The sequence below is a fragment of the Pseudomonas frigoris genome (genome assembly GCF_047758635.1).
In the GTDB taxonomy this organism is placed as follows: domain Bacteria; phylum Pseudomonadota; class Gammaproteobacteria; order Pseudomonadales; family Pseudomonadaceae; genus Aquipseudomonas; species Aquipseudomonas frigoris.
This window is the reverse complement of sequence record NZ_CP180479.1, coordinates 2105001-3027746: the sequence shown is the minus strand read 5'-3', so window position 1 is coordinate 3027746 and position 922746 is coordinate 2105001. Positions and strand designations below refer to the sequence as shown.

825 protein-coding genes, 3 tRNA genes, 2 rRNA genes and 41 pseudogenes (2 of these 871 running past the window's edge) are annotated in these 922746 nt (G+C 58.7%); 439 read left to right on the top strand and 432 right to left on the bottom strand.

All coding sequences use genetic code 11. The features are described from left to right. A protein-coding gene (locus tag ACMXYH_RS13915) for a Gfo/Idh/MocA family protein (RefSeq protein ID WP_415767423.1) crosses the window boundary here: on the top strand, positions 1-176 show its 3' portion. The gene continues 940 nt to the left of window position 1, outside the view; the window shows 176 of its 1116 coding nt (coding positions 941-1116); the start codon falls outside the window, past its left edge; its stop codon occupies positions 174-176. Between the two features lie 416 nt (positions 177-592). Here ACMXYH_RS13915 and ACMXYH_RS13910 read toward each other — a convergent pair whose 3' ends face one another. Then, positions 593-841 carry a DUF1652 domain-containing protein gene (locus ACMXYH_RS13910; protein ID WP_129444832.1) on the bottom strand — a complete coding sequence of 83 codons (249 nt, stop codon included), beginning with the start codon at positions 839-841 and terminating at the stop codon, positions 593-595. Positions 842-970: 129 nt separating this feature from the next. Next, positions 971-2464 carry a PAS domain S-box protein gene (locus ACMXYH_RS13905; RefSeq protein WP_415767422.1) on the bottom strand — a complete coding sequence of 498 codons (1494 nt, stop codon included), beginning with the start codon at positions 2462-2464 and terminating at the stop codon, positions 971-973. 262 nt (positions 2465-2726) lie between these two features. Between ACMXYH_RS13905 and ACMXYH_RS13900 the strand changes: the two genes are divergently transcribed. Beyond that, positions 2727-3185, top strand: a complete 459-nt coding sequence (locus ACMXYH_RS13900; protein ID WP_415767421.1) for an REP-associated tyrosine transposase — start codon at positions 2727-2729, stop codon at positions 3183-3185. A 117-nt stretch (positions 3186-3302) separates the two neighbouring features. Here the strand turns inward: ACMXYH_RS13900 and sigJ are convergent, their stop codons facing one another. The 4 genes from sigJ to ACMXYH_RS13880 all read right to left on the bottom strand — a co-directional run bounded on the left by sigJ (position 3303) and on the right by ACMXYH_RS13880 (position 7703). Continuing rightward, positions 3303-4196, bottom strand: coding sequence for an RNA polymerase sigma factor SigJ (gene sigJ, locus ACMXYH_RS13895; RefSeq protein ID WP_415767420.1), 894 nt, complete (start codon positions 4194-4196; stop codon positions 3303-3305). A gap of 3 nt (positions 4197-4199) precedes the next feature. Continuing rightward, positions 4200-4634: a carboxymuconolactone decarboxylase family protein gene (locus ACMXYH_RS13890; RefSeq protein WP_415767419.1), complete on the bottom strand. Its 435-nt coding sequence runs from the start codon at positions 4632-4634 to the stop codon at positions 4200-4202. Between the two features lie 159 nt (positions 4635-4793). Beyond that, positions 4794-6077, bottom strand: coding sequence for a Zn-dependent hydrolase (locus ACMXYH_RS13885; RefSeq protein ID WP_415767418.1), 1284 nt, complete (start codon positions 6075-6077; stop codon positions 4794-4796). A 141-nt stretch (positions 6078-6218) separates the two neighbouring features. Further along, positions 6219-7703, bottom strand: a complete 1485-nt coding sequence (locus ACMXYH_RS13880) for an NCS1 family nucleobase:cation symporter-1 (protein ID WP_415767417.1) — start codon at positions 7701-7703, stop codon at positions 6219-6221. A gap of 551 nt (positions 7704-8254) precedes the next feature. Between ACMXYH_RS13880 and hydA the strand changes: the two genes are divergently transcribed. From hydA to preA, 3 genes are all read left to right on the top strand, one after another. Further along, positions 8255-9694 carry a dihydropyrimidinase gene (hydA, locus tag ACMXYH_RS13875; RefSeq protein ID WP_415767416.1) on the top strand — a complete coding sequence of 480 codons (1440 nt, stop codon included), beginning with the start codon at positions 8255-8257 and terminating at the stop codon, positions 9692-9694. Between the two features lie 161 nt (positions 9695-9855). Continuing rightward, positions 9856-11223 carry an NAD(P)-dependent oxidoreductase gene (locus tag ACMXYH_RS13870; protein WP_415767694.1) on the top strand — a complete coding sequence of 456 codons (1368 nt, stop codon included), beginning with the start codon at positions 9856-9858 and terminating at the stop codon, positions 11221-11223. Beyond that, positions 11224-12498, top strand: a complete 1275-nt coding sequence (gene preA, locus ACMXYH_RS13865) for an NAD-dependent dihydropyrimidine dehydrogenase subunit PreA (protein ID WP_415767415.1) — start codon at positions 11224-11226, stop codon at positions 12496-12498. It abuts the gene before it with no gap. Positions 12499-12605: 107 nt separating this feature from the next. Here preA and ACMXYH_RS13860 read toward each other — a convergent pair whose 3' ends face one another. Further along, on the bottom strand, positions 12606-13226 hold the full coding sequence (locus tag ACMXYH_RS13860) for a TetR/AcrR family transcriptional regulator (RefSeq protein ID WP_008149783.1): 621 nt from the start codon (positions 13224-13226) through the stop codon (positions 12606-12608). Positions 13227-13366: 140 nt separating this feature from the next. Here ACMXYH_RS13860 and copC point away from each other — a divergent pair, with 140 nt between their 5' ends. The 6 genes from copC to ACMXYH_RS13830 all read left to right on the top strand — a co-directional run bounded on the left by copC (position 13367) and on the right by ACMXYH_RS13830 (position 18996). Beyond that, the gene (gene copC, locus ACMXYH_RS13855) at positions 13367-13732 is read left to right on the top strand and encodes a copper homeostasis periplasmic binding protein CopC (protein WP_415767414.1); all 366 of its coding nucleotides are present in this window, start codon (positions 13367-13369) and stop codon (positions 13730-13732) included. Positions 13733-13735: 3 nt separating this feature from the next. Beyond that, positions 13736-14596, top strand: a complete 861-nt coding sequence (gene copD / locus ACMXYH_RS13850) for a copper homeostasis membrane protein CopD (protein ID WP_415767413.1) — start codon at positions 13736-13738, stop codon at positions 14594-14596. Between the two features lie 189 nt (positions 14597-14785). After that, positions 14786-16084: an OprD family porin gene (locus tag ACMXYH_RS13845; protein ID WP_415767412.1), complete on the top strand. Its 1299-nt coding sequence runs from the start codon at positions 14786-14788 to the stop codon at positions 16082-16084. 277 nt (positions 16085-16361) lie between these two features. Further along, a complete protein-coding gene (locus tag ACMXYH_RS13840) occupies positions 16362-17186 on the top strand; it encodes an NAD-dependent epimerase/dehydratase family protein (RefSeq protein WP_415767411.1) in 825 nt (274 codons plus the stop codon). A gap of 53 nt (positions 17187-17239) precedes the next feature. Further along, complete coding sequence (locus tag ACMXYH_RS13835; RefSeq protein ID WP_415767410.1) at positions 17240-18124, top strand: SMP-30/gluconolactonase/LRE family protein; 885 nt, start codon at positions 17240-17242, stop codon at positions 18122-18124. Next, a complete protein-coding gene (locus ACMXYH_RS13830) occupies positions 18121-18996 on the top strand; it encodes an aldose 1-epimerase (RefSeq protein WP_129444847.1) in 876 nt (291 codons plus the stop codon). Before ACMXYH_RS13835 ends, ACMXYH_RS13830 begins: the two co-directional genes overlap by 4 nt. Here the strand turns inward: ACMXYH_RS13830 and ACMXYH_RS13825 are convergent. The 13 genes from ACMXYH_RS13825 to pedF form a co-directional block, all read right to left on the bottom strand. After that, positions 18981-20708 (bottom strand): hybrid sensor histidine kinase/response regulator, encoded by a 1728-nt coding sequence (locus ACMXYH_RS13825; protein ID WP_415767409.1) that lies wholly within the window; start codon positions 20706-20708, stop codon positions 18981-18983. The two genes, ACMXYH_RS13830 and ACMXYH_RS13825, sit on opposite strands and share 16 nt — an antisense overlap. Beyond that, positions 20692-21855 carry an alcohol dehydrogenase-like regulatory protein ErcA gene (gene ercA / locus ACMXYH_RS13820; protein WP_129444849.1) on the bottom strand — a complete coding sequence of 388 codons (1164 nt, stop codon included), beginning with the start codon at positions 21853-21855 and terminating at the stop codon, positions 20692-20694. The genes ACMXYH_RS13825 and ercA overlap by 17 nt, the downstream gene beginning before the upstream one ends. A gap of 232 nt (positions 21856-22087) precedes the next feature. Next, on the bottom strand, positions 22088-23230 hold the full coding sequence (gene pqqE / locus ACMXYH_RS13815; protein ID WP_415767408.1) for a pyrroloquinoline quinone biosynthesis protein PqqE: 1143 nt from the start codon (positions 23228-23230) through the stop codon (positions 22088-22090). Then, positions 23208-23480: a pyrroloquinoline quinone biosynthesis peptide chaperone PqqD gene (gene pqqD / locus ACMXYH_RS13810; RefSeq protein ID WP_415767407.1), complete on the bottom strand. Its 273-nt coding sequence runs from the start codon at positions 23478-23480 to the stop codon at positions 23208-23210. Before pqqD ends, pqqE begins: the two co-directional genes overlap by 23 nt. Next, the gene (gene pqqC, locus ACMXYH_RS13805) at positions 23477-24229 is read right to left on the bottom strand and encodes a pyrroloquinoline-quinone synthase PqqC (protein ID WP_415767406.1); all 753 of its coding nucleotides are present in this window, start codon (positions 24227-24229) and stop codon (positions 23477-23479) included. The genes pqqD and pqqC overlap by 4 nt, the downstream gene beginning before the upstream one ends. A 144-nt stretch (positions 24230-24373) precedes the next feature. Then, entirely contained in the window at positions 24374-25288 is a 915-nt protein-coding gene (gene pqqB / locus ACMXYH_RS13800; protein ID WP_415767405.1) for a pyrroloquinoline quinone biosynthesis protein PqqB, read from the bottom strand. 55 nt (positions 25289-25343) lie between these two features. Continuing rightward, complete coding sequence (gene pqqA, locus ACMXYH_RS13795; RefSeq protein ID WP_003253598.1) at positions 25344-25415, bottom strand: pyrroloquinoline quinone precursor peptide PqqA; 72 nt, start codon at positions 25413-25415, stop codon at positions 25344-25346. Between the two features lie 257 nt (positions 25416-25672). Continuing rightward, a complete protein-coding gene (gene exaC / locus ACMXYH_RS13790) occupies positions 25673-27193 on the bottom strand; it encodes an acetaldehyde dehydrogenase ExaC (protein WP_129444854.1) in 1521 nt (506 codons plus the stop codon). 265 nt (positions 27194-27458) lie between these two features. Beyond that, a complete protein-coding gene (locus ACMXYH_RS13785; protein WP_415767404.1) occupies positions 27459-29237 on the bottom strand; it encodes a PQQ-dependent methanol/ethanol family dehydrogenase in 1779 nt (592 codons plus the stop codon). A gap of 315 nt (positions 29238-29552) precedes the next feature. Next, entirely contained in the window at positions 29553-30491 is a 939-nt protein-coding gene (locus ACMXYH_RS13780; RefSeq protein WP_415767403.1) for a quinoprotein relay system zinc metallohydrolase 1, read from the bottom strand. Between the two features lie 16 nt (positions 30492-30507). Further along, entirely contained in the window at positions 30508-31269 is a 762-nt protein-coding gene (locus ACMXYH_RS13775; RefSeq protein ID WP_415767402.1) for a quinoprotein dehydrogenase-associated SoxYZ-like carrier, read from the bottom strand. Then, positions 31269-32144, bottom strand: coding sequence for a substrate-binding periplasmic protein (locus ACMXYH_RS13770; RefSeq protein ID WP_415767401.1), 876 nt, complete (start codon positions 32142-32144; stop codon positions 31269-31271). The genes ACMXYH_RS13775 and ACMXYH_RS13770 overlap by 1 nt, the downstream gene beginning before the upstream one ends. A 3-nt stretch (positions 32145-32147) precedes the next feature. Then, complete coding sequence (gene pedF, locus ACMXYH_RS13765) at positions 32148-32609, bottom strand: cytochrome c-550 PedF (RefSeq protein WP_415767400.1); 462 nt, start codon at positions 32607-32609, stop codon at positions 32148-32150. 252 nt (positions 32610-32861) lie between these two features. Here pedF and ACMXYH_RS13760 point away from each other — a divergent pair, with 252 nt between their 5' ends. The 6 genes from ACMXYH_RS13760 to ACMXYH_RS13735 all read left to right on the top strand — a co-directional run bounded on the left by ACMXYH_RS13760 (position 32862) and on the right by ACMXYH_RS13735 (position 38078). Next, on the top strand, positions 32862-34046 hold the full coding sequence (locus tag ACMXYH_RS13760; RefSeq protein WP_415767399.1) for an ABC transporter substrate-binding protein: 1185 nt from the start codon (positions 32862-32864) through the stop codon (positions 34044-34046). Positions 34047-34086: 40 nt separating this feature from the next. Next, positions 34087-35061, top strand: a complete 975-nt coding sequence (locus tag ACMXYH_RS13755) for a YVTN family beta-propeller repeat protein (protein WP_415767398.1) — start codon at positions 34087-34089, stop codon at positions 35059-35061. Continuing rightward, positions 35058-35789, top strand: a complete 732-nt coding sequence (locus tag ACMXYH_RS13750) for an ABC transporter ATP-binding protein (RefSeq protein WP_415767397.1) — start codon at positions 35058-35060, stop codon at positions 35787-35789. The genes ACMXYH_RS13755 and ACMXYH_RS13750 overlap by 4 nt, the downstream gene beginning before the upstream one ends. After that, positions 35786-36577, top strand: a complete 792-nt coding sequence (locus ACMXYH_RS13745; protein WP_415767396.1) for an ABC transporter permease — start codon at positions 35786-35788, stop codon at positions 36575-36577. Before ACMXYH_RS13750 ends, ACMXYH_RS13745 begins: the two co-directional genes overlap by 4 nt. Positions 36578-36801: 224 nt before the next feature. Beyond that, positions 36802-37359, top strand: a complete 558-nt coding sequence (locus ACMXYH_RS13740; RefSeq protein ID WP_415767395.1) for a PQQ-dependent catabolism-associated CXXCW motif protein — start codon at positions 36802-36804, stop codon at positions 37357-37359. A 56-nt stretch (positions 37360-37415) separates the two neighbouring features. Continuing rightward, entirely contained in the window at positions 37416-38078 is a 663-nt protein-coding gene (locus tag ACMXYH_RS13735; protein WP_008149733.1) for a response regulator transcription factor, read from the top strand. A gap of 113 nt (positions 38079-38191) precedes the next feature. Here the strand turns inward: ACMXYH_RS13735 and nahK are convergent, their stop codons facing one another. From nahK to ACMXYH_RS13715, 4 genes are all read right to left on the bottom strand, one after another. After that, positions 38192-40786 (bottom strand): hybrid sensor histidine kinase/response regulator NahK/ErcS', encoded by a 2595-nt coding sequence (gene nahK, locus ACMXYH_RS13730; protein ID WP_415767693.1) that lies wholly within the window; start codon positions 40784-40786, stop codon positions 38192-38194. Beyond that, positions 40755-41921, bottom strand: coding sequence for a nitric oxide-sensing protein NosP (gene nosP, locus ACMXYH_RS13725; RefSeq protein WP_415767394.1), 1167 nt, complete (start codon positions 41919-41921; stop codon positions 40755-40757). The genes nahK and nosP overlap by 32 nt, the downstream gene beginning before the upstream one ends. A gap of 255 nt (positions 41922-42176) precedes the next feature. Beyond that, a complete protein-coding gene (locus ACMXYH_RS13720) occupies positions 42177-43361 on the bottom strand; it encodes a porin (RefSeq protein WP_415767393.1) in 1185 nt (394 codons plus the stop codon). A gap of 209 nt (positions 43362-43570) precedes the next feature. Then, positions 43571-44377, bottom strand: coding sequence for a sulfite exporter TauE/SafE family protein (locus ACMXYH_RS13715; protein ID WP_415767392.1), 807 nt, complete (start codon positions 44375-44377; stop codon positions 43571-43573). Between the two features lie 162 nt (positions 44378-44539). On the opposite strand from ACMXYH_RS13715, the gene ACMXYH_RS13710 reads away from it, so the two are divergent. Beyond that, positions 44540-45403: an MBL fold metallo-hydrolase gene (locus ACMXYH_RS13710; RefSeq protein ID WP_415767391.1), complete on the top strand. Its 864-nt coding sequence runs from the start codon at positions 44540-44542 to the stop codon at positions 45401-45403. 115 nt (positions 45404-45518) lie between these two features. Here ACMXYH_RS13710 and bkdR read toward each other — a convergent pair whose 3' ends face one another. Then, positions 45519-46004, bottom strand: coding sequence for a Bkd operon transcriptional regulator BkdR (gene bkdR / locus ACMXYH_RS13705; RefSeq protein WP_046048920.1), 486 nt, complete (start codon positions 46002-46004; stop codon positions 45519-45521). Between the two features lie 185 nt (positions 46005-46189). On the opposite strand from bkdR, the gene ACMXYH_RS13700 reads away from it, so the two are divergent. From ACMXYH_RS13700 to ACMXYH_RS13680, 5 genes are all read left to right on the top strand, one after another. After that, positions 46190-47425: a 3-methyl-2-oxobutanoate dehydrogenase (2-methylpropanoyl-transferring) subunit alpha gene (locus tag ACMXYH_RS13700; protein WP_415767390.1), complete on the top strand. Its 1236-nt coding sequence runs from the start codon at positions 46190-46192 to the stop codon at positions 47423-47425. Position 47426: 1 nt separating this feature from the next. Next, entirely contained in the window at positions 47427-48485 is a 1059-nt protein-coding gene (locus tag ACMXYH_RS13695) for an alpha-ketoacid dehydrogenase subunit beta (protein WP_129444871.1), read from the top strand. Further along, on the top strand, positions 48486-49757 hold the full coding sequence (locus ACMXYH_RS13690) for a dihydrolipoamide acetyltransferase family protein (protein WP_415767389.1): 1272 nt from the start codon (positions 48486-48488) through the stop codon (positions 49755-49757). Positions 49758-49774: 17 nt separating this feature from the next. Continuing rightward, a complete protein-coding gene (gene lpdA / locus ACMXYH_RS13685) occupies positions 49775-51160 on the top strand; it encodes a dihydrolipoyl dehydrogenase (protein WP_415767388.1) in 1386 nt (461 codons plus the stop codon). 317 nt (positions 51161-51477) lie between these two features. Beyond that, positions 51478-52497, top strand: a complete 1020-nt coding sequence (locus tag ACMXYH_RS13680) for a branched-chain amino acid aminotransferase (RefSeq protein ID WP_076031364.1) — start codon at positions 51478-51480, stop codon at positions 52495-52497. 158 nt (positions 52498-52655) lie between these two features. On the opposite strand, the gene ACMXYH_RS13675 is transcribed toward ACMXYH_RS13680, so the two are convergent. After that, entirely contained in the window at positions 52656-53570 is a 915-nt protein-coding gene (locus ACMXYH_RS13675; RefSeq protein ID WP_415767387.1) for a LysR substrate-binding domain-containing protein, read from the bottom strand. A 105-nt stretch (positions 53571-53675) separates the two neighbouring features. On the opposite strand from ACMXYH_RS13675, the gene ACMXYH_RS13670 reads away from it, so the two are divergent. Beyond that, positions 53676-54284: a LysE family translocator gene (locus ACMXYH_RS13670; protein WP_008149720.1), complete on the top strand. Its 609-nt coding sequence runs from the start codon at positions 53676-53678 to the stop codon at positions 54282-54284. Here the strand turns inward: ACMXYH_RS13670 and ACMXYH_RS13665 are convergent. Next, the gene (locus ACMXYH_RS13665; protein WP_415767386.1) at positions 54281-55045 is read right to left on the bottom strand and encodes an ArsR/SmtB family transcription factor; all 765 of its coding nucleotides are present in this window, start codon (positions 55043-55045) and stop codon (positions 54281-54283) included. The two genes, ACMXYH_RS13670 and ACMXYH_RS13665, sit on opposite strands and share 4 nt — an antisense overlap. A gap of 82 nt (positions 55046-55127) precedes the next feature. On the opposite strand from ACMXYH_RS13665, the gene ACMXYH_RS13660 reads away from it, so the two are divergent. Further along, positions 55128-56249 carry a cytochrome P450 gene (locus ACMXYH_RS13660; RefSeq protein ID WP_415767385.1) on the top strand — a complete coding sequence of 374 codons (1122 nt, stop codon included), beginning with the start codon at positions 55128-55130 and terminating at the stop codon, positions 56247-56249. Here the strand turns inward: ACMXYH_RS13660 and ACMXYH_RS13655 are convergent. Beyond that, positions 56198-56635, bottom strand: a complete 438-nt coding sequence (locus ACMXYH_RS13655; RefSeq protein WP_415767384.1) for a LysR family transcriptional regulator — start codon at positions 56633-56635, stop codon at positions 56198-56200. The two genes, ACMXYH_RS13660 and ACMXYH_RS13655, sit on opposite strands and share 52 nt — an antisense overlap. Positions 56636-56775: 140 nt before the next feature. Between ACMXYH_RS13655 and ACMXYH_RS13650 the strand changes: the two genes are divergently transcribed. Next, positions 56776-57807 (top strand): D-cysteine desulfhydrase family protein, encoded by a 1032-nt coding sequence (locus ACMXYH_RS13650; RefSeq protein WP_415767383.1) that lies wholly within the window; start codon positions 56776-56778, stop codon positions 57805-57807. A 19-nt stretch (positions 57808-57826) separates the two neighbouring features. Here the strand turns inward: ACMXYH_RS13650 and ACMXYH_RS13645 are convergent, their stop codons facing one another. Then, positions 57827-58726: a LysR family transcriptional regulator gene (locus ACMXYH_RS13645; RefSeq protein ID WP_415767382.1), complete on the bottom strand. Its 900-nt coding sequence runs from the start codon at positions 58724-58726 to the stop codon at positions 57827-57829. Positions 58727-58865: 139 nt separating this feature from the next. On the opposite strand from ACMXYH_RS13645, the gene ACMXYH_RS13640 reads away from it, so the two are divergent. Then, positions 58866-59480 carry an FMN-dependent NADH-azoreductase gene (locus tag ACMXYH_RS13640; RefSeq protein ID WP_415767381.1) on the top strand — a complete coding sequence of 205 codons (615 nt, stop codon included), beginning with the start codon at positions 58866-58868 and terminating at the stop codon, positions 59478-59480. A gap of 305 nt (positions 59481-59785) precedes the next feature. Here ACMXYH_RS13640 and ACMXYH_RS13635 read toward each other — a convergent pair whose 3' ends face one another. Then, on the bottom strand, positions 59786-60124 hold the full coding sequence (locus ACMXYH_RS13635; protein ID WP_415767380.1) for an FKBP-type peptidyl-prolyl cis-trans isomerase: 339 nt from the start codon (positions 60122-60124) through the stop codon (positions 59786-59788). Between the two features lie 185 nt (positions 60125-60309). On the opposite strand from ACMXYH_RS13635, the gene ACMXYH_RS13630 reads away from it, so the two are divergent. Next, positions 60310-61383 carry a diguanylate cyclase domain-containing protein gene (locus tag ACMXYH_RS13630; RefSeq protein ID WP_415767379.1) on the top strand — a complete coding sequence of 358 codons (1074 nt, stop codon included), beginning with the start codon at positions 60310-60312 and terminating at the stop codon, positions 61381-61383. 12 nt (positions 61384-61395) lie between these two features. Here the strand turns inward: ACMXYH_RS13630 and ACMXYH_RS13625 are convergent, their stop codons facing one another. Next, a complete protein-coding gene (locus ACMXYH_RS13625; RefSeq protein ID WP_123368255.1) occupies positions 61396-61704 on the bottom strand; it encodes an RcnB family protein in 309 nt (102 codons plus the stop codon). 210 nt (positions 61705-61914) lie between these two features. Between ACMXYH_RS13625 and ACMXYH_RS13620 the strand changes: the two genes are divergently transcribed. Both ACMXYH_RS13620 and ACMXYH_RS13615 read left to right on the top strand, forming a co-directional pair. Further along, positions 61915-63228: an MFS transporter gene (locus tag ACMXYH_RS13620; protein ID WP_415767378.1), complete on the top strand. Its 1314-nt coding sequence runs from the start codon at positions 61915-61917 to the stop codon at positions 63226-63228. Positions 63229-63240: 12 nt separating this feature from the next. Continuing rightward, positions 63241-64017 carry a substrate-binding domain-containing protein gene (locus ACMXYH_RS13615; protein WP_415767377.1) on the top strand — a complete coding sequence of 259 codons (777 nt, stop codon included), beginning with the start codon at positions 63241-63243 and terminating at the stop codon, positions 64015-64017. Here ACMXYH_RS13615 and ACMXYH_RS13610 read toward each other — a convergent pair. After that, a pseudogene (locus ACMXYH_RS13610) lies at positions 64007-64913 on the bottom strand (LysR family transcriptional regulator). The gene ACMXYH_RS13615 and the pseudogene ACMXYH_RS13610 sit on opposite strands and share 11 nt — an antisense overlap. A gap of 291 nt (positions 64914-65204) precedes the next feature. On the opposite strand from ACMXYH_RS13610, the gene ACMXYH_RS13605 reads away from it, so the two are divergent. Further along, entirely contained in the window at positions 65205-67013 is a 1809-nt protein-coding gene (locus ACMXYH_RS13605; protein ID WP_415767376.1) for a monovalent cation:proton antiporter-2 (CPA2) family protein, read from the top strand. A 161-nt stretch (positions 67014-67174) separates the two neighbouring features. Next, positions 67175-68272 carry a DNA alkylation repair protein gene (locus ACMXYH_RS13600; RefSeq protein ID WP_415767375.1) on the top strand — a complete coding sequence of 366 codons (1098 nt, stop codon included), beginning with the start codon at positions 67175-67177 and terminating at the stop codon, positions 68270-68272. Between the two features lie 89 nt (positions 68273-68361). On the opposite strand, the gene ACMXYH_RS13595 is transcribed toward ACMXYH_RS13600, so the two are convergent. Next, positions 68362-69258, bottom strand: coding sequence for a LysR family transcriptional regulator (locus tag ACMXYH_RS13595; RefSeq protein WP_129444899.1), 897 nt, complete (start codon positions 69256-69258; stop codon positions 68362-68364). A gap of 133 nt (positions 69259-69391) precedes the next feature. Here ACMXYH_RS13595 and ACMXYH_RS13590 point away from each other — a divergent pair, with 133 nt between their 5' ends. From ACMXYH_RS13590 to lldD, 3 genes are all read left to right on the top strand, one after another. After that, positions 69392-71038 carry a GMC family oxidoreductase gene (locus tag ACMXYH_RS13590; protein ID WP_415767374.1) on the top strand — a complete coding sequence of 549 codons (1647 nt, stop codon included), beginning with the start codon at positions 69392-69394 and terminating at the stop codon, positions 71036-71038. Positions 71039-71238: 200 nt separating this feature from the next. Further along, positions 71239-72861, top strand: coding sequence for an MFS transporter (locus ACMXYH_RS13585; RefSeq protein ID WP_129444901.1), 1623 nt, complete (start codon positions 71239-71241; stop codon positions 72859-72861). A 102-nt stretch (positions 72862-72963) separates the two neighbouring features. Continuing rightward, positions 72964-74106, top strand: coding sequence for an FMN-dependent L-lactate dehydrogenase LldD (lldD, locus tag ACMXYH_RS13580; protein WP_415767373.1), 1143 nt, complete (start codon positions 72964-72966; stop codon positions 74104-74106). 518 nt (positions 74107-74624) lie between these two features. Here lldD and ACMXYH_RS13575 read toward each other — a convergent pair. After that, entirely contained in the window at positions 74625-74993 is a 369-nt protein-coding gene (locus ACMXYH_RS13575) for a DUF427 domain-containing protein (protein WP_129444904.1), read from the bottom strand. Positions 74994-75340: 347 nt separating this feature from the next. On the opposite strand from ACMXYH_RS13575, the gene ACMXYH_RS13570 reads away from it, so the two are divergent. The 6 genes from ACMXYH_RS13570 to ACMXYH_RS13545 all read left to right on the top strand — a co-directional run bounded on the left by ACMXYH_RS13570 (position 75341) and on the right by ACMXYH_RS13545 (position 82177). Continuing rightward, on the top strand, positions 75341-77572 hold the full coding sequence (locus ACMXYH_RS13570; protein ID WP_415767372.1) for a C1 family peptidase: 2232 nt from the start codon (positions 75341-75343) through the stop codon (positions 77570-77572). A 118-nt stretch (positions 77573-77690) separates the two neighbouring features. Continuing rightward, positions 77691-79640, top strand: coding sequence for a DNA topoisomerase III (locus ACMXYH_RS13565; protein ID WP_415767371.1), 1950 nt, complete (start codon positions 77691-77693; stop codon positions 79638-79640). A gap of 78 nt (positions 79641-79718) precedes the next feature. Continuing rightward, the gene (locus ACMXYH_RS13560) at positions 79719-80348 is read left to right on the top strand and encodes a glutathione S-transferase family protein (protein ID WP_134423006.1); all 630 of its coding nucleotides are present in this window, start codon (positions 79719-79721) and stop codon (positions 80346-80348) included. A 48-nt stretch (positions 80349-80396) separates the two neighbouring features. After that, the gene (locus ACMXYH_RS13555) at positions 80397-80900 is read left to right on the top strand and encodes a GNAT family N-acetyltransferase (RefSeq protein ID WP_415767370.1); all 504 of its coding nucleotides are present in this window, start codon (positions 80397-80399) and stop codon (positions 80898-80900) included. Between the two features lie 520 nt (positions 80901-81420). Continuing rightward, the gene (locus ACMXYH_RS13550; protein WP_415767369.1) at positions 81421-81750 is read left to right on the top strand and encodes a hypothetical protein; all 330 of its coding nucleotides are present in this window, start codon (positions 81421-81423) and stop codon (positions 81748-81750) included. Between the two features lie 124 nt (positions 81751-81874). Then, a complete protein-coding gene (locus tag ACMXYH_RS13545; protein WP_415767368.1) occupies positions 81875-82177 on the top strand; it encodes a hypothetical protein in 303 nt (100 codons plus the stop codon). On the opposite strand, the gene cynR is transcribed toward ACMXYH_RS13545, so the two are convergent. Continuing rightward, entirely contained in the window at positions 82163-83068 is a 906-nt protein-coding gene (cynR, locus tag ACMXYH_RS13540) for a transcriptional regulator CynR (protein ID WP_129444912.1), read from the bottom strand. The two genes, ACMXYH_RS13545 and cynR, sit on opposite strands and share 15 nt — an antisense overlap. Before the next feature lie 124 nt (positions 83069-83192). On the opposite strand from cynR, the gene cynS reads away from it, so the two are divergent. Next, complete coding sequence (gene cynS / locus ACMXYH_RS13535; RefSeq protein ID WP_008043963.1) at positions 83193-83660, top strand: cyanase; 468 nt, start codon at positions 83193-83195, stop codon at positions 83658-83660. A gap of 194 nt (positions 83661-83854) precedes the next feature. Continuing rightward, a complete protein-coding gene (locus ACMXYH_RS13530) occupies positions 83855-84517 on the top strand; it encodes a carbonic anhydrase (RefSeq protein WP_129444914.1) in 663 nt (220 codons plus the stop codon). 78 nt (positions 84518-84595) lie between these two features. Here ACMXYH_RS13530 and ACMXYH_RS13525 read toward each other — a convergent pair whose 3' ends face one another. Further along, positions 84596-84946, bottom strand: a complete 351-nt coding sequence (locus tag ACMXYH_RS13525; RefSeq protein ID WP_129444915.1) for a BON domain-containing protein — start codon at positions 84944-84946, stop codon at positions 84596-84598. A 169-nt stretch (positions 84947-85115) separates the two neighbouring features. Beyond that, entirely contained in the window at positions 85116-86618 is a 1503-nt protein-coding gene (locus ACMXYH_RS13520) for an aldehyde dehydrogenase family protein (protein WP_415767367.1), read from the bottom strand. Between ACMXYH_RS13520 and ACMXYH_RS13515 the strand changes: the two genes are divergently transcribed. Beyond that, a complete protein-coding gene (locus ACMXYH_RS13515; protein WP_415767366.1) occupies positions 86617-86937 on the top strand; it encodes a hypothetical protein in 321 nt (106 codons plus the stop codon). The two genes, ACMXYH_RS13520 and ACMXYH_RS13515, sit on opposite strands and share 2 nt — an antisense overlap. 40 nt (positions 86938-86977) lie before the next feature. Continuing rightward, complete coding sequence (locus ACMXYH_RS13510; RefSeq protein WP_415767365.1) at positions 86978-87367, top strand: N-acetylmuramidase domain-containing protein; 390 nt, start codon at positions 86978-86980, stop codon at positions 87365-87367. On the opposite strand, the gene glsB is transcribed toward ACMXYH_RS13510, so the two are convergent. Beyond that, positions 87368-88276 (bottom strand): glutaminase B, encoded by a 909-nt coding sequence (gene glsB, locus ACMXYH_RS13505; protein ID WP_033054442.1) that lies wholly within the window; start codon positions 88274-88276, stop codon positions 87368-87370. A 412-nt stretch (positions 88277-88688) separates the two neighbouring features. Between glsB and ACMXYH_RS13500 the strand changes: the two genes are divergently transcribed. Genes ACMXYH_RS13500 through ACMXYH_RS13485 form a run of 4 tightly spaced genes read left to right on the top strand, consistent with a single transcriptional unit; the run spans position 88689 to position 90806 of the window. Then, positions 88689-88892: an HvfA family oxazolone/thioamide-modified RiPP metallophore gene (locus ACMXYH_RS13500; protein WP_415767364.1), complete on the top strand. Its 204-nt coding sequence runs from the start codon at positions 88689-88691 to the stop codon at positions 88890-88892. A 57-nt stretch (positions 88893-88949) separates the two neighbouring features. After that, the gene (locus ACMXYH_RS13495) at positions 88950-89465 is read left to right on the top strand and encodes an HvfX family Cu-binding RiPP maturation protein (protein WP_415767363.1); all 516 of its coding nucleotides are present in this window, start codon (positions 88950-88952) and stop codon (positions 89463-89465) included. A gap of 50 nt (positions 89466-89515) precedes the next feature. After that, complete coding sequence (locus tag ACMXYH_RS13490; RefSeq protein WP_415767362.1) at positions 89516-90070, top strand: glutathione S-transferase family protein; 555 nt, start codon at positions 89516-89518, stop codon at positions 90068-90070. 37 nt (positions 90071-90107) lie between these two features. After that, positions 90108-90806, top strand: coding sequence for a dienelactone hydrolase family protein (locus ACMXYH_RS13485; RefSeq protein ID WP_415767361.1), 699 nt, complete (start codon positions 90108-90110; stop codon positions 90804-90806). 119 nt (positions 90807-90925) lie between these two features. Here ACMXYH_RS13485 and ACMXYH_RS13480 read toward each other — a convergent pair. Further along, a pseudogene (locus ACMXYH_RS13480) lies at positions 90926-91186 on the bottom strand (aliphatic nitrilase); the annotation flags it as partial. Positions 91187-91469: 283 nt separating this feature from the next. On the opposite strand from ACMXYH_RS13480, the gene ACMXYH_RS13475 reads away from it, so the two are divergent. Beyond that, on the top strand, positions 91470-91955 hold the full coding sequence (locus ACMXYH_RS13475) for an adenosine-specific kinase (protein ID WP_415767360.1): 486 nt from the start codon (positions 91470-91472) through the stop codon (positions 91953-91955). A 54-nt stretch (positions 91956-92009) separates the two neighbouring features. On the opposite strand, the gene ACMXYH_RS31480 is transcribed toward ACMXYH_RS13475, so the two are convergent. From ACMXYH_RS31480 to ACMXYH_RS13465, 3 genes and pseudogenes are all read right to left on the bottom strand, one after another. Continuing rightward, positions 92010-92231, bottom strand: coding sequence for a hypothetical protein (locus ACMXYH_RS31480; protein ID WP_432760528.1), 222 nt, complete (start codon positions 92229-92231; stop codon positions 92010-92012). Positions 92232-92282: 51 nt separating this feature from the next. Continuing rightward, a pseudogene (locus tag ACMXYH_RS13470) lies at positions 92283-93098 on the bottom strand (cation:dicarboxylate symporter family transporter); the annotation flags it as partial. An 87-nt stretch (positions 93099-93185) separates the two neighbouring features. Further along, positions 93186-94242: pseudogene (locus tag ACMXYH_RS13465) on the bottom strand (tartrate dehydrogenase). Between ACMXYH_RS13465 and ACMXYH_RS13460 the strand changes: the two are divergent. Both ACMXYH_RS13460 and ACMXYH_RS13455 read left to right on the top strand, forming a co-directional pair. Continuing rightward, the gene (locus ACMXYH_RS13460; RefSeq protein ID WP_415767359.1) at positions 94233-95138 is read left to right on the top strand and encodes a LysR family transcriptional regulator; all 906 of its coding nucleotides are present in this window, start codon (positions 94233-94235) and stop codon (positions 95136-95138) included. The pseudogene ACMXYH_RS13465 and the gene ACMXYH_RS13460 sit on opposite strands and share 10 nt — an antisense overlap. Positions 95139-95292: 154 nt before the next feature. After that, the gene (locus ACMXYH_RS13455) at positions 95293-95619 is read left to right on the top strand and encodes a barstar family protein (protein WP_415767358.1); all 327 of its coding nucleotides are present in this window, start codon (positions 95293-95295) and stop codon (positions 95617-95619) included. Positions 95620-95814: 195 nt separating this feature from the next. Here the strand turns inward: ACMXYH_RS13455 and ACMXYH_RS13450 are convergent, their stop codons facing one another. Further along, positions 95815-96090: a LysE family translocator gene (locus ACMXYH_RS13450; protein WP_415767173.1), complete on the bottom strand. Its 276-nt coding sequence runs from the start codon at positions 96088-96090 to the stop codon at positions 95815-95817. Between the two features lie 37 nt (positions 96091-96127). Beyond that, positions 96128-97216: a DUF3616 domain-containing protein gene (locus tag ACMXYH_RS13445; protein WP_415767172.1), complete on the bottom strand. Its 1089-nt coding sequence runs from the start codon at positions 97214-97216 to the stop codon at positions 96128-96130. Between the two features lie 347 nt (positions 97217-97563). On the opposite strand from ACMXYH_RS13445, the gene ACMXYH_RS13440 reads away from it, so the two are divergent. Beyond that, on the top strand, positions 97564-98232 hold the full coding sequence (locus ACMXYH_RS13440; RefSeq protein ID WP_129436826.1) for a polysaccharide lyase family 7 protein: 669 nt from the start codon (positions 97564-97566) through the stop codon (positions 98230-98232). A 503-nt stretch (positions 98233-98735) separates the two neighbouring features. Here the strand turns inward: ACMXYH_RS13440 and ACMXYH_RS13435 are convergent. Together ACMXYH_RS13435 and ACMXYH_RS13430 are read right to left on the bottom strand one after the other, a co-directional pair. Beyond that, complete coding sequence (locus tag ACMXYH_RS13435) at positions 98736-99638, bottom strand: universal stress protein (RefSeq protein WP_415767357.1); 903 nt, start codon at positions 99636-99638, stop codon at positions 98736-98738. 178 nt (positions 99639-99816) lie between these two features. After that, entirely contained in the window at positions 99817-100437 is a 621-nt protein-coding gene (locus tag ACMXYH_RS13430) for a cell wall hydrolase (protein ID WP_415767356.1), read from the bottom strand. Positions 100438-100612: 175 nt separating this feature from the next. Here ACMXYH_RS13430 and ACMXYH_RS13425 point away from each other — a divergent pair, with 175 nt between their 5' ends. After that, positions 100613-101464: a CAP domain-containing protein gene (locus tag ACMXYH_RS13425; RefSeq protein WP_415767355.1), complete on the top strand. Its 852-nt coding sequence runs from the start codon at positions 100613-100615 to the stop codon at positions 101462-101464. 142 nt (positions 101465-101606) lie between these two features. Here ACMXYH_RS13425 and ACMXYH_RS13420 read toward each other — a convergent pair whose 3' ends face one another. Continuing rightward, positions 101607-102395 (bottom strand): DeoR/GlpR family DNA-binding transcription regulator, encoded by a 789-nt coding sequence (locus ACMXYH_RS13420; protein WP_415767354.1) that lies wholly within the window; start codon positions 102393-102395, stop codon positions 101607-101609. 297 nt (positions 102396-102692) lie between these two features. On the opposite strand from ACMXYH_RS13420, the pseudogene ACMXYH_RS13415 reads away from it, so the two are divergent. Both ACMXYH_RS13415 and speF read left to right on the top strand, forming a co-directional pair. Next, positions 102693-103581, top strand: a pseudogene (locus ACMXYH_RS13415) (serine hydrolase domain-containing protein). 136 nt (positions 103582-103717) lie between these two features. Continuing rightward, positions 103718-105901, top strand: coding sequence for an ornithine decarboxylase SpeF (gene speF / locus ACMXYH_RS13410; RefSeq protein WP_415767353.1), 2184 nt, complete (start codon positions 103718-103720; stop codon positions 105899-105901). Between the two features lie 4 nt (positions 105902-105905). Here speF and ACMXYH_RS13405 read toward each other — a convergent pair whose 3' ends face one another. Then, complete coding sequence (locus ACMXYH_RS13405) at positions 105906-106799, bottom strand: LysR family transcriptional regulator (RefSeq protein WP_415767352.1); 894 nt, start codon at positions 106797-106799, stop codon at positions 105906-105908. A gap of 85 nt (positions 106800-106884) precedes the next feature. Here ACMXYH_RS13405 and ACMXYH_RS13400 point away from each other — a divergent pair, with 85 nt between their 5' ends. The 3 genes from ACMXYH_RS13400 to ACMXYH_RS13390 all read left to right on the top strand — a co-directional run bounded on the left by ACMXYH_RS13400 (position 106885) and on the right by ACMXYH_RS13390 (position 110564). Next, on the top strand, positions 106885-107676 hold the full coding sequence (locus ACMXYH_RS13400) for an NAD(P)H-dependent oxidoreductase (RefSeq protein WP_415767351.1): 792 nt from the start codon (positions 106885-106887) through the stop codon (positions 107674-107676). Between the two features lie 189 nt (positions 107677-107865). Beyond that, entirely contained in the window at positions 107866-109542 is a 1677-nt protein-coding gene (locus tag ACMXYH_RS13395; protein ID WP_415767350.1) for an MFS transporter, read from the top strand. A 116-nt stretch (positions 109543-109658) separates the two neighbouring features. After that, positions 109659-110564, top strand: coding sequence for an alpha/beta fold hydrolase (locus tag ACMXYH_RS13390; protein WP_415767349.1), 906 nt, complete (start codon positions 109659-109661; stop codon positions 110562-110564). Between the two features lie 184 nt (positions 110565-110748). Here ACMXYH_RS13390 and ACMXYH_RS13385 read toward each other — a convergent pair whose 3' ends face one another. Genes ACMXYH_RS13385 through ACMXYH_RS13375 form a run of 3 tightly spaced genes read right to left on the bottom strand, consistent with a single transcriptional unit; the run spans position 110749 to position 112284 of the window. Then, entirely contained in the window at positions 110749-111171 is a 423-nt protein-coding gene (locus ACMXYH_RS13385) for an HD domain-containing protein (protein ID WP_129444943.1), read from the bottom strand. 40 nt (positions 111172-111211) lie between these two features. Further along, positions 111212-111877 (bottom strand): DUF2268 domain-containing putative Zn-dependent protease, encoded by a 666-nt coding sequence (locus ACMXYH_RS13380; RefSeq protein ID WP_415767348.1) that lies wholly within the window; start codon positions 111875-111877, stop codon positions 111212-111214. A gap of 35 nt (positions 111878-111912) precedes the next feature. Next, positions 111913-112284: a PH domain-containing protein gene (locus tag ACMXYH_RS13375; RefSeq protein WP_046049313.1), complete on the bottom strand. Its 372-nt coding sequence runs from the start codon at positions 112282-112284 to the stop codon at positions 111913-111915. A 199-nt stretch (positions 112285-112483) separates the two neighbouring features. On the opposite strand from ACMXYH_RS13375, the gene ACMXYH_RS13370 reads away from it, so the two are divergent. Continuing rightward, complete coding sequence (locus ACMXYH_RS13370) at positions 112484-112909, top strand: hypothetical protein (RefSeq protein ID WP_134422946.1); 426 nt, start codon at positions 112484-112486, stop codon at positions 112907-112909. 4 nt (positions 112910-112913) lie between these two features. Here the strand turns inward: ACMXYH_RS13370 and ACMXYH_RS13365 are convergent, their stop codons facing one another. Beyond that, the gene (locus tag ACMXYH_RS13365) at positions 112914-113387 is read right to left on the bottom strand and encodes a GNAT family N-acetyltransferase (protein WP_149630653.1); all 474 of its coding nucleotides are present in this window, start codon (positions 113385-113387) and stop codon (positions 112914-112916) included. A gap of 221 nt (positions 113388-113608) precedes the next feature. Further along, on the bottom strand, positions 113609-114088 hold the full coding sequence (locus ACMXYH_RS13360; RefSeq protein WP_415767347.1) for a VOC family protein: 480 nt from the start codon (positions 114086-114088) through the stop codon (positions 113609-113611). A gap of 152 nt (positions 114089-114240) precedes the next feature. On the opposite strand from ACMXYH_RS13360, the gene ACMXYH_RS13355 reads away from it, so the two are divergent. From ACMXYH_RS13355 to ACMXYH_RS13305, 11 genes are all read left to right on the top strand, one after another. Continuing rightward, complete coding sequence (locus tag ACMXYH_RS13355; protein ID WP_129444947.1) at positions 114241-114783, top strand: DinB family protein; 543 nt, start codon at positions 114241-114243, stop codon at positions 114781-114783. A 228-nt stretch (positions 114784-115011) separates the two neighbouring features. Then, complete coding sequence (locus ACMXYH_RS13350; protein ID WP_129444948.1) at positions 115012-116286, top strand: flavohemoglobin expression-modulating QEGLA motif protein; 1275 nt, start codon at positions 115012-115014, stop codon at positions 116284-116286. Positions 116287-116446: 160 nt separating this feature from the next. Beyond that, positions 116447-117757, top strand: coding sequence for a flavin-containing monooxygenase (locus tag ACMXYH_RS13345; protein ID WP_415767346.1), 1311 nt, complete (start codon positions 116447-116449; stop codon positions 117755-117757). Between the two features lie 21 nt (positions 117758-117778). After that, a complete protein-coding gene (locus ACMXYH_RS13340) occupies positions 117779-118195 on the top strand; it encodes a RidA family protein (RefSeq protein WP_008027166.1) in 417 nt (138 codons plus the stop codon). A gap of 164 nt (positions 118196-118359) precedes the next feature. Next, on the top strand, positions 118360-119037 hold the full coding sequence (locus tag ACMXYH_RS13335) for a DUF1028 domain-containing protein (RefSeq protein WP_415767345.1): 678 nt from the start codon (positions 118360-118362) through the stop codon (positions 119035-119037). Then, entirely contained in the window at positions 119034-120182 is a 1149-nt protein-coding gene (argE, locus tag ACMXYH_RS13330; protein WP_415767344.1) for an acetylornithine deacetylase, read from the top strand. The genes ACMXYH_RS13335 and argE overlap by 4 nt, the downstream gene beginning before the upstream one ends. A gap of 306 nt (positions 120183-120488) precedes the next feature. Next, complete coding sequence (locus tag ACMXYH_RS13325) at positions 120489-121904, top strand: purine-cytosine permease family protein (RefSeq protein ID WP_415767343.1); 1416 nt, start codon at positions 120489-120491, stop codon at positions 121902-121904. Between the two features lie 179 nt (positions 121905-122083). After that, the gene (locus tag ACMXYH_RS13320; RefSeq protein ID WP_150657405.1) at positions 122084-122302 is read left to right on the top strand and encodes a PLD nuclease N-terminal domain-containing protein; all 219 of its coding nucleotides are present in this window, start codon (positions 122084-122086) and stop codon (positions 122300-122302) included. A 680-nt stretch (positions 122303-122982) separates the two neighbouring features. Continuing rightward, positions 122983-123276: a fructose-bisphosphate aldolase gene (locus ACMXYH_RS13315; protein WP_415767342.1), complete on the top strand. Its 294-nt coding sequence runs from the start codon at positions 122983-122985 to the stop codon at positions 123274-123276. A gap of 193 nt (positions 123277-123469) precedes the next feature. Continuing rightward, positions 123470-124951, top strand: a complete 1482-nt coding sequence (locus ACMXYH_RS13310) for a hypothetical protein (RefSeq protein ID WP_415767341.1) — start codon at positions 123470-123472, stop codon at positions 124949-124951. Positions 124952-125045: 94 nt separating this feature from the next. Then, entirely contained in the window at positions 125046-125879 is an 834-nt protein-coding gene (locus ACMXYH_RS13305) for a suppressor of fused domain protein (protein ID WP_415767340.1), read from the top strand. Between the two features lie 184 nt (positions 125880-126063). On the opposite strand, the gene ACMXYH_RS13300 is transcribed toward ACMXYH_RS13305, so the two are convergent. The 5 genes from ACMXYH_RS13300 to ACMXYH_RS13280 all read right to left on the bottom strand — a co-directional run bounded on the left by ACMXYH_RS13300 (position 126064) and on the right by ACMXYH_RS13280 (position 132028). Next, positions 126064-126510, bottom strand: coding sequence for an NUDIX hydrolase (locus tag ACMXYH_RS13300; protein ID WP_415767339.1), 447 nt, complete (start codon positions 126508-126510; stop codon positions 126064-126066). 116 nt (positions 126511-126626) lie between these two features. Continuing rightward, positions 126627-127175 carry a cupin domain-containing protein gene (locus tag ACMXYH_RS13295; protein ID WP_007895886.1) on the bottom strand — a complete coding sequence of 183 codons (549 nt, stop codon included), beginning with the start codon at positions 127173-127175 and terminating at the stop codon, positions 126627-126629. Positions 127176-127610: 435 nt separating this feature from the next. Continuing rightward, positions 127611-128894: an NAD(P)/FAD-dependent oxidoreductase gene (locus ACMXYH_RS13290; protein ID WP_415767338.1), complete on the bottom strand. Its 1284-nt coding sequence runs from the start codon at positions 128892-128894 to the stop codon at positions 127611-127613. 56 nt (positions 128895-128950) lie between these two features. Beyond that, positions 128951-130441 carry an aldehyde dehydrogenase gene (locus tag ACMXYH_RS13285; protein ID WP_415767337.1) on the bottom strand — a complete coding sequence of 497 codons (1491 nt, stop codon included), beginning with the start codon at positions 130439-130441 and terminating at the stop codon, positions 128951-128953. Positions 130442-130651: 210 nt separating this feature from the next. Beyond that, positions 130652-132028 (bottom strand): glutamine synthetase family protein, encoded by a 1377-nt coding sequence (locus tag ACMXYH_RS13280; protein WP_056745147.1) that lies wholly within the window; start codon positions 132026-132028, stop codon positions 130652-130654. 280 nt (positions 132029-132308) lie between these two features. Between ACMXYH_RS13280 and ACMXYH_RS13275 the strand changes: the two genes are divergently transcribed. The 5 genes from ACMXYH_RS13275 to ACMXYH_RS13255 all read left to right on the top strand — a co-directional run bounded on the left by ACMXYH_RS13275 (position 132309) and on the right by ACMXYH_RS13255 (position 137755). Continuing rightward, positions 132309-133070: a gamma-glutamyl-gamma-aminobutyrate hydrolase family protein gene (locus ACMXYH_RS13275; RefSeq protein ID WP_415767336.1), complete on the top strand. Its 762-nt coding sequence runs from the start codon at positions 132309-132311 to the stop codon at positions 133068-133070. Between the two features lie 370 nt (positions 133071-133440). Continuing rightward, positions 133441-134583: a polyamine ABC transporter ATP-binding protein gene (gene potA / locus ACMXYH_RS13270; protein WP_149632153.1), complete on the top strand. Its 1143-nt coding sequence runs from the start codon at positions 133441-133443 to the stop codon at positions 134581-134583. A 29-nt stretch (positions 134584-134612) separates the two neighbouring features. Then, positions 134613-135494, top strand: a complete 882-nt coding sequence (locus tag ACMXYH_RS13265) for an ABC transporter permease subunit (protein ID WP_415767692.1) — start codon at positions 134613-134615, stop codon at positions 135492-135494. Next, the gene (locus ACMXYH_RS13260) at positions 135491-136375 is read left to right on the top strand and encodes an ABC transporter permease subunit (RefSeq protein ID WP_134422908.1); all 885 of its coding nucleotides are present in this window, start codon (positions 135491-135493) and stop codon (positions 136373-136375) included. The genes ACMXYH_RS13265 and ACMXYH_RS13260 overlap by 4 nt, the downstream gene beginning before the upstream one ends. 282 nt (positions 136376-136657) lie before the next feature. Further along, positions 136658-137755, top strand: coding sequence for a polyamine ABC transporter substrate-binding protein (locus ACMXYH_RS13255; protein WP_415767335.1), 1098 nt, complete (start codon positions 136658-136660; stop codon positions 137753-137755). A 255-nt stretch (positions 137756-138010) separates the two neighbouring features. Here ACMXYH_RS13255 and thpR read toward each other — a convergent pair whose 3' ends face one another. After that, on the bottom strand, positions 138011-138550 hold the full coding sequence (thpR, locus tag ACMXYH_RS13250; protein WP_415767334.1) for an RNA 2',3'-cyclic phosphodiesterase: 540 nt from the start codon (positions 138548-138550) through the stop codon (positions 138011-138013). 60 nt (positions 138551-138610) lie between these two features. Between thpR and ACMXYH_RS13245 the strand changes: the two genes are divergently transcribed. Next, positions 138611-138805: a hypothetical protein gene (locus ACMXYH_RS13245; protein ID WP_129444967.1), complete on the top strand. Its 195-nt coding sequence runs from the start codon at positions 138611-138613 to the stop codon at positions 138803-138805. Between the two features lie 14 nt (positions 138806-138819). On the opposite strand, the gene ACMXYH_RS13240 is transcribed toward ACMXYH_RS13245, so the two are convergent. Then, positions 138820-139173 carry a DUF1428 domain-containing protein gene (locus ACMXYH_RS13240; RefSeq protein WP_415767333.1) on the bottom strand — a complete coding sequence of 118 codons (354 nt, stop codon included), beginning with the start codon at positions 139171-139173 and terminating at the stop codon, positions 138820-138822. Positions 139174-139188: 15 nt separating this feature from the next. After that, positions 139189-140256, bottom strand: a complete 1068-nt coding sequence (locus tag ACMXYH_RS13235) for a hypothetical protein (RefSeq protein WP_415767332.1) — start codon at positions 140254-140256, stop codon at positions 139189-139191. 436 nt (positions 140257-140692) lie between these two features. On the opposite strand from ACMXYH_RS13235, the gene ACMXYH_RS13230 reads away from it, so the two are divergent. Beyond that, entirely contained in the window at positions 140693-140953 is a 261-nt protein-coding gene (locus tag ACMXYH_RS13230; RefSeq protein ID WP_046049286.1) for a hypothetical protein, read from the top strand. Here ACMXYH_RS13230 and ACMXYH_RS13225 read toward each other — a convergent pair. The 6 genes from ACMXYH_RS13225 to ACMXYH_RS13200 form a co-directional block, all read right to left on the bottom strand. Next, complete coding sequence (locus tag ACMXYH_RS13225; RefSeq protein WP_129444970.1) at positions 140925-141872, bottom strand: NAD-dependent epimerase/dehydratase family protein; 948 nt, start codon at positions 141870-141872, stop codon at positions 140925-140927. The two genes, ACMXYH_RS13230 and ACMXYH_RS13225, sit on opposite strands and share 29 nt — an antisense overlap. Positions 141873-141875: 3 nt before the next feature. Continuing rightward, complete coding sequence (locus ACMXYH_RS13220) at positions 141876-142991, bottom strand: HlyD family secretion protein (protein WP_134422898.1); 1116 nt, start codon at positions 142989-142991, stop codon at positions 141876-141878. Between the two features lie 6 nt (positions 142992-142997). Next, on the bottom strand, positions 142998-143846 hold the full coding sequence (locus ACMXYH_RS13215; RefSeq protein ID WP_129444972.1) for a hypothetical protein: 849 nt from the start codon (positions 143844-143846) through the stop codon (positions 142998-143000). 2 nt (positions 143847-143848) lie between these two features. Further along, positions 143849-145177, bottom strand: a complete 1329-nt coding sequence (locus ACMXYH_RS13210; RefSeq protein ID WP_129444973.1) for a glycosyltransferase family 2 protein — start codon at positions 145175-145177, stop codon at positions 143849-143851. A gap of 5 nt (positions 145178-145182) precedes the next feature. Beyond that, on the bottom strand, positions 145183-146571 hold the full coding sequence (locus ACMXYH_RS13205) for a diguanylate cyclase domain-containing protein (RefSeq protein ID WP_134422896.1): 1389 nt from the start codon (positions 146569-146571) through the stop codon (positions 145183-145185). 483 nt (positions 146572-147054) lie between these two features. Further along, positions 147055-147945, bottom strand: coding sequence for a LysR family transcriptional regulator (locus tag ACMXYH_RS13200; protein ID WP_415767331.1), 891 nt, complete (start codon positions 147943-147945; stop codon positions 147055-147057). Between the two features lie 134 nt (positions 147946-148079). Between ACMXYH_RS13200 and ACMXYH_RS13195 the strand changes: the two genes are divergently transcribed. Next, positions 148080-149510 (top strand): MFS transporter, encoded by a 1431-nt coding sequence (locus ACMXYH_RS13195; protein ID WP_415767330.1) that lies wholly within the window; start codon positions 148080-148082, stop codon positions 149508-149510. Between the two features lie 13 nt (positions 149511-149523). Here ACMXYH_RS13195 and ACMXYH_RS13190 read toward each other — a convergent pair whose 3' ends face one another. The 4 genes from ACMXYH_RS13190 to ACMXYH_RS13175 form a co-directional block, all read right to left on the bottom strand. Further along, positions 149524-149964 carry a cupin domain-containing protein gene (locus ACMXYH_RS13190; RefSeq protein WP_129444977.1) on the bottom strand — a complete coding sequence of 147 codons (441 nt, stop codon included), beginning with the start codon at positions 149962-149964 and terminating at the stop codon, positions 149524-149526. A 570-nt stretch (positions 149965-150534) separates the two neighbouring features. Beyond that, positions 150535-151938, bottom strand: coding sequence for an MFS transporter (locus ACMXYH_RS13185; protein ID WP_134422890.1), 1404 nt, complete (start codon positions 151936-151938; stop codon positions 150535-150537). A gap of 533 nt (positions 151939-152471) precedes the next feature. Continuing rightward, entirely contained in the window at positions 152472-152912 is a 441-nt protein-coding gene (locus ACMXYH_RS13180; RefSeq protein WP_415767691.1) for a DUF1801 domain-containing protein, read from the bottom strand. A gap of 42 nt (positions 152913-152954) precedes the next feature. Beyond that, complete coding sequence (locus tag ACMXYH_RS13175; protein WP_129444980.1) at positions 152955-153191, bottom strand: hypothetical protein; 237 nt, start codon at positions 153189-153191, stop codon at positions 152955-152957. Between the two features lie 172 nt (positions 153192-153363). On the opposite strand from ACMXYH_RS13175, the gene ACMXYH_RS13170 reads away from it, so the two are divergent. Further along, positions 153364-155127, top strand: coding sequence for an L-lactate permease (locus ACMXYH_RS13170; RefSeq protein ID WP_415767329.1), 1764 nt, complete (start codon positions 153364-153366; stop codon positions 155125-155127). Positions 155128-155157: 30 nt separating this feature from the next. Here ACMXYH_RS13170 and glcC read toward each other — a convergent pair whose 3' ends face one another. Then, positions 155158-155925 carry a transcriptional regulator GlcC gene (glcC, locus tag ACMXYH_RS13165; RefSeq protein WP_123368913.1) on the bottom strand — a complete coding sequence of 256 codons (768 nt, stop codon included), beginning with the start codon at positions 155923-155925 and terminating at the stop codon, positions 155158-155160. A 234-nt stretch (positions 155926-156159) separates the two neighbouring features. Between glcC and glcD the strand changes: the two genes are divergently transcribed. The 4 genes from glcD to ACMXYH_RS13145 are packed head-to-tail and all read left to right on the top strand — an operon-like array spanning position 156160 to position 160366. After that, positions 156160-157659 (top strand): glycolate oxidase subunit GlcD, encoded by a 1500-nt coding sequence (glcD, locus tag ACMXYH_RS13160; protein WP_134422886.1) that lies wholly within the window; start codon positions 156160-156162, stop codon positions 157657-157659. Then, positions 157659-158723 carry a glycolate oxidase subunit GlcE gene (glcE, locus tag ACMXYH_RS13155; RefSeq protein ID WP_415767328.1) on the top strand — a complete coding sequence of 355 codons (1065 nt, stop codon included), beginning with the start codon at positions 157659-157661 and terminating at the stop codon, positions 158721-158723. The genes glcD and glcE overlap by 1 nt, the downstream gene beginning before the upstream one ends. A gap of 3 nt (positions 158724-158726) precedes the next feature. Further along, entirely contained in the window at positions 158727-159944 is a 1218-nt protein-coding gene (glcF, locus tag ACMXYH_RS13150; protein WP_415767327.1) for a glycolate oxidase subunit GlcF, read from the top strand. A gap of 20 nt (positions 159945-159964) precedes the next feature. Next, positions 159965-160366: a heme-binding protein gene (locus tag ACMXYH_RS13145; protein ID WP_129444986.1), complete on the top strand. Its 402-nt coding sequence runs from the start codon at positions 159965-159967 to the stop codon at positions 160364-160366. Positions 160367-160436: 70 nt separating this feature from the next. On the opposite strand, the gene ACMXYH_RS13140 is transcribed toward ACMXYH_RS13145, so the two are convergent. Further along, entirely contained in the window at positions 160437-161897 is a 1461-nt protein-coding gene (locus tag ACMXYH_RS13140) for an MFS transporter (protein WP_415767326.1), read from the bottom strand. Between the two features lie 470 nt (positions 161898-162367). Between ACMXYH_RS13140 and yghX the strand changes: the two genes are divergently transcribed. Continuing rightward, positions 162368-163255 carry a YghX family hydrolase gene (gene yghX, locus ACMXYH_RS13135; protein WP_415767325.1) on the top strand — a complete coding sequence of 296 codons (888 nt, stop codon included), beginning with the start codon at positions 162368-162370 and terminating at the stop codon, positions 163253-163255. Positions 163256-163355: 100 nt separating this feature from the next. On the opposite strand, the gene ACMXYH_RS13130 is transcribed toward yghX, so the two are convergent. Next, positions 163356-163673, bottom strand: coding sequence for a carboxymuconolactone decarboxylase family protein (locus ACMXYH_RS13130; protein WP_129444989.1), 318 nt, complete (start codon positions 163671-163673; stop codon positions 163356-163358). Positions 163674-163885: 212 nt separating this feature from the next. Here ACMXYH_RS13130 and ACMXYH_RS13125 point away from each other — a divergent pair, with 212 nt between their 5' ends. The 4 genes from ACMXYH_RS13125 (at position 163886) to ACMXYH_RS13110 (ending at position 169544) form a co-directional block, all read left to right on the top strand. Continuing rightward, positions 163886-165259: a glutamine synthetase family protein gene (locus ACMXYH_RS13125; RefSeq protein WP_415767324.1), complete on the top strand. Its 1374-nt coding sequence runs from the start codon at positions 163886-163888 to the stop codon at positions 165257-165259. Positions 165260-165269: 10 nt separating this feature from the next. Next, positions 165270-166661, top strand: a complete 1392-nt coding sequence (locus tag ACMXYH_RS13120; protein ID WP_415767323.1) for an aldehyde dehydrogenase family protein — start codon at positions 165270-165272, stop codon at positions 166659-166661. A gap of 3 nt (positions 166662-166664) precedes the next feature. Then, the gene (locus ACMXYH_RS13115; RefSeq protein ID WP_129444992.1) at positions 166665-167825 is read left to right on the top strand and encodes an iron-containing alcohol dehydrogenase; all 1161 of its coding nucleotides are present in this window, start codon (positions 166665-166667) and stop codon (positions 167823-167825) included. Between the two features lie 153 nt (positions 167826-167978). Further along, entirely contained in the window at positions 167979-169544 is a 1566-nt protein-coding gene (locus tag ACMXYH_RS13110) for an amino acid permease (protein WP_415767322.1), read from the top strand. A 62-nt stretch (positions 169545-169606) separates the two neighbouring features. Here ACMXYH_RS13110 and ACMXYH_RS13105 read toward each other — a convergent pair whose 3' ends face one another. Next, a complete protein-coding gene (locus ACMXYH_RS13105; RefSeq protein ID WP_415767321.1) occupies positions 169607-169966 on the bottom strand; it encodes a DUF6124 family protein in 360 nt (119 codons plus the stop codon). A 13-nt stretch (positions 169967-169979) separates the two neighbouring features. Between ACMXYH_RS13105 and ACMXYH_RS13100 the strand changes: the two are divergent. The 4 genes and pseudogenes from ACMXYH_RS13100 to ACMXYH_RS13085 form a co-directional block, all read left to right on the top strand. Then, positions 169980-170256: pseudogene (locus tag ACMXYH_RS13100) on the top strand (VOC family protein); the annotation flags it as partial. A gap of 85 nt (positions 170257-170341) precedes the next feature. Then, positions 170342-170503 (top strand): DUF2986 domain-containing protein, encoded by a 162-nt coding sequence (locus tag ACMXYH_RS13095; protein WP_129445197.1) that lies wholly within the window; start codon positions 170342-170344, stop codon positions 170501-170503. A 124-nt stretch (positions 170504-170627) separates the two neighbouring features. After that, entirely contained in the window at positions 170628-170984 is a 357-nt protein-coding gene (locus ACMXYH_RS13090) for a DUF6463 family protein (RefSeq protein ID WP_415767320.1), read from the top strand. 11 nt (positions 170985-170995) lie between these two features. Then, positions 170996-171343 (top strand): annotated as a pseudogene (locus tag ACMXYH_RS13085) (hypothetical protein); the annotation flags it as partial. An 89-nt stretch (positions 171344-171432) separates the two neighbouring features. Here ACMXYH_RS13085 and ltrA (ACMXYH_RS13080) read toward each other — a convergent pair. Both ltrA (ACMXYH_RS13080) and ACMXYH_RS13075 read right to left on the bottom strand, forming a co-directional pair. Next, positions 171433-172719, bottom strand: a complete 1287-nt coding sequence (ltrA, locus tag ACMXYH_RS13080; RefSeq protein WP_415764648.1) for a group II intron reverse transcriptase/maturase — start codon at positions 172717-172719, stop codon at positions 171433-171435. Between the two features lie 753 nt (positions 172720-173472). Then, a complete protein-coding gene (locus ACMXYH_RS13075; RefSeq protein WP_415767319.1) occupies positions 173473-174027 on the bottom strand; it encodes a TetR/AcrR family transcriptional regulator in 555 nt (184 codons plus the stop codon). 126 nt (positions 174028-174153) lie between these two features. On the opposite strand from ACMXYH_RS13075, the gene ACMXYH_RS13070 reads away from it, so the two are divergent. After that, positions 174154-174774, top strand: a complete 621-nt coding sequence (locus ACMXYH_RS13070; protein ID WP_149629619.1) for a DJ-1/PfpI family protein — start codon at positions 174154-174156, stop codon at positions 174772-174774. A gap of 416 nt (positions 174775-175190) precedes the next feature. After that, positions 175191-175721 (top strand): DUF2867 domain-containing protein, encoded by a 531-nt coding sequence (locus ACMXYH_RS13065; protein ID WP_415767318.1) that lies wholly within the window; start codon positions 175191-175193, stop codon positions 175719-175721. Here the strand turns inward: ACMXYH_RS13065 and ACMXYH_RS13060 are convergent. Then, positions 175708-175872 (bottom strand): annotated as a pseudogene (locus ACMXYH_RS13060) (transposase domain-containing protein); the annotation flags it as partial. The gene ACMXYH_RS13065 and the pseudogene ACMXYH_RS13060 sit on opposite strands and share 14 nt — an antisense overlap. Before the next feature lie 40 nt (positions 175873-175912). On the opposite strand from ACMXYH_RS13060, the gene ACMXYH_RS13055 reads away from it, so the two are divergent. From ACMXYH_RS13055 to ACMXYH_RS12980, 16 genes are all read left to right on the top strand, one after another. Beyond that, positions 175913-177403 carry a M15 family metallopeptidase gene (locus ACMXYH_RS13055; RefSeq protein ID WP_415767317.1) on the top strand — a complete coding sequence of 497 codons (1491 nt, stop codon included), beginning with the start codon at positions 175913-175915 and terminating at the stop codon, positions 177401-177403. Positions 177404-177511: 108 nt separating this feature from the next. Next, positions 177512-178183 (top strand): GntR family transcriptional regulator, encoded by a 672-nt coding sequence (locus ACMXYH_RS13050; protein WP_174553771.1) that lies wholly within the window; start codon positions 177512-177514, stop codon positions 178181-178183. Positions 178184-178297: 114 nt separating this feature from the next. After that, positions 178298-179230 carry a 4-hydroxyproline epimerase gene (locus ACMXYH_RS13045; protein WP_415767316.1) on the top strand — a complete coding sequence of 311 codons (933 nt, stop codon included), beginning with the start codon at positions 178298-178300 and terminating at the stop codon, positions 179228-179230. Beyond that, complete coding sequence (locus ACMXYH_RS13040) at positions 179227-180342, top strand: NAD(P)/FAD-dependent oxidoreductase (protein WP_415767315.1); 1116 nt, start codon at positions 179227-179229, stop codon at positions 180340-180342. Before ACMXYH_RS13045 ends, ACMXYH_RS13040 begins: the two co-directional genes overlap by 4 nt. Further along, the gene (locus tag ACMXYH_RS13035) at positions 180335-180571 is read left to right on the top strand and encodes a (2Fe-2S)-binding protein (protein ID WP_033056575.1); all 237 of its coding nucleotides are present in this window, start codon (positions 180335-180337) and stop codon (positions 180569-180571) included. Before ACMXYH_RS13040 ends, ACMXYH_RS13035 begins: the two co-directional genes overlap by 8 nt. Further along, the gene (locus tag ACMXYH_RS13030) at positions 180568-181824 is read left to right on the top strand and encodes an FAD-dependent oxidoreductase (RefSeq protein WP_415767314.1); all 1257 of its coding nucleotides are present in this window, start codon (positions 180568-180570) and stop codon (positions 181822-181824) included. The genes ACMXYH_RS13035 and ACMXYH_RS13030 overlap by 4 nt, the downstream gene beginning before the upstream one ends. Positions 181825-181898: 74 nt before the next feature. Then, positions 181899-182648 (top strand): AraC family transcriptional regulator, encoded by a 750-nt coding sequence (locus tag ACMXYH_RS13025; RefSeq protein ID WP_129445002.1) that lies wholly within the window; start codon positions 181899-181901, stop codon positions 182646-182648. Between the two features lie 250 nt (positions 182649-182898). Next, positions 182899-183717: an ABC transporter substrate-binding protein gene (locus ACMXYH_RS13020; RefSeq protein WP_008157204.1), complete on the top strand. Its 819-nt coding sequence runs from the start codon at positions 182899-182901 to the stop codon at positions 183715-183717. Positions 183718-183727: 10 nt separating this feature from the next. Beyond that, on the top strand, positions 183728-185506 hold the full coding sequence (locus tag ACMXYH_RS13015) for a cis-3-hydroxy-L-proline dehydratase (protein WP_415767313.1): 1779 nt from the start codon (positions 183728-183730) through the stop codon (positions 185504-185506). Next, the gene (locus ACMXYH_RS13010) at positions 185499-186164 is read left to right on the top strand and encodes an amino acid ABC transporter permease (RefSeq protein ID WP_008157202.1); all 666 of its coding nucleotides are present in this window, start codon (positions 185499-185501) and stop codon (positions 186162-186164) included. The genes ACMXYH_RS13015 and ACMXYH_RS13010 overlap by 8 nt, the downstream gene beginning before the upstream one ends. 10 nt (positions 186165-186174) lie before the next feature. Further along, on the top strand, positions 186175-186825 hold the full coding sequence (locus tag ACMXYH_RS13005) for an amino acid ABC transporter permease (protein WP_008157201.1): 651 nt from the start codon (positions 186175-186177) through the stop codon (positions 186823-186825). Beyond that, entirely contained in the window at positions 186818-187540 is a 723-nt protein-coding gene (locus tag ACMXYH_RS13000; RefSeq protein ID WP_008157200.1) for an amino acid ABC transporter ATP-binding protein, read from the top strand. Before ACMXYH_RS13005 ends, ACMXYH_RS13000 begins: the two co-directional genes overlap by 8 nt. 134 nt (positions 187541-187674) lie before the next feature. After that, entirely contained in the window at positions 187675-188703 is a 1029-nt protein-coding gene (locus ACMXYH_RS12995) for a trans-3-hydroxy-L-proline dehydratase (protein WP_415767312.1), read from the top strand. Between the two features lie 137 nt (positions 188704-188840). Next, positions 188841-189758, top strand: a complete 918-nt coding sequence (locus ACMXYH_RS12990; protein ID WP_095077304.1) for a dihydrodipicolinate synthase family protein — start codon at positions 188841-188843, stop codon at positions 189756-189758. A gap of 72 nt (positions 189759-189830) precedes the next feature. Further along, complete coding sequence (gene abaF / locus ACMXYH_RS12985; RefSeq protein ID WP_415767311.1) at positions 189831-191228, top strand: fosfomycin efflux MFS transporter AbaF; 1398 nt, start codon at positions 189831-189833, stop codon at positions 191226-191228. Between the two features lie 182 nt (positions 191229-191410). Next, positions 191411-192991 carry an aldehyde dehydrogenase (NADP(+)) gene (locus tag ACMXYH_RS12980; protein WP_415767310.1) on the top strand — a complete coding sequence of 527 codons (1581 nt, stop codon included), beginning with the start codon at positions 191411-191413 and terminating at the stop codon, positions 192989-192991. Between the two features lie 140 nt (positions 192992-193131). Here ACMXYH_RS12980 and ACMXYH_RS12975 read toward each other — a convergent pair whose 3' ends face one another. After that, the gene (locus tag ACMXYH_RS12975) at positions 193132-194139 is read right to left on the bottom strand and encodes an Ldh family oxidoreductase (RefSeq protein ID WP_415767690.1); all 1008 of its coding nucleotides are present in this window, start codon (positions 194137-194139) and stop codon (positions 193132-193134) included. A gap of 237 nt (positions 194140-194376) precedes the next feature. Between ACMXYH_RS12975 and ACMXYH_RS12970 the strand changes: the two genes are divergently transcribed. The 4 genes and pseudogenes from ACMXYH_RS12970 to ACMXYH_RS12955 all read left to right on the top strand — a co-directional run bounded on the left by ACMXYH_RS12970 (position 194377) and on the right by ACMXYH_RS12955 (position 196486). Beyond that, positions 194377-194817: an Ohr family peroxiredoxin gene (locus tag ACMXYH_RS12970; protein WP_134422848.1), complete on the top strand. Its 441-nt coding sequence runs from the start codon at positions 194377-194379 to the stop codon at positions 194815-194817. Positions 194818-194893: 76 nt separating this feature from the next. After that, positions 194894-195340: pseudogene (locus ACMXYH_RS12965) on the top strand (OsmC family protein). Between the two features lie 109 nt (positions 195341-195449). Further along, on the top strand, positions 195450-195890 hold the full coding sequence (locus ACMXYH_RS12960; protein WP_129445010.1) for an Ohr family peroxiredoxin: 441 nt from the start codon (positions 195450-195452) through the stop codon (positions 195888-195890). Positions 195891-196024: 134 nt separating this feature from the next. Continuing rightward, entirely contained in the window at positions 196025-196486 is a 462-nt protein-coding gene (locus tag ACMXYH_RS12955; RefSeq protein ID WP_134422844.1) for a MarR family winged helix-turn-helix transcriptional regulator, read from the top strand. Between the two features lie 37 nt (positions 196487-196523). On the opposite strand, the gene ptrR is transcribed toward ACMXYH_RS12955, so the two are convergent. Next, positions 196524-197408: a putrescine utilization regulator PtrR gene (gene ptrR / locus ACMXYH_RS12950; protein ID WP_149629633.1), complete on the bottom strand. Its 885-nt coding sequence runs from the start codon at positions 197406-197408 to the stop codon at positions 196524-196526. A gap of 100 nt (positions 197409-197508) precedes the next feature. Here ptrR and ACMXYH_RS12945 point away from each other — a divergent pair, with 100 nt between their 5' ends. Further along, positions 197509-198900 (top strand): aldehyde dehydrogenase family protein, encoded by a 1392-nt coding sequence (locus ACMXYH_RS12945; protein WP_415767309.1) that lies wholly within the window; start codon positions 197509-197511, stop codon positions 198898-198900. Between the two features lie 45 nt (positions 198901-198945). Here ACMXYH_RS12945 and ACMXYH_RS12940 read toward each other — a convergent pair whose 3' ends face one another. Further along, on the bottom strand, positions 198946-199317 hold the full coding sequence (locus ACMXYH_RS12940) for a nuclear transport factor 2 family protein (RefSeq protein WP_178082689.1): 372 nt from the start codon (positions 199315-199317) through the stop codon (positions 198946-198948). Between the two features lie 147 nt (positions 199318-199464). Here ACMXYH_RS12940 and ACMXYH_RS12935 point away from each other — a divergent pair, with 147 nt between their 5' ends. Next, positions 199465-200145 (top strand): glutathione S-transferase family protein, encoded by a 681-nt coding sequence (locus tag ACMXYH_RS12935; protein ID WP_415767308.1) that lies wholly within the window; start codon positions 199465-199467, stop codon positions 200143-200145. An 18-nt stretch (positions 200146-200163) separates the two neighbouring features. On the opposite strand, the gene ACMXYH_RS12930 is transcribed toward ACMXYH_RS12935, so the two are convergent. Further along, the gene (locus tag ACMXYH_RS12930; protein WP_415767307.1) at positions 200164-201108 is read right to left on the bottom strand and encodes an aldo/keto reductase; all 945 of its coding nucleotides are present in this window, start codon (positions 201106-201108) and stop codon (positions 200164-200166) included. 406 nt (positions 201109-201514) lie between these two features. Between ACMXYH_RS12930 and ACMXYH_RS12925 the strand changes: the two genes are divergently transcribed. Then, positions 201515-202303 (top strand): alpha/beta hydrolase, encoded by a 789-nt coding sequence (locus tag ACMXYH_RS12925; protein ID WP_415767306.1) that lies wholly within the window; start codon positions 201515-201517, stop codon positions 202301-202303. A 237-nt stretch (positions 202304-202540) separates the two neighbouring features. Here ACMXYH_RS12925 and ACMXYH_RS12920 read toward each other — a convergent pair whose 3' ends face one another. Next, positions 202541-203872, bottom strand: a complete 1332-nt coding sequence (locus ACMXYH_RS12920; RefSeq protein WP_415767305.1) for a PLP-dependent aminotransferase family protein — start codon at positions 203870-203872, stop codon at positions 202541-202543. Positions 203873-203955: 83 nt separating this feature from the next. On the opposite strand from ACMXYH_RS12920, the gene ACMXYH_RS12915 reads away from it, so the two are divergent. Beyond that, positions 203956-204846: a DMT family transporter gene (locus ACMXYH_RS12915; RefSeq protein ID WP_415767304.1), complete on the top strand. Its 891-nt coding sequence runs from the start codon at positions 203956-203958 to the stop codon at positions 204844-204846. Here ACMXYH_RS12915 and ACMXYH_RS12910 read toward each other — a convergent pair. After that, positions 204794-205201 (bottom strand): hypothetical protein, encoded by a 408-nt coding sequence (locus tag ACMXYH_RS12910; RefSeq protein ID WP_129445019.1) that lies wholly within the window; start codon positions 205199-205201, stop codon positions 204794-204796. The two genes, ACMXYH_RS12915 and ACMXYH_RS12910, sit on opposite strands and share 53 nt — an antisense overlap. A 173-nt stretch (positions 205202-205374) precedes the next feature. Here ACMXYH_RS12910 and ACMXYH_RS12905 point away from each other — a divergent pair, with 173 nt between their 5' ends. After that, on the top strand, positions 205375-206235 hold the full coding sequence (locus ACMXYH_RS12905) for a CAP domain-containing protein (protein WP_415767303.1): 861 nt from the start codon (positions 205375-205377) through the stop codon (positions 206233-206235). Between the two features lie 16 nt (positions 206236-206251). Here ACMXYH_RS12905 and ACMXYH_RS12900 read toward each other — a convergent pair whose 3' ends face one another. The 3 genes from ACMXYH_RS12900 to ACMXYH_RS12890 all read right to left on the bottom strand — a co-directional run bounded on the left by ACMXYH_RS12900 (position 206252) and on the right by ACMXYH_RS12890 (position 208774). Continuing rightward, entirely contained in the window at positions 206252-206881 is a 630-nt protein-coding gene (locus ACMXYH_RS12900) for a Vgb family protein (protein ID WP_415767302.1), read from the bottom strand. 36 nt (positions 206882-206917) lie between these two features. Beyond that, positions 206918-208138 (bottom strand): helix-turn-helix domain-containing protein, encoded by a 1221-nt coding sequence (locus tag ACMXYH_RS12895; protein WP_415767301.1) that lies wholly within the window; start codon positions 208136-208138, stop codon positions 206918-206920. A 129-nt stretch (positions 208139-208267) separates the two neighbouring features. Further along, a complete protein-coding gene (locus ACMXYH_RS12890; protein WP_415767300.1) occupies positions 208268-208774 on the bottom strand; it encodes a GNAT family N-acetyltransferase in 507 nt (168 codons plus the stop codon). Between the two features lie 412 nt (positions 208775-209186). Between ACMXYH_RS12890 and katG the strand changes: the two genes are divergently transcribed. From katG to dapF, 4 genes are all read left to right on the top strand, one after another. Then, positions 209187-211442, top strand: coding sequence for a catalase/peroxidase HPI (katG, locus tag ACMXYH_RS12885; RefSeq protein ID WP_415767299.1), 2256 nt, complete (start codon positions 209187-209189; stop codon positions 211440-211442). 152 nt (positions 211443-211594) lie between these two features. Then, positions 211595-211858 (top strand): hypothetical protein, encoded by a 264-nt coding sequence (locus ACMXYH_RS12880; RefSeq protein ID WP_415767298.1) that lies wholly within the window; start codon positions 211595-211597, stop codon positions 211856-211858. A 111-nt stretch (positions 211859-211969) separates the two neighbouring features. Continuing rightward, a complete protein-coding gene (locus ACMXYH_RS12875) occupies positions 211970-212122 on the top strand; it encodes an AbrB family transcriptional regulator (protein ID WP_305955715.1) in 153 nt (50 codons plus the stop codon). 272 nt (positions 212123-212394) lie between these two features. Further along, the gene (gene dapF, locus ACMXYH_RS12870; RefSeq protein ID WP_415767297.1) at positions 212395-213213 is read left to right on the top strand and encodes a diaminopimelate epimerase; all 819 of its coding nucleotides are present in this window, start codon (positions 212395-212397) and stop codon (positions 213211-213213) included. Between the two features lie 92 nt (positions 213214-213305). Here the strand turns inward: dapF and ACMXYH_RS12865 are convergent, their stop codons facing one another. From ACMXYH_RS12865 to ACMXYH_RS12835, 7 genes are all read right to left on the bottom strand, one after another. Continuing rightward, entirely contained in the window at positions 213306-213854 is a 549-nt protein-coding gene (locus ACMXYH_RS12865; RefSeq protein ID WP_415767296.1) for a hypothetical protein, read from the bottom strand. After that, complete coding sequence (locus ACMXYH_RS12860) at positions 213851-214780, bottom strand: catalase family peroxidase (RefSeq protein WP_415767295.1); 930 nt, start codon at positions 214778-214780, stop codon at positions 213851-213853. The genes ACMXYH_RS12865 and ACMXYH_RS12860 overlap by 4 nt, the downstream gene beginning before the upstream one ends. A 113-nt stretch (positions 214781-214893) precedes the next feature. Then, complete coding sequence (locus tag ACMXYH_RS12855) at positions 214894-216351, bottom strand: aldehyde dehydrogenase family protein (protein ID WP_415767294.1); 1458 nt, start codon at positions 216349-216351, stop codon at positions 214894-214896. A gap of 19 nt (positions 216352-216370) precedes the next feature. Next, positions 216371-218008 (bottom strand): GMC family oxidoreductase, encoded by a 1638-nt coding sequence (locus ACMXYH_RS12850; protein WP_415767293.1) that lies wholly within the window; start codon positions 218006-218008, stop codon positions 216371-216373. Positions 218009-218124: 116 nt separating this feature from the next. Beyond that, entirely contained in the window at positions 218125-219054 is a 930-nt protein-coding gene (locus ACMXYH_RS12845; RefSeq protein WP_415767292.1) for a LysR family transcriptional regulator, read from the bottom strand. Positions 219055-219117: 63 nt separating this feature from the next. Then, positions 219118-220665, bottom strand: coding sequence for a GMC family oxidoreductase (locus ACMXYH_RS12840; RefSeq protein ID WP_415767291.1), 1548 nt, complete (start codon positions 220663-220665; stop codon positions 219118-219120). 54 nt (positions 220666-220719) lie between these two features. Beyond that, the gene (locus ACMXYH_RS12835) at positions 220720-221478 is read right to left on the bottom strand and encodes an alpha/beta fold hydrolase (protein ID WP_415767290.1); all 759 of its coding nucleotides are present in this window, start codon (positions 221476-221478) and stop codon (positions 220720-220722) included. Between the two features lie 184 nt (positions 221479-221662). Here ACMXYH_RS12835 and ACMXYH_RS12830 point away from each other — a divergent pair, with 184 nt between their 5' ends. Then, positions 221663-222565, top strand: a complete 903-nt coding sequence (locus tag ACMXYH_RS12830) for a LysR substrate-binding domain-containing protein (RefSeq protein ID WP_432760530.1) — start codon at positions 221663-221665, stop codon at positions 222563-222565. An 83-nt stretch (positions 222566-222648) separates the two neighbouring features. Here the strand turns inward: ACMXYH_RS12830 and ACMXYH_RS12825 are convergent, their stop codons facing one another. After that, positions 222649-223014, bottom strand: coding sequence for a hypothetical protein (locus ACMXYH_RS12825; RefSeq protein ID WP_415767288.1), 366 nt, complete (start codon positions 223012-223014; stop codon positions 222649-222651). A gap of 200 nt (positions 223015-223214) precedes the next feature. On the opposite strand from ACMXYH_RS12825, the gene ACMXYH_RS12820 reads away from it, so the two are divergent. Further along, positions 223215-223490: a hypothetical protein gene (locus ACMXYH_RS12820; RefSeq protein ID WP_415767689.1), complete on the top strand. Its 276-nt coding sequence runs from the start codon at positions 223215-223217 to the stop codon at positions 223488-223490. 119 nt (positions 223491-223609) lie between these two features. On the opposite strand, the pseudogene ACMXYH_RS12815 reads toward ACMXYH_RS12820, so the two are convergent. Continuing rightward, a pseudogene (locus tag ACMXYH_RS12815) lies at positions 223610-224246 on the bottom strand (malate:quinone oxidoreductase); the annotation flags it as partial. 67 nt (positions 224247-224313) lie between these two features. Between ACMXYH_RS12815 and ACMXYH_RS12810 the strand changes: the two are divergent. From ACMXYH_RS12810 to ACMXYH_RS12800, 3 genes are read left to right on the top strand one after another with little or no spacing between them, the layout of a single operon-like run. Then, the gene (locus tag ACMXYH_RS12810) at positions 224314-224844 is read left to right on the top strand and encodes a PAAR domain-containing protein (protein ID WP_415767287.1); all 531 of its coding nucleotides are present in this window, start codon (positions 224314-224316) and stop codon (positions 224842-224844) included. Further along, positions 224841-225734: a glycine zipper family protein gene (locus tag ACMXYH_RS12805; RefSeq protein ID WP_415767286.1), complete on the top strand. Its 894-nt coding sequence runs from the start codon at positions 224841-224843 to the stop codon at positions 225732-225734. The genes ACMXYH_RS12810 and ACMXYH_RS12805 overlap by 4 nt, the downstream gene beginning before the upstream one ends. A gap of 8 nt (positions 225735-225742) precedes the next feature. After that, positions 225743-226366 carry a hypothetical protein gene (locus tag ACMXYH_RS12800; RefSeq protein ID WP_415767285.1) on the top strand — a complete coding sequence of 208 codons (624 nt, stop codon included), beginning with the start codon at positions 225743-225745 and terminating at the stop codon, positions 226364-226366. A gap of 163 nt (positions 226367-226529) precedes the next feature. On the opposite strand, the gene mqo is transcribed toward ACMXYH_RS12800, so the two are convergent. Further along, positions 226530-228176, bottom strand: coding sequence for a malate dehydrogenase (quinone) (gene mqo / locus ACMXYH_RS12795; RefSeq protein WP_415767284.1), 1647 nt, complete (start codon positions 228174-228176; stop codon positions 226530-226532). A gap of 386 nt (positions 228177-228562) precedes the next feature. Here mqo and ilvD point away from each other — a divergent pair, with 386 nt between their 5' ends. Further along, positions 228563-230245 carry a dihydroxy-acid dehydratase gene (gene ilvD / locus ACMXYH_RS12790; RefSeq protein WP_415767283.1) on the top strand — a complete coding sequence of 561 codons (1683 nt, stop codon included), beginning with the start codon at positions 228563-228565 and terminating at the stop codon, positions 230243-230245. Between the two features lie 105 nt (positions 230246-230350). On the opposite strand, the gene ACMXYH_RS12785 is transcribed toward ilvD, so the two are convergent. From ACMXYH_RS12785 to ACMXYH_RS12760, 6 genes and pseudogenes are all read right to left on the bottom strand, one after another. Further along, positions 230351-231076, bottom strand: a complete 726-nt coding sequence (locus tag ACMXYH_RS12785) for a methyl-accepting chemotaxis protein (RefSeq protein ID WP_405046658.1) — start codon at positions 231074-231076, stop codon at positions 230351-230353. A gap of 132 nt (positions 231077-231208) precedes the next feature. After that, positions 231209-231964 (bottom strand): annotated as a pseudogene (locus ACMXYH_RS12780) (MCP four helix bundle domain-containing protein); the annotation flags it as partial. A gap of 163 nt (positions 231965-232127) precedes the next feature. Beyond that, positions 232128-233075 carry a phosphatidate cytidylyltransferase gene (locus ACMXYH_RS12775; protein WP_134418514.1) on the bottom strand — a complete coding sequence of 316 codons (948 nt, stop codon included), beginning with the start codon at positions 233073-233075 and terminating at the stop codon, positions 232128-232130. Further along, the gene (locus ACMXYH_RS12770; protein WP_129436649.1) at positions 233072-233671 is read right to left on the bottom strand and encodes a lysophospholipid acyltransferase family protein; all 600 of its coding nucleotides are present in this window, start codon (positions 233669-233671) and stop codon (positions 233072-233074) included. The genes ACMXYH_RS12775 and ACMXYH_RS12770 overlap by 4 nt, the downstream gene beginning before the upstream one ends. Then, positions 233658-234290: a CDP-alcohol phosphatidyltransferase family protein gene (locus tag ACMXYH_RS12765; RefSeq protein ID WP_415767282.1), complete on the bottom strand. Its 633-nt coding sequence runs from the start codon at positions 234288-234290 to the stop codon at positions 233658-233660. Before ACMXYH_RS12765 ends, ACMXYH_RS12770 begins: the two co-directional genes overlap by 14 nt. 112 nt (positions 234291-234402) lie before the next feature. Then, complete coding sequence (locus ACMXYH_RS12760) at positions 234403-235098, bottom strand: DUF72 domain-containing protein (protein WP_134418624.1); 696 nt, start codon at positions 235096-235098, stop codon at positions 234403-234405. 239 nt (positions 235099-235337) lie between these two features. On the opposite strand from ACMXYH_RS12760, the gene ACMXYH_RS12755 reads away from it, so the two are divergent. The 4 genes and pseudogenes from ACMXYH_RS12755 to msrA all read left to right on the top strand — a co-directional run bounded on the left by ACMXYH_RS12755 (position 235338) and on the right by msrA (position 237058). Next, positions 235338-235769 (top strand): nuclear transport factor 2 family protein, encoded by a 432-nt coding sequence (locus tag ACMXYH_RS12755; protein ID WP_415767281.1) that lies wholly within the window; start codon positions 235338-235340, stop codon positions 235767-235769. A gap of 107 nt (positions 235770-235876) precedes the next feature. Continuing rightward, a pseudogene (locus tag ACMXYH_RS12750) lies at positions 235877-236059 on the top strand (hypothetical protein); the annotation flags it as partial. An 11-nt stretch (positions 236060-236070) separates the two neighbouring features. Then, entirely contained in the window at positions 236071-236472 is a 402-nt protein-coding gene (locus ACMXYH_RS12745; RefSeq protein ID WP_129445029.1) for a GFA family protein, read from the top strand. A gap of 79 nt (positions 236473-236551) precedes the next feature. Continuing rightward, entirely contained in the window at positions 236552-237058 is a 507-nt protein-coding gene (gene msrA, locus ACMXYH_RS12740) for a peptide-methionine (S)-S-oxide reductase MsrA (protein ID WP_415767280.1), read from the top strand. Between the two features lie 126 nt (positions 237059-237184). Here the strand turns inward: msrA and ACMXYH_RS12735 are convergent, their stop codons facing one another. The 5 genes from ACMXYH_RS12735 to ACMXYH_RS12715 form a co-directional block, all read right to left on the bottom strand. Next, the gene (locus ACMXYH_RS12735; protein ID WP_056743448.1) at positions 237185-238693 is read right to left on the bottom strand and encodes a tripartite tricarboxylate transporter permease; all 1509 of its coding nucleotides are present in this window, start codon (positions 238691-238693) and stop codon (positions 237185-237187) included. A 24-nt stretch (positions 238694-238717) separates the two neighbouring features. Next, positions 238718-239212, bottom strand: coding sequence for a tripartite tricarboxylate transporter TctB family protein (locus ACMXYH_RS12730; protein WP_415767279.1), 495 nt, complete (start codon positions 239210-239212; stop codon positions 238718-238720). Then, positions 239209-240180 carry a tripartite tricarboxylate transporter substrate binding protein gene (locus ACMXYH_RS12725; RefSeq protein WP_129436654.1) on the bottom strand — a complete coding sequence of 324 codons (972 nt, stop codon included), beginning with the start codon at positions 240178-240180 and terminating at the stop codon, positions 239209-239211. Before ACMXYH_RS12725 ends, ACMXYH_RS12730 begins: the two co-directional genes overlap by 4 nt. Before the next feature lie 250 nt (positions 240181-240430). Further along, complete coding sequence (locus ACMXYH_RS12720) at positions 240431-241519, bottom strand: polyamine ABC transporter substrate-binding protein (protein ID WP_415767278.1); 1089 nt, start codon at positions 241517-241519, stop codon at positions 240431-240433. A gap of 51 nt (positions 241520-241570) precedes the next feature. Further along, a complete protein-coding gene (locus ACMXYH_RS12715; RefSeq protein WP_415767277.1) occupies positions 241571-242872 on the bottom strand; it encodes an NAD(P)/FAD-dependent oxidoreductase in 1302 nt (433 codons plus the stop codon). A 149-nt stretch (positions 242873-243021) separates the two neighbouring features. Between ACMXYH_RS12715 and ACMXYH_RS12710 the strand changes: the two genes are divergently transcribed. Further along, the gene (locus tag ACMXYH_RS12710) at positions 243022-243957 is read left to right on the top strand and encodes a LysR substrate-binding domain-containing protein (RefSeq protein ID WP_415767276.1); all 936 of its coding nucleotides are present in this window, start codon (positions 243022-243024) and stop codon (positions 243955-243957) included. Positions 243958-244042: 85 nt separating this feature from the next. Here ACMXYH_RS12710 and ACMXYH_RS12705 read toward each other — a convergent pair whose 3' ends face one another. Then, positions 244043-244264: a hypothetical protein gene (locus tag ACMXYH_RS12705; protein ID WP_129436658.1), complete on the bottom strand. Its 222-nt coding sequence runs from the start codon at positions 244262-244264 to the stop codon at positions 244043-244045. A gap of 217 nt (positions 244265-244481) precedes the next feature. On the opposite strand from ACMXYH_RS12705, the gene ACMXYH_RS12700 reads away from it, so the two are divergent. The 4 genes and pseudogenes from ACMXYH_RS12700 to ACMXYH_RS12685 all read left to right on the top strand — a co-directional run bounded on the left by ACMXYH_RS12700 (position 244482) and on the right by ACMXYH_RS12685 (position 247821). Next, complete coding sequence (locus tag ACMXYH_RS12700) at positions 244482-245252, top strand: alpha/beta hydrolase (RefSeq protein ID WP_415767275.1); 771 nt, start codon at positions 244482-244484, stop codon at positions 245250-245252. A gap of 129 nt (positions 245253-245381) precedes the next feature. Continuing rightward, positions 245382-245639, top strand: coding sequence for a DUF2790 domain-containing protein (locus tag ACMXYH_RS12695; protein ID WP_415767274.1), 258 nt, complete (start codon positions 245382-245384; stop codon positions 245637-245639). 153 nt (positions 245640-245792) lie between these two features. After that, positions 245793-246418, top strand: a pseudogene (locus tag ACMXYH_RS12690) (heavy metal response regulator transcription factor). Beyond that, positions 246415-247821 (top strand): heavy metal sensor histidine kinase, encoded by a 1407-nt coding sequence (locus ACMXYH_RS12685; protein WP_415767273.1) that lies wholly within the window; start codon positions 246415-246417, stop codon positions 247819-247821. The pseudogene ACMXYH_RS12690 and the gene ACMXYH_RS12685 overlap by 4 nt, the downstream one beginning before the upstream one ends. Positions 247822-247960: 139 nt before the next feature. Here ACMXYH_RS12685 and ACMXYH_RS12680 read toward each other — a convergent pair whose 3' ends face one another. Beyond that, positions 247961-249265, bottom strand: coding sequence for an IS4 family transposase (locus tag ACMXYH_RS12680; protein ID WP_415764263.1), 1305 nt, complete (start codon positions 249263-249265; stop codon positions 247961-247963). Between the two features lie 127 nt (positions 249266-249392). Continuing rightward, entirely contained in the window at positions 249393-250697 is a 1305-nt protein-coding gene (locus ACMXYH_RS12675; RefSeq protein WP_415764263.1) for an IS4 family transposase, read from the bottom strand. A 390-nt stretch (positions 250698-251087) separates the two neighbouring features. On the opposite strand from ACMXYH_RS12675, the gene ACMXYH_RS12670 reads away from it, so the two are divergent. Together ACMXYH_RS12670 and ACMXYH_RS12665 are read left to right on the top strand one after the other, a co-directional pair. Further along, the gene (locus ACMXYH_RS12670; protein WP_129436661.1) at positions 251088-252272 is read left to right on the top strand and encodes an acetyl-CoA C-acyltransferase family protein; all 1185 of its coding nucleotides are present in this window, start codon (positions 251088-251090) and stop codon (positions 252270-252272) included. Positions 252273-252714: 442 nt separating this feature from the next. Further along, positions 252715-254139, top strand: coding sequence for an undecaprenyl-phosphate glucose phosphotransferase (locus ACMXYH_RS12665; protein ID WP_415767272.1), 1425 nt, complete (start codon positions 252715-252717; stop codon positions 254137-254139). 76 nt (positions 254140-254215) lie between these two features. Here ACMXYH_RS12665 and ACMXYH_RS12660 read toward each other — a convergent pair whose 3' ends face one another. From ACMXYH_RS12660 to ACMXYH_RS12600, 13 genes are all read right to left on the bottom strand, one after another. After that, positions 254216-255337 carry a glycosyltransferase 61 family protein gene (locus tag ACMXYH_RS12660; RefSeq protein ID WP_415767271.1) on the bottom strand — a complete coding sequence of 374 codons (1122 nt, stop codon included), beginning with the start codon at positions 255335-255337 and terminating at the stop codon, positions 254216-254218. Positions 255338-255418: 81 nt separating this feature from the next. Then, the gene (locus ACMXYH_RS12655; RefSeq protein ID WP_129436664.1) at positions 255419-256561 is read right to left on the bottom strand and encodes a hypothetical protein; all 1143 of its coding nucleotides are present in this window, start codon (positions 256559-256561) and stop codon (positions 255419-255421) included. 272 nt (positions 256562-256833) lie between these two features. Next, on the bottom strand, positions 256834-257568 hold the full coding sequence (locus ACMXYH_RS12650) for a WecB/TagA/CpsF family glycosyltransferase (RefSeq protein WP_415767270.1): 735 nt from the start codon (positions 257566-257568) through the stop codon (positions 256834-256836). After that, positions 257568-258755 (bottom strand): glycosyltransferase family 2 protein, encoded by a 1188-nt coding sequence (locus ACMXYH_RS12645; protein ID WP_129436666.1) that lies wholly within the window; start codon positions 258753-258755, stop codon positions 257568-257570. Before ACMXYH_RS12645 ends, ACMXYH_RS12650 begins: the two co-directional genes overlap by 1 nt. Next, positions 258752-259954: a glycosyltransferase gene (locus tag ACMXYH_RS12640; RefSeq protein WP_415767269.1), complete on the bottom strand. Its 1203-nt coding sequence runs from the start codon at positions 259952-259954 to the stop codon at positions 258752-258754. The genes ACMXYH_RS12645 and ACMXYH_RS12640 overlap by 4 nt, the downstream gene beginning before the upstream one ends. 75 nt (positions 259955-260029) lie before the next feature. Next, the gene (locus ACMXYH_RS12635) at positions 260030-260965 is read right to left on the bottom strand and encodes a DUF535 family protein (protein WP_415767268.1); all 936 of its coding nucleotides are present in this window, start codon (positions 260963-260965) and stop codon (positions 260030-260032) included. A gap of 7 nt (positions 260966-260972) precedes the next feature. Continuing rightward, the gene (locus ACMXYH_RS12630; protein WP_415767267.1) at positions 260973-261950 is read right to left on the bottom strand and encodes a glycosyltransferase; all 978 of its coding nucleotides are present in this window, start codon (positions 261948-261950) and stop codon (positions 260973-260975) included. 43 nt (positions 261951-261993) lie between these two features. Further along, entirely contained in the window at positions 261994-262518 is a 525-nt protein-coding gene (locus ACMXYH_RS12625; protein ID WP_129436669.1) for a serine O-acetyltransferase, read from the bottom strand. 8 nt (positions 262519-262526) lie between these two features. Further along, positions 262527-263483 carry a glycosyltransferase family 2 protein gene (locus ACMXYH_RS12620; protein WP_129436670.1) on the bottom strand — a complete coding sequence of 319 codons (957 nt, stop codon included), beginning with the start codon at positions 263481-263483 and terminating at the stop codon, positions 262527-262529. Next, the gene (locus ACMXYH_RS12615; RefSeq protein WP_129436671.1) at positions 263476-264093 is read right to left on the bottom strand and encodes an acyltransferase; all 618 of its coding nucleotides are present in this window, start codon (positions 264091-264093) and stop codon (positions 263476-263478) included. Before ACMXYH_RS12615 ends, ACMXYH_RS12620 begins: the two co-directional genes overlap by 8 nt. 134 nt (positions 264094-264227) lie before the next feature. After that, positions 264228-265694: an FAD-dependent oxidoreductase gene (locus ACMXYH_RS12610; RefSeq protein WP_415767266.1), complete on the bottom strand. Its 1467-nt coding sequence runs from the start codon at positions 265692-265694 to the stop codon at positions 264228-264230. Further along, complete coding sequence (locus ACMXYH_RS12605) at positions 265691-265885, bottom strand: hypothetical protein (protein WP_415767265.1); 195 nt, start codon at positions 265883-265885, stop codon at positions 265691-265693. Before ACMXYH_RS12605 ends, ACMXYH_RS12610 begins: the two co-directional genes overlap by 4 nt. A gap of 139 nt (positions 265886-266024) precedes the next feature. Beyond that, positions 266025-267401 carry an oligosaccharide flippase family protein gene (locus ACMXYH_RS12600; protein WP_415767264.1) on the bottom strand — a complete coding sequence of 459 codons (1377 nt, stop codon included), beginning with the start codon at positions 267399-267401 and terminating at the stop codon, positions 266025-266027. A gap of 95 nt (positions 267402-267496) precedes the next feature. Here ACMXYH_RS12600 and ACMXYH_RS12595 point away from each other — a divergent pair, with 95 nt between their 5' ends. After that, the gene (locus ACMXYH_RS12595) at positions 267497-269020 is read left to right on the top strand and encodes an O-antigen ligase family protein (RefSeq protein ID WP_415767263.1); all 1524 of its coding nucleotides are present in this window, start codon (positions 267497-267499) and stop codon (positions 269018-269020) included. A 5-nt stretch (positions 269021-269025) separates the two neighbouring features. Continuing rightward, positions 269026-271653, top strand: coding sequence for a glycosyl hydrolase family 5 (locus ACMXYH_RS12590; protein WP_415767262.1), 2628 nt, complete (start codon positions 269026-269028; stop codon positions 271651-271653). Positions 271654-271704: 51 nt separating this feature from the next. On the opposite strand, the gene ACMXYH_RS12585 is transcribed toward ACMXYH_RS12590, so the two are convergent. Beyond that, positions 271705-273351 (bottom strand): phosphoethanolamine transferase, encoded by a 1647-nt coding sequence (locus ACMXYH_RS12585; RefSeq protein ID WP_415767261.1) that lies wholly within the window; start codon positions 273349-273351, stop codon positions 271705-271707. 124 nt (positions 273352-273475) lie between these two features. Here ACMXYH_RS12585 and ACMXYH_RS12580 point away from each other — a divergent pair, with 124 nt between their 5' ends. Both ACMXYH_RS12580 and galE read left to right on the top strand, forming a co-directional pair. Further along, positions 273476-273628, top strand: coding sequence for a hypothetical protein (locus ACMXYH_RS12580; RefSeq protein WP_178122713.1), 153 nt, complete (start codon positions 273476-273478; stop codon positions 273626-273628). Positions 273629-273649: 21 nt separating this feature from the next. Continuing rightward, on the top strand, positions 273650-274627 hold the full coding sequence (gene galE / locus ACMXYH_RS12575; RefSeq protein WP_282480513.1) for a UDP-glucose 4-epimerase GalE: 978 nt from the start codon (positions 273650-273652) through the stop codon (positions 274625-274627). A gap of 44 nt (positions 274628-274671) precedes the next feature. On the opposite strand, the gene ACMXYH_RS12570 is transcribed toward galE, so the two are convergent. The 6 genes from ACMXYH_RS12570 to ACMXYH_RS12545 all read right to left on the bottom strand — a co-directional run bounded on the left by ACMXYH_RS12570 (position 274672) and on the right by ACMXYH_RS12545 (position 280916). After that, on the bottom strand, positions 274672-275403 hold the full coding sequence (locus ACMXYH_RS12570) for a CpsD/CapB family tyrosine-protein kinase (RefSeq protein ID WP_256657768.1): 732 nt from the start codon (positions 275401-275403) through the stop codon (positions 274672-274674). Between the two features lie 68 nt (positions 275404-275471). Then, the gene (locus tag ACMXYH_RS12565) at positions 275472-277034 is read right to left on the bottom strand and encodes a GumC family protein (RefSeq protein ID WP_129436680.1); all 1563 of its coding nucleotides are present in this window, start codon (positions 277032-277034) and stop codon (positions 275472-275474) included. A gap of 20 nt (positions 277035-277054) precedes the next feature. Next, a complete protein-coding gene (locus tag ACMXYH_RS12560; RefSeq protein WP_415767260.1) occupies positions 277055-278110 on the bottom strand; it encodes a hypothetical protein in 1056 nt (351 codons plus the stop codon). 86 nt (positions 278111-278196) lie between these two features. Then, positions 278197-278754, bottom strand: coding sequence for a polysaccharide biosynthesis/export family protein (locus tag ACMXYH_RS12555; RefSeq protein ID WP_129436681.1), 558 nt, complete (start codon positions 278752-278754; stop codon positions 278197-278199). Between the two features lie 460 nt (positions 278755-279214). Next, complete coding sequence (locus ACMXYH_RS12550; RefSeq protein WP_415767259.1) at positions 279215-279712, bottom strand: hypothetical protein; 498 nt, start codon at positions 279710-279712, stop codon at positions 279215-279217. Between the two features lie 550 nt (positions 279713-280262). Further along, positions 280263-280916: a peroxiredoxin gene (locus tag ACMXYH_RS12545; RefSeq protein WP_008155786.1), complete on the bottom strand. Its 654-nt coding sequence runs from the start codon at positions 280914-280916 to the stop codon at positions 280263-280265. A 384-nt stretch (positions 280917-281300) separates the two neighbouring features. On the opposite strand from ACMXYH_RS12545, the gene ACMXYH_RS12540 reads away from it, so the two are divergent. Continuing rightward, entirely contained in the window at positions 281301-282017 is a 717-nt protein-coding gene (locus ACMXYH_RS12540) for a glycosyltransferase family 25 protein (RefSeq protein ID WP_415767258.1), read from the top strand. A gap of 101 nt (positions 282018-282118) precedes the next feature. On the opposite strand, the gene ACMXYH_RS12535 is transcribed toward ACMXYH_RS12540, so the two are convergent. Continuing rightward, positions 282119-282448 carry a hypothetical protein gene (locus ACMXYH_RS12535; RefSeq protein WP_008146735.1) on the bottom strand — a complete coding sequence of 110 codons (330 nt, stop codon included), beginning with the start codon at positions 282446-282448 and terminating at the stop codon, positions 282119-282121. A 185-nt stretch (positions 282449-282633) separates the two neighbouring features. Between ACMXYH_RS12535 and potE the strand changes: the two genes are divergently transcribed. Continuing rightward, a complete protein-coding gene (gene potE, locus ACMXYH_RS12530) occupies positions 282634-284037 on the top strand; it encodes a putrescine-ornithine antiporter (protein ID WP_415767257.1) in 1404 nt (467 codons plus the stop codon). A 2-nt stretch (positions 284038-284039) separates the two neighbouring features. Beyond that, entirely contained in the window at positions 284040-286325 is a 2286-nt protein-coding gene (locus tag ACMXYH_RS12525; RefSeq protein WP_134418542.1) for an Orn/Lys/Arg decarboxylase N-terminal domain-containing protein, read from the top strand. Positions 286326-286434: 109 nt separating this feature from the next. Here the strand turns inward: ACMXYH_RS12525 and betA are convergent, their stop codons facing one another. From betA to speB, 4 genes are all read right to left on the bottom strand, one after another. After that, the gene (gene betA, locus ACMXYH_RS12520) at positions 286435-288123 is read right to left on the bottom strand and encodes a choline dehydrogenase (RefSeq protein WP_415767256.1); all 1689 of its coding nucleotides are present in this window, start codon (positions 288121-288123) and stop codon (positions 286435-286437) included. Between the two features lie 2 nt (positions 288124-288125). Beyond that, entirely contained in the window at positions 288126-289694 is a 1569-nt protein-coding gene (locus ACMXYH_RS12515; RefSeq protein ID WP_415767255.1) for a purine-cytosine permease family protein, read from the bottom strand. A gap of 189 nt (positions 289695-289883) precedes the next feature. Then, complete coding sequence (locus ACMXYH_RS12510) at positions 289884-291392, bottom strand: aldehyde dehydrogenase family protein (RefSeq protein ID WP_415767254.1); 1509 nt, start codon at positions 291390-291392, stop codon at positions 289884-289886. A 27-nt stretch (positions 291393-291419) separates the two neighbouring features. After that, positions 291420-292424 (bottom strand): agmatinase, encoded by a 1005-nt coding sequence (gene speB / locus ACMXYH_RS12505; RefSeq protein ID WP_129445032.1) that lies wholly within the window; start codon positions 292422-292424, stop codon positions 291420-291422. Positions 292425-292575: 151 nt separating this feature from the next. Here speB and ACMXYH_RS12500 point away from each other — a divergent pair, with 151 nt between their 5' ends. The 7 genes from ACMXYH_RS12500 (at position 292576) to ACMXYH_RS12470 (ending at position 301701) form a co-directional block, all read left to right on the top strand. Continuing rightward, entirely contained in the window at positions 292576-293490 is a 915-nt protein-coding gene (locus tag ACMXYH_RS12500) for a LysR family transcriptional regulator (RefSeq protein WP_415767253.1), read from the top strand. Positions 293491-293546: 56 nt separating this feature from the next. Then, positions 293547-295055: a sigma-54-dependent transcriptional regulator gene (locus tag ACMXYH_RS12495; RefSeq protein WP_129436692.1), complete on the top strand. Its 1509-nt coding sequence runs from the start codon at positions 293547-293549 to the stop codon at positions 295053-295055. Between the two features lie 433 nt (positions 295056-295488). After that, on the top strand, positions 295489-295866 hold the full coding sequence (gene gcvH, locus ACMXYH_RS12490) for a glycine cleavage system protein GcvH (RefSeq protein WP_415767252.1): 378 nt from the start codon (positions 295489-295491) through the stop codon (positions 295864-295866). A 10-nt stretch (positions 295867-295876) separates the two neighbouring features. After that, positions 295877-298732: an aminomethyl-transferring glycine dehydrogenase gene (gcvP, locus tag ACMXYH_RS12485; RefSeq protein WP_415767251.1), complete on the top strand. Its 2856-nt coding sequence runs from the start codon at positions 295877-295879 to the stop codon at positions 298730-298732. A 147-nt stretch (positions 298733-298879) separates the two neighbouring features. Beyond that, positions 298880-300136: a serine hydroxymethyltransferase gene (gene glyA, locus ACMXYH_RS12480; protein ID WP_415767250.1), complete on the top strand. Its 1257-nt coding sequence runs from the start codon at positions 298880-298882 to the stop codon at positions 300134-300136. A gap of 208 nt (positions 300137-300344) precedes the next feature. Further along, positions 300345-301361: a lipoyl synthase gene (gene lipA / locus ACMXYH_RS12475; RefSeq protein ID WP_415767249.1), complete on the top strand. Its 1017-nt coding sequence runs from the start codon at positions 300345-300347 to the stop codon at positions 301359-301361. A gap of 61 nt (positions 301362-301422) precedes the next feature. Then, positions 301423-301701 (top strand): hypothetical protein, encoded by a 279-nt coding sequence (locus ACMXYH_RS12470; protein WP_415767779.1) that lies wholly within the window; start codon positions 301423-301425, stop codon positions 301699-301701. Here the strand turns inward: ACMXYH_RS12470 and ACMXYH_RS12465 are convergent. The 5 genes from ACMXYH_RS12465 to ACMXYH_RS12445 form a co-directional block, all read right to left on the bottom strand. Further along, positions 301676-302056 carry a RidA family protein gene (locus tag ACMXYH_RS12465; RefSeq protein ID WP_123369193.1) on the bottom strand — a complete coding sequence of 127 codons (381 nt, stop codon included), beginning with the start codon at positions 302054-302056 and terminating at the stop codon, positions 301676-301678. The genes ACMXYH_RS12470 and ACMXYH_RS12465 overlap by 26 nt on opposite strands. Positions 302057-302177: 121 nt before the next feature. Beyond that, the gene (locus tag ACMXYH_RS12460; protein ID WP_415767248.1) at positions 302178-302636 is read right to left on the bottom strand and encodes a metallophosphoesterase family protein; all 459 of its coding nucleotides are present in this window, start codon (positions 302634-302636) and stop codon (positions 302178-302180) included. Between the two features lie 33 nt (positions 302637-302669). Then, entirely contained in the window at positions 302670-303062 is a 393-nt protein-coding gene (locus tag ACMXYH_RS12455) for a GFA family protein (RefSeq protein WP_129436698.1), read from the bottom strand. A gap of 47 nt (positions 303063-303109) precedes the next feature. Next, positions 303110-303667, bottom strand: coding sequence for a hypothetical protein (locus tag ACMXYH_RS12450; protein WP_415767247.1), 558 nt, complete (start codon positions 303665-303667; stop codon positions 303110-303112). 1 nt (position 303668) lies between these two features. Then, positions 303669-304439, bottom strand: a complete 771-nt coding sequence (locus tag ACMXYH_RS12445; protein ID WP_415767246.1) for a DUF2092 domain-containing protein — start codon at positions 304437-304439, stop codon at positions 303669-303671. 118 nt (positions 304440-304557) lie between these two features. On the opposite strand from ACMXYH_RS12445, the gene ACMXYH_RS12440 reads away from it, so the two are divergent. The 4 genes and pseudogenes from ACMXYH_RS12440 to ACMXYH_RS12425 all read left to right on the top strand — a co-directional run bounded on the left by ACMXYH_RS12440 (position 304558) and on the right by ACMXYH_RS12425 (position 306523). Next, on the top strand, positions 304558-304959 hold the full coding sequence (locus ACMXYH_RS12440; protein ID WP_129436701.1) for a hypothetical protein: 402 nt from the start codon (positions 304558-304560) through the stop codon (positions 304957-304959). Positions 304960-305188: 229 nt separating this feature from the next. Beyond that, positions 305189-305470 (top strand): DUF3303 domain-containing protein, encoded by a 282-nt coding sequence (locus tag ACMXYH_RS12435; protein WP_415767245.1) that lies wholly within the window; start codon positions 305189-305191, stop codon positions 305468-305470. A 76-nt stretch (positions 305471-305546) separates the two neighbouring features. Further along, positions 305547-305799 (top strand): annotated as a pseudogene (locus tag ACMXYH_RS12430) (transporter); the annotation flags it as partial. Between the two features lie 49 nt (positions 305800-305848). After that, positions 305849-306523 (top strand): DUF3313 domain-containing protein, encoded by a 675-nt coding sequence (locus ACMXYH_RS12425; protein WP_415767244.1) that lies wholly within the window; start codon positions 305849-305851, stop codon positions 306521-306523. A 119-nt stretch (positions 306524-306642) separates the two neighbouring features. Here the strand turns inward: ACMXYH_RS12425 and ligD are convergent, their stop codons facing one another. The 3 genes from ligD to ACMXYH_RS12410 are packed head-to-tail and all read right to left on the bottom strand — an operon-like array spanning position 306643 to position 311622. Next, a complete protein-coding gene (gene ligD / locus ACMXYH_RS12420) occupies positions 306643-309234 on the bottom strand; it encodes a DNA ligase D (RefSeq protein ID WP_415767243.1) in 2592 nt (863 codons plus the stop codon). Continuing rightward, positions 309231-310226: a methyltransferase gene (locus ACMXYH_RS12415; RefSeq protein ID WP_415767242.1), complete on the bottom strand. Its 996-nt coding sequence runs from the start codon at positions 310224-310226 to the stop codon at positions 309231-309233. Before ACMXYH_RS12415 ends, ligD begins: the two co-directional genes overlap by 4 nt. A gap of 10 nt (positions 310227-310236) precedes the next feature. Further along, a complete protein-coding gene (locus ACMXYH_RS12410; RefSeq protein WP_415767241.1) occupies positions 310237-311622 on the bottom strand; it encodes an iron-containing redox enzyme family protein in 1386 nt (461 codons plus the stop codon). A gap of 193 nt (positions 311623-311815) precedes the next feature. On the opposite strand from ACMXYH_RS12410, the gene ACMXYH_RS12405 reads away from it, so the two are divergent. Then, on the top strand, positions 311816-312268 hold the full coding sequence (locus tag ACMXYH_RS12405) for a cupin domain-containing protein (protein ID WP_415767240.1): 453 nt from the start codon (positions 311816-311818) through the stop codon (positions 312266-312268). Positions 312269-312459: 191 nt separating this feature from the next. Here ACMXYH_RS12405 and ACMXYH_RS12400 read toward each other — a convergent pair whose 3' ends face one another. Further along, positions 312460-313191, bottom strand: coding sequence for a tellurite resistance TerB family protein (locus tag ACMXYH_RS12400; RefSeq protein ID WP_415767239.1), 732 nt, complete (start codon positions 313189-313191; stop codon positions 312460-312462). A 171-nt stretch (positions 313192-313362) separates the two neighbouring features. Here ACMXYH_RS12400 and ACMXYH_RS12395 point away from each other — a divergent pair, with 171 nt between their 5' ends. The 5 genes from ACMXYH_RS12395 to ACMXYH_RS12375 all read left to right on the top strand — a co-directional run bounded on the left by ACMXYH_RS12395 (position 313363) and on the right by ACMXYH_RS12375 (position 316545). After that, on the top strand, positions 313363-313788 hold the full coding sequence (locus tag ACMXYH_RS12395) for a GNAT family N-acetyltransferase (protein WP_129436726.1): 426 nt from the start codon (positions 313363-313365) through the stop codon (positions 313786-313788). A 247-nt stretch (positions 313789-314035) separates the two neighbouring features. After that, positions 314036-314752 (top strand): phosphatidylcholine synthase, encoded by a 717-nt coding sequence (pcsA, locus tag ACMXYH_RS12390; RefSeq protein ID WP_129436727.1) that lies wholly within the window; start codon positions 314036-314038, stop codon positions 314750-314752. 16 nt (positions 314753-314768) lie between these two features. Beyond that, positions 314769-315155: a DUF488 domain-containing protein gene (locus ACMXYH_RS12385; protein WP_415767238.1), complete on the top strand. Its 387-nt coding sequence runs from the start codon at positions 314769-314771 to the stop codon at positions 315153-315155. A gap of 85 nt (positions 315156-315240) precedes the next feature. Further along, positions 315241-315714, top strand: coding sequence for a GNAT family N-acetyltransferase (locus ACMXYH_RS12380; protein ID WP_415767686.1), 474 nt, complete (start codon positions 315241-315243; stop codon positions 315712-315714). A gap of 63 nt (positions 315715-315777) precedes the next feature. Continuing rightward, positions 315778-316545, top strand: a complete 768-nt coding sequence (locus tag ACMXYH_RS12375; protein ID WP_415767237.1) for a metallophosphoesterase — start codon at positions 315778-315780, stop codon at positions 316543-316545. Here ACMXYH_RS12375 and ACMXYH_RS12370 read toward each other — a convergent pair. From ACMXYH_RS12370 to ACMXYH_RS12355, 4 genes are all read right to left on the bottom strand, one after another. Continuing rightward, positions 316519-317394: an alpha/beta fold hydrolase gene (locus tag ACMXYH_RS12370; protein ID WP_134418558.1), complete on the bottom strand. Its 876-nt coding sequence runs from the start codon at positions 317392-317394 to the stop codon at positions 316519-316521. The genes ACMXYH_RS12375 and ACMXYH_RS12370 overlap by 27 nt on opposite strands. 768 nt (positions 317395-318162) lie before the next feature. After that, positions 318163-319146: a GlxA family transcriptional regulator gene (locus ACMXYH_RS12365; RefSeq protein WP_134418628.1), complete on the bottom strand. Its 984-nt coding sequence runs from the start codon at positions 319144-319146 to the stop codon at positions 318163-318165. Positions 319147-319334: 188 nt separating this feature from the next. Further along, on the bottom strand, positions 319335-320126 hold the full coding sequence (gene map, locus ACMXYH_RS12360) for a type I methionyl aminopeptidase (protein WP_415767236.1): 792 nt from the start codon (positions 320124-320126) through the stop codon (positions 319335-319337). After that, positions 320123-320389, bottom strand: coding sequence for a ParD-like family protein (locus tag ACMXYH_RS12355; RefSeq protein WP_149630851.1), 267 nt, complete (start codon positions 320387-320389; stop codon positions 320123-320125). The genes map and ACMXYH_RS12355 overlap by 4 nt, the downstream gene beginning before the upstream one ends. Positions 320390-320699: 310 nt before the next feature. Here ACMXYH_RS12355 and ACMXYH_RS12350 point away from each other — a divergent pair, with 310 nt between their 5' ends. The 4 genes from ACMXYH_RS12350 (at position 320700) to ACMXYH_RS12335 (ending at position 325109) form a co-directional block, all read left to right on the top strand. Continuing rightward, entirely contained in the window at positions 320700-322379 is a 1680-nt protein-coding gene (locus ACMXYH_RS12350; protein WP_415767235.1) for a thiamine pyrophosphate-binding protein, read from the top strand. Between the two features lie 213 nt (positions 322380-322592). Continuing rightward, positions 322593-323810: a DUF3422 domain-containing protein gene (locus ACMXYH_RS12345; RefSeq protein ID WP_415767683.1), complete on the top strand. Its 1218-nt coding sequence runs from the start codon at positions 322593-322595 to the stop codon at positions 323808-323810. Positions 323811-324284: 474 nt separating this feature from the next. Next, entirely contained in the window at positions 324285-324485 is a 201-nt protein-coding gene (locus ACMXYH_RS12340) for a hypothetical protein (protein WP_149630849.1), read from the top strand. Between the two features lie 183 nt (positions 324486-324668). Further along, on the top strand, positions 324669-325109 hold the full coding sequence (locus tag ACMXYH_RS12335; RefSeq protein ID WP_415767234.1) for a hypothetical protein: 441 nt from the start codon (positions 324669-324671) through the stop codon (positions 325107-325109). Positions 325110-325129: 20 nt separating this feature from the next. Here the strand turns inward: ACMXYH_RS12335 and ACMXYH_RS12330 are convergent. From ACMXYH_RS12330 to ACMXYH_RS12285, 10 genes and pseudogenes are all read right to left on the bottom strand, one after another. Then, positions 325130-325345, bottom strand: a pseudogene (locus ACMXYH_RS12330) (class II aldolase/adducin family protein); the annotation flags it as partial. Between the two features lie 224 nt (positions 325346-325569). After that, positions 325570-326991, bottom strand: coding sequence for a mannose-1-phosphate guanylyltransferase/mannose-6-phosphate isomerase (locus tag ACMXYH_RS12325; RefSeq protein ID WP_415767233.1), 1422 nt, complete (start codon positions 326989-326991; stop codon positions 325570-325572). Between the two features lie 133 nt (positions 326992-327124). Then, positions 327125-328216, bottom strand: a complete 1092-nt coding sequence (locus ACMXYH_RS12320; protein ID WP_415767232.1) for a mannuronate-specific alginate lyase — start codon at positions 328214-328216, stop codon at positions 327125-327127. After that, a complete protein-coding gene (locus tag ACMXYH_RS12315; protein ID WP_415767231.1) occupies positions 328216-329613 on the bottom strand; it encodes an alginate O-acetyltransferase AlgX-related protein in 1398 nt (465 codons plus the stop codon). Before ACMXYH_RS12315 ends, ACMXYH_RS12320 begins: the two co-directional genes overlap by 1 nt. Positions 329614-329624: 11 nt before the next feature. Next, entirely contained in the window at positions 329625-331142 is a 1518-nt protein-coding gene (gene algG / locus ACMXYH_RS12310; protein WP_415767230.1) for a mannuronan 5-epimerase AlgG, read from the bottom strand. 86 nt (positions 331143-331228) lie between these two features. Beyond that, complete coding sequence (locus tag ACMXYH_RS12305) at positions 331229-332617, bottom strand: alginate export family protein (RefSeq protein ID WP_415767682.1); 1389 nt, start codon at positions 332615-332617, stop codon at positions 331229-331231. A 41-nt stretch (positions 332618-332658) separates the two neighbouring features. Next, entirely contained in the window at positions 332659-334059 is a 1401-nt protein-coding gene (locus ACMXYH_RS12300; RefSeq protein WP_415767229.1) for an alginate biosynthesis protein AlgK, read from the bottom strand. After that, positions 334056-335270 carry an HlyD family efflux transporter periplasmic adaptor subunit gene (locus tag ACMXYH_RS12295; RefSeq protein ID WP_415767228.1) on the bottom strand — a complete coding sequence of 405 codons (1215 nt, stop codon included), beginning with the start codon at positions 335268-335270 and terminating at the stop codon, positions 334056-334058. Before ACMXYH_RS12295 ends, ACMXYH_RS12300 begins: the two co-directional genes overlap by 4 nt. Positions 335271-335387: 117 nt before the next feature. Continuing rightward, a complete protein-coding gene (locus tag ACMXYH_RS12290; RefSeq protein WP_415767681.1) occupies positions 335388-336869 on the bottom strand; it encodes a glycosyltransferase family 2 protein in 1482 nt (493 codons plus the stop codon). A gap of 61 nt (positions 336870-336930) precedes the next feature. Continuing rightward, on the bottom strand, positions 336931-338241 hold the full coding sequence (locus ACMXYH_RS12285) for a nucleotide sugar dehydrogenase (protein WP_415767227.1): 1311 nt from the start codon (positions 338239-338241) through the stop codon (positions 336931-336933). 623 nt (positions 338242-338864) lie between these two features. On the opposite strand from ACMXYH_RS12285, the pseudogene ACMXYH_RS12280 reads away from it, so the two are divergent. Next, positions 338865-339132, top strand: a pseudogene (locus ACMXYH_RS12280) (transposase); the annotation flags it as partial. 149 nt (positions 339133-339281) lie between these two features. Next, positions 339282-340042: pseudogene (locus ACMXYH_RS12275) on the top strand (ABC transporter substrate-binding protein). Positions 340043-340050: 8 nt separating this feature from the next. Here the strand turns inward: ACMXYH_RS12275 and ACMXYH_RS12270 are convergent. Continuing rightward, positions 340051-341124 (bottom strand): NAD(P)-dependent alcohol dehydrogenase, encoded by a 1074-nt coding sequence (locus ACMXYH_RS12270; RefSeq protein WP_415767226.1) that lies wholly within the window; start codon positions 341122-341124, stop codon positions 340051-340053. A gap of 156 nt (positions 341125-341280) precedes the next feature. On the opposite strand from ACMXYH_RS12270, the gene ACMXYH_RS12265 reads away from it, so the two are divergent. Continuing rightward, a complete protein-coding gene (locus ACMXYH_RS12265) occupies positions 341281-342207 on the top strand; it encodes a universal stress protein (RefSeq protein WP_129436751.1) in 927 nt (308 codons plus the stop codon). 134 nt (positions 342208-342341) lie between these two features. Here the strand turns inward: ACMXYH_RS12265 and ACMXYH_RS12260 are convergent, their stop codons facing one another. Next, positions 342342-343154 (bottom strand): class I SAM-dependent methyltransferase, encoded by an 813-nt coding sequence (locus ACMXYH_RS12260; RefSeq protein WP_415767225.1) that lies wholly within the window; start codon positions 343152-343154, stop codon positions 342342-342344. Between the two features lie 37 nt (positions 343155-343191). After that, complete coding sequence (locus ACMXYH_RS12255) at positions 343192-343461, bottom strand: DUF4242 domain-containing protein (protein WP_129436753.1); 270 nt, start codon at positions 343459-343461, stop codon at positions 343192-343194. Positions 343462-343655: 194 nt separating this feature from the next. Between ACMXYH_RS12255 and ACMXYH_RS12250 the strand changes: the two genes are divergently transcribed. Continuing rightward, positions 343656-344648 carry an AraC family transcriptional regulator gene (locus ACMXYH_RS12250; protein WP_415767224.1) on the top strand — a complete coding sequence of 331 codons (993 nt, stop codon included), beginning with the start codon at positions 343656-343658 and terminating at the stop codon, positions 344646-344648. Between the two features lie 9 nt (positions 344649-344657). Here the strand turns inward: ACMXYH_RS12250 and ACMXYH_RS12245 are convergent, their stop codons facing one another. Both ACMXYH_RS12245 and ACMXYH_RS12240 read right to left on the bottom strand, forming a co-directional pair. After that, positions 344658-345869, bottom strand: coding sequence for a cytochrome c biogenesis protein DipZ (locus ACMXYH_RS12245; protein ID WP_415767223.1), 1212 nt, complete (start codon positions 345867-345869; stop codon positions 344658-344660). A 346-nt stretch (positions 345870-346215) separates the two neighbouring features. Beyond that, a complete protein-coding gene (locus ACMXYH_RS12240) occupies positions 346216-346479 on the bottom strand; it encodes a DUF2790 domain-containing protein (protein WP_415767222.1) in 264 nt (87 codons plus the stop codon). Positions 346480-346784: 305 nt separating this feature from the next. On the opposite strand from ACMXYH_RS12240, the gene ACMXYH_RS12235 reads away from it, so the two are divergent. Beyond that, positions 346785-347525, top strand: coding sequence for a response regulator (locus tag ACMXYH_RS12235; RefSeq protein ID WP_415767221.1), 741 nt, complete (start codon positions 346785-346787; stop codon positions 347523-347525). Further along, positions 347522-348823 carry a sensor histidine kinase gene (locus ACMXYH_RS12230; RefSeq protein ID WP_415767220.1) on the top strand — a complete coding sequence of 434 codons (1302 nt, stop codon included), beginning with the start codon at positions 347522-347524 and terminating at the stop codon, positions 348821-348823. The genes ACMXYH_RS12235 and ACMXYH_RS12230 overlap by 4 nt, the downstream gene beginning before the upstream one ends. Before the next feature lie 37 nt (positions 348824-348860). Here ACMXYH_RS12230 and ACMXYH_RS12225 read toward each other — a convergent pair whose 3' ends face one another. Genes ACMXYH_RS12225 through ACMXYH_RS12215 form a run of 3 tightly spaced genes read right to left on the bottom strand, consistent with a single transcriptional unit; the run spans position 348861 to position 351115 of the window. Continuing rightward, positions 348861-349271 carry an SRPBCC family protein gene (locus tag ACMXYH_RS12225; RefSeq protein WP_415767680.1) on the bottom strand — a complete coding sequence of 137 codons (411 nt, stop codon included), beginning with the start codon at positions 349269-349271 and terminating at the stop codon, positions 348861-348863. A 27-nt stretch (positions 349272-349298) separates the two neighbouring features. Continuing rightward, positions 349299-350096, bottom strand: coding sequence for an SDR family NAD(P)-dependent oxidoreductase (locus tag ACMXYH_RS12220; RefSeq protein ID WP_415767219.1), 798 nt, complete (start codon positions 350094-350096; stop codon positions 349299-349301). A gap of 2 nt (positions 350097-350098) precedes the next feature. Beyond that, on the bottom strand, positions 350099-351115 hold the full coding sequence (locus ACMXYH_RS12215; protein WP_134418576.1) for an aldo/keto reductase: 1017 nt from the start codon (positions 351113-351115) through the stop codon (positions 350099-350101). A gap of 118 nt (positions 351116-351233) precedes the next feature. On the opposite strand from ACMXYH_RS12215, the gene ACMXYH_RS12210 reads away from it, so the two are divergent. Both ACMXYH_RS12210 and ACMXYH_RS12205 read left to right on the top strand, forming a co-directional pair. Continuing rightward, entirely contained in the window at positions 351234-352139 is a 906-nt protein-coding gene (locus ACMXYH_RS12210) for a LysR substrate-binding domain-containing protein (protein WP_415767218.1), read from the top strand. Between the two features lie 190 nt (positions 352140-352329). After that, positions 352330-353250 (top strand): LysR substrate-binding domain-containing protein, encoded by a 921-nt coding sequence (locus ACMXYH_RS12205; protein ID WP_415767217.1) that lies wholly within the window; start codon positions 352330-352332, stop codon positions 353248-353250. Here ACMXYH_RS12205 and ACMXYH_RS12200 read toward each other — a convergent pair. The 3 genes and pseudogenes from ACMXYH_RS12200 to ACMXYH_RS12190 all read right to left on the bottom strand — a co-directional run. After that, positions 353171-353767 carry a DinB family protein gene (locus tag ACMXYH_RS12200; protein WP_415767216.1) on the bottom strand — a complete coding sequence of 199 codons (597 nt, stop codon included), beginning with the start codon at positions 353765-353767 and terminating at the stop codon, positions 353171-353173. The two genes, ACMXYH_RS12205 and ACMXYH_RS12200, sit on opposite strands and share 80 nt — an antisense overlap. A gap of 244 nt (positions 353768-354011) precedes the next feature. Then, complete coding sequence (locus ACMXYH_RS12195; RefSeq protein WP_415767215.1) at positions 354012-355130, bottom strand: NAD(P)/FAD-dependent oxidoreductase; 1119 nt, start codon at positions 355128-355130, stop codon at positions 354012-354014. Between the two features lie 16 nt (positions 355131-355146). Next, positions 355147-355314: pseudogene (locus ACMXYH_RS12190) on the bottom strand (MFS transporter); the annotation flags it as partial. Here ACMXYH_RS12190 and ACMXYH_RS12185 point away from each other — a divergent pair. Together ACMXYH_RS12185 and ACMXYH_RS12180 are read left to right on the top strand one after the other, a co-directional pair. Then, positions 355312-355479: pseudogene (locus tag ACMXYH_RS12185) on the top strand (OprD family outer membrane porin); the annotation flags it as partial. The pseudogenes ACMXYH_RS12190 and ACMXYH_RS12185 overlap by 3 nt on opposite strands. Positions 355480-355783: 304 nt before the next feature. Further along, positions 355784-356101 (top strand): DUF2388 domain-containing protein, encoded by a 318-nt coding sequence (locus ACMXYH_RS12180; protein WP_111449117.1) that lies wholly within the window; start codon positions 355784-355786, stop codon positions 356099-356101. A gap of 52 nt (positions 356102-356153) precedes the next feature. Here the strand turns inward: ACMXYH_RS12180 and ACMXYH_RS12175 are convergent, their stop codons facing one another. Beyond that, complete coding sequence (locus tag ACMXYH_RS12175; protein WP_415767214.1) at positions 356154-357086, bottom strand: pyridoxal-phosphate dependent enzyme; 933 nt, start codon at positions 357084-357086, stop codon at positions 356154-356156. 68 nt (positions 357087-357154) lie between these two features. Continuing rightward, entirely contained in the window at positions 357155-357946 is a 792-nt protein-coding gene (locus tag ACMXYH_RS12170; RefSeq protein ID WP_415767213.1) for an SDR family NAD(P)-dependent oxidoreductase, read from the bottom strand. A 122-nt stretch (positions 357947-358068) separates the two neighbouring features. Between ACMXYH_RS12170 and ACMXYH_RS12165 the strand changes: the two genes are divergently transcribed. Together ACMXYH_RS12165 and ACMXYH_RS12160 are read left to right on the top strand one after the other, a co-directional pair. Beyond that, complete coding sequence (locus ACMXYH_RS12165) at positions 358069-359007, top strand: GlxA family transcriptional regulator (RefSeq protein WP_134418582.1); 939 nt, start codon at positions 358069-358071, stop codon at positions 359005-359007. 128 nt (positions 359008-359135) lie between these two features. Continuing rightward, positions 359136-359795: a methyltransferase family protein gene (locus ACMXYH_RS12160; RefSeq protein ID WP_415767212.1), complete on the top strand. Its 660-nt coding sequence runs from the start codon at positions 359136-359138 to the stop codon at positions 359793-359795. 105 nt (positions 359796-359900) lie between these two features. Here ACMXYH_RS12160 and ACMXYH_RS12155 read toward each other — a convergent pair whose 3' ends face one another. The 6 genes from ACMXYH_RS12155 to ACMXYH_RS12130 form a co-directional block, all read right to left on the bottom strand. After that, positions 359901-360569, bottom strand: coding sequence for an HAD-IA family hydrolase (locus tag ACMXYH_RS12155; RefSeq protein WP_129436769.1), 669 nt, complete (start codon positions 360567-360569; stop codon positions 359901-359903). A 115-nt stretch (positions 360570-360684) separates the two neighbouring features. Then, positions 360685-360897 carry a DUF1059 domain-containing protein gene (locus ACMXYH_RS12150; RefSeq protein ID WP_129436770.1) on the bottom strand — a complete coding sequence of 71 codons (213 nt, stop codon included), beginning with the start codon at positions 360895-360897 and terminating at the stop codon, positions 360685-360687. A 175-nt stretch (positions 360898-361072) separates the two neighbouring features. Next, positions 361073-361480, bottom strand: a complete 408-nt coding sequence (locus ACMXYH_RS12145; protein WP_415767211.1) for a response regulator — start codon at positions 361478-361480, stop codon at positions 361073-361075. Between the two features lie 182 nt (positions 361481-361662). Beyond that, complete coding sequence (locus tag ACMXYH_RS12140) at positions 361663-361959, bottom strand: pentapeptide MXKDX repeat protein (RefSeq protein WP_134418586.1); 297 nt, start codon at positions 361957-361959, stop codon at positions 361663-361665. A 71-nt stretch (positions 361960-362030) separates the two neighbouring features. Further along, on the bottom strand, positions 362031-362816 hold the full coding sequence (locus tag ACMXYH_RS12135; protein ID WP_415767210.1) for a molybdopterin-dependent oxidoreductase: 786 nt from the start codon (positions 362814-362816) through the stop codon (positions 362031-362033). Beyond that, entirely contained in the window at positions 362813-363433 is a 621-nt protein-coding gene (locus ACMXYH_RS12130; RefSeq protein WP_129436774.1) for a cytochrome b/b6 domain-containing protein, read from the bottom strand. The genes ACMXYH_RS12135 and ACMXYH_RS12130 overlap by 4 nt, the downstream gene beginning before the upstream one ends. A 170-nt stretch (positions 363434-363603) precedes the next feature. On the opposite strand from ACMXYH_RS12130, the gene ACMXYH_RS12125 reads away from it, so the two are divergent. Then, complete coding sequence (locus ACMXYH_RS12125) at positions 363604-364545, top strand: class I SAM-dependent methyltransferase (protein WP_415767209.1); 942 nt, start codon at positions 363604-363606, stop codon at positions 364543-364545. Positions 364546-364637: 92 nt separating this feature from the next. Here ACMXYH_RS12125 and ACMXYH_RS12120 read toward each other — a convergent pair whose 3' ends face one another. After that, positions 364638-365411: a helix-turn-helix transcriptional regulator gene (locus tag ACMXYH_RS12120; protein ID WP_134418588.1), complete on the bottom strand. Its 774-nt coding sequence runs from the start codon at positions 365409-365411 to the stop codon at positions 364638-364640. A gap of 112 nt (positions 365412-365523) precedes the next feature. Between ACMXYH_RS12120 and ACMXYH_RS12115 the strand changes: the two genes are divergently transcribed. Continuing rightward, on the top strand, positions 365524-366627 hold the full coding sequence (locus tag ACMXYH_RS12115; RefSeq protein ID WP_415767208.1) for an extracellular solute-binding protein: 1104 nt from the start codon (positions 365524-365526) through the stop codon (positions 366625-366627). A 204-nt stretch (positions 366628-366831) separates the two neighbouring features. Further along, on the top strand, positions 366832-367953 hold the full coding sequence (locus tag ACMXYH_RS12110) for a P1 family peptidase (protein ID WP_415767207.1): 1122 nt from the start codon (positions 366832-366834) through the stop codon (positions 367951-367953). Here ACMXYH_RS12110 and ACMXYH_RS12105 read toward each other — a convergent pair. Continuing rightward, complete coding sequence (locus tag ACMXYH_RS12105) at positions 367910-368560, bottom strand: NAD(P)H-dependent oxidoreductase (protein WP_415767206.1); 651 nt, start codon at positions 368558-368560, stop codon at positions 367910-367912. The genes ACMXYH_RS12110 and ACMXYH_RS12105 overlap by 44 nt on opposite strands. 86 nt (positions 368561-368646) lie before the next feature. On the opposite strand from ACMXYH_RS12105, the gene ACMXYH_RS12100 reads away from it, so the two are divergent. Beyond that, on the top strand, positions 368647-369327 hold the full coding sequence (locus tag ACMXYH_RS12100) for a TetR/AcrR family transcriptional regulator (protein ID WP_129436780.1): 681 nt from the start codon (positions 368647-368649) through the stop codon (positions 369325-369327). Between the two features lie 252 nt (positions 369328-369579). Here the strand turns inward: ACMXYH_RS12100 and ACMXYH_RS12095 are convergent, their stop codons facing one another. Next, entirely contained in the window at positions 369580-370302 is a 723-nt protein-coding gene (locus ACMXYH_RS12095) for a GNAT family N-acetyltransferase (protein ID WP_415767205.1), read from the bottom strand. A 393-nt stretch (positions 370303-370695) separates the two neighbouring features. Next, entirely contained in the window at positions 370696-371265 is a 570-nt protein-coding gene (locus ACMXYH_RS12090) for a YceI family protein (protein ID WP_129436782.1), read from the bottom strand. 206 nt (positions 371266-371471) lie between these two features. Between ACMXYH_RS12090 and ACMXYH_RS12085 the strand changes: the two genes are divergently transcribed. Further along, entirely contained in the window at positions 371472-372227 is a 756-nt protein-coding gene (locus ACMXYH_RS12085) for an SDR family oxidoreductase (protein WP_415767204.1), read from the top strand. 1 nt (position 372228) lies between these two features. Here ACMXYH_RS12085 and ACMXYH_RS12080 read toward each other — a convergent pair whose 3' ends face one another. The 4 genes and pseudogenes from ACMXYH_RS12080 to ACMXYH_RS12065 form a co-directional block, all read right to left on the bottom strand. Then, the gene (locus ACMXYH_RS12080) at positions 372229-372912 is read right to left on the bottom strand and encodes a phosphoribosyltransferase (RefSeq protein ID WP_415767203.1); all 684 of its coding nucleotides are present in this window, start codon (positions 372910-372912) and stop codon (positions 372229-372231) included. Between the two features lie 95 nt (positions 372913-373007). Further along, positions 373008-374366 (bottom strand): MATE family efflux transporter, encoded by a 1359-nt coding sequence (locus ACMXYH_RS12075; RefSeq protein WP_415767202.1) that lies wholly within the window; start codon positions 374364-374366, stop codon positions 373008-373010. 328 nt (positions 374367-374694) lie between these two features. Beyond that, the gene (locus tag ACMXYH_RS12070; protein ID WP_415767201.1) at positions 374695-375264 is read right to left on the bottom strand and encodes a DJ-1/PfpI family protein; all 570 of its coding nucleotides are present in this window, start codon (positions 375262-375264) and stop codon (positions 374695-374697) included. A 110-nt stretch (positions 375265-375374) separates the two neighbouring features. After that, a pseudogene (locus tag ACMXYH_RS12065) lies at positions 375375-375995 on the bottom strand (tyrosine-type recombinase/integrase). 161 nt (positions 375996-376156) lie between these two features. Between ACMXYH_RS12065 and ACMXYH_RS12060 the strand changes: the two are divergent. Then, entirely contained in the window at positions 376157-377188 is a 1032-nt protein-coding gene (locus tag ACMXYH_RS12060) for an IS110 family transposase (protein ID WP_415767200.1), read from the top strand. Positions 377189-377512: 324 nt separating this feature from the next. Here the strand turns inward: ACMXYH_RS12060 and ACMXYH_RS12055 are convergent, their stop codons facing one another. The 4 genes from ACMXYH_RS12055 to ACMXYH_RS12040 all read right to left on the bottom strand — a co-directional run bounded on the left by ACMXYH_RS12055 (position 377513) and on the right by ACMXYH_RS12040 (position 379773). Beyond that, positions 377513-377920: a hypothetical protein gene (locus ACMXYH_RS12055; protein ID WP_415767199.1), complete on the bottom strand. Its 408-nt coding sequence runs from the start codon at positions 377918-377920 to the stop codon at positions 377513-377515. A 143-nt stretch (positions 377921-378063) separates the two neighbouring features. Then, a complete protein-coding gene (locus ACMXYH_RS12050) occupies positions 378064-378534 on the bottom strand; it encodes a hypothetical protein (RefSeq protein WP_415767198.1) in 471 nt (156 codons plus the stop codon). Between the two features lie 202 nt (positions 378535-378736). Continuing rightward, entirely contained in the window at positions 378737-379138 is a 402-nt protein-coding gene (locus ACMXYH_RS12045; protein WP_415767197.1) for a hypothetical protein, read from the bottom strand. Positions 379139-379482: 344 nt separating this feature from the next. Next, positions 379483-379773 (bottom strand): hypothetical protein, encoded by a 291-nt coding sequence (locus ACMXYH_RS12040; RefSeq protein WP_415767196.1) that lies wholly within the window; start codon positions 379771-379773, stop codon positions 379483-379485. 1199 nt (positions 379774-380972) lie between these two features. Here ACMXYH_RS12040 and ACMXYH_RS12035 point away from each other — a divergent pair. From ACMXYH_RS12035 to ACMXYH_RS12025, 3 genes are all read left to right on the top strand, one after another. Next, entirely contained in the window at positions 380973-381245 is a 273-nt protein-coding gene (locus tag ACMXYH_RS12035) for a hypothetical protein (protein ID WP_415767195.1), read from the top strand. Positions 381246-381491: 246 nt separating this feature from the next. After that, positions 381492-382685: a Fic family protein gene (locus tag ACMXYH_RS12030; protein WP_415767194.1), complete on the top strand. Its 1194-nt coding sequence runs from the start codon at positions 381492-381494 to the stop codon at positions 382683-382685. A gap of 204 nt (positions 382686-382889) precedes the next feature. Beyond that, on the top strand, positions 382890-383318 hold the full coding sequence (locus ACMXYH_RS12025) for a hypothetical protein (RefSeq protein WP_415767193.1): 429 nt from the start codon (positions 382890-382892) through the stop codon (positions 383316-383318). Positions 383319-383567: 249 nt separating this feature from the next. Here the strand turns inward: ACMXYH_RS12025 and ACMXYH_RS12020 are convergent, their stop codons facing one another. Then, positions 383568-384422 (bottom strand): LysR substrate-binding domain-containing protein, encoded by an 855-nt coding sequence (locus ACMXYH_RS12020; protein WP_415767192.1) that lies wholly within the window; start codon positions 384420-384422, stop codon positions 383568-383570. A 106-nt stretch (positions 384423-384528) separates the two neighbouring features. Here ACMXYH_RS12020 and ACMXYH_RS12015 point away from each other — a divergent pair, with 106 nt between their 5' ends. Next, a complete protein-coding gene (locus ACMXYH_RS12015; RefSeq protein WP_415767191.1) occupies positions 384529-385176 on the top strand; it encodes an FMN-dependent NADH-azoreductase in 648 nt (215 codons plus the stop codon). 67 nt (positions 385177-385243) lie between these two features. Here the strand turns inward: ACMXYH_RS12015 and ACMXYH_RS12010 are convergent, their stop codons facing one another. Beyond that, complete coding sequence (locus tag ACMXYH_RS12010) at positions 385244-385588, bottom strand: cupin domain-containing protein (RefSeq protein WP_415767190.1); 345 nt, start codon at positions 385586-385588, stop codon at positions 385244-385246. A gap of 347 nt (positions 385589-385935) precedes the next feature. On the opposite strand from ACMXYH_RS12010, the gene gfa reads away from it, so the two are divergent. Next, entirely contained in the window at positions 385936-386514 is a 579-nt protein-coding gene (gene gfa / locus ACMXYH_RS12005; RefSeq protein ID WP_415767189.1) for an S-(hydroxymethyl)glutathione synthase, read from the top strand. 498 nt (positions 386515-387012) lie between these two features. Beyond that, positions 387013-388026: an acyltransferase family protein gene (locus ACMXYH_RS12000; protein WP_415767188.1), complete on the top strand. Its 1014-nt coding sequence runs from the start codon at positions 387013-387015 to the stop codon at positions 388024-388026. A 17-nt stretch (positions 388027-388043) separates the two neighbouring features. Here the strand turns inward: ACMXYH_RS12000 and ACMXYH_RS11995 are convergent, their stop codons facing one another. Then, positions 388044-389333, bottom strand: a complete 1290-nt coding sequence (locus ACMXYH_RS11995) for an NAD(P)/FAD-dependent oxidoreductase (RefSeq protein WP_415767187.1) — start codon at positions 389331-389333, stop codon at positions 388044-388046. 286 nt (positions 389334-389619) lie between these two features. Between ACMXYH_RS11995 and ACMXYH_RS11990 the strand changes: the two genes are divergently transcribed. Then, positions 389620-390360, top strand: a complete 741-nt coding sequence (locus ACMXYH_RS11990; protein WP_415767186.1) for a Mut7-C RNAse domain-containing protein — start codon at positions 389620-389622, stop codon at positions 390358-390360. A 20-nt stretch (positions 390361-390380) separates the two neighbouring features. Here ACMXYH_RS11990 and ACMXYH_RS11985 read toward each other — a convergent pair whose 3' ends face one another. Next, positions 390381-390551 (bottom strand): hypothetical protein, encoded by a 171-nt coding sequence (locus ACMXYH_RS11985; RefSeq protein WP_165353210.1) that lies wholly within the window; start codon positions 390549-390551, stop codon positions 390381-390383. A gap of 99 nt (positions 390552-390650) precedes the next feature. Here ACMXYH_RS11985 and ACMXYH_RS11980 point away from each other — a divergent pair, with 99 nt between their 5' ends. Together ACMXYH_RS11980 and chrA are read left to right on the top strand one after the other, a co-directional pair. After that, entirely contained in the window at positions 390651-391595 is a 945-nt protein-coding gene (locus tag ACMXYH_RS11980) for a chromate resistance protein ChrB domain-containing protein (protein WP_415767185.1), read from the top strand. After that, positions 391588-392946 carry a chromate efflux transporter gene (gene chrA, locus ACMXYH_RS11975; protein WP_415767184.1) on the top strand — a complete coding sequence of 453 codons (1359 nt, stop codon included), beginning with the start codon at positions 391588-391590 and terminating at the stop codon, positions 392944-392946. The genes ACMXYH_RS11980 and chrA overlap by 8 nt, the downstream gene beginning before the upstream one ends. A 194-nt stretch (positions 392947-393140) precedes the next feature. Here the strand turns inward: chrA and ACMXYH_RS11970 are convergent, their stop codons facing one another. Beyond that, a complete protein-coding gene (locus ACMXYH_RS11970; protein ID WP_415767183.1) occupies positions 393141-393647 on the bottom strand; it encodes a hypothetical protein in 507 nt (168 codons plus the stop codon). A 92-nt stretch (positions 393648-393739) separates the two neighbouring features. Beyond that, positions 393740-394423 carry a winged helix-turn-helix transcriptional regulator gene (locus tag ACMXYH_RS11965; protein WP_283180784.1) on the bottom strand — a complete coding sequence of 228 codons (684 nt, stop codon included), beginning with the start codon at positions 394421-394423 and terminating at the stop codon, positions 393740-393742. Between the two features lie 103 nt (positions 394424-394526). On the opposite strand from ACMXYH_RS11965, the gene ACMXYH_RS11960 reads away from it, so the two are divergent. Both ACMXYH_RS11960 and ACMXYH_RS11955 read left to right on the top strand, forming a co-directional pair. Further along, positions 394527-395468: a carbon-nitrogen hydrolase family protein gene (locus ACMXYH_RS11960; RefSeq protein WP_415767182.1), complete on the top strand. Its 942-nt coding sequence runs from the start codon at positions 394527-394529 to the stop codon at positions 395466-395468. Positions 395469-395510: 42 nt separating this feature from the next. After that, positions 395511-395945 (top strand): GFA family protein, encoded by a 435-nt coding sequence (locus ACMXYH_RS11955; RefSeq protein ID WP_415767181.1) that lies wholly within the window; start codon positions 395511-395513, stop codon positions 395943-395945. A gap of 99 nt (positions 395946-396044) precedes the next feature. Here ACMXYH_RS11955 and ACMXYH_RS11950 read toward each other — a convergent pair whose 3' ends face one another. Beyond that, on the bottom strand, positions 396045-396515 hold the full coding sequence (locus ACMXYH_RS11950) for an anti-virulence regulator CigR family protein (RefSeq protein WP_134418614.1): 471 nt from the start codon (positions 396513-396515) through the stop codon (positions 396045-396047). 235 nt (positions 396516-396750) lie between these two features. Next, positions 396751-397059 (bottom strand): hypothetical protein, encoded by a 309-nt coding sequence (locus tag ACMXYH_RS11945; RefSeq protein ID WP_415767180.1) that lies wholly within the window; start codon positions 397057-397059, stop codon positions 396751-396753. A gap of 100 nt (positions 397060-397159) precedes the next feature. Here ACMXYH_RS11945 and ACMXYH_RS11940 point away from each other — a divergent pair, with 100 nt between their 5' ends. The 4 genes from ACMXYH_RS11940 (at position 397160) to ACMXYH_RS11925 (ending at position 401147) form a co-directional block, all read left to right on the top strand. Then, complete coding sequence (locus tag ACMXYH_RS11940; protein WP_415767179.1) at positions 397160-398281, top strand: methyl-accepting chemotaxis protein; 1122 nt, start codon at positions 397160-397162, stop codon at positions 398279-398281. Between the two features lie 534 nt (positions 398282-398815). Next, positions 398816-399625, top strand: a complete 810-nt coding sequence (locus ACMXYH_RS11935) for a glycosyltransferase family 2 protein (protein WP_134418615.1) — start codon at positions 398816-398818, stop codon at positions 399623-399625. A gap of 83 nt (positions 399626-399708) precedes the next feature. Then, entirely contained in the window at positions 399709-400512 is an 804-nt protein-coding gene (locus ACMXYH_RS11930; RefSeq protein ID WP_415767178.1) for a 2OG-Fe(II) oxygenase, read from the top strand. 149 nt (positions 400513-400661) lie between these two features. After that, positions 400662-401147 (top strand): GNAT family N-acetyltransferase, encoded by a 486-nt coding sequence (locus ACMXYH_RS11925; protein WP_415767177.1) that lies wholly within the window; start codon positions 400662-400664, stop codon positions 401145-401147. Between the two features lie 45 nt (positions 401148-401192). Here ACMXYH_RS11925 and ACMXYH_RS11920 read toward each other — a convergent pair whose 3' ends face one another. Then, positions 401193-401501, bottom strand: a complete 309-nt coding sequence (locus ACMXYH_RS11920; RefSeq protein ID WP_134418617.1) for a panthothenate synthetase — start codon at positions 401499-401501, stop codon at positions 401193-401195. A 241-nt stretch (positions 401502-401742) separates the two neighbouring features. On the opposite strand from ACMXYH_RS11920, the gene ACMXYH_RS11915 reads away from it, so the two are divergent. From ACMXYH_RS11915 to phnE (ACMXYH_RS11900), 4 genes are read left to right on the top strand one after another with little or no spacing between them, the layout of a single operon-like run. Beyond that, positions 401743-402594, top strand: coding sequence for a putative selenate ABC transporter substrate-binding protein (locus ACMXYH_RS11915; protein WP_129436820.1), 852 nt, complete (start codon positions 401743-401745; stop codon positions 402592-402594). Further along, entirely contained in the window at positions 402591-403388 is a 798-nt protein-coding gene (locus tag ACMXYH_RS11910) for a phosphonate ABC transporter ATP-binding protein (protein WP_415767176.1), read from the top strand. Before ACMXYH_RS11915 ends, ACMXYH_RS11910 begins: the two co-directional genes overlap by 4 nt. After that, a complete protein-coding gene (gene phnE / locus ACMXYH_RS11905; protein ID WP_415767175.1) occupies positions 403382-404209 on the top strand; it encodes a phosphonate ABC transporter, permease protein PhnE in 828 nt (275 codons plus the stop codon). Before ACMXYH_RS11910 ends, phnE (ACMXYH_RS11905) begins: the two co-directional genes overlap by 7 nt. Then, complete coding sequence (gene phnE / locus ACMXYH_RS11900; RefSeq protein ID WP_415767174.1) at positions 404206-404973, top strand: phosphonate ABC transporter, permease protein PhnE; 768 nt, start codon at positions 404206-404208, stop codon at positions 404971-404973. Before phnE (ACMXYH_RS11905) ends, phnE (ACMXYH_RS11900) begins: the two co-directional genes overlap by 4 nt. A 26-nt stretch (positions 404974-404999) precedes the next feature. Here phnE (ACMXYH_RS11900) and ACMXYH_RS11895 read toward each other — a convergent pair. After that, a pseudogene (locus tag ACMXYH_RS11895) lies at positions 405000-405284 on the bottom strand (hypothetical protein); the annotation flags it as partial. On the opposite strand from ACMXYH_RS11895, the gene ACMXYH_RS11890 reads away from it, so the two are divergent. The 3 genes and pseudogenes from ACMXYH_RS11890 (at position 405231) to ACMXYH_RS11880 (ending at position 406640) form a co-directional block, all read left to right on the top strand. Then, positions 405231-406121: a LysR substrate-binding domain-containing protein gene (locus tag ACMXYH_RS11890; RefSeq protein ID WP_415767679.1), complete on the top strand. Its 891-nt coding sequence runs from the start codon at positions 405231-405233 to the stop codon at positions 406119-406121. The pseudogene ACMXYH_RS11895 and the gene ACMXYH_RS11890 sit on opposite strands and share 54 nt — an antisense overlap. A 148-nt stretch (positions 406122-406269) precedes the next feature. After that, a pseudogene (locus tag ACMXYH_RS11885) lies at positions 406270-406347 on the top strand (PaaI family thioesterase); the annotation flags it as partial. A 74-nt stretch (positions 406348-406421) separates the two neighbouring features. Beyond that, the gene (locus ACMXYH_RS11880; protein ID WP_134418621.1) at positions 406422-406640 is read left to right on the top strand and encodes a hypothetical protein; all 219 of its coding nucleotides are present in this window, start codon (positions 406422-406424) and stop codon (positions 406638-406640) included. Positions 406641-407065: 425 nt separating this feature from the next. Here ACMXYH_RS11880 and ACMXYH_RS11875 read toward each other — a convergent pair whose 3' ends face one another. Both ACMXYH_RS11875 and ACMXYH_RS11870 read right to left on the bottom strand, forming a co-directional pair. After that, positions 407066-407341: a LysE family translocator gene (locus ACMXYH_RS11875; RefSeq protein ID WP_415767173.1), complete on the bottom strand. Its 276-nt coding sequence runs from the start codon at positions 407339-407341 to the stop codon at positions 407066-407068. 37 nt (positions 407342-407378) lie between these two features. After that, the gene (locus ACMXYH_RS11870; RefSeq protein ID WP_415767172.1) at positions 407379-408467 is read right to left on the bottom strand and encodes a DUF3616 domain-containing protein; all 1089 of its coding nucleotides are present in this window, start codon (positions 408465-408467) and stop codon (positions 407379-407381) included. A 347-nt stretch (positions 408468-408814) separates the two neighbouring features. Between ACMXYH_RS11870 and ACMXYH_RS11865 the strand changes: the two genes are divergently transcribed. Further along, on the top strand, positions 408815-409483 hold the full coding sequence (locus tag ACMXYH_RS11865) for a polysaccharide lyase family 7 protein (RefSeq protein ID WP_129436826.1): 669 nt from the start codon (positions 408815-408817) through the stop codon (positions 409481-409483). A 568-nt stretch (positions 409484-410051) separates the two neighbouring features. Here ACMXYH_RS11865 and ACMXYH_RS11860 read toward each other — a convergent pair. From ACMXYH_RS11860 to ACMXYH_RS11845, 4 genes are all read right to left on the bottom strand, one after another. Then, positions 410052-410879, bottom strand: a complete 828-nt coding sequence (locus ACMXYH_RS11860) for a transposase (RefSeq protein ID WP_415767171.1) — start codon at positions 410877-410879, stop codon at positions 410052-410054. Between the two features lie 25 nt (positions 410880-410904). After that, on the bottom strand, positions 410905-411993 hold the full coding sequence (locus ACMXYH_RS11855) for a hypothetical protein (protein ID WP_415767170.1): 1089 nt from the start codon (positions 411991-411993) through the stop codon (positions 410905-410907). Positions 411994-412054: 61 nt separating this feature from the next. Then, entirely contained in the window at positions 412055-412327 is a 273-nt protein-coding gene (locus tag ACMXYH_RS11850; protein ID WP_415767169.1) for a hypothetical protein, read from the bottom strand. A 75-nt stretch (positions 412328-412402) separates the two neighbouring features. After that, positions 412403-412579 (bottom strand): tetratricopeptide repeat protein, encoded by a 177-nt coding sequence (locus ACMXYH_RS11845; RefSeq protein ID WP_415767168.1) that lies wholly within the window; start codon positions 412577-412579, stop codon positions 412403-412405. Between the two features lie 237 nt (positions 412580-412816). Here ACMXYH_RS11845 and ACMXYH_RS11840 point away from each other — a divergent pair. From ACMXYH_RS11840 to ACMXYH_RS11825, 4 genes and pseudogenes are all read left to right on the top strand, one after another. Continuing rightward, a pseudogene (locus ACMXYH_RS11840) lies at positions 412817-413020 on the top strand (phage infection protein); the annotation flags it as partial. 156 nt (positions 413021-413176) lie between these two features. Continuing rightward, on the top strand, positions 413177-413749 hold the full coding sequence (locus tag ACMXYH_RS11835) for a chorismate mutase (RefSeq protein ID WP_415767167.1): 573 nt from the start codon (positions 413177-413179) through the stop codon (positions 413747-413749). Positions 413750-413894: 145 nt separating this feature from the next. Beyond that, the gene (locus ACMXYH_RS11830) at positions 413895-414323 is read left to right on the top strand and encodes a nuclear transport factor 2 family protein (protein ID WP_415767166.1); all 429 of its coding nucleotides are present in this window, start codon (positions 413895-413897) and stop codon (positions 414321-414323) included. Between the two features lie 181 nt (positions 414324-414504). Continuing rightward, entirely contained in the window at positions 414505-416220 is a 1716-nt protein-coding gene (locus ACMXYH_RS11825; RefSeq protein WP_415767165.1) for an amidase, read from the top strand. Between the two features lie 64 nt (positions 416221-416284). On the opposite strand, the gene ACMXYH_RS11820 is transcribed toward ACMXYH_RS11825, so the two are convergent. The 3 genes and pseudogenes from ACMXYH_RS11820 to ACMXYH_RS11810 form a co-directional block, all read right to left on the bottom strand. Further along, the gene (locus tag ACMXYH_RS11820; RefSeq protein WP_415767164.1) at positions 416285-417346 is read right to left on the bottom strand and encodes a sterol desaturase family protein; all 1062 of its coding nucleotides are present in this window, start codon (positions 417344-417346) and stop codon (positions 416285-416287) included. 97 nt (positions 417347-417443) lie between these two features. Then, on the bottom strand, positions 417444-417833 hold the full coding sequence (locus tag ACMXYH_RS11815; RefSeq protein ID WP_415767163.1) for a c-type cytochrome: 390 nt from the start codon (positions 417831-417833) through the stop codon (positions 417444-417446). A gap of 38 nt (positions 417834-417871) precedes the next feature. Next, a pseudogene (locus ACMXYH_RS11810) lies at positions 417872-418837 on the bottom strand (GlxA family transcriptional regulator). A 105-nt stretch (positions 418838-418942) separates the two neighbouring features. Here ACMXYH_RS11810 and ACMXYH_RS11805 point away from each other — a divergent pair. Together ACMXYH_RS11805 and ACMXYH_RS11800 are read left to right on the top strand one after the other, a co-directional pair. Then, a complete protein-coding gene (locus ACMXYH_RS11805) occupies positions 418943-419512 on the top strand; it encodes an acyl-CoA thioesterase (protein WP_415767162.1) in 570 nt (189 codons plus the stop codon). Between the two features lie 95 nt (positions 419513-419607). Further along, on the top strand, positions 419608-419916 hold the full coding sequence (locus ACMXYH_RS11800; protein WP_129436834.1) for a DUF7693 family protein: 309 nt from the start codon (positions 419608-419610) through the stop codon (positions 419914-419916). Here ACMXYH_RS11800 and ACMXYH_RS11795 read toward each other — a convergent pair. Beyond that, entirely contained in the window at positions 419900-421174 is a 1275-nt protein-coding gene (locus tag ACMXYH_RS11795; RefSeq protein WP_415767161.1) for a glucarate dehydratase family protein, read from the bottom strand. The genes ACMXYH_RS11800 and ACMXYH_RS11795 overlap by 17 nt on opposite strands. Continuing rightward, positions 421171-422568 carry an MFS transporter gene (locus ACMXYH_RS11790; RefSeq protein ID WP_415767160.1) on the bottom strand — a complete coding sequence of 466 codons (1398 nt, stop codon included), beginning with the start codon at positions 422566-422568 and terminating at the stop codon, positions 421171-421173. Before ACMXYH_RS11790 ends, ACMXYH_RS11795 begins: the two co-directional genes overlap by 4 nt. Before the next feature lie 106 nt (positions 422569-422674). Between ACMXYH_RS11790 and ACMXYH_RS11785 the strand changes: the two genes are divergently transcribed. From ACMXYH_RS11785 to cls, 3 genes are all read left to right on the top strand, one after another. Beyond that, complete coding sequence (locus ACMXYH_RS11785) at positions 422675-423577, top strand: LysR substrate-binding domain-containing protein (RefSeq protein WP_415767159.1); 903 nt, start codon at positions 422675-422677, stop codon at positions 423575-423577. A gap of 256 nt (positions 423578-423833) precedes the next feature. After that, positions 423834-424394 (top strand): YSC84-related protein, encoded by a 561-nt coding sequence (locus tag ACMXYH_RS11780; protein WP_129436838.1) that lies wholly within the window; start codon positions 423834-423836, stop codon positions 424392-424394. Between the two features lie 273 nt (positions 424395-424667). After that, entirely contained in the window at positions 424668-425963 is a 1296-nt protein-coding gene (gene cls / locus ACMXYH_RS11775) for a cardiolipin synthase (protein WP_415767158.1), read from the top strand. Positions 425964-426241: 278 nt separating this feature from the next. Here the strand turns inward: cls and ACMXYH_RS11770 are convergent. After that, a pseudogene (locus ACMXYH_RS11770) lies at positions 426242-426397 on the bottom strand (cysteine hydrolase); the annotation flags it as partial. A gap of 207 nt (positions 426398-426604) precedes the next feature. Next, a complete protein-coding gene (locus ACMXYH_RS11765; RefSeq protein WP_129436840.1) occupies positions 426605-426964 on the bottom strand; it encodes a DUF6124 family protein in 360 nt (119 codons plus the stop codon). Between the two features lie 697 nt (positions 426965-427661). Here ACMXYH_RS11765 and ACMXYH_RS11760 point away from each other — a divergent pair. The 9 genes from ACMXYH_RS11760 to ACMXYH_RS11720 all read left to right on the top strand — a co-directional run bounded on the left by ACMXYH_RS11760 (position 427662) and on the right by ACMXYH_RS11720 (position 434089). Next, positions 427662-428798 carry a polymorphic toxin type 44 domain-containing protein gene (locus ACMXYH_RS11760; protein ID WP_415767157.1) on the top strand — a complete coding sequence of 379 codons (1137 nt, stop codon included), beginning with the start codon at positions 427662-427664 and terminating at the stop codon, positions 428796-428798. Further along, positions 428785-429177 (top strand): hypothetical protein, encoded by a 393-nt coding sequence (locus tag ACMXYH_RS11755; protein WP_129436842.1) that lies wholly within the window; start codon positions 428785-428787, stop codon positions 429175-429177. Before ACMXYH_RS11760 ends, ACMXYH_RS11755 begins: the two co-directional genes overlap by 14 nt. Before the next feature lie 27 nt (positions 429178-429204). Next, a complete protein-coding gene (locus ACMXYH_RS11750) occupies positions 429205-429561 on the top strand; it encodes a DUF6572 domain-containing protein (protein ID WP_129436843.1) in 357 nt (118 codons plus the stop codon). A 75-nt stretch (positions 429562-429636) separates the two neighbouring features. After that, the gene (locus ACMXYH_RS11745) at positions 429637-430113 is read left to right on the top strand and encodes a hypothetical protein (RefSeq protein ID WP_403137608.1); all 477 of its coding nucleotides are present in this window, start codon (positions 429637-429639) and stop codon (positions 430111-430113) included. A 280-nt stretch (positions 430114-430393) separates the two neighbouring features. Beyond that, positions 430394-430822: an SPOR domain-containing protein gene (locus tag ACMXYH_RS11740; RefSeq protein ID WP_415767156.1), complete on the top strand. Its 429-nt coding sequence runs from the start codon at positions 430394-430396 to the stop codon at positions 430820-430822. A 223-nt stretch (positions 430823-431045) separates the two neighbouring features. Beyond that, positions 431046-431414, top strand: coding sequence for an SMI1/KNR4 family protein (locus ACMXYH_RS11735; RefSeq protein ID WP_415767155.1), 369 nt, complete (start codon positions 431046-431048; stop codon positions 431412-431414). 387 nt (positions 431415-431801) lie between these two features. Then, on the top strand, positions 431802-432758 hold the full coding sequence (locus tag ACMXYH_RS11730) for a hypothetical protein (RefSeq protein WP_415767154.1): 957 nt from the start codon (positions 431802-431804) through the stop codon (positions 432756-432758). A gap of 105 nt (positions 432759-432863) precedes the next feature. Further along, positions 432864-433181, top strand: a complete 318-nt coding sequence (locus ACMXYH_RS11725) for a DUF7677 family protein (protein WP_415767153.1) — start codon at positions 432864-432866, stop codon at positions 433179-433181. A gap of 542 nt (positions 433182-433723) precedes the next feature. Next, positions 433724-434089, top strand: a complete 366-nt coding sequence (locus ACMXYH_RS11720) for a histone-like nucleoid-structuring protein, MvaT/MvaU family (protein ID WP_415767152.1) — start codon at positions 433724-433726, stop codon at positions 434087-434089. A 178-nt stretch (positions 434090-434267) separates the two neighbouring features. On the opposite strand, the gene ACMXYH_RS11715 is transcribed toward ACMXYH_RS11720, so the two are convergent. Beyond that, positions 434268-435701, bottom strand: coding sequence for a KAP family P-loop NTPase fold protein (locus ACMXYH_RS11715; RefSeq protein ID WP_415767151.1), 1434 nt, complete (start codon positions 435699-435701; stop codon positions 434268-434270). A gap of 422 nt (positions 435702-436123) precedes the next feature. On the opposite strand from ACMXYH_RS11715, the pseudogene ACMXYH_RS11710 reads away from it, so the two are divergent. The 3 genes and pseudogenes from ACMXYH_RS11710 to ACMXYH_RS11700 all read left to right on the top strand — a co-directional run bounded on the left by ACMXYH_RS11710 (position 436124) and on the right by ACMXYH_RS11700 (position 438457). Continuing rightward, a pseudogene (locus ACMXYH_RS11710) lies at positions 436124-436547 on the top strand (cell wall hydrolase). Next, positions 436547-437074 carry a lysis system i-spanin subunit Rz gene (locus ACMXYH_RS11705; RefSeq protein WP_415767150.1) on the top strand — a complete coding sequence of 176 codons (528 nt, stop codon included), beginning with the start codon at positions 436547-436549 and terminating at the stop codon, positions 437072-437074. The pseudogene ACMXYH_RS11710 and the gene ACMXYH_RS11705 overlap by 1 nt, the downstream one beginning before the upstream one ends. A gap of 108 nt (positions 437075-437182) precedes the next feature. Next, positions 437183-438457, top strand: coding sequence for a PIN-like domain-containing protein (locus ACMXYH_RS11700; protein ID WP_415767149.1), 1275 nt, complete (start codon positions 437183-437185; stop codon positions 438455-438457). Positions 438458-438835: 378 nt separating this feature from the next. Here ACMXYH_RS11700 and ACMXYH_RS11695 read toward each other — a convergent pair whose 3' ends face one another. Next, positions 438836-439186 carry a DUF7079 family protein gene (locus tag ACMXYH_RS11695; RefSeq protein WP_415767148.1) on the bottom strand — a complete coding sequence of 117 codons (351 nt, stop codon included), beginning with the start codon at positions 439184-439186 and terminating at the stop codon, positions 438836-438838. Between the two features lie 1205 nt (positions 439187-440391). Between ACMXYH_RS11695 and ACMXYH_RS11690 the strand changes: the two genes are divergently transcribed. Together ACMXYH_RS11690 and ACMXYH_RS11685 are read left to right on the top strand one after the other, a co-directional pair. Next, positions 440392-441216, top strand: a complete 825-nt coding sequence (locus tag ACMXYH_RS11690) for a hypothetical protein (protein ID WP_415767147.1) — start codon at positions 440392-440394, stop codon at positions 441214-441216. Positions 441217-441324: 108 nt separating this feature from the next. Further along, positions 441325-442185 carry a phosphotransferase gene (locus tag ACMXYH_RS11685; RefSeq protein ID WP_415767146.1) on the top strand — a complete coding sequence of 287 codons (861 nt, stop codon included), beginning with the start codon at positions 441325-441327 and terminating at the stop codon, positions 442183-442185. Between the two features lie 15 nt (positions 442186-442200). Here ACMXYH_RS11685 and ACMXYH_RS11680 read toward each other — a convergent pair whose 3' ends face one another. The 6 genes from ACMXYH_RS11680 to ACMXYH_RS11655 form a co-directional block, all read right to left on the bottom strand. Continuing rightward, positions 442201-442659 (bottom strand): GNAT family N-acetyltransferase, encoded by a 459-nt coding sequence (locus ACMXYH_RS11680; RefSeq protein WP_415767145.1) that lies wholly within the window; start codon positions 442657-442659, stop codon positions 442201-442203. A 144-nt stretch (positions 442660-442803) separates the two neighbouring features. Continuing rightward, positions 442804-444216 carry a purine-cytosine permease family protein gene (locus tag ACMXYH_RS11675; protein WP_415767144.1) on the bottom strand — a complete coding sequence of 471 codons (1413 nt, stop codon included), beginning with the start codon at positions 444214-444216 and terminating at the stop codon, positions 442804-442806. Positions 444217-444266: 50 nt separating this feature from the next. Beyond that, entirely contained in the window at positions 444267-445007 is a 741-nt protein-coding gene (locus ACMXYH_RS11670) for a TorF family putative porin (RefSeq protein ID WP_415767143.1), read from the bottom strand. Between the two features lie 110 nt (positions 445008-445117). Continuing rightward, positions 445118-446860 (bottom strand): amidohydrolase, encoded by a 1743-nt coding sequence (locus ACMXYH_RS11665; RefSeq protein WP_415767142.1) that lies wholly within the window; start codon positions 446858-446860, stop codon positions 445118-445120. A gap of 18 nt (positions 446861-446878) precedes the next feature. Next, positions 446879-448747, bottom strand: a complete 1869-nt coding sequence (locus ACMXYH_RS11660; RefSeq protein ID WP_415767141.1) for an amidohydrolase — start codon at positions 448745-448747, stop codon at positions 446879-446881. Positions 448748-449062: 315 nt separating this feature from the next. After that, positions 449063-450085 carry a helix-turn-helix transcriptional regulator gene (locus ACMXYH_RS11655; protein ID WP_415767140.1) on the bottom strand — a complete coding sequence of 341 codons (1023 nt, stop codon included), beginning with the start codon at positions 450083-450085 and terminating at the stop codon, positions 449063-449065. 309 nt (positions 450086-450394) lie between these two features. On the opposite strand from ACMXYH_RS11655, the gene ACMXYH_RS11650 reads away from it, so the two are divergent. Continuing rightward, on the top strand, positions 450395-450694 hold the full coding sequence (locus ACMXYH_RS11650) for a hypothetical protein (protein WP_415767139.1): 300 nt from the start codon (positions 450395-450397) through the stop codon (positions 450692-450694). Here the strand turns inward: ACMXYH_RS11650 and ACMXYH_RS11645 are convergent. Together ACMXYH_RS11645 and ACMXYH_RS11640 are read right to left on the bottom strand one after the other, a co-directional pair. Next, positions 450691-450927, bottom strand: coding sequence for a hypothetical protein (locus ACMXYH_RS11645; protein ID WP_134422554.1), 237 nt, complete (start codon positions 450925-450927; stop codon positions 450691-450693). The genes ACMXYH_RS11650 and ACMXYH_RS11645 overlap by 4 nt on opposite strands. Before the next feature lie 71 nt (positions 450928-450998). Beyond that, the gene (locus ACMXYH_RS11640) at positions 450999-451571 is read right to left on the bottom strand and encodes a DUF2214 family protein (protein ID WP_129436853.1); all 573 of its coding nucleotides are present in this window, start codon (positions 451569-451571) and stop codon (positions 450999-451001) included. Positions 451572-451868: 297 nt separating this feature from the next. On the opposite strand from ACMXYH_RS11640, the gene ACMXYH_RS11635 reads away from it, so the two are divergent. From ACMXYH_RS11635 to ACMXYH_RS11615, 5 genes are all read left to right on the top strand, one after another. Further along, the gene (locus ACMXYH_RS11635) at positions 451869-452216 is read left to right on the top strand and encodes a metalloregulator ArsR/SmtB family transcription factor (protein ID WP_415767138.1); all 348 of its coding nucleotides are present in this window, start codon (positions 451869-451871) and stop codon (positions 452214-452216) included. A 23-nt stretch (positions 452217-452239) separates the two neighbouring features. Next, on the top strand, positions 452240-453523 hold the full coding sequence (locus tag ACMXYH_RS11630; protein WP_415767137.1) for an arsenic transporter: 1284 nt from the start codon (positions 452240-452242) through the stop codon (positions 453521-453523). 29 nt (positions 453524-453552) lie between these two features. After that, a complete protein-coding gene (locus ACMXYH_RS11625) occupies positions 453553-454023 on the top strand; it encodes an arsenate reductase ArsC (protein WP_415767136.1) in 471 nt (156 codons plus the stop codon). A gap of 11 nt (positions 454024-454034) precedes the next feature. Then, entirely contained in the window at positions 454035-454727 is a 693-nt protein-coding gene (gene arsH, locus ACMXYH_RS11620; RefSeq protein WP_415767135.1) for an arsenical resistance protein ArsH, read from the top strand. 182 nt (positions 454728-454909) lie between these two features. Further along, entirely contained in the window at positions 454910-455620 is a 711-nt protein-coding gene (locus ACMXYH_RS11615) for a class I SAM-dependent methyltransferase (protein WP_415767678.1), read from the top strand. Here ACMXYH_RS11615 and ACMXYH_RS11610 read toward each other — a convergent pair. After that, the gene (locus ACMXYH_RS11610; RefSeq protein WP_415767134.1) at positions 455589-456167 is read right to left on the bottom strand and encodes an eCIS core domain-containing protein; all 579 of its coding nucleotides are present in this window, start codon (positions 456165-456167) and stop codon (positions 455589-455591) included. The two genes, ACMXYH_RS11615 and ACMXYH_RS11610, sit on opposite strands and share 32 nt — an antisense overlap. A gap of 399 nt (positions 456168-456566) precedes the next feature. Here ACMXYH_RS11610 and ACMXYH_RS11605 point away from each other — a divergent pair, with 399 nt between their 5' ends. Together ACMXYH_RS11605 and ACMXYH_RS11600 are read left to right on the top strand one after the other, a co-directional pair. Next, complete coding sequence (locus ACMXYH_RS11605) at positions 456567-457565, top strand: MBL fold metallo-hydrolase (protein WP_415767133.1); 999 nt, start codon at positions 456567-456569, stop codon at positions 457563-457565. A gap of 31 nt (positions 457566-457596) precedes the next feature. After that, complete coding sequence (locus ACMXYH_RS11600) at positions 457597-458538, top strand: alpha/beta hydrolase family protein (protein WP_415764356.1); 942 nt, start codon at positions 457597-457599, stop codon at positions 458536-458538. Between the two features lie 597 nt (positions 458539-459135). Here the strand turns inward: ACMXYH_RS11600 and ACMXYH_RS11595 are convergent. After that, positions 459136-460564, bottom strand: a pseudogene (locus tag ACMXYH_RS11595) (IS1182 family transposase). A 203-nt stretch (positions 460565-460767) separates the two neighbouring features. On the opposite strand from ACMXYH_RS11595, the gene ACMXYH_RS11590 reads away from it, so the two are divergent. Both ACMXYH_RS11590 and ACMXYH_RS11585 read left to right on the top strand, forming a co-directional pair. Continuing rightward, positions 460768-461439 carry a hypothetical protein gene (locus tag ACMXYH_RS11590; protein WP_415767132.1) on the top strand — a complete coding sequence of 224 codons (672 nt, stop codon included), beginning with the start codon at positions 460768-460770 and terminating at the stop codon, positions 461437-461439. A gap of 14 nt (positions 461440-461453) precedes the next feature. After that, the gene (locus ACMXYH_RS11585) at positions 461454-462140 is read left to right on the top strand and encodes a tetratricopeptide repeat protein (RefSeq protein ID WP_415767131.1); all 687 of its coding nucleotides are present in this window, start codon (positions 461454-461456) and stop codon (positions 462138-462140) included. A 297-nt stretch (positions 462141-462437) separates the two neighbouring features. On the opposite strand, the gene ACMXYH_RS11580 is transcribed toward ACMXYH_RS11585, so the two are convergent. The 4 genes and pseudogenes from ACMXYH_RS11580 to ACMXYH_RS11565 form a co-directional block, all read right to left on the bottom strand. After that, complete coding sequence (locus ACMXYH_RS11580) at positions 462438-463040, bottom strand: LysR substrate-binding domain-containing protein (RefSeq protein ID WP_415767130.1); 603 nt, start codon at positions 463038-463040, stop codon at positions 462438-462440. A 149-nt stretch (positions 463041-463189) separates the two neighbouring features. Next, the gene (yiaY, locus tag ACMXYH_RS11575) at positions 463190-464338 is read right to left on the bottom strand and encodes an L-threonine dehydrogenase (RefSeq protein ID WP_140679976.1); all 1149 of its coding nucleotides are present in this window, start codon (positions 464336-464338) and stop codon (positions 463190-463192) included. 317 nt (positions 464339-464655) lie between these two features. Beyond that, the gene (locus ACMXYH_RS11570) at positions 464656-465402 is read right to left on the bottom strand and encodes a tetratricopeptide repeat protein (RefSeq protein WP_134422580.1); all 747 of its coding nucleotides are present in this window, start codon (positions 465400-465402) and stop codon (positions 464656-464658) included. Positions 465403-465558: 156 nt separating this feature from the next. Beyond that, a pseudogene (locus ACMXYH_RS11565) lies at positions 465559-466115 on the bottom strand (AraC family transcriptional regulator). Between the two features lie 198 nt (positions 466116-466313). Between ACMXYH_RS11565 and ACMXYH_RS11560 the strand changes: the two are divergent. Together ACMXYH_RS11560 and ACMXYH_RS11555 are read left to right on the top strand one after the other, a co-directional pair. Then, positions 466314-467267: a diiron oxygenase gene (locus ACMXYH_RS11560; protein ID WP_415767129.1), complete on the top strand. Its 954-nt coding sequence runs from the start codon at positions 466314-466316 to the stop codon at positions 467265-467267. Positions 467268-467348: 81 nt separating this feature from the next. After that, positions 467349-467771 carry an MAPEG family protein gene (locus ACMXYH_RS11555; protein WP_415767128.1) on the top strand — a complete coding sequence of 141 codons (423 nt, stop codon included), beginning with the start codon at positions 467349-467351 and terminating at the stop codon, positions 467769-467771. Between the two features lie 207 nt (positions 467772-467978). On the opposite strand, the gene ACMXYH_RS11550 is transcribed toward ACMXYH_RS11555, so the two are convergent. Beyond that, positions 467979-470876, bottom strand: coding sequence for an EAL domain-containing protein (locus ACMXYH_RS11550; RefSeq protein WP_415767127.1), 2898 nt, complete (start codon positions 470874-470876; stop codon positions 467979-467981). A 221-nt stretch (positions 470877-471097) separates the two neighbouring features. Between ACMXYH_RS11550 and ACMXYH_RS11545 the strand changes: the two genes are divergently transcribed. Next, positions 471098-471598: a GNAT family N-acetyltransferase gene (locus ACMXYH_RS11545; RefSeq protein WP_415767126.1), complete on the top strand. Its 501-nt coding sequence runs from the start codon at positions 471098-471100 to the stop codon at positions 471596-471598. 131 nt (positions 471599-471729) lie between these two features. On the opposite strand, the gene ACMXYH_RS11540 is transcribed toward ACMXYH_RS11545, so the two are convergent. Continuing rightward, the gene (locus ACMXYH_RS11540) at positions 471730-472071 is read right to left on the bottom strand and encodes a hypothetical protein (protein WP_415767125.1); all 342 of its coding nucleotides are present in this window, start codon (positions 472069-472071) and stop codon (positions 471730-471732) included. 207 nt (positions 472072-472278) lie between these two features. On the opposite strand from ACMXYH_RS11540, the gene ACMXYH_RS11535 reads away from it, so the two are divergent. From ACMXYH_RS11535 to ACMXYH_RS11525, 3 genes are all read left to right on the top strand, one after another. Further along, entirely contained in the window at positions 472279-472521 is a 243-nt protein-coding gene (locus ACMXYH_RS11535) for a hypothetical protein (protein WP_129436872.1), read from the top strand. A gap of 113 nt (positions 472522-472634) precedes the next feature. After that, positions 472635-473264, top strand: coding sequence for a LysE family translocator (locus ACMXYH_RS11530; protein ID WP_415767124.1), 630 nt, complete (start codon positions 472635-472637; stop codon positions 473262-473264). 107 nt (positions 473265-473371) lie between these two features. Further along, positions 473372-473908, top strand: coding sequence for an AAA family ATPase (locus ACMXYH_RS11525; protein WP_415767123.1), 537 nt, complete (start codon positions 473372-473374; stop codon positions 473906-473908). Between the two features lie 303 nt (positions 473909-474211). On the opposite strand, the pseudogene ACMXYH_RS11520 reads toward ACMXYH_RS11525, so the two are convergent. From ACMXYH_RS11520 to ACMXYH_RS11500, 5 genes and pseudogenes are all read right to left on the bottom strand, one after another. Further along, positions 474212-474436, bottom strand: a pseudogene (locus ACMXYH_RS11520) (TetR/AcrR family transcriptional regulator); the annotation flags it as partial. Positions 474437-475140: 704 nt separating this feature from the next. Beyond that, the gene (locus tag ACMXYH_RS11515; protein WP_415767676.1) at positions 475141-475836 is read right to left on the bottom strand and encodes a tRNA (adenine(22)-N(1))-methyltransferase; all 696 of its coding nucleotides are present in this window, start codon (positions 475834-475836) and stop codon (positions 475141-475143) included. Between the two features lie 689 nt (positions 475837-476525). Beyond that, positions 476526-477812 (bottom strand): group II intron reverse transcriptase/maturase, encoded by a 1287-nt coding sequence (gene ltrA, locus ACMXYH_RS11510; RefSeq protein ID WP_415764648.1) that lies wholly within the window; start codon positions 477810-477812, stop codon positions 476526-476528. A 740-nt stretch (positions 477813-478552) separates the two neighbouring features. After that, the gene (locus ACMXYH_RS11505) at positions 478553-479353 is read right to left on the bottom strand and encodes an ArnT family glycosyltransferase (protein ID WP_415767122.1); all 801 of its coding nucleotides are present in this window, start codon (positions 479351-479353) and stop codon (positions 478553-478555) included. Positions 479354-479698: 345 nt separating this feature from the next. Beyond that, complete coding sequence (locus ACMXYH_RS11500) at positions 479699-491038, bottom strand: peroxidase family protein (RefSeq protein WP_415767121.1); 11340 nt, start codon at positions 491036-491038, stop codon at positions 479699-479701. Between the two features lie 684 nt (positions 491039-491722). On the opposite strand from ACMXYH_RS11500, the gene ACMXYH_RS11495 reads away from it, so the two are divergent. The 4 genes from ACMXYH_RS11495 (at position 491723) to ACMXYH_RS11480 (ending at position 496439) form a co-directional block, all read left to right on the top strand. After that, positions 491723-493459: a type I secretion system permease/ATPase gene (locus tag ACMXYH_RS11495; protein WP_415767120.1), complete on the top strand. Its 1737-nt coding sequence runs from the start codon at positions 491723-491725 to the stop codon at positions 493457-493459. A 6-nt stretch (positions 493460-493465) separates the two neighbouring features. Further along, the gene (locus ACMXYH_RS11490; protein ID WP_415767119.1) at positions 493466-494806 is read left to right on the top strand and encodes an HlyD family type I secretion periplasmic adaptor subunit; all 1341 of its coding nucleotides are present in this window, start codon (positions 493466-493468) and stop codon (positions 494804-494806) included. 1 nt (position 494807) lies between these two features. Continuing rightward, complete coding sequence (locus tag ACMXYH_RS11485; protein ID WP_415767118.1) at positions 494808-496136, top strand: TolC family outer membrane protein; 1329 nt, start codon at positions 494808-494810, stop codon at positions 496134-496136. Positions 496137-496226: 90 nt separating this feature from the next. Next, the gene (locus ACMXYH_RS11480; RefSeq protein ID WP_415767117.1) at positions 496227-496439 is read left to right on the top strand and encodes a hypothetical protein; all 213 of its coding nucleotides are present in this window, start codon (positions 496227-496229) and stop codon (positions 496437-496439) included. Between the two features lie 30 nt (positions 496440-496469). Here the strand turns inward: ACMXYH_RS11480 and ACMXYH_RS11475 are convergent, their stop codons facing one another. Both ACMXYH_RS11475 and ggt read right to left on the bottom strand, forming a co-directional pair. Then, positions 496470-497003 (bottom strand): cysteine hydrolase family protein, encoded by a 534-nt coding sequence (locus tag ACMXYH_RS11475; RefSeq protein WP_129436879.1) that lies wholly within the window; start codon positions 497001-497003, stop codon positions 496470-496472. A gap of 255 nt (positions 497004-497258) precedes the next feature. Then, positions 497259-498986 carry a gamma-glutamyltransferase gene (gene ggt / locus ACMXYH_RS11470; protein ID WP_415767116.1) on the bottom strand — a complete coding sequence of 576 codons (1728 nt, stop codon included), beginning with the start codon at positions 498984-498986 and terminating at the stop codon, positions 497259-497261. 149 nt (positions 498987-499135) lie between these two features. Here ggt and ACMXYH_RS11465 point away from each other — a divergent pair, with 149 nt between their 5' ends. Continuing rightward, entirely contained in the window at positions 499136-499651 is a 516-nt protein-coding gene (locus ACMXYH_RS11465) for a methylated-DNA--[protein]-cysteine S-methyltransferase (RefSeq protein ID WP_415767115.1), read from the top strand. Between the two features lie 13 nt (positions 499652-499664). On the opposite strand, the gene ACMXYH_RS11460 is transcribed toward ACMXYH_RS11465, so the two are convergent. The 4 genes from ACMXYH_RS11460 to ACMXYH_RS11445 all read right to left on the bottom strand — a co-directional run bounded on the left by ACMXYH_RS11460 (position 499665) and on the right by ACMXYH_RS11445 (position 502245). Further along, positions 499665-500483, bottom strand: a complete 819-nt coding sequence (locus ACMXYH_RS11460) for a helix-turn-helix transcriptional regulator (RefSeq protein WP_129445049.1) — start codon at positions 500481-500483, stop codon at positions 499665-499667. A 5-nt stretch (positions 500484-500488) separates the two neighbouring features. After that, positions 500489-501028, bottom strand: a complete 540-nt coding sequence (locus ACMXYH_RS11455) for a YbhB/YbcL family Raf kinase inhibitor-like protein (protein ID WP_129436882.1) — start codon at positions 501026-501028, stop codon at positions 500489-500491. Positions 501029-501152: 124 nt separating this feature from the next. Beyond that, positions 501153-501746: an NUDIX domain-containing protein gene (locus ACMXYH_RS11450; RefSeq protein ID WP_415767114.1), complete on the bottom strand. Its 594-nt coding sequence runs from the start codon at positions 501744-501746 to the stop codon at positions 501153-501155. Positions 501747-501807: 61 nt separating this feature from the next. Beyond that, positions 501808-502245 (bottom strand): hemerythrin domain-containing protein, encoded by a 438-nt coding sequence (locus ACMXYH_RS11445; RefSeq protein ID WP_134422604.1) that lies wholly within the window; start codon positions 502243-502245, stop codon positions 501808-501810. 153 nt (positions 502246-502398) lie between these two features. Between ACMXYH_RS11445 and ACMXYH_RS11440 the strand changes: the two genes are divergently transcribed. Further along, complete coding sequence (locus ACMXYH_RS11440; protein WP_129436885.1) at positions 502399-502827, top strand: GNAT family N-acetyltransferase; 429 nt, start codon at positions 502399-502401, stop codon at positions 502825-502827. Between the two features lie 84 nt (positions 502828-502911). Here the strand turns inward: ACMXYH_RS11440 and ACMXYH_RS11435 are convergent, their stop codons facing one another. Both ACMXYH_RS11435 and ACMXYH_RS11430 read right to left on the bottom strand, forming a co-directional pair. After that, entirely contained in the window at positions 502912-503907 is a 996-nt protein-coding gene (locus ACMXYH_RS11435) for an IS110 family transposase (RefSeq protein WP_415765780.1), read from the bottom strand. A gap of 301 nt (positions 503908-504208) precedes the next feature. Further along, on the bottom strand, positions 504209-504559 hold the full coding sequence (locus ACMXYH_RS11430; RefSeq protein WP_415767113.1) for a hypothetical protein: 351 nt from the start codon (positions 504557-504559) through the stop codon (positions 504209-504211). Positions 504560-504719: 160 nt separating this feature from the next. On the opposite strand from ACMXYH_RS11430, the gene ACMXYH_RS11425 reads away from it, so the two are divergent. The 9 genes from ACMXYH_RS11425 to ACMXYH_RS11385 all read left to right on the top strand — a co-directional run bounded on the left by ACMXYH_RS11425 (position 504720) and on the right by ACMXYH_RS11385 (position 509758). Beyond that, positions 504720-504968, top strand: a complete 249-nt coding sequence (locus ACMXYH_RS11425) for a hypothetical protein (protein ID WP_008154823.1) — start codon at positions 504720-504722, stop codon at positions 504966-504968. A gap of 20 nt (positions 504969-504988) precedes the next feature. Next, complete coding sequence (locus ACMXYH_RS11420) at positions 504989-505318, top strand: DUF6388 family protein (protein WP_134422612.1); 330 nt, start codon at positions 504989-504991, stop codon at positions 505316-505318. Positions 505319-505353: 35 nt separating this feature from the next. Further along, complete coding sequence (locus ACMXYH_RS11415; RefSeq protein ID WP_008154827.1) at positions 505354-506058, top strand: YoaK family protein; 705 nt, start codon at positions 505354-505356, stop codon at positions 506056-506058. A gap of 228 nt (positions 506059-506286) precedes the next feature. After that, entirely contained in the window at positions 506287-506679 is a 393-nt protein-coding gene (gene tusD, locus ACMXYH_RS11410; protein ID WP_129436890.1) for a sulfurtransferase complex subunit TusD, read from the top strand. A 1-nt stretch (position 506680) separates the two neighbouring features. Continuing rightward, complete coding sequence (tusC, locus tag ACMXYH_RS11405; protein WP_415767112.1) at positions 506681-507043, top strand: sulfurtransferase complex subunit TusC; 363 nt, start codon at positions 506681-506683, stop codon at positions 507041-507043. Beyond that, a complete protein-coding gene (tusB, locus tag ACMXYH_RS11400) occupies positions 507043-507336 on the top strand; it encodes a sulfurtransferase complex subunit TusB (protein ID WP_129436892.1) in 294 nt (97 codons plus the stop codon). The genes tusC and tusB overlap by 1 nt, the downstream gene beginning before the upstream one ends. Next, positions 507333-507668, top strand: coding sequence for a TusE/DsrC/DsvC family sulfur relay protein (locus tag ACMXYH_RS11395; protein ID WP_129436893.1), 336 nt, complete (start codon positions 507333-507335; stop codon positions 507666-507668). Before tusB ends, ACMXYH_RS11395 begins: the two co-directional genes overlap by 4 nt. Continuing rightward, positions 507665-508666 (top strand): glycosyl transferase family protein, encoded by a 1002-nt coding sequence (locus ACMXYH_RS11390; RefSeq protein ID WP_415767111.1) that lies wholly within the window; start codon positions 507665-507667, stop codon positions 508664-508666. The genes ACMXYH_RS11395 and ACMXYH_RS11390 overlap by 4 nt, the downstream gene beginning before the upstream one ends. Positions 508667-508756: 90 nt before the next feature. After that, complete coding sequence (locus tag ACMXYH_RS11385) at positions 508757-509758, top strand: glutathione S-transferase family protein (protein ID WP_415767110.1); 1002 nt, start codon at positions 508757-508759, stop codon at positions 509756-509758. Between the two features lie 100 nt (positions 509759-509858). On the opposite strand, the gene cysG is transcribed toward ACMXYH_RS11385, so the two are convergent. From cysG to ACMXYH_RS11355, 6 genes are all read right to left on the bottom strand, one after another. Beyond that, positions 509859-511253 (bottom strand): siroheme synthase CysG, encoded by a 1395-nt coding sequence (gene cysG, locus ACMXYH_RS11380; RefSeq protein ID WP_415767109.1) that lies wholly within the window; start codon positions 511251-511253, stop codon positions 509859-509861. Next, positions 511254-512534 carry a serine--tRNA ligase gene (gene serS / locus ACMXYH_RS11375; RefSeq protein WP_415767108.1) on the bottom strand — a complete coding sequence of 427 codons (1281 nt, stop codon included), beginning with the start codon at positions 512532-512534 and terminating at the stop codon, positions 511254-511256. 15 nt (positions 512535-512549) lie between these two features. Next, positions 512550-512924: a fluoride efflux transporter CrcB gene (gene crcB, locus ACMXYH_RS11370; RefSeq protein WP_008154847.1), complete on the bottom strand. Its 375-nt coding sequence runs from the start codon at positions 512922-512924 to the stop codon at positions 512550-512552. After that, positions 512924-514246 carry a replication-associated recombination protein A gene (locus ACMXYH_RS11365; RefSeq protein WP_223449308.1) on the bottom strand — a complete coding sequence of 441 codons (1323 nt, stop codon included), beginning with the start codon at positions 514244-514246 and terminating at the stop codon, positions 512924-512926. The genes crcB and ACMXYH_RS11365 overlap by 1 nt, the downstream gene beginning before the upstream one ends. Before the next feature lie 171 nt (positions 514247-514417). After that, on the bottom strand, positions 514418-515041 hold the full coding sequence (gene lolA, locus ACMXYH_RS11360) for an outer membrane lipoprotein chaperone LolA (RefSeq protein WP_223430568.1): 624 nt from the start codon (positions 515039-515041) through the stop codon (positions 514418-514420). A gap of 65 nt (positions 515042-515106) precedes the next feature. After that, on the bottom strand, positions 515107-517509 hold the full coding sequence (locus ACMXYH_RS11355) for a DNA translocase FtsK (protein WP_415767107.1): 2403 nt from the start codon (positions 517507-517509) through the stop codon (positions 515107-515109). Between the two features lie 295 nt (positions 517510-517804). Between ACMXYH_RS11355 and trxB the strand changes: the two genes are divergently transcribed. The 4 genes from trxB to infA all read left to right on the top strand — a co-directional run bounded on the left by trxB (position 517805) and on the right by infA (position 520603). Then, the gene (trxB, locus tag ACMXYH_RS11350; protein WP_415767106.1) at positions 517805-518764 is read left to right on the top strand and encodes a thioredoxin-disulfide reductase; all 960 of its coding nucleotides are present in this window, start codon (positions 517805-517807) and stop codon (positions 518762-518764) included. 64 nt (positions 518765-518828) lie between these two features. Beyond that, entirely contained in the window at positions 518829-519509 is a 681-nt protein-coding gene (gene aat / locus ACMXYH_RS11345; protein ID WP_415767105.1) for a leucyl/phenylalanyl-tRNA--protein transferase, read from the top strand. A gap of 56 nt (positions 519510-519565) precedes the next feature. Continuing rightward, complete coding sequence (locus tag ACMXYH_RS11340) at positions 519566-520273, top strand: arginyltransferase (RefSeq protein ID WP_347805477.1); 708 nt, start codon at positions 519566-519568, stop codon at positions 520271-520273. Positions 520274-520384: 111 nt separating this feature from the next. Beyond that, the gene (gene infA, locus ACMXYH_RS11335) at positions 520385-520603 is read left to right on the top strand and encodes a translation initiation factor IF-1 (RefSeq protein WP_002553999.1); all 219 of its coding nucleotides are present in this window, start codon (positions 520385-520387) and stop codon (positions 520601-520603) included. Positions 520604-521284: 681 nt separating this feature from the next. On the opposite strand, the gene ACMXYH_RS11330 is transcribed toward infA, so the two are convergent. The 3 genes from ACMXYH_RS11330 to clpS all read right to left on the bottom strand — a co-directional run bounded on the left by ACMXYH_RS11330 (position 521285) and on the right by clpS (position 525350). After that, entirely contained in the window at positions 521285-522310 is a 1026-nt protein-coding gene (locus ACMXYH_RS11330) for an IS110 family transposase (RefSeq protein ID WP_415764593.1), read from the bottom strand. 376 nt (positions 522311-522686) lie between these two features. Beyond that, positions 522687-524957, bottom strand: a complete 2271-nt coding sequence (clpA, locus tag ACMXYH_RS11325; RefSeq protein WP_095129000.1) for an ATP-dependent Clp protease ATP-binding subunit ClpA — start codon at positions 524955-524957, stop codon at positions 522687-522689. 30 nt (positions 524958-524987) lie between these two features. Beyond that, the gene (gene clpS, locus ACMXYH_RS11320) at positions 524988-525350 is read right to left on the bottom strand and encodes an ATP-dependent Clp protease adapter ClpS (RefSeq protein ID WP_046032480.1); all 363 of its coding nucleotides are present in this window, start codon (positions 525348-525350) and stop codon (positions 524988-524990) included. A 225-nt stretch (positions 525351-525575) separates the two neighbouring features. Here clpS and ACMXYH_RS11315 point away from each other — a divergent pair, with 225 nt between their 5' ends. Beyond that, positions 525576-525854 (top strand): cold shock domain-containing protein, encoded by a 279-nt coding sequence (locus ACMXYH_RS11315; protein ID WP_129436904.1) that lies wholly within the window; start codon positions 525576-525578, stop codon positions 525852-525854. A gap of 61 nt (positions 525855-525915) precedes the next feature. Here ACMXYH_RS11315 and icd read toward each other — a convergent pair whose 3' ends face one another. After that, complete coding sequence (gene icd / locus ACMXYH_RS11310) at positions 525916-527172, bottom strand: NADP-dependent isocitrate dehydrogenase (RefSeq protein ID WP_415767104.1); 1257 nt, start codon at positions 527170-527172, stop codon at positions 525916-525918. 496 nt (positions 527173-527668) lie between these two features. On the opposite strand from icd, the gene ACMXYH_RS11305 reads away from it, so the two are divergent. The 28 genes from ACMXYH_RS11305 (at position 527669) to ACMXYH_RS11170 (ending at position 558720) form a co-directional block, all read left to right on the top strand. Further along, positions 527669-529894 (top strand): NADP-dependent isocitrate dehydrogenase, encoded by a 2226-nt coding sequence (locus ACMXYH_RS11305; protein WP_415767103.1) that lies wholly within the window; start codon positions 527669-527671, stop codon positions 529892-529894. Between the two features lie 215 nt (positions 529895-530109). Then, entirely contained in the window at positions 530110-530556 is a 447-nt protein-coding gene (locus ACMXYH_RS11300; protein ID WP_129436907.1) for an NUDIX hydrolase, read from the top strand. Positions 530557-530615: 59 nt separating this feature from the next. Next, positions 530616-531761: a tRNA 2-thiouridine(34) synthase MnmA gene (gene mnmA, locus ACMXYH_RS11295; RefSeq protein WP_008146022.1), complete on the top strand. Its 1146-nt coding sequence runs from the start codon at positions 530616-530618 to the stop codon at positions 531759-531761. After that, entirely contained in the window at positions 531758-532381 is a 624-nt protein-coding gene (hflD, locus tag ACMXYH_RS11290; RefSeq protein WP_033057057.1) for a high frequency lysogenization protein HflD, read from the top strand. Before mnmA ends, hflD begins: the two co-directional genes overlap by 4 nt. A 126-nt stretch (positions 532382-532507) precedes the next feature. Further along, on the top strand, positions 532508-533878 hold the full coding sequence (gene purB, locus ACMXYH_RS11285; protein WP_415767102.1) for an adenylosuccinate lyase: 1371 nt from the start codon (positions 532508-532510) through the stop codon (positions 533876-533878). Positions 533879-533964: 86 nt separating this feature from the next. Beyond that, positions 533965-535134: a cupin domain-containing protein gene (locus ACMXYH_RS11280; RefSeq protein WP_134422638.1), complete on the top strand. Its 1170-nt coding sequence runs from the start codon at positions 533965-533967 to the stop codon at positions 535132-535134. Then, a complete protein-coding gene (locus ACMXYH_RS11275) occupies positions 535127-535552 on the top strand; it encodes a GNAT family N-acetyltransferase (protein WP_017339601.1) in 426 nt (141 codons plus the stop codon). The genes ACMXYH_RS11280 and ACMXYH_RS11275 overlap by 8 nt, the downstream gene beginning before the upstream one ends. Positions 535553-535795: 243 nt before the next feature. Further along, positions 535796-536557 carry a secretin N-terminal domain-containing protein gene (locus ACMXYH_RS11270; protein WP_415767101.1) on the top strand — a complete coding sequence of 254 codons (762 nt, stop codon included), beginning with the start codon at positions 535796-535798 and terminating at the stop codon, positions 536555-536557. Positions 536558-537055: 498 nt separating this feature from the next. After that, positions 537056-538381: an isocitrate lyase gene (gene aceA, locus ACMXYH_RS11265; protein WP_065872064.1), complete on the top strand. Its 1326-nt coding sequence runs from the start codon at positions 537056-537058 to the stop codon at positions 538379-538381. A gap of 638 nt (positions 538382-539019) precedes the next feature. Continuing rightward, positions 539020-539433, top strand: a complete 414-nt coding sequence (locus ACMXYH_RS11260) for an NADH-quinone oxidoreductase subunit A (protein WP_003223812.1) — start codon at positions 539020-539022, stop codon at positions 539431-539433. A 10-nt stretch (positions 539434-539443) separates the two neighbouring features. Continuing rightward, positions 539444-540118 carry a NuoB/complex I 20 kDa subunit family protein gene (locus tag ACMXYH_RS11255; RefSeq protein ID WP_008146035.1) on the top strand — a complete coding sequence of 225 codons (675 nt, stop codon included), beginning with the start codon at positions 539444-539446 and terminating at the stop codon, positions 540116-540118. 72 nt (positions 540119-540190) lie between these two features. Beyond that, positions 540191-541975, top strand: a complete 1785-nt coding sequence (gene nuoC / locus ACMXYH_RS11250) for an NADH-quinone oxidoreductase subunit C/D (RefSeq protein WP_008146037.1) — start codon at positions 540191-540193, stop codon at positions 541973-541975. A 2-nt stretch (positions 541976-541977) separates the two neighbouring features. Then, positions 541978-542475 (top strand): NADH-quinone oxidoreductase subunit NuoE, encoded by a 498-nt coding sequence (gene nuoE, locus ACMXYH_RS11245; protein WP_008146039.1) that lies wholly within the window; start codon positions 541978-541980, stop codon positions 542473-542475. Further along, on the top strand, positions 542472-543827 hold the full coding sequence (nuoF, locus tag ACMXYH_RS11240) for an NADH-quinone oxidoreductase subunit NuoF (protein WP_008146041.1): 1356 nt from the start codon (positions 542472-542474) through the stop codon (positions 543825-543827). The genes nuoE and nuoF overlap by 4 nt, the downstream gene beginning before the upstream one ends. A 137-nt stretch (positions 543828-543964) precedes the next feature. Continuing rightward, positions 543965-546679, top strand: coding sequence for an NADH-quinone oxidoreductase subunit NuoG (gene nuoG / locus ACMXYH_RS11235; protein WP_415767100.1), 2715 nt, complete (start codon positions 543965-543967; stop codon positions 546677-546679). Then, the gene (nuoH, locus tag ACMXYH_RS11230; protein ID WP_008146046.1) at positions 546676-547683 is read left to right on the top strand and encodes an NADH-quinone oxidoreductase subunit NuoH; all 1008 of its coding nucleotides are present in this window, start codon (positions 546676-546678) and stop codon (positions 547681-547683) included. Before nuoG ends, nuoH begins: the two co-directional genes overlap by 4 nt. A 12-nt stretch (positions 547684-547695) precedes the next feature. Beyond that, complete coding sequence (gene nuoI / locus ACMXYH_RS11225) at positions 547696-548241, top strand: NADH-quinone oxidoreductase subunit NuoI (RefSeq protein ID WP_019648466.1); 546 nt, start codon at positions 547696-547698, stop codon at positions 548239-548241. A 9-nt stretch (positions 548242-548250) separates the two neighbouring features. Then, positions 548251-548754 carry an NADH-quinone oxidoreductase subunit J gene (nuoJ, locus tag ACMXYH_RS11220; RefSeq protein ID WP_129436912.1) on the top strand — a complete coding sequence of 168 codons (504 nt, stop codon included), beginning with the start codon at positions 548251-548253 and terminating at the stop codon, positions 548752-548754. 2 nt (positions 548755-548756) lie between these two features. Next, complete coding sequence (gene nuoK / locus ACMXYH_RS11215) at positions 548757-549065, top strand: NADH-quinone oxidoreductase subunit NuoK (RefSeq protein WP_007946416.1); 309 nt, start codon at positions 548757-548759, stop codon at positions 549063-549065. Beyond that, on the top strand, positions 549062-550915 hold the full coding sequence (gene nuoL / locus ACMXYH_RS11210; RefSeq protein WP_129436913.1) for an NADH-quinone oxidoreductase subunit L: 1854 nt from the start codon (positions 549062-549064) through the stop codon (positions 550913-550915). The genes nuoK and nuoL overlap by 4 nt, the downstream gene beginning before the upstream one ends. Positions 550916-550954: 39 nt before the next feature. Further along, positions 550955-552487, top strand: a complete 1533-nt coding sequence (gene nuoM / locus ACMXYH_RS11205; RefSeq protein ID WP_415767099.1) for an NADH-quinone oxidoreductase subunit M — start codon at positions 550955-550957, stop codon at positions 552485-552487. 7 nt (positions 552488-552494) lie between these two features. After that, positions 552495-553958: an NADH-quinone oxidoreductase subunit NuoN gene (gene nuoN / locus ACMXYH_RS11200; RefSeq protein WP_033057078.1), complete on the top strand. Its 1464-nt coding sequence runs from the start codon at positions 552495-552497 to the stop codon at positions 553956-553958. A gap of 207 nt (positions 553959-554165) precedes the next feature. Further along, positions 554166-554597, top strand: coding sequence for a type II toxin-antitoxin system Phd/YefM family antitoxin (locus ACMXYH_RS11195; protein ID WP_415767098.1), 432 nt, complete (start codon positions 554166-554168; stop codon positions 554595-554597). After that, positions 554594-554971 (top strand): type II toxin-antitoxin system VapC family toxin, encoded by a 378-nt coding sequence (locus ACMXYH_RS11190; protein ID WP_415767097.1) that lies wholly within the window; start codon positions 554594-554596, stop codon positions 554969-554971. Before ACMXYH_RS11195 ends, ACMXYH_RS11190 begins: the two co-directional genes overlap by 4 nt. Positions 554972-555480: 509 nt before the next feature. After that, positions 555481-555609, top strand: a complete 129-nt coding sequence (locus ACMXYH_RS11185; protein ID WP_256661669.1) for a hypothetical protein — start codon at positions 555481-555483, stop codon at positions 555607-555609. 44 nt (positions 555610-555653) lie between these two features. After that, a complete protein-coding gene (locus tag ACMXYH_RS11180) occupies positions 555654-556889 on the top strand; it encodes a YcaO-like family protein (protein ID WP_415767096.1) in 1236 nt (411 codons plus the stop codon). Next, positions 556886-557845: a class I SAM-dependent methyltransferase gene (locus ACMXYH_RS11175; protein WP_415767095.1), complete on the top strand. Its 960-nt coding sequence runs from the start codon at positions 556886-556888 to the stop codon at positions 557843-557845. The genes ACMXYH_RS11180 and ACMXYH_RS11175 overlap by 4 nt, the downstream gene beginning before the upstream one ends. Then, entirely contained in the window at positions 557845-558720 is an 876-nt protein-coding gene (locus tag ACMXYH_RS11170) for an alpha/beta fold hydrolase (RefSeq protein WP_134422652.1), read from the top strand. Before ACMXYH_RS11175 ends, ACMXYH_RS11170 begins: the two co-directional genes overlap by 1 nt. A 45-nt stretch (positions 558721-558765) precedes the next feature. Here the strand turns inward: ACMXYH_RS11170 and ACMXYH_RS11165 are convergent, their stop codons facing one another. From ACMXYH_RS11165 to ACMXYH_RS11140, 6 genes are read right to left on the bottom strand one after another with little or no spacing between them, the layout of a single operon-like run. Continuing rightward, the gene (locus tag ACMXYH_RS11165) at positions 558766-560508 is read right to left on the bottom strand and encodes an ABC transporter substrate-binding protein (protein WP_129436918.1); all 1743 of its coding nucleotides are present in this window, start codon (positions 560506-560508) and stop codon (positions 558766-558768) included. Positions 560509-560555: 47 nt separating this feature from the next. Next, entirely contained in the window at positions 560556-560828 is a 273-nt protein-coding gene (locus ACMXYH_RS11160) for a DUF2160 domain-containing protein (protein ID WP_309677437.1), read from the bottom strand. A 10-nt stretch (positions 560829-560838) separates the two neighbouring features. Then, positions 560839-561639: a carbohydrate ABC transporter permease gene (locus ACMXYH_RS11155; RefSeq protein WP_415767094.1), complete on the bottom strand. Its 801-nt coding sequence runs from the start codon at positions 561637-561639 to the stop codon at positions 560839-560841. 8 nt (positions 561640-561647) lie between these two features. Continuing rightward, positions 561648-562514, bottom strand: a complete 867-nt coding sequence (locus ACMXYH_RS11150; protein ID WP_129436920.1) for a carbohydrate ABC transporter permease — start codon at positions 562512-562514, stop codon at positions 561648-561650. 2 nt (positions 562515-562516) lie between these two features. After that, on the bottom strand, positions 562517-563608 hold the full coding sequence (locus ACMXYH_RS11145) for an ABC transporter ATP-binding protein (RefSeq protein WP_415767093.1): 1092 nt from the start codon (positions 563606-563608) through the stop codon (positions 562517-562519). Continuing rightward, positions 563608-564702: an ABC transporter ATP-binding protein gene (locus tag ACMXYH_RS11140; RefSeq protein WP_008146067.1), complete on the bottom strand. Its 1095-nt coding sequence runs from the start codon at positions 564700-564702 to the stop codon at positions 563608-563610. The genes ACMXYH_RS11145 and ACMXYH_RS11140 overlap by 1 nt, the downstream gene beginning before the upstream one ends. A 389-nt stretch (positions 564703-565091) precedes the next feature. On the opposite strand from ACMXYH_RS11140, the gene ACMXYH_RS11135 reads away from it, so the two are divergent. Then, the gene (locus ACMXYH_RS11135) at positions 565092-566924 is read left to right on the top strand and encodes a sigma-54-dependent Fis family transcriptional regulator (RefSeq protein WP_415767092.1); all 1833 of its coding nucleotides are present in this window, start codon (positions 565092-565094) and stop codon (positions 566922-566924) included. Between the two features lie 217 nt (positions 566925-567141). Here ACMXYH_RS11135 and cysS read toward each other — a convergent pair whose 3' ends face one another. Both cysS and ACMXYH_RS11125 read right to left on the bottom strand, forming a co-directional pair. Then, positions 567142-568524 (bottom strand): cysteine--tRNA ligase, encoded by a 1383-nt coding sequence (cysS, locus tag ACMXYH_RS11130; protein ID WP_415767091.1) that lies wholly within the window; start codon positions 568522-568524, stop codon positions 567142-567144. Between the two features lie 17 nt (positions 568525-568541). Next, a complete protein-coding gene (locus ACMXYH_RS11125) occupies positions 568542-570239 on the bottom strand; it encodes a glutamine--tRNA ligase/YqeY domain fusion protein (RefSeq protein ID WP_415767090.1) in 1698 nt (565 codons plus the stop codon). A 260-nt stretch (positions 570240-570499) separates the two neighbouring features. On the opposite strand from ACMXYH_RS11125, the gene ACMXYH_RS11120 reads away from it, so the two are divergent. Then, positions 570500-571003: a peptidylprolyl isomerase gene (locus tag ACMXYH_RS11120; RefSeq protein WP_033057103.1), complete on the top strand. Its 504-nt coding sequence runs from the start codon at positions 570500-570502 to the stop codon at positions 571001-571003. Beyond that, positions 571000-571752, top strand: coding sequence for a UDP-2,3-diacylglucosamine diphosphatase (lpxH, locus tag ACMXYH_RS11115; protein WP_415767089.1), 753 nt, complete (start codon positions 571000-571002; stop codon positions 571750-571752). The genes ACMXYH_RS11120 and lpxH overlap by 4 nt, the downstream gene beginning before the upstream one ends. Before the next feature lie 160 nt (positions 571753-571912). Here the strand turns inward: lpxH and ACMXYH_RS11110 are convergent, their stop codons facing one another. From ACMXYH_RS11110 to ACMXYH_RS11080, 7 genes are all read right to left on the bottom strand, one after another. After that, on the bottom strand, positions 571913-573442 hold the full coding sequence (locus tag ACMXYH_RS11110) for a DHA2 family efflux MFS transporter permease subunit (protein WP_415767088.1): 1530 nt from the start codon (positions 573440-573442) through the stop codon (positions 571913-571915). A gap of 164 nt (positions 573443-573606) precedes the next feature. Then, a complete protein-coding gene (locus tag ACMXYH_RS11105) occupies positions 573607-574809 on the bottom strand; it encodes an efflux RND transporter periplasmic adaptor subunit (protein ID WP_134422666.1) in 1203 nt (400 codons plus the stop codon). 15 nt (positions 574810-574824) lie between these two features. After that, positions 574825-576294 (bottom strand): efflux transporter outer membrane subunit, encoded by a 1470-nt coding sequence (locus ACMXYH_RS11100; protein WP_415767087.1) that lies wholly within the window; start codon positions 576292-576294, stop codon positions 574825-574827. Continuing rightward, a complete protein-coding gene (locus ACMXYH_RS11095) occupies positions 576291-576764 on the bottom strand; it encodes a MarR family winged helix-turn-helix transcriptional regulator (protein ID WP_046047482.1) in 474 nt (157 codons plus the stop codon). The genes ACMXYH_RS11100 and ACMXYH_RS11095 overlap by 4 nt, the downstream gene beginning before the upstream one ends. A gap of 237 nt (positions 576765-577001) precedes the next feature. Continuing rightward, positions 577002-580676 (bottom strand): translocation/assembly module TamB domain-containing protein, encoded by a 3675-nt coding sequence (locus tag ACMXYH_RS11090; protein WP_415767086.1) that lies wholly within the window; start codon positions 580674-580676, stop codon positions 577002-577004. Further along, positions 580673-582400 (bottom strand): autotransporter assembly complex protein TamA, encoded by a 1728-nt coding sequence (locus ACMXYH_RS11085; protein ID WP_415767085.1) that lies wholly within the window; start codon positions 582398-582400, stop codon positions 580673-580675. Before ACMXYH_RS11085 ends, ACMXYH_RS11090 begins: the two co-directional genes overlap by 4 nt. A gap of 65 nt (positions 582401-582465) precedes the next feature. Beyond that, positions 582466-583116: a GNAT family N-acetyltransferase gene (locus ACMXYH_RS11080; protein WP_046047485.1), complete on the bottom strand. Its 651-nt coding sequence runs from the start codon at positions 583114-583116 to the stop codon at positions 582466-582468. Positions 583117-583292: 176 nt separating this feature from the next. On the opposite strand from ACMXYH_RS11080, the gene xthA reads away from it, so the two are divergent. Both xthA and ACMXYH_RS11070 read left to right on the top strand, forming a co-directional pair. Beyond that, positions 583293-584105 (top strand): exodeoxyribonuclease III, encoded by an 813-nt coding sequence (gene xthA / locus ACMXYH_RS11075; protein ID WP_415767084.1) that lies wholly within the window; start codon positions 583293-583295, stop codon positions 584103-584105. Between the two features lie 152 nt (positions 584106-584257). Continuing rightward, complete coding sequence (locus tag ACMXYH_RS11070) at positions 584258-585598, top strand: substrate-binding domain-containing protein (RefSeq protein WP_415767083.1); 1341 nt, start codon at positions 584258-584260, stop codon at positions 585596-585598. 179 nt (positions 585599-585777) lie between these two features. On the opposite strand, the gene ACMXYH_RS11065 is transcribed toward ACMXYH_RS11070, so the two are convergent. Then, the gene (locus tag ACMXYH_RS11065) at positions 585778-586296 is read right to left on the bottom strand and encodes an ankyrin repeat domain-containing protein (protein ID WP_129436934.1); all 519 of its coding nucleotides are present in this window, start codon (positions 586294-586296) and stop codon (positions 585778-585780) included. 111 nt (positions 586297-586407) lie between these two features. Then, the gene (locus tag ACMXYH_RS11060; protein WP_129436935.1) at positions 586408-588246 is read right to left on the bottom strand and encodes a long-chain-acyl-CoA synthetase; all 1839 of its coding nucleotides are present in this window, start codon (positions 588244-588246) and stop codon (positions 586408-586410) included. 344 nt (positions 588247-588590) lie between these two features. On the opposite strand from ACMXYH_RS11060, the gene ACMXYH_RS11055 reads away from it, so the two are divergent. Then, a complete protein-coding gene (locus tag ACMXYH_RS11055; RefSeq protein ID WP_102615552.1) occupies positions 588591-588869 on the top strand; it encodes a DUF3509 domain-containing protein in 279 nt (92 codons plus the stop codon). A gap of 189 nt (positions 588870-589058) precedes the next feature. Here ACMXYH_RS11055 and mtnC read toward each other — a convergent pair whose 3' ends face one another. From mtnC to aroC, 5 genes are read right to left on the bottom strand one after another with little or no spacing between them, the layout of a single operon-like run. Beyond that, on the bottom strand, positions 589059-589742 hold the full coding sequence (mtnC, locus tag ACMXYH_RS11050; protein WP_415767082.1) for an acireductone synthase: 684 nt from the start codon (positions 589740-589742) through the stop codon (positions 589059-589061). 4 nt (positions 589743-589746) lie between these two features. Further along, positions 589747-590292 carry a 1,2-dihydroxy-3-keto-5-methylthiopentene dioxygenase gene (locus tag ACMXYH_RS11045; protein ID WP_134422688.1) on the bottom strand — a complete coding sequence of 182 codons (546 nt, stop codon included), beginning with the start codon at positions 590290-590292 and terminating at the stop codon, positions 589747-589749. Between the two features lie 34 nt (positions 590293-590326). After that, positions 590327-590968 (bottom strand): methylthioribulose 1-phosphate dehydratase, encoded by a 642-nt coding sequence (locus ACMXYH_RS11040; RefSeq protein ID WP_415767081.1) that lies wholly within the window; start codon positions 590966-590968, stop codon positions 590327-590329. Next, positions 590965-592116: an MFS transporter gene (locus ACMXYH_RS11035; RefSeq protein ID WP_415767080.1), complete on the bottom strand. Its 1152-nt coding sequence runs from the start codon at positions 592114-592116 to the stop codon at positions 590965-590967. Before ACMXYH_RS11035 ends, ACMXYH_RS11040 begins: the two co-directional genes overlap by 4 nt. A gap of 28 nt (positions 592117-592144) precedes the next feature. Further along, positions 592145-593236, bottom strand: coding sequence for a chorismate synthase (gene aroC, locus ACMXYH_RS11030; RefSeq protein ID WP_046047494.1), 1092 nt, complete (start codon positions 593234-593236; stop codon positions 592145-592147). Between the two features lie 83 nt (positions 593237-593319). Here aroC and ACMXYH_RS11025 point away from each other — a divergent pair, with 83 nt between their 5' ends. Together ACMXYH_RS11025 and ACMXYH_RS11020 are read left to right on the top strand one after the other, a co-directional pair. After that, entirely contained in the window at positions 593320-594318 is a 999-nt protein-coding gene (locus ACMXYH_RS11025; protein ID WP_415767079.1) for an alpha/beta hydrolase, read from the top strand. A gap of 367 nt (positions 594319-594685) precedes the next feature. Further along, positions 594686-595477, top strand: coding sequence for a hypothetical protein (locus ACMXYH_RS11020; protein ID WP_415767078.1), 792 nt, complete (start codon positions 594686-594688; stop codon positions 595475-595477). Between the two features lie 104 nt (positions 595478-595581). Here the strand turns inward: ACMXYH_RS11020 and prmB are convergent, their stop codons facing one another. After that, entirely contained in the window at positions 595582-596490 is a 909-nt protein-coding gene (gene prmB / locus ACMXYH_RS11015) for a 50S ribosomal protein L3 N(5)-glutamine methyltransferase (RefSeq protein WP_129436943.1), read from the bottom strand. Between the two features lie 238 nt (positions 596491-596728). On the opposite strand from prmB, the gene ACMXYH_RS11010 reads away from it, so the two are divergent. The 8 genes and pseudogenes from ACMXYH_RS11010 (at position 596729) to ACMXYH_RS10975 (ending at position 602315) form a co-directional block, all read left to right on the top strand. Continuing rightward, positions 596729-597319: a cysteine hydrolase family protein gene (locus ACMXYH_RS11010; protein WP_129436944.1), complete on the top strand. Its 591-nt coding sequence runs from the start codon at positions 596729-596731 to the stop codon at positions 597317-597319. Between the two features lie 131 nt (positions 597320-597450). After that, entirely contained in the window at positions 597451-597771 is a 321-nt protein-coding gene (locus ACMXYH_RS11005; RefSeq protein WP_033057147.1) for a hypothetical protein, read from the top strand. Positions 597772-597846: 75 nt separating this feature from the next. Beyond that, complete coding sequence (locus tag ACMXYH_RS11000; RefSeq protein ID WP_056740389.1) at positions 597847-598404, top strand: Smr/MutS family protein; 558 nt, start codon at positions 597847-597849, stop codon at positions 598402-598404. A gap of 69 nt (positions 598405-598473) precedes the next feature. After that, a complete protein-coding gene (locus ACMXYH_RS10995) occupies positions 598474-599208 on the top strand; it encodes an XRE family transcriptional regulator (protein ID WP_129436947.1) in 735 nt (244 codons plus the stop codon). A 1054-nt stretch (positions 599209-600262) separates the two neighbouring features. Then, on the top strand, positions 600263-600937 hold the full coding sequence (locus ACMXYH_RS10990) for a polysaccharide lyase family 7 protein (RefSeq protein WP_134421391.1): 675 nt from the start codon (positions 600263-600265) through the stop codon (positions 600935-600937). A gap of 94 nt (positions 600938-601031) precedes the next feature. Next, positions 601032-601274 (top strand): annotated as a pseudogene (locus ACMXYH_RS10985) (site-specific integrase); the annotation flags it as partial. 22 nt (positions 601275-601296) lie between these two features. Further along, positions 601297-601842, top strand: a complete 546-nt coding sequence (gene folE / locus ACMXYH_RS10980; RefSeq protein WP_010456659.1) for a GTP cyclohydrolase I FolE — start codon at positions 601297-601299, stop codon at positions 601840-601842. A 101-nt stretch (positions 601843-601943) separates the two neighbouring features. Next, positions 601944-602315 carry a glutathione S-transferase N-terminal domain-containing protein gene (locus tag ACMXYH_RS10975; RefSeq protein ID WP_129436949.1) on the top strand — a complete coding sequence of 124 codons (372 nt, stop codon included), beginning with the start codon at positions 601944-601946 and terminating at the stop codon, positions 602313-602315. A 425-nt stretch (positions 602316-602740) separates the two neighbouring features. Here ACMXYH_RS10975 and ACMXYH_RS10970 read toward each other — a convergent pair whose 3' ends face one another. Further along, positions 602741-603907 (bottom strand): PLP-dependent aminotransferase family protein, encoded by a 1167-nt coding sequence (locus tag ACMXYH_RS10970; protein WP_415767077.1) that lies wholly within the window; start codon positions 603905-603907, stop codon positions 602741-602743. An 81-nt stretch (positions 603908-603988) separates the two neighbouring features. Between ACMXYH_RS10970 and ACMXYH_RS10965 the strand changes: the two genes are divergently transcribed. The 3 genes from ACMXYH_RS10965 (at position 603989) to ACMXYH_RS10955 (ending at position 606793) form a co-directional block, all read left to right on the top strand. Next, complete coding sequence (locus ACMXYH_RS10965; RefSeq protein ID WP_415767076.1) at positions 603989-604435, top strand: MarR family winged helix-turn-helix transcriptional regulator; 447 nt, start codon at positions 603989-603991, stop codon at positions 604433-604435. 316 nt (positions 604436-604751) lie between these two features. Continuing rightward, positions 604752-606101, top strand: a complete 1350-nt coding sequence (locus ACMXYH_RS10960; RefSeq protein ID WP_129436953.1) for an NCS2 family permease — start codon at positions 604752-604754, stop codon at positions 606099-606101. A 65-nt stretch (positions 606102-606166) separates the two neighbouring features. After that, complete coding sequence (locus tag ACMXYH_RS10955; RefSeq protein WP_129436954.1) at positions 606167-606793, top strand: LysE family translocator; 627 nt, start codon at positions 606167-606169, stop codon at positions 606791-606793. Positions 606794-606972: 179 nt separating this feature from the next. Here ACMXYH_RS10955 and uraH read toward each other — a convergent pair whose 3' ends face one another. After that, a complete protein-coding gene (gene uraH, locus ACMXYH_RS10950) occupies positions 606973-607326 on the bottom strand; it encodes a hydroxyisourate hydrolase (protein ID WP_010456673.1) in 354 nt (117 codons plus the stop codon). Positions 607327-607759: 433 nt separating this feature from the next. Here uraH and puuE point away from each other — a divergent pair, with 433 nt between their 5' ends. The 8 genes from puuE to ACMXYH_RS10910 all read left to right on the top strand — a co-directional run bounded on the left by puuE (position 607760) and on the right by ACMXYH_RS10910 (position 615926). Further along, entirely contained in the window at positions 607760-608686 is a 927-nt protein-coding gene (gene puuE, locus ACMXYH_RS10945) for an allantoinase PuuE (RefSeq protein WP_134421395.1), read from the top strand. Beyond that, on the top strand, positions 608683-609198 hold the full coding sequence (gene uraD, locus ACMXYH_RS10940; RefSeq protein WP_415767075.1) for a 2-oxo-4-hydroxy-4-carboxy-5-ureidoimidazoline decarboxylase: 516 nt from the start codon (positions 608683-608685) through the stop codon (positions 609196-609198). The genes puuE and uraD overlap by 4 nt, the downstream gene beginning before the upstream one ends. 101 nt (positions 609199-609299) lie before the next feature. Then, a complete protein-coding gene (gene alc / locus ACMXYH_RS10935; RefSeq protein ID WP_046027113.1) occupies positions 609300-610295 on the top strand; it encodes an allantoicase in 996 nt (331 codons plus the stop codon). A 120-nt stretch (positions 610296-610415) separates the two neighbouring features. Then, positions 610416-610919, top strand: a complete 504-nt coding sequence (locus ACMXYH_RS10930) for an ureidoglycolate lyase (RefSeq protein WP_010456681.1) — start codon at positions 610416-610418, stop codon at positions 610917-610919. A 50-nt stretch (positions 610920-610969) separates the two neighbouring features. Continuing rightward, the gene (locus tag ACMXYH_RS10925; protein ID WP_415767074.1) at positions 610970-612271 is read left to right on the top strand and encodes a urate hydroxylase PuuD; all 1302 of its coding nucleotides are present in this window, start codon (positions 610970-610972) and stop codon (positions 612269-612271) included. Between the two features lie 193 nt (positions 612272-612464). After that, positions 612465-613823, top strand: coding sequence for a nucleobase:cation symporter-2 family protein (locus tag ACMXYH_RS10920; protein ID WP_415767073.1), 1359 nt, complete (start codon positions 612465-612467; stop codon positions 613821-613823). A gap of 157 nt (positions 613824-613980) precedes the next feature. Beyond that, complete coding sequence (locus ACMXYH_RS10915; protein ID WP_415767072.1) at positions 613981-614766, top strand: outer membrane protein OmpK; 786 nt, start codon at positions 613981-613983, stop codon at positions 614764-614766. A gap of 374 nt (positions 614767-615140) precedes the next feature. Next, a complete protein-coding gene (locus tag ACMXYH_RS10910) occupies positions 615141-615926 on the top strand; it encodes an outer membrane protein OmpK (protein WP_129436960.1) in 786 nt (261 codons plus the stop codon). A gap of 133 nt (positions 615927-616059) precedes the next feature. Here the strand turns inward: ACMXYH_RS10910 and ACMXYH_RS10905 are convergent, their stop codons facing one another. Together ACMXYH_RS10905 and ACMXYH_RS10900 are read right to left on the bottom strand one after the other, a co-directional pair. Beyond that, complete coding sequence (locus tag ACMXYH_RS10905) at positions 616060-617232, bottom strand: patatin-like phospholipase family protein (RefSeq protein WP_415767071.1); 1173 nt, start codon at positions 617230-617232, stop codon at positions 616060-616062. Between the two features lie 34 nt (positions 617233-617266). Beyond that, positions 617267-618199 (bottom strand): lipid A biosynthesis lauroyl acyltransferase, encoded by a 933-nt coding sequence (locus ACMXYH_RS10900; RefSeq protein WP_415767070.1) that lies wholly within the window; start codon positions 618197-618199, stop codon positions 617267-617269. Positions 618200-618317: 118 nt separating this feature from the next. Between ACMXYH_RS10900 and minC the strand changes: the two genes are divergently transcribed. The 8 genes from minC (at position 618318) to ACMXYH_RS10860 (ending at position 626132) form a co-directional block, all read left to right on the top strand. Beyond that, positions 618318-619055, top strand: coding sequence for a septum site-determining protein MinC (gene minC / locus ACMXYH_RS10895; protein WP_123366484.1), 738 nt, complete (start codon positions 618318-618320; stop codon positions 619053-619055). Between the two features lie 201 nt (positions 619056-619256). After that, positions 619257-620069, top strand: coding sequence for a septum site-determining protein MinD (gene minD / locus ACMXYH_RS10890; protein ID WP_129436963.1), 813 nt, complete (start codon positions 619257-619259; stop codon positions 620067-620069). Continuing rightward, complete coding sequence (gene minE, locus ACMXYH_RS10885; protein WP_007898843.1) at positions 620069-620323, top strand: cell division topological specificity factor MinE; 255 nt, start codon at positions 620069-620071, stop codon at positions 620321-620323. Before minD ends, minE begins: the two co-directional genes overlap by 1 nt. 179 nt (positions 620324-620502) lie before the next feature. Continuing rightward, the gene (locus tag ACMXYH_RS10880) at positions 620503-621138 is read left to right on the top strand and encodes an RluA family pseudouridine synthase (RefSeq protein ID WP_046047515.1); all 636 of its coding nucleotides are present in this window, start codon (positions 620503-620505) and stop codon (positions 621136-621138) included. A gap of 149 nt (positions 621139-621287) precedes the next feature. Next, on the top strand, positions 621288-622130 hold the full coding sequence (locus ACMXYH_RS10875; protein ID WP_129436964.1) for a hypothetical protein: 843 nt from the start codon (positions 621288-621290) through the stop codon (positions 622128-622130). A 106-nt stretch (positions 622131-622236) separates the two neighbouring features. Continuing rightward, positions 622237-623526, top strand: coding sequence for a M18 family aminopeptidase (locus tag ACMXYH_RS10870; protein WP_046047516.1), 1290 nt, complete (start codon positions 622237-622239; stop codon positions 623524-623526). Positions 623527-623724: 198 nt separating this feature from the next. Further along, positions 623725-623901, top strand: coding sequence for a hypothetical protein (locus ACMXYH_RS10865; protein WP_165353224.1), 177 nt, complete (start codon positions 623725-623727; stop codon positions 623899-623901). Positions 623902-623978: 77 nt separating this feature from the next. Next, complete coding sequence (locus ACMXYH_RS10860) at positions 623979-626132, top strand: mechanosensitive ion channel family protein (protein WP_415767069.1); 2154 nt, start codon at positions 623979-623981, stop codon at positions 626130-626132. 258 nt (positions 626133-626390) lie between these two features. On the opposite strand, the gene ACMXYH_RS10855 is transcribed toward ACMXYH_RS10860, so the two are convergent. Beyond that, complete coding sequence (locus ACMXYH_RS10855; protein ID WP_129436966.1) at positions 626391-628064, bottom strand: DEAD/DEAH box helicase; 1674 nt, start codon at positions 628062-628064, stop codon at positions 626391-626393. A gap of 110 nt (positions 628065-628174) precedes the next feature. Here ACMXYH_RS10855 and ACMXYH_RS10850 point away from each other — a divergent pair, with 110 nt between their 5' ends. Next, positions 628175-628408, top strand: coding sequence for a hypothetical protein (locus tag ACMXYH_RS10850; protein WP_415767068.1), 234 nt, complete (start codon positions 628175-628177; stop codon positions 628406-628408). A gap of 78 nt (positions 628409-628486) precedes the next feature. Next, positions 628487-629278 carry a crotonase/enoyl-CoA hydratase family protein gene (locus ACMXYH_RS10845; protein ID WP_415767067.1) on the top strand — a complete coding sequence of 264 codons (792 nt, stop codon included), beginning with the start codon at positions 628487-628489 and terminating at the stop codon, positions 629276-629278. Between the two features lie 110 nt (positions 629279-629388). Here ACMXYH_RS10845 and ACMXYH_RS10840 read toward each other — a convergent pair whose 3' ends face one another. After that, a complete protein-coding gene (locus ACMXYH_RS10840) occupies positions 629389-630144 on the bottom strand; it encodes a spermidine synthase (protein ID WP_046053999.1) in 756 nt (251 codons plus the stop codon). A 149-nt stretch (positions 630145-630293) separates the two neighbouring features. On the opposite strand from ACMXYH_RS10840, the gene ACMXYH_RS10835 reads away from it, so the two are divergent. After that, a complete protein-coding gene (locus ACMXYH_RS10835) occupies positions 630294-631640 on the top strand; it encodes a class II 3-deoxy-7-phosphoheptulonate synthase (protein ID WP_076027974.1) in 1347 nt (448 codons plus the stop codon). Positions 631641-631763: 123 nt separating this feature from the next. On the opposite strand, the gene ACMXYH_RS10830 is transcribed toward ACMXYH_RS10835, so the two are convergent. Together ACMXYH_RS10830 and ACMXYH_RS10825 are read right to left on the bottom strand one after the other, a co-directional pair. After that, a complete protein-coding gene (locus ACMXYH_RS10830; RefSeq protein ID WP_415767066.1) occupies positions 631764-632993 on the bottom strand; it encodes a winged helix-turn-helix domain-containing protein in 1230 nt (409 codons plus the stop codon). Between the two features lie 64 nt (positions 632994-633057). Next, positions 633058-633273 carry a DUF1127 domain-containing protein gene (locus ACMXYH_RS10825; RefSeq protein WP_415767065.1) on the bottom strand — a complete coding sequence of 72 codons (216 nt, stop codon included), beginning with the start codon at positions 633271-633273 and terminating at the stop codon, positions 633058-633060. 95 nt (positions 633274-633368) lie between these two features. On the opposite strand from ACMXYH_RS10825, the gene ACMXYH_RS10820 reads away from it, so the two are divergent. Beyond that, entirely contained in the window at positions 633369-634223 is an 855-nt protein-coding gene (locus tag ACMXYH_RS10820) for a LysR substrate-binding domain-containing protein (protein ID WP_129436971.1), read from the top strand. Here ACMXYH_RS10820 and ACMXYH_RS10815 read toward each other — a convergent pair. Then, positions 634213-634947: a sulfite exporter TauE/SafE family protein gene (locus ACMXYH_RS10815; protein WP_415767064.1), complete on the bottom strand. Its 735-nt coding sequence runs from the start codon at positions 634945-634947 to the stop codon at positions 634213-634215. The two genes, ACMXYH_RS10820 and ACMXYH_RS10815, sit on opposite strands and share 11 nt — an antisense overlap. 127 nt (positions 634948-635074) lie before the next feature. Between ACMXYH_RS10815 and ACMXYH_RS10810 the strand changes: the two genes are divergently transcribed. The 4 genes from ACMXYH_RS10810 to ACMXYH_RS10795 all read left to right on the top strand — a co-directional run bounded on the left by ACMXYH_RS10810 (position 635075) and on the right by ACMXYH_RS10795 (position 638374). Then, positions 635075-636031, top strand: a complete 957-nt coding sequence (locus tag ACMXYH_RS10810) for a LysR family transcriptional regulator (protein ID WP_415767063.1) — start codon at positions 635075-635077, stop codon at positions 636029-636031. 69 nt (positions 636032-636100) lie between these two features. Continuing rightward, a complete protein-coding gene (locus ACMXYH_RS10805) occupies positions 636101-636562 on the top strand; it encodes a MarR family winged helix-turn-helix transcriptional regulator (protein ID WP_415767674.1) in 462 nt (153 codons plus the stop codon). Between the two features lie 344 nt (positions 636563-636906). Next, on the top strand, positions 636907-637326 hold the full coding sequence (locus tag ACMXYH_RS10800) for an organic hydroperoxide resistance protein (RefSeq protein ID WP_415767062.1): 420 nt from the start codon (positions 636907-636909) through the stop codon (positions 637324-637326). Between the two features lie 34 nt (positions 637327-637360). Beyond that, entirely contained in the window at positions 637361-638374 is a 1014-nt protein-coding gene (locus tag ACMXYH_RS10795) for an alpha/beta hydrolase fold domain-containing protein (RefSeq protein ID WP_415767061.1), read from the top strand. A 167-nt stretch (positions 638375-638541) separates the two neighbouring features. Here the strand turns inward: ACMXYH_RS10795 and ACMXYH_RS10790 are convergent, their stop codons facing one another. Together ACMXYH_RS10790 and earP are read right to left on the bottom strand one after the other, a co-directional pair. Beyond that, positions 638542-639111 carry an elongation factor P gene (locus tag ACMXYH_RS10790; RefSeq protein WP_028619992.1) on the bottom strand — a complete coding sequence of 190 codons (570 nt, stop codon included), beginning with the start codon at positions 639109-639111 and terminating at the stop codon, positions 638542-638544. Positions 639112-639159: 48 nt separating this feature from the next. Then, complete coding sequence (earP, locus tag ACMXYH_RS10785; protein ID WP_415767060.1) at positions 639160-640302, bottom strand: elongation factor P maturation arginine rhamnosyltransferase EarP; 1143 nt, start codon at positions 640300-640302, stop codon at positions 639160-639162. 124 nt (positions 640303-640426) lie between these two features. Here earP and ACMXYH_RS10780 point away from each other — a divergent pair, with 124 nt between their 5' ends. Beyond that, on the top strand, positions 640427-640834 hold the full coding sequence (locus ACMXYH_RS10780) for a hypothetical protein (RefSeq protein WP_415767059.1): 408 nt from the start codon (positions 640427-640429) through the stop codon (positions 640832-640834). 14 nt (positions 640835-640848) lie between these two features. Continuing rightward, the gene (locus ACMXYH_RS10775; protein ID WP_129436979.1) at positions 640849-641331 is read left to right on the top strand and encodes a GreA/GreB family elongation factor; all 483 of its coding nucleotides are present in this window, start codon (positions 640849-640851) and stop codon (positions 641329-641331) included. 9 nt (positions 641332-641340) lie between these two features. On the opposite strand, the gene cysB is transcribed toward ACMXYH_RS10775, so the two are convergent. The 5 genes from cysB to ACMXYH_RS10750 all read right to left on the bottom strand — a co-directional run bounded on the left by cysB (position 641341) and on the right by ACMXYH_RS10750 (position 645296). Continuing rightward, complete coding sequence (cysB, locus tag ACMXYH_RS10770; RefSeq protein WP_008148549.1) at positions 641341-642315, bottom strand: HTH-type transcriptional regulator CysB; 975 nt, start codon at positions 642313-642315, stop codon at positions 641341-641343. 113 nt (positions 642316-642428) lie between these two features. After that, complete coding sequence (locus ACMXYH_RS10765; protein WP_129436980.1) at positions 642429-642932, bottom strand: universal stress protein; 504 nt, start codon at positions 642930-642932, stop codon at positions 642429-642431. A gap of 94 nt (positions 642933-643026) precedes the next feature. Next, positions 643027-643932 (bottom strand): 5'-nucleotidase, encoded by a 906-nt coding sequence (locus ACMXYH_RS10760; protein ID WP_008148545.1) that lies wholly within the window; start codon positions 643930-643932, stop codon positions 643027-643029. 24 nt (positions 643933-643956) lie between these two features. Continuing rightward, entirely contained in the window at positions 643957-644913 is a 957-nt protein-coding gene (locus ACMXYH_RS10755) for a putative 2-dehydropantoate 2-reductase (RefSeq protein WP_415767058.1), read from the bottom strand. After that, positions 644910-645296, bottom strand: a complete 387-nt coding sequence (locus ACMXYH_RS10750; protein WP_415767057.1) for a thioredoxin family protein — start codon at positions 645294-645296, stop codon at positions 644910-644912. The genes ACMXYH_RS10755 and ACMXYH_RS10750 overlap by 4 nt, the downstream gene beginning before the upstream one ends. Between ACMXYH_RS10750 and ACMXYH_RS10745 the strand changes: the two genes are divergently transcribed. Next, positions 645295-645738, top strand: coding sequence for a PilZ domain-containing protein (locus ACMXYH_RS10745; protein ID WP_129436984.1), 444 nt, complete (start codon positions 645295-645297; stop codon positions 645736-645738). The two genes, ACMXYH_RS10750 and ACMXYH_RS10745, sit on opposite strands and share 2 nt — an antisense overlap. A gap of 182 nt (positions 645739-645920) precedes the next feature. Further along, positions 645921-646997 carry a 3-deoxy-7-phosphoheptulonate synthase gene (locus tag ACMXYH_RS10740; RefSeq protein WP_056740324.1) on the top strand — a complete coding sequence of 359 codons (1077 nt, stop codon included), beginning with the start codon at positions 645921-645923 and terminating at the stop codon, positions 646995-646997. 71 nt (positions 646998-647068) lie between these two features. Here ACMXYH_RS10740 and ACMXYH_RS10735 read toward each other — a convergent pair whose 3' ends face one another. Further along, on the bottom strand, positions 647069-647356 hold the full coding sequence (locus ACMXYH_RS10735; RefSeq protein ID WP_008057026.1) for a GNAT family N-acetyltransferase: 288 nt from the start codon (positions 647354-647356) through the stop codon (positions 647069-647071). Positions 647357-647995: 639 nt separating this feature from the next. Between ACMXYH_RS10735 and oprI the strand changes: the two genes are divergently transcribed. Beyond that, positions 647996-648247 (top strand): outer membrane lipoprotei OprI, encoded by a 252-nt coding sequence (oprI, locus tag ACMXYH_RS10730; protein ID WP_002553018.1) that lies wholly within the window; start codon positions 647996-647998, stop codon positions 648245-648247. 124 nt (positions 648248-648371) lie between these two features. Here the strand turns inward: oprI and ACMXYH_RS10725 are convergent, their stop codons facing one another. The 3 genes from ACMXYH_RS10725 to ACMXYH_RS10715 form a co-directional block, all read right to left on the bottom strand. Further along, positions 648372-649343: a L,D-transpeptidase family protein gene (locus tag ACMXYH_RS10725; protein WP_056740322.1), complete on the bottom strand. Its 972-nt coding sequence runs from the start codon at positions 649341-649343 to the stop codon at positions 648372-648374. A 102-nt stretch (positions 649344-649445) separates the two neighbouring features. Continuing rightward, positions 649446-649739 carry a hypothetical protein gene (locus ACMXYH_RS10720; RefSeq protein ID WP_003226812.1) on the bottom strand — a complete coding sequence of 98 codons (294 nt, stop codon included), beginning with the start codon at positions 649737-649739 and terminating at the stop codon, positions 649446-649448. A gap of 56 nt (positions 649740-649795) precedes the next feature. Beyond that, complete coding sequence (locus ACMXYH_RS10715; RefSeq protein WP_129436986.1) at positions 649796-650401, bottom strand: arylesterase; 606 nt, start codon at positions 650399-650401, stop codon at positions 649796-649798. Positions 650402-650411: 10 nt separating this feature from the next. Between ACMXYH_RS10715 and ACMXYH_RS10710 the strand changes: the two genes are divergently transcribed. Genes ACMXYH_RS10710 through greB form a run of 3 tightly spaced genes read left to right on the top strand, consistent with a single transcriptional unit; the run spans position 650412 to position 654131 of the window. After that, positions 650412-651095: an ABC transporter ATP-binding protein gene (locus ACMXYH_RS10710; protein ID WP_033057202.1), complete on the top strand. Its 684-nt coding sequence runs from the start codon at positions 650412-650414 to the stop codon at positions 651093-651095. Beyond that, complete coding sequence (locus ACMXYH_RS10705; protein WP_415767056.1) at positions 651095-653599, top strand: ABC transporter permease; 2505 nt, start codon at positions 651095-651097, stop codon at positions 653597-653599. Before ACMXYH_RS10710 ends, ACMXYH_RS10705 begins: the two co-directional genes overlap by 1 nt. 34 nt (positions 653600-653633) lie before the next feature. After that, positions 653634-654131, top strand: a complete 498-nt coding sequence (gene greB / locus ACMXYH_RS10700; protein ID WP_129436988.1) for a transcription elongation factor GreB — start codon at positions 653634-653636, stop codon at positions 654129-654131. 18 nt (positions 654132-654149) lie between these two features. Here greB and ACMXYH_RS10695 read toward each other — a convergent pair whose 3' ends face one another. The 3 genes from ACMXYH_RS10695 to ACMXYH_RS10685 all read right to left on the bottom strand — a co-directional run bounded on the left by ACMXYH_RS10695 (position 654150) and on the right by ACMXYH_RS10685 (position 656665). Beyond that, the gene (locus ACMXYH_RS10695) at positions 654150-654458 is read right to left on the bottom strand and encodes a hypothetical protein (protein WP_046056997.1); all 309 of its coding nucleotides are present in this window, start codon (positions 654456-654458) and stop codon (positions 654150-654152) included. 247 nt (positions 654459-654705) lie between these two features. Then, on the bottom strand, positions 654706-655140 hold the full coding sequence (locus ACMXYH_RS10690) for a DoxX family protein (protein WP_129436989.1): 435 nt from the start codon (positions 655138-655140) through the stop codon (positions 654706-654708). Between the two features lie 103 nt (positions 655141-655243). Next, positions 655244-656665, bottom strand: coding sequence for a transglycosylase SLT domain-containing protein (locus ACMXYH_RS10685; RefSeq protein WP_415767055.1), 1422 nt, complete (start codon positions 656663-656665; stop codon positions 655244-655246). Between the two features lie 235 nt (positions 656666-656900). Here ACMXYH_RS10685 and ACMXYH_RS10680 point away from each other — a divergent pair, with 235 nt between their 5' ends. Continuing rightward, positions 656901-657707 carry a TatD family hydrolase gene (locus ACMXYH_RS10680; protein ID WP_129436991.1) on the top strand — a complete coding sequence of 269 codons (807 nt, stop codon included), beginning with the start codon at positions 656901-656903 and terminating at the stop codon, positions 657705-657707. Positions 657708-657841: 134 nt separating this feature from the next. Here the strand turns inward: ACMXYH_RS10680 and ACMXYH_RS10675 are convergent, their stop codons facing one another. Beyond that, positions 657842-659071 (bottom strand): acyl-CoA dehydrogenase, encoded by a 1230-nt coding sequence (locus ACMXYH_RS10675; RefSeq protein WP_134421416.1) that lies wholly within the window; start codon positions 659069-659071, stop codon positions 657842-657844. A gap of 165 nt (positions 659072-659236) precedes the next feature. Between ACMXYH_RS10675 and ACMXYH_RS10670 the strand changes: the two genes are divergently transcribed. The 3 genes from ACMXYH_RS10670 to ACMXYH_RS10660 all read left to right on the top strand — a co-directional run bounded on the left by ACMXYH_RS10670 (position 659237) and on the right by ACMXYH_RS10660 (position 661822). After that, complete coding sequence (locus ACMXYH_RS10670) at positions 659237-660166, top strand: LysR family transcriptional regulator (protein ID WP_046047541.1); 930 nt, start codon at positions 659237-659239, stop codon at positions 660164-660166. Positions 660167-660377: 211 nt separating this feature from the next. Next, positions 660378-660779, top strand: a complete 402-nt coding sequence (locus ACMXYH_RS10665) for a MerR family transcriptional regulator (protein WP_134421417.1) — start codon at positions 660378-660380, stop codon at positions 660777-660779. 143 nt (positions 660780-660922) lie between these two features. Next, entirely contained in the window at positions 660923-661822 is a 900-nt protein-coding gene (locus ACMXYH_RS10660; RefSeq protein ID WP_134421418.1) for a hydroxymethylglutaryl-CoA lyase, read from the top strand. Positions 661823-662504: 682 nt separating this feature from the next. Here the strand turns inward: ACMXYH_RS10660 and ACMXYH_RS10655 are convergent. Continuing rightward, a complete protein-coding gene (locus ACMXYH_RS10655; RefSeq protein ID WP_415767054.1) occupies positions 662505-664202 on the bottom strand; it encodes an AMP-binding protein in 1698 nt (565 codons plus the stop codon). Positions 664203-664495: 293 nt separating this feature from the next. Between ACMXYH_RS10655 and ACMXYH_RS10650 the strand changes: the two genes are divergently transcribed. The 4 genes from ACMXYH_RS10650 to ACMXYH_RS10635 all read left to right on the top strand — a co-directional run bounded on the left by ACMXYH_RS10650 (position 664496) and on the right by ACMXYH_RS10635 (position 670165). Continuing rightward, positions 664496-665659 (top strand): isovaleryl-CoA dehydrogenase, encoded by a 1164-nt coding sequence (locus ACMXYH_RS10650; RefSeq protein WP_129436997.1) that lies wholly within the window; start codon positions 664496-664498, stop codon positions 665657-665659. A 12-nt stretch (positions 665660-665671) separates the two neighbouring features. After that, on the top strand, positions 665672-667279 hold the full coding sequence (locus ACMXYH_RS10645) for a carboxyl transferase domain-containing protein (protein WP_415767053.1): 1608 nt from the start codon (positions 665672-665674) through the stop codon (positions 667277-667279). A 115-nt stretch (positions 667280-667394) separates the two neighbouring features. After that, entirely contained in the window at positions 667395-668210 is an 816-nt protein-coding gene (locus ACMXYH_RS10640; protein ID WP_129436999.1) for a gamma-carboxygeranoyl-CoA hydratase, read from the top strand. After that, positions 668210-670165 (top strand): acetyl/propionyl/methylcrotonyl-CoA carboxylase subunit alpha, encoded by a 1956-nt coding sequence (locus tag ACMXYH_RS10635; protein ID WP_415767052.1) that lies wholly within the window; start codon positions 668210-668212, stop codon positions 670163-670165. Before ACMXYH_RS10640 ends, ACMXYH_RS10635 begins: the two co-directional genes overlap by 1 nt. A 39-nt stretch (positions 670166-670204) precedes the next feature. Here the strand turns inward: ACMXYH_RS10635 and ACMXYH_RS10630 are convergent, their stop codons facing one another. After that, a complete protein-coding gene (locus ACMXYH_RS10630; RefSeq protein ID WP_415767051.1) occupies positions 670205-670855 on the bottom strand; it encodes a LexA family protein in 651 nt (216 codons plus the stop codon). A 129-nt stretch (positions 670856-670984) separates the two neighbouring features. On the opposite strand from ACMXYH_RS10630, the gene ACMXYH_RS10625 reads away from it, so the two are divergent. Together ACMXYH_RS10625 and ACMXYH_RS10620 are read left to right on the top strand one after the other, a co-directional pair. Then, positions 670985-671326: a DUF6124 family protein gene (locus ACMXYH_RS10625; RefSeq protein ID WP_123366193.1), complete on the top strand. Its 342-nt coding sequence runs from the start codon at positions 670985-670987 to the stop codon at positions 671324-671326. A 485-nt stretch (positions 671327-671811) separates the two neighbouring features. After that, positions 671812-672963: a M14 family metallopeptidase gene (locus ACMXYH_RS10620; protein ID WP_415767050.1), complete on the top strand. Its 1152-nt coding sequence runs from the start codon at positions 671812-671814 to the stop codon at positions 672961-672963. Positions 672964-673059: 96 nt separating this feature from the next. On the opposite strand, the gene ACMXYH_RS10615 is transcribed toward ACMXYH_RS10620, so the two are convergent. Both ACMXYH_RS10615 and ACMXYH_RS10610 read right to left on the bottom strand, forming a co-directional pair. After that, positions 673060-673605 carry a cytochrome b gene (locus tag ACMXYH_RS10615; RefSeq protein WP_415767049.1) on the bottom strand — a complete coding sequence of 182 codons (546 nt, stop codon included), beginning with the start codon at positions 673603-673605 and terminating at the stop codon, positions 673060-673062. Beyond that, complete coding sequence (locus ACMXYH_RS10610; RefSeq protein ID WP_415767048.1) at positions 673602-674690, bottom strand: catalase family peroxidase; 1089 nt, start codon at positions 674688-674690, stop codon at positions 673602-673604. The genes ACMXYH_RS10615 and ACMXYH_RS10610 overlap by 4 nt, the downstream gene beginning before the upstream one ends. A 316-nt stretch (positions 674691-675006) precedes the next feature. Here ACMXYH_RS10610 and ACMXYH_RS10605 point away from each other — a divergent pair, with 316 nt between their 5' ends. Then, complete coding sequence (locus ACMXYH_RS10605) at positions 675007-675513, top strand: sigma-70 family RNA polymerase sigma factor (RefSeq protein WP_415767673.1); 507 nt, start codon at positions 675007-675009, stop codon at positions 675511-675513. Then, positions 675510-676262, top strand: a complete 753-nt coding sequence (locus ACMXYH_RS10600) for an anti-sigma factor family protein (protein WP_415767047.1) — start codon at positions 675510-675512, stop codon at positions 676260-676262. The genes ACMXYH_RS10605 and ACMXYH_RS10600 overlap by 4 nt, the downstream gene beginning before the upstream one ends. Before the next feature lie 124 nt (positions 676263-676386). Here ACMXYH_RS10600 and ACMXYH_RS10595 read toward each other — a convergent pair whose 3' ends face one another. Beyond that, a complete protein-coding gene (locus tag ACMXYH_RS10595; RefSeq protein WP_415767046.1) occupies positions 676387-677223 on the bottom strand; it encodes an IclR family transcriptional regulator in 837 nt (278 codons plus the stop codon). Between the two features lie 244 nt (positions 677224-677467). Between ACMXYH_RS10595 and ACMXYH_RS10590 the strand changes: the two genes are divergently transcribed. From ACMXYH_RS10590 to ACMXYH_RS10550, 9 genes are all read left to right on the top strand, one after another. Then, on the top strand, positions 677468-678487 hold the full coding sequence (locus ACMXYH_RS10590) for an ABC transporter ATP-binding protein (protein WP_134421436.1): 1020 nt from the start codon (positions 677468-677470) through the stop codon (positions 678485-678487). Further along, positions 678484-679353 carry an ABC transporter permease gene (locus tag ACMXYH_RS10585; protein ID WP_129437007.1) on the top strand — a complete coding sequence of 290 codons (870 nt, stop codon included), beginning with the start codon at positions 678484-678486 and terminating at the stop codon, positions 679351-679353. Before ACMXYH_RS10590 ends, ACMXYH_RS10585 begins: the two co-directional genes overlap by 4 nt. A 6-nt stretch (positions 679354-679359) precedes the next feature. After that, entirely contained in the window at positions 679360-680154 is a 795-nt protein-coding gene (locus tag ACMXYH_RS10580; protein ID WP_415767045.1) for an ABC transporter permease, read from the top strand. Between the two features lie 7 nt (positions 680155-680161). Then, positions 680162-680452 carry a (2Fe-2S)-binding protein gene (locus ACMXYH_RS10575; protein ID WP_415767044.1) on the top strand — a complete coding sequence of 97 codons (291 nt, stop codon included), beginning with the start codon at positions 680162-680164 and terminating at the stop codon, positions 680450-680452. A gap of 289 nt (positions 680453-680741) precedes the next feature. Then, positions 680742-682097 (top strand): NAD(P)/FAD-dependent oxidoreductase, encoded by a 1356-nt coding sequence (locus ACMXYH_RS10570; protein WP_415767043.1) that lies wholly within the window; start codon positions 680742-680744, stop codon positions 682095-682097. Continuing rightward, a complete protein-coding gene (locus ACMXYH_RS10565; protein ID WP_415767042.1) occupies positions 682094-683209 on the top strand; it encodes an NAD(P)/FAD-dependent oxidoreductase in 1116 nt (371 codons plus the stop codon). Before ACMXYH_RS10570 ends, ACMXYH_RS10565 begins: the two co-directional genes overlap by 4 nt. An 18-nt stretch (positions 683210-683227) precedes the next feature. After that, entirely contained in the window at positions 683228-684274 is a 1047-nt protein-coding gene (locus tag ACMXYH_RS10560; protein WP_415767041.1) for an ABC transporter substrate-binding protein, read from the top strand. Positions 684275-684579: 305 nt separating this feature from the next. Next, positions 684580-685707, top strand: a complete 1128-nt coding sequence (gene zapE, locus ACMXYH_RS10555) for a cell division protein ZapE (protein WP_415767040.1) — start codon at positions 684580-684582, stop codon at positions 685705-685707. Positions 685708-685903: 196 nt separating this feature from the next. After that, positions 685904-687217 carry a leucine-rich repeat-containing protein kinase family protein gene (locus tag ACMXYH_RS10550; RefSeq protein WP_415767039.1) on the top strand — a complete coding sequence of 438 codons (1314 nt, stop codon included), beginning with the start codon at positions 685904-685906 and terminating at the stop codon, positions 687215-687217. Between the two features lie 144 nt (positions 687218-687361). On the opposite strand, the gene ACMXYH_RS10545 is transcribed toward ACMXYH_RS10550, so the two are convergent. Further along, complete coding sequence (locus ACMXYH_RS10545) at positions 687362-688069, bottom strand: YebC/PmpR family DNA-binding transcriptional regulator (protein ID WP_129437015.1); 708 nt, start codon at positions 688067-688069, stop codon at positions 687362-687364. Between the two features lie 232 nt (positions 688070-688301). Between ACMXYH_RS10545 and ACMXYH_RS10540 the strand changes: the two genes are divergently transcribed. Then, complete coding sequence (locus ACMXYH_RS10540; RefSeq protein WP_415767038.1) at positions 688302-689726, top strand: type VI secretion system Vgr family protein; 1425 nt, start codon at positions 688302-688304, stop codon at positions 689724-689726. Positions 689727-689729: 3 nt separating this feature from the next. On the opposite strand, the gene ACMXYH_RS10535 is transcribed toward ACMXYH_RS10540, so the two are convergent. Beyond that, the gene (locus tag ACMXYH_RS10535) at positions 689730-691121 is read right to left on the bottom strand and encodes an FAD-dependent oxidoreductase (protein ID WP_415767037.1); all 1392 of its coding nucleotides are present in this window, start codon (positions 691119-691121) and stop codon (positions 689730-689732) included. A gap of 10 nt (positions 691122-691131) precedes the next feature. Beyond that, the gene (locus ACMXYH_RS10530; RefSeq protein WP_415767036.1) at positions 691132-692457 is read right to left on the bottom strand and encodes an MFS transporter; all 1326 of its coding nucleotides are present in this window, start codon (positions 692455-692457) and stop codon (positions 691132-691134) included. Positions 692458-692725: 268 nt separating this feature from the next. Between ACMXYH_RS10530 and ACMXYH_RS10525 the strand changes: the two genes are divergently transcribed. Beyond that, positions 692726-693598: a LysR family transcriptional regulator gene (locus ACMXYH_RS10525; protein WP_415767035.1), complete on the top strand. Its 873-nt coding sequence runs from the start codon at positions 692726-692728 to the stop codon at positions 693596-693598. A 121-nt stretch (positions 693599-693719) separates the two neighbouring features. On the opposite strand, the gene ACMXYH_RS10520 is transcribed toward ACMXYH_RS10525, so the two are convergent. Beyond that, positions 693720-694583 (bottom strand): LysR substrate-binding domain-containing protein, encoded by an 864-nt coding sequence (locus ACMXYH_RS10520; RefSeq protein WP_056740257.1) that lies wholly within the window; start codon positions 694581-694583, stop codon positions 693720-693722. 109 nt (positions 694584-694692) lie between these two features. Here ACMXYH_RS10520 and ACMXYH_RS10515 point away from each other — a divergent pair, with 109 nt between their 5' ends. The 3 genes from ACMXYH_RS10515 (at position 694693) to ACMXYH_RS10505 (ending at position 697518) form a co-directional block, all read left to right on the top strand. Next, positions 694693-695802 (top strand): 2-aminoethylphosphonate--pyruvate transaminase, encoded by a 1110-nt coding sequence (locus ACMXYH_RS10515; protein ID WP_415767034.1) that lies wholly within the window; start codon positions 694693-694695, stop codon positions 695800-695802. 153 nt (positions 695803-695955) lie between these two features. Beyond that, positions 695956-696783 carry a phosphonoacetaldehyde hydrolase gene (phnX, locus tag ACMXYH_RS10510; RefSeq protein ID WP_415767033.1) on the top strand — a complete coding sequence of 276 codons (828 nt, stop codon included), beginning with the start codon at positions 695956-695958 and terminating at the stop codon, positions 696781-696783. Positions 696784-696969: 186 nt separating this feature from the next. Next, on the top strand, positions 696970-697518 hold the full coding sequence (locus ACMXYH_RS10505; RefSeq protein ID WP_129437023.1) for a cytochrome b: 549 nt from the start codon (positions 696970-696972) through the stop codon (positions 697516-697518). Between the two features lie 10 nt (positions 697519-697528). Here ACMXYH_RS10505 and ACMXYH_RS10500 read toward each other — a convergent pair whose 3' ends face one another. Next, on the bottom strand, positions 697529-698446 hold the full coding sequence (locus ACMXYH_RS10500) for a 1-aminocyclopropane-1-carboxylate deaminase/D-cysteine desulfhydrase (protein ID WP_415767671.1): 918 nt from the start codon (positions 698444-698446) through the stop codon (positions 697529-697531). A 185-nt stretch (positions 698447-698631) separates the two neighbouring features. Beyond that, on the bottom strand, positions 698632-700671 hold the full coding sequence (locus ACMXYH_RS10495; RefSeq protein ID WP_415767032.1) for an FAD-dependent oxidoreductase: 2040 nt from the start codon (positions 700669-700671) through the stop codon (positions 698632-698634). Between the two features lie 209 nt (positions 700672-700880). On the opposite strand from ACMXYH_RS10495, the gene ACMXYH_RS10490 reads away from it, so the two are divergent. Continuing rightward, positions 700881-702011, top strand: a complete 1131-nt coding sequence (locus ACMXYH_RS10490) for a carbon-nitrogen hydrolase family protein (RefSeq protein WP_415767031.1) — start codon at positions 700881-700883, stop codon at positions 702009-702011. Between the two features lie 3 nt (positions 702012-702014). Further along, positions 702015-703055: an AraC family transcriptional regulator gene (locus ACMXYH_RS10485; protein ID WP_415767030.1), complete on the top strand. Its 1041-nt coding sequence runs from the start codon at positions 702015-702017 to the stop codon at positions 703053-703055. A gap of 3 nt (positions 703056-703058) precedes the next feature. On the opposite strand, the gene ACMXYH_RS10480 is transcribed toward ACMXYH_RS10485, so the two are convergent. The 11 genes from ACMXYH_RS10480 to ACMXYH_RS10430 all read right to left on the bottom strand — a co-directional run bounded on the left by ACMXYH_RS10480 (position 703059) and on the right by ACMXYH_RS10430 (position 713727). Next, positions 703059-703241: a hypothetical protein gene (locus ACMXYH_RS10480; protein ID WP_166793844.1), complete on the bottom strand. Its 183-nt coding sequence runs from the start codon at positions 703239-703241 to the stop codon at positions 703059-703061. A 164-nt stretch (positions 703242-703405) separates the two neighbouring features. Beyond that, positions 703406-704224 carry a DUF2242 domain-containing protein gene (locus ACMXYH_RS10475; RefSeq protein WP_415767029.1) on the bottom strand — a complete coding sequence of 273 codons (819 nt, stop codon included), beginning with the start codon at positions 704222-704224 and terminating at the stop codon, positions 703406-703408. Positions 704225-704453: 229 nt separating this feature from the next. After that, entirely contained in the window at positions 704454-706325 is a 1872-nt protein-coding gene (locus ACMXYH_RS10470; RefSeq protein WP_415767028.1) for a SurA N-terminal domain-containing protein, read from the bottom strand. Positions 706326-706558: 233 nt separating this feature from the next. After that, entirely contained in the window at positions 706559-706831 is a 273-nt protein-coding gene (locus tag ACMXYH_RS10465) for an HU family DNA-binding protein (protein ID WP_002552737.1), read from the bottom strand. A 147-nt stretch (positions 706832-706978) separates the two neighbouring features. Next, complete coding sequence (gene lon, locus ACMXYH_RS10460; protein ID WP_027926069.1) at positions 706979-709375, bottom strand: endopeptidase La; 2397 nt, start codon at positions 709373-709375, stop codon at positions 706979-706981. A 161-nt stretch (positions 709376-709536) separates the two neighbouring features. Next, on the bottom strand, positions 709537-710820 hold the full coding sequence (gene clpX / locus ACMXYH_RS10455; RefSeq protein WP_007946893.1) for an ATP-dependent Clp protease ATP-binding subunit ClpX: 1284 nt from the start codon (positions 710818-710820) through the stop codon (positions 709537-709539). 112 nt (positions 710821-710932) lie between these two features. Further along, positions 710933-711568 (bottom strand): ATP-dependent Clp endopeptidase proteolytic subunit ClpP, encoded by a 636-nt coding sequence (gene clpP, locus ACMXYH_RS10450; RefSeq protein WP_046047575.1) that lies wholly within the window; start codon positions 711566-711568, stop codon positions 710933-710935. 94 nt (positions 711569-711662) lie between these two features. Then, positions 711663-712973, bottom strand: coding sequence for a trigger factor (gene tig / locus ACMXYH_RS10445; protein WP_129437029.1), 1311 nt, complete (start codon positions 712971-712973; stop codon positions 711663-711665). Between the two features lie 422 nt (positions 712974-713395). Further along, positions 713396-713480 (bottom strand) — tRNA-Leu (locus tag ACMXYH_RS10440). Between the two features lie 54 nt (positions 713481-713534). Next, a tRNA-His gene (locus ACMXYH_RS10435) sits at positions 713535-713610 on the bottom strand. A gap of 40 nt (positions 713611-713650) precedes the next feature. Further along, positions 713651-713727, bottom strand: a tRNA-Arg gene (locus ACMXYH_RS10430). 279 nt (positions 713728-714006) lie between these two features. Between ACMXYH_RS10430 and folD the strand changes: the two genes are divergently transcribed. Both folD and pbpG read left to right on the top strand, forming a co-directional pair. Further along, the gene (gene folD, locus ACMXYH_RS10425) at positions 714007-714861 is read left to right on the top strand and encodes a bifunctional methylenetetrahydrofolate dehydrogenase/methenyltetrahydrofolate cyclohydrolase FolD (RefSeq protein ID WP_008148421.1); all 855 of its coding nucleotides are present in this window, start codon (positions 714007-714009) and stop codon (positions 714859-714861) included. A gap of 238 nt (positions 714862-715099) precedes the next feature. Then, positions 715100-716038 carry a D-alanyl-D-alanine endopeptidase gene (gene pbpG, locus ACMXYH_RS10420; RefSeq protein ID WP_134423610.1) on the top strand — a complete coding sequence of 313 codons (939 nt, stop codon included), beginning with the start codon at positions 715100-715102 and terminating at the stop codon, positions 716036-716038. Between the two features lie 54 nt (positions 716039-716092). Here pbpG and ACMXYH_RS10415 read toward each other — a convergent pair whose 3' ends face one another. The 3 genes and pseudogenes from ACMXYH_RS10415 to ACMXYH_RS10405 form a co-directional block, all read right to left on the bottom strand. Further along, positions 716093-716308 carry a hypothetical protein gene (locus ACMXYH_RS10415; protein WP_129437031.1) on the bottom strand — a complete coding sequence of 72 codons (216 nt, stop codon included), beginning with the start codon at positions 716306-716308 and terminating at the stop codon, positions 716093-716095. A 17-nt stretch (positions 716309-716325) separates the two neighbouring features. Beyond that, positions 716326-716532: a DUF6021 family protein gene (locus tag ACMXYH_RS10410; protein WP_149629334.1), complete on the bottom strand. Its 207-nt coding sequence runs from the start codon at positions 716530-716532 to the stop codon at positions 716326-716328. A gap of 94 nt (positions 716533-716626) precedes the next feature. Continuing rightward, positions 716627-717356 (bottom strand): annotated as a pseudogene (locus tag ACMXYH_RS10405) (peptidase C39 family protein). 167 nt (positions 717357-717523) lie between these two features. On the opposite strand from ACMXYH_RS10405, the gene ACMXYH_RS10400 reads away from it, so the two are divergent. Then, positions 717524-717700 carry a hypothetical protein gene (locus ACMXYH_RS10400; RefSeq protein ID WP_415767027.1) on the top strand — a complete coding sequence of 59 codons (177 nt, stop codon included), beginning with the start codon at positions 717524-717526 and terminating at the stop codon, positions 717698-717700. 79 nt (positions 717701-717779) lie between these two features. On the opposite strand, the gene ACMXYH_RS10395 is transcribed toward ACMXYH_RS10400, so the two are convergent. Together ACMXYH_RS10395 and ACMXYH_RS10390 are read right to left on the bottom strand one after the other, a co-directional pair. Further along, a complete protein-coding gene (locus ACMXYH_RS10395) occupies positions 717780-718529 on the bottom strand; it encodes a TerC family protein (RefSeq protein ID WP_129437033.1) in 750 nt (249 codons plus the stop codon). 28 nt (positions 718530-718557) lie between these two features. Further along, positions 718558-718800, bottom strand: a complete 243-nt coding sequence (locus tag ACMXYH_RS10390) for a hypothetical protein (protein WP_008148410.1) — start codon at positions 718798-718800, stop codon at positions 718558-718560. Between the two features lie 246 nt (positions 718801-719046). Here ACMXYH_RS10390 and nhaR point away from each other — a divergent pair, with 246 nt between their 5' ends. Then, a complete protein-coding gene (nhaR, locus tag ACMXYH_RS10385; protein ID WP_033057311.1) occupies positions 719047-719946 on the top strand; it encodes a transcriptional activator NhaR in 900 nt (299 codons plus the stop codon). Between the two features lie 4 nt (positions 719947-719950). On the opposite strand, the gene ACMXYH_RS10380 is transcribed toward nhaR, so the two are convergent. Continuing rightward, positions 719951-721105 carry an MFS transporter gene (locus ACMXYH_RS10380; RefSeq protein WP_415767026.1) on the bottom strand — a complete coding sequence of 385 codons (1155 nt, stop codon included), beginning with the start codon at positions 721103-721105 and terminating at the stop codon, positions 719951-719953. A gap of 280 nt (positions 721106-721385) precedes the next feature. On the opposite strand from ACMXYH_RS10380, the gene sstT reads away from it, so the two are divergent. Further along, positions 721386-722618, top strand: a complete 1233-nt coding sequence (gene sstT, locus ACMXYH_RS10375; protein ID WP_415767025.1) for a serine/threonine transporter SstT — start codon at positions 721386-721388, stop codon at positions 722616-722618. A 163-nt stretch (positions 722619-722781) separates the two neighbouring features. Here the strand turns inward: sstT and ACMXYH_RS10370 are convergent, their stop codons facing one another. From ACMXYH_RS10370 to ACMXYH_RS10345, 6 genes are all read right to left on the bottom strand, one after another. Next, positions 722782-723291 carry a DUF1993 domain-containing protein gene (locus ACMXYH_RS10370; protein ID WP_008148402.1) on the bottom strand — a complete coding sequence of 170 codons (510 nt, stop codon included), beginning with the start codon at positions 723289-723291 and terminating at the stop codon, positions 722782-722784. A gap of 154 nt (positions 723292-723445) precedes the next feature. Then, positions 723446-724384, bottom strand: a complete 939-nt coding sequence (locus ACMXYH_RS10365) for an SdiA-regulated domain-containing protein (RefSeq protein WP_415767024.1) — start codon at positions 724382-724384, stop codon at positions 723446-723448. Beyond that, entirely contained in the window at positions 724381-725901 is a 1521-nt protein-coding gene (locus ACMXYH_RS10360; protein WP_129437037.1) for an ArnT family glycosyltransferase, read from the bottom strand. Before ACMXYH_RS10360 ends, ACMXYH_RS10365 begins: the two co-directional genes overlap by 4 nt. A 3-nt stretch (positions 725902-725904) precedes the next feature. After that, on the bottom strand, positions 725905-726183 hold the full coding sequence (locus ACMXYH_RS10355; protein WP_008148397.1) for a lipid-A-disaccharide synthase N-terminal domain-containing protein: 279 nt from the start codon (positions 726181-726183) through the stop codon (positions 725905-725907). Further along, positions 726180-726920 (bottom strand): glycosyltransferase family 2 protein, encoded by a 741-nt coding sequence (locus ACMXYH_RS10350; protein ID WP_415767023.1) that lies wholly within the window; start codon positions 726918-726920, stop codon positions 726180-726182. The genes ACMXYH_RS10355 and ACMXYH_RS10350 overlap by 4 nt, the downstream gene beginning before the upstream one ends. 48 nt (positions 726921-726968) lie before the next feature. Beyond that, positions 726969-727946 carry an NAD-dependent epimerase gene (locus tag ACMXYH_RS10345; RefSeq protein WP_415767022.1) on the bottom strand — a complete coding sequence of 326 codons (978 nt, stop codon included), beginning with the start codon at positions 727944-727946 and terminating at the stop codon, positions 726969-726971. 307 nt (positions 727947-728253) lie between these two features. Between ACMXYH_RS10345 and ACMXYH_RS10340 the strand changes: the two genes are divergently transcribed. Further along, entirely contained in the window at positions 728254-728901 is a 648-nt protein-coding gene (locus ACMXYH_RS10340) for a YceH family protein (RefSeq protein WP_415767021.1), read from the top strand. 212 nt (positions 728902-729113) lie between these two features. On the opposite strand, the gene ACMXYH_RS10335 is transcribed toward ACMXYH_RS10340, so the two are convergent. Further along, positions 729114-729632: a cupin domain-containing protein gene (locus tag ACMXYH_RS10335; RefSeq protein ID WP_129437041.1), complete on the bottom strand. Its 519-nt coding sequence runs from the start codon at positions 729630-729632 to the stop codon at positions 729114-729116. 8 nt (positions 729633-729640) lie between these two features. Next, complete coding sequence (locus tag ACMXYH_RS10330; RefSeq protein WP_415767020.1) at positions 729641-730495, bottom strand: shikimate 5-dehydrogenase; 855 nt, start codon at positions 730493-730495, stop codon at positions 729641-729643. Positions 730496-730740: 245 nt separating this feature from the next. Between ACMXYH_RS10330 and ACMXYH_RS10325 the strand changes: the two genes are divergently transcribed. The 3 genes from ACMXYH_RS10325 (at position 730741) to ACMXYH_RS10315 (ending at position 731824) form a co-directional block, all read left to right on the top strand. Next, the gene (locus ACMXYH_RS10325) at positions 730741-731112 is read left to right on the top strand and encodes a hypothetical protein (protein ID WP_046054168.1); all 372 of its coding nucleotides are present in this window, start codon (positions 730741-730743) and stop codon (positions 731110-731112) included. A gap of 234 nt (positions 731113-731346) precedes the next feature. Continuing rightward, entirely contained in the window at positions 731347-731541 is a 195-nt protein-coding gene (locus ACMXYH_RS10320; RefSeq protein WP_003179723.1) for a hypothetical protein, read from the top strand. A 100-nt stretch (positions 731542-731641) separates the two neighbouring features. Then, the gene (locus ACMXYH_RS10315; RefSeq protein ID WP_415767019.1) at positions 731642-731824 is read left to right on the top strand and encodes a hypothetical protein; all 183 of its coding nucleotides are present in this window, start codon (positions 731642-731644) and stop codon (positions 731822-731824) included. Here ACMXYH_RS10315 and ACMXYH_RS10310 read toward each other — a convergent pair. Further along, complete coding sequence (locus tag ACMXYH_RS10310) at positions 731821-732882, bottom strand: AI-2E family transporter (protein ID WP_129437045.1); 1062 nt, start codon at positions 732880-732882, stop codon at positions 731821-731823. The genes ACMXYH_RS10315 and ACMXYH_RS10310 overlap by 4 nt on opposite strands. A 163-nt stretch (positions 732883-733045) precedes the next feature. Between ACMXYH_RS10310 and yegQ the strand changes: the two genes are divergently transcribed. Both yegQ and ACMXYH_RS10300 read left to right on the top strand, forming a co-directional pair. Then, a complete protein-coding gene (yegQ, locus tag ACMXYH_RS10305) occupies positions 733046-734371 on the top strand; it encodes a tRNA 5-hydroxyuridine modification protein YegQ (protein ID WP_415767018.1) in 1326 nt (441 codons plus the stop codon). Positions 734372-734623: 252 nt separating this feature from the next. Further along, positions 734624-735430: a hypothetical protein gene (locus tag ACMXYH_RS10300; RefSeq protein ID WP_415767017.1), complete on the top strand. Its 807-nt coding sequence runs from the start codon at positions 734624-734626 to the stop codon at positions 735428-735430. Between the two features lie 499 nt (positions 735431-735929). Here the strand turns inward: ACMXYH_RS10300 and ACMXYH_RS10295 are convergent, their stop codons facing one another. Together ACMXYH_RS10295 and ACMXYH_RS10290 are read right to left on the bottom strand one after the other, a co-directional pair. Beyond that, complete coding sequence (locus tag ACMXYH_RS10295) at positions 735930-736160, bottom strand: hypothetical protein (RefSeq protein ID WP_415767016.1); 231 nt, start codon at positions 736158-736160, stop codon at positions 735930-735932. Positions 736161-736252: 92 nt separating this feature from the next. After that, positions 736253-736966 (bottom strand): FadR/GntR family transcriptional regulator, encoded by a 714-nt coding sequence (locus tag ACMXYH_RS10290; protein WP_415767015.1) that lies wholly within the window; start codon positions 736964-736966, stop codon positions 736253-736255. Positions 736967-737247: 281 nt separating this feature from the next. Here ACMXYH_RS10290 and ACMXYH_RS10285 point away from each other — a divergent pair, with 281 nt between their 5' ends. From ACMXYH_RS10285 to ampC, 3 genes are all read left to right on the top strand, one after another. After that, a complete protein-coding gene (locus ACMXYH_RS10285; protein ID WP_129437050.1) occupies positions 737248-738594 on the top strand; it encodes an MFS transporter in 1347 nt (448 codons plus the stop codon). 24 nt (positions 738595-738618) lie between these two features. Then, entirely contained in the window at positions 738619-739962 is a 1344-nt protein-coding gene (gene gudD / locus ACMXYH_RS10280; RefSeq protein WP_415767014.1) for a glucarate dehydratase, read from the top strand. A gap of 116 nt (positions 739963-740078) precedes the next feature. After that, positions 740079-741236 (top strand): class C beta-lactamase, encoded by a 1158-nt coding sequence (ampC, locus tag ACMXYH_RS10275; protein ID WP_415767013.1) that lies wholly within the window; start codon positions 740079-740081, stop codon positions 741234-741236. 173 nt (positions 741237-741409) lie between these two features. On the opposite strand, the gene ACMXYH_RS10270 is transcribed toward ampC, so the two are convergent. Continuing rightward, positions 741410-742036, bottom strand: a complete 627-nt coding sequence (locus ACMXYH_RS10270; protein WP_415767012.1) for a DUF6124 family protein — start codon at positions 742034-742036, stop codon at positions 741410-741412. A gap of 56 nt (positions 742037-742092) precedes the next feature. Beyond that, positions 742093-742665: a DUF4174 domain-containing protein gene (locus ACMXYH_RS10265; protein ID WP_149631875.1), complete on the bottom strand. Its 573-nt coding sequence runs from the start codon at positions 742663-742665 to the stop codon at positions 742093-742095. A gap of 179 nt (positions 742666-742844) precedes the next feature. On the opposite strand from ACMXYH_RS10265, the gene ACMXYH_RS10260 reads away from it, so the two are divergent. Beyond that, positions 742845-743213 carry a VOC family protein gene (locus tag ACMXYH_RS10260; RefSeq protein ID WP_008148348.1) on the top strand — a complete coding sequence of 123 codons (369 nt, stop codon included), beginning with the start codon at positions 742845-742847 and terminating at the stop codon, positions 743211-743213. A gap of 37 nt (positions 743214-743250) precedes the next feature. On the opposite strand, the gene ACMXYH_RS10255 is transcribed toward ACMXYH_RS10260, so the two are convergent. Together ACMXYH_RS10255 and ACMXYH_RS10250 are read right to left on the bottom strand one after the other, a co-directional pair. Then, the gene (locus tag ACMXYH_RS10255) at positions 743251-744036 is read right to left on the bottom strand and encodes a sulfite exporter TauE/SafE family protein (RefSeq protein ID WP_046047606.1); all 786 of its coding nucleotides are present in this window, start codon (positions 744034-744036) and stop codon (positions 743251-743253) included. 102 nt (positions 744037-744138) lie between these two features. Further along, complete coding sequence (locus tag ACMXYH_RS10250) at positions 744139-744888, bottom strand: hypothetical protein (RefSeq protein ID WP_415767011.1); 750 nt, start codon at positions 744886-744888, stop codon at positions 744139-744141. A 188-nt stretch (positions 744889-745076) separates the two neighbouring features. Between ACMXYH_RS10250 and ACMXYH_RS10245 the strand changes: the two genes are divergently transcribed. After that, a complete protein-coding gene (locus ACMXYH_RS10245; RefSeq protein WP_415767010.1) occupies positions 745077-745898 on the top strand; it encodes an aldo/keto reductase in 822 nt (273 codons plus the stop codon). Between the two features lie 29 nt (positions 745899-745927). Beyond that, complete coding sequence (locus tag ACMXYH_RS10240) at positions 745928-746398, top strand: DUF1810 domain-containing protein (protein WP_415767009.1); 471 nt, start codon at positions 745928-745930, stop codon at positions 746396-746398. On the opposite strand, the gene ACMXYH_RS10235 is transcribed toward ACMXYH_RS10240, so the two are convergent. Further along, positions 746363-748723, bottom strand: coding sequence for a DNA polymerase II (locus tag ACMXYH_RS10235; protein WP_415767670.1), 2361 nt, complete (start codon positions 748721-748723; stop codon positions 746363-746365). The two genes, ACMXYH_RS10240 and ACMXYH_RS10235, sit on opposite strands and share 36 nt — an antisense overlap. A gap of 368 nt (positions 748724-749091) precedes the next feature. Between ACMXYH_RS10235 and ACMXYH_RS10230 the strand changes: the two genes are divergently transcribed. Beyond that, a complete protein-coding gene (locus ACMXYH_RS10230; RefSeq protein ID WP_123366129.1) occupies positions 749092-749532 on the top strand; it encodes a CBS domain-containing protein in 441 nt (146 codons plus the stop codon). Between the two features lies 1 nt (position 749533). On the opposite strand, the gene ACMXYH_RS10225 is transcribed toward ACMXYH_RS10230, so the two are convergent. Then, complete coding sequence (locus tag ACMXYH_RS10225) at positions 749534-750157, bottom strand: glutathione S-transferase (protein WP_129437058.1); 624 nt, start codon at positions 750155-750157, stop codon at positions 749534-749536. 238 nt (positions 750158-750395) lie between these two features. Between ACMXYH_RS10225 and ACMXYH_RS10220 the strand changes: the two are divergent. Continuing rightward, a pseudogene (locus ACMXYH_RS10220) lies at positions 750396-750677 on the top strand (hypothetical protein); the annotation flags it as partial. 204 nt (positions 750678-750881) lie between these two features. Here the strand turns inward: ACMXYH_RS10220 and ACMXYH_RS10215 are convergent. Continuing rightward, positions 750882-751973, bottom strand: a complete 1092-nt coding sequence (locus tag ACMXYH_RS10215; RefSeq protein ID WP_129437060.1) for a DUF1615 domain-containing protein — start codon at positions 751971-751973, stop codon at positions 750882-750884. Positions 751974-752156: 183 nt separating this feature from the next. On the opposite strand from ACMXYH_RS10215, the gene ACMXYH_RS10210 reads away from it, so the two are divergent. Beyond that, a complete protein-coding gene (locus ACMXYH_RS10210; protein WP_415767008.1) occupies positions 752157-753692 on the top strand; it encodes an FAD-dependent oxidoreductase in 1536 nt (511 codons plus the stop codon). A 123-nt stretch (positions 753693-753815) separates the two neighbouring features. On the opposite strand, the gene hemB is transcribed toward ACMXYH_RS10210, so the two are convergent. From hemB to ACMXYH_RS10195, 3 genes are all read right to left on the bottom strand, one after another. Beyond that, positions 753816-754790 carry a porphobilinogen synthase gene (hemB, locus tag ACMXYH_RS10205; protein ID WP_415767007.1) on the bottom strand — a complete coding sequence of 325 codons (975 nt, stop codon included), beginning with the start codon at positions 754788-754790 and terminating at the stop codon, positions 753816-753818. Positions 754791-755091: 301 nt separating this feature from the next. Then, complete coding sequence (locus ACMXYH_RS10200; protein ID WP_415767006.1) at positions 755092-755934, bottom strand: PhzF family phenazine biosynthesis protein; 843 nt, start codon at positions 755932-755934, stop codon at positions 755092-755094. An 18-nt stretch (positions 755935-755952) separates the two neighbouring features. Next, positions 755953-756666, bottom strand: a complete 714-nt coding sequence (locus ACMXYH_RS10195; RefSeq protein ID WP_415767005.1) for a glutathione binding-like protein — start codon at positions 756664-756666, stop codon at positions 755953-755955. Positions 756667-757038: 372 nt separating this feature from the next. On the opposite strand from ACMXYH_RS10195, the gene ACMXYH_RS10190 reads away from it, so the two are divergent. Further along, on the top strand, positions 757039-757713 hold the full coding sequence (locus tag ACMXYH_RS10190) for a histidine phosphatase family protein (RefSeq protein ID WP_415767004.1): 675 nt from the start codon (positions 757039-757041) through the stop codon (positions 757711-757713). A gap of 133 nt (positions 757714-757846) precedes the next feature. Here the strand turns inward: ACMXYH_RS10190 and mnmH are convergent, their stop codons facing one another. Continuing rightward, positions 757847-758950, bottom strand: a complete 1104-nt coding sequence (gene mnmH / locus ACMXYH_RS10185) for a tRNA 2-selenouridine(34) synthase MnmH (RefSeq protein ID WP_415767003.1) — start codon at positions 758948-758950, stop codon at positions 757847-757849. Beyond that, positions 758950-759984, bottom strand: coding sequence for a selenide, water dikinase SelD (gene selD, locus ACMXYH_RS10180; protein ID WP_415767002.1), 1035 nt, complete (start codon positions 759982-759984; stop codon positions 758950-758952). The genes mnmH and selD overlap by 1 nt, the downstream gene beginning before the upstream one ends. Positions 759985-760227: 243 nt before the next feature. On the opposite strand from selD, the gene ACMXYH_RS10175 reads away from it, so the two are divergent. Together ACMXYH_RS10175 and ACMXYH_RS10170 are read left to right on the top strand one after the other, a co-directional pair. Next, on the top strand, positions 760228-761184 hold the full coding sequence (locus tag ACMXYH_RS10175) for a nucleoside-specific channel-forming protein Tsx (RefSeq protein WP_347806084.1): 957 nt from the start codon (positions 760228-760230) through the stop codon (positions 761182-761184). Then, a pseudogene (locus ACMXYH_RS10170) lies at positions 761185-761463 on the top strand (purine nucleoside permease); the annotation flags it as partial. It lies immediately after the preceding gene. A gap of 118 nt (positions 761464-761581) precedes the next feature. Here the strand turns inward: ACMXYH_RS10170 and ACMXYH_RS10165 are convergent. The 3 genes from ACMXYH_RS10165 to ACMXYH_RS10155 form a co-directional block, all read right to left on the bottom strand. Next, a complete protein-coding gene (locus ACMXYH_RS10165) occupies positions 761582-762538 on the bottom strand; it encodes a quinone oxidoreductase family protein (RefSeq protein WP_415767001.1) in 957 nt (318 codons plus the stop codon). Between the two features lie 28 nt (positions 762539-762566). Continuing rightward, positions 762567-762740, bottom strand: a complete 174-nt coding sequence (locus ACMXYH_RS10160) for a DUF1427 family protein (protein WP_080932063.1) — start codon at positions 762738-762740, stop codon at positions 762567-762569. A 205-nt stretch (positions 762741-762945) separates the two neighbouring features. After that, complete coding sequence (locus ACMXYH_RS10155; RefSeq protein WP_415767000.1) at positions 762946-763731, bottom strand: AraC family transcriptional regulator; 786 nt, start codon at positions 763729-763731, stop codon at positions 762946-762948. 146 nt (positions 763732-763877) lie between these two features. On the opposite strand from ACMXYH_RS10155, the gene ACMXYH_RS10150 reads away from it, so the two are divergent. Then, positions 763878-764105, top strand: coding sequence for a DUF6555 family protein (locus ACMXYH_RS10150; RefSeq protein ID WP_129437071.1), 228 nt, complete (start codon positions 763878-763880; stop codon positions 764103-764105). Between the two features lie 47 nt (positions 764106-764152). On the opposite strand, the gene ACMXYH_RS10145 is transcribed toward ACMXYH_RS10150, so the two are convergent. The 3 genes from ACMXYH_RS10145 to ACMXYH_RS10135 form a co-directional block, all read right to left on the bottom strand. After that, the gene (locus ACMXYH_RS10145; protein ID WP_129437072.1) at positions 764153-764317 is read right to left on the bottom strand and encodes a metallothionein; all 165 of its coding nucleotides are present in this window, start codon (positions 764315-764317) and stop codon (positions 764153-764155) included. A gap of 154 nt (positions 764318-764471) precedes the next feature. Next, positions 764472-764927, bottom strand: a complete 456-nt coding sequence (locus ACMXYH_RS10140) for a DMT family transporter (RefSeq protein ID WP_415766999.1) — start codon at positions 764925-764927, stop codon at positions 764472-764474. Next, positions 764927-765421 carry a DMT family transporter gene (locus ACMXYH_RS10135; protein WP_129437074.1) on the bottom strand — a complete coding sequence of 165 codons (495 nt, stop codon included), beginning with the start codon at positions 765419-765421 and terminating at the stop codon, positions 764927-764929. Before ACMXYH_RS10135 ends, ACMXYH_RS10140 begins: the two co-directional genes overlap by 1 nt. A gap of 240 nt (positions 765422-765661) precedes the next feature. On the opposite strand from ACMXYH_RS10135, the gene ACMXYH_RS10130 reads away from it, so the two are divergent. Further along, a complete protein-coding gene (locus tag ACMXYH_RS10130) occupies positions 765662-766597 on the top strand; it encodes a LysR family transcriptional regulator (protein ID WP_415766998.1) in 936 nt (311 codons plus the stop codon). 241 nt (positions 766598-766838) lie between these two features. Beyond that, a pseudogene (locus tag ACMXYH_RS10125) lies at positions 766839-767800 on the top strand (IS110 family transposase). 47 nt (positions 767801-767847) lie between these two features. Here ACMXYH_RS10125 and ACMXYH_RS10120 read toward each other — a convergent pair. The 3 genes and pseudogenes from ACMXYH_RS10120 to ACMXYH_RS10110 form a co-directional block, all read right to left on the bottom strand. Continuing rightward, positions 767848-768435, bottom strand: a pseudogene (locus ACMXYH_RS10120) (methyl-accepting chemotaxis protein); the annotation flags it as partial. A gap of 318 nt (positions 768436-768753) precedes the next feature. Then, positions 768754-769524 (bottom strand): annotated as a pseudogene (locus ACMXYH_RS10115) (cache domain-containing protein); the annotation flags it as partial. Positions 769525-769739: 215 nt separating this feature from the next. After that, the gene (locus ACMXYH_RS10110; protein ID WP_165353304.1) at positions 769740-771056 is read right to left on the bottom strand and encodes a Na+/H+ antiporter family protein; all 1317 of its coding nucleotides are present in this window, start codon (positions 771054-771056) and stop codon (positions 769740-769742) included. 327 nt (positions 771057-771383) lie between these two features. On the opposite strand from ACMXYH_RS10110, the pseudogene ACMXYH_RS10105 reads away from it, so the two are divergent. Both ACMXYH_RS10105 and ACMXYH_RS10100 read left to right on the top strand, forming a co-directional pair. Next, positions 771384-772673, top strand: a pseudogene (locus ACMXYH_RS10105) (HAMP domain-containing protein); the annotation flags it as partial. A 102-nt stretch (positions 772674-772775) separates the two neighbouring features. Continuing rightward, positions 772776-773531 (top strand): methyl-accepting chemotaxis protein, encoded by a 756-nt coding sequence (locus ACMXYH_RS10100; RefSeq protein WP_371928225.1) that lies wholly within the window; start codon positions 772776-772778, stop codon positions 773529-773531. Between the two features lie 125 nt (positions 773532-773656). Here ACMXYH_RS10100 and ACMXYH_RS10095 read toward each other — a convergent pair whose 3' ends face one another. From ACMXYH_RS10095 to ACMXYH_RS10080, 4 genes are read right to left on the bottom strand one after another with little or no spacing between them, the layout of a single operon-like run. Next, positions 773657-774970 (bottom strand): sensor histidine kinase, encoded by a 1314-nt coding sequence (locus ACMXYH_RS10095; RefSeq protein ID WP_415766997.1) that lies wholly within the window; start codon positions 774968-774970, stop codon positions 773657-773659. After that, the gene (locus ACMXYH_RS10090; protein ID WP_134423528.1) at positions 774967-775635 is read right to left on the bottom strand and encodes a response regulator transcription factor; all 669 of its coding nucleotides are present in this window, start codon (positions 775633-775635) and stop codon (positions 774967-774969) included. The genes ACMXYH_RS10095 and ACMXYH_RS10090 overlap by 4 nt, the downstream gene beginning before the upstream one ends. A 3-nt stretch (positions 775636-775638) precedes the next feature. Then, positions 775639-775962, bottom strand: a complete 324-nt coding sequence (locus tag ACMXYH_RS10085) for a PepSY domain-containing protein (RefSeq protein WP_134423526.1) — start codon at positions 775960-775962, stop codon at positions 775639-775641. Beyond that, positions 775962-776270, bottom strand: a complete 309-nt coding sequence (locus tag ACMXYH_RS10080; RefSeq protein ID WP_129437081.1) for a PepSY domain-containing protein — start codon at positions 776268-776270, stop codon at positions 775962-775964. Before ACMXYH_RS10080 ends, ACMXYH_RS10085 begins: the two co-directional genes overlap by 1 nt. A 260-nt stretch (positions 776271-776530) precedes the next feature. Here ACMXYH_RS10080 and ACMXYH_RS10075 point away from each other — a divergent pair, with 260 nt between their 5' ends. From ACMXYH_RS10075 to codA, 6 genes are all read left to right on the top strand, one after another. Further along, complete coding sequence (locus ACMXYH_RS10075) at positions 776531-777610, top strand: patatin-like phospholipase family protein (protein ID WP_415767669.1); 1080 nt, start codon at positions 776531-776533, stop codon at positions 777608-777610. Positions 777611-777704: 94 nt separating this feature from the next. Further along, positions 777705-778061: a 6-carboxytetrahydropterin synthase QueD gene (queD, locus tag ACMXYH_RS10070; RefSeq protein ID WP_123451058.1), complete on the top strand. Its 357-nt coding sequence runs from the start codon at positions 777705-777707 to the stop codon at positions 778059-778061. A 111-nt stretch (positions 778062-778172) separates the two neighbouring features. Then, positions 778173-778625, top strand: a complete 453-nt coding sequence (locus tag ACMXYH_RS10065) for a GNAT family N-acetyltransferase (RefSeq protein ID WP_129437084.1) — start codon at positions 778173-778175, stop codon at positions 778623-778625. Between the two features lie 215 nt (positions 778626-778840). After that, entirely contained in the window at positions 778841-779671 is an 831-nt protein-coding gene (locus ACMXYH_RS10060) for an alpha/beta fold hydrolase (RefSeq protein ID WP_415766996.1), read from the top strand. Between the two features lie 281 nt (positions 779672-779952). Continuing rightward, on the top strand, positions 779953-781224 hold the full coding sequence (codB, locus tag ACMXYH_RS10055) for a cytosine permease (protein ID WP_415766995.1): 1272 nt from the start codon (positions 779953-779955) through the stop codon (positions 781222-781224). Positions 781225-781237: 13 nt separating this feature from the next. Further along, positions 781238-782482 carry a cytosine deaminase gene (gene codA, locus ACMXYH_RS10050; protein ID WP_415766994.1) on the top strand — a complete coding sequence of 415 codons (1245 nt, stop codon included), beginning with the start codon at positions 781238-781240 and terminating at the stop codon, positions 782480-782482. Positions 782483-782594: 112 nt separating this feature from the next. Here the strand turns inward: codA and ACMXYH_RS10045 are convergent, their stop codons facing one another. Beyond that, on the bottom strand, positions 782595-783587 hold the full coding sequence (locus ACMXYH_RS10045; RefSeq protein ID WP_415766993.1) for a diaminopimelate epimerase: 993 nt from the start codon (positions 783585-783587) through the stop codon (positions 782595-782597). A 192-nt stretch (positions 783588-783779) separates the two neighbouring features. On the opposite strand from ACMXYH_RS10045, the gene ACMXYH_RS10040 reads away from it, so the two are divergent. Both ACMXYH_RS10040 and ACMXYH_RS10035 read left to right on the top strand, forming a co-directional pair. Then, complete coding sequence (locus ACMXYH_RS10040; RefSeq protein ID WP_415766992.1) at positions 783780-784073, top strand: hypothetical protein; 294 nt, start codon at positions 783780-783782, stop codon at positions 784071-784073. A 221-nt stretch (positions 784074-784294) separates the two neighbouring features. After that, on the top strand, positions 784295-785446 hold the full coding sequence (locus tag ACMXYH_RS10035; protein WP_415766991.1) for an MFS transporter: 1152 nt from the start codon (positions 784295-784297) through the stop codon (positions 785444-785446). Positions 785447-785541: 95 nt separating this feature from the next. On the opposite strand, the gene ACMXYH_RS10030 is transcribed toward ACMXYH_RS10035, so the two are convergent. The 3 genes from ACMXYH_RS10030 to ACMXYH_RS10020 all read right to left on the bottom strand — a co-directional run bounded on the left by ACMXYH_RS10030 (position 785542) and on the right by ACMXYH_RS10020 (position 789701). After that, complete coding sequence (locus ACMXYH_RS10030; protein WP_415766990.1) at positions 785542-787965, bottom strand: TonB-dependent siderophore receptor; 2424 nt, start codon at positions 787963-787965, stop codon at positions 785542-785544. A gap of 97 nt (positions 787966-788062) precedes the next feature. After that, entirely contained in the window at positions 788063-789046 is a 984-nt protein-coding gene (locus ACMXYH_RS10025; RefSeq protein WP_415766989.1) for a FecR family protein, read from the bottom strand. 154 nt (positions 789047-789200) lie between these two features. Continuing rightward, positions 789201-789701, bottom strand: coding sequence for a sigma-70 family RNA polymerase sigma factor (locus ACMXYH_RS10020; RefSeq protein ID WP_415766988.1), 501 nt, complete (start codon positions 789699-789701; stop codon positions 789201-789203). A 388-nt stretch (positions 789702-790089) separates the two neighbouring features. Here ACMXYH_RS10020 and ACMXYH_RS10015 point away from each other — a divergent pair, with 388 nt between their 5' ends. Further along, on the top strand, positions 790090-790899 hold the full coding sequence (locus tag ACMXYH_RS10015) for a hypothetical protein (protein WP_415766987.1): 810 nt from the start codon (positions 790090-790092) through the stop codon (positions 790897-790899). 25 nt (positions 790900-790924) lie between these two features. On the opposite strand, the gene ACMXYH_RS10010 is transcribed toward ACMXYH_RS10015, so the two are convergent. From ACMXYH_RS10010 to ACMXYH_RS09920, 19 genes are all read right to left on the bottom strand, one after another. Further along, the gene (locus ACMXYH_RS10010; RefSeq protein ID WP_129437096.1) at positions 790925-791566 is read right to left on the bottom strand and encodes a LysE family translocator; all 642 of its coding nucleotides are present in this window, start codon (positions 791564-791566) and stop codon (positions 790925-790927) included. 283 nt (positions 791567-791849) lie between these two features. Further along, positions 791850-792719: a glutamate racemase gene (gene murI, locus ACMXYH_RS10005; RefSeq protein ID WP_415766986.1), complete on the bottom strand. Its 870-nt coding sequence runs from the start codon at positions 792717-792719 to the stop codon at positions 791850-791852. Positions 792720-793090: 371 nt separating this feature from the next. Next, entirely contained in the window at positions 793091-794476 is a 1386-nt protein-coding gene (locus ACMXYH_RS10000) for a KamA family radical SAM protein (RefSeq protein WP_129437098.1), read from the bottom strand. A 27-nt stretch (positions 794477-794503) separates the two neighbouring features. Then, on the bottom strand, positions 794504-795937 hold the full coding sequence (locus ACMXYH_RS09995; protein ID WP_149631792.1) for an amidase: 1434 nt from the start codon (positions 795935-795937) through the stop codon (positions 794504-794506). An 8-nt stretch (positions 795938-795945) separates the two neighbouring features. After that, positions 795946-796509 (bottom strand): hypothetical protein, encoded by a 564-nt coding sequence (locus ACMXYH_RS09990; RefSeq protein ID WP_149631793.1) that lies wholly within the window; start codon positions 796507-796509, stop codon positions 795946-795948. After that, positions 796506-797390, bottom strand: coding sequence for a TauD/TfdA family dioxygenase (locus ACMXYH_RS09985; RefSeq protein WP_129437101.1), 885 nt, complete (start codon positions 797388-797390; stop codon positions 796506-796508). The genes ACMXYH_RS09990 and ACMXYH_RS09985 overlap by 4 nt, the downstream gene beginning before the upstream one ends. A gap of 1508 nt (positions 797391-798898) precedes the next feature. Further along, the gene (locus tag ACMXYH_RS09980; protein WP_256657655.1) at positions 798899-799450 is read right to left on the bottom strand and encodes a hypothetical protein; all 552 of its coding nucleotides are present in this window, start codon (positions 799448-799450) and stop codon (positions 798899-798901) included. A 303-nt stretch (positions 799451-799753) separates the two neighbouring features. After that, positions 799754-805837, bottom strand: coding sequence for a S8 family serine peptidase (locus ACMXYH_RS09975; protein WP_415766985.1), 6084 nt, complete (start codon positions 805835-805837; stop codon positions 799754-799756). A 545-nt stretch (positions 805838-806382) separates the two neighbouring features. After that, positions 806383-806997: a hypothetical protein gene (locus ACMXYH_RS09970; protein ID WP_415766984.1), complete on the bottom strand. Its 615-nt coding sequence runs from the start codon at positions 806995-806997 to the stop codon at positions 806383-806385. Between the two features lie 160 nt (positions 806998-807157). Continuing rightward, positions 807158-807760, bottom strand: a complete 603-nt coding sequence (locus tag ACMXYH_RS09965) for a hypothetical protein (RefSeq protein WP_415766983.1) — start codon at positions 807758-807760, stop codon at positions 807158-807160. Positions 807761-807911: 151 nt separating this feature from the next. Further along, positions 807912-808523: a hypothetical protein gene (locus ACMXYH_RS09960; RefSeq protein ID WP_415766982.1), complete on the bottom strand. Its 612-nt coding sequence runs from the start codon at positions 808521-808523 to the stop codon at positions 807912-807914. A 229-nt stretch (positions 808524-808752) separates the two neighbouring features. After that, positions 808753-809865, bottom strand: coding sequence for a hypothetical protein (locus ACMXYH_RS09955; RefSeq protein ID WP_415766981.1), 1113 nt, complete (start codon positions 809863-809865; stop codon positions 808753-808755). Beyond that, positions 809865-810482 (bottom strand): hypothetical protein, encoded by a 618-nt coding sequence (locus ACMXYH_RS09950; RefSeq protein ID WP_415766980.1) that lies wholly within the window; start codon positions 810480-810482, stop codon positions 809865-809867. Before ACMXYH_RS09950 ends, ACMXYH_RS09955 begins: the two co-directional genes overlap by 1 nt. Positions 810483-810579: 97 nt before the next feature. Beyond that, positions 810580-810807, bottom strand: coding sequence for a hypothetical protein (locus tag ACMXYH_RS09945; RefSeq protein WP_129437106.1), 228 nt, complete (start codon positions 810805-810807; stop codon positions 810580-810582). 11 nt (positions 810808-810818) lie between these two features. After that, entirely contained in the window at positions 810819-811586 is a 768-nt protein-coding gene (locus ACMXYH_RS09940; protein ID WP_415766979.1) for a hypothetical protein, read from the bottom strand. A gap of 28 nt (positions 811587-811614) precedes the next feature. Further along, complete coding sequence (locus tag ACMXYH_RS09935) at positions 811615-812061, bottom strand: hypothetical protein (protein ID WP_415766978.1); 447 nt, start codon at positions 812059-812061, stop codon at positions 811615-811617. 27 nt (positions 812062-812088) lie between these two features. Further along, a complete protein-coding gene (locus ACMXYH_RS09930; RefSeq protein ID WP_415766977.1) occupies positions 812089-813504 on the bottom strand; it encodes an HlyD family type I secretion periplasmic adaptor subunit in 1416 nt (471 codons plus the stop codon). Between the two features lie 95 nt (positions 813505-813599). Further along, the gene (locus tag ACMXYH_RS09925) at positions 813600-815738 is read right to left on the bottom strand and encodes a type I secretion system permease/ATPase (RefSeq protein ID WP_415766976.1); all 2139 of its coding nucleotides are present in this window, start codon (positions 815736-815738) and stop codon (positions 813600-813602) included. A gap of 133 nt (positions 815739-815871) precedes the next feature. After that, the gene (locus ACMXYH_RS09920; RefSeq protein WP_129437112.1) at positions 815872-817284 is read right to left on the bottom strand and encodes a TolC family outer membrane protein; all 1413 of its coding nucleotides are present in this window, start codon (positions 817282-817284) and stop codon (positions 815872-815874) included. A gap of 174 nt (positions 817285-817458) precedes the next feature. On the opposite strand from ACMXYH_RS09920, the pseudogene ACMXYH_RS09915 reads away from it, so the two are divergent. Next, positions 817459-817652: pseudogene (locus tag ACMXYH_RS09915) on the top strand (NADP-dependent glyceraldehyde-3-phosphate dehydrogenase); the annotation flags it as partial. Positions 817653-818012: 360 nt separating this feature from the next. Here the strand turns inward: ACMXYH_RS09915 and ACMXYH_RS09910 are convergent. Together ACMXYH_RS09910 and ACMXYH_RS09905 are read right to left on the bottom strand one after the other, a co-directional pair. Then, positions 818013-818279, bottom strand: a complete 267-nt coding sequence (locus tag ACMXYH_RS09910; protein WP_415766975.1) for a hypothetical protein — start codon at positions 818277-818279, stop codon at positions 818013-818015. 33 nt (positions 818280-818312) lie between these two features. Further along, complete coding sequence (locus ACMXYH_RS09905; RefSeq protein ID WP_415766974.1) at positions 818313-818699, bottom strand: DUF6124 family protein; 387 nt, start codon at positions 818697-818699, stop codon at positions 818313-818315. Between the two features lie 453 nt (positions 818700-819152). On the opposite strand from ACMXYH_RS09905, the gene ACMXYH_RS09900 reads away from it, so the two are divergent. Both ACMXYH_RS09900 and ACMXYH_RS09895 read left to right on the top strand, forming a co-directional pair. Continuing rightward, entirely contained in the window at positions 819153-819749 is a 597-nt protein-coding gene (locus tag ACMXYH_RS09900; protein ID WP_415766973.1) for a helix-turn-helix transcriptional regulator, read from the top strand. Further along, positions 819742-820620, top strand: a complete 879-nt coding sequence (locus ACMXYH_RS09895; RefSeq protein ID WP_415766972.1) for a queuosine precursor transporter — start codon at positions 819742-819744, stop codon at positions 820618-820620. The genes ACMXYH_RS09900 and ACMXYH_RS09895 overlap by 8 nt, the downstream gene beginning before the upstream one ends. A gap of 52 nt (positions 820621-820672) precedes the next feature. Here ACMXYH_RS09895 and queC read toward each other — a convergent pair whose 3' ends face one another. The 3 genes from queC to ACMXYH_RS09880 all read right to left on the bottom strand — a co-directional run bounded on the left by queC (position 820673) and on the right by ACMXYH_RS09880 (position 823593). Beyond that, positions 820673-821362, bottom strand: a complete 690-nt coding sequence (gene queC, locus ACMXYH_RS09890; RefSeq protein ID WP_415766971.1) for a 7-cyano-7-deazaguanine synthase QueC — start codon at positions 821360-821362, stop codon at positions 820673-820675. Between the two features lie 486 nt (positions 821363-821848). Further along, entirely contained in the window at positions 821849-822712 is an 864-nt protein-coding gene (locus ACMXYH_RS09885) for a hypothetical protein (protein ID WP_415766970.1), read from the bottom strand. A gap of 53 nt (positions 822713-822765) precedes the next feature. Then, on the bottom strand, positions 822766-823593 hold the full coding sequence (locus ACMXYH_RS09880) for a hypothetical protein (protein WP_415766969.1): 828 nt from the start codon (positions 823591-823593) through the stop codon (positions 822766-822768). Positions 823594-823783: 190 nt separating this feature from the next. Between ACMXYH_RS09880 and ACMXYH_RS09875 the strand changes: the two genes are divergently transcribed. Both ACMXYH_RS09875 and ACMXYH_RS09870 read left to right on the top strand, forming a co-directional pair. Beyond that, on the top strand, positions 823784-824905 hold the full coding sequence (locus ACMXYH_RS09875; protein WP_415766968.1) for an HlyD family secretion protein: 1122 nt from the start codon (positions 823784-823786) through the stop codon (positions 824903-824905). Then, entirely contained in the window at positions 824902-826494 is a 1593-nt protein-coding gene (locus ACMXYH_RS09870) for a DHA2 family efflux MFS transporter permease subunit (RefSeq protein WP_415766967.1), read from the top strand. Before ACMXYH_RS09875 ends, ACMXYH_RS09870 begins: the two co-directional genes overlap by 4 nt. Positions 826495-826504: 10 nt before the next feature. Here the strand turns inward: ACMXYH_RS09870 and ACMXYH_RS09865 are convergent, their stop codons facing one another. The 4 genes from ACMXYH_RS09865 to ACMXYH_RS09850 form a co-directional block, all read right to left on the bottom strand. After that, positions 826505-826945: a carboxymuconolactone decarboxylase family protein gene (locus ACMXYH_RS09865; RefSeq protein ID WP_415766966.1), complete on the bottom strand. Its 441-nt coding sequence runs from the start codon at positions 826943-826945 to the stop codon at positions 826505-826507. A 147-nt stretch (positions 826946-827092) separates the two neighbouring features. After that, on the bottom strand, positions 827093-828535 hold the full coding sequence (locus ACMXYH_RS09860; protein ID WP_415766965.1) for a mechanosensitive ion channel domain-containing protein: 1443 nt from the start codon (positions 828533-828535) through the stop codon (positions 827093-827095). Between the two features lie 141 nt (positions 828536-828676). Then, a complete protein-coding gene (gene ycaC / locus ACMXYH_RS09855) occupies positions 828677-829303 on the bottom strand; it encodes an isochorismate family cysteine hydrolase YcaC (RefSeq protein ID WP_415766964.1) in 627 nt (208 codons plus the stop codon). Between the two features lie 128 nt (positions 829304-829431). Beyond that, entirely contained in the window at positions 829432-830298 is an 867-nt protein-coding gene (locus ACMXYH_RS09850; protein ID WP_129437125.1) for a pirin family protein, read from the bottom strand. A 104-nt stretch (positions 830299-830402) separates the two neighbouring features. On the opposite strand from ACMXYH_RS09850, the gene ACMXYH_RS09845 reads away from it, so the two are divergent. Together ACMXYH_RS09845 and ACMXYH_RS09840 are read left to right on the top strand one after the other, a co-directional pair. Then, entirely contained in the window at positions 830403-831311 is a 909-nt protein-coding gene (locus ACMXYH_RS09845) for a LysR substrate-binding domain-containing protein (RefSeq protein ID WP_415766963.1), read from the top strand. Positions 831312-831488: 177 nt separating this feature from the next. After that, positions 831489-831905 (top strand): annotated as a pseudogene (locus tag ACMXYH_RS09840) (PaaI family thioesterase); the annotation flags it as partial. A gap of 339 nt (positions 831906-832244) precedes the next feature. Here ACMXYH_RS09840 and ACMXYH_RS09835 read toward each other — a convergent pair. The 13 genes from ACMXYH_RS09835 to ACMXYH_RS09775 form a co-directional block, all read right to left on the bottom strand. After that, the gene (locus ACMXYH_RS09835) at positions 832245-833723 is read right to left on the bottom strand and encodes a PLP-dependent aminotransferase family protein (protein ID WP_415766962.1); all 1479 of its coding nucleotides are present in this window, start codon (positions 833721-833723) and stop codon (positions 832245-832247) included. A gap of 27 nt (positions 833724-833750) precedes the next feature. Further along, positions 833751-835175, bottom strand: a complete 1425-nt coding sequence (locus ACMXYH_RS09830; protein WP_129437130.1) for an L-lactate permease — start codon at positions 835173-835175, stop codon at positions 833751-833753. A 17-nt stretch (positions 835176-835192) separates the two neighbouring features. Further along, on the bottom strand, positions 835193-835807 hold the full coding sequence (locus ACMXYH_RS09825) for a glutathione S-transferase family protein (RefSeq protein WP_415766961.1): 615 nt from the start codon (positions 835805-835807) through the stop codon (positions 835193-835195). After that, the gene (locus ACMXYH_RS09820) at positions 835804-837585 is read right to left on the bottom strand and encodes an FAD/NAD(P)-binding protein (protein WP_415766960.1); all 1782 of its coding nucleotides are present in this window, start codon (positions 837583-837585) and stop codon (positions 835804-835806) included. Before ACMXYH_RS09820 ends, ACMXYH_RS09825 begins: the two co-directional genes overlap by 4 nt. Continuing rightward, on the bottom strand, positions 837579-838610 hold the full coding sequence (sbnB, locus tag ACMXYH_RS09815; protein ID WP_415766959.1) for a 2,3-diaminopropionate biosynthesis protein SbnB: 1032 nt from the start codon (positions 838608-838610) through the stop codon (positions 837579-837581). Before sbnB ends, ACMXYH_RS09820 begins: the two co-directional genes overlap by 7 nt. Positions 838611-838616: 6 nt before the next feature. Then, complete coding sequence (gene sbnA, locus ACMXYH_RS09810; protein ID WP_415766958.1) at positions 838617-839591, bottom strand: 2,3-diaminopropionate biosynthesis protein SbnA; 975 nt, start codon at positions 839589-839591, stop codon at positions 838617-838619. A 391-nt stretch (positions 839592-839982) separates the two neighbouring features. Next, on the bottom strand, positions 839983-843201 hold the full coding sequence (locus tag ACMXYH_RS09805; RefSeq protein ID WP_415766957.1) for a transporter substrate-binding domain-containing protein: 3219 nt from the start codon (positions 843199-843201) through the stop codon (positions 839983-839985). Positions 843202-843213: 12 nt separating this feature from the next. Then, positions 843214-843840 carry a response regulator transcription factor gene (locus ACMXYH_RS09800; RefSeq protein ID WP_129437138.1) on the bottom strand — a complete coding sequence of 209 codons (627 nt, stop codon included), beginning with the start codon at positions 843838-843840 and terminating at the stop codon, positions 843214-843216. Between the two features lie 110 nt (positions 843841-843950). After that, on the bottom strand, positions 843951-844364 hold the full coding sequence (locus ACMXYH_RS09795; RefSeq protein ID WP_415766956.1) for a response regulator: 414 nt from the start codon (positions 844362-844364) through the stop codon (positions 843951-843953). Positions 844365-844494: 130 nt separating this feature from the next. Beyond that, positions 844495-845211: an MgtC/SapB family protein gene (locus tag ACMXYH_RS09790; protein ID WP_129437142.1), complete on the bottom strand. Its 717-nt coding sequence runs from the start codon at positions 845209-845211 to the stop codon at positions 844495-844497. Positions 845212-845382: 171 nt separating this feature from the next. Then, positions 845383-848085 (bottom strand): magnesium-translocating P-type ATPase, encoded by a 2703-nt coding sequence (gene mgtA, locus ACMXYH_RS09785; protein WP_415766955.1) that lies wholly within the window; start codon positions 848083-848085, stop codon positions 845383-845385. A gap of 503 nt (positions 848086-848588) precedes the next feature. Beyond that, a complete protein-coding gene (locus tag ACMXYH_RS09780; protein WP_129437146.1) occupies positions 848589-849926 on the bottom strand; it encodes a lysine N(6)-hydroxylase/L-ornithine N(5)-oxygenase family protein in 1338 nt (445 codons plus the stop codon). Positions 849927-850072: 146 nt separating this feature from the next. Next, the gene (locus ACMXYH_RS09775) at positions 850073-850555 is read right to left on the bottom strand and encodes a sigma-70 family RNA polymerase sigma factor (RefSeq protein WP_056741950.1); all 483 of its coding nucleotides are present in this window, start codon (positions 850553-850555) and stop codon (positions 850073-850075) included. A gap of 394 nt (positions 850556-850949) precedes the next feature. Here ACMXYH_RS09775 and ACMXYH_RS09770 point away from each other — a divergent pair, with 394 nt between their 5' ends. Genes ACMXYH_RS09770 through ACMXYH_RS09760 form a run of 3 tightly spaced genes read left to right on the top strand, consistent with a single transcriptional unit; the run spans position 850950 to position 855498 of the window. Beyond that, positions 850950-852122, top strand: coding sequence for an efflux RND transporter periplasmic adaptor subunit (locus ACMXYH_RS09770; protein ID WP_415766954.1), 1173 nt, complete (start codon positions 850950-850952; stop codon positions 852120-852122). After that, on the top strand, positions 852123-854096 hold the full coding sequence (locus ACMXYH_RS09765) for a MacB family efflux pump subunit (protein ID WP_415766953.1): 1974 nt from the start codon (positions 852123-852125) through the stop codon (positions 854094-854096). It begins immediately after the preceding gene. Positions 854097-854103: 7 nt separating this feature from the next. Beyond that, positions 854104-855498 (top strand): efflux transporter outer membrane subunit, encoded by a 1395-nt coding sequence (locus tag ACMXYH_RS09760; protein WP_415766952.1) that lies wholly within the window; start codon positions 854104-854106, stop codon positions 855496-855498. A 131-nt stretch (positions 855499-855629) separates the two neighbouring features. Here the strand turns inward: ACMXYH_RS09760 and ACMXYH_RS09755 are convergent, their stop codons facing one another. Further along, positions 855630-857249 carry a pyoverdine maturation tyrosinase PvdP gene (locus ACMXYH_RS09755; RefSeq protein WP_415766951.1) on the bottom strand — a complete coding sequence of 540 codons (1620 nt, stop codon included), beginning with the start codon at positions 857247-857249 and terminating at the stop codon, positions 855630-855632. Between the two features lie 372 nt (positions 857250-857621). Here ACMXYH_RS09755 and ACMXYH_RS09750 point away from each other — a divergent pair, with 372 nt between their 5' ends. The 6 genes from ACMXYH_RS09750 (at position 857622) to ACMXYH_RS09725 (ending at position 867110) form a co-directional block, all read left to right on the top strand. Further along, positions 857622-858617, top strand: a complete 996-nt coding sequence (locus ACMXYH_RS09750; protein WP_415765780.1) for an IS110 family transposase — start codon at positions 857622-857624, stop codon at positions 858615-858617. Positions 858618-858796: 179 nt separating this feature from the next. Continuing rightward, positions 858797-860146: a pyoverdine-tailoring dipeptidase-like protein PvdM gene (pvdM, locus tag ACMXYH_RS09745; protein ID WP_415766950.1), complete on the top strand. Its 1350-nt coding sequence runs from the start codon at positions 858797-858799 to the stop codon at positions 860144-860146. A gap of 30 nt (positions 860147-860176) precedes the next feature. Continuing rightward, on the top strand, positions 860177-861457 hold the full coding sequence (locus tag ACMXYH_RS09740; protein WP_415766949.1) for an aminotransferase class V-fold PLP-dependent enzyme: 1281 nt from the start codon (positions 860177-860179) through the stop codon (positions 861455-861457). 145 nt (positions 861458-861602) lie between these two features. Further along, entirely contained in the window at positions 861603-862481 is an 879-nt protein-coding gene (locus ACMXYH_RS09735; protein ID WP_415766948.1) for a dihydropyoverdine dehydrogenase, read from the top strand. Positions 862482-862697: 216 nt separating this feature from the next. Beyond that, positions 862698-864347: a cyclic peptide export ABC transporter gene (locus ACMXYH_RS09730; RefSeq protein ID WP_008152240.1), complete on the top strand. Its 1650-nt coding sequence runs from the start codon at positions 862698-862700 to the stop codon at positions 864345-864347. 285 nt (positions 864348-864632) lie between these two features. Further along, on the top strand, positions 864633-867110 hold the full coding sequence (locus tag ACMXYH_RS09725) for a TonB-dependent siderophore receptor (protein ID WP_415766947.1): 2478 nt from the start codon (positions 864633-864635) through the stop codon (positions 867108-867110). Positions 867111-867358: 248 nt separating this feature from the next. Here ACMXYH_RS09725 and ACMXYH_RS09720 read toward each other — a convergent pair whose 3' ends face one another. The 5 genes from ACMXYH_RS09720 to ACMXYH_RS09700 form a co-directional block, all read right to left on the bottom strand. Further along, the gene (locus ACMXYH_RS09720) at positions 867359-868315 is read right to left on the bottom strand and encodes an alpha/beta hydrolase (protein WP_415766946.1); all 957 of its coding nucleotides are present in this window, start codon (positions 868313-868315) and stop codon (positions 867359-867361) included. A gap of 179 nt (positions 868316-868494) precedes the next feature. Then, complete coding sequence (locus ACMXYH_RS09715) at positions 868495-880257, bottom strand: non-ribosomal peptide synthase/polyketide synthase (RefSeq protein WP_415766945.1); 11763 nt, start codon at positions 880255-880257, stop codon at positions 868495-868497. Then, entirely contained in the window at positions 880257-891245 is a 10989-nt protein-coding gene (locus ACMXYH_RS09710; protein ID WP_415766944.1) for an amino acid adenylation domain-containing protein, read from the bottom strand. Before ACMXYH_RS09710 ends, ACMXYH_RS09715 begins: the two co-directional genes overlap by 1 nt. 252 nt (positions 891246-891497) lie before the next feature. Then, complete coding sequence (locus tag ACMXYH_RS09705; RefSeq protein WP_415766943.1) at positions 891498-892232, bottom strand: thioesterase II family protein; 735 nt, start codon at positions 892230-892232, stop codon at positions 891498-891500. A gap of 169 nt (positions 892233-892401) precedes the next feature. Continuing rightward, positions 892402-893574, bottom strand: coding sequence for an MFS transporter (locus ACMXYH_RS09700; RefSeq protein ID WP_415766942.1), 1173 nt, complete (start codon positions 893572-893574; stop codon positions 892402-892404). 335 nt (positions 893575-893909) lie between these two features. Here ACMXYH_RS09700 and ACMXYH_RS09695 point away from each other — a divergent pair, with 335 nt between their 5' ends. The 3 genes from ACMXYH_RS09695 (at position 893910) to ACMXYH_RS09685 (ending at position 897231) form a co-directional block, all read left to right on the top strand. Further along, positions 893910-895736, top strand: coding sequence for a glycoside hydrolase family 15 protein (locus ACMXYH_RS09695; protein ID WP_415766941.1), 1827 nt, complete (start codon positions 893910-893912; stop codon positions 895734-895736). A gap of 168 nt (positions 895737-895904) precedes the next feature. Then, complete coding sequence (locus ACMXYH_RS09690) at positions 895905-896294, top strand: hypothetical protein (RefSeq protein WP_129437180.1); 390 nt, start codon at positions 895905-895907, stop codon at positions 896292-896294. Between the two features lie 34 nt (positions 896295-896328). Next, complete coding sequence (locus ACMXYH_RS09685; protein WP_415766940.1) at positions 896329-897231, top strand: alpha/beta fold hydrolase; 903 nt, start codon at positions 896329-896331, stop codon at positions 897229-897231. Here the strand turns inward: ACMXYH_RS09685 and ACMXYH_RS09680 are convergent. Beyond that, on the bottom strand, positions 897200-898183 hold the full coding sequence (locus ACMXYH_RS09680; RefSeq protein WP_415766939.1) for a GlxA family transcriptional regulator: 984 nt from the start codon (positions 898181-898183) through the stop codon (positions 897200-897202). The two genes, ACMXYH_RS09685 and ACMXYH_RS09680, sit on opposite strands and share 32 nt — an antisense overlap. Before the next feature lie 90 nt (positions 898184-898273). On the opposite strand from ACMXYH_RS09680, the gene inhA reads away from it, so the two are divergent. Then, the gene (inhA, locus tag ACMXYH_RS09675; protein WP_415766938.1) at positions 898274-898969 is read left to right on the top strand and encodes an isonitrile hydratase; all 696 of its coding nucleotides are present in this window, start codon (positions 898274-898276) and stop codon (positions 898967-898969) included. Positions 898970-899507: 538 nt separating this feature from the next. On the opposite strand, the gene ACMXYH_RS09670 is transcribed toward inhA, so the two are convergent. Then, on the bottom strand, positions 899508-899996 hold the full coding sequence (locus ACMXYH_RS09670; RefSeq protein WP_129437188.1) for an SRPBCC family protein: 489 nt from the start codon (positions 899994-899996) through the stop codon (positions 899508-899510). 299 nt (positions 899997-900295) lie between these two features. On the opposite strand from ACMXYH_RS09670, the gene ACMXYH_RS09665 reads away from it, so the two are divergent. Both ACMXYH_RS09665 and ACMXYH_RS09660 read left to right on the top strand, forming a co-directional pair. Next, on the top strand, positions 900296-900694 hold the full coding sequence (locus ACMXYH_RS09665; RefSeq protein ID WP_415766937.1) for a GFA family protein: 399 nt from the start codon (positions 900296-900298) through the stop codon (positions 900692-900694). Positions 900695-900753: 59 nt separating this feature from the next. Beyond that, positions 900754-901155, top strand: coding sequence for a lysozyme inhibitor LprI family protein (locus tag ACMXYH_RS09660; RefSeq protein ID WP_134423385.1), 402 nt, complete (start codon positions 900754-900756; stop codon positions 901153-901155). Positions 901156-901294: 139 nt separating this feature from the next. Here ACMXYH_RS09660 and peaD read toward each other — a convergent pair whose 3' ends face one another. From peaD to peaA, 4 genes are all read right to left on the bottom strand, one after another. Further along, positions 901295-902413 (bottom strand): quinohemoprotein amine dehydrogenase subunit beta, encoded by a 1119-nt coding sequence (peaD, locus tag ACMXYH_RS09655; protein WP_415766936.1) that lies wholly within the window; start codon positions 902411-902413, stop codon positions 901295-901297. A gap of 25 nt (positions 902414-902438) precedes the next feature. Beyond that, entirely contained in the window at positions 902439-902762 is a 324-nt protein-coding gene (gene qhpC / locus ACMXYH_RS09650; protein WP_008145336.1) for a quinohemoprotein amine dehydrogenase subunit gamma, read from the bottom strand. Position 902763: 1 nt separating this feature from the next. Continuing rightward, entirely contained in the window at positions 902764-904194 is a 1431-nt protein-coding gene (gene peaB / locus ACMXYH_RS09645; protein ID WP_415766935.1) for a quinohemoprotein amine dehydrogenase maturation protein, read from the bottom strand. A gap of 94 nt (positions 904195-904288) precedes the next feature. Next, positions 904289-905869: a quinohemoprotein amine dehydrogenase subunit alpha gene (gene peaA, locus ACMXYH_RS09640; protein WP_415766934.1), complete on the bottom strand. Its 1581-nt coding sequence runs from the start codon at positions 905867-905869 to the stop codon at positions 904289-904291. Between the two features lie 343 nt (positions 905870-906212). On the opposite strand from peaA, the gene ACMXYH_RS09635 reads away from it, so the two are divergent. Beyond that, entirely contained in the window at positions 906213-906569 is a 357-nt protein-coding gene (locus ACMXYH_RS09635; RefSeq protein ID WP_123368360.1) for a hypothetical protein, read from the top strand. Between the two features lie 50 nt (positions 906570-906619). Here the strand turns inward: ACMXYH_RS09635 and ACMXYH_RS09630 are convergent, their stop codons facing one another. Continuing rightward, positions 906620-906874 carry a DUF1652 domain-containing protein gene (locus tag ACMXYH_RS09630; protein WP_129437198.1) on the bottom strand — a complete coding sequence of 85 codons (255 nt, stop codon included), beginning with the start codon at positions 906872-906874 and terminating at the stop codon, positions 906620-906622. A 287-nt stretch (positions 906875-907161) separates the two neighbouring features. On the opposite strand from ACMXYH_RS09630, the gene ACMXYH_RS09625 reads away from it, so the two are divergent. After that, positions 907162-908652: an aldehyde dehydrogenase family protein gene (locus tag ACMXYH_RS09625; RefSeq protein ID WP_415766933.1), complete on the top strand. Its 1491-nt coding sequence runs from the start codon at positions 907162-907164 to the stop codon at positions 908650-908652. A gap of 141 nt (positions 908653-908793) precedes the next feature. Here the strand turns inward: ACMXYH_RS09625 and qhpG are convergent, their stop codons facing one another. The 6 genes and pseudogenes from qhpG to ACMXYH_RS09595 all read right to left on the bottom strand — a co-directional run. Beyond that, on the bottom strand, positions 908794-910083 hold the full coding sequence (qhpG, locus tag ACMXYH_RS09620; protein ID WP_415766932.1) for a flavin-dependent monooxygenase QhpG: 1290 nt from the start codon (positions 910081-910083) through the stop codon (positions 908794-908796). Continuing rightward, on the bottom strand, positions 910080-910757 hold the full coding sequence (gene qhpE, locus ACMXYH_RS09615; protein WP_134423373.1) for a subtilisin-like serine protease QhpE: 678 nt from the start codon (positions 910755-910757) through the stop codon (positions 910080-910082). Before qhpE ends, qhpG begins: the two co-directional genes overlap by 4 nt. Further along, positions 910747-912465, bottom strand: a complete 1719-nt coding sequence (locus ACMXYH_RS09610; RefSeq protein ID WP_008145349.1) for an ABC transporter ATP-binding protein — start codon at positions 912463-912465, stop codon at positions 910747-910749. The genes qhpE and ACMXYH_RS09610 overlap by 11 nt, the downstream gene beginning before the upstream one ends. Further along, the gene (locus ACMXYH_RS09605; protein WP_415766931.1) at positions 912465-914369 is read right to left on the bottom strand and encodes a sigma-54-dependent Fis family transcriptional regulator; all 1905 of its coding nucleotides are present in this window, start codon (positions 914367-914369) and stop codon (positions 912465-912467) included. Before ACMXYH_RS09605 ends, ACMXYH_RS09610 begins: the two co-directional genes overlap by 1 nt. Positions 914370-914618: 249 nt before the next feature. After that, entirely contained in the window at positions 914619-915644 is a 1026-nt protein-coding gene (locus ACMXYH_RS09600) for a histone deacetylase family protein (protein WP_415766930.1), read from the bottom strand. Between the two features lie 118 nt (positions 915645-915762). Next, a pseudogene (locus ACMXYH_RS09595) lies at positions 915763-916756 on the bottom strand (allantoate amidohydrolase); the annotation flags it as partial. Between ACMXYH_RS09595 and ACMXYH_RS09590 the strand changes: the two are divergent. Beyond that, positions 916749-917204 (top strand): annotated as a pseudogene (locus ACMXYH_RS09590) (LysR substrate-binding domain-containing protein); the annotation flags it as partial. The pseudogenes ACMXYH_RS09595 and ACMXYH_RS09590 sit on opposite strands and share 8 nt — an antisense overlap. Before the next feature lie 12 nt (positions 917205-917216). Here the strand turns inward: ACMXYH_RS09590 and mrdA are convergent. Then, on the bottom strand, positions 917217-919109 hold the full coding sequence (gene mrdA / locus ACMXYH_RS09585) for a penicillin-binding protein 2 (protein WP_415766929.1): 1893 nt from the start codon (positions 919107-919109) through the stop codon (positions 917217-917219). Positions 919110-919382: 273 nt separating this feature from the next. Here mrdA and ACMXYH_RS09580 point away from each other — a divergent pair, with 273 nt between their 5' ends. Beyond that, on the top strand, positions 919383-920306 hold the full coding sequence (locus ACMXYH_RS09580) for a TIGR03571 family LLM class oxidoreductase (protein WP_415766928.1): 924 nt from the start codon (positions 919383-919385) through the stop codon (positions 920304-920306). A gap of 115 nt (positions 920307-920421) precedes the next feature. On the opposite strand, the gene rrf is transcribed toward ACMXYH_RS09580, so the two are convergent. Continuing rightward, a 5S ribosomal RNA gene (rrf, locus tag ACMXYH_RS09575) occupies positions 920422-920537 on the bottom strand. A gap of 173 nt (positions 920538-920710) precedes the next feature. Then, positions 920711-922746 (bottom strand): 23S ribosomal RNA (locus ACMXYH_RS09570); it runs 856 nt beyond the window's last position.

Genomic DNA, 922746 nt, shown 5'->3' with positions numbered 1-922746 from the left:
ATCAACTCGGATACAACGAACTCAAGACACTGGAAGTCCATGATCTGGTGATGGCGCTGGCAGGCTTGTCTCAGGGTGGAACAGATTTCGAACAGGCGTGGGAAGTCGAACGCCTGGCGACGGCCATTCGACTGGCAGCGCAAGAATCGCGGTGGGTCAAGATCGAGGAAGTCTGAGCGAAACGCACAGATACCCGCCAGCAGCACAGTGCCGCTGGCGGTTCAACGTGAGCAGATGGACGCTTACTGAGTGACGCAACGAGTAAGCGTCGTTTCCCGGGTCACCTGCCCTTCAGCCCTCATATCGCCTTGCACATCAGTGTTTTCAGTGGTCTGGCAGGTGCGCACAGGGGGTGGAGGCGGCGCAGCGGGAGGTGGCGGTGGAGGACTCGCACAACCACCCAGAATCGCTATCCAGAGTGCGAACGACAGTGTTGTAAAAATGCGTTTCCCAAGACTTTTCATAGGTTGACCCGCGGTAAGTGATCGACATATTTCCGCGACCCCAACTGCTTCACCGCGAACCCGCGGACCGGTCACAGAAAAAATACTCTCGTATTCTTTATACGACCGCCGGCAAATCCCGACAGTTCCTAGGACGTCTCGCGACGATGCAACGTGTTGCTCTCAAGCTCATAACGCAGTTCTTCGATCAACGCTGCCACCGCCTCCCTCGTTCTGAGGTTGGCCACGCTCAACCCAGTGACCACCAGATCCACCTGACCCGACACCGGATGATAGAGCTTCACCGTCAGTGAATGATCACCCGTAACATTGCAGTCACAGGCCAACGGCGAAAAGCTCCGCTCCAGTTGCATACGCAATTGCGCCACATAAATCATCCGGCAGTTCCTGTCGCTGTTTTGAAAGGGACGCGATACCCGAAGACCTGTATCGCACCCTTACAGCCTAAGAACTGCCGCGCCCGGCCAGAACATGAATTTGCACCCCCTCGATTAGTGCATTTGCACCTAACGCTGGGCCTTGGGCCGCCACTCGCTGGAGAACAAACCGCGCTCGCGAGCCCAGACAATCGCCTCGCTACGACTGTGAACATCGAGCTTGGAATACACCGTCGAGACATGGTTGCGCACCGTGTTCGGCGCGAGTTTGAGCCGCGCGGCGATTTCCTTGTCGGCCAGGCCTTCGCAGATCAGGCCGAGCACATCGCGCTCGCGGGCGGTCAGGTCGGTGAAAGAAACGCTAGGCAACTGCGGCGAGTTGACGTTTTTCACGTTAGCGAGCTTCTCGATGAGCGTGCGGCTGAACCAGGAGGCGTCCTTCATGACCTCTTCGATCGCCGACACCAATTCCAGCTCGGTGCGTTTACGCTCGGTGATGTCCATAAACACCAGCAGGTAGCAGGGACTGTCCTGAATGTTCACGGTGTCGGCCGAGACCGCGCAATCAATCAGCCCCGCGCCTTTCTTGCGTACCCGAACATCGACACGATCCACGCTTCCGGTTTTTTCCAGTGCCGCAAACAGTCGCGCGCAGGCGCCTGTGTCATCGATAAAATCGATCTGCGTCACCGATTTGCCGAGCACTTCTTCACTGGAATACGCGAGCGTATCGAGGAAGGCTTCATTGACGTCCATCACCACCTGATCGCCGGCGTTGCACACCAGGATCGGCACCGGGGTCAGTCGAAAAGCCTTGGCGAAACGTTCCTCGCTCTGGCGCAGGGCGACTTCGGCCTTATGCCGAGGCTCGATGTCCACAAAGGAAAACAGCATGCAGGCTTCGTCGTTCAGCTCAAGGGGCTGGCCGGCGACGATCACCTGTTTGCTGCCACCTTCGCGTAACTGCAACTGAGCCTGCATTTGCGGAATGGTTGCCCCTTCGCGCAACCGCTGCTTGGCCAGGTCTTTGTTTTCGGCGCCCTCCAGCACGTCCAGTTCATAGGTCGAACGGCCGATCACCTGATCACGGGCATGGCCGGTCATCTCCAGGAAGCCCGGGTTGACTTTGATGTAGCGCAAATCGCTGAGGCGACAGATCACCGCCGGGGCCGGGTTGGCGTTGAAGGTTTTCTCGAAACGCTGTTCGGCGCTGGCCCACTCCGTGACATCGTTCATGATCAGCACCAGCGACTCCGGCTCGCCAGCGCTGTCGGCCAATACCATGCTGCGCACACTGTGGACCCAGGTGCGCTCCTCGTCCGCCGGAGTCACCTCAACCAACACATCACTGAAGGACTCGCCTCGGGCAACGCGGCTGATCGGATAATTGTCGGCCTGAACCGGGTGATTATTGCGATAACGCAAAGCGAAGCGCTTGGCGTACTCCTTGGCATTCGCCCCCAGTTCGCTGAGTTGCCCGACGCCGTGCATGGCCAACGCGGCGTCATTGGCCCAGAGAAGGGTCTGGTCGAGCTCCAGCAGAATCACCCCATCGGACAGGCCGGCGATGATCTGCTGCAACTGACGGCGATTGGTTTCGGTGGTCAGGACGTCCTGGCTCATTGGATCTCCACGCGTACGGCGGCGCATTCATGCGCCGCCCTGTGAAGATTACGACCGCAGGCAATCATGATCGTGCAGATATGCCGGGGTACATTGATCGCGTACATCCGTGGAATTTGCAGGTGTACGCAACCCTTTGTAGGAGCTGCCGAAGGCTGCGATCTTTTCGGCGTACTCGAAATATTACGAAAATGCTTTGGCCAACGACAGAAACACCATCAGCTAACGTTTATCTGCCAACACATTTCAAGGAGGGCAAGGAATGCCTGTCGCTGCAAATGGATGTCGTCTCCGCAAAGCTCGATTTTCGGAATCTGGTCGTATTTATCTGCTGACCGCTGTCGCTCATCAGAGAGAGCCGGTGTTCGCAGATTGGCGACTGGGACGGCTTCTGGTCGATCAACTGCGTTGTGCCGATGAAGCGTCGCTAGTGACCTCAATGGCCTGGGTGGTGATGCCGGATCACCTGCATTGGTTGATGGAACTGAAGCACGGCACGTTGGCCGAGCTGATGTGTCGAATCAAATCCAGAAATAGCCGTTCGATCAATGTCGTGCGTCAGGGCCAAGGCAGACTATGGCAACGGGGGTATTACGATCGCGCTTTGCGTCGTGATGAAGACATCAAGGATGCAGCACGTTACATCGTCATGAATCCGTTGCGTGCGGGACTGGTCAAGCGGATTGGCGATTATCCACTGTGGGATGCCATTTGGCTTTGAAAGGTAAAGTCAAAAGATCGCAGCCTTCGGCAGCTCCTACATTGATCTCGTACATCCTTGGAATTTGCAGGTGTACGCAACTCTCTGTAGGAGCTACCGAAGGTTGCGATCTTTTGACTATTGCACTTGCAACGATGCATCCAACCCCGCCAACTTCTGCGGATTACGCATGATAAAAATCCGCCTCACCCGCCCCGCCTCATCAAAACCAAAAGTCATCGACGCAGCGATGACCCCCTCCGCCTTGATGATCACGCCTTGGGCGCCATTGATTTCGCTGGGCAGCCATTCGCAAGTCTGCCAATAGACGTGCAACGACTGGCCAATGAAATCCAGCACGCTGGAAATGCCGGTCAACGTTTCGCGGATGGCCGAGGCCTTGCCGCCGCTGTCGGCGCAGAGTTCGACGTCTTCGCTCAGCATCGCGGTCAAGGAAGCGGTCGAGCCGCTGGCGATGGCGTTATGGAAAGCGCTGAGCAATTGGTCCTGACGCGCCGGTTCCGGCTGAAAGCGCGTTTGTCCGCTGCCCAGGCTGGCCTTGGCCCGGGACACCAGTTTGCGGCACGCAGCCTCTTGAACCCCGACCGCATCCGCGACTTGCGTGTAATCCATGTCGAATATTTCGTAGAGCAGGTACGCCGCACGCTCCTTGGGGGTTAACCGCTCCAGCAGCAACAGGAACGCGGTGGACAGCGACGAGGCCAGTTCATGCCTGTGTTCGGGTGAATCCTGGTGAGTGGTGTGAATTGGTTCCGGCAGCCAGGTGCCAATGTAGTCGACCCGCGACTTGTGAGCCGAGCGCAGCAAATCTATGCAGTGCCGGGTGCAGGCCGTGGTCAGCCAGGCGGCCGGCGTGGCAATGGCGGCGCGGTCGGCCTCCAGCCATTTGATGAACAGCTCTTGCACGACATCCTCGGCTTCGGCGCGGGAGCCGAGGATGCGATAAGCAAGACCGAGCAAAAAGGGCCGGCGCTGCTCGAACACAGCGGCGGCGTTTTCAGCGGAGTTCATCAATCAGTGCCTCGACACCTGCAAACGGTTCCACAGGTTGATCATGCCGATCTCGGCCGTCAAGGCGCCGATCTGGGCGTCGTTGAAATGCTCGCGCAAGTCACCGCGCAGGCTGGCGTAGTCGGTCTTTTCATCGAGTACGGTCAGGGCTTCGGTCCAGGCCAGGGCGGCGCGTTCGGAGGCGCTGAAATCGTTGACGTGGCGCCAGACGATCAGGCGGTCCAGCCGCTCGTTGGTTTCATTGGCTTCACGGGCCTCGCGAGTGTGCATTTTCACGCAGAAGCCGCATTGGTTGATCTGCGAGGCACGCAGGTGCAGCAGCTGTTTGAGGGTCGGGGCCAGGTCGTGGCTGTCGAGGGTGACGTGGACCTGGGTCAGGCTTTCGAACACCTGAGGAATCGATTGCAGCAAGTTGACCGGTTGGGTGTTGGACGACATCGTGTTGCTCCACTGTTTGGGGGATTCAACAGGATGACGATCCAGCACCATGGTTTGTGACACATGAAGAGCAACATCAAAAGATCGCAGGCTGCGCCAGCTCCTACAGGGGCACGCATTCCCATGTAGGAGCTGGCGTAGCCTGCGATCCTTTGATCTTCAGGCCGCCAATTGACCGCTGGCAATCGCCGCCGAAGCCACCAGCATCGCCCGCAACAACACCGCACACCCGGCCGCCAGATCATCCGGCGCGGCATTTTCGATTTCGTTGTGGCTGATGCCGCCTTCACACGGTACGAAGATCATCCCGGCCGGGCCGAGTTCGGCGAGGAAGATTGCGTCGTGCCCTGCTCCGCTGACGATGTCCATGTGTGACAGGCCCAAGCCTTGGGCGGCGCCGCGTACCGCTTCGACGCAACCTTTGTCGAAGTACAGCGGCGGGAAATCCGCAGTGGGTGTGAGTTCGAAGGTCAGGCCGTGTTCCTCGCAGGTGGTTTCGATGACTTCGCGGACTTCGGCGATCATCGAGTCCAGGCGCGCCGGTTCCAGATGCCGGAAATCCAGGGTCATGCGCACTTCACCGGGGATGACGTTGCGTGAGCCGGGATAGGCTTGCAGACAGCCGACGGTGCCGCACGCGTGGGGTTGATGACCGAGGGCGGCGCGGTTGACTGCACCGACGATCACCGATGCGCCGACCAGGGCGTCCTTGCGCAGGTGCATCGGCGTCGGGCCAGCGTGGGCTTCGACGCCGCGCAGTTTCAAGTCGAACCATTTCTGCCCGAGAGCGCCCATCACCACACCGATGGTTTTGCGTTCGTCTTCAAGGATCGGGCCTTGCTCGATATGGGCCTCGAAATAGGCGCCGACGGCATGGCCGCTGACCTTGCGCTCGCCAGCATAGCCAATGGCGTTCAAGGCTTCACCGACGGTGACGCCCTCGGCATCGACCTTGGCCAGGGTTTCTTCGAGGGTGAATTTTTCTGCGAATACACCGGAGCCCATCATGCAGGGGGCGAAGCGTGAACCTTCCTCGTTGGTCCAGACCACCACTTCAAGCGGCGCTTCGGTTTCCACGCCCAGGTCATTGAGGGTTCGCAGGACTTCGACGCCGGCCAGTACGCCGAAGCAGCCGTCGAACTTGCCGCCGGTGGGTTGGGTGTCGATGTGGCTGCCGGTCATCACTGGTGGCAGGTTGGGGTTGCGGCCGGGGCGGCGGGCGAAGATGTTGCCGACGGCGTCGATGCTGACGGTGCAACCGGCCTCCTCGCACCAGTTGACGAAAATGTCCCGGGCCTGGCGGTCGAGGTCGGTCAGGGCCAGGCGACAGACGCCGCCCTTGACCGTGGCGCCGAGCTTGGCCAGGTCCATGAGCGACTGCCACAAGCGGTCGCGGTTGATGTGCTGATGGGTGGACTGCAGAACGTCTACGGCAGCGTTCATGATGATCTCCTCAGGCAGTTGTTATAGGTTTCTTCAGGCTGATCGTTGTCGTTTATGAGGCCGTCTTCGCGAGCAAGCCCGCTCCCACAGGGGAATGCATTTCAAGTGTGGGAGCGGGCTTGCTCGCGAAGAGGCCATCAATCACACCGCAGATTTCGCAACAGACGGGCTGGGGCGCATCGAGCACAACCCGTAATAAATCAGCCCGCCAAGCGCTGAGCCGGTAAACCAGCCATAGTCGTAGAACCAGCTGAATGCATTGCTACCGAGCGACAGCAGCGTCAGCGCCACCGGCACACCAAACGCAATAAACCCGAACCAGTTCCACGCTGGATAAACGTCGTCGCGGTAAAGACCGGCCAGATCCAGTTGCTGTTTCTTGATCAGGAAATAGTCCACCACCATGATCCCGGCGATCGGGCCCAACAGGCTCGAATAACCCAGCAGCCAGTTGGAATACACCGTCTCCAGGCTTAAATCCGAGACGATCAAACCGAGCTTCTTCAATAGCTCATGGGCCATCAGTGCCAAACCGACCAGGCCGGTGAGCATCACCGCTTTGGTGCGGTTGATGAACTTGGGTGCGACGTTCTGGAAGTCGTTGGTCGGCGAAACGATATTGGCCGCTGTGTTGGTCGACAGCGTGGCGATGATGATCAGCGCCATGGCCAGTGCGACCCAAACCGGGCTCTGGATATGACCAATCAAGGTAACCGGATCGGAGACGGTGACGCCCACCAGTTTGACCGAGGCGGCCGTCATCACCACGCCGAGGGAGGCGAACAGAAACATGGTCAGGGGCAAGCCGATAATCTGCCCGACGATCTGATCCTTCTGACTTTTCGCATAGCGGCTGAAATCCGGAATGTTCAGGGACAAGGTGGCCCAGAACCCGACCATGGCGGTCAGCCCGGCGGCAAAGTAACTGACCACGCTCGCGCCTTCCGGACGTTTGGCCGGGATCGCCAGCAACTCGGTCATCGACACGTTCGGCATCGCCCATACCAGCAGGCCCACGCCCACCAGCACCAACAATGGCGCCGAGAGGGTTTCGAGCCATTTGATCGAGTCCGCGCCGCGAATCACCACCCACAGGTTCAAGGCCCAGAACACCATGAACCCGATCACTTCACCGGTACCGCCGAGGGATTTCCACCCTTCGAACACGGAGCCGAGAAACAGGTGAATGGCCAGTCCGCCGAACATCGTCTGAATGCCGAACCAGCCGCACGCCACCAGCGCCCGGATCAGGCACGGAATGTTGGAGCCGAGGATGCCGAAGGACGAACGCAACAACACCGGAAACGGAATGCCGTACTTGGTGCCGGGGAAGGCGTTCAGGGTCAGCGGGATCAGTACGATGATGTTGGCGAACAGAATCGCCAGCAGCGCTTCACCGACGCTCAGGCCGAAATACGCGGTGAGCACGCCGCCGAGGGTGTAGGTCGGCACGCAGATCGCCATGCCGACCCACAAGGCGGTGATGTGCCATTTGTTCCAGGTTCGGTCGCGCACCTTGGTCGGTGCCATGTCGTGGTTGTAACGGGGACTGTCGAGGACGTCACTGCCGGCTTCGAGCTCGAACAAGCCGTCGCGCTCGGTCACTTGCGATCTGATCTGTTGCATGGCCGCTCCACTGTTCTTTTGATTATTGTTGCTCATCAGGGGCTGGCGGCATCAATTAACGTGCCGGTTACCCCGTTTGCGCACCGGGCAGTTCCATAAAAACTTTGTAACCAACTGATGTTTATCAGTTTTATTTATATAGCCGATGAGTCACCGGTTACTTGCTTGTTCACTCAGGCCAAATGCCAGGCAAGTTGTCCGAACAGTCAGGACTCAATCTGGTGCATACCACTTTTTTTCAACGTTGCGCATCAACCATAGACCATCCTCAAGCGGCTGATTTCACATAAGAAATCTCGTCTATTTTTACAACCTGTCAAGTGCGTCAAAATGGTGAGAGGCCTCACCATTTTGGCGATTTACAAATTTATTCGTTACTTATCAATATGTTAAAACAGATATAAGCTTATAAAAAATATTCTTGCTCAATCCTCAAACTCAGGCTAGCGTTTATTCCTGACAGCGCTGACAGGAATATACCTGTTTGCGTCGGCTTCATATAAAACATTTAGAACCGGCACAAGTCGGTCATTGCCTGCGAGGAACTCGGAATGTCTCTGTTGATCCGTGGCGCCACCGTTATTACCCATGATGAAAGTTATCGCGCCGACGTCTATTGCGCCGACGGCGTGATCAAAGCCATCGGAGAAAATCTTGATGTTCCGGCAGGTGCCGAAGTGCTCGACGGCAGCGGCCAATACCTGATGCCCGGCGGCATCGATCCGCACACGCACATGCAACTGCCCTTCATGGGCACGGTGGCCAGTGAAGACTTCTTCAGCGGTACTGCGGCGGGACTTGCCGGTGGCACGACGTCGATCATCGACTTTGTGATTCCCAATCCGCAGCAATCCTTGATGGAAGCCTTCCATCAGTGGCGCGGCTGGGCCGAGAAGTCGGCGTCGGATTACGGTTTCCATGTCGCGATCACCTGGTGGAGCGAACAGGTCCGCGAGGAAATGGCCGAGCTGGTCAGCCATCACGGGGTTAACAGCTTCAAGCACTTCATGGCCTACAAGAACGCGATCATGGCCGCCGACGACACGCTGGTGGCGAGTTTCGAGCGCTGCCTGGAGTTGGGCGCAGTGCCGACCGTGCATGCGGAAAACGGTGAGCTGGTCTATCACCTGCAACGCAAGTTGATGGCCCAGGGCATGACCGGTCCTGAAGCGCATCCGTTGTCGCGCCCTTCGCAGGTTGAAGGTGAAGCGGCCAGTCGGGCGATCCGCATCGCCGAAACCCTGGGCACGCCGTTGTACCTGGTGCATGTCTCGACCAAGGAAGCCCTCGACGAAATCACCTACGCCCGCAGCAAGGGCCAACAAGTCTACGGCGAGGTCCTGGCCGGGCATTTGCTGCTGGACGACAGCGTCTATCAACACCCGGACTGGCAGACCGCCGCCGGTTACGTGATGAGCCCGCCCTTCCGTCCGCGCGGCCATCAAGAGGCGCTTTGGCACGGTCTGCAATCGGGCAACCTGCACACCACCGCCACCGACCATTGCTGCTTCTGCGCCGAGCAAAAAGCGGCTGGCCGTGACGACTTCAGCAAAATCCCCAATGGCACGGCCGGTATCGAAGACCGCATGGCGGTGCTCTGGGATGAAGGGGTGAACACCGGGCGTTTGTCGATGCAGCACTTCGTGGCGCTCACCTCCACCAATACCGCGAAGATCTTCAACCTCTACCCGCGCAAAGGCGCGATCCGCATCGGTGCGGACGCGGATCTGGTGCTGTGGGATCCGGAAGGTACGCGGACGATTTCGGCGAAGACTCACCACCAGCAAGTGGACTTCAACATCTTCGAAGGCAAGACCGTACGCGGTGTTCCGAGTCATACCGTCAGTCAGGGCCGGGTGGTGTGGGCCGATGGTGATTTGCGCGCCGAGCGTGGTGCCGGCCGGTATGTCGAGCGACCGGCGTATCCGGCGGTGTTTGATTTGCTGAGTAAGCGGGCTGAGTTGAACAAGCCGACAGCTGTGAAACGCTGAAAGCGGCCTTCGGCCTATCGCGAGCAAGCTCGCTCCCACAGGTTTGTGGACGCCCGAGATCCCTGTGGGAGCGAGCTTGCTCGCGATAGGGCCAGTCCAGACAACAAAAAAATCCAATGCCCGATAGAGGCATCACCTCAATTAACCGTGAGGCCAACACCGTGATCAAGACCCTGAACCACCTCCCGCATCCGCACGAGAATGCGGCCGCCCTCGCCGGCCATTTCACCGATCTGGCACCGCCGCTCAACGATCGCCAGGCCCATCTGGAAGCCTCGCGTTGCCTGTACTGCTACGACGCGCCCTGCGTGAATGCCTGTCCGAGCGAAATCGATATTCCGTCGTTCATCCGCAACATCCATCAGGAGAACGTTCAGGGCGCCGCGCAGAAAATCCTCTCGGCGAACATCCTCGGCGGCAGTTGCGCCCGGGTGTGCCCGACGGAAGTGCTTTGCCAGCAAGCCTGCGTGCGCAACAACGACCATGAATGCGCACCGGTACTGATCGGCCTGTTACAGCGTTACGCCGTCGACAACGCACACTTCAACGAACACCCCTTCCAACGTGCTGCATCAACCGGCAAGCGCATCGCCGTGGTCGGCGCCGGTCCGGCCGGGTTGTCCTGCGCTCACCGCAGTGCCATGCACGGTCATGACGTGGTGATTTTCGAGGCACGGGAAAAGGCTGGCGGCCTCAACGAATACGGGATCGCCAAGTACAAACTGGTGGACGACTACGCGCAGAAGGAGCTTGAGTTCCTATTGGAAATCGGCGGCATCGAAATCCGCCACGGGCAAAAACTTGGAGAGAACCTGACCTTAAGCGAGCTGCATCAGCAGTTCGACGCGGTGTTCCTCGGCCTCGGTCTGGCCGCCAGCAAACAGCTGGGGCTTGCTCATGAAGATGCACCCGGCCTGCTGGCCGCCACCGATTACATCCGCGAACTACGTCAGGCCGGTGACCTGACCCAACTCCCCCTCGCTGACCGTTGTATCGTTTTGGGTGCCGGCAACACCGCCATCGACATGGCGGTGCAAATGGCTCGCCTCGGGGCACGCGACGTCAACCTGGTGTACCGCCGCGGTGTCGAGGAAATGGGCGCCACCGGCCACGAACAGGACATCGCCAAAGCCAATCAAGTGCGTTTGCTGACTTGGGCACAACCCGAAGAAGTCCTGCTCGATGCTCAAGGCCAAGTACGCGGCATGCGCTTCGCCCGGACCTGGTTAGTCGAAGGTCGCCTGCAAACCACCGGCGAAACCTTCGAACTGGCCGCTGACGCAATCTTCAAAGCCATCGGCCAGGCCTTCGACGCCAGCGCCCTCGTCGACCCGCTGGCCGGTGAACTCAAGCGTCAGGGTGAGCGGATTCAAGTGGACGAAAACCTGCGCACCAGCATCCCCGGCGTATACGCCGGCGGCGACTGCACCAGTCTCGATCAGGACCTCACCGTGCAGGCCGTACAGCACGGCAAACGGGCCGCCGAGGCCATCAACGCCCAACTCATGCTCAACGTGGAGGCTGCGTAAATGGCCGATCTCTCGATTGTCTTCGCCGGCATCAAAGCCCCCAATCCGTTCTGGCTGGCCTCCGCGCCACCCACCGACAAGGCCTACAACGTGGTCCGCGCCTTCGAGGCCGGCTGGGGTGGCGTGGTCTGGAAAACCCTGGGTGAAGACCCGGCGGCGGTCAACGTGTCGTCGCGTTACTCGGCGCACTTCGGTGCCAACCGCGAAGTGGTGGGCTTCAACAACATCGAGCTGATCACCGATCGCTCGCTGGAGATCAACCTGCGGGAAATCACTCAGGTCAAAAAGGACTGGCCGGACCGTGCGCTGATCGTGTCGCTGATGGTGCCCTGCGTCGAAGAATCCTGGAAATTCATTCTGCCGCTGGTGGAAGCCACCGGCGCCGATGGCATCGAGCTGAACTTCGGTTGCCCGCACGGTATGCCGGAGCGCGGCATGGGCGCGGCGGTCGGCCAGGTACCGGAGTATGTCGAGCAGGTCACCCGTTGGTGCAAGACGTATTGCTCGCTGCCGGTGATCGTCAAGCTCACGCCGAACATCACCGACATTCGCGTCGCCGCCCGCGCAGCTCATCGTGGCGGCGCGGATGCGGTGTCGCTGATCAACACGATCAACTCGATCACCAGCGTCAACCTGGAGCGCATGGTCGCCAATCCCGCGGTGGGCAGCCAAAGCACCCACGGTGGTTATTGCGGTTCGGCGGTGAAGCCGATTGCGCTGAACATGGTCGCTGAAATCGCCCGCGATCCACAGACGCAAGGCCTGCCGATCTCCGGCATTGGCGGCATTGGCAGCTGGCGCGACGCGGCGGAATTCATCGCGCTGGGCAGCGGCTCGGTGCAGGTGTGCACGGCGGCGATGCTGCATGGCTTCCGGATTGTCGAGGAGATGAAGGACGGTTTATCGCGTTGGATGGACAGTCAAGGCTACGCCAGCGTGTCAGAGTTTTCCGGGCGTGCGGTGGGCAATACCACGGACTGGAAGTACCTGGACATCAACTATCAAGTGATTGCCAGGATTGACCAGGAGGCCTGCATTGGTTGCGGTCGTTGCCACATTGCTTGCGAAGACACTTCACACCAGGCGGTTGCGAGCCTGAAGCAGGCGGACGGGACGCATAAATATGAAGTGATTGATGATGAGTGCGTGGGGTGCAATCTGTGTCAGATCACGTGCCCGGTGCAGGATTGTATCGAGATGGTGCCGATGGAGAACAGGAAGCCGTTTCTGGATTGGAACCATGATCCGCGCAATCCTTACCACGTCGCTGTTTGATCGTTGAAGATCAAGGGATCGCAGCCTCGTTTCACTCGACAGCTCCTACAGGGTTACACAATCCCTCGTAGGAGCTGTCGAGTGAAACGAGGCTGCGATCTTTTGATTCACGGCTCCAACCCGATTCCCCGCAAGATCACACTCGTCACCGTCTGCACCGCCCGCTCGAACTGCATGTCCGACAACGGCTGATGGTCATTCAGAATATTCACCTGATGATCAAAGTCGGCGTAATGCTGGGTCGACGCCCAGATCATGTACAGCAGGCTCGAAGGTTCCACCGGCAGGATGCGTTTGTCGTCCACCCACTGGCGAATTTTCGCTTCTTTCATCTTGGCCCAGTCGTACAGACTGACGTCCAGTTTCTCACCCAGAGTCGGCGCACCATGGATGATTTCGTTGGCCCAGACCTTGGAGCCGTAAGGCCGGCTGCGGGAGTGGTTCATCTTGGCGCGGATGTAGCTGCTGAGCACCACGCGCGGGTCGTCGAACATCTCGAAGCACAGGGCATCCTGTTTCCACACTTCCAGCAAACCCAACAGCACTGCGCTGTACAGCTCACTCTTGGTGCTGAAGTAGTAATGCAGGTTGGAGCGCGGCAGTTGCACTTCGGCGGCGATGTCGGCCATGGCGGTGCCGCCGAAACCTTTTTCGGCGAAAACCTTTTCGGCCCCCAACAGAATTTTCTCGACGTTACTGCGACGAATCTCGATCTTGTGATTGCCCATGAGGGCTCCCTGACAACAGCGTTGCTCAAGACTAGCATCCGCTCTACCTCGCGGCGACAAGGGAAAACGAAACTTCGTACGCCCAGCTTCTCGCAGGTAAACTGACCGCCTTTTCGAACCTGCCTCAGAGGTATTCCACGATGCTGCTCAAGAAAACCCTGACCACCGTCACCCTGCTCGGCTCGCTGTTCGCCGCTTCATCGGTGTTTGCCCACGCCCATCTGAAAGACCAGACCCCGGCCGCCGACAGCACAGTGAGCGCGCCGTCGGAACTGCGCCTGGTGTTTTCGGAAGGCGTTGAAGCGACCTTTTCCAAGGTCACGATCAGCAAGGACGGCGTCCCCGTTGCAGTGAAAAGCTTGGCTACCGAAGGCAGCGACAAGAAAACCCTGATCGTCACCCCGGCCGCACCGTTCGCTGCGGGTGCCTACAAAGTCGAATGGCACGCGGTGTCGGTCGATACCCACAAAAGCGAAGGTGCTTACAGCTTCAAGGTTGGCCAGTAATTCATGTCGAGCGCGATGGTGCTTTGCCGCTTTCTGCATTTCACCGTTGTGCTGATGCTGTTCGGGGCGTGGGTCTTCAGGCCTCTATTGGTCAATGGCGACGCTGGAAATCTGGATCAGCGACTGACGAAGACAAGCCGCTGGCTGGCGGCGGTGGCGTTGGTCACTGGCGTTAGCTGGTTGCTGCTGATCACCGCCAGCATGGCCGGTTCGTGGGACGCGGCATTCGATCCTCCGACCCTGCAACTGGTGCTGGGCAAGACGTTTTTCGGGCAGGTCTGGCGCTGGCACTTGCTGCTCAATGCGTTGTTGGTCGCGCTGCTAATGACGCCATTGCGCTCAAACCTACCCCTGCGAATCGGCCTCGCCAGCCTGCTGCTGGCCACCCTAGCCCCGGTCGGCCACGGAGCCATGCTCGACGGTCTCAACGGCCAATTGCTGATCCTCAATCAAATCATCCACCTGACCTGCGTCGGCGCCTGGCTCGGCGGCTTGATGTTGTTGGTGATGATCCTGCGGCAACCGACAGAGCATTCAATCAAAGCGACCTTGCAACGCTTCAGCGGCGTTGGTTACGTATTGGTGGCGGGGTTGGTGATGACCGGTTTGATCAACGTACGGGTACTCACCGGGCAATTCTGGCCGACGCCGTTGCTGTCCGGGTTTGCGCTGATTCTGTTGATCAAGGTTGTGCTGGTCGCCGCGATGTTGGGGTTGGCGTTGTTCAATCGGTTGCGGATCAAGCATTGCGAGCAACGACTGCCAACGCTGAAAACCAGCGTGATCATGGAATGGTTTCTGGGGATGGGAGCGGTGGCTGCCGTTTCTTTACTCGGCACGATGCCGCCGATGATCGTGAGCTAAAACACAAAACCCTGTGGGATCGCCGCACCGCCGCTCCCACAGGGGTTCTTCGACATGCCCCTGATTGAGCCGAGTCATCGTACAACTTCTGATTGACATTCCCCGTAACACTTGCAAATAATCCGCCCCGATGTTGTACGACGACGTATAACAAAAAATAAAAACAACAAGAAACACGGGAGCGTCACTGTGAGCAAGCTCGTCCGCAATTCCTCCGTTTGCACCCCTCGCCCAGCCTTCGCACTCCGTCATACCCTGAGCCTGATCGGTTGCAGCAGCCTGGCCCTCGCCCTGCCCATGACCAGTCATGCCGAAGGTTTCGTCGATGACGCCAAAGCCACGCTGAACCTGCGCAACTTCTACATCAACCGCAACTTCACGAACCCGGCCTACCCGCAGGGCAAGGCTGAAGAGTGGACGCAAAGCTTCATCCTCGATGCCAAATCCGGATTCACCCAGGGCCCCGTCGGGTTCGGCATGGATGTGCTGGGCCTGTACTCGGAAAAACTCGACGGAGGCAAAGGCACGCGCGGTACCTCGTTGCTGCCGATTCATGACGACGGCCGCCCGGCCGACAATTTCGGGCGCCTGGGTGTGGCGCTGAAAGGGAAAGTTTCGAAAACCGAATTGAAGGTCGGCGAATGGATGCCGGTGTTGCCGATCCTGCGCTCCGACGACGGCCGCTCCCTGCCGCAAACCTTCCGTGGTGGTCAGGTGACATCCACCGAGATCAGTGGCCTGACGCTCTACGGCGGCCAGTTCCGCGCCAACAGCCCGCGCAACGATGCGAGCATGCAAGACATGTTCATGAACGGCAAATCGGCTGCCTTCACCTCGGACCGTTTCAACTTTGGCGGCGGTGAATATGCGTTCAACGAGAAGCGCACCCAGGTCGGCGTCTGGTACGCGCAACTCAGCGACATTTATCAGCAGCAGTATTTCAACCTGAGCCACAGCCAGCCCATCGGCGACTGGACCCTCGGCGCCAACCTTGGCTACTTCATCGGCAAGGAAGACGGCAGCGCCCTGGCCGGCGACCTCGACAACAAAACCGCGTTCGCCATGCTCTCGGCCAAATACGGCGGCAGCACCTTCTTTGTCGGCCTGCAAAAACTCACCGGCGACGATGTCTGGATGCGGGTCAACGGCACCAGCGGCGGCACCCTGGCCAACGACAGCTACAACTCCAGCTACGACAACGCCAAGGAAAAATCCTGGCAGCTGCGCCACGACTACAATTTTGTGGCGCTCGGCATTCCCGGCCTGACGATGATGAACCGCTACATCAGCGGCGATAACGTGCACACAGGCACCATTACCGACGGCAGGGAATGGGGCCGCGAGTCAGAACTGGCTTACACCGTGCAGAGCGGCGCGCTGAAGAATCTCAACGTCAAATGGCGTAATGCGTCGATCCGCAAGGACTTCAGCACCAATGAATTCGACGAAAACCGCATTATCATCAACTACCCGATCTCGTTGTTGTAAGCCGAGGGGCGGGGGATCAACACGAGCCCTGTGGGAGCGAGCTTGCTCGCGAAAGTGGTGGGTCAGGCAATGGAGATGTTGAATGTGCAGGCCTCTTCGCGAGCAAGCTCGCTCCCACAAAGAGCTTCACAGGGTCAGCGGATGCAGGAAACAACCCTCCGTCAATTTCAGCCGATGACGCGTTGACAACGACCTGAGACCCTAACGATACTTCAATCTAGTCGTACGACAACCTACAACAAATTCAATAACAATGACTGCTTGCTCAGGGACTTCCATGACCATCACTACTCAAGCCCGCACTCCTTTCAATCGTCTACTCCTGACCGGTGCCGCCGGTGGCCTCGGCAAAGTCCTGCGCGAACGCCTGCGGCCCTACGCCAATGTAATTCGCCTGTCGGACATCACTGACATCGCCCCGGCCATCGATGACCGTGAAGAAGTCGTGCCCTGCGACCTGGCAGACAAGCAAGCAGTCCATCAGTTGGTTGAAGGCGTGGACGCAATCCTGCACTTTGGTGGCGTGTCGACGGAGCACTCGTTCGAAGAGATCCTCGGCGCCAACATCTGCGGCGTGTTCCACATCTATGAAGCCGCTCGCCGTCATGGTGTGAAGCGGGTGATTTTCGCCAGTTCCAACCACGTGATCGGCTTCTATAAGCAGGATGAAGTCATCGACGCCCACTCCCCTCGCCGCCCGGACAGCTACTACGGCTTGTCCAAGTCCTACGGCGAAGACATGGCCAGTTTCTACTTCGATCGCTATGGCATCGAGACCGTCAGCGTGCGCATCGGCTCCTCGTTCGCGGAACCGCTCAACCGCCGAATGATGAGCACCTGGTTGAGCTTCGGCGACCTGACTCAATTGCTCGAATGCGCGCTGTACGCCCCCAATGTCGGCCACACCGTGGTCTACGGCATGTCCGACAACAAGAACGTCTGGTGGGACAACCGTTTCGCCACCTGCCTGGGTTATGAACCTCAGGACAGTTCCGAAGTGTTCCGCGAAAAAGTCGAAGCCCAACCGATGCCGGCCGCTGACGACCCGGCTCGGGTCTACCAGGGTGGTGCGTTTGTCGCGTCCGGCCCGTTCGGCGACTGAACCCGCGTACCTCACTTGATCCCAACAACAAAAACCCGAGGGGATGAGTTGTCATGCAAGCCGAATTGATTGTCGATGCCCGCAACGCAGTCGGTGAATGCCCGGTCTGGGTCCCCGAGGAAAACGCCCTGTATTGGGTCGATATTCCCGTCGGAGGCCTGCAACGCTGGAGCGCCGAAACCGGCCATGTTCACGCCTGGACAGCACCGGAAATGCTCGCCTGCATTGCACGTCACAGCAACGGCGGCTGGGTTGCCGGGATGCAAAGCGGGTTCTTTCATCTGCACCCGCATAACGATGGCAGCCTCGACAGCAACCTCCTGGCTCCGGTCGAACACGCCCGCACCGATATGCGCCTGAACGATGGTCGCTGCGATCGTCAGGGGCGCTTCTGGGCGGGCAGCATGGTGCTGAACATGGGGGCCAACGCTGCCGACGGCTCGCTTTACCGCTACAGCGCCGGGCAACGCGGGCCACTCGAGGCGCAACTCAGCGGGTTTATCGTGCCCAACGGCCTGGGTTTCAGCCCGGACGGGCGAACGATGTACCTGTCTGACTCTCATCCCCTGGTCCAGCAAATCTGGGCCTTTGACTACGACATCGACAGCGGCATACCGTCCAACCGGCGGCTGTTTGTCGACATGCATCAACTCCCTGGTCGTCCCGATGGCGCAGCGGTCGATGCCGAAGGCGGCTACTGGATTTGTGCTAATGACGCCGGGCTGATTCACCGCTTCACTCCCGACGGCCGACTGGACCGTTCCCTCTCCGTACCGGTGAAAAAACCGAGCATGTGCGCCTTCGGTGGCAGTCGTCTGGACACACTGTTCGTGACCTCGATCCGCCTCGGCGACGACCATGACGAACAGTCACTGGCCGGCGGTGTGTTCGCCCTCAATCCCGGGGTGAAAGGTTTGCCGGAGCCGAAGGTAATATGACGCCAACGCTGCTTGAACTCGAAGACGAATTCACCCATCTCACCCTCGCCCCGGAACTCGGTGGCAGCATCGTCAACTGGAGCGTGCGCGGCACGGGTTTGCCGCTGTTGCGCCACAGCGATGCTCACGCGCTGAACACCGGTCTGCCGGGAAAACTCGGGTGTTTTCCCTTGGCACCGTGGTCGAACCGCATTGCCGAAGGCGGCTTTGAATGCCCCGATGGCTGGCTGGCGCTGACACCCAACAGCCTCACCGATCCCCTGCCGATTCACGGCAGCGCCTGGCAACAGCCGTGGCAGGTGGTTTCGCAGACGCGCGATGAAGTCGTCCTGCAACTCGACAGCACCACGCCCTTCGCCTATCGCGCCCGGCAACGATTCCATCTGCGCGAAGGCAAGCTGAGCATTGATCTTAAGGTCACCCATCTGGCCGAAAGCCCTGCCTGGCATGGGCTCGGCTTGCATCCTTACTTTCCGCGTACCACGGGCACCCAGTTGCAGGCGCAAGCCCGGCACGTCTGGTTGTGTGACGGAACAAAACTGCCGACACACCTCAGTGCGTTGCCGGCCGAATGGGATTTCCAGTCGCTCAAGGCGCTGCCCGACACATTGGTCGACAACGGCTTCTGCGAATGGGACGGCCACTGCCTGATCCGCCAGCCAGCGCTGGGCTATGAGCTGGAATGCCGCGCCACCGGCAGCGATTACTTCCTGCTCTACTGCCCGGTGGGCCTGGATTTTTTCTGTATCGAACCGGTGAGCCACCCGGTCAATGCGCATCACCTGCCCGGTCGACCGGGGTTGCGATTGCTGGAGCAAGGCGAGTCAGCCGAGCTCGGTTTCAGCCTGCACTATCGCTACCCCAGCAACTGACTCAGCACCGCACGCAACTTGCCGGGTTTCACCGGTTTGTTCAGCAGCGGTGCATCGAGTCTCTGCAATGAGCGCCGACACTGGTCCGTGCGGTCTGCGGTGATGATGACCGCGGGAATCACCTGGTGGTAATGCTCGCGCAAATGCCTGACCACATCACACCCCACCACCCCGTGATCGAGGTGGTAGTCCGCCAGAATCAGTTCCGGCGGTCGCCCCTGCAAGGCGGCCAGTGCGGAAAATTCATCCGTGGCCGTGACCACCTCGCAGCCCCATTGCCCGAGCAGCGCGCTCATGCTTTCGAGGATGCTCACTTCATTGTCCAGTACCAGCAAACGTCGGCCCGGCAATGGATTTCCGGTGCCCGGCAGGGGCGCGGCCAGACTGATCGGCAGCGGAACGTCATGGGAAATCGGCACATCGATGCTGAACATCGAACCGCGCCCCGGCAACGAATGAACCCCGACTTTATAGCCGAGGATCTTGGCAATCCGTTCAACGATCGCCAACCCCAGGCCCACACCCTTGCGGTCGGCGGCGCGTCCGACGTCCAGTTGGTTGAACTCGAGGAAGATCGAATCCAGCCGGTCCGCCGCGATCCCGCGCCCGGTGTCCCAGACTTCCAGGCGCAGCATTTCACCCCGGCGTCTGGCACCCAGCAGGATGCTGCCCTCGTCGGTGTAGCGGCAGGCGTTGCTGAGGAAGTTGCGCAGAATCCGCGTCATCAGGCGCAAGTCAGTGCTGATGGCGTAATCGCCCATGTGCACCCGCAAGTTTAACCCTGCGGCTTCGGCCACTGACTGGAACTCCGACACCAGCGGCGCGAGCAATTCGTCGAGACGGTACAGCGCAATGTCCGGTTTGACCGCCGCCTGATCGAGCCGGGAAATATCCAGCAAATCGGTGAGCAAATCCTCCGCCCCTTCCAGCGCCTGATGCGTACGCTCCACCAGCACCTGTTCGACGTCGGGAAGCTTGCGTTCGCGCAAGGTGGAGATCAGCAAACGCGCGGCATTGAGCGGTTGCAGCAGGTCATGACTGGCGGCGGCGAGGTATTTGTCCTTGCTGCGATTGGCGGCCTCGGCGGCGTCCCGGGCATCGCGCAAGGCTTGGGCGATCTGTTTACGCTGGGTGATCTGCTGTTGCAGGTTGCGGTTGGCTTCCAGCAACTCGTCGGTGCGCGCGGTGACGCGCTGCTCCAGTTCGTCGTTGAGTTGCTGCAGGCGCTGCTGGGCGAGTTTGCGTTCGGTGATGTCGGCGACAAACCCCTCCACCAGCCCTTCCTGATCGGGCTTGAGCAACAGGTTCATCAGCACGTCGAGGCTGCTGCCATCCTTGCGCCGCAATTGGGTTTCGTAGCCGAGCAGGCTGCGCTCGCGCTTGAGCAGTTCACCGATGTTTTCCAGTTCTTGAGCGCCGCCGACAAACAGGTTACTCGCCAGATCGGCCAGCGAGAACAGCACTTCCTGAGGGTCCTGATAGCCGAGCATCCGCGCCAGGGCCGGGTTGGCGGCACGCATGCCTTCCAGGAGGCTTGCCTGAAAGATTCCGTGGACCGCATTTTCGAACAACCATTTGTAGCGATTGCGCTCGGTTTCCAGCTCGTCGAGGCGCGCGGCCAGTTCCGGGTAATGGCTCTTGCGCGCCGAGTGGCTGCCTAATCCCAGTAACCCCGCCAGCGCCCGTTGCTGTTCGTCAGAGGGCTTCGCCATAGACGACCTCGACATCACGCTGACTGGACTCGCGCGGGTTGGTCAAGATGCACGGGTCGTGCATGGCGTGTTGTGACAGGAACGGAATGTCCGCAGTGCTGACCCCGTGCAATCCCAGGGTTTCGTGGAAGCCGATCGCATGTTTCAGAGCGATCAGATGTTCGACCAGACGCCCGCAAATCTGCCGGTGATTCAAGCCACGGCAATCGATGCCAAAGGTCTCGGCGATCACCTTGAAGCGTTCCGGTGCCGAGTTGTAGTTGAACGCCACCACGTGTTCCACCAACACCGCGTTGCACAGCCCATGAGGCAAATCGAGAAAGCCACCGAGGCTGTGGGACATGGCGTGCACCGCGCCGAGGATCGCGTTGGAGAACGCCAGCCCGGCCTGCATGCTGCCGAGCATGATTTTCTCGCGCAGGGCGATGTCGTTCGGATTGGCGATCATCTGCACCAGGTTGCCGTTGATCAGGCGCATCGCCTCCAGCGCATGGGGATCGGTCAACGGCCCGTGACCGGTTGACACAAACGCTTCGATGGCATGCACCAACGCATCGATGCCGGTACAGGCCGACAGGAACGGGTCCATGCTCAACGTGGTTTCCGGGTCGATCAACGACACGTCCGGGACCACCGCCTTACTGACGATGGAGAACTTCATGCGTTCTTGCTGGTTGGAGATGATCACGAATTGCGAGACATCGGCCGAGGTGCCGGCGGTGGTTGGAATCAGGATCAGCGGCGGGCTGGGGATACGGATGGTGTCCACGCCTTCGAATTCGAGGATGCTGCGTCCATGAGCGACGACAATGCCGATGCCTTTGCCGCAATCCATCGGGCTGCCGCCACCGACGGCCACGATCACATCGCAATGATTTTCCCGGTACAGATCGGCGCCGAGCATCACTTCTTCGACCCGAGGGTTGGGCGAGACCGCGCTGTACAGGAAATACTCGATGCCCTGGGCTTGCAGGCTGGCCTCGACATCGGCGACCCAACCGGCGGCAATCACACCGGGATCGCTGACCAGCAGCACCTTGCGGGCACCAAAGGTTTTGGCGCAATTGCCGACGTTGTGCCGGCAGCCGGCACCAAAGATGATTTCAGGCGAAACGAATTTACGCAGCTGGCTGAGACTCTGGCTCATTGGAAAGCCTGTTTTTATTGTTTTGGAAGGTAATGTCCACACTAAAGCATCCGGCTGTGAATGCAATCAGACCAATGGGTAGCAGGCCGGTGTACTCAGACTCTGAATTCACCAGAGACCCCCTGTGGGAGCGAGCTTGCTCGCGATAGCGGACTTCCAGCAGCAATGATGTTGCCTGACACTCCGCTATCGCGAGCAAGCCCGCTCCCACAGGGGATTTGTGTCGCTCGATTCATCCGCGGTAGATCAGTCGCGAAGCCTTCTCGCTACGCAACGTCAGGTGTTCCATGCCTAGCCCCGGTGCCTCGGCTTCCTCGCGGGCCTTGAGAATCACACCGTGGTGCGGGGACTTGCTGCACACCGGGTCAGCGTTGGCGGCGTCGCCGGTCAGCATGAATGCCTGGCAGCGGCAGCCGCCCAGATCCTTGTGCTTTTCATCGCAGGAGCGGCACGGCTCTTTCATCCAGTCATCGCCACGAAAGCGATTGAAACCGAAAGAATCAGTCCAGATATGCTCGATGCTGTGCTCGCGCACATTGGGGAACTGCACCGGCAACTGGCGGGCGCTGTGGCAAGGCAACGCCGTGCCGTCGGGGGTGATGTCGAGAAACAGATTGGCCCAGCCGTTCATGCAGGTCTTGGGACGCTCTTCGTAGTAATCCGGGGTGACGAAGATCAACTTGCACGGGTGGCCCTGCGCTTCAAGACGCTCGCGATATGAGTGGGTGATGCGCTCGGCACGCTGCAATTGTTCGCGCGTGGGCAACAGGCCAACGCGGTTGAGCTCGGCCCAGCCGTAGAACTGGCACGTCGCCAACTCGACGAAATCCGCCTCCAGTTCCAGGCACAAGTCGATGATCTGCGCGATCTGGTCGATGTTGTGCCGATGGGTGACGAAGTTCAGCACCATCGGGTAGCCCTGGGCCTTTACCGCCCGGGCCATCGCCAGTTTCTGGGCGAAGGCCTTGCGCGAGCCGGCGAGCATGTTGTTCACCGCTTCGTCGGCAGCCTGGAAGCTGATCTGGATATGGTCCAGCCCCGCGACCTTGAAATCGCGCACTTTCTGCTCGGTCAGGCCGATGCCCGAGGTGATCAGGTTGGTGTAGTAACCCATGTCCCGGGCGGCCTTGATCAGCTCGGCCAAGTCCTGACGAACCAACGGTTCACCGCCGGAAAAGCCCAGTTGCGCGGCGCCCATCTCTCTGGCTTCGCGGAACACCCGGATCCACTCTTCGGTGCTCAACTCTTCGCCTGATTGGGCAAAGTCCAGCGGGTTGGAGCAATACGGGCATTGCAGCGGGCAACGATAGGTCAGCTCCGCCAACAGCCACAGCGGCGGGCCCGGAGGCGAGTCACTCGATCCAGAATTGAGCATGGGCCACCTCCAGAAACGCCAGCACATCTTCGTCGATCCCCGGTACGCCGGGGAAATTCGCAGACAGTCGATCAATGATCGCCGCAACGCTGCGCTGGCCGTCCACCAGATCAAGGATCTGCCCGGCACTGGTGTTGAGTTTGATCATGCCTTCGGGGTACAGCAGCACGTGACAGTCCTGACGAGGTTCCCATTGCAGGCGAAAACCCTGACGCAGCGACGGTGATTGCTCGCGGTTGATCAGGCTCACAGGGCAATCCCCCGGTGCCAGACGTTCTCGGTGGTGACGGTGTGATACGGCGGGCGCTCCAGCTCGTAGGCCATGCTCATGGCGTCGAGCATGCTCCACAGCACGTCGAGCTTGAATTGCAAGATTTCCAGCATGCGTTGCTGGCCTTCGACCGTGACGTAGTGCGCGAGGGTGATGCGCAAGCCATGCTCGACATCCCGTCGAGCCTGACTCAGGCGATTACGGAAATAGTCGTAACCGCCGACGTCGATCCAAGGGTAATGGGTTGGCCAGGCATCGAGTCGGGATTGGTGGATCTGTGGCGCAAATAGCTCGGTCAGCGAACTGCTGGCGGCTTCCTGCCAACAGGCGCGACGGGAGAAATTGACGTAGGCGTCGACGGCGAAACGGACACCGGGCAGCACCAATTCCTGTGAGAGGATTTGCTCGCGATCCAGCCCCACCGCTTCGCCCAGCCGCAGCCAGGCTTCGATCCCGCCTTCGCTGCCGGGCACGCCGTCGTGATCGAGGATTCGTTGCAACCATTCCCGGCGCACGTCGCGGTCCGGGCAGTTGGCGAGAATCGCGGCGTCCTTCAGGGGGATGTTCACCTGATAGTAGAAGCGATTGGCGACCCAGCCCTGAATCTGCTCACGACTGGAGCGCCCGCCGTACATGGCTTGGTGGAATGGATGGTGGATGTGGTAATAGGCGCCTTTGGCGCGCAGGGCCGCTTCGAATTCGGCGGGGGACATTGGGGTGTCAGTCATTGCGGTTCTCCGGGGAATCTGCGGTGTCTGCTCTGGCGCCTTCGCGAGCAAGCCCGCTCCCACATTGGTTCTCTGTTGTTCACACATTTTGTGTCCAGTGGAGATCCCCTGTGGGAGCGGGCTTGCTCGCGAAGGGGCCCTCCGCTATAGCTCAATACTCATGCCGTCAAACGCCACTTCAATCCCGCGCCGCTCCAGCAGCGCCCGCTCGGCCGAGTCTTCATCGAGGATCGGGTTGGTGTTGTTGATGTGGATCAGCACCTTGCGCTGGCGGGTGAAGCCTTCAAGGATTTCGAGCATGCCGCCAGGGCCGCTTTGCGACAGGTGACCCATTTCACTGCCCAGGTTCTGGCCGACTTCGCAGACTCGCATCTCGTCGTCGCGCCACAAGGTGCCGTCCAGCAACAGGCAATCGGCGCGTTGCATCCAGCTCAGAACCTCGTCGTCGACCTGTCCCAGGCCCGGCGCGTAGAACAGCGAAGCGCCGCTGCGCCGATCTTCGATAAACAAGCCGATGGTGTCGCCCGGCTGCGGATTGCCGCGATTGGGCGAATACGGCGGTGCGTTGCTGACCAAGGGGATCGCGCGAAATCGCAGGTGCGCGCAAGCCGGGATGCTGAAGGGCTCGCGGTCGAGCCCGACCGGTTGCCACTGCAACCCGCCGTTCCAGTGTTTGAGCATGGTGAACAACGGGAAGCCGCTGCTCAGGTCTTCATGGACCCGTTCGGTGCACCAGACCGAATGAGGGCAGCCTTCGCGCAGACTCAACAGGCCGGTGCAGTGGTCGATCTGGCTGTCCAGCAGGACGACGCCGGCAATCGCAGTATCCCCCACCCGGCGCGCCGGTTGCAGCGGCGCGAAACTCTCAAGTTGCGCGCGAATGTCCGGTGAAGCATTGCACAGCACCCAATCCACACCGTTGTCGCTCAGGGCAATCGAGGACTGGGTGCGCCGTTGGGCCCGCAGGCTGCCATCGCGCATCGCGGCGCACTGTCGGCAATTGCAATTCCATTGCGGAAAACCACCGCCAGCGGCGGATCCGAGAACGCGAATGTGCATGGGCAATGCTCCAGAAGGCAGGCCCGGCCAACGTAACGACTGGCCGGGTGAACAATCAGCGGTTGGCGAAATACATCGTCACTTCGAAGCCAATGCGCAGATCGGTAAACGCGGGTTTAGTCCACATGGGTCAATCCTCTTTTTGTGCCGGACGATTCCGGTAAAGCCATTAATGCACGGGGCGCCAGGCACCCGAATGCTACTTTCGAACGAGGTGGCGGCGTGCATTGGTAGGGGGTGGTGCGCGGTTTTTCAGTACACACAAAACCAATGTGGGAGCGAGCTTGCTCGCGATGGCGGTGTATCAGTCAACTGTGATGTTGAATGTACTGGCCTCATCGCGAGCAAGCTCGCTCCCACAGGGTTTTGCGGTGTTCTTACGGGTTAGAAGAACCCCATCGGATTGATGTCGTAGCTCACCAGCAGGTTTTTGGTCTGCTGATAATGGTCGAGCATCATCTTGTGGTTTTCACGACCGACACCGGATTTCTTGTAGCCACCGAACGCGGCGTGTGCCGGGTACAGGTGGTAGCAGTTGGTCCAGACACGCCCGGCCTTGATCGCCCGACCCATGCGGTAGGCACGGTTGATGTCGCGGGTCCACAGGCCGGCGCCGAGGCCGAACTCGCTGTCGTTGGCAATCGCCAGGGCTTCGGCTTCGTCCTTGAAGGTGGTGATACCCACCACCGGGCCGAAGATTTCTTCCTGGAACACGCGCATTTTATTGTGGCCCTTGAGCAGGGTCGGCTGGATGTAGTAACCCGTCGACAAGTCGCCCTCAAGACGTTCGGCCGCGCCGCCGGTGAGCAGCTCGGCACCCTCCTCCTGAGCAATTTTCAGGTACGAGAGAATCTTGTCGTATTGCTGCTCGGACGCCTGGGCGCCGACCATGGTTTCGGTGTCCAGCGGGTTGCCGCGCTTGATCTTGACGATCTTCTTCATCACCACTTTCATGAAGTCGTCGTAGATCGACTCCTGCACCAGCGCTCGCGATGGACAGGTGCAGACTTCGCCCTGGTTGAAGAACGCCAGCACCAGACCTTCGGCGGCCTTCTCGATGAACTGCGGCTCGGCTTGCATGATGTCTTCGAAGAAAATGTTCGGCGACTTGCCGCCCAGTTCGACAGTGCTCGGAATGATGTTCTCGGCCGCGCATTTCATGATGTGCGCGCCAATCGGGGTGGAACCGGTGAAGGCGATCTTGGCAATGCGCTTGCTGGTGGCCAACGCCTCACCCGCTTCGCGACCGAAGCCCTGAACGATGTTCAGCACGCCGGCCGGCAGCAAATCGGCGATCAGCTCGGCGAAGACCATGATCGACAGCGGCGTCTGCTCGGCGGGTTTGAGTACCACGCAGTTACCGGCGGCCAGGGCCGGGGCGAGTTTCCAGGCGGCCATCAGCAGCGGGAAGTTCCACGGAATGATCTGTCCGACCACGCCCAATGGCTCGTGGAAGTGATAGGCGGTGGTCAGCTCGTTGATCTCGGCGGCACCGCCCTCTTGAGCGCGGATGCAACCGGCGAAGTAACGGAAATGGTCGGCGGCCAGTGGCACGTCGGCGTTGAGGGTCTCGCGCACGGCTTTGCCGTTGTCCCAGGTTTCGGTGACGGCGAGGATTTCCAGGTTCTGTTCGATGCGGTCGGCAATTTTCAGCAGCACCAGGGAGCGGTCCTGCGCCGAGGTCTTGCCCCAGGCATCGGCGGCGGCATGCGCTGCGTCGAGGGCTTTTTCGATGTCGGCGGCGCTGGAGCGAGGGAATTCGGCGATCACTTCACCGGTGACCGGCGAAGAGTTGGTGAAGTACTCACCATTGACCGGGGCGACGAACTCGCCGCCGATGAAATTGCCGTAGCGCGGTTTAAACGTAACGACGGCGCCAGGTGTACCAGGTTGTGCGTAGATCATGGTGGGCCTCTGTCTGGGTCGGTGCCTGTCGGGCAAACAGGCGATGAATCGATAGTAGAGAGCCCTGCGCGTCAGACGAATGCGCCGTTGGCAGGAGGACTCTCGTTATTTGGTAGTAGATTTGCCCACATCTCCATGTGGCAAATCCTCCCTGTGGGAGCGGGCTTGCTCGCGAAGGCGGTGTGTCAGTCAACCGATGTGTTGAATGTGACGCCGCTTTCGCGAGCAAGCCCGCTCCCACAGGGGTTATGCGGTGGACTCAGAGTTAGTGCTTGGCCACTACAAGGTCTTTCGGCAGTTTGAACGTCCAGAGCATGCCACCCTGGTTGAAGTCCTTGATGCGCTTGGCCACTTCGCCGCCCCACAGCGGAACAGCACCGCCCCAACCGGACAGCACCGAGACGTACTGTTCGCCGTCCATTTCCCAGGTCACAGGCGAGCCGAGTACGCCGGAGCCGGTCTGGAATTCCCAGACTTTCTCGCCGGTCTTGGCATTGAACGCCTGCAGGAAACCTTCCGGCGTACCGGTGAACACCAGGTTGCCCTTGGTGGTCAGCACGCCGCCCCACAGCGGTGCGTAGTTCTTGTGGCGCCACACTTCCTTGCCGGTTTTCGGGTCGATGGCGCGCAGCACGCCGATGTAGTCTTCATTCAACGGTTTGATGGTGAAACCGGCACCGAGGAACGCCGCGCCTTTTTTGTAGGCGATGCCTTCGTTCCAGATGTCCATGCCCCATTCGTTGGACGGCACGTAGAACAGCCCGGTGTCCTTGTTGTAGGCCATCGGCATCCAGTTTTTCGCGCCGAGGAATGCCGGGGCTACGAATACCGAACTACCTTTGGCTTCGGTGCCCGGTGCGCCTGGACGGCTGGCTTCGTTGTAGATCGGCCGACCATCTTTATCCAGGCCGGTGGCCCAGGTGATCTTGTCCACGAACGGGAAGCCGCGAATGAATTTGCCGTTGGTGCGGTCCAGCACGTAGAAAAAACCGTTACGGTCAGCGGTCGCGGCGGCTTTGATCTCTTTGCCGCCTTCGGTGTAGTTGAACGAGACCAGCTCGTTCACGCCGTCATAGTCCCAGCCGTCGTGAGGCGTACTCTGGAAGTGCCATTTGATCGTGCCATCGTCCGGGTTGAGCGCCAGACGCGACGAGGAGTAGAGGTTGTCGCCAGGGCGCAAGTGCGAGTTCCACGGTGCCGGGTTGCCGGTGCCGAACAGCAGCAGATTGGTTTCAGGGTCGTAGTAACCGCCCAGCCAAGGCGCCGCGCCACCGGTTTTCCAGAGATCGCCGGGCCAGGTCTTGCCAGCTTCACCGCCGGAGATGCCGTTCTCCACCGCTTTGCCGTCCTTGTAGACATAACCCATGTGGCCTTCGACGGTGGGCCGGGTCCACAGCAGGTCGCCGTTTTTCGGGTCGTAGGCTTCGATCTTGCCGACCACCCCGAACTCGCCACCGGCGACACCGGTGATCAGTTTGCCGTTGATCACCAACGGCGCGGCACTGATCGAATAGCCTTCCTTGTGGTCGGCGACTTTCTTGCTCCAGACGACTTTGCCGGTGTCTTTGTTCAGGGCCACGAGCTTGGCGTCGAGGGTACCGAAGATCACCAGGTCGCCGTACAGCGCGACACCACGGTTGATCACGTCGCAGCAAGGACGGATGTCATCGGGCAGGCGCGCATCGTATTGCCAGAGCTTCTTGCCGGTGCGCGCATCCACCGCAAACACTCGCGAGTAAGAACCGGTCATGTACATCACGCCGTCCTTGATCATCGGCTGTGCTTGCTGACCGCGTTGTTTTTCACCGCCGAAGGAGAACGCCCAGACCGGCCGCAAGTCCTTCACGTTGTTGACGTTGAGCGTGTCCAGCGGGCTGTAGCGCTGACCCTGGACGCCCAGACCGTTGGTGACGATCTGCTCCGGGTTCTTGGGGTCCTGGAGAATGTCTTGATCGGTGACGCCGGCCAGCGCGGTGCCGGACAACAGCATGGCACTGAGCAGCACGCTCAAGACGAAGGGTTGGCGACGTGCGGGTTGGGTCATGACGGCTACCTCTGCAGTTTTTGTTATACCTGGGAAATTTTCCCGGTCTGGTGCAGATTCTTGGGTGCCGCCGCCCTTGGAACAATTGCCCGCAGTGCTGAGATTGCTAGTTCCTTAGTAGCGGGTCGGGTGATGCCAACCCGTTAAGTCTCACCTCGACCTGTAGCAGCTGGCGGAGCCTGCGTTCGGCTGCGTAGCAGTCGTAAATCCGTTTTGCACGGTTTTCCTGATGCACCGCGAGCGCTGATTTTACGACTGCTGCGCAGTCGAACGCAGGCTTCGCCAGCTGCTACAAGGGGTTGCGTCGCCGCTGGGTCACTTGTTCGCGGCGGAATCGACTCGGTTCATCTGTGCGCGTTCGTAACGCGGATACAGATGGCTGACGCTGCGGATCAGCTCGTAGCGGCTCAGAGTGATCCCGGCGAAACGCTCGGGAATGGGACTGCGGATCATCTCGGCCATGTCGCTGCCATTGGCGGCACCATCGCGCATCAACTGGTCGAGCCAGCTGAGGTAGTCACGCATTTGCTCGAAGGGCTGTTGATCGCTGGCCACCGGTCCATGGCCGGGCACGATTAGCGTCCATGACAGGCCTTGAAGCGTGGCGATGTCCGCCAGCCACACTGCCAACCCCGGACTGTTGGGCGTGGTCAGCGCCCGTTGGTAAAACACCAGATCCCCGGCAAACAGCACGCCGGTTTTCTGGTCGAGAATAGCCAGATCCGCGCCCGTGTGCCCACCCAGGCCCAGCAGACGCAGATCGTGATCCCCAAAACTTCTCACGCCGGGTGTCAGCGTCCGGGTCGGCAACACCACTTCGGTGCCGCGCATCCAGTCGCCCACCAGTCGATACATGTTCTCGGCCATGGCATCGCCCTGCTGATGCAACAGCTCGGTGGTGCCGGCCAGCGCACCGATCGGCACGTCAGTGAAGGCCTGGCTGCCGAGTACATGATCAGGATGATGATGGGTCAGCAGCACCTCGATCACCGGTTTGTCGGTGATCGAGGTAATCGCCTTGCGCATCGCTTCGCCGTAGCGTTTCGACGGCCCGGTGTCGATCACCACCACCCCGTGCTCGGTGACGATGAACGCGGTGTTGACGATGTTGCCGCCGTTCGCCTTGGCGAAATTGTCCGTACTGCCTTCCAGCAGCCAGGTGTCTTCGGCGATCTGCCGGGGTTTGAGTGAGTACTCGAGGTCGGCCAGGGCCGGCAGGCTCAGGCTCATAAACAACAGCAGCATCCAGCGCATCACGCGCTCCTTTGGGTCAGGGTATGGCCGCATCGAATTGATTGCCGCTGTTGTCCCGCAGCATCAGGCGCGTCTGCCCTGCCCCTTCGATGTCGAAGGCCAGGTTGGGGTTTTCGCTGACGGCGGGAAACAGCTCCAGACGGGCCAGCAGTTGATCGTGCTGATCCCGCAGTTCGGCATGGTTGATGAAGAATTCCGGGATGCCGCTGACCATGCCGTTGTCCATCGGATGCGCCACCTGCAAGCGCACACGGCTGAATTCGCCACGGGGATAACGACCGCCCAGCACTTCGCCAATGTGCTCTTCCCAGCCCGGCTGAGTGCGCACCACACTCGGCGCCGTGCAACCGCCGCCGGCCGCATCGATCAGGGTCGAGCCGACATGCCAGACCCCATCGCGGGTCAGTACCGCCGCGCGCAACGGCGTGGCCTGTTCAATACGGATGCGGATCGACAGCCACGGCAGCACCCGGTCCAGCGGCTGGAAATCGACAATTTTCGGCAACGGGTTGAGTTCAGCCCAGGCGAGGATTTTCACCACCTCGCCCTTGAACGCTCGCGCGTCGATTTCCAACGGCACTTGCCGGGCGTCTTCGGCGAACGGTGGCGCGAGCAGCTTGACCCGCTCGTCGAACACGAACGGCGCATCGCCAAGCATCTGCTTGTGATAGAAGGCCCACATCACCGACGGCACCGGGTCTTTGCCCGGGTCGATGTCCACGGCGTGCGCGACGATGGGTAGCCAACAGGCCAATAGACAACCTGCTCGCCAGTTCACTATTGATACATCTCGGGCACGTCATAGCGCAGGCCGTAATGGCCATAAATGGTTTTGACCGAGCCCTCGCGGATCAAGGCTTCCAGCGCCTCTTCCACGGCATAGGCCAGTTGACGGTTGCTTTCATGCACCGCCATGCCGATCTCCCAAAGTTGCTTGCCCATGTTCGGGTAGGCGTTTTCCGCCAGCGCCACTTGCGGGTCCGCCGCTTCATGCACTTGCCAGTCGATCTCGCCGCGCATGGCCATGACCGCGTCGACTTCACCGGCCTTCATGGCCGCGAACGCTTGAGGTACACCGGAATAGTGATGCGTTTTGGCGGCGAGCATGCCGCTGAACACCGAGGTCAGGTAGAACGACGGCACGCTGTCGACTTCGACGCCGATCGGGTGGTGCTCGAACACCGCGACGCTGCCCACCGACTCCAGCCGGCGGCGGTCATAGGCGACCTGCCATTGTTCGTTCTGGTACGGCCCGAACATCACCACATGGCCGTTTTCCAGCTCACCCAGTTCATTGCGCTTCTGCGCGTAATCGCGATCGTACGGCACGCGCATCATCAGGTCGGCCAGTTGCAGATCGTGCAACTGACTGGCACGCCAGATGTAATCGCGCAGGTCGTCGTCGAGCTTCTCGCCGGCCGGCGCCCAAATCAACGTCAGCCTCACGCCGAGAGCCTTGGCCAAGGCCTGGGCGAGTTCGACATCAACGCCACGGGCCTGGCCGGCGTCTTCAAAACTGTAGGGGGCGAAGTCCTTGTAGACCGCCACTTTCAGCTCCCCGGCGGCGATCATTTCGTCATAGGTACGGACCTGCGCCTGCACTGCCTGGCAGCACAGCAACACAGCGCTGATCAACACAGCGAGCAGGCGCATGGGTTACTCCTCGACGTGAACGCTGTCCAGATAGGTGCGTACCGCCCACAAGGCTTCCTGGCTCAGGTAGTCGGCCATCTTCGGCATGTAGACCCGGCCATCACGCACGGCGCCGTGGCGCACGCGTTCGACGAACCACTCATCTCCGGCATCAGCGACATCGAGCATGCGCAAATCGGGGGCGATGCCGCCGGATTTGGCTTCCAGGCCATGGCAGGCCGCACAGTTCTGGTTGTACGCCGAGGAGCCGATTTCCAGGGCCTTATCATGTTCCGGCGAGGCGCGGTAAGGGTTCACCGATGCCCAACCATCGGCATCGAGCGATACGCCGGCGTCCTTGATCGGGGTCAGGCCCGGGGTTTCCACCGCTTGCGGCACCACGTTGCCGTGGGCCCAGACGGAACCTGCGCTGATAAACCCGGCCAGCAGTCCGGCAACGAGTAAGGCGTTGCGTTTTGTTGTCATTGTTATGCCCTCTTGATTGCACGCAAAACCTCTTTGAAGAGGCTATGGCACCCATCTTAGGAAGGGCTTCGCGCAAGCCCCATGCTGCTTTGGTGGTCGCCGCCTAGTTCCTTGGTAGTAGGGCCTGTGGCGCGCACCCGGGTACGCTTCCGGCGCCTTTACTACCTTGGTACTGGCTCACTGGTACTTTCTGCATATTTCCTTCTGCCTCACAGCGTTCCTATGCTGGCGCTACCTGTAATGGAGTGCCCTATGCGCCAGCTTGCCCCTTACGCCCTGATCTATCTGTTGGCGATTGCCTGCGCCGCCGGGCTGGCGACCCAGAGCCAGGCCGCCGACGCGCCGTTGCAGGTGCAAATCGGCTACCTGGGCTATCGCCCCGACCCGGGCCCGTTGCTGTCGAACGTCATTCCCGAGCCGGTCGATGCCGGGCTGCGTGGCGCCGAACTGGCGATCACTGACAGCAACAGCACCGGGCGTTTCCTCAACCAGAGCTACAACCTGGTCAGCGCCAACGTCGACAATCCGGATGCCCTGGTCGAAGCGGCCAAGGCTCAGCATGAACAAGGTTTGCGTCTGTTTGTCGTCAACGCACCGGCCGCCAGCCTGCGCCAACTCAGCGCCGTGCTGCCCGACAGCTTGCTGTTCAACGCCGGCAGCCCCGACGACAGCCTGCGCACCACCGACTGCCTGTCGAACGTGCTGCACAGCCTGCCAAGTCGGGCGATGCTCGCCGATGCGCTGGCGCAATTTCTGGTGGTGCGCAAATGGCAGCGGGCGCTGCTGATCGTCGGCCCAACCCCGGACGATCAAGCCTATGCGGCCGCCCTGCGCCGAGCCGCCAAACGCTTCGGCCTGAAACTGGTCGCGGAAAAAGCCTGGAGTTTCGACAACGATCAGCGCCGTAGCGCCCAGGCCGACATGCCGCTGTTCACCCAGACCGCCGAGTACGACGTGGTGCTGGTGGCGGATGAACGCGGTGATTTCGGCGAATACGTGCCCTACCAGACCTGGTACCCACGGCCGGTCGCCGGCACTCAGGGGCTGACCCCGGCGGGCTGGCACAAAACCGTGGAAACCTACGGCGCCGCCCAGTTGCAGAAACGCTTCGAAGCCCTGACCGGGCGCTGGATGAATGACCGCGATTTCGCCGCGTGGATCGCCGTGCGCAGCATCGCCAGTGCGGTGAGCAAACTGCGTCAGGTCGATCCGATGGCGATCCGTACGCTTGAAATCAGCGATCAATTGCCGCTGGACGGTTTCAAGGGTCGCAAGCTCAGCTATCGACCGTGGAACGGCCAGTTGCGTCAGCCGATCCCCATTGTGCAACCCCGGGCGTTGGTCAGCACTTCGCCCCAGGACGGTTTCCTGCACCCGTCCAACGAAATGGACAGCCTGGGCTACGACAAACCCGAAGTGACCTGCCGCTTTCCCTAATCCAACTTTCCACAAGAACGACAACAAAAAGGAATCCGCCATGCGCCGCAGCCTGCTCTGCCGCTCCCTATTTTTCTGGGCCCTGCTGCTCGCCGCCGGGCAGGCCGCGGCCAGCATTGCCTGGGTCTCCAACGAAAAGGACAACAGCCTCAGCCTGGTTGACCTGCAGACCCTGCAAGTCACCGACACCTTGCCTGTTGGCCAGCGCCCACGCGGCCTGCTGCTGTCCCACGACAATAAGCTGCTGTACATCTGCGCCAGCGACTCGGACCGGGTCCAGGTGATGGACGTCGCCACGCGCAAAATCATCAAGGAGCTGCCCTCGGGCAAAGACCCTGAGCAGTTCGCCCTGCACCCCAACAATCGCTGGCTGTACGTTTCCAACGAAGACGATGCCCTGGTAACGGTGATCGACACCGAAACCTCCAAGGTGCTGAGCCAGATCAACGTCGGCGTCGAACCCGAAGGCATGGCCGTCAGCCCCGACGGCAAGTGGGCGGTGAACACCAGCGAAACCACCAATATGCTGCACTGGATCGACACCAGCACCCAGACCCTGGCCGACAGCACCCTGGTGGATCAGCGGCCGCGCTTCGTCGAGTTCACGCCGGATGGCTCCAAGCTTTGGGCCTCGGCGGAAATCGGCGGCACGGTGACCATTCTCGACGTCGCTACCCGCAAAACCCTCAAGACACTGACCTTCCAGATCAAGGGCGTGCACCCGGATAAGGTTCAACCGGTGGGCATCAAGCTCAGCGCCGACGGCAAGTACGGTTTCGTCGCCCTCGGCCCGGCCAATCATGTGGCGGTGATCGACGCCAAGACCTTCGAAATTCTTGATTATCTGTTGGTCGGGCGACGGGTCTGGCAGATGTCGTTTACCCCGGATCAAAAGCAATTGCTGGCCACCAATGGCGTCAGCGGCGACGTGTCGGTGATCGATGTCGACAGCCTCAAGGTCACCCAATCGATCAAGGTCGGGCGTTATCCGTGGGGCGTGGTGGTGACCCCATGAACGCACTCGAAGTCAACGAGCTGAGTTTCGCTTATGGTGCGAAAGAGGCGTTGCGCCAGGTGAGTTTCAGCCTGGCACCCGGCCGTTTTGCTGCATTGCTGGGGCCGAACGGCGCGGGCAAATCGACGCTGATTGCCCTGCTCACTCGACTCTACGACGTGCAGCGCGGTGACATCCGCGTTGGCGGCTGTTCACTGCGCAACGCGGCGCGTCCGGCGCTCAAGCAATTGGGTGTGGTGTTTCAGCAAAGCACATTGGATCTGGACCTCAGCGTCGAGCAGAACCTGCGCTATCACGCCGCACTGCATGGGATGTCCCGACGTCAGACCAGCCTGCGGGTCGACGCCGAACTGGCACGTCAGGCCTTGACCGAACGCCGTCGCGAGCGGGTTCGCGAACTCAATGGCGGCCACCGTCGCCGGGTGGAAATCGCCCGCGCGTTGCTGCATGAACCGCGCCTGCTGCTGCTCGACGAGGCCAGCGTCGGCCTCGACCCGGCCAGTCGGCTGGCGCTCAATCAGCACATCCGCAGTTTGTGCAGCGAGCAAGGCATCAGCGTGCTTTGGACCACTCACTTACTCGATGAAGTACAGCCGAGCGACGACTTGTTGATCCTGCATCAGGGCCGGCTGGTCGCCAGCGGACAAGCCGACGCCCTGAGCCTGGAACACGGCGGCGACCTCGGTTCGGCCTTCACTCGACTGACGACTTCAGGAGCCGCCCAATGAATGCCTACTGGCAATGTTTCAGCGGCATCGTGCTGCGTGAATGGCTGCGTTTTGTGTTGCAGCGCACGCGGTTTCTCAGTGCGCTGGTGCGGCCGTTGTTGTGGCTGCTGGTGTTCGCCGCCGGTTTTCGCGCGGCACTCGGGATCGCGATCATCGAGCCCTATGACACCTACATTCCCTACGAGGTCTACATCATCCCTGGCCTTGCCTGCATGATCCTGCTGTTCAACGGCATGCAAGGTTCGCTGTCGATGGTCTACGACCGGGAAATGGGCAGCATGCGCGTGCTGCTGACCAGCCCTCTGCCCCGTACTTTCCTACTGTGCAGCAAACTGTTGGCCACCTCGTTGATCTCGCTGTTGCAGGTCTACGCATTTCTGGCGATTGCCTGGGTGTATGGCGTGCGGCCACCGGCCATGGGGCTGTTGATCGCCTTGCCGGCATTGCTGCTGGTGGCTTTGATGCTCAGCGCGTTGGGCCTGTTGCTGTCGAACGCGATCCGTCAGCTGGAGAACTTTGCCGGGGTGATGAATTTCGTGATCTTCCCGCTGTTTTTCCTGTCATCGGCGCTGTATCCGCTGTGGAAGATGCGCGAGTCCAGCGAGTGGTTGTACTGGTTGTGCGCATTGAACCCGTTCACCCATGCGGTGGAACTGGTGCGGTTTGCCCTGTATGAACGCTTCAATCCGTTGGCGCTGGCGGTGTGCGTGGGGCTGACGCTGGTATTCGCCCTGCTCGCCGTATTCACCTTTAACCCGCAACACGCCGCCCTGCGCAAAACCAACTGACAACACAGATCCAATGTGGGAGCGGGCTTGCTCGCGAATGCGGCTTCACATTCAACATTTACGTTGACTGACACACCGCCTTCGCGAGCAAGCCCGCTCCCACATAAAGCAACCAGCGATCAGGTGAAATTACTACTTTAGTACTGGTTTCCCTGTCTATCGTCGCATTCCAATCGCACCGAGACTGGCATGTAATAGGTTCATAACTATAAGGATTGAACCCCATGCCGCGTGCCCGACGTCGTCTGCTGCGCCCTTCTCTCGCTGCGCTATCGCTGAGCCTGTTATTGGGCGTCGCGCAGGCCGAAACACTGCTGTTTTCCGCTGACGGCTATCGCATCGGGCTGTACCGCAGCCCGACCCCGAATCAAGTCCAGGGCGCCGGCATCATCGATACCGCGGCCCTGCAAACCCTGCTGACCCAGACGCCGCGTCCGGTGCTGATCGACGTCTACCGCCGTCAGTGGTTGCAAGGACGTTTCATCGAGGACCAGCCCCACGAAAACCTCCCTGGCAGCCATTGGCTGGCCAATACCGGCGACGGTGACCTGACGCCCGACTGGCAGGACTATTTTGCGCGTAAGCTGAACTCATTGACCGCAGGTGATCTCGCGCAACCGCTGGTCTTCTACTGCCGCTCCGATTGTTGGCTGAGTTGGAACGCCGTGAAGCGCGCCGCCGCCATGGGCTATAAGACGCTGTATTGGTATCGCGACGGCCTGGACGCCTGGCAGGCCGCCAACCTGCCCGTAACGCTGGCTCAGCCCGAGCCCTTTCCCTGACCGTTACGCGTGCGTGTTGTTGCCACACCCTAATCAAAATAATGAGGTGAAAGGCTATGTACAAAATTCTGATTGCCGACGATCACCCGCTGTTTCGCGAAGCCATTCATAACGTCATCAGCGACGGTTTCCCCGGCAGCGAGGTGATGGAAACCGCCGACCTGGACAGCGCCTTGGTGCTGACGCAGGAACACGACGACCTGGACCTGATCCTGCTCGACCTGAACATGCCCGGCATGCACGGCCTCAATGGCCTGATCAACCTGCGCAACGAGGCGCCAACCATTCCGGTGGTGATCGTCTCGGCCGAACAGGACAAACAAGTCGTGCTGCAAGCCATCACTTATGGTGCGGTGGGTTTCATCACCAAATCCTCGCCACGGGTGCAGATGACCGAGGCCATCCAGCAGATCCTCAACGGCAATGTCTACTTGCCGCCGGACATCATCCGCACACAAAAATGCGGTACAAGGCGCATGAACGATGCCCCGAGCTTCCCACCTGAATTGCTCCAGGCCTTGACCCGCAAGCAGTTGCTGGTGCTCGAACGCATGACCAAGGGCGAGTCGAACAAACAGATCGCCTACACCCTGGAAATCGCCGAAACCACGGTCAAGGCCCACGTCTCGGCAATCCTGCGCAAACTCAATGTGCACAATCGGGTGCAGGCGATTTTGAGTGCCGGGGATATTGATTTCGGGTCTTACTTACGGCGTTGAGACCGAGTCGCCCTCTTCGCGAGCAAGCCCGCTCCCACATTGGATCTGAGTGAACTCGGTCAAATGTGGGAGCGGGCTTGCTCGCGAAGAGGCCAGTACAGACACCAGAAGCCTCAAGGCCTACCGAGCAAATGGCTCATCGCCGTCTTGAGCTTCATCGGCCGCACCGGTTTGTGCATCAGGGTGTGGCCCAGCTCACGAATCTGCTGCTTGAGTTCATTGCTGTAATTAGCGGTGATCATCATCGCCGGAATCGCCGAACCGCGACGGGCGTTGATCCGGGCCACGGCATCGACGCCGTTCTGATCGTCATTCAGGTGATAGTCGGCAATCAGCAAGTCTGCTTCTTCGTGATAGTTGTCCACTTGCCGCGCCAGGTCCTCCTCGGACAGCGCTGTGACCACCAGACACCCCCACCCTTCGAGCAACGTGCGCATGCCGGCGCAAATGGCCGCGTCGTTGTCCAGCACCCACACCCTCGCCCCACGCAGACGTTCAAGCATCGGTTCACTCATCAGCAGACTCGGCAGCGTCTTGGGTGCCGTGGCGCTGAGCGGCACTTCGACCGAGAACATCGAGCCCTTGCCCGGCCACGAACGCACATGAATGCGGTGACCGAGAATCCCGGCAATCTTTTCCACAATCGCCAGACCCAGGCCTAACCCGCGATCCTGATCTGGACGCTGTACATCACCGCGTTTGAACTCCTGAAAAATCTCCTCGAGGCGGTTTTCGGCGATACCCATGCCGCTGTCCCAGACCTCGATCGACAGGCGCTGGTGATGACGCCGACAACCGAGCACCACACGACCGCTGTAGGTGTAGCGAATGGCGTTGCTCAGCAGATTTCGAAGAATCCGCGCCAGCAACTGAATGTCGCTGCGCACCAGCGCGGAACAAGGGATGAAATGCAGCTCCAGGCCTTCGCTGCGGGCCACCTGGGTGTACTCGGCCGAGAGGTTTTCCAGCAATTCGCTCAGGGCAAACGGCGCAATGTCGGCCTTGATCACTCCGGCATCCAGCTTGGAGATGTCCACCAGCGTACCCAGCAGGTTCTCCACGTCTTCCAGGGAGTTGCTGACATTACGCACCAAAATCGCATTGGCCACGGGCTCCCGCCGTTCGAGCAACGCGCTGGTAAACAGCCGCGCGGCGTTGAGCGGTTGCAGCAGGTCGTGACTGACGGCGGCGAGAAACTTGGTCTTCGACAGGTTGGCCTGCTCGGCCTCGAGTTTGGCTTCACGCAGGCGAGATTCCGCCCGCCGACGCTCGTCGATCTCACGCAACAATTGGTCGTTGAGCGTGGTCAGTTCTGCCGTCCGTTCGCGCACCCGCAACTCAAGATTCTGATAGGCCTGGTGCAGCGCCTCGGCGGTGCGGCGGCGTTCGGTGATGTCGCGGATCAACACGAAAATCCCCACCACTTCCCCGGTGGCCAGGCGATTGGGTACGTAGGAGCGCAGCATGTAGCGCTCCTGATTGTTGATGTTGGTTTCGGCGAACTCGAACGTCACGCTCTCACCGGCCAAGGCCCGGGCCACGTAGGCTTCCAGGCGCTGGTAATGCTGTTCGCTGTGGACTTCGCGCAGGCTCTGACCAAGCATCACGCCCCGAGGCCAGCAGTACCATTCTTCATACACCTTGTTGGTGAACTCGTAGACCAGATCGGCATTCAGGTAGGCAATCAGCGCCGGCACATGGTCGGTGATCAGGCGAATCCAGCGCTCGCTTTCGCTCAGCGCTTCGGCGTGTTGGTAGCGTTCGGTGATGTCGGTGAAGGTGTTGACAAAACCGCCGGTGGGCAATGGATGGGTGCGGATTTCCAGCACCCGGCCATCGTAGAGGCGCTGCTCGCATTCCTGCACGTGCCGCCCGTTTAGATCCCGACTGGCAGGGGTCAGCAGGTTCAACTCGCTGTCGCCGATCACTTCGGCAAACGGTCGATGAGCCGCCACCGGCGCCAAGCCACTCAGTTCGAGGAAACGCCGGTTCCACAACTCCAGGATGCCCTCGGCGTTGACCATGGCCACGCCTTGGGACAGGTTGTCGACCGCCCGTTGCAACAAATGGGATTTCTGCGCGACCGCCTGCTCGCGGCGCACGGTTTCGCTGAGTTTGACGTCGGTAATGTCGGTGAACAGGATCACCCGCCCGCCTTCCTGAGTCGGTCGTTCGCTGACTTGCAACCAGCGACCGTCCTGCAAGCGATAGAGCAGGTTTTCGTCGGCATGCCCACGCGGCTCTTCAGTGAACAGCCCGGTGGCGGACATCAGCCGCTTGACCTCGGCCAGGCGCATGCCGGCGTTGATCCGCACCCGGCTGTTGCCCCAGAACGCCTTGAAGCGGCTGTTGAACAGCACGATCCGCTGGTCCGCATCGAAGAGCACAAACGCATCGGAAATGCTCTCGATGGCATCGATCAAATGCTGATGCGCGGTTTCCGCCCGCAGGCGCGCCTCGCTGAGCAAGTGATTGCCCGACTTGAGTTCGGCCATGGCCTGATTCAACGCGTCGGTGCGTTCACGCACCTGCTCGGCCAGCACCACCGAATGCTGGAACGCCGCGTACGGGTCGTTGCCGCGGGTGATGCCGGACTCGATCCGCTCGATCAGCGCGCCATTGATACGCTGCAGTTTGTGGTTGTCGAGCTGCAGGCTGGCGATCTGTGCCTGAAGCTCAACGGTGTCCAGGGGACCGGCCTCGGGCAATGGCAACCCCGGTGAAGGTCTGGTTGATGTGCATGCCATTGAACTGTTCTCCGTAGGTGTTGAAACCCATCACCCGTTGGTCACGCAAAAATGTTCCGATCTGTTCCAGACTGCCGCCGTCTTCCAGTTCCAGACGCCTGAGAAAGCAGTCGCAGCCGATGGTCAGCAACAGATCGCCGAGGCGCTCCTGCAAGCCTTCGAACAGGGTTTGCAGGTTCGGCAGCATCGGGCCTGGCGTCATGACCGTGAGGACGATGCCGTTTTCCACCGCGCAGTAGAAACTCAGGCTCAGGTCCGGATGAACCTGCTGGATGGCGCGCACGTAATACTGATCATTGATCCGCACCGCCAACGGGTGCGCGGCGAAGATCCGATGATCGAGCTCCGCCACTGGCACGCCAATGTGCCGGGCGTACTCCTCGGCGGCCGGCTCGGCATTGAGTTCAAAGACCCGGCGTGAGGCGCTGTCGGCCCCGGTGACCACCAGTTTTTCTGCTCGGGGCAGAATGTGGTGGGTGGTGAAAACTTCGAAATCCAGCCAGGTATTGACCAGCACCACCACCGCCGCGCCGCTGTGGAACTCGCCATTGAAATAGACGTGAGTGTGGGTCAGGTAATTGTCATCGCCGGCCGAACCGCCGAAATGCGGAATGTCGCCCAACGCTGCACTGAGGGCCGCGAGGACCATTTCTTCACGACTGGACAAACCATCGAGCAGGGTCAACGCAAAGCTGTTGCCCTTGATCGGCGCCTGGGTGTTGCTGCGACAGCCACTGACCAGTCGCTCGACCATTTGCTGGGCGTCGATCAGGCTGAAACGCTCCATTTCGGAGATCAGTTCGGCGTCGATGGAGAAATGCCGATGGTCGAAGCCCACCGCGGTCACGCAATTGCGGCCGTAGCCCAAGGGCGTGATTTCCCCGGCGCTGGTGCAACCCACCAGGCGAATGCCGCCGAAGCATTGTTGCAAGGCCTGGCCCAGCGCCTGCAAGTCGTACTCGGCGGAACAGAAGAACAGCACGAAGCCCAAGTGCGGGTGCAACAGTTGTCGCGCCAGCTCCTGGGCCACCTGTTGGGCATCGGTGGCCTGGGACATTGCGCTGACCACACCTTCATCACTCTGGACCTGCTGCATCGTCGCCTCCCGCAGGTGCGAATGTATGAGGCACGAGTGTACGAAGCCTGTGAGCTGCTACGTATGCTACTTGGGTAGCGGGTAGCCGCTTCGATGGGATTAGAGCGGTGCTCAGGATCTACAACACCACACATCCCCTGTGGGAGCGGGCTTGCTCGCGAAGGCGGCCTTTCAGTCAACTTTGATGTCGCCTGACACTGCGCTTTCGCGAGCAAGCCCGCTCCCACAGGGATCTGCATGATGCCAATGACAGGCTTACCAGGTCAGCACAGCTCCCACCGCAAAGGTGTCGGTGTCTTCGTCCTGGGCATTGGTGTCGTGGCCGTTGATTGCGAACTGGTTGTACTCGGCCACCAGCTTGAGGTTGTCATTGACGTCATGGAACAGCGCAATGCCGCGTGTTTCGTAGTCCGCGCCGCTGCCGACCACGCCATTGCCGTCGTCGTTGGTCTTGCCGTAAGACAAGGCCAGCCGGTTCTTGCCCAGTTTGTAGGAGCCCTGCAGCAGGTAACCGTCGCTGTCGACGTTGCGCAGGGTCGGTTCGCCGGCGTTGTTGGTGAAGAACGGGTTGATGCCCTTGGCCTGGAAGCCGGAGCCGGTGAGGGACAAGCCGCCCATTTTCGCCTGCACGCCATAGCCGACGCCTTTAGAGGTGACGGACTGGACGGTGGAATCGGTATTGTCCGACGTCTGGTAGCTGCCGTTGACCCAGCTGTAGATCTTCGCCCCGGCAACGTCGAACTGATAGGTGATCTCGCTCTCGGTACGCGGGTTCTCTTGGTAAGCCTTGCCTGTCGGGCTGCTGTCGTTGGTGTCCACCGGGTCCATGATCCCCACGGCCACCCGCAAACCCTCCATCACCGGCGTGCGGTAGGTGATCTGCGACGTCGGGAACGGGTACGGATAGCCCGTGCCGATGTTGCCGAACGACACCCCCCCACCATCCACCAGCCCCAGGGAATCGCTGACTTGGCCGTAACCGGCGAGCATTTCATCCAGCAGGATGTTGGAACGGGCGAACAGACCGAAGTCCTTGCCGATCAGCACTTCGCCCCACTCCGGGTTGGCCACGGTGCCGTAGAACTGCCGCACGTCGATGGCGGTGTCGGTGCCGTTGGTTTCACTGTCGTTGATGGTCACCCAGAAGGAGGACCGGGCGCCGAGCTTGAGGTCGTCGATCTGCTTGCTCATGTTGAAGCCCAGATAGTTGGGCAGAAACCCCATCTTCACACGCGCCTGTCGCCGGTCGAACAGGTCGCCGGCACGGTCCACTTTGCTGTTCACATAGAAGGCGTTGATGTAGCCGTCGGTGGAAAACGTGGTCTGGTCCTTGTCGTACAGCATGATCTCGGCTTGAGCCATCGAGCTCAAACCCAGGGTCGACAGGCTGGCGATGAAGGCAGGCAAGAAACGATGCTTGATGTTCTTATTGTTGTGCATGACGCGCTCCGCAGCGGGGGACTGGATGTCGGAGGCGATTATCGAAAGCTGACCGGCGGCGTCATACGCTGCCTTGGAGGCGGTTTTGAAGTGCTTTGGAGTGGCAGGTAATGCGCGACAAGTTCGGTGTAAGACCCTCCGTCGACGAGGCCCGAAACTTAAGGTGTACGCCTGTGGAACGGACTGGCGTACACAGGAACCGGTACTTGCTAGACGCCCGCTCTAAACAGCATGTAAGCGGCGACCACGACACAGATGCTGGCGAAGCCGATCTGCAATCCCCGGGCCGGTACTCGCGCGCAAAGTCTTCGGCCAATGATCATGCCGACGATGCTGGCGACGATAAACGCCACGCCCAAACCGTCGATTCGCACCCCGGCCTGAAACGCGCCGATCACGCCGATGGCGGAAATCAGGCTGATCACCATCAAGGACGTGGCAACAATCCCGCGCATCTGCACATCGGTCAGCTGCTTGAACGCCGGGACGATCAGGAAGCCGCCGCCCACCCCGAGCAGCCCGGAGACCACACCGGTCACCGCGCCCAATGCCGCGAGGGTCGCGGTGCACTTGGCGGTCCAGGAAAAGCGCCCGGTCTGCTGATCGAGCATGCAGTTCTTCTGGCCCCAGTTGGCGTGCCCGTGGTCGCTTGGACCTTCGTCCTGGCGCTCACGACGCAGCATCCGCCAGGCCACCATGGCCATCAGCAGACTGAACAGAATCATCAGGATTTTTTCCGGCAACTGATGGGCGAAGTAGATGCCGATCGGCGAAAAAATCGCCCCCAGCAGGGCGATCAGCAACGCTGCGCGGTAGCGCACCAGGCCATGGCGCAACCCGTCAATGGCGCCGACAGCCGCCGCACTGCCCACCGCAAACAGCGCGACCGGCGCGGCTTGCGTCATGGTCCAGCCCAACCCCAATACCAGCGCCGGCACCGCAAGAATGCCGCCACCGGCCCCGGTCAACCCCAGCACCAACCCCATCACCACGCCAAAAAAGCTCGCCAGCAACATAAAACACTCGTGATCTGCAAAAAAAAAGCCGGGAGCGCCCGGTATCGATGACTGACAGGATAGAGCCCGCACAACTTTTTTCATTAATTGAATTGATGCGGGCTGGTCAGCGCAGGGAAAATGAAACTACCCTCATGACTTGTCCAGAAAGAAACGGCCACCATGCCCGCCTTGATTGAAGCTTTTTTAGACCCTGCCTCGTCGACCTTCAGCTACGTCATCTACGAGCACGATGGCGGGCACTGCGCCATCGTCGACCCGGTACTCGACTACGACCCCGCCGCCGGGCGAACCGGCACCACCCAGGCCGACAAGATCATCGCCTTCGTTCGCCAAAATCAGTTGCAGGTGCAATGGCTGCTGGAAACCCACGCCCATGCCGATCACCTGTCCGCCGCACCGTATCTGCGTCGGGAACTGGGCGGGAAGATTGCGATTGGTCAGTCGATCAGTAAGGTTCAGGGCGTGTTCAAGACCCTGTTCAACCTTGAGCCGGAATTTCGCAGTGACGGTTCGCAGTTCGACCATCTGTTCGCGCCGGACGAATCATTCAGGATCGGCAACCTCAAGGCCACGGCACTGCATGTTCCCGGCCACACGCCAGCGGACATGGCCTATCTGATCGACAGCGATGTGATTCTGGTGGGCGATACGCTGTTCATGCCGGATGTGGGCACCGCGCGCTGCGACTTTCCCGGCGGCAATGCCAACCAGATGTTTGCTTCGATTCGCAAACTGCTGGCCTTCCCTGCCAGCGTTCGACTTTATGTCTGCCACGATTACCCGCCCGCAGACCGCGAACCTCAGTGCATGAGCACGGTGGGCGAGCAGCGCAAAAGCAACATTCATATCCATGACGGTATCGACGAAGCCGCGTTCGTCACCATGCGCACCCAGCGCGATGCGGGGTTGGGCATGCCGACGCTGTTGCTGCCGGCGATCCAGGTGAATGTGCGGGCGGGGAATTTGCCGCCGGCCGAGGGCAATGGCGTGACCTACCTCAAAATCCCGATCAATAAGCTTTGAGATCAAAAGATCGCAGCCTCGTTTCACTCGACAGCTCCTACATTGATCGCGTGCGTACGCTGAACCCCTGTAGGAGCTGTCGAGTGGAACGAGGCTGCGATCTTTGATCTTGCCTTTAGGCGAGGGTCAAGCCGTTGGCCGGCAACGGCAGCGCAGTTTTATAGCGCACTTGTTTGAGCGCAAAGCTCGACCGAATGTTCGCCACGCCGGGCACCTTGGTCAAAAAGTCCATCATGAAGCGCTCCAGCGACTGAATGGTTGGCACCAGCACCCGGATCAAATAGTCCGGGTCGCCGGCCATCAAATAGCACTCCATCACTTCCGGGCGATCCGAGATCGCTTCTTCGAAATGCTGCAACGCCTCCTCCACCTGTTTTTCCAGGCTGACGTGAATGAACACGTTCACATGCAGCCCCAGCAGCTCGGCATCCAGCAGCGTCACTTGCTCACGAATCAGGCCCAATTCTTCCATCGCCTTGACCCGGTTGAAGCACGGAGTTGGCGACAGATTGACCGAGCGTGCGAGGTCGGCGTTGGTGATGCGCGCGTTCTCCTGAAGGCTGTTCAAAATGCCGATATCGGTACGGTCCAGTTTGCGCATGAGACAAAACCACCTGTTTTTTATGTTTATGCAGATTTTTTATCCTCAAATGATCGCCAACGCAACGAAACAGAGAGAAATATTCTTCTTGGCCCGGCCTATGATTGTTGTAGGACAAGATTTCTTTTATCGAAGAATGACGGTCAGCTCACTACAAGAAATTCACAAGATCGAGCGTAGAAGCCATGAACCAAGCGTACGAACCGCTGCAACTGCACGTTCCCGAACCATCGGGCCGTCCTGGCTGCAAAACCGACTTCTCCTACCTGCGTCTGACCGACGCCGGCACGGTGCGCAAACCCCCAATCGACGTTGAACCGGCCGACACGGCTGACCTGGCCAAGGGCCTGATTCGCGTGCTCGATGACGAGGGCAATGCCCTCGGTCCTTGGGGCGAAGGCGTGCCGGTCGAGATCCTGCGTAAAGGCATGCGCGCCATGCTCAAGACGCGGATCTTCGACAACCGCATGGTGGTCGCCCAGCGTCAGAAAAAAATGTCGTTCTACATGCAGAGCCTTGGCGAAGAAGCCATCGGCAGCGCCCAGGCCCTGGCCTTGAACATCGACGACATGTGCTTCCCCACCTACCGTCAGCAAAGCATTTTGATGGCGCGTGAAGTACCGCTGGTGGACCTGATTTGCCAATTGCTGTCCAACGAGCGCGATCCGCTCAAGGGCCGCCAGCTGCCGATCATGTATTCGGTCAAAGACTTCGGCTTCTTCACTATTTCCGGCAACCTTGCCACCCAATTCGTACAAGGCGTGGGCTGGGGCATGGCCTCGGCGATCAAGGGCGATACCAAAATCGCCTCGGCCTGGATCGGCGACGGCGCTACCGCTGAATCCGACTTCCACACCGCCCTCACCTTCGCCCACGTTTACCGTGCGCCAGTGATCCTCAACGTGGTCAACAACCAGTGGGCAATCTCCACGTTCCAGGCGATTGCCGGTGGTGAAGCGACTACCTTTGCCGGTCGTGGCGTCGGTTGCGGCATTGCCTCCCTGCGGGTCGATGGCAACGATTTCGTCGCGGTATACGCCGCCTCTGCCTGGGCCGCCGAACGCGCCCGCCGCAACCTCGGCCCGACCATGATCGAATGGGTCACCTACCGCGCCGGTCCGCACTCGACTTCTGATGATCCGTCCAAATACCGTCCTGCCGACGACTGGAGCTACTTCCCGTTGGGCGACCCGATTGCGCGCCTGAAGCAGCACCTGGTGAAAATCGGTCAGTGGTCCGAAGAGGAACACCTCGCCGTCAGCGCCGAACTGGAAGCCGAAGTGATCGCCGCGCAGAAAGAAGCCGAACAGTACGGCACCCTCGCCGGCGGCCAGATTCCGAGCGCCGCGACCATGTTCGAAGACGTCTATAAAGAGATGCCGGAGCACTTGAAGCGCCAGCGTCAAGAGTTGGGGATCTGACATGAACGATCACAACAACAAAATCGAGTTGGAAACCGCCATGACCACGACCACCATGACCATGATCCAGGCCCTGCGCTCGGCCATGGATGTGATGCTTGAGCGTGACGACAACGTCGTGGTGTTCGGCCAGGACGTGGGCTACTTCGGCGGCGTGTTCCGTTGCACCGAAGGCCTGCAGAACAAGTACGGCACCTCCCGGGTGTTCGACGCGCCGATCTCCGAAAGTGGGATCGTCGGCGTCGCCGTGGGCATGGGCGCTTACGGTCTGCGGCCAGTGGCCGAGATCCAGTTCGCCGATTACGTTTACCCGGCGTCGGACCAGATCATTTCCGAAGCCGCCCGCCTGCGTTATCGCTCGGCCGGCGAGTTCACCGCGCCGATGACCCTGCGCATGCCTTGCGGCGGCGGCATCTACGGCGGCCAGACGCACAGCCAGAGCATCGAAGCGATGTTCACCCAGGTCTGCGGTTTGCGCACGGTGATGCCGTCCAACCCTTACGACGCCAAAGGCTTGCTGATCGCCTCCATCGAAAACGATGACCCGGTGATTTTCCTCGAGCCAAAACGCCTGTACAACGGCCCGTTCGACGGTCACCACGAACGCCCGGTTACCCCGTGGTCGAAACACCCGGCCGCGCAAGTGCCGGACGGTTACTACACCGTGCCGCTGGACGTGGCCGCCATCGCGCGTCCCGGCAAGGACGTAACCATCCTGACCTACGGCACCACCGTTTATGTATCGCAAGTGGCGGCTGAAGAAACCGGCATCGACGCTGAAGTCATCGACCTGCGCAGCCTGTGGCCGCTGGACCTGGAGACCATCGTCAAGTCGGTGAAGAAAACCGGCCGTTGCGTGATCGTTCATGAAGCAACCCGCACCTGCGGTTTCGGCGCCGAACTGGTCGCCCTGGTGCAAGAGCACTGCTTCCACTACCTGGAAGCGCCTATCGAGCGCGTCACCGGTTGGGACACTCCCTACCCGCACGCACAAGAGTGGGCGTATTTCCCTGGTCCGTCCCGAGTGGGCGCGGCTTTGCATCGGGTTATGGAGGTCTGAATGGGCACGCACGTTATTAAAATGCCGGACATTGGTGAAGGCATTGCAGAAGTTGAATTGTCGGTATGGCACGTCAAAGTCGGCGACATGGTCGTTGAAGATCAGGTACTGGCCGATGTCATGACCGACAAGGCGATGGTCGACATCCCTTCGCCGGTGAACGGCAAGGTGATTGCGCTGGGCGGTGTGCCCGGCGAAGTCATGGCGGTTGGCAGCATCCTGATCAGCATTGAAGTCGAAGGCGCGGGCAACGTTAAAGAGTCGGCTCAGCCTGCACCTGTCAAAGAAGCGCCGGTTGCGGCACCGAAAGTTGCAGCCGCTGTTGAAAGCAAACCGGTTCCCGCTGCAGCGCCGCGAGCGGCCGTATGCCAAGGTCCGATGGTCGCTCGCGAAGCTGATGAGCGTCCGCTGGCCTCCCCGGCCGTGCGCAAACATGCGCTGGACCTCGGCATCCAGTTGCGTCTGGTGCGTGGCACCGGCCCTGCCGGTCGCGTATTGCACGAAGACCTCGACGCCTATCTGGCCCAGGGTCAGCAGCCGCAATCCACCGCTGCCGCCGCTTACGCCCAGCGTAACGACGAAGAACAAATCCCGGTCATCGGCATGCGCCGCAAGATTGCCCAGCGCATGCAGGATGCCACTCAGCGCGCCGCTCACTTCAGTTACGTCGAAGAAATCGACGTCACCGCCGTGGAAGAACTGCGCGCTCATCTGAACGAAAAACACGGCGCGACCCGCGGCAAGCTGACCTTGCTGCCGTTTCTGGTCCGCGCTCTGGTTGTTGCCCTGCGCGACTTCCCGCAGATCAACGCCCGTTACGACGACGAAGCCCAGGTCATCACGCGTCTTGGCGCGGTGCATGTCGGCGTCGCCACACAAGCCGATATCGGTTTGATGGTGCCGGTGGTCCGTCACGCTGAAACCCGCAGCTTGTGGGACAGCGCTCAGGAAATTTCCCGCCTCGCTACCGCTGCCCGTAATGGCAAGGCCAGCCGCGATGAATTGTCCGGTTCGACCATCACCCTGACCAGCCTCGGCGCCTTGGGCGGTATCGTCAGCACCCCGGTGCTGAACCTGCCGGAAGTGGCGATCGTGGGCGTCAACAAAATCGTCGAACGCCCGATGGTCGCCAAAGGCCAGATCGTGATTCGCAAGATGATGAACCTCTCCAGCTCCTTCGATCACCGCGTGGTCGATGGCATGGACGCGGCGCAATTCATCCAGGCCATCCGTGGCTTGCTCGAACAACCCGCCACCCTGTTTGTGGACTAATTATTAGTGGAGCAGGCATGCAACAGACTTTGAACACCACGCTGCTGATCATCGGCGGCGGCCCTGGCGGCTATGTGACGGCGATCCGTGCCGGCCAGCTGGGCATCTCGACCATTCTGGTTGAAGGCGAATCCCTGGGCGGCACTTGCCTGAACATCGGCTGCATTCCGTCCAAGGCGTTGATACACGTCGCCGAACAGTTTCACCAGACGCAGCACCACAGCCAGCACTCGGCCCTGGGCATCAGCGTTTCGGCGCCGACCCTGGACATCAGCAAAAGTGTCGAGTGGAAGGACGGCATCGTCGATCGCCTGACCACGGGAGTTTCGGCGCTGCTGAAAAAGAACAAAATCCAGGTTATTCAAGGCTTTGCGAAAGTTATCGATGGTAAAACCGTAGAAGTCGGCGACACGCGCATTCAGTGCGAGCACCTGGTGCTGGCCACCGGCTCGAAAAGCGTGAACCTGCCGATGCTGCCAGTTGGCGGGCCGATCATTTCCTCCACCGAAGCCCTGGCGCCGACCTCCGTGCCGAAACGGCTGATTGTGGTCGGTGGTGGTTACATCGGTCTGGAGCTGGGGATTGCCTACCGCAAGCTCGGCGCCGACGTCAGCGTGGTCGAGGCCCAGGATCGCATCCTGCCGGCCTACGACGCCGAACTGACGCAGCCTGTGCATGACGAACTGAAAAAACTTGGCGTAAAGCTTTACTTGAAGCACAGCGTCCAAGGTTTTGATTCTGTTAGTAATACATTGCAAGTGCTTGACCCGAATGGCGACACCCTGAACCTGGAAACCGACCAGGTACTGGTGGCCGTCGGCCGCAAACCGAATACCCAGGGTTGGAACCTCGAAGGTTTGAACCTGGACATGAACGGCTCGGCGATCAAGATCGACAACCGCTGCCAGACCAGCATGCGCAACGTGTATGCCATCGGCGACCTGAGCGGCGAACCGATGCTGGCCCACCGGGCCATGGCTCAGGGCGAGATGGTTGCCGAACTGATCAGCGGTAAATCCCGCGAGTTCAACCCGACCGCCATCGCCGCCGTGTGCTTTACCGACCCGGAACTGGTGGTGGTCGGCAGGACACCGGACGACGTCAAGGCGGCGGGTCTGGACTGCATCGTTTCCAGTTTCCCGTTTGCGGCCAATGGTCGAGCGATGACGTTGGAATCGAAAAGCGGCTTCGTGCGGGTCGTGGCGCGGCGTGACAATCATGTGATTGTCGGTTGGCAAGCAGTCGGTGTGGGCGTGTCGGAATTGTCGACGGCGTTCGGTCAGAGCCTGGAAATGGGCGCCCGGCTGGAAGACATTGCCGGCACCATCCACGCGCATCCGACGTTGGGTGAGGCTGTTCAAGAAGCGGCGTTGCGTGCGCTTGGTCATGCGCTGCACCTGTAAAACCAGACGCAAACCCTTGTAGCAGCTGACGAGCAACGCGAGGCAGCGTTCTGCGACGAAGTCGTCGCAAAACCTGCCACCGAGTGCTTTCAGGCATAGCGAGTCAGCCGGAGTACGACGGCTTCGCCGCCGAACGCTGCCTCGCGGTGCTCGACAGCTGCTACATCGGGTGCATCGGGTGCATCGGGTGCTTCGATGGTCGCAGAGATTGAATTCCGGCTGCGAAATGGGCCCGGAATGAAGTATTGTTGTCCCCATCCAGAAAAACGTCAGAAGCCTTGAACCGTTTCGGCGGTTGTTAAGTGATAGAGGGTGTCATGGGTAACGAAAGCATCAATTGGGACAAGTTGGGTTTTGACTACATCAAGACAGACAAGCGCTATCTGTCGCACTGGCGTAATGGCGAGTGGGATAAAGGCACCCTGACCGAAGACAATGTGCTGCACATCAGCGAAGGTTCCACTGCCCTTCACTATGGCCAGCAATGCTTCGAAGGGCTGAAGGCCTATCGTTGCAAGGACGGTTCGATCAACCTGTTCCGCCCGGACCAGAACGCCGCACGCATGCAACGCAGCTGCGCGCGCCTGCTGATGCCACAGGTATCCACCGAGCAGTTCGTCGAAGCGTGCAAGGAAGTGGTCCGCGCCAACGAGCGTTTCATCCCGCCTTACGGCACCGGCGGCGCGCTGTACCTGCGTCCGTTCGTGATCGGCGTGGGTGACAACATCGGCGTGCGTACCGCCCCCGAGTTCATCTTCTCGATCTTCGCCATTCCGGTCGGTGCCTACTTCAAGGGCGGCCTGACCCCGCACAACTTCCTGATCTCCAGCTACGACCGCGCCGCCCCACAAGGCACCGGTGCAGCCAAGGTCGGTGGTAACTACGCGGCCAGCCTGATGCCAGGTTCCCAGGCCAAGAAAGCCCACTTCGCCGACTGCATCTATCTGGACCCGATGACCCACACGAAAATCGAAGAAGTCGGTTCGGCCAACTTCTTCGGGATCACCCACGACAACAAGTTCGTGACCCCGAACTCGCCGTCGGTCCTGCCGGGCATCACCCGTCTGTCGTTGATCGAGCTGGCAAAATCGCGTCTGGGCCTGGAAGTGGTCGAAGGCGACGTGTTCATCGACAAGCTGTCCGACTTCAAGGAAGCCGGCGCTTGCGGTACTGCTGCGGTGATCACCCCGATCGGCGGCATCAGCTACAACGACAAACTGCACGTGTTCCACAGCGAAACCGAAGTCGGCCCGGTCACCCAGAAGCTCTACAAAGAGCTGACGGGCGTACAGACCGGCGACATCGAAGCGCCAGCGGGCTGGATCGTCAAGGTTTGATCCAGCGCTTCAGGCACTAAAAAAGCCCACCCCTCGTTAACGCGCTGGGTGGGCTTTTTTATGGGAAAAATCAAAAGATCGCAGCCTTCGGCAGCTCCTACATTGAAATGCAATCCCATGTAGGAGCTGCCGAAGGCTGCGATCCTTTGATCTTCAAATCACCCAGCAATCAACCGCCCCACCTGACCGCCATCCTCTTCGATCCGGGCAAACAACCACTCCACAAACACCCGTGTCTGCACCGTCACGTCCGGCGAAACACCGTAGTAATAACGCGGCAACGGCATCCGCAATTCGGGCAACGGGCAAATCAGGCGACCGCTCGAGAGGTGGGTGCCCAGCAAAGAGGTCGGGCACAAGGCAATGCCCTGTCCATCCACGGCGGCCTCAAGCACCAGGTGCATGTGATCAAACTGCCGGGTGACCTGAGTGGCTGACTGGCCTTGACCAAAATGCAGGGCCCAGTTGTGCCAATCTTCGCGACGCGCCTTGGCAGTCAGTAACGTGTGCCGACTCAGGGACGCGAGGTCTTCAAGGGCCAGGCGGTGGATCAGCGAGGGTGCCGCGACCAGCAACAGTTCGTCTTCGAAAAGCGCTCGCGCCTCAATCGCCGGCGCCCAATCGTCACGACCACGGCGAATGACGATGTCGAACCCGTCGCGTGCATGATCCGGTGCCTGGGTTTGGGTAATCACTTGCGGCTTGATGTCCGGGTGCTGCGCAATGAAATCCTCCAGCCTGGGCATCAGCCAAAGCATCGCAAAGGACGGACGAACATTAATCTTCACGGTCGGCAGCGAGGCATGTTGCTTAAGCGCAGCGGCGGCGTTGGCGATCTGCGCCAGCCCGGCACTGACCTGCTCATAAAAACGCTGACCGGCCGGCGTCAGCACCGATTGACGGACACGCCGCTCGAACAGCAGCACGCCCAGGTGTTCCTCAAGCAATTTGATATGTCGGCTGACGGCACTGTGACTGACATGCAGCTCTTCGGCCGCCAGGCTGAAACTTTGATGGCGAGCAGCAACGGCGAAGGCGCGAACAGCATTAAGCGGCGGTAGTGGATTTGTCATGCGTCTAATTTAGTCACATATGCACCGCAATTAAAGCGTTTGTCACGCTCACGTCGCCACGCCAATCTGCCAGAACGCAGCCAGCGCCACCTGACGGAGCAAGACATGAACAGCTATGGACTCTTTCTACTTTTCGCCACCCTGACCATTTTGAGTCCAGGGCCTGGCGTGGTGCTGACCCTGTCCAACGCGGTGCGCCACGGCTGGACGGGGGCCGTGCCGGGCATTCTGGGGATCGCGTCGGGTGCGTTTATCGTCGCCGCCATCAGCGCCACCAGTGTCGGCCTGATCCTCAGCACCTCCGCCAACGCCTTTACCGCGTTGAAATACGCAGGGGCCGCCTATTTGTTGTACCTGGGTTACAAAAGCTGGCGCTCGGCTGGTTTCAACACACTGCTTGAAACGCGCCCCTCAAGCCCGGGCTACCGCTTCCTTGAAGCGGCTTCGATCCAGTTTTTGAACCCCAAGGCCGTGTTTTTCTTTCTGGCGGTGTTCCCGCAATTCATTGACACTTCAGCGCACTTCTCCACCCAGTTTTTCAAGCTGGTCGCCTCCTACGGCGTGCTGGTGATTCTGGTGCATGGCAGCTATGCCTTGCTCGCCAATGCCGCCAAAGGCTGGTTATCCAGCCCGAAGGGTTCCTGGCTGGCGGCGAAAGTCTCGGGCGTGACCTTCGCCGGTTTCGGCGTGCTGATGGCCTCGGCCAGTCGCTAAGGCGCAGAACTGGCGATCGCGCGCCGTCTGGTCTCGGTGGACGCGGGTTGTGCTGTCGATACCTGAACCGGCAGTTCAACGGCAAACCGGCTGCTGAGTTCCTTTCGCCCCGTCGCCGTCAACGCCAGCGCGCGACTGTCCAGGTCCTGAGTTACCCATTTGCGCTTGATCGCCGTTTGCAACAACGCCGCCCCCAACGAGCCACCCAGATGCGGCCGGCGCATGCTCCAGTCCAGGCATGGGCAGGCGAAGCGGCGGCGCAACGTACTCAGGTCCTTGACCTCGATACCCAACCCTTCAAACAACGCCTCACCGCTGTCGCTCAGCTGATAGACCTGTTCATCGGTTTCCAGCAACCACCCCGCTTCGATCATCCGGTCATGCAGCAGCACCGCCAACGTGCCGGCCATGTGGTCGTAGCAAGTGCGGGCGAATTGCAGGCGATCCGGGGTACGCGAATTGAAGGTCGGCGCAGCGTTCTGGCCGATCACCATCAACGCTTCCAGCGCCTGGGCGACGCGCTTGTCCGTCAGGCTGTAATAACGATGCCGGCCCTGCACGTGCAGCCGCACCAGCGCCAATTCCTTGAGTTTGGCCAGGTGCGCGCTGGCGGTGGAGGCGCTGACCTCGGCAATCGCTGCCAGCTCGGTGCTGGTCCGGGCGTGGCCGTCCATCAGCGAACAGAGGATTTTCGTCCGGGCCGGTTCCGCGATCGCCGCAGCCACCTGAGAAACGCCGATGTCGTGCTGTTCTACGTTCATATTTCGCTCCCGGACGAATCAAGGCCCTTTCGGACTGGAGATAGTAGCAACACTTTTCCAACCACGAACAAGGCTGCGACCCATGGACCCAATTATCGCTGCGACTCATGCCAATCCTTATCCCTATTACGCGCAACTGCGCTTGGAGGGCGGGCTGGTTTTTCACCAAGGACTGAAAGTGTGGGTGGCGAGTAGCGCCCGAGCCGTTGCGGCCGTGCTGGCGCATCCTGACTGTCATGTCCGGCCGTCCCACGAACCGGTGCCCAAGGCGATTGTTGGCGGGATGGCCGGCAAGGTCTTTGGTCAGTTGATGCGGATGAATGAGGGCGAACGGCAGCGTTGCCCGAGGTCGGCGGTTCAACCGGAGCTGGCGTTGATTGATGTCGCTGAAGTCAATGCGCTGGTCGGCGCGCGTCTGATCACTCCGGGCGCCGATGGGTTGCACAAGGCGATGTTCCGCGGGCCGGTGTGCGTGGTGGCTGCATTGCTGGGGTTCTCTCCGGCTCAGGGCCGGACTATCAGCGAGCTGACCGGGGACTTCGTCACGTGCCTGTCGCCCCTTGGCGATCAGGCGCAACGGGATGCAGCGCACGTTGCGGCGGAACACTTGAGCGGCTATTTCGTTGAGTTGCTGGATGACCCGAACAATCAGAGCACCCTGCTCGCCGGGATCCGCCAGCGCTTCGCAGCAACCTCTGGCGACTCTGAAACGTTGATCGCCAACCTGATCGGGTTGTTTTCCCAGACCTATGAAGCCACTGCCGGGCTGATCGGCAATGCGCTGTTGGCGTTGATTCGAAACCCGTCGTTGCATAGTGAGTCGACACGCGTTGACGACTTGATCGCTGAAGTTCAGCGCTTCGATCCGTCGGTGCAGAACACCCGCCGGTTTGTCGCTGCGCCTTGTGAAATCGACGGTGTAAGCCTGAATACTGGTGACGTGATTCTGGTGCTGCTGGCCTCGGCCAATCGCGATCCGCAGCTCAATGACCATCCCGACGTCCTTCTTCCTGATCGTCCAGAACGGCGTAGCTTCACCTTTGGTACGGGTCGGCATCAATGCCCGGGACAGACATTGGCCCTAAGCATTGCCAGCGCTACGTTGAAAGAGATCCTGACGATAAAGCCTGCTTTGGATCGCCTGACCTGGCATTACCGGCCTTCGCTGAACGGGCGTATTCCGCTGTTTAGCGATTTGCGGTAAGACCGATCGTTCCCACGCAGTGGTGGGAACGGATAACACTGCATGAACTCCGACACCAGAGGACCGACCAATGCCACGCCGAGGGTCATCGGCGCGGTGATTCGCAACAGGCCGCTGGGCTCCGGGTTCGACGCCTCCACCCGGCTGAATGCGTACTTCACCTGCTCCAGTGCCCGCTTGGCTTCTTCATAAAACAACCGCCCCTCCCCGGTGATGGATTGCCGTCGGGTGGTGCGTTGAATGAGTTGGGTGTTGAGGGTTTTCTCCAGGCTCTGGATATGCCGTCCAACCATGACCGCCGACATCCCGACGTCACTGGCCGCATCAGCAAAGCTGCCCGCCTCGACCACGGCGACGAAAACTTCCATTTGCCTGAGTTTGCTCATGACCATGCCTTGTGAAGGGAGGAAACGGAACGCTTGATTAAGTACATCAGGTTAAAGGAGTAATAACCGACAATGCGTTTATCACGAGGGTTTTTCTCCATAGAGTCACTTAAATAAACGTGAACAACGAGGCTCCATCGATGCAAACCCTACTGGACACGTCACTGAGTTCTTTTGCGCGGGCAGACCTTCTGCAAGGCCCCACGCCCATTCAGCGCGCCGAACGCCTCGAACAACTGCTGGGCTTGAAGTCGCAAGGAATCGGCCTGTTTCTCAAGCGCGACGATCACATGCTGATTGGCGGTGGCGGCAACAAATTGCGCAAACTCGAATTCCATATCGGCGCGGCGCTGGCGGCCGGAGTCGACATGGTGATCACCGTGGGCGGCATTCAGTCCAATCATGCGCGCCTGACCGCCGCGGTGTGTGCTCGCCTGGGCCTTGCCTGCGAACTGATCCTGACCCGCGCGGTACCCAAAACCGATGTGGATTACGAACTCAACGGCAACGTTCTACTCGACCAGTTGTTCGGAGCACAGCTACAGGTGCTTGCCGGGGGCAGCGACTCACTAGTCGAGGCCGAGAAACGCGCCGCGCAACTTCGGGATTCGGGGCGCAACGTGCTGGTGATTCCCACGGGTGGCTCAACGCCTCTGGGCAGTCTCGGTTATGCGCGCTGCGCGGCGGAGATCGCGCAGCAGGAGGCGGAACTCGGCCTCAGCTTCAATCAAGTCGTGGTGCCCAACGGCAGCGCCGGCACCCACGCCGGGCTCGCGGCGGGCTTCCAATTGCTGGGCCGAGGTACCTCGATCATCAAGTCCTATTCAGTTTTGTCCGATCGAGACACGTCAGCGGCCAGAACCCGGCAATTGACCCAGGACGCACTGGCGCTGTTGGGCAGTAGCGACATCGTTCAGGCTGAAGAGATCGCCATTGACGGCAGTCAGTTGGGCGACGGCTACGGTCTGCCGACGCCAGCCATGCAGGAAGCAGTGCGCCTGATGGCTCGCGCCCAAGGCCTGTTGATCGACCCTGTGTACTCCGGCAAAGCGTTTGCCGGGCTGTTGGCCGATCTCAGGCAAGGACGTTACCGTTCCGGGGACAACGTGCTGTTCGTGATGACGGGTGGAACACCGGGTCTTTATGCCTACAGGGACATCTTTCAGTCTTAGGTTAGTCGTCTTCATATCATCACATGCACAGACGACGGGTCAGATCATTCAGAAGCCATCGGCCTGCTTTCCCTAAAGAGCGATTTTGCATGTGCGCTGCGTAGATCGTCAGTGTGTCTGGTGTGCGCTGAAGTTCGGCGGTTAACTCAAGCGGAACGAGGCGCCCTGAAGCCAGATGATCCGCAATCAGATGCTCTGGCATTCGACACCAACCGAACCCGGCGAGCAAAAAATCCAGCCGCCGTGCCAAATCTACAAACCGCCACTGGTGACTGCCCGTCACCCCATAGCTAGGGCCGTCGGGAGAAACCGGATCGGAAAGTACCAGTTGCACATAAGGCTTGAGGTCTGCACTTGTTGCCCGACGGCCTAACATAGCCAGGGGATGTCCGCTGGCTACTACTGGCTTCAAGTCGACGCTGAGCAGCGGCAGTGCGTTGACATCGTCGGGCACTGTCGGAATCAATATGCAAAGCGCCAGTGCCGCATCTCCGTTGCGCAATCGGCGCTCTGCGCCTCCTAAGCCTTCTGTAGAAAAACTCACTGCCAGATGCGGAAAAGCCTCACGGATAGCGCGGAGGCTTTCGATGAGCGGTGCGCTAGGGACTAAAGGGTCTATGGCGAGAGCCAACTCCGGCTCAATCCCTGCTGCCGTACTTTCGGCCATTGCTTCAAACTGGGCAGCGCTTGCCAGCACTACGCGCGCTTGAACCACTAGCACTCTACCTACCTCAGTGAGAGTTGGACGATGGCCGCTCCGATCAAACAGCCTCACACCTTGAACTGACTCAAGTGTGGCAATCGACTGGCTAATGGCAGATTGAGCGCGCCGCAGGTGACGCCCCGTTGCCGAGAAACTGCCTGTATCAGCAATGGTTACAAGGATCCGCAACTGATCCAAGCTGAGATTTCCGATCATGATCCATCACTTAAACAGATGGACTCAATCATATTTACATCACTCCTGTGTATAGATCGCATTGGGTAGAGTGTGTCGCACATCGCCTAAAGCGACAACGCAAAACATACCGCCGCGTCACCGCGCAGGAGTTACTTTCATGTCCAGGCTTCTCACCATTGAAACCAGCCCACGTGGGGATGCTTCAATCTCCCGGCAGCTCACTCGCCGATTTTTGGCCGCGTGGGAAGCTGCACACCCTAGGGGCGCCATCAAAATACGGGATCTAGCGGACACTCCGCTTACGTTCGTGACGGCCCCCTGGTTACAGGCTTACTTCACCCCAGAAACCCAACATTCGCCTGAAATGAAAGCCGTGTTGCAGCTATCCGATGAGCTTGCGGCCGAGTTGCTGGAAACCGATCACGTGGTTATTTCAACGCCGGTCTACAACTATAACGTCCCTGCGGCGCTCAAGGCGTGGGTGGATCACGTGGTACGTAAAGGCCTGACCTTGGGCTTAGATGGTAAAGGCCTTGTGACCGGTAAAAAGGCAACGGTGCTGCTCGCCTCGGGAGGTGTATACACCAACGACTCCCCGATTAGAGACCGTGACATTGCGACCCAATATTTGAAACTGATCCTGAACGTCCTGGGTATCACCGATATCACCTTTATTGCGGCCGGCGGCGCTAAAGCTGTAGATCTCGGAGAAATCAGCATGCACGATTTTCTAGATACATTTGATCATCGAATTCAAAAGTCGCTGGTTTAGGCGCTGGATAACATCGATCCGCTGCAATAGCCGATGAACCGTGGCGAGGGGACAAGCGCCAATGCCGATAAATTAAGCCGTAACACTATCCGTAGCAGCTGCCGAAGGCTGCGTTCGGCTGCGAAGCAGTCGTAAAATCAGAGATTGCGATACGTCAGGCACACCACGTTAGCCGGATTACGACTGCTACACAGCCGAACGCAGCCTTCGGCAGCTGCTACAGAGAGTGCGGCGCAGTTAGCTTAATTTATCGGTATTAGGGCAAGCCTCCTCGCCACAAAAACTCATTTCAGCCCACACAGCCATCAATCATCCCGCGTCAGCACTTCCAGCAATTCAATTTCGAAAATCAGGTTCGAGTTCGGGGTGATCTTGCCCATGGTCCGTTCAGCGTAGGCCAGATGCGCCGGCACCAGCAACTTGCGCTTGCCGCCGACCTGCATGCCCATAATCCCCTGATCCCAACCCTTGATCACCCGACCCGTGCCAATCACGCACTGGAAAGGTTTACCCCGGCTGTAGGAAGAATCGAATTCAGTCCCGTCTTCCAGCCAGCCGCGGTATTGGGTGGTAATCAGCGCGCCTTTGACGGCGGCTTTGCCGTCACCCACCTGGAGGTCGATTACCTGAAGCTCGTCATTCATTGCATGCACTCGTGTGTTCGTTTGCCCAATAGGCTTAATGGGCGCCGTTTTCCCAGATTTGCAGTCGATTGGCAACCATTCCGATCACCTGGCGAGGGGTTTAAGCCTGTTTCCCGCAGTGACCGTGAACTAAGATAAGCAACACCTACCCGTACGGATCAACACGCCATGATGGCAACCCCTGAATGAATTTTGTCTGGACCAGCGCAACCATCGGCTCAATGATGCTAGCCCTGATCGTCGCGTTGATCTGTCGCGAGCGCTCGCTGCAAAAGCAGCTGGCCGAGTATCGCGTGCTGATCACCAGCCTTACGGATGGGCAAAATATCCGCCAGGATGGCGACGCCGAACGCTTCAAGCGTAGCCAGTATTTCGCCCGCATCGGCACGTGGGACTGGGATGTCGACACCGACAAGCTCTACTGGTCGGACGCGATCTACGGCATGTTTGGCTTCAAGATCGACGAAGTAACGCCCTCCTACGCACTGTTTTGCTCATGTGTTCACCCGGACGACCGGGCCAAGGTCCGGGCCGGGGAATTGCGTTGCCTGGAAACCGGCGACAACCATGACGAGGAATATCGGGTGGTCTGGCCCGACGGCACGATCCGCTGGCTTCGGGAAACCGGCAATGTGGTCAAGAACGACCACGATGCAACGATCAAGATGATGGGCGTGGTACGCGATATCACCGAGGAAAAAGCCTCCGCCAGCTACCTGCAACACTTGGCCCACTTCGACCCGCTGACCGGTCTGCCCAATCGTCTGGTGCTCGAGGAGCGTCTGTCCGAGGCGCTGGAACAGGCGCGCATCAGCGCCACGAGGGTTGCGCTGGTGTTTGTCGACCTCAACGGCTTCAAGGCAATCAACGACCATTACGGCCATGCCGCCGGCGACCGGGTACTGATCACCACCGCCACCCGCCTGAAGAAAATCCTGCGTTCAACCGATACCGTCGCCCGGATCGGTGGCGACGAATTTGTGGTCATCCTTCAAGGCCTGCCCCAGGGCAACAGCCTGCAAGACGAAGCCCGCAGCATCTGCCAGAAAATCTTCGTCGAACTGTCGCCACCGGTGACCATCGGTAATGATCAACGACACATCGGCACCAGCCTGGGGGTCGCGGTGTTCCCGGACCATGCGCCGAGCATGGACCGGTTGATCCATATTGCGGATCTGGCGATGTATGAGGCGAAGCGCAGTGGGAATAATCAGTATCGGTTGGGCACTGAAAGCCCCGCACGCGCTCACAGCGAATAGCCCTTCGACGGTTTAACGCTCCACTGGCGTGATATCCACAATCGTCCCGTTGGTGATCATCACCATCATGTACTTGTCATTGATCTGCACCCACTGCGCCTGAGCCTTCGGCGCTTTCAGGCCTTTCTGCTTCCAGTTGCTCAGCGCTTTTTCACTGCGCTGGTAAACGTCGGGGGCACGATCACCCATCACCAGTTGGCGGGAATTGTTAACCCCCGGCTGGACGGTTTTTTGCGGTGGGTCATCGGCTTGAACAATGGGACTGATACCGGCAACGCCGGCGGCAATGGCCAAGGCGGCGATGAGGGATTTGCTGTTCATGGGGTGATCCTCCTGTGATGTCGCGGTACCAGACTCCGACTGCATATGCAGCGAATCATTCCTTATGGGTTGCATTGATCCGTTTCACACATCAATGAATGCCAACAATGCAATTAACATATCGATGACCCTGCTCCACTATCCGCCCCAATAAGAACCGTGCGCCGCGTCCAGGCGGTGCACGTCATAAAAGCGGTGGAGTACACGTCTATGACAGCATCAACCCAACGGCCCGCGACTTCCGGTCGCTCCCGGGCCAGTGCGATTTTCCGGGTCACCTCGGGCAACTTCCTCGAACAATTCGACTTCTTCCTTTTCGGCTTTTACGCCACGCAGATTGCTGCCGTGTTCTTCCCGGCCAGCAGCGAGTTCGCCTCGCTGATGATGACCTTCGCGGTGTTCGGCGCAGGCTTCCTGATGCGACCGTTGGGCGCCGTGGTGCTGGGTGCCTACATCGATGATGTGGGCCGGCGCAAAGGGTTGATCGTCACCCTGTCGATCATGGCCAGCGGCACGATTTTGATTGTGCTGGTGCCCGGTTACGAAACCATCGGGCTGTTCGCCCCGGCCATCGTCTTGATCGGCCGCTTGCTGCAAGGCTTCTCGGCCGGCGCAGAAATGGGTGGCGTCTCGGTGTATCTCTCGGAAATCGCCACGCCCGGCAACAAAGGCTTCTTCACCAGTTGGCAGTCGGCCAGCCAGCAAGTGGCGATCATTGTCGCGGCAGCGTTGGGCTATGGCCTGAACCAATGGATGGCGCCGGCGATGATTGCCGACTGGGGCTGGCGGATTCCGTTTTTCGTTGGCTGCATGATCGTGCCGTTCATTTTTTTCCTGCGTCGCAACCTTGAGGAAACCGAAGAGTTCGCCGCCCGCAAACACCGTCCGAGCATGGGCGATGTGTTCCGCACGTTGGCGCAGAACTGGGTGATCGTGTTCGCCGGGATGATGATGGTCGCCCTGACCACCACCGCGTTTGACCTGATCACCGTTTACGCACCGACCTTTGGCAAAACCGTGCTGCACCTGAGTACATCTGATGCGCTGCTGGTGACTTTGCTGGTGGGCGTTTCGAACTTCTTCTGGCTGCCGATTGGCGGTGCACTGTCGGATCGCATCGGCCGTCGCCCGGTGCTGATTGCCATGGCCCTGCTGACCTTGGCCACGGCGTATCCGGCGCTGACGTATCTGGTGCAGGCACCGAGCTTCATCAACATGCTGTTGGTGTTGCTGTGGTTGTCGTTCATTTACGGTTTGTACAACGGCGCGATGATTGCCGCGCTGACGGAAATCATGCCGGTCGAAGTGCGGGTCGCCGGGTTCTCCCTGGCTTACAGCCTGGCCACGGCGGTGTTCGGTGGTTTTACGCCGGCGATATCGACCTTCCTGATCCAGTACACCGGCGACAAGGCTGCGCCCGGCTACTGGATGAGTTTTGCCGCGTTCTGTGCGTTGTGCGCGACGCTGTATCTCTATCGCCGTTCGACCGGTCGCTTGCAACCGGCGATGTCCCGAACCCTTTGAGAGCACATGACCATGAAAAAGCTATTCAATTTTGCGGCCCTGACTTTGCTGGTCAGCCTGGGTCTGAGCACCGTCGCCCAGGCCGAAGAGATCCGCGTGATGACCTCCGGCGGTTTCACCGCCGCCTATAAAATCCTCGGCCCGAAGTTCGCCGCCTCCACGGGCAACACACTGGACACCGCCCTCGGCCCTTCGATGGGCAAGGCGCCGGAAGCGATCCCCAATCGCCTCGCTCGCGGTGAAAAAGCCGACGTGGTGATCATGGTCGGTTACGCCCTCGATGACCTGATCAAGCAAGGCAAAGTCGATCCCGCCTCACGGGTCGAACTGGCTGACTCGCGGATCGGTCTGGTGGTACGTGAAGGCGCGCCGAAGCCGGACATCAGCGCTGTCGACGGCCTGAAAAAGACCTTGCTCGACGCGAAGTCCGTGGCCTATTCCGACAGCGCCAGTGGGGTGTACATCGAGGATCAGTTGTTCAAGCGTCTGGGCATCGAAGACCAGCTCAAACCCAAGTCGACGATGGTCCCGAAAATCCCGGTGGCATCGGTGGTTGCCACCGGTGACTATCAACTGGGCTTTCAGCAGGTCAGCGAGTTGCTGCCGGTGCCGGGCGTGAGTTTTGTGGCGAAGATTCCGGAGTCGGTGCAGTCGGTGACGCGTTTTGCTGCCGGTATACCGGTGGGCGCGCAACACCCGGCGCAAGCCAAGGCATTGCTGGATTACCTGGCCTCCACCGCCGCTCAGCCGGATGTCAAAGCCACCGGGCTGGACTCGGTCAGTCGCTGACCTGGACTTTCATTTCCACCACCAGCCGTTCCAGTTCCAACGCCGCCGGGGTCAATGTGCGACCCCGGCGCTTGATCAAACCGACACTGCGCATTACCTGCGGATCGGTCAGCGGCACCCGCGTCAGGATCGGGTGATCCGCCGCCGGCATCGCCATCAACGGCACCGCTGCCACGCCCAACCCCGCTTCGACCAAACCAATCATCGTCGTCACATGCCGGGTTTCGCAGATGCTCGGCCGCTGCGGCACGATGCCCGTGAGCGCCTGATCCAGCAGAAAGCGATTGCCGGACGTCTTGTCCAGCGAGATGTAGTCCTGCTGATAAAACTCATCCCACGTCACGCTGCTGCGCCCGGCCAACGGATGATCGCGCCGGCACGCCACCACATAACCTTCCTGTACCAGCGGCTCGAACTCTACTTCCGCCTCCAGGGTGCCCATGAAACTCAGGCCGAAATCCGCCTCGCCGTTGACCACCGCACTCAGCACTTCGTGGGCGCTGGAGTCGAGGACCTTGACCTTGATCCGTGGAAACTGCCGGTGGTAGTGGGCGATAACTCGCGGCATGAAGTAGTAAGCCGCTGAAGGTACGCAGGCGACGGTGACGTGGCCGAGGCGGGTCGAGGCGACTTCGCTGATGCCCAATAGCGCCACGTCCAGGTCGTCCAACAGACGCTCGACGCTCGGCATAAAACCGCGTCCGGCCTGGGTCAGGCTGACCTTGCGTGTGGTGCGCTCGAACAACCTTACACCGAGGGCGTCTTCGAGCTTTTCAATGCGCCGGCTCAGCGCCGGTTGGGAAATACGCACCGTGTCAGCCGCCTTGCGAAAGCTGCCCTGCTCCACCACGGCGCGAAAGGCTTGCAAGTTCGTTAAGGTCGAAGTGGATGGCCATGGTGCGCACTCGGGAACGGGACAGATTGATCAGCTTACCCGATGAATGTAACCAATTGATGCAACATGTAACGAAATCTATGTCGTCGGCAAGGCAGCTATCGCGAGCAAGCTCGATGCAACAATGGATCTCCAGCAAGCATGGAACTCGTGGGCGACGCTGATCAAATGTGGGAGCGAGCTTGCTCGCGATAGTGGTGGGTCAGGCAACATCGTTGTATGTCATGGCTGACGCATGAAGCATCACCCTTTATTCTTGTCGCCCCCGCCGTACCGAGTTCTGGAGTAAGCCATGCCCCATGAAGGCAACCTGTTGCAAGCCGCTGTCGTGTTTCTGTTCGCGGCCGTGCTCACCGTTCCCTTGGCCAAGCGCCTGCAACTGGGAGCGGTGCTGGGTTATCTGTTTGCCGGCGTGATCATCGGGCCATCGGTGCTGGGCTTGATCGGCAATCCGCAAAGCGTCAGCCACATTTCCGAACTCGGGGTGGTGTTGCTGCTGTTCATCATTGGTCTTGAACTGTCGCCGCGACGTTTGTGGGTGATGCGCAAATCGGTGTTCGGCGTCGGCCTGGCGCAGGTACTGCTGACGGGCTCGGTGATTGGTGTACTGGCGTTGTTCGTGTTCGGCCAGCCGTTAAACAGCGCGATCGTGTTGGGCTTGGGCCTGGCGCTGTCGTCCACCGCGTTCGGTTTGCAAAGCCTGGCCGAGCGCAAGGAACTGACCAGCCCCCACGGGCGGTTGGCGTTCGCAATTCTGCTGTTCCAGGACATCGCCGCTATCCCGTTGATCGCCATGGTGCCGTTGCTGGCGGGCGGCGATCACACCAGCAGCGCTGGCGAAGGCCTCAATCACGGCTTGCGCGTGCTGGGTAGCATCGCGGTGGTGGTGATCGGTGGGCGGTATCTGCTGCGACCGGTATTCCGAGTGGTGGCCAAGACCGGTTTGCCGGAAGTGTCCACCGCCACCGCGTTGCTGGTGGTGATCGGTACGGCGTGGCTGATGGACCTGGTCGGCGTGTCCATGGCGCTGGGGGCGTTCCTCGCCGGGTTGCTGCTGGCGGACTCCGAATACCGTCACGAACTGGAAGCGCAAATCGAACCGTTCAAGGGATTGCTGCTGGGGCTATTTTTCATCAGTGTCGGCATGGGCGCCAATTTGAGTCTGCTACTGAGTGCGCCGATCACGGTGCTGGGTCTGACTCTATTGCTGATCGCAATCAAATTGCCGCTGCTGTTTATCGTCGGTCGGTTGGCGGGAGGGCTGGGCAAGGTCAGTGCGATTCGCCTCGGCATCGTGCTGGCGGCCGGTGGTGAATTTGCGTTTGTGGTGTTCAAGATCGGCCGCGATCAGGAACTGTTCGAGCCGCGCCTGTACGACTTGCTGGTGCTGACCATCACCTTGTCCATGGCGGTGACGCCGCTGCTGTTGCTGGTGTGCGCACGACTGGTCAGCCCCAAGGTTCAACCGGTGGTGGTGCCGGAGAAATTCCGCGAGATCCATACCGACACGCCGCGCGTGGTGATCGCCGGCATGGGCCGTATGGGGCAGATCGTTGCGCGGATTTTGCGCGCGCAGAACATCAAGTTCGTCGCCCTCGACACCTCGGTGGAAACCATCGAACTGTCCCGCAGCTTCGGCGGTGTGCCGGTGTTCTACGGCGACCCGATGCGCCCGGAGATCCTCAGCGCGGCCAAGGTCGAGCAGGCGGAATACTTTGTCATCGCCACCGACGACCCGGACACCAACATCAAGACCGCCGAACTGGTGCACAAGCTCTATCCGCACATCAAAATCATCGCCCGGGCGCGTAATCGTCAGCATGTGCATCGGCTTGTGGACCTTGGCGCCGAGGCCATTCGGGAAACCTATTATTCGAGTCTGGAAATGAGCCGGCGCACCCTCGTCGGTCTGGGGTTGACCCAGGCCCAGGCCGATGCGCGGATCAAGCGTTTCAAGCATCACGACGAGCAGGTGCTGGAAGCCCAGCATGCGATTTATGACGATGCGGTGAAGGTATTGCAGACGGCGCAGGAAGCCCGGGCGGAACTGGCGAGGTTGTTTGAGGCGGATCAGTTGGAAGAAGAATCAGGTAAGCGTTGAGGCGACTGTGAGGGCCTCTTCGCGAGCAAGCCCGCTCCCACATTGGTTCTTTAGTGAACACAGAATGTGTGTACGACTGAGATCAAGTGTGGGAGCGGGCTTGCTCGCGAAGAACGATAACGCGGTATTTCAGGCAAACCAGAATTTCCAAGGAACTCGCTATGGCAGACCAACCCGCCCCCGCCCTAAAAGAAATCTTCAACGCCGACCGCCTCAAACACATCGCCACCGAGATGACCGCGGTCTACCCCGCGTTCAACGCCAAGGCCTTCCTGAAACTGGCCAACGACGGGCTTGCCGAGTTATCGATCATGCAGCGCATGGCCCGGGTCAGCGAGTGCCTGCACGCGGTCCTGCCGTTGAGCTATGAAGAAACGCTGGAGGTGCTGCGCGCCCTCGCCCCGCGGCTGAACAGCGGCTTCGTCAGCATTTCATTACCGCATTACGTCGCGACGTACGGCGCGCATGCCTTCGAACAGTCCATGGACGCCCTCAAGTACTTCACCACCTTCGGCTCCTCGGAGTTCGCAATCCGCCATTTCCTGCGCAGCGACATCGAACGCTCACTGGCGGTCATGCACGAGTGGTCCCTGGACGAACACGAACACGTCCGCCGCCTGGCCAGCGAAGGCAGCCGACCGCGCCTGCCGTGGTCGTTTCGAATGGAGCAGATTCAGGCTGACCCAACATTGGCGGCAGCGATCCTCGACAACCTCAAGGCCGACGACAGTCTCTACGTGCGCAAGTCCGTGGCCAACCACCTCAACGACATCACCAAGGATCATCCCGAGTGGGTGCTGGGCCTGATCGAAGGCTGGTCGCTGGACAACAAACACACCGCATGGATCGCCAAACACGCCCTGCGCAGCCTGATCAAACAGGGCAATCAACGCGCGCTGGCGATCATTGGCGCGGGCCGCAAGCCTGAGGTCGAGATCATTGATGTGAAGGTGGAACCGGCGGTGATTCGTCTGGGTGAAAAAATCACCCTGTCCTTCGCCGTGAAATCCACGGTCCAGGACAGTCAGCGACTGGTGATCGACTACGCCATCGATTACGTAAAAGCCAACGGCAGCACGTCGGCGAAGGTGTTCAAGCTCAAGGCGCTGACGCTTCCCGGCAAGGCGACCGAGACCATCGCCCGTAGCCAGCAGATCAAGGAACTCACCACCCGCAAACACTACGTGGGCAAACACGCCGTACACGTGCTGGTGAATGGAGAGCGCCTGGCCAGCACCTCATTCGAAATTCTCCCTTGAAACACGAACCCTTGTAGAAGCAAAGCTTGCTCGCGATGAACGAAAACGCGGTGTGTCAGACCTGACGCCATCGCGAGCAAGCTCTGCTCCTACAGGGGATTGGGGCCCAGCAATAAATCCTGCTCGCTCTCACAAAGCTGCACCACGTAATCCCACAACACCCGCAACCGCACGGATTTGTGCAGCTCACGCCGCGTGCTGATCCAGTAGCTGCGCTGGATGCTTTCATCCGGCAACAACGGCACCAGGCCGGGATCGGCGCTGGCCATGTAGCACGGCAGCACGGCGATCCCCAACCCGGAACGAGCGGCTTGTTGCTGGGCGATGACGCTGGTGCTGTGGAAGACCACCTGCGGATTGCGACAGAAGCTGTTGAGGAACATCAGTTCCTGGCTGAACAGCAAGTCGTCGACGTAGCCAATCCACGCATGACGACCGAGGTCTTCGCGGCTGCGCAGCGGTGGCGAACGATCCAGATACTCCTGGCTGGCGTACAGCGCCAATCGATAGTCAGTCAGTTTGCGGGTGACCAGCATGTCGGCGGCCGGGCGTTCCAGGTGGATGCTGATCTCGGCCTCGCGATTGAGAATGCTGACAAAGCGCGGCACCGCCACCAGTTCCACTTCCAGCCCCGGATAACGTTCGAACAGGCCATTCATGCGACTGGCGAGGAACATGATGCCCAACCCTTCGGTCACGCCCACGCGGATCTTGCCCAGCGGCGCCGTGGACTGAGTAATTTCTTCCTGAGCCAGCAACGCGACGTTTTCCATCGCTTCGGCATGTTTGAGCAGCGCTTCGCCGGCCGGGGTCAGCTCATAACCCTGCGCATGCTGAACAAACAACGCGGTGCCGAGGCTCTTTTCGATGGCCTCGATGTGCCGGGCCACGGTGGCGTGGGTGGTGTTCAAACGGCGGGCAGCGGTGAGCAAACGCCCGCTGCGCTGCAACTCGAGAAAAAACCGCAGGTCATTCCAGTCGAACATGAGTCGTCCTTGTGTCTACGCTGTTTGAGGCGCTGTTTAAAAACGCACAGCGGCTGCGCAAAAACTAACATTCTTTTGACGAAAGCTAACAACTAGGATGACCGACAACAAGAACAACAACATGAGGTCACGGATGCAGACTTCCCTGGATGAATACGACTACATCGTGGTCGGGGCCGGCCCGGCCGGTTGTTTGCTGGCCAATCGGTTGTCGGCCGAGCCACAGAGTCGGGTGCTGCTGCTCGAAGCCGGCGGCCGCGACAACTATGCGTGGATTCACATCCCCGTGGGTTACCTGTTCTGCATCGGCAACCCGCGCACCGACTGGTGCTTCAAGACCGAAGCGCAACCCGGCCTGCAAGGTCGCGCCCTGAGTTATCCGCGAGGCAAGGTGCTCGGCGGCTGTTCCTCGATCAACGGCATGATCTACATGCGCGGCCAGGCCGGCGACTACGACGGCTGGGCGGCTCAGGGCAATCCCGGCTGGAGCTGGCAAGACGTCCTGCCATTGTTCAAAAAGAGCGAAAACCACTTTGCCGGCGACTCGGAGTTTCACGGCGCCGCCGGGGAATGGCGGATCGAACGTCAGCGACTGTCGTGGCCAATTCTCGATGCCTTCCGCAGCGCCGCCGAGCAAAGCGGCATCGCCAGCATTGATGACTTCAACCAGGGCGACAACGAAGGCTGCGGCTACTTCCAGGTCAACCAGAAGGCCGGTATTCGCTGGAACGCGGCCAAGGCGTTTCTCAAACCGATCCGCAACCGCCCCAATCTCACCGTGCTGACCGACGTCGAAGTGGATCGCGTGCTGCTGGAAAGCGGCCGTGCATCAGCGGTCAGTGCGCGTTGGCAGGGTCAGGCGAAAACCTTCAAGGCGCGCAAGGAAATCGTGCTGTGCGCCGGTTCCGTCGGCTCACCGAGCATCCTGCAACGTTCCGGGATCGGCCCTCGCCCGCTGCTGCAAAAACTGGGGATTGGCGTTGCCCATGAACTGCCCGGCGTGGGTGGTAATCTGCAGGATCACCTGCAACTGCGCCTGATCTACAAACTGGAAAACGCCCGCACGCTGAATCAAATCGCCGGCAGCCTGTGGGGGAAGATGGGCATGGGCCTGCGTTACCTGTACGACCGCAGCGGCCCGCTGTCCATGGCGCCGAGCCAACTCGGGGCCTTCGCCCGTTCGGGGCCGGAGCAGACGTCGGCGAATCTCGAGTACCACGTTCAACCGCTGTCGCTGGAGCGTTTCGGCGAGCCGTTGCATGCGTTCCCCGCCTTCACGGCGTCGGTGTGCGATCTGCGCCCGCAAAGCCGTGGCCGCGTCGAGATTCGCTCCACCGATCCGCAGGAAGCACCACTGATTCAGCCCAATTACTTGAGCCATCCGGAGGACTTGCGGGTGGCAGCGGATGCCATTCGCCTGACCCGGCGCATCGTCGCGGCACCGGCCCTGCAAGCATTCAAACCGGTGGAGTACTTGCCCGGCGACAGCTTGCAGAGTGAAGAACAACTGCACGAAGCCGCCGCCCGCATCGGCACCACCATCTTCCATCCGGTCGGCACCTGCCGCATGGGCAACGACGCGGACGCGGTGGTCGATGCCGAGCTGCGCGTTCACGGCATCCCCGGTCTGCGCATCGCCGACGCCTCGATCATGCCGCGCATCACCTCGGGCAACACCTGTTCGCCTACGCTGATGATTGCCGAAAAGGCAGCACAGTTGATCCTTAACCCCAACACAAGGAGCATCGCCGCGCAGAAGGAACTGACCACCAACGCCTGAATCACACCGGTAGGAGCTGGCGCAGCCTGCGATCTTTTGGCGTCTTTGAAGGCGCTGGAAGATCAAGATCAAAAGATCGCAGGCTGCGCCAGCTCCTACAGGGAGCCAGTACACCCGATACATCGACAGTAGCGACGCCAGCCCATAAGGCCGGCGCCGACAGTGGAACAAAAAAAACAATCACTGTGAGGGATACCGATATGTCAGAACATGTTCAGCCTCTGGAAGCCGTGCGCAGCGCGGGCACCAGCAAGGAAACCCAAAAAGTCATCTTCGCCTCGTCGCTCGGGACGGTCTTCGAGTGGTACGACTTTTTCCTCTATGGTGCCCTCGCGGCGGTGATCAGCAAACAGTTTTTCGCCGGGGTCAACGACACCACGGCGTTCATCTTTGCGCTGATGGCCTTCGCTGCCGGCTTCATCGTGCGGCCGTTCGGCGCCTTGGTGTTCGGCCGGTTGGGGGACATGATCGGGCGTAAATACACGTTCCTTGCGACCATCATCCTCATGGGCCTGGCGACCTTCTGCGTCGGGTTGCTGCCGACCTACTCGAGCATCGGCATTGCCGCGCCGATCATCCTCGTGCTGCTGCGCATGCTTCAGGGCCTGGCCCTGGGCGGTGAATACGGCGGCGCTGCCACGTATGTTGCGGAACACGCGCCGATGGGTAAACGCGGCTTCCACACCAGCTGGATTCAGTCCACCGCGACCCTCGGCTTGCTGCTGTCGCTGCTGGTGGTGCTCGGTTGCCGTTACTTCACCGGTGACCAGTTCGAAGTCTGGGGCTGGCGGATTCCGTTCCTGTTTTCGATCATTCTGCTGGGCATCTCGACCTGGATTCGCATGAGCCTGCACGAGTCGCCAGCGTTCGTGAAAATGAAAGAAGAAGGCAAGCTCTGCAAGTCGCCACTGCGCGATTCCTTCGGCAAATGGGAAAACCTTAAAGTCGTCCTGATCGCCCTGTTCAGCATCAACGCCGGGCAAGCCGTGACCTTCTACGCGGCGCAGTTCTACGTGCTGTTCTTCCTCACTCAGTTCCTGAAAATGGACCCGGCGCTCGCCAACAGTCTGTTGATCGTCAGCGTGATCATCGGTGCACCGTTCTTTATTTTCTTCGGCTGGCTGTCGGATAAAGTCGGGCGCAAACCGGTACTGATGATCGGCCTGCTGCTGGCGACTGCACTGTACTTCCCGATCTTCAAGTCCATCGCCCACTACGCCAACCCGGCCATCGACCTGGCCAGCCGTCAGGCACCGATCACCGTGCTGGCTGACCCGGCCACCTGCACCTTCCAGTTCGACCCGGTGGGCAAGGCGAAATTTGACAGCCCTTGCGACAAGGTCAAAACCTTCCTGGTGAAACAGGGCCTTCCCTACAACAGCGAAGCTCTACCTGCCGGCAGCGCCGTGCAGGTCAGCGTCGGCGAAGTGAAACTCGATGGTTACGATGAAGCGGCCCTGCGTGGCGCCGTGACCCTGGCCGGGTATCCGTCAAAAGCCGACACCCAGTTGATCAACAAACCGATGATCGTGGCGCTGATCGTCGCGCTGATCATCATCTCCGCCATGTGCTACGGCCCGCTGGCAGCATTGATGGTCGAACTGTTCCCGACCCGCATCCGCTACACCTCGATGTCCCTGCCTTACCACATCGGTAACGGTTGGTTCGGTGGTTTCCTGCCGACAGTGTCGTTTGCCTTGGTGGTGTACACCGGGGACATCTTCTACGGGCTGTGGTACCCGGTGCTGATTACCGGGGTGAGCCTGGTCGTCGGGATGATCTGTTTGCGTGAGACCAAGAACGTGGATCTGGATACCAACTGACAGCACGGGCAAAAAAAACGCCCCGCAATGCGGGGCGTTTTCGTTAATCTGACCCGACGCTCGACGCAACCATCGCCCCGCCACTCACCAGACCGAGGCACCATGATCATTTCATCCGCATCCGACTATCGCGAGGCAGCACGTCGCAAACTCCCGCGTTTTTTGTTTGATTACATTGATGGCGGTGCTTATGCAGAGCACACGCTGAGGGCCAATAGCGCTGATCTGACGGGCATCAGCCTGCGTCAGCGCATTCTGAAAAACGTCGAAACCCTGAGCCTTGAAACCACCCTCTTCGACCAACCGCTTTCAATGCCGATCATATTGGCCCCGGTCGGCCTGACGGGCATGTTCGCCCGCCGTGGTGAAGTGCAGGCGGTTAAAGCGGCGGAAAACAAAGGCATTCCACTGTGCCTATCAACGGTTTCGGTATGCTCGATCGAAGAGGTCTCGGCACAAAGCCAACAGTCCATCTGGTTTCAGCTGTATGTGTTGAAGGACAGAGGCTTCATGAAAAATGCACTGGAGCGGGCGAAGGCCGCCGGTGTGAAAAACCTGGTGTTTACCGTGGACATGCCCACGCCCGGCGCCCGATACAGGGACGCACACTCGGGCATGTCAGGCCCTTTTGCATCATCGCGGCGAATGCTTCAGGCCATGACCAAACCCGACTGGGCATTCAACGTCGGCGTCATGGGGCGTCCACACGACCTGGGCAATATCTCGAAGTACCTTGGCAAAGCCGTAACCATCGAAGACTACATGGGCTGGTTGGCCAACAACTTCGACCCTTCGATCAGCTGGAGCGATCTGGAGTGGATTCGTGAGTTCTGGAAAGGCCCGATGATCATCAAAGGCATTCTCGATCCTCAGGATGCCAGAGACGCGGTCAGCTTTGGCGCGGATGGCATTGTCGTGTCGAACCACGGCGGGAGACAGCTGGACGGCGTGCTCTCCACCACCAAGGCATTGCCGCCCATCATGCAAGCCATCGGTAATGATTTGACGGTGCTGGTCGACTCGGGAATCCGCTCGGGGCTTGATGTCGTACGGATGTTGGCGCTGGGCGCAAAAGGCGTATTGCTGGGGCGTTCCATGGCTTATGCACTGGCCGCCGATGGTCAACGCGGGGTGGAGAATATGCTGGATATCTTCGCCAAGGAAATGCGCGTCGCCATGACCTTGACCGGGGTGACCTCTATTAGTCAGATTGATGAATCCACGCTGGTGGATGCTGTTCGATGAGCTGAACACCTGCTCTTAAAAACGCCCCGCCCCTGCGCAGGGCTCGAGTCGTGTGTCGACAACGGAACGCGGAGCGTCCCCGGCGGCATTCCCACGCAGAGCGAGGGAACGATCAATACGCGCAGGCGTTGAGAAAACAGGCCGGCCGGTAGGCCGCCTCGCTTTGGCTTTTGCGGTGCACGCCCCCTCGAGAGGCCGAGTGGAGGTTCTGCGCAGTGGGCAACCCGGCATGGATGCCGGGTTAGCCGCCCCCGGCCATGGATGGCCGATGGCGGCGGGCCCACGGAGCAGGACCGGAACGAGGGCACCCTGAGCCTAGGCGAAGGGCCGAACGAAAGGGGCAAGAGCCTTTGGTTACTTGGGGCATTTCCAAGTGACCCGCCGTAAGGGCGGAACCCTAAGCCGCCGTGACCGCAGAAACGGATATGCACACGATCAACAAAAGACAGATCGGCCGCCTCGCTCTTGCTCTTGATCCTCCGCCCTCTCGCTACGCATGTGTGCCTGGAAAGCGCCCCTCACTCAACGTCTTTGAGAACTTCAAAGGTCACTTGATCGGGATAGAACGCCATGTAGCCGCGAATCTGATCGACCGACACTTTAGGGTCTTCATAGCTCCACACCGCGTTAGCGCCCTCATGTCCCGGGACTTGCAGACTGAAATAGCTGGCATCGCCCTTATAGGGGCAATAACTCGTGTGATCGGTGCGGGCAAAGTACTTTTCATCAATGTCCTCCCGCGGTACGTAATACACCGGAGGATAGTTGGCCTCGAGCAACACCAGCGCCCGTGAGGACGCGGCCACCTGAATACCGTGAAACTTTACCAGCAGGCAGCCCGGCTGCTCTGCGATGGTGATGACAGGACTAGGACCGGAGCTTTTCATGGAATACGTTTCTCCTGACGCTGATGAACCTGTGAGAGCGAGGCTTGCCCGAGGTGGGCGGCGCAGCAGCCCCAAAACCTGAGAACACGACTTTCAGGTATAACCCAGATTTTGCACTCATGACGGCTTCGCAGCCGAACGGGACGGTGCGGCGTTCCGACGAGCCTCCTCGACGGCCTAGGTAATGCCAAGTCCCTGCACGGCGAGGTCCTTGGTCCTTCCACCGAATTGAATATTCGAAGTCGGTGAAACATCGTCTACGATCAATAGCACCGTTGTCACCCCTACTGCGCAGTCAGGCAGTCGTGGCGTGGGGGTTCGAGTCTCAGAAACTTGAGGGTCCCCACATGCCCGCCACGAAGTTTTCTCTCGATCAGAAAATCATCACCCTGGATGCCCGTCCCGATCGCCTCGACCTGCGTGATCGGATCTTCACCCCACGGGTCCAGTCACTGCCGCCCTCCTGGCCCGCCGACAAAGACATCGCCACCGAACTCTCTGCCTACCTGGGTAAGGGCCTGGTGCTCTACCAAGGCAACGAAGGTGCGTGCACAGGGTTCGGGCTGGCGGCGGTGGTCAACTATTTGTTGTGGCTGCGGGACCGGGCGTCCATCAAGACGAGCCCGCGTCAGCTTTATCATTTGGCCAAACTCTATGACGAATGGCCAGGAGAGGACTACACCGGTTCCAGTTGTCGCGGCGCGTTGAAGGGATGGCATAAGCACGGAGTCTGCGCGGAGGAACTGTGGCCCTATACCGTCAAGCCCGACGGATCGGTTCCGGCGTTTGAAGCGCCCGCCGAAAATTGGGCAACAGACGCCGTGACCCGGCCGCTGGGGGTTTACTACCGCGTCGAGAAAGACGACATCACCGCCATGATGGCGGCGCTGTACGAAGCGGGTGCGCTTTACGTTTCCGCCAATGTGCATCAGGGCTGGGCACTCATGCAGCCCAAAGGCAAAAAACGTCCGCCGGCGGTGTTCCAGAGCATGTCTCAGCTGCCCGTCATCAAATGGCCGACAACCAGCCAGGGCGGTCACGCCTTTGCCTTGATCGGCTACACCCGTCAGGGGTTCATCGTGCAGAATTCCTGGTCAACCGACTGGGGATTCTCGGGCTTCGCCATCCTGACGTTCGAGGACTGGCTGGCCAACGGCACCGACGCCTGGACCGTGGCCCTCGGTGTGCCGATTGAACACGGCGCGTTATCGCACAACGCGCGGCCTTCACGTTCCCGGGCCGATGTTCAATCAGCGTTTCGCAGCGCGCTGTCGAGCTCCAGCGCCAAGCGTGAAGGTTTCTCGCTGTTCACCGCCGGTGCCCGCGATACCGGTCGCAAAGGACCTCCCCTGTTGACCATGGATCAGGCGTATGGCCTGACCATCGTGATGGAAAACAACGGCAGTATCGGCCCCCGCCTCACCGACGTCGAAAACGTCCGCGCGGGCGTCAAGCGAATCGTCTACGAGTCACCGCGCGCCTGGTACGACAAGCTCTCGGCAGCCAACAAACCCGCCGTGCTGCGCATCGCCGTCATCACCCATGGCGGGCTCAACTCCGAGCAGGACTCCATCAATCGAATCTGTGCGATGGCGCCGTACTTTCTTGAAAACGGCATCTATCCATTGTTTGTCACCTGGCGAACCGGGGCGCTGGAGACATTTGCCGACATCGTCAAGGACGCCCTCCCGGGGCTGTTTCCCGAGGCTGGCGGCATCAGCGATGTGTTGAAGACCCTCAAGGACAAGGCCCTGGAAGGTTTTGATCGCACGGTGGAACTGGCCACCAAAAAACTCGGCGGCGATCAGTGGAGTCAGATGAAGCAGAACGCCGAAGCGGCCTCAGTCGCAGACTTTACCCCGCGCGGGCTGGTGGAAATGGCGGAGAACCTGAAAAAACTGGTCGCCGACATGGGCAAGAAGAACGTCGAACTTCATCTGATCGGTCATTCTGCGGGGTCCTTGATCAATGGCCACTTGGCTCAACTGCTGTCGGCCAGAGGCTTGGCCATCGAAACGTCGACGCTGATGGCCCCGGCCTGTACCCTCGATTTCGCCAACCAGACCTACCGCAAAGTCATCGAAGGTGGAGGCCTCAAACGCAAGGACTTCCACATTTACATGATGTCCGACAACCGCGAACAGGATGACAACGTCATCGGCGTGTACCACAAGTCACTGCTGTACCTTGTTTCCCGTGCCTATGAAGAACTGCAACGCATGCCGCTGCTGGGCATGGCCAAGAGCCTGGACAAGAACTTCCAGGACTTCAGCAACCCCGATGTGGCGCAGTGGAACATTGCCGCCAAGAACATGACCGAGCAGTGGAACCAGTTTTACTGGGGAAAAACCATTCCGGCCGGTTTCGCCGCCACAGGCCGTGGGCTTCCCGAGGCGTTCGCGAAAACCCTGCATATCTTCAACGATTCGCAAATGAACTACGGCGCGGGCACCAAACCGGACACCTCCCACGGCGGGTTCGACCATGATGTGAACGTTATTACCGCAGCCTTGCTGACCATTCTCAGGCGAGAGCCCGACGGGAAGCTGGACCAGCCGGTGGTTAACCTGAACTACTGAGGCGTCTGCGCAATGAATCGCAACGCACCGACTGTACATCCATACAGATAAAGATTGCCCCATCGCTCATCAGCCGCCATTCTGTCCGCCTCTCGACAGTTGATGAGCGATGGTGGTTATGCGGCTGTACCTCTGTGAAAAACCTTCCCAGGCCAAAGACATTGCGGCCGTCCTCGGCGCCAGGCGTCGTGGCGACGGCTGCTGGCTGGGAACGGACGTCACGGTGACCTGGTGCATCGGCCATCTGTTGGAAACCGCGCCGCCGGACGCCTATGACGCGCGTTACAAGCGCTGGGTGCTGGCGGATCTGCCGATCATTCCAGAGAAGTGGAAGATGACCGTCAAACCACGCACGGCCAGCCAGTACAAAGCGGTCAAGCGGCTGCTCGGCGAGGCCGATGAATTGGTGATCGCCACCGACGCCGACCGTGAAGGCGAGATGATCGCCCGGGAACTGGTCGAGCATTGCCGTTATCGCGGGCCGATCCAGCGGCTATGGCTGTCGGCGCTGGACGATGCGTCAATCCGCAAGGCGTTGGCAGCCCTGAAGCCGGGGGCCGAGACCTTTAGCCTGTACCATTCGGCACTCGGGCGCTCGCGGGCCGACTGGTTGATCGGGATGAACATGAGTCGGCTATTCACGCTGCTAGGGCGTCAGTCGGGTTATCAGGGCGTATTGCCGGTCGGTCGGGTGCAAACGCCGACCCTGCGCCTGGTGGTGGATCGCGACCGCAGCATCGCCGATTTCGTGCCGTTCGCCTATTGGGCCATCGATGTGCAACTGCTGCACGACGGCACCTCGTTCACCGCCCAGTGGCGTGCAGCCTCCGAGGTTTGCGACGATCAGGATCGCTGCCTGAATCAGGCGTTGGCGCAAAATGCAGCGGCAGCCATTGGCAGTGCGGCGAGTGCCCGGGTGATCAAACTGCGTACCGAGCGAATGCGCGAAGTGGCCCCCCTGCCCTTCGATCTGGGCACCTTGCAGGAAGTCTGCTCGAAGAAGCTCGGGCTCGGTGCCCAGGAAACCCTCGACATCGCCCAGGCCCTGTACGAAACCCACAAGGTCATCACCTATCCCCGCAGCGACTGCGGTTACCTGCCCGTGAGTCAGCACAGCGAAGCACCGGGCATTCTGGCCGCGCTGAGGCAGGCTGATCCGGCACTGAATGCCTTGAACGATTTCCTGGAGCCTCAGCGCCGCTCACGGGCCTGGAACGACGCCAAGGTCAGCGCTCACCACGGCATCATCCCCACCGCTGCGGCGAAAAACCTCGAGCGGCTGGTGGGCAAGCAGCGGGCCGTCTATACCCTGATCCGCGCGCGTTATCTGGCGCAGTTTCTGCCCAACCATGAATACGACCGGAGCCAGGCCGACTTCGACTGCGCCGGTGAAGCCTTGCGTGCCGTCGGCAAGCAGATCGTCGAGCCCGGCTGGAAGCGCGCCCTGCCCGAGGCCCTCGCCCCGGCCAAGGGCCGCGAAGCACCGGCGCCGCAAACGCTGCCGGCATTGGCCGAAGGACGTGACTGCGCGGTGGCCGACGTGAAGCTCAAGGACCTCTGGACGCAACCGCCCAAACCGTTCACCGAAGGCGATCTGATCAAGGCGATGAAGAACGTCGCCAAACTGGTGGAAGATCCCCTGCTCAAGCAGAAACTCAAGGACACCACCGGCATCGGCACTGAAGCGACCCGCGCCTCGATCATCCAGGGCCTGCTCGACCGTGGTTATCTGATCAAGAACGGCAAGGCCCTCGCCGCCACCCCGGCCGCTTTCAGCCTGATCGATGCCGTGCCGCGTGCCATCGCCGACCCCGGGACCACGGCGATTTGGGAGCAGGCGCTGGACATGGTGCAGAGTGGCGAGATGAGCCTGGAAGAATTCGTCACGAAACAGGCCGCGTGGATGAGCAAACAGGTCGCCCGTTGCGCCGGCCTGAGCCTGACCATCAGTGGACCGGCAAGCCCCGCCGGGCGCGGTGCCACACCGTGGAAAAACAAACGCAAGCCCGCCAAACGCAAGCCCTCGACCGGCACCAAACGCGCGGCAAAACCAGCGAGCAAGGCTTGAGGGCACTTCGGGCGAGCCAAAAGGGTCTAGTGTTCTTCAAGCCCAGCGACAGCCCCATTTTCTGAGAAGGCATCGACCATGATTATCGTGCATCACCTGAACAACTCCCGTTCCCAGCGGATTCTCTGGTTGCTGGAAGAACTGGCCATCCCTTACGAGCTGAAATGCTATCAGCGCGACCCGAAGACCAACCTGGCACCGCCGGAATTGAAAGCGATCAATGCCCTGGGTAAATCACCGGTCATCGAAGACGGCGCGCAGAAGCTGATCGAGTCCTCCGCGATCATCGACTACCTGATTCGACGTCATGGCGACGGTCGCCTGCAACCCGATCCGTCCACCCCCGCCTATGACGAATACGTGCAGTGGCTGCATTTCGCCGAAGGGTCAGCGATGTTGCCGCTGATGTTGAACCTGTATGTGGGACGCCTCGGTGAAGCCGGTGCGCCGTTGCATCCGCGGATCAATTCGGAGGTGGCTAACTACCTGGGCTACCTCGACACGGCTCTGAGCCAGTCCTATTACCTGTTGGGCGATGAGTTCAGCGCCGCCGACATCCAGATGAGTTTTATCGGCGAGATCGCCAGAGCCCAAGGCAAGCTCGGTGACTATCCTCATATAGCGGCCTGGATTGAACGCTTTCAGGCTCGTCCGGCCTATCAAGCCGCACTGAAAAAAGGTGGGAAATACGATTTCGCCCCCCACTGAGTGATCATGCCGGGGCCAGGGATGGCCTGCACCTCAGGAGCTATCAACATGCCCTTGATCGAACTGCACACCGCCCAGCGCGACGAACTGGAAACGATTGAAAACCTGATGCAGTTCTACATGTATGAATTCAGCGAGTGGCTGCCGCTTAAGCTCGGTGAGCACGGTTTCTTCAACGCCCAGCCCAAACCGGGTTACTGGCGCAACCCCGCAACCAGGCCGTTTCTGATCAAGGTCGACGGAGAATTAGCCGGCTTCGTGACGGTGGATGACGAAACCCATCTTCACGGCGCCGAGTACAACATCGGCTACTTCTTTGTCAGTCGACGCTTTCGTGGCCAAGGCGTCGCGAAGTTTGTCGTTTCCACCCTCTTGAGCCGGTTCCCTGGTCAATGGCAAATTTTCCACCTCGACGCGAATCAGCCTGCGCAGCGGTTCTGGACCCGGGTCTTGTCTGATCTCACCCATGGCGAGTTCACCCTGCATCAGCTGCCGGTAGACGGTTATCCCTGCACCGTTTACCGATTCCAAACATCGCTGCCATCGTCCTGACTGGCGCTTTCCCATTCCGATTTTTAATTCCAAACGACTTTGTCCGACAATATGTAGTGACCAAAAATAATCACTACAAAACCGTTGACGCCTCCGATTTGCCCTTGCATGATGCAGACGTCTCCCCGATCGGGAGAACAGGCAACACGTTTGAGCAAGCTCGTCTGACCGCCGAGCTGTTTTTCCCGGATACACGCTGCCCACAAGGCAGATTGAAGAAGCTGACCTGGCCTGAACGTCCAGTACAAGGACGAGAAGCGCTGGCGATCAATCCTCATGAAGCTTGTGGCCGACCCTGAAAATGTCGGCAGTGGCCAGAAGGTTTTCGCCGCTTCTCCTCGTTGTGACGCTATTGCGTAGCAGTTATTCAACACGACTACATGCAACAGACGCGGGACCCCGTCATTTTGGCGGCCGACCGCTGACGTCCTGGTTTCGGTGCCAGGGATCAACTAACCGATGGGCTACCTGTATTAGCGAATCAACTTTGAAAGATCACCAAATGGTCAAGGGGCTTACTATGAATCTGAACAATCAACCCACTATCGATGAACTGGCTCATCTGTTCGCTGCGCAAAAAGACAGCCATGACAGCCATATTCTATGGATCAGCAAGTCGGGTCAGGTGCAAATCGACTGCCTGTCGCCTCACGCCCATGAAGCGGAGTTCGACAAGAACAACCAGAACCTGCTCGCCCGACTGAAGATGTACCGTCGCGGCCAAGGCTATGTCGGCAAGAAAGCCGCGGCTGACAAGGACTTCATCGGTAATGTTCTGCGAACGCTGAAACAGGCATGGGCCTCGATGCAGAACCAGAACGAAGTTCGGGTGATTGACCGGTTCTCCTGATACCTCCACACCCCATCCATAAAAAGGCCTCGCTCGTCACATCCAGCGGGGCCTTTTTGTTTGTCTCGTGCGCACCAAACAACGCTATCGTTAACCGTGTGCACTGGATCATTGGAGGATTGTGATGAACATACAACTGACAGGCTTGCTGTTGCTCGTAATGGCCAGTGCTGCCCATGCAAACAGCATCATCGGCGTTCCGTTGTTCGATGCGGACTGCCCCGGCAAAATCATCGTCCACGCGAATCAGGACGGGCCGGTATTGATCAACAGCAAGGAAGCCGAGACCAAAGCCATTGACGATCGCCGATTCGAAGCCAAGGGTTCGGGCGTCGTCATCTCGATCCTCCTCTCCGATGACGACTCGGTCACGGTGTCTTCCACGGGCAAGGCGCCTAATGGTGTGTGCCAATTAATAGAAGATTGACGTCGTCGACTCACCTGCAGCCGCACCCAACACCAGCTCCATAAAAGCCACCGACGCAGCGCTGTGATAGTTGTTTTTGCGTCGAAGCAGCGCGGCCCCTCGTTTGGGCGACTCCCCCAACAACGGGATTTTACGCAACGCGCGGTCCTCGGTGGCAATGGGCTCCGGAAGGATGGTGGCGATGGCCGTGTGCCGAATGACTTCCAGTAAGGTACTCACCGAGTTGACCTCGATTACCACCTTCGGCGTGATCTGCTCCTGGGCAAAATACTCATCGATGCGGGTGCGGGTAACGAAGTCGGGGGCCAGCAGCGCAAACTCCAGCTGCGCAACCTCTTGCGCGGACAACCCGACCTGGCTTTCGTATAACGGGTGATCGCGTCCCACCATGACACCCAAGGTCTCGGTAAACGCCGGGATCGACTCGATGTCGGCATTTCTGACCTGGGTAAAGGCGATGGCGATGTCCAGTGAGTCATCCACCAGACCGGCCTCGATGTCATCCATCGACAGCTCAAAAATCTGTAGATGGATGTTCGGATAACGCGCCACGTAATCGCGCACCAGCGGCCCCACCAGGTACGCCATGAACGTTGGCGTCATAGCCAGCCGCAAGGTGCCGCGGGACAAGTCCTTCACGTCATGCAGTGCACGTTTACCCGCCTCCAGTTCCACCAGCACACGACGAGCACATTCGATGTAGGCCTCGCCCGCATCGGTGGGTTTGACCGTGCGCGAGGTTCGGTCGAACAGGCTGACACCCAGGGTTTCTTCCAGTTGCCGGATCTGTTGGGACAGGGTCGGCTGCGAGACGTGAAGCGCCTCGGCGGCGCGGGTGAAACCGCCGTGGTCGGCGACCGCCAGCAAATAGCGCAAATGTCGGAGCAGCATGGGGAATCACCATCTATAGGCTGTACTTATGCGCTGCATTGTATATCGGTCTTGGACGCTATGGATCGATCAGCAGAAGATTGCTCCACACCCAAGCAACATCACTCCCGACAGGAGAAACACCATGCAACAGTCCCACGCTTACAACGACCCAAGCCTGGCCCTGACCACGTCGATCCTCGATGCAAAAGCGCGCAAAAACCTGTCCTGGCAGGACCTGACCGACGGCACCGGCCTCGGTCTGGCCTATGTCACTGCCGCCCTGCTCGGTCAGCACCCGCTGCCGGAAAGCGCCGCCAAAGTGATTGGCGAGAAACTGGACCTGGACGCCGACACCGTGGCCCGCCTGCAGATCATCCCGTTGCGCGGCAGCCTCTCAGGTGTCCCGACCGACCCGACCATCTACCGCTTCTACGAAATGATCCAGATTTACGGCACCACCTTGAAAGCCCTGGTTCATGAACAATTCGGCGACGGCATCATCAGTGCGATCAACTTCAAGCTCGACATGAAGAAAGTCGAAGACCCGGAAGGCGGCTCCCGCGCGGTGATCACCCTCGACGGCAAGTTCCTGCCACTGCGTCCTTTCTAAGTGGATGCCGGCCGCCGTGACGCGACGAATGACCACCTTTGACACGCTACGCCTGTAGCAGCTGTCGAGCCCGCGAGGCTGCGTCCGGCTGCGGAGCAGTCGCACGGATCGTCGAGGACTTCGTCCTCGGACGCAACCTCGCGGGCTCGGCAGCTGCTACAGAAATCACCCGACTCACGTATGAGGACATCACCATGAAAGCGCTCATCGAAGGTTTTTTGAAGTTCCAGAAAGACGCCTTTCCGCAACGGACCGACCTGTTCAAGCACCTGGCTACCACCCAGCATCCGGGCACATTGTTCATCACCTGTTCCGACAGCCGTGTCGTGCCGGAGCTGCTGACCCAACAAGAACCCGGTGAACTGTTTGTGATCCGCAATGCCGGCAACATCGTGCCCTCCTACAGCCCCCACCCCGGCGGTGTGTCGGCCACGGTCGAATATGCGGTCGCAGTGCTCGGCGTCACCGATATTGTGATCTGCGGGCACTCGGACTGCGGCGCCATGACCGCCGTCGCCAAGTGCACATGCATGGACCACCTGCCCGCCGTCAGCGGCTGGTTGCAGCACGCCGAGTCAGCGAAAGTCATTAACGAATCCCGCCCTCACGCTAATGAAGCGGCGAAGGTGAGTTCAATGGTTCGGGAGAATGTCATCGCGCAACTGGCCAATATTCAGACGCATCCGAGCGTGCGCCTGGCTCAGGAGAAAGGCCTGCTGAATTTGCATGGTTGGGTTTACGACATCGAGACTGGTTCGGTCGACGCCCTGGATGCCAACAACCACCGTTTTGTGGCGCTCGCCGAGTATCCGGACACCTGCGCCCTTCAAGCCCGATCCATAGAAGCAGCAGCCTGAAGTGTGTATCCACTGGCAGAGACGATCGACGCAGCGCTCCCGGCTCACGGGCGCGCTGCACTGACACGATCGACCGGGTTATTTATCGTCCATCTTTGCTGAAGATTGTGGCCGAATTTCAGCGCTCTCTTCGGCGTTGGGGGGTTCTGGGATACTGCCGGGCGTGAACACGTGAGTCAGTAAGTCTTTGGCATCGATGTCGACGACCCCCTGAACCGAACGGGCCAGAGCTACAGCCTGCTCACACTGTTTATGGGTGTTGACGCGACCGCTCAATGCCACCGTGCCCCCGTGGGTTTTGACATGGATTTGCAGGCCAAGGCTGGGTTCGGCCATTGCCAGGGCTGACTTCACCCTGGCGGTAATCCACGTGTCGTGAACGCCCCTTTCCAGATCATGAGAGTATTGTTGAAAGGAATGAAGTTTCATGGTGTAACCCTCTCTCCGTCATCAGATGCACTGCCCGTCCATTGGCTGTGCAGCCTTCTGACTCTCAGGCGAGCGTTATGGACATCTGATTCGTTTTGGAGTGCTCGCCGCGCCCCTACAGACGCACATTAAGTATAGTGCGGCCGTTGGCTGGGGTCGTGGTGCTGGATCAGCGTTTGACCGACAGATCCGTCTGGGTCATGCGACTGCGGATCGTGAACACCCCATCTCCCGAGAGAATCGCGCTGCGAGCAAACAGACGACCGCTCTCCCAGTTCGAAAGCCCCAGTTCCGGCTTGTTCAGCGCGTACTGTCCGTCGACCCAGCGGGTCATCCCATTGCCGACAAAAGGTGCGTTGACCGCGTTGTAGAAGCGTTCCTGAGCCTCGGCATCTTCACTGATCAATGACACGGTGAATTGCGGGCTATAGCGATTGAACAACGCGATGGCGCTGTCCAGGTCATCTACAATCTTCAGGCTGACTTCCGGGGTTTCTTCCCATTCCCACTCGCGGCCCAACTGGTCCTCGGGCAGCGGTTCGGCCAACGCTTCGGTCTGATAGCCTTCGGCGCGGTACACCTCAACGCTTGCGGTCTGCCAATCGGTCGGCAAGTACGGCTCGCTGCCTTCGACGATGTGCAATTTGCAGCCCTGCCCGCGTGCGGTGCCGGCTTGTTGCAACGCGTCGAGGAACAGCGGTAGCAGTTCTGCGACACGGTCACGGTGAATCAGGCAGACGTTCATCGTGTTGCAGACTTTGCGATCCAGCGAGTTGCGCACTACAGCGGCAAAGCGCTGGGCATCGGCATCCTTGTCAGCAATCAGCCAGGCACCACCGGTGCCGTGCAGGCTGACGGCGGTGCCGGCCTGTTGGGCGATGCTGCCCAATTGACTGACGGCGCGCCCCGAACCACGGGCCACCGCCAACGACAGGCGCCGGTCGGCGAACATCGCCCAGCCGGCGGCGTGATTGACGCTTTCCACCAGCGACACCGCGCCGGTCGGCAACCCGGCGTCGCTCAGTGCCGGATTCAGCGCGTGGGTGACAATGGCTTGGGCCGTGCCCAACGCATCGCTGCCAATGCGCAGCACCGCCGTGTTACCAGTGCGCAACACACCGGCGGCGTCGGCGAAGACGTTCGGCCGGCCTTCGAAGACGAACGCGACGATGCCCAGCGGCGAGACCACTTGCTCGACTTTCCAGCCGTCATGCTCGACGCAACTGACCACTTTGCCGCGCGTGGCCGACGCATCGCGCCAGGCCCTGAGGCCGGCGATCATGTCGCGGCGCATGCGTTCATCCGCCAGAAGCCGCGTGGTGGAGCGTCCGCGGGCCTTGGCTCGATCGATGTCGGCCAGGTTGGCGGCTTCGATCAAAGCCCAGCAGGCAGGGTCTTCCAGGCGTTGGGCGAAGCGATCAAAGAACTCGCTGATGGCTTGATCGGAGACCGCGGACATTGCGCTGAAGGCCGCTTCGGCACGCTCGATTGCAATGGCCGCCGCTTGCTGGTCAGCCACCGGAATCAGCAACAATTCGCCGCTGACCTGCTCCACCAGCAAATGGTCCCCGGGCTGAAAGCGCGCGGCCAATTCGGGGCTGACCACAGAGACACGATTCCCGGCGAAAGGGATCGGCGTGCCAGCGACTAGACGTTCGAGCGCAAGAGACATGAAGCGGTTTCACCATGCAGTGGGCGGCCGGAAAATGTATAGGAAAATCCCTGGAGCGTCATTAACCGCACGCCTGGCCGGTAATCGAAAACCCGGCAGCCCTGCACCCTGCCCTCCTACGCTGAAAGAGGTACAGAAGCGTTTCCTGTTTTCCAAGGAGGCCGTCATGTGCGATGAATTCACAAGCCATGGAGCGGCCCTTGACGAGGATGGTCTGGCGGCTGCGCTGGACCTTGCCAAAGTCAGTGCCGCGCAACGCTGGGCTGTTTTGGCAGTAGAAACGTCCGGCAACGGTTCTTTCCCGGGGTTTTGCTGCTGATATCAGGGTGTTGCGCGTCAACCTGACGATGATCAAACGGATGGTCGTGTCCGAAAACGAACAACTGCTGTGCACCGTTGGCACGTTGATCGAGGGCGGCTCAGTCGCGGCATTACGGGCCAAGGACTGGGCCAACTTTGCGCGCCGCTACAACGGCCCCAACTACGCGATCAATAACTACCACGTGCGGCTCAGCGCGGCGTATCAGAAGTTCTCCTATGGAGGGACGCCGGACCTGAGAATCCGTATGGCGCAAACCTGCTTGAAATACCTGGGCTGGCATCCCGGCCCCGTCGACGGCATCGTCGGCAAACAGACCCGGGATGCAATGAACCTCTTCCAGGCAAAAGAGCACCTGAATATCACCAAGGTGCTGGACGATGAAACGCAGGCGTGTTTGCGCAGCCGGGTCGAAGCGTTGCCGCTCTGACTAGAACACCGACCAGCCAATCCGCTGACTCAGCAACTCCAGCGCGGCCATGCCCGCGAGGGAGTTGCCGGCAGTGTTCAACTCCGGCGACCAGACGCACACCGTGAATTGCCCCGGCACCACCGCGACAATCCCCCCGCCCACGCCACTCTTGCCGGGCAAACCGACGCGATAGGCAAAGTTGCCGGCTTCATCGTAGAGGCCGCTGGTGGCCATGATCGAGTTGACTTGCTGGGTCTGGCGGGCGGTGAGGATCTGTTCGCCGCTGTGCTTGCAGAAACCGTCGTTCGCCAGAAAACAGAACGCCCGGGCCAGATCCACACAGCTCATGCGCAGCGCGCAATGGCTGAAGTAACTGCGCAGCACCGCTTCGACGTCGTTATGGAAATTGCCGAAAGACTGCATCAGATAAGCCATCGCCGCGTTGCGCGCGCGGTGCTGGTACTCGGACTCGGCGACCTTGCCGTCCACCATGACTTGCGGGTTGCCGGACAGCCGACGGACAAAATCGCGCATCGACAGTGCCGGCGCGGCAAAGCGTGACTGGTTGATGTCGCAGATCACCAGCGCACCGGCATTTATGAAGGGATTGCGCGGGCGTCCGCGCTCGAACTCCAGTTGCACCAGCGAATTGAACGGTTGGCCGGAAGGCTCGTGACCCAGGCGCTTCCAAATGTCTTCGCCGGAGTGTTCGATGGCCTGCACCAGGCTGAACACCTTGGAAATACTCTGCACCGAGAACAGCGTATGGGCATCGCCGGCGCAATACAGTTCACCGTCATTGCCATACACCGCGATGCCCAGCTGATCGGCCGGCACCGTACCGAGGGCGGGAATGTAGTCAGCCACCTTGCCCTGACCGATCAGGGGACGTACTGCGTCAAGGATCTCGTTCAACAGCGCTTGCATGCCGGGTTCCGAAGTCACGCCCCATGGGATTGCGGGGACACAAACGCTAGACGCCAGCGGACGGTAGAGGATCACAGTTTTGTAAAAACCGCGGCACTGGATGAACCCAATCTCAACTACACCACTGATCCCCTGTGGGAGCGGCGGTGCGGCGATCCGACTTGCTCGCGAATGCGGTGTGTCATTTAACAAAAATGTTGGCTGACACACCGCATTCGCGAGCAAGCCCGCTCCCACATTGGTTTTGTGTTGGTTGTGTATCGGAGTGTGTACAGCGCCCCTCCCGACACACCGCGCCCCTAAATCCCCCCACCAAAGACACATCGCAGATACACCTGCTTGATGAACTGTGCCTGTCGATTGGCCACGCCGATCAAAGCGCTCAACTCACTCAATGCTACGGAGTATCACCATGTTCAAGCTCTCGACTTCTTCCTTGACCCTCGGCCTGATCATCGCTGGCGGCCTGGCCCTGTCCAACGTGGCTTCAGCCTCTGAGTCCGAGGCGTTCAGCATGAAACAACTGACCCACGGCTACAGCCAGGTCCAGGCCGACACGGCAGAAAAACCGGCGGAAGGTAAATGCGGCGAGGGCAAGTGCGGCGCCGGCGAGTAACCCAATGTGTGGGGCACCGCGTTGCCCCACTTCCCTGACTGAACGGAGATCAAGCCCATGACCACCTCACTCTCATCGGCCGTGAAAGGCCTGCACCTGAACCTCGACCGTGCCGGTAGCTGGATCGCGCCGCTGACCCTGCGGGTGTTCCTCGCCTGGGAGTTCTTCGAATCAGGCCTGGAAAAATTCAATGGCGAGAACTGGTTCGCCGATATTCAGGACAGCTTCCCGTTCCCCTTCAACCACGCGCCGGCCACGCTGAACTGGGACCTGTCGATGTGGGCCGAACTGATCTGCGCCCTGGCCATACTGGTCGGCCTGGGAACGCGGATCTCGGCAAGCATTTTGATCGTGGTCACGGTCGTCGCGACCGCCGCCGTTCACTGGCCGGCCGATTGGTCTACATTGAGTGAGCTTGCCCAGGGTTACGCCATCAGCAACAAGGGTCACGGCAACTTCAAACTGCCGCTGATCTACCTCGCGGCCTTTATGCCGCTGTTGCTCTCGGGTGCCGGCAAGCTCAGCCTCGATGCGCTGCTGGCTCGAGTCTTCTGGCGTCGCGATAAACGCTGAAGCGCCATGGACTCGATAACGTCCCTCGGTTCAATAGTGGAGCAATGGTCATGAGTCTCACCCTCTATGGTTTTGACGGCAGTACTTATGTGCGCACCGTGAAGATACTGCTGGTGGAAAAAGACGCGGGCTTCGACCAGGTGCCGGTCATCGACCATGACGGGTTCCGGGTGATCGAAACCGGCGCGATCGTGGCCTACCTGGACGAAGTCCTGCCAGGCCCGTCCATTACACCTGACAACGCCCACGACCGCGCTCGCACCCACATGGCCCAAGGCATTTACGATTCCTATGGCTACGGCAACCTTGTGCAGGTGTTCGGCTATCATCTTTTTCCTGACTTCATTGGCGGACAGAATGAAGATTCGCGCCGCAAAGGCATCGAGAACTCGAAGCGGGTGCTGCGCGAGCTGATGAAAATAAAAGGCACCGATCCCTATATCGCAGGTCTTGAACCCAGCATCGGCGACTTTTACCTGGCGCCGGGCTGCGCCTACATCGCCATGACCCCGGATGCACCGCAGGTGTTTTCGGTGGACGGTTTCGACGGATGGTGGAAACGTATGCAGTCTCTGCCAAACTTCAAGGCCACGCAGCCGAAATAAGCTTCAACCCAACTCACTTGTGTAGACAGGAGCCACCATGAGCGTGACCACCCAATGGATCGAGATCGACAGCGACGACGGTAAATTCGGCGCTTACCTGGCGATTCCGCACACCCGCAAAGGCCCAGGGATCGTGTTGATCCAGGAGATTTTCGGCGTGAATGAACACATCCGCTCGGTCGCCGAACAATACGCTGCCGACGGTTACCTGGTGATTGCACCGGACCTGTTCTGGCGCAGCGGCCACCGCATCGAACTGACCTACGACGAGGCCGGCTGGAAACGCGCCGTCGAGTTGATGAACGCCACCGACATCGGCAAGGCACAGACCGACATCGAACTGGCCATCGACGCCTTGAAAGCCCAGCCGGGCCTGGACGGCGGGATCGCCTCGATTGGTTACTGCTTCGGTGGTTTGCTCTCGTACCACACCGCCGCCAATGGGCTGGTGGACGTGGCAATCGCCTATTACGGCGGCGGAATCCAGAATCAGCTGGACCGCGCCGATGACATCGAAGTACCGCTGCTGATGCACTTCGGTGAACAGGACAGCCACATCCCACTGGAAGCCGTGGAGAAAATCGCCGAACGTTTCGATACCAACGATAACGTCGAAATTGTCGTGTACCCGGAGGCCGAACATGGCTTCAACTGCTCGCATCGCGACAGCTACAACCAACGCGCAGCGGCTGAGGCCCATGGCAATACGTTGATCTTTTTGGGTCAGGAACTGTAAGGCCAGACTTTTTTAGCGCCTGTAATGGCCTCATCGCGAGCAAGTCGGATCGCCGCATCGCACGCTCCCACAGGGGGAGCGTGGCTTGCCCGCGATGGGGTCGACACAGTTTCAGCCGTTTAACGACTGGTTTCCTCCACCACCTCGTTCACCATCAACTTCGGATGAACGCTGCGATCATGCACATGACTCGTCGGTGTACGGTCGATCAGCAGGCTCAGCAGCTCCGGGCGGCTGTTGTGACCGCGCGAATCCATCATGCGTTTACGCTTGTCGATCAGGCCCATGTCGAGGTCGACGATGACTTCGCCTTCGCCTTCAGTCAACGAACCCAACACCGAACCGTCCGGGCTGATGATCGCAGTGAAGCAACCACCGGCAAGTTCAAGATGATCCGCGAACGAGTCGCGACGCTCAGTACCTCGCTGACCGGTATAAACGCGCGCTCTGGCTGAGGAACTTCGCGACATGCTGCAGTTTGCGGTACATGGCAAATCTCTCTATGAGTGTGGGGCTGGCCCATGAGAGCGCACTGATGTATCTGCAATGTGTCAGCACCGGGGCGCTTTGTATTTTCACGTATCAAAAGCGGCGACGCTCAACACCCGGCTCGTTCTCACGCTAGGCTGAAGAGTACCGACATCGTGAAAGGAGGCGTTCGAGATGCAACTCATCACGTTGAAAATCGACAAGCCGGAAGCAACGAACTTCATTTTCGGTCAGACCCACTTCATCAAGTCCGTCGAGGACATCCACGAAGCGTTGGTCAATGCCGTGCCGGGTATCCGCTTTGGCGTGGCCTTTTGCGAAGCCTCCGGTAACTGCCTGGTGCGCTGGTCTGGCACCGATACCGCCATGATCGAACTGGCCCGGAGCAATGCCCAAGCCATCGCCGCCGGCCATAGCTTCATCATTTTCCTCGACGATGGCTTCTATCCCGTAAACGTGTTGAACGCCGTCAAAATGGTTCCAGAGGTGTGCCGCATTTTTTGTGCAACGGCTAATTCGACTGAAGTGATTCTCGCTGAGACGGACCAAGGGCGAGCCATTCTGGGCGTGGTGGATGGCTTCTGTGCCCGTGGCATTGAAGGCGAGGAAGACATCCTGTGGCGCAAGAACCTGTTGCGGCAAATCGGCTACAAACTTTGAGCACCTTCCGTTACAACCGGGCGCTGAACATCACACCGTTCAGCGCCTCACACCTCACGCCTGAGGGGCTTTTGGGCGGTTTGGCAGCACGCGAGCGCCCAACGCCGAAGGAGCAGCGATAACCTCTGCCTGAGCCGTCGCGGGCGTCTCCCCTTCGACCTCACCATTCAACGCCTTGTGCATCTTCACGGTGTCCAGCGCCCCTACCCATTTGGCAATGGCCATTGTCCCGACGCCATTGCCGATGGTGTTGGTGATCGCTCGCGCTTCCGACATTCATCGCGCAGGCCACGAACACACCGCTGACCCTGACGGATCAGTTGATCGCAGTACCGATTCCGAAGAGCTGGTGCCGAGGACAGTGAACAGTTCTTCCTTGATGAATTTCAGAAACTTCCACAGGCTGAATCCGCTGTAGCGGCAGATCGGACCCAGTACAAAAATCACGAACACGGCACAGGTCAGGTAGACACAAGCCATCAGCTTGCCGAGCGAGAACAGCGAGCCAAAGCCGTATTTTCCGATGGTGAAGGCAATCGCCCCGAAGGCACCGATGGGGGCCAGACGCATGACCATGTTGACGATGCGAAACATGCCCTGCATCAGGCTGTCCAGCGTGTCGACGAACACCTTGGCACGAGGTCCGACATGCGCCAGGGCAATACCCAGCAGTAGGGAGAACAGCAATATTTGCAGCACGTTGCCCTTGGCGAAGGCATCCACGATGGTGTCGGGGATGATGTTCATCACAAAGTCCATGAACGACGCATGCTTCACGGCGCTGGTGTAGGTGGCCAGGCTGGACGTATCCAGCGTGGTGACATCGATGTTCATGCCGGCGCCGGGTTTGAACACATCGACAACCACCAGACCGACGACCAGTGCCAGGGTGGACACCACTTCGAAATAGATCAGCGCACGAAAGCCGACACGACCCAGCTCTTTCATGTTCTCCATGCGTGCAATGCCCGTGACCACCGTCAGGAAAATCACCGGGGCGAGGAGCATTTTGATCAGTTTGATGAACGCGTCGCCCAAGGGTTTGAGCGCTGTTCCGGTTTCGGGCACGAGCACTCCGACGATGGCGCCGAGGATCACGGCGATGAGCACTTGTACGTAAAGCTTGCCGAATATTCTTTTCATGACAGGGCCCTGATTTTTTATTGTTGTCAGGAAATGCCAAGGGGTCTGATCGGTGATCAGCCCCTTGGCGTTGTGCCGCCGCTTGAATCAGCGTTTGATCAACTCGATGACCGCATCGGTGATCTGGCGGGTGGTGGCCGTACCACCCAGATCCGGGGTATGCAGACCGCTCTCGGTCACCGCCTCGATGGCCGACATCAGGTGCTTCGCCGCGGCCGCTTCGCCCAGGTGTTCGAGCATCATTGCCGCCGTCCAGAACGTTGCGATCGGGTTGGCGACGCCTTTGCCGGTGATGTCGAAGGCCGAGCCGTGGATCGGTTCGAACATCGAGGGGAATTTGCGCGAGGGGTTCAGGTTGGCGGTCGGCGCGATGCCCAGGCTGCCGGACAACGCGGCGGCCAGATCGGACAGGATGTCGGCGTGCAGGTTGGTGGCGACGATCACGTCCAGCGTCGACGGTTTGAGCACCATGCGCGTGGTCACGGCGTCGACCAGTTCCTTGTCGATCTTCACATCAGGAAAGTCCTTGGCGACTTCATAGAAGATCTCGTCCCACAGCACCATGCCGTGACGCTGGGCGTTGGATTTGGTGACCATGGTCAGGTGTCTGCGTGGACGGCTTTGCGCCAGTTCGAAGGCGAAACGGTGAATGCGCTCGACCCCGGCACGGGTGAACACCGACACTTCGGTGGCGACTTCTTCGGGCAGCCCCCCGGTGGACACGACCGCCGTTGCCGGAGTACTCGCCCTCGGAGTTTTCACGCACCACGACCCAATCGATTTGATCGCCATTGAGCAGCGGGCTTTTGACCCCAGGCAGTACGCGAGCCGGACGCACGTTAGCGTATTGGTCGAAGTCCTGGCAGATCGGCAGACGCAGGCCCCACAGCGAAATGTGATCCGGTACGTTGAGCGCACCGACAGCGCCGAAGAAAATGGCGTCGAAGGTTTTCAGTTCTTCCAGGCCGCCTTCCGGGATGTAGTAGCCGTTTTTAAGGTAGTTGTCCGAGTTCCAGTCGAAGTGTTTGAAATCCAGTTCGAAGCCGGATTTCGTCGACAAGGCTTGCAGCACCTCGACGCCCGCGGCGATCACTTCTACACCGATACCGTCACCTGGAACCGCAGCAATTTTGTATGCGCTCATCAATAAACTCCACTCTCGTCACGTTCTTGGTGTGCCTGTCGAACGAGCTGGGCGTCACACCGCCGGCGGTGAGCAAACGCCTGACCGCGCTGGAAGCACGACTGGGTATACGCCTGGTCAACCGCACCACGCGCTCGATGAGCCTGACCTCGGAAGGTGAACTGTATTTTTCCCATGCCGCGCGCATCCTGACGCAGATCGATGAGGTCGAGCAGCTGATCAGCAGCAGTCGGGCGACGCCTAAAGGCCTGATTCGCGTCAATGCTTCGCTGGGATTCGGTCGGCGCTATATCGGCCCGGCCCTGGGCGCGTTCTTCGCGCAGTACCCGGAGGTGGAAATACAGCTGGAAATCAGCGACCACCCGCTCGACCTCACGACTCATGGCTTTGACCTGGGTATTCGTTTCGGCACGCTGCCGGACGCCGCTTTCCATGCCCGAAAGATCGCCTCCAATCGCCGTCTGTTATGCGCCTCGCCGCTGTACCTGGAAAAGCATGGCGTCCCCCAACGCCTGGCGGACTTACAGCAACACAACTGCATCTTCCTGCGCCAAAACGAAACGCCCTACGGCGTATGGAGTTTCACCAACGGTGGGCGCACGCAAAACATCAAGGTGCGCGGAGCGTTAGGCTGCAACGACGGTGAAGTGGCCCTGAACTGGGCGCTGGAAGGTTACGGCATTCTGTTGCGGGCCGAATGGGACATCGCCCGTTACGTGCGCAGTGGCCGCTTGCGCCTGGTGCTGGAGGACCAGACCCCCACCCGCGCCGATGTCTACGCCGTGTATCCACAACAGTTGCACCTGTCGGCGCGGGTACGCAGCCTGATCGATTTCCTGGTCGAGCGCTTCAAGCACATCGATCACCTGGAAGAACCGGAATCTACGCGCGAATGAACAGGGTTGGCGGGCGTCAACTCACGGCCAGAAGCGGTCACTGCAACGTCGTTTGTAGTGGATTGAGCCTTGGATTGCGCGCAGTCAGCAACTGACTTCACCTTGCGAGATCGCCATACTTGTTTTTTCCAACGTGGCGAAGGTTAATCTGACAATGGTGCAAGTGGATGCAAACCTGATTACTGACTGGCAAACATTCCACAGTGTTTTCGCAGAAAAATTCGGCTTTCCTAGCTTCTACGGCCGCAATATGGACGCCTGGGTTGATTGTCTTTCATACCTCGATGACCCCAGCGCAGAAATGTCGTCCATCCACGTTCAAAGCGGACATACGCTTTCATTGGTCATCGACAATGCCCAGAGCTTCAAGCGCCGCTGTCCTGAACAATTTGAAGCGCTTGTGGAATGTGCAGCTTTTGTGAACTGGCGAATCGTCGTTGCTGGTGGCACCCCGCTCCTTGCACTTGCTTTCAATGTCTAAATGCTCGCCCACATCAATCGACAGGGGTGTTATCAACGACTGCGACGGGGCGAAAATTGACCGTCCGGACAGGCTACTATCGGCCAAAAGCGGTCACTGGATGGCCCGCTTGATTCGCGACGCGGTAACGAGGTAAGTCAATTGGACGGTGAGATCGATCCCGATGCCGAGCGCGGTAATGAAGATGACTTCTGGCTAGGACAGAGCCGTCAGATCAAATGCATGGGGCAACACCGCGCCGAAAAATACGACGGCTTTTGGATTACTCAGAGTCAGCACGGCTCCGGCGAGAAGGCCCGCGCCTGCTGAGCGCTTTGGAGGTGCCTGCATTTGTTCGGTGTTCTTTGACCATAAGTTCCAGGCGATGAACAGGATAAAGGCAACGCCGAGCCATTTCACCGCGATGAAGACCGACTCGAACTGCTGGGTCAGTGCGGCAAGTCCGAGGGTGGCGACCAGCAGCCCAGGCAAACTGATCTACAGGCCGCGTTGATGTCGATGTGCGTGGCTAATCCAGGATGAACAGGTCCCCTTCCACATCCGTATCGCCGTGTTTACGACTCTCCGCCGCAGAGTCGTAGACGATCAGCAGAGCCTCCCCAGGCTGCTCGCCCGATTGGAACAGACACATGCCCTCAGCGTGATCGTTGCCTTGCCCGAAAGGCACCTCCAGCACCTTCTCCAATTGATCGGTGAAGACCACGCGTTCCTCGTCGGACGCGAAACCGCCGCGCCAGCGGAAGACCGTTACCGGACCGTCCTGCTCCATGGTGGGGCCCGCCAGGATCAGCAGATCGTCACCGCGGGTGCACAGGTCACGCAAGCCCAGGCCATTGAGCGCGAAGAAGTGCTTACGGTAGCGGCGCCCATCCGGACCGATCTTCTTCAGCACCAGCGTGTCAGACGAGGCGTCGTTCAACTCGGGTTCGATCTCCAACAACACGGCCCAGCCGCGTAGAACCGGTCCACGCAGCCCCAGCAGAAGGCGCGAGCCGATCACCACCAACCCTTCGATATCGAAGCCGTTGTCCTTACCCGGGATACGCAGGAAGTCGCGTAGCTGAGGATCTTCAGCAATCGCCGCGGTCAGGTCGTTACCGACTTCGTTGCCCTGCAACTGCGCCGCCGTACGTCCATCGGCATCCACTTTCCTGGCGAGTACATAGCTGTCGTTCTGCACCACAGGGATGCGGGCCAGCAGAAAGCGATTGCCGTCCGCCTCTACCGTCGACAGGCGCTTGATATTCTTCTGTGCAGAAGTGCCGGCCTCGGCCTTCTTGCGCTTCAGGCTATGGGAGCCCACCACCCAGAGGTAACCACTGTCATGGACATAGGCCAAGCCCTCGATATCGATCTCGGCGTCTTGTTTCGGTAGGGGCAAATCCAGATATTCCAGGAGTGGAAATGATTGGTGCTCGTCGCACCTTACGCCGCCGCCGGGCGTAGCATTCTGGATTTTCAGGCGTTCCAGGCTCGTGGTTTCGTCGTTCGCCACCCAGAGTGTGTCGTCAATCTGCTGAGCGACCGAAAGGCCATCGCGCAACGACGCAAACGCCGGATCAAAGCTCAACAGCGCAAAATTGCTTCGGTCGCTCATGAGCGGTCTCCTGTCTTTATGGCGCGCCGCGCCGGTTATTCAGAACCAGATTCTGCGCGTGTTCTTCGTCCAGTGCATGCACTCGTCCTGGCCGACCGGTCCACCGCTGATGGTTTGGTTCCTTCGCTGCCGCAAGCCAACCCACAATAGTTCCGTCAACTTCCAAAATAGCCGACTAACGGTTACGCCCGTGGGCACAAAGCCTGCAATAACTCCATCGACGAACATTTGACGTCAATCTACCGCCATACGAATTTCCTAATCAGCAGACCCAACTGACACAGCTCAATAGCGCAGGTTCGAGCGCAACTGTGGCCGCAACATTCTCCGCATACAGGATTCTTGACATGATCGACCTCGCCACCTGGAATTTAAGCATCCCTGAAGGCAGCCCACCGGCCACCATAGAAACGCCTCGACTGGCGCAAGGGTTCAAGGACCAGTATTTCAGTTCTGAAGCCGCTACCCTTTCCTTCTGGGCACCTGTGACCGGTTCCAGGACGGCCAACGCTATTTACCCGCGTAGCGAGTTGCGGGAAACCTATAGCGATGGAACGCTGCGCAACTGGCAGTATTCAGCGGCGGATAACACCCTGCGCGCGAGTCTGGCCGTCAATCAGGTTCCGAGCACCGGCAAGATCGTGATTGGCCAGATTCACAACAAGGACAGCAACAGCCCCATGGTGAAGCTGGAATACCAGTACAAAACGTCGACTTCGACGGGAAACATTGTCGCCAAGGTGCGCATGCGTCCCGACGATGAAGAAGGCCAGGTCATTACCATTGCGACGGGTGTGCCGCTCAACCGCGACTTTTCCTACCAGATCCACCTCAGCCCGAAGGGCGCGCTGGGCATCAGCGCAGCAGGATACAACTGGAGAACCACCATCGACCCGAGCTGGAAGACCAAACCACTGTATTTCAAAGCCGGTGCGTATGTGCAGGACAACACCGGCTATCCCAGCGAGGGTGGAAAAGTGACGTTCAGGATGCTGGAGATCCATCACAAAATTTAGTCGCTTCATTGGGTCACTACCGTCGGCACGCCGATCCGAAGGGTGAAGACTTTAGTGGATTTCCTCGTCGATCGGCTACCAAGTGACTAGCTGTCAGTGAACTCAACCGCGCAGGCCGCAGATGCCCTCGAAGCCTTTCAAAACCATTGCGTGCGCATACAGTGGGATACGCTGCTATCGCAGGCGGGTTGAGGGGTTGGTGAAGAAACACACAGCCAGCTCATAAACAGCCTTACACGCTCCGCGTACCTACAGTCAGAATGGGACAGGGTGAAAGTTCTCGCGACTGGCAGCTTCGGGTCGATTGCAACTGGTCGCGGATGGCCGGAGTCGGCGAGGAGCGACCGGCGGACAAGCTGCTGGCATGTCGGCATACGCTGTTTGATTTGAGCTTTTGGCGGCAACCGATGGCGATACTTACCGGGATACCTCAACACGCGCCCTCAAAAATCCCGCCCCAGTCGCTGAGGCGCTCCTTGCGAGGCTTTTAATAGCGAATACATTCACTGATCCGCAGACCCCGTAACGGCGAAAATGTTGCAGGGCACTTGATACAGAACATGCTCCGTCGTACTGCCCACCCATTTGCCCAGTCCCTTGCGATGCGCATTTCCCATGACGATCACATCGGCCCGGTGATGCCCTGCAAAGTCGGCCAGCGCTTTGCCAGGTGGCCCTTCAACGAAGTGTTGTCGCTCAGTGGGCACACCGTAGTGGTCGGCCAATGCGATAAATGACTTTTGCAGTGACTTGCGCACATCGCTGCTGAAACCTGGCATCGTCACTGCACCAGCGCCTGCGTCGGATATATGTGTCAGCGATAGATCGTAGGCATGCAGCAGATGCAGTTCCGCGCTGCATTGCATTGACAATCCGTTCGCCGCCTGGATGATGCGGTCGTTGATGCCAGTGATCTGAGTCTCAGGTTTTGACGGATCGACTGCCGCCACTACCACCCGCGGAAGTGGACACCTGACTGCGCTGACCAGATGCACAGCCACCGGACATTCGCGCAACAGGTGCCAATCCAGAGGCGTAATGAAAACGCGTTTGAGCGCTGACTCGTGTTGCACGTCCTTGATAACCAGATCCGGCTGCATTTCTGCCACATGCCGAAGTATTTCTTGCAGCGCGGTTCGCGTGACAAGCACTTCGGTACTCACCATGACCCCGCGCTCGCGTATTAGATCGGCCTCATCCGTCAACCATTTTTCGTTCTCTTGCTGACAGGCCTCACGAAAACGTGCACCAGCGCTCTTCAAACCCAAGAGGTTGGAGTCTTCGATAAACACCGTGATGTGCAGCGCTGCGCCGGTGGCTTCGGCAATGGCGACAGCTCGCTCCAACGCCGGTGTGTGACGCATGCCTGGACCGGCTATCAGAAAAAGTCGTTGATATTGGCTCATGTAACACCTCCAAACGTTCCGGGATATCTAGCTCCCCCCAGCGCTCTCGCCTGTCACACCACCGACGATTTACTATCGCCTCAACTATATGGATCGACACTATCAATATACGCCTGGATACCCGAGGTTGAAGCCATAGGCTTTGAGGATGGCGTGGACCTCGCTCATGCGAACGTCCTTACTTCGCCGACCCGCCACGCGGCTTGTAAAAAAGAAACATCGAGGTCTCGGTGGTCTTGATGTATTTCCTGGCCCAAACGGGTTTCGCCTTCCTGTCGTGGAAATACATCGCGCCATAGGTTCGGTCGTTCAGTTGTTTGTTGAGCGCTTTGCGCGCGATTTCCTTGGCAATCGCGTATTGGGTTTCTTCCTGGACCTGATCCGAGCGTCCATCACACCACCACGAAAACTGACAATTCCTGGTTTCAGAACCCTGCTTGACCACGGCGCATACCGTGTCCGGAAAGCCATCATGGCCCAGACGATTCATGACGACGCTGGCGACGGCTTCCATGTCCGCGGACGATTTGCCTTTGGCTTCCCAGTAAATGGAGCGGGCCAGACAGGTAATTACATCATCCATGGGCGACTGACCGGCCGGATCGATCGCCTGAGCCTCGGAGGTGGTGATGGTTTCGGACTTGGGCACCGGCACATCGGTGCCCTTCTCCGCGGCTTTCTGCTCCAGGACCTCGGCCTTGTCCTCAGCCACTTCCTTTTTTTGCTCCTGCTCAGACGCGATGGCCGGGCCGGCGAGAAGGGTTATTGCGAAGCAGGTGGATATCCAGATAACTCGCATGATCGACCCTTCGGACGGAACCGGGAGCACGCCGCACTGGCGACTTTGCTTGATTGTAGTTGCCAAAATTCATTCCAACAGATGGACAAAAAAACTGTGTTTGGACGCGAAAAGGCATTGCACTCGCGGGGGTGAAATCGCGCATCATGGGCGCAGTCAGCTCAAGGGGATTTCCATGCGCTTCAAATCATCTGCTATGCGTCTTGCCACGTTGTCACTGGGGATGTTGTACGCCGTGAATGCGTTGGCGGCCGACGAGAAACAACTGATTGATTCGATCAACCTCTACCGCAGCCAGGTGCAGCGCTGCGCGGGTCAGGTCTCGCAGGAACTGCCACCGCTGGCCGGCGATCCACGGCTGGCGCTGAACGCCAACAGCGTCGGCAATCTGCAGCAGGCAATGGCCAGCGCGGGTTATCCGATGAAGAATGTGCAGGCGATCAGCCTGTCCGGGCCGCGTGATGCGCCGTCGGCGATGAAAGCCATTCAGGAAAGCTTTTGCCAGATCGTGCTGGACCCGCAATTCGTCGATGTCGGCGTCAGCCGCCAGGACCGTGAGTGGCGCATCGTGCTGGCACGTCCGCTGTTGAGCGCTCGTCTGGGCGACTGGCAGGCGGAAGGTCAGAAGCTGCTGGCCGAGCTCAACATCGCACGCAGTCAGCCGCGCCAGTGCGGCACGCAATCCTTTGCCGCCACCACGCCACTGGCCTGGAACGCCACGCTGGCGACGGCGGCCGAGGAGCACGCCCGGTCAATGGCCAACAACAATTACTTCGATCACAAGGACCGCGATGGCCGCATGCCGGGTGATCGAGCTGAATTGGCTGGTTATAGCGGCGGGCTGATCGGCGAGAACATCGCTGCCGGACAAGACACCGTGCGCAAGGTGGTCGATGGCTGGGTGTCCAGCGCCGGTCACTGCGCGAACCTGATGAACCCACAGTACCGGGAGTTGGGCGCGGCATATGCGGTTGATCCGAAGAGTGATCCGGGGATTTACTGGACGGTGATGTTCGGGACGCCATAAACGCCCGGTTTTTTTGCAGGCACAAACCCGGAGCTCACTTTTGGGCGCCGGACAGTAAAAACCCGTCATGGATTTTGTCGATCACTGGGTCATCAATAGTGATTGGACGACCTGCCAAGCAACGAAGCACTGATGGGGCGCTTCACGCCTCCACCTGCACCACCTCAATCCCGAGCTTTTGATAGTCCTCGACATTGCCCGACGCCACATGACGCTCGGTGATCAGGGTATGAATACGCTGACACGGCGCGACCACGAACGGCTCCACCGCCCCCAGTTTGTCGGCGGTGGTGACGGCAACGACATGGGAGGCGCTGGCGAGCATCGCCTGTTTGACCGGCACCTCGTCGAAATGCAGGGAGCTGATGCCGACTTCCGGGTGAATCGCACAGACGCCGGTGAACAACAGATCAGCCTTGATGCCCTCGATCAGCCGCAGGGTTTCATGTCCGCTGGCCGACAGGGTCGCGGGATTGAGTTGCCCGCCGGCCAGAATCACCGTGATGCCTTTGTATTCGGCCAGGGTGATCGCAATCATCGGCGAGGCGGTGACGGCCGTAATGGCAATGTCCGAAGGTAGAGAACGGGCGATTTGCAGCGTCGTGCTCCCCGAATCGAAAATCACAATCTGGCCGTTGTGTACCTGGCGTGCGGCGAGTTGCGCCAGGTGTGTTTTCACTTCATCGGTTTCACTGACGCGGGTGAAATAATCCTTGCCGGTGTCCTTGGGCCGCGGCAGTGCCCCGCCGTGCACCCGCTGCACCAGCCCGGCGGTGGCCAGCTCCGCCAGATCACGGCGAATGGTGTCTTCGGACACTGCGAAATGCAGGCTCAGCTCACTAGCCATGACCTTGCCGTCACGTTCGAGAATCAACAGGATTTTTTGCCGGCGCAGATGAGGGAGCTCGGCGGCTGAGTGTGAGTCGTGCATGTTTTTGCCTGTTTTTGCGCGAAATTGCGTGCTTGTGCGAGACTAGCCAAAGCGCGGGATAAACACAAACCACCCGGACATCAATTGTTTCGATAATTCAAATCATGAAGCCGAATTTTTTATTTGTTTGTGACTTGTTCAAGATGGCGCCATCACACATATTTTGGATGAAAACTTCATGAATCTAAACTTTGCCTTTGCCTGCATGATCGTGGTCTCGTTCGCGATTGCGTTGGGTCACGCCTGATCAGCAGAAGCCAAAGGCCATTCGCTCCCTCCTCCATCCAGAGTCGACTCATGCTGTGTTCCCTTGTATCGAACGGCGCTCTCGTCACGCCTGAAAGGCCGGATACAACGGTGCCCTGGTGGAGCTTTACCAAAACCGTGCTCGCTGCTGCCGCGCTGTCACTGGTGCGTGACGGGTTGATCGACCTTGACGACACCGTTGCTGAAGGCCCCTTCACGCTGCGCCAACTGCTGCGGCACGAGGCCGGGCTGGCGGATTATGGCGAACTCGCCGACTACCACAACGCCGTGGCCCGCCATGAGACGCCCTGGCCGGCCGATGACATGCTGCAACGCCTTGATGCCAGCCGATTGCGCTACGCACCCGGGGACGGTTGGCGCTATTCGAACGTCGGCTATCTGTTCGTCGTGCGACTGATTGAACGCGTGACGGGGGCGCACGCTTGAAGCAGCGCTCACGGAGCGTGTGTTCGCCCCCCTCGGTTTATCCCGCGTACGCCTCGCCAAAACGCAAGCCGATCTGGACGGCGTGAACATGGGGAGCGCGCCAACCTACGACCCCGGCTGGGTGTATCACGGCTTGCTGGTTGGCCCACTTGAGGAAGCCGCCCTTTGTCTGGACGGTCTGCTGGCCGGCAACCTTCTGCCAAACGCGCTGCTGCAAGCGATGCAAACGGTACGCGTCCTCGGCGGCCCGATTCCCGGTCGCCCGTGGACTTCCCCGGGCTACGGTCTCGGCCTGATGCAGGGTTTGGTCACGGGCGATCTGACGTTGAGCGGACACACCGGCGCCGGCCCGGGCAGCGTAGTGGCGGTCTATCGCTGCGTTGATGGCGAAAACGCGGCGAGTTGCGTGGTCTTTCATGAAGGCGCCGACGAAGGGGTTGCCGAAGCAGAAGTGGTCGAACGCCTGTCGGCAGTCCTTGGGAAAAACCGGTAGAAAAGCCGTAACCCTTCCCCGCATGGTCTATAACCAGTGGCGACATGATTTGGATCAGGGAACCTTGAAGGCGCCCTCGCTAAATTGATCTCTTGAAAAAAGCCGACAAGTGACTGTCCGCTAGGAGATTCCCCGCATGAAAGCCCTGAAAATAGCCGCCAGTGATTCCGCGTTCGATTGTTTCCAGACCTCCCGAGAAGTGATCCCGCTCAATCAAACCGACTACACCGACGTCGCGGTTGCGGTGTTCTCTGTGGAGGATGTGATGGCGGGCGCCCTGGACGCCCTGCAGCGTACCGGTTTCGATATCCCCATTTTTCTCGTCGCCTCTCCCGGTTCCGGCAACCGCGCCCGGGACGTCTACAAGCACCTGCAAGATGTGCTGCTTCAGGTGAATGGCATTTTTGACCCCTCGCGCAATAACGCCGAATACCATGGCAACCAATTGGAGACCGCGGCAAAAGCCTATGAAGAAAGTCTCCTGCCGCCCTTCTTCGACGCGCTCAAGCACTACACCGAATCGGCCAACGCTACGTTCGCCTGCCCTGGCCACCAGGGCGGCCAGTTTTTCCGCAAACACCCGGCTGGCCGGCAGTTCTTCGACTTCTTCGGCGAGACTCTATTTCGCGCCGACATGTGCAACGCCGACGTCAAGCTCGGCGACTTGCTGATCCACGAAGGCCCGGCACTTCAGGCGCAAAAACACGCGGCGCAGGTGTTCAACGCCGACAAGACCTACTTCGTGCTCAATGGCACATCGGCCTCTAACAAGGTGGTCACCAATGCGCTACTCACGCCTGGCGATCTGGTGCTGTTCGATCGAAACAACCACAAATCCAATCACCAAGGTGCGTTGATCCAGGCGGGGGCTACCCCGGTTTACCTGGAAACCGCGCGCAACCCTTATGGTTTTATCGGCGGGATTGACGCCCATTGTTTCGAAGAAGGTTACCTGCGCGAACTCATCAGCGAAGTGGCACCGGACAAGGCCCAACTGCCACGGCCGTTTCGTCTGGCGATCATTCAGCTGGGCACCTATGACGGCACCATCTACAACGCCAGACAAGTCGTCGATCGCATCGGCAAACTGTGCGACTACATCCTGTTTGACTCGGCATGGGTGGGTTACGAACAGTTCATCCCGATGATGAAGGATTGCTCGCCGTTGCTGCTGGATCTGCATGAAAACGATCCCGGTATATTTGTCACTCAATCGGTGCACAAACAGCAGGCGGGGTTTTCCCAGGCGTCGCAGATCCACAAGAAAGATCGCCATATCAAAGGCCAGGCCCGTTATTGCAACCATGCACGGCTGAACAACGCCTTCATGGCCCAAGCCTCTACCAGCCCGTTTTATCCGCTGTTCGCCTCACTGGATGTGAACGCGCGCATCCATTCCGGCCGCAGTGGCCTGCGCCTGTGGGAAGACTGTGTGAAGTTCGGCATCGACGCGCGCAAATTGATTCTGGAAGCGTGCACCATGGTTCGCCCCTTCGTGCCGGACACCATTGACGGTCGCCCCTGGCAGGACCATCCGACTGAGGACATCGCCAACGACATCCGGTTTTTCGAATTCCATCCGAAGGATCGCTGGCATGCCTTCAGTGGTTACGCCGACAAGCAATACTTCATCGACCCCTGCAAGTTGCTGTTCACCACGCCAGGCATCGACCCGGTCGATGGCAGTTACACCGACTTCGGCATCCATGCCGGCATCCTCGCCAACTTCCTGCGCGAGAATGGCATCGTTCCTGAAAAGTGCGACCTGAACTCGATTCTGTTCCTGCTCACCCCTGCCGAAGACTGGGCAAAGATGACGCATCTCGCCGCACAGATCGCACGCTTTGAACGCTTCATCAGTGATGACGCACCGATGAGCCGGGTGTTGCCGGCCATCTATGCAACGCATCAGGAGCGCTATCGCAACTACACCATTCGCCAACTCTGCCAGGAGATGCACGACCTCTACCGCACCCACAACGTCCAGCAATTGCAGAAGGCAATGTTCCGCAAGGAACACTTCCCGAAAAAGGCGATGAACCCGCAGGCAGCACAGTTCGAATTCATCCGTGGCAACGTCGAACTGGTGGCGCTGGCGGACGCGGAGGGTCGCATCGCTGCCGAAGGTGCCCTTCCCTATCCACCCGGCGTGCTCTGCGTGGTGCCCGGGGAAATATGGGGAGGCGCGGTGCTCAAGTACTTCCTGGCGCTGGAGGAAGGTATCAACGCTCTTCCTGGCTTCACCCCGGAACTCCAGGGCGTGTATTTGAAACAAGAAGGTGGTCGCATTCGAGCCTATGGGTACGTGATCAAGCCTTGAGTCTTCACACCGACCCCACAATAAACGCCCGCAACCACTGATGCGCCGGATCGCGATGGCAGCGCTCCGGCCAGAGCATGCTCATCTCGTAACCCGGCACCTCCAGCGGTGGCTCGAACACCGCCAGCCCGTTTACGTCACGAACCAGCCGTGCTGGCAGCATCGCCACCAGATCCGTGCTCTCCAGCACCGAGCGGACAAACAGGAAATGCGGAACCGACAGAACGACCCGACGCGTCAGCCCGACTTCAGCGAGCGCCCTGTCAGTGGTGCCGTGAAAGCCGCCGCCATCCGGCGACACGATCACATGATCGAGCTCGCAGAATTGCGCCAGAGTCGGCCGCTTTTGCAGACGCGGATGGTCGGCACGCCCCACCAGCACATAGCGTTCGGTAAACAATGCCCGGCGATGCAAACCGGGTGGCGAGTCCTCGCGGGTATGAAAAGCCAGATCGATGGCGCCCTGCTCCGCTTGTTTGGCCAACCGTGGCGGCACCAGGTCAAACACCGCCAGGCGCGTGCCCGGTGCTGCCGAGCGCAGCCCGGCCAATGCGGGCAACAGGATGGTCGACTCGCCGTAATCGGACGCCATGACCTTCCACGTCTGTTGCGCCTCGGCCGGGTTGAAAGCGTCCGCGGGCGACACGGCGCGCTCCAGAGCTTCCAGTGCCTGGCGCAGCGGTTCGCGCAATTCATCGGCCCGGGCGGTGGGCCGCATGCCCCGTGGGCCCGGCAGCAACAGCGGATCGCCGAAAATATCGCGCAACTTCGCCAGGTGCACACTCACCGACGGTTGCGACAGATTCAGACGGTGAGCCGCGCGGGTCACATTGTGTTCCGAAAGCAGGACATCAAGGGTCAGCAACAGGTTGATGTCCAGGCGCCGCAGATTATTCATCACAATACCTGACATATTGGTTATTCATTTCCAATATACCGGTCAACGTCCGATCCTGCAGCCTCCAGACACCGGAGACTCAGTGATGAATGTTTTGCTCGTTTATGCCCACCCTGAACCCAAGTCCTTGAACGGCTCGCTCAAAGACTTCGCCATCGAACGGCTGGAAGCTGCCGGCCACCAGGTCCAGGTTTCAGACTTGTACGCGATGAACTGGAAAGCCTCGCTGGATGCCGATGACAGCCTCGGCCGGCCCACCAACTCGCGCTTCGATCCGTCGCTGGACTCCAAGCGTGCGTACGCAGAAGGCGTGCAACAACACGACATCGCGTGTGAGCAGGAGAAGCTGATGTGGGCGGACGCGGTGATTCTGCAATTTCCCCTGTGGTGGTTCTCGATGCCGGCGATCCTCAAAGGCTGGGTGGAGCGGGTCTACGCCTATGGTTTCGCCTATGGCGTGGGGGAACACTCCGACGCGCGCTGGGGCGACCGTTATGGGGAAGGCACGCTGGCGGGCAAGCGGGCGATGCTGGTCGTGACTGCCGGCGGCTGGGAGTCTCATTACAGCCCGAGGGGGATCAACGGCCCGATCGACGACCTGCTATTCCCGATCCACCACGGCGTGTTGTTTTACCCCGGTTTCGACGTGCTGCCACCGTTCATGATCTATCGCACTGGCCGAATGGACGACGCACGCTTTTCAGCGACGTGTGACTCACTTGGGCAGCGGCTGGATGACCTTTGGACGACGCAGCCCATCGCGTTTCGTCCGCAGAATTCGGGGGCGTATGAGATTCCGCAACTGACCTTGCGCGACGAGATTGCTGCGGATGAATTCGGTTTTGCGGCTCACATTGGGGAATCAGCCCGGGGTTGAGCGTGATGGCGAGTGGATATCTGCGCGAAGCCGATTATGCTTCAGGAAACCTTGCAGCGATGCGAGGCCGTCAGCCTGTGTGCATGCTTCGCGCAATCCGTAATCCGACGACATCAGCCCCAGGGCCTGGGTGCGGCAAAAAAGGTAGTGAGGTACTCCGGCCTACAACAAGAACGACGGAGAAGACTCATGGCCGCAATCGACAACACATCCACGGGCAGCGCGCCCCACCACGGGATCACCAAGGAGGAGCGCAAGGTCATTTTTGCCTCGTCCCTGGGTACCGTGTTCGAGTGGTACGACTTTTACCTTTACGGCTCCCTCGCTGCGATCATCGCCAAGCACTTCTTCGCCGGTGTCAATGAGACAACGTCCTTCATCTTCGCGCTGCTTGCGTTCGCCGCGGGCTTCGCGGTACGCCCCTTCGGCGCCATCGTGTTCGGCCGACTGGGCGACATGATCGGGCGCAAACACACCTTTCTCATCACCATCGTGATCATGGGTATCTCCACGGCCGTAGTGGGCTTTTTGCCCGGCTACGCGACCATCGGCGTGGCAGCGCCGGTCATTCTGATCAGCCTGCGCCTGCTGCAAGGCCTGGCCCTGGGCGGTGAGTACGGCGGCGCGGCGACCTACGTGGCCGAACATGCGCCGAAAGGTAAGCGCGGCTACTTCACTTCGTGGATTCAAACCACTGCGACCCTCGGTCTGTTCCTTTCGCTGCTGGTGATCCTCGCCTGCCGCACCATCCTCGGCACCGAAGCCTTCGAGGCCTGGGGCTGGCGGATTCCCTTCCTGCTGTCGATCCTGCTGCTGATCGTCTCGGTGTACATCCGCCTGCAACTCAGCGAGTCGCCGGTGTTCTTGAAGATGAAAGCCGAAGGCAAGTCCTCCAAGGCGCCGCTGACCGAATCCTTCGCCCGCTGGGACAACCTCAAAATCGTGATCATGGCCCTGCTCGGCGGCACTGCCGGTCAGGCCGTCGTCTGGTACACCGGGCAGTTCTACGCGTTGTTCTTCCTGCTGCAGACGCTGAAGATCGATCCGCAGACCGCCAACTTGCTGATTGCCGGCTCCCTGCTGATCGGCACGCCGTTCTTCGTCATATTCGGCAGCCTGTCCGACCGCATCGGCCGCAAAGGGATCATCATGGCCGGCTGCATTCTCGCGGCGCTGACCTACTTCCCGATCTTCCATGCGTTGACCCAATACGGAAACCCCGACGTGTTCATCGCGCAGGAGAAGAACCCGGTGACAGTGGTCGCCGATCCTGACCAGTGCTCGTTCCAGTTCGACCCGGTGGGCAAGGCCAAATTCACCAGCTCCTGCGACCTCGCCAAGACGGTGCTGGCGAAGAGGGCCATCCCCTACAAGAACGAGAAAGCTGAGCCTGGCGCCGTCGCGCAGGTCCGCATCGGGAACAAGGTGATCCCGAGCTTCGAGGGCACCGGCATGCCGGCCGCCGACTTCAAGGCCAAGAACGACGCCTTCACCGCCTCCCTCGGCACCGCGCTCAAAGACGCCGGCTACCCCGAGAAAGCCGACCCGGCCAAGACCAACTATCCGATGGTGCTTCTGCTCCTGACCATCCTGGTGATCTACGTGACCATGGTCTACGGTCCGATTGCCGCCTGGCTGGTGGAACTCTTTCCGGCGCGCATCCGGTACACCTCGATGTCGCTGCCCTACCACATCGGCAATGGCTGGTTCGGCGGCTTCCTGCCCACGGTGGCGTTCGCCATGGTCGCGGCCACGGGTGATATCTACTACGGGCTTTGGTACCCCATCGTCATCGCCGTGATGACGGCCATTCTTGGCATATTCTTCATGCCGGAAACCAAGGATCGGGAAATTCATCACACCTAAGGCTGGCACCCGCCCTCTCCTGCCAGGGAGAGGGCAATCCAGAGACGATCAAACGGTCTACGCTCATCCAAATGGCTTCGGGGCTCCTTCCCCGCGCACTGATGGGGTACACCGTCATGATCCGTCTGTTAACCGCTTTTATGCTGCTTGCGCTCAGCATCCCGGCACAGGCCGGGGTGACGCCATTTCCTGCTGCCTTTCGAGTTCAGGACATCCCGGTCGAAGGCGTCACGCTCCATGTGCGCGTCGGCGGCAAGGGGCCCGCCGTGGTGCTACTGCATGGCTTCGGCGACACCGGCGACATGTGGGCGCCACTGGCCGCCGATCTGGCCAAGGATCACACCGTCGTCGTGCCGGACCTTCGCGGCATGGGCTTGTCGTCGATCCCGGACAGCGGCTACGACAAGAAAACCCAGGCCGGCGACATCCGTGCGCTGTTGGCAGCGCTGGGTATCGAACACTCGGTGGTTATCGGCCACGACATCGGCACCATGGTCGCCTTCGCCTACGCCACGAGCTATCCGCAGCTGACCGACCGCCTGGTGGTGATGGATGCGCCCGTGCCGGGCATTCCTCCTTGGAACGACATTGTCCGCTCACCGATGTTGTGGCACTTCGACTTCTGCGGACCGGATGCCGAACGCCTGGTCGCCGGTCGTGAGCGCATCTACCTGGACCGGTTCTGGAACGAGTTCGCGGGCGACCCCACCAAAGTGGATGAAGCCACCCGTCAGCATTACGCCAAGCTCTATGCCCGACCCGGCGCCATGCACGCGGCCTTCGCCCAGTTCCGCAGCATTCGTCAGGACGCGGTGGACAACGAAGCGTCGATGGCGACGCGGCTGACGATGCCGGTGCTGGCCGTCGGTGGGGAAACATCCTTTGCGGAGAATGAAGCGATCGTGATGCGCAATGCAGCGGACACTGTGACGCAGGTGGTCATTCCGGGGGCGGGACATTGGCTGATGGAGGAAGCGCCAACACAGACCATTCGAGCGATTCGCGACTTTATTGCGCAGTAATGCAACCCGCACTGTGTAGCAGCTGGCGAAGCCTGCGTTCGGCTGCGCAGCAGTCGTAATGTTCAGACAATGCGATGTTTCAGGAAAACCGTGTATTCAGGTTTTACGACTGCTGCGCAGCCGAACGCAGGCTTCGCCTGCTGCTACACAGTGCGGGGCGTAATTGATCTATTTGTTCGGCTCGTCAGGAACGCAAAACGCCAATCGCCCGCCGATATTTTTCAATGCGTTCCAGGTCTTCCCACGACGGCTGCGCGATTCGCGACAAGTCGCTGTTCTCTTCCAGATCCGCCAGTTTCACCACCCGGCCAATCGGGTTCTGCGCCGCGCGTTCGACGAAGGTTTCATAGGACTCCCCCGGCACTTTGGTGACCGATTCGATGGCCGTCAGTACGGCTTCGCTGAACCCTTCCTTGCGCAGGTCATCAAGGCTGATGCCGCAGTCTTCGACCACGTCATGCAGCACCGCGACGATGCGTTCTTCCAGCGTCGTGACCCGCAGCATGACTTTCAGCGGATGCAGGATGTAAGGGCTACCGCCCTTGTCGACCTGCCCCTCATGCGCAGTGGCGGCGATGGCAATGGCGCGTTCCAGTGTTTGAGTCATCTTGCAGCTCCCAGGCTTGAATGCCTTAACGGTCGTTGGGTCAGAGCACCACAATGCCTTCCTCAAGCGCTGAGGCGAAAATATCGTGTGCAGGCACGTTGATCCAGGTTGCAGCATCGATTTCGCCCACTGACGCAAGCCAGCGCCCAACCATCTCGTAACCAAGCGTATAGCCAAGCCATTTCGGATGAGCACCAAAACCGAAAAACCACTCACTGTGATTGTAATGCGTGGACTCAAGGGTCTTCAGGTCTACCGGGAAGCGAAGCAGATCGGCGTCGGTAACGGCACACTCCCAAGGCTCTGGGTCATTGCCGAGCAAATGCCGGACGAACTGTCCGGCAAGTCCCTCGCTGACCAAGGCTTCACCTAACGTCCAACCGTAACCAGGCCCCGCCATGCGCAGGCAATGATGAACCTCATGGACGATTTGTCGATGCAGCGTGCCCGTGCGCAGGCTGGGCAAAAAATTCGGGTTGTCTGGATCGATGGTCATCGTGAACATTGAGCTTCGATAAGCGCGCCCCAAGAGGCCCATTTCAGGAATGGTCTCGCCAGGGAGCCGCTGGATCAACACATCAAGTCGCGCAGGCGTAATCAGACGGGAGACCGTCTTGTAAGCGGCGTCAAATTCGCCGATCAAATCGGAGCGAAGTTCAGCAAGGCTCCCCGAGGCTTCCAGCCAATGCAGTGTCCATGCGTCCATTGTTACCTCTGAAAACTGTCACGAAGCCTAAAAACTCAGCCCAACAGATGCTGTGAGATGAGTTTGGAAATCTCGACCATCGACGTCCTCCCAGTGAATTCAAACTTCACTCTGCCCAGCGCCGAGAAGTAGATTTCCAGCTCAGAATCCAGGTCGAAGGTGCCCGAGGTTTCCACGGAGTAAGCGACGATGTTTTTGTAAGGCAACGAAGTGAAATCTTTTTTGCTGCCGGTGATGCCTTGCACGTTCACCGCGATGATTCGTTTGTTGGTAAACACCACGCCGTCGCGCATGGATTTATAGGCATCAATGACCTGCTCGCCGTCCAGCAGCAGCGCGGTGACTCGCTCCGCGTACTCGTTGTTTTGCTTGAGTTTGAAAAAGCCTTTGTTGTTGAAATCGATCATCCGCCATCCCCTTCCTTAAAGAGTGTTCCCTGGATTGCCAGCGCGTGGCGCGGCGAGCATACCATCGGGCCTGCGCTTTTTGCGCCCCCTCCCACAGCGGATCTGAAAAACCAATGGAACCCCGCGCCTCATCGCGTTTTCGAAACCCTATCAGCGCTGATCTTTGATCAAACAAGGCGCCATTGGAGAGGAAATCCCGATGAACAGTAGACTGCTGCTTCTGCTTGCCAGCCTGAGTCCCACCCTGGTCATGGCTGAAGGCTGTGACGTGCTGACCCGCTCTCAAAGCCCTTCCGTGCCGGTGGTCGAAACGCATAGCTGCTATGAGTACGAAGGCATGCCGGTGAACGCCATCAATTGGTCATGCAGCAACGAGAGCAAAGACATGCTGGCCAGTACCAAGAAAAAAGTCGAACAGTGCGCCGATCATTCTCAGGCCACTTGCATCGCCACGTTGACGCAAGAATCGCTGGCCAATCCTCACTCCACCAGCAAAGACAAGAACAGCACATCGCTGAATATTCCGAACAATGCTCAGGTCACTACGTATTACTACGGCGCTGAGCATTTGAGTCAGGCGAAAATTGATTGCGAGTCGGGTGGTGGTCACTGGAAAACGAAATAGCCGCTCAAGAACGCAACAGCCCCTTCACCATCGGAATGCAAGCGAGTTGCAGACCGGAGGGCGAATGGTAAATAGCCGTCTGCTCACCGACGAAACCGCATTGCCGGTAGAAGTGAGCGGCGTTCAACGTAGCGTCCAGTTGAACTTCCTCCAGCCCCAGATCCCGCGCCAGGCACTCAAGGTAATCCAGAATGCGCTTGCCAATGCCCTGCTGCATAAAACCAGGCAGGACAAAGATCGCGCCGATTTCACGCCTCTCCAGATCAAGCATGCCTGTCGCCACAGGTTCTCCCTGAATACACCCCAGATAAAAGTGTTTTTCCATCAGGTCGCAATATCCGTCCTCAGCGGCCCCTGCCGTCCAGACGTCCATTTGCTGCGGGGTATAGGCGCCGATGCACTGATGCCGTATCGCGTGACGGCGAATGTCGAATGCCGCCCGGCAATCGCCTTGATGGGCTCGTTTGATCTCTAACACTTCAATCTCCGTTAGCCATCGGCGGACGGAGAACTAAAAAGCCCCGTCCATTTCTGGCGGGGCCTTGGTGAATACGTCAGGTTCCAAGCACGCATGACCTCATGGCCCGCCGGAAGCGGTCATGGAGGAATACATCATGTACATGCGGGATGTGTAAGTCATGGGCAGATAGTGTTGTTGGAGACGTGGGTTGTCAATCGCCCGGCCCCAAGCAGCGTTGGTCAACCCTTAATGGACGCTTCAATCGCAGCGATGTCGATCTTTCCCATCTCCATCATGGCGTCGAACGCACGCTTGGCCGCGGCTTGATCAGGATTGGTGATCGCAGCGGTCAGAACACGTGGTGTGATCTGCCATGACACTCCCCACTTGTCCTGGCACCAGCCGCATACATTTTCCTGGCCGCCATTCCCGACAATCGCGTTCCACAAGCGGTCCGTTTCGGCTTGGTCGTCGGTCGCAACCTGGAACGAAAAAGCCTCGTTGTGCTTGATCGCCGAGCCCCCGTTCAGTCCGAGACAAGGGATGCCCATCACCGTGAACTCGACTGTCAGGACATCGCCCTGCTTGCCTGCCGGATAGTCGCCGGGCGCGCGAAGGACAGCTCCCACAGCGCTGTCGGGAAACGTTTCGGCGTAGAACGTCGCTGCATCCAACGCGGTGCCGTCGTACCACAGACAAATCGTGTTTTTGCTGATCATCTTGGTTCTCCAGAATCGGAATGGGTTCGTGCATTTTAGCAGCGCATTCAGCGGCACGGCTTTGGCTACTCTTCAGTAGCTGCTCCGCATTGGAGGCGATAACATCCCGGCCTCGCATGGATAGTGCGAACACATACTCAAAGGATGAACACATGAGCCGCACCGAACACATCTGCCTGATGGCGACCTATAACAAATGGATGAACGCAAAGATCTATGGGGCAACCAGTTGCTTGTCCGATGATGAGCTCTCAGCCGATAGAAAAGCGTTCTTCAAATCTATTCTCGGGACGCTAAACCACGTGGCGATCGGAGACACTGTGTGGCTAAAGCGATTCGCCAAGCATCCAGCGGACCACTCGGCACTGGAGCCGGTGAGGCAACTTTGCGATCCGAAAAGCCTCGACCAATTGTTGTTCTCTACTATTCCAGAGCTCTCAGTGCATCGAGAGAGACTCGATCAGATAATTGTCGAATGGGCTCACTCTATTACAGAGTCCGATCTGGACCACACTCTCCATTACGCCAGCATGAAAGGTGTAGTGTCCGATAAGGATTTTTACAGCCTGGTCATGCATTTTTTCAACCATCAAACCCATCACCGTGGCCAGGTTACTACGCTGCTTTCACAGGCTGGTATTGACATAGTTGATACAGATTTAGTCTTTCTCATTCCATCCCAATCCTGCGTATAAAAAAACTCGTCACCAGGCACCTGATCATTGGGCAGACTTTTGGCCTGGTCTTCTGTCGCAAGCCGTCCATCGTCGAGAGTTCGCAACTCCAGAGCTTCCAGTGAATCGATACCTGACCAGAGAGCCTTTTCACTCCACTAGATACAGCTCAGGCGTGACCTCTCACAACGGGATGCATCGACAACGACTAAACTTTTGCGACGAACCTCGTCTCCCAAGGTGATGTCTGTGAGTGCCACTCCCCTGTCCGAGCTCGATGCCGCCCTGCCCGGTCTGGCCCGCAAGATCCGCGTGCTGGATGCCCTGGCCTGGCCGGATGGGGTCGAGGAAGTATTCCTGGCACGTTGGCGCGCCGGGCAGGCAGAACTGCCCAAGGTCGAGCTGCGCCCGCACGACCACAGCGCCGATATCGCCGCCCTCGAAGCCTTTATCGGCCGCTGCGATGAGGGCCATCCGGCCGGGCGCCACCTCGCCATGACGGCGCGCAGCTATGCGACGGCGGGGCATATGCTCGGTGCCATCGGTACACCCGCCTTTACTCAGTATTCGTCAGCGCTGTACCGGCGCCCGGACTTCTATTACTCGAGCCAGAAATTGAGCATGCTGGACGCGGCCCAATTCTTCCTCAAGACCACCGACGCCCTTCTGGGCGGTGCGCGGATTCCACCGTGCCCGGCAGAAATCCCGGCCGAGGTCTTCGCCGCCTGGATGCAGCCGGAACTGGACCGCTTCTTCGGACCGGGCCGGATCACCGTCGTGCTCGATCCGACCCTGGCCGCCAAGGCCATCGCCGGGGCCAGTCGCATCCGCCTGCGTGCCAGCGCGCTGTTCTCGGAACTGGACAAGAACCAGCTGTTGCAGCATGAGGCCTTCGTGCATGTCGCCACGGCACAAAACGGCGCCCTGCAACCCAACCTGAAAAGCCTGGGCCTGGGGGCACCACGCACGACCCAGACCCAGGAGGGCATCGCCACCCTGGCCGAGCTGTTCACCGGTAGCATGGACATTAACCGCCTTCGCCGCCTCGCCCTGCGCGTGCTCGCGGTCCAGCAGGCGCTGGATGGCGCCGACTTCATTCAGGTATTCGAAGGCTTTCTCGCCGCCGGTCAGTCGCAAGAGGAGTCCTTCCGCTCGACCCAGCGGGTTTTCCGCGGCGCCGACCTGCGCGGCGGTTCGGCGTTCACCAAGGATGCCGCCTACCTGACCGGTTTGCTCGGCGTGCATACCCTGTTGCGCATCGCGATCCGCGACAACCGGCCGGAACTGGTGGGCCATTTGTTCGCCGGGCGCCTCAGTCTGGGCGATACCGTGCGCCTGGCCCCGCTCTTCGAGTCCGGCTGGCTCCAGGGGCCGGTCCATGTCCCGGCCTGGGCCTGCGATCTGCGTCTGCTCGCCGCCAACCTGGCCTTCTCCGCTTTTATTTCCCGAATCAAGCTGGATGTACTCGATCTGGAGGTGCTCATGGCCTTCGCCGACGAGCATGAAGCCGATGCCAGCGCCTAGCGTTTAAAGGGAGAGCCACCGAACCAAACGCTCTGCATCAGTTATTTATACTCAAATGCCAGCTTAATAATATTTTACCGATACCAGGGTGATCCCTAGTCTTGACCCCAAGAAATGGCAGGCCGTTACCGACCTAAATCCAACTTCGAAGGGTATAGAGATGACCACTGAAAAGATAAAAACAGATACGCTGATAGTTGGCGCCGGTCAGGCTGGCGTGGCCATGAGTGAACACTTGAGCAAACTTGGCGTGCCGCACCTGGTGCTGGAGCGCAACCGTATCGCCGAACGCTGGCGCACCGGGCGCTGGGATTCGTTGGTGGCCAACGGTCCGGCCTGGCACGACCGTTTTCCCGGTCTCGATTTCGACGACCTCAGCCCCGATGACTTTGCCCCGAAAGAGCGGGTCGCCGACTACTTCGAAGCCTACGCCAAGAAATTCAACGCCCCGATCCGCACCGGCGTGGACGTGCTGAAGGTTGAGCGCAATGCCGGTCGCCCGGGCTTCACCATTGAAACCTCCGAGGGCGTGATCGAGGCCAACCGCGTGGTGGCTGCCACCGGGCCTTTCCAGCGTCCGGTTATCCCGCCGATCGCACCGAAAGATCAGCCATTCCTGCAGATCCACTCGGCCGACTATCGCAATCCAGCGCAACTGCCTGAAGGCGCGGTTCTGGTGGTCGGCGCCGGTTCGTCAGGCGTGCAAATCGCCGATGAACTGCAGCGTGCCGGCAAGAAGGTTTACCTCTCGGTCGGCGCACACGATCGCCCTCCCCGCGCTTATCGCAACCGTGATTTCTGCTGGTGGTTGGGTGTGCTCGGCGAATGGGATCAGGCGGCCATGAAACCCGGCCGGGAACACGTGACCATCGCGGTCAGCGGTGCACATGGCGGCCGCACGGTGGACTTCCGTGGCCTCGCCCATCGCGGCATGACACTGGTGGGTTTGACCCAATCGTTCAACGGCGGCGTAGCGACTTTTCAACCGAACCTTGCCGAGAACCTGGCGCGCGGCGACGAGAATTATCTGACGCTGCTCAATGCCGCCGATGCCTACATCGAACGCAACGGTTTGGACCTGCCGGAAGAGCCTGAAGCGCGCATTACCTTTTCCGATCCAGACTGTGTGACTAACCCGATTCTTGAGCTCGACCTGGCCAAGGCCGGCGTGACCTCGATCATCTGGGCCACCGGTTTTGCCACGGATTACAGCTGGCTCAAGGTTGATGCCTTCGACGACAACGGCAAACCGGCGCATCAGCGCGGCGTGTCGAGCGAGCCTGGCGTGTATTTCCTCGGCCTGCCGTGGCAGTCGCGTCGCGGGTCTTCGTTCATCTGGGGCGTTTGGCACGATGCCAAGTACGTGGCTGACCACATTGCCATCCAGCGTTCATACCTTGAATACCACGATGCCGCGCAACGCGAGGCTGAAACCGTCCCGGTCGCCCATAAAGCAACGGTCAGTGCTTAATTTCTTCTTCAGGAGCTTCAAATGTCCACGCCAACCCATACCCGTATTCGCATGTTCAACACCAAGGAAACCTACCCGAACCAGAGCCTGGACAATGACCTGTGCCAAGCCGTCCGGGCCGGCAACACCGTGTATGTTCGCGGCCAGGTCGGTACCGACTTCGAAGGCAACCTGGTAGGCCTCGGTGACCCGCGTGCGCAAACCGAGCAAGCCATGCGCAACGTCAAGCAGTTGCTGGAAGAGGCCGGCAGCGACCTCAGCCACATCGTGAAAACCACCACTTACCTGATCGACCCGCGGTATCGCGAGCCGGTGTATCAGGAAGTTGGCAAGTGGCTTAAAGGCGTGTTTCCGATTTCGACCGGGTTAGTGGTGTCGGCACTGGGTCAGCCGCAGTGGTTGATGGAGATTGATGTGATTGCGGTGATTCCTGAGTAAGCAGGTTTACCGAGTCGCGGCGTTCGCGAGCAAGCCCGCTCCCACATTTGATCTGCGTCGTACACAAAACTGTGGCCACTGAAGATCCCCTGTGGGAGCGAGCTTGCTCGCGATGAGGCCAGCACAGACACCACCTCAGCCAAGGCAATACAAGGAGCAAAACCATGACCTTCTCCATCGCAGCACGTTGCCCCGAAACCGGTCAGTTCGGCATTGCGATCAGTTCCTCAAGCATCGCCGTCGGCGCCCGTTGCCCCTGGCTACTGCCGGGTGTCGGCGCCGTCTCTACGCAAAACATCACCCTGCCGTCACTCGGCCCGGAAGCCCTTGCCCTCATGGAACAAGGCCTTACACCGGCCGAGGCGTTGGACAAGGTCCTGACCCGCAACGGCTACAGCCAATATCGCCAGATCACGGCGATAGACCATCTCGGCCGCACCGCGCATTTCAGCGGTTCGCAAACCCTGGGCAACCACAACGCCGTGTCCGGCGATCAATGCGTCGCTGCCGGCAACATGCTGGCGGATCGATCAGTGATCGAGGCCATGGTCGAGGCATTCGAGCATGGCGAAGGTCAACTGACCGACCGCTTGCTCGCGGCCATGAAAGCGGCAATCGCAGCGGGCGGCGAAGCCGGGCCAGTGCATTCGGCGGCGGTGGTGGTGGTCGGCGAGTTGACCTGGCCGATCATCAACCTGCGGGTGGACTGGGCGGATCACGACCCGATCGGCCAGCTTGAGAAATTGTGGGGCGCCTATCGCCCACAGGTTCAGGACTACATTGACCGCGCCCTCGCTCCCGACAAATCCCCTGGCTACGGTGTCGCCGGAGACGAGCGATGAGCAACAGCCTCGATTTGCTGAAAACGTTGGTGGCGTTCGACACCACGAGCTGCGAATCAAACCTGCACCTCATCGAATTCGTCCGCGACTACCTCGAACGCTTCGACGTGCCTTGCGAGCTGGTCTACAACGAGCCGCGCAGCAAGGCCAATCTGTTCGCCACCATTGGCCCGGCGGACCGGCCGGGCATCGTGCTGTCGGGGCACACCGACGTGGTGCCCGTCGACGGCCAGCCGTGGACTGTTGCGCCGTTCGAGCTCACTGAGCGCGACGGCAAGTTGTACGGTCGCGGCACCGCGGACATGAAAGGCTACATCGCCTGTGTACTCGCGCTGGTCCCGTCGCTGGTGAAAGCCATGCTGCGGGTGCCGGTGCACATCGCGCTGTCCTACGATGAGGAAGTCGGCTGCCTCGGTGTGCGTTCGTTGCTGTCGGAATTGGAAAAACGCCCGGTCAAACCGATGCTCTGCATCATTGGTGAACCGACCGAGCTCAAACCGGTGCTGGGCCATAAGGGCAAACTGGCGATGCGCTGCGATATTCACGGTGAAGCGTGCCATTCGGCATACGCCCCACTCGGAGTCAATGCCATCGAGTACGCCGCCGAACTGATCGGTGAACTGGGGCGGATTGGCAACCGACTCAAAGCGCCCGAGCATCACGATGCGCGTTTCGATCCGCCGTTCAGCACGGTGCAAACCGGCGTGATTTCCGGTGGTAAGGCCTTGAACATCGTCCCCGCCGATTGCCGCTTCGACTTCGAAATCCGCGCCCTGCCCTCGCATGATCCGAGTGAGGTTGCGCAGAAACTGAAGGCCTACGCCGAGCAACAAGTTTTGCCGCGCATGCGTGCGGTGAGTGAACAGAGCGAGATTCGCTTCAGCGAGTTGTCGGCGTATCCCGGGTTGGCGACCGATGCGCACAGCGAAGCCGCTGAGTTGATTGCTGCTTTCTGCGGCTCCCGAGAATTCGGAACGGTAGCGTTCGGCACCGAAGGTGGTCTGTTCGACGCAGCAGGCATTCCCACCGTCGTCTGCGGCCCCGGCAGCATGGATCAAGGCCACAAACCGGACGAGTTTGTCAGCCTCCAACAACTCACCGCCTGCGACGCCATGCTGCAACGGATGCTGCTATCGATCAGCTGAATCACAATTTCATTAACACCACAAATCCCCTGTGGGAGCGGGCTTGCTCGCGAAGGCGGAGTGTCAGACAACATCATTGTCGACTGACACTCCGCCTTCGCGAGCAAGTCGAATCGTCGCACCGCCGCTCCCACAGGTTTTTCACCGTCCCCACTGGCATACATTTTTTAACGTCTATACCCACAAACTTACTAATTTATCTCTCACTCCCCACCGCACATCATCAACTCCAACAAGAAAAGCGTCGCCCCCGCGCGGCGCTCACCGAAGTACGTCCACGTACTCACTTTTGCCTTGGAGTCCGTCATGGTTACCGCAGCAACAACCTCCGCCCCGCTCATCGAAAAACACACCATCGGCTACGTGCCGCCCGAAGATCGTCACGGAAAGACAAGGGACCTGTTCACCCTCTGGTTCGGCGGCAACATCGCCCCACTACCCATAGTCACCGGCGCCCTCGGCGTGCAGATGTTCCACCTGAACCTGGTATGGGGCATCGTCGCCATCCTCGTCGGCCACCTCGTCGGCGGCGTGCTGATGGCGCTGCACTCGGCGCAAGGCCCGCAGATGGGCATTCCGCAGATGATCCAGAGCCGCGCCCAGTTCGGCTCCCTCGGCGCACTGCTGGTGGTGCTGATCGCCGGCATCATGTACATCGGCTTCTTCGCCTCCAACATCGTCCTCGCCGGCAAATCCCTGCACGGCGTAGTCGACAGCGTGCCAGTGCCGGTGGGCATCGTCATCGGCGCCCTCGGTTCGGGCATCATCGGCATCATCGGCTACCGCTTCATCCACGTGCTCAACCGCATCGGCACCTGGGTACTCGGCGCCGGCATCGTGCTGGGCTTCGGCTACATCTTCACCCACGTGCAGACCGCCGACTTCCTAACCCGTGGCAGCTTCAACATCTCAGGCTGGCTCGCCACCGTCTCCCTCGCCGCGCTCTGGCAAATCGCCTTCGCGCCCTACGTCTCCGACTACTCGCGCTACCTGCCGGCCAACGTCCCCGTGGCCTCAACGTTCTGGACCACGTATCTGGGCACCGTGCTCGGCTCCAGCCTCTCGTTCATCTTCGGCGCCGTCGCCGTCCTCGCCACGCCCGTCGGCATGGACACCATGGACGCCGTCAAACTCGCCACCGGCTCCATCGGCCCGTTGATGCTCGTGCTGTTCCTGCTCAGCGTCATCAGCCACAACGCCCTCAACTTGTACGGCGCCGTACTGTCGCTGATCACTCTGGTCCAAACCTTCGCCTACCGCTGGATCCCGACCGCCAAAAGCCGCGCCGTCCTCTCGATCATCGTCCTCGCCGCCTGCTGCTTCGCCGCCGTCGGCGCCTCCGCCAACTTCATCGGCCACTTCGTCGACATGGTCCTGGTGCTGCTCGTGGTGCTGGTGCCGTGGACCGCGATCAACCTGATCGACTTCTACGCGATTCACAAAGGTCAGTACGACATCAGCTCGATCTTCAAGGTGGATGGCGGGATCTATGGGCGGTACAACCCGCAAGCGTTGTTGGCGTATGCGATCGGGATCGTGGTGCAGATCCCCTTCATGAACACGCCCCTCTACGTCGGCCCCATCTCCGAACACATCAACGGCGCGGACCTGTCCTGGCTGGTCGGCCTGCTAATCACCTCCCCGCTCTACTACTGGCTAGCCAACCGCGACACCGCCTACAAACGCCGCCTCTCAACCGGAAAACTCGCCAACAGCCTCTAAGGTAAAACCCAATCCCCTGCTCGCGATGAGGTCATGACATTCAACATCCATGTCGACTGTCACACCTTTCGCGAGCAAACCCGTTTTCGCTTTACCCGTCATCTCCACAACCTCCCGAAATTTATTGAACCCCGCCCACACCCACCCACCTAACTGAATGACCATCAGGAGGGTAACCAATGCAAACCGAAACCATCTGGATCGTTCTCGCCGCAATACTTGTGCTTGTCGAGTTATGGGCAATCAACAAAGTGCGAAAAGCCGAAGGCAAATCCAGCAACAAACTCGTATGGATGGTGGTGATCGTGTTTGTACCGCTATTCGGGCTGATAGCGTGGGCACTGGCGGGACCGAAACACACCGATCACAACCCGCATTCACCGCAGGCCAGACAATGACACTGAATGCTGTGCGGTAAGGATTTTGGAACTGCGCAATCTCAAAGAACAAAGCCCTGATGATTCGGGGCTTTGTTGTTTCCAGGCATTCGATAAGCGTGGAAGCCACCGAAAGCCAAAATCTTCTGATCTTCCGATCCGAAAATCTTGTAGGAAACCACCCTCTGTGGCGAGGGAGCTTGCTCCCGCTGGGCGGCGAAGCCGACCCAAACCCTGCCGATCAGTTAAACAACACCCAACCCCTGTAGCAGCTGGCGAAGCCTGCGTTCGGGTGCGCAGCAGCCGCAAACCCGCCACGCAAGGTCCAGCTGACACTAAACAACTTCTGATTCCCGACTGTTTCTCAGCCGAATACAGGCTCCGCCATTAACCACAAAAACCGAACTCACGTCCTACACGCCCGTTTGCAGCCACCAAAATCGACGCCTATATTCGACGCGTCGCTGACAGCAGTTAGCGATTGGGTTTCGCAGCCCTACAGAATAGAATCAGCCGGCACCGTCATAAAACACCCAGGCGAGCTTCGCCTGTGTCGCAGTTTATGGCGGCTGTGCGTGGGAGACTTTCGAGTCTGCCGGGTTTGATTCTTTCCTGGTCTGCGAACCCGCGCACAGTTGCCACCCATTTTGTTTCGCAGCAAAAAGATGGCAGTTCATTCCCTTCAAAAAGAATCTTATCTAATGAAAATGAACAACCCGCCTCGCCGCTTCACCCCCATGTCCCAATTCGCCACCGACTACCCCGTCCTCCTCATCGACAGCGACGCCCCGCTCCGCGAACTCCACAACTGCGTCAGCGAACGCCTCAACGCCGTCCTCAAATACCTGCACCTCATGGCCTGCACCAGCCTCCCCGACTACGCCGAAAACGACATCAACACCGTCACCAACATCGCCCGGATCATGGTCCAGGATGTGAGCGATGTGTTTCGGGTGATTGAGCAACGTGGCTTTGATGTACCAAAGAGTCAGTGATCAGAGTTGAGTCGTAAAAAACCCGCACTGAGTAGCGGGTTTTTTTGTTTTGTTCAGGCCTGTCGAGTTACCGAGAGGATTGTTTTCTCTATCAGCACAGCACGAACACAATATCGTCTCTATAAGCGCCGTCCTATTTGGCTGCCAGCACTCATGTTAATATGCTATCACTCTTTCGATGAAGTACACCCGCATGGATGCCACGTCCCACCCTTTCAGCTTTTTTTCACTGCTTACCGCTGCGTTGATCCTTTCTGGATGCCAAGCGACAAAGCCCGCGTCCGCTCAAATCACAACACCTGAGGTCCAGCCAGGCCTTGAGGTCTTCAACAGTGTAATGTTCGAGACACCCGAGCCGAACTCGATCATTCGCGAGGGAGATCGGATCACCTATGTAGTGGCTTCGTCCCCAAGTCCGGAACTCCACTATCTGGCACGTTTCGACGCCAACTGCAGCCAACCCGATGCGCAAATGGCTTACCGCAGCAAAGCGGGGATGTCTCTATTCGCCGTTAAACCGCGGGGGGGTTCAGAGGAATCCTGGCAATTGCCTGCTGAACAAAAGAGTCAGTACCTGCAAAGTGCGCAGTTGAAGCAGGTGTGTGCCCAGACAACACCTCCTCAATGGCGCGTGTTCTCGGCACCCGAGCATCAGGATTGGCAGATGATCGACCGCGCCAGCCTGAAAGTAAAAGGTGATGAGGTGACTTTCTGGACGGCTCGGGTACTTCCCGCCGAGCTGTTGCTGCCCGGCTCAAAAAACGTCTTGTATAGTCAGGCACGCCAGCGCTGGACGGCCAACTGCGCCCTGCAACAACTGACCGCGTTAAGCCATTTCTATCTTGATGCGCACAGCCGCGTGATCAATGGAGCGGTTCAAACGGAAGTTAAAGCCATCGGCCTGCAAAGCGTCAGCGCCGATGAGCGTCAGCTTTTTCAGGTGGCCTGTGGCAAGCCGCAATCGCTGGATCAATACAAACACTTTGAAGGACGCGAGCAGTCTCCCTTCGAATTGCCGGTCCCCGCCGTTGCCGTCCCGGTGGTGAGAGCCATCGAGGCATTGAATATGCCCAAACCGGAGAAAAGCATTCAGCACTTGCGCCGGGTGTTCACGGATAAGTCCGAGCCAAGGCAGTATTCAGATGAAGGCGTACGGCTTAACGGGCGTGACTCGAAATACCTTTCTGACGAGACGAGTAAACAACTGACGGAGCGTTTTAAAGGCAGAGGAAGTCAGTGGGCCAAAGTCACTTTCCGAGGCCTGATTGACTTGGCTGAAAGTAAATACAGAACTCGTGCAGGTGAGATAACGATCGAGGATAACGCGATCACGAACCTCAGCTTCGAAGGCGATTGGGTGAACATGCCAGTCGGCGCACTGCTGCGATACACGGCGCAGGATATGCAGTTCCGTTACGGCAACGGCGGGAAAGGTCCCAGAGCCTTGGTGCCGGTCGACAACAGATACAGTTGCGAGGTGGAGTCGCAGAAACCGGCCAGCACGTATCACCCAAGTTTGACCGGGACGGCCAAGGTACTCAGTTGCACGAAAGATACTTATCAATACGCCACCAACCTTTACGTCTACCTCGAAGCGTATGGCGTGTTTGTGCAGACTCAATACGTCACGAAGAACGTGCTGGGCGAATGGACGATTGAGGTGGTGGAATCTTGAGTTGGCTGCCCATTAGCAAAAAAAACCGTAGAAGTGTAAGCACAATCTGCTTCCGCGTTTTCACATCAATGCCAAAACCCGGCAAGGAACGCACATGAATTTCATTAAGAAACTTCTCGACTCACTGAGAAGCCCTGTCACCCAAGACCTCCAGGCCGAACCTCAAATCGAGGCATTCCAGAAACTGGTGGCTTTCGGCGAGTTGAACGAGGCCGAAGCGGCCAATCTGGCGGCGCGACTCGCCGGCGAAGCGTGCCTGGATCGTCATTGGCGCTCTGTCGGCACGGTCGAGCGGGACGTCATTGCCTATATGATCAGTCCGAGTTTCAGTGGTGGCCCTGACTGGCCCTCGACTCGTCAGGCCTACCGGGTCGTTCGCCGTGGTGACTCGATACTCCTTGCCACCGACGGCCTGTCGGATCCATTCGATGGAGTTGAAGGGATGGGCAATGGTTTCGAGATGGAGTTGTTCATGGAAACAGCTGACATACCCGAGCACGCACGTGGTTCACTTGGTGACGTCGATCCATTAAAAAACAGCTGGGCATTCGAACTGTTGGAGCACGTTGCCAAAACGGTGGCTGACGCTGGAGGAGTCACCGAACGTCTCGATCAGTACGGTACGCTATCTCTCGAAATTCCCGGGTTCAGCCTGTCGCACCACATGAGCGATCAACTCCCCAAAAACTTCGTGACCGAAGACGACTGTACAGGCGTCTTGCTGGGAGCCCTGGAACCGGATTTCCCGACCCTACTGGATGACATGCCGTTATCTCCGGTCAGGTTAGTTTCGATGGTATTGATCACCGCATCGGAGCTTGAATATGTCCGATCGGGTGGGCGAGCAGCACGCGAAGATCTGGTCAGCCGTTTGAAGGTCGCCGGCATCGGACATATGAGCAATCTGAATCGTGCTAGCGTTGTGTGAAAACCGAGCGGTCGCTTTCATGTGAGCAATCAGGAAATACACCACGCAGTGCGTGCCCTCCCAGGAGGGATCACAGTTGAAAACCTACTGCCCGATGTTCTGGTCTCTGGATCAGGGCATCGACTACAGCGCGCCGATATAGCACCTCAAAGTCACTTTTCCGCTAATTTCTAATGACGGAGCATCAGTCCAGCAGTGCGACCTTCTTCAGCAGCTTGTACAACCCAGCAGGAACCAGCGGCGTATCGCCAGTAATACTTTCGAACGGCAGCCACTTCGCAATAAAGGCAACGCCATCGGTTTCTTGAGCGTTCAAGTGGGGCAGTTCATAGACGCTCGCATCCACGAATTTCGCATCGTAGACCTGCACGATTTCGTGACCGGGCGTGCCGGCATACGTGAAGATGTTTTCGAGCGTGCCGAGTAAGCGAACATCGGTGATGGATAAACCGAGTTCTTCATCTACTTCACGAATTACGGCTTGGGCGCTGGTTTCGCCAAACTCGATTCCGCCACCGATTGGGCGCAAGAATGGCTTTCCTGTAATGGGGTCGTACGCTTCGTTGACTAGTATCTTGCCATCGTGATGGAAGATGCAGAGTGCGAGGGGGCGGATGCGGTGTTTAGTCATGAAGTGAAGTCCATTTACTTTGTTTAAACCCTGAAGCAGGTGCTTCCATTTGGCATGGGTGGTGGCCGCGGACGCAGCCTTCGGCAGCTACTACAGGTTGGCGTCCGTTGTTGAGATCAGAAGTTAGCCGGCGTGTTAGCACTGATGATTTCCGCCTCATCCGCCCCAATATTCCGAAACCGATGCGGCAGCGTCGTCGGAAAGTAATACCCATCCCCGGCATTCAGCACACTAATCTGCCCATCAACAGTCAGCTCCACAGTGCCACGGGTAACAAGCCCACACTCCTCCCCTTCCGAATGCACAATCGGCTCTTCCCCCGAGCTCGCCCCAGGCGCGTATTGCTCGCGCAACAGTCGCATCTGCCGACTCGGCACCGAAGCGCCAATCAACAACAACCGCAGCCCATGACGCCCGAGATCCGGCTGTTCATTGGCGCGAAACACGTATTGGTGCTCACGCGGCGGCTGATCAAAGGTAAAGAAGTCCGCCAAAGACATAGGGATGCCTTCGAGCAGTTTTTTGAGGGAGCTGACGGAGGGACTGACGCGATTTTGTTCGATCAGGGAGATGGTGGCATTGGTGACGCCGCTACGCCGGGCCAGCTCGCGCTGGGAGAGTTTGTAGCTTTCGCGTACTAGTTTGAGTCGTGAGCCCGTGTCCATGACAGCCTTATGCGAAGAATACTTAAGGGTTATGGGGGTGGATGGCGGGCGACTTTTGGCCGCGAAAAACACCGCTTCCCTGTCCCGGAAATTTGAAAGGCGGGTATTAAATCACGTTTGGTGGCGTTGCTCAGCAGGTTCGATAAATGGTTGGGTAAAAAGGTTGGTTTGACCTGAAGTTGGGTGGTTTGACCGTGCGAACTGTGGATGCGGTTACTGGGTGTCAGGTGGGATTGATAGCGACTGGGATGGCCTCTTCGCGAGCAAGCCCGCTCCCACATTTTGGTTCTGGTTGTATACAGATTTTGTGTATGCCATGGATCTCTGTGGGAGTGAGCTTGCTTGCGATGGCGGTGTATCAGGCGACATTGATAGCGACTGATATGGCCTCATCGCGGGCAAGCCCGCTCCCACAGGGATTGCAGCAGGCTTAACTTAAATACCGAATCGGTCACGCAGTGCGTAGTACGCGGCGCCCATGGCGGTGAGTGGGGCCTGGAAGGTGCGGCCGCCGATCATGGGCATGTGCGGGAGCGAGGCGAATGCATCGAAGCGTTCGGCGTCGCCGCGGATCATTTCCGAGATCAGTTTGCCGGCGAGGTGCGAACAGGTGACGCCGTGGCCGCTGTAGCCTTGCATGTAGTAGGCGTTTTTCTCGATGCGGCCGAATTGCGGCATGCGGGACATGGTCAGCAGGAAGTTGCCGGTCCAGCGGTAGTCGATTTTCACGTCCTTCAGTTGCGGGAAGCTCTTGAGGATTTTCGGCTTGATCAGCTGTTCGATGTCGTCCGGTTCGCGGGCGCCGTAGACCACGCCGCCGCCGTACAGCAAGCGGTTGTCGGCGGTGAGGCGGTAGTAGTCGAGCAGGTAATTGCAGTCTTCGACGCAGTAGTTGTTTTTGATCAGGCTGCGGGCAACCTTTTCGGACAACGGCTCGGTGACGACGATTTGCGAACCGCACGGCATGCTTTTACGCGTGACGCGGTTGTCGAGGTCTTGCGGCAGGTAGGCGTTGCCGGCGATCAGCAGGTACTTGGCGCGGACCACACCTTTGGCGGTGCGTACGGTGATCGGTTCGCCGTAGGTGATTTCTACTGCGGCCGATTGTTCGTAGATTTTGCCGCCCAGGCCGATGATGGCCGAGGCTTCGCCGAGGGCCAGGTTCAGCGGGTGGATGTGGCCGCCCTGCATGTCGAGCAGGCCGCCGACGTAGTTGTCGCAACCCACTTCGCGCTTGATGTCAGCCGCGTCGAGCATTTTCAGGTTCTTGTTGCCGTAGCGCTCCCAGCTGCTTTTCTGCTCGGCCAGGCCTTTGAGTTGCTTTTTGTTCAGTGCAGCAAAGATGCCGCCCGGCTTGTAGTCGCACTGGATGTCGTAGTGTTGTATGCGCTGACGGATGATGTCGGCGCCTTCGAAGATCATGCTGCCGAGGACTTCGGCGGTTTTGTCGCCGTAGCGTTCTTCGATGACATCGACGTCGCGGCTATAGGAGTTGACCAGTTGGCCGCCGTTGCGGCCGCTGGCGCCGAAACCGACTTTGGCGGCTTCGAGCACGGTCACGCTGTAGCCCGCTTCGGCGAGGAACAGGGCCGAGGACAAACCGGTGTAGCCGGCGCCGATCACGCAGACGTCGCAGTCCACCGCTTGTTCGAGCACCGGGAAGTCGCCGGTGAAGTTGCGGGTGGCGGCGTAGTAGCTGTTTACATGTGCTTGTTTCATAGGTTTCTCCGATGGCCGCTGGCACCTGCCGGCGACCGTCGCTTTTTTTATAGGTATTAGAGCTTGATCCAGGTCGCTTTGAGTTCGGTGTATTTGTCGAACGCGTGCAGCGATTTGTCCCGACCGTTACCCGACTGCTTGTACCCGCCGAACGGCGCGGTCATGTCGCCGCCGTCGTACTGGTTGACCCAGACGCTGCCGGCGCGCAAGCCGCGAGCGAAGGTGTGAGCCTTGCTCAGGTTGCTGGTCCACACGCCTGCCGCCAGGCCGAAGATGCTGTCGTTGGCAATCGCCAGCGCTTCTTCCTCGGTGTTGAAGGTGATCAGCGACAGCACCGGGCCGAAGATTTCTTCTCGGGCGATGGTCATGGCGTTGGTCACGCCGTCGAAAATCGCCGGTTCCACGTACAGGCCACCGGTGGCTTCGAGGGTGCGGCTGCCGCCGGCGATCAGTTGCGCGCCCTGGTCTTTGCCGATCTGGATGTAGCGCAGCACGTTGTCCAGTTGACGCTGATCGACGACCGCGCCGACGGTGGTTTCTGGATCGAGGGCGTGCCCCGGTTTCCAGGCTTGCAGCGCTTCCACCAGCAGCGGAATGAACTGCTCGCGAATCGAACGCTCCACCAGCAAGCGCGAACCGGCGGTGCAGACTTCGCCCTGGTTGAAGGCAATCGCACCGGCCGCCGCTTGTGCTGCCGCGCGCAGATCCGGCGCGTCGGCAAACACCACGTTTGGGCTCTTCCCCCCTGCTTCGAGCCAGACGCGTTTCATGTTGCTTTGCCCGGCGTAGATCAGCAGTTGCTTGGCAATCGCGGTCGAGCCGGTGAACGCCAGCACGTCGACGTCCATGTGCAACGCCAGCGCCTTGCCGACGGTGTGACCGTAGCCCGGCAGGACGTTGAACACGCCTTTCGGGATGCCCGCTTCCAGCGCCAGTTGGGCGATGCGAATCGCGGTCAGTGGCGACTTTTCCGAAGGCTTGAGGATGAACGAGTTGCCGGCCGCGAGGGCTGGGGCGAACTTCCAGCTGGCCATGATCAGCGGGAAGTTCCACGGCACGATGGCGGCGACCACACCGGCAGGTTCGCGGGTGATGAGGCCGAGTTGGTCGTGCGGCGTGGCGGCGACTTCGTCGTAGATCTTGTCGATGGCCTCGGCACTCCAGCGGATCGCGTTGGCGGTCGCTGGAATGTCGATGTTCATGGAATCGTTGATCGGCTTGCCCATGTCGAGGGTTTCGAGCAGGGCGAGTTCTTCCTGGTTGGCCAGGATCAGGTCGGCGAAGCGGATCAGGATGCGCTTGCGTTCTGCGGGTGCCAGCCGCGCCCAGATGCCGGATTCGAAGGTGCGGCGTGCGACGGCGACTGCCGCATTGGCGTCGGCTTCGTCGGTACTGGCGATGTTCGCCAGGAAGCGGCCGTCGACCGGGCTCATGCATTCAAAGGTGTCGCCGCTGAGTGCCGGGCAGTATTGGCCGTCGATGAATGCACGGCCTTCGAGTGTTAAGGACTGGAAGCGTTGCTCCCAGTCGCTGCGAGTGTTTGTCATGGTTGTGACTCGACGCAGAGGAATAAGTGATCGTCAGGCTGATGCCCGTCAGTTGAAACTTGCAATGCAATCCCCTGTGGGAGCGGGCTTGCTCGCGAAGGCGGTGTGTCAGGCGACATCAGTGTTGACTGATCCACCGCTTTCGCGAGCAAGCCCGCTCCCACATTTGATTGTTGGTGTCTGCAGAGAATGCGTACACCACTTGGCTCATCAAACCGTGTGCAAGTACCAGTTGTACTCAAGGTCCGAGATGGAGTTCTCGAACTCGGCCAGCTCGCTTTCCTTGCACGCCACGAACACGTCGATGTACATCGGGTCGATGTAACGGGCCATGACTTCGCTGTCGTCCAGTTCGCGCAGTGCATCGCGCAGGTTGTTCGGCAGGCTCTGCTCGTTCTGCTCGTAGCTGTTGCCTTCGACCGGTGCGCCCGGCTCGATTTCGTTGGTCAGGCCGTGGTGAATACCGGCCAGTACCGACGCCATCAGCAAGTACGGGTTAGCGTCGGCGCCGGCTACACGATGCTCGATGCGCACGGAGTCCGGCGAACCGGTCGGCACACGTACCGCAACGGTACGGTTGTCGATGCCCCAGCTCGGCGAGTTCGGTACATAAAACTGCGCGCCGAAACGACGGTACGAGTTGACGTTCGGGCAGAGGAACGCCATCTGCGCCGGCAGGGTCTCGAGCACACCGCCGATCGCGTGTCGCAGCGCGGCGTTCTGCTCGGGATCCTCGCTGGCAAAGATGTTGTTGCCTTCTTTGTCGAGAATCGAAATGTGCACGTGCAAACCGTTGCCCGCCTGGCCCGGATACGGCTTGGCCATAAACGTGGTGTCCATCTCGTGGTCGTAGGCGATGTTCTTCACCAGACGCTTGAGCAACACCGCGTAGTCGCAGGCCTTGATCGGGTCATTGACGTGATGCAGGTTCACTTCGAACTGCGCCGGGGCGCTTTCCTTGACGATGGCGTCAGCAGGGATGCCCTGCTCTTTCGCGCCTTCGAGGATGTCTTGCAGGCAATCGACGTATTCGTCCAGATCGTCGATCAAATACACCTGAGTCGACATCGGACGTTTGCCCGACACCGGCGAGCGTGGCGATTGCGGACGACCGTTCACGTTGTCCTGGTCGATCAGATAGAACTCGAGTTCGAACGCGGCGCAGATGGTCAGGCCCATTGCATCGAACTTGCTCACGACCTGACGCAGCACTTCGCGAGGGTCAGCGAAGAACGGCTGGCCTTCGAGTTCGTGCATGGTCATTAACAGTTGCGCGGTCGGGCGCTTCTGCCAAGGCTCGATGCTGAGCGTATCCGGGATGGGGAAGCAGATTCGGTCTGAGTCGCCGATGTCCAGACCCAGGCCGGTGCTTTCCACCGTAGAACCATTGATGTCCAGAGCAAACAGTGACGCCGGGAGGTTAATGCCTTTTTCGTAAACCTTATGAAGACTGGTGCGCTCGATGCGCTTGCCGCGCACCACACCGTTCATATCCGCAATCAGAAGGTCGACGTACAAAACCTCAGGATATTTCTTAAGGAATGCGTTTGCTTCGTTGAGTTGAACGGTACGCAGAGGGACCGACATGATGCACCTATTAGCTGTTAATTATTATGTTCACTACCTTGTTGCGAGCCCAGTCAACCCGAACGGCAAAGTGAAGTCAATAGCGAACACCTGGCCTCTCAACCTTTATTTTCGGGCCTTTCTTGGGCACGAGAGTGCCAGATCAGTCCTGCGCACCGTGTAAATCCTGAAGATCGGACGTGCGGCGTTTAGAATTTTTTACATGAGAGTTGTTAATTAAAATCAACAAGGCTAAGCTCCGGAAAAGCTCGTTCAAGTGTGAAACTTCGAGGTGATAAAAATGGCATTCAAGCCATTGATCGGCGTTACAGCGTGCGTCAAACAGATTGGCCTGCACCCCTACCATGTCAGCGGCGATAAGTACTTGCGTGCTGTCAGCATCGCGGCTTTGGGGCTGCCGGTCGTCATTCCTTCCTTAGGCGATCTGACCGAAATCGATGACCTGCTCGCGCAGCTCGACGGTCTGCTGCTGACCGGCTCACCCTCGAATGTGGAACCTTTCCACTATCAAGGCCCCGACAGCGCCCCCGGCACGGATCACGATCCGCAACGGGACGCCACCACCCTCCCCTTATTGCGTGCGGCCATTGCGGCGGGCGTTCCGGTGCTCGGCATCTGCCGGGGCTTTCAGGAAATGAACGTGGCGTTCGGTGGCAGCCTGCATCAGAAGGTCCACGAACTCCCCGGCATGCTGGATCACCGGGAAGCGAATCATCCGGACCTGGCGGTGCAATACGCACCGGCGCATGCGGTCAACGTGCAACCGGGCGGTGTGTTCGAGGCGCTGGATTTGCCGCAAGTGTTCCAGGTCAATTCGATTCACAGTCAGGGCATCGACCGACTGGCTCCCGGACTGCGCGCCGAAGCAATTGCGCCGGACGACTTGATCGAGGCGATTTCGGTTGAACACAGCCCGACCTTCGCCGTCGGTGTGCAGTGGCACCCGGAATGGCAGGTTCTGTCGAACCCTCCTTATTTGAGTATTTTCCAGGCGTTTGGCGACGCGTGCCGGCGACGGGCGGTGCTACGTAACAAGCGCTGACTTAACACTCGATTAATCAATTTACTGCCCCCGTGAGGCTGGCGGGTGTGCCTTTGCGCATCCGTGACTCGCGAAAACAACACACTGCAATAACAACAAGTACTACCAGGCAGCCAGGACGGCGGCGCCGAATAAGCCCAGGCCGGGCGATGCCAGTGAGCCAAACGCAATTCCAGGGTGGGAGCGGGCTTGCTCGCGAAGAGGGAGTGTCAGTCGACATTGATGCTGCCTGATACACCGCTTTCGCGAGCAAGCCCGCTCCCACAGGGGATCACCGTTGAATTGACTGGCGTCGTACAGTTCGGGCTTGTAATCAACTATTAAGTCAGGCCGCGTTGGCCCGACGACTGAAACCTGTTGGGAGTTTCACATGGCAAACGCCTCCAGCATCTACAGGAAGGCTCTTGAAGGTCACCAGTCACCGAAAAAGGTGCTGGTGAAAATCGACCGCGTCACCAAGAAATTCGACGAAACCACCGCGGTGGACGATGTCTCGCTTGAGATTCATCAAGGGGAAATCTTCGCCCTGCTCGGCGGTTCCGGTTCGGGTAAATCGACCCTGCTGCGCATGCTCGCAGGTTTCGAGCGCCCGACCGAAGGGCGGATTTTGCTCGACGGTGTCGACATCACCGACATGCCGCCGTACGAACGGCCGATCAACATGATGTTCCAGTCCTACGCGCTGTTCCCGCACATGACGGTGGCACAGAACATTGCGTTCGGGCTGAAGCAGGATCGTCTGTCCACCAGCGAAATCGACGCCCGCGTTGAAGAGATGCTGCGACTGGTGCACATGACCCAATACGCCAAACGCAAACCCCATCAGTTGTCTGGTGGTCAGCGTCAGCGTGTGGCCCTCGCCCGCTCCCTGGCCAAGCGTCCGAAGCTGTTGCTGCTCGACGAACCGATGGGCGCGCTGGATAAAAAGCTGCGTTCGCAGATGCAACTGGAGTTGGTGGAGATCATCGAGCGGGTCGGCGTGACCTGCGTGATGGTAACCCACGACCAGGAAGAGGCCATGACCATGGCCCAACGCATCGCGATCATGCACCTCGGCTGGATCGCGCAGATCGGCAGCCCGGTGGACATTTATGAAGCGCCGGTCAGCCGCATGGTCTGCGAGTTCATCGGCAACGTGAACGCCTTCGACGGTACGGTTGTGGAAGACCTTGAAGGTCACGCGATCATTCACAGCCCGGACCTGGAGCAGAAGATTTACGTCGGTCACGGCGTCAGCACCTCGGTGCAGGACAAGTCAATCACCTACGCCATTCGCCCGGAAAAACTGCTGGTCAGCACCACCAAACCCGATACCCGTTACAACTGGTCCAGCGGCAAGGTGCATGACATCGCCTACCTCGGCGGCCACTCGGTGTTTTACGTGGAGCTGCCTGGCGGCAAGGTTGTGCAGTCGTTCATGGCCAACGCCGAACGCCGTGGTTCACGTCCGACCTGGGACGATAAAGTCTACGTGTGGTGGGAAGACGACAGCGGCGTGGTACTGCGCTCATGAAAACACTCAATCAGCAGTTTATGCGGCTGATGCCGAGTGGTCGAAAGCTCGTCATCGGGATTCCTTTCCTGTGGCTGTTCCTGTTCTTCATGCTGCCGTTCTTCCTGGTGATGAAGATCAGCTTCTCGGAAGCGGCCCTGGCCATTCCTCCTTACTCAGAAATCTACACCTTCGCCGAGCAGAAATTTCAGCTGCTGCTGAACATCGGCAACTACTCGCTGCTGACCGAAGATGAGTTGTACATCTCGGCCTACTTCGGCTCGTTGAAGGTCGCGTTTTTAAGCACGCTGATGTGCCTGGTGATCGGTTTCCCGATGGCCTACGCGATCACCAAAGCGAGCAAGGAAACGCAAAACGTTCTGCTGCTGTTGATCATGATGCCGACCTGGACGGCGATCCTGATCCGCGTTTATGCGTGGATGGGCATCCTCAGCAACAACGGTTTGCTCAACGCATTCCTGATGTGGACTGGACTGACCGACCACCCGATCGAGATCCTCAACACCAACACGGCCGTGTATATCGGCGTGGTGTATGCGTATCTGCCATTCATGGTGTTGCCGCTGTACGCCAACCTGGTCAAGCACGATCAAAGCCTGCTGGAAGCGGGGTCGGACCTGGGTTCGAGCAACTTCAACAACTTCTGGAAAATCACCGTGCCGCTGGCCAAGAACGGCATCATCGCCGGCTGCATGCTGGTGTTCATTCCGGTGGTCGGTGAGTTCGTGATTCCGGAGCTGTTGGGCGGTCCGGAGACCCTGATGATCGGTCGCGTGCTGTGGCAAGAGTTCTTCAATAACCGCGACTGGCCGGTGGCGTCTGCTCTGGCAGTGGTGATGCTGTTGATCCTGATTGTGCCGATTCTGCTGTTCAACCGCAGCCAGGCCAAAGAGATGGAGGCACGGGGATGAAACGCTTCGGATTTGCAAAGTTCATGCTGATTTTCGGCCTGTCGTTTATCTACCTGCCGATGTTGATTCTGGTGATCTACTCGTTCAACGCCTCGAAACTGGTAACCGTATGGGGCGGCTGGTCGTTCAAGTGGTACGCGGGCCTGCTCGATAACTCGCAACTGATGGGCTCGGTGGTGCGCTCGTTGGAAATCGCCTGCTACACCGCGATTGCTGCGGTGGCGCTGGGGACGTTGGCGGCGTTTGTGCTGACTCGCGTCACTCGCTTCAAGGGCCGCACGTTGTTCGGCGGGCTGGTGACGGCACCGCTGGTGATGCCGGAAGTGATCACCGGTCTGTCGCTGTTGCTGCTGTTCGTGGCCATGGCGCAGTTGATCGGTTGGCCGCAGGAACGTGGCATCGTCACCATCTGGATCGCCCATACCACGTTCTGTGCGGCGTATGTGGCGGTGGTGGTTTCGGCGCGCTTGCGTGAGCTGGACCTGTCCATCGAAGAAGCGGCCATGGACCTCGGGGCGAAGCCGTTCAAGGTGTTTTTCCTGATCACCATTCCGATGATCGCGCCGTCACTGGCGGCCGGCGGCATGATGTCATTTGCCCTGTCGCTGGATGACCTGGTACTGGCGAGCTTCGTGTCCGGCCCGGGTTCCACCACCCTGCCGATGGAAGTGTTCTCGGCGGTGCGTCTGGGCGTGAAGCCTGAGATCAATGCCGTGGCCAGCCTGATTCTGCTCGCCGTATCGATCGTGACCTTCATGGTCTGGTTCTTCAGCCGCCGCGCCGAAGCGACCCGTAAACGTGCGATCCAGGAAGCCATGGACCAGACCGCCAGCGAGTCCTGGCAGCAACCTAAAAAGCAAATGGTAGAAGCGACGGCCTAGGCTGTTGAGTTAACTGTGGCGAGGGAGATTCTGTGGCGAGGGGATTTATCGAAACGTCGCACCGCCCCGTTGGGTCGCGAAGCGACCCCAAAACCTGCAACCAAGGTGTATCAGGCACACCGCGTGTGATGGTTTTACGACTGCTTCGCAGCCGAACGGGGATAAATCCCCTCACCACAAATAAATCCCCTCACTACAGGTAAATCCCCTTACTACAGGGTTGTGTGTTCACTGCATTTTTGCTGTGTGATTTTGAATAAAAAGAGAAATGGAGTTGTACCGATGAAAATGTTTGGCAGGACTCTGCTGACACTGTCCTTATTGGGCGCAATGGCTACCGGCGCCCAGGCCAATGACAAGGTACTGCGCGTCTACAACTGGTCGGATTACATCGCCCCGGACACCGTCAAGAAGTTCGAAGACGAGACCGGCATCCGCGTGACCTACGATGTGTTCGACAGCAATGAAACCCTTGAGGCACGGCTGCTCGCCGGTAAATCCGGCTACGACATCGTCGTGCCGTCCAACAGTTTCCTGGCCAAGCAGATCAAGGCTGGCGTCTATCAGGAACTGGATAAGTCGAAGCTGCCGAACTGGAAAAACCTCAACCCGGTCCTGCTGAAAAATGCTTCCGCCAGCGACCCGGATAACGGCCACGCCTTCCCGTACATGTGGGGCTCCATCGGCATCGGCTTCAACCCGGACAAGGTCAAGGAAGTGCTCGGCAGCAATGCGCCGACCAACTCCTGGGACTTACTGTTCAAACCGGAAAACGCCGCGAAGCTGAAAGCGTGCGGCATCAGTTTCCTTGATTCGCCGACCGAGATGCTCCCGGCCGCCCTGCACTATCTGGGTTACCCGGTGAACTCGCAGAACAAGGAGCAGATTGCCGAAGCTGAAGCGCTGTTCATGAAGATTCGTCCTTCGGTGGCGTACTTCCATTCCTCGAAATACATCTCGGACCTGGCCAACGGCAACATCTGCGTGGCGGTCGGTTACTCCGGTGATGTACTGCAAGCCAAGGCGCGCGCCCAAGAAGCTGGCGATAAGGTGAAGGTCGATTACAGCATTCCCAAGGAAGGCGCGGGCAGTTTCTACGACATGGTCGCAATCCCCCGGGACGCGACGAACGTGGAAAACGCCTACCTGTTCATGAACTTCCTGATGCGCCCGGACATCATCGCCGAGATCACCAACAACATCGGCTACAGCAACGCCAACGCGGCGGCCACGCCTTTGGTGGATGAAGCGATTCGGGATGATCCGGGGTCGTATCCGTCGCAGGCTGTGATGGCGACGCTGTATGCGATTCCGGATATGCCGATTGGCGTTCAGCGGGTGATGACCCGCGGCTGGACGCGGGTGAAGCTCGGTAAATAACCACGAAAATCCGCTTCTGTAGGAGCTGTCGAGTGCAACGAGGCTGCGATCTTTTGATCTTGTTTTTTCCGGATCAAGATCAAAAGATCGCAGCCTCGTTGCACTCGACAGCTCCTACAGAGGGTTGTGGACACCCTGAATTCTGTTTTCCGTTCACGCAGCGCCTTACCACCGCTGCACTCCTATCTGTAGAACGGCCTCACCTGGCTTCCTCGGTTAAGGTGAATTTGGGCGCCCTGCTCGGGCGCCTTTTTTTTATGATGGAACGAGCGGCCATTCGGCCAGCGCTCGGTAGCGGCCCTTATGGGATTCGAACAAGGTGAAGTGATCGGCCCGCAGATAGAACTCGGGCGGCGTTGCGGACTCAGGCACCGGCACTCGGTAATCACCCATCAGCGTCAGATGCGGCCGAAACTCCTTCGGCGAATCCTCAAACCCCAACGGCAGCATTGCCTGCTCAAGCGCATACACCAGCCGCAGCAACTCCGGTGATGCCTGCTCCGGAGCGAGCACCAACACCCCTGCCCTGCGCCAGACATCCAGCCGATCAAGCGCAACCCTCAAAGGCACACCCGGCGTTCGAATATTGGCAGCGGCTGTGCAGATATCGGCGATTTTCGCCACCTCGACAGCGCCCAAAAACATCAACGTCAGATGAAAGTTTTCCACCGGCACCGGGCGTCCGCTCCTGAGCTCAAGTGCGCTGCGCCATTGGGCAATGGCCCGACGTTGCTCGGGTGTGCAGTTCAGGGCAAAAAACAGTCGTTTTAACGGTTCATGGGATTCGTCGCTCATATCTGGCACCTCCTGACATCCAAGTTATAGTTCATGCAAACGATTCAACTGGAGGGGGCCATGCGCGAGATCATCAGCAAGGAACCATGGTGGGCCGTGCCACCGAAACCTGGTCAGGATGAGTCCGAGCTGGAATGGGGCTGGCTGGTTCATTACAACGAAGGTGAGCCGCGCTTCGAGTTCGTCAAAGAGCGGCCGACGGACAGCGAGATTCGTAATCGCAAGAGTTGCAGGATCACCCCGACACCGGAGTGATCCTGTCGTTGGTTTCAGGCTTTTACGATCATTTCGAACCCGCCAAAGATCAGCCTCTGGCCATCGAACGGCATCGGGTTGACGTCCTGCTGCATGCGCGGATCGGTCATGAGTTTTTCCATGCCTGCATCGCGGGTGACCTTGTCTGGCCAGATGATCCAGGAGAACACCACGGTTTCCTCTTCCTTGAGTTTTACCGCCATCGGAAACGAGGTCACTTTACCGTCAGGGACGTCGTCGCCCCAGCATTCGGCAACGCTGAGGGCGCCGCTTTCCTTGAAAATGACAGCGGCGGTTTCGGCGTGCTTCTTGAATTTTTCGCGGTTGGCGGTAGGTACGGCAGCGATGAAGCCATCAACGTAGGACATGGTCGTTCTCCTTGGTTATGGGGCGATCTGCTGGTTAGTCGATTCCGTCGGCCCCCAATCGACAGTTCCGCTGCCCGAACTGACCGACGGTACTTCGGCGCTCCCCGCCAGATTGCCCTCGATCTGCGCCGCCATGTACAACGTACCGGCCATCACGCCGGTGGTCGGGTTTTGCACCAGTTTCAGCCAGGCCTTGTCGAACGTGTTACCCAGACTGCTGCGAATCAGTGCCTCGCTGTCAGGCCGATCATTGGCCTGGATAATCGCGCGGATCCCCGCCACACCCACAGAAATCAAGCCCCCGGCCAATTTGCCCGCTGCAGCGGCCACAGCACTGGCCGCACCTCGCGGGACCATTTCGGCTTCCATCCGTTTACTGGCGCGCTTGGCCACCGGCGCCATGGCGGTGTCTGTCGAAGCCACCCCCTTGTCACCGCCCGCCTTGTGGATCTTCTCGATCAGCGCCGCGTAGGCCGGCAAGGTATTCAGCGGCTGGGTGTGCACCACTTGATACAGCGAAGCGTCCCGGGCCGGCGGCGGCCCGAGAGCGATCGCCGGGATTTTCTGGATTCGGCCATTGAGCTGGGCCATCGGCACGCCGTGACGCTGGGAGATTTTCTGCAGTTCTTCCTGAAGAATGTCCACGTAGAACGCCGTTGCCAGGCCAAGAATGGCATCGGGATCGATCTCCACTGCGACCGGCGCCAGCACACGCTCTTGGTATTGCTCCAGCAGATAGGCCGCCAGGCGCTTGGCCGAGGCATCCTGCTCGCCCTTGGCGCTGAGGGTGTACCAGCTGACTTTCATCGACAGCCATTCCTGGGTCCAGTAACTGCTGAACCAGGGAATGAAGTTCTCTTCGGTCAGTTGATAGACCCGCGTTCGCCAGTAATCCATGGCACCGCGCGCGTAGATTCTGGTCTGCTCGGTGGCCGATTGCGACGCCGAAACAATCTCCTGGTCCACCATCTGCCAGGTGCTTTGGGAAATGATCACCGGCACCACTTCCACCGGGGCACGCTCAGTCGTGACGCATCCCGCCAACACCACCAACACGGCGACGATCAGCGAACGCAGGTTCAAGATCGCGGTTCCTACAGACTTGCCCGAACGGGATGTCCGGTGTTCAAAGGTCTATTAATTTGAGTATAGGTGTCGGTGTTTGTTCGCTTGGGGTTGAGGGTGTTCTTAAGGGCCTCTTCGCGAGCAAGCCCGCTCCCACATTTGATCTTCAGTGGACACAGTATTTGTGAGCGCCGCGGGCCAAATGTGGGAGCGGGCTTGCTCGCGAAGGGGCCGGATCAGACGGCGAAGATCTCACCATCACTTATGTCGATATTCACCATCGCCACGAATGCCTTCCGCGTAAAAACCGTCAGCGTAGGATCAGCCTTAACCCAACGCAAAACCCCGCATCGGAGGGGCGAATCATGATTATCCATCTCCTGACCTGCCTGGCCCTGACGGCCGTCACCCTGAGCGTTTTTTGCTGGTACGTCCTGTCCGAGGAGCACACGTCATGATTCACTCCGTGACCCTGGCTGTAAGCTTTGCGGTGTTCGGCAATAACTACTATTCCCAGTCCTTCGTTTCGCGCAAAACGTTCGAACTGGTGTTCGACAAAAACTTCGAGGCGTTACTGATGCCGTCCGCCGCCAATCACTTCAACAATGAAGTGATTGGGCTAAATGATCAGTTCCGATTCTTGAGCGATGTGCTGGAGGAGCACCTGCTGGCGACTGAGCTCGCCGCTACCGCCCCCCGGAATCAATACTTCTGAGCAGCTGCCCTAGGCCCTCGGCAAAACAGGTCGGTGATTTCAAGGAAAAACGCTCAAGCAGGCGACTGTTGTCCGCTCGCGAATGTTTGATATCCCCGGAACGTGGCGCGTCGTAATTCAATGTCAGGGACCGTCCCAAAAGCTCGCTTAACGTCGCCGCCAATTCGTTAACGCTAGTGGATCGGTTAAACCCGACATTGACCGGTTCGATAATCGGCTCTGACTCACCGACCGCCTGTACCAGGACCTTTACGAGGTCATCGACGTATACAAAATCCCTTGTTTGCTCCCCATCACCGTAAACCGTGATGGGGAGTTTTTTTTGCGCCCTCTCGCTGAAAATGCTGATGACACCGGAATAAGGCGATGAAGGGTCCTGACGGGGTCCGTAAATATTGAAGAACCGCAGAATGACCGGTTCGAGACCGTGTTGGCGTCGGTAGAAATCGAGGAAATGTTCGCTGGCCAGCTTGTCGGCGGCATACGGGGTCAGCGGATTCTTGGGCGTGTCCTCGGTAATTGCCATGCCCTCGCCATTGTTGCCATAGATCGCCGCACTGGACGCGTAAACCACCCGTCTAACGCCAGCCTCGCGCATGGCTTCGCAGATATTCAGCGTACCGATGAAGTTGCTTTGGTGAGTCGCGATCGGGTCATCGACCGACGCCTGCACCGAGGCCACCGCCGCCAGATGCACCACCGCGCTGCAGTCTTTCATCGCCCGCTCCACCGTCGGCGCGTCGGCGACATCCCCCACCACCAGGGTCAAATGGCAGCGATCAATCGGCAGGTTCGACAGTTTCCCACTGGAAAGATCGTCCAGAACCCGAACGCTATAACCGCTTTCAAGCAGTGCTTCGACCAGGTGCGAACCGATAAAACCGGCACCGCCCGTCACAAGAATTCGATCAGCAGTCATGATTTATTTACTCCCCGGCGCAGTGGTGGGTGTTCGATCCATTGCAATGAAGTCGCCTAATTGCTCGATGAATTCACGGCTGTTACTGAGCATTTGTTGCCAGTCGGTCGGAAAACGAACATTCAACGGCAGTTGATCGATTCTCCAGCGCGGCGACAGGGGGCGATCAAACCGGGCGGCGACCTGCAAACCCATCTCGCTGGCAGCGAACGGCCCACGCAACACCGTCGGCGTGCGACCGGCGCTGTCGACGGCCTGAACAACATGGGCTGCCAACCACTCGCCATCGGGCATGCGAACGCGCAGCGGCTGGCCAATCGCGGCGTAGCTGATGTTCAGCGGTTCCAGATAAATCCACAGCAGGGGCTCTTCCAGCCGCTCAAGGCGCATCAACAACGTTCCGGCGCCGACGTTTTCGCCGGGCGTGACCAACACCTCCGCAATTCGACCGCTCTGGGTAGCCTTGACCGACAACGCGGCGAGTCGCGTTTTCAACCACTGTTGCTCGGCGGTCTGTTGAATAATTTCGCGCTCAACGCTCAGCGGCGACTGACGAGCCAGTTGTTCGCGGCGCTCGAACGCCAACAGGTCGGCTTTAAAAGCGTCGAGTTCGGACTGGGCGGCCAGCACTTCTCCACGAGAGACTGCGCCTGATACAACGAGGTCCTCAAGCACCTGCACGCGCTCCTCCGTCCTGCTCACTCGGGTCCTGAGCAACTGACGCTCCCTGGTGTCCAGTTTGGTGTTGTTGGTGGGCACCGTCTTCGTCGGCATCGCAGCGAGCTGCAATAGCCGCGCACGCCATTCGGGATTGTCGAGACTGACCAACGGCTGATCGATCTGGACCTGCTCCCCGGCCATGACGAACAGCTGATCGACCCGACCGGCATCCCGTGCGCGTACCTCAAGAATCGGCAGGCGCAATTGCGCCGGCGCGTCGATCATCACCAGGCCGTAAGTCAGCCGCGCTCCCAGCCAGATCAAGGGACTCGCGACCAGGAACAGGATCAAATACCAACGCACGCGAAACGCCATGCGTTTGCCCGGTGCGTACAGCACCGTCAAACCCTGTTCCTGGGTGGGGTTCAGTTCTTTGCGACTGTCGAATCGAATCTTCATGACGGCTCACCGTTTTGGAAAGTCTCGCCAGGCTTGCCAGTCAATGCCGGCAATTCCCCGTGGTTGCAGCTGTTCGCGCCAGACATTGGTCTGGTGCTGCAACTGCTCAGTCGACGCGCCGGCCCAGGATTCTGTGGAATCCAGTTGCGGCTCCGTGCTTTGCGCCAGGCGAAACTGCAGATCAGGCCAACGTTGGGCGATCTGCTCTGCCATTCGTGCGCTGTTTTTCGGGTTGCGGGTATAGATCATCAGGCTGACCTGACGCACGCCCGCCTCGGGAAGCGCGCACGGCAGACAGGTTTTTCCGGGTTTTGCCTCTGCAAACCAACGATGATGGCTGGAGATTTCTACCGGCCATGGGCTGGCTGCGGAGGCTGCGCGCAAGGTATCGAGCAAGTCCTTCAAGCGCTGATCCGGGACCGGCACGCCCAGTTGTTCGAGTTCCAGGTCCAGGTGCAGGCTGGTGAATGAAAGCCCCTTCAGCTTCGCCAGTAAATCGGTGAGCTGATGGCGTTCCTGCGGCTCGATCCAGGCCGGATCGCCGAGCAACAGACTGACTTGCACCCCCTTGCCGGCCGCGTCCTGCAGCAATTGTTCCAACCGTTGGCGCGTCTTGGCAAAGTCTTTCAACTGGGCGGACTTGAGGCCAAGGTAGATCTTGTCCATCCCGGCTTTACGCAGTTGCTCGAGCTCCGCCTTGCGTTGATCGGGATCGAGCAACGCTTCGCTGTCCCAGACATAACTGGCCTGGGACCATTGGCTCGACGGCGCCACCGCTGCCTGAGCCGGCAGAGTTTGTGCGGCCAGTATCATCGGCGGCAACGACAGCGTCAGAAGCAGAAGTATCGATCGCATAATCAAAACCTCGTGGCTCGTTTAAGCACCCACCACGGCGCCATCGAGCTTTCTTCGTGGCCCCGGCGAAAGATCTCGTTGAGCATGGCCACTGCGCTCCAGCACCGCAGGAGTAGCATGAACAGCGGGAAGAAAGGCACCAACAACCCCAGGACCATGTCCTTTGCAGGTCGGTCGGACACCATCAACAACATGGCGGCGAATAACATCGCGGTGATCGTCAGGTACAGCGCATAGATCAGTACAAACAGAAACAACAGCGTCTTGCCCGGCAGAACAAACAGCGCCAGCAACGTGTAGCTGAAGATGAGAAACGGCAGCACCAGCTGAAAAAAGAAGCCGCTGAGCAGGATCATCAGAAAGGTCGGCCAGCCCAACAAGCTGGGGTTGATGTTGTGGTTGTGTTTTCTGATGTACAGAAAAAACAGGTCGCCATCCCAGCGCAAGCGCTGCATCAGAAACTGACTGAGCGTCGACGGTGCATCGGTGTGTCCAATCGCTTCCGGCTCAAAGGGAATCCTCAAGTCGTGTCGCTTGAAGTAACTTTTGATGCGCAACGTCAGGTCCAGATCCTCCGCGGTGTGCGTGTTCCAGCCTCCGATTTTCACCAGGAAGCTGCGGCGGAATGCCCCGAAGGCCCCCGAAACGTTATTGACCAGGTTCCATTCGGCCAGACCGATTTTCGACATGTGGATGGATAACAGGTATTCCAGCGCCTGCATCGCGGTCACCCACGAAGCCCACACATTGCGCACTCGCAGGCTACCCGCGACCGCTGGCACCGACGGGTCCTCGAAATGGCGCACGATGGAGCTGACCATGTTGTTGTCGAAGGACGTGTCACCATCGAGCGCCATCACGATTTCACCGCTGGCAAGCGACAGGCCGGCGTTCAATGACGACACCCGCCCGCCCCTCTGCCATTTGGCGATCGGGCGCAAATGGCGTCTGGGGTACAACTGCGGATCCACGTTGAAACTGCGCACGGCGCTGAGCGTCGGCTGGTTCATCGTGGCCCCGTCCACCACCGGAATCATCTCGATGTGGCCGGGGTACGTCTGCTCGCACAGGCTTAACAGCGTGGTCTGAACGTCCATCCCTTCGCTGTAGCAGGTAATGATGCAAGAGACCTTGGGCCGATAGACACTGATCTTCGGTACACGGGTACGCCGACGTGCGAACCAGCGCAATACCCCCAGCATCACCATGATCATCAGGGGTAACTCAAAGATCAGAAACAAAGGGAAAAGCATGAAAAACACCCGGCTCAAACCATCCGGCCCCATGAGCCCGCCGAGTGCGCTGAGGAGTTGCTCCAGGAAAGGACTCATGGCGGTCACGCCAACTCACTGGCCAGACGGGCCAGTAGTAGTTCGCCATCTTCCTGTTCGAGCAGATCCTGGGGCGCCGTGATGCTGACGACACGCAAGGAAATGTCGCTGACCTCCGGTGCTGAAAACAACTCGGCGACCCGGCTCAAGCGTTGTTTGACGGTTTCCAGGCCCTTGTCATCGGTATGCGGAAGCATGATCCAGAAGTACTCTTCGGTACTTCGAGAGCAGCGGTCCGTGTCCCTGACGGTTTCTTTCAAACGCTCGGCCACGCTATCGATGAAGGCATGACCGTGATGTTCACCCAGGCGAGTCAACGTACCGGCCAGGTTGACGAAGCGCAGACCGAGCAGTGAGAAGGCAGGCGTCTGGTAGCGGCGTACGACCTGCATCTGCCAGGTCAGCAGGTCATAGAAATCCTTGCCGCCTAACAGATTGAGTCGACCGAAGTGATGGACCGTTTGATCACTGAACTCCTGGCGGCAGCGGAAACGGCCGGCCTCGGCCAGGCGAAAATCCCTGACCTCGCGTACTCGCAACTTGTCAGGCGTGTGTGACAGGCCGCAGTCCAGGCAGCGCGCCTGCACGTCGGCATCGACAAAAAACGCCTGACATGAGCGACAACGATAGTTTTCCATAGGACGGTCGTAATCACTGCCGATATGGCGCAACCGGTTCAAGCAGTTGGGGCACAACAACACCCCGTCTTTGAGAAAGTTTTCCTGTGGCCCCACATGCCCACAGGTAAAGCAGTGCAATGAAGGCTGCCGTGAAATGTCCAGGGCCTGGCATTCGGCACACACATCAATGTAATTGAGCCGGCCCGAGCCACACTCCGAACACAGGCGAACGCGATCGACCAGGACCCCCTCTTGCAGCCAGTCCTGCTGCACCATCAAGCTGAGCCAGACAAACGAGTTGACCTGCTCGTTATCAGCCAGGGCGTCCAGCAGTGGGTAGCGATAATGCTGAGGCACCTCTGGGTCTCGCAGGGCATAAATGTGCGCGTTGTCGCGCAACCACAACCACGAAAGCACCCGACTTTCGAAACGCTCAGGGGCAGAACCCTGATTGAACAACCTGTAGCGTTCTTGCCACACGCCCCAGAGGGTTCTTATTTCGCTGGAATCGACAGGGCACGCACCATCACCCAAGGCTTCACACCAGCCGTTCTGATCACGGCAACAGTAAATGAGGCTGTAGCGATAAGGGGGAATCGAGCGCAACTTTCGAAGCACCCGCCCTGCGTAAGCGGCTGGCAGGTCCAGCAGCACGACATCGAAGGCGGGGGCAGCCAACAAGCTGGCTATATCGGCAAAGTGTTCAAGCTCTGGACTATTCAAGCTTGGAGCTCTAATACCCAGTATTGCAATTCGTGGAGTTGGAGTCGGCATGACGCACGGCCTCTGCAGACAGACAAGTACGATGAAGACGAGTTAGAAACACTAGCACCGCAACAGAAAAACGTCAGTATTATTATGAAGTTATTTTTTGATATATAGACCGTCAATATTTCGCCATCAACCTTAATTGGATCCCGCCTTGCTCACCGCGTTTCAGCGCAATAAAGCGCCTGATCATCGTAAAAAATAATTACTTATATTTCATCATGTTATACGCACTAAGTAACTCAAGAGTTACAACCACACTCACTACTAGTTAATGGCCACCATTGATAGCGTCGCGCCATTTAATGGCATCAGCAGTTAATTCCCATTTGCGACAAAGCCTTTCAGCTACCGCCTATATATTAATAAGTTCAAAGTATTTTTATACCAAAATTACTCACTTATAGAACCAGAATAGTCATGCAATAGTTACACGAGTGAAACACCCCCTGTTTCAATAATTAACATTAGATCAAATCTGACAATTTTTTACTCAGAACAAACCTCTCGAAGGCAACCCCGCAACCAGCGATGCACAGGGTCGGCATCCAGCCGCGGATGCCAGAGCATGGCGACGGTGAACGCCGGCAGAGACAACGGCAGTGCAAAGCTGTGCATGTCGGCGCGCAGGCTGGCGGTGTGGCGTTCGGGAACGCTGGCGATCAGGTCAGTGGCTCGGGCGAGCGCCAGCGCAGTGGAGAAGCCTGCAACGATTGTTGCTATGTGCCGCTCCAGTTCCTGGAGCTCAAGGGCTTCATCTATGGGCCCCTTGTCGAGCCCCCGCCGAGAGACGCTGATGTGGTTGCCTGCCGCATAACGCGCGGGGGTTATCTCGCCTTCGCTCAGCGGATGCCCCATTCGCACGACGCCAATGAAACGGTCCCGAAACAAGCCCTGGGTACGCAACTCCGGGCCAGCGGCTGTCCCCACCACACCCGTTTCCAGATCGACCGTCCCGTCGCGCAGTGACGCGCTGTCTTTGTCGGGTTTGTGCATGAAGCGCAGCCGCACGCCAGGGGCTTGCTCGGCGACGCGGGCAATCAGGTCCGCGCCGAAATTCTCGACAAAACCTTCACTGGTGCGCAGCGTGAACGTGCGGCTCAGCAGTTTGAGGTCGGGTTGCTCGGCAGGCCGAAGGACCGCTTCGGCGTCCTGCACCAGCTGACTGACCCGCTCGCGAAGTTCGAGCGCTCGCGGGGTGGGCACCAGTCCCCGCCCGGCCCTGACCAACAGCGGATCGCCGGTGGTTTCACGCAATCGCGCCAGTGCCCGGCTCATCGCCGACGGGCTCAGTCGCAAGCGTTTGGCGGCGCGCACCACGCTGCCTTCGGCGAGCAACACATCAAGGGTGATCAGCAAATTGAAATCAGGAGTGGACATGCAGCGCCCCGCAGCAGAGTGATATGGCGTTAAACGCACGTATCAAGTGCAAACGGTGCGCCTTCCGCCATGTTAGGCCGGGGCGTAGATTTCTGATAGCTCCGCTTCGGGAGTGGCCAGAGAAGAGGAACAGCATGAAATCACTCAGTGCAATCGCAGAGCGTGCGCAACAGACACCGTCGGTTCGGTGGGCGCTGGCCAGTCTTTCGTTGTCGATGCTGCTGTCCTCGCTCGGCACCAGCATCGCCAATGTGGGTTTGCCGACCTTGGCCCAGGTGTTCAACGCCTCCTTCCAGCACGTGCAGTGGATCGTCCTCGCCTACCTTCTGGCCGTTACCACCCTGATTGTCAGTGTCGGTCGGCTCGGTGACATCACTGGCCGTCGGCGGCTGCTCTTGGCCGGTATCGGTTTGTTCACCCTGGCGTCGGCCCTGTGCGGCTTTGCGCCCACGCTCTGGCTGCTGATTGGCGCCCGGGCGCTGCAGGGCATCGGTGCGGCAATCATGATGGCGCTGACCATGGCCTTTGTCGGCGAGACGGTGACGAAGGCAAAAACCGGCAGCGCCATGGGCTTGCTCGGGACGATGTCGGCGATTGGCACCGCGATGGGGCCGTCGCTCGGCGGCCTGCTGATTGGCGGGTTTGGCTGGCAGGCGATCTTCCTCATCACCGTACCGCTGGGCTTACTAACGCTGGTGCTCGCGCATCGCTACTTGCCTGCCGATCGCCAGAAGCTCAAGACCGATCGCGCCGGCTTCGACCCGCTGGGCACACTGCTGCTGGCGTTGACGCTCGCCGCTTATGCGCTGGCCATGACCCTTGGACGAGGCAGTTTCGGTCCGTTCAACATCGCCTTGCTGTTGGCGGCGGGTGTCGGCGTTGGCCTCTTCGTGTTCGCCGAAGCTCGAGTCACCTCACCGTTGATTCGATTGGCGATGTTCCGCGATCCCGTGCTCAGTGGCAGCCTCGCCATGAGCCTGCTCGTCGCGACAGTGATGATGGCGACGCTCGTGGTCGGGCCCTTCTATCTCGCGCATGGGCTGGGGCTCGATGCGGTTCTGGTTGGACTGGTTTTGTCGGCCGGCCCGTTTGTCGTGGCATTGACGGGTGTGCCCGCTGGCCGTATTGCCGACCGCTTTGGCGCCCAACGCATGACCCTCGTCGGCCTCGCGGCAATGGCGACTGGATGCCTCACGCTGTCGGTATTGCCGGAGACGTTCGGCATCGGCGGCTACCTCTTGCCGATGATCGTGATAACCCTCGGCTATGCCCTGTTCCAGACAGCCAACAACACGGCGGTCATGGCAGATGTTCAGCCGGACGAGCGAGGCGTCATCTCCGGCATGCTCAACTTGTCACGCAATCTGGGGCTCATCACGGGGGCGTCCGCCTTGGGCGCGGTGTTCGCGCTCGCATCGGCCTCGGTCGACATTGCAACGGCGCGACCCGAAGCGGTTGCCAGCGGTATGCGAATCACCTTCGCCGTGGCGCTGGTGCTGATCGCTGTCGCACTGGCCATCGCGCTGGGAAGCCGCGCGTTGGCAGTGCGTCGTGACCGCCGATAACCCGATACCTCGTTTACTTTTCCAGCACGACCAGTGGCGTGTCTTTCTTCACAATGTACGTCGCCAGCTCAGACGCCTTGCTCGCGCCGACGTTCTTCGCGACGTGCGCAGTGCCTGCGGGGATATACAAGGAATCGCCAGCCTTGAGCGTTACAGGGGGCTGACCTTCGAGTTGATATTCAAACGTGCCCTCAATCACGTGGGCCACTTCCACCCCGGGATGCGAATGTTTGGGGGACACCACACCCGGCTCGAAATCAACGCGGACCTGAATCACCTCACGCCCGGCGACGTCGAGGTCCTGGCGCAGCAGATCGGTGCGGTGAAGCCCCGCCTGCCAGCTTTTTACTGGCGGCGCCTCTTGTGCTTGAGAGAGGCCCGCGAAGGCAGTGAGTGCCGCAGCAACGGCGACGCCGAGCATGCCAGCAAAAATACGGTGGTTGAAACGGGACATGGCATTTCTCCAATCTGTGCGCGGGAATGCGCGCGGAGCTTGCCGCGGATGCGGTGGCTCTATTTGGAGGCCGCCGTGTATCGCGCAAGTGTCGCCAAGGCCCTGGTTTTGTATGCGAAGGTAGCTGCAGGTGCGCGGGATACGTTCCGATACAAACAAATCCCGCGGACACGAAAAAGCCCGCACAAGGCGGGCTTTGTAAATCGAGTAGGTGGCCGGCGCTGGTCTCCGGCTTACAAGGTTTATCAGGCCTCCCACAGAACAGTTTTGTGCTGTCCTGCTTCACACGGCATAAGGGCTGGATCTCAGCGCGGAGATCTTTCTAACCGTGTACCCTTCGGAACGCGCCCCACGTTTCCTCGCCATCCGCTTGCGCATCAGTCTGCGTCTTCACCTACAACTTCAAGAATAGTACAAACTCCAAAGCGCAAGGCGGGCTTTTTAGAACGTTTTTGTCCTGTCGCAGGCGTGGCAGGATGGAAAAATGCTATCGCCAGTCACCTGGGTACACGCCGACAAAAATAGTCGTCGTGTACCCCGCTTTTCGGCTCACTGGGTCGTGCCAGCCGTTTACAGATCGGTGATTTCCTTATGACGTGGAACCAGCGCCTTCATCACGCTCCACGCCACCAGGTAGGCCACCGCACAGATGGCAAACATGATCATGTAGCCGGTATGGATATCGCCGATCAGTTTGTAATGGTCGATCACCCAACCGCCAGTCTTGGTCATCACTACCCCGCCCAAACCGCCGGCCAAACCACCAATGCCGACCACCGACGCGATGGACTTTTGCGGGAACATGTCAGACACGGTGGTGAAGATGTTGCACGACCACGCCTGATGCGCCGATGCGCCCACGCCGATCAGCAGCACCGGCACCCAGAAACTGATGTAACCGAATGGCTGCGCCAGCAACACCAGCAGCGGGAAGAAAGCGATCACCAGCATGGCTTTCATACGACCGTCATACGGCGCGTCGCCGCGTGACATGAAATAGCTCGGGAACCAGCCGCCGCCGATACTGCCGACCATGGTCATGCTGTACAGCACGGCCAGCGGCAACACGATGGCCTGGCCCTTCATGCCGTATTGCGCCGACAGATAGGTCGGAAGCCAGAACAGGAAGAACCACCACACGCCGTCGGTCATGAACTTGCCGAAGGCAAAGGCCCAGGTCTGGCGGTAGGTCAGCAACTTGAACCACGATACTTTTTTGGCGGCGGCACCCGAGTCTGTGCCGGTGAGTGCTTGCGCGCCCTGATCGCTGCGGATATAGGCCAGCTCTTGCACCGACAGGCGTTTTTGCTGCTCCGGTTTTTCGTACAGTGCAATCCACACCGCCACCCAAACGAAGCCCAACGCACCGATCACGATGAACGCCGCTTCCCAGCCCCATATACCGGCGATCAGCGGCACGCAGATCGGTGCCAGGACCGCGCCCACATTGGCGCCGGAGTTGAAGATACCGGTGGCGAAGGAACGTTCCTTCTTCGGGAAATATTCGGCAGTGGCCTTGATCGCGATCGGGAAGTTACCCGCTTCGCCGATCGCCAGTACGGCGCGCGACAGCATGAAACCTGCGATCGAAACCGGGATGACGGCAAGGCCCAAGGCGCTGCTGATGCCGGCAATACCCTCGCCCATCGGCACCGCAAAGGCGTGCATGATCGCGCCGGTCGACCAGATGCCGATCGCTACCACATAGGCGGTCTTGGTGCCGATCTTGTCAACGAAGCGGCCGGCGAACAGCATGGAAATCGCGTACACAAATTGAAAGACGGAGGCGATGTTCGCGTAGTCGGTGTTACTCCAGCCAAATTGCGTCGACAGATCCGGCGCCAACAGACTCAGTACCTGACGGTCCAGGTAATTGACGGTGGTAGCGAAAAATAACAGCGCGCAAATCGTCCAGCGGTACTTGCCGACAGCCTGGCCGATTCGTTGCGGATTGATGGGCTCGTTCAGATTCATGGCATCACTTTATTGTTGGTTTATGGTGATGATCTCTCGGTTTCAAGCGAGATCAATTGTGTCGTAGAGCATCGGCAAAACGCGATGAATCCGCGCCACAGCCCGGTTTCAGCTCATTAGCGTGGGCACTGCTCGGACACTGAAATCATAAGAAGCGGTATTCAGAGAGGCGCGCGGGAGGATTGAATTCATGATGGGGCCGACACTCGTTTTTATTTTTAGTGTTTAACAGCCGATGATCGTCTGTCGTCGTACAACAATGCCTTTTATATCGAGTTCACTACTAGGCTGTCAATCTGAAAAATAGCCGTTCGTCTCGACAAAGACCGCCCGTTAACATTGCGATTTCGTACGCGTGCTGCTGGTTGTGGGGCCGTTAGCCTTTTGACGTTTCGGGTGTTAAACACAGGGTATGGGTGATTTGATGATTGAGCCGCGTTGTACGACAACGCGCTTCACACGCCATGACGAGAGACCTCAATTGCGGTCATCTCGTCAGCGTGCTTTTCGACTGGCAGATCGGCGAAGACGAATCAGGATTTCACAGGCGGTTTGGTGCGAGCGGCCGCGCGTGCCGAGGCGTTGAGCGCCACAGCGGCGAGAATGAGCGCCTTCAATGCGCTCTCATCAAGCTTGTCCCCCTCATGCAAATCAATGGCACGTCGGGTGTTGCCTTCAAGACTGGCATTGAAAAGCCCTGAAGGGTCTTCCAGCGAGGCGCCCTTGGCAAACGTCAGCTTCACGACCTGCTTGTAGCTCTCACCGGTGCAGATGATTCCGGCGTGCGACCACACTGGAACCCCCCGCCACTTCCATTCCTCGACCACGTCGGGGTCGACCTGCTGGATGAGCGTTCGGACCCGAGCGAGCGTCTCGCCCCGCCAATCTCCCAGGTCTTTGATTCTCGCGTCTATCAGCTGAGAGGCCGAAGGTCCTCCCTCTTCTTCCTTAGCACCGACCTGCTCTTTCTTCATGGTGGTTGTCGCCTTTTTCATGAGGGTGTCCAAAGCGTGGCCTTACAGGGTTCTTTGACCGTTTCCGACGTCCCTTGCGTTTTTGATTCCCCAGTCAAAGGCGTCTTCCATATCCAGCAGATGCGGGGATGGCTTGTTGTCTTCCTCTATGACCGTGCCGTCCGGCCGGTAAACGCCGATGAACATCTTCAGCGAGCCGTCCCTCAATATCTCGGCTTTGACCTCGATCTTGCATCCGTTCGACAGTGTTTCCTTGTGGTGCATATGGCGTTCAGTCATGGCTGCATTTCTCCCGTCGTTGAAGTCCGAGTAGCGCATTTACCCATTGGCCATGTTAGCTCAGTGCGGCCCACTGAAAGGCCTGTCAGGACAGCGGCGTAATGCCACCTATACTAGAAGCCACCGCCCCCACGGGGTCTGCACTCCCAACAATAAAAAGCAGAGGTGGAACATGGTCTGGCAGCAAGTCTACGATCCGTTCGGCAACCCGATACTTTCAACCATCATGGCAGCAGTGCCGGTCGTGGTGATGCTGGCAGCCCTGGCGTTTTTCCATATCAAGGCGCATCTGGCCGCATTGCTGGCCCTGACCTCCGCGCTGGTGATCGCGATCTTCGCGTTCGGCATGCCGGCGAACATGGCCGGCTCGGCCGCACTTTACGGCGCCGCCAACGGCTTGCTGCCCATTGGCTGGATTGTGCTCAATATCATCTTCTTGCATCGGCTGACCACCGAGAACGGCTCGTTCAAAGTGCTGCAGGATTCCCTGGCGCGCATCACCGACGATCGACGCCTGCAATTGCTGCTGATTGCCTTCTGCTTCGGTGCTTTCTTCGAAGGGGCCGCAGGCTTCGGTACGCCGGTGGCGGTGACCGGGGCGATTCTGATCGGGTTGGGCTTCTCGCCACTGGCCGCGTCTGGCCTGGCGTTGATCGCCAACACCGCGCCCGTGGCGTTCGGTGCGCTGGGTACGCCGATCATCACCCTGGCCAAGGTGACCGGGCTGGATGAAATGGAGCTGTCGATGATGGTCGGCCGGCAACTGCCGTTCTTCTCGGTGATCGTGCCGTTCTGGTTGATCTGGGCCTTCGCCGGCTGGCGCAAGATGCTGGAAATCTGGCCGGCGATTCTGGTGGCCGGGGTCAGTTTCGCCGTGCCGCAGTTCCTGGTGTCCAACTACCACGGACCGATGCTGGTGGACGTGATCGCCGCGCTGATTTCCATGGCCTGCCTGACCGGTTTCCTCAGGGTCTGGAAACCGGCCACCGTGCATACCTCCGCCGCGCTGTCCGGGCGCGTCGACAACTCCAAAATAGCCGAAGAGCATGACGAAAAACCCGTCGCCAGCGCGGCCTTTGCCAGCGATGCCAAGCCTGCTGTGATGCGCGCGTGGATGCCGTGGATCATCCTCACCGTGTTCGTGTTCGCCTGGGGAACCCAGGGCTTCAAAAACATGTTCGATACCCGCCCGGCGATTGATCCGGCCACCCACTCGGCCAAGCTCGACCCTCAAGGCAAACCGATGCGCGAAGCGAACCCGATCTTCGCTCCGATCGTGACTTTCACCACGATCCACCAGCAGATCGAGAAGGTCCCGCCCGTGGTGCCCGCGCCTAAAACCGAGGACGCAGTCTACAAGTTCACCTGGTTCACCAGCACCGGTAGCGGCATCCTGCTGTCGGCGATCCTCGGCGGGTTGCTGATGGGTTATTCCATTCCGCAACTGATCCACCAGTACCTGCGAACGCTGTGGGTGGTGCGCTATTCACTGATCACCATTACCGCCATGCTCGCCCTCGGTTTCCTCACTCGTTATTCGGGTCTGGACGCGACCATGGGCCTGGCCTTCGCCGCGACGGGCATTTTCTACCCCATGTTCGGCACCCTGCTCGGCTGGCTCGGCGTGGCGTTGACCGGCTCGGATACGGCGTCAAACGTGCTGTTCGGCGGATTGCAACGGGTGACCGCCGAGCAATTGGGCCTCAGCCCGGTGTTGATGGCGGCCGCCAACAGTTCCGGCGGGGTCATGGGCAAGATGGTCGACGCCCAGTCGATCGTGGTGGCCTCGACCGCCACCCGCTGGTACGGGCATGAAGGGGAAATCCTGCGTTATGTGTTTTTCCACTCGATCATCCTGGCCATCCTGGTCGGTGGCTTGGTGACGTTGCAGGCGTATGTGGCGCCGTTCAGCCATATGGTGGTGGGCGGGCATTGATTGACGTAGCCCGGGCTCACCGCCCGGGCATTACGCCCACCCCTCAAGTCGCAGCGTGGCCCGAACCAGACGTTGTTCCTCGCTTTCGATTTCCTTGAGGTTCTCGCAGATGCTCTGGATATGCGCGATGGCAGCCTTACGCGCCTGTTCCGGCATACGGCCGGTGACGGCGTTGTAGAGCCGCGCATGTTGACGGTCGATCTGACGTTTTTGAGGTTCGCGGTGGTAGAGGTTGTTGACCGAGGCAAACACCGTGTTGAGCAGCAAGTCCGTCAGAGAGCGCAAGGTCTGCACCAGCACAGGGTTGTGCGAGGCCTCGCAAATCGCCAGGTGAAACGCATGATCGAGCCGCGCGTGCTCGGACGCCTCCAGCGAACGGCTATGGGCATTGAGCAACGCCTCGTAGCTGCGGGTGATGAGGACAAAGTCGGCGTCAGTTCCGCGCAACGCCGCCAGGCGTGCGGACTCGCCTTCGAGCAGACTGCGAACCTCGAACAAATCGTAGAGCGTGCGGGGTTGTGAGCTGAAAAGGTGCATCAGCGGTGACGCGGCACCGTGGCCCGAAAGGTCGGCTACAAATGAGCCTTTGCCCTGCTCTGTCTTGATGATCCCGCGAGCGCGCAACAACTTCAGGCCCTCGCGAAGTGCCGTGCGGGAAACGCCGAGTTTTTCGGTCAGACGACGCTCCGACGGCAATAGCTGCCCGGTCTTGAGTACCCCGTCCACGATCAGCCGTTCTATGCGTTCACAGACCACGTCTGCGACTTGTGGATTACGGCTCGTTTCTGCCCTTTCCATCGACTCTCCAACTGGTATGACCAGTCTCGCTGCCAAAACTACAAATGTTCAAACACAAACATAAACTTATGTTTTAAAAACGTTTTTTTTAACTAATAAAAAGCCATCGAATAAAAAACTGGTTCGACCAGCCAAACAACACATAGACAGTAGAACGCCTCAGGCCAATGATGCAAGTCAGTGGTAAACGGACACAGACCTCCTATAAAAACAACTGAGGGTCGTCAACCGACTATGAACATTCTTTACGATGAGCGGGTCGACGGCGTCCTGCCTGATGTCGACAGAGCTGCCTTGCTGCAAGCCCTGCACACGCAGTGGCCGGATCTGGAAGTCCTGCATCAACAGGAAGAGCTCAAGCCGTACGAATGCGACGGACTTTCTGCTTACCGCACCACGCCCATGCTGGTGGTGCTGCCGCGCCACATCGACGAGGTGCAAGGCGTGCTTCGGCTCTGCCATGAGCGGCAGGTCGCGGTGGTCGCCCGCGGCGCCGGCACCGGTTTGTCTGGCGGTGCATTGCCGCTGGAAAAAGGCGTGCTGCTGGTGATGGCGCGTTTCAACTCTATACTGCACATCGACCCCGCCGCCCGCACCGCTCGGGTTCAGCCGGGGGTGCGCAACCTGGCGATTTCCCAGGCTGCAGCGCCGTTTGGCTTGTACTACGCGCCGGACCCTTCCTCGCAGATCGCGTGTTCAATCGGCGGTAATGTGGCGGAAAACGCCGGTGGCGTGCATTGCCTGAAGTACGGGCTGACCGTGCACAACCTGCTCAAGGTCGACATCCTCACCGTCGATGGCGAACACCTAAGCTTGGGTTCTCAGGCGCTCGACTCTCCGGGCTTCGATCTGCTGGCGTTGTTCACCGGTTCCGAAGGCATGCTCGGTGTCATCACCGAGGTCACGGTCAAACTGCTGCCCAAACCCCAGACCGCCAGAGTGCTGCTGGCGGCGTTCGATTCCGTCGAAAAGGCGGGCCGCGCGGTGGGTGACATTATTGCCGCCGGCATCATCCCGGGCGGTCTGGAGATGATGGACAACCTGGCCATTCGCGCCGCCGAAGACTTCATCCACGCTGGTTATCCGGTCGACGCCGAAGCCATTCTGCTGTGCGAGCTCGATGGCGTTGAAGCCGACGTTCACGATGACTGCGACCGCGTGCGCCAAGTGCTGGAACAGGCCGGCGCCACCGAAGTGCGCCAGGCCCGCGATGAAGCCGAACGCGTACGTTTTTGGGCCGGGCGCAAGAATGCCTTTCCGGCGGTGGGCCGTCTCTCACCGGATTATTACTGCATGGACGGGACGATCCCGCGCCGCGAGCTGCCCGGTGTGCTGCACGCGATTGCAGCTTTGTCGGCCGAGTACGACCTGCGGGTGGCCAACGTTTTCCACGCCGGTGACGGCAACATGCACCCGCTGATTCTGTTCGATGCCAATCAACCGGGTGAGCTCGATCGCGCCGAAGCCCTGGGCGGCAAGATCCTCGAATTGTGCGTGAAGGTCGGTGGCAGCATTACCGGTGAACACGGCGTGGGCCGGGAGAAAATCAATCAGATGTGTGCGCAGTTCAATAGCGATGAGTTGACCGTGTTCCATGCCGTCAAAGCCGCTTTCGATCCGAGTGGCTTGCTCAACCCCGGCAAGAACATTCCGACGCTGCACCGCTGCGCCGAGTTCGGCGCCATGCACGTTCACATGGGTCAGCTGCCCTTCCCTGAACTGGAGCGTTTCTGATGCGCAGCGAACACGATATCGACGACAGCGCCTCGCTGCTGGAGCAGGTCAACCAGGCGCTGCAAAACGCTACGCCGTTGCGCATTCAAGGCGCCAACAGCAAGGCGTTTCTTGGGCGCATTGTGGCGGGCGAAGTGCTCGACACGCGCAGCCACCGAGGCATCGTCAGCTACGACCCGACGGAGCTGGTGATCACCGCCCGCTGCGGCACCCCGTTGGCAGAACTGGCTGAAGTGTTGGACGCGGCGCAGCAGATGCTGCCCTGCGAACCGCCCTCCTTCGGCGACGGCGCGACGGTCGGTGGCATGATCGCCAGCGGGCTGTCGGGACCACGGCGTCCCTGGTCCGGATCCGTCAGGGACTTCGTCCTCGGGACACGGGTCATCACCGGTCATGGCAAGCATTTGCGCTTCGGTGGCGAAGTCATGAAAAACGTCGCCGGCTACGACCTGTCGCGCTTGATGGCCGGCAGCTACGGCTCGCTGGGCGTGGTGACCGAAGTCTCGCTCAAGGTCCTGCCCAAGCCGCGTCAAACGTTAAGTATCAGCCTGGACATGGACAGCGATCGCGCCTTGCTTCGCCTCGCCGAATGGGGGCAACAGCCGCTGCCGATCAGCGCCGCGTGCCACGATGGGCAGCGCCTGCACCTGCGGCTTGAGGGTGGCGAAGGTTCGGTGGCGGCGGCTCATGACCGACTCGGCGGCGAGTTGCTGGACGCTTCGTATTGGGATGATCTCAACGAGCATCGATTGAGCTTCTTCGATGAGGACCAGGCACTTTGGCGCCTGTCCGTTCCTCACAACACGCCTCGGCTTTCCCTGCCTGGCCGTCAGTTGCTCGATTGGAGCGGTGCACAGCGCTGGCTCAAATCCGACGCAGAGGCAGCGTTCATTCGCTCGATCGTGGAAGACGTCGGCGGGCATGTGACCTGCTACACCCATGGCCTGATCGACAGTCCATTTCAACCGTTGGCCGCAGCGCTGATGCGCTACCACCGCAGTCTGAAGCAACAACTCGATCCCCGGGGCATCTTCAACCCCGGGCGCCTGTACGCGGAGCTTTGACCCATGCAGACCACTTTGAGCGAACAAGCCCGCCAATTGCCCCGCGCCGAAGAAGCCGAAAGCATCCTGCGCACGTGTGTGCACTGCGGTTTCTGCAATGCCACGTGCCCGACCTATCAATTGCTGGGCGATGAACTGGATGGACCGCGGGGCCGCATCTACCTGATCAAGCAGGTTCTGGAAGGCAACGAAGTCACGCAGAAGACCCAACAGCACCTGGATCGCTGCCTGTCGTGTCGTAACTGCGAAACCACCTGCCCTTCCGGCGTCGACTACCACAACTTGCTGGACATCGGCCGGGCGGTGGTCGATGCGGCGGTGCCGCGCCCACTCGGTCAGCGCTTGTTACGCGAAGGACTGCGCAGCGTCGTACCCAATCCGGCGCTGTTCAAAGGGCTGGTCAGCAGTGGCCAGGTGTTCTGGGCGCTGCTGCCCAACACCTTGCAGATAAAGTTGCCTCGCCGCGTCTATCCGGCCAAGCCGCGCCCGGTCACTCGCCACCCCCGGCAGGTGCTGATGCTCGAAGGCTGCGTGCAACCGAGCCTGTCGCCCAATACCAACGCGGCCGCCGCGCGAGTACTGGATCGCCTGGGGATCAGCGTCACCGCGACCCGCGAGGCCGGTTGCTGCGGCGCCGTGGATTATCACCTCGACGCTCAGGCGGCCGGTCTGGATCGCGCCCGCCGCAATATCGATGCGTGGTGGCCGAGCATTGAAAACGGTGCCGAGGCCATCGTGCAAACCGCCAGCGGTTGCGGTGCTTTCATCAAAGATTATGGTCACCTGCTCAGCACCGACCCGGCCTATGCCGAGAAGGCGAAAAAGGTCAGTGCGCTGGCCAAGGATCTGGTCGAAGTGCTGCGCGACGAGCCGCTGGAAAAGCTCGGTATCCACAGTGCCCAACGCCTGGCCTTTCATTGCCCCTGCACCTTGCAGCACGCGCAGAAACTGGGTGGTGCGGTGGAAGCGATTCTGATGAGTCTGGGCTTCAACCTCACGCCTGTTGCCGACAGTCACCTGTGCTGCGGCTCGGCGGGCACCTATTCGCTGACCCAACCCGAACTGTCCCGGCAACTGCGCGACAACAAGCTCAATGCGCTGGAAAGCGGACACCCCGAAGTCATTGTCACGGCCAATATCGGCTGTCAGTCCCACCTCGACGGTGCGGGCCGAACCCCTGTCAGGCACTGGATCGAACTGGTCGAAGCCGCCTTGCCCTAACCGAGTACTGGAGAATCCCCATGAAAAGCAAAGCCGTATTGAGCCAGACCGAAGTCAGCCAAATCCTTGCATCTGCACGCACCGAAGCGCAGAACAACCAATGGGCCGTGACCATCGTGATTGTCGATGACGGCGGCCATCCACTGGCCCTCGAACGCCTCGATGGTTGCGCTCCGATTGGCGCCTACATCGCCACCGAAAAGGCCCGCACCTCAGCCCTCGGTCGGCGCGAATCCAAAGGTTATGAAGAGATGGTCAATGGCGGACGCCACGCCTTTTTGTCCGCGCCATTGCTGACATCCCTTGAGGGCGGCGTGCCGATCATCGTCGACGGTCAGGTGATCGGCGCGGTCGGGGTGTCCGGTGTCAAAGCCGAGCAGGACGCGCAGGTGGCCAAGGCCGGGGCGCAATGCCTGAACTGAGCCGAACCGATTTGAGCAGAGCGCTGAAATGGTCGGGCCGTGTGGTAAACGGCCCGACATTCGTTTTCGATCACTGCCCTTCAGCAAGCTTCGTCTTCGGTATCCGCAGAGCGCGCCAGGCAATTAAAATCGCCATGAGTGCCAAGCCGAACATCACCCACGAAACCAGATTAATTCCACCCTCGAAGGCACTTCCCGCCTGCGTCATCAGCGCTTGTGCTTGATCTTGCGACAACTGCACCGCTACATGATTAGCACCCGATAGCGTCTCACTCGCCAGCATCGTCTGCACCTCGCTCAAAAAGCCCGGCAGCTGCAATGCACCGCGATAGTAGGCAGTGACGAGACCACCGAGCACCGTCGTCCCCAAAACCACACCCACTTCATAGGCCGTTTCACTAATGGCCGACGCCGCACCCGCCTTTTCCGGCGGTGCAGCCGACAAAATCACATCGTTGGATACCGTCGCGATCGCGCCCACGCCAATGTTCAGCAAGGCAAAAGCCACCACCAGAACGATCAGACTGCTGCCGATGCTGGCGACCAACAAAAACGCCGCCCCAGCAAACGCCATCAGAATCGGTACCAGCACATGCACCTGTACTCGCCTCGCTACAGGCACGACTGCCATTCCCACTACGATCGCCATGATCTGACCAGGTACTAACGCAAAGCTGGCATTCAACGGTGACATCTGAAGAACGATCTGTAAGAACTGAGTGGTGAAGAACACAAAGCCGACGAGGAATGCGAGGCTCATCAGATTGATGAGTACGGAGCCGCTAAAGGTGCCACTTCGGAACAGACTCAGATCCATCAGCGGCACAGGCAGACGTAACTGCCGATGCACAAACCTCCATCCAGCAACCATGCCGATTACAAATGCTGTCAGCGCCATCCAGTCGAGACCATTACTGGCGCTGTGTTTAATGCCGTAAACGATGGCACTGAGGGCAACCATCGATTGCAGGATACTTAGCGGATCCAATGGCCCTGAACAGTCTTTCTCGGACTCGGGCAACAACACTGGTCCCAATACCAACAACGGCACCAATACGGGTATCGCCAATAGGAAAATCGCCCCCCAGCTGAAAAACTCCAGCAAAACCCCACCGACCAATGGGCCGAGCGCCGATCCTACCGTCAGAGTTGTTGCCCAGATCGCGACAGCTACTCTGCGCTCCTCTCGGTCCAGAAACACCGAACGTATCAATGCCAAAGTAGAAGGCATCAACATCGCACCGAAAATCCCCATGCAGGCTCGCCCGGCAATCAGTTGCATGGCCGTTTGGGAATAGGCGGTCAGCACCGACACAATGACAAAACCCAAAGACCCGGCCAGTAACAACTTTCGATGACCGATTCGATCCCCCAGACTTCCCATCGACACCAGTAATCCCGCCAATACCAGCGAATAGGCATCGATCATCCACAACTGCTGACTAGCGCTCGGATTCAGGGCCTCGGCAATCTTTGGTAACGCGAATCCAAGCACCGTATTGTCTACGGTCACCAGTAGTACTGGCAGCATCAGCACGCTTAGGGCTGACCATCGTTTTGCTCTGTGTTGCGCTGTCTCATTTATTAACACCATTGATCCAAGCTCCTTATTACCTCAAAAAAATCACGGGACATTTTTCAATGCTTCCGTGAAACGAACCCTGCGCACTTCCATGGCGAGGGTTTAAGAATGCAACTTGCAACGTAAGAAAAATTAACTTTTCTCGCGGGAAAGCAGAACACTTCTATAATTTCGTTACATAACAACTCAATTGACTATTTGTTTCATATTGTGATGGCACTGATGGGCTGAAAGCCCTTTTCCGTCTGCCCCACCCCAAAAGCAAGCGCCCCAAACAATCCCTGGCGTTTGCTTGAGTCACCCTCTTCGCGTTTTCACCCCGTCTGCGAGGCCTCTTTTTTGAACGGCTACGCTCGATAGGTACCGCTCACACTGTCCAACCGACAGAGCAATCGACCCGCCCAAGAGGAAGCGCACAGATGACCCATCTCACTGCGAAAGACTTTGCTCCGGAACTGCTCGAACTGTACGACTACTACGCCCACGGCAAGATCAACCGGCGAGAGTTTCTGGATCGAGCGGCGTTGTTCACCTTGGGCGGTTTGACCGCCAGCGCCGTCCTCGCCGCCCTGAGTCCGAATTATGCACTCGCCGAGCAGGTGGAATTTACCGACCCGGACATTGTTGCCGAATACATCACCTATCCATCCCCCAAGGGCAACGGGCAGGTTCGTGGCTATCTGGTACGCCCGGCGAAAGCCACCGGCAAGGTGCCGGCGGTGGTGGTCGTGCATGAAAATCGCGGGCTCAACCCTTACATCGAAGATGTCGCGCGGCGTGTGGCCAAGGCAGGCTTCATCGCCCTCGCCCCTGATGGTCTGACGTCGGTGGGCGGCTATCCCGGCAACGATGACAAAGGCCGGGAGCTGCAGGCGACCGTCGACCCTGAAAAGCTCATGAATGACTTTTTCGCCGCCATCGAGTGGCTGATGAAGCATGACGCGACCACCGGAAAAGTCGGCATCACCGGGTTCTGTTACGGCGGTGGCGTCGTCAATGCCGCGGCCGTCGCCTATCCGGAACTGGGGGCTGCCGTGTCCTTTTATGGCCGCCAGCCAGAAGCCAGCGATGTCGCCCGAATCAAGGCGCCGGTGATGCTTCACTACGGTGAGCTGGATACGCGCATCAACGAAGGCTGGCCCGCCTATGAGAAGGCATTGAAAGCCGCGGGCAAGACGTATGAAGCCTACATTTACCCCGGCGCCAACCATGGTTTTCATAACGACTCCACGCCTCGATACGATGACGCCGCGGCCAGGCTGGCCTGGGACCGGTCGCTCGGATGGTTTCGGCGGTATCTGGCTTAATGGTAAAGCTGAAGTCTGCATTGACAGTGTTGCCAGATTCCGCATGAATGGAGGGTTTCGAACAGCTGACGAGTCAGCTGCTCAAACGCGCCTCAATAGGTCACGTCTCAATCACATCATCCGCCCAGCTGATGGCCGCAACGACGGTGGGGAAACCGATCGTGCTGGTCAGTGAGATCAGTGTGTGACGGATCTGCTCTGGCGTAGCGCCCGCCTCCAGTGCCCGTCGGGTATGACTGTGCACCGCGCCCTCAGAGCGGATGGCCGCCGCGGCACCGAGCTGGATCAGCTGGACAACGATCTCTTCCAGTGGGCCGGTATGACGCACCGCCGTACCCAAGGCCTCCACGGCAGCCAGGTAATCCGGGTACTGCTGTTCGAGACGTTGGTAGGTGTTGTGCGTTTTCTTCTTTGTCATGTTTGTTTCCTCGCGTTGGAGGGCGATCAGTTCTCGCCTTTGCGCCCGAGTCATCAGGCTGCGATTTCCGAAACTTGCACACTGCAACAGTAGGCTACGCTTACAGCAGCTCATTGCACACGATGCTCGCGTCTGCAGGTTTTGGTTTGTTCTGGAGAGCGTCTGCAACAGCTATTTCAGACAGGCCCAAACAATTCACGCAGGACTACGTGATGACCGAGCCCCTCCTCAGTTTTGATCAACTCAAGCGTGCCGCCGCCTCCGGCGAGATCGATACCGTTCTTGTTTGCATGGTCGACATGCAAGGCCGATTGGTCGGCAAGCGATTCCAGGTCGAGTTTTTCATCGACAGCGGTCATGAAGAAACCCATTGCTGCAATTACCTGCTGGCCGACGACATCGACATGGAGCCGGTGCCGGGTTACGCCGCGGCCAGCTGGAGCAAAGGCTATGGCGACTTCGTGCTCAAACCCGACATGACCACATTGCGAAAGGTGCCCTGGCTGGAGTGCACGGCGCTGGTGCTCTGCGATGTGCTCGATCATCACCATCGGCGCGACCTGCCGCACAGCCCGCGGGCGATTCTGAAAAAGCAGGTCGAGCGACTGCGCGAGCGCGGCTACACCGGCATGTTCGCTTCGGAACTGGAGTTCTATCTGTTCGACGAGAGCTACGACGCCATCCACGAGCGCAACTACCACAAGCCGAAGACGGCCGGTCACTACATCGAGGACTACAACATCCTGCAGACCACCCGCGAAGAGCCGGTGCTGCGGGCGATTCGCAAGCATCTGCAGGCCAGCGGTATTCCCGTGGAAAATTCCAAGGGTGAATGGGGGCCGGGCCAGGAAGAGATCAACATCCGTTATGCCGATGCGCTGACCATGGCCGACCACCACGTCATCATCAAGCACGCCTGCAAAGAGATCGCGCAACTGCAGGGCAAGGCGATCACGTTCATGGCCAAGTGGCGCTATGACGCCGCCGGTTCCAGCAGCCACATCCACAATTCGCTGTGGGACAAGAACGGTAAAAAGCCGCTGTTCTTCGACGCCAAGGCGGAGTTCGGCATGTCGAAACTGATGCGTTCCTGGGTGGCCGGGCAGCTCAAATACGCCAACGACATCACCTGTTTTCTCGCGCCCTACATCAATTCGTACAAGCGCTTTCAGGCCGGCACTTTTGCACCGACCCGGGCGGTGTGGAGTCGGGACAATCGCACTGCGGGCTTTCGTTTGTGCGCAGAAGGCAGCAAAGCCATCCGCATCGAATGTCGCATCGGCGGCGCCGACCTCAACCCATATCTGGCCTTCGCCGCCTTGATCGCGGCGGGACTGGCCGGCATCGACGAGAAGCTCAGCCTCGCGCCGCCCTTCGAGGGCGATGCCTACGTAGACGAACACTTGCCTGAAGTATCGAAGACCCTGCGTGAAGCTTGCGCCGCACTCCAGGGCTCGACCATGTTGCGCGAGGCGTTCGGCGATGAAGTGATCGACCACTACGTGCACACCGCCGAATGGGAGCAGAAAGAGTACGACCGGCGGATCACCGACTGGGAACTGCAGCGCGGGTTTGAGCGCTATTGAGACCGCCATCATGACTTCAACGATTCAACTCATCTCACCGGTCGATGGCCGGGTCTATGCCGAACGCCGCTGCGCCGATGCGGCGCAAATCGACCAGGCGCTGGCGGCTGCCGAAGCTGCCCAGGCGCAATGGAAACGCCGGCCACTGAGCGAACGCGCCGCTTTTTGCAGCGCCGCGGTGGACGCGATGCTGGCCATGAAGGCTGACATCGTGCCGGAACTGGCCTGGCAGATGGGCCGACCGGTGCGCTTTGGCGCTGGCGAACTGCGCGGTTTCGAAGAGCGTGCCCGGCATATGATCGCCATTGCGCCTGACGCCCTGGCAGCGCTTGAGCCCACGCCCGTCGCCGGTTTTCGACGCTGTATCAAACGCGAGCCGCTGGGTACGGTGCTGGTTGTCGCCCCCTGGAATTACCCCTACCTGACGGCGGTGAATACGATTATCCCGGCGCTGATGGCCGGCAACAGCGTCATCCTCAAACATGCGTCGCAAACGCTGCTGGTGGGCGAACGGTTCGCCGAGGCCTTTCGCCGCGCCCATCTGCCCGAAGGGCTATTCCAGAACCTGCTGCTCAGTCATGTTTATACCGGAGCGATCATTGCCTCTGGACGCGTGCAGCAAGTGAACTTCACCGGCTCGGTCGAAGCCGGCAAGACCATGGAACACGCTGCCGTCGGAAGGTTCCTCGGCGTGGGCCTCGAGCTCGGTGGCAAAGACCCGGCCTACGTACGGGCAGACGCCAACCTCGAACACGCGGTGGAAAACCTGGTGGACGGCAGCTTCTTCAACTCCGGGCAAAGCTGTTGCGCGGACGAGCGTATTTATGTCGATGAAAAAATATACCCGGCGTTTGTCGAACGCTTCGTCGCGCTGACTCGCCAATACGTGCTGGGCAACCCGCTGGACGAAGCCACCACACTGGGTCCGCTGGTCACACCGAACGCCGCTGATTTCGTTCGTGGGCAGATCGCCGATGCACTGACCCAAGGCGCTCGGGCACTGATCGATCCAAAGGATTTTCCTGCCGACGCGCCGGGCAGCGCATACCTCGCCCCGCAAGTATTAGTCGACGTCAACCATCAAATGTCGGTGATGCGCGAGGAAAGCTTTGGTCCCGTGGTCGGCATCATGCCGGTGGCCAACGACGACGAAGCCATCGCCTTGATGAACGACAGTGAGTTCGGGCTCAGCGCCTCCATCTGGACGCAAGACCTTGCCGCCGCCGAACGCCTGGGCAACGAGATCGACACCGGCACCGTGTTCATGAACCGCTGCGATTACCTGGACCCGGCCCTGGCCTGGACCGGAGTGAAGAACAGCGGACGCGGCGTCACGTTGTCGCGCCTGGGTTATGAAAATCTGACCCGCGCGAAATCCTTCCATTTGCGCCACGAGATCTGAGCCATGAGCCTGACCGCGAACTGGAACTACCCCACAAGCATCCGCTTCGGTGTCGGCCGCATTGCCGAGCTCGCCGAGATCTGCCGCAGCCAAGGAATCCAGCGACCATTGCTGGTCACCGACAGTGGCCTGGCGCGTGCCCCGATCACCACGGCAGCAGTGGACGCCTTGCGCGCCGCCGGCCTTGGCGTCGCGCTGTTTTGCGACCTTAAACCCAATCCGGTTGAGGCCAACCTGGCGGGCGGGCTCGACGCCTGGCGCGCCGGTAAACACGATGGCGTGGTCGCCTTCGGCGGCGGCAGCGGCCTGGACATGGGCAAGCTCATCGCCTTCATGAGCGGCCAGACCCGCCCGGTGTGGGATTTCGAAGACATCGGCGACTACTGGACCCGCGCCGACGAAGGCAGCATCGCCCCGATCATTGCGGTGCCGACCACGGCGGGTACCGGCTCGGAGGTGGGCCGTGCCGCGGTGATCATCGATGAGCGTACGCACACCAAACGCATCATCTTCCACCCGAAAATGATGCCGCGCGTGGTCATCAGCGACCCGGCACTCACCGTCGGCATGCCGGCCAAGGTCACCGCTGGCACCGGCATGGATGCGTTTGCGCATTGTCTGGAATCGTATTGCGCCCCCGGTTTTCATCCCATGGCCGAAGGGATTGCGGTGGAAGGCATGCGCCTGGTCGCCAATGCCCTGGTGCGAGCCGTACACACACCCTCGGACCTGGAGGCGCGAGCGGAAATGCTCGCGGCGGCCGCGATGGGCGCTACCGCTTTCCAGAAAGGCCTGGGCGGGATGCACGCCCTCTCACATCCGGTGGGCGCCCTGTACGACACCCATCACGGCATGACCAACGCCACGTTCATGCCCTATGTCCTGAAATTCAATCGCCCGGCCATCGAGGAACGCATCACCCGCCTCGCGGCTTATTTGCGTCTGCCCTCGCCCGGCTTCGACAGTTTTCTGGCCTTCGTCCTCAAGTTGCGCAAGGACATCGGCGTGCCCCATACGCTGGTTGAGCTAGGGGTGGATGACCGGCAGGCCGACCTGATCGCGGACATGGCGATTGTCGATCCTTGCGCCGGCGGCAACCCGCTGCCATTGACCCGAAATGGCGCGGCAGAAATTTTCGAAGCGGCGTACCACGGCCGTCTGTAGAGCAGTTGTCTGTCCATGGCCAAGGTGCGAACTCGCGCATGGACCGGGTTTATCCGTAAGAAACAGGAGCAGTACGACAAGGGGTTGAAGGCCAGCCCATCCGGCCACGTAAAACCCGGATGGATGCGTATCAAAACCTAAGGGGCACACAACATGAATCCAGCAAGCCAGCCCGGCACGAGCGCGCCGCAAGACGATGACGTCAAGGTGCTGCACAGCATGGGCTATGCCCAGCAGCTCTCACGACGCATGGGCGTTTTCTCCAACTTTGCCATTTCCTTTTCGATCATCTGCATCCTCTCGGGTGGTATCAACTCACTCGCCCAGGGCACCTCGGGTGCAGGCGGTGCGTCAATCGGCATCGGCTGGCCGATCGGTTGCCTGATCTCCGGGGTTTTCGCCATGGCCATGGCGCAGATTTCCTCGGCCTACCCCACCGCTGGCGGCCTCTATCATTGGGGCTCGATTCTCGGTAACCGCTTCACCGGCTGGCTGACCGCTTGGTTCAACTTGCTCGGGCTGGTCACCGTGCTCGGCGCGATCAACGTCGGTACCTATTACTTCTTTTTCGGCGCCTTCGGACCGGCCCTGGGCATGGAGGACACCACCACGGTGAGGGTGATTTTCCTGGCGATCCTGACCGGCCTCCAGGCCTTGTGTAACCACCTGGGTATCGGCCTGACCGCGAAGCTCACCGACTTCTCGGGGTATCTGATCTTCGCCACGGCGCTCGCGCTGACCATCGTCTGCCTGATCTCTGCACCCAGTTATGAGTTCGTCCGGTTATGGACCTTCAGCAACTATTCCGGCGAGGCTGGCGGCAGCGTTTGGCCACAGGTGTCGAACGGCTGGATTTTCATGCTCGGCCTGCTGTTGCCGATCTATACCATCACCGGCTATGACGCCTCTGCGCACACCTCGGAAGAGACCCGAAATGCCGCCATGTCGGTGCCACGCGGCATGGTCATGTCGGTGGTCTGGTCGCTGCTGTTCGGCTGGGTCATGCTCAGTTCGTTTGTGCTGATGCTGCCAAGCATGGACGAGGCGGCGAAGCATGGCTGGACCGTGTTTTTCTGGGCCATGGACACCCAGGTCAATCCGACTGTGAAGTTGGCGCTTTACGTGGCCATTTTCATCTCGCAATTTCTTTGCGGGTTGGCGACCGTGACCTCGGTCTCACGCATGATCTTCGCGTTTTCCCGTGACGGCGGCCTGCCCTTCTCCAAAGCACTGGCCTCGGTCTCGCCGACCCTACGCAGCCCGGTGGCGGCGATCTGGACCGGTGCCACGCTCGCGGTGTTGTTCGTCTGGGGATCGTCGGTGATCTCGGTCGGTGAAACGCCGGTCTATACCATCGTGGTGTCCTGCACGGTGATCTTCCTGTTCTTCTCCTTCATCATTCCCATCGTGCTGGGCCTGTTTACCTACGGGACTTCGAAGTGGCCAACCATGGGACCGTGGAACATGGGGCGCTTCTGGTACTCGGTGTTTGCCCTCCTCTCGATCCTCTCGATGGTGATCATTTTCGTCATCGGCATCCAGCCACCGAACGAATGGGCGCTGTACATCACCATCGGTTTTCTGGTGCTGACGGCAATCGTCTGGTTCGGTTTTGAAGCCCGCCGCTTCCAGGGTCCGCCGATTGGCGACATGATCGTCAAGCGTCAGGCTGAAATTGCGGCGGCTGAAGAGGCGTTGAATAAACGGGCTGGAAGTTGATTGCTGCAGTCATGAGCAAACGGTGGCGAGGGAGCCAGCTCCCTTGCCACAGCGAGCCGCGCCTACGCAGGTAGACCGATTTTATCCAGCAACCGGTTCGCCGTGATCTCCGCCACCTTGATGCTGTTTGAAATGCCCCACAGGGCATAGCGCGACCCACCGTCCAGATGATCCACCAGCTGATGGACCATCACATCGACCGAAGCCAGCGTCTCGACCAAATAAACGGCCAGGGTTTCGGTAGTAGCCCCTGGGTCCACGGAAAACAGAGTGCGGTGGGTACGCCCGGTGGCTTTGATGTCGGCAGTCGACGGGAAGTGAAAGTCGAGGGCCCGTTCGGCGGCCTCGTTGAGTTTGTTCGAATCGGGTTCGTACGGGGACACCGGATCGGTGTCCGGTGGATTGGGCGTTACTTTGAACATAGATGCTTCCCCCCCGTTGGCGGGGAACCTGAAGGAGCTATTGGACTCCTCGGGCGAGGGGATGATTTATCGCCACTGCTACTCGACACCGGACATCGAGAAAGCCTGACGAACTGATGGTCGCCGGTGTTCAGCCAGAAGACGAAAACGGAGAGCCATTGGCCCGCGCGAACCTGCAATCCCCGTCCGGGACACGCATCATCTGGTTGCCCAAGCGCTTTGGGCAGTTCTCTATCGAAATCCTGGAAGACAAGGCGCTGGAGGCATTTGTCGAGGCTGCGTTTGCCTGAGTGTTGCTGCGGTGAATGTATGCTTTGGGCTGAAGTAGGTGCTGCTGGTACCATCATCCAAGAACTGACAAGCCGAGCAGAAAACATGAATCGTCGTAAAAAAATACAGCAGTTATTGAAGGCTCACGCAAAAAAGGCCAGCGCCAAATTGGCACCGTCAAGCAAGTCTAAATACATTAGTAAAGCTGACCGATTGAAACTAGCAGCTGAACCCAGTGCAGACTCGATCATTTCCCCTGAGAGCTGATTTACGCACTCAATGTCGCTCTCCTCGGTTGCTGGACGCTGCGCGATAAAGCTGGGACCGGGCCGCGCGCCCTTAAACAAACGTTAGGCACTTATCCAACCTTACCGTACGGAGCATATAAGACATGTCAAACATCGTCGCATGGACCCTGTTCGCCCTGGGCGTCCTCCATATTCCATTCGGTATTATCAAGTTCAAAACAGCATTCGCCGCCGCCGTAGGCTCTGGCTTCGTTGACCAATTCAAAACGCACGAAGATCGGCGCACTGCTCTCTGGTTTACCATGCTGGGGCCGCTTTTTATGCTCGCAGGGCAGACAGCGATTCACGCCGTAGCCGTTGGCGATCTCGCGCTACTTAAAATGGTTGGCATCTATGTGCTTATGATCTCGATCATTTGCGTCATTGCAGTTCCAAAATCGGGGTTCTGGGCAACGCTGCTGGTTTCTCCGCTGATCATCGCGGCAGGGTATGGCTGGTAGGCCTAAAAACGCGCATAGAGTTGGACGCCACAAGAGAAACGATCGCACAAGGACGTATTGGCTTTGCTGACTGTTACATTGTTGGCCGCATGGATCCTCAACTCGCGCGAGAACGAGCCAAAGCAGACACCACCCGCCGACGGAGTAGATTCGAACTACACGTGCGCCTCCAACAAGCTCTGCGGACCTGGTACTCAGCTATGGATGAAGTGCTTCCCGGCAGAGTTCGATTCAGTTTTCCTTCAGAAATGCCGACCTTGAAAAGCCTTGATGGAAGATATGCGGTAGCGGCCTTTGATCAAATGATCGCATCGCTTCCACGACCTACTCACACCCCAGAACCTCCTGACCGCAGATGAAGTGAAATCCCATTGCCGCCGTGGAATGACCGGTCGCGGTAGGGATGGCAGTTACCTGCCACCCCCCGCACAGATCCGTACGTGCGGAACTACCGCATACGGCTCCTGCCTCGGGTGTGTGACGCGAAGCGATCCTCAGGGTAAGGATGTGCATTTCTGGGTCTAGGTATGTAGAGGTCAGCAAGGCGTCCGTAGCGTGACCATTGAAGCCGATTACGCTGGCTGCGACGTTTGAGGGCTTGCCGCCATAGGCGACATACCGCCGAACGAAAACCACCAAGACGTATCAGGTTTCCCGGCACCGCGTGGTAATTGAAGTAGCCCCTGACCACCCGAGTAAGCCATTGCCCTTGAGCCCGGATGGGCTCATGACGTCGGCGCTTCAGCTCATCCCGAATAGCCAGCAGCGTCGCACGCATTCGCTTCTTGACCGTCAGTCGCAGTATTTGAAAACCACCGCTTCTGTTGGTACTACAACAGTGCGTGAAGCCCAGGAAGTCAAACGTCTCCGGTTTACCTAACCCTCGCTTCCTACGATTTCTCGCAGCAAAACGACCAAATTCAATCAGCCGTGTCTTCGAGGCATTGAGGGATAAACCGAACCTGGCCAAGCGTTCCTGCAACTGCACCAGAAACTGCTGAGCCTGCCATTGCGTCCTGAAACCCACCACACTGTCGTCCGCGTAGCGCACAACAATCACATCGCCATGGGCATGCCGCTGGCGCCATTGCCTTGCCCATAGATCCAGCACGTAGTGAAGATAGATATTCGCCAGCAATGGCGATATCACTGCCCCTTGGGGAGTCCCCTTCAGCGCAGCCACCCTACGGCCATCCTCCATAACACCCGCTTGAAGCCATTTGCAGATAAGCCCGAGCAGGCGCCGGTCTGCAATCCGGTGTCCCAGAAACATCAGCATCCATTCATGGTCGATCTCATCAAAGAACGACGTGATATCCGCATCCAATATCCAGTTCACCTTCTGGCCCTTCAGCGCGACCGTTAACGCATCCAGCGCATCGTGCTGGCTGCGTCCCGGTCGAAACCCGTACGAGAATCCCAGGAAGTCCTCTTCATAGATCACATTCAGAACGGTAACGACCGCCTGCTGTACGATCTTGTCCTCCAAAGAGGCAATGCCCAGCGGGCGCTGCCTGCCGTCGGCTTTGGGGATATAGACCCGCCGCGACGGCGTTGCCCGATAGGCTCCCCTGTGGAGCCTTCCGTGCAAATCGGTCACCCGCTGGAGAAGACCTTCCTCATATTCTCGCCACGACATGCCGTCCACGCCCGCCGCTGCATCGCGGCGCAGGGCATAGAAGCTCTGCGCCAATAACTGCGGTGTGATGTGGTGCAGCAATGCCGTGAACTGCATGCCCTTGTTCCTTCGGGCTGCTTCACGTACACCGTCAAGTCCCATCGACGCGCAGCTGATCCGGCTCAGTGTCCGGGGCGCGGGAGGCCTGTTGGTGTTTCCCTTGACTACGTCCCTTTCCTCCACTATCTCCGCAGGGCCAGGCCCTTTGTTCGATGGCTTCTCAGGTACTACGGACGTATCCGACTTCTCAGCGACGTGAACAGCAGGGTTACGGCTTTTGGCCTTTCCTGCTCCGCCCGGTGCTTGCGCACTGGGCGCCGCTGAGATCTCCCAGTTTCTGTGCGGAGGACTTCCCGACGTGCACAGGGTCTCCGACCGCGCGGGATCAGAGCATGACTGGCGTATAACGCCATGCTCCGTGTTGCCTTCTGCTTCGCTTAACAGCATCGGCATCCCGAATTCCTGATTACGCGGCTCAATGGCTGGCCCATCGGTTTCCCCTGTCAACGCTTCACCCTGCACCTCACGGTGCAACATGCATGACTCGGGGTCTGGTTGATTCGCCATTTCTTACCAGTATCGAACTTTCATCGACTATCCTCCGCCAGCTTTAACTGGCGCACTAAGCGTACGGGGAATACGCCTTGTGCAGGGTATGCGTGTGGTGAAGGCCGTACTCAAATTAGTGCCGTGGGCCAGTGACATGGACGTTAGCCCTAGGAAACCAATGGCGTGCACTAGAGCTGGAGATTGGTAGATCGCGTTAGCTCGGCGGCTTGCCTTATTCAGTTACCCAATTTAGTTCATGACTTAGGTCCGCCACGGTGGAAGAGTCTCTTCGAAAAGTGAAAAGGCTCGATGCAGGAAACTGTTGAAGCGAGCGGCATCACGCCGCAGCCCTGCCTGTTGACCACCAATCAGGCACAGATGGGCCACCTTACCAATCACTTCTGCTTCGCCTGGCATATGGACCAAGCGGCGGCACGTCCGTATCGCGAAGTCCAGTCGTCTTGTGTCAACACGCTGCTGAAACTCGCCTACCAACGGATCGTGCAGCGACCAGGCTCGGATGGAAACTTCCCGCCCAGGTTGTTTCTCAGCGGCAATACTCAAGTAGCGTTTCAAGGTTTCGCCCGCGCTACGACCCTGCGCCGCATAAGCGAGCATGCGCTCCGTGTAGTCTTCTTCCCAAGCGGCCAGCAAGGTGCGGACAAAGTCTTCGCGATTGCGGAAATGGTGATAGAACGATCCGCGGGTCACATTCAATCGGCGCGATAGACTCTCGGCCGAAACGCCAATATGCCCTATTTGATCGAGAGCCTCAAAACCAGCCGCGATCCAATGGTTACGAGTTAGTTTTCTCACCAGTTATTTCGCTCCATATTTAGCGCCATACAGACTGTGTATGGTGCGCAACCGATTGATACGCTGCGAACACCAGCAAAGATGGCCGTTGCGTTTTGCACGCCAGCACTTTTCATGGAGCTCGCCTTGAAGAAAATCGTTCTGGTTGCTTTCGACCAATTCACTGATATCGACCTATTCCTGATGTGGGACATTTTAGGCCGCAACACTGAGGACTGGCACGTCCGAATATTGGGTTCTAGCTCTATCGTGCGATCGGCGCACGGCCTGCCTGTTTCGGTGCATGGTCCGCTTTCCGAGGCCAATAGTGCCGACGCGGTATTGTTCGTCAGCGGCAAGGAAGGGATACCCGCTGCACTTGCCGCCCCAGATTTCCTGCCGTCGTTTGAACTTGACTCCAGACGCCAGCGAATCGGCTCCATATGCGCCGGAGCTTTCATTCTCGAACGGCTTGGGCTGCTCAGCGGCCAAGCAACTACACACCCGGATGCACGATCAAGCTTGCAAGCTCTGGGACTTGAGCCCATGGACCAGCCTCTTGTATGCCAGGGGAACGTTGCAACCGCTGGCGGATGCCTTTCGGCGCTCTATCTGGTGGGATGGTTGGTTGAATCCTGGTTCGATGTCGACAAGCGCCGTGCGACGTTGCTCCCTGTTCTGCCAGCTGGGCAGCAAGAGCTCTATGATGCCTTGATCGGGCTCAGTATCCGACAAGGAGAAGTTGGCGCCTCAACAACATCTAGTTAATCCATGCTCGCTCAGCGAGGCTCTGGACCTCATCAAGGCGTGGACATTGGTTATCCGGACGGCATCGCCACGACCCATGCGAGCTCCGCTCCTGGTGCGCTACTGCGCCTGGAACCTGAAGTTGCCGTGAACCCCACACTTGAATACGTACCTGATAGCCTAAGTAGGCACGCCGCAATATGGAAAAAGAGCCGCTTGTACAGCGAGACTCCTCCACTATGCAGATACCTCGTGTGCTTGGGAATGAGCAGTGAGCGCGGTTGTCCCTGTCCGGCTTGAAAGTCGGTAACCGTCACTTCTAAGCTAGACAAGCACTTACAGGGCGACAAGGAGCGTTATACGACAAAACCATCGCAACAAGAAACGCGACATGGCATGTCGTCTAATTAGTAGTTAGAACTCAGGAGAGATCCCCGATGCCCCGAGAATTTGAGCTCATTATGTCCGTGCCAGTCCCCTCGAGGTCCGGCATCACCCACCTTTACAAGTCGATGCACCTAGCGGACGCTTTTGCGATTCGGCTCCCTGCGGGCACATCTAGCAATCCAGATTTGCTAGCTCGATTCATCCTTTCCCACCAGCCATCCTGGATCGGATGGCTCATTAAAGTCCGAGACACTATCGTTGCCTGTTTTGGTCTCAAGACAGCCAAACATTTGGCATCACTCGCTAATCGGATTGGAGCCTTCAAGGTCTACAGCACGAACCAGACTGAAATCGTGTTGGGAGAGGACGACAAGCACCTCGACTTCCGGATATCGATCCTATGTTCTGGAGAGGCAGAGCCAGAAGGCAGTCGCCAACTCGTTTTTTCAACCGTGGTCCAGTGCCACAACCGTCTAGGCCGGGCCTACATCTTCGTTATTGCCCCATTTCACCGCTTGGTTGTTAAGGCCAACCTCCTCCGTGCAGCGCGCGTCGGTTGGCCTCTGGCTACCTGCCCCTAAGGTCCGGCACCCACTGATGCGGTAGCAGTTGCCCGATCTCACTCGCCCGCTGTGTCGGCAGCCGTGTCAGCACATCTTTTAGATAGGCATACGGATCATGCCCTTTAAGCCGTGCCGACTGGATCAAACTCATAATCGCAGCCGCACGTTTTATGATCTGGTTTAGAAACCAGAATCTTTGGAGGCATCGCATGCGCCCTTTGTGCCCAATCAAACCTCCGTCCTTCTCGACGCCATTTCCAGTCCGTCTGCCAAACAGGCTCACGCGGACCTGTCTGCGATGGATTTTATGCCTGAGCATTGTCGTGCCCGGCATCGCCGGTGCAGAGACACGACCCGAGAACATGGTGTATCTGCGTACGATTGATCCGGGCATCGAGCAAGACATTCGCTACGCCAGCGCTCACAACTTCACCGGGCACCCACTCGACGGTTACGACGCGGCGCAGTGCCTGTTATCGCTGGACGCCGCCAAGGCCCTCGCTCGGGTACAAACGGCTTTGCGGGCGCAGGGCTACGGTTTGAAGGTGTTTGACTGTTATCGGCCCAGCCGTGCCGTTGCCGATATGGGGCGTTTCGCTTTGGTGCCGGATGACCCACGCAAGGCCGAGTTCTATCCGCGCGTGGACAAGCAGGACTTCTGGCGCCTGGGTTACGTGGCCCGGGTGTCGAACCACTCCAAAGGCTCAACCGTGGACCTGACGCTGACCGGTCCGGATGCACTGCCCGCCGCTAGCTGGACGCCTTCAACCGGGCAAGTCGATTGCACGGCCGCCTATGGCCAGCGTTGGCGCGACGGCGCGCTCGACATGGGTACCGGTTTCGATTGCTTCGATGAGCGAGCGCATACCGACAACCCGACGATCAGCGCTGCCGCCAGGGACAATCGCCAGAAGCTCAGCAGGGCCATGGAGAAAGAAGGGTTTACCGGGTACTCGAAGGAATGGTGGCACTTCACATACAGTGGGGAAGGTTCTCCGAAGAACGTCATGGACTTCCCCATCACGCCGCTGGGTACACGCGATGTTCTCGACACCGCCAATCAGCTGATTGTGGTCACCACAAAAAACTGGACTGACATCCACGGCATGGCCCAGCGCTATGAACGGCAGGGGAATACCTTTCGAAAATACGAAACGTCGTTTCCAGTGGTGGTCGGCAAGAGCGGGCTGGCGTGGGGCAAGGGTCTGAGCAGCGTTGAGCAACGCGAAGGTCCGGTCAAAAGTGAAGGCGATGGAAAAGCGCCTGCCGGGGTATTCAAACTGGGAACGGCTTTTGGCTACGACAGTACGGCTGACACCAAACTGCCTTACCTTGCGTTGACCTCGACCATCGAATGCGTGGATGACAGCCACTCCGCACGCTATAACGAGCTGGTTGATGGAGCGACTGTTTCGAAAGACTGGAACAGCGCCGAACGTATGCGTCGCGATGACGACATGTATCGAAAAGGCATTTTCATCGAGCACAATACGCCGGCGTCCCCCGCCTTGGGCTCGTGCATTTTCTTCCACATCTGGCGTGGTCCCACCTCGCCGACGCTGGGTTGCACCGCCATGGATCCAGCGGATATTTCTCGCTTGTTCAATTGGCTGGATCCTCGCCAGTCCCCTCTGCTGGTTCAAATGCCCGAGGCGCAATACGAGCACTTTCACGAACGCTGGAACCTGCCCGAACGTTGATAGCGTCAGCATTGGCAGACGGTGGCTGGAGGTCCTGATCATTGCCGAAGGAACACCCAGTGCAAATTCGTATACCCTATCTGCAATTCATTCCGAACGATCACGACCGTGGCCCTGACAAAACTCAACGCTCCCGACCTTGGCAATTCGCCTTCGACGTCGGAAATCATCACCCGTCATCTGCGTGACGCCATCGTCGCCGGGCATTTCGCCGAGGACGAGCCGATTCGCCAGGACGACATCGCCCGCCAGTTCAACGTCAGCAAGATTCCGGTGCGCGAAGCCCTCAAGCGCCTGGAGGCCGAAGGCCTGGTGATGTTCCAGCGCAATCGCGGGGCGATGGTCACCCGGGTTTCCGATGCAGAACTGGCGCAGATGTTCGAAGTGCGCATGCTGCTCGAAGACAAGGTGCTGCGCCTGGCCATTCCGAACATGACCGAAGAAACCTTCGCCCGTGCCGAGCGTATCTGCCAGGAGTTCATCGGCGAAGATGATGTGGGGCGCTGGGCCGAGCTCAACTGGGAACTGCACGCTTGCCTCTACGAGCCGGCGCAACGTCCGTTTCTGGTCGGCCTGATCCGCTCGGTCAACGACAAGCTGGAGCGCTACCTGCGCATGCAGATGAGCCTGTCGGCCGGTAAGGAACGCGCCGATCACGAACACCGGGAAATCCTTGCGGCCTGCCGCGCCGGTGACGTGGACCTGGCGGTGAAGTTGCTCGACGAGCACATTGCCGGCGTCTGCAAGACCCTGTTCGAGCACCTGCCTCACCACCACTGACAGCTCGCCGCACTGTGCCGATTTCGTCATCGACACTGAATAAAACCATCAAGCCGGCAAGCCCCCGCACAGGCCACTCTTTCGTTCACTCATCTGAACGGACGTGGCCATCCCATGAAACGCATCACCGTGATCGACTCCCACACCGGCGGCGAACCGACCCGCCTGGTGACCGCCGGTTTTCCTGACCTGGGCAGCGGCAGCATGGCCGAACGTCGACAGCGGCTGGCCGAACAGCATGATCAATGGCGCGCTGCCTGCGTGCTCGAACCACGGGGCAGTGACGTGCTGGTCGGCGCCCTGCTCTGTGAGCCGGTGGACCCGAGCGCCTGTGCCGGCGTGATTTTCTTCAACAACAGCGGTTACCTCGGCATGTGTGGCCACGGCACCATCGGCCTGGTGGCCTCACTCGCGCATCTGGGCAAGATCGGCCCCGGGGTGCACAGCATCGAAACCCCGGTGGGCACGGTGCAGGCGACGCTGCACGAAGACCATTCGGTGAGCGTGCGCAATGTGCCGGCGTACCGTTACTGCAAAGCGCTGGCGCTGCAGGTGCCGGGGATCGGTCAAGTGACCGGCGATGTTGCCTGGGGTGGAAACTGGTTTTTCCTGATTGCCGAGCACGGTCTGCGCATTGCCGGCGATAACCTCGATGCGCTGACCGCCTACACCTTCGCCGTGCAGCAAGCACTGGAGACTCAGGGTATTCGCGGCGAAGACGGCGGCTTGATCGACCATGTCGAGCTGTTCGCCGATGACGAGCAGGCCGACAGCCGCAACTTCGTCCTCTGTCCCGGCAAGGCCTACGACCGCTCGCCCTGCGGCACCGGCACCAGTGCCAAACTGGCGTGCCTGGCGGCCGACGACAAATTGCAGCCGGGACAGATCTGGCGTCAGGCCAGTGTCATCGGCAGCGAGTTCGAAGGTTCCTACGAACTTCAGGGTGAGCGCATCGTGCCGACCATTCGCGGTCGCGCCTTTATCAGCGCCGAAGCCAGCCTGATCATCGAACAGGACGACCCGTTCGCCTGGGGCATTCGCCCGTGAACGAGGGCCGGGTGGCCGATGTGATCGTGATTGGCGCCGGCATCATCGGCGCCGCTTGTGCCCAGGCGCTGGCAGGTCGCGGCTTGCGCGTGCTGGTGCTGGACGCCGGCCTGCCCGGCGCTACGGCGGCGGGCATGGGCCACTTGCTGGTCCTCGACGACAACCCGGCCGAACTGGCCCTCAGTCAATATTCTTTGCAACGCTGGCGCGAACTCGCGCCGACCTTGCCCGACGGTTGCGCCTACCGTTGCAATGGCACCCTCTGGCTGGCCGCCAATGCTGAAGAAATGGCCGTCGCCCACAGCAAATACCTGAATTTGCATGCCCAAGGCGTGGCCTGCGAATTGATCTCCAGCAATGCCTTGCACCAGCGCGAACCGGAACTGCGCGAGGGCCTGGAAGGCGGACTGCTGATCAATGGCGACGGCATTCTTTATGCCCCGGCGACCGCCAACTGGATGCTCGACACACCGAACATCAGCCAACGCCGGGCGCGGGTCAGCGAAGTCGATGGCAACCGCGTGCGACTCGACGACGGCCACTGGCTAAGCGCCGAAGCAGTGATTCTGGCCAACGGCATCCAGGCCAACGCGCTTTGCCCCGAGCTGCCGATCGAACCGAAGAAAGGCCACTTGCTGATCACCGACCGCTACCCCGGCAAGGTCACTCACACCCTGGTGGAACTCGGTTACGTCACCAGTGCCCACAACGCCAGCGGTCCCTCGACGGCGTGCAATATCCAGCCTCGGCCGACCGGGCAATTGTTCATCGGCGCCTCGCGACAATTCGGCACCACCGACCCTCAAGTCGAGGGCTGGATGCTGGCGAAAATGCTCCGGCGTGCCACCGACTACATGCCGGGTCTGGCTCAGCTCAACGGCATCCGCGCCTGGACCGGTTTTCGCGCTGCCAGCCCCGACGGTTTACCGCTGGTGGGTCAGCACCCGCAACGCAAAGGTTTATGGCTGGCAGTCGGTCACGAGGGCCTCGGCGTGACGACCGCCCCGGGCACCGCCGACCTGCTGGTCGCGCAGCTGTTCGACGAAACGCCGCCACTGGCCGCGCACCCGTATCTGCCGCAACGTTTTCTCGGAGAACCCGTTTATGCCTGAATTGATGCTAGACGGACGTGCCCTGCGGGTTGCCGAAGGCACCAGTGTCGCGGCTGCCCTGGCCTTGGGCGGCGATGGCTGCACGCGCACATCGGTCAGTGGCCAACGCCGCGCCCCGCTATGCGGCATGGGCATTTGCCAGGAATGCCGGGTGACCATCGACGGTCGCCGGCGCCTGGCCTGCCAAACGCTGTGCCGTGACGGCATGCACGTGGAGACGCAAGCATGAGCGAATACGCCGACCTGCTGATCATCGGTGCCGGTCCCGCCGGCATGGCCGCTGCGCTCGCTGCGGCGCCAAGCGGTGCGCGCATCGTCCTGCTCGATGACAACCCGCTGCCGGGCGGGCAAATCTGGCGTGACGGGCCTCAGGCCAACCTGCCGAACCCGGCGCGTCAGATGCGCGAGCGACTGGAGGCGTGCAGCCACATCCGCCGTCACTCCGGCACTCGGGTGATTGCCTGCGCCGGGCCGAAACAACTGCTGGTCGAAGACGCCGATCGAGGCTGGTTGATCGGTTACGACAAACTGATTCTGTGTACCGGCGCCCGCGAGTTGCTGCTGCCCTTCCCCGGCTGGACGCTGCCCGGCGTGACGGGAGTTGGCGGCCTCCAGGCATTGATCAAGGGCGGGCTGCCGGTGCAGGACGAACGCATTGTGATTGCCGGCAGCGGACCGTTATTGCTGGCCAGCGCCGCCACCGCAAAACACAACGGCGCCCGGGTGCGGCGCATCGCCGAGCAAGCCCACGCGACCGCCGTCGCCGGTTTCGCCGCGCAACTGCCACGCTGGCCCAACAAGCTGATGCAGTCGGTCACGTTGTTCGACTGCCATTACCGTACCGGGACCTACGTACTGGCCGCCGTGGGCAATGAACGGCTGGAAGGTGTGCGCCTGCAACAGCAAGGAAAAATCGTCGAGCTGGAATGTGATCGCCTGGCCTGCGGTTTCGGTCTGATTCCCAATACCCAACTCGGCCAGGCCCTCGGCTGCGAGCTCGATGGCCCGGCGATTGCCGTCGATGCCTGGCAGACCACTCGCCGTGCCGATCACTATGCGGCGGGTGAATGCACCGGTTTCGGGGGCAGTGAACTGGCGTTGGTCGAAGGCGCAATTGCCGGTCACGCCGCGGTCGGTGACCTTGAGTCGGCCCGAGCTTTGTGGCCGCGTCGTGCGCGCTGGCACGGTTTCGCCAACGCCCTCAACAAAGCATTCGCTCTCGATCCGCAACTCAAGTCGCTGGCACAACCCGACACCTTGGTGTGCCGTTGCGAAGACGTGCCTTACGGCTTGCTTGCCGGGCACACTGACTGGCGCGAGGCCAAGCTGGCCAGTCGCTGCGGCATGGGCGCCTGCCAGGGCCGGGTGTGTGGCGGCGCGTTGCAGCACCTGTTCGGCTGGCAACCTTCGGCACCACGGCCACCGTTCAGCCCGGCGCGGATCGAGACCTTGCTGTGCCTGGACGACACCCCGCATGCCTGAATGCCGGCCCGGGGCTTTCGGGTCCGTCGCCGAGTCTTTATGATCCGGGGCATTGCCTCCAGACGCCCAGCGCCATGTATGCCTCGCTCACTACCTTCAAACCCTGCGACCTGCCCACTCTGCTGAGCAGTCTGCAGCCGATCGCGGCGCTGCTCGACACTCTGTCGGACGTAGTGTTTTTCATCAAGGACAGCGAGGCCCGCTACGCCTTCGTCAACCAGACCCTGGCCCGGCGCTGCGGCTTCAAACACAGTGACGAACTGCTCGGGCGCACCGCCGACAGGGTCTTTCCCGAGCGCTTCGGCCCGCTGTACACCGAGCAGGATCGGCGGGTGCTGTCCACCGGTCGCGAACTGGCCGACCAACTCGAACTGCACCTGTATTACGGTAACCAACCAGTCTGGTGCCTGACCCATAAACTCGCGCTGCGCGACCTGCAAGGTCAGATCGTCGGCCTGGCCGGCATCTCCCGCGACTTGCAAGCCCCACAGTCCAGCCATCCGGCGTTCCAGAAACTCGCGGCGGTGGACGCGCATATCCGCAGCCATTTCGCCCGGCCGATCAGCCTCGCCGAACTGACCGCAATCGCCGGGTTTTCCGTGGCGCAACTGGAGCGCCACTGCAAACGGGTGTTCCAGCTCACCCCAAGGCAGATGATTCACAAGGCACGCCTGGAAGAAGGCTCCCGACTGTTGCTGCACACCGACCTGCCCATCACCGAGATCGCCCTGCGCTGCGGTTACACCGATCACAGTGCCTTCAGCCGGCAGTTCCGTGCCTTGACCAGTCTGGCGCCGAGTCAGTATCGCGAAAGCCGTCGCTGAACCCGGGCGAGTGTTCCTTTAAGGGGCGCCCGGCGTCCCCACTGCTCCCTTCTGTAACACCGCCTGATACGGTCCATCGAGGCGTTCTTCTCCTACGCCCTACTCCCACAATCTCGTAAGACCTTTAACTCAAGGCTTGGCGATTAATTCTCGCCTCTGTTCGGAAACAGGCACGCTCATTGCTAATCACATATCGTATACGAAATTCACAATACGATATCCAACAGCACTTTCCGACAACGAGGCCTCTATGAAAAACCCCGCATTTGCCGTAGCCCTCAGCGCTGTTCTCAGTACTTCCTTTATCGCCACCGCCCAGGCTGACAAGCTCGACGACATTATTGGCTCGGGCAAGCTGCGCTGCGCCGTGACCCTCGACTTCCCGCCCATGGGTTTTCGCGATGAAGGTAACAACCCCGCCGGTTTCGACGTGGACTACTGCCGCGACCTGGCGAAGATCCTCGGGGTCGACGCCGAAGTGGTTGAAACGCCCTTCCCCGATCGAATTCCGGCGCTGGTCTCCGGGCGTGCCGACGTGATCGTTGCGTCCACGTCCGACACCCTCGAACGGGCCAAAACCGTCGGCCTCACCGTGCCGTACTTCGCCTTCCAGATGGTGGTGCTGACCCGCGACAACACCGGCATCAACAGCTTCGCCGATATCAAAGGCAAAGCCCTGGGCAACACCAGCGGCACCTATGAAGCCATCGCCCTGGAAAAAGACGTGAAGAACTGGGGCACCGGCACCTTCCGCGCTTATCAGTCGCAAAACGACACGCTGCTGGCGGTCGCCCAGGGTCACATCGACGCCACCGTGGTCACCAACACCGTGGCCGCCGCCACGATCAAGTCGGGTAAATACAAGAACCTGAAAATCGCCGGTAACGCGCCGTACACCATCGACTACGTGTCCCTGGGCGCCAAGCGCAACGAGTATGGCCTGCTCAACTACCTCAACCTGTTCGTCAATCAGCAAGTGCGCAGCGGCCGCTACAACGAGCTGTTCACCAAATGGGTCGGCACCGAGATTTCACCCACCGACCTGACCGTGCCCAAGGTCTATTACTGAGGTGTCCGGCATGCCTAGGCCAACCTCTCTGACCGGTCGCAGCCTGGTCGCCGGTGCCGCACAAGGCGCCTTGCTGTTTGCCGATGTCGGGCTGAGCTTCTGGGGCGGGGTCGACCCCTACAGCGGCGAGGTCATCGACCGTCACCACCCGCTCAGCGGCGAATACCTGGCTGGCCGGGTGCTGGCGATTCCCAGCGGCCGCGGCTCGTGCACCGGCAGCAGTGTGCTGATGGAACTGATCAGCAACGGTCATGCGCCGGCCGCACTGGTACTGGCCGAACCCGATGAGATCCTGACCCTGGGCGTGCTCGTGGCACAGACCATTTTCGAGCGTTCCCTGCCGGTGCTGTGCATCGGCCGGGAGGCCTTCGCCGCCTTGCGCGGCAAGGCCTTTGCTCGGGTCGAAGCATCAACGGTGACCGTGTTCGAACACCTGCCGGGCGATGCCTGGCAGGCACTCGACAGTCCGTTGCCGACAGCAGAAAAAAGCACCTCGATCGAACTCACCGAACTCGATCGGGCGCTGCTCGACGGCAAGCATGGCAAGGCCGCCCAAGTGGCCATGCAGATCGTCCTGCGCATGGCTGAACTGCAAGGCGCGCGACACCTGGTGGATGTCACCCAGGCACACATCGACGGCTGCATTTATACGGGGCCTGCGAGCCTGCGCTTTGCTGAACAACTGGTGCAATGGGGAGCAAACGTACGGGTGCCGACCACCCTCAATTCTATTTCCGTCGACCAGCGTCGTTGGCGCGAGTTGGGCATTGATCCGGCTCTCGGCGTGCCGGCCAGCGCCTTGGGCGATGCGTACATGGCGATGGGCGCGCAGCTCAGTTTTACCTGCGCACCCTACCTGCTCGACAGCGCGCCGAAGGCCGGCGAGCAAATCGTCTGGGCCGAATCCAACGCCGTGGTGTATGCCAACAGCGTGCTCGGCGCACGCACCCTGAAATACCCGGACTACCTGGATATCTGCATCGCCCTGACCGGCCGCGCGCCGTTGATTGGCTGCCATCTGGACGCGCAACGTAAAGCGAGACTGCAAATCGAATTACCGGTTTTGCACGAGTTGGACGATGCCTTCTACCCCCTGCTCGGTTACCACATCGGTGCCCTGGCCGGCAGCAGGATTGCGCTGGTGTTGGGGCTGGAACACCGCAAGCCGAGCCTGGATGACCTGAAAGCCTTCGGCGCTGCTTTCGCCACCACCTCCGCCGCGCCGCTGTTCCATATCGCCGGGGTGACTCCGGAAGCACTCGACCCGACGCAGGTGCTGGAGGCGGATGCCGATGTGCCGGTGGAAAAAATTCGCCTCAAGGATTTGCTGCTCAGCTGGCGTGAGCTCAACAGCGCCCGCGACAGCCAGGTGGATGTGGTCTCGCTGGGCAACCCGCATTTCTCTCTTAGCGAATTCGCGCATCTGGCGCGGCTGTGTCGGGGTCGGCACAAACACCCCGAGGTCGTGCTCGCCATCACCTGCGGTCGCGCGGTGCTGGAGCAGGCCCGTGAGGCCGGACATATCGCGGTGATCGAAGCCTTCGGTGCGACCCTGGTCACCGACACCTGCTGGTGCATGCTCGGCGAACCGGTGATCCCGCTGGCCGCCAAAACCTTGATGACCAACTCGGGCAAGTACGCCCATTACGCACCCGGCCTGGTGGGCCGCAAGGTGCACTTCGCCAACCTCGCCGAATGTGTCGACGCCGCCTGCAGCGCCACGGCCAGCGGTCGTTTGCCGGCCTGGCTGCAATCGGCCGCCTCACTGGAGAGCCACGCGCATGTTTGATTACACCTTCCAATGGCGCGCGACCCTGCGCGCCCTGCCGGACATGCTGGCCGGCGCCTGGGTCACCTTCGAGACCGCTGCGCTGTCGATGATCTTCGGCGTGCTGATCGCCCTGGCCCTGACGGTGATGCGCGAAACCAAACAACCGTTGTTGCGCGGCATCGGCAACGGCTGGGTGTCGATCGCCCGCAACACCCCGTCGCTGTTCCAGATCTACGTCCTCTACTTCGGCCTCGGCTCACTGGATTTGCATGTCAGCTCATGGTTCGCATTGCTGGCCGGGATCACCTTCAACAACGCCGGCTACCTGGCAGAAAACTTTCGCGGTGGCCTCAAGGCTGTGCCGGGCACGCAAGTTCGCGCCGCACGCTCGCTGGGCATGAGTGCCTTCCAGGCTTACCGGATGATCATCGTCCCGCAGCTGCTGCGGATCGTGTTCTACCCGTTGAGTAACCAGATGGTCTGGGCGGTATTGATGACGTCGCTAGGGGTGATCGTCGGGCTGAACAATGACCTCACCGGCGTGACTCAGGATTACAACGTCAAGACGTTCCGCACCTTCGAATATTTCGCCATCGCCGCGGCGCTGTATTACCTGATCGCCAAGGCGATCGTCGCCGTCGCCCGGCTGATGGCCTGGCGACTGTTCCGTTACTGAGGAGGTGACCATGTTGACCACCAGTTTTTCCTGGAATGACCTGTTGTTCTTGCTTGATGGCGCCTGGGTCACTCTGAAACTCACGTTTTGGTCGATCATCCTCGGCTCCTTCGCCGGGCTGCTGTTCGGTTTGCTGCGGGCGCTGTTGCCGCGCGCCAGCCTGCCACTGGCCTGGGTGCTGGACGTGTTTCGCAGCGTGCCGTTGCTGATCCAGTTTGTGTTGTTCAACTCGCTGAAAAGCATCGTCGGCTTGAACATCAGCGCCTTCAGCGTTGGTTGCATTGTGCTCGGGGTCTACGCCGCCGCGTACTTCACCGAAATCGTGCGCAGCGGCGTGCTTTCGGTGCCGTTCACCGTGCGCCGTGCCAGTCGTTCACTGGGCCTGAGTTTCCTCCAGGACCTACGCTGGATCGTCCTGCCGATGGCCACGCGGGTAGCCTTTCCCGGCTGGCTGAACCTGGTCCTCAGTGTGATGAAAGACACCGCGCTGGTGATGTGGATCGGCATCGTCGAACTGCTGCGCGCCTCGCAAACCATCGTGACCCGCATTCAGGAGCCGCTGCTGGTGCTGTGCATCGCGGGCCTCATCTACTACGTCATGAGCCTGGTGGTCGCTCGCCTGGGCGCTCGTCTGGAAAGAAGGTGGCAAGAAAATGATTGAGATCGACAACGTACACAAATCCTTCGGCAACCTCGAAGTGGTCAAGGGCGTCAACCTGACGGTGAACAAGGGCGAGGTGGTGTCGATCATTGGCGGTTCCGGGTCGGGCAAATCGACCCTGCTGATGTGCATCAACGGCCTGGAGCCGATCCAGAAAGGCAACATCCGGGTCGACGGTGTCGAGGTCCATCACAGCGCCACCGACCTCAACCGCCTGCGGCAGAAGATCGGCATCGTCTTCCAGCAATGGAATGCGTTCCCGCACCTGACCGTGCTGGAAAACGTGATGCTGGCGCCACGCAAAGTGCTGGGCAAGAGCAAGGCTGAAGCCGAGGAACTCGCGGTTAAACAACTGACCCATGTCGGTCTGGGCGACAAGCTCAAAGCCTTTCCCGGCAAGCTCTCCGGCGGCCAGCAGCAGCGCATGGCGATCGCGCGCGCCTTGGCCATGTCGCCGGACTACATGCTGTTCGACGAAGCCACTTCGGCCCTCGATCCACAGCTGGTGGGCGAGGTGCTGGACACCATGCGCATGCTTGCCGAAGACGGCATGACCATGGTCCTGGTGACTCATGAAATCCGCTTCGCCCGTGATGTGTCCGACCGCGTGGCGTTCTTTCGCAATGGTTTGGTGCATGAGATCGGCTCGCCTGATCAGGTCATCGGTAATCCGGTGCATGCGGAAACCGCGGCGTTCCTCAAGTCGGTGAAGTAACGGATGGCCCCATCGCGAGCAAGCTCGCTCCCACAGGGTTTGGTGGTGTACACAAAATCGGTGGCCAGCACAGATCAATGTGGGAGCGAGCTTGCTCGCGATGAGGCCCTAACAGACAAAACAAGGAGCAAACCATGCGCTCATCGAAAGTCATTCATGTAGTCAGCTGCCACGCCGAAGGCGAAGTCGGCGACGTGATCGTCGGCGGCGTCGCGCCACCACCCGGGGCCACCGTGTGGGAACAGTCGCGCTGGATTGCCAAGGACCAGACCCTGCGCAACTTCGTCCTAAACGAACCGCGCGGCGGCGTGTTCCGTCACGTCAACCTGCTGGTGCCGGCCAAGGATCCTCGGGCGCAGATGGCCTGGATCATCATGGAACCGGCCGACACCCCGCCGATGTCCGGTTCCAACTCGCTGTGCGTGGCCACCGTGTTGCTCGACAGCGGCATCCTGCCGATGACCGAACCGCAAACCCGGCTAGTGCTCGAAGCCCCAGGCGGGCTGATCGAAGCGGTGGCCGACTGCCGTGACGGCAAGGTCGAACGGGTGGAAATCAAGAACGTGCCCTCCTTCGCTGACCGCCTCGACGCCTGGATCGAAGTCGAAGGCCTCGGCTCGTTGCAGGTCGACACCGCGTACGGCGGCGACAGTTTTGTGATCGCCGACGCCAAGCGCCTGGGCTTTTCCATTCGTCCTGATGAAGCGGCCGAGCTGGTCGAGGTTGGGCTGAAAATCACCCGTGCGGCGAATGAACAACTGGGCTTTGTCCATCCGCTGAACCCCGAGTGGTCGCACATTTCCTTCTGCCAGATCGCGGCTCCCCTCGTCTATGAAAATGGCATCGCCACGGGCGCCAACGCGGTGGTGATTCAGCCCGGCAAGATCGACCGTTCACCGACCGGCACCGGCTGCTCGGCGCGTATGGCGGTGCTGCAGGCCAAGGGCTTGATGCAGGTCGGCGAGCGTTTTATCGGCCGTTCGATCATCGGTTCCGAGTTCCACTGCCGCATCGATTCGTTGACGGAAGTGGCTGGACGCCCAGCAATTTACCCGTGCATTTCCGGCCGGGCCTGGATTACCGGCACTCATCAATTGCTGCTCGATCCGAGTGATCCGTGGCCACAAGGCTATCGACTCTCTGACACTTGGCCTGGGGCCTGAGCACCGCCTTACAAACCCTCACCCAAATCTCTGACCAACGGCTAGCAAAAACCCCCTCGTAACTGAAAAAAGCACTGGCCGAGTCTTTTCACATGCAATATCGTATACGAAATACAAAAAATGAACCGGAGGCAACAATGAGCAAGCGCATTAACTGGAGTGGCGTCTTCCCCGCGGTGACCACTCAATTCAACGACGACTTCTCCATCAACCTGGAAAAAACCCACCAGGTGATTTCCAACGTGATCCGTGACGGCGTATCGGGCCTGGTTGTGTGCGGTTCGGTGGGGGAAAACACCTCGCTGACCGCCGAAGAAAAAATCGCCGTGACCGAAGTCGCGGTCGACGCTTCCCGCGGCCGCGTGCCGGTGATCTGCGGTGTGGCCGAATTCACCAGCGTGCAAGCGGCCAAGGTCGCCAATGCCGTGCGCCGGGTTGGTGTTGACGGGGTCATGCTGATGCCGGCGCTGGTCTACGGCTCCAAGCCGTTCGAGACCGCCGAGCACTACCGCTACGTGGCGAAGAATGCCGACGTACCGCTGATGGTTTACAACAACCCGCCGATCTACAAAAACGACGTCACCCCGGACATCCTGATTTCCCTGGCCGACTGCGACAACGTGGTGTGCTTCAAGGATTCCTCCGGCGACACCCGTCGCTTCATCGACGTGCGCAATGAAGTGGGCGATCGTTTTGTGCTGTTCGCCGGCCTTGATGACGTGGTGCTGGAAAGCATCGCGGTGGGGGCCGAAGGCTGGGTCTCGGGCATGTCCAACGTGTTCCCGAAAGAAGGTGAAACCATCTTCCGCCTGGCCAAGGCCGGTCGCTTCGCCGAAGCCATGCCGATCTACGAATGGCTGATGCCGATCCTGCACCTCGACGCCCGTGCCGACCTGGTGCAATGCATCAAGCTGTGCGAAGCCATCGCCGGTCGCGGCAGCGCCCTGACCCGTCCGCCACGCCTGGCCCTGCCGGAAGCCGATCGGGTTTTCGTCGAGCGGATCATGGCCAAGGCCCTCGCCAACCGTCCGGAACTGCCGGACGTCGGTCTCTGAGTGATTGCCGGGCGGGTCCCTTGCGGACTCGGCCCGGCTACCTGTCTTTGCGCCTCTACAGGAAACGTCAGCATGCCCAATCCTCACAGCACCGCCCGCGCAACCACACCTTCGGGACTCAAGCGTGTCGTGGCCGCCGCCATGGCCGGCACCGTCGCCGAATGGTATGAATTCTTTCTCTACGGCACCGCCTCGGCACTGGTCTTCGGCCAGCTGTTCTTCCGTCAAACCGACAGTCCGATCGATGGCATTCTCGCTGCCTTCGCCCTGTATGCCGTCGGCTTCCTTGCCCGCCCATTGGGTGGCTTGGTGTTCGGTCACTACGGTGACAAGTTCGGCCGCAAACGCCTGCTGCAATTGAGCCTGGTGGTGGTCGGCATCACCACGTTCCTGATGGGTTGCCTGCCCGGTTTCGACCAGATTGGCTACGCCGCGCCCGTGTTACTGGTGCTGCTGCGGCTGATCCAGGGTTTCGCCTTCGGCGGTGAATGGGGCGGTGCGATTCTGCTGGTGTCCGAACACTGCCCGGACAATCGCCGAGGCTTCTGGGCCAGTTGGCCGCAAGCCGGTGTCCCGGCCGGTAACCTGGTGGCGACCGTTGCGTTGCTGCTGTTGTCGTCGAACCTGTCGGAGGAGCAGTTCCTCGCGTGGGGCTGGCGTGTGGCGTTCTGGTTCTCGGCGGTGGTGGTGCTGATCGGCTACTGGATTCGCACCAGCGTCGATGACGCGCCGATCTTCAAGGAAGCCCAGGCCCGGCAGGCGCAAAACAAGCAACAACAGCTGGGCGTGGTCGAAGTGCTGCGTCATCACTGGCGTGCAGTGCTGGTTGGCATCGGCGCGCGGTTTGCCGAGAACATCCTTTACTACACCGTCGTGACCTTCTCGATTACCTACTTGAAACTGGTGGTGCACAAGGACACTTCAGAGATTCTGTTTCTGATGTTTGGCGCGCACCTGCTGCATTTCTTCATGATCCCGCTGATGGGTTATCTGTCCGACCTGGTCGGGCGCAAACCGGTGTACTTGACGGGTGCAATCCTCACCGCGTTCTGGGGCTTCATCGGCTTCCCGATGATGGACACCGGCAACAACTGGCTGATCATCGGGGCAATTACCCTGGGCCTGGCGATCGAGTCGATGACCTACGCGCCCTACTCGGCGCTGATGGCCGAAATGTTCCCGACCCACGTGCGCTACACCGCGTTGTCCCTGTGCTACCAGGTGGCACCGATCTTCGCCGGCTCGTTGGCGCCGCTGATTGCCCTCACCCTGCTCAACAAGTACCACAGCTCGACACCGATCGCCTGGTACCTGGTCGGCGCCGCGCTGATCTCCATCGTCGCCGTCGGCCTGACTCGGGAAACCCGGGGTAAGTCGCTGCACCTGGTGGATAGCGAATCCGCTGCGCGGATCGCTGCCTTGGGCACCGCCGAACCCGCCACTGCACGCCGGGGTGATTCTCTGGCTTGAAACCGCCAAAAGATCGTCCGAACGCGGCCCGAACCTTCGGCAGCTCCTACAGGGATAGCGTGTATCCACGAGTTATCGGGTGTACGCAGCTTGTGTAGGAGCTGCCGCAGGCTGCGATCTTGGCGATCTGGCAAGCAGAAAAAAAGACTTGCCTGAGCCCCCTTTTCTGACAGGAGTTTTTCATGCCCCACATCATCGGCCACAACTACATCGGCGGTGCGCGCAGTGCCGCCGGCAACATCACCGTGCAAAGCCATGACGCCAGCACCGGTGAAGCGTTGCCCTATGCGTTCGCTCAAGCCACCGTTGAAGAAGTCGACGCCGCTGCCCAAGCCGCGGCTGCGGCCTACCCGGCTTTCCGCAACTTGCCGGCGAGCCGCCGAGCGGAGTTTCTCGAGGCCATCGCCGCGCAACTGGAGGCGCTGGACGATGAGTTCGTTGCTCTGGTCACCCGCGAGACGGCGCTGCCGACCGGGCGTATCCAGGGTGAGCGCGGTCGCACCAGCGGCCAGATGCGACTGTTCGCTCAGGTCCTGCGCCGTGGCGATTTCTATGGCGCGCGCATCGACCGCGCCTTGCCCGACCGTCAGCCGCTGCCACGGGTGGACCTGCGTCAGTACCGGATCGGCGTCGGCCCGGTCGCGGTGTTTGGCGCGAGTAATTTCCCGCTGGCATTCTCCACCGCCGGTGGCGATACCGCTGCCGCCCTGGCCGCCGGTTGCCCGGTGGTGTTCAAGGCTCACAACGGGCATATGGCGACTGCCGAACTCGTGGCCGATGCGATCATCCGCGCCGCCGAGCAAACCGGCATGCCCAAGGGTGTGTTCAACATGATCTACGGCGCGGGTGTCGGCGAAGCGCTGGTCAAGCATCCGGCGATCCAGGCGGTCGGCTTCACCGGTTCGCTCAAGGGCGGTCGCGCCCTCTGCGACATGGCCGCCGCACGGCCTCAGCCAATTCCGGTGTTCGCCGAAATGAGCAGCATCAATCCAGTGCTGGTACTGCCCGAAGCCCTGCAACTGAGGGGTGAGAAAATCGCCAGCGAACTTGCCGCGTCTGCGGTGCTCGGCTGCGGCCAGTTCTGCACCAACCCCGGATTGGTGATCGGCATTCGCTCCCCCGAGTTCAGCGCATTTGTTGAATCGCTCAGCGCGGCAATGGCCGACCAGCCGGGGCAAACCATGCTCAACGCCGGCACGTTAACCAGCTACGCCAAGGGCGTGCAGGCGCTGCACGCGCATCCGCACATCAGCCACCTGGCCGGCCGCGAACAACAGGACAAGCAGGCCCAACCGCAGCTGTTCAAGGCCGACGTCAGCCTACTGCTCAACGGCGACCCGCTATTGCAGGAAGAAGTTTTCGGCCCGACTACCGTGCTGGTGGAAGTGGCCGACAAGGCCGAACTGCAACGGGCATTGCAGAGTTTGCACGGTCAACTCACGGCCACCCTGATTGCCGAAGCCGGGGACCTGCAAACCCATGGCGAACTGCTGCCGCTGCTTGAACAGAAAGTCGGTCGGGTACTGTTCAACGGCTACCCGACCGGTGTCGAAGTCTGCGATGCGATGGTGCATGGCGGACCCTATCCGGCCACCTCCGATGCCCGTGGCACCTCGGTCGGCAGCCTGGCTATCGAGCGTTTCCTGCGTCCGGTGTGCTACCAGAACTGCCCGGATGTGCTCTTGCCCGATGCGCTGAAAAACGCCAATCCACTGGGCATCGCTCGTCTGGTCGATGGCAACAGCCATCGCCAACCGGTTTAAAAAACACTAAATGTGCAGCGAAATCCTGTGGGAGCGAGCTTGCTCGCGATGGGGCCATAACATTCAGCATTTATGTCGACTGTTACACCGCTATCGCGAGCAAGCTCGCTCCCACAGGAGGGTTGGCCACCCCCACTTCTTCAGCCCAGCAGTGCCTGCAAGTCGTTGTACAAGGCTTCGGGAATCTGCACGCCCTCCACCAAACTGCGCGCTCGCGCCTCGTAACGCCGTTGCGACGGCAAGCGTGCGCCCTGCCCTTGTATGCTCTGAAACATGACTTCGGCACGGGCCAGGTGCTGCTCGGTGGCCTCGCCGAGAAAGCGTCGCGGATCGAGGGCGATGATCAGCTCGCCGTGGTACGGCGACGACTTGCTGCCTGCGTCGTACGCCAGCGATTCGGCACTGGTCAGGTCACCAATCAACGGCCCGGCGATCAACTCCACCATGGCGGCCAACGCCGAGCCCTTGTGCCCACCGAACGTCAGCATCGCGCCGGCATCGAGCACCACGTTCGCATCGGTACTCGGCTGCCCGTCTGCATCCACACCCCAACCTTCAGGAATCGCTTTGCCGGCGCGCCGATGCAACTCGATCTCGCCACGGGCAATCGCACTGGTGGCGAAGTCAAACACAAACGGATCCTTGCCCGAACGCGGCCAGCCGAACGCGATGGGATTGGTACCAAACACCGGTTGACTGCCTCCCGCCGGCGCGACCCAGGCATGGCTGGGATTACACGCCAGCGCCACCAGGCCGGCAGCGGTCATTTGCTCGATCTCGACCCACAGGGCGGAAAAATGCACACAGCGATTGATCGCCAAGGCCGCAATCCCGTTTGCCAGGGTTTTCTCCTCCAGCAATGGCAGACCCGCCTGAAACGCCAACTGGGAGAAACCACCCGCCGCATCGACCCGCACGATCGAAGGGGCCTGGTCGATCACCCGTGGCTCGGCATCGGCCACCACCTTGCCGGCCCGGAGCGAATTGACGCACCCCAATACCCGATACAAACCGTGGGAGGCGCAGCCATCGCGCTCGCCGGCAATCACCGTGGCGGCCACCGCCTGAGCGTGGGCAAGGTTGAAACCGTTGTGCAGCAAGATCGATTCGGCCAGCTCGCGAGCTTCGGCCAGGGACAGTCGTTTCATCATCAACTCCTTGGACAGACCGCCCAGACTGGCCCATTCCAGACGCCACGGCTTGATCGCTTTAGGCCCGGTCGACGACGAATTCGGCATATCCCGGCAACACGGCCGCTCGTCGGCTGGACCTCACACCACCCCTTGACACCGATTGAGCTCTGCGCGAGTATTATTTACATCGCGTACGATACAAACGTATACGACAGATAAATACCACTTATTGAAACGTTGAGGATTCATTCCATGAGCAAGATCGAAAAAGTACTGTTTACCGGCAAAACCCACACCACGTTCAGCGATGCGACCCGTGCCCACGGCAACCTCGACATCGAGCTGTCGTCGCCAGGTAACGCAAAACCGGCCCACGTGTTCGCAGCCACCCAAGCGCACCCGACCGCCGAGCAACTGTTCGCCGGTGCATGGTCGGCCTGCTACATCTCCGCCATCGAACACATAGCCAAGGCGAAAAAAGTGGCGCTGCCGGCCGATGTGTCCGTCGACATCGAGGTCGATCTGGGCCAGACCGGTCAGGCTTACTTCCTTCAGGCTCGATTCTTTGTCCGCTTGCCGGGCGTGGCACACGACGTCGCAACAGCGCTGGCGCACGCCGCACACGAACTCTGCCCGTACTCGAAAGCGACGCTGGGCAACATCGACGTGGCGGTGAACGTCCTGACGGCGTGAAGATCGCTTTAACCCATCAATTATGTCGCATGCGATATAAGCGCATACGAAAACAATAGAAACTCAGGAAATCATCATGAGCAAGTTCGAAAAAGTACTGGCCACCGGCAAAACCCACACCACCGTCAGCGACGCTGGCAACACCTCGCGCGGCCATGACGGCAGCCTCGACATCATCCTGTCGACGCCTGGCAACGCCAAGCCCGCCCAAGTGTTCGCCGCCACCCAGCCGCACCCGACTGCCGAGTAACTGTTCGCCGGCGCCTGGTCGGCCTGCTACACCGCCGCCGTCGGGCTGGTGGCCGGTGAGATGAATGTAGTGCTGCCGTCTGATCTGTCCGTCGACATCGATCTGGGTCAGACCGGTCCGGCCTACTTCCTTCAGGCTCGATTGACCCTGCGCGTACCGGGCTTGTCGGACGATATCGCGACGACACTGGCGCACACTGCCGATCAAATTTGCCCGTACTCGAAAGCGACGCGGGGTAACATTGACGTGGCCCTGAACGTCCTCACGGCTTGACGCACCGCGCGGCGTTGCTATCGATCGGCATTGTCGATACGCCACATATATCGCATACGCTTTAAGCGCATACGTATTACAAACCCAACACAACGTTGAGGACTCAACCATGAACAAGATCGAAAAAGTCCTGGCCACAGGCAAAACCCACACGACGTTCAGCGACGGTGACAACTCTTCCTGCGGCCTCGCCATCCAGCTCTCGTCGCCTGGAAACCCTAGACTGGCACACGAGTTCGCAGCCATTGTGCCGCACCCAACGGCAGAGCAGTTTTTCGCCGGCGCATGGTCGGCCTGCTACACCGCGGCCGTCGAGCTGGCGGCGAAAAATATGAAGGTGACGCTGCCGCCCAATCTGGCCGTTGATATTGAGGTCGATCTGGGCCAGACCGGTCCGGCCTACTTCCTCCAGGCCCGGCTGAATCTTCGCGTGCCAGGCTTGGCACAAGACGTCGCGACGGAGCTGGCGCACGCCGCAGACCAAATCTGCCCGTACTCGAAGGCAACGCGCGGCAATATCGACGTTGTCATCAACGCCCTGACCGCATGATGCACCGTACGACCGGTTCGACTTTCGCCGTCGAACCGGTCGCCACCGTCAGTTAGAGTCGTTCCGACACAATCGCATACGAGGTATATTTCATTTTTTTGCGAGCCATCCGTCTTTGGCCAACGAGGATGCACATGAAACCCACCGACAACGCCGCCCCCGACAACCTGAAGCTCTCCGAATTCCTGTGTTTTGCGGTCTATTCCACCAACCTGGCCTTCGGCAAGGCTTACAAGCCGATACTCGAGCAGCTTGGGCTGACCTACACGCAATACATCACCATCGTCGCGCTGTGGGAGGAAGATAATCAGACCGTGGGCAGCCTGGGCGAGAAGCTGTTTCTGGAATCGAACACCCTGACCCCGATCCTGAAGAAGCTGGAAGCGATGGGCTTTTTGCAAAGGCAGCGCGATCCCGAGGACGAGCGCCAGGTGCGGATCAGCCTGACGAAGAACGGTCGACAGCTGCGCGAAAGCCAACCGGAAATGGGCCTCGCCGACGCGACGGGCCTGACGCTCGACGAGTTCACGACCATGCAGAAGGCGATCGTGAAGCTGCGCAACAATCTCATCAAGTCGACGAAAGCCGGGGAATGAGCCGGCACACCGATCTGGACATTCTCAAGCGCGCGAACTAGCGCGCCACTTCATCCCGCACCACCCCGCGCTCCTCCAGCAAGCGCACAAACATGGTCAGACTTTGCGAAACAGTCCCCCGGCGCCACACCAGCCAGGTGCGCAAATAGCGGAACGATTCCGATAACGGCCAGACGCTCACGGTGGTGCATCCGGGCATGCTGTTGAGCATGCTGCGGGGCATCAGCGCCAGGCCCGCACCGGCGCTGACGCACGCCAGCATGCCGTGATAGGACTCCATTTCGAAAATCTTGCCGGGCACCGCCGCGTCCTTGGCGAACCAGCTTTCGAAGTGATGCCGGTAGGAACAATTGGAGCGAAAGGCATAGATGTTTTCGCCATTAACATCCCGCGCGCGATGGATGGGGGAATGGTTGAGCGGCGCGATCACCACCATCTCTTCCTCAAACGCCGGCACACCTTCCAGTGCCGGGTGCAGCACCGATCCATCGACAAACGCTGCCGCCAATCGTCCCGACAACACCCCGTCGATCATGGTCCCCGAAGGTCCGGTGGACAGGTCCAACTCGACCTTGGCGTGCTTCTGGTTATACGCGGCCAACAACTCAGGGATGCGCACCGCAGCGGTGCTCTCCAGCGATCCCAAGGGAAACGAACCCTGCGGTTCTTCGCCCGCCACCGTCGCGCGAGCCTCCTGGACCAGGTCGAGAATGCGCCGGGCATAGTCCAGAAAACTCCAGCCGGCCGGCGACAGGCGCAGGCGGCTCTTCTCGCGGATAAACAGGTCCACGCCCAGATCCAGCTCCAGCTGCTTGATCCGCGTCGTCAGGTTCGACGGCACCCGGTGGATGTGCTGAGCCGCCGCGCTGATGCTGCCGTGTTCGGCGACGGCTTTGAAAATTTCCAGCTGAACCAGATCCAAGGCATTCTCCAAACGTGAACGATATGCTCAGTATTATTCAGTTTCCAGAAAACAAACGCCACCGTAACCTGAGCGCATCCCCACCTAGCAGGACGGTGCCATGACCCAAGTTTCCAGCCTCACCCATGCCATTTCGATCAACCCCGCCAACGGCGAGCAGATCGGCCACTACCCTTTCGAATCCGCATCGGCACTGGACGATGCCCTGTCCCGCGCCGCTGCCGGGTTCCGCGCCTGGCGCAGCAAACCGGTTGATCAACGCTCGCAATTGTTGATCGCCCTGGCTCAGGCCTTGCGCGACAACGCCGCCGCGATGGCGAACATGATCACCCTGGAAATGGGCAAGCCGATCTCTCAGGCGCGCGGCGAAATCGAAAAGTGCGCGCAACTCTGCGAGTGGTACGCCGAGCACGGCCCCGCGATGTTGAGCGCTGAACCGACGCTGGTTGAAGGCGGCAAGGCGCGCATTGAATATCGCCCGCTCGGCCCGATTCTCGCGGTGATGCCGTGGAATTTCCCGATCTGGCAGGTCCTGCGCGGCGCGGTTCCAGCGTTGATCGCCGGCAACACCTATGTGCTCAAACATGCGCCTAACGTGATGGGCAGCGCTTATCTGTTGCGGGAAGCCTTCAAGCTAGCCGACTTCCCCGAAGGTGTCTTCGAGGTCATCAATGTCACGCCCGACGGCGTCTCCACTGCGATCGCCGATCCACGCATCGCGGCAGTCACCCTCACCGGCAGCGTGCGAGCCGGCATCGCCATCGGCGCTCAAGCCGGTGCGGCGTTGAAGAAGTGTGTGCTGGAACTGGGCGGCTCCGATCCGTTCATCGTCCTTAACGATGCCGACCTCGACGAAGCGGTCAAAGCTGCCGTGATTGGCCGCTACCAGAACACCGGGCAAGTTTGCGCGGCGGCCAAACGCTTGATCGTCGAGCAAGGCATCGTCGAAGAATTCACGCGCAAGTTCGTCGAATCCACGCAAAAACTGGTTGTCGGTGATCCACTGGCCGCCAACACCTACATCGGGCCGATGGCTCGCTTTGATCTGCGTGATGAACTGGATCAACAGGTGCGCGACACCCTGGAAGAAGGTGCGACGTTGCTGATGGGCGGCAAGAAGGCTGAAGGCGCCGGCAATTTTTACGAGCCCACGGTCTTCGGTGATGTCACCGATCAGATGACCTCGTTCAAACAGGAACTGTTTGGCCCGGTGGCCTCGATCATCACGGCGCGCGATGCGGCGCATGCATTGGCACTAGCGAATGACAGTGAGTTCGGCCTCGCCGCAACCATTTACACACGCAACGTCGAGCTTGCTGAGCAGATGACCGGTGAACTGGAAACCGGTGGTGTGTTCATCAATGGTTATTGCGCCTCCGACCCACGCGTCACCTTCGGCGGCGTGAAGAAAAGCGGTTTTGGCCGTGAGCTCTCGCATTTCGGTGTGCGCGAATTCTGCAATGCCCAGACGGTGTGGCTGGATCGGCGCTGATTGCATAACGATGCCCGGGAGCCTTTTGGCTCCCGGGCTCACGCGCTATTCGTTCAGGTAATACAGCTTGTTCACAATCATCCAGCGGTAATTGATGTTCAGTAGCGACAGATAATCGGTAAATCGCATGCCGAGATACTCATCAGTGACTTTTACCGCGGCGGCATCACCCGTGACATCGACGCTGAGTACTTCCCAAAACGGTTTGACTTCTTTGGCTGCCGGCCCCTCGGCCTTGATCGCGCTGATAAATTCCTCCAGGGATGCCCATTCAAGCTTTTCTTCGTAATGGCCAATGATGCGGCAAGAAGGATGAAAGGCCTGTCGCAGCAAGGCTTCATCAGCGAACACCATGCCTTCTACATAATTGCGGACCACCACGTTGATGTGTTCTTTAGCCAGCAGTTGAGTCGTCATGTCATACCTCCAGCGTTCTCACCATCGCACCGCCGGATCAGGTTGTTCGATCATCCATCCCACCCTGAAAGTCTAGCACCGCGTACTTAACAGTCCCGGACGACGACTATGATGATGGGGGTCACTTGCCTTTCGAGGAGCTGAGAGATGTCGCTGACTCTTTACTACCATCCGCTGTCGTCGTTCTGCCACAAAGTGCTCATCGCGCTCTATGAAAACGCTGTCGAATTCGAAAGGCGGATCATCGATCTCGCCAACGATGCAGACAGAGCAGAGCTGCAAGCGCTATGGCCGCTCGGCAAATTCCCGGTCATCCGCGACCACGCTCGCCAGCGCAACGTGGCAGAGACCACGATCATCATCGAATACCTGGACCGATTTTATGCCGGTGAACATCCACTCGTTCCCAGCGATTGGGACACCGCACTGGAAGTCCGCTTGTGGGACCGTGTGTGCGACCACTATCTACAGGCGCCGCTGCAACAGATTGTGCTTGATCGCCTACGCGGCGCTCACGGCGATTTGAGCAGAGAACGTTCCACACTGCAGACGACGTACGGCATGCTCGACCACCAATTGGCCTCCAGAATCTGGCTCGCCAGTGCAGATTTCAGCCTGGCCGATTGCGCCGCGGCCCCGGCACTTTTCTATGCCAGTACGCTCGAGCCGTTTCCCAACGACTACGGTCACTTGAAAGCCTATTTCGACAGGCTGATGAGCAGACCGTCCGTCAAGCGGGTCATCGACGAAGCCAGGCCATGGTTTTCGTTTTATCCATTTGCGGAGGCCATCCCGGAGCGATTTCGCCAGACGCCGGACAACACCTGACAGGCCTCGAAAGTTCGCCTACCCCACCACGTCAATCAACTGCTCGCGCTGCGCCCCCGTCAGCATCGGACCGAAACCTGCACCGGCATTTTCTGCCATGTAACGCGGGTTGCCGGTGCCGGGGATCACGCAAGTCACCGCCGAATGCGTCAGCAGGAACTTGAGCGCCAGTTGCGCCCAGCTATTGACCCTCACATCCGCGGCCCAGCGCGGTAACGGTTTGTCCTTCAAGCGGGCGAGCAAATCACCGCCGCCGAAGGGCCGATTGCAGATCACCGCCACGCCCCGCTCGCGACACAGCGGCAGAATGCGCTTCTCGACGCCGCGATCGTCCAGGGCATAGTTGATCTGCAAAAAGTCCAATGGCTCAGCCTTGAGCACTGCTTCCACTTCGTCATACGCCGACGCCGTGTAATGGGTGATGCCGATGTAACGAATGCGCCCTTCTTCCTTCCATTTGCGTAAGGTCGGCAAATGGGTTTTCCAGTCCAGCAGGTTGTGAATCTGCATCAGGTCGATCCGGTCGGTCTGCAGCAGTTTGAAGGACTGTTCCATCTGCGCGATGCCTTCTTGGCGGCCACGGGTCCACACCTTGGTGGTCAGAAAGGCCGGCGAGCGCGGTTCATGAATCGACAGCAGTTCACCGGTCGTCTGTTCGGCACGACCGTACATCGGCGAACTGTCGATCACCTTCCCGCCCTTCTCGAACAACGCGCGCAGCACAGCGGGCAGCTGCTTGTAAGCGGGACTTGAAGGCTCGACATCAAAACCGCGATACGTACCCAGCCCGACGATCGGTAAGAGTTCGGCGCTGGATGGAATGGCCCGGGTCAGCATGTTCTTGCCTCCTGTTTCGGTCGACGGCACGGATGCTGCAAAAGCCGGATCGAAGGTGAAAACCGCCGAAGCACCGGCAGCCAGCGTGAGTATTTTTCGACGCGAGTACCCATCAGTGTGGCTCATGGAATTGCCCTTCCATATTTTTGCTGTCAGCCACGGTCCACAGCACTTCTCGCGCCGGACGCACGAGGCTCGCCACGTCAGCATAGCTACCGGCGACAATTCGCCCCTGTTCGACATACAACAAGCACCGCAACCTCCAACAGCACCCGCACGCAGAAATGGAAGGCGAACGCCTAATGCCAGTCAGTTAAGGCGCAGAATCTGTGGGAGCGAGCTTGCTCGCGATGGCGGTCTTACATTCAACACATACGTTGTCTGCCAGTCCGCTATCGCGAGCAAGCTCGCTCCCACAAGGATAGTGGTGCTCAAATCCTTAGCTGAAGCGCCCCTCCCGGTGCGTCGCGCTATCGGTCTACTACACTCTGACAGCGATCAAGCGAGAGCCGTCTTCAGGCCAGAGCCGTCAATGCCGCCCACTAAAGTTAGCCGAATGCCACGAATCCTGGTGTCAATCGTCGTCATCATCGCCGTTGTGTATCTGGCGCTCTGCGCTGCGCTGTTCATCTTCCAGCGCGCCCTCATCTACTTCCCGCAACCCCGCGCTGTCGGCACCTCGGCAACGCTGCTCACGCTGACAGTCGACGACGCGCAGGTGCTGGTCTCCGTCCGACCGCACGAGGGGCCCAATGCATTGATCTATTTCGGTGGCAATGCCGAGGATGTCTCCCGGAGCCTGCCTTCGTTTTCCAAAGCCTTTGCCGATCACGCCCTCTACTTGCTGCACTACAGAGGCTACGGTGGCAGTTCCGGATCGCCCTCCGAGGAGATGATTTCGCGCGACGCCATGACCTTGTTTGACTTGGTCTACGCCACCCATCCACACATTACGGTGGTCGGTCGCAGCCTGGGCTCGGGCGTCGCCGTGCGCCTCGCCAGCCAACGCCCGGCGGCGCGTCTGGTGCTGATCACGCCCTACAACAGTGTTTTAGAACTCGCCGCCCGGCAGTTCCCCATCTTCCCGGTGAAATGGTTGCTCAAGGACACCTTTGAATCCTGGAAGTACGCCGCCCACATCACGGTGCCAACGCTCCTGATCGCGGCTGAACACGACGAAGTGATACCGCGTTCCAGCACCGAGCGCCTCTTCACGCATTTTGCCAACGGGGTGGCGTCGCTGAAGGTCATATCGGGTACGGGGCACAATTCAATATCCGAGAGCCCCGAGTATCTCAAGGTGTTGGGGGGTGGTTTGTAAGTGGCGGTGCCCGCCGCGCCGATACCGGTGTTCGACTAGCGCCGCAGCGGCACTCCGCGCGAAGACAAATGTTTCTGCAAGGTGGGCGCCTTGCGACTTAGGGCAGCAATCGGAACGCCGTGCGAAGTTCCTCGGTAAAAAGCTGCGGCTGTTCCCAGGCCGCGAAGTGGCCGCCCTTTTCGGTGCGCCCGGGCCGTTTCGCGGTCCATTCCCGGCAGGCTGATGGGCGACTTCGAACTATGAATAAGCACCAATCACCCACTTCACTTTTTCAAGCGCCTCACGCAGTGCGCCCATCTCTGCCGACCCCAGCGCCAAGCGAATCGCATGCGGTACATGAGCAGACGTGGCGAAAGGCTCGGCGGTTGAAACCGCCACTTTTTCACGCAGCAACGCCGCGGCGATCTGGTCTGCCCTCGCATCTTCAGACAACGGCAGCCAAAGAAAATAGGACGACGGATGGCGAATGCACGGAAGGCCCGCCAGCACTTCTGCGGCCATGGTCTGTCTGGCTTGCGCATCCTGGCGTTTTTCAGCTTCCAGTTGCATGACGGTGCCATCGTCGAGCCACGTGCTCGAGATCGCCGTCAGCACGCCCGGGGTATTCCAGGTGGTCGCCCTGATCGTTCGCTCCAGCGCGGGCACTTTTTCGGTCGGGGCTGCGACGAAGCCTACGCGCAGTCCCGTGGCCACGCTTTTGGAGAGTCCTGTAACGTACACGGTCCGCTCGGGGGCGAGTTGCGCTATCGGTGCCGGCGGGTTCTCGGCAAGGAAGGCATAGGCGGCGTCCTCGATGATGAGCAAGTCATGCCTGCGCGCAATCGTGACCAGCGACTCGCGCTGATCGGCACTCATCACCCATCCCAGTGGATTGTGCAGCGTCGGCATCGTGTACACCGCCCGCACGCGGCGACTCCGGCACAGACTATCCAGCGCCCTCAGATCAGGTCCCTGTTCGGTCACGGGAATGGGCACGATTTCAAGGTGCAAGGCTTCGGCCAGCACGATGAATCCTGAATAGGTCAGCGCATCCGCTGCTATCACATCACCGGGTTGCAGCAGCGCCATCATCGTCACGGCCAGCCCATGCTGAGCACCACTGACCATTAACACTTGCTCGGCATCCACTGTCAGCCCTCGGGCGAGTAAATGGCGCGCCACCGAGGCGCGCTCATGCAGACGCCCTGCGTGTGGCTGGTAGCGCAACAGGGACTCCAGATCACCGCCCGAGGCGAGCTGGCGCAGTGCATTTCGCAAGAGCTCTGCCTGCCCTGGCAGCGAGGGATAGTTGAAGTTGAGGTCGGTCATGTCCACTGCAACGTTTTTCTGGTCGATACCCAAGCCCGGCGGCAACGACGTCTCCCGCACGAACGTGCCTCGCCCCGTCTCGCCGCTGACCAGGCCCATGGCCTCGAGCTCTGCATAGACCCGACTGGCGGTCACCAGCGCCAGCCCTTCTGTTGCCGCCAGCTGGCGGTGTGTCGGCAAGCGCGTGCCCGGCAACAATCGGCCTGACCGGATGTCAGCCGCAAAAGCATCCACTAATGACTTGTACCGTGAGCGAGGCATGTCGAGATGTATCCATGACAATTTTTTGATTGTAATGATAGTCGATCATACGATGGATCTCTGCAAATTCAGAGTGCCCTCAAATGGAACGGACCCTGCAAAACCCAATGACGGAAAAGACCGCGAGCGGATGGCTCAACGGATTTATCGGCGTACTGATTTTCAGCGGCTCGCTGCCGGCCACACGGTTGGCCGTGCTGGAATTCGACCCGGTTTTCCTGACCGTTGCCCGAGCGGCGATTGCCGGGCTTCTGGCGCTTTGCATGCTGGTGCTGTTTAAAGAAAAACGTCCTGCCAAGCGTCAGCTTTTGCCCTTGGCGATCGTGGCAATGGGCGTTGTAGTAGGATTTCCGCTGCTGACGGCGCTGGCGCTTCAGTACGTGACGTCGGCGCATTCCATCGTCTTCGTTGGCTTGTTGCCACTCGCCACTGCGGTGTTCGGCGTATTGCGCGGAGGGGAACGTCCGCGACCGGTGTTCTGGTTCTTCTCGGTGCTGGGCAGCGCGTTGGTCGTGGGATTTGCCGTCTCTCAAGGCCTGACCGCTTCGCCGACCGGCGACATTCTCATGCTGCTGGCCATCCTCGCCTGCGGGCTGGGTTATGCCGAAGGCGCAAAGCTTTCAAGAACCCTGGGAGGCTGGCAGGTCATCTCTTGGGCGTTGCTGCTGTCGCTGCCCGTCATGGTCCCGCTGACCTGGCTCATGGCCCCGGCTTCGTTCTCGGGAATCACCCCATCCGCGTGGCTCAGCCTGGCGTACGTATCGATCTTCAGCATGCTGATCGGTTTCGTATTCTGGTACCGCGGGTTGGCCCAAGGTGGGATTGCTGCCGTCGGCCAGCTGCAACTGCTGCAGCCGTTTTTTGGTTTGGCGCTGGCGGCCACCCTGCTTCACGAGCACGTCAGCATCGGCATGCTGGGGGTTACCGTCGCGGTGATCCTTTGCGTGGCCGGGGCGCGAAAGTTTTCGAAGTAAGCGAGCGCGACAAGCGTTGCTGCCAGTTTCCGCCATTGGCGCGCTGGCAGGCTTCTTCAGAATCGAACTGCACATGGGCCGATATTGGGCTGACGAGAACGTCCGCTTCGTTTAACGCATTGGCGGTCAACTCGACCATGCGCTCGCCCTGCCCACTGGCCAGCGCCTGATCCTTGTTGGCCTGCGTATCGAAGACCCAGATGACCCGCAGACTGGAGGGAAACAGGTCGTAATCGATCTCGTGGGTCAGCCAGCAGAACCCGAGGATGTCCACTTTGGCCGTCTCACACGCCTCGGTCAGGGTGGCAATCAGGCGACGCTCGATGTGCGCCTGATCGCGTTTGCTTAACGGCATGGGTGGGTCCTTGTGACGGGTAAAAAGAAGCCATCATACGATACCTCCACGCCCTCTTTGGAGGACGCACTGCACCCAGCGCAAATATGTCTCTTTCGCCCGTGAACCATGTGTTGAAGCGCCAGTCATAGCCGAGCCGTGAATTCCACTTGCCCGCTCAGAGCTATTCATCCATGCGCCAAACCCGCCTGTCCGTTCGCGTTGCCTCGCTCTGTTTGATTCCGCTGTTTTCCCTGTTCGCCAACCCCGCCCATGCCGGTGCCGAAAGGCAGTTGGTGGAAGCCATCAACGACTACCGCGCTCACCCCGATCGCTGCTCGGGGCGCGCGGGTCGAGCGTTATCGCCGCTGGCGTTGAAGTCGAACCTGGCCTTGCCGATCGGCTACGGCGACGGTTTGCGCGATCGATTGAAAGCGTCCGGCTATCAGGCGGTGACCGTGCGCACGATTCGTGTGGTCGGTGCGCAGGATGCCGATGAGGCCTTCGACATGCTCCAGAGTGATTACTGCGGGGCGTTGCTCGATACCCAATACGCCGACATTGGCGTCAGTCGCGCCCGAAGTGAGTGGCAGGTGGTGCTGGCGCAGCCCGTGCTGGACAGTCGCGTGGGTGATTCGCGAGCCGTCAGCAAAGCGTTGCTGGTACAGGTCAATGCGGCACGCTCAAAGCCGCGGCTCTGCGGTCGTCAGCGCTTCGCCGCCGCACGACCATTGGCCTGGAACGCCGCCTTGGGCGCTGCGGCGCAAGGCCACACCAAGGCGATGGCCTACGGCAACTACTTCGCCCACCAGGACCCCGACGGTGATATGCCCGCGGACCGGGCCAGAGCCGCTGGTTTCCGTGGCCGGCAGATCGGCGAGAACATCGCTGCCGGCCAGGGCTCACCGAGCAAGGCCATGTCGGGCTGGCTGGCCAGCCCGGGTCATTGCGCCAACCTGATGAACCCGATGTTTACCCAGATGGGTGCAGCCTATGCGGCGGACGCGCGCAGTGATGAGGGGGTTTATTGGACGATGTTGTTTGGCGCGCCTTGAATGATTGAGCGGCGCCTTATTTAGGGCGCCGCACCGCCCTCACCTTTCCACTGCCACCGCCGCCGCAGAAAAACTGCTCGTCGCCATCCGATTCAAGCCCCGACACCCCGACGCCCGCCGGCAGCTTCACGCTCTCCAACACCTCGCCGGTTGTCGAATCGATATGGCGTAACTCACTCTCGTCTTCTTCCCAGGTGCCATGCCACAGTTGACCTTCGACCCAGGTCACCCCGGTGACAAAGCGGTTGGATTCAAGGGTGCGCAGAATCGCGCCGGTCTCGGGATCGATCTGATGAATCTTGCGATCCCGATACTCGCCGACCCACAACGTGCCTTCCGCCCACGTCAGCCCTGAGTCACTGCCGCCAGGTGCCGGGATAGTCGCGAGTACACTACCGGTCTGCGGGTCAATTTTCTGGATGCGATCCTCGGCGATCTGGAACAGGTGCTGGCCGTCGAAGGCGGTGCCGGCATGGGCGGCGACATCGATTGAACGCAGTGTCTTGCCACTTTCAGGGTCCAGGGCGTTGAGTTTGTCGCCGGTGGCAAACCACACGTGCTGGCCGTCCCAGGTGACGCCATGCACCTTGTCGACACCGGCAAAGGGTCCATATTCACGGAGGATTTGAGCTGCTGACTGTTTCATATTGGCATTCCTCGTTACGGGTGGGTGGCGTTCATCCTAGTCACCCGGCAACGGAACCGGGAGTAACAAGGTCGTCGCGAAACCCGGCACCGGCGGGGTCATCCAGCGACGTGCCCGGCCGCGACCGAACGACTGCACCTTGCCCGCGCGGGCCAGTTCCTCGAGTGCCCGTTGCACCGTCCGCTGGCTGGCACCGAGGGCCAGTGCCAGGGCCGAGCTCGACCACGACTCACCGTCGACGAGGAAAGCGAACACCGACCCGTGCTTCTCTTCGACGTGTTGCGCCAGCACCACAACGTCAGAGGCAACCAGCGACACCAGCGCAAAACCACGTTGGGTTGCAGTGACGCCGGCCAAGGGTTTCAGCGCCGCGCGCAGTCGCCCGACTTCGACTCTCAACCGCGCGCGAAGGGACTCATCGGCGTGCTTCAAACGAAAGGCCTGGGTAATCAGCGTTTCCCTCGACACGTCGGCCGGCCACGCTTCGGCCAGTGCCCGTGCGAGGGCAAACAGGACCGGGCGTGTGGCGAGGGAAACTGACATGCCGGCGCCACGCACCACGTAGCGACAGGCGTCCACGACCATCGACGTGGACGCGAGTAACGCTTCAACCTCCTCCAGCAACAGCGGCCGTTCTTCGCCATAGGCAATCAAACGCGCGACGGGCGTGTCCAGGACAAGGGCAGCGTTTTCCACCTCGGCCGTCAGCGCAGGAATATCGGCGTCGCGCGCGGCGTGCTCGGCCCTTGTGAGTGCAGACCGCGCCTTGTTCGTCTCGAGTCGTCGCATCGCGATCCCGGCCACGAGCAGTTCGTGGGCGGCGCGCAATGCCGGCGGTAATGGCGCGGGGTCAAGCTCGGCGAGCAGCACGTCGGCCTCTGCGAGATGCCCGATCAGCAGCAAACGCCGTATCTGCAGATACCGCGCATGAGCGGCGTTCACTCGATCGCCGTGCGTCTCAAGCGTCACTCGCGCCGACTCGAGTGCCTTCACCGGCCAGCCCAACTCCCGGGAGGCGAGCGCGATCTCGGCCTCGGCGACCACACAGCGCGCCCGAGCCAAGGCCTCCTTCGGCCCGAAGGCCCGCGCGGCCCTCTGCACCAGTGCCTTGGCTCGCACCAGATCGCCGAGTTGCGCCATCGCAATCCCGCGCAACGCCAGCGCCGGCGCATCCTCGCGCAACGCGACCCGGTTCAGCGCGCCGAGCGGATCACCCGCCGCCAGCGCCTGCGCTGCGGCCGTGATCAGCGAGTCCATCGCAATTCCGCCACTGTTGTCGCTCCTACCGTCGGATGTCCGGTGTTTAGTCTAATTCACGATCCTCCACCAGGCTCTTCCAGAAGCGCTCGCAACGCTTGTTTCGCAGCACGACGGAGCACGCTTTATCTACGCACATGAGACTTCCATACTGATGGCTTCGGTAAGTAACCGCATGTTTATCAGTGCCACCCGGCGCCCGTCCGGCGCCAACCGCTCCTCAACCCCATACGGAACAAACCCAAGCTGCGGATACAGAAGCAGCCCCGCCGTATTCTCGTTGAAACACGACAGCTGCACCTCGCGTGCCCGATGACGTTCAAACGCCAGCCCCACCATCGTCTGCAGCAAAAACTTCGCGACCCCTTTCCCCCGAGACTTGGGCGACACGATCACATTGCCGATCGCGCAAACGCCATCACGCTCAAAGGTATAAAAATTCGCGAAGCCCAAAACAGAACCCTCCCCCTCAACCACCGTTGAGTCGGAACGTTGAGCAATCGATGCCTGCAGTTGATCCTCCTTCAGCGGGTACTGCGCCTTCGGGAACATAAAAAACAGCTCTTGGGGATTTTGGGGGAAATCGCAAATCGTCAGGACATCTTCAGCGCTGACGGGACGGTAGGTGAGGTGCATGGTTTGGATCCATCCAAGAATGTGCGTAAGTAACGGTTTTCCCGCGACTATGCTTCAAATAGACGCGGGGCCTTCCCCTGATACCCGTAAAAGACTCTGCCTATCACGCCCCAATACTCCCCCTATTAGCTGACTTCCCAACTGGGGTCTAACCTTATTCGAGCGCCGGCACCATAAGCCGGCCGGTCAAGAGCTGATAAGGAGATAGGAATGGGTCAGAAGCCTGACTAAACCTGCCGTAGGCCACCGTGCAGGCAACTCGATTGCCGCTATTCAGAATTCCCGTGTGATCAAAACAATCAGTTGATCAAACTGCTGGCCCTGCAGCCTGTGTCATTGGTTTCGCCCGTTGCTATTTAACGCCCACGCTGGGCCGGATAGCCGGATGAACACGACCAAAGGTAGCTCACACATGGCAAATGAATCGAAATGCCCGTTCAATCACGCCGCTGGCGGTGGCACGACGAACCGCGATTGGTGGCCGAACCAACTGAATCTGAAGATCCTCCATCAGCACTCGTCCCTGTCCGATCCCATGGACGAGGGCTTCAACTACGCCGAAGCATTCAAAAGCCTGGACTTTGAAGCGGTCAAAAGAGACCTGACGGCGTTGATGACCGATTCCCAGGACTGGTGGCCGGCGGACTTCGGTCACTACGGGCCACTCTTCATTCGCATGGCCTGGCACTCCGCCGGTACGTACCGCACCGGTGACGGTCGTGGTGGCGCCGGTTCCGGCCAGCAACGCTTCGCGCCACTCAACAGTTGGCCGGACAACGTCAGCCTCGACAAGGCGCGCCGACTGCTCTGGCCGATCAAGCAAAAATATGGCCGCAAAATTTCCTGGGCAGATCTGATCGTCCTCACCGGCAACGTCGCGCTGGAGTCCATGGGCTTCAAGACCTTTGGTTTTTCCGGTGGTCGTGCGGACGTCTGGGAACCGGATGAGGACGTCTACTGGGGCTCGGAAAACAAATGGCTCGGCGGCGACACCCGCTATGGCAAAGAAAACGAGCCCATGCAAGAGCCCGGCGAAGGCCCACTCGTTGCCGAGCCGGGGGAAAATGAGGAGAGCCGTACCGACCAGGGGCGCAACCTGGAAAATCCCCTCGCTGCGGTGCAGATGGGCCTGATCTACGTGAACCCGGAAGGCCCGGAAGGCAACCCGGATCCCGTCGCTGCGGGTAAGGACATCCGCGAAACCTTCGCGCGCATGGCGATGAATGACGAAGAAACCGTGGCATTGATCGCCGGCGGCCACGCCTTCGGCAAGACCCACGGCGCCGGACCTGCCGACAACGTCGGCGCCGAGCCCGAAGCCGCTGGCCTCGAAGCACAGGGCTTTGGCTGGAAGAACAGCTTCGGCACCGGCAAGGGCCCTGACACCATCACCAGCGGCCTGGAAGTCACCTGGACCACCACGCCCACCCGGTGGAGCAACAACTATCTGGAAAACCTGTTCGGCTTCGAGTGGGAACTGAGTAAAAGCCCGGCCGGTGCGAACCAGTGGATACCGAAAAACAACGCCGGCGCCGGCATCATTCCGGATGCTCACGACCCGTCCAAGCGTCGTAATCCGACCATGCTGACCACCGACCTGTCGCTGCGATTCGACCCGATCTATGAACCGATTTCGCGACGCTTCCTAGCCAATCCAGACCAGTTGGCCGACGCGTTCGCCCGTGCCTGGTTCAAGCTGATCCACCGCGACATGGGTCCCCTCTCCCGCTACCTCGGCCCGGAAATGCCGAGCGAAGAACTGCTGTGGCAAGACCCGATTCCAGCGGTCGACCATGCCTTGGTCAACGACAGTGACGTCGCCGCACTCAAGAGCAAACTCCTGGCCTCCGGCCTGACCGTCTCGCAGCTTGTATCAACGGCTTGGGCGGCAGCTTCCACTTTCCGCGGCTCCGACAAACGCGGTGGTGCCAACGGTGGGCGTTTGCGTCTGGCCCCGCAGAAATTCTGGCAGGCCAACCAGCCTGAGCAATTGGCGAACGTGCTGGCGAAACTCGAAGGCATCCAAAGCGAGTTCAACAGCGGCGGCAAGAAGATCTCGTTGGCAGACCTGATCGTGCTGGCCGGTAACGCGGGCGTCGAACAGGCGGCGAAAAATGCCGGTCAAACCGTGACAGTGCCGTTCACACCAGGACGGATGGACGCCTCCCAAGAGCAGACGGACGTGGAGTCTTTCGGCTTCCTCGAACCCATCGCCGATGGCTTCCGCAACTACCTCAAAGTCAGATACAGCGTAGCGGCCGAGCAGCTGTTGATCGACAAGGCGCAACTGCTGACACTCACCGCGCCAGAAATGACCGCGCTCATTGGCGGCATGCGCGTGCTGAACACCAACGTCGGGCAAACCAGACACGGTGTGTTCACGAAGCAGCCGGAAGCGTTGACCAACGACTTCTTCAAGAACCTGCTGGATATGGGCGTGGAATGGAAACCGGTGTCGGACGCGAATGAGGAGTTTGAAGGACGCGATCGCAAAACCGGCGAAGTGAAGTGGACCGGCACCCGTGTCGACCTCGTCTTCGGCTCGAATGCGCAGTTGCGAGCGTTGGCTGAAGTCTATGCAACCGCTGATGCGCAGGAGAAGTTCGTTAAAGACTTCGTAGCCGCCTGGGCCAAAGTGATGGACGTGGATCGCTTCGATCTCAAGTAACACCAGCGGTATTGCTGAAACTGCAACGCCTCCCACTGTGGAGGCGTTGTGCTTTTTGTCACTTGACGCTTCACACCGTCAGATGGGAAAACGTGCGTGGCCCGGATGCAAGCGTTGGGTTCAACAAGAATCAAGGAAGACTCATCAACACCATGAAAACCCTATTGTGTTTGCTGATCGCCACTGGCGTCGGCACCGCGCTGCAGTACGCTGGTATCCCCCATGGCCTGTTGCTGGGTTCGATACTCGCCACCGCGTTGATCGCCAGCAATTTGCGTTTTTCCCCCACGCTGCCCTTCAGCCTTGGCTACGTGCAAATCGTGTTGGGGATCGCGACCGGTCTGATGTTCACCTCGTGGAACAGCCAAACGGCGGCCGCCATGTTGCCCAGCCTGGCTTCATGCTGCTGGGCTTGATGGTCCAGAGCACCGTGGCCGGTTTGCGGCTACTCAGAGTATCGGGATGGAACCCGAAGGACTCCGTGTTAGCCGTGTATCCGGGCGCACTCGCCGCCGTGTTCGATTTACATGCCTGGCGCCATCGAAACCATCGCCCTCGTCGCCTTTAGTGGCGGGCTGAACGTGGTGTTCATCCTGACCCATCACCTGGTGCGAATGGTCGTGCTGCACTTTGCGCCGGCGTTGGTGGTTCAGGCGCGGCGCTGGCGGGAGGATGTTTGATCGCAGAAAGGACTAAGCGGGAGAGATCGTGGCTAGGGCACCAATCAAAATGGTTAACACCAGAAATCCACCCAGGAAAATCGCCATCTTGCCCATTGGGCCTCCTACATTATGAGTTTGCGGTGCAGCAGTTGCCGCGACTGCGGAGCGTGCCGTTATTGTGAGCGGGTGGCTGTGTGCGTTACAGATGCAGATAGCGCAGGAAAATACGGATCAGAACACCGAATTGGGGCTAAATCGCCTTTAAACGTCAATTCCGCCAGGATCTATTTATGCCGCTGAGTTTTCATAAAATGCATGCCAATGGCGATGACTTCGTTATTGTGGACTCGCGAAACGCGGCCAATCCAATGACAAGTACCCTGGCTCGGCGAATGGGTGATCGGCACCGAGGAGTCGGATTCAATCAACTCGCGGTGGTGCTCGATTGCGATGATGCAGATGCGCGTTTGATGTTTTGGAATGCAGATGGCTCCACGCTGGACGCTTGTGGCAGCGCAACGCGGGGTGCCGCGGATATGCTGATGCGCGAATCAAATACCGCTTCGATAGCGCTCCGAACCAACCGTGGTCTACTCACTTGCGAACGAACCTCTACCGGCGCAATTTCCGTCAACATGGGGGAACCGCTCTTCAGCTGGTCAGATATTCCCCTGGCTCTGGAACTGGACACTGCTGCTTTGCCTCTTGCTGGTGACCCAACAGCTTGCAGCATGGGAAATCCGCACTGCACCTATTTTGTGGATGATCTAACAGCCCTTGATATAGCGACAATCGGACCGACAATTGAAACAAATTCTCTATTTCCCCTCAGGACGAACGTGCACTTCGTCCAGATCATTAACCGAAAGCACATTCGGCTGCGCATCTGGGAGCGCGGGGGTGGTATTCCGCTCGGTTCAGGTTCCTGCTCTTGTGGCGCCGCTGTTAACGGAATTCGTCGTGGTTTGTTAGACAATCCCGTTGAAGTTGAATGTGATGGCGGAACCGTAACGGTTCAATGGGATGGCGTGGGACCTGTGCTTCTCATCGGACCGGTAGAGACAACTTTTTCGGGAATGATCACGGATAACTTATTGCAAGGCTTATAGCGGCTATATCGTGGCAAACAGTGGATTTAATATTCCTACGAAGGAGTCGACAAAGGACAAAAGTACACCTTTCTCCCCTGCCGCCACCGACGTCAGCTCAACAACCAGCGCGACATCAGACGCGTCGTCAACGGCATCAACCCGTAGACCATACTGAATGACACCACCCCGGCAACCGCCACCTTGAATAACCAGATCGGCAGACGCAGATCGGACAGTTCAAGCAGAGCCGCCAACACCCAAGGCACAAAAACGGTCAATGGCAATACGATCATCCAGGACAATAACCATTGCTTCCATCGCTCGACGGGCACCCGTCCTTGCAGCGGCTCAAACCAGAATTTTGAATCATCGTCGGTACGGTGGTAGTCCTGCCGCAGCCAGGGCAACGACTCGCGCAACAAGGCATGACGGACCCGGGATTCCAGCCAGGCCGTGACATGCCCCTTGCTGACAAAGCGCAGGATGATTGCGTAGCGCAAGTGCGAGCCGACCGGTTTGACCACATCCGTCGCCAGGTAACCCGGAAACTGCTGATGGGCGTCGATGGCCTTGTTCATCCATTGCTCATACAACGCCTGATACTGCGGATTGACCTCATGCACAATCACACTGACACCGATTTCAGCGTCCATGCTCATGGTTGCTGCCGCCGGAGCATGGCCCGCTGGTAGAGGCGTTCGCGCGCCAGAATCATCGGGTCGCGACTGGGGGCGATGCCATCGGGCAAGCGCCCGGGGTTGAAATCAAGGCGCTGCTGGGCAAGCTGTTGTTCCTCAGCCGGGACAAGCGCATCAAGGGTCAGAATCCCCAGCTCGACTTCCTCGTGGCTGCGCGACCAAGGGATCGACCCGTCTTCGATGGCATCCCCCGGCGCCGCCAGTTGCACCACCAGACGTAACTTCACTGCCCCCCTGGCCAGTCGTGCGCCGATTTCGTCCTGCAAATAATCGGCTGGCATCGCGGCGGCTTGCTGATCACTCAATGCAGGCTCTGCCCGCAACGGTTCAATACGGTAGCGACCGATAAATACTTCACCCTGACGGTTGCTGAACACCAGGGCATTCACGCCAAAGTACTCGACACTGGAGTAACTGCTGGGCGCGGGCTTGGGTGCCTGAAGAAAATGCTCTGCGCGTGGATGACTGGCCAGAAAGGTTTGCAGCGGCAGCGGATCCGGCGGTGTGGCGACGTTGGCGGCAATGCCTTGCAAAAAACTCAGGAAGTCTTCGGGCGTGTCCACTGGAAAGCCGTTGAACGAGTGCGTCACGATATCCGTGAACTCACCGTCCGGCAGCGTAAAGCGAACGGCCAGGCCGTGAGGACTGGCCTGCGGATCGCCGTCCTCGGTGGCGGGCACGCCGCTGAAGTTGGAGAACCTCAGCACCACCGGCACCGGTTGCCCCTGCAAATGGGCAGCCCGGCTTAACATCGGGGCTGATGGAGAAGCCGCAAAGGTTCCGCGTAGCAATACACCCTTGGCATGGGTCGTGCGAAATCCCGGGTGATGGCCGAACGTCGCGGCGAGTGCGTCAAGTAAAGCGTCGTAAAGTCTGTCCTGGGACATGGGGGCACTTCTCATGGGCGACACATTATTCTGGTTGGCGGCAAAGGCAGAGGACGCGGCAAGCGTCCCTGCCAGCAGCATGCCGATCAATAATCGGGGTGGCTGCATTGGATTCAGCCTTGACGCAGGCCAGGATTGAGGGCGATGTGTTTGTACTCGACAAAGTCATCCATGGCCGCCACGCCGTTGAGGCGCCCCTGCCCCGACTGTTTAAAACCCCCTTCTTCGAACTCGTCGTAGACCACGGCCCAATCATTGACCCACACCGTGCCCGCCTCCAGCTCGCGGGCCACCCGCAGCGCGCGGTCGACATCGCGGGTCCAGACACTGGCCGCCAGACCGAACTCGCTGTTGTTGGCCAGTTCGATCCCCTCGGCTTCGCTGTCGAATACCTGCAGCGTCAGCACCGGGCCGAAGGTCTCGCGCTGGACGATGGCCATCTCGGGGTCACTGACCCGCAGCAGTGTCGGGCGATAGAACGCGCCCTTGGCCAAAGGCCCCTCGGTCACCGGGCCACCGCGAACGATGACCTGGGCACCGGCGGTAATCGCCTCCTTCACGATTTGATTGACCCGTTGCACGTTGGGCTTATCGATCAACGGACCCATTTCGCTGGCCGAATCCGCGGCGGGCCCCACACGCACGGCTTCCAGTCGCTCGGCCAGACGATCGGTCAACGCCGTGGCGATATCGCGTTGCACCAGCAGCCGCGAACCGGTCATGCAGAACTGACCGGCGAATACCGTCAGGGCTTTTACCAGAGTGGGTACTGCGGCATCAAGGTCGGCGTCGTTAAACACCAACATGGGTGTTTTCCCACCCAACTCCAGGCCAAAACGTTTGAGGTGCTGCGCCCCCACGGCTGAAATCGCCCGACCTGTGGTGGTGCTGCCGGTAAAACTGATCACCGGAACCCGGGGTGACTCCACCAAATGGATGGAGCCGGCCGCGCCCTGCTCGCTGAACAGATTGATCACGCCGCGCGGCAGCGACAGCGCCTCGCTCATGATCCGGGCCACCAGGCAGTTGGTTTGGGCAGTTTGCCCGGGCATTTTGATGACCGTGGTGCAACCGGCCGCCAGCGCCGGTGCCAGCGAGCGAATCATCAGCACCACCGGCGAGTTCCACGGCACGATGATGCCCGCCACGCCTACCGCCTGACGAATCACCAACGATATCTTGCCGGGTTTTGGCTCGGCTGCTCGACCGTATTCGGCACGCGCCAGGGAGGCGTAATAGCGCAATTTGGAGGGCACCATGCTGACCTCGAACTCGGCTTCGGGTCTGATCTTGCCGTTTTCCAGCGCCAGGGTATCGATCAGCTCATCGGCGTTGCGCTCAAAGGCGTCCGCCAGCTCCAGCAAAACCTGAGCGCGCAATTGGCGGTCATCTTTCCAGGGTGTTTCGGCAAACGCCCGTTGCGCCGCTTCTATCCCTTGTTGCGCTTCGTTCAAGCCACCTTCGGCGTATCGACCAATCAGCTCGTAGCTCGCAGGGTCGATGGAGTCTTTGTAAACACCGGAGTCCAGCCATTGGCCGTCGATCCAGTTCAAAACCGGGGTGCTGTTCATAGAGGCAGGTTCCTTAGGGTCAAACGTAGAGACGGGCAATGTGCTCGGCGGTGGCAATCACGGTGATGTTGGTGGCGACCGATGGCACGTCAGGGAAAATCGATGCGTCCACCACGCGCAACCTCTGCACACCGATGACCCGCGCTTGCAGGTCGACCACCGCCCGCGCATCCCCAGGCTTGCCCATCGGGGCCGTCGAGGTCGGGTGGTGATAGGTGTCGAGACTGGTTTTGACACTGGCCAGCAAGGCCTCGTCCGAATCGTTGCCTTGACCGGGGTTGAGCTCGGAATGGATCAACGAATTCAGAGGCCCCGTGGTGCCGATTTTGCGGGCCAGGCGGATGCCATCCAGCAGGCGCTGGCGATCCTTGGGCTCGGCGAGAAAATTCAAGTCGATGTTCGGTGCCACGAACGGATCGCGACTGGCCAGCGTCACCTTGCCCCGAGACAGTGGCCGGGTCAGGGCTACCGCGAGCACGAAGCCGACGCCGGTCGGGCTCTGATCATGGGGAAACAAGTGAGTGGCCGTGATATGCAGATCCAGCTCGCCATTCTCGGCAGAACGGCTGTGGGTCCAGAGTTTGGCCCCGATGGCGGGCGATTGGCTGCCGATCAGGTCAGGCCTGGCGGCATAGGCGTTGTAATAGAACGGGTGATCCACCAGGTTCTGCCCGACTGCAAGCTCGGCGACTTGTGGAATCTGCAAGGCACGCAGGTCCTCGCCAGGACCAATACCGGAACGCAACAGAATCGCGGCGCTGCCGTAGCTGCCAGCCGACAGGATGACTTCCCCGGCCAGCAGCTTCTCACCGTTACCCAGTTGCACACCGACCGCACGAGTACCGTCGAACAGCACTTTGTCCACCAGGCTGTCGGTACGGATATGCAGGTTGTCGCGGGCGCGCACCTCTTCGGTGAGATACGCCATGCCAGTGTTAACCCGCACGCCGTTGACGATGTTCATCGGGTACGGGCCCACGCCGTGGGCGTCAGCGCCGTCAAAATCCTCAATCACCCTGTAGCCATTGGCGAAGGTCGCGTAGATGAAGGCTCGCTGCATGGGAGTGACATCGGCCTTGCCGAGTTGATGCACCGGAAGCGGCCCTTCATGGCCGTGCAACGGGCTGGCACCACCGCTGTGGGTTTCCAGTTTTTTGAACGACGGCAGCAGCTCTTCATAGCTCCAGCCAGGCAGATCCCAGCGCTTGAAGTCGCTGGCACGGGCGCGGATGGCCACCGCTCCGTTGATGGCCGAACTCCCTCCCAGCACCTTGCCACGCAAGGTGCCGATGGGATGATCGATGTAACCCGGTCGGCTCTTGTAACCCCATTCGAACTCAGGATTGGCATTGGCACCGACGATGTCACTGCTGGCAATGATCTCGGGGTAGTTGTGTGGACTGTAGCTGTGGCCCGCCTCAAGCAATACCACCTGACGCTGGTTGTTCTCGCTCAAACGGCGAGCCAACACCGCGCCTGCCGAGCCACCACCGACAATAATCACATCAACCGCAGTGCCACGAGCGGCACGCTTGCCGGTACTGCCGCTTGACTCCAACGCCTGCGCCAAACCACTGCCCGTCGCCAACGTAGCGGCGGCCACAACACCGTCGGCCAGAACAGCACGGCGAGCAGGATTGTTAAGGGTACTCTTCATCCGTCTTCTTCCCTGTCAGACGCCAGGATGCGTCTGTTGGGAAAAAGCATATGGGAGGGTGCGCAGACTCATAAGCCAGCAAAAGACGATTCCACGTTTCGTTTTTCTCGAACGAATCAACGTTGCGGCTGCGGGTGAGCCGTCAGCATTTGCTCCCACACCGGCGGGCTGCCGATCTGCTCGATGAGGAAGTTGATCAGCGCCTGAAGTTTGGGCGAAGCTCTCTGGGATCGTCGGTAAACCGCCGAGATGTTGCCGCCGCGTGGGGCATAAGGCGCGAGTACCTCCTTAAGTTCACCGGCGACAATCGCCTGCGCCGCCAGGAAGGTCGGCAAAATCGCCAGGCCCATACCGGCCTTGGCGGCTTCCAAAAGTTGATGGCCATTATTGGTGCGCATACGGCAACGGACACGGAAAGATTCCAAGGTGTTGTTCACCGGCAGCGTCCACATGCCGTGGGGTTCGCGATTCACATAGAGCATGGCGAAATGCTGGGCCAGCTCTTGCGGTGTTTGCGGTGTGCCGTGAGCGGCCAGGTAATCCGGACTCGCACAGATGATGTGACGGTTGGGCGTAATGGTCTTGGCGACCAGGGAGGAGTCAGGCAACTCGCCGATGCGGATGGCCGCGTCATACTGCTCTTCGTGCAGGTTGACGTGGCGGTCATCAAACTCGACATCCAGCCGCAACTCGGGGTAACGCACCGCGAAGGACGACAGAATCGGCGTCAGGTAGCGAATGCTGAAGGCCATCGGCGCGGCAAGCCGCAGGACCCCGCGCAAACTCGATTGAAACGCCAACACTGCATCTTCGGCATCTTCGACATCGGCCAGAATACGCACGCAATAACGGTAAAACACCTCGCCCGACTCAGTCAGCCGGGCCTGACGGCCACGCTCCAACAAGATGCTGCCCAGGCGCTTTTCCAATTGCTGGATCCGCAGGCTGACCATTGACTTGGCGATACCCAAACGCCGCGCGGCTTCAGAAATACTGCCGGTGTCCACCACCATGACGAAAGAATGCATCTCGGACAGTTTGTTCAAGTTTTAGTAATCCAGAGAAAGTCGGGAGCATGCCTTCCAGATGGCATGCCCCCTCAAGGTTTTTTATGCGGACTGGCGGGATTTTTTAATGGCATCGGACAACTTTTCCGCCGTCATGATGACGGTCGGGTTCAAGTTGATCAGCGGGATCTCGGGGAAAATAGACGCATCAATAACGCGTAGCCCTTCTATGCCGTAAACGCGCCCCTCCTCATCCACTACGGCATTTATGTCATCTGGCAATCCCATCGGCGCAGTCGAACAAGGGTGCTGCAAAGTGCCCACACCTTTGGCCAGCGCGGCACGAATGTGCTCATCACTGTCGTCAGTGGATGAGCCTGGATAGAGTTCTTCCACGATCATGCTTTTAAGCGGCTCCGTGTTGGCCAGTTTTCTGGCCAGACGGAAGCACTCGATCATCCTGTTCATATCATCCTCACTGGTCAGGTGATTCAGTTCGATAACAGGTGCCTCTTCGGGATCGCGACTTTTCAAACGCAGGCGACCGTGGGACGTGCAATGCATCAGTTCCAGACCCAGCGAAAACGCGACACCTGTCGGACTGCTGGCGGGATCGAGTAAATGCGAGGGAGAAATAGCGATATCCAGTTCCTTATCCGAACCGGCATAGGATGAGTGGGTCCACAACTGCGCACCCACCACCGGATGATCCTGCCCCTTCAACGCTTCAGTTCCACTGAAATTCATCCAGAAGAACGCATGATCGAGCAGTCGAACACCGACCGGCGCCTCTTTGACCAAGGGAATATCCAATGCTTCAAGATCGGCCCTGGGGCCGATGCCTGAACGTAGAAGAATGGCAGCAGAGCCATAGGCGCCAGCACAAAGAATGACTTCTCTGCCGTGAACTTTTTCGCCTCCGGCCAACAGTACGGACTGAACCTTGCCACCTTCAATCAACACTTTGTCGATGAGGCTTTGATCCAGGATCGTCAGGTTCTGGCGAGCGCGTACTGCACGCGTGAGATAGGCCATCCCGGTGTTAACGCGTACTCCGTTGATCACGTTCATTGGAATAGCGCCCGCGCCGTTATTGGCGTCGGGGTCATTGAAGTCGTCGACTTTGTTGGCGCCGCAAGCCCATGCCGCCTCGACCATTGCGCGCTGTACAGGGGTGATGTATTCCAATGACATTTGGTGAATCGGAAGTGGCCCGCTACGGCCGTGCCATTTTTCTTCACCGTGCGGGGTGCGCTCCATTTTTTTGTAATAGGGCAGCACCTCTTCAAAGCACCAGCCTTTCAGGCCTTTGGCAGTGAAGCGCGCAAAGTCAAAAGGCAAAGCACGGCAGGCGACGGCGCCATTGATGGCAGAACTTCCGCCCAGTACTTTTCCACGCGGGGTGTAGACCGCTTGCGGTTGATCAACCGGTGTTGCGAAATACCCCCACTCATAACGTCCATCCGCGTTGGCGGCGATGATATTGCTGCTGTAGATCGCTTCTGGATATTCATCGGGCTCAAAGGCTCGACCCGCCTCGACCAACAAAACACTATGGTGTTCGTCTTCCGACAATCGCGCCGCCAATACGGCACCGGCAGAACCGCCGCCCAGAATGACAAAGTCGAATACCTTGCTGTTTACAGTCATCTTTCATATCCCTATTTATTGATCTGGCGACTTTGATTTACATCGCAGGTCTGTTCAGCGCGTGGTGTTGAGCGCTTCGGTAATGACCTTGGCCACGTCTGCGGGGCGGGACTGATGCGGCACGTGGCTGGTAGGCAGCGCCGTCGTTGTGGCGTTTATTTTCCTGGCGAGTGCGCGTTGAAGTTCAGGTGCAATCATGCGATCGCGCTCACTGACGATGTACCACGATGGCTTCTGCTTCCACGCAGCCACGCTGATGCGCTCGTCGAAAGCTCGGGCATTGATGGCGCCTTGCGTGGCCGCCATCAACCGGGTCTGCGCAGCGGGCACGTCCGGGGCAAAATCCTGCTCCATACCGTGCTGCGTGAGCGACAGATACCCGGCCTTGTCGGCAACAAATTCGCGCATGCCCGGCGACGGCGGATAGTCTTTGCCGAGTTCACCCGTGGTCTGCCCGACGTCCGGGACGAAGGCGGCCACGTAGACCAGCGCCGCTACCTTGTCACTGGCACCGGCTTCGGTGATCACACTGCCGCCCCACGAATGCCCCACCAGCACCACTTTGCCCGGCGCCGTTTCAATCGCGCGGCGGGTTGTGGCCACATCATCGGCCAGCGAATTCAAACCGTTCTGTACGGCCCGTACTTGCACACCCTTGGCCTGCAACAAGGTGATCACCTTCGCCCAATCAGAACCGTCGGCAAACGCACCGTGGACCAGCACCACGGAAGGATCGTTTGCAGCAGTGGCCCAACACACCGAACCCAGTGCGGCCAACCCCAACGCCATGGCGAGAACTGTCCTGCGTAACATCTGTATCTCCTTAAGTGAACCAACCAAACAGCGGCAATCTAGCCGCCGTGTTGCCTGGTCAACTAGGCCCCAATAGTTGGTTTCTCTTTCCCATACAGTGGACGATCCTTCTTGTATAGTTGGCCTCCTTTGGCTGAATGAATGTTGCCCAGTGCTCGATCTCAATGACCTTCAGTACTTTGTTATGGTGGTGGACCACGGCGGCTTCGCGCCGACCGCACGCGCGCTAGGCATTCCAAAATCCAACCTCAGCCGACGGATCGCACTGCTCGAAGAAAGACTCGGCGTGCGCTTGATCATCCGTAACACCCGCAGTTTCAAAGTGACGGAATTAGGGCTGACGTATTACGCCCATTGCCGTTCAATGCTGAAAGAGGCCGAAGCTGCTGAAGCGGCCGTTGCCATGACCCGCTCCGAACCTGGCGGCTTGCTGCGCGTCACCTGCCCGACGGTGTTACTGGAAGAATGCGTAGGCAGCATGATCACGCGATTCATGGCCATGCACCCGCGAGTCGAAGTGCATCTGGAAGCTAGCGACCGTCAAGTCGACGTGGTGGCCGAGGGTGTTGATCTCGCACTGAGAGTACGCCCGCCGCCCCTTCAGGATTCGGACCTGGTGAACCGAGTCATGTCCCAGCGGCCACAATGTCTGGTCGCCAGTCCCGCGCTATTGCAGCGCCTTGGCGAGCCCCTGGAACCGGAAGACCTGTCACGCTTCCCCAGCGTCCATCACGGCAGTCCGCAACGTGATTACAGTTGGACGTTGTTCCACGAAGATGGCGCGGAATTTACGATTCAGCATCGTCCGCAACTCATCACCAAGGGACTGCCGATGCTGCGTTGCGCAGCGATGGACAGCGTGGGTATTGCGCAGATGCCCATGTCGCTGGTGCACGACTACATTGATCGCGGGCAACTGGTGGTGGTTTTGCCAGACTGGGCGCCGAGGACGGAGATGATTTATGCCGTGTTTGCGAGCAGGCATGGGATGCTGCCCTCGATGCGGATGCTGATTGATTTCATGGTGGAGCAATTCAAATTGCTGGATGACCCGGCGCGAGGGATGCGGGTGAGTTCGCCGGTTTGAAGGACACAAAAAAGGCCACTGGCCGTCACTGGCTCAGTGGCCTTTTCTTACAAGTAAATCCGCCCCCTTTTTCTCCTTAACCGCTACGCCACAAGCTCGACGTAACTCGACTCCCCACCTCCAGTCGCGCCCGACAGCCAACCCCATACGAAGGTCAGCGTGGTACGTCCTGCGTGATCAACGCCAACTGTGCCCCGGGACCAGCCGGCAAGAATCTCACCATCCGTAGTCAGGCACTGATAAAGAAGCTCAATGGTATCGGGGCATGTCACGCGCCCGACTTGATTACCCATGCGGATATGGCCGCCCTGGTAAGTACCCCAAATAGCACTTTCCTCGACATGGTAGTGAAATACTGTGCGTGCATCGGATAGCCCGTGGGCGTTGTCTGCTACCGAAAATCGGCGATTGTTCAAACGCTCGCTGATTTGAGAAAAGGGGATTTCCATAAATGTCGCGTCCTTTAGTCGAGATAATCCATTCCAGCCTTCGGTGATCTTAAGCCATTTTGTCGCGATGGATGAAGGCACTACTTTGGCTATCTCTGGAGCTGTGAACTCAGGAAACACCACCGTTTGTCACTTTCTCAGCACCTTCCCCGTCCCGGTTTTTCCAACGCTATACACCCCTCACATGGCAGACCTAAATGATGAACAGGACAATGGCTGCTCTCACGATCGCGGGCCTGCTCGCGTGCTCGTTTTTGGCACTTGCTGCCGAAAAGACGACTGGAGAATCTGCTGTGCCGCCTGCCGCGCTTCCCGGAGCCAACCAGGCTCAGGGCACTGAGTCCAAGGAGGACAAGGCTGACAAAAAAGGTGAGGAAGCTGCGGGTTCAAACTCCGGCGCAGAGTCGGAAGAGACGGACAAAGATGCGGCCACCTCTAGCGGTTCGGAGGACGTTGAGCAAAAACCAACGCAGTAATGAGTTAGCGGTCCGCCCGCTTCGGCCTTAGTGTTGCGTAATCTGTAAAGCTGAATTCGGGACACAAAAAAAGCCCACTGACCGTCACCGGTTCAGTGGGCTTTTGATCAGGCCTCTAGTTACAGAGCCATATCAGTAGCAGCATTAGCTTTTGGCGCCTTAGCCGGAGCAGCCGGAGCAGCAGCCGGAGCCACCACCTGACCCATCGCCGGCGGCGGAGTCAGCTGCAACACCTTGGCGGTGTAAGCCCACTCCTCAGCCACTTTCTCAGGGCTGCCATTCAACTGAGTGCCATAACTCGGCACGATCTGGTGCAGCTTTTCCTGCCAGGCCGGCGAAGCCACCTTGTCCTTGAACACTTTCTGCAGCACGGTCAGCATGATCGGTGCAGCAGTCGAAGCGCCCGGCGATGCGCCAAGCAGACCAGCAATGGTGCCGTCTTGCGAAGCAACAATCTCAGTACCCAACTTCAGCACGCCACCGGCAGCTTCATCACGCTTGATGATTTGCACGCGCTGGCCGGCTTGCCACAGGCGCCAATCTTCGGCTTTGGCGTTCGGGAAGTATTCTTTCAGGGCGTTGAGGCGGTCTTCGTCAGACAGCATCAGTTGGCCGGCGAGGTACTCGACCAGCGGGTATTCCTTGATGCCGACTTTGGTCATTGGTCACACGTTGTATGTGGTGGAGGTCAGCAGGTCCAGGTACGAGCCTTTTCAGGAACTTGGTGCTAAAGATTGCCATTGGACCAAACAGGATAGCGATGGTTGTCAGCAGATTCTTTGTGTAACAATCGTCGACTATTCATTTTACAAGGATGTTCAAAATGGCTGGCAAACCTGCTGCCCGAGTCACGGACCCCACTAGCTGTCCACTTCCCGGCCATGGGGTTAACCCCATCGCTGCGGGCTCTTCCGATGTTTTCTTTGACGGTTTGGCTGCTGCTCGCCAAGATGACAAAAGTGCGTGCGGCAGTCCCATTGTCGGGGAGGTAGCCTCTACTGTTCTTATCAACGGCAAACCCGCCGCAACTGTGGGCAGCGTCGGTGCCCATGGCAATAACGTGGTGAGTGGCTCTGGAACGGTGGTCATCGGCAACTCACACACGCCTACGGATTTCATCCCGCCTTTACCGATGCCGCTGTGGTTGCAGCCATTCAATGAGCAGTTCCGTATTCTCGGAAGCGACGGCCAGCCTCTCGCCCATGTGCCCTATCACATCAAAGATGAAGCCGGTCAGGTTTACACCGGATTTTCTGACGAGTCAGGGCATACGCTACGAATCACTACCAAAAAGCAGGAAACACTGGAAATCACAACAGGCGTTGCCGCACTTGAAAAGTGGGGTGAGGCATGACCGAGTTCTCTTGTAAGGTTCCGACGAATCAACAAGCTGGCTCGGTAAGCAATGTGTCTGGCTACCCAATGCCTGCCAACATCCATATGTTTGTTGTGGTCGAGGAAATTGGTAAAGATGGTTTGCTGGTCAGAAAGATTTATGCCTCTCCGGACAACCCTCACTTGATTGCAAAAAATCTTCCGGAGTTTCGAATCAAGCATGAAATCTGGCCAGAAAAATTTGGCATGATGCCTGTTGACCCGAAATCAAACGCCACCGTAGCCGAACATGTTTTTAGCAGCAGAAAATATCCATCCAGCTACGTATCAACCAGCTCTATCTTCCCTGATGGCTCGCCACGCTTTGAAGGAAAGGCCGTTTACATAGATGTTGCGAAAGCCAAGGCCGCGGGAGCAAAACTGGTTACCACCGAAGAAATCTTACAGTCCTTGGAGCGGTATAAAAAAGTCGCTCCTAAAAACGTGGCCAAGATCGATCAAATCGCCGAGTGGGTAAAAAATATCGATAAAGAGGTATTGGTTCAAGCTGACAAAATACCTCCTAAAGCAATTTTTACACCTGGCTCGTACAAAGCCACAAACGTATTCATCAAAGGTGCGAGAGTGGTCAGAGTATTTGCCATTGGCTTCACCGCATATGATTTAAAATTGGCAGCAGACGAGTCAATCAAGCAAAAGAGCATCAAGCCTATTTCTATTGAGGTGGTCAAGCAGGCTGGTGGTTGGGGCGGAGCTATTGCTGGAGCAAGGATAGGTGTCGTCGCGGGTGCTGTGGTTGGCATCGAAACGGGTCCCGGAGCAATCGTTAGTGGAGCTGTCGGAGGGATTATCTTCGGCACCGCAGGTTATTTCGGGGCCAGTTGGCTCACCGAATACCTACAGGACTGAGACAGATCATGAGCATTTTTAGTCGTATCAAAGCCCTCATAAAGCAGGAGCCGAAAGAGCAAATCGTCGGATATTCCATACCAGAACTGAAGTCGATTTTTACTAAGTCTTTATTAAATATTGATCCTCCCCTACCCGACTATCCGCAAAACACGTCTTTGGAGGACATAGGCATTCCAGCCTACTACTCTCCATTTTTAATCGGCAACGAAGATACTCGTAAGTTTTTGACGCTCGTCGAAGACAACTTCACGTATGCGACTGAAAAAACGTTTAACGAACTACCCGTAAAGCAGTATGTAAACACTCAAAAAACTGAGCACTTGGTGTTTTTCATATCTACCAGAGAATTCAACTCTGTGACTGTACGACTGGTCACCAATAGTGTTGATTTCTTGGCCAGCATTGCTCGCGAGAAATTCTCCGTGCCTCCTCCATGGATTGTTTTCGAGAAGTACAACCCTTCTTGGTGGGGAGGCGATATGCAAGGCGCTCAGGGCTACTATAACGACAGCTACTTCTCGCCTTTTTTTACTGATTTAAGCGCAGCAGAAAGGGAAATTTATTACGCAAGATACAGCGCTCCGAATGATTGGATAAAAAGCTTGGAATTAATGTACGACGTTGAGTGATCGTTTACGTTTCTGGGGCCGCTTCGCAGCTCAACGGAGGCAAGCCCCCTCGCCACAAAAAACTCGCCAGCCTTAGCATTTTGTAATCTGCAAGATTGAATCCCAGACACAAAAAAGCCCACTGACCGTCACCGGTTCAGTGGGCTTTTGATCAGGCCTCTAGTTACAGAGCCATATCAGTAGCAGCATTAGCTTTTGGCGCCTTAGCCGGAGCAGCCGGAGCAGCAGCCGGAGCCACCATCTGACCAATCGCCGGCGGCGGAGTGAGCTGCAACACCTTGGCGGTGTAAGCCCACTCCTCAGCCACTTTCTCAGGGCTGCCATTCAACTGAGTGCCATAGCTAGGCACGATCTGGTGCAGCTTTTCCTGCCAGGCTGGCGAAGCAACCTTGTCCTTGAACACCTTCTGCAGCACGGTCAGCATGATCGGTGCAGCAGTCGAAGCGCCCGGCGATGCGCCAAGCAGACCAGCAATAGTGCCGTCTTGCGAGGCAACAATCTCAGTACCCAACTTCAGCACGCCACCGGCAGCTTCATCACGCTTGATGATTTGCACGCGCTGGCCGGCTTGCCACAGGCGCCAATCTTCGGCTTTGGCGTTCGGGAAGTATTCTTTCAGGGCGTTGAGGCGGTCTTCGTCAGACAGCATCAGTTGGCCAGCCAGGTACTCGACCAGCGGGTATTCCTTGATGCCGACTTTGGTCATTGGCCACACGTTGTGCGTGGTAGTAGTGGTCAACAGGTCCAGGTACGAGCCTTCTTTCAGGAACTTGGTGCTGAAGGTCGCGAATGGGCCAAACAGGATGACGCGCTTGCCGTCCAGGACACGGGTGTCCAGGTGCGGAACCGACATTGGCGGTGCGCCAACGGAGGCTTTGCCGTAGGCCTTGGCCAGGTGCTGCTCGGCGATGGTCGGGTTCTCGGTCACGAGGAACGAGCCGCCTACCGGGAAGCCTGCGTATTCCTTGGCCTCAGGAATGCCGGACTTCTGCAGCAGGTGCAGTGCACCGCCGCCCGCGCCGATGAAGACGAACTTGGCGTCTGTTTCGGTTTTGGTGCCGTCTTTCAGGTTTTTGTAGCTGACGCGCCAGCTGCCGTCTGCGTTCTTGGTGATGTCTTGCACTTCGCTAGACAGCTTCAAGTCGAACTTCGGCGTGGTTTGCAGGTGCGCGACGAATTGGCGGGTGATCTCGCCAAAGTTCATGTCGGTACCGATCGGGCTCCAGGTGACCGCGACTTTTTGGGTCGGGTCACGCCCTTCCATCATCAGCGGAACCCACTTCTTGATCACAGCCGGATCTTCGGAGTACTGCATACCGGCGAACAGCGGGCTCGCTTGCAGGGCTTCGTAGCGCTTTTTCAGGAACTTGATGTTGTCATCGCCCCACACAAAGCTCATGTGTGGCGTGGAGTTGATGAACGAACGCGGGTTCTTCAGCACGCCTTGCTGAACCTGCCAGGCCCAGAATTGACGGGAGATCTGGAAGGCTTCGTTGATTTCAACGGCTTTCGGGATCTGAACGTTGCCTTTATCGTCTTCCGGGGTGTAGTTCAACTCGGCCAGGGCGGAGTGACCGGTACCGGCATTGTTCCAGCCATTGGAGCTTTCCAGGGCGACGCCGTCGAGGCGCTCGACCATTTCCATCGACATACCCGGTTCCAGCTCATTGAGCCAGACACCGAGGGTCGCGCTCATGATGCCGCCGCCGATGAGCAGCACATCGACTTTCTTTGCCTCTTCCGCATGAGCGGACGCGATCCCCATCGACAAAGCCAGCCCCAGCAGGGCCGTGTTCATTTTTTTAAACATGTGTAGCACCTATGATAAAACGCCATCCGCCCTTCCATCCTCATGCATGAGGCCCCCTGGTTCACGGCATGCAGGCAGCATGCTGTGGGTTGCGCACTGATCAGGATTGGAGGGTGGGCACACAAGGCCGACTTATGCATCGACCTCAGTTTATATGTCCCTACTGAACTGACTTTTTATCATTATTGGCTTCAGCTACTTGAGCGACAGTGATTCTGTTGGCGCGTCTCGAGAACGCGCAAACTGAATAGGTCAAAGCAAGTTGGGGCGAAGAATATCACGACCGGGCAAACCCGCGCGTCTGTTCCCGACTTGATAGTCCGGGCACGAGCGCTGAGCCCACTATACTCATCGTGATTTTCTCGACGAGCCTGCGAGGAGCAGTCATGAGCGACAAAAACGATTTGCGCAAATATTCCTCCCAAGTGGTCGACGGCGTGGAACGCGCGCCGGGACGATCCATGCTGCGCGCAGTGGGTTTCACGGACGAGGACTTCAAGAAACCGCAGATCGGCATCGCCTCCACGTGGGCGATGGTGACGCCCTGCAACATGCACATCGACAAGCTGGCGATTGAAGCCGAAAAAGGCGCGAATGCCGCCGGCGCCAAGGGCGTCATTTTCAACACGATCACCATTTCCGACGGCATCGCCAACGGCACCGAAGGCATGAAGTATTCGCTGGTGTCGCGGGAAGTGATCGCCGATTCCATTGAAGTGGTGGCCGGCTGCGAAGGCTTTGACGGCCTGGTGACCGTGGGCGGTTGTGACAAGAATATGCCGGGCTGCCTGATCGGCATGGCGCGGCTGAATCGCCCTTCCATCTTCGTCTATGGCGGCACCATCCGGCCGGGCGCCGGCCACACCGATATCATCTCCGTGTTCGAGGCTGTGGGTCAGCACGCGCGGGGGGATATCAGCGAGATTCAGGTCAAGCAAATCGAGGAAGTGGCGATTCCAGGCCCTGGTTCCTGCGGCGGCATGTACACCGCCAACACCATGGCTTCGGCGATTGAGGCGTTGGGCATGAGCCTGCCCGGTTCCAGCTCTCAGGACGCCGTCGGCAGCGACAAGGCGTCGGACAGTTTCCGCGCCGGTCAGCAGGTCATGGAGCTGCTCAAGTTAGACCTCAAACCGCGCGACATCATGACCCGCAAGGCCTTTGAAAATGCGATCCGGGTGGTGATCGCCCTCGCCGGCTCGACCAATGCCGTGCTGCATCTTCTGGCCATGGCGCATGCCGTGGATGTCGAGCTGACGCTGGATGATTTCGTCGAGCTGGGCAAGGTGTCCCCGGTGGTGGCCGACCTGCGCCCCAGCGGTCAATACATGATGAGTGAACTGGTGGCCATCGGCGGCATTCAGCCGCTGATGAAGCGCATGCTCGCCGCCGGCATGTTGCATGGCGATGCGCTGACGGTCACCGGCAAAACCCTGGCCGAAAACCTGGAAAACGTGCCCGACTATCCCGAGGGACAGGACGTGATCCTGCCCTTCGACCAACCGATCAAAAAAGACTCCCATTTGGTGGTGTTGCGCGGCAACCTTTCGCCCACCGGCGCCGTGGCCAAGATCACCGGCAAGGAAGGCTTGCGCTTTGAAGGCACAGCTCGTGTGTATCACGGCGAGGAAGGTGCGCTGGCCGGCATCCTCAACGGCGAAGTCAAGGCCGGCGATGTGATCGTGATCCGTTACGAAGGCCCAAAAGGTGGCCCTGGCATGCGCGAAATGCTCTCGCCGACTTCGGCGGTGATGGGCAAAGGGCTGGGCAAGGACGTTGCGCTCATCACCGACGGCCGCTTCTCCGGCGGTTCACACGGGTTTGTGGTGGGCCATATCACGCCCGAAGCCTTTGATGGCGGGCCGATCGCGCTGATTGAAGACGGCGACAAGATCACCATCGATGCTGAAACACGGCAGATTTCGGTCGATGTTTCCGACGCCGAACTGGCCGAGCGCAAAACCCGCTGGGTGCGCCCGGAATCCAAGTACAAACGCGGTGTGTTGGCCAAGTACGCGAAGACCGTGTCCAGCGCCTCGGAAGGCGCCGTGACGGATAAATACCTCTAGATCAAAAGATCGCAGGCTGCGCCAGCTCCTACATCGATCGCGTACGTCTCGGATGTACGCGAATCCCGTAGGAGCTGCCGAAGGCTGCGATCTTTTAGCCCCGCATCAAAGCCGAAACCGATCCACCGACTGCGACAGCTTGCCCGCCAGGGTGGACAACTCATCGGTGGTCGAGGCGGTCCGGCCGATGATCTTGCTGTTGCCTTCGGACATGCCGGCAATCATTTCGACCTGATGGGCGATTTCGTTGCTGGCCAGGCTCTGCTCACCGATGGTGCGGGTGATGTCGTTGACCAGTTGCGTGGTGTTCAGCGTGGCGTCGAGGATTTCGCGGATGGCGCGCTCGACGTCGGCGGTCACGGCCATGCCTTTGTCGACCTGCGCCACACCCGCCTCCATGCTGGTCACTGCCTCGCGGGTGCTTTGCTGGATGCGTGACACCATCGTGGCAATTTCCTGGGTGGAGGCGCTGGTGCGTCCCGCCAGGCTTCGCACTTCGTCGGCCACCACGGCAAACCCACGCCCTTGCTCACCGGCACGAGCGGCTTCGATCGCGGCGTTAAGCGCCAGCAGGTTGGTTTGATCGGCGATGCCCTTGATCACCTGAATGATGCTGAAAATCCCTTCGGACTCCTTGTCCAGCGTGCGGATCACCTGGGCCGATTGCTGCGCCGAACGCGCAATACCGTCCATGTCGTTGACCACCTGATGGATCACACGACCGCCATCCTTGGCCAGTGCCTCGGCCTGATTGGCCATGTTCAATGCGCGCTCGGCATGCCGGGTGATTTCCTCGATGCTCGCGGTCATTTCGCTGGCAGCCGCCGCCATGGTGCTGGCGGCTACGCTTTGTTGCTGGCTGCTACCGGCCACTTCGTGGCAGCCACTGCTCAATTGCTCACTCATGCCGCTCACGCCGTGGGCGTTGCTGCGCACGACTTCGATCATGGCGCGCAGGTCGCGCTGCATGGTCGCGAGGCTGCGAATCAGCGCGCTCGCTTCGTCGTTGTGTGTGGGCTCGACAATCGGCTCGCTCAGGTTGCCATGGGCGATGCTGTCGGCGATGCGGCTGGCGGTTTGCAACGGCCCCATGATGCTCAGCATCACCCCGCGCCCCAAGGCCAGCAGCAATAACAGGCTGGCGATGAGGACGCCGCCGAGGGTGAAATTGGCGTTACTGATGACTTTCTGAGTGCCGACACTGGTCTGTTGGGTATTGGTTTCGATCAGTTCGCTGAGGGCGGCCATCTGATCTTCCAGCTGGCTGAATACGCTACTGAAACTGCCCAGTTGTTGTTGCGCGGCCTCCGGATTTTCCAGCGCCAGCGCGACGATGCGTTCGGCTGCGCTGATGTAGGTATCGAGGCTGGGCTTGATCTTGTTCAGGCCCGCTTTAAGGGTGTCGTTGACCGGCAGTTTGAGGTTTTCCCCGAGCATTTCACGAAAATGCGCCGCATGTTCCTCGGTGGAACTGCGCACCTCGGCTTTGCTGCTGGTGCTTTTACCCAACCCGACCAGCATCGCCGACAGCACGTCGGCGCGTAACGCGTCGTGCATCATGTCGGCTTCAAGGTGATTGCGCAGCACGGCCATACTGACCTCGTTGTCATTCACCGCCTCAGCCATCTGGGTGTTTCCCAGGTAACTGACCAGACTCATGATCAACGCGGTAATCAGCCCGGTGCCAATCAGCAGAATCAAACGTAATTTTATGGACACTCTGTGGATCCTCTCTCAGCACGTTTGTCAGTGGCGTAAAGCCAACTGCGGATTGGTTTGCTGAAAAGGTTATCGACTGGCACGAGTGGTTATTGAAGCGGATATCCATACGCGCATGTCTTTACGACATGCGGTATGTTTTTCGGTTTTGAGGGCGCCCGAATCAGGCAGCAGAGAAGAAGTATCGCGTCAGGTGAAAGAAGATTGGTGCTGCGAAGCAAATCGAGTCCATCCGGTCGAGCATGCCGCCGTGACCTTTGATCATGGTTCCCCAGTCCTTGGCGCTCAAACTGCGTTTGATCGCCGACATGACCAGACCACCGAGGAAGCCCATCACCACGATGACGAACGACATCATCAGCGATTGCCAGAAGCTGAAGGGAGTCATCCAGAACATGCAGCCGCCAATCAGCGTTGCAGACAAGCCGCCACCGACCAGTCCTTCCACCGTTTTTGACGGACTCACCAGCGGCGCGACCTTGTGTTTGCCGAAGAGCTTGCCGAACACGTACTGCAACACGTCACTCAACTGAACGACGAACACCAGATAGAACAGCAGCAGCGCGTTTTGGCCCGTGAATCCTTCCAGATCCAAAAGCAAAAGCGCGGGCGCATGGCTGATGCAATAAATGCAGATCATCACGCCCCACTGGATTTTTGCCGTCCTTTCCAGGAAGCCGTCAGTGTCCTGACTCAGCACCGCAATCGCCGGTAGCAGCAGGAATGAATACACCGGAATCAGCAGCGTGAACATCGAATACCAGTGAGTACCGATCAGAATGTATTGCAGCGGGATCAGGATGAAAAACGCCGAAAACAGGGCGTTATGGTCACCCCGTCTGGTCGGTGTCAGGGTGATGAACTCCCTGAGCGCGAACAGTGAGATGAATCCGAACAGGACGACCGTTGCATTGCCGCCAAGCAGGTAGGAAGCGAAGAAGATGATGACCATCCCCCACCAGGCATTCACGCGCTGATTGAGGTTTTCGATGGTCGAGACAGCGCCTTCCGTTTTGGCCCGCCGGGCCAGCAATCGACCGGCCAGCGAAGCAATCGCCAGCAAGCATGCCAATCCAAAAAAGAACCACAAAAACTTTGCTTCAAGACTCATTTCGACAGCCCCACAATGGCGTTACGCGCGCGTTCCAGAAACACCTGTTTATCCTCGCCAGCAATCCTTTCCATCGGATTGCCGATACGGATCGTGCAGATGATCGGCAGAGGGACGTGTTTGCCTTTGGGCATGGAGCGATGAAGGTTTTCCAGGTAGATCGGCACCAGGTCAACATCGGGGAAGGTCTCGGCCAGCCGGAAAAGACCTGATTTGAATTCCCCGGGCAGTGCCTCGGATGAGCGAGTGCCTTCCGGAAAGAAGATGATCGAATGCCCCGCCTGCACCACATCGAAAATGGGCTCCAGCGCGTTTTTACCGGGTGCCGGTTTACGGTCAATCAGCACGGCATTCAGGCCTTTCTGGGAGATGTACGACAGAAACCGGTTCTTTCCCCAGTAATCGGCAGCGGCGATCGGCTTCACATTTAACCTGGCCTTGGGCGGCAGGGCTGCAATGATGGCCAAGGTGTCCATGTGACTGGTGTGATTGGCGAAATAGATTCGCTGACGCGTGAGATCCGGCGGGCTCTCCCACCTGGCCGTGACGCCAATCAGCAGTCGAAGAACAGAAATCAGCGCATTACTGATCCACATGGTCGGTCCCCTTCAGCTGCCTGGCGATCGCCAGCGTTCGTGTGACACAGGTTGCGACTGAGCCAATGGCGATGACAGCCAGCGCGATCAACAGCACGTAGCGAGTGCCATAAACGTTTGCTTCGATGGCATTCAGCAGCAGTCCTGCGGTCATCACGGCCATTCGATGCTGCTTGGCCATAGGGCCGATGAAGGTCTGCTTGAGACCGATCGAGCCGCCGAACACCCTGACATAAGCAGTAAGTGCAGCGGCCAGGGCAGCGAACCATCCGAGGTCGGATTGCCCAATGGCATACCCCAGCCCTACGATCAGCAGGCTGTCGGCAATCCGGTCCGGGAATTCGTTGTAGAGACTGCCGATGTCGGACTTCTTGCCGCCCTCTATCGCCACCATCCCATCGAAGAGGTTGCACAGCAGGCGCAACTGAATACCGATCGCGCAGCAGATCGATCCAATGACACCGCTATCGATATTGAGCGCCACGACGCCGGCAAACGCGAAGGCGATGCTGGCGACGGAGATCTGATTGGGGGAAATGTCTCTTTTCACCAGAATGTCGGTGATGCGCTTTGCCCAGCCCGCAGAGCGCGTCTTGATGGGCCTTCTGTTGTCATCCACTAGCCAATATCCCTATAAATGATGAGTTACTACATGTTGCATTGTAATGGCGAGTCGTGCCGACTACACCCGGCAATTGAAGACTTTGCTTCGGTTGTGGTCTTTGGGTTTTTCATGAGCGATCAGGAACCCCAGCAATACCGAACTCGTCGATGTGCGCCTGCAAAGCCAAGGCATTGCCCAGTGCAAAACCGCTGGCGGTGTTATCGAAGATGCACCAGGTGGGGATCCCCGCCTGCGCCGCTTTTTGCATTTGCTGCGCCAACGCCTGCAATCGATCCGGCTCATAGTCACTGTGATAAATGCGTGGCGAGCCATGCAGCCGCCAGTATTGAATGCCAGGCCAGCCACCCGGTGTCCCACCACCTGGCATCGGCGACGGATCAGCCGCGACTCGCCCGACTTTCTGCTCCACCAATAAAGCGTCTGCGTTCAGCCAGGTTTCATGCCGAGGCTCGAGTACCAAAGCCCCTGCATATCGCTGCCGCAAAGCCAGGAAGAACTGTGTGGCGGTGCCCTCGTCGTAAGACAGCGACGGCGGCAACTGAACCAGAAGACAACCCAACGAATCGCCAAGCGCCGTGCACTGGGAAAGAAACTCGTCCAGCAGCTGCTCGCAACCCTGCAATCGCTGCACATGAGTGATGAGTTTGGGCACCTTCACCGAAAACCGAAACGGCACCGGTACCGATTGCGCCCAGCGTAAATACGTTTGTGGGCGATGCGGTCGATAAAACGAGCTGTTGATTTCTACCGCTGTCAGCTGCGACGCATACCGCTGCAAATGCGTGCCGTGGGCAGGAAACATCGGCCAGTGCTCACGAGGCAGGTTCCAGCCCGCACAACCGATGTGAAACAACGAACCCAGCGTCGTCCCGGCCAAGAGTTTTCACCTTCATTTTTTGGAACAGCGTCCCGACCTTTAACTTCGAGACAGGCTCTCAACGCAAGTTCGTTTTTTCCTTGGTCGCATGCTAGGTTGTACGACGACCGACGAGTGACGTTTTCACTCCCGCTCCGACGACCCACAACAACAAGGAAACACCCATGAAAAAAGTGAAACTGCTGATTGGATTCTTGTGCCTCTTCAGTGGCTATGTAGCAGCCGCCCCCGCTTCCGCGGACAAGGATGTTGCGCAAGCCGTCGATCATCTGACGCAAGCCATGTTGCACAAGAACATTGCCGAACTGAAAGCGCTGACCGCCGAGAACCTGACCTACGGGCATTCCAGCGGGAAGATCCAGGACAAGAAAGCATTCATCGACGATATCGAAACCGGCAAAAGCGCGTTCAAAACGTTAGAGATGCAGAACCAGACCATCACCATATCGGGTGACGTGGCGTTGGTGCGCCATCACTTCTCGGCACAAGCGCTCAAAGGCACCGAAGTGGTTCCGACCGAAATCGAGAACTTCCAGATTTGGCAAAAACAGAAAGGCCACTGGTTGCTGATCGGTCGACAAGCGTTCAAGTTCTGATTTTTGCGTAACCAAGGGGACACCTGTTAGCCAGGCTACGCGTGTCCCCTGCTCTCTTCTTTTGCCTGCAAGACGTACCGGGCAAGTTCTGATACCGCGCGAGGGCAAACCTGGCCTTGATCGGAGCGTTAGGCGGTGGTGAAGTCGATCACACGGAGTGCATGGTGCGCAGCGGCAATGTCTGTCGATTCAAACTGCGACCACTCGTAGAAAAGGCCAGTGAGCCTGATGTTTCACCCAACTCGCCAAACTCCACACCAGACCGCTACAGTGATGCGACCGACACCTGAGAAACATGAACATGGATGGACTCCACCAAGGAAGTTGCCTGTGCGGCGCTGTGAAATATCGAGTGGCCACCGAGCTGAAAGCGGTTACCCATTGCCATTGCAGCCAATGTCGCAAGGGCCACGGGGCAGCCTTCGCGACGTATGCGAGCGCACCCAGGTCGGCGATTACGATCATTGCGGATGTCGAGACGCTGAAAACCTATCACTCGTCCGAAGGTGTCGCCCGACAGTTCTGTGGCGATTGCGGCGCTTCGCTGTTCTGGTCTGATTCCAAAGGCGAGTTTTCGGATTGGATGTCCGTGGCGATAGGCACGCTGGATACGCCGTTCCTGAGTGAAAAACAGAAACACGTGTGCGTTGCATCGAAAGCGCCGTGGTATGAGATTGAGGATCGCTGGCCAAGAGTTGAGTGAGCTTTTTCGGCCAAAAGGCGAAACTACTTGAGGTACATTGATACCTGATCCCAAATTCACTGATGGGAGGGACCGTACTATGACGACGCGAACTGAAACTGCCATCCTGGCCGGTGGCTGCTTCTGGGGCATGCAGGATTTGCTGAGACGCTACCCCGGCGTGCTATCCACGCGGGTAGGCTACTCGGGCGGCGATGTGCCCAATGCGACTTACCGCAACCATGGCACGCACGCGGAAGCGATCGAGATCGTGTTCGATCCGGACCAGATCAGCTATCGCCAGATCCTCGAGTTTTTCTTTCAGATCCACGACCCGACGACGAAGAATCGTCAGGGCAACGATGTAGGTATGAGCTATCGCTCGGCACTCTTCTATCTCAACGATGAACAGAAGCAGGTGGCCGAGGACACCGTGGCCGACGCTGATGCATCTGGCTTGTGGCCCGACAAGGTCGTCACTGAAATCGTGCCCGCAGGCCCATTCTGGGAGGCAGAGCCGGAACATCAGGACTACCTCGAACACTATCCCAACGGTTACACCTGCCATTTCATTCGGCCAGACTGGAAACTGTCTAAACGAGGGTGATGGTGAGGCCAAAAACGGTCCCCCCGACGACTGTTGGCGAGACCGCTTCACGCCGAATACCCATCTGGTTTAACCAAAGCACCCCGTGCAGCCTGCCTTCCCGGCAGGCTGCTCTGGCCAATTCGCTCAATCGTCCTCATGCAACTTGATACCGCGGGCGTGAAGCAGGTGCGGAACCACCAGCACCAGCAGCGTCAGCGCGAGGAACGCGGCCGATATCGGTTGCGTGACAAACACCAGCCAGTCTCCCTCGCTGATGGACAAGGCGTTGCGCAGCTGCTTCTCAGCCATGGGCCCGAGCAGCATGCCGACGATCACCGGTGCGACGGGAAAATCGAAACGACGCATCAGCACCCCGCCCCAACCGATCGCCAACATCAGCAACAGATCAAAGGAAGAGTGACGCATGCCGTACACACCGATGGTGGCAAACACCAGAATGCCGGCGTTCAGGTACGGCCGGGGAATCTGCAGGAGTTTGACCCAGAGGCCCACCAGCGGGAGATTCAACACCAACAGGATCACGTTGCCGACATACAGCGAAGCCACCAGGGTCCAAACCAGTTCCCCTGAAGTCTGGAAGAGCATCGGCCCCGGCTGCAGGTTGTAGTTCTGGAACGCGGCCAACAGAATCGCCGCCGTGGCGGACGTCGGTATGCCGAGCGTCAGCAGAGGCACCAAAGAACCCGTCGCGCTCGCGTTGTTGGCCGCCTCGGGACCGGCAACCCCCTCGATCGCCCCCTCGCCCTTGCTGCCCGCAAACTCTTTCGGGTACTTGCTCAATTTACGTTCCGCCGAATAGGACAGGAACGTTGGAATTTCAGCGCCCCCTGCGGGAATCGACCCGAATGGAAAACCGATCAATGTGCCCCGTAGCCAGGCGGGGACCGAGCGTTTCCAGTCAGCGCGCGTCATCCACAACGAGGTCAAGCGGTGCCGACCGGACGCTTCTTCTTTTTGATACAGCAGGCTGTACAAGGCTTCACCTACGGCAAACAAACCGACCGCCACGAGCACGACTTCGATGCCATCAACCAACTCCGGCACCGCCAAGGTGTAGCGGGCAATGCCCGAGGTCGAGTCCAGGCCGATCAAGCCGATGGTCAGTCCAATCCCGAGCGAGGCAAAACCGCGCAGCATTGAAGCGCCGAGTACCGCAGACACCGTCGTGAAGGACAGCACCAGAATCGCGAAATACTCCGCAGGACCAAACTTGAGCGCCAGCGTGGCAACAACAGGGGCAAACAACGTCAGCAACACCGTCGCGATGGTGCCGGCAACAAATGAGCCTATCGCGGCCGTTGCCAGGGCCGGCCCTGCCCGGCCATTGCGCGCCATGAGATTACCTTCCAGGGCCGTGACCATGGAGGACGATTCTCCGGGCGTATTGAGCAGGATCGAGGTGGTCGAGCCGCCAAACTGCGCGCCGTAATAGATACCGGCGAACATGATCAAGGCGCCCGTCGGATCGACCTTGGCGGTGATTGGCAGCAGCAGCGCCACCGTCAACGCCGGCCCAATACCCGGCAATACACCAATGGCGGTGCCGAGCAAACAGCCGATAAAGCCCCACATCAAATTGATCGGTGTCAGCGCAGCGGAAAAACCAATGGCCAGGTTCGCGAGAGTTTCCACCTTGTTTACCTCCTTCGGCCCGGGTCAGATCCAGGCGTTGACAAGGGGCGGCAGGGAAACCCCTAGCCCGGCGTTGAACAGCCAGTAAATCGGCAGGGTCAAGGCAATGCCGATAGCGAGGTCCTTCACCGGCCGACGACTGCCAAACCCCCGCGCCGAACAGGCAAACAGCAGCCCGGCGGCCAATACGAAGCCGATGAGGTTAATCAGCACGGCCACCCCCACAAGTCCCGCCGTCACCCAGGCTGCGCCGGATTTGCCGCCGGGCAGCGCTTGGGCAGCTTCGTCGCTGTGGTCTGCCAGCTCGCGGAAACCACCGGTGACGGCCTGATAACACAGCAACAGACCGACGACGCCCAGGAACACCGCGACGGCGTACGGATAGACATGGGCCCCCAGGATGACGAACCCCATCTCGGGCGGAAACCGGGATGCGCCCACCGCCAACACGGCGCTGATGGCAATCACTCCGGCGCCGATCGCCAGTTGCACCGGCACGATTGCGCGAGACTGAGTCATTTCGAAACCAGCCCGACCTCGACCAGCATCGCACGCAGCCGCACATGCTCTTCGTCGACGAATTTGCCGAACTCATCGCCGGTCAGGACGTTGGGTGACCATTTGTTGGTGTCGATATTTTCTTTCCAGACTTTGCTGTTGGTGGCGGCCACGACGGCGTCGATCACTTCTTTGCGCTGCTCAGGCGTGAGGTTCGCGGCACCGTAAACACCCCGCCAATTGCCGATGGTCACGTCGTAGCCTTTCTCTTTTAGGGTCGGCGCATCGATACCTTCAATGCGTTCTGGCGCGCCGATGGCGAGTACACGGAACTGGCCGTTTCTGATGTATTGGCCAAGCTCGGCATAACCACCGGTGATCACCTTGATCTGCCCGCCCAATGCCTGAGCAACGACTTCACCCCCACCCGCGAAGGCGACGTAATTCACCTTGTTGACCGGAACACCCATTTTCGCGGCCAACTCGGCAATGCCGATGTGATCGATCGACCCCTTGGAGCCACCGCCCCAGGAAATACTGGTCGGCTTGTCTTTGAAGACTTTCAGCAAGTCCTCCAGGGTTTTGAATTCAGACTCCTTGCGGACGGCGATCACGTTGTATTCGGTAAACAGCCGGGCAATCGGCGTTACGTCCTTCAAGGTGATTTGCGGTTTGTTCTGTTCAATGGCAGTGACCATGATCGCGCCGACAACCAGCAGCGCGTTCGGATCGCCCTTGGTGCTGTTGGCGAACTGCGCCAGCCCCAACGTCCCCCCTGCTCCGCCCTTGTTCTCGAAGGTGGTGGATTTGGCCGTGTTGGCCTCGATCAAGGCTTTGCCCAGAACCCTGGCGGTCTGGTCATAGCCGCCACCCACAGAACCCGGGGCCATGAACTTGACGGTGTCCAGCGCAAAGGCCGGTGTCGCGAGCGCGGCAGCGGTCATTCCTACTGCCATGTAGCGGCTGAATCGACTAAACAAAGCGAACATGCGTTTTCTCCCGAGACTTTTTGTTTTTATGGGCACCCATTGAACGTCGATCAGGGAGCAAACCCTGATCAGTAAATATCCATCTCGGGATAAGCGTAGGCCATGGTTAGGGCGATGACATGCAACGAAGAATCTCTGGAGTAAGCCTAATGCCAATCAGTTAAGCAATTTCAGCTGCTACAGATTGCATTGCGGGTTAACTGACTGACGTTAGGTCTGCACTCCTGAGTGCGGGATCGTGCCGATGTTGTTATGTATTGGTTTTCAACTTGGTCCACAGACGAGTAGTCAACCGTGCGATGGCAGCGGGGAGTTCCTCGACGGTAAACAACTTGTCCAACACACGTGTCGGCGGGTAAATCGCCAGATCCTGCTTCACGGCCGGAACAACATACTGATCCGCCGCAAGGTTGGGGTTGGCGTAATGGATGCTGTTGCTGATGTTGGCAATGACTTGAGGTGTCAGCAGGTAGTTCATATAGGCGTAGCCATTCTTCTCGTGCGGCGCGCTCTTTGGCATGACCACCATGTCGAACCACAAGGTGGAACCTTCGTCAGGGATCGAATAGGCGATGTCGATGCCGTTGTTGGCTTCCTTGGCGCTGGCGGCCGCCTGCACGATGTCGCCATTGAAACCGATCACCGCGCAGACATTGCCGTTCGCCAGGTCGCTGATGTACTTGGAGGCGTGAAAATACTGGACGTAAGGTCTGATTTTGAGCAGCGCCTGCTCGGCTTTCTTGTAATCCGCCGGCTCGTGACTATGGGACGGCAGCCCCAGGTAATTCAGGGTTATCGGCAGGATCTGCGTAGGGTTATCGATAATCGCCACGCCGCACTGGCTCAACTTTTTGATGTTGTTTTCATCAAAAAACAGGTTCCAGGAATGAGTGACATCGGTGTTGCCGAAGATCGCCTTGATCTTCTCGACGTTGTAGCCAATACCCGCCGTGCCCCACATGTACGGATAACCGTACTGGTTGCCCGGATCATTGACCTCGAGTTTTTTCATCAACGCCGGATCAAGGTTTTTCCAGTTGGGCAGCTGGCTTTTATCGAGTTTCTGAACCGCCCCGGCTTTTATCAATCGGGACAGAAAATGGTTCGAAGGGCTCACCACGTCATAGCCGGTGTTGCCGGTCATCAGTTTGGATTCGAGCACTTCGTTGCTGTCGTGAATGTCGTACGTAGCCTTGATCCCCGTTTCCTTGGTGAACGTAGTCAAGGTGTCGTCGGCAATGTAGCCGTTCCAGTTTGAAATATTGACGACTTCGTCAGCGTAAGTGGCTGCCGACAACGTCGACAGCACGACCATCAGGGAAATGTTATTGACGCGCATGTTCAATCACCGTGTGTTTGATGAGTTTTTATTGTTTGATCGCCGGGTGTTCTAGATTTCCGTTTTGGCCCTGACCGCCTCCACGCGCATTCGAAGCATGGCACCGATATCGAGCAAGGGCCGCGGTGGCAGCCAGCCCGGCTGGGCTCTGCGCATCACTGATTCGAGGATGGGCGAGCTGTCACCCGATGCCAGTTCGGCGAGCAAGCGTCCCCAAAGGGTGCCGCGTGCGACGCCCGAACCATTGCAGCCGGCCACCGCAAACACACCTTCGTCGACCTTGGCAAAATACGGTTGCCCGGTGCGTGAAGCGCTCAAGTGTCCGGTCCAGGTGTATTGAATGTCCTGCTCGTTCAAGAACGGGAAGCGTCGTTGCAAGCCGAGCACATGGTGTTTGCGACGGTGCAGCAGCTCACTGTCGGATAAATCCCGAGAACGGTATTCCGCCGTGTTGCGGATCATCACGCGGCGGTCCGGGGTCAGTCGCACCGTAGCGCCCAGGGGTCGGGTGGACAGCACGCCCCAAGGCTCAACCGCGCCGATGGACTTGAACTCGGCGTCGCTGAGCGGCCGTGTCAGGCTGGCGCTGAGTTCCATCGGGAACGTCCCGCTGTCTTCTATCCCGGAGCGCGGGATGAACGCGTTCAGGCACACCAGGACTTGCCTGGCCTCGATGCTTCCATCGGTGCCATTGGCGCGAATACGCCCTTTACCCAAACGCTCCAGGCCGGTGATATCGGTGTTTTCAAACAGGGTCACCGTGTTCGGCAGCGTATCCAGCAGGCCCTTCACGTATTTCGCGGGTTGCAGCAGTGCGTTGCCATTGCCGCACCAGATCGCGGCCCGGTAATGCGCGGTGCCCAGTTGTTCGCTGAGCGGTTCACCTTCCAGAAAGTGCGCAGAGGCACCGACAGCGCTTAGCGTTGCCAGTTTGGCCGCGACATCGGTCAACTTGCCGGGATCGTTGACGGCGAAGAAGTAGCCCGATTCCCTGAATTCACATTCGATGCCCAGACGAGCGATGCGTCGGCGCACTTCGTCACTGGCGGCACGGGAAATCGAGGTATCGACTTCAAAACCGGCAAAACCCGGGTTGCCGATCAGCTCATCCTTGGCCGGATGTTCGTGACCCACCACGAAGCCCGAATTGCGCGCCGACGCGCCCTGCGCTGCCCGTTGTCTGTCGACAATCACGATCCGCGCCTGAGGGTGCATTTCAGCGAGTGTGTGAGCGGCGCACAGCCCGGTGATACCGGCACCGACAATCAGCCAGTCGGCTTTTTGCGTGCCTTTGAGAACATCGCGAGCGGGTGAACTCCCCGCCTGCGCAATCCAGCCACATACATTGGTCATGCATCACCTCATCTGCCTGTCGTTCTGCAAGCACCGCACATGACGTCATCGCATGAGTATTTCCGGCGGGCGCTGGCTAGAGCTAGAATCTATAAGGCCTGTAGTGATACAACCAACGTTATAAAATCATCGAGTCATTCAAAAAACGCATGGATAAAATTCACCACGTTCCTTCTCTCCAGGCCTTGCAGGCGCTGGTCGAGGTCGCAGGCTCGGGCAGCTTCACGCAAGCGGCGCAAAAGCTGTGCCTGACCCAAAGCGCAGTGAGCCGAAAAATCCAGCAGTTGGAGAGCCACTTCGACTTGCCGATGTTCGTACGGAATAGCCGCAGTGTTCGACTGACGCCGGAAGGCGAACAGGTGCTTGCGACCGCCCGAAGTATCCTGGCGCAACTGAAAACCCTTGAAGATCGGCTGACACCGCAAAAACGACCCTTCCGCATACGCATGCATGTGTCGCTGGCGGTTCGATGGTTGCTGCCTAAGTTGAGCGAGTTCTATCGAAGTCATCCGCAGGTTTCGCTGTCGATCGAAACCGTGGCCACGGAAGTGGTAGAGCCGGCCATCGACAGCGACGCCTACATCCTCTATCTGCCCGGGCCGTCCCGCGATCCTGACTGCCTGACCTTGTTCGAGGAGGCGCTGGTACCGGTGTGCGCCCCAGGCCTGGGTAGCACGACCCAGCCGTTGGAGTCGGTGGCCGATCTCGTGCGTTTCCCGCTGTTGCATCGCTCGGCGGACAAGCATGACTGGTTCCGGTGGCTGCAAGCCAATGGCGGTCAGTCACTCGAGGACTACCGCCACATCCCCTTCAACCTCGACGAGTTGGCGCTCGATGCGGCGGCGCGAGGGCTGGGGGTCGCCATGACTGACCTGACCCTGGCAGGCGAATCACTCGATCGAGGCGTGCTCGTCGTTCCGTTCGGCCACCCCTTGAAGACCCGCGGCATTTACGCCTTGAACCTGCAACCTTCCGCCGCCGCTCATCCAGCCTGCTCGCTGATCATGCAGTGGTTTGCCCAACAGGCCGAACAGCCATCGTCGGATCGCCGCCCGGAGACAAGCTCGCTCCCACATTGGATCTAGCCACAACGAAGATCCCTGTGGGAGCGAGCTTGCTCGCGATGGCGCCCGCTTAGACACCAAAAATCGCAAAAACAAAACTGGATGCCTATGTTCCGCGCCCCAACCCTTGTGTCGCATTGGCAAAAGCAGCGCTCGCCTCTTGAACCAGCTTGCGCCATTCAACGCTGTTGATGAGTCCGGTGCGCTCCATCTCATCGGCAGCCTTGAGCAGTTCGTCGTACTGTTCTTCACAATCCATCCGGATCTGGGGCTCTTTCAGGAGCTGATACCAGGCCGCCAGGGCATCGCTCTTTTGATCATCACTCATGCTCAAACTCCCAAAGACAGTCTTCATTTGGAAGTTTTCTCATGGGTGGCGTTCCTCGCTCCCGACATACGGCAGTCAGGCATAAAGCCAGTCGCGCCGTGCATTACAAACTTGTCATTGAGTTGTCAGCGTAGCCAGCACCCTCGCTTCATACAGTGGCGTCGTCAGTCACCCACCGCGGGTGACACACCTCACACTGATGACAAGGGTCGACACCATGAAAGCAATGAGCAAACTCTGCCTGATCGCCGCCAGCCTGTTGATGCTGGGCACCGGTTCCGCCATGGCCAGCAACATCGCGCCGGTCAAGGCCAACAACGTCGTGCTGGGCCACGGTTCCTGGACCGATGGTTCGAGCTGGTCGGATGTGATCACCCGGTTGCAGGCCGCCGGCTTGCACGTCACTGCGGTGCAAAACCCGTTGACCTCGGTCGCCGACGACGTTGCCGCCACGCAACGCGTGCTCGATCAGCAAGACGGTCCGACCGTGCTGGTCGGCCACTCCTACGCCGGCACCGTGGTCAGTGAGGCCGGGGTCAATCCGAAAGTCAGTTCGCTGGTTTACGTTGCAGCCCGAGCACCGGACGCAGGCGAGGACTTCGTCGCGCTGTCGGCCAAGTACCCGACCATGCCCGTGCGCGCCGGCACCGAGGAACACGATGGTTTCATCAGCTTGAAGCAAGACGCCTTCCTCAAGTACTTCGCCAGTGACGTGCCCCACGACAAGGCGATGGAACTGTTTGCCGTCCAGCAACCGATCGCCAAAACCCTGTTCACCGACCGCACCACCGCTGCCGTCTGGCACACAAAACCGTCCTGGTACGCGGTCTCCAGCCTCGATCAAACCATCAACGCGGACCTGGAACGCTTCCTTGCCAAGCGCATGAACGCGACCACCATCGAGCTGCCGTCGAGCCATCTGTTTTTGGTCTCCCACTCCAAAGAAATCGCTGACCCGATCCTCGAAGCCGCTGGTCGCCAACCGTAACTTCGGCGCCGTTTCATTACAAAATTGTCATTCAACTGTGGGTCGGCTGTGCGGATCGCCTGGTTAACCTGAATCCACTGCCAGGCAACCCGTCGGTAGCCAATCCGCCTCTGAATAGAAGGAATCATCATGAAAATGTTAATCCTCGGTTTTGCTGCTCTCCTCGCCACCGGTTCGGCGTTTGCCGACACCCAGACCGCCGAACCTGTCGTCCACGACAAGACCGGTTTCTTCGTCAACCTGGATATCGCCAAAGACCTGTCCAGCAACATCATCTCGGAAGAATGCGGCATCGTCCCCGCGCAGCTGATTTACCTCGACCATCAGGGTCGCAAGCACGTGCTGGATTACCAGATCCAGGGCATGGGTTGCATTGGTGATAACTGATCAGACGCCTGTACTCACAGAGGATCGGGCTACACTGGCGCCACTGGCTGACCTCTGTAGCCCGCCGCCGCGACATGTATGTTGCCGACACCGAACCAGGCAGATCCCATGAACATCCTCGTAGTCGAAGACTAACCCAAAGCAGGCAATTACCTGCTCAACGGCCTGCAGGAACTCGGCTACTCCGTCAGCCTGGCCCACGATGGGGTCGATGGCTTGCACCTGGCCCTGGAGCACGATTTCGACGTCATTGTGCTGGACGTCATGATGCCGAAAATGGATGGCTGGGAAGTCCTGCGCCGCTTGCGCAAGGAAACCGACACCCCGGTGCTGTTTCTCACGGCCCGCGATGACATCGCCGACCGCATCAAGGGCCTGGAACTGGGTGCCGACGATTACCTGATCAAACCGTTTTCCTTCGCCGAACTGGTGGCGCGCCTGCGCACCCTGACCCGGCGCGGTCCCACCCGGGAAGAAGAACAGTGCAAGTCGCCGACCTGCAAATCGACGTGCTCAAACGCCGCATCACCCGTGCCGGCGTGCGAATCACACTGACCAACAAGGAGTTCGCCCTGCTGCACCTGTTCGCCACGCACCAGGGCCAGGTTCTGTCGCGCTCGATGATCGCTTCGCGAGTCTGGGACATGAATTTCGACAGCGACACCAACGTCGTGGATGTCGCGGTGCGGCGCCTGCGGTTGAAAATCGACGACCCGTTCCAACTCAAATTGATTCACAGCGTGCGCGGTATCGGCTATCGCTTCGATACGCAACCATGACCTCCCGCCTTCGCCACTCATTAACGCTGCGCCTGGCACTGGTGTTTGCCTTGCTCGCCTTTGTCTCGCTGACTCTGCTGGGTGTGGCGTTGTACCGGGATCTGGAGCGCGAGCTGATCCGTCGCGACGACGCCGCGCTGGTGAATCGCATTGATCAACAGCGCACCTTCCTCAACGACAGCAACACGCTGGACCTGATCAAGACCAAACCGGCGCTGTTCCAGAACATGCTCGGCAACCGCGAGGCGCTGCTGACCATCGGCGCCCCCGGACAAAATCGCTTGCTGGTGGTCAACCCCGGAAACCTCGCCGTGCCGTCGCTGGCACCGGTGGCCATGGACCATCCGTTGGCGCTGGCCGACGTGCAGCATTACCCGAGTGTGGGCGGCGTGCCCTTCGCGGCGCTGGCGGCGACCATCGACTCCGGCGACCTGGGCAGCCTGCAAGTGGTCACCGGGCGCCTGATGACCGAGCGCACCGCCGTGCTCGCCCGCTACCGCCTCAACGTGTACCTCTTCGCCAGCGTGGCGGCGATTCTACTGGCCCTGTCCGGCTATCTGCTGGTGCATCGCGGGCTCTTGCCCGTGCGACGCCTGGCCCGACATGCCCAAGGCATCGGCGTCGGCAACCTCACCGAGCGCCTCGACAGCCAGGGCGCACCGCGGGAACTGCTGCCGATGATCGAGGCGTTCAACGCAATGCTCGACCGTCTAGGCAAGGGCTTCGTGCAACTGGGTCAGGTGTCGACCGACATGGCCCACGAACTGCGCACGCCGATCAACAACCTGCTCGGCGAAACCCAGGTTGCCCTGCAGCAAAACCGCAGCATTGAGGCCTATCAGCAACTGCTCGCCTCCAATGTCGAAGAGCTGGAGCGTCTCGCGCGAATGCTCGACAACATGCTGTTTCTGGCCCGTACCGACCCGGCCAGCGCTTTGCGCCAACGGCAGGAACTGGATGCGGCCGAAGAAATGGAACGCATGGCCGACTATTTCGAAGGGCTGGCGGCGGATGTGGGGATCAGCATTGATGCCCAGGGCAGCGGAGTAATCTGGGCTGAACCGATGCTGCTGCGTCGCGCCCTGGCCAACCTCTGTGCCAACGCGATCAAATACGGCGCGCCTGACTCCGAGCTGTTCATCCGCGCCACACCCGCCGCTGACGGCATCCGCCTGCAAGTGCGCAACCACGGCCCGACCATCCCCGCCGAACACTTGCCCAGACTGTTCGAGCGCTTCTACCGCGTCGACGAATCCCGCGAAAGCTCGGCGCACTCCAACGGCCTGGGCCTGTCGATCGTGGCGACGATCATGCAGCTGCACAATGGGGCTTACAGCGTTAGCAGTGCTGACGGCATCACCTGCTTCGAGCTGTTTTTTCCGGCGCGGCAATTGGATGAGTAAGGTCGAATCAGGGTGGGAACGATCAAGCCCGGACGTGTACCTAATGCTGTTCACTTAAGAAAAGTTTGGGATGGGATGGGGTACATATCCATTTCTGCGGTAGCGGCTGCTGGCGGTTTCGCTTTTACAGCCAGCCCTTTCAAGGTCTTTTGACTTTCGCGGCTTTGAGCACCCGATCCGTCGACACGTGGGCATTCACTGCCTTACCCTCCAGCCACTCTTTGGACTTGAGCACCTTCGGACCTCGTTTGCTTTTGGCGACCGCTTTGGGCTGGACGTTTCGGGCTAGCGTCAGCAGGTACTGAGCCAGCCCTCCTGCGGGGATGGGGAGGGATAAGTGCTCTGGCGGCAAGGCTATTTGCATACCCTCATAACCGCTGCGAACCTGTACCGTCAGGTGAAAGATCGACGCTTCCCAGCCCTCGGGTTGGGTCTGGCAATGAGCCTGTTCGACACTGCGTTTAAGCACGGACAAAACGTTGTAAGCCAACACGGCGGACGCGAACCCCAGCAGGGCGGCTTTGGGGTTGCCCAAGGTTTCGATTTCACTGTCCAGCACCGATTCCAGACGCTGGAACATCCCTTCAATACTCCAGCGACGTCGGTACAAATCGGCGATCTGCTCTGCGCTGATGGTGTCGGGCAAGTTGCTCCAGAAGGACAGCGTGGTGTCGCCGGATTCGGTGGGGTTTTGCAGGTTCAGTTCGACACGCCGCCACTGGCGTCCGCCTTTTACTTCGATGGTTTGCTCGCGCACGCTGCCGGTTGCGACCGGGACAGGCTCCTGCCAGTCGCTTTCTTTAAGCAGGCGTGGATGCTTGCTTTGTTCGCGAATGATGAATGAAGCGCCGGCATCTTCGCAGGCCTCCATGACCGGGAGCGTGCAGTAGAGCCGATCAGCCATCCATAGCTGGCCCGCCGTGGCCTTTTCCAGCAACGGCAGCACGCTGACGCGCTCGCTGGCATAGGCATCTTCACAGGGCTGAAGGTCGACGACTTGGTCGAGATCAGGGTCGTAAACCACGACCGAAAAACCAGGGCGGGCGGCACCTCGTTCGCGGCGCAAAGCGCCCAGACGTTTTTCGCTGGAAGGCAGATGGTTGCCGTCGACGACGCGTAATTGCCAGCCAGGCAAAATGGCCGAGCAACCCAATTCTTGAATCGTCGGAGCCAGGCGCTGCGCGCTACCAGTTACCAACGCGCGCAACAGCGCAGGTTCGGTTCGGCTGACCTTGTCATAAAGCGCCGCCAGGCTGACGGGAAGATCCTCCATCTGCCGCGCGGCGGCGTGTAGGGAGGGCCGCAAACCCAGAGAAACAAGGGACATCAGCTCAATAATGGTCGAAAACAAAAGCTCGCGCGGGTACTGGCGCTGACGATGTTCTTCGAACACCTGATCAACCCACTCTGCCGCAACGGCCTGCTCCAAAACCAATTTGGCCATGACACTGGCCGGTGCTTTTTTCTCGAACCGCGCTAAAACTTCTGCCCACATCGTCTCGCCGTCCTGACTGGAGTTTTGAGGATTTTATCAAAGACCTTGAAAGGGCTGGCCGTAAGGGCCAGCCCTTTCAAGGTCTTTTGACTTTCGCGGCTTTGAGCACCCGATCCGTCGACACGTGGGCATTCACTGCCTTACCCTCCAGCCACTCTTTGGACTTGAGCACCTTCGGACCTCGTTTGCTTTTGGCGACCGCTTTGGGCTGGACGTTTCGGGCTAGCGTCAGCAGGTACTGAGCCAGCCCTCCTGCGGGGATGGGGAGGGATAAGTGCTCTGGCGGCAAGGCTATTTGCATACCCTCATAACCGCTGCGAACCTGTACCGTCAGGTGAAAGATCGACGCTTCCCAGCCCTCGGGTTGGGTCTGGCAATGAGCCTGTTCGACACTGCGTTTAAGCACGGACAAAACGTTGTAAGCCAACACGGCGGACGCGAACCCCAGCAGGGCGGCTTTGGGGTTGCCCAAGGTTTCGATTTCACTGTCCAGCACCGATTCCAGACGCTGGAACATCCCTTCAATACTCCAGCGACGTCGGTACAAATCGGCGATCTGCTCTGCGCTGATGGTGTCGGGCAAGTTGCTCCAGAAGGACAGCGTGGTGTCGCCGGATTCGGTGGGGTTTTGCAGGTTCAGTTCGACACGCCGCCACTGGCGTCCGCCTTTTACTTCGATGGTTTGCTCGCGCACGCTGCCGGTTGCGACCGGGACAGGCTCCTGCCAGTCGCTTTCTTTAAGCAGGCGTGGATGCTTGCTTTGTTCGCGAATGATGAATGAAGCGCCGGCATCTTCGCAGGCCTCCATGACCGGGAGCGTGCAGTAGAGCCGATCAGCCATCCATAGCTGGCCCGCCGTGGCCTTTTCCAGCAACGGCAGCACGCTGACGCGCTCGCTGGCATAGGCATCTTCACAGGGCTGAAGGTCGACGACTTGGTCGAGATCAGGGTCGTAAACCACGACCGAAAAACCAGGGCGGGCGGCACCTCGTTCGCGGCGCAAAGCGCCCAGACGTTTTTCGCTGGAAGGCAGATGGTTGCCGTCGACGACGCGTAATTGCCAGCCAGGCAAAATGGCCGAGCAACCCAATTCTTGAATCGTCGGAGCCAGGCGCTGCGCGCTACCAGTTACCAACGCGCGCAACAGCGCAGGTTCGGTTCGGCTGACCTTGTCATAAAGCGCCGCCAGGCTGACGGGAAGATCCTCCATCTGCCGCGCGGCGGCGTGTAGGGAGGGCCGCAAACCCAGAGAAACAAGGGACATCAGCTCAATAATGGTCGAAAACAAAAGCTCGCGCGGGTACTGGCGCTGACGATGTTCTTCGAACACCTGATCAACCCACTCTGCCGCAACGGCCTGCTCCAAAACCAATTTGGCCATGACACTGGCCGGTGCTTTTTTCTCGAACCGCGCTAAAACTTCTGCCCACATCGTCTCGCCGTCCTGACTGGAGTTTTGAGGATTTTATCAAAGACCTTGAAAGGGCTGGCCGTAAGGGCGGAACCCTAGGCCGCCGTGACCGCAGAAACGGATATGTACCCCAACCTTAAGTGAACAGCATTACGGACGTGTACCGGGCTTTTTTATTTTCTTTTCTACGCTTTTGACCGGATCAGACGGATCAAAAAGCGACTTCAACTGAAATGGCCAAAAACGCCACCCCCCTTGAGCAGTTTTGGCATAGGCCAAAATCATCGCTGTGTCTAGACTCATCCCCATATAACAGTGCGAAAGCACACTTGAGTCCAGGACTGTTCCAGGGGAACCCGCATGAACCCATCCGACATTTTTGTTATCAGCGCCGTCCGCTCGGCCATCGGCAGCTTTGGCGGTTCGCTCAAAGATGTGCCGCCCATTCAATTGGCCACTGACGTTTGCCGTGCCGCCATTGAACGTTCGGGGCTGGCACCTGAACACTTCGGTCACGTGGTGATGGGGCATGTGATCCCGACGGAAGCACGTGACGCCTACATCTCTCGTGCCGTGGCGATGAATGCCGGCCTGCCGAAAGAGACGCCCGCCTTCAACGTCAACCGCCTCTGCGGTTCTGGTTTGCAGGCCATTGTCAGTGCAGCACAAAGTTTGATGTTGGGAGACGCAGGCGCTGCGCTGGCGGGTGGCGTCGAATCCATGAGCCGCGGTGCCTACCTGTTGCCGCAGGCGCGCTGGGGCGCACGCATGGGAGATATGCAAGCCATCGACTACGTGCTCGGCGCTCTGCAAGACCCGTTTGGCGGTTTCCACATGGGCATTACTGCGGAAAACATCGCCGAGCGCTATGGCATCACTCGTCAGGCTCAGGATGAGTTGGCGCTGCTCAGCCAGCAACGGGCGGCCCGGGCGATTGCCGAAGGCCGATTCACTGACCAGATCGTGCCGATCGAAGTGGCGTCCCGCAAAGGCACCGTGACGTTTGCGACGGACGAGCATGTCCGCGCCGAGGTCAATGCCGAGCAATTGGGCAAGATGAAACCGGCCTTCAAAAAAGACGGCAGCGTCACCGCCGGCAACGCGTCCGGTCTCAATGACGGTGCCGGAGCACTGATCATGGCCACGGGTCAGATGGTTCTCGACCAAGGCCTCAAGCCCATCGCCCGACTGGTCGGTTATGCCCATGCCGGTGTGGAGCCAGAGCTGATGGGGTTGGGACCGATTCCCGCCACCCGCCTGGTCCTCAAACGCGCCGGCCTGACCGTTGCCGACCTGGATGTCATCGAGTCCAACGAAGCATTCGCGGCCCAGGCGTGTGCCGTGGCGCAGGAACTGGGCTTCGACCCGGAGAAGGTCAACCCGAACGGTTCGGGAATTTCTCTGGGCCACCCGGTGGGCGCGACCGGTGCGATTATCGCCACCAAGGCGATTCACGAACTGCACCGTGTTCAGGGTCGTTATGCCCTGGCAACCATGTGCATCGGCGGCGGCCAAGGCATCGCCGTGTTGTTCGAACGCGTCTGATCAGCCCAAACGAAGACGGCGCCCATTGTGGGCGCCGTCTCGTTTTACCGCGATGGAATCAGTGCGCAATGCACACAGATTTCAGCTCGGTGTAAGCCTCGATCACTGCGCGACCACACTCGCGCCCCATACTCGATTACTGACCAGGCACGACCTTGCTGCAGACACCGCGGACGGCCCCGCTGCAGGCCGGTCGGTATCTCGATGGGCTTCATTTTTTCAGGCCCGGAGGTTCTACTAAACTACTCAGAACTACGCAGATTCAGTGAATGATTTCACAGTACTGCTAAAGTGAAAGCACGCGTCGCCACATGCTCCCAAAGCCTGTAATTTTCGAAGGTGGGTGGCTAATCACGGTGATGCCAACGCTCTCAAGCGAGGGCAGCATGAACTGAATCGCGTCATCATCGAGCGCGAGGGGCAGCAGACATGAGGTCTAAATATGATATTTGAGCCCAACAGTACCCGTTCCGTTCTCCAGCGAAGAAGCAGTACCAGTATCGTTATTCAGGCTGGTCTCGATTGTGTTGCGGTGACCGGTGTTGCGTGGTTTTTGATCAATTATCATATCGGCTTCATAACGCAGTCCTATGTCATCCTGCTCCTGTTGCTGCTGGGGGCGTTGGCCGTCGTATACGACCACTATGCCATTTACCGCAGCAACGTTGGTTTTACCGTCAAAGCCTTCAAGCTTTTGAAAGCGTGGACTGCCACGTTTGGCTTTCTCGTTGCCATGGCCTTTCTTACCAAGCAAAGCGAACAGTACTCGCGCTTATTGGTCGGGCAGTTATTTGTTGTTGGATATTTTGCCCAGTTGCTTTTGCACCTCGCGACACGCGAGATGCAAAAGAAGTTTTTGACCCACCCGACTCAATTGGAAAACTCGCTCATCATTGGCTCGGGCGAACTGGCCAGCTATCTTCACAAGAAAATCAGCAATAATCCCTGGCTCGGTGAGCGCATAGTCGGCTGTGTGTTGATTGGCGCGGACGATGATCAGGGAAAGGAAAGTCTGGAAGGCGCGCAACGTCTGTCGATACTGGGCGATATATCCGACCTTGATGAGTTAGTTGTTAAACATGCCATTCGTACCGTCTATTTCGTGACCCCTCTGGGTGGCTCAGAGGTCATCCAGGATGTTTATTTAAGGCTGTTCGATAAACACATCTCTGTTAACTGGGTGCCTGACATTTTCTCGCTGCGCCTGATCAACCACAGTGTTCGCGAAATTGCCGGCATTCCCGTGCTGACCTTGTCTGAAACTCCACTGATGGGGATGCGTCTGTTTCTGAAGAACCTTGAGGACAAAGTCCTGGCCTTTCTCATGTTGGTTCTTGCAGCACCAGTCCTGGTAGCCGTCGCCATTGCCATCAAGCTCGATAGCCCTGGCCCCATATTCTTTCGTCAGCAGCGCATGGGATGGAGTGGAGAAGCTTTCCGGATCTGGAAGTTCAGAAGCATGGTCGTCCACCAGCCGGAAGACGGCGTCGTCAAGCAAGCGCAAAAGAATGACCCGCGCATGACCAGGGTTGGCGCCTTTATTCGGCGGACCAGCCTCGATGAACTACCGCAGTTGTTCAACGTTTTGATGGGGGAAATGTCTCTGGTGGGGCCTCGCCCGCACGCTATTCAACACGATGTACAGTACTCGCCCGATGTCTCTGGCTACTTTGCGCGTCACAACATTAAGCCGGGCATCACAGGCCTGGCTCAGGTACGTGGCTATCGTGGTGAAACGAGGGATATAGAGCAGATGATCCGACGCGTTGACTCGGACATCGAGTACATCAACAACTGGTCGCTTTGGCTCGATTTCGTCATCCTTGTACGAACTGTGTTTGCCTTCTCCGGCAAGCATGCCTACTAAGCTGACATTACCCGGAATACCGGGGTGGCTTCCTGCCCCGGCATGAATTCAGATATCCAGAAACCTGAAGAAGCTGTTATGCCGGAAATAGATCCAGCGTACGCTCAACCTCATCGGGATCGATCCTAAAGCCATTGCCCTCTTGCGTACCGACCACAAAGCCAAAGTTTTGGTGATCACGATCCGTTAGATATTTGAAAAAACAGAGGAAGCGATTAGGGGGCTGCAAAACCAGCAGCGAACCACCCGGCTGGAGTACATTAACGCCGTGTATTAGATGACTCCCTTCAATCCCTACCACTGTTCTTGCACCGGCACAGGCCGCCACGATAGTCGGAACGTCGGATTTTGCAGGATCGATAATCCGAAACCCCCTGCGGTCACGCAGACGCTCGGCAAGTTCCAATTCATTGCGTAACAATCGCAATTCTCCCGTGCCACCTCGCAGAACGAACACGCCTGGGTGATCGCAAACTTTTACGTGCGAGAGTAACTTTTCACCCATCGCCCGAAAACGCAGGTGCTTATGTCGATTTTGACTTAGGTCGTCAAAGATAACGAGCTCACGAAAAAATGCATCGCGTAAACGAACCGGCGTCATACCAAGCCAGTCCTCATAGCCGGGGGCGTGAAGTATGCAGGTCGTAACGGTGGACACAAGGTTGGCAGACACTGCCGTGGTCACCGGAACGCCTTCCTCGCAGGCTATTGGATAGGTTATACAATCATCCATTAACCACGAGCCAAACCATTTATTCCCTCCCGCCGTACAAAACATCGCACCGCGATCAATTTCGTTTTCTACGCGAATCTTTGGTAACCATCCAGATCTAGGCGACAACGAAGACTTGGCATTACCTTTGTAAAGAGTGCCATCAATTAACCAGACATCTTTAAGCAGGTAGCCTCGTGTTGACCCATGTTCAACACTGCCCACTCCTTCCATTGTGCGACGGGGATGCTCGTAAGGATAAAAAAGCTCCCCTGCCCATCCCGTCACACGTTCGAGTTGATTGGGAAGGAAAAAAGCGGGCGGAGCAATTGAGATTTCGCCTGGAGCAATTTCCCACGTTTTCACGGCTAGGCTTTGCAGCGTTAACGACGGCTTCCGTATAAGTCGCGTTTTAAGAATGTGTTTATACGCAGCAAGGCTCCACCTTGATTGGCCGCCACTCGTCAATGCGTTAAATTTCGACATATGCCCCCCATCGTAGTGTGGTTATACCGAAACAGCGTTTATGGCCAAACACGCAAACCGTACTTCTTTAAAGCAACCTATTCAGGCGGATACAATAGTTTCCAGAATAGGGGGTAATGCCAGATGAGCGTAGCGGCCGCGCAAGGTGTCGAGAAGCGCCTCTTGCGGTTTTCTAGAACAATGAAGATATATTTTGAACAGTCCACCAAAACCCATTTCACGATATCGACCCGCGACCTCCTCATCACTTGGTCCGTCCGGCAAACCAAGATGAAGTGTCAGCTTTTTGCCTTCGACAGCAAATAGAGGCGTCTCCCAAAGAAATTGCGCCGCGCCCACCTTAGGCAGTCGAACAAATAAATAGCCGTAGTTACCCAGCGTATCGACATCACCACCACGCCGTCTTTTCCATTCGAGAAGTCCATCGTCCGGGCGTGCCAGGCAAGTTCCGATATCATAATAGTCAAAACCATTTTCTATCGCCCATTCAAGCGCCATGAACGTGGTAATCGAGTTAATTTCACGTAATTTCTTAGCATCTGAAAATACAACATCGGGGTAGCCGAAACGGACGGTGCTCCAGTAGCGTTTTCCTGCCCGGGTAATCACGCACCCAAGATGGCATGCAACTATTTCATCCTCCAGCAGTACTAGATCGAGCCGCCCGGCGCTTTTTGCCACCCGTTGAACTTCACGGGATTCAATTTGAGAGGCCGCTGCTCCATGCCTTGCGCTGGCATAGGGCTTCAGCATTTCCCGATCTGCGATTTCAATTTCGTCATCGTTCAAGGCCTGTTTCATACGATAGCGCAACCGGTTCTTGCGCAGATTTCGACGCAACTCGGTATTGTACCTTGCCGTAATATCTTCAATTGACCGGCTCAGCGGAACGACAGCACTTAAATATTGAGGCACATATAATGCACCCAAGGTCGGCATTTCACTGACCCACACTGTCCGCTCTGAATTATCCAACTTCAATTGGCTATTAACCGCTTGAGATTCAGCGCCCAGTAGAACCTTTACAAATTCCCGCTGTGTTTTCCTGCCCACATAGAGAATGTCATAGGTGCTGTCTTCGCGCAGTTTGAATCTGGCAATTTCCCAGCGCCAAAAACATGCCCTCCCCCCTATATCTTGCAGCCAGGCGAGCGCTTTCCTTAGCTCAAATCGCCTTGAAGGAGAGATCAACTTACGTATTAATTCGGCTATGTATTTTTTCATTTGGTTATTAGCACACTTCAAGGAATGGCCATTTGAGTTTACAAATCAATAACCTAACTACTCGAAATGAGCGCTCGACAGCCGAGCACTTTTTTCAAAATATGCGGCGTCTGACAACATTTTGTTGACGCCAATCTTAATGATGAAAACGACCCCGAACATACCCGTCAAGTCGATAATTCCAACCTGAGTAAAGGTGCTATGTCGGGGTTTTGCAAGATATTTCAGCCGTGTTTTTTATGGCGCCGGCCAGGCGTCAAATTCTTGTAATGTCAGGAATCCCTGTAGATCAACGCGCGTAACAAGAACATCGGATTACCCACCACATAGCGACTGAATAATCGCTTTGGCTCACCTATTAGCCTGAACAGCCACTCACAACCGAGACGACGCACCCATTGCGGAGCACGAGTCACCTTGCCGCCGAGAAAATCCAGAATCGCCCCTCCGCACACGACCAGACAGGGCACGCCACTGTCGGCTAACCTGGCAGCAACGGCTTCTTGCTTGGGCATGCCCATACCCAACACAACCAGTTCCGGCTGAAACTGCCGGGCAAGGTTTATGTAAGCATCCACCGGCGCGAAACCATGGTGAGCAGAGACTACATTGACCCCAAATAGCGCTTCGCTACGCTGTACTGCATTGGCTAGAAAGGGCTCTTCAGTACCCCAGAAAGCCACACGCCGGCCCTTGAACGCGGCCAGCAACTTGGGAATGAAATCGGTGCCATTCATATTCAACCCCGGCGCTAAGCCGAGTCGACGAAACAGGATGGCCATGCCGGAGCCATCCCTCAATAACACGTCCGCAGCCAGCAGCGCGTTAAAGTAGTCGGTATTGGACGCCACCAGATTCATGGCATGGGCATTCGCGAACCCGAGCACTGTCGTCACGTCAGGTCTGGATAACGCATCAATCAATGCTTGCTCGTCATCAACATCGCTGATCACCCTGAGTTTCTGGGTAATCGTTTGCCAGCTGTGCTGCCAGGATAAAGCACGCATTAGTTGTCATCTCGCTTCGAACGCACCCATTCAACCTGGCGCTTAAGCAAAAATCCGAGATACAGTGGGATTTTCTTCACCGCGTAGAACGGCGCATACAACAAGGCTGAAAAAGAAATAATCCCGCGACCAAATTGGCTCCATGCCAGCAAGATAGTCACACCCAATATTGCCACCCCGGAAGAAGCTATCAAGGCTGGCGCCAAAGCTCCGGACAGCATAAATACCAACCATGCCACACCAAATACCGCCCCCAAGGCCAACGTCAATAAGGCCAACGGAGGGACCAGCAAATCCAGCGTCATAGCCAGCAGACTCCAGTTACGCTGGCCAATCGACTCCACCAGTAACTTTGGCGTATCCCCAAGGATTACCCCTAGATGACCATGTTCCCAGCGCGTACGCTGGGTAGTTAAGCCTTCATCGCTGCGCGGAAAGTAACTGGTCACCAGAGCATCGGGGCAGAACAAAGGCGACTTGCCGCTTCGGCATAAATCCAGGCCCATCTTCAAATCTTCAACGATGTGGCCACTGGCTAAATCGATCAACATCAGATCCCGCCAGACGAAAGCCATTCCCGTGCCCATTAGCTGACAGGGCAAACCGAGCCGGGTCCAACCCTGCGGCCGTACCCGATTCTTCACACACCAGGCAAACTCGGCAAGCCGCACTTTTAGCCCGGAACCTGCTGGAGCAAGCATTAAATTAAGTGCTTGCGCTGGCCGCCCTGAGTCGATGCAACAGATTGCCAAACGCTCAATAGAACCCTCGGCCACCTGGCAATCCGCATCGATAACAATCATGACGTCCGGCGCATCACTCGCCAAATGACGCACCCCGCAGTCCAGCGCATAACCCTTGCCACGCTGCTGAACATTGCTGCGCTCCACCACCTCGGCGCCCGCCGTGCGGGCCAGCGCGGCCGTGTCGTCAGAACAGTTATCCGCCACCACCAATAGGCGATCACCCAAAAGCAACTGCGGCCGAATGCTATTTAACGTCGCGACGATGATCGAGGATTCATTGTGTGCCGGTATCAACACAGCCACCCGCGGTCGCGATCCTTGCGCCGACGAGCGCGACCGTGCAGGTAGGCAGGCCATCAACACCTGCACAAACAGCACTAACACCGGCAGGAGGATGAGTATCAGCAGTAAGCTGAACAGCCAACTAAGTAATGTGATCATGCTTGCGCCCTAAACAAATTAGCCAACTTGGCCGCTTCGATATCGATGTCGTGTCGCTCCAGCACTCTCTGATAAGCCGCCTCGCCCATCCGCTGCAACACCTCGACAGGTTGCGCGAGACAGTCCGCCAGCGCCGCCGCCAACTCATCCACAGCACCAGCGGGAAACAACCAACCGTTCACACCCTGTTGCACTAACTCGGGAATGCCCGCCACATAGCTCGTCAGTACGGGTCGGCGCAACGCCATGGCTTCCATGATGACCACCGGCAATCCCTCGGCGAAGCTCGGCAACACCATGGCCCGCGCCGCCAGAATTTCCGCCCGCACCTGTTCGCTGCTGATCCAGCCGGTAATTCGCACCCGCGCCTGCAAGCCATGCAGTGCAATAAGGGCTTCGATTTCCGCGCGCAGTTCTCCATCGCCGGCCAGTACTATCTCGAACTCCACGTCTTGTGCTGCCAGAATGCGGGCGGCCTCAAGCAGCAAAAGCTGACCCTTCTGCTCACACAAACGACCTACACAAACCAACCGCGGCGTGGATGGCACGGCAACGGCCGGTACGTCGTGAAACGCCCGCTCCAGGCCACAATGCACCACCTTTACCCTTGCCCAGTGTGCATGAGCCACCCAGCGAAACAGCTGGCTGCGCCCATAAGAACTGATAGCAGCGACAAAGGCCGCGCGCCGAACTTTCTCGCCCAAATGAATAAACTGCGGTTTGTCGAACTCTTCCGGTCCGTGCACGGTAAAACTGTACGCCGGCCCACCGAGTACATTGGCCAGCATCACCACCTCGGTTGAGTTGGTGCCAAAATGCGCATGCACATGCTCGGCACCGAACGCCTGCAACCACATCAGTACGCGACACGCCTCGGACAAATAAACCAAATGATAGGGCCAGGGGCGATCGGCACGCCTGCCCATGCGTAGCGCCAGCCACAGCGCCGAAAAAAAGCGTCGCGGCTGGGCGCGCAGCACCTGCAGCACAGGCACTAACAGCTCTTTGACTCCGCCCTGCAGCACATACTGGGTTTTATCGCGTTCGGACACGTCCTCGGCATCCACCAATTCGGCATCCCAGCCACGCAGAGCAATGCGCTGCACCACAAACCCCTGACGTTCCAACGCCAAAATCTCGCGACGAATGAAGCTATGGCTGACTTTGGGGTATTGATTGATGAAATAAGCGATGCGCATAGGAACCAGACTTAGTTGTCGTTGCGGTGGATTATTACTGCAAGTAATCCCACAGTAGTACAGGTATCAGGAACGTCAACTAGCCACACGGCTGCTGCTATAACTGCCTATCAACACGCCATCTATCTTTTTAAAGGTGTCATCCAGCAGTTCATAGCGCCTGCGGTACATGGCACGTTTTTTTGAAGCAATACTGTCGAGCGGCTTCCTGGACAGAATCATGGGAATCTCAAAAAAATCTTCGCGCTCTGATGGAGTCGCTCCATGCTCTAACCAGATCACATCATAATTTGCCGCCAGTTCTAGAGCTTTGTGAGCTCCAAAATACGGATGACGATGGTGGCGATACCCATCCCCTACCGCATAAATTTTTTCAACGCCGATATTGATGGCAATGTATTTAATAACTTCGATCAGAAAGCTTCTTGGCCGAAGGCCTTCAAAGTCTTTTGTCAGGTCCCTGTAGATACTCAATGACAGTTCACTCTCGACGCCTTTATGTATCCCTTGAACGGCGCCGATAAAAATACATAACTCAGTGTCCGTGCGACACAAGGTGAAGGCTATTGATGCAATCCGCAGATCACCCTGGAACAAGTTCAGCACCAGCTCCCCTTCACGCATAAACCATATCGGACGATCCAGCACCAGGGAACAGCCAGCCGCAAACTCCGACAAATCACTCAGCAGCAAACTGTCACTTCGCCCCAACAGCAATAGCTGCGGACAGCTTTTGGTAACCACTTCGTAATGCGAGGCCAATACGCTAAGTTTATTCTTGGGGTTCCAGCTTCTACTGATGTATGGCCAATGAACAACGCCCACACAATCCCCGCCTAACTTCTCAACACCGGACTCACCCAGAGCGCTCGACATACGCCCGCAAAACAACTTTAGCTCGGACCAGTTTTTTGCAACTAAAACCAGCATTTTAAACTTATTATTCAATGCCCTTAAAGAATACCCCGCGTGTAAAAAAAACACGCTCTTTAATATCACCCAATTATTCATATAAGTCTCACTTGTATTCGATCAACGCCGTCTTGCCGGCGCCGAATCTGTTCAGTAGAAACTTGACTTGCCCGAGCATCTCGGGAAATTTCCCCAGCACTAGAAAGAAAGCCCGCAGCCAGTTTTCGCGCGTGGACCTATCGCCCCCACGGGCGAGGCGCACGACCTGCAATGGATAGACCAGCAGCACAAGCAGCCCAAACCATCCCAACACCAAACTCGCGATAACAGTCGCCAGCGGGACACCCAATCCCCAGAACCAGACACGGCGCGACTCACGCAACCAATGTTGCTCCGGTGCGGCCCCATGTAAAAATGCGCCCTCGGCAAAGGCATAACCACCGCGCAGGGTACGCTGCCACCATTGGCCGAACCGGGTCATGGTTGCATCGTGCAAGGTCATTTCCTCGCCCAGACGCCAGATCTTCCAACCATTCCCACGCAGACGCACGCACAATTCAGGCTCTTCCCCGGCAATAAGGCCCGGTCGAAACCCGGACGCTTCGGCGAAGGCGTCAGCCCGCATTAGCGCATCGCCACCACATGCCTTGGCCTCACCTACCGGCGTATCCCATTCGAAATCACACAGTAAGTTGTAAACCGAGTGCTGCGGAAAACGTTCACGGCGCCGTCCGCAGACCACCGCGACGTCAGGATGTGTATCAAGAAAGGCCTGCGCCCGGGGCAGCCAACCCCCGACAACCTCACAGTCACCGTCGACGAACTGCACATAACGCATCACCGGCATTAAGCATTGTATGCAGGCAAATCCTTCATTGCGCGCACGCGCAGCCGTAAAGGGAATCGTCATGTCCAACTCGACCACCTCGACCCCAAGCCTGAGTGCCATCTGCACTGAACCGTCTGTTGATCCAGAGTCGACATAAACAACCTTCTGCGCCGAACCGACGAGGGAAGTCAGACAACGCTCAAGCCGTAGGCCTTCGTTGCGACCGATAACAACGACACCCATCCCCATAGCCATGGCGTTCACTCAGCGACGCAATTGAAGTAATCCATCGGGTGGTTCATGAGAATTCCCTCGATTCTGCGTACTTCCTTTTCTTGATAGTCGCAGGCACGCCCACTGCCACCGAGTCGTCCGGTACATCGGTCAGCACCACAGCATTGGCACCAATCACGACATTGTTACCAATGCGGATATTGCCCAGCACCTTGGCCCCTGCACCGATATCAACATTGTTACCCATCACCGGAGCAATCGGCTCACTCACATTCTTGAGGCCCACGACGACGCCATTGCGAATACGGCAATCATCGCCGAACTGCGCAAAGCCACTGATCACGATTCCGCCGAAATGATCGATGACGAAGTTGCGCCCGACCACAACCTCACACGGCAGCTCGATACCCGTGACGATCTGCACCAGTTTGAAGAGGACTTTGTATATAAAGGAGAACAACTTACGTAACAGTGCCGGTCGCACACCGTAACGCCAGCGCCCAAAGCGATAAACCACCATCACCCAAAACCCCTGAGCCCCCCAATCTCCGGCGTATGCACGCAAGTCCGCACGTATGTTTTCGAACATAACTGGCTCTACCGTGTTGGTTGGCTAGCGAATTTGGTATCACGCAGCAACGCCCAGGTCACACGAGTATGCTGCCAACACGCCCCTAAAGCGGCCCGGCCGCGGCCTTTCAATATCGCCTTGAGCGCCAAAATCAGATCACCCAGACTCACCAGCAGCATATGTGAGGCCAAACCAGGCAGACCGTGGTGCTTGCGGAAGTACAAAAGCTCACTTTCGATTTGTAACGTGGGTAACTGGCGACTAACCGCATTGAGTTTGTCAACAGACTTGGCACTTTCACCACCGATATGCACCACCGTGGTATGCGGGTAATAAACCACCTTCCAGCCCGCCTGTTTAACGCGTTTGCAGTGATCTATCTCCTCGAAGTAAAGGAAGTAGCGCGGGTCGAACAAGCCAACCTGGTCGATGACTTCACGGCGGATCAGGTAATAGCACCCGGGCACCCAGTCGCACTCACGCACCGAAGCATGATCCCAGGCCATGTCGTCGACTCTCTTAACCACAGGGAAAAAGCGTTCAAGCCCTGTACGCGAGAGGAAGACATTCAACGGCGTTGGAAAATAGCGACAGGAGGGCTGTAAATCGCCCTCTCGTCCAACCAACCGAACGCCGAGGACACCGCAATCAGGATGAGTCTCCATGTACTCGAGGGTCTTGCTCAGGGTATCCGCAGCAACAAAGGCGTCGGTATTGAGAAGCAACGCATACTTGCCCTGCAGGTGTTCAACCAATTGATTATTGGCACGCCCAAAGCCAACATTGTTTTCATTGGCCAGTTGCAATGCCTCTGGACAAATAGTTGCCATACACTCCAGCGAATTATCGGCAGAGGCATTATCCACCACTAAATAGCGCGTGCGATCCACACTATTGGACTGGCGTAACGCATTAAACATCGGTTGCAACAGCTCCGCTGTATTGTAATTAACTACCAACACGTCAAGGGGAGCACTAACCATTGGGTTGCTCGCCAAAAAAATGTTGCGCTCTCATTGCTATAAGCTTCGGTTCAAGTGCCGGGTCGTATACACCACTGCGCTGCCTGATAAGGTCAATCCACGGATAAGTGGCGCTACGCTCTTCGACTTTCGCCAACACCTCTTCCATTGTACAAATAACCTTGGCTGGATTACCCGCAACCACTACTCCAGGCGGAACATCTTTTACGACTACAGCACCGGCTGCAACAATCGAATCAGGACCAATAGTCACACGCGGCATGATGATAGAACCATAGCCGATAAAACAATTATCACGTATATCGATAGCGCCGACAGAGTCAAGTTTTTTACCATAGCGCACCTCGAGCAAGCCGACTATTCCATCGTGACCGAATAGCGTGCAACAAGATAAACCTACATTATTTCCGAGTCGTACTAGCGAAGGGTCAGTTATATTGGCAGCAGGATTGATCCATACGCCTTTACCGATGGAGTGCAGCCCCCCCCACCGAACCATATGTTTAGCCCATTCATACCCGTCCGGTTTACAGAATTTTTTATAGAGCGAGGTCCCATGCCCCGTTGTTTTTGCAATATGAGCAATAATACGTTTTAGTAGACCAATCATCCTGTCAGCCTCAATAATTCAGCGATAGACATCTGTGCCAGAGTTAGATACACCCTGATTCTTCATTACCACTACCCTAAGAGTAGACGCTTCCCTAAAATCCAACACTCAAATAATCCACACATGCTCCCCCTTCATGAATATCTGCCCACCCCGGGCCCCATCTGATGGTGGAGATAATCTGCCAGCCTTAGAGCGAGTTGCAAAAGAGGCATCGTGGGGTTACAGGCCCCCCCTGTAGCGAAAACACTGCTGCCCGCAACGTAAAGATTCTCAACACCAAACACTTTGCAGTTCTCGTCGACCACACCAAACTCAGGCGAAGTCGCCATCCGCGTGGTCCCCATATGATGAGCATGGGGATTGAGCTTCAGTGGCAAATCGACGTCATACACAAATTCTTCCAACTTGACGAAGCCCAGCCCTGTGTCGGCAAAACACTTTGCCACTTCGAGCCCTATAGACTTGACGGTTTCCCTGTCTGCAGGAGTTAGCTCCCAATGAATCTTGACCTTCCTCATCCCTAACGCATCTCGCTCGTCGAGCAATGAGATGCGGCTATCAGGGTTGGGAAACTGCTCGATCAGCGTGCCGAGCACCCCATCTCCAGGGCAATCGAACTTGGCAATAAATTCAACCTTGCGCTCCGCACCCACTTCGCAAACGAGGTTCTCGAAAAAGCTCTTGATGGCAGCCATTCGCCCATAGGATTTCACTTCAGCTACAAGCGTGGCCGTCACATTCCCTTTACCTGACTTGTGCTGCATCACGAATGCATCGGTCGTGAAGTACTGCCGAGCATCTGTACCCTGCCCGTCTTTCAGGATGAAGTTTCCCATTTCGACGTTCAGGTGCTCCATGAAGCATCTACCGACGAAACCATCCTTGCTTACGATACCGCCAGCTGCCAGGGACTCGCTGTTGAGCAGGTGCCTGGCATTCTCGATCGCGCCTGTCGCCAGAATGAATTGTTTTGCCGTGACTCGCTCTCGATGCAACTCGTAGTCCGAGACGACTATCGTTTCTATGCGGCCGGTCTCGCTGTCGAATTCAAGATCGACGCAATTGCAATGGATGAAGACATCCAGCCCCTCGGTCTCATTAAGTTCCCTGGCATATTTTTGTGCAAATCGCGTCGGCGGGCTTAGTAGAAAACGATCAGCGTCAAAGTCGGTGCCGTCCAAAGTCGCATTGATAGCCTTGAATCCGGAGTGCGGCGGAAGATCGACAATATCCATGGCCGCCGACAGATTGCGCTCGATCTCGGAAAACGCGATGGGCCAACCGGGCACGGGCACCGGAGGGCCTACGGTAAAGTCCGACTTTTCGAATGGACGGCATCGCCCTGCCCAGTGATTGGAGGTCCCGCCAAGAAAGCGCAGGCGTGTTTCATGAGCGTAGACCTCGAGGCCTGACGATGAGACCGTATAGAGGCTCTGCGAAGCCGGCGAATACTCGTGCCCGCCGCCCTCGACAAGCACCACACGCCGACCATTACCGGCTAATCGCAAGGCCAGCGTAATGCCGGCCGGCCCACCGCCTATGATGCAGACGTCATAGTGGTCGCGGAGTTCTTTCTGCGATTGGTAGTCTTTGATCATGCTTGTGTTTGCCGAAAATGCCGGGCAGGCAGCACCCATCCGTTGATGACAACAAACTCGGATTTAGCAGCAGAAGGCCGGGCAACGGCTTTGGAAAATCCGAACATGAGCCCTCCAATACTCAACAGAGCAGACACCTGGAGGAAGCCTCTGCGCCCCATCACAGAGGTATTCAAATCAGTTTCTCTCATGATTCAAAGCTCCACGACACCGAGATTACGTTGGAATTTTCAACTACACATCAAGGCCACATTTTTTGGCGACGACCATCCATACCTCAATGGCGACGCTGTGCCACAGCTTTGGAAACATCAAGAGAAACAGATCAGATCAAAGCCATTTAAAAAGATCCGTCAATAATTCCCCACACAAAGCCCCCACCGCCAGCATTGGCAGCACCACCAGTTCACGCTTGAGACTGAACAGCCCTAGACGACCATTGACATAAAAAACCAGGATAAGCGTAGGAAACGTGTACAGGGCAGCGCCCCAAATCGCATATTTAACCCCGCCAATCGCCAGCAGCAGAGGCAGCAGCACCCACAACGAGACCACGCGAATAATGTTATCGATAGCCTGGTACTTGGTGAGTCCCAAGGCAATCCAGACCTGATTCGCCAGCAGGTAGCGCATGGTGAAAAAAGAGAGTGAAAGAATGGCCATCATGTTGCCAGCCTCAGCGTAACGCTCATCGTACAAGATGCTGATGAGCAGTGGACTGCCGGTCAGGAACAGTCCACAGAGGAACAGGCAGGCAAGATCGAGCATCAATTTCAAGCGGTAGTACAAAGCGTGGAGCCGTACGGTGTCATTAGTTCTTGAGGCCTCACTGAAGGCCGGCAAGGCCACGGCCCCGACTATCTTTTGCAACGCAAGCTGAACAGCTCCCAAAATCAGCACGGCAATGGAGTAAACGCCCAGTTCAGCGGGCGTCATGCTGCCGCCGAACCAGACACGATCACCGTACAGGGCCAATACGCCCACTGCCGACGACAACAGTATCCAACGGCCGAAGCCGACTAATTCATCGAGCGCAGAACGCTCCCACTGCAGACGGTTAGAAGGGCCCTCAAACCAGAAATGCCCCAACAGCGTGTTGACCATCGATTGGATCAGACCTGCAATCACCAGCGACCAGATGGACCTGGTGAAGTAACCGATGCCCAGCATGACCACCAGCCCCACGACCTGAGACCCAAACTCGGTGAGCACCACTTTCTTTTGCTGGAAAGCGCGCACTGCCAGGTCGATTTTGGTCGACTGAAAGCCAACGATGATTGCCGAGAAACCGGTCACGGCCAACACCAGCGGCAACTCGGGTGCGGCGTAGGTGGAATTGGGCGACCACAGATTAATGGTCTGTGCATACCAGGCGAGGGCCGCGAGGAGAAGTGTCGAAGCAAAAAGGATAAAGCCGCGCACGATCTGCACGGTCCAGATGGTATTGAGAAACACCGGATCGTCGCCACGCGGGCTCTGGATGATGTTCTGGCGCAAGCCGACATCGGAAAGCATGTGCAGAACCAGAGAAACGGTGATGGCGATCATCATGATGCCGAACATCTCCGGCATCAGCAGACGGGCCATTATCAGGTTGCCGCCCAAGCGAAAGGCTTGAGACGTAACCAGCGCCCCCAGATTCCATGCCCCGGCAGAGATCGCTCGCTTACGAAGGCCCAACGTTGGCGACAAATCAACTAACGACATAACATCATCCCCGGACTCAATGGCTCAAAAGGAACTATAGTCGCGTCTGGCCATTCCACTAGTCGTCGCTCATCAATCAATAAGTCCAATCATCCATGCCTGAGCACTTCCGCGCGTTAATCGTCATTCTGGTCCTTGCTGGCATCGTTTTTGCCATGGCACGTCGACCAGCAGCAGACCTGATTCCCGACCGTAATTTCACTCGTCGGCGCAATCTGTGGTTCGTATTGACGTTACTGGCATTTGTTTCGCACAGTTTCTGGGTGTACGCAGGCATTGCCGCGCTCGTTTTGACCTTCGCACGAAATCGCGAACGCAATCCCGTGGCGTTGTTTTTCCTGCTGCTGTTTCTCATCCCGCCGTCCCCGGCGGAGATTCCCGGCTTCGGCCTGATCAACTATTTTGTTGTCCTTAACCATATTCGTCTGCTGGCACTGTGTGTGTTGCTTCCGGCTTTTTTGGCTCTGCGCAAGCGCGCCGACACGGTCCCTTTCGGGCGCACCTGGCCTGACAAACTGTTAGCCGCCTACCTCCTGCTGACGAGTCTGCTTTTGCTGCGCGAAACCACCGTCACCGACACCTTGCGCCAAATGCTCTACCTGTTCCTCGAAGTTTTTTTGCCTTACTACGTTGCCAGCCGGGCGCTGAAGAACCTCAGCGACTTCAAGGACGCTCTGTTCGGTTTTGTACTCGCCGCCATGGTGCTGTCGCTTATAGGTCTCTTCGAATATTCCAAGCGCTGGCAGCTGTACAGCGCGGTTGTCAACGCCATGGGCATGCAATGGGATCCCGGCTACTTGAGCCGTGGTGGCTCATTACGCGCCAGCGCCACTACCGGCCAGGCCATTGCGCTGGGCTTCGTCATCAGCGTGGCCATCGGCTTTTACCTGTACATGCAGGAGGAGGTACGTAGCAAATTGCAGCGCGGCCTCGGCGCACTGTTGCTCGCCGGTGGTCTGTTCGCACCGCTGTCGCGTGGCCCCTGGATCGGTGCAGCCGTCATCATCGTCGTGTTCATCGGCACCGGCCGTAAAGCGATCAAACGCCTGATGCTGCTGGCCGCCGCCGGGGGGCTCGCCCTTCCCTTGCTGGCCGTCGTGCCGGGCGGGCAAAAAGTGCTTGATCTGCTACCGTTTATCGGCACGGTGGAAGTGGAAAATATCACCTACCGGCAGCGCTTGATTGATAACGCCGTGATCGTTATCCAGCGCAACCCTTGGCTGGGTTCTTTCAATTTCCGCAGCACACCGGAAATGCAGTCCATGATTCAGGGCCAGGGGATCATCGATATCGTGAACACCTATATCGGCATAGCGCTGTCGTTCGGTTTGATTGGTTTGACGCTTTTCGTGGTTTTTTTCGTCAGTGTTCTGCAGGGCATCCGCAAGGGGATGCGTTCGTTCCCCAACGAAGACGATGAGGCACGCCGACTCGGACGTGCACTTCTGGCGACACTGGCCGGGATCCTGATCACCATCGTTACCGTTAGCAGTATCACGGTAATCCCCGTGGTGTATTGGTCGGTGGCTGGACTGGGCGTCGCCTACGCTCAGATGGCACGCAGGCTCAAGCACACCTCGACGGCCGTCACGGCGAGCGCCCACCTCCAACTCAGGTAGAACCCATGATCCAGTTGTTTCGTCGCCCCCGGATACTGCTCCTGCCACTGCTGTTTTTTGCTATTTGGCCGTTTCGTACCTGGGCGTCGGACTGGGTCGTGAGTGTGGATGAGCGCAATGGCCTGCCAATGCTGGCGCGTGGTGGCAGTCCGGTAATTGCTACGACATTCTCGTTCTTTGGGCGCAACTGGGACTGGACGTATTTGCAGACCGAATTCAAGGTAAATACCCCTTATCGATACTCCCTTGCAGGCAAAAACAAAGCGCTGGATTTCGACTTGACTGCGCAGATTCAGAAGCAAGACGAGCAAAAGCTGACCTGGACCTTTGTCCTGGATGCACACAGCGGGAAGTCGGGCGTTTCAGGTGGTGGCATCGTCTTCGAATTCGACCCCGCTCTTTTCCCTGGAGAAATGGGCGAGCCCACTTTGCTACCCGACAACCGCGGCTGGACCTGGGGCAATGCACAAGGGCGACGCATCGAAATGCGCTTCGAGCCCGCACTGGCGGGTGTGTACTTTGAACCGGGCAGTAAATCCGAGGTGCGTGCTTTTTTCTACAAGAACACGATCAAACCTGGCCGCCAGGACTTCACAGCCACCTTGAGCGTTTCTGGCGATGTGGCGGTCGGCCCGACCACAACCGAGCGCTTCGGATTGTCGGACCCAAAGAGCTGGCCGACTGACAAGCTCGACTGGAAAACCTCGCCGGTCGACCTGTCCTTTCTCAACGCTCAGGAAAAACCTGCAGGCAAGCGCGGCTTCATCAAAGCCTCCGGCGAGCAATTGCTATTTGCCGACAACACTGCGGCGCGTTTCTGGGGCACCAACCTTTCGGCCTACACGCTGTTCCTCACGTCCGACGATGCAATCAAGCTGCAGGCCAAACGCCTGTCGGCACTGGGCTTCAATCTTGTACGACTGCACCACCATGACTCGCCATGGGTCTTCCCGAACATCTTTGGCGACGGCAGGGTCACGCGCAGCACCACCCAGCAATTGAGCCCGGAATCGCTGAAAAAAATCGACTGGTGGATCAAGTGCCTGAAAGACGAAGGCATTTATGTGTGGCTCGATCTGCACGTCCAGCGAGTCTTTACTGAAAACGACAACATTTATGGCTTCGATGAGTTGCCAAAAGAAGAGCAAAATTTTACCTACCTCAAGGGCTATTCCTATGTGAATCTCACCATTCAGAAAGCCATGAAGCGCTTTGCCGAAGCCTACATGACCCATGTAAACAGCTATACCGGTCTCGCCTACAAAGACGACCCGGCGATTGCCGCCGTACTGATCACCAACGAAAACGACGTCACCAACCACTTTGGCAACGCCCTGTTGCCAGACAAGAATGTGCCGAAGCACAACCGCGTCTACATGGCGGAGGCCGAGGCTTTCGCCAAACAGCACAATCTGTCTGCAAACCAGACCTGGCGCTCCTGGGAGCCAGGCCCCTCCAAGCTGTTCCTTAACGATCTGGAGCGACGTTTCAACGTCGACATGATTCAACACCTGCGTGGAATAGGCGTGAAGGTCCCCATCGCCACGACCAGTAGCTGGGGCCGCAATGGTCTGAACTCCCTGCCGGCCCTTACTGCCGGCGACGTAATAGATGTCCATAGTTACGGGGGCTCGGGGCAGATAGAGAAAAACCCGCTCTACAGCGACGGCATAGTGAATTGGATTGCCGCCGGCCAGGTCATCGGCAAACCCTTGACCGTCACCGAGTGGAACAATGAGCCCTTCCCGACACCAGACCGCCATTCGCTGCCACTCTATATCGCCGGCACCGCCCGCCACCAAGGCTGGGATGCACTGATGCAATATGCCTACAGCCAGGAGCCATTGGGGGGCCAAGGGATGAGTGCCAACAACTGGCACGCCTATAACGACCCTGCAATGCTGGCTACCCTGCCCGCCGCCGCCTTGCTTTATCGCCGTGCAGACGTTCGCGAAGCAACAACGACCTACGTCTTCGCGCCGACGCCAGGCACCCTGTTCAACCAAATGATCACACCGGCCAACTCTGCTCTACTGCGCACAGCCATGGAGAAAGGCAAGCTGGAAATCGCGATGCCACAAACGCCGGAGTTGCCTTGGTTGCAACAGAGCGTTATCCCAAGCAATGCACAGGAATTTCATGACCCTGACCAGTCGCTGCTGGACGCCAATGCCATCGAGTCCACGACCGACACGGGAGAGCTAAAGCGCAACTGGAAACAAGGCGTCTACACCATTAATACACCGCGTACCCAGGCCGCTACGGGCTGGATCGGCGGCGAATCGATCAGCCTGGGCAACATTAAGGTTCAAGTGAAGACTGCCAACGCCAGTGTGGTGGTGCAAAGTCTGGACGACGCGCCTTTGGGCCGATCGCAGGATTTACTGATTTCGTTAGGCACCCGCGCCATTCCCCAAGACGACGACAAAATACCTTTTTACGTTGAGCCCCTCGAGGGCACGCTAACCATCCAGGCGCCGCAAGGCTTGACACTGTTCACCCACGGCATTCTGGGGCAAATGAAGAAGCTGCCCGCGACCTACCTTGATGGCCGCTACACAATCAAGTTCGACGGCTTGCAGGCGTCGAACTGGTTGTTTTTGAAAAAAGACGTCACGCAAGCACAACCTTAGGCGATGCGCAGCCGACCTCAACTTGATGGAACAACGCCTTGCGGCGTTGTTTTAAAGGGCGTCAAAATCAAACGATGGAACATAGCCTGCGCCGAGCAGATGTGGACATTTCGACGATACAAAATCATCACTTAATAAATCATCCGATCTTCTGTACTTACTCGTGAAAACCCCTGTGATATTTAAAAGAGTATGTGGCAAGGAGGATATGCTGATTTTCTGACTTTCTCTTTCCTTCAACTTTAAAAGCTTGAGCGATTGCTGGCTTGAAACATTATCGGATGCCCAGATAAATGCCGAAACCGGAAGATCATATTTATTGCCAATTCCATGACCCAAGAGCCCTCGACTGTCATCCATCATGTTTTCACCATGATCCGATGAATAAAACAAGACAGATGGTTTTTTGCTTGACTTCAATCGATCAATAATTGTGCTCAATAGCCAGTCCGTATACAAAATACTATTGTCATATTCCGCGGTAATTTTGTCTTTGAAGCTGTCTGTTGATGGCTTGAATTTATCGAAGTTTTCCGGGTATCGGCGTGAATACTCGAAATGACTGCCCTTGACATGAATGAATATGGCTTTCTTTTCTGTACCGCTTTTATTCAGTATTTTTTCATATTCTGAAATCAATGCTCCATCATAGCTTCTCTCAAAATACTGACGGTATTGTGCCTCTGCGGCTATTTGTGGAATTATTCCGCCAAAACTATCAACCTCCTGCACAGACAACCAATAGGTCATGTACCCGGCTGCGCGATAGATACTCACCAATGATTTTGTTGACGCAATGGCGTCCCAATCCGATATAGGCTCAAGGCTCAGCATTGAAGGAACCGCAAACGAGGTATAGGGAGCTGTCGTGCAGATCTGATTAAACTTGAAAAGCCCCGCCTGCTTACCGAGATTCGGGGTTGTTTCCTTGTTATAGCCGTAGAGGGACCAGTTCTGCGGCCGTGATGACTCACCGATTACAAAAACGATTGTTTCTATATTGGATTGATTCGACAGGCTGGTTATTTTTACATCGGATTCCCGACGGCGCTTGATAAGCTCCTCCGTCCCCAAATACAAATTTGCAGTCAGGGCAATCTGCGACAAATAACCTACTGGCGTGCTTTGATCTTTTGCAAGGAGATCCATGACTGCAGATTTCCCGAAAGAATTAAGTTTGACGGTTTTATAAAAATACGCCCCATAGCCCACTAACAAGGCGCTAACAACCAAAACAAAAATACCCTTGTTTTTATATAATTCGCGCTTATGCAGGCCGATTAATCCAGCCCCATAGCAAAATATGAAAATCACCAGAACGATACTGATTGGCTGCCAATAGGTCGGCAGAAATTCGCTTGCCTCCTGATAGTTTGTCAAGCCAATAAATATATAGGCAGCTGTTAATCTCGAGTTGAAATTCAACACCAAAAAGAGATCAATAGCTGCTATCAAATAGAATGGCAGCAGAATGATGTGCACCTTGAACTGATTGGATGAAATAAATCTAATTGCCAAAAGCCACAACACCGACATGCCAAGGGTGTAAACGACCAATAAATCAATTTTAGAGTATTGATTGTTTGTTAGCGCTCTAACAATCAACGGTGATAGCAGAAATGACCACAACACTAAATTTGGCCATTCTGCTTTGAATATGTTTAATGAGTAATCGATAATTTTGGCAGGATTTTTCATTTGATTATTATTCTCGCAGGATGCCCATATGCTTCCTCAGAGGGTAGCTCCAATTGGCGCTCTCGCGGTATCTTGTTCAAAATAATCTCTCCTTTGGCGCTCCAAACGTAGCGAGTCGCAAGGCTTGGCACAGTTCACCCTTGGCATTCTGGAGCAAATGAAGAAGCTGCCCGCGACCTGCCTTGATGGCCGTTATACAATCAAGTTCGACTTGCAGGGTTCGAGCTGGTTGTTTTTGAAAAAAGGTGTCACCCAGGGCAAGCTTGCACAGCGATAGTGCAGGAAATCGGAGATCAGGATGAAATTTTTGGTGGTGGGTGGCGCGGGTTATATCGGCTCGCACATGGTGAAGCAGCTACTGAGTGCGGGTCACGATCTTGTGGTGGCAGACAATTTCTCAACGGGTTATCGCAGCGCGTTGAGGGGCGGGACATTGGTCGAACTGGACATAGCCGACGAACAGGCGCTGGACGCCCTGTTTGCGGGACACCACTTCGATGCCGTGTTCCACTTCGCCTCCTTTATACAGGTGGGCGAATCCGTCGCTAAACCTGCCAAGTACTATCAAAACAACTTCGCCGCCACCCTGACGCTGCTCCAGGCGATGGTTCGCGCCGGGGTTAAAAACTTCATTTTTTCCTCAACCGCCGCCGTCTACGGTGACCCGGTGTATGTACCCATCGACGAGGAGCATCCCAAGGTCGCGATCAACCCTTATGGTCGCAGCAAGTGGATGGTGGAGCAGATGCTTGAGGATTTCGACCGCGCATACGGGCTGAAATCGGTCTGCCTGCGCTACTTCAACGCCGCCGGAGCAGACCCTGAAGGACAGTTAGGTGAACGCCATGAACCGGAAACCCACCTGCTGCCCCTGATCCTGCAAGCAGCCTCCGGACGGCGCGCAACCATCACCGTCTATGGCCGTGATTACGACACGCCTGACGGCACTTGCATTCGCGACTACGTCCACGTTGTCGACCTCGTTGCCGCTCACGCACTTGCCGTGGATTATCTGTTGGCAGGGGGTGCAAGCACGGCGTTCAACCTCGGTAACGGGCAAGGTTTCTCAGTACAGCAAGTGATAGATACCGCGCGCTACGTGACCGGCCAGGATATCTCTGTCAGCGAAGCGCCACGTCGCGCGGGCGATCCACCACGCCTTGTGGCCGATCCCCGCAGGGCCAACACATTACTTGGCTGGCAACCGCAATTTGGCTCACTTGAACAGATAGTGGCGCACGCCTGGAGCTGGGAGCAGAAGTACCCTTGGCACTGACCGTCGGCGCTAGCCAATAGCGCCGATCTCCTGCGGGTGATGCTCTAGTAGTAAGAGCGGTTTTCGCGCTCGGCTTTGTTCAACACCGTGCCAATCAGGTTGGCTGTCCCAAGATGATGCAGGCTTTCCTCGATCTCTTTCTTGCTGTTCAATCCATTAGCGACAACGAGCAGGACGCAGTCGAACCTGGGCAAGACGTTAATCACATCATCCGAACTCAACAACGGCGGCAAGTCGAAAATTACGATGCGTGAGTTGTAGCGCTCGCGCAGATCAGCAATCAAATGGCTCACTGCAGGCGATGACAACACCTCGGTGGAAAGAGGAATCGGCTCACGCGTCGGCAGGACCACAAAGCGCGGCAAGGTCGGATTGACCAGTACTTCTTGCAGTTCAGCTTCATCCGCCAACAATTCATTAAGCGATTTATCCATCGGCAGACCCAGATACTCACCCACCTTCGGACGACGCAAGTCGAAGTCCACCAGTAACGCCGTCTTGGTCGTGTGATGCGCGATACTCATTGCCAGGTTTATAGCCAACACCGTTTTGCCTGCCTCTGGAGTCGGCGAGGTGATGGCGAGCGTGCGCCAGCCATTTTCTTCCATGATTTTCAGCACTTGTGTACGCAGTAGATCGAATGCCCCGCCCATACTCGAATTTTTGTTGTAAGCCACAATGCGGTTGCGCTCAAGGTGATCTGGTCGCAAAGGTACAACCTTGGTTTGCACATAACTGAGTGCATTCAGACCTGTGGACTGCGCGGTCGGTGTCATGGCTTTTGACGAGGTCTGTTGCTCGGCTTTTTCGGTATCGAGATTGATTATTTCCATGGTTATATTCCTTATGCAAACCGGCCCAGAGCTTTAAACATCAGAAGATCCAGAGGCATGTAGAGGAAGTGCAGGAGCACCAGAAAGATCGCGATTATCGCGACTCCACAGACGATCAATAGCATTCGCCATTTCCTGCGGCGTGCCAGTTCAGCCTTGGTGTGAATGTAGGGAATGGAAACCAATACGCGTCTACCCAGCACGCTGGCCAAGGCCTGAGCACCGCGCACACGCTGACTCATCATCTCGAGAAGCATCACCAGCGCACCAGCACCCACCGGGGCAAGCAAGAAACCCATGGCAACCACTTTTTTACGGTTCGGCCGTACCGGCTTTTCGGGCATCAGTGGTGACTCCAGAAGAACAAAACGCTCGGCTTTGTTTTCCTGCTCCAGGCTTTCGGAAATTTTCGCACCCATTTCCTTCGTGCGAATCTCCTCATATTTTTTACGAGCGTTATCATGGTCACGCATCACCGTGACCAAGCCGCGCTCGACTTGCGGCGTCTCAAGAATTTGCGCCTCGTATTCGGCTATTTTTCCGAGTATTTGCTGCTTTTGATCGGCCAGCGACTTGATACGTGCTTCTGCTGCGGAGATCCGCGTCTGGGCCTTGGCAACGTCCAGATTGACCGAAGCCGCTGCACCACCAGCACCTTTGCCAGCCTCAAGTGCAGCAATTTTGCGTTTGACGGCACGCACGTCGGGGTGGGCTTGCGTATACAGCGACTGCAACCTGGTGTACTCCGCTTTGAGGCTAGCCAGATCCTGTGGTTTATCAACTGCCGCACCGGGTACTCCAGGCTTGGTCGCCAGCCCGGCATTCGCGGCGGAAAGCTCCAGCTCATTGAAGCGCAACTCCTCACGGGCAGTTTTGTAGTCACGGTCGACCTCTTTAAGCTCGGTTTCTGCGCGCGTCAACATATTCATGCGCAGCTCTTGATGCTCGGGCAGCGCGTTGCTGTGTGCCTGCTTGAAGTCCGCCAACCGGTTCTCAAGGGCTTCCAGTTCCACCCTGAGTTTGTCCGCCTCCTGCGTCAGGAACTCTGTCGTTTCACTGGCGCGCTCGGTGCGCTGCTTGATGTTTTCATCCAGAAACAGCGTCACCAGCTCATTGGCAACTTTGTTCGCAATCTCTGGCTGCCGGTGCTCAAAGGAAAGACGGAAAGCAATCGTCACCTCTCCGCGCCCCTTAACGGCAGCACTGACCAGGGAGACCACAATCGCATTGCGCATTTCTTCGATCTTCTCGCTAACGCTCAGTTGCCGACTTTGCGAAGCAAAAAGATTGTATTTGTCGATGATCCCTTCCAGATGCTCACGGGTCATCACGCGCTGGCGAATGACTTCGATGCGCTCATCGGCAAAGGTATTGTTGTTGGCCGCCACCAAGTCTGGCGAAATCTGTTGAGACTCCACCAGAATCGTACCGGATGACTCATAGGTCGGCGGGAGAGAGATCGCTACCGCTATGCACACGCCCAGTATGACCACGAAACTCACGATCAACAGCAGGGCGTGGTGCTTGATGATAGCTAGGTAGTCGTTGAACGACATTTCGTATTCAGAGGCCATATTTCTCACACAGCTGAATGTCAGAGACCGGGATAACTATAAGTCAGCATCAGCCCGACGACGTTTGCAGTGGCATCCGGCAAGCCATCTTGCTGGCGTTGTTTGTATGTGTAGGATAGGCGTGCAATCCAAAAAGGCGAGAGTTCTTGGCTAAACCAGGCACTGTAATTTTTCAGGGTATTAGGCGTCCGGCCTTTGGCGTCTTGCCAGGAGGCATCGAAACCGGTGCGCCGGGTCTCGTCGACGGCATAGCTCCATGTCCCCCTCAGGGCATCAACCTCGACGAAACCACCGTCGCCGCTGGCGAGAGTGCTACGACTGGCGTCGATGCTGGTATCAATACGCTCACCGGCATATTGCAACATTAAACCGCCCTGGCCTTTGGGGCCGCTACCGGTGCCCGAGACTTGGTTGAGACCCGCGTAGGCCGTCCCCTTAAGCCGCTCGGAGAATTGGACATTCAAGCCGATCGCGGGGGTGTAGCTGTTTGAGGAAGCCACCGCAGTCCCCTTCTCCGGCTCATAGCGCCTCACGCCAAGACGGGTGAACAGCTCGACCTGCTCACTCCATGCATAGTTCCAGCTGAAGCGGGTCGCCAGCTCGTCATAGTCGGTCAGTGAACCAACATCGTAAGTGACATGAGTGTAGTCGGTCTCGTTAACCAGGGTACTTCGCTCGCTGAGAGCAGTGCTCCAGTTGCCGCCCACCAAATACATCTTTTGCGTGCCATCAGAGGCAACTACGCCGGTTTCCTGAACCACCGTGGAAAGCGTCGAGTTTTCTTCATATCTCGCCGTGAGTCCAAAAGCACCCGTTTCGGTCGCGCGCTGCCACCCTAACTTTAATCTGGGATCTTCACGGTCCGAAACGATGGACGTATCCGACGAACGCACGATATTTAACCCGAGACCGAACTGGAACTCATCCCGTCCGGAAGTACCCACGAGGCTGTAATCGGGGGCGATGATGGTACGGGTCACCCCCTTCTCACCACTCGTAAGCAGCAGTGGGTTGCTGTCGTACTCGACCGTCGAAGGCACTGCTATTGCTGATTGCCAAGTAGCAGCATAGGCCATGTCCGAACACGACAAAGCCAGGATTGCCGTCGCAACCCCGGTAGTTCGAAATCCAAGCAAAGTAATCCCTAGTGCCTCGCGCAAGGCTAAGGCACGACCAGCGTATCGCCGGCTTTAAGTAGAAAATTGGTGGTCATGTCTTTCCCTGACATCAACTCGCTGTAGTCGACGCGCAGGATCTCTTGTCTAGCCCCATTGAGCCGCACGACCTTAATGTCGCCTTTATCGGCGAATTTGTCGAGCCCGCCCGCCATGCTTATTACCTGCAGCACTGACGTTTGACCTGACATATGCACGGTGCCGGGTTTCAGCACTTTGCCCTGAACGTAGACGAGATTACCTTCGGTGCCGGTGACGACAACGCTCACCTGCGGATCAGGTATGAAAGCCTCAAGCTTGGCAGCGATTTGCTTCGCGACAGCGGTGGCATCAAGCCCCGCAACATTGACCTGCCCTGCCAGCGGGAAGGTAATGCTGCCATCGGGGAGTACGCGTACATCCTGTTTGAGCTTGTCTTCGCCCCACACGGAAACAGAAAGGTTATCTCCCGGACTCAGCCGGTAAGTCGGGTCGTTTTCGACGGCATTGGAAATGCTGGGCCAAACGGCCAGCGCGCACAGCACAGGTATCAATGAACGGAACATCGGGATCCCTCCGTCTAAGTAGCCATGCAAGGAGTTTAGAACAAAAAAACCTAGTCAAATCACTCTAGCCTATTTCAAGCCAAAGAAACTACTACACAGCAATCACCTTGAGCTTCTGGGCGGTCAATTCCGCCAATGCAACACACCCGAAACCGGAACGTTAGTGCAAAACAGCAAAATAGTGTTATTTAACAACAGGTTGGAGCAAGCAAACCACCCTCCACGTATTCCGCGCCAATATTAACTACACCATGCCCGCTTGAGCCGGCTCACCTGCGACACTGTCAACCTGGCTATGACTACGTTTGCCAGCGCAACTAATTGATATCAACAATTACAAACCAAGTATCATTGCAAGACAGACATCATCCGCAAAAACAATACATAAAGCTGTGTGTCTACACAGCCACCAGAGTGACTGTCTAAATAACCCTTATTGCCAAATAACGTTAACTACCACCTATATCTTCCGTCGGTTGGCGACCACAATAAAACCAAATAGCGCGGAAGAAAATAACCATGCTGCCGCAGAAAGCGGTACTGCATTGGGTTGGTTGATGTCAGATACCTCAACCAGACTTTTATCCTGGAGAGATGAATCAATCTTGAATTGCTTATTGTCAACCGCCGCCATTAATCTGTCACGCGAAGAAGAATTGACGGATACATCCACGCCCGAGTCAGCGTGATGTATGACACTGTTAACTTTCGCAGAATGGGCATCATCAACGTAAATATCAGTGATCAATGAAGGCAAGCCAAGGCTCTTTCCAAAAGTAAGCAGCGCGCCACCCGTGTGCTCTTTGAGAGCCGTACAAAGTTGAGGCCCTAACTCCTCGCAAGCGCTGCCTATGCGACTAATTTCATAGGCCAAACTGGTCGCCTGAGCACTAGCAATGGCTGCACCATTCAGGATCACAGAAAACAACACAAATTTAATGACAAGTGTTGAGCGCATAACACCGCCTCCTTGCGTAGGGGGTTATTCTTTTGTCGGTTGAAGGAATCTGTATCGGCTAAATTGAGCCTATAAGCACATCGCCATTACGTCAACAGCTCGTCACAATAATAAATCGAAATTTCCCTTCATGGAGGGCGGCGTCAAAATAACGCCACAAACACCACGTCAGCTCTGTGAATTCTATCCATGTGAAATAGCTTCACGCATGGGCGTCAGCCCGCATCAGGATGCTGGCCCACGACCCGGCGCAGCGCCTTACACCGGGCAACGAGGCACCTGGGCAATGGCATGGGCTCGACCGCCGACGACGCCTGTAAAGGCGGGGTTTATCGGCAACTTTCTGAAAATACCCGGCGACCAAGAGTTTTTGACGCATGAAGGCGCATGCAGGTAAAGCCTCCCCGTGCATTCCCAGCCCTGGAACACTGTAGAAGTCTCGGCGCTGTGACAGGGAACCATGCTCAACCTCCCTGGCACCCGCGCCGAGCAGATCAATGCAATGCGCGTAAAAGGCATCGCGATTGAAGACAGGATGAATGACTGACCTTTACTTCGGTTGCGCCACCGTACGCAAATAAGGTTTCACCGTCTTGAAGCCATCCGGGTACTTCTTCCTTGCGTCGTCGTCGGATACCGACGTAGGGATGATCACGTCCTCACCCGGACGCCAGTTCACCGGTGTGGCAACCGTGTGCTTGGCGTTTAACTGAATAGCATCGAGCAGCCGTAACACTTCATCGAAGTTGCGCCCGGCACTCATCGGGTAGACCAGCATCGCCTTGATCTTTTTATCCGGGCCGACAATGAACACTGAACGCACCGTGGCGTTGTCCACGGCAGTACGAGCGCCGCCACTGGCGTTCGGGTGAATCATGTCGTAGAGCTTGGCCACGACCAGATTCTCGTCGCCGATCATGGGGTAGTTGACCGCATGGCCCTGGGTTTCTTCGATGTCTTTGGCCCAGGTCTGATGGTTACCGACCGGGTCGACGCTGAGGCCGACAATCTTGGTGTTGCGTTTGTCGAACTCCGGCTTGAGCCCGGCCATATAACCGAGCTCAGTGGTGCAGACCGGGGTGAAGTCCTTCGGATGTGAGAACAGGATGGCCCACTTGTCGCCAATCCATTCGTGGAAATGGAGCGTGCCTTCGGTGGTTTCGGCGGTGAAATCCGGTGCTTCGTCGCCAATACGAATGGTCATGTGCGTTCTCCTCGCTGTGAAGGGTAGGGAAACTCTCGGAACGATCCAGTATAGGAGACCTTGAAGACTTCGCTCTGCACCCCGCCGAAGAGCTGGCGCCAGCGATAAATGCCCGGACCTATCGGAGCTTTCCACCCGGCCCCCATTCACTGAGCACCTATCTGGCGTGTCCTCTCGAACTGGTGCTGCACGCCGATTTACGAGACTAAAACTTCATCCGGAAATGCTGCCTATACTGCAATCCGGGGTCGATAGAGAAAACGGACACAACCCAGGAGACGTAAGGGATTGCCTCCTGTCGGTAGTGCTTACGTACGATTTTTTCCGAAATCTGCGGGTTCCCCAATCCAACTGCCCTGATTGTCTGCGCTAAGGACCTGACAGATGAATGTGATCGAATATTTTGATCGAGTAAGAATCATCAATATCTCGTCAAGACAGGATCGCCGTTTAGAAACAGTAGAAGAATTCACTCGCAACGGCTTTCACATCGATGATGAAAAAATAGGCTTTTTTGAGGCTGTTACGCCCAGTGAGGGAAATGGCTTCCCGAGCGTCGGGGTCAGAGGCTGCTTTTTGAGTCATCTGGGGGTGCTGGAAGAGGCAATGCGCCTGAATTTGAAAAATATCTTGATCATGGAGGACGACATACAGTTCTCCAGACATATTTCTCAATATGGGAGAGCGGCGATCGAGTCTCTGGAAGGTATGGAGTGGGACATCGTCTATTTTGGGCATCCGTTTGAAGAAAATTCAAACTTGCCCGCTTGGAAAGCAGTCGACCGGCCAATACATTTGGCCCATTTCTATGCTGTAAACGGGAAATGCTTTGGGAAATTAAGGGATTTTTTATTCCAGGTTCTGGAGCGACCACCGGGACATCCTGACGGAGGTCCGATGCATTATGACGCTGCTCTCAATACGCTTATTCATAAGAATAAAGAAATTCTGGCTTACTACTTTACCTGGAATTGTGGCTATCAAAGGCCCTCGCGGACGGACCTGCATGAGCTTTCCATCTTTGACAGGGTGCCTCTCCTACAGCCGGTAATGGGTATGCTCAGGAGGTTAAAGGCAAAGAACCTGAGAAGAACTCGATAGTTTTCTCTCTTTAGGGAAGGTCTGAAGTATCCAATGCCTGACGTAACCAACCCGGCACGGCGCAGTAGCCGTGTCCGGGTGATTATGGCGGACCGCCCTCCTCATTTGCGCGCCAACTTGTACCGGACGCACTCCTCGTAAAAGCTCTCGCGCAGGGCTGCGGGCTTCATCCGCGAATGACTGTCATAGGTCTGCTCGGTAATGCCCATCGCCATCATGTGCATCCACGGTTTGCTGAACTTGTAGGTATGTAACTTTTGCCGCGCTGCATACAGTGAAACCCCGGACAGCTTGAGTTCCTGGGCTCTCGCCGCAGTACCTGCGCCCCAGCTGCAAATGTAACGATCATTCGAGGCCAGTTCTTTGGCCTGGACAGAGGCGGCAACGCTCGCCAGGCCTAACGAAATCAGCGCAACCATCACATTCCGCATTTGCATTCGATCCTAACTATCTGAAAATTAATTGATTCTGATCAAAAGTTTCAGTCCTCGGGGCCAGCAAAATGCCTTAAGTGCGCTATCGCCTGTTTTCTCAGTGTCTTACGGACATTTCTGGCGAGATTTCAATCCTTAGCTATAGCTAACACCCTCTCAATGCAATCAAGTGAGGCAACGGAATGTCAGTCGCAAAGAAAATGACAGTGGGGCAACTGACGATGTTGACAGCCGTCAATATGTTGGGCTCCGGCATTGTGCTGCTCCCCACAAAACTTGCCGAAGTCGGCGGTATTTCTATCCTTTCCTGGCTGATCACGGCCACTGGCTCCCTGGCGCTGGCCTATGCCTTTGCGCGCTGCGGGATGCTCAGCCGAAAGACCGGGGGCATGGGCGGCTATGCCGAATACACCTTCGGCAAGGCGGGCAACTACATCACGAACTACACCTATGGCCTCTCGCTGCTGATTGCCAACGTGGCGATCAGTATTACCGCGGTCGGCTATATCCAGGAACTGTTCCATATCAAGCTTGATTCACTGCAAGTGGGTCTGGCGACTATCGCTCTGTTGTGGATCACCACGTTCGCCAACTTCGGCGGCGCGCGGATTACCGGCCGGATCGGTGCGATCACGGTTTGGGGGGTGATTGCGCCGGTGGTGCTCGTATCCACCGTTGGCTGGTACTGGTTCGACAGCAGTGTCTACGCCGCCGGCTGGAACCCCCACAACATGGGCTGGTTCGAAGCCGCAGGTGCATCGGTGGCGATCACCTTGTGGGCATTCCTCGGTCTGGAGTCGGCGTGCGCTAACACCGATGCCGTAGAAAATCCGGAGAGGAACGTACCGATTGCGGTACTCGGCGGCACCCTCGGCGCGGCGGTGATCTACATCGTCTCCACCAACGTCATCGCCGGTATCGTCGACAACCCTGAACTGGCCTCCTCCACTGCACCGTTCGGGCTGGTCTTTGCCAAGATGTTCACTCCTATGGTCGGCGACATTGTGATGGCCGCGATGGTACTGGCGTGCATCGGTTCGCTGCTGGGCTGGCAATTCACCATCGCTCAGGTCTACAAAAGCTCCGCGGACACCGGGTACTTCCTGTCGATCTTCGCCAAGGCCAACAAGGCCGGAACACCCATTGTCGGCATGCTGGTGCTGCTGGCAGTGCAGACGGCGCTGGCTTTTCTCACCATCAGCCCTGACCTGAGCAAGCAGTTCGACACTCTCGTCAACCTCGCGGTGGTCACCAACCTGGTGCCCTACATCCTCTCCATGGCCGCGTTGATGACCATTCAAAAGGTATCCAACGTTCCGGCGGGCACGGCGCTGGTGACCAACATCATTGCATGGGTGGCGGCGGCTTACAGCTACCTGGCGCTGTACAGCTCGGGCGCGCAGGCACTGATGCTCGGTGGCGTGGCAACGATCTTTGGTTACACGCTGTTCGGCTTCGTCAACAACCGCCTGATCCGCCTCGAAGCGTTCAATAACAGCGTACCGACACAGACCGTCAGCGCTCAGCACATCACGGGCGAGCCGGTGCCGGTCAATAACTTGCAAGCAGTCAGAGTAGAGGCTTAATCATGACGGAATATAGACAGACGCTCGGCATGCTCACACTGTTGGTCAGCAGCCCGCCGGACAAACGCACCGTCTTTGGTCGCGCCCTGCATCAGTTGATCAACGATGTGGAGGAGCGCGCCGTTCGGGTACTGGCGTCGGAAACCTTGAGCGACGCCACGTCGATCCTGCGCTCGGACCCGGCCATTCAATGCGTGTTGCTCAGCTGGGAAATGGACAAAAGCGAAGGCCACGAGGAATGTATCCAACTGCTGGTCAGCCTGCGCGAGCGCAACACCCGGGTGCCGGTCTTCCTGATCAGCGACCGCAGCACCGCGTCGAGCATTCCGCTGGTGGTCATGCAGCACGCCGACGACTTCATCTGGTTGCCCGAGGACACCAGCCGCTTCCTCAGCGGGCGCATCCTGGCGGCCATCGAGCGTTATCGCCAAGCCGCACTGCCCCCCATGTTCGGAGCGCTGGTGAAGTTTTCCCGAACCTATGAGTACTCGTGGCACACCCCTGGACATGCCGGCGGCACAGCGTTTTTGAAGAGCACCGCGGGGCGCGCCTTCTACGAGTTTTTTGGCGAGAACCTGCTGCGTTCCGACCTGTCGATTTCAGTCGGTGAACTCGGTTCGCTGCTCGATCACAGCGGCCCCATCGGCCAGGGCGAGCGCTACGCCGCCAAGGTGTTCGGGGCCCACCGCACCTACTACGTCACCAACGGATCGTCGATGTCCAACCGCGTCATCCTCATGGCCAGCGTCACCCGCAATCAGATCGCCCTGTGCGACCGCAACTGCCACAAGTCCGCCGAGCATGCGATGACCCTGTCCGGTGCGATTCCGACCTATCTGGTGCCGACCCGCAACCGCTACGGCATCATCGGCCCGATCCTGCCGCAAACCCTGAGCAGCGACGGCGTGAAAGCCGCTATCGCCAGCAACCCGCTGGTCAAGCAAGGCATCGACCCGACACCCGTCCACGCCATCATCACCAACTCCACCTACGACGGCCTGACTTACAACGTCACCCGCGTCGAAGAGTTGCTGGGGCAAAGCGTCGATCGTCTACATTTCGATGAAGCCTGGTACGGTTATGCGCGTTTTAACCCGCTGTACCGCGAGCGCCACGCCATGCACGGCAGCCCGGACGATCACGACGACTCGAAGCCGACTGTGTTCGCCACCCAGTCGACCCACAAGTTGCTGGCCGCCCTGTCCCAGGCCTCGATGATTCACGTGCGTAACGGCCGCAACCCGATCGAACACGGGCGCTTCAACGAGTCGTACATGATGCACGCCTCGACCTCGCCCAACTACGCGATCATGGCTTCCTGCGACGTCAGCTCGGCGATGATGGAAGCGCCCAGCGGGCAAATCCTCACCACCGAATCGATCGAAGAAGCCATCAGTTTTCGCCAGGTTGTCTCGCGCATGCACAACGAAATGTTGGGCAAGGATGACTGGTTCTTTACCTGCTGGCAACCGCCGACCGTGCAGGTTGGCGCGGCCACCGTGCCGTTCCATGAAGTCGACCCGGTGCTTTTGAAAACCGAGCCGAACTGCTGGGTACTGCATCCCAACGCGGTATGGCACGGCTTCGGTGACATCGAAGAAGGCTACTGCATGCTCGACCCGATCAAGGTCTCGGTGCTCAGCCCCGGCATGGGCGACGACGGCAACCTGCTCGACTCGGGTATCCCGGCCTGTGTACTCACGGCCTACCTGGGACGTCAGGGCATCGTGGTCGAGAAAACCACCGACTTCACCATCCTGTTCCTGTTCTCCATCGGCATCACCAAAGGCAAATGGGGCACCTTGCTCAATGCCCTGCTCGACTTCAAACGCGACTATGACGACAACGTCGAACTGGAGCTGTGCCTGCCGGATATGCTGGCCGCCAACCAGACTCGTTATGCCGGCATGGGCCTCAAGGACCTGGCCGACGAAATCTTCGCTGCCATGAAGAAACACAAAACCACCGCCAACATGGCCCAGGCGTTCGGCACACTGCCGAAAGCCGAATTCAGCCCGGTGGAGGCCTACGAAAAACTGGTCAGAAACGACATCGAACGGGTGACACTCGAAGAAGCCGCCGGACGTATCGCCGCGACCGGGATCGTGCCGTATCCACCGGGCATTCCATTGCTGATGCCGGGTGAAAACGCCGGGCCTGCGGACGGGCCTTTGCTGGCGTATCTCAAGGCGCTGGAAGCCTTCGACAAATCCTTCCCGGGTTTCACCCATGACACCCATGGAATCGAAAGCGAGGGCGGAGTTTATAGCTTGCTGGTGTTGAAATGAGCTAGCGCCTGTACGTGCTGCGAAGAAAAAAACGGGCGCCTTGAGGGCTAATACTGGTCAGTTAAGGCGCAAAACCTGTGGGAGCGAGCTTGCTCCCACAGAGTCGGGTTCAAACCCTGACATTGCGTCCCGGCAACGATGATCGCTGGCTGGTTTCCCAATCCTGCACAAGCCCGACGGGCGCATCGGACGCCGGCAGCATGGTGCGCCCGCGAACCAGATCGGAAGCACGTTCGGCCAGCATGATGGTCGGTGCGTTGAGGTTGCCGTTTGGCTCGGTCGGGAACACCGATGAGTCGATCACCCGCAAACCCGCGATGCCCCGCACACGCAACTCGGAATCCACCACGGCCATCTCGTCCTCGCCCATGCGGCACGAGCCGCAGGGATGGTAGGTGCTTTCGAGGTTTTCACGCACGAAGGCGTCGATTTCTTCGTCGGTGTTCACCTGTGGCCCGGGCGCGATCTCGCCGTCGCGGAAGCGGTCCATCGCCGGCTGGCCGATGATTTCGCGGGTCAGGCGGATGCAGCGGCGGAAACCTTCGCGGTCTTCTTCGCGTTGCAGGTAGTTGAATTGAATCTCTGGATGTTCGTAAGGGTCAGCGGAACGCACCCGAACATAGCCGCGGCTCTTCGGTTTGTTCGGCCCGGTGAGCACCATGAAGCCGTGGCCCTTGATCGGTTTGTTGCCGTCATAACGCATGGCCGCGGGCAGAAAGTGGAACTGAATGTCCGGCCAGCGCAGGCCCTTGTCCGAGCGAATGAAACCACCGGCCTCGAAATGGTTGGTGGCGCCGAGTCCGTCCTTGAACAACAGCCAGCGCAGGCCGATCAACAGTTTGCTCAGCGGGTCCATTTTGCTATTGAGCGTCACTGGCTCCTTGCAGCCGAACTGGATGTATACCTCGGCGTGATCCTGCAGGTTCTCCCCTACTCCCGGCAGGTCATGGCGCACGCCGATCCCGGCTTTGCGCAGAACCTCGGCCGGGCCGATACCGGAGCGTTGCAACAGGTGCGGCGAACCGATGGGGCCCGAGGAAATCAGCACCTCACGGTTGCAATACACCTGATGGGTCTGGCCTTCGTGGTCATACATGACGCCGACGGCTCGCTTGCCTTCAAGGATGATCTGACGAGTCATGGCATGGGTGATCACGGTCAGGTTCGCACGCCCCATGGCCGGGCGCAGGTAAGCGTTGGCCGTGGAGCAACGCACGCCGTTTTTCACCGTCATGTGCATCGCGCCGAAACCTTCCTGCATGTAACCGTTGCAGTCCTCGGTCTTGATGTAGCCCGCTTCTGCGCCGGCCTCGACCCAGGCCCCGTACAACGGGTTTTTCATGTGATTGCCGTTGGTGGTGTGCAAGGGGCCGGTGCTGCCGCGATAGCCGTCACCGCCCTCCTCGTAATGCTCTGCCCGTTTGAAGTAAGGCAGGCAATTGCGATAGCCCCAACCCTCTGCACCGAGGGACTCCCATTCGTCAAAGTCATAGGCGTGGCCACGGATGTACACCAGGCCATTGATCGACGAAGAGCCACCCAGCACCTTGCCCCTTGGGCAGTGAATGCGCCGCCCGTTGAGGAACGGCTCCGGCTCGGTCTCGTAGCGCCAGTTGTACTTCTTGGTGTTCATCGGGATTGAAAACGCGCTCGGCATCTGGATCACCACACTGCGATCACTGCCGCCGAACTCCAGCACCAGGACCGAGGTCGCCGGGTCTTCGCTCAAGCGGTTGGCCAATACACAACCTGCCGAGCCCGCGCCAATGATGATGTAGTCGTATTTTTGTGTAGCCATGATTATCTCCGGACCGCCGATTCGTCGAAAACGGGCAACGACGGCTTGGTCAACGTGTCGCCGGTGGTGTATTGCGGGGATGTTTTTTCGATGTGCTGGATGACGATTTCTTCGCGCTTGAGGTCGATCGAGCGGCTGAACCAGTAGTACACCAGCCCCGACACGATCAGCCCGACGAGCCAGGCGATGTCGATGCTGCCGAGCGCTTTGGCGAGCGGGCCGACATAGACTTCACGCTGCTCAACGCCGTCGTAGATGTAGAAGAACGGGATCATCGAAATGAAGCCGATGGCATACGCCGCGATGCCGCGCAGGCCCCAGCTGCCGTAGATGTTGCCGTGGGGCATGAAGAAATGCGGGATGGCGTAGCGGCCCTTGCGGACGAAGAAGTAGTCGGTCAGGTTGACCGAGGTCCAGGGCACCAGGAAGTACAGCATCACCACCAGGTAGATGCCCAACACCGACAGGCCTTTGCCCGAACTCTGGATGCTCAGCGCCACGCCCAGTTGCAGCAGGATCACGAAACCAATCGCCAGGATGCGCGCCTTGCGGGTCGGTTCGATGTGCTTGATCGAGTCGACGCAGGTCAGCGTGGTCAACTTCGCGCTGTAGATGTTCATGGCGATGACCGGCAGGAACGCCAGGATCGTGACGACCACTACCACGGTCCCCATCAGCGGCGACACCGTGTTGCCCACTTGCCCAAGAGCCACCAACACATCAGTGGAATGAAGGTGATCGGCCAACCAGCCACCCACGGAAATCATCCATGCGCCGGACAACGAGGCCCCCAGGAACACCACCGCGATCAGTTTGCCGCTGGAGGTGTTCTTCGGCAGGTAACGCGAATAGTCAGACACATACGGGGCGTAAGCGATGTTGTAACTCGCCGCTGCCGCGAACTGGGCGATGAAACCCGTCCAGTTGAAGCCCAATGGCGCCGGGGCCACTTCACCGGCCGCGAGTACCGGCACCGCGGCATCGGGAACCCAGCCCATCAGCACCGCCAACGTCACCAGGCCGTAAAGCGGAAGAGACAGGTACAACGCCCATTTGAAACTGCGGTGCATCCAGTCATGACCAAGGATCGCCAATACGGCCGCCGGTATCGTCACCGCCACCGCGATCACCGCGGGGTTGAAGCCGAAGAGCGTGTGTAGCCCTTGCATCATCAACACCAGGTTGACGATGTTGAAACCGGCGAACACAAACAGCGTCGCCAGCAGCACCAGGATCACACCGCGATAGCCGAACTGCGCACGGGACTGGATCATCTGCGGCAAGCCAAGGTGCGGGCCTTGCGAGCCGTGAAACGCCATGAACAGCGTGCCGAACATGATGCCCAGCGTGCCGGCGAGTGTGGTCCAGAGCGCGGTCAGGCCGACGCTCGGGCCGACGAAGCCGATGGTCATGGTGAAGAAAGTGAAATTGCCGAGGAACCAGAACGGGCCCTGGCTCGACAGTTTATCGGTGCGCTCGCTCTCCGGGATGAAATCGATTGAATGGCTTTCGACGACGGGTTTGTCGTCCAGGACCGACACGCTCAGGGCTGACTTGGCGTTAGTGTTCATGATGGTCTCTTATTGTTGGAAGATCATGACGAGATAACTGCATTGTTTTGGGTGAACGACGCCCCTGTGGGAGCGGGCTTGCTCGCGAAAGCGGAGTATCAGTCCACATCAATGTTGGATGTGCCGGCCTATTCGTCGGAACGCCGCCCGGAGCAAGCCCGCTCCCACAGGGATTGAGTCAGCCATGACTCAGGGCAGCGTGATCCAGACCGCCTTGGTTTCGAGCAGATAATCGAGCTGCTCCGCGCCCAGGTCCTTGCCGAATCCGGATTGCTTGTAGCCACCGAACGGCATCGACGGGTCGAGGGTGCCGTGGGCGTTGACGTAGACCGAACCCGCTTTCAACCGGGGGATCAGGCTGTGCACCTTTCCAAGGTCATTGGAATACAGTGCGGCCGCCAGGCCGTAAGGCGAGTCATTGGCCAGGGCCAAAGCCTCTTCTTCATCGTCGAACGGTGCAGTAACCAACACCGGACCAAAGATCTCTTCCTGGACGATGCGCATGTCGTTGCGGCAATGGGCAAAAATGGTCGGCTCGACGAAGAAACCGGGGCCCTCGACAGGCTGGCCGCCGTAGACCAGTTCGGCGCCTTCTTGCTTGCCGGTTTCGATGTAGTCGGTCACTCGCGCCTTCTGCAACGCCGAGACCAACGGGCTGATGAAGCAGTCTGGATCCAGACCCGGTGCGATTTTCAGCGTGCGGGTGTAAGCGATCAGTTCGCGCAGGAATTCGTCGTAGACACTGCGATGAATGTAGGCGCGAGTACCGGCATCACACACCTGACCGGAGTTGAAAAACACGCCGTTGGCAATGGCCTGGGCGGCGGCCGGCACGTCGGCATCGGCCAATACGATTACCGGTGATTTTCCTCCGAGTTCGAGGGTTAGTCGCTTCATTTCGTCCAGTGCCGCGCGGCCAACGGTACGGCCGACCGGGGTCGAGCCGGTGAAGGTGAGCTTGTCGATACCGGGGTGCGTGGCCATCGCCGCACCGACCACGCTGCCGCGTCCGGTCACGATATTGATCACCCCGTCCGGGATGCCGGCTTCCTGCACCAACTCGGCAAAGCGCAAGGCGGACAGCGAGGTCAGTTCGGCGGGTTTGACCACCACGGTGCAACCGGTTGCCAGCGCCGCGCCGAGCTTCCAGGCCATGGTTTGCAGCGGGAAGTTCCAGGGCACGATGGCGCCGACCACACCTACCGCTTCCTTGCGGGTATAAGCCAGGTAGTTGCCGGGCAACGACGGTTCAACGGTTCGGCCATGCAGCTTCGTCGCCCAACCGGCGAAATAACGCAGCGTATCGACCGTGCCCTGGATATCGACATCCCGCGCAAAGGCGACTGACTTGCCCATGTCGATCGATTCGATTTCCGCCAGTTCGGCGGCGTTGCTTTCAATCAGGTCCGCCAGACGTTGCATCATCCGCTCGCGTTCCGCCGGTTTGGCCTGGCGCCAGGCACCACCGTCAAACTGTGCGCGGGCGGCTTGCACGGCGCGATCCAGATCCTGTGTGGTGCCCATCGGAATACGCGTGATCAGGCCCTCGGTCGACGGCTCGATAACATCGGATGTCTGCCCGTCACTGGCCTCGACAAAGGCGCCACCGATGAACATTTTCTGAACCTTGCGGAGGAAGGTCTGGGTGGCTTCGGATACACCAAATTTCTGGAGATACTGCTTAACGATCGTGTCCATTTTCATTCCCTCTGTGCGGCGGTCGGATCACGCCGTGGCCGTGGTGGTTTCGCTCATGGCGTGCCGTGCTTGAGCCCGCTCATGAAAGATGAAACCGATGCTGTTGAGCAGCAGTTGCGCCGCCAGAATCGAGGTCATGCCGGAAGGATCATAGACCGGTGCGACCTCCACCAGATCCATGCCAACGATGTTGCCTTGGCTGCGTTTGGCCAGGGCCTGGATGATTTCCAGCACTTCGTAATAGAGGAAGCCGCCGTGACTTGGGGTGCCGGTGCCAGGGGCGATGGACGGGTCGAAACCGTCGATGTCGATGGTGATGTAGTAGTTGATGTTCTGCGGGATCAACGCCAGCACACCTTCGACGCCGAGGCGGCGCACATCACGGACCGAAAGGATCTTCGAGCCGGCCGCGTGGGCGGCTTCATAGTCGTCACGATTGGACGAAGACACGTTGCGGATACCCATCTGGGTCATGCCGACAATGTGGTTCATTTCGGACGCGCGGCGCAGCGGGTTGCCATGGCCGTAGCGAACACCGTGGCGCTCGTCGACGAAGTCCAGGTGCGCATCGAAGTGGATGATGTGGATCGGGCCGCGGCCCTCGAACGCCTTGATCACCGGGGCGTGAACCGAATGATCGCCACCGAGTACAACCGGCATGACGCCGGCATCCAGAATCTTGCGCACGGCGTATTCGGTGTTCTCGTTACTGGTGACCATGTCGGTGTGCACGATGTCGGCATCACCGACGTCGACCATGCGCACGTCAGAGGCGGTCAGGTACATGACGTCATCTTCGTGGTCATAGGCGCCGGCATGGCCGAAGGAAAACAGGGTCGATGCCTCACGAATGCCGCGTGGTCCGAAGCGTGCGCCGGAACGCCACTGGGTACCCATGTCGTTGGGCACGCCGAGGACCGCCACGTCCGCATCCAACGCATCCCAATCGGTGCACACCGGGGATTTACCAAAGGTGCAGTGACCCACGAATGGCAGGTTCAGGCGACCGGATTCATAACCGTTGTTCGACATTTCAGGCATCTCCAATTCTTGTTATCAGCTAGCGGACTTGGAAGGCGACCGCCGTTGGAATGACTATGGGCGCAGGTTTTCGTGGAAAAAATGCTAAACATCAGATACTCATATCGGCATTACCGATGCATCCGCGCGTGGGAGGTCCAAGGTGATCCAGCTGCACGATGTCGATCTGAAACTGCTCAGGGTGTTTGCCACGATTGTCAGGTGCGGCGGTTTCTCTGCCGCGCAGGCGGCGTTGAATGCCGGCCAGTCAACCATCAGCGAACAGATGACTCATCTGGAAACCCGCCTGGGGGTCAAACTCTGTCAACGCGGGCGCAGCGGCTTTCGCCTGACCGAGCAAGGCGTGGCGATCCACGAAGCCACTCAGCGTCTGCTCTCGGCGGTGGAAAACTTCTGCATGGACGCTGACGTACTCAAGCAGCACATCAGCGGCAAACTCAATCTGGGGATCATCGACACCACCATTACCGATCCCGATTCTCCACTGCCGCGAACCACCCAGCGCTTCGTCTCCAGAGGGCATGATGTGCACCTGAACGTGTACGTCGGCACCCCCGCAGAACTGGAAGAACGCGTGCTCGACGGCCGACTGCACCTGGCCATCGGGCACTTCCCGATCTACGTTCCGGGGCTGTTGCACTCGCCGCTGTATCAGGAAGCACTGGGCTTGTATTGCGGGCGGCGGCATCCGCTGTATGGCAGCAAGGCGGAGGGCGACGAACTGCTCGAAGAGATTGCCGCGAGCCGGATTGTGGTCAGGGGCTACATGCAGCAATACGATCTGGAACACTTGGGCGTCAGTAAGGCTGCGGCTACGGTGGACAACATCGAAGCGCTGGCGATTCTGCTGATCTCCGGCGCCTATCTGGGCTTTCTGCCGATGCACTTCGCAGCTCAGTGGGTCAAGACCGGCGAGATGCACCAACTGGCGCCCACCAGCTTGCAACTGATGTCGCCATTTGACGTGATCACCCGACGCGGCACTGCCCCGCCGCCGATCCTTCAGGCGTTCCTTGAGGATCTGGCCGCCTGTTCGCGCAAAACCGGCAACACCTGACAGACACGGCGCGTGCCGGTCATACTCATTCTGTTCGCAACCCTTGCAGGCCACCTATGCGCATCCACGTCACCTTCATCGACCGCGTCGGCATCACCCAGGAAGTGCTGGCCCTGCTCGGTGGGCGCCGTTTCAATCTGGATGCCGTCGAGATGGTGCCGCCCAACGTTTACATCGATGCGCCCACCCTCGGGGCCGATGTACTGGAAGAGCTGCGCGAGGCTTTTCTTGGGGTGCGGGGCGTGCAAGCGGTGACGATGGTCGACATCCTCCCGGGGCAGCGCCGACGCTTGCAACTCGATGCCTTGCTGGCGGCCAGCACCGACCCGGTGTTGGCGGTGGATGAGCGAGGTCATGTGCTGCTGGCCAACCCGGCGCTGATCGCACTCTGTGGCCGTGAACCCGCCGGTGAGCCGTTGACGGCGCTATTCGATGATCCTTCGCTGCATCACACATTGATCGAACACGGTTTTCGTCTGCCCATGCACGAGGTCAGTCTCGGTGGTCAGACGCTGCTGCTGGACGCCATGCCGATCACCGATGCCGGCGCCCTGCTGACCCTGTATCAACCGAACCGCATCGGTGAACGCCTCTCGGCGCTGCATCATGACCACGCCGAAGGTTTCGACGCGCTGCTCGGCGAGTCTCCGGCGATTCGGACCCTCAAGGCCCGCGCCCAGCGCGTTGCAACGCTCGATGCACCGCTGCTGATTCAGGGCGAAACCGGCACCGGTAAAGAGCTGGTGGCGCGTGCCTGCCACGCGATCAGCGCCCGGCATGACTCGCCCTTCCTGGCCCTGAACTGCGCGGCGCTGCCGGAGAGCCTCGCCGAAAGCGAGCTGTTCGGCTATGCCGCGGGCGCTTTCACCGGTGCCCAGCGCGGCGGCAAACTCGGCCTGCTGGAACTGGCCGACCAGGGCACGGTGTTCCTCGACGAAGTCGGTGAAATGTCGCCCTACTTGCAAGCCAAGTTGCTGCGCTTTTTAAGCGATGGCTGCTTCCGTCGGGTGGGTGGCGATCGTGAGGTCAGGGTCAACGTGCGCGTCCTCAGCGCGACCCACCGTGATCTGGAAAAAATGGTCGGCGAAGGCAGTTTTCGCGAGGACCTGTTTTACCGCCTGAATGTGCTCAATCTGCAAGTGCCGCCGTTGCGCGAGCGCGGCCACGACATCCTACTGATGGCCAATCATTTCATGCAGCAGGCCTGCGCGCAGATCCAGCGTCCGGTGTGTCGACTGGCGCCCGGGACCTATCCTGCGCTGCTCGGTAACCGCTGGCCGGGCAATGTACGGCAACTGCAGAACGTGATTTTTCGTGCTGCTGCAATTTGCGAGAATCCGCTGGTAGACATCGACGACCTCGACATCGCCAGAACGGCGGTGGAGCGGCAAAACGACGGTGAGGTTGGCAGCCTGGAGGATGCCGTCGAAGGGTTTGAAAAGAACCTGCTGGAACAGCTCTACAGCAGCTATCCCTCCAGCCGTTTACTGGCGGCACGCCTGCAAACCTCGCACAGTGCGATCGCCATCCGGCTGCGTAAATATGGCATTCCCAACAAACCCTGATGCCTTTGCCGCAATGCATCTTCACCAACACCATCCAACCCTTGTGGGAGCGAGCTTGCTCGCGAAAGCGGACTGACATTCCCTATTAATATCGACTGACACGGCCTCATCGCGAGCAAGCTCGCTCCCACAGGGGTCAAGAACAACCCCCTTTTGTATGCAATTCGATACATCGTATCGAAATCAAGACAAACCCTCTCGAAGCGTCTGGCCCAGACTTCGATCCCTCCTCCGTGCATGCCTGTATTGATTTCAATACGGAAGCTGTACGCCAATCCCGCTAGAAATATCTCAACTCATTGATTTCAAACTAATAAACTAGATTGGCACCGCCCTTGCTATCAACCCTCAAGCCACGCTCGTTGCCCGGCACGAGCCTGTCCATCGTCATCCGCCACCAGCAGTGGATGAGTCTGAACAATGAGGAGTTGATATGAGCGAATTGCGTTTTACCGTCGATCACGAATGGCTGCGTCTTGAGAGCGATGGCCTGATCACCGTGGGTATCACCGCGTATGCCCAGCAAGCGTTGGGTGACGTGGTCTTCGTTCAGGTGCCTGAACTGCGCACCTTCGGCGCTGGCGATGAGGTGGCGGTGCTGGAGTCGGTGAAAGCTGCCAGCAGCGTGTACATGCCCCTGGACGGCGAAGTGGTCGAGGTGAATTCAACACTCGAAAACTCCCCCGAATTGATCAACGAAGACGCACTGGGTGAGGGCTGGTTCTTCCGCATACGCCCCAGCGACACGCGTGCGATGGACGCCCTGCTCGACCAGGCCGCTTACGAGCGCCTGACCAGCGCCGACGCTTGAGGATTTGCGTATGACCACCCTCCTCGATACCCGTAACGAATTCATCGCCCGCCACATCGGCCCGCGTGCCGGCGACGAACAAGCCATGCTCAACCGCCTCGGCTTCGACTCGCTGGAAGCCCTGAGCGCCAGCGTCATCCCCGACAGCATCAAGGGCACCAGCGTCCTCGGCCTCGAAGACGGCCTCAGCGAAGCCGATGCCCTGGCCTTGATCAAATCCATCGCCGGCAAAAACCAGCTGTTCAAGACCTACATCGGCCAGGGCTACTACGGCACGCACACGCCGTCGCCGATCCTGCGCAACCTGCTGGAAAACCCGGCCTGGTACACCGCCTACACCCCGTACCAGCCGGAAATTTCCCAGGGCCGTCTCGAAGCGCTGCTGAACTTCCAGACCCTGATCAGCGACCTCACCGGCCTGCCGATCGCCAACGCTTCCTTGCTCGACGAAGCCACCGCCGCCGCCGAAGCCATGACCTTCTGCAAACGCCTGAGCAAGAACAAGGGCAGCCATGCGTTCTTCGCTTCCGTGCATTGCCACCCGCAAACCCTCGACGTGCTGCGCACCCGGGCCGAGCCGCTGGGCATCGACGTGGTGGTGGGCGACGAGCGTGAACTGAGCGACGTGACGCCGTTCTTTGGCGCCCTGCTGCAATACCCGGCGAGCAACGGTGACGTCTTCGATTACCGCGAACTGACCGAACGCTTCCACGCCGCCAATGCGCTGGTGGCGGTCGCCGCCGACCTGCTGGCCCTGACCGTGCTGACCCCGCCAGGCGAATTCGGTGCCGACGTGGCCATCGGCAGCGCGCAACGCTTCGGCGTGCCGCTGGGCTTCGGTGGCCCGCACGCGGCGTATTTCTCCACCAAGGATGCGTTCAAGCGCGACATGCCCGGCCGTCTGGTCGGCGTCTCCGTCGACCGTTTCGGCAAGCCGGCCCTGCGCCTGGCGATGCAGACCCGCGAGCAACACATCCGTCGCGAGAAAGCCACCAGCAACATCTGCACCGCGCAGGTCTTGTTGGCCAACATCACCAGCATGTACGCCGTGTACCACGGCCCGAAAGGCCTGACCCAGATCGCCAACCGCGTGCATCACCTGACCGCGATTCTGGCCCAAGGCTTGAGCGCATTGGGCCTGAAAGTCGAGCAAGCCAGCTTCTTCGACACCCTGACCCTGAACACCGGTGCTAACACCGCCAAACTGCACGACCAGGCGCGCGCCAAGCAGATCAACCTGCGCGTAATCGATGGCGAACGTCTGGGCCTGTCCCTCGACGAAACCACTTCGCAAGCTGACGTGGAAACCCTGTGGGCCCTGCTGGCCGACGGCAAAACCCTGCCGGACTTCGCTGCTCTCGCCGCTTCGGTGACTAGCACGATCCCGGCCGCCCTGCTGCGTCAATCGCCCATCCTCAGCCACCCGGTGTTCAACCGTTACCACTCGGAAACCGAGCTGATGCGCTACCTGCGCAAGCTCGCCGACAAGGACCTGGCGCTGGATCGCACCATGATCCCGCTGGGCTCGTGCACCATGAAACTCAACGCCGCCAGCGAAATGATCCCGGTGACCTGGGCCGAGTTCGGCGCCCTGCACCCGTTCGCCCCGGCCGAGCAAAGCGCCGGTTATCAGCAACTGACCGACGAGCTGGAAGCAATGCTCTGCGCCGCCACCGGGTACGACGCGATCTCGCTGCAACCGAACGCCGGTTCCCAGGGCGAATACGCCGGCCTGCTGGCGATTCGCGCCTACCACCAGAGCCGTGGCGAAGACCGTCGCGACATCTGCCTGATCCCCTCGTCCGCCCACGGCACCAACCCGGCCACCGCCAACATGGCCGGTATGCGCGTGGTCGTCACCGCCTGCGATGCCCGCGGCAACGTCGACATCGAAGACCTGCGCGCCAAGGCCATCGAGCACCGCGAACACCTCGCCGCGCTGATGATCACCTACCCGTCGACCCACGGCGTGTTCGAAGAAGGCATCCGCGAAATCTGCGGCATCATTCACGACAATGGCGGCCAGGTGTATATCGACGGCGCCAACATGAACGCCATGGTCGGCCTCTGCGCCCCGGGCAAGTTCGGCGGCGACGTGTCGCACCTGAACCTGCACAAAACCTTCTGCATCCCCCACGGCGGTGGCGGCCCCGGCGTCGGCCCGATTGGCGTCAAGTCGCACCTGACCCCGTTCCTGCCGGGTCACGGGACCATGGAGCGTAAAGAAGGCGCGGTCTGTGCCGCACCGTTCGGCAGCGCGAGCATTTTGCCGATCACCTGGATGTACATTCGGATGATGGGTGGCGCCGGCCTCAAGCGCGCCTCGCAACTGGCGATCCTCAATGCCAACTACATTTCCCGTCGCCTCGAAGAGCACTACCCGGTGCTGTACACCGGCAGCAACGGCCTGGTGGCGCACGAATGCATCCTCGATTTGCGTCCGCTGAAAGACAGCAGCGGCATCAGCGTCGATGACGTCGCCAAGCGCCTGATCGACTTCGGCTTCCACGCCCCGACCATGTCGTTCCCGGTCGCCGGCACCTTGATGATCGAGCCGACCGAAAGCGAATCCAAAGAAGAACTGGACCGCTTCTGCGACGCCATGATCCGCATCCGCGAAGAAATCCGCGCGGTGGAAAACGGCACCCTGGACAAGGACGACAACCCGCTGAAAAACGCCCCGCACACTGCGGCGGAAATCGTCGGTAAATGGACGCATCCGTACAGCCGTGAGCAAGCGGTTTACCCACTCGAAACCTTGATCGAGGCCAAATACTGGCCGCCCGTCGGTCGCGTCGACAACGTGTTTGGCGATCGCAACCTGATCTGTGCCTGCCCGTCGATAGCGGACTACCAGGACGCTTAAAAACACCGCTTAACCCCTGTAGGAGCTGCCGAAGGCTGCGATCTTTTGATCTGGCTTCTAAAAAAATCAAAAGATCGCAGCCTCGTTTCACTCGGCAGCTCCTACAGGTGTACGTCTATCCATCCAAGAACAAAAGAGGACTCCACCATGTTCAGCAAACACGACCAGATCAAAGGCTACGACGACGAACTGCTGGCGGCGATGAACGCCGAAGACGCACGTCAAGAACACCACATCGAGCTGATCGCTTCGGAAAACTACACCAGCCAACGGGTGATGGAAGCGCAAGGCAGCGGCCTGACCAACAAGTACGCCGAAGGCTATCCGGGCAAGCGCTATTACGGCGGTTGCGAACACGTCGATGTGGTCGAACAACTGGCCATCGACCGCGCCAAACAGCTGTTCGGCGCCGATTACGCCAACGTCCAGCCGCACTCCGGCAGCCAGGCCAACGCTGCGGTCTATCTGGCGTTGCTGCAGGCCGGCGACACCGTGCTGGGCATGAGCCTGGCCCACGGCGGTCACCTGACCCACGGCGCCAAAGTGAGTTTTTCCGGCAAGTTGTATAACGCCGTTCAGTACGGCATCGACACCGCCACCGGCCTGATCGATTACGACGAAGTCGAACGCCTGGCCGTCGAACACCAACCAAAGATGATCATCGCCGGTTTCTCCGCCTACTCGAAGACTTTGGATTTCCCGCGCTTCCGTGAGATCGCCGACAAGGTTGGCGCTTATCTGTTTGTGGACATGGCCCACGTCGCCGGGCTGGTGGCGACGGGTCTGTACCCGAACCCGATTCCCTTTGCCGATGTCGTCACCACCACAACCCACAAAACCCTGCGCGGTCCGCGCGGCGGCCTGATCCTGGCCAAGGCCAATCCGGAACTGGAGAAAAAACTCAACTCAGCGGTGTTCCCCGGCGGCCAGGGTGGCCCGTTGATGCACGTGATCGCCGCCAAGGCTGTGTGCTTCAAAGAAGCGCTGGAGCCCGCCTTCAAGACCTATCAGGCGCAAGTGATCCGCAACGCCCAGGCGATGGCTAAAGTCTTCATCGATCGAGGCTACGACGTCGTGTCGGGCGGGACCGACAACCACCTGTTCCTGGTCAGCCTGATTCGTCAGGGCCTGACCGGCAAAGACGCCGACGCCGCCCTCGGTCGTGCCGGTATCACCGTGAACAAAAACGCCGTACCGAACGATCCGCAATCGCCGTTCGTGACCTCTGGCCTGCGCATCGGCACGCCGGCGATCACCAGCCGTGGTTTCAAGGAAGCCCAGAGCATCGAGCTGGCGGGCTGGATCTGCGACATTCTCGATCACCTCGGCGATGCCGATGTCGAGGCCCACGTCGCCCGGCAAGCCGCTGTAATGTGCAGCGACTTCCCGGTCTACCGCGACTGATCCGCAGCACTCTTTGTAGCAGCTGGCGCAGCCTGCGTTCGGCTGCGCAGCAGTCGTGAAATCAGGCAATGCGGTGTTTCAGAAAAACCTCGCACTCAGGTTTTACGACTGCTGCGCAGCCGAACGCAGGCTGCGCCAGCTGCTACAAAGAATGCGTTTTTCTGGCGTCAGCGCGGGGCTCTCCCGCTCGCACAAGAGGAAAAAATACATGAGCATACTTGTGGAATCGACCGGCAAAAGCCCGGTAAAAATGCAAGTCGGGGTCAAACTGCGCGGTGCAGAAAAGGTCGCGCGAATTCCGGTGAAGATCATCCCGACCGATGAGTTCCCACGCAAACCCGACTGGATTCGCGTGCGCATACCGACCTCCCCCGAGGTCGACCGGATCAAACAGCTGCTGCGCAAACACAAGCTGCACAGCGTCTGTGAGGAAGCTTCCTGCCCGAACCTCGGCGAGTGTTTTTCCGGTGGCACGGCGACCTTCATGATCATGGGTGACATCTGCACCCGCCGTTGCCCGTTCTGCGACGTCGGCCACGGCCGGCCAAAACCGCTGGACGCCGAAGAGCCGATGAACCTCGCCGAGGCCATCGCCGACCTGCGCCTGAAGTACGTGGTGATCACCTCGGTGGACCGCGACGACTTGCGCGACGGCGGCGCCCAGCATTTCGTCGATTGCCTGCGCGAAATCCGCAAGCTGTCGCCGGGCGTGCAACTGGAAACCCTGGTGCCGGATTACCGTGGCCGTATGGACGTTGCCCTGGCGATCACCGCCACTGAGCCACCCGATGTGTTCAACCACAATCTGGAGACCGTCCCGCGCCTGTACAAAGCCGCGCGGCCGGGTTCGGATTTCGAGTGGTCGCTGGATCTGCTGCAGAAGTTCAAGCGATTGGTCCCGAGTGTACCAACCAAATCCGGCCTGATGCTGGGCCTTGGCGAGACCGACGAGGAAGTCATCGAAGTCATGCAGCGCATGCGTGAGCACGATGTCGACATGCTCACCCTCGGCCAGTACCTGCAACCGTCGCGCAGTCACTTGCCGGTCCAGCGTTTCGTCCACCCGGACGTGTTCGCCTGGTTCGCCGAACAAGGTACGCGGATGGGCTTCAAGAACGTTGCATCCGGTCCTCTGGTGCGCTCGTCCTACCATGCGGACCAACAAGTTCAGCGGGCAACGAGCACTGTGGATTCCCTCCTTACTGCTGGATTCGATTCCCCTTGAAAGCCTCACGCCGTGCGTTGCGCTCTTCTGTGTAGGCTGCGCTCGGCTCGCTGATCAGGTGTTGCATGAAGTCGACGGCCAACGTTTCCTGACCGAGACGGTACTTGCGCAAGAAGTATTCGGTCCTTCGGCACTGCTGGTGAACGTCAAGGATGAGGATGAACTGCTCGCCGTCGCTCACTCGCTCAAGGGGCAGCTCAGCGCTGCTGCCTCGCCTCGTAGACGGCCAGTAAAAGCCATCCTTGACGCAGTCTTTGCCAACCCGCCCGGTGGCGCCCGCTCGTTGAGCGGGACCTCCGGACAAGTCCGCGGACTCAGCCCTTGGCCGCCATCGCCGTGACTTCCACGCGCATGCCTTCAACTGCCAGGGAGGCCACGCCAACGGCGGCCCGAACCGGCCAGGGCTTGGCGAAGAAGCGCTGGTAGACCTCGTTGAAGGCGGCGCGGTCAGCCATGTCGGTGAGGTAGATGGTCAGATGCAGAACCCGGTCCATGGAACTGCCGGCGTGCTCCAGCGCTACCTTGAGTGCCTGCAGGGTGCATTCGCTTTGCAGGGCGATGTCGCCCAACTCCAGGCTGCCGTCGGCGCGGGTGGGGATCTGAGTGGAGACCAGCAGGCCGCCGAAACCGGCGACATCCGAGGAGATGGACTGCGGATCGGGGTCGGGGAGGAAGGTGAGGTCGTGGTTTGCCATGGGGATCTCTTGCATGAGGTGGTAAAGGGGCCGTCGAGTATATAGCGGCTGGAAAACTCGGTGTGGAACGCCCAGTTTGGCAAGGCCCTGCTCACAGAAAAATCTACAATCCAGGGAAAGGTCATTCCAGTAGCGAGACCAGACGCGGCTCAATTGAGGTCTCAAGCACCTCAAGCAGAGCCAGCGTCACCGGCAGCTTGAAGCGTCGGCGTCCCGCGCTGCCGGGATTGAGGTAGAGCTGTTCGCCGCGCCATTCTATGCGGGGCTTGTGCGAATGGCCGGTGATCACCAGCTTTATGCCTGCATCAAGCACGGCTGGGACATCGGCATTGTCATGTACCAGAAAGACCTGCCATCCGTTCAGGTCGAAACATAGGCAGTCGGCGAGATTTTCCGCCCAAGGGGCGTCCAGATCGTTGTTCCCGCGGACCACGTGCAGCGGGGCTATTGATGCCAGTTGATCGAGGATTTCGGGGCTGCCGATGTCGCCCGCGTGAATAATCCGTTCACAACCCTGCAGTGCAGCAAGGGCTTCGGCGCGGAGCAAGCCATGGGTATCGGAAATCACGCCCACTTTCATGCAACGCTCCAGACCCGGTTCAAGCATCGGAACCTACTCCTCAAAGCGACCCGTGGCGTCACGATCGCGCTCGTATCGTCTCGTGAGCGGAAACGGCGGCAACCAGGACTCACGACGCACGATCCAGCTTTCGTAGGTTGGCATCAGTTGGTCAGGGGCATCCAGGGACCCCAGGTTCACTTCGATTTCGTCGTCGGTGCGCGCAAAAACGGACGAGCCGCAGCGGGGACAGAAAAACCGTCCGGCGTAGTCACGTGTTTCGCCGTCGATCGTCACCGCACTCTGAGGGAATATCGCGCAAGCATGAAAAAGCGCCCCATGATGCTTGCGGCAATCGAGACAGTGACAAAGGCCGACCCGATACGGGAGTCCCGACGCCTCAATTCGGACGTTGCCGCACAGGCAACCACCCGTGAATCGCTCCATGCTGCGTCTCCTCTAAAATCAAGCGGTCGGAATGTGATCCCCCCGACTCAAGGCGCATTCACCACGACATAAGTCACATCGCTGCCCTGATACTGTGGTTGATACAAGGTTGAACCGCACTGCATGTAAGCCGTGTTGTACTGGATGACTTGCACGCAACTGGGGGGCAATTGCGCTGGCGTGAAGATGGACCCGACCACCGCCGCTGTCACCGCGACCGTTGCAGTGACGGCCGCCGCCGTGGCGATCGGATGGTAGTGATCGTCGTAGCCATAGCGGCCCTGCCCATCTACGTCGATGTCCACGTCGCGGCTGTTATCGATGTTGACGTTACGGGTGCTGTTGTTGATGTTGGTTCGGTTGCCGACCGTGTTTCCGGTATTGGCCCGATTGCCCGCGTTGACGTTGGTAGCGCGTTGAGCGGTATTGCCGGTGTTGACGCGCTGAGCCCTTTGAGCACTGGGTGGCGGCGCACGATTGACCGATGCCCTGGCGTGCCCTTGGGCGCGCTGGGGTCGGGCATCCACATAAGTGACCAGGCTCAGCGTCAGTACCGAGGTGGTTACGAGCGATAACAACAGGCTCCACGACATCGTCCTGTTCATGTCATGCCCCTCCCTGATCACTGGCTCTCTTCAAAGGAATCGCCACATCGCCCTTGCGCGGTGCGAAGGTGAAGATCGAGTCCTTGATGCCCGGTTTCAGGTTCCAGCGATACACCGCGCTGTATTCCGGAGAACCCGGTTCATCGGTGGTCGTGATCACCAGTTTGCACGGCAGTGGCTTGTCGGATCGGGTGATCCACAACTGCCAGTCAACACCCTCCTGCCGAAAGGCCAGGTGATCACACAGTTGCCCCTTGATCGTCGACGGGCCGACATACAGCGCCTCTTTCAGCGCATCGATCTGTGCCTGATCGCTGCCAAACAGAAACAGGTCCTCCATGGGCACCTGAATCCCGTAATGGTTTTCTATCAAGTGCAGCGTATCGGAGACGTCAGGCGGTGCATCCACGGTGGTGTAGTACTTGAGAAACGGTGAATACTGGGTCAGTTTCTTGCCGTTATAGAAGAACTCTCGCGTTCGAACATCGCCTTGCGTCTTGGCATACATCCGATCGCGACCCACCACTTTCAAGACAGTAGAGGCCTCGGTCTTGATCTTCTGGCCAGACTCCAGAACGGTATCCCGGGACACTTCGGCGTCGACCTGAAACGTCGGCAGACTGCGTAGGTAGGTGCCCATATCGATGAGTTTATCGACCACTTTCGGGTTGATCGTCGGGGTGGCGTCCGGTGTTGGCGGATCGTCGGCACAAGCGCCCGGGGCCAGCGCAAGGGTGAACAACAGGCAGAAAACACTCGCGTTGGCTTTCATTGATCCCGCTCCTTGGCCTGTGCACGACTCTTAAGCCTAGTCCCGGCGTGACCCGTTCGCCAGAAGGGCAAGAAACCCTATGGGCAAACCCGATTGGAGCACTCTATGATTGAACCCCATGACCACCACGCCTCCGATCCGCCAACCCTGCCCGCCCGGCGCCTGCGACTGCGGGCGTGACCCGCTGCTGGAAACACCGGGGGCGGACGTGCGCATCCTGTTTCTGACCCGTTCGGAAGAAAAGCGCCTGGTCGAACGCCTGGAAAACCTCCAGAGCCTGAGTGATCTGGAACGCCTGCAACAGCGAATGTACGAACAGTTGGGCATCCGCGTGGACATCGTCCCCAGTTTCAACGAAGTACGCACCATGCGCGGTATCGGTATTAACCTCGGCGAACAACCGGGGCTATGCCGCAAAACCCGTCAGTCGATCCCGGCCGCGATTCGTCGCGCACTGGAGAAGCGCCCGGAGATTGCCTACGAGCTGCTCAACGCCAACGACCTGTTGCGCGATGCGTGAAATCAGCCCCATGAACCTCCTCCTCGAAGCACCTGCAAAATTCGTTGCCATGCAACGAAACAGGATCAGCGGTCATACGCAGAGTCTGGCCCGCTGCTATGCCTTCTCATGGGAGCAATGGTTTCAAGCCAGTCAGGGATGAATCTGGACACTCAAGCGTGACCGTGGTCCCGGCACCCGCCAGGTGCGCGAAGAGCAACAGGTGCCAATCCGTAGCAGGAGGTGGCAGATGTTATTCATAGTCAGTTGGTCTATCAGTTCGACAAATCGTAACAGCGCGATCGAGCGTTTCCTCAAGACCGGGGGGGCTCCACCCGCTGGCGTCAAAATGCTGGGACGCTGGCACGCCGTCGGTGGTGCATCCGGTTTTGGCGTGGCAGAGGCCAGTGATCCGGCAGCCATTCAGAAGTGGGTGCTGGAATGGAGCGACCTCATGACCATGGAGGTCCAGGCGGCACTGACCGATGAACAGATAGCGCCGCTGCTGGCGGGCGCTGTCGGCAAGCAATAGTCGTTGGGGCGGCGAGCCGGGCTCGCCGCCTCATGCCTGCGTATCAAGCCTGCCCTTTCAGCGCTTCCAGTACTCTGTGGTGTACGACAGCAGCGCCGTTTCGGACGCAAACCGAACTTTTACCGCTCCCATGGGCGAATCCTGGCGCATTGCGGCCGGCCACCTATGCTCTGAACAAGGTCACCGACATCAATGTCAGCTGGGCCATGGTCTGGCTCGGCGACATGCCGGTGGATTTGACCAAATCCGCGTCAGGTACTCGACCCCCGGGTCAGTTCGACAATGCCTGGATTCAAGCCGTGACCGGAAACATGACCTGGCGATTCTGATGCCCTGCTACTGAAAAAAAACGACTTAATCCATGGAGCAAACACCACTATGAACTTGTCCCGAAAACTGTTTATTGGCGCTGCGCTGGCCAGCCTGCTGCTCGGCGGTTGCACCTCGAAAGTCACCGAGCGTGAGCAGTATTCCGGTTTCCTGTCCAACTACAACAACTTGCAGCAAGTCACCACCACCAGCGGCGAAACAGCCATGCGCTGGGTGAGCCCGTCCTGGAATCCAGATGCCTATAACACCGTGGCCTTCAACAAGCTGGAACTCTACCCGGCGCCCAAGCCCACTGAGCGGGTTAACCAGCAAACCCTGGACGAGTTGCAGAGCTACATGACCAGTAAGGCCAAAGGTGTGCTGAGTCAGAAATATCGGGTTGTAACGAGCGCGAAATCAGCGCCGGCCGGTTCAAAAACCTTGATCCTGCGCGCAGCGATCACCGGGGTGAGTGCCGAAAACGAAGGCATGAAGTGGTATGAAGTGGTGCCGGTTGCCGCCGTCGTGGGGGGTGTTTCCGCTGCCAGTGGTCACCGCGATCAGGACACCACACTGTTTATCGAGGCCGAGTTTATCGACGCCAGCAACAACCAGACCGTGGCCAAAGTGGTGCGCAAAGTCTTTGGCAGCACCCTGTCAAACGCCAGCCAGAAGATCACCACCAAGGATTTCAAAGTGGCGATCGACAAACTGACCAGTGACCTACAAGCATTCATCAAGTAGCCCCCCCGTAGGAGCTGCCGCAGGCTGCGATCTTTTGATCTTGATTTTGTCGGAGTAACAACCGCCGCCAAGATCGCAGGCTTCGCCAGCTCCTACACCGATCGTGTTCATCCCAACCGCTATTTTTTCATCCCTACCCGTCGCCGCATCTCGGCGGTGATCGACTGCCGGGTTTTCTTCAAATCCTTCCAGGGTTCATCACCGACCTTGGCCAGGCGTTCATGCACAGTATGCACGTTCCACTGATTGCCACCCTTGAGCTCGCCCACCTCTTCGCGAAAGATCGGCACCGACACCGGCAGCCCTTCGCGGGTGCGCACGGCGTAGGCGCAGATGGTCGTGGCGCCCAGACCGTTGCGCAGGTAATCGATGAAGATCCGCCCTACCCGGTTCTTCGGGCCCGACACGGCGGAAAAACGCTCCGGCAGCAACTTGGCCATGTGGCTGACGATCGCGTGGCTGAAGTCTTTCACCTCATCCCAACCCAGCTTGCGAGTCAGTGGCACCACCAGGTGAATCCCTTTGCCGCCGCTGGTCTTGAGGAACGCCTTGAGCCCCAGTTCATCGAGTACCGAGAGGGTCAGCTGGGTGGCCTCGACCATGCTTTTCCAGGGCAGTGCCGGGTCCGGGTCGAGGTCGAGGACGAAGCGGTCGGGTTTGTCGAGGTTGTCCGAGGTGGCGTTCCAGGTGTGCAGCTCGACGGTGCTCATTTGCACGGCGCCGATCAGGGCTTCGGCGTTGTTGATGATCATCACCGGTTGGCCGGTGAGTGCCTTGTCCAGGGTGGTGATCCCCGGAATGGCCAGGCGCTCGGCGTTCTTCTGGAAAAACAGTTCGCCGGCGATGCCGTCCGGGGCGCGCACCAGCGCCACGGGCCGGTCCTTGAGCTCGGGCAAAATCCATTCGGCGACGCTGGCGTAATACTCCGCCAGTTGCACTTTGGTGGTGCCGCTGCTGGCGTCGATGACCCGGTCCGGGTGAGTGATGCGGACCTTGCCCTCGCCCAGGCCGATTTGTGAGGGCGCGGGCGCGGCTTTCTTTTTGGCAGGGGTGGAAGGTTTTTCGACAGTGGTTTTTTTCGCGGCTGAAGTCTTCACGGCTTTCGGACGCTCCTCGGTAATGTCTTCGGCAGGTTTGTCGTCACGCAGGCCATGGAACACTGCATGACGGACTGAACCTTCCTTGGTCATTTCGGCAAAAGCGACCTCAGCCAGCAGCGTGGGCTTGAGCCAGTGCACACCCTTGGCGTCAAAACCGCTCGGTGGATTGACCACCGAAATCTTTTTGGTTTGCAGCGGTTTCAGCTGCTCGTAGATGCGCTTGAGCGTCGTCTCGTTGAACCCGGTGCCGACCTTGCCCGCGTAACGCAACTCACCGCTGTCGCGGTCATGCAACCCCAGCAGCAGCGCGCCGAAGGCATTGCGCGAGCCTTTCGGGTCGGTGAAGCCGACGACCACAAATTCCTGCCGATGCTTGCACTTGAGCTTGATCCAGTCGCTGCTGCGCCGCGACACGTAAGGCGAACCCAGACGCTTGCCGATCAGCCCTTCCATCTGCATTTGGCAGGCGCTGTTGAGCAGCGCTTCCGGTTCTTCACTAAAGGCATCGGAGAAGCGCAGTAGCGGGTCTTTGTTGGGGTTTAGCACGGTCGACAGCGCAACCCTTCGCTCCTCGACCGGCACCTCGCGCAAGTCCACGCCGTTGAGGTAAGGCATGTCGAACAGGTAGTAAACGATGTTGCCGCTACGGCCCGAGTCGAAGGCGTTTTGCAAGGCCTGAAAGTCCGGCACGCCCTGCTCGTCGGCGACCACCATTTCCCCGTCGAGCCAGGCCGATTCGAGGCCTAGCGCCGCCAACGCCTCGGCTTGTCTGGGCAGTTTGTGGGTCCAGTCGTGGCCGTTGCGGGTGAACAGTTTGACTTCGTCGTGGTCGATGCGCGCCATGATCCGATAGCCATCGAACTTGATCTCATAGCTCCACTCGCCGCCCGGGGCTTTTTCGACCAGCGTCGCCAGTTCCGGTTTGAGCAGTTCCGGCAATTTGGCTTTGCGGGCGCCCGTCAATGGCGCCGATTTTTCCTTGCGCGCCGGGGTAGCGGTTTTTTTGACCGGTTTGGGTTTGGCAGCGGTCTTCGGCTTTTTGGCAACGATGGTCCGGTCACTGAGCACGCTGTCGGGCTCGGCGGCGACCACGTCGTAATCGCTTTCGGGTTTGGCCGCGCCGTCCTGATGCTTGATCAAAAACCATTGCTCCTGCTTGCCCGGCATGTGCGTGCGCACTAGGTTCCACAGGCCGCCGAGCTTCTCGCCCTTTAGCTCGAATTTGAGCTTGCCCTTGGCGTACGCCTTGGCCGGGTCGTCCTGAGGAATCCACACCCCCCGGTCCCAGACAATCACGTCGCCGGCGCCGTAATGCCCTTCGGGAATGCTGCCCTCGAAGGTGGCGTAATCAATCGGATGGTCTTCGACGTGCACCGCCAGGCGCTTGACCTTGGGGTCCAGTGACGGACCTTTGGGCACCGCCCAACTTTTCAGTGCGCCATCGAGCTCCAGGCGAAAGTCGTAATGCAGCCGTGAGGCGTCGTGCTTCTGAATGCAGAACTGTAACGCATGATCTTTCACGGTTTTTTTGCCCGAACGTTTGCCGGCAACCGGTTCAGAGGTCGCCGAGAAATCGCGCATGCGATTGTAATCGTCCAGGCTCCTGGTCATGGCGCACCGACTGACGACGTAACGGTGCCCCCGATGCCCGAACCGATACGCGTGACAATCAGGGCTACGACGGCAATGCGTTCCACCCGCTGATAGCCAGGGGTCAACAGTTCTTCACCGAACACATCGGGGTCGAGTTCGTGGTAGGTCCAGCCGAACATCGGCGATTCCAGACGCGGTGTCACCGCATCCAGAAACGGGTCGACGCCATCGATCATCGCCACCCCGGTGTACAGCACCAAGGAGCCACCGGGGGCCAACCGATACAAGGCTTGCTCGACAATGCGCAACGACAATTGCGCGCCAAGCGCGCCGCCGCCATGCCGGTAAGCACGCTCGGCCGGGTCGGCCATGTAGGGCGGATTGGCGACGATCAGGTCGAAGTGGCCGTCGACGTCTTGCAGCACATCGCTGGCCTCGATGCTGACGTTAGCCAACTCGGCAAGCGCGACGTTGACCGCCGTCATGCGTAACGCCAAAGGGTTGATGTCCACGGCCAGCACTTCGGCCTCACGGCGTGCGCGGGCAATAACAATCGCTCCGACACCAGCGCCGCAACCAATGTCCACGGCGCGCCTGATCGACGCGAAGCTCTGTTGCAGATGAGCGTGAATCAGTTGTGCAAAACGATAAGTGTCGGGACCGAAGAACACCGCGTCAGCGGCATCAGTGGGGTAACCCGAGTGCACGAACAACAGGTCATCGAGGCTTGACCAGCGCACATGACTTTTCAGTCGACCATTGCATTCCTCGAGGACGCCAGCCTGTTGCAACTGCCGCTGCTCATCCACCGACAACAGACCCGGCTCAAACGGCCGCGACCAGCCGAACACTTCGCGCAGGGTCCGGGCGCTTTGCCCAAAGGAGCGATCATTGACCCGCTGATGGGTTAGCGGCGTTGGCGTGATGAAACGATAACCGTCGGCCTGCAAGCGGCGCCCCAGTTGCAGCAGGGCCAGATCGGCGGCGCTAAGGTGTTCTTCCTGATTCATGAAGGGCTCCCTATCGAAAACCGGATTTGAGTTCGATGAACCGTCGCGTGGCCATCAGGCCAGCGGGGTGGGCGTGCCGATGCGCAGACAACCACGGAATCAAGACTTGCATTTGCTCGTCGGCGGCAAGCCCTTTAAGTGTAGCGTGCAGGCTTTGGACATCCGGGTCATTGACGGGCACTGGCTGTTCGGTCGCGGCACTGCTACCGCGTCGAACCGCTGCCGGCGCTCGCGCAGGTCGCCAGTCCCCGGCAATCCAGTCGTGCAGCAGCTGTTTTTCGTAGGGGCTGAACACCCCGAACATGGCCGCGCCGTCGCCATCGATCAATTGCCAGAAACGGCTGGCTTGCGGGTCCTGGTGGCGCTTGATCCAGCCCTTGTTTTCCATGGCGATGAGGAAGCCTGGCAACTGCTCCGGCGTCGACAACCATTGATTGACGGTCTTGCCTTCAAACCGGCAGTAGTCGGAATGCATGTGCTGACCAAACGGGCGCTTGCGTTCAAGCATGTTGAGCAACTCGCCGTACAGGTCGAACGACTCGATGATCGCGCGACTGCCCTGCCCCAGATCGTTGAGCCGATAACCCAGCGCAACCCTGCGCAGAAAGTCTTCACGGTCGCCTTCCACCGGCAACAATTGCAGCACCGACTGCACGGCCTTTTGCGCGTGGCCGGTGCTGGCATTGTCGATGGTCACGTGCAGGGTGAAGTAATACGGATCGATGCCCAGTTCGCTGAGTTCATAGGCGCTGATCAGCAAATGCAGCGGCAGTTGTTCATAACCGAGGTTGTAGCCGATCACTTCCGGCAAAAAATCGTCGCTGCAATAACCCAGCGCCAATTGCACCGCGCCTTGCAAGTAACGCTGGTCCGGGATGAACGCGTTGTCCAGCAAGCCATGTTCGGCGAGCAGTTTGCGGTAGATCACCACATGATTTTGCGCCGGGTTGCCGTCGCCCAGCTCTTGCAGATAGGTGCAAATCAGCCCTTCGAAACGCGGGTCATGCCAGTGCCGCAGCAGGCCATACAGCCATGCGCCGTCCACCAGTTTGGTCGGGGCAACGGCTTGCAGGAAAAACAATGCGTGTGCCTTGTTGGTGAAGAACTGACGCGGCCCGCCGTCCTTGCGCTGTTGCAGGTAATCGGCGTATTGACGAGCCACTTCGGCGCAGTGATGTTCGACAAAGGTTGGCAGTGCCGACAGGTCGTGCGGCATGTCCTCGGGCAGGTCCTTTGCGTGTGCAAGTTGAGCCTCGAGGAAGGTTTTGCCGAGTGCACGCTGGTATTCGATATCGTCGCTCAGCAATAACTGTTCATAGATACGTTTCAGGCTGCCGGCGGTCGGGATCGAGCGTTCGTGGGTCGGCTGGGATTCAAGTCGTGTCAGGGCAGTCATGGGGTCGTCTCTCGGTCTGAGGCCAATGGCAGGACGCTGAATCAGCACGTCTCTACATCAGCAGAGCGACACGCCCGGAAAATAATTCAATCGGCGTTGAAATTGCTCGGACAGACGGGCAGCGCCGCAGCACCCGGCGCCAAATCAAGTGAATATACTCAGCGGGTGTGGACTCATCCTTCGGAGAGCAATCATGCGAACGGTTCATGTCATCGAGCCCGAAAAAACCCCCGACCCGGTCAATGTCGTGGGTGAGGCCATCACCATTCTCGCGGGCGGGGATCTGACCAAGCCCTTTGAAATGCATATCCAGGAAGGCGTGCAAGGCGGCGGGCCGCCTCCGCACTTTCACCCTTGGGACGAAGCGTTCTACGTCATCGACGGGCAGGTGGAAGTGACAGTTGCGGGCAAGGCCACCACCGTTTTCCCCGGGGGTTATGTGCATATTCCTGCTGGGACTGTTCATGCTTACAAGAACATCAGCGCGACGGCAAAGATGATTGGTGTGGTCTCTGATCCGCTCGGTGGTCAGTTCTTTGCCGCGGTGGATCAGCTCAAAGTGCCGCAGGATTTGCCGCGGATACTGGAGATCGCCGAGAGTTTCGGGGTTACGTTTCTGGTGCCAAAAGCCCCCATGACCTCGTAGGCGTTGCAACCAGCATCACCGTGTCATCGTTCTTCGCGAGCAAGTCGAATCGTCGCATCGCCGCTCCCACACTGGATCTGTATTGAACACAAAAAATGCATTCACTGAAGATCTAATGTGGGAGCGGCGGTGCGACGATTCGACTTGCACGCGAAGGCAACCTGACAGCCAACTTTTTTTGTGGATGAACCTCAAACAGTGCCACCTCTGGCCTGCTGCTCCAGATGCACTTGCAGCTCCGGATCGATACTCAGCGCCGCAGCCAGTTCATCCAGATAGCTACGTTCGGCGTCTTGCTGATCATCCACCAGCATCACACTGGCCAGGTACATCTCCGCCGCCATGCCGGAATCCGTGGCCGACTGCGCCACATCGGCGGCGTCCAGCGGCCGCGCGACTTCGTCATCCAGCCATTGCTGGAGCTCTGGGTCGTCGGTGTGGCGGCCGATTTCGGTGCTGATCATCTGCTTCTCAGCATCATCAATCCGGCCATCGGCCTTCGCCGCCGCAATCAATGCACGAAGAATCGCATGGCTGTGGTCCTCGACTTCCGGGCCGGACAACAGGTCGACAGTGCGCGGTGCCTGTTGCGGCGCCGAGGCCTGGCTGCGTTGCCAGGCTTGATAGGCCTGGAATGCCATCATTCCGAGCGAAGCCAGCGCCGCGTAATTGGTGCCGCCACCCGACCGAGTCTGGGTCGATCGGGTCTGGGTCGAACCGCCCATGGCGGAGCCACCGCCCAGCAGACCACCGAGCAAACCACCCAGGCCACCGCCCCCGGCGCTTGAACCGGCACCACCGCCCAACAGGCCGCCGAGCAATCCACCGAGACCACCTTGGGCCGACGCGCCACCGCCACCCTGTTGCGACGTTGAGCCCTGGCCGGCCCTTAGTAATTGTTCGAGCAAATCGCTGGTGTTCATGACGATGTCCTCATCGGTTGGAGTGACCCAGTCAGGCAACGATAGTCCTCGCCGGCAAATGCGCCACCACCGTTTGGCTGACATGAAACCCTTATTGCCCTTGACCCTGATGCCCCTCGGCTGCGAGTGTTCTACCCTTGCAAACTCGATGCCCACAGGATCAACGAACACATGGACCGCCACCTGATTGTCGTCAGCGACGTCATCGAACCTGAAGTCGAGCACGTACTCAGCGCCGGGCTGAGTGCCTTCAATGATCAGACGACCGGCATAAACGACCGCCAGTCGCTGGCAGTAACGGTCCGCGATCCGGATACCCATCAGGTGCTGGGCGGTATTACCGGGCGTACGTCGCTCGGTCTGCTGTTTCTCGATCTTTTCTACTTGCCCGAGTCACTGCGCGGCTCCGGGCTCGGTTCTCGACTGCTTAAAGCGTACGAGGACGAAGGCCGTCGTCGTGGTTGCCGCTCGGCGGTGCTCTATACCCTCAGTTTCCAGGCCCCGCAGTTCTATGAAAAACACGGCTGGCAGCGCTTCGGCGAAGTGCCTTGCGACCCGCCAGGCACGAGTCGGGTGTTCATGAGCAAGGCGCTGTGAATGAGCCTGTCTGCAGCCGATCAATCCGCCGGTCACTGCGTTTGAGTAAAACGTATCGCCCTGCGCCGATGTTTCATTTAATACCCCAGATTTATCCGGGGTATTTTTTTGCCGCCCAGCTAAGATTTACAGATGGTGAACCTTATCCCCGGATACCCGGTCGATACATGCAACCTGACTTGGTTTGCCGACACCCCCGATTGATGGGGTGATAACAGGCTTGCTTCACTTTCTGGAGAACGCCCCCGTGATATCGACCCTACACATCGCCAGGCTCAAAGCATGGGGCGCCCATGGTTTTACCGCCACCGGCGTGGTCACTGCCTTCCTCGCGACCCTCGCCCTGCTGGAAAACCAGGCCACAAACTGCCTGCTATGGCTGGGCGTCGCCCTGATCGTCGATGGGCTGGATGGCGCGTTGGCACGCAAGGTCAATGTCCAGTCGGTACTGCCAAGTTTCGATGGCTCGATCCTCGATCTGGTCATCGACTACCTGACGTACGTGTTTATCCCCGCGCTGTTCATTTATCGTTACATCCCCTTGCCGGACTACACGCTGCTGCTGTCCGTGTCGCTGATTCTGGTCTCGTCGCTGTTTTGCTTCTGCAACGTCAACATGAAGAGCAAGGACAACTACTTCCAGGGCTTTCCCGCCGCCTGGAACGTGGTCGCCCTGTGCCTGTACATCATCGCCCCGTCGCCGTGGATCACTTTTCTCACCATCATCGGCCTGGCGCTGTTGACCGTGACCCGGATGAAGTTCCTCCACCCGTTCCGCGTGCGCAAGTTCATGCCGATCAACATCGCGGTAACGGCCATCTGGCTGCTGTGCAGCTTGTCGCTGGTGGTCAACCATCCGGTGATCAACCCGTTGGTGATGGGGCTTTGGCTGCTGATGTCGGCTTACTTCCTGGGGATCTGCATCTGGCGCACGGCGCTGGAGTGGTTCGAAAGCTCGCGGTAATAAAGGAATGTAGAGCGTGCCCATCCATATCGTGCGCCTCGGTTCACCGCGCGCAGCCAATGAAGGCCTGCGCCTGGGCACGGTGCGTCGCCCGCCGCGTGGCGTGCCGAAAGCCGAGTTTGCCAGTCGGGATTTTTATGACGTGTGGCAGCCGCTGCTGTCTCCCAGTGCAGAACTGGTCGCAGAAGCCAAAGCGGCAGAAGACGCGAAGGCGTGGGAAGTGTTCAAGCGCAAGTTCAAGACCGAAATGAACCACCCGGCGCCCAGCCAGTTGCTCGATTTGTTGGCAGCGTTGTCCCATCAAACGTCACTGGCCATTGGCTGTTATTGCGAAGTTGAAGCGCATTGCCATCGGTCGGTGTTGCGGGCGCTGTTAGCGGCGCGTGGTGCGCAGCTCAAATAGTCGCTGGCGCAGGCTATTGCGACATTGACCGCTCAAGATCGGACTAAAGGATTTTGGTAAGGACACAAGGATCGAGGTCTTGAAAATGAATAACCAGATTCGACTCGCCACCCCTGACGATGCGGCAGCCATCAGCCAGGTCATCATTCAATCGCTGCGCCAGTCCAATGCCCTGGACTACCCGCCCGACGTCATCACCCAGGTAGAGAAAAGCTTTTCTACCGAGGCCATCCGCGCCTTGTTAAGCCAACGCCAGGTCTTTGTCGCCACCATCGATAAGCGTGTAGTCGCCACGGCCAGCCTTGATCAACACGTTGTACGCAGCGTATTCGTTGACCCAAGCCATCAGGGGGGCGGACTCGGCAGGCAGTTGATGGCAACGATTCAATCTGTCGCCCAAGAAGCAAAAATCGAGGTACTGCGCGTTCCCTCCTCCATCACCGCAGAAGCCTTTTACTTCAAGCTGGGTTATCGAAAAATCCGCGACGAATTTCACGGGGTCGAGCGCACGATAATTATGGAGCGGCGTTTGAGGCCCGTTGTCGACTACACAAACTGACGCCAGCGAATGTCCGTCATTGAGCTGTTCTTGTTACCATCCAAAATAAGTAGGAGTCGGTCGATGCGCATCGCCTTGCTGTCAGACATCCATTTGTCCGTCAACGCGTTACCTTTTCCCGATATGGATGCCGATATTGTCGTCCTCGCGGGAGACATCTCCCGACCGGCTACAGCCATTGAGTGGGCCAAATCGTGCCCTGTTCCGATCGTGTACGTGGCAGGGAATCACGAGTTTTATGGCAGCGACTTGATCTCTACCTACGAGCACTTGAACAGGTTGTCGGAAGGCACACAGATCCACGTATTGGAACGCTCGGAGTATCTCCACAACGGTGTGCGGTTTTTGGGTTGCACCCTGTGGTCTGACTATCGACTTTTCGATTCTGCAGAGGATCGGGCACAGGGTATTGATCTGGCTACGAAGCTCATGCGGGACTTCACCCACATAAAAATCTCGCCAGATTTTCCAGACCTGTTCAGCCCGGCAATTTCCCAACTGATTTTTTTACAGACAGTCGCCTGGCTGGAAGACTGCTTCACCCGCGACAGAAGCACTCCCACGGTGGTGGTTTCGCATTTTGCACCGACACGGTTGAGCATAGGCCCGCTGTTTGAGAATTCGCCGATTAACGCGAGTTTTGTTTCAGACCTCGAAGACCGGATCAACGTCTGGCAGCCGGCACTTTGGCTGCATGGCCATACCCATGGGAGCTTTGACTACCAGGTGGGCAAAACTCGCGTCATTTGCAACGCCCGGGGCTATGCAAAAAATGGCGTTAATGAAAATCCGGAATTTAATCGCTCATACGTGATTGACCTGGATATCTGAGGCAACACGGCCCTGCCTCCTGGAAGCCGGATCCAGAAAACCGAGCAAGGCCTGCCGGGTGTCATGCCAGGCCGCCGGATGTTCCATATCGAGGAAGTGCCCGGCGTTCTTGATGGTATGGAACCGGGACTGAGACGCATGATCGGCGAACAGCCGGGCGTCTTCGACCGACGTGTACTCATCCCATTCGCCGTTGACAAACAGCAGCGGTATTTCGATGGCAGCGGCACAGGCGACATAGCAATGGGTGTCTTGGGTCAGCACCTCATTGACGTGGAAATGCATCTGCCTGTACTCGTGCTCGGCCAGGCTTCTGACATGGCGGTCATTAAAGCGTTTGAACAGCGATGGCAGGTGCTTGCCGATCGTGCTGTTGATCAAGCGACCGACATTGAGGCGGTCGCAAGCCTGGAGATGGTTCAGGCCGCTCTCCAGGTAATCGCGCATCGGTGTATTGATACGAGCTGCGAATGAATTGATCACCGCCTTCTCGATTCGTCGCGGCCGCTGGGCCAGCGCCAGCAAGGTAGCCGCACCGCCCCAGGAAAAGGACAGCACATGGTGCGCACCAAAGTGTTCGATTAAATCCAGCAGTATCGCGGCCTCGTCTTCCTTTCGGATCGGTTGGCCGTGGAGGTTGTGTTCCTTCGACTGACCGGCATAGGGCTGGTCGTAGAGAATCACATTGAATCGCGGCTGCAGGTAACGCACCGTTTGGGCAAAAGATGCGGTCGTTGCCAGTGAGCCGTTGACCAGAATGATGGTCTTGTCAGCGGCAGTGTTGAGATAGTGCTCGGTATATACCTTGTACTTCCCGCAGATCTCGACGATGGCAGTTTTCGGCATCATGACATTTACTTCCTTGAACCCATTGGACTAAGCGCACAGCGTTTGGGATGCCCACAGGGCCCTATCGCAGACAGCAGAACACGTGGACCTGACAGCGAAGTGTCAGGCCAATACATCAATAACTCAGAGTGGTTTTCAAGCGTCAACGCATAGGCCTCCTCGGGCTTAATCTGGCAACACGGACAAGCGACAACAGCGCGAGGGTGCTCGGATGGCTGCCGTGACCAATGAGTCACTGACTGACCATATGTTCAGAGTTAAGCAGGGATTTCCCCGTCTGCAAGAACGCAGACGAGTTATTGCGTCGAAGACGGCGTGATGGTCGAACGATGTCACCCAAGACGAGGCGACGCGCGAAAGCTCCGCGGGCGGCCATCCCATGTTCGCGGATCACTTTCCGGGGGACGCCCCCGAGTCATCGGTCCCGTCGAAATACTTGGCTATTGGCCCAGGCCTTGCTTTGGCATCTTTTGCGGCACCTGGTCATCTTTCCGGAATTTCGAATGTTTATGCCTGATAGGGCTTAGTAGACGACCGCTGCTGCTGATGCAGACCGCAAGCCTGGTGACGATCATGGAGTTTATGCAGGACCTGAACAGGGTGTTGATTGTGGTAAGCATCTAGACGACAGACCGCCCCACTTTCAGGAATCCCCCCAAGGTTGGGGCAAAGAGTCGAAAACGGACGTTTTGGCTTCCTCAAAACTACTGAATGATGACGGCGTAAATCTGCACAAATCACGAGTAAGCATCGACTCAAAAAGCCGTTCTATTTGACGAGACGCGTTTCCTTGGAAGGCCTGTATCCAAAGTACGAGCTATAGCACTTGCTGAAATGGCTGGGCGATACAAAGCCACACGCAACCAACACGTCCACCTGGGATAGCTCCGTGTGCTGGAGCAACCGACGCGCCTCGGTAATCCGCAATTCCATGTAATACCGTTGTGGTGTTGTGCCCAGTTGCTCCTTGAACAAGCGCTCGAGTTGTCGACGCGAACGACCTGCGTATACGGCCAACTGCTCCAACTCCAGAGGTTCTTCGAGGTTGGCATCCATCAGCTTCACCACCTCGCGTAATGGTGCGCTCACGCAAACATTTTCAGTCGGTTTTATGCGCCGATAACGTGACTCCTCGAAAGCCAGGATGTCCTCAATACCCTCGACGAGGGCTTTGTCGTGCAAGCCTTTGATCCAGTCCAGCGCCATGTGGAATGCCCCCGAGGGACTGGAAGCCGTGAGTCGGTCTCGATCGATGACGTAGGGCTCACTGGTGACATGCGTCGCCTTGGCGATTTCCGCGAGCGCGGGGCGATGTTCGGGGTGAATCGCGCAACGATATCCGTCAAGCAAACCTGCCCTTCCCAGGAACCATGCGCCATTCCACAACCCGGCCAAAATGACGCCCTGGTCTGATGCAGCCCTCAATAGGGAGATGAGTTCATCCGTCGCTTTGAGTTCTGTCCTGTAGCCGCCACAAACGACCAGAAGGTCCAGCTCCTGGATCGTTGAGCCATCGAAACGGGTATCCGGCCGAATGACCAGGCCCAGGTCACTGACGACTTCCTCATCGGTCAAGCCGAACGTTCGGGAAGAGAACAACCCGGGTCGCAGAAGATTCGCGGTGACAATCGTATCCAGTGCTTGCGTGAATGCGGGCAGCGAGAAATGCTCAAGCAGCAGAAATCCTGCCCGGACCATTTGAGTCTTCTCGTTGGGGTTCTCATTCAGATAGCGGAGATTTTTCCCCTTCATGCCTCCGCTAAATTGGCGTCGCTCGATCAATGTTCGGCCTACTCGGTTACGTTACCCAACCTGTCGTTGGGTGCGTTGATAAACCTCAATGCTAACTGCAGACGTTTCAAAACCACTAGCGCCATTTTGCGATTGATCAGGCCATTTGGATGGCCGTGACGTAGCTATGTGTCACTCGCAAACCGCGCCTAAACGATGGCGGGATACCCATCGACACTATCGGGCCAAGGGGACAGAACCTCGAAGCCGTCGTCAGTGACTGCGACCATATGCTCCCACTGAGCCGAGAGTGAGTGATCCTTGGTGACCACGGTCCAGCCATCAGCCAGCGTTTTCACATGGCGTTTGCCAGCGTTCAACATGGGTTCAATAGTGAAGATCATGCCGGCTTTCAGTTTCAGGCCCTGGCCTGGATAGCCGTAGTGAAGGACCTGCGGCTCATCGTGATAAATCTTGCCGATACCGTGACCGCAGTATTCGCGCACGACGCTGAATCCGTCTCTTTCGGCCACCGTCTGAATGGCATGGCCAATGTCACCCAGCGTAGCGCCTGGGCGGACGACGCGAATACCGGCACACATCGCTTCATAGGTCGTCTCGGCCAGACGTCGGGCATCCGGGCCGGGCTCACCCACGAAGTACATGCGGCTGGTGTCGCCGCACCAACCCTCCTTGATAACGGCAATGTCGATATTGACGATGTCGCCATCCTTTAGTGGCGTGGCCGAAGGAATGCCATGACAGACCACTTGGTTGACCGATGTACACACGGTTTTCGGGAAGCCGTGATAGCCGACATTGCCCGGAATGGCTTTCTGCACGTTGACGATGTAGTCGTGACAGAGCTGATCAAGTTCGTCGGTGGTGACCCCCGCTTTGACATGCGGAGCAATCATGGCCAGGACCTCGGCGGCCAGCGTGCCCGCAGCGCGAGACTTGGCTATTTCTGCCGGGGTATTGATAGCAACACTGGCCTTCATTGCTGGGCTCCTGGTGTTGCATCAACCTGGGCGTTTTGCGAAAAATCGGCGAGTGCGCATAGCTGTTTTACATCGAGGCCGCCAGCCAGTTCGGCACGAATCAGCAAGCGGCAGATGTCGCTGTGGTCCAGGTTGGGATGTAACTCCGCAAGCATCCCGATGCGCATCCAGTGCTCGGCTTGGGCGTTGATCGAGCGACTCAGCGCATCGCTGGCGACGCGCAGATTCTCGTGCATGGCTTCTGAAATTTTTACGATACCCACTGCTCAATCCGATATGAAATGCATATGAACCGTATATTAGTCGGTAGTCGTGTGAAATTGCAATTTCACGATTTATAGCCATGACTGAAGCGCGCGGCAGCATAAAAAAGTCACTGGGTGACTTGAAGTCCGACTTCAATAGCTGAGGGAATGAAGTGCTGAGCAATCATCGTTTGTACCCCTACTCGATGATGCTCAGAATTCGTGGCGCAGACGCTAGCCGTTGTTCTTCCATTTGATCGAGTCAGTACCTGTCAGAAAGAGAGCGATTCACCCTTTCACACCGCACCATTCGACTCAGGAGATAACAATGAATAAAACCATTTCTCGTCGTAGCGGAGGTCAGATATTGGTGGATGCCTTACGCATCCATGGCGTCAAAAGAGCTTTTTGTGTTCCGGGAGAAAGCTACCTTGCGGTTCTCGATGCATTGCATGACGTGCAAGAAGAAATCGACCTGGTGGTGTGCCGCCAGGAAGGTGGGGCGGCCTATATGGCCGAAGCCTACGGCAAGCTCACTGGACAGCCAGGCATCTGCTTCGTGACCCGAGGCCCGGGGGCTACAAACGCCTCGATTGGCGTTCACACTGCGTTCCAGGATTCATCGCCGATGATTCTGTTCATTGGCCAGGTCGCTCGCGATCAGCAGTATCGCGAAGCCTTTCAGGAAGTTGATTTTCGCCAGATGTTTGGCCCCTTGGCGAAATGGGTCGTGCAAATAGACGACACCCGCAGAATTCCCGAACTGATCAGCCAGGCGTTCCACCGAGCGGTCAATGGCAGACCTGGGCCTGTCGTGGTCGCACTGCCGGAAGACATGCTGACCGAAATGGCGGAAGTCAGTGATGCCGGGCCTTTCAAACGCGTATTGATGACCCCGGCAGCCGAGCAAATGGCCGCCATGCAGCAACTTCTTGAGCGATCAGAGCGTCCATTGATGGTGCTGGGTGGCAGCGGTTGGGATACCGAGTCAGTGCACGACATCCGGCTTTTTGCTGAACAGCAAAATATCCCGGTTGCCGCCTCCTTTCGCTGCCAGGACCTGTTCGACAATCGACACCCGAACTATGTCGGCGATCTTGGTTTCGCCGCGTCAGCGCAGCTGTCCTCAGCGGTAAAAAACGCCGATCTGCTGCTGGTCGTGGGCTCCAGAATGGGTGAGGTTTCAACGGGCGGATATGCTGCCTTGGACATCCCGGTACCCAAGCAAACCTTGATCCATATTCACCAAGGCATCGAGGAACTGGGGCGGGTTTACCAACCTGCGTTAGCGATAAACAGCAGCATGTCGACCTTTGCCAAATCAGCCGCAAAACTTCCGGCGGTGCCCAGCCAAATAAAGAATGAATGGACGCGCACCCTGAACAAAAACTACTGCGAAAATCTGCAACACTCGCCCTCCCCTGGCGATGTGCAAATGGCCGAAATCATTGAGTGGTTGAATCGCAGTCTTCCGGACGACGCGATCCTGACCAATGGCGCCGGAAACTACGCCGTCTGGCTTCAACGCTTCTATCAGTTCCGCCAATACCGCACTCAGTTAGGCCCTACCAATGGCTCCATGGGCTACGGCGTTCCTGCGGCGGTGGCCGCCAAACTGACGTGCCCGGATCGAGTGGTGGTTTCTTTTTCCGGGGATGGCTGCTTCTTGATGAACGGCCAGGAGATAGCGACTGCAGCGCAGTATGGCGCCCATGTGATTTTCGTCGTGATCAACAACGGAATGTACGGAACCATCAGAATGCACCAGGAACGCAATTACCCTGGACGTGTTTCAGGCACCGAATTGCACAACCCGGATTTCGCCGCACTTGCCCAAGCCTATGGACTGCATGGCGAGGTGGTAACCGCCACGTCGGAATTTGCCCCAGCGTTTGAACGCTGCCTTGGTATGTCCCGGCCATCCTTGATTGAGGTCAGAGTCGACCCTGAAGCATTGACCCCTCGACTCAGCCTGACTCAGATCAGGGAGCAATCAAGCAAGAAGTAAGCGGCAACCCGTTCTTCTGTTTTGGGCGCCTGGTTCATGTTGTAGAAGGCGCCTTTTTTAGTTCTTCCCTCCCACGCAATGGTTCGCCTGCCTGCTACTGAATCAACAGCGGTGCGTTACCACCCAGCGACAACCCATGGATTGCTGCTTGTGACTCGTGAGTTTATCGACTTGTCCCACCTACAACAGCAGTCGATCAATGGCCTGAACAGCATGCATCCGCAAAGACAAACCCTGCACAACGAACTGCACGCGCGCCCGTCACTGTATTTCGACGAGCCGGCCCATGTGTTTCATCTGGCCTTTCTCGGCGCAGACGCGCAGTGCAATGCGCTGCTGGAGCGCTGCTGCCCTGCTCCGATCGATCCTCATGCCGCCCAGGGCATCACCCAACTCGATGGCCACGCCCTGAAATGGGAACGCCACGCCGAGTTCTTCACCCTGACCCTGGTGGTCACTTCATCCTGCGATGACCTGTCCTGGACATCGCTGCCCGAGGTGCTGGCGCAAAAAGTCGAAGCGCATTTGCCGCAGTTGATCAACTCGGTGCAGATCGTAGTGCGTGGCGAAGCCGGCCTGGACCTCGCCGGCTACGGCTTCAAGGACCCGTGCGGTTCCTGCGTGGGCGGTGGCGATGCGGTGGTCTGGAGCGATTTTCGTCTCAGCGAGGACGGCAACAACCACATCCTGTTCGTCAACCGGCGCCTTAACGCTTACCGCCAAGGGCGGATGATCCGCCGTCTGCTGGAAATCGAGACCTACCGCATGATGGCCTCGCTGTCATTGACCACGGCCAAGACCTTGAGCGCGCAACTCGATGTCTTTGACAAGACCTTGGTCACCCTCTCCGAGCGTAACGCCGACGCTGACGGCTGCAACGCGAAAGCCCTGCTGGCGGACATCTCCAACCTGTCAGCCCAAGTGGTCAGCAGTACCGCGAAAACCCGCCACCGCTTCAGTGCCACCCAGGCCTATGCCCAACTCGTGTACGAACGCCTGGGCGAATTGCGGGAAAGTCACGTAGGCGATTGCCAGCGTCTCGGGGTGTTCATCGAACGCCGTTTCAAACCCACCGTCAGGTACTGCACCGCCACCGAACAACGCCTGGAGCACCTGGCGAAAAGCGTGGCCAACCTGGGCGACCTGTTACAAGCCCGGGTTCAGGTGGAAATGGAAGAACAGAACTCGGAAATTCTCAAAAGCCTGAACGCCCGCGCCGATGCCCAGATCAAAATCCAGCGCGCCGTCGAAGGTCTGTCGATTATCGCCATTACTTACTACCTGCTGAACCTGCTCAAGCTTGGCTACTCAGGGTTGCACCTGCTCGGCGCCGAGGTGGCCCCGCGAGAGGCGATGCTGGCTATGACGCCCCTCGCGATCGCCATCCTTGCGCTGATTATTTTCCGCATCAAGAAGGTCAAAGAGCACTGAAACGGCGAATCGCAGGGATGCTGAATACCGCACACAAGGGCTCTAGCAAGCGTCAGCGCCTGAAGCATTTAACGGAGTGACTGAGTCAGTGCCTGAAGCAGAGACATTAAGAAAGGAATTCCACATCTCATAAGCATCGTGATGCCGTTTGGTTGCCTCTTCCCATTCCGGCCCTGAAACACATCTGGAAGAGACCAGCGTCATCATTCCCATCGTTGCGGCATCCAGCTCGATCAGGAAAGCGTGAGAGTGGATCCTGAAGTCTTCGACCGATGGCATTACGTGTTCCCCCGGCGGAATCCACCGCTATCAAGGAGCGACTGCTCCTCGGACGGTGGAGTATTGCCACCCGGTAGAATTCAGGCCGTCTGACCGCCGGTACGTTTCGTCAGGTAATCGAGGAACGCCGACAAAAAATCTCGAACTCAAGCCATAGCGTTGAATCCAATGTTCAGGTCTATGGAGGTCAGCGATATGAACAGTGACGACAGTGTTAATGACGTCAAATCAAATGCAACGTCAAACGCCGAAAGAGAGCTTGAGGACAGGGACACGGACGCCAAAGGTGTGGATGAAACCGTAACGCCCTCTTCAACTCGAACCAAAGAGCAGGAAGCTGAGGAACTCAGTCGGAAAATAGCTGAGATAGAACGGAAGGTGGCGGACGGTAACTAGTAAGGCTCCAAGGGACGTGAGGTTGTAATCTTGAAGACACGCCGCTCCTCTCCTTCACCAATGTATTTGCATTGACGTTGGACGGGGCTAGGCCGGTTCCGGTGCTACGCTTTCATTTCCTCGAATAGAGAACGAAGCGATGTCCACCGAACTCTCAATCCCCACACGTTCACGACTGTAGCCATGAAACGGTTCCTGATCGGTGGTATCACCGTAGCGATTATCGGCACGATGACGTATGGATTTTTCCAATGGAAAATCGTCGAAAGCCACAAGCACGACATGCTGTGTGGAGAGGCCAAGCAGACGCTGAAAGGCGTGGAAATGCGAGCGCGGGCGTTGGCTGCCGGATTGTCTGTAGACGCCTATGCCAAGGCTGAAGAAGACGAAGTGGCGACACTCATTGTTGCGCTCGATGCCGCCAAGAGCGACGCTGAGGTCGACTCGGTCATAGAGGCTCACGCTGCCGCCCTGGAAGCGGAGGATGCGGCTATTGACGCTCAGGTTGATACCCGAGGCGATCAGACATTCCTCGAGCAGCGACTCGTGAAACAGCGGATACCTGCCGACGTTAAACAAGAACTGCAACGCGCCGCGAAGGCTGTTAGCGTCAAGTGTAGTTAGTGTTCAACTGTGCCCTACCCCACCGCCCCCAAAAGCAGCCCAAAGGCATTGATCAGGAAATGCTCGTCGGGCCCCGGCACTCGCGCCGAAAAATGCGTGTAGATGTGATCAGTCCATTTGAACAGGGCCGCCAGCCGATAGGCCGCGGCCAGTTTCACCCGCACATCCCATTCTTCGGGGCTGGCGCGCTGGCGAACATTTTTCGAGACGCTGGATAACGGGCTAACGCTGCTTATGGCAAAACTTCCTGGAGGGCCTTAAGGATCTCCAGCAAGCCTATGGGAAGCCAAAAAATAATAAAAAGCACATGTTAATCCAAGCTAATTATCATTTTTTTTTATTATATTTCAGCCACTCCATTCATGCCGCGCTCCGAAGGCAGGGGTCGTGGGTTCGATCCCAACGAAGCTCGCGGATCTTCCTCGTTCGATAAACAAGCCAACGCTTCTGGTAAATGGGCTCAACTCTTGACCTGTTGGCTCCTGCCGTAGACATCTTCCAGGCGCTCGATATCGTCCTCGCCCAGGTAACTGCCCGACTGCACCTCGATGATTTCCAGCGGGATCTTGCCGGGGTTGGACAGGCGATGCACCGAAGCGATCGGGATGTAGGTTGACTGGTTTTCAGTGAGCAGGAAGACCTTTTCGTTGCACGTCACCTGGGCTGTACCGGAGACCACGATCCAGTGTTCGGCGCGGTGGTGATGCATCTGCAGGGAAAGCTGCGCGCCCGGTTTCACGGTGATGTGCTTGACCTGGTGGCGGGTGCCGCTGTCCACCGAATCGTAACTGCCCCAGGGGCGATACACCGCGCAGTGGCTCTGGGTTTCCGAGCGACCTTTGGCATCGAGCGCATTGACCAGTTTTTTCACGTCCTGCACGGCATCGCGGTGCGCGACCATCAACGCATCTTTGGTTTCTATCACGACCAAATCGTTCAGCCCTAGCAGGGTCACCAGCTTGCTACTGCCATGCACGAAGCAATTGCGGCTGTTGTAGCTGACGACATCGCCCTTGAGCACATTCCCGTCGACGTCTTTGTCATGCACATCCCACAGCGCCGACCAGCAACCGACATCGCTCCAGCCAGCGCTTAGCGGGACGACCCAGGCGCGGCTGGTGCGCTCCATCACCGCATAGTCGATGGAGTTGTCCGGGCAGCATTCAAAGGTGACCCGATCGATACTGGTCACGCCTTCGCTGCTGCGGCTGCGCTCCAGGGCCAGCACGCAGGTGTCGTACATGTCGGGTTCGTGAGTGCGCAACTCGTCGAGATAGCGGCTGGCACGGAACAGGAACATCCCGCTGTTCCAGAAGTACTCGCCGGATCGGACAAATTCGCTGGCGGTTTGCTGGTCGGGTTTCTCGATAAACTTCTCGACCTTGAAGGCGCCGGCGCCAGCATCGCTGCCGGCGGCCTTGATATACCCAAAACCGGTTTCCGGACGCATCGCCGGAATGCCGAACAACACCATATTGCCTTTGAGCGCCTCTTCCTGCGCGTGTGACAGCGTGGCGCGCAAGGCGGGCACGTCACTAATCACGTGGTCGGCCGGAAGCACCAGCAGCAGCTCATCGCGGCCCTCGGCGATCAGCTTGAGGGCCACCAGCGCCACCGCCGGCGCGGTATTGCGGCCGAAGGGTTCGAGCAGTATCGCCTGCGGCGTACAGCCGATGGCGGCGAGTTGTTCATTGACGATAAAGCGATGTTCCTGATTACAGACCACGATCGGCTTGCCGATACCCTCGAACGCCAGGCGCTGCAGGGTCTGCTGAAACAGCGATCCCTCGCCTGCCAGACTCAGGAATTGCTTGGGATACAACTTGCGCGACAACGGCCACAACCGCGAACCACTGCCGCCGGACAGAATGACTGGAATCATTGCACTTTCCTCCTGCACCTTCATCACTCGACATGAAGGCGCTTCGAACAGCGAAGGACTGCCTTCTCTTTTACAACACAAGCCCAATTACGAATGGCCCCACCGGGTATCCAGAGCGTGTTGGTTGTTACATTTATTCTTTCTGGTCAGCAAATAGCTGGGTGATGTCGCCGCCCAGGCGGTAGGTTTTCATCGGTTCGAACGATTGGCGCCAGCGGTTGGTTTGCAACGAGCAGTCGTACAGCGCGCAGTAAGGTTCCAGCCAGGCAAACTTGCCATCCTCGTCGAGGTCCTCGAGTTCCTGCTTGTAGCCGGTCTTGCGTTCAAACGTGCGTGGGTCCTTGATCCCCTCCTCCACCCGCGCTGCCAGACGCCGCATGGCACCGTGGTTTTCTTCGCGCAGGTCGATGTCATTGGCTCGGGCAAAGGCAGCGATCATCATCAGCGGCCCCATCGCATAGTTGTGGTAAGCCAGCGCACGGGTTTCGCGGTTCAGTTCGTTGGGCAGGTATCCGTCTGCATCGACCTGGGAAGCGCCGATGCGAAACTGCGCTACCGACCAGTCGAACAGGTCGCGTCGGTCGACCACCACCGAGGCCGCCATGACGGCCCAGGCCGCCCAATACTGGTGATTGTTCAGTCGGTCCAGTGGCTGGTCGCGCCAGTCCCGCACCACCTGATCGGCGACCTGGCCGATCCAGACCTCGATCGGCCGGGTCTGCGCCTCGCGGCCCCTCAAAGGCTGCGAGCGCGAATACTTGAGCCGCAGATAGGCCGAAGAAATACTGCCCAGCGCCCATTTGCGCATCGACTTGCCGGTATGGGTGTAGGTGGTACTCAGCAGCGCCTGCGCCTTGGCCCAATCGCCCAGCCAACTCAGGGTGCAGTCCACATGGCCGGCGCGGCCGAGCCGTAAATAGGCGGCGACTTGTTTGTTGACGCCCTTCTCCAGTTCGTTGATATCGGCTGACATTTGCTTGTAGCGTTGGTTGGATTCCACGTTGAGCTGATCACGTGCCTTGCCCGAGCCCTCGTACTTACTGGGGATCAACAGGTCACCGGTATAGGGTTTGGGCGCCGCCGGACAGCTCGGCACGTCGCCCTTCTTGTCCACGGCCGGCGCGTAATAGCCCTGCGGCGGGCGCAGTTGAGCGGCCACCGCCTGCACGGTCGGCCCCATCAGAATGAAGGCCACGCCAATGGCGGCCCAGTGCGCCTGACGCATCAGTGCCCCTCCGTCTGCGCGGTGCGCAGGGAAGGTGTCGCAGAGATGACGGGCTTGGCACACAAGCGGGCCGAGAGCTCCATGGAGGTCGGTCCAGGCGGTGGCTGCACGTCCATGGAAAGAAAAGTCAATTCGTCCCAGTCCGCATCGGCGCGCAGCTCGAAGGCGAAGCGGCCCTGGGTATTGACCGTCGGCGAACGGCTCAAGCTGATGTTTTCCTGGCGACCGTTCATGTAGGTCAGGGTCGCGCTCATCAGGTGCACGGCGGGATCGGCGAACTTTAGGTCGACCTGATAACGATTGCCCTTGATCGGATACACATTGCCGCCACCGCCGTTGAACAACACCTGATTGCGCCCGCTGTGCAGGGTCGAAAGGCTTTTGAGCAGCGGCGCCTGGTTGTCGCAGCCATCGCTCAGCGCTGCCATCGCCTGCCGGTAGAAACTGGATTTGCCCAGGTTGTCGAGATTATCGGTTTCCCACACCAGCACCGTCGGCGGCCGCTTCTGGAAGTCGTCGCCGAGCAGGTAGGCGATCAACGAATCATCATAACCACCGCCCGGCACACTGAAGTTGCTGACCGGCGTCTGCAGATACTGTTCGAGGAAGCCGGCAAAGTTGAACGCCTCGCCGCTGGCGCTGGTACCGATCAATACGACCTTGGCGGGGACCTTGGCGTCGCCTTGAGCCCGGGTTTGATAACGGGGGACAAACTGCGCCGCATAACCGTTGCCGCAGATCTGCGCGGCGGCTTTTTGCAGCGTGCCAGAGCGTCCCAACAAGCCGACCGGCTGGCTGGCGAAGACCTGATGCGGCAACGCCTTGAGCACATCGTTGCCCCGGAGCGTCTGGGCCACCAGCTGGGCGCTGCGTTCGGCGCCATAGGGCGTCCAGTTGTGGTCGCCCTTGAAGTAGAAAGGCTGCCCGGTTGGCTGCGGCGCACCCAGCAGGCTGGTGAAGTCGGGGACCAGAATACGTAAGTCGCGCACCCGGTCCAGCGTTTGCAAGTAGTTCTGCCGGGCCTTGGCCTGATCGAAGTTGGCCAGTTCCAGCGGCGTCAGGCGGTCGGCATGCAGCAAGCCGCGGCTGGGTGGCAACACCAACACCAGCTCGACCCCGCGTTGGGCCAGCCCGTCGCGCAGACGCTTGAGGGCTTTGTAACCGCTCTCATCGAGGCCGAAGTCAGTGCGAAAATCGCTTTGGGTGCGAAAGAGCCACTGGTCTTGGGCCTCCACCAGGGTCGCGTAGTTTTTCAGCTCCGGCTGCTCGTAAAGTGTCGCCTGCGCCGCTTGTGGGCACAGCTGACAGCAGGCCTCGGCCGTGTACTCCGGCTGCGCCTGTCCCCACGTCGGCACAGACAGCAGGCACAGCGCGGCAAATCCATGGAGGGTGTTCATCGGCAGGCTCCTCACAGTGTCTCGGGCAGAATCAACGCGGCTGCATGGCGGCGCAGGAGAATGTCCATCAAGTCGCCTTGCACCTCCCCCAGCAAACCGGTGAAGGCAAGGCCGTCCTGTTTCTGCGGCGCCAGAAAGGTCAAGTCATAGAGTTCCAGACGCGAGGGTGAAAACACGGTGATGGGGCTGGAACCGTTGCCGATCAGCTTGCCGCCGACCACGGTGAGCGACAGCCTGGCTTCGTAGGGGTCTTCCTTGAGGTCGCGGTCGCTGCCGCGCAAATCCTTGATGTGACCGTAGATACCGGTCAGGGCATTGGCCATCAGCTCGTTTTCATACAGCCGCACACCGGTGCTGTTACGCACCCGGATCCCGTGCCGGTCATTGTCGACCGCGCGGTTGCGCCAGATCAGGTTATTGCCGCTCTCATACAGGGTCATGCCGTCGGAGCGGTTTTTGTAGGTCTCGTTGTAGGCCACCAGGTTATTGACGCTGGAACGGTCCAGGACGATGCCCGACAGGTGGTTGTTGTAGGCGCGGTTGTAGATGATCCAGCTGTCGTTGACCTCGCGTGAGAGGATAATGCCGTGCTTCTTGCGGGTACCAAAGGCGTCGTTGTGGGCAATGATCAACCGGCGTGAACGGTCGTGCGGGTCGATGCCATAGACGATGTTGTCGCGGTAGGAATTGCCGAGGATCACCACGTCGTCGGCCTCATAGCAATAGAAGCCGTACCAGTTGTCAACGAACTGCGAATTGAGCAACCAGCCGGTCGGCCGCTTGCGCTTCATCTTCGGCGCCATGCTCGGGCTGTACTGGGAAATACTCACCCCATAACTCTTGCTCGCGGTGTAGCCGAAGCTGGTGATGGTGCTGTTGACGATGTAGGTCTCGGTGCCGCCCCAGGACACCAGGAAGGGCCGGAAGTCTCCCTCTTTCTTGTACCAGGCCGGGCTGTTGTCCTTCTCGCTCCAAGCGCTGACCTTGGTGTCGGTGATAAACAGCTTGCCGTCATTGACCAGGAATGAACCGCCCTCCTGGGACAATCGCAACTCCTTGACCGACTTGTCGATATGCAGGGTCCCGCCCGGACGTATGACGATTGGCAAGCGTGCCAGAAACACCCCCGGCGCAGTTTCGCGCAAGGCCGTCGGTGGCAGGCTGCGCGCCAGTTGCGTCAAGTTCATGTAGCCCCGATCGATGAAGATCGCCACCGGCATTCGCTGCTGGCGCACCACCCATTCCTTGAGACGCTCCTTGCCGCCGATGAACTCGTCGAGCGAGTTTTCCTTGAGCATCGGCTGGATCAAGGCACTGCCGGCGGGCTTGTAGGAAATCTTCGCCATGGCTGCCTCGGCCGTATAGCCGGACAGGTCGGGGATCTTCGGCTCTTTGATCAGCAAGGGCTTTCCCGGAGCCTCGCTAATGGTATAGCGCGGCGCGAATACGAGACCCGCCGCGCTGACACCCGCGGTCTGCACCAACAGCAGTCCGGCGAGCAACAGCCCTATCTTGACGACACTGTCCATAAGCCTCACTCATCAAAATAAATGCAACCTGGTGTGATCAAGGCGCCGTTGCCCACGATGGCATCACCGTGGGCAACAAGCTGGGCCTAGATTTTCCAGACGAAATCAATGAACGCCCGGTGCATGCTCGAGTCGGTGTCGCTGGCGTACGCGTCACCCGGGAAGAACACGCCGAGGCGCAAGCGGATCAGCGCCGAGGGTTCGTCGACCCAATCCACCATGCTCGCGGGCAACAGGCCTTGTTTGAAGTACTTGGTCATGACCAGATCGACTTCCTGGCCCAGGTCCTTCTCACCGTCCACCAGCGCCGCATTGATGATCCCGCCGTCGCCGGTTTCCTGCTGGTCGTCGACCCGCCAGAAGCGGTGGTAGACGAGGCTGGCGTCGTAGTCCTCGCGCAACTGCCAGGAGCCGAACAGGGTAGCCACCTGGAGGTTGCTCAGTTCACCGCGAAAGGCTTCGCCGAAACGGTGAACGCGCGAACGCGTGCCGGTGTAATTCGAGCGATTGCTCTGCAGGCCGGTTTGCTGGAACTGATTCTCCTGGTCGCGACCACCGCCGTCGCCACGGGCTGCGGCAGCACCGAGGCGCCAGCTTTCATCGATGTTCCAGCGCAGGCCAAGGTCCGCCCCCCAGGCGTTGACGTCGCCACTGGTGTGGCCCGTCGCAACTCGATCGCCGTTAGCGTCGACCACGCTGGTGAGGTTGTCGCGACTGCCGGTCAGCCAGGTCGCGTTGAGCCAGTAATTGACCGGCATCGTCGAGCGATAGTTGTAGCCGTCACCGTTCGCTTCGAGACCGACCCAGGTCAGGCTGCCGGTGTTGGTCTTGTCGAGCGCATCGAGCTGCTCGCCCGTATTGGGCAGGCTCCCGCTGTCCTCGGAGTGATGCACGCGCAGGCCGAACCAGTGATTGGGCGCCCATTGCGTAGAGATGTCGGCGAAGGCATGGGAACGGTCTTTGTCTTCGGGCGACAGGTCACTCAAGTCAGTGCGGTAGTCGGAAAAGCGTTCAGCGGCGCCGAGGTGAGCGCGCAGCAGAGTGGTCTCGAAGGTCCAGTTGAGCGCTTCGATGTTGGTGTCCATCCACTCGCCGCTGTCCTCGCGCAAACGCTGGCGCCCCAAGCGCAAATGCTCGCCCGGATAGGCGGTGATGCCCGAATAGTCGACCCAGAACTCGCGCATCGCCAGGTAGCTGTCATCGGTCCCGCGGGCGTTACTTTCGTCGACGCCGTTGTTCACCGTATCGGTGTCGATGGTATCGGTCGCTGCCACCGCCTGCCCCATCAAATAGGCACTCCAGTCACCCCATTGGCCAAAGGCCCAGGGGCGCAAGTCGATGCCAATACCGTTGAGCGTGCCACCGGGTGCGGTGCCCAGGTCACGGTCGTCCTGCGACTCACCGGTAATCTTCACATCCAGGCCGAAATTCTTCGGAGCCACCTCCGCCGCCAGCACCAGACCGGCACTGCACATCAGCGAAACACCCAGACCACAACCTGCCAATAATGCTTGCTTCATAGTAAGTCCTGTCCATTTTCCGGAGTTTGCAGTCTGGCTAGCGCCGCGCCCGTCAGACGGGCCTGGGCTTCCCCTTCAAGCAAAGGCTGCGCGATTTTCCTTTCTGCCGGGGTCAGCCCCGACTGCAGGGCCGACAGCACTGGCTCTGCATTTACCACGCCCTGACGCTGCGCGAGTTGCGCAAAGACATAGGCATTGATCCGATTGACCTTGACCCCGCGGGAGTCGGAAAACATGTGCGCCAGGGCCAGGTCGGCATTGGGCGAACCGTTGCGGGCCGCCAGCAACAAATGTTGCAGCGCCTTCTGCGGTTCGACCTGGCCCAGATAACCGCGCCGGTACAACTGGCCCAGGTAGTAATGCGCCCCGACTTCACCGGCCGCGGCCGCCTTGAGCAAATGCTCTTCAGCCAGACGCGGGTTCTGCGGCAACCATTTGCCGAGGTAATACAGCCGCCCGGTCAGCAGTTCCGCCCGTGGGTCGCCCGCCTCGCGCCCGCGCTGCAAGGCCGAGAGCAATTGCGGCGCATCGCCTTGCACGGGGTAGTCGTTGATCAACCGTGCCAGGCTGGTCCAGGCCGGCGCATAGACCGGCGCCAATTCCTCGAGCAGGCGCTGGGCGCTTTGTGCATCGGCCGGGCCTTCGAGGGCTGGCGACGACAGAACGCGCGCCACCGACTCGACCCGCAAGGGCGCGACTCGTCCCTCGCGCCAACCCTGGCGCAACTCCACCAGCAAGGCCTCTTGCGCCTTGGGCTGGGCGCGCATTCGGTTGATGGTGGCCAGCTCCACATAACAGGCATCGAGTACCGCCAGCCGAGCCCGGCACATCTGCTCGATCTGCGGCAGGTGAGCCTTATAGGTGCCCTGATTGCGGTAAATCAGAATCTGCGCCAGATCCGCCTCGATAATGCCCTGGGCGCGCCAGCCATCGACCTTCTGCTGCGGATCCACCCCAGGCGCCAGTTGCGGGTAGCCCAGGTACAACAACGTCAGCGGCACCACCGCACTGAACTCGCCTTTATCCAAAGCGCCTTCCAACAATTGCTGGGCCTCGCGCACTTGCTTGGGATCACTCGGTCCTTGACGCAGCAACAAGCGGCCCAGACGTGACTGCGCCTTGACCGACTCCGGCGCGGCCTGGCGGTACAAGCCTTCAGCCTCTTTCAGGCTCGCCGGGTCGCCCGCCGACGCCGTCAGGTCGCCCATCCCGGCCTGGGCATCGGCATAGCCGTCCTGGGCCAGCGCCGCATAGTGCTTGCGTGCCGTTTCATAATCGCCGCGCAACATGGCCTCGCGCGCCAACCCCTGATCCGGCAGGGTGCCGCAACCATGAATCATCATCAGAGCTGCGGCCAGCGCAGAAAACCGCAGCCCCGATCGCCATGCGCCGTTCATTTTCCGGCCGCCATGGCTTTATTCTCCCAGGCATTCTTCACCCAGGTATTGGCCGCCCAGGCATTCTTCACCCAGGCATTGCTTTGCAGGTTTTCGATACTGACTTCCACCGGACGCCCGGCGAGATCGGTCTGCAACGCGCTGTCAGGCTCAATGGTGACCCGCAGGTCGGAGGCCAGGCCGCCGTTGTCCAGCACCACCGTGGCGATTTTGCCCGTGCGTGGCTGTTCTTCACCAACCAGTTGGAAGCTCACTGCCTTGCCAGGCTGGATCTTGGCAAAGTTCTTATAGGGGAAGCGCGCCTCGATGGTCGCCACACCATCGATCGGCATCAACTCGTATACCGTGGTGCCCTTGCCGACGACCTGGCCGTCCGGCACCAGCTGCGCCACCACCCGGCAATCGCAAGGGCTGGTCAGCGAACCTTGCAGGGTCCGGCTGAACAGGCGCTCGAGGTTTTCCGGGGTCGCCTGCCCGGGTGGCAGGTTCCCTTTCATCACATCCAGCAGCGACGCGGAAAAGGTCGCCAGCGGCGCCCCCTTGGGCACCACCGCCCCCACCTTGACCAACGACTTGACGCTGCCGTCGCGCGGCAGGCCGATCAACTGGCCGGGCACGTTGACCCGCGCCGATTCGGCATGAGTGACGAAATAAATGCCATACAACTGGTTCAGCACATAACCAAAGGCACCCAGTCCCACCAGGAACATCAGCAGGCTCACCGTGGTCGCCCGCAAGCGTGCGAAAAAGCCCAGGCCGTTGCCGCTATCGTGCTTTCGCGGCTTGGTGAAGTTGTCGCGCTGCTGGGTCGCGAGCATGTCACCCAGGCTGATCACCCCACCCGAGAGGTAGGAGGTGATCAGATAACGCAATGCGGAGATCGCACGTGGAGGCAGGTTGTGGAACTCGCAACCCACCCGCAGCCCCTCGCTGCCTACCGAGCGCACGACAAACTCCACGTCGATGGCAAACCCAAGCGCATCGACCTGAAACACCAGTTTGCCTTTGTGCTGTCGGCCCACGATCAGCGGTGGGTTCAGCTGACTCAGGCTGAAGCCACCGGCCGACAAGTCGATCAGCTCGCAATCGAACATCTCCCGGTTCGGCATGTGTAACTTGAGCCTCGCCGGTAGATTCAGCCGCGCATGCTGACGCTGCACCTCCGACTCATGCACAACATTGTCATCAACAGCAATACAAGCTGTGTTCATAACGCGTCCCTTCCCTTCCACGATTGAGAACGATCCGGCAGGTCAGAGCCGGTATGCACCTTTATCCTTTACCGCTGCGCAGACCGGCACGGCATGCCGACTGCCCTGACACCTGCGCTACACCATCCACATCAGCAGCGCGCAAAACACACTGCCGGCCGAAAAGGTCATGGCCCGCGACGACCAGGTATTGAACCAGCGCTGATAGCTGGCCAGCCCGCGGTCGAGTTTGGTGTTCTGGCGCGTCCACGATTGCCGGTCGAGACGGAAGAACACATAGATCTTCACCATTGCGCCGACCAACTGGTTGTAATAAAGAATCAGTGGATAGGCCGGCCCGACCGGGTGCCCCGAGGCCAGCAACAGCAGGCTCAGGATCAAGCGAGTCAGGCCGACCCAGAGCACATAGATCAGCAGGTAGGCCATGCTGTATTTGAGGCTGGCAATGATCGCCACCGACGGCCCGAGCAGGCTGGCCCACATCGATACGCGTTGGTCGAACAGCACCAGCGAGGTGAACCAGCCCAACCGCTGCGCGCCCAGATGCAGGGCCCGCGAGTTCTGCCGCAGGTTATTGCCATACCAGCGGAACATCAGCTTGCGGCTGGCCTTGAAGAAGCTCTTTTCCGGTGGGTGCTCGACCGTGTTGATCGCCGCATCGGGCACATAAAAGGTGTCGTAGCCCAGCCGCATCAGGCTGTACCAACTGGACTTGTCATCACCGGTCAGGAACCGGAAACGCCCCAGGCGCCAGTGCTGCAGATAATCGCTCTCGATGTCTTGAATAAAGCCGGGGGTGGTCACCACCTGGGCGCGGAACACCGACATACGCCCGGTCATGGTCAACACTCGCTTGCCCAGTGCCATCGAACACATATTGATGTGCCGCTGAGCGAACCGCAGCTTGTGCCATTGGCTCATCAGGTAGCTTCCGCGCACCTCGCAGAACTCATTGGTGGTCAGCCCGCCGACGTTCGGGAACAGCTTGAACCAAGGCACGGTCTGACGCACCAGCCCGGGCGAGAGCACGGTGTCGCCATCGACCACCGCCACCACCGCATCGGCATCCGGCAAATACCGGGAGATCGCCCGAAAACCATGGGCCAGGCCATCGCGCTTACCGGTGCCGGGAATCCGCACGAAGCTCAGCTTGACCTGCTCCGGCGGGGTATAGCTGTCCCACAGCGCTTTGATCAGCAGTTCATCGGCCAGCTCGACGATGGAACAGACCACCGTGGTCGGGTAACCACAACCGATGGCCTCTTCGATCACCGAGCGGTAGACCTGCGCCGTGGTCAACGCATCGATACGAAAACTGGTAACCAGCAAAAACACTTGCGACGGATCGGCAGTGCTGCCCAGCCTGGTGACTCTGCGTCTGTAATAAGGGAATACCAGATAAAGGAACAGCATCCCCCGCAGGTAATGGATCGCGCCCATCGAATAACGCCAGATACCGACCGCCCCCAGCAACAGGAGAAAGTCCCTGGATTGGGGATCGAACACGGTGCGCGGCAGCAACAGTGCAAGCCCCATCAGCGCGGTGACGTAGAACAACCAGCCCGCAGCTTCGCGCAAGTAAACCCTGGAATCAGCCATACCTATGACCCCCCGTTCGATAAACCCATGTTGTTTGGGGCGCATCAGCTCCGCGCCTCGCTTACCAGCAGATACCCTCGAGCCGATCGTCACTGGCGTGTGGCAGGAAGCCCACCAGGTCAACCACCTGCTTGCCCTCGGGCACCTGAAGCGCAATGGCTTTGAAGGACTCGTCACTGTTACCCAGCACGATCACCTCCGCCTGCTCGATCACTTTCGCAAGGTCAGGGCACAACAGCGAAGCCAGGTGCGGAATCTTCGACTCGATGTACTCCTTGTTGGCCCCGTAGATACGCGCGTATTCAACGTTGCGGTCGAAGATATGCAGGTCGTAGCCCTTGCCTATCAGCATCTCGGCCAACTCCACCAGCGGGCTTTCGCGCAGGTCATCGGTGCCCGCCTTGAAGCTCAGGCCGAGTAGCGCGACACGCCGCTTGCCGTAACTGCTGATAATGTCGAAGGCTCTCTGTACCTGCACCGCATTGCTGCGCATGATCGAGGCCAGTAGCGGGTGCTCGATGTCCATTTGCCCGGCGCGATAGTTCAGCGCACGCACATCCTTGGGCAGGCAGGAACCGCCGAACGCAAAGCCGGGGCGCATGTAATACCGCGACAGGTTGAGTTTGGTGTCCTGGCAGATCACGTCCATCACATCGCGACCGTCCACGCCGGCGGCCTTCGCGATATTGCCGATCTCATTGGCGAAGGTCACTTTGGTCGCGTGCCAGACATTGCAGGTGTACTTGATCATCTCCGCCACTTCGATGCTCCTGCGCAGGAGCGGCGCGTCCAGCTCTTGATAGAGCGCGGCGAGCATGTCACCACTGCGCTGGTCGAGTTCACCGATCACCGTCATGGGCGGACAGTTATAATCCTTGATCGCGGTACTTTCGCGCAGGAACTCCGGGTTGATCGCCACGCCGAAGTCGACCCCGGCCGTCTTGCCGGAATAGTCTTCAAGTATCGGGATCACCACGTTCTTCACCGTGCCCGGCAGCACCGTGCTACGCACCACTACTGTGTGCCAACTGTGCTTGTCGTGCAGGGCTTCTCCGATCTCGCGGCAGACCGACTCGATGTAGACCAAGTCCAGATCGCCATTCTTCTTGCTGGGCGTACCGACGCAGAGGAACGACATGTCCGTGCCCATCACTGCCGCCTTCACATCACGGTCACCACGCAGCCGCCCAAAACTCACACCCAGCTCGAGCAGCGGCTCCAGGTCGGGTTCAACGATGGGCGACTTACCCTGGTTGATCAGGTCAACCTTGACTTGCGAGACATCCACCCCGATTACGTCATGACCGCGAGCACAGAGACAGCCCGCACATACAGCGCCCACGTACCCCAAACCAAATATGCTGATCCGCATCGGTGAATCCCCCGTATACCTTGATTCAAGAATGCCATCGGCATGCCGCGCAGGCCGACAGTCGCTCTACCGCACCAACTAATAACCGATCGTTAGGCACAACTTGACTCTCGACCCACACCGTAAAATTGGAGTGTAGACAAACATCAAGCACGTACTGTTTTTTTTAAAATAAATTTCGAACACTTCGCGCCGACAACATGAGTAGTTAGATCAGCAAAGTGAGTACCCACATCGTAAACACGTTAACCATTGATAAAATTACTATTAAAATCAGTGGCATATAAAAATTATCGTGACTGACACCTCAAACAAAAACATATACCCGCGCACCAAAAACAAGCAGGCACTTACGATACTTACCGGACAGACACGCCTAAAGCCCTTACACAGTGCAATGCCAACGTTGCAACATTGTAAGCGTATCCAATAAATTCCTCGTACAGTGTAAAGCGACTGAAACACGTCAATTTTTTTAATAACAATTTATTGGCGCTCGCCCTACATGCAATAGTTAATACCTTTTAAAGAACAAACTCTTTAGGGACTCTCCGAATAAGTCCTCGAATGTGCTGATATATATCCTGACTACCTGAGCGAGCCGCCCATGAACCCGATGAGCTCTGCTGGCGCTGATCGAGCCGTACTATCCCAAGGCCGGCGGCGGCGCACACCTTATTCTCCGGACGCTATGCTGCGCATTCATCGGCCGCAAAACGGTTTGCATTGAGCGATTCGGCGATGGAAGAGGCGCTCTATGAAATCACTTCGCTGCGCCAGTTCGCCCAGCTCACGCTGGGCGCTCCGATCCCTGAAGACACCACCCTCATGAATGTCCGGCATCTGCCGGAAAAACACCCGTTGGCGGCGGGAATCCTGGCCGTCATCAATGCCGCGACGGTGGAGCTGGCGAACACTCGCCGTAGCTATGACATCGTCCCGGTCAAGGTTGATGAGCTGGCCGAGCAGCAACGCATCGCTGACACCAAAACGCTGAAGCGAAATACCGTCGCCCGGTACTGGCCGGTCTGGTCGTTGCAATGGCCTTGTCGTTCACCTTTGCGGCCCAGGCCCGGGAAACGGTACGAATCGGTTACCAGAAGTCATCGACCCTCATCACCTTGTTGAAAACCCAAGGCACGCTGGAAAAAACCCTCGCGCAGAAGAACATCGATGTGAGCTGGCATGAGTTTTCAAGTGGTTTGCCACTGCTGGAAGCGCTGAATGTCGGCTACGTCGATCAGCGCTGACGTGGCGGATACCGTGCCGATTTTTGCTCAGGCTGCGCAGGCTAATCGCTGCCTTGGAAAAAGCAGGCCTGACGTTTTCGGACGTCCAACCGGCCTACCTGTCGCCCGCCGATGGCCGAGCAGCCTTCGAGAACAACAAGGTCGACGCCTGGGTCACCTGGGAACCCTTCCTCACCAGCGCGCAACGTCAACTGCCGACTCGCACCCTGGCGGACGGTGCCGGCCCGGCTAGTTACAAACGCTATTACCTGACCAGCACGAGATACGCCAAGGCGCATCCCGACGTCCTCAAGCTGGTTTACGAGCAACTGCACAAGACGGGCGACTGGGTGAAAACCAACCCACTTGATGCGGCGCAAATTCTCAGCCCACTGTGGGGCAACCTTGATGTGACAACCATCGAGACGGCCAACACCCATCGCAGCTACCAGGTACAGCCGGTGCAAGGCGATCAGTTGGGTGAGCAGCAGAAAATCGCCGACGCTTTTTTTGCCGCGGGTTTATTGCCCAAGGCAGTGGATGCGAAAGACGTCGATATCTGGAAACCCTGAGGACAAGCTCAAGGCGTGATCGCAACTTTCATCACCCCGTCCCGCTGATGCGCAAACAACTCATACGCGGCTTCGATGTCGTCAAGCTTGAAGCGATGCGTCACCAGCGGCGACAGATCGACGCCACCGCTTTGCACCACCGCCATCAACCGTCGCATGCGTTCTTTACCGCCGGGGCACAGGGTGCTGACGATGCTGAAATCCCCGAGCCCCGCGGAAAAAGCTTCGAGGGGAATGCGCAGATCACTGGAGTAAACCCCCAGGCTGGACAAACGACCACCGGGGCGCAACACCCGCAGTGCGGACTCGAAAGTACCCTGGGTGCCCAGCGCTTCGATGGCCACGTCGACACCTCGACCGTCGGTCAGGGCCATGATCTGCGCGACCACGTCGCCGTCCTTGAAATTGACCACGTGGGTCGCACCCAACTGCCGGGCGACGCTCATCCGTTCAGCCACGGTATCGATGCCGATAATGGTGCTGGCGCCTTTGAGGCGCGCGCCGGCCACGGCACACAGGCCGATCGGCCCGAGGGCGAACACTGCCACGGTATCGCCAATCTTGACCTCGCCCCGCTCTGCCCCGGAAAACCCGGTGGACATGATGTCCGGGCACATCAGCACCTGTTCGTCGCTGAGGCCATCGGGGATCGGGCACAGGTTGGCCAATGCATCCAGCACCAGCACGTACTCGGCCTGGCAGCCATCGATGGTGTTGCCGAACTTCCAGCCACCGGCGGCGCGGAAGCCATGGCGGGTGTCCGGGCCATCCTGTGAACTGCAACCGCACAGGCAGGCGTAACTTTGTCCGCTGGGGGTAATGGCGCCGGCAATCACCCGCTGGCCTTCGACAAAACCACGCACCTGCGAGCCCAGCCGCTCGATGATGCCCACCGGTTCGTGACCGATGGTCAGCCCTTTGGCCACCGGGTATTCACCCCGCAGGATGTGCACGTCGGTGCCGCAGATCGTCGTGGTAGTAATGCGGATCAGCGCATCCAGCGGTCCGACCTCGGGGATCGGTTTGTCATCCAGCACGATGCGGTTTTTCTCAACGAATATCGCGGCTTTCATGGTTGCCATCGGGGTTCTCCTGAGCGTTCACGTGCGCTTGAGTTCAGCATGAACCTCAGCCTGCGCCCGGTTTACGGACGGGAGGTTGATCATGGTCAATACTTAGAGACTGGATGTACGTCGCACGAGCCGCACGTCGGGCGGCTAATCCACGGGAGGTTCGTCATGTCTGGTCAATCCCGCTTCATGCTGGTTGCATCACCGCTGATGGAACACAGCCCCGCTTTCGACAGGGCCGCTGCGCTGGCCAAGGCCGAAGACGCCGCGCTGCACATCGTCGCCTTCGATTATCTGGAAGGCCTGGCGACCGCCAGTCTGGTCAACGAAAAGGCGCTGGAACAAATCCGCGTGGGCTACGTCGAGCGCCACCGCCAATGGCTTGAGGAACAGGCCCGCCCCTTGCGCAAAATCGGTGTGCACGTCACCACCGAAGTGGCCTGGGTCGAACGCCCCTTGGAGGAAATCCTGATTCACCTCAAAGAGCAGCCGATGGACGTGCTGATCAAGGCGCTGGAGCACGAATCGCTGCTGTCGCGGCTGATGTTTACCCCGCTCGATGTGCATTTGCTGCGCGAATGCCCGGTGCCGCTGCATTTCGTGAGCCACGCCGTGCACGCCTTGCCGCGAAAGATCGTCGCGGCGGTCGACCCCTTTCATCGCGATGATCATTACAAAACCTTCAACGACAGAATCCTCCACGAGGCGGCGAAACTGGCGAGCGCCTGTAATGCCGAGCTCGATGTGGTCTACGCCTATGACCTTTCATCCATCAGCGCCGACGAATTCGGCTTCGACAACGGGTCGGCGTTCTTCTCGTCGGGCAAGGCCAAGACCGTATTCGATTACCAGGAGGATGCCTTCAACGACTTGGCCGAGCGCAACGGCATCGCGCCGGAGCAGCGGCACATGATCATGGGCAACCCGGCCAAAGTCCTCACCCGCTATGTCGATGCATATGACGTTGACGTGATTGTCATGGGCCGGATCGGCCATCGCGGCATGGGCCGGCTGATCGGCAGTACGGTGGAGCATCTGCTGTACAAAATGCCGTGCAGCGTTTGGGTGGTGTACACCGAGCGGCTGGATGAATAATTGATCTACCGGAAAACATAAAACCTGTGGGAGCGAGCTTGCTCGCGAAGGCGGAGTGTCAGGCAACATCATTGTCGACTGAGACACCGCCTTCGCGAGCAAGCCCGCTCCCACAGGGGTTTTGTGTTGCCAGGTCAACGCCGGGTGATCACCACTTCCAGGTATTCACTCGGCACCACCAGCGATTTTTCTCCCGCTCTGTTCATACGGTTGATCAGTTCGGTCAGGTCGTTTTCCAGCCCTTGGGCGCCTTCAGGAGGCAGCGCCGCGAAGGCTTTGTGGACCGGGCCGTACCAGGTGCGGAACGTGTCGATGAAATGCGCGGCCGAGCGGTAACGGAAGTTGAAAGTCTTGCGCGTCACCTGAACCAGAAAGTCACGTTCGTCAAAGTGCGTGCGCAGCCAGGCTTCGGTGCCCCACTGCGAAGGCGGTTGAGCGCCCGGCGGTGGCGGCAGGTGGCGGCCGAGGGTCTTGAACATCTGGCCGACGAACCCTTCGGGCGTCCAGTTGGCGAGGCCGATCCGCCCACCGGGGCGACAAACCCGCGCCAGTTCCGTGGCAGCCTTGGGTTGGTCCGGCGTAAACATCACACCGAAGGTCGAAAGCACGGCATCGAAGCTGGCATCCTCGAACGGCAAGGCTTCGGCGTCAGCCACTTGAAACGTGACTTCCAGGTGTTCTGCCCTGGCCCGGTCTTCGCCGCGTTCCAGCAGCGCGGCCACGTAGTCGGTAGAAGTGACATGGCAACCACGGCGCGCGGCAGCGAGCGTCGCGTTACCGTTGCCGGCGGCCACGTCGAGTACCTGTTCATCGCAGAGCAGGTCGCAGGCTTCGGCCAGTTGCTCGCCGACGATCTGCAAGGTGGTGCCGATCACGGCATAGTCGCCACTGGCCCAAGAGGCCATCTGACGGTTTTTCAAGGCAGTAAGATCAATGCGTGTACTCATGAATTCCGCTCCGTTGCGGGTTGGAACGCAACCCGGCTTATTCGGCCGTGGTGGGATCGATGATGGCCGTGACCTGGGAAATGCGGTTGGCCGGGAAACCGCTCTGCCTGGCGTGTTCCTTGATCAACTCTTCGTTGGGCGCGATGTACACGCAGTAGAGCTTGTCACCGGTGACATAACTCTGCTGCCACTGCACCTCTGGCAAGTCGCGCAACGTCTTGCAGGACTTTTGCGAAGCCGCTTTCAAATCCCTTTCTGACAGTGTTCCAGCACCCGGAATCTCGCGTTCTATAACGAACTTAGGCATGGCAACCTCTCATTCTTGTTATTGATGACAGGGTCGGCAGACCCTGTAGGTCAACTATCGCGCCGGGCAACGCTGGCGTCCTGCCCGATCGTCGGCCAACCCTGCCCGATCGTCCGGAGATTTCACGCTCTGGCGCGACAGGCTCACAATCAAGCTCACCACCCAAAGCTGCCCGCCAACACGGGAAAACCACCATGGACGCCCTGTCCCAGACGTTGCGCGTCGTCCGCCTGGTCGGCGCGATTTTCATCAATGCCAGGTTCACTGCACCCTGGTGCTACCAATCGCCGAGCGCCGACGCGGCGGCTCCGTTTCTGGAGCCCGGCGCCGAACGCGTGGTGATCTTCCACTTGATCACCGAAGGCGAGTGTTATGTCGAACTGGGTGATGATCCCCCGCTCCTGCTGACGGCCGGCGATGTGGTGGTTTTCCCTCAGGGAGACGCCCACCGCATGAGCTCTAACCCGGGGCTCGCACCCGCCACCGGTGCGCGGCTGGACGTGGTGCTGGCGCGCCGTCCACGGCAATTGAGCTATGGCGGTGGCGGCGCGATAACGCGGTTGGTGTGCGGCTATCTGGCGTGCGATACCCGTCTGGCCGGCATGTTGCTGACCGGGTTGCCGGCGGTGGTCCGGGTTAATGTGCGAGGCTCGAATGCCGGTATCTGGCTGGAATCGTCGGTCCGTTATGCACTGGCCGAAGCCCGATCGCCCCGCCCCGGTGGCGAAGGTGTGCTGGCGAAACTGGCCGAGGTGTTGTTCATTGAGGTGCTACGCCTGTACATGCACGAACAGGGCGAAGGTCGCACCGGTTGGCTGGCGGGTGTGGGCGACCGGATTGTCGGCGCCGCCCTCAACGCATTGCACAAAAAACCGTGTCACGCCTGGACCCTGGATGAACTGGCGCGCACTGCCGGTACTTCAAGATCGGTGTTGGCGGAGCGCTTTCAGCAACTGGTGGGAAGTTCGCCGATGCAGTACCTGACGCAATGGCGGATGTTGCTGGCGGCCAACCTGTTACGCAGCAGTAACAGCTCGTTGATGCGGATTGCCGAAGAGGTGGGCTACCAGACTGACACGGCGTTCAGTCGGGCGTTTCGTCGAGAGTATGGAGCGCCACCGGCGGCGTGGCGGCGCAGTCAGAAGAAAAAACCAATGACCCACGGCGCACAGCCTGTGAGCCATTGATGTGAAGCCTTACGCAGCGGGTGCTTTGGCCTCTTCCAGCAACTGCTGAATCACTTTCTCCTGAGTCTCGTAACTGCCTTCACCAAAGTGGGTGTAACGCACCTGACCCTTGGCATCGATCAGGTAGTGAGCGGGCCAGTACTGGTTGTCGAAGTTACGCCAGATCGCGTAGTTGTTGTCGATCGCCACCGGGTAGGTGATGCCGAGCTTTTTCACTTGATCCTTGACGTTGTCGATGATGCGCTCGAAACCGTATTCAGGGGTGTGGACGCCGATCACTACCAGGCCGTCCTTCTCGTATTTCTTCGCCCAGTCCTTCACGTACGGCAAGGTGTGCTGGCAGTTGATGCAGTCGAAGGTCCAGAAGTCCACCAGCACTACTTTGCCTTTCAGCGAATCGTTGCTCAGGGCTGGCGAGTTAAGCCATTGCACTGCGCCGGCAATTGACGGCATGGCGCCTTTGGCGTTGTCCATGGACGAGTCTGCGTTGACCTTGCTGACGAAGTAATCGACGACTTTCGGTACGGTTTCCAACACACTTTTCTCGATGCTGCTGACGCCTTCGGACGAAGTGCCGGCCAGCAGTGTTTTGTCGGCACCGGTGGAAATCACCGCCGCAGCCGCCAGCACCGCAACACCCGCACCACGACGCAGCCAACCGGTGACCGGGATCGACGCTTTCAAGCGATTGACCAGGCCGCGACCGGCGAAGATCAAGGTGCCCAGGGACAATGCGCTGCCCAGGCCATACGCCACCAATAACAGGCTGGTTTGAGCGTTTGCACCTTGCAGCATGGCGCCCGTGAGGATGACCCCGAGGATCGGTCCGGCGCACGGTGCCCAGAGCAGACCGGTGGCGACACCAATCATGACCGAACTCAACGGGCCGGACATTTTGCGTGTGTCCGGATCGAGGCGGTTGCCCAGCGCCACGAAGGGACGGGCCAGCCAGTCACCGACACGGGCGGAAATCAGCGACAGGGCGAACAGCACCATCACGATCAGCGCTACGTGGCGACCGGTGTTGTTGGCTTGTATCACCCACTCGCTGCTGACCACGGCCAGGCTGGAGATCAGGGCGAAGGTCAGGACCATGCCGCCAAGGGTGAGCAGGATCGAGGAACGTGTACGTTTAACACCGGCGAACAGGAACGGCACGACCGGGAGGATGCAAGGGCTGAGGACGGTCAATATGCCGCCCAGGAAAGCGATGAGAAACATGGGATCACCTTGGAAAATTGAGTGCGGCGGTTTACACACATCCCCTGTGGGAGCGGGCTTGCTGGCGAAGAGGTCAGTACATTCAACATTCATGTCGACTGACTCTCCGCTTTCGCGAGCAAGCCCGCTCCCACACTGGATCGGTGGTGTTTACAGATCAGTGTTCCGGGCTTCAGGCCGTCTGGTTTTCCAGCTGCTGCCCCTGTGGCGTCCGGCTGGAACCGTCCTGCGCCAGAAAGACGTCCCCGCCCTTCTCCGCCACCGGCGTCAGCTGGAAGCAAGTCGCGCTGCCACAGCTTTTCTGTTCAACAGCAGCGTTGGCATGGGCAATGGGTCAGCGCAGGACTCAGTTCTCTGAGTTGCAGCCATCAGCAAATTTGCGATAGTCCAGAACGTGGGTTTGGTTATGGGAATCCAGGTAAGTCAGCTGGGCATCCACAACCCCACAGGAAGTCGAGGCGTCCTGTTTCAGCGACACCACTTTCTTGATGTCCAGGTGTGTGCCGTAGGTGTAGGTTTTAGCGGAGACATCAGCTTCGGCGCGGGCCGACAAGGTGCAGATGTTCAGAGCGGCAAACAGGCAAGCGGCGTAGACGGCTTTGGTATTCATGGTGGTTTTCTCAAGGCTTCAATAGGTCAATCGTGTATTGGGCCGAGGCGACTTGGCTTGCCTCGATGGAACCTATTAGAAGCCCGCGAGGTATCCCGACTGTGTCGGGAACAGGCGCGTGTAAATCGGTACGTATCAAAACCGGGCCGGGATACACAGCGATACAAAAGCCCTGAAAATGAGTGTTTTTGCGTCCACGTGTATCCGCCGACATGCCAGATACACTGCAATACAAAGGACTGCGGGCGAGTGGGCCAAGGCTCGATAGACTGCGCGACATCCCCCATCTACAGAGGCCTGGCCAAATGGAACACGTCGATCACATTCTCATCGTGGACGATGACCGCGAGATCCGGGAACTGGTAGGCAACTACCTCAAGAAAAACGGCCTGCGCACCACCGTCGTGGCGGATGGACGGCAAATGCGCACGTTCCTGGAATCCACGCCGGTGGACCTGATCGTGCTCGACATCATGATGCCGGGCGACGATGGCCTGATGCTGTGCCGTGAGTTACGCGCCGGCAAACACAAGGCCACGCCGGTGCTGATGCTCACCGCGCGCAACGATGAAACCGACCGCATCATCGGCCTGGAAATGGGTGCCGACGATTACCTGGTCAAGCCATTCGCTGCGCGTGAACTGCTCGCCCGAATCAACGCCGTGCTGCGCCGCACACGGATGCTGCCACCCAACCTGGTGGTCACCGAAAGCGGTCGTTTGCTGGCCTTCGGGCGCTGGCGCCTGGACACCTCGGCCCGGCACTTGCTCGATGAGGACGGCACGATGGTCGCGCTCAGTGGCGCGGAATATCGGTTGCTGCGGGTGTTCCTCGATCATCCTCAGCGGGTGCTCAATCGCGATCAATTGCTGAACCTGACCCAAGGCCGCGATGCCGACCTGTTCGACCGCTCCATCGACTTGCTGGTGAGCCGCTTGCGCCAGCGACTGCTGGACGATGCCCGCGAACCGGCCTACATCAAAACCGTGCGCAGCGAAGGCTATGTGTTTTCGCTGCCGGTGGAAGTGCTCGGGCCACCCTCATGAATCTCTCGATGCGCTGGCCCCGCACCCTCGCCTCGCGACTGTCGCTGATCTTCCTGATCGGCTTGATTCTCGCGCAGGCGCTGTCCTTCGGCGCGCAGTACTACGAGCGATACGAAAGCACGAAGAACACCATGCTGGGCAATCTGGAAACCGACGTCTCGACCTCCATCGCCATCCTCGACCGCTTGCCGGCCGAAGAACGCATGAGCTGGCTGCAACAACTGGATCGACGTAACTACCGCTATTTGTTGAACGAAGGCTCGCCGGGCATGCCCATGAGCGATTCGCCAATAGCGATGACTTCGATCAAAGAGGCCATCGGCAAGGATTACCCGATGACGGTGACCGACATCCCCGGGCCGGATAAACATTTTCAGGTCCACCTGAAACTGGCGGACGGCAGCCCGCTGACCATCGACGTGCGACCTTCGATGGTGCCGTTGTCGCCGTGGTTACCCATCGTGTTGCTGGGGCAACTGGCGCTGATGCTCATCTGCACCTGGCTGGCCGTGAGAATCGCCATCCGCCCCCTCACCCGCCTCGCCCAAGCGGTAGAGACCCTGGACCCCAACACCCACGCGGTGCACCTGGACGAAAAAGGCCCGACCGAAGTCGCCCATGCCGCCATGGCCTTCAATTCGATGCAGGCGCGCATCGCCGCTTACCTCAAGGAACGCATGCAACTGCTGGCGGCGATTTCCCACGACCTGCAAACCCCGATTACCCGCATGAAACTGCGTGCCGAATTCATGGACGACTCCGTCGAGAAAGACAAACTCTGGAATGATCTTGGCGAGATAGAACACCTGGTGCGCGAAGGCGTGGCCTATGCCCGCAGCGTTCATGGCGCCACCGAGGAAAGCCGCCGCACTCATCTGGATTCGTTCCTCGACAGCCTGGTGTTCGACTATCAGGACATGGGCAAAGACGTCCAGCTCGGCGGTAAAAGTGACGCGGTGATCAACACCCGACCGCACGCCTTGCGGCGGGTGCTGGTGAACCTGACGGACAACGCACTCAAATTCGCCGGCGCCGCCGAGTTGTGGGTGGAAGCGAAGGCTGACGGCAGTTTGTCGGTGAAGGTGATGGACCGTGGTCCGGGGATTGCCGAGGAAGAATTGGCTCAGGTGATGGAACCGTTTTATCGCGTGGAGAATTCGCGTAACCGCAGCACCGGCGGGACCGGGTTGGGGTTGGCGATTGCGCAGCAATTGGCGTTGGCGATCGGGGGGGCGTTGACGTTGAGTAATCGTGAGGGGGGAGGGTTGTGCGCGGAGCTTAGATTGTCGGTTCAGTAACATGATCGTTCCCACGGTGGGAACGATCAGTCCAAGGTCAGACCGGGTAGTTCGCGCGCAGGGCTTCGAGGCCGCCTTGGTAGATACCGGTAAACAGCGCCACCACTTCCTCGTCACTCACACCGACAGGTGCAAACCGCCCAGACCACGTCACTCGCGCGCCCTGCCCCTGCGCTTCAACACTGATAGTCGCCAGATAGTCAGTAACCGGAAACGGCGCCTGCAAAATCGAATAACTGTAAGTCTTCCCAGCGTTATCAAACGCCTCCAACCGCTCAACCACCACCGCCCCATCCGCCGTTTGCAAGCTACGCACCCGGCCGCCTTCACTCAGCTCGCTTTTGGGAATAAACGGCAGCCAGTCCGGCAGCGAGTTAAAGCCGCCAATCAATTGCCAAACCTGGTCGGCGGTTGCCGGGATGTCGATGAATGCTGATGCTGTAGCCATGAAATATTCTCTCTCAATCATTAAGGTTCAGATCGCCATGCTGTCGACAACACCACCGTCGACCCGCAGAGCCGCGCCAGTAGTGGCCGAAGACAGCGGCGAGGCGATATAAGCCACCAGATTCGCGACCTCCTCGACATCCGCCACGCGCTGGATGATCGAACTCGGCCGGGCCTTGCGCACGAAGGCGTCGGCTTCTTCCCGAACACTGCGCCCGGATTCGGCGGTGGCGTCCTTGAGCATCTGTTCCAAACCATCGGTCAATGTCGGGCCGGGCAAGATCGCGTTGACCGTCACCCCGGTGCCCGCCAGCCGCTTGGCCAGACCATGGGACACCGCCAGGTTGGCGCTTTTGGTCACGCCGTAGTTGATCATGTCGGCCGGTGTTGCGACCCCGGATTCCGAGGACAGGAAGATCACCCGCCCCCAGCCCTGCTTGACCATGTCTGGCACGTAATGCCGTGACAGGCGCACGCCGGAGATCACGTTGACCTCATAAAAACGCGTCCACTCGCTGTCCGGTGCATCGAAGAAATCCACATCGTTGAAGATCCCGAGGTTGTTCACAAGGATGTCCGCCCGTGGTTCGGCGGCGAACAACAACTCGGCGCCTTCGGCAGTGCCAAGGTCTGCGGTCAGGCCACGCAACTGTGCGCCCGGCACGCTCTGGCGAATGCTCGCCAGCGCCTGTTCGACCTTGGCCGTCTCGCGGCCGATCACCACCACCGTGGCGCCGGATTCGGCCAGCGCTTTGCTGATGCCCAGGCCAATGCCGGCGGTGCTGCCGCTGACAATGGCGCATTTTCCACTCAGATCGATTTTCATGCTCAACCTCCAATGATCGGCAATGGCGCACGTTCGGACACCAGTTTCGCGTCGCGCATCGCCTGCCAGAAAGCAGCGGGAATGACAGCCGACATCGCGGCAACGTCTTCAGCAATCCGGTCCGGACGGCTGGACCCCGGAATCACCGCCGCCACGGCCGGGTTAGCCAACGAGAACTGCAACGCAGCTGCCTTGATGTCGACACCATGCGCGGCAGCAATGCGTTTGATCTGCTCGACTTTATTGATGATCGCCGGGCTGGCTTTCTGGTACTCGAAGTGTGTGCCACCGGCCAAAATGCCCGAGCTGTAAGGACCACCGACCACAATCTCGACGTTCTGCGCCAGCGCGGCATCCATCAAACGCTGCAAGGCACGGTCGTGGTCGAGCAGCGTGTAGCGACCCGCCAGCAGAAAACCGTCCGGCTGAGCTTCGGTCAGATCCAGGGTCAGTTCGCACGGTTCAACCTTGTTCACGCCCAGGCCCCAGCCTTTGATCACGCCTTCTTCGCGCAAACGGGTCAACACCTTGAAGGCGCCGGTGCGGGCCTGGTTGAAGTATTCCAGCCACTGATCGCCGTAGAAGTCCTGGGCGATGTCATGCACCCAGACGATGTCCAGACGATCGGTTTGCAGGCGCTTGAGGCTGTCTTCGATGGAGCGCATCGTGGCGTCGGCGCTGTAGTCGTTGACGATCTTGTTCGGGCGGCCGTGTTCGAACACGCCGCTTTTCTCGCCCAAGTCACGGGCCGCCGCATCTTCAACTTCATCGAGAATGACCCGGCCGACTTTGCTGCTGAGTACATAGTCGTCACGGTTGTACTGGGCCAACGCGGTGCCCAGACGAATTTCCGACAGGCCCGAGCCGTAAAACGGAGCGGTGTCGAAGTAACGCACACCGGCATCCCAGGCGGCGTGGACAGTAGCCATCGCCTCTTCTTCAGGAATGGCGCGGAACATGTTGCCCAATGGAGCGGTGCCGAAACCGAGGGTGCCAGGTAGTTTGTCCTTCAAGCTCATGGGTTTTTCCTCTTGAGTGTCAGGGGTCATCAGAGGTGACCGTTGAGCAGATGCTAGATTGCGATGATCGGACCGTCCAAGACATAATATGCAGCACTTGAGTCCTGATAGGTCTGACATGATCGACATCCGCCAATTGCGCTACTTCGTCGCCGTCGCCGAAGAAGAACACGTCGGTCGCGCCGCCGAACGCCTGCACATCTCCCAGTCGCCCCTGAGCCGGCAGATCGCCCAGCTCGAAGAGCGCCTGGGCCTGACCCTGTTCGAACGCAGCCAGCAACGCATTCGCCTGACCCGCGATGGCCAGACTTTTCTGGCTGAAACCCGTGCCCTGCTGACCCACGCCAATCGCCTGGAATCCCTGGGCAAGCGCCTCGGTCGTGGTGAAGAAGGCGGCTTGTGCATCGGCTACATCGAAAACGCCATGCACGCCGGCGTCTTGCCCAATGCCTTGCGGGTGCTGCGGGTCGACCGGCCGAACGTGCACGTCGCGCTGTACAACCTGAATTCCGCCGAACAACTCGAAGGCCTGCGTCAGCGTAGTCTGGATATCGCACTGGTCAGCGAACCGCCCGTCGCCGACGACCCGGACCTGCTGGGTTTTCAGGTGCTGGACGATCCGATGCTGCTGGCCCTGCCCGAGCACCATCCTTTGGCGAACCACACAACACTGACCCCGGCGGACCTGGCCGATCAGGAATGGATCGGCGTGCAACCCCGCCAAGACGCCGCCAGCCGCGACGACTTCGTCAGCGCCTGCATCCGCGCTGGTTTCACCCCGGACATTCGTATGGAAGCCACCGAACCTTTCACCGCGTTGGGATTGGTGGCATCGGGGCTGGGCATCGCCATGATTCAGAAAGGCCTGAGCCGCAACGCACCGCCCGGCGTGGTATTGCGGGAAGTGCCGTGGATTTCCTTCACCACGCCGCTGTGGGCCGCGTGGCACCGGATCAATTTGCGGCCGCTGGTGGAGACGTTCAGGAAAGTGCTAACGGAGCCAGGTTCGGCTGACTCGCCCTGAGATTTCAAGATCAAAAGATCGCAGCCTCGTTGCACTCGACAGCTCCTACAGGGTTTGGCGCACACCTGTAGGAGCTGTCGAGTGCAACGAGGCTGCGATCCTTTGATTTTCTAAGCGAATGGATCTTCGACTGCCACACAGGGTTTGGTGCTTTACTGAAAAGACCCCGAAATCCTGCGAGCAACCCCACATGAACCGCAACGACCTGCGTCGCGTGGACATGAACCTGCTGGTGATTTTCGAAACCCTGATGTTCGAAAAGAACCTGACCCGGGCCGGGGAGAAGCTGTTTCTCGGCCAGCCCGCCGTCAGTGCCTCGCTGGCCAAGTTGCGCGACCTGTTCGACGACCCGCTGCTGGTGCGTAACGGTCGTGTGCTGGAGCCGACCCAGCGCGCATTGGCGATCCTCAAGGAGTTGCAGCCGGCGATGGACACCATCTCCGGCGCGGTCAGCCGGGCCAAGGATTTCGACCCGTCCACTAGCCGCGATGTATTCCGCATCGGCCTGTCCGACGACGCCGAGTTCGGCCTGTTTCCGCCGCTGCTCAAGCAAATACGCGAAGAGGCGCAGAACGTCGTGGTGGTGGTGCGGCGGGTGAATTTCATGCTGATGTCGTCGATGCTGGCCAGCGGGGAGATTTCCGTCGGGATCAGCTACACCACGGAACTGCCGGCCAACGCCAAGCGCAAGAAGCTGCGCGACCTGAGCGTCAAGTTCCTGCGTGGCGATGACCGTCCCGGCACCCTGACCCTGGATGAGTATTGCGAGCGCCCTCACGCGCTGGTGTCGTTTTCCGGGGATTTGACCGGTGCCATCGATAGCGACCTGGCCCGTATCGGTCGTTCACGCTGGGTGGTGCTGGCGGTGCCGCAATTCGCCGGCCTGCGCGCCTTGCTGACCGGCACCGATATGCTCGCCACGGTGCCGGACTACGCGGCGTGCGCGCTGATCGAAGGCAGCAGCCAGTTGCGGGCCGACGACCCGCCGTTTGACATCGTGCTGTCCGAACTGTCCATGGTCTGGAACGGGGTCAACGATAACGATCCGGCAGAACGTTGGTTGCGCTCGCGAATTGCCCAACACATGGCCGCTCCACTGCCGGGGCATTAATCGATTTGAAAGACTCGGGGTTGGTCTCGCGCAGGTAGACCGGCAGGTCAGTGACCGGCGGCATGACCGGAATTTCGAAGTACATCTGGACCACCCAGCCGCGGTGGTAGCTGGCGTGGTTGACCACGTGCATCAGTATCGCGCCGGCGCTCATGGTGCCGCTTTCCCCCGAGACAAAGCTGAACTCGACGGGTTTATCCAGCGAGGCATCGGTCTGCCGTTCGCTCCAGTCGCAGTACCAGTGATCAATGTCCTTTTGCGCCAGGCGCAGCTCGGCGAGTTCGGGGTGCAGCAGATCGTGTGACGTCTTGAAGCCGTGCCCTCGGCCTTCGAGGTGGGCCTGCCAGATGCAGTCCACCACGTAGATGTGGTTCAGGGTGCCGATCATGTTCTTGAACACCGACACGCGCTCTTTATTGACCTCACCCGGCGGCAGTGCGGCCAGGCTGTCAAAGAGGCGTTGATTGGCCCAGCGCTTGTAATCGGCAAGCATGCGGGCAGTGCGTACGTTAATCATCGGAGGTCTCCCATTGTGATGGGCGCACTGCCAAGCATAGCCCTCAGGGCGAGCGGCATTGCAAACGCTGATTACCGGTCACTTCGCAATAACACGATCTGTGTAGCAGCTGCCGAGCAACGCGAGGCTGCGTTCGGCGGCGAAGCCGTCGTAAAACCTGAGACCGCGTTGCATCAGGTAGACCGCATTCGCCGGACTACGACGGCTTCGCCGCCGAACGCAGCCTCGCGTTGCTCGGCAGCTGCTACACCGGTCGTTGTGTGGCTAATACCGTCGTCACCCGATCAGCCAGCGCCAGGCAACTGGTCAACCCCGGCGACTCGATACCGAACAGATTCACCAACCCCGGCACACCATGCTCGGCCGGACCACTGATGACAAAGTCGGCCGCCGGCTCGGTCGGGCCCGTGATTTTCGGGCGGATACCGCTGTAGGCCGGTTTCAGGCTGTTATCGGGCAACGCCGGCCAGTAGCGCCGGATTGCCTCGTAGAAGCCATCGGCTCGGCGTGGATCCACACGGAAATCGACGTGATCGACCCATTCGACGTCCGGCCCAAAGCGCGCCTGACCGCCCAGATCCAGCGTCATGTGCACACCCAACCCCGCACTCTCCGGGGCCGGATACACCAAATGCCGGAACGGCGCCCGGCCGCTGAAACTGAAATAGCTGCCCTTGCATAGCCGGGCAGTTGGAACGTGCTGCGACGGCAAGCCTTCAATCCGGCTCGCCACCTCAGGCGCGGACAATCCCGCGCAATTGATCAACGCACGGCAGCTCAAGGTAATCGGTTGGGCGCCGCCCATCCGCAATTCGAAACCTTGCTCGGTGCAACGGGCCGACGCCAGCGGCGTATGAAAAACCAGCGAAGTGCCGCTGGCCTCGGCATCCGCCTGAAGCGCCAGCATCAGGGCATGGGAATCGACAATCCCGGTGGACGGTGACCAGAGCGCAGCGACGCAGGACACTGCCGGTTCAAGTTCCCGCGCCTGTTCGGCGTCCAGCCATTGCAGGTCATCAACGCCATTGTGCAGGCCCTGCTCCAGCAATTTGCGCAAGGCTGCGCATTGACCGTCATCCGTGGCCACGATCAGCTTGCCCAGGCGCTGGTAATCGACGCCGCGCTCATCGCAAAAGGCGTAAAGGCGTTGTTTGCCCTCCACGCACACTTGCGCCTTGAGGCTGCCGCTCGGGTAGTAAATGCCGGCGTGGATCACTTCCGAATTGCGCGAACTGATGCCCACGCCAATGCCCTCGCCCGCCTCGACTAGGATCACTTCCCGCCCGCTGCGGGCCAGGGCTCTGGCGACCGCCAGCCCGACCACTCCGGCCCCGACCACCACGCATTCGATATCGACGCTCACCTGCCCTCCGCTCCTTTCACGCCAGCCCTCGTTGCCGATAATCGATCAGGCTGGAGAATATCGCCAGCAACATGGCCATGACCACGAAGAAGATCAGCACCAGGAAATACGACCCGGTGAACTGCACGATCAGCCCGATCAGGATCGGCACGATCACCCCGGCCATGTTCCCGCAGAAGTTGATACCCAGAAAGAATGGGAGCGGGACATCGCTCTGGACTACGTGATTCAGTCCGGCACGCTTAAAGGTGTCGGATTCGGATGGCGTAACGGCAAGTCCAACAGCGAGGCGGCCCGAGACCAGGACCAGAATCGCTTGATCGTGAGCTACAGCATTCCTTTGCTGTAGCAGAGCGGCCTGAAGGGACTGTGCGCAATTGGAGGGTTTTCGCCTTGCCTCTTGGACTCAGCGCTGACACTGGGTCAGCGCTTTGCCTGGGCTGACCAATGGCCGCGGCCCGCGCGTGCGGCGAAGCAAAGCGAGCTGATCCAGCGTTTTCGGTGGAGATTATTGTGTGTGCGGCGCGGAGCTGAGCCTTTTCAGACGCAGGCGTTGGACTGATCACGCATCGACAGGGAACTCCTGACGACCGCCACGCATCCTACAGATGAGGTACTTCCTTTTTTGCTTCACGCTTTCAGAGGACACCGTCATGCGCCGTCTGATTATCATCTCTTCCCTTTTGCTGTGTTTACCCTTCGGCTCCGCTATGGCCAAAGTGGATGCGGGCGATGTCGCCACGTCAGCCGGGGTTTCCGCATCGTTGTACTCGACGTTCAAGGACCACAAACTCATGATTCCTGCCCGGGATGACGCCTCCAGCTTCGTTGCCAGTGGCGGCGCGATTCGTGGTGTTTATCTGGAGTCATACTTGAAGCAGATTCGTCAGGAACATCCCGGCCTCAACGCCAGCGACGAAGACCTGGCCAGAGCCATCCTCGTCCAGGAAGGCGTTGCCGCGGGTCAATAAAGGCTGAAAAAGTAGCGGTGGGGCTTGCAGCGCCCGGATAGCGTTTGCAGCCCTACCTTGCTTCAGCACCGGTGGATAATCGCGCCCAACCCGCCACCAATTGCGCGCTGATGCTCACGCCGCCGCACACCACAATTACCACATCATGGGCTTCGGCAATCGCCGGATGGTCCAGGTATCCAATCGCCAACGAAACGCCGCACGCCGGTTCGACCAACTGACGCAGGTCGTTGGCGTAACGGACTACGCCCATGATCGCCTCGTCATCGCTGAGCGCGACACATTCGTGCGGGAAATCGAGGATGTGTTGCACCGGCCAGGCGGCCACCAAAGTAGCGCCGAGCGACCTGGCGACCGTATCGATCCGGGGAAATATGACCGGATGTCCGGCACTGACAGCGGCGGCAAAAGACGCAGAACCCTGGGTTTCACACGCGATGATCCGGCAGTCCATGCGCTTGTGGCGAATCAATCCGGTGAGAATCCCCGCCAGCAAACCTCCACCCCCTACCGACATCACGAGCGCATCGACCTGAGGACAATCCTCAAGGATTTCGTCGACCATCGTGCTGTGCCCTTCCCACAACACCGGGTGATCGAAGGCCGGTACGTATTCGGTATCAGCGCCCTGCGCGAGTTCTTTGGCCCGTAGATTGGCTTCGTCCCAGACCTTGCCATGAACGATCACCTCGGCACCGGTTTTGCGGATTTTTGCGCGGGTGGTTTCCGGCGTGGTGTTCGGCACCACAATGCAGGCTTTCAACCCCAGTCTGGCGGCAGCCACGGCGGTGGCGAACCCGGCGTTGCCGCCGGAAGGACAGATCACTTTGCGTTTCCCTTGCTCCGCCGCCTGGCTGCACAAGAGCCCAATACCGCGAAGTTTGAATGAGCCGCTCGGTTGCAGGTTTTCCAACTTGAGCCAGATTCGTCGAGATGGGGTCGACAGGTCTGGATGCAGAATCAACGGCGTCCTGATGTGAAGCATGGTGGAGCTCCTTAAGGGTGAACGGTCCTTATCCAAGCTTAGTTCACCCTGCTCCCCCGGTTACCGTCTCAGCGATATCGCGGTGCTGCCGTAGAATTGCCGAACAAGCCAGACAGCGTCTGACGCTGGGCTTCGTAGGCATCCCACTTATCGCCTTGGTGCAGGCCCGGAATGGTCACCACTTCGCCTTGCGCCAACCCCGTCAACGCCGCATCGACCATGTCCTGGGCGGACATCACGATCTCTTGCGGCAGGTTTTCCACCGGGTTGCCGGCCTCGCTCCAGAAGTCGGTGGCGGTAGCGCCGGGCAATACGGCCTGGATCCGAATGCCTTTGTCGGCCAGCTCGCGGTGCATCGATTGGCTCAGGCCGAGGACAAATGCCTTGGTCCCGCCATACACGCCGTTGAGAATTTCCGGGGCGATGGCAACGATCGAGGAGATATTGATCACCGTCCCGGTGCCGCGAGCGACGAAGCCTGGCACCAACGCGTAAGCCAGGCGCATCAACGCGGTCACGTTGAGGGTGATCATGTCTTCCATGTCATCCACGGGGCTGCCGAGCAGCGGCATGACAGCGCCGACCCCGGCGTTGTTGACCAACAGGGTGATACTGGCGTCGGAGCGTAGAATTTCTTCGACCCGCCGCAAGTCGGCCTTGTCTTTCAAATCGGCGGCGACCACTTCCACGGCGCCGCCGGTTTCATTACTCAAGTGGTTGGCCAGGGCGCTCAGTTTCGCCTGGCTGCGGGCGACCAGAATCAGATCGTAACCCTGCCGCGCGAGACGGTCGGCATACACCGCGCCGATGCCCGAAGAAGCGCCAGTGATCAGAGCGGTACCTTTGGATGAGAGGGCCATGTCGATTTCCTTCACAGTGAGGCGATAACTTCGCCGGGTGTGAACCGTTATAAAGGGTCTACGGCCGTCTCAAATGACGTTTAAAGTACGTTTTTCGGACATGACCTTTTGAGGACATCTCGATGACTTCCGTGGCATTTGTAGTGTTTGAAGGGTTCCAGTCCATGGCGCTGGCGGCCATGCCGGTGTTCGAGTACGCCAACTTCAGCGCCGGCGAGGCGCTTTATGACGTCAGCGTATTGTCCGAAGACGGCCGCACATTACGCGCTTCCGGTGGGCTGAGCGTCGGCACCGAGGCCTTTGGTGAGCGGGTGTTCGATACGGTGATTGTGGTGGGCGGCGATGCCATCCTCGAGCAGGCACCCGAAGGCGTGCTGAGTTACCTGCGCGACAGCGTTAAAACCGCACGGCGCACGGCGTCGATCTGCTCCGGAGCGTTCGTCCTGGCCCAGGCCGGTTTACTCGACGGACGGCGCGCCACCACCCACTGGGCTTATGCACGGGAGCTGCAAGCGCGGTTTCCGTCGATCAAGGTCGAAGAAGACCGCATCTACGTCGTCGACGGTTCGATCTGGACCTCCGCCGGGATGACCGCCGGCATCGACCTGGCGCTGGCCATGGTGGAAAAGGATCACGGCGCCGCACTGGCCCGTTCCGTGGCGCAGAAACTGGTGATGTACCACCGCCGCGCAGGCGGCCAGTCGCAACACTCGGCGCTGCTGGAACTGGAAGCGAAATCCGACCGCATTCAAACCGTCCTCGGCTATGCGCGAGAACACCTCACCGAGACGTTGTCGGTGGAGCAACTGGCAGACGTCGCGCGCCTCAGCCCTCGGCAGTTCAGCCGAGCCTTCCGGGCGGAAACCGGTCAATCACCGGCCAAAGCCATCGAGAACCTGCGCCTGGAAACGGCGCGGCAGATGCTGGAACGAGGGCGCCTGACCCTCGATCAGATCGCCGAAGAATCCGGCTTCAGCGACTGCCGCCGCATGCGCGAAGCCTTCCTTCGGGCATTCGGACAGCCGCCGCAGGTGATTCGGCGTAATGCCAGGGCCCTGTAGGAGCTGCCGAAGGTTCGGGCCGCGTTCGGACGATCTTTTGATCTTGTTTTTAAAAGCAAAGATCAAAAGATCGCAGCCTGCGGCAGCTCCTACAATGAACGGCGTCAGGTCCGTTTGTGGAGGTGCAGATGAAAATCTCGGCCAAGCTGGCGTTTTTCGCCGTTGTTTCCACCCTCGCCTACCTTGGGCTCGCGGTGTGGGGGCTCGGCGGATTCTCGGCGTTTTTCTCTCATGCACCGCTGGTGGTTATTGTGTTTGCCACTTTGGTGATGGCCATCGCGTCCTTGTTCACCGAGGTCAACCTGAGTTCCGGCGAACGTGAAGACCGGGCCAATCGCTGGGTGCTGCCGGCGTTCGGAGTGATCGGTTTATTGAGCGGGTACCTGCCGGCCTATACCGACCGAATCGACATCTGGACCTTTGGTGGCGAAGGTGTGCGCTGGCTCGGGGCATTACTGTTCATCATCGGCGGCACGCTGCGGCTGTGGCCGGTGTTTGTGCTGGGCAAGCGTTTCAGTGGACTGGTGGCGATTCAGCCGGGGCACACGCTGGTCACCGACGGGATTTATCGCACCTTGCGCAACCCCAGTTATCTGGGGCTGATGATCACTGCAGTGGGCTGGGCACTGGCCTTTCGCTCCGGCGTTGGCCTGTTGCTGGCCGCGGTGACGCTGATCCCGCTGATCGCCCGCATTCACTCTGAAGAAGGGCTGTTACGGGCGCAGTTCGGCAGTGAATACGAGGCTTATTGCGCCCGCAGTTGGCGGTTGATTCCCGGGGTTTACTGAAACAACACAACCCTAATGTGGGAGCGAGCTTGCTCGCGAATGCGGTGTGTCATTCGCCATCGATGTGCCTGACACACCGCTTTCGCGAGCAAGCCCGCTCCCACATTAGATTTTCTGTAGGCGGACATGTCCCTCAGGGTCTACTAGCGCGACGACCGAGTCGTAGCTGGCCAATGTGGCATGCGGGGTCTGGAGCGGATGGTCGTGGGTCGCGGTCACCACGATCAGGCCCGCGCCCGCCGCCTCGGCGGCGAGAATGCCCACGGTGGCGTCTTCGAAAATCAGGCAATCGGCCGGTTCAACGCCCAAGCGTTTGGCCGCCAGTCGATAGCCCGCAGGATCGGGTTTTCCGGCGCTGACGTCTTCGGCAGTGACCATCACCAAAGGCTGCGCAATACCCGCCGCGGCCATCCGCCGCAGCGCCAATGCCTTCGGCGCCGAGGTGACGATCGCCCACTGGTTCGCGGGCAGCGACTTCAGAAAGTCTGCCGCGCCAGGCACCTCGATGATCCCCTCGACATCCTCGATTTCCGCCTCGGTGATGAACGCCGCTTCAGCCTCGGCATCCACCCCGGGCAACGCCAGGCGATTGATGGTGTCGATGGCGCGAACGCCATGGATAGTGGGCAGGAATGAGACGACATCAACGCCGTGGCGCAAGGCCCAGGCCGCCCAGATCCGCTCGGCAGCGGCGATGGAATTGAGGACGGTGCCGTCCATATCGAACAGAAAAGCGCGGTACGGGGTGTTGAAGACAGATTCTTGAGCAGACAAGGGGGAGCTACCTCTCGCAAGTGCCAGGCGGGTTCGCCGAGCAATGTAGCATTTGCGAGGAGCTGCCGAAGAACGCGGCCCCAACCTTCGGCAACTCCTGCAGAGGATTTCCTTGCTAAGCGGGACGCGGTGCTTCAACAGGCGGGGTGCCGTCATGAAACATCGTCTTCAGTTGAGCACGCAGTTCCGGTGAGTCGATGTGCTTGTGAACACTGACCGCATGCTGTGCGGCGGCTTCGAGCAGTTCGTTTTCAGAGTCTGCGGACAGTGCGACCGAGCATTTGGCATCGCTTGGAAACTCGCGGCAGTCGATGTATTTACGCGCCATGATCTTCTCCTCCCTACGACGAAGGCAGGCCGTGGCCTGCGTGAACGATCACTCGACGCGCCATCCCATCCATCAAACACGATTGCAGGTCGCACCGAGTGTGCCGACTCTTGAAGTATAGGCCCGCCACAAGGCGCAACGTGACAGGTTGTAGTGATCAGATGTGCCGCAGGTTCTAAAGGGTACGTTTCGACTTCAAGGCACCTTCCAAACAGTCCAGCAACTGCCCAAGCGCCCACGGTTTCTTGATGAACGACACCGAATGCCTGACCCCGGCGCTTTCCGGCGTTTCGAAACCGGACATGATCATGATCGGTTTGTCCGGCCAGCGGTCGCCAAACAGATTGGCCAGGTCCGCACCATTGAGTTTGCCCGGCATGGTGATGTCCGTGAGCAATAGACGGACGCCGTCCGAGTGCTGCTCCAGATACTTCGACGCGGCATCCGCGCTGGTCTGAGGTTCAACCACAAAGCCTTCTTCCTGAAGAACTTCACAGAGAAACTCCAGGATCAGCGGGTCGTCCTCAACCACAAGAATCAACCCGCCAGGAAGGTGCTCACCCGCCGTCGATACTGGACTCATGACCGTGACACTCCCTGATTGCCTGAATGATTTCGCGCGCTTAAATCCGCCACCTATCAGGTATGAGCAGCGGACTTCGCGGAAATTCATTTTTGATACAACCGGGCGATTAAATCGGGCGCCATACAGCGGCGTATGGGCGTCTGCAAACCAGGGTCTGGCCTCGAAGGAGGGTGTTCGGATCAGTACGAAGGAGCCTCTTTTTTCATTGTGTCCTTGGACATCGCGTCCTTCTTCATTCCGTCCTTGCTCATGGCGTCCTTGGACATGTTGTCTTTCTTCATCGCGTCCTTGCTCATGGAATCCTTGGTCATGGCGTCCTTTTTCATCGTGTCTTTATGCATGGCGTCTTTAGACATTGAATCCTTGCTCATGCTGTCGTTGCTCATGCCGTTATTGGTTGTAGCATCGGCGGCAAACACGCTGGCGGTGCCAAACACCAGGCACATGGACAGTACGGTGGTCGCTAACTTTTTCATGATGGAACTCCTTGAAGCACAGGTTGCGAATGAGCGCAGCGGGCGCTGCGCAGTGAAGTGGCCAGGCGCCATCAGCTACCACCGAACCAGTTGTAGCCCTGGTCTTCCCAGTAGCCACCCGGATAGGTGTTGGTGACGAACATCGCCTGAATGTGTTTGGGATTCTTGTAGCCCAGCTTGGTGGGCATACGCAGCTTCATCGGGAAGCCGTACTGGCGAGGCAGCACCGCGCCGTCATAGGTCAGCGTCAACAAGGTTTGCGAATGCAGCGCGGTGGCCATGTCGATGCTGGTGTAGTAGTCGTCCGCGCATTTGAAGCCGACATATTTGGCATCCGTGTCGGCACCGACCCGCTTCAGGAAGTCGCTGAACCGTACGCCGCCCCAGCGCCCGATCGCGCTCCAGCCTTCGACGCAGATGTGTCGGGTAATCTGTTCGGTCTGGGCCATGGCACGCAGTTCTTCCAGGCGCCAGCTGCGCTTGTCGGCGACCATGCCGGTCACTTCCAGTCGATAACTCCCTTCCTCCACCGTCGGCGCCTCGTCAATGCCGTAAAAGGCATTGAACGGAAACGGCCGGGTGATCATTGACTCGGGATAGGTCGGCGCCAGTGCATTGGGGTTGAACAACCAGCCCTGCACCCGATCGTTGAACCGGGACATGGAGGACAACGCGGTGTCGACGCTTTCGTTGTCGGTGAGGTTGCAGCCGGACAACATGGCCACCCCGCCGAGGGTCAGGCTGCGCATCAGGAACGAGCGTCGTGAGCGGTCCTCGATCTGTGGGGCAATGATTTTCCTGGCATCTGTCAGGATGGACGACTCGTCCAGCCCTGAGCCTTGAATGCGCTTTTTCATACGACCTCCTTGCGACCGACAATCATGGCCCACAACGTTTTGGGAACCAGTGCGACCATCACCAGATGAACTGCGACAAAGGCCACCAACAGCGACATCGCGATGAAGTGCACGTGCCGCGCGACTTCGTAACCGCCCAGCAGTTCACGCAACAGCGGAAACTGGACGGACTTCCACAACACCAGACCGGAAATCACCAGCAGCGTGATGTCGACCATCACGAACAGGTACGCCACCCGTTGCACGTGGTTGTAATGACTCAGATCGGCATGCCCCAACCGCCCTCTCAACGCGGCCCACAGGTCATGCAGGACACCTTTAGGCGAAACCGGGAAAAAGCGCCGTTTCAGACGACCACTGACGAGGTTGATGATCAGGTAGACAAGACCGTTGACGGCCAGAAACCACATCGCCGCGAAATGCCATTGCAATGCGCCGCCGAGCCATCCACCCAAGGTGATCGTTTTGGGAAAACTGAAGTCGTACAGCGGGGAAGCGTTATAGATTCGCCAACCGCTGGTGACCATGACCAGCACCGCCAAGGCGTTCAGCCAATGGGTCAGCCGTAGCCAGCGGGGATGGCTGCTGACGGCGGGTGAAGCAGGTAACTGCGACATGATGGGCTCCCGGCGGTTGATCGTTGGAGCCGAGTATGTGGGCCTACAGATCGCCAAATCCTCACGTAAAGTTAAATTAAACGTGATAACTACCCCCCAACAGCCTGTGGGAGCGAGCTTGGCTCAATTGTGGTTAAAATGCCGCCCCAACAAATTGCTGGCCCTGCCCGATGAACGCTGACGCTCTCTCCACCCTCCACGACCATTTACTGACGGCTCTGGCGGCTGCCCCCGCCGAAACCCGCCGGCTGTTCCACGGCCGTGGCCGGTGCTGGACGGGGCTGGAGCAATTGACTGTCGACTGGTTGCAGGGCGTGGTGCTGGTGTCGCTGTTCAAGGAACCCGACGCGTCGCAGCTGGAAGCGTTGAAACAGAAGCTGATGGATGTCACGCACTCGCCTGCGTGGACGCAATCCGGCGCGCACACGCTCCTGCTGCAACATCGCTACCTGCTGCAAAGCACCACCGAGTGGCTTTTGGGGGACGCGATCGACGAGATGACGATCACCGAGGGCGGTTTGCATTACCGGGTGGACCTGGGCCGCAAACAGAACACCGGCCTGTTCCTCGACATGCGTTATGGCCGCGACTGGGTGCGGGCCAATGCCCAGGGCAAGCGCGTGCTGAATCTGTTCGCCTACACCTGCGGATTCTCGGTAGCGGCCATCGAGGGGGGAGCAACGCACGTGGTCAATCTGGACATGTCCAGCCCGGCCCTGAGCCGTGGCCGCGACAATCACCGACTCAACGGCCACGACCTGAGCAAGGTGACTTTCCTCGGACATGACCTGTTCAAGTCCTGGGGCAAGGTGATTGGCAAGGGCCCTTACGACCTGGTGATCATCGACCCGCCGTCCTTTCAGAAAGGCAGTTTTCTGCTGACCAAGGACTACCAGCGCGTGCTGCGCCGACTGCCGGAACTGCTCAGCCCACAGGGCACGGTGCTGGCGTGCATGAACGATCCGGCGTTCGGTGCGGACTTCCTCATCGACGGCGTCACCCGCGAAGCACCGAGCCTGCGTTTCGAGCAACGGCTGGATAATCCACCGGAGTTTCCGGACGCCGATGTTGAATGCGGGTTGAAGGCGCTGGTGTTCAGGCTGGCTAGCTAAAAATCAAAAGATCGCAGGCTTCGCCAGCTCATACGTTGGGATGGCGTACACCCTGTAGAGCTGGCGAAGCCTGCGATCTTTTGATGTTGATTTCAATGCGGCTGCAACACCAAAGCAAATAACTCACCATGCCCATTCACATTGAGCTTGTGATAGAGATTGCGCCGGTGCACTTTCACCGTCTCCGGGGAAATGCCCATCTGCTGGGCGATGGCCTTGCTTGAGAAGCCCTGAAGAATCAGCCGTGCCGTTTCGATTTCCCGCACCGACAGGCGCGCATCGAAACGATCCAACAGGGTCGCCAGATCCCCGGCCACCGCTTCGGCGGCCGGTCCTTCCGGCGGCATCAATTGCAGGTGACGGCGCATCGCCGCCAGCACCCAATCGCGCACGCAAAGCAGGCGCCCCTGTTCCTCAAGCGTGAATCGCGTCGAGCGTCCCAACGACAAACCGAGCACGGCGCCCTCGACGTTGACCATGAACTGCAACTCGTCACCGCCCACCACAGTACGGAAATAGCTCAGGTAGTACTCGCTCTGCTGGAACTGGTCGGGGGCCACCGATTCGAGGCTGTGCAAGCCGTCGGCAATGCCGGCACAGGCGGCCTGATAAAACGGATCGAGCAGGTACATGCCGGCGCTGTAATCCGCCAGTTCTTCTTGCTCGGTAGCACCGCCCTTTGAGTCGAAGTCGATCAGCAGGCGCGGCACCCGCCCGGCCCGCATTACCGCGACCAACGCGTTGTCCATCGGCACCAGCAGCCGCAGCGTGTCGACCAGCGCACGCCAGAACCCGTCCTGCCCCAAGGCACCAAATACCCGCGCCAACCCTTGGTGCACCGGTAACTCTTTCAACAACGCGTCCACGCCCTACCCCTTTCGAGTAACCCATGATGGGAATGGGTGAGTCCACTCCCTGCCGATACGCTGCAAGCACCTGATCATCACCGGCCTGCAACAGGCCCAGGAGTGCCGCATCATGAGTCGTCACCGCTCGTATATCAATCTTGGACTGGGCACCTGTTTGTCGGTCTCGCTATCGGCGGTTGCCGCCGAGGGCCCGACGGTTCACGTCTACAACTGGTATGACTACATTGGCCCTACGACCCTGCAGGATTTCAAGCGTGACACCGGGATTGCGCCGGTCTATGACACCTTCGACAGTGCCGAAGTGCTGGAGGGCAAATTGCTCACCAGCCGCAGCGGATACGACGTGGTGGTGGCCAGCAACTTCAGCTTGCCGACCCTGATCAAGGCCGGCGCCCTTGCGCCTCTGCCCCACGCTCAGATGCCGGACTTCAAAAACATGGACGCTGACCTGTTGGCAAAACTGGCCAACAACGACCCGGGCAACCAGTACGCCGTGCCGTATCTGTGGGGCACCAATGGCATCGGCTACAACATCGACAAGGTCCGCGCCGCGCTGGGCGACAAGGCGCCGGTGGACTCCTGGGACCTGGTGTTCAACGAAGAAAACCTGGCCAAACTCGGCCAGTGCGGCGTGGCCATGCTCGACTCGCCGGCCGAGATGTTGCCGGTCACCCTGCACTACCTCGGCCTGCCCCCCAACAGCACCAACCCCGAGGACTACAAAAAGGCCGAAGCACTGCTGCTCAAGCTGCGTCCACACATCGCCTACTTCAACTCGTCCAAGTTCATCAGCGACCTGGCCAACGGCAACATTTGCGTGGCGGTGGGCTGGTCCGGCGCGATGCTGGAAGCCAAGACCAATGCCGAGCAGGCCAACAATGGGGTGAAAATCGCCTACAGCCTGCCGAAAGAAGGCGCGCCGGTGTGGTTCGACACCCTGGTGTTGCTCAAGGACGCACCACATCCGGAACAGGGTTTGGCCTTCATCGACTACCTGATGCGTCCCGACGTCATAGCGCCGGTCAGTGATCACCTCTCCTACCCCAACGGCAACCGCAGCGCGACGCCACTGGTGGCCGAAGCGACCCGCAACAATCCTGCCGTGTATCCGTCGGCCGAAGCCATGGCCACGTTATTCACGCTTCAGCCCTTGCCGCCCGCCACCGAGCGCGTGCGGACGCGGATCTGGAGCAAAGTCAAAAACGGTCAGTGAACCCGATGGGATCTGTAGCAGCTGTCGAGCTTGCGAGGCTGCGTTCGGCTGCGCATCAGTCGTAAATTCTGAAATCTCGGTCTACCTGGAACAACGCACTGCCTGATTTCACGACTGCTTCGCAGCCGAACGCAGGCTTCGCCAGCTGCTACAGGGATTGTGTTAGCCAATAATTTTTTGAATGAATTGAAGATGAGAGAAACGATGAAACCACGTGCCCGCGACCTGAACATCCAGTTCGGCCAACTGCAACCCGGCCCGCTCAACGCCATCACCGATGTGCCCGGCGTACGGGTCGGCCACAGCAATGTGCGAGGACGCACCGCGACCGGCCGCGACATCCTGACCGGCGTCACCGTGATCGAGCCGCGTGCCGGCTCTACCAGCCTGCAACCATGCTTTGCCGGCGTCCATGTGCTCAATGGCAACGGTGATGCGACCGGTCTTGAATGGATTCGCGAAGCAGGTCTTTTGACCAGCCCGATCGCCTTCACCAACACCCACAGCCTGGGTGTGGTGCGCGATGCGCTGGTGACGCTGGATCGCCAGAACCAGCCCAATGACGGGCGACTCTACTGGAACATGCCAGTGGTGCTGGAAACCTTCGACGGTCTGCTCAACGACATCAACGGTTTCCACGTGAAGCCTGAACATGTGGCCGAAGCCCTGCGCACGGCGGTGGGTGGTCCGGTGATCGAAGGCGCTGTCGGCGGCGGCAGCGGCATGATCTGCCACGAATTCAAGGGTGGGATCGGCACCGCTTCGCGACGTCTGAACAGTGCTCAGGGCGGCTGGACCGTCGGCGCCATCGTCCAGGCCAACCATGGCATCCGCAACGAACTGCGGGTCGACGGTTACCCGGTCGGGCGCTATATGGAAAAGGCCGACTCGCCATTTCTCAAGGCGTCCTTGCCGCATCCGGGTATGGGCTCGATCGTCGTCTGCCTGGCCACCGATGCACCGTTGCTGCCGCATCAGTGCACGCGCCTCGCGCAGCGCGCCAGCCTCGGCCTGGCCCGCACCGGCGGCGGCAATGAAGACCACAGCGGAGACATCTTCATCGCCTTCGCCACCGGCAATCAACACGTGCCGCCGGCCGCTTACGAGAGCAAGCGTGCGCCGACCACCGACAACCTGAGCATGGTCAACAACGACCACATCAGCGAGTTGTTCCTGGCCGCCACTGAAGCGGTGGAGGAAGCAATCATCAATGCCTTACTGGCCTCCGACACCGCCGAAGGCAATGGCCATGCGGTACCGGGACTGGATGCCGGGACGTTGCTCAACGCCTTGCGTCGGACGGGCTGGCCGGGTGAACAGGGCTAACAGGATTGAGGTGTCTGGATGCCGCAAAGAGCTCGCGACCGAAGCTTTTCGCGGCGTCCAGGTGCACCGTCGGGTCCTGAATTTCCGATTCAAGCAGCAGCTCGGACGTCACCACCCGCGCACCGCAATAATCAAAAATGCCATGGTCAATCTGCGTCCTCATGGCCTCGGCATAACCGTGCCGGGCGTAGGTTGCAGCGTCGGCACCGCCCACACCGATCAGGTGAATCCGCAGATGGCCAAGCTTCCTCTCCAGCTTGGCATCGGCAGTGAAATCGAACGCCCAGCCGTTGGCGAACACCCGATCAATCCAGCCCTTGAGCAGCGCCGGCATCGACCACCAATAGACGGGATAGACCAGCACCACCGCATCGGCGCGGTCTATCCGCGCTTGCTCGGCAACCACATCAGCAGGAGGCGGCGCTTCCCGGTGATGCACCGCCAGATCAGCGGCGCTGAACCTCGGATCGAACCCTTCGGCCGAGAGGTCGGCAATTTCAACGGTATGACCGGGATCGTCCAGGGTGATGCCCTGAGCGACTTGCGCAACCAGGCTATGGGTAAGCGAACGAGGATCGTGATGAGCCACAACGATAAGCGCGTGCATGCTGGAAACTCCTGATTGAGAGCACAAGGCGGACCTTATATACTCTTGGTAAGTTACGATCAGTAAGTTACTTTTGGTACATAGCCATGTCAACCACCGAAACAGACGCGCAAGATTCCACGCCGCAACCGCGACGACGAATGTCCCGGGAGGACCGCCAACGCCAGTTGCTGGACGTCGCCTGGCAACTCGTTCGGGAAGAAGGTACGGACGCGCTGACATTGGGGCGACTTGCCGAGCTAGCCGGGATCACCAAACCGGTGGTGTACGATCACTTCACGACGCGCCCCGGGCTGTTGGCGGCGCTCTATCAAGACTTCGATGCCCGGCAGACTGCACTGATGGATGCGGCGCTTCAGGACAGCGAACCGACTTTACCCGGCACCGCCAGGGTGATTGCTTCGTCATACGTCGACTGCGTGCTGCTTCAGGGCAACGAGATTCCCGGCGTCATCGCGGCACTGGCCAGCTCCCCGGAACTGGAGAAGATCAAGCGTGAGTACGAAGCGATCTTTCTCAATAAGTGCCGAACCGCCCTCGCCCCTTTCGCTGGCGTGGGTGAGATCAAGGCAGCGGGATTGCGGGCGATGCTCGGTGCGGCGGAAGCTTTGTCACACGCCGCCGCGAATGCAGAAATCAGCGCCGTGCAGGCACAGGACGAGCTGTACGAAACCATCATTGCAATGGTCGAAAGAAGTGCCCGTGGCGACGTTGGAAACATCGCGGAAACTGACACCAGAAAGATGGATTCGACTAGCGGTACTTGAGCGCCAACCCCCAACTTTCTACGATGATTCTACGCAGCCGCTTGTTTGCTCAAGCCCCTGCGTAAGTGGTGAGTAAACTGAACCCCCAACAAGCTCACCACTTGTTTCATGCGCATCTTGAGCCTCAAGGGCTCTACTTCCTCCCCATCAAAGAGCGTTGAGGCTCTTTTTTAACTGCGCGAAATCCAGACATGAAAAAGCCCTTGGCGCGTTGTCCGCACCAAGGGCTTTTTTTGCGTTGAGTCGAAGCAACTAGACCAACCGCAGTCGAGGTGAAGGAGCTGGCACCGCCCCTTCACCCAATCGCTCCCGAACAAACTCATTCACCTTGCGCGTCATCTGGTCCAGATGCCGGTCACGCTGTTTTTCCGCATCGAGCATGGCTCGCTTGCCGTGTTTTTGCAGCAGGTACGTATGAATCTGTCGCACCTCGAGCGAGCTGTAGATCGACGCCACGTCCAGCACGGCCATCAAGCCATCAGTGCCGTGATCGCGGGTGTTCATCAACACCTGAGTCGCGCGCACGCCCACTACCTGAAACCCCATAGCCTCAAAATAAGGAACCTTGGCGACCGCGCACGTCAGCTCGGCATGAGGGTAGCGGCCGACCATCTCCCGCAGCATCTTTCGGGCGACACCCTGACGCCGATGGCTGGCACTCACCACCATATACGCAACACCGCATGCATCGGGATCGTCCTTGACCGGCAGGTACAGCAAGAAGCCGACGACCTTCTCGGGGTCGTCTTCGTCGGTCGCGACGAGCAATTCCACCGCAATCCCTTTCGCCCCGTTCAACGCCTCCAGATACAGGTGAACCTCGTAGCCGATCGCGTACTGGTACACGTTGTACAACAGGTTGCTCGGCGCGATAGCGATCATGCTGATGTCGGTCAGGTAATCGACCACCATCTGCAGGATCTGGCTATTGATGTGCTCGGGGCACGGGGTTTTGAAATGGGTGATCTGGGGCATTCGTGGCTCTGACTCTGGGGCGGACGTGAAGAGTGTGTTCGCGGGCGTGCCTATCATAACGTGCTGACGTGACCGAAGGTGGTGTGTCAGTCGACAGCAATGCTGGATGCCCAGGTCCCATCGCGAGCAAGCTCGCTCCCACATTGGATCTGTGGCGTTCACAAATCCCCTGTGGGAGCGAGCTTGCTCGCGATGAGGCCAGAGGCGACACAACTAAACGGTAGCTTTAAACCCCTCCTCCCGCTGCCATGCCCGCGCCTGAATCACATCCAGAACGGCGCACCCTTCGCGTGTCAGCAGATGCACCGCGCGGGAGCGTGGGAATGATCGTCGGCCGCCATTGATGAGCCCGCCTCATGACTCGCAATGACCACTTGGGACCCCGCATGCGTGTTACCGCTGCGGCGCAACCATCCGAAACCGGATATTGATCTTGTCGGAGACGACACCGTCGGCCCATTCGCCCTCACCGACTTTGAAGTCGCTGCGCTTGAGCGTTAACTGCCCATCGAAAATCCCGATGGCGTTCTCGGCCTTCAAGAGGACCGGCACCTCCACTTCACGCGTGATCCCCCTGAGCGTGAGTTTGCCGGTGATCGAGTAACGGTTGTTGCCCAGTACCTTCACGCCGGTCGACACAAACTTCGCCACAGGATACGTTGCCGTGTCGAACCAGGCCGGTTTTTTCAGTTCGCTGTTAGCGTCGCTGCTTCCGGCATCGATGCTGTCGAGCTGGATGGTGAGCGCGGCCCGGCCTGCTGATGGTTTTGCCGTGTTGAAATCAAGCGTGGCCTCGAACTTGCCGAACGTGCCGTATACCCGCGAGGAGAACTGTTTATACGTGAAGGAGATCGTGCTTGCGGTTTCATTGACCTGCGTGTATTCGACCGCCTGGACGCAAGGCATCGCGCCGAATGCAAGGGCGGCAACCAGCACGGCGCAGGTCGGGAATCGGTGTTTCATGGGATTCTCCGGTTGGGCTCCCGTCATGAGCTGAGGCGCCGCACACGTGAGCCAGCGATAGGTGGACTAAAGCAAACAAACGCCCTTAATTCCACCTGGCGCTCAGACTTCCGACCACCTGTCGGCCCACGCAAGTGTCCGCCCCGATAGGGCCGCTGTCCGGGTGTTTAATGACTGTCCCAACACACCGCATCGGGAGACCGGCCATGAAATTCGTCATCATTGGAGGAAGCGGGCTGATTGGCAGCAATGTCTGCAAGAACCTCCAGAATCAGGGGCATGAAGTCATATCAGCATCACCGAGTACCGGCATCAACGTCATCACCGGCGAGGGCCTGGCGGACGCGCTCAAGGGCGCCGACGTGGTGGTCGACGTGGCCAACTCCCCCTCATTCGAGGATCACGCGGCGTTGCATTTCTTTGAGACCGCCGGGCATAACCTGTTCGCTGCCGAGAAGGTTGCCGGCACCAAACACCATGTTGCCCTGTCAGTCGTCGGCACCGAACGGATGCTCGACAGCGGATATTTCCGAGCCAAAATGGCCCAGGAAAAACTCATCAAGGCATCGGGTGTTCCCTACACCATCCTGCGCGCCACGCAGTTCTTCGAGTTCATTGGTGCCATTGCTTACTCAGGTCGCGAGGACGGCAACACCATCCATTTATCGTCCGCCGCGTTGCAACCGGTGGCCTCGGTGGATGTCGCGGCCGCACTGACGGCTATCGCTCAAAAAGCGCCGATCAATCAGACCGTGGAAGTGGCCGGGCCGGATCGCCGACCCATTGTCGAATTCGTGAGTGAGTACCTGAAACATACCAAGGACCCGCGCGAAGCCGTTTCGGATGACACGGTTCCTTACTTCGGCGCCCCGATCAATGACAAGTCCCTCACGCCAGACGATAACCCCATTGTCGGAGCGACCCGGTTTGAAGATTGGCTAGAGATCGCGCATCCCTCTTGAGTCACCACTGCTGAGCGGCGCTGGACTCTCGCAGCCACGCCCGCTGCAACAACTTGATGACCTCAGCATCCGAGGTCTGAGTAAAGTCCATGTACCAACGACTGATCGACATCATCCAGTCGGGAATGATCGGGCATATCAGCTCATCCACCTCGCTGCGCAGCGCCTCCGCCGTCTCAATCGGCGCCACCGGCACGGCGATGACAATGCGAGACGGCGCATGCACACGCACCGCGTGGATCGCCGCCATCATCGAGGCGCCTGTCGCCAGGCCGTCGTCGATCAGGATCACCACCTGATCCTTGAGTTGCACAGGCGCGCGCGTTCCCCGGTAAACCTGCTCGCGACGTAGCAGCTCCCGGGTTTCCCGTGCGACGACGTCATCGAACGTGGCCGGGTCAATCGGGTGAACCCGCAGCGCGTGCTCATTGAGGATTTGGATGCCGCCGCTGGCGATGGCGCCCATGGCGAGCTCCTGATGGGACGGAACCCCGAGCTTGCGGACCAGCATCAAGTCGAGGCGAACCTCCAGGGCAGAGGCCACTTCATAGGCGACCGGAACACCGCCTCGGGGCAAGGCGAGGACGATGACATCGGGTCTATGCGCGTATTTGAGTAACGGCTCCACCAGACGTCGACCGGCCGCGGCCCGGTCCTGCAGGATGGTGGGCGATGAGGGACTCATTTGAAAACCTCCTCAGGCGATCACGCCTGTCGGTTAGCATCACACGGTCACCAGAGATTGTCAGTCTGAAGGTGGCCGACAGCAAGTCCACCCGCCTACACCAACCGCTCAATCTTCTGATGCTGCCAGACCATCTTGTAATACGCCGTCTGCAACACAAGCATCCCCAGATACGCCACCGGAAACGCCATCCACACACCCTGCAACCCGAAGTGCCCGTCCAGCGCATACGCCACCGGCAACTGCACCCCGACCACACAAATAATCGAAATCGCCATCGGCACCAGCACCGATCCACTGGCGCGCATGATGCCGCCGACAATCGCCTGGAAGCCGAACACCAACAGACTCCACAGCATGATGTGCAACAGGTGTTCCGCCATCGCCCGGGTGGAATCATCCGTGAGGAACAACCCCAGCAACCAGTGCGACAACAGGTAACCCAACACCACCAAACCACCGGTCAGGCACACGTTGATCAACAGCCCCGTGCGCAAAATCGGCCCCATCCGCTCAAGCCGCCCTGCCCCAATCGCCTGAGCACCGAGGATCGACGCCGTGATCGCAATCGACAGCGCCGGAAACTGCACGTAGTTGACGATCTGCGTCACCGCGCCATACGCCGCCGTCGCCTGCGAACCGTGCTGATTCACCAGCGCCAGAATCACCAGCTCCGACACCGACAACACCACCATCTGCAACCCGGTCGGCAACCCGATGCGCAACACCTTGCCGAGAATCACCAGATCCAGCCGCATCGCCGCAAACATCTCCCGATCCGGCGCCAACGGATGCCCCTTGCGAATCAACCGCCACGCCAGCCACCCCATCGCCGACAAATTACCCGCCAACCCCGCATACGCCGCACTCTGAATCCCCAGCATCGGCAACCCGAACCAACCCCGAATCAACGCCGGCGTCAGCGCCAACCCGATACAGGTCGACACCACCAACGCAATCAGCGGCGACACCGTATCGCTCACCCCGCGCAGCAGTTGAGTGAACAGCACGTAGACCAGCAGCGACGGCATGATCCACATCATCACGTGGGCGTAGGACACGGCATCGTCCAGCACGTCGGCCGGTGTGCCCAAACCCTGCAACGCGGGCCTTGCAAACACGCTGCCGAGTACTGCCGCTGTCAGGCCGATCATTGCGCCTAACAGCAAGGTTGTGCCGGCGATGGTCTTCACCAGATGCGGCTCACGTGCGCCCCAGGCTTGGCCGATGAGCACGCCAGCACCCGCGCCGAGGCCGATGACCAGAGCGATGAAGAAGAAGACGATGGGGAACATGCCGGAGACGGCAGCCAGGGCTTGGGTGCCGAGCATTTGGCCGATGTAGATGCTGTTGATGGTGCCCGACATGGATTGGAGGAAATTGGAGAGGACCATGGGGGCCAGGAAAAGGAGGTAGGTTTTCCAGAGAGGGTGTTGGGTGGCGGGGGTTTGCATTGAGGGTCCGTCTCGGGGGGCTGTCTTCCAGGAAATTCTACGCTAGAGAACCGGTACCAACGCGCTCCTATTTCAACGAATTTGGTCGTATAGCAACGTCTGCTTTTGGCCGAGGCTGTGTAAAAACGTTTTCGATCTGCGGAGGTAGACGAAAACAGCCCAAAAATCGCGTCCCTACGCAAATTTCAGGTCTACTTACCAAACGGTCGACGCCAGATTTCACGTAGTAACGCTGACTTCAAAGTGACGAATGCGTTTTTACACGGCCTGGGCCATGACCGGCCACTCGAACACATCACCTGATCGGCTGTTTTGTAGGACGAAGCAGTCACCGATGTTCCGCTGCCAACATTGACCTGAATTGAGAAGTGATCTCTGAAGATAGCCCGGCACCTTCGAACACTGCGCAGGTGAAGCTAACGGGTGCAGCGCCTGGAGCAGTTATGATGCGGTCTGCAACCACAGCCACTGGACTGCTTCGATAAAGCGTGCGCCCCTCATAACCTACGGCATTCTGTTGTAAGAAGTCAGCGCTGTTCGATGTATGAGGAACCGTGTCGAGAAGCCCGGCCCTCGCAAGTGCCAGCGTTCCCCCACAGATACCGGCAATTGTCGCTCCACTTGAACGACTAGCATGAAGAAACTCTCGAATATCCGGTGCTTCTGCACGTTCCCAGACCATTCCTCCAATGACGACAACAACGTCCGGTTTCCAGTCCAGACATTGTTGCAAACTGCTATCGACAGTTACAGCCAATCCACCCTGCGAGCGGAACTGCCCCGAAGCAGAAGCGAAAAACCTGACGTCGATCCCGTAAAACGGAGACGCAGTTCCAGCAATGAAAGCATATTCCCAGTCCGCAAAACCGGGTGTCAGTATCAATCCCACGCGTGCCATCAGTCAGAATCCTCCATGAATGCAAATAACATATGGCGACAACACACATACATCAAGGGCTGCTTTGGGTCGGACAGCGACGGTCTAGCATCGACCGTCGCAGTGGGTGGTCAGACTTCCGTCTGTTCCGCCATTTCCAGGGCGTCATCGACCTCGATTCCCAGGTATCTGACGGTGCTTTCAAGCTTCGTATGACCAAGCAGGAGTTGGACAGCTCTCAGGTTCTTCGTCCTGCGATAGATCAGCGATGCCTTGGTTCTCCGTAGCGTGTGAGTACCGTACATGGTTGGGTCAAGGCCAATGGCTGTCACCCACGCTTTGACTATTCGAGCGTATTGCCTGGTGGAGAGATGATCTGAGCCGTGCAACCGGGTCGGAAACAAGAAATCCTCACTGCGGAGGTGGGCCTGATGCATCTAAGCCTCCAGAACCGTTCGGGTTTGCTCAGTGATTTCAAATTGCACTGGGTGCTGAGTTTTCTGCTGCATCACGATGGCCCGTGACGACACATGTTCCCCATGGGCTATGTCTCGTACTCGCAACTTGGTTAAGTCACAGGCACGCAGCTTGCTGTCGATAGCCAAGTTGAAGAGAGCCAGATCCCGTGTCTTCTCCGCGAGCTGGAGTCTGACCCGGATGGCCCAGATATCTCTGACTCGGAGAGGGACTTTCTGCCCGACAAGCTTTCCCTTGTTCCAAGGCTGGTGGCTGTATGTAGCAATAGTATTCATGGCTTGTCCTCCACGTTGAGGGAGGACAAGGGTGGATCAGTCACAGTGCGTGGGGGGCGCTATCCGACCCAAAGCAATGGGATGGACTCCTCCTCACTTCGGCATCTTGAGTGCCAGACTGAAGGTGCGAACCACAGTCAACAGTGAGAAGGAGTCCACACATGAAGCTTATGCGCATTGGGGTTGACCTGGCCAAGAACGTGTTTCAGATCCACGGTGTGGATTGCCATGAGAAGCCGGTCTGGCGGCAGCGGCTACCACGTGATCGCTGGCTTCAAACGGTGCTGGAAAAGGTCGAACCTGGTTGTGAGATCGGCATGGAGAGTTGCGGTGGAGCCCATCATTGGGCGCGGCAACTCGAAGCTCTCGGATTTCGAGTCAAGCTGATCGCCCCCCAGTTCGTTAAACCTTATGTCAAAAGCAACAAGAACGACGCGAACGATGCCGAGGCGATCTGCGAAGCGATGAGCCGTCCCAGCATGCGCTTCGTCGCCATCAAGACGATCGAACAACAGGATATCCAGGCGACGCATCGCATCCGGGCCGGCTTAATCGAACAGCGGACGGCCAAAGCCAATCAGATCCGTGGGCTGGTCGCCGAGTACGGTCTCGTTGCACCGAAGGAATTGCTGATGCTGCGTCGTGCAATACCGTGCTGGCTAGAGGATGCGGATAACGGTTTGACAGCACGCTTTCGTCGTCTGCTGGATGGTTTGTGGGACGACCTTCGTGCGCTGGATGGGCGTGTATGCAAGCTCGACGGCGAGATCACTGCGATCGCGACAAACGAGCCGTCCGCCGTTCGCCTTCAACAGCTGCGCGGTGTCGGTCCAATGATCGCCACAGCGCTCGTCGTCGCTCTCGGTGATGCCCGTCAGTTTGCCAATGGCCGACAGTTTGCCGCCTCGCTGGGGCTGACACCGAGGCAACACAGTTCTGGTGGTAAGGATCGACTGCTCGGTATCAGCAAGCGCGGTGATACGTATCTGCGAACATTGATGGTGCATGGCGCGCGCTCGGCGCTACGCACAGCCAAATCCAAAGAGGATCGACTCAGCCAGTGGGCCGTTCGTTTAGCCGAGCGATCACATCCCAATGTGGCCGCTATTGCGCTGGCCAACAAAACTGCACGCATGGCTTGGGCGATGCTGCGTCACGGCACTAATTACCAACCGAATCAGGCAGCGGCCTGATCTATTTACCCGACGTGTTCTACGAGAGAAACAACTCTTAACCACGATTGCGAAGCAACCTGAACGATGGCAAACCGGTCGAACCGGCGTCGGCAAAACCCTCGAATGTCCAAGTGCGAAAAGCACGAAAAAGCGATCGGGAGCCGGCGCGCGAATAGCCCATCATGGCCCTGCATCGAAACGATGCCGTATTTAGAGGCCGAATATACGTGTGCAGTCGGCACGGGAGCCAAAGCAACGGGGCTTGCAATGAGGAGGAGTCCATATACGGACGTTCAAGCCATGGAAAACAGATCCGCCTCAGCCTGGTCATTGCCCCTGAAACTAAGCGTCAGATGGTTTTTTGGCCAGCCCAATGGCTGTGGTCATATGCGGCACTGCATAGGCCTTGTACCAATGATTCATTCCCGCAATAGCTTTCTGAGCCGGTGCCGTGTCGGCCGCCCCGACCAACTCCGCGCAAGCCTGCGCCATCGAGACAAGAATACGGGCCGCTTCAGGTACATAGGGAAGGTCATTCCCAGCTTCATGACGCTCGCGAATAATCTGGTAGCGAATATTCTCTGGTAGGGTCCAGGCGCTGATTAAAAACTCCTGAACTGAGTAATCAACGCCGTTGATTTCAACGGTTGCGGAGCGATGTTCCTCATTAAATCCTGCCGCTTCGATCTGCTCGCAGCTATCGATAACAGTGTTCAGCATTTCTCGAATTTGTCGCCAGTCGGTTTTCATTCAAATTCCTTTTCGATGTTGGTCTTCAGGATACGCCGAGTGTATTTCTGTCGACTGCTTTTGGCCGATAGTTACCTGCCATAGTTAGCAGCGCCCGCAGCAGTTTTCCAGTTCCTGCTCCTCGGCGAGTTCGATCTAGCCTGCTACAGTTTTTTCTCAATTGCGTCGATCGCTGCCACATAAGAATCATTTCCAATCCCGACTTGCCCCCACACCTCTCGTTCTTCTCCTCCTTGACGGTCATATTGTTCATCCGCATCCCAGAGAGTGAGTATCTGGTTCGGAAAACAGTATTCATATCGGTCGAAATCATGGGGTCCGGAACCGTCCGAGGCGGCCATCAGAGCAAACAGTTCACTCGCAGAGACTGCGAAAACATTGACCCCTTTGAACATGTAGGTGATCGGCGAGTTTCCCGAGACGCCTATGAACCAGACTTCATCGTCTGGGCTGTACGAAAGTTGCATGGACGCTTTGCTGAAGTAATCGACGCCGCCATGGGACTGCTCAAGTGGGTACCCACCCACGGACATTGCTTCCCTTGCCGCTGCGCGAGAAGCGCCAAGCATCACGGGGCCGACTGCACTTAGCGGGGAAATTTCAAAAACTGGCATTCACGAAGCTTCCGAAAAAGGAATAGCCTAATCACTGACTGGGTACGATTTCAAGAAATTAAAGCGCCTTTCCTACAGGCCGCTAATGGCCGGCTCCTGCCGATTGCAACAGACCGCAGCCGGCGAGAAGCAGCTCTTCGTGGAGCCTACGAAAATGGGGGCGACCCATAGAGTTGTTATGGCTGAGCATTTAGTTAGTGATTTATTCTTGATAGACTATGTGGTTTTTAATTACTGCAGTAGATTGAACTTCGATTGCGCTACACTTAATTGAATTTTTGGTTAAAAAATCTACAGCTTGCGCCTGCTCTTTTAAAGATAAAGCCTCGGTGGCTTGGCGTTGAATTTCTTCGTTCAGATTTTTTGCTAGTGTTTCATATGAAGAGCTGAACTGGTGTGATAGGGCGTAATGCGTTGTGAATTTTGACTCATACTCTTTCTTGGCTTCTGGCTTAATCAAAACTTGTGCGGCCGCATAAAACGCGGCGCAGTTTGTATTAGCTATTGCAAGAGGCTCAAGACTCAAGTCTTTCTGATCCGCTGATGCGTTGTAAGTAATTACTGAAAGTGAAAATAAAATTATCTTCAGATGCTTGCGTTTCATGTCTTTAGATCCGGCATAACTACAAATAAACCCTAAACGTGGGGGGGGGGCGCTTCACGAGCTTGGTGGCTAACATTCCTTGTCCTCTCTGCTACCCCTGCCTAGGCTGGACCTTGCAGCGGTCCGATAACCACATAAGAGAGTTATACCAGGGATGGAAAGCCACGGTTGCTCTCGCAGATGTACGAGCAAATTCATCTCAAACACTACACGATTCGCTTTGCGCGAGTCTATTGCGACTTTCCACTCCTGGCCGCTTTCTGCCTGTCACGACCGCTCGAAATCGACCCTTAGCCGTCATTCGGCTGCGGATTGACGAACATTACCCAGATGTCTTGGGATGTTTAGTGCTTCGAAGCCTGAATGGCTGCTTCGAGCAAAGGGCCCGTGATCCGGCGGCCATTGTAATCATCGACAAAGTAATTGATTCGGTTAGCCAGGTGCTGAATGGATAGCCAGCCCAAGCCTCGGTAGTCGCGCAATTCCTCGTCGTTGAGCTTAATCAGACATTCGTAACTCACAAAAGACGCCTCGCAGTTGACGAGGACATAGATTGAGCCATCTCCTGCGCGAAGAAGCCGCCAGTAGTCGTCCGTTGTGTGATATGTCGCAGGCGCGAGCTGAACCAGATCCATGTTTGATTTTCGTACGCTACCTTTCAGTCTCTAACCATAACATGACTGCGAGCGCACGATTCTCGAATGCCCGCTATTGGCCGATTGTGCCCGTTGCGAATGCCTGCAATAGGGCTGTTGAATTACCTTTTAGAACGCCGCCGCATCGTTGATAGCTGCCTCATATGCATGCTTCTCAAATGTGAAGGGGCCAACACCGTCTATGATTTGAGGCTCTTCATAGCCGTTCTCGTAAAGCAAAGGAATCCCACGTGAAACAGTCATCGTTTTGGCTAACATATACTGAGTAGGCGCCACACCCGATGTCGCCGCACTCGGGGCAGATGTAAAGGAGGATGCGACCACTTTCTGTTTCAGCGTGTTCGCGTAAAAGTAGGCGAGAGTTAGATAGGCTGTTTGGCTCCGGGAAGCCCTTGACGAAACAGCCCATGAAATCTGAATGACCACCATCAGCCAAGACGAGAGCATTGAGCAACGAACGTTCGTTAATCAGAAAATCGATGGAGAATCGTTCGGCCACGGTGCAGCCATTTGAGGAGCTTCCCGGACGAAACAACTGTTGAAATGTGAGGGAACTGGTGTCCACTCCTGCGAACCATTTTATGCACTGAATGTGCGTGGGATTACATACAACATTGAAGGGGGGTACAAGGCAAATTTCATCGGGTGATTGACCGCTTTTGGCCCAGAGTGTGTAAAAACGCTTCGCCAAAATTGAGGTGTGCGCGTCTACGTTAAATCTGAAATTTATCGGCACCTCAGCAGATGTGGATTTTGCGTAGAAGCGCGATTTCCAGTCCGGTTTTGAGTACCTGTCGCGCTGAAAAACGTTTTTACACAGTCTCGGCCGATAGCAGTCGCCCGCGGAAGGGGCATAACGGTCCTAGGACCACCATAAAAATTCCTACACAAACCTCGGAATCCTCACCTTTCCCGCCGTTCTGATGAGGCCTATAGTCCATCTCGTCGCCCAAAATGGCGATTCGGGTTTGGCGACCCGAGATACGAATGCGAGGGCCGCCTGCTCATTTGTAGGCGTCGTCGCAACTGCAAAACCGCTGTACTATGGCGGTTGCGCGCGGGAGACCTTCGGGTCTGCCGGTTTTCGTTCCCGGTTCGCCAACCTGCGCGCAACTGCCACCCTATTCGTTTGGCGACGATCTGTTGGCGGTCTCATCTAACTGAACGAGATCTCACCTATGGAAAGATACATGCCTCTCACCGGAATCGACCTGATCCCGGCCTCCCTGCTCATCGACACCCAAGCCCCACTCGACGTCCTGCAAGCCATGGCCGATTACCGCATCCGCACGGTCACGCAGGTGCTGGAGAACATCGCCTACCGCGGCGAACTCGGTTGCGACACGGTAGTTCTGTCGGACTTCTCCAAACTGCTGGCTATTCCGTTACGCGACGGCTGTGACTTGATGGACGTGATCGGCCGGCGCTTGCGAACGCAGGTGAAGGAGTAAATGAAAACGGGCGCCTCAATGGGCGCCCGTTTTTTTTGCAGCTGCGGTCTGTGCGTAAACGCCGCTGGCAGATCCATTCGGGCCCCCATTTGACCGAAGGCACTTCACAAAAATATGTGAAATAAAATGTGAAGATAATTTTGATTACAGAGCCTCGTAAACCCTTGGAGCCCAATAAATTAGCGCTTGTTCATCAAGTCAGTATGTGAAATAAAATGTGAAGCCTTTCATACGGTAAAAACCGCTATGTCCCTGATCACATCAAAATCCTGGCTCGACCCGATTCTCCCGGACGCATTGCCTCCTTCAATCATTGCTCTCGCGGACGCGCTGCCGAGAAAGACACAATTTCTAGCCGGACGCCTGCCGCCTGAAACCGCTGCACGCCTCGGCCGTCTGCTGCAAATCACCAATACGTACTACTCGAACCTGATCGAAGGGCAATACACCGAGCCCGCCGAGATGCAAAAAGCGCAAGCGGCACCGGTCAAAGATCGCAAACAGCTTAAAAACCTGGCGGTTGAACAGATGGCGGTGCAAGCGTTGCTCGAACGGGTATTGCGCCAGCGCGCGCCGTTTGCCTGGGGTGACATGTTCGCACCTGAGCTTGTGAGCACAGCACACAAACGGCTTTTTAGTGGTGCAAGTGACGCGGAACGAACACTGTCAGATGGCTCGATCATGCAGCCCGGTATTCTGCGGTCGGTAACTGGTCAGAACGTTGTCGTTGGCAATCATGATGCACCGGACGCTTGTGCTGTAGACGGAATGCTGCGACACCTTCAGGCCGGCTTCGGCCGACAGACAGACTCCCGCCGTCAGCTTATTTCTGCGCTTGCCTACCATCATCGCCTCGCTTGGGTTCACCCCTTTGCAGACGGGAATGGTCGGGTTGCTCGGTTGGTCACTCATCTTCAGTTGGTGAGTTTGGGGCTGAAGCCAACGTTATGGTCACTGTCTCGCGGCCTTGCAAGGCAACACCAGAATTACTACACCGCCCTGACCATGGCCGACCGCCGAAGAGAAGGCGATCTGGACGGACGCGGCCAGCTGTCTCAGCGACGCTATTTCGAATTCATCGAGTTCATGCTGCAGGTTTGTCACGACCAGGTCGATTACATGACCGCCGCAGTGGACCCGTCTCAGCTTCGAGAGCGCGTGATACGCGCGTTTCACTACAACGAAAAACTTTTACAAGAAGGCATTCGCCCGGAAAGTGCGCCAGCAATCATTGCGCTAATCACCCAAGGAAGCCTGCCGCGCAACGAAATAAAGACCTTCACTGGCCTTACACCACGCCCGGCAATCGATGAGCTTTCGCGGCTAATCAAAGTCGGCCTGGTGGAAAGCCGAACGCCTAAATCCCGGATCGTCACGCCCGGTCTGCCGGCTTGGTTTGCCCAAGATATTTTTCCGGATTTGCATCAACGGTTTCAGTAATTGGAATGAATGAAAACGGGCGCCATCAAGGCGCCCGTTTTTTGTGTCCATGATCAAAGTGGTTCACCCGCATCCAACCGACGGATAAAAGGTGACTAGGATTAAAGGTGACAGATCGATTTAAAGTGTTTTTGGCGAATGGCGTTATGAAGCAAAGCAGTATGTCGCTCTGATACATTCGCCTTTTTTCAGGAGGGAAAAATTATGCGAAGGATTATCGCAACGGGGGCGCTCTTGCTGGCCTTGGGCGGGTGCGCAACATCACCTATGCGGGTGTCTGAAGCGCGGCCAGTGCCGGCCAGTGAGATGTACGCGATCAAAAGCCAGGGTACGCAAGATCCGGGACGCCTGACCATTTTCCGTGATGACGGGTTTGTCGGTTCGGGATGTGACGCCGTGTTCTACATCGATGGTCAACGCGCAGCCAAGATAGGTCCCGGTCAGAAGGCATCTTTCGTTTTGCCTGCCGGTGAAGTGAACCTCGGCACCGGGCTCGCCGAGTCTGGATTATGTGCTGGTGCCGCGATCAAAACTGTTTTGGCCAACATCAAGCCAAGGAAAGAAGTGATTTATCGAATCAACTGGGATACGCAGGCTTTCTATTTAGGCCCTTACGTTGAATATGGACGTTGAGCCCAGACAGTTCCGGCCTGTTTCGCACGCCACACCGCCTAATAGTGAGTGAGGAGTTGAACAAGATTTGATGCGTTACGCAGCGAAGCCGCAGCGCTCGCCAGTGCCATAAAACGTGCGCAGTGAAATAAATGGCCGGCCTCCCCACCTTTCGGATGCGGCCCTGCAATGCTGTTGTTCGGGTGCGCAGTCACTGACTCGTATTGAGGTCGCTACCCAAGACGTTCAAGCAGGCCCTCAAAATGAAAATCAAGCCCTGCGCGTGGCGCAATACTCCACAATCAGCTGAGTAACCGCCGCCACAATCGCCTGATCCGCGTCAGGCGAGGTGAACAGCCGACATTGCGCATCCGGCAAATCCGGCAATCCTTGTTCCACCCCAATAGCCGCCAATCCTTGCCCCAACTGACTGAGTGGCATGGGCGCTACCGCGAAGCCTGCCAGGGCCGCCGCCCGCAACCCGGCAGTGCTGCTGCACAACATCGCCGTGCGTTGGGCGATCCCCGCCTGCGCCAGCCTCGTCAGCGCGGCCTCGCGATAAGGGCACGGGTCGGGGAACAGGGCCAGCGGCAACGGCGTTGGTAACCGGACGACGGGTTGCGCCGACCAGGCCCACACCAGCGGTTCTTGCCATAGCAACAGCCCCGCTTCGCTGGTTTCGCACAGCGAACCGATGACCACCTCCAGATGCCCTTGCTTCATCAGCGCCAGTAACGTACCCGGAATGTTCACCTGCACCTCGATCTCCATCCCGGGGTACTGCGCCGCGAAATCCTTAACAGTGCGCAGTAATCGAGACTCGACAAAATCTTCGGACACGCCGATCCGCAGCCGCCCGTGAAACGGCGTGCGTGTCAGGTCGGTCCAGGCATCACGGTTCAGCGCGAGGATTGTGCGCGCATAAGAGACCAGGCGCTCGCCATCGGCCGTCAGTTGCTGGGAACGGGTGGTACGCGTCAACAGGGGTTTACCAATCTGTTCTTCCAATCGCCGCACGTGGCCACTGACCGCCGACTGAGTCAGGTGCAGCTTCTGGGCTGCACGGCTGAAGCCGTCTTCATCGACGACAGTGACAAATGTCTTGAGCAGCAGAGCATCGAACATAGTTTTATACGTGATCAATCGAGTAGTAATTTACGATTTATATTTCAAATCCAGCTATGTTGCAATGCTCACACCTGCCCTGCCTCCCCATCATTCAAGGTGTGCCATGACGACTCTTCTCCATATTCAGTGTTCTCCACGCAAGCAGCGTTCGGCTTCCCTCGAAGTCGCCCGCAGCTTCATTGCGCGTTATCAAGCCAACACCCCGGACACCGAAATCATCACCCTCGACCTCTGGAACATGGCTCTGCCGGAATTCGATGATCTGGCCATGGAGGCCAAATACGCCGGGCTCAATGGCACGCCGTTGACCGCCGCACAACAAGACGCCTGGAGCACGTTAAAAGCGTTGGCAAGTCACCTGCACCGCGCGGATGTAATCGTGATGTCCGTACCGCTGTGGAATTTCAGCATCCCGTACAAACTCAAGCACTTCATCGACCTGGTATCGCAGAAAGACATCCTGTTCAGCGTTGACCCGGAACGCGGTCTGGAAGGCATGCTGCACAACAAACTCGCCGTGGTGATGTACGCCCGCGGCCTGGATTTTTCGGCGCAGTCGATCACACCGGCGGAGCGCTTCGACTTCCAGATGCCCTACGTGGAAGCCTGGCTGAAATTTATCGGCGTCACGGATGTGCAATCGGTGATTGTGGAGAAAACCATCCTGGGGGAAGACGTTGATCTGCGCGCGCGTGAGGACGCGACTCAGCAGGCCCGGAACCTGGCAGACAGTTTGTCGCTGACGCTTTAGGCCCACTGCTGTTGAGGCAAGCCTTGACTCGAGACCGGCTAATGGGTGTCCCCTTTTGGTCCTGAGCTTACTCTTGCCTGACAATATCGACCGAGATCTCCACCGCCGCAATCGTGCCTCTGTTCTCAAGCCAGTGAGTGGTGTTCCTGTCCTCAGGCCAGCCCACTCCCTGCCCATAATCCGTGGCGACTCCATTTCGATGGTCAGTGATTGTTCCTTGCAGAATGTAGACGGTGCCGGGTCTGTCTATATGGTTGTGAATCGGCCCGAAGACGCCTCCAGGCTCGATGGTCACCCTGCGCATTCTAAGTTGGCGCCCTGCCATACCCTCGATCTCAGGGCCCAGGTCAATCGTTGCCAGTAACTTCACCGTGACCCCTTTCGTCTCAGGTGCCACCTGTTCGTTGCTCATCGCGCGCTCCCCTCTGTGTATACAAGGCCTAACTAGAAGTAGAGACCCTAAAAGGTGTGATCAGTCGGGAGGCGACAAAAGGTCGAAGACACCACGGTAATGAAGTCCGTCTCTACAAACGATCCGCTGCGTGACCATTGATGCGTCAAGTGGGGTACCGCGCCTGGCTCACGCCGGCGTTCTGAATTCGGCACACTCACCCGTGCGCTGGCCCGAGCCACGCTCGAGGCGTCATCGCAGACTATTCTTGAACTAGGTAACCGACCGGTCGCACCGAAGGAGGTCACTCGTTTATGCACAGTGTCCTTTTCGAAATCCGCCTGACACCCTGAAACGGAGACGCCAGCATGAGCACCTTGCAACTTCACCCTGCACTGGACAATGGTATCCAACCCGCCGCCGCGAATTTCGCAGGTGGCACCCTGCAATGCCTGTGTGCGACCGACAAGGTCGAGGTCAAGATCGACGCACAAACCCTGCATAACCACGCGTGCGGCTGCAGCAAATGCTGGAAACCACAAAACGCGACATTCGCCGTCATTGCCGTAGTACCTCGGGATAAGGTCAGCGTCATTGCCCACGGCGAAAAACTGGAAATTGTCGACGAAACCGCCACCATCCAGCGGCACGCCTGCAAGCAGTGCCACGCCCATCTCTTCGGGCGCATCGGGAACAAGGACCATGCGTTTTATGGCCTGGACTTCGTCCACACCGAGCTTTCGCCGCAGAGCGGATGGGCTGCGCCGGGATTCGCGGCGTTCGTGTCCTCCATCATCGAAACCGGCACACCGCCAGCGCAAATGAAGGCCATCCGTGAGCGCCTGCGCTCGATCGGCCTGGAACCCTATGACTGCCTGTCCCCGGACTTGATGGACGTACTGGCGACTCATGTCGCCAAACAGAAAGGCCTGCTCCCCGCCGCCTGATTGATCGGTCGCCGTGGTTTCTTTTCCGGACCGCGGCTCCGATTCACCTTTGATGTTGTGCGCCCCACATAATTAACTGGGGGGCTGTGGGCATGAAGACAACGGGTTACGCCAGTTTTCAATTCCGCTCGTACCAATTTTGTACCAACCCAACTTTTCGCTATGGCTAACTGCATCTGCATCAGGCAGATACGGCCAAAAGCCGCCGGTCAGGGTATCTACCAAAAGGGGGCGATTCACTTAGCGCCAAGCTATCGAGCAACGTCAAACAAGTAACGTCAAAAAACCAGTCATTCAGCGAATTCCTCCCGACTGGAATTTTTTCATGGCGTGAAGTGTAAAGTGCAAAAGGTGTCCTAGACTACAGGCTTAAATGGTCTGAACTCATGAATTTTTCACCGCTGTAACTACTGGATTTTTATATGAATTCAGACAGTCTTCAGACGTGGCACTGCCTTTATCGAATGCCCTCTATCGACCCAAGAGCGGGATGCAAATATGAATAGTAGTTCCGTAGAGGGCTCTCGATTCAGCGTACTTGATGGATGGCGCGGCATAAGCATCTTGCTTGTCTTGGCGTGCCACCTGCTACCTCTTGGCCCAAAGCCTTGGCAATTTAATGCCGCCGCAGGCGTTATGGGAATGGCTATATTTTTTACGCTCTCGGGTTTCCTGATAACAAATTTTCTGCTCAACAACAGCAGCGTCGTTGATTTTTTAATTCGCAGAATCTTTCGGGTTGTGCCTCTCGCCTGGTTGTACATGCTCATTGCTTTACCTGTCATGAACAGCACTTCGGATTTCTACATCGCAAACTTTCTGTTCATTGCCAACTGGCCGCCTATGTGGCTTGGCAGTGTAAACGGCCACCTATGGAGTTTGTGCATGGAGGTCCAGTTCTATTTCGCCATCGCTTTGCTGGTATTTCTGATGAGAAACAAGTGGGTAGTGCTAATCCCTTGTCTCTGCATCGCCGTCACGATGTACCGAGTCATGAATGATGTCCATGTCGCAATCAACACTTATTACCGCATTGATGAAATACTTTCTGGATGCATACTTGCACTGATATACAACAATAGACTGGGCAACATCCTTGCCAAACTTCCGACACAAACGGGGATCGCACAAATATTTTTATTCCTCCTGTTTGTCTTGTCCTGTCATCCCGATGCGGGCTTCATGAACTACTTCCGCCCCTATCTTGCTACAGCAATGGTGGGGAGCACGTTACTCAATAGCCGGACACGAGTTGCCCAGATTCTGAATAATCGCGTTCTATTTTATATCGCCACCATCTCGTACGCGCTCTACGTTGTTCATCCGCTGCTAATACATACTTGGCTGGGTAGCGGAGATACCGTCATAAAATATTTGAAGCGCCCTTTGTTGTTCGCCGCCATTTTTCTCACCGCGCATATCTCGACCTTCTATTATGAAAAATGGTGGATTGCTTTTGGTAAGAGATTTGCCAAGAAAGTAGCTAGCCAATCTGTTACATCGATCGGTTGAATCCTGGCAGGAAGCACTTACTTGTTAAGGCGCAGAGCGTCGAAAGCATCTCGCGCTTCGCATGCGGTATAGGTCATTTGCGCGGCGACCAGACCGGCCAGACCAAAAGTACGGGTCAACCCGAATTTGCGGAAACCGTCGGGAATAGGAATGGACTTGGCGATAGCATCAGCCAGAACTTCGCCTGCCACCGTCGTGGGCGCCATGCCATGACCACCAAAACCAACGGCGTGCCAGACGCCTGCTTCATCTTGGCCAATCTGGGCCATTTGATGCCGGCCATAGCTCATCAAGCCGCCCCAGGAATATTGGATTTCTACACCTTCCAGCTGGGGATATACGGCTAAAAGATCTTTTTTGAGCAGACTGGCGATCGCTTCCGGGCTCCGATTGAGCACCGAAATCCGCCCTCCCCATAGAATCCTGCTGTCGCGAAGCGGCCGGTAGTAATCAAACGCGAACCGCGTGTCGTAGACCGCTGATTCACAGTCAATAACTTCTTTCAAGCGAGCCCCGAGGGGTTCGGTTGCTACGACATAGGTGGCAATGGGTAATACAGCACGCTCGACCGGGCGATAGACGCCGCGTGCGTATCCGCCACAGGAAAAGATGACATGCTCGGCATGCACTTCCCCGCCATCGGTTTGCACAACATATTGCTTTCCACGCTTCTCGATGTTCAGGGCGGATGATTGCTCATGGATACGCACACCGAATTCAGCCACCGTGCGAGCAATGCCGTACACGTACTTGAGAGGATGAAAGTGGAAAGCATTACGCTCCAGCAGGCCGCCGAAATAGCGCTCAGTCTTGAGCATCTCTTTTAACTGGCCTGGCGGTATGTATTCCCAATCAACCCCGTAGACGTCACTCATGAGTTTTCGCGGTGTTTCAAGTCTTGACGGGGCGTTGAACCAATTAGCGAGAATCACACCCTTGTCAGCCAGGTCACAATCGATACCGTATTGTTTGACACGATTACGGATCAACTCAACGGCATCCAACGTTAGCCTGTAAAGGCGTTGCGCCTCTTGAACGCCAAGGGTGGCGAGAAGGTCAGCGTTTCCCAGGCTGTAGCCTCCGAAGACGAAGCCGCCATTACGACCCGAGGCACCATGACCGAGGCTATGAGACTCCAGAACAACGACGTCATTGATACCACGCTCCGCCAACCCGAGTGCGGTCGATAGGCCTGCCAGCCCACCACCGAGGATGCACACTTTAGTATCTACACGACCCGATTGAGCGGGATAGGTGGTGATGTCGGCCGTGGTTTCATAAAAGGTTTGCTGGTAATTAGTGCTCATAAATTCATGTGGCCTCGACGGCGTTTTTATTCAATCGCCTAGTTGCAATAGAAAGTCCTGGACGTAGGGCACGACCGACATTCCGGCGTGGGCGGTGTTGGGAACAATGTCTTGTTGAACACGAATGTCATAGGCCTCAAGGTTGCGTGGTGCACCGATAGAAACGGAGCGTAGACGTTCGGGGTGCAGGTAGTAAAATCGGTTGGCAAATCGTAGTTTGGAGCCTGCCGGAGAAGATGTCCGGACTAGACTCGCTCATCCTTGCAGCCCTGCCATACTGTTCAACATGACCAGAGCAACCTTCCGCTTCTACGAGGAGCTCAACGATTTCCTGCCGGCCGAACGGCGGCGGCAGTCCTTCACTTGTGAGTGCGCGCGAGCGGCGACGGTCAAGCACATGATCGAGGCGCTCGGGATACCGCACACCGAGGTCGAGCTGGTGCTGCTCAACGGCGAGTCGGTGGGCTTCGAGCGGGTGATTTTCGACGGTGACCGACTGGCGGTGTATCCCAAGTTCGAAGCGCTGGACATCAGCCCGCTGCTCAAGGTTCGTGCGCAACCTTTACGGGTGCTGCGCTTCGTCGCTGATGCGCACCTTGGCGGGCTGGCCAACCTGCTGCGCATGAGCGGCTTCGACACCCTCTACGACAATGGCTTCGAGGATGGCGAGATCGCCGAGATCGCTGCGCAACAAGGACGCATCGTGCTAACCCGTGACCGCGAACTGCTCAAGCGCCGGATTATCAGCCACGGCTGTTACGTGCATGCCCTGAAACCTTCGCTGCAGCTGCGCGAATTGTACGAGCGCCTCGACCTGGCGCGTAGCGCGCGGCCATTCAGTCTGTGCCTTCATTGCAACCTGCCGCTGCACGAGATCAGCCCGGAACTGGCCCGGTCGCAGGTGCCGCCACGCGTAGGCATCCTCTATTCGCACTTCTTGCGCTGCGACGCCTGCCAGCGGGTTTACTGGGAGGGTTCGCACTGGCGCGGCATGTGTGCACTGCTGGCACCTCTGCTGGACCGATAGCCGAGCGCATCGGCCCGCCTCTACGACTTGAAGCGCCCCACCAGCCCGTTCAGTTCATTCGAGAGGTGCGAAAGCCGGCCTGAGTCTTCTTGCGCAGAGCTGGCCAGGCTTTCGACCAGCCGCGCCTCGTCGTAGATCTGCTGGATATGCCGATTGATCTCTTCGGCCACACTAAATAAATCGGTCCCCATTTAATACACCGCCAAAATCCCAGATTTTAAGGATGGCTTTCCAAACGCCAAAACCACAGTTAATGTAATAACAACTACAAAATAAATAGCGCCAACTACATGAAAACCTGGCTGACACTGATTCTCGCGTTACCCACCGCGAATGCCACCGAGCGCATGCGAGCCTGGCGTGCCCTGAAAGCCTCAGGTGCGGCGGTTTTGCGCGATGGTGCCTATCTGTTGCCTGATACTGGTGTCTGTCGTGAAGCTCTGGCGTCTGTCGAGCGCGACATCCTTTCTATCAACGGCACTGTTTACATCCTGCCCGTGGTCGATCCGGAGGGTGAGCGCTTTGTCGAGTTGTTCGACCGTAGCGATGATTACTGCAAGCTACGCGCAGAGATTGAAGAGTGCCGTGGGCAGCTCAAGCCTGAAAACGCATTGGCCACCACCAAACAAATTCGCAAGCTGCGCAAAAACTACGATCAGCTCACCCACATCGATTATTTCCCAGGCAAGCCCAAGGAGCAGATGGATTCAGCCTTGCAGGAGCTTGAGACGGCTGCTAGCAGAGCGTTGTCTGCGGATGAACCCCATAGCCGCGACGAGCCCATAACGGCAGTCAACCGTGGTGATTATCAAAGTCGTGTCTGGGCAACACGTAAGCGTCCGTGGGTTGATCGTCTGGCTTGTGCCTGGTTGATTCGGCGCTTCATTGATCCTCAAGCTCAGATCCTCTGGCTGAATACTCCACATGACTGTCCGGCAGACGCGCTGGGCTTCGACTTCGATGATGCGACCTTCAGTCATGTCGGCAATCGCGTGACCTTCGAAACCCTGCAAGCCAGTTTTGAGCTTCAAGAACCCGGCCTGAACCGCATTGCGGCCTTGGTGCACTACCTCGATATCGGCGGTATTCAGCCTTTGGAGGCTGCCGGCATCGAGCGCGTGCTGGCAGGACTGCGCGAAACCATTACCCATGACGACCACTTGCTGGCTGCTGCCAGCGCCATCTTCGACGGCCTGCTCGCCGAGTTTGTGAAAGAGGAACAACCCAATGAGTAAGGTGCGGGCATCAACGGCTGGAGAGGATCTATTGAGGCCGGAGGCCATCAGCTTGCGTGAAGCATTCTGGTTCTGGTTGAAGCTCGGCTTCATCAGTTTCGGCGGGCCAGCAGGACAGATTTCGATCATGCACCAGGAACTGGTGGAACGTCGGCGCTGGATCTCCGAACGACGCTTTCTCCATGCGCTCAACTATTGCATGTTGCTGCCTGGGCCAGAGGCTCAGCAATTGGCGACCTACATCGGCTGGCTGATGCATCGGACCTGGGGCGGAGTGATCGCCGGAGTGCTGTTTGTGCTGCCCTCACTGTTCATCCTGATCGCTTTATCGTGGATGTACATCGCGTTCGGCGAAATGCCTGTGGTGGCCGGCCTCTTCTATGGGATCAAGCCTGCCGTGACGGCCATCGTGGTGCAGGCGGCACACAGGATCGGCTCTAGGGCGCTGAAGAATAATTGGCTGTGGGCGATAGCAGCCGCTTCATTTGCCGCGATCTTCGCGTTCAATGTTCCTTTCCCGCTGATCGTATTGGGGGCAGCGTTAATCGGCTATATCGGAGGGCGTCTGGCGCCTGAGAAGTTCAGAACCGGGGGCCATAGCGCCGCCAAAAAATCCTTCGGCCCGGCCTTGATCGATGACGACACCCCGTCCCCCGAACATGCCCGGTTCAGCTGGATGAAACTGGCGCTGCTGGCCCTCATCGGCGCAGCGCTGTGGGTGTTGCCGATGGGAATCCTGACCGCGCTTTTTGGCTGGGAAGGTACCTTGACCCAGATGGGCTGGTTCTTTACCAAGGCCGCGTTGCTGACTTTTGGCGGGGCCTATGCCGTCCTCCCGTATGTCTATCAAGGTGCGGTCGGTCACTATGGCTGGCTTACCCCGACCCAGATGATCGACGGTTTGGCACTGGGAGAAACCACACCAGGGCCGCTGATCATGGTAGTGGCCTTCGTCGGCTTTGTTGGAGCGTACGTCTCACAAGTGTTCGGCGCCGATCATGTATTTCTGGCCGGCGCTGTCGCAGCCACCCTGGTGACATGGTTCACCTTCCTGCCCTCGTTCCTGTTCATCCTTGCCGGCGGCCCACTGGTGGAATCGACTCACAACGAACTCAAATTCACCGCACCGCTTACCGCAATCACAGCGGCGGTGGTGGGAGTGATCCTCAATCTGGCATGTTTTTTCGGCTATCACGTGCTGTGGCCGCGGGGCTTCAGCGGCAACCTCGACTGGCCTTCTGCGCTGATCGCCATTTTGGCGGCAATTGCCTTGTTCCGCTTCAAACGGGGCGTCATTCAGGTGCTGATGGCTTGCGCGCTTGTCGGCTTGGCGGTGCATCTGCTGCGCTAGAAAGCACAGGTGAGGGACGAAGCAAAATGCGAGGTGATCCGTTTGGCTTACCTCGGAAATCACTCCTTGTGACTTGTTGGATGTGATCGGCCGACGCTTACGGGTTCAAGCAGCGGAACAAACGAAAACGGGCGCCTTGTCGGGCGCCCGTTTTGTTGAGTCTGTTGTACTTCCCTATCAGCCGTTATGGCTGATCAGTGCGATTTTTTCGAAACCGATGTCCCGGCTTTGCTCAACCCTTTCGTGTTGTGATCGCCTGGCGTTGAGGTCGAGATTGCACTGGCTTTGGCTACGCCGCGAGTGTCTTTGGAATGGGCGATGCCTGAAGTCGTTGGGCCATGACCGCGATCACTATTGCGTTCACTGCCGTAGTGGTTTCCGCTTTCACCATGGTCGCGAACAGCCTTACCGGCGTGATCGCTGGCCAGTCCATTGCCGCGGCCGTTACTGTTAGCGCCGCCGGAGTGATCTGAACCACTGTGACCGCCGCCTATACCGCCGCCCTGGCCACCGCCATTACCTCCCCCATTACCACCGCCATTACCGCCACCGCCACCGCCACCACCACCACCACCACCACCACCACCGTCTTTCGCATAGGCAGAGTTCATGATGGACAGGTCAGCAGGGAGTAATGGGGCGGCCGCAAGCATCAGGGCGCAGGACATTACAGCAACGAGACTCTTATTCTTTAAAAGCATGATTGCTTCCGTAGGGTTGGTTGATATCGCGAGTCTTAGGACGCATTAAGCCCCAGACAGTTCAAGTCCTGCGACGGATGGAGCTGCCAGCGCTAGCGTGCAGCGCTCCGGGTACCCGCGAACGCGCTTGTGCCAAGCCATCGCCACAAGCTTTCCGCATCTTTCACCGCGCCATCTACACGCAGCTCTCGCGACTGCAGAACCTCCCGCGGTGTGCGGTCGCCCGTCCACACCTCGGTCAACGCCCGCACGCTGGAGTCCACGACGAGCGTCAGTTCGCGGCCGGGATCGTCGCGGCACAGGTCTGCCACACCCTGTTCAACCACGAGCCACCACGCTTGCTCGCCGGGCCGCGCGTCGCGGAATTTGAAGTGGATGACCACCGGTCGGGACGGGAATGTCTCGACGCGCACGAACCGGCGCACGTCCCACATGAGCAGGCCCGCGTCGAGTTCGTCATCGCGAAGGCGACTGCCGATCCAGCGCGCGCCCCAATGACCCAGCGCCATGATGATGGGGCGCAATTCCTCCCCCGCCTTGGTCAGGCTGTACTCCCAGACTTTGCCTGTGGCCGTGCGGTGCACGACGCCGATTTCTTCCAAATGGCGCAGACGTTGTGCCAGCAGGTTGGTGGACATCCGTGGAACGCCGCGGTGCAGTTCATTGAAGCGCTTGCTGCCGCACAGCAACTCGCGCACGACCAAAGGTGTCCAGCGCTCGCACAGGGCTTCAGCACCGCGCGCGACCGTGCAGAACTGACCGTAGCTTTCGTCCATTGCTTTGGCTCCGCAATTACAACGCTTCAGATTCTGAACTAGCCCCGCCACTTCGCCACGCGCACGCTGAAACCTCGAAAGCCAAATACCAAAGGAGCACGCCATGACCAAGGTCGCCATCATTCAGCGTCCGCCCGTGCTGCTCGATCGCAGCGCGACAATCGCCCGGGCCGTGCAATCGGTCGCCGAGGCAGCGACGGCGGGAGCCTCGCTGATCGTTTTGCCCGAATCGTACATTCCCGGTTACCCGTCCTGGATCTGGCGGCTGGCGGCGGGAAAGGACGGGGCTGTCATGGGCCAGTTGCACACGCGGCTGCTGGCCAACGCCGTCGATATCGCGAACGGTGACCTGAGCCAATTGTGCGAGGCCGCCAGGGTGCATGCGGTGACGATCGTGTGCGGCATCAATGAATGCGACCGGCGCAATGGTGGCGGCACGCTCTACAACAGCGTAGTCGTTATCGGCACGAACGGCGCAGTGCTCAACCGACACCGCAAGCTGATGCCAACCAATCCCGAGCGCATGGTGCATGGCTTCGGTGATGCCTGCGGGTTGCGCACGGTCGATACACCCGTCGGCCGCGTGGGCACGCTCATCTGCTGGGAAAACTACATGCCGCTGGCACGCTATTCTCTGTATGCCCAAGGGGTGGAAATCTACGTCGCCCCCACGTACGACTGTGGCGATGGCTGGATCAGCACGATGCGTCACATTGCGCTCGAAGGCCGCTGTTGGGTGCTCGGCAGCGGCACCGTGCTGCGCGGAAGTGACATCCCCGACGACTTCCCGGCGCGTGCGCAACTGTTTCCCGATCCGGACGAATGGATCAACGACGGCGACTCGGTGGTGGTCAGTCCTCAAGGCCGGATCGTGGCCGGTCCATTACACCGAGAGGCAGGCATTCTGTATGCGGACATCGACGTCACACTCGTGGCGCCAGCGCGGCGGGCGCTCGACGTCACCGGGCATTACGCGCGCCCTGACATTTTCGAACTGCAGGTGCGGCGCACGCCAGCGACAGCGGTGCGCTACATCGACGAATGAAGGCCGGCGGTATCACCTGACAATTGATCAAGGAGTCATACCATGAGCATTGAACGGTCTTACAAGGGCAGTTGTTTTTGCGGCGCAGTCGAGTTCACGGTCAGCGGCGAGCCGGCCGCGATGGGCTATTGCCATTGCGAGTCGTGTCGGCATTGGTCTTCCGGACCGGTCAATGCCTTCACACTGTGGAAACCCGAGGCGGTGCAAGTGACTCGGGGGGCTGACAATATCGGCACCTACAACAAGACACCGCAGAGTTTCCGCAAGTGGTGCAAGACTTGCGGCGGGCACATCTTCACTGAACACCCGGGGATGGGGCTGATCGATGTATATGCCGCGGTCATCCCGGATCTCGCATACTCGCCAGGCGTTCACGTCCACTATCAGGAGACCGTGCTGCGCATCAAGGATGGATTGCCCAAGCTGAAGGACGTCCCCAACGAATTAGGGGGATCGGGTATCAGCGTGGACGAATAGTGCGGGATACGCCGGTTGCCACCTGTTCGGCAGCAACTCGGCAATTTCATAGGCAGCCGCGTCAGAACAGCCTTCAAATGGGCATATGGATCATGCCCATTAATCAAAAGCACCGTTGAGCACTTCGTAGATGAGCCCGGTTGCCAGCGCGACCAATATCAAGTCGGTGCCAACTTGCTGCCATTCATACCCATCATAATTAGGCAGCCTGCCGATCAACCGTCCGTCCAGTTTTTTGGCAATCCCGGGTGGGAGCGGCTTGCCTCGCGCGAGGTTCTTTTGGATGCCGGGTGGCAATGCAGGTCCGGGGCTCCAGTAGTCCCGATACCCGCCAATAATCCCGAGAACGCTGCCGCGATTGATACTTGGGCCATTATCCCAATCGCCGCCCCCGGAGTTTTTGCCTTTGCCTCCCTGACCTCCCTGGTTGCCATGAACCTGGCTATTTTGCGGGTTTCCCTTGCCGTTTCCCTGGCCCTTTCCATTACCAGGATCGGCCAATGCAGTCACTGGACCGGAAACCAGCGCAAGGCATGTAATTGCTGCAATCAATGAGCGAGATCTGAGCATGAGTCGTTCCTTCAGGGTGGCGGGACATCTCTCTGTAATTTAGACGCTGTCGGTGATGTGGGTTCCATTTCCTCCCATCGACACCCAAGCCCCACCGCGCGTCACTTCAGCATTACTTGCCTCTATTTCTGACATTGTTTCCCGTGTTCACCGTCGAACACGGGAGGGGTGATGGCAAACGGCTACGCTCTTCACGGTTTCTCATGTATGCCCCGACATGCCGAAATGACCTGCTTTATTCCGGCTCAATTACATGGAGTAAAAGTGAATGCTTTTGCCCCCTCGTTTTCTTGACCACTACCGCAAAGCCGACCGAATCATGCTGGGCCTGATCTGACTGATGTTCCTCTTCGCGTTGGGTCTGGCTTACTGGCACGACACGTTTATTCAGGCGTTTTTGGTGGGTGGCGGCACGAGTCAGCTGCTGACGGTGCTTTATCGCGCAATGGGCGACACGCGGTTGATGCGGTGTTGCCTGGGCATTGGTTTGATGGTCATGGCCGCGTTGCATATCAATCAGGCCGAGGGCGTCATTGAATCCCACTTTGGTATTTTCGTGTTGCTGGCGGTACTGACTTTTTATCGCGACTGGCTACCGATTCTGGTCGCCGCTGCCACGATCGCCGTTCATCACGTGGTCTTCCATGCGCTGCAACACCAAGGTTTTTCTGGTCTACGTCATGGCGCATCACGGTGGGTGGACGATGGTGTTTGTTCACGCTTTCTATGTGGTCATGGAGACGGTCGCCCTGCTCTATCTGGCCGTGCACAGTCAGGCCGAAGCGGTGGAGAGCCAGGACATGCTGGACAAGATGCTCGCGGCCACGTCCCAGCTCGCCGTCGATGCTGGCAAGGGAGACAAGGCCACGGTGCATGTTTCGCTCGCGGATCGTTTCGATCAATTCCTGATGCAGATTACCGCCCTGGTTGACGGGGTTGTTCGCGACTCTCACGGCCTGGGTGAGCTGGGCCAGGAGCTTGCCAAGGCGAGCAATACGCTGGAGAAAGGGGCCAAGCATCAGCTGACGGAAATTGCCCAGATGACGGGTTCGATGCAACGCATGGGGGACGCGATGGGGCATATTGCCGTTCACGTCGAACATGCCGTTGAACATGCCGGCCAGGCCAGCGTGCAAATTACCCGAGGACAGGAAAGTGTGAACCGCGCGCAGCAGGAAATCACTCAGTTGGCGTCGCGCCTGAAAGGCACCCACTCAACCGTGCAGGTTCTGGCGGGACAGGCGGAGCAAATCGGTACCTTCCTGGAGGTCATCAGCAGTATTGCTGAACAAACCAACCTGCTGGCCCTCAACGCCGCCGTCGAGGCCGCTCGCGCCGGCGAGCAAGGCCGAGGTTTTGCCGTTGTGGCCGATGAAGTACGCAGCCTGGCGCAGCGCACCGCCCTCTCCACGAAGGAAATCAGGACGATCATCGAGGCCTTGCAGCAAGGCAGCCGCAAAGCCGTCGAGGCCATGCATGACAGCCGTGAAGGTGTGGAGCGCTGTGTCGAAGACAGTCAGCTGGCGGCCGCGATGTTGCAGGCGGTGGGCAGCGACATCTCCCATATCGATGAACTCAATGGGCGCATTGTCACCACCACCCGCGAACAAACCACGGCAAGCCGCGAAGTGGTCGGGCGCTTGCAGTCTGTGCAGAGCATCGCGCAAAACACCGCAGACGATGGCGAAACCCTTGCCCTGAGCAGCCAGCGCTTGCCCCCCATCGCGGTTCGCCTGGATGCACTGGGCCGCACGTTTCATCAGTAAGGCTCAATGCGGAGTAACCGTTGGCGCCACGGCATCTGCATCAACGGTTGTTTTCTGTGGCACCGCCTCTGTCATCACCGCTTAGAAAATGTCCCACACAGTGCATTTCCCTCATAACCATGAAAGATAGGTCCCAGGGTCATCAGAGGGACCGATCGCAAGGCTGTCAGGACACAAAGATGTTCACTGAGCCAGTTCGGGCAGAAAGCCCCACTCCGAGTCAGAGATATCTGGCGCTCTTAAATTTGTCCATCGACAGTAATCTACGTGCCTGCGACCAGGCTGCGTGTGCGGGAGATAGCTAGCGGGACGTGTAACGAATTAAGTCACGGATGTTTACCTACAGCGCAGATCCTTATACGATGAAGTCCGCATATACTGCTCTCCATCAGGTCCGGGTAAGCTATGGTTATTATGTACAACAAAGCGGCTTAACAAATTGTGCTTTATAGTCACGCAAAATTTTGCGCAGACAAATAAGCGAAAGCTGCATATGCAATAAAATTACATGCAATATCAATGGGCGCCCGAACAATGAACAACACTAGTTTCCTGGCTGACAGTTCCAAAAACTTCAGCATAGTTATAGTCAATTACAAAACACCAGAAATCACCAAGATATGCTTAGACTTATTGCACCAGCATGTGGGTAGCCTTAGCGTCCCGATATGGGTAGTTGACAACTATTCCGCCGATGAAAGCACTGAGTATTTACGAACTCTTGACTGGATCAATTTAATCGAGCGATCTGTTTCCGAACCAGAGCCTGGGCATATCGCGCATGGCAAAGCACTTGATCTGGTTTTGGAGCGAGTTGAAACTGATTATTTATTTCTAATGCACACCGACACATTTGTTTTTGATAAAAATGTTTTTCCGATGATGCTGAATAAATGCTTGAAAAACCAAAAAACCGTAGCCGTCGGTTGTGTTGAGCAAATAAATCGCGGCACTACCAGAACACTTTGGCGCTTTAGCTCACGCCTGTTCCAACATCATTTCAGACGTATGAAAATCTCCATGGGATTACGTTCCAGAGAACCGAGACCGTACAGAGAAGTCTACTTGAAGAGCTTCTGCACATTGTGGAACTGCAAACTTATCAAACAGCACAACATGCATTTTTCGATGGATGATCGCGTGCCTGGCTACACCCTCCAAGACCGCATGACCGAGCTTGGCTATGTCGTTGAAATGTTATCGCCGCGTAAAATTTTCAGCTATCTGGATCACATCCAGGCTGGCACTGTCGCAGCGGCTGGCGGCTATGAAAAGACTCATAGACGAACCAAAATGTACAACAATATCCTTAAGCGCCTGAAGAAAGACGACAGCAAAAGTTAAGCTACGAAGAGACGCAACGAGCAGGGCGCTGGACTCTGCTTCAAGTCACCCACAAGTCTTTATATTTAGTTATTGGAGCGGTAATGGCAACCATCACTCAAGCACTACCTATGACCCTCTCCCCGGAGCTTGATTTCGACCAGAACGCCGCCAGCGCCTTGGGTTCCTCATTGACCAGTCGCTATATTCAGGCCACGCCATTTCCGCACATTGTCATCGATAATTTCCTGGATGAAGAGCTGATTGCGAGTATCTGCTCGCACTTCCCAATCGAGCCAACCAACAACGAAATGCTCTATGAGCGCGGCTATAAAGGCCAACTAAAGCGTCAAATCAGTCCCAACGAATGCCCCCCCTTTTTGAAGACTGTTTTCAACGCCTTTAACTCGGCCCCCATGTTGCAATTTCTTGAAAAGCTCACAGGCATCGAAGGTCTGATACCCGACCCCTACTTTGCTGGTGGCGGTCTGCATGAAACGAAAAGTGGTGGTTTCCTGGGGGTGCACTCGGACTTCAGGCTCAACAAAAAGCTTAATGTTGAGCGCAGACTGAATATCATCATTTATCTGAATGAAGACTGGCGAGAGGAGTACGGCGGTAACCTTGAACTTTGGGATGTCGACATGAAAACCTGTCTTAAAAAAGTCCTGCCCATTTACAATCGATGTGTCATTTTCAACACTGACAAAGACAGCAATCATGGGCATCCAGAGCCTTTAACAACGCCAGAGCACGTCACGCGCAGATCTATAGCGCTTTATTACTACACCGCAGGGACCATGGTGATCGATCCCGCACAAAGAAACAAAACCCACTACAAGCCAAGGCCCAAAGATCGTTTCAGTCTAAAGTACTACATGGGCAAACTAATCAAGAAGAAAAACTAAACTACGAAACACCCGCTGAAAGATTTAGCCAGTCTGTTGCATCGACCGGTTGAATCCACAGCCAAAAGCAGCCATTGCGCAACGACAAGGTGTTTCTTCCCTCGACATGCTTATGGGACGATAAAGTTTCGCGATCGTTAAGGAAGATCATGGACATTCGATTGACGGAAGCCAAAGACTGGATGTTTTTGAAGCAAGTCCGTCTCGCTGCGCTTTTGGACACGCCGACAGCGTTTGGTGTGAGTTACCAAACTGCCGCAAATTACAGTGACGAGCAGTGGAAAGAACGCGCCTCGTCAGCGGCCGGACCGGAATTCTGGTTGGCCATCAAGGACGATAAACCGGTGGGGATGATCGGTGCGGGAGTCAGTCAAACGAATCGCTATAACCTGATCGGAATGTGGGTTGAACCCGCTGCACGTGGTTCTGGCGTAGCGGCTCAGCTTGTTGAGGCGGTGAAATCTCGCGCGATCGGCAAAGGGCATGATCGCGTTTTTCTGGATGTCTCCCCCGACAATGCAAGAGCCTCGAACTTCTATCTAAAGCAGGGTTTCTCTTTCATCGATGAATGGGAACCTTTGGTCAGTCATCCGCATATCACGGTTCAGACCATGCTTTGGACTGTACGGACCTGACCAACAGGCGGATCGGGGCCGTCAGTACCGACCCCAAATGGCCTCTCAGCACGCCCACGTTTGCCCGAGTGTCTCCAGACCGGCCTTTTGCAGATCCTGTGCGCTCATCACGATACGGAATTTGCAGCTGGCGTTGAAGTTGAGAAAAAACGGCTCCGCCAATGCGGGGATGTCGGAGGGGTCTTGTACGTCGACCACAAAAATCCCACCACGCATGCCATCTTGCTCGGTAAAGTACGCCGCCTCCGGTTTGATGCTGTTCAGGATGCGCTCAATAACCTCGCCCACTTTCCCGGCTTTGACAAGGGAGTTGAAGGGTTCATTAGGGCACTCGACCATCAGTAACATCTTCATCAGTCAATCCTCTGTTCAACTTGCAACCCTGTAGTGTCATCAAGAATAGCGAAGCGTGAGCCAACCCTCATGCAGGGTTACGGGCGGTCATGAAACATGGCGATTTCGGGCAGCTAAAAGCGCTAACCCAAGGATCATCCTGGCCGGATCAACTTCAGGCTTTTCGCACTAACGATGGGGCCAAAAGCGGTCAATTTCACTCCATTTCGTCTACCCTCACTTTATGCACCGGAGAATTTTCATGCTCAACCGTACCCTGGCATTGGCTGTCGGCTTGACGCTGTCTTTTTGCACCCTGTTGGCGCAGGCCGCCGACACCCTGAAAGTCAGCGCGATTCCCGATGAAGCCCCGACCGAACTGCTGCGCAAGTTCAAGCCGCTTGGTGCCTATCTGGAACAGCAATTGGGCATGAAGGTCGAGTTCGTACCCGTGAGCGACTATCCGGCCGTGGTCGAGGCGCTGGCCACTGACCGGATCGATATGGCCTGGCTGGGCGGCTTCACGTTCGTGCAGGCCCGCCTGAAAACCGGCAATGCCATTCCGCTGGTACAGCGCGAACAGGACGCCCAGTTCACCAGTAAATTCATCACCGCCGACCCAGCCGTCAAATCCCTCGCCGACCTCAAGGGCAAGACCTTTGCCTTCGGCTCGGTGTCCTCCACGTCGGGTAGTCTCATGCCGCGCTATTTTATGCTGAAGGATGGCATCAAACCGGAAACGTACTTCAGTCGCGTGGGCTATTCCGGCGCCCATGACGCCACCGTCGCCTGGGTCCAGGCCGGCAAGGTAGACGCCGGGGTACTGAACGCCAGCGTGTGGGAAAAACTGGTCGCCGCCGGCAAGGTCGACACCACCAAGGTCAGAGTGTTTGCGACCACCCCGGCCTACTACGACTACAACTGGACGGTACGCGGGACCCTCGACCCGGCGTTGGCGGCCAAGATAAAGGCAGCCTTTCTGGCTCTCGATCCGGCGAAGCCGAAGGACAAGGAGATTCTGGATTTGCAGGCCGCCAGCCGATTCATCGAAACCAAACCCGAGAACTACAAGGGCATCGAGGAAGCCGCACGCGCCGCCGAACTGCTCAAATGACGTTGCATCTGACCCAGGTCAGCCTTACCCACGCCAACGGCGTCCAAGCGCTGCGTGGTGTGGACCTGCACATCGGTGCCAGCGAACAGGTCGCCATCATTGGTCCGTCCGGCGCGGGCAAGTCGAGCCTGCTCAACCTGCTGGCCACCGCCCTGCGACCGGACAACGGTGAGCTGCAGGTGCTCGGCGCGCGCGCCTGGCAGCTGTCTGCCCGTCAGCGTCAGCGTCTGCGCGCGCGCATCGGCCTGATCCATCAAGCGCCCCCGCTGCCACCGCGCCAGCGCGTGGTCACCGCGGTTCTGGCTGGAAAGCTGGGTCAGTGGGGTCTGGGCAAAAGTCTGCTGAACCTGCTGCATCCGGTGGATATTCCGGGCGCACGCGCGGCATTGGCCAGGCTCGACCTCAGCGACAAGTTGTTCGCGCATTGTCAGCAACTGTCCGGCGGACAGCTACAGCGCGTGGGCATTGCCCGCGTGTTGTATCAAGCGCCCGAGGTGTTGCTGGCCGATGAGCCGGTATCGGCCATGGACCCCGTGTTGGCCCAGCACACGCTGTCGGTGCTCTGCCGCCATGCCCGGCAGCACAACGTCACACTGGTCGCCAGCCTGCATGCGGTGGAGCTGGCCCTGGCGCACTTTTCGCGGATCATCGGCTTGCGTGACGGACAGATCCTGTTCGACCTTGCGGCCAGCGAAGTCGACCGCGAGCTGCTCGACAAGCTCTACGCCAACGAACAACTGCAATCCCCACCGATTGCTCCGGCGCCCTTGAGTGTGCAGATTCCCCGATGCTGACCCGTGATACCCGAGATCCGGCCACCCGGCCCCGCCTGCTGCTCACCTTGCTAGCCCTTGCCTTGCTGTGGCCGAGCATCCACTTCAGCGAGTTGGACCTCAGTGTGCTGGTGGCGAGCGACAGTCAGAGCGAGATGGGCCGGTTTGTCTCAGCCTTCTGGCCACCGGCCCATGGTGAGGAATTCGTTGAGCTGTTAGTGCAAGCCACCCTGCAGACCCTGGCCATCGCCACGGCCGGCATGGCCCTGGCGTTGCTGTTGGCCGTCCCCGCCAGCCTGCTGGCCAGTCGGGCTCTGTCGCTGTCTGCCGCCTCCCGTGCCGGCCACCCGGGCTATTGGGGTCAACTGCTGCGTTGGCCGGTACGCGGTTTACTGATCTTCCTGCGCAGCGTGCCGGAAATCGTCTGGGCGCTTTTGTTCGTGCGCGCCGTCGGCCTCGGCCCGACGGCCGGGGTGCTGGCCATTGCCATTACCTACAGCGGGATGTTGGGCAAGGTCTACGCGGAAATTTTCGAGTCGGTCGATCAGCGCCCGGCCCACGCGCTGCTGCAAGCTGGCAGCGGTCGGCTGGCAGCCTTTTTCTACGGGATCCTGCCCAATGTCGCCGCGGAGCTGCTGTCGTACACGGTGTACCGCTGGGAATGCGCAATCCGCGCCTCGGTGGTGATGGGCTTCGTCGGTGCCGGCGGTCTGGGCCAGCAAATGGACCTGTCGTTGCGCATGTTCGCCGGTGGTGAAGTGGCCAGTTTGTTACTGACGTTTCTTGTTCTGGTACTGCTCGCCGATCAACTCAGCCGCCTGCTGCGCTGGAGGCTGGCATGAATCGCCTGATCAACCTGGTGCTGCTCCTGTGTATCGGCGCAGCGGTGGTCGCCTCGTTTATCTACTTGAGCATCGACCTCGGCGAACTGGGTGGCAGCGGTAACCTGAAGCAGATGGGCGCATATGCGCAGCGTTTTCTCAGCCCGGACCTGAGCTCGGGCCACCTGCAAGCCATCGGCCACGGCGCCCTGGAAACCATCGCCATGTCCGCCCTTGGCACTCTGCTCGCGGCGGTATTCGGCCTGCTGTTGGCATTGCCCGCGGCCGGGCGCTTCGGCTGGCCTTTGCAGAGCGCGTCGCGTCTGGTGCTCAACGCTTTGCGCGCGGTTCCGGAACTGGTGTGGGCTGCGCTGATGGTCCTGGCCGCCGGACTCGGCCCCAATGCCGGCACCCTGGCCTTGGCCTTGCACACCACCGGCGTGCTCGGCCGGCTGTTCGCCGAAGCGCTGGAAAACACCCCACCCGAACCGGCCGAAGCCATCCGCTTGCAGGGCGGCAATGCCGTATGGGCGTTCTGCTACGGATCACTGCCCAACCTGTTGCCACAGCTACTGGCCTACATCTTGTACCGCTGGGAAAACAATATCCGCATGGCCAGTGTGCTCGGCTTCGTCGGCGCCGGTGGTTTGGGGCAAATGCTCTATGTCAGCCTCAGCCTGTTCCAGGAAGCACAAGCCAGCACAGTGATACTGGCCATGCTGTTACTGGTATTTGCCGTCGATACTTTGAGCAGCTGGAGCCGTCAACGCTGGGTCAAGGCCTGACTCATATTTATCGTCGCCTGATGAAGTCATTTCGCGGTGGCAGTCTTGAACTTGGTCCAGGTGCGCATGCGCGCCCGCATATCGGACTGGGGGATGTCCTTGCCCGGAATCAGCCGTGCGTAAGTGACCTCATCGAGGTAAATATCCGGGTTGTTGCGCGTGGTCGCATCGACGCTCGGACGTGCCTTGGCATTGGAGGTGGGGTAGCCGAGCGACAGGCACAGGTTGCCGTTCACCAGGTCGGTGACCGGCTGCGACTGGAACTTGCGGATGTACGGGCGAAGTTTCAGCAACAGTTCACCCTTCGCGGCTTTGAAGCCGCCGCCCGGCTGGGCAGTTTCCACAAGGCGGTCGCCGAGTTGCACCTCACCCAATCGGCGATCAGTCAGCAGATCCGCAGCCTTGAGGCGTACCTTGAACAACCCTTGTTCTTTCGTAATGGACGCAGCGTCAGCCTGACCGATGCCGGTCACGACCTGCTCAGCACCACCCAGGCATTGCTGCAACAACTGGCCGTCGGTATTCGCCGCCTTGGGCAATACCAGAAACCCAACCATCTGGTGCTCAACACCACCCCGGCATTCGCCCGTCACTGGCTGCTGCCACGCTTGGGGGATTTTCGCCGCGAGCATCCGGACGTTGATCTGTGGATTTTCAGTACCGATGAAGTCCCGGACATGACCACCCAGACCATCGACCTCGCAGTGCGCGATGACATCAGTTCCCAAGCCGAGTGCAGCTTCAAGGTGCTGCACGCCGACCGCCTCTATCCGGCGTGTCACCCGAACCTGTTGGCGCTGCCACGCGAACAGCGCACAACCCTTCACGGCGAGCGGGAAATGGATTGGAGTCACTGGGCGGTGGAGGCTGGCATCGATGTCGGCCAGAAAGATCAGGGGCTGAATTTCTCCGACCCCGGCCTGCTGCTGGACGCCGCGTGCGCGGGGCTCGGTATCGCCCTGGTCAGCCAGTTATTGAGTCGGCAGGCGCGCGCCCAAGGATTGTTGCAACCCTTGGTTGAGCAAACCATTCGCGGCCCGAACTGGGCCATGCTGACCCATCGTGACAGTGAGAACAATGCGCTGGCGCGAAGCTTCAGTGAGTGGCTGCTGGGTAACCTGGAAGCGGCAGACCCGATGACTGAGTGAAGCCCTCACCCCACGGTTCGCGCAGCGTGTACTTTCGCGTATCGCGAGAGTCCGATCTTGATGCCAACCAGGATGGGGGCGGCGACTACCATCGTTGCGCGTCTCCAACCTGAAGGACTGGCTGCCCATCCGACGGCCCGAGGATCTTGTGCTGACGGCTATCGGAGACTCCATTTTTGTTCGCGTAGATACCGAGCAACTGGCAGCCGTCGCTCATAGTCGGTAGGTTGCCTCCACCCAAGCACCACCCATTGGCGGTTTGGCAGGACCCGCCAGAGTTCACCATCAAGTGAGGTTCAAATGGACAGCACACCGGGGCTGGAAATCGAGGAGGCCGCCTATAACGAATTCTTCGGCCTTTGGAACCAGGGAATGTTCGAGAAGCAGCGCCTGGGTCAAGCCTTCTATAACTATTTCCGCCTGCATCGCCTCACCGACCAAGCGTCCTTGTTTGGCCTCTATGAGGCTGACGGGGAGAAAGCGTTGGTCACGATTTCACGCCTGTTTCAGATCAAGTAGCCTCTCTTTCTTAAAGGCTGGAATCGGCCGATTCTGTTGAAAAAGTCGGCCATGGTTTCCGCGGCAGAAAAGTATGCGTCCGAGATTGAAATCTTTACTCTCGGCAGAGGCATCGGGACTCAGATTTCACGTAGCAGCGTGCAAAAAAGGCGTTTTCACCAGGCAATGATCAGGTCGTTTGGGCGGACCGACTTTTTCGACAGAATCGGCCATCAGCGGTCACTGGTTGCGTCTCAAATCCGCCATCAGCAAACGTCCACCCAACCCGCACAACCCGTCATGACGCCTGCTGACGTTCTATTCAGGCGCTTCATTGCCTTCGGTGACTGGATGGCCCGCTTGATTCGCGACGCGGTAACGAGGTAAGTCAATTGGACGGTGAGATCGATCCCGATGCCGAGCGCGGTAATGAAGATGACTTCTGGCTAGGACAGAGCCGTCAGATCAAATGCATGGGGCAACACCGCGCCGAAAAATACGACGGCTTTTGGATTACTCAGAGTCAGCACGGCTCCGGCGAGAAGGCCCGCGCCTGCTGAGCGCTTTGGAGGTGCCTGCATTTGTTCGGTGTTCTTTGACCATAAGTTCCAGGCGATGAACAGGATAAAGGCAACGCCGAGCCATTTCACCGCGATGAAGACCGACTCGAACTGCTGGGTCAGTGCGGCAAGTCCGAGGGTGGCGACCAGCAGCCCAGGCAAACTGATCTACAGGCCGCGTTGATGTCGATGTGCGTGGCTAATCCAGGATGAACAGGTCCCCTTCCACATCCGTATCGCCGTGTTTACGACTCTCCGCCGCAGAGTCGTAGACGATCAGCAGAGCCTCCCCAGGCTGCTCGCCCGATTGGAACAGACACATGCCCTCAGCGTGATCGTTGCCTTGCCCGAAAGGCACCTCCAGCACCTTCTCCAATTGATCGGTGAAGACCACGCGTTCCTCGTCGGACGCGAAACCGCCGCGCCAGCGGAAGACCGTTACCGGACCGTCCTGCTCCATGGTGGGGCCCGCCAGGATCAGCAGATCGTCACCGCGGGTGCACAGGTCACGCAAGCCCAGGCCATTGAGCGCGAAGAAGTGCTTACGGTAGCGGCGCCCATCCGGACCGATCTTCTTCAGCACCAGCGTGTCAGACGAGGCGTCGTTCAACTCGGGTTCGATCTCCAACAACACGGCCCAGCCGCGTAGAACCGGTCCACGCAGCCCCAGCAGAAGGCGCGAGCCGATCACCACCAACCCTTCGATATCGAAGCCGTTGTCCTTACCCGGGATACGCAGGAAGTCGCGTAGCTGAGGATCTTCAGCAATCGCCGCGGTCAGGTCGTTACCGACTTCGTTGCCCTGCAACTGCGCCGCCGTACGTCCATCGGCATCCACTTTCCTGGCGAGTACATAGCTGTCGTTCTGCACCACAGGGATGCGGGCCAGCAGAAAGCGATTGCCGTCCGCCTCTACCGTCGACAGGCGCTTGATATTCTTCTGTGCAGAAGTGCCGGCCTCGGCCTTCTTGCGCTTCAGGCTATGGGAGCCCACCACCCAGAGGTAACCACTGTCATGGACATAGGCCAAGCCCTCGATATCGATCTCGGCGTCTTGTTTCGGTAGGGGCAAATCCAGATATTCCAGGAGTGGAAATGATTGGTGCTCGTCGCACCTTACGCCGCCGCCGGGCGTAGCATTCTGGATTTTCAGGCGTTCCAGGCTCGTGGTTTCGTCGTTCGCCACCCAGAGTGTGTCGTCAATCTGCTGAGCGACCGAAAGGCCATCGCGCAACGACGCAAACGCCGGATCAAAGCTCAACAGCGCAAAATTGCTTCGGTCGCTCATGAGCGGTCTCCTGTCTTTATGGCGCGCCGCGCCGGTTATTCAGAACCAGATTCTGCGCGTGTTCTTCGTCCAGTGCATGCACTCGTCCTGGCCGACCGGTCCACCGCTGATGGTTTGGTTCCTTCGCTGCCGCAAGCCAACCCACAATAGTTCCGTCAACTTCCAAAATAGCCGACTAACGGTTACGCCCGTGGGCACAAAGCCTGCAATAACTCCATCGACGAACATTTGACGTCAATCTACCGCCATACGAATTTCCTAATCAGCAGACCCAACTGACACAGCTCAATAGCGCAGGTTCGAGCGCAACTGTGGCCGCAACATTCTCCGCATACAGGATTCTTGACATGATCGACCTCGCCACCTGGAATTTAAGCATCCCTGAAGGCAGCCCACCGGCCACCATAGAAACGCCTCGACTGGCGCAAGGGTTCAAGGACCAGTATTTCAGTTCTGAAGCCGCTACCCTTTCCTTCTGGGCACCTGTGACCGGTTCCAGGACGGCCAACGCTATTTACCCGCGTAGCGAGTTGCGGGAAACCTATAGCGATGGAACGCTGCGCAACTGGCAGTATTCAGCGGCGGATAACACCCTGCGCGCGAGTCTGGCCGTCAATCAGGTTCCGAGCACCGGCAAGATCGTGATTGGCCAGATTCACAACAAGGACAGCAACAGCCCCATGGTGAAGCTGGAATACCAGTACAAAACGTCGACTTCGACGGGAAACATTGTCGCCAAGGTGCGCATGCGTCCCGACGATGAAGAAGGCCAGGTCATTACCATTGCGACGGGTGTGCCGCTCAACCGCGACTTTTCCTACCAGATCCACCTCAGCCCGAAGGGCGCGCTGGGCATCAGCGCAGCAGGATACAACTGGAGAACCACCATCGACCCGAGCTGGAAGACCAAACCACTGTATTTCAAAGCCGGTGCGTATGTGCAGGACAACACCGGCTATCCCAGCGAGGGTGGAAAAGTGACGTTCAGGATGCTGGAGATCCATCACAAAATTTAGTCGCTTCATTGGGTCACTACCGTCGGCACGCCGATCCGAAGGGTGAAGACTTTAGTGGATTTCCTCGTCGATCGGCTACCAAGTGACTAGCTGTCAGTGAACTCAACCGCGCAGGCCGCAGATGCCCTCGAAGCCTTTCAAAACCATTGCGTGCGCATACAGTGGGATACGCTGCTATCGCAGGCGGGTGTCGAAGGTGGCGGCACGCATCCTTACATGGTGCCATCACGTTCACTATCGCAAAAAAGGCGAGCGGGACGAGGAATGCATCAGATTGGTGGCGGAGGCTTCCCAGAGAAGAGTTATCCTGAATTATGAACGCTCTTTCCTGCGCCCGGTGCTGGATTGAGTTAACTAACCTTAAGGGGGCCGGTCGATTGCACCATTTCGCGATGGGCAGCTATCGGCCGATTGTGTTGAAAAAGTCGGTTTTTCAGGAAACGCGACACTGAACTTGGCCTTCAACAGAGAACCTATTCACCACTGTTAAGTGGCTTTTCGGTCCTTCGTTGATCGTTGCTGCTTTGTCAGTGGGTTGATTTGAGGTTTTTTGATGAAGCAGGCGCACCTATCCCGTGGCGGGTGGCCCTTGAGTTGTAAGTTTGGCCAATCGACGTAGGTTCTGTACCGCTGCCGCCAGTGTGAACTCATCGGTCGCGCCACTCATGCCACGTAGTCGCAAGCGATCCAGTTTCAAGATGCGCTTGAGGTGGGCGAACAACATTTCGACCTTCTTGCGTTCGTGACGAGTGCGCACGTATTCCGGCGCCGCCGCGATTCGACGAGCCACATCACGAGCCGCTTCATGAATGCTGCGGGCGATCTTACGAAACGCAGTATTCGGGCAGCACTTGGCTTTCATCGGACACGTCGTGCAGTCGGTTTGTCTGGATCGGAAGATGATGGTGTTGGCTTTGGTGACGTGCGAGCGCTCGGTCTTGAAGGCTCGCCATTCGCTGCGCAATGCGTTGCCGGCCGGGCAGAGATATTCCTCAGCCTCTTCATTCCATCGGAAATCGTTGCTCGAAAAGCTGTCGTTCTTGCGCTCGGTTTTGTCCCACACCGGTACATGCGGCTCGATGTCTTTTTCCTCCACCATCCAGGCCAGCATCGGCGCTGTACCGTAGGCTGTATCGCCGATGAGGCGGTCCGGCTTGATGTCGAACTGCGCTTCGACACGATGCCGGCTTGGGCGCGGCAAAAAAATCAGACTGGGTTGGGTAAGCAGCAAGTCCTTGCGATCAAGCCCCTGCAACGTGACGGTGCCTGCCTGCAGCAGGTGAATATGCCCGCGCGGGTCAGCGCCATCGTATGACGCCATTCCGCACAGCTTGCCGTAGTAAAACAGGTTTGCGCGCACGCCGAACTGCGACAACAACGTAGACAATCGGTCCATAGGCAATCTCCGGCGCTTTCGGGCATCACTGGCAGCCCCCCGTCCCAACACGGCAAAAACACGAGGCCTTAATCTCCACATCCGCCCGGGCCATGGCCAGATCAAGGCGCGTCTGGGCGGCAGCAGCTTCGGCATCCAGCCCCAGTCGTCTCAGGCATTCCGCATAGCCGTGCAAGCTCCACACATTGTCCAGATGCCAGGACGCACGGCTGAGGGTGTTGTCCAGTCCCAGATCGGCTCTATGGGCCTGCAGCGCTTCTTCTACCCTGCCCTGCTCCAAAAGCAACGCGCCCAACGCATGTCTGACCGGTTGCATCCAGCCCCATGGCTCGTCGTAAGGCAGGTTGTCGTCCAGTGACAGCGCCTGGCGCAAGTGGGCGAAGGCGTCGTCGTAATTGCCTTTACGGTACTCGATTTCCCCGCGTAGCATGCCTGCGGCAACCGCCAGAATGTCGGTGCATTTATTGTTGAAAAGGTAGCGTGTGTCCGGCACTCGGGTCCAGGCTTCGAGGAGTAGTCGCTGTTCGGCTTCTGCGGCGGCGATATACCCGGTGGCCGCATGCGCCACGCCTCTGGCGTAATGCAGCATCGCCGTGGTCACGCAGTACAGCGCCTGGTCGTTCGGCAGCGGGGTGGCGAGGATGTCCTGCCATTTGCCGAAGCGTATCTGCACGTGGACCTTCATCGACACGAAGCCTTCCAGCCAGTCGGCCATGGGCGGTTGCTCCACGCGCAGCAGTTCTTCCCTGATGGTCGACATCAGTTGATCGGCGGCTTCCAGGGCCGGTTGGTATTGCCCGAGGAACATCGCCGAATAGAGTTTGAAGTGGTAGTTGTGGCATCGATACAAGGTGTAGAAGTTGAGCGGCCCTTCCTGTTCCAGGTATTTGCTGTCGGCCAGAATCGCCCGGCTATTGGTGACCATGGCCCCACGGTAGTCACCGCAGAGCACGTCGATGTGCGACGGCATATGGCGCAAATGTCCCGCATCCGGCACCAGGTCACGCAGGACATCGCCGGCTCGCAACGCCCGCTCCGGGTAGGGCGACATTTCCAGGGTGTGGACGTACATGTGCAGCACGCCGGGGTGCGGCGCATCGCCGTGCTGCGCCATCCGCCGTAGCGCCCGTTCCAGCACGTCTACCGTTTCAAGCGTGTCGGCGCCCGGCGCCGGTTTACCGGTTTTCAGATCCCCACAATTGCCAGGGTGTGCGGTCGATCAACGCTTCGGCAAACAGCGCAACGACATCGGGATCTTCGGGAAAGGCTTTATAGACATCGCGCATGGACGCCGCATAGGCATCGTTCCAGGCGAAGAGTTGGTCGAGGCTGGAGGCCTGATCGGCCTGGTAGCGTTGCTCCAGCGCCCGGATCAGCGCCTGTTCCACCGGTGTTGCGCCGTCGATATGTCCCAGCGCGGTTTGCGTCGCCAGTCGGGCCTGGGCCACGGCCTCTTTCAACTCCTGTTCGATGAAGGCATCCCAACGCTTGTTGTAGTTGGGGCCCGAAGCGTAGGCGATGCCTCAGTAGGTCATCGCGCAATCGCGGTCGTGTTCGATCGCCTTTTGGAAACAGCGTATGGATTCGTCGTGGTTGTAGCCGTAGCACCATACCAAGCCACGATCGAACCAGCGCTGGGCCTGGGACGAGTGGGTCGTCACCGGGCGGCTGTAGGTGCCCAAATCGTAATAGTCGTGCATCGATTTATCCTCTCGACCAGAGCAGGGAACCTCGCAGGAAATCCTTGCGGACCTGGAGAGCCTCGACAGTTCAAGAGGTCCAGCATACCCCTGCGGTTCTGGCTGAGCGGCAGAACCGACGACAGGAGGATCATTGCCGGCGTCGATAGTCACCATCAACTCAATGAAGTTCTCATAAAAAATCCGCGGCGTAACATCAGCGCCATACCCAACAACTACACCCCGGAGCACACCATCATGAAACGCCAAATCCTCCTCAGCATCGCTTTCTCGGTTTTTGCAGTTAACGCTTTCGCCGCTACCTCTGCTCACCCGGTTGTCGCTGAAGGCGGCTCGGATCGTCTGATCGAAAACCGCGTGGCAGAAGGTGGTTCGGATCGTCTGATCGAAAACCGTGTGGCCGAAGGTGGTTCCGACCGTCTGATCGAAAACCGCGCTGCATAAATGAATGGCTTTACCGAAGCACTCAACGAAAAGCCCGGCCTGACAAGCCGGGCTTTTTCGTGCACAAAATAAATCGATCCCTGCTTAATGCCTCCGCCGCACCTGTGATACATAACACTTGATTGTGAGTCCCGTACCCAATGAGGTTTGCCCATGCTCCACTCCCCACGCTTACCGCAACTGTTGACCTGCGCCGTCCTCGGTTTACTCGCCTGCAGCGCGCAGGCCGGTGCGCCCTCCCCGGCACCCGATAGCTTGCAACCGCTGCTGGTGACGTTGAATGAACGGCTGAGCATTGCTGATCTCGTGGCGCTGACCAAGTGGGACAGTGGCAAACCGATCCAGGACAGTGCCCGGGAAGCGCAAGTCATCGCCAACGCCAGGAAGCTGGCCGTTGACCGCAAACTGGACCCGGATGAAGTAGCCGAATTGATCGCCGCACAGATTGAAGCCAACAAGCTGGTGCAGTACGGACTGGTGGCCCAATGGCGAGCGGCTGGCAAGGCGCCTGACACGCCGCGGCCAGACCTCGCCAATCAAATCCGGCCACAGCTCGATGAGCTGCAAAACCGTTTGTTACAGCAATACGCCGCCTTCGCGCCCTATCGCAATGACCCGCAATGCGCGAACTGGCTAGCCAAAGAACGATCCAGCCTAATCAAGGACGGTCTGCATGGTCAGGCACTGATACGCGCCACCGGGGAACTGTGCATCGCAGATCGATGACAGGGTAAATCACGTTCTAGCATCCCTGCTTGCGTCAATGGTCACCATTAACGCACTGAAGTTCTCTTAAGAAATCCGCAGCCGTGACCCATTGCATGAGCAACACCGAAGCGTTTGCCAAACAACAAAAATACAGGAGTTGAAAATGTCTGAACTGAAACTGCATCCCAAAGCCGCAGAGTCCCTGAACCAGTGGCACAACATGATCAGCAAGGGTGACTTGAGCGCCTTGCCCGGTTTGTTGGACCCACAGGCGATATTCCGCTCCCCGATGGCTCACACGCCTTACCCGGGTGCGGCCGTGGTATCGATGATTCTCAACACGGTCATCGAGGTATTTGAGGATTTTGTCTACCACCGGGAACTGTCGACCGCAGACGGGTTGAGCGTCGTCCTGGAGTTCAGCGCCAACGTCGGCGGGAAAGCGTTAAAGGGCATCGACATGATCCGGTTCAACGAACAAGGAAAAATCGTTGAGTTTGAGGTGATGGTTCGTCCCTTGAGTGGCCTGCAAGCCTTGGGCGAGCAAATGGGACAACGCCTTGGCGCTTACCTGGCGGCCAGCAAAGCCTGAAGACGTTGCATCGCCTTGGGCGATGCCTCTGCTCCCGGCTTGGTGTTAAATAGAGCGCGTAAAGCAGCGCAACGAGAACACCGATGAATACCCATTTTGAGATTAGTGATGTCCCTGAGTCCAACATTCAGCGCGATGGAAATATTCATCGCGTCGCCCATCAGCAGACGGTGGTAACAGCATGATCGAGGTCACCGAAGTTTCCATTGCCGAACTGCGTGCTGCGCTCGAGTCAGGCCGAACCACTGCGGTTGAACTGGTCCAGGCCTATCTCGACAGGATCGATGCCTACGACGGACCCGACACGCCCACCGCCCTCAACGCGGTGGTGGTTCGAAACCCCGAGGCACTGAACGAAGCGCAGGCGTCCGATGCCCGTCGGGCCAAGGGCGAGACGCTGGGTCCGCTCGATGGCATTCCCTATACGGCCAAGGACAGTTACCTGGTGAAAGGGCTCACTGCCGCCTCCGGCAGTCCCGCCTTCGCGAACCTGATTGCTTATCGCGATGCATTCACGATCGAACGGCTTCGCGCTGCTGGCGCGATCTGCCTGGGCAAGACCAATATGCCGCCGATGGCAAACGGCGGCATGCAGCGCGGGGTCTACGGTCGTGCGGAAAGCCCCTACAACGCTGACTATCTCACCGCCCCCTTCGCCTCGGGTTCATCGAACGGCGCCGGTACCGCAACCGCCGCCAGTTTCGCGGCATTCGGCCTCGCGGAAGAAACCTGGTCGAGCGGACGCGGTCCTGCATCAAACAATGGTTTGTGTGCCTACACGCCTTCGCGCGGGGTGATCTCGGTGCGCGGCAACTGGCCGTTGACGCCGACGATGGACGTTGTCGTGCCGTTTGCCAGAACGATGGCCGACCTGCTCGAAGTGCTCGACGTGGTGGTGGCGGATGATCCCGACACCCGTGGCGATCTGTGGCGGATGCAACCCTGGGTGCCGATTCCGAGTGTCGCTTCGGTGCGTCCCGCTTCCTATGCCGAGTTGGCCGTGAAGTCCGATGCACTGGCAGGAAAGCGCTTCGGCGTGCCCCGTATGTACATCAATGCGGATCCCGAAGCGGGCACGAGCGATGCGCCTGGCATCGGTGGTCCAACGGGGCAGCGAATCATCACCCGTCCTTCCGTGATCGGGCTCTGGGAAGAGGCTCGCAAAGCACTCGAAGCCGCTGGCGCAGAAGTGATCGAAGTCGATTTCCCGCTGGTCTCCAATTGCGAAGGTGATCGCCCGGGTGCGCCGACGGTGTTTACGCGGGGCCTGGTGTCCAAAGAGTTCCTGCATCACGAATTGTGGGACCTGTCGGCCTGGGCCTTCGATGATTTTCTGCGGGCCAATGGCGATCCCAAGTTGAACCGCCTGGCCGATGTCGACGGACCGCTGATATTCCCTCACGACCCGGGCACTCTCCCCAACCGGGAGGACGACCTTGCCGCAGGCATGGACGAGTACGTGAAGATGGCCGCGCGCGGCATCACACCATGGGACCAGATCACCACCGTTCCTGACGGACTGCGCGGACTTGAACAAACGCGTCGAATCGATCTTGAGGACTGGATGGATCGGTTGGGACTCGATGCGGTGCTATTCCCGACGGTTGCCGACGTGGGTCCGGCGAATGCCGATGTCGATCCGAAGTCTGCGGATATCGCGTGGAGCAACGGCATCTGGGTCGCCAACGGCAACCTCGCCATCCGGCACCTGGGCGTCCCCACAGTCACTGTGCCGATGGGCGTCATGCCCGACATTGGCATGCCTGTCGGGCTGACATTTGCCGGTCGTGCCTATGACGACTCGACGCTGCTGCGCCTGGCTTCGGCGTTCGAATCGATCGGGACAAAACGATTGATCCCGCCTCGAACCCCACCCTTGCCGGTTGGCAAACACTAGAAAGGGCGGGATTGGAGCTTTACACGCTCCAATCCCATCCACTGGTTGAACGTCGCCCCGGAATTCAGCGCCAACGTCGGCGGAAGAGTGTCAAAGGGAGTTTTTCGGCGAGACGCAACGGCCATTCCATGGCACGCCTGGCGGGAACCTTGCGGGCGATGTCCACAAAGGGTGTGACGATCAGGCTATAGAGCGTCAGGTAACGGTCGTGATCCTGTTTGCCGGTGCCGAACTGAATAGGCTCGGGCGTCGAGTGCGTGACGTAGAGCGTCCCGAACATCCAGTCCCAGAGTGACAGGTTGATACCGAAATTCTTGTTGAAGTGTCGGGGCGCGTCACTGTGGTGAATCTGGTGCTGCGCCGGGCTGTTCAGTACATGCTCGACCACGGGCCCGAAAGAAAGCCAGACATGACTGTGACGCAAATTGGCCGCCAAGGCATTGAGGATCAGGACCATGTAGGTCACACCGAACAAGGTGTACCGGCTGATCTCCCCGCCACAGGCGTACCAGAAGACACCGGCGAAAGCGCCGAGGCAGACGGTGTCAGTCAGTTTTTCGACGATTTTTTCCACAAAGTGAATCCGGCTTGCCGTCGCCGGCACCAGGACGGGCGCGGAATGATGGACTTTGTGGAACGCCCATAGATGCCGGGAATGAAAGGCGCGATGGGCCCAGTAATGGATAAAGTCTTGCACCAGAAACACGCCCAGCCCGTAGAGCAAGGAAAGTGAGAGGTTCTCCCCCACCTGCACGCGCGCGCCCCAAAGATTGTTGAAAAACGAAATGTAGTCACCGGAGCGCAGGACGTACGGGTCAACCAGGCCAACAATGGGCAGCACCAGCGCGACCTTCAGGATGGCCCGCACGAAGTAGTACCGGTAATCCAGCAACGCCGAAGGATGAAAATGAACCCGGCGCCCGCCGATGAACTGCCCGAAAGAACGTGCGTCGGTCAGCCCGCGATATTTTCTGAAGCGGTACAGGCTGTAGGCGATGCTGTAGGACAAGCAGAGAAACACGACGCTGAAGCGGCCGTTCAGATCGAAAATGCCAAGAAACTCGTCTGCAACAGGCTCGATCACCCACTTGATCAGGTAGTCATATAGAAGCGCGAGAACATCCACTAACGGCTCCCCTCCGTCAAAAGGGGGGGATTGTAATTCAGATAGTAACCACCGGGTGTTCCGAGCCGAGCGAATACCTTTCGAGAATCACAAAGCCCTATTGCGGCTGAAACGTCTGAAGGTACGCCAAGAGGTGTTCGATCTTTTCCGGATCGCTGAGCCCCCAGAAAATCATGCGGGTGCCAGGTACCACTTTTTTTGGAGCTTCGAGGTACGCGGTCAGCGTTTCGCGGTTCCAGACAATGCCGGCTGATTTCATCGCATCGGAATATTGATAATCCGTGGTGCTGCCCGAAGGGCGTCCAAAAATACCATTGAGCTGCGGCCCGAATGAACCGCGCGCCGACTCCCCGACCTGATGGCAGCCGCCGCATATCCGCTTGAACAGTGTCGCACCCGCTTCAGCATCGCCGGCCGCTTGAGCTTGCGCGCTGAATAATCCTGCATTGAGCACCAGGGCGAAGGTGAGTACGGCGGTTTTCTGCATGTTCTGCTCCCAATCATCTGTGGCTTGGCGCCAGTGAATCAACTCGCACCCGCTTGAAACTTCTTCCTGTACGCCGCCGGCAGCAAACCCACTCGCTGGCGGAACAGTCTACGGAACGAATTACCGTCTTCGTAGCCCACGGCGTACGTAATGCTGTCGAGTGTCATGCGGGTGGATTCAAGAAGCTGTTTTGCCTTCTCCAGACGCAGGGTTTGCAGGTAGGTAATGGGCGTGTAACCGGTGGCTTCCTTGAAACGCCGTTTGAAGTTCCTGACGCCAAACCCGAATTGCTGGGCGACGTCATCAATCAGCAGCGGCTGATCGAAGCGCTCCTCTAGCCAGTGTTGAACCCGCAGGATGTCGCCATCCCCATGGTTCTTCGGCAATGACCACATGACATACACCGATTGCTCGCTGCGCACAGCGTCGACCAGCAAGTATTTGCTGCACTTTTGCGCCAGTTCCAGTGAAGCGAACCGGCGCACGAGGTGCAGCAAAAGATCCATGGCGGCACTCGCGCCCCCGCACGTGATCACGCGATTGTCCTCACAGAGGATCTGCGACTCCTCCAGACAGACCTCGGCATACCGACGACGAAAGAAGTCTGCAAAGGCCCAGTGCGTGGTAGCACGAACGCCATCCAGCAGGCCCGTTTCGGCCAGCATGAATGCCGCCGTGCACATTCAAGCCAGCACGGCCCCCTGCGCATGCTGTTGACGCAGCCATGGCCCATAGGCTGAAAAGGCCGGCAAGGCATCCTTCAAGGTGAAGAGGAAACCGGGGATCAGCACCAGATCGGTTCGCGGGATCTCGACGGTGGACCGGTCCACGCGCAGTGTCTGCCCTCCCCACGCGGCGACATCACCACCATCAAGCGAGGCGATGACCACGTCAAAAGGCGCGCCGGCCGTGTCGGCGAACAGGTTGGCGGCGCTGAGCACTTCCAGGGCCATCGTGGCGCTGGCGGCTGAACATTGATCCGCCAGTAAAAGCGTGATGTGCATAAATGATCCAATTGCGCTTTTCGCATGAAAAAAGTCATTTGCGCACCTACCTTACCCAATCCTTCCTCCCTAAAGTGCACGCGTCACTCAATCATCGGCGTACTTATGAATCTCTGGTTCCGACTTTTCCTCATGCTGTTCCGTCGTCCGTGGCGCAAGCCGGTTGACGCCTTGGCCACCACCGTCGTCCACATGCGCGTCTGGCCGCTTGATCTCGACCTCAACCGACACGTGACCAATGGCCGGTATTTCACCCTGGCTGATATAGGACGCATGGACTACGTGTTGCGCAGCGGTGCATTCCGGGTGGCGCTGCGCAATAAGGCCGTGCCTATCGTTGGCGACACCTGGGGCAAGTTTCGGCGTGAACTGAAGCTGTTTGAAGCGTTCGAGATTCACACCAGGATGCTGGGCTGGGACAACAAGTGGAGCTTTATGGAGCACCGCTTCGTGAGCAAGGGACGCGTGGTCGGTGTCGTGGTGATGCGGGGTCTGTTCCGCTCTGCCAAAGGCACCGTTCCACCTGGCGAGTACGCCCGGGAACTGGGCTTGGCTGAACAGTCGCCGTCGATGCCGACGTGGCTGACAGACTGGTCGCAAAGCTGCAATGACATGAGCCGTGAGCTTCGAGAGGAAGAGGGTCAGCCTGCCCGGCGCCCGCAGACCGTCGAATAAATTCGGCGCTCCCGCTATCCGCTGACAGCCTCAAGCGCACACTCTATCCTGTGCACCCCGAATCTACGCTTGCCACGACTTCACCGGAGACATCAGTGCCGCCCCTGACCGCCCGCGAGGTTTACCAGCAATTGCGCGACGCCGCGCTGGAAGTTCGGCTTCTGAAGAGCCTCGACGAACAACCCGAGCCCGGCCAGGTACAAGTCGATATCGAGGGCTGGCGTCTGACCCTCGACTTCGATGGCAATCGCCTTCGTCACTGCCAACGTTGCCAAGGCCCGGACGGCCGCGAGGGCGTGTTCGACAGTTGGCAACGTTACGGCACGGACCCGGTCAGTCTGCTCAGCACCTGGGAGCTGGCGCAGATAGAGCGTTTGCTGACTGAACTCAAAAACGCGGTTTGACCGCCTTCCACTCCGGCTTGTAACGCTGCATCTGTTTCACGTCATCGCGCTGACGAATGCCGCAAGTCAGGTACTGGTCATGCAGCTTGCCCAGTTGATCGTGATCCAGCTCCAGGCCCAACCCAGGCGCGCGGGTGATCTTCACGCAGCCATCGACGATGGGTATTTTGCCGCCCTTGATCACCTCTTCATCCGGTTCCTGCCACGGGTAATGCGTATCGCAGGCGTAATCCAGATTGGGCACCGCGGCGGCGACATGGGCCATCGCCATCAGGCTGATGCCCAAGTGCGAGTTGGAATGCATCGATACGCCAAGGCCAAAGGTGTCGCACATTTTCGCCAGCGCCTGGGTGTCGCGCAGGCCGCCCCAGTAGTGGTGGTCGGCGAGGACGATCTGCACGCTGTTCAAAGCATTACTGCGACGGAACTCATCGAAGTCGGTGACCACCATGTTGGTCGCCAGCGGCAGGCCGGTGCGCTTGTGCAGTTCGGACATGCCGTCGAGACCCGGCGTCGGGTCTTCGTAATATTGCAGGTCATCGCCCAGCAGTTCGGCCATGCGGATCGAAGTTTCCAGCGACCAGTTGCCGTTCGGGTCGATGCGCAACGGGTAACCGGGGAAAGCCTTTTTCAGCGCCTTGATGCACGACACTTCGTGCTCCGGTGGCAGCGTGCCGGCCTTGAGCTTGATGCTCTTGAAACCGTTGGCCTCGATCATGCGCCGGGCCTGGGCGACGATTTGTTCTTCGTTCAGGGCTTCGCCCCAACTGTCGGGTTTGTAGGGTGAGTCGACATGCTGGGCGTACTTGAAGAACAAGTAGGCGCTGAACGGAATCTCGTCGCGAATCGCCCCGCCCAGCAAATCCACCAACGGCACGTTCAACGAGTGTGCCTGCAAATCCAGGAACGCCACTTCGAACGCCGAATACGCATTGCTCACCGCTTTGCTGGCGTGGGAGCCCGGCGCCAGTTCCGCACCGGCAATGCTCGCCGGTTTGTTCGCCGCCACCGTTGCCTGCACGATGCGGCGCAGTTGATTGAGGTTGAATGGGTCGAGGCCGATCAACTGGTCTTGCAGTTGCTGCTGGATCAACAGCGCCGGGGCGTCGCCGTAGCTCTCACCCAGGCCAATGTAGCCGTTGTCGCTTTCAATCTCGATGATTGAGCGCAGCGCAAAAGGTTCATGGATACCACTGGCGTTGAGCAGCGGCGGATCACGAAAGGCGATTGGGGTGACGGTGACTCGTTTGATTTTCAAGAAGCGGCTCCCTTTGGATCAGGTTTCAAAGCTGGGTGACTTATAGATTTTTGTGGTGCCGCGTCGGCGGCAGGTTTGCCGGTCAGCAAGTGGCGTGCATCGCCCCGAGGTGCCGTGCGGGCGAAGAAGATCACCACCGCCGCAACCAGTGACGTGGCCGCCAAACCGTAGAGGCCGCCTTCGATGGAGCCGGTTTTTTGCTCCAGGAAACCGAACGCCGTCGGGGCGACGAAACCGCCGAGGTTGCCGATGGAGTTGATCAAGGCGATCACCGCGGCGGCGATGCGAGCGTCCAGATAGCCTTGCGGAATCGGCCAGAACAATGCCGAGGCGGCCTTGAAACCAATGGCGGCAAAACAGATGGCGACGAAGGCGAAGATCGGCCCGCCGGTGGTGGACATGAACATGCCGAACGCGGCGATCACCAGGGTCAAGGCCACCCAGGCTTGCTGGTGTTTCCATTTGCTGGCCATGGCGGCGAAGCCATACATCGCGATGATCGAAATGATCCACGGAATCGAGTTGAACAGGCCCACCTGGAAGTCGCCGAGGTTGCCCATTTTCTTGATCATGCTCGGCAGCCAGAACGTGACGCCGTAGATGGTCAGGGCGATGGAAAAGTAGATGAAGCAGAACAGCGCGATCTGCTTGTCGGCCAGCAGCTTGAACATCGACGGCTTGACGGTCTGTGTGGCTTCGCGGGCCTGTTGTTCCAGCACGATGGCATCAACCAGTGCGTCCTTTTCTTCGGCGCTCAGCCATTTCGCCTCGCGCGGATGGGATTGCAGCCAGAACCACACAAATCCACAGAGCACGATCGAGGCAAAGCCTTCGATCAGGAACATCCACTGCCAGCCATGCAGGCTGAAACCACTGACATTCAACAGCGCGCCGGAGACGGGACCGGAGATCACCGAGGCAATGGCCGAACCGCTGAGGAAAATCGCCATGGCCTTGCCGCGCTCGGTCGACGGCAGCCATTGGGTGAAGTAGTAAATGATGCCGGGAAAGAAGCCCGCTTCGGCTGCACCGAGGACAAAACGCAGTACATAGAAGCTGGTTTCGCCGCGCACAAACGCCATGGCCATCGCTGCCGCGCCCCAGGTGAACATGATGCGCGTCAGCCAGGCGCGAGCACCGTAGCGTTGCAGCAGCATGTTGGAGGGGACTTCGAAGATCGCGTAACCGATGAAGAACAACCCGGCGCCCAGGCCGTAGGCTGCCGCGCCAATCCCGAGGTCGGTTTCCATGTGGCTGCGCACGAAGCCGATGTTGACCCGGTCGATGTAGTTGACGATGAACATCACCACGAACAGCGGCAGCACATGGCGCTTGACCTTGGCCGCTGCGCGGGCAAGCACGTTCGGGTCCGGCGGACTCTGGAGGGTATTCAAGGGGCGACTCCCGTTCATTGTTTTTTTAGGGACGAGCCGATCATGGACGCGCACATTGATCCCGTCTAATCTAACTTGGCATTCGATTGATACCGGATTTAGATCAATGTTCGAACTGACTCAACTGCGCTGTTTCACAACGGTGGCGACCGAACTGAATTTCCGCCGTGCCGCCGAACGGTTGAACATGACTCAACCGCCCCTCAGTCGACAGATTCAACTGCTGGAACATCACCTGGGTGTCGAGCTGTTCACCCGCACCACCCGCAGCGTCGCCCTGACCGCCGCCGGCCGCGCCTTCTTCATCGAAGCGCAGAACCTGCTGGAGCGCGCCCAGCAAGCCGCCGTCACCGCTCGCCGTTTTGCCGAGGGCGACATCGGCTCGGTCAACATCAGTTTCGTCGGCAGCGCGGTGTATGAATTCCTGCCCAAGGTCATCGCTGAAGCACGGCTCAAACAGCCGCATGTGAAAATCGACCTGACGGAGATGAACACCTACCAGCAGCATGAAGCCCTGCGTGCGCGGCGTATCGACTTGGGCATTGTTCGCGCGCCTTTGCTGGAGCCGGGGTACGCCACCGAATGCCTGGTGCGTGAACCGTTTGTATTGGCGGTGCCGAGCAGTCATCGGCTGGCGAGCGCAGAAACCGTGTCGGTCAAAGACCTCGATGCGCAACCGTTCCTGATGTACTCCCACGCCGCCTACCCGCCGTTCAACGAACTGCTGACCGGCATGCTCCGCTCTGCCCGCGTCGCCCCGGAATACGTGCAATGGCTCGGTTCATCCTTGACCATTCTGGCCTTGGTCAACGCCGGAATGGGCCTGGCCCTGGTGCCGCGCTGCGCCACCAGCGTGGTGTTCAAGAACGTGGTGTTTCGCGATATCGATTTGGGCGAAGGTGTGCAGAGCGAGCTGCATTTGATCTGGCGCGAGAACAATGACAACCCGGCATTTGCGATGTTGCTGGATGGCATTCGAAGGGCTGTGCGGGAGGGATGGGGCGTTTGAGTCTGTCGTTACCTGGCGTTTCTTTGGGGTCATCGACCACTTTGCCTCTGACGACGAACCCGGCCCTTGCGCAGTGGTCCAAACATCTGATGGCGTCGCGACTGATCAAAGGCCTTGGGCCTGGTTCATTCAAAAGCGACGTTTTGCAATTCACACACATCAGGGTGCGCCGGATAACGTTCAGTAGGTTCGGATCCTGTCTGGTGCAGGCGCTGACTGCTGCTCCCATCCCCTGCTCCCTTACCGGAGTACGAAAATGACTCAGTCGATGCGCTTCTTCCTATCGATCTTCCTCGCGACAGCCTCATTGGCATCAGCGAGCCTCCTGAACACTGCAGGTGCGGCAACCGCCGAGGACCTGAATGCCGACTCCAAGCAAGCGTTGCAAACGCTTTACAAGTCCACACCCTTTGCCAAAACCATTTCGCAGAATGCCAAAGCGGTGCTGGTCTTCCCGAAAATCATCAAGGCCGGCCTTGTGTTTGGTGGCAGCTATGGCGAAGGCGTGCTGATGAAGGGCTCGAAAGTGGATAGTTACTACAACTCCGTAACGGGGTCATGGGGGCTGCAGGCAGGCGCCCAATCGTACGGTTATGCGGTGTTCCTGATGACTGACAAAGCCGTGAATTATGTTCGTGAAACCAAGGGCTGGGAAGTCGGCGTGGGGCCAACCGTTGTCGTGGTTGACGCAGGCGTCGCGAAGAATCTGTCGAGTTCGACACTCAAGGACGATGCCTACGCGTTCATATTCGACCAGCAAGGGTTAATGGCCGGGGTCAGCATCGAGGGAACGAAGATTTCCCTGATCAAGCGCTGAAAGCCTGCCCTTCAAGGGGTCTGTCTTTTGAGGCGTGCCGCGTGGGTGCCCCCTCTACCAAGGCGTCTTGTGTACCAGGCAAGACGCCCCTTTGGGACAGGATGCACGGCGAAATTCTTGAATTGTTGAGCGCTATCACCGTCCTCGCCAAGAGGGGGCCTAATGAATCTTCTAACCCGATGTAAGGGTGCATGTATTGCTCTGGTGCTATGCGTGGTTGTGCTCCTGACATTTGTGATTGGCTCCAGTGCTTTGCCTAGGATAGTGCCGGACATGGCTCGCGCTCCCTCTGCGCCAGTGCAACTCGACGGAATACACGGACCTCTGTCAGCCGAGCACAGCAAAGCCATTCTCGACCGACTTAAGTCCACCGGCGCAGAAACCAACATCTTCGATGCGCACCTCGCAATCGAAGAATCAGTCGCCGGTAGCCCGCTAACGGAAGGAAACAAGGTCGACTTGCTGCAGGACGGTCCCACCACCTACCAGTCGATGATCAAAGCCATTGAAGCTGCGCGCGACCACATCAACATGGAGACCTACATCCTCGACGACGATGAAGTCGGCCAGCGTTTCGCCGCCGCACTGATCGCTCAGCAACACAAAGGCGTACAGGTCAATCTGATCCGTGACAGCGTCGGAACCCTTGGAACACCCTCAGCGTTTTTCTCTCGATTGACCGAAGCGGGCATCAAAGTGCTGGAGTACCACCCCATCAATCCGGTGACGGCCAAAGCGGGCTGGGACGTGAACCAGCGCGACCACCGAAAGCTGCTGATAGTGGACGGCCGGATTGCCTTTCTCGGCGGGATCAACATCAGCAGTGTCTATTCAGGGGGCTCGTTCAGCACTCACTCGAAGACTCGCCCAACGGGTGATTTGCCCTGGCGCGATACCGACTTGCGCATCGAGGGACCCGTGGTTGCAGACCTGCAGAAGCTGTTCATCGGAACCTGGACTGCCCAGAAAGGTGAACCACTCGCGCCTCGCCACTACTTTCCGCCACAGGAGCGCAAAGGCACCGAGGTGATTCGCGCCATCGGCAGCTCGCCAGATGAGCCGTTCAGCCTGATCTATGCCACGCTGATTTCGGCGCTGCATAGCGCGCAGACCGAGATATGGCTGACCAACGCCTACTTCGTGCCCGACCCGCAGTTGCTGGCGGCACTCAAGGAGGCGGCAGCACGTGGCGTAGACGTCAAGCTGGTGTTGCCCAGTAGCACCGATTCGTGGCTGGTGTTCCATGCCGGACGCGCCTACTACAGCGAGCTGCTGGAGGCCAACGTCAAGCTTTACGAACGCCGTGATGCGCTACTCCACGTCAAGACTGCCGTCATCGATGGCGTGTGGTCGACTGTCGGCTCCACCAACCTCGACTGGCGCAGCTTCCTGCACAACGATGAAGTCAACGTCGTTGTGCTGGGCACCGAATTTGCAAAAAAGATGCAGGCGGCATTCATGGCTGATCTGGCCAAGTCGAACGAAATCAAGCTGGAAAAGTGGCAGCGCCGTTCGTTCGCAGTAAGAGCCAAGGAGCAGATGGGACGACTCTGGGAATACTGGCTGTAAGTCGAGTGGCGCGGGAAATGTGCTGCCTAATGGAAGTGGGAGCAAAGGTGCACTACCTTGTATTTGTACACCCTCGCGTCGCCATCCAATTCAGGTTGAGAGGTGGAATTCATGAACAACATCATCTACATCGTCGGGGTAATTGTGATTGTCGTGGTTATCCTGTCGTTTCTCGGGTTTGCATAGAGTCGAAGACCGTCTCGCATTGGCAAGGCTGCACCCCGTATCGCGAGGCACAGCCTGGTCGCGCCTGACCTATTTGGCCTTTAGAAACTCCACAGGTTCGCCGCCATGCCCGCCAATATGATTTGCGACACACCGTACTTGCGCAGCTGCAGCGCCAGGTCATTGGTTTCCGGGCCGTAAACCTTGTGCGGTGAAGCAATGATGGTTTTGCCGTCGAAGATGTAGGGCTTGTACTCGGGCATGAAGTCGCCGCAATACCTGTGGGAGCGAGCTTGCTCGCGATGAACGATGACGCGGCATCCCAAGCCTGACACAAAAACCAATCACCGGTCAGCAACGGCAACCGAGAAACCTGTGGCGAGGGAGCGGGCTTCCGTCGGGCCGCGCAGCGGCCCCCCAAAGGGGACAACTGCCCAACCCAACGTCAGTTACCCACTCACCACAGCAGACCGCACTTACGCAGGTGGCTCAATTTTATCCAGCAATCGGTTTGCCGTGATTTCAGCCACCATGACGCTGTTGGAAATGCCCAACAGGGAATAGCGCGAGCCACCATCCAAGCGGTCCACCAACTCGTGGACCATCACATCAATCGCGGCCAGGGTTTCGACCAGAAAAACCGCCAGGGTTTCGGTCGTGGCCTCTGGGTCCACGTAAAACAGGGTGCTGCGTGTTCGCGGGGTGGCTTTGATGTCGGCAATCGACGGGAAGTGGTAATTGAGAGCCCGCTCGGCGGCTTCGTTGAGTTTTTTTGAATCGGGTTCGTACGGGGAGACCGGATCGGTGTCCGGTGGGTTGGGTGTGACCTTGAACATATCTTAGGTTCCTAATGGTGTGCCAACCCTCCTGCTGCTAAACGAAGAGGGTGGCAGCTGCACGCAGGTTAGCAGACCGGGAAACCTAAGAAGCCGGCGCGCCCAAGGGCGCCCTGCGTACAGCTACCATCAAAATGCAGGCGCAAAACCTGACTGATAGAAGCGTCGTACGACTTAGGTTGTTCACGGGCTGCTAAACCCGATCACTGATGAGCAGTGACAGGAATCAAGTTACCGAGTGGCCCCAAGGCGCACAAGCCGGCGGATTCTGGCGCAGCCGTAGGCAACGGCGCAAGGTTTTGTAGCTTTCAGGACGTAACCTTGATGGCGCTTAAACAAACACCCTGTGGAGATGTTTAATAATCTGACGCACGCTTCTTGCGCGAGGTGAAACCTTGAGAAAATCATGGACGCATCCTACACATTTTTTAAGTCTAAGCGTCGCAGGTGTAGTGGGTAGTGTGAACTCTTGAATCAGTCTGATTCCGGCCAAAAGGAGTCAGTCGGATGTGTCTACGCAACTAGGGGCGATTCACCACGACCCGGTATCGTTTATAGAAAGCAACTGACACGGAACACGGAAGGTTTTCAGCAAGACTTTTGGGATTTGTCTTGCAGCCATTGTTTGAGCTTCCCGATAAAGTCAGACTACCCCAGCCCCAAGCTGGAACTCCTCGCAACGACTCAAGGACGATACATGATTTCTTCTGCACGACTGGGTGACAAGCATGTCTGCCCTTTGCCCGGCCATGGCACCACCCCGATTGCCTCCGCCAGTGGCGACGTAAATATCAACTTTATGGGCTCCGCACGTGTTGGCGATACATGTGGTTGTGGCGCCGTAATCACCACAGGGTTTCCATCGATCCAAGTGAATGGCCGTCCTATGGCCCACCTTGGCAGTCCTACCAGCCATGGCGGAACCATCATCACCGGGTCAGGCGATGTAGGTGGCGGGTTTGTCATGGGCGATGCTGGCGGTGCAACCATCATCAACTTCATGGCACTGGGAGCTTTCCGCCCAGATGGCACCGTGGACGATGAAAAGATGGCGACCTTGCTCGCTGATCCAAATTTGAAAGAGAAGGCTCTGGCGGCGAATGCCTTGGTAGATCCGCAAGCCAGCACCGAAAAACCCGAAGCGAAGACAGAGCCGGAAGCACCTACTACGTGCAAAGACCCTGACATGATGGAGCAACTGGCCGATTACATCGCCGATGAGATGAACCGCAATATCAAAGACCCAGCAGTCTTGGAAATGAAAGAACTAAACAGCTTCGATCCTGAGGCGGAAACCAAGAAATTTATGGAGCTTCCGCTCTACCTGCGCCTAGGGCAAGACCCCCAGTTTTACAACATGGCACTTGGAAAAAAGGCGATGGCTTTCGCCATCTGGACGAAACAGGTGGGTCAGGGTCAGGATTGGGATCACAAGCCCAAATTGGCCAAACTGTTTGGTGCACCTTGGCACAAACAAGGGGCGTATGACTTCTACTACGACATCTGGTCGAACATCCATTATGGGTATGTCGGCTTAGCCGGTGGACTCTCTGACAGCGTGCAATTGGACGGCGCTGGAGTTGAGCAAATAGGCTCAGACAGTTGGCGCTTCCTCAAAGACCCTAAGAGGTTTGATGGCCCACGAAGGACGGAAGGCGTCGAAGGGATGCGAGCATGGGACGATGCTCCTGATAGGGTGTCGATCATCCTCGGAATGGAACTCTACAAGGAGTATCCGAACGGCGGTGTCACTGCACAAATCATCATGGACAAGGTGTTGGCAGTGCCAATTGCTGACTGGGGTACAGGGGTTCAAAAACATGCCTGCAAGTGAAAAGCGACCACGACATATTGGGCGGTGGATAGGGCTGTTTCTCATTGGTGCTGTGGTGTGCTGGTACGTAGCTATACCGCGAGTTGTCGTTTTCTACTCAAAAGACGGCACCAAGAAAATTAGTTACGTCCTGAACACACAGCACACCATCGTTCGCGGTGAACTGCTGCCCGGAAAGACCACGGGTGATGTAGGACATATCTTTCCTGACGATGAGTTCTTCATGCGTCTCGACTGGTGGAATGCGAAGGGCCTGAACCGTTGCGTCAGCATTACGCCCCAATGGCCGACAACGGAAATTCATATTGACCGTAACGGCGAGATTGACACCAGTGAAGGCAGTGGCACTGATGGAGAGCGATTGAAAGTTTGTAAGTAGGATTTAGCCAAGCCATAGGGGGCATAAATGTCCATAACAAATCCACGTGTGATCGATTTCTGGGCAATTCCCAAGCGAGAGCTACACGACCTGGTGCTCGTTATCACTGACCACCTTGAATGGGGTGGTAAAGCTGAACAAGGCGAACACTTGCTCTTGCTGCAAGAGAAAATCAACACGTACATCGCCTTCATCGAAAGCGGTGAGATTTACACCGAAATTCCCGGTGCACTGGGTAAACATCCCATCATTCGTGTTCTTGGCCTGTATGAGTTACCAGAGCAAGCAGAGCTCTTCATTGGCCGTGTCACAGAGACTCTAGAAGAAGTGGGCATCGGTTTTGAATTCGAGCTTAAAGCGGACGAAGCAATACGTAATATGTGATCACGCCAATGTCTTTGTCTGAACGTTTTCGGCTTCGCAGAGATTCAAGGAACAGCAAGCGAATTGGGAGATGAAATGGAGCTTCGTACTGAGTTAACGCCGCCTGCACTTGATGAATCCATGGTTGTTCGACTAACGAAACTCGCTGAAGAAATTGATTGCGGACATCCTGAGCAGACGCTGAGCCAGTTGTCGGAATTCAACCGAGAGGCGATGACAGAGCTTGGGTTCATCGACTTTCAGGGTATTTATGGCGGCCAAGGCCATGAGACTTGGGTTCGCAAGATCTTAGCAGCACCGTTTGAGCGGCCCGTAGCAGATGTAACGAGGGGTGAACTTATAGAGCTGGCTCGAAGGGTAATGGAGAGCGATGGGGCTGAACAAGACATCGATTTTTGGCTGAACATGCTGGCAATCAATATACCCAGTGAACGCATCTCCGATTTGATTTTCTGGCCAGACGAATACTTCAACGATGTCAGTTACTCGCAGAGATTATCGCCAGAGCAGGTGATAGAAATCGCGTTGAATGACAGAGATGTTTTGCTATAGCTGAATCGGCCCTGGTTTTGTAGTCGCTGGGTGACTGCTCTTGGCCGTTTTCTGTCCGTCGCGAGAGGCAGAAAACGGCCAAAAGCAGACCATGGACACGCTGCTAATGCACCAGTAATGTGTGCCCAAGTCATGTCGCTTTACCTCCTCACCTCATGTTGCGTTTCTGGCGCGACACTCAAGCCGAGCAAGGCTTACACATGGACAAGGAACGATATCAGGCACAAACGGCGGAAAATATTATGCCACTTGTGTCGTCTACTTATAGTCAGGCATAGCCATGAATACCTTCGAAACGCATGAAAAGTTAATTGCCGAAGGCTGCAGCACTCAAAACTTCGCAATCAACAGCATTGGAAGTGACGTGTATTGCCTATGCAATACAAATGGTTTTTGGTCAGTTTTTTATACGGAGCGCGGGATAGATCACCCTCCAATATTCAGTTCGATATCCGAAGAAGAAGCTTGTAAATTCTTCTATGACCACATTATGAAAATGGAGCATTGGCACATCGCAGGCTTTTACAAAGACAACAACTTGGCAGAGGCCATGGAATCTAAGCTTTCTAACCTTGGAATCCGATTTGTGCGCAATGACATACCTGCATATCAAGCACAAAATGACCCAAGATTTCGGATATTTATAGTGGGTAAAGATATTTTCAGATTCAAGGATGTATTCGGTGAGCCGTATATCAGCTACGCCTAACAAGGCGCTGAAATCGCTCATTTCATTCGCTGGGACGGCGCGCCGCCGCCCCTTAGCTTACTCGTTGGTCAGCGTCCGCTATGGGTTGATTCGGTCAGTCGTGAACAAGCAGACATCGGCAAAATGCAGTCACTGGACAGCTCTGCTGCCACTCGCTAGCCTCAGGTTCCGCTGATGAAACCACACAGTTTGCTCATTAATCCAAGCGCAAGGTGACTCGTTTATGACTAGCGATCCATTCCGCATCCCTGAAGACGCAGATATCGCAGATGCAGAACGTAACCTAAACTTCCATTTTCCTCCCGCTTATGTTGAGTTTTTAAAGGGAGGAAGTGACGTGGCGAATGCCTATTTTGAACCCGCTGTTATTTTTCCTGGGAGCAGCTATCTCGACATATTTCAAATTGCCGAGTCGGCATGGACCCATAGTGGTGTACCAAAGGACTGGCTCCCTTTCATTGAAGACAATGGCGACCACTTCTGTGTCTCGCAAACCGGTGAGGTAAGTTACTGGTCTCACAATGGCGCGACGAATGAAAGATGGCCAAATTTTTCCGCGTGGTTTCAGCAGGTCTGTGTAGAGCGCAATTAATACAACCATGAAGAAAACCGAAAGCGGACACGATAGCCTCGTCTAGATGTCCATATTCGGCCCATTTCCACCGATGCTGACCGGCAGCTATGGGTCGTTTCTTACCTCTCGCGACGGGCGAAAAACGGCCAAAAGCTGCCTCTCGGTGGCACCTAACAGCGTCACCAGCCACCGCCATCGACGCCATTAAAATGGTAATCCCATGTACTAAATTTTTTGAGAGCTTCGGCTTACTAAGTCCCCGTAGCGTCAAGGCTGATACTCTACGCCACTGATATCGTTCGGCGCTTCGACTTAACCTTTTTTAACGCACAGCGTTCTCTCGACCAGCTTGGCCATCTATAGTTTGTGCACAAGTAGTCCAGGACACGATGAGAGGCATTAATAGTGACTGATAATATATGCTACACCACCCGTGAGTTAGTACATGCGCGACTCCGCCTCGCTCAGGCTTTACTCGAAGAATCGGATCGGCTTGAGGGTTTTGAGGGGTATGCGATGGATACCGCTAAATATTGGCTCCATGCGCGCCATGAAAGAGAGGCTCTTGTTACATATTTGTTGTTAACCTGTTTCGACATACTGGGCAGAAAAGAAAAACATCTTACATTCGCTGACTGGGTGAATAGTAAAAAAGACATTCACATTGCTCAAAAGCAGATTGCAGTCGATATGGAACGAGATGGAAATGGAGATGATCCGCTTGGATTGACCAAGCTTTTGCTAGCAAAGCATTCAGAGATCTTCGGGGTAAAGAACTCTTTTTACTCCGGCATGGATACGTTGACAGATAATGGAAAACAAAAACTTTTTTGCTCAATACATTTGGGCTATCTCCCTGGACACTGCAATGAACCCAATGTTAGCTACCCCCTCGAGCCTATAGATGATCCAGCGAAGGATCTTAGCTTAAAAAAAGCATACATTTTTAAAAAAAGAAATAATTTCACCCATAATCTTGAGCAGTTTCAGATGGCATCTATGCCCATGCATACCATGGGCGTAGATTACCCCGCAGGGTCTTGGATGGCCAAGCTAGAAGATGGAAAAATTACATACTGGGGAGTTCACTCGGATCGAGTGCCGTATGAAAGTGGCCATTATCATTTCTCACTAAGTCAATGGCCGTTCGTATTATTTGAAGTTTTGTATGAGGCTATCAATATTCCATTCGACATAACTAATATTGATCTGAAATTTTATCTCTGGGTTATTAGTACTAAAAATAAAAAAGCCATGCGGCTTCCGTACGTCCCCCATTCTATTTTCAAATGCGCTTCAGAAAATTGGGCATTTGTAGAATCCCTCGATGATGAGTGGCCAAATTCTGCCGCTCCTGACTAGTAGCTTTGGGTCGGTTCCGGCCTGTCTCGACCGCAATAAAACGGCAAAAAAAAGATGTTTGATTATGAAAGTTAAATCCAGAATATTTACTAAAAGAAAATGTACATGAAGAAGCTAAGTAATGATTTCAGTGGAGCACTCCGAACGTTTGTGTACTTCATGGCAAGTGGAAGCCACTACATGCTTGAAAACGTGGAGTACCTCGACATTTATGGCTCTGAGCCGAGTGCAATTGAGATGGTCTTCGCGATATTCGCGAACGTAATAGAGATGGACAGTGAAGGCAACGTGCTCAATTTCACCTACGCCCAAAGGAGAGCGACTGACTACTTAAGGTCATACTGCGACCCATCTTTCAAAGTAACGCCGCCTCTTGAAGACTGGGAAACTGAGCTCTATGGGCCGCCCTCACTCGGACGCTAAAAAATGGCTTTAGCTCGCAGACACGAGGGACCGGAAAGGGGCGAAAGTATCCAGCCGAATGGCCGCTTTGGCCGATCTCTGCCGGTCGTCACTTCGGGGTGTGCTGGTCAAGTCGAATGCAAACGGTTGGTCAGCACGGATGCAATTGACTGGTCAGTGGTAATGCGAATGGAAGGTCAAATTCATGCAATTACGCAATCCTCGTATCCCCATCATCGCTCTTGCGAATCGCGTGCGAGCAAGACCGCGCCGGCGTTTAATGAAACGATGCAAGCTCATCCCTCCGTATCCCAAACTCTCGAACTTTTGGCGGCTGACATGAATGCGTCTCCGGGAGAATGCTTCCTGCGGATACGCATCTTGTCGCTTGCATCATTTCGCTAGTCGATCAGATTGATGTGCACCTCAATATGCCGCTCCTGTTGGAGGAAGAATAAATCAGGGCCGCGAACCTGGACTCACAGACACGGGGCTCCCTGACCCAAGGTTCAAATTGTGGTTTTTGGTGTATTGTTAGGTGACTAACTACATGGAGAATTAACATGTCAAAACTTGCAGAATTTCGTCAGCTTGAAAAACATTTGGCTGCACAGCTCCAAGCTCTCGAAGCCCTGAAAGATGATGTTGGCCTCAAGAAAGAAATCGAGTTCGAGACCAAACTGCGTGCACTGCTGGCCGAGTACGGCTACAGCCTACCGAACGTGATCAACCTGCTAGATCCGCAAGCGAGCCGTCGCGCTCCTGCCGTCGATTCCAAAGCTGGCACCCGTAAGCCACGCCAAGTGAAGGTTCACAAGAATCCTCACACCGGCGAAGTCGTCGAAACCAAAGGCGGCAATCACAAAACGTTGAAAGAATGGAAAGCAGAACACGGCTCCACGACCGTTGAATCCTGGCTGACGAAGTGATTTTCGTTTGAGTACAAAAGCGCCCTCCGAGGCCCTTTTTTTCATTTCATTCAAGAGCGGCGGTTAAAAGCTTCGTCTGCCTAAGCGGAGTAGCTGGTGGGGGAAGTGGCCGCGAAGCGGAGAAGGCTCTCAGGCGCTGCATGAGTAGCCTCTCCGATTGGATTCGAATGGGCCAGAATTACTCTATGCTGTGCGCGAGCTCAACCAGAGTTGTGTAGTTTTTCATTTTGTCGAATTCATTGTAAAAAGCCATGTTTGTGCGCTCGATGTATCCCAGTTCGCTCCCCGAGCTTCTGTTCATGCTTTGTCGAGCAGCTTCTTTGCCCTCTCGGAGTCGAGTCAGGTAATGCGAAAATATTTCATGAACGGATATATTCGAAATTAGAAAATAAAGGTTTTTACCGTCGTACTGGCCTTGAATCTGTTTCATAGCGTTACGATAGTCACCTCTTACAGCCATTTCATATAGATCCGGTGCTTCATCTTTTAGAAAGACTAAGTAAGCGGCCCAGAAAAAATGAAAACCTTGAGATTTGCAGTTTGTACGCACCGCATTGATTTGCATCGAAATTTTTTCGAGCTCTCTCAGCTTTGACTTGAAAGTCAATGCAAGCGCCAAAATCGTTGCTTGATATTGATTGAGTTTATGTGGTCCTGCGAGGATTGCCTCTCCATCCGGTTTTACGGGCTCAGATTCAAAGTGTGAAAAATTTCGCCCGAGCTCGACGGTATTTTCAAGGCCAACCAATGTTTCTTCTGATATGTCAGAAAAGTTAGCTTTTACCCACGCTCCTATATCAGTATTGTCTAATGTGAATTCAGCATCGAAAAAGCGTTTCAAGTATTTTTCCGAGGCAAAACCTGAGCCATAAACGGCCCTAATCGAATGGCTGAGTTGAAGCGTGTCCGTTGCAATAATAAATTTGCACCCTGGAACTTCGAATAGATGCTTTATACGCTCAAGTAATTCAATCGCGAAAGTAGGGCGGCAACGATCTAGCTCATCTATGAATATGTATACTGGTTTTGCAGTCCCACCTGCAGCACGTTGGAGAGAGGAAAGAACAACCAGTTCATTGAAGACCTTTTTAAAGTCATCAACTATTGCGAGTGTTTCTTTGTTAGTTTCAATTAGCTTTTCGACTGCTTTTTCAGCGGCTTCGGCCAAGGCGTCGCCATCAGCGATTTCCGACAATAAGCCAACATCTACACCAGTGAATTTCTTAATAACACCTTTTGCTAGTGCTGGTGTCGCGGCAATCAAAGTTTTCGAAGCTTTAGCGGTGAATTTTTTGATAAGATTTTCTGCGTCTTGTAACGGTCCGATGGCCTCGTGCAGCTGATCTTTTATTGATGCTACCAAGGATACAAACGCATCACCTGAAAAGTCAGTTTCCCAAGCATTGAAATATACGCAAGCTCTTTCAGTAGACTGTTCCGCTACCCAATTTTTAAGGAAAAATGTTTTTCCTGATCCCCAGGCTGAATTTACGTTCAGGACGTTTATCTTTGGAGTTGCGTCCAGATATTGAGTAAGGAATTTTGCAACTCCTTTTCTGTTCATTTGATCCAAAGCCCACGGCTCACCTTCCATATAAACGCCCAATTTCAATTGTCTCCATGAAAAATTTTAGGGTGCAGCTGAGTAATGTGTGCGTTCAGACTTTAGCAAATTTTTTTCAATGGTAGAATCGCCGCAGAAATTCCTTGGCTCAGTTATTGATAATCACCAATGCAGATACCTAATTTTTTGTGAAAAAACCAAGCAATCCAAAAATCTACGGCAGGCTCCCCTCCACCTAAAATGGAGAAAAATTGCTCCGAGGAAGACCAGAAATCGGGTCAGTTTGCTGGGCGTTTCAATAATTTTTTTCTAGTTTTCGCGCTTATGCGTCGAGAGGGCTGAATCTTCGAGTTCATCTTTTTGATGCTCTATTGCAAGTGAGTAGCGCTTAAAATGAAAAGCTGACTTTCAAGAAGCTTTTTAAATACCCGCCCTTGAGCGGATTTTTTACGCCTGGAGTGAGATAACCTATGACCGTTACAAATAAAGACCGTGACATTCTTACGCGAACTCTGTGGGGGGAGGCTCGCGGTGAAGCTTGGCAGGTCAAATCGCCGTGGCCTGGACCATCCGCAACCGCGTGAACGATTGCAAAGCCAATTCGTGGTGGGGCGAGGGCTATGCCGGCGTGTGCCAGAAGCCGTACCAGTTCAGTTGCTGGAACAAGAGCGATCCGAATTACGCCTTCCTGAGCGGCGCAAGATTGATCCCACTCCGTGAATTTGCCCAGGCGCAGATCGCCGCTGAACAGGTGATGGCCGGCAAGGTGCCCGATCCCACCGGCGGCGCCACGCATTACTACTCGCCACCATGCCGAAGCCTCCGGCCTGGACCGTGGGAGCGAAGCAAACGCTGAAGCTCGGCCGCCATCTCTTCTACAAGGATGTGCCGTGATGCCGCTGGCGTGGCGAGCCCTCAGCGCTTCGGTTTTGGTCGCGCTACTGATGCTCGGCAGCGGGGCTGTTGCCTGGCGCTGGCAAGCGAACAGCTACGGCAAGCAGTTAGCTAATCAGGCTCGACTCTATGCCGATGATCTGAGCGCTATCAGCAATGCAGCCGCCACCCAGTTGCGCGCCACTCAGGACAAACGTCAAGTGCTGGAGCAGCACCTGTCGGCCAGCGAACAATCCCACTACAAGGAACTGAGCGATGCTCAAACCAACCAAGCTCGCTTGCGCGATCGTCTTGCCACTGCTAATTTGCGGCTGTCAGTTCTACTCGACGCCACCGATGCAACCTGTGGCTGTTCAGTGCCTGCCTCCACCGGCGCCGGCGGCGTGGTTCATGGAGGAACGTGCGCCCGACTTGACCTAGCGCATGCTCAACGAATTATCCGAATCACCGATGCGGGTGACCGAGGATTAATTGCATTGGCGGCGTGCCAAGCTTATGTCAAAGGCCTAGGGCTTTACGAAAACTAACGATTCGTTTCCTTAATGTGTAAAACATTTTTGTGCCGTCGAGGGCTTGATGGGTCAGATTCTTATGGCCCGTGGGGCGGGGGTGATCACTTATCACAAGGGAAAGAAATGAAAAAGGCGTTTCCAGGGTACTTTGCAAATGATTCCGATATCTTGAAAGATATTTGGAGTCGATGTCTTTTTGTTTTGGATGCAAGTGTGCTCTTAAGTTTGTATCGTTATTCAGATGAAACTCGCGCTGAATTGTTTGAGATATTTAAAGGGCTTAACGAGCGGCTGTGGATACCGCATCAAGTGGCAAGTGAGTATCTGATAAATAGAGTTTTGGTGATTTCCCATCAGGTTAAGATTTACGAGCACGCAATAAAAAGCACTGCGGAATTGAAACGGTCTTTTTTGAATCCTAAGCAGCATCCGTTTGTGAAAGAAGAAACTTTGCGAGAGTCTACCGCTGTTTTTGATAAAGTGGTGGAGGATTTGGAAGCGTATAAAAACGAATTTTTATCGAAAGTTGATGAGGATGACGTGAAATCCCAGCTTGCGACTCTACTGGATGGTCGTGTGGGCGAGCCGCTGTCAAATTCGGATGTGGCGGAAGTATTGGTTGTTGGACCAGCTCGATATGCGCAGCAGATACCGCCTGGTTACAAGGATGTAGGAAAAATGGGTGCCAACTCAGAAGTTAGGATTGATAAGTTAAGACCGCTAGGAGACTACATTGTATGGCGGCAGACACTCGCGAAAGCTAAAGCAGATGGGTTACCTGTGGTGTTTGTTACTGGGGATAGTAAGGAGGATTGGTGGACCGTTTACAGTGGCAGGCCACTAGGACCTCATCCTAAGCTGATCGAAGAGTTTGTGCGGGAGGTTGGTCAGGGTTTTTATATGTATTTGCCAGAACAGTTTATGGAAAAAGCAAATGCATATTTAGATAGAGTGACTTCGCAAAGCGCCGTTGATGAAATTGTTGATGCGCGGGGAGAGGAAGTTTCGGAGGAGGCTGCATTAAGGCGTCAGAGGTTGAAAGCTGATAGTTTGATTGCGAAGGTTGCAGATAGTGAGGGTGTACAGGCTCTTCGTACGGAGTTGGAAGTGGTTTTTGGTAAGATGGACGTGGTTTTGCCGCATTTGGATCAATTGGACTATCATTTGAAGGCAATTACCGCTAATCGTAAGGCAAGTTTCAATGTTTATAATGATTCGTTGAAGTTTACCGATCCTGATGGAGTGGCAGCCTCGACTGCTCAATTGCATGTGTTGAATGATTTGGATAAAGAGATAGAGGATGTTGGTGCTAATCTTGAAAAATTTCGTAGAACTTATCAGGGTTATAAAGAACGTGTGAGTGAGCTACAAAAGGCAATCGCTAGATACGACTTATAGTGCCATTTAAAACATGGTTTCTGACGTGTGACACGATTGATGCGTGTTAACGAGTAGTGCTGCACAGAATATTCAGCGGAAAAGCTTAGTAGCAAGGTGGTGAAGCACCTATTGTTGCCTTTTGGTTTAGGGCAAATTTAGGGCAGATTCGAGGCCGCTCTGCGCCTCCGTGGGCTTCGCGTTTGCGAGCGTTTTACCAGTTTACCTGGCCTTGAGCGGCCTACATACATAGTGGAAGGGGTTCGAATCCCTATCCAGTTGCCCCGCGTTAAGCCATACATGAAGGGCTGGTGTCGACCCATAGCTGACGGTCAGCATCGGCAGAAATTGGCTGATACGAGCCAGAAGCCATCGAGGGCGTTGGATCGGAATCGGGTCTCAGGCGTACGCCGACGGAAGCCGGACTGCCACTTGCCCCCAGCATCTACTGATTTCTTTAACAATGCCGCTGTCACCCAATTTGTTCGTAGAGGCTTCGCATACCGACAGATGCTCTAACAGCCATTCATCTGTCCATCCCGCCCATTCGCCAGCAATGGATTTGAGGTTTCCCTCAAGTGCCGGGAAAACCTCACCCCATAGGATGTTGTGAATTTCTTTGGGCGAATAGCCTGTTTCCAAGACTACGCGAGCGACATAGTCAAAAGTCGAGTCAGTGATCTCGGTGTCGAGAAAAAATTCTGAAAGTGCTTGCCAGATCTTCAGGCGGTTTGCGTCGACAGTTTCCATGTAATATCCCGAAGCTTGAATGGAGCCCAGCGGCCAAAAGGTATAGTAGCCGAAAGCGTTCAGAGAGTTACTCGCCGTCAAGACCGCCCGCTTGCGACCCGAAGCAGACGATTGCGGCCAGGGAAATCAAATCCGCCCCCGTATCCCTTGCTAACACCTAGTCGGCGCCCAGCCATGGATCGACTTAAATAATGCGTTAGGGCAATGCGTAACGTTGTAATCCCCTCGGTCATCAGTGGAGAGACTCATGGACTGTCGAGCCATCATCTTTGCATCCATTTTCGGCGTATGGGCCCTATCTGCCGCTGCGCAGACAAAGCCAAGTGCCAGCGTGTACCTTCTGTGTGAAGGCGAGATATGGACGCATCAAGACGGGTTTGGTCGAAGCGAGGGAGCGCGTGGCCAAGTGACAATTCAGATTGATCCTCAGAGCCGAGCGCTAACGGTCACGACGCCACTAACGGGCAAGATCACTGGCGACCTCGCTGTCACGAATGAGTGGTACTCGTCGTTCCCGTATATCGTTTCTACTAAAGAGCGATTTGGTCGGAAAGTCGTCAGGCTTCATGTAAGTTTGAATCGGCTTAGCGGGAACGGCGTATTGATGTACGAACTGGACGATGGCCAACAGTTCGCTGGCTTTATCGGCGACTGCAAGCCTGCGACCGCGAAGTTCTAGTCAGATGCTTCACGCGTCGAAAGGGACCCGTCGCGTGGCTCCCCTGTGAAGTCTGTAGGGAGCTACTTTGCTGACTCATTGGTGATAGCTCCAACGTCCGCTCTTGGCCGACTCGTGCCCTCCATCACGGCCCGCTTCGGGTCAACAGCCGTCCATTGCAACCAGCAGTAATCGCCCAGTTTCCACCACTGAAACCAATGGCTCTCCCCGTTAGCTATAGCTCAGACCAAGACCAGACCCGAAGGCTTTACACAGTCGTCTTAGAAGGCACAAGCAACGGTACACTGCGTGTCGGCTCACGGTTGAGCGAACAACACGACGTAAATGATTTATAAAGCCAGCCAGCCGCATAGCGCAGCACTGGCTCCCCTCGTCATCACTTCCCATCTCATCTCGCTCATCAAAACCATCACACCCGCCGCGAATCTCGCCTGGCACTCCCACCCAAACCCTTTAAACCCGATTAAAAGCCCCAAGCCACTTTCAAGCCCACGCTCTGCACATTCCTCCAGTGCAGCGCTCAACCATGAAACCCCTCCACATCTTCAAACCCGGCACCCACACCGCCATGTGTGGCACCAGCTTCAACTTCACCGAATCCGACCTAACCGCCACCGTCGCAGCCTACAACCCATCGCTCCACGAAGCCCCCATGGTCATCGGCCATCCCCAGCACGGCGCCCCGGCCGCCGGCTGGGTCAAATCCCTATCCGCCACCGCCCAAGGCCTGATCGCCGAACCCCAACAAGTCGACGCCACCTTCGCCGAACAAGTCGCCAAAGGCAGCTACAAAAAAATCTCCGCCTCCTTCTACCACCCAGACGCCGCCAACAACCCCGTGCCCGGCGTCTACTACCTACGCCACGTCGGCTTTCTCGGCGCGCAACCACCATCGGTGAAAGGCCTACGCCCCATAGAACTCGCCGACGACGAGCAAGGCGTCATCGAATTCAGCGACCACGGCCACTACCTCAGCGCCGACCTCTGGCGCCGCTTCCGCGAATGGCTCATCGGCCAATTCAACAAAGACACCGCCGACCAGGTCGCCCCGTCGTGGGCCATCGACAGCCTCGCCGAAACCGCCCGCCAGCCAGAACAGCCCATGGCCACATTCACCCAACCCAAAGACCTGGGCGACTTGCTGCAGGTCGAAGTTAGCCCCGGCTGGACCCGCTCCAAGGCCACGCCGCTGGCCGGCACCGACAACTCGCTGGGCCAGATGCAGGCCAAAGTCGCCGGTAAATACCGCTTCAACCACCCACGCGGTGCCGTCCTGTTGGACTACGGCAAGTCAACCTTTGGCGTCTCGGAAAGCACCGATGCGGCGTACGTGCAGCCAACCCAACAATAAAAAATCAACCCTGTGAGTAAGGGTCTGCAGCGTCCTGCCGATAACGACAAAGCGTCGCGCTCGATTGCCGGCGTTTTATGGACCAGAAAGCCTTAGCAGGGACTGTACATGCGCCACCTCCGACACCTTACTTCCCCTCTGAATCAGCAAAAGATTGCTGACGTCACCTTCCATTTAGATCCATCTGATCAGAACGAACTGGTGGCGGTGCTTCAGCGTTTTTTTGCCAAGCCGGATCAACATGCGTTGCTGGATATTCCCGAGGAAACCCGCAGCGTGTTCCTGCTCGAAGGTGAGCGCAAATGGGTGTTGAAACACAACCGCCTGACCCACTGGAAAAAGCAGCTGCAGAATTTTCTGGGCCTCAAGCGTGTGTTCGGGTTGCATGACCTGACCAACGAATTCATCAATCTGTCCGTTGTGTCTGCCAAGTCAGAATCATCGCCCAGAGTGGCTGCATTCGGCCACGTTGGACGTTTTCCGTTTCTCAAGGAAGAGTATTTGCTGGTCAGTTTTTTCGACAATCATTGCAGCGTCGATGAACGACTGATCGCCCAGCCCGAACAGGCGCAAACGCTGCTGTTGGACATTTTCCAACTGTTTGGGCAGACGCTGGTCGAGGGGTTTGTTCACATGGACCCACACCCCAAGAACATCCTGATCGGCCCCGATGGCAGGCTGCGCCTGATCGATTTCGAATGCTGCGCGCATTCGGTGCTGGATCACGACTTCAGCCTGGGTTTTCTGCTGGGTTACTTCTATCGCTACTGGTTCAACACGTTCATATCGGTTGAACACTACAACGCGTGCTGTGAACGCTACCTGAAGCATCAGCACCCGCAATTGAACCGTGAGGTTTTCCAGGCGGTGTATGAGCGCTTTCGAGACCGTGGTGTTTCCCGGAGCACCCGTTACCGCATCCTCACCTGCCCCAAGGCCCAAGCTGCATTCCTGCACGAGTTGATGTAACCGGTAGCGGTTGGCTCAGCCTTGCTTCAAGTCGAGGCAGTAGGTGTAGTAACCCGTATCGCGCACATAGCCCAAGGATTCATACAACCGTTGCGCGCCGACATTGTCCGTGGATGTTTCCAGCACCATGCCTTTGGCGCCGGTCAACAATGCGAAGGCTCGCGCGGTGTTCATCAGCAACGTGCCGACCCCTTGCCCTCGGGCGGCGGGTGTTGTGAAGAGGTCGCCAAGCAGCCAGGTGCGGTGCGCGTCGATGGAGGAGAACGTCGGGAACAACTGGACGAAACCCAGCGCCTCGCCGCCGGGGGCCTGGGCGAAGAAAATCGCGGATTCGTCCCGGGCAATGCGCTCGGCGATGAACTCGCGAGACTGCGGCAGGTTCGACGGCTGGCCGTAGAAGCCTCGATAGGCGTCGAAGAGGCTGGCGATTTGATCGATGTGGGATGCGTCGGCGCGCTGGGCCTGGATGTCCATGGTTGTCGTCTCCTTGCGGATTGATTTGATGAGCGGGAAAAGGGAAATGTAGATCAAAAGATCGCAGCCTGCGGCAGCTACAGGTGTACGCCGTCCCTTGTAGGAGCTGCCGCAGGCTGCGATCTTTTGGGGTTCACCCAATCCTTAAGGCCTTTCAGCTCCGCTCAGGGCCACCGCCGGCATTGATGTCCTGGCCAGGCCGTAATAAAGAATCCCCGGGACCACCAGACCAACGATCCAGGAAATATCGACACCGCCGAGCTGCGCCACCATTGGCCCGGAGTAGAAGTGCGTATCGACGAAGGGCAACTGGATCAATACACCCACGACATACACGCTGATCCCGCGCATGTTCCAGCGGCCATAGCGACCCGCCGGGTCGGACAATGCCGGGATTTCATAGCGCTCTTTGTTGATGAAGTAGTAATCCACCAGATTGATCGCGCTCCACGGTGTGAAGAAGGTCAGCAAAAACAGGATGAAGTACTTGAAGGTGTTCAAAAACGAGTACTGCCCCAGCAGTGCGAGCGTGGTGGACGCCGCGACAATCAACAACACAAACACCATCCGCTGGCGGGCGGAAATCTCGAGACGACTGCGGAAACCACTGATGATGGTGGCCACGCACATGAAGCTGCCATAAGCGTTGAGCGTGGACACCGTGACCTTGCCGAACACCACGCTCAGGTACAGCAGGGACGCCATCACCCCGGTGCTGCCCAACCCGACGATAGTCGCCACCTCGTGACCGCGGAAGTTCGCACCGGCCAACGCCGCGGCGAACACCCCCAGCACCATGGACGCCTGGGCGCCCAGCACCGTTCCAAGCCCGACGGCAGCGAACGTCTTCCACGACGAAGTCTTGCTCGGCAGGTAGCGTGAGTAGTCAGCCACATAAGGACCAAAAGCGATCTGCCAGGACGCGGATAACGACACCCCCAGCAGGAAAGTACTCCAGCCGAAGTGACGGTTTTCCAGCAACAGGCCGATATCGTTGAGGGTCATCAACCGGGTAAACAGATAGACGAAGGCGATGATGCCCAGCACGCTGGCCACCCGGCCGACCAGGTGGATGACCCGGTAACCAAAGATCGTAAGAAACGCGATGCACGAGGCAAAAATCAGGATGCCGGCGCTGTCGCTGACATGGATCAATTGGGCAATCGCCTGCCCCGACAACACCGCACCGGTGGCGCTGAAACCGAGGTACATCAGGCACACCAGCACAATCGGGATGGCCGCCCCATAGACCCCGAACTGCACACGACTGGAGATCATCTGCGGCAGCCCAAGCTTCGGTCCTTGCGCCGCGTGCAGGGCAACCACTGCGCCGCCGAGCACCTGGCCGATCAGCAAGCCGATGAGCGACCAGAACACATCGCCGCCCAGCACCACGGCCAGGGCGCCGGTGACGATCGCCGTGATCTGCAGGTTGGCGCCGAGCCACAGGGTGAACTGGCTGTAGAGGCTGCCATGCCGCTCGGCCTCGGGGATGTAATCGATCGAACGTGTCTCGATCAGGGGACTTCGCTGCTGACTATCGCTGACCTTGGTCATTACGGTGTTTTCCTTTGAGGCGCTTGTTTTTATGGTGCGAACTCGAACGCTTAGAACGCCTTGCTGGCACTGGCAACCACAGTGGCGGTGCACAGATCACCATAGCCGTACCAGCTCGTGCATTCGCTTTTCGACAGGTCGGTATCAATGTAGCTAAGGCCCCAGGTCACGCCCACGAAGTCACGGGTCAACTTGGCTTCCCACTCGCTGTAGGCATCACGGCTTTCGCCGCTGGCGGACCAGAATGCCGGGTCTTTGACATCGTTGCGACCCACGCGCAGGTCCAGGCCGATCTCGGCCGGCAATTCGATTTTGTAGCTGAGGTAGGTGTAAAGGGTGTCCTGGTCCTCGCCAAAGAAGTTCGGCGTATCGTTTGAGTAGTAAGCGCCAAGCTTCACGCCATAAACGTCAAGGACGGCGTAGACCTCACTCAGGTTGAATTGGCCCTCTTTTGGGTAGTCGTACTTGATGTACCCCAGATCGAGGCTGATGGCCTCGGTCGCCTGCCAGTAGTAGCCCGCGTAATACTCGAGTTCCTGCCGCGTCTTGAACTCGCCGCCGAAATCGACATTCGAGGTCCAGGCACCAACGTACAGGCCGCTGCTGTGCATCAGCGTGGCGCCGGCCTGAGCCGCCGGATCACCCAGGGTTTGCGAAATGCCACGGGTGCGGTAGTCGCTGAAAACTCCCAGGGTCATGTCCAGGCTGAAGTCATCGTTGAGTGTCAGTGCCTGGGTGGTCAGGGGGGCCAATACAAGCGTGGCAAGGGTCAATACTGAGCGTGCGTTCATACAAGTCTCTTATTGTTATGGAGGTGCGGGTTGTTTCAGGCATGGCGATGCCGAGCCCCTCGTCGTACGAGGAGCCGGGCGTCTTTTGCGTGGTGCGGGTGAACGGAGGGTCAGGACGCGGGCGCGTACACCTCTTTGCCGGCGAAGAAGGTCTTCAGGACCTTGGTGTCGAACAGTTCGTCATCGCTGACCTTGAAGACATCGCGGTCGAGGATGATCAGATCGGCCTGTTTGCCGGGTGTCAGCGAACCAATCTGCTGCTCCAGGCGCAGGGCCTTGGCGGCATTGAGCGTGTAGGCGTAGAACATGGTCTGGCGATCGATGCTTTCCTTGGCATTCAACACGCCCAGCGGCCCTTTGCGCGTGCTGGCCTGAGCGATGGCATTCCATGGATTGGGGCTGGACACCGGCCAGTCACTGCCACCGGCGATGACCGCACCGGCGTTATGCAGGGACTTGGCGGGATATTGATAACCGTAAGCAAACGCGCTGATATAGGGTTTGACGAGCTCGACGGTGTAACTCTCGCCGGTAGCCCACAGCAGCTGCATGGAGGCGATCACGCCAAGTTGCTTGAAGCGCGGAAACTCTTTCGGGTTGACCAATTGCAGGTGGCTGATGCTATGAGCCACCGGTGTCGGGTTGAGTTTGCGCGCGTAGGCAAAACCATTGAGTGATTCACGCACCGCACGGTCGCCGACCGCATGCATGTGCACAATCCAGTCGCGCTTCTCCGCCGCCACGACCAACTCACCGAAGTGCGCGGGGTCGATCAGCAGTTGACCGTTTTTATGGCTGTTCTTGAAGGGAACGATGACCGCTGCCGTCTGCCCCGGAAACTCGAGAACGCCGTCAGCGAATACTTTGATGCCAGGAAAACTCAGGTTGGGCACACCCTCGAATTTCTTCATGACCTTGGCCAGCACTTCCAGGTCGGCCGGTCGGCTTTTTGGGTTGGTCAACAGCAGCGCGGCGACGTGGGCATTGAGTTCGCCCTTCTCTGCCAGTTCGCGGTAAAGCGGCAGCACGCCGTAACTCTGCTCGGTTGCCTTGAAGTCGAACAGCGAATCGCCACTGCCGGCATTCGCCGCGGCGTCCATCCAGGCGGTGACGCCGTATTGATTGTTGACCTTCACCGCCTCGCGGGCGGCTTTCAACATGATCTCGTCGCTGGGCGCGGGGAGCTGGCTGCGTACCAGGTCCCAGCGAGACTCGGCAAAATAACCATTGGGGGTGAAATCCGCGTCATGACCCACATAGCTGCGATCCTGTTCCGACAGGCCTTTTACCAGTGTCGCGTCGATTTTCAGACGCTTGAGCATGGCGTTGTTGGCCCAGCCGGTGTGCCCGTCGATCCCGCTGAGGACCACCGGTTGATCCACCCAGCGTCCCTGATTGAAGCGCTCCCCCAACTCACGGCTCTTGCCCCAATAGGCCGAACTGACCCCGGCGATGCTGATCACGTCACCGGCACGCGCAATGCCCGCCTGATCCTGTTCGATAATCCACTGTTCAAGCTCCGGCAACGGTTTGACTTCATCCAGCAGGTTGGCCCCCATGCTGTCGAAGGCCGCAACCACCGGGTGACTGTGGGTATCAATCATTCCTGGCATCAGCACCTTGCCCGCCAGATCGATCCGTTGTGTGCGGGTGTCGGCCAAGGCGTTGATCTCGCCATTGCTGCCCACTTTGAGAATCTTGCCGTCTTGCACGGCCACTGCCTGGACCAATCCCTGACCGGGTTCGGCGGTGAAGACCTTGCCGTTGAACAACACAAGGTCAGCGGCGGCCATGGCTTGCACCGAAGAAAAGGCCAGGGCTGCGGCCAACAGGTTTGGAATAAATCGCGGCATCGGAACACTCTCTTGTTTTTATTGGACTGGGCGGGCGGCTGATGCCTGGGACAACGCCTTCGGATCAAGGCCAACGAACGGCGCCTTGGCCCACACGACCTGGCCGCCCACGACCGTCAGCAGCACGTTATTTCGAGCCAACTCCTCCTCGGGGACCTGCATGAAGTTCTTGTCCAGTACGATCAAGTCGGCGAACTTGCCGACCTCGACCGAACCGACAACAGCGTCCAGTTTCAGCTGCTCGGCAGCGTTCATGGTGATGGTGCGCAGCACTTCAGTGCGCGACAGCGCCGGGTCGGCATTCAGCCTCCCCGCATACTTGGGGCCGTAGCTGTGCGGGTTCAGCGGATCACCTGAGCGGGTGACACCGATCTTCAGCGCCAGGAACTCATCGAGCGGGTCGACCGGCCAGTCGCTGCCATACGCAACGCGACCACCGGCACGGGCGATGCTTCCCGATGGCTCCATGCGGGCAAATCGCGCAGCCCCCAGATGCTCGTTGGTGCCGTCAACCGTAGAGGGTGCCTGCTGGGCCCACTGGAAAGACATGTTGGCAGTCACATCGAGCGCCTTGAAGCGCGCATAGTCGGCAGGGTCCACCGACTCGTTGTGAGTAATGGCTGGGCGGAAGCCATTGCCAGGCAGTTGCTGGCGCACGTATTCGATGCCGTTCAGTGAGTCACGCACCGCGCGGTCTCCGGTGGCATGAAGGTGCGGATCGAGGCCGGCCTGAACGGCCTTCAGCAGCAGCGGGTTGAGCACTTGCGGCGGGAAGTAAAGCTCGCCGGTGTTCTTGCCGGGTGTCCACTTCGGCGCCGTGTCGGTGCCGGCGTTGCGCAGGTACGGCGTCAACATCGCACCGGTGTCGGCCGGCGCGTTGATGATGCCGTCCATGAACAATTTGACGTGACGCATGCTCACGCCCGGCGCCGGTTTCGCTTCGCCCTGGTCGTAGGTAGTGGCCATTACCTTGGCCTCGGCGATGGTTTTGTCCGGGTCGGCAGCGGCGGCGGCAGGGTCCAGTTTGATCGCCAACAAGGCCCGGGCCGTCAGCTCACCCGACTGCTGCAGGGTGGTAAACGCTTTGCCGTTTTCCGGCCCCGACAAGGCATCGAAGAAACTGGTGATGCCTTGCTGGCGCATGGCGTCGAGCGCCGCGCGGGTCTGATTGAGTTTCTCTGCGTCGGTGGCGGGTGGCACCACGGCGGCCATGGCCTCGGCGGCTCCGTCTTCACAGATGCCGTTCGGGTTGCCGGCGCTGTCGCGCACGTACTTGCCATCACCGGGATTGGCCGTGTGCTTGTTGATGCCGGCGACCGCCAGGCCGCGAGAGTTGGTCAGCACCGTATGGAAGTCGGTGGAACGGACTTGAATTGGACGGTTGGTCTTGAGCGCGTCCAGTGTCGACTTGTCGGGATCGCCGTCGAGTCCGGTCATGCCAATGCGGTCCCAGCTGCCCACTTCGAGCCAGACATCGGGGCCTTTGTCCTTGTCGGCATCCAGGCACGCCTGAATGGTTTCCTGGAAAACCTTGCGGGTCATCGTCTGGTATTTCAGGTCGCACAAAGTCATGGCGCGGCCGCCGTCCCCCGGATGCATGTGCGCATCGATGAAGCCCGGCATCACCATGCGACCCGCCAGATCGATCAGCTGTGTCTGCGGGCCGATGTAAGAGGAAACCTCTGCATCACTGCCGACATAAACGATCTTCCCACCCGTGACCGCGATCGCCTGCTGCACGGAATTCTTGCCGTCGACGGTGTAGACATAGCCGTTGCGCATGACCATGTCGGCGCCTGTCGAAGCGTGTGTCTGACACCCTACCAGCGCCATACAGGAAAATGCCGTTGTCGCGGCAACGGCGATAAATAGCCTGGAAAATTTCAACTGCCTCACCTCTATTTTTATAGTTTTGGAAGTGGCCCGAACGGACGGTCGCAAGCCCCTGATATGCAGGGCATACCCTATAGAGCACGACGGTCGGATGGACCTCCACAAATGAGGAGGGGTAAGGCAAATACCGGTCAGTTGAGCAGCAACGCATACTTTGTAGCTGCTGCCGAAGGCTGCGTGCGGCTGCGCAGCAGTCGTAAACCTTGAGTGCGCGGTGAGTCTGGTGCACCGCATAGTCTGACTTCACGACTGCTGCGCAGCCGAACGCAGCCTTCGGCAGCTGCTACAAGGTATGCGTTATGGCGCTGCTTAATTACGACGTGCAGTTTCCGCAAGCGAGGTCGATGACCGCAGGACAGAACCCAGTTCCACTTTGCTCTTCACGCCGAGTTGCAAGTAGCAGTTGCGCAGATAGGTGCGCACTGTGGCCGGACTCAGAGAAAGGATTTTGGCAATTTCCTTATAGGAATGGCCGGCGGCGAACAGCATCGCAGCCGTGCGCTCGCGTGGCGCCAGCACCGCCCCGCGCGACTGTGTTTCGAGTGACAGGATGACGTGCTCGGCGTTGGGGCTAAGCGTCATTGCAGTGCGACCCAGGCGAATCACGCAGGGCGCCTTTTGCAGTTGTGCGATGACATCAAAGGGAAGCATTGAACCGCTCCACCCGGGCAACTCGCGCTGAATGGCGGCGCACAGACTTGCGCCCACATACAGCAGACTGCCGTCCATCCGGGCGACCCCGAAGTCACTCGCCCCGTTGCCCGTGTCGCAGCGAATCATGTCCTGCACCTGAAAGCGCCACAACTGCAACAGATGGTCGCAGAACGCCGAAAACAATCCGTCCTCACTGTCATTGAACGCACAAGCATCACCGCCACGGTAGAGACAGACGAAGAACATCAAGCCGCTTTCGGGTAACTCGAAGGTGATGCACATCACGTGGTAGAGGTCGTGGCGCCGAGCGAACGCGTCCACTTCTTCATTAGGGTCGGTGAACCCGCTGTCGCACACCACCTCACCGGGTCGACTCAAGGTGTCATGGGAGAATTTGTCGTCACCCGCACTCTTGTGCCATTCGGTGGCAAACGATTCGGGCAGATTGATTCGCCCGTGCATCCAGCTTTTGGGAGGCGCATTGACGCCTGACGCAGACATCTCGCCCCACCATGCCGAAGCGAAGGGCACCAGTTGGCGGAAGGCCTGCAGGCCGTCGGCGATAAATTGGGAGGCGCCTCGATCTCGGGCAAGGCGACCCAGGTGCAACACGCAACGATTAAACGCCTTTAGCGTGGCCATCGCCGTGTTGGCGCCGACCTCATCACCCTCCTCCATTGTTTTTATCCTGTTTACTACACGTCGTATTTTTTCGACGATGCCATAGGCGCGGTTATGGCGTCCAGCGAGCGCTGTTGTAGCGGGAGAATTCTGGTGACTGGCAGCTTTTGGCAATAGCGCCGGAAGGCCACGCTGTGCGCAAACGGATCGCCGCTCGCTGTCGTACGGTTTACTCCGGCTGTCAGCAAGAATGACCCAAATGCGCTAATTCCGCTAAACCGACCCAGGGGCAGGCACAACACCGTCTAATCTAAATAGAACACGACCACAAACATGCCTCTAGCCTCTTGATACAGGGGAGATGGGATGACCGGAAAAACTGCGCGCCACTGCTCGTCATGGGTCCTGCTCTCCCTGCTCGCCATTAACCTGGCGCTGACAGCGGGATGTGCAGGCAAAGCTGCCACTGCTCGCTATTCGGCCTCAAACATAGGCGACAGCTGCTATGCAAAAGCGCTACCCACTGCCGGCGAGGGCGGCCTGGCTTGGGGCTCCACCTTGAACATGGCTCGCAAAAAATCCCTGGACAATTGCATACGCTATGCCGGCCGATCCGGTGGCACACCTGATACCTGCAAAGTGGTGTTGGCAGAGTGCAAAAATTAATAGAGGGGCAGTGAAAGCGGGCCGTTCGGTTCGCGGTCAATCACTTGACCGAACGCCAGTCGCGTCATGACCGAAGGCATCTGATTAACACGCCAATTGCCAGAGCCCACAAACATTTCTTGAGCAGCATGATGCACCTCCGCTTGGAGTTGCGCAGTCATCTCCGTATCGAATGCAATGTCCAGTGAATTCGCGGCCGCCCATTGGAGCGGCCAGCCAACCGGCACGGCCATAAATCTGCAGCAATAACGAGCAACTGCGGTTTCCGTACGATCCCTCAGAGCCAACTGCACATTATTGATAGCTACCCCGGTATCGAGGATTTTTGTGCACCGACACTGCCCGCCCTACCGGCAACTGCAAGTGCCACGCAACAAGCCAGTAACGAGAATGCGGCGAATGCGCCCATCACATGTAGATAAGGCAACACGTGATTCCAGGCTCGAGCCACCCCCAGGAAAGCGGCGAATAGCCAACCGCTCATGGAAAGCGCACCCAACAAGGCGAGCCGCGTGCGGCCTGCACTGCGCAGTGCGACGAATGGAGCCTTTTGCAGCAACGGGAAGCCGACTCGATGCAGTAATGCACCGTTGAGGCTAAGCAGCGCGACGACAGTTACCTTGGCCCAGAGTTTCTGATTGAGCAAATACGCGTCGCCTTCATTGAGATAACCCTGAAGCACCAGCAACAGTCCGCTTACCCAAAGGGCCAGTAGTGCGAGGCTGACGATCCTCTGAGTTTCATCAAGGTACTCAAGCCTCGCCTGGTCCAGTATTTCCTTGCGCCAACTCCAAAGCTTGTGATCCGCCTGCAGCACCCTCCCCAAGGCAATACACGTAGCAAGCAGATGACCGTATACGAGAAGCATTTTGAGCATTGCCTTGACCTTATTATTGTTTTGGCGCTGCGTTCCCTGCTTCGCTGAATTGAAAACGAATGATACAAATTTGCAATTGCATTTTCAAGATGAGCATTCATTCCTAGGCTGGCACCGACCGCGATACAACTGTCGCGACAGACAGCAAAAGGCCCAGAAGCAGCCATTCACTGATTCAAGCCCCTTTGCAAAGTCACTTCCGACAGATCGTCTTACTGACGTCGATCTGATTTTGGCTTGCTCGACACATATGGATAAACGTATATTCGGATAACCACATGTACTGAAGACGCCTCCATGCTGAACCCTGCCGCCGTATTCAAATGCCTGTCCGACGAAACTCGCACGCGGGCCACCTTGCTGATCACCCGTGAGGGAGAGTTATGCGTTTGCGAACTGGTCTGCGCCCTGGACGACAGTCAGCCCAAAATCTCCCGCCACCTCGCGCAGCTCCGGGCATGTGGCCTGCTGCTAGACCGCCGCCAAGGTCAGTGGGTGTATTACCGGCTCAACCCCGAACTGCCAAAGTGGGTTCGCACCATTCTTGAGACAACCCTGGAAGCCAACGCCGACTGGCTTAAGGAAAACAGCACTCGACTCAAAGCGATGGGCGACCGCCCTATCAACACTGCCGCCTGCTGCTGACCCATCACCCGTCGAGACTGCTCATGATTACTGCGTTCGCCATTTTTCTCGTCACCATTGTGTTGGTCATCTGGCAGCCCAAGGGACTGGGTGTCGGCTGGAGCGCCTCCTTGGGGGCTGCTCTTGCACTGATTGCAGGCGTCGTGACGCTGGACGATATTCCACTGGTGTGGGGCATTGTCTGGAACGCCACCGCTACGTTTATCGCGGTCATCATCATTAGTTTGTTGCTTGATGAAGCAGGCTTCTTTCAGTGGGCCGCACTGCATGTGGCACGCTGGGCCAAGGGCGATGGTCGTCGTCTGTTCGCTTTCACAGTGCTATTGGGTGCAGCCGTTTCCGCCCTGTTTGCCAATGACGGTGCGGCGCTGATATTGACCCCCATCGTAATTTCAATACTGCTCGCATTACGCTTTTCGCCCGCGTCTACCCTGGCGTTTGTCATGGCGGCGGGCTTTATTGCCGACACGGCCAGCCTGCCCCTGGTGGTGTCGAATCTCGTCAATATCGTTTCAGCCGACTACTTCGGCCTGGGTTTCAGCGAGTACGCTTCGGTCATGGTCCCGGTCAATTTCGTTGCCGTAGGCGCCACTCTGGGGGTGCTGTATTGGTTTTTCCGTCGTGATATACCCGAACGTTATTCACTGGATGACCTACAAGATCCACGACGTGCCGTGCGAGACCCGCTGACGTTTCGCGTCGGCTGGATTGTTCTGGGTTTGTTGCTGATTGGGCTGTTTGCACTGGAGCCACTGGGCATTCCGATCAGTGTCATTGCGGCTGTCTGCGCCGCGATGCTGTTCGCCGTTGCGGCGCGTGGGCATGTGATTTCAACCCGACGTGTATTGCGTGAAGCGCCATGGCAGGTCGTGACCTTTTCGCTGGGCATGTACCTGGTGGTTTATGGGCTGAAAAACGCTGGCCTGACAACCTATCTGACGGTAGCCCTGAACTACTTTGCCGAATTCGGCATCTGGGGCGCCGCGTTGGGGACTGGTTTTCTCACGGCGTTGCTGTCATCCGGCATGAACAACATGCCTACGGTGTTGGTGGGTGCGCTGTCGATTCAGGCCAGTGACGCCACCGGTGTGGTGCGTGAAGCCATGATCTACGCCAATGTCATCGGCTCTGATCTGGGCCCGAAAATCACGCCTATCGGTAGCCTGGCAACACTGCTCTGGCTGCACGTTCTGGAGCGCAAGGGCATCCGCATCACCTGGGGTTATTACTTCAAGGTGGGTGTCGTTCTGACGCTGCCGATTCTGTTCATCACCTTATCTGCCCTGGCCTTGCGCCTGGGCGTTTAGCACCTGCCCGTCTGGAAAGAGGAGTCGTCATGCGCGTTCTGTTCATGTGTACCGCCAATAGCTGTCGCAGCATTCTGTCCGAAGCGATGTTCAATCATCTCGCACCGCAAGGCTTCCAGGCGATCAGCGCCGGCAGTTTCCCCAAAGGACAGGTTCTGCCGCGCAGCCTGACCACGTTGCAAGAGGCCGGGATTGCGATCGACGGGTTAAGCAGCAAAGGTAACGACGCCTTCGAGGCCAACCCCCCGGACATTGTTATCACCGTCTGCGACAAGGCCGCCGGTGAAGCGTGTCCGGTCTACTTCGGACCGGCCCTTAAGGCCCACTGGGGACTGGAAGATCCATCAGAGGTGAAGGGTGATGAGACAGTCGTCGCCGCTGCATTTCACTCGACGCTTGCGCGCATCGAAACGCGCTGCCGGGCGTTCCTCACCCTGCCCTTCGCCCAACTTGATCGCGACGCACTGAAGCGCGAACTCGACCGCATCAGCACACTGTAACGGGAGCCCCCATGACCAACCCACTGCCTAATCTCGACGCGTCATTGATTTCGTCCATTGCCAGTGACGACGGCCGACACAAGCCGCGAATCCTGTTGCTGTACGGCTCGACCCGCGCACGTTCATTCAGTCGGTTGCTGGTCGAAGAAGCGGCCCGTCTGCTCGAACACTTCGGTGCAGAGACGCGGATCTTCAATCCATCGGGACTACCGCTACCGGATGACGCACCCAACGATCACCCGAAAGTTCAGGAATTGCTTGAGCTGATGCAATGGTCTGAAGGGCAGGTCTGGTGTTCACCCGAGCGCCATGGCTCCATGTCTGCCATATTCAAGGCCCAGATTGACTGGGTGCCGCTGGCCCTGGGCGCCGTTCGCCCGACCCAAGGGAAAACGCTCGCCGTCATGCAGGTCAGCGGCGGTTCCCAATCCTTTAACGTGGTCAATCAGCTTCGCGTGCTGGGACGCTGGATGCGGATGTTCACGATCCCTAATCAATCTTCCGTGCCGAAGGCTTTTCTGGAGTTTGACGAAGGGAACCGCATGAAACCGTCCTCGCTGTATGACCGGGTGGTAGACGTCATGGAAGAACTGGTGAAGTTCACGTTGCTGCTGCGCGAGCGCCCGGATCTGGTTGACCGCTACTCGGAACGCAAGGAGTCAGCGGAAGAACTGACTCAGCGTGTGAATCAACGGTCTATTTGAAAGCAGGGATGAAGCCAAAGCGTTTGGCTTCATCCTGCAAAAAGGTTTGTTCGAGGAGTACGCCCAGTTCGGTCGCGGCCACGGGCATGACCTTGCTGCGTTCGACGGGACGCCGTAAAGCGTCTGCGATCCACCCGCACTTGTCCTATCCTTCTATCCAACCAACAACTCCGGTCACCGATATGCCCGCCCCCGAATCCACCCTCCTCGACAGCTGGCACCACAACGCCCAATCCTGGATCGAAGCCATCCGCACCGGCGCCATCGAAAGCCGCCTCAAGGTCACCGACCAGGCAATCCTGCTGGCGGTGCTGAGCCGCCAGCCAGAGCGCGTGCTCGACCTGGGCTGCGGCGAGGGCTGGCTGTTGCGCGCGCTGGCTGAACGGGGCATCGAGGCGGTCGGTGTGGATGGCGATGCAACGCTGGTCGAGGCGGCGCGGGCGGCGGGCTCTGCGCAGGTGCATCTGGAGAGCTATGAAGCGTTGGTGGAAGCGAAGGTGGACATCGGCCGCGACTACGACCTGATCTGCGCCAACTTCGCGCTGCTGCACCAGGACATCATCCCTCTGCTCGCGGCCATGAACGCCCTGCTCGCCCCGGGCGGCGCGCTGGTGATCCAGACGCTGCATCCGTGGACCGTGGCGGCGGGCGACTATCAGGATGGCTGGCGGGAAGAGACCTTCACTGGGTTCAAGGGGCAATGGCAACCCATGCCGTGGTATTTCCGCTCCTTGTCCAGTTGGCTCAATGCGCTGGACATGGCCGGTTTTCAGCTGGCCGCCCTGCAGGAGCCGCAGCACCCGCAAAGTCCTGTGCCGCAGTCATTGCTGTTGGTGGCCGAGCAGCGGGGTTCGGTACTCTTCAGTAATTCCCTTCCCGCACCAACCGCCTGACCTCAGCCTGTATGGCATAAGCCGGCGCCTCCACAGCATTGAAATCCTGTGTATACCGCTGGGCAAATCCTTCTACCCCCCACTCCTGATATTGCTGCACATGCTTTAATTCGTGAGCCCAGAGCGCGACGTCCTGTTCTGCGGTTTGAGCGTCCCGGAAGAGGATGATGTCGATCAGCGTCACGGCACCGACATCGGGATTTTGCAGCATGGCAGTGGCGGCGCTGAATTGGCCGTTGTCGCTCACTTTGTAGCGCGCGGCGTCGAGGACGCTGGGGTCGTACCAGCGCAGCAGTTGTTCCCGGATGTGCGGTGGGATGGGTTGGATGCCGGCGCTGGCTGCTTCAGCGCGGGCTTGGGTCAGCCACAGCGCCAGGGCAGGTGCCGCGATCTGGTAGATGCCATCAGGCACCAGGTCTGGCAGGCAGATGCAGCCGTCCAGGCACACTTGTTTCTCGCCAGGTGGGCAGGCGTTGGTCTGGGCTGACACGTCAAGAGTCAGGCAAAGAACAAACAGCGCCACCAGGCGCGTGGTGATGGGCGACATTGGGCGCTCCAGGGACGGACGCAGCGCGAACAGTGGGCCACCATTGATCGACGATCCGCATGGCTTTAGCGTAGTCCCGAACCAAGCGCCCCCAAGATAATCGCAGGAAGCGACAGACCACTGTTTCCTGCGAATCCTCACTTTAGTAGACATGCGTCCGTGGCAGCTCTTGGCTGGTAGCAGCCCGTCGCGACCGGTTGAATCCACAGCCAATTGCAGTCCTTCGCGACAGGCAGTAACCGGACATAAGCGGTCGAAGCTGCATCGCATCGAGTACCGACTCATGCGCCCAGCACTAATCTACACTCCTGGCTAATGGTTCGATCAATGCTGTATCTGACATCGGCAACGCAAGTAGATGTCCAACCTCCGTCCCACTTCACTAGATAGAGGTCAGTTATGCCCAGCATCTCCATTCGAGCACTGCTCACCACTATCTTGGTCACGGCCTCCTGCTTATCAGGCGCTGCCGAGTCCGCAGCAGCGAAAAGTACAGGAGAGAACGATATGTCCCACCCTTCGGCATTGTCCTATGAAGTACTCGTTACTGACGGGGTAACTAGGGCGAGCGATAAACGCCTACCCAATGGTGATCGCATCGTTTCATCGCCGATCACCTCAACCCTGATCTTCGGGAAAACCGACGCTGTGCTGATCGATCCGCCAATGAGCCGTGAGCAAACGCAAAAGGTCAGCGACTGGGTTGCGCAATCCGGTAAGCACTTGAAATACATCTACGTGACCCACGGACATGGCGATCACTGGTTCGGCACTGAACAGATCCTCGAGCGGTTCCCAGGGGCCACTGTATATGCCACCGAAGGCACGATCCGACTCATGCATCAGCAGGCCACTGTCGGACGCGAAAAGGTATATGACAAGGACTTTCCCGGGCTCATTGGAAAGACCGATGTTATTGCTCAACCGATACCTGCTGAAGGCTTCACGCTTGAGGGCAATACCATCCAGGCCATAGACGTCGGTCATACAGATACTGACGACACCACGGTGCTGTATGTGCCGTCCATGGGACTGGTGGTGGCCGGCGACGTTGCCTACAACGGTGTACACCAATATCTCCTCGAAGGCGGCAACGGGGGGCTCCAAGCTTGGGTCAAGGCGATCGACCAAGTAGAAGCTTTGAAACCGCGCATCGTTATTGCTGGGCACAAACAGAAAAATCGTGCCGATGATCCAGTCATTCTGGAGCAGACCCGCCAATACCTGTTGGATGCCATAGAACTACTCGCCGAGAAGCCGACCCCACGTGAGTTCTTCGACAAGATGATCGAACTCCACCCCGACCGCATCAATCAAGGACCGCTCTGGTACAGCGCTATCGGACTGCTCGGAACGCCGACTGCATCTTCGGGCGACGCCCCCCAGCCCAAGAATTAAACCTTTACCCGTCTAGCGGAGGATCGCTCCCATGCCTAGTTTATTGACCCGTATAGTACTTCTCGCAAGCCTGGTTACAGCCCCGTATTTCGCGTTTGCGGCTGAAGAAAAAGTCACCTTCTCCGTTGAGGGAATGAACGTCGTCGGCACCCTGAACCTGCCCGACGGCGTTAAGAAGCCCCCGGTAATTCTGTTACTTCACAGTTTCGGGGGCAGTAGGGATGAGGGGATCATTCCGGCCGTCAATGAAGGTATCTATGCCCGGGCCGCACGTCTTTGGGCCGAACAAGGCATTGCCAGCCTCCGTATCGATTACCGTTTTGATGGCGACAGTGATGGTGCCAAGACCGACGGCACACTCGATACGGATGTTGAGGATGGGCTGGCTGCGCTCGACTTTCTGGCCAAGTCCGGGCGCGTCGACGCCAACCGCATGGCGCTTGTTGGATGGAGCATGGGCGGAGCAATTGGTGCTGCTGTAGCAGGACGGACCCCGCATAAACTCGACGCGGTCGCACTTTGGAACCCTGCGACCAATATGGGAGCCGCTTTCCCGCTGCTGTGGGGCGCCGAGAAGATCAAGGAAGCGTTGCACAGCGGTGACACCCCCGTCGCACTGGCAGTACCTGGTGGTGGCGAGGTCAAGCTTAAATCCGCGTTCTTTGTCAGCTTGATGACCCTCGATGCCGCCGCCGAGATCACCCATTACAAGGGGCCACTGCTCGTCGCCGTCGGCACTAACGACGACATCGTTTCTCCGCAGCCAACCCTCGGAAAAAGCTTTATCAGCTATCACTCCGGAGAACATGAGCTGCTTGTCCGGCCCATGGATCACGCCTTCAACATAACAAAAGACGAGAAGCAGATCGACGAGCTGATTTCGACGACAGCTACCTTCGTCAAGAAAACACATTCACTGATCCCGGTATCCCCGACTATTTCAAGTTGCTTGAAACGAGTCCGTTGCCGTTGACTAATGACTGGCAAGGGGCTTAGTCGCTAAAGCCGCATGACGTGACCGTGTTCGGCGAATGCGTGAGCGTCAACACGAAGACCACGCAACGGCACCTGGACTCAGACGTTGACCAGAAAAGAACCGTTCCATGTCTCAGTCGAATCAACAAAAACGGCCGTTTTCCGCCCTTCATGACTGACTGCTTTGGGTTACTGCCCGTCACGACAGGCAGCAATCGGCCGATTCTGTTGAAAAAGTCGGCCATGGTTTCTACGGCAGAAAAGTACGCGTTTGAGATTGAAATTTTTACTTTGAGCAGAGGATTCCGGGCTCAGATTTCACACAGCTGCGCGTAAAAAAGTCGTTTTTAACAGTCAATATGCGGGCAGTCTGGAAGGACCGACTTTTTCAACACAATCGGTCGATTGCGGTCCTTCGGGACAGGCAGCTATCGGCCCAGAGTGTGTAAAAACGTCAGATTGGGTTTTTTATATCGACGCTAGGAGACCGTGCTCACGTTTCGCAAACTGATCAAGGCCACGACGCTTCCAGGAACAGTTAAAACGGCTCAGCAGCCTCTTAAAGTCATTTGGACGGGGTAAAAAAGACCGGTTTTTACGCCGTTAATGCTTTCATCAAGCCAGTGGTGCCGATGATTTTCATGACCCTTTTCAGGTTGTAGGCGAGCACATTCAGGCTCATCTCGGCACTCACCCCGTTAAGCTTTCGGGTCAGGAAGTGTGTCGCGCCCATCCATTGCTTGAGCGTCCCGAAGGGATGCTCAACCGTCCGTTTTCGGATCCGCATCATTTCCGGTGCGTTGCTCAGTCGGGCCTGCATTTCCTCCAGTACGGCTTCATGCTCCCAGCGTCGAACTCGTCGTTCCGTACTCGGTGTGCACTGCGATTTCAAGGCGCAGCTCCGGCATTTCGAACTCCAGTAACGGTGCAACGTCAGGCCTTTTTCAACGTTGGTGTAGCGCCAAATGAGCGCTTCTCCAGCCGGACAAATGTATTCGTTTTTTACCGTGTCATAGATGAAGGCATCGTTATTGAAACGCCCGTCTGCTTTGGCTCCAGAGGTCATCGGCTTGGGCACATAGGCGGTGATGCCTGCATCGTGACAAGCCAGGATTTCTTCGCTTTTGAAGTAACCTCGGTCAGCCACTACCGAAAGCGTTTCTGACGCCATCGCCTCGCGGGCCTGCTTGGCCATCGAGCTGAGTTGATCGCGGTCGGAACCGACGTTGGTAACCTCATGCGCAACGATCAAATGGTGCTGGGTATCGACCGCTGTCTGCACGTTGTAACCGACGATTCCCGTGCCGCGAGTTATCATGGAGCGGGCGTCTGGATCGGTCAGTGAGACCTGTTTATCCGGCGATTCGTTGAGCTGAATTTCAATGACCTGTAGCTCTTTCATCTGAGCTTTGAGCTTGTCGATTTTCTCTTGCAGACGAGCAGCCTTGGGCTGAGCGATTGGGGTTCTTGCTGATCGGCTTCGTCGAGCGCAGTCAGATACCGATTGATACTCGATTCAATTTCTTCCATTCGCCGCTTCAGCTTGGCGCTGGTGAAATTGCGGTCGCGGTTGTTGGCGGCCTTGAATTTACTGCCATCGATGGCAACCAGATTTTCTCCGAATAATCCCAGCTGCTGGCACAGCACCACGAACTGGCGGCAGACGCCTCGGATGGCCTTGCTGTTGTCTTTTCGGAAGTTGGCGATGGTCTTGAAATCGGGCATCAAACGCCCGGTCAGCCACATCAGCTCGACGTTGCGTTGGGCTTCTCGTTCCAGGCGCCGGCTCGACTGAATACGGTTCAGATAGCCGTAGAAGTAGATCTTCAGGAGGACAGCGGGATGGTAAGCCGGCCGGCCAGTATCTGCCGGTATGGCGCCTTCAAAACCCAGCTTGACCAGGTCAAGTTCGTCGACAAAGACGTCGACCACGCGTACCGGATTGGTATCCGTGACGTAATCGTCGAGGCTCTCGGGAAGTAAGTGCTTTGGCCTCGATGTTCACCTTGAATAAAGCGCTTCATGGGCGATCCTTGCGATGAAATCCTCAGAAATCATAGCAAGGGTTCGCGAAAGCGTTTTTACACACTCTGGGCCAGGAACGGACGTTCGATCCATGCCTGCTTTCAGCCAAAAAGAGAAGCTGGCCTTCTCCCGCAGGCCCGTATTGCTAAAGTTCCCGACTCACCAGCCGACAGCTTTCGTTCCCACTTCACGGATGATTTTAATGTTCCGCTCTCTTTTTTCCGGCGTTGCTTTGCTCGCCTTCGGCGCCGCCTGCACTGCCCAAGCCCAGACCGTCACCACGCCCGAACAACTGCTGACTGAGTTCTCTCGTTGCGATGCGCATTTCTTCGAGAGCCTGCGCGATGCCCGCCTGCCAGCAGGTACCTTACGCCTGAGTGACTACGGCTCGGTCAAGGCACCGACCATCATGAGTCCGCTGCAGGAAGGTGGCACTTACCAGCACTTCGAAACGCCCCTGATCGTTAACGGCGTGCGTATGGTCGGCTATTACAACCAGGCCGAAACCATCAAGAACGTCGGCAATTTTCTGTTCTGGGGTTTTGTAGCCGATGGCTTGCCGCAAGAGGTGGCCGCAAAACTCAAGCCGCTGATCGTTGACAACGCACGCTTTGTCAGTCAGGGCAAAGCCATTACCCGCGCCGAAATTCGCCGCGTCGGTGACCCGATCGGCCAATGGCGCACCGAAGAACTGACCGGCCCCGGCATCGCCACGCCGTTTGGTTTTGTAGACCGCGTGCTGATCGTCGACACGGGCGACACGATACCGCCGCTCGCGGGACACACCACCGTGTTCTGCTCGCTACAAGGCACCGTGACCGCGCCGCTCTTGCAGGTCTATCGCCCTGACCTCAACGCTCATCTGCTCGACTGACAAGGATGCTTATCATGAATACTCGCTGGCCCGCACTGATCGCCTGCTCCGTCATCCTCACGGGTTGTGCAGGGATGCAGAACCCGCAAAAAGCCAACCTTGTCCACTGCGCTAATCAGTTAAAGGCGTCCAAAGCCGAAAACTACCCTCTGGTGCTGCAGGAAGGTGATCTATGCCTGCAGAAAAATACGCTGCCCGCCTCGCTGCAAAGTTTGATTTACGCGGTGCAGGCCGACGCCTACAGCAACCTCAAGCACTTTCCCGAAGCCGTGACCGCCAAGGAAAAATCCATGCAACTGGCGGTCAAGCCTGATCCGCGCACCAACCTGGACTTGAGCGCCATGTATCGCGACGCTGGCAACCCGAAAAAAGCCCTTGAACTCGTGCAATACAACCTTGACAACGGGATGGGAGAAGCAGGAAAGGGTTCCGGCTTCCACATGCCGACCTACTATCATCTGGGCCTCGCGCTGACAGACCTGGGTCAGTACCGAGAGGCCGCTGAAGCATTCAGCACCGGCCTTCAGCGCCAGCCGGACTATGCCTGGGCCTATTATGCGCGCGGGATCGCGTACGACCATTTGGGAGGCAGGGACGACGCCAAGGCCGACTTCATGAAGTTCTCGCAAATCGCCAACAAGAAGTACGTGCTGGAGGAGCACAAGGCCAAGCTCGCCGAGTACAGGATTTCCATGCCGTAATAGGAGAGCTGGCTTAGTGGCGAATGCGGTGGGTCAGCGAGCGCGGAGTGACCGCTTGCGTCGCATCTCAGATGAGGGAACGATCACCTCTGCTCCCCCCCCGGGCGACGAAGCGAACCAAATGCGTCGGGGCCCCTTATAGCCCCGACGTCACTAAATCTACAGACTCGATCGCTACTCATGGCAGCTTTCTGTATCAATCCTAACGCAAGGGAACGACTGTTACTGGCCGATTTATGCCCATAGCGAAGGGCAGAAAACGGCCAAAAGCGGTCGCTCGCTACTGATTCCGACGCGTTAACGCTCAAAGCCATGGCCGATCAATCCCACCAACACCTCCACTGCCTCACTCAACTCCCCCGGGGCCAACATCAGTCGTAATTCATTCACGGGTAGCTCAGGAAACCCGTCAGCCACAGTCAGCACGCGCATGCCTTGACGCACTTGGGCACGGTCGACGATGCCAATGGCCAATCCGGCCTCAATGGCGGTTTCCAATGCGGTGACCCCGGCGCTCATGATGACCGCCCGCCAGCGACGACCTTGCTGGGTCAGCGCGTCAACAGCCACGCTTCGATACGGGCAACCCTTGCCGTGCAATGCAAGGGGGACCGGTTTGGTGAGGTCCTGTATGTAGTCGTGGGCGGTAACCCAGACGGGTTGGGTGATGCCGAAGGTCTTTATGCAGCGCATCTGCGGCGCAGCAACATCAACCGGCGCCACTAACAGTGCCATATCCAGCTGCCCACGCTGAAGGCGGGTGTTCAAGCGGCCACTGGCACCGGTTTCTACCTCCAGTTCTATGTAAGGAAAATCCGCCGTCACGTGCGGCAGCGTACAACCCAGTACCGCGCCGGCGTACTCCTCGGAAATGCCCAGCCTGACTCGACCACTGGCCACCGGCGCGGTAAAGCTAGCAAGCAGCCGGTCGTGGAGCTACTCAGGGCTTACCGGGGTTCAAAGTCGAGTAACCCGTGAAGAACCAAAAAAAGCCCCGCACTTCAACCGAAGGCGGGGCTTTTGATCTGGCTGGCGTCACTTCAGATCGGTTACATCGCAGTATGGAAAATCTGCTCGATCTCGTCCTGATTGGCAGGACGCGGATTGGTAAAGCCGCAGGCATCCTTCATGGCATTGGTTGCCAGGATCGGGATATCGTCGGCCTTGGCGCCCAGTTCGGCGAGGCCGCTCGGAATACCGACATCCGATGACAGTTTACGGATGGCGGTGATGGCCGCGGCAGCGCCTTTTTCCGCATCCAGATGCTGGGTGTCGACACCCATTGCGTTGGCGATATCTTTAAACCGGGCCGGGCATACGCTGGCGTTGAAGCTGGCGACATGGGGCAGCAGGATCGCATTACAGACGCCGTGAGGCAGGTCGTAGAACCCACCCAGTTGGTGCGCCATGGCGTGGACATAGCCCAGCGAAGCATTGTTGAAGGCCATGCCGGCAAGAAATTGCGCGTAGGCCATATTTTCCCGGGCGGTCATGTCGTCACCCTGGGCAACGGCAGTGCGCAGGTTGGCCGAGATCAATTCCACGGCCTTGAGTGCACAGGCATCGGTGATCGGCGTTGCCGCAGTCGACACGTAGGCTTCGATAGCGTGGGTCAGCGCGTCCATGCCGGTGGCGGCGGTCAGGCCTTTGGGCATGCCTGCCATCAGCGAAGGATCGTTGACCGACAACAGTGGGGTGACGTTACGGTCGACGATGGCCATTTTCACGTGCCGGACTTCGTCGGTAATGATGCAGAAACGGGTCATTTCACTCGCCGTTCCGGCGGTGGTATTGATCGCGATCAACGGCATCTGTGGCTTGGCGGATTGATCCACGCCTTCGTAATCACTGATGTGCCCGCCGTTGGCGGCGCACAGGGCAATGCCCTTGGCGCAGTCATGGGGTGAACCGCCGCCCAAGGAAATAATGAAATCACAGTCGCTACGGCCAAGCAGCTCGAGGCCTTTCTCGACATTGCTGACCGTCGGATTCGGTTTGGCGCCATCAAACAGAGTGGAGTTGATGTCCTGCTGGGCCAGAAGGCTGGCTACCTTGGCGGCCACGCCGGCTTTGGCCAAGCCTGCATCAGTGACGATCAAGGCTTTACGGAAACCATATTTGCGGATTGCGAGCATCGCTTCGTCGAGACTGCCAATGCCCATCATGTTCACGGATGGAATGAAGAAGGTGCTGCTCATGATAAATCCTCTTTTATTCTGGAAACCCGGAAATCAGGTGAGGTCTTCTACTCATATCGCAGGCTGTGAGGCGGGTCTGAGTGTCATCATTGACGAAGTTCAGCGGGAGACGTGCTGCATCAAGTGTTCAGGCGAACAGTGTTTTAAGATGCAGAGGTGGATGGGCCATCGCAGCCGGTATCTTTTGATCATGGGATTGAGCCTAAACCTATGACGCCAGACTGGAATGGTCCTTTGGCTTTCATTGGCACCTCCTTTAGTACTGGGAGGACATGCGCCCCGACAAGTCCGGAGAGAGACGAAGGACACCCAGAAACTCAACCGTGCACCAGGTAGGCTCCTGACGGAACCCGATATCGCAGCTTCTTGCAGCTGCCGGGTGCGGGCTGATGCCCGGGCGGGCGATCAGGAAACCAGATTCGGCATTTACCCGGAGGCGGCCAATGACCGCGGGGAATCTCAACCTCATCGTACGCGGGCTCTGGCTCGACGGAAGCCACTGGCAACTCTCCTTCGGGCCGTGGCCCGCCAGCCGTCGGCGAATCCGATACCCTCTCTGCCATTGCGCTAGCGAAGTTGCCAGCGTTGGATTGTTCAGCAGCGGCCATTTCTGCTTCGCGGCGCCTTTTGGCCTCCTCTTCGAGCCCCTTCTGTTCTGCGACCGGGTCCTCTTTGGCGTTGGGTGAGGTACTCGAAGCCTTGGCCTGCTGCGCCGCCTGGATCAATTGGAAGTTGCGGTTGCGCAACTCGACGTTGCGACCCACCCGCATGTTCGAGCGCGCCGCCAACGTTTCAGCCTGCTGGTACTGCCCCTGCTGAAGACGCAACACACCGAGGTAATGCAGCGTCGCGGGATTGTTCGGCTGGATATGCAGGGCACGCTCCAGCGTGGCAGCGGCTTGGTCCAACTGGCCATTTTCATACTGCCGCGAGGCGGTTTCGATTAGCGTGGTTGATGCGCTGTTACTTTGCGAGGGCGCTCTTCGCTCGGCAGCAACCGAGCAAAGCGACGCGACGGCGCAGAACGCCAGGATGAGACCCGGCAGAAAACTCTTGGTTGGCATCAGGGGGCGGACTCGGCTGATCTAGGACGGCACTGCCGTAAAACAGGCCACCAGCGCTGCTCGGCATCGCCGATACAGGGCCCCTGTTGACCTGGCCAGTACCCTGAAGTTCCCGCTGCAACGGCCACTGCGGACGGCGTGGAATCCGCAGCCTTCTCATGCTGACTGTCTGCGCCAGGTGCCGGGTGATGTGCCGAACTGGCGTTTGAATGCTCGACTGAACGCAGCTTCGGATTCGTAGCCAACTGCAAAGCCAATTTGCGCCACATTACCACGACCTTCACGCAGGTGTTGAGCCGCCACGTGCATACGCCAGAGCGTCAGGTATTGCATTGGTGGCTGTCCGACCAATGTCGTGAATCGCTCCGCAAATACCGAGCGCGACATGCCCACTTCAAGCGCCAGGGCTTCTGCCGTCCAGCCCTCGGTTGGACGAGGATGGAGCAGCGCCAGTGCGCGCCCGAATTGCGAGGAAGCAGAATGAGTTCGCCTGCCCGTACGTCGAGGGTGGCGCCATCGTCGATTCGCAATTGCATATGCCCCGCCGCGACAAAATGCGACGCAATGATATGTCGAGGTGCTGCCAGGAACGGTTTGCAATCGTCTGCCGAGATTCTTCCGTTGATGCACCAGGGCGCAGTGAACTCAGCCTCAAGGAAGCCCCCTCCAGACAGCCGAATCACACGCAAGACATCAGAAAGCGCATCCAACAATTGCCAGCCCTCCTTTACGGAGTCCGGAGCATGTAATCAGGCGCACTGGTCATTCGCCGCCTGAACTGCGAGGCCTAGATTAGCACCAACGTGGACTCAGTGATCGAGACGATCCCTAGGCGCTTCACCAATGGTCATTGGCTCCGACGTTAACCGTAATTGCCCCTTCCAACTCGACCAGGGAAGCAGGAGATCAATATGAACACCGTCGCCAACATACCCAGCTCAGATTCGGGCAACGCCGCCCGTTATGCTCAAATCGTCAGATCATCGAAGAAAGCGGAATGGCAGATCGATCGCGATTTGCTACAGGACCGCACCTTTGACTTCTCGCGAAAATTCTTGCCCGACGGACTATCGCGGATCGACCGCCTGACCTTTCTCACCGCGGACGATGCGCGCCTGCTTAGCCAGATTCAGGGCCGAACCTATGCGTATATCTTTGGCCTGGTCGAGCGTTTTATCAGTGCCAAAATGCTCGATCAAGGTCGGGCGCATGTATTTGACGATCAGCTCGCACTCGAAGCGCTGTTGCGCTTTTCCAACGACGAGATCAAGCATCAGGAGCTGTTCCGGCGCATTGAGGCGATGATGGGTACTCAATTGCCAGCGGGATATCGTCAAGTTGCCGATCCAAACGATGTGGCGCGCGCGGTACTTGCGGCCAGCACCTGGTCGGTACTGGCGCTGACCTGTCATATCGAGCTGTTTGTTCAGACGCACTACGTGCAAAGCATCGCCCCGCGCGAGGAGGTGTGCCCACTGTTCAAGGATGTCTTCAAATTTCACTGGAAGGATGAAAGCCGGCACGTCGTACTCGATGAACTGGAGTGGAAGGCGGAGCACGCGAAACGCTCGCCAGCCGGGCGCGACCAGGCAGTGAACGATCTGATTGCGCTGGTGGCGACCGTCGACGCAATCCTGCAGGCACAATCGGCATCCGATGCCGACTACTTCATTCGAAATGCTTCACGATCGTTCAGTGTCGATGAGACAGCGCAAATCAAAGCCTCCGTGCTGAGTGCCTACCGCTGGCAATACATTATCTCGAGCGTGCAGCATCCACACTTTGGCCGGCTGCTTACGCACATGACAACACCTGCACAGATGTCTAGGATTCAGACCGCGCTGGCATCCATCATGAGCAATTGATCGACAGGGGGCGGCCGACCGCGCGTCGGCCGAGCGGCTGTGGGATGACGTGCTGAAAATGATTGATTGAGGATGGCAGCCATGACGATTCCGATGTGGATGCTGCTTGGATTTGCGACCTGGACTTTGCTGCTGTTGATGGCAACCGTCGGGGTGTATCGCTGGGTCAGAATCCTGTTCTCGAATGTTCCGATTGCCTCTTTCCGAAGCGATCAGCTCGAAGGCGAGGATTGGTATCGGCGCGGGACAAGAGCACACGCGAACTGTGTGGAAAATCTGCCTGTCTTTGGCGTCATCGTTTTCGTGATTTCAGCCCTTGGTGTCGAGGGCCCTGCAGTGAGCTACTTGTCGATAATCGTGCTGATCGCTCGCGTGTGCCAGTCTCTGGTTCACGTATCCCATGTGCAAGCCGATGCGTTCGTGGCGGTTCGATTTACCTTCTTTTGCGTGCAGTTGGTCTGTTTTCTCGCACTCATTGTTATAGCCACTTGTTACGGCGCATGAATACAAACGGAACCGATGTGGTACAAGCCGTACTCGCTCGTGAAGGTTAGGAAACCGCGATAAGGGCTTGTTCGGCCATACACCACTCCATTTAAGACTTGATACAAAGAGCTTTGGAGAAATAGAGACGAGTCTTCCAAGACCTTCCGTCCTACGGAGGGCGCGGTCACTCGCCGAACCGGCATTGCCTGAATACCTCAACAAACCCTAACGCCCCATCAGCGAACTCGCCAACAACGCCTCCAACCCCATCGGCTTGGCAAAATAATAACCCTGGGCCTGCCCTGTGCCCATTTCGCGCAGCAAGACCAGCGTCGCTTCATCCTCGACACCTTCGGCCACCACACTCAGGTCCAGCGATTCGGCCATACGCACAATCGCCCGGACGATCGCGCGACTGCGAGCGCTGGTGGTCAGTTCGAGGATGAACGACTTGTCGATCTTCAAGCCGCTGAAACGGTATTGATGCACATAGCTCAGGGATGAAAACCCTGCACCGAAGTCATCGAGCACCACCGACATGCCGTTGTCGGCCAATTGCTGCATAGTCAGTCGGGCAATCGCCGGCTCCGCCACCAGCGCACCTTCGGTCAACTCCAGGCAGATCCGCGACGGCGAAACCCCATGCCGCGCCAACAGCGCAAGCACATCACTGGCGAAGTCGGGACGCGTCATGCTGTAGCTGGAGCAATTGACGTGCACCGCAGGCCAGTTGGCGTGCTCGGGCTGTGCGAGGATCAGTGCAATGCGGTTGAGCATGTACAGGTCCAGTCGACCGATCAGACGCAGCCCCTCAACATCCGGCAAAAACTCGCCCGGCGCGATCACCCGGCCGCCCGGCTGATGCCAGCGGATCAGCGCTTCAAGGGCCAACAGTTCTCCGCTTTCGACGCTGACAATCGGTTGGAAATATGGCAGCAATTCGTCGGTACGCTTGAGCGCGTTGCGCAAGGCCCCTTCCCGCTCAACCTGGTCCGAGACTTCACGACGCACTTCCTGATTGAACACCGCGTAGCTGTCGCGCCCGGCGCTCTTGACCCGGTACATCGCCGCGTCGGCGTCGCGCAGCAAGTCGGCTGGCTCCTGATGGAACTGACTGTCGGCGCTGACGATCCCGATGCTGCAGGACGAAAAAACCTCATAGCCATTGATTAAAAACGGCAGGTCAAACGCCACCAGAATCCGTTCAGCGATGTCGATCACCACGTCCAGCGGCGCCTCGGGAGCGAGCACGGAAAACTCATCGCCCCCCAGGCGCGCCAGCATGTCGGTGTCGCGCAGACAACCGCGCAAACGGTGGGCGGCCTGCATCAACAGCAGGTCGCCAAAATGGTGGCCGAGGCTGTCGTTGACCAGTTTGAAACGGTCGAGATCGATGAACATCACCGCCAGGGGTCCGCCTTCGCTGCCGAACTGCGACCAGGCCAGATTGAGGCGCTGTTGCAGGTAGGTACGATTCGGTAGCCCGGTCAGCGCATCGTGGGAGTTTTCGTGTTGCAACTTGGCATTGGCGTGATCGAGCTCGCGGGTGCGGTTCTGCACCCGGGCTTCCAGCTTGAGATTGGCGGCATGGATCGCTTCGGCGGCCGTGCGTCGCGACAACGCGGTGTCGATGTGCCGCGACACGAACGTCAGCAGTTCCTGGTCACGCAGGGTATAGCGCACCTGCGAGGTATAGCTCTGCACCGCAAGCACGCCACGCACCACATCGCCATCGAACAAGGGGATGCCCAGCCAGGAATAGGATCGGAAATACACATCGGCAACTTCGATTTCACCGTGCGCAGTCAATCGGTCAGCTTCGTCGGCGTCAATCAGGCAAGGTCGGCGCTGACGGATCACGTACTCGGTCAAGCCCCGGCTCCCACGCCGTGCCACCGGGCAGGTCGTCTGCCGCTCATCAACGTAATACGGAAAGGTCACTTCACGGGTCGAGTCGTCGAACAGCGCAATGTAGAAATTCCGAGCGAACAGCAGATCACCGACGATGCCATGCAAGGTTTGAAACAACTCAGCCATGTCGCCAGGCTGGCTGGACAGCTCAGTGATCTGGAACAGCGCGCTCTGCAGATGTTCGGCGCGCTCTCGCTCTGCCACCTCCTGCCTCAACGCGTCGTTGAGTGCCGACAGCTCCAGGGTGCGACGCATCACTGTCGCCTCCAGATCCTCTCGGTGCAGAATCCGGTCCAGCGCCATGGCCACGTGGCGGGCTACCACCAGAAACAGCGCGCGGTCCTCGGCGCTGTAGGTACGAGAAACGTCGTAGACCTGCATCGCGAGCATGCCAAACACGTCATCCGAGGCATTTTTCAACGGTGCGCCCATCCAGAACTCGGGACGATCACCCATGCAGTAAAAACGCTCCTCGGCCTGAGCCGCGAGAATGCCGGCGGCGTCGATCAGCAACGGCTGGCCAGTGGTCAATACCTGGCCAGTCAACGACAGGTGCGAAAGGTCAAGGTATTCGTAGTGCGAGGACTCCACGGCATCAACATCAATGATGTCGACGTAATACGGGTAGTCAATCTTGCCGCTGTGCGGATCATACAACGCGAGATAGAAGTTCTCGGCGTCGATCAGGCTAGCCAGCAGCTGGTGAACCCCCACCAGAAACACTGACCGGTCGCGGGTCGAGCTGGCCAGGTAGGTAATTTCATACAGCACACGTTGAGTAATCTGCGCACGGGCAAGGGTATTCGTCTGCACCTGAATGCCCAGGCGCTGCGCAAACTCGGCGAGCGCCGGTTCCGCGGCAGCGTCAACTGGCGCGAGTAGCCAACCCAGCACACTTTCACCTTTACCGGTCGGCCAGCTGTGCAAGTGCCGGGTCAGGCAAAAGGTGTCGAACTCTTCATTCGCAACACTTGACGGCCACTGCGCCAGTGGGTCGCCCTGCCCGACCAAATGCATTTGTTCACCAGAACGGTAAACCACCCACGCGGTGGTGTGCGCCCAGTTGCGCGCTGAGTCCAGCAGTTGATCGATCGTGTTCTCGTTGCCAGCGTAAGCCATGCAGACAGTGTCCGAATTCTCTTCAAGCCGAGATGCGACAACGTCGCAATCGCTCGATTGCCGCAGGAAGTCGGTCAATGGACGAAAACTCATCAGCGCTCCCTGAGCCAGAAACTGGCAATACTGACTTACTGGTTGCTCGCAATGCGCCAGTGAGCTTCACGTTTATAGAGTTTTTATTCAATCGGTTTTTTCGAATTGTGAGTTGCTTCCTCATCAGGTCATCCTGTAAGAGCGCCAACTCAGCTAACGACTGACAAGTCGTGCCTGCGCACAATTATCCAAGTAGTTCCACCAGGAAAAGGAGCGTCCTTATGGAACCCGTCACAATTCGTACCCTGCAAAGCACTGATGCCGAGGCGTTGCTGACTTTTGAAGTGGACAATCGCGAGTGGTTCGAGCGCCACATTGACGCGCGTGGTGCTGCTTTTTACTCGGTGCAGGGTGTCACCGAGCACATTGCTGCCTATTTAGCTGATCATGCCGCCGGCATCTGGCACCCATTTGTCATCGAAGACGCTGACGGACAAATAGTGGGCAGAGCGAACCTGAAAGACATCGACACGTCCGCGCGGTCGGCAGAAGTGGGCTATCGGATTGCTCAAAGTGCTTGCGGGCAAGGACTGGCAACGCTGGCGGTGAAGCATCTGATTCAGCAGGCGCAGTTGCGTTGGAACCTTAAACAGCTGGTTGCCAACGTGTACGCTGAAAATATCGGCTCGGCAAAAGTCCTCAAGCGCTGTGGCTTCCTGATCGAACATGTATCCCGGCAAGCAGGGACTGACCAGGAGTATCGGCTTGGCCTTTCAATTTAGATGATTGAACGATGGGTCGATACGAGTCACGCAGACAAAAAAAGCCCCGCTACCGAATGCGGTGCGGGGCAAAAAACTGGTCGGTTGCGGCCAACCAAAGGAGCTCTGTAGAAAGCGTTTACGGGCCGGGGTCAGATGCATTCCTGTGCGGCGCGCTCAAAACTTGAAGGCAACAAGTTCGAGGCCAGCAAGTGCCGCTCGTAGATGAACACCTTGCCGCCGTTCCCGACCTTGTAGGCTTCCAGCACGTTATCCGCCGAGACTTTGCTCGATACCACGATCCGGTAGCTGCGCTGGGTCTGCGAGACGGTCGGGTTCAACGCGTTGCCCTGCAATTTCGGTACGACGCACTCAGCGTATTGGGCCGGGGTCTTACTGGTCTGCAAGGTCAGGGTCGGGTCGTTCGGCGCGGAGGCACAACCGGCGAGCAACAAAGCGCCAAACGCCAGGGCAGGCTCAAATAAAAGACGCATCGGTCTCATCCTGAAAATAAAAGGTTCGTTCATCACATCACCCGAATTTTCGTGAGTGGCGTGTCGTTGGAGGGGATTTTCCGGCTATTGCCATCAAAGTAGAACTTGCGTTTCATGATGGTCACTATTACCTCTAGCAATAGTTGTGCGCCGCGCAGACGGATACACACTCAATCACCACCGGAAAAGATGGATGAGGATCGCTCCTTGAGAACTTTTGACTTGATCCGCAACGCCGTTCTGCCCGATTTTCGTGACCGGGTGGCCGAGTACCTGGTCCAGTACGAAACCGTATTGTTGGGCGAACACGCGCCCGACCCAGAGCTTGCGCGGGCCACCGCCAATCAGTTGCGCGGTTATTTGCGTGGGTTGAATACCACGCGGGTGCTGGGTATGGCGGATTGGGAAGAACTGGATCGGCGGGTAGTGAATACGTGGCTTTCGTCCTGACCGACTCTTCCCCTCCACACACCTGACTGTAGCTATCAAATCCATCCCCACTGTATCTGCTTCAACCCAACGACTACGGATAGCCTTGTCTCTCATCCAGGGAAATCTGCGCTATGCCGGACGCCACCAACCTTTACCTGTTCACTGTCGCCGCCCTGCTGTTGCTGATCGTGCCTGGCCCGAACATGGCCATCGTCACCAGCCATGCCGTTGCCCATGGCTGGCGTGCCGGTTTCGCCGCAGCATTGGGAATCACCCTGGCCGACGTGCTGATGACCGCCATGGTTAGCGCGGGGCTCGGTGCGTTGGTGATGAGTTGGACGCCGGCATTTGATTTGCTGCGGTGGGCCGGGGCTTGTTATCTGATGTGGCTGGCGTGGAAGGCATTGAGTACTCCGCCGGCGGATGCTGACGCTCAACCTGCATTGGCATCGCTGCGCAAAATCTTTATCCGGGCGACCCTCAACAGCCTGCTGAATCCCAAGGCACTGTTGTTCTTCATGGTATTCCTGCCGCAATTCGTCACATTGGGAGCCAGCAGTGTCACCTTGCAACTGATGGTATTGGGTGTGTTGCTTGCGCTGATCGCCTTGATCTTTCATTCCCTGCTCAGCGTCTGTGCCGGGCAGCTGCATGGGCGCCTGCGCGCAGGCATAATCTCCAGGCGCTTGGGTGCTTATTGCTTCGCTGTCGTCATGACGACGCTGGCGGCGCGTTTGTTGGTGCTGAACCGGACAGGCTAAAGCAGCCGCATCGATATCGCTCAATAGCTGTCGCTCGTGGAGGTCACCTTTCACTGCCCCTCCAAAACCTGCACAATTGCCGGCTTTTTTCGCGACAGGAAGTCCCCATGCAACGGATTGTCATTCTGGGCAATGCCGGTAGCGGCAAATCTACCCTCGCCCGCGCCCTCGGCAAGCGCCTGAGCCTGCCCGTGGTTCACCTGGACACGCTGTTCTGGGAGCCCGGCTGGGTCGAACCCGACGCTGAACAGTTCCGCACGCGGGTCCGCGAAGCGATCGCACCGGATGCCTGGATTTGTGAAGGCAATTATGCGCGGCGAACCTTCGACCTTCGCCTGCCCCGTACCGACCTGATCATCTGGCTCGATACTTCGCGGCTCACCTGTTTCACCCGGGTGATCATGCGCAGCGTCATGAACCGCCCTCGCCCTGACCTTGCAGCAGGCTGTACAGAGAAACTCGACCGGGCGTTCCTGACCTTTCTGAACTTCGTGTGGAATTTCGATCGAGGCTATCGCCCAGGAATCGAGGCAGTGCGCCTGGCCATCGGCCCGCACATTCCTGTGGTGCACTTGCGCAGTACCCGGCAGATTGCCGCCTTTCTCGATAACTTGGCCGCAACGCCTGGAATCTGTTTTGAATAGGGGGAGGGTCACGGTCCCGGCAGTCGATCCACGCAGCCCAGCAAGGTTTATGAGAGAAAACCCTCGGCGACGAACGACTGGCTGTTACCGGCCCAGGCCGTGTAAAAACGCATTCGTCACTTTGAAGTCAGCGTTACTACGTGAAATCTGGCGTCGACCGTTTGGTAAGTAGACCTGAAATTTGCGTAGGGACGCGATTTTTGGGCTGTTTTCGTCTACCTCCGCAGATCGAAAACGTTTTTACACAGCCTCGGCCAAAAGGAGCCATTCACAACGGCCTGAAGAAACTTGAGCTATTCGGTGTTATGGAGGAGAAGACCGCGAGTTCGTCTGCAAAGTGTCGCGCTTTCGTCGCGCTTGTTCTTCCTCCGTCAGTGCCTGACGAACGAGCGCCCGAGCCGCCCAGGCGGCAGTGTCGAGTGATTCTTCGATGCTCGCGCGACTGATATCGCGCACGGCGCTCAAAGCCTCGGTGCCCATGACGATCGACAGGGCCTGCTTCAGTCGTTTGCGCGACCGAGGTGAGATCTGCTTCGGATCGATTGCTGCCCTTCGCAACCGGTTGCTATCGGCCAGAAGGGACATCGAGACAGCAAACATCAAAGGGAGCCGAACACTGAGGCCGTTGGCTGTTCTAGCCGTTCAGGCTCCTGTCCAGGCCGCCGGCAACCCTTGGCCGACCTTGGCCAGTCTGGCCGGCAAGCAGCCAGGGCCGTTGCTTGCCCATGACGACCGATACTGGCATGACGGCCGTTGGCACGATCGTAGAGACGATTGGCGTATAGATAAGTGGCGTAGAGAGCAAGCCCGCCGAGAAGCTGAACGCCATCGTGATTGGGAGCGCCAACAAGATCGGGCCATGCGGCACCGCTACGAGGACGATCACCGCTACTATCGTCGCTAGTGCGAAGCCACGGGATCAATCCACCTGCAACACTCCTTCTGCTTACACAGAATTTAGTTGCGTTGCATCGACCGGTTGAATCCACAATCAAAAGCTGTCATTCAGCTGGGTCTGCGAATTTGAGGACGATTCAAATGGGCCCTCGCTTCGGCTTGGGCTTTGTACGAAAAGTGCCTACGCCTCGATCATGCTGCGTTGAAAACAGGCTCGTGCACGAGTCCGATCGGAATACTCATTTACAACCAGTAAAGTCGGGCGCGACCCCGGCCGTTCCTCGCCTGTTTTCGGCTTGCCTGATCGCCGCTCGGCGATTTTTTCGTACAAGTGCTCAAGCCAGCAGCTCGGTGATCCACCGGGCCTGCCGGGCGATGTCTTGCACTTTCTCCTCGGGCACGGCCTGCCGCGCACGGGCGAAGTGGGTCAGGGTCTTCTGCTTCTCACGCAGCATGCGCTGCCACTTGATCAGGAACGCCGGGCTGCGTGCCTGCATCTGCAGCGGGCCGAAGTAAAGTTCCTCGGCGGTGTACATCACCGGCCCGACGCGCTCGGCGACGATGATTTCGTAGTCGAAGCGATTTTCCCGCAGCAGTTCCTCGCAGAGGATGCGGTAGCCATTTTCCATCAGCCATTGGCGCAGTGGCTGCTCGCCGCCGTTGGGCTGCAGGATCAGGCGCTCCTGGCCGCTCAGGCGCACCTTGCCGCTGTCGAGAATGTCGCGAATTGTCTCGCCGCCCATGCCGCAGATGCTGATCGCCGTGATCCCGTCTCCCGGCTCGATCGCCGCCAGGCCATTGGCCAGGCGCACGGTGATCCGCTGGTCCAGGTCGTTCTCGCGCACGGTGCGTTCGGCCGAGTGGAACGGCGTCAAGGCCACCTCGCCGGCCACCGCCGCCGCGATGGCGCCACGGCGCATCAACGCCACCGGCAGGTAGCCGTGATCCGAGCCGATATCGGCCAGGCGCGCACCTGCTGGCACATGCGCCGCCACGCGCTCCAGGCGCATGGACAATGTCTGTTCGTTCAACCGCAGTTCCTTTTTCAGTGTCCGCATCAGGTCGATATCAGCAGGTCGCGAATGGCTCAAGCACCTGTGGTATTGCCGTACCCACATTGAGAGAAATCCCCCATAAATGGGCTGTATTACCCGCATCCTGTTTCAACTTTTTTGATGGAGAACTGGCCACAGAATCAGGCAGCCCCGCTGGCGGGGAATTATAAGCTGTTAAATTTTTTGGCATAGAGAATGCTGTGAGTTCACTAGCGCATTAATTGAGAGTTTGAAGCTGTTACCACTGGAAAAACAGTTTTTCTGGGGCACTCCCTATACAGGCAACCGTTGCCTTGAAAAACACCTGCGCCGCAGATCAGGCGCGCATTGCTAGCCCTTCTGAGGAGTCACTTTCATGCGCATCGAGCCGCTAATCCTCACGCTGGTACTCATTCTCTTCATTTTTGCGATAGGGGCAGCCTGGAGTCTTATCAGCTTGTTCAGCAGTTAAGAGTCAGTGGGAAGCATTCATCATGTTTGGGTTACGGGTGGTGCAAGGTGATCTTGTTCGCAGGCAGTGCTATTGAGTTGCGCGACAGTCATTCGCTAATAATCCATCGAAGACCGCATTTGGCCAATTTGGATCGCTGCCTGCTGCTCTAGATCCGGTCGCGGTAGGGATGGCAGTTACCTGCCACCCCCCGCACAGATCCGTACGTGCGGAACTACCGCATACGGCTCCTGCCTCGGGTGTGTGACGCGAAGCGATCCTCAGGGTAAGGATGTGCATTTCTGGGTCTAGGTATGTAGAGGTCAGCAAGGCGTCCGTAGCGTGACCATTGAAGCCGATTACGCTGGCTGCGACGTTTGAGGGCTTGCCGCCATAGGCGACATACCGCCGAACGAAAACCACCAAGACGTATCAGGTTTCCCGGCACCGCGTGGTAATTGAAGTAGCCCCTGACCACCCGAGTAAGCCATTGCCCTTGAGCCCGGATGGGCTCATGACGTCGGCGCTTCAGCTCATCCCGAATAGCCAGCAGCGTCGCACGCATTCGCTTCTTGACCGTCAGTCGCAGTATTTGAAAACCACCGCTTCTGTTGGTACTACAACAGTGCGTGAAGCCCAGGAAGTCAAACGTCTCCGGTTTACCTAACCCTCGCTTCCTACGATTTCTCGCAGCAAAACGACCAAATTCAATCAGCCGTGTCTTCGAGGCATTGAGGGATAAACCGAACCTGGCCAAGCGTTCCTGCAACTGCACCAGAAACTGCTGAGCCTGCCATTGCGTCCTGAAACCCACCACACTGTCGTCCGCGTAGCGCACAACAATCACATCGCCATGGGCATGCCGCTGGCGCCATTGCCTTGCCCATAGATCCAGCACGTAGTGAAGATAGATATTCGCCAGCAATGGCGATATCACTGCCCCTTGGGGAGTCCCCTTCAGCGCAGCCACCCTACGGCCATCCTCCATAACACCCGCTTGAAGCCATTTGCAGATAAGCCCGAGCAGGCGCCGGTCTGCAATCCGGTGTCCCAGAAACATCAGCATCCATTCATGGTCGATCTCATCAAAGAACGACGTGATATCCGCATCCAATATCCAGTTCACCTTCTGGCCCTTCAGCGCGACCGTTAACGCATCCAGCGCATCGTGCTGGCTGCGTCCCGGTCGAAACCCGTACGAGAATCCCAGGAAGTCCTCTTCATAGATCACATTCAGAACGGTAACGACCGCCTGCTGTACGATCTTGTCCTCCAAAGAGGCAATGCCCAGCGGGCGCTGCCTGCCGTCGGCTTTGGGGATATAGACCCGCCGCGACGGCGTTGCCCGATAGGCTCCCCTGTGGAGCCTTCCGTGCAAATCGGTCACCCGCTGGAGAAGACCTTCCTCATATTCTCGCCACGACATGCCGTCCACGCCCGCCGCTGCATCGCGGCGCAGGGCATAGAAGCTCTGCGCCAATAACTGCGGTGTGATGTGGTGCAGCAATGCCGTGAACTGCATGCCCTTGTTCCTTCGGGCTGCTTCACGTACACCGTCAAGTCCCATCGACGCGCAGCTGATCCGGCTCAGTGTCCGGGGCGCGGGAGGCCTGTTGGTGTTTCCCTTGACTACGTCCCTTTCCTCCACTATCTCCGCAGGGCCAGGCCCTTTGTTCGATGGCTTCTCAGGTACTACGGACGTATCCGACTTCTCAGCGACGTGAACAGCAGGGTTACGGCTTTTGGCCTTTCCTGCTCCGCCCGGTGCTTGCGCACTGGGCGCCGCTGAGATCTCCCAGTTTCTGTGCGGAGGACTTCCCGACGTGCACAGGGTCTCCGACCGCGCGGGATCAGAGCATGACTGGCGTATAACGCCATGCTCCGTGTTGCCTTCTGCTTCGCTTAACAGCATCGGCATCCCGAATTCCTGATTACGCGGCTCAATGGCTGGCCCATCGGTTTCCCCTGTCAACGCTTCACCCTGCACCTCACGGTGCAACATGCATGACTCGGGGTCTGGTTGATTCGCCATTTCTTACCAGTATCGAACTTTCATCGACTATCCTCCGCCAGCTTTAACTGGCGCACTAAGCGTCCGGCAAACACGTCTAGGCAAAGCAAAACTGGCCGCAAGCGTACTTTGTGTCTGGCGAGACTGGTGCATGGATGGACAGGCGGGGGACAGAAACGACAAGCCCCGCAATTTGCAGGGCGTGTCTGGGCACAAGATCACGCCGGGCCAACATCCAGTCATGCAGAGCTTCAATGACGCAGTTTCAAGGCTTGATCTGGCCCTGATTGGCGCACAAAGAGCCCAGCCCGAGCAGCAGGGCCGAACGCTTGGGTTTCAGGTACGACTCGATCCGCGTGAGGGAGCACTGCAAGCATCCAACCCCAACTGTCACACAGAAAAGCTCGGGCCAGACGATCACGGCTGATCAACGCATAGACCAATATCGGTGCGGTCACCCACAACAGGCAGACCGGCCCCTTGGTCAACAAGGCACAGCCGAGCAGCCCGTAACTGAGCCAGACCCAGCTGCGACCGCCTTGCGCGAACAGAAAGCGCCATGCACAAAACAGCGCCAGCAGACACAGGCCGGTCAAAGGCATTTCAATTTCTGCCCGGCGGGCAAACAGGCTGAACCCGGCATTCGCCGCCAGGAACACCACAGCCAGCAGCGCCACTTGTCGCCCGGCGAATGCACATGCCTGGCGATACAAGGTCAGACAACACAGCGTCGCAAACAGCGCCGAAGGCAGGCGCACGCTCCATTCGGAGAGGCTGCCCAGCAGTGACGTGCTGACCAGGGCCAGCCAATAGAACAGCGGCGGTTTGGACAAGTACAGCTCGCCGTTCATGTACGGCAACAGCCATTGGCCAGCCTCGTGCATTTCCCGTGTCGTAACGGCGCGCCGGGCTTCATTGACGCTCAGGAATGGCAAACTCCCCAGTCCCCAGTAAAACAACAACAGGAGCAACACCGCCACGCCCAGGGTTGGCCAGTCCAGCGCGCGCCGCGCGGTTTGCATCGGCAGGAATGCCTCGCCTTCTTTACTCATACACGCCTTACTCCTTCCCCAAGATGCACGAGAATGCGTGAGTCTGCCCAACGGGTCAGCTCATCGTATTTTCGTGAACTAATAACAACGTATTGCGCCTTCACGTAAGTTCCCGCTGGTTTCCAACGGAACACGAAGTGTAGCCAAGGCTGTAAAAAAGTTAGCGTGCGCTAATCACACTTTTCAGCCCGGGAATATCAATTCTCCTTGTTCTACCCGGCTATGGCTGAGCGCGATGCTGGCAATCGAAGTAAAAAACAGCCGGTTTTTTTAAAGAAAAAAAGGGAGGGCATCCATGCCCTCCCCTCCTCTTTTCACGCGTCTGCGACAGTACTGATCAGCACCTCAAGTGGCGAGAATGAAGTCTGCGGCAGTGACGGTTGTTGCATCGGCCACACCGACCAGGCGGATGGAGTCAGCTATTCCTGCGGAGCTGATCAAGGTATCCGCACCGACATCGGTGATGATGACGCTGCCGGCAAAGGTCGCAGCAGTGACGCCGAACGCGGAAATATCGAGCAGGTCCTGGCCGCCCACTGCGTTAGCATCGAAGCCGATGATCTGATCGGTCCCGAAGCCCGCTGCGAACATGAAGATATCGTTGCCACTGCTGGCAACCATTATGTCGTTGCCAGCACCGCCAGTGACCGTATCGTCGCCGGCACCGCCATCGATAAAGTCATTGCCGCTACCACCCAACAATGTGTCGTTACCGTCACCACCGAGCAGCGTGTCGTTGCCTGTTCCACCATTCAAGACATCCGCCCCATCACCGCCGTCGAGGCTGTCATCGCCAGTGCCGCCGTTGAGGGTATCCGTACCAATGCCACCGAACAGTTGGTCGTTACCGGCGTCGCCATTCAGTGTGTCGTTGCCGCCGTTGCCGGTGAGGATGTCGTTGCCGCCGCCACCATTGAGGGTGTCATTACCCACCCCGCCGGTGATGACGTTATTCAACCCGTTACCGTTGCCGACGAAGTTGCCGACTCCGGTGTAGGTCAGATTCTCGACATCAGTGCCCAGCGTGTAGCTGGCCAGCGAAGTCTGCACGGTGTCCGTACCGCCACCCGCCACCTCGACCACCACGTCCAAGGCTGCATCGACGACGTAGGTATCGTTGCCGGCTCCCCCCAACATCCGGTCAGCACCTGCACCGCCATTGAGGAAGTCGTTACCCACCCCGCCGGTGATGGTGTTGGCCAGTGCATTACCGGTACCGGTGAAGTTACCGGCTCCCGTATAGGTCAGGTTCTCGACGTTGGCACCGAGCAGGTAGTTCGTCAGGCTGGTTTGCACCAGATCGGTACCACCACCCAGCGCCTCGGTGACAACGTCACCGACGTTGTCGACCACAAACGTGTCGTTGCCGGCACCGCCGTTCATCGCATCTGCGCCGAGCCCACCATTGAGGGTGTCGTTGCCGTCCTCGCCATTTAGGACGTCGTTGTCGTCTCCGCCGTTGAGGATGTCGTTGCCAGTGCCGCCAAACAACTGGTCCATACCGGCGAGGCCATTCAGCGTATCGTTCCCGCCCAGGCCAAACAGCACATCGTTACCTGCGGTGCCGGTGAGGGTGTTCGCCAAAGCATTGCCCTGCAGTACCACGCCCTGTACCACAACCGCCGCCGTCGCCGCAGAGGTCACCGACTCCAGCGTGCCGAAGCCATCGATGTAGCGCACGATCACTCGCAGTTGCAGATTGACCTGCGCCGCACCAGGGGTGAAGGTCGCAGCAGTCGCGCCGTTGATGTCGGTGAAGGAAGTGCCGACACCTTGCTGCCATTGGAAGCTGAATGTGCCCAGCCCATCCAGATCGGCAATCCCACCCGTCAGCGCGGTCAGCACCTGCCCTTGATCCGGTGTCGTATCGCTGATCAGCAACGCGCCTGTCGGTGCATCGTTGACGTTGGCCACCGGCCCCAGGATGTTGGACGAAGCGCTTTCGGCCGCACCGAAGTCATCCACGTAGCCAATTACCACGCGCACTTCCTGGCCGACCTGAGCCTGGCCAAGCGCGAACGTGCTACTGGTAGCTCCGGCGATGTTGACGAAGCCAGGCCCGTTGTTCGCCTGCCATTGGTAGGTGAACTGCGGATTGCTGAGGCCATCAACGTCGATGATGCTCGACGGGTCAGCGGTCAACACCTGGTTCTGCACTGCCAGCCCGGTTACGGTCGGCCCTGCAGTGGGTGCATCGTTGACGTTGGCCACCGGCCCCAGGATGTTGGACGAAGCGCTTTCGGCCGCACCGAAGTCATCCACGTAGCCGATTACCACGCGCACTTCCTGGCCGACCTGAGCCTGGCCAAGCGCGAACGTGCTACCGGTAGCACCGTCGATGTTGACGAAGCCAGGCCCGTTGCTCACCTGCCATTGGTAGGTGAACTGCGGATTGCTGAGGCCATCAATGTCGATGATGCTCGACGGGTCAGCGGTCAACACTTGGTTCTGCACTGCAAGCCCGGTTACGGTCGGCCCTGCAGTCGGTGCATCGTTGACGTTGTCCACCGGCCCCAGGATGTTGGACGAAACGCTTTCGGCCACACCGAAGTCATCCACGTAACCGATCACCACGCGCATTTCCTGGCCGACCTGAGCCTGGCCAAGCGCGAACGTGCTACCGGTAGCGCCGGCGATGTTGACGAAGCCAAGCCCGTCGTTCGCCTGCCACTGGTAGGTGAACTGCGGATTGCTCAGGCCATCGAGGTCGATGATGCTCGACGGGTCAGCGGTCAACACCTGGTTCTGCACTGCAAGCCCGGTGACGGTCGGCCCTTCGGTCGGTGTACTGTTCCCCGACGAGTCGACGATCTCCAGCGTGCCCTTGGCATCCTGATACACCGCACGGACGCGGATGTTCAGGCCCGCCACATCGTCCGCCACCCGGTAGGTGGTGCCGATCGCCCGCGATACCTCGCCAGCGGCGATAAAGGTGATGTCTTCAAAGACGCCCGACCCGGCAATGTTTTCGACCTGCCAGTAGTAAGCCACCCCACCGGTCACAGCGCCGGTCGGGTTGGCCACACTCTGGTTGTCCGCGTCGTGTACCGCCCGATCGCTGACGCGCAGCAACTGGCCGGCGACAGGCGTTTCATCACGCACACCGGTGGCAGCATCGAGGATTGCCAGATGACCCGACGGGTCGTTGTTTTGGGCGGTGCCCACTCCGGACGATTGCGCCACGTCAGCGAACTGCAGACGCTCGATGCCCGTCAAGCGATCGACGCCATCACGCCCCGCTACCGAGTCGGTCACAACGACAGTGTTGCCATCGATCTCGACGCTGTACTCCGCCGCATTACCGGAAAACAGCGCGGTGTCGAAGCTGTCATTGCCGGTCAGAATCTCCCGAACGATGACCAACTGGCCTGGGTTGTAAGTACCGTTCAGCATCAGCTGTACCATCGGCGCCATGCTGTCGAACGTGGCGATTTCCGGGCCAGTGCCATCAGCGTTCGCCCGTACGCTGATGCGTACGTTCAGCCACTTGTCACCATCGATGATGTCGTCACCACCGCGACCTTCGATCAGGTCGCTACCACTACCGCCGAGGATGATGTTGCCGCCGTCGTAGAACGTCGCTCCGGCTGGCAGCAAATCAGCCAGGCCGTTGATCAGGTTGATGTTGGTCAGCACACTGCCGGTTGCCCCCGCAGTGGGCAGCGATGTGGCATCTTCGTTATCACCGCGCAGGAAGTCACCGTGCGATGAACCCGACAGACCTTCCACGATGTCGAAACGCACCAGCGCCGAAGCACCCGAACCCGGCACCGGTGGAACATCGAAAAAGCGGTCGCTGTAATCGATGGTCACGCCTTGGGCGAGGTCCTTGAAGGTTGCCCAGTCATAGCCGGAGCCGCCGATATAGCGGTCACCCATGCCGAGACTGCCGACCATGATGTCGTCGCCGCCTTCGGCGTTGAACTTATCGTTCTCGTTACCGCCGATGAACACATCGTTGCCGATCACCGGGTCATTGCCAGCCGGGTCGAAGTTGTCGCCAGGTGCACCGTCCGAAGTGCCCTTCTCGATCCAGTCGTCGCCTTCGTTACCCATGTCCTGTTCGTTGGCTTTGCTGCCCAGGATGAAGTCGTTGCCCTGGCCACCAATGGCCTCGGAAGCGTCCTCACCGGTCACGATGAAGTCATTGCCGAACCCGCCAATGATCAGGTTGATGCCGTTGCCTCCGTGCAGCACGTCGTTGCCGTCGCCACCCTGGATGTTATCGTCGCCACCGAGGTCGGTGATGATGTCGTCGCCGGCGCCACCGCGCAGTTGATCGTTGCCGTTACCGCCTTCGATGCGATCGTTGCCGGCATCACCCCAGACCGTGTCATCGCCACCACCCGAGACGAGGATGTCTGCGCCGTTGGTGCCGCCCAGCACGATATGCTCGTCACCCGAGTACCGGATGTAGTTGGCGTCCGGCCCCGCGGTCAGCGGGTTGTCGCGGAACACCACCTGCTCGTTGTTGTCGCTAAGCGGATCGGCGTTGCCCAGGCCATCGTTGTACTGCTTGCTCTGCTCCCTTTCCAGATAGTACGCAGGGTCCGAGAACACCAGACCCGGCAAGTGCGTGGCCGAGGTGTTGGCCATGATCAGCTTGGCGAACGAGTTGCTTTCCAGTTCGGCATTCATCGACAGGCCAGCGGTACGCTCCAGGTAGTAGAAGCGGTCGCCGTCCTGCAGTTTTTCCAGCTGGTTCTCGAACACGAAGTTGAAGGTCGTGCCGAGCATGCCGCCGAACGGGGTTTTCTCTTCGGCCAGGCCGCCGATCCAGAGGTCGATGGCATCGACGCCCGTGACCGTCACACCCCTCAGATCGTCGGCAGTCCCCAGCACCCCATCCTTGCCGGCCAGTGTTACGTTGGCCCAGGCACCGCTGCCATTGAGGAAGGCCAAGCGGTCAGACGGCGCATCAGCACCACCAAATACCAGCGCCATCGCTGCAGCGCGTTTGTCTGCCAGCGTGGTCGCCTCCGTGATCGTGTCATGCGTGCCATAGGCCGCGATGAAGTTGATCAACGACTCTGGATGTTTCAGGTGCTGCACCAGGTCAACCCAGCTGCTGTACGGCTTGAGTTGGGTATCACCGGTTTGGCTGAAGATGTCGCGGCGGATCGCATTGAGCGATGGAATCCCCACGTCGCGGCCACGGGCAATGTTGAGCGCCGGCAGGTCGAGCGGCAGGCCGAGCAGGTTGTTGCGCAGCGCCTCGGTGACGAACTCGTCGATTTCGTTACCGGTTTGCCGAGTCAACCCTCGCACGATTGCACTGGTCGCATCCTCGGGCGTCACGCCACTGGCGGCGTACGCCAACGGGTTGAGGAACGCCGCGATCAGGCCCATTTGCTGATCAGGATCAGCACTGTTCGGATCGCCGACCACGTTGAAATCGACGTCGAAGCGATCGACGGTCTCGGTCAGCATCGAGTGGCCAAACCGGTACACGGTGTGAGCGAACTCGGCGACGATCGAGGCATCGAGGTCAACGTCATAGACCTGGGTCGGTGCGAAGAACAGGTCGACCCTGGGCTGGATGGTCCGCGCAAACTCCTCGAACACCAGGTGCTGATACTGCATCTCGGTGCCGAACTTGGCCGCCTGGAACAAGCGCTCGCCATTCCACACCAGCGCATCGATCTCAGCCTGGTTGGCTGGCAACGCGCTCACCGGATTGAGCAGCCACTCGTTGAGGAAGGCCACGTCACCCGAATCGAGCACGGTGTCCTTGGTCTGTGCGACCAACCGATTGTGCTCGGAGTGGAAGATCGCATGCACAGCGGTCAGGCCGATGTTCTCGTTGACCCGGCCGTCGCCAGCGATGTAATGCGCATCCAACAGTTCGTTGTCGTAGGCCAGATTGGCCCCGGTCTGCGGATTGAACGGCACTGCGTTGCCAATATCGGTGTCCGCGTCAGGCACGAGCACGCCACCGCTGAATACCGGCGCTGCATTGTTGTTAATGTCGACGAGGAACTGGTGACCGGTGCGCACAGCATTGGTCAGGCTAATGGGGGAAAGCGGATTGCCTTCGACAAGGACGTCATCAGCCGTGCCACCCAGACCGTCAGCCCCCTTCATCACGACCATCGGGAAGCCGTTCGGCCCCTTGATGAAATTGCCGTAAGCGTCAGTCGCCAACAACGGGGCGTTACCGACGTCGGCATCGGTAAGGTGGATACCCAGGATGTCGTTGGCCTGCGCCTTGACCACCTTCCAGGTCGCCATACCACCGATTTCGCTGTCGTCCGCGGAACCATACTTGCCATCCGCTCCCAGGTCACGGTTAGTGATCAGCCTGCCGGTCGCGATGGGGCCGTTGTCGGTCAGCTCATAACCGCGCAGGAAAACCTGGTGCGACGGGTGCGAGCTGTAGGTCTGGTTTTGGTCCACGAACGGCGAGGTGGTGTTGGTGTGCTCATGGATGTCGTCGGCCGTGCCGAGAACGCCATCCGCCCCTGGCAGGTTGGTCGCGCGGGTCAGCACCATGAAGTTAGCGTGGCCGCCTGGCACATACAGCGGATCATCCGCTTGCAGCGGGATGAAAATGGTGCCCGAACCGCCTTTGGTCACCAGGTCCAGACCGTGATCGAAGAACTGCCCGAAGAAGGTCATCCAGGCGTTGAACGGCGCGGACAACCCCGCATCCGCCGCGGTGTTCTCGAACAGGTACACATCGTGGTCGTCGGCAGTACCGAACTGACCATCCATGCCGGGGCTGGCGACTATCCGTACGCCGTCCTTGAGCACGTCGTCGTTACCCACCGTGCCGAAGTTGAGCACACCGTCCGCACCCGGGTCGTAAGCCGTGGCATAGGCCGCCGGGTTGTTCGACGTCTGGTCGACGATCAGATTACTGATGGTGCGCGGCTGCGAGTCAAACACATAGCCGCTGTTCTGCTGGTACGACGATCCCGGGATGGCCGGCGAGCCGGGGCCAAAGAACCCGGCAGGTGCACCTTCCGCCGGATTGAAGACCGGATCGGCCAAGCGTGGAAAGGTGTTATCCGCGGCACCAAACTCGGTGTTGTTAATGCCGTTGAGGTTCATCAGGTTGTTGTTCGAGCCATCGACCGCACGCAGGCCCAATGGTGCGCGGATATTCGGGATCAGCGAGAGGATGTCCTGACCGGCCGCGTCTGCCTCGGCAATCTTGATTTGATCAAGAATGAAGTTGAGGTCGGAGCGGACCATGTGAAGGCCCGCGCCACCCGCAGTGGCATCGACGACAGGTGTCGGCGCCGTCGGCACAACCGGCGCGCCGGGAACCACCACGGCCGTCGGCTGCGAGAACACTATTTCAGTCGTGCCATGACCATCCTGGTAGATCGCCTTGACCCGCAGTGACAGCCCGGCAAGATCCGGAGAGACCTTGAACGCGGTGCCGTCGGCACTTTGGAACGCCAGGTCGCCGGCCGGCAACAGGATGATGTCCTCGAATACGCCGGTGCCTGGATTTGCCTCGAACTGCCAATAGTAGGAAACCGAGGTGTTGTTGACAGTACCCAGCAGATTACCCACCGCGATGTTGTTGGCATCGCGCACACCGGCCATGCTCACCGTCAGCGTGTCGCCCACTGTTATCGCGCCGCCGTTTCCGTCCGTGACGGTCGGCCTGCCCACCGGTTGTGCATTCAGCCCCGTCACCAGCACTTGCTGGGTATCGGCGAACTGCAGGCGTTCGATATGCAGCAAGGTATCGGTGCCGTCGCGACCCGCTACGGTATCTGCCACCGTCCACACATCGTCCGCCACATTGTCCGTGCCGCGGGTGTCATGCGTCACCACATACTCGGACTGGAGCCCGGAGAAAATGGCGGTGTCAAAGGCCGCCCCGCCCGTCGAGGTGCCGGACATGATTTCCCGCACCGCCTTGAGCTGACCTGGGTTATAGGTGCGGTCCAGCATGAGCGGGATCATATCGACCATGCTGTCGAAGGAGGCGATCTCGGGACCGGTATGGTTGACGTCGTCGGCGGCATACACCGCAATTCTGACGTTGATCCATTTGTCGCCATCGATCAGATCATCGCCCCCGCGGCCCTCGATCAGGTCACTGCCATTGCCACCGAGGATGATGTTGCCAGTGGCAAAGCCAGTGGTCGGCAAACCGGCATCGGCCAGAAACTGCTCCAGTCCACGGATCAAAGCCACATTGGTCAATGCACCGCCCGTGGCACCACCGTGGTTGACGAGAGTCACCGCATCAACATCATCGCCTTTGAGCACATCGCCGAATTTCGAACCGGACAAGCCTTCGACCTCGGCAAAACGGTCGAGAATCGAGGCCGGCGAGGCGCCGACCGGATTGAACACCCCGGCGTTCTGGTTTGGCGCGTTGCCGTGTGGCTGCGCTAGCGCGGCCAAGGACAGGTCAACGGTCACGCCGACCCTGTCATTTTTGTAGGTCACCCAGTCGAAACCGGACATGCCGTCCATCTTGTCCTGAGCATCGCTGCCGACAAAGATGTCATCGCCACCCTCGCCGATCATTTCGTCGAAGCCACCACCACCGACAAAGATATCGTTGCCGACCACATCGTCATTGAGCAACGGCGAGAAGTTATCGCCAGGCGCACCGTCCTGCATGCCGTTCTCGATCCAGTCATCACCTTCGTTGCCGGTAGGTGGCAGGTTGGTCTTGGCGCCGAGGATGAAATCGTCACCCTGACCGCCGAAGGTGGTGGTGATGTCTTCAGTGGTGACGATGAAGTCCTGGCCATCGCCTCCAAGGATCAGGTTGCCTAAAGCAAGCATGCTACCGGCCACGATCACATCGTTACCGGCATTGCCTTCCAGACGGTTGTCGCCGAACGAGTCGGTGATGATGTCATCGCCCGCGCCACCGAGTACCGCATCGTTCCCGGCGCCGCCTTCGAGGCGGTCGTTGCCTGCATCGCCGTAAACAGTGTCATCGCCGTCACCGGAGATGATGATGTCATTGCCGGCGGTGCCGCCCAGGACGACATGGTCTTCACCGGTATATTGCAGATAATTACTGTCCGCACCCACGGTGTCTGGGTTGTCGCGGATCACCAGCGGCACGATTTCCACGCCGTTGATCATGAGGCCGCCCGTTGGATCGGCTTTGCCGTCCACGCCAAGGTTAGTGAACTGATTGGCCTGATTCACTTCGAGGCTGAACGTCGGCGTCAGGAACACGGTGTTCGACAGGTGGGTGACATCGCTGTTGAGCATGATCAGCTTGGCAAAGGAGTTGTTCTCCAACTCGGTGCCGAAGTTCAGGCCTGCGGTACGCGACAGGTAGTAGAAGCGGTCGCCGTTCTGCAACGCCTCCAGCTGGGTTTCAAACACGAAGTTGAACGTCGAGCCGAGCATGCCGCCGAACGGCATTTTCTTCTCGGCGAGTCCACCGACCCAGAAGTCGATGTCGTCGAGGCCGGTGATCGTCACACCCGTCACGTCGTCGGCAGTACCCAGCAGCCCATCCTTGCCGGCCAGCGTTACGTTGGCATAAGCACCGGTGCTGTTGAGGAAGTCCAGGCGGTCAGCCGGTGAACCAGAACCGCCGAATACCAGCGCCAAGGCTGCAGCGCGTTTGTCTGCCAATGTGGTCGCCGCCGTAATCGTGTCATGCGTGCCATAGGCAGCGATGAAGTTGACCAACGACTCGGGGTGCTTGAGGTGGTCCGCAAAATCAGCCCAACTGATGTACGGCTTGAGTTGGCTGTCGCCGGTTGATGTGTACATCTCACGGCGCGCTTCATTCAACGTGGGGATGCCAGTGTCGCGACCACGCGCCAGGTTCAGGGCCGGCAAATCGAGCGGTAGACCGAGCAGATTGTTGCGCAACGCTTCGGTGACGAACTCGTCGATCTCGTTGCCGAGCTGGCGGGTCACACCGCGAATGATCGCCCCTGCCGCTTCGTCCGCAGTCGCCCCGCTGCCGGCAAACGCCAGCGGGTTGAGGAAGGCCGCAATCAGACCCATTTGCGAGTCCGGGTTGTTCGGGTCAGTGAGGAGCGGATTGAACTCAGGGTCAAAGCGATCGACGGTCTCGGTCAACATCGAGTGACCGAAGCGGTACACCACGTGGGCGAACTCGGCGAGGATTGCCGGGTTGATCGAGGTGTCATACCCGTTGGGGGCAAGGAATCCGTCGATCTGCGGCTGAACGGTCCGCGCGAACTCCTCGAACACCAGGTGCTGGTACTGCATCTCGGTGCCGAACTTGGCGGCCTGGAACAGGCGTTCGCCGTCCCACACCAACGCCGCGATTTCAGCGGGTGTAGTCGGTATGGCGGCCACGTCGTCCACCAGCCACTCATTGAGGAAGGCCAGATCGCCGGCGGCAAGGAGGGTGTCCTTGGTTTGCTGGACCAGGCGGTTGTGCTCGGAGTGGAACACATGGTGCACCGTGGTCAGGCCGATGTTCTCGTTCACCCGGCCGTCGCCGGCAATGTAGTGAGCGTCGAGCAGTTCGTTGTCGTAGGTCAGGTTGTTGCCGCCCGCACCAACCGGCTGAGCATTGCCGATATCAGTGTCAGCATCCGCCTGCAGAACCCCGCCGACGACTACCGGCGCGGCATTGTGGGCGATGTCGTCGAGGAAGCCATGCCCGGCGCTCACGGCGCTGGCCAGGCTGATCGGAGCATCCCGGTTGCCTTCGACCAGTTGAGTGACGTCATCCGCTGTCCCGGCGATCCCGTCAGCACCGTTGCTGACGCGCATCACCACCTGCGGCATGCCGCTCGCCCCCCGGATGAAGTTGCCATACGCATCGGTTGCCAGCAGCGGCACGCTGTGCACATCGGCGTCGGTCAGGTTGATACCGAGAATGTCACGGGCCTGGGCCTTGACCACCGCCCAGGTCGCCATGCCGCCATTTGTGCCGTCACCATCATCGGCAGTGCCGAACTTGCCATCGGCGCCGAGATCGCGGTTGGTAATCAAGCGCCCCGTTGCAACAGGGTCACCTGCCGCGTTGAGGACATACTCGCGCAGGAACACCTGATGCGAGGGGTGCGAGCTGTAAGTTTGGCTTTGGTCCACGAACGGCGAGGTGGTGTTGGGCTGGCCATCATCGGCAGTGCCGAGTATTCCGTCCGCGCCGGGGGTATGCACTGCACGTGGCAGCACCATGAAGTTGGTCGGGCTGCCCGGTACGAACAACGGATCGTCCGGCTGCAACGGAACAAAAACGAAGTCGGTACTGCTCTTGGTGACCAGGTCGAGGCCGTGGTCGAAGAACTGGCCGAAGAAGGTCATCCACGAGTTGAAGCCGGCGGTCAGACCGGCGTCCGCCGACACGTTGGGGATGAAGAACACTTCCTTGTCGTCGGCCGTGCCGAACACGCCATCCAGACCGGGGCTGATCACCGGGTCTGCACCGCCGTTCGCCGCTACTGCGGCCGGGTTGTTGGCGGTCTGGTCGACAATCAGGTTACTGATAATCCGTGGCTGCGGGTCGACCACCGTCCCTGACGCGGCATAGGCCGCTCGATACTGGGCATCAAGCAGGCGCAGGAAGGAATTGTCCGCGGCGCCAAACTCGCTTTGCCCGGCGACCAGATTGTTGTAGCTGCCATCGACGGTACGCAGGCCGAATGGCACTTGGCTGTTGGGTAGCAAATCACTGAGGCTGGCGCCGTCGGCATGCGCTTCTGCGATGAAGATTTGCTTGAGGATGAACTCCAGGTCCGACTTGTTGAAATTGGCCATTTTAATTGCCCTCGATCTCTTTGGGGAAAGGACACGGGACGATAAGAATCCTCCCGCGCCCAGTCCGGTGCTGGCTTGCGCAGTGTGTTGGTTCTTTTTTTTTTGGCGATCGCGGGCGCGGGATGGCAAAGCCGTTACACGGCCCCCCGGGATGCGCGCCTGGAATTCGCGAAAGAATGGCTCGCTCGGCGATTAGGCAGAGCGAACCCGAGCCTTGGGTGGGCCATGGAAACTTGAAGTAACGGCGAACTTCCTGAACAGCCCCTTCACTCCGCAGTAGAACGAAATCATCGACATGGTGTGCTCCATCGGGAAAATCATCACACCTTGCGTTGCCAAAAAGTTGACAGGCTTCAGGCGAGCGGCTCCCTCAATGACTGAGACTAAAGTTGCATAGCGAAAAATTGTCAATTTTACGACACGCAAAACAGACGACTGGTGATTGACCTCCTAACTAGCTGTTTTTGTGAGACTTATAGGAATTCATTCGCGGCATTAGAGCGAAATGTTATTTCAGATTGTTTCGACGACACCTACGCTGCTGCCATGAGAGCGACGCAGTGATTTGCAGGTGATGCGCCCCTAGAGCGACCAACCTGCGTATCAACCAGCTGCCTGCGGAACTGCATCTGTTAGTTGTTGCGCCGCAAGGGCAAACGGCTTTTTGAAGAGGGGTCACCCAAAATGCACAAGCAATCGAGCACTCGATCAGAACTGGCTGACGCGCTTTTTCGACTTCGCCGTAGTTTTTACTCGCTGGCAGGGTTCAGCGGCGTCATCAACGTCATGATGTTGACGCCAGCTATATATATGCTGCAGGTCTATGATCGGGCATTGGTCAGTCGCAACGTCACAACGTTGACGATGTTGACCATTCTGGTGATAGGCCTGTTCTTGCTGATGGCCACGCTGGAAATGTTCCGCACCCGCGTGCTGATCCGGGTCGGCAACTGCCTCGATATGGACCTCAATCGACGCATTTTCACTGCAGCATTCGAGCGCAACCTGAGCCGCGCCGGTGGGAATCCGGCCCAGGCCCTGCAGGATCTCGCGCAGGTGCGACAGTTCCTCACCGGCAATGGCCTGTTCGCTTTCTTTGATGCGCCATGGACGCCGATCTACCTGCTGGTCGCCTATCTGATCCACCCGCTGCTCGGACTGGTCACGCTGATCGGCTCGCTGATTCTGGTGGGCCTGGCTTATCTCACCGAGAAGGCGACGCAAAAGCCGCTGGCCGAAGCCAATCAGGCCGCCCTCTCCTCCGCCAGCTACGCCAACAATAACCTGCGCAACGCCGAGGTCATCGAGGCCATGGGCATGCTGCCGTCGATCGGCAAGCGCTGGTACCAAAGCCATTTGCGCATACTGGAAATGCAGGCCCTGGCCTCCGACCGTGCCGCCCTGATCAGCAGCACCGGGCGCTTCGTGCGTATCACTTTGCAGTCGCTGATCCTCGGCGCCGGCGCGCTGCTGGCGATCGAAGGCAAGATCACCCCCGGGATGATGATTGCTTGCTCGATCCTCACCGGCCGCGCGCTGGGCCCGGTGGAACAAGTCATCGCATCGTGGAAGCAGCTGCTTGGCTGCCGTTCGGCTTGGGGCCGGCTGAACGAGATGCTGAACGACTATCCGCGCCGGCCACCGAGCATGTCACTGCAGCGGCCGCTGGGCATGCTGGCGGTGGAGAATGTGTTTGCTGGCGCCCCCGGCACCGGCAACACGATTCTGCGCGGGGTGAGCTTCAATCTTTCCCCCGGCGAAAGCCTTGGCATTATCGGTCCATCCGCCTCGGGCAAATCCACCCTCGCCCGCCTGTTGGTCGGCGTCTGGCCGGCACAGGCCGGCAAGGTGCGCCTGGACGGCGCGGACATATTCACCTGGAACAAGGGCGAACTTGGACCCTGGCTCGGTTACCTGCCACAGGACGTGGAGCTGTTCGAGGGCACCATCGCCGACAACATTGCGCGCTTTGGCGAAGTGGACAGCGACGCGGTCATCCGCGCCGCCAGGACTACTGGAGTGCACGAGATGATCCTGCGTCTTGCGCAGGGTTATGAGACCCGTCTGGGCACCGATGGCAGCCCGCTTTCCGGTGGCCAGAAGCAACGCATCGCCTTGGCCCGCGCGCTGTATGGAGAACCCAATCTGATTGTGCTGGACGAGCCGAACGCCAACCTCGACGACATCGGTGAAAAGGCCTTGGTCGATGCGCTGGCCCAACTCAAAAACCGCGGTGCCACCGTCATTCTGATTTCCCACCGTCCCAATGTGCTTTGCGCCGTCGATAAGGTGTTGATGCTGCGAGACGGCGGCGTGCAGATGCTCGGCACTCGCGACGAAGTATTCGCAGCGCTGCGCAAGGCCAGTGTGATGCCTGCAGGCGCGTCAACTCCGCTGGCCTCCGTCAAAGCACGGGAGTAACCGATCATGCAAATGAGCCAACACACCGACATGATTCACACCGACCCCAGGAACGTGGTGGATCTGGACGTCGGTAAACCCGTGCGCTGGGGCATGTTGCTGATGGTCGCTGGCTTCGGCGGCTTCCTCCTGTGGTCCTGGCTGGCGCCGCTGGATGCCGGCGTGGTCGCGACAGGCACGGTAAAAATCACCAGCAATCGCAAAGCCGTACAGCATCTGAGCGGCGGCACCGTGGAGGCCATTCTTGTTCGCGAAGGCGATACAGTGAAAAAAGGCCAGGAGGTGGTCCGCCTCGACTCGCTGCGTGCCGCTGCCGAACAAGGTGCGGTCAGCGCCCAGTACATCGTCAGCAAGACTGTGGAAAATCGCCTGGAAGCGGAACGTGACGGCCGCGATGTGGTGAACTACGATCCCGAATTGCTCAAGCGCTTCGGGAATGACTACCGCCTGGTGGCCGCCATGGATCTGCAACAACGCCTGCTGGACACCCGGCGTGCTGGCCTCGCTGGCGAAATCAGCATCCTGCAGGAAAACCTCGCGGCGTCGGCGGTGCAGCTCAAGGGTCTGCAGCAGGTCTATGGCGCCCGCGCCTCGCAGATCAACTTCCTTAGCCAGGAACTAACAGGCACCCGCGCGCTGGCGGCCGAAGGCTATGTCCCGCGCAACCGTCTGCTTGAGCTGGAACGCAGCAATGCCGACCTCTCCGCCGGCCAGGCCGAGAACCTCAACAACATCGCTCGGGTGCGTAGCCAGACCACCGAAATCAAGCTGCGCATCCTGCAGCGCCAGCACGATTACCTGAAGGAAGTCGAATCGCAGCTCACCGACACCGCCAAGGAAAATACCACCCTGGCCGACCGCTTGCGTGCGCTGGACTATGAAGTGACCCACACGGTGATTCGATCGCCCATCGATGGCATGGTCCAGTCCCTGAGCATCGCTACCGTCGGCGGGATCATTCAGCCCGGCTTCAAGATCATGGAAATCGTTCCAGACAACGAACCGCTGCAGGTCGACGCGATGATTCCCGTGCAGGCCATCGACAAGATGGTCCCCGGCCTGGCCGTGGACATCGCCTTCCCGGCCTTCAACCATGCCCGCACGCCCAACATACCCGGCCGCGTGAAGACCGTCTCCGCCGACCGCCTGCTCGACGAGGAAAGCAAGCAACCGTTCTATCTGGCTCAGGTAGAAGTCACGCCCGATGGCATGAGCCTTCTTGGCAGCAATCACATTCGTCCCGGTATGCCCGCCAGCGTCACCATCAAGACTGGCGAGCGCAACATGATGAGCTATCTTCTCAAACCAATGCTTGAGCGTGTTGACAGCTCCTTCAAGGAACAATGAAATGGACCGTCATTGCCTGTTCTTCAGCCTGTTGGCGCTGTCCCTCCCGACCAGCGCCATGGACCTCAAACAAGCCTGGGATCTGTTGCAGTACCAAGGCCCCGTCTATCGCGCCGCCGTGCATGAAAAAGAGGCCGGTGCGCAAAACCGCGACATCGGCTTGGCCGGCCTGCTACCGCAGATCAATGCCTCGGCCTACGACAACAAGGTCAATGGCACCCAACGCCAGAGCGGCGTCGAAAGAGATCTCGACTACACCTCCAAGGGCGCTAACGTGCGCTTGCGCCAGCCGCTGTTCAACAAACAGAAAATGGCCGAATACCGCCAGGGCAAGCAGCGTGCCGACTACAGCGTCGCGGTGTTCGATGCCAAGAGTCAGGACGCCGCAGTGCGCCTGGCTCAAAGCTATTTCGACGTGCTCCTCGCCAGCGAAACCATCACCCTTGCCAAGTCCAAACTGAACGCCTTCGACGAGCAACTCGCTTCGGCGAAACGGCGCATGGAGTTGGGGGCCGGCACCGTCACCGACATCGACGAGTCGGCCGCTCGCCGCGACCTCGCCGTGGTTGAGCTGATCGAAGCGCAGGACAACCTGGTCAACTCGCGCCGCAAGCTTGAGGAATTTATCGGTGAAACCCCCGAATCGCTGACCACCTTGCGTCCGAGCTTCGATACACCACCGCTGCTACCTAGCAACCTGCAAGACTGGTTGGTCAAAGCCCAGACCGACAGCCCGCTGATCCATGCGCGCCGTCATAGCAGCGACCTCGCCGAAGAAGAAGTGAAGCGCGCCAAGGCCGGCCACTGGCCAACACTGGATTTCGTGGCCGGCTACACCGCGGGTCAGAGCCAATCAATCTCCGAGCTGAATCAACGCAACCGCTACGCCTCAATCGGGCTGGAAGTAAACTTCCCGTTGTACAGCGGTGGCGGCACCAGCGCGTTGACACGCCAGGCCAGTGCCAATAGCTATAAGGCCCTGGACGAACTCGACGCCACGCGCCAGGAAGTCATCACCGGTACCACCCGTGAGTATCGCGGCGTAGAGAGCGGCGCCCAACGTATTCGCGCGCTGGAGAAGGCAGTGGAGTCCAACGAACGCTCACTGAATTCGACACGCAAGGGCTTCAAAGAGGGGGGCACCAGCACCAATGCGGACGTCCTCAATGCCGAAGAGCTGCTCTTCGTTGCGCGCCACGATCTGTTCGAGGCCAAGCTGCGCTACTTGATGTCGCGCCTGCGCCTGGCCTCTTCGGTGGGCAGTCTGGGCGACGACGATATCGACCACATCAACGACTACCTCGGCCCGGAACTGTTGGTCACCAACTGACTTTCACCTGTGCGGCACTTCTACAAGGTGGTCGGCAAAACCCAGGCACAATCTCCCGTGCATGAAAGGTGGAGAGTCGAGGAGCCGCGCATGATGGCTGCCGACAGTTGCTGGAACGTTATTTCCCCCGCGCGCGCATATCGCGCCCGCTTCCTGACCGAGATGGTTGAGCATCATCGCGTTGGCTCCGCTGAACCAATGCGAGGCGACTTGCTCGCGGTCTGGCCCCATGATCGCGGCCGTCCCCGCGAAACCCGGCATGCTTTTTTGACTGAATTGATCGACATTTTCGGGGCCGTGTAAGCGTCAACGGGAGCAAGCCCCTCACCCGTTTCAGATCCGGATTTCGCTGGTCGGGATAACGTCGATCCGCGCCACGGGCCCCGTCAAGTGCGCCAGGTCTGCGTTGTGCTCGGTGATGATGTCTTCGGCGGCGAGGTTGCCGTTGTCGACGGTGGAATGCGCATCGGCGGCGAGCACTACGTCATAGCCCAGGTTCAGGGCCTGGCGGACAGTGGCGTTGACGCAATAGTCGGTTTGCAGGCCGCAGATGATCAGTCGATCAGTGCCCTGGTCTTGCAGCAATGATTGCAAGTGGGTCTGGTAGAACGAGTCTCGATTGGTTTTTCGCACGCGAAGGTCTTGCGGCGAAGTCTTCAGGCTTTCGGCCAGTTGCCAGCCTTCGGAACCGTGTTGCAGCAGGTCGCCCTTTTCTTCGTGCTGGATGAGGATGACCGGGATGCCTGCTTCGCGAGCCTTGGCACTGAGGTCGTTGATGTTCTCGATAACACGCTTGATCTCAAAACATGCGTACTCGCCTGTGCACAGGGTGCGCTGGACGTCGATGATCAGCAGTGCAGTAGCCATGAGTTCCCGTCCTTGATGGGTCGGTGAATCGGCAACGGATTTAGAATCCGCTCCCCTTTTAACGTGTAGCAGCTGCCGAGCCTGCGAGGCTGCGTTCGACTGCGAAGCGGTCGTAATCCAGCGAATGTGCTCTACCTGAATGAACACGGTCAACCGATTTACGACTGCTACGCAGTCGAACGCAGCCTCGCAGGCTCGACAGCTGCTACGGGATCGGGGGCCACCCTCAAGGATCGGGATGGCCTCAGATCTGCCTCAATAACCGAGCGACAACCCGGTATTACGACGTGGATCGTTCGCCCCATAGAAGCGGTTTTTGCCGACCGGTTTGCCTTCCAGCGACGGTGCACCGACCAGAATCGCCGCCACATGGTTGGCGTCCTGTGGTCCGGCAAACTTGTGCCCCCAACTTTCGAGCATCTTCACCGTATCAGGACTGGTAGTGAAGGTCTCCAGGTTGGTCTCTTCCGGCAACCACTGCTGGTGGAAACGCGGAGCATCGACCGCTTCCTGGATATTCATCCCGTAGTCGATCACGTTGAGCATGGTCAGCAAGGTCGCGGTGATGATGCGGCTGCCTCCGGGGGTGCCGACCACCATTACCACTTTACCGTCCTTGGTGACGATGGTCGGGCTCATGGACGACAGCGGCGCCTTGCCGGGTGCGATGGCATTGGCCTCCCCTTGCACCAGACCGTACATGTTCGGCACGCCGATTTTCGAGGTGAAGTCATCCATTTCGTCGTTGAGGATGACCCCGGTTTTGCTGGCCATGACGCCGGCGCCGAACCAGTCGTTCAGGGTGTAAGTCACCGAAACCGCGTTGCCCCATTTATCGACGATGGAGTAATGGGTGGTGTTGCTGCCTTCATGGGGCGCTACGCCGGGTTTGAGCTCGCGGGACACACCGGCCTTTTGCGGATCGATGGCGGTGCGGATTTTGGTGGCGTAATTTTTATCCAGCAGATGGTCGATTGGGTTCTTCACGAAATCCGGGTCGCCCAGGTAGCTGTTGCGATCCACATAAGCGTGGCGCATCGCTTCGATCTGGTAGTGCATGCTCTGGGCCGAGTGGTAACCCAAGTCTTTCATCGGGTAGCCGTCGAGGATGTTCATGATCTCGCAAATCACCACACCGCCAGAGCTTGGCGGTGGCGCTGAAACCACGTGATAGCCGCGGTAATCGCATTCGATCGGGGCCAGTTCGCGGGTCTTGTATTTGTCGAGGTCGGCCTGGGTGATGATGCCTTTGTTGGCCTGGCTGGCGGTGACGATGGCATCGGCCACCCAGCCTTTATAGAAGCCGTCGGCGCCCTTCTCGGAGATTTCCTGCAGGGTCTTGCCGAGGTCTTTTTGCACCAGTTTCTGACCGACTTGCATCGGCTCGCCGTTGCTCAGGAATATCGAGCCGGAATCCTTGATGTCCTTCTTGAACACGTCGGTGGCATATTCCAGCAACTCGACATCGCCCTGCTCCAGCACAAAACCGTCTTCGGCGAGCTTGATAGCCGGGGCGATCACTTCCTTGCGCGGTTTGGTGCCGTATTTCTTCAGCGCCAGTTCCATGCCCGACACGGTACCCGGCACGCCAACGGCCAAGTGACCACGGGTGCTCAGGTCAGGGACGACGTTGCCCTCCTTATCGAGGTACATGTCGGCGGTGGCGGCCAGCGGTGCTTTTTCACGGAAGTCGAGGAAGGTCTTGCGCCCGTCCGCCAACTGAATGGTCATGAAACCGCCACCGCCCAGGTTGCCCGCCGCGGGATAAACCACCGCCAGCGCATAACCGACCGCTACCGCGGCATCGACGGCGTTGCCGCCGTTCTTGAGCACATCGACGCCCACGTGACTGGCCAGATGCTGGGCGGTGACGACCATGCCGTTTTCGGCCGCAACCGGCGCCACGGAGGCCGCGTAAGCACTGAGGCAACTGAGCGCCAAGGAGGTCGCAATCAACGATTTGGCAAAAGGTTCGAACTTCATGAGTCGGTCTCTTTTTGTTTTTAGGTTCTGTAAAAAACAGAGGGAAGGCTTCAAGAGCAGAGGCAAGTATGGCTGGGATTGCGTATTGCGCCTCCCCGTCGAGGCAGTATGCTTGCCCTCTGCTCAGCACTTTTACGGAGTCCACCGGCATGAGTTACACCTTCATCACCCTCGCATCTCCGGTGGGCGAGTTGAAGCTGGTCGCGAACGGCTCACGACTGGCAGCTATCCTCTGGGAAAACGACAAACCCGAGCGGGTGCCGCTTGGGCCGATGCGCGAGGCGCCGGATAATCCGATCCTGATGCGCACCGCTCAGCAGTTGCGGGAATACTTTGCGGGCACGCGCAATCGTTTCGACCTGGAACTGGATTTTGCCGGGACGGAATTTCAGAAGAAGGTCTGGACGGCGTTGCTGACCATTCCGTTTGGCGAGACTCGCAGCTATAGCGAGATTGCCCAACAGATCGGCAATCCCAGTGCAGTGAGGGCGGTGGGTGCGGCGAATGGCAAGAACCCGATTTCGATTGTTACGCCGTGTCATCGGGTGATTGGCGCTTCGGGGAAACTCACCGGGTTTGCCGGTGGGCTTGAGGCGAAGGAGCGGCTGCTGACACTAGAGGGCTGCGAGTGGTCAGGGGCCAGCAGGATGGATGATTCGTTTTGATGTAACGGAACGCCTATATCGTCGCCCGCAATTCCCGTGGCGACAGGCCATAGTGTGAGCGAAAGCGCACGGCAAAACGTGAGGCCGAGGCGTAACCGCTGGCACCGGCAATTTCACCGATGGGGCGAGACGTGGTTTGCAACCATTGCAGCGCCGTTGCCAGCCGAACGCTTTCCAGAATATTCCTGAAACTGTCCCCCTCATTGGCCAGTTGGCGACGCAACGTCGATTCCCCCAGGTTCAGGTGTTGTGCGACGTCCGCAACCGTCCAGTCTCTCTGCGGGCTGCCCATGACCAGCTGCTGCACACGTTCGCACAGTGGATCGTTGCGATCCATCAGCAGAGGTCCGGCCTGGCCGCCAAGGCACAGGCTCAGAAGAACCGCTTCCCCGTAATGTGTGCGTAATGCCTGCGGAGCGTCCCCATTGATGGAGGCCAACAATTGATCCCATGCCTGGGTTGTGTGCCTGTCCAGAGGGACGCATAGATCGGTCTTCAGTGCACCGCGACGACTCATGATCTGCTGGCTATATCGGGTGCTGAAGTGACGCAATGTCGAAACGGGAAAGGTCACCGCATCGGCGATGTAGTGACCGTGAAGGCCGGGGAAGTTTGAAATGCCAAGCTCGCGCCCGGCCGGCATCAGAATCAGGTGTTGCGGCCCTGCACGCATCTCCCGGTCATCCCATTGCAGCAGTTTTTCCCCCTGCCTGACTCGACACAAGGTGGTCACGAATACCGGCACCCGTTGCAATGTATGGGGCTGTCGCGCCCGTATGACACACGCATCGATAATGTTTTCCCGGTGCTGTATGCCGTCACAAGGGCGCATCATTCTTAACGTCCGTAAGTTGAAGTGATGGTCGCTTTAGCCAAGGCGTTGGCATTGAGCATATAACCCACCAAAGCGCCGCTGGCCTGGTTGTCGAGGGGTAGCTTATCGACTTTCAACGCCCATACGGTGAATTGATAGCGATGGGGCTTATTCCCTACAGGCGGGCAAGCCCCGCCAAATTCCGGCTGGCCATAATCGGTTCGACCTTGTACTGCACCGGCAGGCAAGTTCGAGCCTACCCCTCTTGGCACACTGCGGGTTGAAGCGGGCAAGTTGACCACCGTCCAATGCCACCAGCCGCTGCCGGTCGGCGCATCAGGATCGTAGACCGTGATCGCGTAACTTTTAGTACCCGCCGGAGCGTTGGCCCAGGTCAGTTCGGGAGAAGTATTACCCCCTTCGCAACCGAAACCCTGGAACACCTCGCGACTGGTCAGCGGGCGGTTTTCAGCAATATCCTGGCTCGTCAGCGAGAAGTCGGCAGCGTGTCCCGTGAGGACGCCTCCCATGGACAATGCGGATAGGATTGTTCTGATGTTCATCGTGACCTCATCTGAATCTTGGCGTGAAGCACGAGTCTAGAGAGCGCACAGGTTGATTACTGTGCCGAAATGCTCGACCAGTGTGCCGAAACGCTCTCTCGATTCAGATGCCCATTCAGCCTGCTCAAACCGGTCCGAAGATGCCCTTCATCGCCGCATACTGCAGCAACATGATGGTCTTCGCATCGCAGATCTCCCCGCGATAAAACGCCTCAAGTGCGTCGTCGAATTTCCATTCCAGCACTTCCAGCTCCTCGGTCTCCTCCTCCAGTCCGCCGCCATCACTGACCTTGGAAGCGGCATCGTATTCGGCGATGAAGAAATGCAGTTTTTCAGTCACCGAACCGGGGCTCATGTAGGCCTCGAACACCTTGTGCACATGGTGCACGCGATAACCGGTTTCTTCCTCGGCTTCTTCGCGGATGCGCTCTTCAGGCGCCGCACCTTCGAGCAGCCCCGCCGCCACTTCGATCAGCAGACCATCGTGGCCATTGACGAACACCGGCAACCTGAATTGCCGGGTCAACACCACGGTTTTCTTTTCGCGGTTGAACAGCAGAATCGCCGCGCCGTTGCCACGGTCATAGACCTCGCGGGTCTGGCGTTGCCATTCGCCGTTGTTGCGCAAGTAATCGAAGGTGATTTTCTTGAGCAGGTACCAGTCGTGGGACAACACCTGAGACTCGATGAGGTTGACCCGCTCGGCTGTGTTCGACATGACAATGCATCCCTTTTTTCGTCAGAAGGCGCACATCTTAGGCGAAAACGAAAGCCTGGCGCTAAGACAGTTGAGCCTTGTATTCCTTCTCATACTGACCCGCCAGCGTCTCTTTCTGTTTGTCGTCGAGCAACTTGCCGGCCATCTGGAAGAACTTCTGCTCTTCCTCTTCCAGGTGGTGATTGACCTTCTCGGCGAGCTTCTTCGCGACCGCCAGCCAGGCCGGGCTGGACATCTCGGTCTCGTCCAGTTCCTCCATCATTTCGTCCATCTCGTGATGTTCCGAAATGGCATGGCGGCTGAGGTCGACGCCGTTATCGAACTCCATCAGCGGGATGTAGAAATGGCGCTCTTCAGCGGTTTCGTGGGCCTGAAGTTCGGACTTGAGCTGCTTGTAAGCCTCGACCCGCTCGGGGGTGTCACCGCTGGTCTGGATCAGCGCATCGGCGTACGTGCGTTGGCGGTCGTGGCTTTCGCGTAAGGCTTCGAAAATATTCACGGAATTGTCCTCATAGGCCGCGTTCAGGAATGACGCTGTTTAGGCTAGACATCCGGGCGCGAGCAAGGGTTCCACTCAAGGGGCTGGAACAACCGCCAGCGCACACGTTAGGCTTACGGGTGTTGTCCCCTCATAGCCATAAGGATTTAGCTGATGGAACTGCGAATCGAACAGTCGCAAAACCCCACCGAAGACGAGGAGCAGGCGATCGTCCTGCCGTTGCGTGCCTATAACGCCTCAAAGGCCGGTGTCTCGACGCAGGAGCCCATTGCCTTGCTGATCCGCGACGAACAGGACGAGATTCTCGGCGGCCTGTATGGTCGGTTTTTTTATCAATGGTTGTACATCGAGTTGCTGTCGGTGCCAGAACAGGCCCGGGGACAGGGCATGGGCTCGAAATTGATGCAGATGGCCGAAGAGCTGGCGCGGGAGAAGGAATGCATCGGAATCTGGCTCGACACCTTCGACTTCCAGGCGCCAGAGTTCTACAAGAAGCTCGGCTACAGCGAGTTAGGCCAGATCGCTGACTACCCGCCAGGCCACAAGCGCTTCTTTTTTCAGAAGCGCCTGACAAACGTTTGATCGCTGGTACCGCCAAAAGATCGCAGCCTGCGGCAACTCCTACAATGGGCCGGCGTACACACCCTGTAGATACTCTGTTCACGGTCAAGCTTTCGCGAGATGTTTTTCGCTAAAAAGCTTGGCCGTATTAAATTCTTCTCCGGAGCGCATGCATGCCCATAACCCGGTTAGGTATTTGCGCATGACCGCACCGATGGCCTGCATTTTCTTCTTGCCGCGCGCTACCAGAGCCTCGTAGAAGGCCTTCACATTCTCATCACAACGAATTGCCGTCATCGCCGGCATGAACATCGCTGCGCGCAAGTAAGCATTACCGCATTTGGACATTCGCCCTGGTCGGTTCACGCTGGTGCCTGACTGGGTCAACCTGACATCCAGGCCTGCATAGCGGCTTACCTGCGCCGATTTAAGCGTTACCGGAAGGGTCGTCAGCTCAGCCAGTGCGGCGATGGCTGAGGCTTCTCCAACGCCGGGGGCCGCCATCATGCAGCGAAACTGCAAACTCAGATCCGGGCATTTGGCGATGGCATCACGTGCGGCTTTCTTCAAGCGATCAATCCGTGTGTCCAGCCCTGCAATCGCCTCTTTCTCATCCTCGATCAGCAGCTCCACACTCGTTTCTGTCGCTTGTAGCGCGTGTAATTCGTTTTTGGCTCGTGTTCGATGACCAATCAGCCGATTGATATGGCGGCCAATCGCACGCAGCGTCATTTGATCGGCAGTAGGCGCAACCCAAAGCCTGGGAGTCATGCGCTCGCCATATTCAGCCAGCAATTGAGCGTCTATCTGGTCAGTTTTGCTGTTTTGCAGCATCAATTTTGCAAAATTGTGGAAGCTTTTGGGGTTGATCACCGAGACCGGCAGGCCGGCGGCGTGCAACTCCAATGCAAGATCCAGGTAGTAAATGCCGGTGGCCTCCATGACCACGCTCAGCGGTTTGAGACCCAACATTTTTGTCACGGCAGCCTTACGTCCTTTGGGCGTGTGCTGAATATCCCACTGGCCTGATGTTCTACCGCTCTGCCGCCATCCCATGACAGACGTGCGCGCACCAATGTCTATGCCGACATGAGTATTCATGCTTTTCACTTCCCTGACTTTCGGTAAGATTGCTCCTGGTTCCCCCGACCTCGAACTTCATGCCACTGCAACCTTGTAATGCGAAGTCCGACTTGTCGGCTTCTCGATACTCTTCGTGGTGGGCAATGAGGCGGGGGGGCCTCTCTACAGACAAGGTCAGGAGCAAATCCTGCCTTCAGGAGCGATCGGCCTCCCCCAGAAACGCACTTGCTGTTGTATGAATCCTTGAGCGTAACCTCTCTCGTTGGAATCAAGGTCAACATACAAGGAGCTGCCGCAGGCTGCGATCTTTTGATCTTGCTTACAGGCAGGTCGCCAACGCCGCCAGTCGGCGCTTGGCGACAAAGTCGTCATGCTGCGCGTAATAATTCAGCACGGTGGCGGATGCGTCAGTCTTCACGTCCACAAAAGACTCCGCCGAGCGCGTGTAAACGGTAGTGCCGCCCTTCTCCCCAGGCTGCAAATACGCGCCAGCATCGATACCGAACACCGCCTCATCCTGCCAGGAAAACTGCACACACTGGGCGACGACTTTTTCCGGTTTGTCCGACGTCAGGGATTTGTACGGGGTTCCAGTACGGGCGTCATTCATCACCGAACCCGCGCAACCGGCCAGCAACGTTACGGCCAGCGCCACCATCAGAATTCGCATTGCGTTCGCTCATCAAGAAAAAGCGGACTGTATCACCGCGGCACGGCGTATCGTTCTGCTTTACTTCATTTATACCGCGACACCGAGTGACGATTCGCGCACCCTGTCGCGCCATTAACCCCGCATCGCCCGTTTTCCGGGCTTATTTTCTGGAAAGGTCATGACACCCAACGCCGAATATTACAAACCGACCGCTGAATATGCCGACAAGCTGATCAGCCAGATCGGTCAGACGCCGTCCTGGATTGCCAAGCGAATTGGCGTCACCGACAAGCGGATCCGTTACATCCTCGACGGTGAAAGAACCGTCAAAGGCGAAACCACGCCGATTCAAATGACCTACCCCGAGCAGTTTGCCCTCGAATGCCTGGCAGCAGCGGCCAAGGCCAGCAAGAAGCAGTCTTCGTAATCCAGCCTCAAGGAGCGACCATGGCGGCAACCGAACAGCAACACGAGCAAGCGCTGAAGAAGTTTCTCGATGAGCGCCCTGAACTGCGCGTCGAACTCGACAACCTCAACCCACTGTTGGCTCAGGCCAAGGGCGAGACCGCGGCGCAGTACCGCGACGAGCGCTTGCATGAAGCCTTCGAAGCCGAGGCCGAGCGCCTGGGATTGTTTGCCTGGGAGCTGACGCTGCAACTGACTGCCGCGACGGCCGAGGACTATCAGGCACAGCGCCTGGAAGTGCACAAGGAAGTGGCCGAGATGGCCGGCATGGACTGGCTGGAGTATTGCGAGTTATATGGATTGAGTAAGTGACCATTTCGGTCGCTGCCTGAGGACGACCTTCGCTGATGTTGCCATCCCTCTCCACTGACCGCGCCAGTCCAGGCCATCTGCATACCCGCAAATGGCGCGGACGCATCGGCATGTCGCTGGTGGCCAGCCTCTCGGTGCTCGCGGGCATGACCGACGCCATCGGCTTCATGGCCAGCGGCGATTTCGTCTCGTTCATGAGCGGCAACACCACCCGCCTCGCCGTCGCCATCAGCGACGGCGACCTGGGCCTGACCTTGCGCCTGGTGATCCTCGTCGGCACCTTCATCGTCGGCAACGCCTTGGGGATTGTCGTCAGCCGCCTCGGCGGTCGCCGCGCGCTGCCCTTGCTGCTGTGCATCGCCACGCTGCTCTGCGGCGCCGCTGCCTGGCCCTACGACGAACAATTGCCAGCACTACTGGCGGCGATCATCGCCATGGGCATGCTCAATGCCGCCGTGGAAGAAGTGAACGGCCTGCCGGTCGGCCTGACTTACGTCACTGGTGCCTTGTCGCGCTTTGGCCGTGGGCTGGGACGCTGGATGCTTGGCGAACGGCGCAACGGTTGGCGCGTGCAACTGATCCCCTGGACGGGAATGTTTGCCGGCGCGGTACTCGGCGCCGTGCTGGAACATCATCTGGGGCTCAAGGCGTTGTTTGTCAGCGGTCTGCTGGCCGGCGCGGTCGGGCTGCTGTCGCTGAAAATTCCGCGGCGCTGGCAGTTGGGTTATATGCCACGTTAGATCCAACATTTACGTTGCCCGGTAGTCCGCTTTCGCGAGCAAGCCCGCTCCCACAGGGAAGCTGCGGCGGATCGCAATTTTATGATCGACACAAATCTAGTGTGGGAGCGGCGGTGCGACGATTCGACTTGCTCGCGAAGGGGGCGACTCGGTCCCAAGGGAAAACCCATTTAGCCGCCCCGGCGATAAAGCTTTATCATGGCCGCAGTTTTACTCATCGAGTCCGTCATGAAGTTCGCCATCGCGCTGTTTTCCGCCGCCCATGCGCCCTCCTCGCGCCGCGCCTTATTGTTTGCTCAGGCTGCGCTGGCCGGCGGGCATGAGATTGTCCGGCTGTTTTTCTATCAGGACGGCGTCTACAACGCCTCCGCAAGCGTGGTCACGCCGCAGGATGAGCAGGACTTGCCCAAGCAATGGCGCAATTTCGTCACCGAGCATCAACTGGACGGCGTCGTGTGTATCGCGGCCGCCCTGCGTCGTGGCGTGCTGAACGAAGAAGAAGCCGGGCGCTATCAGCGTGAAGCCGTGGCGGTGGGTTCGCCGTGGGAATTATCTGGTCTGGGCCAGTTGCATGACGCGGTGCAGGACGCTGACCGCCTGATCTGTTTCGGAGGCGCGTGAGATGCCTAAATCCTTGCTGATTATCAGCCGTCAGGCGCCCTGGTCCGGGCCGAGTGCGCGGGAAGCGCTGGACATCGTGCTGGCCGGCGGTGCCTTTGATCTGCCGATCGGCCTGCTGTTTCTCGATGACGGGGTGTTCCAGCTCGCCGCGAAACAGAATGCCAAGGCCCTCCAGCAGAAGGACCTGAGCGCCAATCTGCAAGCCTTGCCGATGTTCGGTATCGAAGACCTGTTCGTCTGTGGCGACAGCGTTGCGGAACGGGGCCTGGACCCGGCCGGCTTGTCGCTGGAAGAAGCTCAAGTGCTGGCCGCCCACGAAATCACCGCACTTATTGACCGTTACGACCAAGTGATCACCCTCTGATGTCGACTTTGCATGTGTTGTCTCATTCCCCGTTCGGCGACGATCGCCTGACCAGTTGCCTGCGCTTGATGGGCGCTGACGATGCGCTGCTGCTGACTGGCGACGCGGCCTATGCGCTGCAACCAGGCACCGCGCCTTTCAATGCGCTGAACGCCCGCAATCTGAAACTGTTCGTATTGGCCGAAGACGCCCAGGCTCGCGCGCTGGAGATTCCTGACACGGCCAAGGCCATCGATTACCCGGCCTTTGTCGAGCTGTCGATTCATTACGACAAGGTCAACAGTTGGCTATGAACTCCCTTACGGTCGGCGCACGCGCCATCGAGTTGGACAAGGACGGTTTCCTGGTCGAACTGAGCGACTGGTCCTCCGACGTGGCCAGCGCCCTGGCCGCCGCCGAAGACATCGAGTTGAGCCCCGAACACTGGGAAATCCTCGAACTGCTGCGCAGTTTCTATGCCGAATTCCAGTTGTCGCCGGCCACTCGTCCGCTGATCAAATACACCGCGCTGAAGCTGGGCCCGGACAAGGGCAACAGCCTGCACCTGAACCGACTGTTCAAAGGCACCCCTGCCAAACTCGCCGCGAAACTGGCGGGCCTGCCCAAACCGACGAATTGCTTATGACCGACTACCCAGCGCTGACCCTCGAAACACCCGCCGAACACCCGTTCGCCCAGTTCGTGCGCATCCTCGGCAAAGGCAAACGCGGCGCCCGCGACTTGACCCGTGAGGAAGCCCGTGAAGCCATGGGCATGGTGCTCGACCACAAAGTCGAAGACACCCAGCTCGGCGCATTCCTGATGTTGTTGCGGCACAAGGAAGAAAGCGCTGAGGAGATGGCGGGTTTTACCGAAGCTTTGCGCGAACGTCTGAATCCGCCGGCACTGGCCGTCGATCTGGACTGGCCGACGTATGCCGGCAAGAAGCGTCACCTGCCGTGGTATCTGCTGGCGGCCAAGTGCCTGGCGCAGAACGGCGTGCGGATCTTCATGCACGGCGGTGGTGCACACACGTCCGGTCGGCTGTACAGCGAGCAATTGCTGGACGAGTTGAAGATTCCGTTGTGCCGCGACTGGCAGCAGGTCGGCGAGGCGCTCGATAACGGCGGTCTGGCCTTCATGCCGCTGGTGGATTGGGCGCCCCAGCTTCAGCGCATGATCGAGCTGCGCAATACATTGGGCCTGCGTTCGCCAATCCATTCCCTGACGCGGATTCTCAACCCGTTGGGTGCTCGCTGTGGCCTGCAAAGCATTTTCCACCCCGGTTACCAGGCGGTGCATCGCGATGCCAGCGGTTTGCTCGGCGATACCGCGATCGTGGTGAAAGGCGACGGCGGCGAAATCGAGATCAACCCGGACGCCGACAGTCACCTGTATGGCACCACGGGTGGTGAAAGCTGGGACGAGGAATGGCCGCAGCTTTCGGCACAACGCCACGTCAAACCGGCCACCCTCGATCCCGAGCATTTGAAAGCCGTGTGGCGTGGCGACGTAGTCGACAGCTATCCGCAAATGGCACTGATCTCGACCATGGCCCTGGCCTTGCGCGGCCTCGGCCAAACCCGCGAACACGCCTTCGAAACCGCCCAGCAGTATTGGGACGCTCGGGACAAATCGATTTAACCGATCATAAGCGCCCAACCTTTGCGCTTTTTTATCGAACCTATGCGAATAGACTCCTCTCCAACGCTTATTGGCTGAGGAGTCTTGAACATGGGTTTGTTAGTTGAAGGTCGCTGGCATGACCAGTGGTACGAAAGCGGCAAGGACGGCGCGTTCCAGCGTGAACAGGCGCAGCGTCGTAACTGGCTGACCGCCGACGGCAAACCCGGCCCGACAGGTGTCGGAGGCTTTGCGGCCGAGGCCGGTCGTTATCACCTCTACGTGTCCCTCGCCTGTCCATGGGCTCACCGCACGCTGATCCTGCGCAAACTCAAAGGCCTCGAAAGCCTCATCGACGTCTCGGTGGTCAGTTGGTTGATGCTGGAAAACGGCTGGACCTTCGACCAGAACCTCGGATCGACCGGGGACAAGCTCGATCATTTCAATTTCATGCACCAGCGCTACACCGCCGATACCGCCGACTACACCGGCCGCGTCACGGTGCCGGTGCTCTGGGACAAACAGCACAATCGCATCGTCAACAATGAATCGGCGGAGATCATCCGCATGTTCAATGGCGCCTTCGATGATTTGACGGGTAATGACCTGGATTTCTACCCGGCGCCGCTTCGGGGCGAGATCGACGCGCTGAACGAACGGATTTATCCGGCGGTGAACAATGGCGTGTATCGCGCAGGGTTTGCCACGTCGCAGCAGGCGTATGAAGAGGCGTTCGAAGGATTGTTCGAGGAGCTTGATCGACTGGAACAGTTGTTGGCCGCCAATCGTTATCTGACCGGCGAATACCTGACTGAAGCTGATATTCGGCTGTTCACCACGTTGATTCGCTTTGATGCCGTGTATCACGGGCACTTCAAGTGCAACCTGCGGCGGATCGCCGATTATCCGAACCTGTCGAACTGGCTGCGGGAGATTTATCAGTGGCCGGGGATTGCCGAGACGGTGGATTTTGAGCACATCAAGAATCACTACTATGGCAGCCACAAGACCATCAATCCGACCGGGATCGTGCCTAAAGGGCCGGCGCAGGATTTCACAGCACCGCATGATCGCGAGCGGTTGAGCGGGAAAGGGGTTTGGCAGAAGCATTAAGATCAAAAGATCGCAGCCTTCGGCAGCTCCTACAGGATTACGCGATCCCCTGTAGGAGCTGCCGAAGGCTGCGATCTTTTTCCAACAAGCAACGCAGAACTCAGACCTGCGCCTGAGCCCCTTCAAACCACGCCAGTTTCTCGCGCAACTGCACCACTTCCCCAACGATCACCAGCGTCGGCGCATGCACTTCATGCTCCGCCACCAGACTTGGCAAATCCGCCAACGTGCCGGTAAACACCCGCTGATTAACGGTGGTGCCCTGCTGGATCAACGCCGCTGGCGTATCCGCCGCGCGACCATGCTTGATCAATTGCTCGCAGATGATCGGCAAGCCCACCAACCCCATGTAAAACACCAGGGTTTGCGCCGGCGCAACCAGGTCGGCCCACGGCAAATCGGTAGAACCGTCCTTGAGGTGTCCGGTGACAAAACGCACCGACTGCGCGTAATCGCGGTGAGTCAGCGGAATCCCGGCATACGCCGCGCAACCGCTGGCCGCGGTGATACCCGGCACCACCTGGAACGGGATGCCATGGGCCGCCAGTTCTTCGATCTCTTCACCGCCGCGACCGAAGATGAACGGATCACCGCCCTTCAACCGCACAACCCGCTTGCCTTGCTTGGCCAAATCCACCAATTGCTGGTTGATCTGATCCTGCGGCACGGCGTGATCGGCGCGACGCTTGCCGACGTAAATCCGCTCGGCATCGCGACGGCACAAATCCAGAATCGCCGGCGCCACCAAGCGGTCATACAGCACCACATCGGCTTGCTGCATCAGACGCAACGCACGGAAGGTCAGCAGGTCGGGATCACCCGGGCCGGCGCCCACCAAATAGACTTCGCCCGTTGCATTCGGTGCTTCACCGGCAATTTTCGCCAGCATCAAGCGCTCGGCTTCGGCGCCCTGCCCGGCCAGTTGCCGGTCGGCAATCGGGCCCTGGAACACATCTTCCCAGAACGCCCGACGCTGCTGCACATCCGGGAACAGGTGTTTGACCTGGCTGCGAAAACGCGCTGCCAGGCCGGCCAGTTGACCGTAGGTGGAAGGAATCCAGGTTTCCAGTTTGGCGCGGATCAACCGCGCCAGCACCGGCGCATCGCCGCCGCTGGAGACCGCTACGATCAAAGGAGAACGGTCGACGATCGCAGGGAAGATCACGCTGCACAAGGCTGGCGCGTCCACCACGTTGACCGGCACGCAACGCCGATGGGCATCAGCGGAGACTTGCGCGTTCAGCGGTTCGTCGTCGGTGGCAGCGATGATCAGCCCGCAACCGTCCAGGTCCGACTCAACGTAGCCTTGCACCAGACACTCACCACCACTACCGGCAACCAGTTCGCGCAGTTGCGGTTCGATTTCAGGTGCGACCACCCGCAGCAGCGCACCGGATTCGGCCAGCAGGCGGGATTTGCGCAAGGCAATCTCCCCCCCGCCGACGACCAAGACACGACTGCCGCGAAGGTTATGGAACAGCGGCAGATAGTCCATTTAGCCGATGACCTCAAGGCCACCCATGTACGGTTTCAGCACGTCTGGCACTCGGATCGAACCGTCGGCTTGCTGGTAGTTTTCCAGCACCGCCACCAGGGTACGACCGACCGCCAGGCCGGAACCGTTCAAGGTGTGAACCAGTTCAGGCTTGCCGGTTTCCGGGTTGCGGAAACGCGCTTGCATGCGACGGGCCTGGAAGTCGCCGCAGTTGGAGCACGACGAAATCTCGCGGTATTTGTCCTGGCTCGGGATCCACACTTCCAGGTCGTAGGTCTTGACCGCGCTGAAGCCCATGTCGCCAGTGCACAGCGCAATGGTGCGATAGGGCAGCTCGAGCAATTGCAGGACTTTTTCAGCATTGGCAGTCAAGCCTTCCAGCGCTTCCATCGAGGTCGACGGCTCAACGATCTGGACCATTTCAACCTTGTCGAACTGGTGCTGACGGATCATGCCGCGTGTATCGCGACCCGAAGCACCAGCCTCACTGCGGAAGCAAGGGGTGTGGGCGACGAACTTGATCGGCAACAGTTTCGAATCGACGATTTCGCCAGCGACGATGTTGGTCAGCGACACTTCAGCGGTCGGGATCAGGTACAGATCGGCTTCGCCTTCGCGAGCAATCTTGAACAGGTCTTCTTCGAACTTCGGCAGCTGACCCGTGCCTTGCAGCGCCGGCGCTTGAACCAGATAAGGCGTGTACGCCTCTTCGTAGCCGTGTTCGCTGGTGTGCAGGTTGATCATGAACTGCGCCAAGGCGCGGTGCATACGAGCAATCGGACCACGCAACAGGGCGAAACGGGCACCGGACAGCTTGGCGGCGGTTTCGAAGTCGAGCCAACCGAACTTCTCGCCCAGGGCGACGTGATCCTGAACCGGGAAATCGAACGCGGTCGGGGTGCCCCAGCGGCGCACTTCGACGTTGCCGTCTTCGTCATCACCGATCGGCACGGACTCGTGCGGCAGGTTCGGGATGCCGAGCAGGATCGAATCCAGATCGGTCTGAATCCCGTCCAGCTCGACTTTACCGTCGCTCAACTCGTTCGCCATGCGCTCGACGTCGGCCATCAGCGGCGCGATGTCTTCGCCACGCTGCTTGGCCTGGCCGATGGATTTGGAGCGCGCATTACGGTCTGCCTGCAGTGCTTCGGTGCGGGTCTGGACGGTCTTGCGCTGTTCTTCCAGCGCTTCGATGCGCGCAACATCCAGCGTGTAGCCACGGGATGCCAGGCGGTCCGCTACGTCCTGAAGGTTGCTACGTAACAGTTTGGAATCGAGCATGTCGGTCTCTCGTTATCAAAGTTTGGTCAAGGACAGGCCAGCCCAGGTAGCGAGCAGCCCGCCGAATACGCTGATGGCAGCATAGACAAAAGCCAGCGGTATTTGCCCGGTTTCCAGCAGACGCACCGTATCCAGTGAAAAAGATGAAAAAGTCGTCAGCCCCCCGAGGAAGCCGACCATCAACCCGGCGCGCACCTCGATCGGCACCTCCGGGCGTACTAAAAACAGACCGTATAGAACGCCGATCAGCAAACAGCCGACGATATTAACGGCCAGCGTCGCGGTATAGAAGTGCCGCGGCCAATTAGCGTTGATCCAGTTCCCCGTGGCAAAGCGTAAAAGCGTTCCGGCGATACCGCCCACGGAAACGGCAACGATCAAAGGGATCACTATTTTCTCCGCTGCCGAGGGCTGAGACGGTCAAGTTGCGCGAGATGATTGAGCTTCTCGCCGATCTTCAGCTCCAGGCCACGCGGCACCGGCTGATAGAACGGTTGCGGCTCGAGTTCTTCCGGGAAATAGTCTTCGCCAGCGGCGTAAGCGTCCGGCTCATCGTGGGCGTAACGGTATTCGTCGCCATAACCCAGTTGCTTCATCAATTTGGTCGGCGCGTTGCGCAGGTGCAGCGGCACTTCCAGCGAACCGTGTTCGGTGGCGCTGCGCATGGCGGCTTTGAACCCCATGTACACCGCGTTGCTTTTCGGCGCGCAGGCCAGATAGGTAATGGCCTGGGCCACTGCCAACTCGCCTTCGGGGCTGCCGAGGCGCTCCTGCACTTCCCATGCCGCCAGGCACAGGCTCAGGGCGCGGGGATCGGCGTTGCCGATGTCTTCGCTGGCCATACGCACCACGCGCCGGGCCAGGTACAGCGGATCGCAACCGCCGTCGATCATTCGGGCGAACCAGTACAGTGCACCGTCGGGATTGGAGCCGCGCACGGATTTATGCAGCGCAGAGATCTGGTCGTAAAACGCTTCACCGCCCTTGTCGAAACGCCGGCGGGTGTCACCGAGCAGGCTTTGCAGCAGGTCGACGCCGATCTCGCTGTTGTCTTCAGCCAGGTCCGAGGCGTTTTCCAGCAGGTTGAGCAGACGCCGGCCATCGCCATCGGCGGCCGACAGCAGCATCTGGAAACCTTCATCACTGAGGCTCAGTTGCCGCTTACCCAAACCACGCTCTTCGGTCAGCGCGCGATGCACCAACTTGCGCAGGGCCGCTTCATCGAGGCTTTTGAGCACGTAGACGCGGGCCCGGGAGAGCAAAGCGTTGTTGAGTTCAAACGAAGGGTTTTCAGTGGTTGCACCGATGAAAATCAGCGTACCGTCTTCGACGTATGGCAGGAACGCATCCTGCTGGGACTTGTTGAAGCGATGCACTTCATCGACGAAGAGGATGGTCCGCTTGCCGTACTGACCGGCCTGCTGTTTGGCGATTTCCACCGCCTGACGGATTTCCTTCACGCCGGCCAGTACCGCCGACACCGTTTCGAAGTGCGCATCCGAGACTTCCGCCAGCAGCCGCGCCAGGGTGGTTTTTCCCACACCCGGCGGGCCCCAGAAAATCATCGAGTGCAGGGCACCCTGCTCCAGGGCTTCGCGCAAAGGCTTGCCGCGAGCGAGCACGTGTTCCTGACCGACGTACTCGTCCAGATTGGCGGCACGCAAACGGGCGGCCAGGGGCTGAGCAATCGGGGCACTGCGAAACAGGTCCATCACTACTGTTGAAACCTCACTGGGTCCTGATGCCGGTCATTCAAATTACTAAACACCACATTCCCTGTGGGAGCGGGCTTGCTCGCGAAGAGGCCGTGTCAGTCGACATCATTGTTGTCTGATACTCCGCTTTCGCGAGCAAGCCCGCTCCCACAGGTTTTGTGTCTGCTTTTATTCCTGGATCACGTCGGCACCCTTGGGGATGTCGAACTTGAACTTGGACGCCGGAATCGGTTCGTTGGCTTTCACGCCGGTGAACAGGATGTTGGTGCGCTGACCGACGCTGTCGATCATCTGCATGTCATTGACCAGACCGTTACGAAACGACAGACGCAGGCTGTCGAACAGGGTGTCCTTGGTTTTCGGCTTCAAGGTGAAGTCGATCACGCCACCGGCTTCCTTGGCGCTGATGTCGAAGCTCTGACTGATCTTGGACACGTCACCGGACAGCAGCAACGCCGGGGTCTGGGTCAGGCGCTGATCGAGGTTCTTGATGGTGGCCTGCTCCAGGTCCGGATCCCACAACGTCACCTTCTTGCCGTCGGAGACCATGGTTTGTTCGGCCGGCGCGTTGGTGTGCCAGTAAAACAAGCCAGGACGCTGCAAGGACATTTCACCCGCGGTTTCCTGTAACCGGGTGCCGCTGCCGTCGAGGGTCAGCTGGGAGAAACGCGCGGTCAGGGTCTGGGATTTTTCCAGCAATTGGGTCAGACGCGCCACGTCCTTGTCATCGGCGTGGGCCGAAAGCGTGGTCAAAGCCAAAACCGGCAGCAACAGCATGCGGATAAGACGCATAGGAGTCCTCATAACATTCGTGGGGGTGCGATGGCGCGTCATTACGCCACCGCGTTTCAATCAATTCAGTCGCGTACCGGGCCCGGAGCCAGGACCTCACGCGAACCGTTGGTATTCATGGACGTCACGACCCCGGCCATTTCCATGGCTTCGATCATGCGTGCGGCGCGGTTGTAGCCGATTTTCAGCTTGCGCTGAACCGCAGAGATGGACGCACGACGACTTTCCAGTACGAACTGCACCGCTTCGTCGTAGAGCGCATCGGATTCACTGTCTTCATCGCCACCGCTGCCGCCTTCAAAACCGCTACCCGGCTCTTCGACACCGGCGAGAATCTCGTCGTTGTATTCCGGCGCGCCGCGCAGTTTCCAGGCTTCGACCACGCGGTGAACTTCATCATCGGACACAAAGGCACCGTGGACGCGAATCGGCAGACTGGTGCCCGGCGGCATGTAGAGCATGTCACCGTGGCCCAGCAGTTGTTCGGCGCCGCCCTGATCGATGATGGTCCGGGAGTCGATCTTGCTCGACACCTGGAACGCCATACGCGTCGGAATGTTGGCCTTGATCAGACCGGTGATCACATCAACCGACGGCCGCTGGGTCGCAAGGATCAAGTGGATACCGGCTGCACGGGCCTTCTGGGCGATACGGGCGATCAGTTCTTCAACCTTCTTGCCGACGATCATCATCATGTCGGCGAATTCGTCCACCACCACGACAATCGTCGGCAGCTTGGTCAGCAGCGGCGCTTCGTCGTGAATGCTTTCGCGCTTGTACAACGGATCGGTCAACGGCGTACCGGCGTCCTGGGCTTCCTTGACCTTGGCATTGAAGCCCGACAGGTTACGCACGCCCATTTTCGCCATCAGTTTGTAGCGACGCTCCATCTCCGCCACGCTCCAGCGCAGGGCGTTGGCGGCGTCCTTCATGTCGGTCACGACCGGGCACAACAGGTGCGGAATGCCTTCGTAGATCGACAGCTCAAGCATTTTCGGGTCGATCATGATCAGCTTGGCGTCTTCCGGGCCGGACTTGAACAGGATCGACAGGATCATCGCGTTCACGCCCACCGATTTACCGGAACCGGTCGTACCGGCTACCAGCAAGTGAGGCATTTTCGCCAGGTCGGTGATGACCGGCTTGCCACCAATGTCGTGACCCAGGGCCAATGTAACCGGCGACTTGAAGTTGTCGTACTCGGGGGTCGACAGCACTTCGGAGAAGCGCACGATCTGGCGGTCTTCGTTAGGAATCTCGATACCGACGGTGGTCTTGCCCGGAATCACTTCCACCACACGCACGCTGGTCACGGCCAGGGAACGTGCCAGGTCTTTCGCCAGGTTGGAGATGCGGCTGACCTTGACGCCGGCCGCCGGCTGGATTTCGTAACGGGTAATCACCGGGCCCGGGTGAATCGAATCCACCGAGACTTCGACGCCGAATTCCTTGAGCTTGATCTCCAGCAAGTGGCCAACCGCCGCCAGGGATTCAGGCGAATAATTGAGTTGTTTCTTTTCTGCCGGGTCGAGAATCGAGATCGGCGGCAAGGTGCCTTCGACGGCACTGTCGACGAACAACGGCGCCTGTTTCTCTTTTTCCACGCGCTTGCTGGGCGCCGCTGGCTTGGGCGGCGCGGGGGCAATCACCGGCGGCACCTGCTTCTCGCGGTCCGACATGTGTTTGCTCAGGGCTTGTTCACGCTCGATCAGGCGCTCCTTGACCTTGGCTTGCTCGCGCTTGTCGGTGACGGTCGGCGCGACCACGTCATGCACGCGATCATCGACTTCACGCAACTGCGCAACCACTTGTTTGCGCTCGACACGGGCGGCCCACCAGCGATTGGCCGCGCCCTGGAACAGTTCGAACAAGTCGAGGGTGATTTTGCCGGTGAGGTCCATCACCTTGAACCACGACAGGTCGGTGAACACCGTCAGGCCAAACAGGAACAACGCGATGAACAACAGCGTACTGCCCTGGATATTCAGGGCGTTCCGGGCCAGATCACCGAGGCTTTCGCCCAAAGCGCCACCAGCGCCGGCCGGCAGACCGGTCGCGGCGTGGAAATGAATATGGGCCAGGGCCGCGCCCGAGAGCACCAGAAATACCAGGCCGATCAGGCGCCAGGAGAACAGCCAGCCGCTCCACTCCCACTGCTCGTGGCGTTGACGGAAGATTTGATATGCCTTGATCGCCAGCAACAGCGGGAAGATGTAGGCGAAGTAACCCAACACCATGAACAGGATATCGGCGCTGTAGGAGCCGACCGGTCCGCCGAAGTTCTGAACATCGTCGATCTTGCTGTTATGGCTCCAGCCCGGATCGTCCTTGCCATAGGTCAACAAGGCCATCATCAGGAACAGGCACAAGCCGCCGATGGCGATCAATGCACCTTCCTTGAGCCGGTAGTGCAATTGCTGGCGCCAGAGCGGAACGACTGTTTTTGGTGCTGCGGTGGATTTCTTCAAAACGCTTCTTTTCCTGCGCCTGTGGCGCGTCCATCTGTTGAATGACTATAAAAAATTGCCCAACCCAGGCAGGTAAAAAAGTTGACAGGCGTAACTGGGACTACTTTTAACACTACGCTCCGGTTTTTATAAACACGGCGCGCCGCGAATATTCTGTAACAAGTAGGCATTGTACGGGTTTGTTCGTCCGATGCCATGCTTGAAACCCAAGGTGTAGCATAGCCAACAGCACATTACGCGCGGTTCAATTTGAGCATGCATTCTCTTTTGTGACAAAGGCTTATGAGGTGTTTTTATGAGCGAAGCGAAGCATTCCCGCCTGATCATTCTGGGTTCCGGCCCCGCCGGTTACAGCGCTGCCGTTTATGCCGCCCGCGCCAACCTCAAACCCGTTGTCATTACCGGAATACAGGCAGGTGGCCAGCTCACCACCACCGTCGAAGTCGACAACTGGCCCGGTGATGTCGAAGGTCTCACCGGACCGGTGCTGATGGAACGCATGCAAAAACACGCCGAGCGCTTTCATACAGAGATCGTCTACGACCACATCCACACCGCCAAGTTGCAACAGCGCCCGTTCGAACTTATCGGCGACGGCGGCACTTACACCTGTGACGCGCTGATTATCGCCACCGGCGCCTCGGCGCAATACCTGGGGCTGCCATCGGAAGAGACATTTGCCGGCAGAGGGGTTTCGGCTTGCGCGACGTGCGACGGTTTCTTCTACCGCAATCAGGTGGTCGCGGTCGTGGGCGGCGGCAATACGGCGGTTGAAGAAGCGCTGTACCTGTCGAACATCGCCAAGGAGGTTCACCTGATTCACCGGCGCGACAAGTTGCGCTCGGAGAAGATTCTTCAGGACAAGCTCTTCGAAAAAGCCGCCAACGGCAATATCCGCCTGCACTGGAACCAGAATCTGGATGAAGTGCTGGGTGATGCCAGCGGCGTGACCGGCGCCCGCCTGCGGGACAGCCATAGCGGCGAAACCAGAGAGTTGCCGCTGGCCGGTGTGTTTATCGCCATCGGCCATAAACCCAACACCGACCTGTTCGAAGGCCAGCTGAAAATGCGTGACGGCTATCTGCTGGTCAAGGGCGGCAGCGAAGGCAATGCTACCAGCACCGATATCCCGGGCGTGTTTGCCGCCGGTGACGTGGCCGATCACGTTTACCGCCAGGCCGTCACATCTGCCGGGGCCGGCTGCATGGCCGCGCTGGACGCCGAGAAGTATCTCGACGACATTCCAGTCGTTTGACGGCACACTTCACGGTGGGCCCACCCGCCCACAACTGCCCTCCCCTTCTGCAAGCCCGGATGCCATGCTGACTTGGTTACAACGCAACACCCTGACCTTCCCGCCCCTGGAAAAAGCCATGCGCGATCCCAACGGGCTGTTGGCCGCGGGCGGGGATCTGTCCGCCGATCGTCTGATTCAGGCCTATCGCCACGGCTGTTTTCCGTGGTTCTCGGAAGGCCAGCCGATTCTCTGGTGGTCGCCGGATCCACGCACCGTACTGTTTCCCGACGAACTGCATGTCTCGCGCAGCCTGAACAAACTTCTGCGCCAGCAACGCTATCAGGTGACCTTTGATCAGGATTTTGCCGCGGTCATCCACGCCTGCGCCGCGCCACGGGATTACGCCGACGGGACCTGGATCACAGAAGCCATGCAAAACGCCTACCTCGAGCTGCACAGGCGTGGCTACGCCCATTCGGTGGAAGTCTGGGACCAGGGCGAACTGGTCGGCGGGCTCTATGGCCTGGCGATGGGTCAGCTGTTTTTCGGCGAATCCATGTTCAGCCGCGCTGACAACGCCTCGAAATATGGCTTTGCCACACTGGTCCGACATCTGAAAGACTCAGGCTTCGTGCTGATCGACTGCCAGATGCCTACCGACCATCTGCACAGCCTCGGCGCCCGAGCGATTCCTCGCAGCGAGTTTGCCGACTACCTTGCGCAGCATCTGGATCAGCCGGACAGCGCCGCCTGGGTTTGCTGAGCGACTTTTACGCGAGTGGCTTACACTTAATCAAAAGCTTATCCCGAGGGTTGATCATGACCGAGTTGGCGCGTTTGAAGTTCTATGCCACTCAGCCCCACTCTTGCAGTTATCTGCCCGAGGAGCAGGCCACGACCTTGTTCCTCGACCCTAGTCAGCCCATGGATGTGCATGTCTATGCAGACCTGTCTGAAATGGGTTTCCGTCGTAGCGGCGATCATCTTTACCGGCCTCATTGCCAGAATTGCAATGCGTGCGTACCGGCGCGCATCCCTGTGGCGCAATTTTCGCCCAACCGCCAGCAGAAACGCATCTTCAAACGCAACGTCGACCTGCAGGTGCGCCCTGCCAGGCCGCTATTCAGCGAAGAGTATTTCGACCTTTATCAGCGGTATATCGAACAGCGTCACGCCGATGGCGATATGTACCCGCCGAGTCGCGATCAGTTTGCGACGTTCCTGGTACGTGACCTGCCGTTTTCCCGATTCTACGAATTCCGCCTCGAAGGACGACTGGTAGCGGTGGCCGTCACCGACTTGCTGCCGAACGGTCTGTCGGCGGTCTACACCTTCTACGAGCCCGCTGAAGAACGCCGCAGCCTGGGGCGTTATGCGATTCTCTGGCAAATCGCCGAGGCTCAGCGTCTGGGGCTGGAAGCCGTCTATCTGGGCTACTGGATCAAAAACTGCAAAAAGATGAGTTACAAGACTCAATATCGCCCTATCGAACTGCTGATTAATCAGCGCTGGGTCATCCTGAACTAGAGCAAGCCGTAAACCCCTTGGCTTAAACCCCATTTTTCGGGCACAATGCACGCCGCTTTTGCCTGGCGCAGTTGCACCGGGCCATTCATTGGACACCGAGGGCTTTACTGCATGTCGAAAGAAGACAGCTTCGAAATGGAAGGCACTGTCGTCGACACCCTGCCCAACACCATGTTTCGTGTGGAGTTGGAAAATGGGCACGTCGTAACCGCGCATATCTCCGGCAAGATGCGCAAGAACTACATTCGTATTCTTACCGGCGACAAAGTGCGCGTCGAGCTGACGCCCTATGACTTGAGCAAAGGGCGCATCACTTACCGCGCTCGCTAATCAAGTCAATACAAAACGCCCGGTTTATGCCGGGCGTTTTTGTTTGTCTGCGATTTGGTGGGGCTCTTTAGTTTATGGTGTATATCCGTTGCTGCGGTTAGGGCTTCTGGCGGTTTCGCTCTTACAGCGACTCACTTTTCCAGACGCCGAAAAGTAAGCAAAAGGCTTCGCCCCGGCGTACGGCGCCTCGCTAAAGCTCCGCGTTCCCTCGCTACGGTATCCATCAGGGGGCATCGCCTCCGGTCTGCTTCGCGACGACCTCCTCTCGATGTGTTCGGCTTCGCCGAACGGCGCTACGCGCCTAATCCCCTGATGAACACCTACGCTCGGCCTGCCGAAGGGGCGAGAGATCAAAAGCAGAATCAAGATCTAAAGCCACAGCCACAGCAAGATCAAAAGATCGCAGCCTCGTTTCACTCGACAGCTCCTACATCTATGGTTACCCCCTTTTCTGCAATACTGTTTTTGATGCGTGTTTGGCTTGCTTTCATCTATCCGGCGTCTGAGTGGGGGTTGTGGTCCCCGCGCCTCGATGAGAATCGATGCCCGACGATCCTAATTAGTGGAACGGCCTTTCAGCCGTGTAGGAGCTCAGGGTTGTCGTCAGGCCGGTTGGCCGTTCACGTCATCTGTTATCCAGCATCGCAAAACCAGGTGGGTGGTGCTCGGGTGACAGCAGGGTCAGGCGTTCATCTTGGCTGGCCCTGCATCGAATTCAGTGTGGTGTGCTGCGATTGCCCAGGCGATCCTCGCCAGCTTGTTGGCCAGCGCACAGACCACGAGATTGGAGTGATGGTGGGACGCTAATAACTGGCGGACCCAGTCCGCCAAAGCGCCTTTCTGTCGCTCCAGCTGGATCAGGTAGACACGGGCGCACTGGATGAGCAGGCGCCTCTGGTTTCGATCACCGCGCTTGCTGATGCCCAACAGGACGGTCTTGTCGCCCGTGGAATGCTGTTTGGGCACCAGCCCGATGGAGGCTGAATAGCCTCGGCCGCATTTGAATTGTTTGCCATCGCCCAACTCGGCAGCCAGGACGGTGGAGGTGATCGGGCCTAAGCACGGTATTGTCATCAAGCGCGATGCCAGATCATCTTCAGCGGCCTGGCATTGCACTCGCTTATCCAGTGTCTTGATCCGCTCAGTCAGGTAGTTGAAGTGCTCATGCAGCATCGTCAGATTTAGTTTGATGGCCTCAGAGAATGAACTCGTCTCAAGCAGCCCCGGCAGTTCATTGATCGACTTGAAGCCGGGGGCCAGGCTGACGCCAACCTCCAGAAGGGCGGCGTGAATCCGATTGACGGTTGCGGTGCGGTCTTTGATGAACGCATCGCGGGTGGAGTTGAGCATGGCCAGCGCCTGTTGGGCCTGGGTTTTGGGCGGCACAAAGCGCATGGTGGGGCGAGTCGCCGCCTCGCAGATCGCCTCGGCATCGGCGAAGTCGTTCTTGTTGCTTTTCACGTAAGGACGCACGAGATGAGGGGCGATGAGCTTGGGCGTATGGCCCAGCTTGGCGACCTGTTGTGCCATGAAGTGGGCGCCGCCACAGGCTTCCATCACGACGGTGCAGGGTTCGAGATTCGCCAGATGTTGGATGAGCGTCATTCGAGTGAATTTTTTGCGGTAGAGCTCATTCCCGCGCTCATCTTGTGCATGCAGATGGAAGGTACGTTTTCCTAAGTCGATGGCGGCAATAGCTACTTTCATGGCAACGGTCTCCGATGAGCCCCCTGTGAAAGCTTAGTGGGCGATCACGGGCGGCGGCGGGGGTAGCCATTTCATTAGGGGATGGGTGTACACCCGCCCTCCACCACTCAACACGCCGAGCGTTAGCTCGCCTGCAGCTCTTGATCTTGCTTTGCCCGCCCTATATCGGGAGGCTGAGTGGAGGTATTCATCTGGGGGGCAGGCGCGCAGCGCCGTTCGACGCAGTCGAACACATCGAGAGGAGGTTGAAGCGAAGCCAACCGGAGGCGATGCCCCCAGGGCGAAACCCTAAGTAGCCGTTACCGCAGCAACGGATATACACCTAAATCTCAAGCATAAAAAAGGCGCCCGAAGGCGCCTTTTCGCTTTACAGCCGTCAGGCCATTTCAGCTGTGGTCTCGAAGTCGAAGGTCAGCTCGCCGTCCTTGAGATCGATGTGAACCACACCACCATGGTCGGCCAGTTCGCCAAAGAGAATCTCTTCCGCCAGCGGACGCTTGATCTTGTCCTGAATCAAACGCGCCATTGGTCGAGCGCCCATTGCCGTGTCGTAGCCACCCGCTGCAAGCCAGCTGCGCGCCGCGTCCGTCACTTCCAGCTGCACGCGCTTGTCTTCCAGCTGCGCCTGAAGCTCGGTAAGGAACTTGTCCACCACGCTTTTGATGACCTCATGGCTGAGGCGACCAAACTGGATAATGGTGTCCAGACGGTTGCGGAACTCTGGCGTGAAGCTCTTCTTGATCACTTCCATCGCATCGGACGAATGGTCCTGATGGGTGAAACCGATCGAAGCGCGAGCGGCCGTTTCGGCACCGGCGTTGGTCGTCATGATGACGATCACGTTACGGAAGTCCGCCTTGCGCCCGTTGTTATCGGTCAGCGTACCATGGTCCATGACCTGCAGCAGCAGGTTGAAGACTTCCGGATGCGCCTTCTCGATTTCATCGAGCAACAGCACGCAGTGAGGCTGCTTGGTGATGGCTTCGGTCAGCAGACCTCCCTGGTCGAACCCGACATAGCCTGGAGGCGCACCGATCAGACGCGATACGGTGTGGCGCTCCATGTACTCGGACATGTCGAAGCGAACCAGTTCGATGCCCAACGCTTTGGCCAGCTGACGCGCCGCTTCGGTTTTACCGACACCGGTAGGCCCTGCGAACAGGAACGAACCGACTGGCTTGTCAGGCGACTTGAGGCCGGCACGGGACAGTTTGATCGCGGTCGACAGTGAGTCGATTGCGGCATCCTGGCCAAATACCGTCAGCTTCAGGTCACGCTCAAGGTTACGCAGCAGCTCTTTGTCGGAGCTGGTGACGTGCTTAGGCGGAATTCGCGCGATTTTCGCGACGATGTCCTCGACCTGAGGCACTTCGATGCGTTTCACGCGTTTCTCGATTGGCTGCAGACGCTGGTAGGCGCCTGCCTCGTCGATGACGTCAATGGCTTTGTCCGGCATGTGCCGGTCATTGATGTAGCGCGAGGCCAGTTCGGCCGCCGCACGCAACGCTTCATCGCTGTATTCGATGTTGTGGTGCGCTTCGAAACGACCTTTCAGGCCGCGCAGAATGCCAATGGTGTCTTCCACCGAAGGCTCCGACACATCGACCTTCTGGAAGCGCCGGGCCAATGCACGGTCCTTCTCGAAGATCCCGCGGAATTCCTGGAACGTGGTCGAGCCGATGCAACGGATATCACCCGACGACAGCAGCGGCTTGAGCAGATTCGAGGCATCCATGACCCCACCGGACGCAGCACCCGCACCAATGATGGTGTGGATTTCGTCGATGAACAGGATCGCCTGCGGACGTTTTTTCAGCTCATTGAGCAACGCCTTGAAGCGCTTCTCGAAATCGCCGCGGTATTTGGTCCCGGCCAGCAAAGCCCCCAGATCGAGGGAATACACCACGCTGTTGGCCAGCAAGTCCGGCACCTGGTTGTCGACAATGCGTTTGGCCAGGCCTTCGGCAATCGCGGTTTTACCCACGCCTGCCTCGCCCACCAGCAACGGATTGTTTTTGCGACGACGCGCCAGGATCTGCGCAACGCGCTCGACTTCCAGCTCACGGCCTACCAATGGATCGATACGACCCTGGCGCGCGAGTTCGTTGAGGTTGCTGGCATAAGCATCCAGAGGATTGCCTGAAGAAGAAGACTCACCGCCCTCGTCGTCCTGCATATCTTGTTCACCTTCAGAGTGATCGCCATGCCCCGGCACTTTGGAAATGCCGTGTGCGATGTAGTTGACGACATCGATGCGCGCAACGCTCTGCTGTTTCAGCAGGAACACGGCCTGACTCTCTTGCTCACTGAAGATTGCGACCAGTACGTTGGCGCCAGTCACTTCGCGTTTGCCCGAGCTCTGTACGTGAAAGACAGCACGTTGCAGCACACGCTGGAAGCCCAGGGTTGGCTGGGTCTCACGATCCTCGTCATGAACGGGGATCAATGGCGTGGTGGAGTCGATGAACTCCTGCAGATCGTGCTTGAGTTTGTCGAGGTTTGCGCCGCAGGCACGCAAAACGGTGGCGGCAGCCTCATTGTCCAATAGGGCCAGAAGGAGGTGTTCGACGGTCATGAATTCATGACGCTTCGATCGGGCCTCCTTGAAGGCAAGATTGAGGGTGACTTCGAGCTCGCGGTTTAACATAGCTTCACCTCATACCCAAGTGGTCGGCGATTAACCGTCCTTCTCGATTTCACAGAGTAGCGGATGCTGGCTTTCCCTGGCGTACTGGTTGACCTGCATGGCCTTAGTCTCGGCGATGTCGCGGGTAAACACTCCACATACTGCCCGTCCTTCTGTGTGGACGGCCAGCATGACCTTGGTCGCCAGCTCGCGATTCAGGTTAAAAAACACCTCGAGCACTTCGACGACGAAATCCATCGGTGTGTAGTCATCATTGAACAAAACCACCTTGTACATCGGCGGCGCCTGTAAAGCAGGCTTTGCCTCCTGAACAGCAATGCCTGCGGAATCGTCGTCGTGTGAATCAGGGCGATCCTGATTGAATGTTAGTCGAATCTGGCTGATTGCATGCATGGAAAGAAAGGTTCGTCAGTTGTGCGAATACAGTGGTGGGGGCGGCTATGGACGATTTCAACTCCGACTGCCCGGTCAGCTTGACTATCGGGAAAACGGTGTTACAACCAATAGAGCCCACAGTGGGTAAAAAAGGTCCGCGGAGTCAATCTTATTTCCAGGAAATGACTGCGGATGAACTGGATGATACTCCAGTGATGGAGTCTGTTGCAGAGGGATATGGGTATGTCAGTCGGTAAGGTGAAATGGTTCAACAATGCCAAGGGATTCGGTTTCATTAACACCGACGCCAGAGAAGGCCGTGACGAAGACGGTCATCTTATTGATTTCTTTGCACACTATTCGGCCATTGAAATGGTCGGATACAAGACTCTCAAGGCCGGGCAACTCGTAAGCTTCGAGATCGTCCAGGGACCCAAAGGGCTGCACGCAGTCAAGATTGGGGCTGCCACGACCGAGAACGAACAGGCCGCTGCCACCCAACAGGAAACAGTGTCGAATTGACGCAACCCGTCATCCAGTCATAAAAAAACCGCCCGAAGGCGGTTTTTTAATGCCTATTCGCTTACATATGCGAAATCAGCGCGTCACCGAACGCAGACGAAGACAGCAGTTTCGCGCCTTCCATCAGACGTTCGAAGTCATAGGTCACGGTCCTGGCCGAAATCGCGCCGTTGGTGCCTTTGATGATCAGATCAGCTGCTTCGGTCCAGCCCATGTGGCGCAGCATCATCTCTGCGGACAGGATCAGGGAGCCCGGATTGACCTGGTCCTTGCCAGCGTACTTCGGCGCAGTACCGTGGGTCGCTTCGAACATCGCAATGGTGTCAGACAGGTTGGCACCCGGTGCGATACCGATACCGCCCACTTCCGCCGCCAGGGCGTCGGAGAGGTAGTCGCCGTTCAGGTTCAGGGTCGCGATCACATCGTATTCGGCCGGGCGCAGCAGGATCTGCTGGAGCATGGCGTCGGCGATGGCATCTTTGACGATAACGTTCTTGCCGGTTTTCGGGTTTTTGAACTGCATCCACGGACCGCCATCGAGCAGGGTCGCGCCGAACTCTTCAGCTGCCACTTCGTAGGCCCATTCCTTGAAGGCACCTTCGGTGAACTTCATGATGTTGCCTTTGTGCACGATAGTCAGCGAGTCGCGGTCATTGTCGACCACATACTGCAGAGCTTTTCGCGCCAGACGCTTGGTGCCTTGCAGCGAAACCGGCTTGATGCCGATACCGCAGTTTTCGTCGAAACGGATCTTGGTGACGCCCATTTCATCTTTAAGGAACTTGATGACTTTGGTCGCTTCCGGCGAACCGGCTTTCCACTCGATACCGGCGTAGATGTCTTCCGAGTTCTCACGGAAGATCGTCATGTCGACGTCGCCTGGCTTCTTGACCGGGCTAGGCACGCCTTCGAACCAGCGCACAGGGCGCAGGCAGACATAAAGGTCGAGTTGCTGACGCAGGGCCACGTTCAGGGAACGGATGCCGCCACCGACCGGGGTGGTCAGAGGGCCCTTGATGGAAACCACGTAATCCTTGACCGCGTCCAGGGTTTCCTGGGGTAGCCAGGTGTCCTGATCGTAAACCTGAGTCGCTTTCTCCCCGGCGTAGACTTCCATCCAGGAAATTTTGCGCTCGCCGCCGTAAGCCTTCTTAACAGCAGCATCGACAACCTTGATCATGACCGGGCTGATATCAACGCCAATACCATCACCTTCGATGAAGGGGATGATCGGGTTGTTAGGAACATTGAGAGAATGGTCCGCGTTGACGGTGATTTTGTCGCCGACTGCTGGAACCTGAATCTTCTTGTATCCCATGCTGAACTCCATTGTTTGGATTGAACATCTGGCTTCGTTCGAGCGTACCCCAGTTAAATCAGCACGCAAACCCTATGTTCCAACCATCTGCCGCAAAGCTGCACAGTTCGCGGCGTACAAGCCTGAAAGCAAAGGGAAAAGCGCCAAACTCAAGCACGGTGCAAGACTCTACGCCCCACTCGCCCCTGCGACCTTTAGACCAATGGACGACAATCGTTGCATATGAACCATCGGCAGATTGCCAGCTACCTATGTATAATGCCGCCCGCTGACCACAGAGTCACGACGGCCGACCTTTCTACTACGAGGCTTTGGGCCCGAAAAAGCCGGACTGTTACCGCAGCCCACCCGCTTGACGCTCGACTGATGCACCCAACATCACCGCGAAGAAATCTCGACATTCGGCTCATGGATGACTTTGAACGAACGCGCTTACCCGGCGCCCCTCGAGTTTTTCTGCGCACGCTTTAGCAAAGAAGAGAGAGTTAATCCGAATATGCCCACCCGCTCGAAGATCATCTATACCTTCACCGACGAAGCTCCCGCCCTCGCCACCTATTCTCTGTTGCCTATCGTAGAGGCCTTCACCGCCTCCGCTGATATCGCCGTGGAAACCCGCGATATCTCTCTCGCAGGGCGCATTCTGGCCAGCTTCCCCGAGCAATTGGGTGACAAAGCCGTAGCCGACCACCTCGCCGAACTGGGCGACCTGGCCGTTACGCCTGAAGCCAACATCATCAAGCTGCCGAACATCAGCGCCTCGGTTCCGCAACTGCAAGCCGCGATCAAGGAACTGCAAGCCCAGGGCTTCGCACTACCTGACTACCCGGAAACCGTGACCAGCGACGCCGACAAGCTCGCCAAGTCGCGTTACGACAAGATCAAGGGCAGCGCCGTGAACCCGGTTCTGCGCGAAGGCAACTCCGATCGTCGTGCACCGCTGTCGGTCAAGAACTACGCGCGCAAGCACCCTCACAAAATGGGCGCCTGGGCTACGGACTCCAAGTCCCACGTCGCGCACATGAGCACCGGCGATTTCTACGGCAGTGAAAAAGCTGCCCTGATCGACGCCGCTGATGCCGTCAAAATCGAACTGATCGCTCAAGACGGCACCACCACCGTCCTGAAAGAAAAAACCACCGTGCAAGCCGGTGAGATCCTCGATTGCGCGGTCATGAGCAAAAACGCTCTGCGCAGCTTCATCGCTGCCGAGATCGAAGACGCCAAGCAAAAAGGCGTGCTGCTGTCGGTTCACCTGAAAGCCACCATGATGAAGGTCTCCGACCCGATCATGTTCGGCCAGATCGTTGCCGAGTTCTATAAAGACGCACTGGCCAAGCACGCTGACGTGCTGGCACAGATCGGCTTCAACCTGAACAACGGCATCGGCGACCTGTACGCGCGCATCAAAGCCCTGCCGGCTGAGCAGCAAGCGCAGATCGAAGCGGACATCCAGGCGGTCTACGCCGTTCGTCCGTCGTTGGCCATGGTCAACTCCGACAAAGGCATCACCAACCTGCACGTGCCGAGCGACGTTATCGTCGACGCCTCGATGCCGGCGATGATCCGTGACTCCGGCAAAATGTGGGGCACTGACGGTCAGTTGCACGACACCAAGGCTGTGATCCCGGATCGCTGCTACGCGACCATCTACCAGGCGGTAATCGAAGACTGCAAGCTGCACGGCGCTTTCGATCCAACCACCATGGGCAGCGTGCCAAACGTTGGCCTGATGGCGAAAAAAGCCGAAGAGTACGGCTCGCACGACAAGACTTTCCAGATCAAGTCCAACGGCGTAGTTCGGGTTTCCGATGGCGCTGGCCGCACCCTGCTGGAACAGTCGGTTGAAGCCGGCGACATCTTCCGCATGTGCCAGACCAAAGACGCGCCGATCCAGGACTGGGTCAAACTGGCCGTCAACCGTGCTCGCGCAAGCGCAACTCCAGCAATATTCTGGCTGGACCCAATGCGCGCCCACGACGGTGTAGTGATCGAGAAAGTTCAGGCTTACCTGAAGGATCACGACACCTCCGGCCTGGACATCCGCATCATGTCGCCAGTCGACGCGATGGCGTTCACCCTGGGTCGCACTCGCGAAGGCAAGGACACCATCTCGGTGACCGGCAACGTACTGCGCGACTACCTGACTGACCTGTTCCCGATCATGGAACTGGGCACCAGCGCCAAGATGCTGTCGATCGTTCCGCTGATGAACGGCGGTGGCCTGTTCGAAACCGGCGCTGGCGGTTCGGCACCGAAGCACGTTCAGCAACTGCTGGAAGAGAACTTCCTGCGCTGGGATTCCCTGGGCGAGTTCCTGGCCCTGGCCGCTTCCCTTGAGCACCTGGGTGTGACCTACAACAACCCTAAAGCGCTGGTGCTGGCCAAGACCCTGGATCAGGCCACCGGCCAGTTCCTGGACAACAACAAGTCGCCATCGCGCAAAGTCGGCAACATCGACAACCGCGGCAGCCACTTCTACCTGGCGCTGTACTGGGCTCAAGCCCTGGCTGCCCAGACCGAAGACACTGCACTGCAAGCGCAGTTCGGCGAACTGGCCAAGACCCTGACCGAGAACGAAGCAACCATCGTTGCCGAGCTCAACGCCGTTCAGGGCAAGCCAGTGGACATCGGCGGTTACTACCACGCCAATGCCGAGCTGATCAGCAAGGCCATGCGCCCAAGCAACACCTTCAACGCCGCGATCGCTGCGCTGGTTTAAGGTTGTAAGGATGCAAAGAAGCCCCGGCCCTGTGCCGGGGTTTCTGTTTGTGGCGTTCACACACCTCCAATGTGAACACTGGACCAATGTGGGAGCGGGCTTGCTCGCGAATGCGGTTTATCATTTAACATCTCAATTGACTGACCCACCGCATTCGCGAGCAAGCCCGCTCCCACATTGACCGCGCTCCACTATTCAAATTTTGAGGAAGCTTTATGGATTGGCTACCCCACATCACCGTCGCCACCATCGTCGAAGACAACGGCCGCTTCCTGATGGTCGAAGAAACCAAGCACGGACGAACGGTACTCAACCAGCCCGCCGGTCACCTCGACCCGGACGAAACCCTGATCGAGGCCGCCGTACGCGAAACCCTCGAAGAAACCGGCTGGGACGTCGAGCCGACCGGCGTGGTGGGCATTTACCTCTACACCGCCCCGAGCAACGGCGTGACTTATCAGCGGGTCTGCTTCACCGCAAAACCGCTCAAACATCACCCCGACTATCAACTGGACGACGGCATCGTCGGCGCAAAATGGCTGACGCGTGACGAACTGCTGGCACAGCGCGCAAACTGGCGCAGTGAGCTGATCATCCGCTGTATTGATGATTATCTGGACGGTCAACACTTCGCTCTCGAACTGATCCGCCCTTCTCTTTAGCCTTGCGGGCTTGGGCCTGTTAGAATCGCGTCCTTTTTCAAGACACTCATTGAATCCCTATGCGTGATCCAGCCCCTTCTGACACACAAAAGAAGCGCGTCATTGTCGGCATGTCCGGCGGCGTGGACTCTTCCGTTTCCGCTCTCCTGCTGATCGAGCAGGGTTATGAGGTGGAAGGCCTGTTCATGAAGAACTGGGAAGAAGACGATGGAACGGAATACTGCACCGCCATGGATGACCTGGCGGACGCTCAGGCCGTGTGCGACAAGATTGGTATAAAACTGCATACCGCCAACTTCGCCGCCGAATACTGGGACAACGTGTTCGAGCACTTCCTGGCCGAATACAAGGCCGGTCGCACGCCGAACCCGGACATCCTGTGCAACCGCGAGATCAAGTTCAAGGCGTTCCTCGATTACGCCATGATGCTCGGTGCCGACCTGATCGCCACCGGTCACTACGTGCGTCGCCGCGACATCGATGGTCGCACCGAGCTGCTCAAGGGCCTGGACCCGAACAAGGACCAGAGCTACTTCCTGCACGCCGTTGGCGGCGAACAGATCGCCAAGACCCTGTTCCCGGTCGGCGAGCTGGAAAAACCTGAAGTCCGCGCGATTGCCGAGAAACACGAACTCGCCACCGCGAAGAAAAAGGATTCCACCGGGATCTGCTTTATCGGCGAACGCCGCTTCAGCGACTTCCTCAAGCAATACCTGCCGGCCCAGCCAGGCGAGATCAAGACCACCGAAGGTGAAGTCATCGGCCGTCATCACGGCTTGATGTATCACACCATCGGCCAGCGCCAGGGCCTGGGCATCGGCGGCCTGAAAGACGCCAGTGACGAGCCGTGGTACGTGCTGATCAAAGACCTGGAGCACAACGAATTGATCGTTGGCCAAGGCAATGACCACCCGTATCTGTTCTCCCGCGCCCTGCTCGCTTCAGACATCTATTGGGTCAACCCGATCGACCTGAGCGAACCACGCCGATTGACCGCCAAAGTCCGCTATCGCCAAAGCGACCAGCCGTGCACGCTGGAAAAAACCGCCACCGGCTACCGCGCGACCTTCGATGACCCGCAACGCGCGGTCACCCCAGGCCAGTCCGTGGTGTTCTACGACGGTGAAATCTGCCTCGGCGGCGGCGTGATCGAAGTTGCGGAGCCGTGGACCAGCAAAGGCACTCCTCAAGGCGAGCAGCAATGAGCCCGACTCAGGAGCAACTGACGGCACTGGGCGGCGTGTTCCTCGCCGCCGTGCTGGTCGACAAGATCGCCAAGACCGGCCAGACCGCCGAAGCCGGCCTGACCTGCATGCTCGGCAGCCTGCTGATTCGCGACCCCAAAGACACCCTGGAAGTCTACGGCGGCGACGACATCAATCTGCGTGAAGGTTACCGCGCACTGATCGGCGCCCTGGAACGCGACCCAAGCACCCTTCAGCGCGAACCGCTGCGCTATGCGTTGGCGATGCTCGGTCTGGAGCGTCAACTGGCCAAGCGCAACGACATGCTGGACGTAATCGGCAAGCGTCTGCCGCAGATTCAGTCTCAGGTTGAGCACTTCGGTCCGGCGCACGAAAACGTCATTGCGGCGTGCGGCGCCCTGTACCAGGACACCCTGAGCACCCTGCGCCAGCGAATTCAGGTCCACGGCGACATGCGCAACCTGCAGCAACCGAGCAACGCTTCGAAAATCCGCGCCCTGTTGCTGGCCGGAATTCGTTCGGCACGCCTGTGGCGGCAGTTGGGCGGTCATCGCTGGCAGCTGGTGATCAGCCGTCGCAAGTTACTGAAAGAGCTTTACCCGCTGATGCGCAGCAGCTGAACCGCGTCCGCAAGACCATTTGTAATTTGTAACGCGTAAGACGCTGGTCAGTTGGCAACGGACCGGCGGATTTTTTCATGTATGATACGCGCCCCATTTCGTTGCCCGACTGTCCGAGAACACCCCATGCAGCTTTCTTCGCTCACTGCGGTTTCCCCTGTTGACGGCCGCTACGCCGGCAAAACCCAGGCCCTGCGCCCAATTTTCAGCGAATACGGTCTGATCCGTGCTCGCGTTCTGGTTGAAGTGCGCTGGCTCCAGCGCCTGGCCGCTCACCCTGGCATCAGCGAAGTGCCGGCGTTCTCCGCCGAAGCCAACGCTGTGCTGAACACCCTGGCGGAAAACTTCGCTCTGGAGCACGCCGAGCGTGTCAAAGAGATCGAGCGCACCACTAACCACGACGTCAAAGCCATCGAATACCTGCTCAAAGAGCAAGCGGCCAAGCTGCCGGAACTGGCCGCTGTCAGCGAATTCATCCACTTTGCCTGCACTAGCGAGGACATCAACAACCTGTCCCACGCCCTGATGCTGCGCGAAGGCCGTGATGACGTGATGCTGCCGCTGATGCGCCAGACCGCCGAAGCCATCCGCGAACTGGCCATCCGTTTCGCTGACGTGCCGATGCTGTCGCGCACCCACGGTCAACCGGCCTCGCCGACCACCCTGGGCAAAGAGCTGGCAAACGTGGTTTACCGTCTGGAGCGTCAAATCGCTCAAGTCGCTGCCGTTCCGCTGCTGGGCAAGATCAACGGCGCTGTCGGCAACTACAACGCTCACCTGTCGGCCTACCCTGAGATCCACTGGGAAGAAAACGCCCGCGCCTTCATCGAAGACGAGCTGGGCCTGGGCTTCAACCCGTACACCACGCAGATCGAACCGCACGATTACATCGCCGAGCTGTTCGACGCGATCGCGCGTTTCAACACCATCCTGATCGACTTCGACCGCGACATCTGGGGCTACATCTCCCTGGGTTATTTCAAGCAGCGCACCATCGCTGGCGAAATCGGTTCGTCGACCATGCCGCACAAGGTCAACCCGATCGACTTCGAGAACTCCGAAGGCAACCTGGGCATCGCCAACGCACTGTTCCAGCACCTGGCGAGCAAGCTGCCGATCTCCCGCTGGCAGCGTGACCTGACCGACTCCACCGTCCTGCGCAACCTCGGTGTCGGCTTCGCCCACAGCGTGATCGCGTACGAAGCCAGTCTGAAAGGCATCAGCAAACTCGAGCTCAACGCTCAGAAGATTGCTGCCGACCTGGACGCATGCTGGGAAGTATTGGCCGAGCCAATCCAGACCGTGATGCGTCGCTACAACATCGAAAACCCGTACGAAAAACTGAAAGAGTTGACCCGTGGCAAGGGCATCAGCCCTGAAGCACTGCAAACTTTCATCGACGGCCTGGACATGCCAGCCGCCGCCAAGGCCGAGCTGAAACTGCTCACCCCGGCGAACTACATCGGTAACGCTGTAGAGCAAGCCAAACGCATCTGATCGACCGCTTCACCCTTTTGAGACGCCCGGCAGCGCCGGGCGTTTTTATTCCCGTCTGAAAAGTGCTTTTTTTCAATAGGTTACACATGAATCCTGACATTCCTCTTCAACTTCTGGGCGGCATCACGGCGCGCGAATTCCTGCGCGACTACTGGCAGAAAAAACCCCTGCTCATCCGTCAGGCGATTCCTGAATTCGAAAGCCCGATCGACGCCGACGAACTGGCCGGCCTGGCGCTGGAAGAGGAAGTCGAATCGCGCCTGGTGATCGAGCACGGCGAGCGCCCTTGGGAATTGCGCCGCGGCCCGTTCGCTGAAGACGAGTTCAGCAAACTGCCGGAACGCGACTGGACCCTGCTGGTACAAGCGGTCGACCAATTCGTGCCGGAAGTCAGCGAACTGCTGGAAAACTTCCGCTTTTTGCCAAGCTGGCGCGTCGACGACGTGATGATCAGCTTCGCCGCCCCGGGTGGCAGCGTGGGTCCGCACTTCGATAACTACGACGTGTTCCTGCTGCAAGGTCACGGCAAGCGCAACTGGAAAATCGGCCAGATGTGCGACTCCGAAAGCAAGCTGCTGCCACACGCCGACCTGCGCATCCTCGCCGACTTCGAAGCCACCGATGAGTGGGTTCTGGAACCGGGCGACATGCTTTACCTGCCGCCGCGTCTGGCACATTGCGGCGTTGCGGTGGATGACTGCATGACCTACTCGGTCGGCTTCCGCGCCCCGAGCGCCTCTGAAGTGCTGACTCACTTCACCGACTTCCTCAGCCAGTTCCTGACCGATGAAGAGCGTTACACCGATGCCGACGCGCTGCCGGCGGTTGATCCGCACCAGATTCAGCACGACGCCCTTGATCGCCTGAAAGCATTGCTGGCCGAGCACATGAGCGATGAGCGCCTGCTGCTGACCTGGTTCGGCCAGTACATGACCGAGCCGCGCTACCCGGAGCTGGTCGTCGGCCCGGAAGAAGTCGAAGAAGAAGACTTCCTCGCCAGCCTTGAACAAGGCGCCGTGCTGATCCGCAACCCGAGCGCACGCATGGCCTGGTCCGAAGTCGATGACGACCTGCTGCTGTTCGCCAGTGGCCAGAGCCGTTACCTGCCGGGCAAACTGCGCGAGCTGCTGAAACTGATCTGCGCCGCCGACGCCCTGCACACCGACAACCTCGGTGACTGGCTGAACGACGAAGACGGCCGCGGCCTGCTGTGCGAGCTGGTCAAGCAAGGCAGCCTGGGGTTCGCTGATGAATAAAATCCACGTTCGTGTCGCAGACTGGCAAAAGGACAACGCCGAGATCCGGCGCATTCGTGAGACGGTGTTCATCGCCGAGCAATCCGTTCCGCCTGAGCTGGAATGGGATGCTGATGACGCAACGGCGGTGCATTTTCTGGCCTTCGAAGGCGACTTTCCGATTGGCACCGCCCGCCTGCTGCCCGATGGCCACGTCGGCCGGGTGTCGGTGCTGAAAGACTGGCGCGGATTGAAAGTCGGCGATGCGCTGATGCAAGCGGTGATCGGTGAAGCCGAGAAGCGCGGGCTCAAGCAGCAGATGCTGAGCGCACAGGTACAGGCGACAGCGTTCTATGAGCGCCTGGGCTTCAGCCTGGTCAGTGAGGAATTCCTGGAAGCAGGCATTCCGCATGTGGACATGGTAAGGCACTCAGCCTGACACCGAGGTGCCCTCATCGCGAGCAAGCTCGCTCCCACAGGGTTTTAGGTGTTGCCACAGAATGCAGCAACACCATTGATCCACTGTGGGAGCGAGCTTGCTCGCGATGAGGCCCGCAAGAACACACAAAACGCCCCGTCTTCAACCGATGCCGGGGCGTTTTGCTGTCTACGATTCAACTTGCCCCACGCCGGGCCGACAAACTGGCAATATCAACACTTCAAGATGTCGGAGATAACGGATATGTCCCTACGCACCCTGCTCACCACGTTGCTGCTGAGCTGCAGTTTTTCGGCCATGGCAGCCACCGAGATCGTGCCACTGAACTACCGTACCAGTGCCGACATGCTGCCGATGGCCCAGGATTTCATCGGCAAGGAGGGCCAGGTCAGCGCCTACGGCAACCAACTGATCGTCAATGCCGATCAGCGCAAGATCGACGAACTTAAAGCCTTGATCATGCAACTCGATGTGGCCGCCAAACGTCTGCTGATCACTGTCGACACCAACGAAAACAACTTCCAGGGCGATCAGGGTTACTCGGTAAACGGTGCGAAACCGAGCCAGACTCGCATCATCAACCGCAGCACCGACAGCCGTGACGGCGGGATTCAGCAGATCCAGGCCAGCGAAGGTGCGCCAGCACTGATCCAGGTCGGCCAGAGCGTTCCGCTCACCAGCACTCAGACCGATTCCTACGGCGATCTGCGAAGCCAGAGCGAATACCGCAACGTCACCCAGGGTTTCTACGTCACCGCCAGCGTCACCGGCGACATCGTTCACTTGGCGATCAGCACCAATCGTGACCGCATGAGCCAGGAACGTCCCGATGTAGTGAATGTGCAAAGTACCGACACAACTGTCACAGGACGACTGGGTGAATGGATCACCCTGGCCGGCGTAAACCGCCAGACTCAGGCCGACAAACAGGGCCAGACCCGCAGCTACTCGACTCAGGGCCGGGATGACATGACCCTGCGGGTGAAAGTCGATACTTTGGACTAAACCACCGAAAACTGACTGATTAGTCGTATTAGACCAAAGATGTAGTGCCTGAAAAAAAGCACTACAAAACGTTTGACGATCGAAAAAAGCAAAGGCATGATGGCCTCGCTCCCGCTAATCAGGGGCCCTGGCAAGGGCCTTCGAGGCGCCGTTCGCACCTACCCCGCGAGCCGCTTCGTGTCTGTACCGCCCACAAGGTGTGTTTGACGAGGTTGCCGACTGGAACGAAGTTGTCCCGAGGGACGGAAGCGTAATTAGGTAACCCGGCTCCACACTGAAGTTCGTACCAAGGCCCACGACGCCCGAATGCGCTCGCCAGTTCGCCCTTACCTGCTCACTTCCCCTCGAGCCCATCGTTCATCCCGTCGCCATCCCCGCCGAATCCGACTTGACCACCTAAGCTTCTGGTCAGCGAGCAGCCTTTTACGCACGTCTTAATGCGTACTTGGCAGGAGCAGGAATTTTCCACCCCAGACCTATGCGACGAGGTTTATCTCCATGGCACTGACACGCGAACAGCAAATTGCAGCCCTCGAAAAAGATTGGGCTGAAAACCCACGCTGGAAAGGCGTGACACGCGCTTACTCCGCTGCTGACGTCGTCCGCCTGCGTGGCTCGGTTCAACCTGAGCACACCTTTGCAAAACTGGGCGCCGAGAAGCTCTGGAACCTGGTGACCCAGGGTGCCAAGCCGTCCTTCCGTCCTGATAAAGATTTCGTCAACTGCATGGGCGCCCTGACCGGCGGCCAGGCTGTACAACAAGTTAAAGCCGGTATCCAGGCGATCTACCTGTCGGGCTGGCAAGTCGCTGCGGACAACAACTCCGCCGAATCGATGTACCCGGACCAGTCGCTGTACCCGGTGGACTCGGTTCCAACCGTGGTCAAGCGCATCAACAACTCGTTCCGTCGTGCTGACCAGATCCAGTGGAAAGCCGGTAAAGGCCCGGGCGACGAAGGCTACATCGACTACTTCGCTCCAATCGTGGCGGACGCTGAAGCCGGTTTCGGCGGCGTACTGAACGCTTACGAGCTGATGAAGAGCATGATCGAAGCAGGCGCCGCCGGTGTTCACTTCGAAGACCAACTGGCTTCCGTGAAAAAATGCGGCCACATGGGCGGCAAGGTACTGGTTCCTACCCAGGAAGCTGTACAGAAGCTGACCGCTGCCCGTCTGGCGGCTGACGTTGCCGGTACTCCGACCATCATCCTGGCTCGTACCGACGCTAACGCGGCTGACCTGCTGACTTCCGATTGCGACCCGTACGACCAGCCGTTCGTGACTGGCGAACGTACCCAGGAAGGCTTCTACAAAGTGCGCGCCGGCCTGGACCAGGCGATCGCTCGCGGCCTGGCTTACGCTCCGTACGCCGACCTGATCTGGTGCGAAACCGCCAAGCCGGATCTGGACGAGGCTCGTCGCTTCGCTGAAGCGATCAAAAAGGAATACCCGGACCAACTGCTGTCGTACAACTGCTCGCCTTCCTTCAACTGGAAGAAAAACCTGGACGACGCGACCATCGCCAAGTTCCAGCGCGAACTGTCTGCCATGGGTTACAAGCACCAGTTCATCACCCTGGCCGGCATTCACAACATGTGGCACAGCATGTTCAACCTGGCGCACGACTACGCCCGTAACGACATGACCGCCTACGTGAAGCTGCAAGAGCAAGAGTTCGCTGACGCTGCCAAGGGTTACACCTTCGTGGCTCACCAGCAGGAAGTGGGCACCGGCTACTTCGACGACATGACCACTGTGATTCAAGGTGGCTCGTCTTCGGTAACCGCGCTGACCGGTTCGACTGAAGAAGAACAGTTCCACTGATCCGATTCGCCTGAGCAAACGGCCGTTGCGGACCGGATAGAAAGCTAACCGCAACGTCGCACATCTGACGCCCCGACTGGTTCGGGGCGTTTTTTTTGCCTGCGACTCAACAACCACCGCCGAACCCTGTGGGAGCGAGCTTGCTCGCGATAGCGGAATGTCAGTCAGTACAACTTCGACTGGACGGCCGCCATCGCGAGCAAGCTCGCTCCCACATGGATCAGATAACCGCGAGAAAATCATTGATCCAGAGCAGTTTTTCGATCAGGAAAAGAAGGTAAAACTACCCCGAGCGCTACTTGCAGTAACGCGCATATATGACAACTTTCTGGCCACCCACCCGTTAAACAGTTTAAAAACCGCCTCAAACAATATTGATTATCATTTAGCTGAAACTATGTTCGTTACATTCCCAACAAAACAATATTGATGAAATCCCGGCTAATGCCCGAACCGCATGGGCTACAGGGTTTTGGAGGTGCGCTATGTCCTTATTCCTATAAATAATTTCGCTATAGGAATTTTACTTGCACGGTGATGTGCCATAAAATCAGCGGGATTGATTGCTGCGACATATCGTCACTGCTTTGTTTCTTTTCAAGCTCAGAGACCTTTGCTCTCTGTTAAGGATTACCAGCATGCCCGAAGCGACAGGACTCATGGCCCACAACTGGGGCTTTGCCATTTTCCTTCTGGGCGTCGTCGGCCTTTGTGCCTTCATGCTCGGCGTCTCCAGCCTCCTCGGGTCAAAAGCCTGGGGCCGCAGCAAAAACGAACCGTTCGAGTCCGGCATGCTACCTACAGGTGGCGCCCGCTTGCGGCTCTCAGCCAAATTCTATCTGGTCGCGATGCTCTTCGTGATCTTCGATATCGAAGCCCTTTTTCTCTTTGCCTGGTCTGTGTCCGTCCGCGAAAGCGGCTGGACCGGATTCGTCGAAGCTCTCGTTTTCATAGCAATTCTGTTGGCAGGCCTTGTCTACCTATTCCGAGTGGGCGCCCTTGACTGGGCTCCGGAAGCTCGTCGTAAGCGGCAAGCGAAGCTGAAACAATGAGGCTTTGGCAATGCAATACAATCTCACCAGGATCGACCCCGATGCTCCTAACGAGCAGTATCCGATTGGCGAACGGGAAACCGTTTCCGATCCGTTAGAAGATCAAGTCCACAAAAACATTTTCATGGGCAAGCTCGAAGACGTGCTTAACGGCACGATCAACTGGGGGCGCAAGAACTCCCTGTGGCCGTATAACTTCGGTCTTTCGTGCTGCTACGTGGAAATGACCACCGCCTTCACGGCGCCTCACGACATCGCGCGCTTTGGCGCCGAGGTTATCCGGGCATCGCCGCGTCAGGCGGATTTCATGGTTATCGCCGGTACCTGCTTCATCAAGATGGCGCCGATCATTCAGCGTCTCTACGAGCAAATGCTCGAACCTAAATGGGTTATCTCCATGGGTTCGTGCGCCAACTCCGGTGGCATGTACGACATCTACTCAGTCGTTCAAGGGGTGGACAAGTTCCTGCCCGTGGACGTCTACGTGCCTGGCTGCCCGCCCCGTCCTGAAGCTTTTCTGCAAGGCTTGATGCTGTTGCAGGAGTCCATTGGACAGGAGCGTCGTCCGCTTTCCTGGGTCGTTGGCGATCAAGGCGTATACCGCGCCGAGATGCCTTCGCAAAAGGAACAGCGCCGCGAACAGCGAATCGCAGTCACCAACCTGCGCAGCCCCGACGAAGTCTGATCCAGACCTGCTTCTTTTATAGAACGAGACACTGGCTTCATTCTTTACGTTGACCGAAAGCGATAAATAACCATGACTACAGGCAGTGCTCTGTACATCCCGCCTTATAAGGCAGACGACCAGGATGTGGTCGTCGAACTGAACAACCGTTTTGGCCCCGAGGCGTTCACCGCCCAGCCTACCCGCACCGGCATGCCGGTGCTTTGGGTTGCCCGCGCCAAACTCGTCGAAGTCCTGACCTTCCTGCGTAACCTGCCCAAGCCGTACGTCATGCTCTATGACCTGCACGGCGTGGACGAGCGTCTGCGCACCAAGCGTCAAGGGCTGCCAAGCGGCGCCGACTTCACTGTGTTCTATCACTTGATGTCGATCGAACGTAATAGTGACGTAATGATCAAGGTCGCCTTGTCCGAGAGCGACCTCAGCGTGCCGACCGTGACCGGCATCTGGCCGAACGCCAACTGGTACGAGCGTGAAGTGTGGGACATGTACGGCATCAACTTTGCCGGTCACCCGCACCTGACCCGCATCATGATGCCGCCGACCTGGGAAGGTCACCCGCTGCGCAAGGACTTCCCGGCCCGTGCCACCGAGTTCGACCCGTTCAGCCTGACCCTGGCCAAGCAACAGCTTGAAGAAGAAGCTGCGCGCTTCAAGCCTGAAGACTGGGGCATGAAGCGTTCCGGTGCGAACGAGGACTACATGTTCCTCAACCTCGGTCCTAACCACCCTTCCGCGCACGGTGCGTTCCGCATCATTCTGCAGCTGGACGGTGAAGAGATCGTCGATTGCGTGCCGGACGTCGGTTACCACCACCGTGGTGCCGAGAAGATGGCCGAGCGTCAGTCCTGGCACAGCTTCATTCCGTACACCGACCGTATCGACTACCTCGGCGGCGTGATGAACAACCTGCCGTACGTGCTCTCGGTCGAGAAGCTGGCCGGTATCAAGGTGCCTGAGAAGGTCGACGTCATCCGCATCATGATGGCCGAGTTCTTCCGGATCACCAGCCACCTGCTGTTCCTGGGGACTTACATCCAGGACGTCGGCGCCATGACCCCGGTGTTCTTCACGTTCACCGACCGTCAGAAGGCGTACACGGTGATCGAAGCCATTACCGGCTTCCGTCTGCACCCGGCCTGGTACCGCATCGGTGGCGTCGCTCACGACCTGCCGCGCGGCTGGGAAAAACTGGTGAAAGACTTCATCGAGTGGATGCCAAAGCGTCTGGACGAATACCAGAAAGCAGCACTGGACAACAGCATCCTGCGTGGCCGGACCATCGGCGTCGCCGCCTACAACACCAAAGAAGCCCTGGAATGGGGCGTCACCGGTTCCGGCCTGCGTTCGACCGGTTGCGATTTCGACCTGCGTAAAGCTCGCCCGTACTCCGGTTACGAGAACTTCGAATTCGAAGTGCCGCTGGCCGCCAATGGCGATGCCTACGACCGTTGCATCGTGCGTGTCGAAGAAATGCGCCAGAGCCTGAAGATCATCGAGCAGTGCATGCGCAACATGCCGGAAGGCCCGTACAAGGCGGATCACCCGCTGACCACGCCGCCGCCCAAAGAGCGCACCCTGCAGCACATCGAGACCCTGATCACGCACTTCCTGCAAGTTTCGTGGGGCCCGGTCATGCCGGCCAACGAATCCTTCCAGATGATCGAAGCGACCAAGGGCATCAACAGTTATTACCTGACGAGCGATGGCGGCACCATGAGCTACCGCACCCGGATTCGCACCCCAAGCTTCCCGCACCTGCAGCAGATCCCTTCGGTGATCAAAGGCAGCATGGTCGCGGACTTGATTGCGTACCTGGGTAGTATCGATTTCGTTATGGCCGACGTGGACCGCTAAGCATGAACAGCACGCTTATCCAGACAGACCGTTTCGCCCTGAGCGAAACCGAGCGCTCGGCCATCGAGCACGAGCTGCATCACTACGAAGACCCGCGCGCGGCGTCGATCGAAGCCCTGAAGATCGTCCAGAAGGAACGTGGCTGGGTGCCTGACGGCGCGCTCTACGCCATCGGCGAAATTCTTGGCATCCCGGCCAGCGACGTGGAAGGCGTGGCAACGTTCTATAGCCAGATCTTCCGTCAGCCGGTCGGCCGTCACATCATTCGCGTCTGCGACAGCATGGTCTGCTACATCGGCGGCCATGAATCCGTGGTCAGCGAAATCCAGAGCAATCTGGGCATCGGCCTGGGTCAGACCACCGCCGACGGTCGTTTCACCCTGCTGCCGGTCTGCTGCCTCGGCAACTGCGACAAGGCGCCGGCGTTGATGATCGACGACGACACTTTCGGTGATGTGCAGCCTGCCGGCGTTGCCAAATTGCTCGAGGGCTACGTATGACCCTGACTTCCTTCGGTCCAGCCAACCGCATCAAGCGTTCGGCCGAGACTCACCCGCTCACCTGGCGTCTGCGTGACGACGGCGAAGCTGTCTGGCTCGACGAGTACCAGGCCAAGAACGGTTACGCGGCTGCGCGCAAGGCTTTCGCCGACATGGCTCAGGACGACATCGTCCAGACCGTGAAAGACTCCGGTCTTAAAGGTCGCGGCGGTGCCGGCTTCCCCACGGGCGTGAAGTGGGGCCTGATGCCCAAAGACGAATCCATCAACATCCGCTATCTGCTGTGCAACGCGGACGAGATGGAACCGAACACCTGGAAAGACCGCATGTTGATGGAGCAACTGCCCCATCTGCTGATCGAAGGCATGCTGATCAGTGCTCGCGCGCTGAAAACCTACCGTGGCTACATCTTCCTGCGTGGCGAATACACCACCGCCGCCAAGCACCTGAACCGTGCAGTGGAAGAAGCCAAGGCAGCGGGCCTTTTGGGTAAAAACATTCTGGGCAGCGGCTTCGATTTCGAGCTGTTCGTCCACACCGGCGCCGGACGTTACATCTGCGGTGAAGAAACCGCACTGATCAACTCCCTCGAAGGCCGCCGCGCCAACCCGCGCTCCAAGCCGCCCTTCCCTGCGGCCGTTGGCGTGTGGGGCAAGCCGACCTGCGTGAACAACGTTGAAACCCTGTGCAACGTGCCGGCGATCATTGCCGACGGCGTGGACTGGTACAAATCGTTGGCCCGCGAAGGCAGTGAAGACATGGGCACCAAGCTCATGGGCTTCTCCGGCAAGGTCAAGAACCCGGGCCTGTGGGAATTGCCGTTCGGCGTCACCGGTCGCGAGTTGTTCGAAGACTACGCCGGCGGCATGCGCGACGGTTACAAGCTCAAGTGCTGGCAGCCAGGTGGCGCCGGTACCGGTTTCCTGTTGCCGGAACACCTGGACGCACAAATGTACGCCGGCGGCATCGCCAAAGTGGGCACCCGTATGGGTACCGGCCTGGCCATGGCGGTGGACGACAGCGTCAACATGGTTTCCCTGCTGCGCAATATGGAAGAGTTCTTCTCCCGCGAATCCTGCGGCTTCTGCACCCCGTGCCGTGACGGTTTGCCGTGGAGCGTCAAGCTTCTGCGCGCCATCGAGAACGGTGAAGGGCAAGCCGGCGATATCGAGACCCTGCTGGGTCTGGTCGGTTTCCTAGGCCCAGGCAAGACCTTCTGTGCTCACGCACCGGGCGCCGTGGAGCCGTTGGGCAGCGCAATCAAATACTTCCGCCATGAGTTCGAAGCCGGCATCGCGCCTACCAGCGCTGTCGTCCCGCCTCTGGCAAGGCCGATCGTAGTCGGCGCGTAAACGCTTAAAAAAGCGAAGGGTCCGTGCCCTTCGCTTTGTCGTGTGATGACGCCTTGAACGGCTGTGTTGATTCACGCGAATAACAAGATTCCATTAGCCACGCCCGCTGACACCGGGCCAACGAAGAACTTTGAACCATGGCCACTATCCACGTAGACGGCAAAGAGCTCGAAGTCGATGGGGCAGACAACCTGTTACAGGCATGTCTGTCGCTAGGCCTCGATATCCCTTATTTCTGCTGGCACCCAGCCCTAGGCAGCGTTGGCGCTTGCCGCCAGTGCGCGGTCAAGCAGTACACCGACGAAAACGACAAGCGTGGTCGGATCGTCATGTCCTGCATGACCCCCGCCACCGACGGCAGCTGGATCTCCATCGACGACGAAGAAGCGAAAGTGTTTCGCGCCAGCGTCGTTGAATGGCTGATGACCAACCACCCTCACGACTGCCCGGTCTGTGAGGAAGGCGGTCACTGTCACCTGCAAGACATGACCGTGATGACCGGCCACAACGAGCGCCGTTATCGCTTCACCAAGCGTACCCACCAGAACCAGGATCTCGGCCCGTTCATCGGTCACGAAATGAACCGCTGCATCGCCTGCTACCGCTGCGTGCGCTTCTATAAGGACTACGCCGGCGGCACCGATCTCGGTGTGTTCGGCGCCCACGACAACGTGTACTTCGGTCGCGTTGAAGACGGCACCCTGGAAAGCGAGTTCTCCGGCAACCTCACCGAGGTCTGCCCGACCGGTGTGTTCACCGACAAGACTCACTCCGAGCGCTACAACCGCAAGTGGGACATGCAGTTCTCGCCGAGCATCTGCCATGGCTGCTCCAGCGGTTGCAACATCTCCCCGGGTGAACGCTACGGTGAACTGCGTCGTATCGAAAACCGTTTCAACGGTTCGGTAAACCAGTACTTCCTGTGCGACCGTGGCCGTTTCGGCTACGGCTACGTCAACCGCGAAGACCGCCCGCGTCAGCCATTGCTGGCCAACGGCGCCAAGCTGACGCTCGACGAAGCGCTGGATAAAGCCGCCGACCTGCTGCGCGGTCGCAACATCGTCGGTATCGGTTCGCCACGTGCCAGCCTCGAAAGCAACTACGCGTTGCGCGAACTGGTCGGCGCCGAGCACTTCTACTCCGGTATCGAAGCCGCCGAGCTGGAACGCATTCGTCTGGTCATGCAGGTGCTCAAAGACAGCCCGCTGCCGATCCCGAACATGCGCGACATCGAAGACCACGACGCGATCTTCGTCCTCGGCGAAGACCTGACCCAGACCGCTGCGCGTATGGCCCTGTCCCTGCGTCAATCGGTCAAAGGCAAAGCCGAAGACATGGCCGACGCCATGCGCGTTCAGCCTTGGCTCGACGCCGCCGTGAAGAACATCGGTCAGAACGCTCTGAACCCGCTGTTCATCGCCAGCCTGGCTGAAACCAAGCTCGACGACATCGCTGAAGAATGCGTTCACGCCGCGCCAGACGACCTGGCCCGCATCGGTTTCGCCGTGGCTCACGCCCTCGACGCCAGCGCGCCTGCCGTTGAAGGTCTGGACGCTGAAGCCCTCGAGCTGGCCAAGCGCATTGCCGACGCCCTGCTCGCCGCCAAGCGTCCGCTGATCATTGCCGGTACCTCGTTGGGTTCCAAGGCGCTGATCGAAGCCGCGGCAAACATCGCCAAGGCCCTGAAGCTGCGCGAGAAGAACGGCTCCATTAGCCTGATCGTGCCAGAGGCCAACAGCCTCGGCCTGGCCATGCTCGGTGGCGACTCGGTCGATGCCGCGCTGCAAGCGGTGATCGACGGCAAAGCCGACGCTATCGTCGTGCTGGAAAACGATCTGTACACCCGAACTGACAAAGCCAAGGTCGATGCTGCCCTGAACGCCGCGAAAGTGGTGATCGTGGCGGACCATCAGAAGACCGCCACCAGCGATCGCGCGCACCTGGTTCTGCCAGCCGCCAGCTTCGCTGAAGGCGACGGTACGCTGGTCAGCCAGGAAGGCCGCGCCCAGCGCTTCTTCCAGGTCTTCGACCCGACTTACCTCGACGCAAGCATCATGGTTCACGAAGGCTGGCGCTGGCTGCATGCCCTGCGCGCCACCCTGTTGAACCAGCCGATCAACTGGACCCAACTGGACCACGTCACCGCTGCCTGCGCCGCCAGCACTCCGCAACTGGCCGGCATTGTCAGCGCCGCACCGTCCGCCGCGTTCCGCATCAAAGGCCTGAAACTGGCTCGCGAACCGCTGCGTTACTCCGGTCGTACCGCCATGCGCGCCGACATCAGCGTGCACGAACCGCGTACTTCCCAGGACAACGACACCGCGTTCTCGTTCTCCATGGAAGGTTACTCGGGCTCGGTCGAACCGCGCCAGCAAGTGCCATTCGCCTGGTCTCCGGGCTGGAACTCGCCGCAAGCCTGGAACAAGTTCCAGGACGAAGTCGGTGGTCACATCCGCGCTGGCGACCCGGGCACCCGCCTGATCGAAAGCACCGGTGACTCGCTGAACTGGTTCGCCAGTGTTCCTCGCGCGTTCAACCCGGCTCCGGGCACCTGGCAGGTTGTGCCGTTCTTCCACCTGTTCGGCAGCGAAGAGAACTCTTCCAAAGCCGCACCGGTTCAGGAACGCATCCCGGCCGCTTACGTGTCGCTGGCCAAATCCGAAGCCGACCGTCTGGGTGTCAATGACGGCGCCCTGCTGAGCTTGAGCGTTGCTGGCCAGACCCTGCGTCTGCCGCTGCGCATCAACGAAGAGCTGGGTGCCGGTCTGGTCGCATTGCCGGCCGGTATCGCCGGCATTCCACCAGCGATCTTTGGCAAATCCGTTGACGGTCTGCAGGAGGCAGCTCAATGACCTGGTTCACGCCTGAAGTGATTGACGTGATCATCGCCGTCCTCAAGGCCATCGTGATTCTGCTCGCCGTGGTGGTTTGCGGCGCGCTGCTGAGCTGGGTCGAGCGTCGTTTGCTCGCCCTCTGGCAGGACCGTTACGGTCCGAACCGCGTCGGCCCGTTCGGCGCGTTCCAGATTGCGGCCGACATGATCAAGATGTTCTTCAAGGAAGACTGGACCCCGCCGTTCGCCGACAAGGTGATCTTCACCTTGGCACCGGTTGTGGCCATGAGCGCCTTGCTGATTGCCTTCGCGATCATCCCGATCACCCCGACCTGGGGTGTGGCGGACATCAACATCGGCATCCTGTTCTTCTTCGCCATGGCCGGTCTGTCGGTCTACGCGGTGCTGTTCGCCGGCTGGTCGAGTAACAACAAGTTCGCCCTGTTGGGCAGCTTGCGGGCCTCGGCGCAAACCGTGTCGTACGAAGTGTTCATGGGCCTGTCGCTGATGGGCATCGTGATCCAGGTTGGCTCGTTCAACATGCGCGACATCGTTGAATACCAGGCGCAGAACCTGTGGTTCGTCATCCCGCAGATCTTCGGTTTCCTGACTTTCTTCATTGCCGGCGTCGCCGTGACTCACCGTCACCCGTTCGACCAACCGGAAGCGGAGCAGGAACTGGCCGACGGTTACCACATTGAATACGCCGGCATGAAATGGGGCATGTTCTTCGTCGGTGAGTACATCGGCATCGTGTTGATTTCGGCGCTGTTGGTGACGTTGTTCTTCGGGGGCTGGCACGGTCCGTTCGGCATTCTGCCGCAGATCCCGTTCATCTGGTTCGCACTGAAAACCGCGTTCTTCATCATGTTCTTCATCCTGCTGCGCGCCTCGATTCCGCGCCCACGGTATGACCAAGTGATGGATTTCAGCTGGAAGTTCTGCCTGCCGCTGACCCTCGTCAACATGCTGGTGACCGCTGCGATCGTGTTGCTCAACACGCCCGCCGTCGCGGCTCAGTGAGGATAGAGAATCATGAAGTACATATTTGACATCGTGCATGGCTTCTTCACCCAGCTTCGCAGCCTGGTGATGATCTTTGGCCACGCCTTCCGCAAGCGCGACACGCTGCAATACCCGGAAGAAGCCGTGTACCTGCCGCCGCGCTTCCGTGGCCGTATCGTGCTGACCCGCGACCCTGATGGCGAAGAGCGTTGTGTAGCCTGCAACTTGTGCGCCGTGGCGTGCCCGGTCGGTTGCATCTCGCTGCAGAAAGCTGAAACCGATGACGGTCGCTGGTACCCGGAGTTTTTCCGTATCAACTTCTCGCGCTGCATTTTCTGCGGCCTCTGCGAGGAAGCCTGCCCGACCACCGCGATCCAGCTGACACCGGATTTCGAGATGGCCGAGTTCAAACGTCAGGACCTGGTGTACGAGAAAGAAGATCTGTTGATCTCCGGCCCCGGCAAAAACCCTGATTACAACTTCTATCGTGTTGCAGGTATGGCGATTGCCGGTAAGCCGAAAGGCGCCGCGCAGAATGAAGCCGAACCGATCAACGTGAAGAGCTTGCTGCCTTAAGGAAGAAAGATGGAATTCGCTTTCTATTTCGCATCGGGTATCGCTGTTGTGTCCACGCTTCGCGTGATCACCAACACCAACCCCGTGCACGCCCTGCTCTACCTGATCATTTCGCTGATTGCCGTGGCGATGACGTTTTTCGCCCTCGGCGCGCCGTTCGCCGGCGTGCTGGAAGTGATCGCCTACGCTGGCGCCATCATGGTGCTGTTCGTGTTCGTGGTGATGATGCTGAACCTGGGCCCCGCCTCGGTTCAGCAAGAGCGCGTCTGGCTCAAGCCCGGCATCTGGCTCGGCCCGGTCGCACTCGGCACCCTGCTGCTGGTTGAACTGCTGTACGTGCTGTTCAGCCACTCCAGCGGTCAGGCCATCGGCCACACCTCCGTAGACGCCAAGGCCGTGGGCATCAGCCTGTTCGGTCCTTATCTGCTGGTGGTCGAACTCGCCTCGATGTTGCTGCTCGCCGCAGCCGTCACGGCGTTCCACTTGGGCCGCAACGAAGCCAAGGAGCAATGACGATGCCTGCTATCCCTATGGAGCATGGTCTGGCGGTCGCCGGCATCTTGTTCTGCCTCGGTCTGGTCGGCCTGATGGTCCGCCGCAACATTCTCTTCGTGCTGATGAGCCTGGAGGTCATGATGAATGCCTCCGCACTGGCCTTCATCGTTGCCGGTAGCCGCTGGGCGCAGCCGGATGGACAAATCATGTTCATCCTGGTGATCAGCCTGGCAGCCGCCGAGGCCAGTATTGGCCTGGCGATTCTGTTGCAGCTGTATCGCCGCTTCCACACTCTCGATATCGACGCTGCCAGCGAGATGCGCGGATGAATCTTCTCTATCTGACTTTCGTATTCCCTCTCATAGGTTTCCTGCTGCTGGCGTTTTCACGCGGTCGCTTCTCGGAAAACCTGTCGGCGCTGATTGGCGTCGGTTCCATCGGCTTGTCTGCCATCGTCACGGCTTATGTGATCTGGCAGTTCAACGTTGCGCCACCTGAAGGCGGTCACTACACCCAGGTGTTGTGGCAGTGGATGGCGGTGGAAGGCTTTACGCCTAACTTCGCGCTGTACCTGGATGGTCTGTCCCTGACCATGCTCGGTGTGGTGGTCGGCGTTGGCTTCCTGATCCACCTGTTCGCGTCCTGGTACATGCGCGGTGAAGCCGGTTACTCGCGCTTCTTCGCCTACACCAACCTGTTTATTGCCAGCATGTTGTTCCTGGTGCTGGGCGATAACCTGTTGTTCCTGTACTTCGGTTGGGAAGGCGTGGGCCTGTGCTCGTACCTGTTGATCGGTTTCTACTACAGCAACCGCAACAACGGTAACGCGGCACTGAAAGCCTTCATCGTCACCCGTATCGGCGACGTGTTCATGGCCATCGGCCTGTTCATCCTGTTCGCGCAATTGGGCACGCTGAACATCCAGGAACTGCTGGTTCTGGCGCCACAGAAATTCCAGGCTGGCGACTTCTGGATGGTCATGGCGACCCTGATGCTGCTGGGCGGCGCTGTCGGTAAATCCGCGCAACTGCCGCTGCAAACCTGGCTGGCGGACGCGATGGCCGGTCCTACTCCGGTTTCGGCACTGATCCACGCTGCAACCATGGTAACCGCCGGTGTCTACCTGATCGCCCGTACTCACGGTCTGTTTGCCCTGGCGCCGGATATACTGCACCTCGTCGGCATCGTCGGCGGTGTGACCCTGGTACTCGCCGGTTTTGCCGCACTGGTTCAGACCGACATCAAACGTATCCTCGCCTACTCGACCATGAGCCAGATCGGCTACATGTTCCTGGCACTGGGCGTGGGTGCGTGGGATGGCGCGATCTTCCACCTGATGACCCACGCCTTCTTCAAGGCGCTGCTGTTCCTTGCGTCCGGTGCGGTGATCGTTGCCTGCCATCACGAGCAGAACATCTTCAAGATGGGCGGCCTGTGGAAAAAACTGCCACTGGCCTACGCCAGCTTCATCGTCGGCGGCGCGGCTCTGTCGGCCCTGCCACTGGTGACCGCAGGTTTCTACTCCAAAGACGAAATCCTTTGGGAAGCGTTCGCCAGCGGCAACCACGGGCTGCTTTACGCAGGTCTGGTCGGTGCGTTCATGACTTCGCTGTACACCTTCCGCCTGATCTTCATCGCGTTCCACGGTGAAGTGAAGACCGAAGCGCACGCCGGTCACGGCATCGCTCACTGGCTGCCACTGTCGGTGCTGATCGTGTTGTCCACCGCCATTGGCGCGATGATCGTTCCGCCGCTGCACGGTGTGCTGCCGGAAAGCGTCGGCCATGCCGGCGGCGAAGCCAAGCACAGTCTGGAAATCGCCTCGGGCGCCATCGCCCTGTCCGGTATCCTGCTGGCCGCGCTGCTGTTCCTCGGCAAGCGTCGTTTCGTCACTGCAATCGCCAACAGCGGCATCGGCCGCTTCCTTTCGGCCTGGTGGTTCGCTGCCTGGGGCTTCGACTGGATCTACGACAAACTGTTCGTCAAGCCATACCTTGCGATCAGCCACGCACTGCGCAGAGACCCGCTCGACCAGACCATCGGTCTGATCCCGCGTATGGCCAAAGGCGGTCACACCGCCCTGAGCCGTACCGAAACCGGTCAACTGCGTTGGTACGCGGCATCGATGGCAGCCGGCTCCGTGCTGGTCATCGGCGCCATCGTGCTGGTAGCGGTCTGATATGAACCTTGCGAACTTGCGAAAGGAATTGAGCCCGTCATGATTCTGCCTTGGCTAATCCTGATCCCCTTCATCGGCGGCCTGCTGTGCTGGATGGGTGAGCGCTTCGGCGCTACCCTCCCCCGCTGGATTGCGCTGTTGACCATGACCCTGGAACTCGCGCTCGGCCTCTGGCTGTGGGCCCACGGTAATTATTCATTTGCTCCGGCACCTGGCGCCGATCCGACCTGGGTGCTTGAGTTCAAGCACATCTGGATCGAGCGCTTCGGCATCAGCGTGCACCTGGCCCTCGACGGCCTGTCGCTGTTGATGATCCTGCTGACCGGTCTGCTGGGTATCCTCTCGGTACTCTGCTCGTGGAAAGAGATCCAGCGTCACGTTGGCTTCTTCCACTTGAACCTGATGTGGATCCTGGGCGGTGTCGTCGGCGTGTTCCTCGCCCTCGACCTGTTCATGTTCTTCTTCTTCTGGGAAATGATGCTGGTGCCGATGTACTTCCTCATCGCGCTCTGGGGTCACAGCTCTTCGGACGGCAAGAAAACCCGGATCTACGCGGCGACCAAGTTCTTCATCTTCACTCAGGCGTCCGGCCTGATCATGTTGGTGGCGATCCTGGGTCTGGTCTTGGTCAACTTCAACGACACCGGCGTGATTACCTTCAACTACGCCGACCTGTTGAAAACCAAGATGTCGCTGACCACCGAGTACATCCTGATGCTCGGCTTCTTCATCGCTTTCGCGGTGAAGCTGCCGGTGGTGCCGTTCCACTCCTGGTTGCCTGACGCTCACGCCCAGGCGCCGACCGCGGGTTCGGTCGACCTGGCCGGTATCTTGTTGAAAACGGCTGCTTACGGTCTGCTGCGTTTCGCCCTGCCGCTGTTCCCGAATGCCTCGGCCGAGTTCGCGCCGTTCGCCATGACCCTCGGTCTGATCGGAATCTTCTACGGTGCGTTCCTGGCCTTCGCCCAAACCGACATCAAGCGTCTGATCGCCTACTCCTCCGTTTCCCACATGGGTTTCGTGTTGATCGGCATCTACTCCGGCAGCCAACTGGCGCTGCAGGGCGCGGTGATGCAGATGCTGGCGCACGGCCTTTCGGCGGCGGCACTCTTTATCCTCAGTGGTCAACTGTACGAGCGCACCCACACCCGCGACATGCGTGAGATGGGTGGCCTGTGGTCGAAGATTGCTTACCTGCCGGCCGTCAGCCTGTTCTTCGCAGCTGCGTCCCTGGGCTTGCCGGCTACCGGTAACTTTGTGGGTGAGTTCCTGATCCTGATCGGCACGTTCCCGAGCGCTCCATTGATCACTATCCTCGCGACGTCCGGTCTGGTGTTCGGTTCGGTCTACTCGCTGATCATGATCCACCGTGCCTACTTCGGCCCGTCCAAATCGGACGCGGTGCTGCATGGCATGGATGGTCGCGAACTGATCATGGTGGTCGGTCTGGCAGCGTTGCTGATTTTCATCGGCGTGTACCCGCAACCGTTCCTCGATACCTCTTCTGCGACGATGCATGGCGTGCAGCAGTGGCTCGGCACCGCCTTCACTCAACTCGCTTCGGCCCGGTAAGAGCGCTATGGAATTCACGACTCAACACTTTATCGCGCTTGCGCCGTTGTTGATCACCAGCGCCACGATCATCGTGGTGATGCTGGCAATCGCCTGGCGCCGCAACCACTCGCAGACCTTCCTGATTTCCGTGGCGGGTCTGAACCTGGCGTTGCTGTCGATCCTGCCAGCCCTGAAAGTCGCGCCTCTGGCCGTGACTCCACTGCTGCAGATCGACACCTTCGCTTGCTTGTACATGGCGCTGATCCTGGTCGCCACCCTCGCTTGTGTGACCCTCGCCCACGCCTACCTCGGCGATGGCGGCTCGGGTTACCCGGGCAACCGTGAAGAACTTTACCTGCTGATCCTGATGGCCGCCGCCGGTGGCCTGGTACTGGTCAGCGCGCAGCACCTGGCCGGGTTGTTCATCGGTCTGGAACTGCTCTCGGTACCGGTCTACGGTCTGGTGGCTTATGCCTTCTTCAACAAGCGTTCGCTGGAAGCCGGTATCAAGTACATGGTGCTGTCGGCCGCCGGTTCCGCGTTCCTGTTGTTCGGCATGGCCCTGCTTTATGCCGACTCCGGCAGCCTGAGCTTCGTCGGCATCGGCCAGGCCCTCGCGGCCACCGGCCTGCCAAGCTCGCTGGCGCAACTGGGCCTGGGCATGATGCTGATCGGTCTGGCGTTCAAGCTGTCGCTGGTACCGTTCCACCTCTGGACCCCGGACGTTTACGAAGGTGCTCCGGCACCGGTGGCCGCGTTCCTGGCCACCGCTTCGAAAGTCGCTGTGTTCGCAGTGATGGTGCGTCTGTTCCAGATCTCGCCCGCGGCGAGCAGCGGTGTACTGAGCGACGTGCTGACCATCATCGCCATCGCGTCGATCCTGTTCGGTAACCTGCTGGCACTGACCCAGAGCAACCTCAAGCGTCTGCTGGGTTACTCGTCCATCGCTCACTTCGGTTACCTGCTGATCGCCCTGGTGGCGAGCAAGGGTCTGGCCGTGGAAGCCATCGGCGTGTACCTGGTCACCTACGTGATCACCAGCCTCGGCGCGTTCGGCGTAATCACCCTGATGTCCTCGCCGTACAACGGCCGTGACGCGGATGCCCTGTACGAATACCGCGGCCTGTTCTGGCGCCGTCCGTACCTGACCGCCGTACTGACCGTGATGATGCTGTCCCTGGCCGGTATCCCGCTGACCGCAGGCTTCATCGGCAAGTTCTACATCATCGCTACCGGCGTCGAGTCGCACCAATGGTGGCTTGTCGGTTCCCTGGTACTAGGCAGCGCCATCGGCGTCTTCTACTACCTGCGTGTGATGGTCACCCTGTACCTGATCGAACCGAACCTGCGTCGCCATGATGCGCAACTGCACTGGGAACAACGTGCAGGTGGCGTGATGCTGCTGGCCATCGCTGCACTGGCGTTCTTCCTCGGTCTGTATCCGCAGCCGTTGCTGGTCCTGGTTCAGCAGGCGGGGTTGGCAGGTTGATCGCTTAAGCGACACTCGGTAGAAAACAGAAACGACACCTTCGGGTGCCGTTTTTGCGTTTGTACGATTTGTTACCGCTGCACTCCCCTCCTCTCGCTATCCCCGAAAGCTCTCGCCGGACTATCCGCCTCGTCCTACAGCCAGCATTGAGCACTTGGCTCTATCTTGAGTGACTGCTGGATAGAGCAATCGAGACGAGAACAAATAATGAAACGTGACATCTTTTTAGAATTGGTAGAAGGCTTCGAGGCCTTGGCCGCTGAGCGCCAAGGTAAAGTCTCGCTACTACACCCAAAAGCGAAAGCCGCCAAACTAGCCTCCGTCATCAATGAGGAACCACACAACTTTGCCGCCGCCAAAAATTCTGGCTATATTTGTCCAGAATACGGGGGACACATGATGATCATCGTTCCGTTGGCAGAAGCAAAAAACAATCTATCTAAACTCGTCGATGACGCCGCCGCGGGACAGGTCATCACGATTACTAAACATGGTCGGGCACTTGCCCGCCTCGTTCCCGTGGGAAAACCCTGCGGACAGCGTCTCGGAGCAATGAAAGGCAAACTGGTACTGCCCGAAGAGTTCGACGCCCCATTGCCGGACGACATGCTTGATGCTTTTGAAGGCGCTCAAGAATGAGGCTTCTGCTCGACACGCACATTTTGCTCTGGACGCTCAGTGATGACTTCAGGCTATCCGGCAAAGCCAGAACGCTAATTGAGAACGCTGCTGATATTTACGTCAGCGCAGCGACATTCTGGGAGATGGCGATCAAGGTCGGGCTGGGAAAGCTGAACGTTGACCTGGAAGAAATCCGGCAGTACTGCCTCGAAAGCGGGTTCATCGAACTGCCGGTGACTTCGGAACATGCCATCGCCGTAAAAGACCTCGAACATCACCATCGCGACCCGTTCGACCGCCTTATTGTTGCAACCGCCATGACAGAGCCGATGAAACTGCTCACCGCGGACCCGTTGGTTGCCAGGTACACAGATTTAACAATCCTGGTTTAACCGGCCACCTCTTCCCTATCCTCCCCTGATATTGGAAAGGCTCGCAGCGTTAACCTGAACCGACACAAACACTACAGAAACGGCACCTTCGGGTGCCGTTTTTGCGTTTGTGGGTTCGAGCGCAGATTCGGCGGTAAAAAGTCGCTGACTCAACACGCCGTTTTGTTAGAAACGTCTTTGTGCGTTATAGGCAAAGTCGTTGCGCACAGCACCCAATGGATCACAAATCTCAGTCATCACGATTTAACCCCTCCATGCAGCTGAAATTTCCGACAAATGCGTACGCCAAAATCGTTGGGCGAGTATGTTTTGAAATACAGCCCTATTCAGCGCCCACCCATTAATCACGAAAAAATCGTCAACCCGACAAATGATGTGTACGTATTTCATCCCCCCTTGAAAAATGGCACTGAAACTTTCTGTCATTTTTGACCAAACCAACACCTGACTTATACATTTGCTCCGTGCTCGATACGGCACATCCAATTTCTAATAAAAGGAGTTTAATCATGGGTTACATGAGTAGCTGGAACGCCAATAAAGTTGTCGATCTTGAACAACAGGAAGCTCCAACGGCAGAGCAAATCGAAGAACTGCAACTGACTGAGGCCGAGCAGGCCGAACTGGAAGCTGTATAAAAAAACGGGGGGCCACGGCCCCCCGTTTCTCGAGGGAACGGACAATGGACAGGTTCACAATTGCTGAACGAGAACTCAACCTGGAGCAGGCCGAGCAGAGGATTCATGCCGAACTGGATGGCCTGGGACTCAGCGTCGACACCCGTACACTTGGCCGGCAAATCGTCGCGGTCCATGTTTCTGTCAGCACCACCGATCCACACCGTACCGCCAGAGGATCGGGTAAAGGTTACCTGCAACACGCCCGTGTCGGTGCGCTTTATGAAACCCTGGAGCATTATTTAAGTGACCGGTTCAATACTTCCGATATTCACTATGTAGCCCCGCGGTATTTTTCCAATACGCCACTATTTGCCGACGATACTGTCCTTGCACATATCGTCGAACAATCCTATGCCTTAACAGGTTGCCGAACGTATACGAGCGCTCTAAATCACACTTCATTTTTTTATCCGATCGCTCTGAGCACTCCCGGATATTCACGGCAGACGCTGGAACAAGACACAACGAACTATGGCGCACTGCAGCGTTATGCCAGTAATAGTGGAACGGCTATTGGCGCAAGTTATAACGAGGCGGTCTTGCATGCGGCCAATGAATGCATAGAGCGTGATGCACTTTCGTTGTTTCTACTGAAACACTTTTACTACGAAGTCCACCCTCCCTTGCGCCGCATCGCGCGTATGTCCCCTCAAGACGCTCTGGGTCGGCTATGGCTGGACGCCGAAACGGAGATCGGCGCCGAGATTATCCTTGTCGACATCAGCACTGAATTTCTTGCGCGAACCTTTCTGGCCTTTTCAACCGCACCTTGCGCCCAGCCACGAGTCTTCGGCACCGGTTGCTCGATCAGTGCCCGGCATGGTGCCTGGCGAGCGCTAACCGAACTGGTGCAGTTACATCACTCGGCCTCGGAGCCTGAACTGAGAGACTATCTGAGTAACGCACAACGCCATCTGACTAAATTCCCTCGCCTTTTGCGCTGCCTGCGATTCGATCTGTATCCACTGTTGAACCTGTGCGAGCAGCAAACGGTGACCTTGCCCGCTGCCCCCGATGAGCCGCCATTGGCCGAGCGGATCGGTCTTCTGGCCGAGGACCTGCACCGACATGGGCGCACGCTGGGCATTGCACAGCTTCATCAGACCGAACTCGGAACCACGCTAGTCAATGTCGTCATTCCGGGGCTGGAGCGTTTTTTCGTTGTTTCCAGCGGCAATGTGGTGATCCCGCAGGCGCGGGGGCGGCGACTGGAAAACAGGCATGGAGTGCCGGCATGAACCCTCGATTCGATACGAGCGACCCCCTTCGAGAACAACGGCTGGCTGATACCTTCGCCCATTCCTTTGCATCCCCGGCCGAACTCAATCGCTACATCGAGCCTTTGGGGCCAGGACTGCACCATCTCTTCGTTTTGCGTATTAATGACCGCGACTGGGTAGGCCGAAAAGTCCTGCAACATACTGAGCCTGACGGCTGGCACATCAACAGCCTGCTTAGGCCCTGGATGTTGCTCGGCCCGCTGGCTCAACTGCATTGGGGTAATGAAGGTGCAGTGATCTCTTTTCGAGGGGTGACCCCGCAAGAAAAGGAAACGGCTTTCCACATCGCGCAGACTCAGCCAGACAGCGAAGTCTATTTCCCGTTTCCTGCCACTGACGGCACAGGGCAGGAGTTTGTATGCCCGCCCGAATACTGGCAGTGCACCAAGTCGCTCGTCACGCAACTGGATGCCGACGAAAGTCACTTTCGCCAGCATTGTGCAGCCTTACTCAAAACGATATCGAGCGCCGGCGCAGTGATCCATGATCCGGCGTGTTCGACTGGCGAGTTCATTGCGCACCTGGCCCGCGAGCTCCCGGATCGTCGTTGTCTGGGCTCTGATCGATCAGTTTCGATGATCGAGCACGCAAAAATTCGTCATGCCACCTCATCCGCCGAGTTTTACCTGGCCGATGCCCGCAACGTCGCCTCAACCGGCGTTAAATGTGATGTTCTGATACTGCGTTTCCTCAATGCCGAAGTGATGACTCGCACCGACGCGCAGCAAACATTGCTCGATATGGCGTCGTGTGTGAACCCGGGTGGCACCCTTATCATTTTCGGCCATACGCCAGTATTGATCGCTGTTCCCTACATGGCCCAGGCATTGAAACTGGAGCTGGTTTCCAGCGTAGCGGCCCGCCCTGGGCACAAGGAATTGTTTCAGTTCTATCGGCTGAGGGTTCCCCTCTGATGGCTGCCTTCCTGAACAAAGGCTACTACCCAACCGGTGACGGCCACCATCTCTACTGGGAGCGGCACGGTACACCGGGCAGCGAACCCATATTTTTCCTGCATGGCGGGCCGGGTGGTCGCAGCACTCCCCAGCACCTTGCGTTCTTTGATCTGCGATGTTTCGACATCATTGTGTTCGACCAGCGTGGCTGCGGTCGCTCCCGTCCTCTCGGAGAGCTCCAGCACAACAATACCGGGCTATCCGTTGAAGACATCGATGCCCTGCGTCGACATTTTGGTTTTGAAAAAGTCAGCTTGCTGGGCGTTTCATGGGGAAGCTGGCTGGCCATTCAATACCAGCAGCGCTATCCCGACGTCATTCTTAAAACCACATTGGTCTCGGTGTTCATACCGTTTGCCGCGAATGTAAGCGCCTACGATAAAACCTTGAGCGAGGGTTTATCTGAAATAACCAATGGCTCCCACGGCGCCAGTGCGCGGGTTATCTACCAGATACTGAGCAAGGGTTGCGAGGTGCAACAACGTCAGGCAGCCATCCACTGGTTGCAGGCCATTTTGCAATTGAACGGGCAATCGATGCGCCTGTGCGCACTCGAAGACTTTGTCAATGAAGAAGCCGTGCGCGCCATCCGGCTGGAGTTGCATTACCACATCAATCACTACTTCTTCACACGGGCGGACGAAAGTCTCTCGGTCGACGCCAATACCGTGGTGATACAAGGCATCAGAGACACCTTCGGCATGTCCAGCGTACGTTGGCTTCGCCAGCGCCAGAACATCCGTTGTCGTCTGCTCCACGCCGGACACAACGCCTTCGAACTCCCGATACTGAAAACCGTGCAGCAGTCACTGAAACGTGAAAGTGACCGTTAACAAAAACGGCACCCGAAAGTGCCGTTCAACACTGCAGAGAGCCTGTTACTTACGCGCCGCCTCCCACGATTTCAGCAGTTCGGCATAGCTTACGGTTTCACCTTTAGGCTTCTCGTTCGCCAGTTTCGGCTTCGGTGCACCCGGTTGGTCCAACCAGTACTGCGCGTCGCGCTCGGGGTTCATTTTCGGTGCGCAGGTGGCTTGTGCTTTCGAGCGTTCCAGACGGGTCATGATCGCGTCCTGATCCTTGGCCAAACCATCCAGCGCCTGTTGCGGGGTTTTCTCGCCGCTGGCGGCTTCGGCGATGTGGCTCCACCACAGTTGCGCCAAACGCGGATAGTCCGGCACGTTGGTCCCGGTCGGGGTCCACTGCACACGGGCCGGGCTGCGATAGAACTCGACCAGACCACCGAGTTTCGGTGCCAGGTCGGTCATGGCTTGCGAGTTGATGTCCGACTCGCGGATCGGCGTCAGGCCGACGATGGTTTTCTTCAGGGATACGGTTTTCGAGGTCACGAACTGCGCGTACAGCCAGGCCGCCAGTTTTTGCTTCTCAGGCGTGGACTTCATGAAAGTCCAGGAACCCACGTCCTGATACCCGAGTTTCATGCCCTCCTCCCAGTACGGCCCGCGCGGCGACGGTGCCATGCGCCATTTCGGCGTGCCGTCGGCATTCATCACCGGCAAGCCCGGTTTGGTCATGTCGGCGGTAAACGCGGTGTACCAGAAGATCTGCTGCGCGATGTTGCCCTGGGACGGCACCGGACCGGATTCGGAGAAGGTCATGCCCGCCGCTTCCGGTGGCGCATATTTCTTCAGCCAGTCGACGTATTTGGTGGTTGCATAGACCGCCGCCGGGCCGTTGGTGTCGCCGCCGCGGGTCACGCTGGAACCGACCGGATGGCAGTCCTCGACGCGGATGCCCCACTCGTCCACCGGCAAGCCGTTGGGAATGCCCTTGTCGCCAGCGCCGGCCATGGAGAACCAGGCATCGGTAAAGCGCCAGCCCAGGGACGGGTCTTTCTTGCCGTAGTCCATGTGCCCATAGATACGCTTGCCATCGATTTCCTTGACGTCTTCGCTGAAGAATTTGGCGATGTCTTCATAGGCCGACCAGTTCACCGGGACGCCCAATTCGTAGCCGTACTTTTCCTTGAACTTGGCCTTCAACTCTGGCCGTTCGAACCAGTCGGCGCGGAACCAGTAGAGGTTGGCGAACTGCTGGTCAGGCAGCTGATAGATCTTGCCGTCCGGCGCGGTGGTGAACGAGATGCCGATGAAGTCTTTGATGTCCAGGGTCGGCGAGGTGTAGGCCTTGCCTTCGTTGGCCATCAGGTCGGTGATCGATTCGGTTTTGCCGTAGCGAAAGTGCGTGCCGATCAGGTCCGAGTCGTTGACCCAGCCGTCATAGATGTTCTTGTCCGATTGCATCTGGGTCTGCAGCTTTTCCACCACGTCGCCTTCTTGCAGCAAGTCGTGGGTCAGCTTGATCCCGGTGATCTCGGTAAAGGCTTTGGCCAGCGTTTTGGATTCATATTCGTGGGTCGCGATGGTTTCCGAAACCACCTTGATGCTCATCCCGCGAAACGGTTCGGACGCCTTGATGAACCACTTCAACTCCGCGAGCTGCTGCTCTGGGGTGAGGGTGGACGGTGTGAATTCGCTGCCAATCCATTTCTTCGCGGCGTCTTCATAGGCATCGGCCCAGGCCGCAGCGCTCAACCCGCTGAGTGCCAGCATGGCTGCCAATGAAACGCTATGTCGCAGCTTATTGTTTTTGTCGAACATAGAGACCTCCTTTTAGGGTTTCGGAGCAACTTTGCCGAGCGATTCGACTAGCCCCAACGCATCACAGCCAACAGCCACACCAGGGACAACGCGAACGCAACCCAGATGCTCCAGTCGGTGACGCCGATTACCAGCAAATGCAGGTAGGCGCTGCCGAGAAGACCTATAAACAACCGATCGCCACGGGTGGTGGCAATCGGCAACAAACCACGCCGAAGAATGCTCGGCGAACGCAGTTCCCAGGTCGTCATGCCCACCAGGATCAAGGCAATGACGCCGAAGAATGCCGCCGTAGGGCCGGTCCAACTCATCCATTCCATCATCAGCTCCTCAGACCCGGCCCAGGGCAAAGCCCTTGGCCACGTGGTTGCGAACAAACCAGATCACCAGCATGCCCGGCAGGATGGTCAACACCCCCGCTGCCGCCAGCACGCCCCAGTCGATACCGGACGCCGAGACCGTGCGGGTCATCACCGCCGCAATCGGTTTGGCGTTGACCGACGTCAGGGTTCGCGCCAGCAGCAGTTCGACCCAGGAAAACATGAAGCAGAAAAATGCCGTCACACCGATTCCGGAACCAATCAGCGGAATGAAAATCTTCACGAAGAACTTGGGGAAACTGTAGCCGTCGATGTAGGCGGTTTCGTCGATCTCCTTCGGCACGCCGGACATGAAGCCCTCAAGAATCCACACCGCCAACGGCACGTTAAACAGGCAATGAGCCAACGCGACCGCGATGTGCGTATCGAACAAACCGATCGAGGAATACAGCTGGAAGAACGGCAGCAAAAACACCGCCGGTGGTGCCATGCGGTTGGTCAGGAGCCAGAAAAACAGGTGCTTGTCACCGAGGAACCGATAGCGCGAGAACGCATACGCCGCCGGCAATGCCACGCTCAGCGAAATCACCGTGTTCAGGCTCACGTAGTACAGCGAGTTGAGGTAACCGGTGTACCAGGCCGGATCGGTGAAGATCACCTTGTAGTTGGCGAAGGTAAAATCCTGCGGAAACAACGTCAGGCCGCTGAGGATTTCGGTGTTGCTCTTGAAGGACATGTTCAGCAGCCAGTAGATCGGCACCAGCAGGAACAGGATGTAGATCACCAGCGGAATAAGCTTTCTCTTGCTCATGGCACACCTCAGCGGTTGGCGTCAGAGTGAGTCATGGCCGTATAGAACAGCCAGGACACCAACAAGATGATCAGGAAGTACACCAGTGAGAAAGCCGCCGCCGGGCCGAGGTCGAACTGCCCGATCGCCATTTGCGTTAGGGTCTGGCTCAAGAACGTCGTGGCATTCCCCGGACCGCCACCGGTCAGCACAAACGGCTCGGTGTAGATCATGAAACTGTCCATGAACCGCAACATCACCGCGATCAACAGCACGCTCTTGAGCTTGGGCAACTGGATGTGTCGGAAAACCGCCCAGGCCGATGCCCGATCAATCCGCGCCGCCTGGTAGTACACGTCCGGAATCGCCCGCAGCCCCGAGAAACACAACAGCGCCACCAACGACGTCCAGTGCCAGACGTCCATCACCAGCACCGTGACCCAAGCGTCCATGGTGTTGGCCGCGTAGTTGTAGTTCAGGCCCATGGCCTTGAGGCTGGCGCCGAGCAATCCAATGTCCGCCCGACCGAAGATCTGCCAGATGGTGCCGACCACGTTCCACGGAATCAGCAACGGAATCGCCAGAATGATCAGCACCAGCGACGACCAACGACCCTTGGTCGGCATGGTCAGGGCGATGGCGATGCCCAGCGGGATTTCGATCAGCAGCACACAGCCGGAGTAGATGAACTGGCGCAGTAAAGAGTCATGCAGGCGCGGATCGAGCAGCACTTGCTTGTACCAGTCGGCGCCGACGAAGTAGCGGCTGGACTGGTCGAAGATGTCCTGCACCGAGTAGTTGACCACCGTCATCATCGGGATCACCGCACTGAACGCCACCAGCAAAAACACCGGCAACACCAGCCACCAGGCCTTGTTGTTCTGCACCTTGTTCATGGCTACGTCTCCAGGAGATATTCGTCGGCATACACCATCAACCATTGAGCCGGGAAGCTGATGTAGGCGGTTCCCTCAGGCACTGGCTTGTCTTCGGCCAGGCGCACTTTCAAAGGGGCGCCGTCGAGGTTCAGGGTCATGATCTTGTAGGTGCCAAGGTCTTCGACGTGTACGACCGGTGCCTGCATCGCCTCATCAAACGGCTCGTCCCACACGTGCACGAACTCTGGACGGATGCCGACCTTCAGGGTTTTCCACTCGGACTCGGCGATGCGTTTCTGTTGAGCATCGGAAAGTGGCAAACGAGTCGAGGCGAAACCGACACCGCCTGGCTGCAGCTGAACCTCGATCAGATTCATCCCCGGACTACCGATGAAATAGCCGACAAAGGTGTGGCTCGGCCGCTCGAACAGTTCTCTCGGCGTACCGAATTGCACAATCTGCCCGCCATACATCACCGCGATCTTGTCGGCGAAGGTCGAGGCTTCGAGCTGATCGTGGGTGACGTAGACCATGGTGATGTTGAACTGCTCGTGGATCTGCTTGAGCTTGCGCCTCAGCTTCCACTTCAGGTGCGGGTCGATCACGGTCAGCGGCTCATCGAACAGGATCGCCGACACGTCATCGCGCACCAGCCCACGGCCCATGGAGACTTTCTGTTTTTCATCGGCGGTAAGGTTGCGCGCCTTCTTGCTCAGCAGCGTCTGGAGGTCGAGAACTTCGGCGATTTCCTGCACCTTGCTGTGAATTTTTGCTTCTGCCATGCCCTGATTACGCAATGGGAAGGCCAGGTTGTCGAACACCGTCATGGTGTCGTAGACCACCGGAAACTGGAAAACCTGAGCGATGTTGCGCTTTTCCGGGGTCAGGTCATTAACCACTTTGCTGTCGAACAGCACCTGGCCCTGAGACGGACTGAGCAGCCCCGAAATGATGTTGAGCAAGGTCGACTTGCCGCAGCCCGAAGGCCCGAGCAGCGCATAAGCACCGCCCTGCTCCCAGACGTGGTCCATCTCGCGAATCGCATAATCCTCGGGGCCAGTCGGCGTGCGGGTGTAACTGTGGGCGAGGTGCTGCAAACGAATTTCGGCCATCAGGCAACCCTCGCGATACGTCGACCGGGCGCCTGGACCAGCCGCCCCTGCGTATCGAAGACAAACAGTTTATGGGTCGGGATATAGATGCGAATCGGCGCATCGACGTCGTATTCGTGAACGCCGGGCAAGTGCAGCACCAACAGGAAATGCTCGTTGCGCACGTGCAGGAAGGTTTCCGAACCGCTGATCTCGGCCACCTCGACGGTCACCGCCAACTCCAGGTCATCGTCGTTGCTCGGCACCAGCGAAATATGGCTGGGCCGTACGCCAAAGCGGAACTCGCCCTCGCCCACCGGCCGCAAATCGACGTTGAGCGGGAAGTGCACGAAATTGGCGAAGCTGACTTCGTTGCCGGCGATACGTCCCGGCATCAGATTGATCGGCGGCTCGGAGAATAGCTCTGCCGCCAGCACGGTTTGCGGCTGGTGATACACCTCGGAAGACTTGCCACTCTGGATCACCCGGCCTTCGTGAAGAATGGTGGTGGTGCCGCCCAGCGCCAACGCTTCGTTGGGTTCGGTGGTGGCATAGATGGCGATGGTGTGGTGGGCCTTGAACAGCTCGCGCATTTCCTGGCGCAGTTCTTCGCGCAGTTTGTAGTCGAGGTTCACCAGCGGTTCGTCGAACAGGATCAGCTCGGCATCCTTGACCAGCGCCCGGGCCATGGCCGTGCGCTGTTGCTGACCACCGGAGAGTTCGAGGGGGTGGCGCTGGAGGAATTTCTCGATGCGCAGCATCTTCGCGGTTTCCAGCACTTTGCTCTGGATCAGCTCATTGGAAACGCCGCCCTGGCGCAATGGCGAGGCGATGTTCTCGAACACCGTCATGGTCGGATAGTTGATGAACTGCTGATAAACCATCGACACGTTGCGCAAACGCACCGGGCGCTGGGTGACGTCGACGCCGTTCATCAGGATGCGGCCGCTGTCAGGCTTGTCCAGACCGGCCATCAGGCGCATGAGACTGGTTTTGCCGGACAGCGTACGCCCGAGCAAAACGTTGAAGGATCCGGCTTCGAAACTAAGGCACGCATCATCGATCCAGGTCTGGCCCTCGACGGTACGGCTGACGTGCTCCAGGGTTAATGACATGGCTCGGCCTTTTTATTATTGGAGTCAAGCGACCAGAGCTACAGAGCGACATTCGTGCCAGAAATTGCAAGCCGTTGATCCGGCTTGAGAATCCTTGAAGTGGAAGAAAAACCGAGTTCGTTGCTGAACAGAAATGAACAACCGCGACTGAACAATTGAACAACCCGGCGGTTGACAATGAACAATAGTGAACAACACTCTACACACCGTTCACGGTCCCCGTAGGAGCTGCCGAAGGCTGCGATCTTTTGATCTTGGCGCCAGTGACATTTGTGAAGATCGAGATCAAAAGATCGCAGCCTTCGGCAGCTCCTACAGGGGGCCGAGGCGAAACCAGCGTGATGCAAAACCCATAAAAACAATAAAAGCTTGCTCAGAGATCGACTGCCATGGCCGCACCCGCCTTGCCGCTCTCCCACGACGCGATCATCCAGGACTCCTGGTCCCGATGTCGCGCGTTCGGCCTCAATCATCAGAGCGCCCCGGCGTTCGATCAGTTGCCGGCCGAGGGCATTGCGCAATTGCTGGAGAGCCAGCACTCACTGGTGCAAACCACTCACCAGGAAGTCCTGCCGTACTACGAGAACATCCTCAGCAACTCCAACTGCCTGATCATGCTCGCCGACAATCAGGGCCAGGTGCTGACGTCCTGGGGCACCCAGCGTTTTATCGAGCCGAACCTGACCCGCGGTTTCAGCGCCGGTGCCAGCTGGATGGAACGCTGCAGCGGCACCAATGCGATCGGCACCGCCCTCGCCTGCGAGCAGGCGGTGCACATCGAGCACGATGAACATTTCCTCAAGGCCAACCGATTCATGACCGGTTCCGCCGCACCGATTTTCGATGCCGAGCGCAAGGTGATCGCGGTGCTGGATGTGTCCAGCGACAGCTACCTGCCGCCGTCCCACACCCTCGGCATGGTCAAGATGATGAGTCAGACCGTGGAAAACCGGCTGATCCTCAACCTGTTCCATGGCCAGCATTTCCAACTGACCTTCAACACCGGGCTGAACAACCTCGACAGCCAATGGGCCGGGCTGCTGATCTTTGACGAAACCGGCCAGGTGCTGTCTGCCAACCGCCGGGCCGACAATCTGCTGGGCATCAGCCTTTCGCGGGTCAGCGTCGAAAGCCTGTTCAAGGTCTCGCTGCTGGAGTTGCTGAACCAACCGGACGGACTGCCCTTCGCGTTGCAAACCTCAGGACGCAACCGCTTCCAGTGCCTGTTGAAGCGGCCGAAACAGGCAGTGATTCAGGCGCGAGTGTTTGTCGACCCTGCTGTGGCGACACCGGCAGCGATCAGCCTCAACACCCTGCATTTCGGTGACAGCCGCGTGGAAAAAGCCGTGCGCCAGGCCGAGCGATTGCTGGAAAAAGACATTCCGTTGTTGATCCACGGCGAAACCGGGGTCGGCAAGGAAGTCTTCGTCAAAGCCCTGCATCAGGCCAGTTCCCGGAGTAAAAAACCCTTCATTGCCGTCAACTGTGCAGCCATCCCCGCCGAACTGGTGGAGTCCGAGCTGTTTGGCTACGAAAAAGGCGCGTTCACCGGTGCCAACCAGAAAGGCAGCATCGGGCTGATCCGCAAGGCCGACAAAGGCACCCTGTTCCTTGATGAAATCGGCGATATGCCGTTGCCGACTCAGGCTCGACTGCTGCGAGTGTTGCAGGAGCGTTGCGTGCAACCGGTGGGCAGCAGCGAGTTGTTCCAGGTGGATATACGGATTATTTCGGCAACTAACCGCTCGTTGCGCGAACAGGTGCAACTCGGGCGGTTTCGTGAAGATCTCTATTACCGGATTGGTGGTTTGACCCTGGAACTGCCGCCGTTAAGAGAACGCAGTGATAAAGAGGCCCTGTTCAAACGCCTGTGGGAACAGCATCGCGAGCCGAGCCAATGGGCCGGCTTGAGCAGAGAAGTATTGGAGCTGTTCGGGCGCCACCCGTGGCCGGGGAATTTGCGCCAGGTCAGCAGCGTGATGCAGGTGGCGCTGGCCATGGCCGAGGAACAACCGGTGCGGCCGGAGCATTTACCGGATGATTTTTTTGTGGATATGGAGATGGAGCCGGTGGATTTACCGGAGCCGTTGGCAGTGGATTTGAATGATGCCGAGGATTTGAATCGGCAGTTGCAGGCGGCTGGGGGGAATATCTCCCATTTGGCCCGTCGGCTCGGGGTTAGTCGCAATACCCTCTACAAGCGATTGCGCCAGTCTGAGTGACGCGTAGGCCGCACTGCCGGTGTTCGGTTTGAGACCTTCGCGAGCAAGCCCGCTCCCACAGGGGAATTGAGTCGTACACACAACTCAAACATGGCGAAGATCCAATGTGGGAGCGGGCTTGCTCGCGAAAGCGCCTGCCCAGACACCGCTGCACTCGCGAACAAACCAAAAACAAAAACCCGCACAAGGCGGGTTTTGTCTGTAACAGAAGCAGCAATCAGTCAGCCAGACGCCAGGTCGTCCCGCCCTTCCCGTCTTCCAGCACCACTCCCATGGCGGTGAGCTGGTCGCGGATACGGTCGGACTCGGCCCAGTCTTTACCAGCACGAGCTGCCAGACGCGCGGCAATCAACGCATCAACCTCAGCCGCATCAACCCGCCCTTCGGCACCGGCCTGCAGGAAGTCATCGGCTTCAAGCTGCAACACACCCAGCACGCTCGCGAGTTCTTTCAAACGAGCCGCCAGACCTGCTGCCGCATTGAGATCGCTCTCACGCAGACGGTTGATCTCGCGGACCATCTCAAACAACACCGCGCAAGCTTCCGGCGTGCCGAAGTCGTCGTTCATCACCTGGGTGAAGCGCTCGACAAAGGCTTCGCCGCCAGCCGGCGCCACGCTCGGCAGGCCTTTCAACGCGTGGTAGAACCGCTCGAGTGCGCCCTTGGCGTCCTTGAGGTTGTCTTCCGAGTAGTTGATCGCGCTGCGGTAGTGGCTCGACACCAGCAGGTAACGCACGACTTCCGGGTGGTACTTTTCCAGCACGTCACGAATGGTGAAGAAGTTGTTCAAGGACTTGGACATCTTCTCGCCATTGATGCGAATCATGCCGCAATGCATCCACGCGTTGGCGTAGGTCTTGCCGGTGGCCGCTTCGCTCTGGGCGATTTCGTTTTCGTGGTGCGGGAACTCAAGGTCACTGCCGCCGCCATGAATGTCGAAGGTCTCGCCGAGGCAGCAGGTGGACATCACCGAGCACTCGATGTGCCAGCCCGGACGACCGTCGCCCCACGGTGATGGCCAGCTCGGCTCGCCCGGCTTGACGCCTTTCCACAGTACGAAGTCCAGCGGGTCCTGTTTCGACTCGTCGACCTCGATCCGTGCGCCGATGCGCAGGTCTTCGATTTTCTTGCGCGACAGCTTGCCGTAGCCCATGAACTTGGCGACGCGGTAATACACGTCGCCATTGCCCGGTGCATAGGCGTAACCCTTGTCGATCAGGGTCTGGATCATGCTCAGCATGCCCGGAATATGATCGGTGGCACGCGGTTCCATGTCCGGCTTGAGGATGTTGAGGCGCGCCTCGTCCTCGTGCATTGCGGTGATCATGCGCTCGGTCAGCACGTCGAACGGCTCGCCGTTTTCCTTGGCCCGATTGATGATCTTGTCTTCGATGTCGGTGATGTTGCGCACGTAGGTCAGGTTGTAACCGCTGAACCGCAACCAGCGGGTCACCAGGTCGAACGCGACCATGCTGCGGCCATGGCCAATGTGGCAGTAGTCGTACACGGTCATCCCGCAGACGTACATGCGCACATTGTTGCCATCCAGAGGCTTGAAGACTTCTTTGCTCTTGGTGAGCGTGTTGTAGATCGAAAGCACGTTAGAGGTTCCTTGAATCACTGGCCCCACGAATCACGCAAGGTCACGGTACGGTTGAATACCGGAGCACCTGGTTTCGAGTCCTTGATATCCGCGCAGAAGTAACCTTCGCGCTCGAACTGGAAACGGTCTTCCGGCTGTGCATTGCCCAGCGAGGGTTCAGCACGACAACCGGTGAGGACTTGCAGCGAGTCAGGGTTGATGTTGTCCAGGAAACTGGCGCTGTCTTCGGCCTTCTCAGGATTGGCCGAACGGAACAGGCGATCGTACAGACGCACTTCGCACTCGACGCTGGCAGCGGCCGGCACCCAGTGCACCACGCCTTTGACCTTGCGGCCTTCAGGGTTCTTGCCCAGGGTTTCCGGGTCGTAGGAGCAACGCAGTTCGACGATGTTGCCATCGGCATCCTTGATCGCTTCGTCGGCGCGAATCACGTAGCTGCCGCGCAGACGCACTTCGCCAGCAGGTTCCAGGCGTTTGTAGCCTTTTGGCGGCTCTTCCATGAAGTCTTCACGGTCGATATAGATTTCACGGGCGAACGGCAGAACACGCACGCCCATGTCTTCTTTCGGGTGGCACGCCAGTTCAAGGTTCTCGACCTGGCCTTCCGGGTAGTTGGTGATCACGACTTTCAGCGGACGCAGCACGCACATGGCACGCGGGGCGCTGTGGTCGAGGTCGTCACGGATGCTGAATTCCAGCATGCCGAAGTCCACTACGCCGTCGGAACGGTTGGTACCGACCATTTCGCAGAAGTTGCGGATCGATTTCGGCGTGTAACCACGGCGGCGGAAGCCGGACAGCGTGGACATGCGTGGATCGTCCCAGCCATGAACGTGCTTTTCATCGACCAGTTGCTTGAGCTTGCGCTTGCTGGTGATGGTGTAGTTCAGGTTCAGACGGCTGAATTCATACTGACGCGGTTGCGCCGGCACGGGCAGGTTCTCGAGGAACCACTCGTACAGCGGACGGTGGCTTTCGAACTCCAGGGTGCAGATCGAGTGGGTGATGCCTTCGATGGCGTCCGACTGACCGTGGGTGAAGTCATAGTTCGGGTAGATGCACCACTTGTCACCGGTCTGGTGGTGATGAGCGTGGCGGATGCGATACATGATTGGGTCGCGCAGGTTCATGTTCGGCGAGGCCATGTCGATCTTGGCCCGCAGCACGCGTGCGCCGTCCTTGAATTCACCGGCCTTCATGCGGGCGAACCAGTCGAGGTTTTCTTCCACGGAACGATCGCGGAACGGGCTGTTCTTGCCCGGCTCGGTCAGGCTGCCACGGTATTCCTTGGCTTGTTCAGGGCTCAGGTCATCGACGTAGGCCTTGCCGGCCTTGATCAGCTCAACGGCCCAATCGTGCAACTGGTCGAAATACTGCGAGGCGTAGCGCACTTCACCGGACCATTCGAAGCCCAGCCATTTGACGTCGCTTTCGATCGCGTCGATGTATTCCTGGTCTTCCTTGGCCGGGTTGGTGTCGTCGAAACGCAGGTGCGTGACGCCGCCAAACTCCTGGGCCAGGCCGAAGTTCACGCAAATCGACTTGGCGTGACCGATGTGCAGGTAGCCGTTGGGCTCAGGCGGGAAACGGGTGACGATCTGCGTGTGCTTACCCGAGTCCAGGTCCGCCTGGATGATCGGGCGCAGGAAATTGACCGGCACGGCAGGGCCGGTCTTGGAATTCGAGGTAGGGTCGACAGTGGGCTTGCTCATAGGATCCTTGAACGTACAAGTGCGCGGCCAGTTGGCCAAATCAAAGCGGCTGTTAAAACAAAGGGGCTTATCATAGCCGATGCCGTCAAGTCGCTGACAGAGCAGGCCCGAAAACGGCTGCATTTAATCGGATGCAAATGAAAAACAGCCTCGAAATTCGCGCCCGGCACGCTAAACTGCGCATCTTGGCCAAAATTGGCCGGACCGGTTGAGGGCTTCAACGCCCCGAAACCCACGAATTATTAGAAAGAGTACCGATCATGACCCAAGTCAAACTGACAACAAACCATGGCGACATCGTCCTGGAACTGAACGCTGAAAAAGCCCCGATCACCGTGGCCAACTTCATCGAGTACGTCAAAGCCGGTCACTACGAAAACACTGTTTTCCACCGCGTCATCGGCAACTTCATGATCCAGGGCGGCGGTTTCGAGCCTGGCATGAAAGAAAAGAAAGACAAGCGCCCAAGCATCCAGAACGAAGCCGACAACGGCCTGCCGAACGAGAAGTACACCGTGGCCATGGCGCGCACCATGGAACCGCATTCGGCTTCCGCCCAGTTCTTCATCAACGTGGCTGACAACAGCTTCCTGAACCACAGCGCCAAGACCACTCAGGGCTGGGGCTACGCGGTATTCGCCAAAGTTGTTGCCGGTACCGACGTCGTCGACAAGATCAAAGGTGTTTCCACCACCATGAAATCCGGCCACCAGGACGTACCTGCAGAAGACGTGATCATCGAGAAAGCCGAGATCATTGAGTGATACTGCTGATTTCAGACTTACATCTGGAAGAGGAGCGCCCGGACATTACCCGGGCGTTTCTGGATTTGCTCGCCGGACGCGCCCGCTCGGCGAGTGCGTTTTACATTCTGGGCGACTTTTTCGAGGCGTGGATTGGCGACGATGCCATGACGCCCTTTCAGCGTTCCATCTGCCAGGCCCTGCGCGAACTCAGCGACAGCGGCACGGCCATTTTTCTGATGCACGGCAATCGCGACTTCATGCTCGGCCAGGCCTTCTGCAAACAGGCCGGCTGTACGTTGTTGAAAGACCCGAGTGTCGTGCAGTTTTACGGCGAGCCGGTGCTGTTGATGCACGGCGACAGCCTCTGCACCCGTGACGAGGCTTATATGAAGCTGCGTCGTTACCTGCGTAACCCCATCACCCTGTTCATCCTGCGGCACTTGCCTCTGCGGACTCGCCATAAACTGGCGCGCAAGCTGCGCAATGAAAGCCGCGCGCAAACACGGATGAAGGCGAACGACATTGTGGATGTCACGCCGGAAGAAGTGCCGCGGATCATGCAGGCCTATGGCGTGAAGACCTTGATCCATGGGCATACCCATCGCCCCGCCATTCACAAGTTGCAGATTGGCGAACAGGCGGCCAAACGTATTGTGCTGGGGGATTGGGATCGTCAGGGGTGGGCATTGCAGGTGGATGAGAGCGGGTTTGCGCTTGCTCCGTTCGACTTCGCCCCGCCGTCGCAGCTGGCAGCACCTGCAAACTGACTACCGAACTCAAAACCCTTGTGGGAGCGGGCTCGCGAAGACGGTTTAACATTCGACGAAGATGTTGAATGTCAGATCGCTTTCGCGAGCAAGCTCGCTCCCACATGGGTCCTACGCCAATATCAAATTTTCGGCCCGGCACAAATTCCCTGTGTTTGACTTAGTGACCGGAGGCAGCAGGCCCCGCCTTCGCCGCAAACGGCGGTTTCGCCAGCCACACCAACACAATCAAGCCCATGAATGCCCACCCCAGCAACGTGAAGTAATCCACGGTGGAGAGCATGTACGCCTGACTGGTCAGCACATGATCCAGTTGCGCATACGCCGGATTGCTCGCTCCGCCCAGGCTGTTCAGCGCCTCGCGGGTAGCCGGCTCATAGGTGCTGATGCTTTCGCTCATATAGGCGTGGTGCTGATCGGCCCGGCGAATCCAGATCCAGGTCGTCAACGACGCCGCAAAACTACCGCCCAAGGTCCGCAGGAACGTCGCCAGGCCCGCGCCGTCGGCGATCTGGCTTGGTGGCAGGTCCGACATCAGAATGCTCAAGGTCGGCATGAAGAACAGCGCCACGCCAATCCCCATGAACAGCTGCACCAGAGCGATGTGCTGGAAGTCCACTTCGTTGGTAAACCCGGCACGCATGAAGCAGCTCAAGCCAATCGCCAGGAACGCCAGGCCGGCCAGCAATCGCAGGTCGAATTTGTGTGCGTACTTGCCGACAAACGGCGACATCAGCACCGGCAGAATACCGATCGGCGCCACCGCCAGCCCCGCCCACGTCGCCGTGTAACCCATCTGGGTTTGCAGCCATTGCGGCAGGATCAGGTTGATCCCGAAGAACCCGGCGTAACCCAACACCAGCACAATGGTGCCGATGCGGAAATTGCGGTAAGCGAACAGCCGCAGATTGACCACCGGGTGTTTGTCGGTCATTTCCCAGATCACGAACACCGCCAGCGCTATCATTGAAATGGCCGCGCCGATGAGGATGAAGTTCGACTCGAACCAATCCAGGTCGTTACCCTTGTCGAGGATCACCTGCAACGCGCCGACGCCAATGATCAGGGTGATCAAACCGACGTAATCCATCGGCTGGTAACTGGTTTCCACCGGCCGCGCCTTGAGTTGCTGGCGCACCACCATCACCGCGAAAACACCGATCGGCACGTTGATAAAGAAGATCCACGGCCAGCTATAGCTGTCGGTAATCCAGCCGCCGAGGATGGGACCTGCAATCGGCGCCACCACCGTGACCATCGCCAGCAACGCCAGGGCCATGCCACGCCTGGCGGGTGGATAGACGGCAATCAGCAGCGTTTGAGTCATCGGGTACAGGGGACCCGCCACCAGACCTTGAAGCACCCGAAAGCCGATCAGCTCCGGCATCGAGGTCGAGATACCGCACAGAAACGAAGCCAGCACGAACAGAATCGTCGCCCAGAGAAACAGCTTCACCTCGCCGAAGCGCCGGCTGAGCCAACCGGTCAGCGGCAGCGCGATGGCGTTGCTCACGGCGAACGAGGTAATCACCCAAGTGCCCTGCTCCGAACTCACGCCCAGGTTGCCGGAAATCGTCGGCAGCGCCACGTTGGCGATGGTAGTGTCGAGCACTTGCATGAAGGTCGCCAGCGATAGGCCGATAGTGCTGAGCAACAGGCTGGGCGGCGTAAAAGAGGCGTTATTGCTCATCGCGAATCCTTTGGAACCTGATTGGCGCTGCGCCTGTTACTGACGCAGCAGCCCTTGTGGGAGCGAGCTTGCTCGCGATAGCGGTGGATCAATCAACAAAGATGTTGAATGTAAATCCGCCATCGCCAGCAAGCTCGCTCCCACAGGGTCGGTGTGATGGCGAATCAGCGCTGGACGGTTTTGCTGACCGCGGCGCTGTTGTCGTGGATCAACTGAGTGATCATCGCGTCGGCCTCGGCCAACTGACGGTCATAGACGTTGGTGCTGAACGAGGCCTTTTGCGGCGGTTGTTGCGCCAGCACCGGGCCGCTCTGGTCACGCAGGTTCACATCGACCTGAGTCGACAGGCCGACCCGCAACGGGTGCTTGGCCAGTTCTTCGGCGTTGATGTGAATCCGCACCGGCACCCGCTGGACGATTTTGATCCAGTTACCGGTGGCGTTCTGCGCCGGCAACAGGGCAAACGCGCTGCCGGTACCGGCGCCGAGGCTGTCGATGGTGCCGCTGAACTTCACGTCGCTGCCGTAGAGGTCGGCTTCGATGTCCACTGGCTGCCCGATGCGCATGTCACGCAGTTGGGTTTCCTTGAAGTTGGCGTCGATCCACAGCTGATCCAGCGGAATGACCGCCATCAACGCGGTGCCCGGCTGGACGCGTTGGCCCAGTTGCACGGAACGTTTGGCGACATAACCGGTGACCGGCGCGATCAAGGTGCTGCGGGAGTTGTTCAAGTACGCCTGACGCAATTGCGCGGCAGCGGACATCACGTCCGGGTGCGACGACACCACGGTGTCGTCCACCAAAGCACTGGTGGTTTTCAGTTGCTGTTTGGCGTTGGCCAAGGCGTTTTGCGCCGAGGTCAGGTCGTCGCGAGCATGGGACAGCTCTTCCTGGGAAATCGCGCCGCCAGCGGCGAGGTTCTTCCGGCGATTGAAGTTGTCCTGAGCCTTCTGCACTTCAGCCTGTTGGGCGTTGACCTGGGCTTTCATGCCGTCGACATTGCTGTACAAGCCGCGAACCTGACGCACGGTGCGGGCCAGATTGGCCTGGGCACTTTGCAGACCGACTTCGGCGTCATTCGGGTCGAAGTTGATCAGCACCTGACCTTCATGGACCAGGTCGCCATCGTCGGCACCGATGCTGACCACAGTGCCGGTGACCAACGGCGTGATTTCCACCACGTTGCCGTTCACGTAGGCATCGTCGGTGCTTTCGTTCCAGCGCCCGTAGAATTCGTGATAACCCCAGACGCCGACACCGGCGAGGATCACCACGATAGCCAGGACAATCAGCATGACTTTGCGTTTGCGCGGATTGCTCGTGTCTTGCGTGTTGTCAGGGGATTGGGCTGTATCGGCAGTGGCCATGACAAGTACCTTGAATTAGTTGTGCTGCGTGGCTGGGGTTGCGTTGGCTGCGGCCAGGGTCTCGCCCTGGAAGCCGCCTCCCAGCGCCTGCATCAGTTGGATCGACAGGTCGATCTGCTCGGCATTCAGGTTGGCCAGCTGACGCTGGGCCTGGAGCAATTGCTGCTCGATGCTGAGCACGTCCAGGTAATTGCCGATGCCGGAACCGTAACGCTCCACCACCGTGTTGTAAGAATCCTGAGCAATGTCGGTGGCGCGCTGCTGAGCGCCGATCTGCCGACCGATATCGCGCAACTGGTTGATGGTGTCGCTGACATCCCCCAGCGCTTTCACCAGGCTTTTGTTGTACTGCGCCACGGCGAGGTCGTAATCGGCGTCGCGGGAATCGAGGTCGGCACGCAAGCGTCCACCGTCGAAAATCGGCACAGAAATCGTCGGCGCAATGTTGAAGAAACGACTGGCCGAACCGAACATCGCGTCGCCCAACAATGATTCGGCACCGGCCGCCGCGCTAAGGTTCAAGTTTGGATAGAACCGGGTTTTGCCGGCATCGATGTTCTTGCTCGCCGCCTCAACCCGCCAACGGGCGGCCACCAGGTCTGGACGACGACCGAGCAACTCGGCCGGCAGCACCGATGGCAACGCGACGGCGCTGGCCTGGAGGATTTTCGGCCGGGCGATTTCGTTGCCGCGATCCGGGCCTTTACCGAGCAAGACGGCCAAGGCGATTTTCGCGCTTTGCAGGCGTTTCTCGGCGTCGATCAGGCTGGCTTCGGAGGTGGCTTCCAGACTTTCGGTTTGCTGGAACTGGTACTGACTGTCGATCCCCGAGCTCAGGCGACGCTGGCTCAGATCGAGCATTTGTTTGGTGCGTTTGAGGTCTTCACTGGCCAGGTCGTAGACGATATGCGCCTGCCCCAGATCGCTGTAGGCGCGAGCCACGTCGGCGGACAACGTCAGCTGAGCGGCCTGTTGATCGACTTCGGCAGCACGGGCCTGGCCCAGTGCGGCTTCCCAGGCATCACGCTGACCACCCCAGAGATCGAAGTTGTAATTGAAACTGGCGCCGATGTTGCGCACGGTGGAATAAGTGCCGCCCTGCCCGCTCGGGTCCTGATCCCGAGCCAGACGCGAACGGCTGACACCAGCGCTGGCATCGAGGGTTGGCATGCGGGCGGCGTCGGCGGCATAGGCGGCGGCGCTGGCCTGGTGAGCACGGGCGTCGGCGATTTGCATGTCGGGGCTATCGTGCAGGGCTTCGCGGATCAAGCCGTCGAGTTGTGGGTCGCCGAGGCTTTTCCACCAGTCGCTTTTCGGCCAGGCTGCGGGCGACAGGGTTACACCGCTGAGGGATTGCCCGGCCTTGAGGGTTTTCGCATCCAGGCTTTTGCCTTCAGTGGTCAGGCCGCTGTAGCTGGCGCAACCGGCCAGGGTCATGGCCGCCAGCACCAGGCTCAGGCCAATACGCAGGGTTTTACCGCTCATTTGTCACCTACCCGCAGCAGGGTGATCGAGTCACCGGCTGCCACCAAAATTTTCTTCAGGATCTGTTCGAGGGTTTGCAACTCCTCTGGGGTGATCGCGCCAGCCAGTTCATTCATGGCGTCGGCGCCGATCTCCGGCAGGCGGTCAGTCAACTGCTGGCCTTGCTCGGTCAGCACCAGCTGAACCTGACGGCGGTCCGCCTCGGAGCGTTGGCGGGCGAGGAAGCCTTTCTGTTCCAGACGATCGAGCATGCGGGTCATCGAACCGCTATCCAGCGACAGGTGACGGCACAGCTCGGCCGGGGTATCGACGCCGAACTGGGCCATGATGATCAACACTTTGAACTGCGCGGCGGTGATGCCGTGGGGTTCCATGTGCGTGTCGATGATCCGGTCCTTGAGCAGCGCAGCGCGCCCGAGCAAGAGGCCGAGATGGCAAGTGTGGAATGCGTCTGGGGTGAAATGTTTCATCTGACCACCAATTAGCTGCCTAGGCAGAGAATGTATGACGAGATGTTACTGCCTAGGCAGCGAATGTCAACGTAATAGTTAGGTTGCTTGCTATTTAGTTCATAAATGGCGATGGATTATGCAGTGACCGATCTGACGCCATCGCGAGCAAGCTCGCTCCCACAGGGATCACACTGAACCTTGTGGGAGCGAGCTTGCTCGCGATGGGAGCGACTCGGTTTTTGGAAGAGAGGGAGTTTAAAAGTCCCGCTTGTAGAAGATGTCCAATGAACTGGCCACGCCGCCCGCCGCTTCGAGGTAGACCTTCTTGCTTAGCTTGTAACGCAAGGCGATGGTGTTGGCCGGCTCGAACACGCCAACGCCATAACGCAGGCTGAGCTTCTCGGAGATATTGCCGCTGGCCACCACGCTGGTGGCGTTGCCGCTGCCTTGGGTGTCGAGCTGGAAGTCCTGAATCCCCAGGTTCTTGGCCAACCCGCTGGTCACTCCCGAACTGCCCATCAACCCCAACCCCAGCGCGGCTTGGGCGAGCATGTTGTTGTCCTCACCGCTGGTGCTCAGCGGACGCCCCAGCACCAGATAGGACAATGCCTGTTCCTGGCTCATCGCCGGCTCGGAGAAGATCTGTGTGGTCGGCTGCTCGGCGCTGCCGGTCAGGCGAATGCCGGCGATCACGTCGTCGGTCTGGCGAATCGCTTCGATGTCCAGATACGGCTGGTCGATCGGGCCGGCAAACAGCAAACGCGCCCGGCGCACGGTCAATCGCTGACCGTAGGCACGATAACGCCCATCGTTGAGCCAGAGCTCGCCGCGGGTGTCCATGTTGTCGCCGATGTGCAAATGACCTTGCAGGTTGGCGGTCAGGCCAAACCCGGCAAAGCTGAGTTTGTCCTGCCCGACCACCACATCGATGTCCATCGCCATGGCCATCGGCGGTTTGCCCTCTTCGGTCTGCTGGCCGACGATCACCGTGTCATCGGACACCTTGACCGTCGATGGTGGCAACTCGCGCACGGTGATCTCGCCTTTTGGCACCAGCACCTTGCCGGCGATCGCCAGTTTGTCGTCCTTCATCGAAATCTTCAGGTCCGGCGCCATTTCCAGTTTTGCGTAGGGCTCGACGGTGACGGGCAATTGCGTGCCTTTGAGCGCCAGATCCACCACCAGCGCCTGACCCCAGGCAATGTTGCCATTCAGGCTACCCTGCCCGGTCTTGCCACTTTTCCAGCCGCCGTTCAATTGCACGGTTTCGCCAGCGATCACGGCTTGAAGTTGCAGCGCTTGGAGGTCTATCGGCAGTTCAGGCCCGGAAATCTCGCCGTCACTGAGCAACAGATTGCCGTTGACCTGCGGCGCCAGCAGCGTACCTGCGAGCGTGCCACTGCCATTCAAGCGTCCGGTCAGTTTCTCGACCATCGGCACAAACGGCCGCGCTACCGACAGGTCCAGTCCATTCAAACGGAATGAGCCGGTCAGTGGCTTGTCCTTCGGTAACGGATTGATCTGCGCCTGGAGCATAAGCTCACCGAGCTTGCCGCCGACGAAGTTGAGGTCAGTGTCGATGCGCTTGGGCGTGAGTTTGCTGTTGAGTTTCAGGGTCTGGTACGGGAAGTCCAGCCACTGGTCCTTCTCCTTGATGCGCAACGTGCCGCCGCTGGCATCGACGCTGATCTGACCGTTCGGGCCGCTGGCCGGCAGGTCCAGTTGCAGGTCGGCGTTGAGTCGTCCCTTCCAGGCGAAATCCTTGGGCAACCACTGCGCCAGGCTGTCGATCGGGAACTGTTTGAGGTGATAACGCAGCTTCGGCTCAGGCATCAGGCGCTGATCCTCACCGCACAGACTGGCCGGGCCGGACGTCCAGCAATGAGCGCCAAAATTGATCTTGCCGTCCGCCAGCCGTTCAAGCTTTGCCGGGCCTTGCAGCTTCCAGTCTTGACCGCCGGCCTGGATATCGCCACTGGCCAGGTGCCCACGCCAATTGCCTTGGTCCAGATTGCCGTCGAGGCCGAGCGCGAGTTTCAGCTTCGGCCCTTGCAGGTCGAGGGTGAGTTTCTGGTTTTTGATATCGCCCTGGCCGCTGGCGGTCAGTGTGCCCAGCGACGTCTCACCGGCCTGAATGCCGCTGCCCTTGAGGTCGATTTTGGCCCGTTGCGCGCTGTTGAGCGTCGCGTCCAGGTTCAGGCTTTGCAGGCGATTATCTTCGAAGGCCAGTTGCGTGCCTTGCAGTCCGAGCTTGCCTTGCGGCGCCTTGAGCGTCCCGGCGACATCGATGCGACCATTGAGCTGGCCGCGCAGTTGCGGCCACAGCTGGGCCAGGCGCGGCAGCTTGATATCAATCTGGCCGGCGAGCTTCTGTTGCAAGCTGCCCTTGCCGTTGATGCTGTTGTCGCCGAGGCGAATTTGCAACGCGCTGAGATTCCATTGCTCGCCACCGCCATCGGCTTTGGCCTGGATCACTGCCGGTTGGCCGCGCAGTTTGCCTTTCAGATCGAGGTCGGCAGTCAGGCTGAGTTTTTCATTCTTCATCTCGCCTTTGCTGCGCAACGGTCCGGCCAGGATGCCTGGTAATTCCGCGACCCAGTACGCCGGGTTGATCGCCGACAGGTCCAGCGCCGTGTCCCAGGCAATGCCGTCGGCGAATTGCAGGTTCAGGTGCCCTTCGGCCTTGCCCTGCCCGGCTTCGAGTTGAATTTGTTGCAGGTAGATTTTCGTCAGATCGCCGCTGAACGGGCTGGTCAGGCTGAACGCCCCGGCCGGGCCGTCGAGTGCGGCGTTGAAGTGCCCCATGTACTTGCCGTCGGTGTAGGAGACTTCACCGTTGAAGCTGCGCAACGCTACTTCTGGCTCGTCGATCAGCGGATAGAGGCGATGCCACGGGAAATCCAGCCAATCGATTTTTGCATCGGCACTCAAGCCTTTGCTCCAGTCGAGGTTGCCAGTGAGTTTTAGGCTTTGTTTATCGTTGGCCGTGAGGTCCAACCCGGCGATCTGAGCGCCATTGGCGTCGACCTTGCCTTGCAGCAACAACGCGACCGGGCCAAGTTCTGCGGGCAACGTGGCTTTGCCGAGCAACTGGTAACCGTTTTTCAGGTCGCCGTCGCCGGTGAGTTCCAGTTGGTTGAGTTGCAGAGTGTCCGGCAGATCGGCGCCGGGCTTGAAGCCGTCAGCGGTGATCCGCACCTTGGCCGGCAGGTTTTCCGCCAGCGGTTGCAGTTCGCCGGTCAATTGCCCGTTGAGGTAACCGCTGCTGTCGGCTTTCAGGTTCAGGGTTTTCAGCAGATCGCCGTCGACCTTCAAGGCCAGCGTCCAAGGCCCGATGCCGGGGGCTGGCAGGGTCAGTTTGCCTTCCGCCTTGAGCGGCCAGTTACCGCTGGGTTGCAGCAGGCCTGAAAGATTCAGGCTCAGGTCATCCCTTTGCAAATGAACGGAATCGATCTGCAAACCTTTGGCCGTCCAGTGCGCCGCCAGTTGCAAGCCCTTGAGTTCTTCGCTGCCGTTGAACATCAGGCTGCCGACCTGGACGTCGCCCAACTCGATGGCCAAGGGCAGTTTCAAATCCGGGAGGCTGATCGGCCCGCTGCTTTCTTCTTCCGTACCTGGCGGAAATTGCAGGCTGACCTGATCGGCTTTCAATTGCTCGATGCACAGGGTCATGCGCGTCAGGCACAACGGCGACCAGGCGAAAATCACCTTGTTCAGCTCGACGCGGCTGGTGTCCTGCTGCCACAGCACATGGTCGGCACTCCACTGTCCACCCAGACGACCCTGGAAATTCTCGACGGTCAAACCCGGCACAAAGCCGAGCGCCCAACGACTGCCCGTCGCCGTGCCAAGCACCGTGGCCACGGTCAGGACGACCAGCATCAGCAGCGCCAGAATCGCCAGCAGCGTTATTTTCAAACCACGATTCACAGCTCAGGCCCCATGGAAAAGTGCAGTCGAATGCCGCCGTCGTCGTCCATCGCATGGGCCAGGTCGAGGCGTATCGGCCCTACCGGAGAAACCCAGCGCACACCGATGCCGACGCCGGTCTTGAGGTCCGGCAGTTCGAGGGTATTGAAGGAGTTGCCTTGGTCGATGAAGGTCGCGACCCGCCATTTTTCGGCGATGGAGTACTGATATTCAACGCTGCCGGCGACCATGTAGCGGCCACCGATGCGGTCACCTTCGGAGTTTTCCGGGGACAGGCTCTGATAGTCGTAACCGCGCACGCTCTGATCGCCACCGGCGAAGAAGCGCAACGACGGCGGTACCGATTTGTAGCCGTTGGTGGCGCTGCCGCCGACCTGCACCCGCCCGAGGAAGCGGTGTTTGTCGAAGACCGTGGTCAAGCCTTTCACCAGCGCGGTGCCGTAGACCAGATTGGTGTCCGAGCCCAAGCCTTCCTTGGCCACTTTGGTCGCGAACTCCAGACGATAGCCGTTGTGCGGGTCGATACGGTTGTCGCTTTTCAGATAGGAGTAGTTGACGCCAGGCATCAGCAACGTGCTGAGCCCTGAGTCGTCGCCGAGCCTGTATTCCTCGCGCTGCCACTTGAGCGACACCACCCGCTGCCAACCACTGGGCAGCTTGCTGTGCCACTCGGGGCCGATGGTCAGCAGTTTGCTGAGGGAGTCCTTGTCGGCGATTTCTTCGTTCTGATAACCACCCGCGAAACGCAGCTTGTCGGTCAGCGGCGGGTCCAGGGGAATGTCATAGAACACACCGACGTTCTGCCGAGGCGCCGAAACTTCGGTCTCCCACCCATAGCTGTGTCCCTGAGGGTTGACCCAGTGTCGGGTCCAGTTGGCCTTGACCCGTGGGCCGACGTCGGTGGAATAACCCAGCCCCAGACCCATGGTCCGTGGTTTGCGCGTTTCGAGTTTGACGTCTACCGGGATCACGTCGTTCTTGGACGCCGTCGGCGCCGCATCCACCCGCACGCTTTCGAAATAGCCGCTCGATTGCATGGCTTGATTGAGCTCGGCGATCAATTCGGAGTCATAAGGGGCGCCCGCCTTGAATGGCACCATGCGCCGCAGCAGGTCTTCGTCGAACGGCGAATCCCCCTCAAAACTGACCTTGCCCAGTGAATAGCGTGGGCCACTGTTATAGATCAGTTCGATGTCGGCAACGCCGGCTCGCGGGTCAACCGACAATTTCTGGCTGCTGAAGTAACCGCTGAAAAAACCGTAGCGCGAGGCCTGATTCTGAATCAGGCGCTTGGCGTCTTCGTAATGGCCATGGTTGAGCACTGCGCCGGTTTTCAGCGCATTGCTTTTGGGTACACGAAAGGATTTGAGGGAGGCGGCCGGGCCGTCGACGCGAATAGTGACGTTGCGCAAATGCACCGGCTCGCCGGGATCGATGTTCAGCACCAGGCGAGGCGTCTTGCCGCCCTTCACATCCGAGTCGATCTGCGGCTGATAATAACCCAAGGCCTGGGCGGCCTTGCGCGCCTGTTCTTCAGCGCCACGACTGAAGCGCAGCAAGGCTTCTTCGTCTCGATCGCCGAGGCTGCCGATATAGCCCTCTATATTGGCCTTCAGTTCATCGTTGGACGGTTTGATCCGAACATCCAATTCACTTTGCGCCAGCGCCGCGCAGCTGGTAATCAGCATCAGCACGCCGCTGGTAATTCTTCCTGGAAACTTCATAGGCGCGGATGCTATCACGAGCTTGGGAGCGTGATAGAGCCTGGCGTGCGATGAAAGGTCTACCTTTATGCCGTTGCTGTTTGTAACACCTGCGGATTGGCGTGGAAAAACACGTGTTCGCGAATTGGTCCTACGGCGACCTCACCGATTTCCTCATAGCCCTGACGCTTATAGAACTCCAGATAACGAGGATTCCCAGTATCGAGGATCACACCCTCGGAGTGTTCATCCACCGCGCACCAGTTGTGCACCGCTTGCAGCAATTGTTCACCAAAGTGCTTGCCCTGAAATTGCGGATGCACTCCCAGCAACGGCAGCAGGTGCACCGAGTCGGACGGCACGCAAGCCATCACGGCATCGTGATACTCGAGATAGCGTCGGGTGCAGCGAAAGCCGGTGCTGAGCACCATGCGCAGACGCCAGGCCCAACTTTCAGTGATGCCCAGGCGACGTTGCGGCGGCGCGATCAACGCGATGCCGATCAACCGGTCGTTGACCAGCAGGCCGATGGCCGGCAAGTCCTGAAGAAAGTGTTGTTTGACCAGTTCGCGCACGGTGGCACGGACCCGCTGTTCATAACCGGGACGCTCCGCTTCGAACAGGTAGCCGAACGTCGGCTCATGCCGGTAAGCCTGGTACAACAGCGAACGTGCTTCGCGGGAATAGCCGCTGTCGAGCATGTGAATATCGGCGATGACGGTCGAGGTTTCGGGCATAACGGTAGATCTCCCCTGGGCGAGGCTCAAAAAGGCCTCGTTCTTATTGGTACGAGCCTTGCGCGGTCGTGATCGTTCCCACGCCCCCAGACATTAGCAGCGCATTTGGACTACTGCCACGCTAGCCCCATTCCTACATGTCAGCTAGCATCGCCCTTTTGCCAGGACTGCCGACCATGAAGATCGTCTCCTTCAACATCAACGGGCTGCGCGCTCGCCCCCATCAGCTGGCGGCGCTGATCGAAAAGCATCAGCCAGATGTGATCGGACTGCAGGAAACCAAGGTTCACGACGACCAATTCCCTCTGGCCGAGGTTCAGGCGCTGGGCTATCACGTGTATTTCCACGGTCAAAAAGGTCATTACGGCGTGGCCCTGCTCTCGCGTCAGGAGCCTCTCGCGCTGCACAAAGGTTTCGCCACCGATGAAGAAGACGCTCAGCGCCGCTTCATCTGGGGCACGTTCGCGGATGCCAATGGCGTGCCGGTGACCATCATGAACGGCTATTTCCCACAGGGCGAAAGCCGCGATCACCCGACCAAGTTCCCGGCCAAAGACCGCTTTTATAACGATCTGCAGCAATTACTGGAAAGCCAGTTCAGCAACGATCAGCCGCTGGTGGTAATGGGCGACGTGAACATTTCCCCGGAAGACTGCGACATCGGTATCGGCCCGGACAACATGAAACGCTGGCTAAAAACCGGTAAATGCAGCTTCCTGCCGGAAGAACGCGAGTGGATGGCCCGTTTGAAGAACTGGGGCCTGGTGGACAGCTTCCGTCACTTGAACCCGGAGGTGGCTGACCGTTTCAGCTGGTTCGACTACCGTAGCCGCGGTTTTGAGGATGAGCCCAAGCGTGGGCTGCGGATTGATTTGATCATGGCGTCCCATGGGTTGTTGCCACGCGTGAAAGATGCGGGAGTGGATTACGAACTGCGCGGGATGGAAAAACCATCGGATCACGCGCCGATCTGGCTTGAATTGAACTAGAAGCAAAAGATCGCAGCGTTCCGCAGCTCCTACAGGGTGTACGCCGCCCCATTGTAGGAGCTGCGGAACGCTGCGATCTTTTGATCTGTCATCTTTCGGACATCTTACTGACTTATTCTCCCGGCACTTCCTTTGGCTTATAAGGTGCCGGCATGACGCTGCGCGTGTTGTTCCTGTTGATGCTGTGCGCCTGCCTGCCGCTGACAGCTTCGGCTGGCGCGTTGCCGACGCCCGAGGCTGGCCCGGTGCTGCGCATCCAGGGTTCCAACACCATTGGCGCGGCATTGGGCCCGGCGCTGGTTGAGGGGTTGATGCGCGAACAGGGCCTGCTGAAGGTTCACAACGAGGCCCCGGACAACGCCAACGAACTGCGCGTTGTTGGCGAAACCGCTCAGGGCCGTCGGGTCGCGGTGGACATCGCGGCCCACGGTTCCAGCACCGGTTTCACCGCCCTGAAAACCGCCACCGCCGACCTCGCCGCCTCCTCGCGCCCGATCAAGGACAGCGAACGGGCAGACCTCGCACGCTTGGGCGACTTTAAAAGCGCCGGCGCCGAGCAGGTCATCGCCATCGATGGCCTGGCGATCATCCTTCATCCGCAAAATCCATTGAGCCAACTCAACACCGAACAACTGGCGCGGATCTTCAGCGGCGAGGCAAAAACCTGGGAAGAACTCGGCGGCACCGGTGGGACGATTCATCTCTATGCGCGGGATGACCAATCGGGCACCTACGACACGTTCAAGGAATTGGTCCTCAGCCGCCGTGGGAAAACGCTGAGCAGCGCGGCGAAACGGTTCGAATCCAGCGAGCAATTGTCCGACGCGGTCAGCCTCGACCCGCAAGGTATCGGCTTCATCGGCCTGCCTTACGTGCGTCAGGCCAAAGCCGTGGCGATTGCCGATGGCCAATCCCAAGCCATGTTGCCGCTAAACAGCCTGATTGCTACGGAAGATTATCCGTTGTCGCGCCGGCTGTTCTTTTACCTGCCGCCCAATGGGAAAAATCCCTGGGCCGACGCATTGGTGGCGTTCGCCCAAAGCAACAAGGGTCAGGCGATTGTCGCGGCCAATGGCTTTATCGCCCAGACCGTCCATGCCATGACGGTCACACCGAATGCATTAATGCCGGAGGGTTATCAGGCGCTCAGCCGTCACGCCCAACGACTGACGGTGAATTTTCGTTTCGAAGAAGGCAGTGCGACGCTGGACAACAAGGCCCGGCAAGACCTGTCGCGGGTGCTCGACTATATAAATCAGCACGAGAAAACCAATCGGCAGGTGACGCTGGTGGGGTTTGGCGACGCCAAGAGTGATCCGGCGCGGGCCGATCTGCTGTCGAAACTGCGCGCCATGGCGGTGCGGCGGGAACTGGTGAAAAGCGGCGTGGTGTTACGCGAGATTCGTGGTTTTGGCGCCGAGATGCCAGTGGCGGCCAATAGCGCGGATGAGGGGCGAATCAAGAATCGGCGGGTTGAGGTTTGGGTGCATTGATGGTGTGTGTGTGTGTGTGTGTGTGTAGCAGCTGTCGAGCCTGCGAGGCTGCGTTCGGCTGCGAAGCAGTCGTAAAATCAGACGATGCGGTGTTTCAGGGAGACCGCACATATAGGCTTTACGACTGCTGCGCAGCCGAACGCAGCCTCGCAAGCTCGACAGCTGCTACAGGGTGCAAATCAGCCAAGCAGCTTCTGCAACTGCGCCGTGGTATCCACCGCGCCCATCGTCTTGGCTGCATCCAGCGCAGAGACGCCATTGGCGTCCTTGGCTTTCGGGTCGGCGCCTTTGCTGATCAGGTAGTCGACGATTTCGACGCGATTGAACATCGCCGCCATCATCAGCGCTGTACGGCCATCGAAGGACGAACCTTCCACTTGCGCGCCGCCTTCAACCAGTGCCTTGACCACCGCCAGGTCACCCTTGAACGCCGCGCCGGCAATCGGGCTCTGGCCGTTGTCGTTGCGGATTTCCGGGTCGGCCTTGTGTTCGAGCAGGACTTTTACGGTATCCACATGGCCGTGGTAAGCGGCCAGCATCAGCAAGGTGTCGCCCTTGTGGTTACGCAGGTTCGGCGGCAGGCCCTTGGTCAACAGCGCAGCCATCATGGCCGCATCGCCCTCGCGCGCCTTGTTGAATACCTGTTCGGCAAATTCAGCGGCTTCTTCGGGGGTCATCTGGCGGCTTTGGTCTGACATTGGGCACTCCACGTTCTGTTATTCGCAAAGCCGACAGTTTCCCGAGCAGCCCCGAGGCTGTCACTTCTTTTTTCTCATGGAAGGCCATAAGCACATTCAATAGCGCTGCATTCAATAACGAAAAGCGCCGCCGTGAATATCCGCCAGCAACTGCGGAGTGACCTGCACGTATGTCTGGGTCCCCGGCAGCCAGGCGTAGATCGGATCATCGCCAGTTTTGCCGGGGTCGAAGGCTTCGTCCTTGAGGCGGGTCTTCTGGTATTTGAAGGTGCCGGTGGTCTCCATTTTCACCTTCACCCGCAGGAACAACGGCACCGCATAGGCGGGCATTTGCTCACGGGCGAAAGCCAGCAGTTCACTGAAATCCAGGGTCGCCAGGGACTCGGCTGGCGTAATCGCCGCCATCCCCGCACGCCCGTTGGTGTTGCGGATTTCCACGCCGTAGGCCACGGCTTCGGAAATATTCGGGTGTTGCAAAAGGATGTTTTCGACTTCGGTGGTCGAGACGTTTTCGCCCTTCCAGCGGTAGGTATCACCCAACCGGTCAACAAACTGCGCGTGACCAAAACCGATGTTGCGCAGCAGGTCACCAGTATTGAAATAACGGTCGCCCTTCTCGAACACGTCGTGCAGCACAACCTTTTCGGTCTTCTGCGGATCGGTGTAGCCGTCCAGGGGCGCCTTGTCGTTGATCTTCGCCAGCAACAGCCCCTGCTCGCCTTTGGCAACCTTGCGCATGAAGCCCTTGGCATCCCGAATCGGCTCACCGCTGTCGTGGTCGTACGCCGCCAACTCCCATGACATCAGGGAAAAACCGACGGTGTTATCAAAGTTGAGGATGTTGGTGAAGCCGATGTTGCCGTCGCTGGCGGCGTAGAGCTCGCAGATGTGATTCACCGCAAAACGTGTCTTGAACTCGCCCCACGCGCCGGGGCGCAGGCCATTGCCGATCATCTTCGTCACGCGGTGCTTGCTGTCGTCGGCGCTGGGCGGTTGATCCACGAGGTAGCGGCACAGTTCGCCGACGTAACCGAGGGTGGTCGCGCGGTACTTGCGCACATCGTTCCAGAATTGACTGGCGCTGAACTTGCGGCGAATGGCAAAACCCGAGGCGCCACTGATCGCCGAGCCCCAGCACACGCACAGCCCGGTGGCGTGATAGAGCGGCAAGGTGCAATAGACGACATCCTCCGGGCGCATATCCAGGGCGATCAGCCCGAAGCTTGCGGAGCTGCGCATCCAGCGGCCGTGCTTGAACACCCCGGCCTTGGGCAAGCCGGTGGTGCCCGAGGTGTAGATATAGAAACAAGGGTCGTCGAAAAATACCTGCTGACTGCTGGCAGGGTTGTCGCTGGAGCTGTCGGCACTGGCCGTCATCAGGTTGATGAAGCCGTCGGGCGCAATGCCGGGATGGCTGAAGGTGTCTCGATCAGCGACGAACCAGGTGCGCGCCGCGTCGATCGACACCCGTTCGCGAACCGCCGAAAACGCCGGGACCAGCTCTTCTCCGACAATGATCGCCGCGGGTGCCACCAGGTTCAGGCTGTGAGCCAGGGTATCGCGGGTTTGCGAGGTATTGAGCAAGGCACTGATCGCGCCGACCTTGGCCACCGCCAGAATCGTCACCAGCAGTTCCGGGCGATTCTCGATAAAGACCGCCACCACATCGCCCTTGCGGATGCCTTGGGCAATCAGATGATGGGCAATGCGATTGGCCCATTGGTTGACCTGAGCATACGTCAGCGCCACCTCGCCCTGCAGCAATGCCGGGCCATCGGGATTGCGCAACGTCGCTTGTTCGAAGCTCCAGCCCAGGCCACACGATTGGGTCGGGTCCTTGACGTTGGCGGCTTTCATGCCCTTCACCACGCGAGGAATGGCTTTGGCAATGGAAGGCAGTTTGCGGAGCATCATGCCCCAGGTAATCGTGTCGTGCGGCGTGCGGCTCATGGTTGCTCCCGGTCGATCTTTTTATTGTTCGGGCGGCGTTGATTGAGGCCGAAAATACGTCAGCGGTTCCTGAGCTGTACACGCGGTTTTTGAAATGATTTGTATCCACGGCTGCGGCAATTGAAATCGTGAGCCTGCGCCGGGCAAATGGTTCCATCGAATCGATGTCGACCACGCAAAATGCAGGATGCACGATGGCCATTCATGCAGATTGCACGAAAGTGCTAAAGCACTGAAAAACTAACTAATTGATATATAAGGGCTTTTTAAAAATCAGGTGCTGGCACAATCACTGCAACTACCTCTGCATGCTTGCCATTCAAGAGCTAACGGAGCTGATAGACATGAACCTGATCCAAGAAAAATTTTCGTCCCTGTTCTCCAACTTCGAAGTGACCACCCAGCCACGTCCGGACGGCGGCATTCTGCTGACCTTGAGCAGCACCGACGGCAAAGTCTTCAAACGCTCGATTTCCTACCAGCAATTGCATGCGGGTGATCAGCTTTCCTGGGTGATCAGTGCCATTCGCCGTGACATCGCCGAACAGGCCAGCGAACTGCCGCAGATTTCCATGCTGCAAAGCCAGCAGCGGTTTGCCCTGCCGACGTATCACTCGGCTTAAACCGTTCCGATGCTGTAAACAAACAGGCCGTGAGAGCTTTCGCTTCACGGCCTGAGTTGTTTCTGGAATCCCGCAATCCCCTGTGGGAGCGGGCTTGCTCGCGAAAGCGGCATTTCAGGCAACATCAATGTTGAATGTTAAACTGCTTTCGCGAGCAAGCTCGCTCCCACAGGTTATGTGTTATATGCCTTAAAACGTCGAAGGATCGATCCGCGCAAAACTGTCGACGGTCACATGCCTCGCCAGCTCTCCGCCTTCACGTGCCAGCCCGCACGTAGCCATTCCCGCCGTACGCGCCGCGTCCAGTTCCTCAACGATGTCGGACAGAAACAGGATCTGCGAAGCGTCCAGGCCAATGGCCTGGGTAATGCGCTCGTAGGACTGCGCTTCACGCTTGGGCCCCGAGGTGGCGTCGAAATAGCCGCTGAACAGTGGTGACAGATCCCCCGCTTCCGAGCAGCCAAAGATCAGCTTTTGGGCCTGGATCGAACCGGACGAATAAACAAACAGTTTGAAGCCGTCCTGATGCCAGCGTTTGAGCGCTTCAACGGCGTCCGGGTAAACGTGGCCTTTCAACTCTCCGGCCTGATAACCCTGTTCCCAGACCATGCCTTGCAACGCTTTCAGCGGCGTGGCTTTGCGGTCTTCGGCTATCCAGCTCAAGAGGATCTCGATGACCCGCTCGACGTCGGCGCCTGGTTCATTGTTGTCCCGGCGCACGGCGGTCAGTTGCTCGGCAACATCCGCACGCTCGGCGTGCTGGCGAACGAAATCCGGCAGGTGTTTGGCGGCGTAGGGAAACAGCACGTCGAACACAAAACTCACCGCGCTCGTAGTGCCTTCGATGTCGGTGAGAATCGCCTTGATCGGCATCACCTCAGTCCTCAAGACGCGGGAAGCGGCTGGCGATGTCATCGCCGGTGAAGCTGGCTACCCAGCCTTCAGGGTTGTTGAACAGGCGGATCGCAATAAAGTGCGGATGTTCGCCCATATCGAACCAGTGCGGGGTGCCGGCCGGTACCGAGATCAGGTCGTTTTTCTCACAAAGCACCGCGTAGACGTAATCGTCGATGTGCAGGGTGAACAGCCCACGGCCGGCGACGAAAAATCGTACTTCGTCTTCGCCATGGCGATGTTCGTCGAGAAACTTGGCGCGCAATTCGGCTTTTTGCGGGTGATCGCTGTTCAGGCTTATGACGTCGACGGTGATGTAACCGCGTTCGGTCATCAGCTTGTCGATTTGCTCCTGATACGCGGCGATCACTTCTTCCTGACTGGCGCCGGGCTGGATTTTCGCCGCGGCTTGCCAGCGGTCGAAACGCACGCCCTGCTCGGCCAGGGTCGAGGCGATGTCTTCGAAATGCGTCAGCACCTTGTTAGGCAAATCAGGGCTTGAGACGTGGTAAACGGACAGGCTGCTCATCAGGGCAACTCCTTAACGGTTCATGCTTGGCGGTTCATGCTTGACGGTTCAGCTTTTTATGGTTCAAGAGTGAGCGCATCTTCAACTCGCACTCGAACAAAAATTCAAAGGCCTCAATCTGCCGCAGCGCATCGCTCATGCGCGCGCCCCAGGTGTAGAGACCGTGGCCGCGGATCAGGTAGCCGACGCAATCGGGATGCGCTTCAAGCCAAGGCTGCACCTTGGTAGCGAGGCGCGCAATGTCCTGGTCGTTATCGAAAATCGGCACACGTATCCGGGATTCGTGGGTCGACACACCGCTGAAGGCTTTTTGCAGTTCGTAGTCTTCGAACTCGATGAAGTCTTGCGACGTCAAGCGCGACAGCACCGTGGCGTTCACCGAATGCGTGTGCAGCACCGCGCCGATCTCCGGACGCCAGTTGTAGAGCTGGGTGTGCAGCAAGGTTTCGGCGGACGGCTTTTTGCCCGGTTCCAGGCTATTGCCCGACAGGTCGATGGCCAGCACATCGTCGAGGCAGAGTTGGCCTTTGTGCTTGCCGGACACCGTCAGCAGCGCTTCAGTCGGCGACAGGCGCGTCGAGTAATTGCTGCTGGTGGCAGGCGACCAGCCGCGGCCATACAGAAAACGCCCGGCATCGATGATTTCCTGGACGAGTTGCTCACGGGTGAGGCTCATGGCCTGTCCTCTTGCATACGTGTGGCAATGATAACGGCAGCCGCCAGGGCTGCGAGACTGGCAATACTAAAGGTCAATGTGGCGCCGAGGGCATTCCAGCTATAGCCGGAATACAACGCGCCCAGTGCGCCGCCGGTGCCGGCCAGTGCGGCGTACAACGCCTGACCCTGCCCTTGCTGGCGCGCGCCGAAGCTACGTTGCACGAACTGGATGGCAGCCGCGTGAAAGCTGCCGAATGTCGCCGCGTGCAGTACCTGGGCAAACAACAGCACCCAAAGGAACTCAGCGAACGAGCCGAGCAACAACCAACGCAACGCCGCCAGCAGAAAACTCGCCAGCAACACCCGACGCACAGAGAAACGCGCGAGGATCTTGCTCATGGCCAGAAACATCAAGACTTCGGCGACCACACCGACCGCCCAGAGCACGCCGATCAGCCCACGGCTGTACCCGAGTCGCTCCAGGTGCAAGGTCAAAAAGGTGTAATAAGGACCGTGGCTCATCTGCATCAGCGCTACGCAAGCGTAAAACGCCAGCACCCCGGGATTGCGCAACTGCTTGAGAAAACCGTCCCCCTCCGGTCGTTCACCCTGAACCGGTTGAGCGTTGGGCACCCACAAACTGCTGACCACGATCCCGGCCATGATCAGCACCAGCGCCACCGGATAGATATCCAGACTCAACCATTCGAACAACCGGCCAAGCGCGACCACGGTGATGATAAAACCGATGGAACCCCACAGGCGGATCTGACTGTAACGGTTAGTCTGGCCCTGCAAGTGCGCCAACGTGATGACTTCGAACTGCGGCAACACCGCGTGCCAGAAGAACGCGTGTAACGCCATGACCATCGCCAGCCAGGCGTAGGTCTTGCTGACAAAGATCAGCGAAAACGTCAGCAGCGTGCAGACCGCACCGAAGCGCACGATGGCCAGGCGTTGCCCGGTGTAATCACCGAGCCAGCCCCAGATGTTCGGCGCCACGCAGCGCATCAGCATCGGGATCGCCACCAGCTCGCCGATGCGCGCGCTGGAAAAGCCCAGGTGATCGAAGTACAGCGCCAGAAACGGCGCTGTCGAACCGAGCAAGGCGAAATAGAACAGATAGAAACTGGAGAGCCGCCAGTACGGGAGCGCCGCCACCGTCATCAGACCGCAGCGGCTGTGAGGTCAGTCATTAAAGCTGACCCAGCACCGGCGTGCTCACGCGCACGTCCAGGTTCTGCCCACGGTGACGCAACAGGTGATCCATCAGCACGATGGCCATCATCGCTTCGGCGATCGGTGTAGCGCGGATGCCGACGCACGGGTCATGACGCCCCTTGGTGACGACTTCCACCGGATTGCCATGGATGTCGATGGAACGGCCCGGCGTGGTAATGCTCGAGGTTGGCTTGAGCGCCAGGTGCGCGACAATCGGCTGACCCGACGAAATGCCACCCAAAATGCCGCCCGCGTTGTTGCTGAGAAAACCTTGCGGGGTCATTTCATCGCGGTGTTCGGTGCCGCGCTGGGCAACGCTGGCGAAACCGGCGCCGATTTCCACGCCTTTGACCGCGTTGATGCTCATCAGCGCATGGGCCAATTCGGCGTCAAGGCGGTCGAAGATCGGCTCGCCGAGGCCCGGCATTACGCCTTCAGCGACTACGGTGATCTTCGCGCCAACCGAATCCTGGTCGCGGCGCAACTGGTCCATATAGGCTTCCAGCTCTGGCACTTTGTCTGGATCAGGGCTGAAGAAAGCGTTCTCTTCCACCGAATCCCAGGTCTTGAACGGGATTTCGATCGGGCCGAGTTGGCTCATGTAGCCGCGAATGACGATGCCCTGAGTGGCCAGGTATTTTTTCGCAATCGCACCGGCGGCCACGCGCATGGCCGTTTCGCGGGCCGAACTGCGACCGCCGCCACGGTAATCGCGCTCGCCGTATTTGTGGTGATAGGTGTAGTCGGCGTGGGCCGGGCGGAACAGGTCCTTGATCGCCGAGTAATCCTTGGACTTCTGGTCGGTGTTGCGGATCAACAGGCCGATGGGGCAACCGGTGGTGCGCCCTTCGAACACGCCGGAGAGGATTTCGACTTCGTCGGCTTCCTGGCGCTGGGTGGTGTGGCGGCTGGTGCCGGGTTTGCGGCGATCCAGGTCACGCTGCAGATCCTCCAGAGAGATCTCCAGGCCCGGCGGGCAGCCGTCGACAATGGCGACCAACGCCGGACCATGGCTTTCGCCCGCGGTGGTGACAGTGAACAGCTTGCCGTAGGTATTGCCGGACATGCAGGACGCTCCGTGAATTCGAACCAAATACGTAATGCGCGCCAGTATACGCAGGCTACCCAACTAGTTCATCCTCGAACCTTATGGGTGCCTGCGAGTCCAACCGGCATCTTGTTCATGATGGCGTGATGATGCTGCGAGTTATAGCCTTGAGCCTTACCCTGTTTACCGGCTTTGTTCAGGCCACTGTCCTGCAACGCCCGATTACTTTGGACACCGGCACTGGTGAGCTTTTCGGCTCGCTGTTGCTGCCCAAGTCCGACACGCCGGTACCGGTTGTCCTGATCATTTCCGGCTCCGGTCCTACAGATCGTGACGGAAACAACCCCGACGGCGGACGTAACGACAGCCTCAAGCGTCTCGCTTGGGTACTGGCCAAACACAACATCGCCAGCGTGCGTTATGACAAACGCGGCGTGGCGGCGAGTCTTGCGGCGACCCCGGATGAACGCAATCTTTCGGTTGAAGCCTACGTAGCGGACGCCGAGGCCTGGGGCCGCAAGCTCAAAACCGACCCGCGCTTTGGCCAACTGATCCTGCTGGGCCACAGCGAAGGCGCCTTGATCGCCAGCCTCGCGGCGCCAAGCCTGGATGCCGCCGCGGTCATCTCCATGTCCGGCAGCGCCCGGCCGATCGATCAGGTACTGCGCCAGCAATTGAGCAATCGCCTGCCGCCGCCGCTGATGCTGCGCAGCAATGAACTGCTCGATAGCCTCAAGGCCGGCCACACCGACGACAACGTGCCGCCGCAGTTGCAGGTGATTTTCCGCCCGAGCGTGCAGCCGTATCTGATTTCATTGTTCCGCCAGGACCCGGCGGCGGCGTTCGCCAAATTGAAGATGCCGGCGCTGATCATCCAGGGCAGCAACGACATCCAGGTCGGTGTCGGTGACGCCAAGCTGTTGAAGGCCGCCAAACCGGACGCCGAGATGGCGCTGATTGAAGGCATGAACCACGTGATGCGCATCGTGCCCAACGATGTAAAACGGCAATTGGCCTCTTACAAAGATCCGCAATTGCCACTGGCGGCTGAACTCGGCAAGCGAATCCTCGGGTTTATTGACGGACTTCGCACCAGCTAAGCGGTGCTAGGGGGCGTTCTCAACTGGTTCTCACGCCGCGTTGTCGCCTTAAAGCGGGCCAGGCAAGGCGCAGGCCGCTGGTAATGGTTGTTCCCTTTCCAAGGCCTGCAACGCAGGCTGGCCCGCTTTAAGGCACAACCCGAAGGGCCGGGCCTGCTGTTGTGCAGGGCTGCGTTGCTCAAAGCTTATTTGGAATGACCAAACCACGCTTCTCGCGCCTTGCCCTGCACAACAGCAGACCCGGCGCGGCGTGAAAACCAGTTGAGAACGCCCCCTGGCCCTCCAGTCCTGAAAAAAACGGCCGATAAGCCTTTGTCGCCAGCGCTATGACTGGCGGCAAGCAGAGCTTGGACAGGATCTCGCCGTTATGACTGATACCCAGACTTCACCCGACACCACTGCTGAAAAAGACGCACCACCAGTGGTCGAGCTGCCGTGGGCGGACGTCCACGCCGAGCACCACAAGATGCTCCGTCTGTCGCCATTGCAAACCGACCGCAACACCGGTGGACGGCCGCTGCGCTTTGTTGAATTCGGTTACGCCGAGCGCAACAACAAGGAACACAGTCTGATGCGCATGAGCATTTCGCTGCCCGGCCAGCGTGTGCGCAAGGAACAGAATCATCTGGACGTGTGGGTCGATCACGCCACCAGGCGCGTGCATTTCGGGCCTGACAGCGGTTTGCAGATCGAACCGATGAACCGTGGTATCGGTCGCTTCATGGCCGCTCATGGCATTACCTGGGCGAAAAAAAGATGGCCCGGCTACACCGTCGACGGCACAGACCTGAACAACAAGGATGCGCTGAACGAAGACACTCGCCTGCGCCGCGATCACTTTTTGCGGATGCATGGTTTCGACGTGATCTATGCCGACGCCCAGCATTTGAAGGGCAGCGTCAAAGAGGTGCGGGTCGGCGACCTGTTGGGTGACTGGAGCACGGAAAAATTGCAGGTCGTGGAAATTCTTGAGGCGGCTCAGATGCTCCAGCAAGCCGAGCAAAATCTGGCCGAGCAGGAAGTCAAACTCAAGAAACACGAAGAAAAAGTCAGCAAGTACAAGCGCGAAGACGCCGGGCTGCGCTTTACCATTACCTGCCTGGTGGCGTTTGCGGTGTTTCAGGCGGGGTTGCTGATCTGGATTGCCACGCACCGGTAATCGGTGTCGAACCCAAAAAGATCGCAGCCTGCGGCAGCTCCTACAGGGTTATGTGTACACCTGTGTAGGAGCTGCCGCAGGCTGCGATCTTTTGCTTGTAAGGGTCAGACGCGAGAAGCAAACAGCGCCTGATGATCGCGGCACTGTTCCGCCGTCAGCATGAACACGCCATGCCCACCGCGCTCGAAATCAAGCCAGGCGAAGTCGACTTCCGGGTACAGCGCGTCGACGTGAACCTGGCTGTTGCCCACTTCGACAATCAGCAAGCCCTTCTCGGTCAGGTGATCCGCCGCTTCGGCGAGCATTCGACGCACCAGGTTCAAACCATCATCACCGCAGGCCAGGCCCAACTCCGGTTCGTGCTGGTATTCGTCCGGCATGTCGGCGAAATCTTCCGCATCGACGTAAGGCGGGTTCGACACGATCAGGTCGAAACGCTGACCCGGCAAACCATCAAATCCGTCGCCCTGAACCGTGTATACCCGCTCATCGACGCCATGACGCTCGATGTTCTGGTTGGCCACTTCCAGCGCTTCGAACGACAGATCGGCCAGTACCACTTCGGCGTTCTGGAACTCGTAGGCACAGGCGATACCGATACAGCCGGAACCGGTGCACAGGTCGAGAATTCGCGCAGGCTCGGCGCCCAGCCACGGCTCGAAACGTTTTTCGATCAGCTCGCCAATCGGCGAACGCGGGATCAATACGCGCTCATCGACAATGAACGACATGCCGCAAAACCACGCTTCACCCAACAGGTAGGCGGTAGGAATGCGTTCTTCGATACGGCGCTTGAGCATGCGTTGCAGCTTGACCAGCTCGTCTTCTTCCAGATTGCAGTCGAGATAGCTGTCGGCGATTTCCCACGGCAAGTGCAAGGCACCCAACACCAACTGACGCGCTTCGTCCCAGGCGTTGTCGGTCCCATGGCCGAAAAACAGATCCTCCCCATGGAAGCGGCTGACGGCCCAACGGATATGGTCACGCAGGGTACGAAGTCGGGAAGTGATCACGGGGCAAACTCCAAAAAAAACGACTGGCGATTCTAACAGCCAGAACGCGTCTCGACGACGCGGGAAAACTACCGGGGCAAATGTAGGACTATTCTATTTTTTCGACTGGCTATTGAACAAAACGAGCCTATTGACAAGGCTGCGAGCCAGCAATGACGGTGCCTACGATGGTAGCGATTCACAGAAGCGCTCAGCCAGAGGACAATGTCGCAAAAGCCCCACTCAAAGGAGCCCCAGAATGTCCGTTCCAAAAACGATGTTTCAACTCAGCGGCCGCGGTTATGCAGCTGCCGTTCTGAGCCATGCGACCCTTGTCATCATCGATGCCCAGAAAGAATACCTCAGCGGCCCGTTGGCCTTGAGCGGCATGGATGCAGCCGTCGCGAACATCAAGCAACTGGTGGCCGCTGCCCGTGCAGCCGGCCGGCCGATCGTCCATGTCCGCCACCTCGGCACCGTCGGTGGGCTGTTCGATCCACAAGGTGAGCGCGGTGAGTTCATCCCGGGCCTGGAACCACAGGGCGACGAAACCATCATCGGTAAATTGCTGCCAAGTGCGTTCCACGGCACCGAACTGCTGGAACGCCTGCAGAATCTCGGCTCGCTGGACCTGATCGTGTGCGGTTTCATGAGCCACTCCAGCGTCAGCACCACGGTGCGTGCCGCGAAGAACCTGGGCTTTCGTTGCACGCTGGTGGAAGACGCCTGCGCGACTCGCGACCTGCCTTACAAGGGTGGCGTATTGAGCGCAGACCACGTACAGCAGACCGAAATGGCGATCATGGCGGACAACTTCGCCACCCTCGCCCTGACCCAGGCTCTGATTTGATCAACGCTCGATGAGCGGTCCATGCCGCCGCTCATCCGCAAAAGCCTATCATTTACTGTAATTGTCTTAGCCTCAGGAACATCCCGGTCAACTCCCGGTCGAAGGGCCGATACCCATTGAGGAAGGTCGGAATGAAGTTATCCGATGGTTTTGACGCTCGCCGCTTGCGGCCCAAAGGCCAACGCAACTGGCGTTTTCGAATCGGCGCGGCATTTGCTGCCTTGCTGTCGATGTGCGGTGTGTTGCTGGCGATGGCAGGCATAGCCAGCCTGCTTGGCCACGCGCCCGCCCTGGGCGAGTTGAATACCAACCGGGTCGGTTCGGCAGTGATTCTGGCGATTGGCCTGTTCGTGCTGTACCTCGGCGTGTGGCTGTGGCGTCGCTGCCGTCGCCGCTCGCGGCAGTCGCAAGAGCTGAACATCTCCCCGCATTTGATGAAAAAGCATGACTGAGCCGAGCGTTGCGCGTTTTCTCGCGCCCCATTCGTCTCGAGTTGGGTAAACTGGCCGCCCTTCGCGGAGGCTGACATGCAAGACGACGATTTTTCCCTGTTCAAAAGCGCGATCCAAGGCGTCAAGCCGATCAAACACGATCGCGCCGAAACCGGCAAACCCAAAGCTGACCGCGCACAAATCGCCAAGTTGCGACAAGCCGCCACCGTACGCACCGATGCCACCACCGTTGACGGGCTGTCCGATCAGTTCGTTATTGATGTTGGCCCGGAAGACGAGCTGATGTGGGCGCGTGACGGCGTTCAGGAAAGCCAGATGCGCAAGCTCAAGATCGGACAGATCCCGTTCGAAGGCAGCCTCGACCTTCATGGCATGAACGTGGAAAAGGCCCGGGAAACCCTCTGGGCGTTTCTGGCTGAAGCGACCAAATTCGAAATCCGCTGCGTGCGCGTCACCCACGGCAAGGCCGTGCGTCTGGACGGCAAGCGGCCGATGATCAAAAGCCACGTCAACACCTGGCTGCGCCAACATTCACAAGTGCTCGGCTTCACCTCGTGCCAAGCGAAACACGGCGGCGCCGGAGCGGTTTATGTGATGCTCAAACGGACCATGATGGAAGGTCGCGACGAATAGAGCTGTCGCCTAGCAAATTATCGGGATAACGATTTGCAATGATATGGGAGCTCCCGTAATACTCCGCAAATGGAATTTAAAGAACGACTCAAAGCAGCCCGCCAACACGCCAAGCTCAATCAGACCGAGCTTGCCGAGCGCGCAGGCCTGACGCAAACCTCTATCTCCGACCTTGAGCGCGGGAAATCGAAGGCAACAGCCTTTGCTGCCCAGATCGCTTCAGCGTGTGGCGTTTCACCGATGTGGCTGGCTGAAGGTGCCGGTGACATGCTTAAAGGGGTGTCCGATGCTGTTCCGTTGAATCGCATCCCTCCAAGCGTTTCAATGTCAGACATCCAGCCTTGGGACGACAGCACGCCCCTGGATGACGATGAGGTTTATGTCCCCTTCCTGCGTGAAGTTGAACTGGCAGCCGGCTCAGGCCGTTTCGTGATCTCAGAAAGCGACAGCGCCAGGCTGCGCTTCTTCAAGAAAGACCTGCGTCACAACAACGTGCAATTCAGCAACGCCAGGTGCGTGGTGGTGAGCGGAAACAGCATGCTCCCGGTACTGCGCGACGGCGCTACCGTTGGCATGAACGTCGGAAAGAACTCGTTGGGCGACATCGTCGACGGCGACATGTACGCGATCAACCACAACGGCCAGCTCCGCGTGAAACAGGTCTACCGACTGCCCAGTGGGATCCGCCTACGCAGTTTCAACCGTGACGAGCACCCGGACGAGGACTACACCTTCGCCGAGATCCAGGAGCAGCAGCTTGCGATCCTGGGTCATGTCTTTTGGTGGGCGATGTATTCGCGGTGAACTGAGTTGCGGTGATTCGACGCCCATCCAAAAGCCCGCCAAGCGCGTAATGCTGTTCACTTAAGAAAAGTTTGGGATGGGATGGGATACATATCCATTTCTGCGGTAGCGGCTGCTGGCGGTTTCGCTTTTACAGCGAGTCACTTGGAAATACGGAATGCCGCCCAACCCCAAGTAACCAAGGGCTCTTGCCCCGCCATTCGGTGCCTCGCTCAGGCTCGGCATGCCCTCACTCCGGCATTGCTCCGGGGGCCCACCGCCATCGGCCATCCATGGCCGGGGGCGGCTACCTCGGCATCCATGCCGAGGTGCCCCCTGCGCAACGCCTGCGTTCGGCCTCTGGAAAAGGGGCGGCAGATCTGAAGCCAAAGCAAAGCAACGGCAACAGCAACAGCAACAGCAACAGCAACAGCAACAGCAAGATCAAAAGATCGCAGCCTCGCTTCGCTCGACAGCTCCTACAGGGAAATGCGTTCACTTGAAGTCAGGCCGGCCGGTAGGCCGCCTCGCTTTGGCGTTTGCGGTGCACGCCCCCTCGAGAGGCCGAGTGGAGGTTCTGCGCAGTGGGCAACCCGGCATGGATGCCGGATTAGCCGCCCCCGGCCATGAATGGCCGATGGCGGCGGGCCCACGGAGCAGGACCGGAGCGCGGGCATGCCGAGCCTAAGCGAGGCACCGAACGAAAGGGGCAAGAGCCCTTGGTTACTTGGGGTTGGGCGGCATTCCGTATTTCCAAGTGACCCGCCGTAAGGGCGGAACCCTAGGCCGCCGTGACCGCAGAAACGGATATGTACCCCAACCTTAAGTGAACAGCATTACGCCAAGCGCGGGCTTTTTTTGTACCTGAAATATAGACGCGGAATAAAATATGGGAATGCCCATTGACACAAAATATGGGAAAACCCATATTTGCATTCAAGCCAACGGGAAATCGATCGGAAGCTGCCAGGCATCACTTCTGCCCATTCACTGAGTGGGCAGTGGGATGTAGGCCTGCATCAAACGCAAGGCTCACCAGAGCAAAAAGCGACATCAATGGACTGAGGCAAAAACCATGACTGTAGACATCAGCAACTTCACCATCGCTACCCCGCTTCCAATCTCCGACACCAACCCGATTGCGCTTGAGCTCATCGGCTGGCGTGCACTGATCGAATGCCCCGACGTCATCTCAATGCTTGACGATGGTTCGCTGCAGATGACGGCGCCGACACTTGGAGCCTCGAGCAAGAGCACGCTACGAACCCGCTGCGAGTGGAAGGAGCCAGGTTACTGGCTGTTCTCCAGCGCAGCGGACCACTGGAGCCGACAAGAAATGCGGCTGACGAAGGTCAATTCGCTACAGAAAGTCGTGATCGGCCAGATCCATGTGAAGGATTCAGAGCGACCTCCGGTAAAGGTGTTCTGGAACAAAGGAAAAATCACCATGGGGTTCCGAACCAGTTACCTGCAGGACGATCCGGTCAACTCGACGATTTTGGAGAACGTGCCGCTCGGTGCACTTTTCAAAATCAACATTCACGCCAACTCGAGCGGCGCCGTCTCTGTATCGGCTAGTTGTAACGGCGTCAAATCCACTTCCGCGATCATGCGCCTCGACAACACGTGGGACACGAAAACTCTCGCCTTTCACGGCGGCGTGTACAACCAGATCGATTACTCCGACACCACCGACCCGCTAGACGGTTCTGTCTGCATCATCAGCGATCTGTCGATCACTCACGCCTGATACGACCTGCTCGGCCTGATGAGCAATACAGGCTTCAGGGAAGCATCACTGCTGCACCTTGGCGACAGGGTGTAGCGGGATGCACAAACCCGAAGTGACCGATTTGGGGCTTCGCGCCCGCCGGCAATACAACTGCCGGCACACATACGCTACCATGTGCCCCATGTCGGGGATGAACCCTGCGTTTATTGCCACTCAGCTCGGTCATAGCGTTCAGATATTGCTATCGACCTACACCCGATGGATCAACGCCAGCACCGACTGGGGTGAGCTCGGAAAGATTGAAAAGAGCTTGATTGGTACACAATTGGTACAGACAGAAACAGTACCCCTCTGAAACCCGTATGGAATCAGCCTCTGTGACACTGGAACAGAACTACACCGCGATTCTCGGCCAATTGGGCGAGGACGTCTCCCGCGAGGGCCTGCTCGACACCCCAAAACGTGCCGCCAAAGCCATGCAGTACCTCTGCCGCGGTTATGAACAGACACTGGAAGAGGTCACCAACGGTGCCTTGTTCAGCTCCGACAACAGCGAAATGGTGCTGGTGAAGGACATCGAGCTCTACTCGTTGTGCGAACACCACCTGCTGCCGTTTATCGGCAAGGCTCACGTCGCCTACATCCCGAGCGGCAAGGTATTGGGCCTGTCGAAAGTTGCGCGGATTGTCGATATGTACGCCCGCCGCCTGCAGATCCAGGAAAATCTCAGCCGCCAGATCGCCGATGCGGTCCAGCAAGTCACCGGCGCTCTGGGCGTTGCAGTGGTGATCGAGGCCAAGCACATGTGCATGATGATGCGCGGCGTGGAGAAACAGAATTCGTCGATGATCACGTCGGTGATGCTGGGTGAGTTCCGCGAAAACGCGGCCACCCGCAGCGAGTTTCTCAGCCTGATCAAGTAATTCGCAGAAGAAGAAAACCGGCATTCATCGCCGGTTTTTTTTCGTCTGTGAAAAATCAGGTAAGCTGCGCGCCTTCTGTTTGCCCCTGTGAGGCTTATACCGTGTTCGTTAAAGCGCTTCGTGTCGGCCTTGGCCAACTGATCATCTTCATTGACTTCATTACCCGCCCAGGCAAAAAGCAGCGCCCTGCCGCCGCTCAGGCTCAGGTCGAGACGGCCGCCAAGGACCTGACCCTGTATCAGTTCCACGCCTGCCCGTTCTGCGTGAAAACCCGCCGCACCCTGCGCCGCTTGAACGTGCCGGTGGCCTTGCGCGACGCGAAGAACAACGAACAGGATCGCCAGGCCCTGCTGGAACAGGGCGGCAAGATCAAGGTTCCGTGCCTGCGCATCGAAGAGAATGGCCAGACGACCTGGATGTATGAGTCCAAGGTGATCATCGATTATCTGGACAAGCGTTTCGCTGCTGCCTGATGGTTTTGTACTGGGACTGATGGCCTCATCGCGAGCAAGTCGGATCGCCGCACCGTCGCTCCCACAGTGGTTTGTGGGGTGACGGAGATCTGTGATCAACACTGATCCCCTGTGGGAGCGAGCTTGCTCGCGAAGAGGCCGGCACAGGCGCCACAAAATCCAGACCAAAATAAACCGGCCCTAGAGCCTAATGCCGATCAGTTAAGCAATTTCAGCTGCAACGCACTTCCTTGTAGCAGCTGCCGAAGGCTGCGTTCGGCTGCGCAGCAGTCGTGAAATCAGACGATGCGGTGTTTCAGGAAGACCGCAAACCCAGGTTTTACGACTGCTGCGCAGACGAACGCAGGCTTCGCCAGCTGCTACGGATTGTGTCGTTCCTTAACTGATCGGCATTAGCCCTAGAGCCGGTTTATTTGTTTCTGCCCTCAGGCTGCTTGCGCTGCCTGGGCCTGACGCACCACCGCTGCCAGCCGCTTGAGCCCTTCGTCCAGCCGTGCCGGGTCGATGTGGCTGAAGTTCAGGCGCAAATGCCCCGGATTGCTGTCCGGTTCAGGGAAGAACGGCTCGCCCGGCATGAACGCCACATCCGCTGCCAGTGCAGCCTTGAGCAACGTACGCGTATCCAGCGGCTGCTTGAGTGTCAGCCAGAAAAACAACCCGCCCTGCGGCACGTTCCAGTCCGCCAAATCAGCAAAATGCGTTTCCAGGGCTGACTGGAACGCGTCCCGACGAACCCGGTAGAAATCCCGCAGCTCGCTCAAGTGATGCTGAAATTTCTCTGTGCCAATCCACTGCAGCGCTTGCCACTGGCCGACGCGATTGGTGTGCAGATCGGCCGATTGCTTGAGTTTCAGCAAGTGCGGGAAGAGATCCGGGCTGGCGATCAGATAGCCGACTCGCAGTCCGGGCAACAGGGTTTTCGACACGGTGCCGGTGTAGATCCAACTGGTCTTTTTCAAGCGGCTAACAATCGGTGTGGCGCTGCCACCATCAAAAGTCAGCTCGCGGTAAGGCTCGTCTTCGATCAAGGTCACGCCGAACTCATCCAGCAAGGCTGCCACAGCATCACGCTTGGCGTCGCTGTAGCGCACGGCCGAAGGATTCTGAAAAGTCGGGATCAGGTAGATGAAGGCGGGTTTGTGTTTCTCCAGTCGAGTTCGAAGTTGCGCCAGGTTCGGGCCATCAGCCTCCAGCGGGACAGTGATGCAGTCGGCGCCGAACAGCTGAAAAATCTGCAACGCCGCCAGATAAGTCGGCGCTTCGAGCAAAATCTCAGTGCCTTTGTCGATGTATAGCTTGGCCGCCAGATCGAGGGTTTGCTGGGAGCCGCTGACCACCAACACCTGACTCGCCTCGCAGGGTACGCCCAGCGCCCGCGCCTCTGCTGCCAGCGCTTCACGCAGCGCCGGCTCACCTTCGCTCATGCCGTATTGGCCCATGGACAGCGGCATGTCGGCCCACTCGACTTTCGGCAGCATGGCTTCGGCCGGCAAGCCACCGGCGAACGACATCACTTCCGGGCGCTGGGCGGCGGCGAGGATTTCACGGATCAAAGAACTTTTAAGGCGCGAGACACGTTCGGAAAATGCCATGGGGTCACCGGTAGCGAGGCCTGAGGAAAATGAGTCAAACTGGTTGACCGAAATTACGACAGACCGAACGGATACGTCAATATGCTTGACCTTAAAAATCCCGCTACTCAGCAACAGGCGATGGAAGCGTTTTTCTTCGGTTACCAGGCGTTCACCGCGAAAGCCGACGAAATGCTCGAGCGTCGTGGCTTGAGCCGGGTGCATCAACGCATTGTGTTTTTCATCGCCCGCTACCCGAACTTGAGCGTCAAGGAACTGCTGGCATTGCTCGGGGTGACGAAGCAGGCGCTGAACATTCCGCTGCGTCAATTGGTGGAAATGCATCTAGTGAACAGTGTCGCGTCCGAGACCGATAAGCGTAAGCGGTTGCTGGAGCTGACCGACGATGGCGCGCGTTTCGAGCAGTCGTTGCGCCGTGAACAGGTGAAATTGCTGGAGCGGGCGTTTGCCGAGGCGGGAGAGACGGCGGTGAATGGGTGGATGGCGGTGAACATGGCGTTGGGGCAAACCCAAGCGCTCGCGGACTGAGCAGACTGTCTGCAGGATTTGCATCAACTGATCGGACGCCATCGCGAGCAAGCTAGCTCCCACAGGGGAATGCGGTCAACTGTGGGAGCGAGCTTGCTCGCGATGGCGTCCTTGCAGGCGATATATCCCTATTGCCAAACTTTTCGTCTACAAAATCAAAAACATTATTTGCTTTATTTGTATACAAAAGCATAATCCACTTCGTGCGAGTTCCTGACCAAGCGGTCAACAAATTCGCAAGTACCTCAAAGGGTCGCTGCCACCCTCATGGGTCCGGCCCTGGAAATAACAATAAAACTCTTGAGGAGTACTCGCTGTGGAAAGCCGCAAATCCGAAGCCCCGACGCTGGAACTCTCGCCGCCGTTACGCAATGGCTGGCTGGAGCGCATCTTCAAACTCAGCTTGCATGGCACCACGGTGAAGACCGAGTTGATTGCCGGTCTGACAACCTTCATTACCATGGCCTACATCATCTTCGTCAACCCCAACATCATGGCCGACGCCGGGATCGATCACGGTGCCGCGTTCGTCGCCACCTGCATCGCCGCCGCGCTGGGTTGCCTGTTGATGGGCTTGTACGCCAACTGGCCGGTCGGCCTGGCGCCGGGCATGGGCCTCAACGCCTTCTTCACTTACACCGTGGTCGGCACCATGGGTTACAACTGGGAAACCGCCCTTGGCGCGGTGTTTGTTTCCGGTGTGTTGTTCATGTTTCTAACTTTTTCCCGGATCCGCGAATGGCTGCTCAATAGCATTCCGGTGAGTTTGCGCTTTGCCATGGGTGCCGGTGTGGGTCTGTTTCTGGGGCTGATCGGCTTGAAAACCGCGGGCATCGTGGTCGACAGCCCGGCCACCCTGATCAAGCTCGGCTCCCTGCGCGAACCTGGCCCACTGCTGGCCGCCATCTGCTTCCTGATGATCGCTGTACTCAGCTACCACAAAGTGTTCGGCGCGATTCTCATCAGCATCATCACCGTCACCCTGGCGGGTTGGGGCCTGGGCCTGGTGCACTACGAGGGCATCATGTCCGCCCCGCCGAGCCTGGCGCCGACCTGGATGGCCATGAACATTGCCGGCGTGTTCAACGTCAGCATGATCAGCGTGGTGCTGGCCTTCCTCTTCGTGCACATGTTCGACACCGCCGGCACCTTGATGGGCGTCGCCCAGCGCGCCGGTCTGGTGAACGCTGACGGCCGGATCGAAAACCTTTCCCGTGCCATGAAAGCCGACAGTGCTTCCAGTGTTTTCGGCGCAATGGTCGGTGTTCCGCCGGTCACCAGCTACGTGGAAAGTGCCGCGGGTGTAGCCGCTGGTGGTCGGACTGGTCTTACCGCCGTGACCGTAGGTGTGCTATTTATTGCCGCAATGTTTTTCGCACCGCTGGCTGGCATGATCCCCGCTTACGCAACCGCCGGTGCGCTGATTTATGTGGCGATGCTGATGATGGGCGGTATGGCGCACATCGAATGGGACGAAGCGACCGACAGCATTCCGGCGATCGTCACCGCGATCATGATGCCCCTGACCTTCTCGGTCGCTGATGGCATTGCGCTGGGCTTTATCACGTATGTGGTGCTGAAGGCTTTCACCGGTAAGCACAAGGAAATTTCCGTCAGTCTGTGGGTGCTTTGCGCGATCTTCATCGCCAAGTTCATTTTCTTGTAAGCCGTACACGCTTCAAAACAGCCTCACCCCGTCGGGTGAGGCTTTTGTGCAAATGGAGGAAAGTGATGAGTCTGGAAACATGGCTGCTGTTCAGCGGCGCTGCGCTGGTGGTAATCCTGATCCCGGGGCCACTGTCTTTGCTGATGATCAGCAACAGTCTGAATTACGGTTTGCGTCGTTCTTACCCGGCGTTTCTGGGGGGCGTGATTGCGTCGATCTGCTTGCTCAGTGCGTCGGCGCTGGGTTTGGGCGCCTTGCTGCTGGCATCGGAACAGTTGTTCAGCGCCCTGAAGATCGTCGGGGCGCTGTACCTGTTCTACTTGGCCTGGCAGAGCTGGCAGCAATCGCGTCAGCCCTCCCACGGCGCTGAAGTGCCCCAGGCTGCGCCAGTGCCACGCTTTCGCGCACTGTTCGGGCGCGCGTTCATGTTGGGCGCCAGCAACCCCAAAGACATTCTGTTCTTCGCCGCTTTCCTCCCGCAGTTCCTCAGTGCCGAGCAACCGTTCCTGCCGCAGTTGCTGGTGATGATTGCGACCTGGACCGTGCTGGATTTGCTGTGCAAGCTGGCTTATGGGCTGGGTGCCAATGGTGCTGCACGGTATCTGCGTAGCGGTAAGGGGCAGAGCTGGTTTAACCGGGTGAGTGCGGGGTTGTTCAGTGGTGCCGGCGCGGCCTCATTGTTGAGCCGCTAAGGGCAAAAGATCGCAGCCTCGTTGCACTCGACAGCTCCTACAGGGGGGGAATGCGTTTCCATGTAGGAGCTGCCGAAGGCTGCGATCTTTTGACTTTTCTACAGGCAAAAAAAAGCCCGCAGTGTGAGCGGGCGAAAGACCAAAGAAGCTATATGCGCAGGATTTTTTGGGGGAAAGTCCTAGCTTCCTCTGTAGGTCGAATAGCTGTACGGCGAAATCAGTAACGGCACATGGTAGTGATCCTGTTCCGCAGAGATGCCGAAACGCAGCACCACCACATCCAGGAACGCAGGTTCTGGCAGCTGAACGCCACGGGCGCGGTAGTAATCGCCCGCATGAAATTGAACCTGATAGACCCCGGAACGGTAGTCATCGCCTTGAAGCAGCGGTGCATCGACCCGGCCGTCGCTGTTGGTGATCGCGCTGGCGACCAATTCCAGCTGCGAGCCTTCAACGCGGTACAACTCGACCTTGATCGAGCTGCCCGGGCAACCATGTGCAGCGTCTAAAACGTGAGTAGTCAAACGTCCCATTGATTCTGCGCGCCTGCCTGCGTGGAGCAGTCAGACCTCGCGCCTCCCGAAGTCAGTTGAAAAGGAGACCGCACCGATTCGGAGCACGAAACGCTGCGGCGAGCGACTGATTAAGACACTTTTCAAAAAAATTGTACACAATAAAAACAACATATTTACCACTAGACCCGTCATTCAGGGATTCACGCCAAATCTGCCGCCGAGCCATAGGGCAAAAGGACTTTCCATCTTTTTACTGACCAATCAGGCAGGTTTCTTGCAATAACATGTGAAGATGACAGTCAGTGAAAAATGCAAAAAAACAGGCTTACAAAGTGGATATAAAGTTGTATACAATCAGCCCATCGCTGTGACGCCAGCCTGTCATCAAACCGCCAGGCCGCCACACAACCCTGACCTTGAACAAGTCGAACGAATAAGAAGGAAGACTGCAGTGAGCGCTGACTACCCACGCGACCTGATCGGTTACGGCAGTAACCCTCCTCACCCACACTGGCCGGGCAATGCCCGCATCGCCTTGTCCTTCGTGCTCAATTACGAAGAAGGCGGCGAGCGCAATATCCTGCACGGCGATAAAGAATCCGAAGCCTTCCTTTCGGAAATGGTCTCGGCGCAGCCGCTGCAAGGCGCGCGCAACATGAGCATGGAATCCCTTTACGAGTATGGCAGCCGCGCCGGCGTCTGGCGGATTCTGAAACTGTTCAAGGAATTCGACATTCCGCTGACCATCTTCGCCGTGGCCATGGCCGCCCAGCGCCACCCGGACGTGATCCGCGCGATGGTCGATGCAGGCCACGAGATCTGCAGCCACGGCTATCGCTGGATCGACTATCAGTACATGGACGAAGCGCAGGAACGCGAGCACATGCTCGAAGCGATCCGCGTCCTCACCGAAATCACCGGCGAGCGCCCACTAGGCTGGTACACCGGCCGCACCGGTCCGAACACTCGTCGACTGGTGATGGAAGAAGGCGGTTTCCTCTACGACTGCGACACCTACGACGACGACCTGCCCTACTGGGAACCGAACAACCCGACCGGCAAGCCGCACCTGGTGATTCCGTACACGCTGGACACCAACGACATGCGCTTCACCCAGGTCCAGGGTTTCAACAAGGGCGACGATTTCTTTGAATACCTCAAAGACGCGTTCGACGTGCTTTACGCTGAAGGCGCCGAAGCACCGAAGATGTTGTCGATCGGCCTGCACTGCCGTCTGATTGGCCGTCCGGCGCGTCTGGCCTCGCTCAAACGCTTTATCGAGTACGCTAAAAGTCATGAACAGGTGTGGTTCAGCCGTCGCGTCGACATCGCTCGCCACTGGCACGAAAACCACCCGTACCAAGGGGCCGCAAAATGAGCCACTTCCAAACCCTGAAGCCGTCGACCCTGAGCCGCGACGCGTTTGTCGCCGCTTTCGCCGACATCTACGAACATTCGCCATGGGTGGCCGAAAAGGCCTTCGACCTGGGCCAGGACGCATCGATCGACGAGATCGAAACCCTACACCAACGCATGAGCGACATCCTGTTAAGCGCCGATCACGAAAGCCAACTGGCCCTGATCAACGCTCACCCGGACCTGGCCGGAAAAGCCGCCGTCCAGGGCCAACTGACCGAAGCCAGCACCAATGAACAGGCTGGCGCCGGTATTCACCAATGCACGGCCGAAGAGTTCCAGCGCTTCACCGAGCTGAACGACGCCTACAAGGCCAAGTTCAAGTTTCCCTTCATCATGGCGGTAAAAGGCAGCAACCGGCATCAGATCCTCGCGGCGTTCGAAACGCGCATTCACAACCCGGAAGACACCGAGTTCAAATGCGCGCTGGCGGAGATCAACAAGATCGCCCTGTTCCGATTACTGACCCTTTAGCGAGCAGCCCTTGTGAAAAGCCCCGAGTGTTCTTAAACGCAAAAAGCACCCAGGGCTCCTGCGAGCATCCCAAGCCAACTTATTAAAGGCAGACAAGAAGAATGAAAGCTTACGCCGTACCTTTCGAGAAGTTCGTCAACCTGGCCGACGCCCGCCTGGGCACCAAAATCATCTCGGTCACCGATGACTGGTTCGCTGATGCCAACCGCCTGTTCCAGCCGACCCCGGCTGTGTGGAAAGAAGGCGTGTTCGATGACAACGGCAAGTGGATGGACGGCTGGGAGTCGCGCCGCAAGCGCTTCGAAGGCTATGACAGCGCTGTGATCCGCCTGGGCGTACCGGGTTCGATCAAAGGCGTGGACATCGACACCTCATTCTTCACCGGCAACTTCCCACCGTCGGCCTCCCTGGAAGCCTGTTTCCTGGCTGAAGGCGAACCGACTGAAAACACCCAGTGGGTTGAAGTGCTGTCGGCTGTCGAGCTGCAAGGCAACAGCCATCACTTCCATGAAATCAACAACGACCAGGCGTTCAGCCACCTGCGCTTCAACATCTACCCGGATGGCGGCGTAGCGCGTCTGCGTGTGTACGGCGTGCCGCACCGCGACTGGTCGGCTGTCGGCGACAACGAACAAATCGATCTGGCCGCCGCCCTGAACGGTGGCCGCGCCCTCGCCTGCTCCGACGAACACTTCGGTCGCATGAGCAACATCCTCAACCCGGGCCGTGGCATCAACATGGGCGACGGTTGGGAGACCGCACGTCGCCGTACACCGGGCAATGACTGGGTCATCGTCGCGCTGGGTCATGCCGGCGAGATCGAAAAAGTCATCGTCGACACCTTGCACTTCAAGGGCAACTACCCGGACACCTGCTCGATCCAGGGCGCGTTCGTGAAGGGCGGCACCGACAGCCAGATCGAAACCCAATCGCTGTTCTGGCGCGAATTGTTGCCGGCGCAGAAACTCGAAATGCACGCCGAACACACCTTCGCCGAGCAGATCAAGGCGCTGGGCCCGATCACCCACATCCGCCTGAACGTGTTCCCGGACGGTGGTGTGAGCCGCCTGCGGGTATTGGGCAAGGTCGCTAAATAAGCGCTGAACCCAATCGCGAGCAAGCTCGCTCCCACATTTGACTGCGTTTCCCTGTGGGAGCGAGCTTGCTCGCGATAGCGTCAGAACAGACAACAACGAATTCAAGGTAAGAAGACCAGCATGCGCACATTGACGATTGAACCGCTGACCAAAGAAGCCTTCGCCCCTTTCGGTGACGTGATCGAAACCGACGGCAGCGATCACTTCATGATCAACAACGGTTCGACCATGCGCTTTCACAAACTGGCGACGGTGCAAACCGCCACGCCAGAGGACAACGCGATCATCAGCATCTTCCGCGCCGACGCGCAGGACATGCCGCTGACCGTCAGCATGCTGGAGCGTCACCCGCTGGGCAGCCAGGCTTTCATTCCGCTGCTCGGCAACCCTTTTCTGATCGTGGTCGCGCCACTTGGCGATGAACCTGTATCAGGCTTGGTCCGCGCCTTCGTCACCAACGGCAGGCAGGGCATTAATTACCATCGCGGCGTTTGGCACCATCCGGTGCTGACGATCGAAAAGCGGGATGACTTCCTGGTGGTTGATCGCAGTGGCACAGGCAATAACTGCGATGAGCATTTTTTCAAAGAGGATGAGCGTTTGATCCTTGCCCCCCACCAATAAGAGAAGGTCTGATCACTCGACAACAGAGTGACAGGCGAGAGGTAAAGACTGTGGAAGCACATCTGTTGGAATGGCTGAACCTGAGCGTGCGCTGGGTTCACATGATTACTGGCGTGGCCTGGATCGGTGCGTCGTTCTATTTCGTCTGGCTGGAAAACAACCTCAATCGGGTCAACCCGAAAAGTGGTCTGGCCGGCGATTTGTGGGCGATCCACGGCGGCGGTATCTATCACCTGGAAAAATACAAACTGGCTCCACCGACCATGCCGGACAACCTGCACTGGTTCAAATGGGAAGCCTACTTCACCTGGATGTCAGGGATCGCGCTGTTGTGCGTGGTGTTCTACTCCAACCCGACGCTGTACCTGCTGGCACCAGGCAGCAGCCTGACCGGCCCTGAAGGGGTCGCGCTGGGCATTGCCTCGTTGTTCGTCGGCTGGTTCGTCTACTCCTTCCTCTGCGACTCGGCCCTGGGCAAACGCCCTGCCCTGCTCGGCTTCATCCTGTTCGTGCTGATCATTGGCGCTGCTTACGGCTTCAGCAAAGTGTTCAGTGGTCGTGGTGCGTACCTGCACGTCGGCGCGATCATCGGCACCATCATGGTCGGCAACGTGTTCCGCATCATCATGCCGGCGCAGCGCGCACTGGTTGCCGCGATTGCCGAGAACCGCACGCCGGATCCGGCACTGCCGGCCAAAGGTCTGCTGCGTTCGCGTCACAACAACTACTTCACCTTGCCGGTGCTGTTCATCATGATCAGCAACCACTTCCCGAGCACCTACGGCAGCCAATACAACTGGCTGATCCTGGCCGGGATCGCGGTGCTCGCGGTGTTGGTGCGTCACTACTTCAACACCCGTCATGACAGCCACAAGTTTGCCTGGACCCTGCCCGTTGCGGCCGTGGGCATGATCTGCCTGGCGTACGTGACTGGCCCGGCGCAGATGCCCAGCGCGCCTGAAGTAGCCAAGGCGCCTGGCACCATCGAGTACCAGCCGTTGCCGGAAACTGCCCTCGGTGGTGGTGCCAAACCTGAAGCGGCGAAACCTGCTGCACCTGCCGCTGCACCGGCTCAGGCGTCCAACGCCGGCCCCGGTTTCGACAAGGTTCACAGTGTGATCCAGGAGCGTTGCGCGGTTTGCCATTCGGCCAAACCGACCAGCCCGCTGTTCAGTGCTGCACCGGCTGGCGTGATGTTCGATACCCCCGAGCAGATCCGTCAGAACGCTGCACGCATCCAGGCTCAAGCCGTCACCAGCCAGATCATGCCACTGGGCAACATCACCCAGATGACCCAGCAGGAACGTGACCTGATCGGTGCGTGGATTGTTCAGGGAGCTCCAACCAATTAAGTAGCAAAAAGCATCGCGGGCAAGCCCGCTCCCACAAGGACACCATCAATCCCTGTGGGAGCGGGCTTGCTCGCGAAAGCGTCGGGCCAGTCAACGTGATGTTGAATGTAATGGCCTCTTCGCGAGCAAGCCCGCTCCCACAGGTTTGCCTGATGCACAAAATCACAAGAATAAAAAAGATCCGAGGTGTTGCATGTCCGAGCTATCCGAAGCGCGCATCCCCGACGCACCCGCCATTCAGCGTTTACCCCTTTTGCAACTGATCCTGGTTGGTCTGCAACATGTTCTGCTGATGTACGGCGGAGCCATCGCGGTGCCGCTGATCATCGGACAGGCCGCTGGCCTGAGTCGTGAAGAAATTGCCTTCCTGATCAACGCCGACCTGCTGGTGGCCGGGATCGCTACCATCGTGCAATCGCTGGGCATCGGCCCCATGGGCATCCGTATGCCGGTGATGATGGGCGCCAGTTTCGCCGCTGTCGGCAGCATGGTCGCCATGGCCGGCATGCCGGGCATCGGTCTGCAAGGGATCTTCGGCGCGACCATCGCCGCCGGGTTCTTCGGCATGATCATCGCGCCGTTCATGTCCAAAGTCGTACGCTTCTTCCCGCCTCTGGTGACCGGCACGGTCATCACCTCGATCGGTTTGTCGCTGTTCCCCGTGGCCGTGAACTGGGCCGGCGGCGGTGCAGGTGCCGCTCAATTCGGCTCACCGATTTACCTGGCCATCGCCGCGCTGGTGCTGGCCACCATTCTGTTGGTGCACCGCTTCATGCGCGGTTTCTGGGTCAATATTTCGGTGCTGATCGGCATGTGCCTCGGCTACATCGTTTGCGGCGTGATTGGCATGGTCGACCTCAGCGGCATGGCTCAAGCGCCGTGGCTGCAGATCGTCACCCCGCTGCATTTCGGCATGCCGAAGTTCGAACTCGCACCGATCCTTTCCATGTGCCTGGTGGTGGTGATCATCTTCGTCGAGTCCACCGGGATGTTCCTCGCCCTGGGCAAAATCACCGGCCAGGACGTCTGCCCACGAATGCTGCGTCGCGGTTTGTTGTGTGATGCCGGCGCCTCGTTCTTCGCCGGTTTCTTCAACACTTTCACCCACTCCTCTTTCGCGCAGAACATCGGCCTCGTGCAGATGACCGGCGTGCGTTGCCGCTCGGTGACCATCGTTGCCGGCGGTTTGCTGGTGGTGTTGAGCCTGTTGCCGAAAGCGGCGTTCCTGGTGGCGTCGATTCCGCCGGCAGTACTGGGCGGCGCAGCGATTGCGATGTTCGGCATGGTCGCCGCCACCGGCATCAAGATTCTTCAGGAAGCCGACATCGGTGACCGTCGCAATCAATTGCTGGTGGCGGTGAGCATCGGCATGGGGCTGATCCCGGTGGTCCGTCCGGAATTCTTCGCCCACCTTCCGCTGTGGATGAGCCCGATCACCCACAGCGGAATCGCCATGGCCACGCTCAGTGCGCTGTCGCTGAACCTGCTGTTCAACATCCTCGGCGGCGCCGAACGCGCGGCCATCAACGACTGCCACGCCCACCCGCACTAACACATCAGCGCCACAGAACCTGTGGGAGCGGGCTTGCTCGGGAAGGGGCCATCAGCCTCAACATCATTGTTGACTGACATACCGCTTTCGCGAGCAAGCCCGCTCCCACAGGGGGAACACCTGCGCCTCAAACAATAAAAACAAGAGGGAGCAACAGATGATTCGGACACAGACAAACATGCTGTTGGGCGGTGGCTTATTGGCCGCCAGTCAGGCCATGGCCGGCGATCTGCTGCTGTGGCAGACCAACAGCCTGAGCTATTTGTATGGCAAGGATTTCGCGGTCAACCCGTCGATCCAGCAGACGATAACCTTTGAGCACGCCGACCGCTGGAAGTACGGCGACAACTTCCTGTTCGTCGACAGCACTTACTACAACGGCGAGAAAGACCGGAACAAAGGCGTTCACGCCTATTACGGCGAGTTTAGTCCGCGCCTCTCCTTCGGCAAAATCCTCGACCGCCGTTTCGAATTCGGCCCGATCAAGGATGTGTTGCTGGCCATGACCTACGAGAATGGCGAAGACGACACCGAGGCCTATCTGATCGGCCCCGGTTTCGATCTCGCGGTACCGGGCTTCAATTTTTTCACCTTGAACTTCTACTATCGCCAGACCGAAGGCTCGCGTCCCGGCGACGATGTCTGGCAGATCACGCCGGCCTGGTCCTACACCCTGCCATTGGGCAACTCGAACCTGTTGATCGACGGCTACATCGATTGGGTCGTGGATAACGACCAGAACTCACATGGCACCTACCACGCCAACCTGCACTTGAACCCGCAGATCAAATACGACCTGGGGAAGGCCTTGGGCTGGCGGGAGAAACAGGTGTACGTCGGCGTCGAATACAGCTACTGGAAAGACAAATACGGCATCGAAAACAACGCCAACCTCGACACTAATGAGAACACCACCAGCCTGCTGGTGAAGGTGCATTTCTAGATGATCCGCAACCGTGCTCCAAACCTGTCGTCGGTGCGCTGTTGCGGGGCACTTGAGACCTGGCCAAGGAGTCAGTATTCTCCGCGGCCGCCCGAATCTGGTCTAAAAAAAAGCCCGGATTTAATTCCTGACCAGAAAGCCAACTTATCCCGGCGCTGGACGGTACCAAGGCACTCCAAAACCACTCTCAATCGGCTGCTCTTGAGCAGCCGAGCGGGAGTTTTTTGGCTTTTCAAAAGCCTTGGCTCAGCTTTTGCCAACAGCACTGAAGCTGACCGATTGGATGATTTTTTACAGCTACAGAAAAGGCGCCACACCAGAGCGCCGACCTTAGAAAAATAACGTGGAACCACCTACTTTTTGGGAGCAACCGAATGAAACGTACGTGCACTAGCCTGATGTTGGCGGGATCTTTGCTGGCCGGGGGCCAGGCCATGGCCGGCGACTTGCTGCAATGGCAGAACAACAGCCTGTCCTACCTGTATGGCAAGGACTTCCAGGTCAACCCGCACATTCAGCAGACCGTCACCTTCGAGCATGCCGATGCATGGAAATATGGGGACAACTTCTTCTTCGTCGACAAGATTTTCTACAACGGTGACAAAGACTTCAACGTTGGCCCGAACACCTATTACGGTGAGTTCCAACCGCGTATTTCGCTGGGCAAGGTCCTCGACCAGAAAATCGAATTCGGCCCGATCAAAGATGTCCTGCTGGCCATGACCTACGAGTTCGGTGAAGGCGATACCGAGTCCTACCTGATCGGTCCCGGTTTCGACCTGGCGATCCCGGGCTTTGATTACTTCCAGCTGAACTTCTACCAGCGTCACACGGAAGGCAGCCGTCCAGGCGACAACGTGTGGCAGATCACCCCGGTCTGGTCCTACACCATTCCTGTCGGTGACTCGAACATCCTGATCGATGGCTACATGGACTGGGTGGTCGACAACGACTCCAACTCCAAAGGCGACTACCACGCCAATCTGCACTTCAACCCGCAGGTCAAATACGACTTGGGCAAGGCGCTAAACCTTGGCGAAAAGCAGTTGTACGTCGGCGTCGAGTATGACTACTGGAAAAACAAGTACGGTATTGAAGACAGTCAGGGCTTCAAAACCGATCAGAGCGTAACCAGCTTCCTGGTCAAGGTTCACTTCTAATCCGGCGGCGTCTGTAAGGACGCCATCGCGAGCAAGCTCGCTCCCACAGTTGATCAGTGGTGATCACAAATAATGTGTTCACAGGAGATTGAATGTGGGAGCAAGCTTGCTCGCGATGGTCGCGCCGCCGATCTCAAGCCGAAACCACAGGCTCCGCCAACCCGAGAAACCGGCACAACTCCCCGCGCTTGGCCAACGCATCCCGCCGCCCCAAATCAATCAATTCGCTGCAATACCCCGCCTCGAACAGCAGATAACTCAGCACCCCCGCCCCGCTCGTCCTGGTCGCCCCCGGTCCGCGCAGAAACAGACGCAGCGCCGCCGGTAATTCCTGCCGATGCCGCGCCGCAATCTCATCGATCGGCTGACTCGGCGAAATCACCAGCACATCTACCGGCGCCACACCCAGCGCGCGCGTCGGCGTGCCATCGGGCAGCAGATGACTGAACTGATTGAGCCGCTGCAACAACTCGATGTCACTTTCCAGGCTGTCAATGAACGTGCTGTTGAGCAGGTGCCCACCGATCTGCGCCAGGCTCGGTTGCTGACCGGTGTAGGCGCGTTGCAGCGGTTGTTCCGGGTCGACGCCGCGGGGGTTGCCGCTGACGCCCACTACCAGCACTCGGCTGGCGCCCAGGTGCAGCGCCGGGCTGATCGGTGCCGACTGACGCACCGCGCCGTCGCCGAAATACTCTTCACCGATTTTCACTGGTGCAAACAGCAGCGGAATCGCTGAACTGGCCAGCAAGTGATCGACGGTCAATTGCGTGGGGACGCCGATTCGCCGATGGCGCAACCAGGCATTGATGGTGCCGCTGCCCTGATAAAAGGTCACCGCCTGACCGGACTCGTAGCCGAACGCGGTCACCGCAACCGCCTGCAACTGCTTCTGTGCAATGGCCTCGGCAATCCCGTTCATCTGCAGTTTGTCGTCGAGCAATCCGCGCAGCGGCGAACTGTTGAGCAACGCCACCGGCACCTGAGCGCCAATCCCGAGCAAACTGTGGCTGACAAAACGGCTGGCCTGGTGGATCACGCCCGGCCAGTCGCTGCGCAGCACCAGATGACTGCGAAAGCCCTGCCAGAAGGCTGTCAGACGTTGAATCGCACCCCGAAAATCCATCGCCCCACTGGCGAGGCTGACCGCGTTGATTGCGCCGGCCGAGGTGCCGACGATCACCGGAAACGGATTGCTCGCGCCGACCGGCAACAGCTCGGCAATCGCCGCCAGAACACCCACCTGATAAGCCGCCCGAGCCCCGCCGCCGGAAAGAATCAACCCTGTAACCGGTTCAGCAGGACTCATCGCAACACTCCATGGTGCATATAAGGACGGTGGTTCAACCGCGTTTTGCGTACAGCTTCGGCTCGCCCGGCGGACGGCTCTTGAAGCGACGATGAGCCCAAAGGTATTGCTGCGGACATTCGCGCAAGACGCCTTCGATCCATTGGTTGATCCGCAGGCAGTCGGCCTCTTCGGTTTCGCCGGGGAAACCTTCGAGCGGTGCATGAATCACCAGTCGATAACCGCTGCCGTCCGCCAGACGTTCCTGAGTGAACGGTACCACCAGCGCCTTGCCCAACCGCGCAAACTTGCTGGTGGCGGTGACGGTCGCGGCCTGAATCCCGAACAGCGGCACGAAGATACTTTGCTTGGCGCCATAGTCCTGATCCGGTGCGTACCAGATTGCCCGGCCGGCCCGCAGCAGTTTCAGCATGCCGCGCACGTCGTCGCGCTCCACCGCCAGCGAATCGACATTGTGCCGCTCGCGCCCCAGGCGCTGGACGTAGTCGAACAACGGATTTTTGTGTTCGCGGTACATGCCATCAATGGTGTGCTGCTGGCCGAGCAACGCCGCGCCGATTTCCAGCGTGGTGAAATGGACGGCCATCAGGATCACGCCTTTGCCGTCACGCTGGGCTTTTTTCAAATGCTCCAGCCCTTCGACATGGGCCAGCTTCGCCAGGCGCTCACGCGACCACCACCAGCTCATGGCCATTTCGAAAAACGCGATGCCCGTGGAGGCGAAGTTTTCCTTGAGCAGGCGCTTGCGCTCGGCAGCGGCTTTTTCAGGGAAACACAGTTCGAGATTGCGCTTGGCAATGCGCCGTCTGTCGCCCGCTACTCGATACATCAATGCACCCAGGGCGCGACCGATCGACAGCAACACCGGATACGGCAGCTGGACAATCAGCCACAACAGCCCCAAGCCACACCACAAAGGCCAGAAACGTGGAGAAAGAAATGCTGTTCGAAAACGCGGGCGATCCATTAAAGGTTCCGGAAAGACAATGGCCGCGCATTCTACATCGTTCGACCCGGCTTGCGGCTCGCGGGCGTTCTCGTTATAAGTCTCGGCACTTTTAGTGACAAGTCGTTGTATGCCGACCATGAGCCAAACCGAACCGCTAGACCAAGATCCCGTGTTCCAGCTGAAGGGCAGCATGCTCGCCATTACGGTGCTGGAACTGGCCCGTAACGACCTCGAGAACCTCGATCGTCAACTGGCCGCCAAGGTTGCCCAGGCGCCTAACTTCTTTAGTAACGCGCCATTGGTGCTGGCCCTGGACAAACTCCCGGCCGGCGAAGGTGCAGTCGATCTGCCCGGCCTGATGCGCGTCTGCCGCCAGCATGGCCTGCGCACCCTGGCGATCCGTGCCAGCCGCATCGAAGACATCGCCGCGGCCATCGCGGTCGACCTGCCGGTGCTGCCACCGTCCGGCGCCCGTGAGCGTCCGTTGGACCCGCTCGAAGGCCAAGTCAAGAAAAAACCGGAAAAACCGCCGGAGCCGACTATCAAGCCAACGAAGATCATCACCTCGCCCGTACGCGGTGGGCAGCAGATTTATGCCCAGGGCTGCGATCTGGTGGTGATCTCGTCGGTCAGCCCGGGGGCGGAACTTCTCGCCGACGGGAACATCCATGTATACGGCCCGATGCGTGGTCGAGTGTTGGCCGGCGTCAAAGGCGACACGAAAGCCAGGATTTTCTGTCAGCAAATGAGCGCTGAACTGGTCTCCATCGCAGGCCACTACAAGGTTTCGGAGGATCTGCGTCGCGACCCTTTGTGGGGTGCGGGCGTACAGGTCAGCCTGTCGGGCGATGTGTTGAACATCATTCGGCTTTAACGGATACTGCCGCATTTTCCAAACATCTCTAAAACGTAGCGAAAACGGCTCAAACGAAGTAGGAAAAAGGCCATAAGCAGTGTTTACCCGAGGTAAGCGCCGTTCTGGACCGAATTCCAGCCAAGGCTGTCCGACTGCAGTAGTTTTTCTAGAGATGTTTTTCAGGGGCTAAATGTCCTTTTTCCTTAGGGGTGAAACACCTTGGCCAAGATTCTCGTGGTTACATCCGGCAAGGGTGGTGTGGGTAAGACCACCACCAGTGCTGCTATCGGTACCGGCCTCGCACTGCGCGGTCACAAAACAGTTATCGTCGACTTCGACGTCGGTTTGCGTAACCTCGACCTGATCATGGGTTGCGAACGTCGCGTGGTGTATGACTTCGTCAACGTGGTGAACGGCGAAGCCAACCTGCAACAAGCCCTGATCAAAGACAAACGCCTGGAAAACCTCTACGTACTGGCCGCCAGTCAGACCCGCGACAAAGACGCGCTGACCGTCGAAGGCGTGGAAAAAGTGTTGATGGCGTTGAAAGAAGACTTCGAATACGTGGTCTGCGACTCTCCGGCCGGCATCGAAAAAGGCGCCCACCTGGCCATGTACTTCGCAGACGAAGCGATTATCGTGACCAACCCGGAAGTGTCCTCGGTTCGTGACTCGGACCGCATGCTCGGCCTGCTGGCCAGCAAATCGCGCCGCGCTGAAAAGGGCGAAGACCCGATCAAGGAACACCTGCTGCTGACCCGCTACAACCCGCAACGAGTCAGTGACGGCGAGATGCTCGGCGTCGAAGACGTCAAAGAGATTCTGGCGGTCGCCCTGCTGGGTGTCATTCCGGAATCCCAAGCGGTACTCAAAGCTTCCAACTCGGGCGTGCCGGTGATTCTCGACGACCAGAGCGATGCCGGTCAGGCATACAGCGATGCGGTCGATCGTCTGCTGGGCAAAACCGTGGAACATCGTTTTCTCGATGTAACGAAGAAGGGATTCTTCGAGCGCCTGTTTGGAGGTAGATAATGAATCTTTTTGACTTCTTTCGTGCCAGCAAAAAGGTCAGCACCGCGTCGGTAGCGAAAGAGCGTCTGCAGATCATCGTGGCGCACGAACGCGGCCAACGCAGTACACCGGACTACCTGCCAGCCTTGCAGAAGGAATTGGTCGAGGTCATCCGCAAGTACGTCAATATCGGGTCCGATGACGTGCACGTCGCTCTGGAAAACCAGGGCAGCTGTTCGATTCTGGAACTCAATATCACCCTGCCTGACCGCTAGTCGATCAGACAGGAGCCACGGCGGCTCAGAACCTTTGAGCCCCTGTAGGAGCTGCCGTAGGCTGCGATCTTTTGATCTTGTCTTAAAAGCAAAATCAAAAGATCGCAGCCTGCGGCAGCTCCTACCGGGGACAATGAAGGTTCTGAGCCGCCGTTGGCGTTTGTTACGAGGCTGTTTTAATGCCGCTGTCCAACATCAGCATCATCCATCAGGACGCCGCCGTACTGGTGGTGAACAAACCGACCCTGCTGCTCTCTGTCCCTGGCCGGGCCGATGACAACAAGGACTGCCTGATTACCCGCCTGCAGGAAAACGGCTACCCGGAAGCGCGAATCGTCCATCGTCTGGACTGGGAAACTTCCGGCATTATTCTGTTGGCCCGTGACCCGGACACTCATCGCGAGCTATCTCGGCAATTTCACGACCGCGAAACCGAAAAGGCCTACACCGCCCTGTGTTGGGGCCAGCCGGAACTGGACAGTGGCAGCATCGATCTGCCCTTGCGCTACGACCCGCCGACCAAGCCACGCCATGTGGTGGACCATGAATTCGGCAAACATGCCCTGACCTTCTGGCGCGTACTGGAGCGTTGCGGCGATTGGTGTCGTGTCGAGTTGACGCCGATCACCGGCCGCTCCCATCAGTTGCGCGTGCACATGCTTTCCATCGGCCACCCACTGCTGGGTGACGGGCTGTATGCCCACGAGCAAGCACTGGCCGCCTGGCCACGACTATGTTTGCACGCGAGCATGCTGAGCTTCACTCACCCGCAAAGCGGCGAACGCTTGCGCTTCGAGTGTCCTGCTCCTTTTTAAGTAACCGCCGAACCAAAAAACGCCCCTCCATTGAAGGGCGTTTTTTTATTTCTTGTTACAAATCGACGTGAAAATGGCGTAAAAATATTGTCATAAATTTGTAATGAAACGTAAAATGCCATCACTTTGATAGCAGGCAGGAAGCCCTCGTGCTCAGCAACAAGACATTCCAAGACGACTACCCATTCACCTTCTGCCTTTTCAACACCACGCTACACCTTAGCGAGCAGCCTTCAGCCGAAGCACAACAGGCACTTGAACACCTCATACACAAACGACGCGCCCGCAAGCTCACCCGTGCGAGTGCGCCTCTGGCCTCCGGCGATACGCCGTTGTTTGCCAAGGTCCAGCCGCTGGATACCTTGAAGGCAAAAGTGCGCGTGACCTTTGGCAAACCGCAGCGCAATGGCCGATTCGACTGGCCGCTGGAAGAGTTGATCAATACGCTCGAAGCACAACGCCGTGGCGTGCAAATGCCGCCGCTGCAAGGGTTCGGTTACACCAAGGACCGACTGGGGCTGACCCAGGAATATTTCATTATCACGCGCCTGCTCGACGAGCATATCGACGGTGTGCAATGGCTTAAACGCAACCCGGACAGCGTCGAAACATTCATTCTCGATGCCTTCGAATTGCTGAGCTCCTTGTCGCGCAAGAACATCACGCACATGGATTTCTGGGCCGGCAACATCATGATCCCGCAAACGCCGCGGACCCAACTCAAAGCCATCGACTTTGAAAACTGCTTTGCCGGCCAGACAAACCATCAAAGCGAAACCCTCGGTTTTCAACTGGGCTTCTTCTATCGCCGGGACATCTACAAGCTCATCACCGAAGCCGCCTATGACCGCCTTGTGGACGACTATATTCGGCAGATCCCCGGCATCTCGATGGAAAAATTCAACGAGGTGTACCTCGCGAGCAAACATGAATATGTCGGCCGCAAGCAACGTCGCGAAGTGTTCCTCAATGGCAAGCTGATCACCGGTTGACTCATCCTCTTCGCCAATCGGCAGCCGGCGTACGTCGAACGGCATTGTCTCTGCAATGCCGTGAGCCAATACGTTAAACTTGCGCCATTGCTGTCTGGAGCTACTTATGCGCGAAGAGTTGAACCAAGGCCTGATCGATTTCCTCAAGGCCTCCCCTACCCCATTCCATGCCACCGCCAGCCTTGTTCAGCGCCTGGAAGCGGCGGGTTATCAACGCCTTGACGAGCGCGAGCCATGGACCACCGAAGCCAACGGTCGTTACTACGTCACCCGTAACGACTCGTCGATCGTTGCGTTCAAGATGGGCCGTCATTCGCCCCTGCACGGCGGCATTCGCCTGGTTGGCGCGCACACCGACAGCCCATGCCTGCGGGTCAAACCCCAGCCGGAACTGCAACGTCAGGGCTTCTGGCAACTGGGCGTCGAAGTCTATGGCGGCGCACTGCTGGCGCCATGGTTCGACCGCGACCTGTCCCTGGCCGGCCGCGTGACCTTCCGCCGTGACGGCAAGGTCGAGAGCCAGCTGGTCGACTTCAAGGCGCCGATCGCCATCATCCCGAACCTGGCCATTCACCTGAACCGTGAAGCCAACATGGGCTGGGCGATCAACGCCCAGACCGAACTGCCGCCGATCCTTGCGCAATTTGCCGGTGACGAGCGCGTGGACTTCCGTGCCGTGCTCACCGACCAACTCGCCCGCGAACACGGCTTGAACGCCGACGTGGTGCTCGACTACGAGCTGAGCTTCTACGACACCCAAAGCGCTGCGGTCATCGGCCTGCATGGCGACTTCATTGCCGGGGCGCGCCTGGACAACCTGCTGTCGTGCTATGCCGGCCTGCAAGCCTTGCTGACCACCGAAACCGACGAAACCTGCGTGCTGGTCTGCAACGATCACGAAGAAGTCGGTTCCTGCTCGGCCTGCGGCGCCGACGGCCCGATGCTGGAGCAGACACTGCGTCGCCTGCTGCCAGAAGGTGATGAGTTCGTGCGCACCATTCAGAAATCCCTGCTGGTCTCGGCTGACAACGCCCACGGCGTGCACCCCAACTACGCCGACAAGCACGACGCCAACCACGGCCCGAAACTCAACGCCGGCCCGGTGATCAAGGTCAACAGCAACCAGCGCTACGCCACCAACAGCGAAACCGCCGGGTTCTTCCGCCACCTGTGCATGGCCGAAGAAGTACCGGTTCAGAGCTTCGTGGTGCGCAGCGACATGGGTTGCGGCTCGACCATCGGCCCGATCACCGCCAGCCACCTGGGCGTGCGCACCGTGGACATCGGCCTGCCAACCTTCGCCATGCACTCGATCCGTGAACTGTGCGGCAGCCATGATCTGGCGCACCTGGTCAAAGTACTGAGCGCGTTTTACGCCTGCCGCGAGTTGCCGTAATCCGTGTAGGAGCTGGTAGGAGCTGGTAGGAGCTGGTAGGAGCTGGTAGGAGCTGGTAGGAGCTGGTAGGAGCTGTCGAGAGAAACGAGGCTGCGATCTTTTGATCTTGTTTTTAAATAGCAAAGTCAAAAGATCGCAGCCTCGTTTCACTCGACAGCTCCTACACTTTCAATACCCCTTTCGACAAGGCAGTCGCTCATGATCTCGTTGTCTTCGTTTCACGCCATGCTGATCCCGATTCTTGCCGGGATGATCATGCTGGCAATCGGCTTCAATTTTCGCGACAAAAACGTCGGCGTGTTCGCGATGTGGATCGGTATGTTGATGATCCTCGCCACCGTGATTTTCAAGATCCTCGCCAAACTCAACGAATAAATCCTGACCCTGGCTCGCATTGATTTTGACGGGCTCGTACACTCGGTCGATCCGCTCATCCCGAGGTTGACCGCCTAGTGTTCGCTCGTCTTTTTGCCCTGCCGTGTTTGTTCCTTGTCTGCCTCATGACGCTGCTGCCTATGGCGCCCGCCCAGGCGGTCGGCTTGCCCAGCCTGCTCAACAGCTCGGCAAAACAGCCAGAGGCGCAAGAGCCCTTGGGGCAATCCCTGGACGAAGTCATCAAGTCGCTGGAGAACGATCAGCAACGCTCCAAATTGCTGGCGGATTTGAAGAAACTGCGCGATGTCACCAAAAAGGCCCAGCCAGTCTCCGAAGTAGGCGTCCTGGGACTGATCGGTGGCACCCTGGCCAGTTTCGAAAAACAGTTTTCAGGCGCGGACAGCCCTCTCACTCGCTGGTCCGAAGAATTCAAACTGGCTGAGGATGAACTGACAGCGCTGGTGCTGCCGACCAATGAATGGCTGCCGATCATCTTTGCCTTCGCCATGATCCTGATGGTCTGGAGTTTGCTCGCCGCCGCGTTGATCTGGCTCGGCCACCGAGTACGCATGCGCTTTGGCCTGACCGAGGAACTGCCGCAGCACCCCAAGGCCCTGGACATGTTGCGCTTCGCCCTGCGCAAACTCGGGCCGTGGCTGATTGCCTTGGTCATGACGGTCTACATGAGCTACGCCCTGCCCTCGTCACTGGGCAAAAGCCTGGCCATGGTGCTGGCTTATGCGCTGGTGGTTGGCACCTGTTTTTCGGCGATCTGCGTGATCGCCTTTTCGGTGCTTGACGGCCCACACCGCCACCGCGCCCTGTACATCCTGCGGCATCAAGCCTTTCGGCCGCTGTGGCTAATCGGCAGTTTCGCCGCCTTCGGTGAAGCCCTGAGCGATCCGCGACTGGTCGAAAGCCTTGGCAGTCATCTGGCGCACACCGCCGCGACAGTCGCCAATGTACTGGCAGCGTTGTCCACTGGGCTGTTCATCCTGCGGTTCCGTCGCCCCATCGCCCACTTGATTCGCAACCAACCGCTGTCCCGGCGCCTGACTCGCCGCGCCCTCAGCGACACGATCGAAATTCTCGGGACCTTCTGGTACATGCCGGCGCTGGTGCTGGTGGGGATTTCCCTGTTCGCCACGTTCGTCTCGGCCGGCGACACCAGCACCGCACTGCGTCAGTCGCTGATCTGCACCGTGCTGCTGGTGTTGTGCATGGTCATCAACGGATTGGTGCGCCGCCACTCACTCAAACCACAGCGCAGCGTGAAGCGTCATGCACTGTATTCGGAGCGCCTGAAAAGCTTCTTCTACACACTCGCCCACTTGGTGGTGTGGCTGGCGTTCATCGAACTCGGCCTGCGGGTCTGGGGCATGTCGCTGATCCGCTTCACCGAAGGCGAAGGCCATGAAGTCAGCGTCAAACTGTTCAGTCTCGGTGGCACGCTGATTTTTGCCTGGCTGATCTGGATTCTCAGCGACACTGCCGTGCACCACGCCCTCACCCGCTCGCGCAAAGGCCTGGCAAATGCCCGCGCGCAGACAATGATGCCGCTGATCCGCAACGTGTTGTTCGTGGCGATTTTCATCATTGCGCTGATCGTCGCCCTGGCGAACATGGGCATGAACGTCACACCATTGCTGGCCGGTGCCGGCGTGATCGGTCTGGCCATCGGTTTCGGTGCACAGTCGCTGGTGGCGGACCTGATCACCGGGCTGTTCATCATTATCGAAGACTCGTTGGCCATCGACGACTACGTCGACGTCGGCGGCCACCTGGGCACCGTCGAAGGATTAACGATTCGCACTGTGCGCCTGCGGGACATCGACGGCATCGTCCACACCATTCCGTTCAGCGAAATCAAAAGCATCAAGAACTACTCCCGGGAATTCGGCTACGCGATTTTCCGGGTGGCGATACCTTCCAACATGGACATCGATAACGCGATCAAACTGATGCGCGACGTCGGTCAGAAGATGCGCACTGATCCGCTGCAACGGCGCAACATCTGGTCGCCACTGGAGATTCAGGGTGTCGAGAGTTTCGAGTCAGGCAACGCGATTCTTCGCGCCCGGTTCAAGACCGCGCCGATCAAGCAGTGGGAAGTGTCCCGCGCGTTCAACCTGTCACTCAAACGACACCTGGACGAAGCCGGGCTCGATCTGGCGACGCCACGCATGAGCGTGCAAGTGATCACGGCGGGTGGCGGACCGGTAGTGGAATAACCCTTCTGGCTCACACTGATAGATCGTCGATACTCGATCCCTGTAGCAGCTGCCGAGCCTGCGAGGCTGCGTTCGGCTGCGAAGCAGTCGTAAAACCTGCAAGCACGGTGTGCCTGAAACACCGCGGTGTCTGATTTCACGACTGCTCCGCAGCCGAACGCAGCCTCGCAGGCTCGACAGCTGCTACAAACGGCAGACAAAAAAATCCCCGAACCAGTCGGGGATTTTTTATGTTCGATCAATCAGCCCGAGAGCGGATCAATCTTCGCGGTAGCGACGCAGCTTCAACTGCTTACCGGCAACGCGAGTGTCCTTCAGCTTGGTCAGCAGACGCTCCAGACCATCTTCCGGCAGCTCAACGAGGCTGAAGCTGTCACGCACCTGGATGCGACCGATTGCTTCGCGAGCCAGACCACCCTCATTGAGGATAGCGCCCAGCAGGTTCTTGGCAGCGATACCGTCACGCGCACCCAGCGCGGTACGGCAACGGGCACGACCTTCGGCCAATGGAACCGGAGCACGACGCTCACGATCACCACGGTCCGGACGATCACCGGTACGCTCTGGACGATCGCCACGCGGTGCGTTGTTCGGCACCAGTGGACGTTCTTTCTCGATTGCAGCCAGGGTCAACGCTTGAGCATTGGTAGCCTTGCGCAGCAGAGCAGCGGCCAGTGCACGCGGGGTGCAACCGATGTCGGCAGTCAGGCGATCCAGCAGATCACCGTGGGTCGATTCGGCATCAGCCACCAGCGGCGACAGGCTGTTGGTCAGTTTCTTGATGCGGGCATCGAGAACAGCCTGAGCGTCCGGCAGGCGAACTTCGGCAACTTTCTGACCGGTTACACGCTCGATCACTTGCAGCATGCGGCGCTCACGCGGAGTCACCAGCAGCAGTGCACGACCTTCGCGACCGGCACGGCCGGTACGGCCGATACGGTGAACGTAGGATTCCGGGTCGTACGGCATATCAACGTTGAACACGTGAGTGATACGCGGAACGTCCAGACCACGAGCAGCAACGTCGGTCGCCACAACGATGTCCAGACGGCCATCCTTGAGGGATTCGATCACGCGCTCACGCTGGTTCTGAGCAATGTCACCGTTCAGCGCAGCGGCTTTGTAGCCTTTGGCTTCCAGGGCACTGGCCAGGTCCAGGGTCGCTTGCTTGGTGCGCACGAACATGATCAGGGCATCGAAGTCTTCAACTTCCAGCAGGCTCAATACAGCCGAGGTCTTCTGGTCAGCGTGAACCAACAGGTGAGCCTGTTCGATCGCGGTAACGGTCTGAGTCTTGGTCTGGATCTTCACGTGTTGCGGATCGCGCAGATGGCGTTCGGCAATGGCACGGATCGACTGCGGCAAGGTGGCCGAGAACAATACGGTCTGACGGGTTGGAGGCAAGGCCTTGAAGATAACTTCGAGGTCGTCCATGAAACCCAGTTTGAGCATTTCGTCCGCTTCGTCGAGAACCAGGTGGTTCACGGTCGACAGAACTTTTTCGTCGCGACGCAGGTGGTCGCACAGACGGCCCGGAGTGGCGACAACGATCTGTGCGCCATTACGGATTGCTTTCAGTTGTGGCCCCATAGGGGCGCCGCCGTAAACGGCCACAACGGTAACGCCCGGCATTTGCTTGGCGTAGGTTTCGAAAGCGGTTGCTACTTGCAGCGCCAACTCACGGGTTGGCGCCAGGATCAGGGCTTGCGGCTCGCGCTTAGCAGGATCGATGCGATGCAGGATCGGCAGGGCGAACGCAGCGGTTTTACCCGTACCGGTTTGCGCCTGACCAATCATGTCGTGGCCGGCCATGATGATCGGGATCGATTGATGCTGAATAGCCGAAGGTTCTTCGTAGCCAGTCGCGATGACGGCTGCAAGAATATTCGGATTAAGATTAAAAGCGGCGAAGCCGCCGGTTTCCTGGGTCATGGGTCTGCCTCTAAGTGCATCCGCAAAGACCCATGCTCCAAAGCTGCGCATGCCGTGTAAGACTCAAGAGTCGCCCTGGCTGCTTTGTCGGCGGGGATTTGCGAAAACGAATGAATGAAAAAGATTCGTCAAGGGAGAGTCCGCTGTGCGGACGTGCAGCCGAAGCTGACTTCGGGGAATTGCGCTACCTAAACGCGGCCCTGTTAAAGGCCGGCGCGCACTATACCGGAATTCGCTCAAAAAGGGAGCTTTATTTGTCGGAAAACTGCCGTGTACAGCGTTCTGTCACACGCTTTGCGGATAATCGGGCAACGGTCTATTTTTCCAAGGCCCAGCCCTGCTGACGATCGCGCTAAAACGGTTCACCCTTGTGACGCAGACCTGCCGTCTGACACACCCTTCCCCGCCCGAGGAAATGCACCATGAATCAGCCCTGCTCCAGTCGTGTGAGCCGTGAACGGCACGGTCATGTCCTGATGATCGGCCTGGATCGGGTGGCCAAACGCAACGCTTTCGATCTCGACCTGCTCAACGAACTGAGCCTGGCCTATGGCGAGTTCGAGGCCGACAGCGAGGCGCGGGTGGCGGTGGTGTTTGGCCATGGAGAGCATTTCACCGCAGGGCTGGATCTGGTCAGTGCCAGCGCGTCCCTCGCCGAAGGCTGGCAGGCACCGCCCGGCGGCTGTGATCCGTGGGGCGTTTTCGCCGGGCCCAGAGTCAGCAAACCGGTGATTGTCGCCGCGCAAGGCTACTGCCTGACCATCGGTATCGAATTGATGCTGGCCGCCGATATCAACCTGTGCGCCAGCAACACCCGCTTCGCCCAGAAAGAAGTGCAACGCGGGATCTTCCCGTTCGGCGGCGCCACGTTGCGCCTGCATCAGGTCGCTGGCTGGGGCAACGCCATGCGCTGGCTGCTGACCGGCGATGAGTTCGATGCCCATGACGCGTTGCACCTGGGGTTGGTGCAGGAAGTCATGGCCAGTGAGGATCTGCTGCCACGGGCGATTGAGTTGGCTGAGCGGATTGCCCGGCAGGCGCCGCTTGGGGTTCAGGCGACGCTGATGTCTGCAAGGCAGGCGCGTTATGAAGGGGAAACAGCGGCAGCGCGGGATTTGCCGCCGCTGGTGAAGAAGTTGCTGGCCAGTGAGGATGCCAGGGAAGGCGTGCGGTCGATGATCGAAAAGCGACCCGGCGTCTTCAAAGGGGTTTGAGATTTGTATTGGCAGATAGAACGCCATCGCGAGCAAGCTCGCTCCCACAGGGGAATGCATTCCAATGTGGGAGCGAGCTTGCTCGCGATGGGGCCATTGCAGACGACAACTTAGGTCGCGGGGCGAATCGCCTTGATCAACGACTGCAACGAATACCCCAAGCGCGGCGCCAGCCCTTCAGCGCGGGCGATCAAGCCGTCCATGTCCAGTTCCTGATCCAGCTCCGAAGGCACGATCAGAATCACGTTGCCCTCCTTCACCGGCAGTTCCCAGTAATGCCGGTGATAGAGCCCGCGCAACAAGGCGGCGCCCAACGGTTTGCCGTCATCGGTAGCCCACTGATTGATCACCAGCCAGCCACCCGGGTTCAGGCGTTTTTGACAGTTTTCCAGGAAATTCCACGCCAGATGCCCGACACCCGGCCCGACATCGGTATAGAGGTCGACGAAAATCAGATCCGCCGGTTCAGCGGTATCGAGCAGTTCCAGCGCATCGCCCACCCGGATATACAGCCGCGGATCATCATCCAGCCCAAGGTATTCAATGGCCAGGCGCGGTACGTCGGGGCGCAGTTCGATGGCTTCGACGTCTTCCAGCGGCAGGAACTTGAGGCAGGCCTGGGTCAGGGTGCCGGCTCCGAGACCGAGGAACAGCGCGCTTTCCGGCTGCTCGTGGCACAACGCGCCAATCAGCATCGCCCGGGTGTAATCGTATTCGAGCCAGCTCGGGTCAGCCGTGAACACGCAGCTCTGTTCGATGGCATCACCGAACTCGAGAAAACGGTAATCGGCCACTTCCAGCACGCGAATCACGCCGAACTCATCCTGTACCTCGGCGAGCAGATGCTCGACGCGCTCCTCAGTCATTTCGTCTCCTGATCGTCGCCGTGCCCGGCAACGTACTAAAACCGCGGAGTGGCGCGGCAAAAGCGCGATTGTCCGCGAAGCGACGGGAACAGGTCACGCACTAATTGCTGATAACATGACAGTCCGAGCGTAAAACACTAGAGACCGTGATGAGCCAACCCTGGAGCCCTGACAGCTGGCGCGCCCTGCCGATCCAGCAACAACCCCACTACCCCGACGCAGCGCATTTGCTGCACGTCGAGCAAACGCTGGCCAGTTATCCGCCGCTGGTGTTTGCCGGTGAAGCCCGGGAGTTGCGCCGTCAGTTTGCCGAGGTGACCCAGGGCCGCGCGTTTCTGCTGCAGGGCGGCGACTGTGCTGAAAGCTTCGCCGAGTTCTCCGCCGCGAAAATCCGCGACACCTTTAAGGTGCTGCTGCAAATGGCGATCGTCATGACCTTCGCCGCCGGTTGCCCGGTGGTCAAGGTTGGGCGCATGGCCGGGCAATTCGCCAAACCGCGTTCGGCTAACGACGAAACCATCGACGGCGTGACCCTGCCGGCCTACCGCGGCGACATCGTCAACGGCATCGGTTTCGACGAAAAAAGCCGCGTGCCGGACCCGGAGCGCTTGCTCCAGTCCTACCACCAGTCCACCGCAACCCTGAACCTGTTGCGCGCCTTCGCCCAGGGCGGTTTTGCCGACCTGCATCAGGTGCACAAGTGGAACCTGGACTTCATCGCTAACTCGGCGCTGGCCGAGAAGTACAGCCACCTGGCCGATCGCATCGATGAAACCCTGGCGTTCATGCGCGCCTGCGGCATGGACAGCTCGCCGCAACTGCGCGAAACGAGTTTCTTCACCGCCCACGAAGCCCTGCTGCTGAACTACGAAGAAGCCTTCGTGCGTCGCGACAGCCTGACCAACGATTACTACGATTGCTCGGCGCACATGCTGTGGATCGGCGACCGCACCCGTCAACTCGACGGCGCTCACGTCGAGTTCCTGCGTGGCGTGAACAACCCGATCGGGGTCAAAGTCGGCCCAAGCATGAACCCTGAAGACCTGATTCGCCTGATCGACGTGCTCAACCCGGACAACGATCCGGGCCGTCTGAACCTGATTGCGCGGATGGGTGCGAACAAGGTCGGCGATCACCTGCCGCAACTGATCCGTGCCGTGCAGCGCGAAGGCAAGCAAGTGCTGTGGAGTTGCGACCCGATGCACGGCAACACCATCAAGGCGAGCAGCGGCTACAAGACCCGCGACTTTGCGCAGATCCTTGGCGAAGTGAAGCAGTTCTTCCAGGTTCACGAAGCGGAAGGCACGTATGCCGGCGGCATCCACATCGAGATGACCGGGCAGAATGTCACGGAGTGCATAGGTGGTGCGCGGCCGATTACCGAAGACGGGTTGTCGGACCGGTATCACACCCATTGCGATCCGCGGATGAATGCCGATCAGTCGCTGGAGTTGGCGTTTCTTATTGCTGAAACGCTGAAGCAAGTCCGGCGCTGAGTCAGTAAGCCACTCATTGCCTGATAGACCGCCTTCGCGAGCAAGCCCGCTCCCACAGTTGACCGAGTTGTCCAAACGGACGCGGTCTAATGTGGGAGCGGGCTTGCTCGCGAAGGCGCCAGCTCAGTCACTATCAATCTGAGCCAATGCCACCCGCAACCGCGCCGCACTCGCCCGCGGGCAATTCAACTGAACCCGCTCAAGCCCCAGCCAATCCGCCATCCGCCGCAGATTAACCGCCAACGCCAGCATCCCCTCGTCATCCAGCCCCAGCTCTTCCTCATGCACAGCGTGCACCGCCAGCCTGCCCGACGCCCGCTCGGCGCGCAGATCCACCCGCGCGGCAATCCGCTCATTGTGCAAAAACGGCAACACGTAATAGCCGTAGACCCGCTTGTCCTGCGGCGTATAAATCTCGAGCCGATAGCGAAAATCGAACAGGCGCTCGGTGCGACTGCGTTCCCAGATCAGTGAGTCGAAGGGTGAAAGCAAGGCGCTGGCCTCGACCTTGCGCGGCACTTTCGGCTCAGGCAGACAATAGGCCGGTTGCCGCCAGCCCTGGACTTCGCACGCCAGCAACTCACCCGCCTCCACCAGTTCCGCCAAGCGCGGACGGGCATCACCGGGACTCAGGCGAAAGTAATCCCGCAGGTCTTTTTCTGTTCCGACGCCCAACGCTGTCGCGGCATGCAGCAACAGGCCGCGCTGGGCCTCGGCCTCACACAGCAGCGGCTGCGCAAGAATCGCCGTAGGAATCACCCGCTCCGGCAGATCATAAAGCCGCTCGAACCCGCGCCGCCCGGCCACGGTCACTTCACCGGCGGCGAACAACCATTCCAGCGCATGCTTTTCCGCACTCCAGTCCCACCACGGTCCTGCCCGTTCCTGACGGGACGACAGGCTTCCGGCACCCAGCGCGCCCAGCTCCTGAACCGAGGACAGCACCCGGCGAATCGTGTCCTGCTGCTCCCGACCGAAACGTGCCAGTTGCTGATAGATATCTTCGCCGCGGGTCGCGCGCAGCATGCGCCAGCGCATCAACGGGTACATCGACAAGGGCAGCAACGAGGCTTCATGCCCCCAATATTCGAAAAGCGTGCGCCGCCGGCCCGAACTCCAGGCAGCCTGGTCGAGCAAGTCGGATGAGTAATTGCCGAGGCGGGAAAACAGGGGAAGGTAGTGCGAACGCACCAACGCATTGACCGAATCGATCTGCAGAATGCCCAGCCGCTCGATCAGACGATTGAGCTGAACCGGTTTGATCGCCGCTGGCGGCTGGCGCCCGTTGAACCCTTGGGCGGCCAGCGCCAAACGCCGAGCCTGTTTGAGGGAAAAGGACAGTGTTGCGGGCATGAGCATCTCCTTGTCTGCTCGCAACCTACCTCACCGGGAGACGGTTTGTGTAGTTGTGTATGACTCATTTGTGCATCGGGTCATTCCAGAACGGTTTGACCGACTCGAACTCTACATCCGCACGACTCATGCCAATGTCCTTCAGCGCTTCGTCGCTCAGCCTCGCCAGCAGCTCGCGCTCCCGGTGAAGTTCGTACCAGCGGCTGAATTTGTGCAGCAAATCGGATACCAGGTGGATCGAGTGTTTTTCTACGGCTGGATGTTCATGTTGACCTTTCATCTTGTTGCCCTCCGTTTGGATGGCTCAAGTGTCGCGCTGGGGCTAAGATCAATCCAACGAATGTTTCTGATGTAACACATCTCGGAGATTGATGAATGTCTGCCTACCCCAGTATCGATACCGAAGTGCTGCGCACCTTTGTCGCCATTGCCGACCAGGGCGGTTTTACCCGCGCCGGCGAGTTGGTCAACCGCACTCAGTCCGCCGTGAGCATGCAGATGAAGCGGCTGGAAGAGGATGTGTTGCAGCGTCAATTATTCCAGCGCGACGGACGGCAGGTGCGGTTGACGGCTGAGGGTCAGGTGTTGCTCGGCTATGCCCGGCGCATCCTCAAGCTGCACAGCGAGGTGTTCAATACGTTACGCGAGCCGCACATGGTCGGCATGGTGCGCATTGGTACGCCGGACGATTACGTGATGCGGTTTTTGCCGGGGATTCTGCGGCGATTTGCCCAAACGTATCCGCTGATCCAGATCGAGGTGCACTGCGAATCATCAAAACAATTGCTGCTGCGCCAGGACCTGGACTTGACCATCGTCACCCGCGAACCGGGCAACGAAATCGGCCAGTTGCTGCGCAAGGAGCGTTTTGTCTGGGCCGAGGCGCAATGTTTCAGCGCCCATGAGCAAACGCCGCTGCCGCTGGCGATGTTCAACAGTGATTGCTTCTGCAGGCTGTGGGCCTGCAATGCGCTCGATGCCATGGGTCGCGATTATCGCGTGGCGTACAACAGCGACAGCCTGTCGGCAATCATGGCGGTGGTCAGTGCAGGCCTGGCGGTGACCGCGCAGCTGGAAAGCCTTGTCACCCCGGACATGCGCATTCTCGGTGAAGCCGAAGACCTGCCGATTCTGCCCGAGGCCAGCATCATGCTGGTGCGCAACCTGCACAACCCATCGCCGATCACTGAGTGCCTGGCCGAACACATCGTCGAAGGCTTCAAACTTTAAGGGCGAGCATCACCGCGCAGAGCACCAGGAAACCACAGAACAACCCGCGCAGCAGTCGCTCCGGCAGTGCGTGGGCGATCCTCACGCCCCAGCTGATGCTCAGCAGACCACCCACTGCCAAGGGCAGGCCGATCATCCAGTCCACCTGATGGTGCACCGCGTAAGTCACCAGCGTGACGCCCGTGCTCGGCAATGCCAGCGCCAGCGACAATCCCTGCGCAACCACCTGACTGGTGCCGAACAGACTGGTCAGCACCGGCGTTGCCACCACCGCCCCGCCCACGCCAAACAACCCACCCATGGTGCCGGAGGCGGCGCCGAGTACGCCCAGCCATGGCCATGAATAATTCATCTGCGCAGACGCTGGCGCGTTGGCGCAGAACATTCGCACCAGGTTGTAGGCCGACAGGGCAATCAGGAACGCAACAAATCCTACACGCATGGTTTGCGCATCAATGCCCACCGCCCAGATCGAGCCGATCCAGGCAAAACAGAACCCCATCGAAGCCAATGGCAGCGCGTGGCGCAATTCAATCCGGTTGCGCTGGTGATAACGCCACAGCGCCAGCATCACGTTGGGCACCACCATCACCAGCGCCGTGCCCTGGGCAATCTGCTGATCGAGGCCGAACAACACGCCCAGCAGCGGAATCGCGATCAAACCACCGCCAATGCCGAATAACCCACCGAGGGTGCCCAGGGCGGCACCAAAGACCAGGTACATCAAAAACTCAATCACAGGCGATTTTCCCCTCACGTCAGGCTGTTCATCCTACGCAGTCGACGCTGGCGGGGAAACGCATAGCAACGCACAATGGCTGTGCCAACTTCGCACAAGCGCTGACAACACCATGAACCCCAATCAATTGACCGAACAACTGGGTCTGTTCCTCGACGTGCTGGAAACCGGCAGTTTTTCCGCCGAGTCCCGCCGCCATCCCCTGACCCCTTCGGCGGTGGCGAGGCGCATCGACAGTCTGGAAAACGCCGTCGGCAGCCAGTTGTTCATTCGCAGCACCCACGCGGTGCGCGCTACCCCGGCGGGTTTGGCGTTTGCCGAGCGCGCACGGCGTATCGTGGCTGAACTGCGACTGGCTCGGGCTGAAGCGGTATCCTTGAGCAGCGCACCGGAAGGCTTGATTCGGATCGATGCACCGGCAGCATTCGGACGGCGACATCTGGCGCCGGTGATTGCCGATTTTCTGATGCTCTACCCCGGCCTCGATGTGCAACTGCACCTGATCGACAGTTTCGTCGACATGCAGGGTTTGAATCTGGGCAGGGTCGATCTGGTGCTGCGCGCCGGGCAAATGGCCGATACCCGGCTGGTGGCCACGCCGCTGGCGAGCATGGTGCGCATCGCCTGTGCCAGCCCCGAGTATTTGCAACGGCGTGGTGTGCCGACCGATCCGGCGCAACTGATTGAGCATGATGGCCTCGACTGGGATGGCCTGGCTCCGCCGTTCGCCTGGCGTTTCGAGCGGGACGAGCAGATGCACTTGCACCGCCCGGCGCGCATCCGCATGAGTGCCAACAATGCCGAGGCTTTGGTCTGCGGTGCATTGGCCGGGCTGGGTATCGCGCACTTGCCAACCTGGTTGACCAGCGAATACCTGTTACGCGGTGAACTGCTTCCGCTGTTCTGCGAACACGGCCTGCCACCACCGGAAACGACCGGCATTTATGCCTTGCGCCTTGAGCAACAACCCAATCCCCGCAGTCGCTTGTTGCTGGAATACCTGAAAACCCGCTTCAGCCCGATCCCGCCGTGGGATCTGGCCCTGCAAAGTACCCTCGACCGGCACTAGGCTAGAATTGTCTGGTGCATTAAAGATTCGCCCGCTAGATTTATGACGATCACTGATCAAGGCTTCGAAATGACTACCGAGCGCAACACCCCGGATAACTGCGAAGAGCTGCTGCTGGACAACCAGATCTGCTTCGCCCTGCATTCCACTTCGCTGCTGATGACCAAGGTCTATAAGCCGCTCTTGCAAGCGCTGGGCCTGACCTATCCGCAATACCTGGCGATGATGGTGTTGTGGCAAAAAGATGGGATGACCGTAGGCGAAATCAGCGCGCAACTGCTGACCGATCCTGGCTCACTGACCCCGCTGCTTAAACGCCTGGAAGTCGAAGGCCTGCTCAGTCGCACCCGTAGCCGCGAAGACGAACGGGTGGTGATTGTCGAGCTGACCGAGAAAGGTCGTGCGTTGCGGGACAAAGCCCGTGACATTCCGCAGTGCATCCTCGCCGCCAGCGGTCAGACGCTGGAGCATCTGCAGAAGCTGCAAAACGAACTTCAGGAGCTGCGCAGCCACTTGCGAGATAGCCTGTAATCGTCAAACCCCTCACAAATCCCTGTGGGAGCGAGCTTGCTCGCGATAGCGATCTGACATACAGCATTGATGTTGACTGACACACCGCCATCGCGAGCAAGCTCGCTCCCACATTTGCTTTGTGGTGTCCCTCCGACCTCGCCCCCCATCAAAAAAATCTTCCGCTGAAAATCCTGCCGCGACCGCTCTAACTCAACACATCTAATCAGCGCCCGCCTCCTCAAACAAAAACTTCTCCAATATTTATCTTGCGCGCTAAATATTCGCGAGCTACATTTATTTCGCACTTACTTAGCGCGCAAATATTTAGCGCAAAACACCCAATTCCGAATGAGGCTCACACCATGCAAACTCTCTACACCGCAATCGCAACCTCCACCGGCGGCCGTGACGGTCGTGCGGTTTCCAGCGACAACATCCTCGACGTCAAACTCGCCACCCCCAAAGAACTCGGTGGTGCCGGCGGCGCAGCGACCAACCCTGAGCAACTGTTCGCAGCCGGTTACTCCGCCTGCTTCATCGGCGCACTGAAATTCGTCGCCAGCCAGACCAAACGCACCATCCCGGACGACGCCTCGATCACCGCCCATGTCGGCATCGGCCAGATCCCTGGCGGTTTCGGCCTGGACATCGACCTGCACATCAGCCTGCCGGGTCTTGAGCAAGCCGATGCACAAAGCCTGGTCGACGCTGCACACCAGGTCTGCCCGTACTCCAACGCCACCCGTGGCAACGTCGATGTGCGCCTGCACGTTACTGTCTAACCGCTGATTCCCAGGCCCGAACCAGGAAACGAACATGAGCACTTTCAGCAAAGTCTTGACCGGTACCCTTCTCGCCCTGTCCATCCACAGCGCGTCCGCAGGTGATGGTGTTGAACACAACACCCAGGCGTTCCTCGACTTTCTGAACGCCGGCACCGGCAAACCGATGGAACAACTCACCCCTAAAGATGCCCGCGCCGTGCTAGTCGGCGCGCAGGCCGGGGTGAAACTGACGCTGCCAAAAGCCGATGTCAGCGAGAAGACCATTCAAGTCGACGGCCAACCGCTCAACCTGACCATCGTCCGGCCGGCCGGGGTCAAAGGTCCGCTGCCAGTGTTCATGTTCTTTCACGGCGGTGGCTGGGTGCTGGGGGATTTCCCGACCCATGAACGTCTGGTTCGGGACTTGGTTACCGGTTCGGGGGCGGCGGCGGTGTTCGTCAATTACACCCCGTCACCGGAAGCGCATTACCCGGTGGCGATCAATCAGGCTTACGCCGCAACCAAATGGGTGGCCGAGCACGGTAAAGAGATCAACGTCGACGGCAAACGCCTGGCCGTGGCCGGCAACAGCGTTGGCGGCAACATGGCGGCAGTGGTTGCGCTGATGGCCAAAGACAAGGGCACGCCAGCGATCAAGTTCCAGGTGCTGCTGTGGCCGGTGACCGACGCCAGCTTCGAGACGGCGTCCTACAACCAGTTTGCCGAGGGGCACTTCCTCACCAAAAACATGATGAAGTGGTTCTGGGACAACTACACCACCGATGCCAAACAGCGTAACGAGATCTACGCCTCGCCGCTGCGGGCGACCACCGCGCAACTCAAGGGCCTGCCACCTGCCCTGGTGCAGACAGCCGGCGCCGACGTGTTGCGCGATGAAGGTGAAGCCTATGCCCGAAAACTGGATGAGGCTGGCGTGCCGGTCACGTCGGTTCGCTACAACGGCTTGATCCACGACTACGGGTTGCTCAACGTGGTGAGCCAGGTGCCAGCGGTGCGTTCGGCGCTCTTGCAAGCCTCTGAAGAACTGAAGCAACATTTGAAATAGATAAAGCGAAAGATCGCAGCCTCGTTTCACTCGACAGCTCCTACATTGGGATCGCGTATCTCCTGTAGGAGCTGTCGAGTGAAACGAGGCTGCGATCTTTTGATCTTCATATCGGCCACAAAAAAGCCCGACTCAATGGTCGGGCTTTTTTGTACCTGAAGCAGTGCTTATTTAGCACGGCCTTTGTAGGAACCGCCTTCGCGGGTATCGATCTCGATCTTGTCACCGATTTCGATGAAGTCAGCAACTTGCAGCTCAGTACCGTTGCTCAGCTTGGCAGGCTTCATCACCTTGCCGGAAGTGTCGCCGCGAGCCGAACCTTCGGTGTAGTCAACTACGCGCACGATGGTGGTCGGCAGTTCTACGGAAACCAGACGCTCTTCGAAGAAGATCGCTTCGCAAACATCGGTCATGCCTTCTTCAACGAAAGGCAGAACGGCTTCGATGTCTTCAGCGTTCAGCTCGTACATGGTGTAGTCGGTGGTGTCCATGAACGTGTAGGTGTCGCCGCTGATGAAGGACAGGGTCGCTTCTTTGCGGTCGAGGATTACGTCGTCCAGCTTGTCGTCGGCGCTGTAAACGATCTCGGTCTTGTAACCGGTCAGCAGGTTTTTCAGCTTGGTCTTCATGATCGCGCTGTTACGACCAGACTTGGTGAATTCAGCTTTCTGAACCAGCCAAGGATCGTTTTCGAGACGGATCACGGTACCGGGTTTCAGTTCTTTACCAGTTTTCATTGCGAATATCCGAATTTGGATGGGATTTACAAAAATCTAGGCCGCGTATCATATCCAATTTACATAAAACTGTACCAGCGCTGCGGCAAGATCTGCCTGCAAAGCCTGTTCCAGACACCACGCTTCGGCGTGTTTTTGCAGTTCTGGCCAGTGTTTTCGGGTCGATTGCCAGTGCCCGGTCATATTGTCACCCGCATTCCACGCCCGCCAAAGACCGCTGATCGCCTCGCGGGCAGGCTCGGACAGGCCATTGGTGTACAGAGCGAGGAAGGCGTCGAGCTTGTCCAGGTGGATGTCTTCGTCCTGCTGATAGATGTGCCAGAGCAGCGGCCGGCCCGCCCATTGGGCGCGGACAAAGGAATCTTCACCGCGCACGGCATTGAAATCGCAGCACCAGAGCAGGTGATCGTATTGATCCTGTCGGACGAACGGCAGCACTTGCACGGTCAATTCACCGCGCACATGCACTGCGCCGGCCACCAGACCGTCCACACCGAGCCAACGTTCGACATCCCCAAGAATCCGACCTTCGGGCACCAGCAGATGAGTGGGCGTAGAGTCGGCAGCCATTGCATCGAGCCAGCTGGCCAGCCCATTATTTTCGTAGGCAAAGAGCGAGATCAACTGCGCACCTTGCGCGCGATCAATCCCTAAACCTTGCAGGAATTCTCGCTGAGCCTCGGGGTTTTGCTGAAACTGCTGACGACGCTCAAGCAATCCGCTTTCACGCAGCAAGCCACCCGTGCCCTTCTGAAACCCTGGGAAGAAAAAGATTTTTTGTACGTTCTTGTACTTCACCGACGGCAAACCGTGGCAGCCGACGATCCAGTCCTCGGCACTCAGATAGTCGAGATTCATCCACAGCGGCGGTTTTTCCCGCTCGGCCATGGCCTCCATGTAAGCACTCGGCAATTGGCAGGCGAACGCGGCAATCACCACATCAGCGGCTTCAGTGGGCTGCCAGTCGGCCGTCCACTGACGCACTTCGACGCCCTGCTGCCATTGCTGTGAGGCGTTGATGTCAATGTCCGGGCACAAGCGCTCGAAGGCCCGCAGATCATCGACCCACAAACGCACCGCCACCGAATGTTCGGCCACCAGTTGTCGGGCCAGACGCCAGGTCACGCCGATGTCACCAAAGTTGTCGACCACCGCGCAGAAAATATCCCAGCGGGCTTTCATTTCAGGCATTCCAGGCTCCCGTTGGCAAAAGCGCCGATTGTCCTCATAAATTACCCCGTGCAGAAGAGCCGACGGCGATTAATCTTCATGCGACAATCGCCACTCGCCCGCGACCACCCGCCAGGAGGCAGCCATGCCCTACCGTCCCAACCCGCGCCGCCCGTTGCCGATCCAGCTCAACGCCTTGCAACTGACCGGCAGCATTGCCCTGGGTGTGTGGCTGGGGTTTATCGCGATCGCGCTGACGTGCTGGCTTGCCTCCCGACTGTTGTTCAGCGAGCATCTGGCTCCCGTGGCAGAGGCCGTGCAGCAACTGGCCAAACCACCGGTGGTGCAACCGGTGCCGGACATTCCGGCTCAGAGCCCGTTGTTCGAACAGTACGAAGAGAACCTGCGCAAGAACGAGCAGCAGCAAAGGCTTGATCAGGCCCGCAGCAACCACCGCAATTTATCGAACCCCAAATGCCAGTTCTGGTTGCAACAGGACCAGACTGCACCGAGCGAAAAAAGCCGCGCCAACGTCCAGCAATTCTGCGATTGATCAAGAAGCTCTCTATGCACAAGCCGACCGTCCACCAACTGATTCTCGACAAGCTGCGGATCGACCTCGACATCGCCGAGCGTGCCGCACAAACCGCTTACGAAACCGCCACCCACGAAGAAAACATCGCCGAGAACAAGTACGACACGCTAGGGCTGGAGGCGTCTTATCTGGCAGCCGGGCAAGCCAAACGGGTGGAGGAAATCAGGCAGTCACTGACGCTTTGCCAGAACCTGACGCTGCGACCTTACGACGATCAGCGCGGCATCGAAGTCGGTGCCCTGCTCGGTCTGGAAGATGAAAAGGGTCGTGAGCAATGGCTGTTTCTGGCCCCCGACGCGGCGGGTTTGAAGGTCGACGTGGTGGGGCAATGGATTACCGTCATCACCCCTCGCTCACCGCTGGGCAAGAGTCTGCTGGGCAAGTTCGAAGGGGACGAGGTGGAGATTCTCGTGGCGGGAGCTCGGCAACAGTTTTCTGTCACCGAGGTGGTATAGAAAGGGAGATTAATGGACCGGCAGTTCGACGCCGTCGAACAGCTCTTCCAGTTCCTGCTTGTTGTGGCACTGAATGGCCTTGGCCATGACTTCGCGGGTCAGGTGCGGGGCGAACTTCTCGATGAAGTCGCACATGAAGCCACGCAGGAACGTGCCGCGACGGAAACCGATTTTAGTAATGCTGGATTCGAACAAGTCGCTGGCATCAAGCATGACCAGGTCGCTATCGAGTTTGGCATCGACCGCCATTTTCGCCACGATGCCCACGCCCAGACCCAGGCGAACGTAAGTTTTGATCACGTCGGCGTCGGCAGCGGTGAACACCACTTTCGGTGTCAGGCCGCGATGGCTGAACGCTTCGTCGAGTTTCGAACGGCCGGTGAAACCGAACACGTACGTCACGATCGGGTATTCGGCCAGGGCTTCGAGGGTCAACTTCGACAGCTTGGTCAGCGGGTGGCCCTGTGGCACGACCACGCAGCGGTTCCAGCGATAGCACGGCATCATCACCAGATCACCGAACAGCTCCAGGGCTTCGGTGGCGATGGCGAAATCCACGGTACCGTCAGCGGCCATTTCAGCGATCTGCATCGGCGAACCCTGGTGCATGTGCAGGGCAACGTCCGGGTATTGCTTGATGAAATTGCTGATCACCGGTGGCAGCGCATAACGCGCCTGGGTGTGCGTGGTGGCGATCGACAGGGTGCCTTTCTTCTCGTTGGAGAACTCCTGGGCAATCTGCTTGATGCTTTCAACCTTGCGCAGGATCTCGCCGGCGGTGGTGATAATTCGCTCGCCGGCCGGGGTGACGCGGGTCAGGTGCTTGCCGCTGCGAGCGAAAACCTCAACCCCCAATTCGTCTTCCAGCAGACGGATCTGCTTACTGATGCCCGGTTGTGATGTGTAAAGGCTTTGGGCTGTAGCGGAAACGTTGAGGTCGTGGTGCGCCACTTCCCAGATGTAGCGCAATTGTTGAAGCTTCATATGAATCCCTCAAAGCAGGTAGACGCCACGGGCATCAGCGACGGTATATAACTATATTAATGGTTTGACGAATAAATCTAGAACTTTTTTATCAAACTGCCACTATTGGTGCTCTAGCGATCCCCTTGGCGACGACGCTCCACCAGCGGCACCAGATAGACCGGCACCCGAGACAGTTGCAACACCCGCGCTGCAGTGCGGCCCAAAGGCGTTTCCGCGCCAGCACCATGGCTATGACTACCTACGATCAACAAATCCACGGAGAGTTTCTGCGCTTGGTCAAGAATCACCTGTGACGGATCGCCCTGAAGCACCCTCACTGCTTTGATCCGCTCCAGGTCCTGCGACCCTTCATCCCCCAATTCTTCACGAAAGCTGTCGAGTACCCGCTGCTCGATGTTGGCAATCACCGTGTTCAAGCCTTGGCTGTGAAACTCATTCAACGCCTGCTCATCGAGATAACTCTGAAGCACCGACTCGGCAAACAGCCCCATCGGTTCAACGGCGTGCACCACGTAGAGATCGGCATTGAATGTTCGCGCCAGCGCCAAGGCATGCTGCATCACCAAAGGTGCGTACAGGCCGAGGTCAGTGGCGTACAGCATCGAATGAATCATATGACCTCCTTGAGTGCCAACATGGCGGAGATTGATTCAGCTTAGCAGTGCCTTGGCGAGTACGACGTTTCGCGTAACGCGTTGAACCGTGGGCTTAAACCTTTTGCTCGTTGCTTATGCCGTGCGGCACGTGGCCGGTGGCGACCACCTCGCGGGCCAACTCGCAATGACCGGCCTGATCGTCGAAAAACACGTCGGCGGCAAAGGCTTCGAGAAACGCCGACTTGGTCAGGCCGCCGAGAAACAGCGACTCGTCCAGACGAATGTCCCATTCGCGCAAGGTACGGATCACTCGCTCATGGGCCGGCGCCGATCGCGCGGTCACCAGCGCGGTGCGGATCGGACAAGCGTCTTCCGGGAACTCGCGCTGCAACAGATTGAGGGCGGCGAGGAAGCCTTTGAACGGCCCGCCGCGCAAAGGCTCGCGGGCGGCTTCACGCTCGCTGGCCTGAAACGCTTCCAGACCACCGGACTGATAGACACGCTCCGATTCATCGGAAAACAGCACCGCGTCACCATCGAAGGCAATGCGCAATTCATCACTGGCCGCACGGCTGGCGCCACCCGACAGAATGGTCGCAGCGGCGAACCCGGCATCCAGCGCACTGCGCACGTCTTCGGCATGCGTCGAAAGAAACAGGTCGCAGCCAAACGCCTTCAGGTACGGATAAGGACTGCGTCCGCCGACAAACGCCGCGCGGGAAATCGCCAGGCCATAGTGGTGGATCGAATTGAAAACCCGCAGGCCAGTGTCGGCACTGTTGCGCGACACTAGGATCACCTCGACCCGGGCGCGGCCAAGGCTGGTGTTCAAGTTGAGGAGTTTTTGTACCAACGGGAATGCATCACCGGGCTCGAGGATTTCGTCTTCGTGTTCGATCTGATATTGCCGATAGGCTTCGACGCCGCTCGACAGATAGACCTTGTGGCTTTCGCTCAGGTCGAACAGCGCACGCGACGAAATCGCCAGCACCAGTTTGTCGTCGATCGTTTTTGCCATGCCCTTCTCCCAAGGTTGATCGACTCAAGTGTTACGTCGATCGATAAAACTCAAACTGCGATACAAGGCTTCGATTCGCGGCAACTCGCATCCTGCGGCCTTGGCTGCCGCCAGTGGCCGGGCGTAAATCGCATCCAGCTCAAGCGGTCGTTTGTGCAGAAAATCGTGGTACATGCTCGGCCAATAGTCCGGCATTTTCTCGGTCACCATGAACAGATGATCGGCATAACCGGCCGGTACGTCGTGACCGCAAGCGATTGCGCCCTGAACCACTTCAGCCATCAGAGCCTTGATCAGTTCCCGACTGTCGGCATCGGCCATCAACGGCGTGGTGCTTGCCCCGAGCAGAACCGACAAACCGTTGTAAGGGATATTCCAGACCAGTTTTTGCCAGCGCGCCTGATGCAGGTTCGCCATGGCCTGGGAATCGATGCCGGTGGCGCGGAACAGCCCGGCGCCCTCCTCGACAATCGCCATGCGCGCCTGATCATCGGCTGCGGGGCCGCTGTGATAGCCAACATTCACCGCGCCGAGCGCCTGATGGGTGATGACGCCGGGTCCGTCGCGATGAACGCAGATATAGCAGAGCCCACCGAGCACGTGCAGCGAGTCGGGAAGCAACGCTCGCAGACTGTCTTCAACGTCCAGGCCATTTTGCAGCAACAACACTTTGGCATTCGGTGCCGCGGCTTGAATGATCGTCGGCGCCAGCTGCGCGTTACTGGTGGTTTTCGCGCCCACCAGCAACCAGTCACAGGGCGGCATGTCTTCGGCCGTCGAATACGCCTGAACCGGATTCAACGTCAGCGCGCCGTGCACCGCACTGTCGAGCTTCAACCCCCGCTCGGCCACCGCTGAGAATTCACTGCGCAACAGAAAATGCACATCGAAACCGGCACGCGCCAGCATCAACCCGTAGAACCCGCCGATCGCACCGGTTCCGATAATACCGATTGTCGGTTTGGTCACTGCCCCCATCATGGCAACTCCTCTGCAATTCGACTCAACGCCTGACCCACGGCTGCATTGAGCTCGGTGCGGGTCAGGCGCGATTTTAGTGCCCCGAAGAATTCACCGTCGCGCACCAAAAACAGCGCCGGCAAATAAAAAACCTGATAACGCTCGACCACCCCGCCATTGTTCCCGGCATCAATCCAGCACAGCCGATCGACGTCCAGATCGAGTCGTGGCAACTGCTCACGGGCAAAACGGCAACTGGCGCAGCCGACGCTGGTGAAAATGACCAGCGACACACCGCTCATCGCCAGCAGCCGTTGGTCGGCGTCGAAATCAGTCAGTTCCAATTCGACCACTATACTGGGTGGAACAATGTCAGATGGCCGACACATGGAGTCCGTGTTCATGGGACGTTTTATTCCTCACCCTGACGATGTGCCCGTCGAATTAACGTTGCTCAAACCTGAGTGTATTTCACGGCAACAGCTGCACACTATCAGCCTCGGGGGCATGGCTTGCAATTATCACCGGGCGTGGCGCCACGGTACGGCGCTGGAAATTCGCATGCCGACCTTGAACCCCGACATGCGTTTTCTGGGCTATGTAGCCTGGTGCCTGCGACGAAAGCGCGGCTATCTGGTAGGCATTGCCTTCGTTGACGAACAGATGATGTTCAGTGCCCGGATGGGCGAGCAAGTGTGCCAGATCGAACGTTACTGCCGCCTGCATGACGCGCATGACGATCTGCAGGAAACTCAGGCCCTGGCCCTTGAATGGGTCCAGGAGCATGCCGACGAGTTCTCCCACGAGACGGTTCGCAGGGCATTTGCGCAGGTTGTGCTGGATTAGAAGGGGTATCCTCAATTGGTTTCCCCGCGGAAACTAATTGAGAATGCCCCTTAAACCGGTGTCTGCCCATTGTCGAGCCACGGTGTAACGCGCTAAGGTTCTGCTCCCCGACGCGCTTAATTTGCTGTGCTCCGCCGCGCGGGTTCGCTGGCGGCCGGCACCCGTGACCTGACGAGTAAACGATGGCTGATTTACCGATCAACGACCTAAACGTCGCTTCCAACGAGACGCTGATCACTCCCGATCAGCTCAAGCGTGATATCCCTCTGAGCGACGCTGCCCTGCGCACCGTCACCAAGGGCCGCGAAGTCATTCGCAACATTCTTGATGGCACCGACCACCGCCTGTTTGTTGTCATCGGGCCTTGCTCGATCCACGACATCAAGGCTGCCCACGAATACGCCGAGCGCCTGAAGGCGCTTGCGGCAGAAGTGTCCGATACCCTGTATCTGGTCATGCGCGTGTATTTCGAGAAGCCACGCACCACCGTCGGCTGGAAAGGTTTGATCAACGATCCGTACCTGGACGACTCCTTCAAGATTCAGGACGGTCTGCACATCGGTCGTCAATTGTTGCTGGACCTGGCCGAGATGGGCCTGCCGACCGCAACTGAAGCCCTCGACCCGATCTCCCCGCAGTACCTGCAGGACCTGATCAGCTGGTCGGCCATCGGTGCGCGCACCACCGAATCCCAGACTCACCGTGAAATGGCCTCCGGCCTGTCCTCGGCAGTCGGCTTCAAGAACGGCACCGACGGCGGCCTGACGGTCGCTATCAACGCCCTGCAATCGGTGTCCAGCCCTCACCGCTTCCTGGGTATCAACCAGGAAGGTGGCGTGTCGATCGTCACCACCAAGGGCAATGCCTACGGTCACGTGGTACTGCGCGGTGGCAACGGCAAGCCGAACTACGATTCGGTCAGCGTCGCGCTCTGCGAGCAAGCGCTGAACAAAGCGAAGATCAAGCCGAACATCATGGTCGATTGCAGCCACGCCAACTCCAACAAGGACCCGGCCCTGCAACCGCTGGTGATGGAGAACGTCGCCAACCAGATCCTCGAAGGCAACCAGTCGATCATCGGCCTGATGGTCGAAAGTCACTTGAACTGGGGCTGCCAGGCGATCCCGAAAGACCTCGCCGACCTGCAATACGGCGTGTCGATCACCGATGCCTGCATCGACTGGTCCGCCACCGAAAACACCTTGCGCAGCATGCATGCCAAGCTCAAGGACGTGCTGCCGAAACGCGATCGCAGCTGATCACTTTTCGCCGCACAAAAAAACGCCGGGCTTAACCCGGCGTTTTTTTATGCGTTCGATTCTGTGAAAGGTTACTGGCTCAGCTTGGCTGCATGCCGCTGGTGGCGCTCCATGTAGCGTTCCACGTAGGAACACGATGGAATGACGGTGTAACCCATTTCTTCAGCGTACTCCAACGCCTTCTCGGTCAAGGCTGCCGCAATGCCGCGACCACGCAGTGCGTTGGGCACAAAGGTGCGATAGATATCCAGGGTCTGTTTCCCCAGATCCATATAGGTCAGGTAGGCACGATGACCGTCCACATTGGTCTCGAACTGATGACCAGCCTGGTCATGGTGGATGGACAACGCCTCGCTCATCACTACTCCTCGCGGGTCTGAAATTCTGACCCCTACCTTACCGATGTTTTTCCGGCGAAGGAACATCTACGCCACCCCGTGCCTGAATGGACACCGAGAAGAGCTGTACCAATCTCGCACAACCGAGCACGTATCAAATAGTAGGCACTATTGGCAGAAATGCTCAAGGTACGCTCGTCATCACGCCGATTGGCGGGTGCTGCTCCGGGTGACGCAGAGACGGCTCGACCGAAGATCTGTGTAGGTCAATAGCCTGAACATTGCCGGATGTTGAGACTTAAGACGAGCGCCCTTTGTTAAAGTCACCTGAACATGGAGAAAGATATGAGAGGCGCCACGCAAAATCCGAAAAAAAGTGTAGACGAATCCATCTAGACAGACTTTAGCCAAGACTCGGAAAAGAGCTGTGAGCGCGCGAAACTTTTCTTCGGCGGCTCGCTCAGCTCGGGCCTCCCAGCTGTATATTTTTTAAACAATGCAGTTAAAAGTTGCTCGAAAAAGAATCAACGCCTACAATTTTTTTGGCTTCTTGCTTTACGTCAGTTTACTTACGACAAGTAATGGGTAGTATGTACGCCGGCTATTTCCTCACTCTGAGGAGACAGCTAACTTAATAGAAAGTCCTTGAAGGGGAACACGATGAACAACGTTCTGAAATTCTCTGCTCTGGCTCTGGCCGCAGTTCTGGCTACCGGTTGCAGCAGCGTATCGAAAGAAACCGAAGCACGTCTGACCGCTACTGAAGACGCAGCAGCTCGCTCCCAGGCTCGTGCAGACGAAGCTTACCGTAAAGCTGATGAAGCTCTGGCTGCTGCTCAAAAAGCACAACAGACTGCTGACGAAGCTAACGAGCGTGCTCTGCGCATGCTGGACAAAGCTAGCCGCAAGTAATAATCCTTCGGGATTGTTATCAAGCCGACCCATTTTTTGGGTCGGCTTTTTTATTGCCCGCTATTTCGTACCGGCAATAAAAAACCCGCCGACGCGGTCAGCATCGGCGGGTTCCTTTCAAGCATTACTGCAACGGGTCGATCGGCGCACTCGTCACCATCGGCGCCGAGGAATTCGGCACTCCGATTTCCACCGGCAGACCATCTTCGGCGGCAACCACGTCGCGGACCACATCCCAGTTCATGCGCAGGTTGTTGGTGATGTCCTCACGCTTGAGCATCGCGTTGATCACCGCGGTGTGTTTGTCGACCACAGAAGGGTTGCCCTTGTCGTCCAGCGGCGTGTGCGCTTCCAGATACACCTTGCCGCCACTGACACCGAACTTGTACGGGTCGCTGATAATGCGCACCGACGTGCCTACCGGCACCATGCTCGCCATTTCCAGCACGTTGTTGTTGAACATGCGGAAGCAACCGTGGCTTGTGCGCATGCCGATGCCGAACTTCTTGTTCGAACCGTGGATCAGGTAGCCCGGCGTGCCCAACGTGAACTTGAACGGCCCCAACGGGTTGTCCGGGCCGGCCGGCACCACGTTCGGCAGTGGATCGCCATCGGCGGCGTGTTCGGCCTTGATCGACGCAGGAGGGGTCCATGTCGGGTTCGGCGTCTTAGCGGTGATGCTGGTATGGGCAATCGGCGAGCCCCAGCCTTCACGGCCGATACCCAGCGGGAAGGTGTACACCACGTTCCGGCCTTTCGGGAAGTAATAGAGGCGGTACTCGGCCAGGTTGATGACGATGCCTTCACGCGGGCCTGGTGGCAGGATGAAACGCGTCGGCAGCACCACTTCGGTGCCAGCGCCCGGCAGCCATGGATCGACGCCAGGGTTGGCCGCGACCATTTCCGAATAGCCCAGATCGTAGGTGGTGCCAAGGTCAGCGAAGGTATCTTCGTACTTGGCCTTGATCACCTGGACCTGACCGACGATGTCTTCACCGGGCGGTGGCAGGGGCAGCTCCAATGCTGCTACGGGACCCGCCACACAGAGGGCGGCGAGAGACAGGTAGCGGGTGACGGCAGGAAAGCGCGGCAACATCCGGAAAATCCTTCGCATGATCGACAAGGGTATAAAAACGGGATTGTACACCGGCATCTGGGAAATCGGGGAGTTGACCGATAGCAAGCAATCTATCGGGCACTAAAGCTCGAAACGCAGTTCCGGCCAGATCGGCGATGTGCCGCGTTTTTGCGATTCCAGAATGGCCCGGCACAGCGAGCACAGGCGCTGATCCTGAAACACACGGCGATCGACGCTCGACCAGCGCGGTTGTGCTGGCAACAGGCTGCCGCACAAGGTGCGGTCCGCCGAGCCGCCCAACTCCAGTTGACGGGTCACCAGATGTACCCGCACTTCCTGGCAGGCGAACAGATCCAGCTGTTCGTCAGGCTCGATCAGTTGGTAGGCAAAAAGTGACCAGGCAGGACGCGGCATCGGGGGCTCCAAATCGGGGGCGCCACCTTAGCCGAAACACCGCCGCTAGAAAAGCGTCAAAGCAGCGGTTTCAGTGTAGGCCAGACATTTTCCAGCAACTTGTCCTGGGCCCCGACAGCCGGGTGCAGTCCGTCGGACTGCATCAAGTCTGGATGACCGCCCACGCCGTCGAGAAAAAACGGCACCAACGGGATCTTTTTCTCTTCGGCCAGCGTGCTGTAGACCTTCGCGAAGGCCTCGGTATAGCGAACGCCGTAGTTGGGTGGCAATTGCATGCCGAGCAGCAGCACCTTGGCGCCACTGGCGCGGGAGCTGTCGATCATTGCTGCAAGGTTTTGTTGCAATTGCGTCGGCAGCAATCCACGCAGGCCATCGTTGCCGCCCAACTCGAGGATTACCAACTCAGGCTTATGCTCTGCAAGCAGCGCGGACAGGCGCGCCTGGCCTCCGGCGCTGGTGTCGCCGCTGATGGACGCATTGACCACCTTATCGTCGAAACCTTCGCGCTTGAGCCGTTGCTCGAGCAGGGAGACCCACCCCAAGCGGGTATCCAGCCCGAAACCCGCGCTGATACTATCGCCAACGATCAGGACTGTACCCGCCGCTGCGTTCTGGGCCATGCACATCAAGGCCAGGCCAGCACTCAAAAACCACACACGCATCGGATTCTCCATGGGCGCAAGCATTCTCACCGCGAAGAACCTCAGCAAAGTGGTTCCCAGCGCGGAAGGTGAACTGACTATCCTGCACGAACTCAGCCTGGAACTGAACAAGGGCGACAGCCTGGCCATTGTCGGCGCCTCCGGTTCCGGCAAGTCCACCCTCCTCGGCTTGCTCGCTGGCCTCGACCTGCCGAGCAGCGGCGACGTCACCCTCGCCGGGCAAGCCCTGAGCAATCTCGATGAAGACCAACGCGCACGTATCCGGGCCGAGCATGTCGGGTTTGTGTTTCAGTCCTTTCAGCTGCTCGACAGTCTCAACGCCCTGGAAAACGTCATGCTGCCGCTGGAACTCGATGGCCGCAAAGACGCCCGTGAACGCGCCACTGAGCTGCTGCAACGGGTCGGCCTGGGTCAGCGGCTGACCCATTCGCCACGCCAGCTTTCGGGTGGCGAACAGCAACGCGTGGCGATTGCCCGTGCGTTTGCCGCCGAACCCGATGTGCTGTTCGCCGACGAACCAACCGGCAACCTCGACAGCCACACCGGCGAACGCATCAGCGATCTGCTGTTCGAACTCAACCAGGAACGCGGTACAACCCTGGTGCTGGTGACCCACGACGAACGCCTGGCACATCGCTGCCGACGCCTGATCCGCCTTGAAGCCGGCCTGCTGGTCGCCCCTCTGGAGCCTTGATGGCACGCCTGCCGCTGTTGCGCCTGTTCAGTCTTGCCATCCGCCAACTGCTGCGCGACGCCCGCGCCGGTGAGTTGCGCGTGTTGTTTTTTGCCTTGCTGGTGGCCGTGGCGGCGAGTACCGCCATCGGTTACTTCGGCGCCCGCTTGAACGGTGCCATGATGCTGCGCGCCACCGAGTTTCTCGGTGCCGACCTGCTGCTTGAAGGCAGCTCTCCCGCGCGACCCGAACAGATTAAAAGCGGCACGGAGCTGGGCCTTGAGCACGCTCAGGTGGTGGAATTCTCCAGCGTTATCGCCACTGACAATGGCATTCAATTGTCCAGCATCAAGGCTGCCGACGACGTCTACCCACTGCGCGGCGAACTGAAAAGTGCCCCGGTGCCCTTCGCCCCGGAAGAACCCGGTGGCGGACCGAAACCCGGTGAAGCCTGGGTCGAAGCGCGACTGCTGACCGCGCTGGACCTGAAGATCGGCGACAGCATCGACGTCGGCATGAGAACCCTCAAACTGGCGCGAGTGCTGACCTACGAACCGGACCGCGCCGGCAATTTCTACAGCCTGACGCCGCGGGTGCTGATCAACCTCAGCGACCTCGCCGCGACCGGCGTGGTGCAACCCGGCAGCCGGGTCAGCTACCGCGAACTCTGGCGCGGTAAAGCCGAGGCGCTGGAAACCTATCGTCAATTGATCAAACCCGGCCTGGCCGCCAACCAGCGTTTGCAGGATGCACGCGATGGCAACCGACAGATCGGCGGCGCGTTGGGCAAGGCTGAGCGTTACTTGAACATGGCCAGTCTGGTGGCGGTTCTGCTGTCCGGTGTGGCGGTGGCGCTGTCGGCCACGCGCTTCGCCACCCGCCGATTCGATGCCAGTGCATTGCTGCGTTGCCTGGGGCTGTCCCGGCGGGAAACCATGGTGCTGTTCAGTTTGCAGCTGACGGTGCTCGGTCTGCTCGCCAGTATCAGCGGCGCGCTGATCGGCTGGTTCGCGCAGTTGGGTCTGTTCGCGCTGCTGCATGATTTATTGCCGACCGACGTTCCACCGGGTGGTCTGTTTCCTGCCATTGCCGGGATCGGCACCGGATTGGTGGCGTTAGCCGGTTTTGCCTTGCCACCACTGGCTGCACTGGGACGGGTTCCGCCATTGCGGGTACTGCGTCGGGACATGCTGCCGATTCCTTCCAGCACCTGGATGGTTTACGGCGCAGCATTGGGCGCCCTCGGGCTGATCATGTGGCGTCTGAGCCTGGACCTGGTGTTGACCTTCGCCCTGCTCGGTGGCGGTGTGATCGCAGCATTGGTGCTTGGCGGCTTGCTGTTGCTGCTTCTGAAGAGCCTGCGTCGAATGCTGGCGCGTGCCTCTTTGCCATGGCGCCTCGGGCTGGGCCAACTGCTGCGTCATCCGCTGGCGGCAGCGGGGCAATCCCTGGCCTTCGGTTTGATTCTGCTGTCCATGGCGCTGATCGCATTGCTGCGCGGCGAGTTACTGGACACCTGGCAGAACCAGCTCCCGAAAAACGCGCCCAACTATTTCGCGCTGAACATTCTGCCGGCGGACAAACAGGCGTTCATCGATCGCCTGATCAAATTGTCGGCGCAATCGGCGCCGCTATACCCGGTGGTACCTGGACGGCTGATCAGCGTCAACGGCGAGCCGGTGCAGGAAATCGTCAGCAAGGATTCGGCCGGTGATCGAGCGATCCAGCGCGACCTGAGCCTGACCTGGGCGGCGGATTTACCGGCAGGCAACAAAATCACGGCGGGCAACTGGTGGGCCGAACAGACGCCGGACGAGATTCCCGGTGTATCGGTGGAAGGCAAAGTCGCCGAAAGCCTGAAGCTCAAGCTCGGCGATCACATGGTGTTTACCGTGGGCGGCGTCAATCGCGAAGCGAAAGTCACCAGCCTGCGAGAGATCAACTGGGACAACTTCCAGCCTAACTTCTTCATGATCTTCCAGCCCGGCACACTGAAGGATCTGCCGGCGACCTACCTGACCAGTTTTTATCTGGCGGCCGGTCATGACCAGCAGATCGTGGATCTGTCGCGGGCGTTCCCGGCGGTGACCATCTTGCAGGTCGAAGCCTTGCTCGAGCAGCTGCGCAGCATCCTCGCCCAAGTCACCCTGGCGGTGGAATACGTGCTGTTGTTCGTGTTGGCGGCGGGGATGGCGGTGTTGTTTTCAGGCTTGCAGGCGACGCTCGATGAACGCATTCGCCAAGGCGCCTTGTTGCGAGCGCTGGGGGCCGAGCGGCAATTGTTGGTCAAGGCCCGGCGGATCGAGTTCGGCTTGCTTGGGGCGGTCAGCGGATTGTTGGCGGCGCTGGGTTCTGAACTGGTGAGTCTGGTGCTCTACCGCTACGCCTTCGACCTGCCGTGGCACCCGCATCCGTGGTTGCTGGTATTGCCGCTGATCGGCGCGGTGTTGATCGGGGGGGCCGGCGTGTTCGGCACACGTCGCGCGCTGAACGCCAGCCCCCTGACAGTCTTGCGCGAGGGTTGATAGACTCAAGCTCTCTCTACCACAAGAAGTTGCCATGAGCCGTTATCGCCCTCCCCGCACCGCTGGCACCGCGCTGATCACCCCCGAAGGTGAAGCGCGGATGCGGGCCGAGTTTCATGAGCTCTGGCATGTTCGACGGCCGCAGGTGACACAGTCAGTCAGCGAGGCCGCGGCACAGGGCGATCGCTCGGAAAACGCCGAATACACCTACGGCAAAAAGATGCTGCGCGAGATCGACAGTCGCGTGCGCTTTCTCACCAAGCGACTGGAAGCGCTCAAAGTCGTCAGCGAAAAACCGAGCGATCCGAACAAGGTCTATTTTGGCGCCTGGGTCACGATTGAAGACGAGGACGGCAAAGAGTCACGCTACCGTATCGTCGGGCCAGATGAGCTGGATTTGAAACTGGGCTTGATCAGCATCGATTCGCCGCTGGCCCGCGCACTGATCGGCAAGGCGCTGGACGCCGAAGTTCGGGTCCAGACACCGACTGGTGAGCAATGCGTGTATATCGTGGCGATCGACTATCTCTGAGCCATAGCGCTCTGAGCCTCAACGGCGGGTAATCAGCCCCTGTCGGGCAACGCGAGTCAATTGCTTGATCACTTCGGGGGCGTCCTCGAGGCTGGGCGATTGAATCACAGCCAGATCGAAACTGTCGCTGGCAAATCGAGCCAGCGATTCACCCTCTTCGACAAACTGGATCAGGAAGGCCGCAGGCCCACCGGTGCGACGTGGCCAGCCATCGAGATAACGCAAGAGTGTCGGCTGATGCTTGCCGCCAAGCAGGATTTTTGGATTGCGCTGGGTGAGGTGTGCCGTGATCGGCGCGGGGCGTATAACGGGGCTTAATGCATTCATTCTGTCGTGTCTCGGCCTCAAAAGTCTGCATGGCAGGTGAGAGGCAACACCGAACCAGCGCTTTAGCGGTATTTCGAAGCCTGTTTCAAGCTTCTATCGGCAACTGAATGAGTCACCTGGCGCCCCGCAAGTAGCTGTTTAAATCGGCGCATGGGCAGCATCCTAGAGAAGCTGACCGGACAGTGTCAAGAATGACGAGCAACAAAAAGGCCCGCGCAATGCGAGCCTTTTCATTAAGCCAGAGCGGTCAGCCAGCGATAGCGCGGTCAGCCGAGAGCTTGCCGGCACCTTCGATCAGCACCGCGATGCTGCCGCCGAGCAGGGCCAGGGCGAATTCATAACCGTTGTTGACCATGAACAGACCATGAGGGAGATGCACCGAGAAGATCGCCACCAGTGAGAGGATGGTCAGGCCGAGGGCTGCCGGGCGAACCAGCAAGCCGATGATCAAGGCCAGACCGGCGAAAAACTCGGTACCGCCCGCCAGCGTCGCCATCAGGTAACCCGGCGCCAGGCCGATGCTTTCCATGTACTGCGCGGTGCCCGCCAGACCGTAACCACCGAACGCCCCAAAGAGTTTCTGCGAGCCGTGGGCAGCGAAGATGATGCCGACGAAGATCCGCAAAACGGTCAGGCCGTAGCCAGCGCGGGTAAACAGTACCTTGTTGATCAGTGTGCTCATGCTGTGTCATCCGTTGTCAGTGTGTGTTGGTTGGCCGCTATATTAATCAGTAAATCTCATGTTAAAAGCGCAATAAATTCGCCATAACAATCAGTTTATTCGATTATTTACGTGACGCAACTTTCTGCCCCTGGGGCTCCAACGACTCCCGCTCCCGATCGAACGCCAGGTAATACTTGTTCACGCTATTAACATAGCTGACGGCGCCCATTCCCACCTGCTCCATGGCGATGCGCTCCACCTGGAAGAACCACTGATTGGGATTCAAACCGCGCCGACGAGCCTCGGCACGCATGCCCTGAACGCGCTCCGGCCCCATGTTGTAGGCCGCCAGCACGAACGCCATGCGCTCGCGCTCGTTGAGTTTGGGGCTGGCAAAGAATTTGCGGCGGATCATCGCCAGGTACTTGGCCCCGGCCTGCACATTGGCGTCGAGATTCTGAATGTTGTTGACCCCCACCCGCTGGGCGGCGGACGGGGTGATCTGCATCAGGCCGGTAGGGCCGCTGCCACCGCGGGCGTTGGGTTGCAGGGCTGATTCCTTGAACGCCAGGGCAGCCAGATTCAACCAGTCCATGCCTTGGGCTTCGGCGTGTTTCTGCAGCACCGGGCGAAGTTTCTCGAGGCGCTGCCGATCAGCCTTGGCCAATGGATAGTGCACTTGATACAGACGTCGATAGATCCGCAGGAACGCGGCATCCTGATCCGATGGTTTCTTGTAACCGGTCAGGAAGCGATCAATGCTCGCCCGCAACATTGAGGCGTCGCGGCGCACGAACCAGAATTCTTCGCCCGGTTCACTGATGAGCACCTGCCGATCGAAACGCAACTTGGACAGGATCTTGCCCCAGCGCTCGGCGATGGGTTGCTCGACGATCGTCAGGTGAAAGATTCCGCCCTGGACCATTTCCAGCACATCCTCGACCGCCAGACTGGGATCGACCCACTCGATTGTCACCGGTGGCAGTTTAAGCAGCGCGAGCTTTTGATTGATCTGGCTGACCGCGTCCCCAGCGGCACTGCCGGTGGGCAACGCCAGGGTTTTGCCGGAGAGTTGTTCGAGACGGGTGTAACGTCGCTCGCCTTTGATCCCGACCAATACCAACAGGATGTTGCTGGCAATCGGTTCACTGGTGCTGACCGCGTGGCCCGGTTGCAGGTCGAGCAGCTCCCCCGGTGCGACCAGATCACCCTCGCCGCGCTGCAAAGCGCCGATCAGTTGATCCTTGGCCTTGGGTATGATCTTGAGGGTGATTTCCTGACCGTCACGGGCGTGACCGTTGAGGTACTGCTCGAAGGCACGCAAGCGGTGGTATTCAACACCGATGGCCTGGCCCTGAACTTCGCCGGAGCTGTTGCGGCTCTGGTTGACCAACACCCGCAGCACACGACTGCTGCGGATTTCCGCCAAGTCGCGCACTTTGGTCGAAGGCACGGCTTGCAGCGGCCCGGCCAGACGCGCAACCGCCGGCATCGGCAGCAGCAACGAACAACACAGCAGTAGCAAAACCGAGGGACGTATCATCCACTCTCCAGAAAGAATACTGGGCCGATCTCAAGAGTTTTCATGAAATCGAACGACAGAAACAGAGCGCCTTGAGCGCTGGCAAAGTGCGAAAGACTGGCACAGTGATGGCACGCTAGCCACCCTGACCTGTCTCGCGGCATCAAGAGACAGCTTTAACTCGTTGTAGTTCTTGGCTTTTCTTATAAATCTACAGCTCTGATATGCTTTCCGGCCTTTGGTCCGAGGTAGCACCATGCAACTCATCGATATCGGCGTCAACCTGACCAACCCCAGTTTTGCCGACAAACACCAGGCTGTACTCGACCGCGCCTACGCGGCCGGGGTTTGCCAATTGGTGCTCACCGGCACCAGTGTCGAGGGCAGCGAACAGGCGCTGGAACTGTGCCGGCAACTGGACGAAACGGCTCAACGGCTGTTCGCCACCGCCGGCCTTCACCCCCACGGCGCCAGCGACTGGAACGCCGACAGCGCCCAGCGTCTGCGCAGTTTACTCAAGGAGCCGAACGTCGTGGCAGTGGGTGAATGCGGGCTGGATTTCAATCGTGATTTCTCGCCGCGCCCGCAGCAGGAAAAAGTCCTGGAAAAGCACTTGGAGTTGGCGGTCGAGTTGCAATTGCCGGTGTTCCTCCACGAGCGCGATGCCAGTCAGCGCTTGCTGGAAATCCTTCGCGATTACCGTGATCAATTGCCGGCCGCCGTGGTGCATTGCTTCACGGGCGAAAAGAAGGCGCTGTTCAGTTATCTCGATCTGGATTTGCACATCGGCATCACCGGCTGGATCTGTGATGAGCGCCGGGGCACGCACCTGCATCCACTGGTGAAAGAGATCAAACGGGGACGGCTAATGCTGGAAAGCGATGCGCCGTATCTGTTGCCGCGCAGTCTGCGACCCAAGCCGAAGAATGGTCGCAACGAACCGGCGTATCTGACCGAAGTATTGCGGGAAGTGGCATTGCATCGCGGGGAAAGCGAGGAAGATCTGGCGGCTCACAGCACGGCGTGTGCGCGAGCGTTCTACGGGTTGCCAATGGTCGACTGACGAACCGAACCTGTGGGAGCGGCGGTGCGACGATTCGACTTGCTCGCGAAGGCGGTACATCAGTCAACATTTTTGTCGACTGACACACCGCTTTCGCGAGCAAGTCGAATCGTCGCACCGCCGCTCCCACATTATCAGTGACTGTTGCGCATCATCTCTTTAGGCACGTACTTGCCGATCTCGAACTTGCCGATCGCCGCGCGGTGCACTTCGTCCGGGCCGTCGGCCAGACGCAGGGTGCGCTGCATCGCATACATGTAGGCCAGCGGGAAATCGTTGGACACCCCTGCCCCGCCATGGATCTGGATCGCCCGGTCGATCACCCGCAAGGCCACGTTCGGCGCAACAACCTTGATCTGAGCGATTTCGCTCTTCGCAATCTTGTTGCCAACGGTGTCCATCATGTACGCCGCTTTCAACGTCAGCAGGCGTGCCATGTCGATTTCCATTCGCGAATCGGCAATCTTGTCGATGTTGCCGCCGAGGCGTGCCAAAGGTTTACCGAACGCAGTACGGGTTACCGCCCGTTTGCACATCAGTTCCAATGCACGTTCGGCCATGCCGATTGAACGCATGCAGTGGTGAATCCGACCCGGGCCAAGGCGACCCTGAGCGATTTCGAAGCCGCGTCCTTCGCCCAACAGGACGTTTTCGTACGGCACACGGACGTTTTCGAACAACACTTCGGCATGGCCGTGGGGCGCGTCGTCATAACCGAACACGGGCAGCGGACGAACGATCTTCACGCCTGGGGCATCCACCGGCACCAGAATCATCGAGTGCTGCGCATGACGCGGCGCGTCTGGATCGCTCAGGCCCATGAAGATCAGAATCTTGCAGCGTGGATCGCAGGCGCCTGAGGTCCACCATTTTTTGCCGTTGATCACCCATTCGTCGCCATCACGCACGGCGCGGGCGGCCATGTTGGTGGCGTCGGAGGAAGCCACGTCCGGTTCGGTCATGGCGAACGCCGAGCGGATCTCGCCGCGCAGCAGCGGTTCGAGCCAGCGCTGTTTCTGTTCTTCATTGGCGTAGCGCACCAGCACTTCCATGTTGCCGGTGTCTGGCGCGGAGCAGTTGAACGGCTCGGGGCCCAGCAGCGAGCGGCCCATGATTTCGGCCAACGGCGCGTATTCGAGGTTGGTCAGGCCGGCGCCGAGTTCGGACTCAGGCAGAAACAAATTCCACAAACCTTCAGCCTTGGCCTTGAGTTTGAGCTCCTCCATGATTGCGGTCGGCTGCCAGCGATCGCCCTCGGCGACCTGGCGCTCGAACACCGCTTCGGCGGGATATACGTAGGTGTCCATGAACGCGGTCACGCGCTCACGCAGTTCTTGCACCTTGGGCGAATAAGCGAAATCCATGGGCAGCTCTACCTTTTAACGGAGGGTTTTGATGAGTTGTTCAGGTCATGCAATCGATGCTAGAACAGCTACGAAAATTTACCTAGCCTATTCTCGGCGTGTATTAACATTCATCACCGATATATGATCGGCTGATCGAGAGCCCAACAATAAGAGTGCAGCGCAATGAATCTGAGCAAGGTCGACCTCAACCTTTTCATCGTCTTCGACGCGATCTACACCGAAGCCAACCTGACCCGTGCAGGGCAGATTGTCGGCATTACTCAACCGGCGGTCTCGAACGCTCTGGCCCGTCTGCGGGAGACCTTCAATGATCCGCTGTTCGTGCGTACCGCTCAGGGCATGGTCCCGACGCCCATGGCGCAGAACATTATCGGGCCGGTGCGTAACGCCCTCTCCTTGCTGCGGGTGTCGGTGCAGGAAAGCCGTATTTTCAACCCGTTGCAGGCGGTCAAGACCTACCGCATCAGCATGACCGACCTCACCGAAGCGGTAATCCTGCCGGCACTGTTCCAGCGCCTGCGGCGTCTGGCGCCGACGGTGATCATTGAAAGCTTTCTGTCCAAGCGCCGCGAAACCACCAAGGAACTGGCGGCCGGGCGCCTCGATTTCGCCGTCGATGCGCCGCTCAACACCGACCCGCAAGTGCGCCACGTCAAGTTGATGGAAGACCGTTACGTGTGCGCCATGCGCAAGGGCCATCCGCTGGCGGGCAAAGAGAAATTCACCCTCGATGATTACCTGTCGCTGACCCATATCCATATTTCCAGCCGTCGCAGTGGTCTGGGCCATGTCGACCTGGCCTTGGGCAAAATGGGCATTCAGCGCAAGATCGCCCTGCGATCCCAGCATTACTTGATGGCGTCGCAAGTGCTGCAACAGACCGACATGGTGATGACCGTGCCGGAACGCTTTGCCCGTCGCCATGATTTGTACTCGGTGAACCTGCCGGTCAACGATGTGCCGCCGGTAGAAACCCACCTCTACTGGCACGAAAGCACCGACCAGGACCCGGCCAACCGCTGGATGCGCGAGCAGATGATCGAGTTGTGCCAGCAGGTGACGGCACATGAGAAGAAGCTCGACAAAGTGTAGGACTTGGCACCCCGTCATCGTTCTTCGTCGGAACGCCGCCCGGAGCAAGCCCGCTCCCACATTCGATCGCATTCTTTCTGAAAGAACTGGGTTAAATGTGGGAGCGGGCTTGCTCGCGAATGGACCCGCAAGAACACTGAAGATTCATGCTGCTTGACGTAAACGTCAACCTGACATTAGCTTAGCGCCATGACCTTTTTCGAGCGCTTCCATGAGCAGCCAGACCTATAGCATTTCCGACCTCGCCCGCGAGCTCGACATCACCACCCGGGCCATTCGCTTTTATGAAGAGCAAGGCCTGCTCAGCCCCGAGCGACGCGGTCAGGAACGCATCTACTCGCCCCGTGACAAGGTCAGCCTGAAGCTGATCCTGCGGGGCAAGCGCATTGGTTTCTCCCTGGCCGAATGCCGCGAGCTGATCGAACTCTACGATCCCTCCGGCGGCAATCAGAAACAGCTGCAAACCATGCTGACCAAAATCGCCGAACGTCGTGAACAGCTCGAGCAGCAGATGCTCGACATCGAACAGATGAAGCTGGAACTGGACACCGCGCAGGAGCGTTGCACCCAGGCGCTGGAACAGACGATCAAAAACCAGCAGGTCATTCAGTAGGTCTACACAAATCTAATGTGGGAGCGGGCTTGCTCGCGAAAGCGATCAGTCAGCCAGCATCAATGTTGAATGTAAGTCCGCTTTCGCGAGCAAGCCCGCTCCCACATTTGAACAGTGTTCGTCCATAACAATAGGTCAATCCCATGTCCCTACCCACTCACGTACGCCTGGTCGAAGTCGGCCCACGCGACGGTCTGCAAAACGAAGCCCAACCCATCAGCGTTGCGGACAAGGTGCAACTGGTCGACGCGCTGACCGCCGCCGGTCTCGGCTATATAGAAGTCGGCAGTTTTGTTTCGCCCAAATGGGTACCGCAAATGGCCGGTTCCGCCGACGTCTTCGCGCAGATCCAGCGTAAGCCTGGCGTGACTTATGGTGCACTCGCCCCCAACCTGCGCGGGTTTGAAGACGCCATCGCGGCCGGGGTCAAGGAAGTCGCGGTGTTCGCCGCCGCGTCGGAATCGTTTTCCCAGCGCAATATCAATTGCTCGATCAGCGAAAGCCTGGAGCGTTTCGTGCCAATCATGGACGCCGCCAGGCAACACGGGGTCAGCGTGCGCGGTTACGTGTCCTGTGTGCTGGGCTGCCCTTACGAAGGAAACGTCGCGCCGGAACAAGTCGCTCGAGTCGCTCGCGAGCTCTATGCGATGGGCTGCTATGAAGTTTCCCTGGGCGACACCATCGGCACCGGCACCGCTGGCGCGACCCGCAAGATGTTCGAGGTGGTGTCGGCCGACGTACCCCGTGAAAAACTGGCCGGGCACTTCCACGACACTTATGGCCAGGCCATGGCCAACATCTACGCCAGCCTGCTGGAAGGCATCTCGGTGTTCGACAGCTCCATCGCCGGCCTCGGTGGCTGCCCATACGCCAAGGGCGCCAGCGGTAACGTCGCCACCGAAGACGTGGTTTACCTGCTCAATGGCCTGGGAATCGAGACCGGTATCGACCTGGACGCCTTGATTCTGGCCGGTCAGCAGATTTGCACGGTGCTGGGGCGACCGACCGGTTCGCGCGTGGCCAAGGCTCGTAGCGCACAGTGAGTGCGCGGATGTGTCCGGGTGTTACCGCTGCGTCTGAAACGTGGGGCGCAAGCGAGTAACACGGAAACAAATTGTCGGGTTTTGACTGAACGAAAAATCCGACAAAAACTTAATGCATTGATTTTAAAGGCTTTTTAAAAGTTGGCACGGCTTCTGCTGTCTCTACTGCATAACAAGAACAAAAAAAGCGGCAAACCTAATAAAAATAAGACGTAACGACTCTGACATAACAAAAACAACACGGCAGAGACGCAGCTAACAGATTTTTTTGGAGAGGATGTGCTTTTCAGGGTGCTTTTCGGAGTAACCCGCAACCGGGCAGAGAACAATAAAACTACCTTCAGGTAGCTCCCGAACTGGTTGGATCGTTTAGCGAAAAAGTAGATCAGCGCTCAAAAAAATACGTTTGCTCTTGATCCCGGATGGGGATCGACAAAAACAGCGGTAAAGGGCCACGGTTTCCAAAAACAACAAAAGACCGCCCCTCAATAATAAAAAAAGAGCACGCGCAACGACAAAATTAAAGGGGAGCTTCGGCTCCCCTTTGTGCTTTCTGGCGTTTGACTTTCCCCCTATCCAAATGTGGGAGCGGGCTTGCTCGCGAAAGCGGTGTGTCAGTCAACATTTTCGTCGGCTGATACACCGCTTTCGCGAGCAAGCCCGCTCCCACAGGGGATTGTGGTCAGCCTTTGATATCGCGCAATTCCTCGATGCTGATCTCGCGCATCCGAAACTTCTGAATCTTCCCGGTTACGGTCATCGGAAACTCTTCGACGAACTTGAAGTAACGCGGTGTCTTGAAGTGCGCGATGCGCTCCTTGCACCAGGCTTGCAGCTCCTGCTCGGTGGCGCTGTGGCCCGGATGGAACTTGATCCACGCGACAATCTCTTCGCCATACCGCGAGCACGGAATCCCGATCACTTGCACATCCGCGACTGCCGGATGGGTGAAGAAGAACTCTTCCAACTCCCGCGGGTAAATATTCTCACCACCACGGATGATCATGTCCTTGTTACGTCCGGCAATGCATACGTAGCCTTCGTCGTTCATGCTCGCCAGATCACCGGTGTGCATCCAGCCAGCCTGGTCGATGGCTTCCGCGGTGCCTTGCGGGTTGTTCCAGTAACCGAGCATCACGCTGTAGCCGCGGGTGCACAGCTCACCGATAGTGCCGCGCGGCACCAGGTTGCCCGCCTCGTCGATGATCTTGCTTTCCAGTTGTGGCTGGGTGCGACCGACGGTGGTGACGCGCAATTCCAGTTCGTCTGACGGACCGGTCTGCAATGACACCGGACTTGTTTCCGTCATGCCGTAGGCAATCTGCACTTCGCTCATGTGCATCTCACTGATGACCCGACGCATCACTTCGATCGGACAGGTCGCCCCGGCCATGATCCCGGTGCGCAGGCTCGACAGATCAAATTCAGCGCGCTTGGGCTGATCGAGCATGGCGATGAACATGGTCGGTACGCCGTAAAGCGCGGTGGCCTTTTCTTCGGCGACGGTGGCCAATGTCAGCAGTGGATCGAACGCATCGTTGGGGTAAATCATGGTGCTGCCGTGGGTCATGCAACCGAGGTTGCCCATGACCATGCCGAAGCAGTGATACAGCGGCACCGGGATGACCAGACGATCACTCGCGCTCAGGCCGAGGCTTTCGCCGACCATGTAACCGTTATTGAGAATGTTGTAGTGACTGAGGGTCGCGCCCTTCGGGAAACCAGTGGTGCCGGAGGTGTACTGGATGTTCACCGCCTGGTCGAAATGCAGGCTGTGCTGACGTTCGCTCAATTGCTCTGCCGACACGCTCCCCGCGAGATCGGTCAATTGCGACCACGGCAGGAAACCCGATGGCGGCTGAGCATCAAGGCTGATGACACCGCGCAGTTCCGGCAGTCGTTCACTCTGCAATTTTCCGATGGAGTGCTCAGCCAGCTCGGGAACGAGGCCTTGCAGCATCCCGTGATAGTCGGAGGTCTTGAAGGCGCCTGCGCAGACCAGCCATTGGCAACCGGATTGCTTCAACACATATTCGAGTTCGGAGCTGCGGTAGGCCGGATTGATGTTGACCAGAATTACGCCAATTTTCGCGCTGGCGAACTGACTGATACACCATTGGGCGCAGTTCGGTGCCCAGATACCCAGGCGATCACCGGTCTGCAAACCCAGCGCCAACAGCGCTCTGGCATGCAGGTCCACGGCTTCGGCCAATTGCTGCCAGGTGTAGCGCAACTGTTGATGGCGCACGACCAGCGCCTCCCCGGTCGGATACTGCGCGACGGTGTTATCGAACGCCTGGCCGATGGTCATCGCCAGCAAGGCTTTGTCCTGGGAACCACGGGTGTAACTGCGCTGCGGGCTTGCACTGGGTTGATCCATGACGACCCCTATTGTCTTTATTTATGGGTTGCCGACGGTCACCTGTGGGAGCGGGCTTGCTCGCGAAGGCGTCGTGTCAGTTGACATTAACTTTGACTGACACACCGCTTTCGCGAGCAAGCCTGCTCCCACAGGGATGGTCCGCGTTCTTTCTTGAACTGGCTCTACTCTCGCTCAAGTTGACGTTAACGTAAAGGGTGATTGACAGCCATTCGTCACAGGCTTACGTTAACGTAAAGGTGAGAGCCACATCACTGCCCTCCCTACCCTACAAAAAAGCCAAAAGGTGACCCATGAGCTACCCATCCCTGAACTTTGCCCTCGGTGAAACCATCGACATGCTGCGCGATCAGGTTCAGTCCTTCGTCGCCAAAGAGATCGCACCACGCGCCGCTCAAATCGACATCGACAACCTGTTCCCCGCCGACCTGTGGCGCAAATTCGGCGACATGGGCCTGCTGGGCGTGACCGTCCCGGAAGAATACGGCGGCGCTGGCTTGGGTTACCTGGCCCACGTGGTGATCATGGAAGAAATCAGCCGTGGTTCGGCGTCCGTCGCCCTGTCCTACGGCGCGCACTCCAACCTTTGCGTCAACCAGATCAACCGCAACGGCAATCACGAACAGAAAACCAAATATCTGCCGAAGCTGATCAGCGGCGAACACATCGGCGCCCTGGCCATGAGCGAACCGAATGCCGGTTCTGACGTGGTGTCGATGAAACTGCGCGCCGACAAGCGCGGCGATCACTACGTCCTGAACGGCAGCAAGACTTGGATCACCAACGGTCCGGACGCCAACACCTACGTGATCTACGCCAAGACCGACCTGGAAAAAGGCCCTCACGGCATCACCGCGTTCATCGTAGAGCGTGATTCCAAAGGCTTCAGCCGCAGCAACAAATTCGACAAGCTCGGCATGCGCGGTTCCAACACCTGCGAGCTGTTCTTCGACGACGTCGAAGTACCGGAAGAAAACATCCTCGGCGTGCTCAACGGTGGCGTGAAAGTGCTGATGAGCGGCCTCGATTACGAACGCGTTGTCCTGTCCGGCGGCCCGACCGGGATCATGCAGGCCTGCATGGACTTGATCGTGCCGTACATCCACGACCGCAAGCAGTTCGGCCAAAGCATCGGCGAATTCCAGCTGATCCAGGGCAAAGTCGCCGACATGTACACCCAACTCAACGCCAGCCGTGCCTACCTGTATGCGGTAGCGCAAGCGTGCGAACGCGGCGAAACCACCCGCAAGGATGCCGCAGGCGTGATCCTCTACAGCGCCGAACGCGCCACGCAAATGGCCCTCGACGCGATCCAGATTCTCGGTGGCAACGGCTACATCAACGAATTCCCGGCCGGTCGTCTGCTGCGTGACGCCAAGCTGTACGAAATCGGTGCCGGCACCAGTGAGATCCGTCGCATGCTGATCGGTCGCGAACTGTTCAACGAAACCCGCTAAACGGAGCTGTCCATGGCTATCCTGCATACCCAGCTCAACCCCCGTTCGGCGGAGTTCGCGGCCAACAGCGCGGCGATGCTCAAACAGGTCGACGACCTGCACACCCTGCTCGCTAAAGTGCAGCTAGGTGGCGGCCCGAAGGCGCAAGAGCGCCACACCTCGCGGGGCAAACTGCTGCCTCGTGAACGGATCAATCGCCTGCTCGATCCGGGTTCGCCGTTTCTCGAAATCAGCCAATTGGCGGCCTACGAGGTTTATGGCGAAGATGTTCCGGCCGCTGGCGTGATTGCCGGGATCGGCCGTGTGGAAGGCGTCGAATGCATGATCGTCGCCAACGACGCCACCGTAAAAGGTGGCTCGTATTACCCGCTGACCGTGAAAAAACACCTGCGCGCCCAAACCATCGCCCAGCAGAATCGCTTGCCGTGCATCTATCTGGTGGACTCGGGCGGCGCCAACCTGCCGCGGCAGGATGAAGTGTTCCCGGACCGTGAGCACTTCGGACGGATCTTCTTCAACCAGGCCAACATGAGCGCCATGGGCATCCCGCAAATCGCGGTGGTCATGGGTTCCTGCACCGCCGGTGGCGCGTACGTGCCGGCTATGGCCGACGAAGCAATCATGGTGCGCGAGCAAGCGACGATTTTCCTCGCCGGCCCGCCGCTGGTAAAAGCCGCGACCGGTGAAGTGGTCAGCGCCGAAGACCTTGGCGGGGCCGATGTGCACTGCAAGATTTCCGGGGTGGCCGACCACTACGCCGAGAGCGATGAACACGCCTTGGCCATTGCCCGACGCAGCATCGCCAACCTCAACTGGCGCAAGCTCGGCGAAGTGCAACAGCGCACGCCCATCGCCCCGCTGTACAACAGCGACGAGCTCTACGGCGTGGTGTCGGCGGATGCCAAGCAGCCGTTCGACGTGCGCGAAGTGATCGCGCGGTTGGTGGACGGTTCGGTGTTCGACGAATTCAAAGCACTGTTCGGGACGACCCTGGTGTGCGGCTTTGCCCACTTGCACGGTTACCCGATCGCGATCCTCGCCAACAACGGCATTCTGTTCGCCGAAGCCGCGCAGAAAGGCGCGCACTTCATCGAACTGGCCTGCCAGCGCGGCATTCCACTGCTGTTCCTGCAAAACATCACCGGTTTCATGGTCGGCCAGAAATACGAGGCCGGCGGCATCGCCAAGCACGGCGCCAAACTGGTGACCGCCGTGGCGTGCGCCAAGGTGCCGAAATTCACTGTAATCATCGGCGGCAGTTTCGGTGCCGGTAACTACGGCATGTGTGGGCGAGCTTACGATCCACGCTTCCTGTGGATGTGGCCGAACGCACGCATCGGCGTGATGGGCGCCGAGCAGGCCGCGGGTGTTTTGGTGCAGGTGAAACGCGAGCAGGCCGAACGCAGTGGCCACGGTTTCAGTGCCGAGCAGGAAGCCGAGATCAAGCAACCGATCCTCGACCAGTATGAAGAACAGGGTCATCCCTACTACTCCAGCGCCCGTTTGTGGGACGACGGCGTCATCGACCCGGCGCAAACCCGCGATGTATTGGCCCTGGCCTTGTCGGCTTCGCTGAACGCGCAAATAGAACCGAGCCGCTTCGGCGTGTTCCGGATGTGATTTTATGTGGTAGCGGGCTTGCTCGCGAAGGATTCACCGCGGTCTATCTGATGCACCGCGTTATCGTTCTTCGCGAGCAAGCCCGCTCCCACATGAGTTGTGGAGACGGACAAATATGAGCGACTTCAACACCCTCGAACTGCTGACCGACCCGCGTGGTTTCGCGACCCTGTGGCTCAGCCGTGAAGAAAAGAACAACGCGTTCAACGCCGAAATGATCCGCGAACTGATCCTCGCGCTGGACAAAGTGTCGAGCGACACCAGCCTGCGATTTCTGCTGGTGCGCGGACGCGGCAAGCATTTCAGCGCCGGCGCGGATCTGGCCTGGATGCAGCAATCGGCCGAACTCGATTACCACACCAACCTCGACGACGCCCGGGAACTGGCGGAGTTGATGTACAACCTCGCCAAGCTGAAAGTCCCGACGCTGGCGGTGGTGCAAGGCGCTGCATTCGGTGGTGCGCTGGGCCTGATCAGTTGCTGCGACATGGCCATCGGCGCCGATGACGCGCAGTTCTGCCTGTCGGAAGTGCGCATCGGCCTGGCCCCGGCGGTGATCAGTCCGTTCGTGGTGCAAGCCATCGGCGAACGCGCGGCACGTCGCTATGCGCTGACTGCCGAGCGTTTCGGCGGACAACGAGCGCGGGAAATCGGCTTATTGTCGGAGAGTTATCCAATCGCTGAGCTGGAGCAAAAAGTCGAACAGTGGATCGACAACCTGCTGCTCAACAGCCCGGCCGCCATGCGCGCCAGCAAGGAATTGCTGCGCGAAGTCGGCCACGGCGCACTGACCCCGGCACTACGCCGCTACACCGAAAACGCCATCGCCCGCATCCGCGTCAGCCTCGAAGGTCAGGAAGGCCTGCGGGCCTTTCTGCAAAAACGTCCGCCGAGCTGGCAAGCCGAAACCACCACCAAGGAGCCGCGTTGATGAGCGCACCTGTTCTCACCACCCTGCTGGTGGCCAACCGCGGCGAAATCGCTTGCCGGGTGATGCGCACCGCCAAAGCCCTGGGCCTGACCACCGTGGCCGTTCATAGCGCCACTGACCGTGAAGCCCGACACAGCCGCGAAGCGGATATCCGCGTCGACCTCGGTGGCAGCAAAGCCGCCGACAGTTATCTGCAAATCGACAAACTGATCGCCGCCGCCAAAGCCAGTGGCGCTCAGGCGATTCATCCGGGTTATGGCTTTCTTTCCGAGAACGCCGGGTTCGCCCGCGCGATCGAAGAAGCCGGCCTGATTTTCCTCGGCCCGCCCGCCTCGGCCATCGACGCGATGGGCAGCAAATCCGCCGCCAAAGCCTTGATGGAAACCGCCGGCGTGCCGCTGGTGCCCGGCTATCACGGTGAGGCTCAGGACCTCGACACCTTCCGCGACGCCTGCGAACGCATCGGTTATCCGGTGCTGCTCAAGGCCACCGCGGGGGGCGGCGGCAAAGGCATGAAAGTGGTCGAGGATGTCCGCCAGTTGGCCGAAGCCCTGGCCTCGGCCCAGCGTGAAGCGAAATCCTCGTTCGGCGATTCGCGGATGCTGGTGGAGAAGTACCTGCTCAAACCGCGCCACGTGGAAATCCAGGTCTTCGCCGACCAGCATGGCAACTGCCTGTACCTCAACGAACGTGACTGCTCGATCCAGCGTCGGCACCAAAAAGTCGTTGAAGAAGCACCCGCTCCAGGCTTGAGCCCGGAACTGCGCCGCGCCATGGGCGAAGCCGCCGTGCGATCGGCACAGGCCATCGGTTACGTCGGCGCCGGTACCGTGGAGTTTCTGCTGGATTCCCGCGGTGAGTTCTTCTTTATGGAGATGAACACGCGCCTGCAGGTCGAGCACCCGGTCACCGAAGCCATCACCGGCCTCGATCTGGTGGCCTGGCAGATTCGTGTGGCTCGTGGCGAAGCGCTGCCGATGACCCAAGCCGAGGTTCCGCTGATCGGCCATGCCATCGAAGTGCGGTTGTATGCCGAAGACCCGGGCAATGATTTCCTGCCGGCGACCGGTCGACTGGAGCTGTATTGTGAATCCGCGCAAGGTCCGGGACGGCGGGTGGACAGTGGTGTCGAAGAAGGCGACGAGATTTCGCCATTCTACGACCCGATGCTCGGCAAACTGATTGCCTGGGGCGAGGATCGTGAACAGGCGCGACTGCGGCTGCTGAGCATGCTCGATGAGTTCGCCATTGGCGGGCTCAAGACCAACATCAACTTCCTGCGCCGGATCGTCGGCCATCCGGCGTTTGCTGCGGCCGAACTGGATACCGGGTTCATTCCGCGTTATCAGGAAGAACTGCTGCCAGTCGCCTCGGACCTCAGTGACGAATTCTGGCAAGCCGCCGCCCAGGCGTTTGCCCAAAGCCAGCCGAGTTCTCCACGAGCCGATGACCCGGTTTCGCCTTGGGCCAACAGCAATGGTTTCCGTGCCGGACTGCCGATAGAAATCACACTGCACTTGAGTTGTGAAGGCCAGGATCGCGCGCTGACGTTGGGCGCCGCTGATGCCCACACAGCCCAACTCAAGGGCGAACAACTGCTGACCGAGCACAACGGCCTGCGCCGCCAGCATCGGGCAATCCGCCGAGGCGACGTTCTGTATCTGCAATGGGAAGGTGAATTGCGCCGCATCGAGTCCTACGACCCGATCAGCGCCGTCGAGGCCAGTCACAGCCATCACGGCGGGCTGACCGCCCCCATGAATGGCAGCATCGTGCGGGTATTGGTGGAAGCCGGGCAAACGGTCGAAGCCGGGGCGCAGTTGGTGGTGCTGGAGGCGATGAAGATGGAGCACAGCATTCGTGCACCACACGCCGGGGTGATCAAGGCGCTGTATTGCCAGGAAGGCGAGATGGTCAGCGAAGGCAGTGCGTTGGTCGAGTTTGAAGAAGCATGAAATGAAGATCGGCCCTACGTCTTGCGAGGACCGATCTGATTAGAACCTGGCTGTCGCCTGAACCACTACGCCGATAATTCGACACTCTTCGGTGTAAAGGGCTTTCGGATACGTCGGATTGAGCGGGACCAGGTAACGCTGCCCGCCCTCTTCCATCAGTTTGCGAAAGGTCGCCTCGGCGCTGTCGGGCCATTGGGCGATCACCAGCTTTCCGGGTTCCGGCACGATGGCCGGGTCCACCAAGATCATCATGCCCTCGGCAATGCTGATACCCGTGGGCGCGGTCATCGCATCGCCCACCACACTCAGCCAGAAGGCCGGGCCCTGGGCGTGGTAGTCGGTCAGCTCGAAGCGTTCCTCCTTGCGATACACCGTCAGCTCACCATCGCGCAGCTGCGCCGGCTCCTTCCAGTCACTGACCGGGTAGCGGAAGTACGGGTTGTACTTCAGCGCCAGAGGCATCTCCTCCTCTTCCAGGATGAGTGGTTCGCGGATCACCAGCGCCACTTCGAGAAAGTCCATGCCCAGCGCCTTCAACACACGGTTCATGTTGACGACGCCGGGGTCGCGGCGTTTGTTCAGCCAGTGGCCGACGCCGCCCTGGGACATCCCGAGGCGATCTGCGAGTTCTTCTTGAGTGACTTTGAGTTCACTCATCTTGGCCTTGACCAATTCAATCCATTTATCCATGTGCGGCACCATACGTGGGCGCCTCCGGCCATCAAAACACAAATTGTAGTATTTAATCTCTCGTCATAAATACAGTACGTACTAGGATTGGTTCACGGATCTGAATCTATCACGGAGCTTGCCATCGCCATGTCCATCCCCTGCAACGACCTGCCTGACATGCAAATCGACACTTCCCTCACCTCGCCAAAAGGCTCTGCCGCCGCGCAACGAGCGCTGGACTATTACTTGAAACCAGCTGTTTCAGAGGAAGTGGTCGAAGAACGTTTCTTTGACGTAAACCGCAACATCAGCTGCGAAGAGGCGCTGGTCCATGCCACGGATTTGCTACGTTGTGCCGCCGCCATCGCGTACGAGTCAGCCAGCAATTTGCAGGGCGCAAGTCGGGACCTGGCGTTTTCGGCGGTGCACATGATCGACATGGCCAAGGCGATGGTGGATCGATCCCTGGAGGGCGATCAGAACGGGTGAGACACGGGTGCTGACGAGGAGGACGGGAAAGAATTTTCCAATCGTGCAGGTAAAAACATTTGACTTGCAAACGAGAATGATTATTATTGCATGCAGCTGGTCGCGAGATCAGTCGATTGTCCAAGTGACCTTAGGTCGGTCTCCTGGACTATCTCCTCATCAGGCTAATCACGGTTTTTGACCCGGCTTTTTGCCGGGTCTTTTTTTTGCCAGTTATTCTGGCTTTACCTTCAGGCTAATGAAGTCTTTAGGTGTTGCAAATTCAAACGGCGCGGATGATATCAAAAGAATATCCGTTGGCAAGAGAAGCCCAGCATCATTGGCCAAAACTGATCAAAAAATAGCGCTTGAGAATCAATCGTACAGTCTCTAAGCTGCGTCGGCGTCAAGGAGGACGCCCCCCGCTTCAGCCCAGAATTTCCCCCGGTTTTTCACTTCCCAGCGTGTAAAGTAGCAGCCATAAAAATCATATTCAGGAATCGACTATGACCGTGGCTAAATCCTCTTTCGACATCAGTGCCAACTTCGACAGTGGCAACATTGAAGTGCTGGACATCAGCAATCCGTTGCAAGCTCTGCTGGCCATCAAGCCAGACACCCGCAGCCAGCACTTTCAATGGTTCCACTTCAAGGCCAGCGGTCTGCATGTCGGTCAGGAACACTGGTTTCGTCTGAACAATGCCAGCAAGTCCTCCTACAACAAAGCCTGGGATGGTTATCAGGCGGTGGCGTCCTATGACCACGTCAACTGGTTCCGGGTGCCGACCATTTTCGAAGGTGACTGCCTGCGCTTCAGCCTTGAGGCCACCGCCACCCACGCCTGGTTTGCTTACTTCGAACCCTACAGCCGCGGTCGCCATGACTGGTTGATCGAGCAAGCGCTGACCAAGGCCGGCACCAAACTGCTGGCCACCGGCAAGAGTGTCGAAGGTCGGGATATCCAGCTGCTGCGTAAAGGCACGGGCGCCGAAGGTCAACGCAAGGTCTGGATCATCGCCCAGCAACACCCCGGCGAACACATGGCCGAATGGTTCATGGAAGGCGTGATCGAACGTCTCGAAAAACACGACGATCCGCTATTGAACAAACTGCTGACTAGCGCCGATCTGTATTTGGTGCCGAACATGAACCCGGACGGCGCTTTCCATGGTCACCTGCGCACCAACGCCATGGGCCAGGACCTGAACCGCGCCTGGCAGAGCGCCAGCCAGGAAATCAGCCCGGAAGTGCTGTTCGTTCAGCAGCAGATGGAAAAGTACGGCGTGGACCTGTTCCTCGACATCCATGGCGATGAAGAAATCCCCTACGTGTTCACCGCCGGCTGCGAAGGCAACCCGGGTTACACGCCACGGATCGAAAAACTCGAAGAGCACTTCCGCAGTCATCTGAAGCACCTGACCAAGGACTTCCAGACCAAGCACGGCTACACCCGCGACGAACCGGGCAAAGCCAACATGACCCTGGCGTGCAACAGCGTCGGCGAGAAATTCGACTGCCTGTCGCTGACCCTCGAAATGCCCTTCAAGGACAACAACGATGCGCCGAATGCGCTGACCGGCTGGTCTGGCAAACGCTCGAAACAATTGGGCAAGGATGTGCTGACCACCGTTGCTGACATGGTCGATACCTTGCGCTGAATGATCAGAATCAAAAGATCGCAGGCTTCGCCAGCTCCTACGCCGATCGTGTGAACCGCACGAATCTTTGTAGGAGCTGCCGCAGGCTGCGATCTTTTAGCCGCGATCCTTGCCCCGCAACATGCTGTCCAGCACGTCATCGCGGCGCACCCAACCGTGAAACAACGCCGCCGCCAAATGCAGCAGCACCGTCAGGAACAACAAATACGCCAGATACCCGTGAGCCTTGCGCAGGATCGCAAATACCTGCGCATTCGCCGGTACGATCGGTGGCAATTGCAACGAGCTGCTGAGCATCACCGGGTCGCCGGCCGCCGAAATCATCGCCCAGCCCAGCAGCGGCAGGATCAGCATCAACGCGTACAACAAGACATGCGAAGCCTTGGCCGCCAGCGCTTGCCAACCCGGCAGATCCGCCGGCAGCGGTGGCTGTTGAGTGGAAAAGCGCACGGCCAGGCGCACGATCACCAACAGCAGAATCGCGACGCCCAAAGGTTTGTGCAGATGAATAAGCCACTGATGACGCTCGGACACCGAAGCGGCCATGCCCGCGCCGATAAACAGCATGGCAATGATCATCAGCGCCATCAGCCAGTGCAGCAATCGCGCTAAAGGCGCGAAGTGGTTCGCTTGAGCGCTCATTGACGAGACTCCTGTTTATTCGCAGAGGGCAACTGGCTGACTTCGCTGGTACGACGCAAGTAGGAAGTGGCGTACCCCGCTGAACGAGCGGCGAGCAATGGGTCGTCGGAACCTTCTATGCCGGCGGGCAGTACCAGCGGGTCATAGTTGATGTCACGGCATTCGCCATTGAGTTGCGGCTGGGTGCTTTCGAGCACCAGGGTGCCGGCGTTCAACACTTTGCGACCCTCGGGCCAGGCCTTGCTGGCGTCATTGACCGGATCACCGGGGTTGGCCAGGGTGATATTCAGCTGCCAACGCAGCGGCCCTGCGGAAATGCGCTGTACCAAGTCCTTTTCCAGGAAATCACCACCCTCAGGCGCCGTAGCACCCGCGGCATCCTGAGCGACTGGCACCATGCTCCAGCGCACCGCCTGCCGTTGTCCTGCAGCGTTCACCAGGTAAAACGCATTGACGCTGTTGTAGGTTTCCGTCACGTAACTGGCCGACGGCTTGGCGGTTTTGATCCAGGCCAGGAACGGTGCAGCTTCCGGATGCGAGCCGAAGAACGCCGGCACCGCAGTGGGGTTCGGCTTGCCGGTGGCCGGGTCCGGTGACTGAGCTTGTTGCAATTGGTAGAACGCTTCGGGCGTGCCCACCGGGAACACCGGCATGCTGTTCATCCCGGTGCGCCATTGCTGGCCGTTGGCCTGGGTGAATCGCAAGGCCAGACTGCGGATCGGCACGCTGTTGTCTGGCGCATAAGGATTACCGGCCGGCAATGCGAAACGCCCGACCACCGGGGTCCGCGCTACATTGAACACCTGAGCGCTGGAATAGCTGCGCGCCTCACCGCTGCTCTCGAAGTGCCCGATCACGCATACACCTTTGGAGTGGTTACGCCGGAAGCCCGGGTGCACGCCGTTGTTGGTCTCCAGCACATTGATCAGTTTTTTCGGCGTCAGACGCTGTGGGTCAAAGGTGCCGTTGACGTAGGCAAAAGCCCCGGCCACTGCGGCAACCACCACAGCGATACCCGCCAGACGTAATGTCACGCTCGCGGCACTCAAGGGTGGCCGGGTTGGCGGTGATGAGCGATCTACCATGAAAGACTCCAGGGCCATCGGCCACAAGTGAGAAGGATCAAGCAGACGAACCCCACGGCGGTTTATTCCATCGCGCGGTGTTTATTTTTTCAGGCGTGGAATAACCTCGAATGCCGGGCGTCTTCCTGGTGTCCGGTCTCACAAATACGTTCCTTTTTGGCGAGTGGCTGTTGTTGCCAGACAAGGCGCCGCGACGAGTCATAGCCCGCTATGGCGAGGAGCGGCAACGCAGTATGGCGACAACAGACGCCGCCAAAAAGGAAACGTATTTGTGAGACCGGACACTCACCACAGCGTAGTGACTAGCCAGAACTTCATGAACGATATCGACGAACAACTGCGAGAAATCATTCCCAGATTGCGCCGGTTTGCCGTGTCGTTGACGCGCAATCCCAGCAGCGCCGACGACCTGGTGCAGTCTTGCCTTGAGCGCGCGCTGTCGAGTTGGGGCGACAAACGCCCCGACGGCGACTTGCGCGCCTGGTTGTTTTCGATTCTGTATCGACAGTTTCTCGATGCTCACCGGCGCTCCCGGCGTTATGCGCGGATGCTCGAATTCTTTACCGGGCGTGACGATACACAGCCGTCGGTGGAACGCACCGTGATCGCCCAATCGACCCTGAAAGCCTTCGACCAACTCACCACCGAACAACGTGCCCTGCTGCTCTGGGTCTCGGTCGAAGGCTTGAGTTATAAAGAGGTCGCCGAGATTCTCGACGTCCCCACCGGCACCGTGATGTCCCGCCTGTCCCGTGCCCGCCAGGCCTTGCGCCAGTTGAGCGACGGCGAAATCACCCGCCCTTCTCTGCGGATACTCAAATGATCAGCATGCCCCCAAGCGAGCGTGACCTGCACGCCTACGTCGACCATCAACTCAGCGATGCCGACCGACGTCTGGTGGAGACTTTTCTGGCCAGCAACACTGAAGTGGCTGCACACGTGCGTGCCTGGCAGCAGGACGCCCAGCAACTGCGCGCGGCATTGAGCGGCGCCCTGCAGCAACCGGCCAATCCGGACCTCGACCCGGCGCTGATTCGCCAACGCCTCAAACGACAATCGCGCCGTCACCTGGCCAGCGCCGCCGTGTTGCTGATCGCGGTCAGCGTCGGCGGGTTCAGCGGTTGGCAAGCCCGGGAGATGACGCTCATCAGTGCCACGCCGCCGATGACCGATGCGATGCAGGCGTATCGACTGTTTGCCCAGCAAGGCATCTTGCCGGCCGACTACAAAGTCAGTGACGACGGTGACATGCAGGGTTGGCTCGACCGCTATTTCACTGAAGCCAATCGCTTGCCTGACCTCTCGGGCGCCGGTTTCAAACCGGTCAGCGGACGCTTGCTGAGCACCGAGCAAGGGCCGGCGGCGATGGTGGTTTACGAAGATCAGGGCGGGCATAAAGTCAGTTTCTACGTCCGCCCACCGGGTCCGAAAAACTACCTGTTGCCCAGGGGCAGTCGCAGCGATGGCGAGTTGCAGGCCGAGTACTGGTCGGGGGGCGGGTACAACTACGCGATGGTCAGCCCGAGCGATACGCCGGCGGCGCAGTTGCTCAAACAAACCGTCCAGTTCTAACCACACCACCAATCCCCTGTGGGTGCGGGCTTGCTCGCGAATGCGGTGTGACAGTCGACATTAATATTGACTGATCAACCGCATTCGCGAGCAAGCCCGCTCCCACATTGGATTTGTCCAGATTTCAACCCTGCCCGAACACTTGCGAAGGCCTACGCAGCAACGGGTCGAACGGATTGATCCGCGGCCCGATCAGTGCCGCTTCGCGCTTGAGCATTTCCACCACCGTCGGCAAGCGGTCCGGCCCCAGCCGATCACTCACAGTCGCCACACTCAGTGCCGCGACCGCCCGCCCTTCACGATCCAGAATCGGCACCGCCACCCCGGCCATGCCCTGCAATACGCCGGTGTTGCGCCCGGCATAACCCAGCTTGCGCACGTTCTCGACTTCCGAGCGCAGGAACACCTCGTCGTACAGGTGAAAATCCTTGAGCCGCGGCAAGTTGTAGTGAATCACCGTGTCGCGCTCTTCTTCTGGCAGGAACGCCAGAATCGCCAGACTGCCCTGCCCCACGCCCAACGCCACCCGCCCGCCGATGTCACCGGTAAACGTGCGGATCGGAAACGGCCCTTCGCTACGATCCAGGCAGATCGCATCAAAACCACTGCGCGCCAGCAAGAACAACGAATCCCCCAACGACGCCGACAGCCGCAGCAGCGCCGGACGCACCAGTTCGCGCAGGTTTCCAGTGTTCCCGGCACGAGCCGCCAGGGCGAAAAACTCCAGACTCAAGCGATAGCGTTTGCTGCGCGCATCCTGCTCGACCATGCCCTCATCCATCAGGCTGCGCAGCAATCGATGCGTGGTCGGTTGTGACAATCCGATGCGCTGGGCCAGTTGCGTCACCCGCTCCCCGCCCTCGACGGTGTCACCCAGACTACGCAGCACGGCAAACAGTCTGGAGACTGCGCCAACACCGACATCACTTTTGCTTTCATTCCGCTGAATGGAATCTGTCATGGGTTTTCTCGAGTATTAATTTACTCACCGAATGAAACTGAAAATAGTCATCGCCTCAGTGAAATAGGCCATTGAGCCCATCCTATTCTTCGTCCTACTCTGCGTCCAGACAGGGGCGATTCGAACAACAGCGGCAGCCGACTGAAGTCGAGCGCCAACGCACCCAGCAAGACCTTTTCGTATCTGCCCATACAAAAAAGCGCGCCTTCGGGCGACGCATAACAATCTCAGGTGGAGCGCAGTTATGGCTTTTGTGCAACTTGAAGGACTCGGCAAACGTTACGGTGAGATCGACGCCGTCGTTGCCACCAACCTCTCGGTCGAGAAAGGCGAGTTCGTCTCGCTGCTCGGCCCCTCCGGATGCGGCAAAACCACCACCCTGCAAATGATCGCCGGCTTCGTCGAAGTCACGAGCGGTCGTATCCTGCTGGACGATCGCGACATCACCCACGCCAAACCCGCCAGCCGTGGTCTGGGCGTGGTGTTCCAGAGTTACGCGCTGTTCCCGCACATGACCGTGAAAGACAACGTCGCCTTCGGCCTGCGCATGCGCAAAGTGGCCAACGGCGAGTTGCAGCAGCGAGTGGACCGGGTGCTGAAACTGGTGCGCCTCAACCAGCACGCCGAGCGTTACCCGCGAGAACTCTCCGGCGGCCAGCGTCAGCGTGTTGCATTGGCTCGGGCTCTGGTGATCGAGCCGCCGGTGCTGTTGCTTGATGAGCCGCTGTCCAACCTCGACGCCAATCTGCGCGAAGAGATGCAATTCGAGATCCGCCGCATCCAGCGCGAAGTCGGGATCACCACGCTGATGGTCACCCATGACCAGTCCGAAGCGCTGTCCATCAGCGACCGGGTGGTGGTGATGCAGGCCGGGCGCATCACTCAGATCGACGCTCCCTACACCCTGTACGAACACCCGCGCACCGAGTTCATTTCCGGGTTCGTCGGCAAGGCCAATCTGCTGCCCGGCGAACGGGACAATACCGGCGTCGTCCAAGTGAGCAGTGGCGGCGATCTGACCCTCAGCCTGCGCCCGGAAAAAATCGATCTGCGGGAAAAAGGTCAGGGCCGTCTGCAAGGCAACATCGTCAGTCGCTTCTTTCTCGGCAGCCAATGGCTGTACGGCGTATCGACGACCCTGGGCGAACTCAGCGTGGTGCGCCGCAACGACGGTTCGGCACCGCTGACCGAAGGCACGGCGGTCGGCCTCGATTGGGACGCAACGTTGCTGCGGGTGTTGAGTGTCGACGAGGTGCCGGCATGAGTACGCTTGTCGCCATTCGCCAGGGACGCCAGGGTTACTGGCTGTCGGCACCCGCCCTGGCCTTGTACCTCAGCCTGCTGGTTATCCCGCTGCTGCTGACCTTGGTGCTGTCATTCAACGTCTTCGACTACAGCTCGGGGATCAACGGCGATGCCTACACCCTCGACCACTACAGCAGCCTGCTGGGCGACCCGTACTTCTACGAGATCTTTCTGCGCACGATTTGGATCAGTGTCCTGACCACCCTGCTCTGCGTGGCGATCGGCGTGCCCGAGGCCTACATCCTCAGTCGCATGGGAACGCCGTGGCGCTCGATTTTCCTGATTCTGATCCTCACCCCGCTGCTGATTTCAGTGGTGGTGCGCGCCTTCGGCTGGAGCCTGTTGCTCGGCGCCGACGGTCTGGTCAACCAGACCCTGCAAGCCTTCGGCGGCTCGCCAATGAAACTGCTCTACACGCCGTTCGCGGTGGTGATTGCGCTGGTCCACGTGATGCTGCCGTTCATGATCATTCCGGTCTGGACCTCGTTGCAAAAACTCGACCCGGCCGCCGAACAAGCCGCGATGTCCCTCGGTGCCAGCCACTTCACCGTGATGCGCCAAGTGGTGCTGCCGCAAATCATGCCCGGTGTGCTCTCCGGCACCTTGATCGTGTTCGGTCTCGCCGCCAGTTCGTTTGCCATCCCCGGCCTGCTCGGCGGACGCCGGATAAAAATGGTCGCCACGCTGATCTACGACCAATACCTGTCGGAGCTCAACTGGCCGATGGGTGCGGCCATCGCCGTGGCCCTGCTGTTGCTCAACCTGCTGATCATGCTGTCGTGGAACCGGATGATCGAAGGCCGCTACAAGAAGTCATTGGGATAACTCGTCATGTCCAAGAACGGTCCTTTCGCCCTGCTGTTCCATACCTTCGTGGTGCTGTTCATGCTGGCGCCCCTGGTGGTGGTTTGCCTTGTGGCCTTCACCCCGGAAAACACCCTGAGCCTGCCAACCACGGAGTTTTCCCTGCGCTGGTTCCGCGCGGTGTTCGAGCGTGCTGACTTTGTCGATGCGTTCTACAACAGCCTGATCCTGGCCTTTTGCGCGGCCAGTCTGGCGACACTGATTGCGGTGCCGGCGGCGTTGGCGATCACTCGTTTCGAATTCCCCGGACGCGACTTTTTAAACGGCCTGTTCCTGTCGCCGATCATCATTCCGCACCTGGTGCTGGGTGTTGCGTTGCTGCGGTTGTTTGCGCTGATGGGCGTCAACGGCAGCTTCGCCTGGCTGATCTTCGCCCACGTGCTGGTGATCACACCGTACGTGCTGCGGCTAGTGCTGGCGTCGGCCATCGGCCTGGATCGCAGCGCTGAACACGCCGCGCAATCGCTCGGTGCCGGGCGCTTCACGCTGTTCCGGGAAATTACTTTGCCGATGATTCTGCCGGGGGTCGCCGGTGGCTGGCTGCTGGCGTTCATCAACAGTTTCGATGAGGTCACGCTGTCGATCTTCGTCACCTCACCGGCCACGCAAACCCTGCCGGTGCGGATGTACGTGTACGCCACCGAATCCATCGATCCGATGATGGCGGCGGTGTCGGCACTGGTGATTGGGTTGACCGCGCTGACGATGATTTTGCTCGACCGGGTCTACGGCCTCGATCGGGTTCTGGTGGGCAAACAATGAGGGCGCCATGGCTCTGCTGAAACGACTGGCCGAAAGCGACCGCCCGGCCCTGGACTTTACCCTCGACGGCACACCTGCCACCGGCCTGCTCGGCGACACCTTGCTGACGGCGGTGCTGACCTGCAGCGAACACTTGCGCGGCAGCGACTTCAGCGCCGAACCCCGCGCCGGGTTTTGCATGATGGGTGCCTGTCAGGACTGCTGGGTTCGACTGGGCGATAGCCGGCGCGTGCGCGCCTGCTCGACGCTGCTCGAAGCCGGGCAGCAGATCAGCCGTGAACCGGGGCGTTCCCTATGAACACCTTTCCTACCAGCAGAAACCGTATCCCCTGTGGGAGCGAGCTTGCTCGCGATAGCGGTCTGTCTGCCAACACATCTGTTGAATGTTCCACCGTCATCGCGAGCAAGCCCGCTCCCACAGGGGTTCAGCGGCGTTCACGAAACTCGGGCGCATCCCCCATCAACTGTGGGAGCGAGCTTGCTCGCGATAGCGGTCTGTCGGCCACCACATCTGTTGACTGTGCCACCGTCATCGCGAGCAAGCTCGCTCCCACAGGGGTTCAGCGGCGTTCACACATGAGGTGGGTATGAAGTCTGTAGTCATCATCGGCGCCGGCCCGGCCGGCATTCGTGCCGCACAAACCCTGGTCGCCCACGGCGTTCGCCCGGTGCTGCTGGACGAAGCAGCACGCGGTGGCGGGCAGATTTATCGTCGCCAACCGGCAAACTTCAAGCGTTCACCGGTCAAGCTGTATGGTTTCGAAGCTGGCAAGGCCAGCGCGTTGCACCAGACGATCGACACGCTGTGCGAGCAACTCGACTACCGCCCAGAGACCCTGGTATGGAACGCCGAGGACGGTGCGCTCGACACCTTGCATGAGGGCCGCGCCGCGCGGTTGGCGTTCTCCCGTGTGATTGTCGCCACGGGCGCCACCGACCGGATTCTGCCGGTACCGGGCTGGACCCTTCCGGGGGTCTACAGCCTCGGCGCAGCGCAGATCGCCCTCAAGTTTCAAGGCTGCGCCATCGGTGAACGCGTGGTGTTCGCCGGCAGCGGGCCGTTGCTGTACCTGGTGGCGTATCAATACGCCAAGGCCGGTGCGAATGTCGTCGCGGTGCTCGACAGCTCGCCGTTCAGCGCTCAGGCCCGCGCCCTGCCCGGCCTGCTCTCGCAGCCCGCCACCCTGGCCAAAGGCATCTATTACCGCAGTTGGCTGACCGCCCACGGCATCCCGGTGCATCAGGGGGCCAGCCTGAAACGCATCAATGGCGAACAACGTGTGCAATCGCTGAACTGGTCCAACTCAAAGGGTGAACAGCAACTCGATTGCGACGCCGCCGCCTTCGCCCACGGCCTGCGCAGTGAAACCCAACTCGCCGACCTGCTCGGCTGTGAATTCGCCTGGAACCCGCTCAACCGCGCCTGGCTGCCGCAACGTGACAGCGCCGGTCGCAGCAGTGTCGCCGAGGTCTACCTGGCCGGTGACGGTGCCGGCATCATGGGCGCCGACGCGGCCGAAATGGCCGGCGAACGCGCGGCTCTGGCGTTGCTCGAAGACATCGGTTACCTGATCCCGCCGCAACGTGGGACGCAATTGGAGCAGGCGCTGGGACGGATCGATACCTTCCGCCAAGGTCTGGAACGGGCCTTCATCTTTCCCGAGAATTGGGCCGCCGATGCCCCGAATGACGTGATGATCTGCCGCTGCGAAGAAGTGCGGGCCGGCGACATCCGCCAAGTCGTGCGCGAGGGCCATTGGGAAATCAACCGGGTCAAAGCTCATTGCCGGGTCGGCATGGGGCGCTGTCAGGGTCGGATGTGTGGCGCCGCCGCCGCGGAAATCATTGCCTGCGAAAGCCAGCGCTGCGTGTCCGACATCGGCAGGCTTCGGGCTCAGGCCCCCATCAAACCCCTACCGTTTGGTCTGGAGGTCGAGTCATGATCGAAGTCGATGGCGTCATCATTGGCGGCGGAATTGTCGGTGCCTCCGCCGCGCTTTTTCTGAGCAAGGCCGGACGTCGCGTGGCGCTGCTGGAGCGGGACTTCTGTGGCTCGCATTCCAGCGGCGTGAACTACGGCGGCGTACGGCGTCAGGGGCGACCGTTGTCGCAACTGCCGCTGTCGCAGCGGGCCCACGACATCTGGGGGCAACTGCCGCAGCTGATTGGCATCGACGGTGAATATCAGCGTAGCGGTCATCTGAAACTGGCCCGCAGCCTCAACGACCTGCACGCCTTGCAAGACTATGCCGCCAGCAGTCGGGGTTTTGGCCTCGATTTGCAGGTACTCGATCGCAGTGAATTACGCGCACGTTTTCCGTGGGTCGGCGAGGTGGCGGTCGGTGCCTCGTTTTGCCCCGATGACGGTCACGCCAACCCGCGACTGGTCTCCCCGGCGTTCGCCCGGGCGGCGCGGCGACATGGAGCACAAGTCCATGAACAATGCCCAGTGACGGCGGTGGAACACGACGGGCAACGCTTTCGCATCAGCACGCAAAGCGGTCTGGAGTTGCAGGCGCCCTGGCTGCTGAATTGCGCCGGCGCCTGGGCCGGCACCCTGGCAGAGCAATTCGGTGAGGGGGTGCCGATGCACGCCGGGCACCCGGCGATGCTGGTCACCGAGCCGTTGCCGCTGGTGATGAACGCCAGCACCGGGGTCGAGGGCGGTGGCATTTATGCGCGCCAGGTCGCGCGCGGCAATTGCGTGTTGGGTGGCGGTCAGGGGTTTGCCCTCGACGGCGCCCGCGCCCGGCCCGGTCAACACGCCGTGATCGAGATCCTGCGTCAGGCCGTCGAGCTTTATCCGTTTCTTGAAGGCGCCCAGGCGATTCGCACCTGGAGCGGCACCGAAGGTTACCTGCCCGATCGCCAACCGGTGATCGGCCACAGTGGCACTCAACCCGGTCTGCTGCACGCGTTCGGCTTTGCCGGTGCGGGCTTTCAGATCGGCCCCGCGGTGGGCCAGGCGCTCACCGAAATCATCTGCAGCGGCGCCTCAAAAGCGTCGCTGGATGCGTTTTCCATCACCCGGTTTCACTCCATCTCCGTTGCTTGATAGAGGAAGGTCGCGCCAATGAATAACGTCAAACGCAATGCTCTGCTCGGTATCTCCTGCTTGAGCGCCCTGCTCACGGTCACCCAGGCCCAGGCCGAACCGACGCTTTACCTGGGCATGAACGGCGGGACTATGGAGCGGCTCTACGCCGACAAGGTGCTGCCGGTTTTCGAGAAGGCCAACAACGTCAAAGTGGTGATCGTGCCCGGCACCTCCGCCGATATCCTGGCCAAGGTCCAGGCCAGCAAAGGCAACCCGCAGATGCATGTGATGTTCCTCGACGACGGCATCATGTACCGCGCCATCGCCATGGGGCTGTGCGACAAACTCGAAGACAGCGCACCGCTGGCGCAGATTCCGGCCAAGGGCCGCATCAAGGATCAAGCGGTGGCGGTCAGCCTCGGCGTGACCGGGCTGGCATACAACACGCGTCTGTTCAAGGAGAAAGGCTGGACCGCACCGACCTCGTGGATGGACATGGCCGACCCGCGTTTCAAGGACAAACTGGTGTTCCAGTCGATGGCCTCATCGACCTTCGGCCTGCACGGCTTCCTGATGTTCAACCGGATTCAGGGTGGCAGCGAAACCGACGTCGAGCCGGGTTTCAAGGCGTGGCCGAACACCGTCGGGCGCAACGTGCTGGAGTACATTCCGAGTTCGGCGAAGATTTCCGAAATGCTTCAGACCGACGAAGCCGCGCTGTTCCCGCTGACGCCGACCCAGGTCACCGCCCTGAAACTCAAGGGCATGCCGGTGGAGTATGCGCAGCCGAAGGAAGGCGCCGTGGTGCTCAATGTGGCCGAATGTGCCATCGCCAACAACACACAGCCGGAACTGGCACAGAAACTCGCCGCCTTCTTGCTGACACCTGAAGCGCAGGCCGCCGCGCTTGAAGACGGCGACCAGATCCCATCCAACCCCAATACCCCGACCACCGACAAGACTCGCGGCCAGGTCGAGGCGATGAAGCAGTACCTGACCACGGCCATTGCGATCGATTGGGATCAGGTCAACGAACAGCGTCCGGCGTGGAATGCGCGGTGGAATCGTAGTATCGAGCGCTAACTGACAAACACCCCATAACTGTCAGCAGGAACGCAATCGATGTAGCAGCTGCCGAGCCTGCGAGGCTGCGTTCGGCTCGGGCCGCGTTCGGACGCAGCAGTCGCCAATCCATTCCCTGCGGTTTGCCTGAATGACCGCGGTGTTTGGTTTTACGACTGCTTCGTCCGAACGCGGCCCGAGCCGAACGCAGCCTCGCAGGCTCGGCAGCTGCTACGGGTCGGCACAACTGGAATGAAAATCCCCCCTCTGGTTACACTATGCCGCCGCTCGGGGAGCCGGCATGACGATTACGGGGTGAAATCACAGTGGCCGTTCGACCGCCAAACCGTTCGCGACTCACACCACGCTGGCCCACGCTACGCCGCTTGTTCGGCAAGTCATCGGCGGCATCCGCCGGGCACACCGCGACCAGTCGAGTCATCCACGATTACTTCCACCGCAAGGCCCACACCCAGGGTTACACCCTCAGCCATAGCCAACTGCGCGTCATCGACTGCATGGCGCAACACGCCGCAGCGCTACCGGGCAACTCGACAAAAACGCTTCCCGGCCTTTACCTGCACGGCGCCGTGGGTCGCGGCAAGAGCTGGCTGCTCGACGGGTTTTTCCAGGCCATTCCCATCGCGGAAAAACAGCGCCTGCATTTTCATGAGTTTTTTGCGCAACTACACCAAGGAATGTTCACTCATCGCGATCACCCCGATGCGCTGGAAACCACCCTTGATGAACAGCTGCGCGATTGCCGGGTGCTGTGTTTCGACGAGTTTCACGTCCATGATATCGGCGACGCGATGCTCATCACCCGGCTGTTCAAGGCACTGTTCCGCCGAGGCATCCTGCTGCTGGTCACTTCTAACTACATACCGGAAGGACTGCTGCCCAACCCGCTGTACCACGCGCGCTTCAAACCGGTGATCGACCTGATCAACGCTCGCATGCAGGTCATGGAGGTCGGCGGCCCCCACGACTACCGCAGTCAGGTCAGAACCCATGCCCAGCAGCTGTTTACCCAGGGACAGTACGTCTGGCCCGCTACCGCAACGCAGCGTCAGTCGTTGAACCTGCCCGAACGCGACGCGCCGGCCATTCAACTGCCCGTCGGGACACGCAACCTTCAGGCCCGACACTGCGAAGGGCGAACCATCGGTTTCACTTTCGGCGATCTGTGCGACCAACCCACCGCGGTCATGGATTACCTGGGGCTGTGCCGACGTTTCGATCATTGGTTCATCGATGAACTGCCCAACCTCGCCGATTGTTCCATCGCCGCCCAGCAGCGCTTCATCAATCTGGTCGACGTCCTGTACGACCAGGACAAGCACCTGATTCTGCTCGGGCAGCTGTCTTTGCGCGAAAGCCTGGGCGGCGATGCCATCGATCTGGCGCGCACGCGCAGCCGGTTGGGGCAGTTGGTGGAAGTCAGGGAGCCGTAGGTTTTGTGGCGTCTGTCAGACCGCTATCGCGAGCAAGCTCGCTCCCACATTAGATCGCGTCCGTCCAGACAACTCGGTCAACTGTGGGAGCGAGCTTGCTCGCGATAGCGGTGTGACAGACACCACACCTTTGCCGGTATCATGTCGCCCATTTCCAGGCCCCAGCGCCCTCCCCTCGATCAAAGTGAATCTGTTCATGGATACCCTTGCCCAACTGCGCGCCGGCCAACTGTCGGGCGTTACCCGCCTGGACCTCACCGGCGGCCTGACGGAGTTTCCGCGAGAAATCTTCGACCTGGCGGACTCGCTGGAAGTCCTCAACCTCAGCGGCAATGCCTTGAGCAGTCTACCGGACGACTTGCACCGCCTGACCCGTTTGCGCGTGTTGTTCTGCTCGGACAATCTATTCACCGAACTGCCCGACTGCCTGGGCCAATGCGGCGCACTGACGATGGTCGGCTTCAAGGCCAACCGCATGGAGCGCGTGCCAGGCGCGGCCCTGCCACCGTTGCTTCGCTGGCTGATCCTGACCGATAACTGCATCACTGAACTGCCGGCCGAGCTGGGTGAACGCCCGCACCTGCAAAAACTCATGCTTGCCGGCAACCGCTTGCAACGTTTGCCGGAGAGCTTGCGTCATTGCCATCGACTCGAACTGATCCGCATCGCCGCCAACCAGTTGAGCGAGTTACCCGAGTGGCTGCTGTCCCTGCCGAGCCTGACCTGGCTGGCGTACGCCGGTAATCCGCTGGAGACCGAAGCCGATGCGGCCGCCCTCGAAGCCACGCCTCGCATTCCCTGGTCTGAACTGCGTCTGGAGCAGCAACTGGGCGAAGGCGCCTCAGGAGTGATTCATCGGGCTATCTGGGATCGACCGGGCCAACCGGCCACTCAGGTCGCGGTCAAACTCTACAAAGGCGAAATGACCAGCGATGGCTCGCCGTTGCACGAAATGAACGCCTGCATCACCGCAGGTTGTCACTCCAACCTGATCCGGGTTGAAGGGCGAGTCGTCGGGCATCCAGAAGCCCAGGCCGGGCTGGTGATGCAACTGATCGATCCGAGCTATCGCAATCTGGCCGGGCTGCCGAGCCTCGCGTCATGTACCCGCGACGTTTACGCCAATGACACCCGGTTCAGCGCGGGTGTGGCATTGCGCATCGCTTGGGGCATCGCCTCGGCAGCCGAGCATTTGCACCAACATGGCATCACCCACGGCGACCTCTACGGCCACAATATTCTGTGGAACGAGTACGGTGATTGCCTGCTGGGGGATTTTGGCGCGGCGTCTTTCCATGCCACCTCGGACAGCCTTGAAAGCCGTGCGTTGCAACGGATCGAAGTGCGGGCGTTTGGTATTTTGCTGGGGGAACTGTTGGAGCGGATCGACTCGGGGTTGAGCGATGAGGGTCGGGGGCTGCTGGAGGCATTACAGCAGCGCTGCTGTCAGCCGCAGGTGCTGGCGCGACCGGGGTTCGGCGAGATAATTCAGGAGTTGAATGGCTGGTGACCGCTTCGCGGTCAATCGTCGGATCGCCGCCCGGAGCAAGCTCGCTCCCACAGGGGTTCTGTATTGGTGACAAATCATGTGTACGACACAAAACCAATGTGGGAGCGAGCTTGCTCGCGATGACGGTGTCACTGGCGAAAAATATTAACCCGCCAACCCGACAAACATGTCCTGCACGTCATCGTGGTTATCGAGGCCTTCGAGGAAGGCTTCGACTTCAGCCATCTGCTCATCGCTCAGACCGCTGACCGGGTTTTTCGGCTGGTAACCCAACTTGGCCGACAACACGGTGAACCCTTGCTCGGGCAGGGCTTTCTGCACGGCGTCCAGGTCCGCAGGCTCGGTCAGGAACAGGGTCGTGCCCTCTTCTTCACCCGGCTCGAAATCCTGGGCGCCGGCTTCGATGGCGGCCATTTCCGGATCGGCGTCAGGGCTGTCCGGGGACGCCTCGATCATGCCCACATGGTTGAAGTCCCACGCGACCGAACCGGAAGCGCCCAATTGGCCCTTGCGGAACGCGACGCGGATTTCCGCCACGGTGCGGTTGATGTTGTCGGTCACGCATTCGACGATCAACGGAACCTGGTGCGGAGCGAAACCCTCGTAAGTCACGCGATGGTACTGAACGGTCTCACCCAGCAGGCCCGCGCCTTTTTTGATGGCGCGATCCAGAGTTTCCTTGGGCATCGAGGCTTTCTTTGCCTGTTCAACCACCAGACGCAGGTGTGCGTTGGTAGCGACATCGGTACCGTTGCGGGCAGCGATGGTGATTTCTTTTACCAGTTTGCCGAAGATCTTGCCCTTGGCGTTAGATGCCGCTTCTTTGTGTTTAACCTTCCACTGTGCGCCCATTACTCACTCTCTTGATCTGTGGCGCCGAGACATCTATTGGCCGACGCATGGCGCAAGTTTATACGCCCTAAAGTTGGCAATCGACCAAAAAATCCACCCTGTTCACCCGCATGACGAATCGACATCTCCACCGGCAGTTGTAGGGCGATTCTGAAACTTCGATTTGCGGTGACCATAAAGGGCTGTGGTTTCGTACCCTCTGCGCCCGAATTCCATGGCAGAAGCGCGTTCGATGCACAACGACAAGGAAAGTCCCTTCACCCTGACACTTCTCGACGGCGATTTGAGTTTGCAGGTGTTGCAGTTCAGTGGCCGAGAAGCCCTCAACCAGCCCTATCGATTCGACATCGAAGTCATCGGCCTCGCACCGGCCATGAACCTCGACCGATTGCTGCAACAGCCGGTGTACCTCAGCCTGATGGAGGGCCAGGGTATTCATGGCGTTCTTCACAGTGCCAGTCGCGAGCATCGCGGCCCCCACCGGATCGGCTACAAACTGGTGCTGGTGCCCTACCTTCAATGGCTCGACCGACAGCGTTCACGCCGCGTCTTTCATCACCTCAGCGTACCGATGATCCTGCGCCAACTGCTGAAGGAACATGATGTGCCCGAGGGGAGCTATCGCTTCGAATTATCCAACGGACACTATCCCGTCCGGCCTTTTTGCATTCAGTACGAGGAGAGCGATCTGGCATTGCTGCAACGGCTGTGCGAAGAAGAAGGCATTCACTATCACTTCGAACATCAGCGCGACGGGCATGTGCTGGTCCTGGCGGATGACAGCCTGAGTTTCCCCCAAGAACCAGTCCTTACGCCTTTCCAGGGCAACGCGCCCGAAGACAGTGACGTGCCGGTGATCAGTGAGTTGTTCCAGCGCCATGACTCGCCACCCTTTCCCTCACGACTAGAGGCCAGGAACCGTGGCTCGCAAAAACCCGGTGAGGGAGCGGCCAACCACGCTTTCAGCAAACCATTGCCGGTGATGGTCCGGCCCGCGGCCGAGCACATCCATCACGATCAGTTGAGCCGACGACAACTGGAGCGTCTGCGTTGCCAGCATCTGCAGATCCACGGTCAAAGCAACCAGAGCGCACTGCGCAGCGCACGGATAGTGCAAGTGTCAGAACATCCACTGCCGAATTTCAACGATCAATGGCTGCTCACCGAAACCCGACACCAGGGGCAACAACCTTCGATTCTTGCCGCCGACAAACCCGATACGGTTCGCCATTATCGCAATCAGTTCACCGCCATTCCCTGGTCAACGGTCTTCAGGCCGGCGCTCAGACAGACCAGGCCGAGCATCCCGGGCTATCAGCCCGCCCGGGTGCAGGGCCCTGCCGGGCATCCGGCGGCGCTGGATGATCGAGGTCGAATACAGGTCAGGCTGTGGCCAACAGCGCAAGCGAATCCGGTTGAATCTGCCGGTCTCTGGATACCGGTGGCCCTTGCTGCGCCGGACGGTCGGATTGCCCCGTCCAGCCTGCCACCGGCCGGCAGCGACGTCCTCATCAGTTTTCTCGACAGTGACCCGGACCGGCCGGTGCTGTGCGTCGGCATGGGCCATCACCCGCGCACTCGGCCTGTTCCCGAGCCACGCCGCGATAGCCACTTGCTGCTCGATTGGCTGGTCAATCGCTCGGACCTCACACCCTGACTCTCAACCCTTGTCGGCCTTGCCTGCCGCCGCCGCGAACTTCGCCAGACGCACATCCAGATATCGTGGCCGGTGCCCGTGATCCTCGGCGCGCTCCTTGCGGCGGATGGCGTTGCGCACCATCAGGGAGCCGAGGTAACGAATCGGCTCGGGTGGAAAGAAGCCCAACGGGCCGTTGACCAGAGGCGAACGGGTCCAGGCGTTGTCCAGTCCCTGAACCATCGAGGCGAGAATCTGCCCGCCCATATGACACGGGCCAACCCCGCTGCCGGAGTATCCGAAACCGTAAAACACGTTGCCACTGGCGCTCATCTGACCGAAGAACGGCAAACCGGTGACCGAGCGATCAGACGGACCGTTCCATGTCGCCTCGACCTTGACCTGGGCAAACGCCGGAAAAAACTCGCTCAGGCTGTGCTGCAACAAACCGGCATAGGGCGATGGCTGATCGAACACCGGCAACATTCGCCCACCGTAAGCAAAGGTGTTGCCGCCCTTGCCGAGCATGATTCGGCCGTCCGGGGTGTTGTGGTAGTAGTGCACGAAAATCCGCGAATCGAGCACGGTGACGCCGCTGGTCAAACCGATCTCATTAAGCAGATCGGGTCGTGGTTCAGTGATCAGCATGTCGCTGGAAACGATCGCTACACTGCGCTCGAACTGTGGAAACGCCCGGGCCATCCAGGCGTTCATCGCCAGCACCACGCGATCCGCGCGAACGGTGCCATTCGGGGTTTGTATCCCCGCAGGCTTGCCCTCCTGCAACCCGGTCATGGCGGTGTGCTCGTGAATCCTCACCCCGAGTTGCAAGGCGACCCGGCGCAAGCCGCGCACCAGTTTGCCCGGTTGCACGCTGGCCGCCGCCGGGGAAAACCAGCCTTCCAGATGTTTGCTGGAACCGGCCATGCGTTGCACATCGGCCACCGGCCGTTGGGTGAAAGAGTTGATGCCATTGCGCTCCAACGCCGCGATGACGGCGTCGGTCGAGCCGCATTGGGCGCGGTTGGTGGCGGTGTACAGCGTACCGTCGAGGCGGTAATCGGCGTCCACCGCGTACTGCTCGCAAAAGGCGCCGATGGCATGGATGCTGCGCTCCGATTCCTTGACCAGTCGCACGGCTTCTTCGACGCCGAACAGCCGCTCAAGGGTGAAGTACTTGGCCGACCACGACAGTGCACAACCACCGTTGCGACCACTGGCGCCGGCGCCGCAGATATCGGCCTCGATCAGCAGCACATCCAGTTCGGGGTTCTGTTCCTTGAGCATGATCGCGGTCCAGAGTCCGGTGTAGCCACCGCCGACGATGCAGACGTCGGCGCGGGTGTCGCCCGCCAAGGATTCGCATGGCGCGCAGGACTCGGCCGCCAGCGCCTGTTCCAGCCAAAAAGGTCTCATGGGTCAATCCTTAAGTACGCAGAGGTTTTACGGTGATCGGTTGGTTAGGCACGAAAGCGCTTTCGGCACGCAGGCCAGCCGGGCGGCTGTTCCAGTGCGGGATCAGCACCAGGGCCGAGAACATCGCGCAGCCAGCGAAGACGATGAACACGGTGACCGAGTCGAAGTAGCCCGGCAGCAATCCGCCAAGAATCGCCCCGACCGAGCCGCAACCGTTGACGAAACCGGCCGCTGTGGCGCCCGCCTTGGCGGTGCCGAAATCGATCGCGGCCGCGCCGCTGATCATCGAGTCCGGTCCATACAGGGTCAGGCCCATGACGAACAGCAGCGCCACCACCAGCGTCACGCTGCCGGTATGCAGGGCGCCCATGAACAAGGCCAGGGTGACGGTCAACGCCAACAGGCTGAGCACACACGCCGGCATGCGTCGGGCGCCGAACAGTTTGTCCGAAGCGAGCCCCAGCAGAATCGGCCCGAGTAACCCGGCCAGTTCAAACGCGGTCGGAATGATTGCCGCGCCGACCTTGCCCACCGAGGGCATCTGCTCGAAGACGATCACTGGTCCCCAGAGCAGAATCGCGTAGCGAGCCGGCTTCAGCAGAAAGTACGCGAGGCCCAGAACCAGCACGGTGCGGTTGCGCAGAATTTCTTTTAACGGTTCCAGAATGCTGATCTTGCTTTGCAAGTCGGCCTCTTGCGCCGTCAGTTCCGGCTCCGGTTCCACCGCCGGCAAGCCAACGTCTTCGGGTTTGTTGCGCTGAAAAATAAAAAACAGCACGGCGACCAGCCCAACCACCGCCGCACTGGAAAAGAACGCCGCATGCCAGGTGCCGATCAGCGTATACGCCCACCAGCCAGCGAACGGCGAAGCCACCAGCCCACCAAAGGCATAGCAGGAACTCCACAACCCCAGCACCCGCCCGCGCTGTTCAGAGGGAAAGAAGCTACCGAGGTTCTTGCACAGCCCGGACCAGCCAGTGGACTGAGCAAACCCTTGAATCAACATGCAGGTAGCGAAGATTGGCAACGTCGCGAAACTGCCCATCACCAAGGCTGCCGCCGCTGAAATCAACAACCCGCCAAACACTACGACCCTTGGGCCAAAGCGGTCGGCCAGGACGCCCCAGGTGAATTGCCCGATGGCGTAAGCCGTCAGGTAGATGGCGTCGAGGTTGGCCATGGCCATTTTGTCGAGCATGAAGGTGGGGTCTTCGGCGATCCCCAGTTTTGCCACGGAAAAAGCTTTGCGGGTGAAGTAGAAAGCGGCGTAAGCGAGCCAGGTGATCGCGAAGATCTGCACGCGCCAACGCTTGATAGTGCCGATGTGCTTGTTCATGGTGGTTCTGACCTCAGGGTGTGAGTGTGCCGGCAGAAATTGAGAAATCACGCCTGTTTTTTTATTGTTGAGCACTTCGATATCGCAGCGTCCCTGAGGCGATATCGGTCAGATGAGTCCTGCTGTTGCACGCACAGGCTCATGGCCGCCGACGCTGTTCGACTGACCAGTCACCGGGGCTGAGGTCGATAAAAACAATTACTGATTAATAAGTGAAATCGATTTATCGTATTTCCAATATAAGCTCAGCTTGTTACTGGAGGTTTCGATGTCGGTTTCCCACGCCCAGCTCAAAGCCTTCCACGCCGTGGCCGTGCACGGAAGCTTTACCAAAGCCGCCGAGCGGCTATTCCTCACCCAACCGGCGATTTCCGACCAAGTGCGCAAGCTCGAAGAGCGTTTCGGTGTGCTGCTGTTCCATCGCAACAAACGCTCGGTCCGGCTGACGGATCTGGGCGAGCGTTTGCTGAGCATTACCCAGCGATTGTTCGTTATCGAGGCCGAGGCGCAGGAGCTCTTGCATGACTCCAGGGCCTTGCAGACCGGCAGCCTGATTCTCGCGGTGGATGCGCCAGTGCACGTGTTGCCGCAGATTGCTCGCTTCTGTGAGCGCTACCCCGGCATCAGCGTGAAGATCGAAACCGGCAACACCGACGAATCGCTGTTTCGGCTGTTCAACTATCAGGCCGACCTGGCGTTGCTGGGCCGGGAGGTGAGTGACGAACGTCTGATCTCGCTGCCGCTGCGCAACGACCCGATGGTGGCGTTCGTTTCGCGCAATCATCCGTGGGCCGACCGCGAGTCGATTTGCCTCGCGGATCTGGATGACACGCCTTTGGTGCTGCGGGAAATCGGCTCGGTGACGCGCCAGACGCTGGAAGAAGAAATGGCTCAGGCAGGCTTTCGCATTCGGCCGGCGATTCAGGTTGAAGGCCGGGAAGCGGCGCGTGAGGCGGTGGTCGTGGGGATTGGCGTTGGTGTTGTATCAGCCGCCGAGTTCGGTGCAGATTCGAGGGTTTGCGCGTTGCCGATTACCGACTGCAAACGACGATTGACCGAGACGCTGGTGTGCTTGCGCGAGCAAAGTTCGCGGCGGGTGGTGGCGACGTTTCTGGAGATGGTTCGCGAGAGTCTGGCATAAGCAGGCCCGGCCCCATCGCGAGCAAGCTCGCTCCCACACTGGTGTTGCGTTGATCACATAATCTGTGGCCAACATAGATCCCCTGTGGGAGCGGGCTTGCTCGCGAAGGCCGCGCCGCGGATCAACTGGATGGCGCCAAGTCGAAAAACGCCTGTATCAAGCGCAAATCTCGCCGCCGCTCCATGCAGCCAATCATGTGTCGGTTAACCAACCCTTCACCAAGAATCGGCACCGCCGCCACCCGCGGGTCATGACTGACTTCCACCGACGACACCACGCCAACCCCCAACTCTGCGGCGACGGCTTCGGTCACCGCCTCGCGACTGTCCAGCTCCAGCAACACCCGTGGACTGACCAACGCCGCCGCACAGGCCTCGTCGAAGGTGCGCCGGGTGATCGAACTTGGCTCGCGCAACACCATGATCACCTGATCCAGCGCCTTGAGCGGCACCCCCTTGGACATCTGCGCCCACGGATGACCGTCGGGCACCAGCGCACAAATCCGTGATTCGCTTAAGTCTTGCAAATGCAGCCCCTTGCGCGGTTCGACCTCGGTCAGCACCGCCACGTCGGCATGCTCCGACAGCAACGCCGCCAAGGTTTCCTGTGCATTACCCAAACGCAGGTTCACGGTGATCCCCGGATAACGCGCGCGCAAACTGGCGAGCATCGGCATGACCATGTGCGGCCCGTCCGCCGCCACTTCCAGGCGTCCGGTCAGCAACTGCCGGTTGGCCTCGAGCATCACCTGCGCCTCTTCGGCCAGACCGAACATTGCCCGGGTGATCGCGGCCAGTTTGGTGCCCTCCTCCGTCAGTTCCACCCGTCGTGCGGTGCGCCGCAACAGGGTGATTTGGTAATGCTCCTCCAGCGCCTTGATGTGCCCGGTGACCGCCGGTTGGCTGATGAACAGTCGCGCGGCGGCCCGGGTGAAGCTGCCCTCGCGGGCCACCGCATCGAATGCGCGAAGCTGGAACAGGTTCATGAATAACCCTCACTGATGGCTGGCATAACAACAAACAATTTGATTGATAGCACGGCAAATTGCAATTTAAGCCCCGTAGCGTCATCCCATCGATTGCGAGGACACGAGAATGAGTACTGCCGAACCCATCCTGCTCACCCCCGGCCCACTGACCACATCGACCCGCACCCGTCAGGCGATGATGGTCGACTGGGGGTCATGGGATGACCGCTTCAATCAACTGACCGCCAGCCTCTGCGAACAACTGCTGGCGATCATCAACGGCGGCGATAGCCACCACTGCGTGCCCCTGCAAGGCAGCGGCACCTTCGCGGTCGAAGCGGCGATCGGCACGCTGGTGCCTCGCGACGGCAAAGTCCTGGTGCTGATCAATGGCGCCTACGGCAAACGCCTGGCGAAAATCTGCGAAGTCCTCGGTCGCTCCTTCAGCACCTTTGAAACCGCTGAAGACGAACCGACCACCGCAGCCGACGTTGACCGTCTGCTGCGTGCCGACGCCAGCATCACCCACGTCGCGCTGATTCACTGTGAAACCAGCACCGGCATCCTCAATCCGCTGCCGGAAATCGCCCACGTCATCGCGCAACACGGCAAACGCCTGATCATCGACGCTATGAGCTCTTTCGGCGCGCTGCCGATCGACGCGCAACAGGTGCCGTTCGACGCGCTGATCGCCGCCTCAGGCAAATGCCTGGAAGGCGTGCCGGGAATGGGCGTTGTCTTCGCTCGCAAAGAGGCACTGGCCAATGCCGCCGGTAACTCGCACTCGCTGGCGATGGACCTTTTCGATCAGCACACTTACATGGCCAAGACCGGCCAGTGGCGCTTCACCCCACCGACCCACGTGGTCGCGGCGTTGCACGAAGCCCTGCTGCAATACAACGAAGAGGGTGGTTTGCCCGCCCGGCATCAGCGCTACGCCAACAACTGCAAAGTGCTGCTGGATGACATGGCCAAACTGGGGCTGCGCAGTTTCCTGCCCGCCGAGATTCAGGCGCCGATCATCGTCACCTTTCATGCACCGAAAGATCCGCGCTACCAGTTCAAGGAATTCTACGAACGCGTCAAGGCCAAGGGTTTCATCCTCTACCCCGGCAAATTGACCCAGGTCGAAACCTTCCGCGTCGGCTGCATCGGCCACGTCAACCAGGCCGAGATGCACGCGGCCGTGGCGGCGATCGCCGAGGTGTTGCAGGAAATGGAAGTGTTGGAAATCTAAACCACACCGCAATCCACTGTGGGAGCGGGCTTGCTCGCGAATGCTGACTGACATTCAACATTGATGTCGTCTGACGCACCGCCTTCGCGAGCAAGCCCGCTCCCACCAAAAGCAGCTCCCCTATTAGCCAGTTGCCACAGGATCCTGATCACCATGAACTATACAAACCCAACCAAACTGCAAGCCGCCATCCTCGACTGGGCCGGCACCGTGGTCGATTTCGGCTCCTTCGCCCCGACACAGATTTTTGTCGAAGCTTTCGCCGAATTCGACGTTCAGGTTTCCATCGAAGAAGCCCGCGGGCCGATGGGCATGGGCAAATGGGACCACATCCGAACCCTGTGCGATCAGCCGGAAGTGGCCGAACGTTATCGCACAGTGTTCGGCCGTACGCCGACCGACGACGACGTCACCGCCATCTACAAACGCTTCATGCCCCTGCAAATCGAGAAAATCGCCGAGCACTCGGCGCTGATCCCGGGCGCACTGGACACCATCGCCAACCTGCGCCAGCAAGGGATCAAGATTGGTTCCTGCTCCGGCTACCCGAAACAGGTCATGGACAAAGTTGTCGAGCTGGCCGCCACCAACGGTTACGTCGCCGACCACGTGGTCGCCACCGACGAAGTGCCCAACGGACGCCCATGGCCGGCCCAGGCGCTGGCTAACGTGATTGCGCTGGGCATCGATGATGTCGCGGCCTGCGTGAAGATCGACGACACCGTGCCGGGCATTCTCGAAGGTCGTCGCGCCGGCATGTGGACCGTGGCGTTGATCTGCTCGGGCAACGCACTGGGCCTGGACTACGAAGGTTATCGGGCCTTGGGCAGTGACGAACTGGCCAGCGAACGCAAGCGCATCCATGCGATGTTCGAAGGCTCTCGGCCGCACTACATGATCGACACCATCAGCGATTTGCCGGAAGTGATCGCCGATATCAACCAGCGCCTGGCCAAGGGTGAGATGCCACAAACCAACTGATTGCGCCTGTCGCCGCATAAAAAAGCGCCAGTTTCTTAACGGAACTGGCGCTTTTTTTTGGTCGACCACCTGATCCAGAGCATTGAACACCCAAATAGCCACAGGCAAATCCACCAAAGCGGATTACAGTTAAAGCACACCGTCGAACAAGAACGGTGGCTCGACCTGACCTGTGAGGAACACCGTATGCCCTGGAAGAATTCCGACTCACGCTACAGCACCGTATCGATCGTGCTGCATTGGTTGATGCTGGTCCTGCTGGCGCTGGTTTACGCCTGTATTGAATTTCGCGGAATCTTTCCAAAAGGCAGTGGCGGCCGGACGCTGATCACCGAATCGCACTTTTTGCTGGGCTTGACGGTGTTTGTCCTGGTTTGGCTGCGGCTGTTTGCGCGCAGCCTGGGCTCGGCACCGCAAATCTTCCCGGCCTCCCCTCACTGGCAGACCGTGCTGGCCAAATTGATGCACTGGGCGCTGTACATTTTCATGATCGCCATGCCGATTCTGGGCTGGCTGGTCACCAGCGCCAAGGGTCACCAAGTGATGTTCTTCGGCTTCGACCTGCCGTTGCTGGTCGCGGAGGACAAGGCGTTGGCCAAGCAGATTCAGGGTTGGCATGAACTCGGCGGCACCCTTGGTTACTGGCTGATCGGTCTGCATGCCGTGGCGGGGATTTATCACCACTATGTGGTGGGCGATAACACCTTGCTGCGGATGATGCCCAAGCGCGGGTGAATCCCGCCGCTCACTGGAAACCCCGGCGGCCCTGCAAACCGCCGGTATGGATAAAGATCAGGCGTGTGCCCTTTTCGAATCTTCCGGCTTCGACTTGCTGCTTGAGCGCCAACAGTGCTTTGCCGGTGTACAGCGGTTCGAGGGGAATGCCGCTGGCCTGTTCGGCCTGATCGATGAATTCGAGCAACAGCGGATCGACTTTGGCAAAGCCGCCACGGCTGGCGTCGAACCATTCATAGGCGCGATTGTGTAAACCCGCCTCCCGCACGATCGAATCGACCTGCTGCGCAACCCCATGATCGTCGGGCACCGCCAGCGCGCCATACACTGGGTGTTCACCTGCTTCGGCCAGCACCAGACCGGCCAGGGTCGTGCCCGTTCCACAGGCTAGCCACCAGCCGTCATAGTCGCTCCAGCCAAGACCGTTCAGTTGCTCGCTGACCATTGTCCTCAGCTGCAGGCAGCCCTTGGCGCCCTGCAAACCGCCGCCACCTTCCGGCACCGGATGCAGATCGGGATACTGCGCCTGCCATGGCAGCCAGAAACCCGGCTCGTGCCGCGCTCGATAACCGCCATAACCCAGCCAATGCAATTGCATGCCAAACGCCTGCAAGTCTTTCACCGTCGGCGTTTCTTGCGGATGACCGCGCAGCAGGCCAACGGTGCGAAAACCAAAACGCTTACCCGCCGCGGCCAGTGCATGCAGATGATTGGAGTGGGCACCGCCCAGACTGATGATGCCTTTGGCACCGATCTGGTCAGCAGCTTTCAGGTGCTCGATGAGTTTGAACCACTTGTTGCCGCTGATCTGCGGGTCGATTTGGTCAAGGCGCAGGATCGCGACTTCGATGCTTGATCGGGTGAGCCAATCAAGATGAAGGTGCTCGAGGGGGGCCTGGGGTAGCCAATCGGTTGGAGGGGAAAGCATTGGCGCCTGATTGTGCTCGGGTAGATCCAGCATTCTAGTCGCTCAAAGTCAGCCATCGCGAGCAAGCTCGCTCCCACAGGGGTTTTGAATCGGTCACAAAATTTGTGAGCAACACAGAACCTGTGGGAGCGAGCTTGCTCCGGGCGGCGTTCCGACGATGGCCATTGGCACGCTCGACCTGCGGATTACAACTCGGCGGCCAACCGCGACCCTTGGTTGATCGCGCGTTTGGCATCCAGCTCTGCCGCCACATCCGCGCCGCCAATCAAATGCACGTTCTGCCCGGCCGCCACCAGGCCATCCTGCAATTCACGCAGCGGATCCTGACCGGCGCAGATCACGATGTTGTCCACCGGCAGCACTTGCGGCTCGCCGGTTTCGCCAATGCGGATGTGCAAACCTTCGTCGTCGATCTTCAGATACTCGACGCTGTTGAGCATCTGTACCTGCTTGTTTTTCAGACCGGTGCGGTGAATCCACCCGGTAGTTTTACCGAGGCCGTCGCCGACCTTGGATTTCTTGCGTTGCAGCAGGAACACTTCACGCGCCGGTGCATGGGGTTCAGCCTTGATGCCGGCGACACCGCCGCGCGCTTGCAGATGCGTATCGATGCCCCACTCCTTCCAGAACGCCTCGCGATTCTGGCTGGTGGCCACGCCCTGGTGAACCAGGAACTCCGTCACATCGAATCCGATACCACCGGCGCCGATCACCGCGACGCGCTTGCCCACCGGTTTGCGCTCAAGGATCACGTCCAGGTAGCTCAGCACCTTGGCGTTCTCGACACCCGGAATCGCCGGGGTTCTTGGCGCGATGCCGGTGGCGAGAATGATCTCGTCGTAACCGCCTTCGACCAGCTGCGCGACGTCGACGCGGGTGTTCAGGCACACCTCGACGTTAGTGGTCTGCAGTTTGCGGTTGAAGTAGCGCAGGGTTTCGAAGAACTCTTCCTTGCCCGGCACACGCTTGGCGATGTTGAACTGGCCGCCGATTTCGCTGGCCGAATCAAACAGCGTCACCTGATGACCACGCTCAGCCGCCACGGTCGCCGCGGACAAACCCGCAGGACCGGCACCGACCACCGCGATTTTCTTGATCTGCTGCACCGGCAGGTAATTGAGTTCGGTTTCATGACAGGCGCGCGGGTTCACCAGGCAACTGGTCAACTTGCCGCCGAAGGTGTGGTCCAGACAGGCCTGGTTGCAACCGATGCAGGTGTTGATTTCATCGCCACGGCCGGCCGCAGCCTTGTTGACGAAGTCCGGGTCGGCGAGGAACGGCCGCGCCATGGAGACCATGTCGGCATCGCCTTCGGCCAGAATCTGCTCGGCCACTTCCGGGGTATTGATACGGTTGGTGGTGATCAGCGGAATGCTCACCGAGCCACGCAACTTGGCAGTGACTTTGCTGAACGCACCGCGCGGCACTTTGGTGGCGATGGTCGGAATCCGCGCTTCGTGCCAGCCGATGCCGGTGTTGATGATGGTCGCACCGGCCTGCTCGATCGCCTTGGCCAACTGGACGATTTCTTCCCAGCTGCTGCCGCCTTCCACCAGATCGAGCATCGACAGGCGGAAGATAATGATGAAATTCGGACCTACCGCTTCACGCACCCGGCGGACGATTTCCACCGGCAGGCGCATGCGGTTTTCGTAGCTGCCGCCCCAGCGGTCAGTACGGTGGTTAGTATGGGCGGCGAGGAACTGGTTAATGAAATAACCTTCGGAGCCCATGATCTCGACGCCGTCGTACTCGGCCTGTTGCGCCAGGGTCGAACAGGTGACGAAATCGCTGATCTGCTTCTCGATGCCTTCCTCGTCCAGCTCTTTAGGCTTGAACGGGTTGATCGGTGCCTGAATGGCGCTCGGCGCGACTTGTTTCGGGCTGTAGGCATAACGCCCGGCGTGAAGGATCTGCATGCAGATCTTGCCGCCCGCCTCGTGCACCGCGCGGGTGACGATCCGGTGCTTGAGCGCTTCTTCCTCGGTGGTCAGTTTGGCTGCGCCGGAGTACACCCCGCCCTCGTCGTTCGGGCCAATACCACCAGTGACCATCAGGCCAACGCCGCCTCGGGCACGTTCGGCGAAGTACGCCGCCATGCGCTCGAAACCGCCGGGCTTTTCCTCAAGACCGGTGTGCATCGAACCCATCAGGGTACGATTACGCAACGTGGTAAAACCCAGGTCCAGCGGGGCCAACAGGTGCGGGTAATGAGCGGCGGCCATCGGTAACTCCACATCGAGCGATCACGGAAAAAGTGCAGGAGCTCTTTGGCCCCCGTCAGTCATGTTGAACAGACTAAGAGTCGCGCCGCTGTCACTCAATGACCGTAACTGACAACTTATTGATCCAAATGTGCAGCGCCCCTTGGCAAGTGCCGGCATGCGCCCTACCCTAGTCGCGAACCCTGCACACGGCCGTCGACTGTTTCCCCATGCGCAAACTTCTGTACCTGACCTTCTCCATGGCATTGATTGCCGCCCTTACGACCTACGCCATGTGGGCCGCGGACCGTCCGGTGGGTCACTACCTGTCGGACCTGCGCATCAACCTCGCGGTCGACCAAGGCACACCCGCTGATCGCGGTAATTTGCTGGGCATCCAGCCCGAGCTGTTTCCCACCGACTATCAAAGCCCCGAGCGCCTGCACCGCAAGCTGGCGGCCTATTTGCAGAAGGCCCAGGACCAGGGCCTGCTAAATGCAAAAACCATCGTTGTACTGCCCGAACATGTCGGCACCTGGTTGATGGTCAGCGGCGAGAAAGATGAGCTGTACCAGGCCACCACGCTCAAGGAGGCAATGAACTGGCTGGCGGTCAGTAACCCACTGAAGTTCGTCCGCGCGCTGATCAGCGCCAAGGGCGACAAACGTCTGGACGACGCGCACCTGCGCATGAAGGCCAAAGGCATGGCCAAGGACTACCAGACGCTATTTGGTGGTCTGGCGAAAGAATTCCACGTGACGTTGGTGGCGGGCTCCATCGTGCTGCCCGAGCCTAGCGTCATCGACGGCACCCTGAAAATCGGCCGCGGCGCGTTGTACAACAGCAGCGTGGTGTTCGGCCGCGATGGCCTGCCGATCGGCCAACCCCAGCGCCAGATGCATCCGATTTTCGATGAACATGAAGTCATCGCCGCCAATGGCGAACATACGCTCAACGTCGTCGACACCCCGGCCGGACGCCTGGGTGTGCTGATCGGCAGCGACAGCTGGTACCCGGACAATTACCGCAGGCTCGACGACCAGGGTGCGCAGTTCGTCGCGGTCCCGGCGTTTGTGCTCGGGCGCGGCACCTGGGACAAACCGTGGAGCGGTTACAAGGGCCTGTCGACGCCTGGCTCCGTCAGCCTCAAGGCCGGGGAACTCAGCGAAGGCCAGGCCTGGCATCGTCTGACACTCACCGCTCAACCGCCCAGTAGCCAGGCAATCGCCGGCATGAGCGTGTTCCTGCGCGGTCAGTTCTGGGATCAGGGCAGCGCCGGTCAAAGTTTTCTCAGCAGCAACGGCCAGCAGTTCGCCGACGGCAATGCCCGTGGCGCGCGTTTGCTGAACCTCTGGTTGTAACCGATGAAACCGTTGCCGATGCGCCTCGGCGATCTGTCGGTGGGCTTTGTTCATAGCCTGGCCGACGCCGTGCGCAGCCACGGTGCAGACCCTCAGCCGCTACTCGAACAATACGGTCTCGACGCAGCTCGCCTCAGCGAAGCGGGCGCCCGGCTCTCGATCCCGCGCTACATGCGCCTGGGCCACAGTGCCATTCAACTGACCGACAACCCGGCACTTGGCTTGCGCATGGGTCAGCTTAGTCGCCTGAGCCAGGTCGGCCTGGCCGGGGTCACGGCCGCTCAGGCGCCAACGGTGCGAGAAGCCGCGCGGTGCCTGATTCGCTTCGAAGCCTTGTATGGCTCCAACTATCGCGGTCAATCGAGCTTTCACGAAGACGCCCAAGGTGCCTGGCTGCGGTTCTATTCCATCAGCCCTTATAACGCCTACAACCGCTTCGTGGTGGATTCGATCATCGCTGGCTGGTTGCAGCAATTGTCCAGCATAAGCCCTGCCCGGTTGCGGGCCGAACGCATCGATATCGAGTTTGATGAGCCGGATTACCGCACGGCTTATGAAGTGCTGGGCGACTGCCCGATCCAGTTTGGCTGTGAGCACAATCAACTGCGCTTGAGCCTTGCCAGCCTCGCCCAGCGCAACCCGGAACACTGCCCGAGCACCTGGCGACACTTGCTGCAACTGTGTGAGCGGGAACTGGAGCAACTGACACGCACCCGCAGCCTGCGTGAACGCATCACTCAGTTACTGGGGCCGTTGCTCAATGGTGGACGGGAACCCGACCTGGAAGAAGTGGCGGCACGCCTGAAGCTGCCGACCTGGACCTTGCGCCGCAAACTCGCCGAGGAAGGCACGCAATTTCGCGCGATCCTCAATGACACGCGTCGCGACCTGGCCATGACCTACATTCGCGATACCGAACTGGCGTTCGGAGAAATCGCCTACCTGCTGGGCTTTGCCTCAGCCGAAGCCTTTCAACGGGCCTTCAAACGCTGGAGCGGCCAGACTCCCGGCGAGTTTCGCCGCAGTCATCGCCAATCCGCTTGACGCTTACAGCTCGGTAGCGTCTTCGGCCGGTTCCAGCGGGTCCAGTTCAAACGCCTGATACTCGAGCAGCTCTTCTTGATAATCGTCCATTTTTAATCCCCCACAGCTCGTTGAAAAAAACGCCTGAATAAATGACCAGCGCCCCGAGCATAAAGTGCCCACGTGAAAGAAAAATGACGCAGGCACGCCGCTCAGCGGCTACTTAATAAAACGTAGCAGGCCGTCAGGAATTTATTAAAGGATTTTTTCGATACAGGCCGTAGGACAACGGCATGGGGTGACGCGGATCAATTTAAAAGCCGCCGCGGGATCGGTGTCGTCTGACCCGATCCCGTAGCGTCAGAGCACGATTACTGGCCAGATACAGGAATGGCCGAAATAGGCTCGGTGGGTGGAGGCAGGCTTGATTGGGGCGGCGGAGTGACCGTTTCCGTGGTCGATGCCGGCTCGCTGTTCTCGGCCGGAGCAATCGGAGCGGCTTCAGGCGGCGGTGCAACAGGCTCAGAGGCTGCTGGAGCCGCTTCGGCAGGTGCCGGCGCAGGTTCTGCCGCAGACGGCGCCAACGGAGCCGGTGCAACCTTGGCTTCAGGCACGCCGAGATCGGGTTTCGGCTTATCCTTGATGTGCGCGGCCTTTTTCGCTTCCGGCGGCAGGAACAACTCGACCAGGGTGAAGAACCGCTCGTAGAACTTGGGCGCCGATACGGTTTCGCTGGCGACCTTGACCATCGAGTCGTCGGACGAGCCGATCGGCATCGACACCGAGCCCAGCACGCCCACACCCACGCTGGCGGAGTTGTTGGTCTTCTTCAGCGCATAACGGTCCTGCAGGGCGTTGGCGAACATCGTCGCGTGGTGCCCTTCACTGCCATCATCGGCACAGACCACACTGAAGCTGATCTCCATGTGGGTCTCGCCGGTCTGCTGGAAGCTTTTGTGTCCGCTGACCAGTTTCGGGTCGGAGCTGGTGATGATGTAGCCCTGGCTGAGCAACGCCCGACGGGCGGCTTCGCACGTCTGCGCATCAGTCACCGGGTAGCTACGCGAAAACGTTCCGGAGTCATCGAAGTTCTCATGCTCGTAGATGGGGGCTTTCTTCGAAGAGCAGCCGGCCGCGGCGGCCAGCACCAACGCCAGCCCTGCAACACGCATGGGAAATGATTTAAACATTGAACATCCTGAGGAAAACGGTCCGGGGCGTATTGTGCAACAGATCGATGCTTAGCGGAGTATCGATTAGTGTCTTAAAACAGCTACAAGTCTACTGACTGTCATTTACAGGAAAAAGTCGCACGGTAAATACTCAGGCGACGGGTAACCCGTGCGGCTTTCGTTTCACCCACAAAAAACCCCAGCCTTACGGCCGGGGTCTTTGTGTAGCGCAAAACTCAGTCAGGCATCAGTAGCGTTTGATCTCAGCCTGGCTTTCCAGCAGTTTGCGGTAGGCCGCAAAGTCCTGCTGACCAATGCGCGAAGCGAGGAAGCGACGGTACTGGGCCTTCTCTTCATCGGTCGGCGCTGCGGCTTCGTTCACGCCGTTCAGACGCACGATCACCAGGCTACCATCGGCCAGGGTCACGCTGCTGAAGGTCGGCTTGTCCTTGGCGGCAGGCTTGGGCATGCGGAACAGCGCCTGCAGCACGGTTGGGTCAACCCCTTCCTGGCCACGAGTGGCTGCCTGGGTCACTTTCCAGCTCTGACCGTCGATCGCCTTGTCCAGCGCAGCCTTGCCATCGCGCAGGCTGACAATCAGCTCTTCAGCCTTAGTCTTGGCGGCAGCACTGGCGTGCTCCTTGGCCAATTGCACGCGAATACTTGCAGCTACGCTTTCCAGCGGCAGTTGCGCAGGCTTCAGGTGCTCCTTGGCGCGCAGCACGATTACGGTTTCCGGATCGAGTTCGATGGCGGTGCTGTTGGCACCCTCATCCAGCACTTCAGGGCTGAACGCTGCAGTGACCACGGCACGGTTGGCCGCAACACCTTCGCCACCTTCACGGCCGAACGGCTTGGACGTATGAACAGTGAGCTTCAGGTCCTGCGCTGGCTGAGCCAGATCGGAGGATTCGAACGACGAATCTTCCAGTTGCTTGGTCGCCTCGACGAAACGCTGCTCGACCTGCTGGGTTTTCAGCTCACGGGTCAGCTTGTCTTTCAGGCTGGCGAGCGTCGGCACCTCAGGTGCTTCCACGCCCAACAGCTTGATCAGATGGAAACCGAAGTCGGTACGAACCGGCGCCGAGACCTGATCCTTGGCCAACGCATACAGCGCTGTTTCGAAGGCTGGATCGTAGACACCAGGACCGGCAAAGCCGAGGTCACCGCCGTTGTTCGCCGAACCCGGGTCCTGGGAGAATTCCTTGGCCAGAGCCTCGAACTTCTCGCCTTTTGCCAGACGTGCCTGGATCTCTTCGATCTTGGCCTTGGCTTGCGCTTCGGCAACCTTGTCGTTCACTTCGATCAGAATGTGCGCGGCCCGGCGTTGTTCCGACAGGTTCGCGGTTTCTTTCTGATACGCCGCTTGCAGGTCTTCGTCCTTGACGCTGACCTGATCAAAGAAGGAAGCCTTCTTCAACTCGAGGTAATCGATGACCACCTGATCCGGCGTCATGAATTCCTTGGCGTGTTCGTCGTAGTAGGCTTTGACTTCATCGTCGGTCAGCTTCACAGCCGCCGGGTCAACCTTGACGTTCAGAGAAGCGAAATCGCGGGTCTGTTTTTCCAGACGGGCGAATGCCAGAACCTGTGCGTCGGTGACGAAACCGCTACCTGCCAGACCAGCGCGCAGCTGACCGATCAGCATTTCCTGAGCCAGCATCTGGCGGAATTGCATGCGGCTGTAGCCGAGTTGGCGAACAACCTGGTCGAAACGCTCAGGGCTGAACTTGCCATCAACCTGGAATTCAGGCGTTTGCAGGATCACCTGGTCCAAAGCAGCTTCGGAAAAAGCGAACTTCGAGTTTTCTGCGCCTTGCAGCAGCAGCTTGCGATCGATCAGGCCTTTGAGGGCCGATTCGCGCAGCATTTTTTCGTCGAGCAACGAAGCATCGAAATCCTTGCCCAGCTGTTGCATGAGCTGACGGCGTTGCATATCGACCGCTTGGCTCAGCTCGTTCTGGCTGATTTCTTCGCCATTGACCTTGGCCGCATCATTGCTGTGCGTCGTGGCCTTGAAGATGGCGTCGAAACCGGTCAAAGCCATCAGTGCAACGATGACCCCGATAATGGTCTTGGCAATCCAGCCTTGTGAATTGTCCCTGATATTCTGCAGCATGCGTCCCCCAGAAACGGTTGAACTTCAAAATTAGGCAACCGTGGAGCGTGGGTAGAATCCGGATAGAAGAAAGGCGCATCCGAGGATGCGCCTTCTCGTAACTGGCGGAGCGGACCGATGACTCGAACTTGCGAGCCTCGGCGTCTCGGATCGGCGCCTCGCCGACTGGACTACCGCTCCGCTGCCAGGTCAGGCATGACCCCGACCCGGATAGGCAAAAACCTGAATCGAACTTAGTTGACAGCTTCTTTCAGTGCTTTACCGGCTTTGAAACCTGGTTTTTTAGCAGCTGCGATTTCCAGCGTCTTACCGGTCTGTGGGTTACGACCAATGCGAGCTGGACGATCAGTTACGGAGAAGGTACCGAAACCAACCAGAACAACAGAGTCGCCAGCCTTGAGAGCGCCAGTGACGGATTCGATTACAGCGTCCAGCGCACGGCCAGCAGCAGCTTTCGGGATATCAGCGGATGCAGCGATAGCATCAATCAGTTCCGACTTGTTCACTCTAAGTCCCCTTATATCTATTTGAGTATGATTCTAAGTTTTTTGGTGAAAGCAAAAACGAGTGCTGAATGGCCTACAGACACTTAAGAGCCGCTTTATAACAAGGGCTCTAAAAAGCTGTCAACAAGCCACCCAGGCAAATGCGTACTAATGCGTGCTAATTCTTTCCTTAGAGTCAGACTCGCGTTTTTCATCCTTTGCAACTATCTCTGGAGCTACATCTGGCAAGGGCTCCGGCGCGTATTGCAGCGCAATTTGCAGGACCTCGTCAATCCATTTAACCGGTTTAATCTGCAGATCTTGCTTGATATTGTCAGGAATTTCCTTCAGATCGCGTACGTTCTCTTCAGGAATGATAACGGTCTTGATTCCGCCACGGTGAGCAGCGAGCAGTTTTTCTTTCAAACCGCCAATCGCCAGCACCTGACCACGCAGCGTAATTTCGCCAGTCATGGCGACGTCCGCGCGCACAGGGATCCCGGTCAATGCCGACACCAGAGCCGTGCACATGCCCACACCGGCGCTAGGGCCGTCCTTCGGGGTCGCCCCTTCCGGCATATGGATATGCGTGTCGCGCTTCTCGTGGAAGTCCAGGGGAATCCCCAGGCTCTTCGCGCGACTGCGAACAACGGTCAGGGCCGCGGTGATCGATTCGACCATCACATCCCCCAGGGAACCGGTCTTGATCAACTGGCCTTTACCCGGCACGACGGCGGCTTCGATGGTTAGCAATTCGCCACCCACCTGAGTCCACGCCAGCCCGGTGACCTGACCGATCTGATCCTGCGATTCGGCCAGACCGTAGCGGAATTTGCGCACGCCCAGGAAGTGTTCCAGCATCTCGGCAGTGACCTTCACCGAGAAGCGTTTTTCCATTGCATGCTCTTTGACCGCCTTGCGGCAAACCTTGGCAATCTGGCGCTCCAGCCCACGTACACCGGCTTCGCGGGTGTAGTAGCGGATAATGTCGCGGATCGCTTCGGCGTCGAATTCCAGCTCACCTTTTTTCAAACCGTTAGCCGTAATCTGCTTTGGCGAAAGGTATTTGACGGCGATGTTGATCTTTTCGTCTTCGGTGTAACCCGGCAGACGAATCACTTCCATCCGGTCCAGCAAGGCTGGTGGAATGTTCATGGAGTTCGAGGTGCAAAGGAACATCACATCGGACAGGTCGTAGTCGACTTCCAGATAGTGATCGTTGAAGTTATGGTTCTGCTCAGGGTCGAGCACTTCCAGCAACGCCGACGCCGGATCGCCACGCATGTCGCTGCCCATTTTGTCGATTTCATCGAGCAGGAACAGCGGGTTGCGGACGCCCACCTTTGTCATCTTTTGAATCAATCTTCCTGGCATCGAACCGATATAAGTACGGCGATGACCACGAATTTCCGCTTCATCACGCACACCGCCGAGGGCCATGCGCACGAATTTGCGGTTGGTAGCGTGAGCAATCGACTCCGCCAGAGAGGTTTTACCCACCCCTGGAGGACCGACCAGGCACAACACCGGACCACGAATTTTCTTCACGCGCTTTTGCACGGCGAGGTATTCGAGGATCCGCTCTTTGACTTCTTCCAGACCATAGTGGTCTGCATCGAGAATGTCTTCAGCGCGCGCCAGATCCAGTCGCACTTTGCTCTGCGCCTTCCACGGCACCTGAACCAGCCAGTCAATATACGAGCGCACCACGGTCGCTTCCGCAGACATTGGCGACATTTGTTTTAACTTGTTCAGTTCGCCCTGGGCTTTGGCCAAGGCATCTTTCGGCAGACCGGCGGCATCGATGCGCTTTTTCAGCTCTTCGATTTCGTTGTGGCCTTCGTCGCTGTCGCCGAGCTCTTTCTGAATGGCCTTCATCTGCTCATTCAGGTAGTACTCGCGCTGGCTGCGCTCCATTTGTTTTTTGACGCGACCACGAATGCGTTTTTCGACTTGCAGCAGGTCGATCTCGGCATCCAGCAACGCCAGAACGTGCTCGACCCGGGCCGACAAATCAATGATTTCGAGGATTTCCTGCTTCTGCTCGATCTTCAGGGCCATGTGTGCGGCCATGGTGTCGACCAGGCGGCCTGGTTCGTCGATGCTGTTGAGCGACGACAGGACTTCAGCCGGGACTTTCTTGCCCAGCTGCACATATTGTTCGAACTGAGCCAGCAGGCTGCGTACGAACACTTCCGACTCGCGCTCTGGCGCGTCGACTTCGTCGATCAATGAGACTTCGGCACGGCAGTGGCCGTCCACTTCGCTGAAACGCTCAACAGCGCCCCGCTGCTCACCTTCGACCAAAACCTTGACCGTGCCGTCAGGCAGCTTGAGCAGCTGTAGAACGGTAGCAATGGTACCTACGCGATAAAGTGCATCTTCACCGGGATCGTCGTCAGCAGGGTTTCTCTGAGCCAGCAGAAGGATCTGCTTGTCGCCCGTCATCGCTGCCTCGAGGGCTTCGATGGATTTCTCGCGCCCCACGAACAGCGGGATAACCATGTGCGGATAAACCACAACATCACGCAATGGCAGGAGAGGCAATTCGATGGTTGTCTTCATGATTTCGCCTCTACGGCGGCCATAAGGCCGTAAACAGATGGAAGTGAGCTTGAAACCAAGATGGGGGCTACCTTCAAAAAAAACAAGCTTAAAGAAGGTGTTAAAACGCGCAAAAAGCAAAGGGGCCCGAAGGCCCCTTCTTTATTCCAGCAGTGTGACGCTTAGGCGTCTGGCGCTGCCTTGGCAGCCGGCTCACTGTTTTCGTAGATATACAGTGGCTTGGACTTGCCTTCTATAACGCTTTCGTCGATCACTACTTTACTCACCTCGGACTGCGAGGGAATTTCATACATAGTGTCGAGCAATACACCTTCGAGAATCGAACGCAGTCCACGGGCACCTGTCTTGCGTTCCAGGGCACGCTTGGCGACCGATTTCAGTGCGTCGGCCCGGAATTCCAGGTCCACGCCTTCCATCTCGAACAGCTTGGCATACTGTTTGGTCAGAGCATTTTTCGGCTCGGTGAGAATCTGCATCAGCGCAGCCTCATCAAGCTCGTCCAGCGTGGCAAGTACCGGCAGACGACCGACGAATTCCGGGATCAGACCGAACTTGACCAAATCGTCAGGCTCGACTTCACGCAGGGACTCACCGACTTTCTTGCCTTCTTCCTTGCTGCGCACTTCCGCGTTGAAACCGATGCCGCCCTTGGTGGAACGGTTTTGAATAACCTTTTCCAGACCGGAGAACGCACCACCGCAGATGAACAGGATGTTACGGGTGTCGACCTGAAGGAATTCCTGCTGCGGATGCTTGCGACCACCTTGAGGCGGAACGGAAGCGACCGTGCCTTCGATCAACTTGAGCAGGGCCTGCTGCACGCCTTCACCGGAAACGTCCCGGGTGATCGACGGGTTGTCAGACTTGCGCGAGATCTTGTCGATCTCATCGATGTAGACAATGCCCATTTGGGCTTTTTCTACGTCGTAATCGCACTTCTGCAGCAGCTTCTGAATGATGTTTTCGACATCTTCACCTACGTAACCTGCCTCGGTGAGGGTGGTTGCGTCGGCGATGGTGAACGGAACGTTCAGTAAGCGGGCCAGTGTTTCGGCAAGCAGTGTTTTACCCGAGCCTGTCGGGCCGATCAGCAAGATGTTGCTCTTGCCGAGTTCGACATCGTCATTCTTTTTGTCACGCTGGTTCAGGCGCTTGTAGTGGTTGTACACCGCTACGGCCAGAACCTTTTTCGCACGCTCCTGACCAATCACGTACTGATCAAGGATGCCGCTGATTTCTTTAGGCGAAGGCAATTTATGCGCGCTGCTTTCGGCCTGGGCTTCCTGCACCTCCTCACGGATGATGTCATTGCACAGGTCGACGCACTCGTCGCAGATAAAGACCGAGGGGCCGGCAATCAATTTGCGCACTTCATGCTGGCTTTTGCCACAGAAGGAGCAATAGAGCAGCTTGCCGTTGTCCTCGCCGTTGCGGGTGTCAGTCATTCGTTCGATCCAAATCCGATAGGCTTGCAACACAAGATGAAGGCTATTGCGGGCTTTTTCAAGCCCGCTGGTGATCGGACGCGCCGACCAACCCTATTTTGAGCTGCTTAATTTAAGCGGGGCGCTGGCTGATCACTTCATCGATCAACCCGTATTCACGTGCTGCTTCTGCACTCATGAAATTATCGCGGTTGGTATCGCGCTCGATTTCTTCAAGAGTGTGCCCGCTATGCTTGGCCATCAGCGTGTTGAGACGCTCACGAATGAAGAGGATTTCCTTGGCATGGATTTCGATGTCCGAAGCCTGGCCCTGGAAACCGCCCAGTGGCTGGTGAATCATCACACGTGAGTTCGGCAGGCAGTAACGCTTGCCGGGGGCACCGGCCGTCAGTAGAAACGCACCCATGCTGCACGCTTGGCCGATACAGGTGGTCGACACGTTTGGCTTGATGAACTGCATGGTGTCATAGATCGACATGCCCGCCGTCACCGAACCGCCCGGGGAGTTGATATAGAGATGGATGTCCTTGTCCGGGTTTTCCGCTTCAAGGAACAGCAGTTGCGCACAGATCAGGTTGGCCATGTAGTCCTCTACCGGACCAACCAGAAAGATCACTCGCTCCTTGAGAAGGCGCGAATAGATGTCGTAGGCGCGCTCGCCACGAGCGGACTGCTCGACAACCATCGGGACCAGGCCGCCTGCGGCCTGGATATCAGAGTTCTGCTGAATATACGAATTACGGAACATGCTCTGCAGTCACTCCCAAATAGTTATGTCTTGAATACGCATAAGCCAGCGCGAAGGCTGGCTTATGGTGATTACTTCTTACCGCAAAAAGCTATCAGTCGGCTTGTGGAGCTTCTACCGGCTTGACTGCTTCTTCGTAAGAGACCGATTTGTCGGTCACGTTAGCCTTCTGCAGAACAGTATCCACAACTTGTTCTTCCAGCACAACCGAACGGACTTCGTTCAGTTGCTGGTCGTTCTTGTAGTACCAGGACACAACCTGCTCAGGCTCTTGGTAAGCCGAAGCCATTTCCTGAATCATTTCACGAACGCGAGCTTCGTCAGGCTTGAGGTCGAATTGCTTGACCACTTCAGCCACGATCAGACCCAGTACAACGCGACGCTTGGCTTGCTCTTCGAACAGCTCGGCCGGCAGTTGCTCAGGCTTGATGTTGCCACCGAATTGCTGAACAGCCTGCACGCGCAGACGGTCAACTTCGTTGGACAGCAGAGCCTTAGGCACTTCGATCGGGTTGGTGGCCAGCAGACCGTCCATTACCTGATTCTTGACCTTGGATTTGATCGCCTGACGCAGTTCACGCTCCATGTTCTTGCGAACTTCGGTGCGGAAGCCTTCCAGACCGGTTTCCTTGATGCCGAATTGAGCGAAGAATTCTTCGGTCAGTTCTGGCAGTTTTGGCTCGGAAACAGTGTTCACGGTCACGGTGAACTCAGCGGTTTTGCCTGCCAGGTCGAGGTTCTGATAGTCCTCTGGGAAGGTCAGGTTCAGAACGCGCTCTTCGCCGGCTTTAGCGCCAACCAGGCCGTCTTCAAAACCAGGAATCATGCGGCCGGAACCCAGCACCAGCTGAGTACCTTTGGCGGAACCGCCAGCGAACACTTCACCGTCGACCTTGCCAACGAAATCGATGTTCAGTTGGTCTTCGTTTTGAGCAGCGCGATCGGCCACTTCGAAACGGGTGTTCTGCTTGCGCAGCACTTCCAGCATTTTGTCCAGATCGGCATCAGCCACGTCAGCGCTCAGGCGCTCTACCGCGATACCTTCGAAACCGGCAACGGTGAACTCGGGGAACACTTCGAAAATCGCGACGTATTCCAGGTCTTTGCCAGCTTCCAGCGATTTCGGCTCGATCGAAGGAGCGCCAGCCGGGTTCAGCTTTTGTTCAACAACAGCTTCGTAGAAAGAAGACTGGATCACGTCGCCAACCGCTTCCTGACGTGCATCAGCACCAAAACGGCGCTTGATTTCACTCATTGGCACTTTGCCTGGACGGAAGCCAGCAATCTTGGCCTTTTGGGCAGTCTGCTGCAGACGCTTGTTGACCTGAGTCTCGATGCGCTCAGCCGGCACGGTGATGCTCATGCGGCGCTCAAGAGCAGAAGTATTTTCAACAGAAACTTGCATGGATATTCCTCGTTGCACAGACGTTAGCCGGCCGTTTCCGACCCCAGAATCAAGGGCATGCATTCTAGTGGGTCAAACTCAAGAAGTCACCCTACTGAAAACGGGTAAAAAAGCAGCAGGCAATTTATAGGCGGGGACAAACGGTTGTGCCTCGCCCTGTTAGCAAATACAGCCAATCATGCCAGGGCTCTGCACCAATCCTTCTATATATAGAAGGCATCGGCAATCCATCCCTGACAGTCGACCCCACAAGGGGACCAACGGGCGAGCCAGCATCATCGAGAAACATAAATCCGACGATCCGAGCCGCCCTCTCGGCCCAGAACCTGCGGCCGCTTTGAAAATCCAGACTCCTAAAACAAAAACGGCGCAGCCCTTTTCAGGTGCTGCGCCGTTTTCTGCTATTAAATAGCTACTTGTAATGGTGCGGACGGAGAGACTCGAACTCTCACACCTTGCGGCGCTGGAACCTAAATCCAGTGTGTCTACCAATTCCACCACATCCGCATCAAGCTTTTAAAGCAAAGGCGCCAGACTGTTAATCTGGCGCCTTTCTAAATATGGGGTGGACGAAGGGGATCGAACCCTCGACAACGGGAGTCACAATCCCGTGCTCTACCAACTGAGCTACGCCCACCATATTGCCATGTTGCGCTACTTGTGCCAAAGCTGCCTAATGGCGCACCCGGCAGGACTCGAACCTGCGACCATCCGCTTAGAAGGCGGATGCTCTATCCAGCTGAGCTACGGGCGCCTTGTTAATCTGTATTCTTGGACGATTACAAACTAAGTGCTTTCAGTCTCACCGAATTAAACATCAACTCTGCTCGACCTTCTTAACCAGTGCTAGGCTGTGCCCGACAAGTGCGACGAATGTTATAGGTGACCCTGAAGGTCGTCAACTCTTTTTTAAAAAAAATTCATTTAATTAAAGGGGTTAGGGGAATTTGCAGACCAAGCGCCTTTGCCCTCACCTCATGACATGCGAGAATGCGTTCTCTTTTTTTCCCCTCTCGATGGTTAATCACGCGCAATGACTGCACAACTAATCGACGGCAAATCGATCGCCGCCAGCCTGCGCCAGCAGATCGCCAAACGAGTCAACGAGCGTCGCCAGCAAGGTCTGCGCACGCCCGGTCTCGCGGTGATCCTGGTCGGTAGCGATCCCGCCTCTCAGGTTTATGTCTCGCACAAGCGTAAAGACTGTGAAGAGGTCGGCTTCATTTCCCAAGCCTACGACCTGCCTTCCGAAACCACTCAAGAAGCGCTGACCGATCTGATCGATCGCCTGAACGACGACCCGGCGATTGATGGCGTTCTGCTTCAGCTTCCTTTACCTGAACACCTGGACGCCTCCAAATTGCTGGAACGCATTCGTCCAGACAAGGACGTCGACGGTTTCCACCCTTATAACGTCGGCCGCCTCGCCCAACGTATTCCGCTGCTGCGTCCATGCACCCCTAAAGGCATCATGACGTTGCTGGAAAGCACCGGTGTCGATCTCTACGGGATGGACGCAGTGGTTGTCGGGGCCTCCAACATTGTTGGCCGCCCGATGGCAATGGAATTGCTGCTGGCCGGCTGCACCGTGACCGTCACCCACCGCTTCACCAAGGATCTGGCAGGCCACGTCGGTCGCGCCGATCTGGTGGTGGTCGCCGCCGGCAAGCCGGGGCTGGTAAAGGGTGAGTGGATCAAGGAAGGCGCGATCGTGATCGACGTCGGCATCAACCGCCAGGAAGACGGCAAACTGGTTGGTGACGTGATCTACGACACCGCCCTGCCCCGCGCCGGCTGGATCACTCCAGTCCCGGGTGGCGTTGGCCCGATGACCCGCGCTTGCCTGCTGGAAAACACGCTGTACGCAGCCGAAACACTGCACAGCTGAGTTCGCATTTTCATGGCTGCGACGAACAAAGGAACCCCGCCATTGGCGGGGTTCTTTTTGCCTGAATTAAAAACTTTACCGCTCGCCGGAAACCTACTGCTTGTAGGGGTTTTCAAGGACTTTGACCTGTTCATTGAACAACCATCGACAGTTCTTCAGCCATACTCCTAAAATGCGTCGGTTTTAAAGAAACAACCCGTTACAGAACGGCTTATCCACACCTAACGAGTCTGCCAGCGTGAAAATCCGTCTTTCCATCCTGAGCCTATTTTTTGCATTTACAGGGACTTTCACCACGCCAATGGTCAACGCTGCCGACACCACTTCGGCGCCGCGAGATACGTCAACACTGAAGATCGCTTCCGGCAGTGCATTGCTGATGGATCTGCAGACCAACAAAGTCATCTATGCCAGCAATCCTGACGTGGTTGTGCCGATCGCTTCCGTCAGCAAACTGATGACCGGGCTGATCGTGGTTGAAGCCAGACAGAACATGGACGAATACCTGTCCATCAACATCAGCGACACGCCGGAAATGAAAGGCGTGTTCTCCCGCGTGAAACTCAACAGCGAAATGCCGCGCAGGGAAATGCTGCTGATTGCCCTGATGTCCTCGGAAAACCGCGCTGCCGCGAGCCTGGCCCATCACTATCCGGGCGGCTACGTTGCGTTCATTGCCGCAATGAATGCCAAAGCGAAAGCACTGGGCATGACCAGCACGCACTTCGTCGAACCCACCGGCCTCTCCCCTCGCAACGTGTCCACGGCCCGCGACCTGAGCAAACTGCTGATCGCTGCGCACAAGTACCCGCTGTTGACTGAGCTAAGTACCACCAAGGAAAAAACCGTTTCGTTCCGTAAACCCAACTACAGCCTGGGTTTCCGTAATACCGACCATTTGGTCAACAAGCCGAACTGGGACATCAAGCTGACGAAAACCGGCTTCACCAACGAGGCCGGTCACTGCCTGGTGCTGGTCACCAGCATGGCCAACCGCCCGGTTGCGCTGGTCATCCTCGATGCTTTCGGCAAGTACACACACTTTGCCGATGCCAGCCGTATTCGCAGCTGGGTGGAAACCGGCCAAGGCACGAACGTGCCGTCTGTAGCCTTGCAGTACAAATCCAACAAGAACCTCAAGCATCGTCAGAGCGGCGTGGTTGAAGCGTCGAAATAAGTAAACGACAGATGAAAGAAAGCCCCGACTATTCGGGGCTTTTTTCGTCCGGCGTCAGTCATTCGGCAGCGGCATCTGGTCGTCATCCGGAATGCCGTCCCCGGCATTCGGGTCATTCCAGCCCTGTGGATGCTCCGTCGGCACGACCACAGGCCTGGCCAAAGGATCCCTTAACGGGCTGTCCGGATCCATCACGGGGTCGATGTCTTTTTCGGGGCTGGTTGGAACGCTGTCCGGACGTTTGTCGTTGAAACTCGAATCGGTAGACATACGCACCTCACTAAGGCTCAGGGTTTCAGATCGGCAAGTGGATCGTAAGGCTTCGCTGGAGCCTTGGTATTGTCGCCCGGCTTCACATCCCTGGGGGCCTTTGCAGGTCCGATGGGGTCGACCTGAGGATCAGCGAGGTCCGGCGAATCGGGATCGAACCCCAACTCATCGCCCGAAGAATGCTCAGACGAGTGCGGGCCGACGGGGGTAGTGGAATGTGCCATGGGCACCTCCTTTGAGTCTGGCCGGGAGAAATCCGGGCCCTACTTGCTTAGAGGTCGGCAAAGTGCAGGGGTGCCTGAAAGATGACGAACGGACTTATTGCGCGTTCAGCGCTTTCTTCGCCCTGGCGGCCGCCTGCTCCTGACCTGCCTGGGCAAGGTCGCTCGCGGCCTTGAGCCATCGCTGTTGATCGACATTGGCCGGCAGTTGATTCGGCTTCTGAATCAGCACGGCCCAGCCACCGGCATCCTTGAGCGCCGATTCAAACGAACCGAAGCCCATCAATTCCCGACGATTCATGCCCGAGCGCAGCAGCACTGTCTGTTTCTGACGGTTGTACCCGGCAAGAATGGCGTAACGCGGTTCAGCCCAGAACGCCGAGCCTTCCGTGAAACGCACCATTACCGGGTAACCGGCCGCAACCTGGGTCAACAGTGCAGGCAGATTGCTGTCGAGGGGATAGACGACCATGCCGTACTCGCGAGCGAGGTTCTGCATGTTCTGCTGCAACTGGGCTTCGGCACCCGGCAAGTGCAACGGTTTTTCGAGCAAACCTGGCGTAATCACAATGCGTTGCTGGGACAACATGCTGGCCAGCACTTGCGGCCCACTCTGATTCGCCACGCCACGGTAAAACGTGCCACTGAGCTCGACTCGCTCCGGCAGGCGCTTGATTTCAGGCGCCACACTCCCCGCGCAGCCAGCCAGACCTGCAACGCAGCCAACGACCAGCACTAAAGATCGAATTCGAGAAAATACCCGCACCATCATCACTCTCTTGATTTAGACGCCAGGCGTTCACGCTCCCGGCTTGGCCGTCGATCATAGGACGCCGCGCGGCAGCGGTATAGCCTTAACCGGCAGATGATGGCATTCGATAGAGCGAACTGATTGGTGACAGCCGACCTTTGGTCAATAGCCTGAAACACAGCAGCGACTAGACTGTCATGTGCAAAGAGTGTGTGCCTGCAGCAGGGCGAAGAGGAGGCACTGATGAGCCTGACAATGACCATTGTGATGTTGATTTCTGGCTGGCTGGCCGTTGCCGCCGCCATGTTATGGGGAGTCCTGCGAATTACCCGCCGGCACCATCATCCGGCTCAGTCGGTGCCGGTAGCGCAAACCGATACAACCGATGCAACCGATGCACATCACGTTACCGCGCACTGAACGACACCATTGTGTAGCGCAAACAAAAACGGCCGCCTGGGCTCTTTCGAGCACAGGCGGCCGTTTCGTTTAATGCAGATTAAGCTTCAGCGACTAAACGCTTCTGCTTTGCCCGGCGCGACATCATGTTCAAACCTTCGATCGTCGCCGAGAACGCCATGGCCGCATACACATAGCCTTTCGGTACATGGGCGCCGAAGCCTTCGGCGATCAGCGTCATGCCGATCATGATCAGGAAGCCCAGCGCCAGCATCACCACCGTCGGGTTGTCGTTGATGAACTTGGCCAGAGGATCAGCCGCCAGCAACATCACCAGTACCGACACCACCACCGCGATGATCATGATCGGCAAATGCTCAGTCATGCCGACAGCGGTAATGATGCTGTCGATGGAGAACACCATGTCCAGCAGCAGGATCTGACCGATCGCGGCGGCAAAGCCCAAGGTCACGGTCGAGGTGGCCGACGTCGGATCATCCGGTGCAGGGTCCATGCTGTGATGGATCTCGGTGGTCGCCTTCCACAACAGGAACAGGCCGCCGGCAATCAGGATCATGTCCTTCCAGGAGAACGTCTGGCCGAAGATATCGATCACAGGCTCAGTCAACTGGACGATGAACGCGATGGTGCTCAGCAGCGCCAGTCGCAGGATCAGCGCCATGCCGATACCGATGCGCCGCGCCTTCTGCCGGTGCTGCTCGGGCAGTTTATTGGTCAGGATCGAAATGAAGATCAGGTTATCGATGCCGAGTACGATTTCCATGACGATCAACGTAGCCAGGGCAACCCAGGCGGTGGGGCTTGCAGCAAGTTCTAAAAGGTATTCCATGGGTCAGTCCTGACTCTTTTAAGACGGTTTAGATTTCCTGGGACGAAGATTCGGTTTTGTCCGTTTCTTTGGCCGGCTGTTCTTTCTTGCTGATCAGCCCGCCAGTGGCGTCACTGATTGCCTGCTCTGCGGCTTTGTGGGTGTCGTCGATCGCTTGTTTGGCGGTTTCGGCAGCCTTGCCCATCAGTTGCTGAGCGCTTTTTTCGGCCTGGTCACAACCGGCCAATACCAGTAAAGACGTGATCAACAGTGCCGTGGTTTTAAGCTTCATGATGCTTTCCTCGATAGAACAGACAGGGCCGAAAAGGCCGCCCGTCGATAGCGGGGCATTCTAGGGAGTCAAACACTTCAGGAAAATTCGTATTTATAGCGGTTATACTTCGGTTTTTACGAATCCAGATCTGCGTACGCCGATCGCTTTACGTAGGAGCTGCCGCAGGCTGCGATCTTTTGATCTTCGCTTTTACAAACAAGATCAAAAGATCGCAGCTTACGGCAGCTCCAGGTCATAAACATCATGTTGAATTACCGACAGCTTCATTACTTCTGGGTGGTGGCCAAGACCGGCAGCATCGTGCGCGCCTGCGAGCAGCTGAACCTGACGCCGCAGACCATCAGCGGGCAGATTTCCCTGCTCGAACAAACCTATGGCATTGAGCTGTTTCGCCGAGTTGGCCGACAACTGGAACTCACTGAAGCCGGCCGTCAGACCCTGCCCTACGCCGAGCAAATGTTTCAGCTGGGCGGCGAACTGGAGCTGATGCTGCGAGCTCAGCCCAACGAACAGCAGATTCTGTTTAGGGTTGGTGTGGCCGACGTGGTGCCCAAATCCATCGTCTATCGGCTGATTGCGCCGACCATGGAATTGAGCGAGCCGCTGCGCATCACCTGTCGCGAAGACAAACTCGAACGTTTGCTCGCCGATCTGGCGATCCAGCGTCTCGACCTGGTGATCTCCGACAGCCCGATGCCCTCGCACCTGGACATCAAGGGCTACAGCCAGAAACTCGGGGAATGCGGGATCAGCTTCTTCGCCACTGCTGAACTGGCGGCGCAATACGGTCAGGATTTCCCCCGCAGCCTGCACGGCGCACCGCTGCTGATTCCAGGGCCGGAGACCGTGGTGCGCAGTCGCTTGCAGCGCTGGTTTGCCGAGCAGCAGATCCAGCCGCGCATCGTCGGCGAGTTCGACGACAGCGCCTTGATGCAGGCTTTCGGCCAATCCGGTAGCGGGATCTTCATCGGCCCGAGCGTGATTGCCGACGAGGTGAAACGCCAATACGGTGTGGAGTTGATTGGCCAGACCGACGCGGTGACCGAGTCGTTCTACGCCATTTCGGTGGAACGCAAGGTCAAGCACCCCGGCATTGTCGCCATTACCGAAGGTGCCCGACGCGAGCTGTTCACCGAGATGTGAGGTGTCAGGCGCAGACTTCGCGGGGCTTGAAGGTCATCAGCGCGATGGCCAGGAGGATCGAGGCGAGGATAAAAGTGGCCGCCGCGAAACCAAGACCTTGCAGGCCTACACCGTCGATGACCCTACCGCCGATCATGGCGCCCAGGCCGATCCCGAGGTTAGCCCCGGCAATGTTCAGCGATGCCGCGAACGCCGGCGCTTCGGGTGCAGCCTTCATCAATCGCACATGGCTGACCAGGAACAACGCCGCCTGAGTCACGCCCCAAATCCCCATCGCCGCTGCCAGACCCAGCGGCGAATGAATGTTCGGCACCAATGCCACCAGGCCGGCGATCATGAACGCGCAGAACATCATCGAGGCGATCAACGGATGACGATCCACCGCGCGGCCGCCCAATGAGTTGCCGATCAAGCCGACCGCGCCGAAGCCCATCAGGCACCAGCCGACCAGCGTGCCGCTGAAACCGGCCAGTCGCTCAAGAATGTCCGCCAGATAGGTGTAAGCGGTAAACATGCCGCTAAACACCAGGATCGACAGCAGCACATGCCCCACCATCAGCGGGCTGCGCAAAATTTTGAATTGCGAACTGAAGCTCACTTGATGCTGATGCAGATTGGTTTTCGGCAGGTAGATAAACAGCAGCAATGCCTTGGCAAACGCGATCACCGCCAGAATGCCGAAGGCACTGCGCCAACCGAACGCATCGGAGATCAGTGTACCCACCGGAATGCCGAACACCGTGGCGCAGACAATCCCGAATCCGATCTTGGCGATGGCGCGGCCAGCGTAATCCGGCCCGACGATGTCTACCGCCGTCTCACTGGCCAGCGCCCAGAACACCGGCAGCCCCAACGCAGGGATCAATCGGGCGACGGACATCACCCAGATGTTCGGCGCAAACGCCGCGAGGGTGTTGGCCAGGCCGAACATGATCAGCACCGAGATGAACAATTTGCGGCGCTCGAACCGGGCGAAATACGCGGTCAGGAACGGTCCGAATGCGGCGACCGTGAAGGCGAACAAGGTCACCAGCAAACCCGCTTGGGGGATGGTGACTTCAAGGTCTCGAGCGATCGCCGGCAACAGGCCGACGATGATGAATTCCGTGGTCAGCACCGTGAAACCGGCGGCAGACAACAGAAGGATGGGCAACAGCATGCAGAACTCCAGAAAACGACGACACCAGCGATAGCCCGAAGGCCCACTGGCATGACTTGAAAATGAGGATGGCGAATCTTAACAGAGTGTTTCCGATCAGGGTTGCACGAACCTGCCGATCTCGTTGGCCCACGGGCGGCAGATCGTCACAGGTCTGAAGGATAAAGGCCACGCTGTGATAAAGTCCGCGCCCTGCGATACGTACACCCTGTTCATCGGCCATTGATTGGCATTGATGTCGCGATACCCCCGCACCTAAAAAAATCAGAGATGCCGTTTTATGACCGCTCCATCCCCTTCTCTATGGTTACGCCTGAAACGCTTAAGCCTGGTCACACAAATCATCATCGGCCTGATCGCCGGGATTGCCCTGGCCCTGTTCGCACCGGAGGTAGCGAAGTCCACCTCGTTTATCGGCAAAGTCTTCGTATCGGCGCTGAAAGCTGTCGCGCCGATTCTGGTGTTCGTGCTGGTCATGGCCTCGATTGCCAACCATAAGCACGGCCAGGAAACCCACATCCGGCCGATCCTGTTTCTGTATCTGCTGGGAACGTTTGCGGCGGCGGTGGTGGCCGTTGTCGCCAGTACGTTGTTCCCCTCGAGCCTGGTATTGGCGACTCACGACGTTGCGGTCACCGCGCCGGGCGGTATCAGTGAAGTGCTGCAAAGCCTGCTGTTGAGCGTGGTCGACAACCCGGTCAGTGCGCTGATGAATGCCAACTTCATCGGCATTCTGGCGTGGGCGATTGGGATGGGCGTTGCCATTCGCCATGCCGGTGACACCACTCGCGAGGTGCTCGGCGACTTGTCCAACGGCGTGACCCTGATCGTGCGCTTGGTGATCCGTTTCGCGCCGCTGGGGATCTTCGGCCTGGTGGCTTCGACCCTCGCCACCTCCGGTTTCGGTGCCTTGATCGGCTACGTGCATCTGCTGGCAGTGCTGCTGGGCTGCATGTTGTTCGTGGCGCTGGTGATGAATCCGGTCATCGTGTTCTGGAAACTGCGTCGCAACCCTTATCCGTTGGTGCTGATGTGCCTGCGGGAAAGCGGCATCACCGCATTTTTCACCCGCAGTTCGGCGGCGAACATTCCAGTCAATCTGGAACTGAGCAAGCGCCTGGGCCTGCACGAAGACACCTACTCGGTCTCGATCCCGCTCGGCGCGACCATCAACATGGCCGGCGCGGCGATCACCATTACCGTGCCGACCCTGGCCGCCGTGCATACGCTGGGCATCGCCGTGGACATTCCGACCGCCATCCTGCTGAGCATCGTCGCGGCGATCTGTGCCTGTGGCGCTTCGGGCGTGGCGGGCGGTTCGTTGCTGTTGATTCCACTGGCGTGCAGCCTGTTTGGCATCCCCAGTGAAATCGCCATGCAGGTGGTGGCCGTCGGGTTCATCATCGGTGTGCTGCAGGACTCGGCGGAAACCGCGCTGAACTCCTCCACCGACGTACTGTTTACGGCCGCCGCTTGCCTGGGTGAAGACGAGAAAGCCCAGCGATTGGCTTAACAAAGATCAAAAGATCGCAGCCTCGTTTCACTCGACAGCTCCTACAGGCGGTACGCATCTCAATGTAGGAGCTGTCGAGTGAAACGAGGCTGCGATCTTTTGATTCACCAAAAAAAAGCCCGCCAAGGCGCGAACCTTGGCGGGCTTTTTTACGCTGGGAGGTTTAGAACGCGCCCATGTAATCGCGCTTGCCCACTTCCACACCGTTGTGACGCAGCAGTGCGTAGGTGGTGGTGACGTGGAAGAAGAATTGCGGCAGACCGTAGCTCAGCAGGTAAGCCTGGCCAGTGAAGCGCTTCTCTTTCGGCGTGCCCTGACGGGTGATGATTTCGATGCCTTCCTTGCCGTCGATCTGTTCCGGTTTGATCTCGCCGATGAAGGCCAGCACTTTGGCGATCAGCGCTTGCAGTTCGGCGAAGGTGGTTTCGGTGTCGTCGTATTTCGGCAGTTCAACTTCGGCCAGACGCGCGGAAACGCCCTTGGCGAAATCAACGGCGATCTGCACCTGACGGACCAGCGGGAACATGTCCGGGTACAGACGGGCTTGCAGGAAAGCGTTTGGATCGATGTTCTTGGCAGTGGCGTGGGCTTCGGCCTTGTTCAAAACGTCGCTCAGGGCGTTGAGCATTTGTTTGAAAACCGGGACGGAAGCGGCGTACAGGGAAATAGTCATGGCAATCTCGTGTTGTGACAGGAGGGAAACGTGGGGCGATTATAGCCATGCGCGGTCCCCCTGCGGCGGGTCTTTTATCCGGTGGGGAAACGCAGCGCACCTCTGAACGATCTGCGCACGTTAGCCCCTTGCCGGCATGAAAACTTCAACTTCGTCAGTGTTTTTCTGCACTCGCCGACAGACCAGCCTTCGATTGAGTGAACCGGTAAAACAGATTGGGCTCGCTCACGATGTAAAGCTCGCCTGCGCTGTCCATGGTCATGCCTTCGGCTTGCGGCAGCGTATGTTTGAGGTCCCCCGCCAAGGCGCGCAGGGAGAGAATACTGACGAAGTTACCCTGCTGGTCCAGTTCGGTCAGGTTGCTGGACTGTTCGCTCAGCAACAGTAAGTGGCCGGTCCGAGGATCGTAGTAACCCTCGGAAAGGTCTTTGCTGAAAACGCTGCGGTCGACCCAGGTCGTCAAGTCCTTGATACGGATCTGCATTTGGTTGCCAATGGAGCCGAGCATGCCGGTGACTGAGTACAGTTGCCGCGGATCACGCTCCTTGATGGCGAAGATGCGGTCATTGGCCGGGTCATAGGTCACACCTTCAAACCCCTTGTTATGCTCGCTCAGATTGATCTCAATGGCGAGAGATTGGGTTTGCTCTGCACGGATGGGGCCAGGGGTGTCCGGCAGGGTAAAAATGTGCAGCCGCTGCAACCGTTCATCAACGATGACCACCCGCCCTTTGCCCATGTAAGCGATGCCTTCGGTGTCCTGGAAACCGATCAAGGGGTAGCGTTCGAGCAAATCGCCGTCACGGGTCAGCGCCAGAATTTCCATAGGCACACCATTGGTGATACCCAACAAGCGGTCGTGCTCAGGGTCATAGGCGATACCGGAGATATCGGTGATGCCCGGGATCGGTTTGCCGTCGATCGCGACCTTGTAGTCTGGCAGCCAGATATTTTTGTCTGGCGCCTGATTGCCATACCAGCTGTTATGCCAGTGCGCGTACAACTGCCCGTGCCAGCCAAAATGAACGGAAACCACGCTAATGCCGACCAGCGCGGCGATCAGCAGAACTCCAGCCTTCCATGTTTTACTCATGTTTTTTTCTGGTCCCAGGTAAATCGATAGACATTGACGGGTTGTCCCGGACGGCATTGGCCGTTATCGGCATCGGCGCCGACGATCGACCAGTGTGCACGGGAGGTTTCGCCCAACTCATGCGCGGCCTGGGGATTGAAACACTGGCTCAACAGCTCGTCGGGGACCAAGGCGTATGCCTGAGGGTGTTCGCGCAGCCACAGTGCCGCCTGCTCGACGGTGGAGCCGACCATCCCGAAGTGCACGATCGGTTGTCGTGCGAACAGCCAATGGCCCTCGCGCCAATTGACCAACACCAGGTCGGCGCCTTGAGTCATGGTCGCCGCCTGCGCCATGATCGCCTCATGAGGGTTGGGACCGTCCTTGATCGGCTCGATGAAACCGCGGGCAATCCAAAGCGCAAACCAGGTCACGACCAGTGCCTGGAATACTCGCCGACCACGCGGACGCTGACTGAACCAGCGCTTGAGCAACCAGGGAATCAGCGGTGCAGCCACCAGCACCAGCCCAGGCAGCGCCGGGTAGATGTACAACTTGCGCTTGCCGCTGCTGATACAGAAAAACAGTACCACCAGCACGACCCAGCCCAGCAGCACCAGCACTCGGCCGTCGCGCTTGTGCAGTTGCCGGCGCCAAGCGGGCACCAACCACGGCAACGCGAGTACCAGCGGCAGCCAATATTGCGGGATCACGTGAACGAAGAAATACCAGAACGGCTCGCGATGGTCCCAGGCAGCGGCATAGCGTCCCGCGGTCTGGCGCAGCAGAATTTCTCGCGCATAAGCGACTTCGTCAGCAGTGCCATTGATCGCGATGGACAAGGCCAAGGGCAGTAACCAGATCGCGATGGCGCCCAGCATGACCAACAGTCCCAGCAGCCACTTGCGCGCCTCGCCCGGCATGGCCACCACACCGGGCCAACCTTTGCGCACCGCGTAGGCATACGGAATCAGCATCAGGGCCGGGACGAAGCCAACCCCTTTGGTGATCACACCAATACCCATGGCGGCGCAACCCAGGTAAAACCAGCGCCAGGCCGGCCCGAGCAACAGGTGCCGCGCCAGACCGTACATACCCACGGAGGTGAACAGAATCAAAAAGCTATCGATCTGGCCGGTCTGCAGGATGCTATAGGTCTGATAAGTCGCCAGGTACAAGAGCGCCGCCATCCGACCGGCACGTTGATGCCATAACCGTCGAGCCAGATCATAGACCACTGCGGTGACCGTCACGGCCGATAGAAGACCCGGCAGATACAAGGCGATAGCGGGTTTACCGGTGAGCCAGGCGAAGAACGCCACCGTCCACATGAAAATCGGCGGTTTGTCGCCGTAGATCTCTGCCGCACGGTGCGGAATCAGCCACGAGCCGTGCTGCAACATCTCGAGCGCAACGCCAAGGAATCGCTCCTCGTCGACATTCTGCGGCTGACGTAGCCCCAGCCCGGCACCGATCAAAACCAGGGCGAGTAACATCAAACCCAGGCATTCGACCCGGGGTGATAACGTTCTGCGCATGACTCAGTCCTTTAAGTGTTTGCTGCGGGCAATCAACTGCAAATTGCGCAGATAGACGATCGAGCCAAAGGCTTGACCGGCAATGAACACCGGGTCCTCCCGGTAAATGGCATAAGCGAGCAGCAGGGCGCTACCGACGATGCTCAGGTACCAGAAACTCACTGGAATCACGCTGCGTTTCTTGTATTCGCTGTACAGCCACTGCAAGACGAAGCGACCGGTAAACGCTATCTGGCCGGCGAAGCCGACCACCAGCCACAGGGTTTCACGGGAGAGATTCATCCTTCGATTTCCTGCGCATTGGCGTTTAGGCGCGTGCGCCGGATCAGCCACCAGACGCCGATCAGGTCGAGAATGCCCACCAGGGCACGGTCGAGGTTGCCGTATTTGGAGACCCCGGAGGTGCGGTGACGGTGGTTGACCGGATGGGTGATCATTCGGCCGTTGTGGCGCTGGATCAGTGCAGGAATGAACCGATGCATATGATCGAAGTACGGCAGGCGCAGAAACGCCGCCCGCTCGATCAGTTTCAATCCGCAACCGGTGTCCGGTGTCTGGTCCTTGAGCATGCGGCTGCGCAAACCATTGGCAAACCGTGAAGCCCAGCGCTTGCTCGCGTTGTCGCGACGGTTGACCCGGTGCCCGGCCACCAGCTGAAGCCCGACCATCCCCTGTCCACCACGCACCAAGGCCAACATCCCGGGGATGTCCGCAGGATCGTTCTGGCCATCGCCATCGAGCGTGGCCAGCCACTGCCCCTTGGCAGCAATTGCCGCATGGTAAAGCGAGGTACTTTGCCCAAGCGAACGCTCATGACGCAGGATACGTAGCGTGTTCAGGCCGCTGTTTTTGAGCTGCCGCAATTCGTGCAAGGTGGCATCGGTACTGCCATCGTCCACGACGATGATTTCGTACGCCTCGTCGGCCAAGGCCGTGCGCACTTCTTCAATCAAGGGCTTAAGGTTGTTCGCTTCGTTTTTTGCCGGAATCAGTACAGATACAAAAATTTCATGACTCATAGGGTCCCCCCTTTAATCCTTGGTTTCTTATTATCAAGGGCGAACATTTCATCGCTGATAAAAGTGGCGATACCATTTCACAAATTCCGCTACACCCGCTTCCACCGTCACCTGAGGGTGGAAGTCGACCCATTGGGTCAATGCCGACACGTCAGCCCAGGTCTTGACCACATCGCCAGGCTGCAGTGGTAGAAAGTTGCGCTGCGCCTTGATCCCCAGCGCCGATTCCAGACAATCGACGAACTCTAGCAGAGCTACCGGCATACCACGCCCGATGTTGAAAATCCGGTTAACGCCGTCGCCCTCCCCGTCCGGGATCGGCGGCCGTGGGCGCAGACGGGCGATGCTTTCGACAATGTCGTCGATGTAAGTGAAGTCGCGCGCCATCTGGCCGTGGTTATAGATATCGATCGGCAGGCCATTGAGGATCGCTTCGGTGAACTTGAACAGCGCCATGTCGGGGCGCCCCCAAGGTCCGTAAACGGTAAAAAAGCGTAGGCCGCTGGCCTTCAGACCATACAAATGACAGTAGCTGTGAGCCATCAACTCATTGGCACGTTTGCTGGCCGCGTACAGTGAAATGGGGTGATCGACAGCGTCTTCGACACTGAACGGCATTTTGCTGTTGGTACCGTACACCGAGCTGCTTGATGCATAGATCAGGTGCTCGGGGCGATAGTGACGGCACGCTTCCAGCACATTCAGAAAACCCACCAGGTTCGATTGCGCGTAGACGTCCGGGTTGTCCAGTGAATAGCGAACACCCGCCTGGGCCGCCAGGTGCACAACGTCGGTAAAACGATGTTCTTTGAACAACGCCATCAATGCCGGTTTGTCGACGATATCCAGGGTCTGAAAACGAAAGCCTGGCAAGGACGCAAGCTCGTTGAGCCGTGCGCGTTTAAGCTCAACGCTGTAATAGTCGTTGAGGTTGTCGATACCGATGACTTCAAGACCTTCCAGGCACAAACGCTTAACAGTGTGATACCCGATGAAACCGGCAGCGCCAGTGACCAGAACGGTCATAGGGAGTACGCGCCGGTCAGCGCACTGTTTTTGGCCAATACCCACGTCAGCTTCATGCTTTGCTCCATAGTCCAGTCAATAAGGCTTGTATCGTCGATGGGAGAACTGCCAGATGCCCACAATGAATCCCGCCAGTTCTCGGCCATGCATACGTTGCTCGTCGGATTGTAAAAATAGCGTTAATTATTCATTTAGGTTTTGTGATGATTGCCAAGAAGGCGTGACGAATTCAGTTGCCATTGACACACGTCAATCTAAAGTGCATGCCAGCAGGAGAAAAAATCGCCCCCGGGAAGGATAAAGAACCATGAGTACTGAGCAAGAAACAACGTTCGACGAGCCGCGGCTTAACAGCACGGAAATCCGCATACTGGGCTCGTTGATCGAAAAACAGGCCACCAGCCCGGAAACCTATCCGCTGACCCTCAATGCGTTGGTGATTGCCTGCAACCAGAAAACCAGCCGCGAGCCGGTGATGAACCTTACCCAGGGTCAGGTCGGCCAAAGCCTGCGCGCCCTCGAAGGACGTGGTTTCACCAAACTGGTGATGGGCACCCGTGCGGACCGTTGGGAGCATAAGGTCGACAAGGCCCTGGAATTGGCGCCCGCCCAGGTGATTTTGACAGGGCTGTTGTTCCTGCGCGGCCCACAAACGGTCAATGAACTGCTGACTCGCAGCGGCCGCATGCATGACTTCGAAGATGCCGAACAGGTGGTGCATCAACTGGAACGGCTGATTGCTCGCGATCTGGCACTGCTGATTCCGCGCCAGGCTGGGCAGCGGGAAGACCGCTACATGCACGCCTTGGGGGACCCGGCGGACATCGAAACGATCCTGGCGGCACGGCAGAACCCGACCGAGCGTGGCGCGGGTGGTGGCGTATCGGTTGAGCGGATCGAAGAGCTTGAGGCGCGAATTGCGGCGCTGGAAGAGCGTCTGGCCCGCCTCGAATAAACAGCGCGGTCTATATAGTCTATGTAGCAGCTGTCGAGCTTGCGAGGCTGCGTTCGGCTCGGTCCGCGCTCGGGCGCAGCAGTCGTAAACCCTGCATGTAAGGTTTTCCTGAAACACCGCATCGCTTGATTTAACGACTGCTGCGCCCGAGCGCGGACCGAGCCGAACGCAGTCTCGCAGGCTCGGCAGCTGCTACACAGAGGGAGGCGTGATTATTCGCCGTCCCAATAATCCACGCCGTCGGCCGGCCTGGCGACGGCGACGAAGCCCGAGGCATTGCCCTCGGCGTCGACCTTGAAGTCGTCCATCACCGCATACTTGCCGGAATCCGGGTACTCGCAAATTTCGGGTGATTGTTGGGTGCTGACCGCCAGGTAGCGCAGCTCAGCGTTGCTGGTGTTGATGATCTGGTGCGCGGTTTCAGGACCGCCCGGCGGGCAGGCAATGACATCACCGGCGCGAACGGGAAAGCGCTCGGCGCCCAAGCGAACCTCCCCTTCCCCGGCCACGATGTAAAACATCTCCTCGTTGACCCGATGACTGTGAAACGGGCTGCCACGCATCCCCGGTTCCAGCACGTACAGGCGATAACCCAGCTTCTGCGCGCCAAGTTGCTGGCCGATGCGCGCCTGCCGTTGCTGATAGCGGTCGGCGGTGTCTCCCGTCGGGGCAAACGCTTCGGGCAGCGGTTCAAGTTCGGCCTGATCCAGATTAAGAATGGCAGGATGCATGAGTCACCTCAGTCACGGTTTGCTTGCTGGGCACCAGGATAGCCAACGCCACTTCGGGCAAATTCCACGGCTTTGTGAAACTGCTCATCGGTCGGCCGCACGCCGGTGTACAGCACGAACTGCTCCAGCGCCTGGATCGCGATCACTTCCAGCCCGGTGATCACTCGCTTGCCTTCAGCACGAGCGCGCACAATCAACGGTGTTTCCGAGGGGACTGCCACTACATCGAAGACAATCTCGGCAGCAGCGATGGTTTCAACATCGAACGCCAGCTGATCGGCCTCGGGGCCGGACATGCCAATCGGTGTGACGTTGATCAGCATCTGCGGCCGCTCCGAACCCAGCTCCACTTGCCATCGATAGCCCAGCGATTCGGCCAACGCACATCCGGCACGCTCGTTGCGGGCTACGATCAGGCCATTTTTGTAGCCACCATCGCGCAAGGCACTGGCCACAGCCTTGGCCATGCCGCCGCTGCCGCGCAGGGCAAAGGTCAACTCCTTCGGCACCTGGTGGGTATCAAGCAACTGGGCGATCGCGATGTAGTCGGTGTTGTAAGCCTTGAGATGGCCGTTAGTGTTGACGATGGTGTTGATCGATTGAATGGCCGCAGCGGAGGGATCCAGTTCATCGACCAGCGCAATGCAGGCCTCCTTGAACGGCATCGACACGCCGCAACCACGAATCCCCAAGGCGCGAATGCCACCAACGGCGCCTGGCAGATCCTGACTGCTGAAGGCTTTGTAGTAAAAATTCAGGTCCAGTTGCTCATACAGATGATTGTGAAACCGCAAACCGAAGTTCCCGGGACGTGCGGAAAGCGACATGCACAGCTGGGTGTCTCTGTCGGGGTTCATCTGCATGAAAAATCTCCTTGAATAGCACTTTCAGATGGACGGGATTAGCCAATCCATCGGGTCTGATCGATCATAACGGCGTGCCTGCACGCGGCCCCACTGAACCGTAAAGAAGCGAGTACAGACCTTACACAAAATTTACCCAACGGCTGTGCTGATTTTGAAAAAAACGCTGTCTTAGAAGTATCCCCGCGACAATCCTTGGGTCTATTGCAGACTCAAGCGCCGGGGCGAAGAACCGAGGAACTATCATGATCCGTAAAATCCCCACAGTAGCCTTGCTGATCGGTGCTCTTGCTATCGCAGGGCAGGCAGAGGCTGGCGGCGGTCACGGCGGTCACGGTTGGGAAGGGCCGGCGGTATTTGGCGCGATCGTTGGCACGGCCATCGTCGGTTCGGCCATCATCAACAGCAACCGCCCGGTCTATGTACAGCAACCGGTTTACGCTCAGCCACAACCGGTTTACTACGGCCCGCCACCGGTTTATTACCAGCCGGCACCGGTCTACGTGCAACAACCGGTCTATTACGGCCCGCCGCCGGTTTACTACGGCCCGCCACGTGGTTATTACGGTCCACCGCGCGGTTATTACGGCCCTCCCCACGGCTATGGCCGCTGGTAACGGAATCATCAGGCCCCGCCTCAACAGCGGGGCCTTTTTGTGACCGTCCGTCGGCAGAGGTCTGGATAAATCTCGCCAAGGTCGCTGTCGGGACAGTCTTTGCGGTGCAAGTTGGCAAGATTGACTCGCCATCCTTCCCCCGCCTTGGGGAAAACGGTCATATTTATGTCATGTCAGGTCCGCAATCTTGGATCTGTCCGTTAACAACAGGTTGATAAAAACAAGGACGACCTCATGCCCACGCAAAACCCGCACCGCATTGTCGGCTTGTGCACTTCCAGCAAGGTGTACAACGCACTGACCGAACTCAAGCACCTGGAAGGCCATCGCAGCGCCAAGTTTCTTTCGCTGCTGGCAGAAAACCTGGTGCGAAAAGGCCTGCTCAACGAGCAGGAAGTGGTTCATATGCTGGACCTGGTGGTCGACTGAACCGATGACTCATTGGCATCAATGACGACTATCGAAAGCGTTGATTGTCCGTTCAGGCGTCAGGTCCGTAAGGTAGCTCCATAGATTGATGGAGGTACTTATGTCCCAGGTTCAGATCATGTCCGTTATCGGCAGCGCCGTCCCCGCACCGCTCAGAGAGCTAGGATTGCTCGCCTGTTGGTACCTGGTGCAGGACGGCGAACCGATCAGCGGACCGCTCACCTCGCTGCCGGCCGCCCAGGCACTGTCGCAACGCATCGGCCAAGGCCAAATCAGCGCTTAAGGCAGCTGCACCCGCGGCTTGGTTTCAATGAAGATGGCCCAGCTCGACATAAACAGCGCAGCGATCAGCGGCCCGATCACAAAGCCATTGAGGCCGAAGACCGCCAGACCGCCAAGGGTCGAGATAAGGATCAGATAGTCCGGCATCTTTGTATCCTTGCCCACCAGGATCGGTCGCAGCACGTTATCCACCAGGCCGATCACAAAAACCCCGTACAGCCCCAGCACCACGCCCTGCCAGATCGCTCCGGCGAACAGGAAAAACGCCGCCACCGGCGCCCAGACGATCCCTGCCCCCACCGCTGGCAACAGCGACAGAAACGCCATCAGCACCGCCCAGAGCAGCGCGCTCGGAATATCCAGAAACCAGAAAATCAAACCGCCCAATGCACCCTGCGTGATCGCCACCACCAGGTTGCCCTTCACCGTCGCCCGCACTACGCGATTGAACTTGAGTTGCAAACGACGTTTCTGGTGCTCCTGCAGCGGCACTGCAGCGCGAACTTTGCGGGCCAGTTCGGCGCCGTCCCGCAGAAAGAAGAACAGCAGGTAAAGCATGATGAAAAAGCTCACCAAAAAATCGAAAGTGCCCTGACCGACACTGAAAACCTGCGTGGCGACAAACTCATTGCCTGTCACTGCACTCTTGATGATTTTCTCCCGCAGCCCGTCCAACTCGCCAACCCCGGCCCGATCGAGCAAGTGCTGGAAGTACGGCGGCAGGCTGTGTTTGAAATGCGTCACATACCCGGCGATGTCCAGTTCGCCGCTTTCGATGCTCTTGTACACCGCGGCCCCTTCTTGAACCAGCAAGATACTGAGGACAATCACCGGCAGAATCGCGATCACCAGGCAGATGCTCAGGGTGAGCAGCGACGTCAGATTGCGCTCCCAGCCGAACTTCAGTTGCAGTCGTCGCTGCAGGGGCGCGAAGAGGATGCCGAGGATCACCGCCCAGAACACTGCACCGTAAAACGGCAGCAAAATCCAGATAAACGCGGCGGTGACCAGCCCTAGCAAGATCACCAGTGATTTGTTTTGTACTGTCTCTTCGTTCATGTCCGATCCATGTCAGTCCGCAAGGACACAATGTCGCGTCCTGATGCTTAGTCCGCCACGGTTCGCGCGAGTGCCATCCGTTTGTTCATCAAGCATAGATCCAGATCAATGAACCCCGCGGGCAAGCCGCTTACTCTCGGCGGCTTTTGTGACCGACTCTGCCATGACTCTCCTGCCTCCAGAACTGCTCGCCCCCGCCGGCACCCTGAAAAACATGCGATATGCCTTCGCCTACGGCGCCGATGCGGTGTACGCCGGTCAGCCGCGCTACAGCCTGCGGGTGCGCAACAACGAATTCGATCACGCCAATCTGGCCCTCGGCATCCACGAGGCCCAGGCTCAAGGCAAGCGCTTCTATGTGGTGGTGAACATCGCCCCGCACAACGCCAAACTGAAATCCTTCCTCAAAGACCTGGCGCCGGTGATTGCCATGGCGCCGGACGCGCTGATCATGTCCGATCCAGGCCTGATCATGCTGGTCCGCCGACATTATCCGCAGATGCCGATTCACCTTTCGGTACAGGCCAACACGGTGAACTGGGCCAGTGTCGAGTTCTGGCAGCAACAAGGCTTGAGCCGAATCATCCTGTCGCGGGAACTGTCCCTGGAAGAAATCGCCGAAATCCGCGAGCAGGTCCCGGCGATGGAACTGGAAGTGTTCGTCCACGGTGCCTTGTGCATGGCCTATTCCGGTCGCTGCCTGTTGTCGGGTTACATGAACAAGCGCGACGCCAATCAGGGCAGTTGCACCAATGCCTGTCGCTGGAAGTACTCGGCGCAGCAGGCCACGGAAAACCAGCTCGGCGAAATCGTGCAGACCTTCCAGCCCGAACCGACCCTGGGCATCGGCGCCCCGACCGATCAGGTGTTCCTGTTGCAGGAAGCCAATCGGCCCGACGAATTGATGCCGGCCTTCGAAGACGAGCACGGCACTTACATCATGAACGCCAAGGACCTGCGCGCGGTGCAGCATGTCGAGCGCCTGACGCAGATGGGCGTGCACTCACTGAAAATCGAGGGCCGGACCAAATCCCACTTTTATTGCGCGCGGACCACTCAGGTTTACCGTCGGGCGATCGACGACGCGGTGGCCGGTCGCGAGTTCGACCGCAACCTGATGACGGATCTGGAATCCCTCGCCCAGCGCGGCTACACCGAAGGTTTTCTGCGGCGGCATGTGCATGACGAATACCAGAACTACCAGCACGGCAGTTCGGTGTCGGAGCGGCAGCAGTTTGTCGGCGAGCTGACCGGCGAGCGACGTGACCGGATGGCGGAAATCAAGGTGAAGAATCGATTTGGTGTGGGCGATCACCTTGAACTGATGACGCCCAAGGGCAACTTCCAATTCGATTTGCATGATCTGCAAAACGTTAAAGGCGAACCGATCGAGGTGGCGCCGGGGGATGGGCATACGGTGTATCTGCCGATTCCGGATGCGGTGGATTTGCAGTTTGGGTTGTTGATGCGGGATGTGAGCGCGCCTTAGATCCACCCCTCATCCCAGCCCTCTCCCCACGGGGAGAGCGGGAAAGGTAAAAACCGGGTACATCCTTTACGTTTGAAACCGGGGACATGGTTTACAGGTATCAATCATGGTCAGAAGGTACTGACCATACCCGAAGCCTGCAGGGGGATAGAGACCCATACAATCAACACGACCATAGTGGTGGCTCCAAGCCATCGCCAAAGCATTGAGTTTCTGGTATTCATTTGGATCCAAATTATGAGGGCTTCCGATATGGATACCGCTTACTGCACTTTAAACAGCACTGAGTACACTGGACCCCAATTTGCTGCACTCCCCGACACACAGCGCGCTCAGTACCGCCGATATCTCGTTTGTGTCAAATGTGAAACGACCGCCTATTTCCGTAAGGAAGCTAAGAGTGGTCAAGGCCCATGTTTTGGCGCACGACCGCACGCCAACTGCCCGCTGGCGACTCCAGAGTCTGTTCGTGGCGTTGGTAATGGTGGTGAGCAGGATATTCTGCACAATCCGGGAACCCGCATCGTCATCGACGAGGCTCAAGGTGGAGGACCGATTGTTAACGGTGAACCTGGTGGTAAGGGCGGAGAAGGAAGTGGCGGCGGAAGATTTACTGGAACCGGCGCTCGTCAAAATGCAATTTCGCATCGTCGATTGCGTCCTTTACTGAAGAACTTGATTTACTCCGCAGCCTTTCGCACCTCTGATATTTATGTCGAACTACCGGGGAGAGGCGCATGGCCAGCTCGCGACCTGTTTGTAAATTTCTCCGAGGTAAGCAAATGCCGATCCCAGACCCTGTACGGGTTTTGGGGTGTTATCTATGACACAGGCACTGGGTATGACGATTCTTTATGGATAAATACTGGTGATCGGGAGGTTGTGAGTATTGCGATCGATCCTGAGTCGGTAAAACCATTTTTGAGCCGTCACAAAATTACTGTTGGTGAGTTGGACGGCTCGCACATGTTGGTGTTCGGTACCATCTCGAAATCTGGCAACGGTAAACAGTACATCAAGCCGGCAAGCATCGAATTGACTGCATTGAACGATGACTGATCTTGCAACATTGCATTTGCATTGCCTCGTCTAAATGGATGACTGTCGCGGGACGGTCTACCGCAAGGACACAGGGGAGCACTTGACGTGGTCGGCACTCGGCGAGGTGCCCGACGAATACACGGTTGTGCCTCGGCCGGGGCTTTACTACATCTAGGAGGGTGAAGGGTGGGTGTTGGACTCGGTCGCCGAAGAAACCTCGTGTTGGTGAGTGTGCTCGCCTTGAATCTGGAGCGCAGGCAGGTTGTTGCTCAAGTAACCAGCGCCTGATCCAGGCAGTCGCCAATGCGACTGACGTCCACAAAAAACCCGGCGCACTGGCTAATGCCGGTCAGTTAAGGTGCAAAACCTGTGGGAGCGAGCTTGCTCGCGATGGCGGCGCAACATTCAACATCAATGCTGACTGACCTGCCGCTATCGCGAGCAAGCTCGCTCCCACAGAGGTTGCGGTGTTCCCACCCTTAACTGACCGGCATTAGGCGCACTGGCCGGGTTCTTTTTATCGCCTGTCATCGGACAGCGGTGTTGGCTCATCTGCAGGAGGCACGTCCTCGGCCGCATCAGGACCCATCCAGTCTTCAGGTCGATCTGCGTCAGCCTCGGCCGGGTCCCACGAAGGGTCCATGCCGGGTGGCGCGTCGTGATCCATGGTCGGCTCGTCGGTGCCGGGCATGGGTCGGGTTGGGTCGGTATTGGGTGTTCCACCCTGGAACATCGAATCGTTAGCCATGACGCACCTCACTGATGAGGTCCAGCAAATCTGGGCCGTACTCGATGGAAGCAGGGCCGCGGATGAGGTGCTATCGAGTAGACAAACGGTGGTCAGCGATCGGCCGAAAACCGGTCGCGACTATTGGTCAGGTGCAGCCACATGGCCGCCCGTGCCGCATCTGGATCCTGGCGTTTGATGGCGTTGAGAATCGCCTCGTGCTCAAGGTTGGCCAGTTGCCCGAGCTTGCTCAAGTCCACTGCGCCGCGCTCGGCGGCATTGACGCGGGTGCGCGGGATCATGGCGCTGCCCAGGTGCTGCATGATTTCGGTGAAGCACACGTTGCCGGTGGCTTCGGCGATCAGCAAGTGGAAGCGTTTGTCGGCTTCGACGCAGCTGTCGTTGTTGGCCAGCAGGCTTTGATAGTCGTCCAGCGCTTCGCGCATCTGCGCCAATTGATTGTCCGTGCGACGGGTTGCCGCCAAAGCGGCGGCCTGGGTTTCCAGACCCATGCGCAACTCCAGAATGCTGCGCACCCCCAGCGCGGTATCGACGCTCAACCGCAGCCCCTGCTCCGGTGCTCGCTCGATAACAAAGGTGCCGATGCCGTGGCGGGTTTCCACGAGACCTGACGCCTGCAACTTCGAGATCGCCTCGCGCACCACCGTGCGACTGACCCCGTGCTCCTGAACAATCGTGTTCTCGGACGGCAGCTTGTCCCCGGGCAGCATCTGGCCGAGCAAGATGCTCTGGGTCAGTTTGGCGACCAGGTCATGGGCCAGGTTGTGGGTGCGCTTGCGGGCAGGCGCGTCGAGGTCTTCTTGCATGGCGATCATCCGAAAGCAGGGCTACCGGAATCGTAGCACTGCGTTCGACGGGAATCTCAGGAAAACGTCAATCAACTTGTATGACAACACTCAACAAACAGGGTATTAGAGCCCATCATCAAGGTCATGCATCACCGCAAAAGAATAATAAATACTCTACAAAGCGCCATTTTGTTGGACAACCGCTCTTGCGGGATGAAAAAACGTAGTTGTATGATGTCTATCAACATCGCGACACCCAGTCACACCCCGCATAAAAATAATCAGTGGGAGATAACGCAGTGAATACATCCATATCCGGGATGAACGATGGCGCCGATTCGGTCCTGAAGTCCGCCATCTCGAAAGTGAAACGCCATGTTCTGCCGCTGTTCGTGATCATGTTCATCGTCAACTACATTGACCGCGTGAACATCGGCTTCGTCCGCGCCCACATGGAACATGACCTGGGCATCGGCGCTGCCGCCTACGGCCTTGGCGCCGGGCTGTTCTTCATCGGTTACGCGCTATTTGAAGTCCCCTCCAACATCCTCCTGCAAAAAGTCGGCGCGCGAATCTGGCTGACCCGCATCATGCTGACCTGGGGCCTGGTCGCCGCTTGCATGGCGTTCATCCAGAACGAAACCCACTTCTACATCTTGCGATTTCTGCTGGGCGTGGCCGAAGCAGGGTTCTTCCCCGGAGTGATTTATTACTTCACCCGTTGGTTGCCTGGCGTTGAACGCGGCAAGGCGATTGCCATCTTCCTCAGCGGTTCGGCGATTGCTTCGCTGATCTCCGGCCCGCTGTCCGGGTTACTGCTGCAAATCAGCGGTTTCGGGATGCACGGCTGGCAGTGGATGTACTTCATTGAAGGGATGTTCTCGGTCGGGCTGTGCGTGTTCGTCTGGTTCTGGCTGGACTCCAAACCCCACGACGCCAAATGGCTAAGCCGTGAAGAACAGGACGCGCTGGTCAAGGCCATCGACGACGAACAACTGGCCCGCGAAGCCGCGACGCCGATCAAACCGTCACTGGGCACGCTGCTCAAGGATCGCCAGATCATCCTGTTTTGCCTGATCTACTTCTTCATCCAATTGACCATCTACGCCGCGACCTTCTGGCTGCCGAGCATCATCAAAAAGATGGGCGACCTGAGCGATATTCAGGTCGGGTTGTTCAACTCGATTCCATGGTTGCTGTCGATCGTCGGCATGTACGCCTTCGCTTCGCTGTCGGCCAAATGGAAGCATCAACAAGCGTGGGTCGCCGCGGCCCTGCTGATCGCGGCGGCCGGGATGTTCATGTCCACCACCGGCGGGCCGATCTTCGCCTTCGTTGCGATCTGCTTTGCTGCGTTGGGTTTCAAATCGGCGTCGTCGCTGTTCTGGCCGATTCCACAGGCCTATCTGGATGCGCGGATCGCTGCCGGCGTGATCGCGCTGATCAACTCGGTGGGCAACCTCGGTGGCTTCGTCGCGCCGACGACGTTCGGCCTGCTGGAAGAACGAACCGGCTCGATTCAGGGCGGGCTGTACGGCCTGGCCGCGACCTCGATCATTGCCGCGATCATCGTCTTCGCCGCACGTAATAAACCGAAATCCGCACCTGCCATTGCATCGGCCAAACAAGCGCCCAACCTCGCCTGAACATCTGTTTTGAAGGACATAACAATGAACACACAAGAAACCGCCAAAGCCCCGATCATCACCAGCATGCAGGTTGTTCCGGTGGCCGGCCACGACGGCATGTTGCTCAACCTGAGCGGCGCCCACGGGCCGTTTTTCACCCGCAACATCGTGATCCTCAAGGACAACGCCGGTCACACCGGCGTCGGTGAAGTACCGGGCGGCGAGCGCATTCGCCAGACCCTGGAAGATGCGCGCAGCCTGGTGGTCGGCAGCCCGATCGGCACCTACCAGAAGATCCTCAATCAAGTGCGCCAGACCTTCGCCGATCGCGATGCCGGCGGTCGCGGGTTACAAACGTTCGATTTGCGCATCACCATCCACGCCGTCACCGGCCTTGAAGCTGCCCTGCTCGATCTGCTCGGCCAGCACCTGGACGTGCCGGTCGCGGCCTTGCTCGGTGAAGGTCAGCAGCGCGATGAAGTGAAGATGCTCGGTTACCTGTTTTACGTCGGTGATCGCAACGAAACCGACCTGGCCTACCGCAGCGAGCCGGACGCCGACAACGACTGGTTCCGCGTGCGTCACGAAAAAGCCATGACCGCCGATGCCGTGGTGCGTCTGGCCGAAGCGGCTCACTCGCGCTACGGTTTCAAGGACTTCAAACTCAAGGGCGGCGTGCTCAGTGGCGATGACGAAATCGAAGCCGTTACCGCCCTGGCCGAACGCTTCCCCGATGCGCGCATCACCCTCGATCCGAATGGCGCGTGGTCACTGAAAGAAGCCATTCGCCTGTGCCGGGATCAGCATCACGTCCTGGCTTACGCCGAAGATCCGTGCGGCGCGGAAAACGGTTATTCCGGACGTGAAGTCATGGCTGAATTCCGTCGCGCCACGGGTTTGAAAACCGCCACCAACATGATCGCCACCGACTGGCGGGAAATGGGCCACGCGATCCAGTTGCAATCAGTGGACATTCCCCTGGCCGACCCGCACTTCTGGACCATGCAGGGTTCGGTCCGCGTGGCGCAGATGTGCCATGAGTGGGGCCTGACCTGGGGTTCGCATTCCAACAACCACTTCGATATTTCCCTGGCCATGTTCACCCACGTCGCGGCCGCCGCGCCGGGTGAAATCACCGCCATCGACACGCATTGGATCTGGCAGGACGGCCAGCGCCTGACCAAAGCGCCGCTGCAAATCGTCGGCGGCTGCGTACAAGTGCCGAAGAAACCCGGGCTGGGCGTCGAACTGGACATGGATCAGTTGGCCAGGGCCCATGAGCTGTATAAAGGCATGGGACTGGGCGCCCGGGATGACAGCGTGGCGATGCAGTTTCTGATTCCGGGATGGAAATTCGATAACAAGCGGCCGTGTCTGGTGCGCTGAGTCCGCGGTCGCGCCTGGCCTGTTAACTATCAGCCCGACCCGCCTATGGGCGGCCGGGTTTAAAAAACGCTCGGAGCGTAGCGTTTAACCCCCTAAAATGGCGCGCAATCGAATCAATGACGGACCAAACCAACATGGATAGGCTGAAAACTCTCGCCGTTTGCGTGGCGCTGCTCGCCACCGGCCAATGCGTCGCACAGGATCAAATCGAGACGGTGGTGAATGCCGCCGTACGACCGGTCATGCAAGCCCAGGCCGTTCCTGGAATCGCCGTGGCCGTGACCGTCAACGGAAAGCCGTATTACTTCAACTACGGGGTAGCTTCGAAAGAGAGCGCACAACCCGTCACTGAAAACACCCTGTTCGAGATCGGCTCGGTGAGCAAAACCTTCACCGCCACCCTCGCCGCCTACGCTCAGGCCACCGGCAAACTGTCCCTGTCGGACAAGGCCAGCAACGTGCTGCCGGATCTGCGTGGCAGCGCGTTCGACACCATCAGCGTGCTGCAACTGGGCACCTACAGCGCCGGTGGCCTGCCGCTGCAATTCCCCGACGATGCCGATGCACCGGACAAGATGCTCGGCTATTTCAAGCAGTGGAAACCGACCTATGCGGCGGGCACCCATCGGCAGTATTCGAACCCGAGCCTGGGGTTGTTTGGCTACCTCGCCGCCCAAAGCATGGGCGCGCCGTTTGATGACGTGATGGAAAAAACCCTGCTGCCGAAACTCGGGCTGAAGCACACCTACCTCACGGTGCCGCAGGCTCAAATGGGGCTTTACGCTCAGGGTTACAACAAGGATGACAAGCCTGTGCGGGTTGGGCCGGGGGCACTGGATTCGGAGGCTTATGGCGTCAAAACCAGCGCTGCGGACCTGATTCGTTATGTTGAAGTGAACATGAAACCGTCGGGACTTGAAACGCCGATGCAGCGGGCCGTCGCCATCACTCACAGCGGGTATTACAAGGTCGGCGACATGACCCAAGGCCTGGGATGGGAGTTCTACCACTATCCGGTCACCCTCGATACGTTGCTTGCTGGCAATTCGACGCAGATGGCGATGGAGGCTCACGAAGTCCAGTGGCTGACCCCGCCGCAACCTCAACCAGAAAACGTATTGATCAACAAAACCGGCTCAACAAGCGGCTTCGGTGCCTACGTGGCGTATGTGCCATCGAAAGACATCGGCATTGTGATCCTGGCCAACAAAAACTACCCGAACCCTGAGCGGATCAAGATTGCTCATACGATATTGAGCGCACTGGCGAAGTAATCTAGTACCCCTTACCTGTGGGAGCGAGCTTGCTCGCGATAGCAGTCTGATAGTCGAAATAGATGTCGAATGTGATGGCCTTATCGCGAGCAAGCTCGCTCCCACAGGGTTTGGCAGTGACAAACAAAATGGGCGACCCCTTTGAGGTCACCCATTGTCGTTACTGCGTCAACTCAATGCCGAGTCGGCGGCTGAGCGTCAGGTGCATCGCTTCTCGGATCAAGATTTTCCCGTGCCTGATTCACCAACAACTCGGCGACCGCCGCCAATTGTTGAATCGACAGCAGCACCTTGCGGTTCGAGCCTTCCAGTTTTCCGGCAAAACTCGCAATCAGGACATTCAGGGTGGCAAGGTTTTCGCAGGCCTGATTTAGCAGGGTTAGTGTGTCGACACCAGGAGCAACAGTGAAAATCTGCTGGGTCGTGGCGGTACGCCTGGGGCTTCGGGTGACTTCGCCTTTTGCGGTTTCACACGGCTTCGCGGGATCGAGATGATCGGCGTCGGTTTGGGTTTGCGGTTGATGCTTGCTGAACTTTTTCACAGACGAGGCTCCTTTTTGTGCCATTGGCGTTTTCGTCCCTGGATCCCTCAGTGTCGCGGATTCCGACGTCCGACCGCGATTTCGCGGTGGCTGACGAAGGCTAGCGGTGCTCTCTGACAGAAACCAGTTCATAAAGACCGACAGGACTTGCAGGAAATTTCCGAGACCAATAGAAGCCAATACATCCCACCCCGAAACACCCGGTTTTTTTAACAACTGCCGAGCAAACAAAATGGGCGACCTCTTGAGGTCGCCCATTTTTCATTGTTGTAGCTGCTGGCGCAGCCTGCGCCAGCTGCTACAAAAGTCTGCGTTTAATCATCCGGCATTTCAGGCGGCTTGGCGGGCTTCGCCGGTTTGCCTGGTTTTGCGCCCTTGGCGCCCTTTGCACCATTGACCGGTTCAGCCGCTTCAACAGGGGTCGCGACCGTCGGCGCTGCGGCTTCTTTTTCGGTCGCTGGCAGGGCGTCGATCGTGTCGAAAATTTTCTTCAAATCGACCGATTTTGATTCATCCCCCGAACTCTCAAACTTCTTCTCGCCGTCCTTGCCCACCAGGATGACTTTGCTCTTCGCGCCGGCACCCAACTTGAGCGAGCGGATCAATGCCGCCGTGTCTTGTGGCCCCAGGTCTTTGCCCTCGCGCTGGCCCATCAAATTGAGCACGGTGTACAGGACCATGTTTCGCTCGGTGAACCCCTTGCGGTTGGCCGGCTCATCCAGCGACTTTTTCAGGCTGACCCACGTGGGATCGACCGTACTTGGAGCGATGACAATCAACGGCCGGGACCTGCCCTTGTCCATATCCAGCGGTGAGCCGTCATCGGCAGCGAACAAGGGGCCGGCGAAAGCCAGCAGGGTAGTCAGGGTCAATGACCTGATGAGCATGCGCATCTCCTTTTGATATCCACGCTCTAATGATTGCGCATCGCGGCGTTCGTTCCGGGTGACGCTCGCAATTATGTCTCGCCTTGCCCCAAGCTTAGGTCAGGGCGGTCATTGCGCAACAGGCTGAGCTAATCTCATAGCTCAAAAACAACGCCCTGATTCGCCGTGAGGACCTGTGCATGAGCGCTCAGTTGAACCACACCATCGTCTGGTGTCGCGACAAGCAGACATCAGCCAACTATCTGGCAGACATCCTCGGCCTGCCCAGCCCCGAACCCTTCGGACCGATGCTGATCGTCAAGTTCGACAACGGTGTGTCGCTGGACTTCTACGACAATGACCCGCCGATTGCCTCCCAGCACTACGCGTTTTTGATCGGTGACGACGATTTCGATGCGGCCTTCGCCCGCCTGCAAGCCAGACAGCAACCCTGGTGGGCCGACCCCGGCAAACAACGACCGAACGAGATCAACGATTACGGCGGTGGCCGGCGAGTTTACTTCGATGACCCGGACGGGCATCTGCTGGAAATTCTGACCCGGCCCTAAGCCGGGGAGCTGGTTTGTTTCTGGAGCCTCTACCCGATTAAAAGGCCAGTTTGTACCCGATCAGCACCAGCATCGTGGCCAGGCAAGGCCGCAGCACTTCATCGGAGATGCGGCCCGTCAGGTGGCTGCCCAGGTAAATCCCCGGCAGCGAACCGATCAGCAAATAACCCAGCACGTGCCAATCCATGTTGCCCATGCTCGCATGGCCAAGGCCGGCAACCAGGGTCAGCGGTACGGCGTGCGCGATTTCCGTGCCCACCAGGCGGCGGGTCGGCAACAGCGGATAGAGAATGAACAACGCGACGGTGCCCAGGGCGCCAGCGCCGATGGAGGTCAGGGCAACCATGGTGCCGAGGACCAAGCCAGTGATCACGGTCAGCGCATTCAAGCGGTTGCCGCTGGGGTTGTAATGACCGCCCGCGCGTTTGTGGGCGAAATCGAGCAGGCGCTTCTTGAAGAAAATCGCCAGCGCCGTGGCAAACAGGACAAAACCCAAGGCCTGTTTGATGACCGCATTCATCGCCTCGGGCGACGTTTGCAAGGTGCTCAGGAACCACAGCGTCAGCGCCACTGCCGGCACACTGCCAAGGGTCAGCCAACCGGTAATGGCCCAGTCGATGTTCTTGTTCTTTCTATGAACCAGCACACCACTGGACTTGGTGATCGCCGCGTACAGCAAATCCGTCCCCACTGCGGTGGCCGGATTGACACCGAACCACAACAGAATGGGGGTCATCAAGGAACCGCCACCGACCCCGGTCATCCCGACAATAAAGCCGACCACCAGACCTGCCACGACTAAACCGAAATTACCGAATTCCATTAACACGCCCACAAAAAACGCATGAAAAATCTGCCCCGCAGCATAGCGATTTTTCTTATAACCAGTTATATCGATGCGATCTATCTTTATGCACTTCCTTGCTTACTGAACCGGCAAGAAATTCAAAAACAGCAAACTCTGCGCGTAATTCAAACCGATCCGTCGGTAGCGTTCGTCCAGCATCTGCGTCAGCAGGTCCAGCCGCGCGACGATCTTGCCGAACTCCACCGCAAAACTCAGGTTGCTGCCCTCCTCCGAAATTTCGTTGGAGAACAGCAAAGGCTCGCCGTTCTTGCTTTGCCGCTGGCTGAGTATCCAGGTGGCTTTCTCTATGTTGCGGGCAGCGTTGCTGACGAACGTCGGGTTGATCGCATCCGTCATGTAGAACTCGAGCCGATTGCCGTGGGCGGTAACGAGCATGCTGCCGATGGCATAGATGAAGGCACCGACCCGGTCGCCGAGAAACTCCGGGCTCATGGCATAACTCAGCGCAGCCAGGTCTTTTTTGCCACCCAGGGTCGGCAGCGGTTGTTGCTGTTCGATGGCCATGCGCACTTGCTTGCCAGCGGTGCGGGCGTTGAGGAAACCGGATTTTTTCAGCTCGTCCGGGTTGCGCAGGTAAAGCTTACTCATCAGCAGGTAGAGGCTGTCGAGGTTGTCGCGCATCGCCAGGGTCGCTATGCGGTCGACGCTGGTCTGGAGGAACTCCTGGGGTTTGCCCTCGCGGAACTGGCTGACGATCTCGTTGCCCTGCTGCTGGCTGCACCCGGAGGCTGCGAGCATCGACAAGCAGGCCAACAGCAGGCAGCGGCGGCGGATTGACGGGGTGGTGCGGGGTAAAACTCGAGCCATGGGTTCTTGAACTTGGGCATGGGCCGGCGGTGGGGATTCGCCGCAGGCTGGCCAAGGATAGAGCCGTGAATCCTTAAAAAGTGCAGTGCCGACGGTCCGTAAGCGTTGGCAAGCACCTGCTCGACGGAACCACCGGGCTATTCTGCTGCCCACTGAAGTATCGATCGAAATTCAGAAAGGAGGTTTGAATGCGGACCCTCGAACTGGCCGGCGTCAATGTACCGGTCATCGGCCAAGGCACCTGGCGCATGGGCGAAGATCGTTCCCGGCACACCCAGGAAGTGGCGGCATTGCGCCTGGGCATCGAATTGGGCATGACCCTCATCGACACCGCTGAAATGTACGGCGAGGGCGGCGCTGAGGAAGTGGTCGGTGAAGCCATCGCCGGCAGGCGTGACGAAGTGTTTCTGGTCAGCAAGGTTTACCCGCACAACGCCAGCCGCAAAGGTATCCCCCAGGCGTGCGAACGCAGTCTGCGGCGGCTGAATACCGATTACATCGATCTCTACCTGCTGCACTGGCGCGGCCAGTATCCCCTCGAAGAAACGGTCGAAGCCTTCGAGCGCCTGCGCGAAGAAGGCAAGATCGGTCGCTGGGGCGTCTCCAATTTTGATGTCGACGACCTGAAGGAACTGGCCTCACCGGCTTGTGCCACCAATCAGGTGCTCTACAACCTGGAAGAACGCGGCATCGAGTTTGATCTGTTGCCCTGGAGCCGCCAGCATCAAATGCCGGTCATGGCCTACTGTCCGATCGGTCAGGGTGGGCCTATGCTGAACCATACAACGCTCAAACAAATAGCCGCCCGTCACCGTGTGACGCCGGCCCAGGTAGCGCTGGCATGGATGCTGCGTAAGGAAGGCGTGATCGCCATCCCCAAAGCGGTTCGGCCCGAGCACGTGCAACTCAACGCGCAAGCCGCGCAATTGCAATTGAAGACTGGGGATCTGGAGGCGCTGGACCAGGCGTTTCGCGCGCCACAACGCAAACAGCGGTTGGCCATGGTCTGAGCCATCGCAGTCTGTCAGAGGGCTTCGGCATGAGAAGCACTGATCAGGACGATTCCTTTAATCTGCAACGCTTTATCCAGGCACAGGACCCGGTGTTCAAACGGGTCCAGGCCGAGCTGAACGCCGGTCACAAGCGCAGTCACTGGATGTGGTTCATCTTTCCGCAATTCTCAGGATTGGGCGGCAGCGAGATGTCTCGCCACTTTGCCATTCGTTCCAAAGAGGAAGCCGCGGCGTACCTCAACCATCCGCTGCTGGGTTCACGGTTGCGCACCTGCACGCAATTGGTGCTGAACATCGAAAAAAGCTCGATTGCCGGCATATTCGGCCATCCCGACGATCTCAAGTTCCACTCTTCCATGACGCTGTTCGCCCAGGTTGCCGGCGCTAACAGCGACTTTCATCGAGCACTTGACCAATATTTCCACGGCATCCTGGATGACTGGACGTTGTTGCTGCTCGACTCAAAACAGGCCCAACTGCCCACCAATCAAGGTTGAAAAGTCGTCGTCCACGAAGGGCAAGATGGCATCCGCCACCGGTTGCAGTTGCCGGGTGACGTAGTGGTCGTAGTCGATGGGCGCGCTGCGAATTTCCAGCGGCTCGGGCCCGGCGACGGTGATCACGTAACTGATCCAGCCACCGTTCTGGTATTGCCGCGGACGGCCCTGCTGGTCGTTATAATCATCGGCAATCCGCGCAGCCCGCACATGCGGCGGCACATTGCGCTGATAGTCATCGAGGGTGCGGCGCAGGCGCTTGCGGTAGATCAGGCGATCGTCGAACTCCCCCGCCAACGTCTTGCGCACGTAGTCGCGCACATAATCCTGATAGGGTTTGCGATTGAAGATGCGCAGGTACAGCTCCTGCTGGAATTGCCGGGCCAGCGGCGACCAGTCGGTGCGCACGGTTTCCAGGCCTTTGTAGACCATTTCGTCGGTGCCATCGGCGCGGGTCACAAGCCCCGCATAGCGTTTCTTGCTGCCCTCCTCGGCGCCGCGAATGGTCGGCATCAGAAAGCGCTTGTAGTGGGTTTCGAACTGCAACTCCAACGCACTTTCCAGACCGTATTCCTGCCGCACATGCTCGCGCCACCACTGGTTGACGTGATCCACCAGCGCGCGGCCGATCTGTGCGGCTTCTTGTTGACCGTGCGCACGGCGCAGCCAGACGAAGGTCGAGTCGGTGTCGCCGTAAATCACTGTGTGGCCCTGGGCTTCGATCAGCTGTCGCGTACGCAGCATGATCTCGTGACCGCGCAGCGTGATGGACGACGCCAGGCGTGTATCGAAGAAGCGGCAACCGCTGGAACCGAGCACACCGTAAAAGGCGTTCATGATGATCTTCAGGGCCTGGGACAGCGGCGCGTTGTGTTCGCGCTTGGCGGTTTCGCGACCTTCGGCGACCCGGGCAACGATGGCGGGCAGGCAATGCCGGGTTCTGGAAAAACGCGCACCGCGAAAGCCTGGCACCGACTCGCTGTCCTCGGGATGTTTAAGCCCCTCGATCAAGCCCACCGGGTCGATGAGGAAGGTACGGATGATCGATGGATAGAGGCTTTTGTAGTCGAGCACCAACACCGACTCGTACAGGCCCGGTTGCGAGTCCATGACAAAACCGCCGGGGCTGGCCTGCGCAGGCTTGTTCCCAAGGTTCGGCGCAACGAAACCCTGGCGATGCATCAGCGGCATGTAAAGGTGCGTGAACGCCGCCACCGAGCCGCCGCTGCGATCCGCCGGCAACCCGGTGACGCTGGCCCGTTCCAGCAGGAAGGTCAGCAGCTCGGTCTTGGCGAAAATCCGCGTCACCAGCTCGCAGTCCTTGAGGTTGTACTTGGCCAGGGCCGGTTTGTCCTCGGCGAACATGCGGTTGATTTCGTCCATGCGCTGGTACGGATTGTCGATCGATTTGCCCTCGCCAAGCAGGGTTTGCGCGACGTTTTCCAGGCTGAACGAAGGAAAACTCCAGGTCGCCGAACGCAGGGATTCGATCCCATCGATGATTAGCCGGCCGGCGGCCGAGGCGAAGTAATGGTTGCGGCTACCGTGTTCGCGCCACTGCATTTCTTCGCCGCCACGCCCCAGTTTCAGCGGCACCGCCAGGCGCCGGGCGTGTTCGTGGAGCACGCGCAGGTCGAACTGCACGACGTTCCAGCCGATGATCGCGTCGGGGTCATGGCGGGCGAACCATTCGTTGAGTCTTTTCAGCAGCAGGGTTCGGGAATCGCAGTATTCGAGCTGGAAATCCACTGCGCTGTCGTCGCCATTGGGCGGGCCGAGCATGTAGACCTGGCGCTCGCCGCAGCCTTCCAGGGCGATGGAGTACAGCTCGCCCTGAGCGGTGGTTTCGATGTCCAGGGAGACCAGCCTGAGGCTCGGGCGATAGTCGGGGTCGGGTTTCATCTGCGCATCGAGCAGCAGACCCTCGGCGTTCGGCGTGCCACTGAACCGGACCGGTGCGGTGATGAAACGCTCCATCATGTAGCGTTCCGGCGGGCGCACGTCGGCTTCGAAGATGTCGACGCCGGCCTTGCGCAGCGCGGTTTCCAGGCGTATCAACTGGCCGTGCTGCTGGCAATACAGACCGAGCACCGGGCGGTGCTCGAAATCCAGCAACGCCAACGGCCGCAGCTCGACGTTCTTTTCGCCGCGCAGCAGCGCTTCGGCCTGCTCGCGCAGGGCTGCGGGGATGAACGCCACCGACGGTTGATGAGGCAGGCGGATCCGCTGGGGACCGGTGTCGGTCGCCAGCCAGAACTCGACTTCCGTACCGGCCGGGGTATCACGCCAATGCCGGGTCAGGACGAAGCCCCGCTGTAAATCCACCACTGCAACCTCAAGATTTGATTCAAGGCGCAATTCTACGCGCCATCGAAGGCGATAGCCCGTCTGGCTCCAACGTCTCGGACAGACCTAGAACCTGTGGGAGCGAGCTTGCTCCGGGCGGAGTTCCGACGATAGCTGGGTGTCAGTCGACTTAAATCTTGAATGTGCCGCCGCCATCGCGAGCAAGCTCGCTCCCACAGGGGGTTGATGGAGCCCATGGATGAGTGAATAACTATGGAATACTCCAGGTTTTCGGAAGAAAAACCGCTGAATGGCGTTTTTTGCGTGTTATCTGCCGCTTTCTCCCTTGCCCTCAGCGCCTGTGTCTACGATTCTTCAAGGACAACGACAACACCTGAGAAACTGCCATGAAAACCGTCGCCCAACTGCTGAAGTTAAAGGCTGAACAGAATCATGAAGTCCACACCATTGCGCCGCATCAAATGGTGCTGGAAGCGCTGATGGTCATGGCCGCCAAAAACGTCGGCGCCTTGCCGGTCCTGAAGAATGGCGAGGTCGTCGGCATCATCAGCGAGCGTGACTATGCGCGCAAACTCGTGCTCAAGGGCCGTTCCTCCGTCGGTACGCCGGTCGAAGACATCATGGTGTCGCCGGTGATCACCGTGGACACCCATCAAACCGTCGAAACCTGCATGGGCATCATGTCCGACAAACGCCTGCGCCACTTGCCGGTGGTGGAAAACGGCCAGTTGATCGGCTTGCTGTCGATCGGCGACCTGGTCAAGGAAGCCATCGCCGAACAGGCTGAGCTGATTCGCCAGTTGGAGCAGTACATCCGCGGCGAATAGATCAATCCGGCCAATGCCGCGCGAAGACCGGTGCCAATGTCGGGTGCCGGTCGATGCGCGTAAGCCACGCGAAAAACCCAGGCCTTGCACTGCGTAAATGTTCCCGGCTACCCGCCCATCTGGAAACCACCGCCGCCAGCACATCCAGCGCCCCCGGCATCTCGTCGCCCAGGTACAAATCACCCGAAAACTGATCGGCAAACACCTCCCAACTCCTGTGCAGTCGCGCGCGGGCGCCGGCCATGAGGTTTTGCCTGGACGATTCATCCGCCTCGGCCAACCAGCGCTCGGGGTAGTCGATGATGCCAATGGCCGAATAGCAATTGCTGACGATGTACACCAAGCCGCGAATGACCTGATCACGCGCAGCGGTGTTTTTCGGCAACAGGTTTGATTTGGGGAACGTGAGCCCCAAGTGAATCAGAATCGCCGCGCTCTCGGTGAGAACGCTGCCATCGGGCAATTGCAGCGTCGGGATCTGCTTGAGCGGATTGAGTTTCTCCAGCGCGTGGGTCGCCTCGGGAGAGGTTTCAACGTCGATGAAGCGGTAAGGGATTTCGCAAAGCTCCAGTGCCGCTTCTATCGCGGCAGCGCCGGAGTTCTGGTGTCCGTATAGCTGGTACATATCGCGCGCTCCTGGCGAAACGAACAGAGTCAGTAGACGAGTGAGCACGAGGCACGTTCCCGTCATCGGCCAGTCTAGTCGGTGAACAAGGGCGCGGCTGAGCCATGCTCGCGTGAGGTGCCTCGTCCTTCCTATCATTGCCGTCGATGTTCACCATCACGGCAATGAAGTTCTCATAAAAAATCCGCGGCGTAACATCAGCTCCAGCCCCAACAACTACACCCCGGAGCACACCCTCATGAAACGCCAAATCCTCCTCAGCATCGCTTTCTCGTTTTTTGCAGTTAACGCTTTCGCCGCTACCTCTGTTCACCCGGTTGTCGCCGAAGGCGGCTCGGATCGTCTGATTGAAAGTCGTGTGGCCGAAGGTGGTTCGGATCGTTTGATCGAAAACCGCGTTGCTGAGGGTGGTTCGGATCGTCTGATCGAGAACCGCGTTGCTGAAGGTGGTTCCGATCGTCTGATCGAAAACCGTGTGGCTGAGGGTGGTTCGGATCGCCTGATCGAAAGCCGCGCGGCATAAATGATTGGCTTTACCACGGTACTCAATGAAAAACCCGGCCTCATCAGCCGGTTTTTTTTATGCCTGCGATTATCCGGAACTCATGCGGTGTCTGGGTTTGCGCCAAGATCGCAGCCTCGTTGCACTCGACAGCTCCTACAGGAGGAATGCAAAACCCTTGTAGGAGCTGTCGAGTGCAACGAGGCTGCGATCTTTTGATCTTCAACCACCCTTGGCCATGCAACGCTGATAACGCTCATCGACCCGCTTGGCAAACCACGCCGTGGTGAGTTTGCGGGTGATTTTCGGGCTTTGCAGCGCAATCCCCGGCAACACCGCGCGCGGTAATGGCCGACCTTCCGCCTCTTCGGCCAGGGCGAAAACCCGTGCATAGAGCTGGGTGTCCTCGAATTCGAAGTTTTTGCCCTCCTCCAATTGGTCCCGAATGGTCGGATTGCGCATGCCCAGTTGCTTGCCGAGCGTGCGCACCGCCAATTCCGTGGTGCCAGGCATGATCGAATCGTACCGGACCAGGTCACCATCCAGCGCCAGCGGTATGCCCGACGCGCGACTCACCGCGTTCTGAAACGCGGCATTGCGACTGGCGTACCAACCGGCATTGAAATCGGCAAAGCGATACAGCGGTTGTTTGTAGCTCACCGGATAACCGAGCAAGTGGGCGATACCGAAGTACAGGCCGCCGCGACGACTGAACACTTCATGACGGATCGAGCCTTCCACCGGGTACGGATACGCCTTCGCCTGTTGCTCGGCGAAATCGATGCTGACCTGCATCGGCCCACCGGTGTGCACCGGATTGAACCCACCGAACAGCGTCCGGCCCATTGGCACCATGCCGATGAAGTCATCGAAGATCGCGCTGAGTTCTTTTTCACTGCGCGCCGCATTGAGTCGGTCGCTGTAGCTTTTGCCGTTGGATGAACTCACCTGCAGCGCACCGCTCACCAGCAGGCCGGGAATGTGGGCTTTGTCGGCACGGCGGTCGATCTCCTCGCGGGCGATTTTGCCCAGGCCCGGTACCGGCGGGTCCACCTGAAAGGTCGACTCCTGCTCGGTGACCGCCAGTACCGAGCACAGGTTTTGGGTGGATGGATAAATATTCTGGGCAGCAAATGCTGCGTAAATATCGGTAGCCCAGCCCTGGCGATCGGTGGTTTTGGCCGGCAGCAGGCGCACGATCTCGGCCTTGACCTCGGCAGGCTTGCGCGCAGGAAGCTCTTGCGTGCGCTGAGTGCCGCAACCGGCCAGCACCAGCAGCGCGGCGACGCTCATCATCAATCGATTGGCTTGCATGTTGCTCCATCAAATCCGTTGAGCCGGGGTAACCATACGATCAATGGCCTGGCGCAGGCTATGACTCTCGCCGCCCACTGCTGTTCCCCATAGCAGCGCGGGGCCTTTTTCCGTTTGGCAGACAACCTGCCCGTCTGTCGCGGCTGAACCATACTTGAGCCACACACCGAGGAGGACAGTCTCATGAACCGTAGCGACGTTCTGATCATCGGCGCCGGCCCGACCGGGCTGGTGTTGGCGTTGTGGCTGAGCAAGCTTGGCGTGCAAGTGCGCATCATCGACAAGACGTCGGCACCCGGAACCACTTCGCGGGCGCTGGCCGTGCAGGCGCGGACGCTGGAGCTGTATCGCCAGCTCGACCTCAGCAATGCGGTGGTGCAGAACGGCCATCGTGTGGCCGCGGCGAACTTCTGGGTCAAGGGCGAACCCGTGGCGCGCTTGCCGCTGAGCCGCATCGGCGAAGGCCTGACACCCTATGCGTTCCTCGAAATCTTTCCTCAGGACGAACACGAACGGCTGCTGATAGACCGCCTCGAAACCTTTGGCATCAAGGTGGAGCGCAACACGGCGCTGGAAAGTTTCCTGGAAACCGGTGACGGCATCACCGCCTATTTGCGCTTGGCCGATGGTCAGGAGGAAACCTGCCAGGCTTGCTATCTGGCAGGTTGCGACGGTGCCCGGTCGATCGTGCGCAAGACCCTGGACACCGGATTTCCCGGTGGCACCTACCAACAGATTTTCTACGTCGCCGACGTGCAGGCCAGCGGGCCGACGTTCAATGGCGAACTGCATGTGGATCTCGATGAAGCGGATTTTCTCGCGGTGTTTCCCTTGGCCGGTGAAGGCCGCGCCCGTCTGATCGGCACCGTACGCGACGAACGTGCCGACCAGGCCGAAACCCTGCAATTTGAAGACGTCAGCAGCCGGGCCATCGAACATATGAAAGTAAAGATCGAGCAACTGAACTGGTTCTCGACCTACCGCGTGCATCATCGGGTGGCGGATCATTTTCGCACCGGGCGCGCGTTTCTATTGGGTGACGCCGCCCACGTCCACAGCCCCGCCGGTGGCCAGGGCATGAACACCGGCATTGGCGATGCCATCAACCTCGCATGGAAACTCGCGGCGGTGCTGAGTGGCGCCGCTGAGGCCAAACTCCTCGATACTTACGAAACTGAACGCATCGCCTTTGCCCGAAAACTGGTCGCCACCACCGATCGGGTGTTCAGTTTTGTCACGGCCGAAGGGCGCATGGCCGATTTGCTGCGCACGCGTCTGGCGCCGTTCGTGATTCCGAAAATGGCATCGTTTGAGGCGTCCCGCGAATTCCTGTTTCGCACGGTGTCGCAGATCACCTTGAATTATCGCGGGATGCCGCTGAGCACGGGCGTTGCCGGTCATGTTCACGGTGGCGACCGCCTGCCCTGGGCTCACGACGGTGAGGGGGACAATTTCGAATCGTTGAAGTGTTCGACCTGGCAGGTGCATGTGTATGGGGACACCAGCGACGAAATGATCGCCTGGTGCCACGAACATCATTTGCCGTTGCATGTTTTTGACTGGCGGCCGGCGTTTGAAGCGGCTGGCCTGGGGCGTAACGGGTTTTACCTGTTGCGGCCGGATACCTATGTGGCGATTGCCGACAACTCTGCCGATCCCAATGTGATCGAGCGGTACTTCCGGGATCACGGTATCAGGCCGTTTTTCGGCTCGCCCTGATTCCACACAGTTCAAATGTGGGAGCGAGCTTGCTCGCGATAGCAGTGTGTCAGTCAATTCAAGTGTCGACTGACATACCGCTATCGCGAGCAAGCTCGCTCCCACAGGGGGTTGTGGTGTTTGTCAGATCCCGGCCAGCGCCAGGTCCATCGCGAAGTAAGTGAAGATCAGATCCGCCCCGGCCCGCTTGATCGCGCCAAGACTCTCACGCACCACGCGATCCTCATCGATCGCCCCGGCCTGGGCGGCGAATTTGATCATCGCGTACTCGCCACTCACCTGATACGCCGACAGCGGCAAACGCGAGGCTTCACGGATGTCGCGGATGATGTCCAGATACGCGCCGGCCGGTTTGACCATCAGCGCGTCGGCGCCTTCCTGCTCGTCCAGCAGGGATTCGCGCACGGCTTCGCGGCGGTTCATCGGGTTCATCTGATAGCTTTTGCGGTCGCCCTTGAGCGCGCTGCCGCCGGCTTCACGGAATGGACCGTAGAGCGCCGAGGCAAACTTGGTCGAATAGGCCATGATCGCGGTCTGGTTGAAACCCGCTTCATCGAGCGCCCGGCGAATGGCCTGGACCTGCCCGTCCATCGCGGCCGACGGGGCGATCACATCGGCGCCGGCACGGGCCGCGGCCACCGCTTGTTTGCCGAGGTTGATAAGGGTCTGGTCGTTGTCGACCTCATGGTTGTGCAGCACGCCGCAATGGCCGTGGTCGGTGTATTCACAGAAGCAGGTGTCGGAAATCACGATCATGTCCGGCACCGCATCCTTGGCAATGCGCGACATGCGCGACACCAGACCGTTTTCGCTCCAGGTGTCACTGCCGTTGCCGTCCAAATGGTGCGACACGCCGAACGTCATCACCGACTTGATCCCGGCCCGGGCATAACGCTCGATCTCGCCGGCCAGTTTCGACTCTGGAATACGCATCACGCCGGGCATGCTTTTGATCGGTACGAAGTCGTCGATCTCTTCCTCGACGAAAATCGGCAGCACCAGATCATTCAAGCTGAACTCGGTTTCCTGGAACAGGCTGCGCAGGCTCGCATTGCGGCGCAGACGGCGTGGACGTGCTTCGGGGAACTGACTGGACATGAGGGGTTCCTGAAAAACAGAGGACGAGACGAAAGTCGTAGGGGGCCAAAGCTTATGCCCTGCAAGGCGCAGGGCACAAACCTCAGACGCGGAATAAGCCCTTACCGGTTCGGCAATAATCACCGCGATACAAGCCTGTAGCAGCTGCCGAGCCCGCGAGGCTGCGTTCGGCCGCGAAGCGGTCGTAGTCCGGTGAACGCGATCTACTGAAAGAACACGGTTGCAGGTTTTACGACCGCTTCGCGGCCGAACGCAGCCTCGCGGGCTCGGCAGCTGCTACAGGGTTTTGCGGCAAGTTCTGCTAGAGAGTCAAGGTTCCGCTGATGCAGGTCACCACCGCGCCGCCGATCCAGATCTCGTCGCCCACTTGCTCGACCTGAATGCGTCCGGCGCGGCCCATGGTCAGGCCCTGGCTGACCACATAGGACGCCGGCGCCAGTCCTTCGCTGAGCAACCATTGGGCAATCCCGGCGTTCAGGCTTCCGGTGGCGGGGTCTTCCGGCATGCCGTCGCCGGAGATGAACGCGCGCACTTCGAATTGTGCGTCATCGCCATCGCGCTCGGGATGCCGTGGCGCGATGACACCGACGGCCAGGCCAAGCATTTGCGAATGATCCGGTTGCAGGTCCAGCACCTGCTGACGATCCTCGACCATCACGGCCAACCATCCGGCACCGTTGTCGACCCACTGAGTGCGCACAATCGCGTCCGATTCCAGCCCTAGCCCCCGCCGCACCCGTTCCACCACATCCGCCTCCACCGGCCCGGTTTTGAGCAATGGCGGTGCGAGAAAGGCCAGCTCTGACCCTTGTCGACGAACCCGCACCAGCCCCACACCGCACTCCTGAATGATCTCTTCGCCCTTGGGCACGCCACCGGCCTCCAGCCACGCATGGCAGGTGCCCAGTGTCGGATGACCAGCGAACGGCAATTCGTTCAGGGTGGTGAAGATCCGCACGCGATAATCGGCGCGAGGGTCGCGCGGTTCGAGTATGAATGTGGTTTCGCTGAGATTGGTCCAGCTGGCGAACGCCGCCATGCGCTCATCGCTGAGCTCATCGGCGCCGAACACCACCGCCAACGGATTGCCCTTGAGCGCAACACGACTGAAGACATCTACTTGCTTGAAATCGAATGAGTGCATGGCCTGCCTTGGTCTTGATCAAATTGAGGCGTTTTGCTTGGGAATTTCCAGCCCGCGCATCACCGCCGGCCGCGCCAGAAAGCGCTCCAGCACTCGCGTGACGTTCGGGAAGTCGTTGATGCCCACCAGCTCGCCGGCCTCATAGAAGCCGATCAGGTTGCGCACCCAGGGGAAGGTCGCGATGTCCGCGATGGTGTAGCGCTCGCCCATGATCCAGTCGCGCCCTTCCAGGCGGTTATCGAGGACATTAAGCAGGCGTTTGCTTTCATCGACGTAGCGGTCGCGGGGACGTTTGTCCTCGTAGTCCTTGCCGGCAAATTTGTTGAAAAAACCGAGCTGGCCGAACATCGGCCCGATGCCGCCCATCTGAAACATCAGCCACTGGAGGGTCTCGTATCGCGCCGCCGATTCCTGGGCCAGCAGTTGCCCGCTCTTGTCGGCCAGGTAAATCAGAATCGCCCCGGACTCGAACAGCGCCAGGGGTTGGTCCCCCGGACCGTGTGGATCGAGGATGGCCGGGATCTTGTTGTTGGGGTTCAGCGAAAGAAACTCGGGAGACATCTGATCACTGGTGTCGAAGCCCACACGATGCGGTTCGTAGGGCAGTCCGATCTCTTCGAGCATGATCGACACCTTGACGCCGTTGGGTGTGGGCAAGGAGTAAAGCTGGATCCACTCGGGGTATTGAGCCGGCCATTTTTGGGTAATCGGGAACGCGGACAGATCGGTCATGGGAAAGGATCCACGAGAAAATTGAGAGTGACGATCATAATGTCAGCGGCCGAAGAACTGCGACCTTTTGCCGTTATTGATATCGCTGATGAACATGATCAAAAGATTGCAGCCTGCGTCTGCTCCACTACGTGTAACGTGTCCACAAATTCGCAACATCCTGTTGATAACCTAAGCTCCAACCCGTTCAAGGGTACCGGTACATTGCTGCGCACTCGCCGGAATCGAACCAAATGAGTTTCAGGGGACTCTGAGCACTGCCCCTATGAAACCGACCGGCTTAACGACATGGAAAACACCCGATGCAGGAATTTCGCGGTGGTATAAAGGTTTGTCACCCTTAACCGAATGCATTGAAGAACCCTTAATCCCATGATGAACCCTCTGAAATTCGCCAACCGCTTCAAACATCGCGCTTATCTGTTACTGCCCGCCCTGCTCGCGGCCGGCGCGTTGTTTCTGGTGCTGGACTCCCGCGAAAGCCGCGCCCAACCGGCGGACGGCACCCAGACGCTGGTATTCCTGCGCCACGCGGAAAAACCCGAAGGTGGCCTCGGCCAGCTCAACTGCCAAGGCCTGAACCGCGCCATCGACCTGGCCACCTTGCTGCCAGAAAAATTCGGCAAGGCCAACTACGTGTTTGCCGCCAACCCGACGCGCAATGTCGAAGAAGGCGAACAGGACAATTCCTACAGTTACATCCGTCCCCTGATGACCATCAGCCCCAGCGCGATCAAGCTCGGTTTGCCGGTGAACATCAACTTCTCGGCCAACGACACCAGCGACCTCGCGGATGAGTTGCTTCAGGACAAGTATCACAACTCGGTCATCTACACCGCCTGGTCCCACGGCTATCTGCCCGAACTGATCAACAAGGTCGCTGGAGAAGCCGTCGGCAAGAAACAGACCATCGCCGATGACTGGGAATCCAACGATTACGACTCGCTGTACGTGCTCACCCTGACCTGGCACAACGGCAAGGCCAGTGTGGTGAGCCACAGCTACAAGCAAGGCCTGAATAACGGTCCGCAGACCTGTCCAACATAAATAGTGTCTGCAAGGGCCCCTTCGCGAGCAAGCCCGCTCCCACACTGAATCTTGGTAGTACACAAAAATCTGGGTTCACTGAAAATCAAATGTGGGAGCGGGCTTGCTCGCGAAGGGGCCGGCAAATACGACATTATCCTCGCTGGGAAACGCGCGCTCGCAGATATTCAAGGACCGCTGTCCGCTCCCCGGCAAACTCAATCCGCCCCCCCTTCTTCTCCCGCTGAAACGCATACATCGGGTCGTAATACTCGCGAAGCAACCCTTCGATCCAGCCCCGGTGCAAGTCCACGGCCCCGCTGCTCGCCTGCTCCGCCAACGCGTCTTCCATCAACATCAACATCCGCCGATGGCACTCACCGCCCAGACGTTTCTGCACATTGTTCAGGCTCTCCAGCAAGCGCTCGGAAAACAGCGCGAAGCCTTCATCGCCATGCACGCCGATGAACTCCGCACACAAGTCCACCACGTAATCGCGCAAAATCCGTTCGACCCGCCCTTCCAGGCTGTCTTCCAGCCAGACCATCGGGAACTGTTGCATGCCCTGAAACAGCGGCAACGGCAGCGCACAACTGCCGATCGCGCGGCTCTCGTCTTCCAGTACAAACTGCTCGATGCCGTGGGCGCGCTTCTTCAGCACGTCCACTGCCAGGCGGTTTTCAAAATCGATGTTGGAGGGTTGGCCGATGGCGCGTTTACCGAAGCTGGAGCCGCGATGATGGGCGTGACCTTCAAGGTCCAGCCCGTTGCGCAACTGCGTGAGCACTTCGGTTTTACCGGTGCCGGTCATGCCGCCCAGCAAGACAAAATCACTCTGGGCAACCGCCTGATCGAGCGTGTCGAGCAAGAAGGTGCGCATCGCCTTGTAGCCGCCACCCACTCGTGGATAGTCGATGCCCGCCTCGTCCTTGAGCCATTGCTGGACGATCTGCGAGCGCAAACCGCCGCGAAAACAATACAAATACCCATCAGGATGAGCCCGGGCAAAATCGGCCCAGGCCTGGATGCGCCCGGCTTTTATCTCACCGGACACCAACTGGTGCCCCAGCGTAATGGCCGCTTGCTGGCCGTGTTGCTTGTAACAAGTGCCGACCCGTTGCCGCTCATGGTCATTCATCAGCGGCAGGTTGATCACGCCGGGGAATGAGCCTTTGAGAAATTCGACCGGCGCACGGGCATCCATCATCGGTCGGTCGTTGAGGAAAATGTCGCGGTAATCGGTGAATTCGATTGACATCAAAACACCTCAACCGCGTTCGTCTGTCGCTCGATCAGTTCACCGATCGGCTCAAGGGTCAGGCCCAGCTCGGCGGCTACTTTGAGGAAGTGTTCGTTGCCTTCGGGGGTGACCGCAACCAGCAGACCGCCACTGGTCTGCGGATCGCAGAGCACGCGTTTGTGCATTTCCTGAAGACGCCCAAGCTTGCTGGCGTAGCTGTCGAAGTTGCGCAGTGTTCCGCCCGGCACGCAGCCTTGGTCAAGGTAATACTCGACACCCGGCAGACGCGGCACGCGGTCGTACTCGATGCGAGCGGTCACGTTGCTGCCGTCGGCCATTTCTACCAAATGCCCCAGCAGGCCAAAACCGGTGACGTCGGTCATCGCGGTGACGCATTCGAGTTTGCCGAAACGGCTGCCGGGTTTGTTCAGGGTGCACATCCAGTCGCGGGCCAGGCCGATGTCGGCATGGCGCAATTTACCCTTCTTCTCGGCGGTGGTGAGGATGCCGATGCCCAGCGGTTTGGTGAGGTAAAGCAGGCAACCGGCGGTGGCGGTGTCGTTGCGCTTCATATGGCGCTTTTCCACCAGACCGGTCACGGCGAGGCCGAAGATCGGCTCCGGCGCGTCGATGGAGTGCCCACCGGCCAACGGAATACCGGCTTCATCGCAGACCGAACGCCCGCCGCGAATCACTTCCCGGGCAATTTCCGGGGCCAGTATGTTGACCGGCCAGCCAAGGATCGCAATCGCCATCAACGGATCGCCGCCCATGGCATAGATGTCGCTGATGGCATTGGTGGCGGCGATGCGGCCGAAATCGAAGGGGTCGTCGACGATCGGCATAAAGAAGTCGGTGGTCGACACCACGCCGCGCTCTTCATCAATGGCGTACACCGCCGCATCATCGCGCGAGGCGTTGCCGACCCAGAGTTTTGGGTCAAGGTTCTGCGCCCCGCTGCCGGCCAGAATCACCTCCAACACCTGGGGAGAGATTTTGCAACCGCATCCTGCGCCGTGGCTGTATTGGGTCAGACGAATCGGTTCGCTCATGGGGGGACACACCTCGTGAAGTCAGTGCCGAAGAGTCTACATCAACGTCGCCTCCCCCGAGGCCCCACGAATCGTTGACCGAAAGGACAGTTAAACCACCAATTCCCTAACCTTTTCCATACCTTGAGCAAAATTGGTATGTCTTATGCAAACGTTTGCGTGTCGCTAATGCAGACGTTTTCGATACATAACCGCGCAAGCTCGCAGAACCGGGCCTTCGATCCGCACGAAAAGGGATTTTTAATGCACCGCACGTCCAGCCGCGTGACTTGCTCGCGCACCTTTGCTGTTTCTTTGCTGCTGGCCAGCGTTACAGGACTACTCAGCAGCACTGTTTTGGCGCAACCCGCTCCCGCCGAAGAATCCGCCCAAGGCGAAAGCCTCAGCCCCGAAGCGAGCCCACCGAAAAAAGGCGCGTACCTCTCGGACTGGTTCAATCAGGACCTGACCGTCATCGGCAGCAAAGACATCAGCTTCGGCCCGCAACCGGCCGACGATATCTACCTGGAATACGAGTACTTCGGGCGCAAGGGGCCGTTCGAGTTGTACGGCTACATCGACATCCCGAAGATTTTCGACATCGGCAACAGCCATGACAAAGGCGTATGGGACCACGGCTCGCCGGTGTTCATGGAGCACGAACCGCGGATCTCCATCGATTACCTCGCCGGCCGCAGCCTGGCCATCGGGCCGTTCAAGGAATGGTACGTCGCCTTCGACTGGATCTACGACCACGGCAGCAACAGCGCCAACCGTGCCAATACGCTGTACAGCGGACTGGGCACCGACATCGACACCCATTCGCGGGTCAACCTGTCGGCCAACTTCTATGGGCGTTACCAGTGGGAAAACTACGGCGCCAGCAACGAGTATTCATGGGACGGCTATCGCGCCCAACTCAAATACATCGTGCCGATCAGCAGCTTCAGCAACGGCGCGTCACTAACCTACATCGGGTTCACCAACTTCGACTTCGGCTCGGACCTGCACAAGGACAACCCGGCTCGCACTGCCAACGCCACCGTCGCCACCAACGTCTTGCTGTACTCGTTCACCCACTTGCGTTTCACCCTGGTCGGCCGTTATTTCCACAACGGCGGCAACTGGGAGGATGGCAGCGAATTGAATTTCGGCGACGGTAACTTCCGCGCCCGTTCCGACGGCTGGGGTTACTACGCCGGCGTCGGTTATCAGTTTTAGTACTGCACGACGCAGCAGGAAGACAACTCCACTTATGAAGCGCTGCTGCGGGCGAGTCGTGAAGGTTTGGTGGATGTCCAGCGACTGGCGGTGGTGCGTGCCGGTTCCGATTTTGATCGGCCGGCCCCGGGCCAGAGTGAGGTGGATAACCTGCTCAAGTATGCGGATCAAGGAGGGTTTGTGCCGGCGCTGGAGAACCTGTACCGGACGGGGAATCCGTTGGTGCAGGAGATTTTGAAGAACTGGTCGGCGTGGGAGAACGGTGTTCCCGAGGTTTGATCTGACAATACAAAACCTTGTGGGAGCGAGCTTGCTCGCGATGAGGCCATCACATTCAACATTTCCATTGACTGTCATGCCCTCATCGCGAGCAAGCTCGCTCCCACATTGTTTGGGGTTACGGCAACAAAATCACCTTGTCACTGCCGCCCTGACTCACCTCGGCATACCGCGCCAGCCCTTCCTCCAACGGCGATTCAAACAAACCCTCGGGCAACGGCAACAAGCCCTGATCGAAGAACGTGCCGAATTGCTCAAGCATCGCCGCACACGCCTGGACGCCGTACAACAACGAGTTGATCCCCACCACCGAACCGCCCTTGCGATACAGCGCCAGGGCCGGCAATTGCACCATGCCGTCCACCGGCGCGGCGATGATCGCGATTCGACCGAACGCGGCCAGCGCCGGGACCGAGGCCGGCAGCCAGAAACCGGTGGTGTCGAAAATCACATCGGCGCCGCCGGCATACACGGCGTTCACCTGAGCACCGAGATCCTCGGGTTTATCCAGTTGCAGCGTCTGATACCCCTGGGCCTGCAAATCCTTGACCTGTTCCGGCCGCCGCGCCGCTGCCAGTACTTGAGCGCCACGCACTTTGGCCAGCGCCAGCGCCGCAGTGCCAACCGCCCCGCCACCGATCACCAGCAACCGGGTTTCGGCCGTCACGAGACTGCGCTCCAACGCATCCCACGCCGTGGTGTACGGCACGCCGAGGCTTGCAGCCTGGGCAAAACTCAGATGGGTCGGCTTTTGCGCCACGCCATTGGCCGGCAGTTTGACGAATTGTGCGTGCGAGCCATCGGCGAAAAATCCCAATTCACGGCCGGTGCCCCAGACTTCCTGACCGATCAGCGCCTGCGGGCCTTCAACGACTACACCGGCGAAATCACGACCGGGAATCCGCGGCAGTGTGGTGTAGGGAAAACGCCCGAGCACGTTCTTCACATCGCTGGGGTTGAGGCCGGCGGCCTTGATCTGGATCAGCACTTCATCGGCGCCGGGGACGGGGGTTGGAACCTCAACGTAGCGCAGGGCCGAGAGGTCACCGGTCTTGTCGAATTGCAGTGCTTTCATGAGCGTTTCCCTCGAATGAATAAACGGTTCAGGAGATCCAGCCAGTGACCAGCTGCCGGCCCATTGGCCACACCTTCTCACCCGCCAACATGCCGAGCAGCCCTACCAGCGCGATGGCCGGCGGTGCGGGGGAACGAAAATCAAGAGCGCCGTAGAGCAGACCGACGCCCAGACCGATGACCAATGAGATGAGGTAGCTCATGGCGGACTCCGTGGCTAATTAAGGTATGCCCGGAGTCTAAAGATCAGTAGCGACGAGCACCGGCCAAGTGCTTCTGAATATCGGCCAAAGCGCTAATGCCGGAGGCAAGGCAAGCGTGAGCTGCCGCAGGCTGCGATCTTTTGATCTTGTTTTTAAAGGGCAACATCAAAAGATCGCAGCCTGCGGCAGCTCCTACAGGTTTTCGTTATGACTGGACCTGGCGTTGGCTCGCGGAAAATTGCGAAGGCGCGACGCCCAATTCCCGTCGGAACATGTCGCTGAAGCTGCTCGGTGAATAACCCAGCTCCCGGGCAATCGCACTGACCGGCACGCCCTGGATCAACTCCGCCACCGCCGTCGCCAGTTGCACCTGGCGCCGCCATTCGGCGAAGCCCATGCCCAAACCGTCCTTGAACAACCGCGCCAGCGTACGCACGCTGGCACCGGCGTTTTCGGCGTGTTGTTCGAAGGCAATGTCCAGCGATGGCGCGGCCATGACCGCCTGGCACAGGTTCATCAGGCGTCGGTCGGAATCATCCGGCAAGGGGATTTTCAGCAGCGAGCGCCTGGCTCGCCTAAGCTCCAGCAGCGCCAGGCCGACCAGCGCTTCGTAATACTCGGGCGCGCCATCGTCGCCCTGCTCCACCAACCCGACGATCAGCTCACGCAGCAGTCCGCCGACTTCGATCACCTGAACCGTGTCGTCCAGCGTCGCCGCCAATGAGGGCCGCAAATAGATGTTGCGCATCTGTAAATCCGAAACCACCCGAATCCCGTGGGGCATACCTGGCGGCAGCCACACCGCTCGTTGCGGCGGCACCACCAGCGCTTCATGGGGCGTCTCGACCCACATCACCCCGCTCATTGCATACAGCAACTGCCCCCAGACATGCTCATGCGGCTCGATGTACAAGCCGCGCGGATAGGTGCGCGCCAGCGGTTGCACGGGCACATCGGTGTCACTCAGGTCTGGGGGCGCGGCAAGGGCCATGGGCAGCAATCATTGGGGAGTTTCAGATATTGCATGGTAACGAGCCACCGGCCTTGTCGCCACTGGCGGCCTCCATCTGACAATTCGAGTGAATTTTCCGTAACGCCAACGATCCTTGTATTACCACAAGGAGGAATATGGGCTTTATGAACAACGCAAAACTTTTCGTCATTGAATACACCCTTCATGGCGCGCCCAAGTCTTTCATCATCCGCCTGGACAAGATGGATAGTGCGGAGGCCTGGCATTGGGCAAGTTGCGACGCGGGAGTCGGACGAATCCCTCGCTTCGGCCGAGAGAAGGTGCAAAAAACCAGCAAGCCGATGGCGGAGAAGTTCGGCGTGGAAAACGTCAAGTGGCGGCCGGCAAATTGAAATGAAAGTGGAGCCCGATCAGGCTCCACCTTTTTTTGGATGAGTGGTCAGCGTTTGGCGCACTTGCAGCCCTTGCTGGCACATTCTTCGCCATGTTCGTGGTGCTTGGCGCAGGCTTCACAGCAATAGTGCTTGCCGTGGCGCGCGATCGGATGTTCGCCCAGTTTGCAGGAGCATTTTGGGCAGTCGCAGATACTTTCACTGTCGATCATGAGTCTGACTCCAGGGTTATGGTCGTCTGGTGCCGCCGATGTGCACCGTCTTACCAGTGTAGGAGCTGCCGCAGGCTGCGATCTTTTGATCTTGCTTTTGAAACAAAAAATCAAAAGATCGCAGCCTGCGGCAGCTCCTACATGAGGGTCAGCGTTATGCCTGCCGGGTACTGCTGCGATACATGAACAGCAACGCCAACGCGAGACACACCATCGCCAGCATCCGGCTACTCGACAACTCGATCGCCGGGTTGCCCAGCCAGCCGAAGTTATCGATCAGGATCCCCATCCCCAGTTGCCCGACGATCACCGCCACCGTCGCCACTGCCGCGCCGACCCGCGGCACCGCGCCAACCATCACCATCATGTACACCACTCCGAACAGTGCACCGCTGAGCTGCCATTTCGGCACGTCCAGCAAACTCACGGCATGTGCCGGTTCGAAAAACAGAATCAGCAACCCGGTGGTCACGGCACCGACCACGAAGGTCAACAAACTGCTGCGCAACACGCCCACCGTTTCGCCCAACCGCCCATTGATCGCCGCCTGAACACTCAATACCGCACCGGCCGCCACGACCACCGCCAACAAAATAATCAGATTCATCATCAACCCCGAGCGATCAGAACAAGTGCCGCGACAATCAGCAGCAAGGCCAGCCAGCGTTCACCGTTGACCTTCTTGCGGGTGGCGCCGAACCAGCCGAAGTGGTCGATCAACACGCTTTTGCCGACCTGCCCGGAGAGGATTGCGATCATGGTCATGGCAATGCCGATGTGCGGCGTGGCCAAGGTCAGCACGATCACGTACATCGGCCCCAAAAACCCGCCGATCAACTGCCAGCGCGGCAGCTCATTCAAGGCCGGTCCCTGTTGCCGACCGCTGAACAGCAACAATAAAAACAGAATCGCCGAGCCGACACCGAAGATGCTCAAGGTCGCCCACAAGTGCCCGACCTGAACCCCGAGCGGCCCGAGCAAACCGGCCTCCACGGACAGGCCCATGCCGGCCAGAATCACCAGCGGCAGCAGCAACAGTCGCAGCCCCGGTTGGGTGGTCGGCGTGGCGACAACGCCAACGTCGTCGATTGAAGAAGATTGCATAGAGAAACACCTGCCAGTCATCAGATAAAACACGGGACCTTGTGGGCGCGAGCTTGCTCGCGAAAGCGGTGTGTCAGTCGATACAAATATTGGCTGGAAGACCGCTTTCGCGAGCAAGCTCGCTCCCACAGGGTTTTGTGTTCTCAGTGGAATAGGCGCGCATTATCGGCTGGCGATCCTTTGCGATAAATGGGAGCATCCTGACAACACTTTTGCGTAACTCGCACAGCAGGATTCGTCATGCATGGCCTCAACGAACTGGGATTCAAGGCACTTCGGCTGTTTGTAGCGGTGCTGGACCACGGCAGTTTTTCCGAAGTCGCCCGCCGCGAAGGCCTGGCACCCTCTTCGATTTCCCGGCAGATCCAATTGATGGAGCAAGCCCTGAGCCAGCAATTGCTGTATCGCCACACCCGCGCCGTCTCGCCCACCGAAGCCGGGCGCATGCTCGGTCATCACGCGCGGCTGGTGCTGGTGCAACTCGAAGAGGCCGAACAGGCCTTGCAGGAACAGCAAAGCGAACCGAGCGGACTGGTGCGGATCAATGCGCCAGTGGTGTTTGGCCAACGGCACTTGACGCCGTGGCTGGGACGGCTCTGCGAGCGCTACCCGAAACTGCAACTGGATATCCAGCAGACCGACAGCTACGTCGACCCGCTACAGGAAGGCGCCGACCTGCTGTTTCGCATCGGCCCGCTGCACGATTCGAGCATGCAGGCGCGGATTCTGGCGCCCCATCGTTTTCAAGTCGCCGCGAGCCCGGCCTATTTGGAACGTCACGGCACGCCGCAACATCCCGAAGAACTGGCCGCGCATCAGTGCCTGGCCTACAAGGGCGTGACCGGCCAGCAGCGCTGGTTTTTCCGCAAGGATCAGCAGGACTGGACACCTTGGTCGGTGAAGGGGCCGATCACCGGCAACCACGCCGACACCCTGACCCAAGCCGCCGAACAAGGCTTGGGGCTGGTGATGTTTCCGTCGTGGCTGATTGGTGAGGCGGTGCGCAATGGCACGCTGGTGCCGGTGCTGGGGGCGTATCAGGTGTCCAACAGCCTTGAGCCGCAGCAGATTGCGGTGCTGTGGCCCGGCAGCCGACGGTTGTCGGTGAAGGTGCGGACGGTGATTGATTTTTTTGTCGAGTGTTTTGGAACGGTGCCCTACTGGGACAGACCGTAATGTCTGTCGGCACCACAACCCCTGTGGGAGCGAGCTCGCTTGTATGTTTAGACTTGAAGGGGTGGGCGGGACTAAAAGCTCGATTCTGACTCTGACCAGTACAGACCGTGGGAGACTTCTCGTCCCGCCCTTTCTACCCAAAGCGCCGATAAGGAATTCATCGGTAAAACCGACGATAGAGGCAAGCCAGCGCAACGGTAGACCCCGACAAGCTCTTAAACCCTAGCTCCGAGGATTCGTCATGACAATCCTTACTTCGCAGACGGTTGTTGGCATCGATATCGCCAAGGCTGAAATAGTTATCTATCGCTCCGACCTGCAAACCACTGACGCCATCAAGAACGATCGAACAGCCCTTAAACGCTGGCTTAAAACATTGCCCGCCCAAAGCGCTATCGCCGTTGAAGCCACCAACATCTACCACCTGGACACTGTCGAGTTGGCCCATGCGATGGGTCACCAGGTCTATGTCGTGGATGCTTATCGGGTGAGCAACTATCGCCGCGGCATCGGCCAGCGAGCCAAGAACGATCCCTGCGATGCCCGTCTGCTGGCGCGTTATTTGACGAACGAACAAGACGGACTGCGGATCTGGAGCCCGCCACCCAAGGCCTACACCTCGCTGAAAAGCCTGCTCCACAGGCGTGCAACGCTAATCCAGAACCATGCCGGTCTGATGCTGAGCTGGGCCAATGAACCCTTGTTGAAGAAAGTGCAGACCGCCCAGCAAAAGGCCTTCAAGCAAGCGGATCAGGCCATTCAGAAACTGCTGCGCAAGGTCTGCAAAGAGGCGGGTATTGAAGAGAATATCGACCGCTGCAAAGCCATCGAAGGGGTTGGCGAACTGACTGCAACCGGGTTGGCGACGACCTTTATGCGCGGTGATTTTGCCAATAGTGATGCGTTCATCGCGTTTCTAGGGATGGACCTTACGGTCGATGACTCCGGGAAGAAGAACGGCCCCCGGCACTTGACCAAAAAAGGGGATCCGGAAGTACGCCGGTTGGCTTACAACGCCGCAATGGCAGCCTGTCGCTCAGCTAAATGGAAACCGTTTTACGAGTCATATTTGGCAAGAGGCTTCTCGAAAACCCAGGCATTGGTGGCCCTTGCCCGGAAACTCTGCCGGGTGGCATTTGCCCTGATGAAAAATCAGAGCAAATACCAGCCGGCCTGAAGTTGCGGGGTTGCCCTGCAACATAGAATCTCCCACAGGTTCAGTGCTTGCCTCCAATATTCGGTGAATAAAGTCAGATACGGAACTGCCCCACCAGTTTGCCCAGGCGCTGACCGAGGTCGGCGAGGCTGCGGGAAGTCTGGGCGCCGAGTTGGGTTTCGTCGGCGACGCTGTCCACGGCCACGGCGATCTGATGCACGCTGCGATTGATCTCTTCGGCCACGGCGGTCTGCTCTTCGGCGGCGCTGGCGATCTGCGCGTTCATCGAGTTGATGGTGCCAATCAGCTGGGCCATGGTATCGAGCGAAGCGCCGGCCTCGTTGGCCTGAGCCGAAGTGCCGTCGCCGGCCTCGCTGGAACGGCGCATCGCTTCCACCGCCGACTGAGTGCCGGCCTGCAAGCGATCGATCATGCCCTGGATTTCCTGGGTGCTGATTTGTGTACGACTGGCCAGCGCTCGAACCTCATCGGCCACCACGGCAAAGCCACGCCCGGCCTCACCGGCACGAGCGGCTTCAATGGCGGCGTTGAGTGCCAACAGGTTGGTCTGCTCGGCAATCGAACGAATCACCCCAAGCACGCTGACAATCGACGACACGTCTTTTTGCAAACTGTCCAGAGACACGCCACTGCTGCGAATGTCGTCCACCAATGCATGAATCTTTACAATGCTGCCGGCCACCACACGCTTGGCAGCCTGGCCTTCTTCGTCGGTCTGCTGGGCGGCCACCGCGGCGTTTTGAGCGCTTTTCGCCACTTCCTGAGCAGCGGCGGACATTTGGTTGATCGCCGTGGCGACCTGATCGGTCTCGTGACGCTGACGTTCCATGGCCTGATCCGAACGCTGGGCCTGATCGGAGACCTGATTCACCAGCCCGGTCAGTTGCGAGGTCATTTCGGTGATCTGGCGCACCAGGCCGTGGATCTTGTCGACAAAACGGTTGAACGAGCCGGCCAGTTCGCCGAGCTCGTCCTGGCTGGTGATGGTCAGGCGACGCGTCAGGTCGCCCTCACCCGCCGCGATGTCATCGAGGTTGGCTTTCATCAGGTTCAGCGGACGCAGGATGGTGTTGGCCAGCAGCATCCCGGCGGCGGCAATCACCAACAGCACCACGGCAGCAATCCCGACGATGCTCAGCACCACGCCTTGCATGCGCTCCTGGACCTTGATTTCGACCAGTGCCACTTGGGCTTCGATGCCGTCGAGGTTGACCGACGTACCGACCGCCATGTCCCACTTCGGCAGGTATTCGGTGTAGCCCAGTTTCGGCACCAGCACTTGGGTGTTGCCGGGCAGCGGTGAGCTGTATTGCAGATAGTGGGTGCCGTCCTTCGCGACTTTCACCAGGTCGCGGTTGACGTAGACGCCGTTCGGATCGCGGTTGTCCTTGAAGCTCTGGCCCACGCCTTCAGGGCTGTTGGCCTTGAACAGGCGCACGGTGTTGGAGTCGTAGCCGAAGAAGTAGCCGTCCTTGCCGTAGGTGATGCTCGACAGCAACTTGACCACTTGGGCCCGCGCCGCGTCATCACCGGGGGCGGCCGCATCGTACAGCGGTTTGATCGTGGTCATGGCCACGGCGACGTAGCTTTGCAGCGTCGCCTTGGCATCGCTGAGCAGGCGCTGGCGAGTTTCCTCGACTTCCTTGCGGGCCTGCTCCTGCAGAATGAACAACGTGGTCAGGCTGATGACCAGCGCAAAGAGCAACACCGGGAGGACGGCAAGGGACAGGACTTTAGCCTTCAGGCTCATGCGCATGACGGTTCACTCTTTTGATTTTATTGGCGTGGTTAAAGGCTTTAACGGCACGCCAGGCCAAAAGTTGAGTGAAGGGTCACCCGAATCAAATGTGGGAGCGGGCTTGCTCGCGAAAGCGGTATGTCAGTCACATCAATGCTGGATGTGCCGCCGTCTTCGCGAGCAAGCCCGCTCCCACATTTGTTCCGGGTTGACCAGTGAGCAATGGGTTACAAGACCATCGCCGCCACCCAGCCGAACGCCAGCAGCGGCAGGTTGTAGTGCAGGAAGGTCGGGACCACGGTGTCCCAGATGTGGTGATGCTGGCCGTCGATGTTCAGGCCCGAGGTCGGGCCGAGGGTCGAGTCCGAGGCTGGCGAACCGGCGTCACCCAAGGCGCCGGCAGTCCCAACGATACAAACAATGGCAATCGGGCTAAAGCCCAGTTGCACGCACAACGGCACAAAAATCGCTGCCAGGATCGGCACTGTGGAAAACGACGAACCGATGCCCATGGTCACCAACAGTCCGACCAGCAACATCAGCAACGCGCCAATGCCTTTGCTGTGATCGATCCACGAGGCCGAGGCCTCGACCAGTGTCTGCACCTGACCAGTGGCTTTCATCACCTCGGCAAAACCGGACGCGGCGATCATGATGAAACCGATCATCGCCATCATCTTCATGCCTTCGGTGAACAGATCGTCGGTTTCACGCCACTTCACGATCCCCGACACCGAAAAAATCAGAAAGCCAGCCAACGCACCGATGATCATCGAATCCAGCAACAGCTGAATGATGAACGCCACCGCAATGGCCAGACCGGCGACCATCAGGCTCAGCGGGTTGTACTGCACCGCGACCTGTTCGACTTGCTCGATCTTTTCCAGATCGTAGACGCGCTTCTTGCGGTAGCTGACAAACGCTGCCGCGAGCCCGACGAACATGCCCAATGCCGGAATCCCCATGGCATGGGTGACGTTGATGCCGCTGATGTCCACACCACTACGGGCGACGTTGGCCAGCAGGATTTCATTAAGGAAGATGTTGCCGAAGCCCACGGGCAAGAACATGTACGGCGTAATCAAGCCGAAGGTCATGACACAGGCAATCAACCGGCGGTCCAGTTGCAGCTTGGTCAGCACATATAACAGTGGCGGCACCAGCAGTGGAATAAAGGCGATATGTATCGGCAGAATGTTCTGCGAAGCGATGGCCACCACCCACAGCAAACCGATCAACAGCCATTTGACCTGACGGCCACCGCTGACGTGCTGACGGTCGACCATCAGCAAGGCTTTGTCTGCCAGGGCATGCGCCAGGCCGGACTTGGCAATGGCCACGGCGAAAGCGCCGAGCAATGCGTAGGACAACGCGACCGTCGCGCCGCCACCAAGGCCGCTGTTGAAGGCTTTCAATGTTGCCTCGATGCCCAGGCCACCGGTCAAACCACCCACCAGGGCGCCCACGATCAGCGCGATTACAACGTGCACGCGGGACAGGCTGAGGATCAGCATGACGCCGACCGCGGCAATTACAGCATTAATCATCGTTACCTCAAGGCAAACGGAAAGAGTCCGGCCGGCAGTCTGCAAAGAGCCGCCAGCGGATTAAATGAGAGGGTTTTATTAGAGGGCGCGCACTGTGCCGGACCGCTGCCACCTTGTCAAAGCCAACGCAAATCCCCGTAGGAGCTGCCGCAGGCTGCGATCTTTTGATCTTCCGGCGCCATCAAGGACGTAAAGATCAAAAGATCGCAGCCTTCGGCAGCTCCTACAGGGAGAAATGGTTATTCGTCAGGGATCATAAAGAAAGCCGAATCGCGGCCGTTACAGTGCAAAGTCTCAGATATTTATCGAATAAAGGACGTCTCCATGTCGCTCAGACAACTTTCCATTCAATGGAAAATCACCCTGCTGGCCGGGCTGTGCCTGGCCGGCATCGTGACCCTGCTGGTGGGTCTTTCGCTGTATCGCATGGAGCACAGCTCCGAGATGGTGAAAGCATCCAGCATGGAGATGCTCACCGAAGCGGCCCAGGCCCGGATCGAATCCCAGGGTGAAAACCAGGCGCTGGGCATTCGCCAGCAGTTCATGGACGCCTATCAATATGGCCACGGCTTTTCGCGCCAGGTGCTGTTCCTGCGCGACCAGGCCGAGAAGCGCTTTCTCGATGCCTTTGACCTGCGTGAAGACCTGACACGTCAGGTCAAGTCGGCCCTGCAAGCCAACCCGGACCTGCTCGGCCTCTCGCTGGTGTTCGAAGCCAACGCGCTGGACGGTAAGGACGATCTGTTCGCCGGCCAGGCCGAGTTGGGCAGCAACGACAAGGGCCGTTTCGCGCTCTATTGGTCGCAGCCGACACCGGGTAAGGTGACGTTGATGGCGCTACCGGAAAGCGACATGGCCGACACCAGCACCGGCCCCAGCGGCGAACCGGCCAACGCCTGGTTCACCTGCCCGCGCACGACCCTCAAGCCCTGCGTGATCGAACCCTACTTCTACGTGATCGACGGCCAGAACGTGCTGATGACTAGTATCGTTTTCCCGCTGATGGTCAACGGCAAGGTCATCGCTTCGCTGTCGGTGGACATCAACCTCAACAGCCTGCAAGCCGTAAGCCAGGGTGCGAGCAAGAAGCTCTATGATGGCCAGACCAACGTCAGCATCATCAGCCCGGTCGGCTTGCTGGCCGGTTACAGCCCGGACGCCAGCAAGCTCAGCCAGCGCCTGGACACCGTGGACAAGACCAACGGTGCCGAGCTGATCCGCATGCTCGCCGCCAGCAGCAAGACCGAAAGCCTGCACAACAATCAACAACTCAAAGTGCTGTCGCCGTTCCAGCCGATTCCCGGTGGCAAGTCCTGGGGCGTGTTGCTTGAGGTGCCGGAGAAAGTCCTGGTCGGCCCCGCTGAAGCGCTGAAAAAACAACTCGATGAAAGCAACACCGCCGGCACCCTGGTCGAACTCGGCCTGGGTGTGCTGGCCGCGTTGATTGGCCTGTTGCTGGTGTGGCTGATGGCCCGCAGCGTGACCAGGCCGATCCTGGGTGTGGCGCACATGCTCGAAGACATTGCCAGCGGTGAAGGCGATCTGACCCGCCGCCTGGCCTACGACAAGCAGGACGAACTCGGCCAATTGGCCGGGTGGTTCAACCGCTTCCTCGACAAGCTGCAACCGATCATCGCCGAGGTCAAACGCTCGGTGCAGGACGCGCGCAGCACGGCGGATCAGTCGTCCGCCATCGCCACCCAGACCAGCGCCGGCATGGAACAGCAATACCGTCAGGTGGATCAGGTCGCTACCGCTTCCCACGAAATGAGCGCCACCGCTCAAGACGTAGCTCGCAGTGCAGCGCAAGCGGCACAGGCGGCGCGGGATGCGGATCAGGCCACCCGTCGCGGTCTGACCGTGATCGACCGCACCACCGCCAGCATCGACAACCTCGCCGCCGACATGAGCGCGGCGATGGTCCAAGTCGAAGGCCTGGCGGCCAACAGCGAGAAGATCGGTTCTGTGCTGGAAGTGATTCGGGCCATCGCCGAACAGACCAACCTGCTTGCGCTTAACGCCGCCATCGAGGCCGCTCGCGCCGGTGAGGCCGGACGCGGTTTTGCCGTCGTGGCCGATGAAGTGCGCAACCTGGCACGCCGGACCCAGGAGTCTGTCGAAGAAACCCGTCTGGTGATCGAGCAGTTGCAGACTGGCACTCAGGACGTGGTCGGCTCGATGAACAACAGCCATCGTCAGGCTCAGGGCAGTGTCGAACAGGTGGGTCAGGCGGTGACGGCGCTACGCCAGATTGGTGAGGCGGTGACGGTGATCAGCGACATGAACTTGCAGATCGCCAGTGCCGCGGAAGAGCAAAGCGCGGTGGCTGAGGAGATCAACAACAACGTGGCGACGATTCGGGATGTGACGGAGTCGTTGTCGGGGCAGGCCAATGAATCGGCGCGGGTGAGTCAGTCGCTCAATAGCCTGGCGAATCAGCAGCAGAGTTTGATGGATCAGTTCCGCGTTTAACGCAGTTATTGCGTCCTCTGAAGATCAAAATGTGGGAGCGGGCTTGCTCGCGAATGCGGTGTGTCAGCAACAGCGATGTCGACTGACACACCGCATTCGCGAGCAAGCCCGCTCCCACAGGGTACTCAGCGTTTGGGTAATTGGATGACTACCTTCAGGCCGCCCCACTCGCTTTCCTGCAGCTTCAATACCCCGCCCCACGTATCAACGATATCGCGCACAATCCCCAATCCCAACCCATGCCCATCCGTTTGTTCATCAAGCCGCGTACCCCGGCTGAACACCTGATCGCGCTTGTCTTCGGGAATCCCCGGCCCATCGTCTTCCACGCTTAACTCAAACCCATCGGCGGACTCGACCACGCTCAACCGAACCTCGGCATCCGCCCATTTGCTGGCGTTGTCCAGCAAGTTACCGAGCAGTTCAAGCAAGTCCTCGCGATCCCAAGGCAGTTGCAAACCGGCCGGTGCACGGTAGCTGAGATCAAGATGCTCACCATGAATCATGTTCAACGTCGCCAGTAACCCAGGCAATTCCACATCGCAATCAAACAACGCCCCCGGCAACGCATCGCCGGATAACCGGGCGCGATTGAGTTCGCGATTGAGTCGCTGCTGGACCTGTTCCAGTTGCGCCTTAATCACCTTGCGCAGTTCCGGCTGCGCATCGAGCTTCTCGCTTGAGGCCAGGCTCAACAATACCGCCATCGGGGTTTTCAAGGCGTGGCCGAGGTTGCCCAGCGCATTGCGCGAACGCTTGAGGCTGTCTTCGGTGTGCGCCAGCAAATGGTTGATCTGCGCCACCAGCGGTTCAAGCTCTACCGGCACCTGATCATCGAGCTGTGAGCGCTGGCCCTGCTGCAACTGGGCGATCTGTTCGCGCGCCTTTTCCAGCGGGCGCAAGGCGCGGCGCACGGTAATGCGTTGCAGCAGCAGAATCAGCAGCAGTCCCGTCAGCCCAAGGCCCAATCCGACTTGACGCATGCGCTGGAAACTCTCGCGCACCGGCGTGTAATCCTGGGCCACGCTGATGGAAATCGATTGGCCGAGCCGTCGATAGTCTGAACGCAGCACCAGCAGTTGCTGCCCTTCCGGCCCCAATTCCAGGTTGCTGTGCAGGCCGGCATGGTCGAGGTGCGGCAGTTCCTGATCCCACAGCGAACGGGAGCGCCAATGGCTGTCGGCAAAATCGATGCGGAAGTAATGCCCGGAAAACGGTCGCTGATAGGCCGGCGACAGGTGTCGCTCATCCAGCTGCAAACCCTGCGGCCCGCGCACCAGCGCCACCAGCAGGTTTTCGCTGTCGTTGCGCAGCCCGGCTTCAAGGTAGCTCTGCAAGCCCAGCTCGAAACACCATAGGCTGATTTGCGCCAGCGCCAGGCCGACGATCACCATCACGCTGATCAACCCCAGACTCAAACGGCGCTGGATCGACCTCACCGGGCTTGTCCGCCGAACAGGTAACCCTGGCCGCGACGGGTTTCGATGACGCTGCGCCCGAGTTTGCGCCGCAGGTGGTTGACGTGGACTTCGAGCACGTTGGAGTCGCGCTCGGTTTCACCGTCGTAGAGGTGTTCGGCGAGGTGGCTTTTGGAAAGAATCTGCTCGGGGTGCAGCATGAAATAACGCAGCAGGCGGAATTCAGCGGCGGTGAGCTGGATGTCGGCGCCATCGCGGGTCACGCATTGGCGGCCTTCGTCCAGGTGCAACCCGGCAGCCTTGAGCGTCGGCTGGTTGGCATGGCCGTGGGAACGGCGCAACAGCGCCTGGACGCGCAAGTGCAGCTCTTCGGGGTGGAAGGGCTTGGTCAGGTAATCGTCGGCGCCGGCCTTGAGACCTTCGATCCGTTCGGCCCAGGAATCACGGGCAGTGAGGATCAGCACGGGCGTGGACAGGCCAGCGGCCCGCCATTGAGTCAGCACCTCGAGCCCTGGCAAACCCGGCAGGCCGAGGTCGAGGATGATCAGGTCGTAAGGCTCGCTGCTGCCCTGATACACCGCGTCGCGACCGTCGGCCAGCCAGTCCACGGCGTAACCCTGCCGATTGAGGCCGGCCATCAGTTCGTCGGCCAGCGGCACATGGTCTTCCACCAGAAGCAAACGCATCGATCAATTTTCCTTGTCTTTCAGTAACTGGCCGGTGGTGGCGTCAAGGTCCAGTTCGCGGACAGCACCTTCGGTGGTCAGCAACTCGACTTCATACACGTAGACCTCGTGTTTCTCTTCAAGCTCGGCTTCCAGCAATTTGGCCCCGGGATAGCGGTCCAGAGCTTGCTGCAACAGCTGCTCCAGCGGCAGGATCACCCCCGTTTGACGCAGGCGCAGGGCTTCGTCCTGATCCAGGTCGCGGGCCATGACCACCGAGCAAAAAACCAGAAGCGCCAGAGCCATTCGACCGCTCACGCGCCGCTTTGAAACAGAAAGCACCTTCATTACGTATCCTGATGATCCTTGAGAATCTGCCCGCTGACAGCGTCCAATTCCAGATCCCACTCAATGCCCTGAGGGTCGCGCAATTCCACCTGATAGATGTACTTGCCGTACTCTTCTTCCAGCTCGGTTTCGGTGATCCTGGCGCCGGGATGTTTGGTCAGAGCGGTGGCGTTGAGCTTCTCGAAAGACACAATGGTACCAGCGTCGCGCAGTCTCAGGGCTTCATCGGGACCGAGGTCGCGAGCGTGGGCGATGCTGGCGGTCATGCCGATGATGGACGCGGTGAACAGGGCAGTCAGGGTTCTCATGGGGTGTCTCCGTATTTTTTTATGTGTTGCCTATGGGGTGCACCTTAACGGGGCGAACTTAACTGAAACTGAATTGCCATCATCAGGAGTGGCACCTCGATATCGCAGAGCTGCGCAAAACCTGTGGGAGCGAGCTTGCTCGCGATAGCAATTGTCCATTCACTACTTGTGTGACTGCCAGGCCGCCATCGCGAGCAAGCTCGCTCCCACAATGATCGTGCATGTCTATAATCCCCCGCTTGCCTGCATTCGAGACCGGTATGACCGCTATCCACATCAAGTTCCCCTCACTGACCCTCAAGGCCGGCCCTCGCGCCTTGGCACGCATCCGTGAAAACGGTTTGAGCGCCGCCGATGTCGGCACGCTGCCGGGTGCCGCCGGTGGCCCCAAGGCGTTGGGGATTCAAGGTCTGGACCTGGCGTTGTTCGGTGAATGGCTGCCGGCGGCACCGCGAGAGCGCTCGTTGATCGGTGCGTCGGTGGGTTCCTGGCGCTTCGCCAGCGTTTGTCTGCCGGATGCCGCCGAAGGTATCCGCCGCCTCGGTCACCTCTACGCCGAGCAGAACTTCGCCAAGGGCGTGACCATGGCGCAGATCAGCCAGAGCTCTCGGCGCATGCTCGATGAGCTGCTTGACGGCCGCGATGCTTCGATTCTGGACAACGCCCATTACCGACTGAACATCATGGTGGTCAAAAGCCACGGCCTGCTGGCGGACGATCATCGCGGCCGACTGGGGCTGGGCCTGTCATCGGTGATCGCCGACAACCTGCGTGGCCGGGCGCGCCTGTCGCGGCATTTCGAGCGGCTGATCATTCACGATCCGCGTCTGGCACCGCCGGTCAATGCATTGAACGATTTCCCCTCGCGCTTCGTTGCGCTGAATGCCGACAACCTGCGCCAGGCCTTGCTCGCGTCAGGCTCGATCCCGATGGTGATGGAAGGCGTGCGTGATCTGCCGGGTGCCGGTGCCGGGACGTTTCGCGATGGCGGTCTGCTGGACTATCACCTCGACCTGCCCTACAGCGGCAACGACATCGTGCTCTATCCGCATTTCACCGACCGGGTCATTCCCGGCTGGTTCGACAAGGCCCTGCCGTGGCGCCGCGCATGTCCCGCGCGTTTGCAGGATGTCCTGTTGCTGGCGCCGTCGAAGGATTACCTGGCGCGCCTGCCCTACGGCAAACTCCCGGACCGCAACGACTTCAAACGCTTCATGGGCGATGCCCCGAGCCGGCAGAAATACTGGCGCATGACGATGGATGAAAGCCGCCGCATGGGCGATGAGTTCCTCGAACTGGCTGCCAGCGGTCGCCTCGGGGAGCGCTTGCTGACCCTTTAGTCAGTGTTTTCCCGCAACGCCAAACGCAAACTGGTAAACTCGCCGCCTGCCCACATCGCCGCGGCGATCGCCACCTGACAGAGCTGAAATCACTGTGGAAATTTTCAAAGAGTTCACCTTCGAATCCGCCCACCGCCTGCCCCACGTACCGGACGGCCACAAGTGCGGCCGCCTGCACGGTCACTCGTTCAAAGTGGCGATCCACCTGAGCGGCGACCTCGATCCGCACACGGGCTGGATCCGCGATTTCTCGGAAATCAAGGCGATCTTCAAGCCGCTCTATGAGCGCCTGGACCATAACTACCTGAACGACATTCCTGGCCTGGAAAACCCGACCAGTGAAGTGCTGGCCAAATTCATCTGGAAGGAATTGAAGCCTCTGCTGCCGGAACTCAGCGCGATCCGCATCCACGAGACGTGCACCAGTGGCTGCATCTATCGCGGTGAGTAAAAACACCCGATTGAAAAGAACCACCGGCGACGGTGGTTTTTTTATGCCTGTCGTTTCGCCGTCCTCCCCGGTACAGTCGGGCCTCATCCTTGGCTCAAAGGAACCCGTCCGATGTCGCTGCTTATTCGTCCCGCTACGCTTGAGGATATCGCGCAGATCGAGGCCATCGTCGAGGCGGCATACTCGCCTTACATCGAGCGCATCGGCCGCAAACCCGCACCGATGCTGGATGACTACGCCAGTCAAGTGCTGGCCAGGCGCGTCCATGTGCTCGCCCACGAGCAGACACTCAGCGGCTTTGTGGTGTTGATCGACACGGAAGAGTACTTGCTGCTGGACAACATCGCGGTCAGCCCGGCGGTCAAGGGGCAAGGTTATGGCCGTCAGTTGCTGGACTTCGCCGAACGCCACGCACTCGACGCGGGTTACCCATCGATCCGGCTGTACACCAACGAAGCCATGAGCGAAAACATTGCGCTGTACACCCGCCGAGGGTATGTCGAAACCCACCGGGTCGAAGAGAACGGCCTGCGCCGTGTGCACATGAGCAAATCGCTGGGTTGAGCCCACTAAAAAACTGTGGGAGCGAGCTTGCTCCGGGCGGCGCTCCGACGATGGCGGCCTGGCAGTCACATTGATGTTGAATGTGCAGACGCCATCACGAGCAGGCTCGCCCCCATAGGGACAGGCGTTTCGTCAGTGAATATAAAAACAGCCTTCAATGGCTGTTTTTTTATGCCTATGCTTTTTGGCTCCCCCACGCCAAGAGGACACCCGCAATGACTGACTGGCCGCTGCCTCAGACCTATCGCTTCAACGGGCACTCCGTTCGCTACGCCGTACGGGGCGACGGTCCGCCGTTGGTGTTCGTGCATGGCACGCCCTTCTCTTCTTATGTGTGGCACCGGATTGCGCCGCACTTCATCACCACGCATCGGGTGCATTACTTTGACCTGCTGGGTTATGGGCTATCGGAGAAAATCGAAGGCGATGTGTCGTTGGGTGTGCAGAACGACCTGTTGGCTCACTTGCTGGATCACTGGGGCCTGGAGCGACCAGACCTCGTCGCTCACGACTTCGGCGGCGCCACCGCCCTGCGTGCTCACCTGCTGAACGGCAAGGACTACCGCAGCCTGACGCTGATCGATCCCGTGGCGCTGACACCCTGGGGTTCGCCGTTTGTGCAGCATGTGCGTCAGCATGAGGCGGCATTCGGTGGCCTGCCCGATTACATTCAGCGGGCGATTGTGCCGACCTATATTCGCGGGGCGATCAAGCGCGAAATTCCCGATGCTGAACTGGCGCCGTATGTGCAGCCGTGGCTCGGCGATCCGGGGCAAGCGGCGTTCTATCGGCAGATTGCTCAGATGGATGAGCGTTACACCCGTGAGGCCGAAGGGCTGTACCCGACGATTCGTTGTCCGGTGCAGATTCTGTGGGGGGAAGATGATCAGTGGATTCCCATTGAACGTGGGCAGGCGTTGCATCAGATGATTCCGGGGTCGCGGTTTCAGGCGATTCCGAATGCCGGGCATCTGGTTCAGGAAGATGCGCCGGAAGCGATCGTCGCGGCGTTGCTGCGGTTTCTGCCGCAACACAAATCCCCCTGAAAAAACCGAATCAAATGTGGGAGCGGCGGTGCGGCGATCCGACTTGCTCGCGAAGGCGCTGGGGCAGTCGACCTCAGTGTTGAATGCTCAACCGCTTTCGCGAGCAAGTCGGATCGCCGCACCGCCGCTCCCACATGGGTTCTGTGTTCCTTCAGGTGCACCGCTTTCGTGCCCCTTTCCGCGCCAAGTCTCCCCGCTCGGCTATAAATAACTACACCACCCCACGCTTGGCACGACCACTGCAACACGCCCCCCGTCACTCATTCAGCAAGGAACGCCCCATGACGCAGAACGATCCCGGCAACGATTACCCCCTCAGCGAAGTCCCGATGCATGCCCGCAAAGGCCTGGCCTCAACGGCCATGGTGCTGCTGGGTTTCACCTTTTTTACCGCGACCATGTTTGCCGGCGGCAAGCTCGGTGTGGCGTTCAGTTTCGGCGAGATGATGGCGGTGATTATCGTCGGCAATCTGCTGCTGGGGATCTACGCCGCAGGCCTGGGTTACATCGCCTTCAAGAGCGGCCTGAATTCGGTGCTGATGGGACGCTTTTGCTTCGGTGAAGTGGGCAGCAAGCTCAGCGACCTGATCCTCGGTTTTACCCAGATCGGCTGGTACGCCTGGGGCACGGCCACTGCCGCCGTGGTGCTGGGCAAGTATTTCGAATTGAGCGAGGGCACCGTTCTCGGGCTGATGGTGCTGTTCGGCCTGGTGTTTTGCGCGACCGCGTATGTCGGTTATCGCGGCTTGGAGATTCTGTCGTACATCGCCGTACCGGCGATGATGTTGCTGCTGATGCTGTCGATGTGGGTGGCCACGGTGAAGGTTGGCGGGCTCGACGGTTTGCTCGCTGTAGTCCCGACGGGAACACTGGACTGGTCGACCGCCATTACTTTGGTGTTCGGCACCTTTGTCAGCGGCGCAACCCAGGCGACCAACTGGACGCGTTTCTCCCGTTCAGCGCGCGTCGCGGTGATGGCGAGCCTGATCGGTTTTTTCATCGGCAACGGCCTGATGGTGTTGATCGGTGCTTACGGTGCCATCGTCTACCAGCAACCGGATGTGGTCGAAGTGTTGCTGTTACAAGGCTTCGCCATGGCGGCGATGGCGATGTTGCTGCTCAATATCTGGAGCACCCAGGACAACACCATCTACAACTTCGCCGTCGCCGGTTGCAACCTGCTGCGCACCGGCCGTCGCAAAACCGTGACCCTGGCGGGCGCGGTGATCGGCACGTTGCTGGCACTGCTGGGCATGTACGACATGCTGGTGCCCTACCTGATTCTGCTGGGCACCGTGATTCCGCCGATTGGCGGCGTGATCATGGCGGACTTCTTCTACCGCTATCGTGGTCAATACCCACGTCTGGCCGATGCCCGGTTGCCGGCGTTTAACTGGTCCGGTTTGGCCGCCTACGCAGTCGGCACGGTCGCCGCGTTCAGCTCACCGTGGGTCGCGCCGCTGGTAGGGATTGCCGCTGCCGCGCTAACGTATGTGTTACTGACCGGCATGCTGGGTGCCCGTACTGCCAACGCACCATTACAAGATCTATAAAAGGATTCGCCTGATGCACATCATCAACGCCCGCCTGCGCAACCAAGATGGCCTGCATGAGTTGCACCTGGAAAACGGCCAGATCAGCAACATCGCCCGACAGACCGAAGCGCCGACCCTGGGCCCCGATGATCTGGACGCCGGCGGCAACCTGGTAGTGCCACCCTTCGTCGAGCCGCACATTCACCTCGACGCCACGCTCACCGCCGGCGAGCCGCGCTGGAACATGAGCGGCACGCTGTTCGAAGGCATCGAATGCTGGGGCGAGCGCAAGGTGACCATCACCGAAGAGGACACCAAAACCCGCGCCAAGAAAACCATCCAGACCCTCGCCGCCCACGGCATCCAGCACGTGCGCACCCACGTCGATGTCACCGACCCGCAGCTCACCGCGCTCAAGGCGATGCTCGAAGTGCGCGAGGAAAGCCGTCACCTGATCGACATGCAGATCGTTGCGTTCCCGCAGGAAGGCATCGAGTCGTACCGCAACGGTCGCGAGCTGATGGAAGAAGCGATCCGCATGGGGGCCGATGTGGTCGGCGGTATTCCGCATTTCGAGTACACCCGCGATCAAGGCGTGAGTTCAGTGAAATTCCTGATGGACCTCGCCGAGCGCACCGGTTGCCTGGTGGACGTGCATTGCGATGAAACCGACGACCCGCACTCACGCTTTCTAGAGGTGCTGGCCGAAGAAGCCCGCAGCCGCGACATGGGCTCACGGGTCACCGCCAGCCACACCACGGCCATGGGCTCTTACGACAACGCTTACTGCGCCAAACTGTTTCGCCTGCTCGGGCATTCAGGGATCAGTTTTGTCTCCTGCCCCACCGAAAGCATTCACCTGCAAGGGCGCTTCGACAACTTTCCGAAACGCCGTGGCGTGACCCGTGTCAACGAGCTGCTCGAAGCCGGGATGAACGTGTGTTTCGGCCAGGATTCGATCGTCGACCCGTGGTATCCGCTGGGCAACGGCAACATCTTGAGGGTGCTCGAAGCCGGCCTGCACATCTGCCACATGCTCGGGTACCGCAACCTGCAAAGCGCGCTGGACCTGGTCACCGACAACAGCGCCAAGGCCATGAACCTGGGTGATCGTTATGGACTGGAACGCGGGCGGCCTGCGAATTTGCTGATTCTGTCGGCGGACAGTGATTACGAGGTGATCCGCAGCCAGGGCCTGCCGCTGTATTCGGTGCGCGATGGCAAGGTGTTGATGAAGCGGCAGATGCCGGTGGTGGAATGGGCGGTTCAGCCCTAAATTCTCGCTGATTATGCGGGCCTCTTCGCGAGCAAGCCCGCTCCCACATTGGATCTGTGTCGTCCACAAATCCCCTGTGGGAGCGGGCTTGCTCGCGAAGGCGATGTTGAATTCACCCCATCAACCGCGCCGTGCCGAACAACCTGACCCGACTCAACTCACCCTGCTCTTCTTCCAGAAGAATCGGCGCCGTACCGCCGGGCATGACGACTTTCACTTCGCCAGCCGTGACCCAACCCACCCGCCACGCCGCGCAAGCCACCGCACTGGCGCTGGTGCCCGACGACGCCGTCGGCCCTTCTCCGCGTTCAAATACTCGCGCGACGACTCGCCCTTCTGACTCAAGCATCGCCCATTGCAGATTCACGCCAGCAGCACACGGCTCCCCTGCCCCGGTCGGCATGGCGTAGGCGATACGCATCAGCCCTTCGGACAACCCCGGCTCGCGCATCTGCTCATTGCTCGGCAATGCATCGGCTTTCTCTAAAAGCGTCACACAATGTGGATTGCCAATGCGCACGAACTGGCTTCGAGACCAGGCGGGATCGAGCGCCGACAACGGCTGCACATGGCTGGCGTCGCGACCGTTCAACAGCACGCTTTCAACCCCTTTTGCCCCCACCGCGTCAGGCCCGAACGAGGGTTTGCCCAAATCCAGCCAGAACCCTTTTACACCCTCGATCTCGGCCGGTTTCACCGAAGTGTCCACCGGTGAAACCGCATCAGCCTTGTCATGATGAACCCTGAGCAAACAAACCTCGTCCCTCGGCAGCAGCCCTTGCTCACTCAGGGCCTGAGAGAAAATCGTCAGCCCGTTGCCACTGCGCTCGGCGAGCGTGCCGTCAGTGTTAACGATCAGCAGGTCAAACGGTGGCGAGTCTTGAAACGGCCCGATCAGCAAGCCATCGCAACGATGGTCCTTGCTGCCGGACGGTTGTGTACCAGGCGCCCAGCCACAGAACGCCTCGATGGCCGACAGCGCCCATGCCTCGCGGGTTTGCGCTGCCGGACCGGCCAGCTCAGGTAAATCGATACCCGCGCAGCGCACGGCCTCGGGCGCTGCAACCGCATAGATATTGCCTCGAGCATCGTAGAACGGCGCCATGGATCGGTCCTGAAATCAGCCAGAAAAGAACCTGTACTTTAGGGGCTCCCGGAAGAAAACCGCAAACGATCCGGTTATTTAACCCCCGCCTCTTATCGCAAAAAAATCGCTGCAACCTGTCAGTTGTGACAGCAGACAGCCCATCCAACTCGCCCCAAAGTAGAACCTCGCCTCTATCGTGTGGTAACGATCATGAAAAGGACGTTCCTATTGCACCTGCTGATTGCCCTGGCGTTGGGCGGTGCGGTCATCGCCGGTCAAAACGGCGCCGGCGTAAAGGTGATCGACGACGTCATGCCCAACCACATGACCGACAACAATAACCCCGAACCGCTGTTCCTCAGAGGCCGAAACGAATGGCGTCACGATTGTGAACCCTGTGATAAAGGCGACGTTTTCCTTGATGGCAAAGCCAATCTAAACACTGACAATCCGCGCGTGTTCGAAACCTTCAACTCTGAATTCATCAACCTGCGCGACCATTAAGACGCCCAGGGGGCGTGGGATCCTATGATCCGTCTAGCGGCATGCGCTGGCAGCCGGGTCCCAACGTGAGCTTGACCAGCGAGATGGGCAGCACAACGGGAGGGGCGTTTTAACGTTGCGATTGACGATTAGGAGAAACCCTCAGGGTCGCGACACGCTGTCTGATATGCAAGGATGCTCCTCTGTCTATTGTCAGCAACCCGCAACGCCAAGGATTTTTCATGACTGCCCTCAACACGTCTGCGCCCGTCATCCCCGGACGCCTGGAACAGATGTCCACGCGCATCGCCTTTTTCATTGCCGGTTTCGGCATCGCTGCGTGGGCGCCGCTGGTGCCCTACGCCAAGGCTCGGGCCGGGCTGGATGAAGGGACGCTCGGTTTGCTGCTGTTGTGCCTGGGGGTGGGGTCGATTCTGGCGATGCCGATGGCGGGGCTTCTGGCCACGCGTTTCGGCTGTCGCCGGGTGGTGAGCGCCGGGGTGTTGCTGATCTGTGCGGCCCTGCCGCTGCTGGCGACGGTGTCGTCGATTCCGGCGTTGATTGCCGCGTTGTTCATGTTCGGCGCGGGCCTTGGCACGGTGGATTCGACGGTGAACCTGCAAGCGGTGATCGTTGAACGGGCCAGCGGCAAGACCATGATGTCGGGTTTCCATGGGCTGTTCAGCCTCGGCGGGATTGTCGGGGCGGCGGGCGTCAGCGCCCTGCTCGGCTTTGGGGTTTCACCGCTGGGGGCAACGCTGGTGGTGATCGTGATGCTGCTGATCGCCCTGGCCAAGGCCGCGCCGCACCTATTGCCTTACGGCAGCGAAAGTTCGGGGCCGGCGTTTGCCGTTCCCCATGGCATTGTGCTGTTCATCGGCGGGATGTGTTTCATCGTGTTCCTCGCCGAAGGCGCGGCGCTCGACTGGAGCGCAGTGTTCCTGGCGCAGGAACGCGGGATCGACACCGCTTATGCGGGACTGGGTTACGCGGCGTTTGCGCTGACCATGACCGTCGGACGATTGACCGGTGATTCGATCGTCCGTCGTCTCGGCGCTACGCGGGTGATTGTGTTCGGTGGGTTGACGGCCGCAGCGGGCCTGTTTGTGGCGACCTTCGCCCCGAGTTGGGAAGCGGCGCTGGTGGGTTATGCATTGTTGGGGGCGGGTTGTTCGAACATTGTGCCGGTGCTGTACACCGCCGTGGGCAAACAGACGGTGATGCCCGAAAGCGTCGCCGTGCCGGCCATTACCACACTCGGTTATGCCGGGATTCTTGCGGGGCCTGCGTTGATCGGGTTTATCGCCCATGGCAGCAGTTTGAGTTTTGCCTTCGGGTTGATGGCGGTGTTGCTGGTGGCGGTGGCCATTGGCGGGAAGGTGTTGAAGGTCTGAAAGCGAAAAGATCGCAGCCTCCGGCAGCTCCTACAGGATGTACGCCATCCAAATGTAGGAGCTGCCGGAGGCTGCGATCTTTTGATCTTCAGCCGTTAAAACCCGACGCTAGCCTGCACAAAGAACGTGCGCGGTGCGCCAACGTACATCCCCGAGTTGTTGTCGCTGGAGCGGGTGAAGTACTGCTTGTCGAAAATGTTCTTCACCCCGGCGCCGACTTTCAGGTTCGAAAGCGTCGCGCCGAAGTCATAACCGCCGCGCACGTTCCAGGTGACGTAGCCCGGGATATCGCCGTACTGGCCGTCCGCGGTGCCTTCGGTGATGTAGTTGTTGGTGAAGCTGCCGTCAGCGTTCACGGCAACGCCCGGCGAACGCTGCTTGGACTGGGCAAACGCATCGAGGTTGTAGGTCCAGCGGTTGATGTCGTAACGCAAGCCGGCAGTCGCGACCTGACGCGAATAGAACGGCAGGTCACGACCCTTGAAGCCCGGGATCTCGCCTTCATAAACGGCGCGCGTGTAGGTGAAACCGGCGTTGGCGGTCAGGCCGTCGAGGCGTGGGTCCAGTGCCGCCATGTCGTAGTGCACCGAGGCTTCGAGGCCCTGGTGCGTGGTCGCGCCGAGGTTGGTCCAGCCCGCATCGTTGCTGATGTATTGCAGCTCTTTATCGAAGTCGATGTAGAACAGCGTCACTTCCCCGCCCCACACATCATTGTTGTAGCGTGTGCCGACCGCGTAGGTCTTGGCCTTTTCCGGTTCCAGGCCGTTAGCGGTGTTATCACCCGCGCCACCCTGGCCGAGCTGGAAATACTGCAAGCTGCCGAACGAGGTTTCGTAGTTGGCGAACAGCTTCCACTCTTCCGACACGTGATACATCACGCTCAGGGCCGGCAGCGGCTCGTTGCTTTCGATGCTGCGATTCTTTTCCAGCACCGGTTTGCCGGCGGTGTCGAGCACCGGGCGGTCGTGCCAGTCAGTGCTGATGTGTTCAAAGCGGATGCCGGGGGTGATGGTCCAGTTACCGACGTCGATTTTGTTATCGACGTACACCGAGTTGGCTTCAGTGCCACCGGTGCGGTCCTGATAGACATGGCCGTCCGAGCTCTTGGTCGCGACCGGCTCGTTGTTGACCAGCGCCAGGCGGCTCGCCTCTTCGTGCATGCCTTCCTTGAGGTAGCGATAACCGACACTGACTTCCTGGGTGGTCGGGCCGACGTCGAACACACGGGACACCCGCGGTTCAATCCCGAAGGTGTAGTAAGTACGCGGGAACGAGCCGAGGGTTTTCTGATCGCGAGCGGCGATGTTGCTGCCACGGAAGCTGTCGGAATAGTAGGTCAGCACTTCGGCCTGGGTGCGGTCGTCGATCTGCCGTGCCCACTTGAACGAGACGTCCTTGCGGCGGCCGCTGAAGTTGTCGTTGTTGCGGTCGGACTGGAACGGATTGGCGTCGTACTGCGCCTGGGTCAGGCCGCCGGGCATGTCGGCGCTGGCGTCGTAGTAGTGAAAGTTGAGGCTGAAATCGTCCACATCGGTGGGTGCCCAGTGGGTCTTGAGGATCACGTCGTCGATGTCGTTGCCGTTGTTGCGTTCACGGTAACCGTTGCCATTCACGCCCGAGTACAGCAGCGCCATGCCGATGCCGTTGTCCGCGGTGCCGCCGAGAAACGCCGTGTCGATATGCTTCCAGCCACCGTGCTGGGAGGTTTCCAGGGTCGAACCGATTTCACCGGTGGCTTTCTCCGGGATCGCGCGAGTGACGAAGTTGATCACGCCACCAACGTTCTGCGGTCCGTAACGCACGGAGCCGGCGCCGCGAACCACGTCGATGCTGTCGAGGTTGCCGGAAGAAATCGGGGCCATGGACAACTGCGGTTGGCCGTACGGGGCGAACGCTGCCGGCACGCCGTCAATCAGCACGGTGGAGCGTGGCGACAGGCGTGAAGTCAGGCCGCGCACGCCGACGTTCAGGGAAATGTCGCTGCCGCCGGTGCCGTTGGCGTCCTGCACTTGCACACCGGGCACGCGCTTCAGCACGTCGCCGACGTTCATCGCGCCCTGCTCGACCATCGCCTCGCGGCGAATCACCGTACGCGCGCCAGGGTGGTTCTGCACCACGGCGGCATCGGCGTCACCGAGCCAGTCACCGACTACCTTGATGTCGGTCACGCCCAGTTCCAAAGGGCCGTTTGCAGCCGAAGTCGGTGCCGGCATCAACGTGACCGAACCTTCGTCGATCTGGTATTGCAGACCGCTGCCTTGCAGCAGCTGGCGCAGCGCGTCTTCTGGCGAAAGGTTGCCGTCCACCGCCGGGGCCTGTTTGCCGGCGACCAGCTCAGGGCTGAAAAACACCTGCAGCGAGGTTTGCTGGCCCAGTTCACTCAGGGCCTGCCCCAGGGGTTGCGCCGGGATGTGAATCGCGTCGGCGGCAAAAGCCTGGGGCAGCGCCGCGGTGACAGCCAGGGTGAGAGCGAGGCGCAACCAAGGTGATTTGTTGTTTTTAGCGGTGGATTTTTTCACGTCGAACGTAGTCCTGTGGATCGCAAGAGTGTGCGCTTGTTAATGCAAACCAGTTGCAGTTGGACAGGAAGACGATCAACTCGAAAAAAACCTGAATTTATTTTGAAATTATTTCCTGACTGCCGTCATCGAGGGTGCGCACGGCCACCGGCAGAATGCTCGGCAAGGCCTTGAGCAGTGCTTCGGTGTTGTCGGATTTGAACACGCTGGTCAGGCGCAGATTGCCCACTTTGTCGTTGTCGACGGTGAGCGGTTTCGCCCGATAGCGCGAGACTTCCTCGGCGACATCGCTGAGTCTGGCGTTGTTGAACACCAGTTTGCCGCTGCGCCAGGCGGTCAGCTCGGCAGGATTGACTGCGTAGGCGGCAGCGACTTTGCCTTGTGCATCGATGTGCGTGCCGAGGCCGGCAGTCAGGCTGATGAAATCGCTGTCCAGCGCTGTGCGACCCTGAACCTTGACGGTGCCCTGCTCCACCACGACCCGGGTTTGGGCGGTGTCGCGGCGCACATCAAAACGGGTGCCGGTAACCGTGACCTTGCCGCTGCCCGCCTCGACCACGAAAGGCCGACGGGTGTCGTGCTCGACGCTGAACATCGCTTCGCCCTGCGTCAGCTCGATGCTGCGGCGGTCGTTTTCATAGTGCACCTGAACGCGGCTGCGGCTGTTCAGGTCGATCACCGAACCGTCCGGCAACGCCACATGACGTCGCTCGCCCAGAGCCGTGGAAAATTCGGCGGTGTAGATCGCCGGGTGATTCAAACCGCTGAACAGCCCCAACCCGAGCGCGACGGCCAACACACTGGCGGCCACCGCATAACGCACCAGCGGGCGGCGTTTGCTGCGCGCAGGCGCGGTTTCACACAAGGCTTGCAGTCGCGCCGCCGGCAGCAAATCAGCCGCCGACCATAAGCCCTGGAGCAACTGGAATTCATCGCGATGCTGAGGGTGTTCGTCCAGCCAGGCTTCGAAATGCCGGTACTCTTCGACATTGATCGCAGGTTCCTGCAAACGCACAAACCACCGCGCCGCCTCGTCGCGAACCGTTGTTCGCCCGCACGCACAATCACGAGTATCCATCATGGAAGTTCCTGTTTGGCTGGGGATGAGAAGACACGGAAGATCTGCCTTACGTAGGAGCTGCCGCAGGCTGCGATCTTTTGATCTTGATCTCCAGCGATTTCAATGCCGCCAAAAGATCGCAGGCTTCGCCAGCTCCTACAAAAGCCACGGCACATCATGATTGCAATCCGTCAAGGCGGTCGCGCAGATGCCGCAGCGTGCGGATCATATATTTTTCCACCATGTTCTTGGACAGCCCCAGGCGTTCGGCGATTTCAGCCTGGGTCAGGCCTTCGATCTTCTGCCAGACAAACACCTTGCGGCAGTTGACCGGCAACTCGGTGAGCGCCCGTTCGATGGAGTCAGCCAACTGGATCGCCTGCATGAAATGCTCCGGGTCGCCGGACGACGAAACACCGTGATCAACCGCCTCCGACTCCATGGCGCCCCGCCGATCCTCCCGCCGATAACCATCCACCGCGATGTTGCGCGCGGTCTGGTGCAAATACGCCCGAGGTTGTGCAACCGTCGCCGAATCGGACTCAAGCACCCTCACGAAGGTGTCGTGGGCCAGGTCCTCGGCCTGCTGACGATTTCTCAGGCGACGGGTCCAGGTCCCGACCAACTCTTCGTAATGCTCGAAAAAGCCGTGTCTGCGGGGCAGCTTGGGGGTCATTGCGGTGTACTGTGAAGACGGGGCGTGAATAGTAATGCTTCCTATTAACCGGAAGCAATGGGATTAAGAACTCGTAGGAGCTGTAGGCTTTCAAAAAAAATGACAAAAATGGCAAATAGATGATCCAGACAGACTCACTAACAAATTGTTTTCTTTGAAAAATCTCAATGACTGCCAAAAAAAACATGCGAAAGCATGCTCTCGCACCTTGCTTGAAAGGGGTGCCAACTCTACCGAAGGCCCACGAAAACTCCCCGCCTACGCTAAAAGACCATACTTGAATAAGTAGAGATGTGTATGTGTAATGTGCAATGCACACTGCGCATCCACCTATCGATAAATACTTAATCAAAATCTTCCCGGCAGTTACTGATAAAAGTTGGCTTCCTTGGAGGTCGCATCAAAGTCACTCAACCTTAACGTTCCATTGCTAAAAAGATTGATCGCCGAAGGCGAGCTTCACGGATACAGAGGCATCTCTGCATGCGGCAACAAGACGATTGCCGTCGATCTGATACAAGCTAGGCACCTCGCCGCTACCCTGCCTCGTTATATTGCGCAAGCAGCCAATCAACTAAAGCTGCCAGTCAATACCATCAAAGTGCTATGCAAAAACGGCTGTTTTACTTGCCGAGGCGGTCGGCCCGCAGCGGGACAATCGTGGTGGATCGATACAAACTCGTTCGACATCTCCAACGCATGCATCAAACATCGACGATCAAGCTCGAGCCCCCTCTCCTTGAGTGATGCACTCCGTCACCCCTTCATTTCAGGGGAAGGGGTAGCTCACCTTTTCAAAGCAATTCAGGAAGGCACCTTATCCGTTTCATTCAAAGCTAAATCAGACGCCGGTGTGATTGGGGAATGGCGACTGGAAAGTGATGAATGGCAGGCCTGGCTCAGCGCGCATATGAGGCAAATAACTGCCTCTCAATCGCTAAGCGTTGCACAAGCTGCCGAAATTCTAGGTATTACGAACGACGTCGCCTACACCCTCATTCGTCACGGGCTGCTGAATTCGACCGTTGAACTCAAAAACGGTGTTACATCACAACGGATCAATTTGGGGCTTGGCCTACTTGGTAGCAGGACAGCCTCTTGCGTTTGCTTCGCAGAAAAAGGGTTCGACTTTGATTGGCTTTCCGCAAGATGTGTCTACCAGACGCTTACTCCTGAGCGACGGCCAGCAATCGACTGAAACGGAGTCATTGGTCGCAGCACACTTATTCAACCTGTCGACGCATGGTCAGAATGGCGGTTCCGAAAAATATAAATGTTGAACCCACCACCCGGCTGATCCACCGTGACAGCTCGGGCCGTGTCAACGCCCCTTTTGCCCTGGAGGCAAGCGCGGAATATAAGCTCAAGGACACCACCGACAACGCCATGTAGATAGAGGTGAGGATCAGGAACTGCGGTAGCAACGTTGCATTCTGGTCAATGAATTGAGGAAACAGTGCGGTGAAGAACATCGTCGCCTTAGGGTTGGTTACAGCCGTCAGGAAGGCCGGCTTGAACAATCTGGAACGAGTGGGCCGACTCTTCTTGAAGTTGTCCTGAATACCGTCAGCGAGCATCGAACTCTTTCTAAACAACTGCCTGGCACCCAAGTAGAATAAATAACCAGCACCGATGACTTTCACCGCATTGAACAACCATTCGGAACTGGCAAGCAATGCTCCAAGCCCCAACATGGCAGCTGCTGACAGGCAGAAGAGTCCACTCGCATTGCCAAGGGAAGACCACACTGCGCTGCGTTGTCCATGGGCCAGAGTGTTGTTGATCGCCATCAAAGTCGCGGGCCCTGGGCTGGCAATGGAGACGGCGGCGACTAGCGTAAACGCAAGAATCGAATGAAGCACCATTTTCTAGGCTCCTAGAGGATAAGTTTTTGCACATTACTCAAGGGGGGCGGGCCAACAGGCTACATGTCGCTCGGCGACATCCGAGTTCGCCTTAACAATTGCGACCGACATAAGCGAAACATTTTGCATGAGTACACCCGCCGCGATTTCCCGTAACGATTGAATCGAGAGTCTCTAATTCTGGTAGCGCTACGCATCCCCTATGTTGATCTTTTGAATCCGCAAGTACATGGAAAGGACTACATCTCTCCCCGCATATAAAATCGAGTAACCTTGCACTTTCTCATCGAGCATCTTTGAAAACTTCCAAAGATACAAACTGCATTACTTCACCGAGAAAGCGGCTTGCCAATACTGAAACAAGCACAGCGTCACCGGATGTTAGCAACTTTAATTTAGGCTTGGGAGTTTGGTTGCCTTGAAGCTGCGGATGCTGATGTAGATAGTTCTTGAGAGACAGTGAGGCTATCCTTGCCTGAGATAGTAACACGCAATCAGATGGCACCACCGCCAGGAACGCATGCTCGACTAACGCGAAGTGAGTACATCCTAAAATTATCTTTTCTAGAGTGACTCCGTTTAACATATCCATCATCGACTTTACGTTAGCTTCTACTTCACGTTCTATGGCGCTAAATTCTGCGCCATTTTCAATCAGTCCTGCTAACTGTGGGCATGCTTGCTGAATTAGCTGGATTGAAGCGTCCCGCTTGGCAACCTCAATGGGAAAGTACTGACTAGCAACAGTTGCAGATGTGGCGAAAATTCCAATCGTGCGGACTTTAGAATCAAAATCTGTTTTTCTCAGTTCTTTTTCTGAATGCCAAGGACGACCAGCAATTTCTTCGATGGTTGGAACGACAATACCAAGTATTCGCCTACCCTCCCAATGTAAAGGCAACCACTCCTGCTGAAGCCTCCGTAGCGCAACTGTAGAGGCGGTATTACAAGCCAGAACTACAAGATCGCAACCCATTATGAAAAGCTTTTCCACACACTCACGAGTGTATTCATATATTTGTTCTGCAGTTCGAGCCCCATACGGGGCACGAGCGTGGTCGCCAAAATAAATGAATTCAGAATTCCTGAATTGCTTGGACAGTTCGGAGAGAATTGTCAATCCGCCCAGCCCTGAGTCGAACACACCGATCATATGAATTATCTTTAAAGTAATTTTTTTAAGATGGATTGCTAAAAGACGCGTTTAATCCCTCATCTAAATTCAGCACCAACACATGACGGCCACCTCGGAGTTTATTTATTTTTACCCTTACAACGCATTACCTGCGAGTATCTATATCCACTCAGAATGACAGCATCATCCAAACAGAGCGCCGTCACTGCAGTGCACCTGGTCATTTAACATATCCAAATGCACATACATACTCACACACCGAAAATCACTTATTTCCACCGCCAACAACCGAACAGCACCAGCATAGTCCAGCACTTCTCCATGCTCGACTTTACATTACATTTCTTTTCGGTGTTGTACGATAGCTAGCGATTTAAAGCATAGAGAACTCAGTCGTTCCCACTGTTACCAATTTGTTCGAACTCAAAATCCCGACGACTCTTCGTATGCATCTGAGACCATGGGGACGCCCCCATATCAAGCAGCGCAGGTTTCAGGTCATCGACCCAGCAGGCGTCGGCATCATATTGAGCTAGAAATGGTCTGTTCACATAGGACGGGTCTCGGCATTGGAGGAAGCGGAGCGCCATATATTGCTCTCCGTTGATCTCCATCAAGCCATCAAAGGCGACTTTTCCAGGTGTTGCCGACATTACCGGGCCGCGAACAGTTCGGCATAGTCCAGAAACATTTCTATATGCCTCAGTGAAAATTTCATATGCGCGAACCAATGGGACTTCGAAATAGCTTCGCGGGCCAGTATCTCGCTCAATAAACATATAGTAAGGAAGCATCCCCAAGCGTACTTGCTTGCGCCACATGGAGGTCCAAACGTCGGCGGAGTCATTAACCGCCCGTATGATAGGACTCTGAGTTCTAATGGTCGCTCCTGTTGCAAGAACACGCTGAATCGCCTGCTCAACTGCCTTGGTCTCAAGTTCCCTAGGATGCGTAAAGTGCGCCATAAACGCTAAGTTCCTTCCGCTATTGACCACTCGCTCGAAAAGCTCAAGCATTTCATCAGCATCGGAGTCAGTCAAGAACTTGTAAGGCCAGTAGGATAAAACCTTCGTACCAATTCGAATAGACTCAATATGACTAAGCTCAGGATCATTAATGATTGGGTCAATATATTTTGAAAGTTTTTCCGCGCTCATCACCATCGGATCCCCCCCGGTTATGAGAACACTTGTAACCTCGCGGTGCTGGCGTAGATACTCACAGAGACTTTCAATTTCTCGCGATGATATCTTGTAGTCTGGCTCCTGCACAAATTGCGCCCAACGAAAGCAATAGGTGCAGTACGAATGACATGTTTGACCTTGGCTCGGAAAGAATAGGACAGTTTCTGGATATTTATGCTGAATCCCGTCGAATCGTTCGCCATTCAATAATGGGACATTAAGATCCAGTTGACCACCTGGGTGCGGATTTAGCTTCTTTCTAACATTTGATGCTGCCTTCTGAATTTCGCTGGTAGGCGCTCCACGAGTAAGAAGCTCCACAATGGGCTTAATATCTTCAAAGGGGAGCATATCCGGCTGCGGAAAGACGAGCCTATATATCGGGTCGTCTGGAGCGGCACTCCAGTCAATCAGCTCATCAATTACATAATCATTAACGCGAAACGGAAGAACAGCGGCTACCGCGCGTACAAGGATACGATCCTGATCGGACAGTCCGGCACGTTTGGTCAGGGCATCCAGATGCGAAGCGTTGTAAAAACGTAGCTTCTTGGGCTCGTTTTCAACAGCGGCCTGAATGAGATTAAGCATCGACAAAATCCTTTTGTTCAAGTTAGGTCATGCGAAAAAAACAGGGGGTTTGCTGTCAGCCCACGGCGCGAGCTGCTCAAGCTGACCAGCAATGCCAAGCAGCCGGGCCAGATTGTTTGGTCGAGAAGCTAGCTGCACGCCAATTGGCATACCCTCCTCTGTCCAACCAAGGGGCACGGACACGGCGCATAAGCCCGCAAGATTCACAAAGGCGGTGAAGGGTGCAAACTCGGCAGATCGCCTAAAGACGTCGTATGGATCTGTCGGTTCGGTGATCCAGCCGTGCGGTACCGAATGGCGTGCCAGTACGGGAGTCAGCAGAATCTCATTCTCGCCAAAAAGGCGCAAAATTCGCTCGGCATAGCTGTTCAGTCGTACAAACGCACGGTGGAACTCGAGGGCCGAGACGCTCTCCGACAGGGTGATCGCGTCACGCGTAGTACGGTCAAGTAGTTCGGAAGATGGGTCGCCATAAGCTACCGGAATCGTACTGCGCAGTAGCATCATATCGCCCAGGACGCGCTCATCCGACCAGTCTAATTTACGCTCCGAGATCCGATAGCCAGAAGCGCCTAGTAACTCGGCCGCACGGTATACCGCCGCTTCGCAAACCGAATCTACCGTACACTCAATAGGCGGCGCGCAAGTTAGAATTATTGATACCGGTGGAGACGTAGGCGCTTCGTTTACAGCCAATGCCAACTCTTCGCCAGTAATAGCATTCATACCAGCCAAATAATAAAGTGAGTCCGCGACTGTTCTGCTGATCACCCCATCCAGCGGACCTCGACCCAGAGCCGGTCGCGCAGGTGCCGGGAGTCTTCCATGGGGTAATGCAACCGCAAAAACACCGCAGCAAGATGCCGGGATCCGCAGCGAGCCAGCCCCGTCGCTTCCATGTGCAACCGAAGTCAGTCCTGCAGCTACACTTGCGGCCGCCCCGCCACTGGAGCCTCCCACGCTGGACTCGAGAGACCACGGGTTACGACAGACACCGTTAAGCTCCGATTCGGTGACGGGCAAAATACCAAACTCGGGGGTGTTTGTTTTTCCTACTATCGTCATGCCTGCAGCTTTCATCGCAGCCACCAACGGGGCGTCCTTTTCAGGAACATAATCGGCGAAGGCCTTGCATGAAAAAGTCGTGATCAGTCCTTGGGTAGGAGTAAGATCCTTAACCGATACAGGCACACCCCAGAGGAGCGGAGTTACCTCGCTAACCTCGCCTCCGAGCGACTTGGCATGTGCCTCAGCTTGCTCCCGTCCAACCGTCACAAAGCAATTTAAACTTTCATTTGCTTGCTCAATTCGATCCAGACTTTGTTGGGTCGCTTCCAAGGGCGACATCTCTCCAGTGTGAAGGCGATGTGTTGTTTCGAGTAGGCTACCCTTTGCTTGCGGAAACTTTCTACGTAGAAGTTTCTGAACCTCGATGGCAGATTCCTTGATTTCTTCTTTCATCACACCAGTTACTTCCTATATTCGCCATTAGAAACACTTAAGCGGCGAGCTTGTATCGCATCATAAAAAGCAATGAGCTTGCGTGCATCGAAAAGGATGACGTTCTGCTCCTCGCCATAGGCGTGGATGGTGTCGGAAAGAACAGTAAGTGGAACACCTGCCTTTTTGAGGGCCGTCCAGAACGGAGCGATGGTCATACCATATATAAATGGCCTCTCAAGCTCGACACATATTCGACTGGCGGAAACGACAAGTTCATGAAGGATGCGTTTACCATCTTTTTGGAAGTGTGCAACTCCCAAGCGGCCAAACTCTACTCCCCTCTCCTTATCCAGGGCTCCACTATATCGGTCTTCTATTGGCCAATGCCCGGTTAATGCCATTCGCAGGGATGCGATTGGCTCGCCCTCCGAATCTCTCACGAGCACGTGACGGCATTGCGAGTCATAGGCGTCGGTATACCATGCATCGGCTGACCTCTGATCACGACGGCTACCCGCAAATGCCACGCGACGAAGATCCAATACTACTTTTAGACGTTCAATATCGCTTCCTTCGAAAGTTTCTATCATGACGCACTCCTAAGTTGCCCCATACGCAGGAGAATCCGGCGCTCGACATCATCAAAGTGCCTGCGCCCATGCATAAAACGAGAGTTGTCGATAACCACGATCTCTCCTGGATTCCAGGAAACATTGAGAGAAACACGCTCAGCAACATCTCTAATTTCAGCCAGAATGTCGCTCGGAAATGGGCTCCCATCAGCTAGATGCACGCGAAAGTCGTCTCGAGCGTAGAAATCGCTCTTGGGCCGATAGGCATGAATCATCAAGGAGTTACAAAATGACGGCACTCCCGAAGTTAATGAAGGCACTACCGCCCGCGTACGGAACCGCCCATGCAAGTCTTCACCTTCAAAGTGATATTCGAGTTTTTCATAAGGTTTAAGCTTATTGTCAAGATAGCCAAGCGCTTTTTGGGCTTCTTCAATAGTACGAGCACCTAATGTTTGTTGCCAGCGAACCGGGCGAGCTTCCCAACTCCAGTACAATTCCAAATCTTCAACGAACTCACGAGTTGAAGTTTGAAGTTCATCCAAAAGCCGTGCTCCGTCACAAATGACCGTTTCCCCTCCTGAAGCGGCGGGTCTCTCGCAGAAAAAAATAAGGAGATCGGGACAACCAGGCGCGTAAGAGGCCTCCCGGTGAAGGGGAATTGAATCTATTCCCTTATTCACTGTTGATGTGCTCGGGTCTTTGCTTACCGGGTCACGTTCAATTGTATTTGTAGCGTGATGAACAATGGGGACCATAAGGGCATCGCTAAGTTCTATGAACTCACTCATCCCCGCCCCCTTGGCCCGAACCATCACAGCACCGTGACTTGTGAGAGCACTACGTACTGCCGTTACATTCGTGCTCTCAAGGATAGGTAAACGCTCGTCAACAACCATATAAACTTCCTTTTATTAATGGTAAGTGCAACTCAATATTCACGTTATATTTTATTTTTAGCTCAGCACAAGTGCGACACCTCCTAACCTCATCAAACAGTTTCAATCTTGAAAATGCAAAAAAAACACACAGAAAATTGACGCACTCATAAAAATGAGTACTTCTTCCCTAATCCGCCCAGGAGACTTTATCCTAGCTCGCCAACTTTAATAACGGTCAAGCACGAAAAAATTAAATATATTTAATGTTGAACCAACCAATCAATAGCTCACCGGAGAAACCGAGCACTCATGCGTCAATGACTAGTACTACAGACCAAATAGTACTAATCTATGAAACACTTGCGGCTAGCTTTTGACTCCACGCCAGAAACTAGCGTAGAGCCAGAAGCTTAATATTAAATTGCCTTCAGCCGACCAATACTTCATACCCTAACGCGCAGTGCTATAAAATGGGGACAGCACAATACTGGCAAGCAGCATAAGGCACGCCATGAGCACTACGCAGATATAGGTATATCGTTAGATACTTACCGCCATACGACATCTAACAGCAGGCGGTAGCAGATACTTACCCCGGTATTTAGGGAAGGTGGTCTCGCGAATTGGAGACGAAGTGATGGTTTTAATTTTTTGACTGCCATGTCCACGATAACTCTTCCATGTTGATCTGAGCAGATTGTTACATTTGGTAATATTTGCGCAGATTGGTTTTCTTGTCAACCCCAAACCAGTAACAACCCATTGAGAATTCATGTTGCCCGGACGCGCATCAGTTCGCTCTCGAATTAGATGTATTAAGCGTTAAGCAGCATTCAGCGCATCTGAGATGGCACAACGACATTAAAAATAAATTATTGATTTTTATAGTAATTTCAAACGATAGAATTTTTCGCCCGCAGTGTTTGCACTATCTGGACCGTTTCTTCCCCCCCTATCTGTATTGCATGCGATTAACCAAACGGTGAGCGTATCTGTGGTCTTAATCATCAAACGAGATGCACTGAGTACGGAAACGCACATGCACTCAGTCAGAGATCTGTTAGACACCGATGCCCTGCGTAAGGCCAAAGACTCGTTGATTGATCGTCTAGTGGGGGGAGGTTTTTTGCCAATCGAATGATCAGTGATCGTTCCAGAAGACGTTCCGACTTTGCGAGCGTTAATGGAAAAAATCGTAACGGATTGATCGCAGACCATGGCGTATCAAGTCAGATCCAGGGGATCGAATTCATCGAGATGGTAGGGAGTCGATGGCCCTCAATAGCGGCAATCTTGACCTCAGGATATCTGATAGCCCCTGAGGCTATTGCTGCACCTAGCTGTAGCGGCTCGCGTTTGAAATCAGTCCGGCTCGCATTTAACGACATTCCTGGCTCACATTATCTGCAACCAACCAAGGCCACCGGCTCACATTAATTGCAACTGAGCTTGCATTCCACGGCGTCGGCTTGCATTTCATCGCGCCTGGCTCACGCTATCTGCAAATGACCGGGGCGGTTTTAGGTTCACAGGGGAATGCCGGCCGCGAGCATCTTGTCGCGCAACTCGCCCGCCCGTTCGGGGTCCAGCGTGTTGTTGAACAGTGCTTTGAACTCGTGTGCTTTGGCGTTTAACTGTTCCACGAGGTCTTTCATGCGATAGCCATTGCGCGTCAACGTAGGCTCCAGGTCGTCGATGTGCCGTGATAGCACCGACTCGACGACAGCCACCGACACTGGGTGCTCACCGGTCTGATACCCGGCTTCTAAGGCCAGCGTCAAGTGCAGTTGCACTTGCAGCGGCGTCCGTAACTTACTCGCGAGCAGGTCAATGGCATCGTCCGTTAGGATCGACTCGCAGGCGTCTTCATTTCCAGTGCAGGTACGTAGCAGCCATTCGATATAATCGCGCTGCGCGCCAGTAATGCCATCCAACGAGAACACGTCGGTACGGGCGCCGATTTCCTCCATGTTGTCTTTGCGCAGGTCGTTGCGCAGCTTAGGGTGACCAGCAAGCACTATGGACAGCAGCCCATCCACGTCTTCGGCCAACATAAAAAACCGCTGATGCTGGTTCATTTATTTCGAAGATTTCAAAGGTTTTTATCAACAAAACTGAAAAACCCATGACGCGGTCATGTCAAAAAAGTTGCATAACTTACTGATTTTACAGGCCACAAAAAATCATCTTTTTTGAATGCCCACAGCCACTGTCGTCCTTCAGAAGAAATGACGAATCCTGCAAATAGATGATTCACCGGGTCTGGCGTTGAGGGCTCCGGGGCCACAAAGGGGGACTCATGAGGCCATGACCGGTCTCGAACGAGACGGTCGAAGGCCCGCGATAACCATCGCGGGCCGTGTTACCGGGTTAACGTGAAGTTACGTCCAGTTGGCCGCCAGCACAGGCTGCAATACCTGTTGTTCGGCAGCACCGAAGGTCATGGTTGCAGGTGCCGCCGGCGCGAACGACGCCATGGCCTGGACTAGGTGCTCGACATCACTGCCCAACAACCGATGGCGATCTCCAGTCATGATGTCGCGTGGACGTTCTGGGGTATCGGCATACCAGTTATGCAGCGTGACCTCCTGCATGCTGCCAATGACCGAGATCTGCAGGTCCTGCCCTTCGTGCTGGAACCACAGACGATCGGGGCTGATGTCCTTACCGAACACCAACTGCCCCATCCCCCCGTTGAACTCAAGGTCGTTGACCCCATGCCCGACTTCCACCGTCGGCATGTTGCCGCTCACCAGGACCTTGTTATTGCCATCCCCCAGTTTCACCGCCGTGAAGGACCCGGTGTCGGTAATGGTGTTGTTGCCATGGCCGACCGTGAGTTTGCTGACGTCGCCTGCAATCACGTTGTTGCCATTACCCAGCGTGATCTCGGCCCGACTGCCCGTCACATTCACCTTATTGTCACCGTTGCCGGCAACCACCTTGGCACTGGACGCCTCCACGTTGATGGTCTTGCTCTCGTCCCCCACGGTGACATTGGCGAAGAACCCTTTGACCGTCATGACGTTGGGGTCGGTGGCGACCGGCATAGGGTCCGCTGCCGAAGGTGTTGAACCGCCACGGATTCTGTCTCGAATTGACGCAAACGTGGTGTCTGCCGTTGCTGCGGCCCCGCCGAACGTGTCATCAAACTTCAGCCGAGGATCTTGCGCACCGATGACGTCAGGAACGGTTACCGGTCGACGAGTCGGGAGATCAAGGTCTCGATGAGCGATATCGATCGTCGGGATATTCGGGATGACAATCGGCCGTGGGCTCGGAATATCAATCGGCGTGCGCCCACCCACATCACGTCCGACCGGGCCGATGTCTGGCACTTTCGACGGTTCGAGGGAACCGACACCGCGCTCGGCGAGAATCTGTTCGATGGTTTTGCGTTCAGGGAGCGTCGTCCCCCCCCGATTCGCGTCGCGCTCAGCCAGGATCTGTTCAACGGTTTTGTGCTCCGGCACTTTCGGGTTCAGGTCGACACCCCGTTCTGCCAGGATCTGCTCGATCGTCTTGGTCTCCGGCACCTTGATGTCCGGAATCGTGACCGAAGGTCGTAGTACCGGGTCAGGAACGACGATGGTCGGATGCAGATCAATCGGCGGCAGCGGCCCGACTACCACAGGTTTGTCGATGCCAGGGCGATCGATAATCGGCGTCAATGTACCCGGCACGGTGACAGTTGGCGGCACGACCACTGGCGGCACCGGTCCGACGGGCTGCACCACAGCCGGGGCATGATCGGCGAAGAGGAAGTCCGAGGCACTGACCTGTGCCACATCCAATGCATCCAGATACAACAGCTTGGTGTTCGAAGCGCTGCGCGTCACGTACACACCATGAATCTGCGTCAGGCCATTGAAGGTGGCGCGGTTCTGGTGTTCGACGGTCAACTGGCTGAAATCGGTGACGCCGGTCTGACGCAGATCGATCTTGTCGACGCCATGCCGGAACCCGCGCAAGGCGTTGCTGTAATCCTTGGCGCCGGGTTGAGCCGCCACCACAAACACATCCGAAGTTGCGCTGTCATGGCTGTAGATCGTGCCGTTCAGCGAGGCCACGGTTTTGCCCTGAGCGTCGCTGCTGTACATCACGCCTTTACCGCCACCGTTGAGCACCACGGTGCCCAGGCCTTCTTGCGGCTTGACCGCCGAAGCATCGCTGTTGACGTAAGCCGTCGGCGCCACAAAGCTGTCCTGGAACTTGAAGTTCGCTGCGGTGATGCCAGCGAGTGCCTGATTTTTCAGGACGATGCTCTGGCCCTTGCCCAGGTCAACCTTGACGTCCGCGCCCTGCTGCGTCAGCTGCAGATCAGCGAATTTTTTCCCGGCAAACCCCACCAGATCGACGATTTCGCCACGGGCAGCTTCGAAGTTGCTGATGGTATCGCTGCCCGCGTCACGGCGATGGACCACAAAGAAGTCCTTGCCCGCACCGCCCGTCAACGTGTTGTTGCCGCGCCCGCCGTCGAGCAAGGCATCGGCCTTGCCGGCCACCAGCGTGTCATTGCCATCGCCGGTGACAATGTTCTGAATGCCCGACGGATTTTTCACCGTCAACGCCGCGCCGCCGATGCTGGCGACACCGGTCAGCAAATTGACCGAGGTATCCCCCGAAACGGCTGCCGCATTGAGGGTATTACGCCCGCCCGCCACGCCATTGACCGCGTCATCCAGCACCGCACGGTTGGCCTGCCCGACCACCGATTTGAGGTATTCGTCGGTGTAGAAATAGGTGTCGTCCGGGGTGGTCTTGCTGCCGTACAAACGCAGCGACCAGGTGTTGAGTGTGACCGGTAGACCGGAAGCCGAATCGGTCACCTGCAACGTCCAGTTACCCGCCGAGCGCTCACCGAAATCATGGGTCGACATGAAGGTGTACTTGAACGATCCGGACTGCATGCTGCCGACGTCGGTTGCACTGGCGCCCGGCATGCCGTCCGGGACCTTGCCCTGACGGTTGAGCAGGATGCTCTGCGTGCCATCGGGAGAAATCAGCTTGAGCGTCAGATCGCCAAGCCGCCCGACCTGGGCATCAAAGTCGATTTCGACGTGTTCAACGTTCAGACCGGCATTCATCGCGATGGACGAAGTCAGCGCCGCACCCGCCGCCAACGGTTTCCCGAGGGCGCCGCTGGAGGCGCTGTAGACGTACTCGTTGGCGCCGGTGCTTTGAGTCATCCAGGCTTCGGACAACCGGACGGCGGCGCGTGCATCGACTTCACCAAAGCCATAGTCATTGCTGGTGTGCATACCGCCACCGTTCCAGCCGTGCGCGGCGTTATCGCTCCATTGGGTGGACGGGTCGTTGATCTTGCGCGCCGACAGCGCGAGGATTTGCTGCACATCGCGATAACCCAGGTTCGGGTTGGCTTCCAGCATCAGCGCGACGATACCGGACACGATCGGCGCGGCAAAACTGGTGCCTTGCATGCTGGTGTAGTCATTGCCGAAGGTGGAACCGCGTTCGGTTTCCAGCATGTGGCTGGTGGACACGACATTGCTGCCCGGCGCCGAGACCAGAAGGCTCGCGCCCGGGTTGGAGAACGGTGAAGAGCCGATCTGCAAGGTCGACAAATCGCCCTGTGCGTTGATCGCGCCGACTTCCACCGAAAAGCGATTGTTGTTGGTCAGCGAACCCTGGGCATTGCCGCCGGTTGCACGGCTGTTGCCGCCCGCTGCGACGATGATCGTACCCAGGCCACCGCGGCCGTTACTCGCCGCGTACTGCGCATTCATGCTCAGGGCCGTGGCGGTTGTGAACGTGCCGTCCTGAAAACTGCTGAGGGCGAAGTCATTGGTGAAACCCCAGCTGTTGTTGGCAATGTCAAAACTGACCATATGCCCCAACCCCGCCAAGTCATCGCCCTTACCGGCCAGGTAGTAACCGCCCAGCGTCGCGCCGTAGGCCACACCTACTCCGCCGATGCCATTCTTGGCCCCGACCATGACACCCGCCACCATCGTCGCGTGGTTGGACACCAGACCCGGCAAGGTCCCGTTGGTCTGTTGAGTCTGCAGCCAGGCTTTGTCGACATTCGCGGCAAGGTCGGGGTGAGCGATATCAAAGATTTCCGGCGCGGTGGCGAACTGGCCACCCGGCTCGAACTGGCCAATGCGTACCCCCTTGCCGGTGTAGTCCTTCCAGACCGGCAGTACGTTGGTATCGCTCAGGTACCACTCCTGGGCCGCCAGCGGATCGAGCGGCACTTCCGGCGTCAGCAACGTGACACCGGCCCGCATCGGTGCGGTCTGCCCGCTACTGAGGTCCACCACCGACGCCGAAAGATTGCCGAATGCATCGGCCACACCGTATTTGAAGCTGATCAGACCGGTGTAACGCGCATCCGGGGTAAACAACACATCACCCTGGGCGGTGAGGCTGACCGTACCGCCGACCGCGTCACCCACGTTGGCAATATGCAGCGTGCCCTGGCTGTTGAGGCGCTGATCGTTGGCCAGCAGACTTTCGGCGCTGATCATATGCACCTGCGTGCGATCGAAGGCCTTGCCGGCCTTGTCGAGCGTGAGCACATCCGCCACTGGCATGGCGTTCGGGGTCAGCAGATCTACAGCCGAAATGTCCGAGAAGTTGAGCTTCTGGATATTGCTCAGCGTCACCGTACCGTCACGCCCGGCGACCTTGTCGGCCACTTCATAACCGGTCGCGGTGCGAGTGATGCGGTAATCGCCATGGTTGCCGTGCAGCGTCACCAGGTTGATCCCGCCGTCACCGTCGATGGTCGCGTTACCGTGACCGACTTCGATGATGTCGTTGCCGACGCCGCCGTAAATTTTATCGGCGCCGCCACCGGCATGGATGATGCTGCCGGCTTCGGAGGCGTAAATGGTGTCGCCCTGAGGGCCGGCATAAATCACCGCCTTGCCGCTGCCGCCAATGATCGTGTTATGCCCGGTGCCGCCGACCAATACGTCGTTGCCTGCCCCACCCACCAGCGTCGAATTGCCCGAACCACCCTTGATGAAGGCGCTGCCGGTGCCGCCGCTCATGATCGTATCGTTGCCGCCACCACCCTCGGCGATGGTCAGACCGGCGCGGGCCATGTTCAACACCACGCCTTTGTCACCGACGATAATCGCCGTGTCATGGCCACCATTGCCGTGGATGTTCACCGGATTGTCCGAGGCACTGATGACAAACACGTCATCGCCCACGCCGCCGTTATAGGTGTTGCTGCCTGCGCCACCCACCAGCCAACCGCCGGCCGGCGCTGCGATCAAGGTGTCGTCGCCGCTGCCGCCATACAGATTGTTCACGCCCAGTTTTGCCGCATCCAGGGTTTCACCCGTAGTGCTCTGGCTGGCATAAGCGCTAGTGGTTCTGCTGTTGATGCCGCTGGTGGTCGAGGTCACCCGCGTGCCGGTGCCCTGATTGGTCAGGGTATTGCTGACCGGGTCGCCAAGGAAATCCACCGCCAGCGCTTCCTGGCTTTTGCCATTGATGGTGAACGAACCGGTGGCGAGCACCCGGTTGCCGTCACGCACTTCGGTTTGAGTAGACGCCGCCGCACGCACATTAATCTGGGTGATGCCCAGCTCGGCCAGCGTCTTGAGTTCACCGGCATCGACTTTCGCGTCATGCGTGCCGTCAACCCAGACCCGCAACTTGCTCCAGATCGGATCCTTCTGATCGATCACGCCATCCTTGTTCGCGTCCTCGCTGGCCAACGCCGCGAAACCGTCCTTGAACCGCGTCTCGCCAGCAGCGCCGCTGACGCCCATCTTGCCGCCGTAATACTCGGAGAACATCTGGCTGACGTCTTTGACCTGGCCACTGCCATCGTCAATCACCAGCATGCCGGTGCTGCGATCCGCCCAACCACTGCGTTTGACCGTGCCACTGTGATCGGTATCGAACAGCACACCGTCGCGGATGTCGGTCATGTGCACGCCATTGCCGGTCAGATCTAGCAACAGCGGGTCAACGTAAGTGTTGAACGTCGACATCGCCGACAAACCGTTCAGGGTCACGGCACTGCGCAGGCTGAAGTCCGGCATGGTGCTGTTTGGGGCTTGGTAGAAATTCGACAGGTAGGTGTTGGGCCGAGCGTTGGGATCAAGTTGCATTTCACCGGGACGAATACCACCCGAGGCTAGACTGGCCATTTGGGTGGAGGTGAAATCGGTTTTGTTGAGCATTCCGCCGAGGGCGAAGATGTTGTGCGTCGCCGAGTTTTGAATGAAGCCGTTGGCGACGTCTTGCTGGGCTTTGCTTTCGCCCTGGATGTGTTGTTGGGGTTGGGGGGATGGGTTGATGTCGATGTTGATCAGGTCTTTCCGGGGAGCAACTTCCGCTGCACCGTCTTTTTCATAAATCTTATAACGGTTGTCCGCCACGAACGTATTTAGCTCACGCCACAACTTCCATGACGGACTGTGATCAAGTACCGAATCTCGGTTTACTACTCGCTCAAGCCCCGCCATATTTGAAATCATGGAGCTTATTATATTTTGAACAAACTCTAACTTTGTTTCACCCTCAATCTGTATGAAGTCACGCCCCATACCTGCGGGAGGCGGAAGTATATCAGCCAAGGCACCAGGCCATTGCCATGCCTTCAACCCCAGTTCTTTAACCATACCGATTGACTCTAAATCGGTGATGATATCAGCCGAAGTTACACCTCTACCCTTCAGTACATTATTTATTGTTTCGAAGGCCAATTTATCCGAGACAACCTGAAACGCCTCATCGCTTAACGGACGACCAATTTTAGCTATCGAATACTGTATCGAACCACGAACAAGATCATTAAGAAAGTTACCTCTATCATTCGAATTGATAGCCTTTGCCGTCGTTAGCCAGTTAGTAACCGCCTGCAAATCAACAACACTTCCTGAGTTTTCGGTTTTCGCAGTTTCATCCGCAAGGATACCACGCATATATTCATACGCTGCAGGATAGTCCTTCTTGTCCGACAATCGCTGCAGTTCTTTTAATTGAACATCATTGAACGTTACCAATGCCACAAGCAATCTCCTTATTCGACTACTATCTTACCGAGGACATTAAGAGCGAAGCTATCCACGGCCTCAACATCCGTAAGTTCCTTTGGATACTGATAAAAAACCCACAATCCCGACCTGTACAATCGATTTGCCCGAACCGTATTCACATAGTCCGAAACATATACCGAAACACCATCTTTTCCAGTAAATTTTCTTTCTTTAAAACCGCCAAATTCATAAGTCTCAATCCCGTCCTCCACCAAAACTGGTCTTTTCCCCCTCAAATGCCTATCTGCATCGAAATTATCACTGGAAACATGTTCCATATAAAAATAAACAGGAAATTTATTTCCATCCCCACCATCACGGACAACCTTCAGATATGGATAATCGATAGAAAATTGAACACTGCTTCTGCCTTTATAAATTACAAACCGGCACTCTTCAGGAGTGAGATCAAACCGAAATTTCACTCCTAATCGTTTGTCACCTGAGAATTCACAACCTGAAAAATCATCGCCATCCAACAACGAATAAATCTTCATATATGGATTATCCCTCGGCTTCGGAATCAAGAAAAACAGGAATAATAAAAAAGCCATTCCAGCGCCTAGCCAATACAAAAATCTCCTCATCGGGCTGCTCATAACTCATCCTTCACTAAATTCATAATAAAAAAATAAATGCGGGCAGATTTATTTTCTAAACCGACCCTAAAGAGACCACTAAAGGGGACAGATTTATTTTCTGGAGCTAAATCTGGCCCTAAAAATAAATCTGTCCTCTTTCCCATTCATCCATAAACCCTTAGTTAACTTTTACTTGCTTAATAAAGTTCATAACAAACCTATCCATCGACCTTATATCTTCATACTTACTTGCATACTGATAAGACACCCGTAAATCTTTAAACAAACGCTTTGCCAGCCAGAAACGCTTATGATCTGTAGCGAATACAGTTTCGCCTTCACCTCCGTCAAAAGTTCGAGTAGTAAGCCCCCCATAGTCGTAAAACTTGACACCTTCAATTATTTTCGAAGGTGTCTCGCCTTCTAAAAATGCACCTTCTTGAAAAGAAGAACGTAAAATCGGAAACATTCGAATCGTGACAACCGAGTTATCCACACGCGGCTTTACCACTTTCATGCTGGGATACTCAATGGAAATGGTAAAAACATCACCACCATAATCAATCAATCGGCAATCTTCAGGAGTCATATAAAACCGAAATACTCTTCCTGACTTTTCGCTATCTGAAAACCCACAACCGGAAAAATCATCGCCATTCGATGCCGAATAAATTTCCATATATGGATTATCTTTAGGCTCCGGTATCAAGCAATACAAAAATAGCACGCTAGCTGCTCCCACCCCCAACCAAAACAGCAATCGCTTTACATAACCACTCATTATTAACCCTTAACAAATTTAACTTCAAAGGAACTTCAAAGGGGACAGATTTATTTTCTGAAGCCAGAACCATTTCGAAAAATAAATCTGTCCCCTTTTTCCCCTTTTATTTGATCATCATTTAACACTACCAATGCCACAAGCAATCTCCTTATTCAACTACTATCTTACGCAAGACATCAAGAGCGAAGTCATCCATCGCCCTGATATCTGTAAGCTCCTTTGGGTACTGATAAAAAACCAACAACCCCGATTTGTACAACCTACTTGCCCGAATCGTCTCTATATAGTCCGAAACATATACAGGGACCCCATCTTTCCCAGCGAACTTCCTTTCTTCAGAACCGCTAAACTCATAGAGTTCAATTCCGTCCCTAACTGAAATTGGTTTTTTTCCTGCCAAATGCCTATCTGCATCAAACTCGCCCATGGAAACGCGCTCCATATAAAAGAAAACAGAAAATTCATTCTCACCACCAACACGGACAATTTTTAAATTTGGATAATTGATGTAAAATCGAACACCAGCCCCGCCCTGATAAATTACAAACCTGCACTCTTCTGGAGTGACATCAAACCGATACCTCACTCCTGGGCGCTTTTCGTTTGAGAACTCACAACCTGAAAAGCCACTACCATTCAACGAAGAATAAATCTTCATGTATGGATTATCCTTCGGCTTTGGAATCAAGAAAAACAGAAATAACAAAAAAGCCATTCCAGCACCTAGCCAATACAAAAACCTCCTCATCGGGCTGCTCATAACTCATCCTTCATTAAACTCATAATAAAAAAAAACATAAAAGCGGCAGATTCATTTTCTAAACCCACAGCCGACCTAAAAATAAATCCGTCCTCTTTCCCATTCACCCATAAAACCCTTAATCAACTAACACTTGCTTAAAAAGATCATAACAAACCTATTCATCGACCTTATGTCTTCATGCTTACGCGCATACTGATAAGACACCCGTAAATCTTTCAAAGAAACATCAAACGATCACTAAAGGGGACAGGTTTATTTTCTGAAGCCAGAACCATTCAGAAAAATAAATCTGTCCCCTTTTTCCGTGGTCGGTATCAAACAGCACACCGTCGCGGATGTCGGTTATGTGCACGCCATTGCCGGTCAGATCCAGCAACAGCGGGTCAACGTAAGTGTTGAACGTCGACATCGCCGACAAACCGTTCAGTTGCATTTCACCGGGACGAATACCGCCCGAGGCTAGACTGGCCATTTGCGTGGAGGTGAAATCGGTTTTGTTGAGAATCCCGCCGACGGCGAAGATGTTGTGCGTCGCGGCGTTTTGAATGTAGCCGTTGGCGACGTCTTGCTGGGCTTTGCTTTCGCCCTGAATTTGGGTTTGCGGTTGCGGGTTCGCGTTAATGTCGATTTGAACCAGTTGCTGGGGCTCAGAAGTAACTATGACGTCATCATGACTCCCAAATATTCTGTCTATTTGAATGTCCAAAAACTCTTTCAGATCCCGCGCTCGCTTCCAATTGGGAAGAGAATCAAAGGGCGTATCGAGATTACCCAAGAAGCGATTCAAACCTGCCATATTCTGCAACAGTGCAATCGTTATATTTTTTGCATAGTCAACCCTCCCCTCACCGGCTATTTGTACAAAGTCCTGCCCCAATCCAGCAGGCGGTGGTAGCACATCACCGATAGTGCCGGCCCAGTTCCATTTATTCAATTTCAATTTTTCAACAGCAGAGTTTACATCAGCATTAATGATCACATCCAATGGCGGAATACCCTTGCCTGCCAATACATGACCTGCCACTTCATGTGCCAGAGAGTCTGACGCTGCTTGAAAACCAGCACTTGTCAAAACTCGCCCTTTCGATACCACAGCAAAACTCATAGAACCGCGAACCATATCACTGTAAAAGCTATGGTCATTTGAGTTGATACTTTTTGCAGCAACGAGCCAGTTAGCGATGGTCTTTAGTTCCTGAGCAGCAGCAGTATCGGTCGTAACAGACAGTTGCTGACTCACCACCTCATGCATATAACCATATATGCCTTGATAATCGTTTTTATCTTGCAACACCTTCAATCTGGCCAGTTGTGTCGATTCCATATCTACGGTATTCATTAATCCTTACCTACTTCAAAAATAATTCGCTTGAGAAAATTCAACGCGAAAACATCCATTTTTTTTAAATCATCATCAGCACTTTCATACTGATAAGAAACTCTTAAATCACCCATCAACCGCTTAGCGATGAAATTCCTATCCGACGAACTAACAGCCACCTCCACCCCATCATCGCCTGTGAACCTAAACGTATCGAACCCACCGAACTGATAAACCCTCATTCCATTTAACGTTCTGACAGGGCTGCGCCCCTCAAAAATAGCTGTAGTGTCATAGGGGGGAACCGAAACACGAAACATTCTGAATGTAATTATTGAGCCCCCTACTTGGGACCTGACTAATTTCATGCTGGGATACTCAACGGAAATAGTGAGAACTTCACCACCACTATAATCCACCAACCGACAATCTTCAGGAGCCATTTGAAACCGAAACACAACCCCCGCCCCCTTGCCATCTGAAAACTCACAACCGGAGAAATCATTGCCATTCGACGCTGAATAAATCTTCATATACGGATTATCTTTCGGCTCTGGAATCAAGAAGAATAGAAACAGCAAAAAAGACACCCCCCCGCCTAGCCAATACAAAATCCTCCTAATCGAACCGCTCATAACTCATCCTTCATTAAAAGAAAAAGCAGGGACAGACCACGATTAAATCGATGATTTACCGCTGCACAGTTTCAGAAAAAACGTGGTCTGTTCCCGGTTATGCTACGTCATCCTCAGACATTACATGACCCGCATCGCTGGCAGTCATTTTCATGAAGTTAATGGCCACTTCCCCCGCGACGGAGTCGCCTTTTGCAACTCCGTTAGCGAGAACGGCATATTTGTAGCCTTTGGCAGCGAGGTAGTCGTACATCGCACCCGGCCCCGCTGAACTCAGTAAGGATTTTGCATGATCCAACTCTACAACCGTTAATCCCTGAGTCATAAAAACACTCCCTAGTTAGCTACTTTAGACAGAACAAATTCTTTTGTTAAAACCGCAATACTCTTCCAGTCGCTTAGCTTTTCCGGGGTAAAGCCAATCTTGATCAGCGCATCCAACTGACCAAGCAGAAACTCGCCCCGACAACTGTAAACGCCCACATCTTTGTGATTACCCAAACATTCAAATACTGCTTGAACTTCGCCTTCTTCTTCGCTCCAATAATATTCATTCAGAATCTCAGGAAACGTATTATCTCGTCGCTTCACCAAATAAAGCCCTAAACCATCAATATAACTTGCGCCCTCTACCTGTAGACCTGTCGCATTTCCAAGAAAGGCATCTCGTCGTGCACGCAAATAAAACTCATTGTGGAACATTGGTGTAACCACGACTTCCAAACCATCGAACCCGAGGCCATCTCTAAAATATTTTGAGTGATCTACCGATTGAAAACTTGGCCAAGTTACTACCATAGGTAAAGAAATAAAATTTGCGTCGCACCCAGTATTTTTATGGAACGTATTTTTATCCCAGGTGCTCTCGCCTTCATATTCAGCCCAAAAAACAACATAGCTTCGAGGAACTACTAGCGTCTTTCCGGAGAGTCGACCACATATCGGCTGCGCCGCCTTTTCTTCCAAGCCCTCCGAGCCCCTTGGGGAAACAACCATTAGATATATGAAATATAAAAAAGCACCCAGCAGGACAACGCCACAAACAATGCGTAAAAATTGCCACATACAAACACACGTTTTTAATAGCCACTTCTTGATATTCACAAAAACCTCACACTTTCAAAAAACGCCTTCAACGATAAGCGGCAAACCTGACCTTCACGTTCCCCGAGGCATCCGTCCCGCGTAGATCTACCTTGCGGCTAAATATCCGCGGTTCCCCAATCGCAACATCAATTCGCAAATCGTCATCAGACTCCCACTGCACGTTGGGCGAGAGCGCGTGATCAAAAAAGCTGCCGCACTCACTCGAATAAACCTGGTAGTTGTCGTTCTTAACCACGTCATTTACATCCAACAGGCGGTTAAATACGACCACCGCGTCAGAACAGAATGGAGCTACCCCGCCTCCCGAGCGGGAGACATGGGCGGCGCTGTACTGTCCAGTCGGCGAGGGATAAACCTTGATAGTCACCTCTTCATCGGGATCAAAGGTCACGCCCAATAAGGTGATGACGCCATACTTCAACACGGTAAGAAAACCGATCGCCGCCAATACAAACTTCAATAACCGCATCACTCGCACGCTCCTCCTTTGCAGCAACGATCAACGCTCTCGCAAACTCTCATCCATATGCTGCTGCAACGGACTCAGGAAGTACTCGATCACCCGCCGCTGATCCGTCTTCACTTCCGCCGTCACCGACATCCCCGGCGACAGCGCCACTCGCTGACCATTGACCAACAGATGATCGGACTTCAGGCGAATACGGCTGCTGTAAATCAGCCCACGTTTTTCATCTTCGATGGCGTCGTTCGAGACGCTGAGCACTTCGCCGTCGACGGTGCCGTATTTGGTGAAAGTAAAGGTTTCGACCTTGACCGTGACCGGCTGTCCGGCGCGGACGAAACCGACGTCCTTGTTTTCCAGCATCGCTTCCACTTCTACCGGTTGGTCCGCGGGAACGATGACCATCAACGGCTGGGCCGGTGTGACCACGCCGCCGACGGTGTGAATGGCCAATTGCTGGACGGTGCCGTCCACCGGGGCTTTGAGGCTGGTCAGGGTTTCCTGATAGCGGGCCTTGGCCAGTTCCTGAACCAGGCTCGCGGCTTTTTGGTTGGCCTCTTGTTGCAGGTCGAGCATGGCGCGGCGATTTTGTGCAACGACACCTTCGCGCCGACGCCGCGCCTCACCCTGGGCGGCGGTGGATTGCAACACGCTGGCTTGCTGCACACTCAACTGACGTTGCAGGTCCAGTCGGGCCTGTTCCTTTTCCAGGTATTCATGACGCGCCACGTACTGTTGCGCCAACAGCCGCTGGTAGTCCTCGGCCAGTTGCGTGGCGATCGGCACGGTTTGTCGCAGACTGGCCACCTGGGCCTGGGCAGACTGGATTTCGGCGCTGCGCTGGAGGATTTCCGCGTCGACCAGTTCCAGGCTGCTGCGGTATTCCTGATACTGCCCTTGCAACCAGCGCTGGGCGCTGAGCACCTGCTCCGGGTTGGCGTTGGCAATCGCTCCGATCAGCGATGCCGGTGGCTTTTGCTGATTGATCGCATCGAGCATCGCTGCACTACGGGCACTGTCGATACGGGCCGCCAGCAGGTCACTCTGAATCCGTCTGACGTCGGCGTCCGCCGCCGTCGGGTCGAGCTCGACCAACAGCTCGCCGACTTTCACGGCCTGACCATCACTGACATGGATCGCCCTGACCACCGCCGTTTCGCTGGATTGAATCAGCTTGGTTTTGCCATTCGGAACGATCTTGCCCGAGGCCACGGCCACCACTTCGATCTTGCCGATGCAGGCCCACAGCAACGCCAACACGGCGAACCCCATGATGCTCCAGACGAAGATTCTCGGTGCCGGATGCACGGGGGTGTCCTGCAACTCCAGCGCGGCGGGAAGAAACTGCGCTTCATGTGGCAGGCGCTGCACGCTGTCCATCTGTTTGCGCTGGCGCCAGGAGTCTCGCCAAGCGTGGCGGTAACGCTGCAATAACGAAGGCGTTGCGCTCATGGGAAATCGGTCCTTGAATCCGGAATACAGTGAGTGCCGCCGCGCCCGATATCAGGCGCGGTCGACAAACCAATGACGAGTGAATGAAGGGCTGCTCAGCCCTGTTGCATACGGTGCAGACGCGAATAGTGGCCGGCCTGATGCGTGAGCAATTCGGCGTGGCTACCCTGCTCGACGATTTGCCCGCGGTCGACCACCAGAATGCGATTGGCATCGCGAACCGCCGACAATCGGTGGGCGATGATGATCACCGTGCGGCCGGCGCAGATGCTTTGCATGTTCTGCTGGATGATCCGTTCGGACTCATAGTCCAACGCGCTGGTGGCCTCATCAAAGATGAGAATCCGCGGGTTGCCGATCAGGGCACGGGCGATGGCCACCCGTTGCCGCTGGCCGCCGGAAAGCGAGGTGCCGTGCTCGCCAACCATGGTGTCGTAGCCCTCGGGCAGCTCCAGAATGAATTCATGAGCGCCAGCCATGGTGGCGGCATGCATCACCGCTTCGAGCGGCGCGCCCGGATCGGTCAGGGCGATGTTTTCGCGGATACTGCGGTTGAACAGCATGTTGTCCTGCAACACCACGCCGATCTGCCGGCGCAGGGAGGAAACGTCGGCCAGTGCCAGGTCCATGCCATCGACCAGCACCCGTCCGCGCTCGGGCACGTACAGGCGCTGAAGCAGTCGCGTCAGAGTGCTTTTGCCGGAGCCGGAACGCCCCACGACACCAATGACCTCACCGGCCGCGATCTGCAGACTGACCCCGCGCAAGACTTCCGAGCCGTCGGCACGATAACGGAAATGCACCTGGTCGAACTCGATCTGCCCCCTCAGTGGCGGCAACGCACTACGAGTGGCCTGGGACAGCTCGGTGCGAGTGTTGAGAATGTCGCCCAGACGCTGCACCGAAACCCCGGTTTGCTGGAAGCTGGTCCACAACTGCGCCAGGCGCATGATCGGGCCGCTGACACGTCCGGCCAGCATGTTGAAGGCAATCAGCTCACCCACCGACAGCTGACCATCAATCACCAATCGAGCCCCCAGCCAGAGGGTCGCTACCGTGACCAGTTTGCCGATCAACGACACACTTTCGTTGGCGATGGTGGACAAGGTCTGGGTCTTGAAACCGGCAGCGACATAAGCCGCCATCTGGTTATCCCACTTGCGGATCGCCTGGGGCTCGACAGCCATGGATTTCACGGTGTCGATACCGTTCACGGTCTCAACCAGAAACGCCTGGTTCTCGGCGCCACGGGTGAAACTGTCCTGCAACCGGGCACGCAACAGTGGCGTGATGAGCAACGAGACCAACACGTACAACGGCAACGACAGCAGCACGATCAGGGTCAGCCAACCGCTGTAATAAAACATCACCAGGACGAACACCACGGAGAACAGTACGTCCAGCAACAAGGTGATGGCGTTGCCGGTGAGGAAGCTGCGAATGTTCTCCAGTTCACGCACTCGGGCGACCGAATCACCGACCCGCCGCGCCTGAAAGTACGCCAGTGGCAGGTTGATCAAATGCCGGAACAATCGCGACCCCAGCTCCACGTCGATACGGCTCGCGGTATGGGCAAACACGTAGCTGCGCAGACCGCTCAAGGCGGACTCGAAGATCATGATGCCCAACAACCCTGCTGCGATGACATCGAGGGTGGTCAGACCGTGATGCACCAGCACTTTGTCCATGACCACCTGGAAAAACAATGGCGTCACCAACGCAAACAGCTGCAAGGCAAAGGACACCAGCAGCACTTCGCCCAGCAACTTGCGGTATTTGACGATGGCGGGAATGAACCAGGTGAAGTCGAACCGCGAGGTTTCACCCGGCAACCCGGCCTCGGAACGCACCAGCACCAACTCACCGGTCCAACGCGCCGCCAAGGCCTCGAAGGTGATGACTTCAGGACGCTCCGATCGCGGGTCCTGAATCAGCGCCTTCCCTTTGTCCAGCTTGGCAATGATGAAAAACGTGCCGTCGACATTTGCCGCAATCGCCGGTAACGGCGTACGGTCCAGACGGGGGATGGTGGTGTTGACCGATTTGGCTTTGAGTCCCAACTTGCGTGCGGCGAGCAGCAGTTCACGTTGCGTGAAAGGCTGATTCGCCGGAGCGAATTCGTGAGCCAGTTGCTCGGCGGATGCCACCACCGAATGAAACCGGGCCAGCATCACCAGACACACGAGACCGGTGTCTGGCGTGGGCGACTCGGCGCCCCGTCCTTGATCACTCATAAGCTTCCATGCGTGCCGCATAGCGGCAATAAATTCATAAATCTTTCAAGAGGTTATATCAAACCCGAAACAATTAGTATCAATACGACATCATCGTCTGAGATTTATTTCACTCAGGCGTATGAATCGATGATCAGAGCGCCTTGCGCTCCTGAGGCGGCAGAAAATCCCGATCCGCGTCGTAGTCCTTTGTCAGGTACATCGCCAAATCGGTCAGGTCTGTTGGACTCAACGTCCCCGCCGCTTGCTTGAGTTTGAGCGTATCGATGATGTAGTCGTAACGAGCGTTGTTGTATTCACGTACAGCGCTATACAGCTGGCGCTGGGCATTGAGCACATCAGCGGTATTACGCGAGCCCAGATCACGACCCACCTGATTGGCCTTGACCGAAGCCTGGCCGGAGCGAATCGTCTGTCGGCGGGCAATCACCTGCTCGATATCGGAATTGACGGCGCGGTAGAAATTGCGGGTGTTCTGCACCACTTCGCGGCGCCGGTCTTCGCGCTCGTCTTCGCTCTGGGCCAGACGTTCGGTCGCTTCGCGCACTTGCGAGCGAGTCATGCCACCGGCGTACAACGGAATGTTCAGCTCCAGACCGATGCTGCCTTGCGCGACATTTCCTCGATAGCCGTTACGCCCGAAGTCGGTGGGGTTGCTATAACCGAAGCTGTCGTTTTCGCCCTTGCGCCAGGATGCCACCGCATCGACGGTCGGTGCATAGCCGGCCTTGCGCTGGCGATTGGTTTGCTCGGCAGCAATCACCGCGTAGCTGCTGGCCTGCAATGCAAGGTTCTGACGTACCGCGCGGCTGACCCATTCGTTGGCATCGTTGGGGACCGGAAGCTCCACGGGCAGTTGATGTTGAATGCCCTCGATTGCCGAATACTCCTGGCGTGTCAAACGAGACAGCGCCTCAAACGCATCATCGACCTTGCGCTCGGCGAGCTTTCGATTGGCGCCGGCATTGTCATAAGCGGCCTGGGCGTCGAGCACATCGGTGATGCTCGATGCCCCATTCTCCAGACGCGCCTGGGCCTGTTGCTGTTGGCGCTTGAGCGCCGCTTCCTCGGCTGTGGAGGCTGCCAATAAATCCAGTGCACGCAAGGTTTCGAAGTAGGCCTGAGCCGTTGTCAGCACCAGCCCCTGTTCTTTCGCACCCAATTCAAGTTCGGCCTGTGCGGTACTGGCATGAGCGGCTTCGAGCTGAAACCAGCGATCAGCACGAAACAGTGGCTGGTTGAGATTAGCCTGAAATACCGTGGTGCTGCGGGTGCGGGTCAGGCCGGGCTCATCACGTTGCAGGCGCACCGACTCCACCGTGCTCCCCGCATTGAGCGTGGGCAGTAACCCGGCCCGGGCTTGCGGAACACTTTCGCGTCGAGCCTGGTAATCATGGCGCGCCGCAGAAAGCTGAGCATCGTGTTCAACCGCCTGACGGTAAACCCCCAACAAATCGGCGCGATCAGGACTTGCATCGGCAATAACCGGGATCGTCACTATCGTAAGAATGAGCAGCGGTGTAAAAAAGCGGGTGGGGTGAGTCATAACAATCCATGTCGCGTTCTGGTAAAACGATTCAGCCATGCTGATCAGGGCGAGCATCCTACGCCGAGCCCAAGGCAGCAACAAGACCGAACTGTAGCCACTAGCCATCATCTCGAAAAAAGCCCTGCTCGCACGCCTTGACCTCACGGCAGTGGCGATAACCCCCTTATCCGCATCACCCAAAACATCCTTGGCAACCTGTTCTCTCACGCTCGCGACATCCCGGAAAAATACCGCCTCGACGGGGAGACCGAGCAACGCGAATACCTCGTCGACGGTGAACTGAAAACCTGGAACGGCCCCCTCGCCGTGGTCCGCAGCCCGGTCTACATGGCCGGCGAAAATGGGACGAACAAGTGATTCTCGGGATGGAAACAGACCCGGCCCGAGCGGTTCATTTATTTCGAAAGTTTCATATGTTTTTATCAGTAAATCTGAAAAATCTACGGTGCTGATCCTTCAATAAAAATGCGTAACTCATTGATTTTATTAATAACAAATAACCATCTTTTTTGAAGCCCTATAGGAGCCGACTGTCGGTGCCGATCAGTTAAGGAACGACACGGACCGTAGCAGCTGGCGAAGCCTGCGTTCGGCTGCGTAGCAGTCGTGAAATCAGGCGACGCGGTTTTCAGGAAGACCTCGCGCTCCGGTTTCACGACTGCTGCGCAGCCGAACGCAGGCTTCGCCAGCTGCTACAGATCGTGTTACCGCTTAATTGATCGGCACTACCTGTTTTCCTGTACTGAAACCTGCCCCTGCAATCGTCGTCCGACGACATCCATCAAATCACAGCCATCGCGCAGTGAAGTCACCAACACCCGCGCCAGCTCACTGTGGACACCTTCGCCAAACGCAATGTTCTCCAGCAGCTGCGTTGCGGTACGAATGCGGTAGGCCGCGGTTTTATGCAACACGTCCAGTGGTGCTTCAGTGTCGATCAGCAATGATGGGACGTTGCAGTCGATGCCAGTGATAGGCATGTATCGATCCATGATGAAAAACCTCCATTGGGTAAAGGCACACGATTATTCAGCGTTGGCAGTTGGACGACCTTCAGACGATCCCCGGGGCGGTTCCAGGTTGTCCAGCGCTCGATTGACCAGCAATTCGCCCAGCGCGGACAGTTGCTGAATACCTACAATGACATGGCGACGCGGGCCTTCCAGTTCACGGGCGAGATCGGTGGCCATGACACTCAGGGAGGCGAGGGTTTCAGAGGCGTGACAGAGCAGGGATTCCGTGTCGACATCCGGAACGACGGCGAAGAAATAGTTGGTGGATTTGGGAAGTGTGTGATTGCGCAGGGGCACGCTGACGAGTTGTTCGGTGACTTTGGCGGGACTGGATGAGTCGACGGTGTCGTTGGGGGAATCGTTTGGTGATTCCGCGGATTTGGTGACTGATTTTTTCATAACAGAGCTCCTTGCAAAGTTAAAAAATGCAAGTCCCACACTGCCAGCCGGGACAAGGCTGCTTACTGTACGCGTGTTATTAGAGAGGTAAATACATTAATAATAAATTTAACTTTGTTAATCAAACAAGTGAACATCTGTGCAAAAAAATGATTATAAGTGGTTAATATTCGTACATCCCCACTAGATTCGACGACTACAAAAAAATAGACGGCTCTGCCGTTTTAAACCGTGCCACACATAAAACCATTATTACTTCCTCATTTCTGTAAGAAAATTCCTTGATTTGCCCGTACGTCCCGTCACGAAACATTATCTAACGTTTGCCAACGTGCTTGCGGCATTATTTTGCACATAATTCAGGATGCAGGGCTCTCTGAAAACAACACCACCATCGTTACTCAGCTGTATCGGGGAGATTTTTTCAAGCAATAAACAAACGGTGATTTTTTAATGCACAGAAAAGAAAAAATAGAAAACTTAAAAAACAACATTAAGTATTTGATAAAAAGTCGCGGAGAAACACAACTATCACTATGCAACTCCATTGGTTTAACCAGAACTACGATATACAACATTTTGGAGGGCAAGGTTGTAAACGTCCAACAGTCTACAATTCGCAAGATCTCTGATTTTTTCGGAGTATCCTATAAAGAAATAGAAAGCATAGATTTTGAGCAGAAAGAGATAATCGAAAGTAGTATTTCCCTTCACGGGAACATGAATCCAGCCGCAGTCCCCATAATCAAAGAAAGCTTGCTTATTCAGAGCTTGGACAAAAGAATTGGTGAGTTAGCGACACTTCATCCCTTGACATACTATTTCGGTGCGGCGTGCAATTTAATCGGAGTGCTTCTTGAGAGCGAAATCAGTGGGACCAATGAACCTGGAGACCTGTTGATAATAAACAAGGGACTTTTGAATAGCAACAGAGAAAAATTAATATATAACAAGACCACAAAAAAGTTATTTATAGCCAATGGTTGCGCTCTTGCTTCTGATGTTTTCTGTGTAGTAGGGGAAATCGTTGAGGAAAGGTTTAATGGTTAACAAGGACGAGATCGAGAACAGTAAATACAAATTATTAGGATTTGAAAACGATAAAAACCTAGCAATAATCATGATTCTCTCCACTGGGAAAGTTATAAAAATAACGCTGAGCGCGCTGTTAAAAAGCGAGATACTGGATAATTTAAACAAAGCAGAAATAAAAAGCGTGTATCGGAAGTTCTATTCTCGCGGAACCGCACTGACCGCATACGAAGTAAATGATCGTCACGAAGGAGCGTGGATTGTTTTTGTTGTATTAAATCTAATACTTTTTACGCTGTACATCTTTACAAACTTCGCCACGGCAAAATTGTTTTATCTAGAGCAATTTAACGTCATTGTCACCCCAGGCGTCTTCCTGTATCCATTGACATTTTTAATAGTCGACTTATTGAACGAATTTTATGGATTCAGGCTTGCAAGAAAAGCTATTTTGTTTGCATTCTTAAGTAACGCTTTTATCTTTGCTCTGTTAAACGCCACTAGCTATCTTCCAGGGCTGCCTAGCTGGAAGCTTGATACTTCCTACGGTGAACTCATCAGCCATGTTTCATCCGTACTAGTGGCGTCTTCCGTCTCTTTTCTTTTTTCCGAGTACGTAAACTCTTATTTACTATGTAAAATAAAGGAGCTTACAAACTCCAGACTTCTTTTTCTGCGAGTATTTTTTAGTACATTCTTCGCAGTGATAATCGATAGCTTCCTTTTTTGCTTTATTGCGTTTTATGGAACCATGCAAAACAGCGAAATACTACATATAGCCTATGTTCAGATAGCTATAAAAATGTGTTTTGCTGTTTTTAATATTCTACCGGCCTACGGGGCGAGGTCATTGTTTAAAAGGTACACCGCTCGCATCCAAACAGCATGAAACCAAGGGGAGCTAGCAGTTAATTGCTCCCCCCTGATCAGCAAGTTTCATTTCACAAACCTAGTTTAATTTTTAGACTATTTGTGATTTCTGCTCTGCTTTCCAAAAATTCATTTAATCCTTTTGCACGAAGAGCACACGCATCACAGTCGCCGCACCCACTTCCCATTATCCCGTTGTAGCAAGTCAATGTATGGAAACGAATCAAATCCAGCTGCTCATGATAATCAGCCAAAGCCCAGGTCTCAGCTTTATTAAGCCACATAAGCGGCGTCTCGATTCGTACCTTATAGTCCATGCCCAAGTGAATGGCGCTGTTCAATACCTTAACAAACTCATCACCACAATCCGGGTAACCAGAGCTCTCAGTTTCACAAACACCTGTGATGACAGCTTCAGCGCCTACTTGATAGGCATAAATAGAAGCCAACGTTAAAAATAGAATATTCCTGCCAGGCACGAACGTATCAGGCACACCGTCCCCCGTACTCCTTGCAATTGGAATGTGGTCGCGCGTCAAACTGCTAATGGCCAGTTCGCTTAACAATGAAGTGTCCAATACTTTGTGCACCTTCACGCCAAGCTGTTTTGAAAGCTGTTGCGCCACTTCGATTTCCGCACGATGGCGCTGGCCATAATCAAACGTAATGCAATGAATTTCATCGTACATCGGCAATGCATGGATCAAGCAGGTGGTTGAGTCTTGTCCGCCGCTGAAAACGATAACGGCCTTTCTGGTCATGGTTCGTTCTTCCTTGGGGTGTCTCGGCAGGGTGCCGGGGCCGTTGACCCTACCGGGAAGCTCAAATTCTGGGTGTGGGAGGTTTCCGAAATGACCGTCTCCGATTTCCGTTTCTGTCAGTTCTATGGGAATTCCTGAGCATCAACAGTTGAGGAGAACGCGTGCGGGTACTCGGTTGCTCGGTTGCTCGGTTGCTCGGTTGCTCGGTAAAGAGGTTGCACGACGCGCCTCACAGGACCGCCAGCCCCTTAGTAGTTCACGTTGACCAGAACCAGTTGATGGATGCGGTGTTGAATCAGCATCACAAACCGCGAGCGGCGGCCAAGACGTGGTTGAAGGCTCATCCGACGATGCTGGAGGCGTGGCTTGCCGGGGTTGGCAGTCGGGATGGCCAGGATGGGTTAACGGTGGCCAGTGCCAGGTTGGCCGCTCAAAAACAGTTCACCAATCCCTCGTAGAAGCGCGGGGGGATTGAAGAACTCCACGTCACAATGCTTTGAGCATATGGTGGATGGCTTTGTGGCCGGACTTGGGAGCATCGGTAAAAAAATCCGCGATACGAGACGCAAACTTTTGGGTATTTAGGAAAGACTCATTCATTGTCAACGCAGTATCGTTGATCGATACCATGACATAAGCACTCTGACCGCTGCCTACAAAACCAATAGAAGCGTGATCATTGCCATGATGCAAGATAACTAAAATAGAGTCCCGGGCGATCGGGCACTTTTCGACTTCCCATTCCGGCGGCTCATTCCTGTTAAATGCCTGGGCAAGCCGGGATAAAAATGAAGTGTGGCGAGTCGCCTCGTCCTGCAACTTCTGTTTCGCTAAAATCAGCACTTGGCTCCAAGCCTCGGCATCGTAAGAAATATGATCCGGACACCTCTGACATTCATACGAGCGTGGTTCGGCCACCGCCATATAGGTGCCACAAGTCAACGGGGGAGACTCATACCTAAAACCATTGGAAGCGGACATTTCCTCTTTGTACTTACTCAGGAAATTCTTGACAGTAGCAACAGAAGAGCCCGATATCAGACTCGCCTCTTCAGCCCCTGTTGGAAGATCAAAGTAAAGATCATCCAGAACCAATGACCTCGAGGACAGATCAAGAGGTGAACCATCATTTACCCAGTTAACATCCGATCGCTCCGCCCCGCACTCATCAAATTGCTCCAGCAATGCAACGAGCTGATCGCGCTGAACTGGGTCAGCCATTATTTCAGAGAGCAACGCCGCCGATGCTTCGTAACCACTTTGCGTTTCCAGATCGGCATTGAACCCCTTCATCTCGCGAAGCGCGTAGGCAAGCTCGGCCTTTGAAAGTTGGGGTCTGGCATCATTCATAAAATTTACTCTACCTCCCGATAGTCCGTAGCGCAAAGTGGAACCATGACCGCCTATCGCCGTGCGTCATAGCGAGAAGAAAATGCCCGAGCATCTGCCCCGTTGAAGTGGAAATATTCATCTGGGCGACTCCTGCGCCAAATCACCGTGACGCAGCCGTTGTTGGGTGAGAGCCGGCGCATTTTACATCCAGCCTCGTAAAAATCGATGAGCTTCCTGCCTCCTTTGGGATCGGCATGCAACAGCATTTCTCCGTCATTGCCTTCGTCCAAAGCAGCTTGAATCGTGCAATCAATCAGGGTCTTGGCAACACCACGAACCGCTGGCTGCCCCAAAAACTGCTCATAAGCTTCTGACGGTGCATCGGAAAGGTACCAAGTAAAAGCGCGCTGCCGCTCCACGCCCTCGACGTTGCAATGCAATTTCGGAACGATGGAAAGCATCCCGATCGGAAACGTTTGCTCACCTCTCGAAACAACAACGCACATTGCCTTTCCTTTTTTGGAGCAATTACCAGGCATCTGGGTGAGGTAGTTATGGATCCCCACAAGTTTTAGATACGTTGGCCAGCGCCATCCAACGTCAGCGCGAACTCTGCGGTCCGTCGCGCCCTCATGTGAATAATTGCTATTGACGAGAGGTTGAACCTTTTCATGCCATTGTTTCGCTAACCCTTTAGTCATCGGTACGACGCAGACTTTCACCTGAAAGGGATTTCCAAAGGTGTCATAGGCCGGTAAGGAGGAAAATGGGCCGTTGCAGCGGCATAATCGAGCTTCCTTGCGAGTTTTATTTTTGAATTCCTTGAGGATCGATTTGAGCCGCCTTTGGCAAAATCCCAGTTTTACGCGCGTTTCCAAATCTGCGATTGACGCTAGCACAAGCAGCAAAAGTCCGTGACCACACGCTTTTTTCCGGATGTTTCTTACGCCCTGCACGATTCAACCGCTATCCCACCTTCCTGGCTGGCGACCGTGCACCTGACGACCGGCAACAAAAATGAATTGCCACAAAATATTACCTGCGTCATATTACATGCGTAATAAAGACCCGTTTCCCACAGGTATTTCCATGACCAGCATGCCCAGCCTTGAACCCGACCTTGCTGTCCCGGTGAGCACACCCAAGCCTCCCCTGCTCAAACGGTTGATCTTGCTCGCTGCGGTCATCGCTGCCCTGGTGTTCGCCGGGCTGTACGCGAGTCACTGGTGGACCGCCGGCCGTTTCACCGAAGAGACCGACGACGCTTACATCGGCGGCGATGTAACGGTGATCGGGCCGAAGGTGGCGGGTTACATCGAAGAAGTGCTGGTGACCGACAACCAGAAGGTCAAGGCCGGCGATGTGCTGATTCGTCTCGACTCCCGCGACTACCGCGCCAACCTGGCCAAGGCCGAAGGTGCGGTGGCCGCCGAAGAAGCGCTGCTCGCCAACCTCGATGCCACCGAACAATTGCAACACGCGGTGATCGGCCAGGCCCGCGCCGGGATCGATGCCGCCGGTGCCGAAACCGCCCGCTCACGGGATGACGATACTCGCTACAAAAAACTGGTCGGCAGCAATGCCGTCTCGGTGGAAAGCGCCCAACGCGCCACCGCCACCTTCAAGACCGCCCAAGCCCTCAGCGCCCGGGCCCAGGCTGAATTGCTCGCCGCGCAACGTCAGCTGAACGTGGTCGCAACCCAGAAACAGCAAGCCCGCGCTGCGCTGATGCAGGCTCGTGCCGAACGTGATCTGGCGCAATTGAACGTGGGTTACACCGAACTGAAAGCCCCGGTAGACGGTGTGATTGGCAATCGTCGGGCACGGGTCGGCGCTTATGCTCAGGCCGGTTCGCAACTGCTGTCGGTGGTACCGGCCAGCGGGCTGTGGGTCGATGCCAACTTCAAGGAAGATCAGCTATCGCGAATGACACCGGGGCAACGGGTGATCATTCATGCCGACGTGCTCTCGGGGCAGGAATTCCACGGTCATCTGGGCAGCCTCGCGCCGGCCAGTGGCTCGCAGTTCAGCGTGCTGCCACCGGAAAACGCCACCGGCAACTTCACCAAAGTCGTTCAGCGGGTACCGGTGCGCATCGTGCTTGATCCGGCCGACGCCGTGCTCGGCCATCTGCGTCCGGGCCTGTCGGTCACCGCGAAAGTGGACACTCGCAAGGAACCTGCAACCCCGGCCGTGGCCAGCGCGCCATGAGCCGCGCCCTCGCCGCCCCCGCGCAACCGTTCAATGCCACCGACATGGCGACGGCAACCAAGGTGTTCGCCTTCGCCAGCATGTGCATCGGCATGTTCATTGCGCTGCTGGATATCCAGATCGTCTCGGCATCGTTGCGTGACATTGGCGGCGGGCTCTCGGCGGGCACCGACGAAACGGCGTGGGTGCAAACCAGTTACCTGATTGCCGAAATCATCGTGATCCCGCTGTCCGGCTGGCTGTCCCGAGTGTTCTCGACGCGTTGGCTGTTCTGCGCTTCAGCGGTGGGTTTCACCCTGGCCAGCCTGCTCTGTGGCGCAGCCTGGAACATTCAGAGCATGATCGCCTTCCGCGCCCTGCAAGGGTTTCTCGGTGGTTCGATGATCCCGCTGGTGTTCACCACCGCGTTCTTTTTCTTCACCGGCAAGCAACGGGTAATCGCCGCCGCCACCATTGGCGCGGTGGCCTCGTTGGCCCCGACCCTGGGGCCGGTGATCGGCGGCTGGATTACCGACATTTCATCCTGGCACTGGCTGTTCTACATCAACCTGGTGCCGGGGATCTTCGTCGCGGTGGCGGTGCCGATGCTGGTGAAAATCGATCAGCCGGAACTGTCGCTGCTCAAGAGCGCCGACTACTTGAGCATGGTGTTCATGGCGCTGTTTCTCGGCTGTCTGGAATACACCCTCGAAGAAGGCCCGCGCTGGAACTGGTTCAGCGACAGCACCATTCTGACCACGGCATGGATCAGCGGCCTGGCCGGCCTGGCGTTCATCGGCCGAACCTTGCACGTCGCCAACCCGATCGTCGATTTGCGCGCCTTGAAAGACCGCAACTTCGCCCTTGGCTGTTTCTTTTCGTTCGTCACCGGGATCGGCCTGTTCGCCACCATTTACCTGACGCCGCTGTTTCTCGGCCGGGTGCGGGGCTATGGCGCGCTGGACATTGGTCTGGCGGTTTTCTCCACCGGGGTGTTCCAAATCATGGCGATTCCGCTGTACGCCTTTCTGGCCAACCGCATCGATCTGCGCTGGATCATGATGATCGGCCTGGGGTTGTTCGCGTTGTCGATGTGGGATTTCAGCCCGATCACCCATGACTGGGGGGCGAAGGAATTGATGCTGCCGCAAGCGCTGCGCGGGATTGCCCAGCAACTGGCGGTGCCGCCCGCGGTCACCCTGACCCTCGGCGGACTGGCGCCAGCGCGGCTTAAACACGCGTCGGGATTGTTCAACTTGATGCGAAACCTTGGGGGTGCCATCGGCATCGCCGCGTGCGCGACCATTCTGAATGACCGCACCAACTTGCACTTCACCCGGTTGGCGGAAAACCTCAACAGCACCAATGAAGCACTGAATCAGTGGCTGTCCCAGGTCGGCAACAACTTCGCAGCCCTCGGACAAAGCGGTGACGTGGGCGTCACCGCCAGCCTGCATCAGCTGTGGCTGCTGACCTACCGCGAAGCGCAGACGCAAACCTACGGCGACGCATTCCTGATGATCATGGTCTGCTTCATCATCGCCACGGCGATGGTGCCCTTGATGCGCAAGGTGCAACCACCGGCCGCGCCGAGTTCGGATGCTCATTGAGCCTTGGGTGTCACTCCTGAGGCATTTTGCGGAAGCCTACCGCCAGGCGGTTCCAGCTGTTGATGGTGGAAATCGCCACAGTCAGGTCAACCATTTCCTTGGGGGTGAACTGGGCGGTGGCCAGTTCGTAATCTTCGTCCGGAGCGTGGGTCTGGCTCAGCAGCGTGAGGGATTCAGTCCAGGCCAGCGCCGCACGCTCGCGGGGTGTGAAGAACGGCGTTTCACGCCAGGCCGACAGAGTGTATAGGCGACGCTCGGCCTCACCGCCCTTGCGGGCATCGGCGCTGTGCATATCCAGGCAGAACGCGCAGCCGTTGATTTGCGAGGTACGCAGCTTGACCAGTTCGATCAGCGTCTTTTCCAGAGGCAGCTTCGACACAGCGGTTTCCAGCGCGATCATGGCTTTGAGTGCATCAGGGGAAGCGGTGTAGAAATCGATGCGAGGTTTCATGGTGGGCTCCAGTCTAAAGGGGTGTGGAGCTACGTTAATCGCGCAGTGACTTGCAGCAAATAGCCAATTATTGGGAAGTTGAGGATGCCAATGGGACGCCTGCCGACGGCTCACTCGATTGCACCCGCACCCAAGACGTTCGCGCCCCTACGCTCGATTGCGCAGCCACTGCAAAAATCCCTTCTTCGCCACAACCCCAGGCGCTTCCTGAGTCAACGTCTGGGCCTTGTTCAACCGGAAATCCAGCAACGCCTTCATCGCTTCGCTGATGTCATGCCGCGCATCCAGACACGGTTTGAGGTATTCCTTCTCGATCCGGTACAAGCTGCAGAACGTCTTGGCGCTGAAGTCCGCCGGTAGCGCCGTATCGGACAAAATCCCGCCTTCGCCGATCACCTCACCCGGGCCCATGCGCCCGGATTCGAACTTGACCCCGCCACGGCTCAGCTCCACGGACACGACGCCGGATTCGATGATGAACAAATGATCGCTGACCTCCCCCGCCGGCAGGATCATTTCACCGGCGCGGAAGTTTTGCAGGGTCATGTTCTGGCTGAAGGTTTCTTTCTCTTCCTGACGCAGGGTCGAGAAAATGTTCGACGCGTCCAGCAATGCCCGTGGCCGTGACAGGTTGGCAGGTGCATTGGGTTCGACGTTCGACAACAGGCTGACACCGCTGGCCTGCAAGTGCCGGAATGCCAGGTCGAACAGCAGATTACGGACCATGCGTTTCTGGTCCATGGAGACCACGAAACCACTGATTTCGTATTCCACGCCGGTGGCGCTGGAGCCTTTCAACGCGACACACGGCGCCGGTTTGATCAACAAATAGCGGCATCCTTGCATCGCCCGTTCCAGTGCGTCGATCACCGTTTGCGGACGCGCGTGCGGGCTGAGTTGCAGGCTGATGGATACGCCGAAAATGTCACTGGGGCGACTGAAGTTGATGATCTTGGCCTTGGCCGCCAGGGAGTTGGGGATCACCGCCATGCTGCCCTGGGCCGTTTGCAGGCGCGTGGCGCGCCAGTCGATGTCGATAACCCTACCTTCGGTGCCGTCGATGGAGATCCAGTCATCCAGTTGATAGGGTTTGGTGGTGTTGAGGACGATCCCGGAGAACACGTCGCTGAGGGTACTCTGCAAGGCCAGGCCGACGATGATTGCCAACGCACCGGACGTCGCCAACACACCCTTGACCGGCAGATCGAGTACGTACGCCAGTGCCGCGATGATCGCAATCAGGAAAATCACAGCGCCGAGCAGATCCTGGAGCAAGCGCCCGGTGTGCCCGACCCGTTGCATCATCACCGCGCCGATCAGCACCGTCAGGGTGCGTGCACCGAACAGCCACCAGCCGATCTGCAAACCGGTGGCCGCCAGGTGCAGCGGGACGTTGTCGACCCAGGGCGCCGTTTCCATGGGGTTCATGCCTTCGTTGAACAGCAGGACACTGAACAACGAAAAAATCACCAGCCGCACGACCAGTTTCCATTGGCTGCCATTGGCACTGAGCAAGCGCCACAGCCCAAGATCGATAAGGATCAAAGCCATCGCGCAGAGCAACGGGTGATCGGTAAGCAGTGACAGCATCAAGCAACTCCAGCAAGGACCAATGACGCAAACATCGCACGGATTGTAGGAGTTGGCGAAGCCTGCGATCTTTTGGCGATCCAAGAAGATCAAAAGATCGCAGCCTTCGGCAGCTCCTACAAGGGGCGATGTGCGCCGGGGTTACTTGCTGTTAGTCAGCGCGTTGTAGCTGGTAAACAGGTTGTGGTAGTCCGGGATGTGGTTGGAGAACAAGGTGCCCAAGCCTTCCACGTCGTTGCGCCAGTCGCGATGCAGCTCACAGGCCAGGCCGAACCAGGTCATCAACTGTGCGCCGGAGGCCGACATGCGGTCCCAGGCCGATTGACGGGTCAGTTCGTTGAAGGTGCCTGAAGCGTCAGTCACCACGAACACCTCGAAGCCTTCAGCCAGTGCCGACAGCGCCGGGAACGCCACGCACACTTCGGTTACCACGCCAGCGATGATCAGTTGTTTCTTGCCGGTCGCCTTGATCGCCTTGACGAAGTCTTCGTTGTCCCACGCATTGATCTGGCCAGGACGGGCGATGTACGGCGCGTCCGGGAACAGCGCCTTGAGTTCAGGGACCAGCGGGCCGTTGGGGCCGGTTTCGAAACTGGTGGTGAGAATGGTCGGCAGCTTGAAGTACTTGGCCAGGTCAGCCAGGGCCAACACGTTGTTCTTGAAACGGTCCGGCTCGATGTCGCGCACCAGAGAAAGCAGACCCGCCTGGTGATCGACCAACAGAACGGAGGCGTTATCCTTGTCGAGACGTTTGTAAGAAGTAGTCATGGGAGTAATCCTCGCTTTTTATCGATGCCGAACGGGCCGGCGTGAGAGAAACCTGAAAGTTCGTTAAAACGCGGCCAAGCAAGGGTAGTCGCCCACGCCCGGCACGCCACAGCGTTACAACAATGAGTTCAACCGCTTATCCGACCGAACCGGCCTGACTGGAAGTCAGCGAAGGCCTGATGGATTTCCTGCTCGCTGTTCATCACGAACGGACCGTGACCGACGATCGGCTCGTCGATCGGCTCGCCACTGAGCAGCAACACGACGGCATCGTTATTGGCTTCCAGGCTGAGCTGCTGGCCATTGCGTTCGAACAACGCCAACTGCCCTTCGCGCACCAGTTCCACACCGTTGACCTGAACCGTACCACGCAACACAACAAGTGCCGTGTTACGACCTTCGTGCAGATCCAGGGTCAGCAACTTGCCGCCGTTGAGGCGCAGGTCCCAGACGTCAATCGGGGTAAACGTGCGCGCCGGGCCGGTGTGGCCGTCGAACTCACCGGCGATCAAGCGCAGGCTGCCGGCCTGGTCCTTGAGCGCGATGCTCGGGATGTCGCCATCGAGAATCGTCTGGTAACCGGCGTCGGCCATTTTGTCCTTGGCCGGCAGGTTGACCCACAGCTGCACCATTTCCAGGGTGCCGCCGGTTTTGGCGAAACCTTCGGAGTGGAATTCTTCGTGGAGAATCCCCGAGGCTGCGGTCATCCATTGCACGTCGCCTGGGCCGATCTTGCCGCCGCTGCCGGTGGAGTCGCGGTGTTCCAGCTCGCCTTTGTAGACGATGGTCACCGTCTCGAAACCGCGATGCGGGTGCTGACCAACGCCACGACGCTCGGTGGTCGGGGTGAATTCAGCGGGACCGGCGTGATCGAGCAGCAAAAACGGGCTGATGTGCTTGCCCAGGTTGTCGTAGGAAAACAGCGTGCGAACCGGAAAACCGTCGCCGACCCAATGGGTCCGTGGGCTGGTGTAGATACCGATGATGTTTTTCATTCCGCCTCCGAATCTGGTGAGTGACGCGATGGACAAAGCTTAAAACTGAACCCTTTGATGCACTAGACTGCAAAAATCAGCCTTAGCGTTCTATATGGAGAACGATGGTGGAAGACCTCAACACCCTCTACTACTTCACCCAAGTGGTGGAGCACCACGGTTTCGCCCCGGCCGGCCGTGCGCTGGACATCCCCAAGTCGAAGCTGAGCCGACGCATTGCCGAGCTCGAAGAGCGCCTCGGCGTACGCCTGCTGCACCGCACCAGCCGGCATTGTTCACTGACGGAAATCGGTCAGGCCTATTACCAGCGCTGCCTGGCGATGCGCGTGGAAGCAGAAAGCGCTGCCGAACTGATCGAACGCAACCGCTCCGAACCCCAGGGCCTGGTGCGCATCAGTTGCCCGACTGCGCTGCTCAACTCCTGGGTCGGGCCAATGCTGACCCGCTACATGCTCAAGTACCCGCTGGTGGAGTTGTTCATCGAGAGCACCAACCGCCGGGTCGACTTGATCCACGAGGGGTTCGACATCGCCCTGCGGGTGCGCTTTCCGCCGCTGGAAAATACCGACATGGTGATGAAGGTGCTGGGCAACAGCACCCAGTGCCTGGTGGGCAGTCCGGCCTTTGTGCCGCGTCTGTCATCACCGGCCTCCCCGGCCGACCTCAGCGGTTTGCCAAGCCTGCATTGGGGCGCGGCGCAGCGTGAATATCAGTGGGAATTGTTTGGGGCCGATGGCGCCAGTGCGGTGATTCGGCATGCGCCACGAATGGTCACCGATGACCTGTTGGCGTTGCGTCACGCCGTGGTGGCCGGGATTGGCATCGCTCACTTGCCCAGCGTGGTGGTGCGCGATGACATTGCGGCGGGCCGATTGGTGGAACTGGTTCCGGGCTGGGCACCCAAATGCGGGATCGTGCATGCGATCTTCCCGTCACGCCGTGGGCTGCTGCCGTCGGTGCGTGCATTGATCGACTTTCTGGGCGAGGAATTCAGCCACAGCGATATTGCTTAGAAGCCCGTACACACTCCATGTAGCAGTTGGCGAAGCCTGCGTTCGGCTGCGTAGCAGTCGTGAATCCTGAGCACTAGGTTTCCCTGACACGCCGCGTTGTCTGGTTTCACGACTGCTACGCAGCCGAACGCAGGCTTCGCCAGCTGCTACAGGTCGCGTAAAGACATGGGGCTGGCGGAGTTTTTCGAAGGCATCGGCAACGGTGAACTGCCCTCGCCACCCATCGGCACGCTGATGGACTTCATCCCTATCGAATGGTCCGCCGGAATGTTCATCTTTCAGGGCACGCCGGATTCACGGCATTACAACCCGTTGGGCAGCGTGCATGGCGGCTATGCCGCGACTTTGCTGGATTCGTGCATGGGCTGTGCGATTCATACGCAGCTGAAGAAGGGTCAGGGTTATACGACGCTGGATTTGCGAATCAGCTATGTTCGTGCGCTGAACCATGCCAGCGGACCGGTGCGGGCCGAGGGCAAAATTGTTCATCTGGGGCGCTCGACGGCGCTGGCTGAGGGGCGGATTTATGACGTGGATGGGCGGTTGTACGCGACGGGGTCGACCACCTGCATGATTCTTGAGAATCGGGGATAAAGCTTAAGATCTTTCGATTCATGACTTGCGGTAAACATTGCTTTGCCGAGCCAGCGGTTTTTCTCATGGCCCCCGGGCGCGGGTACATTCCCGCGCCTCATAGTGAGTGGCAAAGGAAAGCAAACCCGCGGCGATCATCTGTTACATCATGATTGTCTGTCCGCTGATCACCGTCGTGTCCACCGTTCTGCTGCCAGTCGACTACGTCAACACCCTCTGAAGTCGGCCCTCCGTTTATCGTCGAGGGCGTTTGGCCTTCGGTTTCTGCGCGGGCTCCTGCACTTTGCGATAAACCCACACCCCAGCACGGTCAGCCAAAACGTCACGCGGCTTTGGCGTTCAGGAGAGCGCCGGTTCTTCCTGTTGCTCAATCAGTGGTTGTCGCACATTCGACGGTCGCCCGGCGAGGTGCGCACACTCGGCAATCACCTTCAGAATCTCGATCACGCCAGGGGTCAGCGCTGTGCCAAGGCAGATGCGCACGCCTGTGGTTGCATGGCCATCGGCGAAAAAGATCCCGCTGCCGGCCACGTGGCATCCGCGTTCGGTGGCCAACTGTTGCAGTGCGGGCATGTCGGTGTGCCCGGGCATTTCGATCCAGTGGATGAAGCCTCCGCGCGGTGGCACGTACACGGTTCCCGAAGGGAAATCTGTGCGCACCAGCGCTTCGACAAAGCTCGCCAGCGATGACAGTTGCGACCTGAGCCTAGCGCAGTGTTCTTCCATGTAGCCGCGCCCGATAAATTCGTTGAGAACATTTTGCGCAAGGCTGGAAACCGCCAGGTTGCGCGAAAACATTTGCGCAAGAATGGCATTGCGGTACTTGCCGGCCAGGCACCAACCGACGCGATAACCGGGTGCGATGGTTTTGGAGAATGACGAACAGTAAATCGTCTGCCCGCTGGTGTCGTAGCTCTTGATGGCGCGCGGGCGCTCTGTTTCCGGCACCAGGTCGAAGAAAATGTCGTCCTCGATAATCGGCACGTCCGCTTCGCGCGCGATCTGTGAAAGTCGTGCGCGCGTTTCATCGGGCATGATGAAACCACGGGGATTCTGCAGGGTTGGGTTGAGAAAGATCACCGCGACCTTTTTCAGTTTCAACGCTTCTTCGAGGTGATCGACGTCCAGGCCCAGTTTGCCGTGAGTGCGGATCGGCAGGGCGCGCATGCCCAAGCGTTCGATGGTCTGCAAGATGCCGTAATAGGTCGGCGTTTCGATGGCGACCGTAGCGCCTCTTGGCGCGACGGCTTCGAGGGCCAGTTCCAGGGCAATGGTGTCACCCGAGGTCACGAGGATATCGTCCGGCCCACAGACCACGCCGCGAGTCAGCATCAGCCCGGCGATGCGCCGTCGCAACGCCGGCAGGCCCGGCGGCGCGACCAGTCCGGTCAGCGAGTTGTCAGCCTTGCCGGCCAGCACTGAATGGCATTTGTTGAGGAGCACATTCGGTGTGAGGTCGCTGTGCAGGACCGCCGAGTTCAACGACGCGGTGGTCCGCGAGGCCGCTTGGGAGAGCATCGCGACCACCGCATGATTGACGTTGACCGTGACACTGGAGAAATCAAACCCGCTGGCGGATTTGGCCTGCCAGGAGGCCGAGACGAAATAGCCGACACGAGGGACGGTCGACACATAGGCATCGGCTTCCAGATCAGCCAAGGCGCGCTGAACGGTAGTGATGCTGGTTTCAAACATTCGCGCCAGGGTGCGGATCGAGGGCAGTTTTGTTTCGGCTGCCCAATCACCACTTTCGATCTGACGAATAATCCAGTCCTTGACTATCCGCCAGCGTTTGTCCGGTAAATCAAACCTGTCCATAAATTCTCTGTTATTTCTCGAAACAATTCAGAGAAAGTAGAGCAAAACGACTCCCGTTGCAGCAACTATGACGATGTTGAGGGCGACCAGTCCGAAGGCGAATCGAATCAGGTTGTTTTCTTCATGCCGATTGGCGCCCGCCAGCCCGGTGATCAGCGACAGAATCGACAGCGACCCCAGTGCACCATGCCCGGCGGCACTGTTGACCATCGCGGCCAGCCACGCCCCGTGTTCGCTGGTCAGCGCGGCGATGGACGGCATGACGAGGGTGTTGCCGCCGACGTTGGAACCGGTGACGTAACCGGCGATACCCGCCAGCAAGGCGATCGTCGGCGCCAGGGAAATCCCCGACAACGATTGCAGTGTGCGCTGTGCCTCGACGAGGAAACCGGCGTTGACCATCACCTGAGAAAGCAGCAGGAACAGGAAAATCGTCGTGACCGGAAACTTCGCCCGATTGAACAGCGCGCGCCATGGGAAACCCGCTGCGGCGCTTTGTTTGATCGCCATCAGCAGGGTAACAATCAGCAGCGCCAGGCCCGGGGATGCCAATGGCTTCCACGAAACGTGCTCGCCCTTGACGATCCACAGCGCATCCCAGCCCGACATGACAAACAACCCGCGCGACGCCACGATCACCCCCAGCAAGGCCAGATAAGGCCATGCCGCGCTCGGCCAACGCACCAGTTTCTTGCGTTGTGCGTACGAGATGCCCAGACCTACGCAGGCCACGGCAAGACCGGCCAGCACACCGGAGACTTCCGGGCCGATCCACAGGTTGATGGAAAACAGCACGGCGACGAACAGTGCCGTCACCACAATCAGCCCGAGCCACGGCGAGACGGTGCGGATGCCGCCCTGCCACATGGCGATGGCGGCCAGGCAGAGGAACACCGGCGCACTGATCAGCGCCGAATGGCTGCCAAGGGTTTCCGCCGGCAAGTGCGCTAGCAACGCGCCGATCACCGTGGCCAGACCCAAGGTGCCCCATGGCATGATGACCATGCCGGCCAGGGCAATTTTCATCCCCGACTGACGCGTGAACAGGCCCATGAGCAAGGGCACGGTAGCGATCAGCGAGACGCCGAAACCGGTCATCGCTTCCAGCAGCGGCGCCAGGCCCAGCACGATGAAGATGACTTGTGCCGGTGGCGTCCAGCCGAGCTCCTTGACCCAGGCGCCGATGGCCTGCGGCGCACCACCGCGCTCGACCAGGATGACGAAGGCCAGCCCCGGTACGATCACGCACGCGGTGCTGAGAAACAGGATCGTGGTGTCCTGAAAGATCGCCGCGGTGATCGTCGTGGACACAGGCCCGGCCGCGCCCAATGCCCACAGCACGAGCACCAGCACCACACCCGCCAGCGCGGCTTGTACCGGTGGCCGGCGGACGATCAGGATCAATGCGATCACCAGAGCGATCGGCGACATTTGCAACAAGAGAGAGCTCATACACAGTTTTCCTTAACTTAATCGTGAGTCTGCCCGCTGTACTCGGTCGCCCGCATGGACGCGCGCTCACAAAAAGTCTGATACCACTCGGTCAGGCGTGCATGAGCGGAAAAGTCCGATAGTTGGCGAAAGGCAATCCAGTCGAGCGCAGTCGCCAGGGCAATGTGGCCGATGGTGATCGGGCCATTGAGGTCGACGTGTTCTTCGATGAAGCGGTAAGCCTCTTTGAGTTTGAAGGCTTGACCGTCGGCGTAGGCCGGATAGCGCAAGGCCTCCGGGCGACGCTCGACTTCCCAGCGCAGCTTGATGCCGACATCGCACATGCCCTGCGCCAAGGCCTGAAGACGCAGCGCCTTATAGCGCTCGGGGCCGCTTGCCGGGATGAGTTTCGGCCCGTCGCTCAGGTCGTCGAGGTATTCACAAATCACGATGGAGTCGAACAGCGCCGTGTCGTCGGGCAGCATCAGCACCGGTACTTTGCCCAACGGGTTGGCCTTGTAGATGACCTCATTCGGCGACGTCGGGCTGGTCTCGTGGTGGATGACTTCCAGGTTCGAAGCAATCCCGAGTTCGTGAGCCAGCACCAGTACTTTGCGGGCGTAGGGCGAATGCGTCTGGTAGAAAAGTTTCATGCTGGAGTACCTGCCTGGAGGATTGCAGTGGCCGCGCGATGGGCGTCCATGAACAAACGCGAGGGCGCACCCGCCGAGGTGACGTAGTGGTTGTAGTAGCAAGAGCCTTCGGCGAGCGGGCCGAGTACCCAGATGTTGCGTACCGGTTCGCCCGAAATCGACTTGGGATGACACGCCGCATCGACATCGATGCCGTCGATACCCGGCTCGTTGCTCCTCGGACGGATCAGGCCCAGTCGCGCGAGATCGCGCACCGGCGCGCTGTCGCTGTTGGTCACGCCACTGCCCTGGACATAGCCGGCAACACGCCGGAAGTTGTCTATCGCAGGTCGTGAGCCGGGCTTGAGGAACGTCAGCAGGCCCGCGTCACACAGGGCGAGCAGGTCGGCGTGGCGCTCTTTCTGCGGGCCGGCGACGAGGCGGTTGATCGCCTTGTGCCAACGGCCGTAGAACTGGCGATGCGAGGCGTCGGTCAGCCCGTCGAAATCCACGGCTTCGCGCAGTCGGTCACGCAGATCGCGCCAGACCTCGATGGCCGCTTTGATCGCCGATTCCCCACGCCCAAGCCGCGATTCGTACAGGTCAGCTTCGATCGTGTCGTAGATCCAGGCGTGATAGTTGTAAGGCGTCACGTCGTCCGGCAGTGCGTGCCAGATCAGCGCCTGCGGATTGATCGAGCCGCAGGTAGCTTCGTAATCACGCAGCAACGCTTCGCAAGCGACAATCCCCGGACTGCCCGCAACACTGACGGCCCTGAGTTGTGCCAGCACCTGCTCCGGCCCTGATTGGCCGTGCAGGACGGCGACGGCTGCAGCCCGCATCTCCAGCAGCATGAGCGGCAGGATGTCCTGCTCGAAATCCAGTTGTCGGTTTTGTGCATTCGCGCGCAAGGCTTCGATGCGCGCACTCGTCAGCAGCACGGCTTGGTGGCGGGGATTTTCTATCAGGCCATTGGGACGGGTTCGAAACGGCAGCCCGTCCCGCGACTGAATAAAGATCACCGGCTCGCGACCTGAAGGTTCATAGGCGTGACTGGCGTCGGCCATCCGCTTGTAGTGTCCGCCCCGTCCAGAGGTGAGCGCCGCCAAGGTGTCCATCGCGCCCAGTCCCAGACCTTCGATCAGCACGGTTTCGCCGGGCTCAATGGCATCGAGGCTGCGAGGCAGCGGATAGATGTTCTCAACGCGTTTGTGATCAGCAGTTTGCAGGCGACCGGTGTGGCCGACCGTCAGGATCAGCCGGTCCACCGTCACCGCAGCCCCGGAGGCGCTTTGCAGAACGTACTGTTGACCGTCATTGCGCTCGACAGCCGTGACAGCTTGCTGATGCAGATTCACGCTCACCCACTGCGGGGCTGTGGCGAGGATTTGTGCAAAAGCGTCTGCCAGGTAAGCCCCAAGCAAATGACGCGGCAGGAAGTCCTGCGGCTCGACATCGCGCCCATCGGCGGCGAGCAAGCCGCTGTCCGGATCGACTTTGAGCCGCTGCGCGCGGCACCACGTCAGGAAATCCGGACCCGATCGTTCCCGTGCATCCGCAAGGTTCCCGAATGCTGCCGCATCCGGGAATACCCCGAGCTGGCCGGCAACGGTGTTGAGCAGCAGGTAGTCCGGTTGGTCCGGCCAATGCGCGCCGCTACCGAGCACATTGGGATCGAAAATGTCGATGACGACGGGTTGCTCCGGGCGCTCTTCAGCAAGGCTCAACAGGCGTTCGAAAATCGACAGCCCGCGCGATCCGCAGCCGACCAGGCCGATGTGCAGAGGCGCCTTCACCATCTGCGCTCCTCCCCGAAGAAGGATGGAATGGCGACAGCCGAACCGTCCTTGACCGCGATGTCGTGGATCATCCGGCCAATCGCCAGATCGAGAATGCCCATGCCGAACGGCGAATAGATCAGCGGTTTGTCCGTGGCGACTTGCAGATCGCCGCGAATCAGCTGCGCCACGGTGCCGGTGACGAACTTGCGATGACCATACTTCTGCTCGGCCAGGTGCGGCGAGGTATTGGCTTTCAGGCAATGGGTGACGTCGTCGAAGTAGTTGTAACTTTCCTCGATGATTTCTGCGCCGATATCACGCAGCGAGATGTTCAGCACGATCTGCCCCGGGCGGAATGTCCCGCTGCCTTGGACGTAGGGCTCGCCGGCACTGGTGGCGAACACCACGATGTCGGCGGTCAGTGCGTCTGCAAGCGACAACAGCCGCACATCCGGCAGGCCGAGTTGTTCGCCGAATGTGGCCAGCGCTTGAGCGGATTCGAGGTTGAGGTCATGAATGCCGACACTGTCGAAAGACCAATCGTCGGCGATGAACGTCTCAAGGATGTTACGGGAAATCACCCCGCCACCAATGATCGACAGCCTTGGCGCGCTGCGGCTTTGGCCATTGAGCCACCAGGCGCCGAGCACCGCCGACGCCGCCGTGCGCACCGCGCTGATCAGCGCGCCTTCCAGAAGGGCATAGGGATAGCCAGTGTCCGGTTCGTTGAGGATCAGCACCGCCGACGCGCGCGGAATGCCCGACTTGATGTTATCGGGATAACTGGCAATCCACTTGATCCCGGAGACCGATTGATCGCCCTCGCTGTCGACGATCGCCGCCGGCAAGGCAATGATCCGGTTCGCCGGTTCCGCCGGAAAACGCAGGAAGTAACTGTCGGGGTTAACGGTTTCGCCGCGTTCATGGGTCAGGTAAGTCTGCGCGACGATCTCGATGGCTTCCTGACGAAGTCCGTTGAGTATGTCCTTGACGACTGCGCCGGGAATGACGTGGAACGGTTGAATCGAAGTCTGAGTGGTCATTGGGAATTACGCCGAAAGTGCCAGAGCGATTTCTGGGAAAAGTGGATGCAGCGCTGCTGCGCCGATGCGCTGGGAAACCCAGTCGTCGGAATAGATGGTTTCGAGGTAGCGCTCACCCATGTCCGGGGAGATCGTCACAACGACATCGTCGGGACGAATGTTCGGCGCCCATTGCTGGATACCCGCGAGGACAGTGCCGGTGGAGCCGCCGAAGAGCAGACCGTAGCGTTGCGCCAGCCAGCGGCAGACCTTGATCGTCTGTTCCTCGGGAATCGACAGGAAGTCGTGAATACCGGACGGCTCGAATATCTCCGGCAGGCGGCTGGTGCCGAGCCCCGGAATATGGCGCGTCTCCCCCGGTAGACCAAACGTGACCGAGCCGACGGTATCGACGGCGATGACTTTGGTGTGCGGATGATGTTCGGCGAAGTAGTTCTTGCAGCCCATCAGCGTGCCGGTCGTGCCAGCGCCGACAAACAAGTAATCCACGTGTGGAAACTTTTGGGCAATGGACCTGGCCGTCGCTTGATAGTGAGCGAAGGGGTTGGTCGGATTCTTGTATTGATTGAGCCAGATGTAGTCCGGGTTTTGCGCGACCATTTGCTCGATCAAACGAATGCGCGAATTAAGGTAGCCGCCGTTCTCGTCACGCTGATCAACCATGATCATCTCGGCACCCAGTGCCTGCATGAGCTTTCTGTTCGGCGCAGAAATATTGGGGTCGATTACACAGACAAACTTGTAACCCTTGGCGGCGCAGACCATGGCCAGCGCGCCCCCCAGATTCCCCGACGAAGATTCGACCAGCCGAGTTTTATGGGTAATCCGGCCCTGGTTTTCCAGATCCGTAACGAGGGCGTGGGCGGTTTTGAGTTTTATTGATCCGGCAGGATTCAGTCCTTCGATTTTCAGTTGGATCGTCGCGCTGCAAAGATCCCCAATCTGCACATAACTATCTTCATTGATAAGTTGCTTGATCATACGTCGTCAGTTTCGTCTCTTATGCCGGGCGCACGGGGGCGCCAGCATTCATCCTGGAATGTCTGAAAAGCAGTAAATGCAGTTCGCCTGTTGGGTTTGTTTTCAGATTTTTTAGCTGGACAGGAAGTGACCTTGCGGTGGACGCCGATCTATTCAAAAAATCAGGTATTACGCTCTGCCGACGTAAGCGTCGAGAGTGTTGCGGGGCGCAAAGTAGAGCCATTCATCGGCTCGCCAAGGCTTGTAGAAATACTGGCGAATTTTCCTACGCGGGGAGAGATACAGATTTCGGGTTTTTTCCAGTACAGCTGAGGTTGGGGTGTATCCCCCGGTGCAGCCGGGGATACTCGTGTCCATTCCCAAAGGCATCGCGCCCCACTGGGATTAAACGTCAGTCTCTCTTGAGGCTCTGATCCAGGCGTGCCATGGCGTGTTGCAATTGATCGACGGCCTCGTCGATCAACGTCGCGCGCCCTTCGGCGCAGGCACGTTCCAGATGTTCGCAGCACTCGATCAAACGTTTTGCACGAACCATCCGCGCACCGCCTTTGATGCGGTGCGCCAGGTCTTGCAGCCGGTGACGATTGCCACTGACGTGCGCTGCAAGCAGATCATCGCGATCGTAGCGATTGGTCTCGGTCAGTTCGCGCAACAACTGATTGATCAGCGTCCGGTCTTCACCGACGTAGAGCTCCAGGCCGGTCAAGTCGATCTCGGACGTTGCTTGCTCTTCAACCGGCGCTGGCGGCTCATTCACAAATCGGGACGCCAGCCAGGCACTCAAATCTGCCAGCCGGATCGGTTTGAACAGACAGTCGTCCATGCCCGCTTCAAGGCAACGGATCTTTTCCTCCGGCTGCGCATTGGCGCTAAACCCAAGAATCAGCGTGGGTGGCAAGCCATTAGCGCGCTCTTCATCGCGTATCGCACCCGCCAATTCATAACCATTGACCACCGGCATGTTGCAATCGGTGATGACCAAATCGAGCTCATGCTCGTGCCACTTCGCAAGACCACGCTCGCCATCCTCAACCTCCAGCACCTGATGCCCCAGGTAGCTCAGCTGCCGTGAGAGCAACAATCGATTGGCCGGGTAATCGTCGACCACCAGAATCGTCAGCAGCCGAGTGGCCACCTGCAATCCGGTATCGGCCCACTCGCTGGCGGTCAACGGTTTCAACGCAATCAGATCAAAGCTGATGTCGACCTGCGTACCCAGTCCGAGGACGCTGTCGAACTGCAATCGGCCGCCCATCATTTCGCACAGAGTGCGGCTGATCACCAGTCCCAGACCGGAGCCATTGTGGCCTGACTGCTGGCTGTTACCGGCCTGCACGAACGGGCTGAACAGTCGTTGCTGATCGACCACACTGACACCGATGCCGCTGTCCTCAATACGCACACTGACTGCCAGATGCCCCGACACACCGGGCTCTACTCGCAGTGTCAGACTCACCTCACCTTCACGGGTGAATTTGATAGCGTTGCTCAGCAGATTGGACAGCACCTGCTTGAAGCGCGTGGGGTCGACTAACACGTCACGATCGCTGTGTTCGGCCAATTCGACCCGCCACTGCAAGTTCTTCTGGCGTGCCAGGCCTTCGAAAACCCGGCACACCGACTCCACCAGCGTGCGTAGATTGGCCCGCTCAGGGGTCAGCGACAAATGCCCGGACTCGATGCGGGCGATGTCCAGGATATCGCCGATCAACGCCAGCAATTGCTGCGCGGCATTGGATGCCACTTCGATGGCGGAGCGATCAGTGAAGCCCTCTTCCGCTCGCTTCAGCGCCAGTTCGAGCATGCCGATCAGGGCATTCATCGGTGTGCGGATTTCATGACTCATGGTCGCCAGAAAGGTGGTTTTGGCGCGGTTGGCATCGTCGGCGGCGTTCTTGGCATCCTGCAATTGCCCGAGCAGTTGTTGGCGTTGAGTGATCTGCCGACGCTGCCAGGCAATCCAGGCCAGTGCGAGCAACAGCAAGGCGCCCGCAGCGGCAAACGCCTGGAGAATGCCTAGGCGATGACGCAGCCAGTAGCTGTCATCGACCACCACATCATTGCTCCAGCGGGCTAACAGCTCATCCATCTCCCGGGGCGAAATGCTCAGCAGTGCCTTGTTCAGAATCGAGTGCAACTCCAGCGCACCATGGCTGGTGGCCAGAGCGATACGCGCCGGCTCATCACCCACGGTGCTGCTGATCCGCAGACGCTCGCGGTATTGCCGGGTGATCAGATACCGAGCCACGATCAATGAGCTGACTACCCCGTCGGCCTGGCCCTTGATCACCCATTCCATACCCTGCGCCGGACTCTGAACTTCGACCAGACGTACATTGGGCGCCCGAGCGCGGATGAACCCGAGCAACGGATGACCGCGATAAATCGCCAGGCGTTTACCGGCCATATCATCCAGGGTCCTGGGGCTTCCCGGGGTGGTCGCACTGACCAGTACAAACGGATTGTTCAAGTAGGCCCGAGTGAAACGCAGATCGACTTCGCGTTCGATACCGGGCGTGACCACCGGCAACACGTCGATCTTGCCGTCCTTGAGTTGCTGGATCTGCTGATCGAGGGAGTTACCCCGCTGCACCTTGAAGGTCAAGCCGCTGCGCTGGCTGATCAGCATCAGCAATTGCGCGGTCAACCCGCTGAGTTGTCCCTGTGCATCGTAAAAAGTCAGCGGCGCAAAGCTCTCGACGGCACCTACTTCCACCGTCGGATGTTGATCCAGCCAACGTTGTTCACTGGCGCTCAAACGAACTCGCTCTTGACCCGCCATGTTGGCTCTTCCGGCACTCCAGCGCTGCTCGATGGCCGTGCGCTGATCCATGGGAATCGCCGCCAGCGCCTTATCGACAATGCTCTTCAGACGTGGGTTGCCCCGGCTCAAGGCAAAGCCGAACGGATTGGCGTCCAGGCCGGAAGGCCCCACCAGGCGTACGTTACTGAGGTAGTTGTTATTGATGAGGTAATTGGCGCTGATGAAGTCCCCGAGGTACACATCATCCTGCCCGAACGCCACCGCCCCGATCGCGTCGAGTGCCGAGGGGTAGCGTTGCAAGCTCGCATCGGGATAGAAGGCTTCGACAGTCTGCGCCTGCAGATAGTCATCGACCATGGCGATGCGTTTGCCAGCGAGGTCGACGGGCATCCAGTCGTCCACACGGGTAACCAGCATCGGCTGATCTTCGGCATAGGCGCTGGATCGGGTCAGCTCCGGGTCAGCCGCCTCGAAGTTGTTGGATGTGCCGAGCAGGTCCAGTTCATCGCCTTTGAGCGCATCCATGGCCTCCTCGCGCGTGCGATAACGAAGCACGTCGATTTTTACGTGCAGCAGTTGCCCCAACAGTGCGGCATAGTCTGCGGTGATGCCTTCCAGCTCATCAACGTTACGCGTGATCTCGAACGGCGGGTAGTCCGGCCCCGACACCCCGAGGCGCAAGACTCGTTTGCCACGCAACCACTGCCAGTCTTTTTCATCCAGCTGGACCTGATAACCCTCCACCGCGGAACGCCCCAGCACATGCAAAAGCTTTGGTTCATCGGCCGCCGTCACCGGTGCTCCCAGTCCACAGAACAGCAACAGAGCCCACAAACAATCGCGCATGATCGGGCTCACTCAGATCAGATGATTACGCTTGGCAAAATCCCTCAGGTACACCGCCGATTCCACATTGAGCTTTCCAACCAAACGGGTCTTGTAGGTGCTGACGGTCTTGTGACTCAAGTGCATGATTTCAGCGATCGCCTTGTTACCGATGCCCCGGGCCAGATGCTGAAAGATCGTCAGTTCCCGGTCGGAGAGTTTATCGATCATCTGTTTTTCACTCATTTGTATCGAGTTCAGCGACACCGACGCCGAGGGTAGCTGGGCGAAATAGGTGTAACCGGCCATCACGGCGTGCACGGCTCTGTGCAAGTGCTGCAAGTCATTGGACTTGGCGACATAGCCTGCGGCGCCGGCGTGCATGCAACGATCCTGATAAAACATGGGTTCCTGGGACGTGAAGACCAGCACTCGGCAGGGCACCCCACTGGTCTTGATCCGTGCCAGTACATCCAGCCCGTCGAGCGAGGGCATCACCAGATCCAGTACCACCAGATCAGGCTTGTGCTCGCGGATCTTCGGCAAGACCTCATTACCACTCGCCGCTTCGTAAATCTGCTTGAAACCCTCCTGCACCAGTACGATTTTGACTGCGGCGCGAACCACCGGATGATCGTCCACAATCAGCACTGACTTCATGGCAACTCCCTGTGCAACAACAACGACGATTGAGCAATCAATGCCCATGAGCCCGACCCGGTTGAACGCACCGGCTGCGCAAAGACTTTTGCATGGAAAACCGGGCGCAACTACCTGACAGAAATGACAGTACCGACGAACGGTAGACGAGGGTCGACGATCGCCATCAGCCGCTCAATGGATGCCAGATCAGGCAGCGTCGCGTGGCTCACCTTGACGGTTTGTTGAACGCAGGCAGGAATGGGCGGCAGTTGCGCCTGCTGACCGTCGTAGATCAATGCGTGATGAACTTGATGGTTATCGCGGAAAAAATCGAGCAGATTCAACGTTCTGTCTGCCAGCGAGGCATTGACGACCACCAGATCAAATGGCTCGCAACCGTATTCGACCAGGGTTAACAGCTCTTCAAGGCTGTGCACCGGTGCTATCCGGTAGTAGTCGAGTTGATTGAACAGTCGCTCGACCTTCATGCGGTGAAAATGCAACTCGTCGGCGATCAGGATACGTAAGGCTTTGTTCGACAACGTGGGCCCCCAGGAGAGTGTCAGATTCGTGAGGGCGCAAGGCTACGGAAGACCCGTCGAGCTTTCTGTAGGACTTTTCCTAAAAACCAGGACGCTTCCTCCGGTGGCGGAAAGAAAATCGAAAGAACGGCTATTCCGTCGTACTCGGACTCCAGAACGCTTGCACCACCAACGTCGACGTTGAAATCCGCCCCACCAGTGCATCCAGTTCATCGCCATCGACCGACGTTGTCGCCAGCGTTGCTTCGATTTCGATCTCATCCGTGCCGAACGCGTGCACATCCATATCGCTCGCCGGGTAGTTGCTGCGCTCAAGCTCTGCCTCTAACAAGGCCAGTACCGCCTGTTGTTGCGAGCGCCGGGCGATCACGTACACGATGTTGGTGACTTCCGCCGAAATCACATCCAGCGGCTGGCGGTTGATGTTGTTGACGATCGGCCGCAGCAAGGTATTGGCCGCCAGTACGAACAACGTGCCCAGCAGCGCTTCGAGCAGCAGGTCGGCACCGGCGCAGGCCCCCACCGCCGCCGAAGCCCATAGGGTGGCAGCGGTATTGAGCCCGCGGACATTGCCTTCCTCGCGCATGATCACCCCCGCACCGAGAAAGCCGATCCCGGAGACCACGTAGGCCACCACTCGCACGGCACCTTCGGCACCACCGAGGCGGTTAGCCATGTCGACAAAGATCGCCGCCCCCACCGCCACCAGCACATTGGTGCGCAGGCCGGCGGTACGTTGGCGGTACTGGCGCTCGAAACCGATCAGGCCGCCGAGGATGAAGGCCGCGCTGAGGCTGACCAGGGTGTCGACCAAGGAGGTCAGGTTGATGTTGTTGATGGCTTGCATAAGAAAATCCTTGAGAAATACCCGATCCCTGTGGCCAGGTGCTTTCCTGTGGGAGCGAGCTTGCTCGCGATGACGGCGGCACATTCACTGTCTATGTGACTGTCAGGCCGCTATCGCGAGCAAGCTCGCTCCCACAGGAAAGCTCCCTCGCCACAAAGGAACTGTTCGGCTTTATTGCCAGCCAAACCGGCGAATGTAGAACCCTTTCACCGCCTGCGTCAGGCCCATGTACGCCAGCAGAATCACCGGCAGGAACACGAAGTACAGCGACGGCAGCGCCTGCAATTTGAAGTAGTGCGCCAGCGGTCCCATCGGCAGGAAGATACCGACGGCCATGATGATTCCGGTCATCACCATCAACGGCATCGCCGCGCGGCTTTGCAGGAACGGGATTTTCGGTGTGCGGATCATGTGCACGATCAGCGTCTGGGTCAGCAGCCCGACCACGAACCAGCCGGACTGGAACAGGGTTTGATGGTCCGGGGTATTGGCGTCGAAGACGTACCACATCAAGGCAAACGTGGTGATATCGAAGATCGAGCTGATCGGTCCGAAAAACAGCATGAACCGGCCAACATCCGCTGGCTGCCAGCGCTGCGGTTTGCTCAGCATTTCTTCATCGATGTTGTCGAACGGGATGGCGATCTGCGAAATGTCATAGAGCAGGTTCTGCACCAGCAGGTGCATCGGCAGCATCGGCAGGAACGGGATGAACGCACTGGCCACCAGCACCGAGAACACGTTGCCGAAGTTCGAGCTGGCGGTCATTTTGATGTACTTGAGCATGTTGGCGAAGGTCCGGCGCCCTTCCAGCACGCCCTCCTCCAGCACCATCAGGCTTTTCTCCAGCAGGATGATGTCCGCCGCTTCCTTGGCGATGTCGACGGCGCTGTCCACCGAAATACCGATATCGGCGGTGCGTAGCGCCGGCGCGTCGTTGATGCCATCGCCCATGAAACCGACCACATGGCCGTTGCCCTTGAGCAAACGCACGATGCGCTCCTTGTGCGACGGCGTGAGTTTGGCGAAGACGTTGGTCGTCTCCACCGCTATCGCCAGTTCGGCGTCGCTCATGCGCTCGATGTCGTTGCCCATCAGCAGGCCTTGTTGCTCCAGGCCGACTTCGCGGCAAATCTTCGCGGTCACCAGTTCGTTGTCACCGGTCAGCACTTTTACGGCCACGCCGTGAGCGGCCAAGGCTTTGAGGGCCGGCGCGGTGCTTTCCTTCGGTGGATCGAGAAACGCCACGTAACCGATCAATGTCAGTTCCTGCTCATCCGCCAGGCTGTAGGTGTCGCGGCCCTCAATCATTGGCCGTGCGGCGACGGCTACGACACGAAGTCCTTCGGCGTTGAACGATGCGGTCACCTGACGAATCCGCGCCAGCAATTCATCGCTCAGTGCTTCATCGACCTCGCCATGACGCACCCGCGTGCACACCGCCAGCACTTCCTCCACCGCGCCTTTGCAGATCAGCAGGTGCGAATGATCGCGCTCGGCGACCACCACCGACATCCGCCGGCGAGTGAAGTCGAACGGGATCTCGTCGACCTTGCGAAACGCTGTGCCGACTTTCAGTTCACGGTGGATTTCCACGTGTTCGAGCACCGCCACGTCCAGCAGGTTTTTCAGGCCGGTCTGGTAGTAGCTGTTGAGGTAGGCCATTTCCAGCACGTCATCGGAGTCGTTGCCCCAGACATCGACATTGCGTGCCAGGAAGATCTTGTCCTGAGTCAGGGTGCCGGTCTTGTCGGTGCACAGCACGTCCATGGCGCCGAAGTTCTGGATCGCGTCGAGGCGTTTGACGATGACTTTTTTACGCGACAGGAACACCGCGCCCTTGGCCAGCGTCGAGGTGACAATCATCGGCAGCATTTCCGGGGTCAGGCCCACGGCAATCGACAGCGCGAACAGCAGCGCCTGAGTCCAGTCGCCCTTGGTGAAGCCGTTGATGAACAGTACCAACGGCGCCATGACGAACATGAACCGGATGAGCAGCCAGCTGACTTTGTTGACGCCCGTCTGGAATGAAGTGGGTGCGCGATCGGTAGCGCCAACCCGCTGGGCCAGGGCGCCGAAATAGGTGTTGTTGCCCGTGGTCAGAACCACCGCCATCGCCGTGCCGGACACCACGTTGGTGCCCATGAACAGGATGTTGTCGAGGTCGAGCGGATTGTGGGTATCGCCGTTCTGCTGGCGCGGGAATTTTTCCACCGGCATCGATTCGCCGGTCATGGCGGCCTGGCTGACGAACAGGTCCTTGGCGTTGAGCACCCGGCAATCGGCGGGGATCATGTCACCGGCGGACAGCACGATCAGGTCGCCTGGCACCAGTTGCTTGATCGGCAGTTCGGTACGTTGCGCATCCCGACGCAACACCGTGGCGGTGTTGCTCACCATCGCCTTGAGCGCGTCGGCGGCCTGGTTGGATTTGGTTTCCTGCCAGAAGCGCAGCAATGTCGAGAGCACCACCATGGAGAAAATCACGATGGCGGCTTTCATGTCTTCGGTCAGCCAGGAGATGACCGCGAGCAAGGTCAGCAACAGGTTGAACGGGTTTTTGTAGCAGTGCCACAAGTGGGTCCACCACGGCAGAGGCTGTTCGTGCTCGACTTCGTTGAGGCCGAATTGCACGCGCAGTGCATCGGCTTCGAGTTCGCTCAAGCCATCGGTGTGGCTACCGAGGTTGTTCAGCAGTTGGCCGGTGTCGCTGTTGGCGGCGCTCACGAGGGTTTGCGCCAGGGTGGGCGGTACCTCGCGGCTGACCGTGGTGTCGGTGAAGTTTTCCAGCAGCGCCAGGCGACGGAAGTGTCGGGCGATGTGGCGGGTGCGCAGGAATCCGGCGAAGAATTCTTTGAGCAGGGTCAGGTTCATGGCAGTTCCCCCAGGGTCAGCCGGGAAACCGTCGAGCAGGCGTGTCGATACGCCGCGATGACGACACACAGTCGAACATCACGCACGGTTCAGCGTCGATGAGAGGGACGTCGGGACACGGACCAGGACTGGTCGCGATCGGGATGCCGCTGCTCGCTTTTCGGCGAGACAACGGCACAAAAAAGTGGCGCGTTATCTTGCCGGGAAGGTGCCGGTTATCGAAACCGGCCGACTACTGTCACTCGAACAAGTACCCACTGTGGGTCTCCGCTATTGATTGAAAACGCGCGAAGCTTACGCCCCGATTTCTGGAGAGTAAACGAAGCAAAGGCGTGTGGAGGGGGAATCGCGGGGTTCTTCAGGAAGGGTTCAGGATTCTGAATTTGTGCTGTTCTTCAGGGCCTCTTCGCGAGCAAGCCCGCTCCCACACTCGATCTGCGAACACAGGTCAAAATGTGGGAGCGGGCTTGCTCGCGAAGGCGACTAAACAGGCGCTACATATCTTAGCTGGCGGTGGCTAGCAACAAATCCATCACCGAACGGCCATGCCCCCGTGCCTTGCCATGGTCATACAACGAACCGGCAATTTCATCGGCACGGATCGGCAGGATCGACAGCAAGGTGTCGCTCAAACCATGGCTGGCCTGGCAGAAGCCCTGCATATAGATGCCGGCCTTGCAGCGCTCGTCAGTGATCAGTTTGTAGTTACGATCGACTTCGAAATCGCCCAGATACTGCTCCAGCGGCGCCAGCAGTTTGCGGTGCATCTGGCGCTCGTAACCGGTGGCCAGCACCACGGCGTCGTAATGACGGACGGTGACTTCACCCGTGGCGTTGTTGCGCACGGCCAACTCGATACCGCGCTCGGTGGCGGTGGCTTTTTCGATGGTGGTCAGGGTACGGAACGCGTGGCGCGCAATACCCGAGACTTTCTGACGATAGAAGATGCCGTAGATGCGTTCGATCAGGTCGATGTCCACCACCGAATAGTTGGTGTTGTGGTACTCGTTGACCAGACGCTCACGCTCGCTGCTCGCCTGCTGGAACACCAGATCAGTGAACTCCGGCGAGAACACTTCGTTGACGAACGGGCTGTCGTCCGCCGGTTTCAGGGCCGAGCCACGCAGGATCATGTCCACCTGTACCGACGGGAAGCTGTCGTTGAGGTCGATGAACGCTTCCGCCCCGCTCTGCCCGCCACCGATGATCGCGATGCTCATCGGCTGGTTGTTCACGCACGGTTGCTTGGCCATCTGCGCCAGGTACTGGGAGTGGTGGAACACCCGGCTATCACCCTTGAGCGCCTTGAACGCTTCGGGAATGCGCGGTGTACCGCCGGCACTGACCACCACCGAGCGGGCGGTGCGAACGTGCTGCTGACCGTGGGTATCGCGCGAGATCACCCGCAGCGCTTCGACCTGCTGGTTGTGCAGCACCGGCTCGATGGTCAGCACTTCTTCGCCATAGCGGCTCTGCGCTTCGAATTGCCCGGCGACCCAGCGCAGGTAATCGTTGTACTCCATGCGGCACGGATAAAAGGTACCCAGGTTGATGAAGTCCACCAGACGGCCGTGGTGCTTGAGGTAGTTGACGAAGGAGTAAGGGCTGGTCGGGTTGCGCAGGGTCACCAGGTCCTTGAGGAAGGAAATCTGCAACTCACTCTGGGTCACCAGGGTGTTGCCGTGCCAGCGGTAATCGGCCTGCTTGTCGAGGAACAGAACATCCAGCTCGCCCTGACTCGGCCCGCGTTCTTGCAGAGCGATGGCCAGCGCCAGGTTCGAAGGGCCGAAACCGACGCCGATCAGGTCGTGAACGATGGGCGATGCAATTGCCTGTGTCATTTCCAGTGTCCTCTGGATGAACCCCCGAAGCAGCGGGGAGTAAGCCTAAGTGACCTGACCGGCCTTGGGCAGGACAGCAGATCGTCTGTTGAAGGGAACGAGGACAATGAAAAAAAATTTAATGCAGCTTGATTGATCGGGTCGGATCAATGGGCATCCCATTGCAGCATCCGCACCCGGCAATGCTTCATTGCATTGACGATGTGCTTCTCCACCAGCGCGCGAGAAATACCGAGGTGTTCAGCAATCTCCGGGTGCGACAGACCTTCGATCTTGCGCAGCAGGAAACTCTCGCGGCACAACCGGGGCAATTCCGCCAATGCACGCTGGAGCATCTCCAGGCGTTGACCGTGATCGAGGCTGTGATGAGGGGATGGGGTGAAGTAGCGCTCTTCGTTGTCGAGCACTTCCAGGGATTCGACCTGACGCAGGGCATTGCGCCGATGGTCGTCGATCACCAGGTTGAGTGCGGTGCGGTACAGAAACGCCCGAGGTTGCTCGATCGGCGTGTCGCTGGAACGCTCCAATACCCGCAGATAAGCGTCATGCACCACATCTTCGGCCACCTGACGGTTGCCCAGCTTGGCGTTCAAAAAACACACCAGCTCGCGATAGTAGTTTTCCAACATGACTCCCGGCCGCAGGGGTGCGGTTTCTATCCTTGAGCCAGACCGGCGACCGCCGAAATAGGCAGTGGCACGATAGTGGCAGTTCGAGGCGCGTAATTTATAGTAATTCTCATATAGATTTAAAGTATTGCTTCACCTTGCCTGACAAATAGTCCTGCTCGAGCACCTGCACACCCCTTCACCTGTAGGAGCTGTCGAGTGCAACGAGGCTGCGATCTTTTGTTCTTGCTTTTAAAAACAAGATCAAAAGATCGCAGCCTCGTTGCACTCGACAGCTCCTACACAGGTGTTACGCCATATGTCTGCGGCTAAATTCCACGCTGCCTTCATCGTTTACAGGACAGCTCCCCGTCCCTTTGAGCGACGGGCCGATATCCATTGGCCGGAACCCTGCATGAAACGTCCCCGACAGACCCGACGCGCCCTGCTTGTAGCACTTTGTCTGATCCCCGTTATCGCCGTGGCCGCCTGGCAGATCATCCCGCCCGGCCGCGACCAGTTCGCCACCGTTCAGGTCACCCGCGCCGACATCGAAAGCAGCGTCACCGCGCTGGGTACCCTGCAACCTCGACGCTATGTCGACGTCGGTGCCCAGGCATCCGGGCAGATCCACAAGATCCACGTGGAAGTCGGCGATGTGGTGAAGGAAGGCCAGTTGCTGGTGGAGATCGATCCGTCCACGCAACAGGCCAAACTCGACGCTGGACGTTTCTCCATCGAAAACCTCAAGGCGCAGCTGCAGGAACAACGGGCGCAGCACGACCTCGCCCGGCAGAAATTCCAGCGCCAGCAGAACCTCAAGGCCGGTGGCGCCACCCGTGAAGAAGACGTGCAGACCGCCGAGGCCGAACTGCGCGCCACCCAGGCCCGTATCGACATGTTCCAGGCGCAGATCCGCCAGGCCCAGGCCAGCCTGCGCAGCGATCAGGCGGAGCTGGGTTACACCCGAATCTATGCGCCCATGAGCGGAACCGTCGTTGCACTCGACGCCCGGGTCGGCCAGACCCTCAACGCCCAGCAACAAACGCCACTGATTCTGCGCATCGCCAAGTTGTCGCCGATGACCGTCTGGGCCGAGGTGTCGGAAGCCGACATCGGTCACGTCAAACCCGGCATGACGGCCTGGTTCACCACCCTCAGCGGAGGCAACCGTCGCTGGAACAGCACCGTGCGGCAAATTTTGCCGGTGCCGCCCAAGCCACTGGACCAGACCAGTCAGGGCGGCGGCAGCCCGGCCAGTTCGAGTAAAAGCGGCAGCGCTCGCGTGGTGCTGTACACCGTATTGCTGGACGTCGATAACGCCGACAACGCGCTGATGGCGGAAATGACCACGCAAGTCTTCTTCGTCGCCGAGCAGGCGAAAAACGTCCTCACCGCGCCCATCGCAGCCCTGCAAGCCGGTGCTGGAACGGACAATCAGACCGCACAAGTCGTCGCCAAAAACGGCCGCATCGAGCAGCGCGACGTCCGCACCGGCATCAGCGATCGCCTGCGGGTGCAGATCCTCGACGGCTTGCAGGAAGGCGATCACCTGCTGATCGGCCCGGCCGACGGGAGTGGCGGCTGAATGCAGACGCCCCTGATCGACCTGCAGGACATCCGCAAAGCCTACGGCGGCGGCGATTCACCGGAAGTTCACGTACTGCGTGGCATCGACCTGTCGATCCATGCCGGGGAGTTCGTGGCGATCGTCGGTGCCTCCGGCTCCGGCAAGTCGACGCTGATGAACATCCTCGGCTGCCTCGACCGCCCGACCTCGGGCGAATACCGTTTCGCCGGGGAAAACGTCGCCGCACTCGACAGCGACGAACTGGCCTGGCTGCGCCGCGAAGCCTTCGGCTTTGTGTTCCAGGGTTATCACCTGATCCCGTCCGGTTCGGCCCAGGAAAACGTCGAGATGCCGGCCATCTACGCAGGCTTGCCGGCCGCCGAACGCCACGCCCGCGCCGCCGCCCTGCTCGACCGCCTCGGTCTGGCCTCGCGCACCGGCAACCGTCCGCACCAGCTCTCCGGCGGTCAGCAACAACGGGTGTCCATCGCCCGCGCCTTGATGAACGGCGGCCACATCATCCTCGCCGACGAACCTACCGGCGCCCTCGACAGCCACAGCGGTGCCGAGGTCATGGCCCTGCTCGACGAACTGGCGAGCCAGGGCCACGTGGTGATCCTCATCACCCACGACCGCGAAGTGGCGGCCCGGGCCAAACGCATCATCGAAATTCGCGACGGACTGATCATCAGCGACAGCGCCAGGGACAATCCCGAAGCGCAGACGTCGGCCAATCCCGGCGCGCTGCAAGCGGTGGACTTACGCAAGCGCCTGACCGAAGGCGCCGAAGCCACTGGCGCCTGGAAAGGCGAACTGGTAGATGCGGTGCAAGCCGCGTGGCGGGTGATGTGGATCAACCGCTTTCGCACCGCACTGACGTTGCTCGGGATCATCATCGGCGTCGCGTCGGTGGTGGTGATGCTGGCCGTCGGTGAAGGCAGCAAGCGCCAGGTGATGGCGCAAATGGGCGCGTTCGGCTCCAACATCATTTACCTCAGCGGCTCGTCGCCAAACCCGCGAACGCCGCTGGGCATCGTCACCCTGGATGACGTTGCGGCGGTGGGAAGCCTGCCGCAAGTGACACGGATCATGCCGGTCAATGGCCAGGAGGCCGGGGTGCGTTTCGGCAATCTCGACCATTTGAGTTACGTCGGCGGCAACGACACCAATTTCCCGGCGATTTTCAACTGGCCGGTGGTGGAAGGCAGCTACTTCACCCAGGAAGATGAACGCAACGCGGCGGCAGTCGCGGTGATTGGCCACAAGGTGCGGACCAAGTTGCTCAAGGACGTTGCCAACCCGATCGGCCAATACATCCTGATCGAAAACGTGCCGTTCCAGGTGGTCGGCGTGCTCGCGGAAAAAGGCGCCAGCTCGGGCGACTCCGACAGCGACGACCGCATCGCTATCCCCTATTCCGCTGCCAGCGTGCGGCTGTTCGGCACCCACAACCCCGAATACGTGGCTATCGCCGCCGCCGATGCGCGCAAGGTCAAAGAGACCGAAAAAGCCATCGAGCAATTGATGCTGCGCCTGCACAACGGCAAGAAGGATTTCGAGCTGACCAACAACGCCGCAATGATTCAGGCCGAGGCACGCACGCAAAATACCCTGTCGCTGATGCTCGGTTCGATTGCTGCGATTTCGTTGCTGGTGGGCGGGATCGGTGTGATGAACATCATGCTCATGACCGTGCGCGAACGCACCCGCGAGATCGGCATCCGCATGGCCACTGGCGCCCGCCAACGGGACATCCTGCGCCAGTTCCTCACCGAAGCGGTGATGCTCTCGGTGGTCGGCGGGCTTGCCGGGATCGCCTTGGCGATGATCGTCGGCGGCGTGCTGATCCTCAGCGAAGTCGCCGTCGCGTTCTCCTTGATAGCGGTGCTCGGCGCCTTCGGCTGCGCTCTGGTCACCGGTGTTGTCTTCGGCTTCATGCCGGCCCGCAAAGCTGCCCGACTCGACCCGGTCACGGCCCTTACCAGTGAATGATCGATCTATGAAGCCGCAACTCAGCCTGCTGACCCTATGCCTGTTGCTCGGCGCCTGCGGCAGTCCCGCCCAGCGTCCGGACAGCGGCCTCCAGCCGCCCGCTGCCTGGCAATCGCCACACACTCAAAGCGCTACTCGCAGCAACCTGCAATGGTGGACGCAGTTCGGCAGCCCGGAGCTTGATCGCCTGATCGAACAGGCGCGGGTCGGCAGTTACGACCTGGCCGCCGCCATCGCTCGGGTGCGCCAGGCTCAGGCCGACACGGTGATTGCCGGCGGCACGCGGCTGCCGGAGGTCAAGGCCGGCCTGAACGCCAATCGGCAGAAACTATTGCGCGGCAACGGCTACAGCCAGCTCGATGCCGACGGCGACAACAAGGCCGTCGATTACTTTAACGCCAACCTCACCGCCACTTACGAAGTCGACTTCTGGGGCGGCCAACGCGCCTCCCGCGACAGTGCGCAATTCGGCTTACAGGCCAGCGAATTCGATCAGGCAACGGTGGAGTTGACGCTGCTCAGCGGCGTGGCCAACAGCTACGCGCAAAGCTTGTCGTTGCGTGAGCAAAGTCGCATCGCCGAACTGAACCTGGCGAACGCGCAGAATGTTTTGAAACTGGTGCAGACGCGTTTTGACTCAGGCTCGGCAACCGCGCTGGAACTGGCGCAGCAGAAGAGCCTGGTCGCCGCGCAACAGCGGCAATTGCCACTGGTGCAGCAACAGGCTCAGGACGCACAGATCAGCCTCGCCGCCCTGCTCGGCCGGCCGGTGCAGGAGTTGTCTTTGGGTCAGGAACGCTTTGATCAACTGGCATGGCCGACCATTGGCGCTGGCCTGCCCAGCGAGCTGATCAGTCGTCGCCCGGACATCGCCCGCGCCGAAGCGCAATTGGCCGCCGCACAAGCCGACGTCACCGTCGCCCGTGCCGCCATGCTGCCGGCTGTGACCCTCAGCGCAGAAATAGGCTCCGGTGCCGACCGCGCCGCCGACGTCCTGCGCAACCCCTTCTACAACCTCACCGCCGGACTGCTCGCGCCGGTCTTCAACAATGGTCGCCTGAGCGCCGAGCGCGACAAGGCCACGGCCCGTCAGGAAGAACTGCTGGAGACGTATCGCGGGGCGATCATCAATGGCTTCGCCGATGTGGAAAAAGCGTTGAACAGCATTCGCGGTCTGGACGAACAGCGGCAGTGGCAAGGTGAAGAGCTGAACCAGGCGCAAACGGCCTTCAACATTGCGCAAAGCCGTTACCAAGCCGGTGCCGAGGATTTGCTGACGGTGCTGGAGACACAGCGCACGCTGTATGCGGCGCAGGATTTGAATGTGCAGCTGCGGTTGTCGCGGTTGCAGGCGAGTATTGCGTTGTACAAAGCGCTCGGCGGAGGGTGGCAGGCGTTGTAATGCGGCGTCTGTCAGGCCGCCTTCGCGAGCAAGCCCGCTCCCACATTTGATCAGCGCCGAATACAAATTCTGTGTCCGCTGGAGATCAGTGTGGGAGCGAGCTTGCTCGCGATTGAACGATTACTCGGTAATCAAACCGGACTTTGTTTAGCCTTCAAATACCGCGCATACCAAGGCCGCTGCGGCACCTTGCGGAACAGATCCGCCAGTTTCTTCTCGTCATCACCAAAGGTAATCCGCAACGCCAGCTTCATGGTTTCCGGGTCCATCTCCACCGATTTGCCAGTCTGCAACCCCGGCGTAGTACTGCAACCATGGGTGCTCGGGCCGAGCCACGGGTCGTCGATCTCGACCCAACGCCCAGGCGCAAACCACGCCACGCCATTGACCTCAAGCCGACTGACCTCCCCCGGATGAAAGCGCTCGTGCGCGCGGAACCAGTCTTCCAGTCGATCATCGATCCAGCCGTGAAAATGCCAGAACACCGGGTTTACATGAGACGAAAACGGGTCGCCGAGGAAGTCGTTTTCCGGCGCATACCAGCGTGCGGAAAAGTCCGCCGGATCCCGGGCAAACGGCACGGGATGGCCATTGGATGGATCACGCGGCACCGAGGCCCAACGCATGTGCAGCCAGTCGTGCAGCCCCAATTCGACCTCTGAACCGAACTGACCCAGGGTCAATTTCGACAGATAACGCGGATCGCGGTACTGCGATTCCCAGACCTGGAAATTGCTGTGGTAGGTCTCGGCGGTCTTGATGTCGCTGACCCATTGCGCGTATTCGGCATCGTCGTCGGCCAGCCAGGTCGGCGGCAGCGCAGTGCCGTCGTGGTTGTCGAAATAACGGGCGAACCCAACGCGATCACGCGCCAGTTCCGGCTGTGGCAACGGGAAGTGTTGCCAGGACGGCAAGTCCTGCAGGGAGCGCGCCTTGCCTAGCATGTGCCGGTGCATGAAGAAGAAATCCACGCCTGAGCCGTTACGATCCTTGCGCGCGCCACGGGCATCACGCTCCTTGTCCCGCGGGCCAGGCTGCCAGCCAATGCCACGCAGGGCGCCGCGCTTGTCTTCGGACAGGGTGTGCCATTTGTCCCGGGAGGCATGCCAGAGCTGGTGAAACAGTCGATGCTCGGGCGAAACCAGCCAGGCCAGCAACGTCGGATTGAGACCGCTGCGCTCGCGGGCTTCGGGGAACACGCGCTTGACGGCAATGAAGCGGTTGTCCTGGGCCGTCAACATTAACGGACGGTCCAGATTCACCACCCGACCACTGAGAGTGCCGCTGCCAGCGTTGCCGAAACCGGCCCAGACTTCGTCCAGCGCCATGCTGAATTCATAATCCGCCGAGCCGCTGGCGCTGAGCAGTCGCCAGCTCAATTGCGCCGGTTTGGCGCCGGCCAGATCGCCGAGTACCCAATAACGCGGCGTTTCGTTCGAGCGCAAACGCTCGGCGGTGTCGAGAAACCCGCTCAGGCCGCGACCTTTGTGACCGATGTCGAGGAACACCTCCAGCCCGTCCCGTGGCAGGCCTTCGATGCCAGCGTCTGGCCCTTCGAAACGAATCTGCCAGACACCGCGCAAGGTGTTCGCCAAGTGCTGGCCAGCGACATCCGCGACATCGAATGACGCTTCGCCGGGGGTGATCGTCGGATCCGGTTTCGTCCATTCACGATGCCCATAAAAAGCCGCAGGCACGGCGGCGCCGGTCAGCGCCAGGCCTGCCATGAACCATCGTCGAGAAATCGTCATTGCCCTACCTGTGTCAGCCATGAAGCAGGCTTTATCCAAGCTAGAACGTTTGTTGCCCTCCGAAATTTATGGTGCCTCGAAAAGATCGCAGCCTTCGGCAGCTCCTTGTATGTTGACCTTGATTCCAACGAGAGAGGTTACGCTCAAGGATTCATACAACAGCAAGTGCGTTTCTGGGGGAGGCCGATCGCTCCTGAAGGCAGGATTTGCTCCTGACCTTGTCTGTAGAGAGGCCCCCCCGCCTCATTGCCCACCACGAAGAGTATCGAGAAGCCGACAAGTCGGACTTCGCATTACAAGGTTGCAGTGGCATGAAGTTCGAGGTCGGGGGAACCAGGAGCAATCTTACCGAAAGTCAGGGAAGTGAAAAGCATGAATACTCATGTCGGCATAGACATTGGTGCGCGCACGTCTGTCATGGGATGGCGGCAGAGCGGTAGAACATCAGGCCAGTGGGATATTCAGCACACGCCCAAAGGACGTAAGGCTGCCGTGACAAAAATGTTGGGTCTCAAACCGCTGAGCGTGGTCATGGAGGCCACCGGCATTTACTACCTGGATCTTGCATTGGAGTTGCACGCCGCCGGCCTGCCGGTCTCGGTGATCAACCCCAAAAGCTTCCACAATTTTGCAAAATTGATGCTGCAAAACAGCAAAACTGACCAGATAGACGCTCAATTGCTGGCTGAATATGGCGAGCGCATGACTCCCAGGCTTTGGGTTGCGCCTACTGCCGATCAAATGACGCTGCGTGCGATTGGCCGCCATATCAATCGGCTGATTGGTCATCGAACACGAGCCAAAAACGAATTACACGCGCTACAAGCGACAGAAACGAGTGTGGAGCTGCTGATCGAGGATGAGAAAGAGGCGATTGCAGGGCTGGACACACGGATTGATCGCTTGAAGAAAGCCGCACGTGATGCCATCGCCAAATGCCCGGATCTGAGTTTGCAGTTTCGCTGCATGATGGCGGCCCCCGGCGTTGGAGAAGCCTCAGCCATCGCCGCACTGGCTGAGCTGACGACCCTTCCGGTAACGCTTAAATCGGCGCAGGTAAGCCGCTATGCAGGCCTGGATGTCAGGTTGACCCAGTCAGGCACCAGCGTGAACCGACCAGGGCGAATGTCCAAATGCGGTAATGCTTACTTGCGCGCAGCGATGTTCATGCCGGCGATGACGGCAATTCGTTGTGATGAGAATGTGAAGGCCTTCTACGAGGCTCTGGTAGCGCGCGGCAAGAAGAAAATGCAGGCCATCGGTGCGGTCATGCGCAAATACCTAACCGGGTTATGGGCATGCATGCGCTCCGGAGAAGAATTTAATACGGCCAAGCTTTTTAGCGAAAAACATCTCGCGAAAGCTTGACCGTGAACAGAGTATCTACAGGTGTACGCAGCCCCAATGTAGGAGCTGCCGAAGGTTCGGGCCGCGTTCGGACGATCTTTTCGGGGGAGATCTAAATTTTCTGGCCTGCCACTCGTTCTTCCCAGATAGCAAAGGCCCCTGTGCCTGCCCCCCCAACGGCGAACCTGACTGAGACGGCAATGACAAAACCACGTTCGAAAAAGGCTCTTTACATCGGCCTGCCGCTGGCCCTGGCGATCAGCGCCGGTGCAGGCTTTGCGGCCTGGGATTACTGGTTCAAGGACAATCCCGGTTACCCGGTCAAGGTGATGAAACAGGCCGATGAACTGCACGAGCGAATCCTCTCCTTCGACAGCCACGTCACCGTCCCGCTGGACTTTGGTACCGCCGGCAATGAAGCCGACAAGGACGGCACCGGGCAATTCGACCTGGTCAAAACCGGGCGCGGACGTTTGTCCGGCGTGGCGCTGACGATCTTTGGCTGGCCGGAAATCTGGAACGGCGCCAACGCCCCGCACCGCCCAACCGCCGGTTTCGTCGACGAAGCACGGTTCGAGCAGGAAACCCGCTACAAAATCATCAGCACAATGGTTCGCGACTTCCCCAATCAGGTCGCCATCGCCTACACCCCCGACGATTTCCGCCGCCTGCATGGCGAAGGCAAGTTCGCGATCTTCATGAGCATGCTCAACGCCTATCCGCTGGGCAACGACCTGAACGCCCTGGACAAGTGGGCAGCCCGCGGCATGCGCATGTTCGGCTTCAGCTATGTGGGCAACAACGCCTGGGCTGACTCATCCCGGCCGTTGCCGTTTTTCAACGATTCCCGCGACGCCCTTGGCGGCCTCTCGGAGATCGGCAAGCAGGCCGTGCATCGCCTCAACGACCTCGGCGTGATCATCGACGTTTCGCAGATGTCGACCAAGGCGCTGGAGCAAGTTGCCCAGCTGAGCCGTGCGCCGATGGTCGCGTCCCACTCGGCGCCGCGAGGGCTGGTGGACATCCCGCGCAACCTCAGCGACCAGGAAATGCAGCTGATCAAGAACAGCGGCGGCGTTGTGCAGATTGTCGGTTTCCCGACCTACATCCGCCCGCTCAGCCAGGCCACCCAGGACAAACTCAACGCCCTGCGCGCACGCTTCGACCTGCAACCGCTGCAAGGCCTGGAGATGGCGCTGATGCCGGGCGATCCGGTGATCACCGTCTGGTCCGAGCAACGTTTCGGCGAGTACGCCAGTCAGCTCTATGCCATCGTCGATGAAGAACCCAAGGCCACACTCAAGGACTACGGCGACGCGATCGACTACGCGGTGAAGAAAATCGGCATCGACCACGTCGGCATCAGTTCCGATTTCAACGATGGCGGCGGCCTGGACGGCTGGAAAGACGTCAGCGAGGCACGCAACGTAACGGCCGAGCTGATCAGTCGCGGCTACGGCGAAGCCGATATCGCCAAGCTCTGGGGCGGCAACTTCCTGCGGGTCTGGGACCAGGTGCAGAAGTCTTCCAAGCCTGTGGCAAAAAACTGATCCCCTCTTTTGCAAAAGCGAATCTTGCTCATGACCAACCGTCGTTCATTCCTCAAGCAGGCCGGCATTCTCGCGGCCGGCCTGCCCCTGGGCGCTGCCGTGAACCTGCCGGCGCTGGCCGCCAATCCGGCGCCGCTGCCAAAGGATAAATGGGCGCAACTACGCCAGATGTTCAATCAGGACCCGGATTACCTGCACTTCGCCAACTTTCTGGTGACCTCACACCCAAGACCGGTGCGTGACGCCATCGACATGCACCGCGCCAACCTCGACCGCAACCCCGGCCTGGCCATGGACTGGGACCTTGGGGAAACCGAAAAGCGCGAGCAGGAAGTGCGCGTCTGGGCCGGCCGTTACCTAAAGGCCAAGCCCGACCAGATCGCCCTCACCGGCAGTACCACCGAAGGCCTTTCACTGATCTACGGCGGCATTCATGTGCGCCCCGACCAGGAAATCCTCACCAGCGAACACGAACACTACGCCACGAACTATGCCCTGGCTTACCGTCAGCAAAAGGACGGCGTCAAGGTTCGCAAGCTCAAGCTGTTCGAGAACAGTCAAAGCATTTCCGTGGATGAAGTGCTGGGCTCGATTGCCAAAGGCATTCGCCCCGAAACCCGAGTGCTCGGCATGACGTGGGTGCAATCGGGCAGCGGCGTCAAACTGCCGATCGGCGAAATCGGCAAACTGGTGGACGAGCAGAACCGCAATCGCGCAAAAAAGGACCGCATCCTGTATGTGGTCGACGGCGTCCATGGCTTCGGCGTCGAGGACCTCGACTTCCCCGACATGCACTGCGATTTCTTCATCGCCGGCACGCACAAATGGATGTTCGGCCCGCGCGGTACCGGGATCATCTGCGCCCGTTCGGCCGAGCTCAAGGACGTGACGCCGACCATCCCGACGTTCTCCGAAGCCACCACCTTCTCGACCATCATGACCCCCGGCGGCTATCACAGCTTCGAACATCGCTGGGCCCTGAACGAAGCTTTCAAGCTGCACCTGGACCTGGGCAAGGCCGAGGTGCAGGCACGCATCCACGCGCTCAATACCTATGCGAAAAACCGCTTGCTGGAGCACCCGCAGATCGAATTGGTGACGCCAAAGAGCCCGGACCTGTCGGCCGGTTTTACCTTCTTCCGGATCAAGGATCGCGACTGCGAAAAAGTCGCCGTCCAACTGATGGAAAACCGCGTGGTCTGCGACTCGGTGGACCGCGACGTCGGCCCGGTGATCCGCATCGCCCCCGGCCTGCTCAACACCGAAAACGATATCGACCGTTTCATGGCGCTGCTGAGCAAGATCGCGTGATGCTGAACCCTGTGGGAGCGGGCTTGCTCGCGAATGCGGACTGCCAGTCAACATGGGTGTCGACTGACACGCCCTCTTCGCGAGCAAGCCCGCTCCCACATTGGACCGAGCGTGACACCCCGCTTTTCTTTAATCGAGATGACGCATGAACAGTGATCTGTTACCCCGCCCGCTCAAGGCACTCGCCCTGACCGCCCTCATGGCCGGTCTACTGTCGACCACCGCCCAGGCGGCCGCCGCCCCGCAACCGGGCAAAGTGTTCAAAGACTGCCGAGACTGCCCGGAAATGGTCGTGCTGCCCGCCGGCACCTTCACCATGGGCACCCCCGATGACGAAGTCGGTCGCGAACCCGATGAAGGTCCGATGCATGACGTGACCTTCGCCAAGCCGTTCGCCATGAGCCGCTTCCAGGTCACCGCCGGTGAATGGGACAGCTACGTGCGCGACAGTGGTGTGACCATCGCCAATGGCGACACCCGGCCGGGCCGCGAGTGCGTCGCCAGCAAGCCGCGCTATCCGCAAAGTCCGCGTCAGCCAGCGGTGTGCATGAACTTCGACGACGTGAAGAACTACGTCGCCTGGCTGTCGAAAAAAACCGGGCAGACGTACCGCATGGTCAGCGAGGCCCAACGCGAATATGCCGCGCGTGGCGGCAGCAAAGGGCCGTTCCCCTTCCCGTTCGATGAAGGCAAGGAATACAGCATCGCCAAGCACGCCAACACCTATGGCCCGGCGGACGGTTACAGCTACAGCTCACCAGTGGGCAGCTACCCACCGAACGCCTTTGGCATGTACGACATGCACGGCAACGTCTACGAATGGGTCGAGGACTGCGAACACCCTGATTACGTCGGTGCGCCCACCGATGGCAGCGCCTGGGTCGAGCCTAAATGCGAAGCCGTGCGGATTCGCGGTAACGACTGGGGCGAAGCGCCGGTGTTCTCGCGCTCCGGCAACCGCAACAGCCAGTACCCGCAAGAGCGCGGCGACTGGATGGGGTTCCGCATCGTGCGCGATCTCTAAGACACACCCCCAATCCTGTGGGAGCGAGCTTGCTCGCGATGACTGCATCACAGTCGATAGATATGTCGACTGTCAGTCCGCTATCGCGAGCAAGCTCGCTCCCACAGGGTCATGTGTTTGAGTCGCGATCGCCGCCAGTCGGCGCCCTTCTAAATTAAGCCTTCCACCAGACGTTCTACAGGGTATCTGCCTTTACGACCCAAGGAACTGTCTTCCATGACCCAGCCTACCCGTGGCGCCATCGGCGAATTGTTCGCCCTGTTGAAACCCTTTCGGCTCATCGTCGCCGCGTCCATTTTCCTGGGCATGGTCGGCGGCCTGAGCGTCACGGTATTGCTGGCGACCATCAACAACGCCCTGCATTCGGACACCGGCCTGACCCAAGGCGTCGTCGCCCTGTTCGCCGGCCTGTGCCTGCTGGCACTGGCCAGTTCGATCTGCTCGGACATCGGCACCAACTATGTCGGCCAGCACATCATCGCCAAACTGCGTAAACAGCTGGGCGAGAAAGTCCTGTCGGCGCCGATCGAACAGATCGAGCGCTATCGCAGCCACCGTCTGATCCCGGTGCTGACCCACGACGTCGACACCATCAGCGACTTCGCTTTCGCCTTCGCGCCGCTGGCCATTTCCGTCACCGTGACCTTGGGCTGCATGGGCTACCTGGCCATTCTGTCGTGGCCGATGTTCCTGATCATGGTCGCCGCCATCCTGATCGGCACAGCGATTCAGGCCTACGCCCAGAGCAAAGGGGTGCAGGGTTTCATGGCCGCCCGAGAGGCCGAAGATGAACTGCAAAAGCACTACAACGCGATTGCCGAAGGTGCCAAGGAATTGCGCATTCATCGCCCACGCCGCCAGCGCATGTTCGTCTCGGGCATCAAGGCCACGGCCGAGTTCATCTGCAACACCCAGGTGCGTTCGATCAATACGTTCGTGATTGCCAAGACCTTCGGCTCGATGCTGTTCTTCGTGGTCATCGGCCTGGCCCTCGCGCTGCAAACCTTCTGGCCGAGCGCCGACAAAACCGTGATGAGCGGTTTCGTGCTGGTGCTGCTTTATATGAAAGGCCCGCTGGAGCATTTGATCAGCACCTTGCCGATCGTCAGCCGCGCGCAGATCGCCTTCCGCCGCATCGCCGAACTGTCGGAGCAGTTTTCCACCCCGGAACCTCATCTGTTGCTGAGCGATAAAGGCAACGTCAAGCAAGCGGTACACGAACTGAAACTGGCCGATGTACGTTTCAGCTTCCCGGCTGCCGAAGGTGCTGCACCGTTCCAGCTAGGGCCGGTCAACCTGACGATCAAGCAAGGCGACATCACCTTTATTGTCGGCGAGAACGGGTGCGGCAAGACCACGCTGATCAAACTGCTGCTGGGCCTGTACACGCCGCAGCAGGGTGCAATCCACGTCAACGGCGAAGTGATCGACGCCGCCAACCGCGATGACTATCGCCAGTTGTTCACCACCATTTTTGCCGACTATTACCTGTTCGATGACGTGGTCCAGGGCGATACGCACATCCCCGAAGACGCCAACAAATACCTGCAACGGCTGGAGATCGCGCACAAGGTCAGCGTCAAGGACGGCAACTTCACCACCACCGACCTCTCCACCGGCCAGCGCAAACGCCTGGCATTGGTCAATGCGTGGCTGGAGGAACGTCCAGTGCTGGTGTTCGATGAATGGGCAGCCGACCAGGACCCGACCTTCCGACGGATCTTCTACACCGAGCTGCTGCCGGACCTCAAGCGTCTGGGCAAGACCATCATCGTGATCTCCCACGATGACCGTTATTTCGACGTGGCGGACCAACTGGTGCGCATGGAAAGCGGACGGGTCGTCACCGAACTGGCCCCTGCCTGAAACAGAAAACCGAGGTCTGTGTAGCAGCTGGCGAAGCCTGCGTTCGGCTGCGCAGCAGTCGCCAATTCAGCTCGCGAGGTCTTCCTGATGCACCGCGGATTCTGGTTTTACGACTGCTTCGCAGCCGAACGCAGGCTTCGCCAGCTGCTACATAGATCGCGTTGCGGCGGCCTTCATAAATTTATTTAACGGGTTTCTTTCCGGTTTTACGCTCGTGCTGCGTCTAATAATCATTCCTATTAACAAAAACTCTGCACAACACTTTTTCAGGAGCTCAGGTAAGTAATGCGACCTCAAACACGCCGCACACCTCTCGCGCTGGCCGTACAGCGCCCGACTTTGCATCGCACCCTGTTCACTAGCGTACTGCTGACCGCCACCTTGCTGGGGAGCTCGATGGCCAATGCTGCACCTGTAAAAGTGAACATTGCAGGTCAATCGCTTTCCAACGCGCTGACCGAACTGGGCATGCAGACCAACCTGCAAATCCTCTACAGCCCGGATCAGGTTGCAGGGATCAAGTCTCGCGCGGTGTCCGGTTCACTGGAACCGTCCGATGCCCTCGCCGCCCTGCTGAAAGGCACTGGTATTTCGTTCCAGATCAGTGGTAATACCGTCACCCTGGTGTCCGGCGGCGGCTCGAGCCTGCAACTGGGCGCGACCACCATTTCCGGCCAGGCCCTGGGCCTGACCACTGAAGACACCGGTTCCTACACCACCGGCGCCACCACCACCGCGACCAAACTGCCGCTGACCCTTCGCGAAACACCGCAATCGGTGACCGTGGTGACGCGTCAGCAAATGGACGATCGCGGCGCCAAGAGCGTCGGCGACGTATTGCGCAACACCCCCGGCATCACGGCGCAGAAGTACGACAGTGACCGTACCGAGTTTTCCGCCCGTGGCTTTGCCATCACCAACTTTCAGTACGATGGCGTCAACATCCCGTACGACGGCGTTTACGGTGAAAACCCTAACAACAGCGACGACGCCGCCAGCCTCGATCGCGTCGAAGTCATCAAAGGCGCCACCGGCCTGATGACCGGCGCGGGCGACCCGTCTGCCACCGTCAACCTGGTGCGCAAGAAACCGACCAAGGACTTCAAGGCATCGGTCAGCGCCACCGCTGGCTCCTGGGACAACTACCGCACCGAAGGCGACATCTCCGGTTCGCTGAACGATTCCGGCAGCGTGCGCGGCCGCTTCGTCGGTGCCTTGCAGGACAAAGATTCGTACATCGATCATTACAGCCAGAAGAAAGACCTGTACTACGGCATCCTCGAAGCTGACCTGACCGATGACACCCTGTTGACCCTGGGCGTCGACAAGTCCAGTGCCACCCCGCGCGGCAGTTCCTGGACCGGTAACGCGCCGTACTTCACCGACGGTGGCCGCACCGACTTCTCTCGCAGTTTCAACCCGGGTGCCGACTGGAGCCGTCGTGATTTCGACAGCACCACTTACTTCGCATCGCTGGAGCAAGCGCTGGCCAATGACTGGAAATTCAAGGCCAGCTTCGACCAGAAAACCACCGATCATGACACCCAACTGGCCTCGGCCAGCGGTGGCAGCCCGGACCGCGCCACCGGCGAAGGCATGTTCTTTTATTGGGGTCGCTGGGAAGGCCATCGCGTGCAGAACACAGCTGACGTGAACGTCTCGGGCCCGTTCAGCCTGGGCGGTCGCGAGCATGAACTGGTGGCAGGTTTCATGGCCTCCCACTCCCGTCAGACCGGTTCAACTTTCGATAGCAGCGCCTTCGGACAGGTGACGGGCAACATTTTTGACTGGGAAGGCCATCTGGCGAAACAGGACTTCCCGAAAAACGGCAAGTACGAGCGCACCCAGAGCCAGAACGGCGCTTACCTGGCCACGCGCCTGCGTCCGACGGACGACCTGTCGTTCATCCTTGGCGGCCGTGTGAGCACCTACAAGTACAACGAGGATTACTCCTACTATCCAGGCACCGGCCAGACCGACACCCACGCCAGCTACAAGGAACACGGCGTTGTCACGCCTTACGCCGGTGTGGTCTATGACCTGGACGATACCTATTCGGTCTACGCCAGCTACACCAAGATCTACCAGCCTCAGATCAACAAGGACATCAACGGTGCGACCCTGGCACCGGTCGAAGGCGACAGCTACGAATCCGGCCTGAAAGCGGCCTACTTCGAAGGCAAACTGAACGCCAGCCTGGCATTCTTCCGCATTGAGCAGGACAACGTCGCTCAATCGGTCGGCACCGATGTGAATACCGGCGATGGCATTTTCAAAGCCACCGACGGCGCCACCACCAACGGTGTGGAACTGGAACTGGCCGGCGAACTGGCACAGGACTGGAACGTGTCTGCCGGCTACACCTACGCCCGCACCCGTGACAAGGACGAACAACGCATCTTCGGTTTCCCGCTGGCCACCAGCAAACCGGAACACGTGATTCGTACGTTCACCACCTACCGTCTGCCCGGCGCGCTGGACCAGTTCACCGTCGGTGGCGGTGTCAGCTGGCAGAGCGCGTTTTACGGCCAGAGCTACAGCCCCAACGTGGGCGGTGGCGAGGGCGGCAGCACCTCTCTCAAACAAGGCGGCTACACCCTCGTGGACCTGATGACCCGTTATCAGTACGACGAACACCTGAGCTTCACCGCCAATGCCTACAACATCTTCGACAAGAAGTACGTGACGGGCCTGGGCAACTTCGGCACCACGTTCTACGGCGAGCCGCGTAACCTGCAGATCACCGCGAAGTATGATTTCTGAGTGGCTGAGCTGAAATGAAAAATGCCCGTATCGTGAGATGCGGGCATTTTTTTTATGGCTGTGAGATTTGTGTCGACTGTGATGCCGTCATCGCGAGCAAGCTCGCTCCCACAGTGGATCTGTGGTGGATACAAAACCTGCGTACGACCGAGATCAAATGTGGGAGCGGCGGTGCGACGATTCGACTTGCTCGCGAAGAACGATGACACGGTGGTGCTGGCTAGTCTGGATCATTCCCAGACTTCAGATCAAAGCCGCGAACGCACCCACTCCGCCACTTCCGCATGAATCCCCTCAACCTCCCCCAACAACCCCGCCATGCGCAAAAAGTCATGGGTCATCCCAGGCTGTTCCAGCAACGTCACCTCATTCCCGGCAACACGCAGCCGCTCGGCATACGCCACCCCTTCGTCATGCAACGGATCATGCCCGGCCAAATACACCAACGCCGGCGCCACACCCGAAAGATCCTCCGCCAGCAACGGCGAGCACCGCCAATCAGCCAGATCCTGCGGCGTGCGCCCGTAATGCGCATAGAACCAATCCAGCGTCGGCGTCTCCAGCAAATAACCCTCGGCGAAATCCCAATGCGACGCGCGCTTGGTCGTGGCATCCGTCACCGGGTACACCAACAGTTGCGCCTTCGGTTTCAACGCCAGTTCCTCAGGTTCACGCACGGCCATGATCGACAACACCGTCGCCAGCGTCGCACCCACGCTATCACCGGCCACGGCCACTCGCGTTGCGTCCAGGCCATGTGCCGCGCCCTCGCGCACCAGCCAGTTCCCCGCATCGCAGGCATCCTGCACCGGCGTCGGGAACCGCCATTCCGGGGCCAGACGATAATCCACCGTCAACAAGGCAAAACCGCCTTGGGAGGCCAGCCGCCGACACAACGCATCATGGGAATCGAGACTGCCGACCACATACCCGCCGCCATGGAAATACAACACCACCGGCTGCAACCCGTCGACCGATTGCCCGTTGCGATACACCCTTGCCGACAGGCTGTGGCCATCTCGCGCGGCGATGGTGAAGTCCTCGCAGGCAACGCTGTCCAGCGGCACATCGAGAAACCCCGACGACGCTTCGAAATCGAGCCGCGCCTGTTGCGGCGACTGTTCATGCATCGCGCGACTTTTGCCGGTCATCCGGCCGAACTCGGCGAGTTCTAGAAATGCTTCAAGTTCTGGCAACACGGACATGGGACGAATCCTTCTACACAAAGAGGTCAATACAAAATCCTGAAACGAGCGGAGCTTGTGTAGGAGCTGTCGAGTGAAACGAGGCTGCGATCTTTTGATCTTGATCTTAAAAAACAGGATCGAAAGATCGCAGCCTCGTTTCACTCGACAGCTCCTACAGGGGACCGTGGTGCTCCCGTTTATGCGATTGCCAAACGGCGTTCCAACAGGTCTTCAAGCTCATCCAGCAACTCATCACCGCGCAGCAGTTCGTAGTGCCCACCCACCAACAAGCGATCAACGCCATGGCTACCGACCTGGGCCTCGAACACCTGACGTTCGTCGTCGCGCTCGGCCACCCACCAGCGATGCGCCGTGACCTGGATCGCCGGCAGTTGCCGATGCGCCAGCGCCAGTTGCTTGAGGCGTGAGCCGGTGGCGAAGATCTGCGTGAGTTCCCCAGCCCCCAACGCCGCTTGCTCATTGGAACCGTGCATGGCCGCCTCGATCACCGCCGTGGAACCTTCGCGCTCATTCAAGTCAGCGGCTTTCAGCGCAATCAGCGCCTGAGCCTCATCGGCCGGCAGACCGAGCACAAATTTCAGGAAGTCGCCCAGGTCCTCGCGCCAGTCCCCCGCTTCTGCGGTGCCCGCCACGTAGCTGTCGACCAGTCCGGCAAACGCGACCGTCTCACCCCGGGTTTCCAGTTCGTGAGCAACCAGTTGCGTCAACGCCCCGCCCAACGACCAACCCAGCAAGTAATACGGCCCCTTGGCCTGCTGACTGCGAATCCGTTGCGCATAGGCCTGCGCCATCGCCAGCAGTGATTCGTCCTGCCAGTGCGGGTCAAGCAGCATGCGGCATTGCACGCCGTAGACCGTGCGCCGTCCTTCCAGTCGACGGGCCAGCGGTTCGTAGTCGAACACCGTGCCGAAACCGGCGTGCAGGCAGAACAGCGCCGGCACGTTCGGGATCCGCGCATTCAGCGCCAGCAACGGGTCCGGCGCAGACGCCGGCTCGGCCGCCTGATAGCCGCTAAGTTCGGCGATGCACGGCTTCTGCATCAGATCCCGCAGCTTCAATTCAAAGCCCAGTTGCGGCTGGCTGCGCACCCGCGAGATCACTTTGAGCACCTGCAACGAGTCGCCGCCCAGTTCAAAGAAGTTGTCGTCGATGCCCACTTGCGGCACGCCCAGCACCTCTTGCCAGATCGCGGTCAGCGCCATTTCCAGATCGTTGCGCGGCGCGCGATAACCGCCGAGAGCCCATTCAGGCGTAGGCAATGCGCGACGGTCGAGCTTGCCATTGGCCGACAGCGGGAAGCGCTCCAGCACCATGATCCGCGCCGGCACCATGTAGTCCGGCAGTTGCGCTTGCAGTTCAGACTTCAAGCGGCGATCAAGCCCAACAGCACCGGCAGCGACCACATAACCCACCAATTGCTTGCCGGTCGGCGTGTCGTGCACCACCACGGCGGCATCCTGCACCCCGGCGCAGTCGCGCAGGCGGGCTTCGATTTCGCCCAGTTCGATGCGGAAACCACGGATCTTCACTTGCTGGTCGAGACGCCCCAGGTAGTCGATCAACCCGCACTCGCGCTGGCGCACCAGGTCGCCGGTGCGGTACATGCGGCCACCGGCCTCGAACGGGTCAGGGATGAAACGCTCGGCGCTCATGCCGGGACGCTGGTGATAACCACGCGCCAGGCATTCTCCGCCCAGGTACAACTCGCCGCTGACACCGACCGGTAACGGATTGAGGTCGGCATCCAGCACGTACAAGCCACGCCCGGCCACACCACGACCAATCGGCGCATACGCCGCGTCGCAGGTTTCGCTTACCTCGGCACGCCACAACAGAGGCGTGACCACGGTCTCGGTCGGACCGTAACCGTTGACCAGACGCTGCGGACGCAAGGCGCGTTTGACCTGCTCGAAACTGGCCTCCGGCACCGCATCACCGCCAAAGCAATACACCTCGACCGCCGGTGGATTGCCCAAACGTTCAGCCACCTCGGCCATCTGTTGCAGGTACGCCGGCGGGAAGCAGGCCACGGTGACGCCGTGACGATGCAACACTTCCAGGGTTTGCTCCGGGGTCCACAAACTGTCATCGCGGATCACCAGACTGCCGCCGGCCAACAGCACGCTCAGCCAACGTTCCTGAGCGCCATCGAAGGCGAACGACATGAAGTGCAGCTCACGGCTGCGCGGTGCCAGTTCGTAGAGCTCGATGATGCCGCGGCAATGCCGGGCAATCGGACCACGCGCCACGGCCACGCCTTTCGGTTGACCGGTGGAACCGGAGGTGTAAATCAGGTACGCCAGGTGCCCCGGCAACGGTTTGGAAACCGGGAATTCGGTGTTGCCAGCAACGGCCAGTTGATCGAGCAACAGACGTGGCGGGCTGTCGGCCAGGGTCAGTCGTTCGCCCAGATCACTGTCGCAAAGCAACAGGCTGGCGGCCGAATCGCTGAGCATGTAGGCCAGTCGCTCGGCCGGGTACGCCAGGTCCAAAGGCAGATAAGCCGCCCCCGCCTTGAGCACCGCGAGGAACGCAACGATGGTGCGTTCGGAACGCGGCAGCGCCACCGCCACCAGACTTTCCGGGCCAATATCGCGACCGATCAATTGCAGCGCCAACCCATTGGCCTGCGCCTCAAGCTGTGCATAACTGACTTCCCGATCCTCGCAGATCAAGGCGATTGTCTGCGGCTGCGCTTTTACGTGCTGATTGAACGCGTGCAGCAAATCGGCGTTGTCGTCGGACACCTGCGGCAGACTCAAACGCGCCTCAGGCAAACCAATGTTGCCAAGCAGACGCGTGGCATCCTCCGGCAACGCACGCAACAAACCTTCGAGCTGTGCACGAATCCGCTCAACTTCCACGTCACTGAAGCGATCACGCAGGAACAGGTATTCGACTTCCAGGCCTTCTTCGTTGGCGCTGACCATCAAGTCCATCGGGAAGTTGGTCACCCCGCCACTGCCGACTTCGGCAAAGCGCAGCTCACCTTCCTCGCCCCCTTTCAAGGCGCGGTCCACCGGATGGTTTTCGAACACGATGATGCTGTCGAACAAGCCCTGACCACCCTGCCCGGCCCAGCGCTGAATGTCCGACAACGGCGTGTGCTCGTAGTCGCGGACCATCAGGTTGTAATCCTGCAAGGCACGCAACCACTCGCCCAACGGCTGTTGCGGATCGAGGGTCTGGATCACCGGCAAGGTGTTGATGAACAGACCGAGCATGTCCTGCGCGCCGACCAACCCGGTCGGACGCCCCGCCACCGTGGCGCCGAACGCGACACTGCGTTGGCCGCTGTGGCGTTGCAGCAGCAACAGCCACGCGCCTTGCACCAGTGTGTTGAGGGTCACGCGCTGACGCTTGGCGAAGCTGTGCAGTTTGCGCGTCGCCTCGGCGTCGAGGTTACTGTACATCACGCCGTGACCGGAGCCTGTCGCACCGGAAGCCTTGGCCAGAATGGTCGGTGCTTCGAGCAACGCCAGGCGCTCGCGCCAGAACCCTTGCGCCTGCGCACCGTCCTGGTGTTGCAGCCAGGCGATGTAGTCGGCGTAACGACCGGTCAGGGTTGGCAGGCTGTCGTTGTGGTACAGGCGCAGCATGTCGCCCAGCAGACGCGAGGCACTCCAGCCGTCCAGCAACAGGTGATGGTAGATCCAGATCATCTGGTAACGGTCATCACCCAGGCGAACCAGGATGAAACGCATCAATGGCGGGCAGCTCAGGTCGAAGCCTTTGGCTTGTTCCGCTGCGGCCAGTTCACTCAGCGCCTGCTCAGTATCGGTACGCTCGCGCCAGTCGAGTTCTTGGATCGGCAACTCGACGTCAGCGAACACCGCTTGCAGCGGATCGGCCAACCCATCGCGCCAGCGGAACGCGGCGCGCAGCACTTCATGACGCTCGACCAGCGTTTGCCACGCCGCGCGGAAACGCGGCACCTGCAAACCGTCCACCGCTACGCTCAACTGGTTGACGTAGGGGTTCAGCTCTGGCGAATCGAGGCAATGGAAAAGCATGCCTTGCTGCATCGGCGACAGCGGATAGAGATCTTGCAGCCCTTCACGGGCGGCGATGTCGATGTGCGGCACCAGCGCAAAAGCAGGGACATTCGGCGCTTCAACCAACGCCGCTTCACGACTGGTCGCCACCGCAGCGAGTGCACGAATGGTTTGCTGTTCGAACAGTTGCTTCGGACTGAACACCAGCCCGCGCTGCCCGGCACGACTCACCGCTTGCAGCGAGATGATCGAGTCACCGCCGAGCTCGAAGAAGTTCTCGGTAACACCCACCGACTCCAGCCCCAACAGCTCTTGCCAGATCGCCACCAGCAACGCTTCGGCTGGCGACGCAGCGGCCACCTGATCGTGGTTCTGCCGAGTGGCTTCAGGCGCTGGCAGGCCCTGGCGATCAAGCTTGCCGTTCGGCGTCAGCGGCAACGCGGCCAGGCACATCAAATGCGCCGGCAGCATGTGCGCCGGCAGACGGCTGCGCAGGTGCAACGTCAGCGCTTCACGCAAATCATGCTCATCGGCGAGCGGATCGCGGGGCACCACGTAGCCAACCAATTGGCGACTGACCGGGCCTTCGCGATCAATCACGAAGGCTTCACGCACGCCTTCGTGTTCCAGCAGGCAGGCTTCGATTTCGCCGAGTTCGATACGGAACCCGCGAATCTTCACTTGCTGGTCGATACGACCGAGGTATTCAACAACGCCGTCGGCACGGAACCGCGCGAGGTCGCCACTGCGGTACAAACGTGCGCCCGGCACAAATGGATCCGGCACGAAGCGTTCAGCGGTCAGGTCCGGACGTTGATGGTAACCCCGCGCGACGCCCTCGCCGCCCAGGTACAACTCACCCGCCACGCCAACCGGCAACGGCTGCAAGCCGCCGTCCAGAATATAGGCGCTGCGGTTGCCGACTGGCCGGCCAATGGGCATGAACGCCGAGTCGAATTCGGTATCCGGATACGCCAGCCAGATCAGCGGCGTGATCACCGTTTCGGTCGGGCCGTAGCCGTTGATCAGGCGCTTGGGTTGCAGCACCTGCTGGACCTCGTCGAACGCATGTTTGGCCATGCCTTCACCGCACGGGGTGTAGGAACGGATCGGCAGATCACGCCCCGCCTCGCCCATGAAATCGGCGATCTGCGACAGATAGGTCGGGGTGAAGCAGGCGATGGTGATGCCGTGCTTTTCAATCTCGGCGCAGGTGCGTTCCACGCTCCACAACTCGTCATCGCGCGGCATCACTGCCGAACCGAACACCAGCGGCGTGAGCCAGCGCTCGTGGGCGCCGTCGAAGCTGATCGAGGCAAATTGCAGCTCGCGATCGTCCGGGGTCATGCCGTACAACTCGCCGATCGACAGGCAATGCATGGCCAGCGGACCATGGGCCACGCTGACGCCTTTCGGCCGGCCGGTGGAGCCCGAGGTGTAAATCAGGTACGCGAGGTTTTCGCCGCAGGTCAGGTTGACCGGGTTGGTTTCAGCCATCGAGTCCAGCGCCTCACGGTCGACTTCCAGCACCGACAGGCCTTCCGGCAAGGGCAGTTTTTCCCGCAGCCACGATTGACTGATCAGCAGCGAAATGCCGCTGTCTTCCATCAGATAACGCAGTCGTTCGGCCGGGTACGCCGGGTCCAGCGGCACGTAAGCGCCGCCGGCCTTGAGGATCGCCAGCAGGCCAATGATCATCTCGGGTGAACGCTGCATCGCCAGGCCGACCCGCACTTCCGGGCCGATGCCCAGTGCGCGCAAGCGATGGGCCAATTGGTTGGCGCGACGGTTGAGTTGGTCGAAGCTCAATTCCAGATCGTTGAAGATCAGCGCCGTGGCGTCCGGTCGAACAACGGCCTGGGCCTCGATCAACTGATGCACGCAGAGCGGGTTTTCCGTCGCGGTGAACGGCGGGTTCCACTCCACTAACTGTTGCGCACGTTCCGGCGCGGTCAGCAGGTCCAGTTCACTCAATGCAGTGTCTGGCGCAGCGACCATCGCCGCCAGCAACGCGGCCAGATGCTCGCTCATGCGGGCAATCGCCTCGCCGCTGAAGTGGGCGCACTGGTAGCTCCAGTTCAGGCTGAGCTGGCTTTCGGCAGTGGCCGACAGGGTCAGCGGGAAGTTGGTGCGTTCGTGGTTCTGCGGGATCGAGAAGCTCAAACCGGCCGGCGCACCCTGCTGCAAGGCTTCAGCCACCGGGAAGTTTTCGAACACCAGCAGGCTGTCGAACAGCGGCTCGCCGGCACGCCCGGCCCAACGCTGAATGTCACCCAATGCGGTGAATTCATGCTCACGCAGTTCCAGGTTCTGCGCCTGCAAGCGGCTCAGCCACTGGGTGACGCTTTCGACCGCGTCTGGCGTGCTGATCACCGGCAAGGTGTTGATGAACAGTCCGAGCTGACTTTCAGCACCCGGCAAGTCCACCGGACGCCCCGCCACGGTCGCGCCGAAGGCGACGCTGCGTTGACCGCTGTAGCGTTGCAGCAAGAGTGCCCATGCGCCCTGGACCAAGGTGTTGAGGGTGACCTTTTGCTGACGGGCAAACTCGCTAAAGCGTTTGCTGGTGGCGACATCGAAGGTCTGACGATGGTCGGCAAATTCCGCCGTTGACAGGTTTTTACTGTCGCCATGGGCCAGGCTCTGCGCCAACAGGGTCGGGTTGTCGAGGGTCGCCAGTTGCTCGCGCCAGAAGATCTCGTCGGCGTGGGCATCCTGACGTTGCAGCCAGCCAATGTAATCGGCAAAACGCCCAATCGGCGCCTGCACGTCTTGCCCGGCATAACGCTGCAAGACTTCGCTCAACAACAGCGAGTTACTCCAGCCATCGAGCAACAAGTGATGGTGGGTGTAGATCAGTTGCTGACGCTCATCGTCAAGTCGTACCAGGGTCAAACGCATCAACGGCGCGCGAGTCGAATCGAGCTGCAAGCGTTCGCTGTCGATCAGTTGAACCAACGCTTCGGCCTGATCGCTGCGGCTGCGCCAGTCGAGGCAAGTCAGCGGCAATTGCAGGTGACGATGCACCAATTGCACCGGCGCTTCAAAACCGTCAGGGAAGTGGAAGCTGCTGCGCAGGATCGGATGGGTGTCGAGCACCGCTTGCCAGGCGCGACCCAGTCGATCGGCATCCAGGCCGCGGGCTTCGACGCTGAGCTGGTTCACGTAGGCGCCGGACTTCGACTCGTACAGGCTGTGGAACAGCAAACCGGCCTGCATCGGCGACAGCGGATACAGGTCCTCGATTTGCGCCGGAGGCACTGACAGACCATCGAGTTGCGCTTGAGTCAGACGCGCCAACGGGAAGTCCGCCGGGGTCACGCCGCCCGCGCCATCGCTCAGGCAATGGGCGATCAACGCCAGCAACTCACCGCGGAAATCCGCCGCCAGCGCTTCGATCTCGCGCAGGTCGAAGCATTCGCGGCTGAAGGTCCAGTCGAGTTTCAGTTCACCCCCATAGACCTGACCGTCCACCGATAGCCAGTTCGGCAACGGTGCGTCAGCCGATTGCGCGGCGCCGCTGGATTCGCGGGCCGGAGTGAACAGTGCGTCATCGGCAAAGCTCTGGTCGAACTGGCCGAGGTAGTTGAACGTCACGCGTGCTTGCGGCAACGCTGCCAGCGCCGCTTGGGTCGCGGCATCGCCCATGTAGCGCAACAGGCCGTAGCCCATGCCTTTACCCGGGATTTCGCGCAGTTGCTGCTTGATCGCCTTGATCGAACCCGAGAGGTCGGCGGTCGGCGTCAGGCGTACCGGGAACAGGCTGGAGAACCAGCCGACGGTGCGGGTCAGGTCGATGTCATCGAACAGCTCTTCGCGGCCATGGCCTTCGAGTTGAATCAGCGCCGATTCGTGGCCGGTCCAGCGGCTGAGGGTACGGGCCAATGCGGTCAGCAGCAGGTCGTTGACTTGCGTGCGATAGATCGCCGGGGCCTGTTGCAGCAACTGGCGAGTCTGCTCGCGGTCAAGACCGATGCTCACACCTTGGCGCAGATGCCCGGCCTGACTGGCTTGAGCGTTGGCGGCTGGCAGCGAATCATTGGCGACGCTCAGTTGCGCCTGCCACCAGTTCAGTTCGCCGGCAGCGGTTTCGGAACGGGCATAGGCGTCAAGCTTGTCGGCCCAGGCCTGGAACGCACTGGTCTTCGGTGGCAATTCTTGCCCTCGGTAAGCGGCCTGCAAATCTTCCAGCAACACCCGCCAGGACACACCGTCCACCGCCAAGTGGTGGATCACCAACAGCAATCGCTGGGAACCATCCGCCTGGGCGATCAAAGCCACGCGCAGCAGCGGACCGTCTTGCAGACTGAGGCTGCGCTGGGCTTCATCGCACACCGATTCCAGCGAGGCATCGCTGGCTACGCGAGCGGTCCAGAGCATGTCGATGACGTCGGCGCTGTCGGCCCCGACATAACGCGCCGACCATTGGCCGTCGACCTGACTGAAGCGCAAACGCAGCGCGTCGTGTTGCTTGAGAAGACGTTGCAGCGCGGCTTGCAGGCGCGGCAATTCGAGGGTTTCGCGTGGAGTCAGCAGCACGGCCTGGTTCCAGTGCGCACGCTGCGGAATCGGCTCGTCGAAGAACCAACGCTGGATCGGCGTGAGTATTTGCACACCGTCCACCGGCCCTTGTTGCGCCAACGGTGCCGCCTGTTCTTTCACTACCGCAGCCAGCGCTTGCAAGGTCTGCTGCTGGAACAGGTCGCGCGGTTGCAGGCTCAGGCCGGCACGACGGGCACGGCTGACCACTTGAATCGAAATGATCGAGTCGCCGCCCAGCTCAAAGAAGTTGTCCTGACGCCCGACCTGCTCCACGCCCAACACGTCCTGCCAGATCTGCGCCAGCAGCTGTTCATGTTCGCTGCGTGGCGCTTCGAACGCGCGCGGGCTGACCTGTGCGATCGGCGCGGGCAGGCGTTTGCGGTCGAGTTTGCCGTTAGGGCTCAGCGGCATCTGCTCGATCAGCACGGTCTGCGCCGGCACCATGTAATCCGGCAGGCTGGCGAGCAAATGGCTTTTCAGGGTTTCGCGCCACACACCTTGTTGCTCGGCATCGACGTCCAGCAGTGCGCGATTTTGCGGCACCAGGTACGCGACCAATTGCTTACCGCTCGGGCCATCGAGGGCCAGCACCACGGCTTCCTGCACGTCGGCATGTTCTTGCAGGCGCGCTTCGATTTCCCCCAGTTCGATGCGCAAACCGCGAATCTTCACTTGATGGTCGATACGCCCGCAGTAGTCGATGGCGCCATCAGCGCGATAGCGCGCCAGGTCACCGGTGCGATACAGGCGCTCGCCGCTGCCGAACGGGTCGACCACGAAACGCTCGGCGGTCAGCGCGCCACGGCGGTGATAACCGCGAGCCAGACCGACACCGCCCAGGTACAACTCACCCACCGCGCCCAGCGGCAACGGTTGCAGTTCGCTGTCGAGGATGCAGGTGCGCAGGTTGGCGATCGGGCGGCCGATCGGCACGCTGTCGCGGCCCTCTTCCACGCAGGTCCAGTGGGTCACGTCGATGGCCGCTTCGGTCGGGCCATAGAGGTTGTAGAGATTGGCTTGCGGCAGGCTGCGCAGGGTCTGGCGTTGCAGTTCCATTGGCAGCGCTTCACCACTGCAAATGATCCGTTGCAGCGAGGTGCAGGCCAGCGCTTCGTCGGCACCGATGAATGCGGAGAGCATTGACGGCACAAAGTGCAGCGTGGTGATCGCCTGTTCGACGATCAACGCAGCAAGGCGTTGCGGATCGCGGTGCTCGCCGGGGGCGGCGATGACCAGCGTTGCGCCCTTCATCAGCGGCCAGAAAAACTCCCACACCGACACGTCGAAACTGAACGGCGTTTTTTGCAGCACGCGGTCAGTCGGCAGCAGGTTGTAGGCTTCCTGCATCCACTCCAGACGGTTATGCAGCGCCACATGGCGGTTGCCCGCGCCCTTGGGTTTGCCGGTGGAACCGGAGGTGTAAATCACATAGGCGAGGTTTTCTGCGACAGCAAGGTTGGGCAGATCGGAACCTGGCAAGTCGCTCAGCCAATCGGCGTCGGCGTGCAGGCACAAGGTGCGCACGTTGTCCGGGGTCGGCAGTTGCGCCAGCAGATGTTCCTGAGTCAGCAACAACGAAATGCCGCTGTCTTCGATCATGTAGCTCAGGCGATCAATCGGGTATTCCGGGTCCAGCGGCACATAGGCGCCTCCGGCCTTGAGAATCGCCAGCAGGCCGACGACCATTTCAAACGAGCGGTCGCAGGCAATTCCCACCAGCACTTCAGGGCCAACACCCTGGGCGCGCAAGTGATGGGCCAAGCGGTTGGCGCGCAAATTCAGCTCGGCGTAACTCAGGCTGCGGCCCTGGAACACCAGCGCTGTCGCCTCCCCGTTTTCTGCCACGCGCGCTTCGAAATGCCGCTGCACGCAGACTTCACTCGGATAAGCCTGAGCGGTGTCGTTGAGGTCGTCCAGAATGCGCAGGCGCTCGTCGGCATCCAGCAATGGCAACTCGGCGAGCGGGGATTGCGGGCTCGCCAGCACACCGGCCAACAAATTCCGCCAATGACGCGCTAAATGCTCGATGCGCTCGGCATCGAACAAATCGGTGGCGTACGTCAGGCTGGCGAACAGCTTGTCGCCCTCTTCCTGAGTGTCCAGTTGCAGGTCGAATTGCGTGGTGTGCGCCGTGGCGTTCAGCGCTTCGACGCGCAGACCGGCGAGCAAACCGCTGACCGCCGCCGGTTTGGCTTGCTGGTGGTTGAACATCACCTGGAACAATGGGCTGTGGCTGAGGCTGCGCTCACTTTGCAGCGCCTGCACCAGACGCTCGAACGGTAAGTCCTGATAATCCTGGGCATCCAGCGAAGCAGCGCGGGTCTGGTCGAGCAATTGGCTGAATGGCAGACGTCCGTCCAGTTCAGCACGCATCACCTGGGTGTTGACGAAGAAACCGATCAGGCCACGGGTTTCCGCACGATTACGGTTGGCAATCGGCACGCCGACCCGCAGGTCGGACTGGCCGCTGTAGCGATAGAGCAAGGCCTGGAAACTCGCCAGCAACAGCATGAACGGCGTGACACCGCGCTGTTTGGCCAGGCTCATCAAACCGCTGGCCAAGGTCGCATCGAGGGCGAAATCCAGACGCGCACCGCGCTGACTCGGTTGCGCCGGACGCGGACGGTCTGTCGGCAATTCGAGCAGCGGTTGTTCGCTGCCCAGTGTTTCACGCCACCAGTTGAGTTGACGCTCCAGTTCCCCCGCTTCCATCCAGCGGCGTTGCCACAGGGCGTAGTCGGAATACTGAATCGGCAGCGCTTCCAGCGCTGCATTCTGCCCTTGGCAATGCGCGGCGTAGAGCCGGGAAAACTCCTCGACCAACACGCCCATCGACCAACCATCGGTGACGATGTGATGCAGGGTCAGCAACAGCACATGGTCTTCGGTATCGAGTTGCAACAGGCTAACCCGCAACAGCGGGCCGTGCTGAAGATCGAACGGCCGGGCGATGTCTTGCTCCACCGCTTTCATCGCGAGACCGAGACGCTGATCTTGAGGTTCGGCGCGCAGGCTGATCTGTTCGATTGGCAGCGAAGTGAACTCAGCCAGCGTCTGAACAACTTGACCGTCATCTTCGACAAATCGGCTGCGCAAACTCTGATGCCGCTCCAGCAGCACGTCGAAGCTCTGCTGCAACGCCGCGACCTTCAGCGGCCCATACAAACGTAGCGCGGCTGGAATGTTATACGCCGAGCTTTGCGGATCAAGCTGCCAGAGGAACCATTGGCGCTGCTGCGCATACGACAGTTCGAACGTCGCTTGCGGCTCAGCTGCGGGCGGAATCGGTAGTTGGCCAAAACTCACGCCCTGCTCTTGCATGCGTTGCAGAAACTCGCGGCGCTTGTCGGCAGGCAGGCCGGCGAAGCGGCTGGCGATACGCTGGGCAGTGGTGTGTTCCATCAGTTGATCTCCATCTCGTCGAGAAGCGACTCAAGCGCATCAAGACGTGCATCGTTGTCAGCCGGGGCGTGTTGCCCGGCCATGGCGGCATAAGCCTGAAGGTCGGTGGATTCGAACAGCGCGCGCAGCGGCAGCTCGATGCCCAGTTCCAGCTCCACGCGGGCACTGGCCTGGGCGGCGAGTAGCGAATGCCCGCCCAATTCAAAGAAGTTGTCGCGCCGGCCGATCTGCGCCACGCCCAGCACGCTGGCCCAGATGTCTGCCAGTTGCCGTTCGAGGTCGCTCTCGGGGGCTTCGAACGGGCGTTGCCATTCCTGCGCGTCAGGCACTGGCAAAGCCTTGCGGTCGAGCTTGCCGTTGCCGGTCAACGGCAAGGCATCGAGCAGCAGCCAGTGGCTCGGCACCATGTAGTCCGGCAGATCCACCTTGAGCGCGGCGCGCAAGTTGTCGCGCCAGGCGATTGGATCATGCGGGGTTTGCTCGGCGACCACGTAGGCGCACAGTTGCGGACCGCCATCGCCGGTATGCACGCTCAACACGGCTTGGCGCACGCCCGGTTGCGCCAGCAGCGCGGCTTCGATTTCACCCAGTTCGATGCGGAAGCCACGGATCTTCACTTGCTGGTCAATCCGCCCGAGGTAATCGATGCTGCCGTCGGCACGCTGACGCGCCAGGTCGCCGCTGCGATAAAGGCGTTGCGACGCATCGAATGGGCTCGGAACGAAGCGCTCGGCAGTCAGGCCGAAACGCCCGTGATAACCACGGGCCAAACCAGCGCCGGCGATGTACAACTCGCCCGCCACACCCACCGGCACCGGTTGCAACTGGCTGTCGAGCAAGTACCAGCGCAGGTCGCGGATCGGCAGGCCGATCGGGCTCTGGGCCTTGCTGTCGAGGTCGGCCAGGCGGATCGCACGGTAGGTCACGTGCACCGTGGTTTCGGTGATGCCGTACATGTTGACCAGGGTTGGCTGTTGGTCGCCGAAGCGCTCGAACCATGGACGCAGGCTCGCGACTTCCAACGCTTCGCCACCGAAAATCACCTGACGCAGCGCCAGTTTTCGCTCGCTGGCGCATGCAATCGGCAACAACTGGCGGAACGCAGTCGGGGTCTGGTTCAACACCGTCACGCCTTCATCACAGAGCAAGCGATGGAACTCTTGCGGCTCGCGGCTGATGTAATACGGCACGATCACCAGACGCCCGCCAGTGCACAGCGAACCGAACAGCTCCCACACCGAGAAGTCGAACGCGTAGGAGTGGAATAGCGTCCAGACATCGTCCGGGTCGAAGTTGAACTCGGCAGCGGTGGCCGTGAGCAGACGCCCGACGTTGCCATGACTGAGCAATGCGCCCTTCGGCCGACCGGTGGAACCGGAGGTGTAGATGACGTAGGCGAGGTTTTCCGCGGTGGCTAGCGCTGGCAAGTTGTCGTCGCTGAAGGCCTCCAGTTGCAACGACTCCAGGCTCAGCACTTGCACGCCGTCGCGGGCCGGCAAGCCATCGATCAAGTGTTGTTGGGTCAGCAGCAACGTGATGCCGCTGTCTTCGATCATGTAGCTCAAGCGCTCGGCCGGGTATTGCGGGTCGAGCGGTACATAGGCGCCACCGGCCTTGAGAATCGCCAGCAACCCGACCACCAGCGGCATCGCCCGTTCGGTGGCGATGCCAACCCGGACTTCGGGGCCGACGCCCTGTTCACGCAGTTTGCGCGCCAGCCGGTTGGCCTGAGCGTTGAGCGCGGCGTAGGTCAGTTGCTCGCCTTCGTAGACCAGTGCGATTGCGTTCGGCCGTTGTGCGGCTTGAACTTCGAACAAGTCGTGCAAGGTTGGCGACGGCGGTTGCGCCTGGAACGTCGGGTTCCAGTGCTGGATCAGCGCATCGCGTTGTGTTGCTTTGAGCAATGGCAGTTCGGCGACGCGCTGTTGCGGATCTTCGACCACCGCTCGCAGCAGGTTCAGCCACTGCTCGGCGAGGCGGTTCATCGACGCCTCGTCGTACAGGTCAGTGGCGTAGGTCAGGCTGGCGTCCAGCGTTTCGCCCTGCTCCTGAGTATCCAGCACCAGATCGAATTGCGTGGTGTGTTGCTGCCAGTGCAGACGCTCGACCTGCAAGTCGGCGACGGTGCGCTCGACGCTCGCGCCCAGTTGTTGCTGGTGGTTGTAGAGCACCTGGAACAATGGGCTGTGATTGAGGCTGCGGTCGGGCTGCAAGGCGTCGACCAACTGCTCGAACGGCAAGTCCTGGTTAGCCTGCGCGCCCAATGCCACGCGCTTGACCTGTTGCAGCAAGGTGCTGAAGGACTGCTGACCATCGATCTCCGCACGCAGCACTTGAGTGTTGATGAAGAAGCCAATCAGGCCTTCGGTTTCCAGACGCGAACGCCCGGCGCTCGGCACGCCGACGCTGATGCGGGGCTGCCCGCTCTGGCGATGCAGCAAGGCCTGGAAACTCGCCAGCAACAGCATGAACAACGTCACTTGTTGCTCCTGGGCACGTTCATGCAAACCGACCAACAACTCGCGATCAACGTTCAGCACCAGGCTGGCGCCGCGCTCGGTGCGACGGGCCGAACGGGTCAGTTCACTCGGTAATTCCAGCGGTGTCTGGCTGCCAGCCAGTTGCTCGCGCCACCACGTCAGTTGGCGTGCGCCCTCCCCAGCCTCCAGCCAGTCACGCTGCCAACGGGCGTAGTCGCTGTAGTTCACCGGCAGACTCGACAGGTTCGCAGCCTTGCCTTCGACGGCAGCCTGATACAGCGCGCTGAATTCATCGACCATGACCTGCATCGACCAGCCATCGGCAGCGATGTGGTGCACGGTGAGCACCAGCACGTGTTCGTCGGTGTTCACTTGCAGCAGCAACACGCGCCACAGCGGGCCGTTGCGCAAGTCGAACGGCCGGGCGATTTCTTCGGCTACGGCATTGTCGATCGATGACTGATCGAGTGTGCGTTCATCCAGTTGCAGCGCCAGATTGTCGTGCAGCACCGGACGCGCCTGCTGGCCGTCCTGTTCGAAGGTTGTGAGCAGGGTTTGGTGACGGGCCTGCAATTGCGTAAAGGCTTCGCGCAGGGCTTCGCGGTTCAGCGAGCCCTTGAGGCGTAGCGCGGCGGGAATGTTGTAGGCCGAGCTTTGTGGGTCCAGCTGCCAGAGAATCCATTGGCGCTGTTGGGCGTAAGACAGGATCTGCGGCTGACCGACCGTTGCACGTTGCAGCACCGGTTGGTCGCTGACGTTCGCCAGTGCTGCACGCTCGGCAAATTCCGCCAGATTCGCGGCGCAGAACAGACTGCTCACCGTCAGTTCGAGCTGCAATTGCTGACGCACCCGAGAGATCACCTGAAGCACCAGCAACGAGTGCCCGCCCAGTTCGAAGAAGTTGTCGTCACGTCCCACGCGTTCGACCTGCAACACGTCCTGCCAGATCAGCGCGAGTTGCGTTTCCAGCCCTTCGGCGGGGGTCACGAATTCGCGTTTCGCATCGCCCGCTTCAGCACGCGGCAGGGCTTTGCGGTCGAGTTTGCCGTTGTTGTTGAGCGGCAGTTTGGCCAGCAGGATCAGGTGATTCGGCACCATGTATTCCGGCAACGACTGACGCAGAACGGCTTTGAGTCCTTCCAGATATTCGGCCTGAGAAACCGTCGCGCCGCTGGCCACGACATACGCCACCAGTTGCGTGCCGTCCTGAGCGATGACCGCCGCTTCGCGCACGTCCTCCCGGGCTTGCAGGCAGGCTTCGATCTCGCCCATTTCAATGCGGAAACCGCGAATCTTCACTTGATGGTCGATGCGGCCGACGTATTCCAGATTCCCTTCAGCGTTGTAGCGCGCCAGATCGCCGCTGCGGTACAGCCGCACGCCCGGTTCACGGGCGAACGGGTCCGGCAGGAAGCGTTCAGCGGTCAGCGCCGGGCGGTCGAAGTAGCTCTGAGCGAGGCTGGCCGGCGCGCCGATGCACAGTTCACCGACGCCACCGTTGGGCAACAACTGACCGGCCGCGTCCAGCACATACAGCGCGCGACCGGCGATGGCTCGTCCAATCGGGATGCCAAACGCGTCGCTGGCATCTTCGAGATGGCATTCATGAATGCTGGACACCACAGTCGCCTCGGTCGGGCCGTAGGTGTTGAGCAAACGCACGTGGCTCAAACCGGCCTGATGCCACAAACGCAGACCTTCGACCGACATTGCTTCGCCGCCGACGTGAACCTGGCGCAAATCACCCAAGTTGCGCACCACACCGCTCGCACATTCCCGGGCCAGCAAATACCAGTAAGCGGCCGGCAAGTCCGCTACTGTCACGCCTTGCTGGACGATTTCGACGGCGAGGCGGCCGGCGTCCCACACATCGTCGCCGCGCATGATCAACGCCGCACCGACGCACAGCGCCGGGAAGCACTGCTCGACGAAACCATCGAAACTGAAGGTCGCGAACTGCAACACACGGTCCGACGCCAACAGCACCGAATAGTCGGCGGCGGTCTGGCAGAACTCGCGCAGCGCGGCATGGGCGATGGCCACGCCTTTGGGTTGGCCGGTGGAACCGGAGGTGTAGATGATGTAGGCCAGGTCGTCGGCGAGCGCGTGGTTTTGCGGATCGCTGTCGGAGTAGCCGACGTTGTCTTCGAGGCTGAGACGTAGCACGCCTGGCACGTCTTCCAGCAGACCGGACTCGCACAGCAGCACGTCGAGGCGGCTGTCGTCGATCATGTAGGCCAGGCGTTCAGCCGGGTATTTCGGGTCCAAAGGCACATAAGCCGCGCCGGTTTTGAGCACCGCCAGCAGGCTGATGATCAGTTGCGGACCACGCTTCAGCGCCAGACCGACGCGCTTGCCGGGACCGGCGCCGTTTTCAAGCAGACGATGGGCCAGACGGTTGGCCTGCGCGTTCAGTTGACCGTAGCTCAGGGATTGACCGTCGACCTGCAACGCCATCGCGTCTGGGGTAGCGGCGGCCTGAGCCGCGATTTGTTCGTGCGCCAAAAGTGCTGTGGATAACTCAACTGCCGCCGGTTGACTGACAGAGAGCACCGTATTTTTTCCGGCCTCATCGAGTAACTCCAGCGTGCCCAATGCCGCGTCCGGCAGCGCCACCAATTGCACCAGCAGGTGCTGCAAACTGGCCGACAACTCAGCGACCTGCGCCGCACTGAACCGCGCCGCGTCATAGCTGAAGTCCAGGCTAAGGCCTTCGCCCAGTTCGATGCCCAAGGTCAGCGGATAGTGCGTGCGCTCGTGGCTGTGCAGGTTGCCGAACGACAACCCGGCCGGCGCGCCCTGTTTCAGCGCCTCGGCCACCGGGAAGTTTTCGAACACCAGCAGGCTGTCGAACAGCGCCGAACCCTGCTGCCCCGCCCAGCCCTGAATGTCGTAAAGCGGCACATGCTCGAACTCCCGCATGGCCAGATTCAGCCCTTGCAGCTCGCCCAGCCATTGGCTGACGGTTTGATCCGGCTTCATCGCGCACACCAGCGGCAGCGTGTTGATGAACAGCCCGAGCTGCTCTTCGATCCCCGGCAGCGGCGCCGAACGCCCGGCGACCGTGGCGCCGAACACCACGCAATCCTGGCCGGTGTAGCGTTGCAGCAACAGGCTCCAGGCCGCTTGCAGCAAGGTGTTGAGGGTGACCTTCTGCTGACGGGCGAACTCGGCCAGACGCTGGGTCGCACGGCTGTCGAGTGCGACGCGATATTCCTCGCTGCCCTCGGCGCCTACCGGTGGCCGCAACGCTTCGGCCAGCAACGTTGGCGCTTGCAGCGGCGCCAATGACGCTTTCCAGAACTGCTCGCCCGCGGCAGCCGATTGCTGCTGCAACCAGCCCAGATAATCGCGGTATTGCCCGGTCGGTGCCGGCAGCGATTGCCCGGCGGCGTAGTGCTGGATCACTTCGGCCAGCAACTGCGCGTTGCTCCAGCCGTCCATCAAAATGTGGTGGCTGGTGTAGATCAGGTGCCAGTCATTGGCGCCCGTGCGGACGAGGTTCAAGCGGAACAGCGGCGCGGTGCCCAGTGCAAAACCCTGGGCGCGTTCGGCGTCGGCCAGCGCATCGGTGTCGGTCGCTGCAAGCACTTCAAGCGGCAACGCGACGTTGCGGACAATTGCCTGATGCGCGGTGTCGAGGCCTTGCCAGTGGAAGCTGCTGCGCAGGATGTCGTGACGCTCCAGCGCGGTTTGCCAGGCTTGGGCGAATCGCTGCGGATCGAGGTCTTGAATGTCGAGGCGCAGCTGACTGATGTAGGCGCCGACTTCGGGTTCGTAGAGGGTGTGGAACAGCATGCCCTGCTGCATCGGCGACAGTGGATAAAGGTCTTCGAGGGTCGAAACAGCAACCGGCAGTGCATCGAGTTGCGCCTGACTGATGCGCGCCAACGGGAAGTCCGACGGTGTGGCTTGCGGCACTTCAACGGCACAGCAGTGATCGATCAGCGCGTTGAGTTCCAGCGCGTAATCGTCCGCCAGACGCTGAATCGTCGTGGTGTCGAACATCTCACGGCTGAAGCCCCAGCTCAGCGACAACTCGCCGCCATAGACCTGGCCTTCGACCGTCAGCCAGTTGCCCAGCGGTGCCGATGGATCCTGCGCCACGCCGTTGCCTTCGGTGGACGGCACAAACATCGCGGCATCGTCGAACTGGCGGTCGAACTGGCCCAGATAGTTGAAGGTGATGCGCGGTTGCGGCAACGCCGCCAGTTCGGCGCGAATCTCCGGTGTGCCGAGGTAGCGCAGCGCGCCATAGCCGAGGCCTTTGTCCGGCACTGCGCGCAGTTGTTCCTTGATGGTTTTGATCGACGCCGATAGATCGGCGCACGGCATCAGATTGACCGGGAACAGGCTGGTAAACCAACCGACGGTACGGGTCAGGTCGATGCCGTCGAACAGGTCTTCGCGACCATGGCCTTCAAGCTGAATCAGCGTGCTGCCCTGCCCGCTCCAGCGGCAAACCGCCCGCGCCAGGGCGGTCAGCAGCAGGTCGTTGACCTGGGTGCGATAGGCCGCCGGGGCCTGTTGCAGTAGTTTGCGGGTTTGCTCGGCGTCGAGTTTGAGTTCGAGTTTGTGTTCGAAGCGGTTTTCCAGCGCACCGTTCGGGTGGTCGCATGGCAGATCGTTCGGTGCGTCGCGCAGTTGGGTTTGCCAGTGACCGAGGCTGTTTTCAAAGGCTGGAAGATGAGCTTGCAGACGGGCAACCCAAAGTTGATAGGTGCTGGTTTTCGCCATCGAAGCATGACTGCCGCTATAGAACTGCTGAAGATCTTCCAGCAGCACGCGCCAGGAAACACCGTCCACCGCCAGGTGATGAATAACCAGCAGCAAACGCTGAGTTGCATCGGCCATCGTCACCAGCAACGCGCGCATCAGCGGGCCATTTTGCAAATCGAGACTGCGCTGGGCTTCGTTGCACAGGGCGTTGAGTTCTTCGACCGATTGCACCTGACGCTGCCACAACACTGATTCAGTGGTCGGCGCGGCATAAGCCTGCTGCCAGCCGTTTTCGGCCTGTTCGTAGCGCAGACGCAAGCTGTCGTGATGGGTCAGTAATTGTTCTAAAGCGCGATCCAGCGCAGCACCGTTCAACGCCTCACGCGGCACCAGCAGCAGCGACTGGTTCCAGTGCTGACGTTCGGGGATCGCTTGCTCGAAGAACCACTGTTGCACCGGCGCCAACGCCACCGCGCCAACCGCTGGACCTTGATCGATCAACGGTTGCTCCCCGTTGCGGGCGGCCTGGGCCAGGCTGCGAATGGTCTGGTGCTGAAACAGGTCTTTGGGGCTCAACACGATCCCGGCCTGACGCGCACGGCTGACCACTTGCATGGAAACGATGGAGTCGCCGCCCAGTTCGAAGAAGTTGTCTTCAAGACCCACATTTTCGATGGCCAACACGTCCTGCCAGATCGCGGCCAGGGATTTTTCCATCTCCGTGCGCGGCGCGACGTGTTCGCGTTGTTGCTGCGAGCCGTCAATCGCCGGCAAGGCCTTGCGGTCGAGTTTGCCGTTGGGGGTCAGCGGCAGGAGTTCGAGGAACAGCAAAAACGCCGGGACCATGTAGTCCGGCAGATGCTGACGCAGTGCAGCTTTCAGGGTGTCACGCAGAGTCGTTTGAGCATCGACATCTTCCAGCAATGCCGGATCGGCCGGCACGATGTACGCGACCAGTTGCTGACCGTTGACACCGTCCTGCGCCAGCACCGCCAGTTCGCGCACAGTGTCCTGCTGCAACAACCGCGCTTCGATTTCACCGAGTTCGATACGGAAGCCACGGACCTTGACCTGATGGTCGATGCGCCCGACGTATTGCAACGTACCGTCGGTCTGATAACGGGTCAGGTCGCCGGTGCGGTACAGGCGCTCGCCATTGCTGGAAAACGGGTTTGGCACATACTTTTCGGCGGTCATGCCCGGACGCGCCAGGTAACCGCGGGTGATGCCGGCGCCTGACAGGAACAGCTCGGCGGACACGCCTTGCGGCACCGGTTGCAGATCAGCATCGAGCAAATAGCTGGCGGTGTGTTTGAGTGGCCGGCCGATGTTTGCGCGGCCAGCGGCCTCGCGGCGGGTCCAGGTCGAATAGGTGGTGTCTTCCGACGGACCGTACAAATCGTAGACATGCTCGACGGTCGACTGCTGATACAACGCGTCCACCAGGCTCTGCTTCAGCGGCTCGCCGGCGAGGTTGATGATGCGCACGCTCGGCGGGATCTGCCCGTCGCGCTGCAACGCATTGATCGCCGACGGCACGGTGTTGATCAGGCGCACCTGATCCCGGGCCGGCAGCTGCGGTAATTCCAGGGCATTGCGGGCGATGATCACCGAGCCGCCGTTGGCGAGGGTCACAAACAGCTCCCACACCGACAGGTCGAAGCACACCGATGTCGAGGCCAATACGCCTTGAATGTCTTCACGGCTGTAGACCGATTTCGACCAGTCGATCAGCGCCAGCACGTTGCGATGGGCAATGGCCACGCCTTTGGGTTTGCCGGTCGAGCCGGAGGTGTAGATCACGTAGGCGAGGTTATCCGGCGTGACGCGGGTCACCGGCGCGCTGCCTGGGTAAGCGGCCCACGCCCTATCGTCCATCAGCAACACTTGGGTGTCGGCGGTGACGGTCAATGTTGCGGCGACAGCTTGCTCGGTCAGCAGCACCAGGGCGCGGCTGTCTTCGAGCATGTAGGCAACACGTTCGGCCGGGTAGTCCGGGTCCAGTGGCACGTATGCACCACCGGCCTTGAGTACCGCGAGCAACGCGACCAACAAGCTGTCGGAACGTTGCATCGCCACGCCGACCCGGACTTCCGGGCCGACACCCAATTCGATCAGCCTGTGGGCCAGGCGATTGGCCTGATTGTCGAGCTCGGCGTAAGTCAGCTGCTTCGTGGCAAAGGTCACCGCCAATGCCGTCGGGTTCGCGGCGACTTGCTGGCTGATCAGCTCATGAATGCACAAGTTCTGCGGGAAGCTTTCGTCAGCGCGATTCCAGTCATGCACGATGCGCTGGTATTCGGCGCTCTCCAGCAGCGGCAAATCACTGATGCGTTGCTGCGAATCACTGACCATCCCGCGCAGCAAATACGTCCAGTGCTGCGCCATGCGCGCGATGGTCGCGGCGTCGAACAGGTCATTGGCGTAAGTCAGCGCGGCGTGCAGCTTGCCGCGCTTTTCATTGGTGTTGAGGTCATAAGTATCGAGGGTCAGATCAAACTGGGTGGTGCGCCCTTCCCACTCGATCACGCCCAGCGCCAGACCGGATGCGGTGCTGACCGTGGAAATGTCCGCGACCTGCGGCTGGTGGTTGTACATCACCTGGAACAGCGGCGTGTGGCTGAGGCTGCGCTCCAGTTTCAGTGCCTCGACCAGGCGCTCGAACGGCAAATCCTGATGGGCCTGGGCACCGAGGGCGGTTTCCTTGATGGCACGCAGCAACTCATCGACCCGGGTCTGACCGTCGAGCTGGGTGCGCAGCACCTGGGTGTTGACGAAGAAGCCGATCAGGCCTTCGATCTCGGCGCGGTTACGGTTGGCGATCGGCACGCCGACGCGAATGTCGGTCTGCCCGGTGTAACGGTGCAGCAGCGCGTTGAAGGCGCCGAGCAACAGCATGAACAGGGTGATGTTGTGTTTCTGCGCCGTGGCCCGCAGTTGCTCGGCCAACTGACCGTCGACGGCGAACTCGTAACGGGTGCCGCGATAGCTCGGCATCGCCGGGCGCGGATGATCGGCAGGCAGTTCCAGCACCGGGTGCTCGTCGCCCAGTTGCGTCTGCCAGTAGTCGAGTTGACGCGCCTGCTCGCCGGCCTCCAGCCATCGGCGTTGCCACAACGCGTAGTCGCTGTACTGGATCGGCAATGGCGCGAGTTGCGGTTGTGCGCCCGCTTCAAAGGCGTCGTAGCAGCGGATGAACTCGTCGATCAGCACGTTCATCGACCAGCCATCGGAAACGATGTGGTGCAAGGTCAGCAAGAGGACGTGTTCCTGCTCGGCGAGTTTGAGCAAGGTGACGCGCAGCAATGGGCCGGTTACCAGATCAAACGGCAGCACCGATTGCTGCTCGGCCGCTTGGGCGACTGCTTGCTCGCGTTCAATGACCGGCAACGCGCTGAAATCCACCTGATCGATGATCAGCGGCGCGCTGGCCGGTACTTGCAGCAACGTGTCGTCGGCCTGGCGCTGGAACACGGTGCGCAGGGTTTCGTGACGTTCAACGAGGCTGGCGAACGCTTGCTCCAGCGCTGACAGGTTCAAACGTCCGGTCAGACGCACCGCGCCCGGCAGGTTGTAGGCGCCGCTGTGCGGGTCCAGCTGCCAGAGAAACCACATGCGCTGCTGGGCGTACGACAACGCCTGGCGATCTTCGGCTTCGACGCTGGCAGGAATGGGAAACCGGGCGAAATCAACGCCTTCCTTTTGCAAGGCCGCGAGGAACATCTGGCGCTTTTCCAGGGGCAACCCGATAAACCGGCGAGCAAGTTTCAAGGAGTCTTCAGCATTCATTTCTTAGCATCCGGATCAGTGGCGGGAAGCACAAAGGCACGTCGTCCCTATAAAACGAATGCAGACCGGAAAAATTAGCGAATGAGAACAAGTATCAGAAAGGAAGGGTATGGCGAGGATAGTGAGGTGACCCATGACCCCTGTGGGAGCGAGCTTGCTCGCGATAGGGCCATGACAGGCGACATAGATGTTGACTATCCGGCAGCCATCGCGAGCAAGCTCGCTCCCACAGGGGGTGAGTGATGTTCGGGTTTAGCTGACCGCCATCAACCCGTGCCGCCGATGATGAACGTCCAGCTGATCCTTGATCACCCGCAACACCTTGGCTTCGTGCTCGTGGATAAAGAAGTGTCCGCCAGCGAGCATGTCCACCGAAAAGCTACCGTGGGTTTCCTTGCTCCAACCGATCAACTGTTCGGTGGTGGCGCGATCAGCCTTGCCGCCGAGCACGTGAACCGGGCACTTGAGCAAGGGACGCTGCTGCGGCTCGAAGCGCCCGCATAGGAGAAAGTCCGCACGCAGGACCGGCAGCGTCAGGCTCATCAGCTCTTCGTTGGCCAGCACCTCTTCACTGGTGCCGTTGAGGGTGCGCAATTGTTCGATCAGTTCGGCATCGGTTTTGGACTCGGCGAAACCCCGATCGTAGTCGGCACGCAGGGTCGGTGCGGCGGTGCCCGAAGCGAACAGCGCCACCGGTTCCGGGCAGCCCAGGGAGCGAAACGCATGAGCCATCTCGCAGGCGAGCAACGCACCAAGGCTATGGCCAAACAGCGCATACGGCGTCTTGAGCGTGGCTTTTTGTTCCTGCGCCAGTTGCAGCGCCAAGCGTCGCATGTCGGTGTGCAACGACTCGCCAAACCGGGCGCCACGCCCCGGAAGTTCCACGGGTTGCAGCTTGAGCCACTCCGGCAGTTTGCGCCGCCAGCGGCTATAGACCATGGCACTCGCGCCCGAATAGGGCAGGCAGAGCAATGTCAGCTGGGTCACCGGGTTTACCTCGAAAAGTTGTCTGTTAAGAGAACGGATGAGGTCGGTCTTGAATTAGTCGAAGATCCAAATGTGGGAGCGGGCTTGCTCGCGAATGCGGTGGGTCAGTCAACGTTGATGTTGTTTGACCCACCGCATTCGCGAGCAAGCCCGATCCCACATTTAGTCATCATTTCAAGTGACGATAGCTTTGGACGGCGGAACCGAGCACCACGGCGCCAGCCGCAATCGCCACCCAGAACCCGCTCCGCGCCCCAAACGCATCCACCAGCCACCCGGAACTGGCCGCGCCGATCGCCACGCCAATGCTCAACCCGGTCACCAGCCAGGTCAGGCCTTCAGTGAGTTTGGCCGGCGGCACGATGCGCTCCACCAACGCCATCGCAACAATCAGCGTCGGCGCAAAGAACAGCCCGGCGACGAACACCGCCAGCGACAGCCCGAGAATGTTCGTCGCCAGCAGCAACGGCAGCGTGGTCACCGCCGTCGCCACCCCGCCGTACAGGAACAGTTGCGGCAACGGCAGTTTCGAGCGCAACGCCCCGAACGCCAAACCGGCCAGGCACGAACCGATGGCATACACCGACAACACAATGCTCGCCGCCGCCGGCTGGCCCTGCTGCTGGGCGAACGCCACGCTGACGACATCCACCACACCGACGATGGTGCCCATGGCGACCATCAACAGCATCAGCAACTGAATCTCGCTGGAACGAATGATCGAACCTTGATGATGTTCTTCATGGGGATGAATCGCCGGCTCGGTGTCACGTTGCAGCACAAACGCCGTCACCCCGATCGCCAGCATCAGCAACGCCGCCAACGGCCCAGCCTCGGGGAACGCCACCACGCACAACCCCACTGACAGTGGCGGCCCGACAATAAAACAGACCTCGTCCAGCACTGACTCCAGCGCATAAGCGGTTTGCAGCTCAGGCTGGCCGCGATACACCTCGGTCCAGCGCGCCCGCACCATCGCCGACATGCTCGGCATGCAACCGGCCAGCGCGGCGAACACAAATAACGTCCACTGCGGCGCCTGCAAGCGAGTGCAAAGCAACACCAGCAACAACGCCCCGCCACCGATCAGTGCCGACACCGGCAAGATCCGACGCTGCCCGAAGCGGTCCACCAACCGCGAAACCTGCGGCGCACAAAACGCCGTGGCCAAGGCAAACGTCGCCGCCACGGCGCCGGCCAGTCCATAGCCACCCTGCAATTGCGAGAGCATGGTGATCAGGCCGATGCCGGTCATGGAAATCGGCATGCGCGCGATCATCCCGGCCAGCACAAAAGCACTGCTGCCTGGGGCTTTGAATAGCTCGCGGTAGGGGTTAGCCATAGGTGCAGGTCTCAACAAGGGCCTGCAAGTTGCCATAAACGCTGACAGAGGGGAAAGCGGCTAATTGTTGGTTGAATGTGAAGGCCCCTTCGCGAGCAAGCCCGCTCCCACATGGGTTCTCGGCCATGCATAAAATTTGTGTACACCAAAAATCTATTGTGGGAGCGGGCTTGCTCGCGAAGGGGCCCGCAGAGACGACCTCCTTTTCCGCCAAATGAACTCTCTACCGCTCAAACCAGTCAGCTAGTTAAGCCCTGTACTCGAGGCCTTAATCCTCATGCAGATTTCCCTCGCCCAACAAGTAGCCCTGAGCCTTTATCCGGAGTTTCGCGGCAATGGCTGATCATCATCCCGAACGACAAAGCGCTATCGATGCCCACGGCATCATCGGCGACATGCGCAGCGCGGCACTGGTCAATGACAAGGGCAGCGTGGATTTTTTCTGCTGGCCGGAATTCGACAGTCCGTCGATCTTCTGCTCGCTGCTGGACACGCCCGAGGCCGGGATTTTCCAACTGTCACCGGATTTACCCGACGCTCGCCGCGAGCAGATTTACCTGCCTGACACCAATGTGTTGCAAACCCGTTGGCTCAGCGACCGCGCAGTCGTCGAAGTCACCGACCTGCTGCCCATCGGCGACAGCGAAGATGCCACGCCGGTGCTGATGCGCCGGGTTCGTGTAGTCAGCGGCCAGGCAACGTTTCACATGCGCTGCGCCGTGCGCCATGACTACGCTCGCGCCAAGACCCGCGCACGCATGGATGAAAAGGACGTGACCTTCGAGGCCGACAATCAGCCGTCCCTGCGCCTGTCTTCGGATCAGGTTTTGCGTATAGACGGCCATGCGGCAGTCGCCGAATTCACCCTCGAACAGGACCAGAGCGCCGAGTTCATGCTTGGCGGTATCGACGATCCGCGATTCAAGGAAGGCGCCGCCACCATCTGCCTGGAACGGACCCTGAAGTTCTGGCGCGACTGGATCGGCCAATCCAACTATCGCGGCCGCTGGCGGGAGATGGTCAATCGCTCGGCCCTGGCGTTGAAGCTGCTGACCTCGCGCAAACACGGCGCGATCCTCGCCGCCGCGACCTTCGGCCTGCCGGAAACGCCTGGCGGCGTGCGCAACTGGGACTACCGCTACACGTGGATCCGCGACGCCTCGTTCACCGTCTATGCGTTCATGCGCCTGGGCTTCGTTCAGGAAGCCAATGATTACATGCGCTGGCTACGCGGGAGAGTCAGCGATTGCCACGGAAAACCGATGAAACTGAACATCCTCTATGCCATCGATGGCCGCCAGGAATTGCCGGAAACCGAACTCTCGCACCTCTGCGGTCATGGCGACGCGACACCGGTACGGATCGGCAATCAGGCTTACGACCAGGTCCAGCTCGACATCTTCGGCGAGTTGATGGACGCGGTGTACCTGGTCAACAAATATGGCGACGCCATCTCCCACGAAGGCTGGAAACATACCGTGGAAGTGGTCGATCAGGTCTGCGAAATCTGGGAGCAAAAGGACGTCGGCATCTGGGAAATGCGCGGCGAGCAGCATCACTTCCTGCACTCGCGGCTGATGTGCTGGGTCGCACTGGACCGAGCCATTCGCCTCGCCTCAAAACGCTCACTGCCCGCCCCGTTCGCCCGCTGGGACCAGACCCGACAAGCGATCTACGCTGACATCTGGGAAAACTTCTGGAACGAAGAACGCGGGCACTTCGTCCAGCACATCGGCGGCACCGCGCTGGATGGCTCGATGCTGCTGATGCCGCTGGTGCGCTTCGTCAGCGCCAAAGACCCGCGCTGGCTCGCGACCCTCGACGCCATCGAAAAGAATCTGGTACGCGACGGCATGGTTTACCGCTATCGCAATGACGACACCCGAATCGACGGCCTCGACGGCACCGAAGGCGCCTTCGCCGCGTGCTCATTCTGGTACGTCGAATGCCTGGCCCGCGCCGGCCGGGTGGAAAAGGCGCATCTGGAATTTGAACAGTTGCTGAGGTACGCCAACCCACTGGGGTTGTACGCCGAAGAGTTCGACAGCCATGCGCGGCATCTGGGGAATACGCCGCAAGCGCTGACGCATTTGGCACTGATCAGTGCGGCCAGTTTCCTGGATCGGAAATTGAGTGGGGAGAAGAGTTTCTGGCAGCCGTGAGAGCACCTCGCCACAGGTTTGTGTAGTCCGAAGTCCTGCACTGCTTAAACAAAACCTGCATCCACCGCCGGAAAATCCTTTGTTGCCAGCCGTTACATCCATCCCTACCATCCACCGTCAACGGGTACAGCGGAGCTGTCCAACAAAACCCGAATTCAAGGAACCAGAATGACCCAGCGCATCCACCGCAGCATCGACGCCCCACTCCGGTCAGGTCTGAACCGGGATGAATTGTGGGAAGGCCAGGACAAGGGCCTGATCAAATGCTGGGAGATCGGCCGCCAACGCGCCGCCCGTTTCCCCGAACTCGCCCAACGCTGCCTTGCCGGCGAACTTCCGGTTCTGGGCTGGAAAGGTGGCGTCAGCCGCAGCCTGAAGAAACTCGAAAAATACGGATCCCTCAAGTACCTCGCTCAGTGGCAGGGGTTGCGCGGGGAAGATCTGGATGTTGATTTGGGTGAAGAACGGGCATTGACCTGTTCGCGGACCAACATGGTGGTGACGTTTACGCCGGATCGGTCGAAGTACTTCAATCAAGTGGCGGAAGTGGAAGTCTAGGAATTAGGCAAATACAACCTCTCTGGAGTATCGAATGAACAATGAAGCGCTGATCCACTTCACCCAAACTCCAGGTTTGTCGCTCGCCTATGAAGAACACGGCCCCACCACCGGCGAAGCCGTCATCCTCCTCCACGGCTTCCCTTACTCCCCGCGCGCCTACGACGAAATCGCCCCGACCCTCGCCGCCAAGGGCTACCGCGTCATCGTCCCGTACCTGCGCGGTTACGGCCCGACCCGGTTCAACCATCCCGACACCCTGCGTTCCGGACAACAAGCCGCCCTCGCTCAGGATTTGCTGGAGCTGATGGATGCGCTGGCGATTAAACAAGCTGCCCTGTGCGGCTACGACTGGGGCGGTCGGGCGGCGTGTATTGTGGCGGCGCTATGGCCCGAGCGGGTTCGTTGCCTGGTGACCGGCGACGGTTACAACCTTCAGGACATTCCCCATTCCACCGAACCGTTGGACCCGGAAACCGAGCACCGACTCTGGTATCAGTATTACTTCCACACGCCACGCGGGGTCGAAGGCCTGACGAAAAATCGCCGGGCCTTGTGTGAATTGCTCTGGAAGTTGTGGTCACCCACCTGGGCCAAAGGCCCTGAGTTGTATCCGTCAAGCGCACCGGCCTTCGATAATCCGGATTTCGTCGAGGTGGTGATTCACTCCTACCGCCACCGGTTCATGTACGCGCCCGGCGAGCCGGCGCTGGAGTGGATCGAAGAAGCGCTGACCCGACAGCCGCCGATCAGCGTACCGACGATTTCCCTGTGCGGTGCCGACGATGGCGTCGGACCGACACCGGAGATAGACGAAGACATCACCCATTTCACCGGGTGTTATGAGCGGCGAGTGTTGGCGGGCGTCGGGCATAACATTCCCGAAGAAGCGCCCGAGGCAACGCTCAGAGCCTTACTGGATCTGCTGGAGGGCTGACGCTGAAACGCTCGCGATAGGCCTGCGGGGTCACGCCCATGGCCCGCAGAAAGCTGCGTCGAAGCGTCTCTTCGCTGCCGAAACCGCATTGCACCGCCACCCGTTTGATCGGCACGCCGGTATCGCTGAGCAAACGTCGGGCGGTCTCGACCCGAATCAGTTCGATGGCCCGGGCCGGAGTCTGGCCGGTGTCGGCGCGGTAGTGGCGCACGAAACTGCGTTCGCTCATGCCGGCCTGCAAGGCCAGGGTCGGGATGCCCAAGTCCTTGGTGAGGTTTTCACTGATCCAGGCATGAAGTTCGTCGAAACGGTTGCCTTCCTTTTGCAAAGAAAGGGTCACGCTGAACTGCGACTGGCCGCCGGGGCGTTTCAGGAACACTACCAGTTGCCGCGCGACTTCCAGGGCCATCGTGCGGCCAAGATCTTCTTCGACCATGGCCAGCGCAAGGTCGATGCCAGCGGTGACCCCGGCCGAGGTCCAGACCGGGCCGTCATTGATGAAAATCGGATTGGGCTCAACCTGCAGCCGCGGATGCTGCTGCGCCAACTGCTCGCAACGAGTCCAGTGAGTGACCACCCGCCGGCCATCGAGCCAGCCGCTGGCCGCCAGCAAAAATGCCCCGGTGCACACCGACGATACTCGCCGACACCCCGTCGCGTGTTCACGTACCCACGCCACCAGCGGTTCGTCTTGCGCCGCGTCGTAAACGCCCCAGCCACCGGCAATGATCAAGGTGTCACTACCCTCTTCGGGCAACGGCTCGGCCAACAGCGCCAGCCCCGCCGACGACATCACCGCCCCGCCACCGCTGGCAATCACCGACGGCGCATAAGGTGGCGGAAAACCTTGCTGGCGGGAAATATCGTTGGCCGAAGCGAACACCTGCAATGGCCCGGTGACGTCGAGCAGTTGCACATTGGCAAAGGCGAGCACGTGAATGGTTTTCGGCATAATTGGCGTAATTCGTGGGGTTATTGGCGTATACGCCAAATCCTACGAGCCTAAAGTGAAGTCGTCCACCCACTTCATGAGAAAAATGCCATGACGTTGCAGATCGGTTTTCTGTTGTTTCCACAGGTTCAGCAACTGGACCTCACCGGCCCTTACGACGTACTGGCCTCGCTGCCGGACGTGAAGGTGCATTTGATCTGGAAGGACCTGATGCCCGTTACCGCAAGCACGGGCCTGGTGCTGAAACCGACCACCACGTTCGACGATTGCCCGCAGTTGGATGTGATCTGCATTCCCGGCGGCAGTGGCGTCGGGCCGTTGATGGAAGATGAAGAGACGCTGGCCTTCATCAAGGAGCAGGCTGCCAAAGCGCGTTACGTCACGTCGGTGTGTACCGGCGCGCTGGTGCTCGGTGCGGCGGGTCTGCTGAAGGGTAAACGCGCCACCACTCACTGGGCCTATCACGAATTGCTGGCGCCTTTGGGGGCGATCCCGGTGAATGATCGGGTGGTGCGCGACGGCAATCTGCTGACCGGTGGCGGGATCACGGCGGGCATCGATTTTGCCCTGACCCTGGCTGCGGAGCTGTTCGATAAGGACACGGCAGAGCTGGTGCAGTTGCAGCTGGAATATGCCCCGGCGCCGCCGTTTGCGTCGGGCAGCCCTGAGACGGCTCCGGTCAGTGTGCTGGAGGAAGCCCGCAAACGTGCCGCCGGGTCATTGAAACTGCGCTCGGAAATCACCGAGCGTGTAGCGGCGAAACTCGACCGGGCGTCAGTACGTTGATCCATTCCTCGGCGCAGCCAGCGGCCGGCTGCATCGAGGACTTTCCATCGCCCACAAAAAAACCCGCCTAAGCGGGTTTCTCAAGACCATTGCGACATCCTGTCAGCAGCCATCCGGGCCTATGGTCGATCATCCGTGATCCTGAGTGCATCCTGCGACTCAGTTGATGGAGCCAGATTAAACACATCGGTGACGCATCAAAAGACGACATACCCGTCAACGGGTGTAAGCCTTTGGCCACTCGAGTCCTGAAGCGAATTTCAGCAGGCGAAAAAAAACCCGCCGAAGCGGGTTTTCCCAAGACCATTACGACTCCCTGTCGGCAGCGATTCCTTGCTTATGGTCGATCATCCATGATCCCGAGCACTTCCTGTGCTTCGGTTGATGAGGCTAGATTACGCTTCGGATCCAATCCGCAATAGGAGACATAGCTACCATCGCGTGTAAGACATTCGCTATACCAGCCCTTCCGAAAACCCTTAGGTCACTCAGGTATTACGCATAGAGGCCGTTTCAGCCAAGGTTAGACAGGCAGCCATCACTCTTCCTGACGCTCGCGCGCCTTGGCACTGACTTTGAGAAACTCTTCGATGTTGTTCATCTGTTCATCCCAACCGCGGCTGTCCATGCGGAACGCCTTGAGCCGGCGCGTCTGAGGGATGTGATCGAAACCGGACTCGGTGACCTTGAGTAACGTGCCTTCAACCATGTCTTCGAGCTCGAACTTCACCAGCGTGGTGGGTTCCAGGGAGTAATCGAGCTCAGGCTCCACGGCATACGGGTGCCAGCGAAACGAAAACACCCGTTCGGGTTCGACCCGCTCCACCAGTACGTTCCACATTAAGTGTTCATAACCCGGGTACGTAATCTGCCCCTGGGTCCATTCACCGGCGACAAAACGCTTGCCCTCCAGCGCCACGCCAAACCACTGTCCGAAGGCTTCGGCATTGGCCAGCACACGCCAGACCTGCGAGCGCGGCGTTTTGAGCAGGATCTTCCTTTCGATGCGATCTGATGCTGGATTCATAAGTCACCTCCTGTACTGAACAGTAGGCCTGTAAGACCACAAGACCAACCCTAAAGTTGTATCAATCGGGTATCGCAATCAACCCTGTACGAAATATTCAGCTGCATTTCCAAGTGTAACTGCTGGTTTGAAAACAAAACGAGTAGACCGAAACTGCTCGCCATTGTTGGCTGGGGCTCATTACAGTGTGCAGGGCATTCCCGACAGTTGGCTGGAGAAGTTACATTTGCGTGAAGACATCGAAGCCACGGCTGACGCTTTGCTGCGGGCAGCCACCCTCACGCAATCAGGAGCACGCGATGAATAGCCTGCATGGCAGCTGTTTGTGTAAAGCCATCGAATACAAAGTCGATAGCCTCGACATGCCCATCAGTCATTGCCACTGCCAAACCTGCCGCAAGGCACACGCGGCGGCATTCGCCTCGACAGCCGGGGTCATGCGCGAGCATTTTCGCTGGACCAAAGGTCAGGGCCATCTGAATAGCTACGAATCGTCGCCGGGCAAGCTTCGGTATTTCTGTTCGGTCTGCGGTTCACACTTGATGGCTGAGCGCCTGGTCCAACCCCACGTCATTGTTCGTGTGGCGACATTGGACGATGACCCGAAAATGACGCCGCAAGCGCATATCTGGACGTCACATGATGTGCCGTGGCTCAAATACGACTCGATCGAAAATTACCCTGAATGGCAGGCATAGCCAGGCCAATACGTAGCGCTACACTGCCCCCAACTTTCCACGTCAAAGCGAGAATCCCCATGCACCCACGCTTTCTTCTGGCACTGACGCCTCTGCTGTTCACTACTGCCGCTTATGCGGTGGACTGCGACAACGCCGCCGATCAGGCCACGATGAATCAGTGCGCGGCGCAGCAGCACAAGACGGCGGACAAGGAGTTGAATGCGCTTTACCAGCAGATCAACGAGCGCTTGAAGAGCAACCCCGAAAGCAAAAAGCTGCTGATCGGGGCGCAGCGTTCGTGGATTGCGTTTCGGGATGCCGAGTGCAAGTTCTCGAGCGTCGGAGTGGAAGGCGGGAGTGTGTATCCGCTGATCTACAGCAACTGTGTTACTGAGTTGACCAAGGCACGGGTGGAGACTTTCAAGAATTATTTGAAGTGTCAGGAGGGGGATTTGACTTGTCCGGTGCCTGGGGCTTGATGATTCAGTGCTTGTAAGGGCCTCATCGCGAGCAAGCTCGCTCCCACAGTGGTTTTCGGTCATACACAAATTGTGTGTTCACCGACGACCTACTGTGGGAGCGGGCTTGCTCGCGAAGGCGCCAGTTCAGGCACCGAGGTTATCGAACAAATATCTGCGCGGTCGTGATCGCCATATCCCCACCCGGCAACTTGATGCTACCAATCTGCTTCATGCTCTCGGGATCAAAGATCGCCACATCGTTAAACGTCCCCGCCAGATAAATCTTGCTGCCGTCCTTGTTGAACGAAATGCAGTAGTAGGAATGATCCAGCGTCGCCGCCTGGAGCATTTTCTTCTCCTTGATGTCGTACTTCGCCAAACGGTTGAGCACGCCAAACATCAGGTTCGGGTCCTTCGGTGAGCGCATGCCGCTGAAGTAGATTTCCGTCAGCGGGCCGAAGTCGGTGGTTTCGGTCTTGCCGGTTTTCAGGTCGATGCTGAACAGCCCATAGAGGTATTCAGCGGTCAACGGGTCCTGCTTCTTGTCCTTGAATTTCGCGGCGGTGTAGAGCAGCGAGAAGTCATGGCGATAAGTCTGCTGGTTCCACACGTAGAGCACGTCCGGTGCGCTGTAGCCCGGGCGCTTCCAGTGGCGGCTGGGGATGAGCACGTCGAACTTGCCGGTTTTCACATCGACCTTGTAGACGTCCGCCCCCGCCACATACAGCGTGCCGTCGTCACCGCTCTGCATGATCGTCAATTGCCGTGGCGCCGGGAAACTGCGCACGGGTTTGGCGTCCATGCCGGCGTCGGTGGCGTAAACATCAAGCCGAGGCTGCTGCACTTCATAACGGTCGTTGAGCATCAACGTCGGGTTGGCGATGGTGAACAACTCCTTACCGTCGTGGCTGAGGGTGAAGGCGAACATGGACCTCGCTTTCTCCCCCGATTTCTGGGTGATGCTGGCGTGGAACACCTGTTTACAGCTGTCGAGTTCGACGCCATAGACATCCGCGTAGTGGTTGTTCAGCACGTAAGCGGTCTTGCGGTCCGGCGACAACTGAACGGTGCCGGGACCAAAGGCATCCGGCATTTTGCAGGTCTTGAACAAGGTGTCGGTGACCACGTCGATGACGTGCAGGTTGTTCGGGTAATTGGTGGTCAACATGTACTCGTGACCATCTTGTAGAGCAGTGTTTTCATCGGCCAGAACAGTGAGCGAACACACGCTCAGGACGGCGAACGCGGTCAGGCCGCAGGCTTTGATGCGATGCATGCTGGAATCCTTCTTCTCTGTCCGATTACTTGTCTTTTGGAAAGACAGTCCCGAGGTTGCGCCAGTTTTCATTGGACGCCTGGGCATCCTTGTTCCAGTCCGGGTAGGTGCTCATCATGTCGGGCACCTGGGCCGGCCACCAGCAAGGGTCGGAGCAGCCGTAAAGGTCGGCTTCCATCGGCTGGCACAGCGACGACACACCGCCAAACGCATCGATTTCCCAACCCGGGTCGGTGGTCGAGGCGCAGCCAGCGACGGAACTCATCGCGACCACTTCTTCGATGCGGTTTTCGGCCGCGGCCTCATCGAGTTTCAGCGCTTTATTATTGATTGCCTTGAGATGTTTCATATCAGTGAGCCTTGCGCGGAGTGATGTAGCTGCTGATAAACGCAGGGTTGTGGGCCATGATCCGGGTGTAGACCTCGATGCCGAAGTCGACCCAGTCACGCATCAGTTCGCAGTAGTGATAGGTCGGGTGGGTCGGGTCGCCGTAACGGGCATAGCTCTCGTGGTAGCAGCCGCCGGAGCAGAGATTGCGGATCTGGCAGTCTTCGCAGCCGGTGTTGGTGCGGTCCAGGCGCTGGGACAGGAAGTCGTTCAACTCGACCTGTTTCACCCCACTGTGGACGTTGCCGAAGGTCGGCAACGATGAGCCGGTAAAGCGGTGGCACAGGTTCAATTCACCCTTGTGATCCACCGCCAGCATCTTCAGGCCCGCGCCGCAAGGCAGGGCTTTTTTGTGGCCTTCGTGGATGTCGGTGATCAGCTGGTGCAGGTTGGAGAAACCGATGTTGCGGTGCTCCAGCGCCGCTTCCAGATAACGCCGGCCGAGTTTCTTCATGTTGGCGAAGACTTCGATCAGCTCGTCGCTGGACAGGTTGAAGGTGCTGATGTCGCCGGAGGTCACCGGGGCAAAGCCAACCTCGGCAAAACCCAGTTCGTTGAACAGGTGATCCCAGATGGTTTCGACGTCGGTGACGCCGGTGGTCAGGGTCACCCGAGCACCGACCGGACGACTGTTGTAGCGTGACAGCAGCATTTCAGCCTTGCGCCGCACCACGTCGTACGTGCCCTGCCCGCCCACGGTGATGCGGTTGCGGTCGTGCACGGTTTTCGGTCCGTCGATACTGACTGACAGGCCAAAACGGTGGGCGTTGAGGTAGTCCACGGTCTCTTCGGTGAGCAGCGTCGCGTTGGTGGTCATGACGAACTCGACGAACTTGCCCGCGTCGCGGAAACGTTTCTCGCAATAGTCGACCATGTACTCGATCAGCTTGCGATTGCTCAGCGGCTCACCGCCGAAAAACACCACGGTGAAACGCTCTTCGTCCGGGGATTCGCGCAGCAGCATTTCCACTGAGGCGACCGCCGTTTCGACGTCCATTTTCTTGCCGGCCGACGGCTTGTCCAGGTCTTCCTTGTAGCAGTAGGTGCAGCTCAGATTGCAGCCGGTGTTGACGTTGAGCACCACGGTGTTGATCGCCGTGCGCTCGACCCGCTTGGTGCCGATGTCGGGGGTCAGCGGCGAGCCGTCGCTGACCAGTTCCAGGGCCATCAGCTCACGGAGGGTCTCGGTGATTTCTTCGCCGTTGAAACGAGCGGCCAGGCGCTGGATCAAGTCGTCCGACGAACAGCCGGGACCGCGCAAGGTGTCGATGATGGTGCCCGTCAGCTCATCACTGGCGAACAGCGAACTGCTGGGAATGTGAAACAGCATGCGGTCGGCATCGACGTGCACTTCGTGCAGGTTCCGCTCAACCAGATTCAAAATAGCGCCCATTGCAACCTCCTGTGCAAACCCCGTTCTACGGGGCTCACGGTCATTCCAAAAAATGTCTGAAGCCGTTGAAGTCAGCCAGCTCACGTTTTCAAAATCATGGAATGGGTGGATTGTTCCAGCGTTGCACGGTGACGATCATGTGGCCTTCGCCGGTCAGGGATTTCCCTGCGTCGTCGACGGCGGCGATCACCTTGAGGTTGCCGGCATTGTTGGTGGACATTTTGCGCTGCGGGTTCGGCCCGGCATCGCCCGGTGTGAACACGCCGCTGTCAGCCTGCATGGTGCCGGCGAACTTGACGTCCTCGTCTTCCTTGGCGCGGTCGTCGAAGGCTTCGACCGACCACTGCGCCGGGAACACGCCGATGCGATACGGCTTGCCGTCAGCGCCCTTGCCCCAGGCTTCGGCATCAAAACGGCCCTGGACTTTCGGCGACGAACCACCGCCCTCGCCAATCCGCGCCACCGAGAACTCGGGCACGACTTTGACTTCGGCGATCTTGCTGTAGACCGACAGGGTCGGGCCTTTCAGTGTGCCGACGGTGACGTTGCGCAGACCCGGTTGAGCATTGGCGGCAGCCTTGAGCTTGACGCGCATGCGCTCTGGACTTTGCTCCAGCACCTCGACCACTTCCACGCCTTTGCCGAAGTTCGGTTTGCCAGTGAGACCGCTGCCGACAAGCGTGACTTCAGTTTCAGCGCCAGCCTTCAGATAACCCGGCTGCACCGCCAGCAAACGACTACTGCCCTGCTTGGCGGCGACGAAGTCCAGACCACGCTCATCGTGCTCGGCCTCGAACATCCGGCCCTGCATCGCATTGCCTTGGGCGGCGAACACCTGGCGCATGGTCACGCCGTCGATGGTCACGTTGCCGCGCCATTCGTAACCGGTGTACAGAATCGCGCTGCCGTCGCCGTTGAACGGGCTGCCGTCGGCGTATTGGCCTTTGACGCTGACCTTGAACGTGTCGCTGCCATCGGCCATAACGCTCATCACACCGGCCACTTCACCCTTGCCCGGCAAGTGGCCGCTGAAGCTCCAGTCACCGACCAGAACATCAGCTTTCGGCGCGGTGCTCAGCCATTTTTTCCAGGCCGGGTTGTCCAGCGGATAACGCTTGGCCAACAGCGGCACCATGTCTTTGCGGGCCAGGTCGAACCAGTCACGGTCACGGGCCAGGGCCTGGTATTCCAGGGACGGCCATTGGCCGAGGTGGAAGTTCACCAGACGCTCCCATTCCTCGGCCGGACGCCGTTGCAGGGCGACCCGCGCACCGGAGTGGCAGCGGCCGCACATCTGGCTGGTCTGGTCGTCGAATTTCTCGACGGTATTGAGTCGACGTTCCAGCGCATAACGCACGCCATCGGTCTCGCTTGGGGCCAGGCCCTGGGTGTCGGCCAGGTATTTGACCAGGGTTCGGCGGTCGTCATCGCTGATCTGCAAACCGTGCATGGTTTGCATGCGGGCGATGCTCATCAGCCAGCCTTCAGGGGTTTTGCGCTGGTGGCTTATACGGCTCAGGGCGTTATCGGCTTCGGGGGTATGACAGCCCTGACAGGTTTCCTTGAGGATGGTCTGAGCGTCGCGGGCTGCCAGGCTGTAAGGCGAATGCAGCGCCACACAAGCGGCCACGGCCAGCAGACTGGCACTCAGGCCTGATCGGAGTTTTCTCTTCATCAACGTCGAACCTCGCACGGTGCTTTCTTATTTTTGTGGCTTATCGTTTTTATGGTTTCTGCCGTCGGCGGCGCACCGCTGACGGAGGCAAGAGAAACGTCTGCGATGAGCAATACACGGAGCGTGCCAGCTTGACGATTACCTTTTAAATCAATCCGTTGCGTGTAGATGACCGCTTTGCGCCATCGCTGAACGAGATCGCCTGCGTCTAATATCGCGACAGTTGTTGCAGTCTGAGACAGCATAGATGGCCAGACCGGAACAGTTCATCGGCCGACGATTGACGCCGCCTCCCTGCAAGCGCGAAATGGTCGTTCACCGATTGCCACCAGGGGATAAAAAAATGGCAAGCATCACTGTCCTGGCGGGGGACTTTCTGCAGGGTGATGGAGAGTACAGAGACGGCGTTTTCACCCTCAGAACGTCGCTTCACCCATGGCCTGGAATTACCCTCCCGCTCTCATCGTTCAAGTGCGTGGAAGTGGCCAACGAGGATTCGATCAACAACATCAAGGATGCCATCGGCTTTGGCGTGGCCGGGGCCATGCTGTTGGGGCCCATCGGCGCAATCGCCGGGTTCATGCTGGCCGGAAAGGAAACCGAAGTGACCTTTCTGGCGACACTCAAGGACGACAGAAAGCTGTTGGCTGCCGTGGATGGCAACACGTTCGAAGAAATTTCCCGTAAGTTTGCAGCCTGAATAATCGGCGCGGGCCGCACCGCTTTCCCACGGTGCGGCGTGACGCCGGTTCAGATGTCATAGGTGGGGTGAACGCTTTTGTGTACGTCGATCTCGTGCTGCATGTCCGCCACCAGCGACGCGATCGCATGGGGACTGTCCAGTGTCCACAGGGGAACGTGGGTGGCCACTATATCCACTTTGCCGGTCAAGCAGTCGCAGACCCGAATCGTCAGGGACTGGTCCGCCGCCATGGTGCAGGTGCACACGGAGGGCAGAAAACTGTGTTCGATGATGTTTTGAATTTCCAGGGTTGAAAGGAACATCGTTACCTCCCTCACGCCAGATGTAATGCCCGATGAACGGTCCGTCATTTCACCCACCGAGCCTGAAAATTCTAATCCTCAATAACGGGTACCTCAAGATCGCAACCCGGTTGCTCGTCGTCTCATAGCTGTCGCAATTTGCAACAATCTCACAGCGTTCTCGCGATTCCCTTGAGTGCCCCAAAACCCCGCCAGCCAAGAGCGGCTCTGCCTTTTCGGGCACTTGGCACAGCCATTGCCAGCCGTTAAGAAAGCCACGTTTCACGAACAACAAGAGGTCTCGACAAATGCCCCTCCCTTATTTGCTTCCCGCCACCTCGGCGTTCATCCAGCGCGCCCCGCGCATGCTCATCGGCGGCGACTGGATCGAGGCCGCCGACGGCCAGACCATGCCCCTGCACAACCCGGCCACCGGCGAAGTGCTGTGCGTCGTGCCACGGGCCACACCTGAGGATGTCGACCGCGCTGTGCTCGCTGCGCGTCAGGCCTTTGATGATTCGGCCTGGACCCGCACCCGACCTCGGGAGCGGCAGAACCTGCTGTGGAAACTCGCCGACCTGATGGAACGCGACGCCGAACTGCTGGCGCAACTGGAATGCCTGAACAACGGCAAAAGCGCGGCCGTGGCCCAGGTGATGGACGTGCAACTGTCCATCGACTTCCTGCGCTACATGGCCGGTTGGGCGACCAAGATCGAAGGTTCCAGCGTTGAAGTGTCGCTACCGTTGATGCCCAACGATCAATTCCACAGTTTCATCCGCCGCGAAGCGGTGGGCGTGGTCGGCGCCATCGTTGCCTGGAACTTCCCGCTGCTGCTGGCCTGCTGGAAACTCGGCCCGGCCCTGGCCACCGGTTGCACCGTGGTGCTCAAACCCGCCGACGAAACCCCGCTGACCGCGCTGAAACTCGCCGAGTTGGTGCTGGAGGCCGGTTACCCCGAAGGCGTGTTCAACGTGGTCACCGGCACCGGCATCACTGCAGGTTCCGCCCTGACCCACAATCCGCTGGTGGACAAGCTGACCTTCACCGGCTCCACCGCTGTGGGCAAGCAGATCGGCAAGATCGCCATGGACTCCATGACCCGGGTGACCCTGGAACTGGGCGGCAAATCGCCGACCATCGTCATGGCCGATGCCGATCTGAAGACCGCCGCAGCCGGTGCCGCCAGCGCGATTTTCTTTAATCAGGGCCAGGTGTGCTGTGCAGGTTCCAGGCTGTATGTGCAGCGTAAGCATTTCGACAATGTGGTGGCGGACATCGCCGACATCGCCAATGCCATGAAGCTCGGTAACGGCCTGGACCCAAGTGTCGAGATGGGGCCGCTGATCTCGGCGCGCCAGCAGGAACGGGTTTACGGGTACATCGAAAAGGGACGGGAAAGTGGTGCGACGATCGCCTGCGGTGGTGAGCAGTTTGGGCCAGGCTTTTTCGTCAAACCGACGGTGATCGTCGATGTCGATCAGAAACACTCATTGGTGCAGGAAGAGATCTTCGGGCCGGTGCTGGTGGCGATTCCGTTCGATGATGAAGCCGATGCGTTGCGCATGGCCAATGACAGTCCATATGGGCTTGGGGCGAGTATCTGGTCGAACGATTTGGCGGCGGTGCACCGGATGATTCCGCGGATCAAGTCGGGTTCGGTGTGGGTCAATTGCCACAGCGCACTGGACCCGGCGTTGCCGTTTGGTGGGTACAAGATGTCGGGGGTTGGGCGGGAGATGGGGTATGCGGCGATTGAGCATTACACCGAGTTGAAGTCGGTGTTGATCAAGCTCTGATCTGTGGTGCCCTTACGGGCGCCATCGCGAGCAAGCTCGCTCCCACAGGGAATTGTTGGTGTGACATAGACAGTGTTCACACCACAAAACCCTGTGGGAGCGAGCTTGCTCGCGATAGGGCCAGCCCGGACAACATGAATTTCAGGGTTTGAACCCCTGAGCCAACAACCAACTGCGAACCACCCTTCCCTGCTCCACCGTCAACCCCGCCAAAACCTGATCCGCAGGCTCACTGCCCAACCGCCGCACCAACGGCGCCAACTCAACCCCTTGCACATGCCAGATCCCCAAAGGCTGATCCGCCGTGATCACCACCTCGGCCTCATCCACAAATCCATCGCGCAGCACCGGCGCGCGCTCAATCCTCAGCGAGGAAAAATCCGCCTCGGCATGCGCCACTTCAGCATCCGGCCACTGCCGCCGCGCAAGCCAGAATGGCTGCTGCAACCAACGCTGCTCATCGGCATAAAAATCCCGCCCGATCCGCGCAAAACGCAAAAACAACTGCTCCACCCGTTGCTGATGAAAGCGCTGAGCGAGCGCCGCTCGCTCGGGTTTACGCAACAACGTGTTGATCACGGTCGGCGCCTGTAACGCCGAGGACAATGACTGAAAAATCCCGTTGCCCGACAGCGGATCCACCGCCATCGCCGCATCGCCTACCCGAATCCGGTTATCGCCACACACCTGCGGGCACAAAATCGCCGTGCTGCTGCGCGCATGCAGCTGTAGATCGATCTCAGGCTCGACACCGAAAAACGCTCGCGCCAACGCCGAGCCTTGGCGCCGTTGACGACAGTAATCGAGCAACTGCGCCTTGCCCGGCAATTCAGCACTGGCCACGTCCACGGTCCATTGCCAGTAACACTGACCGTCGGCTCGCCGGGCCATCCATGCCCAGCCGTCCTCAAGGCTTTCCAACGCACTGGCGGTGCTGCCCGGCGTGCCTTGCCAGCGATTGAGCAGGCTGACCGTCTCCGGCCCGCGCAGACCTTTGCCGAGCGCAGGAGCCTGACGCCCCCGCGCCTCAACCAGAAAATCCGCCAGCAGCGCCTCGCGCCCTTCGACCTCGATCCGATGCCCCGAAGCCGATGTCTGCACCGTCAGCACTCGGCCTTCGATTAGCTCAACGCCAGCCAGCCGCAGATCCTCGCGCAAACCACGATCAAAGCTCGGGCGATCCAGTAAAAATTCGATGTTCTGCGCATGCTGCTGACCGTTCCATGACACCTGCCGTTGAGACGGCAGCGCCGCATCCGCCAGCGCCTGATGAAGCCCCGCGCCACGCAAGGCCTCCAGCACCCGAATGGAAACGCCTTCCAGCGCCGCAAACCGCCGCCATTCGCTGACCAGCGTCACGGGATAACCGAGCCGACGCAAACCCAAGGCAACCGCCGCTCCCGCTGGCCCTGCGCCAAGAATCAAAATCATGGTCCGAAGCGCCGTTCAGGGCCGCGATAACGGGCATTCTCCCGCAGCCATTCGATGATCTGTTCGTTGCTCGCCTCAGGATGAGCAACCAGGAAACCTGCGATGTGCCCGCTCAACGCCGCACAGCCGAGACTGGCGCCAGACTGCCCCGGATAGGTGCCATGCACACACGCGGCGAAATCCGCTTGAGCGCTGTTGAGCCACGACCATTCCTGTTCGGCACAACGGGCATCGCCGGTGACTCGCAGCACCTGTGGATAATTCGCCGGAAACACGCCCTCGCCCTGCGCCGGGCTGGACGCACAGAGCAAAACACCTCGCGCTATCGCCGCGGCACAGGCTTCACGCAACAGGCTGCGATCCTGACGCAGACCGAGGCTCAAATTGATCAGCCGAACATCCTGCGCCACCAGCCAATCAATTGCCGTGGCGATCTGCAACGCGCTGGTGACGCCACGCTGATCGAACACCTGAGCCACGCAAAATACCGCCGAAGGCGCCCGCCGACCGATGGCCTCGACCACCGCGCTGCCGTGGCCCAGCGGATCGTCGCGCAAGTCGCCTTCGGCCAGGCCATCCTCCAGCAACGAGAAGCGCCGCCCGGCGACTACTTGCACCCGCTGCGCCGCCGAGTGACCGCTGTCCACCACGCCAATCCGAAGCTCAGGCTTCATGCAGCACCGTTTTTGAAGTAAGCACGCCATCGAGCAATTCAAAGCGCAAATCGGCATCGGCCAAGGTAGAAGGACGGTGGCTGATGAGGATCCGCGTGCGTCCGGCAAACAGTCGATCGATGGCTTCAATGACTTCGCGCTCGGTGGCTTCATCCACCGCCGAGGTCGCTTCGTCCAGCACCAGAATCAACGGGTCCTGCAACAGCGCCCGGGCGATGGCGATGCGTTGTTTCTGCCCGCCGGACAACTGCTGACCACGTTCGCCCAACGGGCTGTCGAGGCCTTCGGGCAAAGACTCGATCAGGCTGTCGAGTTGCGCCAGTCGCGCCACTTCGGCAATCGCTTCACGACTGGCGTCCGGCACCGCGTAGGCCAGATTGTCGGCGAGGCTGCCGCGAAACAGCACGATGTCCTGACTGACCACGGCAATCCGCCGACGCAACTGGAACAGGTCCAGTTCGCGCAGATCGACCTCTCCCAGCAATACGCGGCCGGACTGCGGATCGTGGTGCCGTTGCAGCAAGTCGATCAGGGTCGATTTGCCGACCCCGGAGCCGCCGCTCAGGGCGACTTTCAAACCGTAAGGAATTCGCGCTTCGATCCCGCGCAAAGTTGTCGGGCGACCGGGATGACTGAAGTGCACATCGTCGAAACGCAGTTCGCCGGAGGTCGGCATCGGCTGCGGCGTGACCGGTGTGAGAACGGTTGGTTCTTCTCCGCGCAATTCCATCACGCGCCCGAGGCTGACGGTCATTCGTTGGACCGCGACATAGAGCCCCAGCAAGCTCTGCACCGGTCCGACGGCCATGCCTAGATAGGTGGAAAACGCGATCAGCGCGCCCAATTGCCAGGTCCCCTGCACCACCCAATAACCGCCAATCAAAAACGCACAGGCGCGGGACAGAGAAGTCAGTGTGCCCGGCACCGCCTGGGTGAAAAACTCAGTGACTTGCAGGCGCAGCAACTGGCTCATGTAGCCTTGGCCCAACGTCTCCAGTCGCCGCGATTCACGCTGTTGCTGGCCGGCAGACTGGATGAATTTCATCACCGGCAAGGTCTCGACCATGAACGAGGACATGTCCGCCGAGCGCTCACGCAATTGCCGCACATCGCGCTCGACCTTGCGCCGCATCCAGCGCAGCCAGAGCACGTCGAGGGGAATCAGCACCAGCGCCAGCAACGAGAGTTTCCACGACAGAGTCAGCAGCATCGCCACGGCACAGACCAGACCGATCACACTCGACACCGCCGAGAACAAGGAGTCCACGGCAAAGCGCTGGATCTCCGCGACGTCGCCATCGAGGCGCGACATCAAGTCACCGATTCGGCGCTGTCCGTAGAAACTCGGCGAGAGCGTTTGCAGATGTCGATAGAGGTCGTCGCGCAGGGCAAACAGAATCCGCCCGGACAGCCGCGTGTGCAGGTAACGATTGATCCCCGACAACCCCGTTCCGAGCAACCCGGCCACGATCATCAGCCCGGCGATCAGCACCAGCATCGGAAAGTTGCGTGCAAGCAAACCATCGTCGATCAGCAGCTTGGTCAGCCAAGGCTGGACCAGCACCAGCAACGAGGCGCAGACCGATAACCCGAGCAGCCCGGCAATCGCCAGACGATGCGGCCGCACGAAGCTGTAGAGCCAGCGCAACGCCGCTTGCAGGGCTTCGGGGTTCTGGCTGTCGATCAGCCGAACGATCAGGCGCTGCATCACGAGCGCAACTGTTTGAGCTTGCGATACAAGGTCGCGCGGCTGATGCCCAAGGCGTCGGCGGCGGCCGAGACGTTGCCCTGGTGAGTGTCCAGGGACTGGCGAATCATCTCCAGTTCGTTTTCGCGAATGCTGCCGGCCTGAGGGCGTTCGGTGGCGGTCAGTTCGTCGAGCATGCTGTCGGGCAAGTGGTCGAGGGTGAGTACGGTGTCCCCCGGCTCGCGCATGGCCAGCGCCGTTCGTAAAACCATTTCCAGTTGGCGGATGTTGCCCGGCCAGTGATAGCCGCCGAGCAAGCGGTTCAAATCGTCATGCAGGACCATCGTCGGCGCATCCAGCTTGGCCAGCAGACGAGCGACCAGACCGCTGAAATCCTCACGCTCGCGCAATGCCGGGAGCATCACGCTGATGCCGTTGACCCGATAAAACAGGTCCTCACGAAAGTGCTTTTCTTCGACCAGTCGCTTGAGGTCGCGGTGCGTGGCGCAGATCAATGCGACGTCGATGTCTTGCTCTTCGCCAGCGCCTAACGGTGCCACTTTACGGTCCTGCAACACCCGCAACAGACGGGCCTGCAAGGCCAGCGGCATGTCGCCGATTTCATCGAGAAACAAGGTGCCGCCATGGGCTTGTTGCAGACGACCGATCATGCCGCCGCGACGCGAGCCCGTGAACGCGCCTTCGCGGTAGCCGAACAATTCCGACTCGATCAGGCCTTCGGGGATCGCCGCGCAGTTCACCGCGACAAAGGGTTTGTCGCAGCGGGTTCCGGCCATGTGCAGGGCGCGGGCGATGACTTCCTTACCGGTGCCGGTTTCACCCAGCAGCAACACCGGCAGCTCATTGGCCAGGCCTTGACGGGCCATGCGCAAGGCTCGGGCATAACGGACATTGCTGCCGGCCAGGGATTCGAGATCCGGTTGTGCTTTGGCGGTTTTCGCGGTGCTGCGCGGCGGCGTGCTGACATTGATTGAACGCTGCGGCGCACGCAGGGTTTTGTAGAAGAACTCGCCTTTGGCGGTTTGCAAACTGCCGACACCGCCCTGATGCTGACGCGACAGAAGTTGCAAGCCATCGACGCCCAGAAACTCTTCACAGCGTCGACCGACCAGCGCCGAGCGCTCGGCGTGGAGCAACTGACAGGCCTGGGCGCTGACCGCGAGAATCTGCCCGCCAAGGCTCACCGCCAACAGACCTTGCCAAGGGGATTCGAGGTACTGCCGACGGCTGTGGAAGGCCAGGACGATCTCGTCTGGATAACTGGCGTTGAACACCCGGCTTTCGATCTGGCTGACGGCCATCGCCAGCAACGCGGTGCTGTCATGCACGCGGCCCAGCGGGCCTTCGCGGGTCAGGTCGAGCACGCCAAGGATGTCGCCTTGGGGGCAATGGATCGGCACCGAGGTGCAGGAGAAATCGGTCAGGCGATCGAGGTAATGTTCGCCGCAATCGATCATCGTTGGCCGGGCTTCCACCAGTGCGGTGCCCAGCGCGTTGGTGCCGCGAGCGGCTTCGCTCCAGCAGGCGCCGAGGGTGATGTCTTGCAGGCCGCTGCCCCTGAAGCGGTCGGCGCGACCTTCGGCAGCGAGGATGGTGGCGTCGGAATTGGCAAGGATGATCAGCCCTTCCTTGCCCTGGCGTTCGGCCAGGTAATCGATGGCCGGCAATGCCGCGTCGATCAGCAGCCGATTGCTCGCCAACAGCACGTCGAGGCTCGCGCTCGACTCCAGCGCCAGCTCGTGCTTGGCATTGAAATGCACGCCATGGCTCAGGCTACGCCGCCACGACGCATCGATTTCCGCCCGCAACACGCCATCCGGGACTTCGCCCTCGAGATGGAATTTTTCCCGGGCCAGCCGGGCTTCGCGGTGCAGTTTGGGAGGAGTTGTTTTTATTAGCGTCATCAAGCGCTCCGGATCGGTCCGCCCTGCGCTTTTTCAAGTTCAGCGCCCTGCCGCAATCTTTACGTTAACGTCAGGGCAATGGCAAGTGCCTTACAGCGCTTGTGTTTCATCCGGGGGACCGCGTTATCGTTCTTCGCGAGCAAGCCCGCTCCCACACTTGACCGAGTTGAACCACAGATTTGTGATCAGCACCGGCCCAATGTGGGAGCGGGCTTGCTCGCGAAAGCGGCCTCCCAGGCACCCTCGAACTCAGAGGCTCCACACCTCGGAGTTCACAAAAAACGCCCGCGCATTATCCTCAAGACTCTCCAGGTGATACCCACCCTCCTGCACAATCAAACACGGCAACCCAAGGCTGCGAATCCGCTCCCCAAGCCGCGCAAACCCCTCACGAGTCACCGCCACTTTGCTCTGCGGATCCAGCTCAAAAATATCGAACCCCAGGGACAACACCAGCACCTCGGCGCCGAAGTCTTTCACCGCCGCCAATGCCACGTCCAACTGACCCAGGAAGTCCGCCTCACTGGCGCCATGCGTCATCGGCAAGTTGACGTTGAACCCCTCGCCCTTGCCGACACCCCGCTCATCAGCGAACCCGGCAACCCCCGGATAGAAGTTGGTCGGATCGCCATGCACCGAGACGTAGAGCACGTCATCGCGGTCGTAGAAAATCTCCTGAATCCCCTGACCGTGGTGCATGTCGGTGTCGAGCACTGCGACCTTTTCGAACCCGGCGCGTAACACCTGTGCTGCCACCGCCGCATTGTTCACATAACAGAAACCACCTGCCGCTTCTGCCCGGCCATGGTGCCCCGGTGGACGACACAAGGCGTATGCCGCCGGCTCGCCATCGAGCAACGCCTGAGCGCCGGCAATGGCGCTTTGCGCCGACCAATACGCCGAGCGCCAGGTCTGCTCACCGACCGGGCAACTGCCATCGGCCAGATAGCGGGCGGCCTGGGCGAGAATCCCGCGCAGGGCATTGGGCTCGCGCACGAAGATGTTCGACATCACCTCGTCGCCCCAATCCTCGGGAATCTCTTTCCAGCGCTGATGCGCTTCCTGCAGAAACGTCAGATACGGCGCGCCGTGCACCGCCAGCAGCGGATCGAGCCCGGCATCGGCCGGTTGCTCAACCGTAAAACCCAATGAACGAGACGCCTGCACCAACCGCTGAGCGCGCTCGGGCACCTCCTGTGGTGTGCGCATCTGCCCACGGGAGTAGTAGCTGCGTGGATGGTGAAGCAATTGTTCGGGGTGGAAAAAACTGCGCATGGATTATCACCTGTCAGTGTGGGAGCGGGCTTGCTCGCGAATGCGGTGTGTCATTCAACAATGATGTCGACTGACACTCCCTCTTCGCGAGCAAGCCCGCTCCCACATGGATTGCGTTTTATTCGACTTTACCGGCGCGGGACAGCACAGCGTTGAGCAAGACATCGGTGCCCTGACGCACGTCTTCGGGCAACACGTCTTCGGCTTCGTTATGGCTCAAGCCGCCGACACACGGAATGAACACCATCGCCGTCGGGCAGTACCGCGCCAGATGAATCGCATCATGCCCGGCACCGCTGACAATCGATTGCTGAGCGTAGCCCAGCGTGCCCACCGCCTGCTGCACGGCCGCCACGCAATCGGCATCGAACGGTGTTGCCGGGCTGATCCAGTGAGGCCTAATCGTCAGGTTCAAGCCACGGCTATCGGCAATCGACTGGAGTCGCGCACGGACCTGCTGCTCCATGGCCTCAATGGCTTCGTCGCGGTGATGACGCAGGTCGACGGTGAAATTCACCAGCCCCGGAATGGTGTTGCGCGAGGATTTGTTGATGCTCAACTCGCCGACAGTGGTCAGGCCTTCAGGGGCGAAATCGGTGGCCAAACCTTCGATGGCCTGGATCATCCGCGCCACGCCATACAAGGCGTCTTTGCGCAGCGGCATCGGCGTTGTACCGGCGTGGGCGGCCATGCCTTCGACGCGTACATCTAGCCAGCGAATTTCCTGGCCGCCGCTGACCACGCCGATGCTTTTGGCGTTGTCTTCGAGGATCGGACCTTGCTCAATGTGCGCTTCAAAGTACGCATCCACCGCGCCGCCAAACGGGGGCTCGCCGGCGTAACCGGTGCGTTGCAACGCCTCGGCAACGCTGATGCCGTCGATGTCACGCACCGCCAGCGCTGCGTCCAGTGGCATGATCCCGGTGAACACCGCCGAGCCGAACATCGCCGGTGTGAAGCGTGCGCCTTCTTCGTTGGTCCAGACCGCCACTTCCAGCGGCTTGCGGGTCTGGATGCCGAGGTCATTCAGGCAACGGACCACTTCCAGGCCGGCGAGTACGCCATAGACGCCATCGAAAACGCCCGCCTTCAGGCTGGGTGTAACAATTGGAATGTGTGTTGATTGCCCGCAGTGGGCGACGCTTTGATCTGACGGAAACCGGGGAGGAAGTCCTGCGCATTGCGGCGGACATTTACGGCGATATTTCACGACTGAGCACGGTGGTGGAGAGTCGTAACGACGACGTGGTCGGCAAGATTCGCATCCTTTGACATTGCTCCGTGACCAGCAAGGCTTTACCGGCAAGATCGTCGCATCATCGACGAGTTTCGAAGAAATTTATCGCTTGATTTGCGCGGGGTTCCGCATTGGGTGTCTGCCGACGCACTTGGTGCGCAGGGGTCGAGCAAGGTTTGCTCTGGCGTTTGCCGCCGGAAGATGGGGTGGTGGATTTCGATATCCAGCTGTTGTGGAATCGTGAGCAGAAGATGAGTCAGGCCGAAACCGTATTCCTCGAAAGCTTCCAGCACATGCTCAGTATTCGTGAGCCTGTGCTGTGAAGCCTTGATCGATTAGACGTGAGGGTCGCCCGGTGCTTTGCTCGGTGTAGCGTATTGCGGCTTCAAGTGACCGTCCTGATCGAGTAGCCAGGCATCCATGATCTGCCGCACCACGGGACCTGCGACGCGACCGCCGGCCTCGCCGTTTTCGATCATCACCGAGATGACAATCTTCGGATGTTCGGCCGGGGCAAAACCGACGAACAAGGCGTTATCGCGGTTACGCTCCAGGGTTTTCGCCCGGTTGTAACGCTCGCCCTGCTTGATCGCCACCACTTGCGCGGTACCACTCTTGCCGGCGATGCGGTACTGAGCGCCCTGCGCTGCCGCCCGGGCAATCCCGCGAGCGTCGTGCATGACCATTTGCATGCCATGGTTGACCTGCTCCCAGTCACGCGGGTCTTTCAACAGGATGTTTGGCATTGGATGCTCATCCACTGGCGCAACACCGTCCACTGTCCTGGCCAGGTGCGGGCGATTCCAGACACCTTTGTTGGCGATCAGTGCAGTGGCCTGGGCCAACTGCAGGGGCGTGACCTGCATGTAACCCTGGCCGATGCCGAGGATCACGGTCTCACCCGGGAACCATGCCTGACGGCGCGTGGCGCGTTTCCAGGCTTGCGATGGCATCAAACCGGCAGACTCTTCGAACATGTCCAGCGAGACTTTCTCGCCGAGGCCGAACATGGCCATGTAGTCATGCAGTCGGTCGATGCCCAGCTTGTGGGCCAGGTCGTAGAAGTAGGTGTCGTTGGAGCGCATGATCGCCGCGTCCATGTCCACCCAGCCATCGCCGCTGTGGTTCCAGTTTCGGTACTTGTGATCGAAATCCGGGAGTTGGTAATAACCGGGGTCGAAGACGCGGGTCTGCGGGGTAACGACGCCGGCGTCCAGACCGGCAATGGCCACTTCCGGCTTGATGGTCGAACCCGGTGCATAGAGGCCGCGCAGTACGCGATTGAACAGCGGCCGGTCGATCGAGTCGTGCAGCGCTGCGTATTCCTTGAAGCTGATCCCGGTGACGAACAGGTTCGGATCGAAGCTCGGCTTGCTGACCATCGCGAGTACTTCGCCGGTCGACGGATCGAGAGCGACCACCGAACCGCGACGATCGCCCAAGGCTTCCTCGGCGGCTTCCTGAAGTTTGACGTCGAGGCTCAGTACGATGTTTTTGCCTGGAATTGGATCGGTGTGCTTGAGCACTCGCAGGACCCGGCCCTGAGCGTTGGTTTCGACTTCTTCGTAACCAACCTGGCCATGCAACTGCGACTCGTAGAATTTTTCGATGCCGGTCTTGCCGATCGATTGAGTGCCACGGTATTCCACCGTGTCCAGGGCTTTGGATTCTTTCTCGTTGATGCGGCCGACGTAGCCAATGGAGTGCGCAAAGTGCGCGCCCATCGGGTAGTGGCGAACGAATTGTGGCTCTACATCGATCCCCGGCAGACGGAACTCGTTGACCGCCAACACGGCGATTTGTTCTTCGCTGAGCTCGTAGAACAAGGTGACCGGCACGAATGGATGTCGAGCCTGCTTCATTGCCTTGTCGAACAGCGCTCGATCTTCTGTCGGCAAGTGCAGGAGGGTGACTACTTCATCCAGTTCCTCTTTGACATCAGAGGCGCGTTCGCGGGTGATGGTCAGGTTGAAGCTGGGACGGTTGTCCGCCAGAACTACACCGTTGCGGTCATAGATCAATCCGCGGGTGGGGGTGATCGGCAGGACGTGGACGCGATTGTTTTCTGAGATCGTCGAGTGATAGTCAAATTCGACCACCTGCAGGACATACATGCGCACGACCAGCGCGCAGGTAATGGCGACAACGAACAGGGCGCAAGCCATCAGTCTTTTGTTGACCAGGCGCGTCTCTTTTTCGTGGTCCTTGATCGGTATCGGTTGGGGCATTTCTGCAGCAGCTCTTTGACTGTAAAGGGGGCGCCGATCCGTAGGCTTGAAATCAGTCCGCTAAAAAACGAGCTGCACCATACCAAAAACCGGACGGTCACTTTAGTGCGATTTCCTCTAACGGTTGTCCTTGAAGATTAAAACGACGTTCGGTTTCTTTATGACTAGTGCGTTTTGCTCAAGATTGATATTCCCATTCATGCATTTTTCTTGAAGGAGGGCCTGTAGATACTGGGTGCATGTCATTCCGTTATGTTTTTTTGGAGTCTTTTCATGCATCCACGATTTCAACGATTACTGGGCTCCAATGGATTTTCCATTAGGCTGGAACTGCTCCTGGATAACGATTGGTCCAGCGATGGGCAGCGGCTGCGGATTGCCGAGGAGCGGCCGTTTGGAGTTCCGGACCTGAAGCAGCACGCCGCTATGGCGCACCTCGCAGACAAGGCTGGTTTCGGCGCTCTGTGGGTACGCGATGTGCCGGTTTATGATCCCGATTTTGGTGATGCGGCACAGGTGTTCGAAACCTTTTCCTACCTTGGCTACCTGGCCGGGATCACTGACAACATCATGCTGGGTACGGCGGCGGTTGTATTGCCGTTGCGTCAGCCTTGGCTAACGCTCAAGGCAGCCAACAGTGTTGATGAACTGAGTGATGGACGTCTGCTACTGGGGGTGGCCAGTGGCGACCGACCTATGGAGTATCCATTGTTTGGTGTGGACTACGATCAGCGGGGCGAGATCTTTCGCGAGACGGTTGAGTTGTTGCGCAGACAAGGTGAAGGCCGCTTGCCGGAAGGTGCTCGCCTGTTACCGGAGCGAGATCAGCCAGTGCCATTGCTGGTTGCAGGTCTTGGTCAGCAATCCCCTGCGTGGATCGGCCAACACATGGACGGCTGGCTCGCCTACCCTGGCACTCCGGATGAGCATCGGCGCCGAGTGGGACTGTGGCGGGAGGTCGGTGGTAATAAACCCTACATCAGCTTCGTTCACTTGGATCTGGCGGCCAATCCTCATGCACCGATGCGACGCGTACGTTTTGGCGGCAGCTGCGGGAGACTGGAATTGATCGATGAGCTTCAGGCTTTGCGTGAAGCAGCTGTGCAGCACGTTGGCTTGCATCTGCGTCGTAGCGAGCGACCGGTTGCCGAGGTTATTGAAGAGATTGCTGAATACGTTCTGCCGAAGTTTCACTAACGATGCTGCTGGAACCTGGGATGGCCGATGGACTATCCCTTTTTCGTAATGCCACTTTCTTGCGGACAAAACAAAACCCCTACCTGCATACGCAGATAGGGGTTTCGGAATTTAATCTTGACGATGACCTACTCTCACATGGGGAAACCCCACACTACCATCGGCGATGCATCGTTTCACTGCTGAGTTCGGGATGGGATCAGGTGGTTCCAATGCTCTATGGTCGTCAAGAAATTCGGTAGCCAGGTCGTGGGCCTTTGCAGGTTCACGCTCCAGCGAATGGGTATGCGATAGTTGGGTGTTTTGTGAGTATCTCGAACTTTCGGTTCGTTTCGTCTTCACACACCGCAATCTGGTGCTCTTTCGCTTTTTAGCTCGAAGCATGCAAATTGCTTGGGTGTTATATGGTCAAGCCTCACGGGCAATTAGTATTGGTTAGCTCAACGCCTCACAGCGCTTACACACCCAACCTATCAACGTCGTAGTCTTCGACGGCCCTTCAGGGGACTCAAGGTCCCAGTGAGATCTCATCTTGAGGCTAGTTTCCCGCTTAGATGCTTTCAGCGGTTATCTATTCCGAACATAGCTACCCGGCAATGCCACTGGCGTGACAACCGGAACACCAGAGGTTCGTCCACTCCGGTCCTCTCGTACTAGGAGCAGCCCCTCTCAAATCTCAAACGTCCACGGCAGATAGGGACCGAACTGTCTCACGACGTTCTAAACCCAGCTCGCGTACCACTTTAAATGGCGAACAGCCATACCCTTGGGACCGGCTTCAGCCCCAGGATGTGATGAGCCGACATCGAGGTGCCAAACACCGCCGTCGATATGAACTCTTGGGCGGTATCAGCCTGTTATCCCCGGAGTACCTTTTATCCGTTGAGCGATGGCCCTTCCATACAGAACCACCGGATCACTAAGACCTACTTTCGTACCTGCTCGACGTGTCTGTCTCGCAGTCAAGCGCGCTTTTGCCTTTATACTCTACGACCGATTTCCGACCGGTCTGAGCGCACCTTCGTACTCCTCCGTTACTCTTTAGGAGGAGACCGCCCCAGTCAAACTACCCACCATACACTGTCCTCGATCCGGATAACGGACCTGAGTTAGAACCTCAAAGTTGCCAGGGTGGTATTTCAAGGTTGGCTCCACGCGAACTGGCGTCCACGCTTCAAAGCCTCCCACCTATCCTACACAAGCAAATTCAAAGTCCAGTGCAAAGCTATAGTAAAGGTTCACGGGGTCTTTCCGTCTAGCCGCGGATACACTGCATCTTCACAGCGATTTCAATTTCACTGAGTCTCGGGTGGAGACAGCGCCGCCATCGTTACGCCATTCGTGCAGGTCGGAACTTACCCGACAAGGAATTTCGCTACCTTAGGACCGTTATAGTTACGGCCGCCGTTTACCGGGGCTTCGATCAAGAGCTTCGCGTTAGCTAACCCCATCAATTAACCTTCCGGCACCGGGCAGGCGTCACACCCTATACGTCCACTTTCGTGTTTGCAGAGTGCTGTGTTTTTAATAAACAGTCGCAGCGGCCTGGTATCTTCGACCGGCATGGGCTTACGCAGTAAATGCTTCACCCTCACCGGCGCACCTTCTCCCGAAGTTACGGTGCCATTTTGCCTAGTTCCTTCACCCGAGTTCTCTCAAGCGCCTTGGTATTCTCTACCCAACCACCTGTGTCGGTTTGGGGTACGGTTCCTGGTTACCTGAAGCTTAGAAGCTTTTCTTGGAAGCATGGCATCAACCACTTCGTCACCCAAAGGGTAACTCGTCATCAGCTCTCGGCCTTAGAATCCCGGATTTACCTAAGATTCCAGCCTACCACCTTAAACTTGGACAACCAACGCCAAGCTGGCCTAGCCTTCTCCGTCCCTCCATCGCAATAACCAGAAGTACAGGAATATTAACCTGTTTTCCATCGACTACGCTTTTCAGCCTCGCCTTAGGGACCGACTAACCCTGCGTCGATTAACGTTGCGCAGGAAACCTTGGTCTTTCGGCGTGGGTGTTTTTCACACCCATTGTCGTTACTCATGTCAGCATTCGCACTTCTGATACCTCCAGCAAGCTTCTCAACTCACCTTCACAGGCTTACAGAACGCTCCTCTACCGCATCACCTAAGTGATACCCGTAGCTTCGGTGTATGGTTTGAGCCCCGTTACATCTTCCGCGCAGGCCGACTCGACTAGTGAGCTATTACGCTTTCTTTAAAGGGTGGCTGCTTCTAAGCCAACCTCCTAGCTGTCTAAGCCTTCCCACATCGTTTCCCACTTAACCATAACTTTGGGACCTTAGCTGACGGTCTGGGTTGTTTCCCTTTTCACGACGGACGTTAGCACCCGCCGTGTGTCTCCCATGCTCGGCACTTGTAGGTATTCGGAGTTTGCATCGGTTTGGTAAGTCGGGATGACCCCCTAGCCGAAACAG

Coding starts and splice junctions, on each gene's coding strand:
- ACMXYH_RS13910 (WP_129444832.1), bottom strand. CDS start 841: ATGATTTATGTGGCGCAATTGCGTATGCAACTGGAGCGGAGCTTTTCG.
- ACMXYH_RS13905 (WP_415767422.1), bottom strand. CDS start 2,464: ATGAGCCAGGACGTCCTGACCACCGAAACCAATCGCCGTCAGTTGCAG.
- ACMXYH_RS13900 (WP_415767421.1), top strand. CDS start 2,727: ATGCCTGTCGCTGCAAATGGATGTCGTCTCCGCAAAGCTCGATTTTCG.
- sigJ (WP_415767420.1), bottom strand. CDS start 4,196: ATGAACTCCGCTGAAAACGCCGCCGCTGTGTTCGAGCAGCGCCGGCCC.
- ACMXYH_RS13890 (WP_415767419.1), bottom strand. CDS start 4,634: ATGTCGTCCAACACCCAACCGGTCAACTTGCTGCAATCGATTCCTCAG.
- ACMXYH_RS13885 (WP_415767418.1), bottom strand. CDS start 6,077: ATGAACGCTGCCGTAGACGTTCTGCAGTCCACCCATCAGCACATCAAC.
- ACMXYH_RS13880 (WP_415767417.1), bottom strand. CDS start 7,703: ATGCAACAGATCAGATCGCAAGTGACCGAGCGCGACGGCTTGTTCGAG.
- hydA (WP_415767416.1), top strand. CDS start 8,255: ATGTCTCTGTTGATCCGTGGCGCCACCGTTATTACCCATGATGAAAGT.
- preA (WP_415767415.1), top strand. CDS start 11,224: ATGGCCGATCTCTCGATTGTCTTCGCCGGCATCAAAGCCCCCAATCCG.
- ACMXYH_RS13860 (WP_008149783.1), bottom strand. CDS start 13,226: ATGGGCAATCACAAGATCGAGATTCGTCGCAGTAACGTCGAGAAAATT.
- copC (WP_415767414.1), top strand. CDS start 13,367: ATGCTGCTCAAGAAAACCCTGACCACCGTCACCCTGCTCGGCTCGCTG.
- copD (WP_415767413.1), top strand. CDS start 13,736: ATGTCGAGCGCGATGGTGCTTTGCCGCTTTCTGCATTTCACCGTTGTG.
- ACMXYH_RS13840 (WP_415767411.1), top strand. CDS start 16,362: ATGACCATCACTACTCAAGCCCGCACTCCTTTCAATCGTCTACTCCTG.
- ACMXYH_RS13835 (WP_415767410.1), top strand. CDS start 17,240: ATGCAAGCCGAATTGATTGTCGATGCCCGCAACGCAGTCGGTGAATGC.
- ACMXYH_RS13830 (WP_129444847.1), top strand. CDS start 18,121: ATGACGCCAACGCTGCTTGAACTCGAAGACGAATTCACCCATCTCACC.
- ACMXYH_RS13825 (WP_415767409.1), bottom strand. CDS start 20,708: ATGGCGAAGCCCTCTGACGAACAGCAACGGGCGCTGGCGGGGTTACTG.
- ercA (WP_129444849.1), bottom strand. CDS start 21,855: ATGAGCCAGAGTCTCAGCCAGCTGCGTAAATTCGTTTCGCCTGAAATC.
- pqqE (WP_415767408.1), bottom strand. CDS start 23,230: ATGCTCAATTCTGGATCGAGTGACTCGCCTCCGGGCCCGCCGCTGTGG.
- pqqC (WP_415767406.1), bottom strand. CDS start 24,229: ATGACTGACACCCCAATGTCCCCCGCCGAATTCGAAGCGGCCCTGCGC.
- pqqB (WP_415767405.1), bottom strand. CDS start 25,288: ATGCACATTCGCGTTCTCGGATCCGCCGCTGGCGGTGGTTTTCCGCAA.
- exaC (WP_129444854.1), bottom strand. CDS start 27,193: ATGATCTACGCACAACCTGGTACACCTGGCGCCGTCGTTACGTTTAAA.
- ACMXYH_RS13785 (WP_415767404.1), bottom strand. CDS start 29,237: ATGACCCAACCCGCACGTCGCCAACCCTTCGTCTTGAGCGTGCTGCTC.
- ACMXYH_RS13780 (WP_415767403.1), bottom strand. CDS start 30,491: ATGCGCTGGATGCTGCTGTTGTTTATGAGCCTGAGCCTGCCGGCCCTG.
- ACMXYH_RS13770 (WP_415767401.1), bottom strand. CDS start 32,144: ATGCGCCTGCTCGCTGTGTTGATCAGCGCTGTGTTGCTGTGCTGCCAG.
- pedF (WP_415767400.1), bottom strand. CDS start 32,609: ATGACAACAAAACGCAACGCCTTACTCGTTGCCGGACTGCTGGCCGGG.
- ACMXYH_RS13760 (WP_415767399.1), top strand. CDS start 32,862: ATGCGCCAGCTTGCCCCTTACGCCCTGATCTATCTGTTGGCGATTGCC.
- ACMXYH_RS13755 (WP_415767398.1), top strand. CDS start 34,087: ATGCGCCGCAGCCTGCTCTGCCGCTCCCTATTTTTCTGGGCCCTGCTG.
- ACMXYH_RS13750 (WP_415767397.1), top strand. CDS start 35,058: ATGAACGCACTCGAAGTCAACGAGCTGAGTTTCGCTTATGGTGCGAAA.
- ACMXYH_RS13745 (WP_415767396.1), top strand. CDS start 35,786: ATGAATGCCTACTGGCAATGTTTCAGCGGCATCGTGCTGCGTGAATGG.
- ACMXYH_RS13740 (WP_415767395.1), top strand. CDS start 36,802: ATGCCGCGTGCCCGACGTCGTCTGCTGCGCCCTTCTCTCGCTGCGCTA.
- ACMXYH_RS13735 (WP_008149733.1), top strand. CDS start 37,416: ATGTACAAAATTCTGATTGCCGACGATCACCCGCTGTTTCGCGAAGCC.
- nosP (WP_415767394.1), bottom strand. CDS start 41,921: ATGCAGCAGGTCCAGAGTGATGAAGGTGTGGTCAGCGCAATGTCCCAG.
- ACMXYH_RS13720 (WP_415767393.1), bottom strand. CDS start 43,361: ATGCACAACAATAAGAACATCAAGCATCGTTTCTTGCCTGCCTTCATC.
- ACMXYH_RS13715 (WP_415767392.1), bottom strand. CDS start 44,377: ATGTTGCTGGCGAGCTTTTTTGGCGTGGTGATGGGGTTGGTGCTGGGG.
- ACMXYH_RS13710 (WP_415767391.1), top strand. CDS start 44,540: ATGCCCGCCTTGATTGAAGCTTTTTTAGACCCTGCCTCGTCGACCTTC.
- bkdR (WP_046048920.1), bottom strand. CDS start 46,004: ATGCGCAAACTGGACCGTACCGATATCGGCATTTTGAACAGCCTTCAG.
- ACMXYH_RS13700 (WP_415767390.1), top strand. CDS start 46,190: ATGAACCAAGCGTACGAACCGCTGCAACTGCACGTTCCCGAACCATCG.
- ACMXYH_RS13695 (WP_129444871.1), top strand. CDS start 47,427: ATGAACGATCACAACAACAAAATCGAGTTGGAAACCGCCATGACCACG.
- ACMXYH_RS13690 (WP_415767389.1), top strand. CDS start 48,486: ATGGGCACGCACGTTATTAAAATGCCGGACATTGGTGAAGGCATTGCA.
- lpdA (WP_415767388.1), top strand. CDS start 49,775: ATGCAACAGACTTTGAACACCACGCTGCTGATCATCGGCGGCGGCCCT.
- ACMXYH_RS13680 (WP_076031364.1), top strand. CDS start 51,478: ATGGGTAACGAAAGCATCAATTGGGACAAGTTGGGTTTTGACTACATC.
- ACMXYH_RS13675 (WP_415767387.1), bottom strand. CDS start 53,570: ATGACAAATCCACTACCGCCGCTTAATGCTGTTCGCGCCTTCGCCGTT.
- ACMXYH_RS13670 (WP_008149720.1), top strand. CDS start 53,676: ATGAACAGCTATGGACTCTTTCTACTTTTCGCCACCCTGACCATTTTG.
- ACMXYH_RS13665 (WP_415767386.1), bottom strand. CDS start 55,045: ATGAACGTAGAACAGCACGACATCGGCGTTTCTCAGGTGGCTGCGGCG.
- ACMXYH_RS13660 (WP_415767385.1), top strand. CDS start 55,128: ATGGACCCAATTATCGCTGCGACTCATGCCAATCCTTATCCCTATTAC.
- ACMXYH_RS13655 (WP_415767384.1), bottom strand. CDS start 56,635: ATGAGCAAACTCAGGCAAATGGAAGTTTTCGTCGCCGTGGTCGAGGCG.
- ACMXYH_RS13650 (WP_415767383.1), top strand. CDS start 56,776: ATGCAAACCCTACTGGACACGTCACTGAGTTCTTTTGCGCGGGCAGAC.
- ACMXYH_RS13645 (WP_415767382.1), bottom strand. CDS start 58,726: ATGATCGGAAATCTCAGCTTGGATCAGTTGCGGATCCTTGTAACCATT.
- ACMXYH_RS13640 (WP_415767381.1), top strand. CDS start 58,866: ATGTCCAGGCTTCTCACCATTGAAACCAGCCCACGTGGGGATGCTTCA.
- ACMXYH_RS13635 (WP_415767380.1), bottom strand. CDS start 60,124: ATGAATGACGAGCTTCAGGTAATCGACCTCCAGGTGGGTGACGGCAAA.
- ACMXYH_RS13630 (WP_415767379.1), top strand. CDS start 60,310: ATGAATTTTGTCTGGACCAGCGCAACCATCGGCTCAATGATGCTAGCC.
- ACMXYH_RS13625 (WP_123368255.1), bottom strand. CDS start 61,704: ATGAACAGCAAATCCCTCATCGCCGCCTTGGCCATTGCCGCCGGCGTT.
- ACMXYH_RS13620 (WP_415767378.1), top strand. CDS start 61,915: ATGACAGCATCAACCCAACGGCCCGCGACTTCCGGTCGCTCCCGGGCC.
- ACMXYH_RS13615 (WP_415767377.1), top strand. CDS start 63,241: ATGAAAAAGCTATTCAATTTTGCGGCCCTGACTTTGCTGGTCAGCCTG.
- ACMXYH_RS13605 (WP_415767376.1), top strand. CDS start 65,205: ATGCCCCATGAAGGCAACCTGTTGCAAGCCGCTGTCGTGTTTCTGTTC.
- ACMXYH_RS13600 (WP_415767375.1), top strand. CDS start 67,175: ATGGCAGACCAACCCGCCCCCGCCCTAAAAGAAATCTTCAACGCCGAC.
- ACMXYH_RS13595 (WP_129444899.1), bottom strand. CDS start 69,258: ATGTTCGACTGGAATGACCTGCGGTTTTTTCTCGAGTTGCAGCGCAGC.
- ACMXYH_RS13590 (WP_415767374.1), top strand. CDS start 69,392: ATGCAGACTTCCCTGGATGAATACGACTACATCGTGGTCGGGGCCGGC.
- ACMXYH_RS13585 (WP_129444901.1), top strand. CDS start 71,239: ATGTCAGAACATGTTCAGCCTCTGGAAGCCGTGCGCAGCGCGGGCACC.
- lldD (WP_415767373.1), top strand. CDS start 72,964: ATGATCATTTCATCCGCATCCGACTATCGCGAGGCAGCACGTCGCAAA.
- ACMXYH_RS13575 (WP_129444904.1), bottom strand. CDS start 74,993: ATGAAAAGCTCCGGTCCTAGTCCTGTCATCACCATCGCAGAGCAGCCG.
- ACMXYH_RS13570 (WP_415767372.1), top strand. CDS start 75,341: ATGCCCGCCACGAAGTTTTCTCTCGATCAGAAAATCATCACCCTGGAT.
- ACMXYH_RS13565 (WP_415767371.1), top strand. CDS start 77,691: ATGCGGCTGTACCTCTGTGAAAAACCTTCCCAGGCCAAAGACATTGCG.
- ACMXYH_RS13560 (WP_134423006.1), top strand. CDS start 79,719: ATGATTATCGTGCATCACCTGAACAACTCCCGTTCCCAGCGGATTCTC.
- ACMXYH_RS13555 (WP_415767370.1), top strand. CDS start 80,397: ATGCCCTTGATCGAACTGCACACCGCCCAGCGCGACGAACTGGAAACG.
- ACMXYH_RS13550 (WP_415767369.1), top strand. CDS start 81,421: ATGAATCTGAACAATCAACCCACTATCGATGAACTGGCTCATCTGTTC.
- ACMXYH_RS13545 (WP_415767368.1), top strand. CDS start 81,875: ATGAACATACAACTGACAGGCTTGCTGTTGCTCGTAATGGCCAGTGCT.
- cynR (WP_129444912.1), bottom strand. CDS start 83,068: ATGCTGCTCCGACATTTGCGCTATTTGCTGGCGGTCGCCGACCACGGC.
- cynS (WP_008043963.1), top strand. CDS start 83,193: ATGCAACAGTCCCACGCTTACAACGACCCAAGCCTGGCCCTGACCACG.
- ACMXYH_RS13530 (WP_129444914.1), top strand. CDS start 83,855: ATGAAAGCGCTCATCGAAGGTTTTTTGAAGTTCCAGAAAGACGCCTTT.
- ACMXYH_RS13525 (WP_129444915.1), bottom strand. CDS start 84,946: ATGAAACTTCATTCCTTTCAACAATACTCTCATGATCTGGAAAGGGGC.
- ACMXYH_RS13515 (WP_415767366.1), top strand. CDS start 86,617: ATGAAGCGGTTTCACCATGCAGTGGGCGGCCGGAAAATGTATAGGAAA.
- ACMXYH_RS13520 (WP_415767367.1), bottom strand. CDS start 86,618: ATGTCTCTTGCGCTCGAACGTCTAGTCGCTGGCACGCCGATCCCTTTC.
- ACMXYH_RS13510 (WP_415767365.1), top strand. CDS start 86,978: ATGGTCGTGTCCGAAAACGAACAACTGCTGTGCACCGTTGGCACGTTG.
- glsB (WP_033054442.1), bottom strand. CDS start 88,276: ATGCAAGCGCTGTTGAACGAGATCCTTGACGCAGTACGTCCCCTGATC.
- ACMXYH_RS13500 (WP_415767364.1), top strand. CDS start 88,689: ATGTTCAAGCTCTCGACTTCTTCCTTGACCCTCGGCCTGATCATCGCT.
- ACMXYH_RS13495 (WP_415767363.1), top strand. CDS start 88,950: ATGACCACCTCACTCTCATCGGCCGTGAAAGGCCTGCACCTGAACCTC.
- ACMXYH_RS13490 (WP_415767362.1), top strand. CDS start 89,516: ATGAGTCTCACCCTCTATGGTTTTGACGGCAGTACTTATGTGCGCACC.
- ACMXYH_RS13485 (WP_415767361.1), top strand. CDS start 90,108: ATGAGCGTGACCACCCAATGGATCGAGATCGACAGCGACGACGGTAAA.
- ACMXYH_RS13475 (WP_415767360.1), top strand. CDS start 91,470: ATGCAACTCATCACGTTGAAAATCGACAAGCCGGAAGCAACGAACTTC.
- ACMXYH_RS31480 (WP_432760528.1), bottom strand. CDS start 92,231: ATGTCGGAAGCGCGAGCGATCACCAACACCATCGGCAATGGCGTCGGG.
- ACMXYH_RS13460 (WP_415767359.1), top strand. CDS start 94,233: ATGCGCTCATCAATAAACTCCACTCTCGTCACGTTCTTGGTGTGCCTG.
- ACMXYH_RS13455 (WP_415767358.1), top strand. CDS start 95,293: ATGGTGCAAGTGGATGCAAACCTGATTACTGACTGGCAAACATTCCAC.
- ACMXYH_RS13445 (WP_415767172.1), bottom strand. CDS start 97,216: ATGAGCGACCGAAGCAATTTTGCGCTGTTGAGCTTTGATCCGGCGTTT.
- ACMXYH_RS13440 (WP_129436826.1), top strand. CDS start 97,564: ATGATCGACCTCGCCACCTGGAATTTAAGCATCCCTGAAGGCAGCCCA.
- ACMXYH_RS13435 (WP_415767357.1), bottom strand. CDS start 99,638: ATGAGCCAATATCAACGACTTTTTCTGATAGCCGGTCCAGGCATGCGT.
- ACMXYH_RS13430 (WP_415767356.1), bottom strand. CDS start 100,437: ATGCGAGTTATCTGGATATCCACCTGCTTCGCAATAACCCTTCTCGCC.
- ACMXYH_RS13425 (WP_415767355.1), top strand. CDS start 100,613: ATGCGCTTCAAATCATCTGCTATGCGTCTTGCCACGTTGTCACTGGGG.
- ACMXYH_RS13420 (WP_415767354.1), bottom strand. CDS start 102,395: ATGCACGACTCACACTCAGCCGCCGAGCTCCCTCATCTGCGCCGGCAA.
- speF (WP_415767353.1), top strand. CDS start 103,718: ATGAAAGCCCTGAAAATAGCCGCCAGTGATTCCGCGTTCGATTGTTTC.
- ACMXYH_RS13405 (WP_415767352.1), bottom strand. CDS start 106,799: ATGAATAATCTGCGGCGCCTGGACATCAACCTGTTGCTGACCCTTGAT.
- ACMXYH_RS13400 (WP_415767351.1), top strand. CDS start 106,885: ATGAATGTTTTGCTCGTTTATGCCCACCCTGAACCCAAGTCCTTGAAC.
- ACMXYH_RS13395 (WP_415767350.1), top strand. CDS start 107,866: ATGGCCGCAATCGACAACACATCCACGGGCAGCGCGCCCCACCACGGG.
- ACMXYH_RS13390 (WP_415767349.1), top strand. CDS start 109,659: ATGATCCGTCTGTTAACCGCTTTTATGCTGCTTGCGCTCAGCATCCCG.
- ACMXYH_RS13385 (WP_129444943.1), bottom strand. CDS start 111,171: ATGACTCAAACACTGGAACGCGCCATTGCCATCGCCGCCACTGCGCAT.
- ACMXYH_RS13380 (WP_415767348.1), bottom strand. CDS start 111,877: ATGGACGCATGGACACTGCATTGGCTGGAAGCCTCGGGGAGCCTTGCT.
- ACMXYH_RS13375 (WP_046049313.1), bottom strand. CDS start 112,284: ATGATCGATTTCAACAACAAAGGCTTTTTCAAACTCAAGCAAAACAAC.
- ACMXYH_RS13370 (WP_134422946.1), top strand. CDS start 112,484: ATGAACAGTAGACTGCTGCTTCTGCTTGCCAGCCTGAGTCCCACCCTG.
- ACMXYH_RS13360 (WP_415767347.1), bottom strand. CDS start 114,088: ATGATCAGCAAAAACACGATTTGTCTGTGGTACGACGGCACCGCGTTG.
- ACMXYH_RS13355 (WP_129444947.1), top strand. CDS start 114,241: ATGAGCCGCACCGAACACATCTGCCTGATGGCGACCTATAACAAATGG.
- ACMXYH_RS13345 (WP_415767346.1), top strand. CDS start 116,447: ATGACCACTGAAAAGATAAAAACAGATACGCTGATAGTTGGCGCCGGT.
- ACMXYH_RS13340 (WP_008027166.1), top strand. CDS start 117,779: ATGTCCACGCCAACCCATACCCGTATTCGCATGTTCAACACCAAGGAA.
- ACMXYH_RS13335 (WP_415767345.1), top strand. CDS start 118,360: ATGACCTTCTCCATCGCAGCACGTTGCCCCGAAACCGGTCAGTTCGGC.
- argE (WP_415767344.1), top strand. CDS start 119,034: ATGAGCAACAGCCTCGATTTGCTGAAAACGTTGGTGGCGTTCGACACC.
- ACMXYH_RS13325 (WP_415767343.1), top strand. CDS start 120,489: ATGGTTACCGCAGCAACAACCTCCGCCCCGCTCATCGAAAAACACACC.
- ACMXYH_RS13320 (WP_150657405.1), top strand. CDS start 122,084: ATGCAAACCGAAACCATCTGGATCGTTCTCGCCGCAATACTTGTGCTT.
- ACMXYH_RS13315 (WP_415767342.1), top strand. CDS start 122,983: ATGAAAATGAACAACCCGCCTCGCCGCTTCACCCCCATGTCCCAATTC.
- ACMXYH_RS13310 (WP_415767341.1), top strand. CDS start 123,470: ATGGATGCCACGTCCCACCCTTTCAGCTTTTTTTCACTGCTTACCGCT.
- ACMXYH_RS13305 (WP_415767340.1), top strand. CDS start 125,046: ATGAATTTCATTAAGAAACTTCTCGACTCACTGAGAAGCCCTGTCACC.
- ACMXYH_RS13300 (WP_415767339.1), bottom strand. CDS start 126,510: ATGACTAAACACCGCATCCGCCCCCTCGCACTCTGCATCTTCCATCAC.
- ACMXYH_RS13295 (WP_007895886.1), bottom strand. CDS start 127,175: ATGGACACGGGCTCACGACTCAAACTAGTACGCGAAAGCTACAAACTC.
- ACMXYH_RS13290 (WP_415767338.1), bottom strand. CDS start 128,894: ATGAAACAAGCACATGTAAACAGCTACTACGCCGCCACCCGCAACTTC.
- ACMXYH_RS13285 (WP_415767337.1), bottom strand. CDS start 130,441: ATGACAAACACTCGCAGCGACTGGGAGCAACGCTTCCAGTCCTTAACA.
- ACMXYH_RS13280 (WP_056745147.1), bottom strand. CDS start 132,028: ATGTCGGTCCCTCTGCGTACCGTTCAACTCAACGAAGCAAACGCATTC.
- ACMXYH_RS13275 (WP_415767336.1), top strand. CDS start 132,309: ATGGCATTCAAGCCATTGATCGGCGTTACAGCGTGCGTCAAACAGATT.
- potA (WP_149632153.1), top strand. CDS start 133,441: ATGGCAAACGCCTCCAGCATCTACAGGAAGGCTCTTGAAGGTCACCAG.
- ACMXYH_RS13265 (WP_415767692.1), top strand. CDS start 134,613: ATGCCGAGTGGTCGAAAGCTCGTCATCGGGATTCCTTTCCTGTGGCTG.
- ACMXYH_RS13260 (WP_134422908.1), top strand. CDS start 135,491: ATGAAACGCTTCGGATTTGCAAAGTTCATGCTGATTTTCGGCCTGTCG.
- ACMXYH_RS13255 (WP_415767335.1), top strand. CDS start 136,658: ATGAAAATGTTTGGCAGGACTCTGCTGACACTGTCCTTATTGGGCGCA.
- thpR (WP_415767334.1), bottom strand. CDS start 138,550: ATGAGCGACGAATCCCATGAACCGTTAAAACGACTGTTTTTTGCCCTG.
- ACMXYH_RS13245 (WP_129444967.1), top strand. CDS start 138,611: ATGCGCGAGATCATCAGCAAGGAACCATGGTGGGCCGTGCCACCGAAA.
- ACMXYH_RS13240 (WP_415767333.1), bottom strand. CDS start 139,173: ATGTCCTACGTTGATGGCTTCATCGCTGCCGTACCTACCGCCAACCGC.
- ACMXYH_RS13230 (WP_046049286.1), top strand. CDS start 140,693: ATGATTCACTCCGTGACCCTGGCTGTAAGCTTTGCGGTGTTCGGCAAT.
- ACMXYH_RS13225 (WP_129444970.1), bottom strand. CDS start 141,872: ATGACTGCTGATCGAATTCTTGTGACGGGCGGTGCCGGTTTTATCGGT.
- ACMXYH_RS13220 (WP_134422898.1), bottom strand. CDS start 142,991: ATGAAGATTCGATTCGACAGTCGCAAAGAACTGAACCCCACCCAGGAA.
- ACMXYH_RS13215 (WP_129444972.1), bottom strand. CDS start 143,846: ATGCGATCGATACTTCTGCTTCTGACGCTGTCGTTGCCGCCGATGATA.
- ACMXYH_RS13210 (WP_129444973.1), bottom strand. CDS start 145,177: ATGAGTCCTTTCCTGGAGCAACTCCTCAGCGCACTCGGCGGGCTCATG.
- ACMXYH_RS13205 (WP_134422896.1), bottom strand. CDS start 146,571: ATGCCGACTCCAACTCCACGAATTGCAATACTGGGTATTAGAGCTCCA.
- ACMXYH_RS13200 (WP_415767331.1), bottom strand. CDS start 147,945: ATGTCCACTCCTGATTTCAATTTGCTGATCACCCTTGATGTGTTGCTC.
- ACMXYH_RS13195 (WP_415767330.1), top strand. CDS start 148,080: ATGAAATCACTCAGTGCAATCGCAGAGCGTGCGCAACAGACACCGTCG.
- ACMXYH_RS13190 (WP_129444977.1), bottom strand. CDS start 149,964: ATGTCCCGTTTCAACCACCGTATTTTTGCTGGCATGCTCGGCGTCGCC.
- ACMXYH_RS13185 (WP_134422890.1), bottom strand. CDS start 151,938: ATGAATCTGAACGAGCCCATCAATCCGCAACGAATCGGCCAGGCTGTC.
- ACMXYH_RS13180 (WP_415767691.1), bottom strand. CDS start 152,912: ATGAAGAAAGAGCAGGTCGGTGCTAAGGAAGAAGAGGGAGGACCTTCG.
- ACMXYH_RS13175 (WP_129444980.1), bottom strand. CDS start 153,191: ATGACTGAACGCCATATGCACCACAAGGAAACACTGTCGAACGGATGC.
- ACMXYH_RS13170 (WP_415767329.1), top strand. CDS start 153,364: ATGGTCTGGCAGCAAGTCTACGATCCGTTCGGCAACCCGATACTTTCA.
- glcC (WP_123368913.1), bottom strand. CDS start 155,925: ATGGAAAGGGCAGAAACGAGCCGTAATCCACAAGTCGCAGACGTGGTC.
- glcD (WP_134422886.1), top strand. CDS start 156,160: ATGAACATTCTTTACGATGAGCGGGTCGACGGCGTCCTGCCTGATGTC.
- glcE (WP_415767328.1), top strand. CDS start 157,659: ATGCGCAGCGAACACGATATCGACGACAGCGCCTCGCTGCTGGAGCAG.
- glcF (WP_415767327.1), top strand. CDS start 158,727: ATGCAGACCACTTTGAGCGAACAAGCCCGCCAATTGCCCCGCGCCGAA.
- ACMXYH_RS13145 (WP_129444986.1), top strand. CDS start 159,965: ATGAAAAGCAAAGCCGTATTGAGCCAGACCGAAGTCAGCCAAATCCTT.
- ACMXYH_RS13140 (WP_415767326.1), bottom strand. CDS start 161,897: ATGCTGCCAGTACTACTGGTGACCGTAGACAATACGGTGCTTGGATTC.
- yghX (WP_415767325.1), top strand. CDS start 162,368: ATGACCCATCTCACTGCGAAAGACTTTGCTCCGGAACTGCTCGAACTG.
- ACMXYH_RS13130 (WP_129444989.1), bottom strand. CDS start 163,673: ATGACAAAGAAGAAAACGCACAACACCTACCAACGTCTCGAACAGCAG.
- ACMXYH_RS13125 (WP_415767324.1), top strand. CDS start 163,886: ATGACCGAGCCCCTCCTCAGTTTTGATCAACTCAAGCGTGCCGCCGCC.
- ACMXYH_RS13120 (WP_415767323.1), top strand. CDS start 165,270: ATGACTTCAACGATTCAACTCATCTCACCGGTCGATGGCCGGGTCTAT.
- ACMXYH_RS13115 (WP_129444992.1), top strand. CDS start 166,665: ATGAGCCTGACCGCGAACTGGAACTACCCCACAAGCATCCGCTTCGGT.
- ACMXYH_RS13110 (WP_415767322.1), top strand. CDS start 167,979: ATGAATCCAGCAAGCCAGCCCGGCACGAGCGCGCCGCAAGACGATGAC.
- ACMXYH_RS13105 (WP_415767321.1), bottom strand. CDS start 169,966: ATGTTCAAAGTAACGCCCAATCCACCGGACACCGATCCGGTGTCCCCG.
- ACMXYH_RS13095 (WP_129445197.1), top strand. CDS start 170,342: ATGAATCGTCGTAAAAAAATACAGCAGTTATTGAAGGCTCACGCAAAA.
- ACMXYH_RS13090 (WP_415767320.1), top strand. CDS start 170,628: ATGTCAAACATCGTCGCATGGACCCTGTTCGCCCTGGGCGTCCTCCAT.
- ltrA (WP_415764648.1), bottom strand. CDS start 172,719: ATGCAGTTCACGGCATTGCTGCACCACATCACACCGCAGTTATTGGCG.
- ACMXYH_RS13065 (WP_415767318.1), top strand. CDS start 175,191: ATGCCCCGAGAATTTGAGCTCATTATGTCCGTGCCAGTCCCCTCGAGG.
- ACMXYH_RS13055 (WP_415767317.1), top strand. CDS start 175,913: ATGCGCCCTTTGTGCCCAATCAAACCTCCGTCCTTCTCGACGCCATTT.
- ACMXYH_RS13045 (WP_415767316.1), top strand. CDS start 178,298: ATGAAACGCATCACCGTGATCGACTCCCACACCGGCGGCGAACCGACC.
- ACMXYH_RS13035 (WP_033056575.1), top strand. CDS start 180,335: ATGCCTGAATTGATGCTAGACGGACGTGCCCTGCGGGTTGCCGAAGGC.
- ACMXYH_RS13030 (WP_415767314.1), top strand. CDS start 180,568: ATGAGCGAATACGCCGACCTGCTGATCATCGGTGCCGGTCCCGCCGGC.
- ACMXYH_RS13025 (WP_129445002.1), top strand. CDS start 181,899: ATGTATGCCTCGCTCACTACCTTCAAACCCTGCGACCTGCCCACTCTG.
- ACMXYH_RS13020 (WP_008157204.1), top strand. CDS start 182,899: ATGAAAAACCCCGCATTTGCCGTAGCCCTCAGCGCTGTTCTCAGTACT.
- ACMXYH_RS13015 (WP_415767313.1), top strand. CDS start 183,728: ATGCCTAGGCCAACCTCTCTGACCGGTCGCAGCCTGGTCGCCGGTGCC.
- ACMXYH_RS13010 (WP_008157202.1), top strand. CDS start 185,499: ATGTTTGATTACACCTTCCAATGGCGCGCGACCCTGCGCGCCCTGCCG.
- ACMXYH_RS13005 (WP_008157201.1), top strand. CDS start 186,175: ATGTTGACCACCAGTTTTTCCTGGAATGACCTGTTGTTCTTGCTTGAT.
- ACMXYH_RS13000 (WP_008157200.1), top strand. CDS start 186,818: ATGATTGAGATCGACAACGTACACAAATCCTTCGGCAACCTCGAAGTG.
- ACMXYH_RS12995 (WP_415767312.1), top strand. CDS start 187,675: ATGCGCTCATCGAAAGTCATTCATGTAGTCAGCTGCCACGCCGAAGGC.
- ACMXYH_RS12990 (WP_095077304.1), top strand. CDS start 188,841: ATGAGCAAGCGCATTAACTGGAGTGGCGTCTTCCCCGCGGTGACCACT.
- abaF (WP_415767311.1), top strand. CDS start 189,831: ATGCCCAATCCTCACAGCACCGCCCGCGCAACCACACCTTCGGGACTC.
- ACMXYH_RS12980 (WP_415767310.1), top strand. CDS start 191,411: ATGCCCCACATCATCGGCCACAACTACATCGGCGGTGCGCGCAGTGCC.
- ACMXYH_RS12975 (WP_415767690.1), bottom strand. CDS start 194,139: ATGAAACGACTGTCCCTGGCCGAAGCTCGCGAGCTGGCCGAATCGATC.
- ACMXYH_RS12970 (WP_134422848.1), top strand. CDS start 194,377: ATGAGCAAGATCGAAAAAGTACTGTTTACCGGCAAAACCCACACCACG.
- ACMXYH_RS12960 (WP_129445010.1), top strand. CDS start 195,450: ATGAACAAGATCGAAAAAGTCCTGGCCACAGGCAAAACCCACACGACG.
- ACMXYH_RS12955 (WP_134422844.1), top strand. CDS start 196,025: ATGAAACCCACCGACAACGCCGCCCCCGACAACCTGAAGCTCTCCGAA.
- ACMXYH_RS12945 (WP_415767309.1), top strand. CDS start 197,509: ATGACCCAAGTTTCCAGCCTCACCCATGCCATTTCGATCAACCCCGCC.
- ACMXYH_RS12940 (WP_178082689.1), bottom strand. CDS start 199,317: ATGACGACTCAACTGCTGGCTAAAGAACACATCAACGTGGTGGTCCGC.
- ACMXYH_RS12935 (WP_415767308.1), top strand. CDS start 199,465: ATGTCGCTGACTCTTTACTACCATCCGCTGTCGTCGTTCTGCCACAAA.
- ACMXYH_RS12930 (WP_415767307.1), bottom strand. CDS start 201,108: ATGAGCCACACTGATGGGTACTCGCGTCGAAAAATACTCACGCTGGCT.
- ACMXYH_RS12925 (WP_415767306.1), top strand. CDS start 201,515: ATGCCGCCCACTAAAGTTAGCCGAATGCCACGAATCCTGGTGTCAATC.
- ACMXYH_RS12920 (WP_415767305.1), bottom strand. CDS start 203,872: ATGCCTCGCTCACGGTACAAGTCATTAGTGGATGCTTTTGCGGCTGAC.
- ACMXYH_RS12915 (WP_415767304.1), top strand. CDS start 203,956: ATGGAACGGACCCTGCAAAACCCAATGACGGAAAAGACCGCGAGCGGA.
- ACMXYH_RS12910 (WP_129445019.1), bottom strand. CDS start 205,201: ATGCCGTTAAGCAAACGCGATCAGGCGCACATCGAGCGTCGCCTGATT.
- ACMXYH_RS12905 (WP_415767303.1), top strand. CDS start 205,375: ATGCGCCAAACCCGCCTGTCCGTTCGCGTTGCCTCGCTCTGTTTGATT.
- ACMXYH_RS12900 (WP_415767302.1), bottom strand. CDS start 206,881: ATGAAACAGTCAGCAGCTCAAATCCTCCGTGAATATGGACCCTTTGCC.
- ACMXYH_RS12895 (WP_415767301.1), bottom strand. CDS start 208,138: ATGGACTCGCTGATCACGGCCGCAGCGCAGGCGCTGGCGGCGGGTGAT.
- ACMXYH_RS12890 (WP_415767300.1), bottom strand. CDS start 208,774: ATGCACCTCACCTACCGTCCCGTCAGCGCTGAAGATGTCCTGACGATT.
- katG (WP_415767299.1), top strand. CDS start 209,187: ATGGCAAATGAATCGAAATGCCCGTTCAATCACGCCGCTGGCGGTGGC.
- ACMXYH_RS12880 (WP_415767298.1), top strand. CDS start 211,595: ATGAAAACCCTATTGTGTTTGCTGATCGCCACTGGCGTCGGCACCGCG.
- ACMXYH_RS12875 (WP_305955715.1), top strand. CDS start 211,970: ATGCCTGGCGCCATCGAAACCATCGCCCTCGTCGCCTTTAGTGGCGGG.
- dapF (WP_415767297.1), top strand. CDS start 212,395: ATGCCGCTGAGTTTTCATAAAATGCATGCCAATGGCGATGACTTCGTT.
- ACMXYH_RS12865 (WP_415767296.1), bottom strand. CDS start 213,854: ATGAGCATGGACGCTGAAATCGGTGTCAGTGTGATTGTGCATGAGGTC.
- ACMXYH_RS12860 (WP_415767295.1), bottom strand. CDS start 214,780: ATGTCCCAGGACAGACTTTACGACGCTTTACTTGACGCACTCGCCGCG.
- ACMXYH_RS12855 (WP_415767294.1), bottom strand. CDS start 216,351: ATGAACAGCACCCCGGTTTTGAACTGGATCGACGGCCAATGGCTGGAC.
- ACMXYH_RS12850 (WP_415767293.1), bottom strand. CDS start 218,008: ATGAAGAGTACCCTTAACAATCCTGCTCGCCGTGCTGTTCTGGCCGAC.
- ACMXYH_RS12840 (WP_415767291.1), bottom strand. CDS start 220,665: ATGACTGTAAACAGCAAGGTATTCGACTTTGTCATTCTGGGCGGCGGT.
- ACMXYH_RS12835 (WP_415767290.1), bottom strand. CDS start 221,478: ATGTTACGCAGGACAGTTCTCGCCATGGCGTTGGGGTTGGCCGCACTG.
- ACMXYH_RS12830 (WP_432760530.1), top strand. CDS start 221,663: ATGGTGGTGGACCACGGCGGCTTCGCGCCGACCGCACGCGCGCTAGGC.
- ACMXYH_RS12825 (WP_415767288.1), bottom strand. CDS start 223,014: ATGGAAATCCCCTTTTCTCAAATCAGCGAGCGTTTGAACAATCGCCGA.
- ACMXYH_RS12820 (WP_415767689.1), top strand. CDS start 223,215: ATGAACAGGACAATGGCTGCTCTCACGATCGCGGGCCTGCTCGCGTGC.
- ACMXYH_RS12810 (WP_415767287.1), top strand. CDS start 224,314: ATGGCTGGCAAACCTGCTGCCCGAGTCACGGACCCCACTAGCTGTCCA.
- ACMXYH_RS12805 (WP_415767286.1), top strand. CDS start 224,841: ATGACCGAGTTCTCTTGTAAGGTTCCGACGAATCAACAAGCTGGCTCG.
- ACMXYH_RS12800 (WP_415767285.1), top strand. CDS start 225,743: ATGAGCATTTTTAGTCGTATCAAAGCCCTCATAAAGCAGGAGCCGAAA.
- mqo (WP_415767284.1), bottom strand. CDS start 228,176: ATGTTTAAAAAAATGAACACGGCCCTGCTGGGGCTGGCTTTGTCGATG.
- ilvD (WP_415767283.1), top strand. CDS start 228,563: ATGAGCGACAAAAACGATTTGCGCAAATATTCCTCCCAAGTGGTCGAC.
- ACMXYH_RS12785 (WP_405046658.1), bottom strand. CDS start 231,076: ATGGCGGCGGCTGCCAGCGAAATGACCGCGAGCATCGAGGAAATCACC.
- ACMXYH_RS12775 (WP_134418514.1), bottom strand. CDS start 233,075: ATGAGTCTTGAAGCAAAGTTTTTGTGGTTCTTTTTTGGATTGGCATGC.
- ACMXYH_RS12770 (WP_129436649.1), bottom strand. CDS start 233,671: ATGTGGATCAGTAATGCGCTGATTTCTGTTCTTCGACTGCTGATTGGC.
- ACMXYH_RS12760 (WP_134418624.1), bottom strand. CDS start 235,098: ATGTTTCCTGCCCACGGCACGCATTTGCAGCGGTATGCGTCGCAGCTG.
- ACMXYH_RS12755 (WP_415767281.1), top strand. CDS start 235,338: ATGAAAAAAGTGAAACTGCTGATTGGATTCTTGTGCCTCTTCAGTGGC.
- ACMXYH_RS12745 (WP_129445029.1), top strand. CDS start 236,071: ATGGATGGACTCCACCAAGGAAGTTGCCTGTGCGGCGCTGTGAAATAT.
- msrA (WP_415767280.1), top strand. CDS start 236,552: ATGACGACGCGAACTGAAACTGCCATCCTGGCCGGTGGCTGCTTCTGG.
- ACMXYH_RS12730 (WP_415767279.1), bottom strand. CDS start 239,212: ATGACTCAGTCTCGCGCAATCGTGCCGGTGCAACTGGCGATCGGCGCC.
- ACMXYH_RS12725 (WP_129436654.1), bottom strand. CDS start 240,180: ATGTTCGCTTTGTTTAGTCGATTCAGCCGCTACATGGCAGTAGGAATG.
- ACMXYH_RS12720 (WP_415767278.1), bottom strand. CDS start 241,519: ATGCGCGTCAATAACATTTCCCTGATGGTCGTGCTGTCGACGTTGTCG.
- ACMXYH_RS12715 (WP_415767277.1), bottom strand. CDS start 242,872: ATGACCAATGTATGTGGCTGGATTGCGCAGGCGGGGAGTTCACCCGCT.
- ACMXYH_RS12710 (WP_415767276.1), top strand. CDS start 243,022: ATGGATAAAATTCACCACGTTCCTTCTCTCCAGGCCTTGCAGGCGCTG.
- ACMXYH_RS12705 (WP_129436658.1), bottom strand. CDS start 244,264: ATGAGTGATGATCAAAAGAGCGATGCCCTGGCGGCCTGGTATCAGCTC.
- ACMXYH_RS12700 (WP_415767275.1), top strand. CDS start 244,482: ATGAAAGCAATGAGCAAACTCTGCCTGATCGCCGCCAGCCTGTTGATG.
- ACMXYH_RS12695 (WP_415767274.1), top strand. CDS start 245,382: ATGAAAATGTTAATCCTCGGTTTTGCTGCTCTCCTCGCCACCGGTTCG.
- ACMXYH_RS12685 (WP_415767273.1), top strand. CDS start 246,415: ATGACCTCCCGCCTTCGCCACTCATTAACGCTGCGCCTGGCACTGGTG.
- ACMXYH_RS12680 (WP_415764263.1), bottom strand. CDS start 249,265: ATGGCCAAATTGGTTTTGGAGCAGGCCGTTGCGGCAGAGTGGGTTGAT.
- ACMXYH_RS12675 (WP_415764263.1), bottom strand. CDS start 250,697: ATGGCCAAATTGGTTTTGGAGCAGGCCGTTGCGGCAGAGTGGGTTGAT.
- ACMXYH_RS12670 (WP_129436661.1), top strand. CDS start 251,088: ATGAACCCATCCGACATTTTTGTTATCAGCGCCGTCCGCTCGGCCATC.
- ACMXYH_RS12665 (WP_415767272.1), top strand. CDS start 252,715: ATGATATTTGAGCCCAACAGTACCCGTTCCGTTCTCCAGCGAAGAAGC.
- ACMXYH_RS12660 (WP_415767271.1), bottom strand. CDS start 255,337: ATGTCGAAATTTAACGCATTGACGAGTGGCGGCCAATCAAGGTGGAGC.
- ACMXYH_RS12655 (WP_129436664.1), bottom strand. CDS start 256,561: ATGAAAAAATACATAGCCGAATTAATACGTAAGTTGATCTCTCCTTCA.
- ACMXYH_RS12650 (WP_415767270.1), bottom strand. CDS start 257,568: ATGCGTGCTTTATCCTGGCAGCACAGCTGGCAAACGATTACCCAGAAA.
- ACMXYH_RS12645 (WP_129436666.1), bottom strand. CDS start 258,755: ATGATCACATTACTTAGTTGGCTGTTCAGCTTACTGCTGATACTCATC.
- ACMXYH_RS12640 (WP_415767269.1), bottom strand. CDS start 259,954: ATGCGCATCGCTTATTTCATCAATCAATACCCCAAAGTCAGCCATAGC.
- ACMXYH_RS12635 (WP_415767268.1), bottom strand. CDS start 260,965: ATGAATAATTGGGTGATATTAAAGAGCGTGTTTTTTTTACACGCGGGG.
- ACMXYH_RS12630 (WP_415767267.1), bottom strand. CDS start 261,950: ATGGCTATGGGGATGGGTGTCGTTGTTATCGGTCGCAACGAAGGCCTA.
- ACMXYH_RS12625 (WP_129436669.1), bottom strand. CDS start 262,518: ATGTTCGAAAACATACGTGCGGACTTGCGTGCATACGCCGGAGATTGG.
- ACMXYH_RS12620 (WP_129436670.1), bottom strand. CDS start 263,483: ATGGTTAGTGCTCCCCTTGACGTGTTGGTAGTTAATTACAATACAGCG.
- ACMXYH_RS12615 (WP_129436671.1), bottom strand. CDS start 264,093: ATGATTGGTCTACTAAAACGTATTATTGCTCATATTGCAAAAACAACG.
- ACMXYH_RS12610 (WP_415767266.1), bottom strand. CDS start 265,694: ATGATCAAAGACTACCAATCGCAGAAAGAACTCCGCGACCACTATGAC.
- ACMXYH_RS12605 (WP_415767265.1), bottom strand. CDS start 265,885: ATGAGAGAAACTGATTTGAATACCTCTGTGATGGGGCGCAGAGGCTTC.
- ACMXYH_RS12600 (WP_415767264.1), bottom strand. CDS start 267,401: ATGTCGTTAGTTGATTTGTCGCCAACGTTGGGCCTTCGTAAGCGAGCG.
- ACMXYH_RS12595 (WP_415767263.1), top strand. CDS start 267,497: ATGCCTGAGCACTTCCGCGCGTTAATCGTCATTCTGGTCCTTGCTGGC.
- ACMXYH_RS12590 (WP_415767262.1), top strand. CDS start 269,026: ATGATCCAGTTGTTTCGTCGCCCCCGGATACTGCTCCTGCCACTGCTG.
- ACMXYH_RS12585 (WP_415767261.1), bottom strand. CDS start 273,351: ATGAAAAATCCTGCCAAAATTATCGATTACTCATTAAACATATTCAAA.
- galE (WP_282480513.1), top strand. CDS start 273,650: ATGAAATTTTTGGTGGTGGGTGGCGCGGGTTATATCGGCTCGCACATG.
- ACMXYH_RS12570 (WP_256657768.1), bottom strand. CDS start 275,403: ATGACACCGACCGCGCAGTCCACAGGTCTGAATGCACTCAGTTATGTG.
- ACMXYH_RS12565 (WP_129436680.1), bottom strand. CDS start 277,034: ATGGCCTCTGAATACGAAATGTCGTTCAACGACTACCTAGCTATCATC.
- ACMXYH_RS12560 (WP_415767260.1), bottom strand. CDS start 278,110: ATGGCCTATGCTGCTACTTGGCAATCAGCAATAGCAGTGCCTTCGACG.
- ACMXYH_RS12555 (WP_129436681.1), bottom strand. CDS start 278,754: ATGTTCCGTTCATTGATACCTGTGCTGTGCGCGCTGGCCGTTTGGCCC.
- ACMXYH_RS12550 (WP_415767259.1), bottom strand. CDS start 279,712: ATGCGCTCAACACTTGTCATTAAATTTGTGTTGTTTTCTGTGATCCTG.
- ACMXYH_RS12545 (WP_008155786.1), bottom strand. CDS start 280,916: ATGACCATTCGTATTGGCGACGAAGCACCGGATTTCACCGCCGAAACC.
- ACMXYH_RS12540 (WP_415767258.1), top strand. CDS start 281,301: ATGAATGTGATCGAATATTTTGATCGAGTAAGAATCATCAATATCTCG.
- ACMXYH_RS12535 (WP_008146735.1), bottom strand. CDS start 282,448: ATGCGGAATGTGATGGTTGCGCTGATTTCGTTAGGCCTGGCGAGCGTT.
- potE (WP_415767257.1), top strand. CDS start 282,634: ATGTCAGTCGCAAAGAAAATGACAGTGGGGCAACTGACGATGTTGACA.
- ACMXYH_RS12525 (WP_134418542.1), top strand. CDS start 284,040: ATGACGGAATATAGACAGACGCTCGGCATGCTCACACTGTTGGTCAGC.
- betA (WP_415767256.1), bottom strand. CDS start 288,123: ATGGCTACACAAAAATACGACTACATCATCATTGGCGCGGGCTCGGCA.
- ACMXYH_RS12515 (WP_415767255.1), bottom strand. CDS start 289,694: ATGAACACTAACGCCAAGTCAGCCCTGAGCGTGTCGGTCCTGGACGAC.
- ACMXYH_RS12510 (WP_415767254.1), bottom strand. CDS start 291,392: ATGGACACGATCGTTAAGCAGTATCTCCAGAAATTTGGTGTATCCGAA.
- speB (WP_129445032.1), bottom strand. CDS start 292,424: ATGTCGAACAACGGTTATGAATCCGGTCGCCTGAACCTGCCATTCGTG.
- ACMXYH_RS12495 (WP_129436692.1), top strand. CDS start 293,547: ATGCGCATCCACGTCACCTTCATCGACCGCGTCGGCATCACCCAGGAA.
- gcvH (WP_415767252.1), top strand. CDS start 295,489: ATGAGCGAATTGCGTTTTACCGTCGATCACGAATGGCTGCGTCTTGAG.
- gcvP (WP_415767251.1), top strand. CDS start 295,877: ATGACCACCCTCCTCGATACCCGTAACGAATTCATCGCCCGCCACATC.
- glyA (WP_415767250.1), top strand. CDS start 298,880: ATGTTCAGCAAACACGACCAGATCAAAGGCTACGACGACGAACTGCTG.
- lipA (WP_415767249.1), top strand. CDS start 300,345: ATGAGCATACTTGTGGAATCGACCGGCAAAAGCCCGGTAAAAATGCAA.
- ACMXYH_RS12465 (WP_123369193.1), bottom strand. CDS start 302,056: ATGGCAAACCACGACCTCACCTTCCTCCCCGACCCCGATCCGCAGTCC.
- ACMXYH_RS12460 (WP_415767248.1), bottom strand. CDS start 302,636: ATGAAAGTGGGCGTGATTTCCGATACCCATGGCTTGCTCCGCGCCGAA.
- ACMXYH_RS12455 (WP_129436698.1), bottom strand. CDS start 303,062: ATGGAGCGATTCACGGGTGGTTGCCTGTGCGGCAACGTCCGAATTGAG.
- ACMXYH_RS12450 (WP_415767247.1), bottom strand. CDS start 303,667: ATGAACAGGACGATGTCGTGGAGCCTGTTGTTATCGCTCGTAACCACC.
- ACMXYH_RS12445 (WP_415767246.1), bottom strand. CDS start 304,439: ATGAAAGCCAACGCGAGTGTTTTCTGCCTGTTGTTCACCCTTGCGCTG.
- ACMXYH_RS12440 (WP_129436701.1), top strand. CDS start 304,558: ATGACCACCACGCCTCCGATCCGCCAACCCTGCCCGCCCGGCGCCTGC.
- ACMXYH_RS12435 (WP_415767245.1), top strand. CDS start 305,189: ATGTTATTCATAGTCAGTTGGTCTATCAGTTCGACAAATCGTAACAGC.
- ACMXYH_RS12425 (WP_415767244.1), top strand. CDS start 305,849: ATGAACTTGTCCCGAAAACTGTTTATTGGCGCTGCGCTGGCCAGCCTG.
- ligD (WP_415767243.1), bottom strand. CDS start 309,234: ATGACCAGGAGCCTGGACGATTACAATCGCATGCGCGATTTCTCGGCG.
- ACMXYH_RS12415 (WP_415767242.1), bottom strand. CDS start 310,226: ATGAATCAGGAAGAACACCTTAGCGCCGCCGATCTGGCCCTGCTGCAA.
- ACMXYH_RS12410 (WP_415767241.1), bottom strand. CDS start 311,622: ATGACTGCCCTGACACGACTTGAATCCCAGCCGACCCACGAACGCTCG.
- ACMXYH_RS12405 (WP_415767240.1), top strand. CDS start 311,816: ATGCGAACGGTTCATGTCATCGAGCCCGAAAAAACCCCCGACCCGGTC.
- ACMXYH_RS12400 (WP_415767239.1), bottom strand. CDS start 313,191: ATGAACACCAGCGATTTGCTCGAACAATTACTAAGGGCCGGCCAGGGC.
- ACMXYH_RS12395 (WP_129436726.1), top strand. CDS start 313,363: ATGGACCGCCACCTGATTGTCGTCAGCGACGTCATCGAACCTGAAGTC.
- ACMXYH_RS12380 (WP_415767686.1), top strand. CDS start 315,241: ATGAATAACCAGATTCGACTCGCCACCCCTGACGATGCGGCAGCCATC.
- ACMXYH_RS12375 (WP_415767237.1), top strand. CDS start 315,778: ATGCGCATCGCCTTGCTGTCAGACATCCATTTGTCCGTCAACGCGTTA.
- ACMXYH_RS12370 (WP_134418558.1), bottom strand. CDS start 317,394: ATGATGCCGAAAACTGCCATCGTCGAGATCTGCGGGAAGTACAAGGTA.
- ACMXYH_RS12365 (WP_134418628.1), bottom strand. CDS start 319,146: ATGAAGGGGAAAAATCTCCGCTATCTGAATGAGAACCCCAACGAGAAG.
- map (WP_415767236.1), bottom strand. CDS start 320,126: ATGAAGGCCAGTGTTGCTATCAATACCCCGGCAGAAATAGCCAAGTCT.
- ACMXYH_RS12350 (WP_415767235.1), top strand. CDS start 320,700: ATGAATAAAACCATTTCTCGTCGTAGCGGAGGTCAGATATTGGTGGAT.
- ACMXYH_RS12345 (WP_415767683.1), top strand. CDS start 322,593: ATGCATCCGCAAAGACAAACCCTGCACAACGAACTGCACGCGCGCCCG.
- ACMXYH_RS12340 (WP_149630849.1), top strand. CDS start 324,285: ATGAACAGTGACGACAGTGTTAATGACGTCAAATCAAATGCAACGTCA.
- ACMXYH_RS12335 (WP_415767234.1), top strand. CDS start 324,669: ATGAAACGGTTCCTGATCGGTGGTATCACCGTAGCGATTATCGGCACG.
- ACMXYH_RS12325 (WP_415767233.1), bottom strand. CDS start 326,991: ATGATTCCAGTCATTCTGTCCGGCGGCAGTGGTTCGCGGTTGTGGCCG.
- ACMXYH_RS12320 (WP_415767232.1), bottom strand. CDS start 328,216: ATGCGTCAGGCGCACTGGGCCGCCATTGGCGTGGCCTTCATTCTGATG.
- ACMXYH_RS12315 (WP_415767231.1), bottom strand. CDS start 329,613: ATGAACACCCTCCATGGATTTGCCGCGCTGTGCCTGCTGTCTGTGCCG.
- algG (WP_415767230.1), bottom strand. CDS start 331,142: ATGGACAGTGTCGTCAAGATAGGGCTGTTGCTCGCCGGACTGCTGTTG.
- ACMXYH_RS12305 (WP_415767682.1), bottom strand. CDS start 332,617: ATGTGCAGTGCCGGTCTGGTGCTGGCGGCGGAGGTGGCTCCGAAGAAT.
- ACMXYH_RS12300 (WP_415767229.1), bottom strand. CDS start 334,059: ATGAACGGCGCATGGCGATCGGGGCTGCGGTTTTCTGCGCTGGCCGCA.
- ACMXYH_RS12295 (WP_415767228.1), bottom strand. CDS start 335,270: ATGAACACAGCTTGTATTGCTGTTGATGACAATGTTGTGCATGAGTCG.
- ACMXYH_RS12290 (WP_415767681.1), bottom strand. CDS start 336,869: ATGGCTGATTCCAGGGTTTACTTGCGCGAAGCTGCGGGCTGGTTGTTC.
- ACMXYH_RS12285 (WP_415767227.1), bottom strand. CDS start 338,241: ATGCGGATCAGCATATTTGGTTTGGGGTACGTGGGCGCTGTATGTGCG.
- ACMXYH_RS12270 (WP_415767226.1), bottom strand. CDS start 341,124: ATGGCAACCATGAAAGCCGCGATATTCGTTGAGAAAAACCGCATCGTG.
- ACMXYH_RS12265 (WP_129436751.1), top strand. CDS start 341,281: ATGTCTGGTCAATCCCGCTTCATGCTGGTTGCATCACCGCTGATGGAA.
- ACMXYH_RS12260 (WP_415767225.1), bottom strand. CDS start 343,154: ATGAGTACACGCATTGATCTTACTGCCTTGAAAAACCGTCAGATGGCC.
- ACMXYH_RS12255 (WP_129436753.1), bottom strand. CDS start 343,461: ATGCCTAAGTTCGTTATAGAACGCGAGATTCCGGGTGCTGGAACACTG.
- ACMXYH_RS12250 (WP_415767224.1), top strand. CDS start 343,656: ATGGACGCCCTGTCCCAGACGTTGCGCGTCGTCCGCCTGGTCGGCGCG.
- ACMXYH_RS12245 (WP_415767223.1), bottom strand. CDS start 345,869: ATGTTTCTCATCGCTTTCCTGGGCGGCATATTGACCGTCCTCAGCCCT.
- ACMXYH_RS12240 (WP_415767222.1), bottom strand. CDS start 346,479: ATGAATACCAAAGCCGTCTACGCCGCTTGCCTGTTTGCCGCTCTGAAC.
- ACMXYH_RS12235 (WP_415767221.1), top strand. CDS start 346,785: ATGGAACACGTCGATCACATTCTCATCGTGGACGATGACCGCGAGATC.
- ACMXYH_RS12230 (WP_415767220.1), top strand. CDS start 347,522: ATGAATCTCTCGATGCGCTGGCCCCGCACCCTCGCCTCGCGACTGTCG.
- ACMXYH_RS12225 (WP_415767680.1), bottom strand. CDS start 349,271: ATGGCTACAGCATCAGCATTCATCGACATCCCGGCAACCGCCGACCAG.
- ACMXYH_RS12220 (WP_415767219.1), bottom strand. CDS start 350,096: ATGAAAATCGATCTGAGTGGAAAATGCGCCATTGTCAGCGGCAGCACC.
- ACMXYH_RS12215 (WP_134418576.1), bottom strand. CDS start 351,115: ATGAGCTTGAAGGACAAACTACCTGGCACCCTCGGTTTCGGCACCGCT.
- ACMXYH_RS12210 (WP_415767218.1), top strand. CDS start 351,234: ATGATCGACATCCGCCAATTGCGCTACTTCGTCGCCGTCGCCGAAGAA.
- ACMXYH_RS12205 (WP_415767217.1), top strand. CDS start 352,330: ATGAACCGCAACGACCTGCGTCGCGTGGACATGAACCTGCTGGTGATT.
- ACMXYH_RS12200 (WP_415767216.1), bottom strand. CDS start 353,767: ATGATTAACGTACGCACTGCCCGCATGCTTGCCGATTACAAGCGCTGG.
- ACMXYH_RS12180 (WP_111449117.1), top strand. CDS start 355,784: ATGCGCCGTCTGATTATCATCTCTTCCCTTTTGCTGTGTTTACCCTTC.
- ACMXYH_RS12175 (WP_415767214.1), bottom strand. CDS start 357,086: ATGCTTCACATCAGGACGCCGTTGATTCTGCATCCAGACCTGTCGACC.
- ACMXYH_RS12170 (WP_415767213.1), bottom strand. CDS start 357,946: ATGGCCCTCTCATCCAAAGGTACCGCTCTGATCACTGGCGCTTCTTCG.
- ACMXYH_RS12165 (WP_134418582.1), top strand. CDS start 358,069: ATGACTTCCGTGGCATTTGTAGTGTTTGAAGGGTTCCAGTCCATGGCG.
- ACMXYH_RS12160 (WP_415767212.1), top strand. CDS start 359,136: ATGAAAATCTCGGCCAAGCTGGCGTTTTTCGCCGTTGTTTCCACCCTC.
- ACMXYH_RS12150 (WP_129436770.1), bottom strand. CDS start 360,897: ATGGCGCGTAAATACATCGACTGCCGCGAGTTTCCAAGCGATGCCAAA.
- ACMXYH_RS12145 (WP_415767211.1), bottom strand. CDS start 361,480: ATGAGTCCAGTATCGACGGCGGGTGAGCACCTTCCTGGCGGGTTGATT.
- ACMXYH_RS12140 (WP_134418586.1), bottom strand. CDS start 361,959: ATGAAAAAGTTAGCGACCACCGTACTGTCCATGTGCCTGGTGTTTGGC.
- ACMXYH_RS12135 (WP_415767210.1), bottom strand. CDS start 362,816: ATGAAAAAGCGCATTCAAGGCTCAGGGCTGGACGAGTCGTCCATCCTG.
- ACMXYH_RS12130 (WP_129436774.1), bottom strand. CDS start 363,433: ATGTCGCAGTTACCTGCTTCACCCGCCGTCAGCAGCCATCCCCGCTGG.
- ACMXYH_RS12125 (WP_415767209.1), top strand. CDS start 363,604: ATGAACGCTGACGCTCTCTCCACCCTCCACGACCATTTACTGACGGCT.
- ACMXYH_RS12115 (WP_415767208.1), top strand. CDS start 365,524: ATGAGTCGTCACCGCTCGTATATCAATCTTGGACTGGGCACCTGTTTG.
- ACMXYH_RS12110 (WP_415767207.1), top strand. CDS start 366,832: ATGAAACCACGTGCCCGCGACCTGAACATCCAGTTCGGCCAACTGCAA.
- ACMXYH_RS12105 (WP_415767206.1), bottom strand. CDS start 368,560: ATGCACGCGCTTATCGTTGTGGCTCATCACGATCCTCGTTCGCTTACC.
- ACMXYH_RS12100 (WP_129436780.1), top strand. CDS start 368,647: ATGTCAACCACCGAAACAGACGCGCAAGATTCCACGCCGCAACCGCGA.
- ACMXYH_RS12095 (WP_415767205.1), bottom strand. CDS start 370,302: ATGCCCCAGATCACCCATTTCAAAACCCCGTGCCCCGAGCACATCAAT.
- ACMXYH_RS12090 (WP_129436782.1), bottom strand. CDS start 371,265: ATGAAACACCGATTCCCGACCTGCGCCGTGCTGGTTGCCGCCCTTGCA.
- ACMXYH_RS12085 (WP_415767204.1), top strand. CDS start 371,472: ATGAAATTCGTCATCATTGGAGGAAGCGGGCTGATTGGCAGCAATGTC.
- ACMXYH_RS12080 (WP_415767203.1), bottom strand. CDS start 372,912: ATGAGTCCCTCATCGCCCACCATCCTGCAGGACCGGGCCGCGGCCGGT.
- ACMXYH_RS12075 (WP_415767202.1), bottom strand. CDS start 374,366: ATGCAAACCCCCGCCACCCAACACCCTCTCTGGAAAACCTACCTCCTT.
- ACMXYH_RS12070 (WP_415767201.1), bottom strand. CDS start 375,264: ATGGCACGCGTGGGATTGATACTGACACCCGGTTTTGCGGACTGGGAA.
- ACMXYH_RS12060 (WP_415767200.1), top strand. CDS start 376,157: ATGAAGCTTATGCGCATTGGGGTTGACCTGGCCAAGAACGTGTTTCAG.
- ACMXYH_RS12055 (WP_415767199.1), bottom strand. CDS start 377,920: ATGAAAACCGACTGGCGACAAATTCGAGAAATGCTGAACACTGTTATC.
- ACMXYH_RS12050 (WP_415767198.1), bottom strand. CDS start 378,534: ATGCCAGTTTTTGAAATTTCCCCGCTAAGTGCAGTCGGCCCCGTGATG.
- ACMXYH_RS12045 (WP_415767197.1), bottom strand. CDS start 379,138: ATGAAACGCAAGCATCTGAAGATAATTTTATTTTCACTTTCAGTAATT.
- ACMXYH_RS12040 (WP_415767196.1), bottom strand. CDS start 379,773: ATGGATCTGGTTCAGCTCGCGCCTGCGACATATCACACAACGGACGAC.
- ACMXYH_RS12035 (WP_415767195.1), top strand. CDS start 380,973: ATGGAAAGATACATGCCTCTCACCGGAATCGACCTGATCCCGGCCTCC.
- ACMXYH_RS12030 (WP_415767194.1), top strand. CDS start 381,492: ATGTCCCTGATCACATCAAAATCCTGGCTCGACCCGATTCTCCCGGAC.
- ACMXYH_RS12025 (WP_415767193.1), top strand. CDS start 382,890: ATGCGAAGGATTATCGCAACGGGGGCGCTCTTGCTGGCCTTGGGCGGG.
- ACMXYH_RS12020 (WP_415767192.1), bottom strand. CDS start 384,422: ATGTTCGATGCTCTGCTGCTCAAGACATTTGTCACTGTCGTCGATGAA.
- ACMXYH_RS12015 (WP_415767191.1), top strand. CDS start 384,529: ATGACGACTCTTCTCCATATTCAGTGTTCTCCACGCAAGCAGCGTTCG.
- ACMXYH_RS12010 (WP_415767190.1), bottom strand. CDS start 385,588: ATGAGCAACGAACAGGTGGCACCTGAGACGAAAGGGGTCACGGTGAAG.
- gfa (WP_415767189.1), top strand. CDS start 385,936: ATGAGCACCTTGCAACTTCACCCTGCACTGGACAATGGTATCCAACCC.
- ACMXYH_RS12000 (WP_415767188.1), top strand. CDS start 387,013: ATGAATAGTAGTTCCGTAGAGGGCTCTCGATTCAGCGTACTTGATGGA.
- ACMXYH_RS11995 (WP_415767187.1), bottom strand. CDS start 389,333: ATGAGCACTAATTACCAGCAAACCTTTTATGAAACCACGGCCGACATC.
- ACMXYH_RS11990 (WP_415767186.1), top strand. CDS start 389,620: ATGACCAGAGCAACCTTCCGCTTCTACGAGGAGCTCAACGATTTCCTG.
- ACMXYH_RS11985 (WP_165353210.1), bottom strand. CDS start 390,551: ATGGGGACCGATTTATTTAGTGTGGCCGAAGAGATCAATCGGCATATC.
- ACMXYH_RS11980 (WP_415767185.1), top strand. CDS start 390,651: ATGAAAACCTGGCTGACACTGATTCTCGCGTTACCCACCGCGAATGCC.
- chrA (WP_415767184.1), top strand. CDS start 391,588: ATGAGTAAGGTGCGGGCATCAACGGCTGGAGAGGATCTATTGAGGCCG.
- ACMXYH_RS11970 (WP_415767183.1), bottom strand. CDS start 393,647: ATGCTTTTAAAGAATAAGAGTCTCGTTGCTGTAATGTCCTGCGCCCTG.
- ACMXYH_RS11965 (WP_283180784.1), bottom strand. CDS start 394,423: ATGGACGAAAGCTACGGTCAGTTCTGCACGGTCGCGCGCGGTGCTGAA.
- ACMXYH_RS11960 (WP_415767182.1), top strand. CDS start 394,527: ATGACCAAGGTCGCCATCATTCAGCGTCCGCCCGTGCTGCTCGATCGC.
- ACMXYH_RS11955 (WP_415767181.1), top strand. CDS start 395,511: ATGAGCATTGAACGGTCTTACAAGGGCAGTTGTTTTTGCGGCGCAGTC.
- ACMXYH_RS11950 (WP_134418614.1), bottom strand. CDS start 396,515: ATGCTCAGATCTCGCTCATTGATTGCAGCAATTACATGCCTTGCGCTG.
- ACMXYH_RS11940 (WP_415767179.1), top strand. CDS start 397,160: ATGCGCTGCAACACCAAGGTTTTTCTGGTCTACGTCATGGCGCATCAC.
- ACMXYH_RS11935 (WP_134418615.1), top strand. CDS start 398,816: ATGAACAACACTAGTTTCCTGGCTGACAGTTCCAAAAACTTCAGCATA.
- ACMXYH_RS11930 (WP_415767178.1), top strand. CDS start 399,709: ATGGCAACCATCACTCAAGCACTACCTATGACCCTCTCCCCGGAGCTT.
- ACMXYH_RS11925 (WP_415767177.1), top strand. CDS start 400,662: ATGGACATTCGATTGACGGAAGCCAAAGACTGGATGTTTTTGAAGCAA.
- ACMXYH_RS11920 (WP_134418617.1), bottom strand. CDS start 401,501: ATGAAGATGTTACTGATGGTCGAGTGCCCTAATGAACCCTTCAACTCC.
- ACMXYH_RS11915 (WP_129436820.1), top strand. CDS start 401,743: ATGCTCAACCGTACCCTGGCATTGGCTGTCGGCTTGACGCTGTCTTTT.
- ACMXYH_RS11910 (WP_415767176.1), top strand. CDS start 402,591: ATGACGTTGCATCTGACCCAGGTCAGCCTTACCCACGCCAACGGCGTC.
- phnE (WP_415767175.1), top strand. CDS start 403,382: ATGCTGACCCGTGATACCCGAGATCCGGCCACCCGGCCCCGCCTGCTG.
- phnE (WP_415767174.1), top strand. CDS start 404,206: ATGAATCGCCTGATCAACCTGGTGCTGCTCCTGTGTATCGGCGCAGCG.
- ACMXYH_RS11880 (WP_134418621.1), top strand. CDS start 406,422: ATGGACAGCACACCGGGGCTGGAAATCGAGGAGGCCGCCTATAACGAA.
- ACMXYH_RS11870 (WP_415767172.1), bottom strand. CDS start 408,467: ATGAGCGACCGAAGCAATTTTGCGCTGTTGAGCTTTGATCCGGCGTTT.
- ACMXYH_RS11865 (WP_129436826.1), top strand. CDS start 408,815: ATGATCGACCTCGCCACCTGGAATTTAAGCATCCCTGAAGGCAGCCCA.
- ACMXYH_RS11860 (WP_415767171.1), bottom strand. CDS start 410,879: ATGGACCGATTGTCTACGTTGTTGTCGCAGTTCGGCGTGCGCGCAAAC.
- ACMXYH_RS11855 (WP_415767170.1), bottom strand. CDS start 411,993: ATGGCGCAGCACGGCGATGCGCCGCACCCCGGCGTGCTGCACATGTAC.
- ACMXYH_RS11845 (WP_415767168.1), bottom strand. CDS start 412,579: ATGCACGACTATTACGATTTGGGCACCTACAGCCGCCCGGTGACGACC.
- ACMXYH_RS11835 (WP_415767167.1), top strand. CDS start 413,177: ATGCTCCACTCCCCACGCTTACCGCAACTGTTGACCTGCGCCGTCCTC.
- ACMXYH_RS11830 (WP_415767166.1), top strand. CDS start 413,895: ATGTCTGAACTGAAACTGCATCCCAAAGCCGCAGAGTCCCTGAACCAG.
- ACMXYH_RS11825 (WP_415767165.1), top strand. CDS start 414,505: ATGATCGAGGTCACCGAAGTTTCCATTGCCGAACTGCGTGCTGCGCTC.
- ACMXYH_RS11815 (WP_415767163.1), bottom strand. CDS start 417,833: ATGCAGAAAACCGCCGTACTCACCTTCGCCCTGGTGCTCAATGCAGGA.
- ACMXYH_RS11805 (WP_415767162.1), top strand. CDS start 418,943: ATGAATCTCTGGTTCCGACTTTTCCTCATGCTGTTCCGTCGTCCGTGG.
- ACMXYH_RS11785 (WP_415767159.1), top strand. CDS start 422,675: ATGTTCGAACTGACTCAACTGCGCTGTTTCACAACGGTGGCGACCGAA.
- ACMXYH_RS11780 (WP_129436838.1), top strand. CDS start 423,834: ATGACTCAGTCGATGCGCTTCTTCCTATCGATCTTCCTCGCGACAGCC.
- cls (WP_415767158.1), top strand. CDS start 424,668: ATGGCTCGCGCTCCCTCTGCGCCAGTGCAACTCGACGGAATACACGGA.
- ACMXYH_RS11765 (WP_129436840.1), bottom strand. CDS start 426,964: ATGTTCAAGGTCACACCCAACCCACCGGACACCGATCCGGTCTCCCCG.
- ACMXYH_RS11760 (WP_415767157.1), top strand. CDS start 427,662: ATGATTTCTTCTGCACGACTGGGTGACAAGCATGTCTGCCCTTTGCCC.
- ACMXYH_RS11755 (WP_129436842.1), top strand. CDS start 428,785: ATGCCTGCAAGTGAAAAGCGACCACGACATATTGGGCGGTGGATAGGG.
- ACMXYH_RS11750 (WP_129436843.1), top strand. CDS start 429,205: ATGTCCATAACAAATCCACGTGTGATCGATTTCTGGGCAATTCCCAAG.
- ACMXYH_RS11745 (WP_403137608.1), top strand. CDS start 429,637: ATGGAGCTTCGTACTGAGTTAACGCCGCCTGCACTTGATGAATCCATG.
- ACMXYH_RS11740 (WP_415767156.1), top strand. CDS start 430,394: ATGAATACCTTCGAAACGCATGAAAAGTTAATTGCCGAAGGCTGCAGC.
- ACMXYH_RS11735 (WP_415767155.1), top strand. CDS start 431,046: ATGACTAGCGATCCATTCCGCATCCCTGAAGACGCAGATATCGCAGAT.
- ACMXYH_RS11725 (WP_415767153.1), top strand. CDS start 432,864: ATGAAGAAGCTAAGTAATGATTTCAGTGGAGCACTCCGAACGTTTGTG.
- ACMXYH_RS11720 (WP_415767152.1), top strand. CDS start 433,724: ATGTCAAAACTTGCAGAATTTCGTCAGCTTGAAAAACATTTGGCTGCA.
- ACMXYH_RS11705 (WP_415767150.1), top strand. CDS start 436,547: ATGCCGCTGGCGTGGCGAGCCCTCAGCGCTTCGGTTTTGGTCGCGCTA.
- ACMXYH_RS11700 (WP_415767149.1), top strand. CDS start 437,183: ATGAAAAAGGCGTTTCCAGGGTACTTTGCAAATGATTCCGATATCTTG.
- ACMXYH_RS11695 (WP_415767148.1), bottom strand. CDS start 439,186: ATGGAAACTGTCGACGCAAACCGCCTGAAGATCTGGCAAGCACTTTCA.
- ACMXYH_RS11690 (WP_415767147.1), top strand. CDS start 440,392: ATGAAACCCCTCCACATCTTCAAACCCGGCACCCACACCGCCATGTGT.
- ACMXYH_RS11685 (WP_415767146.1), top strand. CDS start 441,325: ATGCGCCACCTCCGACACCTTACTTCCCCTCTGAATCAGCAAAAGATT.
- ACMXYH_RS11680 (WP_415767145.1), bottom strand. CDS start 442,659: ATGGACATCCAGGCCCAGCGCGCCGACGCATCCCACATCGATCAAATC.
- ACMXYH_RS11675 (WP_415767144.1), bottom strand. CDS start 444,216: ATGACCAAGGTCAGCGATAGTCAGCAGCGAAGTCCCCTGATCGAGACA.
- ACMXYH_RS11670 (WP_415767143.1), bottom strand. CDS start 445,007: ATGAACGCACGCTCAGTATTGACCCTTGCCACGCTTGTATTGGCCCCC.
- ACMXYH_RS11665 (WP_415767142.1), bottom strand. CDS start 446,860: ATGCCGCGATTTATTCCAAACCTGTTGGCCGCAGCCCTGGCCTTTTCT.
- ACMXYH_RS11655 (WP_415767140.1), bottom strand. CDS start 450,085: ATGGAGGAGGGTGATGAGGTCGGCGCCAACACGGCGATGGCCACGCTA.
- ACMXYH_RS11650 (WP_415767139.1), top strand. CDS start 450,395: ATGACCGGAAAAACTGCGCGCCACTGCTCGTCATGGGTCCTGCTCTCC.
- ACMXYH_RS11645 (WP_134422554.1), bottom strand. CDS start 450,927: ATGGCCGTGCCGGTTGGCTGGCCGCTCCAATGGGCGGCCGCGAATTCA.
- ACMXYH_RS11640 (WP_129436853.1), bottom strand. CDS start 451,571: ATGCTCAAAATGCTTCTCGTATACGGTCATCTGCTTGCTACGTGTATT.
- ACMXYH_RS11635 (WP_415767138.1), top strand. CDS start 451,869: ATGCTGAACCCTGCCGCCGTATTCAAATGCCTGTCCGACGAAACTCGC.
- ACMXYH_RS11630 (WP_415767137.1), top strand. CDS start 452,240: ATGATTACTGCGTTCGCCATTTTTCTCGTCACCATTGTGTTGGTCATC.
- ACMXYH_RS11625 (WP_415767136.1), top strand. CDS start 453,553: ATGCGCGTTCTGTTCATGTGTACCGCCAATAGCTGTCGCAGCATTCTG.
- arsH (WP_415767135.1), top strand. CDS start 454,035: ATGACCAACCCACTGCCTAATCTCGACGCGTCATTGATTTCGTCCATT.
- ACMXYH_RS11615 (WP_415767678.1), top strand. CDS start 454,910: ATGCCCGCCCCCGAATCCACCCTCCTCGACAGCTGGCACCACAACGCC.
- ACMXYH_RS11610 (WP_415767134.1), bottom strand. CDS start 456,167: ATGTCGCCCATCACCACGCGCCTGGTGGCGCTGTTTGTTCTTTGCCTG.
- ACMXYH_RS11605 (WP_415767133.1), top strand. CDS start 456,567: ATGCCCAGCATCTCCATTCGAGCACTGCTCACCACTATCTTGGTCACG.
- ACMXYH_RS11600 (WP_415764356.1), top strand. CDS start 457,597: ATGCCTAGTTTATTGACCCGTATAGTACTTCTCGCAAGCCTGGTTACA.
- ACMXYH_RS11590 (WP_415767132.1), top strand. CDS start 460,768: ATGTTCCGCTCTCTTTTTTCCGGCGTTGCTTTGCTCGCCTTCGGCGCC.
- ACMXYH_RS11585 (WP_415767131.1), top strand. CDS start 461,454: ATGAATACTCGCTGGCCCGCACTGATCGCCTGCTCCGTCATCCTCACG.
- yiaY (WP_140679976.1), bottom strand. CDS start 464,338: ATGAGCAGCACCTTCTTCATTCCATCCGTGAACATGATGGGCATTGGC.
- ACMXYH_RS11570 (WP_134422580.1), bottom strand. CDS start 465,402: ATGCCAACCAAGAGTTTTCTGCCGGGTCTCATCCTGGCGTTCTGCGCC.
- ACMXYH_RS11560 (WP_415767129.1), top strand. CDS start 466,314: ATGAACACCGTCGCCAACATACCCAGCTCAGATTCGGGCAACGCCGCC.
- ACMXYH_RS11555 (WP_415767128.1), top strand. CDS start 467,349: ATGACGATTCCGATGTGGATGCTGCTTGGATTTGCGACCTGGACTTTG.
- ACMXYH_RS11550 (WP_415767127.1), bottom strand. CDS start 470,876: ATGAGTTTTCGTCCATTGACCGACTTCCTGCGGCAATCGAGCGATTGC.
- ACMXYH_RS11545 (WP_415767126.1), top strand. CDS start 471,098: ATGGAACCCGTCACAATTCGTACCCTGCAAAGCACTGATGCCGAGGCG.
- ACMXYH_RS11540 (WP_415767125.1), bottom strand. CDS start 472,071: ATGCGTCTTTTATTTGAGCCTGCCCTGGCGTTTGGCGCTTTGTTGCTC.
- ACMXYH_RS11530 (WP_415767124.1), top strand. CDS start 472,635: ATGCCGGACGCCACCAACCTTTACCTGTTCACTGTCGCCGCCCTGCTG.
- ACMXYH_RS11525 (WP_415767123.1), top strand. CDS start 473,372: ATGCAACGGATTGTCATTCTGGGCAATGCCGGTAGCGGCAAATCTACC.
- ltrA (WP_415764648.1), bottom strand. CDS start 477,812: ATGCAGTTCACGGCATTGCTGCACCACATCACACCGCAGTTATTGGCG.
- ACMXYH_RS11505 (WP_415767122.1), bottom strand. CDS start 479,353: ATGAGTAAAGAAGGCGAGGCATTCCTGCCGATGCAAACCGCGCGGCGC.
- ACMXYH_RS11500 (WP_415767121.1), bottom strand. CDS start 491,038: ATGGCCAATTTCAACAAGTCGGACCTGGAGTTCATCCTCAAGCAAATC.
- ACMXYH_RS11495 (WP_415767120.1), top strand. CDS start 491,723: ATGCACAAGCAATCGAGCACTCGATCAGAACTGGCTGACGCGCTTTTT.
- ACMXYH_RS11490 (WP_415767119.1), top strand. CDS start 493,466: ATGCAAATGAGCCAACACACCGACATGATTCACACCGACCCCAGGAAC.
- ACMXYH_RS11485 (WP_415767118.1), top strand. CDS start 494,808: ATGGACCGTCATTGCCTGTTCTTCAGCCTGTTGGCGCTGTCCCTCCCG.
- ACMXYH_RS11480 (WP_415767117.1), top strand. CDS start 496,227: ATGATGGCTGCCGACAGTTGCTGGAACGTTATTTCCCCCGCGCGCGCA.
- ACMXYH_RS11475 (WP_129436879.1), bottom strand. CDS start 497,003: ATGGCTACTGCACTGCTGATCATCGACGTCCAGCGCACCCTGTGCACA.
- ggt (WP_415767116.1), bottom strand. CDS start 498,986: ATGAAGTTCGAACCTTTTGCCAAATCGTTGATTGCGACCTCCTTGGCG.
- ACMXYH_RS11465 (WP_415767115.1), top strand. CDS start 499,136: ATGAGTTACACCTTCATCACCCTCGCATCTCCGGTGGGCGAGTTGAAG.
- ACMXYH_RS11460 (WP_129445049.1), bottom strand. CDS start 500,483: ATGCGCCCTTGTGACGGCATACAGCACCGGGAAAACATTATCGATGCG.
- ACMXYH_RS11455 (WP_129436882.1), bottom strand. CDS start 501,028: ATGAACATCAGAACAATCCTATCCGCATTGTCCATGGGAGGCGTCCTC.
- ACMXYH_RS11450 (WP_415767114.1), bottom strand. CDS start 501,746: ATGTCGAACACAGCCGAGCGGGTCAACCTCATCGAGTCTCAGGTGTTG.
- ACMXYH_RS11440 (WP_129436885.1), top strand. CDS start 502,399: ATGGAACTGCGAATCGAACAGTCGCAAAACCCCACCGAAGACGAGGAG.
- ACMXYH_RS11435 (WP_415765780.1), bottom strand. CDS start 503,907: ATGAATACTCATGTCGGCATAGACATTGGTGCGCGCACGTCTGTCATG.
- ACMXYH_RS11430 (WP_415767113.1), bottom strand. CDS start 504,559: ATGCGAATTCTGATGGTGGCGCTGGCCGTAACGTTGCTGGCCGGTTGC.
- ACMXYH_RS11425 (WP_008154823.1), top strand. CDS start 504,720: ATGACACCCAACGCCGAATATTACAAACCGACCGCTGAATATGCCGAC.
- ACMXYH_RS11420 (WP_134422612.1), top strand. CDS start 504,989: ATGGCGGCAACCGAACAGCAACACGAGCAAGCGCTGAAGAAGTTTCTC.
- ACMXYH_RS11415 (WP_008154827.1), top strand. CDS start 505,354: ATGTTGCCATCCCTCTCCACTGACCGCGCCAGTCCAGGCCATCTGCAT.
- tusD (WP_129436890.1), top strand. CDS start 506,287: ATGAAGTTCGCCATCGCGCTGTTTTCCGCCGCCCATGCGCCCTCCTCG.
- tusC (WP_415767112.1), top strand. CDS start 506,681: ATGCCTAAATCCTTGCTGATTATCAGCCGTCAGGCGCCCTGGTCCGGG.
- tusB (WP_129436892.1), top strand. CDS start 507,043: ATGTCGACTTTGCATGTGTTGTCTCATTCCCCGTTCGGCGACGATCGC.
- ACMXYH_RS11395 (WP_129436893.1), top strand. CDS start 507,333: ATGAACTCCCTTACGGTCGGCGCACGCGCCATCGAGTTGGACAAGGAC.
- ACMXYH_RS11390 (WP_415767111.1), top strand. CDS start 507,665: ATGACCGACTACCCAGCGCTGACCCTCGAAACACCCGCCGAACACCCG.
- ACMXYH_RS11385 (WP_415767110.1), top strand. CDS start 508,757: ATGGGTTTGTTAGTTGAAGGTCGCTGGCATGACCAGTGGTACGAAAGC.
- cysG (WP_415767109.1), bottom strand. CDS start 511,253: ATGGACTATCTGCCGCTGTTCCATAACCTTCGCGGCAGTCGTGTCTTG.
- serS (WP_415767108.1), bottom strand. CDS start 512,534: ATGCTCGATTCCAAACTGTTACGTAGCAACCTTCAGGACGTAGCGGAC.
- ACMXYH_RS11365 (WP_223449308.1), bottom strand. CDS start 514,246: ATGGACCTGTTTCGCAGTGCCCCGATTGCTCAGCCCCTGGCCGCCCGT.
- lolA (WP_223430568.1), bottom strand. CDS start 515,041: ATGCGTCTTATCCGCATGCTGTTGCTGCCGGTTTTGGCTTTGACCACG.
- trxB (WP_415767106.1), top strand. CDS start 517,805: ATGAGCGAAGCGAAGCATTCCCGCCTGATCATTCTGGGTTCCGGCCCC.
- aat (WP_415767105.1), top strand. CDS start 518,829: ATGCTGACTTGGTTACAACGCAACACCCTGACCTTCCCGCCCCTGGAA.
- ACMXYH_RS11340 (WP_347805477.1), top strand. CDS start 519,566: ATGACCGAGTTGGCGCGTTTGAAGTTCTATGCCACTCAGCCCCACTCT.
- infA (WP_002553999.1), top strand. CDS start 520,385: ATGTCGAAAGAAGACAGCTTCGAAATGGAAGGCACTGTCGTCGACACC.
- ACMXYH_RS11330 (WP_415764593.1), bottom strand. CDS start 522,310: ATGAAAGTAGCTATTGCCGCCATCGACTTAGGAAAACGTACCTTCCAT.
- clpA (WP_095129000.1), bottom strand. CDS start 524,957: ATGTTAAACCGCGAGCTCGAAGTCACCCTCAATCTTGCCTTCAAGGAG.
- clpS (WP_046032480.1), bottom strand. CDS start 525,350: ATGCATGCAATCAGCCAGATTCGACTAACATTCAATCAGGATCGCCCT.
- ACMXYH_RS11315 (WP_129436904.1), top strand. CDS start 525,576: ATGTCAGTCGGTAAGGTGAAATGGTTCAACAATGCCAAGGGATTCGGT.
- icd (WP_415767104.1), bottom strand. CDS start 527,172: ATGGGATACAAGAAGATTCAGGTTCCAGCAGTCGGCGACAAAATCACC.
- ACMXYH_RS11305 (WP_415767103.1), top strand. CDS start 527,669: ATGCCCACCCGCTCGAAGATCATCTATACCTTCACCGACGAAGCTCCC.
- ACMXYH_RS11300 (WP_129436907.1), top strand. CDS start 530,110: ATGGATTGGCTACCCCACATCACCGTCGCCACCATCGTCGAAGACAAC.
- mnmA (WP_008146022.1), top strand. CDS start 530,616: ATGCGTGATCCAGCCCCTTCTGACACACAAAAGAAGCGCGTCATTGTC.
- hflD (WP_033057057.1), top strand. CDS start 531,758: ATGAGCCCGACTCAGGAGCAACTGACGGCACTGGGCGGCGTGTTCCTC.
- purB (WP_415767102.1), top strand. CDS start 532,508: ATGCAGCTTTCTTCGCTCACTGCGGTTTCCCCTGTTGACGGCCGCTAC.
- ACMXYH_RS11280 (WP_134422638.1), top strand. CDS start 533,965: ATGAATCCTGACATTCCTCTTCAACTTCTGGGCGGCATCACGGCGCGC.
- ACMXYH_RS11275 (WP_017339601.1), top strand. CDS start 535,127: ATGAATAAAATCCACGTTCGTGTCGCAGACTGGCAAAAGGACAACGCC.
- ACMXYH_RS11270 (WP_415767101.1), top strand. CDS start 535,796: ATGTCCCTACGCACCCTGCTCACCACGTTGCTGCTGAGCTGCAGTTTT.
- aceA (WP_065872064.1), top strand. CDS start 537,056: ATGGCACTGACACGCGAACAGCAAATTGCAGCCCTCGAAAAAGATTGG.
- ACMXYH_RS11260 (WP_003223812.1), top strand. CDS start 539,020: ATGCCCGAAGCGACAGGACTCATGGCCCACAACTGGGGCTTTGCCATT.
- ACMXYH_RS11255 (WP_008146035.1), top strand. CDS start 539,444: ATGCAATACAATCTCACCAGGATCGACCCCGATGCTCCTAACGAGCAG.
- nuoC (WP_008146037.1), top strand. CDS start 540,191: ATGACTACAGGCAGTGCTCTGTACATCCCGCCTTATAAGGCAGACGAC.
- nuoE (WP_008146039.1), top strand. CDS start 541,978: ATGAACAGCACGCTTATCCAGACAGACCGTTTCGCCCTGAGCGAAACC.
- nuoF (WP_008146041.1), top strand. CDS start 542,472: ATGACCCTGACTTCCTTCGGTCCAGCCAACCGCATCAAGCGTTCGGCC.
- nuoG (WP_415767100.1), top strand. CDS start 543,965: ATGGCCACTATCCACGTAGACGGCAAAGAGCTCGAAGTCGATGGGGCA.
- nuoH (WP_008146046.1), top strand. CDS start 546,676: ATGACCTGGTTCACGCCTGAAGTGATTGACGTGATCATCGCCGTCCTC.
- nuoI (WP_019648466.1), top strand. CDS start 547,696: ATGAAGTACATATTTGACATCGTGCATGGCTTCTTCACCCAGCTTCGC.
- nuoJ (WP_129436912.1), top strand. CDS start 548,251: ATGGAATTCGCTTTCTATTTCGCATCGGGTATCGCTGTTGTGTCCACG.
- nuoK (WP_007946416.1), top strand. CDS start 548,757: ATGCCTGCTATCCCTATGGAGCATGGTCTGGCGGTCGCCGGCATCTTG.
- nuoL (WP_129436913.1), top strand. CDS start 549,062: ATGAATCTTCTCTATCTGACTTTCGTATTCCCTCTCATAGGTTTCCTG.
- nuoM (WP_415767099.1), top strand. CDS start 550,955: ATGATTCTGCCTTGGCTAATCCTGATCCCCTTCATCGGCGGCCTGCTG.
- nuoN (WP_033057078.1), top strand. CDS start 552,495: ATGGAATTCACGACTCAACACTTTATCGCGCTTGCGCCGTTGTTGATC.
- ACMXYH_RS11195 (WP_415767098.1), top strand. CDS start 554,166: ATGAAACGTGACATCTTTTTAGAATTGGTAGAAGGCTTCGAGGCCTTG.
- ACMXYH_RS11190 (WP_415767097.1), top strand. CDS start 554,594: ATGAGGCTTCTGCTCGACACGCACATTTTGCTCTGGACGCTCAGTGAT.
- ACMXYH_RS11185 (WP_256661669.1), top strand. CDS start 555,481: ATGGGTTACATGAGTAGCTGGAACGCCAATAAAGTTGTCGATCTTGAA.
- ACMXYH_RS11180 (WP_415767096.1), top strand. CDS start 555,654: ATGGACAGGTTCACAATTGCTGAACGAGAACTCAACCTGGAGCAGGCC.
- ACMXYH_RS11175 (WP_415767095.1), top strand. CDS start 556,886: ATGAACCCTCGATTCGATACGAGCGACCCCCTTCGAGAACAACGGCTG.
- ACMXYH_RS11170 (WP_134422652.1), top strand. CDS start 557,845: ATGGCTGCCTTCCTGAACAAAGGCTACTACCCAACCGGTGACGGCCAC.
- ACMXYH_RS11165 (WP_129436918.1), bottom strand. CDS start 560,508: ATGTTCGACAAAAACAATAAGCTGCGACATAGCGTTTCATTGGCAGCC.
- ACMXYH_RS11160 (WP_309677437.1), bottom strand. CDS start 560,828: ATGGAATGGATGAGTTGGACCGGCCCTACGGCGGCATTCTTCGGCGTC.
- ACMXYH_RS11155 (WP_415767094.1), bottom strand. CDS start 561,639: ATGAGCAAGAGAAAGCTTATTCCGCTGGTGATCTACATCCTGTTCCTG.
- ACMXYH_RS11150 (WP_129436920.1), bottom strand. CDS start 562,514: ATGAACAAGGTGCAGAACAACAAGGCCTGGTGGCTGGTGTTGCCGGTG.
- ACMXYH_RS11145 (WP_415767093.1), bottom strand. CDS start 563,608: ATGGCCGAAATTCGTTTGCAGCACCTCGCCCACAGTTACACCCGCACG.
- ACMXYH_RS11140 (WP_008146067.1), bottom strand. CDS start 564,702: ATGTCATTAACCCTGGAGCACGTCAGCCGTACCGTCGAGGGCCAGACC.
- ACMXYH_RS11135 (WP_415767092.1), top strand. CDS start 565,092: ATGGCCGCACCCGCCTTGCCGCTCTCCCACGACGCGATCATCCAGGAC.
- ACMXYH_RS11125 (WP_415767090.1), bottom strand. CDS start 570,239: ATGAGCAAGCCCACTGTCGACCCTACCTCGAATTCCAAGACCGGCCCT.
- ACMXYH_RS11120 (WP_033057103.1), top strand. CDS start 570,500: ATGACCCAAGTCAAACTGACAACAAACCATGGCGACATCGTCCTGGAA.
- ACMXYH_RS11110 (WP_415767088.1), bottom strand. CDS start 573,442: ATGAGCAATAACGCCTCTTTTACGCCGCCCAGCCTGTTGCTCAGCACT.
- ACMXYH_RS11105 (WP_134422666.1), bottom strand. CDS start 574,809: ATGGCCACTGCCGATACAGCCCAATCCCCTGACAACACGCAAGACACG.
- ACMXYH_RS11100 (WP_415767087.1), bottom strand. CDS start 576,294: ATGAGCGGTAAAACCCTGCGTATTGGCCTGAGCCTGGTGCTGGCGGCC.
- ACMXYH_RS11095 (WP_046047482.1), bottom strand. CDS start 576,764: ATGAAACATTTCACCCCAGACGCATTCCACACTTGCCATCTCGGCCTC.
- ACMXYH_RS11085 (WP_415767085.1), bottom strand. CDS start 582,400: ATGAAGTTTCCAGGAAGAATTACCAGCGGCGTGCTGATGCTGATTACC.
- ACMXYH_RS11080 (WP_046047485.1), bottom strand. CDS start 583,116: ATGCCCGAAACCTCGACCGTCATCGCCGATATTCACATGCTCGACAGC.
- xthA (WP_415767084.1), top strand. CDS start 583,293: ATGAAGATCGTCTCCTTCAACATCAACGGGCTGCGCGCTCGCCCCCAT.
- ACMXYH_RS11070 (WP_415767083.1), top strand. CDS start 584,258: ATGACGCTGCGCGTGTTGTTCCTGTTGATGCTGTGCGCCTGCCTGCCG.
- ACMXYH_RS11065 (WP_129436934.1), bottom strand. CDS start 586,296: ATGTCAGACCAAAGCCGCCAGATGACCCCCGAAGAAGCCGCTGAATTT.
- ACMXYH_RS11060 (WP_129436935.1), bottom strand. CDS start 588,246: ATGAGCCGCACGCCGCACGACACGATTACCTGGGGCATGATGCTCCGC.
- ACMXYH_RS11055 (WP_102615552.1), top strand. CDS start 588,591: ATGAACCTGATCCAAGAAAAATTTTCGTCCCTGTTCTCCAACTTCGAA.
- mtnC (WP_415767082.1), bottom strand. CDS start 589,742: ATGCCGATCAAGGCGATTCTCACCGACATCGAAGGCACTACGAGCGCG.
- ACMXYH_RS11045 (WP_134422688.1), bottom strand. CDS start 590,292: ATGAGCAGCCTGTCCGTTTACCACGTCTCAAGCCCTGATTTGCCTAAC.
- ACMXYH_RS11040 (WP_415767081.1), bottom strand. CDS start 590,968: ATGAGCCTCACCCGTGAGCAACTCGTCCAGGAAATCATCGATGCCGGG.
- ACMXYH_RS11035 (WP_415767080.1), bottom strand. CDS start 592,116: ATGACGGTGGCGGCGCTCCCGTACTGGCGGCTCTCCAGTTTCTATCTG.
- aroC (WP_046047494.1), bottom strand. CDS start 593,236: ATGTCCGGCAATACCTACGGCAAGCTGTTCACTGTCACCACCGCGGGC.
- ACMXYH_RS11025 (WP_415767079.1), top strand. CDS start 593,320: ATGGGTGCCTGCGAGTCCAACCGGCATCTTGTTCATGATGGCGTGATG.
- ACMXYH_RS11020 (WP_415767078.1), top strand. CDS start 594,686: ATGACTGATACCCAGACTTCACCCGACACCACTGCTGAAAAAGACGCA.
- ACMXYH_RS11010 (WP_129436944.1), top strand. CDS start 596,729: ATGTCCGTTCCAAAAACGATGTTTCAACTCAGCGGCCGCGGTTATGCA.
- ACMXYH_RS11005 (WP_033057147.1), top strand. CDS start 597,451: ATGAAGTTATCCGATGGTTTTGACGCTCGCCGCTTGCGGCCCAAAGGC.
- ACMXYH_RS11000 (WP_056740389.1), top strand. CDS start 597,847: ATGCAAGACGACGATTTTTCCCTGTTCAAAAGCGCGATCCAAGGCGTC.
- ACMXYH_RS10995 (WP_129436947.1), top strand. CDS start 598,474: ATGGAATTTAAAGAACGACTCAAAGCAGCCCGCCAACACGCCAAGCTC.
- ACMXYH_RS10990 (WP_134421391.1), top strand. CDS start 600,263: ATGACTGTAGACATCAGCAACTTCACCATCGCTACCCCGCTTCCAATC.
- ACMXYH_RS10970 (WP_415767077.1), bottom strand. CDS start 603,907: ATGGCATTTTCCGAACGTGTCTCGCGCCTTAAAAGTTCTTTGATCCGT.
- ACMXYH_RS10965 (WP_415767076.1), top strand. CDS start 603,989: ATGCTTGACCTTAAAAATCCCGCTACTCAGCAACAGGCGATGGAAGCG.
- ACMXYH_RS10955 (WP_129436954.1), top strand. CDS start 606,167: ATGAGTCTGGAAACATGGCTGCTGTTCAGCGGCGCTGCGCTGGTGGTA.
- uraH (WP_010456673.1), bottom strand. CDS start 607,326: ATGGGACGTTTGACTACTCACGTTTTAGACGCTGCACATGGTTGCCCG.
- uraD (WP_415767075.1), top strand. CDS start 608,683: ATGAGCCACTTCCAAACCCTGAAGCCGTCGACCCTGAGCCGCGACGCG.
- alc (WP_046027113.1), top strand. CDS start 609,300: ATGAAAGCTTACGCCGTACCTTTCGAGAAGTTCGTCAACCTGGCCGAC.
- ACMXYH_RS10930 (WP_010456681.1), top strand. CDS start 610,416: ATGCGCACATTGACGATTGAACCGCTGACCAAAGAAGCCTTCGCCCCT.
- ACMXYH_RS10920 (WP_415767073.1), top strand. CDS start 612,465: ATGTCCGAGCTATCCGAAGCGCGCATCCCCGACGCACCCGCCATTCAG.
- ACMXYH_RS10915 (WP_415767072.1), top strand. CDS start 613,981: ATGATTCGGACACAGACAAACATGCTGTTGGGCGGTGGCTTATTGGCC.
- ACMXYH_RS10910 (WP_129436960.1), top strand. CDS start 615,141: ATGAAACGTACGTGCACTAGCCTGATGTTGGCGGGATCTTTGCTGGCC.
- ACMXYH_RS10905 (WP_415767071.1), bottom strand. CDS start 617,232: ATGAGTCCTGCTGAACCGGTTACAGGGTTGATTCTTTCCGGCGGCGGG.
- ACMXYH_RS10900 (WP_415767070.1), bottom strand. CDS start 618,199: ATGGATCGCCCGCGTTTTCGAACAGCATTTCTTTCTCCACGTTTCTGG.
- minC (WP_123366484.1), top strand. CDS start 618,318: ATGAGCCAAACCGAACCGCTAGACCAAGATCCCGTGTTCCAGCTGAAG.
- minE (WP_007898843.1), top strand. CDS start 620,069: ATGAATCTTTTTGACTTCTTTCGTGCCAGCAAAAAGGTCAGCACCGCG.
- ACMXYH_RS10880 (WP_046047515.1), top strand. CDS start 620,503: ATGCCGCTGTCCAACATCAGCATCATCCATCAGGACGCCGCCGTACTG.
- ACMXYH_RS10870 (WP_046047516.1), top strand. CDS start 622,237: ATGCGCGAAGAGTTGAACCAAGGCCTGATCGATTTCCTCAAGGCCTCC.
- ACMXYH_RS10865 (WP_165353224.1), top strand. CDS start 623,725: ATGATCTCGTTGTCTTCGTTTCACGCCATGCTGATCCCGATTCTTGCC.
- ACMXYH_RS10855 (WP_129436966.1), bottom strand. CDS start 628,064: ATGACCCAGGAAACCGGCGGCTTCGCCGCTTTTAATCTTAATCCGAAT.
- ACMXYH_RS10850 (WP_415767068.1), top strand. CDS start 628,175: ATGAATGAAAAAGATTCGTCAAGGGAGAGTCCGCTGTGCGGACGTGCA.
- ACMXYH_RS10845 (WP_415767067.1), top strand. CDS start 628,487: ATGAATCAGCCCTGCTCCAGTCGTGTGAGCCGTGAACGGCACGGTCAT.
- ACMXYH_RS10840 (WP_046053999.1), bottom strand. CDS start 630,144: ATGACTGAGGAGCGCGTCGAGCATCTGCTCGCCGAGGTACAGGATGAG.
- ACMXYH_RS10835 (WP_076027974.1), top strand. CDS start 630,294: ATGAGCCAACCCTGGAGCCCTGACAGCTGGCGCGCCCTGCCGATCCAG.
- ACMXYH_RS10830 (WP_415767066.1), bottom strand. CDS start 632,993: ATGCCCGCAACACTGTCCTTTTCCCTCAAACAGGCTCGGCGTTTGGCG.
- ACMXYH_RS10825 (WP_415767065.1), bottom strand. CDS start 633,273: ATGAAAGGTCAACATGAACATCCAGCCGTAGAAAAACACTCGATCCAC.
- ACMXYH_RS10820 (WP_129436971.1), top strand. CDS start 633,369: ATGTCTGCCTACCCCAGTATCGATACCGAAGTGCTGCGCACCTTTGTC.
- ACMXYH_RS10815 (WP_415767064.1), bottom strand. CDS start 634,947: ATGTACCTGGTCTTTGGTGCCGCCCTGGGCACCCTCGGTGGGTTATTC.
- ACMXYH_RS10810 (WP_415767063.1), top strand. CDS start 635,075: ATGAACCCCAATCAATTGACCGAACAACTGGGTCTGTTCCTCGACGTG.
- ACMXYH_RS10805 (WP_415767674.1), top strand. CDS start 636,101: ATGACTACCGAGCGCAACACCCCGGATAACTGCGAAGAGCTGCTGCTG.
- ACMXYH_RS10800 (WP_415767062.1), top strand. CDS start 636,907: ATGCAAACTCTCTACACCGCAATCGCAACCTCCACCGGCGGCCGTGAC.
- ACMXYH_RS10795 (WP_415767061.1), top strand. CDS start 637,361: ATGAGCACTTTCAGCAAAGTCTTGACCGGTACCCTTCTCGCCCTGTCC.
- ACMXYH_RS10790 (WP_028619992.1), bottom strand. CDS start 639,111: ATGAAAACTGGTAAAGAACTGAAACCCGGTACCGTGATCCGTCTCGAA.
- earP (WP_415767060.1), bottom strand. CDS start 640,302: ATGCCTGAAATGAAAGCCCGCTGGGATATTTTCTGCGCGGTGGTCGAC.
- ACMXYH_RS10780 (WP_415767059.1), top strand. CDS start 640,427: ATGCCCTACCGTCCCAACCCGCGCCGCCCGTTGCCGATCCAGCTCAAC.
- ACMXYH_RS10775 (WP_129436979.1), top strand. CDS start 640,849: ATGCACAAGCCGACCGTCCACCAACTGATTCTCGACAAGCTGCGGATC.
- cysB (WP_008148549.1), bottom strand. CDS start 642,315: ATGAAGCTTCAACAATTGCGCTACATCTGGGAAGTGGCGCACCACGAC.
- ACMXYH_RS10765 (WP_129436980.1), bottom strand. CDS start 642,932: ATGATTCATTCGATGCTGTACGCCACTGACCTCGGCCTGTACGCACCT.
- ACMXYH_RS10760 (WP_008148545.1), bottom strand. CDS start 643,932: ATGGCAAAAACGATCGACGACAAACTGGTGCTGGCGATTTCGTCGCGT.
- ACMXYH_RS10755 (WP_415767058.1), bottom strand. CDS start 644,913: ATGATGGGGGCAGTGACCAAACCGACAATCGGTATTATCGGAACCGGT.
- ACMXYH_RS10745 (WP_129436984.1), top strand. CDS start 645,295: ATGGGACGTTTTATTCCTCACCCTGACGATGTGCCCGTCGAATTAACG.
- ACMXYH_RS10750 (WP_415767057.1), bottom strand. CDS start 645,296: ATGAACACGGACTCCATGTGTCGGCCATCTGACATTGTTCCACCCAGT.
- ACMXYH_RS10740 (WP_056740324.1), top strand. CDS start 645,921: ATGGCTGATTTACCGATCAACGACCTAAACGTCGCTTCCAACGAGACG.
- ACMXYH_RS10735 (WP_008057026.1), bottom strand. CDS start 647,356: ATGAGCGAGGCGTTGTCCATCCACCATGACCAGGCTGGTCATCAGTTC.
- oprI (WP_002553018.1), top strand. CDS start 647,996: ATGAACAACGTTCTGAAATTCTCTGCTCTGGCTCTGGCCGCAGTTCTG.
- ACMXYH_RS10725 (WP_056740322.1), bottom strand. CDS start 649,343: ATGTTGCCGCGCTTTCCTGCCGTCACCCGCTACCTGTCTCTCGCCGCC.
- ACMXYH_RS10720 (WP_003226812.1), bottom strand. CDS start 649,739: ATGCCGCGTCCTGCCTGGTCACTTTTTGCCTACCAACTGATCGAGCCT.
- ACMXYH_RS10715 (WP_129436986.1), bottom strand. CDS start 650,401: ATGCGTGTGTGGTTTTTGAGTGCTGGCCTGGCCTTGATGTGCATGGCC.
- ACMXYH_RS10710 (WP_033057202.1), top strand. CDS start 650,412: ATGGGCGCAAGCATTCTCACCGCGAAGAACCTCAGCAAAGTGGTTCCC.
- ACMXYH_RS10705 (WP_415767056.1), top strand. CDS start 651,095: ATGGCACGCCTGCCGCTGTTGCGCCTGTTCAGTCTTGCCATCCGCCAA.
- greB (WP_129436988.1), top strand. CDS start 653,634: ATGAGCCGTTATCGCCCTCCCCGCACCGCTGGCACCGCGCTGATCACC.
- ACMXYH_RS10695 (WP_046056997.1), bottom strand. CDS start 654,458: ATGAATGCATTAAGCCCCGTTATACGCCCCGCGCCGATCACGGCACAC.
- ACMXYH_RS10690 (WP_129436989.1), bottom strand. CDS start 655,140: ATGAGCACACTGATCAACAAGGTACTGTTTACCCGCGCTGGCTACGGC.
- ACMXYH_RS10685 (WP_415767055.1), bottom strand. CDS start 656,665: ATGATACGTCCCTCGGTTTTGCTACTGCTGTGTTGTTCGTTGCTGCTG.
- ACMXYH_RS10680 (WP_129436991.1), top strand. CDS start 656,901: ATGCAACTCATCGATATCGGCGTCAACCTGACCAACCCCAGTTTTGCC.
- ACMXYH_RS10675 (WP_134421416.1), bottom strand. CDS start 659,071: ATGGATTTCGCTTATTCGCCCAAGGTGCAAGAACTGCGTGAGCGCGTG.
- ACMXYH_RS10670 (WP_046047541.1), top strand. CDS start 659,237: ATGAATCTGAGCAAGGTCGACCTCAACCTTTTCATCGTCTTCGACGCG.
- ACMXYH_RS10665 (WP_134421417.1), top strand. CDS start 660,378: ATGAGCAGCCAGACCTATAGCATTTCCGACCTCGCCCGCGAGCTCGAC.
- ACMXYH_RS10660 (WP_134421418.1), top strand. CDS start 660,923: ATGTCCCTACCCACTCACGTACGCCTGGTCGAAGTCGGCCCACGCGAC.
- ACMXYH_RS10655 (WP_415767054.1), bottom strand. CDS start 664,202: ATGGATCAACCCAGTGCAAGCCCGCAGCGCAGTTACACCCGTGGTTCC.
- ACMXYH_RS10650 (WP_129436997.1), top strand. CDS start 664,496: ATGAGCTACCCATCCCTGAACTTTGCCCTCGGTGAAACCATCGACATG.
- ACMXYH_RS10645 (WP_415767053.1), top strand. CDS start 665,672: ATGGCTATCCTGCATACCCAGCTCAACCCCCGTTCGGCGGAGTTCGCG.
- ACMXYH_RS10640 (WP_129436999.1), top strand. CDS start 667,395: ATGAGCGACTTCAACACCCTCGAACTGCTGACCGACCCGCGTGGTTTC.
- ACMXYH_RS10635 (WP_415767052.1), top strand. CDS start 668,210: ATGAGCGCACCTGTTCTCACCACCCTGCTGGTGGCCAACCGCGGCGAA.
- ACMXYH_RS10630 (WP_415767051.1), bottom strand. CDS start 670,855: ATGGATAAATGGATTGAATTGGTCAAGGCCAAGATGAGTGAACTCAAA.
- ACMXYH_RS10625 (WP_123366193.1), top strand. CDS start 670,985: ATGTCCATCCCCTGCAACGACCTGCCTGACATGCAAATCGACACTTCC.
- ACMXYH_RS10620 (WP_415767050.1), top strand. CDS start 671,812: ATGACCGTGGCTAAATCCTCTTTCGACATCAGTGCCAACTTCGACAGT.
- ACMXYH_RS10615 (WP_415767049.1), bottom strand. CDS start 673,605: ATGAGCGCTCAAGCGAACCACTTCGCGCCTTTAGCGCGATTGCTGCAC.
- ACMXYH_RS10610 (WP_415767048.1), bottom strand. CDS start 674,690: ATGGTAGATCGCTCATCACCGCCAACCCGGCCACCCTTGAGTGCCGCG.
- ACMXYH_RS10605 (WP_415767673.1), top strand. CDS start 675,007: ATGAACGATATCGACGAACAACTGCGAGAAATCATTCCCAGATTGCGC.
- ACMXYH_RS10600 (WP_415767047.1), top strand. CDS start 675,510: ATGATCAGCATGCCCCCAAGCGAGCGTGACCTGCACGCCTACGTCGAC.
- ACMXYH_RS10595 (WP_415767046.1), bottom strand. CDS start 677,223: ATGACAGATTCCATTCAGCGGAATGAAAGCAAAAGTGATGTCGGTGTT.
- ACMXYH_RS10590 (WP_134421436.1), top strand. CDS start 677,468: ATGGCTTTTGTGCAACTTGAAGGACTCGGCAAACGTTACGGTGAGATC.
- ACMXYH_RS10585 (WP_129437007.1), top strand. CDS start 678,484: ATGAGTACGCTTGTCGCCATTCGCCAGGGACGCCAGGGTTACTGGCTG.
- ACMXYH_RS10580 (WP_415767045.1), top strand. CDS start 679,360: ATGTCCAAGAACGGTCCTTTCGCCCTGCTGTTCCATACCTTCGTGGTG.
- ACMXYH_RS10575 (WP_415767044.1), top strand. CDS start 680,162: ATGGCTCTGCTGAAACGACTGGCCGAAAGCGACCGCCCGGCCCTGGAC.
- ACMXYH_RS10570 (WP_415767043.1), top strand. CDS start 680,742: ATGAAGTCTGTAGTCATCATCGGCGCCGGCCCGGCCGGCATTCGTGCC.
- ACMXYH_RS10565 (WP_415767042.1), top strand. CDS start 682,094: ATGATCGAAGTCGATGGCGTCATCATTGGCGGCGGAATTGTCGGTGCC.
- ACMXYH_RS10560 (WP_415767041.1), top strand. CDS start 683,228: ATGAATAACGTCAAACGCAATGCTCTGCTCGGTATCTCCTGCTTGAGC.
- ACMXYH_RS10550 (WP_415767039.1), top strand. CDS start 685,904: ATGGATACCCTTGCCCAACTGCGCGCCGGCCAACTGTCGGGCGTTACC.
- ACMXYH_RS10545 (WP_129437015.1), bottom strand. CDS start 688,069: ATGGGCGCACAGTGGAAGGTTAAACACAAAGAAGCGGCATCTAACGCC.
- ACMXYH_RS10540 (WP_415767038.1), top strand. CDS start 688,302: ATGCACAACGACAAGGAAAGTCCCTTCACCCTGACACTTCTCGACGGC.
- ACMXYH_RS10535 (WP_415767037.1), bottom strand. CDS start 691,121: ATGAGACCTTTTTGGCTGGAACAGGCGCTGGCGGCCGAGTCCTGCGCG.
- ACMXYH_RS10530 (WP_415767036.1), bottom strand. CDS start 692,457: ATGAACAAGCACATCGGCACTATCAAGCGTTGGCGCGTGCAGATCTTC.
- ACMXYH_RS10525 (WP_415767035.1), top strand. CDS start 692,726: ATGTCGGTTTCCCACGCCCAGCTCAAAGCCTTCCACGCCGTGGCCGTG.
- ACMXYH_RS10520 (WP_056740257.1), bottom strand. CDS start 694,583: ATGAACCTGTTCCAGCTTCGCGCATTCGATGCGGTGGCCCGCGAGGGC.
- ACMXYH_RS10515 (WP_415767034.1), top strand. CDS start 694,693: ATGAGTACTGCCGAACCCATCCTGCTCACCCCCGGCCCACTGACCACA.
- phnX (WP_415767033.1), top strand. CDS start 695,956: ATGAACTATACAAACCCAACCAAACTGCAAGCCGCCATCCTCGACTGG.
- ACMXYH_RS10505 (WP_129437023.1), top strand. CDS start 696,970: ATGCCCTGGAAGAATTCCGACTCACGCTACAGCACCGTATCGATCGTG.
- ACMXYH_RS10500 (WP_415767671.1), bottom strand. CDS start 698,446: ATGCTTTCCCCTCCAACCGATTGGCTACCCCAGGCCCCCCTCGAGCAC.
- ACMXYH_RS10495 (WP_415767032.1), bottom strand. CDS start 700,671: ATGGCCGCCGCTCATTACCCGCACCTGTTGGCCCCGCTGGACCTGGGT.
- ACMXYH_RS10490 (WP_415767031.1), top strand. CDS start 700,881: ATGCGCAAACTTCTGTACCTGACCTTCTCCATGGCATTGATTGCCGCC.
- ACMXYH_RS10485 (WP_415767030.1), top strand. CDS start 702,015: ATGAAACCGTTGCCGATGCGCCTCGGCGATCTGTCGGTGGGCTTTGTT.
- ACMXYH_RS10475 (WP_415767029.1), bottom strand. CDS start 704,224: ATGTTTAAATCATTTCCCATGCGTGTTGCAGGGCTGGCGTTGGTGCTG.
- ACMXYH_RS10470 (WP_415767028.1), bottom strand. CDS start 706,325: ATGCTGCAGAATATCAGGGACAATTCACAAGGCTGGATTGCCAAGACC.
- lon (WP_027926069.1), bottom strand. CDS start 709,375: ATGAAGACAACCATCGAATTGCCTCTCCTGCCATTGCGTGATGTTGTG.
- clpX (WP_007946893.1), bottom strand. CDS start 710,820: ATGACTGACACCCGCAACGGCGAGGACAACGGCAAGCTGCTCTATTGC.
- clpP (WP_046047575.1), bottom strand. CDS start 711,568: ATGTTCCGTAATTCGTATATTCAGCAGAACTCTGATATCCAGGCCGCA.
- tig (WP_129437029.1), bottom strand. CDS start 712,973: ATGCAAGTTTCTGTTGAAAATACTTCTGCTCTTGAGCGCCGCATGAGC.
- folD (WP_008148421.1), top strand. CDS start 714,007: ATGACTGCACAACTAATCGACGGCAAATCGATCGCCGCCAGCCTGCGC.
- ACMXYH_RS10415 (WP_129437031.1), bottom strand. CDS start 716,308: ATGTCTACCGATTCGAGTTTCAACGACAAACGTCCGGACAGCGTTCCA.
- ACMXYH_RS10410 (WP_149629334.1), bottom strand. CDS start 716,532: ATGGCACATTCCACTACCCCCGTCGGCCCGCACTCGTCTGAGCATTCT.
- ACMXYH_RS10400 (WP_415767027.1), top strand. CDS start 717,524: ATGAGCCTGACAATGACCATTGTGATGTTGATTTCTGGCTGGCTGGCC.
- ACMXYH_RS10395 (WP_129437033.1), bottom strand. CDS start 718,529: ATGGAATACCTTTTAGAACTTGCTGCAAGCCCCACCGCCTGGGTTGCC.
- ACMXYH_RS10390 (WP_008148410.1), bottom strand. CDS start 718,800: ATGAAGCTTAAAACCACGGCACTGTTGATCACGTCTTTACTGGTATTG.
- nhaR (WP_033057311.1), top strand. CDS start 719,047: ATGTTGAATTACCGACAGCTTCATTACTTCTGGGTGGTGGCCAAGACC.
- ACMXYH_RS10380 (WP_415767026.1), bottom strand. CDS start 721,105: ATGCTGTTGCCCATCCTTCTGTTGTCTGCCGCCGGTTTCACGGTGCTG.
- sstT (WP_415767025.1), top strand. CDS start 721,386: ATGACCGCTCCATCCCCTTCTCTATGGTTACGCCTGAAACGCTTAAGC.
- ACMXYH_RS10370 (WP_008148402.1), bottom strand. CDS start 723,291: ATGACTATTTCCCTGTACGCCGCTTCCGTCCCGGTTTTCAAACAAATG.
- ACMXYH_RS10365 (WP_415767024.1), bottom strand. CDS start 724,384: ATGAGTAAAACATGGAAGGCTGGAGTTCTGCTGATCGCCGCGCTGGTC.
- ACMXYH_RS10360 (WP_129437037.1), bottom strand. CDS start 725,901: ATGCGCAGAACGTTATCACCCCGGGTCGAATGCCTGGGTTTGATGTTA.
- ACMXYH_RS10355 (WP_008148397.1), bottom strand. CDS start 726,183: ATGAATCTCTCCCGTGAAACCCTGTGGCTGGTGGTCGGCTTCGCCGGC.
- ACMXYH_RS10350 (WP_415767023.1), bottom strand. CDS start 726,920: ATGAGTCATGAAATTTTTGTATCTGTACTGATTCCGGCAAAAAACGAA.
- ACMXYH_RS10345 (WP_415767022.1), bottom strand. CDS start 727,946: ATGACCGTTCTGGTCACTGGCGCTGCCGGTTTCATCGGGTATCACACT.
- ACMXYH_RS10340 (WP_415767021.1), top strand. CDS start 728,254: ATGAGTACTGAGCAAGAAACAACGTTCGACGAGCCGCGGCTTAACAGC.
- ACMXYH_RS10335 (WP_129437041.1), bottom strand. CDS start 729,632: ATGCATCCTGCCATTCTTAATCTGGATCAGGCCGAACTTGAACCGCTG.
- ACMXYH_RS10330 (WP_415767020.1), bottom strand. CDS start 730,495: ATGCAGATGAACCCCGACAGAGACACCCAGCTGTGCATGTCGCTTTCC.
- ACMXYH_RS10325 (WP_046054168.1), top strand. CDS start 730,741: ATGATCCGTAAAATCCCCACAGTAGCCTTGCTGATCGGTGCTCTTGCT.
- ACMXYH_RS10320 (WP_003179723.1), top strand. CDS start 731,347: ATGCCCACGCAAAACCCGCACCGCATTGTCGGCTTGTGCACTTCCAGC.
- ACMXYH_RS10315 (WP_415767019.1), top strand. CDS start 731,642: ATGTCCCAGGTTCAGATCATGTCCGTTATCGGCAGCGCCGTCCCCGCA.
- ACMXYH_RS10310 (WP_129437045.1), bottom strand. CDS start 732,882: ATGAACGAAGAGACAGTACAAAACAAATCACTGGTGATCTTGCTAGGG.
- yegQ (WP_415767018.1), top strand. CDS start 733,046: ATGACTCTCCTGCCTCCAGAACTGCTCGCCCCCGCCGGCACCCTGAAA.
- ACMXYH_RS10300 (WP_415767017.1), top strand. CDS start 734,624: ATGGATACCGCTTACTGCACTTTAAACAGCACTGAGTACACTGGACCC.
- ACMXYH_RS10295 (WP_415767016.1), bottom strand. CDS start 736,160: ATGGCTAACGATTCGATGTTCCAGGGTGGAACACCCAATACCGACCCA.
- ACMXYH_RS10290 (WP_415767015.1), bottom strand. CDS start 736,966: ATGCAAGAAGACCTCGACGCGCCTGCCCGCAAGCGCACCCACAACCTG.
- gudD (WP_415767014.1), top strand. CDS start 738,619: ATGAACACACAAGAAACCGCCAAAGCCCCGATCATCACCAGCATGCAG.
- ampC (WP_415767013.1), top strand. CDS start 740,079: ATGACGGACCAAACCAACATGGATAGGCTGAAAACTCTCGCCGTTTGC.
- ACMXYH_RS10270 (WP_415767012.1), bottom strand. CDS start 742,036: ATGGGCGACCTCAAGAGGTCGCCCATTTTGTTTGCTCGGCAGTTGTTA.
- ACMXYH_RS10265 (WP_149631875.1), bottom strand. CDS start 742,665: ATGCTCATCAGGTCATTGACCCTGACTACCCTGCTGGCTTTCGCCGGC.
- ACMXYH_RS10260 (WP_008148348.1), top strand. CDS start 742,845: ATGAGCGCTCAGTTGAACCACACCATCGTCTGGTGTCGCGACAAGCAG.
- ACMXYH_RS10255 (WP_046047606.1), bottom strand. CDS start 744,036: ATGGAATTCGGTAATTTCGGTTTAGTCGTGGCAGGTCTGGTGGTCGGC.
- ACMXYH_RS10250 (WP_415767011.1), bottom strand. CDS start 744,888: ATGGCTCGAGTTTTACCCCGCACCACCCCGTCAATCCGCCGCCGCTGC.
- ACMXYH_RS10245 (WP_415767010.1), top strand. CDS start 745,077: ATGCGGACCCTCGAACTGGCCGGCGTCAATGTACCGGTCATCGGCCAA.
- ACMXYH_RS10240 (WP_415767009.1), top strand. CDS start 745,928: ATGAGAAGCACTGATCAGGACGATTCCTTTAATCTGCAACGCTTTATC.
- ACMXYH_RS10230 (WP_123366129.1), top strand. CDS start 749,092: ATGAAAACCGTCGCCCAACTGCTGAAGTTAAAGGCTGAACAGAATCAT.
- ACMXYH_RS10225 (WP_129437058.1), bottom strand. CDS start 750,157: ATGTACCAGCTATACGGACACCAGAACTCCGGCGCTGCCGCGATAGAA.
- ACMXYH_RS10215 (WP_129437060.1), bottom strand. CDS start 751,973: ATGCAAGCCAATCGATTGATGATGAGCGTCGCCGCGCTGCTGGTGCTG.
- ACMXYH_RS10210 (WP_415767008.1), top strand. CDS start 752,157: ATGAACCGTAGCGACGTTCTGATCATCGGCGCCGGCCCGACCGGGCTG.
- hemB (WP_415767007.1), bottom strand. CDS start 754,790: ATGTCCAGTCAGTTCCCCGAAGCACGTCCACGCCGTCTGCGCCGCAAT.
- ACMXYH_RS10200 (WP_415767006.1), bottom strand. CDS start 755,934: ATGCACTCATTCGATTTCAAGCAAGTAGATGTCTTCAGTCGTGTTGCG.
- ACMXYH_RS10195 (WP_415767005.1), bottom strand. CDS start 756,666: ATGACCGATCTGTCCGCGTTCCCGATTACCCAAAAATGGCCGGCTCAA.
- ACMXYH_RS10190 (WP_415767004.1), top strand. CDS start 757,039: ATGATGAACCCTCTGAAATTCGCCAACCGCTTCAAACATCGCGCTTAT.
- mnmH (WP_415767003.1), bottom strand. CDS start 758,950: ATGTCAATCGAATTCACCGATTACCGCGACATTTTCCTCAACGACCGA.
- selD (WP_415767002.1), bottom strand. CDS start 759,984: ATGAGCGAACCGATTCGTCTGACCCAATACAGCCACGGCGCAGGATGC.
- ACMXYH_RS10175 (WP_347806084.1), top strand. CDS start 760,228: ATGCACCGCACGTCCAGCCGCGTGACTTGCTCGCGCACCTTTGCTGTT.
- ACMXYH_RS10165 (WP_415767001.1), bottom strand. CDS start 762,538: ATGAAAGCACTGCAATTCGACAAGACCGGTGACCTCTCGGCCCTGCGC.
- ACMXYH_RS10160 (WP_080932063.1), bottom strand. CDS start 762,740: ATGAGCTACCTCATCTCATTGGTCATCGGTCTGGGCGTCGGTCTGCTC.
- ACMXYH_RS10155 (WP_415767000.1), bottom strand. CDS start 763,731: ATGGCCCTTGCCGCGCCCCCAGACCTGAGTGACACCGATGTGCCCGTG.
- ACMXYH_RS10150 (WP_129437071.1), top strand. CDS start 763,878: ATGAACAACGCAAAACTTTTCGTCATTGAATACACCCTTCATGGCGCG.
- ACMXYH_RS10145 (WP_129437072.1), bottom strand. CDS start 764,317: ATGATCGACAGTGAAAGTATCTGCGACTGCCCAAAATGCTCCTGCAAA.
- ACMXYH_RS10140 (WP_415766999.1), bottom strand. CDS start 764,927: ATGATGAATCTGATTATTTTGTTGGCGGTGGTCGTGGCGGCCGGTGCG.
- ACMXYH_RS10135 (WP_129437074.1), bottom strand. CDS start 765,421: ATGCAATCTTCTTCAATCGACGACGTTGGCGTTGTCGCCACGCCGACC.
- ACMXYH_RS10130 (WP_415766998.1), top strand. CDS start 765,662: ATGCATGGCCTCAACGAACTGGGATTCAAGGCACTTCGGCTGTTTGTA.
- ACMXYH_RS10100 (WP_371928225.1), top strand. CDS start 772,776: ATGGAACAGCAATACCGTCAGGTGGATCAGGTCGCTACCGCTTCCCAC.
- ACMXYH_RS10090 (WP_134423528.1), bottom strand. CDS start 775,635: ATGCGTTTGCTTCTGGTGGAAGACCATGTGCCGCTGGCCGACGAACTG.
- ACMXYH_RS10085 (WP_134423526.1), bottom strand. CDS start 775,962: ATGAAGGTGCTTTCTGTTTCAAAGCGGCGCGTGAGCGGTCGAATGGCT.
- ACMXYH_RS10080 (WP_129437081.1), bottom strand. CDS start 776,270: ATGAGAACCCTGACTGCCCTGTTCACCGCGTCCATCATCGGCATGACC.
- ACMXYH_RS10075 (WP_415767669.1), top strand. CDS start 776,531: ATGACCGCTATCCACATCAAGTTCCCCTCACTGACCCTCAAGGCCGGC.
- ACMXYH_RS10065 (WP_129437084.1), top strand. CDS start 778,173: ATGTCGCTGCTTATTCGTCCCGCTACGCTTGAGGATATCGCGCAGATC.
- ACMXYH_RS10060 (WP_415766996.1), top strand. CDS start 778,841: ATGACTGACTGGCCGCTGCCTCAGACCTATCGCTTCAACGGGCACTCC.
- codB (WP_415766995.1), top strand. CDS start 779,953: ATGACGCAGAACGATCCCGGCAACGATTACCCCCTCAGCGAAGTCCCG.
- codA (WP_415766994.1), top strand. CDS start 781,238: ATGCACATCATCAACGCCCGCCTGCGCAACCAAGATGGCCTGCATGAG.
- ACMXYH_RS10045 (WP_415766993.1), bottom strand. CDS start 783,587: ATGGCGCCGTTCTACGATGCTCGAGGCAATATCTATGCGGTTGCAGCG.
- ACMXYH_RS10040 (WP_415766992.1), top strand. CDS start 783,780: ATGAAAAGGACGTTCCTATTGCACCTGCTGATTGCCCTGGCGTTGGGC.
- ACMXYH_RS10035 (WP_415766991.1), top strand. CDS start 784,295: ATGACTGCCCTCAACACGTCTGCGCCCGTCATCCCCGGACGCCTGGAA.
- ACMXYH_RS10025 (WP_415766989.1), bottom strand. CDS start 789,046: ATGATGGATACTCGTGATTGTGCGTGCGGGCGAACAACGGTTCGCGAC.
- ACMXYH_RS10020 (WP_415766988.1), bottom strand. CDS start 789,701: ATGACCCCCAAGCTGCCCCGCAGACACGGCTTTTTCGAGCATTACGAA.
- ACMXYH_RS10010 (WP_129437096.1), bottom strand. CDS start 791,566: ATGGTGCTTCATTCGATTCTTGCGTTTACGCTAGTCGCCGCCGTCTCC.
- murI (WP_415766986.1), bottom strand. CDS start 792,719: ATGATCGGTGTGTTCGACTCAGGGCTGGGCGGATTGACAATTCTCTCC.
- ACMXYH_RS10000 (WP_129437098.1), bottom strand. CDS start 794,476: ATGCTTAATCTCATTCAGGCCGCTGTTGAAAACGAGCCCAAGAAGCTA.
- ACMXYH_RS09995 (WP_149631792.1), bottom strand. CDS start 795,937: ATGAAAGAAGAAATCAAGGAATCTGCCATCGAGGTTCAGAAACTTCTA.
- ACMXYH_RS09990 (WP_149631793.1), bottom strand. CDS start 796,509: ATGATAGAAACTTTCGAAGGAAGCGATATTGAACGTCTAAAAGTAGTA.
- ACMXYH_RS09985 (WP_129437101.1), bottom strand. CDS start 797,390: ATGGTTGTTGACGAGCGTTTACCTATCCTTGAGAGCACGAATGTAACG.
- ACMXYH_RS09980 (WP_256657655.1), bottom strand. CDS start 799,450: ATGAACCAGCATCAGCGGTTTTTTATGTTGGCCGAAGACGTGGATGGG.
- ACMXYH_RS09975 (WP_415766985.1), bottom strand. CDS start 805,837: ATGATTTCAAATATGGCGGGGCTTGAGCGAGTAGTAAACCGAGATTCG.
- ACMXYH_RS09970 (WP_415766984.1), bottom strand. CDS start 806,997: ATGAGCAGCCCGATGAGGAGATTTTTGTATTGGCTAGGCGCTGGAATG.
- ACMXYH_RS09965 (WP_415766983.1), bottom strand. CDS start 807,760: ATGAGTGGTTATGTAAAGCGATTGCTGTTTTGGTTGGGGGTGGGAGCA.
- ACMXYH_RS09960 (WP_415766982.1), bottom strand. CDS start 808,523: ATGAGCAGCCCGATGAGGAGGTTTTTGTATTGGCTAGGTGCTGGAATG.
- ACMXYH_RS09955 (WP_415766981.1), bottom strand. CDS start 809,865: ATGAATACCGTAGATATGGAATCGACACAACTGGCCAGATTGAAGGTG.
- ACMXYH_RS09950 (WP_415766980.1), bottom strand. CDS start 810,482: ATGAGCGGTTCGATTAGGAGGATTTTGTATTGGCTAGGCGGGGGGGTG.
- ACMXYH_RS09945 (WP_129437106.1), bottom strand. CDS start 810,807: ATGACTCAGGGATTAACGGTTGTAGAGTTGGATCATGCAAAATCCTTA.
- ACMXYH_RS09930 (WP_415766977.1), bottom strand. CDS start 813,504: ATGAGCGCAACGCCTTCGTTATTGCAGCGTTACCGCCACGCTTGGCGA.
- ACMXYH_RS09925 (WP_415766976.1), bottom strand. CDS start 815,738: ATGAGTGATCAAGGACGGGGCGCCGAGTCGCCCACGCCAGACACCGGT.
- ACMXYH_RS09920 (WP_129437112.1), bottom strand. CDS start 817,284: ATGACTCACCCCACCCGCTTTTTTACACCGCTGCTCATTCTTACGATA.
- ACMXYH_RS09910 (WP_415766975.1), bottom strand. CDS start 818,279: ATGGATCGATACATGCCTATCACTGGCATCGACTGCAACGTCCCATCA.
- ACMXYH_RS09905 (WP_415766974.1), bottom strand. CDS start 818,699: ATGAAAAAATCAGTCACCAAATCCGCGGAATCACCAAACGATTCCCCC.
- ACMXYH_RS09900 (WP_415766973.1), top strand. CDS start 819,153: ATGCACAGAAAAGAAAAAATAGAAAACTTAAAAAACAACATTAAGTAT.
- ACMXYH_RS09895 (WP_415766972.1), top strand. CDS start 819,742: ATGGTTAACAAGGACGAGATCGAGAACAGTAAATACAAATTATTAGGA.
- queC (WP_415766971.1), bottom strand. CDS start 821,362: ATGACCAGAAAGGCCGTTATCGTTTTCAGCGGCGGACAAGACTCAACC.
- ACMXYH_RS09885 (WP_415766970.1), bottom strand. CDS start 822,712: ATGAATGATGCCAGACCCCAACTTTCAAAGGCCGAGCTTGCCTACGCG.
- ACMXYH_RS09875 (WP_415766968.1), top strand. CDS start 823,784: ATGACCAGCATGCCCAGCCTTGAACCCGACCTTGCTGTCCCGGTGAGC.
- ACMXYH_RS09870 (WP_415766967.1), top strand. CDS start 824,902: ATGAGCCGCGCCCTCGCCGCCCCCGCGCAACCGTTCAATGCCACCGAC.
- ACMXYH_RS09865 (WP_415766966.1), bottom strand. CDS start 826,945: ATGAAACCTCGCATCGATTTCTACACCGCTTCCCCTGATGCACTCAAA.
- ACMXYH_RS09860 (WP_415766965.1), bottom strand. CDS start 828,535: ATGCTGTCACTGCTTACCGATCACCCGTTGCTCTGCGCGATGGCTTTG.
- ycaC (WP_415766964.1), bottom strand. CDS start 829,303: ATGACTACTTCTTACAAACGTCTCGACAAGGATAACGCCTCCGTTCTG.
- ACMXYH_RS09850 (WP_129437125.1), bottom strand. CDS start 830,298: ATGAAAAACATCATCGGTATCTACACCAGCCCACGGACCCATTGGGTC.
- ACMXYH_RS09845 (WP_415766963.1), top strand. CDS start 830,403: ATGGTGGAAGACCTCAACACCCTCTACTACTTCACCCAAGTGGTGGAG.
- ACMXYH_RS09835 (WP_415766962.1), bottom strand. CDS start 833,723: ATGGACAGGTTTGATTTACCGGACAAACGCTGGCGGATAGTCAAGGAC.
- ACMXYH_RS09830 (WP_129437130.1), bottom strand. CDS start 835,175: ATGAGCTCTCTCTTGTTGCAAATGTCGCCGATCGCTCTGGTGATCGCA.
- ACMXYH_RS09825 (WP_415766961.1), bottom strand. CDS start 835,807: ATGAAACTTTTCTACCAGACGCATTCGCCCTACGCCCGCAAAGTACTG.
- ACMXYH_RS09820 (WP_415766960.1), bottom strand. CDS start 837,585: ATGGTGAAGGCGCCTCTGCACATCGGCCTGGTCGGCTGCGGATCGCGC.
- sbnB (WP_415766959.1), bottom strand. CDS start 838,610: ATGACCACTCAGACTTCGATTCAACCGTTCCACGTCATTCCCGGCGCA.
- sbnA (WP_415766958.1), bottom strand. CDS start 839,591: ATGATCAAGCAACTTATCAATGAAGATAGTTATGTGCAGATTGGGGAT.
- ACMXYH_RS09805 (WP_415766957.1), bottom strand. CDS start 843,201: ATGCGCGATTGTTTGTGGGCTCTGTTGCTGTTCTGTGGACTGGGAGCA.
- ACMXYH_RS09800 (WP_129437138.1), bottom strand. CDS start 843,840: ATGAAGTCAGTGCTGATTGTGGACGATCATCCGGTGGTTCGCGCCGCA.
- ACMXYH_RS09790 (WP_129437142.1), bottom strand. CDS start 845,211: ATGCAAGCCATCAACAACATCAACCTGACCTCCTTGGTCGACACCCTG.
- mgtA (WP_415766955.1), bottom strand. CDS start 848,085: ATGAACCTGACCCTGCTCAAAGAATTCTTCGCCGGATTCCTGCGCACC.
- ACMXYH_RS09780 (WP_129437146.1), bottom strand. CDS start 849,926: ATGACACAGGCAATTGCATCGCCCATCGTTCACGACCTGATCGGCGTC.
- ACMXYH_RS09775 (WP_056741950.1), bottom strand. CDS start 850,555: ATGTTGGAAAACTACTATCGCGAGCTGGTGTGTTTTTTGAACGCCAAG.
- ACMXYH_RS09770 (WP_415766954.1), top strand. CDS start 850,950: ATGAAACGTCCCCGACAGACCCGACGCGCCCTGCTTGTAGCACTTTGT.
- ACMXYH_RS09765 (WP_415766953.1), top strand. CDS start 852,123: ATGCAGACGCCCCTGATCGACCTGCAGGACATCCGCAAAGCCTACGGC.
- ACMXYH_RS09760 (WP_415766952.1), top strand. CDS start 854,104: ATGAAGCCGCAACTCAGCCTGCTGACCCTATGCCTGTTGCTCGGCGCC.
- ACMXYH_RS09755 (WP_415766951.1), bottom strand. CDS start 857,249: ATGACGATTTCTCGACGATGGTTCATGGCAGGCCTGGCGCTGACCGGC.
- ACMXYH_RS09750 (WP_415765780.1), top strand. CDS start 857,622: ATGAATACTCATGTCGGCATAGACATTGGTGCGCGCACGTCTGTCATG.
- pvdM (WP_415766950.1), top strand. CDS start 858,797: ATGACAAAACCACGTTCGAAAAAGGCTCTTTACATCGGCCTGCCGCTG.
- ACMXYH_RS09740 (WP_415766949.1), top strand. CDS start 860,177: ATGACCAACCGTCGTTCATTCCTCAAGCAGGCCGGCATTCTCGCGGCC.
- ACMXYH_RS09735 (WP_415766948.1), top strand. CDS start 861,603: ATGAACAGTGATCTGTTACCCCGCCCGCTCAAGGCACTCGCCCTGACC.
- ACMXYH_RS09730 (WP_008152240.1), top strand. CDS start 862,698: ATGACCCAGCCTACCCGTGGCGCCATCGGCGAATTGTTCGCCCTGTTG.
- ACMXYH_RS09725 (WP_415766947.1), top strand. CDS start 864,633: ATGCGACCTCAAACACGCCGCACACCTCTCGCGCTGGCCGTACAGCGC.
- ACMXYH_RS09720 (WP_415766946.1), bottom strand. CDS start 868,315: ATGTCCGTGTTGCCAGAACTTGAAGCATTTCTAGAACTCGCCGAGTTC.
- ACMXYH_RS09715 (WP_415766945.1), bottom strand. CDS start 880,257: ATGGAACACACCACTGCCCAGCGTATCGCCAGCCGCTTCGCCGGCCTG.
- ACMXYH_RS09710 (WP_415766944.1), bottom strand. CDS start 891,245: ATGAATGCTGAAGACTCCTTGAAACTTGCTCGCCGGTTTATCGGGTTG.
- ACMXYH_RS09700 (WP_415766942.1), bottom strand. CDS start 893,574: ATGGCTAACCCCTACCGCGAGCTATTCAAAGCCCCAGGCAGCAGTGCT.
- ACMXYH_RS09695 (WP_415766941.1), top strand. CDS start 893,910: ATGGCTGATCATCATCCCGAACGACAAAGCGCTATCGATGCCCACGGC.
- ACMXYH_RS09690 (WP_129437180.1), top strand. CDS start 895,905: ATGACCCAGCGCATCCACCGCAGCATCGACGCCCCACTCCGGTCAGGT.
- ACMXYH_RS09685 (WP_415766940.1), top strand. CDS start 896,329: ATGAACAATGAAGCGCTGATCCACTTCACCCAAACTCCAGGTTTGTCG.
- ACMXYH_RS09680 (WP_415766939.1), bottom strand. CDS start 898,183: ATGCCGAAAACCATTCACGTGCTCGCCTTTGCCAATGTGCAACTGCTC.
- inhA (WP_415766938.1), top strand. CDS start 898,274: ATGACGTTGCAGATCGGTTTTCTGTTGTTTCCACAGGTTCAGCAACTG.
- ACMXYH_RS09670 (WP_129437188.1), bottom strand. CDS start 899,996: ATGAATCCAGCATCAGATCGCATCGAAAGGAAGATCCTGCTCAAAACG.
- ACMXYH_RS09665 (WP_415766937.1), top strand. CDS start 900,296: ATGAATAGCCTGCATGGCAGCTGTTTGTGTAAAGCCATCGAATACAAA.
- ACMXYH_RS09660 (WP_134423385.1), top strand. CDS start 900,754: ATGCACCCACGCTTTCTTCTGGCACTGACGCCTCTGCTGTTCACTACT.
- peaD (WP_415766936.1), bottom strand. CDS start 902,413: ATGCATCGCATCAAAGCCTGCGGCCTGACCGCGTTCGCCGTCCTGAGC.
- qhpC (WP_008145336.1), bottom strand. CDS start 902,762: ATGAAACATCTCAAGGCAATCAATAATAAAGCGCTGAAACTCGATGAG.
- peaB (WP_415766935.1), bottom strand. CDS start 904,194: ATGGGCGCTATTTTGAATCTGGTTGAGCGGAACCTGCACGAAGTGCAC.
- peaA (WP_415766934.1), bottom strand. CDS start 905,869: ATGAAGAGAAAACTCCGATCAGGCCTGAGTGCCAGTCTGCTGGCCGTG.
- ACMXYH_RS09635 (WP_123368360.1), top strand. CDS start 906,213: ATGGCAAGCATCACTGTCCTGGCGGGGGACTTTCTGCAGGGTGATGGA.
- ACMXYH_RS09630 (WP_129437198.1), bottom strand. CDS start 906,874: ATGTTCCTTTCAACCCTGGAAATTCAAAACATCATCGAACACAGTTTT.
- ACMXYH_RS09625 (WP_415766933.1), top strand. CDS start 907,162: ATGCCCCTCCCTTATTTGCTTCCCGCCACCTCGGCGTTCATCCAGCGC.
- qhpG (WP_415766932.1), bottom strand. CDS start 910,083: ATGATTTTGATTCTTGGCGCAGGGCCAGCGGGAGCGGCGGTTGCCTTG.
- qhpE (WP_134423373.1), bottom strand. CDS start 910,757: ATGAAGCCTGAGCTTCGGATTGGCGTGGTGGACAGCGGTCACTCGGCG.
- ACMXYH_RS09610 (WP_008145349.1), bottom strand. CDS start 912,465: ATGCAGCGCCTGATCGTTCGGCTGATCGACAGCCAGAACCCCGAAGCC.
- ACMXYH_RS09605 (WP_415766931.1), bottom strand. CDS start 914,369: ATGACGCTAATAAAAACAACTCCTCCCAAACTGCACCGCGAAGCCCGG.
- ACMXYH_RS09600 (WP_415766930.1), bottom strand. CDS start 915,644: ATGCGCAGTTTTTTCCACCCCGAACAATTGCTTCACCATCCACGCAGC.
- mrdA (WP_415766929.1), bottom strand. CDS start 919,109: ATGCCCCAACCGATACCGATCAAGGACCACGAAAAAGAGACGCGCCTG.
- ACMXYH_RS09580 (WP_415766928.1), top strand. CDS start 919,383: ATGCATCCACGATTTCAACGATTACTGGGCTCCAATGGATTTTCCATT.